The 899,494-nt window shown below is 54.5% G+C and carries 900 protein-coding genes, 5 tRNA genes, 5 other RNA genes, 12 pseudogenes, 2 riboswitches and 2 other annotated features (2 of these 926 only partly in view); of the genes and pseudogenes, 467 read left to right on the forward strand and 455 right to left on the reverse strand.

Features of this window, described 5'->3' with window-relative positions:
* Positions 1–514, forward strand: the 3' portion of a protein-coding gene (gene nagK / locus AB2B48_RS03030; RefSeq protein ID WP_220439564.1) for an N-acetylglucosamine kinase. It extends 398 nt beyond the left edge of the window; only the last 514 of its 912 coding nucleotides appear in the window; its start codon lies off the left edge, out of view; it ends in the stop codon at positions 512–514.
* Positions 515–526: 12 nt separating this feature from the next.
* A complete protein-coding gene (gene cobB / locus AB2B48_RS03035; protein WP_185666391.1) occupies positions 527–1,348 on the forward strand; it encodes a Sir2 family NAD+-dependent deacetylase in 822 nt (273 codons plus the stop codon).
* A gap of 99 nt (positions 1,349–1,447) precedes the next feature.
* Here cobB and AB2B48_RS03040 read toward each other — a convergent pair whose 3' ends face one another.
* On the reverse strand, positions 1,448–2,644 hold the full coding sequence (locus tag AB2B48_RS03040; RefSeq protein WP_368300760.1) for an ROK family transcriptional regulator: 1,197 nt from the start codon (positions 2,642–2,644) through the stop codon (positions 1,448–1,450).
* A 114-nt stretch (positions 2,645–2,758) separates the two neighbouring features.
* On the opposite strand from AB2B48_RS03040, the gene AB2B48_RS03045 reads away from it, so the two are divergent.
* From AB2B48_RS03045 to AB2B48_RS03055, 3 genes are all read left to right on the forward strand, one after another.
* Positions 2,759–6,016, forward strand: a complete 3,258-nt coding sequence (locus AB2B48_RS03045) for a DUF5107 domain-containing protein (protein ID WP_368300761.1) — start codon at positions 2,759–2,761, stop codon at positions 6,014–6,016.
* Positions 6,017–6,082: 66 nt separating this feature from the next.
* Entirely contained in the window at positions 6,083–7,516 is a 1,434-nt protein-coding gene (locus AB2B48_RS03050; RefSeq protein ID WP_368300762.1) for a sugar porter family MFS transporter, read from the forward strand.
* Positions 7,516–8,355 (forward strand): aldose 1-epimerase, encoded by an 840-nt coding sequence (locus AB2B48_RS03055; protein WP_368300763.1) that lies wholly within the window; start codon positions 7,516–7,518, stop codon positions 8,353–8,355. The genes AB2B48_RS03050 and AB2B48_RS03055 overlap by 1 nt, the downstream gene beginning before the upstream one ends.
* A gap of 39 nt (positions 8,356–8,394) precedes the next feature.
* Here the strand turns inward: AB2B48_RS03055 and potD are convergent, their stop codons facing one another.
* The 4 genes from potD to potA are packed head-to-tail and all read right to left on the reverse strand — an operon-like array spanning position 8,395 to position 12,223.
* The gene (gene potD, locus AB2B48_RS03060) at positions 8,395–9,441 is read right to left on the reverse strand and encodes a spermidine/putrescine ABC transporter substrate-binding protein PotD (protein WP_333498557.1); all 1,047 of its coding nucleotides are present in this window, start codon (positions 9,439–9,441) and stop codon (positions 8,395–8,397) included.
* Positions 9,442–9,457: 16 nt separating this feature from the next.
* Positions 9,458–10,249, reverse strand: coding sequence for a spermidine/putrescine ABC transporter permease PotC (gene potC, locus AB2B48_RS03065; RefSeq protein WP_185666385.1), 792 nt, complete (start codon positions 10,247–10,249; stop codon positions 9,458–9,460).
* Positions 10,246–11,103 carry a spermidine/putrescine ABC transporter permease PotB gene (potB, locus tag AB2B48_RS03070; RefSeq protein ID WP_185666384.1) on the reverse strand — a complete coding sequence of 286 codons (858 nt, stop codon included), beginning with the start codon at positions 11,101–11,103 and terminating at the stop codon, positions 10,246–10,248. Before potB ends, potC begins: the two co-directional genes overlap by 4 nt.
* Complete coding sequence (potA, locus tag AB2B48_RS03075; RefSeq protein ID WP_333012861.1) at positions 11,087–12,223, reverse strand: spermidine/putrescine ABC transporter ATP-binding protein PotA; 1,137 nt, start codon at positions 12,221–12,223, stop codon at positions 11,087–11,089. The genes potB and potA overlap by 17 nt, the downstream gene beginning before the upstream one ends.
* 267 nt (positions 12,224–12,490) lie before the next feature.
* Here potA and pepT (AB2B48_RS03080) point away from each other — a divergent pair, with 267 nt between their 5' ends.
* A complete protein-coding gene (pepT, locus tag AB2B48_RS03080; protein ID WP_185666382.1) occupies positions 12,491–13,717 on the forward strand; it encodes a peptidase T in 1,227 nt (408 codons plus the stop codon).
* A 96-nt stretch (positions 13,718–13,813) separates the two neighbouring features.
* Here pepT (AB2B48_RS03080) and AB2B48_RS03085 read toward each other — a convergent pair whose 3' ends face one another.
* The 10 genes from AB2B48_RS03085 to AB2B48_RS03130 all read right to left on the reverse strand — a co-directional run bounded on the left by AB2B48_RS03085 (position 13,814) and on the right by AB2B48_RS03130 (position 22,521).
* A complete protein-coding gene (locus AB2B48_RS03085) occupies positions 13,814–14,935 on the reverse strand; it encodes a cupin domain-containing protein (RefSeq protein WP_185669972.1) in 1,122 nt (373 codons plus the stop codon).
* A 76-nt stretch (positions 14,936–15,011) separates the two neighbouring features.
* On the reverse strand, positions 15,012–16,475 hold the full coding sequence (phoQ, locus tag AB2B48_RS03090; RefSeq protein WP_368300764.1) for a two-component system sensor histidine kinase PhoQ: 1,464 nt from the start codon (positions 16,473–16,475) through the stop codon (positions 15,012–15,014).
* A complete protein-coding gene (gene phoP, locus AB2B48_RS03095) occupies positions 16,472–17,146 on the reverse strand; it encodes a two-component system response regulator PhoP (protein WP_035896075.1) in 675 nt (224 codons plus the stop codon). The genes phoQ and phoP overlap by 4 nt, the downstream gene beginning before the upstream one ends.
* 123 nt (positions 17,147–17,269) lie before the next feature.
* The gene (purB, locus tag AB2B48_RS03100) at positions 17,270–18,640 is read right to left on the reverse strand and encodes an adenylosuccinate lyase (RefSeq protein ID WP_185669974.1); all 1,371 of its coding nucleotides are present in this window, start codon (positions 18,638–18,640) and stop codon (positions 17,270–17,272) included.
* A gap of 3 nt (positions 18,641–18,643) precedes the next feature.
* The gene (gene hflD / locus AB2B48_RS03105) at positions 18,644–19,285 is read right to left on the reverse strand and encodes a high frequency lysogenization protein HflD (RefSeq protein ID WP_035896078.1); all 642 of its coding nucleotides are present in this window, start codon (positions 19,283–19,285) and stop codon (positions 18,644–18,646) included.
* A 74-nt stretch (positions 19,286–19,359) separates the two neighbouring features.
* A complete protein-coding gene (gene mnmA / locus AB2B48_RS03110; protein WP_035896079.1) occupies positions 19,360–20,469 on the reverse strand; it encodes a tRNA 2-thiouridine(34) synthase MnmA in 1,110 nt (369 codons plus the stop codon).
* 53 nt (positions 20,470–20,522) lie between these two features.
* Positions 20,523–20,984 (reverse strand): NUDIX domain-containing protein, encoded by a 462-nt coding sequence (locus tag AB2B48_RS03115; protein ID WP_368300765.1) that lies wholly within the window; start codon positions 20,982–20,984, stop codon positions 20,523–20,525.
* A 57-nt stretch (positions 20,985–21,041) separates the two neighbouring features.
* The gene (gene csgC, locus AB2B48_RS03120) at positions 21,042–21,371 is read right to left on the reverse strand and encodes a curli assembly chaperone CsgC (protein WP_185669976.1); all 330 of its coding nucleotides are present in this window, start codon (positions 21,369–21,371) and stop codon (positions 21,042–21,044) included.
* A 58-nt stretch (positions 21,372–21,429) separates the two neighbouring features.
* Positions 21,430–21,966: a curlin gene (locus AB2B48_RS03125; protein ID WP_368300766.1), complete on the reverse strand. Its 537-nt coding sequence runs from the start codon at positions 21,964–21,966 to the stop codon at positions 21,430–21,432.
* A gap of 48 nt (positions 21,967–22,014) precedes the next feature.
* A complete protein-coding gene (locus AB2B48_RS03130; protein ID WP_185669978.1) occupies positions 22,015–22,521 on the reverse strand; it encodes a curlin in 507 nt (168 codons plus the stop codon).
* A gap of 701 nt (positions 22,522–23,222) precedes the next feature.
* On the opposite strand from AB2B48_RS03130, the gene csgD reads away from it, so the two are divergent.
* From csgD to csgG, 4 genes are read left to right on the forward strand one after another with little or no spacing between them, the layout of a single operon-like run.
* Complete coding sequence (csgD, locus tag AB2B48_RS03135) at positions 23,223–23,873, forward strand: biofilm master transcriptional regulator CsgD (protein WP_185670000.1); 651 nt, start codon at positions 23,223–23,225, stop codon at positions 23,871–23,873.
* A gap of 38 nt (positions 23,874–23,911) precedes the next feature.
* Positions 23,912–24,265, forward strand: a complete 354-nt coding sequence (gene csgE, locus AB2B48_RS03140; protein ID WP_255581421.1) for a curli production assembly/transport protein CsgE — start codon at positions 23,912–23,914, stop codon at positions 24,263–24,265.
* A 9-nt stretch (positions 24,266–24,274) separates the two neighbouring features.
* Positions 24,275–24,688, forward strand: coding sequence for a curli production assembly/transport protein CsgF (gene csgF / locus AB2B48_RS03145; RefSeq protein ID WP_185669980.1), 414 nt, complete (start codon positions 24,275–24,277; stop codon positions 24,686–24,688).
* A 24-nt stretch (positions 24,689–24,712) separates the two neighbouring features.
* Positions 24,713–25,558, forward strand: a complete 846-nt coding sequence (gene csgG, locus AB2B48_RS03150) for a curli production assembly/transport protein CsgG (protein WP_185669981.1) — start codon at positions 24,713–24,715, stop codon at positions 25,556–25,558.
* Positions 25,559–25,583: 25 nt separating this feature from the next.
* Here the strand turns inward: csgG and rluE are convergent, their stop codons facing one another.
* Positions 25,584–26,255, reverse strand: a complete 672-nt coding sequence (gene rluE, locus AB2B48_RS03155) for a 23S rRNA pseudouridine(2457) synthase RluE (RefSeq protein ID WP_185669982.1) — start codon at positions 26,253–26,255, stop codon at positions 25,584–25,586.
* Positions 26,256–26,484: 229 nt separating this feature from the next.
* Here rluE and icd point away from each other — a divergent pair, with 229 nt between their 5' ends.
* Both icd and AB2B48_RS03165 read left to right on the forward strand, forming a co-directional pair.
* A complete protein-coding gene (gene icd / locus AB2B48_RS03160; protein ID WP_220440620.1) occupies positions 26,485–27,735 on the forward strand; it encodes an NADP-dependent isocitrate dehydrogenase in 1,251 nt (416 codons plus the stop codon).
* Positions 27,736–27,829: 94 nt separating this feature from the next.
* A complete protein-coding gene (locus AB2B48_RS03165; RefSeq protein WP_185669984.1) occupies positions 27,830–28,300 on the forward strand; it encodes a GNAT family N-acetyltransferase in 471 nt (156 codons plus the stop codon).
* Between the two features lie 71 nt (positions 28,301–28,371).
* Here the strand turns inward: AB2B48_RS03165 and AB2B48_RS03170 are convergent, their stop codons facing one another.
* Both AB2B48_RS03170 and AB2B48_RS03175 read right to left on the reverse strand, forming a co-directional pair.
* Positions 28,372–28,614, reverse strand: a complete 243-nt coding sequence (locus tag AB2B48_RS03170) for a DinI-like family protein (protein WP_185669985.1) — start codon at positions 28,612–28,614, stop codon at positions 28,372–28,374.
* A gap of 534 nt (positions 28,615–29,148) precedes the next feature.
* Entirely contained in the window at positions 29,149–30,000 is an 852-nt protein-coding gene (locus AB2B48_RS03175; RefSeq protein WP_326976462.1) for a LysR family transcriptional regulator, read from the reverse strand.
* A 145-nt stretch (positions 30,001–30,145) separates the two neighbouring features.
* Between AB2B48_RS03175 and AB2B48_RS03180 the strand changes: the two genes are divergently transcribed.
* The 3 genes from AB2B48_RS03180 to AB2B48_RS03190 are packed head-to-tail and all read left to right on the forward strand — an operon-like array spanning position 30,146 to position 31,847.
* On the forward strand, positions 30,146–30,853 hold the full coding sequence (locus AB2B48_RS03180; protein ID WP_368300767.1) for an AzlC family ABC transporter permease: 708 nt from the start codon (positions 30,146–30,148) through the stop codon (positions 30,851–30,853).
* Positions 30,850–31,158 carry an AzlD family protein gene (locus tag AB2B48_RS03185; protein ID WP_368300768.1) on the forward strand — a complete coding sequence of 103 codons (309 nt, stop codon included), beginning with the start codon at positions 30,850–30,852 and terminating at the stop codon, positions 31,156–31,158. Before AB2B48_RS03180 ends, AB2B48_RS03185 begins: the two co-directional genes overlap by 4 nt.
* A 41-nt stretch (positions 31,159–31,199) precedes the next feature.
* Complete coding sequence (locus tag AB2B48_RS03190) at positions 31,200–31,847, forward strand: alpha/beta fold hydrolase (RefSeq protein WP_368300769.1); 648 nt, start codon at positions 31,200–31,202, stop codon at positions 31,845–31,847.
* A gap of 154 nt (positions 31,848–32,001) precedes the next feature.
* Here the strand turns inward: AB2B48_RS03190 and AB2B48_RS03195 are convergent, their stop codons facing one another.
* Complete coding sequence (locus AB2B48_RS03195) at positions 32,002–32,394, reverse strand: nuclear transport factor 2 family protein (protein WP_368300770.1); 393 nt, start codon at positions 32,392–32,394, stop codon at positions 32,002–32,004.
* A gap of 412 nt (positions 32,395–32,806) precedes the next feature.
* Here AB2B48_RS03195 and AB2B48_RS03200 point away from each other — a divergent pair, with 412 nt between their 5' ends.
* Together AB2B48_RS03200 and AB2B48_RS03205 are read left to right on the forward strand one after the other, a co-directional pair.
* On the forward strand, positions 32,807–33,259 hold the full coding sequence (locus AB2B48_RS03200) for a helix-turn-helix domain-containing protein (protein ID WP_368301900.1): 453 nt from the start codon (positions 32,807–32,809) through the stop codon (positions 33,257–33,259).
* 206 nt (positions 33,260–33,465) lie between these two features.
* Positions 33,466–34,536, forward strand: a complete 1,071-nt coding sequence (locus tag AB2B48_RS03205) for a PD-(D/E)XK nuclease family protein (protein WP_368300771.1) — start codon at positions 33,466–33,468, stop codon at positions 34,534–34,536.
* An 802-nt stretch (positions 34,537–35,338) separates the two neighbouring features.
* Here the strand turns inward: AB2B48_RS03205 and AB2B48_RS03210 are convergent.
* Together AB2B48_RS03210 and AB2B48_RS03215 are read right to left on the reverse strand one after the other, a co-directional pair.
* The gene (locus AB2B48_RS03210; RefSeq protein WP_368301901.1) at positions 35,339–35,608 is read right to left on the reverse strand and encodes an Lrp/AsnC ligand binding domain-containing protein; all 270 of its coding nucleotides are present in this window, start codon (positions 35,606–35,608) and stop codon (positions 35,339–35,341) included.
* A gap of 46 nt (positions 35,609–35,654) precedes the next feature.
* Positions 35,655–35,837, reverse strand: coding sequence for an AsnC family transcriptional regulator (locus AB2B48_RS03215; protein WP_368300772.1), 183 nt, complete (start codon positions 35,835–35,837; stop codon positions 35,655–35,657).
* 78 nt (positions 35,838–35,915) lie between these two features.
* Between AB2B48_RS03215 and AB2B48_RS03220 the strand changes: the two genes are divergently transcribed.
* Both AB2B48_RS03220 and AB2B48_RS03225 read left to right on the forward strand, forming a co-directional pair.
* Positions 35,916–37,082 (forward strand): MFS transporter, encoded by a 1,167-nt coding sequence (locus tag AB2B48_RS03220; protein WP_368300773.1) that lies wholly within the window; start codon positions 35,916–35,918, stop codon positions 37,080–37,082.
* A gap of 137 nt (positions 37,083–37,219) precedes the next feature.
* Positions 37,220–37,876 carry a DUF2268 domain-containing putative Zn-dependent protease gene (locus tag AB2B48_RS03225; protein ID WP_368300774.1) on the forward strand — a complete coding sequence of 219 codons (657 nt, stop codon included), beginning with the start codon at positions 37,220–37,222 and terminating at the stop codon, positions 37,874–37,876.
* Between the two features lie 195 nt (positions 37,877–38,071).
* Here AB2B48_RS03225 and AB2B48_RS03230 read toward each other — a convergent pair whose 3' ends face one another.
* On the reverse strand, positions 38,072–38,983 hold the full coding sequence (locus tag AB2B48_RS03230; protein WP_185666335.1) for a LysR family transcriptional regulator: 912 nt from the start codon (positions 38,981–38,983) through the stop codon (positions 38,072–38,074).
* 94 nt (positions 38,984–39,077) lie between these two features.
* On the opposite strand from AB2B48_RS03230, the gene AB2B48_RS03235 reads away from it, so the two are divergent.
* From AB2B48_RS03235 to AB2B48_RS03245, 3 genes are read left to right on the forward strand one after another with little or no spacing between them, the layout of a single operon-like run.
* Positions 39,078–39,791, forward strand: coding sequence for a DsbA family protein (locus AB2B48_RS03235; RefSeq protein ID WP_368300775.1), 714 nt, complete (start codon positions 39,078–39,080; stop codon positions 39,789–39,791).
* Between the two features lie 9 nt (positions 39,792–39,800).
* Entirely contained in the window at positions 39,801–40,631 is an 831-nt protein-coding gene (mutM, locus tag AB2B48_RS03240) for a bifunctional DNA-formamidopyrimidine glycosylase/DNA-(apurinic or apyrimidinic site) lyase (protein WP_368300776.1), read from the forward strand.
* Positions 40,618–41,040 (forward strand): hypothetical protein, encoded by a 423-nt coding sequence (locus AB2B48_RS03245; protein ID WP_368300777.1) that lies wholly within the window; start codon positions 40,618–40,620, stop codon positions 41,038–41,040. The genes mutM and AB2B48_RS03245 overlap by 14 nt, the downstream gene beginning before the upstream one ends.
* Positions 41,041–41,069: 29 nt before the next feature.
* On the opposite strand, the gene AB2B48_RS03250 is transcribed toward AB2B48_RS03245, so the two are convergent.
* Positions 41,070–41,849, reverse strand: coding sequence for a cyclase family protein (locus AB2B48_RS03250; protein ID WP_368300778.1), 780 nt, complete (start codon positions 41,847–41,849; stop codon positions 41,070–41,072).
* Positions 41,850–41,939: 90 nt separating this feature from the next.
* Positions 41,940–43,538 (reverse strand): benzoylformate decarboxylase, encoded by a 1,599-nt coding sequence (mdlC, locus tag AB2B48_RS03255; protein WP_368300779.1) that lies wholly within the window; start codon positions 43,536–43,538, stop codon positions 41,940–41,942.
* A gap of 95 nt (positions 43,539–43,633) precedes the next feature.
* On the opposite strand from mdlC, the gene AB2B48_RS03260 reads away from it, so the two are divergent.
* Positions 43,634–44,521 carry a LysR family transcriptional regulator gene (locus tag AB2B48_RS03260; RefSeq protein ID WP_368300780.1) on the forward strand — a complete coding sequence of 296 codons (888 nt, stop codon included), beginning with the start codon at positions 43,634–43,636 and terminating at the stop codon, positions 44,519–44,521.
* Positions 44,522–44,627: 106 nt separating this feature from the next.
* Here the strand turns inward: AB2B48_RS03260 and AB2B48_RS03265 are convergent, their stop codons facing one another.
* Both AB2B48_RS03265 and AB2B48_RS03270 read right to left on the reverse strand, forming a co-directional pair.
* Positions 44,628–45,056: an organic hydroperoxide resistance protein gene (locus AB2B48_RS03265; RefSeq protein WP_200922889.1), complete on the reverse strand. Its 429-nt coding sequence runs from the start codon at positions 45,054–45,056 to the stop codon at positions 44,628–44,630.
* Between the two features lie 345 nt (positions 45,057–45,401).
* Positions 45,402–46,304, reverse strand: a complete 903-nt coding sequence (locus AB2B48_RS03270) for a LysR family transcriptional regulator (RefSeq protein WP_368300781.1) — start codon at positions 46,302–46,304, stop codon at positions 45,402–45,404.
* Between the two features lie 98 nt (positions 46,305–46,402).
* On the opposite strand from AB2B48_RS03270, the gene AB2B48_RS03275 reads away from it, so the two are divergent.
* Complete coding sequence (locus AB2B48_RS03275; RefSeq protein WP_185666326.1) at positions 46,403–46,711, forward strand: monooxygenase; 309 nt, start codon at positions 46,403–46,405, stop codon at positions 46,709–46,711.
* 136 nt (positions 46,712–46,847) lie between these two features.
* Here the strand turns inward: AB2B48_RS03275 and AB2B48_RS03280 are convergent, their stop codons facing one another.
* Positions 46,848–47,720: an alpha/beta hydrolase gene (locus AB2B48_RS03280; protein WP_185666325.1), complete on the reverse strand. Its 873-nt coding sequence runs from the start codon at positions 47,718–47,720 to the stop codon at positions 46,848–46,850.
* A 178-nt stretch (positions 47,721–47,898) separates the two neighbouring features.
* Here AB2B48_RS03280 and AB2B48_RS03285 point away from each other — a divergent pair, with 178 nt between their 5' ends.
* The gene (locus tag AB2B48_RS03285; RefSeq protein ID WP_368300782.1) at positions 47,899–48,477 is read left to right on the forward strand and encodes a YceI family protein; all 579 of its coding nucleotides are present in this window, start codon (positions 47,899–47,901) and stop codon (positions 48,475–48,477) included.
* Between the two features lie 42 nt (positions 48,478–48,519).
* On the opposite strand, the gene AB2B48_RS03290 is transcribed toward AB2B48_RS03285, so the two are convergent.
* The 5 genes from AB2B48_RS03290 to AB2B48_RS03310 form a co-directional block, all read right to left on the reverse strand.
* Positions 48,520–49,317: an anti-sigma factor family protein gene (locus AB2B48_RS03290; RefSeq protein WP_368300783.1), complete on the reverse strand. Its 798-nt coding sequence runs from the start codon at positions 49,315–49,317 to the stop codon at positions 48,520–48,522.
* Positions 49,314–49,829: a sigma-70 family RNA polymerase sigma factor gene (locus AB2B48_RS03295; RefSeq protein WP_368301902.1), complete on the reverse strand. Its 516-nt coding sequence runs from the start codon at positions 49,827–49,829 to the stop codon at positions 49,314–49,316. The genes AB2B48_RS03290 and AB2B48_RS03295 overlap by 4 nt, the downstream gene beginning before the upstream one ends.
* Positions 49,830–49,851: 22 nt before the next feature.
* Complete coding sequence (locus AB2B48_RS03300) at positions 49,852–50,403, reverse strand: tetratricopeptide repeat protein (RefSeq protein ID WP_368300784.1); 552 nt, start codon at positions 50,401–50,403, stop codon at positions 49,852–49,854.
* 13 nt (positions 50,404–50,416) lie between these two features.
* Complete coding sequence (locus AB2B48_RS03305) at positions 50,417–50,995, reverse strand: cytochrome b (protein ID WP_368300785.1); 579 nt, start codon at positions 50,993–50,995, stop codon at positions 50,417–50,419.
* A 100-nt stretch (positions 50,996–51,095) separates the two neighbouring features.
* Complete coding sequence (locus tag AB2B48_RS03310; protein ID WP_368300786.1) at positions 51,096–51,968, reverse strand: AraC family transcriptional regulator; 873 nt, start codon at positions 51,966–51,968, stop codon at positions 51,096–51,098.
* Positions 51,969–52,114: 146 nt separating this feature from the next.
* On the opposite strand from AB2B48_RS03310, the gene AB2B48_RS03315 reads away from it, so the two are divergent.
* The 3 genes and pseudogenes from AB2B48_RS03315 (at position 52,115) to AB2B48_RS03325 (ending at position 55,418) form a co-directional block, all read left to right on the forward strand.
* Positions 52,115–53,182 (forward strand): aldo/keto reductase, encoded by a 1,068-nt coding sequence (locus AB2B48_RS03315; protein WP_368300787.1) that lies wholly within the window; start codon positions 52,115–52,117, stop codon positions 53,180–53,182.
* Between the two features lie 629 nt (positions 53,183–53,811).
* Positions 53,812–54,150, forward strand: a pseudogene (gene umuD / locus AB2B48_RS03320) (translesion error-prone DNA polymerase V autoproteolytic subunit); the annotation flags it as partial.
* Positions 54,150–55,418: a Y-family DNA polymerase gene (locus tag AB2B48_RS03325; protein WP_368300788.1), complete on the forward strand. Its 1,269-nt coding sequence runs from the start codon at positions 54,150–54,152 to the stop codon at positions 55,416–55,418. The pseudogene umuD and the gene AB2B48_RS03325, both read left to right, overlap by 1 nt.
* A 108-nt stretch (positions 55,419–55,526) precedes the next feature.
* On the opposite strand, the gene AB2B48_RS03330 is transcribed toward AB2B48_RS03325, so the two are convergent.
* The 3 genes from AB2B48_RS03330 to AB2B48_RS03340 are packed head-to-tail and all read right to left on the reverse strand — an operon-like array spanning position 55,527 to position 60,457.
* The gene (locus tag AB2B48_RS03330) at positions 55,527–56,879 is read right to left on the reverse strand and encodes a TolC family outer membrane protein (protein ID WP_368300789.1); all 1,353 of its coding nucleotides are present in this window, start codon (positions 56,877–56,879) and stop codon (positions 55,527–55,529) included.
* A 40-nt stretch (positions 56,880–56,919) separates the two neighbouring features.
* Positions 56,920–58,281, reverse strand: coding sequence for an HlyD family type I secretion periplasmic adaptor subunit (locus AB2B48_RS03335; RefSeq protein WP_368300790.1), 1,362 nt, complete (start codon positions 58,279–58,281; stop codon positions 56,920–56,922).
* Entirely contained in the window at positions 58,268–60,457 is a 2,190-nt protein-coding gene (locus AB2B48_RS03340; protein ID WP_368300791.1) for a type I secretion system permease/ATPase, read from the reverse strand. Before AB2B48_RS03340 ends, AB2B48_RS03335 begins: the two co-directional genes overlap by 14 nt.
* A gap of 595 nt (positions 60,458–61,052) precedes the next feature.
* On the opposite strand from AB2B48_RS03340, the gene AB2B48_RS03345 reads away from it, so the two are divergent.
* On the forward strand, positions 61,053–65,921 hold the full coding sequence (locus AB2B48_RS03345) for a retention module-containing protein (protein ID WP_368300792.1): 4,869 nt from the start codon (positions 61,053–61,055) through the stop codon (positions 65,919–65,921).
* Between the two features lie 126 nt (positions 65,922–66,047).
* Here AB2B48_RS03345 and AB2B48_RS03350 read toward each other — a convergent pair whose 3' ends face one another.
* The gene (locus AB2B48_RS03350) at positions 66,048–66,443 is read right to left on the reverse strand and encodes a DUF1398 domain-containing protein (RefSeq protein ID WP_220440610.1); all 396 of its coding nucleotides are present in this window, start codon (positions 66,441–66,443) and stop codon (positions 66,048–66,050) included.
* Between the two features lie 246 nt (positions 66,444–66,689).
* On the opposite strand from AB2B48_RS03350, the gene AB2B48_RS03355 reads away from it, so the two are divergent.
* The 5 genes from AB2B48_RS03355 (at position 66,690) to AB2B48_RS03375 (ending at position 71,521) form a co-directional block, all read left to right on the forward strand.
* Positions 66,690–66,914, forward strand: a complete 225-nt coding sequence (locus AB2B48_RS03355; protein WP_185665946.1) for a hypothetical protein — start codon at positions 66,690–66,692, stop codon at positions 66,912–66,914.
* Between the two features lie 416 nt (positions 66,915–67,330).
* A complete protein-coding gene (locus tag AB2B48_RS03360; protein WP_368301903.1) occupies positions 67,331–68,479 on the forward strand; it encodes a sensor domain-containing diguanylate cyclase in 1,149 nt (382 codons plus the stop codon).
* Between the two features lie 103 nt (positions 68,480–68,582).
* Complete coding sequence (locus AB2B48_RS03365; protein ID WP_185665948.1) at positions 68,583–69,218, forward strand: carbonic anhydrase; 636 nt, start codon at positions 68,583–68,585, stop codon at positions 69,216–69,218.
* A gap of 372 nt (positions 69,219–69,590) precedes the next feature.
* Complete coding sequence (locus tag AB2B48_RS03370) at positions 69,591–69,851, forward strand: DUF2534 family protein (RefSeq protein ID WP_185665949.1); 261 nt, start codon at positions 69,591–69,593, stop codon at positions 69,849–69,851.
* A 194-nt stretch (positions 69,852–70,045) separates the two neighbouring features.
* Positions 70,046–71,521, forward strand: a complete 1,476-nt coding sequence (locus tag AB2B48_RS03375) for a GGDEF domain-containing protein (RefSeq protein ID WP_368300793.1) — start codon at positions 70,046–70,048, stop codon at positions 71,519–71,521.
* Positions 71,522–71,621: 100 nt separating this feature from the next.
* Here AB2B48_RS03375 and AB2B48_RS03380 read toward each other — a convergent pair whose 3' ends face one another.
* The 4 genes and pseudogenes from AB2B48_RS03380 to AB2B48_RS03395 all read right to left on the reverse strand — a co-directional run bounded on the left by AB2B48_RS03380 (position 71,622) and on the right by AB2B48_RS03395 (position 74,506).
* The gene (locus AB2B48_RS03380) at positions 71,622–71,726 is read right to left on the reverse strand and encodes a YoaK family small membrane protein (protein ID WP_035897158.1); all 105 of its coding nucleotides are present in this window, start codon (positions 71,724–71,726) and stop codon (positions 71,622–71,624) included.
* Positions 71,727–71,772: 46 nt separating this feature from the next.
* Entirely contained in the window at positions 71,773–72,792 is a 1,020-nt protein-coding gene (locus tag AB2B48_RS03385; RefSeq protein WP_185665951.1) for a sensor domain-containing diguanylate cyclase, read from the reverse strand.
* A gap of 256 nt (positions 72,793–73,048) precedes the next feature.
* Positions 73,049–74,061, reverse strand: a pseudogene (locus tag AB2B48_RS03390) (tyrosine-type recombinase/integrase).
* 145 nt (positions 74,062–74,206) lie between these two features.
* Positions 74,207–74,506 carry a helix-turn-helix domain-containing protein gene (locus AB2B48_RS03395; protein WP_266027211.1) on the reverse strand — a complete coding sequence of 100 codons (300 nt, stop codon included), beginning with the start codon at positions 74,504–74,506 and terminating at the stop codon, positions 74,207–74,209.
* A gap of 122 nt (positions 74,507–74,628) precedes the next feature.
* On the opposite strand from AB2B48_RS03395, the gene AB2B48_RS03400 reads away from it, so the two are divergent.
* The 6 genes from AB2B48_RS03400 (at position 74,629) to AB2B48_RS03425 (ending at position 78,370) form a co-directional block, all read left to right on the forward strand.
* Positions 74,629–74,898, forward strand: coding sequence for a regulatory phage cox family protein (locus AB2B48_RS03400; RefSeq protein ID WP_368300794.1), 270 nt, complete (start codon positions 74,629–74,631; stop codon positions 74,896–74,898).
* A gap of 1 nt (position 74,899) precedes the next feature.
* On the forward strand, positions 74,900–75,070 hold the full coding sequence (locus AB2B48_RS03405; RefSeq protein WP_368300795.1) for a hypothetical protein: 171 nt from the start codon (positions 74,900–74,902) through the stop codon (positions 75,068–75,070).
* On the forward strand, positions 75,061–75,561 hold the full coding sequence (locus AB2B48_RS03410; RefSeq protein ID WP_368300796.1) for a replication protein B: 501 nt from the start codon (positions 75,061–75,063) through the stop codon (positions 75,559–75,561). Before AB2B48_RS03405 ends, AB2B48_RS03410 begins: the two co-directional genes overlap by 10 nt.
* A 64-nt stretch (positions 75,562–75,625) precedes the next feature.
* Complete coding sequence (locus tag AB2B48_RS03415; RefSeq protein ID WP_368300797.1) at positions 75,626–75,838, forward strand: DUF2732 family protein; 213 nt, start codon at positions 75,626–75,628, stop codon at positions 75,836–75,838.
* A gap of 11 nt (positions 75,839–75,849) precedes the next feature.
* Positions 75,850–76,125 (forward strand): DUF5405 family protein, encoded by a 276-nt coding sequence (locus tag AB2B48_RS03420; protein WP_368300798.1) that lies wholly within the window; start codon positions 75,850–75,852, stop codon positions 76,123–76,125.
* On the forward strand, positions 76,115–78,370 hold the full coding sequence (locus tag AB2B48_RS03425) for a replication endonuclease (protein WP_368300799.1): 2,256 nt from the start codon (positions 76,115–76,117) through the stop codon (positions 78,368–78,370). The genes AB2B48_RS03420 and AB2B48_RS03425 overlap by 11 nt, the downstream gene beginning before the upstream one ends.
* A gap of 140 nt (positions 78,371–78,510) precedes the next feature.
* Here AB2B48_RS03425 and AB2B48_RS03430 read toward each other — a convergent pair whose 3' ends face one another.
* The 4 genes from AB2B48_RS03430 to AB2B48_RS03445 form a co-directional block, all read right to left on the reverse strand.
* Positions 78,511–79,425, reverse strand: coding sequence for a hypothetical protein (locus tag AB2B48_RS03430; RefSeq protein ID WP_368300800.1), 915 nt, complete (start codon positions 79,423–79,425; stop codon positions 78,511–78,513).
* 91 nt (positions 79,426–79,516) lie between these two features.
* A complete protein-coding gene (locus tag AB2B48_RS03435; protein ID WP_368300801.1) occupies positions 79,517–81,187 on the reverse strand; it encodes an AAA family ATPase in 1,671 nt (556 codons plus the stop codon).
* A 446-nt stretch (positions 81,188–81,633) separates the two neighbouring features.
* Entirely contained in the window at positions 81,634–82,671 is a 1,038-nt protein-coding gene (locus AB2B48_RS03440) for a phage portal protein (RefSeq protein ID WP_112202364.1), read from the reverse strand.
* Positions 82,671–84,440, reverse strand: a complete 1,770-nt coding sequence (locus AB2B48_RS03445) for a terminase ATPase subunit family protein (RefSeq protein WP_368301904.1) — start codon at positions 84,438–84,440, stop codon at positions 82,671–82,673. Before AB2B48_RS03445 ends, AB2B48_RS03440 begins: the two co-directional genes overlap by 1 nt.
* 165 nt (positions 84,441–84,605) lie before the next feature.
* On the opposite strand from AB2B48_RS03445, the gene AB2B48_RS03450 reads away from it, so the two are divergent.
* From AB2B48_RS03450 to AB2B48_RS03535, 18 genes are all read left to right on the forward strand, one after another.
* Complete coding sequence (locus AB2B48_RS03450; RefSeq protein WP_368300802.1) at positions 84,606–85,469, forward strand: GPO family capsid scaffolding protein; 864 nt, start codon at positions 84,606–84,608, stop codon at positions 85,467–85,469.
* Between the two features lie 31 nt (positions 85,470–85,500).
* The gene (locus AB2B48_RS03455; RefSeq protein ID WP_368300803.1) at positions 85,501–86,661 is read left to right on the forward strand and encodes a phage major capsid protein, P2 family; all 1,161 of its coding nucleotides are present in this window, start codon (positions 85,501–85,503) and stop codon (positions 86,659–86,661) included.
* A gap of 3 nt (positions 86,662–86,664) precedes the next feature.
* Positions 86,665–87,426 (forward strand): terminase endonuclease subunit, encoded by a 762-nt coding sequence (locus AB2B48_RS03460; RefSeq protein ID WP_368300804.1) that lies wholly within the window; start codon positions 86,665–86,667, stop codon positions 87,424–87,426.
* A gap of 97 nt (positions 87,427–87,523) precedes the next feature.
* Positions 87,524–88,024: a head completion/stabilization protein gene (locus AB2B48_RS03465; RefSeq protein WP_368300805.1), complete on the forward strand. Its 501-nt coding sequence runs from the start codon at positions 87,524–87,526 to the stop codon at positions 88,022–88,024.
* Positions 88,024–88,227, forward strand: a complete 204-nt coding sequence (locus AB2B48_RS03470; RefSeq protein WP_001100637.1) for a tail protein X — start codon at positions 88,024–88,026, stop codon at positions 88,225–88,227. The genes AB2B48_RS03465 and AB2B48_RS03470 overlap by 1 nt, the downstream gene beginning before the upstream one ends.
* A complete protein-coding gene (locus tag AB2B48_RS03475; protein WP_368300806.1) occupies positions 88,218–88,439 on the forward strand; it encodes a primosomal protein in 222 nt (73 codons plus the stop codon). Before AB2B48_RS03470 ends, AB2B48_RS03475 begins: the two co-directional genes overlap by 10 nt.
* Positions 88,423–88,932: a lysozyme gene (locus AB2B48_RS03480; protein ID WP_368300807.1), complete on the forward strand. Its 510-nt coding sequence runs from the start codon at positions 88,423–88,425 to the stop codon at positions 88,930–88,932. Before AB2B48_RS03475 ends, AB2B48_RS03480 begins: the two co-directional genes overlap by 17 nt.
* Complete coding sequence (lysB, locus tag AB2B48_RS03485) at positions 88,929–89,342, forward strand: Rz-like lysis system protein LysB (protein ID WP_368300808.1); 414 nt, start codon at positions 88,929–88,931, stop codon at positions 89,340–89,342. The genes AB2B48_RS03480 and lysB overlap by 4 nt, the downstream gene beginning before the upstream one ends.
* Positions 89,242–89,487 (forward strand): Rz1-like lysis system protein LysC, encoded by a 246-nt coding sequence (lysC, locus tag AB2B48_RS03490; RefSeq protein WP_079935231.1) that lies wholly within the window; start codon positions 89,242–89,244, stop codon positions 89,485–89,487. Before lysB ends, lysC begins: the two co-directional genes overlap by 101 nt.
* A complete protein-coding gene (locus AB2B48_RS03495; RefSeq protein ID WP_155021848.1) occupies positions 89,450–89,866 on the forward strand; it encodes a phage tail protein in 417 nt (138 codons plus the stop codon). Before lysC ends, AB2B48_RS03495 begins: the two co-directional genes overlap by 38 nt.
* Positions 89,863–90,318 carry a phage virion morphogenesis protein gene (locus tag AB2B48_RS03500; protein WP_368300809.1) on the forward strand — a complete coding sequence of 152 codons (456 nt, stop codon included), beginning with the start codon at positions 89,863–89,865 and terminating at the stop codon, positions 90,316–90,318. The genes AB2B48_RS03495 and AB2B48_RS03500 overlap by 4 nt, the downstream gene beginning before the upstream one ends.
* Positions 90,319–90,331: 13 nt before the next feature.
* Positions 90,332–91,075: a hypothetical protein gene (locus AB2B48_RS03505; protein ID WP_368300810.1), complete on the forward strand. Its 744-nt coding sequence runs from the start codon at positions 90,332–90,334 to the stop codon at positions 91,073–91,075.
* A 74-nt stretch (positions 91,076–91,149) separates the two neighbouring features.
* Entirely contained in the window at positions 91,150–91,791 is a 642-nt protein-coding gene (locus AB2B48_RS03510; protein WP_368300811.1) for a phage baseplate assembly protein V, read from the forward strand.
* Positions 91,788–92,135 carry a GPW/gp25 family protein gene (locus AB2B48_RS03515; protein WP_368300812.1) on the forward strand — a complete coding sequence of 116 codons (348 nt, stop codon included), beginning with the start codon at positions 91,788–91,790 and terminating at the stop codon, positions 92,133–92,135. Before AB2B48_RS03510 ends, AB2B48_RS03515 begins: the two co-directional genes overlap by 4 nt.
* 4 nt (positions 92,136–92,139) lie before the next feature.
* Complete coding sequence (locus AB2B48_RS03520) at positions 92,140–93,048, forward strand: baseplate assembly protein (protein WP_368300813.1); 909 nt, start codon at positions 92,140–92,142, stop codon at positions 93,046–93,048.
* A complete protein-coding gene (locus tag AB2B48_RS03525; RefSeq protein ID WP_368300814.1) occupies positions 93,041–93,652 on the forward strand; it encodes a phage tail protein I in 612 nt (203 codons plus the stop codon). The genes AB2B48_RS03520 and AB2B48_RS03525 overlap by 8 nt, the downstream gene beginning before the upstream one ends.
* The gene (locus AB2B48_RS03530) at positions 93,649–94,749 is read left to right on the forward strand and encodes a phage tail protein (RefSeq protein WP_368300815.1); all 1,101 of its coding nucleotides are present in this window, start codon (positions 93,649–93,651) and stop codon (positions 94,747–94,749) included. The genes AB2B48_RS03525 and AB2B48_RS03530 overlap by 4 nt, the downstream gene beginning before the upstream one ends.
* On the forward strand, positions 94,749–95,339 hold the full coding sequence (locus tag AB2B48_RS03535; protein WP_368300816.1) for a tail fiber assembly protein: 591 nt from the start codon (positions 94,749–94,751) through the stop codon (positions 95,337–95,339). Before AB2B48_RS03530 ends, AB2B48_RS03535 begins: the two co-directional genes overlap by 1 nt.
* On the opposite strand, the gene AB2B48_RS03540 is transcribed toward AB2B48_RS03535, so the two are convergent.
* Together AB2B48_RS03540 and AB2B48_RS03545 are read right to left on the reverse strand one after the other, a co-directional pair.
* Complete coding sequence (locus AB2B48_RS03540) at positions 95,320–95,550, reverse strand: hypothetical protein (protein WP_368300817.1); 231 nt, start codon at positions 95,548–95,550, stop codon at positions 95,320–95,322. The genes AB2B48_RS03535 and AB2B48_RS03540 overlap by 20 nt on opposite strands.
* Complete coding sequence (locus tag AB2B48_RS03545; protein WP_368300818.1) at positions 95,550–96,044, reverse strand: hypothetical protein; 495 nt, start codon at positions 96,042–96,044, stop codon at positions 95,550–95,552. The genes AB2B48_RS03540 and AB2B48_RS03545 overlap by 1 nt, the downstream gene beginning before the upstream one ends.
* Positions 96,045–96,070: 26 nt before the next feature.
* On the opposite strand from AB2B48_RS03545, the gene AB2B48_RS03550 reads away from it, so the two are divergent.
* The 11 genes from AB2B48_RS03550 (at position 96,071) to AB2B48_RS03600 (ending at position 104,188) form a co-directional block, all read left to right on the forward strand.
* Positions 96,071–96,649 carry a recombinase family protein gene (locus AB2B48_RS03550; RefSeq protein WP_368300819.1) on the forward strand — a complete coding sequence of 193 codons (579 nt, stop codon included), beginning with the start codon at positions 96,071–96,073 and terminating at the stop codon, positions 96,647–96,649.
* 64 nt (positions 96,650–96,713) lie between these two features.
* Entirely contained in the window at positions 96,714–97,901 is a 1,188-nt protein-coding gene (locus tag AB2B48_RS03555; RefSeq protein WP_368300820.1) for a phage tail sheath protein, read from the forward strand.
* 12 nt (positions 97,902–97,913) lie between these two features.
* Entirely contained in the window at positions 97,914–98,432 is a 519-nt protein-coding gene (locus tag AB2B48_RS03560; RefSeq protein WP_368300821.1) for a phage major tail tube protein, read from the forward strand.
* A gap of 62 nt (positions 98,433–98,494) precedes the next feature.
* The gene (locus AB2B48_RS03565) at positions 98,495–98,776 is read left to right on the forward strand and encodes a phage tail assembly protein (RefSeq protein ID WP_368300822.1); all 282 of its coding nucleotides are present in this window, start codon (positions 98,495–98,497) and stop codon (positions 98,774–98,776) included.
* 32 nt (positions 98,777–98,808) lie between these two features.
* The gene (locus AB2B48_RS03570) at positions 98,809–98,928 is read left to right on the forward strand and encodes a GpE family phage tail protein (protein WP_000763326.1); all 120 of its coding nucleotides are present in this window, start codon (positions 98,809–98,811) and stop codon (positions 98,926–98,928) included.
* Positions 98,921–101,350, forward strand: coding sequence for a phage tail tape measure protein (locus AB2B48_RS03575; RefSeq protein WP_368300823.1), 2,430 nt, complete (start codon positions 98,921–98,923; stop codon positions 101,348–101,350). The genes AB2B48_RS03570 and AB2B48_RS03575 overlap by 8 nt, the downstream gene beginning before the upstream one ends.
* A gap of 11 nt (positions 101,351–101,361) precedes the next feature.
* Positions 101,362–101,826 carry a phage tail protein gene (locus tag AB2B48_RS03580; RefSeq protein ID WP_368300824.1) on the forward strand — a complete coding sequence of 155 codons (465 nt, stop codon included), beginning with the start codon at positions 101,362–101,364 and terminating at the stop codon, positions 101,824–101,826.
* 2 nt (positions 101,827–101,828) lie between these two features.
* Positions 101,829–103,013, forward strand: coding sequence for a phage late control D family protein (locus AB2B48_RS03585; protein ID WP_368301905.1), 1,185 nt, complete (start codon positions 101,829–101,831; stop codon positions 103,011–103,013).
* Positions 103,014–103,084: 71 nt separating this feature from the next.
* On the forward strand, positions 103,085–103,306 hold the full coding sequence (locus tag AB2B48_RS03590; RefSeq protein WP_368300825.1) for a DNA-binding transcriptional regulator: 222 nt from the start codon (positions 103,085–103,087) through the stop codon (positions 103,304–103,306).
* Between the two features lie 264 nt (positions 103,307–103,570).
* Complete coding sequence (locus tag AB2B48_RS03595) at positions 103,571–103,822, forward strand: DUF333 domain-containing protein (RefSeq protein WP_368300826.1); 252 nt, start codon at positions 103,571–103,573, stop codon at positions 103,820–103,822.
* A gap of 60 nt (positions 103,823–103,882) precedes the next feature.
* The gene (locus AB2B48_RS03600) at positions 103,883–104,188 is read left to right on the forward strand and encodes a hypothetical protein (protein WP_185665953.1); all 306 of its coding nucleotides are present in this window, start codon (positions 103,883–103,885) and stop codon (positions 104,186–104,188) included.
* A gap of 30 nt (positions 104,189–104,218) precedes the next feature.
* On the opposite strand, the gene AB2B48_RS03605 is transcribed toward AB2B48_RS03600, so the two are convergent.
* Entirely contained in the window at positions 104,219–104,563 is a 345-nt protein-coding gene (locus AB2B48_RS03605) for a DUF488 domain-containing protein (protein ID WP_185665954.1), read from the reverse strand.
* Between the two features lie 152 nt (positions 104,564–104,715).
* Here AB2B48_RS03605 and AB2B48_RS03610 point away from each other — a divergent pair, with 152 nt between their 5' ends.
* Entirely contained in the window at positions 104,716–105,408 is a 693-nt protein-coding gene (locus AB2B48_RS03610; protein WP_333011919.1) for a CTP synthase, read from the forward strand.
* 75 nt (positions 105,409–105,483) lie between these two features.
* On the opposite strand, the gene AB2B48_RS03615 is transcribed toward AB2B48_RS03610, so the two are convergent.
* Positions 105,484–106,668: a CynX/NimT family MFS transporter gene (locus tag AB2B48_RS03615; protein ID WP_368300827.1), complete on the reverse strand. Its 1,185-nt coding sequence runs from the start codon at positions 106,666–106,668 to the stop codon at positions 105,484–105,486.
* A 99-nt stretch (positions 106,669–106,767) separates the two neighbouring features.
* Between AB2B48_RS03615 and AB2B48_RS03620 the strand changes: the two genes are divergently transcribed.
* The gene (locus AB2B48_RS03620) at positions 106,768–107,559 is read left to right on the forward strand and encodes an AraC family transcriptional regulator (protein WP_368301906.1); all 792 of its coding nucleotides are present in this window, start codon (positions 106,768–106,770) and stop codon (positions 107,557–107,559) included.
* Here the strand turns inward: AB2B48_RS03620 and AB2B48_RS03625 are convergent.
* The 5 genes from AB2B48_RS03625 to yeaG form a co-directional block, all read right to left on the reverse strand.
* Positions 107,543–107,989 carry a DUF441 domain-containing protein gene (locus tag AB2B48_RS03625; RefSeq protein WP_185665957.1) on the reverse strand — a complete coding sequence of 149 codons (447 nt, stop codon included), beginning with the start codon at positions 107,987–107,989 and terminating at the stop codon, positions 107,543–107,545. The two genes, AB2B48_RS03620 and AB2B48_RS03625, sit on opposite strands and share 17 nt — an antisense overlap.
* Before the next feature lie 294 nt (positions 107,990–108,283).
* Positions 108,284–108,784, reverse strand: a complete 501-nt coding sequence (locus tag AB2B48_RS03630; protein ID WP_368300828.1) for a YbaK/prolyl-tRNA synthetase associated domain-containing protein — start codon at positions 108,782–108,784, stop codon at positions 108,284–108,286.
* Positions 108,777–110,288 (reverse strand): diguanylate cyclase DgcJ, encoded by a 1,512-nt coding sequence (gene dgcJ, locus AB2B48_RS03635; RefSeq protein ID WP_185665959.1) that lies wholly within the window; start codon positions 110,286–110,288, stop codon positions 108,777–108,779. Before dgcJ ends, AB2B48_RS03630 begins: the two co-directional genes overlap by 8 nt.
* Positions 110,289–110,423: 135 nt before the next feature.
* Positions 110,424–111,701: a YeaH/YhbH family protein gene (locus AB2B48_RS03640; protein WP_185665960.1), complete on the reverse strand. Its 1,278-nt coding sequence runs from the start codon at positions 111,699–111,701 to the stop codon at positions 110,424–110,426.
* Between the two features lie 114 nt (positions 111,702–111,815).
* The gene (yeaG, locus tag AB2B48_RS03645) at positions 111,816–113,750 is read right to left on the reverse strand and encodes a protein kinase YeaG (RefSeq protein WP_035894607.1); all 1,935 of its coding nucleotides are present in this window, start codon (positions 113,748–113,750) and stop codon (positions 111,816–111,818) included.
* Positions 113,751–114,185: 435 nt separating this feature from the next.
* Between yeaG and AB2B48_RS03650 the strand changes: the two genes are divergently transcribed.
* Positions 114,186–114,932 (forward strand): MipA/OmpV family protein, encoded by a 747-nt coding sequence (locus tag AB2B48_RS03650; RefSeq protein WP_185665961.1) that lies wholly within the window; start codon positions 114,186–114,188, stop codon positions 114,930–114,932.
* A 101-nt stretch (positions 114,933–115,033) separates the two neighbouring features.
* Here AB2B48_RS03650 and AB2B48_RS03655 read toward each other — a convergent pair whose 3' ends face one another.
* The 3 genes from AB2B48_RS03655 to gapA all read right to left on the reverse strand — a co-directional run bounded on the left by AB2B48_RS03655 (position 115,034) and on the right by gapA (position 121,336).
* On the reverse strand, positions 115,034–119,038 hold the full coding sequence (locus AB2B48_RS03655) for an autotransporter outer membrane beta-barrel domain-containing protein (RefSeq protein ID WP_368300829.1): 4,005 nt from the start codon (positions 119,036–119,038) through the stop codon (positions 115,034–115,036).
* 333 nt (positions 119,039–119,371) lie between these two features.
* The gene (locus AB2B48_RS03660; RefSeq protein ID WP_333011882.1) at positions 119,372–120,256 is read right to left on the reverse strand and encodes a D-hexose-6-phosphate mutarotase; all 885 of its coding nucleotides are present in this window, start codon (positions 120,254–120,256) and stop codon (positions 119,372–119,374) included.
* Positions 120,257–120,340: 84 nt separating this feature from the next.
* Positions 120,341–121,336, reverse strand: a complete 996-nt coding sequence (gene gapA, locus AB2B48_RS03665; protein WP_035894601.1) for a glyceraldehyde-3-phosphate dehydrogenase — start codon at positions 121,334–121,336, stop codon at positions 120,341–120,343.
* A gap of 339 nt (positions 121,337–121,675) precedes the next feature.
* On the opposite strand from gapA, the gene msrB reads away from it, so the two are divergent.
* Positions 121,676–122,089: a peptide-methionine (R)-S-oxide reductase MsrB gene (msrB, locus tag AB2B48_RS03670; protein WP_220440604.1), complete on the forward strand. Its 414-nt coding sequence runs from the start codon at positions 121,676–121,678 to the stop codon at positions 122,087–122,089.
* 42 nt (positions 122,090–122,131) lie between these two features.
* Positions 122,132–122,410, forward strand: coding sequence for a YeaC family protein (locus AB2B48_RS03675; protein ID WP_185665965.1), 279 nt, complete (start codon positions 122,132–122,134; stop codon positions 122,408–122,410).
* Here AB2B48_RS03675 and AB2B48_RS03680 read toward each other — a convergent pair.
* Positions 122,407–124,335, reverse strand: a complete 1,929-nt coding sequence (locus tag AB2B48_RS03680; RefSeq protein ID WP_368300830.1) for an aliphatic sulfonate ABC transporter substrate-binding protein — start codon at positions 124,333–124,335, stop codon at positions 122,407–122,409. The genes AB2B48_RS03675 and AB2B48_RS03680 overlap by 4 nt on opposite strands.
* 273 nt (positions 124,336–124,608) lie before the next feature.
* On the opposite strand from AB2B48_RS03680, the gene ssuD reads away from it, so the two are divergent.
* Genes ssuD through AB2B48_RS03695 form a run of 3 tightly spaced genes read left to right on the forward strand, consistent with a single transcriptional unit; the run spans position 124,609 to position 128,632 of the window.
* Entirely contained in the window at positions 124,609–125,781 is a 1,173-nt protein-coding gene (gene ssuD, locus AB2B48_RS03685) for an FMNH2-dependent alkanesulfonate monooxygenase (RefSeq protein WP_368300831.1), read from the forward strand.
* Positions 125,782–125,793: 12 nt separating this feature from the next.
* Positions 125,794–127,179, forward strand: a complete 1,386-nt coding sequence (locus AB2B48_RS03690) for an FAD/NAD(P)-binding protein (protein ID WP_368300832.1) — start codon at positions 125,794–125,796, stop codon at positions 127,177–127,179.
* Positions 127,180–127,234: 55 nt separating this feature from the next.
* Positions 127,235–128,632 (forward strand): LLM class flavin-dependent oxidoreductase, encoded by a 1,398-nt coding sequence (locus AB2B48_RS03695; protein WP_368300833.1) that lies wholly within the window; start codon positions 127,235–127,237, stop codon positions 128,630–128,632.
* Positions 128,633–128,767: 135 nt separating this feature from the next.
* Here AB2B48_RS03695 and AB2B48_RS03700 read toward each other — a convergent pair whose 3' ends face one another.
* Positions 128,768–130,021, reverse strand: coding sequence for a glycoside hydrolase family 18 protein (locus AB2B48_RS03700; RefSeq protein WP_368300834.1), 1,254 nt, complete (start codon positions 130,019–130,021; stop codon positions 128,768–128,770).
* A gap of 287 nt (positions 130,022–130,308) precedes the next feature.
* Here AB2B48_RS03700 and AB2B48_RS03705 point away from each other — a divergent pair, with 287 nt between their 5' ends.
* From AB2B48_RS03705 to AB2B48_RS03740, 8 genes are all read left to right on the forward strand, one after another.
* Positions 130,309–131,385, forward strand: coding sequence for a zinc-binding dehydrogenase (locus AB2B48_RS03705; RefSeq protein WP_368300835.1), 1,077 nt, complete (start codon positions 130,309–130,311; stop codon positions 131,383–131,385).
* Between the two features lie 27 nt (positions 131,386–131,412).
* Positions 131,413–132,792: an MFS transporter gene (locus AB2B48_RS03710; protein WP_368300836.1), complete on the forward strand. Its 1,380-nt coding sequence runs from the start codon at positions 131,413–131,415 to the stop codon at positions 132,790–132,792.
* A 16-nt stretch (positions 132,793–132,808) separates the two neighbouring features.
* Positions 132,809–133,852, forward strand: coding sequence for an NAD(P)-dependent alcohol dehydrogenase (locus AB2B48_RS03715; protein WP_368301907.1), 1,044 nt, complete (start codon positions 132,809–132,811; stop codon positions 133,850–133,852).
* A gap of 24 nt (positions 133,853–133,876) precedes the next feature.
* The gene (locus tag AB2B48_RS03720) at positions 133,877–134,713 is read left to right on the forward strand and encodes a ketose-bisphosphate aldolase (RefSeq protein ID WP_333011871.1); all 837 of its coding nucleotides are present in this window, start codon (positions 133,877–133,879) and stop codon (positions 134,711–134,713) included.
* A 4-nt stretch (positions 134,714–134,717) separates the two neighbouring features.
* Entirely contained in the window at positions 134,718–135,665 is a 948-nt protein-coding gene (locus AB2B48_RS03725) for a carbohydrate kinase family protein (RefSeq protein ID WP_368300837.1), read from the forward strand.
* 9 nt (positions 135,666–135,674) lie between these two features.
* A complete protein-coding gene (locus AB2B48_RS03730; RefSeq protein WP_368300838.1) occupies positions 135,675–136,658 on the forward strand; it encodes an aldo/keto reductase in 984 nt (327 codons plus the stop codon).
* Between the two features lie 136 nt (positions 136,659–136,794).
* On the forward strand, positions 136,795–137,553 hold the full coding sequence (locus AB2B48_RS03735; RefSeq protein ID WP_368300839.1) for a DeoR/GlpR family DNA-binding transcription regulator: 759 nt from the start codon (positions 136,795–136,797) through the stop codon (positions 137,551–137,553).
* A 140-nt stretch (positions 137,554–137,693) separates the two neighbouring features.
* Positions 137,694–139,052, forward strand: coding sequence for an MFS transporter (locus AB2B48_RS03740; protein WP_368300840.1), 1,359 nt, complete (start codon positions 137,694–137,696; stop codon positions 139,050–139,052).
* Between the two features lie 37 nt (positions 139,053–139,089).
* Here AB2B48_RS03740 and pncA read toward each other — a convergent pair whose 3' ends face one another.
* The 3 genes from pncA to sppA are packed head-to-tail and all read right to left on the reverse strand — an operon-like array spanning position 139,090 to position 142,671.
* Positions 139,090–139,731, reverse strand: a complete 642-nt coding sequence (pncA, locus tag AB2B48_RS03745) for a bifunctional nicotinamidase/pyrazinamidase (RefSeq protein ID WP_368300841.1) — start codon at positions 139,729–139,731, stop codon at positions 139,090–139,092.
* A 10-nt stretch (positions 139,732–139,741) separates the two neighbouring features.
* Positions 139,742–140,758, reverse strand: a complete 1,017-nt coding sequence (gene ansA, locus AB2B48_RS03750; protein WP_368300842.1) for an asparaginase — start codon at positions 140,756–140,758, stop codon at positions 139,742–139,744.
* 56 nt (positions 140,759–140,814) lie between these two features.
* Positions 140,815–142,671 carry a signal peptide peptidase SppA gene (sppA, locus tag AB2B48_RS03755; protein ID WP_368300843.1) on the reverse strand — a complete coding sequence of 619 codons (1,857 nt, stop codon included), beginning with the start codon at positions 142,669–142,671 and terminating at the stop codon, positions 140,815–140,817.
* A gap of 159 nt (positions 142,672–142,830) precedes the next feature.
* Here sppA and AB2B48_RS03760 point away from each other — a divergent pair, with 159 nt between their 5' ends.
* The 3 genes from AB2B48_RS03760 (at position 142,831) to AB2B48_RS03770 (ending at position 146,498) form a co-directional block, all read left to right on the forward strand.
* Positions 142,831–143,382: an NAD(P)H nitroreductase gene (locus AB2B48_RS03760; RefSeq protein WP_368300844.1), complete on the forward strand. Its 552-nt coding sequence runs from the start codon at positions 142,831–142,833 to the stop codon at positions 143,380–143,382.
* A gap of 130 nt (positions 143,383–143,512) precedes the next feature.
* Positions 143,513–144,556 carry a selenide, water dikinase SelD gene (gene selD, locus AB2B48_RS03765; RefSeq protein ID WP_220440598.1) on the forward strand — a complete coding sequence of 348 codons (1,044 nt, stop codon included), beginning with the start codon at positions 143,513–143,515 and terminating at the stop codon, positions 144,554–144,556.
* Between the two features lie 4 nt (positions 144,557–144,560).
* Entirely contained in the window at positions 144,561–146,498 is a 1,938-nt protein-coding gene (locus tag AB2B48_RS03770; protein WP_220440597.1) for a DNA topoisomerase III, read from the forward strand.
* Positions 146,499–146,622: 124 nt separating this feature from the next.
* Here the strand turns inward: AB2B48_RS03770 and gdhA are convergent, their stop codons facing one another.
* Positions 146,623–147,966, reverse strand: a complete 1,344-nt coding sequence (gene gdhA, locus AB2B48_RS03775; protein WP_185665980.1) for an NADP-specific glutamate dehydrogenase — start codon at positions 147,964–147,966, stop codon at positions 146,623–146,625.
* A gap of 235 nt (positions 147,967–148,201) precedes the next feature.
* Here gdhA and AB2B48_RS03780 point away from each other — a divergent pair, with 235 nt between their 5' ends.
* Entirely contained in the window at positions 148,202–148,471 is a 270-nt protein-coding gene (locus AB2B48_RS03780) for a YnjH family protein (protein WP_185665981.1), read from the forward strand.
* Here the strand turns inward: AB2B48_RS03780 and AB2B48_RS03785 are convergent.
* Entirely contained in the window at positions 148,431–148,847 is a 417-nt protein-coding gene (locus AB2B48_RS03785; RefSeq protein ID WP_305067776.1) for a pyrimidine (deoxy)nucleoside triphosphate diphosphatase, read from the reverse strand. The two genes, AB2B48_RS03780 and AB2B48_RS03785, sit on opposite strands and share 41 nt — an antisense overlap.
* A gap of 78 nt (positions 148,848–148,925) precedes the next feature.
* Between AB2B48_RS03785 and AB2B48_RS03790 the strand changes: the two genes are divergently transcribed.
* Positions 148,926–149,495, forward strand: a complete 570-nt coding sequence (locus AB2B48_RS03790) for a carboxymuconolactone decarboxylase family protein (RefSeq protein WP_368300845.1) — start codon at positions 148,926–148,928, stop codon at positions 149,493–149,495.
* Positions 149,485–150,117 carry a CDP-alcohol phosphatidyltransferase family protein gene (locus AB2B48_RS03795; protein WP_368300846.1) on the forward strand — a complete coding sequence of 211 codons (633 nt, stop codon included), beginning with the start codon at positions 149,485–149,487 and terminating at the stop codon, positions 150,115–150,117. The genes AB2B48_RS03790 and AB2B48_RS03795 overlap by 11 nt, the downstream gene beginning before the upstream one ends.
* On the opposite strand, the gene AB2B48_RS03800 is transcribed toward AB2B48_RS03795, so the two are convergent.
* The 6 genes from AB2B48_RS03800 to AB2B48_RS03825 all read right to left on the reverse strand — a co-directional run bounded on the left by AB2B48_RS03800 (position 150,114) and on the right by AB2B48_RS03825 (position 156,178).
* Positions 150,114–151,418 (reverse strand): sulfurtransferase, encoded by a 1,305-nt coding sequence (locus AB2B48_RS03800; RefSeq protein ID WP_368300847.1) that lies wholly within the window; start codon positions 151,416–151,418, stop codon positions 150,114–150,116. The genes AB2B48_RS03795 and AB2B48_RS03800 overlap by 4 nt on opposite strands.
* Before the next feature lie 84 nt (positions 151,419–151,502).
* Positions 151,503–152,135, reverse strand: coding sequence for an ATP-binding cassette domain-containing protein (locus AB2B48_RS03805; RefSeq protein WP_368300848.1), 633 nt, complete (start codon positions 152,133–152,135; stop codon positions 151,503–151,505).
* Entirely contained in the window at positions 152,135–153,670 is a 1,536-nt protein-coding gene (locus AB2B48_RS03810) for a thiamine ABC transporter permease (RefSeq protein WP_368300849.1), read from the reverse strand. The genes AB2B48_RS03805 and AB2B48_RS03810 overlap by 1 nt, the downstream gene beginning before the upstream one ends.
* A complete protein-coding gene (locus AB2B48_RS03815; protein ID WP_368300850.1) occupies positions 153,643–154,836 on the reverse strand; it encodes an ABC transporter substrate-binding protein in 1,194 nt (397 codons plus the stop codon). Before AB2B48_RS03815 ends, AB2B48_RS03810 begins: the two co-directional genes overlap by 28 nt.
* Complete coding sequence (locus AB2B48_RS03820; RefSeq protein WP_368300851.1) at positions 154,836–155,537, reverse strand: TVP38/TMEM64 family protein; 702 nt, start codon at positions 155,535–155,537, stop codon at positions 154,836–154,838. Before AB2B48_RS03820 ends, AB2B48_RS03815 begins: the two co-directional genes overlap by 1 nt.
* Positions 155,537–156,178, reverse strand: a complete 642-nt coding sequence (locus tag AB2B48_RS03825; protein WP_368301908.1) for a TVP38/TMEM64 family protein — start codon at positions 156,176–156,178, stop codon at positions 155,537–155,539. Before AB2B48_RS03825 ends, AB2B48_RS03820 begins: the two co-directional genes overlap by 1 nt.
* Here AB2B48_RS03825 and AB2B48_RS03830 point away from each other — a divergent pair.
* Positions 156,092–156,280, forward strand: coding sequence for a hypothetical protein (locus AB2B48_RS03830; protein ID WP_223883116.1), 189 nt, complete (start codon positions 156,092–156,094; stop codon positions 156,278–156,280). The two genes, AB2B48_RS03825 and AB2B48_RS03830, sit on opposite strands and share 87 nt — an antisense overlap.
* A 691-nt stretch (positions 156,281–156,971) precedes the next feature.
* Here AB2B48_RS03830 and xthA read toward each other — a convergent pair.
* Positions 156,972–157,775 carry an exodeoxyribonuclease III gene (xthA, locus tag AB2B48_RS03835; RefSeq protein ID WP_185665988.1) on the reverse strand — a complete coding sequence of 268 codons (804 nt, stop codon included), beginning with the start codon at positions 157,773–157,775 and terminating at the stop codon, positions 156,972–156,974.
* Positions 157,776–158,224: 449 nt separating this feature from the next.
* Here xthA and AB2B48_RS03840 point away from each other — a divergent pair, with 449 nt between their 5' ends.
* The 6 genes from AB2B48_RS03840 to spy all read left to right on the forward strand — a co-directional run bounded on the left by AB2B48_RS03840 (position 158,225) and on the right by spy (position 165,084).
* Positions 158,225–159,445 carry an aspartate aminotransferase family protein gene (locus tag AB2B48_RS03840; protein WP_368300852.1) on the forward strand — a complete coding sequence of 407 codons (1,221 nt, stop codon included), beginning with the start codon at positions 158,225–158,227 and terminating at the stop codon, positions 159,443–159,445.
* A complete protein-coding gene (gene astA / locus AB2B48_RS03845; protein WP_368300853.1) occupies positions 159,442–160,473 on the forward strand; it encodes an arginine N-succinyltransferase in 1,032 nt (343 codons plus the stop codon). The genes AB2B48_RS03840 and astA overlap by 4 nt, the downstream gene beginning before the upstream one ends.
* Complete coding sequence (gene astD, locus AB2B48_RS03850) at positions 160,473–161,951, forward strand: succinylglutamate-semialdehyde dehydrogenase (RefSeq protein ID WP_368300854.1); 1,479 nt, start codon at positions 160,473–160,475, stop codon at positions 161,949–161,951. The genes astA and astD overlap by 1 nt, the downstream gene beginning before the upstream one ends.
* The gene (gene astB / locus AB2B48_RS03855; RefSeq protein WP_368300855.1) at positions 161,948–163,273 is read left to right on the forward strand and encodes an N-succinylarginine dihydrolase; all 1,326 of its coding nucleotides are present in this window, start codon (positions 161,948–161,950) and stop codon (positions 163,271–163,273) included. Before astD ends, astB begins: the two co-directional genes overlap by 4 nt.
* A 9-nt stretch (positions 163,274–163,282) precedes the next feature.
* Complete coding sequence (astE, locus tag AB2B48_RS03860; RefSeq protein WP_368300856.1) at positions 163,283–164,260, forward strand: succinylglutamate desuccinylase; 978 nt, start codon at positions 163,283–163,285, stop codon at positions 164,258–164,260.
* A gap of 317 nt (positions 164,261–164,577) precedes the next feature.
* The gene (spy, locus tag AB2B48_RS03865; protein WP_185665994.1) at positions 164,578–165,084 is read left to right on the forward strand and encodes an ATP-independent periplasmic protein-refolding chaperone Spy; all 507 of its coding nucleotides are present in this window, start codon (positions 164,578–164,580) and stop codon (positions 165,082–165,084) included.
* Positions 165,085–165,183: 99 nt separating this feature from the next.
* Here the strand turns inward: spy and nadE are convergent, their stop codons facing one another.
* Complete coding sequence (gene nadE / locus AB2B48_RS03870; RefSeq protein ID WP_333011834.1) at positions 165,184–166,011, reverse strand: ammonia-dependent NAD(+) synthetase; 828 nt, start codon at positions 166,009–166,011, stop codon at positions 165,184–165,186.
* A gap of 228 nt (positions 166,012–166,239) precedes the next feature.
* On the opposite strand from nadE, the gene osmE reads away from it, so the two are divergent.
* From osmE to AB2B48_RS03915, 9 genes and pseudogenes are all read left to right on the forward strand, one after another.
* On the forward strand, positions 166,240–166,578 hold the full coding sequence (osmE, locus tag AB2B48_RS03875) for an osmotically-inducible lipoprotein OsmE (protein ID WP_220440581.1): 339 nt from the start codon (positions 166,240–166,242) through the stop codon (positions 166,576–166,578).
* Between the two features lie 288 nt (positions 166,579–166,866).
* Positions 166,867–167,187 carry a PTS sugar transporter subunit IIB gene (locus AB2B48_RS03880; protein ID WP_035897020.1) on the forward strand — a complete coding sequence of 107 codons (321 nt, stop codon included), beginning with the start codon at positions 166,867–166,869 and terminating at the stop codon, positions 167,185–167,187.
* A gap of 84 nt (positions 167,188–167,271) precedes the next feature.
* Positions 167,272–168,630: a PTS N,N'-diacetylchitobiose transporter subunit IIC gene (gene chbC, locus AB2B48_RS03885; RefSeq protein WP_368300857.1), complete on the forward strand. Its 1,359-nt coding sequence runs from the start codon at positions 167,272–167,274 to the stop codon at positions 168,628–168,630.
* A gap of 54 nt (positions 168,631–168,684) precedes the next feature.
* Positions 168,685–169,032, forward strand: coding sequence for a PTS N,N'-diacetylchitobiose transporter subunit IIA (gene chbA, locus AB2B48_RS03890; protein WP_035897022.1), 348 nt, complete (start codon positions 168,685–168,687; stop codon positions 169,030–169,032).
* A 25-nt stretch (positions 169,033–169,057) separates the two neighbouring features.
* Entirely contained in the window at positions 169,058–169,882 is an 825-nt protein-coding gene (gene chbR, locus AB2B48_RS03895) for a transcriptional regulator ChbR (protein ID WP_185665998.1), read from the forward strand.
* Between the two features lie 105 nt (positions 169,883–169,987).
* A complete protein-coding gene (locus AB2B48_RS03900) occupies positions 169,988–171,334 on the forward strand; it encodes a 6-phospho-beta-glucosidase (RefSeq protein ID WP_185665999.1) in 1,347 nt (448 codons plus the stop codon).
* An 11-nt stretch (positions 171,335–171,345) separates the two neighbouring features.
* A complete protein-coding gene (gene chbG, locus AB2B48_RS03905; protein ID WP_185666000.1) occupies positions 171,346–172,101 on the forward strand; it encodes a chitin disaccharide deacetylase in 756 nt (251 codons plus the stop codon).
* A 139-nt stretch (positions 172,102–172,240) separates the two neighbouring features.
* Entirely contained in the window at positions 172,241–172,480 is a 240-nt protein-coding gene (cedA, locus tag AB2B48_RS03910) for a cell division activator CedA (protein WP_185666001.1), read from the forward strand.
* 89 nt (positions 172,481–172,569) lie between these two features.
* Positions 172,570–173,926, forward strand: a pseudogene (locus AB2B48_RS03915) (IS3 family transposase).
* A 120-nt stretch (positions 173,927–174,046) separates the two neighbouring features.
* Here AB2B48_RS03915 and AB2B48_RS03920 read toward each other — a convergent pair.
* The 4 genes from AB2B48_RS03920 to hxpB form a co-directional block, all read right to left on the reverse strand.
* Positions 174,047–175,438: an L-cystine transporter gene (locus AB2B48_RS03920; protein WP_185666002.1), complete on the reverse strand. Its 1,392-nt coding sequence runs from the start codon at positions 175,436–175,438 to the stop codon at positions 174,047–174,049.
* A 178-nt stretch (positions 175,439–175,616) separates the two neighbouring features.
* Positions 175,617–176,207 (reverse strand): metal-dependent hydrolase, encoded by a 591-nt coding sequence (locus AB2B48_RS03925; RefSeq protein WP_185666003.1) that lies wholly within the window; start codon positions 176,205–176,207, stop codon positions 175,617–175,619.
* Between the two features lie 88 nt (positions 176,208–176,295).
* Positions 176,296–177,057: a 2-dehydro-3-deoxy-D-gluconate 5-dehydrogenase KduD gene (kduD, locus tag AB2B48_RS03930; RefSeq protein WP_333011824.1), complete on the reverse strand. Its 762-nt coding sequence runs from the start codon at positions 177,055–177,057 to the stop codon at positions 176,296–176,298.
* Between the two features lie 154 nt (positions 177,058–177,211).
* The gene (gene hxpB / locus AB2B48_RS03935; protein WP_368300858.1) at positions 177,212–177,880 is read right to left on the reverse strand and encodes a hexitol phosphatase HxpB; all 669 of its coding nucleotides are present in this window, start codon (positions 177,878–177,880) and stop codon (positions 177,212–177,214) included.
* Positions 177,881–178,015: 135 nt separating this feature from the next.
* Between hxpB and AB2B48_RS03940 the strand changes: the two genes are divergently transcribed.
* Positions 178,016–178,552, forward strand: a complete 537-nt coding sequence (locus AB2B48_RS03940; RefSeq protein WP_220440577.1) for a YniB family protein — start codon at positions 178,016–178,018, stop codon at positions 178,550–178,552.
* A gap of 57 nt (positions 178,553–178,609) precedes the next feature.
* Here AB2B48_RS03940 and yciA read toward each other — a convergent pair whose 3' ends face one another.
* From yciA to AB2B48_RS03955, 3 genes are read right to left on the reverse strand one after another with little or no spacing between them, the layout of a single operon-like run.
* Positions 178,610–179,008, reverse strand: a complete 399-nt coding sequence (gene yciA / locus AB2B48_RS03945; protein WP_333496359.1) for an acyl-CoA thioester hydrolase YciA — start codon at positions 179,006–179,008, stop codon at positions 178,610–178,612.
* Positions 179,009–179,023: 15 nt separating this feature from the next.
* Positions 179,024–179,563 carry a septation protein A gene (locus tag AB2B48_RS03950; protein ID WP_185666008.1) on the reverse strand — a complete coding sequence of 180 codons (540 nt, stop codon included), beginning with the start codon at positions 179,561–179,563 and terminating at the stop codon, positions 179,024–179,026.
* Positions 179,564–179,610: 47 nt separating this feature from the next.
* Positions 179,611–180,354, reverse strand: coding sequence for a YciC family protein (locus AB2B48_RS03955; protein WP_368300859.1), 744 nt, complete (start codon positions 180,352–180,354; stop codon positions 179,611–179,613).
* Positions 180,355–180,747: 393 nt separating this feature from the next.
* On the opposite strand from AB2B48_RS03955, the gene ompW reads away from it, so the two are divergent.
* Together ompW and AB2B48_RS03965 are read left to right on the forward strand one after the other, a co-directional pair.
* Positions 180,748–181,383 carry an outer membrane protein OmpW gene (gene ompW, locus AB2B48_RS03960; protein ID WP_185666010.1) on the forward strand — a complete coding sequence of 212 codons (636 nt, stop codon included), beginning with the start codon at positions 180,748–180,750 and terminating at the stop codon, positions 181,381–181,383.
* A gap of 177 nt (positions 181,384–181,560) precedes the next feature.
* Complete coding sequence (locus AB2B48_RS03965; protein WP_368300860.1) at positions 181,561–181,794, forward strand: hypothetical protein; 234 nt, start codon at positions 181,561–181,563, stop codon at positions 181,792–181,794.
* Between the two features lie 286 nt (positions 181,795–182,080).
* Here the strand turns inward: AB2B48_RS03965 and AB2B48_RS03970 are convergent.
* The 3 genes and pseudogenes from AB2B48_RS03970 to AB2B48_RS03980 form a co-directional block, all read right to left on the reverse strand.
* A pseudogene (locus AB2B48_RS03970) lies at positions 182,081–182,251 on the reverse strand (hypothetical protein); the annotation flags it as partial.
* A gap of 223 nt (positions 182,252–182,474) precedes the next feature.
* Positions 182,475–182,717, reverse strand: a complete 243-nt coding sequence (locus AB2B48_RS03975) for a hypothetical protein (protein ID WP_220440575.1) — start codon at positions 182,715–182,717, stop codon at positions 182,475–182,477.
* Between the two features lie 225 nt (positions 182,718–182,942).
* Complete coding sequence (locus tag AB2B48_RS03980) at positions 182,943–183,149, reverse strand: hypothetical protein (RefSeq protein WP_185666380.1); 207 nt, start codon at positions 183,147–183,149, stop codon at positions 182,943–182,945.
* A gap of 723 nt (positions 183,150–183,872) precedes the next feature.
* Here AB2B48_RS03980 and AB2B48_RS03985 point away from each other — a divergent pair.
* A complete protein-coding gene (locus AB2B48_RS03985) occupies positions 183,873–185,396 on the forward strand; it encodes an EAL domain-containing protein (protein ID WP_368300861.1) in 1,524 nt (507 codons plus the stop codon).
* 9 nt (positions 185,397–185,405) lie between these two features.
* Here AB2B48_RS03985 and AB2B48_RS03990 read toward each other — a convergent pair whose 3' ends face one another.
* Both AB2B48_RS03990 and AB2B48_RS03995 read right to left on the reverse strand, forming a co-directional pair.
* Positions 185,406–186,038 (reverse strand): LysE family translocator, encoded by a 633-nt coding sequence (locus AB2B48_RS03990; RefSeq protein ID WP_368300862.1) that lies wholly within the window; start codon positions 186,036–186,038, stop codon positions 185,406–185,408.
* 261 nt (positions 186,039–186,299) lie between these two features.
* Positions 186,300–187,247 carry a quinone oxidoreductase family protein gene (locus AB2B48_RS03995; RefSeq protein WP_368300863.1) on the reverse strand — a complete coding sequence of 316 codons (948 nt, stop codon included), beginning with the start codon at positions 187,245–187,247 and terminating at the stop codon, positions 186,300–186,302.
* A 75-nt stretch (positions 187,248–187,322) separates the two neighbouring features.
* Between AB2B48_RS03995 and AB2B48_RS04000 the strand changes: the two genes are divergently transcribed.
* Positions 187,323–187,778 (forward strand): MarR family winged helix-turn-helix transcriptional regulator, encoded by a 456-nt coding sequence (locus AB2B48_RS04000; RefSeq protein ID WP_368300864.1) that lies wholly within the window; start codon positions 187,323–187,325, stop codon positions 187,776–187,778.
* Between the two features lie 32 nt (positions 187,779–187,810).
* Here AB2B48_RS04000 and trpA read toward each other — a convergent pair whose 3' ends face one another.
* The 5 genes from trpA to AB2B48_RS04025 are packed head-to-tail and all read right to left on the reverse strand — an operon-like array spanning position 187,811 to position 194,342.
* The gene (gene trpA / locus AB2B48_RS04005) at positions 187,811–188,620 is read right to left on the reverse strand and encodes a tryptophan synthase subunit alpha (protein WP_368300865.1); all 810 of its coding nucleotides are present in this window, start codon (positions 188,618–188,620) and stop codon (positions 187,811–187,813) included.
* A complete protein-coding gene (trpB, locus tag AB2B48_RS04010) occupies positions 188,620–189,813 on the reverse strand; it encodes a tryptophan synthase subunit beta (RefSeq protein WP_312658163.1) in 1,194 nt (397 codons plus the stop codon). Before trpB ends, trpA begins: the two co-directional genes overlap by 1 nt.
* A gap of 9 nt (positions 189,814–189,822) precedes the next feature.
* Positions 189,823–191,181, reverse strand: coding sequence for a bifunctional indole-3-glycerol-phosphate synthase TrpC/phosphoribosylanthranilate isomerase TrpF (gene trpCF, locus AB2B48_RS04015; RefSeq protein WP_333011807.1), 1,359 nt, complete (start codon positions 191,179–191,181; stop codon positions 189,823–189,825).
* A gap of 3 nt (positions 191,182–191,184) precedes the next feature.
* On the reverse strand, positions 191,185–192,780 hold the full coding sequence (gene trpD, locus AB2B48_RS04020) for a bifunctional anthranilate synthase glutamate amidotransferase component TrpG/anthranilate phosphoribosyltransferase TrpD (RefSeq protein WP_333011806.1): 1,596 nt from the start codon (positions 192,778–192,780) through the stop codon (positions 191,185–191,187).
* The gene (locus AB2B48_RS04025; RefSeq protein WP_185666020.1) at positions 192,780–194,342 is read right to left on the reverse strand and encodes an anthranilate synthase component 1; all 1,563 of its coding nucleotides are present in this window, start codon (positions 194,340–194,342) and stop codon (positions 192,780–192,782) included. Before AB2B48_RS04025 ends, trpD begins: the two co-directional genes overlap by 1 nt.
* 34 nt (positions 194,343–194,376) lie before the next feature.
* Positions 194,377–194,469 (reverse strand) — a sequence feature (Trp leader region).
* Between the two features lie 167 nt (positions 194,470–194,636).
* On the opposite strand from AB2B48_RS04025, the gene AB2B48_RS04030 reads away from it, so the two are divergent.
* Positions 194,637–195,518 carry an RNase RNM gene (locus AB2B48_RS04030; RefSeq protein WP_368301909.1) on the forward strand — a complete coding sequence of 294 codons (882 nt, stop codon included), beginning with the start codon at positions 194,637–194,639 and terminating at the stop codon, positions 195,516–195,518.
* Positions 195,515–196,135, forward strand: a complete 621-nt coding sequence (locus AB2B48_RS04035) for an L-threonylcarbamoyladenylate synthase (protein WP_368300866.1) — start codon at positions 195,515–195,517, stop codon at positions 196,133–196,135. The genes AB2B48_RS04030 and AB2B48_RS04035 overlap by 4 nt, the downstream gene beginning before the upstream one ends.
* Positions 196,136–196,173: 38 nt before the next feature.
* On the opposite strand, the gene AB2B48_RS04040 is transcribed toward AB2B48_RS04035, so the two are convergent.
* The gene (locus tag AB2B48_RS04040; RefSeq protein WP_368300867.1) at positions 196,174–197,085 is read right to left on the reverse strand and encodes a LysR family transcriptional regulator; all 912 of its coding nucleotides are present in this window, start codon (positions 197,083–197,085) and stop codon (positions 196,174–196,176) included.
* Positions 197,086–197,182: 97 nt separating this feature from the next.
* Here AB2B48_RS04040 and AB2B48_RS04045 point away from each other — a divergent pair, with 97 nt between their 5' ends.
* Both AB2B48_RS04045 and rluB read left to right on the forward strand, forming a co-directional pair.
* Entirely contained in the window at positions 197,183–197,674 is a 492-nt protein-coding gene (locus AB2B48_RS04045; protein ID WP_368300868.1) for a GNAT family N-acetyltransferase, read from the forward strand.
* A 243-nt stretch (positions 197,675–197,917) separates the two neighbouring features.
* Positions 197,918–198,856, forward strand: a complete 939-nt coding sequence (gene rluB / locus AB2B48_RS04050) for a 23S rRNA pseudouridine(2605) synthase RluB (protein WP_368300869.1) — start codon at positions 197,918–197,920, stop codon at positions 198,854–198,856.
* 164 nt (positions 198,857–199,020) lie between these two features.
* Here rluB and AB2B48_RS04055 read toward each other — a convergent pair whose 3' ends face one another.
* The 3 genes from AB2B48_RS04055 to AB2B48_RS04065 all read right to left on the reverse strand — a co-directional run bounded on the left by AB2B48_RS04055 (position 199,021) and on the right by AB2B48_RS04065 (position 201,146).
* Complete coding sequence (locus tag AB2B48_RS04055) at positions 199,021–199,599, reverse strand: hypothetical protein (RefSeq protein WP_368300870.1); 579 nt, start codon at positions 199,597–199,599, stop codon at positions 199,021–199,023.
* Between the two features lie 198 nt (positions 199,600–199,797).
* Positions 199,798–200,388 (reverse strand): cob(I)yrinic acid a,c-diamide adenosyltransferase, encoded by a 591-nt coding sequence (gene cobO / locus AB2B48_RS04060; protein ID WP_368300871.1) that lies wholly within the window; start codon positions 200,386–200,388, stop codon positions 199,798–199,800.
* Complete coding sequence (locus AB2B48_RS04065; RefSeq protein WP_368300872.1) at positions 200,385–201,146, reverse strand: YciK family oxidoreductase; 762 nt, start codon at positions 201,144–201,146, stop codon at positions 200,385–200,387. The genes cobO and AB2B48_RS04065 overlap by 4 nt, the downstream gene beginning before the upstream one ends.
* Before the next feature lie 253 nt (positions 201,147–201,399).
* Between AB2B48_RS04065 and sohB the strand changes: the two genes are divergently transcribed.
* On the forward strand, positions 201,400–202,446 hold the full coding sequence (gene sohB / locus AB2B48_RS04070; RefSeq protein ID WP_368300873.1) for a protease SohB: 1,047 nt from the start codon (positions 201,400–201,402) through the stop codon (positions 202,444–202,446).
* A gap of 95 nt (positions 202,447–202,541) precedes the next feature.
* Here sohB and AB2B48_RS04075 read toward each other — a convergent pair whose 3' ends face one another.
* Entirely contained in the window at positions 202,542–202,793 is a 252-nt protein-coding gene (locus AB2B48_RS04075) for a YciN family protein (RefSeq protein ID WP_035892923.1), read from the reverse strand.
* Between the two features lie 394 nt (positions 202,794–203,187).
* Between AB2B48_RS04075 and topA the strand changes: the two genes are divergently transcribed.
* From topA to acnA, 5 genes are all read left to right on the forward strand, one after another.
* Positions 203,188–205,785: a type I DNA topoisomerase gene (gene topA, locus AB2B48_RS04080; protein WP_185666031.1), complete on the forward strand. Its 2,598-nt coding sequence runs from the start codon at positions 203,188–203,190 to the stop codon at positions 205,783–205,785.
* A 182-nt stretch (positions 205,786–205,967) separates the two neighbouring features.
* The gene (gene cysB, locus AB2B48_RS04085; protein WP_185666032.1) at positions 205,968–206,942 is read left to right on the forward strand and encodes an HTH-type transcriptional regulator CysB; all 975 of its coding nucleotides are present in this window, start codon (positions 205,968–205,970) and stop codon (positions 206,940–206,942) included.
* Positions 206,943–207,279: 337 nt separating this feature from the next.
* On the forward strand, positions 207,280–207,396 hold the full coding sequence (locus AB2B48_RS04090; RefSeq protein WP_220440560.1) for a YmiA family putative membrane protein: 117 nt from the start codon (positions 207,280–207,282) through the stop codon (positions 207,394–207,396).
* 2 nt (positions 207,397–207,398) lie between these two features.
* Entirely contained in the window at positions 207,399–207,566 is a 168-nt protein-coding gene (locus tag AB2B48_RS04095) for a hypothetical protein (RefSeq protein ID WP_185666034.1), read from the forward strand.
* 337 nt (positions 207,567–207,903) lie between these two features.
* On the forward strand, positions 207,904–210,579 hold the full coding sequence (acnA, locus tag AB2B48_RS04100) for an aconitate hydratase AcnA (RefSeq protein WP_368300874.1): 2,676 nt from the start codon (positions 207,904–207,906) through the stop codon (positions 210,577–210,579).
* Positions 210,580–210,702: 123 nt separating this feature from the next.
* On the opposite strand, the gene AB2B48_RS04105 is transcribed toward acnA, so the two are convergent.
* On the reverse strand, positions 210,703–211,458 hold the full coding sequence (locus AB2B48_RS04105) for an oligogalacturonate-specific porin KdgM family protein (protein ID WP_185666036.1): 756 nt from the start codon (positions 211,456–211,458) through the stop codon (positions 210,703–210,705).
* Between the two features lie 425 nt (positions 211,459–211,883).
* Here AB2B48_RS04105 and AB2B48_RS04110 point away from each other — a divergent pair, with 425 nt between their 5' ends.
* Genes AB2B48_RS04110 through AB2B48_RS04120 form a run of 3 tightly spaced genes read left to right on the forward strand, consistent with a single transcriptional unit; the run spans position 211,884 to position 215,464 of the window.
* The gene (locus AB2B48_RS04110) at positions 211,884–213,056 is read left to right on the forward strand and encodes an oligogalacturonate lyase family protein (protein WP_185666037.1); all 1,173 of its coding nucleotides are present in this window, start codon (positions 211,884–211,886) and stop codon (positions 213,054–213,056) included.
* Positions 213,053–214,345 (forward strand): ABC transporter substrate-binding protein, encoded by a 1,293-nt coding sequence (locus AB2B48_RS04115; RefSeq protein WP_185666038.1) that lies wholly within the window; start codon positions 213,053–213,055, stop codon positions 214,343–214,345. The genes AB2B48_RS04110 and AB2B48_RS04115 overlap by 4 nt, the downstream gene beginning before the upstream one ends.
* Positions 214,346–214,354: 9 nt before the next feature.
* On the forward strand, positions 214,355–215,464 hold the full coding sequence (locus AB2B48_RS04120; RefSeq protein WP_185666039.1) for a glycoside hydrolase family 88/105 protein: 1,110 nt from the start codon (positions 214,355–214,357) through the stop codon (positions 215,462–215,464).
* Between the two features lie 19 nt (positions 215,465–215,483).
* Here AB2B48_RS04120 and AB2B48_RS04125 read toward each other — a convergent pair whose 3' ends face one another.
* Positions 215,484–216,332 (reverse strand): helix-turn-helix domain-containing protein, encoded by an 849-nt coding sequence (locus AB2B48_RS04125; protein ID WP_185666040.1) that lies wholly within the window; start codon positions 216,330–216,332, stop codon positions 215,484–215,486.
* A gap of 193 nt (positions 216,333–216,525) precedes the next feature.
* On the opposite strand from AB2B48_RS04125, the gene AB2B48_RS04130 reads away from it, so the two are divergent.
* Genes AB2B48_RS04130 through AB2B48_RS04140 form a run of 3 tightly spaced genes read left to right on the forward strand, consistent with a single transcriptional unit; the run spans position 216,526 to position 219,451 of the window.
* Positions 216,526–217,416 carry a carbohydrate ABC transporter permease gene (locus AB2B48_RS04130; protein WP_035892909.1) on the forward strand — a complete coding sequence of 297 codons (891 nt, stop codon included), beginning with the start codon at positions 216,526–216,528 and terminating at the stop codon, positions 217,414–217,416.
* Entirely contained in the window at positions 217,409–218,311 is a 903-nt protein-coding gene (locus AB2B48_RS04135) for a carbohydrate ABC transporter permease (RefSeq protein WP_333498390.1), read from the forward strand. Before AB2B48_RS04130 ends, AB2B48_RS04135 begins: the two co-directional genes overlap by 8 nt.
* Before the next feature lie 12 nt (positions 218,312–218,323).
* Complete coding sequence (locus AB2B48_RS04140) at positions 218,324–219,451, forward strand: ABC transporter ATP-binding protein (RefSeq protein ID WP_368300875.1); 1,128 nt, start codon at positions 218,324–218,326, stop codon at positions 219,449–219,451.
* 50 nt (positions 219,452–219,501) lie between these two features.
* Here AB2B48_RS04140 and ribA read toward each other — a convergent pair whose 3' ends face one another.
* The gene (gene ribA / locus AB2B48_RS04145) at positions 219,502–220,092 is read right to left on the reverse strand and encodes a GTP cyclohydrolase II (protein WP_185666043.1); all 591 of its coding nucleotides are present in this window, start codon (positions 220,090–220,092) and stop codon (positions 219,502–219,504) included.
* 167 nt (positions 220,093–220,259) lie between these two features.
* Between ribA and pgpB the strand changes: the two genes are divergently transcribed.
* The 5 genes from pgpB to yciH all read left to right on the forward strand — a co-directional run bounded on the left by pgpB (position 220,260) and on the right by yciH (position 223,848).
* Positions 220,260–220,985, forward strand: coding sequence for a phosphatidylglycerophosphatase B (gene pgpB / locus AB2B48_RS04150; protein WP_368300876.1), 726 nt, complete (start codon positions 220,260–220,262; stop codon positions 220,983–220,985).
* A 169-nt stretch (positions 220,986–221,154) separates the two neighbouring features.
* Positions 221,155–221,463 (forward strand): LapA family protein, encoded by a 309-nt coding sequence (locus AB2B48_RS04155; protein WP_368300877.1) that lies wholly within the window; start codon positions 221,155–221,157, stop codon positions 221,461–221,463.
* Positions 221,464–221,467: 4 nt separating this feature from the next.
* A complete protein-coding gene (gene lapB, locus AB2B48_RS04160) occupies positions 221,468–222,637 on the forward strand; it encodes a lipopolysaccharide assembly protein LapB (protein ID WP_333498386.1) in 1,170 nt (389 codons plus the stop codon).
* A gap of 150 nt (positions 222,638–222,787) precedes the next feature.
* On the forward strand, positions 222,788–223,522 hold the full coding sequence (gene pyrF, locus AB2B48_RS04165) for an orotidine-5'-phosphate decarboxylase (RefSeq protein ID WP_220440557.1): 735 nt from the start codon (positions 222,788–222,790) through the stop codon (positions 223,520–223,522).
* The gene (gene yciH / locus AB2B48_RS04170; protein WP_185666047.1) at positions 223,522–223,848 is read left to right on the forward strand and encodes a stress response translation initiation inhibitor YciH; all 327 of its coding nucleotides are present in this window, start codon (positions 223,522–223,524) and stop codon (positions 223,846–223,848) included. The genes pyrF and yciH overlap by 1 nt, the downstream gene beginning before the upstream one ends.
* A gap of 225 nt (positions 223,849–224,073) precedes the next feature.
* Here yciH and osmB read toward each other — a convergent pair whose 3' ends face one another.
* The 13 genes from osmB to AB2B48_RS04235 all read right to left on the reverse strand — a co-directional run bounded on the left by osmB (position 224,074) and on the right by AB2B48_RS04235 (position 239,774).
* Positions 224,074–224,289, reverse strand: a complete 216-nt coding sequence (osmB, locus tag AB2B48_RS04175; protein ID WP_035896313.1) for an osmotically-inducible lipoprotein OsmB — start codon at positions 224,287–224,289, stop codon at positions 224,074–224,076.
* Between the two features lie 300 nt (positions 224,290–224,589).
* A complete protein-coding gene (locus AB2B48_RS04180) occupies positions 224,590–225,339 on the reverse strand; it encodes a DNA-binding transcriptional regulator YciT (protein ID WP_185666048.1) in 750 nt (249 codons plus the stop codon).
* Positions 225,340–225,409: 70 nt separating this feature from the next.
* Positions 225,410–225,592 carry a hypothetical protein gene (locus AB2B48_RS04185; RefSeq protein ID WP_035896315.1) on the reverse strand — a complete coding sequence of 61 codons (183 nt, stop codon included), beginning with the start codon at positions 225,590–225,592 and terminating at the stop codon, positions 225,410–225,412.
* A gap of 81 nt (positions 225,593–225,673) precedes the next feature.
* Positions 225,674–227,665: a cyclic di-GMP phosphodiesterase gene (gene pdeR, locus AB2B48_RS04190; RefSeq protein ID WP_368300878.1), complete on the reverse strand. Its 1,992-nt coding sequence runs from the start codon at positions 227,663–227,665 to the stop codon at positions 225,674–225,676.
* A 162-nt stretch (positions 227,666–227,827) separates the two neighbouring features.
* Positions 227,828–229,762, reverse strand: a complete 1,935-nt coding sequence (locus tag AB2B48_RS04195) for an exoribonuclease II (RefSeq protein ID WP_368300879.1) — start codon at positions 229,760–229,762, stop codon at positions 227,828–227,830.
* A gap of 81 nt (positions 229,763–229,843) precedes the next feature.
* Positions 229,844–231,001, reverse strand: coding sequence for a CMD domain-containing protein (locus tag AB2B48_RS04200; RefSeq protein WP_368300880.1), 1,158 nt, complete (start codon positions 230,999–231,001; stop codon positions 229,844–229,846).
* A gap of 286 nt (positions 231,002–231,287) precedes the next feature.
* On the reverse strand, positions 231,288–232,073 hold the full coding sequence (gene fabI / locus AB2B48_RS04205) for an enoyl-ACP reductase FabI (protein ID WP_368300881.1): 786 nt from the start codon (positions 232,071–232,073) through the stop codon (positions 231,288–231,290).
* A 24-nt stretch (positions 232,074–232,097) separates the two neighbouring features.
* Positions 232,098–232,904, reverse strand: coding sequence for a putrescine export ABC transporter ATP-binding protein SapF (gene sapF, locus AB2B48_RS04210; protein WP_106928998.1), 807 nt, complete (start codon positions 232,902–232,904; stop codon positions 232,098–232,100).
* A gap of 1 nt (position 232,905) precedes the next feature.
* Entirely contained in the window at positions 232,906–233,898 is a 993-nt protein-coding gene (gene sapD / locus AB2B48_RS04215) for a putrescine export ABC transporter ATP-binding protein SapD (protein ID WP_185666053.1), read from the reverse strand.
* The gene (gene sapC, locus AB2B48_RS04220) at positions 233,898–234,788 is read right to left on the reverse strand and encodes a putrescine export ABC transporter permease SapC (protein WP_185666054.1); all 891 of its coding nucleotides are present in this window, start codon (positions 234,786–234,788) and stop codon (positions 233,898–233,900) included. Before sapC ends, sapD begins: the two co-directional genes overlap by 1 nt.
* Positions 234,775–235,740 carry a putrescine export ABC transporter permease SapB gene (gene sapB, locus AB2B48_RS04225; protein ID WP_185666055.1) on the reverse strand — a complete coding sequence of 322 codons (966 nt, stop codon included), beginning with the start codon at positions 235,738–235,740 and terminating at the stop codon, positions 234,775–234,777. Before sapB ends, sapC begins: the two co-directional genes overlap by 14 nt.
* Positions 235,737–237,386: an ABC transporter substrate-binding protein SapA gene (gene sapA, locus AB2B48_RS04230; RefSeq protein WP_185666056.1), complete on the reverse strand. Its 1,650-nt coding sequence runs from the start codon at positions 237,384–237,386 to the stop codon at positions 235,737–235,739. Before sapA ends, sapB begins: the two co-directional genes overlap by 4 nt.
* A 90-nt stretch (positions 237,387–237,476) precedes the next feature.
* Positions 237,477–239,774 (reverse strand): helix-turn-helix domain-containing protein, encoded by a 2,298-nt coding sequence (locus tag AB2B48_RS04235; protein WP_368301910.1) that lies wholly within the window; start codon positions 239,772–239,774, stop codon positions 237,477–237,479.
* A gap of 175 nt (positions 239,775–239,949) precedes the next feature.
* Between AB2B48_RS04235 and AB2B48_RS04240 the strand changes: the two genes are divergently transcribed.
* Both AB2B48_RS04240 and AB2B48_RS04245 read left to right on the forward strand, forming a co-directional pair.
* A complete protein-coding gene (locus AB2B48_RS04240; protein WP_368300882.1) occupies positions 239,950–241,122 on the forward strand; it encodes a M20 aminoacylase family protein in 1,173 nt (390 codons plus the stop codon).
* A gap of 25 nt (positions 241,123–241,147) precedes the next feature.
* Positions 241,148–242,539, forward strand: coding sequence for an MFS transporter (locus AB2B48_RS04245; protein ID WP_368300883.1), 1,392 nt, complete (start codon positions 241,148–241,150; stop codon positions 242,537–242,539).
* Here the strand turns inward: AB2B48_RS04245 and pspF are convergent.
* Complete coding sequence (gene pspF / locus AB2B48_RS04250) at positions 242,530–243,504, reverse strand: phage shock protein operon transcriptional activator (RefSeq protein WP_185666059.1); 975 nt, start codon at positions 243,502–243,504, stop codon at positions 242,530–242,532. The genes AB2B48_RS04245 and pspF overlap by 10 nt on opposite strands.
* Positions 243,505–243,670: 166 nt before the next feature.
* Between pspF and pspA the strand changes: the two genes are divergently transcribed.
* The 12 genes from pspA (at position 243,671) to tyrR (ending at position 254,725) form a co-directional block, all read left to right on the forward strand.
* A complete protein-coding gene (pspA, locus tag AB2B48_RS04255) occupies positions 243,671–244,339 on the forward strand; it encodes a phage shock protein PspA (protein WP_185666060.1) in 669 nt (222 codons plus the stop codon).
* Between the two features lie 52 nt (positions 244,340–244,391).
* Positions 244,392–244,616, forward strand: coding sequence for an envelope stress response membrane protein PspB (gene pspB / locus AB2B48_RS04260; RefSeq protein WP_035894063.1), 225 nt, complete (start codon positions 244,392–244,394; stop codon positions 244,614–244,616).
* Positions 244,613–244,972, forward strand: coding sequence for an envelope stress response membrane protein PspC (pspC, locus tag AB2B48_RS04265; RefSeq protein WP_185666358.1), 360 nt, complete (start codon positions 244,613–244,615; stop codon positions 244,970–244,972). Before pspB ends, pspC begins: the two co-directional genes overlap by 4 nt.
* Positions 244,973–244,986: 14 nt before the next feature.
* Positions 244,987–245,205 carry a phage shock protein PspD gene (pspD, locus tag AB2B48_RS04270; RefSeq protein WP_185666061.1) on the forward strand — a complete coding sequence of 73 codons (219 nt, stop codon included), beginning with the start codon at positions 244,987–244,989 and terminating at the stop codon, positions 245,203–245,205.
* Between the two features lie 34 nt (positions 245,206–245,239).
* A complete protein-coding gene (locus AB2B48_RS04275) occupies positions 245,240–246,637 on the forward strand; it encodes a YcjX family protein (RefSeq protein WP_185666062.1) in 1,398 nt (465 codons plus the stop codon).
* The gene (locus tag AB2B48_RS04280) at positions 246,634–247,701 is read left to right on the forward strand and encodes a TIGR01620 family protein (protein ID WP_368300884.1); all 1,068 of its coding nucleotides are present in this window, start codon (positions 246,634–246,636) and stop codon (positions 247,699–247,701) included. The genes AB2B48_RS04275 and AB2B48_RS04280 overlap by 4 nt, the downstream gene beginning before the upstream one ends.
* A gap of 123 nt (positions 247,702–247,824) precedes the next feature.
* A complete protein-coding gene (locus tag AB2B48_RS04285; RefSeq protein WP_220440547.1) occupies positions 247,825–249,393 on the forward strand; it encodes an ABC transporter substrate-binding protein in 1,569 nt (522 codons plus the stop codon).
* 77 nt (positions 249,394–249,470) lie between these two features.
* On the forward strand, positions 249,471–250,520 hold the full coding sequence (locus AB2B48_RS04290) for an ABC transporter permease (RefSeq protein ID WP_333011762.1): 1,050 nt from the start codon (positions 249,471–249,473) through the stop codon (positions 250,518–250,520).
* Complete coding sequence (locus AB2B48_RS04295; protein WP_368300885.1) at positions 250,520–251,353, forward strand: ABC transporter permease; 834 nt, start codon at positions 250,520–250,522, stop codon at positions 251,351–251,353. Before AB2B48_RS04290 ends, AB2B48_RS04295 begins: the two co-directional genes overlap by 1 nt.
* Positions 251,346–252,182 (forward strand): ABC transporter ATP-binding protein, encoded by an 837-nt coding sequence (locus AB2B48_RS04300; RefSeq protein WP_185666066.1) that lies wholly within the window; start codon positions 251,346–251,348, stop codon positions 252,180–252,182. The genes AB2B48_RS04295 and AB2B48_RS04300 overlap by 8 nt, the downstream gene beginning before the upstream one ends.
* A complete protein-coding gene (locus AB2B48_RS04305) occupies positions 252,169–252,873 on the forward strand; it encodes an ABC transporter ATP-binding protein (protein ID WP_368300886.1) in 705 nt (234 codons plus the stop codon). The genes AB2B48_RS04300 and AB2B48_RS04305 overlap by 14 nt, the downstream gene beginning before the upstream one ends.
* A gap of 307 nt (positions 252,874–253,180) precedes the next feature.
* Entirely contained in the window at positions 253,181–254,725 is a 1,545-nt protein-coding gene (gene tyrR / locus AB2B48_RS04310) for a transcriptional regulator TyrR (protein WP_185666068.1), read from the forward strand.
* A gap of 47 nt (positions 254,726–254,772) precedes the next feature.
* Here tyrR and tpx read toward each other — a convergent pair whose 3' ends face one another.
* Positions 254,773–255,279, reverse strand: coding sequence for a thiol peroxidase (gene tpx / locus AB2B48_RS04315; protein WP_064545896.1), 507 nt, complete (start codon positions 255,277–255,279; stop codon positions 254,773–254,775).
* A gap of 101 nt (positions 255,280–255,380) precedes the next feature.
* Between tpx and ycjG the strand changes: the two genes are divergently transcribed.
* Complete coding sequence (gene ycjG, locus AB2B48_RS04320) at positions 255,381–256,346, forward strand: L-Ala-D/L-Glu epimerase (RefSeq protein ID WP_368300887.1); 966 nt, start codon at positions 255,381–255,383, stop codon at positions 256,344–256,346.
* Here ycjG and mpaA read toward each other — a convergent pair.
* Entirely contained in the window at positions 256,337–257,056 is a 720-nt protein-coding gene (gene mpaA / locus AB2B48_RS04325; RefSeq protein WP_368300888.1) for a murein tripeptide amidase MpaA, read from the reverse strand. The genes ycjG and mpaA overlap by 10 nt on opposite strands.
* A gap of 192 nt (positions 257,057–257,248) precedes the next feature.
* Here mpaA and AB2B48_RS04330 point away from each other — a divergent pair, with 192 nt between their 5' ends.
* Positions 257,249–258,865 (forward strand): peptide ABC transporter substrate-binding protein, encoded by a 1,617-nt coding sequence (locus AB2B48_RS04330; RefSeq protein ID WP_368300889.1) that lies wholly within the window; start codon positions 257,249–257,251, stop codon positions 258,863–258,865.
* A 225-nt stretch (positions 258,866–259,090) separates the two neighbouring features.
* Positions 259,091–260,287, forward strand: coding sequence for a tyrosine-type recombinase/integrase (locus tag AB2B48_RS04335; protein WP_368300890.1), 1,197 nt, complete (start codon positions 259,091–259,093; stop codon positions 260,285–260,287).
* 30 nt (positions 260,288–260,317) lie between these two features.
* Here AB2B48_RS04335 and AB2B48_RS04340 read toward each other — a convergent pair whose 3' ends face one another.
* The 10 genes from AB2B48_RS04340 to AB2B48_RS04385 form a co-directional block, all read right to left on the reverse strand.
* Positions 260,318–260,566, reverse strand: coding sequence for a helix-turn-helix transcriptional regulator (locus AB2B48_RS04340; RefSeq protein ID WP_368300891.1), 249 nt, complete (start codon positions 260,564–260,566; stop codon positions 260,318–260,320).
* Between the two features lie 46 nt (positions 260,567–260,612).
* Complete coding sequence (locus AB2B48_RS04345) at positions 260,613–260,855, reverse strand: DUF4060 family protein (RefSeq protein ID WP_185667594.1); 243 nt, start codon at positions 260,853–260,855, stop codon at positions 260,613–260,615.
* Positions 260,856–260,862: 7 nt separating this feature from the next.
* Entirely contained in the window at positions 260,863–261,171 is a 309-nt protein-coding gene (locus AB2B48_RS04350) for a hypothetical protein (protein WP_368300892.1), read from the reverse strand.
* Positions 261,172–261,173: 2 nt separating this feature from the next.
* Positions 261,174–261,596: a PerC family transcriptional regulator gene (locus AB2B48_RS04355; protein ID WP_368300893.1), complete on the reverse strand. Its 423-nt coding sequence runs from the start codon at positions 261,594–261,596 to the stop codon at positions 261,174–261,176.
* 35 nt (positions 261,597–261,631) lie between these two features.
* The gene (locus AB2B48_RS04360) at positions 261,632–262,672 is read right to left on the reverse strand and encodes a RecT family recombinase (protein ID WP_368300894.1); all 1,041 of its coding nucleotides are present in this window, start codon (positions 262,670–262,672) and stop codon (positions 261,632–261,634) included.
* Positions 262,673–262,686: 14 nt separating this feature from the next.
* Positions 262,687–265,230, reverse strand: a complete 2,544-nt coding sequence (locus AB2B48_RS04365) for a RecE family exodeoxyribonuclease (RefSeq protein ID WP_368300895.1) — start codon at positions 265,228–265,230, stop codon at positions 262,687–262,689.
* 140 nt (positions 265,231–265,370) lie between these two features.
* Positions 265,371–265,538 carry a YdaE family protein gene (locus tag AB2B48_RS04370; protein ID WP_368300896.1) on the reverse strand — a complete coding sequence of 56 codons (168 nt, stop codon included), beginning with the start codon at positions 265,536–265,538 and terminating at the stop codon, positions 265,371–265,373.
* A 10-nt stretch (positions 265,539–265,548) separates the two neighbouring features.
* Positions 265,549–265,755, reverse strand: a complete 207-nt coding sequence (locus tag AB2B48_RS04375) for a phage encoded cell division inhibitor protein (RefSeq protein WP_035893838.1) — start codon at positions 265,753–265,755, stop codon at positions 265,549–265,551.
* 364 nt (positions 265,756–266,119) lie between these two features.
* Positions 266,120–267,562 carry an ATP-dependent nuclease gene (locus tag AB2B48_RS04380; RefSeq protein ID WP_368300897.1) on the reverse strand — a complete coding sequence of 481 codons (1,443 nt, stop codon included), beginning with the start codon at positions 267,560–267,562 and terminating at the stop codon, positions 266,120–266,122.
* 104 nt (positions 267,563–267,666) lie between these two features.
* Positions 267,667–268,053 (reverse strand): helix-turn-helix domain-containing protein, encoded by a 387-nt coding sequence (locus AB2B48_RS04385; RefSeq protein WP_368300898.1) that lies wholly within the window; start codon positions 268,051–268,053, stop codon positions 267,667–267,669.
* Between the two features lie 103 nt (positions 268,054–268,156).
* Between AB2B48_RS04385 and AB2B48_RS04390 the strand changes: the two genes are divergently transcribed.
* The 34 genes from AB2B48_RS04390 to AB2B48_RS04555 all read left to right on the forward strand — a co-directional run bounded on the left by AB2B48_RS04390 (position 268,157) and on the right by AB2B48_RS04555 (position 288,049).
* A complete protein-coding gene (locus tag AB2B48_RS04390) occupies positions 268,157–268,375 on the forward strand; it encodes a transcriptional regulator (protein WP_368301911.1) in 219 nt (72 codons plus the stop codon).
* A gap of 11 nt (positions 268,376–268,386) precedes the next feature.
* Positions 268,387–268,926 (forward strand): toxin YdaT domain-containing protein, encoded by a 540-nt coding sequence (locus AB2B48_RS04395; RefSeq protein WP_368300899.1) that lies wholly within the window; start codon positions 268,387–268,389, stop codon positions 268,924–268,926.
* Positions 268,927–269,090: 164 nt separating this feature from the next.
* Entirely contained in the window at positions 269,091–269,927 is an 837-nt protein-coding gene (locus AB2B48_RS04400; protein WP_368301912.1) for a DnaT-like ssDNA-binding domain-containing protein, read from the forward strand.
* 2 nt (positions 269,928–269,929) lie between these two features.
* Entirely contained in the window at positions 269,930–270,679 is a 750-nt protein-coding gene (locus AB2B48_RS04405) for an ATP-binding protein (RefSeq protein WP_368300900.1), read from the forward strand.
* On the forward strand, positions 270,676–270,876 hold the full coding sequence (locus tag AB2B48_RS04410; RefSeq protein WP_368300901.1) for a hypothetical protein: 201 nt from the start codon (positions 270,676–270,678) through the stop codon (positions 270,874–270,876). The genes AB2B48_RS04405 and AB2B48_RS04410 overlap by 4 nt, the downstream gene beginning before the upstream one ends.
* Entirely contained in the window at positions 270,873–271,124 is a 252-nt protein-coding gene (locus AB2B48_RS04415) for a hypothetical protein (protein WP_368300902.1), read from the forward strand. Before AB2B48_RS04410 ends, AB2B48_RS04415 begins: the two co-directional genes overlap by 4 nt.
* Positions 271,121–271,672: a hypothetical protein gene (locus AB2B48_RS04420; protein WP_368300903.1), complete on the forward strand. Its 552-nt coding sequence runs from the start codon at positions 271,121–271,123 to the stop codon at positions 271,670–271,672. Before AB2B48_RS04415 ends, AB2B48_RS04420 begins: the two co-directional genes overlap by 4 nt.
* Positions 271,669–271,959 (forward strand): hypothetical protein, encoded by a 291-nt coding sequence (locus AB2B48_RS04425; RefSeq protein ID WP_368300904.1) that lies wholly within the window; start codon positions 271,669–271,671, stop codon positions 271,957–271,959. Before AB2B48_RS04420 ends, AB2B48_RS04425 begins: the two co-directional genes overlap by 4 nt.
* A gap of 126 nt (positions 271,960–272,085) precedes the next feature.
* The gene (locus AB2B48_RS04430) at positions 272,086–272,622 is read left to right on the forward strand and encodes an ead/Ea22-like family protein (RefSeq protein WP_368300905.1); all 537 of its coding nucleotides are present in this window, start codon (positions 272,086–272,088) and stop codon (positions 272,620–272,622) included.
* Positions 272,615–272,938 (forward strand): hypothetical protein, encoded by a 324-nt coding sequence (locus AB2B48_RS04435; protein ID WP_368300906.1) that lies wholly within the window; start codon positions 272,615–272,617, stop codon positions 272,936–272,938. Before AB2B48_RS04430 ends, AB2B48_RS04435 begins: the two co-directional genes overlap by 8 nt.
* Positions 272,938–273,357 (forward strand): HNH endonuclease, encoded by a 420-nt coding sequence (locus tag AB2B48_RS04440; protein ID WP_368301913.1) that lies wholly within the window; start codon positions 272,938–272,940, stop codon positions 273,355–273,357. The genes AB2B48_RS04435 and AB2B48_RS04440 overlap by 1 nt, the downstream gene beginning before the upstream one ends.
* The gene (locus AB2B48_RS04445; RefSeq protein ID WP_368300907.1) at positions 273,354–273,569 is read left to right on the forward strand and encodes a hypothetical protein; all 216 of its coding nucleotides are present in this window, start codon (positions 273,354–273,356) and stop codon (positions 273,567–273,569) included. The genes AB2B48_RS04440 and AB2B48_RS04445 overlap by 4 nt, the downstream gene beginning before the upstream one ends.
* The gene (locus tag AB2B48_RS04450; protein ID WP_368300908.1) at positions 273,569–273,826 is read left to right on the forward strand and encodes a hypothetical protein; all 258 of its coding nucleotides are present in this window, start codon (positions 273,569–273,571) and stop codon (positions 273,824–273,826) included. The genes AB2B48_RS04445 and AB2B48_RS04450 overlap by 1 nt, the downstream gene beginning before the upstream one ends.
* Complete coding sequence (locus AB2B48_RS04455; protein ID WP_368300909.1) at positions 273,823–275,574, forward strand: DNA cytosine methyltransferase; 1,752 nt, start codon at positions 273,823–273,825, stop codon at positions 275,572–275,574. The genes AB2B48_RS04450 and AB2B48_RS04455 overlap by 4 nt, the downstream gene beginning before the upstream one ends.
* A 512-nt stretch (positions 275,575–276,086) precedes the next feature.
* Positions 276,087–276,323: a hypothetical protein gene (locus tag AB2B48_RS04460; RefSeq protein WP_368300910.1), complete on the forward strand. Its 237-nt coding sequence runs from the start codon at positions 276,087–276,089 to the stop codon at positions 276,321–276,323.
* Positions 276,324–276,370: 47 nt separating this feature from the next.
* A complete protein-coding gene (locus AB2B48_RS04465; protein WP_368300911.1) occupies positions 276,371–276,973 on the forward strand; it encodes a DUF1367 family protein in 603 nt (200 codons plus the stop codon).
* Entirely contained in the window at positions 276,973–277,179 is a 207-nt protein-coding gene (locus tag AB2B48_RS04470; protein ID WP_368300912.1) for a hypothetical protein, read from the forward strand. Before AB2B48_RS04465 ends, AB2B48_RS04470 begins: the two co-directional genes overlap by 1 nt.
* Positions 277,180–277,181: 2 nt before the next feature.
* The gene (locus AB2B48_RS04475) at positions 277,182–277,787 is read left to right on the forward strand and encodes a recombination protein NinG (protein ID WP_368300913.1); all 606 of its coding nucleotides are present in this window, start codon (positions 277,182–277,184) and stop codon (positions 277,785–277,787) included.
* Complete coding sequence (locus AB2B48_RS04480) at positions 277,784–278,002, forward strand: hypothetical protein (RefSeq protein WP_368300914.1); 219 nt, start codon at positions 277,784–277,786, stop codon at positions 278,000–278,002. Before AB2B48_RS04475 ends, AB2B48_RS04480 begins: the two co-directional genes overlap by 4 nt.
* A complete protein-coding gene (locus AB2B48_RS04485; RefSeq protein ID WP_368300915.1) occupies positions 277,999–278,121 on the forward strand; it encodes a hypothetical protein in 123 nt (40 codons plus the stop codon). Before AB2B48_RS04480 ends, AB2B48_RS04485 begins: the two co-directional genes overlap by 4 nt.
* A complete protein-coding gene (locus AB2B48_RS04490; protein ID WP_368300916.1) occupies positions 278,118–278,933 on the forward strand; it encodes an antitermination protein in 816 nt (271 codons plus the stop codon). The genes AB2B48_RS04485 and AB2B48_RS04490 overlap by 4 nt, the downstream gene beginning before the upstream one ends.
* Before the next feature lie 475 nt (positions 278,934–279,408).
* Positions 279,409–279,807 (forward strand): putative holin, encoded by a 399-nt coding sequence (locus tag AB2B48_RS04495; protein ID WP_085668332.1) that lies wholly within the window; start codon positions 279,409–279,411, stop codon positions 279,805–279,807.
* On the forward strand, positions 279,804–280,079 hold the full coding sequence (locus tag AB2B48_RS04500) for a phage holin family protein (protein WP_368300917.1): 276 nt from the start codon (positions 279,804–279,806) through the stop codon (positions 280,077–280,079). Before AB2B48_RS04495 ends, AB2B48_RS04500 begins: the two co-directional genes overlap by 4 nt.
* Positions 280,079–280,621, forward strand: a complete 543-nt coding sequence (locus AB2B48_RS04505) for a glycoside hydrolase family 108 protein (protein ID WP_368300918.1) — start codon at positions 280,079–280,081, stop codon at positions 280,619–280,621. Before AB2B48_RS04500 ends, AB2B48_RS04505 begins: the two co-directional genes overlap by 1 nt.
* A complete protein-coding gene (locus tag AB2B48_RS04510; protein ID WP_368300919.1) occupies positions 280,618–280,890 on the forward strand; it encodes a hypothetical protein in 273 nt (90 codons plus the stop codon). The genes AB2B48_RS04505 and AB2B48_RS04510 overlap by 4 nt, the downstream gene beginning before the upstream one ends.
* Positions 280,847–281,032, forward strand: coding sequence for a hypothetical protein (locus tag AB2B48_RS04515; RefSeq protein ID WP_368300920.1), 186 nt, complete (start codon positions 280,847–280,849; stop codon positions 281,030–281,032). The genes AB2B48_RS04510 and AB2B48_RS04515 overlap by 44 nt, the downstream gene beginning before the upstream one ends.
* On the forward strand, positions 281,029–281,478 hold the full coding sequence (locus tag AB2B48_RS04520; protein WP_368300921.1) for a hypothetical protein: 450 nt from the start codon (positions 281,029–281,031) through the stop codon (positions 281,476–281,478). Before AB2B48_RS04515 ends, AB2B48_RS04520 begins: the two co-directional genes overlap by 4 nt.
* A gap of 97 nt (positions 281,479–281,575) precedes the next feature.
* The gene (locus AB2B48_RS04525) at positions 281,576–282,214 is read left to right on the forward strand and encodes a putative metallopeptidase (protein WP_368300922.1); all 639 of its coding nucleotides are present in this window, start codon (positions 281,576–281,578) and stop codon (positions 282,212–282,214) included.
* A 30-nt stretch (positions 282,215–282,244) separates the two neighbouring features.
* Positions 282,245–282,733: a DUF2280 domain-containing protein gene (locus tag AB2B48_RS04530; protein ID WP_368300923.1), complete on the forward strand. Its 489-nt coding sequence runs from the start codon at positions 282,245–282,247 to the stop codon at positions 282,731–282,733.
* A complete protein-coding gene (locus AB2B48_RS04535) occupies positions 282,730–284,301 on the forward strand; it encodes a terminase (RefSeq protein ID WP_368300924.1) in 1,572 nt (523 codons plus the stop codon). Before AB2B48_RS04530 ends, AB2B48_RS04535 begins: the two co-directional genes overlap by 4 nt.
* Before the next feature lie 4 nt (positions 284,302–284,305).
* The gene (locus tag AB2B48_RS04540; RefSeq protein ID WP_368300925.1) at positions 284,306–285,709 is read left to right on the forward strand and encodes a DUF4055 domain-containing protein; all 1,404 of its coding nucleotides are present in this window, start codon (positions 284,306–284,308) and stop codon (positions 285,707–285,709) included.
* Position 285,710: 1 nt separating this feature from the next.
* Positions 285,711–286,814, forward strand: a complete 1,104-nt coding sequence (locus AB2B48_RS04545; protein WP_368300926.1) for a phage minor head protein — start codon at positions 285,711–285,713, stop codon at positions 286,812–286,814.
* A 100-nt stretch (positions 286,815–286,914) separates the two neighbouring features.
* Positions 286,915–287,124, forward strand: a complete 210-nt coding sequence (locus AB2B48_RS04550; RefSeq protein ID WP_133166661.1) for a hypothetical protein — start codon at positions 286,915–286,917, stop codon at positions 287,122–287,124.
* Positions 287,125–287,296: 172 nt separating this feature from the next.
* Positions 287,297–288,049 (forward strand): DUF6651 domain-containing protein, encoded by a 753-nt coding sequence (locus AB2B48_RS04555; protein ID WP_368300927.1) that lies wholly within the window; start codon positions 287,297–287,299, stop codon positions 288,047–288,049.
* On the opposite strand, the gene AB2B48_RS04560 is transcribed toward AB2B48_RS04555, so the two are convergent.
* Positions 288,046–288,786, reverse strand: a complete 741-nt coding sequence (locus tag AB2B48_RS04560) for a hypothetical protein (RefSeq protein WP_368300928.1) — start codon at positions 288,784–288,786, stop codon at positions 288,046–288,048. The genes AB2B48_RS04555 and AB2B48_RS04560 overlap by 4 nt on opposite strands.
* A gap of 112 nt (positions 288,787–288,898) precedes the next feature.
* Here AB2B48_RS04560 and AB2B48_RS04565 point away from each other — a divergent pair, with 112 nt between their 5' ends.
* The 12 genes from AB2B48_RS04565 (at position 288,899) to AB2B48_RS04620 (ending at position 298,522) form a co-directional block, all read left to right on the forward strand.
* Positions 288,899–290,032, forward strand: a complete 1,134-nt coding sequence (locus AB2B48_RS04565; RefSeq protein ID WP_368300929.1) for a P22 phage major capsid protein family protein — start codon at positions 288,899–288,901, stop codon at positions 290,030–290,032.
* Between the two features lie 39 nt (positions 290,033–290,071).
* The gene (locus AB2B48_RS04570; RefSeq protein ID WP_368300930.1) at positions 290,072–290,329 is read left to right on the forward strand and encodes a hypothetical protein; all 258 of its coding nucleotides are present in this window, start codon (positions 290,072–290,074) and stop codon (positions 290,327–290,329) included.
* A gap of 2 nt (positions 290,330–290,331) precedes the next feature.
* Positions 290,332–290,814 carry a DnaT-like ssDNA-binding protein gene (locus tag AB2B48_RS04575; RefSeq protein WP_368300931.1) on the forward strand — a complete coding sequence of 161 codons (483 nt, stop codon included), beginning with the start codon at positions 290,332–290,334 and terminating at the stop codon, positions 290,812–290,814.
* Position 290,815: 1 nt separating this feature from the next.
* Positions 290,816–291,169, forward strand: coding sequence for a hypothetical protein (locus tag AB2B48_RS04580; RefSeq protein ID WP_368300932.1), 354 nt, complete (start codon positions 290,816–290,818; stop codon positions 291,167–291,169).
* Between the two features lie 2 nt (positions 291,170–291,171).
* Positions 291,172–291,771 carry a hypothetical protein gene (locus tag AB2B48_RS04585; protein WP_368300933.1) on the forward strand — a complete coding sequence of 200 codons (600 nt, stop codon included), beginning with the start codon at positions 291,172–291,174 and terminating at the stop codon, positions 291,769–291,771.
* A complete protein-coding gene (locus tag AB2B48_RS04590) occupies positions 291,761–292,207 on the forward strand; it encodes a phage tail terminator-like protein (protein WP_368300934.1) in 447 nt (148 codons plus the stop codon). The genes AB2B48_RS04585 and AB2B48_RS04590 overlap by 11 nt, the downstream gene beginning before the upstream one ends.
* A 46-nt stretch (positions 292,208–292,253) precedes the next feature.
* The gene (locus tag AB2B48_RS04595; RefSeq protein WP_368300935.1) at positions 292,254–293,186 is read left to right on the forward strand and encodes a phage tail tube protein; all 933 of its coding nucleotides are present in this window, start codon (positions 292,254–292,256) and stop codon (positions 293,184–293,186) included.
* A gap of 41 nt (positions 293,187–293,227) precedes the next feature.
* Entirely contained in the window at positions 293,228–293,566 is a 339-nt protein-coding gene (locus AB2B48_RS04600; protein ID WP_368300936.1) for a phage tail assembly chaperone, read from the forward strand.
* Between the two features lie 17 nt (positions 293,567–293,583).
* Complete coding sequence (locus AB2B48_RS04605) at positions 293,584–293,871, forward strand: DUF1799 domain-containing protein (protein ID WP_368300937.1); 288 nt, start codon at positions 293,584–293,586, stop codon at positions 293,869–293,871.
* Complete coding sequence (locus AB2B48_RS04610; RefSeq protein WP_368300938.1) at positions 293,871–297,002, forward strand: phage tail tape measure protein; 3,132 nt, start codon at positions 293,871–293,873, stop codon at positions 297,000–297,002. The genes AB2B48_RS04605 and AB2B48_RS04610 overlap by 1 nt, the downstream gene beginning before the upstream one ends.
* 54 nt (positions 297,003–297,056) lie before the next feature.
* Positions 297,057–298,019 carry a hypothetical protein gene (locus tag AB2B48_RS04615; protein WP_368300939.1) on the forward strand — a complete coding sequence of 321 codons (963 nt, stop codon included), beginning with the start codon at positions 297,057–297,059 and terminating at the stop codon, positions 298,017–298,019.
* A 137-nt stretch (positions 298,020–298,156) separates the two neighbouring features.
* Complete coding sequence (locus AB2B48_RS04620) at positions 298,157–298,522, forward strand: hypothetical protein (RefSeq protein ID WP_226999287.1); 366 nt, start codon at positions 298,157–298,159, stop codon at positions 298,520–298,522.
* A gap of 53 nt (positions 298,523–298,575) precedes the next feature.
* On the opposite strand, the gene AB2B48_RS04625 is transcribed toward AB2B48_RS04620, so the two are convergent.
* Positions 298,576–298,878: an Arc family DNA-binding protein gene (locus AB2B48_RS04625; protein ID WP_368300940.1), complete on the reverse strand. Its 303-nt coding sequence runs from the start codon at positions 298,876–298,878 to the stop codon at positions 298,576–298,578.
* An 89-nt stretch (positions 298,879–298,967) separates the two neighbouring features.
* Here AB2B48_RS04625 and AB2B48_RS04630 point away from each other — a divergent pair, with 89 nt between their 5' ends.
* The 12 genes from AB2B48_RS04630 to AB2B48_RS04685 all read left to right on the forward strand — a co-directional run bounded on the left by AB2B48_RS04630 (position 298,968) and on the right by AB2B48_RS04685 (position 312,459).
* The gene (locus AB2B48_RS04630) at positions 298,968–299,135 is read left to right on the forward strand and encodes an Arc family DNA-binding protein (RefSeq protein ID WP_114141104.1); all 168 of its coding nucleotides are present in this window, start codon (positions 298,968–298,970) and stop codon (positions 299,133–299,135) included.
* A gap of 36 nt (positions 299,136–299,171) precedes the next feature.
* Positions 299,172–300,008: a phage antirepressor N-terminal domain-containing protein gene (locus AB2B48_RS04635; protein ID WP_368300941.1), complete on the forward strand. Its 837-nt coding sequence runs from the start codon at positions 299,172–299,174 to the stop codon at positions 300,006–300,008.
* Positions 300,009–300,173: 165 nt separating this feature from the next.
* The gene (locus AB2B48_RS04640; RefSeq protein WP_368300942.1) at positions 300,174–300,950 is read left to right on the forward strand and encodes a hypothetical protein; all 777 of its coding nucleotides are present in this window, start codon (positions 300,174–300,176) and stop codon (positions 300,948–300,950) included.
* Entirely contained in the window at positions 300,937–301,332 is a 396-nt protein-coding gene (locus AB2B48_RS04645) for a hypothetical protein (protein ID WP_368300943.1), read from the forward strand. The genes AB2B48_RS04640 and AB2B48_RS04645 overlap by 14 nt, the downstream gene beginning before the upstream one ends.
* Before the next feature lie 59 nt (positions 301,333–301,391).
* Complete coding sequence (locus AB2B48_RS04650) at positions 301,392–301,742, forward strand: phage tail protein (RefSeq protein ID WP_368300944.1); 351 nt, start codon at positions 301,392–301,394, stop codon at positions 301,740–301,742.
* An 8-nt stretch (positions 301,743–301,750) separates the two neighbouring features.
* Positions 301,751–302,524: a phage minor tail protein L gene (locus AB2B48_RS04655; protein WP_368300945.1), complete on the forward strand. Its 774-nt coding sequence runs from the start codon at positions 301,751–301,753 to the stop codon at positions 302,522–302,524.
* A 12-nt stretch (positions 302,525–302,536) separates the two neighbouring features.
* Positions 302,537–303,268 (forward strand): C40 family peptidase, encoded by a 732-nt coding sequence (locus AB2B48_RS04660; protein WP_368300946.1) that lies wholly within the window; start codon positions 302,537–302,539, stop codon positions 303,266–303,268.
* The gene (locus AB2B48_RS04665; RefSeq protein ID WP_368300947.1) at positions 303,256–303,855 is read left to right on the forward strand and encodes a tail assembly protein; all 600 of its coding nucleotides are present in this window, start codon (positions 303,256–303,258) and stop codon (positions 303,853–303,855) included. The genes AB2B48_RS04660 and AB2B48_RS04665 overlap by 13 nt, the downstream gene beginning before the upstream one ends.
* 98 nt (positions 303,856–303,953) lie before the next feature.
* Positions 303,954–304,751 carry a hypothetical protein gene (locus AB2B48_RS04670; protein ID WP_032943626.1) on the forward strand — a complete coding sequence of 266 codons (798 nt, stop codon included), beginning with the start codon at positions 303,954–303,956 and terminating at the stop codon, positions 304,749–304,751.
* A gap of 48 nt (positions 304,752–304,799) precedes the next feature.
* Positions 304,800–308,561 (forward strand): phage tail tip fiber protein, encoded by a 3,762-nt coding sequence (locus AB2B48_RS04675; RefSeq protein WP_368300948.1) that lies wholly within the window; start codon positions 304,800–304,802, stop codon positions 308,559–308,561.
* Between the two features lie 113 nt (positions 308,562–308,674).
* Positions 308,675–310,573, forward strand: a complete 1,899-nt coding sequence (locus tag AB2B48_RS04680) for a pyocin knob domain-containing S74 family peptidase (RefSeq protein ID WP_368300949.1) — start codon at positions 308,675–308,677, stop codon at positions 310,571–310,573.
* 1,589 nt (positions 310,574–312,162) lie between these two features.
* A complete protein-coding gene (locus AB2B48_RS04685; protein ID WP_185666073.1) occupies positions 312,163–312,459 on the forward strand; it encodes a DUF406 domain-containing protein in 297 nt (98 codons plus the stop codon).
* Positions 312,460–312,540: 81 nt separating this feature from the next.
* Here the strand turns inward: AB2B48_RS04685 and AB2B48_RS04690 are convergent, their stop codons facing one another.
* Both AB2B48_RS04690 and AB2B48_RS04695 read right to left on the reverse strand, forming a co-directional pair.
* On the reverse strand, positions 312,541–313,908 hold the full coding sequence (locus AB2B48_RS04690) for an MFS transporter (protein ID WP_368300950.1): 1,368 nt from the start codon (positions 313,906–313,908) through the stop codon (positions 312,541–312,543).
* Between the two features lie 169 nt (positions 313,909–314,077).
* The gene (locus AB2B48_RS04695) at positions 314,078–315,031 is read right to left on the reverse strand and encodes an AraC family transcriptional regulator (protein WP_368300951.1); all 954 of its coding nucleotides are present in this window, start codon (positions 315,029–315,031) and stop codon (positions 314,078–314,080) included.
* A 161-nt stretch (positions 315,032–315,192) separates the two neighbouring features.
* Here AB2B48_RS04695 and AB2B48_RS04700 point away from each other — a divergent pair, with 161 nt between their 5' ends.
* Entirely contained in the window at positions 315,193–316,095 is a 903-nt protein-coding gene (locus AB2B48_RS04700) for a LysR family transcriptional regulator (RefSeq protein ID WP_368300952.1), read from the forward strand.
* A 70-nt stretch (positions 316,096–316,165) separates the two neighbouring features.
* Here AB2B48_RS04700 and AB2B48_RS04705 read toward each other — a convergent pair whose 3' ends face one another.
* A complete protein-coding gene (locus AB2B48_RS04705) occupies positions 316,166–316,912 on the reverse strand; it encodes an SDR family oxidoreductase (RefSeq protein ID WP_220440539.1) in 747 nt (248 codons plus the stop codon).
* 337 nt (positions 316,913–317,249) lie between these two features.
* Between AB2B48_RS04705 and AB2B48_RS04710 the strand changes: the two genes are divergently transcribed.
* A complete protein-coding gene (locus AB2B48_RS04710) occupies positions 317,250–318,119 on the forward strand; it encodes an aldo/keto reductase (RefSeq protein ID WP_368300953.1) in 870 nt (289 codons plus the stop codon).
* Between the two features lie 65 nt (positions 318,120–318,184).
* Here AB2B48_RS04710 and AB2B48_RS04715 read toward each other — a convergent pair whose 3' ends face one another.
* From AB2B48_RS04715 to AB2B48_RS04735, 5 genes are all read right to left on the reverse strand, one after another.
* On the reverse strand, positions 318,185–318,751 hold the full coding sequence (locus tag AB2B48_RS04715; protein ID WP_368300954.1) for a DJ-1/PfpI family protein: 567 nt from the start codon (positions 318,749–318,751) through the stop codon (positions 318,185–318,187).
* 147 nt (positions 318,752–318,898) lie between these two features.
* Positions 318,899–319,612, reverse strand: coding sequence for an SDR family oxidoreductase (bdcA, locus tag AB2B48_RS04720; protein WP_368300955.1), 714 nt, complete (start codon positions 319,610–319,612; stop codon positions 318,899–318,901).
* Between the two features lie 190 nt (positions 319,613–319,802).
* A complete protein-coding gene (locus tag AB2B48_RS04725) occupies positions 319,803–320,792 on the reverse strand; it encodes an aldo/keto reductase (RefSeq protein WP_368300956.1) in 990 nt (329 codons plus the stop codon).
* A gap of 19 nt (positions 320,793–320,811) precedes the next feature.
* Positions 320,812–321,663, reverse strand: coding sequence for an aldo/keto reductase (locus AB2B48_RS04730; RefSeq protein ID WP_185666081.1), 852 nt, complete (start codon positions 321,661–321,663; stop codon positions 320,812–320,814).
* A 132-nt stretch (positions 321,664–321,795) separates the two neighbouring features.
* On the reverse strand, positions 321,796–323,934 hold the full coding sequence (locus AB2B48_RS04735; RefSeq protein ID WP_368300957.1) for a putative bifunctional diguanylate cyclase/phosphodiesterase: 2,139 nt from the start codon (positions 323,932–323,934) through the stop codon (positions 321,796–321,798).
* 365 nt (positions 323,935–324,299) lie between these two features.
* On the opposite strand from AB2B48_RS04735, the gene AB2B48_RS04740 reads away from it, so the two are divergent.
* The 3 genes from AB2B48_RS04740 to dbpA all read left to right on the forward strand — a co-directional run bounded on the left by AB2B48_RS04740 (position 324,300) and on the right by dbpA (position 328,350).
* The gene (locus AB2B48_RS04740; protein ID WP_368300958.1) at positions 324,300–325,469 is read left to right on the forward strand and encodes a methyl-accepting chemotaxis protein; all 1,170 of its coding nucleotides are present in this window, start codon (positions 324,300–324,302) and stop codon (positions 325,467–325,469) included.
* Between the two features lie 190 nt (positions 325,470–325,659).
* Positions 325,660–326,643, forward strand: a complete 984-nt coding sequence (gene zntB, locus AB2B48_RS04745) for a zinc transporter ZntB (protein WP_220439796.1) — start codon at positions 325,660–325,662, stop codon at positions 326,641–326,643.
* A gap of 333 nt (positions 326,644–326,976) precedes the next feature.
* Entirely contained in the window at positions 326,977–328,350 is a 1,374-nt protein-coding gene (gene dbpA / locus AB2B48_RS04750) for an ATP-dependent RNA helicase DbpA (RefSeq protein ID WP_220439795.1), read from the forward strand.
* Between the two features lie 48 nt (positions 328,351–328,398).
* Here dbpA and ttcA read toward each other — a convergent pair whose 3' ends face one another.
* Together ttcA and AB2B48_RS04760 are read right to left on the reverse strand one after the other, a co-directional pair.
* Positions 328,399–329,334, reverse strand: coding sequence for a tRNA 2-thiocytidine(32) synthetase TtcA (gene ttcA, locus AB2B48_RS04755; protein ID WP_185666085.1), 936 nt, complete (start codon positions 329,332–329,334; stop codon positions 328,399–328,401).
* 96 nt (positions 329,335–329,430) lie between these two features.
* Positions 329,431–329,499: pseudogene (locus AB2B48_RS04760) on the reverse strand (hypothetical protein); the annotation flags it as partial.
* An 87-nt stretch (positions 329,500–329,586) separates the two neighbouring features.
* Between AB2B48_RS04760 and AB2B48_RS04765 the strand changes: the two are divergent.
* Positions 329,587–330,285 carry an RluA family pseudouridine synthase gene (locus tag AB2B48_RS04765; protein WP_368300959.1) on the forward strand — a complete coding sequence of 233 codons (699 nt, stop codon included), beginning with the start codon at positions 329,587–329,589 and terminating at the stop codon, positions 330,283–330,285.
* A 51-nt stretch (positions 330,286–330,336) separates the two neighbouring features.
* Here AB2B48_RS04765 and AB2B48_RS04770 read toward each other — a convergent pair whose 3' ends face one another.
* Complete coding sequence (locus AB2B48_RS04770) at positions 330,337–330,876, reverse strand: DUF2058 domain-containing protein (RefSeq protein WP_368300960.1); 540 nt, start codon at positions 330,874–330,876, stop codon at positions 330,337–330,339.
* A gap of 227 nt (positions 330,877–331,103) precedes the next feature.
* On the opposite strand from AB2B48_RS04770, the gene AB2B48_RS04775 reads away from it, so the two are divergent.
* From AB2B48_RS04775 to AB2B48_RS04785, 3 genes are read left to right on the forward strand one after another with little or no spacing between them, the layout of a single operon-like run.
* Positions 331,104–332,249: a transglutaminase-like domain-containing protein gene (locus tag AB2B48_RS04775; protein ID WP_185666089.1), complete on the forward strand. Its 1,146-nt coding sequence runs from the start codon at positions 331,104–331,106 to the stop codon at positions 332,247–332,249.
* Positions 332,227–332,583 (forward strand): hypothetical protein, encoded by a 357-nt coding sequence (locus AB2B48_RS04780; RefSeq protein ID WP_368300961.1) that lies wholly within the window; start codon positions 332,227–332,229, stop codon positions 332,581–332,583. The genes AB2B48_RS04775 and AB2B48_RS04780 overlap by 23 nt, the downstream gene beginning before the upstream one ends.
* Positions 332,580–332,864, forward strand: coding sequence for a heavy-metal-associated domain-containing protein (locus AB2B48_RS04785; RefSeq protein WP_368300962.1), 285 nt, complete (start codon positions 332,580–332,582; stop codon positions 332,862–332,864). Before AB2B48_RS04780 ends, AB2B48_RS04785 begins: the two co-directional genes overlap by 4 nt.
* Before the next feature lie 58 nt (positions 332,865–332,922).
* Here the strand turns inward: AB2B48_RS04785 and ompC are convergent, their stop codons facing one another.
* Entirely contained in the window at positions 332,923–334,110 is a 1,188-nt protein-coding gene (gene ompC, locus AB2B48_RS04790; RefSeq protein WP_368300963.1) for a porin OmpC, read from the reverse strand.
* Between the two features lie 714 nt (positions 334,111–334,824).
* A complete protein-coding gene (gene nifJ / locus AB2B48_RS04795; protein WP_368300964.1) occupies positions 334,825–338,352 on the reverse strand; it encodes a pyruvate:ferredoxin (flavodoxin) oxidoreductase in 3,528 nt (1,175 codons plus the stop codon).
* Between the two features lie 308 nt (positions 338,353–338,660).
* Between nifJ and AB2B48_RS04800 the strand changes: the two genes are divergently transcribed.
* Entirely contained in the window at positions 338,661–338,927 is a 267-nt protein-coding gene (locus tag AB2B48_RS04800; RefSeq protein WP_220439790.1) for a DUF333 domain-containing protein, read from the forward strand.
* 3 nt (positions 338,928–338,930) lie between these two features.
* On the opposite strand, the gene hslJ is transcribed toward AB2B48_RS04800, so the two are convergent.
* Positions 338,931–339,371: a heat shock protein HslJ gene (gene hslJ / locus AB2B48_RS04805; protein WP_185666095.1), complete on the reverse strand. Its 441-nt coding sequence runs from the start codon at positions 339,369–339,371 to the stop codon at positions 338,931–338,933.
* A gap of 601 nt (positions 339,372–339,972) precedes the next feature.
* Positions 339,973–340,962, reverse strand: coding sequence for a 2-hydroxyacid dehydrogenase (locus tag AB2B48_RS04810; protein ID WP_220439788.1), 990 nt, complete (start codon positions 340,960–340,962; stop codon positions 339,973–339,975).
* Between the two features lie 311 nt (positions 340,963–341,273).
* On the opposite strand from AB2B48_RS04810, the gene AB2B48_RS04815 reads away from it, so the two are divergent.
* The 11 genes from AB2B48_RS04815 (at position 341,274) to AB2B48_RS04865 (ending at position 350,715) form a co-directional block, all read left to right on the forward strand.
* Positions 341,274–343,916 (forward strand): YdbH family protein, encoded by a 2,643-nt coding sequence (locus tag AB2B48_RS04815; RefSeq protein ID WP_368300965.1) that lies wholly within the window; start codon positions 341,274–341,276, stop codon positions 343,914–343,916.
* Positions 343,913–344,104 carry a YnbE family lipoprotein gene (locus AB2B48_RS04820; protein WP_185666098.1) on the forward strand — a complete coding sequence of 64 codons (192 nt, stop codon included), beginning with the start codon at positions 343,913–343,915 and terminating at the stop codon, positions 344,102–344,104. The genes AB2B48_RS04815 and AB2B48_RS04820 overlap by 4 nt, the downstream gene beginning before the upstream one ends.
* A 7-nt stretch (positions 344,105–344,111) precedes the next feature.
* Positions 344,112–344,435 carry a YdbL family protein gene (locus AB2B48_RS04825; RefSeq protein WP_368301914.1) on the forward strand — a complete coding sequence of 108 codons (324 nt, stop codon included), beginning with the start codon at positions 344,112–344,114 and terminating at the stop codon, positions 344,433–344,435.
* 132 nt (positions 344,436–344,567) lie between these two features.
* The gene (gene hinT / locus AB2B48_RS04830) at positions 344,568–344,924 is read left to right on the forward strand and encodes a purine nucleoside phosphoramidase (RefSeq protein ID WP_333496433.1); all 357 of its coding nucleotides are present in this window, start codon (positions 344,568–344,570) and stop codon (positions 344,922–344,924) included.
* 3 nt (positions 344,925–344,927) lie between these two features.
* Positions 344,928–345,302: a YcfL family protein gene (locus AB2B48_RS04835; RefSeq protein WP_220439786.1), complete on the forward strand. Its 375-nt coding sequence runs from the start codon at positions 344,928–344,930 to the stop codon at positions 345,300–345,302.
* 23 nt (positions 345,303–345,325) lie between these two features.
* Positions 345,326–345,964, forward strand: coding sequence for a penicillin-binding protein activator LpoB (gene lpoB / locus AB2B48_RS04840; protein ID WP_333496499.1), 639 nt, complete (start codon positions 345,326–345,328; stop codon positions 345,962–345,964).
* Entirely contained in the window at positions 345,945–346,787 is an 843-nt protein-coding gene (gene thiK / locus AB2B48_RS04845) for a thiamine kinase (protein WP_368301915.1), read from the forward strand. The genes lpoB and thiK overlap by 20 nt, the downstream gene beginning before the upstream one ends.
* Entirely contained in the window at positions 346,775–347,800 is a 1,026-nt protein-coding gene (nagZ, locus tag AB2B48_RS04850; RefSeq protein ID WP_185666101.1) for a beta-N-acetylhexosaminidase, read from the forward strand. The genes thiK and nagZ overlap by 13 nt, the downstream gene beginning before the upstream one ends.
* A 38-nt stretch (positions 347,801–347,838) precedes the next feature.
* Entirely contained in the window at positions 347,839–348,381 is a 543-nt protein-coding gene (ycfP, locus tag AB2B48_RS04855; protein WP_185666102.1) for an alpha/beta hydrolase YcfP, read from the forward strand.
* 273 nt (positions 348,382–348,654) lie between these two features.
* A complete protein-coding gene (locus tag AB2B48_RS04860) occupies positions 348,655–349,959 on the forward strand; it encodes an NAD(P)/FAD-dependent oxidoreductase (RefSeq protein ID WP_185666103.1) in 1,305 nt (434 codons plus the stop codon).
* A gap of 219 nt (positions 349,960–350,178) precedes the next feature.
* Positions 350,179–350,715, forward strand: coding sequence for a glycine zipper 2TM domain-containing protein (locus AB2B48_RS04865; RefSeq protein ID WP_368300966.1), 537 nt, complete (start codon positions 350,179–350,181; stop codon positions 350,713–350,715).
* 56 nt (positions 350,716–350,771) lie between these two features.
* Here the strand turns inward: AB2B48_RS04865 and AB2B48_RS04870 are convergent, their stop codons facing one another.
* Entirely contained in the window at positions 350,772–351,410 is a 639-nt protein-coding gene (locus tag AB2B48_RS04870; RefSeq protein ID WP_220439782.1) for a TetR/AcrR family transcriptional regulator, read from the reverse strand.
* A 245-nt stretch (positions 351,411–351,655) separates the two neighbouring features.
* Between AB2B48_RS04870 and bhsA the strand changes: the two genes are divergently transcribed.
* The gene (bhsA, locus tag AB2B48_RS04875; RefSeq protein ID WP_185666106.1) at positions 351,656–351,913 is read left to right on the forward strand and encodes a multiple stress resistance protein BhsA; all 258 of its coding nucleotides are present in this window, start codon (positions 351,656–351,658) and stop codon (positions 351,911–351,913) included.
* A gap of 88 nt (positions 351,914–352,001) precedes the next feature.
* Here the strand turns inward: bhsA and AB2B48_RS04880 are convergent, their stop codons facing one another.
* On the reverse strand, positions 352,002–352,961 hold the full coding sequence (locus AB2B48_RS04880) for a L,D-transpeptidase LdtC (RefSeq protein WP_220439781.1): 960 nt from the start codon (positions 352,959–352,961) through the stop codon (positions 352,002–352,004).
* Between the two features lie 133 nt (positions 352,962–353,094).
* Positions 353,095–355,173 (reverse strand): TonB-dependent siderophore receptor, encoded by a 2,079-nt coding sequence (locus AB2B48_RS04885; RefSeq protein WP_368301916.1) that lies wholly within the window; start codon positions 355,171–355,173, stop codon positions 353,095–353,097.
* Between the two features lie 515 nt (positions 355,174–355,688).
* Between AB2B48_RS04885 and AB2B48_RS04890 the strand changes: the two genes are divergently transcribed.
* From AB2B48_RS04890 to AB2B48_RS04920, 7 genes and pseudogenes are all read left to right on the forward strand, one after another.
* Positions 355,689–356,513 carry an ABC transporter ATP-binding protein gene (locus tag AB2B48_RS04890; RefSeq protein ID WP_368300967.1) on the forward strand — a complete coding sequence of 275 codons (825 nt, stop codon included), beginning with the start codon at positions 355,689–355,691 and terminating at the stop codon, positions 356,511–356,513.
* Positions 356,513–357,529, forward strand: coding sequence for a FecCD family ABC transporter permease (locus AB2B48_RS04895; RefSeq protein ID WP_368300968.1), 1,017 nt, complete (start codon positions 356,513–356,515; stop codon positions 357,527–357,529). The genes AB2B48_RS04890 and AB2B48_RS04895 overlap by 1 nt, the downstream gene beginning before the upstream one ends.
* Positions 357,526–358,578 carry a FecCD family ABC transporter permease gene (locus AB2B48_RS04900; RefSeq protein WP_368300969.1) on the forward strand — a complete coding sequence of 351 codons (1,053 nt, stop codon included), beginning with the start codon at positions 357,526–357,528 and terminating at the stop codon, positions 358,576–358,578. The genes AB2B48_RS04895 and AB2B48_RS04900 overlap by 4 nt, the downstream gene beginning before the upstream one ends.
* Before the next feature lie 26 nt (positions 358,579–358,604).
* Positions 358,605–359,537: an ABC transporter substrate-binding protein gene (locus AB2B48_RS04905; protein WP_368300970.1), complete on the forward strand. Its 933-nt coding sequence runs from the start codon at positions 358,605–358,607 to the stop codon at positions 359,535–359,537.
* Positions 359,503–360,436 (forward strand): annotated as a pseudogene (locus AB2B48_RS04910) (MurR/RpiR family transcriptional regulator). Before AB2B48_RS04905 ends, AB2B48_RS04910 begins: the two are co-directional and overlap by 35 nt.
* 649 nt (positions 360,437–361,085) lie before the next feature.
* Positions 361,086–361,961: an NAD(P)-dependent oxidoreductase gene (locus AB2B48_RS04915; protein WP_368300971.1), complete on the forward strand. Its 876-nt coding sequence runs from the start codon at positions 361,086–361,088 to the stop codon at positions 361,959–361,961.
* 18 nt (positions 361,962–361,979) lie between these two features.
* Complete coding sequence (locus tag AB2B48_RS04920; protein WP_368300972.1) at positions 361,980–362,852, forward strand: oxygenase MpaB family protein; 873 nt, start codon at positions 361,980–361,982, stop codon at positions 362,850–362,852.
* On the opposite strand, the gene AB2B48_RS04925 is transcribed toward AB2B48_RS04920, so the two are convergent.
* Entirely contained in the window at positions 362,816–363,556 is a 741-nt protein-coding gene (locus tag AB2B48_RS04925) for a metallophosphoesterase family protein (RefSeq protein ID WP_368300973.1), read from the reverse strand. The genes AB2B48_RS04920 and AB2B48_RS04925 overlap by 37 nt on opposite strands.
* Positions 363,557–363,668: 112 nt before the next feature.
* On the opposite strand from AB2B48_RS04925, the gene AB2B48_RS04930 reads away from it, so the two are divergent.
* A complete protein-coding gene (locus AB2B48_RS04930) occupies positions 363,669–364,544 on the forward strand; it encodes a LysR substrate-binding domain-containing protein (protein ID WP_368300974.1) in 876 nt (291 codons plus the stop codon).
* Between the two features lie 105 nt (positions 364,545–364,649).
* Here the strand turns inward: AB2B48_RS04930 and AB2B48_RS04935 are convergent, their stop codons facing one another.
* Entirely contained in the window at positions 364,650–364,790 is a 141-nt protein-coding gene (locus tag AB2B48_RS04935) for a hypothetical protein (protein WP_112205122.1), read from the reverse strand.
* Positions 364,791–365,043: 253 nt separating this feature from the next.
* On the opposite strand from AB2B48_RS04935, the gene AB2B48_RS04940 reads away from it, so the two are divergent.
* A complete protein-coding gene (locus AB2B48_RS04940) occupies positions 365,044–365,250 on the forward strand; it encodes a glycogen synthesis protein GlgS (RefSeq protein WP_185666118.1) in 207 nt (68 codons plus the stop codon).
* A 70-nt stretch (positions 365,251–365,320) separates the two neighbouring features.
* Here the strand turns inward: AB2B48_RS04940 and AB2B48_RS04945 are convergent, their stop codons facing one another.
* The 4 genes from AB2B48_RS04945 to AB2B48_RS04960 all read right to left on the reverse strand — a co-directional run bounded on the left by AB2B48_RS04945 (position 365,321) and on the right by AB2B48_RS04960 (position 370,396).
* Positions 365,321–366,511 carry an MFS transporter gene (locus AB2B48_RS04945; RefSeq protein WP_185666119.1) on the reverse strand — a complete coding sequence of 397 codons (1,191 nt, stop codon included), beginning with the start codon at positions 366,509–366,511 and terminating at the stop codon, positions 365,321–365,323.
* Entirely contained in the window at positions 366,508–367,755 is a 1,248-nt protein-coding gene (gene pepT, locus AB2B48_RS04950; RefSeq protein WP_368300975.1) for a peptidase T, read from the reverse strand. Before pepT (AB2B48_RS04950) ends, AB2B48_RS04945 begins: the two co-directional genes overlap by 4 nt.
* Positions 367,756–367,995: 240 nt before the next feature.
* Positions 367,996–369,297, reverse strand: coding sequence for a uracil/xanthine transporter (locus AB2B48_RS04955; protein WP_368300976.1), 1,302 nt, complete (start codon positions 369,295–369,297; stop codon positions 367,996–367,998).
* Positions 369,298–369,442: 145 nt separating this feature from the next.
* A complete protein-coding gene (locus AB2B48_RS04960; protein WP_368300977.1) occupies positions 369,443–370,396 on the reverse strand; it encodes a LysR family transcriptional regulator in 954 nt (317 codons plus the stop codon).
* A 142-nt stretch (positions 370,397–370,538) separates the two neighbouring features.
* Here AB2B48_RS04960 and AB2B48_RS04965 point away from each other — a divergent pair, with 142 nt between their 5' ends.
* The 3 genes from AB2B48_RS04965 (at position 370,539) to AB2B48_RS04975 (ending at position 372,845) form a co-directional block, all read left to right on the forward strand.
* Positions 370,539–371,066: an NAD(P)H-dependent oxidoreductase gene (locus tag AB2B48_RS04965; RefSeq protein WP_185666123.1), complete on the forward strand. Its 528-nt coding sequence runs from the start codon at positions 370,539–370,541 to the stop codon at positions 371,064–371,066.
* Between the two features lie 17 nt (positions 371,067–371,083).
* A complete protein-coding gene (locus AB2B48_RS04970) occupies positions 371,084–372,067 on the forward strand; it encodes an aldo/keto reductase (protein WP_368301917.1) in 984 nt (327 codons plus the stop codon).
* Positions 372,068–372,200: 133 nt separating this feature from the next.
* Positions 372,201–372,845 (forward strand): carboxymuconolactone decarboxylase family protein, encoded by a 645-nt coding sequence (locus tag AB2B48_RS04975; protein WP_368300978.1) that lies wholly within the window; start codon positions 372,201–372,203, stop codon positions 372,843–372,845.
* Between the two features lie 13 nt (positions 372,846–372,858).
* On the opposite strand, the gene AB2B48_RS04980 is transcribed toward AB2B48_RS04975, so the two are convergent.
* Entirely contained in the window at positions 372,859–373,764 is a 906-nt protein-coding gene (locus AB2B48_RS04980; protein WP_368300979.1) for a LysR family transcriptional regulator, read from the reverse strand.
* Positions 373,765–373,933: 169 nt separating this feature from the next.
* Here AB2B48_RS04980 and AB2B48_RS04985 point away from each other — a divergent pair, with 169 nt between their 5' ends.
* From AB2B48_RS04985 to AB2B48_RS05010, 6 genes are all read left to right on the forward strand, one after another.
* Positions 373,934–374,776 carry an SDR family oxidoreductase gene (locus AB2B48_RS04985; RefSeq protein ID WP_368300980.1) on the forward strand — a complete coding sequence of 281 codons (843 nt, stop codon included), beginning with the start codon at positions 373,934–373,936 and terminating at the stop codon, positions 374,774–374,776.
* 53 nt (positions 374,777–374,829) lie between these two features.
* Positions 374,830–376,056 (forward strand): multidrug effflux MFS transporter, encoded by a 1,227-nt coding sequence (locus tag AB2B48_RS04990; RefSeq protein ID WP_368300981.1) that lies wholly within the window; start codon positions 374,830–374,832, stop codon positions 376,054–376,056.
* Between the two features lie 176 nt (positions 376,057–376,232).
* On the forward strand, positions 376,233–378,122 hold the full coding sequence (gene hflK, locus AB2B48_RS04995; RefSeq protein WP_368300982.1) for a protease modulator HflK: 1,890 nt from the start codon (positions 376,233–376,235) through the stop codon (positions 378,120–378,122).
* Positions 378,119–379,120, forward strand: coding sequence for a protease modulator HflC (hflC, locus tag AB2B48_RS05000; RefSeq protein ID WP_185666130.1), 1,002 nt, complete (start codon positions 378,119–378,121; stop codon positions 379,118–379,120). The genes hflK (AB2B48_RS04995) and hflC overlap by 4 nt, the downstream gene beginning before the upstream one ends.
* On the forward strand, positions 379,117–380,187 hold the full coding sequence (gene hflK, locus AB2B48_RS05005; RefSeq protein WP_368300983.1) for a protease modulator HflK: 1,071 nt from the start codon (positions 379,117–379,119) through the stop codon (positions 380,185–380,187). Before hflC ends, hflK (AB2B48_RS05005) begins: the two co-directional genes overlap by 4 nt.
* Positions 380,184–382,091: a heavy metal translocating P-type ATPase gene (locus AB2B48_RS05010; RefSeq protein ID WP_368300984.1), complete on the forward strand. Its 1,908-nt coding sequence runs from the start codon at positions 380,184–380,186 to the stop codon at positions 382,089–382,091. Before hflK (AB2B48_RS05005) ends, AB2B48_RS05010 begins: the two co-directional genes overlap by 4 nt.
* 41 nt (positions 382,092–382,132) lie before the next feature.
* On the opposite strand, the gene AB2B48_RS05015 is transcribed toward AB2B48_RS05010, so the two are convergent.
* From AB2B48_RS05015 to AB2B48_RS05035, 5 genes are all read right to left on the reverse strand, one after another.
* Positions 382,133–382,810: an anti-sigma factor domain-containing protein gene (locus tag AB2B48_RS05015; protein WP_368300985.1), complete on the reverse strand. Its 678-nt coding sequence runs from the start codon at positions 382,808–382,810 to the stop codon at positions 382,133–382,135.
* Positions 382,807–383,355: an RNA polymerase sigma factor gene (locus AB2B48_RS05020; RefSeq protein ID WP_185666133.1), complete on the reverse strand. Its 549-nt coding sequence runs from the start codon at positions 383,353–383,355 to the stop codon at positions 382,807–382,809. Before AB2B48_RS05020 ends, AB2B48_RS05015 begins: the two co-directional genes overlap by 4 nt.
* Positions 383,356–383,414: 59 nt before the next feature.
* Positions 383,415–383,975, reverse strand: coding sequence for a fasciclin domain-containing protein (locus AB2B48_RS05025; RefSeq protein WP_185666134.1), 561 nt, complete (start codon positions 383,973–383,975; stop codon positions 383,415–383,417).
* Between the two features lie 93 nt (positions 383,976–384,068).
* Positions 384,069–384,587, reverse strand: a complete 519-nt coding sequence (locus tag AB2B48_RS05030; RefSeq protein WP_220439758.1) for a phosphoribosyltransferase — start codon at positions 384,585–384,587, stop codon at positions 384,069–384,071.
* 87 nt (positions 384,588–384,674) lie between these two features.
* The gene (locus AB2B48_RS05035) at positions 384,675–385,088 is read right to left on the reverse strand and encodes a hypothetical protein (protein WP_185666136.1); all 414 of its coding nucleotides are present in this window, start codon (positions 385,086–385,088) and stop codon (positions 384,675–384,677) included.
* Between the two features lie 107 nt (positions 385,089–385,195).
* Between AB2B48_RS05035 and AB2B48_RS05040 the strand changes: the two genes are divergently transcribed.
* On the forward strand, positions 385,196–385,960 hold the full coding sequence (locus tag AB2B48_RS05040; protein ID WP_333011684.1) for a DeoR/GlpR family DNA-binding transcription regulator: 765 nt from the start codon (positions 385,196–385,198) through the stop codon (positions 385,958–385,960).
* A 121-nt stretch (positions 385,961–386,081) separates the two neighbouring features.
* Here the strand turns inward: AB2B48_RS05040 and AB2B48_RS05045 are convergent.
* The 3 genes from AB2B48_RS05045 to AB2B48_RS05055 all read right to left on the reverse strand — a co-directional run bounded on the left by AB2B48_RS05045 (position 386,082) and on the right by AB2B48_RS05055 (position 386,321).
* Positions 386,082–386,158 (reverse strand) — tRNA-Val (locus tag AB2B48_RS05045).
* A gap of 4 nt (positions 386,159–386,162) precedes the next feature.
* Positions 386,163–386,239: transfer RNA gene (locus AB2B48_RS05050), tRNA-Val, on the reverse strand.
* Positions 386,240–386,244: 5 nt separating this feature from the next.
* Positions 386,245–386,321, reverse strand: a tRNA-Val gene (locus AB2B48_RS05055).
* A 268-nt stretch (positions 386,322–386,589) separates the two neighbouring features.
* Between AB2B48_RS05055 and zinT the strand changes: the two genes are divergently transcribed.
* Positions 386,590–387,237 (forward strand): metal-binding protein ZinT, encoded by a 648-nt coding sequence (gene zinT / locus AB2B48_RS05060; RefSeq protein ID WP_185666137.1) that lies wholly within the window; start codon positions 386,590–386,592, stop codon positions 387,235–387,237.
* Between the two features lie 108 nt (positions 387,238–387,345).
* Here zinT and mdtK read toward each other — a convergent pair whose 3' ends face one another.
* Complete coding sequence (gene mdtK, locus AB2B48_RS05065) at positions 387,346–388,719, reverse strand: MdtK family multidrug efflux MATE transporter (RefSeq protein ID WP_368300986.1); 1,374 nt, start codon at positions 388,717–388,719, stop codon at positions 387,346–387,348.
* A gap of 251 nt (positions 388,720–388,970) precedes the next feature.
* Between mdtK and AB2B48_RS05070 the strand changes: the two genes are divergently transcribed.
* Positions 388,971–389,609: a riboflavin synthase subunit alpha gene (locus AB2B48_RS05070; RefSeq protein ID WP_368300987.1), complete on the forward strand. Its 639-nt coding sequence runs from the start codon at positions 388,971–388,973 to the stop codon at positions 389,607–389,609.
* Between the two features lie 42 nt (positions 389,610–389,651).
* On the opposite strand, the gene AB2B48_RS05075 is transcribed toward AB2B48_RS05070, so the two are convergent.
* Positions 389,652–391,607: an FAD-dependent oxidoreductase gene (locus tag AB2B48_RS05075; protein WP_368300988.1), complete on the reverse strand. Its 1,956-nt coding sequence runs from the start codon at positions 391,605–391,607 to the stop codon at positions 389,652–389,654.
* A gap of 17 nt (positions 391,608–391,624) precedes the next feature.
* A complete protein-coding gene (locus AB2B48_RS05080; RefSeq protein ID WP_368300989.1) occupies positions 391,625–392,866 on the reverse strand; it encodes an OFA family MFS transporter in 1,242 nt (413 codons plus the stop codon).
* Between the two features lie 206 nt (positions 392,867–393,072).
* Between AB2B48_RS05080 and AB2B48_RS05085 the strand changes: the two genes are divergently transcribed.
* Positions 393,073–393,621 carry a PadR family transcriptional regulator gene (locus AB2B48_RS05085; RefSeq protein WP_185666141.1) on the forward strand — a complete coding sequence of 183 codons (549 nt, stop codon included), beginning with the start codon at positions 393,073–393,075 and terminating at the stop codon, positions 393,619–393,621.
* Between the two features lie 36 nt (positions 393,622–393,657).
* Here the strand turns inward: AB2B48_RS05085 and cfa (AB2B48_RS05090) are convergent, their stop codons facing one another.
* A complete protein-coding gene (gene cfa, locus AB2B48_RS05090) occupies positions 393,658–394,806 on the reverse strand; it encodes a cyclopropane fatty acyl phospholipid synthase (protein ID WP_368300990.1) in 1,149 nt (382 codons plus the stop codon).
* Positions 394,807–395,103: 297 nt separating this feature from the next.
* Positions 395,104–396,297, reverse strand: a complete 1,194-nt coding sequence (gene punC / locus AB2B48_RS05095) for a purine nucleoside transporter PunC (RefSeq protein WP_368300991.1) — start codon at positions 396,295–396,297, stop codon at positions 395,104–395,106.
* A 113-nt stretch (positions 396,298–396,410) separates the two neighbouring features.
* Between punC and punR the strand changes: the two genes are divergently transcribed.
* Positions 396,411–397,322 carry a DNA-binding transcriptional activator PunR gene (gene punR / locus AB2B48_RS05100; protein WP_368300992.1) on the forward strand — a complete coding sequence of 304 codons (912 nt, stop codon included), beginning with the start codon at positions 396,411–396,413 and terminating at the stop codon, positions 397,320–397,322.
* Positions 397,323–397,340: 18 nt separating this feature from the next.
* On the opposite strand, the gene purR is transcribed toward punR, so the two are convergent.
* Positions 397,341–398,366, reverse strand: a complete 1,026-nt coding sequence (gene purR / locus AB2B48_RS05105; protein WP_368300993.1) for an HTH-type transcriptional repressor PurR — start codon at positions 398,364–398,366, stop codon at positions 397,341–397,343.
* A 294-nt stretch (positions 398,367–398,660) separates the two neighbouring features.
* Here purR and AB2B48_RS05110 point away from each other — a divergent pair, with 294 nt between their 5' ends.
* Both AB2B48_RS05110 and AB2B48_RS05115 read left to right on the forward strand, forming a co-directional pair.
* Positions 398,661–398,750 (forward strand): YnhF family membrane protein, encoded by a 90-nt coding sequence (locus AB2B48_RS05110; protein WP_185666146.1) that lies wholly within the window; start codon positions 398,661–398,663, stop codon positions 398,748–398,750.
* Between the two features lie 160 nt (positions 398,751–398,910).
* Positions 398,911–400,077 carry an MFS transporter gene (locus tag AB2B48_RS05115; RefSeq protein WP_368300994.1) on the forward strand — a complete coding sequence of 389 codons (1,167 nt, stop codon included), beginning with the start codon at positions 398,911–398,913 and terminating at the stop codon, positions 400,075–400,077.
* A gap of 80 nt (positions 400,078–400,157) precedes the next feature.
* On the opposite strand, the gene sodB is transcribed toward AB2B48_RS05115, so the two are convergent.
* Both sodB and AB2B48_RS05125 read right to left on the reverse strand, forming a co-directional pair.
* The gene (gene sodB / locus AB2B48_RS05120; RefSeq protein ID WP_185666148.1) at positions 400,158–400,739 is read right to left on the reverse strand and encodes a superoxide dismutase [Fe]; all 582 of its coding nucleotides are present in this window, start codon (positions 400,737–400,739) and stop codon (positions 400,158–400,160) included.
* Between the two features lie 123 nt (positions 400,740–400,862).
* Complete coding sequence (locus tag AB2B48_RS05125; protein WP_368300995.1) at positions 400,863–401,684, reverse strand: C40 family peptidase; 822 nt, start codon at positions 401,682–401,684, stop codon at positions 400,863–400,865.
* Positions 401,685–402,027: 343 nt separating this feature from the next.
* On the opposite strand from AB2B48_RS05125, the gene AB2B48_RS05130 reads away from it, so the two are divergent.
* On the forward strand, positions 402,028–402,372 hold the full coding sequence (locus AB2B48_RS05130) for a Grx4 family monothiol glutaredoxin (protein WP_035896299.1): 345 nt from the start codon (positions 402,028–402,030) through the stop codon (positions 402,370–402,372).
* Positions 402,373–402,437: 65 nt separating this feature from the next.
* Here AB2B48_RS05130 and rnt read toward each other — a convergent pair whose 3' ends face one another.
* From rnt to AB2B48_RS05150, 4 genes are all read right to left on the reverse strand, one after another.
* Positions 402,438–403,085 (reverse strand): ribonuclease T, encoded by a 648-nt coding sequence (gene rnt, locus AB2B48_RS05135; protein WP_220439749.1) that lies wholly within the window; start codon positions 403,083–403,085, stop codon positions 402,438–402,440.
* 104 nt (positions 403,086–403,189) lie between these two features.
* Complete coding sequence (gloA, locus tag AB2B48_RS05140) at positions 403,190–403,597, reverse strand: lactoylglutathione lyase (protein WP_185666151.1); 408 nt, start codon at positions 403,595–403,597, stop codon at positions 403,190–403,192.
* Positions 403,598–403,673: 76 nt separating this feature from the next.
* Positions 403,674–404,771: an alkene reductase gene (locus AB2B48_RS05145; protein WP_368300996.1), complete on the reverse strand. Its 1,098-nt coding sequence runs from the start codon at positions 404,769–404,771 to the stop codon at positions 403,674–403,676.
* A gap of 55 nt (positions 404,772–404,826) precedes the next feature.
* Positions 404,827–405,423, reverse strand: a complete 597-nt coding sequence (locus AB2B48_RS05150; protein ID WP_368300997.1) for a TetR/AcrR family transcriptional regulator — start codon at positions 405,421–405,423, stop codon at positions 404,827–404,829.
* Between the two features lie 142 nt (positions 405,424–405,565).
* Between AB2B48_RS05150 and AB2B48_RS05155 the strand changes: the two genes are divergently transcribed.
* Positions 405,566–405,805 (forward strand): DUF1289 domain-containing protein, encoded by a 240-nt coding sequence (locus tag AB2B48_RS05155; RefSeq protein ID WP_185666154.1) that lies wholly within the window; start codon positions 405,566–405,568, stop codon positions 405,803–405,805.
* A 50-nt stretch (positions 405,806–405,855) separates the two neighbouring features.
* Positions 405,856–406,752, forward strand: coding sequence for an aldo/keto reductase (locus tag AB2B48_RS05160; protein WP_185666155.1), 897 nt, complete (start codon positions 405,856–405,858; stop codon positions 406,750–406,752).
* 43 nt (positions 406,753–406,795) lie between these two features.
* Here the strand turns inward: AB2B48_RS05160 and AB2B48_RS05165 are convergent, their stop codons facing one another.
* From AB2B48_RS05165 to AB2B48_RS05175, 3 genes are read right to left on the reverse strand one after another with little or no spacing between them, the layout of a single operon-like run.
* Entirely contained in the window at positions 406,796–408,820 is a 2,025-nt protein-coding gene (locus AB2B48_RS05165; protein ID WP_368300998.1) for an FUSC family protein, read from the reverse strand.
* Positions 408,817–409,677, reverse strand: coding sequence for an efflux RND transporter periplasmic adaptor subunit (locus AB2B48_RS05170; RefSeq protein ID WP_368300999.1), 861 nt, complete (start codon positions 409,675–409,677; stop codon positions 408,817–408,819). Before AB2B48_RS05170 ends, AB2B48_RS05165 begins: the two co-directional genes overlap by 4 nt.
* Before the next feature lie 9 nt (positions 409,678–409,686).
* A complete protein-coding gene (locus tag AB2B48_RS05175; RefSeq protein ID WP_368301000.1) occupies positions 409,687–409,923 on the reverse strand; it encodes a DUF1656 domain-containing protein in 237 nt (78 codons plus the stop codon).
* 195 nt (positions 409,924–410,118) lie between these two features.
* Between AB2B48_RS05175 and slyA the strand changes: the two genes are divergently transcribed.
* Positions 410,119–410,559 carry a transcriptional regulator SlyA gene (gene slyA / locus AB2B48_RS05180; RefSeq protein ID WP_185666159.1) on the forward strand — a complete coding sequence of 147 codons (441 nt, stop codon included), beginning with the start codon at positions 410,119–410,121 and terminating at the stop codon, positions 410,557–410,559.
* 55 nt (positions 410,560–410,614) lie between these two features.
* Here the strand turns inward: slyA and AB2B48_RS05185 are convergent, their stop codons facing one another.
* Together AB2B48_RS05185 and slyB are read right to left on the reverse strand one after the other, a co-directional pair.
* Positions 410,615–411,973 (reverse strand): GGDEF domain-containing protein, encoded by a 1,359-nt coding sequence (locus AB2B48_RS05185; protein WP_368301001.1) that lies wholly within the window; start codon positions 411,971–411,973, stop codon positions 410,615–410,617.
* Between the two features lie 233 nt (positions 411,974–412,206).
* Entirely contained in the window at positions 412,207–412,674 is a 468-nt protein-coding gene (gene slyB, locus AB2B48_RS05190; protein ID WP_185666161.1) for an outer membrane lipoprotein SlyB, read from the reverse strand.
* 262 nt (positions 412,675–412,936) lie between these two features.
* Between slyB and anmK the strand changes: the two genes are divergently transcribed.
* From anmK to pdxY, 5 genes are all read left to right on the forward strand, one after another.
* The gene (anmK, locus tag AB2B48_RS05195) at positions 412,937–414,061 is read left to right on the forward strand and encodes an anhydro-N-acetylmuramic acid kinase (protein WP_333010919.1); all 1,125 of its coding nucleotides are present in this window, start codon (positions 412,937–412,939) and stop codon (positions 414,059–414,061) included.
* 93 nt (positions 414,062–414,154) lie between these two features.
* Entirely contained in the window at positions 414,155–414,478 is a 324-nt protein-coding gene (gene mliC / locus AB2B48_RS05200; protein WP_185666163.1) for a C-type lysozyme inhibitor, read from the forward strand.
* 57 nt (positions 414,479–414,535) lie between these two features.
* Positions 414,536–415,192, forward strand: a complete 657-nt coding sequence (gene pdxH / locus AB2B48_RS05205; protein WP_035897054.1) for a pyridoxamine 5'-phosphate oxidase — start codon at positions 414,536–414,538, stop codon at positions 415,190–415,192.
* 125 nt (positions 415,193–415,317) lie between these two features.
* Complete coding sequence (gene tyrS, locus AB2B48_RS05210) at positions 415,318–416,592, forward strand: tyrosine--tRNA ligase (protein ID WP_185666164.1); 1,275 nt, start codon at positions 415,318–415,320, stop codon at positions 416,590–416,592.
* Positions 416,593–416,656: 64 nt separating this feature from the next.
* Complete coding sequence (gene pdxY / locus AB2B48_RS05215) at positions 416,657–417,517, forward strand: pyridoxal kinase PdxY (protein WP_185666165.1); 861 nt, start codon at positions 416,657–416,659, stop codon at positions 417,515–417,517.
* Between the two features lie 94 nt (positions 417,518–417,611).
* On the opposite strand, the gene gstA is transcribed toward pdxY, so the two are convergent.
* The 13 genes from gstA to blr all read right to left on the reverse strand — a co-directional run bounded on the left by gstA (position 417,612) and on the right by blr (position 429,397).
* Positions 417,612–418,217 (reverse strand): glutathione transferase GstA, encoded by a 606-nt coding sequence (gene gstA / locus AB2B48_RS05220; protein ID WP_368301002.1) that lies wholly within the window; start codon positions 418,215–418,217, stop codon positions 417,612–417,614.
* Between the two features lie 148 nt (positions 418,218–418,365).
* Entirely contained in the window at positions 418,366–419,871 is a 1,506-nt protein-coding gene (dtpA, locus tag AB2B48_RS05225) for a dipeptide/tripeptide permease DtpA (RefSeq protein ID WP_185666167.1), read from the reverse strand.
* Positions 419,872–420,462: 591 nt separating this feature from the next.
* Positions 420,463–421,098: an endonuclease III gene (nth, locus tag AB2B48_RS05230; protein WP_035897047.1), complete on the reverse strand. Its 636-nt coding sequence runs from the start codon at positions 421,096–421,098 to the stop codon at positions 420,463–420,465.
* Positions 421,098–421,796 (reverse strand): electron transport complex subunit E, encoded by a 699-nt coding sequence (locus AB2B48_RS05235; RefSeq protein ID WP_368301003.1) that lies wholly within the window; start codon positions 421,794–421,796, stop codon positions 421,098–421,100. Before AB2B48_RS05235 ends, nth begins: the two co-directional genes overlap by 1 nt.
* A gap of 3 nt (positions 421,797–421,799) precedes the next feature.
* Positions 421,800–422,420 carry an electron transport complex subunit RsxG gene (gene rsxG, locus AB2B48_RS05240; RefSeq protein WP_185666170.1) on the reverse strand — a complete coding sequence of 207 codons (621 nt, stop codon included), beginning with the start codon at positions 422,418–422,420 and terminating at the stop codon, positions 421,800–421,802.
* A gap of 8 nt (positions 422,421–422,428) precedes the next feature.
* A complete protein-coding gene (gene rsxD, locus AB2B48_RS05245; RefSeq protein WP_368301004.1) occupies positions 422,429–423,481 on the reverse strand; it encodes an electron transport complex subunit RsxD in 1,053 nt (350 codons plus the stop codon).
* Positions 423,482–425,515, reverse strand: a complete 2,034-nt coding sequence (gene rsxC, locus AB2B48_RS05250; RefSeq protein ID WP_368301005.1) for an electron transport complex subunit RsxC — start codon at positions 425,513–425,515, stop codon at positions 423,482–423,484. It abuts the gene before it with no gap.
* Positions 425,508–426,083, reverse strand: a complete 576-nt coding sequence (gene rsxB / locus AB2B48_RS05255; protein WP_185666173.1) for an electron transport complex subunit RsxB — start codon at positions 426,081–426,083, stop codon at positions 425,508–425,510. The genes rsxC and rsxB overlap by 8 nt, the downstream gene beginning before the upstream one ends.
* Positions 426,083–426,664 carry an electron transport complex subunit RsxA gene (gene rsxA / locus AB2B48_RS05260; RefSeq protein WP_185666174.1) on the reverse strand — a complete coding sequence of 194 codons (582 nt, stop codon included), beginning with the start codon at positions 426,662–426,664 and terminating at the stop codon, positions 426,083–426,085. The genes rsxB and rsxA overlap by 1 nt, the downstream gene beginning before the upstream one ends.
* A gap of 77 nt (positions 426,665–426,741) precedes the next feature.
* Entirely contained in the window at positions 426,742–427,182 is a 441-nt protein-coding gene (locus AB2B48_RS05265; protein ID WP_185666175.1) for a DUF2569 domain-containing protein, read from the reverse strand.
* Positions 427,183–427,265: 83 nt separating this feature from the next.
* Complete coding sequence (gene ydgT / locus AB2B48_RS05270; protein ID WP_185666176.1) at positions 427,266–427,481, reverse strand: transcription modulator YdgT; 216 nt, start codon at positions 427,479–427,481, stop codon at positions 427,266–427,268.
* A 286-nt stretch (positions 427,482–427,767) separates the two neighbouring features.
* Positions 427,768–429,138, reverse strand: coding sequence for a GH1 family beta-glucosidase (locus AB2B48_RS05275; RefSeq protein WP_368301006.1), 1,371 nt, complete (start codon positions 429,136–429,138; stop codon positions 427,768–427,770).
* A gap of 103 nt (positions 429,139–429,241) precedes the next feature.
* Entirely contained in the window at positions 429,242–429,397 is a 156-nt protein-coding gene (gene blr / locus AB2B48_RS05280; RefSeq protein WP_185666178.1) for a division septum protein Blr, read from the reverse strand.
* A gap of 238 nt (positions 429,398–429,635) precedes the next feature.
* Between blr and AB2B48_RS05285 the strand changes: the two genes are divergently transcribed.
* Positions 429,636–430,676, forward strand: coding sequence for an oxidoreductase (locus AB2B48_RS05285; RefSeq protein WP_368301007.1), 1,041 nt, complete (start codon positions 429,636–429,638; stop codon positions 430,674–430,676).
* Positions 430,677–430,724: 48 nt separating this feature from the next.
* On the opposite strand, the gene add is transcribed toward AB2B48_RS05285, so the two are convergent.
* Positions 430,725–431,726, reverse strand: coding sequence for an adenosine deaminase (gene add / locus AB2B48_RS05290; protein WP_368301008.1), 1,002 nt, complete (start codon positions 431,724–431,726; stop codon positions 430,725–430,727).
* A gap of 293 nt (positions 431,727–432,019) precedes the next feature.
* Between add and AB2B48_RS05295 the strand changes: the two genes are divergently transcribed.
* Positions 432,020–432,469 (forward strand): hypothetical protein, encoded by a 450-nt coding sequence (locus AB2B48_RS05295; protein ID WP_368301009.1) that lies wholly within the window; start codon positions 432,020–432,022, stop codon positions 432,467–432,469.
* Between the two features lie 18 nt (positions 432,470–432,487).
* Here AB2B48_RS05295 and AB2B48_RS05300 read toward each other — a convergent pair whose 3' ends face one another.
* Positions 432,488–433,861 (reverse strand): PLP-dependent aminotransferase family protein, encoded by a 1,374-nt coding sequence (locus tag AB2B48_RS05300; RefSeq protein ID WP_368301010.1) that lies wholly within the window; start codon positions 433,859–433,861, stop codon positions 432,488–432,490.
* Between the two features lie 101 nt (positions 433,862–433,962).
* On the opposite strand from AB2B48_RS05300, the gene AB2B48_RS05305 reads away from it, so the two are divergent.
* Both AB2B48_RS05305 and AB2B48_RS05310 read left to right on the forward strand, forming a co-directional pair.
* Positions 433,963–434,715 carry an AzlC family ABC transporter permease gene (locus AB2B48_RS05305; protein ID WP_333010901.1) on the forward strand — a complete coding sequence of 251 codons (753 nt, stop codon included), beginning with the start codon at positions 433,963–433,965 and terminating at the stop codon, positions 434,713–434,715.
* Complete coding sequence (locus AB2B48_RS05310; protein WP_185666184.1) at positions 434,715–435,017, forward strand: AzlD family protein; 303 nt, start codon at positions 434,715–434,717, stop codon at positions 435,015–435,017. The genes AB2B48_RS05305 and AB2B48_RS05310 overlap by 1 nt, the downstream gene beginning before the upstream one ends.
* 166 nt (positions 435,018–435,183) lie before the next feature.
* Here AB2B48_RS05310 and AB2B48_RS05315 read toward each other — a convergent pair whose 3' ends face one another.
* Positions 435,184–435,654 carry a DUF1348 family protein gene (locus tag AB2B48_RS05315; RefSeq protein WP_185666185.1) on the reverse strand — a complete coding sequence of 157 codons (471 nt, stop codon included), beginning with the start codon at positions 435,652–435,654 and terminating at the stop codon, positions 435,184–435,186.
* A gap of 89 nt (positions 435,655–435,743) precedes the next feature.
* Here AB2B48_RS05315 and AB2B48_RS05320 point away from each other — a divergent pair, with 89 nt between their 5' ends.
* Positions 435,744–436,322, forward strand: a complete 579-nt coding sequence (locus AB2B48_RS05320; RefSeq protein WP_368301011.1) for a TetR/AcrR family transcriptional regulator — start codon at positions 435,744–435,746, stop codon at positions 436,320–436,322.
* Here AB2B48_RS05320 and AB2B48_RS05325 read toward each other — a convergent pair.
* From AB2B48_RS05325 to malX, 6 genes are all read right to left on the reverse strand, one after another.
* Positions 436,306–437,256: a spore coat protein U domain-containing protein gene (locus AB2B48_RS05325; RefSeq protein WP_368301012.1), complete on the reverse strand. Its 951-nt coding sequence runs from the start codon at positions 437,254–437,256 to the stop codon at positions 436,306–436,308. The genes AB2B48_RS05320 and AB2B48_RS05325 overlap by 17 nt on opposite strands.
* Positions 437,235–439,589, reverse strand: coding sequence for a fimbria/pilus outer membrane usher protein (locus AB2B48_RS05330; RefSeq protein ID WP_368301013.1), 2,355 nt, complete (start codon positions 439,587–439,589; stop codon positions 437,235–437,237). Before AB2B48_RS05330 ends, AB2B48_RS05325 begins: the two co-directional genes overlap by 22 nt.
* Positions 439,555–440,271, reverse strand: coding sequence for a molecular chaperone (locus tag AB2B48_RS05335; protein ID WP_368301014.1), 717 nt, complete (start codon positions 440,269–440,271; stop codon positions 439,555–439,557). The genes AB2B48_RS05330 and AB2B48_RS05335 overlap by 35 nt, the downstream gene beginning before the upstream one ends.
* Before the next feature lie 22 nt (positions 440,272–440,293).
* Complete coding sequence (locus AB2B48_RS05340) at positions 440,294–440,785, reverse strand: spore coat U domain-containing protein (RefSeq protein WP_185666190.1); 492 nt, start codon at positions 440,783–440,785, stop codon at positions 440,294–440,296.
* A gap of 191 nt (positions 440,786–440,976) precedes the next feature.
* A complete protein-coding gene (locus tag AB2B48_RS05345; RefSeq protein ID WP_368301015.1) occupies positions 440,977–442,149 on the reverse strand; it encodes a MalY/PatB family protein in 1,173 nt (390 codons plus the stop codon).
* A gap of 65 nt (positions 442,150–442,214) precedes the next feature.
* A complete protein-coding gene (gene malX, locus AB2B48_RS05350) occupies positions 442,215–443,807 on the reverse strand; it encodes a maltose/glucose-specific PTS transporter subunit IIBC (RefSeq protein WP_368301016.1) in 1,593 nt (530 codons plus the stop codon).
* Between the two features lie 177 nt (positions 443,808–443,984).
* Between malX and AB2B48_RS05355 the strand changes: the two genes are divergently transcribed.
* Positions 443,985–445,013, forward strand: a complete 1,029-nt coding sequence (locus tag AB2B48_RS05355; protein ID WP_368301017.1) for a Mal regulon transcriptional regulator MalI — start codon at positions 443,985–443,987, stop codon at positions 445,011–445,013.
* Positions 445,014–445,100: 87 nt separating this feature from the next.
* Here the strand turns inward: AB2B48_RS05355 and AB2B48_RS05360 are convergent, their stop codons facing one another.
* The 3 genes from AB2B48_RS05360 to manA all read right to left on the reverse strand — a co-directional run bounded on the left by AB2B48_RS05360 (position 445,101) and on the right by manA (position 449,491).
* On the reverse strand, positions 445,101–446,612 hold the full coding sequence (locus AB2B48_RS05360; protein ID WP_368301018.1) for a YdgA family protein: 1,512 nt from the start codon (positions 446,610–446,612) through the stop codon (positions 445,101–445,103).
* 185 nt (positions 446,613–446,797) lie between these two features.
* A complete protein-coding gene (locus AB2B48_RS05365; RefSeq protein ID WP_368301019.1) occupies positions 446,798–448,219 on the reverse strand; it encodes a YdgA family protein in 1,422 nt (473 codons plus the stop codon).
* A 93-nt stretch (positions 448,220–448,312) separates the two neighbouring features.
* On the reverse strand, positions 448,313–449,491 hold the full coding sequence (gene manA, locus AB2B48_RS05370; protein ID WP_368301020.1) for a mannose-6-phosphate isomerase: 1,179 nt from the start codon (positions 449,489–449,491) through the stop codon (positions 448,313–448,315).
* 199 nt (positions 449,492–449,690) lie between these two features.
* Here manA and fumA point away from each other — a divergent pair, with 199 nt between their 5' ends.
* Complete coding sequence (gene fumA / locus AB2B48_RS05375; protein WP_220439994.1) at positions 449,691–451,337, forward strand: class I fumarate hydratase FumA; 1,647 nt, start codon at positions 449,691–449,693, stop codon at positions 451,335–451,337.
* Positions 451,338–451,442: 105 nt separating this feature from the next.
* The gene (gene fumC / locus AB2B48_RS05380) at positions 451,443–452,846 is read left to right on the forward strand and encodes a class II fumarate hydratase (RefSeq protein ID WP_368301021.1); all 1,404 of its coding nucleotides are present in this window, start codon (positions 451,443–451,445) and stop codon (positions 452,844–452,846) included.
* Here fumC and tus read toward each other — a convergent pair.
* Together tus and rstB are read right to left on the reverse strand one after the other, a co-directional pair.
* Positions 452,843–453,775 (reverse strand): DNA replication terminus site-binding protein, encoded by a 933-nt coding sequence (gene tus / locus AB2B48_RS05385; RefSeq protein ID WP_368301022.1) that lies wholly within the window; start codon positions 453,773–453,775, stop codon positions 452,843–452,845. The genes fumC and tus overlap by 4 nt on opposite strands.
* An 86-nt stretch (positions 453,776–453,861) precedes the next feature.
* Positions 453,862–455,163, reverse strand: coding sequence for a two-component system sensor histidine kinase RstB (gene rstB / locus AB2B48_RS05390; protein WP_220439996.1), 1,302 nt, complete (start codon positions 455,161–455,163; stop codon positions 453,862–453,864).
* A gap of 269 nt (positions 455,164–455,432) precedes the next feature.
* Between rstB and AB2B48_RS05395 the strand changes: the two genes are divergently transcribed.
* From AB2B48_RS05395 to AB2B48_RS05405, 3 genes are all read left to right on the forward strand, one after another.
* Positions 455,433–456,296 (forward strand): arginase family protein, encoded by an 864-nt coding sequence (locus AB2B48_RS05395; RefSeq protein ID WP_368301023.1) that lies wholly within the window; start codon positions 455,433–455,435, stop codon positions 456,294–456,296.
* A gap of 93 nt (positions 456,297–456,389) precedes the next feature.
* Positions 456,390–456,962, forward strand: coding sequence for a TetR/AcrR family transcriptional regulator (locus tag AB2B48_RS05400; RefSeq protein ID WP_368301024.1), 573 nt, complete (start codon positions 456,390–456,392; stop codon positions 456,960–456,962).
* Between the two features lie 172 nt (positions 456,963–457,134).
* Positions 457,135–457,926, forward strand: a complete 792-nt coding sequence (locus AB2B48_RS05405) for a PhzF family phenazine biosynthesis protein (protein WP_368301025.1) — start codon at positions 457,135–457,137, stop codon at positions 457,924–457,926.
* A gap of 63 nt (positions 457,927–457,989) precedes the next feature.
* Here AB2B48_RS05405 and AB2B48_RS05410 read toward each other — a convergent pair whose 3' ends face one another.
* On the reverse strand, positions 457,990–459,333 hold the full coding sequence (locus tag AB2B48_RS05410) for a cation:dicarboxylate symporter family transporter (RefSeq protein ID WP_368301026.1): 1,344 nt from the start codon (positions 459,331–459,333) through the stop codon (positions 457,990–457,992).
* 244 nt (positions 459,334–459,577) lie between these two features.
* On the opposite strand from AB2B48_RS05410, the gene AB2B48_RS05415 reads away from it, so the two are divergent.
* The gene (locus AB2B48_RS05415) at positions 459,578–460,108 is read left to right on the forward strand and encodes an isochorismatase family protein (RefSeq protein WP_368301027.1); all 531 of its coding nucleotides are present in this window, start codon (positions 459,578–459,580) and stop codon (positions 460,106–460,108) included.
* 143 nt (positions 460,109–460,251) lie between these two features.
* On the opposite strand, the gene rstA is transcribed toward AB2B48_RS05415, so the two are convergent.
* A complete protein-coding gene (rstA, locus tag AB2B48_RS05420) occupies positions 460,252–460,971 on the reverse strand; it encodes a two-component system response regulator RstA (RefSeq protein ID WP_368301028.1) in 720 nt (239 codons plus the stop codon).
* A 154-nt stretch (positions 460,972–461,125) separates the two neighbouring features.
* Here rstA and AB2B48_RS05425 point away from each other — a divergent pair, with 154 nt between their 5' ends.
* Entirely contained in the window at positions 461,126–461,461 is a 336-nt protein-coding gene (locus AB2B48_RS05425) for a GlpM family protein (protein ID WP_185666207.1), read from the forward strand.
* Positions 461,462–461,464: 3 nt separating this feature from the next.
* On the opposite strand, the gene folM is transcribed toward AB2B48_RS05425, so the two are convergent.
* The 3 genes from folM to ydgH form a co-directional block, all read right to left on the reverse strand.
* Positions 461,465–462,187 (reverse strand): dihydromonapterin reductase, encoded by a 723-nt coding sequence (folM, locus tag AB2B48_RS05430; protein ID WP_368301029.1) that lies wholly within the window; start codon positions 462,185–462,187, stop codon positions 461,465–461,467.
* 39 nt (positions 462,188–462,226) lie between these two features.
* Positions 462,227–463,609 (reverse strand): amino acid permease, encoded by a 1,383-nt coding sequence (locus AB2B48_RS05435; RefSeq protein WP_368301030.1) that lies wholly within the window; start codon positions 463,607–463,609, stop codon positions 462,227–462,229.
* Positions 463,610–463,870: 261 nt separating this feature from the next.
* Positions 463,871–464,821: a DUF1471 family protein YdgH gene (ydgH, locus tag AB2B48_RS05440; protein WP_368301031.1), complete on the reverse strand. Its 951-nt coding sequence runs from the start codon at positions 464,819–464,821 to the stop codon at positions 463,871–463,873.
* 525 nt (positions 464,822–465,346) lie between these two features.
* Between ydgH and pntA the strand changes: the two genes are divergently transcribed.
* From pntA to AB2B48_RS05455, 3 genes are all read left to right on the forward strand, one after another.
* A complete protein-coding gene (gene pntA / locus AB2B48_RS05445; RefSeq protein ID WP_368301032.1) occupies positions 465,347–466,876 on the forward strand; it encodes a Re/Si-specific NAD(P)(+) transhydrogenase subunit alpha in 1,530 nt (509 codons plus the stop codon).
* 11 nt (positions 466,877–466,887) lie between these two features.
* Entirely contained in the window at positions 466,888–468,276 is a 1,389-nt protein-coding gene (gene pntB / locus AB2B48_RS05450; RefSeq protein WP_035895466.1) for a Re/Si-specific NAD(P)(+) transhydrogenase subunit beta, read from the forward strand.
* Positions 468,277–468,411: 135 nt separating this feature from the next.
* On the forward strand, positions 468,412–468,600 hold the full coding sequence (locus tag AB2B48_RS05455; RefSeq protein ID WP_035895467.1) for a YdiH family protein: 189 nt from the start codon (positions 468,412–468,414) through the stop codon (positions 468,598–468,600).
* A gap of 107 nt (positions 468,601–468,707) precedes the next feature.
* Here the strand turns inward: AB2B48_RS05455 and uspE are convergent, their stop codons facing one another.
* The 3 genes from uspE to ogt form a co-directional block, all read right to left on the reverse strand.
* Positions 468,708–469,658: a universal stress protein UspE gene (gene uspE / locus AB2B48_RS05460; RefSeq protein WP_368301033.1), complete on the reverse strand. Its 951-nt coding sequence runs from the start codon at positions 469,656–469,658 to the stop codon at positions 468,708–468,710.
* Between the two features lie 230 nt (positions 469,659–469,888).
* Complete coding sequence (fnr, locus tag AB2B48_RS05465; protein ID WP_015964308.1) at positions 469,889–470,641, reverse strand: fumarate/nitrate reduction transcriptional regulator Fnr; 753 nt, start codon at positions 470,639–470,641, stop codon at positions 469,889–469,891.
* Positions 470,642–470,837: 196 nt separating this feature from the next.
* Positions 470,838–471,353, reverse strand: a complete 516-nt coding sequence (gene ogt, locus AB2B48_RS05470) for a methylated-DNA--[protein]-cysteine S-methyltransferase (RefSeq protein WP_220440007.1) — start codon at positions 471,351–471,353, stop codon at positions 470,838–470,840.
* A gap of 591 nt (positions 471,354–471,944) precedes the next feature.
* Between ogt and smrA the strand changes: the two genes are divergently transcribed.
* A complete protein-coding gene (gene smrA, locus AB2B48_RS05475; RefSeq protein ID WP_368301034.1) occupies positions 471,945–472,508 on the forward strand; it encodes a DNA endonuclease SmrA in 564 nt (187 codons plus the stop codon).
* Here the strand turns inward: smrA and AB2B48_RS05480 are convergent.
* Positions 472,505–473,311: an IclR family transcriptional regulator domain-containing protein gene (locus AB2B48_RS05480; protein ID WP_220440008.1), complete on the reverse strand. Its 807-nt coding sequence runs from the start codon at positions 473,309–473,311 to the stop codon at positions 472,505–472,507. The two genes, smrA and AB2B48_RS05480, sit on opposite strands and share 4 nt — an antisense overlap.
* A gap of 168 nt (positions 473,312–473,479) precedes the next feature.
* Between AB2B48_RS05480 and AB2B48_RS05485 the strand changes: the two genes are divergently transcribed.
* The 7 genes from AB2B48_RS05485 (at position 473,480) to AB2B48_RS05515 (ending at position 479,870) form a co-directional block, all read left to right on the forward strand.
* Positions 473,480–474,169: a 3-oxoacid CoA-transferase subunit A gene (locus AB2B48_RS05485; RefSeq protein ID WP_368301035.1), complete on the forward strand. Its 690-nt coding sequence runs from the start codon at positions 473,480–473,482 to the stop codon at positions 474,167–474,169.
* Positions 474,170–474,179: 10 nt separating this feature from the next.
* The gene (locus AB2B48_RS05490; RefSeq protein ID WP_185666368.1) at positions 474,180–474,836 is read left to right on the forward strand and encodes a 3-oxoacid CoA-transferase subunit B; all 657 of its coding nucleotides are present in this window, start codon (positions 474,180–474,182) and stop codon (positions 474,834–474,836) included.
* Positions 474,837–474,845: 9 nt separating this feature from the next.
* Complete coding sequence (pcaF, locus tag AB2B48_RS05495) at positions 474,846–476,048, forward strand: 3-oxoadipyl-CoA thiolase (RefSeq protein ID WP_368301918.1); 1,203 nt, start codon at positions 474,846–474,848, stop codon at positions 476,046–476,048.
* Positions 476,049–476,057: 9 nt separating this feature from the next.
* On the forward strand, positions 476,058–477,404 hold the full coding sequence (locus tag AB2B48_RS05500) for a 3-carboxy-cis,cis-muconate cycloisomerase (RefSeq protein ID WP_368301036.1): 1,347 nt from the start codon (positions 476,058–476,060) through the stop codon (positions 477,402–477,404).
* The gene (gene pcaD, locus AB2B48_RS05505; protein ID WP_185666218.1) at positions 477,401–478,165 is read left to right on the forward strand and encodes a 3-oxoadipate enol-lactonase; all 765 of its coding nucleotides are present in this window, start codon (positions 477,401–477,403) and stop codon (positions 478,163–478,165) included. The genes AB2B48_RS05500 and pcaD overlap by 4 nt, the downstream gene beginning before the upstream one ends.
* Positions 478,155–478,544 (forward strand): 4-carboxymuconolactone decarboxylase, encoded by a 390-nt coding sequence (pcaC, locus tag AB2B48_RS05510; RefSeq protein WP_185666219.1) that lies wholly within the window; start codon positions 478,155–478,157, stop codon positions 478,542–478,544. The genes pcaD and pcaC overlap by 11 nt, the downstream gene beginning before the upstream one ends.
* Positions 478,545–478,622: 78 nt before the next feature.
* Positions 478,623–479,870 carry a putative acyl-CoA thioester hydrolase gene (locus AB2B48_RS05515; protein WP_368301037.1) on the forward strand — a complete coding sequence of 416 codons (1,248 nt, stop codon included), beginning with the start codon at positions 478,623–478,625 and terminating at the stop codon, positions 479,868–479,870.
* Between the two features lie 94 nt (positions 479,871–479,964).
* On the opposite strand, the gene AB2B48_RS05520 is transcribed toward AB2B48_RS05515, so the two are convergent.
* The 4 genes from AB2B48_RS05520 to AB2B48_RS05535 all read right to left on the reverse strand — a co-directional run bounded on the left by AB2B48_RS05520 (position 479,965) and on the right by AB2B48_RS05535 (position 487,966).
* Complete coding sequence (locus AB2B48_RS05520; protein ID WP_368301038.1) at positions 479,965–481,398, reverse strand: aldehyde dehydrogenase; 1,434 nt, start codon at positions 481,396–481,398, stop codon at positions 479,965–479,967.
* Between the two features lie 131 nt (positions 481,399–481,529).
* Positions 481,530–483,653: a virulence factor SrfC family protein gene (locus AB2B48_RS05525; protein ID WP_368301039.1), complete on the reverse strand. Its 2,124-nt coding sequence runs from the start codon at positions 483,651–483,653 to the stop codon at positions 481,530–481,532.
* Entirely contained in the window at positions 483,650–486,631 is a 2,982-nt protein-coding gene (locus AB2B48_RS05530; protein ID WP_333010858.1) for a virulence factor SrfB, read from the reverse strand. Before AB2B48_RS05530 ends, AB2B48_RS05525 begins: the two co-directional genes overlap by 4 nt.
* 3 nt (positions 486,632–486,634) lie before the next feature.
* The gene (locus AB2B48_RS05535) at positions 486,635–487,966 is read right to left on the reverse strand and encodes an SrfA family protein (RefSeq protein WP_368301040.1); all 1,332 of its coding nucleotides are present in this window, start codon (positions 487,964–487,966) and stop codon (positions 486,635–486,637) included.
* Between the two features lie 257 nt (positions 487,967–488,223).
* On the opposite strand from AB2B48_RS05535, the gene AB2B48_RS05540 reads away from it, so the two are divergent.
* Together AB2B48_RS05540 and AB2B48_RS05545 are read left to right on the forward strand one after the other, a co-directional pair.
* Complete coding sequence (locus tag AB2B48_RS05540) at positions 488,224–489,831, forward strand: ABC transporter substrate-binding protein (RefSeq protein ID WP_368301041.1); 1,608 nt, start codon at positions 488,224–488,226, stop codon at positions 489,829–489,831.
* A gap of 9 nt (positions 489,832–489,840) precedes the next feature.
* On the forward strand, positions 489,841–490,074 hold the full coding sequence (locus AB2B48_RS05545) for a DUF2526 family protein (RefSeq protein ID WP_185666226.1): 234 nt from the start codon (positions 489,841–489,843) through the stop codon (positions 490,072–490,074).
* 101 nt (positions 490,075–490,175) lie between these two features.
* Here the strand turns inward: AB2B48_RS05545 and AB2B48_RS05550 are convergent, their stop codons facing one another.
* Together AB2B48_RS05550 and AB2B48_RS05555 are read right to left on the reverse strand one after the other, a co-directional pair.
* Positions 490,176–490,625 (reverse strand): DMT family transporter, encoded by a 450-nt coding sequence (locus AB2B48_RS05550; protein ID WP_185666227.1) that lies wholly within the window; start codon positions 490,623–490,625, stop codon positions 490,176–490,178.
* On the reverse strand, positions 490,622–491,140 hold the full coding sequence (locus AB2B48_RS05555) for a GNAT family N-acetyltransferase (RefSeq protein WP_333497299.1): 519 nt from the start codon (positions 491,138–491,140) through the stop codon (positions 490,622–490,624). Before AB2B48_RS05555 ends, AB2B48_RS05550 begins: the two co-directional genes overlap by 4 nt.
* Positions 491,141–491,180: 40 nt before the next feature.
* Here AB2B48_RS05555 and AB2B48_RS05560 point away from each other — a divergent pair, with 40 nt between their 5' ends.
* Entirely contained in the window at positions 491,181–491,753 is a 573-nt protein-coding gene (locus AB2B48_RS05560) for a helix-turn-helix domain-containing protein (protein ID WP_333010848.1), read from the forward strand.
* Positions 491,754–491,924: 171 nt separating this feature from the next.
* Positions 491,925–492,584 (forward strand): annotated as a pseudogene (locus AB2B48_RS05565) (GntR family transcriptional regulator).
* Between the two features lie 50 nt (positions 492,585–492,634).
* Here the strand turns inward: AB2B48_RS05565 and pqqU are convergent.
* Positions 492,635–494,746, reverse strand: a complete 2,112-nt coding sequence (pqqU, locus tag AB2B48_RS05570) for a TonB-dependent receptor PqqU (RefSeq protein WP_368301042.1) — start codon at positions 494,744–494,746, stop codon at positions 492,635–492,637.
* A gap of 257 nt (positions 494,747–495,003) precedes the next feature.
* Here pqqU and AB2B48_RS05575 point away from each other — a divergent pair, with 257 nt between their 5' ends.
* Both AB2B48_RS05575 and AB2B48_RS05580 read left to right on the forward strand, forming a co-directional pair.
* Positions 495,004–496,068 (forward strand): YncE family protein, encoded by a 1,065-nt coding sequence (locus AB2B48_RS05575; protein ID WP_185666232.1) that lies wholly within the window; start codon positions 495,004–495,006, stop codon positions 496,066–496,068.
* Positions 496,069–496,212: 144 nt separating this feature from the next.
* Positions 496,213–496,434, forward strand: coding sequence for a YgdI/YgdR family lipoprotein (locus tag AB2B48_RS05580; RefSeq protein ID WP_185666233.1), 222 nt, complete (start codon positions 496,213–496,215; stop codon positions 496,432–496,434).
* Between the two features lie 12 nt (positions 496,435–496,446).
* Here the strand turns inward: AB2B48_RS05580 and feaR are convergent, their stop codons facing one another.
* A complete protein-coding gene (gene feaR / locus AB2B48_RS05585; protein WP_220440022.1) occupies positions 496,447–497,355 on the reverse strand; it encodes a transcriptional regulator FeaR in 909 nt (302 codons plus the stop codon).
* A gap of 233 nt (positions 497,356–497,588) precedes the next feature.
* On the opposite strand from feaR, the gene AB2B48_RS05590 reads away from it, so the two are divergent.
* Positions 497,589–499,088: an aldehyde dehydrogenase family protein gene (locus AB2B48_RS05590; protein ID WP_368301043.1), complete on the forward strand. Its 1,500-nt coding sequence runs from the start codon at positions 497,589–497,591 to the stop codon at positions 499,086–499,088.
* A 156-nt stretch (positions 499,089–499,244) separates the two neighbouring features.
* Here AB2B48_RS05590 and AB2B48_RS05595 read toward each other — a convergent pair whose 3' ends face one another.
* Positions 499,245–499,562, reverse strand: a complete 318-nt coding sequence (locus AB2B48_RS05595) for a YebG family protein (RefSeq protein WP_185666237.1) — start codon at positions 499,560–499,562, stop codon at positions 499,245–499,247.
* 103 nt (positions 499,563–499,665) lie between these two features.
* Between AB2B48_RS05595 and AB2B48_RS05600 the strand changes: the two genes are divergently transcribed.
* Together AB2B48_RS05600 and AB2B48_RS05605 are read left to right on the forward strand one after the other, a co-directional pair.
* Positions 499,666–499,965, forward strand: coding sequence for a putative quinol monooxygenase (locus tag AB2B48_RS05600; protein WP_368301044.1), 300 nt, complete (start codon positions 499,666–499,668; stop codon positions 499,963–499,965).
* 122 nt (positions 499,966–500,087) lie between these two features.
* Complete coding sequence (locus AB2B48_RS05605; protein WP_368301045.1) at positions 500,088–500,852, forward strand: AraC family transcriptional regulator; 765 nt, start codon at positions 500,088–500,090, stop codon at positions 500,850–500,852.
* On the opposite strand, the gene leuA is transcribed toward AB2B48_RS05605, so the two are convergent.
* The 3 genes from leuA to AB2B48_RS05620 form a co-directional block, all read right to left on the reverse strand.
* Positions 500,840–502,510 (reverse strand): 2-isopropylmalate synthase, encoded by a 1,671-nt coding sequence (leuA, locus tag AB2B48_RS05610; protein ID WP_368301046.1) that lies wholly within the window; start codon positions 502,508–502,510, stop codon positions 500,840–500,842. The two genes, AB2B48_RS05605 and leuA, sit on opposite strands and share 13 nt — an antisense overlap.
* A gap of 130 nt (positions 502,511–502,640) precedes the next feature.
* Positions 502,641–503,549, reverse strand: a complete 909-nt coding sequence (locus AB2B48_RS05615) for an alpha/beta fold hydrolase (RefSeq protein ID WP_368301047.1) — start codon at positions 503,547–503,549, stop codon at positions 502,641–502,643.
* Between the two features lie 211 nt (positions 503,550–503,760).
* Positions 503,761–504,213: a SymE family type I addiction module toxin gene (locus AB2B48_RS05620; RefSeq protein ID WP_368301048.1), complete on the reverse strand. Its 453-nt coding sequence runs from the start codon at positions 504,211–504,213 to the stop codon at positions 503,761–503,763.
* A 357-nt stretch (positions 504,214–504,570) separates the two neighbouring features.
* Between AB2B48_RS05620 and AB2B48_RS05625 the strand changes: the two genes are divergently transcribed.
* From AB2B48_RS05625 to AB2B48_RS05635, 3 genes are all read left to right on the forward strand, one after another.
* Positions 504,571–505,572, forward strand: a complete 1,002-nt coding sequence (locus AB2B48_RS05625) for an alpha/beta hydrolase (protein ID WP_368301049.1) — start codon at positions 504,571–504,573, stop codon at positions 505,570–505,572.
* An 81-nt stretch (positions 505,573–505,653) separates the two neighbouring features.
* Positions 505,654–506,277: a TetR/AcrR family transcriptional regulator gene (locus AB2B48_RS05630; RefSeq protein WP_368301050.1), complete on the forward strand. Its 624-nt coding sequence runs from the start codon at positions 505,654–505,656 to the stop codon at positions 506,275–506,277.
* A gap of 315 nt (positions 506,278–506,592) precedes the next feature.
* Positions 506,593–506,814: a hypothetical protein gene (locus tag AB2B48_RS05635; protein ID WP_368301051.1), complete on the forward strand. Its 222-nt coding sequence runs from the start codon at positions 506,593–506,595 to the stop codon at positions 506,812–506,814.
* Between the two features lie 25 nt (positions 506,815–506,839).
* Here the strand turns inward: AB2B48_RS05635 and AB2B48_RS05640 are convergent, their stop codons facing one another.
* The 5 genes from AB2B48_RS05640 to paaZ all read right to left on the reverse strand — a co-directional run bounded on the left by AB2B48_RS05640 (position 506,840) and on the right by paaZ (position 514,571).
* Positions 506,840–507,991, reverse strand: coding sequence for an MBL fold metallo-hydrolase (locus tag AB2B48_RS05640; RefSeq protein ID WP_368301052.1), 1,152 nt, complete (start codon positions 507,989–507,991; stop codon positions 506,840–506,842).
* Positions 507,992–508,090: 99 nt separating this feature from the next.
* The gene (locus AB2B48_RS05645) at positions 508,091–509,071 is read right to left on the reverse strand and encodes an aldo/keto reductase (RefSeq protein ID WP_368301053.1); all 981 of its coding nucleotides are present in this window, start codon (positions 509,069–509,071) and stop codon (positions 508,091–508,093) included.
* A gap of 364 nt (positions 509,072–509,435) precedes the next feature.
* The gene (locus tag AB2B48_RS05650) at positions 509,436–509,807 is read right to left on the reverse strand and encodes a VOC family protein (RefSeq protein WP_368301054.1); all 372 of its coding nucleotides are present in this window, start codon (positions 509,805–509,807) and stop codon (positions 509,436–509,438) included.
* 250 nt (positions 509,808–510,057) lie between these two features.
* A complete protein-coding gene (tynA, locus tag AB2B48_RS05655; protein WP_368301055.1) occupies positions 510,058–512,325 on the reverse strand; it encodes a primary-amine oxidase in 2,268 nt (755 codons plus the stop codon).
* Between the two features lie 200 nt (positions 512,326–512,525).
* Entirely contained in the window at positions 512,526–514,571 is a 2,046-nt protein-coding gene (gene paaZ / locus AB2B48_RS05660) for a phenylacetic acid degradation bifunctional protein PaaZ (protein ID WP_368301056.1), read from the reverse strand.
* 285 nt (positions 514,572–514,856) lie between these two features.
* Between paaZ and paaA the strand changes: the two genes are divergently transcribed.
* The 13 genes and pseudogenes from paaA (at position 514,857) to paaY (ending at position 526,084) form a co-directional block, all read left to right on the forward strand.
* Positions 514,857–515,789 carry a 1,2-phenylacetyl-CoA epoxidase subunit PaaA gene (paaA, locus tag AB2B48_RS05665; protein WP_333010812.1) on the forward strand — a complete coding sequence of 311 codons (933 nt, stop codon included), beginning with the start codon at positions 514,857–514,859 and terminating at the stop codon, positions 515,787–515,789.
* An 11-nt stretch (positions 515,790–515,800) separates the two neighbouring features.
* Complete coding sequence (paaB, locus tag AB2B48_RS05670) at positions 515,801–516,088, forward strand: 1,2-phenylacetyl-CoA epoxidase subunit PaaB (protein ID WP_368301057.1); 288 nt, start codon at positions 515,801–515,803, stop codon at positions 516,086–516,088.
* 7 nt (positions 516,089–516,095) lie between these two features.
* Complete coding sequence (paaC, locus tag AB2B48_RS05675; protein WP_368301058.1) at positions 516,096–516,851, forward strand: 1,2-phenylacetyl-CoA epoxidase subunit PaaC; 756 nt, start codon at positions 516,096–516,098, stop codon at positions 516,849–516,851.
* A gap of 12 nt (positions 516,852–516,863) precedes the next feature.
* Positions 516,864–517,364, forward strand: a complete 501-nt coding sequence (gene paaD, locus AB2B48_RS05680; protein ID WP_185666263.1) for a 1,2-phenylacetyl-CoA epoxidase subunit PaaD — start codon at positions 516,864–516,866, stop codon at positions 517,362–517,364.
* 7 nt (positions 517,365–517,371) lie between these two features.
* Complete coding sequence (gene paaE / locus AB2B48_RS05685) at positions 517,372–518,442, forward strand: 1,2-phenylacetyl-CoA epoxidase subunit PaaE (protein ID WP_333500251.1); 1,071 nt, start codon at positions 517,372–517,374, stop codon at positions 518,440–518,442.
* Positions 518,439–519,206 (forward strand): 2,3-dehydroadipyl-CoA hydratase PaaF, encoded by a 768-nt coding sequence (paaF, locus tag AB2B48_RS05690; protein WP_368301059.1) that lies wholly within the window; start codon positions 518,439–518,441, stop codon positions 519,204–519,206. Before paaE ends, paaF begins: the two co-directional genes overlap by 4 nt.
* Before the next feature lie 2 nt (positions 519,207–519,208).
* Positions 519,209–519,997: a 2-(1,2-epoxy-1,2-dihydrophenyl)acetyl-CoA isomerase PaaG gene (gene paaG, locus AB2B48_RS05695; RefSeq protein ID WP_185666266.1), complete on the forward strand. Its 789-nt coding sequence runs from the start codon at positions 519,209–519,211 to the stop codon at positions 519,995–519,997.
* A gap of 3 nt (positions 519,998–520,000) precedes the next feature.
* Positions 520,001–521,419 carry a 3-hydroxyacyl-CoA dehydrogenase gene (locus tag AB2B48_RS05700; protein WP_368301060.1) on the forward strand — a complete coding sequence of 473 codons (1,419 nt, stop codon included), beginning with the start codon at positions 520,001–520,003 and terminating at the stop codon, positions 521,417–521,419.
* The gene (paaI, locus tag AB2B48_RS05705; RefSeq protein WP_185666268.1) at positions 521,412–521,834 is read left to right on the forward strand and encodes a hydroxyphenylacetyl-CoA thioesterase PaaI; all 423 of its coding nucleotides are present in this window, start codon (positions 521,412–521,414) and stop codon (positions 521,832–521,834) included. The genes AB2B48_RS05700 and paaI overlap by 8 nt, the downstream gene beginning before the upstream one ends.
* Positions 521,834–523,039, forward strand: a pseudogene (gene pcaF / locus AB2B48_RS05710) (3-oxoadipyl-CoA thiolase). The gene paaI and the pseudogene pcaF (AB2B48_RS05710) overlap by 1 nt, the downstream one beginning before the upstream one ends.
* A gap of 28 nt (positions 523,040–523,067) precedes the next feature.
* Complete coding sequence (gene paaK, locus AB2B48_RS05715) at positions 523,068–524,384, forward strand: phenylacetate--CoA ligase PaaK (RefSeq protein ID WP_185666270.1); 1,317 nt, start codon at positions 523,068–523,070, stop codon at positions 524,382–524,384.
* Positions 524,385–524,549: 165 nt separating this feature from the next.
* Positions 524,550–525,476, forward strand: a complete 927-nt coding sequence (paaX, locus tag AB2B48_RS05720; protein ID WP_185666271.1) for a phenylacetic acid degradation operon negative regulatory protein PaaX — start codon at positions 524,550–524,552, stop codon at positions 525,474–525,476.
* 11 nt (positions 525,477–525,487) lie between these two features.
* Positions 525,488–526,084 (forward strand): phenylacetic acid degradation protein PaaY, encoded by a 597-nt coding sequence (gene paaY / locus AB2B48_RS05725; RefSeq protein ID WP_185666272.1) that lies wholly within the window; start codon positions 525,488–525,490, stop codon positions 526,082–526,084.
* Between the two features lie 88 nt (positions 526,085–526,172).
* Here the strand turns inward: paaY and AB2B48_RS05730 are convergent, their stop codons facing one another.
* A complete protein-coding gene (locus tag AB2B48_RS05730; protein ID WP_368301061.1) occupies positions 526,173–527,060 on the reverse strand; it encodes a LysR family transcriptional regulator in 888 nt (295 codons plus the stop codon).
* Positions 527,061–527,193: 133 nt separating this feature from the next.
* Here AB2B48_RS05730 and AB2B48_RS05735 point away from each other — a divergent pair, with 133 nt between their 5' ends.
* The 4 genes from AB2B48_RS05735 to pptA all read left to right on the forward strand — a co-directional run bounded on the left by AB2B48_RS05735 (position 527,194) and on the right by pptA (position 528,801).
* Positions 527,194–527,463 carry a DUF1778 domain-containing protein gene (locus AB2B48_RS05735; protein WP_185666274.1) on the forward strand — a complete coding sequence of 90 codons (270 nt, stop codon included), beginning with the start codon at positions 527,194–527,196 and terminating at the stop codon, positions 527,461–527,463.
* Entirely contained in the window at positions 527,457–527,936 is a 480-nt protein-coding gene (locus AB2B48_RS05740; RefSeq protein WP_368301062.1) for a GNAT family N-acetyltransferase, read from the forward strand. Before AB2B48_RS05735 ends, AB2B48_RS05740 begins: the two co-directional genes overlap by 7 nt.
* Before the next feature lie 11 nt (positions 527,937–527,947).
* Entirely contained in the window at positions 527,948–528,502 is a 555-nt protein-coding gene (locus AB2B48_RS05745) for an AAA family ATPase (RefSeq protein WP_368301063.1), read from the forward strand.
* A 71-nt stretch (positions 528,503–528,573) separates the two neighbouring features.
* Positions 528,574–528,801, forward strand: coding sequence for a tautomerase PptA (pptA, locus tag AB2B48_RS05750; RefSeq protein WP_035897392.1), 228 nt, complete (start codon positions 528,574–528,576; stop codon positions 528,799–528,801).
* A gap of 91 nt (positions 528,802–528,892) precedes the next feature.
* Here pptA and AB2B48_RS05755 read toward each other — a convergent pair whose 3' ends face one another.
* Positions 528,893–529,474 (reverse strand): flavin reductase family protein, encoded by a 582-nt coding sequence (locus AB2B48_RS05755; protein WP_368301064.1) that lies wholly within the window; start codon positions 529,472–529,474, stop codon positions 528,893–528,895.
* A 212-nt stretch (positions 529,475–529,686) separates the two neighbouring features.
* On the opposite strand from AB2B48_RS05755, the gene AB2B48_RS05760 reads away from it, so the two are divergent.
* From AB2B48_RS05760 to AB2B48_RS05780, 5 genes are all read left to right on the forward strand, one after another.
* Complete coding sequence (locus tag AB2B48_RS05760; protein WP_185666278.1) at positions 529,687–530,388, forward strand: ABC transporter ATP-binding protein; 702 nt, start codon at positions 529,687–529,689, stop codon at positions 530,386–530,388.
* Positions 530,385–531,344, forward strand: coding sequence for an ABC transporter substrate-binding protein (locus AB2B48_RS05765; RefSeq protein WP_368301065.1), 960 nt, complete (start codon positions 530,385–530,387; stop codon positions 531,342–531,344). The genes AB2B48_RS05760 and AB2B48_RS05765 overlap by 4 nt, the downstream gene beginning before the upstream one ends.
* Positions 531,345–531,442: 98 nt before the next feature.
* Complete coding sequence (locus AB2B48_RS05770) at positions 531,443–533,095, forward strand: ABC transporter permease (protein ID WP_368301066.1); 1,653 nt, start codon at positions 531,443–531,445, stop codon at positions 533,093–533,095.
* 78 nt (positions 533,096–533,173) lie between these two features.
* Positions 533,174–534,019, forward strand: coding sequence for an N-hydroxyarylamine O-acetyltransferase (gene nhoA / locus AB2B48_RS05775; protein WP_368301067.1), 846 nt, complete (start codon positions 533,174–533,176; stop codon positions 534,017–534,019).
* An 83-nt stretch (positions 534,020–534,102) separates the two neighbouring features.
* Entirely contained in the window at positions 534,103–534,891 is a 789-nt protein-coding gene (locus tag AB2B48_RS05780; protein ID WP_368301068.1) for an MBL fold metallo-hydrolase, read from the forward strand.
* Positions 534,892–535,020: 129 nt separating this feature from the next.
* Here the strand turns inward: AB2B48_RS05780 and AB2B48_RS05785 are convergent, their stop codons facing one another.
* The 7 genes from AB2B48_RS05785 to AB2B48_RS05815 form a co-directional block, all read right to left on the reverse strand.
* Complete coding sequence (locus AB2B48_RS05785) at positions 535,021–536,034, reverse strand: magnesium transporter (protein ID WP_368301069.1); 1,014 nt, start codon at positions 536,032–536,034, stop codon at positions 535,021–535,023.
* Between the two features lie 53 nt (positions 536,035–536,087).
* Positions 536,088–536,271: riboswitch (M-box (ykoK) riboswitch) on the reverse strand.
* Between the two features lie 195 nt (positions 536,272–536,466).
* The gene (gene narI, locus AB2B48_RS05790; RefSeq protein WP_064545526.1) at positions 536,467–537,147 is read right to left on the reverse strand and encodes a respiratory nitrate reductase subunit gamma; all 681 of its coding nucleotides are present in this window, start codon (positions 537,145–537,147) and stop codon (positions 536,467–536,469) included.
* Positions 537,144–537,839, reverse strand: coding sequence for a nitrate reductase molybdenum cofactor assembly chaperone (gene narW, locus AB2B48_RS05795; protein ID WP_185666285.1), 696 nt, complete (start codon positions 537,837–537,839; stop codon positions 537,144–537,146). The genes narI (AB2B48_RS05790) and narW overlap by 4 nt, the downstream gene beginning before the upstream one ends.
* Positions 537,839–539,365 carry a nitrate reductase subunit beta gene (gene narH, locus AB2B48_RS05800; protein ID WP_185666286.1) on the reverse strand — a complete coding sequence of 509 codons (1,527 nt, stop codon included), beginning with the start codon at positions 539,363–539,365 and terminating at the stop codon, positions 537,839–537,841. Before narH (AB2B48_RS05800) ends, narW begins: the two co-directional genes overlap by 1 nt.
* Positions 539,362–543,102, reverse strand: coding sequence for a nitrate reductase subunit alpha (locus AB2B48_RS05805; RefSeq protein WP_368301070.1), 3,741 nt, complete (start codon positions 543,100–543,102; stop codon positions 539,362–539,364). The genes narH (AB2B48_RS05800) and AB2B48_RS05805 overlap by 4 nt, the downstream gene beginning before the upstream one ends.
* Positions 543,103–543,163: 61 nt before the next feature.
* Entirely contained in the window at positions 543,164–544,549 is a 1,386-nt protein-coding gene (locus AB2B48_RS05810; RefSeq protein ID WP_185666288.1) for a NarK family nitrate/nitrite MFS transporter, read from the reverse strand.
* A gap of 176 nt (positions 544,550–544,725) precedes the next feature.
* Positions 544,726–545,307 (reverse strand): TetR family transcriptional regulator, encoded by a 582-nt coding sequence (locus tag AB2B48_RS05815; protein ID WP_368301071.1) that lies wholly within the window; start codon positions 545,305–545,307, stop codon positions 544,726–544,728.
* A 124-nt stretch (positions 545,308–545,431) separates the two neighbouring features.
* Between AB2B48_RS05815 and AB2B48_RS05820 the strand changes: the two genes are divergently transcribed.
* The 3 genes from AB2B48_RS05820 to AB2B48_RS05830 all read left to right on the forward strand — a co-directional run bounded on the left by AB2B48_RS05820 (position 545,432) and on the right by AB2B48_RS05830 (position 548,146).
* Positions 545,432–546,922 carry an MFS transporter gene (locus tag AB2B48_RS05820; RefSeq protein ID WP_368301072.1) on the forward strand — a complete coding sequence of 497 codons (1,491 nt, stop codon included), beginning with the start codon at positions 545,432–545,434 and terminating at the stop codon, positions 546,920–546,922.
* A 130-nt stretch (positions 546,923–547,052) separates the two neighbouring features.
* A complete protein-coding gene (locus AB2B48_RS05825; RefSeq protein ID WP_368301073.1) occupies positions 547,053–547,454 on the forward strand; it encodes an antitoxin Xre-like helix-turn-helix domain-containing protein in 402 nt (133 codons plus the stop codon).
* The gene (locus AB2B48_RS05830; protein WP_368301074.1) at positions 547,451–548,146 is read left to right on the forward strand and encodes an RES family NAD+ phosphorylase; all 696 of its coding nucleotides are present in this window, start codon (positions 547,451–547,453) and stop codon (positions 548,144–548,146) included. The genes AB2B48_RS05825 and AB2B48_RS05830 overlap by 4 nt, the downstream gene beginning before the upstream one ends.
* 4 nt (positions 548,147–548,150) lie before the next feature.
* Here the strand turns inward: AB2B48_RS05830 and yddG are convergent, their stop codons facing one another.
* Positions 548,151–549,029 carry an aromatic amino acid DMT transporter YddG gene (yddG, locus tag AB2B48_RS05835; protein ID WP_368301075.1) on the reverse strand — a complete coding sequence of 293 codons (879 nt, stop codon included), beginning with the start codon at positions 549,027–549,029 and terminating at the stop codon, positions 548,151–548,153.
* Positions 549,030–549,249: 220 nt separating this feature from the next.
* Between yddG and fdnG the strand changes: the two genes are divergently transcribed.
* From fdnG to fdnI, 3 genes are read left to right on the forward strand one after another with little or no spacing between them, the layout of a single operon-like run.
* Positions 549,250–552,297 (forward strand): formate dehydrogenase-N subunit alpha, encoded by a 3,048-nt coding sequence (gene fdnG / locus AB2B48_RS05840; protein WP_368301076.1) that lies wholly within the window; start codon positions 549,250–549,252, stop codon positions 552,295–552,297.
* An 11-nt stretch (positions 552,298–552,308) separates the two neighbouring features.
* The gene (fdxH, locus tag AB2B48_RS05845) at positions 552,309–553,196 is read left to right on the forward strand and encodes a formate dehydrogenase subunit beta (protein ID WP_220440075.1); all 888 of its coding nucleotides are present in this window, start codon (positions 552,309–552,311) and stop codon (positions 553,194–553,196) included.
* Positions 553,189–553,845: a formate dehydrogenase-N subunit gamma gene (gene fdnI, locus AB2B48_RS05850; protein ID WP_368301077.1), complete on the forward strand. Its 657-nt coding sequence runs from the start codon at positions 553,189–553,191 to the stop codon at positions 553,843–553,845. Before fdxH ends, fdnI begins: the two co-directional genes overlap by 8 nt.
* Positions 553,846–553,930: 85 nt before the next feature.
* Here fdnI and AB2B48_RS05855 read toward each other — a convergent pair whose 3' ends face one another.
* Positions 553,931–554,254, reverse strand: coding sequence for a CcdB family protein (locus tag AB2B48_RS05855; protein ID WP_368301078.1), 324 nt, complete (start codon positions 554,252–554,254; stop codon positions 553,931–553,933).
* On the reverse strand, positions 554,254–554,562 hold the full coding sequence (locus tag AB2B48_RS05860) for a hypothetical protein (RefSeq protein WP_368301079.1): 309 nt from the start codon (positions 554,560–554,562) through the stop codon (positions 554,254–554,256). Before AB2B48_RS05860 ends, AB2B48_RS05855 begins: the two co-directional genes overlap by 1 nt.
* A gap of 138 nt (positions 554,563–554,700) precedes the next feature.
* On the opposite strand from AB2B48_RS05860, the gene araJ reads away from it, so the two are divergent.
* From araJ to AB2B48_RS05875, 3 genes are read left to right on the forward strand one after another with little or no spacing between them, the layout of a single operon-like run.
* The gene (gene araJ, locus AB2B48_RS05865; protein WP_368301080.1) at positions 554,701–555,870 is read left to right on the forward strand and encodes an MFS transporter AraJ; all 1,170 of its coding nucleotides are present in this window, start codon (positions 554,701–554,703) and stop codon (positions 555,868–555,870) included.
* 46 nt (positions 555,871–555,916) lie between these two features.
* Entirely contained in the window at positions 555,917–556,591 is a 675-nt protein-coding gene (locus AB2B48_RS05870; protein WP_368301081.1) for a hypothetical protein, read from the forward strand.
* Between the two features lie 12 nt (positions 556,592–556,603).
* Positions 556,604–557,032 (forward strand): hypothetical protein, encoded by a 429-nt coding sequence (locus AB2B48_RS05875; RefSeq protein ID WP_368301082.1) that lies wholly within the window; start codon positions 556,604–556,606, stop codon positions 557,030–557,032.
* A gap of 64 nt (positions 557,033–557,096) precedes the next feature.
* On the opposite strand, the gene adhP is transcribed toward AB2B48_RS05875, so the two are convergent.
* On the reverse strand, positions 557,097–558,107 hold the full coding sequence (gene adhP, locus AB2B48_RS05880; RefSeq protein WP_368301083.1) for an alcohol dehydrogenase AdhP: 1,011 nt from the start codon (positions 558,105–558,107) through the stop codon (positions 557,097–557,099).
* A gap of 217 nt (positions 558,108–558,324) precedes the next feature.
* Here adhP and AB2B48_RS05885 point away from each other — a divergent pair, with 217 nt between their 5' ends.
* On the forward strand, positions 558,325–558,924 hold the full coding sequence (locus tag AB2B48_RS05885) for an inorganic diphosphatase (protein WP_368301084.1): 600 nt from the start codon (positions 558,325–558,327) through the stop codon (positions 558,922–558,924).
* A 96-nt stretch (positions 558,925–559,020) separates the two neighbouring features.
* Here AB2B48_RS05885 and AB2B48_RS05890 read toward each other — a convergent pair whose 3' ends face one another.
* Both AB2B48_RS05890 and AB2B48_RS05895 read right to left on the reverse strand, forming a co-directional pair.
* Positions 559,021–560,733 carry an ATP-binding cassette domain-containing protein gene (locus AB2B48_RS05890; protein ID WP_368301085.1) on the reverse strand — a complete coding sequence of 571 codons (1,713 nt, stop codon included), beginning with the start codon at positions 560,731–560,733 and terminating at the stop codon, positions 559,021–559,023.
* A 407-nt stretch (positions 560,734–561,140) separates the two neighbouring features.
* A complete protein-coding gene (locus tag AB2B48_RS05895) occupies positions 561,141–562,835 on the reverse strand; it encodes an NAD-dependent malic enzyme (protein ID WP_333010754.1) in 1,695 nt (564 codons plus the stop codon).
* 296 nt (positions 562,836–563,131) lie between these two features.
* On the opposite strand from AB2B48_RS05895, the gene AB2B48_RS05900 reads away from it, so the two are divergent.
* From AB2B48_RS05900 to AB2B48_RS05910, 3 genes are all read left to right on the forward strand, one after another.
* Complete coding sequence (locus AB2B48_RS05900) at positions 563,132–564,178, forward strand: NAD(P)-dependent alcohol dehydrogenase (protein WP_368301086.1); 1,047 nt, start codon at positions 563,132–563,134, stop codon at positions 564,176–564,178.
* A gap of 121 nt (positions 564,179–564,299) precedes the next feature.
* Positions 564,300–565,193 (forward strand): LysR substrate-binding domain-containing protein, encoded by an 894-nt coding sequence (locus AB2B48_RS05905; RefSeq protein WP_368301087.1) that lies wholly within the window; start codon positions 564,300–564,302, stop codon positions 565,191–565,193.
* A gap of 106 nt (positions 565,194–565,299) precedes the next feature.
* Positions 565,300–566,289 (forward strand): zinc-dependent alcohol dehydrogenase family protein, encoded by a 990-nt coding sequence (locus AB2B48_RS05910; RefSeq protein WP_368301088.1) that lies wholly within the window; start codon positions 565,300–565,302, stop codon positions 566,287–566,289.
* Between the two features lie 30 nt (positions 566,290–566,319).
* On the opposite strand, the gene AB2B48_RS05915 is transcribed toward AB2B48_RS05910, so the two are convergent.
* Positions 566,320–567,345, reverse strand: coding sequence for an SDR family oxidoreductase (locus AB2B48_RS05915; protein ID WP_368301089.1), 1,026 nt, complete (start codon positions 567,343–567,345; stop codon positions 566,320–566,322).
* Between the two features lie 63 nt (positions 567,346–567,408).
* On the opposite strand from AB2B48_RS05915, the gene AB2B48_RS05920 reads away from it, so the two are divergent.
* Positions 567,409–568,377 (forward strand): AraC family transcriptional regulator, encoded by a 969-nt coding sequence (locus AB2B48_RS05920; protein WP_368301090.1) that lies wholly within the window; start codon positions 567,409–567,411, stop codon positions 568,375–568,377.
* On the opposite strand, the gene AB2B48_RS05925 is transcribed toward AB2B48_RS05920, so the two are convergent.
* Positions 568,358–569,116, reverse strand: coding sequence for a class I SAM-dependent methyltransferase (locus AB2B48_RS05925; RefSeq protein WP_185666312.1), 759 nt, complete (start codon positions 569,114–569,116; stop codon positions 568,358–568,360). The genes AB2B48_RS05920 and AB2B48_RS05925 overlap by 20 nt on opposite strands.
* A 102-nt stretch (positions 569,117–569,218) precedes the next feature.
* Here AB2B48_RS05925 and AB2B48_RS05930 point away from each other — a divergent pair, with 102 nt between their 5' ends.
* From AB2B48_RS05930 to AB2B48_RS05940, 3 genes are all read left to right on the forward strand, one after another.
* Positions 569,219–570,004 carry a helix-turn-helix transcriptional regulator gene (locus tag AB2B48_RS05930; protein WP_220440085.1) on the forward strand — a complete coding sequence of 262 codons (786 nt, stop codon included), beginning with the start codon at positions 569,219–569,221 and terminating at the stop codon, positions 570,002–570,004.
* 65 nt (positions 570,005–570,069) lie between these two features.
* Positions 570,070–570,540, forward strand: coding sequence for a MarR family winged helix-turn-helix transcriptional regulator (locus AB2B48_RS05935; RefSeq protein ID WP_368301091.1), 471 nt, complete (start codon positions 570,070–570,072; stop codon positions 570,538–570,540).
* Positions 570,537–571,292 (forward strand): class I SAM-dependent methyltransferase, encoded by a 756-nt coding sequence (locus AB2B48_RS05940; protein WP_368301092.1) that lies wholly within the window; start codon positions 570,537–570,539, stop codon positions 571,290–571,292. The genes AB2B48_RS05935 and AB2B48_RS05940 overlap by 4 nt, the downstream gene beginning before the upstream one ends.
* A gap of 81 nt (positions 571,293–571,373) precedes the next feature.
* On the opposite strand, the gene AB2B48_RS05945 is transcribed toward AB2B48_RS05940, so the two are convergent.
* Positions 571,374–572,351 (reverse strand): NAD(P)H-dependent flavin oxidoreductase, encoded by a 978-nt coding sequence (locus AB2B48_RS05945; protein WP_368301093.1) that lies wholly within the window; start codon positions 572,349–572,351, stop codon positions 571,374–571,376.
* A gap of 148 nt (positions 572,352–572,499) precedes the next feature.
* Here AB2B48_RS05945 and AB2B48_RS05950 point away from each other — a divergent pair, with 148 nt between their 5' ends.
* The 4 genes from AB2B48_RS05950 (at position 572,500) to AB2B48_RS05965 (ending at position 574,883) form a co-directional block, all read left to right on the forward strand.
* Positions 572,500–573,393 (forward strand): LysR substrate-binding domain-containing protein, encoded by an 894-nt coding sequence (locus AB2B48_RS05950; protein WP_368301919.1) that lies wholly within the window; start codon positions 572,500–572,502, stop codon positions 573,391–573,393.
* An 84-nt stretch (positions 573,394–573,477) separates the two neighbouring features.
* Complete coding sequence (locus tag AB2B48_RS05955; RefSeq protein WP_368301094.1) at positions 573,478–573,801, forward strand: antibiotic biosynthesis monooxygenase family protein; 324 nt, start codon at positions 573,478–573,480, stop codon at positions 573,799–573,801.
* Positions 573,794–574,177, forward strand: a complete 384-nt coding sequence (locus tag AB2B48_RS05960; RefSeq protein ID WP_220440089.1) for an amino acid-binding protein — start codon at positions 573,794–573,796, stop codon at positions 574,175–574,177. The genes AB2B48_RS05955 and AB2B48_RS05960 overlap by 8 nt, the downstream gene beginning before the upstream one ends.
* Entirely contained in the window at positions 574,170–574,883 is a 714-nt protein-coding gene (locus AB2B48_RS05965) for an ArsR/SmtB family transcription factor (protein WP_368301095.1), read from the forward strand. Before AB2B48_RS05960 ends, AB2B48_RS05965 begins: the two co-directional genes overlap by 8 nt.
* 47 nt (positions 574,884–574,930) lie before the next feature.
* On the opposite strand, the gene tam is transcribed toward AB2B48_RS05965, so the two are convergent.
* Positions 574,931–575,689 (reverse strand): trans-aconitate 2-methyltransferase, encoded by a 759-nt coding sequence (tam, locus tag AB2B48_RS05970; RefSeq protein ID WP_368301096.1) that lies wholly within the window; start codon positions 575,687–575,689, stop codon positions 574,931–574,933.
* Positions 575,690–576,336: 647 nt separating this feature from the next.
* Between tam and AB2B48_RS05975 the strand changes: the two genes are divergently transcribed.
* The 3 genes from AB2B48_RS05975 (at position 576,337) to AB2B48_RS05985 (ending at position 577,455) form a co-directional block, all read left to right on the forward strand.
* The gene (locus AB2B48_RS05975) at positions 576,337–576,489 is read left to right on the forward strand and encodes a hypothetical protein (protein ID WP_368301920.1); all 153 of its coding nucleotides are present in this window, start codon (positions 576,337–576,339) and stop codon (positions 576,487–576,489) included.
* Between the two features lie 181 nt (positions 576,490–576,670).
* Positions 576,671–577,129, forward strand: coding sequence for an STM2901 family protein (locus AB2B48_RS05980; RefSeq protein WP_368301097.1), 459 nt, complete (start codon positions 576,671–576,673; stop codon positions 577,127–577,129).
* Positions 577,123–577,455, forward strand: coding sequence for a DUF1493 family protein (locus AB2B48_RS05985; RefSeq protein ID WP_368301098.1), 333 nt, complete (start codon positions 577,123–577,125; stop codon positions 577,453–577,455). Before AB2B48_RS05980 ends, AB2B48_RS05985 begins: the two co-directional genes overlap by 7 nt.
* A gap of 203 nt (positions 577,456–577,658) precedes the next feature.
* On the opposite strand, the gene AB2B48_RS05990 is transcribed toward AB2B48_RS05985, so the two are convergent.
* The gene (locus tag AB2B48_RS05990; protein WP_368301099.1) at positions 577,659–578,144 is read right to left on the reverse strand and encodes a zinc-binding dehydrogenase; all 486 of its coding nucleotides are present in this window, start codon (positions 578,142–578,144) and stop codon (positions 577,659–577,661) included.
* Positions 578,145–578,605: 461 nt separating this feature from the next.
* Between AB2B48_RS05990 and AB2B48_RS05995 the strand changes: the two genes are divergently transcribed.
* Positions 578,606–579,190 carry an NAD(P)H-binding protein gene (locus tag AB2B48_RS05995; protein WP_368301100.1) on the forward strand — a complete coding sequence of 195 codons (585 nt, stop codon included), beginning with the start codon at positions 578,606–578,608 and terminating at the stop codon, positions 579,188–579,190.
* Between the two features lie 108 nt (positions 579,191–579,298).
* On the opposite strand, the gene uca is transcribed toward AB2B48_RS05995, so the two are convergent.
* The 9 genes from uca to AB2B48_RS06040 all read right to left on the reverse strand — a co-directional run bounded on the left by uca (position 579,299) and on the right by AB2B48_RS06040 (position 591,101).
* Entirely contained in the window at positions 579,299–582,901 is a 3,603-nt protein-coding gene (gene uca / locus AB2B48_RS06000; RefSeq protein WP_368301101.1) for an urea carboxylase, read from the reverse strand.
* 152 nt (positions 582,902–583,053) lie between these two features.
* Positions 583,054–583,686, reverse strand: coding sequence for an urea amidolyase associated protein UAAP2 (locus tag AB2B48_RS06005; RefSeq protein ID WP_185666340.1), 633 nt, complete (start codon positions 583,684–583,686; stop codon positions 583,054–583,056).
* Positions 583,687–583,697: 11 nt separating this feature from the next.
* A complete protein-coding gene (locus AB2B48_RS06010) occupies positions 583,698–584,414 on the reverse strand; it encodes an urea amidolyase associated protein UAAP1 (RefSeq protein WP_368301102.1) in 717 nt (238 codons plus the stop codon).
* 4 nt (positions 584,415–584,418) lie between these two features.
* Positions 584,419–585,195, reverse strand: coding sequence for an ABC transporter ATP-binding protein (locus AB2B48_RS06015; RefSeq protein WP_185666342.1), 777 nt, complete (start codon positions 585,193–585,195; stop codon positions 584,419–584,421).
* Positions 585,192–586,007, reverse strand: a complete 816-nt coding sequence (locus AB2B48_RS06020) for an ABC transporter permease (RefSeq protein WP_185666343.1) — start codon at positions 586,005–586,007, stop codon at positions 585,192–585,194. The genes AB2B48_RS06015 and AB2B48_RS06020 overlap by 4 nt, the downstream gene beginning before the upstream one ends.
* Positions 586,008–586,024: 17 nt before the next feature.
* Positions 586,025–587,083, reverse strand: coding sequence for a putative urea ABC transporter substrate-binding protein (locus tag AB2B48_RS06025; protein ID WP_368301103.1), 1,059 nt, complete (start codon positions 587,081–587,083; stop codon positions 586,025–586,027).
* A 57-nt stretch (positions 587,084–587,140) separates the two neighbouring features.
* A riboswitch (guanidine-I (ykkC/yxkD leader) is annotated at positions 587,141–587,239 on the reverse strand.
* A 212-nt stretch (positions 587,240–587,451) separates the two neighbouring features.
* Positions 587,452–588,492 (reverse strand): ABC transporter ATP-binding protein, encoded by a 1,041-nt coding sequence (locus AB2B48_RS06030; RefSeq protein ID WP_368301105.1) that lies wholly within the window; start codon positions 588,490–588,492, stop codon positions 587,452–587,454.
* A 1-nt stretch (position 588,493) separates the two neighbouring features.
* Positions 588,494–590,068, reverse strand: coding sequence for an ABC transporter permease (locus tag AB2B48_RS06035; protein ID WP_368301107.1), 1,575 nt, complete (start codon positions 590,066–590,068; stop codon positions 588,494–588,496).
* 22 nt (positions 590,069–590,090) lie between these two features.
* Positions 590,091–591,101, reverse strand: a complete 1,011-nt coding sequence (locus AB2B48_RS06040) for an iron ABC transporter substrate-binding protein (protein WP_368301109.1) — start codon at positions 591,099–591,101, stop codon at positions 590,091–590,093.
* A 343-nt stretch (positions 591,102–591,444) separates the two neighbouring features.
* Here AB2B48_RS06040 and AB2B48_RS06045 point away from each other — a divergent pair, with 343 nt between their 5' ends.
* From AB2B48_RS06045 to AB2B48_RS06055, 3 genes are all read left to right on the forward strand, one after another.
* Positions 591,445–591,603: a helix-turn-helix domain-containing protein gene (locus AB2B48_RS06045; RefSeq protein ID WP_368301110.1), complete on the forward strand. Its 159-nt coding sequence runs from the start codon at positions 591,445–591,447 to the stop codon at positions 591,601–591,603.
* Between the two features lie 63 nt (positions 591,604–591,666).
* On the forward strand, positions 591,667–592,590 hold the full coding sequence (locus AB2B48_RS06050) for a peptidoglycan-binding protein (RefSeq protein ID WP_368301111.1): 924 nt from the start codon (positions 591,667–591,669) through the stop codon (positions 592,588–592,590).
* Positions 592,587–593,048, forward strand: coding sequence for a lysozyme inhibitor LprI family protein (locus tag AB2B48_RS06055; RefSeq protein ID WP_368301113.1), 462 nt, complete (start codon positions 592,587–592,589; stop codon positions 593,046–593,048). Before AB2B48_RS06050 ends, AB2B48_RS06055 begins: the two co-directional genes overlap by 4 nt.
* Positions 593,049–593,300: 252 nt before the next feature.
* Here AB2B48_RS06055 and AB2B48_RS06060 read toward each other — a convergent pair whose 3' ends face one another.
* The 6 genes from AB2B48_RS06060 to AB2B48_RS06085 form a co-directional block, all read right to left on the reverse strand.
* Positions 593,301–594,080 (reverse strand): hypothetical protein, encoded by a 780-nt coding sequence (locus AB2B48_RS06060; RefSeq protein ID WP_368301115.1) that lies wholly within the window; start codon positions 594,078–594,080, stop codon positions 593,301–593,303.
* A 124-nt stretch (positions 594,081–594,204) separates the two neighbouring features.
* On the reverse strand, positions 594,205–595,596 hold the full coding sequence (locus AB2B48_RS06065) for a heavy metal sensor histidine kinase (RefSeq protein WP_368301117.1): 1,392 nt from the start codon (positions 595,594–595,596) through the stop codon (positions 594,205–594,207).
* Positions 595,580–596,281, reverse strand: a complete 702-nt coding sequence (locus tag AB2B48_RS06070; protein ID WP_368301119.1) for a heavy metal response regulator transcription factor — start codon at positions 596,279–596,281, stop codon at positions 595,580–595,582. Before AB2B48_RS06070 ends, AB2B48_RS06065 begins: the two co-directional genes overlap by 17 nt.
* On the reverse strand, positions 596,278–599,346 hold the full coding sequence (locus tag AB2B48_RS06075; RefSeq protein ID WP_368301121.1) for an efflux RND transporter permease subunit: 3,069 nt from the start codon (positions 599,344–599,346) through the stop codon (positions 596,278–596,280). The genes AB2B48_RS06070 and AB2B48_RS06075 overlap by 4 nt, the downstream gene beginning before the upstream one ends.
* The gene (locus tag AB2B48_RS06080; RefSeq protein WP_368301122.1) at positions 599,343–600,287 is read right to left on the reverse strand and encodes an efflux RND transporter periplasmic adaptor subunit; all 945 of its coding nucleotides are present in this window, start codon (positions 600,285–600,287) and stop codon (positions 599,343–599,345) included. The genes AB2B48_RS06075 and AB2B48_RS06080 overlap by 4 nt, the downstream gene beginning before the upstream one ends.
* Positions 600,288–600,577: 290 nt before the next feature.
* The gene (locus AB2B48_RS06085; RefSeq protein WP_368301124.1) at positions 600,578–601,339 is read right to left on the reverse strand and encodes an AraC family transcriptional regulator; all 762 of its coding nucleotides are present in this window, start codon (positions 601,337–601,339) and stop codon (positions 600,578–600,580) included.
* 101 nt (positions 601,340–601,440) lie between these two features.
* Between AB2B48_RS06085 and AB2B48_RS06090 the strand changes: the two genes are divergently transcribed.
* Positions 601,441–602,568: a multidrug effflux MFS transporter gene (locus AB2B48_RS06090; protein ID WP_368301125.1), complete on the forward strand. Its 1,128-nt coding sequence runs from the start codon at positions 601,441–601,443 to the stop codon at positions 602,566–602,568.
* Positions 602,569–602,579: 11 nt separating this feature from the next.
* Here the strand turns inward: AB2B48_RS06090 and AB2B48_RS06095 are convergent, their stop codons facing one another.
* The gene (locus AB2B48_RS06095; protein WP_185669011.1) at positions 602,580–603,152 is read right to left on the reverse strand and encodes a hypothetical protein; all 573 of its coding nucleotides are present in this window, start codon (positions 603,150–603,152) and stop codon (positions 602,580–602,582) included.
* Between the two features lie 184 nt (positions 603,153–603,336).
* Between AB2B48_RS06095 and AB2B48_RS06100 the strand changes: the two genes are divergently transcribed.
* From AB2B48_RS06100 to AB2B48_RS06115, 4 genes are all read left to right on the forward strand, one after another.
* Positions 603,337–604,107, forward strand: coding sequence for an alpha/beta fold hydrolase (locus AB2B48_RS06100; protein WP_368301126.1), 771 nt, complete (start codon positions 603,337–603,339; stop codon positions 604,105–604,107).
* Between the two features lie 65 nt (positions 604,108–604,172).
* On the forward strand, positions 604,173–604,850 hold the full coding sequence (locus AB2B48_RS06105; RefSeq protein WP_185669013.1) for a heavy metal response regulator transcription factor: 678 nt from the start codon (positions 604,173–604,175) through the stop codon (positions 604,848–604,850).
* Positions 604,847–606,247, forward strand: a complete 1,401-nt coding sequence (locus AB2B48_RS06110) for a heavy metal sensor histidine kinase (RefSeq protein WP_368301128.1) — start codon at positions 604,847–604,849, stop codon at positions 606,245–606,247. Before AB2B48_RS06105 ends, AB2B48_RS06110 begins: the two co-directional genes overlap by 4 nt.
* Before the next feature lie 202 nt (positions 606,248–606,449).
* Positions 606,450–606,734 carry a VF530 family DNA-binding protein gene (locus AB2B48_RS06115; protein ID WP_368301130.1) on the forward strand — a complete coding sequence of 95 codons (285 nt, stop codon included), beginning with the start codon at positions 606,450–606,452 and terminating at the stop codon, positions 606,732–606,734.
* Here the strand turns inward: AB2B48_RS06115 and AB2B48_RS06120 are convergent.
* Entirely contained in the window at positions 606,724–607,713 is a 990-nt protein-coding gene (locus AB2B48_RS06120) for a zinc-binding dehydrogenase (RefSeq protein WP_368301131.1), read from the reverse strand. The genes AB2B48_RS06115 and AB2B48_RS06120 overlap by 11 nt on opposite strands.
* A gap of 213 nt (positions 607,714–607,926) precedes the next feature.
* On the opposite strand from AB2B48_RS06120, the gene AB2B48_RS06125 reads away from it, so the two are divergent.
* Together AB2B48_RS06125 and AB2B48_RS06130 are read left to right on the forward strand one after the other, a co-directional pair.
* The gene (locus tag AB2B48_RS06125; protein ID WP_368301133.1) at positions 607,927–609,210 is read left to right on the forward strand and encodes a glycoside hydrolase family 10 protein; all 1,284 of its coding nucleotides are present in this window, start codon (positions 607,927–607,929) and stop codon (positions 609,208–609,210) included.
* A gap of 333 nt (positions 609,211–609,543) precedes the next feature.
* Entirely contained in the window at positions 609,544–610,755 is a 1,212-nt protein-coding gene (locus AB2B48_RS06130; RefSeq protein WP_368301921.1) for an AAA family ATPase, read from the forward strand.
* A gap of 73 nt (positions 610,756–610,828) precedes the next feature.
* Here the strand turns inward: AB2B48_RS06130 and AB2B48_RS06135 are convergent, their stop codons facing one another.
* The 3 genes from AB2B48_RS06135 to cfa (AB2B48_RS06145) all read right to left on the reverse strand — a co-directional run bounded on the left by AB2B48_RS06135 (position 610,829) and on the right by cfa (AB2B48_RS06145) (position 613,746).
* Positions 610,829–612,103, reverse strand: coding sequence for a type II toxin-antitoxin system HipA family toxin (locus AB2B48_RS06135; protein ID WP_368301135.1), 1,275 nt, complete (start codon positions 612,101–612,103; stop codon positions 610,829–610,831).
* Positions 612,096–612,410, reverse strand: coding sequence for a helix-turn-helix domain-containing protein (locus AB2B48_RS06140; RefSeq protein WP_185669095.1), 315 nt, complete (start codon positions 612,408–612,410; stop codon positions 612,096–612,098). Before AB2B48_RS06140 ends, AB2B48_RS06135 begins: the two co-directional genes overlap by 8 nt.
* Positions 612,411–612,591: 181 nt before the next feature.
* Complete coding sequence (cfa, locus tag AB2B48_RS06145; RefSeq protein ID WP_220440171.1) at positions 612,592–613,746, reverse strand: cyclopropane fatty acyl phospholipid synthase; 1,155 nt, start codon at positions 613,744–613,746, stop codon at positions 612,592–612,594.
* Between the two features lie 106 nt (positions 613,747–613,852).
* Here cfa (AB2B48_RS06145) and AB2B48_RS06150 point away from each other — a divergent pair, with 106 nt between their 5' ends.
* Entirely contained in the window at positions 613,853–614,659 is an 807-nt protein-coding gene (locus tag AB2B48_RS06150) for a helix-turn-helix domain-containing protein (RefSeq protein WP_223883240.1), read from the forward strand.
* Here AB2B48_RS06150 and AB2B48_RS06155 read toward each other — a convergent pair.
* Positions 614,656–615,003 (reverse strand): PerC family transcriptional regulator, encoded by a 348-nt coding sequence (locus AB2B48_RS06155; RefSeq protein ID WP_185669021.1) that lies wholly within the window; start codon positions 615,001–615,003, stop codon positions 614,656–614,658. The two genes, AB2B48_RS06150 and AB2B48_RS06155, sit on opposite strands and share 4 nt — an antisense overlap.
* Before the next feature lie 260 nt (positions 615,004–615,263).
* Between AB2B48_RS06155 and AB2B48_RS06160 the strand changes: the two genes are divergently transcribed.
* Positions 615,264–616,040 (forward strand): MBL fold metallo-hydrolase, encoded by a 777-nt coding sequence (locus AB2B48_RS06160; protein ID WP_368301136.1) that lies wholly within the window; start codon positions 615,264–615,266, stop codon positions 616,038–616,040.
* Positions 616,041–616,054: 14 nt separating this feature from the next.
* Positions 616,055–617,017, forward strand: a complete 963-nt coding sequence (locus AB2B48_RS06165; RefSeq protein WP_333010703.1) for a GlxA family transcriptional regulator — start codon at positions 616,055–616,057, stop codon at positions 617,015–617,017.
* 313 nt (positions 617,018–617,330) lie between these two features.
* Here the strand turns inward: AB2B48_RS06165 and AB2B48_RS06170 are convergent, their stop codons facing one another.
* From AB2B48_RS06170 to sad, 8 genes are all read right to left on the reverse strand, one after another.
* A complete protein-coding gene (locus AB2B48_RS06170) occupies positions 617,331–617,771 on the reverse strand; it encodes a GNAT family N-acetyltransferase (RefSeq protein ID WP_368301138.1) in 441 nt (146 codons plus the stop codon).
* Between the two features lie 11 nt (positions 617,772–617,782).
* Positions 617,783–618,697, reverse strand: a complete 915-nt coding sequence (locus AB2B48_RS06175) for a bestrophin family protein (protein ID WP_185669097.1) — start codon at positions 618,695–618,697, stop codon at positions 617,783–617,785.
* A gap of 289 nt (positions 618,698–618,986) precedes the next feature.
* Positions 618,987–620,438 carry a tagaturonate reductase gene (locus tag AB2B48_RS06180; RefSeq protein ID WP_368301140.1) on the reverse strand — a complete coding sequence of 484 codons (1,452 nt, stop codon included), beginning with the start codon at positions 620,436–620,438 and terminating at the stop codon, positions 618,987–618,989.
* A 114-nt stretch (positions 620,439–620,552) separates the two neighbouring features.
* Positions 620,553–621,080, reverse strand: coding sequence for a GNAT family N-acetyltransferase (locus tag AB2B48_RS06185; RefSeq protein ID WP_368301142.1), 528 nt, complete (start codon positions 621,078–621,080; stop codon positions 620,553–620,555).
* Between the two features lie 87 nt (positions 621,081–621,167).
* Complete coding sequence (locus AB2B48_RS06190) at positions 621,168–622,160, reverse strand: sensor domain-containing diguanylate cyclase (protein WP_185669026.1); 993 nt, start codon at positions 622,158–622,160, stop codon at positions 621,168–621,170.
* A 165-nt stretch (positions 622,161–622,325) separates the two neighbouring features.
* A complete protein-coding gene (locus AB2B48_RS06195; RefSeq protein ID WP_220440167.1) occupies positions 622,326–622,691 on the reverse strand; it encodes a DUF4186 domain-containing protein in 366 nt (121 codons plus the stop codon).
* Positions 622,691–623,617, reverse strand: coding sequence for a glutaminase B (gene glsB / locus AB2B48_RS06200; protein WP_368301144.1), 927 nt, complete (start codon positions 623,615–623,617; stop codon positions 622,691–622,693). Before glsB ends, AB2B48_RS06195 begins: the two co-directional genes overlap by 1 nt.
* Positions 623,618–623,687: 70 nt before the next feature.
* Positions 623,688–625,073, reverse strand: a complete 1,386-nt coding sequence (sad, locus tag AB2B48_RS06205; protein ID WP_368301145.1) for a succinate-semialdehyde dehydrogenase — start codon at positions 625,071–625,073, stop codon at positions 623,688–623,690.
* Positions 625,074–625,178: 105 nt separating this feature from the next.
* Here sad and AB2B48_RS06210 point away from each other — a divergent pair, with 105 nt between their 5' ends.
* Positions 625,179–626,048 carry a putrescine utilization regulator PtrR gene (locus AB2B48_RS06210; protein ID WP_185669030.1) on the forward strand — a complete coding sequence of 290 codons (870 nt, stop codon included), beginning with the start codon at positions 625,179–625,181 and terminating at the stop codon, positions 626,046–626,048.
* Here AB2B48_RS06210 and AB2B48_RS06215 read toward each other — a convergent pair.
* A complete protein-coding gene (locus tag AB2B48_RS06215) occupies positions 626,011–626,481 on the reverse strand; it encodes a GNAT family N-acetyltransferase (protein WP_368301147.1) in 471 nt (156 codons plus the stop codon). The two genes, AB2B48_RS06210 and AB2B48_RS06215, sit on opposite strands and share 38 nt — an antisense overlap.
* Before the next feature lie 156 nt (positions 626,482–626,637).
* Here AB2B48_RS06215 and AB2B48_RS06220 point away from each other — a divergent pair, with 156 nt between their 5' ends.
* On the forward strand, positions 626,638–627,582 hold the full coding sequence (locus AB2B48_RS06220) for an L-lactate dehydrogenase (protein WP_368301149.1): 945 nt from the start codon (positions 626,638–626,640) through the stop codon (positions 627,580–627,582).
* Positions 627,583–627,595: 13 nt separating this feature from the next.
* Here the strand turns inward: AB2B48_RS06220 and AB2B48_RS06225 are convergent, their stop codons facing one another.
* The 3 genes from AB2B48_RS06225 to AB2B48_RS06235 are packed head-to-tail and all read right to left on the reverse strand — an operon-like array spanning position 627,596 to position 630,576.
* Positions 627,596–628,357 carry a DeoR/GlpR family DNA-binding transcription regulator gene (locus AB2B48_RS06225; protein ID WP_220440164.1) on the reverse strand — a complete coding sequence of 254 codons (762 nt, stop codon included), beginning with the start codon at positions 628,355–628,357 and terminating at the stop codon, positions 627,596–627,598.
* A gap of 1 nt (position 628,358) precedes the next feature.
* On the reverse strand, positions 628,359–629,345 hold the full coding sequence (locus AB2B48_RS06230; protein WP_368301150.1) for a D-threonate 4-phosphate dehydrogenase: 987 nt from the start codon (positions 629,343–629,345) through the stop codon (positions 628,359–628,361).
* Positions 629,338–630,576, reverse strand: coding sequence for a D-threonate kinase (locus tag AB2B48_RS06235; protein WP_368301922.1), 1,239 nt, complete (start codon positions 630,574–630,576; stop codon positions 629,338–629,340). The genes AB2B48_RS06230 and AB2B48_RS06235 overlap by 8 nt, the downstream gene beginning before the upstream one ends.
* Before the next feature lie 172 nt (positions 630,577–630,748).
* Here AB2B48_RS06235 and AB2B48_RS06240 point away from each other — a divergent pair, with 172 nt between their 5' ends.
* The 8 genes from AB2B48_RS06240 to AB2B48_RS06275 all read left to right on the forward strand — a co-directional run bounded on the left by AB2B48_RS06240 (position 630,749) and on the right by AB2B48_RS06275 (position 637,722).
* The gene (locus AB2B48_RS06240) at positions 630,749–631,894 is read left to right on the forward strand and encodes an iron-containing alcohol dehydrogenase (RefSeq protein WP_368301152.1); all 1,146 of its coding nucleotides are present in this window, start codon (positions 630,749–630,751) and stop codon (positions 631,892–631,894) included.
* Positions 631,895–631,914: 20 nt separating this feature from the next.
* Positions 631,915–632,796, forward strand: a complete 882-nt coding sequence (locus AB2B48_RS06245) for a dihydrodipicolinate synthase family protein (protein WP_368301153.1) — start codon at positions 631,915–631,917, stop codon at positions 632,794–632,796.
* Positions 632,797–633,078: 282 nt separating this feature from the next.
* Positions 633,079–633,840: a TerC family protein gene (locus tag AB2B48_RS06250; protein ID WP_368301155.1), complete on the forward strand. Its 762-nt coding sequence runs from the start codon at positions 633,079–633,081 to the stop codon at positions 633,838–633,840.
* A 29-nt stretch (positions 633,841–633,869) separates the two neighbouring features.
* Positions 633,870–635,042 (forward strand): sialidase family protein, encoded by a 1,173-nt coding sequence (locus AB2B48_RS06255; RefSeq protein WP_368301157.1) that lies wholly within the window; start codon positions 633,870–633,872, stop codon positions 635,040–635,042.
* Positions 635,039–635,509: a YhcH/YjgK/YiaL family protein gene (locus tag AB2B48_RS06260; protein WP_368301159.1), complete on the forward strand. Its 471-nt coding sequence runs from the start codon at positions 635,039–635,041 to the stop codon at positions 635,507–635,509. Before AB2B48_RS06255 ends, AB2B48_RS06260 begins: the two co-directional genes overlap by 4 nt.
* A gap of 14 nt (positions 635,510–635,523) precedes the next feature.
* Positions 635,524–636,804, forward strand: coding sequence for an SLC13 family permease (locus tag AB2B48_RS06265; RefSeq protein WP_333010688.1), 1,281 nt, complete (start codon positions 635,524–635,526; stop codon positions 636,802–636,804).
* A 178-nt stretch (positions 636,805–636,982) separates the two neighbouring features.
* On the forward strand, positions 636,983–637,249 hold the full coding sequence (locus tag AB2B48_RS06270) for a DUF1778 domain-containing protein (RefSeq protein WP_368301161.1): 267 nt from the start codon (positions 636,983–636,985) through the stop codon (positions 637,247–637,249).
* Positions 637,237–637,722 carry a GNAT family N-acetyltransferase gene (locus AB2B48_RS06275; RefSeq protein ID WP_368301162.1) on the forward strand — a complete coding sequence of 162 codons (486 nt, stop codon included), beginning with the start codon at positions 637,237–637,239 and terminating at the stop codon, positions 637,720–637,722. Before AB2B48_RS06270 ends, AB2B48_RS06275 begins: the two co-directional genes overlap by 13 nt.
* Positions 637,723–637,746: 24 nt before the next feature.
* Here AB2B48_RS06275 and AB2B48_RS06280 read toward each other — a convergent pair whose 3' ends face one another.
* Positions 637,747–638,535, reverse strand: a complete 789-nt coding sequence (locus tag AB2B48_RS06280; protein ID WP_368301164.1) for a PhzF family phenazine biosynthesis protein — start codon at positions 638,533–638,535, stop codon at positions 637,747–637,749.
* Between the two features lie 201 nt (positions 638,536–638,736).
* On the opposite strand from AB2B48_RS06280, the gene AB2B48_RS06285 reads away from it, so the two are divergent.
* Complete coding sequence (locus AB2B48_RS06285) at positions 638,737–639,936, forward strand: sugar transporter (protein WP_185669034.1); 1,200 nt, start codon at positions 638,737–638,739, stop codon at positions 639,934–639,936.
* A gap of 79 nt (positions 639,937–640,015) precedes the next feature.
* Here AB2B48_RS06285 and AB2B48_RS06290 read toward each other — a convergent pair whose 3' ends face one another.
* A complete protein-coding gene (locus AB2B48_RS06290; RefSeq protein ID WP_220440156.1) occupies positions 640,016–640,684 on the reverse strand; it encodes a MarC family NAAT transporter in 669 nt (222 codons plus the stop codon).
* A 229-nt stretch (positions 640,685–640,913) separates the two neighbouring features.
* Here AB2B48_RS06290 and marR point away from each other — a divergent pair, with 229 nt between their 5' ends.
* The 3 genes from marR to marB are packed head-to-tail and all read left to right on the forward strand — an operon-like array spanning position 640,914 to position 641,995.
* Positions 640,914–641,348, forward strand: a complete 435-nt coding sequence (gene marR, locus AB2B48_RS06295) for a multiple antibiotic resistance transcriptional regulator MarR (protein WP_185669036.1) — start codon at positions 640,914–640,916, stop codon at positions 641,346–641,348.
* A gap of 20 nt (positions 641,349–641,368) precedes the next feature.
* Entirely contained in the window at positions 641,369–641,752 is a 384-nt protein-coding gene (gene marA / locus AB2B48_RS06300; RefSeq protein WP_035895737.1) for an MDR efflux pump AcrAB transcriptional activator MarA, read from the forward strand.
* 30 nt (positions 641,753–641,782) lie between these two features.
* The gene (gene marB / locus AB2B48_RS06305; RefSeq protein ID WP_185669037.1) at positions 641,783–641,995 is read left to right on the forward strand and encodes a multiple antibiotic resistance protein MarB; all 213 of its coding nucleotides are present in this window, start codon (positions 641,783–641,785) and stop codon (positions 641,993–641,995) included.
* Positions 641,996–642,034: 39 nt separating this feature from the next.
* Here marB and eamA read toward each other — a convergent pair whose 3' ends face one another.
* Positions 642,035–642,937: an O-acetylserine/cysteine exporter gene (gene eamA, locus AB2B48_RS06310; protein WP_368301166.1), complete on the reverse strand. Its 903-nt coding sequence runs from the start codon at positions 642,935–642,937 to the stop codon at positions 642,035–642,037.
* Between the two features lie 195 nt (positions 642,938–643,132).
* On the opposite strand from eamA, the gene ydeE reads away from it, so the two are divergent.
* Positions 643,133–644,323 (forward strand): efflux MFS transporter YdeE, encoded by a 1,191-nt coding sequence (ydeE, locus tag AB2B48_RS06315; RefSeq protein ID WP_368301168.1) that lies wholly within the window; start codon positions 643,133–643,135, stop codon positions 644,321–644,323.
* An 80-nt stretch (positions 644,324–644,403) separates the two neighbouring features.
* Here ydeE and AB2B48_RS06320 read toward each other — a convergent pair whose 3' ends face one another.
* Positions 644,404–645,507, reverse strand: coding sequence for a cobalamin-independent methionine synthase II family protein (locus AB2B48_RS06320; RefSeq protein WP_368301169.1), 1,104 nt, complete (start codon positions 645,505–645,507; stop codon positions 644,404–644,406).
* A gap of 151 nt (positions 645,508–645,658) precedes the next feature.
* The gene (locus tag AB2B48_RS06325; RefSeq protein WP_368301170.1) at positions 645,659–646,060 is read right to left on the reverse strand and encodes a rhodanese-like domain-containing protein; all 402 of its coding nucleotides are present in this window, start codon (positions 646,058–646,060) and stop codon (positions 645,659–645,661) included.
* 85 nt (positions 646,061–646,145) lie between these two features.
* Between AB2B48_RS06325 and ftrA the strand changes: the two genes are divergently transcribed.
* Both ftrA and mgtS read left to right on the forward strand, forming a co-directional pair.
* Positions 646,146–647,135, forward strand: a complete 990-nt coding sequence (gene ftrA / locus AB2B48_RS06330; RefSeq protein ID WP_368301923.1) for a transcriptional regulator FtrA — start codon at positions 646,146–646,148, stop codon at positions 647,133–647,135.
* 84 nt (positions 647,136–647,219) lie between these two features.
* Positions 647,220–647,315 carry a protein MgtS gene (gene mgtS / locus AB2B48_RS06335; RefSeq protein WP_185669042.1) on the forward strand — a complete coding sequence of 32 codons (96 nt, stop codon included), beginning with the start codon at positions 647,220–647,222 and terminating at the stop codon, positions 647,313–647,315.
* 138 nt (positions 647,316–647,453) lie between these two features.
* On the opposite strand, the gene AB2B48_RS06340 is transcribed toward mgtS, so the two are convergent.
* The 3 genes from AB2B48_RS06340 to AB2B48_RS06350 all read right to left on the reverse strand — a co-directional run bounded on the left by AB2B48_RS06340 (position 647,454) and on the right by AB2B48_RS06350 (position 651,904).
* Positions 647,454–647,624 (reverse strand): hypothetical protein, encoded by a 171-nt coding sequence (locus tag AB2B48_RS06340; protein WP_368301172.1) that lies wholly within the window; start codon positions 647,622–647,624, stop codon positions 647,454–647,456.
* Between the two features lie 348 nt (positions 647,625–647,972).
* Positions 647,973–650,018, reverse strand: coding sequence for a peptidyl-dipeptidase Dcp (gene dcp / locus AB2B48_RS06345; protein WP_368301174.1), 2,046 nt, complete (start codon positions 650,016–650,018; stop codon positions 647,973–647,975).
* A gap of 644 nt (positions 650,019–650,662) precedes the next feature.
* On the reverse strand, positions 650,663–651,904 hold the full coding sequence (locus AB2B48_RS06350; protein WP_368301175.1) for an alpha/beta hydrolase: 1,242 nt from the start codon (positions 651,902–651,904) through the stop codon (positions 650,663–650,665).
* A 353-nt stretch (positions 651,905–652,257) separates the two neighbouring features.
* Here AB2B48_RS06350 and ydfG point away from each other — a divergent pair, with 353 nt between their 5' ends.
* Both ydfG and AB2B48_RS06360 read left to right on the forward strand, forming a co-directional pair.
* Positions 652,258–653,007, forward strand: a complete 750-nt coding sequence (gene ydfG, locus AB2B48_RS06355; protein WP_220440149.1) for a bifunctional NADP-dependent 3-hydroxy acid dehydrogenase/3-hydroxypropionate dehydrogenase YdfG — start codon at positions 652,258–652,260, stop codon at positions 653,005–653,007.
* A 92-nt stretch (positions 653,008–653,099) separates the two neighbouring features.
* Entirely contained in the window at positions 653,100–653,786 is a 687-nt protein-coding gene (locus AB2B48_RS06360; RefSeq protein ID WP_185669047.1) for a GntR family transcriptional regulator, read from the forward strand.
* A gap of 33 nt (positions 653,787–653,819) precedes the next feature.
* On the opposite strand, the gene AB2B48_RS06365 is transcribed toward AB2B48_RS06360, so the two are convergent.
* The 9 genes from AB2B48_RS06365 to AB2B48_RS06405 all read right to left on the reverse strand — a co-directional run bounded on the left by AB2B48_RS06365 (position 653,820) and on the right by AB2B48_RS06405 (position 663,352).
* Entirely contained in the window at positions 653,820–654,248 is a 429-nt protein-coding gene (locus tag AB2B48_RS06365; protein WP_368301177.1) for a universal stress protein, read from the reverse strand.
* A 221-nt stretch (positions 654,249–654,469) separates the two neighbouring features.
* On the reverse strand, positions 654,470–655,927 hold the full coding sequence (locus AB2B48_RS06370; RefSeq protein ID WP_368301179.1) for a mannitol dehydrogenase family protein: 1,458 nt from the start codon (positions 655,925–655,927) through the stop codon (positions 654,470–654,472).
* A gap of 171 nt (positions 655,928–656,098) precedes the next feature.
* Entirely contained in the window at positions 656,099–657,376 is a 1,278-nt protein-coding gene (locus AB2B48_RS06375; RefSeq protein ID WP_368301180.1) for a TRAP transporter large permease, read from the reverse strand.
* Entirely contained in the window at positions 657,367–657,852 is a 486-nt protein-coding gene (locus AB2B48_RS06380; protein ID WP_185669051.1) for a TRAP transporter small permease, read from the reverse strand. The genes AB2B48_RS06375 and AB2B48_RS06380 overlap by 10 nt, the downstream gene beginning before the upstream one ends.
* 52 nt (positions 657,853–657,904) lie before the next feature.
* Positions 657,905–658,888, reverse strand: a complete 984-nt coding sequence (locus AB2B48_RS06385; protein ID WP_368301182.1) for a C4-dicarboxylate TRAP transporter substrate-binding protein — start codon at positions 658,886–658,888, stop codon at positions 657,905–657,907.
* A gap of 279 nt (positions 658,889–659,167) precedes the next feature.
* Positions 659,168–660,544 (reverse strand): MFS transporter, encoded by a 1,377-nt coding sequence (locus AB2B48_RS06390; RefSeq protein ID WP_185669053.1) that lies wholly within the window; start codon positions 660,542–660,544, stop codon positions 659,168–659,170.
* A 54-nt stretch (positions 660,545–660,598) separates the two neighbouring features.
* Complete coding sequence (locus AB2B48_RS06395) at positions 660,599–661,615, reverse strand: Zn-dependent oxidoreductase (protein WP_368301184.1); 1,017 nt, start codon at positions 661,613–661,615, stop codon at positions 660,599–660,601.
* 13 nt (positions 661,616–661,628) lie between these two features.
* Entirely contained in the window at positions 661,629–662,843 is a 1,215-nt protein-coding gene (gene rspA / locus AB2B48_RS06400; protein WP_185669055.1) for a starvation-sensing protein RspA, read from the reverse strand.
* A gap of 182 nt (positions 662,844–663,025) precedes the next feature.
* Positions 663,026–663,352: a YnfA family protein gene (locus AB2B48_RS06405; protein WP_185669056.1), complete on the reverse strand. Its 327-nt coding sequence runs from the start codon at positions 663,350–663,352 to the stop codon at positions 663,026–663,028.
* 150 nt (positions 663,353–663,502) lie between these two features.
* Here AB2B48_RS06405 and AB2B48_RS06410 point away from each other — a divergent pair, with 150 nt between their 5' ends.
* Positions 663,503–663,841: a DUF1283 family protein gene (locus AB2B48_RS06410; RefSeq protein ID WP_185669057.1), complete on the forward strand. Its 339-nt coding sequence runs from the start codon at positions 663,503–663,505 to the stop codon at positions 663,839–663,841.
* A gap of 56 nt (positions 663,842–663,897) precedes the next feature.
* On the opposite strand, the gene AB2B48_RS06415 is transcribed toward AB2B48_RS06410, so the two are convergent.
* Positions 663,898–664,608, reverse strand: a complete 711-nt coding sequence (locus tag AB2B48_RS06415) for a YnfC family lipoprotein (protein WP_185669058.1) — start codon at positions 664,606–664,608, stop codon at positions 663,898–663,900.
* A gap of 184 nt (positions 664,609–664,792) precedes the next feature.
* On the opposite strand from AB2B48_RS06415, the gene AB2B48_RS06420 reads away from it, so the two are divergent.
* On the forward strand, positions 664,793–665,047 hold the full coding sequence (locus tag AB2B48_RS06420) for a DUF1161 domain-containing protein (protein WP_185669059.1): 255 nt from the start codon (positions 664,793–664,795) through the stop codon (positions 665,045–665,047).
* A gap of 33 nt (positions 665,048–665,080) precedes the next feature.
* Here the strand turns inward: AB2B48_RS06420 and AB2B48_RS06425 are convergent, their stop codons facing one another.
* Positions 665,081–665,482, reverse strand: a complete 402-nt coding sequence (locus AB2B48_RS06425) for a dTDP-glucose pyrophosphorylase (protein ID WP_185669060.1) — start codon at positions 665,480–665,482, stop codon at positions 665,081–665,083.
* A 271-nt stretch (positions 665,483–665,753) separates the two neighbouring features.
* On the opposite strand from AB2B48_RS06425, the gene ynfE reads away from it, so the two are divergent.
* From ynfE to clcB, 5 genes are read left to right on the forward strand one after another with little or no spacing between them, the layout of a single operon-like run.
* Positions 665,754–668,189, forward strand: a complete 2,436-nt coding sequence (gene ynfE / locus AB2B48_RS06430; protein ID WP_368301187.1) for a selenate/tellurate reductase subunit YnfE — start codon at positions 665,754–665,756, stop codon at positions 668,187–668,189.
* A gap of 10 nt (positions 668,190–668,199) precedes the next feature.
* On the forward strand, positions 668,200–668,817 hold the full coding sequence (locus AB2B48_RS06435) for a DMSO/selenate family reductase complex B subunit (RefSeq protein ID WP_368301189.1): 618 nt from the start codon (positions 668,200–668,202) through the stop codon (positions 668,815–668,817).
* A gap of 1 nt (position 668,818) precedes the next feature.
* Complete coding sequence (locus tag AB2B48_RS06440) at positions 668,819–669,676, forward strand: dimethyl sulfoxide reductase anchor subunit family protein (protein ID WP_368301191.1); 858 nt, start codon at positions 668,819–668,821, stop codon at positions 669,674–669,676.
* A 47-nt stretch (positions 669,677–669,723) separates the two neighbouring features.
* Positions 669,724–670,338 (forward strand): Tat proofreading chaperone DmsD, encoded by a 615-nt coding sequence (gene dmsD / locus AB2B48_RS06445; RefSeq protein WP_185669063.1) that lies wholly within the window; start codon positions 669,724–669,726, stop codon positions 670,336–670,338.
* A 15-nt stretch (positions 670,339–670,353) separates the two neighbouring features.
* A complete protein-coding gene (gene clcB, locus AB2B48_RS06450; protein ID WP_368301193.1) occupies positions 670,354–671,649 on the forward strand; it encodes a voltage-gated ClC-type chloride channel ClcB in 1,296 nt (431 codons plus the stop codon).
* Here the strand turns inward: clcB and bioD are convergent.
* The 3 genes from bioD to AB2B48_RS06465 form a co-directional block, all read right to left on the reverse strand.
* Complete coding sequence (gene bioD / locus AB2B48_RS06455; RefSeq protein WP_185669100.1) at positions 671,602–672,297, reverse strand: dethiobiotin synthase; 696 nt, start codon at positions 672,295–672,297, stop codon at positions 671,602–671,604. The genes clcB and bioD overlap by 48 nt on opposite strands.
* A 131-nt stretch (positions 672,298–672,428) precedes the next feature.
* Entirely contained in the window at positions 672,429–673,646 is a 1,218-nt protein-coding gene (mlc, locus tag AB2B48_RS06460; protein ID WP_333010650.1) for a sugar metabolism global transcriptional regulator Mlc, read from the reverse strand.
* A 113-nt stretch (positions 673,647–673,759) separates the two neighbouring features.
* Positions 673,760–674,677 (reverse strand): LysR family transcriptional regulator, encoded by a 918-nt coding sequence (locus AB2B48_RS06465; protein WP_185669066.1) that lies wholly within the window; start codon positions 674,675–674,677, stop codon positions 673,760–673,762.
* Positions 674,678–674,791: 114 nt separating this feature from the next.
* On the opposite strand from AB2B48_RS06465, the gene AB2B48_RS06470 reads away from it, so the two are divergent.
* The 4 genes from AB2B48_RS06470 (at position 674,792) to AB2B48_RS06485 (ending at position 679,244) form a co-directional block, all read left to right on the forward strand.
* Entirely contained in the window at positions 674,792–676,042 is a 1,251-nt protein-coding gene (locus AB2B48_RS06470) for an MFS transporter (RefSeq protein ID WP_185669067.1), read from the forward strand.
* A 187-nt stretch (positions 676,043–676,229) separates the two neighbouring features.
* The gene (locus tag AB2B48_RS06475) at positions 676,230–677,426 is read left to right on the forward strand and encodes an MFS transporter (protein ID WP_368301195.1); all 1,197 of its coding nucleotides are present in this window, start codon (positions 676,230–676,232) and stop codon (positions 677,424–677,426) included.
* A 171-nt stretch (positions 677,427–677,597) separates the two neighbouring features.
* A complete protein-coding gene (asr, locus tag AB2B48_RS06480) occupies positions 677,598–678,086 on the forward strand; it encodes an acid resistance repetitive basic protein Asr (RefSeq protein ID WP_220440138.1) in 489 nt (162 codons plus the stop codon).
* Positions 678,087–678,419: 333 nt separating this feature from the next.
* A complete protein-coding gene (locus AB2B48_RS06485; protein WP_185669070.1) occupies positions 678,420–679,244 on the forward strand; it encodes a trypsin-like serine peptidase in 825 nt (274 codons plus the stop codon).
* Here AB2B48_RS06485 and AB2B48_RS06490 read toward each other — a convergent pair.
* The 3 genes from AB2B48_RS06490 to mdtJ all read right to left on the reverse strand — a co-directional run bounded on the left by AB2B48_RS06490 (position 679,241) and on the right by mdtJ (position 682,189).
* Entirely contained in the window at positions 679,241–681,406 is a 2,166-nt protein-coding gene (locus AB2B48_RS06490) for an EAL domain-containing protein (RefSeq protein ID WP_368301197.1), read from the reverse strand. The two genes, AB2B48_RS06485 and AB2B48_RS06490, sit on opposite strands and share 4 nt — an antisense overlap.
* Before the next feature lie 92 nt (positions 681,407–681,498).
* Entirely contained in the window at positions 681,499–681,828 is a 330-nt protein-coding gene (mdtI, locus tag AB2B48_RS06495) for a multidrug/spermidine efflux SMR transporter subunit MdtI (protein ID WP_185669072.1), read from the reverse strand.
* Entirely contained in the window at positions 681,821–682,189 is a 369-nt protein-coding gene (gene mdtJ, locus AB2B48_RS06500; protein WP_185669073.1) for a multidrug/spermidine efflux SMR transporter subunit MdtJ, read from the reverse strand. The genes mdtI and mdtJ overlap by 8 nt, the downstream gene beginning before the upstream one ends.
* Positions 682,190–682,591: 402 nt before the next feature.
* On the opposite strand from mdtJ, the gene AB2B48_RS06505 reads away from it, so the two are divergent.
* Entirely contained in the window at positions 682,592–683,623 is a 1,032-nt protein-coding gene (locus AB2B48_RS06505; RefSeq protein WP_333010631.1) for an AI-2E family transporter, read from the forward strand.
* A gap of 2 nt (positions 683,624–683,625) precedes the next feature.
* On the opposite strand, the gene AB2B48_RS06510 is transcribed toward AB2B48_RS06505, so the two are convergent.
* From AB2B48_RS06510 to AB2B48_RS06550, 9 genes are all read right to left on the reverse strand, one after another.
* Entirely contained in the window at positions 683,626–683,799 is a 174-nt protein-coding gene (locus tag AB2B48_RS06510) for a GhoT/OrtT family toxin (protein ID WP_185669074.1), read from the reverse strand.
* Positions 683,800–683,996: 197 nt separating this feature from the next.
* Positions 683,997–684,233: a hypothetical protein gene (locus AB2B48_RS06515; protein ID WP_368301200.1), complete on the reverse strand. Its 237-nt coding sequence runs from the start codon at positions 684,231–684,233 to the stop codon at positions 683,997–683,999.
* Positions 684,234–684,362: 129 nt separating this feature from the next.
* Positions 684,363–684,608, reverse strand: a complete 246-nt coding sequence (locus AB2B48_RS06520; protein ID WP_185669076.1) for a hypothetical protein — start codon at positions 684,606–684,608, stop codon at positions 684,363–684,365.
* Between the two features lie 35 nt (positions 684,609–684,643).
* Positions 684,644–686,068: an aminobutyraldehyde dehydrogenase gene (patD, locus tag AB2B48_RS06525; protein WP_185669077.1), complete on the reverse strand. Its 1,425-nt coding sequence runs from the start codon at positions 686,066–686,068 to the stop codon at positions 684,644–684,646.
* 14 nt (positions 686,069–686,082) lie between these two features.
* Positions 686,083–686,898: an ABC transporter permease gene (locus tag AB2B48_RS06530; RefSeq protein ID WP_368301202.1), complete on the reverse strand. Its 816-nt coding sequence runs from the start codon at positions 686,896–686,898 to the stop codon at positions 686,083–686,085.
* Positions 686,888–687,817 (reverse strand): ABC transporter permease, encoded by a 930-nt coding sequence (locus tag AB2B48_RS06535; protein ID WP_255581374.1) that lies wholly within the window; start codon positions 687,815–687,817, stop codon positions 686,888–686,890. The genes AB2B48_RS06530 and AB2B48_RS06535 overlap by 11 nt, the downstream gene beginning before the upstream one ends.
* A gap of 12 nt (positions 687,818–687,829) precedes the next feature.
* Positions 687,830–688,843: an ABC transporter ATP-binding protein gene (locus AB2B48_RS06540; RefSeq protein ID WP_368301204.1), complete on the reverse strand. Its 1,014-nt coding sequence runs from the start codon at positions 688,841–688,843 to the stop codon at positions 687,830–687,832.
* A gap of 17 nt (positions 688,844–688,860) precedes the next feature.
* Entirely contained in the window at positions 688,861–690,006 is a 1,146-nt protein-coding gene (gene ydcS / locus AB2B48_RS06545; protein WP_220440131.1) for a putative ABC transporter substrate-binding protein YdcS, read from the reverse strand.
* A 273-nt stretch (positions 690,007–690,279) separates the two neighbouring features.
* Positions 690,280–691,692, reverse strand: coding sequence for a PLP-dependent aminotransferase family protein (locus tag AB2B48_RS06550; protein WP_368301206.1), 1,413 nt, complete (start codon positions 691,690–691,692; stop codon positions 690,280–690,282).
* Between the two features lie 259 nt (positions 691,693–691,951).
* On the opposite strand from AB2B48_RS06550, the gene AB2B48_RS06555 reads away from it, so the two are divergent.
* The 5 genes from AB2B48_RS06555 (at position 691,952) to AB2B48_RS06575 (ending at position 695,470) form a co-directional block, all read left to right on the forward strand.
* Positions 691,952–692,146 (forward strand): hypothetical protein, encoded by a 195-nt coding sequence (locus tag AB2B48_RS06555; protein ID WP_220440130.1) that lies wholly within the window; start codon positions 691,952–691,954, stop codon positions 692,144–692,146.
* A 145-nt stretch (positions 692,147–692,291) separates the two neighbouring features.
* Entirely contained in the window at positions 692,292–693,683 is a 1,392-nt protein-coding gene (locus tag AB2B48_RS06560; RefSeq protein WP_368301207.1) for a cytochrome ubiquinol oxidase subunit I, read from the forward strand.
* Between the two features lie 62 nt (positions 693,684–693,745).
* Positions 693,746–694,858 carry a cytochrome d ubiquinol oxidase subunit II gene (gene cydB, locus AB2B48_RS06565; protein ID WP_368301924.1) on the forward strand — a complete coding sequence of 371 codons (1,113 nt, stop codon included), beginning with the start codon at positions 693,746–693,748 and terminating at the stop codon, positions 694,856–694,858.
* Entirely contained in the window at positions 694,858–694,983 is a 126-nt protein-coding gene (locus AB2B48_RS06570) for a DUF2474 domain-containing protein (protein ID WP_185669086.1), read from the forward strand. Before cydB ends, AB2B48_RS06570 begins: the two co-directional genes overlap by 1 nt.
* A gap of 127 nt (positions 694,984–695,110) precedes the next feature.
* Positions 695,111–695,470 carry a hypothetical protein gene (locus AB2B48_RS06575; RefSeq protein WP_255581373.1) on the forward strand — a complete coding sequence of 120 codons (360 nt, stop codon included), beginning with the start codon at positions 695,111–695,113 and terminating at the stop codon, positions 695,468–695,470.
* A gap of 87 nt (positions 695,471–695,557) precedes the next feature.
* Here AB2B48_RS06575 and AB2B48_RS06580 read toward each other — a convergent pair whose 3' ends face one another.
* Positions 695,558–697,516, reverse strand: coding sequence for a peptidase U32 family protein (locus AB2B48_RS06580; protein ID WP_368301925.1), 1,959 nt, complete (start codon positions 697,514–697,516; stop codon positions 695,558–695,560).
* 199 nt (positions 697,517–697,715) lie between these two features.
* Entirely contained in the window at positions 697,716–698,291 is a 576-nt protein-coding gene (locus AB2B48_RS06585) for a helix-turn-helix domain-containing protein (protein ID WP_185669087.1), read from the reverse strand.
* Between the two features lie 135 nt (positions 698,292–698,426).
* Here AB2B48_RS06585 and AB2B48_RS06590 point away from each other — a divergent pair, with 135 nt between their 5' ends.
* On the forward strand, positions 698,427–699,593 hold the full coding sequence (locus AB2B48_RS06590) for a benzoate/H(+) symporter BenE family transporter (RefSeq protein ID WP_368301210.1): 1,167 nt from the start codon (positions 698,427–698,429) through the stop codon (positions 699,591–699,593).
* Here AB2B48_RS06590 and AB2B48_RS06595 read toward each other — a convergent pair.
* Positions 699,570–700,439 carry a helix-turn-helix transcriptional regulator gene (locus AB2B48_RS06595; protein ID WP_368301212.1) on the reverse strand — a complete coding sequence of 290 codons (870 nt, stop codon included), beginning with the start codon at positions 700,437–700,439 and terminating at the stop codon, positions 699,570–699,572. The genes AB2B48_RS06590 and AB2B48_RS06595 overlap by 24 nt on opposite strands.
* A 183-nt stretch (positions 700,440–700,622) precedes the next feature.
* Here AB2B48_RS06595 and AB2B48_RS06600 point away from each other — a divergent pair, with 183 nt between their 5' ends.
* A complete protein-coding gene (locus AB2B48_RS06600; protein WP_220440185.1) occupies positions 700,623–701,522 on the forward strand; it encodes a DMT family transporter in 900 nt (299 codons plus the stop codon).
* A 414-nt stretch (positions 701,523–701,936) separates the two neighbouring features.
* Here AB2B48_RS06600 and AB2B48_RS06605 read toward each other — a convergent pair whose 3' ends face one another.
* From AB2B48_RS06605 to AB2B48_RS06620, 4 genes and pseudogenes are all read right to left on the reverse strand, one after another.
* Positions 701,937–702,605, reverse strand: a complete 669-nt coding sequence (locus AB2B48_RS06605) for a DUF3313 domain-containing protein (RefSeq protein WP_185669090.1) — start codon at positions 702,603–702,605, stop codon at positions 701,937–701,939.
* Between the two features lie 146 nt (positions 702,606–702,751).
* Positions 702,752–703,348: a tellurite resistance methyltransferase TehB gene (tehB, locus tag AB2B48_RS06610; protein WP_368301214.1), complete on the reverse strand. Its 597-nt coding sequence runs from the start codon at positions 703,346–703,348 to the stop codon at positions 702,752–702,754.
* Positions 703,345–704,292 (reverse strand): dicarboxylate transporter/tellurite-resistance protein TehA, encoded by a 948-nt coding sequence (tehA, locus tag AB2B48_RS06615; protein WP_368301216.1) that lies wholly within the window; start codon positions 704,290–704,292, stop codon positions 703,345–703,347. The genes tehB and tehA overlap by 4 nt, the downstream gene beginning before the upstream one ends.
* Positions 704,293–704,407: 115 nt before the next feature.
* Positions 704,408–704,669 (reverse strand): annotated as a pseudogene (locus AB2B48_RS06620) (hypothetical protein).
* A 165-nt stretch (positions 704,670–704,834) separates the two neighbouring features.
* Here AB2B48_RS06620 and ydcK point away from each other — a divergent pair.
* Entirely contained in the window at positions 704,835–705,815 is a 981-nt protein-coding gene (gene ydcK, locus AB2B48_RS06625) for a YdcK family protein (RefSeq protein ID WP_368301926.1), read from the forward strand.
* Here the strand turns inward: ydcK and rimL are convergent.
* The 4 genes from rimL to AB2B48_RS06645 all read right to left on the reverse strand — a co-directional run bounded on the left by rimL (position 705,810) and on the right by AB2B48_RS06645 (position 711,088).
* On the reverse strand, positions 705,810–706,355 hold the full coding sequence (rimL, locus tag AB2B48_RS06630) for a 50S ribosomal protein L7/L12-serine acetyltransferase (RefSeq protein ID WP_368301927.1): 546 nt from the start codon (positions 706,353–706,355) through the stop codon (positions 705,810–705,812). The two genes, ydcK and rimL, sit on opposite strands and share 6 nt — an antisense overlap.
* 68 nt (positions 706,356–706,423) lie before the next feature.
* On the reverse strand, positions 706,424–708,079 hold the full coding sequence (locus AB2B48_RS06635; protein WP_185668699.1) for a glucan biosynthesis protein D: 1,656 nt from the start codon (positions 708,077–708,079) through the stop codon (positions 706,424–706,426).
* Positions 708,080–708,192: 113 nt separating this feature from the next.
* A complete protein-coding gene (locus tag AB2B48_RS06640) occupies positions 708,193–709,698 on the reverse strand; it encodes a carboxylesterase/lipase family protein (RefSeq protein WP_368301218.1) in 1,506 nt (501 codons plus the stop codon).
* Between the two features lie 46 nt (positions 709,699–709,744).
* Positions 709,745–711,088 carry a VOC family protein gene (locus AB2B48_RS06645; RefSeq protein ID WP_368301219.1) on the reverse strand — a complete coding sequence of 448 codons (1,344 nt, stop codon included), beginning with the start codon at positions 711,086–711,088 and terminating at the stop codon, positions 709,745–709,747.
* A gap of 227 nt (positions 711,089–711,315) precedes the next feature.
* On the opposite strand from AB2B48_RS06645, the gene pcaH reads away from it, so the two are divergent.
* The 3 genes from pcaH to AB2B48_RS06660 all read left to right on the forward strand — a co-directional run bounded on the left by pcaH (position 711,316) and on the right by AB2B48_RS06660 (position 713,809).
* Positions 711,316–712,056: a protocatechuate 3,4-dioxygenase subunit beta gene (gene pcaH / locus AB2B48_RS06650; protein ID WP_185668696.1), complete on the forward strand. Its 741-nt coding sequence runs from the start codon at positions 711,316–711,318 to the stop codon at positions 712,054–712,056.
* On the forward strand, positions 712,053–712,673 hold the full coding sequence (pcaG, locus tag AB2B48_RS06655; protein WP_185668695.1) for a protocatechuate 3,4-dioxygenase subunit alpha: 621 nt from the start codon (positions 712,053–712,055) through the stop codon (positions 712,671–712,673). Before pcaH ends, pcaG begins: the two co-directional genes overlap by 4 nt.
* A 212-nt stretch (positions 712,674–712,885) precedes the next feature.
* Positions 712,886–713,809 carry a LysR substrate-binding domain-containing protein gene (locus tag AB2B48_RS06660; protein WP_185668694.1) on the forward strand — a complete coding sequence of 308 codons (924 nt, stop codon included), beginning with the start codon at positions 712,886–712,888 and terminating at the stop codon, positions 713,807–713,809.
* Between the two features lie 30 nt (positions 713,810–713,839).
* Here the strand turns inward: AB2B48_RS06660 and AB2B48_RS06665 are convergent, their stop codons facing one another.
* Positions 713,840–714,793, reverse strand: a complete 954-nt coding sequence (locus tag AB2B48_RS06665) for a lipopolysaccharide core biosynthesis protein RfaZ (protein WP_368301221.1) — start codon at positions 714,791–714,793, stop codon at positions 713,840–713,842.
* A 425-nt stretch (positions 714,794–715,218) separates the two neighbouring features.
* Between AB2B48_RS06665 and AB2B48_RS06670 the strand changes: the two genes are divergently transcribed.
* Positions 715,219–717,594: a glucose/quinate/shikimate family membrane-bound PQQ-dependent dehydrogenase gene (locus AB2B48_RS06670; RefSeq protein ID WP_368301223.1), complete on the forward strand. Its 2,376-nt coding sequence runs from the start codon at positions 715,219–715,221 to the stop codon at positions 717,592–717,594.
* Between the two features lie 95 nt (positions 717,595–717,689).
* Here AB2B48_RS06670 and AB2B48_RS06675 read toward each other — a convergent pair whose 3' ends face one another.
* The 5 genes from AB2B48_RS06675 to cybB all read right to left on the reverse strand — a co-directional run bounded on the left by AB2B48_RS06675 (position 717,690) and on the right by cybB (position 722,419).
* Positions 717,690–719,387, reverse strand: coding sequence for a methyl-accepting chemotaxis protein (locus tag AB2B48_RS06675; protein ID WP_368301225.1), 1,698 nt, complete (start codon positions 719,385–719,387; stop codon positions 717,690–717,692).
* A gap of 138 nt (positions 719,388–719,525) precedes the next feature.
* Positions 719,526–720,644 carry an S-(hydroxymethyl)glutathione dehydrogenase/class III alcohol dehydrogenase gene (locus AB2B48_RS06680; protein WP_368301227.1) on the reverse strand — a complete coding sequence of 373 codons (1,119 nt, stop codon included), beginning with the start codon at positions 720,642–720,644 and terminating at the stop codon, positions 719,526–719,528.
* A 23-nt stretch (positions 720,645–720,667) separates the two neighbouring features.
* Positions 720,668–720,943 (reverse strand): metal/formaldehyde-sensitive transcriptional repressor, encoded by a 276-nt coding sequence (locus tag AB2B48_RS06685; protein ID WP_368301229.1) that lies wholly within the window; start codon positions 720,941–720,943, stop codon positions 720,668–720,670.
* 239 nt (positions 720,944–721,182) lie between these two features.
* The gene (leuE, locus tag AB2B48_RS06690; RefSeq protein ID WP_185668688.1) at positions 721,183–721,821 is read right to left on the reverse strand and encodes a leucine efflux protein LeuE; all 639 of its coding nucleotides are present in this window, start codon (positions 721,819–721,821) and stop codon (positions 721,183–721,185) included.
* Between the two features lie 70 nt (positions 721,822–721,891).
* A complete protein-coding gene (cybB, locus tag AB2B48_RS06695) occupies positions 721,892–722,419 on the reverse strand; it encodes a cytochrome b561 (protein ID WP_220440632.1) in 528 nt (175 codons plus the stop codon).
* Positions 722,420–722,646: 227 nt separating this feature from the next.
* Between cybB and gap the strand changes: the two genes are divergently transcribed.
* From gap to AB2B48_RS06715, 4 genes and pseudogenes are all read left to right on the forward strand, one after another.
* Positions 722,647–723,648 (forward strand): type I glyceraldehyde-3-phosphate dehydrogenase, encoded by a 1,002-nt coding sequence (gap, locus tag AB2B48_RS06700; RefSeq protein ID WP_368301231.1) that lies wholly within the window; start codon positions 722,647–722,649, stop codon positions 723,646–723,648.
* 124 nt (positions 723,649–723,772) lie between these two features.
* Entirely contained in the window at positions 723,773–724,549 is a 777-nt protein-coding gene (locus AB2B48_RS06705; protein ID WP_368301233.1) for an isocitrate lyase/PEP mutase family protein, read from the forward strand.
* Positions 724,533–725,506, forward strand: a pseudogene (locus AB2B48_RS06710) (bifunctional transcriptional activator/DNA repair enzyme AdaA). Before AB2B48_RS06705 ends, AB2B48_RS06710 begins: the two are co-directional and overlap by 17 nt.
* Before the next feature lie 31 nt (positions 725,507–725,537).
* Positions 725,538–726,464, forward strand: a complete 927-nt coding sequence (locus AB2B48_RS06715) for an alpha/beta hydrolase (protein WP_368301235.1) — start codon at positions 725,538–725,540, stop codon at positions 726,462–726,464.
* Between the two features lie 59 nt (positions 726,465–726,523).
* Here AB2B48_RS06715 and aldA read toward each other — a convergent pair whose 3' ends face one another.
* Complete coding sequence (gene aldA, locus AB2B48_RS06720) at positions 726,524–727,969, reverse strand: aldehyde dehydrogenase (RefSeq protein ID WP_333010325.1); 1,446 nt, start codon at positions 727,967–727,969, stop codon at positions 726,524–726,526.
* Between the two features lie 223 nt (positions 727,970–728,192).
* Here aldA and AB2B48_RS06725 point away from each other — a divergent pair, with 223 nt between their 5' ends.
* Positions 728,193–728,720, forward strand: coding sequence for a hypothetical protein (locus AB2B48_RS06725; RefSeq protein WP_368301237.1), 528 nt, complete (start codon positions 728,193–728,195; stop codon positions 728,718–728,720).
* 28 nt (positions 728,721–728,748) lie between these two features.
* Here the strand turns inward: AB2B48_RS06725 and AB2B48_RS06730 are convergent, their stop codons facing one another.
* Positions 728,749–729,543 carry a YdcF family protein gene (locus tag AB2B48_RS06730; RefSeq protein WP_368301928.1) on the reverse strand — a complete coding sequence of 265 codons (795 nt, stop codon included), beginning with the start codon at positions 729,541–729,543 and terminating at the stop codon, positions 728,749–728,751.
* Between the two features lie 328 nt (positions 729,544–729,871).
* On the opposite strand from AB2B48_RS06730, the gene AB2B48_RS06735 reads away from it, so the two are divergent.
* The 6 genes from AB2B48_RS06735 to AB2B48_RS06760 all read left to right on the forward strand — a co-directional run bounded on the left by AB2B48_RS06735 (position 729,872) and on the right by AB2B48_RS06760 (position 736,641).
* On the forward strand, positions 729,872–731,194 hold the full coding sequence (locus AB2B48_RS06735) for an MFS transporter (RefSeq protein WP_185668682.1): 1,323 nt from the start codon (positions 729,872–729,874) through the stop codon (positions 731,192–731,194).
* Between the two features lie 199 nt (positions 731,195–731,393).
* Positions 731,394–731,825 carry a MarR family winged helix-turn-helix transcriptional regulator gene (locus AB2B48_RS06740; RefSeq protein WP_368301929.1) on the forward strand — a complete coding sequence of 144 codons (432 nt, stop codon included), beginning with the start codon at positions 731,394–731,396 and terminating at the stop codon, positions 731,823–731,825.
* Positions 731,825–733,477: an MFS transporter gene (locus tag AB2B48_RS06745; protein WP_185668681.1), complete on the forward strand. Its 1,653-nt coding sequence runs from the start codon at positions 731,825–731,827 to the stop codon at positions 733,475–733,477. Before AB2B48_RS06740 ends, AB2B48_RS06745 begins: the two co-directional genes overlap by 1 nt.
* Positions 733,478–733,501: 24 nt before the next feature.
* Positions 733,502–734,587, forward strand: coding sequence for an HlyD family secretion protein (locus tag AB2B48_RS06750; protein WP_185668680.1), 1,086 nt, complete (start codon positions 733,502–733,504; stop codon positions 734,585–734,587).
* Positions 734,584–735,960 (forward strand): efflux transporter outer membrane subunit, encoded by a 1,377-nt coding sequence (locus AB2B48_RS06755; RefSeq protein ID WP_368301240.1) that lies wholly within the window; start codon positions 734,584–734,586, stop codon positions 735,958–735,960. The genes AB2B48_RS06750 and AB2B48_RS06755 overlap by 4 nt, the downstream gene beginning before the upstream one ends.
* A 21-nt stretch (positions 735,961–735,981) precedes the next feature.
* Positions 735,982–736,641: an O-methyltransferase gene (locus tag AB2B48_RS06760; RefSeq protein WP_368301242.1), complete on the forward strand. Its 660-nt coding sequence runs from the start codon at positions 735,982–735,984 to the stop codon at positions 736,639–736,641.
* Positions 736,642–736,751: 110 nt separating this feature from the next.
* Here the strand turns inward: AB2B48_RS06760 and hrpA are convergent, their stop codons facing one another.
* Positions 736,752–740,654, reverse strand: coding sequence for an ATP-dependent RNA helicase HrpA (gene hrpA, locus AB2B48_RS06765; RefSeq protein WP_368301244.1), 3,903 nt, complete (start codon positions 740,652–740,654; stop codon positions 736,752–736,754).
* A 199-nt stretch (positions 740,655–740,853) separates the two neighbouring features.
* Here hrpA and azoR point away from each other — a divergent pair, with 199 nt between their 5' ends.
* Positions 740,854–741,456 carry an FMN-dependent NADH-azoreductase gene (gene azoR / locus AB2B48_RS06770; protein ID WP_035893172.1) on the forward strand — a complete coding sequence of 201 codons (603 nt, stop codon included), beginning with the start codon at positions 740,854–740,856 and terminating at the stop codon, positions 741,454–741,456.
* 123 nt (positions 741,457–741,579) lie between these two features.
* On the opposite strand, the gene AB2B48_RS06775 is transcribed toward azoR, so the two are convergent.
* The gene (locus AB2B48_RS06775) at positions 741,580–741,987 is read right to left on the reverse strand and encodes a GFA family protein (RefSeq protein WP_220439735.1); all 408 of its coding nucleotides are present in this window, start codon (positions 741,985–741,987) and stop codon (positions 741,580–741,582) included.
* 11 nt (positions 741,988–741,998) lie between these two features.
* A complete protein-coding gene (locus tag AB2B48_RS06780) occupies positions 741,999–742,865 on the reverse strand; it encodes an aldo/keto reductase family oxidoreductase (protein WP_220439734.1) in 867 nt (288 codons plus the stop codon).
* A 247-nt stretch (positions 742,866–743,112) separates the two neighbouring features.
* On the opposite strand from AB2B48_RS06780, the gene AB2B48_RS06785 reads away from it, so the two are divergent.
* Both AB2B48_RS06785 and AB2B48_RS06790 read left to right on the forward strand, forming a co-directional pair.
* Positions 743,113–744,120, forward strand: a complete 1,008-nt coding sequence (locus AB2B48_RS06785) for a zinc-binding alcohol dehydrogenase family protein (protein WP_368301247.1) — start codon at positions 743,113–743,115, stop codon at positions 744,118–744,120.
* A gap of 1 nt (position 744,121) precedes the next feature.
* On the forward strand, positions 744,122–744,409 hold the full coding sequence (locus AB2B48_RS06790) for a putative quinol monooxygenase (protein WP_220439732.1): 288 nt from the start codon (positions 744,122–744,124) through the stop codon (positions 744,407–744,409).
* A gap of 3 nt (positions 744,410–744,412) precedes the next feature.
* Here AB2B48_RS06790 and AB2B48_RS06795 read toward each other — a convergent pair whose 3' ends face one another.
* Positions 744,413–745,315, reverse strand: a complete 903-nt coding sequence (locus AB2B48_RS06795) for an alpha/beta hydrolase (RefSeq protein ID WP_368301249.1) — start codon at positions 745,313–745,315, stop codon at positions 744,413–744,415.
* A gap of 1,126 nt (positions 745,316–746,441) precedes the next feature.
* Here AB2B48_RS06795 and AB2B48_RS06800 point away from each other — a divergent pair.
* The 3 genes from AB2B48_RS06800 to AB2B48_RS06810 are packed head-to-tail and all read left to right on the forward strand — an operon-like array spanning position 746,442 to position 749,249.
* On the forward strand, positions 746,442–747,509 hold the full coding sequence (locus AB2B48_RS06800) for an ABC transporter substrate-binding protein (protein WP_368301251.1): 1,068 nt from the start codon (positions 746,442–746,444) through the stop codon (positions 747,507–747,509).
* On the forward strand, positions 747,496–748,503 hold the full coding sequence (locus AB2B48_RS06805; RefSeq protein WP_185668670.1) for a FecCD family ABC transporter permease: 1,008 nt from the start codon (positions 747,496–747,498) through the stop codon (positions 748,501–748,503). Before AB2B48_RS06800 ends, AB2B48_RS06805 begins: the two co-directional genes overlap by 14 nt.
* A complete protein-coding gene (locus tag AB2B48_RS06810; protein WP_368301252.1) occupies positions 748,500–749,249 on the forward strand; it encodes an ABC transporter ATP-binding protein in 750 nt (249 codons plus the stop codon). The genes AB2B48_RS06805 and AB2B48_RS06810 overlap by 4 nt, the downstream gene beginning before the upstream one ends.
* Here the strand turns inward: AB2B48_RS06810 and AB2B48_RS06815 are convergent.
* From AB2B48_RS06815 to AB2B48_RS06830, 4 genes are all read right to left on the reverse strand, one after another.
* Positions 749,233–749,973 carry a substrate-binding domain-containing protein gene (locus AB2B48_RS06815; RefSeq protein ID WP_368301254.1) on the reverse strand — a complete coding sequence of 247 codons (741 nt, stop codon included), beginning with the start codon at positions 749,971–749,973 and terminating at the stop codon, positions 749,233–749,235. The genes AB2B48_RS06810 and AB2B48_RS06815 overlap by 17 nt on opposite strands.
* 67 nt (positions 749,974–750,040) lie before the next feature.
* Entirely contained in the window at positions 750,041–750,877 is an 837-nt protein-coding gene (locus AB2B48_RS06820) for a shikimate dehydrogenase family protein (protein ID WP_368301256.1), read from the reverse strand.
* Positions 750,867–752,216: an MFS transporter gene (locus tag AB2B48_RS06825; protein ID WP_220439727.1), complete on the reverse strand. Its 1,350-nt coding sequence runs from the start codon at positions 752,214–752,216 to the stop codon at positions 750,867–750,869. Before AB2B48_RS06825 ends, AB2B48_RS06820 begins: the two co-directional genes overlap by 11 nt.
* 92 nt (positions 752,217–752,308) lie before the next feature.
* Positions 752,309–754,159, reverse strand: coding sequence for a bifunctional sugar phosphate isomerase/epimerase/4-hydroxyphenylpyruvate dioxygenase family protein (locus AB2B48_RS06830; protein ID WP_368301258.1), 1,851 nt, complete (start codon positions 754,157–754,159; stop codon positions 752,309–752,311).
* A gap of 132 nt (positions 754,160–754,291) precedes the next feature.
* On the opposite strand from AB2B48_RS06830, the gene AB2B48_RS06835 reads away from it, so the two are divergent.
* Entirely contained in the window at positions 754,292–754,930 is a 639-nt protein-coding gene (locus tag AB2B48_RS06835) for a TetR family transcriptional regulator (protein ID WP_185668664.1), read from the forward strand.
* A gap of 23 nt (positions 754,931–754,953) precedes the next feature.
* On the opposite strand, the gene fumD is transcribed toward AB2B48_RS06835, so the two are convergent.
* The gene (fumD, locus tag AB2B48_RS06840; protein WP_185668663.1) at positions 754,954–755,166 is read right to left on the reverse strand and encodes a fumarate hydratase FumD; all 213 of its coding nucleotides are present in this window, start codon (positions 755,164–755,166) and stop codon (positions 754,954–754,956) included.
* Positions 755,167–755,631: 465 nt separating this feature from the next.
* Here fumD and pykF point away from each other — a divergent pair, with 465 nt between their 5' ends.
* Positions 755,632–757,044, forward strand: a complete 1,413-nt coding sequence (gene pykF / locus AB2B48_RS06845) for a pyruvate kinase PykF (RefSeq protein ID WP_185668662.1) — start codon at positions 755,632–755,634, stop codon at positions 757,042–757,044.
* 311 nt (positions 757,045–757,355) lie between these two features.
* Positions 757,356–757,592 carry a major outer membrane lipoprotein gene (locus tag AB2B48_RS06850; RefSeq protein WP_002908860.1) on the forward strand — a complete coding sequence of 79 codons (237 nt, stop codon included), beginning with the start codon at positions 757,356–757,358 and terminating at the stop codon, positions 757,590–757,592.
* A gap of 65 nt (positions 757,593–757,657) precedes the next feature.
* Here AB2B48_RS06850 and AB2B48_RS06855 read toward each other — a convergent pair whose 3' ends face one another.
* The 57 genes from AB2B48_RS06855 to AB2B48_RS07135 form a co-directional block, all read right to left on the reverse strand.
* Positions 757,658–758,674 (reverse strand): L,D-transpeptidase LdtE, encoded by a 1,017-nt coding sequence (locus tag AB2B48_RS06855; protein ID WP_368301260.1) that lies wholly within the window; start codon positions 758,672–758,674, stop codon positions 757,658–757,660.
* A gap of 109 nt (positions 758,675–758,783) precedes the next feature.
* Positions 758,784–759,200 (reverse strand): cysteine desulfuration protein SufE, encoded by a 417-nt coding sequence (sufE, locus tag AB2B48_RS06860; protein ID WP_368301261.1) that lies wholly within the window; start codon positions 759,198–759,200, stop codon positions 758,784–758,786.
* A 12-nt stretch (positions 759,201–759,212) separates the two neighbouring features.
* Entirely contained in the window at positions 759,213–760,433 is a 1,221-nt protein-coding gene (gene sufS / locus AB2B48_RS06865) for a cysteine desulfurase SufS (RefSeq protein ID WP_368301263.1), read from the reverse strand.
* Positions 760,430–761,704, reverse strand: a complete 1,275-nt coding sequence (gene sufD / locus AB2B48_RS06870; protein WP_368301264.1) for a Fe-S cluster assembly protein SufD — start codon at positions 761,702–761,704, stop codon at positions 760,430–760,432. The genes sufS and sufD overlap by 4 nt, the downstream gene beginning before the upstream one ends.
* Positions 761,679–762,425 carry a Fe-S cluster assembly ATPase SufC gene (gene sufC / locus AB2B48_RS06875; RefSeq protein ID WP_185668657.1) on the reverse strand — a complete coding sequence of 249 codons (747 nt, stop codon included), beginning with the start codon at positions 762,423–762,425 and terminating at the stop codon, positions 761,679–761,681. The genes sufD and sufC overlap by 26 nt, the downstream gene beginning before the upstream one ends.
* A 17-nt stretch (positions 762,426–762,442) precedes the next feature.
* Positions 762,443–763,930 carry a Fe-S cluster assembly protein SufB gene (sufB, locus tag AB2B48_RS06880; RefSeq protein ID WP_220439723.1) on the reverse strand — a complete coding sequence of 496 codons (1,488 nt, stop codon included), beginning with the start codon at positions 763,928–763,930 and terminating at the stop codon, positions 762,443–762,445.
* 10 nt (positions 763,931–763,940) lie between these two features.
* Positions 763,941–764,309 (reverse strand): Fe-S cluster assembly scaffold SufA, encoded by a 369-nt coding sequence (sufA, locus tag AB2B48_RS06885; RefSeq protein WP_185668655.1) that lies wholly within the window; start codon positions 764,307–764,309, stop codon positions 763,941–763,943.
* A gap of 617 nt (positions 764,310–764,926) precedes the next feature.
* Positions 764,927–765,712 carry a hypothetical protein gene (locus tag AB2B48_RS06890; RefSeq protein WP_368301267.1) on the reverse strand — a complete coding sequence of 262 codons (786 nt, stop codon included), beginning with the start codon at positions 765,710–765,712 and terminating at the stop codon, positions 764,927–764,929.
* A gap of 1 nt (position 765,713) precedes the next feature.
* The gene (locus tag AB2B48_RS06895; protein WP_368301269.1) at positions 765,714–767,147 is read right to left on the reverse strand and encodes a glycerophosphodiester phosphodiesterase family protein; all 1,434 of its coding nucleotides are present in this window, start codon (positions 767,145–767,147) and stop codon (positions 765,714–765,716) included.
* Between the two features lie 57 nt (positions 767,148–767,204).
* Positions 767,205–769,682 carry a host specificity factor TipJ family phage tail protein gene (locus tag AB2B48_RS06900; RefSeq protein ID WP_368301271.1) on the reverse strand — a complete coding sequence of 826 codons (2,478 nt, stop codon included), beginning with the start codon at positions 769,680–769,682 and terminating at the stop codon, positions 767,205–767,207.
* On the reverse strand, positions 769,669–770,034 hold the full coding sequence (locus AB2B48_RS06905; protein ID WP_368301930.1) for an NlpC/P60 family protein: 366 nt from the start codon (positions 770,032–770,034) through the stop codon (positions 769,669–769,671). The genes AB2B48_RS06900 and AB2B48_RS06905 overlap by 14 nt, the downstream gene beginning before the upstream one ends.
* Positions 770,035–770,047: 13 nt before the next feature.
* Complete coding sequence (locus AB2B48_RS06910; protein WP_368301272.1) at positions 770,048–770,518, reverse strand: hypothetical protein; 471 nt, start codon at positions 770,516–770,518, stop codon at positions 770,048–770,050.
* Positions 770,518–771,015, reverse strand: coding sequence for a hypothetical protein (locus tag AB2B48_RS06915; protein WP_368301273.1), 498 nt, complete (start codon positions 771,013–771,015; stop codon positions 770,518–770,520). The genes AB2B48_RS06910 and AB2B48_RS06915 overlap by 1 nt, the downstream gene beginning before the upstream one ends.
* Positions 771,015–773,972, reverse strand: coding sequence for a tail protein (tape measure) (locus AB2B48_RS06920; RefSeq protein WP_368301275.1), 2,958 nt, complete (start codon positions 773,970–773,972; stop codon positions 771,015–771,017). The genes AB2B48_RS06915 and AB2B48_RS06920 overlap by 1 nt, the downstream gene beginning before the upstream one ends.
* Before the next feature lie 58 nt (positions 773,973–774,030).
* The gene (locus AB2B48_RS06925; RefSeq protein ID WP_368301277.1) at positions 774,031–774,504 is read right to left on the reverse strand and encodes a hypothetical protein; all 474 of its coding nucleotides are present in this window, start codon (positions 774,502–774,504) and stop codon (positions 774,031–774,033) included.
* A gap of 112 nt (positions 774,505–774,616) precedes the next feature.
* A complete protein-coding gene (locus AB2B48_RS06930; RefSeq protein WP_368301279.1) occupies positions 774,617–774,934 on the reverse strand; it encodes a hypothetical protein in 318 nt (105 codons plus the stop codon).
* On the reverse strand, positions 774,921–775,283 hold the full coding sequence (locus AB2B48_RS06935; RefSeq protein WP_368301280.1) for a hypothetical protein: 363 nt from the start codon (positions 775,281–775,283) through the stop codon (positions 774,921–774,923). Before AB2B48_RS06935 ends, AB2B48_RS06930 begins: the two co-directional genes overlap by 14 nt.
* Positions 775,284–775,379: 96 nt before the next feature.
* The gene (locus AB2B48_RS06940) at positions 775,380–776,063 is read right to left on the reverse strand and encodes a DUF6246 family protein (protein ID WP_368301282.1); all 684 of its coding nucleotides are present in this window, start codon (positions 776,061–776,063) and stop codon (positions 775,380–775,382) included.
* A gap of 56 nt (positions 776,064–776,119) precedes the next feature.
* Complete coding sequence (locus AB2B48_RS06945) at positions 776,120–777,175, reverse strand: Ig-like domain-containing protein (protein ID WP_368301284.1); 1,056 nt, start codon at positions 777,173–777,175, stop codon at positions 776,120–776,122.
* Between the two features lie 59 nt (positions 777,176–777,234).
* On the reverse strand, positions 777,235–777,603 hold the full coding sequence (locus AB2B48_RS06950) for a hypothetical protein (RefSeq protein ID WP_368301285.1): 369 nt from the start codon (positions 777,601–777,603) through the stop codon (positions 777,235–777,237).
* A gap of 8 nt (positions 777,604–777,611) precedes the next feature.
* Positions 777,612–778,052: an HK97 gp10 family phage protein gene (locus AB2B48_RS06955; RefSeq protein ID WP_368301286.1), complete on the reverse strand. Its 441-nt coding sequence runs from the start codon at positions 778,050–778,052 to the stop codon at positions 777,612–777,614.
* Position 778,053: 1 nt separating this feature from the next.
* Positions 778,054–778,410, reverse strand: coding sequence for a hypothetical protein (locus AB2B48_RS06960; protein WP_368301287.1), 357 nt, complete (start codon positions 778,408–778,410; stop codon positions 778,054–778,056).
* Positions 778,410–778,583, reverse strand: a complete 174-nt coding sequence (locus tag AB2B48_RS06965) for a hypothetical protein (RefSeq protein ID WP_368301289.1) — start codon at positions 778,581–778,583, stop codon at positions 778,410–778,412. The genes AB2B48_RS06960 and AB2B48_RS06965 overlap by 1 nt, the downstream gene beginning before the upstream one ends.
* Positions 778,583–778,963 carry a hypothetical protein gene (locus AB2B48_RS06970; RefSeq protein WP_368301291.1) on the reverse strand — a complete coding sequence of 127 codons (381 nt, stop codon included), beginning with the start codon at positions 778,961–778,963 and terminating at the stop codon, positions 778,583–778,585. Before AB2B48_RS06970 ends, AB2B48_RS06965 begins: the two co-directional genes overlap by 1 nt.
* Before the next feature lie 76 nt (positions 778,964–779,039).
* Positions 779,040–779,336: a hypothetical protein gene (locus tag AB2B48_RS06975; RefSeq protein WP_368301293.1), complete on the reverse strand. Its 297-nt coding sequence runs from the start codon at positions 779,334–779,336 to the stop codon at positions 779,040–779,042.
* 32 nt (positions 779,337–779,368) lie between these two features.
* Entirely contained in the window at positions 779,369–780,424 is a 1,056-nt protein-coding gene (locus AB2B48_RS06980) for a major capsid protein (protein WP_307762950.1), read from the reverse strand.
* The gene (locus AB2B48_RS06985; protein WP_368301295.1) at positions 780,421–780,882 is read right to left on the reverse strand and encodes a hypothetical protein; all 462 of its coding nucleotides are present in this window, start codon (positions 780,880–780,882) and stop codon (positions 780,421–780,423) included. The genes AB2B48_RS06980 and AB2B48_RS06985 overlap by 4 nt, the downstream gene beginning before the upstream one ends.
* Positions 780,882–782,243, reverse strand: coding sequence for a DUF2213 domain-containing protein (locus AB2B48_RS06990; protein ID WP_368301296.1), 1,362 nt, complete (start codon positions 782,241–782,243; stop codon positions 780,882–780,884). The genes AB2B48_RS06985 and AB2B48_RS06990 overlap by 1 nt, the downstream gene beginning before the upstream one ends.
* Positions 782,244–782,545: 302 nt before the next feature.
* Positions 782,546–783,436 (reverse strand): phage minor head protein, encoded by an 891-nt coding sequence (locus AB2B48_RS06995; RefSeq protein ID WP_368301931.1) that lies wholly within the window; start codon positions 783,434–783,436, stop codon positions 782,546–782,548.
* Between the two features lie 31 nt (positions 783,437–783,467).
* Positions 783,468–784,919: a DUF1073 domain-containing protein gene (locus AB2B48_RS07000; RefSeq protein WP_368301298.1), complete on the reverse strand. Its 1,452-nt coding sequence runs from the start codon at positions 784,917–784,919 to the stop codon at positions 783,468–783,470.
* Positions 784,920–784,930: 11 nt separating this feature from the next.
* Complete coding sequence (locus tag AB2B48_RS07005) at positions 784,931–786,403, reverse strand: DNA-packaging protein (protein ID WP_368301300.1); 1,473 nt, start codon at positions 786,401–786,403, stop codon at positions 784,931–784,933.
* Positions 786,390–786,869 carry a DUF2280 domain-containing protein gene (locus tag AB2B48_RS07010; protein ID WP_310825345.1) on the reverse strand — a complete coding sequence of 160 codons (480 nt, stop codon included), beginning with the start codon at positions 786,867–786,869 and terminating at the stop codon, positions 786,390–786,392. The genes AB2B48_RS07005 and AB2B48_RS07010 overlap by 14 nt, the downstream gene beginning before the upstream one ends.
* 32 nt (positions 786,870–786,901) lie before the next feature.
* Positions 786,902–787,540, reverse strand: a complete 639-nt coding sequence (locus tag AB2B48_RS07015; RefSeq protein ID WP_368301302.1) for a putative metallopeptidase — start codon at positions 787,538–787,540, stop codon at positions 786,902–786,904.
* 15 nt (positions 787,541–787,555) lie between these two features.
* Positions 787,556–787,732: a hypothetical protein gene (locus AB2B48_RS07020; protein WP_368301304.1), complete on the reverse strand. Its 177-nt coding sequence runs from the start codon at positions 787,730–787,732 to the stop codon at positions 787,556–787,558.
* A 98-nt stretch (positions 787,733–787,830) separates the two neighbouring features.
* Positions 787,831–788,076: a DUF2560 family protein gene (locus AB2B48_RS07025; protein ID WP_085668324.1), complete on the reverse strand. Its 246-nt coding sequence runs from the start codon at positions 788,074–788,076 to the stop codon at positions 787,831–787,833.
* Between the two features lie 100 nt (positions 788,077–788,176).
* On the reverse strand, positions 788,177–788,437 hold the full coding sequence (locus AB2B48_RS07030) for a hypothetical protein (protein WP_368301306.1): 261 nt from the start codon (positions 788,435–788,437) through the stop codon (positions 788,177–788,179).
* Positions 788,438–788,486: 49 nt separating this feature from the next.
* Positions 788,487–788,948, reverse strand: coding sequence for a lysis protein (locus AB2B48_RS07035; RefSeq protein ID WP_368301308.1), 462 nt, complete (start codon positions 788,946–788,948; stop codon positions 788,487–788,489).
* Positions 788,945–789,439, reverse strand: coding sequence for a lysozyme (locus tag AB2B48_RS07040; protein WP_368301309.1), 495 nt, complete (start codon positions 789,437–789,439; stop codon positions 788,945–788,947). Before AB2B48_RS07040 ends, AB2B48_RS07035 begins: the two co-directional genes overlap by 4 nt.
* Positions 789,417–789,641: a class II holin family protein gene (locus AB2B48_RS07045; protein ID WP_046885663.1), complete on the reverse strand. Its 225-nt coding sequence runs from the start codon at positions 789,639–789,641 to the stop codon at positions 789,417–789,419. The genes AB2B48_RS07040 and AB2B48_RS07045 overlap by 23 nt, the downstream gene beginning before the upstream one ends.
* Before the next feature lie 427 nt (positions 789,642–790,068).
* Positions 790,069–790,758, reverse strand: a complete 690-nt coding sequence (locus AB2B48_RS07050) for a bacteriophage antitermination protein Q (RefSeq protein WP_368301311.1) — start codon at positions 790,756–790,758, stop codon at positions 790,069–790,071.
* Positions 790,755–790,865, reverse strand: coding sequence for a hypothetical protein (locus tag AB2B48_RS07055; RefSeq protein WP_368301313.1), 111 nt, complete (start codon positions 790,863–790,865; stop codon positions 790,755–790,757). The genes AB2B48_RS07050 and AB2B48_RS07055 overlap by 4 nt, the downstream gene beginning before the upstream one ends.
* On the reverse strand, positions 790,862–791,470 hold the full coding sequence (locus AB2B48_RS07060) for a recombination protein NinG (protein ID WP_368301315.1): 609 nt from the start codon (positions 791,468–791,470) through the stop codon (positions 790,862–790,864). The genes AB2B48_RS07055 and AB2B48_RS07060 overlap by 4 nt, the downstream gene beginning before the upstream one ends.
* 2 nt (positions 791,471–791,472) lie before the next feature.
* Positions 791,473–791,673, reverse strand: coding sequence for a hypothetical protein (locus tag AB2B48_RS07065; protein ID WP_368301317.1), 201 nt, complete (start codon positions 791,671–791,673; stop codon positions 791,473–791,475).
* Between the two features lie 4 nt (positions 791,674–791,677).
* On the reverse strand, positions 791,678–792,280 hold the full coding sequence (locus tag AB2B48_RS07070) for a DUF1367 family protein (RefSeq protein WP_368301319.1): 603 nt from the start codon (positions 792,278–792,280) through the stop codon (positions 791,678–791,680).
* Positions 792,281–792,327: 47 nt separating this feature from the next.
* Complete coding sequence (locus tag AB2B48_RS07075) at positions 792,328–792,564, reverse strand: hypothetical protein (protein ID WP_368301321.1); 237 nt, start codon at positions 792,562–792,564, stop codon at positions 792,328–792,330.
* A gap of 511 nt (positions 792,565–793,075) precedes the next feature.
* Positions 793,076–793,846 carry a hypothetical protein gene (locus tag AB2B48_RS07080; RefSeq protein WP_368301322.1) on the reverse strand — a complete coding sequence of 257 codons (771 nt, stop codon included), beginning with the start codon at positions 793,844–793,846 and terminating at the stop codon, positions 793,076–793,078.
* Positions 793,843–794,052, reverse strand: coding sequence for a hypothetical protein (locus AB2B48_RS07085; RefSeq protein WP_368301324.1), 210 nt, complete (start codon positions 794,050–794,052; stop codon positions 793,843–793,845). Before AB2B48_RS07085 ends, AB2B48_RS07080 begins: the two co-directional genes overlap by 4 nt.
* Positions 794,049–794,234, reverse strand: coding sequence for a hypothetical protein (locus AB2B48_RS07090; protein ID WP_368301326.1), 186 nt, complete (start codon positions 794,232–794,234; stop codon positions 794,049–794,051). The genes AB2B48_RS07085 and AB2B48_RS07090 overlap by 4 nt, the downstream gene beginning before the upstream one ends.
* Positions 794,235–794,322: 88 nt before the next feature.
* Positions 794,323–794,766, reverse strand: a complete 444-nt coding sequence (locus AB2B48_RS07095) for an ead/Ea22-like family protein (RefSeq protein ID WP_368301328.1) — start codon at positions 794,764–794,766, stop codon at positions 794,323–794,325.
* A complete protein-coding gene (locus tag AB2B48_RS07100) occupies positions 794,763–795,410 on the reverse strand; it encodes a hypothetical protein (protein ID WP_368301330.1) in 648 nt (215 codons plus the stop codon). The genes AB2B48_RS07095 and AB2B48_RS07100 overlap by 4 nt, the downstream gene beginning before the upstream one ends.
* Positions 795,403–795,879: a hypothetical protein gene (locus AB2B48_RS07105; RefSeq protein WP_368301332.1), complete on the reverse strand. Its 477-nt coding sequence runs from the start codon at positions 795,877–795,879 to the stop codon at positions 795,403–795,405. The genes AB2B48_RS07100 and AB2B48_RS07105 overlap by 8 nt, the downstream gene beginning before the upstream one ends.
* Positions 795,876–796,127 carry a hypothetical protein gene (locus AB2B48_RS07110; protein ID WP_368301334.1) on the reverse strand — a complete coding sequence of 84 codons (252 nt, stop codon included), beginning with the start codon at positions 796,125–796,127 and terminating at the stop codon, positions 795,876–795,878. Before AB2B48_RS07110 ends, AB2B48_RS07105 begins: the two co-directional genes overlap by 4 nt.
* The gene (locus AB2B48_RS07115; protein ID WP_368301336.1) at positions 796,124–796,324 is read right to left on the reverse strand and encodes a hypothetical protein; all 201 of its coding nucleotides are present in this window, start codon (positions 796,322–796,324) and stop codon (positions 796,124–796,126) included. Before AB2B48_RS07115 ends, AB2B48_RS07110 begins: the two co-directional genes overlap by 4 nt.
* Positions 796,321–797,070, reverse strand: coding sequence for an ATP-binding protein (locus AB2B48_RS07120; protein ID WP_368301337.1), 750 nt, complete (start codon positions 797,068–797,070; stop codon positions 796,321–796,323). Before AB2B48_RS07120 ends, AB2B48_RS07115 begins: the two co-directional genes overlap by 4 nt.
* Positions 797,071–797,072: 2 nt before the next feature.
* The gene (locus AB2B48_RS07125; RefSeq protein WP_368301339.1) at positions 797,073–797,942 is read right to left on the reverse strand and encodes a DnaT-like ssDNA-binding domain-containing protein; all 870 of its coding nucleotides are present in this window, start codon (positions 797,940–797,942) and stop codon (positions 797,073–797,075) included.
* A 370-nt stretch (positions 797,943–798,312) separates the two neighbouring features.
* Positions 798,313–798,804, reverse strand: coding sequence for a toxin YdaT domain-containing protein (locus tag AB2B48_RS07130; RefSeq protein WP_368301341.1), 492 nt, complete (start codon positions 798,802–798,804; stop codon positions 798,313–798,315).
* 59 nt (positions 798,805–798,863) lie between these two features.
* Complete coding sequence (locus AB2B48_RS07135) at positions 798,864–799,082, reverse strand: transcriptional regulator (RefSeq protein ID WP_368301343.1); 219 nt, start codon at positions 799,080–799,082, stop codon at positions 798,864–798,866.
* Between the two features lie 102 nt (positions 799,083–799,184).
* Here AB2B48_RS07135 and AB2B48_RS07140 point away from each other — a divergent pair, with 102 nt between their 5' ends.
* The 6 genes from AB2B48_RS07140 (at position 799,185) to AB2B48_RS07165 (ending at position 801,943) form a co-directional block, all read left to right on the forward strand.
* The gene (locus AB2B48_RS07140; RefSeq protein WP_368301344.1) at positions 799,185–799,568 is read left to right on the forward strand and encodes a helix-turn-helix domain-containing protein; all 384 of its coding nucleotides are present in this window, start codon (positions 799,185–799,187) and stop codon (positions 799,566–799,568) included.
* Between the two features lie 57 nt (positions 799,569–799,625).
* The gene (locus AB2B48_RS07145) at positions 799,626–799,967 is read left to right on the forward strand and encodes a DUF3024 domain-containing protein (protein ID WP_368301346.1); all 342 of its coding nucleotides are present in this window, start codon (positions 799,626–799,628) and stop codon (positions 799,965–799,967) included.
* A gap of 120 nt (positions 799,968–800,087) precedes the next feature.
* Entirely contained in the window at positions 800,088–800,495 is a 408-nt protein-coding gene (locus AB2B48_RS07150; protein WP_368301348.1) for a hypothetical protein, read from the forward strand.
* Between the two features lie 9 nt (positions 800,496–800,504).
* Positions 800,505–801,032 (forward strand): type II toxin-antitoxin system MqsA family antitoxin, encoded by a 528-nt coding sequence (locus tag AB2B48_RS07155; protein ID WP_368301350.1) that lies wholly within the window; start codon positions 800,505–800,507, stop codon positions 801,030–801,032.
* Positions 801,029–801,412, forward strand: a complete 384-nt coding sequence (locus AB2B48_RS07160; RefSeq protein ID WP_368301352.1) for a hypothetical protein — start codon at positions 801,029–801,031, stop codon at positions 801,410–801,412. The genes AB2B48_RS07155 and AB2B48_RS07160 overlap by 4 nt, the downstream gene beginning before the upstream one ends.
* 342 nt (positions 801,413–801,754) lie before the next feature.
* Positions 801,755–801,943, forward strand: a complete 189-nt coding sequence (locus AB2B48_RS07165) for a hypothetical protein (protein ID WP_368301354.1) — start codon at positions 801,755–801,757, stop codon at positions 801,941–801,943.
* Here the strand turns inward: AB2B48_RS07165 and AB2B48_RS07170 are convergent.
* Complete coding sequence (locus AB2B48_RS07170; protein ID WP_368301356.1) at positions 801,940–802,152, reverse strand: hypothetical protein; 213 nt, start codon at positions 802,150–802,152, stop codon at positions 801,940–801,942. The genes AB2B48_RS07165 and AB2B48_RS07170 overlap by 4 nt on opposite strands.
* A 64-nt stretch (positions 802,153–802,216) precedes the next feature.
* Between AB2B48_RS07170 and AB2B48_RS07175 the strand changes: the two are divergent.
* The 9 genes and pseudogenes from AB2B48_RS07175 to AB2B48_RS07215 all read left to right on the forward strand — a co-directional run.
* Positions 802,217–802,354: pseudogene (locus AB2B48_RS07175) on the forward strand (hypothetical protein); the annotation flags it as partial.
* Positions 802,347–802,517, forward strand: coding sequence for a YdaE family protein (locus AB2B48_RS07180; protein WP_368301357.1), 171 nt, complete (start codon positions 802,347–802,349; stop codon positions 802,515–802,517). The pseudogene AB2B48_RS07175 and the gene AB2B48_RS07180, both read left to right, overlap by 8 nt.
* 140 nt (positions 802,518–802,657) lie before the next feature.
* Positions 802,658–805,528 carry a RecE family exodeoxyribonuclease gene (locus tag AB2B48_RS07185; RefSeq protein WP_368301359.1) on the forward strand — a complete coding sequence of 957 codons (2,871 nt, stop codon included), beginning with the start codon at positions 802,658–802,660 and terminating at the stop codon, positions 805,526–805,528.
* 14 nt (positions 805,529–805,542) lie between these two features.
* Entirely contained in the window at positions 805,543–806,583 is a 1,041-nt protein-coding gene (locus AB2B48_RS07190; RefSeq protein WP_368301361.1) for a RecT family recombinase, read from the forward strand.
* 35 nt (positions 806,584–806,618) lie between these two features.
* Positions 806,619–807,035: a PerC family transcriptional regulator gene (locus AB2B48_RS07195; RefSeq protein ID WP_368301363.1), complete on the forward strand. Its 417-nt coding sequence runs from the start codon at positions 806,619–806,621 to the stop codon at positions 807,033–807,035.
* A gap of 2 nt (positions 807,036–807,037) precedes the next feature.
* On the forward strand, positions 807,038–807,346 hold the full coding sequence (locus tag AB2B48_RS07200; RefSeq protein WP_368301365.1) for a hypothetical protein: 309 nt from the start codon (positions 807,038–807,040) through the stop codon (positions 807,344–807,346).
* Positions 807,347–807,353: 7 nt separating this feature from the next.
* Positions 807,354–807,596 (forward strand): DUF4060 family protein, encoded by a 243-nt coding sequence (locus tag AB2B48_RS07205; RefSeq protein ID WP_368301932.1) that lies wholly within the window; start codon positions 807,354–807,356, stop codon positions 807,594–807,596.
* 64 nt (positions 807,597–807,660) lie between these two features.
* Positions 807,661–807,873: an excisionase family protein gene (xisR, locus tag AB2B48_RS07210; protein WP_368301366.1), complete on the forward strand. Its 213-nt coding sequence runs from the start codon at positions 807,661–807,663 to the stop codon at positions 807,871–807,873.
* Positions 807,873–809,156, forward strand: a complete 1,284-nt coding sequence (locus AB2B48_RS07215; RefSeq protein ID WP_368301368.1) for an Arm DNA-binding domain-containing protein — start codon at positions 807,873–807,875, stop codon at positions 809,154–809,156. The genes xisR and AB2B48_RS07215 overlap by 1 nt, the downstream gene beginning before the upstream one ends.
* Before the next feature lie 367 nt (positions 809,157–809,523).
* Here the strand turns inward: AB2B48_RS07215 and AB2B48_RS07220 are convergent, their stop codons facing one another.
* Entirely contained in the window at positions 809,524–809,940 is a 417-nt protein-coding gene (locus AB2B48_RS07220) for a DNA breaking-rejoining protein (protein WP_368301370.1), read from the reverse strand.
* A gap of 482 nt (positions 809,941–810,422) precedes the next feature.
* Between AB2B48_RS07220 and AB2B48_RS07225 the strand changes: the two genes are divergently transcribed.
* Complete coding sequence (locus AB2B48_RS07225) at positions 810,423–810,794, forward strand: hypothetical protein (RefSeq protein ID WP_368301372.1); 372 nt, start codon at positions 810,423–810,425, stop codon at positions 810,792–810,794.
* Between the two features lie 246 nt (positions 810,795–811,040).
* Here AB2B48_RS07225 and AB2B48_RS07230 read toward each other — a convergent pair whose 3' ends face one another.
* Both AB2B48_RS07230 and AB2B48_RS07235 read right to left on the reverse strand, forming a co-directional pair.
* Positions 811,041–811,679: a helix-turn-helix transcriptional regulator gene (locus AB2B48_RS07230; protein WP_185668652.1), complete on the reverse strand. Its 639-nt coding sequence runs from the start codon at positions 811,677–811,679 to the stop codon at positions 811,041–811,043.
* Between the two features lie 41 nt (positions 811,680–811,720).
* The gene (locus AB2B48_RS07235; RefSeq protein ID WP_185668651.1) at positions 811,721–812,113 is read right to left on the reverse strand and encodes a hypothetical protein; all 393 of its coding nucleotides are present in this window, start codon (positions 812,111–812,113) and stop codon (positions 811,721–811,723) included.
* Positions 812,114–812,791: 678 nt separating this feature from the next.
* Here AB2B48_RS07235 and AB2B48_RS07240 point away from each other — a divergent pair.
* A complete protein-coding gene (locus AB2B48_RS07240) occupies positions 812,792–813,037 on the forward strand; it encodes a hypothetical protein (protein WP_368301374.1) in 246 nt (81 codons plus the stop codon).
* A 139-nt stretch (positions 813,038–813,176) separates the two neighbouring features.
* Positions 813,177–813,380, forward strand: coding sequence for a putative selenium delivery protein YdfZ (gene ydfZ / locus AB2B48_RS07245; RefSeq protein WP_185668649.1), 204 nt, complete (start codon positions 813,177–813,179; stop codon positions 813,378–813,380).
* 66 nt (positions 813,381–813,446) lie between these two features.
* Here the strand turns inward: ydfZ and AB2B48_RS07250 are convergent, their stop codons facing one another.
* From AB2B48_RS07250 to AB2B48_RS07265, 4 genes and pseudogenes are all read right to left on the reverse strand, one after another.
* Entirely contained in the window at positions 813,447–814,553 is a 1,107-nt protein-coding gene (locus AB2B48_RS07250; RefSeq protein ID WP_368301376.1) for a DUF4056 domain-containing protein, read from the reverse strand.
* Positions 814,554–815,677 (reverse strand): annotated as a pseudogene (locus AB2B48_RS07255) (BamA/TamA family outer membrane protein).
* On the reverse strand, positions 815,677–816,615 hold the full coding sequence (locus tag AB2B48_RS07260) for a hypothetical protein (RefSeq protein WP_368301378.1): 939 nt from the start codon (positions 816,613–816,615) through the stop codon (positions 815,677–815,679). Before AB2B48_RS07260 ends, AB2B48_RS07255 begins: the two are co-directional and overlap by 1 nt.
* Positions 816,616–816,645: 30 nt before the next feature.
* Positions 816,646–817,788: a BamA/TamA family outer membrane protein gene (locus AB2B48_RS07265; protein ID WP_368301933.1), complete on the reverse strand. Its 1,143-nt coding sequence runs from the start codon at positions 817,786–817,788 to the stop codon at positions 816,646–816,648.
* A gap of 178 nt (positions 817,789–817,966) precedes the next feature.
* Between AB2B48_RS07265 and AB2B48_RS07270 the strand changes: the two genes are divergently transcribed.
* Positions 817,967–819,052, forward strand: coding sequence for a membrane-associated sensor domain-containing protein (locus tag AB2B48_RS07270; RefSeq protein ID WP_368301380.1), 1,086 nt, complete (start codon positions 817,967–817,969; stop codon positions 819,050–819,052).
* Positions 819,053–819,072: 20 nt separating this feature from the next.
* Here the strand turns inward: AB2B48_RS07270 and AB2B48_RS07275 are convergent, their stop codons facing one another.
* A complete protein-coding gene (locus AB2B48_RS07275) occupies positions 819,073–819,942 on the reverse strand; it encodes a hypothetical protein (protein WP_368301382.1) in 870 nt (289 codons plus the stop codon).
* 279 nt (positions 819,943–820,221) lie between these two features.
* Here AB2B48_RS07275 and AB2B48_RS07280 point away from each other — a divergent pair, with 279 nt between their 5' ends.
* Entirely contained in the window at positions 820,222–820,539 is a 318-nt protein-coding gene (locus tag AB2B48_RS07280) for a hypothetical protein (RefSeq protein ID WP_333010348.1), read from the forward strand.
* Positions 820,540–820,587: 48 nt separating this feature from the next.
* Here the strand turns inward: AB2B48_RS07280 and ompA are convergent, their stop codons facing one another.
* Together ompA and AB2B48_RS07290 are read right to left on the reverse strand one after the other, a co-directional pair.
* Positions 820,588–821,634, reverse strand: coding sequence for a porin OmpA (ompA, locus tag AB2B48_RS07285; RefSeq protein ID WP_368301384.1), 1,047 nt, complete (start codon positions 821,632–821,634; stop codon positions 820,588–820,590).
* A 170-nt stretch (positions 821,635–821,804) separates the two neighbouring features.
* The gene (locus AB2B48_RS07290) at positions 821,805–822,992 is read right to left on the reverse strand and encodes an OmpP1/FadL family transporter (RefSeq protein ID WP_368301386.1); all 1,188 of its coding nucleotides are present in this window, start codon (positions 822,990–822,992) and stop codon (positions 821,805–821,807) included.
* Positions 822,993–823,726: 734 nt separating this feature from the next.
* Between AB2B48_RS07290 and AB2B48_RS07295 the strand changes: the two genes are divergently transcribed.
* On the forward strand, positions 823,727–825,436 hold the full coding sequence (locus AB2B48_RS07295; RefSeq protein ID WP_368301388.1) for a penicillin-binding transpeptidase domain-containing protein: 1,710 nt from the start codon (positions 823,727–823,729) through the stop codon (positions 825,434–825,436).
* 55 nt (positions 825,437–825,491) lie between these two features.
* Here AB2B48_RS07295 and menI read toward each other — a convergent pair whose 3' ends face one another.
* Both menI and AB2B48_RS07305 read right to left on the reverse strand, forming a co-directional pair.
* Entirely contained in the window at positions 825,492–825,902 is a 411-nt protein-coding gene (gene menI, locus AB2B48_RS07300; protein WP_185668640.1) for a 1,4-dihydroxy-2-naphthoyl-CoA hydrolase, read from the reverse strand.
* Positions 825,899–828,955: an FAD-binding and (Fe-S)-binding domain-containing protein gene (locus tag AB2B48_RS07305; protein WP_368301390.1), complete on the reverse strand. Its 3,057-nt coding sequence runs from the start codon at positions 828,953–828,955 to the stop codon at positions 825,899–825,901. Before AB2B48_RS07305 ends, menI begins: the two co-directional genes overlap by 4 nt.
* A gap of 258 nt (positions 828,956–829,213) precedes the next feature.
* Between AB2B48_RS07305 and ydiK the strand changes: the two genes are divergently transcribed.
* Both ydiK and rprA read left to right on the forward strand, forming a co-directional pair.
* Positions 829,214–830,335, forward strand: a complete 1,122-nt coding sequence (gene ydiK, locus AB2B48_RS07310) for an AI-2E family transporter YdiK (protein ID WP_368301391.1) — start codon at positions 829,214–829,216, stop codon at positions 830,333–830,335.
* Positions 830,336–830,510: 175 nt separating this feature from the next.
* An RNA gene (gene rprA, locus AB2B48_RS07315) (antisense sRNA RprA) lies at positions 830,511–830,610 on the forward strand.
* A 60-nt stretch (positions 830,611–830,670) separates the two neighbouring features.
* On the opposite strand, the gene AB2B48_RS07320 is transcribed toward rprA, so the two are convergent.
* Positions 830,671–833,040, reverse strand: coding sequence for a glycoside hydrolase family 3 N-terminal domain-containing protein (locus AB2B48_RS07320; protein WP_368301393.1), 2,370 nt, complete (start codon positions 833,038–833,040; stop codon positions 830,671–830,673).
* 232 nt (positions 833,041–833,272) lie between these two features.
* Positions 833,273–835,651: a phosphoenolpyruvate synthase gene (gene ppsA / locus AB2B48_RS07325; protein WP_185668636.1), complete on the reverse strand. Its 2,379-nt coding sequence runs from the start codon at positions 835,649–835,651 to the stop codon at positions 833,273–833,275.
* A gap of 329 nt (positions 835,652–835,980) precedes the next feature.
* Between ppsA and AB2B48_RS07330 the strand changes: the two genes are divergently transcribed.
* The 3 genes from AB2B48_RS07330 to hemP all read left to right on the forward strand — a co-directional run bounded on the left by AB2B48_RS07330 (position 835,981) and on the right by hemP (position 838,332).
* Complete coding sequence (locus tag AB2B48_RS07330; RefSeq protein WP_333494879.1) at positions 835,981–836,814, forward strand: pyruvate, water dikinase regulatory protein; 834 nt, start codon at positions 835,981–835,983, stop codon at positions 836,812–836,814.
* 153 nt (positions 836,815–836,967) lie between these two features.
* Entirely contained in the window at positions 836,968–838,014 is a 1,047-nt protein-coding gene (gene aroH / locus AB2B48_RS07335; protein ID WP_368301395.1) for a 3-deoxy-7-phosphoheptulonate synthase AroH, read from the forward strand.
* A gap of 138 nt (positions 838,015–838,152) precedes the next feature.
* Positions 838,153–838,332, forward strand: coding sequence for a hemin uptake protein HemP (hemP, locus tag AB2B48_RS07340; RefSeq protein WP_333010383.1), 180 nt, complete (start codon positions 838,153–838,155; stop codon positions 838,330–838,332).
* A gap of 31 nt (positions 838,333–838,363) precedes the next feature.
* On the opposite strand, the gene selO is transcribed toward hemP, so the two are convergent.
* The 14 genes from selO to thrS form a co-directional block, all read right to left on the reverse strand.
* Positions 838,364–839,806: a protein adenylyltransferase SelO gene (gene selO / locus AB2B48_RS07345; RefSeq protein ID WP_368301397.1), complete on the reverse strand. Its 1,443-nt coding sequence runs from the start codon at positions 839,804–839,806 to the stop codon at positions 838,364–838,366.
* Positions 839,807–839,867: 61 nt separating this feature from the next.
* The gene (locus AB2B48_RS07350) at positions 839,868–840,581 is read right to left on the reverse strand and encodes an EAL domain-containing protein (protein WP_333494876.1); all 714 of its coding nucleotides are present in this window, start codon (positions 840,579–840,581) and stop codon (positions 839,868–839,870) included.
* Positions 840,582–840,861: 280 nt separating this feature from the next.
* The gene (locus AB2B48_RS07355) at positions 840,862–841,326 is read right to left on the reverse strand and encodes an NlpC/P60 family protein (protein WP_185668630.1); all 465 of its coding nucleotides are present in this window, start codon (positions 841,324–841,326) and stop codon (positions 840,862–840,864) included.
* Positions 841,327–841,422: 96 nt separating this feature from the next.
* The gene (gene btuD, locus AB2B48_RS07360; RefSeq protein WP_368301934.1) at positions 841,423–842,181 is read right to left on the reverse strand and encodes a vitamin B12 ABC transporter ATP-binding protein BtuD; all 759 of its coding nucleotides are present in this window, start codon (positions 842,179–842,181) and stop codon (positions 841,423–841,425) included.
* Positions 842,181–842,735: a glutathione peroxidase gene (locus AB2B48_RS07365; protein ID WP_368301400.1), complete on the reverse strand. Its 555-nt coding sequence runs from the start codon at positions 842,733–842,735 to the stop codon at positions 842,181–842,183. The genes btuD and AB2B48_RS07365 overlap by 1 nt, the downstream gene beginning before the upstream one ends.
* A 100-nt stretch (positions 842,736–842,835) precedes the next feature.
* Positions 842,836–843,819: a vitamin B12 ABC transporter permease BtuC gene (btuC, locus tag AB2B48_RS07370; RefSeq protein WP_220440811.1), complete on the reverse strand. Its 984-nt coding sequence runs from the start codon at positions 843,817–843,819 to the stop codon at positions 842,836–842,838.
* 99 nt (positions 843,820–843,918) lie between these two features.
* On the reverse strand, positions 843,919–844,218 hold the full coding sequence (gene ihfA / locus AB2B48_RS07375) for an integration host factor subunit alpha (RefSeq protein ID WP_003030571.1): 300 nt from the start codon (positions 844,216–844,218) through the stop codon (positions 843,919–843,921).
* A 4-nt stretch (positions 844,219–844,222) separates the two neighbouring features.
* Positions 844,223–846,610: a phenylalanine--tRNA ligase subunit beta gene (gene pheT / locus AB2B48_RS07380; RefSeq protein WP_368301402.1), complete on the reverse strand. Its 2,388-nt coding sequence runs from the start codon at positions 846,608–846,610 to the stop codon at positions 844,223–844,225.
* A 15-nt stretch (positions 846,611–846,625) separates the two neighbouring features.
* Positions 846,626–847,609, reverse strand: coding sequence for a phenylalanine--tRNA ligase subunit alpha (gene pheS / locus AB2B48_RS07385; protein ID WP_368301404.1), 984 nt, complete (start codon positions 847,607–847,609; stop codon positions 846,626–846,628).
* 60 nt (positions 847,610–847,669) lie between these two features.
* Positions 847,670–847,794, reverse strand: a sequence feature (Phe leader region).
* Positions 847,745–847,789, reverse strand: coding sequence for a pheST operon leader peptide PheM (gene pheM / locus AB2B48_RS07390; RefSeq protein ID WP_001386830.1), 45 nt, complete (start codon positions 847,787–847,789; stop codon positions 847,745–847,747). It overlaps the preceding feature by 45 nt.
* A gap of 118 nt (positions 847,795–847,912) precedes the next feature.
* Positions 847,913–848,269 carry a 50S ribosomal protein L20 gene (gene rplT, locus AB2B48_RS07395; RefSeq protein WP_000124850.1) on the reverse strand — a complete coding sequence of 119 codons (357 nt, stop codon included), beginning with the start codon at positions 848,267–848,269 and terminating at the stop codon, positions 847,913–847,915.
* 52 nt (positions 848,270–848,321) lie between these two features.
* On the reverse strand, positions 848,322–848,519 hold the full coding sequence (rpmI, locus tag AB2B48_RS07400; protein WP_003030583.1) for a 50S ribosomal protein L35: 198 nt from the start codon (positions 848,517–848,519) through the stop codon (positions 848,322–848,324).
* Between the two features lie 96 nt (positions 848,520–848,615).
* A complete protein-coding gene (gene infC / locus AB2B48_RS07405) occupies positions 848,616–849,158 on the reverse strand; it encodes a translation initiation factor IF-3 (RefSeq protein WP_071828920.1) in 543 nt (180 codons plus the stop codon).
* Positions 849,159–849,161: 3 nt separating this feature from the next.
* A complete protein-coding gene (gene thrS / locus AB2B48_RS07410) occupies positions 849,162–851,090 on the reverse strand; it encodes a threonine--tRNA ligase (RefSeq protein WP_035896278.1) in 1,929 nt (642 codons plus the stop codon).
* Positions 851,091–851,382: 292 nt separating this feature from the next.
* Between thrS and yniD the strand changes: the two genes are divergently transcribed.
* On the forward strand, positions 851,383–851,490 hold the full coding sequence (gene yniD / locus AB2B48_RS07415) for a small membrane protein YniD (protein ID WP_185668624.1): 108 nt from the start codon (positions 851,383–851,385) through the stop codon (positions 851,488–851,490).
* 267 nt (positions 851,491–851,757) lie between these two features.
* Here the strand turns inward: yniD and AB2B48_RS07420 are convergent, their stop codons facing one another.
* Positions 851,758–852,003 carry a hypothetical protein gene (locus AB2B48_RS07420; RefSeq protein WP_185668623.1) on the reverse strand — a complete coding sequence of 82 codons (246 nt, stop codon included), beginning with the start codon at positions 852,001–852,003 and terminating at the stop codon, positions 851,758–851,760.
* 268 nt (positions 852,004–852,271) lie between these two features.
* A complete protein-coding gene (locus AB2B48_RS07425; protein ID WP_185668622.1) occupies positions 852,272–853,030 on the reverse strand; it encodes a DUF481 domain-containing protein in 759 nt (252 codons plus the stop codon).
* 316 nt (positions 853,031–853,346) lie between these two features.
* Between AB2B48_RS07425 and pfkB the strand changes: the two genes are divergently transcribed.
* Positions 853,347–854,279 (forward strand): 6-phosphofructokinase II, encoded by a 933-nt coding sequence (pfkB, locus tag AB2B48_RS07430; RefSeq protein ID WP_368301408.1) that lies wholly within the window; start codon positions 853,347–853,349, stop codon positions 854,277–854,279.
* A 274-nt stretch (positions 854,280–854,553) separates the two neighbouring features.
* Complete coding sequence (locus tag AB2B48_RS07435; RefSeq protein ID WP_185668620.1) at positions 854,554–855,414, forward strand: fructosamine kinase family protein; 861 nt, start codon at positions 854,554–854,556, stop codon at positions 855,412–855,414.
* A 29-nt stretch (positions 855,415–855,443) separates the two neighbouring features.
* On the opposite strand, the gene tonB is transcribed toward AB2B48_RS07435, so the two are convergent.
* Entirely contained in the window at positions 855,444–856,157 is a 714-nt protein-coding gene (tonB, locus tag AB2B48_RS07440; protein WP_368301935.1) for a TonB system transport protein TonB, read from the reverse strand.
* A gap of 220 nt (positions 856,158–856,377) precedes the next feature.
* On the opposite strand from tonB, the gene AB2B48_RS07445 reads away from it, so the two are divergent.
* A complete protein-coding gene (locus AB2B48_RS07445) occupies positions 856,378–856,674 on the forward strand; it encodes a YciI family protein (RefSeq protein WP_064545104.1) in 297 nt (98 codons plus the stop codon).
* A gap of 62 nt (positions 856,675–856,736) precedes the next feature.
* On the opposite strand, the gene AB2B48_RS07450 is transcribed toward AB2B48_RS07445, so the two are convergent.
* A complete protein-coding gene (locus tag AB2B48_RS07450; protein ID WP_123652457.1) occupies positions 856,737–856,910 on the reverse strand; it encodes a YciY family protein in 174 nt (57 codons plus the stop codon).
* A gap of 143 nt (positions 856,911–857,053) precedes the next feature.
* Between AB2B48_RS07450 and cls the strand changes: the two genes are divergently transcribed.
* Both cls and AB2B48_RS07460 read left to right on the forward strand, forming a co-directional pair.
* Positions 857,054–858,514, forward strand: coding sequence for a cardiolipin synthase (gene cls / locus AB2B48_RS07455; RefSeq protein ID WP_185669960.1), 1,461 nt, complete (start codon positions 857,054–857,056; stop codon positions 858,512–858,514).
* A gap of 33 nt (positions 858,515–858,547) precedes the next feature.
* The gene (locus AB2B48_RS07460; protein ID WP_185669961.1) at positions 858,548–858,877 is read left to right on the forward strand and encodes an HI1450 family dsDNA-mimic protein; all 330 of its coding nucleotides are present in this window, start codon (positions 858,548–858,550) and stop codon (positions 858,875–858,877) included.
* Between the two features lie 40 nt (positions 858,878–858,917).
* Here AB2B48_RS07460 and AB2B48_RS07465 read toward each other — a convergent pair whose 3' ends face one another.
* From AB2B48_RS07465 to AB2B48_RS07500, 8 genes are all read right to left on the reverse strand, one after another.
* Positions 858,918–859,760: an ion transporter gene (locus AB2B48_RS07465; protein WP_317983868.1), complete on the reverse strand. Its 843-nt coding sequence runs from the start codon at positions 859,758–859,760 to the stop codon at positions 858,918–858,920.
* Between the two features lie 53 nt (positions 859,761–859,813).
* Positions 859,814–860,818 carry a murein tripeptide/oligopeptide ABC transporter ATP-binding protein OppF gene (oppF, locus tag AB2B48_RS07470; protein WP_220440814.1) on the reverse strand — a complete coding sequence of 335 codons (1,005 nt, stop codon included), beginning with the start codon at positions 860,816–860,818 and terminating at the stop codon, positions 859,814–859,816.
* The gene (locus tag AB2B48_RS07475) at positions 860,815–861,810 is read right to left on the reverse strand and encodes an ABC transporter ATP-binding protein (protein ID WP_368301412.1); all 996 of its coding nucleotides are present in this window, start codon (positions 861,808–861,810) and stop codon (positions 860,815–860,817) included. Before AB2B48_RS07475 ends, oppF begins: the two co-directional genes overlap by 4 nt.
* A gap of 11 nt (positions 861,811–861,821) precedes the next feature.
* The gene (oppC, locus tag AB2B48_RS07480) at positions 861,822–862,730 is read right to left on the reverse strand and encodes an oligopeptide ABC transporter permease OppC (RefSeq protein ID WP_333500084.1); all 909 of its coding nucleotides are present in this window, start codon (positions 862,728–862,730) and stop codon (positions 861,822–861,824) included.
* A gap of 14 nt (positions 862,731–862,744) precedes the next feature.
* Positions 862,745–863,665, reverse strand: a complete 921-nt coding sequence (oppB, locus tag AB2B48_RS07485; RefSeq protein WP_333500085.1) for an oligopeptide ABC transporter permease OppB — start codon at positions 863,663–863,665, stop codon at positions 862,745–862,747.
* Between the two features lie 84 nt (positions 863,666–863,749).
* Positions 863,750–865,378, reverse strand: a complete 1,629-nt coding sequence (oppA, locus tag AB2B48_RS07490; RefSeq protein ID WP_333500086.1) for an oligopeptide ABC transporter substrate-binding protein OppA — start codon at positions 865,376–865,378, stop codon at positions 863,750–863,752.
* 47 nt (positions 865,379–865,425) lie between these two features.
* On the reverse strand, positions 865,426–865,548 hold the full coding sequence (locus AB2B48_RS07495) for a hypothetical protein (RefSeq protein ID WP_255581436.1): 123 nt from the start codon (positions 865,546–865,548) through the stop codon (positions 865,426–865,428).
* A gap of 591 nt (positions 865,549–866,139) precedes the next feature.
* Positions 866,140–866,787, reverse strand: a complete 648-nt coding sequence (locus tag AB2B48_RS07500; RefSeq protein WP_220440816.1) for a YchE family NAAT transporter — start codon at positions 866,785–866,787, stop codon at positions 866,140–866,142.
* Positions 866,788–867,283: 496 nt separating this feature from the next.
* Here AB2B48_RS07500 and adhE point away from each other — a divergent pair, with 496 nt between their 5' ends.
* Positions 867,284–869,953, forward strand: a complete 2,670-nt coding sequence (adhE, locus tag AB2B48_RS07505) for a bifunctional acetaldehyde-CoA/alcohol dehydrogenase (protein ID WP_368301415.1) — start codon at positions 867,284–867,286, stop codon at positions 869,951–869,953.
* A gap of 138 nt (positions 869,954–870,091) precedes the next feature.
* On the opposite strand, the gene tdk is transcribed toward adhE, so the two are convergent.
* The gene (gene tdk / locus AB2B48_RS07510) at positions 870,092–870,721 is read right to left on the reverse strand and encodes a thymidine kinase (RefSeq protein ID WP_185669969.1); all 630 of its coding nucleotides are present in this window, start codon (positions 870,719–870,721) and stop codon (positions 870,092–870,094) included.
* A 911-nt stretch (positions 870,722–871,632) separates the two neighbouring features.
* On the opposite strand from tdk, the gene hns reads away from it, so the two are divergent.
* A complete protein-coding gene (gene hns, locus AB2B48_RS07515) occupies positions 871,633–872,040 on the forward strand; it encodes a histone-like nucleoid-structuring protein H-NS (protein ID WP_185669730.1) in 408 nt (135 codons plus the stop codon).
* 167 nt (positions 872,041–872,207) lie between these two features.
* On the opposite strand, the gene galU is transcribed toward hns, so the two are convergent.
* The 3 genes from galU to rssA form a co-directional block, all read right to left on the reverse strand.
* Positions 872,208–873,116 carry a UTP--glucose-1-phosphate uridylyltransferase GalU gene (gene galU / locus AB2B48_RS07520; RefSeq protein ID WP_333010423.1) on the reverse strand — a complete coding sequence of 303 codons (909 nt, stop codon included), beginning with the start codon at positions 873,114–873,116 and terminating at the stop codon, positions 872,208–872,210.
* Between the two features lie 320 nt (positions 873,117–873,436).
* Complete coding sequence (gene rssB, locus AB2B48_RS07525; RefSeq protein ID WP_368301418.1) at positions 873,437–874,450, reverse strand: two-component system response regulator RssB; 1,014 nt, start codon at positions 874,448–874,450, stop codon at positions 873,437–873,439.
* A gap of 91 nt (positions 874,451–874,541) precedes the next feature.
* On the reverse strand, positions 874,542–875,453 hold the full coding sequence (gene rssA, locus AB2B48_RS07530) for a patatin-like phospholipase RssA (RefSeq protein ID WP_368301420.1): 912 nt from the start codon (positions 875,451–875,453) through the stop codon (positions 874,542–874,544).
* Positions 875,454–875,564: 111 nt separating this feature from the next.
* Between rssA and AB2B48_RS07535 the strand changes: the two genes are divergently transcribed.
* The 8 genes from AB2B48_RS07535 to AB2B48_RS07570 all read left to right on the forward strand — a co-directional run bounded on the left by AB2B48_RS07535 (position 875,565) and on the right by AB2B48_RS07570 (position 877,975).
* Positions 875,565–876,023 carry a YchJ family protein gene (locus tag AB2B48_RS07535; protein WP_333010426.1) on the forward strand — a complete coding sequence of 153 codons (459 nt, stop codon included), beginning with the start codon at positions 875,565–875,567 and terminating at the stop codon, positions 876,021–876,023.
* Positions 876,024–876,068: 45 nt separating this feature from the next.
* A complete protein-coding gene (purU, locus tag AB2B48_RS07540) occupies positions 876,069–876,911 on the forward strand; it encodes a formyltetrahydrofolate deformylase (protein WP_185669725.1) in 843 nt (280 codons plus the stop codon).
* Between the two features lie 162 nt (positions 876,912–877,073).
* Positions 877,074–877,158: transfer RNA gene (locus tag AB2B48_RS07545), tRNA-Tyr, on the forward strand.
* 44 nt (positions 877,159–877,202) lie between these two features.
* Positions 877,203–877,334: non-coding RNA, RtT sRNA (locus AB2B48_RS07550), on the forward strand.
* A gap of 34 nt (positions 877,335–877,368) precedes the next feature.
* Positions 877,369–877,453 (forward strand) — tRNA-Tyr (locus AB2B48_RS07555).
* A gap of 46 nt (positions 877,454–877,499) precedes the next feature.
* Positions 877,500–877,627, forward strand: a non-coding RNA gene (locus AB2B48_RS07560) — RtT sRNA.
* Between the two features lie 46 nt (positions 877,628–877,673).
* Positions 877,674–877,801, forward strand: a non-coding RNA gene (locus AB2B48_RS07565) — RtT sRNA.
* Between the two features lie 46 nt (positions 877,802–877,847).
* Positions 877,848–877,975, forward strand: a non-coding RNA gene (locus AB2B48_RS07570) — RtT sRNA.
* 218 nt (positions 877,976–878,193) lie between these two features.
* Here the strand turns inward: AB2B48_RS07570 and narI (AB2B48_RS07575) are convergent.
* The 5 genes from narI (AB2B48_RS07575) to AB2B48_RS07595 all read right to left on the reverse strand — a co-directional run bounded on the left by narI (AB2B48_RS07575) (position 878,194) and on the right by AB2B48_RS07595 (position 886,641).
* Positions 878,194–878,871 carry a respiratory nitrate reductase subunit gamma gene (gene narI / locus AB2B48_RS07575; protein ID WP_035895580.1) on the reverse strand — a complete coding sequence of 226 codons (678 nt, stop codon included), beginning with the start codon at positions 878,869–878,871 and terminating at the stop codon, positions 878,194–878,196.
* A complete protein-coding gene (narJ, locus tag AB2B48_RS07580) occupies positions 878,871–879,581 on the reverse strand; it encodes a nitrate reductase molybdenum cofactor assembly chaperone (RefSeq protein WP_368301423.1) in 711 nt (236 codons plus the stop codon). The genes narI (AB2B48_RS07575) and narJ overlap by 1 nt, the downstream gene beginning before the upstream one ends.
* Entirely contained in the window at positions 879,578–881,116 is a 1,539-nt protein-coding gene (gene narH / locus AB2B48_RS07585; RefSeq protein WP_185669723.1) for a nitrate reductase subunit beta, read from the reverse strand. Before narH (AB2B48_RS07585) ends, narJ begins: the two co-directional genes overlap by 4 nt.
* Positions 881,113–884,856, reverse strand: a complete 3,744-nt coding sequence (locus AB2B48_RS07590; RefSeq protein ID WP_185669722.1) for a nitrate reductase subunit alpha — start codon at positions 884,854–884,856, stop codon at positions 881,113–881,115. Before AB2B48_RS07590 ends, narH (AB2B48_RS07585) begins: the two co-directional genes overlap by 4 nt.
* Positions 884,857–885,249: 393 nt before the next feature.
* Positions 885,250–886,641 (reverse strand): NarK family nitrate/nitrite MFS transporter, encoded by a 1,392-nt coding sequence (locus AB2B48_RS07595; RefSeq protein ID WP_368301425.1) that lies wholly within the window; start codon positions 886,639–886,641, stop codon positions 885,250–885,252.
* Positions 886,642–886,952: 311 nt separating this feature from the next.
* Between AB2B48_RS07595 and narX the strand changes: the two genes are divergently transcribed.
* The gene (gene narX / locus AB2B48_RS07600; protein WP_368301427.1) at positions 886,953–888,752 is read left to right on the forward strand and encodes a nitrate/nitrite two-component system sensor histidine kinase NarX; all 1,800 of its coding nucleotides are present in this window, start codon (positions 886,953–886,955) and stop codon (positions 888,750–888,752) included.
* Entirely contained in the window at positions 888,745–889,395 is a 651-nt protein-coding gene (gene narL / locus AB2B48_RS07605; protein ID WP_065356687.1) for a two-component system response regulator NarL, read from the forward strand. The genes narX and narL overlap by 8 nt, the downstream gene beginning before the upstream one ends.
* Positions 889,396–889,404: 9 nt before the next feature.
* On the opposite strand, the gene AB2B48_RS07610 is transcribed toward narL, so the two are convergent.
* The 6 genes from AB2B48_RS07610 to AB2B48_RS07635 form a co-directional block, all read right to left on the reverse strand.
* Positions 889,405–890,802 (reverse strand): YchO/YchP family invasin, encoded by a 1,398-nt coding sequence (locus tag AB2B48_RS07610; protein WP_255581097.1) that lies wholly within the window; start codon positions 890,800–890,802, stop codon positions 889,405–889,407.
* A 120-nt stretch (positions 890,803–890,922) separates the two neighbouring features.
* Complete coding sequence (locus AB2B48_RS07615) at positions 890,923–893,529, reverse strand: molybdopterin-dependent oxidoreductase (protein ID WP_368301428.1); 2,607 nt, start codon at positions 893,527–893,529, stop codon at positions 890,923–890,925.
* Positions 893,526–897,590: a nitrite reductase large subunit NirB gene (nirB, locus tag AB2B48_RS07620; protein ID WP_368301429.1), complete on the reverse strand. Its 4,065-nt coding sequence runs from the start codon at positions 897,588–897,590 to the stop codon at positions 893,526–893,528. The genes AB2B48_RS07615 and nirB overlap by 4 nt, the downstream gene beginning before the upstream one ends.
* 9 nt (positions 897,591–897,599) lie before the next feature.
* Complete coding sequence (locus tag AB2B48_RS07625) at positions 897,600–898,388, reverse strand: ABC transporter ATP-binding protein (RefSeq protein WP_185669716.1); 789 nt, start codon at positions 898,386–898,388, stop codon at positions 897,600–897,602.
* A gap of 9 nt (positions 898,389–898,397) precedes the next feature.
* Complete coding sequence (gene ntrB, locus AB2B48_RS07630) at positions 898,398–899,273, reverse strand: nitrate ABC transporter permease (protein ID WP_368301430.1); 876 nt, start codon at positions 899,271–899,273, stop codon at positions 898,398–898,400.
* 1 nt (position 899,274) lies between these two features.
* Positions 899,275–899,494, reverse strand: partial view of a CmpA/NrtA family ABC transporter substrate-binding protein gene (locus tag AB2B48_RS07635; RefSeq protein ID WP_368301431.1) — the 3' end only. It continues 1,037 nt past the right edge of the window; only the last 220 of its 1,257 coding nucleotides appear in the window; its start codon lies off the right edge, out of view; its stop codon occupies positions 899,275–899,277.

Genomic DNA, 899,494 nt, shown 5'->3' on the forward strand with positions numbered 1-899,494 from the left:
CGTTGGCGGCGGTATCGTGCTGAACGGTAAATCGATTACCGGTCATAGCTATATTACCGGCGAGTTTGGCCATATTCGCCTGCCGGTGGATGCGCTGGAAGTGGTGGGGCGTGATTTTCCGCTTACCCGCTGCGGCTGCGGCCAGTCCGGCTGCATTGAAAACTATTTATCCGGTCGTGGTTTTGCGTGGCTGTACGCGCATTTTTATCAGCAGCCGCTGACCTCGCCGGAAATTGTTGCTCTCTGGCAGCAAGGGGATCCTAACGCGCGTGAGCACGTTGAACGCTATCTGGATCTGCTTGCGGTGTGCCTTGGCAACATCCTGACCATCGTCGACCCGGATTTGGTGGTGCTCGGCGGTGGGTTATCTAATTTTACAGCGATCGCCGATGGACTAGCGCAACGCTTACCGCGTCATTTACTGCCTGTAGCCCGTACGCCGCGCATTGAGCGCGCCCGTCACGGTGATGCAGGGGGGATGCGCGGCGCGGCGTTCCTTCATCTGACCAACTAACATGGAGTAGATATGCAGTCGCGCCGCTTACATCGATTGAGCCGTTTTCGTCGGAATAAACGTCAGCTGCGCCAGCGTCTGCGCCAGCGAATTTTCTTTACGGACAGGGTGATGCCAGAAGAGATGGATAAACCAAGAGTGGTCGTACTGACGGGCGCAGGCATTTCGGCGGAGTCGGGCATTCGGACCTTCCGCGCGGCGGACGGGCTGTGGGAAGAGCATCGGGTTGAGGACGTGGCAACGCCGGAAGGCTACCACCGCGATCCTGAGCTGGTGCAGCGCTTCTACAACGAACGCCGTCGTCAGCTACAGCAGGCGGAGATTGCGCCGAATCCGGCGCATCTGGCGCTGGCAAGGCTGGAAGAGGCGTTGGGCGAGAACGTGCTGGTGGTGACGCAGAACATCGACAATCTGCATGAACGCGCGGGCAATAAAAACGTGCTGCACATGCACGGCGAACTGCTGAAGGTGCGCTGCACCCAAAGCGGCCAGGTGTTTGACTGGCCGGGCGATCTGACCGTTGACGATCGCTGCCACTGCTGCCAGTTCCCGGCGCCGCTGCGCCCGCATATCGTCTGGTTTGGCGAAATGCCGTTTGAGATGGACCATATCTATATGGCGCTGGCGAGGGCGGATATCTTTATCGCCATCGGCACATCGGGGCACGTCTATCCGGCGGCGGGTTTTGTTCACGAAGCGAAGCTGCACGGCGCGCACACCGTGGAGCTGAACCTTGAGCCAAGCCAGGTCGGCAGCGAGTTTGAAGAGAAGCATTATGGTCTGGCAAGCGAAGTGGTGCCAGCGTTCGTGGCGAAGTTGCTGAAAGAAATTTGATGTTTGGGTTATGACAATGAAAAAGCGGAGCTCAGGCTCCGCTTTTTTTATTGCCGTCATCCCGGCGGCGCTGCGCTTGGCCGGGCTACATTGTGTTGGTTAAACTTCACTCAGCAATGCCTCGACGTAGAGATAACCGCTGCCCAGTAACTGCTGCCCCGGGGTCAATTGACCGAATCCAATCTGTGTGGCCTTAATTTTCGGTGTATCGCCGTGATCGAAAGGGTTAAACCCGGTCTGGCGGATAATGGTGTTCAGCCAGGGTTCGCCAAAGGCACAGCTTCGACCATACAGCCAGATCTGGTTAATATTGAGAATATTCAGAAAGTTATACAGGCTTAGCCCGATAGCGCTGGCCGCGTTTTCCACCCACGCCCGTACCGGACCTTCTCCGCGCCGCCAGGCATCGATCAGCTGTGCGGTGGTGAGGTTATCGGGGTCGAGACTCTGGTTACCAGGACGAGATTTTAACCAGATACGGGCCTGCTTTTTCAACGCACTTAATGACGCCACCGTCTCAAGACAGCCGTAGCGACCGCAGTCACAGGCCATCCCGTCGGGGTTGATGATGGTATGGCCAATTTGCCCCGAACCATACAGACTGCCGCGCCAAATCCTGTCGTTAATCACGAACGATGAACCAATGCCGTAGTCGACATTAATCACGCAGAAATCCGCCAGCGCCGCCGGGTTTTGCCATTTCTCCGCCAACGCCAGCATCACACAGTCATTATCCAGGCGCACCTGTATGCCCAGTTGTTCTTCCAGCAGATAGCGGATTTCCAGCGGCGCTTTCCACGGTGCCTGCGGCATGGTTTGCGAAACCCCGGTCACCGGGTCGACCTGACCATGTACACCAAGCGCCAGGTTAATGATGGCCTGCGGATGCTGCTTTCTATACCGCCGCCAGTGGGCCGCAATGGCGCTAATCAACGCGGTGGGCTGCGGGGCGCTAATGGTTTCGTGCTGCACGTCGCCGATGGGGAGCAGCCGGCTATCGGCTAACTGGCTGCTGATGTGGGTAGGCGACACGTTCATACACAGCAGCCAGGCGCCATCGGTGGGGATCTGGAAGCTGCCGCTGTTGAGCCCGCGCTGGCTGAGGTTTTCCCGCGAATGGGTAATACGGCCTTCATCCAGCAACTCCTGCAGAATATTGCTGACCGCCGGGATCGACAGCCCGGTTATCTGCGCCAATCGGGACTTACTGAGCTGCTTTTCGCGCCACAGATGACCAAGAAATACCTGCTTGTTGGTCTGCCTGACCCGGGCATTATTAAAACCGGTTCGCAACATTTACTTAACTCCCTTAACTGTATTGCGTGAGCATTGCGCATTTTAACCGCGACATGCTCAGCCAGAATGTTGTCATTCCCCCATTTCACTTCAATTTATTTAGTGGAGAGCTGAATGTACAGTGCAGTGAAGGTTTGGCAAGAAACCGTATCCCTCCCGACATGGACCACCGGCGCCGAAGATCCTAACCCCATGTTTCTCGAAAAACGCGTCTATCAGGGCTCATCTGGCGCGGTCTGGCCTTATGGGGTGATTGATACCCTGACCGGTGAGCGTGAAATGCGCGACTACCGGGCGGTCTGGATGGAGAATGATTTCATCCGCGTCATGCTGCTACCGGAGCTCGGTGGGCGTATTCATCGTGCCTACGATAAAGTCCGTGAGCGTGACTTTGTCTACTACAACGAAGTGGTGAAACCGGCGCTGGTTGGTCTGCTGGGACCGTGGATCTCCGGTGGTATCGAGTTTAACTGGCCGCAGCATCACCGCCCGACCACCTTTATGCCGGTTGACGTCACTATCCAGGCAGGCAAGCAGGGCGAACAGACGGTATGGATGGGCGAAGTGGAGCCGATGCGTGGTCTGCAGGTGATGGCGGGCTTCACGCTGTATCCGGACCGGGCGCTCATTGAAATTACCGGTAAGGTCTTTAACGGCAACGCCACTCCGCGTCATTTCCTCTGGTGGGCTAACCCGGCGGTGAAGGGCGGTGACGATCACCAGAGCATCTTCCCACCGGACGTGACCGCCGTTTTCGACCACGGCAAGCGCGCCGTATCGGCATTCCCTATCGCCACCGGGACGTATTACAAGGTGGACTACTCCGCTGGCGTGGATATCTCACGCTATAAAAACGTGCCGGTACCGACCTCCTATATGGCGGAAAAATCAGACTATGACTTTGTTGGCGCCTACCATCACGGCGAGCATGGCGGGCTGCTGCACGTTGCAGACCATCACGTCTCACCGGGCAAAAAACAGTGGAGCTGGGGCTACGGTGATTTTGGCCAGGCCTGGGATCGCAACCTGACCGATGAGAACGGCCCGTACATTGAACTGATGACCGGGGTCTACACCGATAATCAGCCTGACTTCACCTGGCTGGCCCCGTTTGAAGAGAAGGTCTTTGTGCAGAACTTCCTGCCATATGGTGAATTGGGACGGGTGCACAACGCCAGCACGACCCTGGCTATCAAACTGGAACGCCAGGACGATAACATCACGCTGGGCGTCTACGCCGTGGCGCCGTTGCATGAAGTCAGCGTTGTGCTGACGGCAGATGGCGAATCGCAGTGGGAGACCGTTATCTCATTAACGCCGGGGGAAAGCTGGCAGCAGACGCTGCCGTCGCCGGGGCCGCAACGTTTATCGCTGGCGGTGCTGGATGCCACCGGAACCACGCTGTTGCGCTATGACGAGCATATCCCGCAGGAGACCCCGCTGCCGGACGCAGCACAAGCCCCGGCGCAGCCAGAGGCGCTTGATAACCCGGATGAACTCTATTTCATCGGCCAGCACCTTGAGCAGTATAACCATGCCAGCCGTCATGCGCAGGACTACTACCGTCGTGCGCTGGCTATCGACCCTCACGATTATCGCAATAACGTCGCGCTCGGTACGCTGGCGTTGAATGCCGCCGATTGGGGGCAGGCGCAGCAGTGCGCGGAAGCCGCGCTGGTGCGGGCGCATCGTCTGAATAAAAACCCGCGCGATGGTGAGGCCAGTTGGCTGCTGGCAACGGCGCTGGAGCGTCAGGGTAACGACGATGCGGCATGGGATAGCTATTACAAAGCGAGCTGGAGCGGTAACTGTCGCGATGCGGCCTTCTGGGCGCTGGCGCGACTGGCGATGAAGCGCGGTGACTATGCTGATGCGCTGGAAAAAGTGGAGAAAAGCCTGCTGTTTAACGGCAGCAACAACCTGGCGATGGGGCTGAAGGCGCTGGTTCTGGCGCGTCTCGGTCGGGAAGACGAAGCGCTGCGCTGGACTGCACAACAGCTTTCACACTATCCGCTGAGCTACCCGCTGCACTATGCGCGCTTTGCGATCCGTGGTGATGCTGCCGATCGTGATGCTCTGCTGCAGGTGACGGGACAGCGCGGAACCAACGCCAGCATTCTGGCCGGCTGGCTTGTCTCGCTGGGCCTGCGCGAGGACGCGCGAACGCTGCTGGCCGTCCTCGACAGCCAGGAGACGCTGCCGTTGCTGTGGCGCGCGGCGCTGGGTGACGATCGTGCCGTCAACCTGCAACGGGCGCGGCAGGCCTTCGCCCGCCGGGTGCGCTTCCCCAATACCCTGGACGAAGTGCAGATGCTGCAACAGCTCCAGGACTCACCTTTTGCTATCTGGCTGCTGGGCTGCTTCTGGTACAGCAAACGTCGTTACGACGAAGCGGTAGCCTGCTGGCAGCAAACCCTGACGCTGGAACCGGCCTTTGCCCCGGCGCACCGCCTGCTGGGTATCTGGCAGTGGAACAAACAGCACGATGCCGATGCGGCGGCGCAAAGTCTGGCGCAGGCGGTGGCGCTGGAACCCGAGAATGCGCGCTTCCTGTTTGAGCTGGACTGTCTTGCGAAGCTGAACGCAGAAAGCGTTGAGACCCGATTAACTCGGCTTAATGACCGCCTGAGCGTGGTCTTCCGCCGCGACGATCTGACCGCCGAGCTGCTCAGCCTGTGGCATGCCCACGGTGATTATGACGCCGCCGCAGAGGTTCTGCGCGACCGTGTCTTCCATCCATGGGAAGGCGGTGAGGGGAAGGTTACCGGACAGTATTTGCTCAATCAGATGCATCGGGCGTTAGCACAGGACGATCCCCACAAGGCCACCGCACTGCTGGAAGCCGCGCTGCACTACCCGCATAACCTTGGCGAAGGCCGCCTGCCGGGGCAAACGGATAACGACATCTGGTATCTGCTGGGTGTCTATGCCTCTCAAATGGGCCAGCACGAACAGGCGTGGTACTACTTCAGCCGTGCCCGTGACGGCGAATCGGTGCTGGAGGCAGGACGCTACTACAACGACCAGCCTGCCGACTATCTCTTCTGGCAGGGGATGGCGCGCCGGGTTCTCGGCGATCACGCCGGGGCTGACGCGCATTTCCGCAGCTTTATCCGTTGGGCTGAAGCGAATCGTGATACTGCGCCGGAGAGTGATTTCTTCGCGGTGTCCTTGCCGGACCTGGTGGCGCTGGATAGCGATAGTCGCCAGCAGCATCAGCAGCACTGTCTGTTTATCGAGGCGCTGGGCTGGCTGGGGCTGGGAGAACGTGAACGCGCCAGTGAATTGCTGACCCGCCTGCTGGCGCTGAATCCGGCTCACGACAAAGCACACCTGTTCCGTCATGTGTTGAAACGCGAGCTGTTGCCATAACATAACAGCGGGTGGCACGAGCCACCCGCCACTCTGACCCTGCGTTTTCCGACTGAGGAAATCAACATGAAAGCTACAGAATTAAAAATGGGGTACGTCTGGACCATCTGCCTGGTCGCCGCCTGCGGCGGGCTGCTATTTGGCTATGACTGGGTGGTGATCGGCGGTGCCAAGCCGTTCTATGAAGCCTATTTCAATATCACCGATCCGGCGCAGTCCGGGTGGGCGATGAGCTCGGCGCTAGTGGGTTGCGTGCTCGGCGCGCTGGTTTCGGGCTGGTGTGCCGACAAATTTGGTCGCCGACTGCCGCTTATTCTGGCGGCCATTCTCTTCAGCGCATCGGCGTGGGGAACGGCGATGGCCAGCAACTTTGACATGTTTGTGGTGTATCGCATTGTCGGCGGCGTCGGGATTGGGCTGGCCTCTGCGCTCAGCCCACTCTATATCGCCGAAGTGAGCCCGGCGGAAAAACGCGGTCGCTTTGTGGCTATCAACCAGCTGACTATCGTGATTGGCGTGCTGGCGGCGCAGCTGGTGAACCTGCTGATTGCCGAGCCGGTCGCCGCCGGGGCAACCCAGCAGGCGATCGTGGAAAGCTGGAACGGGCAAACGGGCTGGCGCTGGATGTTTGGCGCGGAGCTTCTGCCGGCGGTGGCTTTTTTACTGCTGCTGTTTATCGTACCGGAATCGCCGCGCTGGCTGATGAAGGCCGGGAAAGAGGCTCGCGCCCGCCAGATGCTGGAACGCATTGGTTCACCGGAATACGCCAGCCGTACCCTGAACGATATCGCCCATACGCTGGCGAAAGACAGCCAGCGGGTTGCTTTCTCTACGCTGTTACAGCCGCAGGTTAAGCCGGTCGTTATCATGGGCGTCGTACTGGCTATCTTCCAGCAGTGGTGCGGCATCAACGTGATTTTCAACTATGCGCAGGAGATTTTTGCCTCCGCCGGGTTTGATATCAACGGCACGCTGAAATCGATAGTCGCAACCGGGATTATCAACCTGGTCTTCACCATCGCCGCGCTGCCGCTAGTGGATAAACTGGGGCGTCGCAAGCTGATGCTGCTGGGGGCGAGCGGCTTAACGGTTATCTACGCGTTGATTGCCGGAGCCTACGCGCTGGGCATTATGGGCTGGCCGGTGCTGCTGCTGGTGCTGGCGGCGATCGCCATTTATGCGCTGACGCTGGCGCCGGTCACCTGGGTGCTGCTGGCGGAGATTTTCCCTAACCGCGTGCGTGGGCTGGCGATGTCATTGGCAACATTGGCGCTGTGGGTGGCCTGTTTCCTGCTGACCTATACCTTCCCGCTACTGAACGCCGGGCTGGGCGCATCAGGCAGCTTCACGCTCTATGGTGTTATTTGCGCGCTGGGCTATCTCTACATCCTGCGTAACGTGCCTGAGACGAAAGGCGTGACCCTGGAGGCGCTCGAAGAGCAGCTGGCGGCGGGCCACCAGAAAAGCGCAACGGCAGCCAACACCGGTCGGGCGCACTGATGACCGAACTGCTGCTTGAGAATGCGCATCTGCGGATGCGCATTACACCGCAAGGTGGCGCCGTGCAGAGTCTCGAGCGGGTGGCTGACGGCCAGCCGCTACTGCGGGCAGGGAAGGGGGCGCGGCCGGATGATGTGGCCCTGTTTCCCATGCTTCCGGTGGCGAACCGGGTACGCGACAATCGCTTTAGTCTGGCGGGAGAGCGGATAACGCTGCCGGACTCCCCGGTGGATAATGACTTCTTTCTGCATGGTGACGGCTGGGTAAACCGCTGGGCGGTGGGATCACAGACGACGCAACGCTGCGTTCTGACTCTGAGTCAACGGCACCGCTGCGGCTTCGATTATCACGCCGAGCTGAGCTATACGCTGGTAGAAGCACGTTTGCAGGTGGCGATAACGCTGCGCCATCGCGGGGCCAAACCGATGCTGTATGGCATGGGGATCCACCCGTTCTTTACCCTCGATAGCGACACGACGCTGACATTCTCTTCCGCTGGCTACTGGCCAGAAGGGGAACGGCATTTACCTGGGCGATGGCAGCCCAGGCTTCCAGAGGATGCCGACTTTAATCGGCCTGCGCCGGTTGCTGACCGCTGGCAAAATGTCGGCTATTCGGGCTGGGGCGGCGTGGCGACGCTACGACGATCGGACATAACGGTGCAGCTAACGGCCCGTACGCCCTGGCTGATGCTGTATCGCCCACCAGGCGAAGCGTTTGTCTGTCTTGAACCGCAAACCCATCCGGTCGATGCGCACTCGATGGACGGACAGCCGGGGTTAGTGTTGCTGAGGGCAGGGGAGGAGATGCATTTTACGGCGGAGATAGCGTTGGTGTAGCCCGGCGGCGCAGTGCCTGCCGGGCTAGCGGGGCGATAATTAACGTCCCGCTTTCAGCTTCTGGTAATACTCTTCATACAGCGTACTGGCGCTGCCGACATCGTTCTGCCATTCGCCTTTGTTGATGGTCTCGGCATCCGGGTAGAGCGACTTGTCGTTGGCGACCTCCGGGCTCAGCAGCTTACGCGCCGCCAGGTTTGGCGTTGGGTAGCCGATGGTTTCCGCCACCTCTTTTGCCACGTCCGGGCGCAGCAGGAAGTTAATCAGCTTCAGCGCGCCTTCTTTGTTTTTGGCATTGGCCGGAATCGAGAGGCTGTCCATCCAGAAGATACCGCCTTCTTTTGGCCACACCACTTCCAGCGGCGTACCGGCCTGACGGGCAACGAACGCGGAGCCGTTCCACACCATCCCCAGATTCACTTCGCCTTCCATATAGGGGTTAGCCGGGTTGTCGGAGTTGAACGCCGCCACGTTTGGCATCAGCTTTTTGAGCTCGTTGTAGGCCGCTTCAATCTCTTTCGGGTCGGTGGTGTTACCGGAGTAGCCTAGCTTGCGCAGCGCCACCTGGAACACTTCACGGGCGTCGTCGGTCAGCAGTAGGCTGCCTTTATACTCTGGCTTCCACAGGTCGGCCCAACTGGTGACGGTTTTTGGGTCAATCGCATCGCTGTTGATACCAATCGCCGTTGCGCCCCAGATGTAGGGGATCGAGTAGTCGTTGTTGGGATCGAACGGCTTGTTGAGCATCTCCGGGTCGAGGTTCTTAAAGTTGCTCAGCTGACTTTTATCGATCTTCTGGATCATGCCCTCTTTGCGCATCTTGTCGACAAAGTAGGTCGACGGCACCACCAGATCGTAGGCGCCGTCTTTGTAAGTCTTGAGCTTGGCGTACATGGTTTCGTTCGACTCGTAGGTCGAATAGATAACCTTGATGCCGGTCTCTTTGGTGAACTGTTCCAGAAGGCCTGGCGGCACGTACTCCGTCCAGTTATAGAAATAGAGCGTTTTGCTATCGTCCGCGTGGGCCGCACTCATGCCGAGCGCTAAAGCACCTGCCGCGAGCAGGTGGCGTGACCATTTTTTCATTTTACGTCCCCTGAGTTTAGTGCCTGACCTTCAGGCTCTTGGTTTTATCTCGTGCAATCAGCTGGCTGGCAATCACCATCACCAGCGACAGCACCAGCAAAATCGTTGCCAGTGCGTTCACTTCCGGTGAAACGCCCACTTTCACCATCGAGTAGATCTTCAGCGGCAGAATTTCATAGCTTGGCCCGGTCACGAACGACGAGACCACCACGTCATCCATCGACAGGGTAAAGCTTAACAACCAGCCTGCGGCCACCGCCGGCAGCGCCAGCGGCAGAATAATTTTGCGCAGAATGGTCAGTTCGCTGGCGCCCAGGTCTTTCGCCGCTTCCAGCATACGCACGTCAAAGCCTTTGAGGCGCGAGTAGACGGTGACCACCACAAACGGCAGGCAGAAGGTGATATGCGAGAACAGCAGCGACCAGAAGCCCAGTTGAATACCGAGCAGCATAAACAGCACCAGCAGGGAAATCGCCATCACGATATCCGGTGACATCATCACCACGAACAGCATGCCGCTGACGAACGGTTTGCCGCGAAAGCGATAGCGGTACAGCGCCACGGCGGTGAGCGAGCCAATCAGCGTGGCGGCGGTGGCGGAAAAAATCGCCATCGTTAACGAGTGCTGGGCCGCCTGTAGCAGGCTGTCGTTGTTCATCAGCAGGCTGTACCACTTGGTGGTGAAGCCCTGCCAGTTGATCCCGAAGCGCGAACTGTTAAATGAGTTGACGATCAAAATGATTATCGGGATATAGAGATAGGCATAAATGGCGGACATAAAGCCGCCGCGCAGCAGTCGACCGATCATTCCAGCTCCACCTTCTTGTTCAGCAGGCGCGAAGCGCGCCAGTACACCAGCAGCATCAGCCCCATGACCACGGTCAGCGTAATGCTGGTGGCCGCGCCAAACGGCCAGTCGCGGATGTTGAGGAACTGGCTCTTGATGACGTTACCAATCAGCAGGTTTTTCGCGCCGCCCATCAGGTCGGAAACGTAGAACAGCCCCATTGCCGGTAACATTACCAGCAGGCAGCCGGCGATAATCCCCGGCATGGTCAGCGGAATGATGATGCGGATAAAGGTTTGCAGCTTGCTGGCGCCGAGGTCTTTCGCCGCTTCCAGCAGCGGTTTATCGAGCTTTTCAATGCTGGAGTAGAGCGGCATTACCATAAACGGCAGCAGAATATAGACAAGACCGATAATCACCGCACTGGGGGTGAACATGATGCGGATAGGGGTATCAATAATGCCTAGCCATAGCAGGAATTCGTTGAGGTAGCCCTTAGTGCTGAGGAAAATTTTCAGCCCGTAGATGCGAATCAGCGAGTTGGTCCAGAAGGGAACAATCAGCAAGAACAGCAGCAGCGGGCGCACGTTATGCGGCAGGCGCGCCAGAAACCAGGCGAAGGGATAGCCCAGCACCAGGCACGCCAGCGTAGCGATAAACGCCATGTTCAGCGAGTGCAGCAGCACCTCGGCATATAGCGGGTCAAGCAGCCGGGCGTAGTTGTCCAGGGTAAAGACCATCTGGACGAAGTTGGCATCATCACGCGTCAGGAAACTGGTGATGATGATCATCAGGTTGGGCAGGAAGACAAACAGCACAAGCCAACCGACGATGGTGGCAATCACCACATTCTGGAACTTACTTGTGCTCTTCATCAGCCAGTACAACCTCCCAGCTTTCTACCCAATTAATCGCCATTTTCTGATCTAACGAGTGGTCAAAGTCGGGGTCGTCTTCGTTGAAGAATTCGCTGACCATCACCATCTTGCCGTTCTCAAGCTCTACCACCGACTCCAGCGTCATGCCTTTATAGTTACGCTCGCGCACGTAGCCAATCAGGCCGTCGACGTCGGTACCGTCGTGAATTTCATCGACGCGCAGATCTTCCGGGCGCAGCAGAACGTTGAGCTTCTGCCCTGGGGTGACCGGGAATTTGACGTCAATATTGCATTCGCGGCCTTCGACGCTGGCGCGAACGCGCAGCTCGTCGAGACGCTCAATAACGGTGGCGTTGAAGATATTAATCTCGCCGATAAAGCTCGCCACGAACAGATTCTTCGGCTCTTCGTAGATTTCGCGCGGCGTGCCGTCCTGCTCAATTTTGCCGTCGCGCATCACCACGATACGGTCGGACATGGTCAGGGCTTCTTCCTGATCGTGGGTGACGAACACGAAGGTGATCCCGAGCTTGCGCTGCAGCGCTTTCAGTTCGTTCTGCATCTGCTTACGCAGCTTGTAGTCGAGCGCGGAGAGGGATTCATCAAGCAGCAGCAGGCTCGGCTTGTTGACCACGGCGCGGGCAATGGCGACGCGCTGTTGCTGCCCGCCGGAGAGCTGGTGCGGTTTACGCTGGGCGAACTCTTCAAGCTGCACCATACGCAGCGCATCGTGAACCCGTGGGCTGATGTCGTTTGCCGGGGTTTTCTGCATCCGCAGGCCGAAGGCGACGTTATCGAAAACGGTCATATGCGGGAAGAGCGCGTAGCTCTGGAACACGGTATTGACGTGGCGGTTTTCGGCGGGCACGTCGGTGATGTCCTGGTTTTCCAGATGGATGGTCCCGGCATCGACGTTTTCCAGCCCAGCGATAAGGCGAAGAACGGTTGTTTTACCGCAGCCAGAGGGGCCAAGCAGCGTGAGGAACTCGCCGTTATTGATGGTCAGGTTCAGATCGGAGATGACCGTTTTTCCATCGAAATCTTTGCGAATTCCCGCCAGTTGCACCAGCGGTGAAAGCGAACGCGATTTTGTATTCAATTTCTTACTCTGTCCCATGTCAACACACCGGATGGCTTACCGATGCGGGGTTTGTGGTTATCCACCTTTAGACGTTTAGAGGTCTGAGATTTATTAATAAGGGCTGGCATTCTACGGCAAACGATACCCAATCGCCAATCCTTGTCTAAGCTACCTTAGGTATATCTGATGATTAGCGATGAATTGATGAAAAAAATGGCCTTTGCCGGGCTAAAAGTGACCTGACGCAATATTTGTGTTTTCCTGCTTATTGATAATGTTGTCACAAAAAGTGAGGGTGGCTACATGGATAAATTGCTTGAGCGTTTTTTGCAGTACGTTTCACTGGACACACAGTCGAAGCCCGGCGTGCGTCAGGTGCCGAGTACCGAAGGGCAGTGGAAACTATTACATCTGCTCAAAGAGCAATTGGAAACAATGGGGCTGGTTAACATCACGCTGAGCGAGAAGGGAACGGTGATGGGCACCCTCCCGGCGAACGTCAGCGGCGATATTCCGGCGATCGGTTTTATCTCCCATGTTGATACCGCTCCGGATTTCAGCGGCAAAAACGTCAATCCGCAAATTGTTGAAAACTATCGCGGCGGCGATATCGCGCTGGGGATCGGTGATGAAGTGCTGTCGCCGGTGATGTTCCCGGTGCTGCATCAACTGCTGGGGCAAACGCTTATCACCACCGACGGCAAAACGCTGCTGGGTGCCGATGATAAAGCCGGTATTGCCGAAATCATGACCGCGCTGGCGGTGCTGAAAGAGAAAAACATTCCGCACGGCGATATTCGCGTGGCGTTTACCCCGGATGAAGAGGTCGGCAAAGGGGCGAAGCACTTTGATGTTGAAGCCTTTAACGCCCAGTGGGCCTATACCGTAGACGGCGGTGGTGTGGGCGAGCTGGAGTTTGAGAACTTTAACGCGGCCTCTATTACCATCAAGATTGTCGGCAACAACGTGCATCCGGGTACCGCGAAAGGGGTGATGGTCAACGCGCTGTCGCTGGCGGCCCGCATTCACGCGGAAGTGCCGGCCGACGAGAGCCCGGAAACCACCGAAGGCTACGAAGGCTTCTACCATCTCACCAGCATCAAAGGCTCGGTGGATCGCGCGGAGATGCACTACATCGTGCGTGATTTCGATCGCAAGCAGTTTGAAGCACGTAAGCGTAAGATGATGGAGATAGCTAAGAAGGTAGGGAAAGGTCTGCACCCGGATTGCTATATTGAGCTGATTATTGAAGACAGCTATTACAATATGCGCGAAAAGGTGGCCGATCATCCTTATATTCTGGATATTGCCCAGCAGGCGATGCGCGATTGCGACATCGAGCCGGATCTCAAACCGATTCGCGGCGGTACCGACGGTGCGCAGCTGTCGTTTATGGGACTTCCGTGCCCGAACCTCTTTACCGGCGGCTATAACTACCACGGCAAGCACGAGTTTGTGACCCTGGAAGGGATGGAGAAGGCGGTGCAGGTGATTGTGCGTATCGCGGAGCTGACGGCGAAACGCGGCTAGTCAGCAAAGAAAACCCGGGGTCGCATTCGCTCGCCCGGGCTACATATTGCACAATTGTAGCCCGGCCAAGCGCAGCGCCGCCGGGTTTATCGCACATTACTCAGCAAAGAACCAATACCCGCTGTTCACCAGCGCGGCCAACATTGCCAGGAAGGACGGGTCGTCCAGCGCCTCACCAAAATGCTGGCTCTCCAGCATAATACTGCCCGCCATCGCGTCCAGCGCCTGCTGATGCGGTGAATCCACTTTCTCGCCGTTAACAAAGAAATCGTCGCCGATACGAATCACCCGCAGGCCGCCCAGGCGTTGCAGCATATCGCCCTGTTGCAGCGCGTCGTAAATCTCATCCGGTTGATACGGCGGCTCCGGCGGTGCGATATCCAGTTCATGGCGCGACTGGCTGATAAACTCGCCCAGCCACTGCTGGAAATGTTCCGGCTGCTGGATCAACCCCAGCATCATGTCGCGCAGACGATCCACTTCCTGCGGCAGCAGATCCGCCGGGTGATCGCGTGACGGTACGTCTGGGTCGCTGTAGTGCTGGTTACCGAGGTCGCGCTGCAGAATATAGTCGGCAAAGCCGCTAATCAGTTCGCGGCTGTTCGGCGAACGGAAGCCTACGGAATAGTTGAGTGAGTTTTCCAGCGCGTAGCCTTCGTGCGGGAATCCAGGCGGAATATAGAGGATATCGCCGGGCTCCATCTCTTCATCAATGATCGCCTCGAACGCCTGTACCTGCAGCAGATCCGGGTGCGGGCAGTGCTGCTTAAGCGCGGTTTTCTCGCCCACGCGCCAGCGACGACGGCCGGTACCCTGAATGATAAAGACATCATACTGATCGACATGCGGGCCAACGCCGCCGCCCGGCACCGAGAAGGAGATCATCAGATCGTCGATGCGCCAGTCGGGGAGGGCGCGGAACGGGCGCATCAGCGCGCTGGAGGGTTCGTGCCAGTGGTCAACGGCCTGAACCAGCAGCGACCAGTTGCTTTCACCGAGGTGATCGTAGCTTTCGAAAGGACCGTGGCTGACCTGCCAGTTGCCATCAAGGTGGCTCACCAGTCGGCTATCAACTTCATTTTCCATCGCCAGACCAGCCAGTTCATCCGGTGAAATAGGGTCAATAAAGTTGGCGAAGCCGCGTTTCAGCACCACCGGGCGTTTTTGCCAGTAGCGCGCCATAAAATCGGGCCAGTTTAACGTTAAGTGGTATTCCATATTGATATTTCCGCAGCAGATGTATGTCCGGATTATACATCGTATTCACAAAACTACCCTGCTACGGAAACATTATTTACCCTTCGTGACTGTCGAGATCCTGATGGCCGAAAAGGACCTCCATTTTTGCGCCGCCGAGCAGGCTTTCGTGGGCGATGATCTGACCGTCATACTGGTCAACGATATCTCGGGCTACCGACAGGCCAACCCCTTGCCCTGGGCGTAACGTGTCGGCGCGCTGGCCGCGGTCAAAGACGATATCGCGCTTGCTTTGCGGAATGCCTGGGCCGTCATCTTCGACAAAAATATGCAGATACTCATCGCTCTGGCGGGCGGAAACCTCGACAAACTCAAGGCAGTACTTGCAGGCGTTATCCAGCAGGTTGCCCATCACTTCCATAAAGTCGTTTTTCTCGCCGACAAAGGAGATCTCCGGCGAAATGTCCAGGGTGATGTTGACCCCTTTACGTTGATAGACCTTATTGAGCGCCGACGTCAGGCTGTCCAGCAGCGGGGCGACCGGGTGAAGTTCGCGGCTAAGCAGAGTGCTATCGCTGCGCATACTGGCGCGATGCAGGTAGTAGCCAATCTGCTGCGAGATACGGCTTATCTGCTCCAGCATCACCGGTTCGGCTTCGTTTACGGTGATCTTTTCACTGCGCAGCGAACGCAGCGAGCTTTGCAGCACCGCTAACGGGGTTTTCAGACTGTGGGTCAAATCGGTGAGCGTAGTTCGATACTTGTCGTAGCGGTCGCGCTCGCTTTTCAGCAGCCGGTTCAGGTTGCGCACCAGGCTTGTCAGTTCGCGGGTGGTGTCGGGGTTGAGATGCTCGCGGTGATGCTCCTCCAGTTCACGAACCTCGCGGGTGAGGTCGGCGATGGGGCGTAGGCTCCAGTGGGCAGCAATCCACAGCAGTGGAATAACCAGCAGCAGGTTGGCGGCGAGCACGTAAGAGAACCAGCTCCAGACCATATAGGAACGCTTAAGCTCAATCGGAATGGTATCGACCACCACGATAGTCAGCGCAGGCATCAGGCTGGTGGCTGGATAGCTGTTGACGGCCACCGAGTGGGTCATCTCCGAATCGTCGCCTTCCTGGCGCATTTCGGTCAGCTCTTTTTGCATCTCATGATCGTCGCGCAGCAGGGTGCTGCTGGCGTCGGCATCCGCTTCTATTTCATAGAAACCGTTGCCTTTAAGCCACTCGGGCTGAATGCTTTTCGTGAGCCACGGGAGATCTTTTTGCTGCCACAGCAGTTCGCCCCGATCGTTATAGATCAGCGCAACCGTGGGGCCCTGCATATTGAGATTCTCGGGGATATCGACGTGCAGCGCGTTGTCTTCCCATTTGGAGAGGGTATAGAACAGGTTGCTCTCGCCGCGCAGCAGACGGAAGGTGGTTTTATCGAAGCTGACGCTGTAGCCGACCAGCGCCACCATGCCGTAGGCCAGTGACAGCACGATAACCACCGCGGCCGTCGCCAGCAGGAAACGCATCCGCAGTGAAAGCGGCAGGAGATGCCGACGTAAGCTCTTCATTCGCGTAGTTCGAACAGATAGCCCTGACCGCGTACGGTGATAATCACGTCCTGGGGATACTGAGCCTGAATTTTCTTACGCAGGCGGCCCATCAGTACGTCGATGGTGTGGCTCTCGCGCAGCTCCGCATCGGGATAGAGCTGAAGCATCAGGGAGTCTTTACTGACCACTTTGCCGTTATTGCGGATCAGCGTTTCCATAATAGTGTATTCAAACGCGGTGAGCTTAATCACTTCGTCATTAATGGAGAGCTCGCGGCGGGAGAGGTCAACCTGGAACGGCGGCAGGGAGATAACCTGCGAAGCATGCCCGCTGTTACGACGCATCAGCGCCTGCATACGGGCCGCCACTTCCTCAATATGGAAAGGTTTGGTGACGTAGTCGTCGGCGCCCGCGCTCAGCACTTCCACCTTATCCTGCCAGCTTTCACGCGCGGTGAGCACCAGAATCGGCAGCGAAATGTCGTGGCTGCGCCAGCGGCGGATCAGCGACAGGCCGTCCTCATCGGGAAGCCCTAAATCCACAATCGCAATATCCGGGATATGCTCGCCTAAGTAATAGTCTGCTTCCTTCGCGTCTTCTGCGGCATCCACCTGGTGGCCCATTTCCTGGAGCTGAACTTTCAGGTGGTGACGTAACAGAGCGTTGTCCTCTACGACGAGTACGCGCATGCTGCTTCTCCATTAAATAAATGACGTGAATAGTTTAACGCGATTATGAGCTTATGGAGATAAACATTAACTAAATTGGCGGGAAAGTCCCCTCCTTCAGGAAGAAGGAGGGGGAGGGCGGGATTATTTCAGCTCGTCAACCATGGTGATGGCGCGGCCGATATAGTTCGCCGGGGTCATGGCTTTCAGGCGGGTTTTCTCTTCTTCCGGCAGCGCCAGACCGTCGATGAACTGCTTCATACCTTCGGCATCTACGCGCTTGCCGCGGGTCAGTTCTTTCAGCTTCTCGTACGGTTTTTCGATACCGTAGCGGCGCATTACGGTCTGAATTGGCTCAGCCAGCACTTCCCAGTTGTGATCCAGTTCGTCGAGCAGACGATCGCGGTTCACTTCCAGTTTGCTCACGCCTTTCAGGGTGGACTGGTAGGCGATCAGCGCATAGCCAATACCCACGCCCAGGTTACGCAGCACGGTGGAGTCGGTCAGGTCACGCTGCCAACGGGAAACCGGCAGTTTGCTTGCAAGATGCTGCAGCACGGCGTTAGACAGACCCAGGTTGCCTTCGGAGTTTTCGAAGTCGATCGGGTTAACCTTGTGCGGCATGGTGGAAGAACCGATTTCACCGGCGATGGTTTTCTGCTTGAAGTGGTTGAGCGCAACGTAGCCCCACACATCGCGATCGAAGTCGATCAGAATAGTGTTGAAGCGTGCGATGCAGTCAAACAGCTCGGCAATATAGTCGTGCGGCTCGATCTGGGTGGTGTACGGGTTCCACTGAATGCCCAGAGAGGTGACGAACTCTTCGCTGAACTGGTGCCAGTCAACGTCCGGATAGGCGGCGATGTGGGCGTTATAGTTACCGACCGCGCCGTTGATTTTGCCGAGGATCTCAACCTGTGCCAGCTGACGGTACTGACGTTCCATACGGTAGGCTACGTTCGCCATCTCTTTACCGATGGTGGACGGCGTTGCTGGCTGACCATGAGTACGGGAGAGCAGTGGAATATCGCGATACTGAACGGCCAGATCTTTGATTGCGTCGATAGTTTTTCGCCAGTACGGCAGCACCACTTCTTCGCGCGCGGTTTTCAGCATCAGCGCGTGGGACAGGTTGTTGATGTCTTCGGAGGTGCAGGCAAAGTGAATGAATTCAGACACGGCGTGCAGTTCAGGCACGGACGCGACTTTTTCTTTCAGGAAATACTCAACCGCCTTCACGTCATGGTTGGTGGTGCGCTCGATGGTCTTAATACGCGCCGCGTCTTCTTCATTGAAGTTTGCCACGATGCTATCGAGGAAACCGTTTGCGTCGGCAGCAAAAGCAGGAACTTCCTTGACGGCTGCGTGTGCGGCCAGCTTCTGCAGCCAGCGTACTTCGACTTGTACACGGAATTTCAGCAAACCGTATTCGCTGAAAATCCCGCGCAGCGCGCTGACTTTATCGCCGTAGCGTCCATCGACAGGTGAAACGGCGGTCAGTGAGGATAATTCCATAGATCATAACTCCGGGGTTAAATGAGCAAGAATTTGTTTGGCCTGAGTGGTCAGGCGATTACGAGAAAACATCAGCTGTAGACGGCCACCGCCAACCTGGTGCCACAGCACCGCGGCGCGGATACCTGCCAGCAGCGAAGCACGGACTTTAGACTGCACCTGCGGGCTTTGCAGCACGGCAGGGGAGCCGGTCACCTGAATTCGCGGGCCGAGCGGGCTAATCACGTCAACATAGATACCCGCCATCGCGCTCAGCAGGGTGTCTGACTGTAAATCAAAATGGTCGAGCTGACGCTGCAGACCGGTAATACGGTTGCCCAGAATATCCATCGCGCCTTTGGCGGCGGCGAGCTTGCGCTCCAGCACCATCAGGCTGAGGGTATAGCGGGTCAGCTCTGCGTTCAGACCCTGACGGCTGCTGGCGTTCAGCACTGCGAGCAGGGTTTCAAGGCCGAGACGAAGATTGGCTTCACTGCCACCGAAGACGCCCAGCGCAGAGTCTGGGTTGAGATCGATAATACTGTTCAGCGAAACGTGTAACGCATCGCCGTCGCAGTGCCCCTGATGGGCCAACTGCTGCACCAGACGGGCTGACTGGCAGATGCCGGCCAGCGCCAGGGTGATGTCATAGTAATTCTTCGCCACGCTCACTCCTTGTTGGCATCTGACCTGCGGCGCGACGCGGGCCAGAGTGCGTTATACCCTATCGAGGCAGGGCTTTATTCCACTGGCAGCGGCAGACGCTGCTCAATCACGCCGCCACCCAGGCAGATTTCCCCGTTGTAGAACACGGCGGACTGACCTGGAGTGACTGCGGCAACAGGTTCTTCAAAACGAACCTCAATACGACCTTCATCCAGCGCGGTAACGGTGCACGGGATATCGGTCTGGCGATAGCGGGTCTTCACGGTGCAGCGGAATGTGCCGGTGACCGGTTCGCGGTCAACCCAGTGCAGCTGCTGTGCAATAAGACCGACGGACATCAGGCGCGGGTGATCGTGACCCTGAGCGACAACCAGCACGTTGTTTTCAACGTCTTTGTCGACCACATACCACGGATCTTCCGTCCCTTCTTTGGTCCCGCCAATACCCAGACCTTTACGCTGACCGAGCGTGTGGTACATCAGCCCCTGATGGGTGCCGATCTCTTCGCCGTCAACGGTGATGATTTTACCCGGCTGCGCCGGCAGGTAGCGACCGAGGAACTCGCGGAATTTACGCTCGCCGATAAAGCAGATACCGGTAGAGTCTTTTTTCTTCGCGGTGATGAGATCCAGTTCTTCGGCGATTTTACGCACCTGCGGTTTTTCCAGTTCGCCGACCGGGAACAGGCTTTGTGCTATCTGTTCGTGGCCCAGCGTATAAAGGAAGTAGCTCTGGTCTTTGTTGCCGTCGAGACCACGCAGAAGCTGGCTTTTGCCGTTCACATCCGCGCGGCGCACATAGTGGCCGGTGGCGATGTAATCAGCGCCCAGATCTTCAGCAGCGAACTCGAGGAAAGCTTTAAATTTGATCTCTTTGTTGCACAGGATATCCGGGTTCGGCGTACGGCCCGCTTTGTACTCTTCCAGGAAGAGCTCAAATACGTTATCCCAGTATTCGGCAGCAAAGTTCACGGTGTGCAGCTCAATACCGAGCTTATCGCACACCGCTTGTGCATCGGCCAGATCCGCCGCCGCAGTGCAGTATTCCTCGCCGTCATCTTCCTCCCAGTTCTTCATGAACAGGCCCTCCACCTTATAGCCCTGTTGTTGTAACAGGTAGGCGGAAACGGAGGAATCAACACCGCCGGACATGCCGACGATCACTTTTTTCTGGCTTTCTGACATTGGAATACTCACGACATTGGACTTCAAGGCGGCATATTCTATCACGCGGCCCTTTACTTGACACCCTCTGTAAACGGCCAGTTAAATTCGCCGATGAGTGACAGCGGATAGCGTGCATCCTGCTGATAGCTACGAATGCTTTCGGCAACCAGCGCGGAACGCAGGTTTTTAGCCTGCAAAATCTCGTCGGCGCTGAGCCATAAACAGCGGTCAATGTCGCTATCGTGCGGTTCGGTCGCGCAGATACTGTCGAGTTCAATGACGAACAGGAATCGCAGGAACGGCGTGTTGTCCGGAGCCAACCACTGGTGCATTCGGAGAAAATGCTGCGGTCTTGCGCGGATGCCGGTCTCTTCCCATAGCTCGCGCTCGGCGGCCTGGGCCAGCGTTTCATCTGCCTCAAGGTGGCCTGCGGGCTGGTTCCATAGCGCTTTGTCGTTGATGGTCTCTTCAACGACCAGAAATTTATCTTCAGCGTGAACCACGCAGGCGACGGTAACGTGTGGCTTGAACATGCGGCATCCTTATCGAGCGAGAAAGAAGATAAGGATATAAAGAAGAAGAGGGGGAAATCAAACTCGCGCCGACGATTGCCAGCTTTGCTGCACGATGATCCCCTGGCGGTTGCTGAGGGTGACGGTCACCTGCGCCCACTCTCCCGGTGGCAGCGTCAGCGTCATGCTGGCCAGCGGCTGCGGCTTTTTCCCCTCAAGCGCAATGCTGCCGCGCTGGCTACTGGTGCTTTGCCCGGACGTCCCCTGATGAATGACGCTGACGGTTAACTGGCACTGGCAATCGTCGGCCAGGGTGACCATCGGCGTAATAACAACCGCATCGGCCTGCTGTTGGGTATCAAACCAGAGCTGATTGCTGAGGGCGGCGGCGATAAGCAGTAGATGCATAGAAGCCTCCTTTTGGTGAGTAAAATCAGCCGGATGAGAGGCTCATCCGGCTGTCGTGTTATTGCTGTGAGGTGTACGAGTTATTGTGGTTACCGCTTTGGTTCACAATCGTCAGCGAGTTATTGTACGACTGATTAACGTTGCTGTTGTTGTACCAACCGCTCTGGGAGACCAGCACCATCGCGTCATGCGCAGACTGGCCCACGGTCGAACCGTTGTAGCTACCGGTCTGTTTCACTTCAATCGAGCTTCTGTCGCCGGTCTGTACCGCCGTAGAGTAGTTGTTGTTACCTGCCTGGTTGATGCTGGTCAGGCTACGATCGCCGGTCTGGTTGGCCACCGAGGTGTTATTACTGCCGCCCTGGTGTACGTCGATTTTCGATTTGTAGGCGCTGCTTTGCACCGCACTCGAGCCGTTGCTATTGCCAGACTGGTAGACATGGATCATGGCATCCCAGTTACCGACCTGAGGCAGCGTCGGGCTGCTGTACTGCGGGAATTCTGACGGACCACCGCCACCTGAATGGTTACCGGAGGCCAGCGCTGAACCCGAGACGAACAATGCTGACAAAACAACAATTTTCCACGTTTTCATGAAGATACCCCATAGGTTTATCGATAGTTAACTCACCCGTACCGCTTGCTAATTTTGGGTAATGCGAATTGCCATTCCTGCCGAGTTTTGCACAACGCCCGCGCTGCGGTTTGTGCCCGTTTGATTAATCTGCGTAATATTGCCGTTGCCTTTATTGACAATTTCCGCAAAGTTATCAAAACCCGTTTGCGTAATATCTGCCTGATTACCCGTGCCTGCTTGCACTAAGATTGCGGAGTTATTCATCCCTGATTGAGTAACATTGGCAGTATTACTATTGCCGTATTGAGCCAGCGCCGCGCGATTATTAAAGCCACTTTGGCTTAACGTTGCGGCATTATGTCCACCAAACTGCGAAATTGAGCCAAATAAATGACTGCCAGACTGAGTAATAGCGGCGAAATTTCCACTGCCCTGTTGACCAGTAATAGCAATTTTATCGTAGCCCTGATGGAATTTATCCAGCCCGGAGAATTCTGAGCCCGCTAAATCCCCTCCAGCAGTTGCCAGACAGGAATAACCCAATACGGGTATTAATAAAAACCACTGTTTCATAATGGCACCTTGATTTAACCGATGGTTAAAGTCAGGAGTTAAATCGGCGCACCAATAGCCTGCTTATGAATAACTGGCTGCGCTGATTTATGGCTTGAGTATGTCGGAGGGGAGAAACTAATTTTTTCGCCTGAATTGCGTATTTTGAAAAATCACGTCAGTCGTTAGTATGAGTTTTTTGAGGAAAGCTCGTGGTAGGGTGCGGCGCGAGCGGGATGTTACCGGTATGCGTTCTTATACGATCAGTACGTATTGGTTTACACCTTCCGCAAAGCCCGCCATTTCTATGACAAATAATGTCAGTTCTCATTTACACCTACTGCCTTTTTTGGTGGGTCTGGCAATATCATGCATAAAATACGATGTATCTATGAAGCCAATCCTCGAATTTGGTTAAAGGACAATTCTGCTATTTTTTGTAGGAAAATCAGCAGTAAGGTTAAATCAGTCTGAAATAAACTGACACGATCTTGTTACAATTTGAAACACAAATAATCCTTGCGATAAAAATGGCAATGTCTAGATTGAACAGTATTGCAGCACTTTCTGGAAACAAGCGCCAATTGTGCGTCCATTTTCCCTTTATTGTCATACTTATATATCAGCAACTACACAGAACAGCACCTCTTTCTTGATATGCATTTTTTATGCATATCAGAAAGAGAGCTTGTTCCGAGCAGCAAGCGGAATGGGGTTTCATAATGCCGATAGAAATAGAAGCGGTGAATAATGATGCGTTAATGCTAATAACCCGGCCTTCATTGCAGGCCACTGCCCTTGTACATCAACTCAGAAGCTCGTTAACGATTAATGTCAAAACCCAGAATATTTTAAAATCGCTCGATCAGCTGAAAGCGGAGCGATTGCTGGTGCTTTTTGACTTAAGCGAGTCGGATAAAAAACGGAATTTGCTCTGGCAAACTGAGTTACGGCGGTTACGTGATAAAGTTAAAGTCCTGCTGATCAATATGCCGGATGATTACGCCTTCCACGAAGTGGAGAGCTGGCCTGGGATCAGCGCGGTATTCTACTTATCCGTTGATGAACACACCCTGATTGAAGGCATCCGCAACGTGCAGAAAGGCGGCTGCCATTTCCCTCACGACCTCACCAGTTATCTTATTAATCAATCAGGTAGTTACCGTTATCATGACGATACCAGCGGGCTGACGCAGCGCGAGAAGGACATCCTGAATAAGCTCAGGATGGGTGCGTCAAACGTGGAGATCGCCAGGCTGCTGTTTATCAGCGAAAATACGGTAAAAACGCATCTCTATAATCTCTTTCGCAAGATTGCGGTTAAAAATAGAACGCAGGCCGTCTCCTGGGCTAACGAAAACCTCAGGCGATAGTTATGAAATATTTATTCCGTATTACAGCATCAATATTGATGCTGATGGTATCGCACGCCAGTTATCCAGCGGAAGTCGAAGTGCCGGGCCTGGTTACCGATAACACTATTACACGGGTCGGGCATGATTTCTATCGTGCATTCACCACCCACTGGGAGGCGGAATACCCTGCGGCTATAACAATTAATGAACGCCCCAGCGCGCGCTGGGGAAGTTGGATAACCATTAAAATCGATCAGGATGTTTTATATCAGACTTTTTTATTTCCGAGTAAAAAAGACTTTGATAAACAAGTCTCAATGGCCATCGCTGCTGTTTATGACTCTGTATCGAAAAGAGCCATTAACAAAGCATTATTAAATACCGGTGATTTGACCCACGACGAGTTCTAGGAGCGTACGATGAAAGTGCTTTCTGTGATGCTTGGCATCGGCTTGCTATCGACTTCAGTTCATGCTGGGAATTTAACCTTCCAGTTTATTAACCCTAATTTTGGTGGTAATCCCAATAACGGTGCATTTTTACTTTCAGAAGCAAATGCGCAGAACTCTTATAAAGATCCCAATGCTTATGATTGGGGAGCTGTTTCGGGAACATCGGCATTAGATAATTTTTCTTCCGCCGTTCAGTCGCAATTATTGGGTAGCCTGATGGGAAATGTCTCCAGCGGTAAACCGGGGCGGTTAGTGACCAATGATTTTATTGTTGATATTAAAAATGTCGACGGTCGGCTCCTGATGAATATTCTCGATCGTAAAACCGGGAAATCCTCAACCATCGAAGTTGACGGTCTGAACAGTGTTTCATCAAATTAATCACCTCCGTGGCGAGATGCAGAAATGAAAAATATAGCTGGCGCAGTGGTTATTTTTATTAGCCTGTTTATGCTTACGGGCTGTATTACCTCTCCCCCTAAACAGGCGGCGAAACCGACGTTATTACCGCGGTCGCAAAGCTACCAGGACCTCACCCATTTACCGTCGCCAAAGGGCAAGCTGTTTGTCTCGGTTTATAATATTCAGGATGAAACTGGGCAGTTTAAACCCTATCCGGCCAGTAACTTCTCAACGTCCGTACCGCAAAGCGCCACCGCCATGCTGGTGTCGGCGTTAAAAGACTCCAACTGGTTTATCCCCCTTGAACGTCAGGGACTGCAAAACCTGCTCAACGAACGCAAAATTATTCGTGCGGCGCAGGAGAACGGCACCGTGGCGGTGAACAACCGCACCCAGCTGCCGTCGCTGGTGGCGGCGAATATCCTGATCGAAGGGTCGATTATCGGCTATGAAAGCAACGTGAAAACGGGCGGGGCAGGGGCGCGCTATTTTGGTATCGGCGCCAGCACGCAGTACCAGCTTGATCAAATCGCGGTGAACCTGCGCGTGGTCAACGTCGGAACCGGGGAGGTGCTTTCATCGGTAAATACCAGCAAAACAATCCTCTCCTATGAGTTCCAGGCGGGGATCTTCCGCTATATCGACTACCAGCGCATTCTGGAGGGTGAAGTAGGCTATACGGTGAATGAACCGGTGATGCTCTGTCTGATGTCGGCGATTGAGACCGGGGTTATCTATCTGGTGAATGACGGGATCACGCGTAACCTGTGGCAACTGCAAAACCCGTCAGACGCTAACGCCCCGGTGCTGGAGAAATATAAGAACATCATTGTGCCCGATATTTCCTGACCGGGCTTGTCCTGTGAGCGCGGTGTTAGCTGCGCTCTGCGGCCGATGCATCGGCATCGCGCCATTCGCCGTTTTTCAGGTCATCCAGCGTATAGCTGCCCATCGCATAGCGAATCAACCGCAGCGTTGGGTAGCCTACGTGGGCGGTCATCCGGCGCACCTGGCGGTTACGTCCTTCATAGAGCGTGACCTTTAGCCAGGCGGTTGGAATGGCTTTGCGCTCGCGGATCGGCGGATTGCGCGGCCATAACCACTCCGGCGCGTCTACTTGCTCAATACCGGCGGGCAAGGTGGGACCATCGTTCAGCGTCACGCCATTTCGCAGTGCCTCAATAGCCTCCGGCGTCGGTTCACCCTCAACCTGCACGTAGTAAATTTTCCCGGTGCGCTTACCCGGCTGCGTGAGCCTGGCCTGCAGCGCGCCGTCATTGGTTAACACCAGCAGCCCCTCGCTATCCCGGTCGAGACGACCTGCAGCGTAGACATTTTGCACAGGAATATAATCTTTTAGCGTGCTACGTCCTGCTTCGTCAGTAAATTGCGGCAACACATCGTAGGGTTTATTGAACAGAATAACGCGTTTTGGTTGGTTATCTTTACGCGTCCTGGTGGCTTGTCGTGAGCTGAATCGCTCAAGCTGGTTTTTTCTAAATGAAGTCTTAATCATAGTATTTTCAGGCTCTATAGATTCGCGCATTATAGCCTAATAACGAGAGTCTTTCATGGCGACAAACAATCAGGTAGTATTGACAGGCTTATTACAAAACATTAACAAAATGCTCTAACTCTTTGTGTTGCAGGAAGACGGTAAGACAGTGCATCTCCAGGCTATACCTAAACGGGATAAGTGGAGTGGGCGTAGTAGCGGCAAGAACCTGTGGCGTAAAGGATGACGAGCACACCAGAAGCGCTCGAAGGAGAGGTGAATGGAAAGCAAAGTAGTTGTTCCGGCGGAAGGTCAAAAAATCACCCTGAAAGACGGCAAGCTGAATGTGCCACACAATCCGATTATCCCATTTATTGAAGGCGACGGTATCGGTGTTGATGTCACCCCAGCAATGCTGAAAGTGGTTGATGCCGCTGTTGAGAAAGCCTACAAAGGCGAGCGTAAAATTTCCTGGATGGAAATTTACACCGGGGAAAAATCCACCCAACTTTATGGCCAGGACGTATGGCTGCCAGCAGAAACGCTGGATCTTATCCGCGACTACCGTGTTGCTATCAAAGGCCCTCTGACTACGCCAGTTGGCGGCGGCATCCGTTCTCTGAACGTTGCGCTGCGTCAGGAGCTCGACCTGTACGTGTGTCTGCGTCCGGTTCGCTACTATCAGGGCACCCCAAGCCCGGTTAAACACCCAGAACTGACTGATATGGTCATCTTCCGTGAAAACTCTGAAGACATCTACGCGGGTATCGAATGGAAAGCTGACTCGGCTGACGCTGAGAAAGTGATTAAATTCCTGCGCGAAGAGATGGGCGTGAAGAAAATTCGCTTCCCTGAACACTGCGGTATCGGCATCAAGCCGTGCTCCGAAGAAGGGACCAAGCGTCTGGTGCGTGCAGCGATTGAATACGCTATCACCAACGACCGCGATTCTCTGACCCTGGTTCACAAGGGTAACATCATGAAGTTCACCGAAGGCGCGTTCAAAGACTGGGGTTACCAGCTGATTCGCGAAGAATTCGGCGGCGAACTGATCGACGGCGGCCCGTGGCAGAAAATCAAGAACCCGAACACCGGCAAAGAGATCATCATTAAAGATGTGATCGCCGATGCGTTCCTGCAGCAGATCCTGCTGCGTCCGGCTGAATACGACGTGATCGCCTGTATGAACCTGAACGGTGACTACATCTCCGATGCGCTGGCAGCTCAGGTTGGCGGTATCGGTATTGCTCCGGGCGCGAACATCGGTGACGAATGCGCACTGTTCGAAGCGACCCACGGTACGGCACCGAAGTACGCAGGCCAGGACAAAGTGAACCCAGGTTCTATCATCCTGTCCGCAGAAATGATGCTGCGTCATATGGAATGGTTCGAAGCGGCTGACCTTATTGTTAAAGGTATGGAAGGCGCGATCAACAATAAGACCGTGACCTATGACTTCGAACGTCTGATGGAAGGCGCTAAACTGCTGAAATGTTCAGAGTTTGGTGACGCAATCATCGAAAACATGTAATCCAGTTGCTGGGTTCGTGATAAACGGGAGCCGCTGGGTTCCCGTTTTTTTTGCCTTGTAAAAACGACAATAACGATAAGCGAGGGAAATACTGATGCAAATCAGACAGGCTACACCGCAAGAAGCAGAACGATGCTGGGATATTCGGAATCAGGCTATTCGCGCGGGATGCACATCGAGCTATGACGCGACGGTCATTGATGCATGGACGCCGGACAATATGCCTGAGCAGTATCGCCAGGAGATTGTTAACTATCCGTTTTTTGTGGCGGTGGACGATAGCGATCGACCGGTGGCAACGGGTTATCTCGATCTCACTTCCGGTAGCGTAGAGGCTATTTTTACTCTGCCTGAGTACACCGGAAAGGGATTGGCCGGATCGATTATGAATGCAATAAAAAGAGAAGCCCGCGCCCGTGGATTTCAAACGATTACCTTGTCCTCTACGCCCAATGCGCAAGGGTTTTATGAGACGCAAGGATTTACCGTTGTGAAGGAAAGCGTGCACTTCTCTGCATCGGCGAATGCGCAATTGCGCTGCATCGATATGATGCTGAAACTGTAAGGGCGACGCGAACTTCTCTGGCGCTAACGACGCGTAGCGGGTGTTGTGCCAGAGAAGATAACGGCACCGCGTTATTCACTCACCAGCCAAAACTCCGCCTCGTCGAACATCTCCTGCACCGTGCGACTGATCTGCTCTTTTTCATGCTTGCTGGCATCCGTATTGATGGCCGGCAGCGTCATCATCGGTTTCACCCGAACTTCAGCATCCGGGAAAATGCGGTGCACTCTCTTACTCAATTCGCCGAGAATGATCTCTTTTGCACCAGGCAAACCCTCAAAATTCCTTTTGTCATAAACGAGTTCCACGAACATTTTTAGCCTCTCTTTACTGGGTATAACGACAGTATATATACTGTATGCATAAACAGTGTCAATAGAGTGAGTTCATTATGACGTTTTATTCACCCACCGGCCCAGGCCAAATGGCGGCGCTGCCGCTGTTCGGTGACCTCGTTCCCTGCGGGTTTCCGAGTCCAGCCGTTTTCCCATCTGGTGTTTGTTGTCAATCGATACCATAATTTCAAAAAAAATCCAATAATTCATTATCTTAGTTGACTTTTCTGGCGCGAGACATATTGATTTTTATGTTGACAAGTATCAGAGAATAAGAACAAAACAGATGAAGCTATAACCGGTAAAGGTAATCTATTAATGAGTCGGTACGGCTGGTTGCTGATGCCACTTAAATGTGGTTTGGCTTTGAACAAACATTACTACTTTCGTCTTGGGACCTTTAAGGGGGCCGCTTGGAAAACGGAAAATATCCTACGCCAAGCGTGCTTTTTGAGCTGACATGGCGGGCAGCTATGAGCGAAGAGCGGACGTTGAGGCACCTAATAAATCGTCTCAACTTTCAACTTTTCTGACCCGTAATGTCCTGAGGAGCAAATCGTACAAACTATCCACTGCAGGAGAACCCTGGGAAGTACGGCTTCTGAACAATGAGACTTCCATGGGTTCAAGAGGCCCCAAAAGATGTTCACTGCCAAGAATTTGCAGATGAGGCGGCACGCTGCACTGGGTCAGCACCGCCACAGCCAGGCCACTTTCCACTGCGGTAATCTGCCCTGACAGGCTGGAGCTGTTATACACCACCTTATATCTCCGCCCCTGCAGTGCTAATGCGTTGATAGCACTACGTTTAGCAAGGCTTGTACTTTCATAAACCGCAATGGGTAATGGATCGCGCCGCCAGACCTCAAACTGTGGAGAACCCACCCACACCATCGGTTCATAAAACAGTAACGCGCCTTGGTTGGGATGTTCCCGGGAAACCAGTGCCAAATCGAGATCGCCGGCCTCAACGCGAGGAATTAAAGACGTTGATTGCTCACAGCTCAGTTCGATCTCGACTGACCCAAAGTTAGGGGCAAATCTCTTCAGCGCAGGGGTAAGGTATTTTGCTGCATAGTCATCAGGGACCCCCAGACGAATACGCCCTGTTAACTCCTTACCGTGAAATGCGGCCTGCGTTTCAGCATGAAGGTCGAGCATCCTTCGGGCATATCCCAGCAGTTTTTGACCTTCAGACGTGAGTTGATGTTGACGAGGACCGCGAAGTAATAGCTGACACCCTAATGCAGATTCCAGCTTTTTAAGTTGCATGCTGACCGCAGATTGTGAGCGATGGACTTCAGGTGCCGCAGCCGAAAGCGATCCCGCATCCACTACCGCGACAAAACATTTAAGCCAGTCCATCTGGAGGTCTTGATAATGCACCTTTGAGCCTTGCATTCGGTAATCAAATATTAACATCAATTATTATGCGTTTTTATCGATTCCACAACACTGTCATAGTGGCCCCCTGTTTGCTTTCACTGTTATGAAATTCATGAGGTCCCGGATGACGCATCACCAGCCCGATTTGTCTCAACTTAATCATTCGCTGATATGGGATGGTTTTCGGCAGCTTATCCCGGTTTCACTCTTTGTCGCTATTTTGGGTGCCGCCTTTGGCCTGGCCGCATCGCAGAAAGGAGTGGACCCGACGTCGGCGACAATGATGAGTTTGCTGGTTTTTGCCGGTTATGCTCAATTCGCCACCTTAGAGCTTTGGGCCGATCAGGTTCCTGTATTAACCCTTATTGCCACCGTTTTTGCCATTAATGCCAGGCATCTGTTAATGGGGGCCACTTTATACCCGTGGTTGCGCGCGTTAACACCCGCTAAACGCTACGGGATCATGATGATCGTTTCCGATGCTAACTGGGCCATGTCCATACAGGCATTCAGCAGGGGAAGCGCAGGGCTGGGATTACTCTTTGGTGGCGGTCTTGCGTTATGGCTTTTTTGGGGAGCAGGGACCCTGGCAGGAGTGTATTTCGGGAGCGTTATCCAGGATCCCAAAAGCGTTGGTCTTGATATGGTCATGGGGTGTTTTCTCCTTTCTATGGTGTTCGAAGGGGAAAGAAACCTGAGGATGTTGATTATCTGGGCCGCAGCGGCCAGTGCCTCGCTGATAGCGTATAAATGGTTACCAGAAAATAGTCATGTGATCGCTGGAGCCCTCGCCGGAGGTATTACTGGAATTATAATGAGAGAGAAAAAATGAGTATTGAGACGGTAGGCTCAGGACCTCTTATTATTATTTTGATTATGGCGTTGGTCACCCTCGTTACCCGATGGGGCGGTGTCTGGATTATGTCTTTTGTGCCTTTTAATAACCGAATAAAAGCCTTTATTCAGGGGATGTCAGGCTCCGTTCTCGTGGCGATTTTAGCCCCCGTTGCCCTCACAGGCGACAAAGGCGCTCAGATGGCATTATTGACCACGGCCGTCGTGATGCTGGTTTTTAAAAGACCTTTAATTGCTATCACCCTTGGGATTGTCGTTTCAGCCCTGGTCAGATATTTTTAACCCGTTTTGAGCTAATCCTCCGATACATTTAAGCGAGTGCTATGAGTCTAACGCCACGAACGATCGTTTTAATTCCCGGGTATATGCTGAATGAAATGCTCTGGCGTGAATTTGAAACATACCTGCCGGCAAACTGTATTGTTCATCATGCTTCCGTAACCGAAGGACGAACCCTCCATGATATCGCGCAGCATATGAGTACCTGTCTGCCTGACAAATTTACGTTGATAGGTTTTTCACTGGGAGGGTACATTGCCCGGCAGTTTGCTGCAGATTTTCCGGATCGTGTGGAGTCCCTAGTACTGATTGCCAGTTCGTTACGGGAAGATACGCCATTAGAGGCGGAATCAAAGCGGCAAAGCGTGCAGTCATTGTCACCCGCAACGTTTAAGGGGCTGAGCAGCCATGCTATTGCCCGGTCACTGCACCCCCTAAACGCATCAGATCGGGATATGATTTCAACTATCCAGCAAATGGGACGTTGTCTCGGATTTGAAGCCTTCATTACGCAATCGACCTTAACCCGACAAGGTATTCCTTCAGCAACGATAGGTTGTCCCACTCTGGTTATAGCCAGTGAAGATGACGCCATCCGTTCCATGCAGGAGGCAGAGGAGCTGGTCAATGCCATACCTGATGCATCGTTGAGAACCGTCAAGGATTGCGGTCATATGATCCCGCTCGAATAACCTGAGGCGTTGGCGAGAACCATTACTGAATGGATCTCAGTCAGGTAAATTACTGCAGTGGGTAAGGTCTGCTATTGGCACGGAGCGGACAAGTTACCTGAACTAAAGGTCCGCTGTGAGCGAGAAGCGGACGTGATTGATGTTTGCTGGTGTTTTATTTGGTGCTGCCTAAATTGTGATCGCTCTCTGCACCTTTAAGCATCAGCGTCGTTTCTTCAATGCGCAGGAAGCGTCCTGACTCTTCTGTTTCAGCGAACATATACACTTCCATCACAACCTCTGTTCCGTCGCGCTTAGTGCATTGAACGCGATGTCGGGTGGCATAGAGATTTCTATTTCGGAGTTCGTCAAGCACATCGACCCGCGCGAAAACGCAGATTTCTCGAAGCTTGCGAGCATGATGAGCGAACCCTTCACGGTCCTCCCAGCAATTATTGGTACGCTGGCGATAGTTGGGACTAAAATACCGATCAAGTACCTTTTCCAGTGGTAATTCTTGCTGGTTGATTATTTCGTCCAGAACAGTGTCAATAGTAAAAGCTTGCATGTGTGCTCCTCAGTGAATGTTGAGAGCATTTTACGTTCGCATTGCTGGCCTTGGTACGGTATAAGAGACATTCAATACTCTTTAAGCGCCAAATATGACTGCCCCTCTGATTCCATTATCGCAGGCCTCCTCTGATGAAGAACCCGCTTTATTTGCCGTTATACGCCGGACTGAGGTGATACGGGAAACCCCCCGTCATCACCATGCCCGTGGACAGTTACTTGGAGCTGAAAATGGACTGCTAACAGTTGATGCCGGTGATTATCGCTGGGTAGTACCCGCAACACATGCAGTCTGGATACCGCCAGCCATACCGCACGGCTTATATTCGTATGGTCCATACTCAGGCTGGAGTGTCTATGTCGGTGCCTCTGCTTGCAAAGAGTTACCTGATAAACCCTGTATTCTTTCCATTACAGGCCTACTACGCGAGGCCATAACGCGGGCGTCGACATGGAAAGAAAATGTTCTTACTGCATCGCAGGAGCGGTTGGCTGGAGTCATCCTGGACGAGATCCAGTCGCTTCCCCAGGTGGACCTCGGTCTGCCAATGCCGCAGGATGCCCGTCTTCTCAGGATTGCAAGTGCTCTCATAGAACGGCCAGACGATGACCGCAGAATTGAGGCATGGGCATCGTGGGCCGGAACATCGCCACGAACGGTCACGCGGCGATTCAGCGCTGAAACCGGCTTTAGCTTCACTGAATGGAGACAGCGTGTGCGCTTGCTCAGGGCACTCGAACTTCTGGCTGAGGGGCAGTCAGTCAAGTCAATTGCGCTGGACCTGGGCTACGACAATGTGAGTACTTTTATCGCCTTATTTCGCCGTGTATTTGGCATGACGCCTGGGCGATATAAATTTTGAGCTATGGTGATTGGTATGAACTCTACAAAACAGTGACACTCACTGGTACAAAGCGCTAACTGACAGAGTTGAAGGTACGCTGAGAGCGCGGAGCGGACATTTCTGACAGCATTCCGTGTGAATCAACGGGAGCCGGTCACTCCCCTTTGCCATTGGGATTTTTATTGGTATGTTTCTGGCTAGGGAAAGATTCTTAGGAGAAACTAATGGACCTGCCTGCACTGGAGGAATTACTGACCCACCTCAAATCACAGTCTGCTGCTGAAAAAAACGAGGCCAATATCTTTTCGCTGGGAGCCCACAGACACTATGAAAACCCTGTCAGCGATTTACTCGCGTTCTTTATTGATCCAGATGCTCCCCATGGACTGAATGCACTGGTTCTTGGCGCACTTCTGGAATGCCTGTTAGCTCCAGTGGATGCATCACTTTTATCTCCTCCTGCTCGTGAAGTCATGACTTTGGAAGGAACTCGAATCGACTTGTTACTTGAGTCCGAAGAGTGGGTAATGGCACTGGAGAATAAAATTTGGCACCAGCAGAACAATCCCTTTAATGATTACAGCGGGTATCTGGCGCATAAACATCCAGATAAGAGACCTCTCCTGGTTGTTCTGTCGCCAGAGGGACAGGCCCCTGTTGGGTGGGCTGGAATAAGCTACAGCTTGTTTCTTTCTGTACTATCGTCGAGACTCGGCATGGCCTGTATTTCCCCCCCTCTAAATAAATGGCAGGTTTTGCTACGCGAATTCATGTTACATCTGGAGTCACTGATGGGTAAAAATACGATTGCAGCGGAGACCGAAACCTTTGTTCTCGAGAATTTGCACAATATTCAGGAAGCAGTGTTACTGAAAAACGCTGTGGTTAAATCACTTCAGGAGGAATGCTTACGGTTTCTGACAGAACACTTTTCTAATAGGGGTTATGAGGTCACTACGGCACTTAACCACTGGGAAGGGTACCCGGCGCTGCGTTTCAGGTTGTCACATTGGGTGAATGAATCTGATGTGGTACTTTTTTTGGACAGAACACCAGGAAAACAGTTTGAAGTGCGGACATACATCTGCAATCTGACGACTCCTGTACTACAGCATCAAGCACGACAGATGCATATACCAGCACAGCATGAAAACTGCTGGACGGAGAGGAGCGGAAGAGTGTTTACCGTCGTTTCGCATGTGTCACGAAGGAACGAACAAAAACACCTAATGTTTCAGAAAGTGGCAAAAGCATTGGAGCAGTTGAACGAATTTGAGATGCGCCATGAGGGATAGCATTTATCCTGACTTGCTGCGTTGAATTTGACTATCTCAAATTTCCGTTCTGAGCGATCTTGCTAACAATGCCGTGTTTCAATCAGCTGGGAACAGGTCAGCCGGCCTGTTTTAAAAACTCATCATACTAGCCTCTGTTCCTGGCACGGAGCGGAGGGAGCATAATATCACCTGGGTCGTTATGAGTGAGATAGCTAAATCATATCCGCTGACTATATTTTTATAATATTTTTTCTAACAAATAATTACAAATTAAGTAGAGCGTATATTTGGTCGATGTAACGTCCGCTCCTGGCACTCAGCGGACGTTTGTGTACAAGAGCTACAACGCGTCCCCGTCTAGAAGCTGAATCTATGATTGAATGTGGCGATAGACTAAATGTCCAGTTATCAATATGGCCAACACCATGGACATATTAAATATTAAATACTCACCGATATTTTAAAATACCGAAAACTCATTGGACCAATTTCATCAGTAATGCCCCTATAGCTATCATCTTTACTTTACCGTTCAGAGACAAAGCTCATAAATGGTTTCATTGCAGTGTTAAATCTCATGCTGCAAAGCGCAGCCTGAGAAAATATGAATCATATATCCGGCGGCACTATTTTAAATATTCTGGTTAGTTCTCTTATCTGAGGTAACGTGACAGAATGACTGACAGAACAAACGATCTGAGTGAGCTCAGATTAACCTTAATGATTAGTAAATTCATATTCTTAGTGCTATAGGAATGTTGTCATCATCTGCTAGATGATGACGGCTGTAAGATCGGATCACTTCAACTGTACTCCCTTTTTAATCGGGAGAAGGCCCACGCTCAAGAAAAGTGGATAACGCAATGTAGCTACGCACAGAACGGACGTCCGCGAGTTCCTGAATCTCCATCAAAAAGTTTTCCAGCGATTCAGTATCAGCTGCCCTCACCTTAATTAGAACACATCCGTCCCCGGCTACAGTATGTACTTCTTCAACCTCACGTCTATTAGTGAACTGTAGAAGTGCTCGCGTTGCGGTGTAACTGCTTGCTTCGATCAGGAGAAATGTTAACAAGGTCCGACCAAGCATACCGCCGTCCAGTAACGCCACTGTTTTCTTGATCACGCCATCGCGTTTAAGCCGCTTGACTCTCGTGTACTGCAGGTGCAGAAAGATTCACGATACTGCTCAGAGCTGTGTAACTGTGACTCGCATCATCAGCAAGCGCGCTTAATATTTTTCTGTCGATTGCATCAAGCTCTGCGGGTTTATGCCTCATCTGCCGAATACTATCTTTTTCTTTCTCAAATCCGCTCATATGGCTACCTTCTCAGAATGAACTTATGAATATACTTAATTTCACCTAATGTGTTTAAAAAAATATTCAGGAGATTCAATGCCAGTTGCACTTTTTGCGCTCGCTGTCGGTGCTTTCGGAATAGGTCTAACGGAGTTCCTTATTGCCGGAATTCTTCCGCAAATTGCTACTGATTTTGGTGTCAGTATCCCGGCAGCCGGGATGATGGCGACCTCTTATGCACTTGGAGTCTTCGTTGGTGCACCTTTACTGACGGTACTGGGCGCTAGGGTTCCTCGTAAAACAATGCTTGTCGTTCTGGCTTCAATTTTCACGATTGGCAACATTATCACTGCTACGGCTCCAAATTTATCTTTGGCAATCGTTGGTCGTATCATCACATCATTTAATCACGGAGCTTTTTTCGGGATTGGTTCAATAATTGCAGCATCCTTGGTAGCCCCCGGGCGCAAAGCTAGTGCCATTGCGTTTATGTTCTCAGGTCTAACCATGGCGAATCTACTTGGTGTTCCTGCCGGAACATGGCTTGCCCAGGCCTTTAGTTGGCGACTTGTTTTCTGGATCATTGCGGGTATTGGCGTGCTAACCATAGCCAGTATTGTGTTATTAGTGCCCCGAATTGAAAAAGGGCAGATTATTGCCTTGCGTACGGAATTACGTGCCTTTGCAGATCCGCAGGTATTGCTTGTCATGGGAATTACCGTCTTTGGCCCGGCAGCCTTTTTTACCTCGATCACCTATATCGCCCCTATGATGCTTGCCGAAGGATTTACGGCAAGTGGTATAGCCTGGCTTATGGTTCTGTTCGGCCTCGGGTTGGCGGTGGGAAACTGGATAGGGGGACGCTATGCTGACCGTTCACTATTTGGCACACTTTTTGTCACTCTGCTAGCGCAAGGGCTTGTGCTCCTAATCTTCTGGCTAGGGGCAGAAAACCAGATTATTGCCAGCGCATCGGTATTTTTTATGGCTGCATTTGGTTTTGCAACGGTGTCGCCTATTCAAAAACTGGTTATGGATCGGGCCAGTCATGCCGGAGCTCCCACAATGGCAGCCTCTGTAAACATTGGGATGTTTAATTTGGGTAATGCATTGGGGGCCTGGGTGGGTGGAGCCACTATTGCTGCCGGCTTTGGGCTGGTTTCACCAAACTGGGCAGGGGCGATACTATCCTTTATTGCTCTCGGGCTCGCTCTTATTTCCTGTCTGAGTGCCCGTAAAGGCTATGCTCTTCAGAAAGAGTGATAGGAAACTTCTACAGAAGGGGTCAGAGTGGCCAACTGCTCCGGCTCCAATAATAAGCACATCATCATTTTAGCTTCGTACTGTTCGACCTTATGATTAGTGCAGCTTATAACCATTATGATTGATAAGGGTAAAAAATGTCTTCGATGAAATTGCATCTTCTAAATGCACATGGGGCCCTTACAGAGCACCGCAATTTTTTGGAGAGATGCCTGGAAAGCACTTACCAAAAAGCCATGGCCCGGCTGAAACTCCCTGCGCTTGATGTTGTGGTAAAGCTCGGAGCGCAGGTGATTCCAGAAAAAGGGCATTTGGGATATTGCCCTGAACCTGGGGTAGTGTACATCATCGTCGATCCCGAAAACCCTGCCTTCTGCCGTAACACACATCAGTCCCTCGAACGTATGTTTGCTCATGAACTGCACCATGCCGCTAGATGGACTGGCCCTGGATATGGTGTCACTCTGGGGGAGGCAATAGTATCTGAGGGACTGGCGGGACATTTCGCCCTGGAGATTTTTGGCGGCGAACCTGAGCCCTGGGAGGTGCTCAGCGTCAATGAAATACATCCTTACCACGTAATGCTGGCTGATAATTGGAAGTGTAAAAACTATGATCACAATGCTTGGTTTTATGGCACCGGTCTCTTGCCCAGGTGGTTAGGGTATTCTCTTGCTTTCAACCTTATTGCGGACTATTTCCAGGCCCATCCAGACCAAAGCGCTTCAAGACTCGTACTGGTTGATGCCGAAGAGTTTCAGGCATCTCAGCCTAATTTAGATTTTCCTTGGTAAACCGAATCTTATGTTCTCTCCAGTAGCGATTTTACCTCAAGTCCCATATCTAAATTGTCAAGATCTGAGAGCAGGACTCTGGAAAATCGAGTTATCCATCACCGCATAAATGAACGGCTCATTCACATTGATATGATTTACCTAAGCTGCAAAGCAACGTGAATAGCTCTGAACTTGGGAGAAAAAGGAATCATGTCATAAATGCTTTTGAGTAAAATCAACACGTTTTACCGCTTCTGACATCCAATCGATAAACACTTTGACCTTGTTGGGTAGGTGCGTCTTACTCGGATAAAGGATAGAGACCTGTCTTGGTGCCAATGTCCAGTCCGTCAAAACGGGTACCAGCTCCCCCCTTTTGACGTAGCTATCCGCAGCCAGAAACATTCCTGGACAAATCCCTTTACCTGCTGATGCGATCTTGAGGGCTACATCCTGATCACTGACAAAGATGTGGAATTTACTCCGTATTTGTTGGGAATCAGTTTGTTTATGTAACAGCCAACGTAGTTCAGTTTCATCATCCGGAAACCAGGAAATAAGTTTTTGATTTTCCAGCTCTGAGAGTTCTCTTTTGTCAGAAAGAAACTGCGCCACCCAAGGAGAAGCGTAAAGCTGGAAAGGAACCAAGCACAGAGGACGGACAATGAGGCTGGAGTCCTCCAAAATTCCTCCCCTGATAACCAGATCGACATTTTCTTGCAAAAGGTTAACTAAGCAGTCGCTGCTTTTGAGATTAAGCTGAATATCAGGATATCTCAGCATAAACTCATTGATAAAGGGGGCTATTACCCATCGTAAGAAAGGAGATAGCGCATCGATGGTCAGTTTGCCGGATAACGCATTTTTATCTCCCTTCAGGTTACTTTCGACCAGAGAAAGGTGGTTGAGGAGAGTTCGGCATTCTTTAAGATATTCATCGCCGGCTGCAGTTATGCGCACGGCACGAGTGGATCGTTCAAAGAGCCTGACATTCAATTCACCCTCGAGGTCTTTAATGCGTTGAGAAATTCGTGCCTTCGGTAAATTGAGTTTATCCGCTGCACCAGTAAAACTTCCTGTTTCTGCAACCTTTATGAATGCGATTATGGCACTTAGTTTATCCATTGATTACAAATCCTGAACAGTGAGTTTCATTTCTCTGGATTGTACTCATGAAAAATGAACAATAACATACCCTTTTTCATGATGAGGTTCACATATGATCTGCGATAATGAAACCGGACAATGCATTATTACTCCTGCAGTGGATGGGTTTAGTCCTGGTCCCGCAAGAATCGAAGATGGATCTATTACCGTGCATTATGTGGGGGATCCCATGTGTTCCTGGTGCTGGGGATTGGCTGAGTCAGTTAAAACGCTTGAAACCTATAGTCTCAAAAATGGCTTCCGGTTTGTGCTCACAAATGGAGGACTACGAGCAGGAGGCGGAGATGAATGGAATGATGATTTTAGGCTCTTTTTGCGTAATGAGTGGCAACATATCAATCAGGTTACAGATCAGCCATTTAGCTATGCTTTACTCGATAAATCTGATTTCAATTATGACACTGAACCTGCCTGTCGTGCAGTTGTCAGTGCGTCTTTAATAAACTCAGTTGTTAAATTAAAGTTTTTTCATGAAACGCAAAGAAAATTTTATACTGAATCAGAGGATCCCACGGCGTTGAGTTTTTACAAAAGTATTTGTGAAAAAAACGACATCGATTTTAAAGTTTTCAGCGAAATTTTTGAGTCCAGGTTTTCAGAGCTTGAAACTCACTCTGAATTTAATCATGTAAGACAGTTCGGAGTGAATTCCTTTCCGACAATATTATTAGAGAAAGAAGGCAAGATTCGGAAAGTATTATCTGGCTATGCTAATAAAATCGAAATTATAAAAATGGTTGAGGAATCATTGTCTAAAAAATATTAAGGAAGTGAAATGCCAGAGTTACCAGAAGTTGAAACGATTAAAAAAAGCTTAAAGAAAAAACTCCTTGCTCAGAAAGTGACAAGTACTGAAGTGAGAACCAGTAAGTTGAGATGGTTATTACAAGAAAATTTAGCTTCAAAGATCAATAATCAAATTATCCTTGATGTTATCAGAAAGGGTAAAGTGCTGTGTATTAAATTATCTGATGGCTTTCTCCTTATTCATCTTGGTATGACTGGTAAAGTTTTGATTAAATCTCATAACTATACCCCATTGAAACATGACCATGTTATCTTTAGGTTATATGACATAAGCCTTGTATACAACGACCCAAGACGTTTTGGATATATCGAATGGACTAAGGATATCGATAAATCGCATCCAAGATTTTATCACAAGGGACCAGATCCGTTCGATGATGAATTTACCCTTCAATATCTGACCTCGAAACTAAAAAAAAGTAAAGCTGAAGTAAAATTATGCCTGATGAACGATAAAATTTTGACTGGCATTGGTAATATTTACGCCAATGAGCTTTTATTCAGGGCTCGTATGTCTCCTGTTAAACGTAGTCATCTTCTATCGAACGCTGAAATACTTAAGATATTTGAAAATACGCGACCACTTCTGGAAGAGGCAATTAGTCTGGGTGGTAGTACACTACGCGATTATGTTGATTCAAATGGTGAGAAAGGAAGTTTTCAGGATTATCACCGAGTCTATAATAGACATGGAAAACCGTGTGTGATATGTGGCGCAGAAATTGAAAAGATAGTAATCGCTGGGCGTAGTACATTTTTCTGCCCTGTCTGTCAGGGAGCTGGAGATGGTAATAAGTAATATTTACCATATGAATTCATTATATAAAGAGAGTCTATTTGATAGCAGTATAAAAATCATGTTAACTTTCTTTAAAAGAGGAGGGTCGCTTTTGAATATCGTTAATAATGTTGCTTTTGTTTTATTTTTTACTATATTTTCCATCGGAGTGGTTGTTAACTTAGTTGGACCAAAAGGGATTATTGATTCATATATAAGATGGAGAATGCCCAGTTGGTTCCGGTTTATCACTGCTGCCCTTGAAGCCTTAGCACTAATTCTCATACTGCTGAATTATGAGATGCTTGGGTATGGTTTAGCTCTCGCAGTCATGCTTGCAGCGATTGTAATTCTTTATTTTAACAAAGAGTTAAAACCCCTAATGGCTCCATTACTAACTAGTCTGTTGATTCTTTTCCTATTGAAATAAAAAAACCGCCATCTGGCGGTTTTTTTATTTCAATAAATAGCCAGAACTCGTAGAGGGCTACCTGATCCGTCCTCAATTTTAAGTGGGGCAGCAATGATAAGAATGTCTCTCGCTGGTAATTTTGCAAGATTGTTCAGACATTGAAGCCCAAACCGCCCCGACCCAAGCATCAGGTTATGACAGGGGTACGCAATCGGCCAGTCATACGATAAGCCTGCATCGATATTGATAGTTTCCACACCAAAACCGCGGATATTGCGCTCTTCTATCATCCACTGTACGCAAGCTTGATCTGGCCCTGGAGTATGGGGCTTCCCATTAATCAGATTAGCGAATTTTTCAGGCTCGTTGATCCGTTCAGACCAGCCGCTACGAAACAAGATCCATGAATTATCATCAATTCTCCCGTGATCTTTCTCCCATTTTTGAAGGAATTCTTTAGTCAGGATCCAGTTACTGTTTTGCCGAACTTCTTCTACTGCATCGATAACTACAGCTTCACCAATGAAGTTGCTCACATCGATAGTATCTACTGTATTATTTTCGCGATCGCGACCACTTATCCAGTGTGCCGGGGCATCAAAATGCGTACCGGTATGCTCACCACAGGAAAAGTTGTTCCAGTACCATGCAGGTCCCTTTTCATCGTAGTTTGAAATGTTCTCTTTTTTGAACGCCCAGGTCTGACCAAATTCGGCCGGCAATGTCAGCGTAGGGAAGGACGTATTCAATTGATGAGTTAAATCAACCACGTTGATATCGGTAGATTTAAAATTTTTGATAATGGATTGAATTGCGGAAGGGGACATATTCACACCTTAGATTTCTTGTAGAGCGTGTGCTCTGATACAGCGGATATCAAGAGGGAAAACGAAGCTTCCCTCTGATTGTCGGGCAGATTACTTAGCCTGCATATCGTGCAGGGCGCCCCAGGTTTCAACCTCGATCAGAGCCGGTTTACCGGACTGTCGGGCGCTGGCAATGGCGCGCTCCAGCTCTTCAGGTTTACCCGCGGTAAAAGCTTGTAAACCATAACCTTCAGCGATCTTTGTGAAATCAATGGATGGCACGTCAAAGGCCGGAATATCACCAATATCCAGAACAGATGCGAACCAGCGCAGAGCACCGTAGGTCCCATTTTTCATCACAATAAAGATCACCGGAACATTATATTGAGCCGCTGTCCACAGCGCCTGAATGCTGTAGTTAGATGAACCATCCCCAATAACCACGAAGACCTGACGATCCGGTCGGGCCATCTGGATACCCACTCCTGCCGGCATTGCGAAGCCCAGACCGCCGGCTGCGGCATAGTAGTAGCTTCCCTGACTCTCGAAGTTCAGACGTTCCCACATCGCGGCCGTCGTGGAGGTTGACTCGTTTACGAAAATTGCGTTGTCCGGTGCTGCCCAGTTTAATGTGTCGAAGACAGTCTCAGGGCGCATAGGTGACGTCAGGTTTACCTGCACCGGTGATTTTCTATAGTCTGGCATCTCAGTTGTTTTTTCGTCTACAGAATCCAGCAGTTGCAGCATGGCCGGTTTGATATCGGCAACCCATGCATCTCCAGCAGGAGCTCGAGCGGCTTCACTGATATCACACGTGATATGGATGAGTTTAGCGTCAGCAGGCAGGTACTCACCGGCTTCATACTGATGATAGCGGAAGACAGGCGCACCGATGACCAGAATGAGATCATGCGCGGATAACTGTTCTGAAATCGAATTGATACCCGATGTAAGCAGACCTTTAAAGCAACGATGTTTGTTCGGGAACGGGCTACGTGGCGTGGACGGCGCTGCCCAAACCGGACATTTCAATTTTTCTGCGAGTTGCACTGCAATGTCGTTAGCATCATCTGCATCCACGTCAGATCCAAGGATCATTACCGGATTTTTAGCCATGCGGATATCGTTCGTAATGCTCTGCAGGGATGTTGCATCGAGCGCTCGACGACTGGTGACCTTACGGCTGAGTAGGGAGTTGCTCTGCGCTTCTGCATCCTGTGCCCAGTCATTGTAAGGAACGGACACATATACCGGACCTTTTGCTTCTGACATGGCTGTATGAATGGCACGACTGATCGAATATGGAACTTCCTGTGCTGTTGACGGTTCGTAGCTCCACTTAACCAATGGGCGTGGCAGCTGCGTGGCATCAATATTGGTCAGGTAAGGCTCAACGGAGACCATGGCCCGATGCTGCTGACCCGCGGTAACGATAAGTGGAGAGTGGGAGTTCCAGGCATTTGCCAGTGCACCCATGGCATTGCCAGTGCCAGCGGCAGAGTGGAGGTTAACCAGAGCGGGCTTGCCGGAGGCCTGAGCATAACCATCAGCGATGCCAAGCACGACGGCTTCCTGTAAACCCAGTACGTAGGTGAAGTCTTCCGGGAAATTTTTCAGAAATGGCAGTTCATTCGAGCCCGGGTTTCCGAAGATGATATTCATATTATTACTACGAAGGATGTCGTAGGTCGCTTGTTGTACAGTTTTCATGTTAACTCCTCTTCTGATGTTGAAGCAGAGTCTAAATCTTGCTAGCCTCATAGAACCAATCAATATTTTAAAATACTAATATAGAGAGAATCTATATGGACATGAATTTGGTTAAGGTCTTCGTTGCTATATATGAGCAGGAAAGCGTTTCAGGAGCCGCAGATATCCTGAATATTACCCAGCCATCAGTGAGTTACGCTCTTAAGAAGATGCGTGATGAACTGAATGATGAGTTGTTTGTTCGACAGAACACCGGTATGAAACCAACACGACAGGCAATTGAAATATATCGCACATTTAGCAAAGCGGTGGGCGAAATAGACGCTGTTGTCGCCTCCCGAAAATCATTTGATTATCGGACCTCCGGACATAAATTTGTCATGGCTATGTCGGATCTTGGCGAACATTATTACCTGCCTCTAATTTTCAGCGAGATAACAAAGCTGGCGCCAGGGGTGGAGATAGAAATACTTCCTCTGGAAATTTCAAAGCTTCAGGAATGGCTTGATAAAGGATTCGTCGATGCAGCGATCTGCAACCGAACATATGCTGTACAGAATGTTCATTGCGATATCTTGCTCAAAGACAGATATGTATGTCTGAAAGGAAATGCACACGCACGTGTTAAAGAAGCCATCACCTTAAAGCAGTTCCTGGAGGAAAAACACATTGTGGCATCTTCTCAGGCTGGCCATAACTTTTATCAGGAATGGTACGCCAACACGAATCAAAAGCTGACTAAAGCATTAACAGTACCCGATCTTAATATCGTGGCTCCTCTGGTTGAATCGTCAGACTATATTAGCGTAGTACCGGAAACCTATAGCCTTCAAAAAAGTGAACATTTTGCAGTAACGGCACTCTCTCTTCCGGTCGATTTTCCCAAAATTGAAGTGTGCCTGTACAGCCAGAATACGTCACGTAGTGGTAAAGAGAAACTCTGGTTCCTTAAAACCGTGAAAGATATTTGCCTGAATTATTGAGCTTCTATTTGGAGGGGAGGGTACGTGGATTATAGGAAAAGAATGGATTCCTCGTTGGGTGCTAGCCGCCCGATGAGAGCGGCTAAAGGAGCCATGAGGGCGCTAGTTACACTTCGATGCTCGTTTTAACGTTGATGTTATCACGTGTAGCATTAGAGTAAGGACACACAATATGGGCTTTCTCTACCAGTTCTACTGCTTCTTCATAATCCATACCCGGTAGGCTTACAATCAATTCGGCTTCGATACCGAAACCAGTAGGGATTGGCCCGATGCCAACCAGTCCATTTACCTTTGTACCCGCTGGGAGCTTCTTCTTAAGTTGCCCTGCAACGAATGTCATAGCCCCCAGGAAACAGGCGGAATAGCCAGCAGCAAATAGTTCCTCAGGATTAGTACCCGGTAAACCTGCTCCCCCCAGTTGTTTAGGGATAGAAAGGCTGACATCCAGCACCTTGCTTTCAGACCATGCGCGCCCGTCACGACCACCCGTTGCATAGGCTTTAGCAGTGTATTTTACATCCTGAACTTTCATATAATTCTCATCCTCAAAATGGATTAGTAGATGGAAACAACATCATAGCTTTAAACGCATATGAGGAAGGCTTCGCTGCTCTATCAAATAATCGCTACTGAAGGTTTTTTCTTCTTCAGAGGCGAAATGAATCGATGGAATGATAGTAGCATTCAAGACTAGAACGATAATTATCTGTTTTCAGGATACAGTGTGCAGAAATCCTTAACAATTGTGATTTTGGCGGTGTTAAATTTACCACTCAGGGAGTTTTATAAGACTGAAGAACGGAGGGTGAGGGCGTATGTTGTCAGCTTACTTTCCACAGCAAACGGTTTTACTCCATGAACTGTAAGGTTATTAACATCATCCGACCCTTTTGTTTGCTTCTGACATCAGAAGATTAAAAAGAGCCCGCGCAGCAGGTCCTGTCTCCTCACCCTTAGGTAGGGTTAGATGAAGGGGAACCTGGTAGTCAAATCCCTCCTGAATATCAAGGTTAACAATCTCAGGATTATTGATTTTATTAATAAGGTGTTCAGGAATTCGGCAAAATCCCAAACCTGAAATCACTGCGTCAATTGCATAATCAAAATTGTCCACCGTTAATCTGCGTTGTGTTTTCAGCCAGCCAACATTTTCCCCCTGAAAGTTTTCGTCGCGACCTAAGTCTCTCAGAACAATTTGAGTTGTATTTACCAATTCATTTACATTGATATTCTTTTGCCTGGAAAGTGGGTGCCTGGAAGAAATTACCGGCAACATCTTTACATGGCCAAAGAAAGATGATGGGTGATTTTCAACAGGTAGGTTAATAATGGCAATATCAGATATTTTTTCTTTAACGTATTTTCGGGTAGAGCTAAGCGAGGTTTCGCGCAAAGTAACAGATGTTAATTCATTATTAGAACAGAATGTTTTCAAGGGACCATAGATCCAGTTGCGATCACAAAGATGATCCACTGAGACTGTGAGATTGGACTCGTACCTTTCGGAAAGGAGATGACTCTGTTTTTCTAATTGCCGGGCTATTTCAAGCATGGTGCCCGCTTTTCGTAAAAGAAAAGTCGCATTGGCTGTTAAACGCGTCTTGTTGCCTACCACCTCAACCAGCTTCGTACCAAGCTGATCTTCAAGTTTTTTCACTGAATACAAAAGAGTGGTGTGGCTCTTATTTAACCTTTCAGCAGCGCCCTGCACACTTCCTTCTTCGCTGATAGCAACTAAGTTCACCCACTGGTCGAGTGTGGACTTCAGTCTTTCTGTCATATTTTTGAACACATAATGGTTAATTTATGAAGTTTATTGTGCAATAAATTCATAATAACATACAGGCATTCTGAGAAAACGTTAGCACTGGAGGTATGATGTCGAACAAACTTTTACAGCTACACTTTGATTTTCATGGCCCGTTTGGTCCCGAAATGTCTCGTCAACTGGTAGGCCTGGCAGAATCAATCAATTCTGAACCTGGTTTTATCTGGAAAATCTGGACTGAAAGTAAGGATAATCAAGAGGCTGGCGGCATTTACCTGTTTCAGGATGAGGATACTGCATTGGCTTATGTCAAAAAGCACTCAGAACGCCTGAAGCCACTCGGGGTGTCCGAAGTCATCTACAAAATTTTCGATGTGAATGAGCCACTCACTAAGATAAACCGGGGTCAGGCGCAGTAATCGGAATGTCATTCAGGGAGGTTTATCCATGCCTCCCTGAATGAATCCCTGGCGGCTAATTACACGTGTATAACCTATCATTTATTTTCATTTCTTCGTTCTTGCTGACGAAAACAGGTTCAAAAGAGTGTCTCACTTATCTAAATGAGTTAATCATCTCCATAGCTGATTGAAACATCTCGCTTTGTGGATCTGCCAGATTATTGACCAGAGTAAAATGATTGCTTTTATGGTCCTCGAGTAGTTTTACATCAAGACCCTGATCACAACATGCCTGATAGTAGGCTTCCGTTTGATTTTTGAAACCTAAAGTCTCCAGGGCTCCTACGCTAAGCAAAATTTTGGGGGCATAAGCCTTACCCGGAAGAGAAAAGATGGGACTTAATTTTTTTGCCTGAACAATGGATAAATTTAGCCATTCATTTATATAGGTCTCGCAAAGAGGACGAAGATCGTACAACCCACTTAATGCCAGTACCCCTTTTATAGCATTCGATGGCAGTCGGTAACGAAGTTGCCAATCGTCTGGAATGAGCATGCCGCACAGGTGGCCTCCCGCAGAGCTTCCGCTGACAAAGATCCGCTCTGGGTCGATGCCAAATTTCTCTCCATTATGATACAACCAGGCAACCGCACTCCGTACCTCATGTACGATTTCTGATAACGTTGCTTCAGGTGCCAGGGTGTACTCCAGCGTGGCAACTGCTACTCCATTTTGGCTAAAAGCAGCAGCCATTGAACAGGCTTCTTCCTTACGCTGAGAGTGCCAATATCCACCGTGGATAAAAATCAGCAAAGGTGCAGGTTGAATAGGTGTCGGGAACAAATCCAGTCGCTCAGCAGCAGCCATACCATAATGCAGATCGTAAATACCTGGTGTTTTAAGTTTTGCCTCACGCGCGAGTTCAGCATACTCAACCATACAACCGTCAAAATCCTTCACTGAAGCACGTGCGTTGTACTCAACAGCACGTACGCTCAAATTTTCAAAATCAAGATCAATGCTCATTCAGGTCTCCTGGTTATTCGTCACTAATTCTTATCTTCATCATTTCTCAGAAAATATCTTTGCTTATTGATGCGTATTCCGGACTAGCCAGTAGCTCTGGATTACAACTGAATGTCTACAACCGAATATAAAGCACGGTTGGCGCGTTTACATCGTAATCACCTTAAGGATTATCACTATGACGCGTATTGTACCCATCATTGCTCTCGGTTTTTTAATCACTTCACCTTCACTCTACGCCAAATCAGCCAGCTATAACATCAACACCCAGAAGACGACAATTGCACTCTCCTGGCGTGCATTTGGGGAAACCTCTGAAGCAAGCCTGGGCAAAGTTACGGGAGACATTACGCTGGATCCTGGACATGCAGAGAAAGACCATATTAATGTGATCATTCCCGTCGCAACGTTGGAGGCATCCAATAATCTGCTCACTTATCAGATGAAAAGCAGTCTATTTTTTGATGCTGGACACTACCCGAATATCGCTTTCACCAGCAGTCGCGTGATAGCACTGGGAGAGGGGCATTTCCGTGTTTTTGGTACTCTGGCCGTTAAGAACGTTTCTCGCCCGGTCATTCTGGATGCTTTACTGAAGGGGAAAAATGGGGAGTTTCTCGCGGCCGAGAGCATTTCTCTGCATGCCTCGACAGCGATTTCGCGTTCAGCATTCGATATGGACAGTTTTGCTGCACTGGTGGATGACACAGTAACAATCAATATAGATATTCAGGCGAGTCCTCACTTGATTGCATAAACCACCCAGGCAGTCCTTCAGACTGCCGGGAGGTTCGCTCATCTAAGCCAGCTCCGCCTGCAATGTCAGCGCGTTTTGCCTCAACTGAGAAACCGGGTTACGGCCAATCAACACAAATTGATGACGCCCGGAGTGCCACCAGACAAGGTTCATTGAATGACGCTGCTCCTGGCTAAGCTCGGCGTTGGCAGGATGACGGTCCGGGGAAATACACAGCGCCATCGGGCCGAAGTCAGCATGCATCCAGGCAATTTGCGCAATCGACGTACTGTCGTAACGCAGCATGCGTACCATTTTTAACTCAGCTCCCGGCAAGGCAAGTTGCCGCTCATTTGCCTGCAAACCAATGTCCTGCGCCGTACGTACCAGTCCCCGCTGCAACGCAGATGTGGAATTGTCTGCATCGAGTAATGTTTCTGCGCTATACAGCGACATGTACTGAGCCTCAAGGTCGCGAATTTTTTCACTTTCACTCAGAGTGCGGGTTGTGGGGCGCGCGAAATAGCCCAGCCCTGAACCGATAACCAGAAAGCTTAGCGAGGCAGCGATCAACGAGCGGCGGCTGACCCCTGATGCTTTGTCGGTGGTTGCGGGTTCCTGGGAAAGCAGGTTAGCCAGCTGTTCCTCCATGCGTGACTGGGGTGCCGCGTTAAGAAGGGGCGTAAACGCACTGGCAAAGTCATCCTGGTTGAGGCGCAGCAATTCAGTTCGTTGAGCCAGTTGTTCATCCTGCTCAAGAGCGTCCTCAAATCGCTGAGCATCATTTGCCAGCATCTCGCCATCAAGCCAGGCGGTGATCGCCTCATCACTGTACGGTGCTGTGAATCGGGTGGATTTCAAGAGCGTTTCTCCTGTACAGGGGGCGGTGTGTTAACCATCTGGGCTATTTTCGCCCGCGCAGTCGCCAGCCGACTCATGATCGTTCCAATCGGTACGGACAATGTTTCTGATGCCTCCTGATAGGTGAAACCCTCAACGTAGACCAAAAAAACGGCATTGCGTTGGGCTTCTGGCAGAGTACTCACGTGCTGCATAATTTTCGCATAGTGAAGGTGGGTATCATCCCGCTCTCTGGTATCAGGTGCCAGTAATTCATCGCTTTCAACAAAACCCTGCCCAAGGCGCACCCGACGGGCGCGCACATCAGAAATCCAGATGGAGTGCAGGATTGCGAATAACCAACTGTCTATACGCGTACCGGGGGTAAACTGCGCGCTTTTTTCAAGCGCGCGGACACAGGTTGACTGGACCAGTTCCTCCGCGACCTCACGGTTACGTGACAGAACCAGCCCATAGCGCCAAAGGCGCGTCAGATGTTCAGCAAGATGCTGACGAACGTCACTGGTAGTGATTTTATGATCCTCATACCATTACTCAGGATTCGGGATGGCCATTAATGGCAGCCTGTAGATCCCTGTACTCCTCACAGCCATGACCGCAAAGTGAGGCGATGGTTTTCAACTGTTCTCTTGCCAGGTCAGGGCGCCCCTTTACCAGCCAGGCTTCACCCAGGTATTCGCGTACTTTGGCATAGCCCGGATCGAGTGCTAATGCACGCTGATAGTAGCCAATCCCTTCATCAGTACGGCCCAGCTTACGAGTGGCATACCCGCGATAATTCCATGCCTCAGCGGTATTGCCATTTTTTAGCGTGTCGAGCAGGTTCAGGGCTGCCTGATATTCTCCTTTTTTGGCCAGATGGTAAGCATAACGAGTTTTATCCTCATCACTGAGCTGGCTGGTTTTCTCCGGCATGCACTGCTTTGTCGTGCTGTTGTAAACCTGTCCGGAGGGACAATCTGGCGTTTTTTTATTTGTATTATCGTCGCCCGCGGCAAAAACCGAAGGGGCAGGGAGCAGAACAAACGCCAGAGGCAACAGAAAATGCCTCAGAGCAGCGGAAGAGATAAGCGAAACACGATTCATGGTGAACTCCTGATTAACGAAAAGCGCGGCCGGGCAGCATACGACGCAGTACGCCGTCCCGTAACAGGTAGTGATGGAAAAGCGCAGCGAATGCATGTGCAGAAGCGAGAGCAATCAGTGCCCAGGCCACATTACCGTGCCACTGAGCCAGGGTATGTCGGAGTGAGGGGGTAACTGACACCCAGCCCGAAAGATCAAAAAGCCCAAAGAATCGGAAGGGTTCTTGTTGTGACCAGCGGAAAAGAAACCCAAGAACTATTTGTATTAACAGGAGAAGGTAAAGCGCGCCGTGCACCCCATGCGCAAGGCTTCTAGCCAGCCGAGTACCTTCAATCGGAGGCATCGAAAAGCGGGAGCTTATATGGCTGACTAGTCGCCATAACGGTCGAATGACCATTACCAACGCAAGCAAAATCCCACAGGAAATATGAACCGCCTGTAACCCTTTTCTGAGTGGTGTTCCCCGTTCCAGCAGCTCCCAGATATGGGCGCTGGCAAACAGAAAAATCACACTGGCTGCCGTAACCCAGTGCAGGAGCAGGGTGAAGGTGTCGTAGCGCTGTCGCGTTACAGGTTGCGTTATTTCGGTCATAAGCGAACTCCATCAGTGTGTTAATGATGAGTAAACGCGGCAACCGGTGAATCTATTCGAAAATATTTTTTCTTTTCTTATTGAGTACAGGTTCCTTCTTTTATGCGACTGGAGACAGCCTGCGCCAGGCTCCCGGACTCATGCCGGTATAACGGCGAAATGCCAGCGAAAATGATGGGATAGATACATATCCGATAGATTCCGCAATCTCTGAAATACTTTCACGGTGCTGCTTTAGTTTTACGCAAGCGAGCTCCATACGCCACATCATGAGATAGTTTATAGGTGAGTAACCCGTTAGCTGGCGGAAGCGGTTGGTGAATGCCGTTCTTGACATTGCCGACTCGGAAGCCAGTTTTGACAGCGTCCAGCTAAATGAAGGTGTCGAATGGATGAGTGACAGTGCATGGCTGATTTTTCTGTCGCTGAGAGCACTGAACCAGAGAGCCTCTTTCTGCTCGCCTGTCTGCCATTCCCTAAGCATTTGCACCAGGGCGAGCGTCGCAAGACTGCCTGCAGCAATATGGTGTCCGGGCCTCATGGAAATGGTTTCCTGCGATATTATCGTAATAAGCGCGTTCAGAATGGGCGATGCTGCATTTTCGTGTCGGGTCACAAGAACAGAAGGCAGATACTTTAGTAACAACTGGCTGACTGGCCCTTCAAAGACAAATTTCCCCCCGACAGCTTCACATACTGCCTCACCATGGCCGTAACGAACAATTCCGTTAGCATCACGCCGTAAAGCGAAAACCTCACGTCCGTCAACCGTCAGTAAACCCGGTTCCGAACCACAGCAATATGACTTACCTGAAGTCAGAAGATAAAAATCGCCTGTCTTAAGGCGAACTGGCGTGATGTCATCCGCCCATAACCAGAAGTTTCCCTGTAGTACGGTCCCGAACTTCATATGGCTATAGGGAGGGAACTGCATTGCCCACTGACCTCTGGCTTCCATTCTGGCAGTAAGCATGCCTGTAACCTGAAGCAACGAAAGAACATCGGATAGAGGATCTATCATGATATTTGTACGAATGAATAAGAAATTAGTGTTGTTAATACTATATCGGGTGAGGTTGATGAACCAGTATCACTAAGACTAAAACGAGAGGAATCAGAATGAAATATGCGGAGTTAGGTCAGACAGGTGTTTATGTTTCTCGAATCTGCCTTGGCGCGATGACATTTGGCGGAGCGGATAATGCAGCAGGAAATGCCATTGGACGTCTTACCAGAGAGGATGCCGACGCGATTGTCGGTGAAGCCCTTGATGCCGGGGTCAATTTTATAGATACCGCCGATGTCTATGGCCAGGGCGGCTCAGAAACCATTCTGGGCGAAGTCCTTTCCGGGAGGCGGGAGCAAGTCTTCCTGGCGACAAAAGCTCATTCGCGAACCGGCAATGGCGCGAATGAGGTCGGACAATCACGATACCATCTGATGAACGCGCTGGAAGCGAGTCTACGAAGACTTAAGACAGATCATATCGATTTGTATCAGCTCCACAATTTTGATGCCGCAACGCCTCTGGAAAGTGTACTTCAGACCCTTGATGATATGGTAAGACAGGGAAAGGTTCGCTATATCGGTTGTTCAAACTTTGCCGGCTGGCAACTTGCTAAAGCTATTGGTATTTCTCGTGAAAGAAATCTGGAGAAGTTCGCCAGTATCCAGTCGTTCTATTCGCTGGCCTGCCGTGATATTGAACATGAACTGTTGCCGGCGATACAGGACAGCACAACCGGGCTGTTATGCTGGAGCCCTCTTGCAGGCGGTTTATTATCTGGAAAGTTCGATCGCAATGGTCAGGCTGATAGCGCAGCTCGGCGTTCAAAAATAGAGTTCCCACCCGTTGACAAAAATCGCGCCTGGGACATTGTTGATGTCCTAAACACAATAGCACTCTCTCATAATGCCACTCCCGCTCAGATAGCGTTGGCCTGGCTACTCTCATCTCCTCACGTCACCAGTGTTATCGCAGGTGTTCGCAATGTACAGCAACTAAAGGACAATCTAGGGGCCTTATCCATACAACTGAGTGAGAGTGAGAAGACTTCCTTAGCTGATATCAGCTCCCCTGGCGTGCGCTACCCTGGATGGATCCAGTCCTACAATTCAGCCAGTCGTTACCCTGAAGGATTCTCTTTCAGCGGACAAAACTGGTCTTTGGGGATGCCTCCTGTCTGAGAGACTGGAGAAATTAGTTTATATCCTATCGGCTTTTGTCCTTTCGAAGCTGAAAGCAGAAAATATAAATACAGGTTAAAACCAGCTCTCCTGGCTGGCTCAGGAGTCGAATACTCTTCACAGTACAAGGCGGGAAATTTCTCGCCTTGAATCGCCATGGATTTAATTAAAGCAAGACTAGCCGTCGAATCCTTGCAGTCCAATCTCAAGGATGTTGTGTTGGAACTCAATCAAGGACGGAATTCCTATGAACTCAGCCTCTTATTAAGTAATTACATTAATATGGCTTTAGAAGAACTGAGCAGATCCTCAACTATTGTCGAACGATGATACTGTTTATATGCAGGCAAGTATCCGAGTAAAACCGCCCATTTCTGGACATTATCGTTTACCACATCCTGGATGTTCTAATCCTACAAACTAAATTTGCCAAAACTTCAACGCGTTTAGTTTATCACCCTAAAAGCTTCTTGCTCTCCCTTCAAAGCTCACTGTACTGTATGTGTGTACAGTATTATTGGTTGGTGGTAAATTATGCATGATGATCCAAGCAGTTCTCTCATAGTGACCCAAAACAGTTGCATTATCGTCCGGATTGACAAGATATGGGCAGAATGAGTTCATATGGGAATCCGGCGCAGGACTATGTCGAGCAGCGTATTGATTTAAATAAGCTGGTGATAAGGCATCCCAGCGCGACCTATTTTGTTCGCGCCGCCGGGGATTCCATGAGCGGCGCGGGAATAGGCAATGGCGACCTGCTGGTGGTCGATAGCGCTAAAACTGCACAGCACGGGGATATCGTGATCGCGGCGGTTGATGGTGAGTTCACGGTTAAGCGCCTGCAAACACACCCGTCGGTAATGCTGATTCCTGAAAACCCGTCCTATAGGCCGATTCAGTTCAGCGGCGAAGCCTCGCTGGATATTTTTGGCGTCGTGACACATATCCTGAAGACGGTTGGCTGATGTTTGCCCTTGTTGATGCAAACTCGTTTTACGCCAGCTGCCAGACGGTGTTCCGGCCAGACCTTAAGGACAAACCGGTGTGTGTGCTGAGTAACAACGACGGCTGCGTTATTGCCTGTAGCCACGCCGCCAGAGCGCTTGGCATCAAAATGGGCACGCCCTGGTTCCGGCTCAAAGGGGTGGCGTTCCCCGAACGCGTTCATTTTTTTTCCAGCAACTACGAGCTGTACGCCGATATGAGTCTGCGGATGATGACCACCCTTGAAGAGATGTCTCCCCGGTGCGAGGTGTATTCAATTGACGAGTCATTCTGCGACCTGACGGGCGTCAGCAACTGCCGTGATCTGGTGGATTTTGGTCGGGAGATCCGCAGCACCGTGCGTCAGCGCACGCACTTGACCGTGGGGGTCGGCATCGCGCAGACCAAGACGCTGGCGAAGCTGGCCAATTATGCCGCCAAGCGGTGGCAGCAGCAGACCGATGGCGTTGTCGACCTGTCTAACGTGGAGAACCAGCGTAAGCTGATGGCCGCGCTGCCGGTTGATGAGGTGTGGGGGATTGGGCGTCGGATAAGCAAATCGCTGAAGGCGATGGGGATCAACACCGTGCTTGAACTGGTGGACACCGATATTCGTTTTATCAGGAAGCACTTTAGCGTGGTGCTGGAACGAACGGTACGTGAACTGCGCGGCGAGCCGTGCTTTGCGCTGGAAGAGTTTGCCCCCGTGAAGCAGGAGATTATCTGTTCCCGTTCGTTTGGTGAACGGATTACCGATTACGAGCAGATGCGACAGGCTATCTGCAGCTATGCCGTCCGCGCGGCGGAGAAACTGCGCGGCGAGCATCAGTACTGCCGGTTTATTTCTGCGTTCGTGAAAACGTCTCCGTTTGCAGAAAGGGCGCCGTACTATGCAAACAGCGCATCCGTGAAACTCCTTACGCCCACGCAGGACACCAGGGATATTGTCGCCGCCGCGACGCGCTGTCTGGAGGCCATATGGCAGAGCGGCCATCGCTACCAAAAAGCAGGCGTCATGTTGGGGGATTTTTACAGCCAGGGCATTGTGCAGCTCGACCTGTTTGATGATAACGCACCACGGCGTAACAGCGCGCCGCTGATGGATGTGCTGGACCGCATCAACACGAAAGCCGGGAAGGGGACGCTCTATTTTGCCGGGCAGGGTATTCAACAGGAGTGGCAAATGAAAAGAGAGATGCTGTCGCCGCGATACACAACGAGGTACAGCGATTTACTGCGAGTGAAGTGAACAACATGCGTAGAACGGCAACCGTGAGGGACGCGCCGCGTTGGAAAACAAACATCCTCTTCCCCGGCACCGCCAGAGAAGAGGAAGACCATCGCTATGGGCTAGCGATTATTTTAATTCAGGAAGGTTGCTGTGTGCCGTCTGCTGCTCATCCACCGGCTGTGCGGCCGTTGGTGCCTGAATATTCAGCTGTTTTAGCAGATCGCCAATTCGGGCGTTGATGCGGTAGGTGGTGAACATCTCCACAAACTGCATTTCGACGTAGCGGCGCTGGGCGTTGAACACTTCGTTTTCGCTGTCCAGCATATCCAGCAGGCTACGTTCACCGATGCTGAACTGCTCCTGGTACGCTGTGCGCACCACGGCACTGCGATCGGCGTAATCTTTGGCGATCGGCACCTGCTGTTTGGCGTTCTGCCAGGCGTTCCAGGACAGACGCAGCTCCTCATCCAGCTGACGAAGGGCATTGCGTTTGACGTCCTGTGCTTCCTGCATTTTATAGGCATAAGATGAGAGCTGTGCTTTATCGCTGCCGCCGTTAAACAGGTTGTAGTTCATGCGAACCATCGCCTGCCACTCCTGATCGTGACCACGCGTACCGTCGACGTTGTTATCCATGCGACGGCCGAGGTCGATATCCACGCTCGGGTAGAAGCGGGATTTCGCGGCTTCATACTGCTGGCGAGTGGCTTCAACGTCCGCGTCGGCCTGCTTGAGCAGCGGGCTGTTTTCCAGCATCTGCTTACGGGCTTCGGCCTGAGAGCCTGGAACTTTGGTCGTCATCGGCATTGACAGGCCGCTGGCCTCTTTGCCGACCACGCTGTAGTAGTTAGCCTGGGCATCTTCGAGGTTGGTTTGTTCGGTCAGCAGGTTGTTTCTCGCCTGCGCCAGACGCGCCTGCGCCTGCTCATAGTCAGCCTTACGGCCTACGCCCTGTTCGGTACGCAGGCGGATTTGGTCAAACACGCGCTCGTGGCTCTTCAGGTTATTTTGTGCCAGTTGCACCATTTTTTGACGCATCAGAACGTCGAGATAGCTCTGAATCGCATTCAGCGCGGTCACTTCACTGGTGTTCATTACCGTGTACGCCCGGGAGTTCACGGTCGCCTTTTGTCGGGCCACTTCGCTGGTGGTGGCGAAGCCGTTAAACACATTCTGGCGCAGATTAAGGCTGGATTCGCTGCGGTTCAGGTTGCGACGGTGATCGTTGGCTGCACGGGTGCTGGAATTATCGGTCTGCTCCCAGCCGGTGCCGGCGGAGAGATTTAAGGTTGGCAGATAACCGCCTTTTGCCGCCCGTAAATCCTCATCGGCAGAATAGCGGCTGTTGACCGACGCGCTCACCTGCGGGTGCCAGAGCAAGCTGTCTTTAACGGCTTGTTCGAGCGTGGCCGCGCTAACGTTGTTAGCGAACAGCAGCGGCAGAGAGAGGCTGGTTAATACCCGAATGTGTTTGTTCATAATGTTATCCTTTCATCAATTTCCATCGTATATAGGGGTACTATCGTTCTTGAAGTGCTTCTGACTTCGCTCTTAATATTGGTTTTAATAGATAACTGAGTACGCTTTTCTTCCCTGTCATGATATCGACAGAAGCCACCATTCCCGGAATAATCAACAGCGGCTTCTCCTCACTACCGAGATAATTACGATCCGTCCTTAAGCGGATTTGGTAAAAACTACGGCCCTCTTTATCAGTGATGGTATCAGCACTAATATGCTCCAGAGAGCCTTGCAGGCCGCCATAGATGGTGTAGTCATAGGCGGTAAATTTGATCATCGCTTTCTGTCCGGGATGAAGAAACGCAATATCTTGCGGCCTTATTTTGGCCTCAACCAGCAGACTGTCATCCAGCGGAACAATCTCAACCAGTTCGCTGCCGGGCTGAATAACGCCGCCAATCGTGGTGACCAGCATTTGCTGGATAATCCCGCGTACCGGTGAGGTCACTAATGTACGATTGACTCTGTCTTCAATGGCTTTGCCGCTGGCTTCAATTTTGACAAGGTTGGTGCGCGCTTCATTCAATTGCCCCAGCATTTCGCTGTGATAGCGTCCGCGAGACTCGGCAATCTTATTTTCTATCTCTTTCACCGCCGATCGGGCCCGAGGAATGGCGAGCACGATGGAGTCGAGTTGGCCGCGGGTATCGACTTCAGAGCGGCGCAGGCGAAGTATTTCAACTTTTGAAATCGCCCCGGCTTTGACCAGCGGCTCTGACATTCTGACTTCTTGCTGAATGAGCCCCAGGCTATGGCTGAACTGCGTTTTTTTAGCTTCATAATCGAGCAGTTCCTGTTTTTTCTGTGATAACTGCTCTTCCAGACCCGCAACTTCACTGCTGAATCGCGCACGTTGCGTATTGAACAGCGCCCGCTCGCCGTTAGCAATATTCGGCGCTTCACGCTCGATATCGTCACTCAGAACGAGCGGTTTATCCGCAATTTGCGCTTCCAGCCGTGAAATTTGCGCCATTAAGGCGTAGCGGTCGGCTTCACTTTCACCGGCATTCGATTTAAAGCGCGTGTCGTCGAGCCGTAGCAAGGGCTGCCCGGCTTCCACCACCTGACCTTCATGGACGAAGACTTCAGAAACGATGCCGCCTTCCATGTTCTGGACTTTTTGCAGACGTGATGATGGAATCGCCTTACCATCTCCTCGGGCAACCTCATCAATCTGCGCGTTGGCAGCCCAGATGATTAAGACAATAAAGAACACCAGACATGACCACAGGGTGGTGCGGGCTGAACGTGGCCCGTCCGCCATCACGAGCCCGTTAATGCCATTAATCGTGAGATCGTTGTCGCTATAGCCCAGCCCTAACCGGCGCAGCAGGTTTTTTAGCCATTTATTGTGTCGCATGGATTTGCCCCTTCTTCAGCGCGACCAGGACGTTCTCTCTTGGACCGTCAGCAATAATGCGTCCACGGTCAATGATGATCAGCCTATCGACGAGGGAAAGCATGGAGGCACGGTGCGTGACCAGCAGCAACGTCCGCCCTTTAATGGAGTCCATTAGCGCGCGACGCACGCTATCTTCCGTGGTGTTGTCCATAGAACTGGTTGGCTCATCGAGCAACAATACCGGCGGCTCCAGCAGCAGCGCACGCGCCAGCATGACCGCCTGACGCTGGCCGCCGGAGAGGTTGAGCCCTCGCTCACCCACCTGCATGTTGTAGCCGTCCGGGTGCTTGCGTGCGAATTCATGGACGCCCGCCTGCTGGGATGCCCGAAGCAACGCCTCGTTTTCGACATAGCTGGCGCCGCTGATTAAGTTTTCGCGCAGCGTACCGCTGAACAGGTGAATATCCTGCGGCCCGTAGCCAATGTTATGGCGCACATCGTTAACATCAATCTGGTTGGCGTCCATACCATCCAGCAGAATTTCACCTGAGTCGGGTTGATAAAAGCCGATAATCAGTTTTGCTAGCGAGCTTTTTCCCGAGCCGCTACGGCCGATAATCCCGACGCGTTCTCCAGGGGTGATGGTAAAAGAGAGGTTATTGAGCGAGGGGCGTTTCTGGCCTGGGTAGGTAAAGGTGACGTTCTGGAAGGTGATGCCGCCCAGCAATTTCTCACGGGCGACCAACGGACGATCGTCCTGACGCTCCTGAGGCAGGTCCATCATATCTTCCGTGGTTTTCATCGTCATTTTGGCCTGCTGATAGCGGGTGACAAGCCCGCTTAACTGGCCCATCGGTACCAGCGCGCGTCCGTTAAGCATGTAGCAGGCAATCAAGCCCCCCATGCTGAGTTGACCCTCAATAATCAGATAGACGCCCGCCACGATCATCGCCACGCCTGAGAATTGTTGTAGCCAGGAGGTAAAGTTAACGGCGAGCGTGGAGAGCGTTTTAACGCGCAGCTCTTTTTTACTGAGGGTCACCAGCGTGCTCTCCCACATGTACTGGCGTTCGCTTTGGGCGTTATTGGCCTTCATCGCATCCAGGCCACTGAGCGTTTCAATCAACACTGCCTGCCGTTCAGAGGCCAGCTTCATGGTGTCATCAATCGTCTGGTTCAATGGTTTCTGGATGGCCCAACTTACGGCCAGCGCCAGAGGGAAGGCGACTAAAGGAATGAACACCAGCGGCCCACCGATAACGCCAATCACCAGTAGCATTAGCAGCGTGAAGGGCATATCGATAAGCGTCGCCATGGTTAATGACGAGAGGAAATCGCGTAGCGATTGAATTTCATGAATATTTTGAGCAAAGCTACCCATGCGCGCCGGGCGCGCTTTTATCGCCATACCGGTGATGCGCTCAAACAGCGACGCGGAGACAATCATGTCGGTTTTCTTGCCGGCAATATCCAGGCAGCGCGAGCGCAGCGTTTTCAGCAATAGGTCAAATAGGAAGGCGACCGTGATACCGATTGCCAGTACCCATAGCGTGGAGGTGGCCTGATTAGGGACCACGCGGTCGTATACGTTCATGACAAACAATGGCGTACAGAGCGCAATCACGTTAATCAGAAAGCTGGCGACAATGGCATCGACATAGAGAAAGCGTGACAGTTTCAGCGTATCGCGAAACCAGGTTCGCGTCCGCGGGAGCAGGCTGGCTTTAGTTCGTTCACTCTGGTGAATGGGTTGAATAAACAGCGTGATGCCGGAATATTCTTCAGCCAGCACGGATGGCTCTACGGCAATTTCTCCACCGTTGGTGTCGCCGGTTAGCAGCCGTGCTTGCCCATTTTCACTCCATCCAAACAAGACCGCCGTACGGTTATTTTTCAGGATAAGGATGGCGGGTAAAGATAATGCGTTGATCTTACCCAGCTCGCGTTTGAGCATCCGCACTCGCAGCCCGGCCCGCGCTGCTGCACGAGGAAAAACGGGAAGCGTAAGGCGGTTGTTTCTCAGCGGTAAACCCGCCGTCAGTGAAACGCGGCTGGAGGCTTTCCCGTGCAGCGTGCAAATGGTCATCAGACTATCAAGCAACGGATCGTCACAGAGCTCGCGCTGATCAAAGTTAATCTCGTCTTGTCGCTCTGTTACGTCATTCTCGTGAGCCGCTGTGGAATGTAGCGTCATAAGTTATATCCTTAATAACAAACCCGGCTAAGGTGGTTAGTTCTTTCTTATCCTGAAATTCCGGGGAATGACTCCAAAGACATTACAATACTTGATTACTGATGTAATTTACCAGATATACATGCAGAAATTGCTTATATAAGTCTTTAATAATTCTTTATAATCACAGCTAATAATAATCACGTACAATTCTTAAAAGATCCAAATGAAAGGAGGTTCAAATCATAAAAAAAGAATGGGGTTTAGTGGTTGTCAGGAATATGTTTGTTTTTATTTTTTAGATAAATCATCAATAAAATCATCATCATGCTAATTTTCTCCGATTGGCTTTTCTCGCGTTTTATTAATCTATCACCACCTTTTAAGCTAATGCTTAAAACGAAAATGACAATAAAGTGGATGTCTTTAAAATAAATACAAAAATAACACGTGAATATTATTACTAATGCGATAAATGATATATATATTTGGAGTTTAAAAATTTAAACTGATGTCTAGCGCCAACAACTGATACGTAATTAATACGATAAACAGGATTGAGAAGTAGGCTATTCCATTTTCTACCGCGTAATTTGCATTCTAAGGAGAGACAGCTATGTCAGCGATTATAGGAACGATAAAGGCAGTTATGGGACAGGTGTGGATCGTCGCGTCTAATGGTACTCGTCGTCTGGCAACGGAAGGTGAGCAGGTTATGCGCGGAGAATTAGTCGTCACCGATCAGGGAGCGGTAACCGTTACGCTTCCCAGTGGCAAAAATATGGATCTGGGCCGTGGAAGTGAATGGGGCAGCGAGGCAACGTCAGCGTCTGCTTCTGCTGATGTTGACCCGCAGGCCATTGCCGCAGCGCAGCAGGCGATTGCTGAAGGTGCTGACCCAACCCAGATTCTTGAAGCAACGGCTGCAGGTAACAGCACTATTATTGATTCGTCATCCGCACCGACGGGTGACCATAGCGGCCATACCCACGTTATCCTCGACCTGACCGGTGAAATCCTTGACCCAACCGCAGGCTATCCGACAGAAGGGCTGGATACGGCGGCGATTGCGCCGGTGGAAGACATCACGCTGTTAAAACCGGATGTCGTCAGCAGCAGCAATGATGAACCTCACCCATTGCCTGAAGCCAGTATCACGATTGATGTGATTGCGGGTGATAACGTTATTAATATGCGTGAAGCGGAGGAGGAAACCACGAAGGTTAGTGGTGGAACCGGGCTTGATGTTCGTCCTGGCGATACTGTCACTGTGACCATCAATGGACATGACTACTTCGCGAAGGTTCAGGAAGATGGTAGCTGGTCGGTAAATGTGAATACCAGCGATCTTTTGGCATCAGGCGATGTACTGGCCACTGTCACGACTCGCGATGCTTACGGTAATGAGGCGACGGCCAGTGAACAAAGCAGCGTTGGGCAAGCAAGTCTGTCGGTGGAGCTCACCATCGATGTCATTGGCAAAGATGGCTACCTCAATAACGACGAGCTGAAAGAGATCAGAACCGACGTGCGGGGCAGCAGCGACGCACCGGAGGGGACCATCGTGACGCTGACCATCGGTGACATGGTAATAGGCGAAGCGAAGGTGGATGAGAACGGTCGCTGGAGCACGACGGTGGACACCTCGGTGATTAAGGACGGGGCGACGGTGAAGGCCTCGGTTGAGGTGTCAGATAAGTACGGTAACGAGGTGCCGAAGGATGCCAGTACGGACGTGGCTCCGGCGCCGCTGTCGGTGGAGCTCACCATCGATGTCATTGGCAAAGATGGCTACCTCAATAACGACGAGCTGAAAGAGATCAGAACCGACGTGCGGGGCACCAGCGACGCACCGGAGGGGACCATCGTGACGCTGACCATCGGTGACATGGTAATAGGCGAAGCGAAGGTGGATGAGAACGGTCGCTGGAGCACGACGGTGGACACCTCGGTGATTAAGGACGGGGCGACGGTGAAGGCCTCGGTTGAGGTGTCAGATAAGTACGGTAACGAGGTGCCGAAGGATGCCAGTACGGACGTGGCTCCGGCGCCGCTGTCGGTGGAGCTCACCATCGATGTCATTGGCAAAGATGGCTACCTCAATAACGACGAGCTGAAAGAGATCAGAACCGACGTGCGGGGCAGCAGCGACGCACCGGAGGGGACCATCGTGACGCTGACCATCGGTGACATGGTAATAGGCGAAGCGAAGGTGGATGAGAACGGTCGCTGGAGCACGACGGTGGACACCTCGGTGATTAAGGACGGGGCGACGGTGAAGGCCTCGGTTGAGGTGTCAGATAAGTACGGTAACGAGGTGCCGAAGGATGCCAGTACGGACGTGGCTCCGGCGCCGCTGTCGGTGGAGCTCACCATCGATGTCATTGGCAAAGATGGCTACCTCAATAACGACGAGCTGAAAGAGATCAGAACCGACGTGCGGGGCACCAGCGACGCACCGGAGGGGACCATCGTGACGCTGACCATCGGTGACATGGTAATAGGCGAAGCGAAGGTGGATGAGAACGGTCGCTGGAGCACGACGGTGGACACCTCGGTGATTAAGGACGGGGCGACGGTGAAGGCCTCGGTTGAGGTGTCAGATAAGTACGGTAACGAGGTGCCGAAGGATGCCAGTACGGACGTGGCTCCGGCGCCGCTGTCGGTGGAGCCCACCATCGATGTCATTGGCAAAGATGGCTACCTCAATAACGACGAGCTGAAAGAGATCAGAACCGACGTGCGGGGCAGCAGCGACGCACCGGAGGGGACCATCGTGACGCTGACCATCGGTGACATGGTAATAGGCGAAGCGAAGGTGGATGAGAACGGTCGCTGGAGCACGACGGTGGACACCTCGGTGATTAAGGACGGGGCGACGGTGAAGGCCTCGGTTGAAGTGTCAGATAAGTACGGTAACGAGGTGCCGAAGGATGCCAGTACGGACGTGGCTCCGGCGCCGCTGTCGGTGGAGCTCACCATCGATGTCATTGGCAAAGATGGCTACCTCAATAACGACGAGCTGAAAGAGATCAGAACCGACGTGCGGGGCAGCAGCGACGCACCGGAGGGGACCATCGTGACGCTGACCATCGGTGACATGGTAATAGGCGAAGCGAAGGTGGATGAGAACGGTCGCTGGAGCACGACGGTGGACACCTCGGTGATTAAGGACGGGGCGACGGTGAAGGCCTCGGTTGAAGTGTCAGATAAGTACGGTAACGAGGTGCCGAAGGATGCCAGTACGGACGTGGCTCCGGCGCCGCTGTCGGTGGAGCTCACCATCGATGTCATTGGCAAAGATGGCTACCTCAATAACGACGAGCTGAAAGAGATCAGAACCGACGTGCGGGGCAGCAGCGACGCACCGGAGGGGACCATCGTGACGCTGACCATCGGTGACATGGTAATAGGCGAAGCGAAGGTTGATGAGAACGGTCGCTGGAGCACGACGGTGGACACCTCGGTGATTAAGGACGGGGCGACGGTGAAGGCCTCGGTTGAGGTGTCAGATAAGTACGGTAACGAGGTGCCGAAGGATGCCAGTACGGACGTGGCTCCGGCGCCGCTGTCGGTGGAGATCACCATCGATCCTATCACCAATGACGATGTGCTGAATTTCTCTGATATTGATGAGCCCACCACCTCCATCACCGGTAAGGTAACCGGAGGGGCGAGCGAGGGCGATGTGGTTACGTTGTCTATCGGGGGAGAGAAATATTTCGGTAAGGTCGTTGAGGTCGATGGGGCGTTGGTCTACAAGATTGATGTGCCAACTTCTTCACTGCTAAACGACAGCGATCTGAAAATTGAAGCGTCCGTGACTTCTTCTGATAAGTATGACAACGAGGTGACCGCCTCAAAAGAGCGCGGATATGACATCGAGAAAGGTAACGTTGTCGAAGGCACCGCGAAAAGCGATTCCCCGGTCAGCGGAACCACTGACGATAGCGATATTGTGCTGGCTGACGTGAAAGGAAACATTATCCTACAGGGGCAGGATTACAATATCTGTTTTGTGCTGGACACATCGGGCAGTATGGTCAAGAAAGATGGAAAGGTCACTATCGATCGTCTCACGCCGGCAAAAAATGCCATCCTGGAGGTCGTTAAGTCGCTAATTCAGTCTGCGGGGCAGGGAGCGGGTACGGTAACCATTGGGCTGATTACCTTTGCGGCCGATGCGTCATTAAAGTTGACGATCGATCTCAGTGACTCGAATGCCCTCAGCAGGCTTGAAACGGTGCTCAAGGGCATTACAGCCAATGGCAATACGGATTACTACGATGCCTTTAATGCGGCGACCGACTGGTTCAAAAACCATAATACGGGCGCTGAAAATATAACTTACTTTATCACCGATGGAGAACCGAACCTTTCAGGGAGTAATAAGACGAGTGATTATAGCGAAAGAACCACCATTGAGGCATTTGACAAACTTAACGCGATATCTGACGTTGAAGCGATTGGTCTTGGCACTGGGGTCAATAAAACGACTCTGGATAAATTTGATTCAGATAAGAGTAGCCTGACGGGCATCGACCCTAGCGATCTTGCTGCCGCTATTCAGGGGAAAGAGGGCGTGATGGCTCCGGGCGATGATATCGTCAACGCTGGGGCCGGGAACGATATCATTTTCGGGGATATCGCCTCGTTTGCCGGAGATGATGGGACAGCGGCCGATCTACGCAGTTACATCACGGCTGAAATGAAGCTGGATCAGCCTGCGACGGATGCTCAAATGCATGTCTGGATCACCGAAAATCAGGAGCGACTCGATGGCCTGCTGCCGGAAGCGGGCGGTAAGGATGCTCTGTTTGGGGGAACAGGAAACGACCTTATCTTTGGCGGCGGTGGTAATGATTTGCTTGTCGGCGGCGAAGGTAACGATACGCTTTATGGTGGACATGGCGACGACATTCTGATTGGTGATGGCCCTAATTCGTTCAGCGAGCTTGCAAACCTGCTTGGTAATAGTGCCATGACGGTTGACGAGATGATGAATGCGCTTCGCAACGATGTCAGTAAATTAGGGACGCTGGGCGGCGGAAGTTCTGATGACGTGCTATATGGTGGCGACGGAAACGACCTGCTGTACGGCGGTGAGGGCAATGACACCCTCTACGGCGGTTCCGGAAACGATATTCTGATTGGCGGCAAAGGCAATGACACGCTGTACGGCGGAAGTGGCAGCGATACGTTCACCTGGCTTAAAGGCGATGACGGGCACGATGTCATTAAAGACTTCAGAGTCGACGAAGGCGATCGCATCGATTTAAGCGATCTGCTGGGGGATGTTGCCGAGACCGATCTCGCTTCTTATATCAGAATCACGGATGACAGTAACGGTAATGCGGTTATCGAAATTAATACCAATGGAGAGCTAAGTTCTGGTGCCACAATGAGCATCACGGTTGAGCACTGTTCTGCCGGGGATTTTAATATTAATGACCTGATAGCAAAACCGGACACGCCAGTCATTTAATGGTTTACGACGTATCGCTATTAGTATTCAGATGACCGCTTCGACGGTCATCTTATAGCGATAATAAAACGTTTCATCGCTATGCTAACGCAACACTCAACGGTCTTTTATTATATCTAAAAATAATTACGTAGGATTAATGATATTTTCCGTGTGCAAAAGCTGATTGTCTTTTGACCAGTAATAGCGATTCACCTCATTGACATCCACCACCCATTTAAACACACCGGCTCTGGCAAGTTCCCGACAATACTGATCAAAGGCGGTAACGTGAGTGAAATGGCGCTTGGCGGCAATTCGCGTCAGGCAACTGCTAGCCTCTGAGTTAATTTTAATGAGCCCACGGTCACTTTTCATCGAAACGTAAGAATCAGAAGAGGTCACAACCTTTACGTTCCCCGTCGCAACGAAGTAAATGTAATACGATATATTATTTTGTTTTAATTCTGTTAAGAATTGCAGGAAGTCTGATTCATTTCGGACCTGCTCAAAAAAACCTCTGAGCATTTCATTAAATTCCATTTACGCTCCCGATGTATGTCATGTGTTGTATTGATGTTTATTATTATTTGATTGAATTGTGGTGATGAATAGTTAACTTGTAAATAAATTAAAATTCTAATAGTTTACGGCTGACATTTTAAGGTCTGCAAGGGAATGGTAATAGTATTCTAATTGTTACTAAGTATTGCTATTGCCGATGGCGAATTTGATAGCGCGATCGCACATATCACCCTACACTGGGCAAGAAATCATAAGGAGAGAACAATGTTAGAAGGGTACTTCGATCTCGATGGCGCCACCGGCGTTGATGCCGCTGAAAACCACAAACGCTTATTGGCCGTACAGGCCGCTTTGGAGATCTCCAAAGCCTCCGTTTCCGCATCCACCGCAAATTCGGGGATTCGCTCCCAGATGGACCTGCGCAACGTTTCTCAGGAAGTTGCCGCGCTCGCCGATGCTATCCAGGATGCGCTGGAAATCACAGAGTAACGTCCCGATACCGCCTTCGGGCGGTTTAGAACTCCCCCCTGACAGCAAATATGCTATTACTGGATAAAAAACATCCTGGCCGTTTTTTTTATTTTTGTTGGCGAAAGGTCAATCTTATTCAATTAATATTGTGTTCGATAAAGGTTTATAAAAATAAATATTGATTAAACGCAATATGCTCATACATGGCGGAGGATTATAACAGTTGAAGTAGTCATGGAGGACTCTATATGGGCCAGCGCTGTCATCGAATACCCCCTCGGGTTAGTTTTTTCTTAATCATCGCATGCCTGATACTTGTTGGCATGTTTGTGCTGGCTAACCATCTGGCAACCTATCGGATTGTAATTCCTGATATTTACTATCTGGTATTTACGGGACTGCTTTTACTGCTGGATGCGATTATCTTTTTCTTTATGTTTTTCCAGTTTATCTGTAATAGGAAACTACTATACGTAGCTATTCTTGGATTAGGTTTTTTAGGCTCTGATATTTATTGCGTAGAGGCCTTAACGCTAATCCAGAAACTTATCTCTGTGTGTATTCCACTCAATGCGATTACCAACGATCTGGCTATATTTTATCTTTTTCGCCAGGTCACGTTTATCGTCGCCATCCTTTTTGCACTTTACTACGCCTATTTGCTGAAGAAGAACATTAGCCCGAATGGTAAAGACGAAGCGCTGGTCATCATACTGGCATTCACGGTTTTCTTTCTGGCGATATTTGCCCACAATCTGTCCAGTTACAATCCGCAGATCTCGCTGAATCTGATTAATAAAGCGAACGGTCACGACCGTAACGCCTGGAGCAGTTACTACAGCGCGTTGATTGTGGCAGGCTGGTTTATGACGCTGCTGCTGGCTATTGTCATCACTCAACTCAGGAACCTGCTGTGGGTGAGCATTGCGGTATTCTGCATCTCGAGCCTCTTCAGCAATCTGATTTTGCTGAACCTGAATGAGTACAATTTCTCCGTCTGGTATCTGAGTCGCGGCATTGAGGTGGTATGCACCTTCTTTGTGATCATCGTGCTGCTCTATGACATCTTCCTGATGCACAAAAATTCCACCATGCTCTCGATACACGATCCACTGACCGGTATCTACAACCGTGCCTATTTCTATAAAGAACTGCAGCAACTGATCGCAGCTGGTGAGAGCATCAGTCTGATGATTCTGGATATCGATCACTTTAAACGTATCAATGACCGTTATGGACACCCGACAGGGGATGCGGTGATACGTAGCGTCGTTGAGTTAGCAAAAAACGCCACCCGTGAATGCGATATTCTGGCGCGCATCGGCGGTGAAGAGTTTGCCGTGTTGATGCATAACGCCTCTGCGCAGGTGGCGCTGACGGTAGCAGAGCGCATTCGTGGGCGCATTGAATCGGAGACGGCAAAAGCGGGAGCGAATCTGACCCCGGAGCCAATGACGGTGAGCATCGGCGTCTTTACCTCATTAGAAAAGCGTTTCACCGCCGATGAGTGCATTTCGTTTGCTGACAAGGCGTTATACGCCGCGAAGGAGAGCGGGCGAAACAAAGTTGTTGTCAGCAAGTAACGTCAGGTTACACGATTGAGTACTTTCCCTTCTGCGCGCAGGTGGTACACTGAAAATGTGATTTTCATCATGACCTGCGTAAAAACGAAAAAGAGATACTGCTATGCAACATATCATTGAAGGGTTCCTCAACTTTCAGAAAGAAGTTTTTCCTCAACGTAAGGAACTCTTCCGTAGCCTGGCTTCCAGCCAGAATCCTAAAGCGCTGTTCATCTCCTGTTCCGACAGCCGTCTGGTGCCAGAGTTAGTCACCCAGCAGGAGCCGGGGCAGCTGTTCGTCATCCGTAACGCCGGTAATATCGTACCGTCCTTCGGCCCGGAACCGGGCGGGGTGTCCGCGACGATTGAGTATGCGGTTGTCGCGCTGGGCGTGACCGATATTGTTATCTGTGGCCACTCTAACTGCGGCGCAATGAAAGCCATTGCTACCTGTCAGTGTCTGGAACCGATGCCTGCGGTTTCCCATTGGCTGCGCTATTCCGACGCGGCGAAAGCGGTTGTCGAGAAGAAAACCTACGCGACTGAAACCGATAAGGTGAACGCGATGGTGGAAGAGAACGTGATTGCTCAGTTGAATAACATCAAGACGCACCCGTCGGTGGCCGTGGGCCTGCGCGACAACGCGATTCGCCTGCACGGCTGGGTATATGACATCGAAAGCGGTGCCATTCGTGCACTGGATAAAAACAGCAAAACGTTCGTCTCCCTGGCCGATAACCCGGAAGTCTTCTTCGAGTAATCGCCACCGAGCGCTGCCTGCGGGCGGGCAGCGTTAACGGTTTTTCACCAGTCTCAGCTTGCCGCGTTTTGCGGATCGCCGGGGCGACGCATTCGTAATCACATAAAGAAAAGGTTGCCAGGCCATGGCCTTGTCCTCCGCTGCCGTTGTTTTAAACATGGCAAACTGGAGAAGAAAGGCGCTCCGGCGAAAGACTGAATCTGGCCGTCTGCGCTCATGCTTTAGCATGATGACAGTAATTAAAACGGGAGCCGCGCGCGCCCGTTTTTTATTGTCAGTCCTTTACTCATCGCAAACAAAAACATTCAACTTATGCTTCATTAATGTTACAAATACAGCGAAATATCATGCGATCGGCGTCGGGAGGATGCGATGATTCTGGAAAAACTGCGGACACCAAACGGCAAGAAATTCCTGCTGTGTGCGGTAGTAGTATTTGCCATTGCTTTAGTGGTGGTAGGGCGAGCAACCTTTGGTGGTGTGGTCAGAGAATATAATCTGCCATACGCTGAGTGGACAACCGGCATGTTTGTCCTGCAAGGGGCGATGGTGATGGTTTACAGCTCAATATTTACCGTCCTGTGCTCTATCCCACTGGGATTTTACTTCTTAGGTTCCGAAGAGCAGCAGTAATCACCTCGGGTGAGCCCCTGCGCTCACCCGCCTGAATGGGTATTGCCATTCCGCTTCACTCCTGACAGGATCAAATTCTCGCTTGCGAAAGTTCTCAGCCATAATGATCTGATACGTATTGAAGACGTACCGGACGCAGCGGCTGGCTGCGCGGGTGGCGTTTCAGGGAATTAACCCATCCGTACGGGGTGTCAGTGAGAATTATTCAGGATAGTTTGCGTAAAAAGCAGTCTCTGCTTGCCTCGGTAGCGGTCACTTCTCTGCTCATCTGCCTTGCCGTTTTCTTCTTGTACCAGCGTACGCTGTCGCAGGTGAGCGAAGGGGTTAACGCGATGCAAAGCCAGATGGTGACGATGTTTAACGATAACGAACTGATGGCGGAAGCCGCGGGCGTACGTTACCAGCAGATAAGCCGCCACTATCTGTGCGGCGATGCCGAGGTTTTCGAGCCCCGTGGTGGCGCCTGGGGAATTAACGCCGATCCCAAAAATATCGATAAGCAGCATGGAGCGTTGATTACCCGTAGCCCCGAGCGCAGCGCCCGCTGTATCTATGTGGCTGCCGAATATATCAGGGATAAAGTCCGGGCGCTCAACCCTGAGCAGCACGATATCCATCGCTATATTATTGCCAGCGACGGCCGCTGGTTTTACTGGTTTACGCCCACTGATTCCGTGCCGTTTAGCTTTGAAACCTCGCAGATGGCTAATGACCCGCGCCAGTTCTTCCATGAACCGGAAATGTTCTATGACCGCGTGCTGCAAAAAAGCATGCGTAAAAAATCCCTTAGCTCAACCACCTTTTACGCCGACAAAATTACCGGCGATAAGGCCTACAGCGTGGTGAGTTATATCTACGATCTCTCTGAAGGTGAACCAAGTAACCATATCATCGGCTATCTGGCCTATGACCTTTCGCGGGTCGAACTGCAGCGGATACTGAACCAGGCATTCAATCAACAGGTACCATCGGGATTAATTCTGGGCTATCAAAGTCGAGAAACGGGCGAAGTGCTGTGTATTGTCGGCAACTGCCGCTGGCTGGATAGCTACCGTATTCATACGGTCTCATCGCGCTATGAAATTAAATATGCGCTACCGGTGTGGCTATTTATCGCGCACAACCCCTATGCGTTGACGATTCTGGCGATGGCGCCGGTGCTGTTACTTTTACTGTTCCTGTTGATCCGCTATCACCTTAACCACGCTGACCTGCGCTTTTACCGTGACCCGCTAACCGGCTGCTTTACGCGCAATATTTTTGCCCTTATTCAGGAGCGCGGGCTGCCTTTTATGACGGTTATTCTTTTTGACTGTAACAAGTTTAAGGCGATCAACGATAACTATGGCCACCAGGCCGGAGACCGGGCGCTGCAGGCCATCTCGCAGTGTATGTTGAACGATGTTCGAGCGAACGGGGATTGGGTCATTCGCAGCGGCGGCGATGAGTTCGTGGTATTGCTGAGCCGGACGGATATCGCCCATGCGCATATGGTTGCTGAGCGGATTGCGGCAAAGATTGCGGTGTTCCCGTTCAGCCCGCAGGGGCAGTCGGTGCCGCTATCGGTATCCTGGGGTGTAGCGCCGTGCGTCACGACGCTGGATGCGGCCATTCAGCAAGCTGACGAAGAGATGTATCAGATGAAAAATCGCCGTGGTGAAAGACGATAAGCCGGGCAGGGGCGCGGCTTATCTCCGGTTTACCACCAGCCGAGCTGAACGCCTACGACGGTAATGACGGCGACGATCAGCATAATAATCGTGGTCTTTCTCATTGTGCTCCTCCCGGCAGTGCGTAACCGCCTATAAAAAACCAGGCCAGAAAGATCACGGCGATAATAAAGATAACGATGGGAAAGGCGATACCCAATCTCATTGTGACATCCTGAATGTTGTCCAAAACAGCGCGTATGATACTGTAATTATTCGACCCGTTGGGCGCTAATTTCCGGGCGATGACGGAATTTTTTATCCTGATACATTTCGCTGTCGGCGGCGCGAAGCGCGCTGTCAGGGTCCATCAGGTGTGGATCGACCACAACGGCACCAATGCTAGCACCGGGATAGTGAATCAACGTGTCGCCGAGCAGGTAATCGCCAACCAGGAGTTGACGCAGCGTTTCGGCAAACTGCTCAAGCTGCACCGTCGCGCGGGCAAGGGTAGCGACCATAAACTCATCGCCACCCAGTCTGCCAAGCTGGTCATCAGGCGAGATGCCGAGCTTTAGCCGCTGGCCCACCTGCTGTAAAAACGCATCGCCAGCCTGATGGCCGTAGCAGTCGTTGATCATCTTAAATTTATCGAGGTCGATAAACGCCAGCAGCACCGAATGGTTCAGATGCCGGGCGAGGGAGAACAAGGTCTCCAGATTTTCAAACACCGCACGGCGGTTCGGTAGGCCGGTCAGCGCGTCGGTGTAGGAGTGATAAATCAGCGCGGCGTTAGCTTCCTGAAGCTGCGAAACCAGCGACTCTTTTTCGATATAGCGGGCAATGATGCTGGCAAACAACTGCAACACGTGCTCGCTGTTAAAGCTGAGCGGCTTTTGTTGGGTGCTGGTGGCGCACAGGGTGCCGTACAGGGAGCCGTCGGTCAGATGGATAGGCGTGCTGAGGAAGGTGGTGATCCCCAGCGCTTTTGCCGCATCGCAGTCGGCCCACTGCTCAGGTACGTGGTCGCTGTAAAAACAGCCGTCGGCCATGGCGCGCTTGCACAGGGTGTCGCCCCAGGGAACGGAGAAGTTTTCCGGGATGTTCATCTCGCCGCTGTTGCGCGAGTATACGATGTGCTGCAGGTCGGCCTGAGTATCAATTTTCGTCAGATAGGTGGATTCCATATTGGTCACCAGTTCAAGCATCTCAAGCAATTGGCGAACAAGACTCTCAAGCGATTGTTCAGAGGCAAGCGTTTGTGATACCCGGGCAAGAATAATATCTGACATGAAAACGAGGGTCCCTACGATAGCGTGAGTGGTGGTTTTTCGCCCTAAATGAAATCCGGACTCACTAAATTTTATACATTATGTATCCAGAACGTAAGCACTGTGTGGCTAAAAGGTGTGTAACGGAAGGTTATCTGTTTCTTATTACAGATAAAAAAAGCCCCATCGGGGGCGTTTGCTACCCTTTGATATATAGGCTTTCAGCGGTGGAATGCGGGTTAGAGCGTCACACAAAACCACTGAAAGCCGTTATAAATCACCCTAACGTGGACACTGTGTGGACGTTTCGGGTTCAATGCCGCCCTTTAACGGATTGAGTGTTACGGCATCTTGTAAATACTCTGGCGCGAAGTGTGCGTAGACCATTGTCTGCTCTATGCGCGCGTGACCGAGTATCCTTTGTAGCGTGATAATACTTCCTCCGTTAATCATGAAATGCGTGGCAAAACTGTGCCGTAGCGCATGGGTCGCCTGTCCTGCAGGCAGATCGGGCTTCACCTCTTTCAGTACCTGCCGGAACAACGTGTAATCGGCATTCGGGAACAGGAAGCCGCGCTTCACGCTGGTGAGTATTTCACACACTTCTACCGATACTGGCACCGTACGGGGTTTGTTTGTTTTAGTTTTAACAAACGTCACCCGGTTATGGATGATGTGCTCAGCTTTTAGTTTTGCCGCTTCACCCCATCTCGCGCCCGTACTTAGGCAAAGAATCGCTATTTTTTTATTGTCACCGTCGAGCCGTGAGAAAAGGGCGGTAATTTCCTCGTGGGTTAGATAGCCCGTTTCGGGCTTCTCTTCCTTGAGTCGTTTACGGCCTCTTATTGGGTGCTCACCATGGTATAACTCTGCATCAATCAGAGCGGTAAACATTCCGCTGATACATGTCAGATCCCGATTGATGGTAGAGGGCTTAACACCTTCACCTCGCCGCGCTGCAACATACTGGCTAATTACCGTCTTTGTAATCTGGAACGCGCACGGATCGCCGGTTATCACCGCGAATTTCTCGACCTTTCCCCGATTGTACTTTCCCCATTCCTCGTGCTTGGCCTTGAGTTCCCACCAGATTTGAATCAACTCGGAAAGATGCCTCTTATCGGTCGGCTTCGCTAACCAATCCTTGTTGTGGTGGTTGTATTGCGTGTGCTTCTCAAAGGCTACCGCCTCGCTTTTCTTGTCAAACTTCCTGCGGATGCGTTTTCCGTTGCGCCCGCTAGGTCTAATGTCCACTTCATAACGACCATCATCGAGTTTCTTAATTGTCATAAGACCCCCGGACGAATGGCGATAAGTTGCTTTTTCTTTACTGCTGTTATGTTGTCTTTGCGCGTATCTCTAGCAAATTTGTTGTATTTGTCATGTTTGGCAACAAGTAAACAAATTTTGTAATAAATATACGCACGGTGAATGGTTAACCAATCTTTTGGTCTGAGTGCTGCGATGTTGTTACATCTTGCCCAAAGTGTGCGAGTGCCGGTGCAATCTGCCCGGCCTCAGGAGCAATGTTGTCGGTCATAAACCACAACGTGTATTTACTAAATCGAGGATGCTGGAGAATCTTCATTGTTACATCTGTTGGAGGGGTCGTCCTTCCGCTCTCATAGTAGGTAAGGGAGCTGTAAGGAACTCCTGTTATTTCAGCGAATTGCTTCCTGTTAAGCCGCTCTGATTCACGCACTAAGGCTAGTTTTTCGCTTATGGGCGTTGACATGTTATCAAGATCCTCTAATATTATCGAAACTCTCTAATGTGGTTTAGATGTTGTCAATTTGCAGCAAAGCCCATTACAGAACTTTGAAACCCATTGGTTAGATCTAGATACGAGGTTAGCAGATGAGCAAACAAGTTGTCAGTCTTAGTGATGCCGTCCCGTACCAAGAATTTGCAAAACTCATTGGTAAAACCCCGGCAGCAGTGAGAGGGATGATCGAAAAAGGGAAGTTACCAGTAGTTGAAATGACCGATCCGCAGTCCACCTCCGGACGTGCAGGCGAATACTGGGTCTACCTCCCAGCATGGAACAACGGCATGAAACTGGCCTATGAAAGCCGTCCGAAGGAAATTAGGGAAGGGTGGTTGATGTGGTTGGGGTTAGGTGGCTGATATGACAGAACCTCGTTGCATTGCTCAATTACTACGTAACCAGCAGGGCGAAAACCATATCAATTTTACTATTACGCATGGCCGGGGGCGTAAGGGCATCATCATTCGCTCTCGTAAAATCAGCCGTGTTTCTGCCTTTCTCCATTTTTTAGGGGTGACGAAATGCCAGTAATGACCCTTTGTATTGTCGAGAAACAACCCGCAGCCCTTCGCGGCTTGATTGGAAAGTATCTGGCCGCACCTCGCTGGTCTGACACCTGTGATTTCTATAACCAGATGATGGAACGCGAGCGCCTGACCATTTGCTTTCACGCTCAGTTAAAACAGCGCCACGCAAATATGCGCCTCGAGGAAATGAACGACGCAGATCGCGAGCGCTTGATTAACGCGATTGATGAGCTGCGTAATACGTTTTCAAAATCTCGTCAGATGGGGGCAAGTGCTTCAACGTTTGTCGGACGCATGACAGTCAGCCAGCGCCGCGCGCTTTTCATGCATGCCGGATTAACTGAAAAAGAATTCAATCAGCCCATTTGGCGCACCGATGAGGCGTCATGTTATTGGCGTGAGCAGCTATTACGCGCGCTGCGTGAATTAATGGCGTTATTTGAAAACGCACCAACAATATTAACATCGGTAAAGCCTGAACAATATTTGCATTAATTGACTAGATAAATGATTTACGCACTTTATTGTGCGGGGCATCTTTTTGTCTGGAGCTAGGTGAATGGAAAAGCAAATATCGGTATCTCACAGCAATTTAAAAGAGCTGTTCGCACAGGCCACTATCGATGCGCAACTAGTTACGGCGACCCGTTTCGCGTCGGCGCTTGATTCTCTGATAGCTCACATTTGTAAGTCTGAAATGAATCGGACGGAAATTATCGAGTTGTTAGGTCAAGAGTCCGCAAAACTTCACAATTCTATTTTGAATTCTTAATAAGGGACGGTATGAGCATTTATATTGTTATTGATGATAAATTCGTAATTACCAGCGACCAGTTTCAGTTTATTCTACAGGAAAAGAAAATTGCCAAATCTGGGAAAAATGCTGGTAAAGAGTGGCTGAGCACTGTCGGTTATTATTCGAAATTAAGCCAGCTTGTTTCTGGCTTGTTCCATCACTCAATTCTGACCGGCGACGCGACCGATTTTGAATCGCTGGCCGTGCAGGTTGAGCGCGTAGCCGAACAGTGTCAGGCGGCTTTCTGCAGCGATGGCCGGTGAGAACCGGGGGCGCGTCGCCCCTTCGCCACCACCACCATTTTTAAAATCTGCCGGTGAGCTCTTCACCGGCGCTTTCCCATGGAATAAACCAAAAGCGGCCATTGGTCGCGACAGACCGCTTACACGTGCCGAATTCCGTCAGGTGCAAGCGGTTTTATTCAAAATTGACCGTCTGCCGTTCTTCCTGAGCTCGCATTTTACCTCGCGTTATAACTACATTCGCCGGACTAAAAGCCCGGTGCATGGCCTGTTCTACCTGAAAAAAACATTTGAGGAACGGCTCTGGCCGCGCCTCGAGCGTGTTAATCAGGTGTACGGGATGGACACCAGTAAATCAATTCGCCTCTTATCCGAGCGTGACGAATTCGAAACGTTGCCGGGCATGAATGACAAAGTGCTGAAGAAATTCGCCGCACGTTTGTCAGCACAGCTTTTCATGGCGTATGAGGAACTGAGTGATGAATATGCCGAGGCATACGGGAGCAAAGAGATACTGTTTACTGATGAGGCTCAATCTCATTTATATGGCGAACTAGCTCAAGCAGTGCGCGCACTTAACGTCACCCCGATGTACTGGAAGAAATACCGGAAAGGTCAAATGACCATCCGTATGGCCTACTCAGCCATCGCGCGCATGATGAATAACGAGTGGTGGGTCAGTCAGCTTAAAGCCCAGCGCATGCGCTGGCGCGAGTCCCTGCTGATTGCCGCCGGTGAGGTCAATAAAGACCGTTCTCCGTACGCTAGCAAAACAGCTATTCGGGATGTTCACGCGCGCCGCCTAGCTAATCTGGAATACCTCAAATCATGTGAGCTTGAGAACAAGGCAACCGGCGAGCGTATCGACCTGATTAGTAAGGTTATGGGGAGTATTTCGAATCCTGAAATTCGTCGTATGGAGCTGATGAATACTATCGCCGGAATTGAGCGTTACGCCGCTTCAGTGGCCGATGTCGGCATGTTTATCACGATCACCACGCCGTCAAAATATCACCCGACCCGTCAGGTTGGAAAAGGTGAGAATAAAACCGTACAGCTTAATCATGGCTGGAATGATGAGGCATACACGCCGAAAGATGGTCAGCGCTATTTATGCGGAATCTGGAGCAAGATGCGCACAGCGTTCAAAGATAATGATTTGCAGGTGTACGGGATGCGCGTTGTTGAGCCCCATCACGACGCAACTCCCCACTGGCATATGATGCTGTTTTGCAAGCGCAGCCAGCGTAAGCAGATTACCGACATTATGCGTCGCTATGCGATGAAAGAAGATGGACACGAGCGAGGCGCGGCACGCAATCGCTTTGAGGCGAAGCATCTCAACAAAGGAGGCGCTGCTGGCTACATCGCGAAATACATCGCTAAGAATATCGACGGCTATGCGCTCGACGGCCAGCTCGATACCGATACCGGAAAACCCCTTAAAGATACCGCTTCGGCGGTCACCGCATGGGCGTCGACATGGCGCATCCCTCAGTTTAAGACGATTGGCCTCCCGACGATGGGCGCATATCGCGAGCTCCGCAAGCTGCCGCGCGGCGTCAGCATTGCCAGCGACTTTGACGACCGTGTCGAAGCGGCTCGCGCTGCTGCTGATGAGGGCGAATTTGATTTGTATATCGCCGCACAAGGTGGCGCAAATGTCCCGCGCGATGACCAGACGGTCAGGGTCGCGCGCGCTACGACCGATGAGGTTAACGAGTATGAAGAAGATATCGAGAGGGTCGTCGGTATTTACGCCCCGCATCTTGGTGCCGGTCATATTCGGATCACCCGCTCGTCAGAATGGCGCATCGTTCCAAAGGCCGTTGCCGTTGAGCCTTTGACTTTAAAAAGCGGCATCGCCGCGCCTCGGAGTCCTGTCAATAACTGTGGATTAGCTGCCAATAGCTTCCCCGCAGATATGCAACCAACAGCGTCTGAGCAAGCCGTAGCGGTGCTTAACCTCATTGATGATGGTCTGATCGGTTGGGATGATCCCGACGTCGTGAGGGTACTCAGGGATGCATTAAAGGTGGGGGCTAAACCTCAAAACAGACAACAGCGAAACCGTGCCCCATTGAAACAGGATGAGTTAGCGCCATCGGCACGCCTAACTAAATCAGAATGGGAGTTAATACCTCTAATTCGGGCCGATTTAGCTCAGGAGGGTATTACGCCGGAAAGTTGGGAAGTTGAAGCGCTGGCACGCGGGGCATCTATAGAATTCGGCAGTAAAAAATACTCTTATCTGTACCACTGTTGAGTGGTTGGGTAATTCAATACAAACGGAGTGAAGTTAATGACAATAAAGTTAATTCAGGTGGGGGTTTGTTTGTCAGTCGAAGGAAATAAGCTAAATACAACATACTCTATGTTTGTTAATAGAGTATGTTGTCAAGGAGGTTAAGCTAGTTTTACCGCATAATGTATTACTGTAAACTGTTCACCACTTGAAGTCCCATGATGATATGCTTTTCGAACGTTACCGAAATCAGTTGTGATGCATTCTACATTAGTAAATGTAGTAGCGTCATGTTCCTCATTGATTGAGTTATAATCAATGGAGGATATATATTCTATATACCCATCCCACCAATCATCAAATTTCTTACCCTCATAATATGTAATTAGGAATAATCTTTTTAAGTTTAGTGGGTTGTAATTAGAAAGAAGTTTTTTATAATGAGTGAATATATATGATTTGCTCATTGTATCAAGACGCATAGCTTCAAGGATAGAGAAAAGAGTCTTGTTGTCTTCAATTAATATATCAATCTCGCCTGCACTCTTCCCGCTCGACGATTTTCCCTCACGAGTTTGGTCTTTGACTTCATAGTCTTTGGCTAAAAGATATTCACGAAGTAAATCATTAGTATCATCTTCACTATCTCCCCGGCGATGCAGCCTAACTATTCTTTCCAATGACCATGCAATATCGTAATCTAATTTTGAAAAAGACATTTTTTTACCTACTATCAACTGGTTATCTTCAGGTTGTAAGTTGCATAGACCTAGGAGATGTATGCGTTGTCTTTGAATTCTTGATATGGATGATGCATATAAATTATTATCAAGCGTAAGGATGGTTTTATTATTTGTTGTTATTGCGCACGATATGGAAGCTACCACATAATCGTAAATGCTAGTGCAACCATTAGGCTTGGCAAGTAGCACTTTGCCTTGGTTTCCTTCTGATTTCAAACATTTTTCCCAAGCTACGTAAAGAGCAAAAGCAGCAGGGTCATCCTTCATATTCAAAAGATATTCATTTTCAATAAGGCCGCCTTCATCCAATACAATTTGGTTTTTAGGATTCATAAAATATCCCATGAATATTTTGGTGAAAATATCATAGTTTTTGATATGTAATCCTAAAAATTCAGGGCTTATGCAGTGTGAATAATACATTTTATTGAATTCCCTTGTTTTTCATGTATTTTTCAACTTTCAATTGTTGTATTTTTATTGTGTCATTTATTTCTACATCTAAGAATTCTGCTGGCCAAGTAATATCTCCATCTTCGGTAACAGGGATCGCTTTAAGAGCTGTAGAACTATCAGATGAATTGCGCTCTAAGTTGCAAAATAAAACATCACTCGGTTGCAGTGCGGATTTTTCATCAACAATACGAAGTCTAATTCTTCTGATTAAAGCATCGCTGTGTGTTTCTATGACAAAACGTTTGTCTTCTTTGAGTGCTATATTAATAAGAGCATCAGTAAGCCATGCCTGCATTTTGGGATGAAGGTGAATTTCTGGTTGTTCAATTATAGTAATCGATTTTGCTGGTGATAAATATGCTTGAACAAGAATTGGTAATGCTTGAGAAATACCGAATCCGACATCAGTTAATTCTAGATCAATAGAGTCTTGGGTGATGTTTATTTTATGTATGATATCGTTAACCTTCACGACATCAACTGCAAGGTTAAACTTTGCCAAAAGAAAATTAATTTTCTTTTTTATTTCTGGGTTTTTTTTCAAAATCTCTGCAAGTTCTGTACCCTCTAAAGCATTTAAGTGTGAGTGTTGTATTGATTTATCGAGTAGGTAGTAGCGCTGAGGAAATGCACGAAGTGGGCTAACGTGATTTATTTTTGTATCTGAAAATTCAGAGATGATTTTTTTTACCAATGGCGTTAATAATTTGGCAAATAAAGTTGCAAAGGGATCTATTGTTTTAGTATATTTATCTATAAAATTAACACTTGTGTCATTGTCTACTAAATAAAGTGAATCAAAATTTATAAATTTAGAGATCTCTTCTCTAGACTTACTTAATGCGCTACGCTTTATTACATCAGATTTTAAGAAGAACTTGCCCTTATTAAGACCAATGTTGATGAATTTCTCACCCATGGAGTTAAAGAAGGTGCATTCTAAAATTCTTAACTTATCTTCTTTTTTATTGTAGTTAAATTTGTATTCAACTTTGGTTGGAGACATTTTTTTTGCACCTAGTGAAGCAAGATGCAATAGGCAGTTTTGTATTTTTTCTATGGATACATTTCTGAAGAACTGAACTAAACCTTCATGGTGGAATCTTAAGTTTTTATTGTCAATAACAGTTAATGATCGGAATTTTTCTAATAGGATGCAAAAGTTCGTTGATATATGCTTGAGTTGAGTTGTATTGTAACTTTCACGATACATATAGTTCGATTCGATTTCGTCTGTAAGCTTTGCAGCTTCGAAATCATTTTCATTATTTTGTCTAAAAAATTGACCCAAAATTCTTGTGCATAGAAAGATAAATTCCATGAATTCTCTTCGGGCATTGAATATATCTCTGCGAGTTAATTCTGTATCAGAAAACTCGAAGGCAAACGTTAATATATGTTTGGGGTTTTTTTCTCGAATGACATTTAATGATTCACCCATACCCACTTTATTGCCATTCAACCGAAGAGCGGATTCTGAAATGTGGGCTGTTTCCATCGTTTGTGAAAACATAAGTAATGAGTTAATGAGAGAACTTTTTCCGCAGCTATTGGCACCTAACAAAATAGTTAATGGTTTGATATCAAATGAAAATTCTCTGAACGCTTTGTAGTTCGCACCTGAAAATTTAGTTAACATATTTCATATCCTTTAGTGTGCTTTTGTTGTCAACTCCTTCTCCCTAATAATGACACGTTAACCAACTAATTTGCAAAGATTTTCAACCGTGAAACTACCGTTTTTCGAATCGTTCTTACATTTTTAAAATGCATCTTAGTGCATTAAAATGCGTGTACTAAAGTGGCAAGCCAAACTTTAGCCAGCCAGTGCTGGCGCGCCTTCGGCGTGTTCGTGCACCTGCATTAAAACCGACCCATAAAGCGGGCAGGCGTGGCGGGGTAAGCATTGCGCGCTGAGCGTGGTATTTATTTTTATTTATCAACGCCTGAGCGCGTCCCTGTGGCGTTGTCGTGGTCGCGGGTGGGTAACGAGGTGCGGTGAGGTGTCGACGGCGTGTCGTGGCGCTGAGGGCGTTGTGTGCGGTAGGAGTAAAGCCGCCACGATGGGCGGCTGTGGTGGGGTTATTAATCGTCGCCGAGTGAGTATTTTTCGAAGCGGATAATCTCTTCACCCGCCCATTCGTTAAGCTCCATGAATCGCGCCTGTAGCGGGGTCAGCTCGTTGCGCACAAAGACCTTTGCCACCTTCTCAACGTCGCCCACTGAGCCGACATTCTCAGGCTTGCCGCCCATCAACTGGAACGGGATGCGATGCGCGTCGAGCAGGTCAGCGGCGCTGACTTTCTTGATATTAAAAAAATCATCCTTCGTCGCGACTTCACTCAGGGGAACAATTTTAATTCCGTCCGGTTTGCCGTGCGGCGCGTAGAAAAACAGATTCTTAAAATTGCCAAGCCCTTTCGAATCGCGCATTGCCTTTCGCAGCGCCTCGACGTCGGTGCTGTTCTGTGCGGCGTCGGTCACATACATGATGTAACCTGCATGCGCGCCGTTCTGGTAATACTTGCGACGAAACAGGGTCGCCGACTCATTCAGCCAGGCTGAATTGAGTGCGCTCAGGTATTCCGGCATCCCGTAAAGCTCCTGATTAATATCAGGCTCGAGCAGGTGGAAGACGGAACCGGGCGCGAACTGGTGCGGCTGCGTATAGCTCTGAATGTACCAGTACACATCATCCTCGATGCCACGGCGGGTGTATTTCGCCGGTGACGTTTCCAGCTTTAACGGCTTGCCGGTCAGGCCGCGACGCTCTTCGATAAACGCATTCCCAAACACCAGATAATCGAGCGCGAACCGGGTGAAGTCCTGACGCGATAACAGCGGGTGTGGGATGTAGGTCGACACCAGAATGTTACGCTTCACGTAAATCGGCGAGCTGTGGTGAACGGCGGCGCGCATGCTCTTTGCCAGCCCGGAGAAACTCACCGGCGGCTCGTACCACTGGCCGTTATCGATACACTCCACATAATCGAGAATGTCGCGGCGATCGAGCACCGGCGTCGGCTCACCAAAGGTGAATGCCTCCATGCTCTGTGCCGGTGCGGCGGTGAGGTTTTCGGTGCGCGGCGGCTGCTGGCGCTTGTTGTTGCGTTTCTTGCTCATTAGTTCCACTCCATAATGCTGGAAGACTGTTCACCGGTCGCGGCGGTCAGCGGCTCATTGATTAATACGTGCATGGTTGCCCATGCTAGGTCGGCGTGACTGGCTTCCTCGGTGCGGCTGGCCTCATAGGTCGAGCTGCGGCCGCTGCTGGTCATGGTTTTACGGATAGACATAAACGACTGCGTGAGGTCGGTTGCGCTGACGTCGTACTCGAGGCACCCGCGGCGAATGGTGTCTTTGGCTTTGAGCACCATTGCGGTTTTCATTTCCGGCGTGTAGCGGATTTCACGTGCGGCCGGGTAGAACGAGCGCACCAACTGGAAGACGCCCTGACCGAGCCCGGTCGCATCGATGCCGATGTATTCGACGGTATATTTCTGCGTGAGCTCGCGGATTGATTCGGCCTGTTGGGCAAAATCCATCCCTTTCCACTGGTGGCGCTCGAGGATGCGGAACCGGCCACCGGCGACAACCGGCGGCGCAATGACAACGCACCCGGCGCTGTCGCCCCGTAATGACGGGTCGTAACCAATCCACACTGGGCGGTTGCCGAATGGCCGGTCGGCGAAGGGCTGGTAGTCCTCCCATTTTTCGAGGCTGTCGACCATGCAGCGCTGGAGCTCTTCGAACGGGAAGACCGACGCTTTATCGTCGACGAACTCGCACATAAACAGGTTGCGGAACTCTTCGACACTGTTCTCGCGCTTCAGCGTATCGATGTTAAACAGAGTGCACCCTTTGGCGAGCGCGTCCTCGATGGTGACAATCTGCCGCCATTGGCCGTCCGGGCAAGCGACGCCCTTCGCGAGTGCGGCGTGACTGATATCGATATCGACACGCTCGCTCTTGTCATTACGCCCCTTGTTGAACTGTTCACCCGACCAGAACGGATAGGCACCGTGCGCCAGCGATGAGGGGGTCGAAAAATAGGTTGTGCGCAAGTGCTCCTGTGACGACATGCCACCGGCGACGCGCTTCAGCTTCTGGAAGTTGGGGATCCAGAAAATTTCATCGACATACAGGTCGCCGTTGTGACTCTGTGCCGTGTTGGCATTGGTGCCGAGAAACATCAGCTCCGCGCCGTTGTTGCCGAGCACAATCGGGTCGCCGGTGAGCTCGACGCCAGCCTGTCGGGCAAAGGCGATGATGTATTTTCGGAATACGTAAGCCTGCGTTTTACTGGCCGATAAAAATATCTGGTTATGGCCGGTCTTCAGCGCCTGTAATAGCGCCTCGCGCGCAAAGTAGAACGTCGCGCCAATCTGTCGCGATTTGAGAATGTGCCTGATGCGGTGCGCCAGCCCCGCGCGCCACCACTCGAGCTGATACTCGAAAGACTGGTCGCGGAAAATCTCCTCGAGTTTCTCGATGGCCTCTTCGCTGAAAAAGTTCTTTTTCGGCTTCTTCTTTTCCCCTTTGTTGCGGTTTGCCACGTTCGGGTTTAAATCCGCTTCATTGCCGGTCTGGCCGTAGCGGTTAACCCTTGCGAGTCGCTCCATCTGGCGCGCCAGAAAATCCGCGACTTTGAAGTCATGCGGCGTCAGGTCAGGCTTTGCGTAAAGCTGAATCAGCCGCGCCTCGAGCGTGAACTCGACCCGGTTTAGCGGGGCAGTCTCTTCCCATTTATCGCGCTGTTTCCAGCTCTGCACCGTGGGGCGCTTAACCTGCAACTGCTCCGCGATTTGCGGCACGGAATAACCCTGCCAGAACAAAAGCGCGGCCTGTCGTCGCGGGTCGTTGAGTAGTGATGTGTCGGTTGTAGTGGTCATAAAACCTCGCCGTGATGAGTACACGGCAAGGCTAAAGATTCAGGGGTGATGAATCGCTAACACCCTGTTGTGTCAGGGGTTGCACTTCCGCAACCGGTGGCTGGTGAGGGGCTGAGTCGGGAAACTACAACCGACCCGATAACCCAACTCAGGACACCTGACAAAATGGCTAAAAAAATTTCGAAATGGTTTCGCATCGGCGTCGCCGGTGATACCTGCGATGGCCGCGATATCAGCGAGCAGGATATTCAGGACATGGCCGACGGCTTTGACCCGCGCGTCTATGGCTGTCGCATCAACCTCGAGCATATTCGCGGTATTTACCCCGACAGCCCGTTTTGCCGTTACGGCGATGTGGTGGAGCTGAAAGCGGAAGTGATCGACGACGATTCGGCACTCAACGGCAAGCTGGCGCTGTTCGGCAAAATCGCCCCACTCGACAATCTGCTGGCGCTGCTGGCGCAAGGCCAGAAGGTTTACACCTCGATGGAGATTCGCCCGAACTTTGCCAACACCGGCAAGTGCGGCCTCATCGGGCTGGCGGTCACCGACGACCCGGCGAGCCTCGGTACCGAATACCTGCAATTCTGCTCCCGTGCACAGCAAAACCCACTGGCCGGGAAGAAAGACCAGCCTGATGACCTGTTCTCTGTGGCGACCTTCGCCGCGCTGGAATTTGAAGACCAGCCCGACACCATCGTCACCAAACTGAGTGACGCCGTGAGAAGCATGTTTAGCCGTAAACAAGCGAATGACGATGCGCGATTCGGTGATGTACACGAAGCCGTGACCGCCATCGCCGAGCGGGTGCAGACCGACGGCGAAAACGCCGGGGTGCGTTTCAGCCAGCTTGAAAGCGATCTTGCTGACGTCAAAAAGGCACTGACCGAACAGGCCACCGCCACCTCGCAGCAATTCAGCACCATCAAAACCACGCTGGAGCACACCGAAGACAAATCGCAGTCACGCCGCAAGTTAAGCACCGGCGGTGACGGTGATGCGTCCGGCACCACGCTGACCGACTGCTAACCCCTGATAAACCCGAAGGAATACAAAATCCATGCGTAAAGAGACCCGTTTTAAATTCAATCAGTACCTGAGCCGTATCGCCGAACTGAACGGCATCGAGACCAGCGACCTCGACAAAAAATTCACCGTCGAGCCGTCGGTCACTCAGACCCTGTTTGACAAAATTCAACAGTCGTCCAGCTTCCTGAAGCTCATCAACATGGTGACCGTTTCCGAGCTGACCGAAGAAAAAGTCGGCATCGATGTGACCGGCACCATTGCCAGCACCACCGACACCGACGGCGGCGTCGAGCGTAAAACCGCTGACTTTGGCAAGCTCGATGCATACCGTTATTTCTGCCACCCGGTCAACTTCGACTATCACCTGAAGTACGGCAAGCTCGACCTGTGGGCGCGTTTTCAGGATTTCCAGATCCGCATTCGCAACGCCATCATCAAGCGTCAGGCGCTGGACTACATCACCATTGGCTTTAACGGCGTAAGCCGCGCGGCGACCTCTGACCGTGCTCAGAATCCACTGCTTCAGGATGTGGCTGTCGGCTGGTTGCAGAAATACCGCAACGATGCGCCTGAGCGTGTGATGTCCAGCGTCACCGACGATGACGGCACCGTGATTTCGAACACCATCAAAGTGGGTAAAGGTGGTCACTACGCCAACCTCGACGCGCTGGTCATGGATGCTTTTGAATCGCTGGTCGCGGAGATCCACCGCGAAAACCCGGAAATGGTGGTTATCTGCGGTCGCCGCATCCTGACCGACAAATACTTCCCGATGATTAACAAATTCCAGGCGAACAGCGAACAGCTCGCCGGTGAGCTGATTATCAGCCAGAAAACCATCGGCCAGCTTCAGGCGGTGCGCGCGCCGATGTTCCCGGCCAACAGCGTTTTCATCACCACGCTGGATAACATTTCGATTTATCTGTACGAGGACGGCCACCGTCGCCACATCGTCGAGAACCCGAAACTCGACCAGGTGGAAAACTACGAACAGGTCAAAGTCGATTTTGTTATCGAAGACTACGAGGCCGGTTGCCTGATTGAGAATATCGAGATTCTCGAGCAGGACGAAACCGCCACCCCTGAAGCGGCCAGCGCTGAAGTCTTCGCGGCGGCAATGGTCAAGGCGATGCAGTCTCTGACCGCTGACGCCCCGGCTGGAACCAGCACCACTGACGGCGCGGAGGCGTAACCGATGGCAACCCCCGCACAGCGTCACTCGATGCGGGTCTCGGCTATCAAGGCATCGCAGCGGGAACACGCCCCGCTGCGTCATGCCTCGGCTTACGAGCAAATGCTCGTCAAGTTGGCCGCAGACCGTCGGACGCTATCAGATATTCGCTCGAAAGAGCGCAAAGCGGATAAAAAACGCGAATTACTCCCGCTGTACATGCCGTGGGTCGCTGGCGTACTGGAAAGCGGCACCGGCGCACAGGATGACATTCTGATGACGGTGATGCTCTGGCGTCTGGATGCGGGGGATATCACCGGCGCGATTGAGATTGCGCGCTATGCGCTGCGTTTCGGTCTGTCGATGCCGGAAAACCATTCCCGCCCCGCGCCTTACATGCTGGCCGAAGAGGTTGCGCTCGCGGCACTCCGTGCCCGTATGGCCGGTGAGCCTGTCGACGCCGCGCAACTGCTCGAGGTCATTAGTCTGACCGACGCTGCCGACATGCCTGATGAAGTGCGCGCCCGGCTGCATAAGGTCGCCGGTCTGACGTTACGTGATGCCGGTCAGCTTCCTGAAGCGCTAGGGCATCTGAAACGCGCCTTACAGCTCGATAGCACCGCCGGGGTCAGAAAAGACATTGAGACCCTCGGTCGCGAGCTGAACCCGAAGCCGGTCGCCGTCAAAAAAGTGGCAAAGAAAACCGCCACGAAAAAAGCACCCGCTAAAAAACAAGATTCACCGGTGAGACGAGGGCGAGGACGCCCGAGGAAAGTCACCGGTTAACCGAACGCGCCCCGCGCCGGGCGGCTCGCTGGTCAATGTCGGTGATTTACCGCAACTGCGACCGGCGACCACCGCCCACCTAATTTTTGAGGTAGTCATGACCCCGATTGTGATGAATAACCCGGCGCAACAGCGCGACCCGATGGTCATCCCGCCGGTGCCGGTTGAGGAGCCGGTAATTAAAAATACCGCCTTTTTCCCGGACGTTGACCCGAAGCGCATGCGCGAAGAAATGCGCCTCGAGCAGACCGTGACGCCGGTGCGTCTGCGTCGTGCGATTAAAACCGCGATGGCCGAGACCAACGCCGAATTAACCGACTGGCGTGACCTTCAGCTCGCCGCCGGTTTCACACGCCTCGAGGATGTACCGACGGATGAGCTCGACGGCGAAAGCGTCCGGGTCTTCCACTACTTCAACGCCGTTTGCTCAATGACGACTGCGACGCTGTACGAGCGTTATCGCGGCGTCGATGCCAGCGCCAAAGGCGATAAAAAAGCTGACAGCATTGAGGACACCATCGATGAAATGTGGCGTGACATGCGCTGGTCGGTTGCCCGTATCCAGGACAAAGCGCGCTGCATTGTGGGGCAAATCTGATGAACGTCATCGCGCATCAGGGCGACACGCTCGACACGTTATGTCAGCGCCATTACGGGCGTACTGAAGGTGTGGTCGAGGCTGTGCTTTTGGCTAATCCGGGTCTCGCCGAGCTGGGCGTCGTCCTGCCACACGGCACGGCGGTCAGTCTGCCTGAAGTCGACGCCGCGCCGGTATCGGAGACCGTGAACCTATGGGACTGACAGTGGAAAAAATCACGACCTTTCTGACGTACTGGTTTTCCGTAGCGCTGGCGTATTTCGGTACGCAGACGCCGGAACGACTCGCGCTTTATGTCGGGGGAGGCTGCGCCATTTTTACCGCGCTGGTGAACTTCTGGTACCAGCACAAGAAATACCGCTATCTCGTCTCGATGGGGATTGATAAGGGGGTTATTCGTGGGCTCATTCGTTAAACGTTGCAGTGTGGCCGTCGTGCTGGCGCTGGCGGCACTGGTGCCTGATTTTCGTTTGCTTCACACCTCGCCGGAGGGGCTCGCGCTGATTGCCGACCTCGAGGGTTGCCGGTTGCGCCCTTACCAGTGCAGTGCGGGTGTGTGGACGTCAGGCATCGGCCACACTGCCGGGGTGGTACCAAAACGGGATATCACCGAAAAAGAAGCCGCCGCGAATCTGGTCGCCGACGTGCTGAACGTCGAGCAACGACTCGCGGTCTGTGTGCCGGTGGAAATGCCCCAGGCGGTCTATGACACGCTGGTCAGCTTCGCCTTTAACGTCGGCACCGGTGCGGCCTGTCGCTCAACGCTGGTTTATCACCTGAAGCACCGGCAATGGTGGCAAGCCTGTGACCAGCTCACCCGCTGGGTGTTTGTGAATGGTGTCCGTAATACCGGGCTCGAAAATCGCCGCTTGCGCGAGCGCACATACTGCCTGAAGGGGGCGCAATGAAAACGCTGATTGTGTTGTTAGTGCTGGCCGTGGCCGGGCTCCTGTGGTTGCGTCACGAAAACAGCAACCTGAGCCGCTCATTCGAACGGGCGAACAAAGTCGCCGGTGAACAGAAAACGGTTATCAGCATGCTGAAAAGCCAGCTTAAAACCGCCTCACGTATCAGCGGCCAGAATGAGGTTGCTCAGGTCATGCTGCGCGGTGAGCTTGTTGATGCTGCCGCACGAGCGCAACGTCGGGAACAAACCATCACGAGGTTACTCAATGAAAACGAACAGCTACGCCGCTGGTATAGCGCTGATTTGCCTGATGCTATGCGCCGGTTGCACCAGCGCGCCGCCTGTGCCGACGCCGGTGATTGTTTACAACGCTTGCCCGAGGGTCAGTCTTTGCCCGATGCCGGGAAGTGACCCGACCACGAATGGCGACCTGAGCGCGGATATACGCCAGCTCGAAAGCGCCCTCGAGCGCTGCGCGCTTCAGGTCAGAACGGTAAAAAACTGCCAGGATAAAATCGATGTACAAGCCGAAGAGTCTGCGAAAAGCCTTAACTGACGCCGTGCCTGATTTGGCGCGTAACCCGGAAATGATGCGCATCTTTATCGATAACGGGAAACTCGCCTCTACGCTGGCGGCGTCGCTGTCGTTTGAAAATCAGTACACGCTCAATGTTGTGGTGACTGACTTCACCGGCGATATCGAGCTGCTGCTCGTGCCGATTCAGGCATGGTTGCGTATTCATCAGGCCGACATCATGACGACCGATGAGGGGCGTAAAAAGGGCTTTACCTACTTTGCCGATATTAACAGCAATGACAGCGCCGATATCAGTATCAGCCTGATGCTGACCGAGCGCACGATCGTCCGTGAGGATGGCGATAAGCTGCACGTTGAATCGGTGCCGGAACCTCAACCGCCTGAGCCGCTGGTATGAATGACTTTAAACCGTTCGACGATAAGCTCGCGGGTCTGATTGCGGCACTCTCCCCGACTGCCCGACGCAGGATGGCCGCAGATATCGCAAAGACTTTACGCATCCGGCAACAGCGCCGGATTAAAACGCAGAAAGCACCCGACGGCACCCCATACATCGCACGAAAACGCCAGCCGGTGAAAGCGAAGAAAGGCCGGGTTAAGCGGGAAATGTTTGCGAAGCTCCGCACCAGTCGCTTTATGAAAGCCACGGCGGGGAATGATGCGGCGGTCGTGGAATTTACCGGCAAGGTGCAAAGGATGGTAAATGTGCATCAGTACGGCCTGAAGGATAAGCCTGGACGAAACAGCAAGCCGGTACAGTACGACGCCCGACCGCTCATCGGGTTTGATCAAGAGTCTGTTCAACTAATTGAGAATGCTATATTAATGAGGTTATCGAAGACTGACTGAGATCGTTGATGTTATGAATCTAAAATTTAGCATGCTGAGACAACGGATAAAAAAGTCTCAAAAAATGGTTATGGATAGGATTATATCAGATCACAACGCTGAGATTTGTGTTCTCTGTGGGAGTGAAAATGAAATCACCAGAGAGCACATCATTCCACAATGGGCGTTTGAAGCTGACCAAACAAAATTTCTTATTAATACTAAAAATAACCAGTCTGCCAGTTATATAAAATCAACCATTCCGGCTTGTAGGGGGTGCAACTCAGATTTGCTTGGCTCTTTTGAAGACTATTTAAAGCGATTATTCCGTGATAAAGATGGTGCAGAACTAGACTCATATGAAGTTGACTGCATCATATGGTGGCTGCAATACATTGGTTTCAAACTGCAACTGATGGATCTGCGTTCTCGATTCCTAAGGTATAAGGGCGGTAATTATATACCTTTTATTGCGGATATCCCTGTTGCGATGTTTTGGGGTGATATCGATACGACTCCACACAAGGTTTTTCGTACGATAAGGCGAACCCGAAGAGCTCTTGTTAAAATGAATAAGTGCAGTAAGCGAAACTCATTGCTGATATTTAACACAACAAATCCTAGCTTTCATTTTTTTCATAAAGTGGATGAATTTATCTTTATTGAAATGCCGCAAGTGAAGAAGGCTTTCTTTTTTTTCTACAACAAAGAGTTTGAACGCCATAAAGCTGCACATGCTGAGTGCATGGAAGTAATCAAAAAAGTCTACAATAGTTAATCCTGATGTTGTGTCATTGACAGTAAAACCCGCATCAATTGCCGCTCAGAGCACCGGGCGGCATCCTTCCTTGTATGAATACTCTCGCAACTCTTCAGGATGTATTGCGCCTCCTGCGCAACATGATTCGCACCGGCGTCGTCGTCGACATCGACCTCGATGACGGGCGCTGTCGTGTCCAGACCGGCGGCATCGTTACCGACTGGCTTCAGTGGCTGACGACTCGCGCCGGTCGCTCTCGCTCGTGGTGGGCTCCGTCCGTGGGCGAGCAGGTTGTCGTGTTTGCCATTGGTGGCGAGCTCGATACTGCCTTTGTGCTTCCCGGCATTTTTTCGGATGACCACCCCGCGCCGTCGGCGTCGGCTGATGCATTTCACATCACCTTCCCTGACGGGGCGGTTATCGAATACGAACCGGAGACCGGCGCGCTGACCGTCAGCGGTATCAAAACCGCAGACGTCACAGCGTCGGATTCCATCGCCGTGACGGTACCGATGGTTACCGTGAAAGCCGAGACCCGCATCACCCTCGATACGCCGGAAGTGGTCTGCACCAACAAACTGACAACCGCGACGCTCGAGGTCACCGAAGGCGGGACAATGAGTGGCGATATCGAGCACACCGGCGGCACGTTCAAATCAAACGGTGTGGCGGTAGACAAGCACGGTCACGGCGGTATTCAGCGCGGTGGTGACTGGACGGAGGGCACAAAATGACGACCCGTTATATCGGCATGAATCGCGCAACCGGGCGCGCTATCACTGACGCTGAGCACATCAGTCAGAGCTGTGGCGATATATTGCGAACGCCGCTCGGCTCTCGCGTGATGCGTCGCGATTATGGCTCGCTGCTGTTCTCCCTGATTGATATGCCGCAGACCGACGCGCTGAAGCTGCAAATTATGTGCGCCTGTTATATGGCGCTGCTGAAGTGGGAGCCGCGCATTAGCATCAGCTCGCTGACCGTTGAGCGCCAGTTTAACGGCCAGATGATTGTTGAACTGACCGGCGAGACCAAAGACACCGGCAAAACCTTATCCCTGACTATCCCTGTGAGTTGAATTTATGGCAACCATCGACCTGAGCCAGCTCCCCGCGCCTGACGTCGTGGAAACGCTGGATTTTGAGACCATTCTCGCGGAACGCAAAGCGACGCTGGTCTCGCTTTACCCCGAAGAGCAACAGGAAGCTGTTGCGCGTACTCTCACCCTTGAGTCTGAGCCACTGGTGAAATATCTCGAGGAAAACGCCTACCGTGAGGTTATCTGGCGTCAGCGTGTGAACGATGCAGCTCAGGCCTGTACGCTGGCCTATGCGAATAATAACGACCTCGACGTGATGGCTGGTAACAACAACACCGCGCGTCAGGTTGTGACCCCTGCCGACGACAGCACCATCCCGCCGACACCGGCGGTCATGGAATCTGACGCTGATTTACGGCTACGTGCGCAACAGGCATATGAGGGGCTCAGCGTGGCCGGTCCGGTCGGCGCGTATGAATACCACGGCCGCAGCGCCGACGGGCGTGTCGCTGATATCTCGGTTGTCAGTCCGTCACCGGCTTGTGTGACCATCACCGTGCTGTCACGCGAGGATGACGGCACGGCACCCGATGACCTGCTTGCGGCTGTTGAGAAAGCGCTGAATGCTGAAGACGTGCGCCCCGTCGGCGACCGGGTGACGGTGCAAAGTGCTGAGATTGTGCCGTACCAGATTGACGCGATTCTTTATTTTTATCCTGGTCCCGAATCCGAGCCCATCCGTCTGGCCGCTGAGGAAAAACTTAAAGCGTATATCAGCGCACAACAGCGCATCGGGCGTGACATTCGCCGGTCAGCTATCTATGCCGCCCTTCACGTTGAAGGTGTGCAGCGCGTCGAGCTGACCGCACCACTGGCTGACATTGTGCTCACACAATACCAGGCATCTTATTGCACCGAATACAGCATCGATGACGGGGGTGCCGATGAGTGATAATCGGCTGTTGCCCGTTGGCTCGTCGGTGCTGGAGGTTGCCGCCGCTCGTGCGGCCGCCGATATCGAGCGTGTGCCGGTACCGCTTCGCACGTTATGGAACTGGCGTACCTGCCCGGTGCGGCTGCTTCCCTATCTGGCGTGGGCGTTTTCCGTCGACCGCTGGGATGAAAAATGGCCGGAGGCGACAAAACGCAGCGTCATCGCCTCGGCGTTTTATATCCATCAGCACAAAGGCACCATCGCGGCATTACGGCGCGTGGTGGAGCCGCTCGGCTATCTGATTCAGGTTAAGGAGTGGTGGGAGCTTAACGAGGTGCCGGGAACGTTTCGGCTGGTCGTTGGCGTCCTCGAGACCGGCATCACTGACGAAATGTTTCAGGAGCTCGAGCGCCTGATTGCCGGTGCCAAACCCGCGAGCCGACACCTGACCGGGCTCGCCATCAGCCTGAGTACCACCGGGTCAGTTTACGTGGGCGCGACCTGCTACGACGGCGACATTTTATCGGTTTACCCCTTCACCACTGAAGAAATTGTGGTTGGTGGTGATTTTTATCCGGCTTCGGCCATTCATCTGATTGATAACCTGCGAGTAAGCGCATGACGACGAAATATTTTGCCACCCTGACAAATCAGGGCGCGGCGCGACTGGCAAACGCGACCGCACTCGGTCTTAAACTGAATATCACGCAAATGGGCGTCGGTGACGCGAACGGCACACTGCCGACGCCATCGCCGACACAGACCACGCTGATTAACCAGCGCCGCATCGCGGCGATTAACTCGCTGTCCGTGGATGACAACGACGCCGGTCAGATTATTGTCGAGCAGGTCATCCCCGAAAATGAGGGCGGTTTCTGGATCCGTGAGATTGGCCTTTATGACGATACCGGCGTACTGATTGCGGTCGCCAACTGCCCGGAAACCTACAAGCCATTACTCACTGAGGGGAGCGGTCGAACGCAGACCATTAGAATGATTCTGGTCGTCTCGAGCTCGGCATCTATTACGCTGAAAGTCGACCCATCGGTCGTGCTGGCGACCCGGAAATATGTCGATGACGGCGTTATCGAGGTAAAGAGCTATGTCGATAAGCAGGTCAAAGCACATGAAGCGAAAGCGAATCCGCATTCTCAATATCTGCTGATTAAAAATGCGCTGAAAGAAATCGCAGACGCTGGTCTCGCTGATGAGGTTCTCGAAAACCTTGGTTTGGGAAACATGAAATATGGGGCACCGTTAATCGGGCAGCTTGTTGAATGGCCGCTAGAACAAATGCCGCAAGAAATCTGGGCTGACTGCGGGATGGAGTTTATCCCATATATAGGCCAGTCATTCGATGCAGTGAAATATCCACTGCTTGCGCAGTTGCATCCAACCCACGTATTACCGGCAGATATGCGCGATCAATTTGTGCGTGGGTGGTACAAGGAGGCGGGCGTTGATGCCGGGCGCGCATTGCTCTCAAAACAAAGTGATGCGATGCGCAATTTTGCGGGCACATTTGGTAGTTTCAAATCCACGGGTGGAACCACCAATGTATCAGGACCATTTAGTGTACAAAGCACAACTGGTGGTAGTGATGATAATAATGGCAAAGGTCCATCAGTGATTAATTTTGACCCGTCAACGGTAGTACCGACTGCGGCAGAGAACCGCCCAACTAACGTTGCCTGGAACTTAATCGTGAGGGCAAAATAATGACCGAATTATTTGATAAGAACGGCAATGCAACAGAAACACACATTGTTAAAGTCAGCGGGTACGATAGCGCTACGGGAGAGCTCACTGCGACATATGATGTGCGTATTCTTGCGGGAACCGGGATACCAAGCTGCTCGACGATGGCAATAGCCCCAACCGCTAATGATGGATATGTGGTTTGTTGGGATGGCTCGACCTGGAATCAGGTTGAGGATTTGAGGGGAAAAATTGCATACACGAAAAGCGACCTCACGAAGGAAACTGTTCGCACGCTTGGCCCCCTTGATGATGCCTATACTCTCCTGGAACCAGCAACACCATACGATATATGGGATGGCGAAAAGTGGGTGACGGATACTGACACGCAGCATTCAGCAGATGTGGCTGCGGCAGTGCAAAAGAAAAACTCACTGCGAGCTGTTGCAGATGCTGAAATTTCCTGGTTGCAGGATGCGGTGGATGCCGAGATTGCTACTGACGAAGAGACTGCTCTGCTGGCGGCGTGGAAAACCTATCGGGTGCAACTGATGCGCGTAGATACCAGCAAGGCACCCGACATTGAATGGCCTACACCTCCTGTGGAGTAGGCTTATAAGTCCCGCCGTACCCCGATGGTTCACCCAATACCTCGGGGTCGATAACATAATCGTCAGTAATGGTCGATGCATCGACAATCCAGAATGGCAGACCAGCAGCCACATCCTTTTGCCCGATTTGCAGAATAGTCAGGCCGATATTGTTAGCTACTGCCATCACTGCCACCCCGCCTTCATACTCAAAAACGATAACCTGAGACATTATTTACCTCCAAAAAAAATGGCGTTAACTTCACTGCACTCATACACGCCACCACTTCCACGCGTCGTGATATTAATACCACCAGTATCCTTTTTAACCGGATCACCTGTTGTTGATGAGCCATTGATAGCCACTATCGGTGCGGCGGTTCCGCTTGTTGCTCCATCGCCGATGGTTAGCCCTACCGCGTAGTCCGGATTTTCCATTGGTGTTCCGAAAATAATCTGGTACTTGCCAGTGCTTAACCGCGTAACTGAACTCACGTTAAACGAGCTTCTGATTGTTGCTGGGTTATTGCCGTTGAAGTTAACCCAGGCTGTACACAACCCCGGGTTAGATAGCTGAACAGCGTTAACGATTCGAGAATCATCCCCCGCCGCTACCGTTCCCGCCGTTGTGCCTACGTTTTTTGAAGCTGCATTACCGAACGAATCCGGCAATTCTCCCAGACCAACGTTTAAGAAAATGCAGTTTTCCTGTCTGGCTGGCATCATTCCGGCTTTTGCATGGGGGAAAGCAGATGCAGGTTGGCTATGTGCGCGTATCAACAAATGAGCAAAACACCGCGCTACAGCGTGACGCGCTGGAACGGTCGGGATGTGAGCTAATTTTCGAGGATAGAATCAGCGGAAAATCGACCAACCGACCGGGGCTCAATCGCGCCCTGAAGCGACTTCAGGCCGGTGATACGCTGGTTGTCTGGAAACTCGACCGGCTCGGTCGTAGCATGCGGCATCTTGTCTCGATGACTGAAGAGCTTCGCCAGCGCGGCGTAAATTTCAGGAGCCTGACCGACAGCATTGATACCTCAACACCTATGGGGCGCTTTTTCTTTCACATCATGGGCGCGCTTGCGGAAATGGAGCGCGAACTCATTGTCGAGCGTACCCGCGCCGGGCTAGACGCAGCTCGCGCACAGGGCAGAATCGGAGGACGTCGGCCAAAGCTGACGCCAGACGAATGGGCTCAGGCCGGGCGACTGATTGCGGCCGGTGAAACCCGTCAGCGTGTCGCGATAATTTTTGATGTGGGAATATCGACGCTGTATAAAAAATTCCCGGCGACCAATCCCGTTGTGTCAGCCACCGCCGAACCCTGACAAATAGCCGCATACAGGCGTAAACCAGACAATATCACTCACCCCAACTAACGGAGTTAAACGGATGAGTGATTATCATCACGGCGTCGAAGTCGTCGAAATTAACGACGGTACACGCACAATCTCGACCGTATCAACGGCGGTTGTCGGCATGGTCTGCACGGCCAGTGATGCTGACGCCGATATGTTCCCGCTCAATGAGCCGGTACTGATTACCAGCCCACAAAGCGCCATTGCGAAAGCCGGTACCAAAGGTACCCTGGCAAAATCCTTACAGGCCATTGCCGACCAGTCAAAACCGGTTGTCGTGGTCGTGCGCGTCGCGGAGGGCACCGGCGACGACGAAGATGCACAGGCTCAAACCATTTCGAACATCATCGGCACCACGGATGCGAACGGTAAATACACCGGGCTGAAAGCGCTGTTAACGGCGAAAGCGGTCACCGGCGTGAAGCCCCGCATTCTTGGTGTGCCGGGTCTTGATACTCAGGAGGTCGCGACCGCGCTTGCGTCCGTGGCTCAGAAACTCCGCGCCTTTGCCTACGTCAGCGCGTGGGGCTGCAAAACCATTTCTGACGTTATCGCCTACCGTGAAAACTTCAGCGCCCGTGAGCTCATGATTATCTGGCCTGACTTCCTCGGGTGGGACACCACCGCCAACGCGACAACAACCAGCTACGCGACCGCCATCGCGCTGGGGCTGCGCGCCAAAATCGACAATGACACCGGGTGGCATAAAACCCTGTCAAACGTCGGCGTCAATGGCGTCACCGGTATCAGCGCATCGGTCTTCTGGGATTTACAGGAATCCAGCACCGATGCCGACTTGCTGAATGAGGCCGGTATCACGACGCTGATTCGTGCCGATGGTTTTCGCTTCTGGGGTAACCGTAATTGCTCCGATGACCCGCTGTTTCAGTTTGAAAACTACACCCGCACCGCGCAAATCATCGCCGATACGATGGCCGAGGGGCATATGTGGGCGGTCGATAAGCCAATCACCGCCACGCTGATTCGCGACATTATCGACGGTATTAACGCGAAATTCCGCGAGCTGAAAAGCGGCGGCTACATCATCGATGCGACGTGCTGGTTTGACGAAGAGGCCAATAGCAAGGAAACCCTCAAGGCCGGAAAACTGTTTATTGATTACGACTATACGCCGGTACCGCCACTCGAAAACCTGACTCTGCGCCAGCGTATCACCGACAAATATCTGGCGAATCTTATCTCGTCAGTGAACAGCAAATAAGGAGCCTGACCAATGGCATTACCGCGCAAGCTCAAACTCATGAACCTGTTTATCGACGGGGTGAGTTACCTCGGCGTCGTGCAGTCCGTCACGCTGCCAAAACTGACCCGCAAGCTCGAGAATTATCGCGGCGGCGGGATGAATGGCTCGGCACCGGTCGACCTCGGCCTCGATGACGATGCGCTGTCGGCTGAAATCTCGCTCGGTGGTTTCCCTGATGACGCTATCTGGTCGCTATACGCTGCCACCAGCACAGCCGCTGTCCCGCTGCGCTTCGCCGGGTCTTATCAGCGTGATGATACCGGCGAGACCGTGCCGGTTGAGGTTGTTCTCCGTGGCCGTCAGAAAGAAATCGACCTCGGCGAAGCCAAACAGGGCGAAGACACCGAGTCGAAAATCTCGCTCGCGTGTACTTACTTCAAGCTGACGATGAATGGCTCGGAACTGGTTGAAATCGACACGGTGAACCTCATCGAAAAAGTGAGCGGCACCGACATGCTCGAGGCGCACCGACAAAACATCGGCCTGTAATTTCTGCCCCGGTCAGCACGGCTGGCCGGGCATCCTGAAACCTGAATTTAACGAGAAATATCATGGAAAAAATTAACGAAAATATCGTCACTCTGATTAAACCAATTACGCGCGGCGAGCAGGTGATTACCACTGTCACGCTGTTAAAACCGACCGCCGGAACCCTGCGCGGCGTCAGCCTGGCATCTGTCGCAAACTCCGACGTCGATGCGCTGATTAAAGTGCTGCCACGCATGACCATGCCGTCACTGACCGAACAGGAAGCCGCCGCGCTGGAGCTGCCAGACCTGCTGTCGTTTGCCGGTAAGGTGGTGGGTTTTTTGTCACCGAGTTCGGCGGCTTAACCTTCCCCAAAAAACTCTCGGTCGATGACCTGATGGCTGACATAGCGGTAATTTTCCACTGGTCGCCATCAGACCTTTATCCCATGAGCCTGACCGAGCTCGTCAACTGGCGCGAAAAAGCGCTACAGCGAAGCGGAAACACGAATGAGTAATAACCTCAAACTCGAAGTGCTCCTGAAAGCTGTCGACCAGGCGACCCGACCCTTTAAAGCGATCCAGACGGCGAGCAAATCGCTGTCTGGTGATATCCGCACGACTCAACAATCCCTGCGTGATTTAAACGGCCAGGCATCGAAAATCGACGGTTTTCGCAAAACCAGCGCGCAACTGGCCGTAACCGGTCAGTCACTGAAACAGGCAAAGCAGGAAGCCGCCGCGCTGGCCGTCCAGTTTAAAAATACTGAAAGCCAGACCCGTGCACAGGCTCGAGCGATGGAGCTCGCGAAAAAAAATGCGGCTGACCTTCAGCTCAAATATAACGGTCTCCGGTTGTCTGTGCAGCGTCAGCGTCAGGAGCTCAGTCAGGCCGGGATTAATACCCGCAAACTGTCGACCGATGAGCAGCGACTGAAAACCACCATCAGTGAAACGACGTCACAGCTCAATCGTCAGCGTGAGGCACTAGCGCGCGTCAGTACGCAACAGGCAAAACTGAGCGCCGTTAAATCCCGTTATGAATCCGGGCAGAAGCTCGCCTCTGGTGCGCGTAATGTTGGGGTGGCTGGTGTCGGGATGGCAACCACTGGTGTTGTTGCTGGCGGCGCTGTGCTCAAACCCGGTTTTGATTTTTCTCTGAAGAACTCAGAGCTTCAGGCGGTACTTGGCCTCGATAAAGAATCGGCTGACATGAAGGCGCTGAAAGGGCAAGCCAGAACACTGGGTGATAATACAGCCGCATCTGCGGACGACGCCGCAGCGGCACAAATTATCGTGGCAAAATCTGGCGCGGATAAAGACGGTATTCTCGCGCAGACGCCCGCCATCCTGAATATGTCGCTTGCGAACAAAGAAACGATGGAGGACAACGCAAAATTACTCATCGGGACTAAATCCGCATTCGGGCTCGCAGATGATAAGGCAACGCATATTGCCGATGTTATCTCGATGGCTATGAATAAAACACAGGCCACCTTTGCCGGGTTAAGTGACTCACTGACTTATGTCGGTCCGGTGGCGAAAAATGCGGGTGTGAGCCTGGAAGAAACCGCCGCGATGCTTGGCACGCTTCATGACAACAATATCACCGGCTCGATGGCCGGTACCGGTAGCCGCGCCGTGTTGAGTCGACTACAGGCACCATCCGGCAAGGCGTATGACGCGATTAAAGAGCTGGGCGTCAAGACGATGGATAGTAAGGGCAACACCCGGCCTATCTTCTCCATCCTGAAAGAAATGCAAGCCAGCTTTGAGAAAAACAATCTCGGTACCGGCCAGCGCTCAGAATACATGAAGGCGATTTTCGGCGAAGAAGCCAGCTCGTCGGCCAGCGTCCTGATGGCCGCAGCGGCCAGCGGAAAGCTGGATAATCTGACCCGCCTGATTAAAGACTCGGACGGAAAAACCGCCGAACTTGTCGAGGTTATGCAGAACAACCTCGGCGGCGATTTTAAAGAATTCCAGTCAGCTTACGAGGCGGTCGGGACTGACCTTTACGACCAGCAAGAGGAGTCGCTTCGCAACCTCACGCAAACGGCCACAAAATATGTGTTAAGGCTTGATGGCTGGATACAAAAAAATAAAGGTCTGTCTCAGACCATTGGCCTTGTTGTTGGTGGAGGGCTTGCTCTGATTGGGGTGCTCGGTGGCATCGGTCTTATTGCGTGGCCGGTCATCGCCGGGATTAACGCCATCATCGCGGCCGCCAGCTTGCTGGGTACCGTTTTTACTGCAGTTGGTAGCGCTATTGTGACCGCGCTGGGTGCGATCACGTGGCCGGTTGTGGCCGTTGCGGTGGCGGTTGTCGCTGGTGCGCTGCTTATTCGCAAATACTGGGAGCCTATCAGCGCCTTTTTTGGTGGTGTTATCGAGGGGCTGATGAGTGCCTTTGCTCCGGTCGGGGAAATGTTCGCGCCACTGGCGCCCATCTTTGACGGCCTCGGTGAAAAACTTCATGGCGTCTGGCAGTGGTTTAAAGACCTGATCGCGCCGGTCAAAGCCACGCAGGACACGCTAAACAGTTGCCGCGACGTCGGTGTCATGTTCGGTCAGGCGCTGGCCGATGCGCTGATGATGCCGCTCACCGCCTTTAACAAGCTTCGAAGCGGGATTGATTGGGTGCTCGAAAAGCTCGGCATTATCAACAAAGAATCCAGTTCGCTTGACCAGACGGCGGCGAAAGCCAATGCGGCAACGCAGAACGGCTACAGCCCCGCCATCAGCTCATACAACAGCTATCAACCGGTCACGGCACCGGCGGGACGTTCTTACGTCGACCAGAGCCGGAGCGAATACCATTTCACGCTTCAGGGTGGTATTGCACCAAACGGCCAGCTCGACAACCAGTTACGTGATGCGGTCGAGCGTCTGGAACGTGAGAAGCGCGCGAAATCCCGCGCAAGCATGATGCATGACTAAGGAGACTGATTATGATGCTGGCACTCGGTATGTTTGTTTTTATGCGTCAGTCGCTGCCCTATCAGAGCATGCAGCGAAGCGCGGATTATAGCTGGGCGTCTAATTCCCGCGTCGGGAAACGTGACGCTTTCCAGTATCTCGGCGAGGGGGAGGACAAAATCACCCTGAGCGGTGACCTGTATCCCGAACTGACCGGCGGTCGGCTTTCATTGCTAGCGCTGTATACGATGGCTGAACAGGGGCGCGCGTGGCCGCTCATTTCCGGCACCGGGACGATTTACGGGATGTTTGTTGTCAGTAATGTCTCGGAGACCGGGACGGTATTTTTTGAGGATGGGTCGCCCCGCAAAATCAGCTTCACGCTGTCCCTGACTCGCGTCGATGAATCGCTCGCGGCGGTTTATGGCGATATCGGAAAACAGGCCGAGAGTCTGGTCGGCAAAGCTGGCGATCTGCTGTCGATGGTGGGGGCGTAATGATGCTGGATATTATCACCGGCGCGGGTGCCACCCTGACGCCTGATTTTATGCTGACACTGGAAAGCAAAGATATCACTGGCAATATCAGTGACCGACTGATTAACCTCTCGATGACGGACAACCGGGGGTTTGAGGCCGACCAGCTCGACATCGAGCTCGACGATACTGACGGCCTTGTCGCGTTGCCGATTCGCGGCGCGGTGCTGTCATTGTATCTCGGCTGGAAAGGTTTCTCGCTGGTCAGCAAGGGGCGATTTACCGTCGATGAGGTAGAGCATCGGGGCGCGCCGGATACGGTAACCATTCGCGCCCGTAGCGCTGATTTTCGCGGTACGCTGAATTCACGGCGTGAAGAGTCATGGCACGACACTACGCTCGGCGCGATAGTTCACGCGATAGCAGAGCGCAATAAACTCACGGCCAGTGTCGCGGATTCTCTCGCGGGGATCCAGATTCCGCACATCGACCAGTCTCAGGAATCCGACGCCGTTTTCCTGACCCGCCTAGCAGAACGTAACGGCGGCGCGGTATCGGTAAAAGCCGGTAAGCTGCTGATGCTCAGGGCGGGAAGTGGCACCACGGCCAGCGGAAAAGCTATCCCTCAGATAACTATCCAGCGCAGCGACGGCGACCGCCATCAGTTTGCCATTGCTGACCGTGGCGCTTACACCGGCGTAACCGCGAAATGGTTACACACCAAAGACCCGAAACCGGCAAAGCAAAAGCAAGCGGTCAAGCTGAAGCGTAAGCCCAAAGAACAGCACTTACGCGCGCTGCAGCACCCGAAAGCAAAACCGGTGAGCAGTAAAACCACGGCGAAAAAGCAGAAAGAGCAGGAAGCCCGCGAGGGTGAATACATGGCCGGTGAGGCTGACAACGTTTTCGCCCTGACGACCATTTACGCGACAAAGGCGCAAGCGATGCGCGCGGCTCAGGCGAAGTGGGATAAATTGCAGCGTGGCGTTGCGGAGTTCTCGATTATGCTGGCGACCGGTCGCGAAGATATTTATCCCGAAATGCCGGTCAGGGTCTCGGGCTTTAAGAGCGTCATAGATGACCAGTCATGGATAATCAGCAAGGTGACCCATAATCTCGGCGGGAATGGCTTCACGACGGCTGTGGAGCTCGAGGTAATGCTATCTGATGTAGAGTATGAAACAGATGGTGATATGTTGGAGGGGTGATTGTAACTGATTGTTTTTCAAGTAAAATATGGTTAAAATTAAGTTATTGAGTCCAGCCGATGAGGTGAGAAATGTTTCATTGTCCGTTATGCCATACAGCCGCCCACGCGCGCACTAGTCGTTACTTTACTGACACCACCAAAGAGCGTTACCACCAGTGCACAAATATTAATTGTAGCTGCACGTTTGTGACGACTGAAACGGTCGAGCGATACATCGTCAAGCCGGGAGAAGTGGTACCGGCGTTACCTCATCCGACACCAAATGGTCAGCAATCCATACCATGGATGTAGAAAAGGAAGCCCCGCAAATGCGGGGCTTTTTGTTCGATGTGGTCAATGTGTGGACATTGCTGGAAATAAATCCTTTTATTTCACTGTGTTATACTCTAAAAAAAAGCCCCATCGGGGGAGATGGGGCAAAAATAACTCATTGATTATGGAATGTTCTGTTCTCTGGTCAGTTGAGAACGAGACGTACTTTACGTCGCAAAAGTGTAGCTAATTTGAAGAAATTATGGAGTTTAAAGCTAAATTCCAGCGTGAAACCAAGGAGAAATGATGTCCAGACGCTACGTTTTACTACTGCCTCTACTGCTTGCTGGGTGTGCAAAATCGGCCGAGCCGGATGCACCACCACCGCCACAAATCGGTATGGCTAATCCTGCTGCGGTGTACTGCCAGCAGAAGGGAGGTGAAAGCATTCGTCAGGTCAATGCTAAGGGCGAGTTCAGCCTCTGCAAGCTGCCGAGTGGCGAAACGATTGAGGAGTGGGCGCTGTGGCGGCGCGATCATCCGCAGAAAAAATGACAGTACATTCCTTATCCAGTACACTGCGCCTCCAGGATAATTCTGATTAACGAGAGACGTATGTTTTCGCTGAAGCCGGGCACCATCGCCATTATTATCGGTGCCCGTACCGCCGCTGGCCGAGCCAATATCGGCAAGAGTGTTGAACTGTTTGCGCTGATTAAGCCAGGAGAACGCTGTCTGAACCCGGTTAACGGGCTGATGACAGAACTGGCCGCCGATTCGCCGCGTGCGCTATGGCTGGTGACCGGTGAAGTGAGCGCGGGGGAAGGGCAGCAGGGCTTCGCTTTTGTGCGTTCAGAATATTTGCTGCCGTTAACGCCGGATGCGCTGATGGCGCAGGAGCAGGCTGCTCTGGTGGGGTAACGCGATGCCCGTAGACATCGCGTTCAGGCGTTAGCGATTTTTCAGCCAGTCGGCCAGCACGCGCGCGTGGTTTTGCGCGGTGTTCGCGGCGGCATAAATCAGCGTTAGTCCCTGCTTTTGCGCGATGTCGGCCAGACGCTGGCCGACATCCTGATGGTGCGAAAGCTCTTCGCGGTAGTGCTGGCAGAAGGTGGCAAAGTCGATAACCTCGCCGTGATAAGCCTTACGCAGCTCGGCTGAAGGGGCAAGGTCTTTGCACCATTCATCGTAGATAAGGTTTTCCTTTTTGATACCACGTGGCCACAACCGGTCCACCAGGACACGGTAACCATCGTCAGGTGCTGCGTCGTCATATACGCGTTTACACTGGATCATATCCTTCCTCCCTTGTTCCACTCGACCATACCACAAAGATTGGCTGGGTTCGCCCTCTGGGTATTGCTAAAGCGTGACGACATCGCTAGTCTGAGGCTCCTTATGCCGTTCGACACGTCTGCACATAAGGACCTCTCATGGAAAACTCTGCACTGACCCCCGTTCTTCGCATTGCCCTCGTGGGCGACTACAACGCTGATGTGATTGCTCATCAGGCGATCCCGCTGGCGCTTGACGATGCCGCCGCAGTGCTGGAAGTGCCCGTTGAATATCGCTGGGTTGCCACGCGTGATGTGCACAGCGCCGATAGCCTCGCTGACTTTGATGGTATCTGGCTGGTGCCTGCCAGCCCGTACCAGAATACCGAAGGGGCATTAATCGCCGTACGCTACGCCCGCGAAAACAGCCTGCCGTTCCTTGGCACCTGCGGCGGGTTCCAGCACGCTATTCTGGAGTACGCGCGCAACGTGATGGGTTGGGAAGATGCGGCTCATGCGGAAACGGATACCGAAGGCCGGATGGTGATTGCGCCGCTGGCCTGCTCACTGGTGGAAAAGAGCGACACCATTGAACTGCGTGCCAATACGCTGATTGCGCGCGCTTATGGCCGCGACAGCATCGAAGAGGGCTATCACTGCAACTACGGTATCTCCGCCGACTTCGCCGAGGCGCTGAAATCGCTGCCGCTGCGGGTAACCGGCTGGGACGATAATGGGGATATTCGCGCGGTGGAACTGGTGACGCATCCGTTCTTCGTGGCGACGCTGTTCCAGCACGAGCGTAACGCTCTGGCAGGACGCCCGGCGCCGCTGGTGCAGGCATTCCTGCACGCCGCCGCCCAGTAAAAAAAGTAGCCCGGACGAGGCGGTACGCCGACTCCGGGATTTCCCCGGCGTCGCTGCGCTCGGCCGGGCTACGTGTTATTCGACGTTAATCTCTCTGTCTCGTCCGGCAAGCCCGCCGAACACCGCCATCACCAGCGCAATGATCGCCACCGCCATCAACGAAAGATGCCATGCGCCGGTTGCATCGTGAATTTTCCCCATCAGCGGAGGCCCACAGGCAGCCAGCAGATACCCCACCGCCTGCGCCATCCCCGAAAGTGCCGCGGCCTGGTGCGCCGAGCTGGCGCGCAGCCCGATAAAAGTCAGGCCCAGAATCATTGTGGCACCAGAGCCAAAGCCAAAGATAACCGTCCAGAGCACCGCCTGTAAGGGAAAGAGCCAGTAGCCCAGCGCGCTGACGGCGCACATCAACGCTACGGTAATAGCGATCCCTCGTTGATCCTTCATCCGATGCAGGATCAGCGGCACCACAAACCCCGGGGCTGCGGTGGCGAGTTGCAGGAGGCCGTGCAGAGAACCGGCATGCGCTTCGCTGTAGCCCTGGCTAATCAGAATCGCCGGCAGCCAGCCAATAATCACGTAGTAGACCAGCGAGTTCAGGCCGAGGAATAGCGTCACCTGCCAGGCCAGCGCCGAGCGCCAGATGCCGCGGTTATGCATGGCTCCGCTGCTGGAAAGCGCGGTGGTTTTTGCCGCCCGCCACTGTGGCAGCCAGAACAGCAGCGCCAGTACCGGGAAGACCATCAGCATCAGCAGCGCGCCGCGCCAGCCAAAGCCGCTGAGCGCAATCGGCACCACCAGTGCAGAACCGAGTGCCGCCGCCGCGCCCATTGTCACCGAATACGCGCCGGTAAACTTCGCCACCTGCGAGGCAAAATCACGTTTGATTAACCTGGGCAGCAGCACGTTGCCCAGCGCAATCCCGCAGCCAATGATGGCGGTACCGGTAAACATCAGCGTCACTGACGGCAGAGATCGCACGGCAATCCCGGCGCAAATCAGCAGCATGGCGATAAACAGGCTGCGCTCCATACCGATGCGACGGGCAACCCCGGCGGCCAGCGGAGAGACGAGACCAAACGCCAGCAGCGGCAGGGTGGTTAACAGCCCGGTTTGTGCGGTGGTCAGGCCATATTCATCGCGAATGGCGTCGAGCAAAGGCGCGGCGCCGGTAAAGGTGACGCGCAGCGTCGAGGCAATCAATAAAATACCAATAATCAGCAGCCAGCGGCGGCTGGTAGACGTCGTAACTTCAGACATAGTCATCTCGACAAAAGAGTGGGAGCACTACAATACCCGCTTTAGCGGTTGTTGAAATCAAGCTAAAATGACAGATTATCGCTAAAATCGGACAAAATGATGCTGGGACTCGGATTAGGCGGCTATCACCCGGATAGCCATCAGGATGCCGCCGTGGCGTTTGGGATTCAAGTGGCACAAGGGGAGCAGTACATTCCGCTGCATCAGCACCGTAAAGGTCAGCTGATCCTCGCGCTACACGGCGCCATTACCTGCGAAGTGGAGAACGCTTTATGGATGGTGCCGCCGCAGTTTGCGGTGTGGGTTCCCGGCGAAGTGCCGCACAGCAACCGCGCCACGCCGCAGGCTGAACTGTGCTTTTTGTTTATTGAACCTGGCGCAGCGCAGATGCCGGCGCACTGCTGCACGCTGAAAATATCGCCGTTGGTGCGTGAGCTGATTCTGTCGCTGGCGCAACGGGATGAAGTACAGCGCCAGCAGCCGGAGACGCAGCGGTTGATTCAGGTGCTGTTCGATGAACTTCCGCAGCAGCCGGAGCAGCAGCTACAGCTGCCGGTGTCTGCACACCCTAAAATTCGCCTGATGGTTGAGACTATGGAAGCCGAGCCTGCCCAGTGGCAGACGCTGGCACAATGGGCCCAGCACTTTGCCATGAGCGAGCGTAACCTCGCCCGACTGGTGGTGAAAGAGACCGGGTTGAATTTCCGTCGCTGGCGTCATCAGCTGCAGCTGATCCTTGCGCTGCAAATGCTGGTGCGCGGCCTGAATGTCCAGCAGGTGGCGCTATCGTTGGGCTATGACTCCACCACGGCGTTTATCACCATGTTCCGTAAAGGGCTTGGGCAGACGCCGGGGCGCTATCTGGCGGCGCTGACTACGACTTCCCAATAAGCAGCGACACCAGGCCCGCCGCAATCAGCGGCCCCACCGGCACGCCGCGAAACAGCGCGACGCCTAGCACGGTGCCAATCAATAGCCCGGCCACCAGATGCGGCTGAGTGCCCATCAGCGTCACGCCGCGCCCACCGAGCCACGAGACAAATACGCCGACGCCGATGGCGACCAGCGATTTCCAGTTGGCGAAAGAGTGAATCAGCGTAGAAGCAGGCAGCGTGCCGCTGGCGATAGGGGCCATCACGCTGATGGTCAGAATGATAATCCCGATGCTAAGTCCTTGTTTTTCGACCCACGGAAAGAAGGTGCTGAGCGGGGTGACGCGAAGGATAATCAGAACCAGAATCGAGACGGCGACGGTGGTGTTGTGACTAATAAAGCCCAGCGCCGCCAGACCCAGAAGGATCAGTAGGGTGGTATCGATCATAAAGCGGTAATCCTTGCCAGAAAGCGAAAAAAAGCGTGCATTTTCGTCGCCCGGCGTCGCGGCGCTCGGCCGGGCTACTTGTAAGTCACTCTACTGTACGCAAGAAGCGGGGCGTAGACAGGTCTTTTTCAATCTTTGTCGAGGATTTCAGGCATTTGCCTGATTATTTAACCAATACCGTTATTAATGGGCTGCCTTCACGAATAAACAGCGGAATCGTCTCCGGTACTGAATCGAAACGATAGCGGTAAGCCGGATAAGGCGGTTACGCCGCTATCCGGCAATGGCTTGCTGTCAGGAGTGACGGCGGAAGGCAACCAGTTCCGGCTGGGCAATGCGCAGGTAATCTTCGGTATTGAGGATCACCGATTTTTCGAGGCTACCGGCGTTAAAGGCGATCTCTTCAAAGCGGTCAAACAGCAGCGGGTCGGCGATAAGACGCAAAGATGGATGGAAGCTGAACGGTGGAATGGCACCAAACACGCAGGCGGTGAGGGCATCGACTTCTGCCGGGCTTGCCAGCGACGCTTTCAGGCCACCGATATGCTGCGCCAACTGTGCGAGGTCGGCCTGCTGGTCAGCAGCGAGGATCGCCAGCACGTGCTGGCTCACGCCGTTGCCTTTCACTTTGCACACCAGCGCTTTTGCTCCCTGGCCTAATGCGGTGCCGCGAATTTCAGAAACCGCTTCGCATTTACCGACCGCCTCGTGTGCCATCACGCGATAGCGGGCCTGATGGCGGTCGAGCAGGCTCAGCAGCCGTTGGTGGATATCGGTCGCGACGGGTTCAATCATGGTGTTCTCTCCTGTGTTCCGCCGAAAGCGTGCGGCTACGCTGTTTTTTATGCTGATAGAGGCGCTGGTCGGCGATTTTCATCGCCTCCTCAAGATTATCCCCCAGACGCATTTTATAGGCGCCCCAGGAGAAGCTGACGCGGTTTTCGGTATCGATGATTGCCAGCTGCTCCAGAATTCTGTCGGTAATCACCTTCGCTTCGGCCTCTTCGTAATCGATGAGGATAATACAAAATTCGTCGCCGCCTAGTCGAACGCCATAGTCGCTTTTACGGATGGTGGCGGAGATAGCCTGGGCCAGCATGATGATGGCACGGTCGCCTTCATCGTGGCCCCAGGTATCGTTAATTTGCTTCAGTTTGTCGCAATCGAGGGCGATGACCACAATCCCCACGCCCTGTTCTGTCAGGCGTTGCAGTCGCATGCTCTGCACCGATGAAAGAATTTTACGGTTGTATAACCCGGTGAGGGAATCGCTGATGTTCTCTTTGCTGACCGTCCGGTAGAGACGGAAATGGGTGCGGACCAGCTGCAATAATGCGGCGGTAGAGGCCAGATAAAACAGGAACAGCTTCCACGAGCTTAACAGGAAGTACATCACGTCCAGCGACAGCTCTACGCGCATGTTCTCCGCCAGCGGCCGGGTGTAGTTCACGTAGCTCAGCAGGTGAGAGGCGCTGCGATGGATAACAATATGGGCGTCGTTGTCGGAATCAATAATGGAGATATCCAGATAGCGCCAGAAATGAGGACGGTCGCGGGTATAGAGAATATCGTGCAGATCCTGATGCGACAGATCGACCATCACGATCCCCTGCAGGTTTTCATGATGATAAAGCGGTGTTAAAAACGTTAAAATATTCTTATGAGTAAAGGTATCAATATAGATACTCGACACCACCGTACGCCCAAGGAATAAGTTTTCGAGGCTCGCTGGCGATATTCCTAGCCGGTCGCCGTAGAGAAAATTCCAGCTGGTTAACGTCGGGTCGTTAATAGTGACTTGTGAATTGAAATAGATATATTGATTCACGATATCAATATAATAGCGAAAACGTTTTTGCTGTCCTTCTTCATCGGGCAGCATCGGTTTCCAGACTTCATTATTCTCAATAGCGGAGTCAAACGCCTCTAAGGCTGGCAGACTCTTTACCCATGTTTCACAGGGCGTTCTTCCGGCGGTGAGCGAGCCTTCCAGCAGCGAATAGCTCTCGCCGTCAATGTTCAGACCGTTCACTTCGCCGCGATGCTGCACGCTGGCGCAGGCCCGCAAGGCGGCCTCTGGGGTAGGCCATTCATCCAGTTTCTGTGCAAACTGCGATATGATCAGCTGGTTTTGATACTTCTCATAGAGAAAGGCCGACTCCCCTTTATCGACGATATATCGCATATATTCGGACATATCCCGATGACTGGCGATTAATTCATAAATCAGGAAGGAGGAGGTCAAAATGACAACGCCTGATGAAATGACAAATCGCAGTATTTTATTCTGCAGTTTCATGATGAAATTAAATGTTCTTCCGTGTCAGCCGGAATTTTAACATGGGAGGCTCGCTATCTCTAGCGATGCATTAGCGATAGAAATGTTTTGCAAACATCAAGAAGGGGCTGTCTCCGAAGAGACAGCCGAATAACGTTATTTTTCACTGCCTTGTTTGTGGAACAGTTCGCGGAATACCGGGTAGATATCCTCCTGATCGCGAATATGCTGAATGGCAAAGTTATCAAACGTCTGCTGCAGATGCTCATATTCGCGCCACAGCGTCTGATGCGCCCGTCGGGTGATTTCGATATAGCTGTAGTAACGCACCACCGGCAGGATTTTCTTTGCCAGAATCTCATGACACAGCGGGGAGTCGTCCGCCCAGTTATCGCCGTCCGACGCCTGCGCGGCGTAAATGTTCCACTGCGCCGGGTCGTAGCGGGCTTTCACCACTTCATCCATCAGCTTTAGCGCGCTCGAGACAATAGTGCCGCCAGTCTCCTGCGAGTAGAAGAACTCGTGTTCGTCCACCTCTTTTGCCTGGGTATGGTGGCGAATATAGACCACCTCGACGTTTTTATAGGTCCGGCTCAGGAACAGATAGAGCAGGATGTAAAAGCGTTTGGCCATATCTTTGGTGGATTGGTCCATCGAGCCGGAAACGTCCATCAGGCAGAACATCACCGCTTGACTGGAAGGCTCAGGGCGTTTTTCGTAGTTTTTGTAGCGCAGGTCGAAGGTGTCGATAAACGGCACACGGTCGATTTTAGCCCGCAGCTCGGCAATCTCTTTACGTAAACGCTCTTCCTCCAGCAACTGCACCGGTTCGCTTTTGGCGACCTCATCCAGCGTGGCTTCCAGTGCGTGCAGCTCGCGACGTTTACCTGCCGTCATTGCCGTACGGCGGGCAAGGGAGTTTTGCAGCGAACGAACGACGCTGATATTGGCTGGCACGCCGTTGGCGGTGAAGCCCGCGCGGTGCGTTTTAAACTCGGTCAACTGACGCTGCTGATTACGCTTGAGATTCGGCAGCGCCAGATCTTCAAACAGCAGATCCAGATACTCATCTTTGGAGATCTGGAACACGAACTCATCCTGACCCTCGCCATCGGCGCTGGCCTGGCCCTGACCGCTACCGCCACCACCGCCGCCGCCCTGTGGTCGTTCGATACGATCGTTTTGTACGAAGTGGTCGTTGCCGGGATGCACCCGATGCCGCAACCCGCCGCGCCCCTGATGGAACATCGGCTCGCTAATATCATCCGTCGGAATGGAGACAGATTCACCGCTGTCGATATCGGTCACCGAACGTTTGTTGATGGCCTCGGAGATCGACTGTTTTATTTGCGCTTTATAACGGCGCAAGAAGCGCTGGCGGTTAACCGCACTCTTGTTTTTGCCGTTCAGACGCCGGTCAATGAACCAGGTCATAGCCCCTCCTGAACTGCTTTTTGCCAACTTACTGCGCCTGTAAGTGCCGAGTGAACCGGCCTACGGGACATTGTTGTAGACCCGGTAGCGCGAACGCTACCGGGTACAGCGTGGTTATGACGATTTACGCACGCGCAGATACCATTCACATAACAGGCGAACCTGCTTACGCGTATAGCCTTTTTCCATCATCCGATCGACAAAATCGTCGTGCTTTTTCTGCTCATCGGTGGAGGTCTTCGCGTTAAACGAAATCACCGGCAGCAGCTCTTCGGTATTGGAGAACATTTTCTTCTCAATAACCGTGCGCAGCTTCTCGTAGCTCGTCCAGTTCGGGTTGCGGCCGTTGTTGTTGGCGCGGGCGCGCAGCACAAAGTTGACTATCTCGTTACGGAAGTCTTTCGGGTTGCTGATCCCGGCAGGCTTCTCAATTTTCTCCAGTTCAGCGTTCAGCGATTCACGGTCGAACAGCTGTCCGGTATCCGGGTCGCGGTACTCCTGATCCTGAATCCAGAAATCGGCGTAGGTGACATAACGGTCGAAAATGTTCTGTCCGTATTCCGAGTAGGATTCGAGGTACGCCGTCTGGATCTCTTTACCGATAAACTCGGCGTATTTCGGGATCAGATAGCCTTTGAGGAACTCCAGGTAGCGCTCTGACTGCTCCTGTGGGAACTGCTCGCGTTCGATCTGCTGCTCCAGTACGTAGAACAGATGTACCGGGTTCGCCGCCACTTCGGCGTGGTCGAAGTTGAACACGCGAGACAGGATCTTAAAGGCGAAACGGGTTGAGAGACCGTTCATCCCTTCGTCCACACCCGCGTAGTCGCGATACTCCTGGTAGGATTTCGCTTTCGGGTCGGTATCTTTCAGGCTCTCCCCGTCGTACACGCGCATTTTCGAGTAAATGCTGGAGTTTTCCGGTTCTTTCAGACGCGAAAGAATCGAGAAGCGTGACAGGGTTTCCAGCGTGCCCGGTGCGCAAGGCGCATGGGTCAGTTCACTGTTGTTAAGCAGTTTCTCGTAAATCTTGATCTCTTCGGAGATACGTAAGCAGTAAGGCACCTTGACGATGTACACACGGTCGAGGAATGCCTCGTTGTTTTTGTTATTACGGAAGGTAACCCACTCGGATTCGTTCGAGTGCGCCAGAATAATGCCGTTAAAGGGCAGGGCAGAGATCCCTTCGGTCCCGTTGTAGTTACCTTCCTGGGTCGCCGTCAGCAATGGATGCAGCACCTTGATAGGCGCTTTAAACATCTCGACGAACTCCATAATCCCCTGGTTGGCGCGGCACAGCGCACCGGAGTAGCCGTAGGCATCCGGATCGTTCTGCGCGTAGTGTTCCAGTTTACGGATATCAACTTTACCAACCAGCGCGGAGATATCCTGGTTGTTTTCATCGCCCGGTTCGGTTTTAGCAATCGCAATCTGTTCAAGGATCGACGGCCAGACTTTTACCACGCGGAATTTGGTGATATCGCCGCCGAATTCGTGCAGGCGCTTCGCGGCCCACGGCGACATAATGGTGCCCAAATAGCGGGTTGGCACGCCGTACTCTTTTTCCAGAATTTGCGCGTCTTCCTGCGGGTTAAACAGGCACAGAGGGTGATCGTTAACCGGGCTGCGCTCGCCGTTGGCGCTCAGCACGTAAATAGGCACGCGCTGCATCAGCGCTTTAAGACGCTCTGCCAGCGAGGATTTACCACCGCCGACCGGGCCCAATAAGTAGAGGATTTGTTTCTTTTCTTCCAGTCCCTGGGCGGCATGTTTCAAATAGGAGACGATCTGTTCAATCGCTTCTTCCATGCCGTAGAATTCTTCGAACGCCGGATAGCGCCCGATGACTCGGTTCGAAAAGAGACGGGAAAGCCGCGGTTCCTGGGCAGTATCAACCATTACAGGCTCGCCGATAGCGGTTAATAGCCGTTCTGCTGCGTTAGCATAGGCACTGCGATCTTGCCGACAAATGGTAAGAAACTCCTGCAGTGTGAACTCTTCGTCCTTGGCAGCTTCATAGCGCTGGCGATAGTGATCGAATATATTCATGGCATGCCGTCCTTTCGTTTTTTAGCACAGGTTAAGAGCCGTTGGTATGAATAATGGGGGCTCCCGGAAGAGGTAAGCCGAACGACGCTCACTCCTTATCCAGCAACCCGTATGCCAGGTTGTCGGACGATTAACGGTAACGTGCGCTGCGATTACACCTTCTAAAATTAAGCGTAGATGGCATTTGCAAAACTTGCATGGCGAGAAAAACGATTTTCAATGACATATCAATAACTCATCAAAAAATACGGGCATTAATTCTTTTACTATTTTTTACGCTTTCATAGTGCTGTCACGTATTTGCAAGCGTGCTGCCATCTTTACGCGAGATAATGACCAGTCATATTCTGATATTACAGGTAAAAAATTTGTCGTCAGACGGTGTGAAAGGTAAACTTCAGCCCGCTGAAATGTTGAAAAAAGGAATGACAGATTGTGAATCGAATCAAACTTCTAGCTTTAGGGGTCCTGATTGCCACTTCTGCTACCGCAGTACAGGCGGAAAGTAAGCTGACTCTGGGTGCGGGTGTCGGGATTGTTGAGCATCCATATAAGCAGTACGACCATGATGTGTACCCTGTACCGGTTATCAACTATGAAGGGGATAACTTCTGGTTCCGTGGTCTGGGCGGCGGCTACTATCTTTGGAACGATGGCACCGATCAGCTCTCGCTCACGGCGTACTGGTCTCCGCTGTACTTCAAGCCGGGCGACAGCGACAACAGCCAGTTGCGTAAACTTGATAAGCGTAAATCTACCGTGATGGCGGGTGTTTCCTGGATGCACCACACGCAGTACGGTTCTCTGCGTACCATGCTGTCTGGCGATACGCTGGATAACAGCAACGGGATTGTGTGGGATACCGCATGGGTTTATCGCTACACCAATGGTGGCCTGACGTTAACCCCAGGTATCGGCGTGCAGTGGAACAGCGAAAATCAGAACCAGTACTACTACGGCGTTTCGCACCACGAATCGGCGAAGAGCGGCCTGAGAAGCTACGATCCGAACAGCAGCTGGAACCCGTATCTGGAGCTGAGCGCTAATTATCGCTTTGCCGGCAGCTGGAGCGTCTACGGTACCGCGCGTTATACCCGTCTGTCCGATGAGATTACCGACAGTCCGATGATCGACAAGAGCTGGACCGGGTTACTCTCTACGGGTGTCACCTACACCTTCTAAATTATCCAAAATTTCAGGGTGATGAACCCCAACGCATTGCGCGTCGGGGTCGCACTACTTAAGGGCCTCATCGTGGTGCATTGCACCGTGGTGGGGCTTTTTTATTTAAAGGCGTATTTCACCCCCATCATAATCGACGCATCGCTATAGCTGTGGTCGCCCACCTGCACAGCGGTACCGCCCCATAGATTCAGCGACGGGGAAATTTGCCCCTGCACGCCGAGCTTCAGCTGTGCAATGTTGGTCGCGCCTTCCTGACGAATCGACGTATTGCCCATGCGGATTTCGGCAAAATGGGTGTTGTGCAGCCAGTCGGCTTCAACGTACGGCTTGAACTCACGTCCCTTGCCGTCGTCCTCGGTACGATGACCGCGTAAATAGAGGCGCATCCCCAGACGAGACTGCAGGTTGCCTTTGCTAGTGTCTTTCACCTGCGTACCGTTTGCTTCGGTATGGTTCGGACTTTTTACCCCCATCCACGTGAGCTGAGCCTGCGGTTCAAGATAGATTGCCTGGCGTGGCTGCTCCCGCAGCAGCATGTTATAGCCCGTTTCCACCGAGGCGGTGAAGCCGCGGCTGTTATAGGTTTCACGCTGCAATTCGTCGCCGTTGACCCGGTTAGTAAACCAGTTGTAGTTCACCCAGCTATCGAGATACAGACCCTGTCGGCTAACCGCGTTCTGATACCAGGTGCTGTACGCACCCACGCTATAGCCTGCCATATGGCTGCGAGAACGGTAGCCGGTCAGCGATGAGGACGATAACCCGGAGACGTTGCCGTAACCAGCCATCAGTCCCGCGCCCCAGCGGTCGTCGCCGTTGTGGCTGCCATGCCAGAACTCATTACCCATCTGGGCCACATAGCGGTTGGCGCGAGAGCGAATCTGCCCGCCTGCCGCGCGTGAACGGTTCTGTCCGCCTTCCTGACGCAGCCAGAAGGTGCTTGCCAGGGCAGAGCGCTGCGCGTCCTGTGGCGTGTACTCCGTGGCCCCTTCACGATCGTCCAGCGCCAGGCTGAAGAGGGTATTGGCGGCGGCCAGGTTGACCAGATAACTCCCGGCCTCCGGGCGATACTGCGGCGTTACCGGACTGGTGTTGATTGAGGTCAGATACCAGTTCTGCCCTTTTTGCACCAGGCTGTAATCCCAGGGGCCTGCAACCACACGGTTCGCCTGGACGAAAGCATCGGCAGCGGATTGTCCGCCAACGCTAATCACCTCAATCCCCTGATTGGTCTGTGCGCCGAGACCGCCCACGTTATTGACCGTGACGCGCGTGGTACCGGAGGTATCGCCTGCGATGCTGAGATGATCGGTTTGCGAAGTATCATTGCCTAGCACGGTATTGAGATTCAGCGTGCTATCGCTGCCGCCGCGGTAGTTACCGCTGACATCCAGCTTATTGCCCACATGCAGCAGGCTGCGTGATAGCGTGGCGCTGCCGCTGTTGCTGAGATCACCGTTAACCGTAAAGGTTGCATCGATGTCATCGCTCTCGGTTGGCGAACCCACGGTCAGTGAACTGCCATCCTCAAGCGTTGTGCTGCCGACGCTGCCGGTACCAGAGAGGGCGGTGGCGCTTTGCGCCGTTACCGTACTTTGGAGTGAACCAGTCACATCCATACTGCCTTCGGCAAGCGTGGTTTCACCGTCAAAGGTGCTGTCGCCGGTGAGTGTGAGCGCCCCTGAACCTTGTTTGGTGAAGTTCCCGCTGCCGGTGATGCCCTGATCTATGGTGGAATGGTAACCCTGGGTATCCAGCGTACCGCCAGCGCTACCGATAGCAACCGGGCGTGAGGCGTCCAGTGAGACGTTGTTGAGCAACTGGAGCGTACCGCCGTCGAAGGTCAGTGCGCTTCCGGCCTGGCCGAGGCTATCGGCTTTGGCAACCTGTAATACGCCGCCTTTCAGCGTCCAGGGCGTAACCAAATCGGTGCTGTTTTTCAATAGCCAGGTGCTGCCGTCCTCTTTGCTGAAATGGTCGAAGCCCTGATACTGTGCGCTGTCGCCAATACTCGCGGCATCAAACTCCGCGTTACGTTCGCCGCCAAGGATCAGCGTATCATCGCCGTTACCTGCGCTCACGTCGCCCACCACGCTGTAGCCCGCATGCAGGGCTAGCGAGTTGGTGCCAGAGGTAAACATCACGGCCTGGGAGCGGGTGGTGCCGTCCTGGCTCAACCCGCCCTGAAGCGTCCCGCTGTTGATGATGGTCATATCGCTACCGTACACGCCGATGCCGCCCGCACCCGCGCTACCCGTGGCGGTACCCGCATTGCCGCCGCTACCGCCAGTAATGGTACCGGTGTTATCAAGCGTGCCGCCGCCAGCCTCAATATGTACGCCGTCACCGCCGCTGCCGCCGTCAGCCTGACCACCGCCGCCGCCGCGATTCCCGGTTCCGCCGACAATCGTGCCGTCGTTAGTCACCGTACCGCCCGCGCCAATCAGCACGCCATTGCCTCCTTGACCGCCGACGCCACCGTTACCGGCGTTGCCACCGCCGCCGGTGCCGCCCATGCCGCCGTGAACCGTGGCGCTGGCAGCGTTGGTGACGGTACCCTGGCCGTGAATGGCCAGTCCGTTGCCGCCCTGACCGCCGGTTCCACCATCGGCGTTGGTACCGTTCGCGTTGGCCCCCGCGCCGCCATCGCCGCCAGTGAATTCTCCTTTGTTCAGCACATCGCCCGCGCCGGTAATATTCACGGCGGTGCCGCCAACACCGCCGACACCGCCGCCGCCCGCAGAGTCATCGCCGCCTTTACCGCCCAGGACTTTCCCGGACGTTTCGTTGGTCACATTACCCTGCTGGGTAATATCAATCCCGGTGCCGCCAATGCCGGAGTCGCCGCCGCGGGAGGTTGTCAGGTTACCGCTGCCGCCGCCACGGTTGCCCGCGCCGCCGATCACGTTACCGAAGTTAGAGACCGTACCGCCGTTTTCCAGCGCGATACCGATGCCGCCGTTGCCGCCGTCACCGCCATCGCCGCCGCTGAGACTCAGGCCGCTGCTGTTGGAGTTGCCGCCGCCGCCGGTCCCGGCATGGCCGCCGATCACCTCGCCACCCACCTGGTTGGTGATGGTGCCGCTGTTGACCACGGTGATCCCGCTGCCGCCGTTACCACCGATGGCGCCATAGCCGACAACGCCGGTACCCTGTCCGGCCTCAACCGCGCCGCCGTTGCCGCCATTGCCGCCGATACCGCCCGTAATCTTGCCGTTATTGGTGATGGAACTGGTGTCGCTGAGCCATACGCCGTTACCGCCGTTGGCGGCTTTACCGCCTTTACCGCCTACGCCCGTGACCGTGGTGTTCTGCTGGCTGTTAGCGTTGGCCGCCAGACCACCGGTAGCGCCGTTACCGCCGCTAATGGTGCCGCTATTCGTCACGTTGCCGCCCTGCGTTGCGGTAACGCCGTCACCACCTTTACCGCCTGCGCCGCCGCTGCCGGCATGGATAGTGATACCGTTGCTGGTTTTGTCGTTCGCGCTGGCGCTACCGGTATTCCCCCCGGTGCCGCCATTACCGCCGTTTATTGTCCCGCTATTGTCGTAACTGCCGCTGGTGGTGAGCAGCACGCCGCTCCCTCCGCCGCCGCCATCACCGCCGTTGCCGCCGTTCCCCGCATCGGCAACGTCTGTGGTGTTGGACCCGCCGTTACCGCCGCGTCCACCGTTGCCACCCTGAATGGTGCCGTCGTTTTGTGTCGGTCCGGTGCCGTCCATTACGGCTCCAGCCGCACCGCCGCCACCGCCACCGCCGGCAGCACCCGCACCGCTATTGGCGACGCGGTCAGGCTCCTGGTGAATCCCGCCGTTACCGGCGGCGATCTGACTGCCGCTCAGGTTACCGGCTTCACCGCTTTGCCCGTCACTGCTCGCCTGCCCACGCCCTCCAGAGCCGCCTGCGCCGCCGTGGCCACCGGCACCGGTCACTAAATCCATGTCGCCACCTTGGCCGCCCTGAGCGCTGGCATCAGGCGTTGCGGCACTGCCGTCTGCGCCATCGGCAGCATTCGCCCCGACAGGCGTCAGGGCATAGAGCGCAAGCCCCATGGTGAGGGCCAGGGTGCTACGCCGAAAAGGAAGCGTGTGAAAAACAGGCATGATTATCCTCGACAAAAAACAAAATAATGTTGTTAAGCGCTGCGGGGCTGACGGTGAATCAGACATGCAAACATCGAAATGCCGCACAGTAGATAAGGGAATGAGAGTGAGGTTTATCTGGATGAATATTGTGACTATTTAAAAATTACTAGTGTATTTTTGTTGTGAGGTAAGAATATCACCTAATAATAATCCTATTTCAGGATGTTTCAGTCTGCTTGATCCAGGTGATGTTACCGGTAACTTTATTGGATTAAATAAGTTCGTTGATGCGTGGTAGAAGAAAAGCGCCGGGCAATGTGCTATTGCCCGGCGAGAGATAGGGGGAGGGAATTAGCGTTTAACGACGCGGATGGTCTGGCTCAGGCGAGCCGGTTTTTCTTCGGTGGCTTTCTGCGTTGCGCTGGCGCAGGCAGTTTCGACACAGACGAAGGTTTTGTAACCATCATCCGGCATATCGGCCATGCTGACGGACAGCGCTGGGCCTGGGTTCCAGCCAACGACGTTGACGTGGTGGTGGTGGATGACGTCGATGGTACGGTTCAGAGAAGTATCGCTGATCACGCTGCATGCTTCCGGGTTCAGGTACACGCGGTCGGTACGATCCGGGAAGGTCTGAACGCCGTCGCTCAATTCGCCAATTTCAGCGTTCTGCACTTTGTCGATATAACGGTCGCCGAGGCCGCTGACTTTCACTGCGTGAATATCGCCAACGTTGAAGTAGGTGTGCAGCGCAGTGGTGGTTTCGAACTCACCGTGCGCTTCCAGTTCCATCTCGCAGGTTTTACCCAGCTTGAAGCGAGCGAGCAGGGTGAACTCGTGCGGCCAGTATTGACGGGTTGCATCGCTGCTTTTCAGTTCGAAGGTCAGCACTACGCCGTTGTCGTCTTCGTTATGGGCTTTCAGCTCCCACGGCAGATTACGAGCAAAGCCGTGCGCCGGGAAACCTTGTTGAGCTGCTGGGCCAAACCATGGCCAGCAGATTGGTACGCCGCCGCGCAGCGCCACGCCGTCTTTGAACGGAGTGTTGTTGCTCAGCCACAGTACTTCTTCTTCGCCCGCTGGTTTCCAGGAGAGCAGGTGCGCGCCCTGGAAGGCGAGGGAGGCTTTCACTTTTGGGTGGTCTACAACGATAAGCTCCAGCTCATCAAGCTGACGACGGGAGAGGACAGGGGTAAGCTGTTCAATGACCGGGAGAGCGAAAATTGTGTTAATCATGATGCAATCCTTGGTGTTTTAAGATTTTTGGCCATAAAAAAAGGCGACCGAAGTCGCCTTTTTGGATCAGATTCTCATCTCAACTTATTTGGAGATGTGAGCGATCAGGTCCAGTACTTTGTTAGAGTAACCAGTTTCGTTGTCGTACCAGGAAACCAGTTTAACGAAGTTGTCGTTCAGAGCGATACCCGCTTTAGCATCGAATACGGAAGTGCAAACTTCACCGTTGAAATCGGTAGATACAACGTCGTCTTCGGTGTAGCCCAGAACGCCTTTCATTGCGCCTTCGGAAGCAGCTTTGATTGCTTTCTTAATTTCTTCATAAGAAGCAGCTTTTTCCAGACGAACGGTCAGGTCAACTACGGACACGTTAGGGGTTGGAACGCGGAACGCCATACCAGTCAGTTTGCCATTCAGTTCTGGCAGTACTTTACCTACTGCTTTAGCAGCACCGGTAGAGGATGGGATGATGTTCTGAGCTGCGCCGCGGCCGCCGCGCCAGTCTTTGTGAGACGGGCCATCAACGGTTTTCTGAGTAGCGGTGGTCGCGTGAACAGTAGTCATCAGACCTTCGATGATGCCGAAGTTGTCGTTGATAACTTTAGCCAGCGGTGCCAGGCAGTTGGTGGTGCAGGATGCGTTAGAAACGATGTCCTGGCCTTCGTATTTGTCAAAGTTAGCGCCTTTAACAAACATAGGGGTGTTGTCTTTGGAAGGACCAGTCAGAACAACTTTTTTCGCGCCAGCAGCAATGTGCTTACGAGCGGTTTCGTCAGTCAGGAACAGACCAGTTGCTTCAGCAACAACGTCAACGCCTGCTTCGTTCCACTTCAGGTTAGCCGGATCACGCTCAGCGGTAACACGGATTTTTTTACCGTTAACGATCAGATGACCGTCTTTCACTTCAACGGTACCGTTGAAACGGCCGTGAGTGGAGTCATATTTCAGCATGTAAGCCATGTAGTCTGCGTCTAACAGATCGTTGATTGCAACGATCTCGATGTCAGAACGTTCCTGAGCAGCACGGAAAACAATGCGACCGATACGGCCAAAACCGTTGATACCTACTTTGATAGTCATATATTCCACCAGCTATTTGTTAGTGAATAAAAGGTTGCCTGTAAAATTACAAAAACCTTACGCAGCGTCAAGCGGAATCGTGTCAATCATTGCGACAAATCAATCCTCTGCCTAAGCTTTGGTCGACTGACGTGTCTCACTCTTCCTATGAGCTTGAAACCACATGAGGGCGGCGCCGGGGATTTTAAAGGGCGCAGAAGATAAAAATGTGATTTAAGTCACAATTACCCGGCTGCCTTTTCACGCCGATTAAGTTTAGAACAAAAGTTCAGGCTTCATTGTTAATGTTTTGTTAGAATCGTCTGGCGAATGTATTTTTCATAGTGAGATGTGAGCAAAATGGTGAAGAAACCCACCCCAGAAGAACTGAAAAATACCCTCAGTGAAATGCAGTTCTATGTCACCCAGAAACATGGCACAGAACCGCCGTTTACCGGGCGTTTACTGCACAACAAGCGCGATGGGATTTACCACTGCCTGGTGTGTGACGCGCCGTTATTTCATTCCCAAAGCAAGTTTGATTCTGGATGCGGCTGGCCGAGTTTTTATGAGCCGGTGAGCGATACGGCCATCCGTTATCTCAATGATTACTCCCACGGCATGCAACGTACTGAAATCCGTTGTGGAAATTGCGACGCGCACCTTGGGCACGTTTTCCCTGACGGTCCGCAGCCGACTGGCGAACGTTTTTGCGTCAACTCGGCGTCGCTGAGCTTCACGGATGACGAAAACGGCGATGCCACTAAGGGTTGAAGAAACGATTCAGCAAATTATTCCTGAAAAAAGGAGCGGGGCATGAGTATTGAGCAAATGATCGAGACGATGACGCCGGAAATTTACCAGCGTCTCGCCACTGCGGTGGAGCTGGGAAAATGGCCTGACGGCGTGGCGTTAACCGCGGAACAGAAAGAGAACTGTTTACAGCTGGTGATGCTCTGGCAGTCACGCAACAACCAAGATGCTCAGCATATGACCATCGATACCCAGGGCCAAATGGTGATGAAGAGCAAGCAGCAGTTGAAAGAGGACTTCGGCATTGCACCGAAGCCCATCGCTACCTTCAAACAGCATTAAGCCGCCGCCCACGGTTCAATCAGCCGCGCTTTGGCATACCAGAGCGCTTCTCTGACCGCCACGGGCCTGTTCAGCAGGCCCAGTGCGTAGAAGCGGTCAGCGATGGTCTGCTGCGCGCGTATTGCCTGCATATCCATCTCACGGGTCTGATGGCTACGTCGCGCCAGCGCGCAGGCCAGCGATCCGGTATCCAGCCCCAGCTCACTCGCCAACAGCTGTGCCGCTTCATGACGATGACGGTCGATAAACCTGCCGGTTTTCACCAGCGCCGCCACGATCCCGGCGATGATCTCTTCGTTATGCTGCGCGTACTGACGACGGGTAATATAAAACTGATGGTTATTGACCCGTCCTTCGCCGGTCGCCAGCACCCGTAGCGTGCCGCTGCGTTCCGCCGCGCTCAGTACCGGGTCCCACATCATCCACGCGTCTGCCGCCAGGTAGTCGCTGGCGGTTAGAGGATACTTGGGCGGCGCGTAGACCACTTTCACGTCGTCCAGCCCCAGCCCGGCCTCTTCCAGAATCTGTACCAGCAGCCAGTGCACGTTGGAACCTTTGTTCAGCGCAATGCGTTTGCCTTTGAGCTGCTCCGGCGAGCGGATATCGCTGTCATGCGGCACCACCATCGCGACGCTGCGTGGGGCAGGAGGCTCCCAGGCGACGTACAGCAGCGAGTTGTCCTTCGCCTGGGCGAAAATTGGCGGCGCTTCGCCAGTGGTACCAAAATCTATCTCATCATTACCCAGCGCCTGCAGTAGCTGCGGGCCTGCGGGATATTCACTCCACAGCACGTTCACCCCTAAATCAGCAAACGACTGTTCCAGCAGCTGACGCGCTTTCAGCACGCCAAGATTGCCAAAGCGCTGGTAGCCAATACGCAACTCGCGTTCGCGCGGGGCAGGCGGCGGCAGCTCGCCGGGTTTACGCCGCTGCTTAATCACCCCCAGATGCGCCAACTGTGTACGCAGCGTGTGACGGCTCATGCCGAGCAACGAGGCCGCCTGGCTTTGGTTGTTGTCACTTTGACTCATGGCGGTGTGGATCATCGCCCGCAGCATACGGTCGTACAGCGCGCCGCTGTGCGTCTGAAGCTGACGGTGCATAAAGGCCGTCAGCTCATCGCTCTCTTCCTGCGCAGGCTGGGGGGATGACGTGGCTGGCGTAAGCCGCAGATGTTCCGGCAGTAGCCATAAATCGGGGTTCAGCAATACCGCATTATGCAGCGTGTTTTCCAGCTCGCGGATATTACCCGGCCAGGGATAGTCCAGCATCATTGCCAGCGTTTCCGGGGCAATTTTCTGCTCGGTGCGCCCGAGTCGACGGGCATAGCGCTGGATAAAGTGATCGGCCAGCACCGGGATATCCTGTTTTCGCTGGCGCAGCGGCGGCAGGTTAACGGCGGCGATGTTCAGGCGATAAAAGAGATCCTCACGAAAGCGCCGTTCCTGAATGGCGCGCTGAAGATCGACATGCGTCGCCGCAATCACCCGGACGTTGATACGAACGGGCTTATGCGATCCGACGCGGGTAATTTCCCGTTCCTGAAGGACGCGCAGTAGCTTGACCTGTAGCGCCGGGCTCAGCTCACCAATTTCATCGAGCAGCAGGGTGCCGCCCTCTGCCGCCTCAAACCAGCCCTGATGGCGGTGCGTCGCGCCGCTGAACGCGCCTTTTTCATGACCGAACAGTTCTGACTCTGCTAGCGACTCGGTTAACGCCCCGCAGTTCACCGCCAGAAACGGCGCGTTGGCGCGCGGGCTATGACGATGCAGATAGCGCGCCACCACCTCTTTACCGGTGCCGGTTTCGCCGATGATAAGTACCGTGGCGTCGGTTGGGGCGAGCCGATTGAGCACCTTCTGAAAGGCCTGTGAAGCGGGGTCAACCAGCTCCGGGCCTGATGATGTGAGTTCTGCGTTGAGCATGGTGAGCCTCCAGCTAATTCCTGTCTGGACGGTATCTTTTGCGCGCTGAATTTGCCAGAGGGGGGAAGGCGGGATTTGTCGCCATTGCAGCAACTTTTGCCGATGCGGTGTTGCATTTGCAACAACCTTGTTGTGAAAATGATTTCTATAACTCAATGAATTAAAACGTTATTTTCTCTTCAAAAAACTGGCACGCATTTCGCTAATCTCTTTATAACTGACTTAAATAACCGCTTCTATAAATACCAAATATAGTTATAAAGGAAATGGATAATGACCGTACAAGCCGCTGAGAACATCAATATCTTCTGGTTCCTACCAACCCACGGCGATGGGCGCTATCTGGGCACCACCGAAGGGGGGCGCCCGGTGGATCTTCCCTATCTGCAGCAGGTGGCGCTGGCCGCCGACAGCCTCGGCTACTACGGCGTGCTGATCCCGACCGGTAAAAGCTGCGAAGACTCCTGGCTGGTGGCGGCGGCGTTAGCGCCCATCACCCGAAATTTACGCTATCTGGTGGCCGTTCGCCCTGGATTGCAACCGCCGACGCTGGCAGCGCGGATGGCGGCTACCCTCGACCGTCTTTCCGAAGGGCGTTTGCTGATAAACGTCGTTACCGGCGGCGATCCGGTGGAAAACAAAGGCGATGGCATCTTCTTGAGCCACAGCGAGCGCTATGAAGTGACCCACGAATTTCTGGACGTCTACCGCCGCCTATTGGCTGGAGAAAAAGTGGACTATCACGGTGAGCATATTCAGGTCGAGGGGGCGGAAGTGCTGTTCCCGACGGTGCAGCGCAACGGGCCGCCGCTCTACTTTGGCGGTTCATCGGCGCAGGCCATTGAGGTGGCGGCCGATCATATTGACGCCTATCTCACCTGGGGAGAACCTCCTGCACAGGTAGCGGAAAAGCTGGCGGTGGTGAAAGCGCGCGCTGAAGAGAAAGGACGCACACTGGAGTATGGCATCCGCTTGCACGTGATTGTGCGGGAAACGGAAGAAGAGGCCTGGGCCGCCGCCGACAAACTGATTGCGCACCTGGATGATGAGACTATCGCGCAGGCGCAGCAGATTTTCTCCCGTATGGACTCCACCGGCCAGGCGCGCATGAGCGCATTGCATAACGGTAACCGCGACAACCTGCGTATTGCGCCGAACCTCTGGGCGGGCGTCGGACTGGTGCGCGGCGGCGCTGGCACCGCGCTGGTGGGCAGTCCACTGCAGGTTGCAGAGCGTATCCGTGAGTATCAGGCGCTGGGCATCACTAACTTTATCTTCTCTGGGTACCCGCATCTGGAAGAGGCGCACCGCTTTGCGGAGCTGGTGATGCCGCTGTTGCCGACCAGCACCCAGCCGCGCTCGGCGAAGGGGCAGCTCAACACCGGGCCGTTTGGTGAAACCATCGGCGGGGCGAAACGTCCGGTCAAACAGGTCAGCGCGAGCTGAAGGGGCGACGCTATGCAGCAACGGATGAGTGAACCCCATGTGGTGATCGTCGGGGGCGGGTTTAGCGGTACGGCAGTTGCCATCCACCTGCTGCGCGAAGCGGCACGCCCGCTGCGGATCAGCATTATCGAACCTCGTCATGCCCTGGGACTGGGCGTGGCCTATTCGGCTACCGACCCGGCGCACCGGATTAACGTCCCCGCCGCGCGAATGCAACTCGCCGGGGATGACGACGGTGCGTTTGACCGCTGGTATCGCCGTTACGGCGACTTTCCACAGGACCCGCAGGCATTGCTTGCGGACGGCAGCGTCTATCCGCAGCGCGGTGCGTTTGGCCGTTATCTTCAGACCACGCTGAGGGTTGAAACCCGTGCGCATCGTGGTCGTGTGGTGCATCTACAGGACCGCGCCGTTGGCTGGCAGGACGGTCGGGTGGTGACGGAAAAAGGCGAACGGCTTCAGCCCGATAGCCTGGTGCTGGCGATTAGCCATCCGCCGCCGCAGCTACCGGGAGCCGTTCGCGAACTGGCGGCTCACCCACGGCTGATCGCGAACCCATGGCAGAGCGGCGCGCTCGCGGCGATCCCCGCCAGCGCACGGGTCGCCATTATGGGCACCGCGCTGAGCATGGGGGACGTGGTGGCCTCGCTGGAACGGCTTGGACATCAGGGCGAGATCATCGCCTTTTCGCGTCACGGTCTGCTCTCACGGCCTAATGCACCCATCAATTTACCCAAGTGGACGGCGGATTATCTGGCGGGCACGCTGCGCCAGCGGTTGGCGCGCATCCGCCAGGATATTCGCCGCGCGGCAGAGCAAGGGCTGCCCTGGCAAGTGGTGCTGGACACTGTGCGTAGCCAGGGGCAGGCCATCTGGCAGCAGATGAGCGAGACGGAGAAGCGGCAGTTTTTACGTCATCTACGGCGCTTTTGGGATGTGCATCGCTACCGCATTGCGCCGCAGGTATCACAGGCGATTGCCGCGCGCCAGCGTGCGGGGCTGCTGCGCGTACAGGCTGCCCGCTTAAATGCTGTGACGGCGGAAGGCGACGCGCTACGTCTGCAGTTGCAGCCACGCGGCGGTCAGCCTCAGTCCGAAACGGTGGACTATCTGGTGCTGACCACCGGGCCTGCGCATAGCCAATTGATTAGCAGTCAGCCCTTTTTCCGGGCGCTTGAACTGGCCGGGATGATTCGTGCCGACGCGCTGGGTATGGGCATTGAGGTGGATGCGCAGTCGCAGCCGGTGGGCAGCACATTACCCATCTGGGTTGCCGGTCCGGCGGCGCGAGGGCGCTTTGGCGAACTGATGGGGCTACCGCAGGTGGCGGATCACGCCCAGCAGGTCGCGCAGTCGGTGCTGGAACGGCTCGACTGTCGCCAGCTCGCGTTATCGTAACTTTACCAACTCTATTTTTGCGCCGGGGCATGACCGGGTGTAAGGGGAAAACGCTATGTCATCACAACGTGAAATTCGTCTGAACGCTTTTGATATGAACTGTGTCGGCCACCAATCGCCGGGGCTATGGGCCCATCCGCGTGACCGCTCCTGGCAGTATAAGGATCTCGATTATTGGGTCGATCTGGCGCGCCTGCTGGAGCGAGGCAAGTTCGACGGCCTGTTTATTGCCGACGTGCTGGGGGTTTACGACGTCTACAACGGCAACGGTGATGCAGCCATTCGCCAGGCGGCGCAGGTGCCGGTGAACGACCCGCTGGCGCTGGTGACGCCAATGGCGCTGGTCACCGAACATCTGGGGTTTGGCCTGACGGCATCGCTGTCGTTTGAGCACCCGTATCCGTTTGCCCGCCGCCTGTCGACGCTGGATCATCTAACCAAAGGGCGCGTGGGCTGGAACATTGTCACCTCCTATCTGGAGAGCGGGGCGCGCAATATCGGCCAGCAGGCGCAGACGGCGCACGATGCTCGCTACGACTACGCGGATGAATATCTGGAGGTTATCTACAAGCTGCTGGAAGGCAGTTGGGAAGAGGGGGCAATTCTGCGCGACCGCGAGCGACGAATCTTCAGCGATCCAAAAAAGATTCATGCGATTAACCACCACGGGAAATTTTTCGACGTGCCGGGCTACCACCTGTGCGAACCCTCGCCGCAGCGTACGCCGGTGCTCTATCAGGCGGGGGCTTCCAGTCGCGGCAAGCAGTTTGCCGCCAGCCACGCCGAGTGCGTTTTTGTCGCCTCGCCGTCGAAAAGCGCGCTGAAGCGGACGGTGGCGGATATTCGCCGTCGCGCCGAAGAGGCAGGGCGCGACCCGCGCAGCATTCTGATCTTCAATATGCAAACGGTGATCGTGGGTGAAACCGACAAAGCGGCGCAGGCGAAGTGGCAGGAGTATAAAAACTGGACCAGCTATGAAGGCGCGCTGGCGCTCATTTCCGGCTGGACAGGGATCGATTTTGGCCAGTATCAGCCTGATGAGGTCTTTACCTATGCGAAAACCAACGCCATTCAATCGGTAGTAGATACCTTCTCAACCGCTGACCCGGAGCGCCAGTGGTCGGTGAAAGCGATGGCGGATTGGGTGGGCATTGGCGGCTTTGGCCCGCTGATGGTGGGTAGCGCACAGACGGTGGCGGACGAACTGCAATCGTGGGTGGAAGAGACGGACGTGGACGGTTTTAACCTGGCCTACGCGGTGACCCATGAAACGTTCACCGATGTTGTGGAGCTCTTAATTCCAGAGCTGCAAAAGCGCGGGGTTTACAAGCAGGAGTATAGCCAGGGCACGCTGCGTGAGAAGCTGTTTGGCGGCAGCGCCCGGTTGCAGGCGCCGCATCCGGGAGCCGGTTACCGTATTCATGAACAAAGCGGGATTTTAACGCCGGTGTAACCTGAGTCGGCACCGAACCGCCCCGGAGTCGGCGAAACGCCTCGTCCGGGCTACCTGAAACCTGTAGCCCGGCCAAGCGAATGCGCCGCCGGGGTGGCTCGGTATTGAGTATCGACACCAGGTCATTCAGGTGGCTTAGTGTTTGATCCCCAGCGACTCGGCCAGTTGCTTCGCCAACTGGTTGTTGTCATCGGCGCCGTACTCCCAGAACATCGCGCCAGCCAGCCCTTTGCTCTTAATGTACTCGGCCTTGATGCTCACCGAACGAGGGTTCTCATAGGAGAGCGCGAACAGCGGTTTGCCGTCCGTTGACTGCACCGACAGCCATGGCACCTTCGCCTGGTCATCCCAGTGCTCGGTAAAGCGTTTTTGCGGGTCGTTCAGCAGTTTGCTGACAATATCGTTGTACTTCACGTAGGTATCTTTGCTGAGGTCTACGCCCAGCGATTTAAACAGATCCACCTCATGCGGCCCAAAGTAAGGCTGGGTCACCGGGTTTTTCTGTGCATCCGGCTTGCTCCAGTCAATGCCCGGCTCAACCGTACGTTTTGGCACTCGGCCATAGAAACCGATGCCGAGGTTCATCTGGCTTGGCTTCAGCCCGGCAGCCAGATAGTTATTCACCACAAAGTCGGCGCTGTACTTATCCGCCGCGGCTACCGTTGGCCACTGGGTCGAATCATAAAGGTTGGAGTTGAAATACTGAGTACCGTACGCCATGTCGTAGGTCATCAGGTTGATGTAATCGAGCAGTGGCGCAATGGCTTTCACGTCCACCCAGCTTTTCGGGCTTTCCGCATTGGCGCCTACGGCAATGGTCACCAGCTTTTTATGACCAAACGCGTCGCGCAGTTCTTTAAGCAGCGTCGTGAAGTTATCCCGGTCCGCCGGTTGGCTGGCGACCAGACCCCACGCGCCGTTGACCGGGTATTCCCAGTCAAGGTCGATACCGTCTAAACCATATTTTGCCACCACATCCTGCACCGAGCGGACAAACACCGCCCGGGATTCTGGCGTGGCCGCCGCGCCGGAGAAGCCGCGAGCCCCCCAGCCGCCGACGGACAGCAGCACTTTCAGATCGGGGTTCTGTTTACGCAACGTAGGAATTTTTTCTAAATCGGCCTGCACTTTCGGCGAAAGCCAGATTTGGTGCAGTTTGGTTGGGTCTTTTAACGCGTCGTTGGTTTCGTCTTTCTCGTCGTTGTAGATAAGGCCAAACGAGTAGTTCAGGTGGGTAATCTGGCGAACGTCGAGCTTATCGATGTCGCCACCGGGCCCCGCCGTCACGTCACCGCCACCGTTGAAGTAGCCGACGGACATCAAGGAATTCGCGGAAACAACCGAGGCGCAGAGCAGGGGTAATGCTGCCAGCAAAGGCAAAAATTTCATAAACGGTCCTCTTTGACATTAAAAAAGCAAACACGCCACGTAAATGGCGTGGCGAAAAAACAGCCTAAGCAGGCTAGCACCTTCCATGGTCTAAAACTGCGAAGGTGTTCACGGCTACATCAGCACAGAGGCAAGCGATTCGTTGATCTGTACCCGGGCGTATTTGTGATCTAAGTTGTGAAATGCAGATCAATATCTGTGTTTTAAAGATTTTGCGTTGACCTTAAAGATTTTGTGGTTAAGTATTGCTCCCACTGATGCAAAATCTATCAACAAAGGAAGACGCAATGAAAGCACTGGCAAGATTTGGTAAGGCCTTTGGTGGCTATAAGATGATTGATGTACCGGAGCCAGTTTGTGGTCCGGATGACGTAGTGATTGAAATCAAAGCCGCGGCTATCTGCGGCGCGGATATGAAGCATTACAACGTTGACAGCGGTTCCGACCAATTCAACTCGATTCGCGGCCACGAATTTGCAGGTAAAATTGTCCGTGTCGGGGACAAAGTTAAGGACTGGAAAGTCGGTCAGCGTGTGGTTTCCGATAACAGCGGACACGTCTGTGGCGTTTGTCCGGCCTGTGAACAGGGTGATTTTCTGTGTTGTACAGAAAAAGTGAACTTAGGCCTTGATAACAACACATGGGGGGGAGGGTTCTCGAAATATTGCCTGGTACCGGGGGAAATCCTCAAAATTCACCGCCACGCGCTGTGGGAGATCCCGCAGGGGGTGGATTATGAAGAAGCTGCGGTACTGGATCCTATTTGTAACGCCTACAAATCTATCGCTCAACAATCCAAATTTCTTCCAGGTCAGGACGTTGTGGTCTTCGGCACCGGTCCATTAGGACTCTTTTCCGTGCAAATGGCGCGCATCATGGGAGCGGTAAATATCGTGATGGTTGGGCTAGAAGAGGATGTCGCGGTGCGCTTCCCTATCGCTAAAGCACTGGGGGCGACAGCGGTAGTCAACGGTTCAACCGAAGATGTGGTGGCTCGCTGCCAGGATATCTGCGGTAAAGACAATCTGGGACTGGTTATCGAATGCTCCGGCGCCAATATCGCTCTCAAACAGTCCATTGAAATGCTGCGTCCCAACGGTGAAGTGGTTCGCGTTGGTATGGGCTTTAAACCTCTCGATTTCTCTATCAACGACATCACCGCGTGGAACAAAAGCATTATTGGCCATATGGCCTACGACTCCACGTCCTGGCGTAACGCCATTCGCCTGCTGGCCAGCGGCGCAATTAACGTTAAACCGATGATTACCCACCGTATTGGCCTGTCGCAATGGCGCGAAGGATTTGACGCCATGGTCGATAAAACCGCGATTAAAGTCATTATGACTTACGACTTTGATGAATAACCCCATTTATTAAAGGAAGGTTCCCGGATGGAACAGATAGCAAAACCGCACTGCGGCGCGAGGCTGGACAGGCTGCCAGATTGCCGCTGGCACTCGTCGATGTTTGCCATGGTCGCCTTCGGATTACTGGTCTGCTGGAGTAATGCCGTCGGCGGGTTAATTCTCGCGCAATTAAAAGAACTTGGTTGGACCGATAACGCCACAACCGCTACGTTTTCTGCCATCACGACGGCGGGAATGTTTCTCGGCGCGCTTGGCGGCGGGATCATAGGCGATAAAATCGGGCGTAAAAACGCGTTTATCCTGTATGAAGCGATTCATATTATTGCCATGGTCATAGGGGCTTTTTCACCGAATATGACCTTCCTGATCGCCTGCCGTTTTGTCATGGGGGTTGGATTAGGCGCACTGCTGGTGACCCTTTTTGCTGGGTTCACCGAATATATGCCCGGTAGAAATCGCGGCACCTGGTCAAGCCGGGTCTCCTTTATCGGCAACTGGTCTTATCCGCTCTGCTCTCTGATTGCGATGGGTCTGACGCCACTCATTAGCGCGGAATGGAATTGGCGTGTGCAACTGCTGATCCCGGCAATCCTGTCGCTGATAGCGACCGTTATTGCCTGGCGTAGTTTCCCTGAATCGCCTCGTTGGCTGGAGTCTCGCGGACGTTACGTTGAAGCAGAAAAGGTCATGCGGGCCATTGAAGAAGGTGTGGTTAGGCAGACCGGCAAGCCGTTACCGCCAGTGATGATTGAAGATGACGGCAAAGCCCCACACGCGGTGCCTTATTCGGCCTTATTAACCGGCGTATTATTGAAACGCGTTATTTTAGGTTCTTTTGTCCTGATCGCCATGAACGTTGTGCAGTACACCTTAATTAACTGGTTGCCGACCATATTTATGACTCAGGGTATTAATTTAAAAGATTCCATTGTTTTAAATACCATGAGTATGTTCGGTGCGCCGTTTGGTATTTTCATCGCCATGTTGATAATGGATAAAATACCTAGAAAAACTATGGGGGTAGGATTATTAGTATTAATTGCTGTGCTGGGGTATGTCTATTCACTGCAAACTAGCATGTTGCTAATTACGCTAATTGGCTTCTTCCTGATTACGTTTGTCTATATGTACGTTTGCTACGCCTCCGCAGTCTATGTTCCGGAAATATGGCCGACCGAAGCTAAGCTCCGCGGTTCTGGTCTGGCGAATGCGGTAGGGCGCATTAGCGGTATAGCTGCGCCTTATGCGGTCGCAGTATTGCTTAACGGTTACGGCGTGACGGGCGTGTTCGTGCTGCTTGGGGCGGTCTCCATTATTGTTGCTGTCGCCATTGCTACCATCGGAATTGAAACCAAAGGCGTCTCTGTCGAAAGTCTCGGGATTGATGCGGTTACCAGCAAATAATATTGAGGGAAATAAAATGAAAAACTCAAAAGCAATATTAAAAACACCGGGCACAATGAAAATTATCACCGCCGATATCCCGGTACCTAAAGAGCATGAAGTATTGATCAAAATTGAATACGTTGGTATTTGCGGTTCAGATGTTCACGGTTTTGAATCAGGTCCCTTTATGCCACCGAAAGACCCAAACCAGGAAATTGGCCTCGGGCATGAATGCGCCGGTACAGTGGTGGCGGTAGGAAATCGTGTCAGTAAATTTAAACCGGGCGACCGAGTGAACATTGAACCCGGCGTGCCGTGCGGTCACTGTCGCTACTGTCTGGAGGGGAAATACAACATCTGCCCAGATGTGGACTTTATGGCCACGCAGCCTAATTATCGCGGTGCGTTAACCCACTATCTGTGCCATCCGGAGAGTTTCACTTACAAACTCCCCGATAACATGGACACCATGGAAGGCGCGCTGGTAGAACCTGCGGCCGTAGGGATGCATGCCGCCATGCTGGCGGACGTTAAACCGGGCAAGAAAATCGTCATTCTGGGGGCCGGTTGTATTGGTTTAATGACCCTGCAAGCCTGTAAATGCCTGGGGGCAACCGACATCGCCGTTGTTGATGTGCTGGAAAAACGTCTGGCGATGGCTGAGCAACTTGGCGCGACGACCGTTGTCAATGGGGCCAAAGAGGACACCGTTGCCCGCTGTCAGCAGTTCTCCGGCGATATGGGGGCCGACATTGTTTTTGAAACTGCCGGTTCGGCAATCACCGTTAAGCAGGCCCCGTATCTGGTCATGCGCGGTGGGAAAATCATGATTGTTGGTACAGTTCCCGGTGATTCCGCGATTAATTTCCTCAAAATTAACCGTGAAGTTTCAATTCAGACTGTTTTCCGCTACGCCAACCGTTATCCGGTCACCATTGAAGCCATCTCCTCCGGGCGTTTCGATGTCAAATCAATGGTGACGCATATTTATGATTATGAAGATGTTCAGCGCGCGTTTGATGAGTCAGTCAATAACAAACGCGAAATTATCAAAGGCGTTATTAAAGTAAACCATTAATTTATCAAAAAGGGAGAAATAAACATGCTGGCAGATATTAAATATTGGGAAAACGATGCCCAGGATAAACATTATGCAATTGCCCACTTTAACGTGTGGAATGCGGAAATGTTAATGGGGGTTATTGATGCGGCCGAGGAGTCTAAATCACCGGTGATTATCTCCTTCGGCACCGGATTTGTGGGTAACACCTCGTTTGAAGATTTTTCTCATATGATGGTTTCGATGGCGAAAAAAGCCTCGGTGCCTGTTATTACCCATTGGGATCACGGGCGCAGCATGGAAATTATCCATAATGCCTGGACCCACGGTATGAACTCGCTGATGCGCGATGCCTCCGCCTTTGATTTTGAGGAGAATATTCGCCTGACCAAAGAGGCGGTGGACTTCTTCCATCCGCTGGGCATTCCGGTTGAAGCGGAGTTGGGCCACGTGGGGAATGAAACGGTTTATGAAGAAGCGCTGGCGGGTTATCACTATACCGACCCGAGCCAGGCGGCGGAGTTTGTCGAGCGTACCGGCTGCGATTCTTTAGCGGTGGCGATTGGTAACCAACACGGTGTCTATACCTCTGAACCGAAACTGAATTTTGACGTGGTTAAGCGCGTACGCGAGGCAGTCTCCGTTCCGCTGGTACTGCACGGCGCGTCCGGCATTAGCGATGCGGATATCAAGAAAGCCATTTCATTAGGTATCTCGAAAATCAATATTCATACCGAACTGTGTCAGGCGGCAATGGTGGCAGTACAGGAGAACCAGCATCAGCCGTTCCTGCACGTTGAGCGTGAAGTTCGCAACGCGGTTAAAGCGCGAGCGCTGGAAAAAATCAAACTGTTTGGCTCTGACGGTAAAGCGGAATGACAATATGGATAATATCGAGGTTATTTGTATAGGGGCGGCTATTGTTGATATCCCTTTACAACCGGTGAGTAAAAATATTTTTGATGTCGACTCTTATCCTTTAGAACGCATTGCGATGACGACGGGAGGTGACGCGATAAATGAAGCGACGATTATTTCTCGTCTTGGCCACCGTACAGCGTTAATGAGTAGAGTGGGGGATGACGCTGCAGGTCATTTTATTCTCAACCACTGTCGCCGGGAGAATATCGATATTCAGAGCCTGAAGCAGGATGCCGATATTGATACTTCCATTAACGTGGGCTTAGTCACTGCCGATGGTGAGCGTACGTTTGTGACCAACCGCAACGGTAGTCTGTGGAAACTGAATATTAACGATGTTGATTTTGACCGCTTTCCTCAGGCAAAACTGCTGTCGCTGGCGAGTATTTTTAATAGTCCACTGCTTGATGGTAAAGCGTTAACGACGATTTTCACTCAGGCAAAAGCACAGCAGTTAATTATCTGCGCTGACATGATTAAGCCGCGGCTTAACGAAACGCTGGAAGATATTCGTCAGGCGCTGAGCTACGTGGATTATCTGTTTCCCAATTTTGAAGAGGCAAAACTACTCACTGGGAAAAAGACGCTGGATGAGATCGCCGATAGTTTCCTGAACTGCGGCGTGAAGACGGTAGTGATTAAGACCGGCAAGAGAGGCTGTTTTATCAAGCGTGCCGATATGAAAATGGAGGTCCCGGCGGTGTCGGGAATTACCGCCATCGACACCATTGGCGCAGGGGATAATTTTGCTTCTGGGTTTATCTCCGCGCTCCTTGAAGGTAAACCGCTTCGCGACTGCGCGCTGTTTGCTAACGCAACGGCGGCGATATCGGTACTGAGCGTAGGCGCTACAACGGGCGTGAAGAATAGAAAACTGGTGGAACAACTTCTCGATGAATATGAAGGGTAATAACGGCAGATGAAAATGATTCCTTTAGGTAGCACGGATATCACGCTTTCCCGCATGGGGTTAGGAACATGGGCCATTGGCGGCGGCCCGGCATGGAACGGCGATCTCGACCTGCAGGTTTGCATCGACACCATTGTTGAGGCGCACCGCTGCGGTATTAATCTGATTGATACCGCGCCAGGCTACAACTTCGGCAACAGTGAAGTGATTGTGGGGCAGGCGCTGAAAAAGCTACCGCGTAACGATATTGTGGTTGAAACTAAATGCGGTATCGTCTGGGAGAGAACAGGCAGCCTGTTTAATAAAGTAGGCGATCGTCAGCTGTATAAAAACCTCTCACCCGAGTCGATCCGCGAAGAGGTGGACGCCAGCCTGCAAAGATTGGGTATCGATAGCATTGATATTTATATGACTCACTGGCAGTCGGTCGAGCCCTGCTTTACACCGATTGCGGAAACCGTCGATACGCTGAACGCGCTGAAAAAAGAGGGGAAAATCCGTTCGATTGGTGCGGCGAACGTCGATGCCGGGCATATCAGGGAGTATCTCAAACACGGTGAGCTGGATATCATCCAGGCCAAGTACAGCATCCTTGACCGGGCGCTTGAAACGGAATTGCTACCGCTATGCCAACAGAATGGCATCATCGTGCAGGTCTATTCACCGCTAGAGCAGGGGCTATTGACCGGTACTATCGCCCGGGATTATGTACCCGGCGGCGCGCGGGCTAACAAAGTCTGGTTTCAGCGGGAAAATATGTTGCGGGTGATTGATATGCTCGAGCAGTGGCAGCCGCTGTGTGAAAAATACCGCTGCACGATCCCCGCGCTGGCGCTGGCGTGGATTCTAAAGCAAAGCGATCTCATCACCTTACTGAGCGGCGCAACGGCGCCAGAACAGGTGCGTGAGAATGTCGAAGCCCTAACTATCGCCCTGACGGATGACGATTCATTATTGATGAGACGAATGGCTGAGGCATTAGATACAAAATAAGAAAGATGTTATTGGCCTCTGTTTCTGTGTAAAAAAGTATTAAAATCTGTGATTCAGACATGTTTTTTTGAAAGTAAACATAGCCTGTGAGATACTAGGGTCTTATTATTAGTTTGCAGGAAACAGAGGTGTCATTGTGGCGGCTAAAGACAGAATTCAGGCCATCAAGCAAATGGTGGTTAATGATAAGAAAGTGGCGGTTTCACATTTAAGTTCGATTTTTCAGGTTACTGAGGAAACGATTCGCCGCGATCTGGAAAAACTCGAAGATGAAGGTTTTTTGACCCGTACATATGGCGGCGCAGTATTAAATACCACCGCATTGTCCGATAACATTCATTTTTATAAACGAGCCAAGTCTTTCTTTGAAGAGAAGCAGACCGTTGCTCGTAACGCACTACCTTTTATTAAAAATAAAACCACTATGGCTGCTGATTCCAGCAGTACGGCGATGGAATTATTGAAGCTACTGAAAGATAGAAACGATCTAACACTGTTAACTAATTCGGCGGAAGCCTTTCATGAACTAGCGCAGTCGGAAATTAAGGTTGTTTCTACAGGCGGTGAACTGAATAAGAATACGCTGTCGCTGCAGGGAAGGATCACCAAGGAAATTATCAGCCGTTACCACGTTGATATTATGGTGATGAGTTGTAAAGGGTTAGATATGCAGAGCGGTGCGCTGGACTCTAACGAAGCCGAGGCGGAAATTAAGAAAACCATGATCCGTCAAGCAACGGAAGTGGCGTTGCTGATCGATCACTCCAAGTTCGATCGTAAAGCATTCGTCCAGTTGGTAGATTTTAGCCATATCAATTACCTTATTACCAATAAGGCACCAGGTGCAGAATGGATAGCATTTTGTAAAGAAAATAATATTCAACTCGTTTATTAACTTTAATGCTGTTCGTGTCAGTACTATTTTAGTTTGCACCTGGGCAATGCCATAAAATTTTAATGATGATGGATGGCGCGGCAAAATTATTCTGCCGCGATCGTCATACTTTATATTTTAGCTGAATTTGAGGCATCCAGATGGAACAATGTGACCCTATCGGCGCAAGATTAGACCGCTTACCTTTATCTCGATTTCATTTTCGTATTTTCGGCATTATCAGTTTTAGTTTATTAATCACCGGTTTCCTCAGTTATTCTGGGAATGTCGTGCTGGCAAAATTAGTCAGCAACGGTTGGTCAAATAATTACCTTAATGCAGCATTTACCTCAGCGCTGATGTTTGGTTATTTTATTGGCTCGCTGACCGGTGGCTTTATTGGCGATTATCTCGGCCGGCGTAAAGCGTTTCGCGTAAATTTATTGATTGTCGGGGTATCAGCTTGCGCAGCAACTTTTGTGCCTGACATGTACTGGTTGATCCTTTTCCGCTGTCTGATGGGCATTGGAATGGGGGCGCTGATTATGGTGGGCTATGCTTCATTTACTGAATTTATCCCGCCATCTGTACGTGGGAAATGGTCTGCACGTCTATCGTTTGTCGGTAACTGGTCGCCTATGCTGTCGGCGGCCATTGGCGTTGTGGTCATTGCTTTTTTAAGCTGGCGGATGATGTTTCTGCTGGGCGGTGCGGCAATGCTGCTGGCCTGGTATCTGTCGGGGAAATATTTCATCGAATCGCCTCGTTGGTTGGCTGGCAAGGGGCAAGGACGCGCGGCCGAAAAACATCTTTTGCACGTAGAGTCACAAATTGAGAAAGAGAAAAATATCACCTTGCCTCTCTGCCAGAACTCGGGTCTGACAACGGAGCAATGTACGGAAAGCGGTTCATTCTGGCTTTTGTTTAAAGGTCAGATGCTGCGGCGTACCCTGGTGGCCATTACGGTGCTTATCGCGATGAACATTTCGCTCTATACCATCACGGTGTGGATCCCGACGATTTTTGTTAACTCGGGGATCGACGTGACGAAATCTATCTTTATGACCGCGATTATTATGATAGGCGCCCCAGCGGGGATATTTATTGCCGCGCTGATTATTGACCGTTTTCCACGGCGATTGTTTGGCTCATCGCTGCTGCTGATTATTGCGTTACTTGGTTACGTCTATTCAATACAAACCGAGGAGTGGGCCATTTTAAGCTATGGCCTGGTGATGATTTTCTTTCTGTATATGTACGTCTGTTTTGCCTCGGCGGTGTATGTGCCGGAATTGTGGCCAACGCATCTCAGGCTGCGAGGTTCGGGTTTTGTGAACGCGGTGGGGAGAATCGTGGCGGTATTTACGCCGTACGGTGTTGCTGTCCTGCTGACTCACTACGGTTCGGTTACGGTCTTTATCGTCCTCGGCGTGACGTTGGTTTTCTGCGCGCTAATTCTGTTTTGTTTTGGCATCGAAACGCGCAAGGTATCACTGGAAGCGATTTCAACACTGGCCTGAGACAACCCGCCGACAGGAAAGAACCTGTCGGCGTATTTCAGCCCTGAATTTCCAGCCAGTCGTCGAGCGTATACAGCGTAGCTCCCTCGACCGTCATCTCCATAAACGCATTGGCGCTGTCCTGCGGCTGAATATTGACGCCGCGGCAGCCGTCGGTGATAACGTTGACCGTATAGCCAAGCTGTAATGCATCCAGCACGGTGAACTTCACGCAGTAATCGGTTGCCAGCCCCAACACCACAAGCTCGTCGATACCGCGCTCACGCAGCCATGCGTCGAGACCGGTTTTCTGGCGATGCCCGTTGTCGAAAAAGGCGCTGTAGCTGTCGATATTGACGCTTTCACCTTTGTGGAACACGGCATCGATCTCCTGAGTCGTCAACAGCGGATGCAGCGCCGCGCCGTCGCTGTGCTGCACGCAGTGATCCGGCCAGAAGGTCTGCGGAAGGCCATCGAGCGTGCCCTGGCTGTAGACGGCTACCGCGTGCTGGCTGGCAAAGCTGCCGTGGTTGGCGGGGTGCCAGTCCTGGCTTGCGACGACCACATCACCGCGAATCTTCGCGGCGCGGATGAGCAGATTTGCCACGTCGACGGTGCTGTCACCGTCGGCGACGGCAAGTGCCCCACCGGCGCAGAAATCATTTTGTAAATCGACCAATAACAGTGCGCGTTGCGTCATCTCGCTCTCCTTACTCGTCCGGCGTCAGTTCACCGCGCAGGTTCTGCTGCATGGCGCTGCGGATAGCGTCGGCATCCAGCCCCTGGCTTAACAGATAGTGCAGTTTGGTCAGCGTGGCTTCTACCGTCATGTCAGAGCCGCTAATCACACCCGCCTGCGCCAGCGCGTTACCGGTGGCGTAGCCGCCCATGTTCACTTTGCCAGACATGCACTGGGTGAGGTTCACCACCACGATGCCGCGCTTGCTTGCTTCCGCCAGTTCATTGACGAAAACGCCGTTTTGCGGGGCATTGCCCACGCCGTAAGAGCGCAGAATCAACGCTTTAACCGGCTGGAGCAGGAAGTTACGTACCACATCGGCGGAGATACCGGGATAAATCGTCACCACGCCAATCGGCTGTGGCGTAATCGGGTGCACAACCAGTTCGCCTTCACCGTGTGGTGCAGGCGGGGTGCCCAATTTGCGGATATGGATCCCGGCTTCCAGCAGTGGCTGCAGGTTTGGCGAAGCGAAAGCATCAAAGCCGTCGGCGTGCGCCTTGGTGGTGCGGTTACCGCGATAAAGGCGATTATTGAAGAACAGGGTCACTTCGTTAATCGGGTAGTTCGCGGCGACGTACAGCGAGTTCAGCAGGTTGATCTGCCCGTCGGAACGCAGCTCGGCCAGCGGGATCTGTGAACCGGTAACGATAACCGGTTTGCCGAGGTTCTCCAGCATAAACGAGAGCGCCGAGGCGGTGAACGCCATGGTGTCGGTGCCGTGCAGAATCACAAAACCGTCGTACTCGTCGTAGTGCGCTTTGATGTCGTCAGCGATGTGCTGCCAGTCTTCTGGCGTCATGTCGGAAGAGTCCATCAGCGGGTCGTATTCGTGGATCGTAAAGTCCGGCATTTCGGGGCGATGGAACTCGGGCATCAGCGCCAGCTGGCGCTGGAGATGACCGGAAACCGGAATGTAGCCGTGGTCAGAGCGCTGCATCCCGATGGTCCCGCCGGTGTAGGCGACGTAAATAGATTTTTTTTGCATGGGGTCGTCTATTGATTAATCGAAAGAAAATCCCCTCCATGTGGAGGGGATTGCGATTAGCGAATATTGGCGCAGGTCAGGCAAAATGCATAGCGATTTTGCGGATCGTTAAACACCGCCAGCTTGTCGCTCTCGGCTTTTACCGTATTGGCAGCAGCCGCCAGCGGGGCAGGCAGATAGGCCTGCACGGCCTCAGGCAGCGAGGCACGTACCGAACCGGATACGCTATCCATCACCATATCAAAGAACGTCGGTTCGCTCTGATAGTAGTCAACATGCCAGGATTTCACTTTCGCCAGTTCAGCGGCTTTTGCCACTGCATCGTCGAAATCACCGAGGCTATCAACCAGCCCGTTAGCCTTCGCATCTTCACCGGTCCACACGTGGCCCTGCGCAATCTTGTCGATTGCCTCTGGCGTACTCTTACGCGCCTGCGCCACGAGAGTGATAAAGCGCTTGTAGCCGTTTTCGATGCTGAGCTGCATCATCTGCTGCACTTCAGGCGGCAGGGCTTTGGTCACCGCCATATCGGCCAGCGGTGAGGTTGCCACGCCATCGGTGTGCACGCCGATGGAATCCAGCGTGTTTTCAACGGTGTTGATCACCCCGAAGATACCGATAGAGCCGGTCAACGTGCTTGGGCTGGCGACGATGTAATCCGCTGGCGTAGAGATCCAGTAGCCACCGGAAGCGGCCATACCGCCCATCGAGACCACGACCGGTTTGCCAGCCGCTTTGGCTGCTGCCAGCTCTTCGCGGATCACCTCAGAGGCGCTAACGCTGCCGCCAGGGCTGTTCACGCGCAGTACGATGGCTTTCACTTTCGGATCCAGACGCGCATCGCGAATCTGCGACGCGGTGGTGTCGCCGCCGACGTTACCCGGGGTTTCTTCACCGTCCATAATGGCGCCGTTTGCGAAGATAACGGCGATGCTTGAGCCGGTATCTGCCGGGGTTTTCACCACGTAGTCATACATGCTGACGGCACGATAGTTGTTATCGGCCTTGCTCCAGCCAAACGCTTTGGTCATCGCTTTTTCGATATCCGCGCTTGAGCCCAGCGCATCAACCAGCTTGTTGTCGAGTGCGTATTTTGCCGTGTCGCCGTCCGCTTTACGCAGCCCGTCGAGCAGCCCCTGCGCGCCAGGGAAGACCTGCTGCGCGGTAATCTGACGGTTAGCGGCAATGGTATTCAGGTAGTTCTGCCACAGCTCACCAATCCAGCGGCTGTCCGCTTCGCGTGCGGCAGGGGACATATCGTCACGGATAAACGGCTCAACGGCGGATTTATAGGTGCCGACGCGGAAGACGTGGGTTGAGACCTTCAGCTTATCGAGCAGCGACTTGTAGTACAGGCCGTTGGTGGCGAAACCGTGCAGGTCAACCACGCCCTGCGGCGACAGCCAGATTTTGTTGGCGAAGCTCGCCAGATAATATTGCCCCTGGCTGTAGCTATCACCGACGGCGTAAACCGGTTTGCCGGTGTCGCGGAATTCGCGCAGCGCCTTGCCGATATACTGCATCGACGGCTGATCGCCACCGGCGAAGTTTTTCAGATCCAGCACGATGCCGGTGATATTGCGGTCGTCTTTCGCCTGGCGAATGGTCTGCACGATATCAAACAGCGAGTTTTCCTGCAGGCGATCGCTGCTGGCGCCGAAAATCTGGCGGCCAATCACGCTAAGCTTGCTGCTGGCGGAAGGCTTATCCACCACCACGCCGCTGATATCCAGCAGCAGCGCACCGCGGCTACTACGCTCGCTGGTGGTGCTGCTACTGACCTGCAACCAGATGCCGACGCCAACCAGCACTAGCAGAATAAAGAACAGGTTCAGCACCAGCTCGCGTACGAAGTTGAGCAGCCGCCACGTCCATTTAAAGAATCCGGCAATAAAGCGCCATAGGGTTCGCATGTATTCTCCCTGCAAGAAATAAAAGGTTTACCGAAACGGCAAAACGTGTGGCTATCCTAAATAGACCGCCGCCGCTTGTCAGCAGGAATCGCCTTCGGCGCTGTAACAAAATCCTCGCGCATGTTAATTTTATGAAAAATAACATGAGAGGGTTACTCAATGGACGCACTTGAACTACTCGTTAATCGCCGCAGCGCTTCCCGTCTGGCAGAGCCCGCACCGGCAGGCGAAGCGCTGGAAAACATCCTCCGCGCCGGGATGCGCGCTCCGGATCACGGCACCTTGCAGCCGTGGCAGTTTGTGGTGATTGAAGGCACAGGCCGCGAGCGTTTCAGCCAGCTGCTGGAGCAGGGCGCGATTGCTGCGCAAAGCGATGAGAAGGCTATCGAAAAAGCGCGCAATGCGCCGTTCCGCGCGCCGATGATCATCACCGTGATTGCCAAATGCCAGGATCACCCAAAAGTGCCGAAGTGGGAGCAGGAAATGTCGGCAGGCTGCGCGGTGATGGCGATGCAGATGGCCGCCGTTGCTCAGGGCTTTAACGGCATCTGGCGCAGCGGTGCGCTGACCGAAAGTCCGGTGGTGCGTGAAGGGCTGCAATGTGGCGAGCAGGATAAAATCGTCGGCTTCCTCTATCTCGGCACGCCGCAACTCAAAGCGTCGACGACCATTACCTTCCCGGATACGGCACCGTTCGTGCGTTATCTTTAAAAAAACCGTTACGATTGTCTGGAATATAGGCAACTGCCCGCGAATTCAGACAGTCGTACTTATCACGGCTCTGTTCTGGCGTTAACATACAGCCCCTATGCAAATGCCAGAGCAATGACAGGAGTTGTCCATGAGCGAGCAGGCCATTCGTTTAACGCAGTACAGCCACGGAGCGGGTTGCGGTTGTAAAATTTCACCGAAGGTGCTGGAGACTATCCTGCACAGCGAGCAGACGAAGTTTATCGACCCGAACCTGCTTGTCGGTAACGAAACTCGCGACGATGCCGCCGTTTACGACCTGGGTAACGGTACCTCGGTCATCAGCACCACCGATTTCTTTATGCCAATTGTCGACAACCCGTTCGACTTTGGCCGCATTGCGGCGACCAACGCCATCAGCGATATCTTCGCGATGGGCGGTAAGCCGATTATGGCGATTGCCATCCTCGGCTGGCCAATTAACACCCTGGCACCGGAAATTGCCCGTGAAGTGACTGAAGGCGGGCGCTTTGCCTGCAAACAGGCCGGTATTGCGCTGGCGGGCGGCCACTCCATCGACGCGCCGGAACCGATTTTCGGCCTGGCGGTCACCGGTATCGTCCCGACCGAGCGCGTGAAGAAAAACAGTACCGCGCAGGCGGGCTGCAAGCTGTTCCTGACCAAACCGTTGGGGATTGGCGTACTGACCACCGCCGAGAAAAAATCGCTGCTGAAGCCAGAGCACCAGGGGCTGGCAACGGAAGTGATGTGCCAGATGAACCTGGTGGGCTCGGCGTTTGCCAATATCGAAGGCGTTAAAGCGATGACCGATGTGACCGGTTTTGGTCTGCTCGGCCACCTGAGCGAAATGTGCCAGGGCGCAGGCGTCCAGGCACAGATTGACTTCGACGCGGTGCCGAAACTGCCGGGCGTTGCCGAATATATTGAGCTTGGCGCCGTGCCGGGCGGGACCGAGCGTAACTTTGCCAGCTATGGTCACCTGATGGGCACCATGACGGCCTCACAGCGCGCGCTGCTCTGCGACCCGCAAACCTCCGGCGGCCTGCTGCTGGCGGTCACACCGGACGCCGAAGAGGCGGTGCATGCGGCGGCAGCGGAATTTGGTATCAACCTGACCGCCATCGGTGAACTGGTGACCGCGCGCGGTGGCCGTCCAATGATCGAGCTGCGCTGAACCGATGCGGTTGTTCATAGCGGAAAAACCGAGCCTGGCCCGCGCCATTGCTGACGTGCTGCCGAAGCCACATCGTAAGGGCGACGGCTTTATCGAATGCGGCAACGGTCAGGTCGTGACCTGGTGTATTGGCCACCTTCTGGAGCAGGCGCAGCCTGATGTCTATGACAGCCGCTATGCGCGCTGGAATCTGCAGGACCTGCCGATTGTGCCGGAAAAGTGGCAGCTACAGCCCCGGCCATCGGTCACCAAACAGCTCAACGTCATTAAGCGCTTTCTGCATGAGGCCAGTGAAGTCATCCACGCGGGTGACCCCGATAGAGAGGGGCAACTGCTGGTGGATGAAGTGCTGGACTACTTGCAGCTGTCGGCGGAAAAACGTCATCAGGTGCAGCGCTGTCTGATCAACGACCTGAACCCACAGGCGGTGGAACGGGCGATTTCCCGCCTGCGCGCCAATAGCGAGTTTATCCCGCTGTGCGTGTCGGCGCTGGCCCGCGCTCGTGCTGACTGGTTGTATGGTATCAATATGACTCGCGCCTATACCATTCTTGGGCGTAATGCGGGCTATCAGGGCGTGCTCTCCGTTGGGCGCGTGCAGACCCCGGTGCTGGGGCTGGTGGTGCGCCGCGATGAAGAGATCGAGCATTTCGTGTCGAAGGATTTCTTCGAAGTGAAAGCGCACATTGTCACACCAAAAGACGAACGCTTTACCGCTACCTGGCAGCCGAGCGAAGCCTGCGAGCCGCATCAGGATGAAGAGGGCCGTCTGCTGAACCGCGCGCTGGCCGAGCACGTGGTGAAGCGCATTGGCGGGCAGCCCGCGCTGGTCACCGCCTATAACGATAAGCGCGACTCCGAACCCGCGCCGCTACCGTTTTCGCTGTCGGCCTTGCAGATTGAAGCGGCCAAACGCTTTGGCCTCAGCGCACAGAACGTGCTCGATATCTGTCAGAAGCTGTACGAAACCCATAAACTCATCACCTATCCGCGTTCCGATAGCCGCTATCTGCCGGAAGAACATTTCGCCGGTCGACATGCGGTGATCAACGCTATCGGCGTACACGCCCCAGATTTGCTGCCGCAACCGGTGGTGAACACTGATACCCGCAACCGCTGCTGGGACGATAAAAAGGTCGACGCTCACCACGCCATTATTCCTACGGCGCGGGCCAGCAAGGTTAATCTCACCGATAACGAAGCGAAGGTTTATAACCTCGTCGCCCGTCAGTATCTGATGCAGTTCTGTCCGGATGCGGTATATCGCAAGTGTCAGATCGATCTCGATATTGCCAACGGTAAGTTTGTGGCGAAGGCACGTTTCCTGGCGGAAGCCGGCTGGCGCACGCTGCTAGGGGCGAAAGAGCGCGACGAAGAGAACGACGGCACACCACTGCCGGTGGTGGCGAAAGCAGATGAACTGCTGTGTGAAAACGGCGAAGTGGTAGAGCGACAAACGCAGCCACCGCGCCATTTCACCGACGCTACGCTGTTGTCGGCAATGACCGGGATTGCCCGCTTTGTGCAGGATAAAGATCTGAAGAAGATCCTGCGTGCCACAGACGGATTAGGCACCGAAGCGACGCGTGCCGGGATTATCGAGCTGCTGTTTAAGCGCGGTTTCCTGACCAAGAAAGGGCGTTATATTCACTCAACAGACGCGGGAAAAGCGCTGTTCCATTCGTTGCCTGAGATGGCCACACGTCCGGATATGACGGCGCACTGGGAGTCCACGCTGACGCAAATCAGCGAAAAGCAGTGCCGCTATCAGGACTTTATGCAGCCGCTGGTGGGCACGTTGTTCCAGCTTATCGAGCAGGCGCGCAGTACGCCGGTGAGACAGTTCCGTGGATTAGCAGCGCCGGGCGGCGCGAAGAAGTCGTTCAGTAAGGGCAAAGGGAAAAGTAAGAAACCGACGGCAAGCCCGGAACAAGACGCGTAATCGCCCCGACTGCCTGATGATGTTCTCTGGAGAACGGAAACGAAATGTAGCCCGGCCGAGCTAAGCGACGCCGGGGAAAACCCGGAGTTGGCGCTAAAGCGCCGCGTCCGGGCTACCGACAAGATTAAATCACGCCCTGCGCCAGCATCGCATCGGCCACTTTCACGAAACCTGCAATGTTTGCACCGCGAACGTAGTTGGTCTGCGCAGATTCACCGCCATGCTCAACGCAGGCGTGGTGGATATCCAGCATGATGTGGTGCAGACGCGCATCCACTTTCTCCGCTTTCCAGCTCATACGCGCCGCGTTCTGCGCCATTTCCAGGCCAGAGGTTGCGACACCGCCGGCGTTCGCTGCTTTACCCGGTGCGAACAGCACGCCCGCTTCGAGGAACAGGTCGGTTGCTTCGATGGTGGTTGGCATGTTGGCACCTTCCGCCACGGCCTTCACGCCGTTGGCAATCAGCACGCGTGCCGCGTCAACGTCCAGCTCGTTCTGGGTCGCGCACGGCAGCGCGATATCCACCGGCACGCTCCACGGCTGCTGACCTTCCAGATAGACCAGACCAAACTCGCGCGCATAATCGGCTACGCGACCGTCACGGCTGGCTTTGATTTCGCACAGACGCGCCAGCTTCTCTTTGGTGAAACCGGCTTCGTCAACCACGGTACCGCTGGAGTCGGAGGCGGTCACCACGCGGGCGCCAAACTCCATCGCTTTTTCGATAGCGTACTGCGCCACGTTGCCGGAACCGGAAACCGCCACGCGCATTCCTTCAAAGCCCAGGCCGTGACGCTTAAGCATCGCTTCAGTGAAGTACACCAGACCGTAGCCAGTCGCTTCCGGACGAATCAGGCTGCCGCCAAACGACAGGCCTTTGCCGGTAAACACGCAGGCGGTGTCGTTGGAGAGTTTTTTCATCATCCCGGCCATAAAGCCGACTTCACGCCCGCCCACGCCGATATCGCCCGCTGGAACGTCGGTGTCTGAACCCAGATGACGATAGAGTTCGGTCATCAGCGACTGGCAGAAGCGCATCACTTCGCCTTCGCTTTTGCCTTTCGGATCGAAGTCAGAACCGCCTTTACCGCCGCCCATAGGCAGGGTGGTCAGGGCGTTTTTGAAGGTCTGTTCGAAGCCAAGGAATTTGAGAATAGAGAGGTTTACCGACGGGTGGAAGCGCATTCCCCCTTTGTACGGCCCAATCGCCGAACTGAACTGCACGCGCCATGCGCGGTTAACCTGTACCTGATTGCGGTCGTCTACCCACACGACGCGGAACTGAATAACACGCTCAGGCTCAACTAATCGCTCCAGCAGAGAGAGCTGGCGATAGCGCGGGTTCTGTTCCAGAAACGGCCAGAGCGTTGTCATGACTTCACGGACAGCCTGAGCAAACTCGGTCTGGTGTGGGTCGCGTTGTTGAACATGAGCCAGGAAGGAATCCAGGGAGCAAACCTTATCCATAAGTATAAGTACCTCTTATGATTGTAGATGTATGTAGTTGTTATGGTTGTGTTTAATAAAGTGTCGTTTTTCGACTATATCATTACCCGGCTAACGTATGACAAGTAAATTCCTGGACCAAAATAAAATTAATACTCGGGAGGGGGTCATAACTAAAAACGATGATGTAAAAAACTTAAGCTCGCCCTGAATTTGGTCGATAGTATTAAGAGAAGATTTTTCAGGAGATTAAGGGATGAAAACGTTCTGGATAGCGGGCGCTTTGGCGCTGTTTTGTCATGCGGCGCAGGCGCGACCGCAGCTTGAAGTGAATGTCCCGCCAGAGGTGTTCAGCAACAGCAACACTACCCAGCGGGCGCAGCCGTGCACCCAGTGCTGTATTTATGAGAACCAGAACTACTCGGAAGGGGCGGTGATTAAGGCTGAGGGCGTGCTGTTACAGTGTCAGCGCGATGAGCGAACCATCAGCACGAATCCGCTGGTCTGGCGTCGGGTAAAGCCATAAACGCCTCAAGCAGCGGCACATCGGCGGGGGCCAGCGCATAGCTAAAGGCCTCTTCTGGCGTGCACCACACCAGCGCACTGTGTTCGCGGGCGATGATTTCACCGTCAAAACGGGGCACGTGCCAGGCGTGAAGATGGATGATTCTCCCGGAGACTTCACGCTGGTGGCTGGCAACGTAACGGCCAGGCCAGGCGCGGATCGCCAACTCTTCCTGTAGTTCGCGCACCAGCGCTTCCGGCTGGCTTTCGCCCGCCTCAACTTTTCCACCTGCGAACTCCCAAAGCCCGGCCTGATCGGCATGCGGCGGGCGCTGGGCAAGCAGAATTTTGCCGTTTTGTTCAATAATGGCGGCAACAACATCAATGGTTTTCAGCATAGCGATCAAAGACTTGATAAAAGGAATGCCATATTATCGCTGCTTTGTTGTTAGCTAAAGCCTTGCAGGAGTCTCCGGGTGAAAAATAAACAACCCTGGGTGCAACCGCTCAGTCAGTTACCCCTCAGTCTGAAACCTATTGTTGCCATGCAGCAGAAGCATTACGGCAGCGTATTGAATCCCACCCGCTGGTGGGGGCGAATGCCCCGGCTCTTCTGGTTAGTGGCGCTGTTTGTTGGCTATCTGGAGCGTAAAAAAGCGCGTCTGGACCCCACGCTACGGGCGCTGTTGATGACCCGCGTTTCCCAGCAGTGCGACTGCGCATTTTGCATTGATGCCAACAGCCTGCGTCTGGCGCAGCGTAGCGGGGCGATGGATAAAGTGCTGGCGCTGGGCGATTGGCAAACCTCGACGCTGTTTTCTCCTGCTGAACGTGCGGCGCTGGACTACGCTGATGCGATGACCGCGACGCCGCCGTTAATTTCTGTAGCACAGAAAGAATCGTTACACTGTCACTTTAATGATGAACAAATCACGGAGATGACCGCGCTGGTGGCATTTCAGAATTTGTCGGCGCGTTTTAATGCTGCGCTGGAGATCCCTTCACAGGGGCTGTGCCGCACGACGGGAGAGCACGATGCTGGATAAACATCTTCACCCGCGCCTGAAGCCACTGTTGAACCGCGCGGCGCAGGCGCTGGATAAACCCGGTATTTCCGCCGACGGCATTACGCTGCTGGGCTTTGCGATTGGCGTTCTGGCGCTGCCGTTTCTGGCGCTGGGCTGGTACGGCGCGGCGCTGGTGGCCATCGTGGCAAATCGGTTGCTGGACGGGCTTGACGGCGCGCTGGCCCGGCGGCGTGGGCTGACGGATGCAGGCGGCTTTCTGGATATCGCCCTCGATTTTCTGTTCTACGCGCTGGTACCGTTCGGCTTTATGCTGGCAGATCCGACGGCGAATGCCCTGGCGGGGGGCTGGTTGCTGTTTGCGTTTATGGGCACCGGCAGCAGCTTTCTGGCGTTTGCGGCGCTGGCGGCGAAGCATCAGATTGATAACCCAGGCTACGCCCACAAATCGTTTTACTACCTTGGTGGGTTAACCGAAGGCACTGAGACGATTTTGCTGTTTGTGCTGGGCTGCTTGTTTCCGGCGTGGTTCGCGTGGATGGCGTGGATCTTTGGCGCGCTGTGCTGGCTGACGACGTTTAATCGGGTGTGGGGAGGGTACATGACGCTGAAAAATCTCCAGCGTCATGAAGAGGCGGATTAGCGAGAACTGTCCGGGCCGCGATCGCCGGTGGAAACCGGGTTTTTAGGATTGCTGCTCCACTCGTACCAGCCGCCGTCGTAGACGCTGACGTTCTGCCAGCCCATCGCACGGGCGTACATAAAGGTCTCAGACGCGCGCCAGCCGGTGCCGCAATAGAAGGAGACCTGCTGGGTTGGCAGAATGTTCCAGGATTTCCACATCGCTGCGATATCGTCTGCGCTGCGCATGGTGCCGTCCGGGTTATGGAAATCTTCCATATGGGTGGAGTCGCTACCCGCATGGCCCCAACGAGCGCCAGCAATCTCACCTTTTGGCTTAATGTAGCTGTAGCCGCTGGTGGTGCCGATAAATTCCGGCCACGAGCGAATGCTGACCAGCGACGCATCCTGACGATGCAGCAGGCCGCGCGCCTGTTCCATATCCAGCATCAACTGCGGTTGGGCGGGAATGGTGATGCCGAAGTCTGGTGCCGGAGTCACGTCTTTCGGCAGGCCGCGTTCCACCGGCAGACCTGCATCGGACCAGGTTTTCCAGCCGCCGTCCAGCAGGCGCACATCTTTCACGCCCGCATACAGCATAATTTGTGCGACGCGCGCCGCAGCATAGACATCGCGACCGTAAAGAATAACGGTGGTGTCATGGCGGATGCCGTGTTTCGCCAGCATCGCTTTGAGCTTATCGTCAGAAACCTTATTCCACAGCGGCTCGCTTTCCACCTCGTTGGTGTCGATATAGCCTGCGTTCGGAATATGGCTGACCAGGTAAAGTTTCGGTGCGCCCCAGGCGGCTTCAATCACTTTAACGTCGCCCGCCGGTTTTGCCGGAACGTTTTTCCCCTGCTGTAAATCATGCAGCCACTGCGGATAAACCAGTTGCTCGAAGTGCGGCAGCTTTTGCAGACGGTCTGGCTGCTCCAGCGCATCGCTCAGGGTGGAGATATTGTTAAAGCCCGCGTGTTTCAGACGTTTGGCGACCGCCTCGTTGTCTTTACTGTCGCCGTAAAGTGCGATGTCGGTGGTTTTACTCAGCTGATGCTGCTGCGCCCACGCGCTAAGCTGCTCGTCGTTCATCGCGGAGAGCCAGCTGGCGGAGAGGTTTAACGCGCCCGGTTCGTGGCCCTGCGTGCCGTTGGCATGCTGAGGCCAGCCGTTGTAAAACGCGCTCATACGCGTATCAATGGCGGTGCCATTTTGCTGCAGCAGGTGGGTCAAAGTTAAGGTTTTTGCCGTTTCGGCAGCAAAGACAGAGGAAGCGAGGCCAAGCGCAACGGCCAGCGCGGTCAGTTGAGAAACACGTTTCATCAAATCATCCGACGAGGAAAAAAGGAGCATCATTCTGAACCTCTAAAGGGGGAAATACCTTGCGTTAACGCAGTATTTCCCGCGTCAATGCCAGTTTGCTAACTGCAAACAGAGGGCGTTGGTGGGAACATCATCCGGGTCGTGAGTCACCTGCACCACGGGAATGTGCAACTGGCGGAGTTCGTCGAACACCCATTGGCGAAAGCTGCCGCGCAGCGGCCCGTCGAGGCGGCTAAATGGCTCATCCAGCAGCAGCGCGTCGGGTTCTGCCAGCAGCGCGCGCAGCAGCGCTACGCGGGCGCGCTGGCCACCGGAAAGGGTGGCCGGGTCACGACGATAAAAACCGTCCAGCCCCGCCTGCGACAGCGCCAGCTCAACACGAGGCTGGCGGGCATGACGGGCAACGGTCGCAGGCAGCGCTAGCTGCAGGTTCTGCCCGACGTTCATATTGTCGAACAGCAGCGCGTCCTGGAACAGCACGCCGATGCGCCGTTTCTCAGTAGGTAGCGGATCGCAGCGGCGGCCGTTAAGCCACAGCTCACCTTGTGCGCGAAAGGCGCCATCGAGCGCGCCGACCATCCACGAAAACAGCGTCGACTTTCCGCAACCAGACGGCCCCATCAGCGTCACAATTTCGCCCGCCGCGACGGTGAGGTTAACTTCGCGCAACAGCGGCTGACCGCCGAGCGTGAGCGTCAGATTGTTGACCTGCAACATTAGCGTAATCCCCGGCGTAAATGGCCGATACGGCGCGCCAGCAGCGCGGTAAGTAAAAAGAAGCCCATCGGCAGCAATAGCTGCCATAGCGCCTGGGCGGCAAGCGTCGCGGTTACGCCGCCGCTGCTCAGCGCCACGGCTTCGGTGGTTAGCGTGGGCACACGTCCACCGCCAAGCCATTGGGTGGGCAGATACTGGGCGATACTCACGGAAAAGCCGACCGCCAGCGCCGACAGCAGCGGGCGAACGATCAGCGGGCACTTCAGTCGTAGGAAAATCGCCCCGCGCTGCCAGCCAAGCGTTTTTGCCAACAGTATCTGGCGCGGGTCAATGTTCTGCCAGGCCGGGCGAAGCACAAACAGCATCCACGGCACCACCCACAGCAGATGTCCCCACAGCACGGTGGCGAACTGCCCATCGAGCCAGCCATAAAGTGCCAGTTGATATTGTCCTGCGGCCAGCGGCAGTGCGGGTAACAGCAGCGGCAGGTTGAGCCAACCCTGTTCCCGGCGTGGCCCCCATTCCAGCCACAGCAGGCAGACCACCGCACCGATCGGCGCGGACAGCAGCGCCAGCCACAGGCTATTGTTGAAGGTATCGGCGTCGGGCAGCGTGGCATGCGCCTGTGAGATTAGAAATAGCGTGCAGAATAGCCCGCTGAGCGGTAGCAGGATGCCGACCGCGCGCCCAGGGAGTTGCGGGAAGATTGGGCGTCGTACGTTGCTCAACGTGGGCAGTCGTCGTTGCCAGAGCGACCAGAAGCCTGCGGCGGCACCGGCAAGTAGCGCCAATAACACCAGTAACAGCAGGCAGGCCAGTTCACCTTTGACCTGATCCTCCGGGGCCGCCGAGTTCAGCCACTGCCAGGCCAGCACCGCCAGCGTCGGCGGGTTGCCGGGACCAATAATCGTCGCCACATCGACCACCGACAGCGTCCAGGCCGCTGTGGCCAGCAGCGCCACCTTGAGTGAGGGCATCAATGCCGGAAGAATAACCCGGGTCAGGCACTGCCCGCCCCCGTAGCCGAGGCTTTTAAACACCACCACCTGTTCTGCCAGCCGGCGTTCGCCGAGTAGCGCCCAGCACACCCACAGTAAAAAGCCGCTCTCTTTGACCGCCAGCACCAGACCCAGCCCGATACCGTAGCGGTCCTGAAATGGGCTGAGCATCGGCAGCAAACGGTAGAGTTCACCGCCTTCGGCAAACAGCAGCAGCGCGCAGGTAGCGAAGGCCACGTGCGGCAGCGCCAGCAGCCAGGGCAGCCGGGAAGAGAGCCGCTGCCAGCCCGCAGAAGGCCAGAGCGTCGCGATGACCAGTAGCGCCAGCACCAGCGCGCCACCCACCGCGAGCAGCGTGGAGACGACCGTCGCGGTCAGTGCCTGTATCAGCTGCGAGTCGGTGAGCAGTTGTTGCCAGTGGGCGAGCGAAAACGCCGGTCTTAACAGCAGACCAGCGGCGGGAAGCAGGGGCAGATAGATAATCAGCATCATGCCCCAGCAAAGTAGAATCAGTGCGTACCGTAACGGCGCAGCCATTCCTGCTCCAGCGCATTCACCCAGGCAGCGTGCGGCTCAGCCAGTACTTTCGGCGCGTGTTCCGGGATAAGCGATTGCAGCGTTTTTTGCTGTTCGGGACTTAGCTTCGCCGGATCCAGCACGCTGGGGTCGCCCCATACCGCTGGATCGGCCTTGCGCAACTGTGCTTCAGGGGAGAGCAGGAAGTTTGCCACCACCTGCGCCCCGGCGCTGGCGGAAGCGTTCGCCGGAATTGTCACGAAGTGCACGTTGCCCAGCATGCCGCTCTGGAAACCAAAGCTGTAGCTGTCCTTCGGCAGTTCGCCTTTTGCCACTTTCTGCTTCGCGTGCATCGGGTTAAAGGTGAGGGAGAGGCGCAGCGAACCGTTGCTCAGCATCGCGTCCATTCGCGCCGGTGAAGGGGGGAAATCTTTACCATTGCGCCACAGCAACGGGTGCAGCGTGTCAAGATAGGCCCACAGCGGTGCGGTGACAGCAGCAAAGGTCTTTGCCTCCGGCGGTTGCTTCAGCGCATCCGGCTGGGTGGTGAGGTTGATTAACAACTGTTCAAGCAGCGCAGTGCCGGTGAAGTCGGGTGGGCGCGGGTAGGTCACCGTGCCGGGATGGGCTTTGGCAAATTCGAGCAGCGCCTGCGGTGAGTCCGGCGGCTGCGGCGTTTGCTGCTGGCGAGCAATAAAGGTCAGCTGTGCGCTGCCCCATGGCGATTCTGCGCCTTCCACCGGTACCGAGAAATCTTCCCGCACCGGTTTGCTCACATCCACATAGCGCCAGTTCGGTAACTGCTCCGCCCAGCCGGTACGCAGCAGGTTGGCCTCTTTCAGCGCGCGGAAGTTTTCACCGTTGACCCACAAAAAATCGACCGATCCATTGGTTTTACGCCCGGCCTGCGCTTCGGTCTGAATGCGCTTTACGCTGTCTGCCGCATCGGCAATGTGGACGATGCGCAGGTTAATGGCGTAATCACGCTTCATTTCACCGCTCACCCAGTCAAGATAGTGGTTCACCGCTTCGTCGCCACCCCAGGCGTTAAACCAGACGGTTTGCCCTTTGGCCTCGTTTTCCACCTGCTGCCAGCTTTGCGCGTGAACCGTCAATGGACTCAGCGCCAATAGGCCAAGCCCCAACAGCCCAGCGCGCAGGCGATGTACATTTGCGTGATAACGCATCAGGAATTCCTCTTTTGTCGTTCATGATAGAACGTCTTAGCGACAACGATAACGATAGTCAGGGCGAACAAAATAAACAGCCCGGTGACAAACCAGAAGGTGCCGCCGGTGAGCAGGCTGCCGACCCATGAATAGACGATGGTGGCGGGAAGCTGACCAATACCCGTGGCGATAAAAAAGTGGCGAAAGCGCAGCGACGTCAGCCCGGCGGCGTAGCTCACCGGGTCGAAGGGGACGAAAGGCAGCAGGCGGCAGACTAAAATGGTGTGCTTGCCGTAGCGTTCAAAAAAGCCGTCAATGCTGTTAAGCACCATTTTTCCGGTCAGCTTTTCGACCACTCCGCGCCCCATCAGCCGGGCGATGTAGAAGCATAGCGCGGCACCGGCCATCGAGCTGGTCCACGAGAGCACCGCGCCCCAGAACGCGCCGAACAGCGAGGCATTGGCGAAGGTGATAAGAAAAGCGGGCAGTGGGGCGGCAACGGCCTGAAAAATCATCAGCACAAAGGAGACGGCGGCGGCCTGTGATCCATAGGAGTGGATAAACCGCTCGATGCCCTGCTGGTCGACGGCGAGAAACGCGGTCAGGCTATGATCGATAAACGCATTCACGCTCGGAATACACCACCAGGCCAGCAGCAGCGCAATAAACGCGGTGAGCAGCAGCAGACGGAAAAACAGCGTGGCGTTGCGTGATGCCATCAGCGCTCCTCCTCGGAAAGATCCACGCGTCTATGCCGGGCATAGCGTTTGGCCGCCTGCGCCAGCGCAAACAGCGCCAACCCGGCGAGGCTCAGTTTGAGGATAAACGCCAGCGTCAGGCCGTGTGCCGCCAGTTCGCTCGCCATCAGCGTATAGATAAAAATTCCCGGCAGCGTGGTCAGCGCAGAGATCAGGGTATAGGGCCAGAAGGGGATGGCGGTCAGTCCGTAGGCGTAGTTTTGGATATTGTACGGAAAGAGCGGAATGAGCCGGGTAAGAATCAGAAAGTCGATACCGCTGCGGGCGATACCGCGCTCAATCGCCTGAAAGGTGGCGGTGTGCCCGACGTATTTAAGCAGCAGCGCGCGCCCGAGCCAGCGGGCGAGCAGGAAGGAGAGCGCCGAGGCAGCAGTGGCGGCAATCAGCGATAGCAGCGTGCCGAGCCACGGGCCAAAGGCAATGCCGCCGACGAGTACCAGCACGCTGCCGGGCAGCAGGCATACCGTGGCGAGGATAAACAGGGCAATGTAGATGATGTAGCCAAGCGCGCCGCTTTGGCGGACCAGTTCCTGCAGGTGGCGGAAGTTGGTGACCAGGTCAGCGAGGTCGAAGGTGTGGATCAGGATAGCGAGCAGGCTGATGACAGCGACAATGAGCAGGAGCTTAGTGGCTGTGTGGTAGTGACTTCTTTTGCATGGGGGTCCTCCTGCCGGGAAGAAAAAGTGCGCGCGACGGTATTATAGATTAGTGGTCACTGCAAGATATTAGCGTTGGTTTATTGATTTTGCTCAGAATTTTTCATTGTAGGTTTCGGGTTGGGTGCGGGGTTCGGTTTGGATCATCACTCTGTTGCGCTCCCTTCCAGCGCTAGCCATATAAATTGTACTGGCACAGGGAGCGCGCAAGGGGCGGCCAATCGCCGCCGCCCCCTGCACCCCCGGGCTCTGGCGGCAAAATCGCCGCTGCGCGGTTCCCTCAGCTTATCCCTTCCGGCTTCGGGTCGGGCGCGAGGCAACGTCCCTGTAAAACCGCGCCCTCAGCCCACATCCATGTGGGCTGACCCGGCCTACAGGGAACGCTTCGGCGATTTAGACGCCACCCAAAACCGTGCGGTCTTTTAGTTAACAGCAAAAAACAGTCTTTCTGAAACCGATGAGTCCCCGCTGGAAATCGGCGAGCCGTAGCACGGAAGACAAGGTCAGTCCGCCATGGATGGCGGACTGAGGCGAACCGAGACAGGACGTCGAGTTTCGCCGTGCCGCAGGCTGGAGTCGTAGGCGAGCGCAGTGCGAAGCACCGATTTCCCTGCGGGGCCGCGGGGATTGCGAAGGGGTGCGCGGCCGCACCCCTTGGCCCGTTCACCGGTGATGGAATTTCATATTCCACCTAACGTAAAGTGAACGGAACAGCTGCACTAAACTAGCAAATACGAGCTTATTTAAACGTTGCCCACACCGGCGCATGATCCGATGGCTTCTCCATCCCACGGATCTCATAATCAATCCCCGTCTCCACGCAGTGTGCCGCCAACGGTTGGCTTGCCAGCAGCAAATCAATACGCAGCCCACGGTTATCGTCAAACCCTTTGGAGCGGTAATCAAACCATGAGAAACGATCGTTGGTTTCAGGATTGGCATTACGGAACGTATCCACCAGACCCCAGCCCAGCAGACGCTGCATCCACTCGCGCTCTTCCGGCAGGAACGAGCACTTACCGGTGCGCAGCCAGCGCTTACGGCTATCTTCGCCAATCCCGATATCGAGATCGGTCGGGCTGATGTTCATATCGCCCATAATCAGCACCGGGTTCTCTTTACTTAGACGAGTTTCCAGATAGTCCTGCAAATCCTGATAAAACTTGGTTTTGGCCGGGAATTTGGTTTCATGGTCGCGGCTCTCGCCCTGCGGGAAATAGCCGTTCATCACCGTCACGTTGCCGAAGGGTGACGGCACTTCGGCGATGATCAGACGACGCTGCGCCTCGGGATCATCGGTCGGGAAACCACGGTGCACGGCAATCGGTTCGGCTTTGGTCAGCAGCGCAACGCCATAGTGGCCTTTTTGTCCGTGGTAGAAAACGTGGTAACCGAGCTTCGCCACCTCTTCCAGGGGGAACATGTCGTCATGAACCTTGGTCTCCTGCAGGCCAATCACATCAGGCTGATGTTTTTCAACGATGGCTTGCAGTTGATGAGGGCGGGCGCGCAGGCCGTTGATATTAAAAGAGACAAATTTCATAGTGGTCGTCACTTTACCTGGTGAATTGTGACGGGATAGTAGCAGAATTTAACGTACCTCGCTGCTTTCGCCCGGCGGTATCGCCAATTTCTTTTATTACCGCTGCCATGTTGCAGAGCAAAAACTGCACCAGATTGAGGCAATCTGCGCCGTAATAAGGCGTAAATCTACGATAAATTTCGCAGTTGATCACAAATCCAGAATGATATTTTGCGGATGCATAATATTTCTTAATTTCACCCTGCAATCATCGCCTGAGGTCACTAATATTCACTTTTTATGCACTTGTGGTGAATAGGTTGCTTTTGTAACTTATTGATATTTCGTTATCAAACTCCGTTTATGCATTTTTACCTCTCGCTGGCACGAACCGTGCAATCTACATTTAAAGGGAAAAACATCAATTCATTAACATAAAATAAACCATTTATTTACTTATCGAGGTCGCTATGTCTCAGTCAATCAGCCGTCAAAATTTTGATCAGTGGATGATGCCGGTTTACGCCCCGGCAGCGTTTATTCCTGTTCGCGGTGAGGGGGCCTGGTTGTGGGATCAAGAGGGCAAAGGCTATATCGATTTTGCTGGCGGTATTGCGGTAAACGCCCTGGGACATGCGCACCCGGCGATGGTTCGCGCCCTGACCGATCAGGCGACAAAATTCTGGCATACCGGCAACGGCTATACCAATGAGCCAGCGTTGAAACTGGCTAAGCAGCTGATTGACGCCACCTTTGCTGACCGCATTTTCTTCTGTAACTCCGGGGCCGAGGCCAACGAAGCGGCGCTGAAAACGGCGCGTAAGTTCGCCCACGACCGCTTCGGTGCGCATAAAAGCGGCATTGTAGCCTTCAAGAATGCGTTCCACGGCCGCACGTTGTTTACCGTTACCGCAGGCGGGCAGCCCGCCTATTCTCAGGACTTTGCGCCGCTGCCGCCGGATGTTCGCCACGGGGTTTATAACGATCTTGAGTCTGCGCGCATGCTGATTGATGACAGCACCTGTGCGGTGATCGTTGAGCCGATTCAGGGCGAAGGTGGGGTGATCCCGGCGACGCTTGAGTTTTTACGTGAGCTGCGCGAGCTGTGCGATCGCCATCATGCGGTGCTGATTTTCGATGAGGTGCAGACCGGCGTGGGCCGTACCGGCGAACTGTACGCCTATATGCACTACGGCATCACGCCGGATCTGCTGACCACCGCGAAAGCGCTGGGCGGCGGCTTCCCGATTGGTGCGATGCTGGCGCGCGAAGAGATGGCGAGCGTCATGACCGTCGGTACCCACGGCACGACCTACGGCGGTAACCCGCTGGCCTGCGCGGTGGCAGGTGAAGTACTTTCCATTATTAACACGCCTGCGGTGCTGAGTGGCGTCAAACAGCGCGAGCAGTGGTTTAAAGAACGGCTACAGGCCATCAACACCCAGTTTGGGTTATTTAAAGAGATACGCGGCATCGGCTTGTTAATTGGCTGCGCGCTGAGTGACGAATACGCCGGGAAAGCGAAGCAGATAAGCCTGCTGGCAGCGGAAGAAGGGCTGATGGTGCTGATTGCTGGGGCAAACGTGGTGCGTTTTGCCCCGGCGCTCATCGTCAAAGAAGAGGACGTGACGCTCGGTCTCAACCGTTTCGCCGCGGCCTGTGAACGTTTTGTCGCGGGAGAGTCATCATGATGATTATCCGTCCCATCGCGTCCGGCGATCTGCCCGGCCTGCTAAAACTGGCAGGAAAAACCGGCGGCGGGTTGACCTCGCTGCCGCAGGATGAACACACGCTGGCGGCGCGAATTGCTCGCTCGCAGGCGACCTGGCAGGGCACGCTGCCGCGCGGCGACCAGGGCTATGTGTTTGTGATGGAAGATACCCGCAGCGGCGACGTGGTGGGCGTGTGCGCCATCGAAGTGGCCGTCGGCATCAATGACCCCTGGTATAACTATCGAGTAGGGACGCTGGTGCATGCATCGAAAGAGCTGAACGTCTATAACGCGCTGCCAACGCTGTTTCTGACCAACGATCACACCGGCAGCAGCGAACTGTGTTCGCTGTTTCTCGACCCGGAATGGCGTAAAGAGAGCAACGGGCACCTGCTGTCATCCTCACGTTTTCTGTTTATGGCGGCGTTCCGCGACTGCTTTAACCACAAGGTGGTGGCAGAGATGCGCGGGGTGATTGACGACCACGGCTATTCACCGTTCTGGGAGAGCCTTGGTAAACGCTTTTTCTCGATGGAGTTTGCCCGCGCGGATTATCTCTGCGGCACCGGGCAGAAGGCGTTTATCGCTGAACTGATGCCAAAACACCCGATCTACACCGATTTTCTCAGTGAAGAGGCGCGGGCGGTGATTGGGCAGGTGCATCCGCAAACGGCGCCCGCGCGCGCCGTGCTCGAAAAAGAAGGCTTCCGCTACCGCGACTATGTCGACATTTTTGACGGCGGCCCGACGCTGGAGTGCGATATCGACCGCGTAAGAGCGGTGCGTAAAAGCCGTCTGGTGACGGTGGCGGCAGGTGAACCGGCAGGGGCCGATTTACCGCTCTGCGTGGTTGCCAACGAACAGTATCAACACTACCGCGCAATGCTGGTTCATGCCGACCCACAGGCAGATGTACTGACCCTGAACGCCGAGCAGTCCGATGCCCTGAACTGTCACCCGGGTGATGCCGTTCGCCTGGTGCGCTTATGCCCTGAGGAGAAAAAATAATGAGCCTATGGATAAATGGTGGCTGGCTGTCTGGTCACGGCGAGGCGCGTCGCAGCGCCAACCCGGTGACGGCAGAAGCGGTATGGCAGGGCAATGACGCAGATGCCGCTCAGGTTGAGCAGGCGGTTGCCGCCGCGCGTTCGGCGTTTCCCGCCTGGGCGCGTCGGCCGTTTAGCGAACGTCAGACCATCGTCGAAGGGTTTGCTGCGCTGCTGGAGGCCCATAAAGCCGCACTGACCGACACTATTGCCCGCGAAACCGGCAAGCCGCACTGGGAAGCTGCCACCGAAGTCACGGCGATGATCAACAAAATTGCCATCTCTATTAAGGCCTACCATAGCCGTACCGGGGAGAGCCATACCGACATGGCCGACGGTGCGGCGACCTTACGCCATCGTCCGCAAGGCGTGCTGGCGGTATTTGGCCCCTATAACTTCCCTGGACATCTGCCAAACGGCCATATCGTACCCGCGCTGCTGGCGGGCAATACGCTGGTGTTTAAGCCGAGTGAACTGACGCCTGCATGCGGCGAGGTGGTGGTTAAGCTCTGGGAGCAGGCTGGGTTACCGGCGGGCGTGCTGAATCTACTTCAGGGCGGGCGGGAAACCGGTGAAGCGCTCAGCGGCCAGTCGGGGCTCGACGGCGTGCTGTTTACCGGCAGTTCGGCAACGGGGTTCCATCTCCATCGTCAGCTTGCCGGGCAACCACAAAAAATGCTCGCCCTGGAAATGGGTGGCAACAACCCGCTGATTGTCGATGACGTTGCCGATCTGGATGCCGCGGTGCATCTGACCATTCAGTCAGCGTTCGTCACCGCCGGGCAGCGCTGCACCTGCGCGCGCCGCCTGCTGGTGAAGCGTGGCGCGCAGGGCGATGCGTTTCTTCAGCGGTTGGTTGAGGTGACGGGGCGCATTATGCCGGGCGCGTGGAACGCCGACCCGCAGCCGTTTATCGGCGGGCTTATCTCGCCGCTGGCCGCGGAGCGAGTCTATCAGGCCTGGCAGATGCAGGTAGAAAAAGGCGGTAAAACGCTGCTGGCACCACGATTACTTAAGCCGGGAACGTCCCTGTTGACACCGGGGATAGTTGAGCTCAGCGAAGCGCACGACATCGCCGATGAAGAGGTCTTTGGGCCGCTGCTTGGGGTATGGCGTTACGATGATTTTGATGAGGCGATTCGGTTGGCTAACGCTACTCGCTACGGCCTCTCCTGCGGGCTTATCTCACCGGATCGTGAACAATTTGAGCGCCTGCTGCTGGAGGCGCGTGCCGGGATCGTCAACTGGAACAAACCGCTGACGGGTGCGGCGAGCACCGCGCCGTTCGGCGGCACCGGAGCCTCAGGTAACCATCGCCCCGGTGCATGGTACGCCGCGGACTACTGCGCATGGCCAATGGCCAGCCTTGAATCACCGCTGCTGACGCTACCTGCGACCCTCAACCCTGGGCTTGATTTTCAGCACGAGGTGCCATCATGAACGCCTGGGAAGTGAACTTTGACGGTCTGCCGGGGTTAACGCACCATTACGCCGGGCTGTCGTTTGGCAATGAAGCCTCGACGAAGCATCAATATCAGGTCTCTAACCCGCAGCGCGCGGCGAAGCAGGGACTACTAAAGATGAAAGCGCTGGCGGACGCGGGATTTCCGCAAGGGGTGATCCCACCGCAGGAGCGACCGAATGTTGCGCTGCTGCGTCAGCTTGGCTTTAGCGGGCGCGATGAGCAGGTGATCGCCAAAGCGGCTGCGCAGTCGCCGGAGTTGCTGAGCGCCGCCAGTTCGGCCTCGGCGATGTGGGTGGCCAATGCGGCGACGGTTTGTCCTTCAGCGGATGCGCTGGACGGCAAGGTGCACCTGACGGTGGCAAACCTGAGCAGCCTGCTGCACCGCGCCAGTGAAGCGCCGACCACTCAGGCCATTCTGGAGGGTATTTTTGCTAACCCTGACCATTTCGCGGTGCACCGCGCGCTGCCTTCGGTGGCGGCATTCGGGGATGAAGGGGCCGCTAACCACAACCGCCTGGGGCGCGACTACGGCCAGCCAGGCGTGCAGCTGTTTGTCTATGGTCGTGACGGTGGGCAGGGCAACCAGCCGCAGCGCTATCCGGCTCGGCAAACGCGGGCGGCAAGCGAGGCGGTGGCCCGGCTGAACCAGCTCAACCCGAATCAGGCGATGTTTGCCCAGCAAAACCCGCAGGTCATCGACCGTGGCGTGTTCCATAATGATGTTATCGCGGTAAGCAATCGCCAGGTGCTGTTCTGTCATGCTGAAGCCTTTGTGAATCAGTCCGCGCTGATGGGCGAACTGGCGCAGAAAGTGCCGGGGTTTATGCCGATAGAAGTTCCATCCTCCAGGGTAACGGTGGATGACGCGGTGTCGACCTATCTGTTCAACAGCCAGCTGCTCAGTAAACCTGACGGCAGCATGATGCTGGTACTACCGGGTGAAGCGCAGGAGCACCCGCGGGTGTGGCGCTACCTTAACGATCTGCTGGCGCAGGATAACCCGATAGACGCACTGCGGGTGTTCGACCTGCGTGAAAGTATGGCCAACGGCGGCGGCCCGGCCTGTCTGCGTCTGCGCGTTGTGCTTACCGAAGCTGAACGCCAGGCGGTGAATCCAGCGGTAATGATGAACGATACGCTGTTCGCCACGCTGAATGATTGGGTTGATTGCTACTACCGGGACCGGCTAACTCAGGCCGATCTTGCCGACCCGCAGCTATTGCAAGAAGGACGAGAGGCGCTTGACCGCTTAACCCAGATACTGCGTCTGGGCTCGCTCTACCCGTTCCAGCGCTAAGGAGGCGGTATGAAACAGTTTCTGGCCTTGACGCTTGCGGGGAGGCTGCCGGAGCAGCCTGAGGGCGACACGGCGCACTTCCACTGGGAGTGGCGTGAAGCTGGCGTGCTGCAACTGACGCCGCACGAGCCCTGCTCACAGGCGCTGGTGCTGTCAGCGGGCATTCATGGCAATGAAACCGCCCCGGTGGAGATCGTCGACTATCTGCTGAAGGCGCTTTTAAACGGTGAGCTTAAGCTGCGCTGGCATCTGCTGGTGGTGCTGGGTAACCCACCGGCGCTGCGCGATAACAAGCGCTATCTGCACAGCGATATGAACCGCATGTTCGGTGCGCGCTGGCGGCATTTTCCCGTCAGCGACGAAACTATCCGTGCCGCCAGCCTTGAGCAGACGCTTACCGCGTTCTACCAGCGCTGTCCGGCGGAGGTGCGATGGCATCTGGATCTGCATACCGCCATTCGTGGCTCGCATCATCAGCGCTTCGGCGTGCTGCCCGCGCAGGAATCGCCGTGGGAACCGTCGTTTTTACGCTGGCTGGGTTCCGCAGGTCTACAGGCGTTGGTGTTTCATCAGTCGCCCGGCGGTACCTTCACTCACTTTAGCTGTGAATATTTTGGCGCGCTGGCCTGTACTCTTGAACTGGGGAAAGCCAAACCGTTTGGGCAAAATGATCTAAATCAGTTTGCGCTAGTAACGCGGCAGCTCAGGCATTTGCTGGCGGGAGAGTTTGGCGGCGGCGCTGATACGGTGCCGCTGTATTATCGTGTCGTGCAGCAGATTACCCGTCGCAGCGCCGACTTCCGGCTGTATATGTCAGCGCAGACGCTAAACTTTACCCCTTTTGCTAAGGGGACGCTGTTGGCGGAAGACGGCGATACGCGTTATGTGGTGTCATCGCCCTGCGAATATGTGCTTTTCCCTAACCCTGATGTCGCATTGGGCCTGCGGGCGGGATTGATGCTGGAACGTTGTCCACCAGCGGATTAATTAAACTGGGCCGCACGCGGGGGCGCTGCGGCTTTGATTATTTGTGCCAGGATTTATTGCGGATTATTCTTAAGGTTGTGCTTTATTATTAATCATGGCTGCTTTATACTTCTTCAAAATCTCTTCTTAATCAGCTAGTTGATTATTTTTGTTGCAACTCTCCACATTTCTTCCTTAATTTCCTCATAATTGGCACGAAATCGTTTTTTACACTTTCATTGTTTTACGCACGCTCTGATTAATTGACGATAAACCCCGTAAAGTTAATCTCGTCAACACGGCGATGCGCCGTCAGAATAACTGAAAGTAAGGATTCGATGATGAAAAAATTAACTGCTCTGTTTGTTGCCTCTACGCTGGCTCTGGGCGCGGCTAACCTGGCTCACGCTGCGGACACCACCTCAACGACCACCACCGACGCGGCGCAGCCGAACGGTACGATGATGCATCATCACAAAGGCAAAATGGGCCCACGTCATGACATGATGTTCCAGGGGCTGAACCTGACCGATGCGCAGAAACAGCAAGTTCGCGACATCATGAAAGAGGGACGCCAGCACATGAAGCGTCCGCCGCAGGAAGAGATGCGCGAGATGCACAACCTGATCGCCAGCGACAGCTTCGACAAAGCGAAAGCTGAAGCGCAAATCAACAAGATGGAAGCACAGCATAAAGAGATGATGCTGTCTCGTCTGGAAACCCAAAACAAGATTTACAACATCTTAACGCCGGATCAGAAAAAGCAATTTAATGCCAATTTTGAGAAGCGTCTGACAGAACACAAAGCGCATGAAGGTAAAATGCCGCCTGCGCCTGCTGAATAATACCTTCAGCGCACTGTCTTAAGACCGCCGGAGTTGCCCATAAACGCCATCAGGCTATGGGCAGCTCCGGCGGTTTTTTATTGCCGGTAAATCAAGAGATTACTTTTTCCAGAAATCGTCGAACACGGTAATCGGCGTGCGACGTTTGTGCTCGGTCTTCAGATACCAGCCTTCGATAGTTTTGGCGATTTCCACCGGCAGCGTTTTGCCTTCCAGATAGTCATCAATATTGTCGTAGCTGACGCCAAGCGCGGCTTCATCCGGCAGAGAAGGGCGGTCGTCTTCAAGGTCTGCGGTTGGCGCTTTCTTATAAAGGTGCTCTGGGCAGCCAAGCTCGGCCAGCAACAGTTTTCCCTGGCGTTTGTTGAGACGGAAAATCGGGTTGATGTCGGTGCCGCCGTCACCGTACTTGGTGAAGAAGCCGGTGATGGCCTCGGCCGCATGGTCGGTACCTACGACGACGCCGTGCGTCATGCCGGCGATGCTGTACTGGGCCTTCATACGTTCACGAGCTTTTTCATTACCGCGAACAAAGTCGCTCAGTTCAATACCGGCTTCACGCAGTGCCTGCTCACTGGCCAGCACGGCACCTTTAATATTAACGGTCAGCACGCGGTCGGGCTGGATAAAGGCAATTGCATCCTGACAGTCCTGCTCATCGGCCTGCACGCCGTAAGGCAGACGCACGGCGATAAACTGTAGCGCGCTGTCGCCGGTTTCGGCGCGCAACTCGTTAATCGCCTGCTGGCACAGTTTGCCGGTAAGGGTAGAGTCCTGACCGCCGCTGATGCCAAGCACTAACGATTTGATAAACGGATAGGTTTTCAGATACGCCTTGAGAAAATCTACGCTGCGACGGATCTCTTGTTGCGCGTTAATCTGTGGTTTTGCGCCGAGTGCCTGAATGATTTCTTGTTGTAATGCCATTTACCCCTCCGGAATGTGTGTGCCAGCCTGAAAATCGCGTGTCGTTGGCCCATCAGAACAAGGTGTTAAAACTACCTCTTTGACGCTGAAACGACAAGGATCACAATTTTGACTGCTGTATATTAGTCCGATTTACCGTGGGTTACGGTAATCAATGCGCCTTGTAATTTGATAAATAGCAATATTTATTCCAGGCTTAATGGACACCAACAAAAAAGGAGAGGGAAGATGAACAAGAATATAGCAGGGCTTCTGGGTGCAGCAGCGGTAATGACCATGCTGGCGGGCTGTACCGCCTACGACCGGACCGCCGATCAGTTCACGCAACCGGTGGTCAAAGATGTGAAAAAAGGGATGAGCCGCTCTCAGGTGCTGCAGATTGCCGGTAAGCCATCCACTGAAATTAAGATGATTCATGCTCGCGGAACCTGCCAGACCTACATTCTGGGTCAAAGAGATGGTAAAACGGAAACCTACTTTGTGGCGCTGGATGACACCGGCCACGTCATCAACTCTGGCTACCAGACCTGCGCCGAGTACGACACGGACCCTGCCGCCAAGAAGTGATCCTCGTGCATTGATAGGATTCATACGAAAGCCCGACCCGTGTGTCGGGCTTTTTTATGAGAAATGATGCTTATTTCTTGTCGCGAATTATTTTGAGTAAAGTGTGAAGGTAGTCAAAACGAGAGGTCAATGAGAGACAATTTTTGGGTCTTGAGAATTATCCGTACACAAATTGTTGCCGTATACTCATCCCATAAACAGAAGATAACTCATCTGTTACATACGAGGGTAGTGGGCACATGGAACATCGCCCGGTGATGACAGATTTCACAAGTTGAGGAAGCGTGAATGGAAAAGAAACATATCTATCTATTTTGTTCTGCAGGCATGTCCACTTCATTACTGGTCTCCAAAATGCGAGCTCAGGCTGAGAAATACGAAGTGCCAGTTATTATTGAAGCATTCTCTGAAGCGTTCGCTGCAGAAAAAGGTCCAGAAGCAGATGTGGTTCTGCTTGGCCCACAAATCGGCTATATGCTGAACGATATTAAAAAGATTCTGCCAAACAAGCCGGTTGAAGTTATTGACTCAACGCTTTACGGCAAGGTCGATGGTTTAGGTGTGTTAAAAGCAGCTGTTGCTGCAATTAAGAAGTCAGCTGCGCAGTAATTTTATTTTTAATTTTCCCGTCAAAGAGTTATTTCATAATTAATCGCCGCAATATTGATTGCGGCCTTTTAAGGGTATTTTTCTATGAGTAAAGTGATCGATTCGCTTGAAAAGGTACTCCTTCCTTTTGCTGTTAAAATAGGAAAGCAGCCCCATATCAATGCCATTAAAAACGGTTTTATTAAATTAATGCCGCTGACCCTTGCGGGGGCCATGTTCGTCTTAATTAATAACGTTTTCCTGAGCTTTGGTGAGGGGTCATTCTTTTATTCAATGGGGGTCCGCCTGGATCCATCAACCATTGCGACCTTAGACAGCTTTAAAGCCATCGGCGGTAACGTTTATAACGGTACCTTAGGCATTATGTCGCTGATGGCGCCTTTCTTTATCGGCTCTGCGTTAGCAGAAGAACGTAAAGTTGACCCAATGGCAGCGGGCCTGCTGGCGGTAGCGGCATTTATGACCGTCACCCCTTACAGCGTCGGCGATGCCTACGCCGTCGGTGCGAACTGGCTGGGTGGTCAAAACATTATTTCCGGTATGATCATCGGTCTGGTTGTGGCGGAACTGTTCACCTTCGTTATCCGTCGTAACTGGGTGATTACCCTGCCGTCGAGCGTACCGTCTTCGGTTGCGCGCTCCTTCTCGGCGTTAATTCCGGGCTTCCTGATTCTGTCTATCTTCGGGATCATCTCCTGGATCCTGACCTCGTACGGCAGCAACTTCCACCAGATCATCATGGACTCCATCTCCAAACCGCTGGCATCAATGGGTGGCGTGGTAGGTTGGGCTTACGTGGTATTCAACGGTCTGCTGTGGTTCTTCGGTGTACACGGTTCCCTGGCGCTGACCGCGCTGGATAACGGCATCATGACCCCGTGGGCGCTGGAAAACATCGCGCTGTACAACCAGTACGGTTCCGTTGACGCCGCGATTGCCGCTGGCCAGCAGTTCCACTTCTGGGCGAAACCGATGCTCGACTCCTACATCCTGCTGGGTGGTTCCGGTGCGACGTTGGGTCTGATTATCGCTATCTTCATTGCATCCCGTCGCGCTGACCATCGTCAGGTGGCGAAACTGGCTCTGCCATCCGGTATCTTCCAGATTAACGAACCGATTCTGTTTGGTCTGCCGATCATCATGAACCCGGTGATGTTCATCCCGTTCGTACTGGTACAGCCGATTCTGGCAGCTATCACCCTGGCGGCCTACTCAATGGGCATCATCCCGCCGGTGACTAACCTGGCACCGTGGACCATGCCTACCGGCCTGGGGGCATTCTTCAACAGTAACGGTAGCGTTGCCGCCCTGATTGTTGCGCTGTTCAACCTGGGTGTCTCAACGCTGGTCTACCTGCCATTCGTGATGATTTCGAACAAGGCGCAGGCCACCATTGAAGAAGAAGAAAGCGAAGAAGATATCGCTGCCTCTCTGAAATTCTAATGCCAATGCGGTATGGAGCGAGCCTCCATACCGCCCTCACAAAAGGGAATAGTTATGTTTGATCTGGATAATGTGGTTGCTGAGGACGTGCAGGAAAACGATCTCGAAGAAGTGGTGATGGGCCTGATTATCAACTCAGGGCAGGCACGCAGCCTGGCATACGCCGCGCTGAAACTGGCGAAGCAGGGTGATTTTGAAACCGCGAAAGCCACGATGGAGCAATCCCGCATTGCGCTGAGCGAAGCGCACCGTGTACAGACTCAGCTGATTGAGAGCGACGAAGGCGAAGGCAAAATGAAGGTCAGCCTGGTGCTGGTCCATGCGCAAGATCATCTTATGACGTCAATGTTAGCTCGCGAGCTGGTTGCTGAATTGATCGAACTTCACGAGAAGGTACAATAGGCTTTTCCCTATGAGGCAACCAAAGATGATCACCATGGAAATCAACACCGCCCGAGAACAACAGCTCTTTAACGGTAAAAATTTTCATGTCTTCATCTACAACAAAACGGAAAGTATCAGTGGGTTACACCAGCACGATTACTACGAGTTCACTATCGTACTGACCGGCCGCTATTATCAGGTGATAAACGGTAAACGGGTCATGCTGGAGCGAGGAGACTTTGTCTTCATCCCGATGGGGTCGCATCACCAAAGCTTTTATGAGTTCGGTGCTACGCGCATTCTCAACGTGGGGATCAGCAAAGATTTCTTCGATACGCACTATCAGTCGCTGATTCCGTTTGCGCTGGTTGCTTCGCAAGTCTATTCGATCAAAAGCACGTTTCTGAGTTACATCGAGTCGGTTATTGCCTCACTACACTTTCGCGAAACGGAATTCGACGAATTTATTGAACTGGTTTCCTTCTACGTGATTAATCGCTTACGCCATCACCGGGAAGAGCAGGCGCAGGATGTGACGCCGCCGTGGTTAAAAACCACCGTAGAAGCCATGCACGATAAATTAAAATTTGGTGAAGGCGCGCTGGAAAATATGGTCGCGTTATCCGGGAAAACCCAGGAATATTTAACCCGAGCCACCCAGCGCTATTATGGCAAAACGCCGATGCAGATTATTAATGACATCCGCATTAACTTTGCCAAGAAACAACTGGAAATAACCAACTACTCGGTAACCGATATTGCGTATGAGTCAGGTTACAGCAGTCCAAGTCTGTTTATTAAAACATTCAAGAAGCTGACCTCATTCACGCCAAGTAATTATCGGAAGAAACTGACAGTTATCAAATAACGCGCTACGACATTATTTCGTAGTTCTGAAACAAAGCATTTAGCTCACCGCATATTATGCGGCGGGTAAGCCACGTTTAGCTTGTGGATCTCGAGGGAGAAAAGTATGAGCCAGAAATTGAAAGTCGTTACTATTGGTGGTGGTAGCAGCTATACGCCGGAATTACTGGAAGGTTTTCTTAAACGCTATCATGAGCTGCCGGTAACGGAACTGTGGCTGGTTGACGTCGAAGGCGGCCAGGAGAAGCTGGATATTATCCACGCACTGTGCGAGCGCATGGTGGAAAAAGCCGGCGTGCCGATGAAAGTCTATAAGACGCTGAACCGCCGTGAAGCGCTGAAAGACGCCAACTTTGTCACCACCCAGCTGCGCGTAGGCCAGCTGAAAGCCCGTGAAAAAGACGAACGTATCCCGCTGAGCCACGGTTACCTGGGCCAGGAAACTAACGGCGCGGGCGGCCTGTTTAAAGGTCTGCGCACCATTCCGGTGATTTTCGACATCATTAAAGATGTTCAGGAAGTCTGCCCGGACGCGTGGGTTATCAACTTCACTAACCCGGCCGGGATGGTGACAGAAGCGGTTTATCGCCACACTGACTTCAAACGCTTTATCGGCGTGTGCAACATTCCAATCGGCATGAAGATGTTCTTCACCGACGTGCTGCGCCTGACCGAGAAAGACGACCTCTCCATCGACCTGTTCGGCCTGAACCATATGGTGTTCGTGCGTGATGTGCTGGTCAACGGCGAGTCTCGCTTTGCTGAACTGCTGGACGGCGTTGCCTCCGGTACGCTGTCGGCGAATACCGTGAAAAACATCTTCGATATGCCGTTCAGCGAAGGGCTGCTGCGCTCCCTGAACCTGCTGCCATGCTCTTATCTGCTGTACTACTTCAAGCAAAAAGAGATGCTGGCCATCGAAATGGGCGAATACTACAAAGGCGGCGCGCGCGCCCAGGTGGTACAGAAAGTCGAGAAGCAGCTCTTCGAACTGTACAAAAACCCGGATCTGAACGTGAAGCCAAAAGAGCTGGAACTGCGCGGCGGGGCGTATTACTCCGATGCAGCGTGCGAAGTGATCAACGCTATCTACAACGATAAGCAAACTGAACACTACGTCAATATTCCACACCACGGCCACATTGATAACATCCCGGCAGACTGGTCTATCGAAGTGACCTCCATTTTGGGCCGTGATGGTGCAAAACCGCACCCACGCGTGACCCATTTTGATGAAAAAGTGTTGGGCCTTATCCACACCATCAAGGGTTTCGAAGTGGCGGCCAGCCAGGCGGCGTTGAGCGGTGAGTTTAACGACGTGCTGCTGGCGCTGAACTTAAGCCCGCTCATCCACTCTGATAAAGATGCAGAGGTGCTGGCACGCGAATTGATTCTGGCCCATGAAGAATGGCTGCCGAACTTTGCTGCTACCGTGGAGAAACTGAAACAGTGACAGGAGGCATGATGGAACGTCTGTTAATCGTCAATGCCGACGATTTCGGTCTGAGCAAAGGCCAGAACTACGGCATCCTTGATGCCTGCAAGCATGGCCTCGTCACGTCGACAACCGCGCTGGTGAACGGCGCGGCTATCGACCACGCGGCGCGCATCAGCCGCCGCACGCCGGAGCTCGCCGTGGGCATGCACTTTGTGCTGACCCTGGGCGAACCGCTGTCATCCATGCCGGGGCTGACCCGCGAGGGTAAACTCGGTAAGTGGATCTGGCAGATGGCGGAAGAGGGCTCGCTGCCGATGGATGAAATTGCCCATGAGCTGGAGTGTCAGTACCGTCGCTTTATCGACCTGTTCGATGCCGAACCGACGCATTTTGACAGTCATCACCATGTGCATATGATCCCGCAAATTTTCCCTCTGGTGGCCGAATTTGCGAAATCGAAAGGCATTGCGCTGCGTATTGACCGCACCATTCCATATCCCTTTGAGATCCCGGAAGGGATACGAAGCACTGCGGCATTCAGCAGCGAGTTCTACGGCGACGCCGTGACCGAAGCGCTGTTCCTGCAGGTACTGGATGCCTCTATGGCGCGCCAGGAGCAGTCTCTGGAAGTGATGTGCCATCCGGCGTTTGTTGACCGGACGATTATGGGCAGCGCGTATTGCTACCCGCGTCTGGATGAGCTGGATGTGCTGACCTCTGAATCGCTGAAGTACGCGATTGCTGAACGAGGTTATCGTCTCGGAACCTACCGCGACGTGTAAGACGTGTCTTGTGTTACCCCCTCAACCCTTGCCCGGCAGCGTTCCTGCCGGGCTTTTTTGTGTATGACGCGCCCGGGCGATTCCTGCTATCATAAGACTTTCCTGCTTTTGCCATTAATGATTGTGAATTTAACTGCTTATGAAACCGCTTCGCCAACAAAAACGGCAGATTATCAGCTATGTACCGCGTACCGAACCCGCTCCGCCCGACCACGCCGTTAAAGTAGAAGGCTTTCGCGACGTCTGGCTTTTGCGCGGCAAGTACGTGGCGTTTGTGCTGATGGGCAGCGCGTTTTGTCGCTCGCAGGCGTTCTCTATTCCGGAGTCGGCCCAGCGTTGGGCAGTGCAGATGCGGCAGGAAGGCGATATCGACGCGTAACAGCGTGATACAGATATAAAAAAACCGCGGGTGAAAACTGAACTGCACCCCAAAAGTTGGACACCCAACGAAGTAAGGTGCAGTTTTTTATGAGCAAGTATTCTCTCAGCTTTAAGATTGAAGTTGTGCAGCACTATCTTTCTGGTCAGGAAGGGCAGCAAGCGACTGCAAAGCGTTTTGGTATCGATCACAGTGCCGTTCGTAAGTGGACTGCAGCCTGGAAGATTCATGGCGAAGCCGGGCTGACAACCCGGCATTTCACCTATTCTCCTGCCTTTAAAGAGTCCGTTATCCTTCATATGCGTGAACACCGGCTTTCTGTTCGCGAAATCTGTGCAAAATTCACTATCCCTGCCTTTTCCACTGTTCGACAGTGGGAACGACTGTATGATGAAGGCGGATTAGAAGCCCTTACTGACAGCCGACGCAGGAAAAAAACGATGCCAGAACGCCCTGAGAATCACCCTGTCCCTCCTTTGCAGGTCCCTCTTGCCCCGGATGAGCGAGAGGAGCTTGAACAACTGCGTGCTGAAGTGGCATATCTAAAAAAGCTGCAAGCCTTACTCAGGGAAAGAGACACGTCAAAACGCGGGATAAAGCGCAGATCGTGAATGAGTTAAGGCCGGAGTTCTCCCTTATACGTCTGTTAAAAGCGGCAGGGCTGGCGAGAAGCACGTTCTACTGGCAACAGGCCAGCGGTAAAAAACCAGACAAATATGCCGGTGATAAGCAGCGTATTTTAACGCTGTTTCATAAACATAAAGGACGTTATGGATACCGGCGGATCACGCTGGCGAGCCGTCGGGAAGGTAGCTTACTGAACCATAAAACGGTTCAGAGGCTAATGAAGGAGTTAGATTTAACCAGTTGTATCAGAAGGAAGAAATACAACTCCTACAGAGGCCGGTACGGGAAAGTTGCGGGTAATGTGCTGAACCGGCAGTTCAGTGCGGATAAGCCCAATCAGAAGTGGGTAACAGATGTCACAGAATTTAAAATCAATGGAGAAAAGCTGTATCTGTCTCCGGTTCTGGATCTGTATAACGGAGAAATAGTTGCGTATGAGATGGCGTCCCGGCCTCTGTTGCCGATGGTGGATGAGATGCTGTCGAAAGCGATGTCGATACTGGGAAAAGACGAATACCCACTACTGCATTCAGATCAGGGCTGGCAGTACCAGATGGCGCATTATCAGAAGCGACTTGAGGAAGGTGGTCTGAAACAGAGCATGTCAAGAAAGGGAACTGTCACGACAATGCGGTCATGGAAAGCTTCTTTGGTACGCTGAAATCTGAATGTTTTTACCTGTCAGACCATAGAGATATCAGCGAGTTGCGCATGGCTATCGATGACTATATCCACTATTACAACCATGAAAGAATCAAACAGAAACTAAAAGGCCTGAGTCCGGTAGAGTACCGAACCCAGGCCCTGATAGCCGCTTAATATAAACCGTCCAACATTATGGGGTCAGTTCAAAAACCAGCGGTTTTTTTGTTGCCCGGCGAAACGATGTGACGGCGGAGCAATCCCGGAGTCGGCGTTCCGCCTCGTCCGGGCTACAGGCTAGCGGTGAGCTAACTCGGCGTCTTCTTCGCTATTCAGCACGTCTTTGTCGGTCTGGCGCAGCCACTGGCTGGTCAGGGTACCGGCAGTCATGGAACCGCTCACGTTCAGTGCGGTACGGCCCATGTCGATTAACGGCTCAACGGAAATCAGCAGCGCAACCAGCGTCACCGGCAGGCCCATCGCTGGCAGCACGATAAGCGCCGCGAAGGTCGCACCACCACCCACGCCTGCGACACCGGCGGAGCTGACGGTTACGATGCCGACGAGCGTAGCAATCCAGACTGGATCCAGCGGGTTAATGCCTACGGTTGGCGCAACCATCACCGCCAGCATTGCCGGGTAGAGGCCTGCACAACCGTTCTGACCAATGGTGGCACCAAAGGAAGCAGAGAAACTCGCGATAGACTCCGGTACGCCCAGACGACGGGTCTGTGCTTCCACGTTCAGTGGAATAGAAGCGGCGCTGGAACGGCTGGTGAAGGCGAAGGTCAGCACTGGCCAGACTTTACGGAAGTATTTCAGCGGGCTAACACCGTTGGCACCCAGCAGAAGGCCGTGTACCACGAACATAATCAACAGGCCGAGGTAAGAGGCGATAACAAAGCTGCCCAGCTTGATGATGTCCTGCAGGTTAGAACCGGCTACCACTTTGGTCATCAGCGCCAGCACGCCGTATGGCGTGAGCTGCATGACGAGGCGAACCAGCTTCATCACCCAGCCCTGCAGGGTATCGATAGCGGTCAGAACGCGCTTGCCTTTCGGCTCGTCATCTTTCAGCAGCTTCAGCGCGGCTACGCCGAGGAAGGCGGAGAAGATAACGATGCTGATGATGGAGGTTGGGTTAGCGCCCGTCAGATCGGCAAACGGGTTTTTCGGCACGAAGGAGAGCAGCAGCTGCGGTACGGTCAAGTCAGCGAGCTTACCGACGTAGTTGCTCTGAATGGCGTTCAGACGCGCGGTTTCCGCAGAACCTTGTACCAGACCTTCAGCGGTGAGGCCGAACAGGTTGGTGACCAGCACGCCGACCAGCGCCGCAATCAGCGTGGTGAACAGCAGCGTACCGATGGTCAGGAAGCTGATTTTACCGAGCTGGGAGGCGTTATGCAGACGGGCAACGGCGCTCAGAATCGAGGCGAAGACCAGCGGCATGACGATCATTTGCAGCAGCTGTACATAGCCGTTGCCGACAATGTTGAACCATTGGATGGAATCTTTCAGCACCGGGTTATCGGAACCGTAGATCAGCTGCAAGGCGAGGCCGAAGACCACACCAATGACCAGGCCGACCAATACTTTTTTAGCCAGACTCCACTGCTTATGGCGAGTCTGCGCCAGAGCAAACAGCAGTACCACGAACACGATAATGTTCGCTATTAATGGAAAATTCATCCCCGTTCTCCTGAAGTATTATCCACGGCGTTCAGCGGCAATAGAGAAAGCCGCGACGCGTGTTTTTTTAGATCAAATCCGTAAAGATTTGTCTGGATGTGAGAAGGTTAACAGAAGTGCATTAGTCCGCTTATATCCAAATGGAATGGATTATGCCAAAAGTGTGATTTTCGCTGGATTATTGTTCAACGTGGCGACCAATAAAGCGATTGAAGTCCGTCTGCAGCATATTGATCATCGACGATGACCAGCGCACCGCGCCGTTGTCCGGCAGAGACTGAGGCATAAAGACGGCGTAGGCGAACAGCGCCATGCACAGCACGCGCTCCAGTTGGTTGCCTTTGCGCGGCGCGAGAATCGGCAAACGAAAACGCCAGCGGCATGGCCAGAGCAGCGGCACGCCCGCAGGGGTAAGCATATCGGCAAGAATATGGCTGAGATAGCCCAGCACCATGCCCTGAACCGCATCGGCCGGAACAATCCAGCTGTCGGGCACTTTCAGATAGAACAGCGTCAGCGCGCCAAAGACGGCGAGCAGGCTGTGGGTGAAACCGCGGTGGCCGCAGAGTCGCGCGATGGGTTTTGAGAGCCAGCTAAGCCGCTGCCCGAGCAGCGAGCGCGGGTGATCGATATCCGGGAGCAGGCAGGTCAATATCGCCGACGGCACAATATGCCACCAGTCCCCCTGAGCGAGAACTGGCGTGAGCTCGGCATTTTTAGCAAACACCGCGCAGGCGATGGAAAAGAGCAGATGACCTTCCGCCGTCATGATAAAACCCGTTATTCTGTAAATTCATACAGTATAGGGTTTTTATACAGTAGGCGGAAGAGGTTACAGTGTAACTCTTTGTCAAAAATTAGCGCGCCAGCCAGCCACCGTCGACGGCAATGGTGTAGCCATTGATGTAATCAGAGGCGGATGAGGCGAGGAAGACCACCGGGCCTTTCAGATCGTCCGGCGAACCCCAGCGTCCCGCCGGGATGCGGTCGAGGATTTCTTTGCTGCGTTCGGCGTCTTCGCGCAGCTGCTGGGTATTGTTGGTCGCCATATATCCCGGCGCAATGGCGTTAACGTTAATCTGGTGCTGAGCCCATTCGTTAGCCAACAGGCGAGTAATGCCGAGCACGCCGCTTTTTGAGGCGGTGTAGGATGGCACACGAATGCCGCCCTGGAAAGAGAGCATCGAGGCAATATTAATAATTTTTCCGCCATCGCCCTGTTTCAGAAACTGCTTCGCAACGGCCTGGGAAAGGAAGAATACCGATTTGATATTGAGGTTCATCACCTCATCCCAGTCCTTTTCGCTAAAGGAGAGGGCATCTTCCCGACGAATGGTTCCAGCGTTGTTGACCAGAATATCGATACGCCCGGCAGCGGCTATGGCGGCAGGCACAATATCGGCGATGCTTTCAGGCTGGCTGAGATCGGCCTGAATACTGTAAAGGCGTCGACCCAGCGCCGCGACTTTTTCCGCAGTCTCCTGCGGTACCCGGCGACTAACGCTGACAATATCGCACCCGGCTTCCGCCAGTCCCAGCGCCATGCCCTGGCCCAAACCTTTATCGCACCCGGTCACGAGCGCCACTTTACCTTGCAGATTAAAAGCGTGAAGAATCATGTCGACCCCTGTATGCGGTTTTTATCGTTATGAGATGACCTACAGGGCTAAAGCATAGAAGGGTAGAATCGAATATTCAAATAAAAATAAAACAGTGTTTCATTTTTTTATGATGAAGGTATCATTTGCGGGCATAATGAATGCCCGCAAATGATTATCCGAGCAGATTTTCGCGGGTCAGAAATTCCAGCGTCGGTAGCTTGACGTCCGCCAGGCTGAAACGCGGATCGAGCTGGCTTTCAGCAGCGGGCACGACGATAGAGCGCATACGCGCCGCTTTGCTGGCAATCATACCGTTGACAGAATCTTCCAGCGCCACGCACTGCAGTGGGCTAACGCCGAGTTCGGCCGCGCAGTTGAGGTAAACCAGCGGGTGCGGTTTGCTGTAATCGAGTTTGTCGGCGGAGGCCATTGCGTCAAACTGATGGCGCAGGTCGAACATGGTCAGTACTTTTTCCAGCATATACAGCGGGGAAGCCGATGCGAGGCCCACTTTCAGCCCCTGTGCTTTGCATAGCGCGACGGCTTCGCGGACGCCCGGCAGTAGCGGACGCTTTTCTTCCACCAGTGAAATTACGCGCGAAATAATACGCTCTACGACGGTGGCACAGTCAGGCCCCGTCCACGGTTGTTGCCCAAACCAGAGATCCACCACCAGATCGATGCGCAGACCGCGGGTATCCGGAAGCTCATGACGGCGGGTGAAATCCACGCCCAGTGCGCCGAGAATTTCGTGTTCGCTCTGTTCCCACAACGGTTCTGAATCAATCAACAAGCCATCCATATCGAAAATCGCGGCACGTATTTGACGCTCGGTGGACATAACTTCCTCTCCTTTAGGGTAACAAGTTCAGCAATGGTATATCATATCGCGCGTAAAGTCGGGCGAAAGTCACCTTCTACGGATAGACTCAATAAGCACGTAGCCCGAGAACAGGCGTCTTAACAAGGGGAACCCATGACGTATCAACAAGCTGGACGCATTGCCATCCTGAAGCGGATTGCCGGGTGGGTTATCTTTATACCCGCGGTGATCTCAACGCTGATTTCCGTACTCAAATTTATGTACGAGCACAGCGCGAAACAACCGGGAATCGATGCCGTCATGATGGATTTCGTGCACGTGATGGTCGAAATGATGCGTTTCAATACGCCATTCTTAAATATCTTCTGGTACAACTCGCCGCAGCCGGATTTTAACAACGGGCTGAACATCATGTTCTGGGTTATCTATGCGCTGATTTTTGTCGCGCTGGCGCTGCAGGACTCCGGTGCGCGGATGTCGCGTCAGGCGAAATATTTGCGGGAAGGGGTGAACGATCAGCTGATTCTGGAGAAGGCGAAAGGGGCGGAAGGGCTAAGCCGCGAAGCGCTGGAAGCACGAGTCGAAGTACCGCGCCACACGATTCTGGTACAGTTTTTCCCGCTCTATATTTTGCCGATTATCATCATCGTGATTGGCTACTTTGTTTTGAAGGTGCTGGGTTTTCTTTAACGCCCGCCGCCACCAGGCCTACCAACAACAAGCCCGGCGAGTGCCGGGCTTGTTGTTTTATGCCGCTGGAATCGCGCGCGGTTTACCCTGGGGGTCAACCGCGACGTAGATAAACAGCGCCTCGGTGGCCTTATAGCGCTGGCCAATGGGCTCCGACGACACCTTTTTCACCCATACTTCAATATTGATAGTGACCGACGTGTTGCCACGTTTTACGCAGCGCGCGTAGCAGCACACCACATCACCTACCGCAACGGGACGCAGGAAGGTCATGCCATCGACCCGGACGGTCACCACGCGACCATGAGCCACTTCCTTCGCCATAATGGCGCCGCCAATATCCATTTGCGACATTAACCAACCGCCGAAAATATCACCGTTGGCATTGGTATCCGCAGGCATGGCTAACGTGCGTAATACCAGCTCACCCTGAGGCGCGTCATTTTGTTGTGTCATGGTTCTTCTCTGTACTTACTTATGATCGTCTTGCGGCATATGGCGATAGATGTACACGCCGCTCAGCACGGTGAACACCAGCGTCAGGGCAGTTAAGCCAAACACCTTAAAGTTTACCCAAATTTCCTGTGGTAACCAGAAAGCGATATAGATATTGGCCAGGCCGCAGAGAATAAAGAACACCGCCCAGGCCAGATTCAACCGTGACCATACGGTTTCCGGCAGGGTGAGCTCTTTGCCCAGCATGCGCTGGATCAGCGGCTTTTTCATTACCCACTGGCTTACCAGCAGCGCGCCGGCGAAGAGGGCATAAATCACCGTCACCTTCCATTTAATAAACTCATCGTTATGGAAGAAGATAGTCAGACCGCCAAACACCGCCACCAGAATAAAGGTGATCAGCGCCATTTTTTCAACTTTGCGATAGCGCACCCAGCTATAAATCAGCACCACGGCGGTGGCCACGATCAGGGCGCTGGTGGCCGCATAGATGTCATAAATCTTGTAAAAGGCGAAGAAGACAACCAGCGGTAAAAAATCCAGAAACTGCTTCATACTTCGATTCCGTAGTTCAGCGCTGCCCACCGATGGGCAGCATCAGTTTATTGACGAATAAGCATATACACGCGGAATAAATAGATCAGCAACAGCGCGGAAACAAGGTTGCTAAGGGTATTTACCACCACGGCGCCGAGGTAAGGCGTCAGCACGGCAAAGCTGGAGGCCATCAGCAGCAGCAGCATTTTTGCCAGCATCCAACCGATAACCGCCGGTGCGATAAGACGGATATTCGCCCAGCCCAGACGCGTACTGACGCGAACGGCAGAGAATACGCCAAGCTTATCCTGCACCATGATGATTGGCGCAAAGGCCAGCACGATAGCCAGCAGAATGCCGGGCACGATAATCAGCATCATACCCATCTGGATCAGGAAGGTACTGATAAAGATAAGCACAAACAGCTTCGGCAGCACGGGCGCGCTTGCGCCAATAGCACGTAGGGCGCTGACGCGATGCCCGGCGGAGATAAGCTGGATAAGCAGCAAAATTCCGCCCGCGAGAACCGCGTTACCGATGAGCCCCGAAAAAGTTGAAGCCGCTGAGGAACGCAGCAGAATTTGCTGCTGCTCCGGCGTCATGTTCTGTACCAGATCGAACAGACCGGTGCTGCCCGCCAGGTTATCCCCAACGGTCAGCGTCGCCAGCTGATCGTCGCTAGGTGAGAAGGCATGACCGAGCACTACGGTGATAAATGAACAGAGCAAAGCAATCAGTAAGATGGTGACAAACTGATTACGGAAAAAATTACCCGTGTCACGGTATACAGACTGCGCCGTGATAGACATGCACTCTCCTTGAGTATGGCAGGTGTTGATTAGCCGGCAATTGTACCGCAAATCGTGTAGCCGTAGCACGTCCCGCGCGAGCCGGGCTAAGTATATCTTTGTAAAGAGAAACTCACGACAAGGGGCACGGTAAGCGTGTGCCGGTTTACGCAGTACATTGTTCCAGCGTTCTTATCATTCAATGGTTGCTGCAAAAACCATGATATGGCCGTTTTTCCTAGGAAAATCATAGAATTGATATGGGCGCAAATGACGTATTTTCAGAAAATGGCAAAAATTAATCTGGATCAATAAATGTTAAATCTAATGATTTAGTGTGATCCGTGTAGGATCAAAGGTAACTCGTTATGGGTATATTTGCCGCGCTTGAAAAACCATAATGAGGAAGTGGATATGAAAAAGTTAGCAGCAGTTGCATTAATGTTGAGTACCTTTTCCGGCGGCGTCTGGGCGCACGAAGCAGGTGAGTTTTTCATCCGCGCAGGTTCGGCGACCGTCAGGCCAACGGAAGGGTCTGATAACGTATTGGGCAGCCTCGGCAGCTTTAACGTTAGCAACAATACGCAGCTCGGCTTGACCTTTACCTACATGGCCACGGACAACATCGGTATTGAGTTGCTGGCCGCGACACCGTTCCGTCATAAGGTGGGAACCGGGCCGACGGGGAATATCGCCACCGTGCACCAGTTGCCACCGACGCTGATGGCGCAGTGGTACTTCGGCGACGCGCAGAGCAAGTTACGCCCGTATATCGGCGCGGGTATCAACTACACCACCTTCTTTGATAACGACTTTAACGATACTGGTAAAAAAGCCGGACTTTCTGACCTGAGCGTCGACGACTCCTGGGGAGCGGCAGGGCAGGTTGGGCTGGATTATCTGATTAACCGCGACTGGCTGCTGAACATGTCGGTCTGGTATATGGATATTGATACTAACGTTAAATTTAAAGCGGGCGGGGCCAACCAGAGCGTGAGTACGCGTCTTGACCCGTGGGTATTTATGTTCTCGGCGGGCTACCGGTTCTAACTGTCCTGACAACGCTGGTCATTCTATGGTCAGCGTCTTCTCTTGCCAGGAATGTTCCGCATTTAAAGTATACATTCCTTTTTCTTAGTCACCGTAAATAAAAGCCCTTACTATTGATAACGCACTATTTTATCAATGAAGTCAGCGTTAACGGTGGGTGCGAAAAAGAGAACAGGAATGGCAAACAAATACCTCAATTACAACACGCGAACGGAAGCACTTCGGCAGTTAAAAGCACCGGGGGATAGTATTCTGATAGTGCCCTATAACGATGGCGGCTTTCAGCGGGAGTCGACCAGTTTAAAAGCCGCTGCCATTAAACAGAGTATGAAGATTGAGTTGAAATCTGTGCTGTTGGTGGTAGAGGGGGAATTGCCACAGCGTTTTTTACGCGTGACCAAAATAGCGTAATCGGTGATGTGCTACTGATGATAATAATAAGGCTCCCTTAGGAGCCTTATTATTATTTAACGATTTGGGCATTCAACACGACGCCTTTTTCTTCCACAATTCGCAGCAGGTGGCCTGCTTTTCCCCAGTCGCCGTTAGACTGCTGGCGCCAGCCTTTTTCTACCAGAAACTCTTCAGCGGCGATGCCTTTCATACCCAGAATGGTTTCTGCCTCGCCTACGATCTGACCATACTTCTTATTCGCAGCAGTTGCTGGTTTAGGCGTCGTTTTGGCAAGTGGTTTGCCTGCATTGGCGGCGTTCTGTGCCTTGGTTTTGTTGATGTCGCAGGTGACGCCTTCCGTCATCTGCGTGCAGCCGGAACGGATGAGTTGCTCGCGGTATTTGGCATTAATCGCGTGAGCCGGAGCAGAGGCCATGACGGTGAAGACCAGCGCGGAAAGCATGAATTTTTTCATTAAGGATGATGCCTGTGTTGTGTGTTTCGTTATATCCATTGCCGTTCTTATACACTAAAAACTGAAGGGTATTGTGCCAATCAGTTCGTCGTAAAATAACCGCGACAACCGTATTTTATTGGTGGCTACTTTTTTTCATCGCTATAGCGGCGAGCATTATCGTACAGATTGATGCACATCGTATGACCTCACAAAAAATCCCCCCCATCACCAGGGGGGTTGTCTACCACAGACTAAAAATGAATGATGAACAGCTTAAAAACGTTTGCGGCACATAGTGCAACAGCGCGACTAAGGCGACGATTAGGGAGTGAACTAGCGCCTTCATCGGCATAGCCACCAGTCCCTGAGAAAGCGTCAGGGTCAGGTTTAACGTCGTTAGCGATACGGTAATCACCGCCATCGTCAATGCGAACGTAATGCCCATAATCCAACCTAGCGAACAGCAAGCGCGTAGTAATACCATTTTGAAAATCCTCTACATCAAACACGCTACTGTGCTTTAGTCAGTTGTGGCGAAAATAAAAATATCGTAAACAATACCGTTTAACCGTCGAGGTTCAATTATGTCGCTTATAAACGACATATTCCGCGCACGGATAACCCGTAAAACATCAGCGTGTTTTTTTTATTCTCACTTAAAAGTGATTACATTGGCCTACCGTCAGTCGATATAAATAAAAAAGCGTATTTACTCGGTTATCTCCGGATTGTTTTCCCGATACAGCACGAGCGCTTCGGTAATAATCTGCTGCTTACTTTTTCGCGTTTGGCTTGCCACATCACGAACGTATTCACAAAGCTCGTCTGCGACACGCGCACTCAGCATTGTCAGCCCCGCATTCAGGCTTTCGCCACGACGTCGGCGCTGAGCAGGATAGGTTCTGGCGTGTTTCATGCGATTCTCCACGTCACCCGAGACATTATTTTTCTGCATGAAATATGAATGCGCGTAAATGACATGTCAACGTACGAATAATGGCTTAGATATTGTATTAAAAACGTTAAGTGTGAAGAGGATTGTCTGACATGGGTTTCGAGTGAAGGGTTCGGCCGCGCGTAATGAAGTCTCAGTTATCTTTTGATGTTCGGTGTTACATTTTGAAGCAGGATTGAACGCGGGAAAAATGTGCGGTAGACCTTGTCAGGTTATTGAACAGAAGAAAATTCAGTCTGGGCAAAGCATTACGTTATGTTAAGGAGTAGGGGAATGCTCCCTGATTTTTGTATGATTTATTCATCTTCGTTGCGTCGTTATTCATTATTTAATGTGAAATTATCGGCTCTGTATCCAGGTTACTAGTACGGAAATGGTCAATTTTTTCGCAACAGTTTTTTAAAAAAAAGCGGAGGCATATCGCTTTATGGGCATCAGAAAAATGATCGATATTTGATTAATATCAAAAATAGATAAGCGTCTGTAATACTTAAAACGATCGGACGATGCCAAAAAAATAGTTTTAGAATTAATCATTAGCGTGGAAAGCGATAGTGTCTATGGCGGGGGACCGACATTTTTCATTCACGTTACAGTGCGCATGGCATTTCTGCAGATTTTCTACCATGCTCAAAGTATAAAGCTTACCGCGTCGCCGCTCTCACTTATAGCCAGGTAGCGTTAATGCGCAATGTCCTTATTCCCATCATCGCCGCGGCGCTTCTGCTGATTTCCGGTATTTTTATTCTCAATGCCCAGCTCTGGTATTCGCTGCGTTCTGAACGCCTGGCGGGGGCGCACTATGCGGCGCGGAATATTGTCACTATGTTGGATGAAGCGCAGGAGGCCAGCGGGGTAGCGGACGAGGTTATTGTCAAAGGTTGTGATGCCCAGGGGCAGTATCAGTTGGGCACTGAAGCGGCGCTACAGCCGCATCTTCGCACGCTGCTTATCTTTAACGATGGCAGGGTGTGGTGCTCCTCGTTGCCGGGTAATCACGTACTGCTACTGCATGTGGCGCAGATCCCAGAGAAATCGCTGCTGTTATTGTCAAAGGCGAACACGGTTGACGATCGTCCGGTGCTCCTGTTTCAGCGCCGTTATACCGGCAAACGGATCATCATCACCGTGAGTGACCGACACATTCGCGACGTACTCAATACGCCGCTTCGCGATGCAAATTATTCACTGGTGGTCGATAACCAGGTGATGAGCCTGTACGGCGATATCTATCCGCAGCCTGGGAATCTGCCCGGTCACAGCATGGTGAGCGCGGAACGTTATCCCTTTGGTATCCAGTACAACCTCCCCGTGCTGTTCAGCGCCGGGCGGCTGATTCATCAAGGGGGCGGGATCCTGATTTTCCTGCTGCTGCTTTCCGGGGGGGCCGCCTATGCGCTGTATAAATACCTCAATAAAAGCACGACGCCGGAAGAGACGCTGCGCAAAGCGATTGCTAAAGGAGAAATCGTGCCTTACTACCAGCCCATCGTAAACGGTCGGGAAGGGACGCTGCGCGGCGTGGAGGTGCTGGCCCGTTGGAAGCACCCCAAAGCGGGCTTTATCTCGCCCTCGGTCTTTATTCCTGCGGCTGAAAAATCGGGCTTAATTGTGCCACTAACCCGCAGCCTGATGGCGCAGGTGGTGGCGCATATGAATGCCATTGAGAGCAAACTACCGGAAGGTTTTCACATCGGGATTAATTTCAGCGCGTCGCACATTGTAGACCCAGGTTTTGTGGCCGAGTGTCTGGCGTACAAGCAGAATTTTTCCCGTCAGGATCTGAATCTGGTGATTGAAGTCACGGAGCGGGAACCGCTGCATGTCGATGAGCATCTGATTCAGACGCTGAACATGCTGCACGAAAATGGCTTCGCTATTGCGCTGGATGATTTCGGCACCGGCTACTCCGGGCTCTCTTACCTGCACGACCTGCATATCGACTATATCAAAATCGATCAGAGCTTTGTTGGCCGGGTAAACGCCTATGAAGACTCGACGCTGATCCTGGATTCCGTGCTAGGGCTGGCGCGTAAACTCTCAATCAGCATCGTTGCTGAAGGCGTCGAGACCCAGGCGCAACTCGATTACCTCAGCCGAAATAACATCACCTACCTGCAGGGATTCTATTTTTTCAAACCCGTATCCCTGCCTGAGCTAGTCAAAATTCTGCTGTCGAAGCCCAAGGTCAGGGTGGTTGTTGAATAGCCCAGACCGCTAGCGGCGTGATTCAGTGGCAATCTTGATAGCCAACCCCGTCAATACGCCACCCATCAGCCAGCGCTGAATCGTGCCAAACGAGGGGCGACGCACCAGAAACAGCGCAATGGTTCCGGCGGAGAGCGCGACCAGCGCGTTGATCGTCACGCTAATCACAATCTGCGTCATGCCCAGCATCAACGACTGCGTCAGCACGCTGCCGCTGGCAGGGTTGATAAACTGCGGCAGTAGCGAAAGGTAGACGATGGCAATTTTAGGGTTCAGCAGATTGGTCAGAAAACCCATCAGAAACAGCTTGCGCGGGCTGTGCTGGGGCAGTTCTTTAAGCTGAAACGGCGAACGTCCGCCAGGGCGCACCGACTGCCACGCCATCCACAGTAGATAGGCCACACCGGCAATGCGCAGTGCATCATAGGCATAGGGTACCGCCATCATTAGCGCGGTTAAGCCAAAGGCGGCGCTGACCATATAGAAGATAAAGCCCAGCGCTACGCCGCCGAGCGAGACCAGCCCCGCAGTGCGCCCCTGCGAAATCGAACGTGAAATAAGGTAAATCATATTGGGGCCAGGGGTGAGCGCCATGCCCAGTGAGACGAGGGCGAACGCGAAAATATTGTGGAACTCTGACATGGGTAACTCCAGCGGGGCGAGGAGTTTTTATACTACGACGTCTCATTCACACGGGCGAGACAATTGTTGGTAGGGAACTGCTCCCGGGGTCGGCACGAGACCAAAAAAAAGCCCGCATCGAATGCGGGCAAAAATACTGGAAGCAATGTGAGCAATGTCGTACCGAATACCTGAGTGATTTGCTCAACTATTCGGTAATGAGAAAGATAATATTTCTCATTTAAGATATCAACCCTATCTTTTGTGTGAAACCGCTTTTTTTTATTCGAGGGTGAAAACCGTACGTTTCTGGCTGTCATCCAACGGCCAGGCGGTAGCAACGTTTTGCAACGCCACGGGCGTAGTCGCGATGGTAAAACCACCAGCGACTGCCGCATTCAGCATCTCGCCGGTCGCAAGCAACAGTTGCGCCATCGGCAGGCTGCCAATCCCGCTGCCCATTAGCTGCAGCGGGGTAGAACGCAGCACCGCGCCGTTAAGGGTAATATCGCTTCCCGCAAGCGACCCGACCTGTACGTAGCGAATCGGTGTGTTGCCGGAGCTGTATTTCGCCAGCGCGGGCAGCAGCAGTTCCGCGCTGTGCCCCCAGAGATAATCGACGACGGCATCAATACCCTGGTTGGCCTGAACGGCGAATTCCGCGCTGAGGGTGGTGTCATCGCCGGTGAGCAGAATGGTGGCATCAGCGCCCAGCGTCGCGAGCGCACTGGCGTTACGCCCGGTGGCGATCACCTTTTTGGCGCCGAGATAGCGGGCAATCTGCACCGCTAACTGCCCGGCGCTGCCGGTCGCGCCATTTACCAGGACGGTTTCACCAGCCTGGAAATTCGCGCGCTTCACTAGCGCAGCCCAGGCGGACATCCCCGGGTTGGCCATCGCGGCGGCAGTGACATCATCTAAGCCATCCGGTAGCACAAAGCAGTTCTGACGGGCGAGAGGCGCGTACTGCGCCATGCTGCCCCATGGCGCGGTGGGGAAGGCAAAGTAGACCCGCTCGCCGGTAGGGAGCGTGCCGGTGCCGTCGATACCCACTACAAACGGCAGCGTGCCGTCAAAGCTGTAGTGTTTGCCGGAGGCGCGGCTTTTCACCACGTGGCTGATGGCGGCGGCGCGAACGTGAACCAGCGTCTGCTCATCTCCCCTCTGTGGTTCATCAAAATCGGCCCATACCGGGCCCTGGGCGAGGTCAAAGACCACGGCTGCTTTCATAAGTGTGTCTCCAAAAGGTATTTATGTGTAAAATGCACATATCAGATAACGGCACTATACTCGCCTGGAGAATATATGCAATATGCACATAATAATTATGACATCACGGAATTCCACGGCGCGCTGCTGGATATCATTGGCGTGATGAACCAGCCCGCCCGCGACGAGCCGTTGTTACAGGCGGCAGGCGTGCAACTGGAACAGCTGCTGTTTCCGCTGCTGGTGGCGATAGGCCGTCGTGGGCCGATAGGGGTAGTGGAGTTAGCCGATAACCTCGGGCGGGATTACACCACCGTTAGCCGTCAGGTGAAGAAGCTTGAAGCGCAGGGGTTGGCACACAAGCAGCCGAACGCGCACGACAGGCGAATTAGCGAAGTGACGTTGAGCGAGCAGGGGCAGGCGATTTTTGCGCAGATTGCGCGGGCCCGACAGAAACTGATGAATCAGGTGCTGGCGAACTGGTCGCCGGAAGAGGTACAGGCGCTGTTTACGCTGACGCGCAAATACGCCGACAGCCTGCAACAGCAATAAGCCGCCTGACGAGCGTCAGGCGGCCTGAGGCATTACGCCGATTTGGTTGCCGCCTTCATGCTGGTGACAAAGCTTGAAAGCTCATCCAGCATCACCTGTGGCTTCTCGACGTTGCGTTCAATGATTTTGACAATCGCGGAACCCGAGATAGCCCCGGCAGCACCCGCTTCGATGCTCGCGGTGACCTGATCCGGTGCAGAGATACCAAAGCCCTGCAGCGGCGGTGCGGCGTTGTACTCTGCCAGTTTTTCCACCAGATGATGCAGCGGCAGCGCGGCGCGGGTTTCGGTACCGGTTACGCCAGCGCGGGAGAGCAGGTAGGTATAACCCCGGCCATGCTCGGCAATCTGGCGCAGCAGTTCATCGTCGGCGTTTGGCGGGCAGATGAAGATTGGCGCGACGTTGTGGCGCATCGCGGCCTGACGGAACGGCGCGGACTCTTCCACCGGCACGTCGGCAACCAGCACGGAATCGACGCCGACGCGAGCACACTCGGCGTAGAACGCATCGATACCGCGGTTGAAGACCAGGTTGGCATACATCAGCAGGCCAATCGGAATCGTCGGGTGCTTGTGGCGAATCGCTGCCAGCATCTCAAAGCACTGGGTCGGCGTGACGCCCGACGCAAAGGCGCGCAGGGTTGCGTTCTGAATAGTCGGGCCATCGGCCAGCGGGTCAGAGAACGGGATCCCCAGCTCCAGTGCGTCCGCACCGGCGGCAATCAGCGTGTCGATAATCTTCAGCGACTGCTCTGGGTTTGGGTCGCCCAGGGTGACGAAGGGAACAAACGCGCCTTCCTTGCGGGCCTTCAGTTGAGCAAACAGGTTGTCATAGCGTTCCATCAGATTTCCCCTCGCGCTTTCAGAATATCGTGTACGGTAAAGATGTCTTTGTCGCCGCGACCGGACAGGTTAACGACCAGCAGCTGCTCTTTTTCTGGGTTTTCACGCATCATTTTCAGCGCGTGGGCCAGGGCGTGAGAAGACTCCAGCGCCGGGATAATCCCTTCGTGGCGGCTGAGTTCCTTGAAGGCGTCCAGCGCTTCGTTATCGGTAATCGACACGTACTCGGCGCGACCAATGCTGTTCAGGAAGGCGTGCTGCGGCCCAACGGACGGGAAGTCCAGACCGGCAGAGATAGAGTAAGACTCTTCAATCTGGCCTTCATCGGTCTGCATCATCGGCGATTTCATGCCGAAGTAGATGCCAACACGACCGTGCTTCAGCGGCGCGCCGTGTTCGCCGGTTTCGATACCGTGACCGGCTGGCTCAACGCCAATCAGGCCGACGCTGGTTTCGTCGATAAAGTCGGCGAACATCCCGATGGCGTTAGAACCGCCGCCGACGCAGGCAATCACGGCATCCGGCAGGCGACCTTCTTTTTCGCGGATCTGCACTTTGGTCTCTTCGCCAATCATGCGCTGGAACTCACGCACGATGGTTGGGAACGGGTGCGGGCCTGCGGCGGTGCCGAGCATATAGTGCGCGGTTTCATAGCTGCCAGACCAGTCGCGCAGCGCTTCGTTACAAGCATCTTTCAGCGTAGCGGAGCCGCTGTGTACCGCGATAACCTCTGCACCCATCAGGCGCATACGGAAGACGTTTGGCGACTGACGTTCGATATCTTTCGCGCCCATATAGATGCGGCACTTCAGGCCGAGCAGGGCGCAGGCGAGTGCGGAAGCCACGCCGTGCTGACCGGCGCCGGTTTCGGCGATGATCTCAGTTTTGCCCATGCGCTTTGCCAGCAACGCCTGGCCCAGCACCTGGTTGGTTTTGTGCGCGCCGCCGTGCAGTAAATCTTCACGCTTAAGGTACAGCGTGGTTTTGGTGCCTTCCGTCAGGTTACGACACTTGGTCAGTGCCGTTGGACGACCGGCATAGTTTTTTAGCAGGTCAGTAAACTCTGCCTGAAACGCAGGGTCTTTCTGGGCGCTGACGAAAGCCTCTTCCAGCTGGCGCAGGGCGGGCATCAGAATCTGCGGAACGTACATCCCGCCAAATTCACCAAAATAGGGGTTCAGTAAAGTGCTCATTATTGCTCCTTAATATGCGCGCAGCGTTTGAAATGCCGAGGCCAGTTTGCTGGCATCTTTAATACCCGGCTGTGACTCTACGCCTGAATTGAAATCCAGCCCGACGCAGCCGCTTTTGGCCGCTTCTACGCAGTTATCTGCGCTTAAACCACCGGCCAGAATCACGTTGCTCAGATCCTGACCTTGTAACAGTGCCCAGTCGAAACGCTGCCCGGAACCGCCCTGACCGTTGTCGAACACGTATTTATCGACGTGGTTGAGGTCACGAGGTGGCAGCGTGTCGGCGACGCTCAGCGCTTTCCAGATTTGCACGCTGGCAGGCAGTTCGGCGCGTAGGGCGTCGATATAAGCCTGGTCTTCGCTGCCGTGTAGTTGAACCGCTTTCAGCTGCAATGTCGTCGCGCGTTCCACGACCTCGGCTGTTGGGGTATTACGGAACACGCCCACGTAGGCGAGCGGGGCGCCATTCATCACGTCACGCGCCTGCGCATCGTTTACCGCACGCGGCGAGGTGGGCACAAAAATCAGGCCGCCGTAGATAGCACCGGCTTCATAGGCCGCCTGCGCATCTTGTGGGCGGGTCAGCCCGCAGACTTTGTTTTCGCCCAGCAGCACGCGGCGGACGGCGGCGTTCAGGTCATCGTAGGCCATCATCGCCGAGCCAATCAGGAAGCCGTTGGCGTAGTGGCTCAGGTCACGCACCTGCGCGTTGGTATTGATGCCGGATTCACTGATCACCGTGACATCGTGGCCCAGACGCGGCGCCAGTTGGCGAGTGCGGTTCAAATCGATAGAGAGGTCGCGCAGGTCACGGTTATTGATACCCACGACCTTCGCCTTCAGCGCAATCGCGCGCTCCAGCTCCTCTTCGTTGCTGACTTCGGTCAGCACGCCCATGTTCAGGCTATGCGCGACTGCCGCCAGTTGACGATACTGCTCGTCGTCCAGCACGGAGAGCATCAGCAGGCAGGCGTCTGCCTGGTAGAAACGCGCCAGGTAGATCTGGTAGGCATCGATAATAAAGTCTTTGCACAGAATCGGCTGCGGCGCGATGCCGCTGACGATAGGCAGGAAGTCAAAGCTGCCCTGGAAATACTTCTCATCGGTTAGTACGGAAATTGCCGAGGCGTAGTGCTTATAAACGTTAGCAATGCGCGCCGGGTCGAAATCATCGCGGATCACCCCTTTCGACGGAGAAGCTTTTTTGCACTCCAGAATAAAGGCGGTGCGGGTGCCGCGCAGCGCATCATAGAAGCTGCGCTGGCTTGGCTGTACGTCGTTCTGGAACGAGGCTAACGGTTGTTGCTGTTTACGGGCTTCTACCCAAATCGCTTTATCGGCAACGATTTTTGCTAATACGGTCTGCATTTCTTATCCTCTTGCCGCTAATGCGGTGACGCGGTCGTAGGCTGCACCACTGTGCAGAACATCCAGCACCTGTTGTACGTTGGCTTTCAGGTCTTCGTGACCGTACAGGCGCATCAGCATGGCGACGTTGACCGCCACCGCGGACTCATGGGCCGCTTCACCTTTACCTTGTAGCAAGCGCGTCAGAATGTCACGGTTTTCTTCCGGCGTGCCACCGGCCAGTTCGGCCTGATGATAAGGCTTGAGGCCAAAGTCATCGGCGGTCAGCTGGTAGCTCTTAATTTCGCCCTCATTCAGCTCCGCAACGACCGTTGGCGCGTGCAGCGACACTTCATCCATTCCGCCGCTGTGAACGACGGCGGCACGCTGGTAACCCAGCACGCGCAGGGTTTCAGCAATCGGCAGCACCAGTTCCGGACTGTAGACGCCAATCAGCGCCAGCGGCGGGTGCGCCGGGTTAATCAGAGGCCCCAGCACGTTGAACAGGGTGCGGGTTTTCAACTGCTGGCGAACCGGCATGGCGTGGCGGAAACCAGTGTGATACTTCGGTGCAAACAGGAAGCACACCCCGAGTTCATCCAGCGCCTGACGTGATTTGTCGGCATTCATATCGAGATTAATGCCGAAAGCAGCCAGCAGGTCAGAAGAGCCAGACTTACTGGAGACGCTGCGGTTACCATGCTTGGCGACCTTCAGACCACACGCCGCAGCGACAAAGGCACTGGCGGTGGAAATGTTGATACTGTTGCTGCCGTCGCCGCCGGTGCCAACGATATCGGCAAACGGATAGTCCGGGCGTGGGAACGGCGCGGCGTTTTCCAGCAGGGCGGTGGCGGCACCGGCAATCTCATTCGGACTTTCGCCGCGAATTTTCATACTCACCAGCGCGGCGGCCAGCTGCTCCGGCTTCACTTCGCCGCGCACTACGGCGGAGAAGAGCTGATGGCTCTCTTGCTGAGACAGGGTTTCGGCTTGATACAGTTTTTCCAGAATCGGCTGCAGCGTGTTGCTCTGCTCCAGTTTTTGCAGCGCCCATGCCAGCGTTTGTTCCAGCAGGCGAGCGCCCTGCGTGGTCAGAATAGACTCCGGGTGGAACTGGAAACCGCAGACGCGATCCGCGTCGTGACGTACTGCCATCACCATGCCGTTGAAATGGGCGTTGATGGTTAAACCGGCCGGAATGTTGCTGCCTACCAATGAGTGGTAGCGCGCCACCGGCAGCGGGTTGCTTAAGCCGGCAAACATCGCCTGGCCGTCGTGTTCAATGCTGGAGGCTTTGCCGTGCAGAATTTCGCCTGCCTGACCAACATAGCCGCCGTAGGCTTCAACAATCGCCTGATGACCGAGGCAGATGCCGATAATCGGCAGCTTGCCACGCATGCGGGTCAGCAGCTCAGGCATACAGCCCGCTTCAGACGGGGCACCGGGGCCAGGAGAGAGCATCAATACCGGGTTATCCATGGTGCCCAGACGCTCAATTAAGGTCTGTGCTGGAACGTGGTTACGGTAAATCACCACGTTGTGCCCGTTTGCGCGCAGCTGATCTGCCAGGTTGTAAGTAAAGGAGTCGATGTTATCGAGCAGCAGAATGTCAGCCATCAGAAAATCTCCTGTGCATGATGAGCGGTGGCGATGGCGCGCAGAACCGCACGAGCTTTATTACGGGTTTCGTCGGCTTCAGACTGCGGAACGGAATCCAGAACCACCCCAGCGCCTGCCTGAACGGTCGCAATGCCGTTTTCGACGAACGCGGAGCGGATAACGATGCAGGTATCGAGGTCGCCGTGGGCGGTGAAGTAACCCACCGCGCCGCCGTAGCTACCGCGACGTTTGCCTTCAGCGGCAGCAATCAGCTGCATCGCACGCACTTTCGGCGCACCGCTCAGGGTGCCCATGTTCATGCAGGCGCGGTAGGCGTGCAGCACGTCGAGATCTTTACGCAGCTCGCCAACCACGCGGGAGACGAGGTGCATCACAAAGGAGTAACGGTCAACTTTGGTCAGGTCTGCCACGTAGCGACTGCCCGGCGTACAGATACGTGCCAGGTCATTACGCGCCAGGTCAACCAGCATCAGATGCTCGGAGAGCTCTTTATGGTCGGTACGCATTTCCAGCTCAATGCGGCTGTCGAGGTCGCGGTCCAGCGAGCCGTCAGCGCGGCGACCGCGTGGGCGGGTACCGGCAATCGGGTAGATCTCAATCTGGCGGTTGGTCGCGTCATACTTCAGCGAGCTTTCCGGCGACGCTCCGAACAGGGTGAAGTCGTTGTCCTGCATAAAGAACATATACGGGCTTGGATTGCTCTTCTTCAGCACGTCGTAGGCGGCAAGCGGAGAAGGGCAAGGCAGCGAGAAGCGGCGAGACGGTACCACCTGGAAGATTTCCCCGGCGCGAATCGCTTTTTGCATCTTACGCACCACATCACCGTACGCTTCGTCACTTTGGTTCGTTTCGCAGCGCATGGTGCTAATTTCATGCACCGGCAGCGCTGACGGCGGCTCGTTCAGCTGCTGGCGAACCTGGGCGATACGCTGCTGCAGGCGGTCTTTTTCTGATTCTGATGGCGTAAACAGGCTGGCCTGAATACGCGTGTTTTTGGTCTGGTGATCAATCACCAGCAGCGTTTCGGCCAGATAGAAGCAGTAGTCCGGGCAACTGGTGTCGCTTTCCAGTTGCGGCAGGTCTTCGAAACCCGCGACCAGGTCATAGGCAAACAGGCCGCCGAAGAACATTGCTTCACGTTCGTTTTGCGGAACGATCACCAGCTCTTGTAACAGGCGGAAGGCGTCGAACACCGACAGTGAGCACAGGCGAGCATCTTCATCCAGCAGCGAACTCACCGCCGGGAAGCGCAGCACGCGGCAAGTTGGCTGGCGGTTGTTTTCGACGCCCGCTGGCAGCGCGGCATCCAGCAGCGGCAGCAGGGAAGCGCCGTTATCGGACAGCGCCTGAATGGTGACGGTATCGCCCAGCGCGGTGATGCGCAGCGCACTATCGACCAGCAGCAGGCTCTTTAAATCGTTTTTGCTATCAATGTCGGCTGATTCAAGCAGTAGCGTCGCCGGGCGCGCACCGCACAGCTGATGGAACAGCGCGGTGGGATTTTCACGGTAAATCGCGTCACTGGTCAGAAGCTCGAGCATAGGTTTTTGTGTTTGCATCGTTGTTCTCGCCTGTTCTGAATAATTTTTACTTAATAAAAAGCCCGCTCATTGGCGGGCCGGGTATCTGTATGCATAACGCAGACGTGATGACTCCGCCCTACTGGGAAGTACGCCACCAACCGTCGTGCAGAGCAATGATTTTATGCGTCATTTTGAGATACCTTCTACTAAGTGAACTTGCGTACTAGTTAACTAGTTCGAGAGGGCGAAGTCAACCCCTGATTTTAGAATTTCACGCAATGCCGTTATGATAGGCCGCGAATCCTTATAGGTAGTCCAATGGGAGCTGTTTTGAGCGACAACGAATACGCCATCATTTATGACCTGCATAGCCACACGGTCGCCTCCGACGGACGGCTGACGCCGGAAGCGCTGGTGCATCGTGCGCTGGAAAACCGCGTAGGCACGCTGGCGATCACCGACCATGATTCTGTCGCTGCCATTCCTGCCGCGCGAGCGGAAATCGCCCGTGCAGGTTTGCCGCTGACGCTGATTAGCGGCGTAGAAATCTCGACCCTCTGGGAAAATCACGAGATCCATATCGTCGGCCTGAATATTGATATTGCCAATCCGGCACTCACCGCGTTTCTAAGCGCGCAGATAACGCGCCGTGAGCAGCGCGGGGTGATGATCGCCGAGCGGCTGGAAAAAGCGCATATTCCCGGAGCCTGGGAAGCGGCGCTGAAGTACGCCGAGGGGGGGGCAGTGACGCGGGCGCACTTCGCGCGTTTCCTCGTCGAGCAGGGCAAAGCGAGTAATATTGGCGACGTGTTTAAAAAGTACCTCGCGCGTGGGAAAACCGGATACGTTCCGCCACAGTGGTGTACAATAAAGGAAGCTATTGATGTCATTCATCATTCGGGTGGGGTAGCGGTATTGGCCCATCCGGGGCGGTACAATTTGTCCGCCAAGTGGCTGAAAAGACTGCTGGCACACTTTAGCGAACACGGTGGCGATGCGATGGAAGTCGCCCAGTGTCAGCAAGCGCCTCACGAGCGCGCTCAGCTTGCCACCTATGCCCGCGAATACGGTTTACTGGCGTCACAAGGGTCGGATTTCCATCAGCCCTGCCCGTGGATTGAACTGGGCCGCAAACTGTGGTTACCCGCAGGCGTCGAGGGTGTCTGGCAGCGCTGGGAGCAGCCGCAGAATTCAACTGAGAGGGAAGCATGAGTCAGTTTTTTTATATCCATCCGGATAACCCGCAGGCGCGTCTGATTAACCAGGCGGTCGAGATTGTGCGTAAGGGCGGCGTCATCGTCTACCCAACCGACTCCGGCTACGCGCTGGGCTGCAAAATTGAAGACAAAGGCGCGATGGAGCGTATCTGTCGCATCCGTCATCTGCCGGACGGCCACAACTTTACGCTGATGTGCCGCGACCTGTCCGAGCTGTCGACCTACTCCTACGTCGATAACGTGGCGTTTCGCTTAATCAAAAACAACACGCCGGGCAACTACACCTTCATCCTGAAGGGGACCAAAGAGGTGCCACGTCGCCTGCTGCAGGAAAAGCGTAAAACTATCGGGATGCGCGTACCGTCAAACCCGATTGCTCAGGCGCTGCTGGAAACCTTAGGCGAGCCGATGCTGTCGACCTCTCTGATGCTGCCGGGCAGTGATTTCACTGAATCCGACCCGGAAGAGATTAAAGATCGTCTGGAGAAACAGGTGGATCTGATCATCCACGGTGGCTACCTCGGCCAACAGCCGACCACCGTTATCGACCTGACCGAAGATTCCCCGGTCGTGGTGCGTGAAGGCGTCGGCGACGTCAAACCGTTCCTCTGATCCTTCCTGACCCGGCGGCTCCTCGCCGGGTATCTCTTCTATTCCAGCTGACTTATCTGCTCCAGCATCCACTGCTGCGCTTTCGCCTGTCCGCTCGCCGGGCGGTAATACACTTTCAGGGTGTAGGGCGGAATAGGGAACGGCGGCGTGTGCAGGGTGAGCTGACGGGTATCAAAAAGCTGGTGCACCCCGCGTCGCGGCAGCGTTATCGCCAGATCCGTACGGCTGACGATAAACGGTGCCGACATCACGCTCGGCAGCTCCACCACCGTACGGCGGCTTACGTGGCGCGAGGCAAGGTAGCTGTCGATGGGACGATGGTGCTCGTTCCACGGGCTGACCACCACGTGACCCAACTGCAGATAGGTTTCTGGCGTCAGCGTCTCGTTTGCCAACGGATGACCTTTGCGCACCGCCACCACGTAGTCGTCGGTAAACAGCTCCAGCGACGCTAAGCCGTGGCGAGGCTGCACGTTCTCTTCCTCAAAACCGATGGCAAAATTGACTCTGCCGGTCAGCAGTTCTTCCAGTGCGTCATATTCCCGGGAGTAGACAATCCGCGTACGAATGCCGGGCGCGCAGGCCTGAAGCCGGGCGACAAGTTCGGGAAAAAACACCGCGGCGGTGTAATCGGTGGCGGCAAAGGTGAAGGTCTGGTTGCTGGTTTCAGGCCGAAAATGGTCGGCCTGAGCCAGCTCGCCGTTTAGCGCCGATAATGCTCCGGCAATGGCGGGAAACAGCGATTCGGCGCGTGGCGTCGGCTGCATCTGGCTACCCTGGCGGCTGAATAACGGATCGTTGAGTGAACTACGCAGGCGACTTAACGCGTGGCTGAATGCCGAAGGGCTCATAGCGAGCTCGCTGGCGGCTTCGGCCACGCGACGATGGCGATAAAGGGCGTCGAAGACCAGCAGCAGGTTAAGATCCAGCAGGCGAAGATTGCGATGCATGATATTCATTTTACCGTTGAAAAGAATGCAGCGTATTCATATCACGCTGGCGCTAGAATAGCGACCATCAACTGAAAGCCGTATCTCTGGAGGCATTGTGTCACACGCTACTTTCCGTCAGGCCACCCCGTCCGACATCGACCGTTGTTATGAAATTGAATCCGCAGCCTATCCGGCAGACGAAGCGGCGACGCGGGAGAAAATTGCCATTCGCATCGCCCGTTATCCACAGGGCTTTCTGTGCATGGAGCAGGATGGCGATATTATCGGTTTTATTAATGCAGGCTGCGCCTGGGAGGTGGTGATGTCGGATGAAGAGTTCAAAGAACTGGTGGGCCATGACCCGCAGGCGCCGAACGCGGTGATTATGTCGGTGGTGCTGCACCCTGACTACCAGGGTAAAGGGCTTTCCACCGCGCTGATGCAGGCGTTTATCGAACATATGTGCCAGCAGGGCAAAACGGCCATCTACCTGATGTGTAAAGCGCAGTATCTGGAGATGTATAAACGCTTTGGCTATCAGTTCCTTAAAAAATCTGACTCGACGCACGGCGGGGAAGAGTGGTTTGAAATGGTGCAGGGGATTTAGCTCGTTATCGCGGCATCAGACTTCTTTTCGCCGCAACGGCCGATAAAGTGAAACAAAAGGGCAGGAACAAGCTGCCCTTTTCTCCTAAAATTCGTGTAGTATGTGCGGTCACCATTTTGGGTGGGTAGCCTGCGTCACGAAAAAACGCCGCTGCCTGCCTCCTTATGCAACCCGGTGCTGATTTCCCGCGTTGCTGATGAAGTCTCTAAGACGCCTGTGAAGGCGACACCGGAAGGAAGCTCTATGAGCGATAAAAGCGTTAAAAGCGATAAAAGCGATAAAAGCGAAAAACTGCAAAAAGTGCTGGCACGCGCCGGCCACGGCTCCCGTCGTGAAATTGAAACGATTATTGAAGCGGGCCGCGTTAGCGTGGACGGCAAAATCGCCAAGCTGGGCGATCGCGTTGAAGTGATCCCAGGCCTCAAAATTCGTATCGACGGGCACCTCATCTCCGTCAAAGAATCCGTAGAACAAATCTGTCGCGTGCTGGCGTACTACAAGCCGGAAGGTGAGCTGTGTACGCGTAACGACCCGGAAGGTCGCCCGACCGTATTCGACCGTCTGCCGAAACTGCGTGGCGCCCGCTGGATTGCCGTTGGCCGTCTGGACGTGAACACCTGTGGCCTGCTGCTGTTCACTACCGACGGTGAACTGGCAAACCGCCTGATGCACCCAAGCCGTGAAGTTGAACGTGAATACGCGGTGCGTGTATTTGGTGAAGTGGACGACACGAAAGTGCGTCAGCTCTCCCGTGGCGTTCAGCTGGAAGATGGCCCTGCGGCATTCAAAACCATCAAATTCAGCGGCGGCGAAGGCATCAACCAGTGGTACAACGTGACCCTGACCGAAGGCCGTAACCGTGAAGTTCGTCGTCTGTGGGAAGCGGTAGGCGTGCAGGTGAGCCGTCTTATCCGCGTTCGCTACGGTGATATCCCGTTGCCAAAAGGCCTGCCGCGCGGTGGTTATACCGAACTGGATCTGGCGCAGACCAACTATCTGCGTGAGCTGGTAGAACTGCCGGCCGAAACCACCTCGAAAGTGGCGGTAGAAAAAGACCGTCGCCGCATGAAGGCGAATCAGATTCGTCGCGCCGTGAAGCGTCACACCACCACTGGTGGTAATACTGGTAACAATAATAATACTAACCGTCGTTCTAGCACCCGTAATAAACCGAAAGGCTAACGACGTCAGTTCCGGCGGGCTTCCGCCGGAATACTTTCCCGCGTTTAATCAAAATCGCCCCCTTCAACTACGACGATGAACCTGAATGAAATACTGTTCAGCGATATTCAGCGTGTCCTGGTATTACCCTATTAAATTTATAATAAACTGCTAAATATAAAGTGCTATTTATCGATAGCTTCACAAAGATGAATTGTTTCAGGAATATCTGTATTTCTGCAGTTTTGGGGAGGAGAAAATGCTGATATGACAATTATCTCACCATATTCATCACAATCACGACGCTGCCGGTCAACATCATTTTGGCTGAATCCATACATCGGTATAATATCAGGGTCGTCATGTATTTCATCTTCAGTATAAAATTCTCGACGTTTTTCAGGGGTGAAGACCGCCGTTTTTTGATCAACGATATGGCTGTAGGTTAATGACATATAATCATTTTCATCGGGATGCTGGCCCAGCACCCAATGATCAAAGATATCATTGCCTTCGCGCCAGAATAACACCGCACTCCGGCGACCATCCTGCCAGTCATAACCTACCATACAGAAGTGATTATTATCGCTATTCTTCCCTTCCTTCAACAAATAGTATTGCAATGCTTCGCTATAAACTTCTTTATAGGGTGTCGTCGTCGATACTTTAAATCTGGCAACGGGCTTTGAATTGAACATTCCCCAATCATCAGCCTTTGATGCAAAAGAGAACAATAGGCAAATGGCGATAAAAGTCGTTTTCATAAACTGCTCACATTTTTATTTTTTTGGCCCGAAGGACGATTTTTCCTATGGTTTACTTCAGTACCAATGACAAGATCGGCTACAGCGGCTAATTGTCGCCATTCATAACAACGACGAATCTGTTACGCCCGAACCTGACTGCGGTCGCGCAGGCACAGGATGAATACTGCCTGTGCCTGCTTCCCAAGCGATTAGCGGTCAGTAATCAATCCCAATCTGCGCCTTAATACCGGCTTCAAACGCATGCTTCACCGGCCGCAGTTCGCTGACCGTATCGGCGTATTCAAGAATATCCCGGTGGCAGCCGCGACCGGTGATAATCACCGTCTGATGACGCGGCCGGTTTTTCAGCGCGGTTAATACCTCTTCTAACGGCAGATAGTCGTACGCCACCATATAGGTCAGCTCATCGAGCAACACCATATCCAGCGTATCGTCGGCCAGCATCCGTTTCGCATGTTCCCAGACGGCGAGGCAGGCTTCGGTATCGCTCTCCCGATTCTGGGTGTCCCAGGTAAAACCGGTGGCCATAACCTGAAACTCGACGCCGAGCGGCTCAAGCAGGTTGCGCTCGCCGTTAGGCCAGGTGCCTTTAATAAACTGGATCACCCCAACGTTATGACCGTGGCCAACCGCGCGGGTCGCGGTACCGAAGGCGGCGGTGGTTTTGCCTTTACCGTTGCCGGTAAAGACGATAACGATGCCACGGGTATCCTGGGCGGCGGCCACGCGGGCGGCAACGCGCTCTTTTACGCGCTGCTGGCGCTCGCGGTAACGTTCATCACTCATTGTGCAATTCCTGGTTTACGCCCTGGCTGGGCATCAAAAGTCATACCGGTTTTACGGCGGCTGTCGTCACCCATCAGCCACAGATAGAGCGGCATAATATCGGCAGGCGTTTTCAACTTCAGTGCGTCTTCCGTTGGGAAGGCGCTGGCACGCATTTTGGTACGCGTACCGCCGGGATTAATACAGTTTACCCGCAGAGGACGATTTTTATACTCTTCAGCGAGTACCTGCATCATCCCTTCGGTGGCAAATTTCGACACCGCATAGGCACCCCAGTTGGCGCGGCCTTCGCGGCCGACGCTTGATGAGGTAAAGACCAGTGAACCGGATTCTGCTTTCAGCAGCAGCGGCAGCAGCGCCTGGGTGAGCATAAAGGTGCCGTTGACGTTGACCTGCATCACCTGCTGCCAAACGGCGGGGTCCTGCTGGTCCATCGGTACCACGTCACCCAGAAGCCCGGCGTTGTGTAGCACGCCGTCAAGATGCGGGTAGTGCAGACTAACCTGCTGAGCAATGTGCTGGCATTCCTGCGGCGTACAGGTGAGCAGGTCGAGGGTAAACCAGCGGGCGGGCAGTAAACCTTCATGGTCTATTTCTTGCGCAACCGCACGCAGTTTTTCATCGCTGCGGCCGAGCAAAATAACGCTGGCGCCGTAACGGGCATAGGTGATTGCCGCTTCGCGACCGATACCATCGCTGGCACCGGTGACCAGAATGATACGGTTTTGCAACAAATCGAGCTGAGGTTGATAGTGCACGGTGACTCCTTTATGGCGTATACCCGCCATATTTCATGTACTTTTCATGGCTTTTGGGCTTTATGCCTGAATCTGCGCGCTATTTCAATCGGCGCACGGGAGAGACAACGAGTAATTAACAATTTGCAATGATTTCATCAGCAAAAAAGTAATCTGGAATGCGCCTCGTGGCCTGATACTGCAGTCGAGACGTACTGAACGCGGTGTTGTACACTGAGCGGTAGATTCTGTGATTTTTGTACAAGGTGGATGTGTGGAATTACTTTTTCAATATGGTCTTTTTCTGGCGAAAATCGTCACTGTCGTTGTCGCCATTGCGGTGGTTGCCGTACTGATTGTCAACGTCACGCAGCGCAAACGCCAGCGCGGTGAATTGCGAATCACCAACTTAAGCGAGCAGCACAAGGATATGCAGGAAGATTTAGCCGCGGCGCTGCTCGACGCGCCGCAGCAAAAGCTCTGGCATAAGACACAAAAGAAGAAACTGAAGCTGGAAGCCAAAGCGGCCAAAGCCAAAGCGAAGCAGGGCGACACCACGGCGGCAACCAAACCGCGCGTCTGGGTTATCGACTTTAAAGGCAGTATGGATGCGCATGAAGTCTCCTCCCTGCGTGAAGAGATTACTGCCGTACTGACCGTTGCTACTCCGCAGGATCAGGTGGTCGTGCGTCTGGAGAGCCCCGGCGGCGTCGTTCACGGCTATGGCCTCGCGGCATCGCAGCTGCAGCGTATCCGCGATAAGCAGATCCCGCTGACGGTAGCGGTCGATAAAGTGGCGGCCAGCGGCGGCTATATGATGGCCTGCGTGGCTGACAAAATTGTGGCGGCGCCATTTGCTATTCTCGGGTCGATTGGCGTAGTGGCGCAGATCCCGAACCTCAACCGCTTCCTGAAAAATAAAGATATCGACGTCGAACTGCATACCGCTGGTCAGTACAAGCGTACTCTGACCCTGCTCGGTGAAAACACCGAAGAGGGGCGCCAGAAGTTTCGTGAAGAGCTGAACGAAACGCACCACCTGTTTAAAGATTTTGTAAAGCGGATGCGTCCGTCTCTGGACATCGACCAGGTTGCTACCGGTGAACACTGGTACGGTACCCAGGCGCAGGAAAAAGGGCTGGTTGATGAAGTGGGCACCAGCGATGAACTGCTGCTTGGCCTGATGGAAGGGCGTGACGTTTTCGGCGTGCGCTATGCGCAGCGTAAGAAAATGATGGACCGGTTTACCGGAAGTGCGGCTGAAAGCGCTGACAAACTGATGATGCGCTGGTGGCAGCGTGGTCAGAAACCACTGCTGTAACGGTTCCTTTCTACTCTATACCTTTCTACTACTCTATGGCCCGGTAAACCAGGTTTACCGGGCCATATCAGACTGCTCAGGCGTGAGCCCTACGTTCAGTCAACCAGGTGATACTTTTCAGACAGCTGGTGGGCGAGATACTTGAACATATTAAACACCGCCGTGCTTTTCGGCGTCGGCAGGCCCTGTTCATCCAGGTAATATTCACCGCTGAAGACCAGCACGCCGTTGCGCTGTTCCACGCCGGTGGCTTCAATACCCGCCATAGTATCTTCATGCTCACGAATGAGGCGGTTTGCTTCAATAAGCAGTGTCTGACGATCGATAGGTTGGCTATTATTTGACATATTCAACTCCTCAAAATTCCTGCGCTAGTCTACGCCGGGCGCCGTCTTCGGGCAAATTTTCCCGACGTTTACCAGGGACAAGCATTTTACCTCAGAGTTGGCATGATTGGTGATTGCATGCTAATAAAGTTGCGTAACGAATTTTATCAGGTACAGTGTGACGCTTTCGGCGATCTGGCAACAGATTTGCTTGACATTCGACCAAATATTCTTCGTGCTATAGACCCTGACGAAAAAAAGTCTGTAAACTCAGCTACCTGGCTACTTGTCTCAAAAGCCAGTCGGTAAAGGGTTGATATCCATTGGTATTGCCGCAACATACAAGGCTTGTCGCCAGTGGAATGTGGAACATGTGCGATGTATTCCTGGAAGAATCAAATTAGGTAAGGTGAATATGGGTAAAGCTCTCGTTATCGTTGAGTCCCCGGCAAAAGCCAAAACGATCAATAAGTATCTGGGTAATGACTACGTGGTTAAGTCCAGCGTCGGTCATATCCGCGATTTGCCGACAAGTGGCTCAGCCGCCAAAAAGAGCGCTGACTCTACCTCCACCAAAACGGCCAAAAAGCCTAAAAAGGATGAACGAGGCGCGCTGGTTAACCGCATGGGCGTCGACCCATGGCATGACTGGGCTGCACACTATGAAGTGCTGCCAGGCAAAGAAAAGGTAGTATCAGAACTCAAACAGTTGGCGGAAAAAGCCGACCACATCTATCTCGCAACTGACCTTGACCGCGAAGGGGAGGCCATTGCATGGCACCTGCGGGAAGTGATCGGTGGTGATGAATCACGCTATAGCCGCGTGGTGTTTAACGAAATTACGAAAAATGCGATTCGTCAGGCGTTCGAAAAGCCGGGCGAGCTGAATATCGACCGTGTTAACGCTCAGCAGGCGCGTCGCTTTATGGACCGCGTTGTGGGTTACATGGTCTCGCCGCTGCTGTGGAAAAAGATCGCCCGCGGTTTATCCGCCGGTCGCGTTCAGTCCGTGGCGGTTCGTCTGGTAGTGGAACGCGAACGCGAAATTAAAGCGTTTGTGCCGGAAGAATTCTGGGAAATTGACGCCAGCACGACCACGCCGGGCGGCGATGCGCTGCCGCTGGAAGTCACCCACCAGGGTGATAAACCGTTCCGTCCGGTCAACCGTGACGAAACGATGGCGGCGGTCAGCCTGCTGGAAAAAGCCAGCTACAGCGTCCTTGAGCGTGAAGATAAGCCGACCAGCAGCAAGCCTGGCGCGCCGTTTATTACCTCCACGCTGCAGCAGGCGGCAAGCACCCGTCTGGGCTTTGGCGTGAAGAAAACCATGATGATGGCGCAGCGTCTGTATGAAGCGGGCTACATCACCTACATGCGTACCGACTCCACCAACCTGAGTCAGGATGCGGTAAACATGGTTCGCGACTTTATCGGCGATAACTTCGGCAAAAAATACCTGCCGGAGAACCCGAATCAGTACGCCAGCAAAGAAAACTCGCAGGAAGCGCACGAAGCGATTCGTCCTTCCGACGTTTCCGTTCAGGCGGAAGCGCTGAAAGATATGGAAGCGGACGCGCAGAAGCTGTACCAGCTGATCTGGCGCCAGTTCGTGGCCTGTCAGATGACGCCAGCGCAGTACGATTCCACCACGCTGACCGTGAAAGCGGGTGATTTCAAACTCAAAGCGCGTGGTCGTACCCTGCGCTTTGACGGCTGGACCAAAGTGATGCCTGCGCTGCGTAAAGGCGATGAAGACCGCACGCTGCCGATGGTCAACCAGGGCGATAAGCTAAGCCTGGTTGAACTGACTCCGGCACAGCACTTCACCAAACCGCCTGCTCGCTTTAGTGAAGCCTCGCTGGTTAAAGAGCTGGAAAAACGCGGCATCGGTCGCCCGTCCACCTATGCGTCGATCATCTCGACCATTCAGGACCGTGGCTATGTGCGTACCGAAAACCGTCGCTTCTATGCGGAAAAAATGGGCGAGATCGTCACCGATCGTCTGGAAGCGAACTTCCGCGAGCTGATGAACTACGACTTTACCGCGCAGATGGAAGACCACCTCGACCGCGTGGCCAACCACGAAGCCGAATGGAAGCAGGTGCTGGATCTGTTCTTTGGTGATTTCACCAAGCAGCTCGAAACGGCTGAGAAACCGCCAGAAGAGGGCGGCATGCAGCCGAACGAGATGGTGTTGACCAGCATCGACTGCCCGACCTGCGGCCGTAAAATGGGTATCCGTACCGCCAGCACCGGCGTATTCCTTGGCTGCTCCGGCTACGCGCTGTCGCCAAAAGAACGCTGCAAAACCACCATTAACCTGGTGCCGGAAAACGAAGTACTGAACGTACTGGAAGGCGATGACGCGGAAACCAACGCGCTGCGCGCCAAACGTCGTTGCCAGAAGTGCGGCACGGCGATGGATAGCTATCTTATCGATCCGAAACGCAAGCTGCATGTTTGTGGTAATAACCCGACCTGCGACGGCTACGAGATTGAAGAGGGCGAGTTCCGCATTAAGGGCTATGACGGCCCGATCGTTGAGTGCGAGAAATGTGGTTCTGAAATGCACCTGAAAATGGGGCGTTTCGGTAAGTACATGGCCTGTACCAACGAAGAGTGTAAGAACACGCGTAAAATTCTGCGTAGCGGTGAAGTGGCTCCGCCGAAGGAAGACCCGGTTCCGCTGCCAGAGCTGCCGTGCGAGAAGTCTGACGCGTATTTTGTGCTGCGTGACGGTGCTGCTGGGGTATTCCTGGCGGCCAACACCTTCCCGAAATCACGTGAAACCCGCGCGCCGCTGGTAGAAGAGCTGTTCCGCTTCCGTGATCGTCTGCCGGAAAAACTGCGTTATCTGGCCGACGCGCCTCAGCAGGACCCGGAGGGCAACAAAACGATGGTTCGTTTTAGCCGTAAAACCAAACAGCAGTACGTCGCTTCTGAGAAAGAAGGCAAGGCGACCGGCTGGTCAGCGTTCTTCGTTGACGGTAAATGGGTTGAAGCGAAAAAGTAGCGTTTTTTGCCAATAGCATCACAAAGGGCCGCATTTGCGGCCCTTTTTTATAACCTCGTTATTATTTTTTGTTTCCATCTATACACACTTGCTATAAATGATATAGTGGTTATAGCCAATGCATTTCTTATGATTAAATCGTCTTTATGACCGATTCCTGAGCGCAGACTGGATACAACCGCATGAAATTACAGCAACTCCGCTATATCGTTGAGGTGGTCAATCATAACCTTAACGTCTCCTCCACCGCTGAAGGTCTGTACACCTCGCAGCCGGGTATCAGTAAGCAGGTCAGAATGCTGGAGGATGAGCTGGGGATTCAGATTTTTGCCCGTAGCGGTAAGCATCTGACGCAGGTTACACCAGCGGGCCAGGAAATCATCCGTATCGCGCGTGAAGTCCTGTCGAAAGTGGATGCGATTAAATCCGTTGCCGGTGAGCATACCTGGCCTGATAAAGGCTCGCTGTACGTGGCGACCACCCACACTCAGGCTCGCTATGCGCTGCCGGGCGTGATTAAAGGCTTTATCGAGCGTTACCCACGCGTATCGCTGCACATGCATCAAGGGTCGCCTACGCAAATTGCCGAAGCGGTCTCTAAAGGCAATGCTGACTTTGCCATCGCTACCGAAGCGCTGCATCTGTATGACGATCTGGTGATGCTGCCTTGCTATCACTGGAACCGTTCGATTGTCGTCACGCCGGAACACCCGCTGGCCTCCAAAACGTCTGTCACCATTGAGGAACTGGCGCAGTATCCGCTGGTCACCTACACCTTTGGTTTTACCGGGCGTTCCGAGCTGGACACCGCCTTTAACCGCGCCGGACTGACGCCGCGTATTGTCTTTACCGCCACCGACGCCGATGTGATTAAAACCTACGTCCGTCTGGGATTAGGGGTGGGGGTAATTGCCAGCATGGCCGTCGATCCTGTTTCTGACCCTGATCTGGTTAAGCTGGATGCAGAAGGTATTTTCAGCCACAGCACCACCAAAATTGGCTTCCGTCGCAGCACCTTCCTGCGTAGCTATATGTATGATTTTATTCAGCGATTTGCACCACACCTGACGCGTGATGTGGTCGATACCGCCGTAGCGCTGCGCTCGAATGAAGACATTGAAGCCATGTTTAAAGATATTAAGCTGCCGGAAAAATAAGTCTGATTTAATTATCCGCCTCTTCCTGGAAGAGGCGGGTTCACTTATATCCTTGCTCCACCACGCCTTTTTCCCCTTCCACATCGCGCAAAACCCTGACTAAGAATTGTTTCTATTACTCATGACGTAGCAAAAGTAGAAATAAATTTAGGGTTAGGCAAACTTCTCTTTTCAAATATCTCATTGAGCTCAAAAGATTAAATTAATCTCCATGTAATATTCGTAAAACCTCTGGATTTTTGCTTAAAATTTACTTAGGATTTATCTCAACGATGATTAGTTGTAACAATTGATTGGTGTGAAAATGATAAGTAATATCGATTGTGAGAGGGCAGTAATGGTGTCAGAAAATAACGGTTCTCGTGTGAAACGCAAAGCCTGGCTGAGCGTATTCCTCGGCTCTGCGCTGTTCTGGGTAGCGGTAGCGCTGCTGGTCTGGAAAATCTGGGGCTAACCGTGCTTACGTCTGAACGCGTCAAGCCGGTGAAGCCCTCCGCTCCGGTAGAAAAAAAACCGCAAGATGACAAAAATAGTAAGGTCAATATTCCTGATGAATGGAATCTGACCCGCGACCAAAAAGAGTTTATCGATCTCTTCAATCAGGATGAGAATAAGAAACAATAACTTTATGGTTATTTTTTACTTTCATTTTCACGCCGCCAAACGAAATAAATCCTTTTCCTGCTATTAATTCCATCCGGATGTTATTCTTAATAACCCATTGATTGAATTTATCAATCTGAGCCCTTTTCCGGCGTGATCCACTGAATGTGTTATCTTTTAAATACACGTCATCCTTCGAGTTGCCTCTGCGTTGGCTGCGTTCATTCACCTCAGTCACGTACTTGTGTACGCTCCTGAGGATTCATTCGCTTGCCGCCTTGATGCAACTCGAATGATTTAGTGTAAGGACCATGAGGAGTGTCAGAGTACTGCAATTCCCGCCATTTAAGGAGGAGCTATGTCGTCAACACTACGAGAGACCTGCAAGGATACACTACAGGTCGATAATAAAACCTACCGTTACTACAGCCTGCCGCTGGCTGCTAAGACCCTGGGTGACATCACCCGCCTGCCAAAATCACTCAAAGTTCTCCTGGAAAACCTGCTCCGTTGGCAGGATGGCGATTCGGTCACCGCTGAAGATATTCAGGCGCTGGCAGGGTGGCTTAAACAGGCCCATGCCGATCGTGAAATTGCCTATCGTCCCGCCCGCGTCCTGATGCAGGACTTTACCGGCGTGCCGGCGGTGGTCGATCTCGCCGCCATGCGCGAAGCGGTAAAACGCCTCGGCGGGGATACCCGCAAAGTGAACCCGCTGTCGCCCGTTGACCTGGTCATTGACCACTCGGTCACGGTGGACCGTTTTGGCGATGACGAGGCGTTTGATGAGAACGTGCGCCTGGAGATGTCTCGCAACCACGAACGCTACACTTTTTTACGCTGGGGGCAGCAGGCTTTCAGTCAGTTCCGCGTCGTGCCGCCGGGCACCGGGATCTGCCACCAGGTAAACCTGGAATATCTGGGGCGCGCAGTGTGGAGCGAGCAGCAGGGCGATGAATGGGTTGCCTATCCCGATACCCTGGTCGGGACTGATTCGCATACGACGATGATTAACGGCCTTGGCGTACTGGGCTGGGGCGTGGGCGGTATTGAGGCGGAAGCCGCGATGCTGGGGCAGCCGGTATCCATGCTCATTCCTGACATAGTCGGCTTTAAGCTCAGCGGCAAGCTACGCGAAGGGATCACCGCCACCGACCTGGTGCTGACGGTCACGCAGATGCTGCGTAAGCTTGGCGTGGTGGGTAAATTTGTCGAGTTCTACGGTGACGGGCTGGATTCTCTGCCGCTGGCCGACCGAGCCACGATTGCCAACATGGCGCCGGAATACGGCGCAACCTGCGGCTTCTTCCCGATTGATGACATTACCCTGTCGTATATGCGCCTCAGCGGACGCAGCGACGGGCAGGTAGCGCTGGTTGAAGCCTATGCGAAAGCGCAGGGGATGTGGCGACGCAAGGGCGATGAACCGGTCTTCAGCCAGACGCTGGCATTGGATATGAACGACGTTGAAGCCAGCCTCGCCGGGCCGAAACGCCCGCAGGATCGCGTCGCGCTGGCTCAGGTGCCGCAGGCGTTTAACGCCACGACCGAACTGGCGGTAAACCAGGGTTCAACGGGGAAAAACGCCGTCGACTTTACGCTTAACGGCGAAACGCATGCGCTTCCTGAAGGCGCGGTAGTGATTGCCGCAATTACCTCCTGTACCAACACCTCGAACCCTAGCGTGCTAATGGCCGCTGGCCTGCTGGCGAAAAAAGCCGTCGCGCTGGGCTTGCAGCCAAAAGCGTGGGTCAAAGCCTCGCTGGCGCCAGGGTCGAAGGTAGTCTCTGACTACCTGGCCCATGCGGGTCTTACGCCTTATCTTGATCAGCTTGGTTTTAACCTCGTCGGCTATGGCTGTACCACCTGTATCGGTAACTCCGGCCCGCTGCCGGATCCGATTGAGAATGCCATCAAGCAGGGCGATTTGACGGTTGGCGCGGTGCTTTCCGGTAACCGTAACTTTGAGGGCCGTATTCACCCACTGGTGAAAACCAACTGGCTGGCCTCGCCTCCGCTGGTGGTAGCCTACGCGCTGGCCGGGAATATGCGGGTGGATCTGACCCACGACCCGTTGGGGCAGGACAGCAAGGGGAACCCGGTCTACCTGAAAGATATCTGGCCGACCAGCGCCGAGATAGCCGAAGCGGTGCAGCAGGTCTCTACCGGGATGTTCCACAAAGAATATGCGGCGGTCTTTGCCGGAACGCCGGAGTGGCAGGCGATCGACATTCCTGCTTCCGACACCTATGAATGGCAGGATGATTCCACCTATATCCGACTGTCGCCGTTCTTTGATGAAATGGGGGTGACGCCCGATCCGGTACAGGATATCCACGGCGCACGCGTGCTGGCGATGCTGGGAGACTCCGTCACCACCGACCATATCTCGCCGGCAGGCAGTATCAAGGCCGACAGCCCAGCAGGCCGCTACCTGCAGGACAACGGCGTTGCCAGCCGCGATTTCAACTCCTACGGTTCCCGCCGCGGTAACCACCTGGTGATGATGCGCGGCACCTTTGCCAATATTCGTATTCGCAATGAAATGGTTCCCGGCGTGGAAGGGGGCATGACGCGCCTGCTACCGGGCGACAAGGTGATGTCGATTTACGATGCCGCGATGGCCTATCAGCAGCAGGGTACGCCGCTGGCGGTGATTGCCGGGAAAGAGTACGGCTCAGGCTCCAGCCGCGACTGGGCGGCAAAAGGTCCGCGCCTGCTGGGTGTCAGGGTGGTGATCGCCGAATCGTTCGAACGTATTCACCGATCGAACCTGATTGGCATGGGCATTTTGCCGCTGGAGTTCCCGCAGGGGGAAGATCGTAAAACGCTGAAGCTAACCGGTGAAGAGCAGATCGATATCGCCGGACTGCAGCAGTTGAAGCCGGGGGCGACCATTCCGGTGCTGATCACCCGGCCGGACGGGCAGCAGCAGACGCTGGCGTGTCGCTGCCGTATTGATACGGCGACGGAGCTAACCTACTACCAGAACGATGGCATCCTGCACTACGTTATTCGTAACATGCTGGGATAAAAAAAGGGGCCGATTTCTGGCCCCAAAACGGACGATGGCAATAACAGAAGCAAAAGAAAATGAGAGCGGCACGTTGAACAGAAACCCGCCTCTCACACCCATCCGGTGTGAGAGGTTTTCTGCTTATTTAAAGGTGTAGACCACCCCCATACGCAGACGGAACTGACGTTCGGTAGAGCGGGATGAGCGGCCAATGTCGCCAAAGGTGACGTACGGCTTCCACTCTTTTTTATCCCCGAGGGTGTAGTCGAACTGCCACTCCTGCTCGTAGTCATAATGCTGGTTCCCCCACAGAATCTCATCGCCGTGCTTATAGATAAATTTGTAGGTTGTGGAGAAACGGTCGAGGGTGTAGCGCAGATAAAGGTCGCCACGGTTTACGGTACGGTGTTTATTGGTGCTACAGGATTTATCCCCGTTATATCCGCAGTCGGGATCGTTGGCATAATCGGTCATTTCAAAACGGTACATCCCGCCGACAGCCCAATTTTCATTAAACGTATACCATGGCACAAAGCCAAATTTCCATTCCGTTCTTTCATTGTTAAATTCTGGCTGAATTAATGGCGCAATCTTGAAGTTACCGAAGGTAAAGGATTTCGATAGCGTTAATTCTACGGCGTTAATAACCGGGTCGTTATACCATTTATCCTGTGGGTCATCACCACCGGTTTTGTATTTGGTCTCAATCGCAAAATTATAATTGTCCGGCAGTGCTGCAGACATGTTCAGCTTGTCGTAGTGGGTACGGTCGCGAACGCGATACTCATGCCGGTAATCAAGGCTGAGTGAGCGGATCGGAGAGGTATATTCTTCAGCCAGCACAACGTTGCTGGTTAATAAGACGCAACCTGCTATAAGGTATTTACCGGATAACATAACAATTCTTCCCTCATTATTATTTGAATAATGCATTACACAATGCACTCGGTTTATCCTGCGTGAGCCTGTCGATGTATTAATTGCCACTACTGGCAAGCTTTCGCTAAATGAACGCACGTAGTTAAGCATCTGCTACGACGTTAAAACCTTTATAAAATCACCAACTATTTTGATTTTTTGTCGGGAAAGCTAAGAAAGATATTTATCGTGTTAAGAATGTGAGCATGCCTGAAATTATTCATGATAACGCTGAAACCTTTGTTATTGCGTCATCCGGTAACGGGCTTTGTCATTATTTCAAAGGTTATTGCCGGTACGCCCCGGCATGCTGTGAGCTGATCCTGTCAGCTAAGACTGACGGGAGAATTTGCATCCTGAGATGCCTTTGAACCGACCCGACAACTCCTGACATTGAGGACACTATGGCAAAGGGTGATGTCACTCCACTGACGTTTACATCTGAAATTGACCCCGTCACGCACGCTCGCGTGGTCCGGCTAACCCCGCGGGATCGTATTTTTCACCGCAACTACTTCTATCAGAAGTGCTTTCTGCAGGGGGGCACGCAGCTGCTGATTGGCGGCGTCGATGATGGCAACTGGAACTACTGGCTGCTGGATCTGCAACAGCATACCCTGCGTCAACTGACGGAAGGGCCGGGTGACAACAGCTTTGACGGCTTTATCACCGAAGATGACCGCGCCCTGATCTTTATGCGCCACAACCGCCATATTGTCAGGGTTGAGTTGGATACCCTACGCGAAGAGGTGCTCTACGAGCTGCCCGCGCAGTGGGTCAGCACCAGCGCCTGGGCACCGGACAGTACTGGCAGCAAGATGATCGGCATGTCGCTGTCAGCGGATACCTGGATCCCGCTGAACGACTGGAACGATTTCCAGCGGCAATATCACCTGAACCCGACCACCCGCTGCGAGGTTATCGATCTTGCCAGCGGGCATTCGGAGGTGCTGTTTGAAGAGCCGCGCTGGCTGGGCCACCCTGGCTTTCGTCCGAATGACACCAATACCATCATGTACTGCCATGAAGGGCCGCATGACCTGATTCGCAACCGCATCTGGCTGTACGATCGCCAGACCGGCCTTTCGGCGCCGGTAAGCCAGCCGGAAGTGGAAACCTTCACCCATGAATTCTGGGTGCCTGACGGTTCACGCATCGTTTTCGTCTCGCTGAATAAAGAGACGCATCAACGCCATATCTGCCAGACGCTGGCCGGCAGCGCACAGAGCGAGAAGGTGATGGAAATGCCTGCCTGTTCGCACTTGATGAGTAATTACGACGGCTCGCTACTGGTCGGCGACGGCTGCGGCACGCCGGTTGATTTAACCGATGAGGGCGGCTACACGGCGTTAACCGATCCGTGGCTCTACCTGTTTGAGCCAGGCCAAAAGCAAACACGCAAAATTACCCGTCACGACACCTCCTGGCGCGTGATTGACGGGCAGTGCCAGGCGAGCCACCCGCATCCCTCTTTTAGCCCGGATTTAAGCCACGTGCTCTACACCTCTGACCGCGACGGCCTGCCTGCCGTCTATCTGGCAGAGATTGCCCCTTTACTGAAAGGAAGCTCGAAATGAAAAAGATTGCCTTCTCGTTAATGCTCGCCTGTAGCGGCCTGCTGTGTACGGCCCCGGCGTTTGCGGACGACAGCGACACGGTGACGCTGCGTGTGGCCTGGTGGGGAGCGAACTCCCGTCACCAGAACACCCTGAAAACCATTCGCGCCTTTGAGCAGGCGCATCCGAATATCAAGGTGAAAGCGGAGTACACCGGCTGGGATGGCTTTGTGTCACGTCTTTCCACGCAGATTGCCGGGAAGAATGAACCCGATGTGATGCAGCTCGACTGGAGCTGGATTCAGGTGTTCTCACGCTCGGGCAACGGCTTTTACGACCTCAACCAACTGAGCAAAGAGGTGGGGCTGGATAACTACGCGGGCAAGCTTGGCACCGTCACCGTCAATGGCAAAGTGCAGGGGCTGCCGGTGTCGCTGGTGGCTCCCATTCTTTACTACAACACGGAAACCTGGAAGAAAGCCGGACTGGCTTATCCAAAAACCTGGGATGAACTCTTCGCCGCCGGACAGGTGTTTAAAGAGAAGCTCGGCGATAACTACTACCCGGCGATCGTCACCACCTCAATGGAGCTAATCAACTCGTGGATGGTGCAGAAGTACAACCAGCCGATGCTCAATGAAAAAGGCGAGTTCACCTACAGCGAAGCCCAGTGGCTGGAATTTGTACAGATCTACCAGAAACTGGTCGCCGAGCATGTTCTGCCAAGCCAGAAGTACATCCAATCTTTTGGCAAAGCGCAGCCGTTTGAGATGAAACCGTGGATCAATGGCGAATTTGGCGGCTCGAACCTGATGAGCTCGGCGGTCGCCAAATATGAAGACACCCTGACGCCGCCGGCGAAGCTGGAAGTCGGGCCCTATCCGCTGCTGCCGGGCGCTAAAGATGCGGGGTTGTTTATTAAACCATCGATGATCTTTGCTATCAGCCGTAACACGCAACACCCGAAAGAGGCGGCCATGCTGCTTGATTTTATGGTCAACCAGCCGGAAGGCGTGCAGCTAATGGGGCTGGAACGCGGCTTCCCGGTCAGTAAAGCGGCGGCGGACTTCGTGGTGAAAACCGATATGGCGCAGCCGAACGACCCGGTGATCACCGGGCTGAAGCTGGTGGAAAGCATGCCGTCGGACAACGTCTACGTCTCGCCGTACTTCAAAAATCCGGAGATCGAACAGTACTGGCTGGATCTCACCCAGCGGATCGACTACGGCAAAATCAGCGCTGAAGATGCAGCAAAAGAGTTTGAACGCACGGCGAAACGCGCGCTGCGTAAACATGCACCGACGAAGTAAGGGGAGTTCATGGAGAGGAAACAACTGCAGTTTAGCGTCGATGAAACGGTGCTGATGACCGAAAAACTGATCGATGCGCTGGTGAATATTCGCGACGAAAACGGCGCATTTCTGATGACGCTGGCCGATGGGCGCGTGGTTGACACCAAAGGGTGGGGCGGCTGGGAATGGACCCACGGTGTGGGGCTATACGGGCTATGGCAGTACTGGCAGCAAACCCGCGACCCGCGATGGCTGGCGATTATCGAACAGTGGTTTACGGATCGTTTCCGTGAAGGCACGCCAACCAAAAACGTCAACACCATGGCGCCAATGCTGACCCTGGCCTCAGTGTATGAAGAGAACGGCTACACCCCGTGGAAGCGCTATATCGAATGCTGGGCTAACTGGGTGATGTACGAGATGCCGCGCACCGAGCTGGGCGGGTTGCAGCATATGACCTTTAACTATGCGCACCATCAGCAGCTATGGGACGACACGCTGATGATGAGCGTGATGCCGCTGGCGAAAGCGGGCCTGGTGCTGAATCGCCCGGAATGGGTTGAAGAGGCCAAACGGCAGTTCCTGCTGCATTCGCAGTATCTGTGCGATGCGCCTACGGGGCTGTGGTACCACGGCTGGAATTTCGAAGGCCGACATCACTATGCCAAAGCGCTGTGGGGGCGCGGTAATAGCTGGGTGACGGTGGCGATCCCTGACTTTATTGAGATGCTTGACCTCCCGCAGGGCGACCCAGTGCGCGAGTTCCTGTTAGGGCAGCTTTCACGTCAGGTAGCCGCGCTGGCGGAACGTCAGGATAAAGAGAGCGGGCTGTGGCATACGTTGCTGGACGATCCTACCTCCTACCTGGAATCTTCCGCCTCAGCAGGTTTTGCCTACGGCATTCTGAAAGCGGTTCGTAAGCGTTATATCGATAAACGCTTCCTGGCGACCGGGGTGGCGGCGGCGGAAGGGGTCATGCGCCAGATTACGCCGCAGGGCGAGTTGGCAAACGTCTCTTTCGGCACCGGAATGGGCAAAGATCTCGACTACTACCGCAATATCGAACGCACCTCCATGCCGTATGGACAGGCGATGGCGATGCTGGCGTTGATCGAGTATCAGAATCTGTTTATCTAAGCCGCAACGGCTCCTGGTCTCAGGACTGGAGAGCCGTACGGTGGTTTATCAGCGGGAACAGCCCGTACTTGCGTACCGTGCGCGGCGGCATGCCGAAAAAGAGTTTGAAGCGATGGGAGAAGTAGTTGCTGTCGTTAAAACCGCACAGGTAGGCGATATCGGTAATGGACTGTTCCGAAGTGACCAACAGATTCATCGCATGGCATAAGCGAACGTGGGTGATGTAATCGTTGGGCGTCAGGGCGGTAATAGATTGCACTTTTCGCTCCAGCATGCGCTTTTGAATATTAAATTTCTGTGCCAGATAATCAATGCTTAATTGATCGTTTGCATAATTGTGATGCAAATAATTCAGCAAATAGATAATTGAATCTTCCTTGGCGCAGCGATGAGAGGTTTGACTCACGTGACCACGTTGTAAAAATACGGCGAGTTGCGTAAATAACGTTTCCAGCATAATGGAGCGCCAGGCTAAATCTTTGTTTAATTCTTCATTTAATAGGTTGGTATAAAATGCACTATGTACGATGGTTTGATGGGTAGCCATAAATTGTTTATTTGGCGCGAAGTCAGCTAGCAGCGTCAGCAGCGTCTCGGTGAGAAAATCCGGATGAATGAGGATATTGAGCAGTGACAGTTTTTCAACTTTCTCAAAATAATGCTCTTCATTCGGCGAGACGATAAATACCGAACCACAGCTGATAGGCCACGAGATCCCGTCAATGACGTGCATCCCACTGCCGGATGAGACGCAAACCATTTCATAAAAGTCATGGGCGTGCAGCGGACAGACATCCTGGTCAGCGATGTGCTTAATCATCAATGATGCATTTTCAGGAAAATAGGTGGAGTGACGACGCAATGCCATAGCAATAGCCTTCAGAAGAAAGATTATTTTTCGACTATAGGTTTTAATTTTTAAAAAATGAAATGTTTTTTCATTATTCTGCTGGAGTTCACAGCTAAAATTAATCAGACAATATTAAATGTGATAAAGATCACTATGCAAACCGTTAACGCGGGTCGTTGTGCAAGATATCTTTATTATATTAGAGGAATCTATGAACGAGAATAAGTTATTAGGGCTGGCATGGATCTCACCGTACATAATAGGGCTAGTGGTGTTTACCGCTTTTCCCTTTATTTCGTCTTTTTTATTGAGTTTTACCCAGTACGATTTAATGAGTCCACCGGAATTTAACGGCATTGAAAACTATCGCTACATGCTGACGGAAGATCCACTCTTCTGGAAATCCATGGCGGTGACCTTTGTCTACGTGTTCCTGACCATTCCCGTCAAACTGGCGTTCGCGCTGGGCATTGCCTTCGTGCTTAATTTCAAACTGCGGGGCATCGGTTTCTTTCGCACCGCGTACTACATCCCGTCGATTCTTGGCAGCTCGGTAGCTATTGCGGTCTTATGGCGAGCGCTGTTCGCCATCGACGGCCTGTTCAACAGCATGCTGGGGGCGATCGGCGTAGATCCGATCAACTGGTTGGGTGAACCCTCGCTGGCGCTGATTTCCGTTACGCTGCTGCGCGTCTGGCAGTTTGGTTCGGCGATGGTGATCTTCCTGGCGGCGCTGCAAAACGTCCCGCAGTCGCAGTATGAAGCCGCGATGATCGACGGCGCGTCGAAATGGCAGATGTTCCTCAAGGTGACAGTGCCGCTGATTACGCCGGTAATCTTCTTTAACTTTATTATGCAGACCAGTGGGACCTTCCAGGAATTTACCGGCCCGTATGTGATTACCGGCGGGGGCCCGACCTACTATACCTACCTGTTCTCGCTCTATATCTACGATACCGCGTTTAAATATTTCGATATGGGCTACGGCGCTGCGCTGGCGTGGGTCCTGTTCCTGGTGGTGGCTGCCTTTGCGGCCGTAGCTTTCAAATCATCGAAATACTGGGTCTTCTACTCCGCCGATAAGGGAGGCAAAAATGGCTGATCTGCAAACCATGTCTGCGACCGAGCAGGAGGCCGCACGTGAAGTGGCCCGCACGCTGCGCCGCGAAAAAGTGAGTCGGTCGCTGCGTTATACCATTCTGCTGGTGGTTGGGCTGATGATGCTCTATCCGCTGGCGTGGATGTTCTCGGCATCGTTTAAACCGAACCACGAAATTTTCACTACCCTGAACCTCTGGCCGGTTCATGCTACCTGGGATGGGTTTATCAACGGCTGGAAAACGGGGACGGAATACGACTTCGGTCACTATATGATTAACACCTTCAAATATGTGATTCCGAAGGTTATTCTGACCATTGTCTCTTCAACCATCGTGGCCTACGGCTTTGCCCGCTTCGAGATCCCATGGAAGAAATTCTGGTTTGCCACGCTGATTGCCACCATGCTGTTGCCGAGCACGGTGCTGCTGATCCCGCAGTACCTGATGTTCCGCGAAATGGGCATGCTTAACAGCTATCTGCCGCTCTATCTGCCGACGGCGTTTGCCACACAAGGGTTCTTCGTCTTTATGCTGATTCAGTTCCTGCGCGGCGTACCGCGTGACATGGAAGAAGCGGCGCAGATTGACGGCTGCAGCTCCTGGCAGGTGCTGTGGTACGTGGTGGTGCCCATCCTTAAACCGGCGATTATCTCGGTGGCGCTGTTCCAGTTTATGTGGTCGATGAACGACTTTATCGGCCCGCTGATTTACGTCTACAGCGTGGATAAATATCCGATTGCACTGGCGCTGAAAATGTCCATCGACGTGACCGAAGGCGCACCGTGGAACGAAATTCTGGCGATGGCGAGTATCTCGATTCTGCCGTCAATCATTGTCTTCTTCCTGGCGCAGCGCTACTTCGTCCAGGGTGTCTCCAGCAGCGGAATTAAAGGTTAAGAGGGAACTATCATGGCTGAAGTGATTTTCAATAAACTGGAAAAGGTGTACTCCAACGGCTTCAAAGCGGTACATGGTATCGACCTTAAGATTGCGGAAGGGGAGTTTATGGTGATTGTCGGCCCGTCCGGCTGCGCCAAATCGACTACTTTACGCATGCTGGCGGGGCTGGAAACCATTAGCGGCGGGGAGGTGCGCATTGGCGAGAAGATTGTCAACAACCTGCCGCCGAAAGAGCGTGGGATTGCAATGGTGTTCCAGAACTATGCGCTTTATCCGCACATGACGGTGCGCGAGAACCTGGCGTTTGGCCTGAAGCTGAGCAAGCTGCCGAAAGAGCAGATTGCCGCGCAGGTGAACGAAGCGGCGAAAATTCTTGAACTGGAGGAGTTGCTTGACCGCCTGCCGCGTCAGCTTTCCGGCGGCCAGGCGCAGCGCGTGGCGGTAGGCCGCGCGATTGTGAAAAAGCCGGACGTGTTCCTGTTCGATGAACCGCTGTCGAACCTCGATGCCAAACTGCGCGCGTCAATGCGTATTCGTATTTCCGATCTGCATAAATCGCTCAAACGCTCCGGTAAACCGGCGACCACCGTTTACGTCACCCACGACCAGACCGAAGCGATGACCATGGGCGACCGTATCTGCGTGATGAAACTTGGCCATATAATGCAGGTTGATACGCCGGATAATCTCTACCACTATCCGCAAAATATGTTCGTGGCCGGGTTTATCGGCGCGCCGGAGATGAACATCAAACCGGCCAGTATTGTGCGGAAAGATGACGGTCTGCACATCACCGTCGGCCATGACACGCTACCGCTTAACGCGCAGCAGCAGGAGAAGGTGGCGCACTACGTCGATAAAGCGGTCTGCTTTGGGATTCGCCCCGAGTACGTTCACGTCTCAACGCAGCCGTTTGCTGAAGGCGGCGGTCGGGGCACGCTTATCCGCGTTGAGAATATGGGCCACGAGTTCTTTCTCTACCTGCAGGTAGGGGATTTTGAACTGACGGCGCGAATGCCTTCCGATCAGGTGAAGTCGATTCTGGATGCCGGGCTGAATAGCCAGGTGTGGTTCCGCTTTGAGATGGCAAAATGCCATATTTTTGATGCCGAGAGCGAGCTGAATATTTCACTTTAAGCAGAGGGAATAAAGAGGTCGCCGTTTAGTGATAAACGGCGACTACGACCTTATTTATTGAGCAAATGCCCCATCTTGGCCGCTTTGGTATCGAGATAGTGGGCGTTTTTCGGGTTACGGCCCACGATCAGCGGCACACGTTCAACGATGTTGATGCCCGCTTCAGTCAGAATCTCAACCTTTTTCGGGTTGTTGGTCAGCAGACGCACGGCGTCTACGCCCAGCAGTTTAAACATATCGGCGCACAGGGTGAAATCACGCTCGTCGGCGGCGAAACCCAGTTGGTGGTTTGCCTCAACGGTGTCATAGCCCTGATCCTGCAGCGCGTAGGCGCGGATTTTATTGAGCAGACCGATGTTACGGCCTTCCTGGCGGTGGTACAGCAGGATCCCACGGCCTTCTTCCGCAATGTGCGACAGCGCGGCTTCAAGCTGGAAACCACAATCACAGCGCAGACTGAAAAGTGCATCGCCGGTCAGACACTCAGAGTGAACCCGCGACAGCACCGGGGTCTGCCCGGTAATATCACCAAAAACCAGCGCGACGTGGTCGTGTCCGGTTGCCAGTTCTTCAAAGCCCACCATCAGGAAATCGCCCCAGGGGGTTGGCAGTTTGGCTTCTGCCACTCGTTTAAGCTGCATGTGATTCTCCAGATTATCTCAGCGCGATCAGCGCCTTCTGTTTTCCTTATTTTGCCACAACGTGCTTTACTTCACCTAATTGTGCGCGGGTGACCGCTCGTAAAGCGCACAAATTTGACACTTTATCCTTAGGTTGGACGATGACATTGATGCAAGAGGGAAGAGAAATGCGCACCATCGCGGGACGAACGACCATTGCCGCCGCTCTACTGTTATTGATGCCGCTGGCGGTGTGGCTTTCCGGCTGGCAGTGGCTGCCAGCGCCGAGCGGATGGGGGCTACACGCGCTGTATGCGATAACGGAAACCGTGACCCAACCGTGGGGCTTTATTACCCATTTGCTGCTGTGCGCGCTGGTTATCGTGATGTTGCGGCCTGGGCGGCGCAATGCGATTATCCTGGTTCTGGTACTCAGCGCGACCGTGCTGCTGGGCCAGGGGGCGAAATCGCTGGTAAAGGAGCAGGTGCAGGAACCACGGCCTTTTGTGGTCTGGCTGGAAAAAACGCAGCAAATTCCCGTCGCACAGTTCTACACTTTAAAGCGTAAAGAAAGGGCGGCGCTGGTGAAAGAACAGCTGGCGCAACAAAATGATATTCCGGGCTTTTTACGCCATCACTGGCAAAAAGAGACCGGATTCGCCTTTCCCTCCGGTCACACCATGTTTGCGGCGACCTGGGCGCTGCTGATGGTGGGGCTGCTGTGGCCGCGTCGTCAGGTGCTGACGGTGGCGCTGGCGATGGCCTGGGCGATAGGCGTGATGGGCAGTCGTCTACTGTTGGGCATGCACTGGCCGCTGGATCTGATGGTGGCGACGGTGATGTCGTGGTTGTTGGCAACGGTAGCCTGTTGGCTGGTGCGCTATTGGTGTGGGCCGCTGGAAAAAACGGCATAAACGCGGGCGCGGCGAAGAGAATTCAGGGGAAAGGGTTGATTTCCATCGTGGCTAACCACAGATCTAAGCCTCTCAGTGCGCTTTTCCATTTCGTCGTCGCGGTGAAGATGTTATTTTATAAGGCTGGGTGCGGTGTCGACACTGCCAAAGCCACATAACGGGAAGTCATGTGAAATACCTACTCATTTTCTTATTGGTGTTAGCGATTTTTGTCATTTCGGTGACGCTGGGTGCACAAAACGATCAGCTGGTAACCTTCAACTACCTGCTTGCTCAGGGCGAATTCAGAATTTCTACGCTGCTGGCGGTGCTGTTTGCCGTGGGCTTCGCGATTGGCTGGCTGGTCTGCGGCCTGTTCTGGCTGCGCGTGCGCGTCTCGCTGCTGCGTGCCGAACGTAAAATCAAAAGACTCGAACATCAAATGACGCCCGACGCGACGGCACTGGTAACCCCGGCCGTTCCGGCGGCGAAGGAATAATTACATGCTGGAGTTGTTGTTTCTGCTTTTACCCGTAGCAGCAGCCTATGGCTGGTATATGGGCCGCAGAAGTGCACAACAGTCCAAACAGGACGAAGCGAACCGCTTGTCGCGTGACTACGTGGCAGGGGTGAACTTTCTTTTAAGCAACCAGCAGGATAAAGCGGTTGACCTGTTCCTCGATATGCTCAAAGAGGATACCGGCACCGTGGAAGCGCACCTGACGCTGGGCAACCTGTTCCGCTCACGCGGCGAGGTGGACCGCGCTATCCGCATCCACCAGACGCTGATGGAAAGCGCCTCTCTGACCTATGACCAGCGCCTGCTGGCGGTGCAGCAACTGGGCCGTGACTATATGGCCGCTGGGCTGTATGACCGTGCCGAAGACATGTTTAATCAGCTGGTAGACGAAACCGACTTCCGCATCAGCGCGCTGCAGCAGCTGCTGCAAATCTACCAGGCTACCAGCGACTGGCAAAAGGCTATCGATACCGCCGAGCGCCTGGTGAAGCTGGGTAAAGATAAACATCGCGGCGACATCGCTCACTTCTGGTGCGAGCTGGCGCTGCAGCAGATGGGCAATGACGAGCTCGATAAAGCCATGTCGCTGCTCAAGCGCGGCGCGGCGGCCGACCCGTCAAGCGCGCGAGTGTCCATTATGATGGGGCGTGCGTGGATGGCGAAAGGCGACTACGCCAAAGCGATGGACAGCCTGCTGCGGGTGATTGACCAGGATAAAGAGCTGGTCAGCGAAACCCTGGAAATGCTGCAAACCTGCTATCACCAGCTCGGCAAAGACAAAGAGTGGGAGCATTTCCTCCAGCGCTGCGTGGAAGAGAACACCGGTGCCACGGCGGAGCTGATGCTGGCGCAGGTGATGGAACAGAGTAAAGGCGGAGAAGCGGCGCAAACCTATGTCACGCGCCAGCTGCAGCGTCACCCAACCATGCGCGTGTTCCACAAGCTGATGGACTACCACCTCAACGAAGCGGAAGAAGGGCGCGCCAAAGAGAGCCTGATGGTGCTGCGCGACATGGTCGGCGAACAGGTGCGCAGCAAGCCGCGCTATCGCTGCCAGAAGTGCGGCTTTACCGCCTATACGCTTTACTGGCACTGTCCATCCTGCCGCTCCTGGTCGACCATTAAGCCGATTCGCGGGCTGGACGGCCAATAACTTGTGAAAAATAGCCCACTTAGTTACAACATACTTTAATTTCCTCCTTCGTTCATGCCCTCGGCATTGTGCCTGCCCGGTCACGCAGGTAGAATGCTGCCCGTTTACCTTTTCCGCACCCCGCGTGCCCATCAATAAGAAGGTCCAGTCATGTCCGTTGCTTCATCTTCTTCTCGTGTTGTCACCACCTCTCCCGTTGTTGTTGCCCTTGACTACAATAATCGCGACAACGCGCTCGCCTTTGTTGATCGCATTGACCCGCGTGACTGCCGCTTAAAAGTGGGCAAAGAGATGTTTACGCTGTTTGGCCCGCAGTTTGTGCGTGACCTGCAGCAGCGTGGCTTTGAGATTTTCCTGGACCTGAAATTCCACGATATTCCGAACACCACCGCCCATGCGGTTGCCGCGGCGGCAGATCTGGGCGTCTGGATGGTAAACGTACACGCATCCGGCGGGGCACGAATGATGACCGCGGCGCGTGAAGCGCTGACGGCGTTTGGCGCCGATGCGCCGCTGCTGATTGCGGTTACCGTGCTGACCAGCATGGAGTCTAGCGACCTGCAAGACCTGGGCATTGCACTGTCTCCGGCGGACTACGCCTTGAAGCTGGCAACGCTGACCAAAAACTGTGGTCTGGATGGCGTGGTGTGCTCGGCACAGGAAGCCGTTCGCTTTAAGCAGGAACTGGGCCAGGCATTTAAGCTGGTGACCCCGGGCATTCGCCCAACCGGCAGCGAAGCCGGCGATCAGCGTCGTATTATGACGCCAGAGCAGGCGCTGACCGCAGGCGTAGACTATATGGTTATCGGTCGCCCGGTTACGCAATCCGCCGACCCGGCGCAAACGCTGCGCGACATTAATGCATCGCTGAATCTGGGGGCCTAATGAGCGACAACAACAGCCGTCTGGTCTACTCGACGGAAACCGGCCGTATCGATGAGCCTAAAGCCGCCGTGGTGCGTCCGAAAGGCGACGGCGTGGTGAGAATTCAGCGCCAGACCAGCGGGCGTAAAGGGAAGGGCGTTTGTCTTATCACCGGTATCGATCTCAACGACGATGAGCTGACCAAACTTGCCGCCGAGTTGAAAAAGAAATGCGGTTGCGGCGGTGCGTTGAAAGACGGCGTGATTGAAATTCAGGGCGACAAGCGCGATTTGCTCAAAACGCTGCTGGAAGCCAAAGGGATGAAGGTCAAGCTGGCTGGCGGCTGAACCAAAGACGACATAATACCGTTCCCTCGCCCCTTTGGGGAGAGGGCTAGGGTGAGGGGGAACGGCTGGATCTGAAATGAAAGGCTTTTTTTTCAAATACCGCGCAATAACCCTCACCCCAACCCTCTCCCTTAAAAAGGGAGAGGGAGTAAGATATCACCATCATTCGCGATAAAATAAAAAGGGCCCCGATTCTCATCGGAGCCCTGATATTCGAATTGCGGTTTATTTGCCGACCTGATGGCCGATAATACCACCTACCGCTGCGCCGCCCAGCGTACCCAGCGCGCTACCGTCCGTTAACACGGCACCACCGATTGCACCTGCACCGGCACCCAGCGCGGTATTACGGTCACGTTTGGACCAGTTAGAACATGCACTCAGCGACATTACCAGCGTTACCGCTAAAACAGCAGCCGTCATTTTTTTCATTGAAGTCATTTTTTTCTCCTGAATATTCTATTCACGGAAAAAGCCCTTTAACTATAGCAGTTGCCACCAGTACTCAGTGCATATTCCGTGAAGCTTGTTGCGCAGGTTGTAAATTTTGTTGCTAAAAGTCACGCAAGTGATAGTTACTTCCTGTTATATCGCTAACATTAATTTTACGAATTTGTGATGTAAGTTCCAGGGAAAAAGTCTTAATTCCGGCGTAGGAAAAGTCTCATAGCGAAACGGGGCAAATGGGGGGAGATAAAACGGGAGAAAACCCGACGCCAGAACAGGCATCGGGCGGGGTGACTAAGGGCGCTTGACGATATTCACGGTAAGCCCGGTTTGCTCCAGCTGCAGCTGTTTTTCCGTGGATAAATTGTCGTCGGTAATCAAACGATTGAAGTGGCTCATCGGCCCGAGCGGATACGGATGGGTAGCGCCAAACTTCGAGCTGTCGGTCAGAACGATGGCTTCGCTGCCTTTTTCCAGCACGGCGTTAACAATATCGGCGCGCATCATGTCGCGACCGGTAAAGCCGGTCTCCGGCTGCCACCCGTCAATACCGATAAACGCTTTGCTGAAATGCACCTGCTGAATGTACTGACGCGTCAGCGGGCCAACCATGCTCTCGCTCTTCTTCTGGTAGATCCCGCCGAGCAGGATAACTTCACCCGGGGTCTCTTTCAGCAGGTGCGCGATATAGCTGCTGACGGTGATGATGGTAATATCCGGCTGCTTTGCCAGTTCGCGCGCCAGCAGCGCATTGCTGCTACCGTTCTCAATAAACACCGTTTCGCCCGGACGCACCAGCGAGGCCGCAAAGGCCGCCAGTTCACGCTTGAGCGCAAAGTTGTTCATCATGCGTGTTTCCACGTCTTCGCTGTCCAGAGGAACGGCGAAACCGTGCGTACGTCTCAGATAGCTCTGCTTTTCCAGCAGATTCAGATCCTGACGAATAGTGACTTCGGAAACGCCGGTCATTTTCGCCAAATCGGCGACGCTCATTCGGCCTTTATCAATCACCAGTTGTAATATGGTTTGCTGTCGGGAATTCATAATCAATGCATCAATGTTTAGGGCGAGGGCGGAAATTGCGATTAGGCCGCCGCTCGCAGGGCGAATGGTGTCAGATTTCCCACGGGGATTTTGGCTGACCTGTGCGGCTGTCGCGTTCGTCTGCCGCGTAGGCCAGTAATTCCGCTTTGAGTATTTCAAGATTATTGATTGCGGAATGGGTGTCGCCGCCAACCAGAATATCAAGTACGGTATCAATACGTTGGGCTACCTGACGCGCATCGAGCTCGGACATAATGGGATCCTGTTGATAAATTCGATTGAAATCAATGATGCAAAATTTACCGACAAAAGAGAAGTGAAAAAATGGCTTACCTTATAACCCCGAATGCTCACTCAGCCAGCGTTCCAGCTCGGCGACGGGCATCGGGCGCGCAAAAAGGTAGCCCTGTCGTTCATCTACGCCGTGCAGCTTCAAAAACGCATCGTCAGCCGCGTCCTCGACGCCTTCCGCAATAATGCGCAAATTCAATGCTCGGGCCACGGCAATAATCGCCACTACCAGCGATTGGGAGACCGAATGGTCATGCACGCTCTGCACAAAAATATGGTCGAGCTTAATGGTATCGATAGGGAAGCGGGCCAGCTGCGACAGCGACGAATAGCCGGTGCCGAAATCATCTAAATGGATTTGCGCTCCCAATGCGCGAAACTGTTCCATCACCGCCAGCGCCTGTTCGGCGTTATCAATAAGGCAGCTTTCGGTCAGCTCAATATCAATCGGGCACGTTTCGAATCCCTGAGCGGCCATCGCCTGTTTCAGATCGCTGAAGATGGCGTGATCGACCAGTTGCCTTGCCGAGACGTTAACCGCCACGCGCAGGTGAATACCACGGTCGCGCCACTGCGCCACCTGACGAATCGCGTCCAGCATCACCCAGCGCCCCAGCGGAACAATCAGCCCCGACTCCTCGGCGTAAGAGATAAAATCCATCGGCGGAATAAGCCCACGTTCGGGCGAGTTCCAGCGCACCAGTGCTTCGAGGCTATGTACTTCGCCGTTTAAGTCCACCTTAGGCTGATAATAGATAACCAACTGGTCGCACTGCAGGGCTTTGCGCAGGTTGGTATCTAGCCACAAATACTCGAAAACCCGGAGGTTCATCTCCGGTTTAAAAACGCTAAAACGCCCGCGTCCGTTCTCTTTGGCGGTGTACATCGCCGTGTCGGCGTTGCGAATCAGGCTCTCTCGATCTTCGCCATGCTGCGGGGCGATAGAGATGCCCAGTGAACAGCCGCTATAGACCTCAATCAGGCCGATGCGGAAAGGATCGCGCAGGCGGGTCAGCACCCTGGATGCCATCGCTTCCAGTTCGCTCTGTGAGGTGTGGGTGGCAAGGACGATAAACTCATCGCCGCCCAGACGTGCGAGGGTCTGGTTCTCTTCCAGGCAGCTTAAAATTGACAGCGCCACCGACTGTAACAGCTGATCGCCAAAGACGTGCCCGTAGGCGTCGTTCACCTTCTTGAAGTTATCGAGATCGAAATAGACCAGACCAACTTGTTCGTCAGGCTGACGGCTTTCGATGGCACTGCCGATCAGCTCATTGATGGCATGACGGTTGGGCAAGCCGGTGATAGTGTCGGTGTTCGCCAGCACCCGCAGCCGTTCTTGCGCTTTGCGCTCCTCGGTAATATCGGTGCCGGAACAGATAAGGTAGATCTCGTTCTTACCGCTACCGCTGTGGACGAAGCGGTTGCGAAACAGAAAAAGGCGTGGCCCTTTGCGGGTTTTGATCCAGCGTTCCACTTCATAGGGCCCGCCGTTGCTAAAAAAACGGCTCACGTTCTCCCGCGCGGCGGCGGCTTCCGGCGCAGACATAAAAAGCTCAAACGCGGTTTTGCCGATCACGTCCTGCTCTTTTACCCCGGTGTACTCTTCGCATAGCCGGTTGAAGCGCTGAATTTTGCCTTCCCGGTCGAGAATAACAATCACTGAGTTCGCTTCAGACACCACCTGTTCGGCAAACAGCAGCCCTTGCAACAGGTCGCGGGCGACGGAGGAAGTATCAAACCACGAGGATGCCGTACCGGCCCATTCCGTACAGCTAACCTTGCGGCCAATAAGATGAATGGGCACATCATGGCCGTTGACCTGAATATTGACCGCCAGGCTTGAGGTGGTGACGCTCATGGTATGAATGCGCTGGGCATTTTCTTCGCTGAGGGGGATGGCGAGGTCGGAGCCAGCGCCGGAATCGGGGTCTATGCTCAGGTAAAGAGTGGGTTCGGCACGCGACAAGCGCAAGTAGAGACTGGTTTCACTGGGGGTTGGGTCGAGCAGATTTTGTGCCAGAGACTTCACCATGCGTGCTCCTCGTACACCTGCATTCGAATGCGTCCGGATCCAATACCATGGTATTCAGTGTGAACGTTTTTTGAAATTTCGCGTAGAAAAAAGAGGGTAGAGGTATAGGGGCGGGCAAAAAAAACGGCCCCCGAAGGAGCCGCTTTAGACAGCAGAGAACGCTTACGCCGCAGGGCGAGCAATCACGCTGCGAGTCTCCATGCGCACTTCCGCAATGGTGACATCAATGACGTCAGTGACCTTATAAACCACTTCACCTTTGATCTGCACGGTACCGCTCTCCTGGCTGCAAACCATCTCATCACGCACGGCGTGCAGGAATGGCGCAGGGATAAAGGCAACCGCGCCGTTATCCACCAGACGTACGCGCATGCCGCCGCGGCTAACGTCGATGATCTCCGCTGCGAAGCGGGTATCTTTACCCGCCTGCGGATTCAGATAACGGGCGTACAGCCAGTCAGCCACATCGCGTTCCGCCATGCGGTTCAGGCGACGACGCTCGGCCATCTGCACGGTGACATCTTCTTTCGGACGGGCAGGGTTTTCGCCTTTGATGATCGCTTTCAGCAGACGATGGTTCACCATATCGCCGTACTTACGAATTGGTGAAGTCCAGGTCGCGTACGCTTCGAGGCCTAAACCAAAGTGCGGGCCCGGCTCGATGCTGATTTCCGCAAATGACTGGAAGCGGCGAATGCGGCTGTCGAGGAAGCCGGAAGGCTGAGCGTCAAGCTCGCGGCGCAGCTTGCAGAAACCGTCCAGGGTCAGCACTTCAACCGGGTCGACGTGAACGTCGTGGGTTTTCAGCAGCGCAGCCAGCGCTTCGGTGTTGTCTGGCGCAAAGCCGGTGTGGACGTTGTAGATACCAAAGCCCAGCTTGTCGCGCAGCACGCGAGCCGCGCAGATGTTGGCCGCAATCATCGACTCTTCAACGATGCGGTTAGCAATGCGGCGTGGTTCAGCGACGATATCCAGCACTTCGCCTTTCTCACCCAGCACGAAGCGGTAGTCAGGGCGGTCTTTGAAGACCAGCGCATGGGTTTTACGCCATTCGCTACGAATCTGGCAAACGCGCTGTAGCAGGGTGATCTGACGCGCGATGGCGTCGGTCTGTGGCTTCCAGTCGCCGGTGTTTTCCAGCCAGTTGGAGACGTCGTCATACACCAGTTTGGCTTTTGATTCGATGTTAGCAGCGAAGAACTCAATGTTGTCTTCGATGGTGCCGTCGGCGGCCAGCGTCATGCGGCAGGCCAGGACTGGGCGAACCACTTCCGCGCGCAGCGAACAGAGGTCGTCGGACAGCTCACGCGGCAGCATCGGGATGTTGAAGCCCGGCAGGTAGTTGGTGAAGGCGCGAATTTTCGCGGCGTCGTCCAGCTTGCTGCCTTCTACAATCCAGGCGGTCGGGTCGGCGATAGCCACGGTCAGCAGCAGCTTGCCGTCGGCAGCTTCTTCCACAAACAGCGCATCGTCCATATCTTCGGTGCTGGCGCTGTCGATGGTGACGAAGTCGAGGGCGGTCAGATCGCGACGCTCCAGACCTTCATCCTGCATCTCAGTCGCCACGCCGTTTGGCGCTTCTTTTTCCAGGTTATGACGGGCGAGGGTCACCCACCACGGCACAAAGTGGTCGTCACCAAAGGTGATGAATTTGGTCAGCTCAGCGTAGAAGCTACGATCGCCTTTTAGTGGATGACGGCGCATTTCAGCAACGGCCCAGTCACCCTCTTTGAAATCATGAGTCACACCGCGTTCAGCGCGGCAGGGAATGGCATCTTTTAACAGCGGATGGTCAGGAACGATAGACAGTCTGTCATCCTTGCGGTGAATCTTTCCGACAAAACGGGTCAGGAAAGGCTCAACCAATTCTTCCGGCTCGGCGCTCTCTTTCTCTTTTTCAGAGTGGATGACGGCGATAATACGGTCGCCGTGCATCACTTTTTTCATCTGCGGCGGCGGAATAAAATAGCTTTTCTGCGCGTCGACTTCGAGGAAACCGAAGCCTTTTTCCGTGGCTTTTACGACCCCTTCAGCACGTGGCGTCTGGGAGTGAAGTTGCTGTTTTAGCTGCGCGAGCAGCGGGTTGTCCTGAAGCATATTGATCTATTTTCGTGGCCAAAAGAGCGGCTGACATTGTTACGCGAATCTATAGGTTGCAGCAAGCGCTCTTTCACCCTTTTACGTAACTTGTTGCGCGTTGCCAAGGGCGATGCGCAGGCGGTTTAGCCAGCCGCTCAATGCGCTCCAGGCAAGCAGCGTGATGGCATCCGGTACCGAAAGACCTTGCTCGATGACTGGTGTTAGCTGAGCGGCGCTAAACCGGTCCGGCGCACGGGTTAAAAGCTGCGTTGCCTGCGCCATTGCCCGCTCACGCGGATAGTGGTGGCTCCAGGCCTGGATAGCGCGCTCGCCGTTGCGTACCGCCTCCGGCAGGCCGCTGGCGCCTTGCCACTGACCGCTGTAGTAATGAAAACAGCTCGTGCTGCCGTTGATGCGGGCCGGGATCAGCGAGGCCAGCGGCTGAAGGGGATGGGCGAAGGCGAGGGCATCGATAAGCTCACCCAGTCCCTCCAGCAGCGTCTCCTCGGCGACCAGTGCGTTTGCCAGATCCGTAAGTTCGGGTAGCTGCTGCCAGCGTGCCAGCGCGTCACTCTGCGGCGTATTGGCCTGGTGCGGTGCGGTACTGACAAAGTCGGTATGCCACGGCGCGCTTTCACTCTGGAAGCGTTCTGCGTCAGCATCCTCCTGCACCGGCATACCGGGTATCCAGCGCACCGGGAAACCGAGATGCGCCTGGAAAATGGCGATAACGCGCGCCTGAAAGCCGACGAAGCCGACCACCTGGTTAATCAGAATAATATCGTGTGCGGTAAGCCCTACGCCGTCCAGCTGTTGACGTTCGCGCGGTGTGATCACCGACGGTGAGCTGGCAAGCTGGCGGGCATACTGGGTGATTTGCGCCAGCCGATGGTTGCTTTCGCGCGATGAATCCGGCCCCGGCAGCGGCGCCAGACGCGCGGCGTAGTGGTTACATAGGCGCTGAACCCCGGAAACCTGCGCGACGGTGAGTGCAGTACTCAAACGGTCGTAAGCGCTGAAGGTGCGCAGGCGGTTGACGGTGACCACATCCGGGAACAGCGTTTGGGCAAATGTACGGGCAACGCGCAGCCAGCGCTGATTGGCGCTGTAAAGGGCATCAGGTAACGTGAGGTCCAGTAAAAAACGGTCGTCAACGTGTGCGGCTTCGGGAACCAGCGGCATCACGTCGCTGTGTTGGGCTCTCGACTGGGTTTCGTGATACCAGTGGCTTTTGCCGTAAACGCGGCGTGGCTCCATGGGTATTCCTTGATCTATAGGTGGCGAGCCGGCGGGTATTGAGAGGGGTTGCCGGATCGTTATAGGTAAATATCCTGGCGCATGCGTGACGAGGGAGAAAATATTGTTCGGCGATAATTAATAACTGACTGGAATAACAGAAGGGTAAGAAGCGGTGAATCGTAGTCCGGCCGAACGCAGTGACGCCGGGGAAAATCTCGGAGTCGGCGTTAACGCCGACTCCGGGCTACCGAGTGAGGTGGGTTGTAGCCCGGCCGAACGTAGTGACGCCGGGAAATTCCAAGGCCTACAGTTCGAGTTCGTTCATCGCAGCAATGTTGAAACCGCCGTCGACGTGCACCACTTCCCCGGTGATCCCGGCGGAAAGATTAGAGCACAGGAACGCCGCTGAATTGCCAACATCTTCAATGGTGACGGTGCGGCGAATCGGGGTTACCGCTTCGCAGTGTGCCAGCATTTTTCGGAAATCCTTGATGCCGGAGGCGGCCAGAGTTCGAATCGGACCGGCTGAAATTGCGTTTACTCGCACTCCCTCTGGTCCCATAGCGTTCGCCATATAACGCACGTTGGCTTCCAGAGATGCTTTTGCCAGCCCCATCACGTTGTAGTTCGGAATCGCACGCTCGGCACCCAAATAGGAGAGGGTTAGCAGAGCAGAGCCTGGGTTCAGCATGCTGCGGCAGGCTTTCGCCATCGCCACAAAGCTGTAGGCGCTGATGTCATGGGCGATTTTGAAGCCTTCGCGGGTTACCGCGTTGACGTAGTCACCGTCCAGCTGATCCGCCGGCGCAAAGCCGATGGAGTGGACGAAGCCGTCAAACGTCGGCCAGACCTTAGCCAGCTCGGTGAACAGGGAATCGATGCTTGCATCTTCTGCCACGTCGCACGGCAGGACGATGCTAGAGTTCAGAGAAGCGGCGAACTCTTCTACGCGGCCTTTCAGCTTGTCGTTCTGGTAGGTAAACGCCAGCTCGGCTCCTTCGCGCTGCATCGCCTGGGCGATACCGTAGGCGATGGAGAGCTTGCTGGCGACGCCCGTAATCAGAATACGTTTACCGGAAAGAAAACCCATGGTGTTTGATCCTTCTCTTCAGTGTTAGCGGTCTTTACGCCAGGCGTCGGCGGTCAGCGCCTCGCCAAAGTGGCCCGCAATCAGGCGCTTGGTTAAATCGTGCAGCGGGGAGGCCAGCACGTCGGCGGTGCTGCCGCGTTCTACCACTTCCCCCTGGTGCATCACCAGCACCTGATCGCTAATGTGCTTCATCATGCCTAAATGCTGGGTCACGTAGATATAGGAGATACCCTGTTTTTCCTGCAGCTCCAGCATCAGGTTCACCAGCTGCGAGCGCATCGACATATCCAGCGAAGCCAGCGCTTCGTCGCAGATGATTACCTTCGGGCGCAAGATCAACGCACGGGCCAGGCCCAGACGCTGTTTCTGCCCTGGCGCCAGCATATGCGGGTAGTAGCTGACGTGGTCCGGCAGCAGGCCGACCAGGCGCAGAGTATCGATAATCTGCTTCTGGCGCGCTTCCGGTTCGAGATCGGTGTTGAGACGCAGCGGGAAATCGAGGATCTGGGAAATACGCTGACGCGGGTTCAGCGAGGTGCTCGGATCCTGGAAGATCATGCGGATACGCTGGCTGCGGAACGAGTAGTCGCCGAACTCCAGCGGATGGTCGTCAATCAGCAGCTCGCCGGTGGTCGGTTCCACCATCCCCGCCAGCATTTTTGCCAGCGTTGATTTGCCCGAGCCGTTCTCACCGATAATCGCCAGCGTCTGCTTTTCACGCAGGGTAAAGCTCAGCGGTTTGACCGCCTGCAGCGTCTGACGGTGGAACCATCCGGTGCGGTAGCGAAAGGTCTTACTCAGATTACGCACTTCAAGCAAGGTTTCGACCATTTCACTCTTTCTCCATGTTCAGCGGGAAATGACAGGCGAACAGGTGGTTCTTCGCACCCGTCAGGCGCGGGGTTTCAATACATTTGCGCTGGGCGTAAGGGCAGCGCGGCCCCAGACGGCAGCCCATCGGCAGCTGCTCCAGCAGCGGGATCGCGCCGGATAGCGTGTTCAGGCGGCTTTTATGCGGCATGGAACGGCCAAAGTCAGGAATCGCGCGGATCAGCGCCTGGGTATACGGGTGATGCGGAATGGTCACCAGCTCTTCGCTTGGCGCACTCTCCACCGTCTGCCCGCAGTACATGACGTTAATTTTATCCGCCCAATGGGTCAGCATCTGCAAATCGTGGGAGATCAGCAAAATGGTGGTGTTGTTGTTCTGGTTAAGACCGGTGAGCAGGCGGAAGATCTGCGCCTGAGTGGTCGGCTCCATGGCGTTGGTCGGTTCATCGGCAATCAGCAAACGCGGCTGATTGGCCAGCGCGATAGCGATCATCACCTTCTGACACTCCCCTTCGGTCAGCTCGTAGGGGAAGCTGCGCATCGCATCTTTGTGGTCTTTAATCCCCACGCGGTGCAGCAGTTCGATAGCGCGGCGTTTACGCCAGCCCAGGCGCTGCCACCAGTGGCCTTTAAAGGTCCAGCCTGGAATGTTCTGCATCAGCTGTTCGCCGATACGTTCAGATGGATCCAGACAGGACTGCGGCTCCTGGAAAATCATCGACACGTTGTGGCCGACCAGCTTGCGGCGTTCACGGTTGGACAGGCGCAGCAGGTCGATATCATCAAAACGCATACGGTCAGCCGTCACGCGCCAGTTGTCTTTAGTGACGCCGCAAATCGCTTTGGCGATCAGGCTTTTGCCCGAACCGGATTCACCGACCAGGCCACGAATTTCACCTTCGGCCAGCGTCATGCTGACGCGGTCCACGGCCTTCACCCAGCCTTCGTTGGTCTTAAATTCGATGGTCAGGTTGCGAATATCAAGTAACGGCATTATTCCACCCCCGCGTTGATGGCGCGGCGAATACCATCGCCCAGCAGGTTAACCAGCAGGACGCTGACCATAATGGCCGCACCCGGCAGCATCACCGTCCACGGTGCAACGTAGATAAGCTCCAGCGCATCGCCCAGCATCGCGCCCCATTCCGGGGAGGGAAGCTGCGCGCCCAGATCAAGGAAGCCCAGTGCGGCGATATCCAGAATCGCCATCGACAGCGCGCGGGTGATTTCGGTCACGAGCCCTGCGGCAATGTTCGGTAAAATCGCAAACCACAGAATGTTCAGCGTTGAAGCGCCGTCGAGGCGGGCGGCGATAACGTAGTCACGCTCCAGCTCGTCGTGCACCATGCTGTAAATCGAGCGCACCATGCGCGGCAGCAGCGCCAGCCAGACGGCGAACATGGCATGCGACAGGTGCGGGCCAGCAAAGGCGACCACGATAATCGCCAGCAGCAGCGAAGGGATGGAGAGCAGGGTGTCGAGAATATGGTTCAGCACCGCCGAGCGCAGGCCACGGGTCGAGCCAGCAAAAGCGCCGAGCCCCAGGCCGAAGACGGTTGCCCCCAGCGTAACCACAAACGCACCACCAACGGTGGGCGCCGCGCCGCTCAGCAGACGGCTTAACACATCGCGGCCCAGGTCATCGGTGCCAAGGAAGAACGACACCTCACCGTAGCGCGACCATGACGGCGGCAGCAGTTGATAACCGAGGAACTGCTGGTCGATGCCGTACGGGGCAAACCAGCCGCCGAATACGCACACCAGCACCAGCCCGATGCAGCCGTAAAAACCAATCATCGCAGTGGTATCGCCGTAGAACTTACGCCACACGGTGCGCAGGGCACCCGGCGTACGCTTCTCGAGATAGACGCTATCGTAAGGCATACCATTCCTTATGTTTCAGTGGGTTAGCCATGGCACCCAAAATATCGGAGATCACGTTAACGATGATCACCAGCGCGCCAATCACCATCACACCGGCGGAGATCGCCGCATAGTCCTGCTGGCGAATGGCGTTAATCAGCCAGCGCCCCAGGCCCGGCCAGCTAAAGACCATTTCGGTGATCATCGCCAGCGTCAGCATGGTAGAAAACTGCAGCCCCAGACGCGGGATCACCGGCGGCAGGGCGTTATGCAGCACGTGGCGGCGCAGAATGGTCAGGCGAGAGACCCCGCGCGTCGCGGCGGCTTTCACGTAGTTGGTGTCATACACCGCGATGGTGCTGATACGCATCAGGCGCACTACCTCAGTGGTTGGTGCAACCGCCAGCGTCAGCACCGGCAGCACCATATGGCGCAGGGCGCTGATGATCATTTCATGTCGCCACGGCGAATCGGAAAGCCAGGCGTCAATCAGCGCGAAGCCGGTGACGTTTTTCACTTCATACAGCAGGTCAAAGCGCCCGGAAACCGGCAGCCAGCCCAGCGTCAGCGAGAAGAACAGAGTAAGCAGCAGCGCCAGCCAAAACACCGGAATAGAAAAGCCGAGCAGCGCGAAGAAGCTGATGACCTTATCCTGCCACTTGTTGCGGGTGATACCGGCCAGCATGCCGACGGGAATGCCGACCAGCAGGGCGAAGCCAAACGCCAGGATGCAAAGCTCCATGGTGGCCGGGAATACTTCCCGCAGCTGTTCGGATATCGGCTGGCCGTTGATGCTGGAGACGCCGAAGTCCCAGTGCATCACGCTTTCAAACCAGAACACCCACGCGTTCCAGAGTGACGCGCCCTGTAGCGGCGCATGGGGCGTGAAATAGCTCAGGCTGAAGCCGACGAAGGTCAGGAAAAAGAGCGTAACCAGCAGCAGCAACAGACGACGAAGGGTGAAAATAATCATGGTTTCTGCACCTTCTCTTCTTTTTCCCGCGACACGCCCGCAAACGAGGCGTTACCAAACGGACTCAGCACCAGCCCTTTCATATCGTAGCGATAGGCCTGCAGACGCAGCGACGAAGCCAGCGGCAGCACCGGCAGTTCGCGAGCGAGGATCTGCTGGGCCTCATCGTAGGCATCAATGCGCGACGCCAGCTGCTGGGAGTCCAGCGCTTTGCGCAGCACGCTGTCGAATTCGCGGTTACACCAGTGCGTCAGGTTGGTCTGCGAGGTGATGGCCGCACAGCTCAGCAGCGGACGGAAGAAGCTGTCCGGGTCGTTACTGTCGGTCGCCCAGCCGGAGAGCGTCAGGTCATGGTTCATGTCCATCAACCGAGCTTCCTGGAAACGGCCCTCCACCGGCACGATCACCACTTTCACGCCAATCTGCGCCATATCGGCCTGAATCAGCTCGGCGGTTTTAAGCGGGCTAGGGTTCCAGGCCTGCGAACTGGTCGGCACCCACAGGTGCAGCGTCAGTTTCTGCAAACCTAACGCTTCAAGACGACGACGCGCTTCCTTCGGGTTGTATTCGGTAATTTTAGCTTCGTTATCGTAAGCCCAGGAGGCGCGCGGCAAAATTGAAGCCGCGGTTTCCGCCGTACCGTAGTAGATCGACTGCATCAGGCGCTGGTTGTTGATAGCCAGCGACAGGGCGTGCCGCACTTCAGGGTTATTCAGCGGTGGCTTGTCGGTGTTAAACGCCAGATAGGCGATGTTCATCCCCGGACGCAGCGTCAGGCGCAGACGCGGGTCGTCGCGCAGAATGGTCAACTGGCTGGCAGCAGGCCAGGCCAGCACGTCGCATTCGCCGGTCAGCAATTTGGACAATCGCCCGGTACCGCCGGAGCCTAAATCGACCACCACCTGCGGCATCAGCGGGGTGCCACGCCAGAATGTCGGGTGGCGCTGTAAACGGATGTACTGTCCAGCCCGATACTCATCAAGCTGGAACGGCCCGGTGCCGACCGGTTGGCGGTCGAGCAGCTCCTGGTGATCCTGTTTGGTCAGCTTGTCGGCGTACTCGGCGGACATCACCGAGGCGTAGTGGGTGGCCAGATGCCAGAGGAACGAGGCGTCCGGGCGGGTCAGACGAAACTCCACGGTGTGGTTATCCAGCTTGCGCACGCTCTGCACGCTATCGGCAAACTGCAGGCTGTCGAAGTAAGGGAAAGCACCGCCGTTGACGTTATGCCAGGGATGATTGCGATCGAAAATACGTTCAAAGGTAAAGACCACATCGTCGGCGTTCAGCGCGCGCGTTGGCGTAAACCAGCGGGTGGTCTGGAACTGCACGTTGTTGCGCAGGTGGAAGCGGTAGGTTGCGCCGTTATCCAGCACTTCCCAGCTTTCGGCAAGTTCCGGCACCAGACGATAGGTGTAAGGGTCAACGTCCAGTAGACGGTCGTACAGCTGAGCCGCCAGCGTGTCGACAATTAGCCCGCTGCCCGCCTTTTGCGGGTTGAAGGTGTTGACCTGCCCGCTGACGCAGTAGACAAATCCGCTGTCGCGAATATCGCCGCGAGGGGGGGCTAGCGGTTGCGGTGCGGCAATCGCCTGGCCGCAAAAGAGCCCCAATGCGGCGAGGAAGGATGGCAAATTCAGGCGCATAGTTTCGTTATATTTTCGATTGATCTGCAAAGTGTATCGCACTTACGGCTACCAGGTACAAATCTCTACGTGCAACTGCTTTAAAAGTCATCAAATCAGTGGGGTTAACTCATATAACACCAGCGCATTGCTCTCCAGCGCGTCAACCACCTGCCAATTTTCCACTACGTCTTCTTCACGCACGCTAAGCGCCGGTCGGGTTTTGTGCGCAAGCCAGGTCCAGGTCTCCTCATCCGGGCCGCTGCTGCTGTCGATGGCTTCCAGGTGAGGGAACAGCGCCCCGTTGAGCTGGTCGAACAGATGCCGCTTGATCTTCCAGCGGCCATTCAGCCCTTGAAGCGCGACCGGATACTGCTGGCGAAAGCGCTGAATAAACGCCTCTTCGCTGGAGAGCCACGGGTTAAAGACCACCGGATTACGCAGCAAAAGCTGATAGCGCCCGCGATGATGCAGCAGCAGGATATTTTTATCGTTGACCAGCACATCACCCTGCAGACGCCGCCAGAGCCAGAGCACCCAGAAAATAGGCCGCGTCAGCCCATGATGGTAGTACAACGCCAGGCTTGAGGTATCAAAGGTGCCGTTGCTTCGCGCTTCACCCTGCTGGCTGGAGTTAAGCCAGAAGCCGGTAAGCTGCACCTGTTCAGCGAGGCCCAACAGGTTATTCATCAGCAGTGCGCCGCGGAAAAATTCGCCGTTGGTGCGCCGGGTTGAGCCGGTCAGGGTGCTCCACGACAGCAGCCACAGCGGTAGCGCAAGGTGGTGCTGCCGCAGCGCGCGCTGGATTTGGCGCACTTTGTCGACCGGGTAGCTCTCGGCGGCGGCCAGCCGGGCACCGTCAAAAGACTGTTGCTGAAAACGCTCGTTGGCATTTGCCGAACAGGCAAGAAAATCGGCCTCTTTTAACAGCGGCGAGCTGAGGATGACATCGTCAACGATGCCGTCTTCGGTCGGCGTAAAACGGTGCCAGACCCCGAGTAACGAATCTGGAGACAAGCTTCTGATGATGGCTTTCTGCTGCGCCCAGATTTCTGCGCTGGCCTGCGGCGACCAGTGCCAGACGAACTGCCAACTGGCAAGCGTAGACGGCGGAAAATGCTGGGCGGCGAGGGCGAGAAACTGGCGGAGCAGGTCCGGGCGTGTCGTCAGGCTGGTATGCAGTAACACGCGCCAGCCCATGCGCGCCAGAAACGTGAACACCTGCTGTAGGTTGTACCAGCAAGCGTAACCGACCATCTGCGGGTCGTCCCAGCCTTCGCTGAACAGACGGCTACTGAGAAACGGTTCATGAATATCAATCCCGACAATCGGGATCTGCGCATGCAGCGCCAGCAGAGACTGACGCACGTCATCGCGCAGCAGGTCGTCGAGTTCGCGCAGGGTAATGATGACCGGGCTATGGCGCAGCGGCACGCGGCGCAGGGGCAGCGTATTTAACGCTATCTGTCGTGACTGCGGATGATGCTGGAGCGGCGGCGGGTTATCCCATGCCTGGATACCCGTGTGGTTCAGCAGCGCGTACAGCGTTTCAGCGGCCACCGGCAGCGCCTGGTCAGGCACGTTTTCCCGCGCGCGCTGGCGGCTGTTCACCGTTGGCTGCTGGCGATACTGACGGGGCGTCATGCCGTGGCGGCGCTTAAACAGGTCACTCATCACCCGCGCACTGGCAAAACCCTGCTGCTGGGCAATCCGCTGCACCGGTAGGGCGGTGGTCAGCAACTGCTCGGCGGCTTTCTCCAGGCGTAATGCGGTGATGAACTGCATGAAACTGACGCCCACCTCTTTATGAAACAGGCGGGAGAGCCAGGCCTCGGACACCCGCTCGGCGCGGGCAATTTCGGCGAGTGAAAGCCGCTGGGTGTACTGCGACTCAATCCGGGCGACCACCTGACGTATGCGATGGCTCCATGTTGCTGCACCCTGAGGGGTGACGGATTGGCGTGGTTGCTGAAAATGGGTAGCCAGCAGCAGAGCAATTTCACTCATCCAGCGGTTGGCTTCTAGCCGTGCGTGCGTTTGGTGATTGATGAGATGGGTTATCAGCAGCTGGCGCATCAGCGAGCGCAGCCGGGCTTCATGTTCCAGCGTTGCATGGGGCTGAGCGGCTATCTGGTAGTCAAAACCGAAAAAATGAGCATCCAGCCGGGTGAGCCAACTGCTGGCGATAGTTAGCGTCATCAGCGCATTGGGCCGTTCGCTACCAAGCTGCCAGCGCTGGTCAGGATTGATGAGCGCGAGTGCACCATCCTGCAACCTGCGCACACCGGCGGCGGTCTCCAGCGTCACCTCGCCCTGAAGGATCCACAGCAGCGTCAGCGCGGACTGCTCCTCATGAGCCTGATGGCGGACATCCTGCACGGCGACGGAAAAGTCACTGATTTGCTGCATTGGCATCTCGTTCTCCTGAGACAAAAAACAGCTGTATATTTTTTGTCATAACCAAATCGTATGAAAAATAGTCATATCATTTTCCGTCAATATAAAACAAAAACCTGCACTTTAAAGCCCTGGCGGCGGCATAAACTCGACGTTATCACCGTGGAGCCATAAAGGGATAACAAAAATGACACATCCTATTGTTGAAGCATTGCAGAGCCGTGAGGCGGAATTTATTGCGCTACGCCGTCGCTTCCACCAACAGCCAGAGATCGGTTTTCAGGAGCATAAAACCAGCGCTGAGGTGGCGAAACTATTGGCCAGTTGGGGTTATGAAGTGGACTACGGTCTGGGCGGTACCGGCGTGGTGGGAACGTTAAAAGTGGGCAGCGGCAGTAAAACGTTGGGTTTGCGCGCGGACATGGACGCGCTACCGATGCAGGAGCGCAGCGGTAAGCCGTGGGCCAGTGAAACCGACGGTAGCTTCCACGGCTGTGGTCACGATGGTCACACCACCATGCTGCTTTACGCGGCGGAATATCTGGCGCGCACCCGTGCGTTCAACGGCACGCTGCATCTGATTTTCCAGCCCGCGGAAGAGTTGCTGTACGGCGGTCGCGTGATGCTGGAAGACGGCCTTTTTGCCAAATTTCCCTGCGACCGTATTTTTGGTTTGCACAATATGCCGGGGCAGAAGCTCGGCAAAATTGGCCTGCGCGATGGTGCCATGATGGCATCGTCCGATACGCTGCATATCGATGTTCAGGGCGTCGGTGGGCACGGCGCGGTGCCTGAACATACCGTCGATGCCACCGTCGTGGCTTGCCATATTACTTTGGCACTGCAGACGATAGTGTCGCGAAATATCAGCCCGTTCGATCCGGTGGTGGTGACCGTAGGCAGCATTCAGGCGGGGCAGGCTCCGAACATCATTAACGATAAAGTACAGATGAAGCTAACGGTGCGCACCTTGAGTGAGTCGGTGCGTAAAACCGTGCTGCAACGCATTCACGATATCGCGGTATCCCAGGCAGAGAGCTTCAACGCTACCGCCTCACTTACGCACGTTAATGGCAGCCCGGTGTTACGTAACGACCCGCAGGCGAACCAGATGGTGCGTGAGGTGGCTACCTCGCTGTTTGGTGAACAATCTATCGCCACGGTTAACCCGTTTATGGGCAGTGAAGATTTCGCCTTTATGCTCGAACAGAACCCTAACGGTGCCTATTTCACTATCGGGGCAGGCGACGAACCGGATCGCTGCATGGTCCACAACCCGGGCTATGACTTTAACGACGATATCCTGCTGACGGGGGCGGCGCTGTGGTGCGGCCTGACGGAAGACTATCTGCGGGCCTAAGTGACGTACAACCTGAGGGCGAGCCATGAGTACCGTTTCGTTGACTGAAGCGCCGTATGTCGGTACCGACCGACTGTTGGCGGGCATTGTACTAAGCGTGTTGACCTTCTGGCTGTTTGCCCAGTCGGTTATCAACGTGGTTCCTGTCGTAAAAAGCAGTATCGATATCTCGCTGGAGACGCTTACCCTTGCGGTCAGCCTCAGTGCGCTGTTTAGCGGCTGTTTTGTGGTCGCCAGCGGCGGCCTGGCGGATAAGTTTGGCCGGGTACGCCTGACGCTTATCGGCCTGGCGCTGAGCATTGTGGGCAGTGCGCTGCTGGTGGTTTCTCAGGGACCGATGCTGTTTCTGGCCGGGCGCGTTGTTCAGGGATTGTCTGCCGCCTGCATCATGCCAGCGACGCTGGCGCTGATTAAAACCTGGTACGAGGGACGGGCGCGACAGCGCGCGGTCAGTTTTTGGGTGATTGGCTCATGGGGCGGCAGCGGCCTGTGCTCCTTTGTCGGCGGGGCGATTGCCACCGGGCTTGGCTGGCGCTGGATTTTTGTCTTCTCCATCGCCGCCGCGCTGGCTGCCTTCCTGCTGATTCGCGGCACGCCAGAGAGCCGAAGTGCCACCGCCGCGCAGCATAAGCTGGACGTTAGCGGGCTACTGAGCCTGGTGGCGGGCCTGGTGCTGTTTAACCTGTTTATCTCCAAGGGGCATCACTGGGGCTGGACCAGCGGCCTGTCGCTGTCGATGCTGGCAGGTGCCGTGGTGGCGATGGGCTGGTTTATCCGCAGCGGTCTGCGCAAAAAGGAGGCCGCGCTTATCGACTTCGCGTTGTTTAACAACCGTTCCTACAGCGCGGCGGTGCTGTCGAACCTGATGCTTAACGGCGCGATTGGCACCATGATGATTACCAGCATCTGGCTACAACAGGGGCGACATCTGAGCCCGTTCCAGACCGGGATGATGACGTTGGGCTATCTGGTGACCGTGTTGTTGATGATTCGGGTCGGAGAGAAACTGCTCCAGCGCTATGGCGCAAGGCTGCCGATGATGGGCGGCCCGGCTATCGCGATGGTGGGGATTTTCCTGATTTCCTGCACCTTACTGGAGACCTGGACCTATATCGTGACCGTCTTTTTCAGCAACGTGCTGTTCGGTTTGGGGTTGGGCTGCTACGCCACACCGTCGACCGATACCGCCGTTACCAGCGCGCCAGAGAATAAAGTGGGCGTGGCTTCCGGGATCTACAAAATGGGCAGCTCGCTCGGCGGGGCGTTTGGCCTGGCGATGACCGCCTCGCTCTATGCGCTGTTCCTGCCGCACGGGATGGCGAAGGCGGCACAGTACGCGCTGTGGTTTAACTGCGCGCTGTGCCTGGGGGCGATAGCGGTGAGCGCGCTACTGTTGCCGCGTCGGCGTCAAAGCTGATGCTTTTTCAACAGCGCGCGCAGCTGGTGGTAGGTTAGCCCCAGCAGCTCGGCCGCCTGTTTTTGGTTGAATCGGGCCTGTTGCAGACTTTGCTGCAACAGGCCTTTTTCTTGTTCAAGCTGGAACTGGCGCAGATCCAGTGGCAGCGTCGGGCCGACGTTTTCCCCTGCAGGCTCAGCATGAACCGACGGTTGGCGGCGGAACGGGTCGATAATAATATCGTCCAGCGGTTCATCAATGGAGCCGTGGCGGTAGACCGAACGCTCCACCACGTTTTTCAGCTCACGGATATTCCCCGGCCAGCGGTAGTGCAGCAGCGTTTCGCGGGCGCGTTCGGTAAAGCCGGGAAACAGCGGCAGACCGAGTTCACGGCACATCTGAATCGCGAAGTGTTCCGCCATCAACATAATGTCGCTCTGACGTTCGCGCAGCGACGGCAGCAGCACCACGTCAAAGGCCAGCCGGTCGAGCAGGTCGGCACGGAAGGTGCCTTCCTCCACCAGCTGCGGCAAATCCGCATTGGTCGCGCACACCAGGCGTACGTTGACCTGTAATGGCTGGCTGCCGCCGACGCGTTCAAGCTCGCCGTATTCGATGACTCGCAGCAGCTTTTCCTGCACCAGCATCGGCGCGGTGGCCAGCTCATCGAGAAACAGCGTGCCGCCGTCGGCGCGCTCAAAACGCCCTGGGTGACGTTTTTGCGCCCCGGTAAACGCCCCGGCTTCATGGCCGAACAGCTCGGAGTCGAGCAGGTTTTCGTTCAACGCCGCGCAGTTAAGCGAAATAAACGGCCCCTGCCAGCAGGAGGAGAGGTAGTGCAGGCGGTTGGCGATAAGCTCCTTGCCCGTCCCGCGCTCGCCGATAATCAGCACCGGTTTGTTCAGCGGCGCCAGTCGGGAAACCTGCTCCAGCACCTCAATAAAGCGGTTCGCTTCGCCGAGGAGAGTATCTTTGTTATCTGCCATGATGAAATTCGCCACATGTTGGTGTAATTCGCCATTTCACTGTAGGCGTTTAACGGCTGAAATTCAATCACCTCTTTGATAATCAATAAGATAAAAGTTGGCACGGAAGTTGTAATAGTCTTTACGCAGGGCTCAGCCCGATACACAGAACTAAGAGGATTGAACAATGGGTATTTTTTCTCGTTTTGCCGACATCGTGAACGCCAACATCAACTCGCTGCTTGAGAAAGCGGAAGACCCACAGAAGCTGGTCCGCTTGATGATCCAGGAGATGGAAGACACCCTGGTGGAAGTGCGCTCCACCTCTGCCCGTGCGCTGGCAGAAAAGAAAGACCTGTCCCGTCGTGTGGAACGTGCGCAGGCGCAGCAGGTTGAATGGCAGGAGAAGGCCGAACTGGCGCTGCGTAAAGAGAAAGACGATCTGGCGCGTGCGGCGCTGATTGAAAAACAGAAGCTGACCGACGTTATCGGCACGCTGGAACATGAAGTGACGCTGGTGGATGAAACCCTGGCACGCATGAAAAAAGAGATCGGTGAGCTGGAGAATAAACTCAGCGAAACCCGCGCTCGTCAGCAGTCTCTGGCGCTGCGTCATCAGGCGGCGAGTTCATCTCGCGATGTGCGTCGCCAGCTGGACAGCGGTAAACTGGATGAAGCGATGGCCCGCTTTGAATCCTTTGAACGCCGCATTGACCACATGGAAGCGGAAGCCGAAAGCCATCGTTTTGGCAAAACGCCATCGCTGGACCAGCAGTTTGCCGAGCTGAAAGCCGATGACGAAATCAGCGAGCAGCTGGCGGCGCTGAAAGCCAAAATGAAGCAGGACAACGAATAATCATTCCGGCGGCACCGACCGTGCCGCTGCTCATAATATATAAGGAGTTTCTATGAGCGCGCTTTTCCTCGGCATTCCCCTGACGTTATTTGTGCTGTTTGTCTTGCCGATTTGGCTGTGGCTTCACTATAGCAATCGCTCCCGCTCCGGCGAGCTGTCACAGGGCGAGCAGCAGCGGCTGATGCAGTTGACCGATGACGCGAAACGGATGCGCGAGCGTATTCAGGCGCTGGAAGCCATTCTGGATGCAGAACATCCAAACTGGAGGGACAAATAATGGCGCTGGATCTGAACAAAAAGCTGTGGCGTATCCCGCAGCGAGGCATGGTGAAAGGGGTCTGCGCCGGTATTGCCGAGTACCTCGACGTACCGGTCAAGCTGATTCGTATTATTACCGTGCTGGCGATGCTGTTTGGTCTGTTTTTCTTTGTCGTCGTCGCCTATGTGATTTTGACGTTTGCCCTCGACCCGATGCCGGAAGGGGCGATGAACAACCCGCACCAACCCTCCAGCCGCGATTTGCTGGATACGGTGGATGCTGAATTAGCCGCTGGCGAGCAGCGACTGCGCGAGATGGAACGTTACGTGACATCTGACACTTTTACCCTGCGCAGCCGGTTCCGTCAGCTCTGAGCAAGAGGTCACTGATGAATAATAAATGGCAGCGGGCAGGCCAAAAGGTGAAGCCCGGTTTAAAAATCGTTGGCAAGCTGGCGCTCCTGACGGCCCTGCGTTACGGCCCGGCAGGCGTAGCCGGATGGGCGGTGAAGTCCGTCGCCCGTCGCCCGCTGAAAATGTTTCTGGCGGTGGCGCTGGAACCGCTGTTGTCCCGCCTCGCCAAACGTTATTTCCCCATGGCAAAATAGGGCTATCGGTGTAGCGAGGAGTGTCTGATAAGCAATGAAGCGACTCAAAAATGAATTCAATGCGCTGGTCAACCGTGGCGTTGACCGGCATCTTCGTCTTGCCGTTACCGGCCTCAGCCGCAGCGGCAAGACTGCCTTTATCACCGGCCTGGTGAATCAGCTACTCAATATTCATACCGGCGCGCGCCTGCCGCTGTTGAGCGCGGTACGCGAAGAGCGCCTGCTCGGCGTCAAACGCATTCCCCAGCGCGACCTCGGTATCCCGCGATTCACCTATGACGAAGGGCTGGCACAGCTCTATGGACAGCCGCCGTCCTGGCCGACGCCGACGCGCGGGGTAAGCGAAATACGTCTGGCGCTGCGCTACAAATCGAACGACTCGCTGCTGCGTCACTTTAAAGAGACCTCCACGCTCTATCTGGAAATTGTCGACTACCCCGGCGAGTGGTTGCTCGACCTACCGATGCTCAACCAGGACTATCTGAGCTGGTCGCGCCAGATGACCGGGCTGTTGACCGGCCAGCGCGCCGAGTGGTCGGCAAAATGGCGACAGCTGTGCGAAGGGCTGGATCCGTTTGCACCCGCTGACGAGAACCGACTGGCGGAAATCGCCCAGGCCTGGACCGACTACCTGCACCAGTGCAAGCAGGAAGGGCTGCACTTTATTCAGCCGGGTCGCTTTGTGCTGCCGGGAGACCTTGCCGGTGCCCCGGCGCTGCAATTTTTCCCGTGGCCGGACGTGGACGCCATCGGTGAGTCAAAGCTCGCGCAGGCGGACAAACACAGCAATGCCGGTATGCTGCGCGAGCGCTTCCATTACTACTGCGAAAAAGTGGTGAAGGGGTTCTACCGGGATCACTTCCTGCGCTTCGACCGCCAGATTGTGCTGGTCGATTGCTTACAGCCGCTCAACAGCGGCCCGCAGGCGTTTAACGATATGCGCCTGGCGCTGACGCAGTTGATGCACAGCTTCCATTACGGGCAGCGTACCCTGTTCCGTCGTCTGTTTTCGCCGGTTATCGACAAGCTGCTGTTTGCCGCCACCAAGGCGGATCACGTCACCGTCGATCAGCACGGCAATATGGTGTCGCTGCTGCAACAGCTGATCCAGGACGCCTGGCAGAACGCGGCCTTTGAAGGCATTACCATGGACTGTCTGGGGCTGGCTTCGGTACAGGCAACGCAGAGTGGGCTGATTGAGGTTAACGGCGAGAAGATCCCGGCGTTACGCGGTCATCGCTTAAGCGACGGCCAGCCGCTCACCGTCTACCCAGGTGAAGTCCCGGCGCGTCTTCCCGGGCAGGCTTTCTGGGATAAACAAGGTTTTCAGTTTGAGGCCTTCCGTCCGCAGACGATGGACGTTGACCAGCCGCTGCCGCATATCCGTCTGGATGCCGCGCTGGAGTTTTTGATTGGAGATAAGCTGCGATGAACGACGCCTATAAACCACGAATTGATTTTGACGGCCCGCTTGAGGACGTAAAAGCAGAACAGTTTAAAACCTCGCAGGCGTTTGATGACGTTACGGCGGAAAAATTCGCCCCGGTCACGCTCGACGAAGAGCCAGAGCAGGAAGGGCAGGTGGAAGCCACCCTCGATGCCGCGCTGCGTCCGAAACGCAGCCTGTGGCGCAAAATGGTCACCGCCGGGCTTGGCCTGTTTGGCATTAGCGTCGTCGCCCAGGGCGTACAGTGGACGATGACCGCCTGGCAAACCAACGACTGGGCGGCGCTCGGTGGCTGTGCCGCCGGGGCGCTGATTGTTGGTGCGGGCGTGGGGTCGGTGGTCACCGAATGGCGCCGACTCTGGCGCTTGCGCCAGCGCGCGGAAGAACGCGATGAAGCGCGTACCTTAATGCACAGCCACAGCGTGGGCAAAGGACGCGCGTTTTGCGAGGGGCTGGCGCGTCAGGCGGGGCTGGATCAGTCGCACCCGGCGCTACAGCGCTGGTACGCCGCTATCCACGAAACCCAGAGCGACCGCGAAGTGGTCAGCCTGTACGCCCATCTGGTGCAGCCGGTACTGGATGCGCAGGCGCGGCGTGAAATCAGCCGTTCGGCGGCGGAGTCGACGCTGATGATTGCCGTCAGCCCACTGGCGCTGGTGGACATGGGCTTTATCGCGTGGCGTAACCTGCGCCTGATCAACCGTATCGCGAATCTCTACGGTATTGAGCTTGGCTACTACAGCCGTCTGCGCCTGTTCCGCCTGGTGTTGATTAACATCGCCTTCGCCGGGGCTAGCGAGCTGGTGCGGGAAATCGGTATGGACTGGATGTCGCAGGATCTCGCCGCGCGTCTGTCGACCCGTGCGGCGCAGGGGATTGGTGCCGGGCTGCTGACCGCACGTCTTGGGATCAAAGCGATGGAGCTTTGCCGACCGCTGCCGTGGATCGATAACGACAAGCCGCGTCTGGGTGACTTCCGCCGCGAGCTGATAGGCCAACTGAAAACGACGCTGCAAAAAGGAAAATCGGCGGCGCAGCGGGATAGTTAACGAGATAAAATATGGTTATGCAAAAATTGTATAACCTATTTCTATACTTATCTTTACTGAAAGTGACAACCAGCGCTACTTTAGCTGAATCGTCCACAACACGTTCATTTTCAGGAAGTCCCGATGACCAAAAAACTGCTGCCGTTACTCGTGCTGACCGCGCTGTCAGCTTCCGCTTATGCCGCTACGCCACCGAACACGCTGGTCGTGGCTCAGGGTCTGGACGATATTGTCAGTCTGGACCCGGCGGAGGCCAACGAGCTCTCCAGCATCCAGACGGTGCCAAGCCTCTACCAGCGTCTGGTTCAGCCTGACCGCAACGACCCGGCTAAAATCACACCGATTCTGGCTGAAAGCTGGCAGGCGGATGCGGCGAAAAAAACGCTGACCATCAAGCTGAAAAACGACGCCAAATTTGCCTCCGGCAACCCGCTGCGCCCGGAAGATGTGATTTTCTCCTACACCCGTGCCGTCACGCTCAATAAATCCCCAGCGTTTATCCTTAACGTCCTCGGCTGGGAGCCAGGCAACATTGCCAGCCAACTCAAGAAAATTGACGACCATACGCTGCAGCTAAGCTGGACGGCTGACGTCAGTCCGTCGGTGGCGCTGAATATTCTCTCTACGCCGATTGCCTCGATTGTGGATGAGAAGCTGGTAGCAGCCAACGTGAAGGGCAATGACTTCGGTAACGAATGGCTGAAAATGCACTCGGCGGGCAGCGGCGCGTTCAAAATGCGCGTCTACCAGCCGCATCAGGCTATCGTGCTGGAAGCCAACGACACCTCGCCAACTGGTGCACCGAAACTGAAAAGCGTGATCATTAAAAACGTGCCGGATCCAGCCTCCCGCCGTCTGCTGATCCAACAGGGCGATGCTGACGTGGCGCGCGACCTTGGCGCCGATCAGATTGACGCCCTCCAGGGTAAGCCCGGCTTACAGGTGTTAAGCATTCCGTCTGCCGAGCAAAACTACGTGGTGTTCAACACCGCGAATACCGCCAACCCGCTGCTGGCTAACCCGGCGTTCTGGGAAGCGGCGCGCTGGCTGGTGGACTACAACGGCATTACCAAAGATCTGCTGAAAGGGCAGTACTTTGTGCATCAGAGCTTCCTGCCGGTCGGTTTCCCGGGCGCGCTGGACAACACGCCGTTTAAATTTGACCCTGCCAAAGCCAAAGAAATTCTGGCGAAAGCGGGCATCAAAGACGCCCACTTCACTCTCGATGTGGAAAACAAACCGCCGTTTATCACCATTGCGCAGTCGATGCAGGCAAGCTTTGCCCAGGGCGGCGTGAAGGTGGATCTGCTGCCAGCAGCGGGCAGCCAGGTTTACGCTCGCGTGCGGGCGAAGCAGCATCAGGCGGCGATTCGTCTGTGGATCCCGGACTACTTCGATGCGCACTCCAACGCCAGCGCCTTTGCCTTCAATGACGGTAAATCCAGCACCGTGGCGGGGCTGAACGGCTGGAAAATCCCTGAGCTGAATAAAGCCACGCTGGCGGCCGTCGCCGAACCGGACGTCGCAAAACGCCTCGACCTGTACAAAAAAATGCAGGAAGAGCTGCAGCGTAATTCGCCGTACGTCTTTATTGATCAGGGCAAAACGCAGATTGTGGTTCGCGACAACGTGAAGGGCTACCAGCAAGGGCTGAACGCCGATATGGTCTGGTACGACCGCGTGACCAAATAGTCCGTCAGATAACCCTGGCCCGGCGGCGTAAACCGTCCGGGCCATTGTCGTTTTCTCGTTGATATACGGAAATACCCATGCCCGCCGCTTTACCGAATCCCACCGCGCTGCGAACGCGTCGGTTACTGTCTGCGCTTTTTCAGGGCTTGCTAACACTCGCGCTCACGCTGCTAGGGCTGTTGCTTGTCACCTTTGCGCTCTCTGCGCTTTCACCCGTTGACCGCGTGCTGCAAATTGTTGGCGACCACGCCAGCCAGTCGACTTACGATCAGGTTCGCCATCAGTTGGGCCTTGATCGTTCTCTACCGGTACAGTTCTGGCACTATCTGGTTAACCTGTTCCATGGCGATCTCGGCACTGCTAGCGCCACCGGGCAACCGGTGCTGCACGATCTGCTGGCCGCCTTTCCTGCGACGCTTGAACTCGCCACGCTGGCGTTGATTATCGGCGCGGTGTTCGGCGTGATTGCTGGTGTACTCTGCGCCCGTTACGCGGGTTCCCCCTGGGATTTTGCCGTACGAACGCTGACGCTGTTGGGTAACTCGGTGCCGATTTTCTGGCTCGGGCTGCTGATGCTGGCACTGTTCTACGCGAAGCTGCAGTGGAGCCCTGGCCCCGGCCGTCTGGACGACATCTACCAGTTCACCATCGAACCCAAAACCGGTTTTGCGCTGATTGATACCTGGCTTTCCGGCGACAAGGAAGCCTTCCGCAACGCGTTCAGCCATCTGGTGCTGCCGGTGCTGCTGCTGGCCTACTATTCGCTGGCCAGCATCACGCGCCTCACGCGTTCCGCCTGCCTGAGCGAGATGAACAAAGAGTACATCCTGCTGGCACGCGCCAAAGGGGCAGGTGAGATGAGCATTCTGCTGCGTCACGTGCTGCCGAATATCCGCGGCACGCTGCTGACGGTCATCGCGCTGGCCTATACCTCAATGCTAGAGGGCGCGGTGCTGACCGAGACGGTGTTCTCCTGGCCGGGGATTGGCCGCTACCTGACGACGGCGCTGTTCGCTGGCGATACGGCGGCAATAATGGGGGGAACGCTGCTGATTGGCGTTTGTTTTGTGTTGATTAATAACCTCACCGATGTGCTGGTGCGGCTGACCGACCCGAGGGTTCGCTGATGCCATCATCTCTGTTTTTACGCCGATTACTGCGCTCGCCTGCGGCCTGCTGCGGGCTGATTATTATTGCCCTGCTGGTACTGACGGCGTTGTTGGCGCCGTGGCTCGCGCCAATGGATCCTAACTGGCAGGACGCCGCCGTGCGCTTGCAGATGCCGAGCGCGTTACACTGGCTCGGCACCGACAGCTACGGGCGCGACCTGCTCTCAAGGCTGATTTACGGTACTCGTCCGGCACTGGGGCTGGTGGCGCTGGTGACGGTGATTACGCTGCCGGTTGGGCTGCTGATTGGCATTCTTTCCGGCTATTACGGTGGCTGGCTGGAGCGCATTCTGATGCGTTTTACCGATGTCGTGATGTCGATGCCGCGCCTGATTCTGGCCTTTGCCTTCGTGGCGATGCTGGGTCCAGGGCTGGTTAACGGCGCGTTAGCGCTGGCGCTGACCACCTGGCCTGCCTATGCACGACAGGCGCGCAGTGAAATCCAGCGTCTGCGGCATAGCGACTATTTAGCCGCCGCCGAAATGATGGGGATTCGCGGCCTGCGCCTGTTGGTCGGCCATATTCTGCCCCTGTGCCTGCCGTCGGCGATCGTACGTCTGGCGCTGGATCTGGCGGGGATCATTCTGGCCGCTGCGGGTTTAGGCTTCCTCGGCCTGGGCGCGCGTCCACCCATGGCGGAGTGGGGGGCGATGATTGCCGATGGCATGCAGGTGATCTTTGATCAGTGGTGGATTGCCGCCGCACCAGGTGCGGCGATTCTGATTGCCAGCCTGGCGTTTAACCTGCTGGGCGATGGTTTACGTGACGTTCTGGAGCCGCAACATGACTGAGCAACGCCTTTCCGTACAGGGGCTGAATATTGATTATCCCCGCGCGCGGGTGGTCAACAATATGAGCTTCACGCTCGGCAATGAGCGGCTGGCGCTGGTGGGGGAATCCGGCTCCGGCAAGTCGATGACCGCGCGGGCGTTAATGGGCCTGGTGCGCAAGCCGGGTATCGTCAGCGCCGACCGTCTCAACGTACTTGGCCATGATGTGCTCTCCCTGAATGCGCGCGGCTGGCGTGCGCTGCGGGGTAATGACATCGCCATGGTGCTGCAAGACCCTCGCTATGCGCTGAACCCGGTGAAAACGGTACGTGAGCAACTGGAAGAGGCGCTCACTCTCCATCAGCGGCTGAACCGCCGCGAGCGGCAGGAAAAGTGTGAGTCCGCGGTGCTGGCGATGGGGCTCGACGTGGCGGTGCTGAACCGCTATCCGGGCGAACTGTCCGGCGGCATGGGGCAGCGGGTGATGATTGCCATTGCGCTGATTAACGACCCTAAAGTCCTGATTGCCGATGAACCCACCTCGGCGCTGGATGCCCGTCTGCGTAATCAGATCCTCGAGCTGCTGGTGGCGCAGTGCGAACAACGGCAGATGGCGATGCTGCTGATTAGCCACGATTTACCGCTGGTGGCTCAGCACTGCGACCGGGTATTGGTGATGTATCAGGGTAACGGCGTGGATGAGATGGCGGCACGCGATTTACCGCAGGCCACGCACCCTTACACCCGCACCTTGTGGACCTGCCGCCCGAACGCGCAGACCTATGGTCAGATGCTGCCGACGCTGGATCGCAGTCAGAACTTTGAGGAGACGGCACATGGCGATCGTTGATATTCAGGCGTTACAGGTGACGTTTGGCGAGAAAACGGCGGTGTCGGCGGCCAGTTTCCACGTCAACGCTGGCGAAACCTTCAGCCTGATTGGGGAATCCGGCTGCGGGAAATCGACCATTCTGCGGGTTATCGCTGGGCTGCAGCGCGAGTGGGGCGGGCTGGTTTCGCTGTTCGATAAACCGATCACCCCCGGTGCACGCTTCCAGGGTGAACTGCGCCGCAACGTGCAGATGGTTTTCCAGGACCCGTACGCTTCGCTACATCCGAACCATACGCTGTGGCGTACGCTGGCCGAGCCGCTGAGTATTCATGGTGAAGCGGACATTGAAACTCGGGTGCAGACGGCGCTGGAGCAGGTGGGATTGCCCGCCGATGCCGCCAGCCGCTATCCGCATCAGCTTTCCGGCGGCCAGCGTCAGCGCGTGGCGATTGCCCGCGCGCTGCTGCTGCGGCCAAAAATCCTGCTGCTCGACGAACCCACCTCGGCGCTGGATATGTCGGTGCAGGCGGAGATCCTGAACCTGCTCAACCGCTTGAAGCAGGACCACGGTATGACCTATCTGCTGGTGAGTCACGATGCGGATGTGATTGCGCATATGTCCGACCGCGCGGCCTTTATGGCGGGTGGCGTGATTCAGCGTTTCTTTGACCGTAGCGCGCTGGAGCGTGGCGAGCATCGAATGGGGTAATTTTTAACATCCTGGCACAATCTGCCCCCTCTCCCTTTTTAAGGGAGAGGGTTGGGGTGAGGGTTAATCCACCGCCGCTACAATCATCTCATTACGGATTGGCTATCGTGCCGTCTCCCTCACCCTAGCCCTCTCCCCAGAGGGGCGAGGGGACCGTTAAGTGCGGTTTATTAATTGAACGCATAACTTTACGGCACAACGCCCATTTTTCCGCCATACTGTCAATAATTGTTGACACTCATCTTCACGCCAGCGAATAAGTGTCTTATTATTCATACGTCTTTGGCTTATAAGGGTGAACACTCCCATGCGTCTTGAAGTCTTTTGTGAAGACCGTCTCGGTCTGACCCGTGAACTGCTCGATCTTCTGGTGCTGCGCGGCATTGACCTGCGCGGTATCGATATCGACCCTGTTGGCCGAATCTACCTTAATTTTGCGGAGCTGGATTTCACCAGCTTCAGCAGCCTGATGGCGGAAATCCGCCGCATTGCGGGCGTGACCGACGTTCGTACCGTCCCGTGGATGCCCTCCGAACGTGAACATCTGGCGCTGAGCGCGCTGCTGGAAGCGATGCCGGAGCCGGTGCTGTCGCTGGATACGCGCAGCAAAATCGAACGCGCTAACCCGGCGAGCTGCCAGCTGTTTGGCATGAGCCAGGATAAAATGCGCAACCATAACGTGGCGCAACTGATTAGCGGCTTTAACTTCCCGCGCTGGTTCGAAAGCGACGAAGTGGAGTCTCATGCCGAACACGTGGTGATCCACGGGCAGAACTTCCTGCTGGAAGCCACGCCGGTCTACCTGAGCGGCGAAAACGACGCCCGCGTGCTGGCGGGGGCGGTGCTAATGCTGCGCTCCACGCTGCGTATGGGCCGCCAGTTGCAAACCATGACCACCCAGGATGTTAGCGCGTTCAGCCAGATTGTGGGCGTTAGCCCGCGTATGCGTCAGGTGGTGGATCAGGCGCGCAAGCTGGCGCTGCTGACTGCGCCATTACTGATCGTCGGGGAAACCGGCACCGGTAAAGATCTGCTGGCCCACGCCTGTCACCTGGCAAGCCCGCGTGCGGCGAAGCCGTACCTGGCGCTGAACTGCGGCTCCATTCCGGAAGATGCGGTTGAGAGCGAGTTGTTTGGCGATGCCGCAGAGGGGAAAAAAGGGTTCTTCGAACAGGCTAACGGCGGCTCGGTGCTGCTGGATGAAATTGGTGAAATGTCGCCGCGCATGCAGACCAAACTGCTGCGCTTCCTCAACGATGGCACCTTCCGCCGCGTGGGTGAAGACCATGAAGTGCATGTCGACGTTCGCGTTATCTGCGCCACCCAGAAAAACCTGGTGGAGCTGGTGCAAAAAGGGCTGTTCCGCGAGGATCTCTATTACCGCCTCAACGTGCTGACCCTTAACCTGCCGCCGCTGCGCGATCGTCCACAGGACATCATGCCGTTGACCGAACTGTTTGTGGCGCGCTTTGCCGATGAGCAGGGGATCTCCCGCCCGAAACTTTCTGCCGATCTCAACACTGTGCTCACTCGCTACGGCTGGCCGGGCAACGTTCGCCAACTGAAGAACGCGGTGTACCGTGCGCTAACTCAACTCGAAGGCTACGAACTGCGTCCGCAGGACGTACTGCTGCCGGATCACGATGTATCAAGCGCGGCGGTAGGGGAAGAGGCGATGGAAGGCTCGCTGGACGATATTACCCGTCGCTTTGAACGTTCGGTGCTGACGCAGCTTTATCGCAGCTATCCAAGCACCCGAAAACTTGCCAAGCGTCTGGGCGTATCGCACACGGCGATTGCCAATAAATTGCGGGAATATGGCCTGAGCAACAAGAAGGGCGAAGAGTCATAAAAAAACAGCCTCTGAAAAGAGGCTGTTTGTCTTTTGCGGTGCGGTGATTACGCTTTCAGGGCAGCCAGTGCCGCATCGTAGTCTGGCTCGTTGGTGATTTCGTTCACCAGTTCGCTGTAGACCACGTTGTCGTTTTCATCGATAACCACAACAGCACGTGCCGCCAGACCTTTCAGTGCGCCGTCTGCGATGCCTACGCCGTAGGTCTGCAGGAATTCTGGAGCACGCAGGGTAGACAGAGTAACTACGTTGCTCAGGCCTTCTGCGCCGCAGAAGCGAGACTGCGCGAACGGCAGGTCAGCGGAAACGCACAGCACCACGGTGTTGGCCAGTTCGCCAGCCAGTTGGTTGAATTTACGCACAGATGCCGCGCAGACGCCGGTATCGATGCTTGGGAAAATGTTCAGAACTTTACGTTTGCCCGCGAACTGGCCGAGGGTGACGTCTGACAGATCTTTTGCCACCAGCGTAAACGGTTGAGCTTTATCGCCCGCCTGTGGGATAGAACCTTGAACAGCAACGGGATTGCCCTGGAAATGTACGGTTTGCGACATGATTATCTTCCTGTTTACATATAGTTAACGTCTGCCCTAGTGTATGACAACAGGCGTTAACACGGCAAACCCTATTTACGCCTGATTGTAAGGAGCAAAAAATGAGAAAGCTGCGAGTCTTCGAAGAAGCCTGGCCATTGCATACCCCTTTCGTTATCGCACGCGGTAGCCGCAGTGAAGCGAAGGTGGTGGTGGTTGAGCTGGAGCAGGATGGCGTAAAAGGGGTGGGTGAGTGCACGCCGTATCCGCGCTACGGCGAAAGCATCGCTTCGGTGATGGCGCAAATCATGGCGCTGGGCGAACAGCTGGAACAGGGGTTAACCCGCGAACAGTTGGCCACGCTGCTGCCGGCCGGGGCCGCGCGAAATGCGATCGACTGTGCGCTCTGGAGTCTGGAAACCCACCTGTTGAAAAGTGACGTTGTCACGCAGCTGGGTGTTCGCCTACCTGACACCCTTACGACTGCCCAAACGGTAGTCATTGGCACCCCAGAACAAATGGCCGCTAGCGCAAAGGCCCTGTATGAAAGCGGTGCCCGATTGCTCAAAGTGAAGCTGGATAACCATTTTATTTGTGAAAGGATGGTGGCGATTCGCGCTGCCGCGCCGGATGCGACGCTGATTGTTGATGCCAATGAATCCTGGCACGGCGATGGGCTTGCCGCGCGCTGCCAGCTGCTGGCGGACTTGAACGTCGCGATGCTCGAACAACCTTTACCGGTGGGCGAAGACGAGGCGCTTAGCCACTTTATCCATCCGTTGCCGATTTGTGCCGATGAAAGCTGCCATACCCGCGAAGATTTGCCCGTGCTGCGCGAGCGCTATGAGATGGTGAACATTAAACTCGATAAAACCGGAGGCCTGACCGAAGCGTTGGCGTTGGCCGCCGAGGCCAAAGCGCAGGGCTTTGCGCTGATGCTCGGCTGCATGCTGTGTACCTCGCGGGCCATTGAAGCCGCGCTACCGCTGGCACCGCAGGTTCGCTTTGCCGACCTCGACGGCCCGACCTGGCTTGCCGCCGATGCCGAACCGGCGCTGCGTTTTACCTGCGGTGAGCTTCACTTGTGATGCGTTGACTGCCAGTGCAGCAGCGCCGTCATCGCCGCCAGATACTTCTCACTGGCCTCGTCGGAGGAGACAGGAGGGAACTCGGCGGTGATGCAGTGCAGGCCAATATCGGCGCACCAGCTACCAAACGACCCTGGCGTTTCATAACCGACGCTGCTGACCAGCGGCAGGCTGAACGCCCCGGCAAGCCATTGCCCCAGTTCGCTGTGACGGCTGTCCTCAATGCAGGCCAGCGGATCGTGGAACGACACTACCCACGCTGGGTTAATCTGATGAATCAGCTGACAAAGCGCCCGGCTCTCCGGTTCGGACCCGGGGCGGCTACCGGTCTGCAGCACCACGTCGCGTTGTTCCGCCGCGCTGTTCCAGCGGTACACCGTGTCGCCCGACTTCCAGTTTGCCGACGGGAAGTTGCGGTTCAGATCCACGCCGTTTGCGTTCGCCCGCAGACCCAACTGACAGCCGTCCGGGTTTACCGCCAGCACCACGTGGTGGCGGCGAAGGTCCGGGGCCAGCGTACGCAGCGCGCAGGAAAGGGTGACGACCGAGGCGTTTTCATCACCGTGCGTGCCGGCAATGATCAAACCGCTCTGCGGGCCAGCCAATGGGGCGGGAAACCAGATGAGCGGAGCCCCAAGCAGAGAACGACCATAGTGTTGTGTTCCGGGCGGGAACGCGCCGCGCTGGGCGCGAGGGCGGGTGGATGACATACGCTGAGTCCTGATACGCAATGGGGATATTGAGCAGTGTTGTGCAAAAATCGCCGCGAATCAAATAGTTTCCCTGATAGATATTGCTGGTGACATATCAAGTTTATGTGACATGTTGTTTGCAATTACCGAGACTGAAACAAATAATATTTTCATCAAGTTGTGTGGGTTTGCCAATTTTAAGGGGATGACATGAAGTTACCGTTCACCTTGACCTGTTGCGCCGTCTTGCTTTCAGGTCTGAGTTCTATCGCCGTCGCGGCCGACGTTCCCGCTGGGACGGTGCTGGCGAAGCAGCAGGAGCTGGTTCGTCATATTAAAGATGAACCCGCTTCATTAGATCCCGCAAAGGCGGTGGGGCTGCCGGAGATTCAGGTCATTCGCGATCTGTTTGAAGGGCTGGTGAACCAGGATGCCAACGGCAATATCATTCCAGGCGTCGCCACCCGCTGGCAGACGAACGATCAGCGTATCTGGACATTTACCCTGCGCAACGATGCAAAATGGTCCGACGGTACGCCGGTCACGGCGCAGGACTTCGTTTACAGTTGGCAGCGTCTGGTTGATCCGAAAACCACCTCGCCGTTTGCCTGGTTTGCCGCGCTGGCCGGCATCACTAACGCTCAGGATATTATCGACGGTAAAGCCAAACCCGAGACGCTGGGCGTCACCGCGGTGGATGCCCACACCCTGCGCGTTCAGCTGGATAAACCGCTGCCATGGTTTGTGAATCTGACCGCCAACTTCTCGCTCTACCCGGTCAACAGAGCCAATGTCGAGAGTGATAAGAACTGGACGCGCCCAGGTAAGCTTATTGGCAACGGTGCCTACGTGCTGGCAGACCGCGTGGTGAATGAGAAGCTGGTAGCGGTACCGAACAAGCACTATTGGGATAACGCGAAGACGGTTATTCAGAAAGTCACCTTCATCCCGATAAACCAGGAGTCCTCCGCCACCAAACGCTACCTGGCGGGTGATATTGATATCACCGAATCCTTCCCGAAAAACCAGTATCAGAAGCTACTTAAGGAGCTGCCGGGCCAGGTCTATACGCCGGCGCAGCTGGGTACCTATTACTACGCGTTCAACACCCAAAAAGGGCCAACCGCCGATGCGCGTGTGCGTCTGGCTCTGAGCATGACCATCGACCGCCGGATTATCGCTGAGAAGGTCTTAGGCACCGGTGAGAAACCGGCATGGCGCTTTACCCCTGATGTGACCGCTGGCTTTAAGCCGCAGACCTCAGAGATGGCGCAAAGCAGCCAGGCCGAACTGAACGCGCAGGCGAAGATGCTGCTGCAGGCGGCAGGCTACGGCCCGAATCGCCCACTGAAGCTGACGCTGTTGTACAACACCTCGGAAAACCACCAGAAAATCGCGATTGCGGTGGCATCGATGTGGAAGAAAAACCTCGGCGTTGACGTGAAGCTGCAAAACCAGGAGTGGAAAACCTATATCGATAGCCGTAACACCGGTAATTTCGACGTGATTCGTGCGTCGTGGGTGGGCGATTACAACGAGCCGTCAACCTTCCTGTCGCTGCTGACCTCCACCAACACCGGCAATATTTCCCGTTTCAGCGACCCGGCGTATGACAAGGTGATCCGCCAGGCGACGCTGGAGAACACCGCCGAGGCGCGTAACGCAGATTACAACACCGCCGAGAAAATTCTGGCCGAGAAAGCGCCTATTGCGCCTATCTACCAGTACACCAACGGACGGTTGATCAAGCCGTGGGTAAAAGGCTACCCGATCACCAATCCGGAAGACGTGGCTTATACGCATACGATGTATATCGTGAAGCACTAGTTGAATACATGCTCCTGATAACCTTCGTTAACCTCATCTAAAACCAGAGCTGGCGCGGATTGCAGCGCCAGCACCTCTCGTTAACCTTTGCTAACCACATCAGAAAACCTCATTTTTTTGACGGTATAAATGACGTATTCAACGAACTACCGTTACGGTAAAATTCAGTTTTTACCGTCATAGCTCATCACCTTTGACGGTATTTATTGATACTGGATACCGTCAATGCTTACCGACACAAAGCTTAAGAATCTGAAACCTAAAGAAAAAATGTACAAGCAATCAGACCGTGATGGATTGTACGTTACCGTCAGTACTGCTGGTACGGTTGCGTTTCGTTATGACTATCGCATTAACGGCCGCCGTGAAACGCTAACTATTGGAAGGTATGGGCCAGAGGGCATTAGCCTTGCCGAAGCCAGAGAGAAATTAAACGAAGCGAAGAAGCTAATCTCATCTGGCGAATCACCGGCGATTAAAAAGCAGCGAAGTAAGCAAGAGGTGAAGAAAGCACTCCATTTTAATGAGTACGAAAAGCAATGGAGAAAAACATGGAAAGTTGCGGATAGCACCAGAGCACTCAGATTATCAATTATGGATAAAGAGGTGCTCCCCAGATTCGGCAACAGGACCCTGAAAGAAATTAATCATAACGACCTGAGATTGTGCTGCGAGGAAATCAGAGATCGCGGAGCTCCGTCTACGGCGCTTAATGTGCGGCACCTTGTAAGCAAGGTTTTTGAGTTTGCCATTGATCGCGGTGTTGAGGTCGAAAACCCCGCATTACGGGTAAAGGCCAAGTCGATAGCCTCTTTCACCCCACGAGATAGGGCTTTGAGTGAGCGCGAGATAGGCGTCTTTTTGAATGCCCTGGCGAGAACAGGAGTTACTCAGTCTATCCAGTTAGCGGTAAAGTTTGTGCTCCTGACCATGCTCAGGAAAAGCGAATTCACCCAAGCCAGATGGAGTATGGTTGATTGGGAGGAAAGAACGCTCACTTTGCCTGCCGAAATAATGAAGATGTCTCGCCCACATCGCATATATCTTTCAAACCAGGCCTTTGACGTGCTTGTTGCGTTAAATGGATTGTATTCCAGGGCTGATTTTATTCATCCGGGACGCTTTAGCAACAAATCCCCACTATCTAGTGCTGCACTTAATGCAGCCATAAGATACGGGCTGCGGCGGCTCGCTAGTGATGGAATTGAACTTGAGCGATTTTCAGTTCATGACCTGCGACGAACAGCGAGCACTCTTCTTCATGAGTTCGGCTACAACTCTGATTGGATCGAGAAATGCTTGGCACATGAGCAGAAGGGCGTTCGTGCGGTATACAACAAGGCAGAATATTCAGAACAGCGCAAAGCGATGCTGCAGGATTGGGCGGACTTGATTGATAAATGGGTGGATAAATACAAATAGGCTGAGGAGGGTTTCCCCTCCTCAGCAGGTTTAGTTTTTCCTGCGACTGCTCCAGGTTTTTTGCAGGCCATTGATCATTCCACTGTCACGAGTGATATTACCTGGGCTTTCCTGCCGAGAGTCCAGCCAGGCCTCCACCTCATCAAGATTCCACGCCACCACTCGAGAGGTTAATGGAAATCGTTTTGGGAAATCCCCACTTTTTTCCAATTTATCAATTGCGTAAAAGGAAAGTGGGACGATTTTAACAAGTTCCGCTTTTCTTACAGCTGCGCGCATTCAGACATCTCCTATAGGCCGCAGTAGGCCATTTGAAAATTAATAATCAACTCACCTGGCCCGGCAGCGCACGCAGTCGGCGCATCCCCGTCATCGCTGTCGCGACATAGCTGCGACTGCGATTGACCACCTCTACCCAAACCTTTACGCCCGACACTCGGACTGTGTATGTCTCTTTCATCTTGCTGCGTCCGTAGTCGCCGTAACGCTGGTGGTGTGTCTCCAGTGCAATGGCGCAGGCCTGGCGCGCGATGGGTGACTGCTTATTGCCGCGGTTAATTAGCTTCATGCTCACCTCACACAAACACATCAATCGGATCGCCATTGCTGGCGGCAGCGCGGTTCGCTTCCCGGCGCAGGCCGAGGACGTAACCAACAGGGTCCCAACTGCTGAGGATGGCGTTCAGCTCTTTCTGGCTGTGCCAGGTTGTCAGGCGGCCCTTGAGCGCGGCGGCGCAGGCGCGGACGTTTGCCCGGGTCGGGCCAGCCATCTTCATGCACAGGCACAATGTCAGCAGCAGGTCGGAATACTCATCTGCAGCCGTGCGCAGCGCAGCAGGCTCAATGCTGGCTTCCAGCTCCGGCAGGCGGTGTTTCAGGCTCATATTTACGCTCTCCCCAGTCGAATACAGCGGTTACGCCGAGACGCAATCATGGCCACGCCGGTTACCGTCTTCTGCAGGCGTGATAGCTCCGCCCAGACCGTCGCTGCCCGGCGCCACAAACCGCGACTCTCTAACTGATTGGCGGCGGCTTCCAGTTTCCGGATGTGCCCGTGTTCTGTCGGATCCGGCGCTGGACCGTTAACGAGTTCGTCGGCATACCAATCGCTGACGATGAAGTTGTGAATACGTCCATCAACGGCATTCCGGGTGCGCAGAATCATGCCGCTTTCTGTCATTACGCCGATGATGTAGCGCGTAGCACGATCGGTAAGGCAAAGCGCTTCACTGATTTGTACGGGGCTTGCCTGCGGATTTTCGAGCAGGTAATGAGCGACCGCTTTCTGACGTTCAAATTTATCTACCATGCTGATAATTCGGCCCCGGCTGGGGCCGACCTCCGTTAGCCAACGTATTCAGGTTTCATGTCGTCGAGCGTCACGCGGAACTGCTCGTACAGCTCATCGCCCAGGTGGCGGCGCGCGGCGGTGAGTGCTGCTTCTGCCTTCGTGAACAGCTCAGCCGCATCCGGTTCACCGGCGTTCGGCAGAGAGTTGATGGTCGCTTCTACTTTGTTGCGAGCGTTCACCCGGTGGTAGCGCTGAGTGGCTTTGTTCTTGAGCTCGGTGAAAAGTGATGAGCCCAGTGCGGCTTTCGCCTGGTTGATGTCTTCGCCAACCGCTTTTGCGGCGTCGATATCTTCGGCGGCATCAATCCGGTCCCGGAATTCGTCGGCGATCGAGTCGATATTCACTGCGGATTCACGCGCGCTGCCGGTGGTTGTGACGGTGTCACCTGAGATTTCAGCCAGGCTAACGCGCTGCGGCGCCGGGTTAATCTCTTTCTCTGCGCGCGGCTCGACTTCATCCGGGCTGTAAACCCCGAGGATGACTTCCGGGCAGTACAGGCGGGCCCAGTACTTCACCGCGAGATACGCGATCTGCTGTTTCGGCGCCGTCTTCCACAACGGTGAGTTCCGAGTGGTGATGTCCGCCAGGTAGATTGGCTCACCCCAGGTGATCTCCGCTTCACCGCGCAGGACTGCACCGACGCGGATAAACAGGCCTAACTCATCGCGTCCGTCTTTCTGGCCGGCAATCTTTTCCCAGTCGCCGCCGTACTCGTAATGGAAACGACCCTGAATGGCGCTTGAGCTGGAAATCACTGCATTAACCAGTTGAGCCTCGTAACCCAGCACGCCGTTTACCAGGTGTGTTTTCTGCGCGACTGCGTAAGGGTTCATGCCCCACTGCATAGCCTGCATGACGATCGCCATGCAGTCGGCTGGTTTACCCGCCAGATGCTTTGGAACGGTGACGGCAGACTGCGCCATCAGGTCGGCGAATGCGGTCAGTTGCCCCAGCGCCTGCACGTTGAATACGGCGTTACTGGCAGAAATGGTGTTCGGAGCCTGCTCGGTCGTGATGATGTTGGTATTTTGCATGGTCAAATCCTCCATTAAGCCAAGCGCAGCGCTTCAAGGCGGCGCAGGTCGAAGTCGTTCAGTTCGTCGCTGTAATCTTCAGTGACCGGTGCCGGCCAGCAGTCGGTGTCATATGCCTGAGCCAGTGCGCGCATAGTGCGCTGGTACTCCAGCAGGCCGAGGTCGAGCAAATCTTCCGATGCCTCGATAACCGCCACCCAGTGATAGCCCTCATCTTTGTTGACGAAGATCCAGAAGAACTGGTCAAAGTCGGCGACATTGCAGTACATGCCTGCGCTGATGTGGTAATCACGGTCGATGATTTCCCGGTGCAGCTTGGCGCGTAGGCCTTCCTGCTTAACTCGGCCCATGCTGATCGTCTTGAGGTCTACGCCGATGCGCACACCGTTCACTTCAACTTCGAGGTCCGGGCGAACGCGCACCTCGAGCCCGGTTTCTTCATCCATGCCGAAATAGCTGGTTTCGACGGCGCGAGAAGGGTGGCGCAGCAGTTTCCCGGCTGATTCGTGATTCAGTAACGCCTGCTGAATGGCTGTGGCCAGGTTAAGTTGCTCGCTGGTCAGGATTGTTTTTCCGGCAACGCTTTCACGCCACTGCTGCTCGAATTCATCCGCGAAAATGGCATCCGGGTTAACTGCTCGGATCGCTTCCTGAAGCTCTTCTTTTTTGCCAGTCAACTTCAACTGGTCAGCCTTAGGCTTGTCCGTGTTGTATTCGCGAATGAAGGCCTTCAGTGAGTCGGTGGTGGTAAATGCCTCGACTGGAATGCCCGGGAATACCGCAAACTCTTCGTGGAGTTTTTCGGGCTCCAGGGCCAGAGTGTGCGCCAGGCTGCCGAATGTCAGCGCGTCGCTGCTTTCGCGGCGGATGGTTTTAGTGACATGGCGGCCGTGATAGAACATCAGGCTCACGCGAGCATCTTTCACCTGAGTGGAGCTGATGCCGTTGGCCGCGTGGTAAACCTCGTTCGGCAGACCTTCATAGCGGCCTGGTTCGAAGAAAGCAGGGTACTCAGCAACTGGTTCTGGCTGATTCACTTCTGGGCTGCTTTGATGCGCATTTTGGTCTTCCTGATGCACAGAACCGTCATTTTGGTTCACGTTTTCCGGTTTTTGGTTTACATCTGTCGCTTCATGGTTTGCCAGGCTCGGCGCAGCGGCGGCCAGAATTTCCCCGGCGCTGGCGTCAGTTACGGTATCTGTCTGCTGATCATCTTCCACAGCACTTTCGCCTGCTGGTACCGCATTGTTAGCTTCGCCTTCGGCGCGCTCAGTCTCTTCCATCGGCTCATCGCTGGTGGTTTCCTTATTTTGTTTCGCTGGGGCGCTCATCAGGCCATCGATGGAGAAAATTCCTACGCCTACGTTGGCGATTTCTGGTTGTTTGGCAGATGGTTCTTCTACCTTCGCCTGGCGCTCGGTGCGGGGATTTTCATCCCACTCAAGATAGCCTTTCGAATGTTCGCCGTTTTCATAGATTCCGTTTTCCGCCAGCCAGGCGCGAGCTTGTTGGCGCAGTTCTTTGACCGGGGTTTCGCCATTCCAATTCACAGCCCGAGTAACGCCGAACACGGACAGGGTGTCATATTCAAGAATGTCGGTGATCCCCATCAGTGTCTTCGCTGCAGTGGTAAAGATGGCTTCTTCGCGTTCCTGCAGGTTTTTAGCACCGGATAGCTGATTGCGGCTGATGTTGCCAGGCTCTGCGTCGGGGTACAGTTGAGCCACTGCGATTTCATTGCGCAGGCTGGTTGTCGATTGAGGTACGGCACGTGTGTGGCGTTCTGATTGCAGCGCTTCCTGCTGCTGGGAGTTCACCGATGAAATGCGATTCCCGACGGTCCACTCACGAACGATGATCCCGCGGTCGATGTGCTCAGTGGTCGCCCATGCCTTCACGAACTGAATAACCTGGTTCAGCTCACTGCGCTTGTCCTGCGGGAATACCGTCTTAACCGCGGCGGTCAACTTCCACAGCGTCGGCATGTCGAAGGCCTTAACCTCAGGTGCGTTCTCGGCGGCCAGCAGCAGGTTCTGGACGTATGTGTTATCTGTGTCCATTTCCAGCGCAGCGATTTGCGCCTGGGTTTCTTTGTTGATGCAGTAGACGCGCAGGTCTTCGGCAATGAACTGCGCGAGCAGCTGCACGCGGAAGCCCATCGGTGCGAGGTTATAGGCGACATCGACAATATGGCTTTCGCGGTCTTCGTCGTCATCCTGTTCTGCGTCTGCGTCTGCGTCGCCAGCATCTTCCTGGTGGAAAGTATCCTGTGGCGCCGCGCCGTCTTTCAACTGCCAGGTGCGCTGGTCATCCGCCAGTTCGTAGCGTTCGCACCAGGTAAAATCAACCACGCCTTCTTCCGGCAGGTCGTTAAATACCGGGAAATCGGTGCGGATAGGCTTCATGTAGTCTTTGCCGCGACCGGTCTCAATGCCTGCATCTTCCAGTGCGACATCCAGCATCAGCGCTGCGCGAGACTCGGTTTTTGCATCAATCCAGACAAAAGCATCAGGCTTCCCTGATTTTTGCGTGGCTCTGATAACAAATGGAAATTCCATGTTCAATCCTCTTTTTTGGATGTTAGAATCCCCGGGCCATTGATGGCGCCCATTGGGTGTGTTCATTGGTTTTGGTAATTTCCGGTGTAACTTTGGTCGGTGGCACCGGACGTACAGGCCCGCTTTGGCGGGTTTTTACGTTATGACTCGTGGGCCATCTGGTCGCATGAAGCGCAATGTTCGCAGCAGTACTCGCGCTCTTCGTGCTTCAGCTGCGCGCCGTGAATCAGCGTCAACTTGCTCTTCACTTCTTTTCCCTGCTCAATTGGCTTTCCGCACCGGCGGTAAGCGCATTTCTTCTCCTGCATAACTCCTCCGTTAATGGCTAAGGCCATTCCCCAGACCGTTTAAATAAACCTCAACCAGCAAATCTTTGGTGTAGGTCCGCTCAATGCCTCGATGCAGATACAAACGACCGCGAGCGTTGGCTGATGCTGTCCAGGTAGAGTCGTTGTGCTTGACGAGCATTCCCGGCTGAACTGCGCCGCGGTTGACCGTCTGGGTACCGTAGTGCTGATGAACCATGCTGATTCCCTCTCGTTTGCCCTTGTCGCCAGGCTGGCGGAACGGTTGCCTGATGCGCTATTTGTGATCCACCGTCGGGAGGTTTCTTCCTGTTGGTGGTCGTAGTGCGTCTTGGTGATATTGATATTAAGCCGCAGACTTAATTGATGTCAAGCTTAAGGCGAAGTCGTTTGTTAAGTTTTAGGCTTACGTGATGGAAGTGACGGATTTTGGACGAAAAAAATCCCAGCGCCGAGGCCGGGATCACGGGATGTTCGGGGCGAATTCTAAAGCCGAATTCTGGGAGAAGGGCAGTAAAAACCCGGCGCGGTGGCCGGGAAAAGATAACTAGGGGACGCTCAGTAGCCAGTTGAGAACGAGGGTATTAGCGCTCCGATTCCAGTGCATCAACTATTGGTTGGAGTACAGCATCAAGATCTGCAGCGCTCATGCAGTTTTTGGCCCAAGATGAACACATGGCATGCCAGAGTATCTCAGAGCCGATATTTAATGAATTGGCGGCAGTTCTTGGCCATCCATGATGGTCTGCATTGCTCATAGAGGAATTCAGCGCATCAATCGTTTCTGCCGGCTCCCTGCCAATTTTTTCGGAAATATTGGGCCATCCCTGTTCTTGCAGGGCATTGAAAACCACGACTTCGGGAGCATCGTCGCCTGGCAAAATAGTACATCCTGGTGCTGGGGATTGATCCCCGTCAAGATATACGACAGTTGTTCTAGGGAATCTATTGTTGTGAGCCATCTGCCCTAATGCCATGCCAACACTTGCGGTTCCAAAAGGAATAATCATGACCCTAGATAATAACTCACGCTCTCTGGAGGTGGCGATGACTTCAGAAACGAGTGTTTTTGCGACAGTATCTTCTACATAGATATCACATTCTGGATGATTTTCCTCATCCATTTTAGTCATGGCAAACTCAGGGCTTACACCGCTTACGGCTGTTTTCCCCTCAACGCCATTCATGAGATAAATTCGTGCTTCTGGGGGAAGCTCAGAGAGAATGTAAGGTGAGTGCGTTGTTATGAGAATTTGAAGCTCCCTTTCTCTCGCTAAATTGGCGAGATCGCGCATCAAGCGCCGTTGAGCCCTTGGATGCAAGGATGTCTCTATCTCGTCAATTAAGATAAGTCCATATTTCGGATAATCCACTGCAATAAGTTCTGTCGCAGTAATTTCTCCAGCACCTTGGTGAAAACCAGAATATCTAGTTCCTTCGTTTGAAATTACGGTAACTGGTCTTTTGGCATCTATTGTTGTTGTTGATAACCCAGCTGCTGTATAACTCTTACCTATAATGTTTTTAAGTCGATCAAGCCTATCTTGGTCGAACGCTTCATGGGATTGTTCTGTAGATCCCCCCTTAAGCAATTTGAGATACCCTAGTCTTGCGTTAACTGGCTGCAGCCTGCTTAAATCAACATATTCGACTCTTCTTGCTGGGCGATCAGGGTTCCCGATCCAGCGGTTTGTTGGCTTTCTTATAGATTTAACTAATGAGTTATGTCCTTCTCTGTATGAATAACGAATATATGCACTTTGTATTTTTTCAAAGGGAGTGTCCGGGAAGAAGAATGAGGCGAATCTCTTTTTTTTGTCTTTATATACAGACGCCGCACATTGCAATACTGTGCTTTTCCCCGAGCCATTTTCACCAACAAGTGCAACTATTGGAAATTGAAAATCTACCCGCTGCCCAGACCAACCTCGTATACCTTTTATTTCAAGCCATTCTAGCCGCTTAGGCCAAGATGTTCCTGTCTTCCATTTGTTAATGAGTTTCCTCATTTCTTTAGAGATTGCCATGATCATCCTCTATTATTTTTGTTGAATCCAGCGCAATATTCAACCATTCCAAAAGTTAATTATCTCGGGATAAACACCATTCTAACTTAGTAAATAGGAACATCTTAATCTTCCTGAGACCGAATCCGGCCCTTCATGTACTTCTCGTACATCGCATCCAGCTCTTTCAGGCGGATGGAGAATATACGCAGCATGTTTTCCTGCTCATCCTCAGGAAGTTGACGGAAGAGCTCGAGCAGTCTTCTCTCGTTAGCTTTCATCCCGTCTTTTTCATCAACATCTTCGCCTAACAGCCAAGGAACTGACACACCGGCGGCATCAGCGACTGCCAGCGCTGATTTCTTGCTAATCACGCCCTTCTTAAACCAGCCGTTCACGGATTGCGGAGTTACCTGCGCGACCCTGGCCATATCAGATTTTGTCATTCCACGACCATTTAACTCGGTCAGGCGCTCGACAAGTATTGGGTTAAGTACGGTTTTTTCTTTCATGTCTGAAGAATAACCCTTTGGCTTAAACTTTAAAATTCGCCTGGAGCTTGACAGTTTATTAAGTCTGAGGCTTAATTTAGTCATATCCAACGCGGAGAAAATGATGAACGGATTAACCAAAGCAATTAAATGTGCAGGCACAGCCTCAAAACTCGCAGTTTTACTGGGCATTAAGCCTATGTCAGTAAGCCGCTGGAAAAATCGCTACCAAGGCGTTGTACCAGCTGATCGCGTCTTACAGATTTATGGCGCCACCGGTGTTACACCACACGAACTGCGGCCCGATCTGTATCCAAACCCAACCGATGGGTTACCACGTTAGGAGGCCTAATCATGCAGGCGCTTACTTTTCAAAATGATAACGAAATTAGCCAGGGTGCAATGATAAATCGCGCTCAAGCGCATAAGGGGCCGAGTCACGAAGATATTCGCGATGTGGTCCGCGCCTGGGCGGGTGTAGATGGTCAGGATGTGGTTACAGCCCTGATCATCGAAGAGTACCGGGCGCAGGGCGGTGATGACATCACTTTCCCTGATGATCTCTGCCGGAAACGCCAGAAGCTCTTTCGTTTCCTGGACAACCAATTCAACAGCGAACGGTATCGCGAGAACGTCCGTCGGATAACCCCGGCGATCCTCGCGGTTCTTCCGCTGGAGTTCCGCAGCCGACTGATGCCAGAAGACAACGTCAGGGCACGTCTGGCACGACTGGAGAAGGAAATCAGTGAAGCCAAGATAGCCGTCGTAATGGACGCGCCAAAGCACCAGAAGCTGAAGGAATTGAGTGAAGGGATTGTCGAGATGTTCCGCGTGGATCCTGACTTAACGCTGCCACTGATGACGCTGGTGACTTCAATGCTGGGGGCTGTATGACTGGATTGGAAAAGGCGAAAGCCGCGGTGCTCGAACACCAACGGCTTTCAGGCGCAAATGTAGAGACAAATGCAAAATCAGTATGCCCACACATTCATGTTTTTACCAGCGGAAGTTCTGTCCACTGGAACAATCTCATCGCTTTCATTTATCAGGAGGACGCAATGGCCGGTGACTGGATAAAAATGCGCGCCGAGCTGCATACGCATCCGAAAATTGTCCGCATGTCGTCCGCTTTGAAAGCGGACAGATTGCGCGTTGTTGGTGGACTACATTCCGCATGGTGTCTTTTTGATGTCCATTCCACTGATGGTTTGCTTCACGGCTATACGCCAGAAACTCTAGACGACCTGATCGGATTCCCTGGCTTTGCGCGAGCAATGATTGCTGTTGGCTGGCTGGAGGAAGAGGGAGAAAACCTAGTGATGCCGCGCTTTGACGCACATAACGGCCAGTCAGCTAAGCGTCGTGCGCAGGATGCAGACAGGAAGAAAAAATCACGAAAAATGTCCGCTTGCGATGCGGACAAAAAGCGGACCAGAGAAGAGAAGAGAAGAGAAGATATAAAAGATATAAACCCAGAGAGAGAAGGCGCGTGTGCACGACCTGCGGGTGACTCATCTGGCGAAAGCGGGTTGCCCCCAATTCCGCCACAAACTCCCCCTGGCGAAGGGAGCGACGATGGGCTGTATTTTGGCCCACTGGGTAAATTCCCGATCACCGATGACTGGATGCCTTCGACCGACTTCGTGGGCAAAGCTCGCCTCTGGGGGAAAAACCTCGGCACAGAGCCGGGATATACCCCTGAAGAACTCCAGCAGTTCCGGGATTACTGGGCCCCTGACGGGAAGGTTAAACACCAGCAAGCCTGGGAGCAGACATTCGCTGACAGCCTGCTGCAAACGCGTAGTCGAATCCAAAGGGCGAACCCATCAGCCGCCAGGGATGTTAATCGCATTCCGGTTCCGGATAACACCATCCCACCAGGATTCAGGGGGTAGCGATGAAAAACATGATTGGTACTGGCAGCGCGCTTGAGCGCCTGAAGAAACTCATTCCGCCCGGCGTACAGCCGAAGTTCACGAAGGCAGCTGAATTGCTGGCGTGGCAGCGGGAGGAAGGGCTGAAACAATGCGAGGAACTGAACCGAATGAACCAGAAAGCGCGCACTGAGAAAATCTTCGGTCGCTCTGGCATCCAGAGCCTGCACCGCAGCTGCACGTTCGCCAACTACGAAGTATCCAGCGAGCAGCAGCGCAAGGCCTACACCATGGCGAAAAGCTACGCGCAGAACTTCGGGGCTGGCTTCGCAAGCTTCGTGTTCAGCGGTGGACCTGGCACTGGCAAAAACCATCTTGCCGCGGCGATTGGCAACCATCTCCTGGCTGCCGGCCATACGGTTCTGGTCGTCACCATTCCGGATCTGATGCTTCGGGTTCGCGAGTGTTACGACGGCGGCCAGTCGGAAGCCTCCCTGCTGGATGACCTCTGCAAAGTTGACCTGCTGGTGCTGGACGAGGTCGGCATTCAGCGCGGAAGCAGCGGCGAGAAGGTTATTCTGAACCAGGTCGTTGACCGCCGCCTGTCCTCGATGAAGCCGGTGGGCGTGCTGACGAACCTGAACCATGCAGGGCTTCAGGATTCTCTGGGATTTCGCGTTATCGACCGCTTAACCATGGATAACGGCATCTGGGTGAACTTCGACTGGGGCAGCTACCGCAAGAACGTATCGCATCTGAGGGCAGTGAAATGAGCATCGTGAAAACCCACACCGGCATCGTCATCACAAAAGACGGCCCGCAGCGTAAAAAACTGCACGAAACGAAAAGCATGTGGTGTGCCGGAAAGAACGAGATGTACCACAAAGACACGGGCCGCCGCCATTTTGGTGAGAAAACACGCCGCTGCCTGCTGCTGGAAACGATCGTAAAAATCGGGAGTGAGTCATGAGCGAAATCACTGTGAAACAGACCAAAAAGGCGATCGCAATTATCGCCGAGTACCTCCAGCGCGCCAGCCGGAACGAGCAGTTGCAGGAGGCAAAAGTTCGCCTGGATAAGAAAATCGTTCTGCTTTCCGATGATGAGCAATGCGACCAATCCATGCTGATGGCGGCATTTGTACCGGCGATGACAAGTCACACCCGGGAGAAGTTCTTTGAAGAAATCGCAGCAGCACTGGAAGGAGCGCAGGCATGAAACCAACATACGAACAGCTTGAAGCGCAGGTGCTCGAACTGTCAGTGAAATTAGCTAACGTTGAGAGCAAGTGCGCTGAGCTTGCGGTGGAGAATGCGGGGCTGAAGACTGGCGTTACGTATTTTGCATTTGCACCTGAATATGGGTTCGATTACTTCGCAAACAAACAGGATGCCATAGATACCGCGCAAGCTGAAATCGACGCCTATCGCGATGATGCTTTTGATGGTTGGGATGAAGATGTCCGCCGCGTTTCATGGGGAGTTGTGATTCAACAGGCCGACGGGTTCGACGCAGAGGGCGTCCATATCTCTGACAGGTGTCACACATACCAGACCTGCGATTACCAACTGGTTGATATGGTCGAAACCCCAGCAACCGACGCGTACCTGGCTGAAGTGCGGGCTGCTGAAGCTAAGCACGTCTACGACAGCATCTTAGACAATCCAGCAGTAACGGACATGGAATCGCTTGTCGATTGGCTGGAGCAGAATTCCAAAGACTCTGTATCGTTCGCCGCTCAGTTACGCCAAGGAGCCAAATCATGAGCGCAATTTTGGTTCAGGCAGTAAAGAATTTTTTAGGCATGGGCTCTGGTGAGCTTTCTCCTGCGGTTATCCGCATGCATGAAAAAAAACGGAATGTCTTCGACATGATTGTTTTCCCATATGTCGACCTTTCCGATCCCATGCAGGTGACGCTCTTCATGAAGGCGGCCAAAGAGATGCGAGAACGCATGACGGGCCATTACTCGCGCGTTGATATTTGTTCCGTAAACGAAATCATTCAGTTGGCAGGGATAACCCCATGGGGGGAGAGCAGCAGACGCCCATGAGTGGCTGCATAAACTCCACTGCGTGGCATTCAAAGACATGCATCCTGAAATAGCGATGCAGGTACCACACCGCATAAATATGGTTTTTGCCAATGGCGAATACCAATATCCATGGGAGTCAGTCCAATGAACGATATCACCGCACTGATGGCGACCATGAAAGCGGCAGCAGAGAAAGCAATAGGGGCACATGAGCGACTTAGCGCTATGCCGTCAGATGGGCTATTCGATGCCTCGCTTGCAGAAAATGCACAACTTGAATCTGACATTACTGCGCTTATTGCCCATAACGACGCGTCAACTCCAGCCAACGTCAAGGCGCTGGTAGAGGCGCTGGAGACGAAAGAGGAACTGCGTAAGAACTGGTTCCACATGGCTCAGAAACTTGGCGAAGACCTGGACGCAGCAGAGAAGCGCATCGCCGAGCTGGAAGGAACGGAGCAAAAACTCTGCGCCGCTAACGTGACGCTTGATGCTCGCGCGGAATTAGCTGAGCGCAGACTGGCAGAGCTGGAGTCCCGCACAGTCACCGTGAAGCTGCCACGTCGAGTGGGGGCCAAATCATCATGGCAGGATGGGCCGCTAATGCACGCTGACGAGGTTATCGCAGCACTGACCGCCGCTGGCATCCAGGTTATCGAAGGAGAGCAGAGGAATGGCTAAATCAACAGATGTACATGACCTGTTAACTGCTTACCAGCAACAGGCGCGAAAAATACCAGCGAAGGGTGTTTACGCCTCAAGGCATCGTCAGGTTGAAGTGAATGCGGCACGCGTGCGCAAGTTAATGCGCAAGCGTCGGCGCTCAGCTGGCAAGTCAAATAAGCTCGGCTATCGCTTTACTGCCGAAATGCGCGTCGCACTGATTTGCGATATGAACTTCTGGGCGCTGGTATGTCGCTCTAACCGCCAGAACTCCAATTTGACTGATGGAGTTGTCGTCGCTGCGGGAATTCCGGTTATCGAAGGAGACGCATGATGGCACTGACGAAGAAACAACGCGCAGAGCTGCGCATGAAGTTCGGTGGCCGTTGTGCTTATTGTGGCTGTGAATTACCAGAGAAAGGCTGGCACGCCGACCATGTTGAGGCGGTGCTGCGCAAATCAGAGCAGTGTATGAAAGCCGCTGCGAAAGGCATTTTCAAACTGAAGGCGACGGGTGAATTCTACAGGCCAGAAGCTGAGAGACTGGAAAACATGTTCCCAGCATGTGCGCCTTGCAACCTTTTGAAAACATCCTATTCGCTGGAAATGTTCAGAAAGCAAGTATCTCTTCAGGTTGAGCGCGGGCGCAAGAGCAGCATGAACTTCCGCACGGCAGAGCGTTTCGGTCTTATCGAGACAGTGGAAAAACCAGTTGTGTTCTGGTTCGAAAAATATCAGGAAGGTGCAGCATGACAATCAACTTAACAGACCCAGCTAACCAGTTAACAGCCGAGCAGCTTGTAACGCTGCAGCTGCGCATCATGAGCGCATTGTCGTTCTACCGTCAGCGCCCGGAGAAGGAAGCCAGGAGGATGGCAGAGTTGCTTGAGCTTGCAGGTGCTGCTGCTAGTGAGCTTCAGAAGTGCCGGAAAGCCGCTGCTGATAAATCGTCTGAGGTGAAATAGTGGATCCATTACTCGAGTACGCCTGTAAACGCGTGATTGAGCTGGAAGGTCTGTTGCTGGTGGAAGTGCCTGAAACAGTCTGGCCTGCTGAAGTTGGCATGGTCTTATCTCAGGTTGAAGTCGCCGGGGAACTCCCGGCGCATCACCAGCGCCGCCTGCAGCACCATATCAACCGCATGTGGCTGGAAAAAATGCCGGTACCGACGATCATAGCCGCGGCGCGTTCGCTGGCCACTGCCATGGAGAAATACGCGTGATTCATTCTGAAATCATTGTTGATAATTTTGCTGGTGGTGGCGGGGCATCCACTGGCATTGAAATGGCTACCGGGCGAAGCGTGGATATTGCGATCAACCACGACCCGAACGCGATTGCTATGCACACCACAAATCATCCCGATACGTTGCACTATTGCGAATCGGTTTACGCGGTGCGTCCGAAGGTTGCGACCGCCGGCCGCCGTGTCGGATTGGCCTGGTTCTCGCCAGATTGTCGCCACTTCTCGAAGGCCAAAGGCTCAAAGCCGGTGGAGAAAGAGATTCGCGGCCTGGCGTGGATCGTTATTCGTTGGGCGCTGGCGGTGCGGCCACGCGTCATGATGCTGGAGAACGTGGAGGAGTTCAAAACGTGGGGGCCGCTTATCGCTGCCGAGGATGGCGGGCTGCGCCCGGATCCCCTGCGCACCGGTGAAACCTTCGAGGCGTTCTGCGGCATGCTGTCTGGCGGCATCCCTGCCGGGCATCCGGCGCTGGTGGAGTGCTGCGAGTTCCTGGGTATTGCCGCTGGCGGCGAGCTGGCGCAGCAGCTTGTTGCCGGGCTGGGATATGCCGTTGACCACCGCGAGTTGCGCGCGTGCGACTTTGGCGCGCCGACCATCCGGAAGCGTTTCTTCATGGTGATGCGCTGCGATGGCGTGCCGGTGACCTGGCCGGAGCCGACTTACGGCGATCCGAAAACACCAGCGGTGCAGGGCGGCAAGCTGGCGCCATGGCGCACCGCGGCGGAATGTATCGACTGGTCAATTCCGGCCCCGAGTATTTTTGACCGTAAAAAATCTTTGGCAGAGAACACGCTGAAGCGGATCGCGCGCGGCATTCAGCGCTTTGTTATCGAGAGCGCATCGCCGTTCATCGTGAAGTGCAACCACACCAGCACCAAAACGAACTACGACTGCTTCCGGGGTCAGCTGCTGGGCGAACCGCTGCAGACTGTTACTAAAAGCCCTGGCTACGCAATTGCGGAGCCGACCCTTGCGCCGTTCCTGGCGGGTAACGGCGGCAGTGAGTACCAGGCGAAGCCACGCCCACTGGATAAACCTGCACATACAATCCTGAAAGAATCCCGCGCATGTGTCGTTGCGCCGGTGATCGCCAGGCAGTTCGGGGCCAGCGTCGGCCATCGTGCTGATGCACCCAGCGGTGCTATCACTGCTGGCGGGGGCGGGAAATCTCAACTGGTAACGGCCAACTTAATTAAGCACTACGGCGGCAACTATACCGGGCCGGGCGTGAGCCTGGACGAGCCTGCGCATTCAGTGACAACCGTTGATCATCATGCGGTCGTGGCCTCGCATCTGGTGATGCTACGCGGTACTTGCCGGGATGGGCGCGTTGTTGACGCGCCAGCGCCTGGGCTTACCGCTGGTGGCCAGCACGTAGGGGAGGTTAAAACCACGCTGGCAGCTGATGGATATGACGAGCACCGCGCGCAGCAGACGCTGGCGTTCCTGCGGGAATACTGCGGCGAGGATTGCGATGGGCTGGTCAGCGTAGACGGCATCACTTACCGCATCGTTGATATCGGCATGCGCATGCTGCAACCGCATGAACTATACCGGGTGCAGGGCTTTCCGGAGTGGTACATCATCGACCAGGATTATCGGGGCGTGAAGTACGCGAAGGATAAGCAAGTTGCGCGCTGCGGTAATGCTGTGCCGCCGCCGTTCGCTGAGGCGCTGGTGAGGGCCAATCTGCCGGAGCTGTGTCAATCGCGACGGGCAGCGTAACCTACCATACAAGCGATATGGGAATCCCCATATCGACAACCAAGGCCTCTCTGGAGGCCTTTTTCACGACAGGTGTTTGCACCACCTCCACATGATCGATTTTACCGATCGATTACATCCAATCGATCTATCAAATCGATTAAGAAGCGAACACATTCACGCAACACATCAATAACGCTTAATGTTAATCACTTTCATTTGGAAGATGACGCATGTCATGACGTCGAGTGTCGGCAGGTGTCGAAGCCAATGATTCAGTAGGTTAGCAACGTCATTTTTGCCGCACGAATTGTTAAATTAAACGATCATTTTTCGCACAAATGTGAGGCTGAAAATTTATTTAAATCAGTAGGATAAATGCTATTGCGTAGCGCCACCATTTTTGTGCATACTTTGGCAAATGGAATAAATACTGTATAAATAAACAGTGATGTTTTTTAATCTTATTTCGCCAGCCACCGCCAGATTTAAAGGCAGAAAGCTGGCCTGGTGGATTGCGAAAGGAGGGGGTTGTGGCTGGAAACGTTGATGGCGTGGATGACTGGTATGACATTGTGCGGCGCTCAGATGGCCGTGTGGTCGGTTCGTTCTGCGGAGAACACCGCCATCTCATCTACCGCCAGAACGGGATAGTTTCACTACGTCCGATGCTGGAGGATGAGATTGTGTTCACTCACAGCTCGATGGTTAAATTCCTGAAGCGCTGCGGTTATGGCATTACACCACCTCCTGATAATCTGATATCATAATTCCATAGGCCTGAACAACCTATGCCTGATGCGCCACGGAGAACCCCATGGCGCACGAACTACAGCTAATCAAGCAGTCCCCAGGAATCCTGATCCCGGCTAATCCCGAGACCAGTGAAATTCTGCAATCAAAAATTAAGCTTGGCGCCGTGCTGGTGGCCAGGTTCAGACAACCCCGCAACTCCGCATTCCATCGGCGCTTCTTCGCGCTGCTTAACCTCGGCTTCGAATACTGGGAACCTACCGGCGGCGCTATCTCGTCGAACGAGCGCAAACTGGTGACCGGGTTCGCTAATTTCCTGTCGACGTACGGCGGCAGTGCAAACGCGTTGCAGGGTGCCGCTGAGCAGTACCTCGAACAGGTTGCCGGGCGACGCGTCACCAACGGCATTAGCCTCTGCAAATCATACGAAGCGTACCGGGCATGGGTCATCGTCGAAGCCGGGCATTACGACACCATCAAACTGCCTGATGGCTCACTCCGTAAACACCCCCGCAGCATCTCCTTCGCGAACATGGGCGAAATCGAGTTCCAGCAGCTGTACAAGGCCGCGCTGGATGTTCTGTGGCGCTGGATATTGTCCAAGCCATTCCGCACGCAGGACGAGGCCGAGAATGCCGCTGCGCAGCTGATGAGCTTCGGGGGGTGATGCCGATGAAATACAGCTGGTTCCATCATCACGAATGCACCACCGAGCAGGCCGACGAGCTGGTGGCTAACTACCAGCGCCGTGGCATCAAAGTCGAGCGCAGCCTGAACCGCGACAACATCACCTGGACCGTCAGCGCGCAGCTGCCGGAAGGCGATAAAGCGCCGCGCCCGAGCCGTGTATGGCAAAACAAGGCGTGGGGTTGAGCATGGCTAAGCTACCGCGCCGCAAGTGCGCCAACAAAGAATGCCGCCAGTGGTTCCACCCGACGCGCGACACGCAAACCGTGTGTGGGTACGAATGCGCCAGCGCATACAGCAAAGAACAGACCAGAAAAGCCCGGGAGGATGCGCAGCGCAAGGAGGTGAAGCGTCAGCGCCAGGAGGCGAAAGAACAGCGGGCGCAGCAGGCCGAACGTCGCCAAGCGGTGAAGCCACTCAGCCACTTCGTTAAGCAAGCCCAGCAGGCATTCAACGAATTCATCCGGTACCGGGATCGGCATCTGCCGTGCATCAGCTGCGGTCGCCATCATAACGGGCAATACCACGCAGGGCATTACCGCACCACCGGGGCTAACCCCGAGTTGCGCTTCAATGAGGACAATTGCCATCGGCAATGCGCCCCCTGTAATAACCACCTTTCTGGCAACCTGACCGCATACCGCCCGGCGCTGATCGCCAAAATCGGCCAAGCGCGCTTTGATGTCCTGATGGGCCCCCACGAATTACCGAAATGGAAACGCGACGACTACATCCGAATCCGCGATGAGTACCGCGCAAAACTCAAAGAACTGAAACAGCAGGAGGCAGCGTGAAAATCACTTACAGCGACGAAGGTACCCATGCCCGCATCTGGCTGACTGGCCCGTTTTGGCAACTTAGTCGAGCCAGACGTGTCGCTGATGCTGGCCTGGCGGCTTCACCAGTTAATTCGTGGGAATCAAAGGGGCTGATCTTCCAGATAACGCTATATGGGAAAAGCTCCTACGTCCTGCGGGCCTACAAGGCGATAGCGAAGGTGGCTGTATGACCAGAGAACAGATTATCCGGTACCAGGCCGAAAGCGTCATGCGCGCCAAACTGCCGCCAGTAGCAAAACATAGCCAGAACCAGACTAAAGCCAAACAGCCAAAGAGGGCCGCAGCGTGAATCTTGAAAACACCGTGAAATACCACTTCGCAAAATCCACGCTGATTAGCGACTCTCCGCGCGCTACCGCCTCAGATTCACTGACCGGCACCGATATCATGGCTGCCATGGGCATGACGCAGGAGCGCGCCGCTTTGGGCTACAGCGCTTTCCTTGGGAAGATGGGCATCAGCCAGAACGACAGGGAGCGGGCGATCTCGCTGCTGGCCGAGTATGCGCTGACCAAATGCGACAAGGTTGCCGCGCTGCGCAAGCTCGCCGCCGGGGTTAAGCCGTTGGTTATACATCAGCTTGCCACCTTCGCGTTTGAGGACTATTCCCGCAGCGCCGCCAGCGTGAAGCAATGCGAATGCTGCGCCGGAACAGGGTTTATTGAGGCTGACGTATTCACGATGAAATCGCACTACACCATGAGGCTCCCTCAGTGGGCAAAAGACCTGAAGCAGTCACCCAGTGATTTCGAGGTTAAGCGCCAGGTGAAAGAGGTGGCCCGCGTACTGTGTTCGACCTGCAAGGGTAAGAAGGTTGTAAGTTGCGCCTGCAGTGATTGCCGGGGGCGCGGTAAAGCCGTAGACCAGAAAGAAACGAAGAGGCAGGGTGTTCCGGTTATGGCCGGCTGTAAGCGCTGCGGCGGTCGCGGGTACGAGCGGATCCCGTCGACTGAGGCCCACGCAGCGGTTTGCCAGATTACGGATGCCATCAGCCTGGACACGTGGAAGAAGTCCGTTAAACCGTTCTACGATCAACTAATCACGAAATTTGATATCGAAGAAGCCTGGGCCGAAGCACAGCTGAAACAGATAACGCGATAGGGATTATGGAAATTAATTCGAGCTATTTACTTTTCCCGAATCTGTGTTAATTTTATCCCAACGATGGGTTAATGCCTTCGTTTCAAGCCCTGCGGTTAACACCGTGGGGCTTTTGCGTTTCTGGGGGGTAAAAAAATGCACCTGTAGACGGATAGACCGCAGCCGAAAGGCAATGCAGCAGTCATGATGCTGCCCCGAGTCGCCATTGAGCGAGCCTGTGTAGCGATGGGTAAGGGTTCATAGATCAAAACAAGCTCCGGTAGAGCAGTGCGAACGCCAGACGCGCACCGGTTATCAGCGGCGATAGAGCGACAGCACCTCAAGGGCATGAGCGTGGCCACTCCGGGAAGTGGCATATAATTTTTAGAGGCTGCCATTTTGCGGCCTTTTTCTTTTTCAGGCTCCGGGAAAACTCCTCGACGTGTGTTGTTGTTAAATCAGCCCGAGAGCCTGAACCCCTACACACGGAATCCATATGTCTGAGCCAATCACGATCGCCACTGGGGCAGCATCTGCCACGGTGGGAATTACATTCGCCTCAATGTTTCCGGAGGCAACGCCCGGCGTCATGCTGTGCGCTCTCGCCGGTGCGGCAATGTACGTGCTGACATCAGAACCTCATCAACTCTGGAAGCAGATGCTGTTTGCGGTCATCTCATTCATGGGCGGGGTCTTCTTCTCCGTGCCGATGGCGAAAATACTGGCAGGCGTGATTAACACGGCGCTCGGCCTGCTGCAGCCGCCGGTGAGTATTGAGGTGTCGCCGAACGTTGGCGCGCTGGTGGCCGCTTCTGTTTCCGTCGCAGTCCTGCTTCGAATCGTCGCCAAATCACGGCGCGGCAAGATGCCAGGGCTGGAGGAGGAAGAGAAATGATATGGCATACCGTCATCCTTGATGCCAATGCGTTCGTCTGCCTGGGCATCGTTATTCGCCTGATGTTTTTCAGCAAGGTGGGGAAGACGCACCGGCCGGGCTACGCCTGGATGGCATATCTGCTGATACTCGCCGCCGGCTTCACCGCATTCCGTATCCTCCTGGGTCAATACACCCACGTTGACCCAGGGGAGCTTTTTCTCAATGCCGCCATCTTCATCGCCGTATGGCGCGCCCATGGCAATCTGGCAAAAGTCGTAAGGACTGATTGATGACCAAAGACGACATCTTTAACGGCATCCTCGGTAAAGAGGGCGGCTATGTTAACCATCCTGACGACAAAGGTGGCCCGACGAACTGGGGAATTACTCAGGCAACGGCGCGCGCCCATGGCTATGCCGGTGATATGCGAAGCCTGACCAGGCAGCAGGCTATGGATATTTACGAGGCTGATTACTGGTATGGCCCACGCTTCGACCAGGTAGCAACTGTTTCACCAGCCATCGCCGCCGAACTCTGCGACACTGGCGTGAACATGGGGCCATCTGTCCAGGTGAAATGGTTCCAGCGCTGGCTGAACGCGTTTAATGACCAGCAGAAGCTTTATCCGGACCTGATTGCCGACGGCCAGATTGGCCCGCGCAGCATCAGCGCCCTGAAATCGTTCCTGGCGAAGCGCGGGAGTGAAGGGGAGGCAGTATTGCTCCGAGCACTGAACTGCAGCCAGGGTCAGCGTTATCTTGAGCTGGCAGAGCAGCGCCCGGCTAACGAGTCGTTCATCTACGGCTGGGTACGCGAAAGGGTGAGCCTATGACAAAGCTGAAAGCCATTCTGGCGTTTGTCGCCGCTGCCGCACTGATGGTGCTCGCAGCGTTCGGTCTGGGCAGCATGCGTGGACGTGAAAAGGCCGAAGCCAAAGCGGATAAGCAGCGTACTGACGATAACGCAGCAGCCACCAAAGCAGCCGCCGAACGCCGCGTCGAAGTAACCAAAGAGGCCAGCAATGTACAGCAGACTGTTAGCCATATGCCTGATGACGATGTTGATCGTGAGCTGCGCGGAAACTGGACCCGCAAAGGTTGAGTTAATCGACACCGGTTGTGACTGGGTGAAGCCAATCTATCTCACGGAAAACGACATCGCCGTCATGGACAAGCAGGCCAAGCGTGATGTGCTGGCTCATAACAAATCGTGGCAGATGAACTGCCAGAAGGGGGGTAAATGAACGAACAAGCCAACAAAATACTCGTTGAGTTATTGCAGAAGGCGGTCAGCGGTATTGATGCTGCGGTGTCATTTAGTCAGTCGCAGATCCCTGATGTGATTCATCAGTTGCTGGTGTGGAAATTCACCAAAAGTCTGCTGGTGACATTGATTCTTCTGGCGACCGTCCCGGTTGCAATTAAGTTTATCAGGGGCACGCTCAAGCGTGAGCAAGACGGTGCATTTGGCGATGAAGGATGCTCTTGGGAGCGAAATAAGCCGAAATTCAAGCCTACCCTTGTATGGCAGAGGGACGGAGATATCAGCCCACTATCAATCATATTCGGATTTGCTGTCTGTCTTTATGTCGTTACGGCGGGCGGGCTCATCATTGATATGACGTGGCTGAAAATCTGGTTAGCCCCGAAGCTTTACCTGATTGAGTACGCCGCATCACTGATGAAGTAGCCATTCCAAAGCTCATCTGCGGGTGGGCTTGATAATGGATATCCCCTTGAGCGGATAAAACACAAATAGACCCTGTAGGGGATAAATGGAGTGACCAATGCCGAACATTGACGAGCTTAGGCCATATCCGCCAGTTAACTTCATCGATACCGATAACTGGCAGCCCTACACCAGACTCATACCCGCCAATGAAGTGAATGAGTGGGTAAATCGCCAAATCCTCAGTGACGAGGGCGGCATTCACAACCCAGACCATGTGCACCTGATTGATGCTGACATGTGCTTCATGTGGGCGTCAGACTCGTTCGCGAAGAAAGGGCGTTATGTACTCGGCCAGGCTGAACAGGTAATGCTGCGTGCTGGTGGTTGGCAAAAGGCCCGGATGGAACAGCAGATGTATGAATGGTTCGGGCGTGTCCCGAAGTACATCATCACTCTGGCGGCTGATTACTGCTCCCAATGCAGCGACCTCGAATTCTGCGCGTTGGTGGAGCATGAGCTTTACCACATCGGCCAGGCCACCGATGATTTTGGTGCGCCGAAGTTCAACAAAGAGACCGGACAGCCAGTGCTTACTTTGCGCGGCCACGACGTCGAAGAGTTCGTTGGTGTTGTACGCCGTTACGGTGCCAGCACTGACGTGCAAGAACTGGTGGACGCAGCCAATCAACCTGCAGAGGTGGCAAAACTTAACATCGCCAGAGCGTGCGGGACTTGCATGTTGAAGCTGGCATAAATTTGGAATGCTTTGGAAGGATGGTGATTTATGGCTGCACTAAAACCAGAAGTGAAAGCCTTCATCATTCAGATGCTTGCATGCTATGACACCCTGTCGATTGTGGTCGATGCCGTCCAAAAAACTTTCGGCATAAAAGTTACCCCTCAGCAAGTCGAATCACACGATCCGACGAAGGTTAGCGGAAAAGGGTTGGCTAAAAAATGGGTTGACCTCTTCAATGCCACGCGTGAGCGCTTCCAGACCGAGATTTCAGATATTCCGATCGCCAATAAAGCGTACCGGCTGCGCGTCCTTAATCGCATGGCTGTTAACGCTGAAGGCATGAAGAACTACGGGATGACGGCCCAACTACTGGAGCAGGCCGCTAAAGACGTAGGCGACGTCTACACGAACAAACAAAAAGTAGAGCAAAGCGTGGTTGCGACTCATAACGTTATGCCGGTCCCGTCCTGCGATAGCGTTGAAGGCTGGGAAGCGGCAGCACAGAAGCAGCAGAGCGAGGTTCTTGGTGGATGAATTACAAAGCCGTATGGAAACCTCTGCCGGGATCGCAATCGCTCTCCCTGAGCTGCCCATGTAACGAAATCCTCTACGAGGGAACGCGCGGGCCGGGTAAAACCGCCGCGCAGTTGGCGCGCTTCCGGCGTCTCGTTGGTCTGGGCTACGGCTCGTTCTGGCGTGGTGTGATATTCGATACCGAGTATAAAAACCTCACCGACATCATCACCCAGTCAAAGCGTATGTATCGCCTGTTCAACGACGGTGCCCGATATCTGGCCTCAGCATCTGAGCTGCGCTGGGTGTGGCCGACTGGTGAGGAGCTGCTGTTCCGCTTCGGGAAAGAAGAGGGCGACTACTGGGATTACCACGGCCAGGAGTTCCCGTTTATCGGGTTTAACGAGCTGACCAAGCAGCAGTCGGGTGAGTTCTACGAGATGATGTTCTCCTGCCGGCGATCATCTTTTCGGCCCGAGAACTACCCGAGGGATGATGGCTCACTGCTGAAGCCGATTCCACTGGAGACATTCAGCACCACAAACCCGTTTGGCATCGGCCACACATGGGTTAAGAAGCGCTTCATTGAGCCTGCGCCGCGCGGCACCATCATTCGCGAAACGCAGAAGGTGTTTAACCCTCAGACCGAGCGAGAAGAGGACGTGACGCTGACGCGTGTCGCTATCCACGGTTCGTTCAAAGAGAACCCGTATCTGGATCCGCAGTACATCGCGACGCTGATGGCAATCAAAGACCCTAACCGGCGCAAAGCCTGGGTAGAGGGTTCATGGGATGTCACCAGCGGTGGTCGCTTTGACCATCTGTGGAATGCCTCGCATCACGTGATTAAGCCGTTCCGCATTCCCGATAGCTGGACGGTTGACCGCTCTCATGACTGGGGAGAATCGAAGCCGTTCTCCAACCTCTGGTGGGCGCGGGCTGACGGCACCACCGCTGAGCTGCCTGATGGTCGCCAGTTCTGCCCGCCTGCCGGGTCGCTGATCCTCATTGGCGAGTGGTACGGCTGCCCGCCTGATGAGCTGAACAAAGGGCTGAATATGTCATCCACCAACGTTGCTAAGGGCGTGGCGTGGGTCGATAAACGGCTGGTGGGAGAAGAACTGGCGGAACCCGAAGAAATAAAGCTCAACGGGGTTACGCAGGGGCAGCTGAATATCATGCCCGGCATCTGCAAGAAAATTGTTCCAGGCCCTGCAGATGGCGCTATTTACAACACCGGCGATGATGAGCTCTCCATTGCACAGAAGATGGAATCGCAGGGCGTTAAATGGGTTCCATCCAACAAGAAGCCGGGATCGCGTGTGAACGGCGCGGCCCTGTTTGCTGACATGCTCGAGGCCGTCATTGAAGGTAAGAAACTGGAGTCAGGCACGCCTGAGAAACCAGCGTTTTACGTGTTTGATTACTGCCGGGGCTGGATAAGCCGTGTGCCGGTTCTCGTGCGCGACAGTAAGAACCCTGACGATGTAGACACCCAGCAGGAAGATCACGACTGGGATGGCACGCGCTACGCCGTCCTGCACTCACCGCCGAAGAAAGTCGGCAAAGTCACCAATCTGAGGCTCTAACCCCATGCCTGATATTTCAACACCCAATCTGGACTATGGGAACATGGTGCAGGCGTGGGACATCAACGACGCCCTGATGGGCGGCACGCTGTATATGCGCCAGCTTGGCGAAGCTTATCTCCCGCGCTGGCCGAAAGAGGACAAAGAGGATTACCAAAAGCGCCTAGCTGTGGCCACGCTGCTGCCGGCGTACGAAGAAACCATCAACCAGAATGTGGGCCGCGTTTTTGCTGAGCCAATCCAGCTTGGTGAGAACGTCCCAGACCGGCTGCGCGAGTTTGCGAAGGATGTGGATCTGGAAGGCAGTCGCCTCGATGTGTGGGCGCAGGCGTTCTTCAGCCTGGCGATGCAGTATGGCCTCTCTCATGCGCTGGTGGACTATCCCCGCGTAGACGCCGAGCAGGTGAAGACCAAGGCGGACGAGAAAGCCACTGGCGCGCGACCATACGTCACCATGCTCAATCCCCGCCAGGTGATTGGCTGGAAGTCGAAGATGGTCGGCGGCAAGGTTCAGCTCACAGCACTACGCATCAAAGAGGTGGTGGTCGAAGATGGCGACGACTTCGGGCAGACCAAGGTTGAGCAGATCCGACTGCTGACGCCCGGCAGAGTTGAGATTTATCGCAAGGCCACTGGCGACAATGCCCAGGCTAACTGGACGCTGCACGAAGAGTGGGAAACCTCCCGCAGGGATATCACCCTGATCACGCTCTACACCAAACGCACAGGCTTTATGTGTGGCTCACCGCCGCTGCTTAACATGGCTCTGCTGAACGTCAAGCACTGGCAGAGCCAGAGCGAGCAGGACAACATTCTGCATGTTGCCCGGGTGCCGATACTGACGGTGTTCGGGCTGGAGGATGACCAGGAACTGGTGATTGGCTCGTCATCGGCAACTCAGTTCAGCAACCGGGAGACCGGCGGGCTTGAGTATGTTGAACATACTGGCTCGGCAATCGGCGCTGGCAAAGAGTCACTGAGCGATCTGGTAGAGCAAATGCGCCAGGCGGGCGCGAAGTTGCTGCGTACTGACAACACCTCTACGAAGTCGGTTGACCAGACGTCTGAAGAGAAGATGCAGGAGCAGTCGCCGCTCTACACAATGGCGACCAGCCTGGAAGATGCGATCGACAACATCCTGCAAATCATGGCTGAGTACATCGGTGAGGCAGAGGGGGGCAACGTCGATGTCCGTACTGAGCTGGATGTCGAGTCGAAAGAGTTCAACCCTCCGGCGGCGCTGGCTATTCAGTCGCTGCGCCAGGGCGGTGATATTCGTCGCGTGGATGCGATTAAGTCGCTGCAGAAGCTGAACATCATCGACGCGGATGCGGATCCTGATGTGGTGCTGAGCGAGCTGCTGGCCGAATCATCCTCTCTGGATACCAGAACGATAGACGAGGTGTGACATGGCCCGTTCCGTCAATGACCAGCTCCAGGATGAGACGATAGCGCACGGCCTGTATGTGAATCGCTACGGCACGGGCGTCGCCCGGCGCATGGTGGCGTTGCTGAACAGGCTTGATGCTGACCTGGCTGCCAAACTGCTGGTGCTGCTGGACGGCAAGCGAGCCGATACGTATAGCGCTCGCCGCCTGGCATCGCTGCTGGTGGGGGTGCGTGACCTCAACCAGCAGGCCTATGAACCGGTTAATACTGCGCTGGCGCGCGAACTGACTCGCTACGTTGAGTATGAGGCCGGGTATCAACTGGACCTGTTCAGCAGCATCATTCCGAAGCAGATTCTCCAGCACGTTCCGCTCCAGAGCATCGCACCTGAGCAGGTTTACGCCGCAGCTGTGACGCAGCCTTTCCAGGGGCGCTTGTTGAAGGAATGGGGCCAGAAGCTTGAAGCTGACCGGCTGGACAAAATCACCAATGCTGTACGCTCCGGGTTCCTTCAGGGCGAAACGGTAGAGCAAATCGTTAAGCGCGTTGCCGGTACGCCGAAACTCAACCGCGAGGATGGGGTGATCAACACCTCCCGGCGTGACCTGGCTGTGGTGACGCGCACGGCGGTGAACCATATGGCCGCCTCGGCACGTCAGGACTTCGCCCAGGCCAACAGCGATATCGTGAAGGCCAAGCAGTGGTCGTCTACGCTCGACACGCATACAACTCCCCAATGCGTCATCCGGGACAGGAAGCTCTACACGCTCGACGGCAAACCGCTGGGACATGAAATCCCTTACCTCCGAGGCCCGGGCCGCATTCACTACTGCTGCAGATCCGGAGAGGTTCTTCTCACCAAATCGTGGGAAGAGTTGCAGATAGCATCAGGCGAGCTGAGCAACGCAACTAGGGCGAGCATGGACGGCCAAATCCCAGCGCATACCAGCTATGCCGAATGGCTAACGCGGCAGCCGTACGCCCGGCAGGAACAGGTACTGGGCATTACCCGCGCCATGATGCTGCGTGACGGCAAAATCACTGTACCGGAGATGTTCAACGATGCCGGGGAGTTCCTGACCCTGGACGAACTGCGGCGAATTGATGCTGCTGCTTTCGAATAAGTGCTACAATAATCGCGTCCGGCTAGGGTAGCTCCCGAAGGCGCAGAACGTAGACTGTGTGCCGGACTCCATTATCTACGCAACCAGCTACGAGGTTAATATGACAAATCAGAAAGATGCTTACTATGAGGTTGACCGCCCATGGAACTCCGAGCGTGAAATTATCAATAATCACGAAGTGAAAGGTCTTAAGCAAAAGAATACGCAATTGCTTGGTAAGCTAAAAACTGAACGAGATCGCAGAATTGCAGCAGAAGCACAAGTTGCCCTTCTGAAAGATATGCTGCTTTCAATTCGAGGTGAAGTATAGCCTGAGAACAGGCGTTCTGAGGTGATCACTGACCCGCTCCGGCGGGTTTTTTATTGCAAACAAATCAAGGCTGCCTCCGGGCAGCTTTTTTTATGCCTGCCGCTGAGCGGATGCGACGCGGTGACCGGGTCGGATGACCCACCATTAATGGCCGGAAGGCTGGAGCAAAACAATGAAACTCAAACTCGATGCTAACGGAAATGTGGTCGTTGAAAACGGTATGCCGGTTTATATCCATGATGACGGCAAAGAAATCCCGTTCGACGCGGTCGCAGCGATGACCAAAATCACCTCGCTGAATGGTGAGGCGAAAACTCACCGCGAGGCGAAGGAAGCGGCGGAAGCCGGTCTCGCCAAATTCGCTGGTATCACCGACCCGACCAGGGCGCTCGAAGCCCTGGAAATGATGACCAAAATCGACCAGAAAAAGCTGATTGATGCTGGAGCCGTTGACCAGGTTAAAGCCGAAATCACCAAGGTCTTCCAGCAACAACTGGACGAAGCGAACGGCAAAAACCAGGCGCTGGAAACCCAACTCTACGACGAAATGATTGGCGGCCGCTTCGGTGGTTCGAAATTCATCTCCGAGAAGATGGCAATCCCGGCTGAGTTTGTGCGTTCCCACTTCGGGCAGAACTTCAAAATTGAAGACGGCAAGGTCGTGGCGTACGACGGGCAGGGCAACAAAGTGTTCTCCCGTACCAAGCCCGGTGAACTGGCTGGTTTCGATGAAGCGCTGGAATCTCTGGTCGAGTTGCATCCGCAGAAAGACTACATCCTCAAAGCGTCCGGCAACAGCGGTGGCGGTTCCCACCAGTCGCAGCATCAGGCCGGGCAAAAAACCATGAAACGCGGTGCGTTTGACGCTCTGGATGGCGTGGGTAAGCAAACCGCGTTGAAAGACGGCGTCACCATCGTCGATTAATCGAGCCAAGCCCATGTTTTTCGGGTTTTGATGTTGTGGATGGTTCTTGCTGATACGTCATAGGCATCAGCCAGTTGGCGCTGTGTGTGGCTGTTGAGCATGAGTCTTATCTCTCGCACCTGATCAACCGTAAGCTTGTGGTTCCATTGCGCCTCACCACGGTTTGATGTCCCGTGAATCACTCGGTCACCCTGATTTTCCTCTGGCGTAGCCCAATAAAGGTGTCTGGGGTTAACGCAGCCATCATGCCCTTTGCCGCATGTGTGTGCTGATTCATGTCGATCCGTTGGCGGCTCTCCATGAGCGGCAATGCACATTGCCCGTGATGCGGTTAGCAGTTTTTCAGTGCGCGCCTCATGAATGCGTCCATATCCATCCTTTTTATTGCGATGAAACGGCCATATGAGGCAGTTATCTTCAGCATATAGCTTGTGCTGCTCGATGAAATCCTTAGCAGGTGATGGTACTGACCTGATCTCGAGCGGATCACAAAATCGTTTAAATCTCTGGTAGTGCATTGAGCAGTAGCCGCATTTGCCACCATTGACCCGATTGGCGCTCCGCTCGCAATCACTTACGAGACATTTTTTGAACTCAAAAGGTTTTGTAATTTTTTTGTAAGCAAGGGCGTCGCCATGAATGCGCAAGCGCTGGTAATGCGCAGAACAATATCCATTACGACCGTGAGATTTGGAGCTTGCGTCCCGCTCACAACCATCAACCAAGCATTTTTTCATTTTTGAATACCATCAATAACAGGCTTAATCCCTAGCTTATCCTCGGATGGGGTGCGGCGCAAGCTCTGGAAAGAGCAACATATATCTCATTAATTTTCACGGAAAATATCTTATGAACACTTTAACTGGTCTGATCCCGACCATCTATACCGCGCTGGATGTAGTGTCCCGCGAGCAAACTGGTTTTATTCCTGCGGTGGCGCGTGACGCTAAAGCAGATGCAGCTGCCAAAGACCAGACCGTGCGTGCACCAGTTGCGCCTCCGGCCACCACTGAAGATATCGTTCCAGGGCCGTCTGCACCTAATTCTGGTGATCAGACTATCGGCGGTGTGGATGTAAAAATCACCAAATCCAAAATGGCTCCAGTGAAATGGAATGGTGAAGAGCAGCTGGCGCTTGGCCCAGCAGGAACCTACAACACCATCCTGGCAGATCAGTTCAAACAGGCTTTTCGTGCTCTTGCCAACGAAGTGGATGCTGATCTGGCCGCGCTGTATTTCAACTCCTCGCGCGCAGTTGGTACGCCGAAGGATACCCCGTTCAGCGTTAAAGACGATTTGTCTGATGCTGCGCTGGCACGCCAAATCCTGACCGATAACGGCGCGCCAACCACCGACCTGCGCATGGTGCTTGGCGGCGAAGCGATGGCATCCATTCGTGGTAAGCAGTCCGTATTGTTCAAAGCGAACGAGGCGGGCACTGACCAACTGCTGCGTGAAGGTGTTATCGGTCGCATCATGGGCTTCAACCTCCATGAGTCCTTCAGCATTAAGCGCACCGCGAAAAGCACCGCGGCTGGTTACAAGGTCAACGGTGCCAAGAAAGAGGGCGATATCATCGTTGCTATCTCGGCGGGCACCGGCGGCATTGCTGCGGGCACTGCTGTGAAGTTTGATGGTGATGACAACCAGTACCTGGTTGTGGCAGCAACGTCTTCCAGCATTACCATCAGCGCACCAGGCCTCCGTCAGGATCTGGCTGACCAGGCCGCCGTCACTGTGCTCAGCGAGTTTACGCCGAACATGGCGTTTGACCGCGGTGCATTCCTGCTGGCGAGTCGCACCCCTGCGATGCCTGAAGGTGGCGATACTGCCGATGACGTCATGAACGTGACCGATCCGGTATCAGGCATCACTTTCCAGGTTGCTCTGTACCGTCAGTACCGTCAGGTGCGTTACGAGGTCGGTCTGGCGTGGGGTGTGGCCGCCGTGGCGCCGCGCCATTCCGCCATCATCATGGGCTAACCACAGGGGCTTCGGCCCCTTTGTTTTTCAGGAGGCCCAATGGCCGGATTGACCAGAGAGCAGCGCGCACAGCGCGAGGCTGAAAAGCTTGCGGCGCAGAACGGCACTGAACATGCTCCTGCCCAGCAGGAACAGCAGCAGGAACAGCAGCAGGAACAGCAGCAGGAACAGCCAGGCATTGAACTGGTGGTCATGGTGCGTGATATCCCTGAGTTCCCCGGCGGCCCGTTGAGCGCTGATGTTCATCCTGACGAAGTTGACAACTGGCTGGCGCTGGACTGGCGTCTGGAGGAATAACCATGCTGGTGGCCGATCCTCATTCGCCAGACTTTAACACTTACGCCAGCGTTGTTGACTTGCGCGCGTTCGCGGCGGGTCGCGGATATACCGTACCTGCCGATGATGGTGAGTGTGGCCAGATGCTGATGCAGGCAATGGATTATCTGGAAGGTAAGTCATGGCGCGGGCAGCGTAGTGTTGCTTCACAGCCACTATCCTGGCCTCGCTCTGGCGTTCGTTTTGATGGCGTTGACCTGTCGGATGACACCATCCCACAACGGCTGGTTGATGCGCAGTGTCGCCTGGCTATCGAGTCGCAGGAGATTGACCTCACGCCTTCGGTTGCCGGTGGTGGTGCAGTGACAATGGAGCGCGTCGAGGGCGCTGTGACAGTTCAGTACGAACCGGGCACGAACAAGGCTGCACCGTCGTTCCCCTGGTTTTATTCCTCGCTGCGCGGGCTGGTGGTGGGCGGCAATCAGGTCCGCATAGAAAGGGGATGATATGGCAATCGACTACCGCCGCATGCGCAACACGGCAACCCGCCTGCTAACCGAGAACGGGAAGACCTATCCGTTGACCCGCGGCGGCACCACAACCCGCGATCAGTTCGGCAAAGAGGTAACCACTCCTGCTGTTAACGGGACCGTGACCGGCGTTGTCACTGAATACTCAGCACGCGAAATCGACGGCTCCCTGATCGCCACCGGCGATAAGAAACTGGCGGCCACGTTCGAAACGGAAGTGCGTATCGATGACCGCATCGAGATTGACGGAAAAAAGTGGCGGGTAGTGCAGCCGAATCCGGTTAAGCCTGCTGATGTGCTTATCTCCTACAACATCCAACTGAGGGCGTGAGTATGGCCAGCACAGCTAATCAGCCGTTCCTGGCTGCCATTCAGTTGTTCGTTGATAGCTCCAAGCAGGAGATGGACGAGGTGGTGCGCCGGACGGGCATTAAAATCCTGGCTCAGCTCGTTGAGATGTCACCAATTGGTAACCCCGACATCTGGCAGGTCAACCAGACGGCATCGGCCTATAACGATGTTGTGCGGGAGCATAACGCGGCTTTGCGTGATGACCCGGCCAACCTGACCAAATCGGGGCGTCTTAAGCGCGGGCTGCGAGTGAACGACTCGATGGACATCAAAAAGCCTGACGGCTATGTCGGCGGGCGCTTCAAGAACAACTGGTATGTGGGCTTTGATAGCCAGCCTACCCAATCCAACGATACACCTGATGCCTCCGGCCAGGGGTCCAACTCCCGCGGCCTGGCGGTGCTCGAGGTGTTCCGGGTAGGCCAGGTCAGCTCGATTTTCTTCACCAATAACCTGCCATATGCGGCAGCACTGGAGAACGGGCATTCCGGCCAGGCACCCGGCGGCATGGTGGGCATCACTGCGCTGGATGCCGCGCAGTTGTTCCGTGAGGCAATGAGCGAGGTGCGCAATGGCCAGTGACCAGTCAATGCGAATTGCTGAACTACTGGAGAGCCGCATTGCGGTTATCTGCTCATCGCTTGGGCTGCCAGTAGCCTGGCCGAATATTGCCTTCGACCCCCCGGATGCGCCCTATGCTCGGGTTTATGTTCTGCCTGCGCAGACGGTGGGGCAGGATTTGGAAGGCCAGTTGCGCACGTACCAGGGAATCTTGCAGGTCAACATTATCGCCCCGGCCGGCAGCGGAGTGAACCAGGCCAGAGGGTTGGCTCTCTCCATCGCTGACGCTTTCCCCGAGGGACTCCCGCTGGTGGGTGGTGACCTGACGGTTTACATCAACGGGCCGCCACAGATTCGCTCACCAATACAGGATCGCCCGACCTCTGCACCAAACGGTAGTAGTGGCTCCATCACCTATACAATCCCCATCAGCATGCAATATCGCGCTGATTACTGACCCGCCGCCCGGCGGGTTTTTTATTACCTAAATTCAGGAGAATGCAATGGCATTCGCAATCCCTAACGGGTCGCGTGTAAACGTGGCCAAGGCCTATCTGGCCGCAATTACCTTTACTGCGGCATCCAATGCGACGGAATGCGAACTGACCGTTGCCTCGGCTGCTGGCATTCTGGCTGGCGATGTTGTCCAGGTTAACTCTGGCTGGCTGAAGCTCGATAACATGGTACTTCGCGTGAAGTCGGTCACTGGTACCAAAATCGTGCTGGAAGCGTTCGATACCACCGATACCAATAAATTCCCGGCCGGTACTGGCGCGGGCACGCTTCGCAAAATTGACTCGTGGATCACCATGCCACAGGTCATGACCTTATCTACCGAAGGTGGCGACCAGCAGACCATTAGCGTGCAGTTCCTGGAAGATGATAAGGCTCGTACTATCCCGACGTTTAAAAACGCGGTCGTTCAGGTCTATACCTTCGCTCACGATCCGTTGCTCGCCATCTACAAACGACTCGTTGAACTGGATGAGTCAAGCGATACGACGGCAATCTGGTTCCACAACCAGCGCGGCAAGGCTGACCGTTACTATTCTGCGAAAGTCTCATTCCAGAAGGTTCCAAAGACTGAAATCAACGCCGTAGAAAGCAACGAAGCGCGCATGAACTTCGAATCGGATATGCAGATTTACCCGATCGCTGACTCTTCCGCTGTGCCGCTGGCGTTCCTGACAGACCTGCTGGCAACCAAGTCTGTTGCCTCTGGCTCACCTCTGGACCTGGCTGTTGTCATGCAGGGTGGTTCAGCGCCTTACACCTACGTATGGAAGAAAGGCGGTACCGCCATTCCGGGCAAAACCGCTTCGACGCTCAACATCCCGACCACCTCATCCACTGATGCTGGCGTTTACACCTGCGAAGTCACCGATGCCGCAGGCAAGACCCTAACGTCGGCGGCATGCACCGTTACTATCAGCTAACCAATCAGGCCCGGTTCTCCGGGCCATTCTGAGATGAATCCATGACCCAATTCTCCCTAATCCCGAACCCAACCTTCTCCGCAACTGCCAGCATCCCGCGTGCCGGTACCGAAGACGGCAAACTGACCTTCACCTTCCGCCATAAGACGCTGGAAGAGCTGCGTACCATGGATGAGAAACTGCAAAAGGATGCAGCAAGCAAGAAAGCCGCTATTGAGCCGCAGGCCGATTATCTGATGGAAATCGTTGATAGCTGGGCGCTGCCGGATGAGTTCACCCGCGACAACGTGCTCGTCCTGCTTAAGAACTACCCGCGCGCGTTCGACAGCATTGGTCTGGCTTACACCAAAGAGCTGATGGGTTACCGCGAAAAAAACTGAGGCAGGTCGCCGCAGCGATGTATACGCCGGGACCGACTCTTGCGGAGTTGAGCGCTTTTGGTTTAACGCCTGAGGACGTAGAGGAAGAGGTGGGGATCCTGCCGTCGGTATGGAAATCCTTCACCATCTTCTCCACGCTGGCGACCCAATGGCGAGTTGGCGCGAGCGGGGCGACCGGCCTTGATTACAACGTACTCCCCTGGATGTTTGAGTTACACGGGGTTGAGGATGCGGCGACCTGTATGGCTGACCTTCAAATCATGGAAAGCGAGGCGCTTAAGGTAATGCATAAGGAGACGAAATAATGTCAGACCAAATCGCCTCGATTACTTTGAGGGCTGATGTTGCCGACCTGAAAACGGCCAGCAATGAACTGGATAAACTCGGCCAGGCGGCAGCTGGTGCCGTCGGCAAGGCTGATGACCTGAACAGTGTTTTCCGTGCTGGCGCTGAATCTGCGAAGCAGGGCAGCGAAGGCATCAAAGAGCAGCAGGCTGCACTGAGGGGGCTGCTGGAAAACATCGACCCGGTAAACAAGGCGCTGAACCGGCTTGACGAGCAGCAGGCAGCGCTGCGTAACTTCCAGGCGAAGGGCTTTCTTGATACTGATTCGTTCCAGGCGTATAGCAAAATTCTGGACGACACTCGCCTAAAGCTAACCGACACTGGCGAAGTGGCGGCTAAAGCGCAGGCAGAACTGGCCGCCACCCAAGCGGCAGAGAAGCAGTCCGCAGCACTGAAAAACCTGCTGGGCTCAATCGACCCGACGATTCGGGCATTTAACTCGCTGGATGAGCAGCATGCGCAGCTGGTGGCGCACTTCGAATCAGGGCGCATCAATAGCGCTCAATTCGAGCACTTCAACACCATCCTGAACCAGACGCGTGAGCGACTCACTGGCGTGGCTGACGTTCTGCCTGAGGCATTGTCGCGGCAGGAAGCCGCCGCGCGCCGCGCCGGTATCTCCGTAGGCCAGTACAGTGCTGCGATGCGGACGCTTCCGGCACAGTTCACCGATATAGCCACGCAGTTGGCTGGTGGACAGTCCCCATTCCTTATCCTGCTCCAGCAGGGTGGGCAGATTAAAGACCAGTTTGGCGGAGTGGGTGGCGCAATTTCCGGTGTAGGCACTTATTTGCGTGGGCTGCTTGGCTTGCTCAACCCTGTCACCATCGGCATTGGCGCTTTGGTTGTTGGCGCTGGCGCGCTGGCAACCGCCTGGTATCAGGGAGCGCAGGAGGCGACCGAGTTTAACAAGCAGCTAATCCTGACCGGTAATTACTCGGCACAGTCAGCTGCAAAACTTTCTGATTTGGCTCAGAAGATTGGTGGCTCAAGTGGTAAGGTTGCGGAAGCTGCGAGAACGCTTTCTCAGGTCGTTGGTGCTGGCACATTCAAAACTGACCAGCTCGAAGCTGTAACCCGCGCCGCCATGGCGATGCAGGATGCGACCGGTCAGTCAGTTGATGCCACAATAAAGAACTTCCAGAAGCTTTACGACGCCCCGACTAAAGCGTCAGAAGAGCTAAACTCGACGCTTCATTTCCTCACCTCGGCGCAGTATGACTACATTGCGTCACTGGAACGACGCGGAGATAAAGAGGGGGCAGCAGCGGCGGCAGCCAAGGCATACGGCGATGCCGAGCAAAAACGAAGTCAGCAGATCCTCGATAATATGGGGCTGATTGAACGCGCAGCAGCAAGTGTTAGTAAGGCCCTCAAAGGAATGTGGGACGAACTGCTCAATGTTGGCAGACCGGATGCGCCAAATGACATGCTGCGCAAAATGCAGGATGAGCTTTCTGAAAAGCAGAAATCTCTTCTTCCTGAGCGCCAGCGAATGGGATACGGGTACAGCTATGATACTAGCAGTAGTGATCAGGAATATGATGCCCGCCGCAAGGCGCAACTTGCTGCTATTGATGCACTTAAATCTCAAATAGCACCACTGCAGCAAGCGGCTCAGCTACAAAATGATATCAGCGCTTCGATAAGGCAGGGGGCTGACGTCGACAATAAGAGAACGGATGCTCTTATTTACCAGAACCGCATTCTTGAGCAGTCCATGACATGGCAGGAGAAGCGCAGTCGTGCGCTATCTGAGTTGTGGAAAAACGTTGCAATTGCGCCTGATAAGTGGAGCGATCAGCAGCGGCAGCAGGCCGTGGATGCCATTAATAAGCAGTTTCATCCGGACAAAACGCCCAAGACTCCAGCCGTTAAGGTTTCAGCCGGTGATCGCTCAACCGACACCTACAATGCTGAGACTCTAGCTCTGCAGGCTCAGCTTAAAACGCTACAGGACCATCGTGATATCAACGATGTAATCAGCCAGCAGCGCAAACAGCAGTGGGAGTTAATCTCAAAGATCACCATCCTCGAGTCCACCGCTAACGATCCGAAAGGGCGCGCATTAACACTCGATGAAAAGTCACTGCTGGCGAACAAAGAGAAACTGCTAGCTCAGGCAGATATTAATGCCGGACTGGGTGATCAAATTGCGAAGCAGCAGAAGCTGAACTCTCTGGCTGATCAGGCGACTAAGTTCGCACAGCAGCAGTCTGCTAAGCAGGCGGAAATTGCTGCGGCAGCCAGAGGCTTGTCCACTAGAGAGGCCGAAAGGGAAGCGACGCGCCAGCGCCTGACTGAATCCTATGCCTTTAACCCAGATGCTCAGAAAAAGGTTCTCGCAGAGCAGGAGGAGACATACCGGAAAGAAGATGAGCTTCGCAGCGACTGGCAGGCTGGCGCAAAGCGTGGTTGGGCCGATTATGCCGACTCAGCAACAAACACGTTTGAAGCAATGCGAAATGTGGCTGGCTCTACGTTTAGTGGCCTATCCGACATGCTGACAGATCTGGTTACAACTGGCACGGCAAGCTTTAAAGATTTCACCAAATCCATGTTGAAGATGATCGTGCAGGTGACAAATCAGTTGCTGGTGGCTTATGCAGTGCAGGCTGCTATGGGTTGGATAAGCGGTGGCAGTAAAAGCGGGAGCACCCCCGGAGGATCATATGCGAATGCTGCTGCTGGCATCACCTTCAATGCTAAAGGTGGCGTTTATGACTCGCCCGGCCTCAGCCAGTATGTGAACGGTGTCTACGATTCGCCTCAGTACTTTACCTTTCAGGGCGCGTCGAAGTTTGCTAAAGGTGGAGTGTTCGCTGAGGCAGGCGAAGAGGCCATCATGCCGCTGACGCGTGATTCTGCCGGGCGACTTGGGGTTAGGGCCCAGGGCGGTGGTGGTGTAGCGCCGGTGATTAACACTACTATCAATGTGGTTGCTGGTAGCTCTTCAACAGCCCATACGTCCAGCTCTGGTGATGCCATGGGGCGCGTACTTGCGGATGAAATGCAGAACGCTGCGTTGCAGGTTATCCAGAAGCACCTTAAGCCTGGAGGCATGATCTACAACTTCAGCAAAGGAAGATAGAGATCCTCCCACCTCTCGGATATGATGCCCATATCATAGATATGGAGAATTTTTATGGAGCGCAGAGAGGTGGGAGAGCTTGGTGGATTCACTTTGAATGTTTCCGGATACGCTAAAGAGGAAGATGCAAGAACAGCAGGAAATAATGTCGGGGAAGTTATAAGAGCGTTGTCAGACTTCATTGACCTTAGTTATCTTGATGGCGTCACGATTAGTTACGAGTATGAAAATGCTCTGCTTTCGTTGGATCGTGGCATCGACACTGAAACTAAACTAAAGCCATCATCCGGGGATGTTGTTGGTGTGGCCATGACACCAATGGTAATGCGTAATAGAAGTGTCAAAAGCCATATTGTTCTTAATGCAGCCTTTATAGAAGGGATTCTGGATAAAAACTATCAAGGAGATGAATTTCAACAGGCACTGGCAATTATTGCCCATGAATGCGGACATGTTTCTAATTGCGGAGCATTTGATAGATCTTTCCCTGGCAGGGCGCTAAAGCATAGATATTCTGATATCCATGAAAACCTACGAGGTGAGTGTTGGTTATCAGTCATAGACGAGTACTGTGCAACCAGGCTCGCTGGTAATATTGGTCTAGATAACAATAAACTTTATGAGGAATCATTTATTCTATGTTCTGAGAAATTATATTTAAATATTAAAAAATCGAAGTTTGAGTATAGATTTCATCAAAATGTGGATAAGACTTTAAATGAGGTTTATGAGCAGATTTCAACAGCGCTTAAGTTGACCGCTTATTACTTGGGGGATTGTGCAGCAAAAGACATCGACTATTCCACAAGCAACTGGTTGAAAAATGAAGATTTGATTTGGCTGCAACCCCACATTGCTAATTTAAATAAAGCCTGTGTTGATGTATTTGACAATTACGGAAAATGGGAGTCTATCTCAGAAATGAATGCTGTCTCTGATGTTCTTGATCAGATTGCCAGGGAGTGTGGAGTTAATATCCGTAAGGTTGATAAAGGGTTTTGGGTAGATATTTTATAAAGCTTTAATGTCTGACCTGAGATTGAAGGTTAGTGTTTAAATTAAACAAGATGCATCCATCCCTTGTTGGGTAACACTTATCACCCTCTATCTCACAAAAGTTTTATATTATTGCCAGAATCATAACAATCAAGGGGATGATAGTGAAAAAATTACTATTGGTGGGAATTGCTTGCTTGCCACTTACTGGATGCTTTGGAGAATACAGTGAAGCCATAAATTATGGGGAGTCGCAAATCAAGCAGTCATTGAAAGATCCAGATAGTGCAAAATTCAACGATGTATGGTTTTCACCAGATGCGAATAATGGCAAGCCTAAAATCAGCGGGTATGTCTGTGGCCGGGTTAATGCAAAAAATGCATTCGGTGGGTATGTCGGAGAGGCTCCGTTCTTTATTTATGTGGGTCAGCTTGACTCTGATTTTTTCAGTGGGGCCCCAGGAATTATCCAAAGCGATGACGAAAAATCCATGAAAAGATTTGAACAATTTTGCAAGAGATAGCTCACGCCAACACCAACAGCAAGCCCCGACAGGGGCTTGTGCGCGGAGCCCTCTCAGGTGGGCTTTTGGGTTAATTTTTCAAGGCGCTCAGCGATTTCATCCAGCCTTTTTAGGCGCTCATCCAGATGAACGCCGTCAGTGATTTTCGCGTTATTCCAAAAGTCATTATTCACTGAGTCCCGCTCCTGCTTAAGGACCTCGAACTCCTCATCATCGGTCAGTAATTCAACGGCTTTTTCAATTGCTGACACCACTTCTGCATTTACTGAACGTTTGTTTTTCAATGCAAGGGCGTGAAGTTTATCTTTCAGTTCCTGCGGCAAACGAATATTCACCTTGGGTTCGTCACGTGCCATGTTCATCTCCACCTTTAATTTAGTATTGACATGATGGCACCGTGGTACTAAATTATCAATGGTTCCACGGTGCCACCATGAGGGGTGATATGAATAAAGGTGAATGGAAGTTTGTCGCGCGCATTCCTGAGGAGTTCAGAGAAAGGATGTACGCATTGGCAGAAAAAGAAGATCGGTCGATAAACTACTTGGTGTTGAAGGCGATTAAAGAGCTTTTAGCCAGAAACGACGAAGCCCCAACTACTTGCGATAGCTAGGGCTTCTAATTTGTCCGTCCGCAGAAGGAATCGAACATGAGTAATTTAGCAATAAAACAGTCAGCTTGCACCATTAACGTACCATTTCACGGCGCTGAGCTGTATGTCGTTAACCACAACGGCGAGCCATACACCCCGATGAAGCCAATTGTTGAAGGCATGGGCATGGACTGGAAAAGCCAGTACGTGAAGCTCACTCAGCGCTTTGCTAAAGGTATGGTGGAAATCACCATCCCTACTGCTGGCGGCATTCAGAAGATGATCTGTCTCGCCCTCCGCAAACTTGCCGCTTGGCTGAACACTATCAGCCCGAACAAAGTAAAGCCGGAGATCCGCGACCGTGTTATCCAGTATCAGGAAGAGTGCGACGACGTTCTCTATGAGTACTGGACCAAAGGACTGGTGACGAACCCGCGTAAGCAGGAAGAGTCCACAGAGAAAAAGCAAAGACGCTGCACAGCCAAGCAACTGACGCCGCTGCGTCAAACTGCTGAGCGACTGATCGCTACCGGTTTGGGAAATATTTACCCGGACATCTGGAGGCTTGTACATGCGAAGTTTGAAATTGAGCATATTCACCAACTTCTGCCTGAACAAATTAATGAAGCCATTGATTACCTCAATGCGCTTGAAGGTGAATACCTTCCACGGGAACCGATTTTTAAACCGGGACAGGTGGCAGCCCCGGCGCGCAGCCCAAGCCGCATTCTGCTCTACCTTGATGAAAACGGTGCAGTGCAGGGTACATTGCCCCTTCAGGATGATCAGGTGGTGATGAGCATCAAGGGATTCTTTGATTTTGCCAAAAGCAGAGGAATGGTGGTTATGCACCGCGACGAACTGACTGACCGGCTGGCAGGGTTGCTTGCCTGACATTCAATTTCACTCAACACCAAGCCTCGCTAACGCGGGGCTTTTTTACGCCTATAGCTTCTGTGGATAGCAGTCCTTCCCTGCCTATACAGTGCCTGTACAGTGATTGCGTAAGCGGCAATCGTCACGTAAACTTTTCGTCATTATCAGCAAATGGGTTAGAAAATGGCTGCAGGTGTACCGCAAGAGAAGGCCACGCAATTCCTAGAACTCTATGGCAATATGCTTCTAGAGGGAATAGCTATTGATGAGTTTTCGTATCGGCGCGGAGTGCGTGAGCTTGAGCGCCAGAATACCAGCCTCTCTGTTTCGGCTCTTGGTTTCCTGCATGGGTTATATGGTGATATCGATCGAGCTGTAGCCGTATTTGAAGCTGCTGATCCCGTTCGTGATGTTACTGTCGCTATAAATTTCTGCTTTATGTTGCGCCATACAGGCTCCATAAATCGTCTTTATCATCATGCTTACGAACTTGCCGAGGTGCATCAGACCAAAGCACTGACAGCTAGCGCTTATTCTATAGCCTATCGCTTTGGAGACAGGGAGCGCCTTGAGCATTACTTTGATATGCACATCAAATTACTCTCGGAAGATGAACATAGGGCTGATGCAGAAGTGCATAAGCAGGAGTTGTTGTCCGAAATTGATAGCGCGTATCGTCTGAGCGGGTGTTCTCGAGACCAGTTTGAGCTGCTGGCCAAGATGATTTGGACATTAACAGAAAGGCATCGCTTAACACCTGGGACCGTTGAATTAAGTAGTGGCTCCAGCATTTCTTACGTGATTGACATACCTAATCAGAATGCTGATTTCCTGGCTTCGCTTAATTGGGAGCTTGCAGAAGCCATTTGTAGCCAAGATGCTTTGGATGATTGCAAAATAGTGGCGCGGTTTTCTCCGCCACGTCAGCTTCATGTTGGGGTAAGTTATGGCAATAATTAGTGATGACTTGCTTGATTGTGCTAATTCATTAATCCAACTGGAAAATGAAACTGGTTTTCGCAGCTGTATATCTCGCGCGTATTATGCAAATTATCACCACGCTTTGGAGTCACTCCATTCGGTTCCTGCGTTCGCATCAAACCACCATAGCAACCTGATTGGTTACATGAGTAACAAGGCAGAAAATAAGCTTGAGCCATATGATTCAACTCAGTTGAAGTTGCTCAGTTACAGCTTGCGGCAGCAACGCGAAGCGCGTAACGAGGCGGATTACCATATCTCAAAAGTAACAGTAAGCAAGGAAATGGCTGAAACAGCATTAGCCAGTTCCAGACTGTTTTTCCAAAAATGGAATGACTTGAAAAAAGCTATAGCATCCTAATCACCAGGCTTAGATTAGTAACAAACCCAGCTCCGGCTGGGTTTTTTTATGGAGCAAATATGGCAGTTGAAACTTACAACTGGCACTCGCAGCTCGGTGCGGGTGCGGTCGAATACAGCCAAACAATACGGTCTGCGCAATTCGGTGATGGTTACGAGCAGGTGGCTGAGAACGGCATTAACTCCACCGCTATTCAGATCCCAATGAAGCACGCAGGAACAGAGGCGGAAGTTAACGCAGTCCGCGACTTCCTGTTAGCGCATACCGTTAAAGCATTCGTCATCACGCCGCCGGGCGAGGAGATGGGGCTGTATCGGGTTGTACCCGACTCTGTGCGTAAAAACCAACTGAGCAGCAAATTTGCTGAGCTGACATTCACGATTAAGCGCGCCTATGGCGTCTATGCCTGAGGTGGAGCATGACAGCACTGATTGATACAGCTGCAATGCTGGCGCCGGGTGGCAGAGTCCGTCTGGCAGAGGTTGATGCGTCGGAGTTTAGCGGCGGCATCCACCGCTTTCACTACAGTCCTTTTCCCCACACTCCAGCGGAGATCGATGCGGCCGCCGGCGATGAGGACAAGCTGGGGCCTAAACCCATTATCTGGGACGGTAAGACCTTCGATTTCTGGCCATTCCAGATTTCTGACCTCGCAATCTCAACCGATCAGGCCGCCGAACCGAAACTTAGTGTCTCGAACCTTGACGGGCATATCACGGCACTCTGCCTGCAGTTCAAGGATATGGTTAACGCGAAGGTAAGCATCATCGACACCTATGCAGTTTACCTGGATGCGGAAAACTTTCCGGGCGGAGTGAATGCCACAGCCGATCCGACGATGTTCACCCTTCAGACCTTCTGGCTGGATACTAAAACCTCAGAAGATGATGAGGTGGTGACGTGGTCGCTCAGTAGCCCGGCGGATTTGCAGAATCTGGTGATTCCTACCCGGCAAATTACCTCGCTATGCGAGTGGGCGTTGCGCGGCCAATACCGTAGTGGAGACGGCTGCACCTACAACGGCACGACCTACTTTGATGCCAAGGGCAACCCGGTTGCCGATCCGGCACTGGATGTATGCGGTGGCTGCCTCAGTGATTGCCGGAAGCGCTTTGGTGCTGGCCTGGCAGAGCCTAATACCGCGACTCTCGACTTTGGCGGATTTCCAGCAACGGTGCTATTTTCTCGATAACCGGACATCAAAATGAACAAAACGATTATGAATGCCATCCGGGCACACGCGCTGGAGGAATCGCCGCGCGAGTGCTGCGGTCTTGTAATCCAGTCAGGGCGACGCCAGCGCTATATGCCGATGCCAAACAGCCACGAAAACCCGACTGAGCATTTCCGTATTGATGGTGAGCATTGGGCGAATGCTGAGGATGCAGGAACCATTATTCGAGTCATTCACTCTCATCCTGGTGATGGCGCCAGGGCTATTCCATCAGACCTCGATCGCCAGCAATGCAACCAGTCAGGAGTGGTATGGGGTATCTACGCGCCCGATGGCGATGAGTATGCCGAAGTCACGCCGGATGCCATCCCGCTTATCGGGCGTCCGTTCATTCTGGGCTCTCACGACTGCTGGGGGCTGGTCATGGACTGGCATGCCACCCAGGGTGTAACGCTGACTGATTTCCGCGTTGATTACCCGTGGTGGGAAAGCCAGTATTCGGACAACCTCTACTTCGATAACTGGGAGAAAGAAGGTTTTGTCGAATGCGACCCTATGCCAGGCTGCATGGTCATCATGCAGGTCGAATCAGGTAAGTGGAATCACGCGGGAGTCATCACCGAAGAAGGCGAATTGCTACACCACCTTTACGGCCAGCCATCCTGCGTCACGCCGTATGCGCGCGGCTACTTCAAAGACCGGACGATGATCTGCGTTCGCCATAAAGATTTACCACAGGAGATTCAGCCATGGCGCGTCTAACCACTATTCGATTGTACGGTGTACTTGGAGCCAGGTTTGGCCGTGTTCACAGGCTGGCGGTGCAGACATCAGCTGAGGCGGTAAAGGCGCTTTGCATCAACCTGGACGGTTTGGAAAGTTACCTGATGAACGCCAAAAAGAACGGTATGACGTTTGCGGTGTTCCGCGGGAAACGCAATATCGGAGTTGATGATTTTAAGGAGCTATCCGGGGAAAGCGATATTCGCATCGCGCCAGTGATGGAAGGGGCGAAAAAGGCGGGTATGTTTCAGACCATTCTGGGGGCTGTCATGGTTGTTGCTGGGGTTGTTATTGGCGCAATGACTAGTTGGACAGGTGTTGGCCTGACATTCGGTGCCGGGCTTGTAATGTCCGGTGCATCAATGATGGCTGGCGGTATCTACCAGATGCTGTCTCCCCAACCAAAAGGACTACAGGGGCGAGACGATCCTGACAATAAACCCTCATATGCCTTCGGTGGCTCGGTGAACACCCTTGCGATGGGCAACCCGGTCGCCATTCTTTACGGAGAAAGAGAAATCGGCGGCGCCATCATATCAGCCGGTGTGATCAGTGAGGATATTTGATACCATTGAGTTGCGCGGCTAGACCGGCCAGTCGAAAACGGGGAACACAGACCCCGCTGCCGCGCCCCATCATCTGTGAAAGCCTACTGTGAGGTTTTATGCAGTCCAAAATATGCACTAAATGTAGTGTAGAAAAACCAATATCCGAATTTTATAAGAAATCCTCTGGAAAATATGGCGTCGAAGGCAGCTGTAAGTTATGCAGAAATGAGGGAATAAAGCGGTACCAGCAAACTGAGGCTGGTCAGGCCGTTGTCAAAAAAGCCCAGCAAAAATTTGCAACGACTGAAAAGGGAAAGGCAAACCAGTACAGAAAGGATCATAGTGAAAAAGGCTTGGCAAGGCGCCAGCGCTTTTTGAAAGGCGATGCACGGAAGAAATGGAATGAGGAATACCACTCCCGCCCTGACGTGAAGGAGCGACAGCGAGAAGCTCAACGGCGTCATTATCACAACGGGGATGGCAAGGATTACATGCGTGAATATAACTCGCGTAGCGATGTAAGATCCAAAAAAGCTATTTATGACCGTGACCGAAGGGCTAACCCTGAATTGCGAGAGGCGCGACTCGCGCGTGCGCGAGAACTTTCAAGATTGGAGAGCAATAAGGCAGTAAAAAGAGCTTACCAAGAAAGTGATATAGGGCGAGGCGTTCGGCGGCGCATTAATAAAAAGAGCTATCTTTCTAACCAGATCAAGGTGAAGGCGCGCAGGTTACTGCGTACGGAAGTGGATATGGGGCGAATTTTGCGCCCGATAGCTTGCGAGTCTTGCTATTCAGTTGGCGGTGTTCACGGGCATCACGACGACTACGCAAAACCGCTCAGCGTGCGTTGGTTATGCCCACAATGCCACAAAAACTGGCACCGATTAAATGGACCCGGAATTAACGGGTAAGACGAATATATCAAGCACCCAATTGGGTGCTTTTTTTATGGATGCAATATGGCAACGATTACTGGTGCAAAGGGCGGCAGCCAGAAGCAGCACACGCCTGTAGAACAGCCTGATTCAGCTCAATCTATGGCGCGCTGCCGTATGCTGCTGGCGCTGGGCGAGGGTGAGTTTGCTGGTGGGCTGGATGCCACGCGCATCTTCCTGGATGGTACGCCTTTGGGCAATGCCGACGGCTCAATGAATTTTGAGAATGTCTCCTGGGACTTTCGCCCGGGTACTCAGGTTCAGACTCCGATCCCCGGCTTCCCGGCGGTGGAAAACGAGACCAGCATTGGCGTGCCACTAACCAAGGCCACCCCGTGGACCCGGGCCATTAGCAACACGCAGATTGATGCGGTGCTTGTGCGTGTCGGTATTACCGGACTGCAGCAGCAAAAGAATGACGGCGATATTGTCGGGACCACAGTCAGGTACCACATTGACATTGCCGTTGATGGTGGGGCGTATAGCACCGTGATGACCAAAACGGTCACGGAGAAGCTGAGTTCACTCTATGAACTGACGCACCGTATCAACTTGCCAAAAGCCACAACCGGTTGGCAGATACGCGTAGTCCGCGACACCGCAGACAGCACCAGCCAGATGCTACAGAACAAAACCCAGGTACAGGCTATCACCGAGGTCATCGATGCCCGTCTGCGTTATCCGCATACCGCGCTGCTGTACGTGTCGTTTAACGCTAAATCGTTCAGCAATATCCCGAAGATATCCTGCAAGCCGAAAGGCCGCGTAATCCGCATCCCGCAAAACTACGATCCCGTTGCGCGTACGTACAGTGGCACCTGGGACGGAACATTCAAATGGTCCTGGAGTAACAACCCTGCGTGGATTTGGTTCGATGTACTGACTGAACCGCGGTTTGGCCTCGGGCGCCGGGTAACGGTGGATATGCTGGATAAGTGGGAGCTTTACCGCATTGCCCAGCGCTGCGACCAGTTGGTACCAGACGGGAAAGGCGGTACCGGCACAGAGCCTCGCTTCATATTCGACGTGTACATTCAGGCGCAGGCCGATGCATGGCAGGTGATCAAAGATATTGCCGCTGGCTTCAACGGCATGACGTTCTGGGGCAGCAACATGTTCAATGTTGTCTCGGACATGCCGGCCGACACGGCGAAGTTGCAGATCATGACTCGCGCATCCGTTGTGGGCAAACCGAGCTATTCCAGCGGCAGCGAGAAAAACCGCTATTCCAGCGCGCTGGTCAACTTCAGCGACCCGGACAACCACTACCAAGACCGCACGACGGCGGTCATGTTTCCGGAGTTGGTGAAGCAGTTCAAGTTCAAGCAGACGCAACTGACGGCCATCGGGTGCTCGCGGGAGAGCGAGGCTCAGCGCCGCGGTGGCTGGGCGGTCTATTCGAACTCTCTCGATCGCATCATTACGCTGCAGACTGGGCTGGATGGCTACATCTATGTGCCGGGTACCGTGTTTGCCTTTGCTGATGAGCGCATGTCGGGACGAGTGTACGGCGGCCGTGTCGTTGCCTACGACGCTGCGCTAAGGTCGGTAACGACGGACCGCGGAACCAGTGCGGTAACTGGTGATACGCTGATGATCCGCACATTGGGTGGCATTGTTGAGAGCCGAATTATTCAGGCGGTCAACGGTGCGCAGCTGATTGTGGACATGCCTTTCACCGCACAACCGCAGCCTAACGCTGTATTTGTTATCGATGCAGGGCAGTTACGCCTGCAGTTTTTCCGCGTGACCAATCTGGCGTTCAATGATGAGGAAAACACCTTCAGCATTACCGGCGCAGAGTACAACGCGTCGAAATATGATGCCGTTGATAACAATGCGCGCCTGGACACGCCGCCGATCAGCCTGATACCGACCGGCCTGGTTAGCCAGCCTACGAATATCGCGATTAGCAGTTACGACTCGGTTAGACAGGGCCAGCGTATTGCCACAATGGTGGCGGCCTGGGATGCACCGCTGGACAAGAACGGGAAGCTGCAGGCCGATATCGTTGCATATCAGGTGCAGTGGAAGCGGGACGATAATGAATGGATCAACGTCCCCGAAACCGGGCTGCGAAATATTGAGGTAGCAGGCATTTTTTCAGGTGACTACCTGGTGCGTGTACGAGCAATCAACTCCGGCGGTGCGTCTAGCCTGTGGGCTACATCCTCCCTGATGAACCTTACCGGTCGTACCGGGGATGTGCCGAAGCCAGTAGGGCTGCGCACCACTGCTATCAACTGGGGTATTCAGATTGACTGGTCTTTCCCTGCGGATAGTGGCGATACGCTTCAAACTGAACTGCAGTATTCCGTTAATAGCAGTGGCGACAACCCGCTGCTGCTCGCTGGTGTTCCATACCCACAGCACACATATACCCAATTGGGATTGAAAGCGGGACAGGAATTCTGGTACCGGGCTCGCCTGGTGGACCGTATCGGTAACTATGGGGACTGGACCGGTTTTGTCAGGGGGGTGGCTAATGCTAATGCTGACGACTATCTGGCCGACATTGCAGACGACCTTCTCACGTCTGAGGACGGGCAACGCCTGACGGAAAGCATTGAGCAGGCATTAGACGCAAGCTGGCAGAACGCGCTGGCGGGTGGGAATATCCTGAACGCGCAGTACGCTGCACTGGGTACAGTGCGCGCAGAGATTATGCAGGTGGCTACAACTGTAGCTGAAGTAGACAAGGCGATGGCGCAACTTAGCACAGAGTTGACCGCGAAGATCGACGCGAATACTGCGAACATCAAACAGGTATCAACCGCCGTCACTGACGTAGACAAGGCGATGGTGCAGATGGGCCAGGGTCTGCACGCAGAAATTGAGACGAACAAAACAGCCATTGCAAAAAACACGGCGGATATTCAGATCGTATCAACCGCCGTAGCTAAAGTCGACCAGTCGGTAGCCGACCTGGGCACCGACCTGCGAGCGCAAATCGGCAGTAACACGGCAGCAATATCCGAGAAGTTAACCGCAATGGTTGACTCGGACGGGTCCAGCTCGATCTATACGCTGAAAGTCGGCGTGAAGTACAACGGGCAGGAAATTCTCGCGGGTATGTCGGTTGCCGCCATAGCTCAGCCAGGCAAGCCACCAATTGCCCGTGTTGCATTTAACGCTGAAGAGTTTGTGTTGCTCTCCGGTAGTGATGACAAGTTATTCTCTCCTTTCGCGGTTAAGAATGGCCAGACGTTTATCAATGACGCGTTTTTCGAGGATGCCTCGATAAACTTCGGAAAGATATCTGATACGCTTCAATCGACTAACTATGTCCCAGGTATTGCAGGGTGGAAATTACCGAAGAACGGGAATTTTGAGGCCAATATGGCGACGTTCCGTGGTGTTGTGTATGCCACTGATGGCGAATTTACCGGGAAGATTAATGCAACTGACGGAACGTTTAGGGGGTCGGTCGAGGCAACTAAATTTATCGGTGATATCGCAAACATGAACGTATGGTCTGACCTTCTTGGTTCAGGTAATGGCCAGTCTTCGCGAACTATGGTTTACACCGATTCCAGCCAGGAGAACTTAACCAGAAAGGTTTGTGTAATGTTTACCGGGAAGAGTAGCGGTGGCATTACGATGACTATAAACGGGAACTCAAGAACATATCAGAATGCCGGGGTCATGAGTACATATATGCATACTATATCTACGACATCCCCCACTATTACTGCGACGATAACTGTTTCCACTACGACTTCAGTTCAGGGGCTTATTTATAGCCCTACGATGATTGTTACGCGTGGTGGAGGTTCATTCTCATAATGAGAAAGGGGCCGATTGGTCCCTTTATTCCTGGTATTTCCTCGCTTCATATCATTAATTTTTGCGCGTTCCGCGCAGGATTCCGCATATCCAAAAATTGACAAGAGGCTTTTATGTCAGCAGGCACTTTAAAGCTCACTAATGGCAGTACTGCCGTGACTGGCACCGGCACCAGTTTCACCACTGACCTCACCACCGCCGATTTTGTTGTCGTCACTGTCGGAGGTACGACGCATTCACTTGCCGTTGACTCTGTGACGAACGCGACAGCGCTGGTGCTGTCTGCTCCATTTACCGGCCCGACAACAGCGAGCGTGGCATGGCAGGCCGTGCCGCGTAAAGCGATGCTCCGCGTCACCGCAGAACTGAACAGGCAGGTAACCGAAGCGCTGCGCCTGGGTAACGAGAACGCCATCAACTGGCAGGCCGTGCTGTCTGCCGATGATACCGCTACGGTGGTTTTGCCGGACGGCACGACACTTACAGGGCTGTCCTGGAAGAAGCTAAGCGAGATCATGACCGATATGGATATCGACGCGATTAAACCGCTGGCGGCCCAGATCCACACCGACGCAGCCCAGGTCGCAGCAGATAAGCCGGTCATCGTGCAGGCCAAGACCGATGCCATCGCCGCGAAGAACGCCGCCGCCGGTTCTCAAACGGCAGCAGCCGGGTCCGCCACCGCAGCAGCTGGTTCAGCTTCCACCGCAACGACGCAAGCTGACCGCGCGAAGACCGAAGCAGACCGGGCGCAATCCGCTAACCCGGATAACCAACTTAAGAAGGCGAATAACCTTAGCGACGTAGCCGACAAGGCCGCAGCGCGTACTAACCTGCAAGTTGTTTATCGGTCCCCCACAACACTAACCGCGACGGACAATCTAAACGACTTCAACGGCTTGAAGGCGGGCGAATATTTCAACTCACAGAACGTCAACGCGAAACCGGAAAATAACTATCCGGTAAGTTCTGCGGGTAGTTTAAAGGTCTACTGGACGAGCGCATCGAATAACACTGGATGCGTCCAAGAGTATCGGGTTTATAGCTCTAGCCGCATGTTTTCGCGTATCTTTAACGGCGTTAACTGGACTCCGTGGGTTGAGTATTACAACTCCGGGAGTGTGGTCCCATTGTCCGCTGGTGGTACTGGTCGAACTGACGGCACGATAGAGGCGAAATCAGATCAGAACGACCTGATAAGATTGCAGCCAACTGGATCAAATCCGGCGTGGATAGTTTTCAGAGACTCGTCCGTGACAGCGCGATGGCGGGTTGGACGTGAAGGGGCGAATGCTGATTTTCAGTTTATCGCGTTTAACAGTGCGGGAACCAGTTTAGGTACGTATTTAAACATCAGTAACGCAACGGGTGAGATATCGACCACAAAACCTATCACTACAACGAGTATTGTCACTGCTGGTAACTTATCCGCTTCGGGGAGTTCATACCCTAATGTTAGGTTTTATCCGTTGTATACAGACGGTGCGGTAATCCCTGACACCGTTGTTGGCGGTTTTACATTTTTTGAGACGCTATACAGTAAAACCGAACCCACCTCCGGGGTATCGTTAGTTCGTCGGTCTAAAACCGGCGGTACAATGGGACAAATTGCGATTGCATTCCCCAACACCGCCGGTGTAATAGCTCTCCAGGGAACATCCGGTATCGACTATAAGCACGATGTGACGGATGCTAATTACTCCGAAGCCATCGCGCGAATCGACAGTTTGCGCATGGTTAATTTTGTCTATAACGACGACGAACAGAACCGGGTGCGCTTTGGGGTTATTGCAGAAGAAGTGGAGTTAACCGCGCCGCAGTACATCAAACACAATCAGGAACAATATGAAGATATCCTGGATGAGAACGGCGAGAAGGTGGGGGCTAAGTACCGCGACCGCCCGAGCGTGGATAATAACCCTATCATTATGGATTTGCTGGGGTATGTTAAGGACTTGAGAAAAGAGATTGATGCGCTGAGGAATGAGATAAAGGCACTGAAAGAAGAGTAAGGGAGGGCGCTGGACGCTATCTAACTGGGCACCTTGCAAAAAATTAGCGCAAAGCAACTCAGAACCGGTACAGGAGATGATTCGTCTTGCGCTAATGCATTGTGAGAACCAGGAGAAGCATAAAAGGCTCGCTAGGCGTCTGAGGGATGCGTACTATTGTGGCAACCTGAGCAGAAAAACCACTGGCGAAAAAACAAACAATTCAACTGCGCACGGTATATTTGACGGTATTGGTTGCCTGTATTCCTGTCTTTATCCTTTTAAAACAATGAAATACTGCATCTGTTTATAATCAAGCACTAGTTGAATACATGCTCCTGATAACCTTCGTTAACCTCATCTAAAACTAGAGCTGGCGCGGATTACAGCGCCAGTACCTAAAATTAATACTGATAGCTTATAACAAATAAAATTAGCCTCAAGCCGGCTACTAAACTGAACTCAAGCCCCGTTAAGGGGCTTTTTTAAATCTCAGGCAAAGGAGGTAAAACGGGTGACCGAAGCCACCCCGAATTTTAGTAACAAGTCCCACCTTTATGGTGAGAACCTGTGCCTCCATGCGGATGTGTGCCTTTAGGGCAGGCCATCGTAGAAGCTGAGATCATGCCGAAAGCGGCAACCAGTAATAGTGCTATTATCTTTTTCATTCATTAACCTTACCGAAAAATGTAATGCGATGGTGCAGGACCGTTTTGTAACGGTTAGTTGTTATTTCAAGTAGTATTTAACTGAGGAACTGGTCTTAAATCCTCAGTGGATAGGCCATTTAAATGTTATTTTTATTTATCAAGATTTCTCATTTTTGAAAATTGAAATATAGCCCTGCATGAGAAATATTAACTAATTGCAACCATATTGATTACAATTGTGATAGTACGATTCACCTTGCGAGTTCGTTCCTGAAATAATTCGATTACCTCCACCCATATTGGTCTGTGTTTCGTTCCAACTCTCACCATTTGCGGCTGTGCCGTTAGTGTAAGTGCTATTTCCTATGGTATTGGAGGTCTGAGACCAACTGGTACCGTTCGCCGAGTTTCCATTTACTATGGTGGTATTACCCATACGATTAACAGTGTAGGTATTTCCATTGTTATCATAACAAGTCGATAACGCATCGGTGCCAATGCATTGTGCATTTGCACCATATGATGCGAAAGCGAGCAGTAAAACTAATAGTTTTTTCATTTTATTAACCTTGTTTGAAGAATAAGTCATGATTATATATCTGTTGAGAATATGACTTAAATAATATATTGGATGTAATTATGACAGTAACTACGTATTCCTGGTATTTATCACTCGGTGCGGGAGTCATCGAATACAGCCAGATGGTACGGTCGGCTCAGTTCGGTGATGGTTATGAATAGGTATCCGAACTCGGGTTGATGATGTGCACGATACTGCAATTATGCGCGACCACGGATAGGATGAAAACATCAGACATTTGCTTAGGTTAAGCAATAAAATCGACTTTTTAGCAAATAAACAGCGTTTAACCTCAAAAACGGTAATCTTTAACCCTATTAATGGTTGGACTTTCCATCGGCAGAGTCTTATCTTGGGAGGAAACATACGAGGTTATCATCATGAAAGACGTAGTGGATAAATGCAGCACCAAAGGGTGTGCAATCGATATTGGCACCATCATTGAGAATGATAATTGTACCAGCGTTATTGAGCGTATCTTCCCATCGGAAAATGAAGCTGAGCTTGCCGTGGCTAAGATTAAGAAACTAGCCGCAGCAGCGTCATCGGATGAAGACGCTGTGGTGACTTATCAGGTTGTGAAAGCCGATAACGACGTGAAGCTGACTGCTTCAGTGACGTTCTCTTGCCAGGCTGAAATGATTATTTTCGAACTATCATTGAGATCGGCATTCTAAGCGTAGCGTTCCCGTCATTCTCATCGGGAAGCGTCTTTCAGAAAGACAGGTAAGGCGGAAACGCTTACCTGTCTTTTTGCGTTATAATTCGCTTAATTTACAGGCTGGCAGCTTTCGATAGCCCACAATAATCCAGATTACCGTCATCACCGCAGCGGCAAATGCCACCGTTCTCAAGCCCTGCGTCATGTCCGACTCCGCATTCAGAAGTAACCCAAAAATGGCTACACCGCTGACGCCCCCCATTTGTCTGGCACAATTAAAAAACGCTGACGCTGAACCGGCGGATTGATGAGACGCTTGCGACAGTATCAGGTTGGTCATGATTGGCATAGCAAAGGAGGTTCCGCTACCGAGGAGGACCATGGGAATAAAGAGTTGGTATGCGCTCCACGCTGGCGTAACGAACATCACAATGATAAACCCCAGCATACTGATCCCGCTGCCCAGAAGAGACAATCTCCTGATGGAATACCATGAAGAAAACCATTTCGATGAAAAATTAACCAATGCGGTGACGGCCATCATCGGCATAAAGGCAATCCCGGTATCCAGCGCGGACAAATGCAGCTGATTCTGGAAGAAGATACTGAAGATAAATACCGCGCCATAGAAAACCAGATTGCACAGGAAGCCGAGCATGACCGCACTCGGGATATATTTACTGGAGAGCACGTCCCGGGCGATGACCGGATTCGGTGAATGTTTATCCATGCGTCTATTGGACACCAGCAGCAGTATCCCCAGCACGAGTGTGGTCAGAATAATGGGGCTGCTCCAGCCATACTGTCCCGCTTCGGTGAGTGTAAATGTCAGCAGGGCCAGGCTTGCAGCGATAAAAGATTGGTTCAGAAAATTAATGCGTACGGGCGCAATTGGGCTAACCGGCGCCAGAGACTGAATGAGCGCGATACTGACGAGCCCCAGCGGAAAGTTAATAAGAAAAATGCTTCTCCAGCCGCAGTATTTAATTAGCACACCACCGACAACAGGGCCTGCTACCAGTGCCAGAGAGCCCGCGGCGGCCCACATGGCAATAGCCGCCGATCGCTCACGGGCATCGGCGAAATATTGCCGAAGCAGCGTTAAAGAGCTTGGCAGCAGTAACGCTGCGCCAATGCCCTGGACTCCCCGCATAAGGTCAAGCCAGTAAATCGTCGGGGATAGGGTGCAGCAGACCGAGGCGAAAATGAAGATGGCGACTCCGGTGATAAAGGTTTTTTTAGAACCAAACCGATCGACCAGACTTCCTGAACTCAGCATCAGCGCGGCGAAAACAAGGGCATAGGCATTAATGACCCACTCCAGATCAGACACGGTGGCGTCATAGGCCACTTTAAGCGAATGCAACCCGACGTTCACGATACTGACATCAAGCTGAACAAGCACGATTCCCAGGCAGGATGCAAAGGTAAACAGGCGCTTTTGCGCCGTCGTTTGACTGGCCATATATTTCCCATTTCATTACGGTGCTGCCGGCGTTATCCGCAGACAGGGTTAAAACGGCTACTGAGTATCAGGTCTTCCTGATGAAGAGCAGTAAAACTTACCGTAAAAGGGTATCGCCATCTTTCGAGATTATTAATAATCAATAATCCATATTTATTTTGTCAAAATCTCATTTTTGGTCGATTGAATGAAAAGCATGCAGAGGGTAAACGGGGCCTTCAAGGTACGCTGCGCGATGTGCTGTGGGGGACTCGCCATAGATTCGTTTGAATGCGGTGCAAAACGTACTCTCAGCAGCATACCCTAATCGCCAGGCCAGTTGTTTTACCGGTTCTTTGGTCAGTCGAAGCGCTCTGCTGGCGATGTGCATCCGCCAGCGAGTCAGATAATTCAACGGTGAAGTTCCTGCCGACTCGGTAAATCGTCTGGAGAAACCTGCGCGCGACATCCCTGAAATTGCGGCTAGCTCTGCAAGCTGCCACGGCTTTTCCGGCTCGGCATGTATCGCTACCAGGGCCGCGAGGATCCGACTATCGCGTAGCGCACCCAGCCACCCGTTCAAGGCCTGCTCTTCCGATAAAATCCAACTTCGGATCCCTTCAATCATGACCAGTTGCATCAGATGGTTGCCAGCGAGTGACGCGCCCGGACGCAGTGACATATTTTCCTCGTGGAGTCGCGCCATCAGCCAGTTGAGGGTAGAGGAGGATTCTGAACCGGTATTGATGGGAATAATCACCGGGAGGGCGTCCAGCAGTTGCCCGGCACCAGTCTGGTCGATCTCCATCTTTCCGGCCAGCAATAGGCTTTCGTCGCCGCCATAGTCAGCGATACCATTGCGCTTCTGATAAGGGACCTGTTCAGAATTTATGGGCTCGAGTTCAGGGTCAGAGGCCATAATAAAAGGGGCCGAACGCGTAAGAATCACCCCGTCTCCCGCGGTGAGTTTTCGCCAGGCTGATTCACTTTCCAGCCGGAACCACAATGTGCCTTTGCGCAGCGCGATAAATTTCATCCCGGAAAAACCGGGGTAGCGCATGGACCAGCACTCACCGGCTGACTGCCCGCTGGTGATATAACTGCGGGCGGAAAGAAGCTGCAGTACGTCTGATAAAGGGTCCATGACGGCCTTCTCCATAAGCTAAAAAACGGCATGATAGGGTAAAAAGAGTTAGCGGGGCCACTCTAATGGTCATTTCTCATTGCCCATGAGCGGCATTAGCACTTCCATATTAATAAGAATGAAGCGATGATTGCAGTAATAGTCATTAGTAAGGCTTCTTAATGATGGAAAACTTTAATGAGCTGGCCGCGTTTGCGCTGGTTGCCAGTGAACGTAGCTTCACCCGAGCGGCCGCTAAAATGGGAGTGTCGCAATCGGCATTAAGCCAGACAATCCGGAATCTTGAGGCGAGACTGGAAGTGCGGCTATTGACGCGTACAACTCGCAGCGTTTCGCTGACGGAGGCTGGCGAGTTTTTGCTCAGTAATCTCGGGCCTAAACTCGATGAAATTGTTCATGCTGTGAATATGCTAAAGGGGATGCGACAAAGACCGGCGGGTACGGTCAGGATTGCTGCAGCGGCCCATGCCGCGATCTCAGTGATTGAACCCGGTCTGCGGCAACTGCTAAGGGATAACCCGGACATCCACGTTGAAATCTCGGTTAATGACTCACTGGAGGACATCGTAGCGGAGCGCTTTGATGCCGGAGTCAGGCTGGGGGAGCAGGTTGCCAGGGACATGATCGCGACGCGGATAAGCCCGGACATCCGTATGGCGGTTGTAGGTTCTGCTGATTATTTTTCACGCTATCCTGAACCCCAGGTACTTCAGGATCTGACCCGCCATAACTGCATCAATTTACGTCTTCCGACCTACGGTGGGCTGTATGCCTGGGAGTTTGACCACAATGGCGATACCTTAAGTGTGAAAGTGGAAGGGCAGTTGATCGTAAACAGCCTGGAACTCATGCTCAATGCGGTACGAGTCGGAAGCGGACTCTGCTGCATTCCAGAGGATGTTGTGGCAAATGACATCAGAGAAGGGACGCTGATACGTGTGCTGGAGGCCTGGAGCCCGCTCATGCCGGGGTATCATTTGTATTACCCGGACAGACGTCACCATTCCCCCGCATTTTTGCTGGTGCTGGATGCGCTAAAGAACCAGCGTTACCCACCACGTTGAGTGTTCCTCGAATGAGAGTACGGATGAATATCCCGCAAAGCGAATCGGCCAGCGTACTGGCCGTATGGCATTACAACTCTTGCGCTGTCGGGCGGAAAATAATTTCGCTGACCCCAACATCTTCCGGCTCGTTAATCGCAAATGCCACCATTCGGGCATAGGTCTCAGGCGGTACGCCTACGTTTTCAACGTACTCCCGGTTTGCTGCCTGGACGTCTTTATCCGAAATATGCTCCAGTAGTTCGGTTTTAACTGCCCCTGGCGAGATGAGCGTCGCGCGAATGTTATCTGCCGCTGCCTCCTGACGTAGACCTTCAGTCAATGCCCGTACGGCAAATTTGGTCGCGGAATAAACGGCTGAGCTCTGGAAAACCAGATGGGCGGCAACGGAGGCCGTGTTGATAATATGGCCTGATTTCTGCGCCTTCATATGAGGTAGAACCGCGGCGATACCGTGCAGAACGCCCCGTAAATTCACGTCAATCATCTGATTCCATTCATCCACATTACCCTGGTCAAGACGAGAAAGTGGCATTAACCCTGCGTTGTTGATCAGTACATCAACCCGACCGAACGTGCTGATGGCTTTCTGGATAAGCGCCTCCACATCAGCGAGTTTCGTGACATCGGTTGCGACGGCGATAGCGTCTTTACCGCGCTGCTTTAATTCGTTAGCGATAGCGTCGATGCGGTCAGCTCGACGAGCGGCCATCACCACTTTCGCGCCTTTGTCGGCGAGATGGCGTGCGGCTGCTTCGCCCATACCGCTAGAAGCTCCGGTGATGACAATCACTTTGCCCTGGATCTTATCTGTCATTTTACGCTCCTGATAGGTGGATGATGAGTAAACGTGTGTGCCGCAGACGGCTTTGCATTCGGCCTTTTATACGGCCTATCGTGTTAAGCAGGACTCATCCTATCAGGGTGAAATTCATTCGATAATACCCGTAATTTTCTAACATAAATAAGTACAGCTAATTAATGGTCCGCCGTTTGCTAAATATCGCCATGGTAAGCGAAGCGTGATAACCGTCGTACCACTGATACACATCCGGATTAATGAATTCACTGCATAAGTCAAATCACGGATTGCCGACTAATCCTCATGATGTTTCTGTCCTAAAATCAGCTTTTAACCTGCCGGGAGCCGTACCGTGGAATATTCCGTTTTAAGTAACAACCTCAAAATGCCGATGCTGGGCTTTGGCGTTTTTAAGGTCACCGATAAAGAAGAATGCAAGCAGTCGGTGTTAACCGCTATTCGCACGGGCTATCGTCTGATTGATACCGCCGCCGTCTACGGTAACGAAGACGCCGTGGGCGATGCCGTTCGTGAAGCGATTGCCGAAGGTCTGTGCACCCGCGAGGAGTTGTTTATCACCTCTAAGCTATGGGTACAGGACATGGCAAACTATGATGCGGCAAAAGCCGGTATTGACGCGTCGCTGAAAAAATCAGGCTTAGCCTATTTTGATCTCTATTTACTGCATCAGGCGATGGGCGACTATTTCAGCGCCTGGCGCGCGCTGGAAGAGGCGTATGCGGCAGGAAAACTGAAGGCCATTGGCGTCTCGAACTTCTATGCCCACGTGTTAACCAACTTCTGTGAAACCGTCAGCGTTAAGCCGATGGTAAACCAGGTCGAGCTTCACCCTTATTTTGCACAGCCTGAAGCGCTTGAGACCATGAAACGCTACAACGTTCAGCCGGAAGCCTGGGCACCATTAGGCGGCGGCAGACATCAGGCGCATGAAGATAAAATGCTGCAGGGGATTGCCGAGGCTCATCAAAAAACCGTTGCCCAGGTGGTCCTGCGCTGGAACGTGCAGCGTGGCGTCACGGTGATCCCTAAATCGACCCGCCAGGAACGTATTGCAGAGAATTTTGCTATCTGGGATTTCTCGCTGACCGATAGTGAAATGGCGCAGATTAGCGCGCTGGATTTAGGCTACGTGGGCGAGGCGGTGAAGCATTTTAATCCGGAATTTGTACGCGGCTGTCTTGGGGTAAAAATCCACGATTGACCGGGTTTAGCATCAAAAAAAACAGGCGCCGTTTCGCGCCTGTTTTGTCATCACCCTGGCTTCAGCTATCGCAGCAACTCGGCAAACTTCGCCAGCCACTGCGGATGCGCCGGCCAGGCCGGGGCGGTGACCAGATTACCATCGACATACGCTTGATCGATGCCAATCTCCGCATATTCCCCGCCGCTTAGCCGCACTTCCGGGGCGCAGGCCGGATAGGCGCTACAGGTTCGTCCCTTCAATACGCCAGCGGCAGCCAGCAGTTGCGGGCCGTGGCAGACGGCGGCGATGGGTTTGTTCGCCACATCAAAAGCCTGCACCAGCTTAATCACCGCCTCATACAGCCGTAGATACTCAGGCGCACGCCCGCCGGGGATCAGCAGCGCGTCATAATCCGCTTCGTTGACGCTGGCGAAATCGGCATTGAGCACAAAGCGGTGCCCTGGTTTTTCGCTGTAGGTCTGCGCGCCGTCAAAATCATGAATAGCCGTCATGATGTAGTCGCCTTTCGGCTTATCCGGGCAGGCCGCGTCCACCTGGTGACCAATCATCTGCAGCGCCTGAAAAGGCACCATGGTTTCATAATCCTCGGCATAATCGCCTACCAGCATCAGAATCTTTTTACCTGCCATAACCCGTCCTCGTTGAGTAAAGATGACTAAGATATAGCCTGGTGGCGGGGGGATAGCGAACCGCAAAGCGCGCGCAGCGTCACGGATATGACGATGTATTATGTGGCGGTGAAAAAGGGCGGCCTGACGCCAGCCGCCCATTGTCGGTCAGGCACCAAATCCGCCGTCGATGGTGTGCATCGCCCCGGTGACAAAAGCGGCTTCCGGCCCCGCGAGCCAGGCGACCATACCCGCCACCTCTTCGGGGCGACCGTGCCGTTTAACCGCCATAAAGCTATGCATCAACTCCCGCAACGGCCCGTCTTCAGGGTTGGCGTCGGTATCAATGGGGCCGGGCTGGACGACGTTGACGGTGATCCCTAACGGGCCGAAATCACGAGCGAGGCCGCGTGCCAACCCTTGTAGCGCTGATTTACTGACCGCATAGGCCGCAAGGCCAGGAAGCGGCATACGGTCGCCGTTCACCGAGCCAATCACGATGATGCGTCCGCCTTTGGGCATTCGACGCGCCGCTTCAACGGCGGCATGGTAGGGGGCATGGATATTGATGCGAAAAAGACGGTCGACGGCATCGCTGTCCTGTTCGAGCGCATCGCCGAAGAGAATGATCCCGGCGTTGATTACCAGAATATCCAGCGGGCCGCTGTGACGAACCAGCGAAATAACCGCATCGCGATCGGCGCTATCTGCCCGTTCGGCGGTGCTACCCGTTTCGGCTGCCAGACGTTCTGCTGCCTCTTGCGAACCGGAATAGCTGAATATCACTGACGCACCGTCAGCGCGAAAGCGCCGGACAATCGCCGCGCCAATTCCGCGACTGCCGCCGAGAACCAGTACCGATTTGTTCTGAAATACCGTCATCACTACGCCCCTCATATTCGAACCGAAACGATGAACTTCAACCCGGCAGGCGAGGCTGCCAGCATGGAGTATAGTTCTGCTCATTCACTCGCGTTGGGCGCAGCGGACTGGTGGTCGTGGAGAACGGTAATCGCGGAGATTCCCCGAGGTCGCGTAGCCCGGTCGAGCATCGCGACGCCGGGAGGGTCAATCAGCGCCCGACACGAGCCTGGATGGACGCCGGATAACGGTCACCCACAATCTTAATCGCATCCAGCGCCTGGGTGATTTTCTGCAAGTCGCTTGCCGCGAGCACAATCTCTGCCGCACCCAGATTCTCCTCCAGTCGATGCAGTTTTGTGGTACCCGGAATCGGCGCAATCCACGGTTTCTGCGCCAGCAACCACGCGAGGGCAATCTGTGCCGGGGTAATCCCGCGTTCGGCGGCCAGGTCAGCCAGCACGGTCAGCAACTGGGCATTGGCTTCGCGAGCCTCAGCCTGGAAGCGCGGCACTTTACTGCGGAAATCATCGCTACCAAAAGCGGTATCGGTGGTGATGGCGCCGGTCAGGAAGCCTTTACCCAGCGGGCTGAACGGCACAAAACCGATGCCCAACTCTTCCAGCAGCGGAATAATTTCCCGCTCTGGCTCACGCCACCACATGGAGTATTCGCTTTGCAGTGCGGCAACGGGTTGGACGGCATGGGCGCGGCGAATGGTTTGCGCGCCGGCTTCGGAAAGGCCAAAGTGTTTCACCTTGCCTTCGGCGATCAGGTCTTTCACTACGCCCGCCACGTCTTCGATTGGCACTTCCGGGTCCACGCGGTGTTGGTAGAGCAGATCAATAACGTCGGTTTTTAAGCGCTTAAGCGAGCCTTCAACCGCCTGGCGGATATGTTCCGGGCGGCTGTTTAAAATCTGCTGCTTGTTGTCATCGCCAAAAGTAAAACCGAATTTGGTGGCGATCACCACGCGATCGCGAAACGGCTTCAGCGCTTCGCCGACCACCTCTTCATTCAGATAAGGGCCGTACACCTCTGCGGTATCAAAAAAGGTCACGCCGCGTTCAACGGCGGCACGGATAAGCTCAATGGCCTGGCGGGTATCGGTTGCCGGGCCGTAGCCGTAGCTCAGGCCCATGCAGCCCAGACCGAGTGCGGACACTTTCAGGCCAGATTGGCCAAGAGTTCTCTGTTGCATTGCAGGTTCCTTAATCACGTTAAACGTCGAGTTTACGGGCCGCCAGCCACTCAACGATGGCCGGGTCACGATGAGAGAAAAAGGCGCTGGTGGCGGTATCCAGCGCGGCAATGCGCAGCATGTCGTCAGCGCTCAGCGCAAAGTCGTTGATGGCAAAATTTTCGACCATACGTTCCTTACGCACCGATTTAGCGAGCGATACGATGCCGCGCTGGAGCAGCCAGCGCAGGACGACCTGGCCCACGCTTTTGCCATATTTATTGCCGATAGCCGTCAGCACCGGATGCGCAAATAGGCCGTTGCGCCCTTCGGCAAACGGTGCCCAGGCTTCCGGCTGAATGCCGCGGCTCTGCATCCACGGCGTGGCGTGAAGTTGCTGGTTGAACGGGTTGACTTCGACCTGGTTAACAGCGGGTGCTATGCGGTTGAAGGCCATCAGGTCGGCCAGTCGGTCCGGCTGGAAGTTACTGACCCCAATAGCGCGGATTTTTCCCGCCTCATGCAGTTCCTCCATGGCTCGCCACGCGCCGTGCACGTCGCCGAAGGGCTGATGGATAAGATAGAGGTCAACGTAGTCAAGCTGCAGGCGGTTCAACGAGCGCTCGAACTGTGCTTTCGCCCCTTCATAGCTGGTGCCCTGTAGCCACAGCTTGGTGGTGATAAACAGCGCATCACGGGCAATACCGCTCTGCTTCAGGGCGTTGCCTACCTGGGTTTCATTCTGGTAGGAGGCGGCGGTATCAATTAAACGGTAGCCGGTCTCGAGGGCATCCAGCACCGCGCGTTCACATTCGGCAGCATCGGTCATCTGGTAGACACCGAAGCCCTGTAGCGGCATCGCAATGCCGTTGTTCAGTTGTACTGTTTGCATGGGGTTATCCTTCTTCTGAGTAGAAGAAGGATAGCGCGTGGGGATTTATTTGATTAGAGGGGGGAATTTACTAATGGTAATGATCAAAATTCATTAATAAGCCAGCGATCGGCGTAAACCGATCGCCAGACTTCAAGCCTGCCGTTTCTTCCCGGACGAAATATCCCGCCGCAGTGCCGCTGGCGCATTCGGATCGCCGGTCAGCGGCAGGTTACTCAGCATCACCTCAATATCCTCAGCCGGCACCGGGTCGGAGAACCAGAAGCCCTGCAGCGCATCACAGCCCAACCCGCTGAGGATGCGCTGTTGCTCCTGCGTTTCCACACCTTCGGCAACGACGTCCATATTCATTGAGTGAGCGATGTTAATGATGGTCGAGACGATTTTGACGTGCTTACTGTTTTCTCGCATGTCTTTCATAAAGCTCTTATCGATTTTCAGCTCTCCGGCGGGGAGATCCTGAAGCGCTAGCATGTTGGAATAACCCACGCCGAAGTTATCGATGGAGATGGTGATGCCGATGCGGCAGAAGTCGTTGAAAATCTGCACGCTGCGGTCAAAGCCGTGTAACGCGGTGGTTTCTGCCAGTTCAATCGTTAAGCGGGTTGGGGAGACGCGATGGCGCACCAGCGCTTCGCACACCCGTTCGTAAAAGTTCTGCTGCTCAAACTGCACCGGCGAGATATTCAGCGATACCGTCCAGTCGTCGTGCCCGGCAATGCTCCACTTATGCAACTGCTGGCTTGCTTGCTCCACTATCCAGTTGCCCACCGGGACAATGAGCCCGGTGTTTTGCAGCGTGGGTAGGAATACGTCGGGCAGCAGGATACCTTTTTTCGGGTGTCGCCAGCGCAGCAGCGCTTCAAAGCCGTAAATACGCTGTTCTTTGACGTGATACTTAGGTTGATACCACAGTTCAAACTGGCCGCGATCCAGCGCCTGAGTCAGATCCTGCAGGAAGTGTGCTCCTTGCCAGGTACTGTCGAGCATCGATTCATGGTAGAAAACCCAGCCGTTACGGCCATTGTGCTTCACGTGATACATCGCAGTATCCGCCGAGAGTTTCAGTTCCTGCGGCGTTTCTCCGTGGCCTGGATAGAGGCTTATTCCCACGCTGAGTGAAATCTGTAGGATCTGCCCGGAGTGGTAGAACGGGCGGCGGACGCTCTCCACCAGGCGGGTGCAAATATCGGTGATTTCCGCTTCAGTGCAGTTTGGCGCGAGCAGGATAAACTCGTCACCGCCGATACGTGCGAGCGTCATTTTGGGATTGAGGCAGGCGCTCATGCGGTTGGCGACGGAGACCAGCAGATTATCACCAACGTGATGACCCCAGGCGTCGTTAATCAGCTTAAAGCGATCGAGATCCATCAGCACCAGCGCAAACGTGCTACCCGCCAGGCGGGATTGATGCAGACAGGCCAGCAGACGCATATCAATCTGGCTGCGGTTGGCTAGCCCGGTCAGGCCATCAAAGCGCGCTTGTTGCTCCAACTGTTGGTTAAGGCGCTGCAGGTTTTCCGTCAACCGGGCGGTACGCACCTGTGAGTCAACCATCGAAATCATCAGCATCAGCCCGAGCAGCAGCAGGGTGGTCACCGACACCCAGATCGAGAGCCCCTCTTCGCTGACCATCGCGTCGTGGCCCATCATCATATGACCGTGACCGGTAAAGGTGGCGGCGCTCATGCCAGTGTAGTGCATAGCGGCAATGGCGATGCCCATGGCGAACGCCGCGCCGACGCGGGTCAGCAATACGCCTTTACTGTTGAGACGCAGGCTGAAGGCCAGCCACAGGCCGACGCAGGAGGCCACGATAGCAATGACCACCGAGGCGATAATCAGCGGAATGCTCCAGACGATATCATCGTGGGCCATCAATGCCGCCATGCCCACGTAGTGCATGGTGACGACGCCAGAGCTGAGCAGGGCGGTGGCAATGCAGAGGCGTTTTAACGACAGCGTGTTACCTGCAACCGCGATATTAATCGCTAATGAAGAGGCAATAATGGCTGCCAGTAGAGAAATAACCGTGAGCTCAAGGTGATAGCTCATTGGCATTGGCATTTTCATCGCCAGCATGCCGATAAAATGCATTGACCAAATACCAATACCCAGCGTCGCGCCGCCGGTAATGCGCCAGAAGATAGCGGCTTTTTTATTAGACGCAGCAATTTTTGCAGCACTATCAAGCGCAACGAAAGACGCAATGAAGGCCACCAAAAATGAAATACCGACCAGTATCGGGTCCCACGAAGCATGCAGCATCATGTAATCCATACCTTTTCATAAAGGGGGTTTAATTAATCTATCAGTAAATTCCGAATTTTACACAGCGAAATAGCAATAACCTGTGACTCTTTTTACTGAATTGAACTCGATTAAGTACGGCTAAAACTTGATGAAATGCCAATGAATGTTAAGTATTGCTTTTTTATATAATTCTTATTTTATCACTACTTAAGTGTTTCATTAGTCGTTGATATTGATGATTTTACTTAAGGTGGCGTAATTGTCTGGTAAAAGTGAAACTGGCGCTGCTAACAATTAAACTCATTATAAACATGGAAATAATCTGGAAAATACCCCTTGTGGTGATATAACAAAATGACACAACAGGTGTTGGGGAACAGATTATGTTTAAAAACATTAGCGTCCGAACGTGTATCCTGGTATTTATTCTGGCGGTTTTCCTTATTGCAGATGTGATCTGCTTAATATTATCAAAGAATATATTCTTGCATTTAGCCATTAACCTGGTTTGGGTGGTGGCGCTGGCGTCGCTCTGGCTTTATATGACCAAATATCTTGTTACGCCGATTAACGCTGTAAAGCGCAGCATTGATGAAGTTAATGATGGTAATTTATCGGTGCGTATTCCGATATTTGGTAATAACTGTGCCGGGCGCTTAATTCCGGGTATCAATAGCTTATCGAATAATATCTCCACGCTGGTGGCGGAGATTCGTTCTTCGTCCGATACGGCGATGACGTTGTCTGAACAGCTGGCAAACCGCAGCGCGGAATTGGCGGTGAAGACCGAGCAGCAGTCCGCTACGCTGATGCATACCGCCTCCAGCATGGAAGAGATCGGCGCGGGTACTAAGAACAATGCCGAGCACACCCGTCTGGCAAGCGAACGGGCGGGTGAAGCTACCCGATGCGCCCGTAAAGGCGGGGAGTTGATGGGGGAGGTGGCGACGAACATGCAGTCGATCACCGACTGTGCGCGACAGATGACGGAAATCATTGCCATGATTGATGGGATTGCTTTCCAGACGAATATTCTGGCACTGAACGCGGCGGTAGAAGCGGCGAGGGCGGGCGATCATGGTAAAGGGTTCTCGGTAGTGGCCGGTGAGGTGCGGAATCTGGCGCACCGCAGCGCCGAGGCGGCGAAGAGCATTAAGACCTTAATTAGCGTCACCAGCGATAACGTGACGCAGGGCGCGAATATTGTCGCCGAGGCTGAGCGGAATATGCAGGATATCGTGAGCGGTTCCGGCGAGCTGAACAGTCTGATGGAACAGATTGCCGTGTCGACCGCCGAGCAGGAGAAAGGTATCGATCAGATAACGCTGGCGCTGACGGAGTTGGAAACCGTGACGCAGAGTAACGGGATGGTGGTGGAGGAGTTGGCGCGGTCGTCTGATATTCTGAAAAATCAGGTTATCGACTTGCAGTCACGGACGCAAAACTTCCGTATCGGAGATGAGCCGCGGAAGCTGGAGGCCGCGCCGGGAGCGGCGGTGCTTAAACCAGCGGTGGCCGGGAGCCATGATAAGGATTTTTGGCAGTCGTTTTAGCGTAAGGTAACGCTTCATCGCTTTCAGAAGAACGAGTAGGCCGGATGGCGCTTTGCGTATCCGGCCTACTGCTGTGTAACTTTCACCGTCCCCTTTTATGAACAATTTCAGCGCGATGCCTCGCCCACATATTGCTTAACAAACGCAGATGGCTAGACTAACAGGATAAATAGTTCTGACCGGAGGCGAAGTGGAAGCCATAAAGGGATCTGATCTCAACGTACCTGATGCGGTATTCGCGTGGATGCTCGACGGGCAGGGCGGCGTAAGGCCCCTGACCGATGATGAAACCGTCAGCAAAGAGAACCCGTGCTGGCTACATATGAACTACACCCACCCCGACAGCGCGCAATGGCTGGCGACAACGCCGCTGTTGCCCAACACGGTGCGCGACGCGCTCTCTGGTGAAAGTCTGCGCCCGCGCGTCAGCCGTTTAGGTGAAGGGACGCTGATCACGCTGCGCTGTATCAACGGTAGCACTGACGAACGCCCTGACCAACTCGTGGCAATGCGGCTCTATATAGATGAACGCATGATCGTCTCCACACGGCAGCGAAAAGTGCTGGCGCTGGATGATGTGGTTAGCGACCTTCAGGACGGCAGCGGGCCGACGGACTGCGGTTCCTGGCTGGTGGATGTCTGCGACGCGCTGACCGACCATGCCAGTGAATTTATCGAACAGTTGCACGACAAGATTATCGATCTGGAAGATAGCCTGCTGGAGCAGGAGGTGCCGCCGCGTGGTTTCCTGGCGCTGCTGCGTAAACAGCTGATTGTGATGCGTCGCTATATGGCACCGCAACGGGATGTCTATGCCCGACTCTCCAGCGAACGTCTATCGTGGATGACCGACGACCAGCGTCGGCGGATGCAGGATATTGCCGATCGCCTGGGCCGCGGGTTGGATGAGATTGATGGCTGCATTGCGCGGACGGCGGTGATGACCGATGAAATTGCGCAGATGATGCAGGAGTCACTCTCGCGCCGCACCTACACCATGTCGCTGATGGCGATGGTCTTTTTACCCAGCACGTTCCTGACCGGGCTGTTTGGGGTCAACCTTGGGGGTATTCCCGGCGGCGGATCGCATCTGGGCTTCTCCCTCTTCTGTATTATGCTGGTAGTACTCATTGGTGGTGTTACGTGGTGGTTACATCGCAGTAAATGGTTGTAAAAAGTCACCTTTTTTATTCCATTAAGCGCCAATAACGCGACTTAATTTGAGCGAGGTCAATAAACCAGCACCCCAATCGAGGCAATATCGTTCCTGCAGGTGAATGCAACGTCAAGCGATGGGCGTTGCGCTCCATATTGTCTTACTTCCTTTTTTTGAATTACTGCATAGCACAATTGATTCGTACGACGCCGGCTTAGAATAGTCGGCTTTTTTTTATCTTTTTTTCCGCTACCCTGGCTACACTCGTTGATTAGTTGTCGCATCCCGCGGCGAGATCTGCGAGGATACGCGCCTGCTGAACGTCAGCCCCTAATTCGTGAGAACTACACCGTGACCGCTTTTGCCTCCCTGAACATCCTGCCCGCTTCCCAACTCGAAAATCTCAATGACCTGGGCTATCTCTCAATGACCCCGGTACAGGCGGCATCGCTGCCAGCTATCCTTGCGGGAAAGGACGTGCGGGTGCAGGCAAAAACCGGCAGCGGTAAAACGGCTGCATTTGGTCTTGGCCTGCTTCAGCACGTGGACGCAGGTCTCTATCAGACCCAATCGTTGGTGCTGTGCCCCACTCGTGAACTGGCCGACCAGGTCGCCGGTGAAATACGTCGTCTGGCCCGTTATCTGCCGAATATTAAAGTGCTGACGCTGTGCGGCGGCCAGCCGTTTGGCGCACAGCGCGACTCTTTGCAGCATGCGCCACATATTATTGTAGCGACGCCGGGCCGTCTGCTTGACCACCTGCAAAAGGGCACTGTCTCTCTGGATGCGCTGCAAACGCTGGTGATGGACGAAGCGGACCGGATGCTCGATATGGGATTCAGTGATGCTATCGATGAAGTTATTCGTTTTGCACCAGCGTCTCGCCAGACGCTGCTGTTCTCCGCCACATGGCCGGAAGCAATAGCCGCCATCAGCGGCCGCGTGCAGCGCTCGCCGGAAACCATCGAAATTGACTCCGTTGACGCGTTGCCTGCCGTTGAACAGCAGTTCTTCGATGTGCCACGTCACGGTAAAATCGCGCTGTTGCAGCAACTGCTGAGCCAGCATCAGCCTGCGTCCTGCGTGGTGTTCTGTAACACCAAAAAAGATTGTCAGGCGGTCTTTGAGGAACTGAATGCCGCGGGTCAGAGCACCATTGTTCTGCACGGCGACCTCGAACAACGCGACCGCGACCAGACGCTGGTGCGCTTTGCTAACGGCAGCGCCCGTATTCTGGTCGCAACCGACGTTGCCGCCCGCGGTCTGGATATTAAATCGCTGGCGATGGTCGTGAACTACGAGTTAGCGTGGGATCCGGAAGTGCACGTACACCGCATTGGCCGTACCGCGCGTGCCGGTAACAGCGGGCTGGCCATCAGCTTCTGCGCGCCAGAAGAGGCGCAGCGCGCCAATATTCTCGCCGAAATGCTGCAAATTAAACTCAACTGGGTCGCTGAGCCGGGTAAGGCGCGTATCGTGCCGCTGGAGCCAGAAATGATGACCTTGTGCATCGACGGCGGTAAGAAAGCCAAAATGCGTGCGGGCGATGTGCTGGGGGCGTTAACCGGTGATGTTGGGCTGGTGGGCGCAGATATCGGTAAAATCGACGTTCATCCGGCACACGTTTACGTGGCGGTACGCGAGGGCGTGGCGCATCAGGCGTGGAAACTGCTGCAGAAAGGGAAAATCAAAGGCAAGGCGTGCCGAGTGCGTCTGCTGAAATAACCGCAGAATAACGCGTCTCAGGTGCGGACCTGAGACGCGATAAGCAGATTACTTCACTTCGACGACGTTCAGACGCAGCTCATCCAACTGACCATCTTCTTCTTCCGGCTGCCAGCCTACTGGCTGTAACGGAATCTCTTCCCGATCAAACGCCAGATCGCCACCGTCAATCACCTCGCCACCGTGAGTCAGGCCTTTGAAATCGAACAGGTTGATATCGCTCAGGTGCGATGGCACCACGTTCTGCATGGCGCTAAACATGGTCTCGATGCGGCCCGGATAGCGTTTATCCCAGTCGCGCAGCATATCCGCAATCACCTGACGCTGCAGGTTCGGCTGCGAACCGCACAGGTTGCATGGGATGATTGGGAAGCCTTTCGCTTCAGAGAAACGCTCAATATCTTTTTCGCGGCAATATGCCAGCGGGCGAATAACAATATGCTTGCCGTCGTCGCTCATCAGTTTCGGTGGCATGCCTTTCATTTTGCCGCCGTAAAACATGTTCAGGAACAGCGTCTGCAGGATGTCGTCACGGTGGTGGCCGAGCGCGATCTTGGTTGCACCCAGCTCCGTGGCGGTGCGGTACAGAATGCCGCGACGCAGGCGCGAGCAGAGCGAGCAGGTGGTTTTCCCTTCCGGGATCTTCTCTTTAACGATGCCGTAAGTATTCTCTTCGACAATCTTGTACTCCACGCCCAGCTTCTCCAGATACTCTGGCAGAATGTGCTCCGGGAAACCCGGCTGTTTCTGGTCGAGGTTGACCGCGACCAGGCTGAAGCTGATAGGGGCGCTCTGCTGCAGGTTGCGCAGAATTTCCAGCATGGTGTAGCTGTCTTTACCGCCGGACAGGCAGACCATAATGCGGTCGCCGTCTTCAATCATATTGAAGTCAGCGATGGCTTCGCCCACGTTACGACGCAGACGCTTCTGTAACTTGTTCAGATTGTATTTTTCTTTTTGGCTAATTTCTTGATTTTGTTGCATTTAATGGTTACTCAAAAATCTAAATGGAAGTTCAGGCCAAACACAGCGTCTTCCCGTCCATTTGATTTGCGATAAAAGACCTGTCTCACGCTGACCGGTCAAAAGCGAATCAGCGAATGTGTGGCGTGTATGGTACGGATTACGGCGACGAATGTCAGCACGTTTTGCGTGTGAGCCACTAAAGCGCTGCGGATTCGCCAGTGGGCGAGAATTTCGCTATGATCCTGACTCCTTCGCTATGCTGGTCGCCCGATGTCTACGATTGTTGATACCTTTATCGCTCCACCGTGCTCCGCCGAGATAGAAATCCTCTATGAAGATGCGCATTTGCTACTTATCAATAAGCCCAGCGGGTTGCTGAGCCTATCGGGTAAGCATCCGCAGAACCTCGATTCAGTACACTATCGGCTGGTAAAGGCGTTTCCCGGCTGCACGCTGGTTCACCGTCTTGATTTTGGCACCTCCGGGCTCATGGTGGTGGCGCGCAATAAAGCGATTAACGCTGCGCTGTGTCAGCAGTTCAGCCAGCGTAGCGTAACGAAGGTGTACAGCGCGCTGCTGTGCGGCCATCCTGAATATGACGAAGGGATTATTGACGCGGCGATTGCTAAGGATCCGGCGCAATTTCCGCGCATGACAATTTGCCCGCAGCAGGGAAAACCGGCACGGTCGCATTACCGGGTTGAAGCGCGTTTTTTCCAGCAGGGGAAAGAGGGAACTCAGTTGCCGCTGACGCGAGTCAGCTTAACGCCGGAAACCGGGCGTACGCATCAGTTGCGTATACACTGCCAGCAGCTGGGTCATCCGATTTTAGGTTGCGATCTGTACGGCGGACTACTGATGCCGGGCACCGAGGATGCCACCAGGCTGATGCTGCACGCCAGCGAGCTGAATTTTGTTCATCCCGTCAGCGGTGAAGCGGTCAATGCGCGTCATGCCAGCCCGTTTTAGACATTAAAAAAGCCCGTGAGGGCTTTTGGTCAGATGTACGCGAGATGGCGCTTACCACATAAGATCGTCAGGAATTTTGAAATCAGCGTACGGATCGTCTTCATCCTGCACTTCCTGGCTTAGGGCGCTGTGCAGAACAATGCTGCTGGCATCGCGCTGAGCGATTTTTTCTGCCACGACCGCTGGGATAATTGCGTATTCATTTTCACCGTTGCTCTGGGTGGCCAGACGCGCGATGGCGAGACGCCCGTTAATCAACTGGGTCTGCGTCAGCTTATCGACGGTGATTTTTTTGATGATGCTGCCGTCGGTAAAGTTAAAGCTAATATCGCCGCGGCCCGGCATGACGCGGTTCATTTCAATCAGCTGTTTAACCTGCGCTTTATACTCTTTGGATAACACGGCCTGTTTTTGCTGCTCGCTAAGCAATTTATCGCGCTCAAGCTGCGCCTTTTTATTCTCTTCGACCGCTTCTCTTGCCTCACGAGCCTGAACGCGCGATTTTTTCGCCGTACGCTGAACTTTGGCCACTTTTTTACTGGAGACTAATCCCGCTTTTAGCATCTGCTCTTGTAAGGTAAGTTTTGTCATTTTCGCTTCTGAATAGGATGAATAATGGCGAGGATTATACCCGCAATTTTTGTCACGATGCCAGATTATAGGTCTCGAGTGGCGCATTGTCCGGCGTCCGCTTGGCATTTCGCGCCTTTAATGCCCTGTTATTCATTGTGGTGATGAATGCGTAGCCGCATAATAGCGGCCAACCTCCGCAGGTGCGGGGTTAAGCGCCAGCTTTTTCTGGTGATGAAGGAAACACAATGGAAAGGCGTAACTTTCTGAAAGGTGCCGCGGCACTCTCCACCCTTGGGCTGGTGAGCCCGGTTTTTGCTAAAACCGAAGCCGTCGCAAAGCCTGCCGTCTCGTCTTCCGGCAAATCACGCCGTTTCGTGATGACCCAGACCTACAGCCTTAAGGCCCCACAGGGTTCTTCCGGCAAGGTCAATTTGTGGATCCCCATCCCGGAAGATACCGCCTTCCAGCAGCTGCTTGATCTCTCCTTTAGCGGCAACTATCAAAGCGCTACCCTCAACGCCAATAACCGCTACGGGGCGAAAGTCCTGTTTGTGACCTGGCCTGCCTCCAGCGGCCCGTTGGAAATTAAGGTCGACATGGAGATTGAAACCCGCGATTGGGAAGTGCTGAAAGAAAACCGTCTTGCCGACTGGCAATTGCCGGTGGAAGGCGCGGTGATCCCTGACGAGATCAAACCGTTCCTGCAGGCAACTCCTCATATTCCCGTTGATGGTCTGGTCAAAGAGACTGCGCTGAAAATTATCGGCAGCGAAAAGGCGCCGCTGAAGCAGGCGCGTCTGATTCATGACTGGGTGAGCACGCATATGCACCGTGATGATGCGGTGATTGGCTGCGGTACCGGTGACGTGGGCGAGATCCTGAAAACCGGTAAGCTTGGCGGTAAATGCACCGATATCAACTCGGTATTTGTGGCGCTGTGCCGCGCGGTCGGGATCCCGGCGCGTGAAATGTTCGGTATTCGTCTGGGCGCGAGCCGCAAGCTCGACGGCTACTCTAAAAAAGCCTTCGGCAGCGCCGATGCGCAGGGCGTGGCAAAAGTTAGCGGCGGCCAACACTGCCGCGCGATGTTCTGGCTGGCCGGCTTCGGCTGGATGCCTGCCGACCCGGCGGACGTCACCAAAATGCGTCTGACCGAGAAAAAAGAGAACGGCGACCCGGCGGTGACGGCGGTAAACGACTATCTGTTTGGCAACTGGGAGATGAACTGGGTGGGCTTCAACCACGCGCGTGATTTTGCGCTGTCGCCAGCGGCAGAGCAGGGTGACGTTAACAACCTGGGCTACCCGTACGCCGAGGTGGATGGCGATCCGCTGAACTTCTACGATCCTGCGGCATTTAGCTACGACTATGTCAGCGTCGAACAGCATTAAGGGCGGCGTCCTGACGCTACTGGCGGCGATCGTCGCCGCTGGTGCCTCGACCCTGTGCTGCATTGGGCCGCTGCTGTATCTGCTGTTTGGTATCTCGGCAGCGGGGCTGGTGGGTATTCCCGGCGCGCCCTGGCTGCAGTTCCCAATGATCGTCGTTGCGGTAGGGCTGATGGCGCGGGGGTTCTGGCGTTTGCATTTGTCGCCGAAACCGGTATGCGTCAACGTGGTGAGCCGTCGGGTGCTGGTGTGGCTCTATTGGCTGTCGGTACCGCTGGTACTGGCGCTTATCACCTATCCTTATGTTCTGCCCTGGATTTGGGAGTGGATGGAATGAAAAAAGCAGTATGTCTGGCGTTGATGCTCGTTACGCCGCTGGGCTGGGCCGCCGATAAGCTGGTCACCATTGATATCGGCGAGATGAACTGCCCGCTGTGCGTGATTTCAATTAATCAGGCGCTACGTACGACCGAGGGAGTGATTAAGGCGAAAGCATCGCTGAAAACGCGTCAGGCGGAGGTGGTGGTGCCGGAGAATTTTGATAACCAACAGTTGCTGGCGGCGATAGCCAAAACCGGGTTTAAGGGCGAGATTCACGGAGAAAGCGCGGTGCAGTGAGGCCGTGCTGGCGTGATAAAAGAGAAAACCCGCTGTTGCCAGCGGGTTTTTTGTTGCATTAGAACTGGTAAACCAGGCCCATCGCAACGATGTTGTCGGTAGCAATACCGTTGTCAGCGTAGAAGCTGTCGTTGCCGTCCAGCAGGTTGATTTTGTAATCAACGTAGGTGGACATGTTTTTGTTGAAGTAGTAGGTCGCGCCCAGATCCATGTATTTAACCAGATCTTTGTCGCCCTGGTTGACCGCATCATGGTTGGTTGCAGCCAGGTCTTTACCTTTGGACTGCAGGTAAGAAATTTCTGGACGCAGACCGAAGTCGAACTGGTACTGTGCAGTTACTTCGAAGTTCTGAGTTTTATCGGCAACACCGTTGCTGTCACCGTATGGGGTCATGTTACGGGTTTCCGCATACATGGTCGCCAGGTAGATGTTGTTCGCGTCGTATTTCAGACCAACGGTCCATGCATCGGCTTTGTCGCCTTTAGCGCTTGTACGAGTGATCTGATCATTAGTACGGTCAGAGGTCGCGTACGCAGCGGAACCGCTGAAGCCCATGCCGAGGTCATAGGAAGTAGACATGCCAAAGCCGTCACCGTTGTCGTAACGAACTTCTTTATCGTTGCTTGCTTTGTTTGCAGGGCCGTTAACGATGCTAGTCTCATCTGCCAGTGAGTTACGGTTGTTAGTACCAACGTCGTCAGAAGTACCCTGACTTTCGTTTTTACCCTGGAACTGCAGTGCAAAGTTCAGGCCATCAACCAGACCGAAGAAGTCATTGTTACGGTAAGTAGCAACGCCGTTCGCACGACCGGTCATAAAGTTATCAGCGCTGGTGTAGGTGTCGCCGCCCTGTTCTGGCAGCATATCAGTCCAGCCTTCTACGTCGTACAGAACGCCGTAGTTACGACCATAGTCGAATGAACCGTAGTCACCGAATTTCAGACCTGCAAAGCCCAGACGGGTAAAGCCAGTCCCGGAATTGCTTTCGGTCTGGTTAGCCATGACTTTATATTCCCACTGGCCGTAGCCAACCAGTTGGTCAGTAATCTGAGTTTCGCCTTTAAAGCCACCCTGGAAATATGACTGATCGCCATCGTGTGCAGAGTTGCTGGAGAAATAGTGCAGACCATCTACCTTGCCATAGATGTCTAATTTGTTGCCGTCTTTATTATAAACTTCTGCGGCATGAGCTGCGCCTGCTGCTAACAGCGCAGGGATAACGAGGGCCAGTACTTTTCTGTTCATTGAAATTATTCCTTTAGTATTTTTATTCGCGCACTTCCACTCAAATGGAGGAAGTAAGGCAATGCTAAAGGAGACCTATCGGAGATGGTAAATAACATTTGTTACAACATAAGTAAAATCTAAAGAATATAATTCCCATGAAACGATGATAATTTCCATGAATATTTATCATTGAAATATATAAAATAAAAATTATACAAAGAATATTCGCTGCCGTAAGCTATCTGCGTTATATGCCTTTTTGTCACACAACGTATTTAAGTTGCCGTGTGTCATTTACCTTCTTCGTCACATGAAATGACAAGCCCGAACCCTCATTCGGGCTTTTTTTATTTCTCTGTTTTGATCTTTTTTTCATGGGCTTAGCAAAAATACCGTTGACGTCAAACCGTGGCCTGGATGATGAATGGCCATCTGTTCTTGCGCAATTAATGCGCGACTAATTTGCGCGTGGCGATTGGCGAATTTAAATAAATGATGAAAAATGAAGGGGAGTGAGAAGGGGGTTTTGTGTGTGGAGAATATTCTGACGCACGGTAATAAAACTATTCCTGAAACTTTGTTAAGGATAAGAAGAAGGTATTTTATACATATCCGATTAAATAGTGTGATCGAGTGCATAAAAACAAATGTAACGGTGCTGGCTAAATGGGCCGTTATTTTACATGCAAAAAAAACCGCCTTCATGTTGAAGGCGGTTATTGGTCAATCTACTTATTCCTGCGGCGTGGTCTTCTCAGCCTTCCCGGCCAGTTGTGCGAGGAAGTCGTAGCGCTTTTGCAAATCTTCCGCCGCGTCTTTCCACAGCTGCTCGGCCACTTCCGGCTGCTGGCTGTTCAGGCGACGGAAGCGCTGCTCGTTCATCAGCGTTTCTGCCAGCGCGTCTGACGGTGGGCGAGAGTCCAGCGCCAGCGGGATTTTCCCTTCATCAGCGCGACGCGGGTCGAAGCGGAACAGCGGCCAGAAGCCGGTCGCGGTAAGCTGGCGCATCTGATCGTGGCTCAACGCCAGATCGTAGCCGTGCTCTTCACAAGGGCTGTAGGCGATGATCAGCGATGGGCCCGGATAAGACTCGGCTTCCTGAATGGCTTTCACCGTCTGGTTGAGCTGGGCGCCGAGTGAAATCTGCGCCACATAAACATGACCGTACATCATCATGCTGACGCCCAAATCTTTACGCGCTTTGCGCTTGCCGTGCTCGCCAAACTTGGTGACTGCGCCGAGCGGGGTCGCTTTAGAGGCCTGGCCGCCGGTGTTGGAGTAACACTGGGTATCCAGCACCAGAATATTGACGTTCTCGGTCAGGCTCATCACGTGATCCAGGCCGCCGAAGCCAATATCGTAGGCCCAGCCATCGCCGCCAATCAGCCAGATCGATTTCTCGACCAGTGCGTCGGCATCGGTCAGCAGCTCTTCTGCGCCCTCGACACCTTTCAGCGCGCTGCGCAGCTGTGAGACCTGTTCGCGACGGACATCCGGTGTGGCATCGGCGTGCAGCGCGTCGTTCAGCTCAGCCGGAATATGTTCGGCAAAACCGTCCAGCAGGCGCATCACGCGCTGGCGATGCTGATCGACCGTCAAGCGGAAGCCCAGACCAAACTCGGCGTTATCTTCAAACAGCGAGTTGGCCCACGCCGGGCCGCGACCGTTAGCATCGGTGGTGTACGGCGTAGAAGGCAAGTTGCCGCCGTAGATAGAAGAACAGCCGGTGGCGTTGGCAATCAGCATACGGTCGCCGTAAAGCTGGGTCAGCAGTTTGATATACGGCGTTTCACCGCAGCCGGAGCAGGCACCGGAGTATTCAAACAGCGGGGTAATCAGCTGCGAAGTACGAATATCGATACGCTCAAGCTTGCTGCGGTCAATTTCCGGAAGGTCGAGGAAGAAGTCATAGTTCACTTTCTCTTCTTCAACGTGTTCCAGGCGGGACATCATATTGATGGCCTTGATGCTTGGATCCTGACGATCTTTCGCCGGGCAGACTTCCACGCACAGGTTACAGCCGGTGCAGTCCTCAGGCGCCACCTGCAGGACGTATTTCTGGCCGCGCATATCGCGGGACTTCACGTCCAGAGAGTGCAGGGAGGCCGGGGCGTTTTCCATCTCTTCCGGGGAGACCACTTTGGCACGAATCGCCGAGTGCGGGCAGGCCGCGACGCAGTGGTTACACTGGGTACAAAGATCCTCTTTCCAGATAGGGATCTCTTCGGCAATGTTGCGTTTCTCCCAACGGGTAGTACCCACAGGCCAGGTACCGTCCGGCGGCAGTGCGGAGACCGGCAGCGCATCGCCAAGCCCGGCGAGCATTGCGGCGGTCACGGTTTTGACGAAATCTGGAGCGGCGTCGGACACCACCGGCGGGCGGTTCGGGCTGGCGGCGTTAACCTGCTGTAGCGGCACTTCAAACAGCGACTCGCGCGCGAGCGCCAGCGCCTGCCAGTTACGCTCAACCAGATCCTGACCTTTGCTGCTGTAACTTTTGGCGATGGCGTTTTGCAGTTCCATCAGCGCGCTGTCACCCGGCAGGATTTGCGTCAGATGGAAGAACGCCATCTGCATCACGGTGTTGATACGCGCGGCGAGCCCGCATTCACGGGCGATTTTCGCCGCGTTAATCACGTAAAAGCGCGCTTTTTTCTGGTTCAGAACGGCCTGCACTTCCTGCGGCAGACGCCCCCATACTTCATCGGCGCTGTAAGGGGTGTTGAGCAGGAAAATACCGCCAGGCTTCAGGCGTTCGGCCATCTGGTATTTATCGATAAACTGCAGTTGGTGGCAGCCAACGAAATCGGCCTGCGCCACCAGATAGGCGGAACGAATGGGCGTGTCGCTCACGCGCAGGTGAGAAACCGTCAGGCCACCGGCTTTTTTGGAGTCGTAGACAAAGTAACCTTGTGCAAACCACGGCGTCGAGTTACCGATGATCTTGATGTTGTTCTTGGTGGCTGAGACGCTACCGTCACTACCAAGGCCGTAGAACAGCGCTTCCAGACGCGCGCGCGACGGCAGCGTGTTTTCCGGCAGCGGCAGGGAGAGGTTGGTAACATCGTCGTAAATGCCGACGGTGAAGCGCGGTTTTGGCTTCGCTTGTGACAGCTCATCAAAGATAGCCAGCACGCAGTCCGGGCCAAACTCTTTTGACGACAGGCCGTAGCGGCCGCCAATCACGCGAGGTAAGGTTTCGCGCTCGCCCTGATTGAACGCTTCCGCCAGCGCGGTCATCACGTCGAGGTACAGCGGCTCTGCCAGTGCGCCCGGCTCTTTGGTGCGGTCGAGTACGGCAACGCTGCGCGCACTTTCCGGCAGTGCTTGCAGTAAATGCTGGGCGGAGAATGGACGATAGAGACGCACTTTCAGCACGCCGACTTTCTCGCCGCGGGTCAGCAGTTCATCCACCACCTCTTCACAGGTACCGATGGCGGAGCCCATGATGACAATCACGCGTTCGGCCTGCGGATGGCCATAGTACTCGAACGGTTTGTAGTGACGGCCAGTCGCGTCGGCGAAATCAGCCATTGCCTGCTCAACGTGATCGTATACCGCGTTGTACCACGGGTTAGTGGCTTCGCGAGACTGGAAGTAGGTATCCGGGTTTGCGGAAGTCCCGCGAATCACCGGGTGTTCCGGGTTCAGCGCGCGGGCGCGGTGTGCGGTGATTTCATCCTGCGGCAGCAGGTCGCGAATGGTGTTATCCGACAGCGGCACGATTTTGTTGATTTCGTGCGAAGTGCGGAAACCGTCGAAGAAGTGAATAAACGGCACGCGGCTTTTCAGCGTGGCGATATGTGAAATCAGCGCAAAGTCCTGCGCTTCCTGAACGCTACCGGCACACAGCATCGCGCAGCCGGTCTGGCGAATAGCCATGACGTCGGAATGATCACCGAAAATCGACAGCGCGTGGGTCGCGACGGTACGGGCAGCGACGTGCAGGACAAACGGGGTCAGCTGACCGGCCAGTTTGTAAAGCGTAGGGATCATCAGCAGCAGACCCTGCGATGAGGTGAAAGAGGTCGACAGCGCACCGGTTTGCAACGCGCCGTGCACGGCGGCAATGGCGCCGGCTTCAGACTGCATTTCGACCACGCGTGGGACATCGCCCCACACGTTTTTAAGTCCATTCCCCGCCCAGGCATCGGCCTGCTCGGCCATCGTTGAACTCGGCGTGATCGGGTAAATGGCGATGACTTCACTGGTTCGGAACGCTACCGAGGCGACCGCACCATTACCGTCAGTTGTGATCATTGGTTATGACACCTTACATTGCGCAGAAAAGTGGCCCACGGGCGTACCGAAGGCCGGAAATTTATCCTTAATAGACACATCGCTCTTGTCGATGATGTTAGGTGAAGTTTAGCAAACCCCGCGCTGAATCATTTTTGCTTTTGTGTCCTTGGGGCGCGTCTATATCAATGACGCGAATGTTTTTAGCCACAAAATTGCCAGAAAATGTTTCTAAGGTGCATAAATGCGCGCTTCCTCTCTCGACGAGCGCGGCTGCGCTGCCTATGATGCATAGGTTTGTTCCTATTTTTGCGATTCGGAGGGAAGTGATGCGAGCTGCTTTTTTTGTCGGGTGTGCGGCGCTTTTATTATCCGCGTGTAGCAGTGAACCTGCCCAGCAGGCCACGGCGGCGCACGTAACGCCAGGGATGAGAGCGGCAATGTCCAGCTCAGGCGAAGCAAACTGCGCGATGATCGGTGGGTCACTCTCCGCCGCCCGCCAGCTGGATGGCTCCAGCATTGGCATGTGCGCGCTGCCAAACGGTAAACGTTGCAGCGAGCAATCATTGGCGGCGGGAAGCTGCGGTAGCTATTGAGTGTTAACTCACCAGGTCGGCGAGTTTGAAGGTCAGCGTCTGATCGGCAGTTGCCAGCGTCAGCTGATGTTCAGTTAAATCGACCTGGGCTCCCTGGCGAAGCATGCTGCTGAGCGTCGCGTCGAGCTGGTTTAGCTGCGCGTCGCTACAACGCTTACGGGTCATTGCCAGTTCGGAGGCTTTGAGTTCACCGTTGCTGATTTTTGCGGTTCCGGAGAAGCGGTTACACATCTCGCCGGAGAGATAAATGTTATTTAATAGCGGCTGTTTCTCACCAAAGCTCACTTCGAGTGGGGCGCCATTGCTATTGACGGTTTTGCCATTCACGCTTTCAAGTACAAAACGGTGATGCTGGAGTTGTTCACCGCCGGTAGACATTTTGCTGTTATAGACGCAGCCTGAAAGCAGAGCGGCTGCGGCCAGCAATAAAAACACGTTCTTCATTGCACGGGACTTCTTATAAATATATTGATCAGGTGAATACTTCTGAGGGGTTACTGTACAGCCTGAGAGGGCTGGAGGACTTGGCGGAAAATGCTTCCCGGGTGGGGGGCTGACGTTATTAGTCAAATTCTTAGTGGCAGAAGATATGTTAGTTTGGAGAAGGGTTCCGTTCACTATACGTCAGGCGGAATATGAAGACCCTTCACCGGTGAACGTGTTAAGGGGGATAACCGCATCCCCCTTAACAATCCCCGCGGCCCCGCAGGGAAATCGGTGCTTCGCACTGCGCTCGCCTACGAACTCCAGCCTGCGGCACGGCGAAACTCGACGTCCTGTCTCGGTTCGCCTCAGTCCGCCATCCATGGCGTCCTGACCTTGTCTTCCATTCTCCGGCTCGCCGATTTCCAGCGGGGACTTCATCGGTTTCAGAAGGACTGGTTATTGCTGTTAACTGAAAGACCGCACAGCGGCGATTGGCCGCCCCTTGCGCGCTCTCTGCGTCAGCGCAATTTATATGGCTAGCGCTGGAAGAGAGCGCAACGGAGTGATAAACCTAAATACATCTCCCTGATCATAGCTGAACCAGGGGAGGCACAACGCATCAAGCAATAGCGTTAGGGCAATCAGCACCCGTATCGATCAAACGCAGGTTCTCCAGCGTCGTCTCCGAAATGCTGGTCAGCGCCTCCGCGGTCAGGAACGCCTGGTGGCCGGTAAACAGCACGTTGTGACAGGCTGACAGACGGCGGAACACATCGTCCTGAATCACGTCGTTAGACTTATCTTCAAAGAACAGATCGCGCTCGTTCTCGTACACGTCCATCCCCAGTGCGCCAATTTTCTGCGTCTTCAACGCTTCAATCGCTGCCTGGGAATCAATTAACGCACCGCGACTGGTGTTGACGATCATCACGCCGTCTTTCATCTTCTCAAACGCGCTGGCGTTGAGCAGATGATAGTTATCTGCGGTCAGCGGACAGTGCAGCGAGATAACGTCCGACTCGGCGAACAGCGTCGGCAGATCAACGTACTCTACGCCCAGTTCCAGCGCCGCCGCGCTTGGATACGGGTCAAACGCCAGCAGACGCATACCAAAACCTTTCAGAATGCGCAGGGCGGCGACGCCAATTTTACCGGTACCGATCACCCCAGCGGTTTTACCAAACATGGTAAAGCCGGTCAGGCCTTCGAGTGAGAAGTTAGCATCACGGGTACGCTGATAAGCACGGTGAATACGACGGTTGAGCGTCATCATCATGCCAATAGCGTGTTCCGCAACGGCTTCCGGCGAATAGGCCGGAACGCGAACCACGCGCAGACCCAGCTCTTTTGCCGCATCGAGATCGACGTTGTTAAAGCCCGCACAGCGCAGCGCAATGTACTTCACGCCGATTCTCTTCAGCTCTTCCAGAACCGGACGGCTGCCGTCATCGTTGACGAAAATACACACCGCTTCACAACCGTGAGCAGTTTTCGCGGTTTTTTCCGTCAGCAGGAAATCAAAAAATTCGAGTTCAAAGCCATATGTCTCATTAACATTTTGCAGGTACTTTTTGTCGTACTGCTTGGTGCTGTAAACGGCGATTTTCATAAGACTTTTCTCCAATGATTTTGGCGTTAATTTAGCACATTTCAAAAAATCTTACAAAATATAAAAATGTTTTGAAGGCTAAAGTTACGTAAAGAAACTATCACCAGTATACGCGGATAATCGGCGGGGGAGAAATCACTGTCTCAATCAGAATCAACTGAAATTCCTCACGTTTTATTTTGTAGCAGCTATGATTAATCCATGGTGGCGGCTTTCACTCACAGGTCTGACATGACACAATATGCCTCTTTGGATCGCCCGCTGCGCGTTCACGGCATGACTGCCTGCTTAATCTGGATATTACTGCACCCATGAAGGGTAAATATAAAGCCGTTATTGCGCTACTCCTGGTATTAATACTCCTGCCGTTGACGCTGGTGATGACGCTCGGATATTGGGTGCCTACGCTGGTGGGTATCTGGCTGCCAGCGGGAACTCGCATTGCGCTGAACGACAGCCCACGTTTCACCCGCACCTCCTTACGCGTCCCTGATTTACGTTATCTGGTAGGGGATTGCGAGCTCGCCACGTTGAAAGACGTGACGCTGTCACATCCTAGCCGCTGGCAGCTGCATGCCGCCGCCGTCAATCTCAATGCCGTCTGCTTTAATAAGCTCCCGCAAAACGATGCGGTGCCGGGTGCGCCGCGAACGCTGGCGGAATGGCAGTCGATGCTGCCTAACACCTGGCTGTCCATCGACTCACTGAGCATCTCGCCGTGGGAAAAGTGGCAGGGCAAGCTCAAGGTCTCGCTCACCGCCCAGCATCAGGAACTGGAGTATGAAGGCGACCAGGTGACGCTGCACGCCCGCCTGCGCGGGCAGGCGCTGACGGTCAGCGAGTTTCATGCCAGCCTGCTGGAAGGCGAACCGCCGGTGAAGCTGCTCGGTGAATTTACCATGCCGCTGGTGCCGGACGGGCTGCCGGTGAAGGGGCATCTTGAATCGACGTTCCAGGTGCCTCAAGTGCCGTCGCCGGTGGATGCTGAACTGAACTGGGACGGCAATCAGGGGCAACTGGTGATGATGGCGCGCGGCGAAGATGACCCGATTGCCGACTTCCCGTGGCAGATTACCGAACAGCAGCTCGTTATCAGCGACGGTCGCTGGAGCTGGCCGTATCAGGCGGGCATTCCGCTACGTGGTCGCGTGGGCGTGAAGCTGGACAACTGGCAGCAGGGCATCGATAAAACGCTGATTACTGGTCGACTGAGCGTACTCACCTCTGGTGATGCCGGTAAAGGCGTCGCGGTGCTGAACGTTGGACCGGGAACGCTGAGCATGGATAACAGCGACATGCCGCTGCATCTGGTCGGTGAGGCCAAACAGGGTGACCTGATTTTCTACGCTAAGCTTCCTGCGCAGTTAAGTGGCCGGCTTTCCGCGCCGACGCTGGCTTTCCAGCCTGGTTCGCTACTGCGTTCGCGCGGTCGCGTTATTGATGCTCTTAATATTGATGATGTCCGCTGGCCATTGGCCGGGGTCAAAATTTCCACTCAGGGGATTGATGGCCGTCTGCAGGCGATCCTTCGCGCCCATGAGCAGCAAACCGGCGATTTTGTCCTTCACCTGGACGGCAAGGCCGATAACTTCATGCCGGATAAAGGTACCTGGCAGTGGCGCTACTGGGGCGACGGCCACTTCACGCCGATGCAGGCGCGCTGGGATGTGACCGGAACCGGCGAGTGGCGCGATAGCGCGATTGTGTTGAACACGCTCTCCACCGGTTTTGACAAGCTGCAGTACGGCACCATGACCATTGAGCAGCCGCGCCTGACGCTCCAGCAACCGATTCACTGGATCCGCGACGAACAGCATCCCTCCTTTACCGGCGCGTTAGCGCTTGATGCCAAAGAGACGCGCTTTACCGGCGGCAGCGTCTTGCCCGCCTCGGCGCTGAACTTCAGCGTTGACGGCCGCGACCCAACTTTCTTCCAGTTTAAAGGTGACCTGAAGGCGCAGGAGATTGGCCCGATTCGCGTCAACGGCCGCTGGGACGGCGAACGTCTGCGCGGGCAAGCGTGGTGGCCGAAGCAGTCGCTGACGGTGTTCCAGCCGCTGGTGCCGCCGGACTGGAAAATGAAGCTACGTGACGGTTCGCTGTATGCCCAGGTGGCGTTCTCCGCCGCCGTAGGGCAAGGTTTTGAGGCCGGTGGTCACGGCGTGCTGCGCAACGGCAGCGCATGGATGCCGGATAACGAAGTCAACGGCGTCGATTTCGTGCTGCCGTTCCGCCTGAAAGCGGGCGTATGGCAGTTGGGAACGCGCCGCCCGGTGTCGCTGCGTATTGCTGAAATCGTCAACCAGGTGACGGCGCGTAATGTCACCGCCGACCTGCAGGGCACCTGGCCGTGGAGTGAAGCATCGCCGTTACAACTGAGCGACGTCAGCGTTGACGTGCTCGGGGGTAAGGTGACCATGCAGCAGCTGCGTATGCCGCAGCACGATGCGGCGCTGCTGCGCTTGCAGCATATTTCAACCAGCGAGCTGGTCAGCGCGGTGAACCCGAAACAGTTCGCCATGTCCGGCCCGGTGGACGGCGCGCTGCCGCTGTGGCTGAACGATAGCAAATGGATAATCAAAGACGGCTGGTTGCATAACCCCGGCCCGATGACTCTGAGGCTGGATAAAGATACCGCCGATGCCGTCGCCGATGACAATATTGCCGCCGGGGCCGCGATTAACTGGTTACGCTATATGGAGATCTCGCGGTCGTGGACGCGTATCAATCTCGATAGTCTCGGTCTGCTGACGCTACAGGCAACGGTCACCGGGACCGGCGTGATGGACGAGAAACGCAGCACGGTGCGCCTGAACTACACGCACCAGGAGAATGTTTTTGATTTGTGGCGAAGCCTGCGCTTTGGCGACAAACTTCAGTCATGGCTTGAGCAACACGCAACCCTTCCCGGTGTGCCGTGTCGCAGCGGCACGGAATGTAAGGAGCAACAATGAAATTATCCATCGCCATACTGGGATTGATGGCAACCGGCCTGTTATCAGGGTGCGTGCCGCGCATTGAAGTGGCGGCGCCAAAAGAGCCGATCACCATCAATATGAACGTGAAAATTGAACACGAAATCCATATTAAGGCCGATAAGGACGTTGAGGATCTGCTCAAGTCCCGTAGCGACCTATTCTGAGGCTATGATGAGAAAAACCGGGATTATCGCCGTGCTGGCGCTCACGCTCTTCAGCCTACAGGCGCTGGCGCTTACGCTGCCCGAGGCTCGCCAGCAGGGGCGAGTGGGTGAAACGCAGGGGGGCTATCTGGCGGCCATTGCCCAGGATAGCGAGACGCTGGCGCTGGTGAAGAAAATTAATGAAGCACGCAGCCAAAGCTATCAGCAGCTGGCGCAAAGCAACAACCTGCCGTCGCAGGAAGTCGCGCGTCTGGCCGGGAAAAAGCTGATTGAGAAAGCCCAGCCGGGGGAATACGTTCAGGGCATCAACGGCCAGTGGGTGCGGAAGTAAAGGCTGGCGCGTAGAAGAAAAAACGTATTACGGTTGAAACAGGGGCGGCAACTCGCTCATACTCTTGGCATGTAACCTGTTCGTCGGTAACGATTTTACCGGCTGCACATGAGAATAATAAAGGAACTCCCAATGGCAGAAGAAACGATTTTCAGCAAAATCATTCGTCGCGAAATCCCGTCAGACATCGTCTATCAGGACGAACTGGTCACCGCCTTCCGCGATATTTCTCCGCAGGCGCCGACGCATATTCTGATCATTCCTAACACGCTGATTGCCACCACCAACGACGTTACCGCCGAGCACGAACAGGCGCTGGGGCGTATGGTCACCGTGGCGGCGAAAATTGCTCGTGATGAAGGGATTGCTGAAGACGGCTATCGTCTGATCATGAACTGCAACCGCCACGGCGGACAGGAAGTTTACCATATCCACATGCATCTGGTGGGCGGTCGCCCGCTGGGGCCAATGCTGGCGCATAAAGGCTAACCTATGAAACCGGTCTGTCTCGGTCTTGTGCTTTGCGCGACGCTGCTTGCCGGGTGCCATTCGCGCCCGGAAATTGCCGTCAGCGAGCAGCAAACGCTGGTCATGGAGTCCAACGTCCTGGCGGCGGGGGTCAGCGCGGAAAAGCCGGTGCTGAGCTCATCGGATATCCAGTCTACCGCCAGCGCAAAGCTGTTTAATGAAAGGCGAGAGCCGGTCACCGTTCACTATCGTTTTTATTGGTATGACGCCAGAGGGCTGGAAATGCACCCGCTGGAAGCGCCGCGCAGCATCACGGTTCCAGCGATGGGGTCGGTGACGCTGTACGGGACGGCTAACAGTCTTGGGGCGCATAAAGCCCGGCTTTATCTTTATCTCTGAGGGGTAAACTATCAATGAGTAAATTGGGTCGCTATGCGTTAATTGCTTCCCTGGCAATGTTCCTCGCCGGGTGTGCGGTGCGTGAACAACCGGCACCGGTTGACACGGCAAATCCACAGCAGCCGCAGCAGCCAACCGAACCGCAGCAGCCGGTGCCAACGGTGCCGAGCGTGCCGACGATTCCGCAGCAGCCGGGGCCAATTGAGCACGGTGGTGAAACGCCTGCGCAGCCAACGCCGCGCGTCCGCCACTATGACTGGAACGGCGCCGCACAGCCGCTGGTGGGCAAAATGCTCCAGGCTGGCGGCGTTAACGCGGGCAGCATTCTGCTGGTTGATAGCGTCAACAACCGCACCAACGGTTCGCTGAATGCCGGTGAGGCGACGACCGCGCTGCGCAATGCGCTGGCGGGTAACGGTAAATTCACCCTGGTGTCAGCGCAGCAGCTGGCGGTGGCGAAGCAGCAGCTTGGCTTGTCGCCGCAGGATAGCCTCGGCTCCCGCAGCAAAGCGATGGGCATCGCCCGTAACGTGGGCGCGCAGTACGTGCTCTATTCTAACGCCACCGGCAACGTCAACGCGCCGACGCTGCAAATGCAGCTGATGCTGGTACAGACCGGTGAGATCGTCTGGTCAGGTAAGGGTGCGGTTGCGCAACAGTAAACTGTCGCGTGACGAACTCCTGTCACGCGTCTTCCCGCACTATAAGATTGTCGCCAGCCCCGAAACTGCGGGGCTGAGCGGCAGCAGCTGTATTCTGCAACACGGCGAACGACGGCTGGTGCTGCGTCAGCATCATGACCCGCATGCGCCGGAAAGCGACTTCCTTCGTCAGTATCACGCCCTGCATCAACTCCCGTCCTCACTGGCGCCAAAGCCGGTTTTTTATTCGCCTGGCTGGATGGCCGTTGATTTTTTAGCCGGTGAGATCAAAAGCGTGCTCCCGGCGCATCGTCAGCTTGCCGCTCTCCTGTATGATTTGCACCAGCAGCCTCGGTTTGGCTGGGCGCTTTCGCTACAGCCGCTGCTGATGCAGTACTGGGAGCTGTGCGATCCGGCGCGGCGAACGCCGCTGTGGCTGCGGGAACTTCAGCGTCTGCGTAAGCAGGGCGAACCACGCCCGCTGCGGCTGGCACCGCTGCATATGGACGTGCATGCGGGCAATATCGTCCATACCGCCGACGGACTGCGGCTGATCGACTGGGAATATGCGGGAGACGGCGATGTGGCGCTGGAGCTCGCCGCCGTCTGGACGACAGACATGAAGCAGCGCCGCGAACTGACGTGGGCATACGCCGAGCAGGCGCATTTTTCGCCGGAAGCGCTCTGGCGACAGGTTAAACGCTGGCGGCCGTGGGTGCTGATGCTGATGGCCGGCTGGTTCGAGTGTCGCTGGCAGCAAAGCGGCGACAAACAATTCATCACGCTGGCAAACGAGATTTGGTGCCAGCTTAGCGACAAAAAGGAGGCCGTGTGGGGCCAGTAATGTTGGATGTTGAAGGCTATGAGCTGGATGCCGAAGAACGTGAAATTCTGGCGCATCCGCTGGTAGGCGGCTTAATTCTCTTCACCCGTAACTATCATGACCCTGAGCAACTGCGTGAGCTGGTTCGCCAGATCCGTAGCGCTTCACGGAATCATCTGGTAGTGGCGGTCGATCAGGAAGGCGGGCGCGTCCAGCGCTTCCGTGAAGGCTTCACCCGTTTGCCGGCTGCGCAATCTTTTGCCGCCGTGCTGGGCGAAGAGGCGGGCGGACGTATGGCAGTAGACGCAGGATGGTTGATGGCAAGCGAAATGATCGCCATGGACATTGATATCAGCTTTGCACCGGTGCTGGACGTTGGCCATATCTGCACCGCCATCGGCGAACGTTCCTATCATGCTGACCCGCACAAAGCGCTGGCAATGGCGCGTCATTTTATTGACGGCATGCACAGTGCCGGGATGAAAACCACCGGTAAACACTTCCCTGGCCACGGCGCGGTGACCGCCGACTCGCATAAAGAGACGCCGCATGACCCGCGTTCAGAGGCTGAGATTCGCGCCAAAGATATGGCGGTGTTTAAAACGTTGATTACCGAAAACGCGCTCGACGCCATTATGCCCGCGCACGTTATCTATGATGAAGTCGACCCGCGTCCGGCAAGCGGCTCGCCGCACTGGCTTAAAACCGTGCTGCGCGGCGAGCTGGGCTTCGACGGGGTGATCTTCTCCGACGATTTGTCGATGGAAGGGGCGGCAATTATGGGCAGCTACGCCGAGCGCGGTCAGGCATCGCTGGATGCAGGTTGCGATATGATCCTCGTCTGCAATAATCGTAAAGGGGCCGTCAGCGTGTTAGATAACCTGTCGCCGATCAACGCTGAGCGTGTTACGAAGTTGTATCATAAAGGTTCATTTAGCCGTCAGGAACTGATGGACTCCGCCCGCTGGAAAACGGTTAGCGCTGAGCTGGAGCAACTCCACGAACGCTGGCAGGAAGAGAAGGCTGGTCATTAACCCTCCCGGTGTGGGAGTAATGGTGTGGTGAGGATCAAATGATTATCTATTTACACGGTTTTGACTCGAATAGCCCAGGCAACCACGAAAAAGTGCTGCAGTTGCAGTTTATCGACCCGGATGTGCGGTTGATTAGCTACAGCACGCGGCACCCTAAACATGACATGCAGCATCTGCTCAAGGAAGTGGATAAGATGCTGCAGCTGAACGCCGATGAGCGTCCGTTGATTTGCGGCGTAGGGCTGGGTGGCTTTTGGGCGGAACGTATCGGCTTCCTGTGCGATATCCGTCAGGTGATGTTTAACCCGAACCTGTTCCCGAACGAGAACATGGACGGCAAGATTGATCGCCCGGAAGAGTATATGGATATCGCGACCAAGTGCGTGAATAACTTCCGTGAAAAGAATCGCGATCGCTGCCTGGCCATTCTCTCGCGTCACGATGATGCGCTGGATAGCCAGCGTTCAGCCGACATGCTGCATCATTACTATGAGATCATCTGGGATGAAGAGCAGGGGCATAAGTTCAAGAATATCTCCCCGCATCTGCAGCGGATCAAAGCCTTTAAAACCTTAGGCTAAGAGACCGGCAAAGCGCCCCGGCAACGCTCCGTTGCCGGGGCTTTTTTTTTGTTAATTTTTAACCGAACCAGCCCATTTTTCGGCTATCAAAATATCGTTCGCTCAACTTCTGCGCGATAAAACTTGATGCACATCAATTTTGGTATGACCAATGCACCATTCATGTTATTCTCATTGCAGCTGAATGGTTTCACACAAGTAACTTGTTGTTAATTAAAGGCTATATTCATAACTTTTAATTAACAATTGGTTAATAAATTTTAAGGGGGTCACATGACTACGCCAATGAAAAAAATCGTAATTGTGGGTGGTGGTGCTGGCGGCCTGGAACTGGCTACTCAACTGGGTAGAAAGCTTGGCCGCAGTAAAAAAGCGAAAATCACGCTGGTGGATCGTAACCACAGCCACCTGTGGAAACCGCTGCTGCATGAAGTGGCAACCGGCTCTCTTGATGAAGGCGTGGATGCGCTGAGCTATCTGGCGCATGCGCGTAACCACCACTTCCAGTTCCAGCTGGGCTCGGTGATGGATATCAACCGCGAAGCGAAAACCCTTACCATCGCTGAACTGCGCGATGAGAAGGGCGAACTGCTGGTGCCTGAGCGCAAGCTGGCGTACGACACGCTGGTGATGGCGCTGGGCAGTACCTCCAACGACTTCAATACCCCGGGCGTGAAAGAACACTGCATTTTCCTGGATAACCCGCATCAGGCGCGTCGATTCCATCAGGAAATGCTCAACCTGTTCCTGAAGTACTCGGCGAACCTTGGCGCAAACGGCAAGGTGAACATTGCGATTGTTGGCGGTGGGGCGACCGGCGTTGAGCTGTCGGCTGAACTGCACAATGCGGTGAAACAGCTGCACAGCTACGGCTATAAAGGCTTAAGCAACGAAGCGCTGAACGTGACGCTGGTGGAAGCCGGTGAACGTATTCTGCCAGCATTGCCGCCGCGTATCTCTGGTGCGGCGCACAGCGAGCTGACTAAAATGGGCGTGCGCGTGCTGACCCAAACGATGGTCACCAGCGCGGATGCAGGCGGCTTGCACACCAAAGACGGCGAGTACATTCAGGCCGATCTGATGGTCTGGGCGGCAGGTATTAAAGCGCCGGACTTTATGAAAGAGATCGGCGGTCTGGAAACCAACCGTATTAACCAGCTGGTGGTCGAGCCAACGCTGCAAACCACCCGTGACCCGGATATCTACGCGATTGGCGACTGTGCCTCCTGCGCACGTCCGGAAGGCGGCTTTGTGCCACCGCGCGCTCAGGCGGCGCACCAGATGGCGACCTGCGCGCTGAATAACATTCTGGCGCAGATGAAGGGCAAAGAGCTGAAAGCCTATAGCTACAAAGACCACGGCTCTCTGGTCTCGCTCTCTAACTACTCCACCGTCGGCAGCCTGATGGGCAACCTGATGCGCGGTTCGATGATGATTGAAGGGCGTATCGCGCGTATGGTTTACATCTCTCTGTACCGTATGCACCAGATTGCGCTGCATGGCTACGTGAAAACAGGCCTGATGATGCTGGTGGGTAGCATTAACCGCGTGATTCGTCCGCGTCTTAAGTTGCATTAATTATCGTGCCGTTCCCGGCGTCGGCGTGAACGCCTCGGCCGGGCTACAGCAGTGACGAGTAGCCCGGCCGAGCGTCGCGACGCCGGGACATTCCCTCTTCAGAATCCTCCGAAACACCCATCTCCCCACATAAAATCCTGCTTTTGAGTTTTTGTCTGATAGGCACTGCTAACGATCGGTTGCACAATTGTTAGCAATAGCAACAAAGGAGGATCTCCCGTGAATAAATCAATGTTGGCGGGTATAGGTATTGGCGTTGCCGCCGCGCTTGGGGTTGCCGCTGTAGCGAGTATAAACGTTTTCGATCGTGGCCCGCAGTATGCGCAGGTCATTTCCGCTACGCCTATCAAGGAAACCGTCAAAAACCCGCGTCAGGAGTGCCGCAACGTCGCGGTGACGCATCGTCGTCCGGTACAGGATGAAAACCGTATCGCCGGTTCCGTACTGGGTGCGGTGGCAGGCGGCGTGATTGGCCATCAGTTTGGTGGCGGGCACGGTAAAAGCGTTGCCACCGTGGTCGGCGCGCTAGGCGGTGGCTATGCCGGTAACCAGGTGCAGGGTGCGATGCAGAATAATGACACCTACACCACCAACGAGCAGCGCTGTAAAACGGTGTATGACAAATCCGAAAAGACGCTCGGCTATGATGTGACCTACAAAATTGGCGATCAGCAGGGAAAAATCCGTATGGATAAGCAGCCTGGTAGCCAGATCCCGCTGGATAGCAACGGCCAGCTGGTACTGAATAAAGCCTAAAATAGCAGGTAGTAAGTTGTTCGCCCCGCCATCACTCAGATGGCGGGGCGTTTTTTTTATGACGGGACGATCATCTGCGGCCAGAGTCGCAGCGTGGTGTCGGTTATCTGCATCAGAGTATCAAAGCTGGCCCCTTCGCGGGCGCTGATGGACATGCCCTGCAGAATACAGCTCAAGAACAACGCCAGCTCGGTGACGTTTTTCTCCGCCGGAATTTCCCCTCGCGATTGGCGCAGCTGAAGGAACTGATTCAGCGTCTGCTCCTGTACCGCATGGCGAGACTTAATGGTCTTCGCAATCTCTTTCGATGACGCCGCCAGCGCCGCCGAGGTGTTGATCATAAAGCAGCCCGCCGGTGTGTCCTTACTGGTAAAGCAGGTAGCTACCGCGGTGAAGTAGTTGCGTAGCGCTTCCACCACCGGTTGCTCATCGCAGAACAAACAGGCTTCATTTTTTGAGGCAAAGTGCGTGATGTAGTGATCGAGAACGGCACGGAACAGCCCCTCTTTATTCACAAACTCGGCATATAGCGTCGGCGCTTTTGCACCCGTGGCTTCGACGAGGTCGGAGAGGGATGTTGCTTCATAGCCATACTGCCAGAATAGCGTCATCGCTTTATCAAGCGCCGCTTCCCGGTCGAATACTTTAGGTCGACCGCGGCCTTTTTTCGCGCAACTTTGCGTGTCAGTTGTCATCGTGCCGCCTACCTTAGTCGGTGTTTAGTGAACGCTCATTATAAAAATAATCCCCGGAAGGGGCTAGCGCTTCGTGAGGAAAAATAAAAAGAACATATTCATATGAAAAATATATGAATCTTAATTAAATAAACGATCGTTATAAAAATACGTTGACGTGTGACCTGGATCTCATTATGATTATTTTATCGATCGTTAAGTTAATAACGTCTGACCTACAAAAATCATCTGCAAAGGTAAAAATCATGAAAACCGTAAAAACTCTGGCCATCGCAGCCGTACTGAGCTCCCTATCATTCGCAAGCTTTGCTGCCGTAGAAGTGCAGTCTACTCCGGCTGACCAGCATAAAGTCGGCAGCATCTCCGCTTCCGCAGGCCCTAACCTGGCGTCTCTGGAACAAGAACTGGCTCAGAAAGCAGATGACATGGGCGCGAAATCGTTCCGTATCACTTCTGTCAGCGGTCCAAACAACCTGCACGGCACCGCAGTTATCTATAAATAAGCGTTAAAACCCTCATAATGCTTATGTCACTGCCATAAAAAAGGCCCTGAGCGCATCCCGCTCAGGGCCTTTTTCTTTATGGAGCCTGCTACATATTTTGCTGCGCGACGTCGTGGTGACGGGTGACATCAACCGGCATCCCGGAGCGTACGTCCATCACTTTGTTCATCACGGCTGCGTCGGTGTTCGCATTCTGGCTGAACGCCTGCATGCTGGCGTTTAGCACGATAGGCAGCGTCTGCGGATCGTCATCAATATGTTCGGACAGCGGCTGGTGTACCTCCACCAGACGTACACCGTTTGGCTCGACTGACGCTTTAATCGGCGTGTTGATGATGGTCACCTTAGTGCCCGGTGTCACCTGGTCAAACAGCGCTTTGATGTCGCCGTCGCGCAGACGAATACAGCCGGAGCTGACGCGCATGCCGATACCAAAATCGGCGTTGGTGCCGTGCAGCAGATACACGCCGCCGTAGGCCGCGAGGCGAATCGCGTGGTGGCCCATCGGGTTATCTGGCCCTGCAGGCATTACTGCAGGTAGATCGATCCCTTGGGCTTTGTAGCGTGCGCGGATATTGGCCGTTGGCGTCCAGGTTGGGTTGGCGCGCTTATCGGAGACGGTTGTCACCATGGTTGGCGTCACCGTTGTGCCACCTAGCTGACCGATACCGATAGGATAGACGGTGACCGTATTTTTACCCGGCGGATAGTAGTACAGACGCAGCTCAGCCAGATTCAGCACGATGCCTTCGCGTGGAACGTCCGGCAACAGCGTTTGCAGCGGAATGGTCAGTACGCTACCGGCGCGGGGCACGTAAGGATCGACCCCCGGGTTAGCCTGAAGCAGGGCGAGGAAACCGACGTTGTATTTTTTGGCGATAGATTCCAGCGAACCGCCGTTATTCTCGACGACGTGGAAACGGTTTTCGCCGACCAGACGGCTGCCGGGCGGCGGTAACGGCCAGCTGTTGGCGCTGGCGGGCAGCGCAACGCTGGCAACGAGAAGTAATCCCAGTAGCCAGCGTGAAAGTTGCAGAGTTTGTTTCATTACTCTAATCCCTCAAAGTCGCAATATGTTGCTTAAAAGTTAAAGCGACTATTATGCGGAAGGGAACTGTAGGGAAGTGCTAAGGGTTTGAAAGAGTATGTAAAGGCGGCCCCGTGAGTGGGGCCGCTAGCGGTTAGAAGGACATTTTCACCGTGAACTGCACTTCGCGCGGGTCGCCAATCTGGTTGCCCAGGTTGTTGCTGGCGATAGACGAGGTGTAGTAGGTCTTGTCGAACAGGTTTTTGACGTTCAGTTGCAGCGTGACCGGATACTGTAGCTTCATTTTATAGGCCGCAAAGACATCGGCCACCGCGTAGCCCGGCAGGTAGTAATCCGCGCCGTTGGTGCCTGAACGACGGCTCAATGCGTGGCCGCCGCCGCCGAGGGTCAGGGTGTTGCTGTCGTAGACGTTGTTGATGTCATAGGTCAGGAACAGTGAACCGGTATGGCGCGGAACGTTTGGCAGCGGTTTACCTGCATAATCAGGATCATCAATCACCTTCGCATCGGTATAACCGTAGCTGGCAATCACGTTCAGGTTATCGGTAAGCGAGCCTGCGATATCCACTTCAATCCCGCGTGAACGCACTTTACCCGCCGTTTTAGCGTAGGTTTCGTCGCCGATGGTCTCGGTATACAGCACGTTGCGCTTATGAATATCAAAGAAGGTGATGTTCGAGGTCACACCGTTGAACAGATCAAACTTCGCGCCCATCTCGTAGGCCGTGGACTCTTCCGGCGGCAGATCGCCGATGTAGCTGGCAATCGAGGACTGCGGCATAAACGACTGCGCTACGTTGCCGAACAGCGAGACATTCGGCGTTAGCTTGTAGACCATACCCAGCTTCGGCGTCAACTTCTCATCCTGGCTGTCGGTGTTCTCTTTAAACGGACGGCCTTTACCCGCGTACTGGGTGTAGTACTGGTAGCGTGCGCCAGCCACCACGATCCATTTATCGGTCAGGTACAGCGCGTCCTGTACGTAGGTGGCGTAGGTTTCCTGCTGAATGCGCTGATCGCTGTCGGCCGCGGAGACGCTGGTACATTTACTCAGCGAACCGTAAACCGGGTCATAAATGTTAAAGCCATTTTTGACGTTCTTGCAGCGAATCATATCGGTACGCAGCAGGTCATAATTCTCGTAGGCAATACCGGTGAGCAGTTCGTTATAGAAGCCGCCAATCACCACGTTGCCCTGTAAATCTGCACGCGTGGAGTGCATACGCTGGGTAGAGCCCTGGGTCGCATCGACGCGTCGGGTCAGGTTGCCGGTCTTCGCATCGTAAGCCATCACACGCGCCTGGTTATCGCTGTACATGTCCTGGCTAAAGCTGTAATCAAAGCGCGCGGTCCACTGGCTGTTCAGACGGTATTCCGCATTAAGCTGCGCCAGATCGGAATTACCGTCGGTAATGTTGAACGGCTCGTCAAAACGCTCTTTGCTCGAAACGTTCACCGCATGCCCGGTATCGAGGTCGAAAATGGTACCGCGGTCGAACGGGGTATTGTAGTTACGGTGTGACCAGGAGAGGTTTACCGTCGCATCGTCGCCAAACCACGTCAGGGAAGGAGCAATAAAGCTGCTGCGCTCTTTGCCGAAGTTACGCCAGTAATCTTCGTTCTGGTATTCACCAATCAGGCGATACGCCAGACGGGTGCCTTCAATCGGGCCGGTCACGTCGATTTGCCCGGTGCCGCCGCCAAAGCTGCTAGAGGTGGCGGAAATATCGCCGGAGAAGGTGCGTTCCGGGCGCTTGGTAACGACGTTAATCAGGCCGCCGGGATCCAGAATCCCGTACAACGTAGAGGCCGGGCCTTTCAACACTTCCACGCGAGAAGTCGCGGCGTTAAAGCTGCGCGGCAGCACAGTGCGCAGGCCGTTGGTCATGATTGAACCATCGCGGTTAGCGCCAAAGCCACGACGGGTAAAGGCGTCCTGGGTGCCGCCCAGGGTGTTGGTTTGCACCACGTTGGCGACGTTATACAGCGCCTCGTCAAGCGAAGTGGCGTGCTGGTCCTCCAGCACTTTGTCACTCACCGTGTTGACTACCTGCGGAATATCGAGCAGCGGCATCGAGGTGAGGGTCGCGGTGGAGCTGCTGATGGGCTGGTACCCTTCGGTAACCGTCTGGTCAGCCTGCGCAGTGCCTACAACCGTCATCGCTTCTTCTTTTTTCGCGCTATCGCCGCTCGGGGTATTTTCTGCCGCCATCAGCGAAGGGGAGCCGACCGCCCCCAGAAAAACCAATGAAAAAAGTGCGCGTCCGGATTTTCCCGTGAACGTCGGGAATAACTGTGTCATCTCTCTGTTTCCCATAAAAAAACTGCCGAAGGATGGCAGTCAAAATTGATAAAAATCATTGCCCTGAAAAGCCAAAATTACCCATTCACACCAAGCCGGGATGTTCAGGATATGTAATTGAGAATCATTCAAACATGCAAAAATGTAGTAGTAAATCCAAACGACAATAAATTTATCGGCGACTCAAAATAAGCCGGAATACGAGGTTGGAAAACAGAGGTGTTGTTCATAATTAATTGAATATCATTGTTTTTAATGGTTTTTGTTAGGTGTAGAAATCGCGCTTCATAACCTATTCCTTATGAAATGAAGTGGTAATGTAGTGCTATTGACTACTACATTACGGCATTGCATGATCAAAAGAGAATGAGATTTATTTAAAGTGCAGAACGATACCACGTCGTTGCGGCCGGAGAGAAAGAAACATGCCACAGCGGCAACAAAACGCCCCTCAGGAACGCGGGATAGTGCTGGAGTCCCTTTGCGCCGGTTACGGCAACCAGCGCATCGTTGATAACATCAGCCTGACCATCCCCGTCGGCAAGATGACGGTGCTGGCGGGCGCCAACGGTTCCGGTAAATCCACATTACTCAACACCATGGCGCGGATGCTCAAACCGCTGGGCGGCTGCGTGCGTCTGGACGGCCAGAATATTCACCAACAGCCAACGAAACAGGTCGCGCGCCAGCTCGGCCTGCTGCCGCAGTCGCCGCTGACTCCGGAAGGGCTGACCGTCTTTGAACTGGTCTCGCGCGGGCGTTACCCGTGGCAGGGGCTGATCCGTCAATGGTCGGCGGATGATGAACAGGCGGTTGAGACGGCGCTGCGTCTGACCGGCACTCTGGAGTTTGCGCATCTGCCGGTCGACAGCCTCTCTGGCGGCCAGCGTCAGCGCTGCTGGATTGCCATGGCGCTGGCGCAGCAAACCGCCACCATTCTGCTGGATGAACCGACCACCTGGCTTGATTTACGCTATCAGGTGGAGATCCTCGAACTGCTCCAGCAACTCACCCGCGAACACGGGCGCACCGTGGTGACCGTGCTGCATGACCTCAACTTTGCGGTGAATTACGCCGACACGCTGATTTTTATGAAGCAGGGGAAGATTGCCAGCATCGTGGATGACAGCGCGCCTTGCACCGCCGAAATCATCAAACAGGTTTTCGACGTCGACGTGCATATGTTGCCTAACCCGCAAACTGGAAAACCGCTGTTTATGCCGTTCTGCGCCCGCCCGGAGTCTGCCTGATGGCGACGCAGAGCCTGATTCAACGGCCAAAAACGGTTCGTTCGCTGTGGGCACTGCTGCTGGTTAGCAGCCTGCTATGCCTCGGCGCGATTATTCATCTCGGGCTTGGCGCGCGTGCCATTGCCCCCAGCGTAGTGGTTGATGCGCTGCTGCACTACGACCCACGCAATTTTGACCACCGCATTATCATTAACCTGCGCCTGACGCGACTGCTAGCGGCGCTGCTGACCGGCGCGGCGCTGGGCGTTGCGGGGCTGCTGCTGCAAACGGTGATTCGCAACCCGCTGGGCGAACCGCATATTCTCGGCCTCAACGCCGGGGCTACGCTGGCGGTGGTGGTCTGCTCTGCGGCGGGGATCTCCTACGGTGTGAGCCGCCCGCTGGCGGCGGCTTGTGGGGCGGCGGCGCTGTTTGGGCTGGTGATGCTGCTGGCTTCAGCCGGGCGCGTTGGCGCGACGGCGATGAAAATTACCCTCTGCGGGGTGGCGCTGTCGGCGTTTGCGTCGGCCGTCACCGCGTCGATTCTGATCCTTGATGAACAGACGTTACAGGCGATGCGTACCTGGCTTGCGGGGGATCTCTCCGGCATTAGTCTCAGCACGCTACAGATTGCCAGCGTGCCTGCGTTGGCCGGCGTGTTAATGGCGGCGTTGCTCGCGCCGCGCCTCAACATTCTGGCTCTCGGCGACCGGGTGGCCAGCGGGCTTGGCGTATCGGTGGTGCGCACCCGCGTGCTGGGGGTGATTGCTATCGCGCTGCTGTGCGGTGCGGCGGTCTCGGTAGCCGGGCCGATTGGTTTTATCGGACTGGTGGTGCCACACGTTATTCGCCGCTGGGTCGGGCAGGATATCCGTACCGGGCTGCTGCTGGCGCTGCCGACCGGGGCGTTGCTGCTGCTGCTGGCGGATATACTCGCTCGCTGGCTTTTGGCTCCACAGGAACTGGCAACCGGGGTGATGACCGCGATGGTCGGTGCGCCGGTGTTTATTGCGATTGCGGTGAGGTTCTTTAAATGACGCGAGCAGTCACCCGCGCGGGTTTTCGCGCTGTCACAATCGGCCCATTACGTATTTTGCTGCGTCCCCGGCTGCTGAAAATCGCCGCCGCGCTGATGACCGTGATTTTGCTATTAGTGGTTTTCGGCGTCACGCGAGGCTCGCTGCCCATTCCCACCAGCGCCATTGGCCGCGCACTGTTTATGCCAGAGACGTTAAGTGCGCAGCAGGTGTACATCGTGCGCGACATCCGCTTACCCCGACTGCTGATGGCGCTGTTCTGCGGCGGTATGCTCGGCCTTGCCGGCGCGGCAATGCAGTCGATTACCCGCAATGGCCTGGCTGACCCCGGGTTAATTGGCGTGAAAGAGGGAACTAGCGTGGTGGTGTTAACCCTCATCCTGGCATTCCCCGCCGTGAGTCTCGCCTGGCGGCCGCTGGTCGGTATGCTCGGCGGTGTGCTGGTGGCGCTGCTGGTCATCGTACTGGCCCGTGACCTATCGCGCCCGCGCTTTATTTTGATTGGTATCGGCGTGTCGTGGGCGCTGTCGGCGGCGATGGGGCTGTTTATCACGACTGCTGATATCCGCGATGTGCAGACGGCGATGACCTGGCTTGCGGGCAGCCTGCACGCTGCCACCTGGTCGCTGCTGGCGGTCGCGGTGGTATGGGCGCTGCCGGCGGTGCTGATCCTCTATTTGACCGCAAGGGCGGCGGACGTCGCCTTGATGGGCAACCAGGTGGCGAACGGGCTTGGGGTGCGGTTATCACGCCTGACGCTGCTGCGCTTCTTCGCACCGGTGCTGCTGACGGCGGCGAGCGTCTCCTGCGTCGGTAGCCTCGGTTTTGTCGGGCTGATGGCGCCGCATATGGCGCGCTTTATGCTGCGCGGCGGCCAGGTCGCGCTGCTTACCGGTAGCGCCTTGATTGGCGCGCTGCTGGTGTTGCTCACCGATACCCTCGGGCGGTTGGCCTTTGCGCCGCTACAAATTCCGGCAGGGATCATCATTTCGTTGATTGGCTGTCCCTTCTTTATTTTACTGCTGTGGCGTCGTCGCGACGCATTGTGAGGTTCAGGATGACCCTACGTGGGCTAATGTCAGTGTTGTGCCTGTTTAGCGTTTCGGCGTTTGCACAAACGCACCCGTTTACCGACGATCTGGGCCGCGTGGTTCAGGTTCCCGATCACCCGAAACGTATCGTGTCGATGCACGATCTCGATATTACCATTCCGCTCATCGAACTTGGCGTACCGCCCGTTGCCAGCCACGGGCGGACGCGTCCGGACGGTAGCCACTATCTGCGCTCCAGCGCGATGCTGACCGGCGTCGATTTTGATAACAGCGATATCAAGTTTATCGGCACCGCGGATATCGACCTCGAAGCGGTGGCAGCAGCCAAACCAGACCTGATTATTACTGAACCCAACCGTAACGTGCCGATTGAGCAGCTGGCGAAAATCGCCCCGACGGTGAGCATTGACCATCTGCTCGGCAGCGCGCCGCGTATCTACGGCAAGCTTGCCGAACTGACCGGCTCACAGGCACGGCTGGCACTCCTTGAGCGCCGCTATCAGACGCAAATCGAACAGCTTAAACAGACCATCGATACCAATAAGATCACCGTATCGGTGATTCAGGCCAACAACGGCAAAATCACGGTGCATCACTCTTATCATTCACTGGGACGCGTGCTACGCGATGCGGGCTTCCGTTTCCCGCCGATGATTGAAGGTATTCCCGACGGCCAGCGTATTGACGTGAGCGCTGAGCAGTTGCCGGAGCTGGACGCCGATTTCCTGTTTGCCACCTGGCGCTCGGACACCGGCGGTAAACCGCAGGATGAACTCAACGATATGGAAAAAGTGATGCCGGGCTGGTGCGACTTTATGCGCGCCTGCCGCACTGGGCATTACATCCTGCTGCCGCGCGACGAGGTTATCTCTAACTCTTACGCCTCGTTGAACCTGCTGGTGGCGGAGGTGCAGTCGCAGGTTGCCGGACGCCCACTGCCTAAGGAGACGAAATGAGCCAGACGGTGATACGTAAAGAGAAACGTCGGGTTGACCTGTTCGGCGAACGCCTGCGAAGCCGCACGCCTCAGCTTTCGCCGCGTCTGCTGGCGGTCGCACACTGGATTGATGACAACCGCGAGGCGGTGCTCGACCACACGGCGATGGAGATTGCCGCCGCTACGCAAACCTCCGATGCCACCGTGGTACGCGCCATCCAGGCGCTCGGCTTCGCCGGGCTACGTGACCTGAAGCAGACCATGCAGCACTGGTTTGGCCCGACCATCACCTCGTCGGAAAAAATGGCGTCGACGGTCGGGGCACTGACCAGCGACGTTAACTCCAGCATTGATTTTGTGCTGGAAGGGCACCAGCGTGCCTGTGAGATGCTCGCCAGCACCAGCAACCGTGCGGCGATAGCCCAGGCGGTGGCGTTGCTCGGCGATGCGCGTCAGGTCGCGCTGTTTGGCATCGGCGCGTCGGGGATTCTGACCGAGTACACCGCGCGACTGTTCAGCCGGATTGGCCTGCCGTCCTGCGTGCTTAATCGCACCGGCTTTAGTCTCGCCGAGCAGCTTATTGCGCTGCAGCGCGGCGATGTGTTGATTATGATGGGGCAAAAATCGCCGCATCGGGAAGGGCTGACGACGCTGCGTGAGGCGGAGCGATTGGGGATCCCGACGATTTTGCTGACTCAGGCTACCGATTCGCGCTTTAGCGATATGGCGCAGGTGGTGATCCACGTTCCTCGTGGGGAGAATGGCCGCGTGCCGCTACATGGTACGGTGATGGTGTGTCTGGAGATGCTGGTGCTGTCGGTGGCGTCCACCCATTCACAGCGGACGCTGCGTTCGATGAAGCGAATTAATGATTTGCATAAGGCGATTGGGAAGTCTGGGGGGCGGAAAGGGGGGTAGCGCGAGCGTTGCTAATGCCTTCGTTCTGAGTTGCATTCAGGCTTATCACTCTGTTGCGCTCTCTTCCAGCGGTAGCCATATAAACTGCACTGGCGCGGAGAGCGCGCAAGGGGCGGCCAATCGCCGCTGCGCGGTTCCCTCAGCCCACATCCCTGTGGGCTGAACCGGCCTACGGGAAACGCTTCGGTGATTTAGACGCCACCAAAAACCGTGCGGTCTTTCAGTTAACAGCAATAACCAGTCTTTCTGAAACCGATGAGTCCCCGCTGGAAATCGGCGAGCCGGAGAATGGAAGACAAGGTCAGGACGCCATGGATGGCGGACTGAGGCGAACCGAGACAGGGATGTCGAGTTTCGCCGTGCCGCAGGCTGGAGTTCGTAGGCGAGCGCAGTGCGAAGCACCGATTTCCCTGCGGGGCCGCGGGGATTGCGAAGGGGTGCGCGGCCGCACCCCTTGGCCCGTTCACCGGTGATGGAACTTCATATTCCACCTAACGTAAAGTGAACGGAACCTTTCACCAAACTGACATGTATCCAGTTTTGTTATCAAAAAGTTTCAAATAAGAAGGGCGCTTAACCATTAACCAGTTGCTTTTCTGCCGAATAATCATCACGCTACCTAAAAGACCGACCATCTGAGGAGAGAAACATGAAGGCACTGCCCGCGGTAGCGGTACTGGGTTTAGGCGCGATGGGGCACGCATTTGCCGCCAACCTGCTCAAAAAAGGTTTCACCGTATACGGCTGGAACCGCACGCCGGGTCGCGGCGACGATCTGCTGTCTGAGGGCCTTATCGTGCGTGAAACCGCCGCTCAAGCGGCAAGCGACGCGCAGGTGATTATCGCCATGCTCACCGACGGTGACGCCACCCTGGCGGCCATCCGTGCCGTTGCGCCATCCTGCCCGCAAGGTGCGACCTTCTGCCAGATGGGGACCATCGGCATTCAGGAAACCGCTGATGCCATCGCGCTGCTCGAAGCACTTCGCCCCGATATGCTCTACCTCGATGCGCCGGTTTCCGGCACCAAAGCCCCGGCGGAAAACGCTCAAATTCTGGTAATGGCCAGCGGTGATGCGTCGCGAGCGGGCGATGCACAGCAGGTCTTTGACGCCATTTCTCGCGGCACCCAGTGGTACGGCGACGCGGGCAACAGCCAGAAGATGAAGCTGGTGATCAACGCCTGGCTTATCTCAATGATGCAGGGCGTGGCGGAAAGTATGCAGCTTGCCAAACAGTTTGGCTTCACGCCGGGCCAGCTGTGGGAAACGCTGGAAGGCGGGCCGCTGGCGGCGCCGTACGTCAAGGGCAAGCTGGAGATGATCCGTAAAGAGGACTACACCCCGCAGATGCAGCTTCAGCATGCGCTCAAAGATGCGCGTCTGGCGCTGGAAAACGCTCCGCAGGGCACCATGCCGATGATGGCCGATATCGTCGATATGTGGACGCAGGCGTCGCAGGGCGGGCTGGCCGAGCAGGATCTGGCGGCGGTATACGCCTGGCTTGATAACGCGCGTAAAGCGTAAGCCTGAAGGAGAAAGCGCATGGAGTGGCTACGTCAGCGTATTGAACGTCAGGTGCTAGGCCTGACGGGTATAGCGCTGAATGAAATCGACTTCGAACACCCTGCCGGGGAACCGGGGCTGTTCGGCCCGCAGTCGGCTATCTGGCCGGTGCACGGCGATTTCACCTCCATGCTGTGCGGCGGCATCAGCGCGTTATTACTGCAGATGCTGCACCCACTGGCGCTGGCCGGTGTGTGGGATCACTCCTCGTTTCGTGACGATATCTTTGGCCGCCTGCGCCGTACCAGCCAGTTTATCTCGGCCACCACTTTCGCCACCGAGCCCGATGCCGAGCGGCTGATTGCCAAAGTGAAAGCGATTCATGAGCGGGTTAGCGGGGTAGATATCGACGGGACGCCGTACGCCGCCAGCGACCCGGATCTGCTGACCTGGGTTCACGTCGCGGAGTGCAGTTCGTTTATGGCCTCCCATCTGCGCTATCGCCGCGTAGTGGTGAGCCCTGCAAGGCAGGCGCAATATTTTATTGAGTCCGCGAGTATCGCCGAGCGGTTGGGGGCGCGTAACGTGCCAAAAACGCCGCAGGCAGTGGCGGACTATCTCGAGCAGATGCGGCCTCAGCTAAGATGCGATGAACGCACACGAGAAGTCGCTCGCGTGCTGATGACCACTCGTCTGCCGGGGCGGGTGGCACAACCCGCGGGCACGATTCTGATGAAGGCAGGGATTGACCTGCTGCCCAACTGGGCGCAGGAGATGCTGGATTTACGTCTTAATCCAGTAGAGCAGCGACTGGTGCGCGGTGGTGTGCATACCATTGCCGCTGTTTTGCGCCGCTCGGTGCGCAACGGCGCTTATCACTGCGCGATGCGGCGCATGAGTTCATCGGCATAATAATCCGGTACTTCACTGTCGCGGATGGCCTGTGCCACCAGCGCCACATCGTACAGCACCGTTTTGACCATCAACGACAGCTTCCCTTCACGAATTTCGCCTAATAACCAGCTTGCCTGCGGCTGTCCCGGTTTAATACGTCCTACGGCGCCGGGGTTGGCGAACAGTAACGGTCGTCTCGTACCTCTGTCGATTTCCCGCACGCAGGCAAAGTGGGTATGTCCGCAAATTAACGCGTCGACGTCGTGCAATTGTGGAAAGGCCAGCAGCGTGCGTGCGCAGGTATCGGCGTACAGATATTCCGACAGTGATCGCGGACTGGCATGCACCAGCAGAATTGGCAGCGGCAGATCCGGGCGCAATGTATCGGGAAGCGCTTGCAGCCAGCGTCGGTTTTCCTCGCTGAGAACCCGTTTACTTAGCGCAATGGCTTCGACCCTGGCATCACGCTCTTCGGGGCTATGCACCGCCATGGTGGTCACCGGTTCATCGCAGGCCACCCGCTGGTCGTGGTTTCCTCGTAGCACTGGAATCTGCCGCTCACGCAGTCGGGCGATAACTTCATTGGGCCAGGGGGCGAAATCGACAACGTCGCCAAGGCAGAAGCATTGGGTAATGCCGTGGTGGTCAATATCGGCGAGGACGGCATCAAGCGCCGGTAAATTGGCGTGAACATCGCTAAAAATGGCAAAACGATACAGCATGGTCGGCATCCGAAAAGGTTCGTATAGCCATTAGCATCGGCGTTCTGGCAGCCTTGTTCAACCCAGATGCTTGCCGTTATTATTAGGTAAAACCTAACAATCAGGAGCAGCCATGGAGCTGCGTCATCTGCGTTATTTCCTTGAAGTGGCTAACACCCTGCATTTTGGTGCGGCGGCGGAGGCGCTCGGTATCGCCGTGCCAACGCTCTCCGTACAGATAGCCCAGCTTGAGCGTGAACTGGGTACGCCGCTGTTTGTCCGCAGCCAGCGGCGGGTGCAGCTTACGCAGGCGGGTGAGATTCTGCGCGACGAGGCGCAGGCGACGCTTGCGCAGGCCGAGCAGGCGAGGGCGAGGGTACAGAGTGCGGCGCGGGGTGAGCGCGGGTATCTGCGTGTCGGATATGTGTCATCGACGTTAATGTCCGGGGTGCTGAGTTCGCTGTTTAATCACTATCGCCAGCAGTACCCCGACGTCGCCGTTGAGGTTAGCGAGCTGCCGATGGAGGGGATGGCGGCACTATTGGTGGAGGGGAAACTGGACGTCGCGTTGGTGCGCGGGCCGCTAGCGTTGCCCGCTGAAATAGCCCATCTGGCGCTGCATCATGACCACTTTTGCCTGGCGCTAAGTGACGGTCATTCGTTGGCACAGACAGCGGAAATAGCGCCGGAAAGCCTTCGTCAGCAAACCTTTATTCTGCCGGAACAGCGCTCCGGCACCGTTGAAGTGGCAAAACGCGGCGGCTTTACTCTTGAACACACCCGACGGGCCGGGGCGCTGACGGAGGTGCTGGCGAACGTTGCGCTGGGCAACGGCGTGGCGGTGGTTCCGGCAGTGATGGCGCAGACCATCAATCTCCCCGGCGTGTGCTATCGGGAGATTGCCGGTGAGGCGATCCCATCTGTGCTGTGGTTGCTGTACCGCAAACGGGAACGCACCGCCGCGATTAAAAAGCTAGTAGCGCTCGCCAAAGAACAGATAGCGGATTGATTTAGCGTGACACTGTCACGAAGCAGTAGCCCGGCCGAGCGCAGCGACGCCGGGACCGACTCCCACTTCACATAAAAAAACCGGCCCTCAGGCCGGTTTCGGTTATCAGATTTTGCAGGCATCGCCGCAATCATCGTCGGCGACAATCGCCTGCGCTTTCTTGTCCGCATCGTCAAGACGTTCTGCGTTGCGCTCTTGCGCCTCTTCCAGCCCATCAAAGACCAGATTATCGAGATCAATTTCCATCGCTCACCTGTACTCACTCTGTTCTACAATTGTCACAGTATATTGCAAAAATGTTGATTGATGTACCCGCATATGGACCCGCACGCGTATTCAGCACGATCCGCTCGTGAAGAAAAAAGGGAAATGGCTGAAGTGTGACGGCGCGCGACTGGAATGCGCACGCAGTGTTCAAAAAGTAACTGATAACAGGCGAATACTGGAAACAGTAGAGCATATAGCCTTGAAAACGAGTATCAGACCGGAGGGATATGCAATGCAACAACAGGATCAGCAGGCGTTAATGAACTTTGATTTTTTGGCCCGCAGTTTTGCCCAAATGCAGTCACGAGGCCGCCCTGTCGATATTTGCGCGGTAACCGGCAATATGAACGAGCAGCAAAGAACGTGGTTCTGTGCGCGGTATGAGTTCTACCGAACGCAGGCGGAAAGCGCGAAGCGGCAGCTACTTGAAGTGTGTTAATCGTTAACGGGCCGGGTGGCCCGTTTTTCATGGTAAGCGGGCACAATATCGTGCCCGTTGTTGTTTCTGATTATCGTGCTTTTTTGGGAAAGACCAGCAACGCCACAATCGGTGAAACCACCATCAGGGCGAAGACGTAGGTAAAGCCCACGGTAAAGCCGCCAGTCAGGTCAACCGACCAGCCGATAAGCTGGCTGTTGATGGTGGCCAGCAAGAAGGTGCAGACCCAGAAGGTGGACATAGCGTAGGTGACGGTCTGTGTGGTGGCGTTTTTGAGCCCCTCTTTGGGAATCGAGAAGATAAACGCAAACCAGGTCGCAAAGATACCGCCGGTGAGGAATGAACAGACCAGAATCACCATGTCGTTGGTGGCGAACAGCATGGCAAAAGTCGTTACCGCCATAAAGATACTGGAGATAAACAGCCAGTTTTTATAGTGATAGCCGCGGTTTTTAAAGTACGGCCCCACCAGCGCGCCGAGCATAATCCCCACCTGGTTCACCGTGCCGCTCAGATGCGCGTGCGAGTCTGCCGGCAGATGTGCATATTTGGCGTAGTACAGCGGCAAGAAGGTGAACATAAACACCATCATGATCATCGCGCCAGCGTACTGGGCAATCATCCCCCACACGATGCGGCTGAATATCGCCTCTTTCAGCACCGCCATCTTGCTTTCACGACTCAGGTTCGCCGCGTGCTGCTCGCTGCGTTCTTCGTCGGTAAAGCACAGCATCCACACCGCGCCCAGCACCAGGGTAATCACCCCGTAGGCTGCCAGCAGGTTACGCCAGCCGCCGAAGAAGGTGGAAAGGTAGCCCGCCAGCGTCAGGGCAATGATGGTGCCGATGATGTTTGAGGTGCAGTTGATGCTGTTGAGGGTAGCCGCCATCTTGTTATCGAAGAAGCGGGCCACCGTTGGCACCAGCGATACCAGACATACTGCGCCGCCTAGGCCGCCGAGGAAGCGAATAATCAACAGCAGGGTGAAGTTATCGACGAAGGGAATAAAGACCGACACGCCAATCATCACGCAGCCCAGCAGGTACGATTTGCGCGTTCCCATGCGGGCAACCAGCACGGCAGTGCCCACGGCACCGACAATTTTGGCCCACAGAATAACGTTCGACATTAGCGCGGCGTGCGACACGTCAACGTTGAAATCAGCCATAATCTGCGGCATCACCGAACCGGTGGTGGCCCAGGCGGCGCCGAACACCATGTAGACGGCATAGAGTACGAATTCAATGGTCCACTTTTTCACGCGCGAACCTCACCGGTGCTCAGTTCCACCATCTCCAGCAACATTTCAGCGGCTAGACGCAGGGATTCGACGGGTAAAAACTCTTTGGTCGAGTGGAAGTTGTGCGCGCCGGTAAAGATGTTGATGGTCGGCAGGCCTTTCGGGGTGATCACGCTGCCGTCGTAGCCACCGCGCATCAGCAGCGGTTTTGGCGTAATGCCGAGGTTATGCATCGCCCGTTTGACGTTTTCCAGAATCTCCGGTGATTTGTCGAGACTCGGCTTCACGTTGTCGTAAATATCATTCAGCGTGATGGAGATGCGCTCATCGCCCCAGCGCTGTTTGAGGTCGGCCACAATCGCCTGCAGCGTGGATTTACGCTGCTGATAGCCGTCGATTTCAAAATCACGGATCGCGATATCCAGCGTGGCGTTGGCAGTATCACCGGTCAGCTTATGCGGCCAGTAATAGCCTTCGCGGCCCTCGGTGTGCTCTGGGCGCTCTTTTGGCGGCAGGGCGGTAATCATTTCCGTGGCGATACACAGCGCGTTCACCAGCTTGCCTTTCGCGCTCATCGGGTGAGCAGTGGTGCCTTTAACCGTAATCTGTGCGCTACCGGCATACCAGTTTTCAATCACGTATTCGCCGACGCCGCAGCAGTCGAGGCAAATGCCGTAGTCGGCGTTCAGCGCTTGCACGTCCAGTGCTTTTGCTCCGCGAATGCCAATCTCTTCATCCGGCAGCAGCACCAGACGAATATCGCCGTGCGGCACCTCCGGGTGGGCAATCAGGTACTGCAGCGCTTCGGCACCGGCAGCGATCGCCGCTTTGTCATCGGCGCCCAGCAGGCTGGTGCCATCGGTGGTGATGAGATCCTGGCCGACGTAGTCCAGCAGCTCCGGGTGGTTCTCTGGTGAGAAACGTTCGCCGCTGCCCGGCAGGACGATGGCCTGCCCGTCATACTGGTTCACGCGAATGGCATGGGTATCGCCGGTATGGTCAGGTGCGGTGTCGAGGTGCGCGAAGAAGACGATAGAAGGGGCGTTGGCAATATTCGCCGGAAGCGTAATGGTGGTGATAGCGTGGTTGTTTATATCAACGGTTACTGCCGCATGATGAGCAAATTGATTGGCGACGTGTTGTGCGAGTTTAAATTGATTATCGCAACTCGGTAAATTCTGACTGGTGGGAACGGAGGTGGTGTTAATTAAGGTATATTCGAGGAATGTTTTTGTTATTTTGTCGCTATCAATACGTTTTTTCATTACGATTAGCCTATTATTTGGTTACGTAAAGAAACACTTTATTCACATCTTTGCGGAAGGGATAAAAAGCTTCTTACCGTTCTCTCTTATGCAACAGGAAACGCTTGCGTTATGTGTTTTTGAATTAATCACTTGCCATACAACTATACTTATTAATAGCACATTACGCTGGCATGTAAAGCAGTGAGTGAGGTAGAACGCACGTGTGCTCCCCGAAGGTATGGGGAGCGGCAGGAACAATTATTTAAAACGATCCCACGGAATAATATTATCTAACAATACGGATAACAAAATCCCCATCAATAAGCCATTACTTAACAATGGACGAATGGTGAGCGGCACATCCTGTAAATATACCGGCGGAAGGTTCATTAAAAATAGCCCAATAAATAAAGGTAGTGCCAGGCGATAGATATTCCGCGAAGTGAACTTCACCTGCTGGCTAAATACCAGGCTGGAATATAATAACGGCAGATAAGAGACCAGCATCACCGCGCTGCTGACGCCTAACGGAATAGAGCAGAAAAAGCGAGTTAGCGGGGTCACCATGGCGACCAGCAGGAACAGCAGTGCACCGTAGAAAAAGGATTTTCGCGAGCTGTCGTTGGTTTGGGTTAACAGGCCAACGGAAGAGACAAAGGGCGAGAAAGGGATCACCGCCAGCGGCACGGTCACCAACGTAATCACCCCGGAAACCACAAAGCTGCGGCGATAATGCGCGCTGCTGGCAGGGCTCTGTGGGTAGAACACATCGGTACCGCGCACGGCGCCGTAGGTATTACTGATGTTCACCAGACCGGTGATAACCGCGGTGAGAATAATCCCCGGCGACAGCGTACCGTGGCTGCCCAGCGGGAACAGTTGCCAGTGCAGTTCACCGAAGGAGGTGGCCGACGTGCCAAAGCAGATGCGCCACACCAGCCAGCCGACGACCGTGCCAATCAGCAAGGCGTAGCGGGAAATGCGCGCAGGTAAGAAGATAATCAGGCCAATCACGAAGCACATAATGACCGTCGAAATGGCGAACGGCGCAAGCTGCAGGCCGACGGTTGATTTGGCGATACCAAACGGCAGCCCCAGCATCCCTTTAAAAAAGATGGTGGTGAGTTGCGCGCCTAGCAGCAGCATAAAAGCGACCATCACTGTCGGGGTAAACAGCCGCGACAGGCGATTACCGAGGCCGCTGATGCCGATAATAATGGTCAATACCGCAGAGATGGCGATTCCTACCGCCAGGCTGCTGGCGATGTCGTTCAGCGGCGTGCCGCGCGAGGCTTCTGCCAGGGTGATGGTCAGAATGGTACCCCACCATAAGCCGGTTGGCCCTTCCATTATGGCGCGGCGGTGGCCGAAAAAGACCTGCAGTAAACAGGCAACCGCGGTGCTGAGAAACGCGTACTGGGTCAGCATCAACAGGCTGCTGTCGGGCAGATGGAAAGCGGAAACCAGCGTTGGCGGAACCACCACGGTATTGCAGAAAATAAAGAAGAACCACTGAAACCCGGACAACAGGTTTTCACGTTGAAACAGAGACTTCGGCATAGGGCACACCTGTAAATAAACGCTACTGTAGGCCTTTTTGTCGCCCGTCAGACATTTCAGGCATTAACGGCCTGAAAACGGGAATGAAATGCCGAAAATGCGGCATGAAATGCAATATTTGTGTGATGAATATATCTATTCTGGACTATGCCGCAAACTCCGCCAGTCTGGCCACAGGGAAATGCAGTCTGGGATCCTGGCGGAATGTCTCCAGCAGGTATTCGACGGTCGCCTTGACGCGCGGCGCGACCAGCGCCCGGTGCGGGTACTGAATCACCATTTCATAGCTACCGCTATCGTGCTGCCCGAAGAGCAGCGTTTTTAGCTGACCGTTTTGCAGATGCGCCAGCGCGTGATGGACGCCAACTTGTGCAATCCCCAGACCCAGCAGCGCTGCCTGAAGCTGGGCCTCGGGGGCTGAGAGGGTAACAACGGCGGCGTCCGGTTCCAGCGTTATCAGGCTGCCATCGGGTGCGTGAAAGTTCCAGGGCGACACTTTGCCGCCGAGAAAGCGACGGGCGATCAGATGATGATGCCTGAGCGCGTCCGGGGTGGTCGGTACGCCACACTCCGCCAGGTAGGCCGGTGACGCTACCAGCACCATATTCAGCAGACAGACCGGGCGAGAAATCAGCGACGAATCGACAATGCGCCCGCCGCGGATAGCCAGATCGTAGCCATCGCGGACGATATCCGTCACCCGATCGTCAAAATCCACCTCAACGGAAAGGTCGGGATAGCGCTGACGCAACCCCGGCAGGGCGGGCAGCAACTGCTCGCGCCCAAAAGCTGCGCTGGTGGAGATGCGCACGTGCCCCCGCGTCTCCATTTTCCCGGCCACGACCGTATCGACGGCGGTATCTAGCGCCTCAATGGCGATGCGCGCCTGTTGTAAAAAGGCCGCACCTTCCTCGGTCAGGCTGAGCTTGCGGGTGGTGCGGTTCATTAAACGAACCCCCAGCGCCTGCTCCAGCCCGGCGATATTTTTACTGATGGCGGCGGCGCTCACGCCCTGAAGCCGTGCGGCGGCGGCAAAGCTGCCTGCATCGGCGGCATCGATAAATGAAGTAATGGCGCGCACGCGCTGAGAAAGGTCCATGCCCGGTTCCGGTAGCTGGGGGAATGTACTTCATTATTAACCTTAGGTTGAAAGTACATCAACCATAAGGCCTATTAAAGTTAGTAATAGGTCGTCGCATACTGGCTGTCATTCGAGATAAACATGACAAGGTCATCGACATATGAAAACGCTGGTGGTGGTTTCCCATCCTTATTTCTCACAATCCCGCGCGATCCACGCGCTGCAGCAGACCGCCGAAGAGGCGGAAAACGTGACGGTACGTAACCTGGAAGCGCTGTACGGTGATAACCCTGCGGCCATCGACGTGGCGGCAGAGCAGGCCGCCTATGCGGATGCCGACCGGGTGGTGTTCCTCTATCCTACCCACTGGTTCAACCTGACGCCGATGCTCAAAGCCTATTTGAATGCGGTCTGGACCTACGGCTGGGCCTTTGGCCCCGGCGGCGAGGCGCTGAAAGCGAAACAACTGCAAATTGTTACCACGGCGGGGGCGAGCGAGTTCACCTATTCTCATGACGGGCTGCTCAACAGCACCATGGAAGAGGTGCTCACCCCCATGAAAGCCAGCGCCCGCTACGTGGGCATGGGCTACCGCCCGCCGCTGGCGTTCTATGAGGTGGCGGCCCGTAACAAGGACAAGCTGAGCGAGTTCCAGGCGCGGTTTGCCGCCGAACTGCGCGCGGCATAACCGTAAGGAGAGGCATGATGATAAAACGTCAGTTAGGGCAAGGGCTTGAGGTGTCGGCGCTGTCGCTTGGCGCGATGGGCTATGGCAAAGCCCGCGAGCTACCGGACCGCGAGCAGATGATTGCGCTGATTCGCCATGCGGTTGAACAGGGGATGGATTTCTTCGATACCGCCGAAGTGTACGGCCCCTGGACCAACGAACGGATGGTCGGTGAGGCGCTTGCGCCGTTTCGCCATCAGGTCAAAATCGCCACCAAATTTGGTTGGGATATCGATCAGCAGACCGGCGAGCATCGCGGCGGCGTCAATAGCCGCCCGGAACAGATTCGCCGCTCGATAGAAGGCAGCCTGAAACGTCTGGGGACCGACTATATCGACCTCTACTATCAGCATCGCGTTGACCCGGACGTGCCGATGGAAGAGGTGGCCGGTACGGTACAGGATCTGATTGCTGAAGGAAAAGTGCGCTGGTTTGGCATGTCGGAAGCCAGCGCTGAATCTATCCGACGGGCCCATGCGGTACAGCCGCTGGCGGCGCTGCAAAGCGAATATTCCCTGTGGACGCGTGAGCCGGAGCGTGAAATTTTGCCGACGCTGGAAGCGCTGGGCATTGGGCTGGTGCCTTACAGCCCGTTGGGAAAAGGCTTACTGACCGGAAAAATCGACGCCACCACGGTGTTTGACAGTAGCGATATCCGCGCCCATACGCCGCGCTTTGCTGATGCTGCCCGCGCGAGCAATCAGCAGCTGGTTACGCTTATCCGCCAGATTGCCGACAAACATGCCGCCACCCCGGCGCAGGTGGCGCTGGCGTGGCTGATGGCACAGAAACCGTGGATCGTGCCGCTGTTTGGTACCCGTAGCCAGATCCGCTTTGAGGAGAATATTGGCGCGCTGGAACTCACGCTCGACGCGCAGGACCTCAAACAAATTGCCGATGCCAACATTGAGATTCAGGGCGAGCGCTATCCGGCGGAGGTGCTGCGTTTCTCTGGCCGGTAGTGACGGTATTCATGAAACTGGCTCATAGCCCAGTTCTGATTTCACCGGCTAATCAACCTAAAGCCAACGTCTTATACTTATCCCATTTACCCGTTTATACGGGAGCCTGCGGGCTCCCTTCGGAGAGGCATTGATGCAAAATCCATTAAATGATCGCCAGCAGGCGATGATCCCCATTGCCGCGCTGACAGCCTGCGGTGACATGACCAGACTGACCACCGCGCTGCATGAAGGGCTGGACGCCGGGCTGACCGTGAATGAAATCAAAGAAGTGCTGGTTCAGCTTTATGCCTACTGCGGTTTCCCGCGCAGCCTCAACGGCCTCGGCTGCTTTATGTCGGTGATGAACGCGCGCCAGGCGCAGGGCATTGTCGATGACGAAGGCAAGGCCTCCACCCCAGCGGCCGCGGGATGGGATAGCCTGGCCGCCGGGCGCGATACCCAAACGGCGCTGGTGGGCAGAGCGGTGAGCGGGCCGCTGTTTGATTTTGCTCCGGCTATCGATACCTACCTGAAAGCGCATCTGTTTGGCGATATCTTCCAGCGCGATGTGCTGGACTGGCCCGCACGTGAACTGGCGACGATTTCTGCGCTGGCCGCCATTCCCGGTGCAGAAAGCCAGCTGAAAAGCCACTTTGCCATCAGCCACCATAACGGCATCACCTCAGAGCAGCTTCAGGCGTTTATCGCCGTGCTGGCAGCGACGTGCTCTTCGGACATGGCAGCCAATGCCAATGCGGTTCTGGCGCAGTTTCTTGCTGAAACCGCGAAGTCATAACGCTGCACCTGGCTTAATGCGCGAAGTGCTCGCGCAGGATCTGCGTCAGCAGATTAAACACCAGCCGAACGCGGGCAGGGAGCAGCGGTAGATGCGGGCGAAATATATAGAGCTGCCACGGCTGATAGTTGAGCGCTGGCAGCAGATTCACCAGTTCGCCGCGCTGCAGGAACGGGCGCACGGTAATATCCGCCAGCTGGCTAACGGTGCGCCCAGCGAGCGCCGCCGCCAGCTCGCTGTCGATATCGAACGCGACAAACGCCGGATTGGTCGGGAAAAAGCTGTTGTCGTTAGCAAACTGCCACGGCCAGACGCGGCCGGAGTTGCTGTTACTGAGCGCGCTCAGCGGGTAGTGAAGCTGCAGGGCTTTGAGGTCAGCGGGCTCGCCCAGCCGCTGGATTAACGCTGGCGCGGCGACAATCTGCACCCCGACCGGGCGGATGGTTTTGACGATATAGCGGTTATCCGGTACTGCGCCGATACGAATGCCAATATCAATCTGCTCATCAATAATATTCAGGTGACGACCGGTGTTGTGCCACTCGATGGCAATCTCCGGATAGTCCGACAGCTGATGCAGAAGCTGGCAGATAATATCCCGGTTTTCAAACAGCGGGGGCAGAGTGATGCGCACTTTGCCCGCCATGGCCTGCTCGTTGCGTCGCTGACCTTCGGCGAACAGCGCTTCGCTTTCCGCCAGCAATAGCTCAGCTTTGGGCCAGAACTGCTGACCAAACGGCGTAAGCTTAATTTGTCGGGTATTACGCAGAAACAGCATCTCGCCAAGCTGGCTCTCTAGTTCGGCGATGCCACGGGTAACCTGTTGTGGCGCAAGCCCCAGCTGTGTAGCGGCTTCACGGAATTTGAGCGTTTGCGCGGCGGTGCAGAAAATTTTTAGCGCATCGAGTTTATCGAGCATGGTGTGGACCTGGTGTTCAAAACGTTACTGATCATTATATCTAAAAATGGAATTCTGAAAGCAAGATAAATTCATATACCGGTAATAATTGGCGGCGGATAATAGCCCCATCGAAACGCGGGGCGACAACGCCTGACGGCGCAAATATCAATGGTTAGCAGGGGGATTTATGGTTCAGCGGACATGGCTTATTACAGGCGTAAGCAGCGGTTTTGGTCGTGAAATGGCGCAGCAACTGCTGGCGAGCGGTGAACGCGTGATTGGCACGGTGCGCAGCACGGCGAAGGTGGAAGACCTGCTGGCCGCGTGGCCGGAGACCTTCAGCGCGCCGCTGCTGGATGTCACTGACGGCGCGGCGGTGCGTCAGGTGGTTGATGAGTCCTGGGCGCGCTTTGGCCGCATTGACGTGGTGATTGCTAACGCCGGGTACGGCCTGTTTGGCGCGGCGGAAGAGTTGAGCGACGCGCAGGTACAGCAGATGATTGATACCAACCTGCTGGGTTCCATCCAGCTTATCCGCAGCGCGCTGCCGCATCTGCGTGCGCAGGGCGGTGGCCGAGTGATTCAGATCTCCTCCTACGGCGGCCAGGTGGCCTTCGCCGGAAATTCGATGTATCACGCCACCAAATGGGGCATTGAAGGTTTCGTCGAAGCCGTGGCGCAAGAAGTGGCGCCGTTTGGTATCGGAATGACCATCGTCGAGCCCGGCGGTGCACGTACTGAGTTCCGCTACGGCAGCGCGCAGGTTGCGACGCTGATGCCGGAATACGATGCGACACCGGCGCATAGCTTCCTTAAGATGCTCGACCCGGCGAACGGTCAGGCACCGGGCGACCCGGCGCGGATGGCGGCACGCATTATTGAAAGCGTGGAGGTCAATCCGGCCCCGCTGCGGATGGTACTGGGCTCACAGGCGCTGCAAAGCACCCTATCGACGCTGCGGGCTCGCGTTGCCGATTTTGAAACGCAGCAAGCGCTGGCGGCATCGACCGATTTCCCCGCTGGCGAGTAACGCCTTCACCGGCAGCACGCGTCTGCCGGTTTCTTCTTTTTTGTCAGGACATTATGAGCAGAACCGATCACTCCACGCCGAATAAACGCGCCGCCACTTCCGGGATCTTCTTTATTGTGATTCTCGGTGCGCTGATGGCATTTACCTCGCTTTCAACCGATATCTACCTGCCCGCCATGCCGATGATGGCCGCCGAACTGCAGGGAAACGTCGAACTGACCATTACCGGCTTCCTGATTGGCTTCTCCTTTGCCCAGCTTATCTGGGGGCCGATTAGCGACCGCGTTGGCCGTCGTATCCCGCTGTTTATTGGTATGGTTCTGTTTGTGATTGGCTCTGCCGGTTGCGCGCTGTCGAGCGACATGCCGCAGATTGTGTTCTGGCGCGTGTTCCAGGCGTTCGGCGCCTGTACCGGCCCGATGCTGGCGCGCGCAATGATTCGCGACCTCTATGCCCGCACCCGCGCGGCGCAGATGCTCTCGACGCTGGTGATTATCAGCGCCATCGCCCCGGTGATTGGCCCGCTGCTCGGTGGGCAGATTGTGACGATCGCTTCCTGGCGCGCGGTGTTCTGGCTGCTGGTGGTGATGGGGGCGGCAATGTTTATCGCGCTGTGGTGGCTACCGGAAACGCTGCCGGGCGAAAAACGGCTGACCACGCCCATCAGCAGCGCGTTTGGCAACTACGCTTCGCTGTTGAAAAACCGCGAGTTTATGCGTTACACCCTGTGCGTGAGCTTTTTCTACGTGGCGGCCTACGCCTTTATCGCCGGTTCACCGTTTGTCTATATCAGCTACTACCACGTTGATCCGCAGCACTACGGCTGGCTGTTTGCGGTCAATATTATCGGCGTGATGGCGCTAAGCTCCGTTAACCGCCGCTTAGTGCAGCGCCACCCGCTGCATACGCTGTTGCGGGTCGCCGCCTTTGTGGCCGCGCTGGCGACCGTACTGCTGGCGTTGTCGGTGAAAACGCATATGGGCGGCATGGTGGCGATGGTGCTGACCATCTTTATCTTCTTCTCGATGAACGGCATTGTCGCCGCGGCTTCCACCGCCGCCGCGCTGGATACGGTGCCATCGAATCTGGCGGGTTCGGCCTCGGCGCTGATAGGCTCGTTGCAGTACGGCAGCGGGATCGTCTCATCGCTGCTGCTGTCAGTGTTTAGCGACGGCACGCCATGGGCGATGGCCTGGATCATGATGGCCTTTACGCTGCTGTGCTTTGTGATGGTAATGAAAGGCAAAGGCGGAGAGCAGCGCACGTTGGCGCAGGAATAAGCCTACGGAATATCCGGTTACATATTGATACGAAAATGGTTGCGGCGGCTTATTATATTCTGTTTTGTATATGATAATGATGTTATATCGTAACGCCAAAATCCGCATCCGTTTGCCATTCCTGCTATTACCAGATGTGTTGCAGCCGGGTAGGCGAAACCATTGGGAGCATCAGGGTGTCATTACCACCGCTATTGCAGAATAAGGCGCCGCATCCGCGCCTGTTTTTGCGTCTTACCATTGCTAGATTTTCCCTCTACGGCGTACTGCTGCTGGTCGGCCTGATTTACGCGTTCCTGCTGTTAATCGCAGGAACCGGCCTCTGGCTACCCACGTTCCGACTGCTGCTGGCTATCGTGCTGGTGGCGCTGGCGTTTGTTGATAACGCCATACGCTATGAGAGCCCAGCCCCTGCGGCGCAAAGCGATGAAGCCCCCCCAGCGAGGCCGCGTCAGTTACTCCCTCCCGCCATACAGAGCTGGCTTAACTATTTCCAAAACCACCTGGCGCTGACCGCGGTGCTGTCGCTGCTGGCGATCTTTTTCGCCGTTTCCGGCCTCGCTGACCGCAGCCCCGCCAGTGAAGCCGACACGGCGATAAGCCGGGTCATCCCCGGCATTCTGCTGGTCATCAGCTTCGGCCTGCTGGTTATCGAACGCACCATTGGTTTTAAGACCATCCGCCACTGGCGCTACCAGCAGGAATATGTCGGGCTGACGCGCGTCATGCTGAGCCTGCTGCTCCTGCTGGCCGGGTCGCTGCTGCTGGTGACCTACTCGCCGATGCTGACGCTGTGGCTTATTAAGCTGGGATGCCTGCTGGTGCTGCTGGTGGCATTGGAATATTTCCTGCGCGTGCTGATGGTGATGGCCACCCCGTTGCCACAGGACACCGATCCCCGTTTTCTAACCCGTAGCCTGCTTGCCGCGCAGTATCGCTGGCCGCTACGCCCGCTGGCTTTCGTTCTCGACACGCTGGAACAACGCTTTGGCATCGATCTACGCCAGGTTCAGGCATTTCGTCTGATGGGCAAAACCATCGTCCCGGTGGTTTGCGGGCTGGCGGTGCTTGGCTGGTTGCTGAGCGGATTGACGCAGGTGCCGCTGCATCAGCGGGGCATTTACGAGCGCTTTGGTCGCCCGATGGCGGTGCTCTCGCCGGGGCTGCACGCCGGTCTGCCCTGGCCGTTCGGCCGGGTTCGCGCCGTGGAGTTCGGCGCGGTGCATGAGCTGCGCCTGAGCGATGAGCCGGAGCAGAAGGCGCGTAACGATGTGCCGGACAGCGCTGAAGGCCCGGCACCGCAGAATAGCTGGCGTTTGTGGGACAGTAGCCATCTGACCGACCAGTCGCAGGTGATTGCCAGCCAGGCCGCCGATAAGCAGAGTTTCCAGATAGTGAACATGGATATCCGCCTTATCTGGCGCGTCGGGCTGCGCAATGAAGATGCGCTCAACAGCCAGTATCAGGCGGAAGATTTGCCGGTGCTGATCCGCAGTATTGCCCGTCAGGTGCTGGTGGCGCAGTTTGCCAGCAAACAGCTCGATGAACTGCTCAACGAGCAGCGCGCCAGCCTGTCGACGACGCTCAATCAGCAAATCCAGCAGCGCTTAACCGCGCTGGATACCGGCGTTGAGCTGCTCTCTACCCGTATCGAAGCCATCCATCCGCCAGCCGGGGCCGCCGACGCCTATCACGGCGTGCAGGCCGCACAAATTGCTGCCAGCGCACGGGTGGCACGCGAGCGGGGCTATGCCGCGACGGTGACCAACGCCGCGCGACAAAACGCCGAAACTCGCGAGAACGACGCGCAGGCGTTTGCGGCGGAAAATCTCTCCCGCGCCCAGGCCGCCGCCGCACAGTTTGCCGCCGACAGCCAGGCCTGGCAGCAGGCCGGTCAGGCCTTTATTCTCGAGCGCCGTTACCACATTCTGAGCCAGACGCTGGCCCATACGCCGCTTCTCATCCTGGATAGTCATCTTCAGGGCACCAATGAACCTGTTCTGGATATGCGCCAGTATCCTGCGCTCTCCGATAGCACTGCACCACAGAAGGCCAGCAAACCATGAAGATCCATTCAATCGTTCCTCCGCAGCGTACGGAAAAAGTGGGCGTGCGTCAGACCGTCTCTCCCACGCCGCTGCGTAATAAGCGGGCGCTGCGGCTCGGTATTGCGGCCTTTTTACTGACGCTAGCGGTGCTAACGGCCTGTCTGCTTAACGTCAGCGCGGGCAGCGCGACGGTGGTGACCCGTTTTGGCAACCCGGAGCGCGTGCTGCTATCACCGGGGCTGGCGTGGCGTTTACCGGCGCCGTTTGAAACGCCAATCAACGTTGACCTGCGGGTGCGTTCTACCTCCAGCGGTTTGCAGGATGTGGGGACACGTGACGGCCTGCGGGTGCTGGTGCAGGCGTGGGTTATCTGGAAGGTGAAACCGGACGACGGCAACGTGCTGCGTTTTATCCGCGCGGTACAGAACCAGCCGGATGAAGCGGCGCGCCAGATTCGTACCTTTATCGGCTCGGCGCTGGAAACCACCACCAGTAACTATGCGCTGGCGGATATCGTCAACGTCGACAGCAGCAAGGTGAAAATCGCCCAGCTGGAGCAGGCGCTTCAGTCGCAGCTAAAAGCACAGTTGCTCAACAGCTACGGTATTGAAGTTATTCAGACCGGCATTGAACGACTGACGCTACCGGCTGTGACCCTCAATGCCACCGTTGACCGTATGCGCGCCGAGCGTGAAACCATCGCGGCAGAGCGTACGGCGGAAGGTAAACGTCTGGCGGCGGAGATTCATTCCCAGGCCGATCGTGATGGGCGCATTGTGGAGGCCGATGCTTCCGTCAAGGCGGCGACGATTGTGGCGAACGCCCAGCGCGATGCAGCAACGATTTACGGCAAAGCCTGGGCCAGCGACCCGCAGTTGTATAACTTGCTGCGTTCGCTGGATACGCTGAGCACCATCGTCAATGGTAATACCCGTATGGTGCTGCGCACCGATGCAGAGCCGTTCCGGGCGCTGGTGCAGGGGCCGGATGATCTCAAAGAGACGGCGAAACCATGATGCGTGATTCGCAGATATCCACGCCGTGGGGGCAGTCGTACCGCCTGGCCTTTTTTGCGCTCTACGCGGCGGCGATTATCGCCGCCTGCGCGTGGCTGTTTTCCAGCATCTACCAGATAGCCCCGGACAGCCGGGCGGTGGTCTACCGCTTCGGTAAACCGGTGCGAGTGGAAGGTGCAGGGCTGCTGTTTGCCTGGCCGTACCCGATTGAACGGGTTGAGCGGGTGCCGGGCTCGGAGCGCATTCTTGAACGCGACGTTAGGGCGTTGCAGCGGGAGCAGCAGCTAAGCCAGATTAACAGCTGGGACCGCGATAACGACGCAGGCGCTGGTGCGGGCTACTTGCTGACCGGCGATGCGGGCGTGGTGCAGCTTAACGTGCGGGTGTTCTGGCGGGTCGACGACCCGGTGCAGTTTGCGCTGCAGCGCCCGCATATTGAACCCTTGATTGACCGTCTGGCAGAACGCGCGGCGGCGGTGGTGTGCGTGGGCCGCGATCTGGACTCGATTCTGGTGACCCGCCCTGAAACGCTGCAAAACGACAGTCGTGCGGCGCAGCAGCGTATTCAGCTGCGCAGTGATTTTAAGCAGGCGATGGCGCAAAGCCTGACGCGGTTGGCCGCCGGAGGCAACGATCCGGGCATTCGTATTGAGCGTGTGGATATCACCTCTTCATTGCCGGAGAACGCCGTGGCGGCGTTTAACGCCGTGCTGGCTGCCGGACAGCAAGCGGAGCAGACGGTGGCCAGCGCCCGCACGGCGGCGGCGCTGCGTACCCAACAGGCGCAGCAGCAGGCCGACCGCACGCTGGGCCAGGCGCAGGCACGTGGTCAGGAAATTGTGGCGCAGGCCAACGTTGACACCCGCACCATTGTCCAACTGGCTCAGGCACGTCATGACGGCACCGATGGCGGGCTGCTCCAGCGCGTCTGGCGTGACAAAGTGGCTCATATTCTGGCGCAGGCGGGGCAGGTGATTACCGTCGCACCGGGTGACGACAGCCGTCTTATCCTGCAAGGATTGCCGTCGCAGCCGACTGCGCCAACCAATAGCGAGACAAAACCATGAGCCATCAGTGTAGCCACGGCCATATTCACTTTAGCGGCAATCTACAAACGCCTGCCGAACAGCGGCGTATGCAGCGTCAGTTGACGCTAACCATGGTCACCATCGGCCTGCTGTTGCTGAGCCTGCTCTGGCGGGCCATCGCCCCGGACCAGCCCGGCATTAGCGATATTCTTGCCGGCGTCGCCTGGCTGCTGGTGGCGGTGCCGGTATTTCGTGCCGCGTGGCACAGCCTGCTGCACCCGGACCTGCACGGCGTGACCGACCTGCTGGTGGTGCTGGCCATGCTCGGTGCCTGGGCGCTGGGGGATTTAATGACCGCCGCGCTGCTGCCGGTGATCATGATTTTTGGCCATATCCTCGAAGAGCGTAGCGTGATGGGAACCCGTCAGGCGATCGCCGGGCTGAGCAAGCTGACGCGCAGCCAGGCTCGACGCGTACGCGCCAACGGTGAACTGGAGTCCGTTGACAGCCAGCATCTGCAAGCGGGAGACGTGGTTGAGGTGCGACCGGGCGACCGGGTTCCTGCCGACGGGCGAATTCTTTCCGGCCAGGCCAGTCTCGATGTGGCGCACATCACCGGTGAGTCTGTACCGGTTGAGGCGACAACTGGCATGAACGTTTTTGCGGGCAGTATCAACCTGAACGGCCTGCTGCGTGTTGAAGTCAGCCATACCGGCGACCAGTCGACGCTCGGCAAAGTGATCGCCCTGATGAAGGATGCCGAGCAGGCAAAACCACCGATCACCCGTATGCTCGAGCGCTACGCGGGCCACTACCTTATTCTGGTGCTGCTGATTGCGGCGACCACCTGGTTTTTAACCTACAACAGCCAGGCCATGCTGGCGGTGCTGGTCGCGGCGTGTCCTTGCGCACTGGTGCTTTCGGCTCCGGCCACCGCGATGGCGGGTATTGCCGTCGCGGCGCGGCACGGTATTCTGATCCGTAATGCGGCTTTTCTTGAGGAGCTGGCGGATGTCGATGCGCTGATCGTCGATAAAACCGGAACGTTGACCCAGGGGCGTTTGAGCTTTGTGGAAGCGGTGTTAGCGACGGATCTCCCTCGTGAGAGAGTGCTTGAACTGGCGGCTGCGCTGGGTGCCACCAGCAACCACCCGGTTAGCCGGGTGCTGGCGGAGACCGTGGCCGCGCCGGGTAACATCGGGTTGCGTGAGGTCGAAGAGATTCAGGGCGTCGGTATTACGGCGACAACCGATGACGGCGTTGCGCTACTCGGACGGCAGGCGCTGTTTACCCGGCATCACGTGCCGGTATCGCCATTACCTGAGCATGAAGGCCCGGTAGTCGGGTTGGCGCTCGATGGCGTTTTCCTCGGCTGGTTCCTGCTGGAAGATACCCTACGCCCGGAAGCGCCTGCGGTGATGGCTGAACTGCAATCGCTGGGCGTTAACCGTGTACAGCTGCTGACCGGCGATCGGCTGGCGGTTGCCGAGCGCGTGGCACAGCAAGCGGGCATTAATGAATTGGCCGCTGAAGCGCTACCGGCGGAAAAATTGCGTCAGGTGCAGGAGATGGTGGATGACGGCTGGCGGCCAATGGTCGTTGGCGATGGCATCAACGATGCGCTGGCATTAAAAGCGGGTGCAGTGGGCATCGCGATGGGCGGCAGCGGTGCGGATATCGCGCTGGCGTCGGCGGACGTAGTGCTGGCGGGCGGTGATTTGCGCCGCTTGCCGAGCGCTATCCGCCTGAGCCGTAAATGCCGTTCGACGCTGCAGGTCAACGTCTTTATCGGGTTGGGCTGGACAATTCTTATCGTCGCTGCGGCGGCGATGGGATTGCTGGGTTCGGCTGGCGCGCTGATTGCGGCGGTGCTGCATAATCTCAGCACGCTGCTGGTGCTGCTCAACACCGGGCGCTTGCTGCAGTTCGATGAGACCCACTAAACCGAGCGTGGCAACACCGCGTTGCCACGCGCGTTCTTGCGCTACAGCGCTCTGACGCTGCCCTGATACACCACCGGGCCGGACGGTCCAGGCAGCGGAGAGCCACCTGGCGGTTCCAGGCTGATGGCCAGTACGGTTTGATTATCCAGCGCCTCGGCGGGGAGCTTGAAGGTATTACCGTCACGCTGGGTGATAAGCCCGAGTGAGCGCGGAGGGGCGCTGCCTTTGATCATCCACAGTTGTAGCGTTTTGTCGTGCGGCAAGGTGACATCCAGCGCCGAGACCTGAAGCGTGGAAACCGATTTATCCAGCATCACCACGAACTGCTGTTCGGAATGCTTGTCGCTAAGAATAGCAATGGTCTGCAGGGCAGGTGCGGCGTCGGGTTTTATCACCTGAGTGAAGATAACAACGCCGCCCAGCGCCGCGGCAAGCGCCCAGCCGAGCCAGAACAGAGAACGGTTTCGCACCGTTGAAGCGGCGTGAGCGGTCTGAGGTGGCACCAGATCGCGCGCGATGAGCTGCCAAAGCCCAGGCGAAGGCGAAACCTCGCGGCTGGTGACGTCAATAGCGCTAAACGCCTTCTGCCAGCGCGTGACTTCGGCGGCGAAATCGGCGTCCTCATCCAGACGTTTATCTAGCTGCCGTCGCTTCAGTGGGTCGACTAACCCCAGCACATAGGTGGCGGCTGACAGTGTTTCTTTCTCTTCCGTGCTCATAGGCCAATACACTCCCTGAGGTGCGTCAACGCGCGGCGGATCCAGCTTTTCACCGTGCCTTCCGGCTGGTTCATCGATAGGGCAATCTCGGTTTGCGACAGGCCGCGATAATAGGCCAGCGCGATACTTTGGCGTTGCTCGGCGGGTAAATGGTCCATGCAGTGATGAAGCCGACGCGCCTCCTGATGCACGTCATCGCCGGGCGGTGGCGCCTGGAAGCTGTCTTCGGCCTCGCTTATCTCCTCAACCGAACAACAGCGATGTTCATGCTTGCGCAAATAATCAATCGCGCGATTCCTGGCGATATGGCAGAGCCAGATTTGCGGTTCGCTGCGCTGCTCGTCGTAATAGATGGCCGATTGCCAGATTTGAATAAAAGTATCGTGGAGGATCTCTTCGGCCCAGTCACGACGTCTGACCATGCGCAGAATGATGCCTAGCAGCTTGGGGGAGAGGAGGTGGTAGAGCTGCGCCAGGGCATCTTTATCGCCGCAGGCTATCTGGTTCATTAATCCGGCATGAATATGAGGCGCATTAGCTGTCATCGGATTCCCTTAAAGGTGCAGCCACACCAAGAGTGGCTGCACACAGTATAGGCAATGCTTTACGGCATCAGCACAGTATCGATAACGTCGATCACACCGTTACTCTGATTGACATCATAAGTAGTGATATTAGCGATATTGCCGCGCACGTCTTTAATCTGAATATTGTGCGGCCCATTTGCCATCACCCACAACGATTCACCGTTAACGGTTTTCAGCTCAGCCTTCCCGCCGCCGGCTTTAATTTTTTTCTCCAGCGCTTTCATATCGAGCTTCCCTGAAACCACATGATAGGTGAGCACGCTGGTGAGTTTTTGTTTGTTTTCGGGTTTAAGCAGCGAGTCAACGGTGCCTGCTGGCAGTTTTTCAAACGCCGTATTGGTTGGGGCAAAGACGGTAAACGGCCCCGTGCCTTCGAGCGTTGGCACCAGCCCTGCGGCTTTGACTGCCGCGACCAGCGTGGTGTGATCTTTGGAGTTCACGGCGTTCTGCACAATATTTTTAGAAGGGTACATGGCAGCACCGCCGACCATCACCGTGCTGTTGTCCATCATCGCTGCCTGAGCAGCACCGTTGACGATCAGGGTAGAAAAAAGCATCGTTTTAAGAAATTGTTTCATTTTCACTTCCCTCATTGGTTGTTTTAGGAAGGGTTGATGTGCCCTCATCTGTTAATACGAATGAAGAAAGGAAACGGATGCACAAAAAATAAATTATTTTATCAGCCGAGCCACATTGGGCCGATTACGGTATTTGTTTTCCCACGGCATCCCATAGCCCACCAGTAGATCGTCATTCTCCATCTCCCACGCGTAGTACTGCTTCACCGGGATTTCCACGCGACCCGGCTTCACGAACAGTACCGCGACCGACACAGAGGCGGGGCGATAGTTTTCCGCCAGGTGCGCAACCAGACGCTTCATGGTGCCGCCGGATTCAATCGCGTCGTCAATCACGATGACGTGCCGGTTGGTGATATCTATATTCTGGTGATAGACGATGGTCGAACCGTTATGGCGATCGCCCGGCGTATGGGGGCAGGAGATATAATCCATGCTGATATCAAAATCTAATTGCCGGGTCAGGTCGGCGGTGAAGAGGATCCCGCCGGGTACCACGGTAATGACCACGGCATCGTGAAAATCGTGGTTTAGCTGCATCGCCACGCTGCGGACGCCTGCCGCAATTGTCGCTTCATCAAGGATAATTTCGCCAATACGGTGATTGCTCATGTTAACTCCTGGTGTGAATCCATCACAATCGAGCATGATGGCTATGAATAAACGTCACGATATTGCCCGGAAAATGTCGGCTGACGTTTAGCCGACGGAGATCACCGTATCTTGTAAGATCCCGGCGATGATATCGCGCGCTTCACGGGGCTCGGGAAGCTCACGGTGTTGCCCACTGTGGTACTGTGAAAGCCAGTAGGTCAGCATCCCAAGAACCAGGCGTACGGCGCGCCCTGGCGCAGGAAAGGTCGCTGAGGCCGCGCGGGTCAGACAGTCGGTAATGGCTGGTTGAATGGCGATTTGCTGGTCACTGGCATGCTGAATGAGCGCGGCGTACAGCGGTTTCAGACTGCCGCGACGGGATTCGGCGTAATACTTAAGGAACAGATCTTCCGCGCAAGCGACCGGCTGAGCGCTAAACCAGGCGTGGGTCCGCTGCTCAAGCTGCTGCAGATGAGCGCTCAAACCCTGGGGTAAGGTGATGCACACACGATGCTCCATGATGTCGGGAGAGTCCTGCCTGACGGCAACAGTGGGCTAACAGATAGCGCCACTATGATACATTGTGATAGATTGTGCAATATATTGATCGTTTTTGGGAGATTGCCTTGATTGATTATGATGCTTTACCCGATCAGCGACAGGCGTTTATTCACCAACTGCTGGTGAGAACCGGCCGGGTGATTGGGGCCGATGTGGCGCGACAGCTTGGGGTCTCAGAACATACGATTCGCCGCGACCTGCAGGAACTGGCGCGTCAGGGGCTGTGCAAGAAAGTCTACGGCGGTGCCGTCAGTCAGCTGATTGCCTCAAGTTCTCTCGCCTCGCGCATTGAACAAAACGTCTCTGAGAAGTCGCTGGTGGGGCGTAAATGCGCTGAGCTGTTGAAGCCAGAATCCTGCGTTTTTATTGATTCCGGCTCGACCTACCTGGCGATGGCGGCGTTTATCCCTGAGGATATTGAACTCACGATTGTCACCAACTGCCCGCAAATCGCCGCGGCATTAGGCGCCAGAACCCACGGTGAACTGATTCTTTTGGGCGGCAAAGTGAATCCGAAAACGGGGAGCACGCTCAGTTCAGACACGGTGAATCAGGTGCGGGAGATGGTTTTTGATCAGGCGTTTGTCGGCGTCTGTGGCCTGGATCTGCAGGCGGGGTTGAGCGCGGTCTATTATGAAGATGCCTGTTTTAAGAAGCAGGTTATTGCGCAGAGCAATGAGGTGATTACCGCCGTCACGGCAGAAAAAATCGCCCAGGTAGCCCGTTATAAAGTGGTTTCCTGCGAAGAAATTGATGTGATGGTGGTGAGCCCTGATACCCCGACGGCGGATTTCGATCACGGTAATATACGCATCGAAAGGGCGGAATAGCGTTTCTTCTGGGAGGGTGAAAACCTTCCCATTTCGCTGCACGACAGGCGCGAGTGAAATGATGGCTACATAAGGGTTTTGTATGAATGCTTGAGAGGGATATTTCAGAGATAAAACAGAATGGTGCGTCTGAATGGACTCGAACCATCGACCCCCACCATGTCAAGGTGGTGCTCTAACCAACTGAGCTACAGACGCATAATGGTGCGTTTAATTGGACTCGAACCAACGACCCCCACCATGTCAAGGTGGTGCTCTAACCAACTGAGCTATAAACGCATTAATGGTGCGTCTGAATGGACTCGAACCATCGACCCCCACCATGTCAAGGTGGTGCTCTAACCAACTGAGCTACAGACGCATTGTTGCTTGCGGCAACGGGGACGAATATTAGCGGCAGCGGCGGTCGGTGGCAAGCGGAAAATGTGTGATTTCACCCGACTGGAGAACTTTTGCCCATATTGCGCGCGTTTTAGCGCGCCTGCTGAAAATCCGTTGATCTCGCAGCATTTTATTTATCCAGCGCTCGCATGGACGCGAGGGAAAATCAGGACGGTCTGTGTGGTTGAGATATGAATTGTTATAATATAACATCTCATTTTTCTCGCATCAGTTAAGGACAAATAATCATGAAACTTCTGGGTAAAGTGACGCTGGCAGTGGGGGCGCTGGTGATGGCAGGGCAGGCATTCGCGCATGGCCATCACGATCACGGACAGCCGTTAACCGCGGTGGAGCAAAAGGCAGCCGAGGGCGTATTCAACGATAGCGACGTCAAGGATCGCGAACTGAAAGACTGGGAGGGTATGTGGGAGTCGGTGAACGCTTTGTTGCTATCCGGTGACCTGGACCCGGTTTTCCAGCAGAAAGCCGATAAAGATAAGCGCAAAACTTTCGCTCAGATTAAAGCGTATTACCGCAAAGGCTATGCCACCGATGTGAATATGATTGGCATCGAAAACGGCACGATGGAGTTCCATTCGGGCGACAAGGTGAGTTCATGCCAGTACCGCTACGCGGGACACAAAATTCTGACCTATACCTCCGGTAAGAAGGGCGTGCGTTATCTGTTTGAATGTCAGGATGCTAACAGCGCTGCGCCGAAGTTCGTCCAGTTCAGCGACCATATTATTGGCCCGCGCAAGTCCAGCCATTTCCACATTTTTATGGGGAATCAGTCTCAGGACGCGCTGTTGGCAGAAATGGATAACTGGCCGACCTATTATCCGTATCAGTTGACCAAAAAACAGGTGGTTGATGAGATGCTGCACCACTAAGTCAATACTAAGTCAATCGACTCCGGGGCCTTCCCGGAGTCGGTGCGTTGCACCTCGTCCGGGCTACATTTGAGTGTAGCCCGGCCAGGCGAAGCGTCGTCGGGATGGTTAACGCGAGGCGCGCTGAAGAATCACCACATCCGGTTGACGCTGCAGGAAACGCATTCTCAGCATCATCAATACCGCCGCCGACGTCAGACCAATAATAAAGCCCCACCAGAAGCCCGCCGGGCCCATCCGCGGCACCACGATATCGGTCAGCGCCAGCACGTAGCCGCACGGCAGCCCCAGCACCCAGTAAGCGATAAAGGTAATAAAGAAGATCGAACGGGTATCTTTATAACCACGCAGAATACCGCTGCCGATAACCTGCACCGAGTCAGAAATCTGATACAGCGCCGCTAGCAACATCAATTGGGCGGCAAGCGTCACCACTTCTGGATTATCGTTGTACAGCAGCGCGATATGCGTACGCATCAGGGTGGTAAAAATGGCCGTACACATCGCCATGCACACGCCGACGCCGAGCCCGGTACGCGCGGAAACCTGCGCATCCGGCGTAGAACCCTGCCCAAGACGGAAGCCCACGCGGATGGTCACCGCCGCCGCCAACGACATTGGCAGTACGAACATCAGCGAGCTAAAGTTCAGCGCAATTTGGTGACCAGCAACGTCGACAATCCCCAGTGGGGAGACCAGCAGCGCTACCACGGCGAACAGCGTGACTTCAAAGAACAGCGCCAGCGCGATGGGCAATCCCAGAGAAACCAGACGTTTCAGGATGGCCGTATCCGGGCGGGAAAAAAGCTCTTTATTGCGGATATCGCGCATTGAGCCCGCATGGCGGACGTAGTAGAACATGCTGAAGAACATCACCCAGTAGACCGAGGCGGTGGCGACGCCGCAGCCTACGCCGCCAAGTTCCGGCATGCCAAAGTGGCCGTAGATAAAGATATAGTTGACCGGAATGTTAACCAGCAGACCAATAAAGCCCATCACCATGCCGGGCTTGGTTTTCGCCAGCCCTTCACACTGGTTACGCGCCACCTGGAAGCACAGGTAGCCAGGGGCTCCCCATAACAGGGCGCGCAGGTAGCCGACCGCTTTATCCGCCAGCGCCGGGTCAATGTTATGCATGGAGCGGATGATATATCCCGCGTTCCACAGCACGACCATAATTAATACGGAGACAAGCCCAGCCAGCCAGAAGCCCTGACGAACCTGCTGTGCGATACGGTCGCGTCGACCGGAGCCGTTGAGCTGGGCAATCACCGGGGTGAGGGCCAGCAGTAAGCCGTGACCAAAGAGGATCGCTGGCAGCCAGATAGAGGTACCGATGGCGACGGCGGCCATGTCGGTGGCGCTGTAGCCGCCCGCCATAACCGTATCGACAAAGCCCATCGAGGTTTGAGCAACCTGCGCGAGGATAACCGGGATAGCCAGCGCTAATAACTGCCGCGCTTCACTAAAGTACTTCTGCACGTGAACACCTGTATTGTTGTTATTTATTCTCGCCGTACGCCGGGTACGGGAGACAGAAAAGCCGCCTTAACCGGCAGCAAGAAGAATAAATAGAGGATTTGCTCCATTATTGTAGCGAGGATTTGCTTTTAATCTAGTCAAAAAATAGGTGGAGCGCCGGGGAAGGTAGCAACCTGTTTTCTCAACTGCTATTGTGCGTAGCAGACGAATCGGTAGACGTACCGTAATGATTATCAACAGGAGTTAACTGCATGTTCACTGGTATTGTGCAGGGCACGGCAAAAATCGTGTCCATTGATGAGAAACCGAATTTCCGTACCCACGTTGTGGCGCTGCCGGAACACATGCTGGCTGGCCTTGAGACGGGCGCATCGGTTGCACACAACGGCTGCTGCTTAACGGTCACGGAAATTAACGGCGACCAGATCAGTTTTGATTTGATGAAAGAGACGCTACGCATTACCAATCTGGGCGATGTGAAAGAGGGCGACCTGGTTAACGTTGAGCGTGCCGCGAAGTTCAGCGATGAGATTGGCGGTCATTTAATGTCGGGTCATATTATGACCACGGCGGAAGTGTCTAAAATCCTGACCTCCGAAAACAATAAGCAGATCTGGTTCAAGATTCAGGACCCGACGCTGATGAAGTATGTCCTGTATAAGGGCTTTATCGGTATCGACGGTATCAGCCTGACGGTCGGTGAAGTGACGGCAACGCGTTTCTGCGTCCACCTGATCCCGGAAACGCTGGAGCGCACCACGCTGGGTAAAAAACGTCTGGGCGACCGCGTGAACATCGAAATTGACCCGCAAACGCAGGCGGTAGTGGATACCGTTGAGCGCGTGATGGCGGCAAAAGAAGCGGCAACGCAGCAGGCTGCGGCGGAATAATCCAAAAGCATGCCCGGCGCAGGCCGCGCCGGGCGTTTTCATCTATACGTCCATTGCTGCATGATGCCCTTGATAGATGGCCGTCGTAATCGTCGACACCTTCACGCAGTCACCCACCTGAGCAACCCACGGCGCGCAGTCGCGCAGTGCTTCAATCACCTCATGGCGTGAACGCTGCCCCAGCGCACAAATCACCGATTTCCCGCTAATGTTCACCTGCTCACCGCGCGCGTTTTCACAGCGTACGCCGTCATCATCAATCGCCAGCGCGCGATGTTCGGTATAGACCGCGATCCCTGATTTTTCGATTTCAGCCAGCAGCAGCGGGCGATGGCGAATATTGGCATCGGGCGACAGTTGAGCGTTCATTTCAATGAGCTTAACCCGCTTATGCTGACGCGCCAGGTGAATCGCCACCTCGCATCCCGCTAGCCCGCCGCCGAGAACCACGACGTCATCGTCGATCTCATCCTGATGGTGGTGGTAATCGTTAATCAGCACCACGTTACGATGATGGATACCCGCAATCGGCGGTACGTTGGCCTCTGAGCCAGCGGCAATAATCAGCGCATCGGGGTGAATGCTGTCGGCAAGTTCCGGCGTCACCGGCGTATTCAGGCGAATATCCACCCCGGCCTCGGCGCACAGTTTGCCGAGCGTTTGTCCCAGCTGGTACATCTCGTATTTAAAGTCGATGGCCTGCTCACCAATAAGAATGCCGCCCACTTCGTGGTTCTTCTCACACAGCACCACCTCGTGACCACGGCGCGCGGCGGTCCATGCCGCCTGCAGGCCACCGGGGCCTGCGCCAACGACCAGCACTTTTTTGCGCTGGGGCGCGCGAGGGATCTCAAGGCCGTCGCGTTCGCGGCCAATCAGTGGGTTAACGGTGCAGCGGCGGGTTGAAGTTTCAGCACGTTCGGCCATACAGGTAAAACAGCGCAGGCAGCGAATAATGGTGTCGTCCTGGTTGGCCATCACTTTATTCGGCAGCGCCGGGTCGGCGAGCAGGGCGCGCGCCATCTCGACGATATCGGCCTGCCCGGAGGCGATAATCTCCTCCATCATCTGCGGATCGTTAAGGCCGCCGACCGTAGCGACCGGCACGCTGACGTGTTTTTTAATTTCCGCTGCCAGATAGACGTTGCTGCCGTGTGGCAGGAACATTGACGGATGAGTGAGTCCAAATCCACGCTGATAGGTACCCGCGGAGACGTGCAGGATATCGACATGGCGCTCCAGCAGTTTGGCGATTTCAATCCCTTCCGCCAGATCGTAGCCCCCGTCGAAAAGCTCAGACCCGCTCATGCGGAACTCGATAGGGAAACCGTCGCCCACCGCGCGTCGCACGCTTTGCAGGACTTCAATGGCAAAGCGCACGCGATTTTCCCGCGAGCCACCATAACCGTCGGTGCGTTTATTAAACCACGGCGAAAGGAACTGGTTGATAAGCCAGCCGTGGCCGCCATGTACCATCACCATCTCGAATCCAGCACGCTTAGCCAACGCCGCTTTCTCACCGTAGGCTTCGACAATCTCAGCAATTAACGCTTCGGTCAGCTCGTGCACCTCGCGTCCATCAGGGCGCGTGCCCTGGCTTGGCCCCCATTGATAAAGACCCTCTTTCTGATTTTTATCCGTCAGATAGGTACCCGCATACTGGCCCGAATGTGAAAGCTCCACGCTGGCAATCGCGCCGTGGCGGCGAATAGCATCGGCGGTGTAGGTAAAGCTGGCGAGCGAGCCCGGCGTTTGCAGATCCAGATGAAACATATGCGAGCCTTCGGTTTTCGGATGCACCACCAGTTCGCTGACGGTGACGTTCGCCACGCCGCCTTTGGCACGGTTTTCGTAGAAGGCGGTGGAGGCCGGGCCGATGGTGCAGTCGGCAGTGATGTCGGTGCCGCCCATCGGTGCGCCGAACATCCGGTTACGGAAATAGACGTTGCCAATTTTAATGGGCTGGCAGAGGTGTGGGTATTTGCGGGTGATAGACATAGTGTGTTCTCCAGAACTTACTGAAACTGTGCGTGTTTATTGGTCGCGCGGAAGATAAGCGCCAACAGCAGCGCGGCGACGCTAAAGGCCATGCCGATGGGGAATGCGGCTTTGTAGCTGTGGCTGCTTGCGAAGGTGGCGCTCATGATGGTCGGGCCGACGTAGCCGGCGATGGCGAAGCCGCAAAACATGATGCCGAAATTGACGCTGTTGAAGCGCGCGCCGAATTGATCGGCGGTAAAACCGGGAAAGACGCCCATAAACGCGCCGAAGCACAGGCCGATGATTGAGATACCAACATAAAACAGCAGGTTGTCGCCGGGGCCTGCTAGATAGAGCAAGTAGAGGCCGGGCAGGGAAAGGATGCAGGCCAGCATCAGCGTATTGATGCGGCCAATTTTGTCGGAAACGACTCCGGCGAGCACCCGCCCCAGCACGTTAAACAGCGCCAGTACGGAGACGGCGAGCGTGGCGGCGGCGGTTGACATCCCTATCATCAACCTGGCCAGCGGTGACGCGAGTGAAATGCACATCAGCCCGGCCACGGCGCCGCAGGTCAGCATGACCAGCATCAGATAGAAGTTGGGAGTGCACAGCATCTGCCGCCAGTTTTTGTCGGGGGAGACACCGCCCAGCTTTGTGCCCTGCGCTGCTTGCCAGCCTGCCGGCGTAAAGCCGTCCGGGCATTTTTCCATCACGAAAGCGCAGGCGCAGACGATGACCGCGAAGGTCAGGCCAATAATTTTAAAGGCGGCGAGAATACCCGCCTCAGCGGTAATCCACGCGGCAATGGGGGGGATAATAACCGAACTGATACCAAACAGCGCGGTGGTGATGCCGCCAACGAAGCCGCGTTTATCCGGGAAAAACTTGATTGAGGTACTGATGGTCGCCCCATAGACCATACCGAGGCCCAGGCCGGTGAGGATGCCATAGGCCCACACCAGATGGCTGACTTCGGTGGCATAACCGCAGAGGATCATGCCGCCGCCAAACATCAGACCGCCGATGAAAATCACCAGTTTCGGACCCAGCGTGTCGTTGATTTTACCGCCGGTAATCATGGTGATGGGGCCGACCGAGTTACAGACTACGAACACAATCGCCAGGTTTGCCGAACTGATTGTGCTGCCGTGCAGCCCGGAAAGGTACTCCGCCATCGGGGAGGCGAAAATGCTCCAGGCGTACATCGACCCGACGCAGAGGTTGATAAAGCAGCTGGCGGTGAGGATCCACCACCGTTTCCTTGAGTAATCCATTTTTCATCCTTAACCGTAATTTTGGTGTTCATTAACTAAATCAATATTTTATTAACAAGCTGACACGTTAAAGCAAACTGCTAACGACGCTAATCCACACTGATAAACATGTCAATGTTTACATGTTTGTTTTGACATGTTGATCAAAGCGGATATGACGGCGCGGCGTGGTATACTCAGCGGGGAAAAACATCAGGTAGGGCACAATGAAAGTTTTAACCTATGCCATTCTTGGCTTGTTAAACCGGACGGCGATGACCGGATATGACATCAGCAAAGCGTTTAACCATGAGTTAGCCAAATTCTGGCATGCCAAACACAGCCAGATTTATGGCGAGCTGAAGAGCATGTTTAACGAGGGGCTGGTGACTTACGATATTGAGATCAGCGGCGATATTCTGGAGAAGAAGAAGTACAGCATCACCGAGGCCGGGCATCAGGCGCTGATGCAGTGGCTGCATAAAGATGAGCCAATTGAGAAAACGGCAAAGGACGTGTTTCGGGTGCGGATGTACTTTTCCAGTTATCTGGATCTCACTACCCGTATCCATCTGCTGGAAAATCAGCGGATGCAGCACCTGGAGCGGCTTCACGTGCTGCAAAAAACCATGGAACAGTATCCGCAGGTGCCGCCGCTGGATAGCGATCGTTTTGGCGATTTTATCGTGTTGGAAGGGGCGATTGAACGTCAGGAAGGGATGCTGCGCTGGATAGACCGCTGCATTGGCTATTGCCGAAGCGGCGAAAGGGGATAAAAGCGTCTGCGCCAGTGCGGCGCAGACGTGAAGTGACTAGCGGGCGACGCGCAAACCGCTCTCGACGCCGCGGGAGAACATCACCTGCCAGAGCTGAATATCTCGCGCGCGGAAAGCACCCGCGCAGGCATTGAGATAGTAGCTAAACATGCGTTTGAATCGTTCAGAATAGTTGTCCGCGATTTCCGGCCAGCAGCCGAGGAAGCGTTCATGCCATGCCATCAACGTCGTATCGTAGTCAGCGCCAAAGTTGTGCCAGTCTTCCATCACAAAGTGAGGTTCGCTGGCGTGCGCAATCTGGCGTACTGAGGGTAAACAGCCATTCGGAAAGATGTATTTGTTGATCCAGGGATCGACATTATTGTCTGTTTTCTTCGAGCCGATAGTGTGCAGTAAAAACAGTCCGTCGGGTTTCAGATTTTTGTCGACGACGGAAAAATAGGTGTCATAGTTTTTCGGACCAACGTGCTCGAACATCCCGACGGAAACAATACGGTCAAACTGGTCGTTAAGGTCGCGGTAATCTTGCAGCAGGATCTCGACGTCCAGCCCCTCGCAGCGGGCCTGGGCCATTTTCTGCTGTTCCGCTGAAATGGTCACGCCCTTGACGGTGACGTCGTAGTTTCTGGCCATAAACGCTGCCAGACCGCCCCAGCCGCAGCCGATGTCCAGCACGCGCATTCCGGGTTTTAGCTGCAGTTTTTGGCAGATGAGATCGAGCTTAGCCTGCTGCGCCTCTTCCAGCGTCTGGGCATCTTTCCAGTAACCGCAGGAGTATTGCATATAGGGGTCGAGCATGCGGCTGAAGAGATCGTTGCCCAGGTCGTAATGTTCTTTACCGACCTGCCAGGCACGACGACGGCTTTGCAGATTAAACAGACGCGCGCCGGCAATGCGAAGCGTGTCTTTAATATGGTGAGGGAGTTGCGTTTCTAATCCGGCGCGCAGCACCTTGTCGAAGAAGATATCCAGACGATCGCATTCCCACCAACCGTCCATATAACTTTCGCCAAGACCCAGCGAACCTTCTTGTAACACACGTTTAAACAACCGAGGATTTCTGACTTGTATATCGCAGGGAGCATTGCCGTTTACTTCAATGCCTGCGCGGCCTAGCAGCTCGCTGACAATACGATACCAGTCGTCATCCGGTACACTAACTTCTTCTATACACGATGAGCTCATAGCTTCTCCATCCCGACCTGATGATCAGAACCTTAAAACAGCGTAGACGCTTTTTTTGGGTTTGTGAGAAATCTCACGAAATTCGTGAGCCTGCTATCCGACGTAGCACAGAGGAAGGGAAGAATCCCTTGCCGAAAGCCAATCCATGGTTCAACGGGAAGCTATCCTGCTCCCGCTTAATAAGTTCAATCTATATTATTTATGTGATGCGGATCCAGTATAGGACGCTAAGTTTGTTGATTCAACTAAAAATCTTAGCGCCCTAATCATTTCCTGGGATATTGATATGAGTGATGTTTAGGCGTGAGAAGTGGCGTGTTCTATTTCACGTTCAGCGCGACGAGCGGCGAGTTGCATCCAGTAGCCGACGCCTGCGAGCAGCACGGTCACCAGCATCACGCTGGTGGTGGTCAGCAGCGGCGTGGCAATCAATGTGGATACCGCAAGGCTTGCCAGGAAACAGAGCCCTAACTGCAGCGTGTTTTGTAATGCCGCAGCACGGCCTGTTGCCTGTGGGAATGGCTTCAGCGCCTGAGCGACGACGATCGGATAAATCGCGCCGTTGGCAATGGCCATCACGCAGAACGGAATCAGCAGGGCGGTCAACGAGGCGTTTTCTGCCAGACCCACGGCCCAGGTACCCACCACGCTCAGCGCGTAGATAACCAGCAGCCACGGCAGCATCTGGGCACCACGCCATTTTTGCAGCGCGGCGCGACAGCCGTAGCCGCCAATCAGGAAGGCGATGGTTTGCGGCACATAGCTCAGACCAATTACCGTTGGGCTGTAGCCCATCTCATGCAGGATAAACGGTGAACCGGTCAACCAGGCGAAAAAGCTCGCCGAGCAGGCGGCGTAAATCAGCACGTTGCCGCGATAGTCTTTACTGCGCAGCAGGCGCATAAAGGTCAGCTTTTCTTCGCTAGTGGCATTTTTTTTGTGCGCAGGCTTGAGGCGGAACGCCGGGAGCATCAGCACCAGGGTGATAATAAACAGCGTGGCGAAGATGGCCTGCCAGTCAAAGTGCGCCAGCAGCCAGCTACCCAGCAGCGGGGCGAGCGCCGGAGAGAGCCCAACCAGCGGCATGATAGTGGCAAAAATGCGGTTGGTGCGCTGAGCTGGATAGTAGTCGGTGACCATTGCCTGCCAGGTCACCGCCGCAGCGCAAACGCCGACGGCCTGCACAAAACGCAGGACCAGCAGCGTGGTGCCATCGCGCACCCACAGCATGCCAATGCAGCCAATAGCGAAAATGGTTAACCCGGACAGCAGAATCGGTTTGCGCCCGTAGCGGTCTGACAGCGGCCCCCAGAGGAGTTGCGCGACGGCAAAACCGGCCAGAAACAGGCTAAGACTCGCGCTGACGGCTGATGCCGGCGTTTGCAGGTCTTCCTGAATGGCGGCAAAGGCAGGGAGATACATATCGGTAGCCAGAAAGCCCAATACGCTCAGCCCCGCGAGCCAGACTAAAAATCCTTTCCCAGGTTGCATTAATTTCGCCCTTTTTATCATGAATAAACGATGCCGCTGAGTGTAGAGAGTGCATAACGGCTTGTGAAACGCTAATATTTGCGTCATGCATTCAAAAATTTTGCAGGCAGAAAATGTGGTCTGAATATTCACTGGAAGTGGTTGATGCGGTGGCGCGCAACGGTAGCTTTAGCGCCGCGGCTCAGGAACTGCACCGCGTGCCTTCTGCGGTCAGCTATACGGTACGCCAGCTGGAAGAGTGGCTGGCAGTTCCCCTGTTCGAACGGCGCCATCGCGACGTTGAGCTTACTCCCGCTGGCGCATGGTTTTTGAAGGAGGGGCGCTCTGTTATCAAAAAAATGCAGATCACTCGCCAACAGTGCCAGCAAATTGCTAACGGCTGGCGAGGGCAGTTGGCGATTGCCGTCGATAATATCGTGAAACCGCAGCGAACCCGGCAGTTGATTGTCGATTTCTATCGCCACTTTAGCGACGTGGAACTGATTGTTTATCAGGAAGTGTTTAATGGCGTCTGGGATGCGCTGGCCGATGGTCGCGTGGAGCTGGCGATTGGTGCCACTCAGGCGATTCCGGTTGGTGGCCGTTTCGCGTTTCGTGATATGGGGATGCTCAACTGGCACTGCGTAGTGGCGAGTACCCATCCGCTGGCGCAGATGGAAGGCCCGCTCAGTGATGATGTGTTGCGCAACTGGCCGTCACTGGTGCGCGAAGATACTTCGCGATCGCTGCCAAAGCGAACAACCTGGCTGCTCGATAACCAGAAGCGCGTGGTGGTGCCGGACTGGGCCTCATCGGAAACCTGTATCTCGGCGGGGCTTTGCGCGGCGATGGTGCCGGGGCATCTGGCGCAACCGTGGTTGGAAAGCGGGGCATGGGTGGCGCTACAGCTTGAAAACCCGTTCCCGGATGCCGCCTGTTGCCTGACCTGGCAGCAAAGCGAAGCGTCGCCGGCTTTAAGCTGGCTGCTGGAATATCTGGGGGATAGCGAGACGCTAAATGAAGAGTGGCTGCGGACACCCGAGTAGGGTGTCCGTGGGTAATGCTTAGCGGCGGTAGTCGCGGAACGGGCCGTCGGCCACGGAGCGACGTTCGATAAGACGCGGATGCACTTCAATCGACTGCGAGGTCTCGCGTTTGCTGACGATACGGTCCATCAGCATGTTAAACGCCGTCTCACCAAGCGAATCTTTCGGCTGGTGAATGGTCGTCAACGCCGGGGTGAAGAAACGCGAGTTGCGCACGTTATCATAACCGATCAGCGAAATGTCCTGCGGCACGCGCAGACCCATTTCATCTGCGGCGCACAGTGCGCCCATCGCCATGATGTCACCACCGCAGAAGATAGCAGTAGGGCGCGGCTGCTGCGACAGGATCTGCTGCATTGCGCGATAACCAGATTCGGGCTCGAAGTCACCCTGCACAATCCAGTTCTTCGGTACGTTGATCTGCGCTTCTTCCATCGCTTTCATAAAGCCGGCCAGACGGCCCGCGCCGGTGTTGCGCTCCAGTGGACCTGGGATCACACCGATATCGCGATGACCACGCTCAACCAGGTAACGACCGGCGGTATAGCCGCCTTCAAAGGCGTTATCGATGACCGAGTCGGTGAAGTCTGCTTTAGCCTCGCCCCAGTCCATCACCACCATCGGAATGTGACGGTACTCTTCGAGCATCGTCAGTAGGGATTCCGGATACTCGGAGCACATGACCAGCAGGCCATCCACGCGCTTTTGCGCCATCATCGACAGGTAGGCGCGCTGTTTTTCCAGGTTATTCCAGGCGTTGCCCAGAATCAGGGTATAACCTTTCTCAAAGCAGTTTTTCTCAACGGCTTCGATAATTTCGGCAAAGTAGGCCGCTTCGCTGCTGGTTGCCAGCAAACCAATCGATTTGGTGTGGTTCACCTTCAGGCTGCGGGCAACGGCGCTCGGAGAGTAGTGCAACTCTTTGATCGCCGCCCAAACGGCTTCACGCGTCTCCTCGGCGACAAAACGCGTTTTGTTAATTACATGTGATACGGTTGTAGTGGAAACGTTTGCGCGCTTCGCTACATCTTTAATAGTTGCCATTCCATCTCACTCCAGACCCTGGCCTGCCCCTGATAAAATCGAAAGGAAAACGTTTGCCTTCACACACCCTGACGCAATTTTGTGGATTGCGATTCGCCGGGAAAACGATACAGGACGACAGGAGGGGGTCAATGGCCGGTACGCTTATAAATAAGCGTCGAATTTTGACTTATCCTGACGCAAAGTGGAAGAGTAAAAACCAACATCCTGCTAAATCTGTGAAGATTTTTGCGCAATACTGTGCAAAAATGAGTTAGCTCAGTTTTGCTGTAGCGATAAAAAGGAGAAAAGTTGATGAGTACCGAACTTAAGATGTCACTCACCACCACCGTCATTACCCTTGCGCTGATCGTTGCCGCAAGTTTGACTGCTGTACTGCATTAATTCCTCTGCGAGGGGGCGCCCGCTCCCTCCTGTCTGATTGTTACCCGTTTAGCAATAATCTTTTGCTGTTTTGTACACTTCTGTTTTTATGTGATTGATGTCATGCTTTTGCCCATTATCGACATGCCGCGTCTGTTGTGCGGCCAACCGGAGCATTTGCATGAAAATTAACTTTCCCTTACTGGCGTTAGCCATCGGGGCCTTTGGCATCGGGACTACCGAATTCTCGCCAATGGGGCTCCTGCCGGTGATCGCAAAAGGCGTGGACGTCTCCATTCCCGCAGCCGGGATGCTGATCAGCGCCTATGCCGTAGGGGTGATGGTTGGTGCGCCGCTGATGACGCTGCTGCTTTCACATCGTGCCCGCCGTAACGCCCTGATCTTCCTGATGGCGATTTTTACCCTCGGTAACGTATTGTCGGCGATGGCGCCGGACTACACCACGCTGATGCTGTCGCGGATTATTACCAGCCTTAACCACGGCGCGTTCTTCGGCCTGGGTTCCGTTGTCGCCGCCAGCGTGGTGCCGAAGCATAAGCAGGCCAGCGCCGTGGCGACCATGTTTATGGGGTTGACGATTGCCAATATCGGCGGGGTGCCGGCGGCAACCTGGCTTGGTGAAACCATCGGCTGGCGGATGTCGTTCCTGGCAACGGCAGGCCTTGGCATTATTGCCATCCTGGGGCTGTGGTTCTCTCTGCCGAAGGGCGGGGCGGGTGAAAAACCGGACGTGAAGCGCGAACTGTCGGTGCTGGTGCGTCCGCAGGTGCTGTCGGCGCTGCTGACCACCGTACTGGGTGCGGGAGCGATGTTTACGCTCTATACCTATATTTCACCGGTGCTGCGGATGATAACTCACGCCACGCCAGCGTTTATTACGCTGATGCTGGTGTTGATTGGCGTCGGCTTCTCAATCGGTAACTACCTCGGCGGCAAATTCGCAGACCGTTCGGTGAGCGGAACGCTGAAGGGCTTCCTGCTGCTGCTGATGGCAATCATGCTGGCGATTCCGTTCCTTGCGCAAACGCAGGTAGGCGCGGCCTTCAGTATGGTGGTGTGGGGGGCTGCAACCTTCGCGGTGGTGCCACCGCTGCAAATGCGCGTGATGCGCGTGGCGCACGAAGCACCGGGTCTTTCTTCCTCGGTGAATATCGGGGCGTTCAATCTGGGTAACGCACTGGGTGCGGTCGCGGGCGGAGCAGTGATCTCCGGTGGTCTGGGTTACAGCTTTGTACCGGTGATGGGGGCGATTGTTGCCGCGCTGGCGCTGCTGGTGGTATTCCTGAGCGGTCGTTCACGCGGTGAAGAGGCGCTGGCCAGCCAATAAAAACAAAAACGCAGAAGGGAAACCTTCTGCGTGATACGAGATAACCCGGCGGAGCGTGGCGATGCCGGGTTATTTTTTGCTTACGCTGCCAGATTCTCAGCCACAAACGCCCAGTTCACCAGAGCCCAGAAGTGCTCCAGATAGTTTGGACGCGCATTGCGGTAGTCGATGTAGTAAGCGTGTTCCCACACGTCAACGGTCAGCAGTGGCTTCGCGTCGGTGGTCAGCGGGGTTGCCGCGTTAGACGTTGAAACGATAGCCAGGGAACCATCCGCCTTCTTCACAAGCCAGGTCCAGCCCGCACCGAAGTTTTTCACTGCGGCATCGGTGAACTGTGCTTTGAATTCAGCGAAGGAACCAAAGGATTTAGCGATCGCATCAGCGACGGCACCGGTTGGTTCGCCACCGGCATTAGGTGCCAGGCAGTTCCAGTAGAAGGTGTGGTTCCAGACCTGCGCTGCGTTGTTGAACACGCCGCCTTCAGAGGTACGGACGATCTCTTCCAGCGTTTTGCCTTCAAACGCCGTACCTTTGATCAGGTTGTTCAGGTTAGTGACATAGGTCTGGTGGTGTTTGCCGTAATGATACTCCAGGGTTTCCACGGAAATGTGTGGAACAAGAGCGTCTTTGGCATACGGTAATGCAGGTAATTCGAACGACATTGCTACTCTCCTTTATTATATTTGTACACTCAATAACCATGTATTAAGTATGGATAGAGTAGCAAATTAAAAGGTGAGATAAAAGATAAGCTTACCCCGTTTATTAACAAACGGGGTAAGTGATTAACGAATTGTCTTTGGTGTCACAACGCGGCGGGCGCCGACGTAGTGCCGGACCCAATAGTCTTCGCTCAGCGACGTTATCTGGATGTCCTGACCGGTACGCGGGGACTGAATAAATTTGCCGTTGCCGACGTACACGCCAACGTGATCGGCTGTACCGCGGCCCTGGGTGCGGAAGAATACCAGATCGCCGCTTTCCAGTTCGCCACGTTCAACCGGACGCGCATCGCGCAGGTGATACATTTCGTTGGCAGTACGTGGAATGCGGATGTTGACCAGATCTTTATAAGCGTAATAGACCAAACCGCTGCAGTCGAAGCCGGTGCGTGGGGAGTTGCCACCCCAGCGATAAGGTTTCCCTAACTGACCCATCAGCTTATTCATCGCGGTTTTCTGTACTTTCTGCACGCGAACTTTGTGCGCGGCGGCGATGGTCGTGGGTTGGGTTTCTACAGGAGCGGTGGTACAGCGTTTCTTGTACCCTTTGCGGACTTTACAGGTCGTGGTGACGCTGGCGGTTTTGACCGCGCTGCTTTTCACGTGGGTTTTAGCGGAGGCTGTTTTCGATTTGCTGGAGGCTGGAGCAACTTTTTTCGCTACGGCTGGCGTGGTTTTCTTCTTAGCGGCAACCGGAGTGGATTTTTTCTTAGCGTTAGATTTATTGTCCGCGTTCTTTTTCTTGCGTTCACTGTTTTTTACAGGAAGCGACTTTTGCGCCGTTGGGGTTTTGGCATGCCCTGTAGCATGCGCCAACGGCGTGAAGGATAACGATGTAAACAGCAATGCACAGAGCGTGAACGACCATTTTTTTATCTGCGCCACTGAACAACCCTCTGAGTAAGATGCAGGCCAAATGTCCTTGCCTGGGTATGGTTTACAAAACCCAACGATTCTAATCCATAAAAACACGAAATGTTAATAGTGTTTTTAAGGATAAAACGTTGTTTCGTTAGCAACTGCAAAAAAAAACATCATTTGATACATAATGAGTCAAATAATGAGCAAGCTTTTCATCAGCCTGCCGATAAACTCATATTTATAAAGCAACTTAACGCTTCAGACGATAAAATAGTAATGCGTGAACAAAATGTTATTTTCTGTTCAGGCTCTGAAACGTTACAATGTCAGACTACTGCCGTAAAAAGAAGTTTGAGGAAGCAAGATAATGAGCGAGACAATTGAAAAAATTCAGCGCCAGATCGCTGAAAACCCGATCCTGCTGTACATGAAAGGTTCCCCGAAACTGCCGAGCTGCGGTTTCTCTGCCCAGGCCGTTCAGGCACTGTCTGCGTGCGGTGAGCGCTTTGCTTATGTCGACATCCTGCAGAACCCGGATATCCGTGCCGAGCTGCCGAAATATGCAAACTGGCCGACCTTCCCACAGCTGTGGGTTGACGGCGAACTGGTTGGCGGCTGCGACATCATCATTGAAATGTACCAGCGCGGTGAACTGCAGCCTCTGATTAAAGAGACTGCGGCGAAATACGCTGAAGAGCCGAAAGCAGAATAATCGGTTCGCCCGGATACCGGGCGCAGAAATAAAAAAGCGACCTGAAGGTCGCTTTTTTTATGCTGCTATTCTTCGGTCGCTATCGGCAGCGGCCAGCCGCCGAGGCGTTTCCAGCGGTTGACGATTTCGCAGAACAAAATGGCGGTCTGTTCGGTATCGTACAGCGCCGAGTGCGCCTGGCTGCTGTCGAAATCCATGCCCGCCGCGGTACAGGCTTTTGACAGCACGGTTTGCCCTAATGCCAGCCCGCTCAGTGCGGCGGTGTCGAAGGTGACGAACGGGTGGAACGGATTACGTTTGAGCGACGCACGATCGGCGGCAGCCATCATAAAGCTGTGGTCGAAAGTGGCGTTATGCGCCACCATAATGGCACGATTGCAGTCGCTATCTTTCATGCCTTTGCGCACCATCTTAAAGATGGCGTGCAGTGCGTCATACTCGCTGACCGCGCCGCGCAGCGGGTTGTTCGGATCGATACCGTTGAACGCCAGCGCCTCCGGCTCGAGGTTAGCGCCTTCAAATGGTTCAACGTGGAAATGCAACGTCGTGTCCGGCATCAGCCAGCCTTGCTCATCCATTTTCAACGTAATTGCCGCTATTTCGAGCAGGGCATCCGTTTTGGCATTGAATCCCGCAGTTTCCACATCAATCACTACCGGATAAAACCCACGAAAACGGTCGCATAGACCATTAAGTTGCACATTGTCGGACATCAGAATCTCTTCACTTAGAAAAAGTAGCGCGCATTATGGCAAATTTTGCCGCGGCTTGGAAAGGCGGGGTAAAAAAACGGGCGCCTTAGGCACCCGTGGAGGAGTTAGTTGCCAAGGCCTTTGCCGGCATCTTTCTCTTCGATCAGTTCGATTTTATAGCCGTCCGGGTCTTCAACAAACGCGATCACCGTGGTGCCGCCTTTAACCGGGCCTGCTTCACGAGTGACGTTGCCGCCGTTCTGGCGAATGCGGTCACAGGCTTCTGCGGCGTTGTCCACGCTCAGGGCGATATGGCCGTAGGCAGTGCCCAGCTCGTATTTATCTACGCCCCAGTTGTAGGTCAGCTCAATCACCGCTTCATCGCTCTCTTCGCCGTAGCCGACGAAAGCCAGAGAGTACTTATATTCGGTGTTTTCGCTGGTACGCAGCAGCTTCATGCCCAGCACGTTGGTGTAGAAATCAATGGAGCGTTGCAGGTCGCCGACGCGCAGCATGGTATGCAGTAAACGCATGTTATCCCTCGTCCTTACTTATGAATAATCTGGCTAGTATAGCGGCGGAAGGCCGCCGCTATCAATCAACGTGGGATTACAGCGCAGGGTAGTCGGTGTAACCTTCCGCGCCGCCGCCATAGAAGCTTTCCGGCCGCTGCGGGTTCAGCTCGGCTTTATGTTGCAGACGAGCGACCAGATCCGGGTTGGCGATGTAGTCGCGACCAAAGGCCACGGCATCGATTAAGCCTTTCTCAATCAGCGCTTCCGCTTTTTCCGGGGTGTAGGCGCCAGCACCGATAATCGGGCCATGGAAACGAGCGCGTACTTTTTCGCGGAAGGCTTCGCTGTATGGCTGACCGCCGGCCCAGTCTGGTTCAGACATGTGCAGGTAGGCAATACCGCGTTTACCCAGCTCTTCAATTAAGTAGAGCGCATCGGCTTCTTCGTTCGGGCCGTTGTCGACGTTCTGGAAAGTACCAATTGGCGACACGCGAATACCGATACGGTCTGCGCCCCATTCTTTGATCCCAGCATCAACCACTTCCAGCACCAGACGTGCGCGATTTTCTACGCTGCCGCCGTACTGGTCGGTACGATGGTTAGAGGATGGCGACAGGAACTGGTGCAGCAGATAACCGTGCGCGGAGTGCAGTTCAACCAGGTCGAAACCGGCTTCACGAGCGTTAGCGATCGCCTGACGGAAATCGTTGACGATGCCAGGGATCTCTTCGATTTCCAGGGCACGAGGCATAGAAGTGTCAACGCGAGTGGCGTGACCGTTCTCATCGCGCAGCGACGTACGGGTATTAGCACTCAGCGCGGAAGGGGCAACCGGCGCTTCACCGTTTGGCTGCAGGCTGGAGTGGGAGATACGCCCGGTGTGCCACAGCTGAACGGCGATGCGGCCATTTTCGGCGTGAACGCCAGCGGTGATTTTCTGCCAGGCGGCAATCTGTTCAGGGCTGTGCAGGCCAGGAGCGCCCTGGTAGCCTTTCGCCTGAGCGGAGATTTGGGTCGCTTCGGAGATGATAAGACCGGAGCTGGCACGTTGGCGATAGTACTCGGCCATCAGCGGGGTAGGAATGTCACCCGGAACGATGCTGCGCAGACGCGTCAGCGGGGCCATAAACACGCGGTTCGGGGCAGTAACCGCACCCACTTTCAGTGGGGTAAACAGTTTTTCTTGCGACATGGTGACTCCTGAGTAGACCGGTCGTCTAGTGATTAACGAAATAAAAACGCCGGGTTTAGTCCGGCGCGGCAATCAGATTCCTGACGTGCGTCAGCGCGCTTTCAAGCGGCGTTGAACTGCGGGCCATTTTCGCCTGCAGATTTGCGCCCAACCACAGCGAGTAGAGTACCTGCGCCGTGGCTTCGGCTTCGCCGCTGAATTTAAGGCAACCTTCACGGCGGCCATTTTCCAGCGCTTGCGCCAGCAGAGCCATAATCTGGCTGGCACCTTTGTTCATTTCCGTGCGCATATCTTCGGAAAGATCGCACACTTCGGCAGAGAGTTTAACGGTCAGACAACCGCTGATAAGCCCCTGCTGGCAAAACTGGGTGAGCGTGTGCTGGTAATAGTCCAGCAGGCGGTCACGATAACTGCCCGCGCCCTGGGTAAAATGCTGCACCAGGCGCTGGTGATAATCGGCAAAGTGCCGTTCCAGCATCGCGACACCAAACGCCTCTTTTGAACGGAAATAGTGATAGAACGACCCCTTCGGCACTTCCGCCGTCTTCAGGAGTTCGCTAAGCCCCATTCCGGTAAACCCCCGGTGCATGCAAAGACGCTCGCCGGTAGCCAGAATGTGTTCACGGGTATCATGTTCAATCAATTTGCTCATGCGATGCACTGTAATAGACCGATTGGTCTAATGCAACTGAATTTTTGAAAATGCCGGTACACCCGCACGATGTGGGAGAAAAGTTGCGCCCCGGTGATTAAACGTCTTCAATGAGAGTATGACGAGGTAAAAGGGGGCTAACGTGGCGGAGCAACTGGAGTTTTTCCCGGTTCAAAGTCCGTGCCGGGGAATTTGTCAGTCGGATGAGCGCGGATTTTGCCGTGGCTGTTTTCGCAGCCGCGATGAACGCTTCAACTGGCAAAAAATGAACGATGCGCAAAAACAGGAGGTGCTGCGGCTCTGTCGTCAGCGTCTGCTGCGTAAATTACGCGCGGGTAAAGCGACGAATACGGAAGATCCTCAGCAGCCCTCACTGTTTTAAGCGCAAAAGTGCGTATACTCGGTTCAATTTTTTATGTTGAGGAAGTGGTTATGGTTCAACGTATTACCCTGGCACCACAAGGGCCAGAATTTTCCCGTTTCGTGATGGGCTACTGGCGTCTGATGGAGTGGAACATGACGCCACGTCAGCTGGTGAGCTTTATTGAAGAGCATCTCGACCTTGGGGTGACGACCGTTGACCACGCCGATATTTATGGTGGCTACGCCTGTGAAGCTGCGTTCGGTGAAGCGCTGAAGCTGGCGCCGCATCTGCGTGAACGAATGGAGATTGTCACCAAGTGCGGGATCGCGACCACGGCGAAGCCGGAACACGCGCTCGGTCACTATATTACCGACCGCAATCACATCATTCATAGCGCCGAACAGTCGCTGCGTAACCTGGCTACCGACGTGCTGGATCTGCTGCTGATCCACCGCCCGGATCCGTTAATGGATGCCGATGAAGTGGCGCAGGCGTTTACCGCGCTGCATCAGAGTGGAAAAGTGCGCCATTTCGGCGTCTCCAACTTTACCCCGGCGCAGTTTGCGCTGTTGCAGTCGCGTCTGCCGTTCACTCTGGCCACGAACCAGGTGGAGATCTCGCCAATTCACCAGCCGACCATTCTTGACGGCACGCTGGATCAGCTGCAGCAGTTGCGTATTCGCCCGATGGCCTGGTCCTGCCTCGGCGGCGGTCGTCTGTTTAATGACGATGAGTTCCAGCCGTTGCGCGATGAGCTGGCGAAGGTGGCGAATGAACTGAACGCAGGCAGCATTGAGCAGGTGGTGTATGCGTGGGTGATGCGTTTACCGTCGCAGCCGCTGCCGATTATCGGCTCTGGCAAAATCGAACGCGTGCGCTCGGCCATTGTCGCCCAGTCTCTGGATATGACGCGTCAGCAGTGGTTCCGCATTCGTAAAGCGGCATTAGGTTACGACGTTCCGTAATGTCAGTAATGCAGGCGGTCTTTACCGCCTGCATCCTTCCTTTTTACGCCGGTTGCTCGGTCAGCGTACCGGGCGGCGGTGCCGTTTCCAGCTGTGAAAGCGAACAGTACAGACGCCACAGGATCGAGGCTAGTTCCCGGGCTGCCGGTTGATGGTGGTGGGCCAGCGTGTCGCAGATTCGTTGCAGTTCCTGAAGCGTGGCGGCCAGCGGACGCTGCTGAACCCCGCGTTCGCTCATCACATCCCGTAGCAGGCTAATACACATATCGCGCACCTGCGACAGCGGGTCCGAACGGGCTTCCCAGGCGCGAAGGTGCCAGACCACGTGCGAACAGTTCAGCAGCACTACGCCCCAGCGTAACAGCCAGCGGCGTGCTGGTTCATCCTGGCTGCTGCTGAGCTGGCTAACATGATGATAAACCAGCGATTCAAATTCATGCTCGCTGTTTGTCGGGTGTCGACTCAACTGGTCAACAAAGTGACGCCGTAACGCCCGAATATGACGGCGGCTTTTGCGCGCATCTGAGCCGGGAGTCAGCACGGCAAACGCCAGCCATGCCAGACCAACGCCGATGATTTTGGCCAGGTTATCGTTAAGGAAATCGCCAAAATTGTAGACTGGCGGATTGGTTACCGCGATAAATGAGCCCATAAAGACGATAAGCGAGCCCCACAGCCTTGCCTGTTTGGGCATCTGCAGTTTCAACAGTTGCATGGTTAGCAATAGCGGGAAGAGAAACAGCATGAACTGCCAGAGATCGCTGATTTGCACCATCAGGCCGAATTTGACGCCAAAGCTGAATATCGACAGCAGGATCAGGGTACGCATCAGCAGCGTGAGCGAACTGAACGGTGACGGTACGTTGGAGTAGAGTACACAGCAGATAGCCGCCAGGGTTAAGGCCGCTGCACCCGATTCCCACTGGGTGCTGATGCTTAGCGCGCCAACGCTGACCAGCGCAAAGAAGGTGCGGATGCCGCTCCAGGCAGCTTCGGCGTGATCGGTATGGCGCATCAAGGCCGGGGCTGTTGGCACGGTAAACTCGGTCACTGCGGTGGCGTTTTCCAGCCGCTGGAGCCAATGGCTGGTGGTGAGATAAAGGCGGCAGAAGTAGCGTAAGCGGTGCCAGAACGCGTGGTGGCGATAATCCTGCGGGTCGCTCGGCGCCAGCGGGGCAATAATTCGCGCGACGGTATAGGCATCGCAGTCGGGCTTCGCCAGCGCCAGCAACAGTTCTTCCAGCACCGGGCGGATGGTCTGCGGCGCATCCGGCCAGTTCAGCAGCAGGCGACGTAAGCTTGAGATAACGCTAGTCAGACGCAGCTGTTGGTGCAGCAAATAGTTGAGCAGCGTGTTCTGTCGTCGCAGGCGATAGTGGCTCCAGAAGGCCTGAATGCGCAGCAGATTCATCGTCAGAATTTGGCTGATCACGCTCTGGTGCGCAGTGCGGATGGCATCGGTGGTGACCGGTTGCCAGAGCATGTTGGCGTGTTCAAGTAACCGGGCGTGCATATTTTTAAGCGCCGTTAGCAGGGCGCTGCCGTCAGAGGTGCTGGGCAGGATCATCATCATCAGCCCGCCGCACAGAATCCCGACAATCACTTCACATACGCGCGCCTGAGCAATGTCCCAGAGTCGAGTGGCATCCACCACATTGATAATAGGAAACGCGATAATGGCACAGGTGTAGCCCGCCAGCTGAAAGGCGTAGGCGACGTTGTTGGTGTACATCGCGCAGGCCCAGGTACAGAAGGCCAGCCAGCCGGACATAGCAAACAGGAACAGCCAGGGGTCGGTCAGGGTATGCCCGGCTATCAACAGCGCCGCGCAGGCGCCGAGCATACTCCCGGCAATGCGCCCGAGGCTTTTACTGATAACGCCGCCAACGGTCGGAAAGCTGACCACCGCGGCGGAGGTCATCGCCCAGTAAGGCTCATCAAGGTTGAGCCAGTAGGCGATGCTTAGCGCGAGACACATGGCAATGGCGTTGCGCATGGCGTAGCGCCATTGCGGCACGGTCGCTTTAACCCAGGGCAATGACCGCCATGTTAAAGCGGGAAAGGTCATTGCTTCCCACCGACGATAGAGACGGTGCAGGTGGTACCAGCAACCAGCACGGTATCCGCTGGCAGCGCGTCTAATTCAATGCGTACCGGCACCCGCTGGGCCAGGCGTACCCATGGAATGGTCGGCTTGATATCGGCAACTAGCTTGCCGTCCGTCGCCAGGCTCTGATCGTGAATGGCGCGGCCGATGCTGGATACGTGACCCTGTAACTTCTTGTCATCACTATAGAGCACCACGTCGGCGCGGTTACCTTCGCGGATGTGGCGCAGTTTGGTCTCTTCAAAATAGCCAACGACATAGAAGGAGTGGCTATCGATCAGCGCAAAAACCGGATGCCCGACGGCGGCATAGTTGCCGACACGGGTAGAGAGATTGGTAACCCAACCGTCGACAGGTGCTTTTACGTTGGTTTGAGCCAGCTGCCAGCGGGCATGTTCGCGCTCGGCTTTGGCGGCATCAAAATTGGCCTGCGCCGCTTTCAGCGTCATGTTTGCCGTGTCGAGGTCTTCAGCAGAGATAAAGTTCTGCGATAGCCCCCGGCGACGCTCCACTTCATGGCTGGCGCGCGAGAGGTCGGACTGAGCCTTAGCAAGCTTCGCATCGGCATTCATCTCGGCAATTTTCCACGGCGTTGGGTCAATCTGGAACAGCACGTCGCCGGCGCGGACAAACTGGTTGTCCTTTACGTTGAGGGTCAGAATACTGCCAGAAACCTGAGGGGTAATATCAACCTGTTCGGCGCGAATTTTGCCGTCGCGCGTCCACGGCGACTGCATGTAGTAGTTCCAGACCAGCCAGCAGGCGATGATAGCCAAGGCCGCGATGAGCAGCGTTGAGAAGTATTTTAATTTTTTCATTGAGTTACATCACCACAAAACCAGTATCATCAGCGCCATACACACTGAAAGCGCAAAGAAAGAGAGATCCATCAATAGCGGGTGCCAGATATCACCGGCATACATCCAATCGCGCAATAAACGGTGAATTATCAACCAGAACAGGAAGCCCAGCAGGACGGCTTTAAATACAGGGGGAAAATAAATAGAAGCACCAACCACAAGGTCTTGCAGCGGGACTCCAGGAATGTGGAAAATAGACTTCACAAGCAAAAATCCTTTGCAATTGAAGAGTTATGGCTCGATAGTATGTCGTCTTTTGACATACATTCACATCATTTGAAACAGTGTAACTCACGGATCTGGTTTGCGTGCACGTGGCAATTCATTTGTTTTGCTAATTTAAATACTGCACACTATTCTAAAATCAGTATAATAACTTAGCAAGCTAATTATAAGGAGATGAAATTGGAATCGCCATTAGGTTCTGATCTGGCACGGTTGGTGCGCATTTGGCGTGCTTTGATTGACCATCGCCTCAAACCTCTGGAACTCACGCAGACTCACTGGGTCACGCTGCATAATATTCATCAGCTGCCGCCCGAACAGTCGCAAATCCAACTGGCAAAGGCGATCGGCATCGAGCAGCCGTCTTTAGTTCGTACTCTGGATCAGCTGGAAGAGAAGGGACTGATCTCTCGCCAGACCTGTGCGAATGACCGCCGTGCTAAACGCATTAAGTTGACTGAGAAAGCGGAACCGCTGATCCAGGAGATGGAAGCGGTCATCAGCCACACGCGCGGTGATATCCTGTCAGGGATCTCCGCCGAGGAGTTGGGGATATTGACCACGCTCATCCGCAAACTGGAGCAGAATATCATTGAGCTGCAATCGCGCGATTGATACTCATTGATACTCAAAAAAACCCGCGATAGTCGCGGGTTTTTTTTCACCTCTCTTATTCCCAGACCATTACGCGGTTTCTGCCCGCCGCTTTGGCGCGGTACATCGCTTCATCCGCTCGTCTGACGCACTCTTCTACCGGCACCGATAAATCGACGGCGGTGAAAACGCCCATGCTGATGGTGATAGACTCCGGCAGTTGCGCATGGCTGCTTTCGGTATCATGCTGGCTGATTGCCAGCCGAATACGCTCGGCAATCGTTCGCGCCACCTCAGGAGAGGTGTTAACCAGCAGCAGGGCAAACTCTTCGCCGCCGATACGTGCGGCAACGTCGTTTTGCCGTACCGAATCCTGCAGGACTTTCGCCACAAACTGAATCACCTTGTCCCCCTGCAGGTGACCATATTTGTCATTGATACGCTTAAAGTGGTCCAGATCGCTGACAATCACCGATACCGGTTGGCCGTCGGCGATGGTAGGCAACAGTGCGGTAAACGAGTCGTAGAAATAGCTGCGGTTGTACAGTCGCGTTAATGGATCGCGGATAGAGTTCTGGTATGAGTCATGGTACTTCGCATTGGACTGGCGATAGAGCGTGAACACGTCGCAAAACAGCACAAAGATAAGGAACAGGGTGGAGATGGTTTCGAACAGGCGCGCCTGATACCAGCTGTAGCTGGCGGTATCCTTGCCGGTCATCAGGACAAACAACGTGAAGATATAGCAGGCGCAGAAGAAGGCCCCGCTGTACCAGAATATATTGCGCAGTTGGGTTGTAATCAGAATGGTGAAAAGCGTTATCCCCCAAAGACCAAACAATATCCAGCTGATAATTCCTTGCCAGACGTCAGTATATTTAAAGGTAAGATTATCAATAAAGGCAACGCTGAGTAACGGATCGTTGCTGGAATATAACCAGGCCAATTCCATAATGCCGGCGCAGAAAATAACGATGCCGCTGAGAATGAAAAAATGGATTTTGCGGGTGTGCATCTCACGTAGCTTAAATGCGTAGAGAATGACCGCAGTAATAAATAATAGTGCCATTAATATATTACGGAATACGTAAAAGATCAGGGCATCATTATAATTTGCGATATTCACGCCGCCGCAGAGGAACCAATCCGGATAACTCTTCAGCGTGCCCAGCATCAGCAATGCAGAGCTAGCAAAGGCGCAGGCGATGGGCATAAGGTAGAGACGACGTTTATCACACAAATACTTCATGACCATGAACACGGCGATCATGGTGTGAAAAACCATGAGAAAAATCGTCAGCGTTGGGAACAATATCGGCGCAATAGACGGAACGTTGCTGATAAACGCGTTCGAAAAATGATTCAGAACAAGCGTGCCAATAAGAGTGATGGTCAGATAAATCAAAAAGCGCTGTAGCGGGAATTTTAGCAGCATATATGTGTCCTGTGTACGCAACGCCGGGCATGCAACGGGCATCCAGCCCTATACGCAGGGAGTGTAATAGATAAACTGTCAGTAAATATTGTCCACGCGCAAATAATACATAAGCTAAATGTCAATTATGCATTCATGGTATGAATTAATTGTTTGCTTGAAATAAGTATTAGAAATAATACTGAGTGGTGGAAAGGTACGTGGCCGTAGCGGCCACGTACGCGAAGTGAGGCTTAACGCGGGGAAACGGTAACCTGGCTGCCGTTGCTTGCCATCACGACACGTTGGCCAGCAGAGAAGCGGGTATCGCCCTGTTTCTGCACCACCATGATGGTGTTGCCGTCATCTTTACGAATTTCCAGCTCAACGCCCTGGGTTTTATTCATCGCACCCTGAACGCCTTGACCTGCTACGCCGCCTGCCACGGCACCCGCCGCAGTCGCCAGGGAACGACCGGTGCCGCCACCGATAGTGTTACCCAGGAAGCCACCCAGAACCGCACCGCCGATGGCGCCGATAACATTGTTATCGTCGCCGCCCTGAATTTGAACAGGACGTACGTGGACGATGGTACCGTAGGTCACGTTCTGGACCTGTTTCGCTTCGGATGCCGAGTAAACATCGCCTGACAACCCGCTGTTGCTGACACATCCGGCCAGGGATAAACCAATCATTGAAACAGCCAATACGCGTAACATCATTTTATGAATCTCCAGTTCACTCAGAATCGCTCTTGTGAGCATCCGTACTAAACGATTATATGGTATTTGATTCGAGCGGTCATATATTCCGCATTTATTATTAATAAGAATAATCCATAATGGCTTAACCAACGTTAAACGCAAGGGAAACTACCTGGCGGGCCGATGGTGGGTATATTGTTAAAAAGTATTATCAGTTAATAGCATTAAGTGTCACTTTATGATTGAGTGTTGACTTTGCAAAGATGACTAAGGACGGCGTATGAAATCCGGGCGATATATTGGCGTGATGTCGGGAACCAGCCTTGACGGCGTGGACGTAGTGCTCGCGGCCATTGATGAAAGCCGCGTAGCCCAGCTTGCCAGCCTTACCTGGCCAATACCGGTAGCCCTAAAAGAGGCCGTGCTCGCCATCTGCCAGGGGCAGGCGCTGACGCTTTCGCAACTCGGCCAGCTCGACAATCGGCTGGGGAATTTGTTTGCTGAAGCAGTTATCGCGCTAATGTCTCAGGAGCATCTTGAGGCGCACGATATCGTCGCCATCGGCTGCCATGGGCAAACGGTATGGCATGAGCCGACGGGCGCTGCACCGCACACGATGCAGATTGGCGACAACAATATTATCGCCGCCCGCACCGGCGTGAGCGTAGTGGGGGATTTCCGCCGCCGCGACATGGCGCTGGGTGGGCAGGGCGCGCCGCTGGTGCCCGCTTTTCACCAGGCGCTGCTGGCGCATCCTGATGAACGTCGGATGATCCTCAACATCGGCGGTATTGCCAACCTCTCTTTACTGGTTCCTGGCATGCCGGTACGCGGTTTTGATACCGGTCCGGGTAATATGCTGATGGATGCGTGGATCTGGCGCAGCCTGGGCAAACCATACGACAAAGACGCCGAGTGGGCCAGCGAAGGCAAGGTTATCCTACCGATGCTGCAGGATATGCTGAGCGACCCGTACTTCTCGGCACCTGCACCAAAAAGCACCGGGCGGGAGTACTTTAACTACGGCTGGCTGGCGCAGTTCCTGGCGCGCTATCCGGGCCTGCGTCCGCAGGACGTACAAGCGACGCTGACTGAACTGACCGCCGTGACCATCAGCGAACAGGTGATGTTGAGCGGCGGATGCGAACGTCTGCTGGTCTGCGGCGGTGGCAGCCGTAATCCGTTGGTGATGGCGCGTCTGGCCGGCCTGCTTGCCGGAACGGAAGTGGCGAGCACCGATGCTTACGGGATCAGCGGTGACGATATGGAAGCGCTGGCATTTGCCTGGCTGGCCTGGCGAACCGTCGCCGGACTGCCGGGTAACCTACCGTCTGTGACCGGTGCTTCGGAGGCGACCGTGCTAGGGGCTATTTATCCAGCAAATCCGCAGCATAATCAGAGTTAACTGACATCTTCTTTTACAGTGGGCCGGTAGACTTAACTTGAACGGGAGTGTGAGAATCACTCCTTGACCAGGAATGTCGGAAGGCCCAAAACAATGAAAAAGCTACTTATCGCTGTTCTCCCTTTTATGCTCGCTGGCTGCAGTGCGTACAATCAGTTTATGGAACGCATGCAGACCGACACGCTGGAATACCAGTGTGAGGAAAAACCGCTGACCGTGCATCTTAACAATCAGCGCCAACAGGTGAATTTTATCTATGACAACCAGCAGCTGAATCTCCAGCAGGGGATCTCCGCGTCGGGCGCTCGCTATACCGACGGGATCTACGTGTTCTGGTCTAAGGGTAACGAAGCAACCGTCTACAAACGCGACCACATCGTGTTGAATAACTGCCAGTTACAAAACCCCAAGCGTTGAGATTTTCAGGCGGGCGGCGCACAATAACGCCACCCGTTGACTACTCTCTTAAACGCCATGTCTGATAACGACGATCTGCAACAAATCGCGCATCTGCGCCGTGAGTACACCCGTGGCGGTCTGCGTCGCCACGACCTTCCTGCTGAACCGCTGCCCTTGTTCGAACGTTGGTTACGCCAGGCATGTGATGCCAGACTGGCCGACCCTACGGCGATGGTGGTTGCCACGGTTGATGAAAACGGTCAGCCGTATCAGCGTATCGTTCTGCTCAAGCACTATGATGAGAAAGGGCTGGTCTTCTATACCAACCTGGGTAGCCGTAAGGCGCATCAGCTGGAGAACAATCCGCGCATCAGCCTGCTGTTCCCGTGGCATATGCTGGAGCGGCAGGTGATGGTTATCGGCAAGGCTGAACGTCTGTCGACCCTCGAAGTGGTGAAGTATTTCCACAGCCGCCCGCGCGACAGCCAAATTGGCGCTTGGGTATCTAAGCAGTCCAGCCGCATCTCTGCGCGCGGTATCCTCGAAAGCAAGTTCATGGAACTGAAACAGAAATTCCAGCAGGGTGAGGTCCCGCTGCCAAGTTTCTGGGGCGGTTTCCGCGTTTCTATTGAGCAGATGGAGTTCTGGCAGGGCGGTGAACATCGTCTGCACGACCGTTTTTTATACCAGCGCGACGCGGATGCCTGGAAAATCGACCGTCTGGCACCGTAATCCCTGAAATTTGTTGTGTTAAGCGCTAGCGCTGAGTGCGCCAGCGCTTTATTCTATAGAGCTTTCGCGTCTGGCGAAAAGTCGTGTACCGGCAAAGGTGCAGTCGTATATAGATGGAGAATTTGATGGCAAGCAGTAACTTGATTAAACAACTGCAAGAGCGGGGGCTAGTCGCCCAGGTAACGGACGAGGTAGCGTTAGCAGAGCGACTGGCGCAAGGCCCGATCGCGCTCTATTGCGGCTTCGACCCTACCGCCGACAGCTTGCATTTGGGGCATCTTGTTCCTTTGTTATGCCTGAAACGCTTCCAGGAGGCAGGGCATAAGCCTGTTGCACTGGTCGGCGGCGCAACCGGTCTGATTGGCGACCCAAGCTTTAAAGCGGCCGAGCGTAAACTGAATACCGAAGATACCGTGCAGGAGTGGGTGGATAAAATCCGCAAACAGGTGGCACCGTTCCTCGATTTCGACTGCGGCGACAATTCGGCTATTGCGGCCAACAACTATGATTGGTTCGGCGGCATGAACGTGCTGACCTTCCTGCGTGATATCGGCAAACACTTCTCTGTTAACCAGATGATTAACAAAGAAGCGGTGAAGCAGCGTCTTAACCGTGACGATCAGGGCATCTCTTTCACCGAGTTTTCCTACAACCTGCTGCAGGGCTATGACTTTGCCTGCCTGAACAAACTGCACGGCGTTGCGCTGCAGATTGGTGGTTCCGACCAGTGGGGTAACATTACCTCCGGTATCGACCTGACCCGTCGTCTGCACCAGAACCAGGTATTCGGCCTGACCGTTCCGCTGATTACTAAAGCTGATGGCACCAAATTCGGTAAGACCGAAGGCGGCGCAGTCTGGCTGGATCCGAAGAAAACCAGTCCGTACAAATTCTACCAGTTCTGGATCAACACCGCGGATGCCGACGTTTATCGCTTCCTGAAGTTCTTCACCTTTATGGACATTGAAGAGATCAATGCGCTGGAAGAAGAAGACAAGAACAGCGGTAAAGCTCCTCGCGCCCAGTACGTACTGGCCGAGCAGGTGACCCGTCTGGTGCACGGTGAAGAAGGTCTGGTGGCGGCAAAACGCATCACCGATAGCCTGTTCAGTGGTTCACTGAGTGCGCTGAGCGAAGAAGACTTCGAGCAGCTGGCGCAGGACGGTGTGCCGATGGTTGAGATGGATAAAGGGGCTGACCTGATGCAGGCGCTGGTGGACTCCGAGCTGCAGCCGTCTCGCGGCCAGGCGCGTAAAACCATCGCCTCCAACGCGGTCACCATCAACGGTGAAAAACAGGCTGACCCGGAATATTTCTTCCAGGAAAGCGATATTCTCTTCGGTCGTTACACCCTGTTACGCCGTGGTAAGAAAAATTACTGTTTGATCTGCTGGAAGTAATATTCCGAAACGAGGGGGCGTGGGAAACTACGCCCCCTTCTTTTTTGTCGTCTGAGTAGAGCTAATGAACAACATCCTCGCCATTCAATCTCACGTCGTTTTTGGGCATGCGGGCAATAGCGCCGCCGAGTTTCCTATGCGTCGCCTTGGTGCGAACGTCTGGCCGCTAAACACGGTGCAGTTTTCCAACCATACCCAATATGGTCAGTGGACGGGCTGCGTGATGCCGCCAGCGCATCTGACAGAGATTGTGCAGGGCATTGCGGCTATCGACCAGTTGAAGCGCTGTGACGCGGTGCTGAGCGGCTATCTGGGCTCTGCGGAGCAGGGCGAGCATATTCTTGGCATCGTGCGTCAGGTGAAAGCGGCGAACCCGCAGGCGAAATTTTTCTGTGACCCGGTTATGGGGCACCCGGAAAAGGGCTGCATTGTGGCACCAGGCGTGGCGGAATTCCATAAGCGCTATGCCATGCCGGCAAGCGACATCATCGCGCCGAACCTGATTGAGCTCGAAATTCTCGCCGGTCGTGACGTTAAGGATGTGAACGATGCGGTGCTGGCTGCGCGTGAGCTGATTGCTCAGGGGCCGGAAATCGTGCTGGTGAAGCATCTGGCCCGTGCAGGATACAGTCAGGATCGCTTTGAGATGCTGCTGGTGACGGCGGATGAAGCCTGGCATATCAGCCGTCCACTGATCGACTTTGGCGCGCGTCACCCGGTGGGCGTGGGCGATGTGACCAGCGGTCTGCTGCTGGTTAAGCTGCTGCAAGGGGCTAGCCTTCGCGACGCGCTGGAGCATGTGACTGCGGCGGTGTACGAGATTATGGTCACCACCAAAGAGATGGGCGAGTATGAGTTGCAGGTAGTGGCGGCGCAGGATCGTATTGCGAAGCCCGTTCACTGTTTTAGCGCCACTCAGCTGTAAATATTCCCGGCGTCGCGAAGCTCTGCCGGGCTACACTAGCCTGTAGCCCGGACGAGGTGCGAAGCGCCGACTCCGGGGAGCCAGCACAGCAATATTACTTCAGACCTTCAGCCGCCATGGCTGCCGCCACCGCAGGACGCGCCGCGACGCGCTCCATATAGGCCGCAATATTTTTGTATCCCGCCATTTCCAGCTTCACGGCAAACGCCCAGCGCAGCACGGTAAACAGATAGGCATCGGCAATAGTGAAACGTGAACCGCTGATCCACTGCGCGTTCGCCAGCGATTCATCGATGTAGGCCAGTTTCTTATCCAGCAGCGCGCGCGCCGTTGGTTTGTAATCTTCCGGGGTATCCGGGCGGAACAGTGGCGTAAAGCCTTTGTGCAGCTCGGTCCCGATATAGTTCAGCCATTCCAGCGTTCTGTAACGATTGATGGTACCAACCGGTGCCAGCAGCTGGCGATCCGCAACGCTATCGGCGATGTACTGCATGATAGCCACGCCTTCCGTCAGCAGGGTGTTGTCGTCCAGCAGCAGCGCAGGAACCTGGCCTTTCGGGTTGACCTTCAGGAAATCGTCACCGTTTTCCATACGTTTGTGCATCAGGTCGACGCCGATAAGCGTAAAGTCCTTTCCGCTCTCCCTCAACGTGATGTGCGATGCAAGGGAACAGGCGCCGGGTTTGTAGAACAATTTCATGGGTAACTCCTTCAGACTTGGTTATTTTTGTTTTCCCTCAGCCGAAGGGCAGCCGAGAGATATGGAGGTATGTTAGTGCCTGAAGCGATAAAAAAAAAGCCGCTAACAGAAGTTAGCGGCCTAAATATTTATTCGTTTCCCGATGACGTTATGCGGAAGCGACTTTACCGTCAGCAGCAGGTTTTGCGTCGTCCTGAGTCATACGGTTCAGTTTCGGAGCGGTCAGCAGCATCAGCACGGCGATAATGGCCGTAGCAACACCAATCTGCAGGAATACGTGGCCATAAATGTTCAGAGACATCAGCGGATCAGTCACGTTTTCCGGAACCGCCATCATGCCTGCAACGTAACCACCGATGATGTTCGCACCCGCGGTAGTCAGGAACCAGCTACCCATGATGAAGCCCATCAGGCGCTGTGGAACCAGCTGTGCCACCATCGCCAGACCCAGACCAGAAATCATCAGTTCACCGATACTCTGCAGGCCGTAGCTGATGATCAGCCAGTTAACGGAAACGATACCCGCGTCGGAAGCGAACTTCGCGCCCAGCGGCAGCACCAGGAAGGCACCGGAGCACAGCACCATACCAATCGCGAACTTAGTCGGCATTGGCAGGTTGTCGCCCATCTTGTTATAGATAGCGGCCAGAATTGGGCTACCAATAATGATCCAGAACGGGTTCAGCGCCTGATACTGTTCCGGCTCGAACGCGATACCCAGAATGGAGTGCTCAACGTTACGAATCGCGAAGAAGTTCAGAGAGGTCGGCATCTGGCTGTACAGCACGAAGAAGATAATCGCTTCGAGCATCAGAATGAACGCCACGATCATCTTACGACGCGGCGCACCGCTCATTGCGAAGGTTTCTTTACCGAAGATAAAGATGATGCCCAGTGCAATCACGCCCAGAACCATACGTGCGATGCCCTGGTTGTGCAGCAGCCAGGTGGCGACAGCGACCAGAATCACAACACCAACGATGGTCAGCAGCAGGTTGCGGTAGTTGATTGGCTCGAAGTCAGGCTTGGAACCGTACTGTTTAACCCAACGCTGGCAGAAAGCGAAGTTAACCACGGTGATCAGCATACCCACGACGCTCAGCGCGAACGCAGTGCTCCAGCCGTATTTTGCGGCCAGCCATGGCGTTGCCAGCATGGAGAAGAACGAACCGATGTTCACGGACATATAGTACATGGTGAATGCACCGTCCAGACGCGGGTCGTCTTTTGCATAGCAGGTAGAGAGCAGGGAAGACGGGTTGGCTTTAAACAGGCCATTACCTACAGCGATAGCCGCCATACCCATATAGACGATGCCTGCATCGTGACCAGACCATGCGACCAGCGCATAGCCGATAGCCAGCACCACGGCACCCAGCATAATCACGCGTTTTGTACCCAGTACTTTGTCGCCCAGCCAGCCGCCGATAGCAACCAGACCGTACACTAATGCACTAAAGGAAGAGAACAGCGTGATGGAATCTGCTTCTGACATACCCAGCTGTTTAACCAGGTAAACGGCCATAATGCCTTGCAGGCCGTAGAAACCAAAACGCTCCCATAACTCGATAGAGAAGATGAGATAGAACGCTTTAGGTTGTTTGAAGGCGTTTAAACTTACGCTTTCAGTTGGTTTATTGTTTGCAGTAGACACATATACCTCTTATTTACATCCCATTCTAATGGGGGGTGTACTGGGCGGGTGCTCATTGGCATCCACCTTATAGTTATTCTGGAGGGAAACGGGAAGTAATGTTCACTATCCTGCGCTTTCAGACAAGGCCTTTGTAATACTCCGTTACAAATAAAAAGAGTGGAATAATTAACCAGACATATAAATGTTATTTAGCGTTAAATTTCACGCTTTAAATTTAAGCGGTTTTTTATTCTGAAATAGTGGGGCAAAAACGGCAATTTAACGATATCTTCTGCTGAACTCGCTTTAGTATAGTGATATAGGCTGGATTCTGAAAAATAACTGGATGATCATATTGTGCGTTACGGAGGATTCATCCTAATGATGTAAGCGAATTGCTCGTAAAGAAACATAAATGCAACATCATGTTGTGGTGATGTTCTGGTCAGTTTTTGTATAGAAAATTTCGTTAGTGATGGCCCATTTAATCTGTAAAAGCGTTATATAGGCGTTGGATGTGCCAAAAAATGAATAATTAGATGGGATTAAACGCGGTCTAGTCACTCGGAAGGGGGCGGCGGGCCGACTTGCCACGCCGCGAAAAATGGACTACAGCTCCACTTTCTCTTTAAATTCACACAGGTCTTCAATGATACAGGAACCGCAGCGAGGCTTACGGGCGATGCAGGTGTAACGGCCGTGCAGAATGAGCCAGTGGTGGCAGTCGACCTTAAACTCGGCGGGAACCACTTTCAGCAGCTTCTCCTCCACCTGTTCGACGTTCTTGCCAGGCGCAAACTGCGTGCGGTTACAGACGCGGAAGATGTGCGTATCGACGGCGATGGTGGGCCAGCCAAAAGCCGTGTTTAACACCACGTTCGCCGTTTTACGTCCAACCCCCGGCAGTGCTTCCAGCGCCGCCCGGTCTTCCGGAACTTCACCACCGTGCAGTTCCAGCAGCATGCGGCAAGTCTTGATGACGTTCTCCGCTTTGCTGTTGAACAGGCCAATCGTCTTGATGTACTCCTTCACGCCATCGACGCCCAAATCAAGCATCGCCTGCGGCGTGTTTGCCACTGGGTAAAGTTTGGCGGTCGCTTTGTTGACGCTCACGTCCGTCGCCTGTGCGGAGAGCAGAACCGCAATCAGCAATTCGAACGGTGAAGTGAAGTTGAGTTCGGTGGTCGGGTGCGGGTTGTTGTCGCGCAGCCGAGTCAATATTTCAAGACGCTTGGTTTTGTTCATCAGGCTTTCTCTGCCCCATCCACGTTCACGCTATCGGCGGTAATAACCTGCTGAGCATGACGTTTCTTAGTCCGTTCATCGATAAGATATTTGATAGCCAGCAGCATTCCCAGGCCGATAAATGCGCCCGGTGGCAGCATCGCCAGCAGGAAAGGGGTATCGGTATGGAAGACTTCAATGCGCAGCGCCTTCGCCCAGCTACCCAATAGGCCATCCGCGCCGTCGAACAGCGTGCCGTTACCGAGCAGTTCACGGATGGAACCCAGTACAAACATGGTGCAGGTGGCGCCCATGCCGATAGCAAAACCGTCCAGCGCCGACAGCGCCGGGCCTTTTTTGGCCGCAAACGCTTCTGCGCGACCTACGACGATACAGTTGGTCACGATAAGCGGGATAAAGATCCCCAGCGACTGGTACAGGCCGAACGCATAGGCGTTGATCAGCATCTGCACGGCGCTAACCACCGACGCAATAATCATCACGTAGATGGGGATACGAATTTCCGCTGGCGTCCAGCGACGCAGGCTGGAGATGGCCAGGTTGGTGAGCGTCAATACCAGGGTAGTGGCAAGACCTAAACCTAAGGCGTTGGTGGCGGTTGAGGTGACCGCCAGCAGCGGGCACATGCCTAAAAGCTGAACCAGCGCGGAGTTATTCTTCCACAGCCCCTGGACAATAACCTCTTTGACTTCGCTCATTGTTTATCCTCCACAGGCTTGCAGTTGTGACAGTTGGTCGGGCAGCGTTTGGGCATACAGCCCTGCGCGTTTTACCGCATTGACTACCGCACGAGGGGTAATGGTCGCCCCGGTGAACTGGTCGAACTGGCCGCCGTCTTTCTTCACTGCCCACTGGCTATCGTTCGCACCGTCGATTTTTTTACCGGCGAAGAAGGTTATCCAGTCAGACAGGCGAAGCTCTATTTTATCACCCAGCCCCGGCGTTTCGTGGTGCTCGGTCACGCGGGTACCAAGCACGGTACCGTTAAAATCGGCACCGACCAACAGCTGAATAGCGCCAGAATAGCCGTCCGGCGCGGTGGCTTCGAGTACGGCGGCGACCGGCTTATCGTCCTGACGGGCGATATAAACCTTATGCGCGCCTTTGCCGAGCGCCGGGGCTTCCACCACAAAGCAACTCTTCAACAGGTCATTATTATAGCTGCCTGCCGGAATGACCTGCTGGAACAGGGCGTTTTGCTGCTTCTCGGCCTGGTCGTCGATGGTGTGCTTGGTCAACTGGTTGATTGCCGCCGTCAGCCCGGTAGAACCGGCTGCGAACAGCGCCAGCGTGACACCGTGTTTACGCATGGTCTTTAACATGTGAATCCTCAGCGGTGTCCGTAAACGCGCGGTCGCGTGTAGTAATCAATCAGCGGGACGGTGATGTTAGCTAACAGCACGGCAAACGCCACGCCGTCCGGGTAGCCGCCGAAGCTGCGAATCAGCCAGACCAGCAGGCCCGCCAGCGCACCAAAGATAAGACGACCTCGGTTGGTGGTAGAGGCGGTGACCGGGTCGGTAAGAATAAAGAACGCACCCAGCATGGTCGCGCCAGAAAGTAGATGCATCTGCGGCGAGGCGACGCTTTCCGGGTGGAACAGCCAGCCGAGCGTTGCGCAGACGGCCAGACTCACCAGGAAACTCACCGGAATATGCCAGCGAATTGCTTTTTGCCACAGCAGGAACAGGCCGCCGACCAGATAGGCTACGTTGACCCACTGCCATCCCGCACCGGCCAGCGCACCGTGATAAATCGAGGATTTGAGGATCTCATCCACCGGATGTCCGGCATGAAGCGACGTTTTGAACGTATCGAGCGGTGTCGCCTGGCTAATGCCATCGACCCCCATCTTCAACGCCGTCATGTCCTGACCTGCGGCGGTATGACCGCTGAAGATCACCTGCAGCGCGTCCATAAAGCCCGGCACGTTGGCGGCGATATCGTGCGGCGGCAGCCAGGAGGTCATCTGTACCGGGAAGGAGATCAGCAGTACCACGTAGCCAATCATCGCCGGGTTAAACGGGTTCTGACCCAGGCCGCCGTAGAGTTGCTTAGCAATAATCACGGCAAACACGGTACCGAGAACCACCATCCACCACGGAGCAAACGGCGGAATACTGATGGCCAGCAGCAGGCCGGTCAGTAGCGCGGAGTTATCGGCGAGCGTCTGGCCAATGTTTTGCTTGCGCAGGCGAAGTACCAGCGACTCGGCAAACCAGGCGGTAAGAATAGCGAGAACCAGTTGAATGACGGTTCCCCAGCCAAAAAACCAGCTCTGGACCACAATGCCGGGCAGTGCGGCAATGACCACCAGCATCATAATGCGCGACGTCTGGCGATGGTTGTGGGTATAAGGGGAACTTGCGATTTTGAAAACCATTTAATCCTCGTTAACGGCCTGAGCGGCTTTCCTGGCTTGAACACGGGCAATAGCGGCGGCAACGGCGGCTTTGCGTGGGTCGTCGTTGGCGGCAGGTTCATTCATTTCTGTCGCAGCGGCCTTGCGCGCTTTGGCGCGCGCGATGGCGGCTTCAACGGCGGCTTTGCGCGGGTCTACCGTTGCGTCTTGAACGGCAACGGCTTCCACTTCAACCGATGATGCCGCTTTGCGGGCTTTAGCACGTGCAATGGCGGCTTCAACGGCAGCTTTGCGCGGGTCGATAGCCTCGTCAGCGGCAGCAGCAGGTTCTGCTGCTTCAGCCGGGGCCGCTTTACGTGCTTTGGCACGAGCAATGGCGGCTTCAACCGCGGCTTTACGCGGGTCGATAGTCTCAGCCGTTGCCTGCTGTTTTTCAGCCTGCGCGGCGCGAGCCTGCGCTTTACGCGCTTCACGGGCGGCAGCCACAGCGCTGTTATCCGGCACGGCACCAGCCTGAATCACAATCGGCTGCGCGGCCTGCTGCTGTTTTTCTCGTACACGAGCCAATGCCGCATGAATCGCATCCTGATCTTTGGCAGCAGGCTGAACGGCCGCTTTTTTATGGCGCTCTTCACGGGCGGCTTTCTCGCGTTCCAGACGCTGCTGACGCGCTTCGAAGCGAGCTTTGGCTTCTGCGGCGCGCTGTTCTTCCTGGCGAATGGCGTTGATTTCGGCCTTTTCCTGACGGAAGTACTGCACCAGCGGAATGCTGCTTGGGCAGACCCACGCGCAGGCACCACATTCAATGCAGTCGGAAAGGTTGTGTGCCGTGGCTTTATCATGCTGCTGGCCTTTGCTGAACCAGTACAACTGCTGCGGCAACAGATCTGCCGGACAGGCATCGGCGCAGGCGCTACAGCGAATGCAGCCTTTTTCCTCTTCCGGCTCGCCCATTTCAGCGGCGGAAGGGGCCAGCAGGCAGTTGGTGATTTTGACCACCGGTACATCAAGCCAGGGTAGGGTAAAGCCCATCAACGGGCCACCCATGATCACCATCTGGTCGCTGGTCGGGCAAAAATCGGCATGTTTGAGCAGATGCTGTACCGGCGTGCCCAGACGCGCCCAGACGTTGCCAGGCTGACCAACCGATTCACCGGTCAGCGTGACGACGCGCTCGGTCAACGGTTCGCCGTCGATGACCGCGCGTTTTACCGCATAGGCGGTGCCGACGTTCTGCATCAATACGCCAATATCCGACGAACGGCCGCCGTGCGGAACCTGTTTACCGGTCAGAATTTGCGTCAGCTGCTTTGCGCCGCCGGAAGGGTATTTGGTTGGGATAACGCGCAGACTAATACCGTGACAGCCCGCGAGCACCGCGCGCATCATCGAAATCGCCTGTGGTTTATTATCTTCGATGCCGATAAGCACCTGCTGCGGCTGCAGGATATGCGCGAGGATCTGAATCCCTTCGACAATCTGCGCCGCGCAGTCCTGCATCAGGCGATCGTCAGCGGTGATGTACGGTTCGCACTCGGCGGCGTTAATAATCAGCGTGGTGATTTTATCGCCGCCGCCGCGCAGTTTGTTGCCCGTCGGGAAGCCTGCACCGCCTAAACCGGCAACGCCAAACTGGTGGATACGTTCGATAAGCGCGTCGCGACTATGGTTTTTGTAATCACTCCAACCGTCGCGGGCTATCCAGCGGTCTTCACCGTCGGCGTCAATAATGACGCTCATTTCTGGCAGCGCGGAAGGGTGGGCGGTGGCATGAGGTTCAATCGCCACGACCGTCCCGGAAGTGGGGGCGTGGACCGGCAGCATGCGTCCCCAACCGCGCGTTAACGGCTGGCCACGGAGCACGTGATCCCCAGGCTTCACGCTGAGTTCACCTTCTGCGCCAATATGTTGCTTCAACGGGATAACAAAACGCTGGGCTAGGGGAACCTGGCGCAGCGGCGTGCCGTTTGACTGGGTTTTCATTTCGGGCGGATGAATGCCTCCGTCGAAATCCCAGATTTTGTCTTTTCTGAAGGCGGAGAATAGCTTAAGCATGGTGTTCCACAGGAATGTTTCGTACCGGGATAGTGTGCAGATCCCACTTCCAGCTGTCGGTTGTCGTTTCGACAGGGCGTAACTCGATACACTGCGTTGGGCAAGGGGCCACGCACAGGTTACAGCCGGTGCACAGGTCGCTGACCACCGTATGCATGGCGCGGGTCGCGCCAATAATGGCGTCTACCGGGCAAGCCTGAATGCACTTGGTACAACCGATACAGTTATTTTCATCAATGATGGCGAGCATGCGCGCTGGCTCGGCGGCCGCTTCGTCACCGCCGATCGGCTGCGGGTCAACGTTCAACAGCGTGGCAATTTTCAGCATCACGGCTTCGCCACCGGGCGCGCAGCAGTTAATTTTTTCACCGTTGCTGACCGCTTCTGCATAAGGGCGGCAGCCAGGGTAACCGCACTGGCCGCACTGACTCTGCGGCAACAGTTCATCAATTTTTTCAACTACCGGGTCATCCTCAACGGCAAAACGGCGTGAGGCGTAACCCAAAATGACGCCAAAAATCAGCCCTAACAGGCTGATCGCAGCGACAGCAATCCAGAAGGTCATCATTACAACTTCACCAGCCCACTAAAGCCCATAAAGGCTAATGACATTAAACCAGCGGTAATCAGCGCAATGGCGTTGCCGCGAAACGGCGCGGGAACGTCGGAGACCACCAGACGCTCGCGAATGGACGCGAACAGCACCATAACCAACGAGAAGCCGACCGCGGCAGAAAAGCCGTACAGCGCCGACTGCAGGAAATTGTGGCCGAGGTTGATGTTAAGCAGCGCCACGCCGAGCACGGCGCAGTTGGTGGTGATAAGCGGCAGGAATATGCCCAGCAGGCGATAGAGCGCCGGGCTGGTTTTACGCACCACCATTTCGGTGAACTGGACGACAACGGCGATGACCAGAATAAACGCCAGCGTGCGCAGGTAAACCAAATCCAGCGGGATCAGAATCCAGGTGTCGATAAGCCAGGCGCAGATAGAGGCCAGCGTCATCACGAAGGTGGTCGCCAGGCCCATCCCCATAGCCGTTTCCAGCTTTTTGGAAACGCCCATAAACGGGCAGAGCCCCAGGAACTTCACCAGGACGAAGTTATTTACCAGCACGGTACCGATAAAGAGCAATAAATAGTCAGACATCATTCGACCTGTAACAAAAAAAGCCACCTATTATCTGACAAAGTGTCTCGAGCGACAACAGGCTAAGTGTGGGGTTATTACGCGTGAGTAAAGGTGCGTTTTACCCGCTGCGAACGCTTGAAGTACGGCACAATCAGCGCGGCGGCCAACAGCGGAAGCAGCAGCTGTCGCACGGCAAGGTCGTCCGAAATCGGCGAGAAGGCGAAGGCTTTCACCGCCAGCAGGACGCCAATCATCAACCAGATAATGTAGTGCTTTGGTACGTTATGGCGGCGCTTGAAGAAGGCAATAGTCAGCCACAGCGTGTAATAACACATGGCGATGAATGACAAGAAGGAGAGCGCGAGCAGGGCGATATTGGCCGCCCCCATCTCTTTAATCAGACTCAGGGTGTTCGGCGTCAGCAGGACGTAGCCAAATTTAACTAACGTGATGCAGATGCTTATTAACTGAACAATCAGCCAGGCCAGCGGGCCAAGCAGCCATCCGCCGATACGTTCCGCAGAATTATCCGACATTGTGTCTCCTGAAAATCAGCGCCAGTGAAGAGGAAAAAATACAAGCCGAGGAGTATAAGCAACTGGCGCTCTGGAAAAAACTACTATTGCACGAATCGCCAAACGGATTTTGGCACCTGGCCGACATCGAACAGTCGCCCGCCGGAAACCAGTTCTGCGCGACGATGGTCGGCAGCGCGATACATATTGATGATTTCTTCGGTGTTGGTCAGCGAATAGTTCAGGTGATCGTAGAGTTTTTCAAGATTGTCCAGCGAACTGACTTTGCGGAATTTTAATAAATAATCCAGAACGGTCATTTAAGGGTATCCATTTTATAATGTTAGGGCTCACCGTACAGCGTGTTTCAGTCCGTGAGAAAGAACTGAATGACAAAGCGGGTAAAGGGGTGCGCAGCCAATAGGTATATCGACATCTGCTTTTATTGAGAGTTCAGCGCATACGACTAAACCTCAGCAGGACGGCCTGGATTATTTGGCTTATAGGCAGGAATTACAATAACAGAAAATGTGCTTATTGATTTCGATACAAAAAATGTGATTTTTTAGGCAGTCAGGGCGCTTGGCGCGCCCTGACTAAGTGAAATTAACGATTCTCGCCGCGACTGGCAATTACGTCTTTATACCAGAAGAAGCTTTTTTTACGCTTGCGCATCAGATTTTGCTTATGGTCGACATAAACAAAACCGTACTGTTTTTTGTAACCGTTCAGCCAACTTAGCAGGTCGATAAACGACCACGGATAATAACCACGGACGTCAGCACCAAGCGCAATGGCTTTTTCCAGAGCATCAATATGAACGCGTAGGAAATCGATACGCGGTGTATCCACCACTTCACCATCGACGATAGGGTCAACGGCGCCCAGGCCGTTTTCGGTAATATAGATAGGAATATCACCGTAACGCTCTTTGATCATCATGATGCCGTCTGTTAACCCCTGAGGCCAAATCTCCCAGCCCCATTCGGTGTAGACGCTTTCCGGGTTGCGGACGAAATAGAACAGCCCTTCAACGCCTTGTTCACCGCTGACTTTTTCTTTCGGCGGCGTTGCGGAAACGGTTTCACGACGATAGTAGTTCAGGCCGATAAAATCGCAGCGGTTTTTGCGCAGCAGTTCATCGTCTCCCGGCGCAAAGCGCGGCACGCCCCACAGCGCCTGAGATTGCGCCAGCAGTTCATCCGGGTAGCGGCCTTTCAGCACCGGATCGTAGAACCAGTGGGTATGGATAGCGTCCGCCAGCTCGGTAGCGGCTTGGTCTTCCGGGCTATCGGTCAGCGCAGAGTGCGGTTGCAGCACGTTAACGAAGCCAATTTCACCGTTGATTTGCATCCCGCGGAACGCTTTAACCGCCATGGCATGGGCAATAAAGACGTGGTGACAGGCCTGAATAGCGCGTGCCGGGTTACGCACGGAAGGGGGATGGCTACCGGTAATGTAACCGTGACCAATAAAGACGATGGTTTCGTTAAAGGTGGCCCATTTCTTCACGCGGGACCCAAAACGGGCATAGCACAGGCGCGCATACTCTTCGAAAGCTTCCGCCGTAGAGCGGGCTTCCCAGCCGCCTTCGTCCTGAAGCGCCTGTGGGAGATCCCAATGATAGAGGGTAATCATGGGTTCAATATTATGTGCTAACAGGTCATCAATCAGATCGCTGTAAAACTTCACCCCAGCTTCGTTGATCTCGCCGCGGCCGTTCGGCAGCAGGCGGGGCCATGAGATAGAGAAACGGTAGCTTTGCAGCCCCATTTCCGCCATTAACTGGACGTCTTCTTTTACGCGATGGTAGTGATCGACGGCAACGTCGCCGTTTGTACCCTGATAGGTTGTCCCTGGCTGGTGGGAGAAAATATCCCAGATAGACGGGCCTTTACCGTCTTCATTATGTGCACCTTCAACCTGGTACGCTGCCGTGGCAGCTCCCCAGAGAAAATTTGGGGGAAAAGCAGACATATAACACTCCTTACCTGTGTGATAACACGAGTGTAAGGAGTGCTTTTAAGCGGAGCAACCGGTTTCTGAAACCGGTTCCATTGATGAGATCTGAATCACTCTTTTACGATGACGGCGGGACATTTTTTTGCAGCGTCGCGGTAGCGGGCTCCGGCGGCTGGTAGTTATCGATGTGATGCGCCACAAACAGAAGCAGAACGGAAAAACCCAGAATAATCCAACCAATTAATTCAACAATACGCGTCATTACGGAAGTCATGAAATTTTACTTACAGTCCATTGATAAAAGAGAGCCAGGGCAAGATCTTAGCGTGCCTGCGTCACAACGCAAGTTTTCAGCCGAATCGTTTCGACAGGTGGTGGTTATTTCACCAATTGACGGGGCAATGGACCATAATGTTATTAAACTGTTGTATGAACGCTTCAGATGAGTTCAAATAAAGAAATCGATTACAAAATCAGTTTAAAGCACACCAAATAGAGAAGTGAGGCGACATATGAGTGACCAAATCCGTGTAGGATTAGTGGGTTATGGCTATGCCAGTAAGACATTTCACGCGCCGCTCATCAGCGGCACGCCGGGGATGGAGCTTGCCGTCGTCTCCAGTAGCGATGCCAGTAAAGTTCATGCAGATTGGCCAGCGGTGCAGGTCGTCTCCGACCCGACGGCGCTATTTACCAATCCTGATATCGACCTGATCGTTATCCCGACGCCAAACGATACCCACTTCCCGTTAGCGAAAGCGGCGCTGGAAGCGGGTAAAAACGTGGTGGTGGATAAACCATTCACCGTGACACTGTCACAGGCGCGTGAACTGGATACGCTGGCTAAACAGCAGGGCAAACTGCTGTCGGTGTTCCATAACCGCCGCTGGGATAGCGACTTCCTGACGGTGAAAGCGTTGATCAATGAAGGCAAGCTGGGCGATATCGCTCACTTTGAATCACATTTTGACCGCTATCGTCCGCAGGTACGCGCCCGCTGGCGCGAGCAGGCCGGGCTGGGCAGCGGTATATGGTATGACTTAGGCCCGCATCTGCTGGATCAGGTCATCACCCTGTTTGGTTTACCGCAGAGTATGTATGTTGATCTCGGTCAGCTGCGCCCCGGCGCGCAGTCCACAGACTATTTCCATGCGGTGTTAACCTATCCGCAGCGCCGCGTTGTGCTGCACGGCACGCTTCTGGCGGCGGCGGAAACGGCGCGCTATATTATTCACGGTTCCGAGGCAAGCTATGTGAAGTTTGGCCTCGACCCGCAGGAAGATCGACTGAAAAGCGGGGAACGTCTACCGCAGGCCGACTGGGGCTACGATATGCGTGACGGCGTGCTAACGACGGTGGACGGTGAAACGCGGGTGGAAACGACGCTGTTGACGCAACCGGGCAACTACCCAGCGTACTACGCGGCAATCCGCGATGCGCTGAACGGCATCGGTGAGAATCCGGTACCGGCCGGTCAGGCGATCCAGATTATGGAACTGATTGAGCTGGGGATGGAATCGGCGAAACACCGTGCGGCGCTGACGTTAGTGTAATCGTCAAGGTATTGAGGAATCCCGGCAGGCGTACCTGCCGGGATTTTTTTATGCCTGTTTAACGCGGGCGGTAAGCGCCTGTTTTTCGGCAGCGGAAAGGAACGCCATTTCCAGACCATTGATCTGTGCCTGACGAATCTGTGCCGGGCTTAAGCCTGCTGCTGGGGCTGCAGTGTGGTACTCGTGCTGAATATCAATCCCCTGAACCGCTGGGTCATCGGTGTTGATGCTTGCCAGCACGCCGTGTTCAAGGAACGTTTTCAGCGGATGTTGTGCCAGCGATGGCACGGTGCTGGTCTGGATGTTGGAGGTCAGGCAGGATTCAATGCCGATACGTTTTTCCGCGAGGAAATCCATCAGTGCCGGATCCAGAATGGCCTTCACGCCGTGACCGATACGCTCAGCGCCGAGGTCGCGAATGGCCTGCCAGATGCTTTCCGGGCCTGCGGCTTCGCCCGCGTGAACGGTGATACGCCAGCCTGCATCGCGCGCACGGGTAAAGTGGTTCAGGAACAGATGTCCCGGGAAGCCCAGTTCATCACCAGCCAGGTCGAGCGCGGTAATACCGTCACGGTGGGCCAGCAGGGCATTGAGTTCTTCTTCACAGGCCGCTTCGCCAAAGGTACGGCTCATAATGCCGATAAGACGCGCTTCAACGTTAAAGGTTTTGCAGCCTTCTTTAACGCCTGCGATTACCGCTTCAACCACGCCGTCGACCGGCAGTTGGTGGGTCATCGCCATGTAGCGCGGAGAAAAGCGCAGCTCAACGTAGTGCAGGCCGTTACGGGCCGCATCTTCAATGTTCTCATAGGCAACGCGACGTACGGCGTCCAGAGAAGCCAGAACCTTCACGCCCCAGTCAAGCTTGCTCAGGAAGCTCACCAGATCGGGTTCATTGCTGGTCACTTGTACGTGGGGCAGCAGGGTTTCAAGCGTAGTAGCGGGGAGCGCGAGATTGTACTGGCGGCCGAGATCGAGGATGGTCTGGGCACGGATATTACCGTCAAGGTGGCGGTGGACATCGGTTAAAGGCAGGTTGATATCAATCATGATCGCACTCATTTTTTAGTTAAAGTGCAAACCATTATACAACATGCCGGTAACCAGTTAAAAGTGTTGAAAAATAGATGCTTTTACAATCGCTTGGGGGGATGTGGGGTTATTTTCAGCATTTTTTCGTGTAGTGCAGCGATCGCGTTCTCTAGTGCGGTATATCCAGAAGGACCTGTTTTAAAATTAAAGCCAAAAGATGACAGCCAAAAATAGTAGGAATAATCTTAATATGTTGTTGTTTTTATCCCGATCTGAATAATGCGTATGACAATCCATAAAGGCAACGTTTTATGAAAATTCACGCTGTTACGATCATTGCGCTGCTTTTTCTTCCTTCTCTTGCATATTCAGAACAGCAGGAACGGGAATACAACACCTGGTACTTACGAAATGCCATTCTTTATGACATGACGCAGACCTCAGAGGGGTTTCCCGTCATGCTAAGTATCGCCCAGCCAGGTCGAATCGGAGCCAATATGGTGGTGTCTTACCTGGCTGAGGGGCCGTGCGCGGGTGGTGCTAAAACGTTCAATGTTAATGGCAAAGATATTCCAGCCAAATACAGCTGCGTGCCGGTAGGCAAGGACCGGATCGAACATTTTGCCCTTAACGATTCACAGCAAATCAATGAGATGGTGAATCACCTCGAGTCTGATTTCACCTTGTTGTTGCAGAATAATATCAAGGTATGGGCAGCCAATATCAAATCGCCGAAGTATGGTATGGCGCCGAGGTTTTGATATTCGCCCTAAGCGTGCTCAGACCGGATAATTCAGCATCGCAGGTCGTTTAAGCTGGGTGATAATCCGCTTAATTATCAACAGCGCCTGAGTCAGCTTTTCCATATCCGGCCCGCCAATACACAATCGAATCCCCGTCTGATCGGCGAACGGTGTCACCTCCGTTGAGGCGGGCGACGTCACTTTAATACCGGCGGCAAGCGCTGCCTCGTAGAAAGGGTGTACGTTTTCCCGGGGTAGTGGCAGCCAGAGGTGGAAGCTGGGCAGCCCTGAGTGGTACAGGTCTTCGCCCAGAATATCGCGTGCCAGCGCGTATCGGCGTGTAGTCTCTTGCTCAATGGCGAGGGTGACGGTTTCGGCAGTGCCGTCCAGCAGCCACTGCTCCATAATGGCACAGCTCAGCGGTGAAACCATGATAGCCGTTGTTCTGAGCATCGATTCTCCCTGCGCGTAGAGCGCCTTGGGCAGCAGAAGCCCGCCAATTCGAAGCGCTGGATTAAGGATCTTCGACAGGCTATTTACATACAGGGTGATTTCCGGTGCCAAACGGGTGATTTGCGGTATGTCGATATTGCGGGTCAGCCGATAAACATCATCTTCAATGATAAACAGCTTCCGTTCCCGGCAAATGCGCACCAGTTCATGACGACGCGTCAGACTCATCACCCGCGTTGAAGGGCTTTGCAGCAGCGGGGTCACATACACCGCCGCGTTGTGTTCACCGCGGGCGTCGAGCGCTGCTTCCAACGCTTTCACATCCATACCGTCATCATCCATTGGAATGCCGACCAGCGTCAGATTGAGCAGTCGCGAAAGTTGAATCAGTCCGGAATAGGTCTGCGCCTCAACGTACAGCGTACTGAACGGCTTGCAGACGGTGGAGAGCGCCACCGACAGCGCATGCTGCGCGCCGCTGGTGATAATGAGCTGTTCAGCATTGGCCTCAACGCCAAGCTGGGTAAACCAGCGCGCCAGCAGTCGTCGGTGCTCATCATGACCAGCGGGAGGGGCATAAAAGTTAAACATATCCATATCCGGCCGACGTGCGATGGCGGTGAGCGTCGCGCCGAGTGAACGCGCCGTCAGGGCGGCAGGCGGCGTGTTCTGCGAAAGGTCGATAACTTCTGCGCTACGCGCGTTTGCTAGCGCGACAAACATTCCGCTGCCCTTAACGCTGCGGACCAGGCCACGTTTTTCGAGTATCCCGTAGGCTTTGGTCACCGTGCCAAGGCCAATACTCAGGGTATCCGCGAGATCCCGATGCGCCGGTAAGCGTGCGCCGTAGGGCAGTAGGCCGGAAAGAATATCTTCCGATAAAGCCTGTACCAGCCGTTCGGTGGGGGATGTTGTCTGTTCGGCAAGCCGTGGCTGCCAGGGGGAGCGTTCGCGCATCTGATCACCTTAGTGTAATGTGACACTATATATGTTTACTAATAGTGTCACGCATTCTATGCTAATGCCAGCTAAAGCAGCATCCGAAACAGGCATTCAATATGAGCATAAAAGATATTTCCGTTATTGCGGACGGACCAGACACGTCTGCACAAAGTGATTCCGTGGGCGCTGAATTTCGTCGTGGGATTAAAGAAGGGCTGCCGGTATTACTTGGCGTTATTCCATTTGCGCTGGTGCTTGGCGCACAGGCGAGCCATAAAGGATTAAGTCATTTTGAAGTGCCGCTAATGACCGGGCTTAATTTTGCCGGTGGCTCTGAGTTTGCGGCAATACAAATCTGGACTAACCCGCCGCATATTTTATTAATTATGGCCGTGACCTTTCTGGTAAATAGCCGACATATACTGATGGGGGCGACCCTGGTGCCACTGCTGGCACGTTTTCCGAAACGTAAGGTGCTGCCGGCGTTGTTTTTGATGACTGACGAGAGTTGGGCATTGAGTTACAGCGATGCGCAAAAGCGCGCCGGACGTGGAATGCTCAGTTTTAGTCTGCCTTATTATCTGGGGGCATCGCTGTCGTTTTATGCCATGTGGGTGGGTTTCACTGCCCTTGGCGCACTGGCGGGACCGGTGCTGGGCGATGTTCACCGTTATGGTTTTGATATGGCGTTCCCGGCGGTATTTCTGGTGCTGGTCCGGGGTATGTGGCGCGGAGTTCGCAAAGCGCTGCCGTGGCTGACCAGTTTGCTGGTGGCCGTGGCGGTGTATCACTTTATACCCGGCGTCTGGTACGTTATCGCCGGGCCGCTGGCCGGGTTAGCGGTGGCCTGGCGGTGGGGGGAGAAATAATGCCGGATCAGCAAACGCTGTTTGCCATCGTGTTGATGGCGGCAACCACCTATTTAACGCGCATCTCTGCGTGGCTCATTTTACGAAATCGTACGCTGACGCCGGGTGCTATGGCGGTACTGCGTTCATCGCCGGGGTGCGTCATGCTGGCGTTTATTGCCCCGTATTTTGCTTCAGGTAACTTTATTGATTTAATTGGCCTGGGCGTGACGTTTATTGCGGCTATCCGTTTTTCTATGCCAGTAACCGTTATTATCGGCGTGCTCGCTACGGCGCTGTTACGCCACTATTTTTCTTTGTGAGGATATTCGCAATGACCAATACTATGCGCAACGCCCGTTTAGCGGTAATTATCATGAGTGTCGTGATGATTACTATTTTTCTACTGAGCGCGGTATCTGTACTGATGCAAAAATAATATTGCGGTGGATAAATACTCCCCGCGCGACAGCGCGGAGAGTGCTGCTGTTACAGCCCTAATTCGCTAAGCCCCGGATGATCGTCCGGGCGTCGGCCCTGGGGCCAGTGGAACAGGCGTTCATCTTCGCGAATCGGCAGGTCGTTCAGGCAGGCAAAGCGGCGCTGCATCAGCCCATCCTCGTTAAATTCCCAGTTTTCATTGCCGTAGGAACGAAACCAGTTGCCGGAATCGTCATGCCATTCGTAGGCATAGCGCACGGCAATACGGTTGCCTTCAAAAGCCCATAGCTCTTTGATAAGGCGATATTCCTGCTCTTTTTTCCATTTTCTCTCGAGAAAGGCCTGCGCCTCGGCGCGTCCGTGGATAAACTCGGCGCGATTTCGCCACTGGGTATCGGTAGTGTAGGCCATCGCGACTTTCACCGGGTCGCGACTGTTCCAGCCATCTTCAGCAAGGCGAACTTTTTCAATCGCACTTTCGCGAGTGAAAGGCGGGAGTGGCGGGCGACTGATGCTCATAAAAACCTCCAGAGTGGCAATGTAGACAGATCTGTCTACTTGGTGCTAACGTATTCCTGTCTCCAGAGTTTGTCAACGGTGAAAAAACGATGAATAACGCGGTAAAAAACGGTTCAAAGGCCATCAGCGCCAGGGAAAAAATTCTCACCACGGCGCATGCGCTATTTTACTTATACGGTATCCGTGCCACCGGTATTGATAAAATTATCGAGCAGGCCGGGGTGACCAAAGTTACGTTCTATCGTCACTTTCCCAGCAAGAATCAGCTGATTCTCGCCTATCTGGATTATCGCCACACGCTATGGATGACGTGGTTTAGCGATACGCTACAGCGGCAAAGTGAAGCCGGGCAGGCGCCTGCTACGGCGCTGGTCGCCACGATGCGGCAGTGGTGGGAGCAGCCTGACTTTCGCGGCTGCGCTTTTCTGAATGCGACGGCGGAGATAGGCGATGCGCTGCCCGAGGTTGAGCAGTTGACTCGCGAACATAAAGCCGCCGTTGCCGCCGAACTGGCAGGGCGCTGGCCGGGCCATGAGACCGCAGCGGTAGTGGTGGCGCTGGACGGCGCGATTATGCACGCGCAGATGGGGCTGCCCGTTGAGGCAGTGGCGACGCAACTGGGGCAAATCCTGTGTGCGCTGCTGCCAGCGGTTAATAGGTCAGCGTAATCACCACCGTGTCGGAATAGACCCCCGCCGAAGGCCACTTCTGTGCGGGTACGTCGCCGTAGACCACCAGATTCTGCGGCTGACCGTCGCCGGAATACTGTTTCTCCGGGTTGTCAGGCGACCATTCGACGGCATGGGCAGCATCCTGATACAGACCATAGCTGACGCATTCGCCGTCGTGGCAAAGCTGTCGGGCGTTACCGTCCGCGTGCAGGCCGCGGCCGATGCCAACGGCATAGGTGGTGCCCGTCGGGCACTGAATGCTGATGTCGGCGGTTGAGCTTGCCTGTAACGTGTCAGCTTCGGCAGGTGATTTACTGCCAAATTCCATGCTATCGACGCTGACGATTTCGCAGCCATTTTTCACCGTGGCGGTAGCGCTGATTTGATCGGTGATAAGCGTGCCAGACTCTTCGCTGCATGATGGCAGCGATTGCATCGACGACGCTGAGGCATAGCGTATCTGAACGCCGGTGGCGTAATCGTAATAACTCCCGGCGCTGATGTTGCTCTGGCCGGGGTTGATTTTGCCGATGAGCGGAATGTCATGCTCAACGTTACCCTGACCGGACGCCAGCGACATATCAATCTGCGCGTAGACGTCACTGTTCTGACTCAGCGGGTGTCTCAGGTCGTACAGTGAGTACAGCGAAAAATAGAGCGGCGTGGTGGACGGCTCATTCTGGCTCATCGGAATCGGGTCGTTTGCCATTAGCTTCAGACAGGCGCGAACGTATTCCGGCTGCCCGTCGTAGTTGTTGCAGGTAAAGGTCAGTCGGGTGCTGGTCGCGCTGCTAACGCCTGGCGTAACGGTACCAAAACTCAGCCCCGGCGGGCTGCCGTTCCAGCAGTTTGCCGCCTGCGCGGCGGGGTTAAAGGTGAACATCAGCAGTAAAAACAGGCCGATAAATCCTATTGAGCGAGTGACTGGCATAGCGCGTTGATTGTCTCCACGGAATGGGTAGGGTGAAGCCGCTGGGGCAGTATTACCTGACAGGATGAAGCGGCCCATTTAACTTCTACATGGCCGCCGGTCGGGGGATCTTCCAGATATATCTTTCCTTCATAGCCCGCAATGGTGTGCTGTGTGCCGTGTGCGGGTGGTTCACCGTCTGCGGTCAGTACGTTAACCTGCGCCGAAAACGGTACCGCTTTTCCATCGACCGTTTTCACCGTCATCAGCAGCGCCTGGGTTTTGTAGATAGTGAACTGAGCCAGCGCGCCGCTGGCGGCTTTCGGAATCAACACTTCGCCGGTATAGGGGGCGCGATAGGCTTCGTCGAGCTGCAGCACATCGATATCCAACCGGTTTTCCTGATACGCATTGAGGTTGTTGAGAAACAGCATACCGTTCTTATCGGTATGGCCAACGGGCCGATGTTCCAGATAAACCGGTACGTCAGGCACGTTTGAAGTATCGACAATGGCGAACGCGCTGCCCAACATGCGGGTGGCGTACAGATGGCCCATAAACAGCCCCAATGCCCCAGACATTGAACCGTAGTAATCGCTGTTATTGTCCTGACGGTTAAGGCCCAGCGCCATATCGCTCCAGTGGTTACGGTGCTGAACGGTCGCGTGCAGCGCGGCGTTATCGCCGCTTTGAGCCGACATATTCCATCCCCAGCCGGGTTTATTGGCATCGAGAGAGTGGGCCAGACTGGCCTGCATTGCATTGCCGGCGTTATCGTGGCTGTCCTGCAGCGAAAGGTAATCTTTATTCTGATTCAACGGTATACTGAAGTTCAGATACACCGTCGTATTGCGCTCATCGCCAAGTTCCCGGGTGAGGCTGGTGGCTAAGGTTATCTGGTGGGTAAAGCTTCTTGACCAGGATAGACCAACGTACTGCGATGAGGCGTCCGGGTAAGTTTGATTTACCCAGCTTATGCCGAAGGTACCGACCGCATCCACGGTGACGCTGGTAAATGCCGAATCCTCCCGCGTGGTCAGGGTATTGTCCGCCAGGGATGAAACATCCCGATAGCCCCGGCTCGCCTGCGAATGGTTCAACGCCACGTTAAAACGGCGATTGTTCCACTGCCAGCCTGACCCCCACTGCGTTCCGCTCTCTTGCCCATCGCGGCTGTTCGACGCGTTGGCGTGAAGCACCCCTAGCGTGGGCGATAGCAGGTAATCCCAGCCCGCACCCTGATTGTGCAGGCTGGCGCTTTGCTCGGTATGTAGCCCGAGGGTGGATTTGTTGCTGACCCCGTAGCGCCAGTCTCCCACGCCGACAAATTCACTGTCATAGCTAAACGATGCGTAGGTGTAATCCTTTCGCACCCAACCTGCGCTAATGCCCCAGGTATTCAGCCCGGCTGACAGTAGCTGCGTGGCGCCGTAGAGATCCAGATTTACCACCCGCTGTTGGCCGTTAATATCGGTAATTACCACCTGCGCACCTTCATTACCGGTGAAAATCGGCGCGGTATTGAGCGTAAATTGCCCTGGATCCACCCGCTGTGAAGAGGTTTTCACCCCGCGAACGTAGAGGTCAACGGTGGATGGCAGGGTGACGCTATCGGTCAGAATATCCTGCGATGAGGTGCTGAAGTTTGGCTGTGTCGAATAGTTATGGGCGATATTGATACCGCCAAAACGCACGCTGTTGTTCCAGCTTTGGCTGCTGGTAAAGCTGTCGCCAAGCGTAATGGAGAACAGTTTATCGACGTTCTGGTAGACCCAACTGCTCATCAGACGATGGGTACCGCGCTCACTGTCGGTGGTGTTAGTGGAGTCCTGGCTATTAAACGAGGTGCTAAAAAAACCGGGCCCCAGGCCGAACGTGCGCAACTCGCTGAACAGTGAAGCTTCCTGCTCGCCGTTTTCGTGACTGGTGAACGCATTGTAGTTCAGCGCCAACCCGCGAACTTCCGGCGAGAGCTGAGAGGTGTGAATCAGATGAGAGCCGTTGCGATTAGACAGACGGCTATCGCGCCCTAACCACGCTTTGCTGGCGACGATGTTGATATTCTGACTCAGACTATCGAACGTTACGTCCAGGCCGTCCTGCGCGCTTAAGTCGAAGAACCCCTGACGCTCTGGTAGCGAGGCGGTTTTGATGTCCAGTTTTTTGGCGTCATTGGCCGAGATATAGAGCTTATTATCAATATTTTTGGCTTTCACAAAGCCTTTAATCGGCTGACCGTTAACGCTGACGGTCAGGTAGAGCGTTTCATCATTGGCGGCGTAGGCGCAGTGACAGAGCAGAAACCAAAGCGGTATGGCGTTACGGAGTAATATCGATGGTCTGTTTTTGCTCATTATCATTCAAATTAAGTGACAAAGATGACGCCGTATTGATTCCTTTTGGCAGGGGCCATTCCTTTTCACTGTTCGGTAGTACGTAGCCGAGTAACCCTTTACTCATCGGCACGCGATGGCTACCGGCTAACAGGGCAATGTTGCTCAGCTTAATGTGCTGCGTGCCGTTGTTGCGGATTCTGAGCATCGCCGGGTGGGCAAGATGATCAATTGATGCGCTTACGTTTTTCAGGTCCACCGGCTGGTCGTGACAGTTCACAAACACCGGGATGGAGTAGCGCAGCAGAAAGCGCACGCCATCTTTTTCCGCCATGTTACTGCTGCCGGGCAGTTCATCGACGACCAGACGGTAGGCGTGTTCGGTATCACCGCTGGGCGGCACGGGAAGAATGACGCGAATAAGTTGCTGGCGGGCTGCTGGAATAGTGGTCATTGGCGGGCTGACCAGTAAATCCTCCGTCTCACTTAGCGCGTCTGTATTGTTTTGCTGATGCCAGGCGTATACCCGGATTTGTGCGCCAATGGCGGCGCTACCGACGTTTTTAACGTAGATTGCCTGCGCCGTTTCACCCGCGCAAAAGCCAACGTTAACCGGGTAAACCTGGAGGGTTGCAGCATAGGAAGAAAGGGCAAATAACGAGCCCAATGTCGCGAGCAGGATGCCAGCCAGTGTGCGTTTCATATGCTACTCCCCGGGAGCTGAATCAGTAGGAGACGGTCAGGGTCACTGTATCGGCATACACACCAGCGGGCGCCTGTGAAAGTGCGTCCGCAGTGACTTTGCCGTAGATAGGAATAACCTGCGCCGTGCCGGTACCGGTTTGTGGAATGCCGGTGGTGGACAGTTCGTTGGTATCATCAGCATCGCTATAGAGGGCGTAGGCCACCTTATCGGTGCCGTTGTTATTCGACATGTTGTAGTCGTGGCTTTTTTCGCTGCTGAGGTTATAGCTTGTGCCGGTAGTACAGGTCACGGTTGCATTTGCGGAAGCAGTCGCATCGCCGGAGTCGCTCGCACGCGAGCCAAAGTTCATATCGTCCACGCTGATCTGACAGGATTTCTCAACGGTCAGATTGACATGCATGTCGGCGCCGCGAACCTGGTCTGTTCTTGCTGCGTTATCCGCAAAGGCGGCAGATGAAAATAAAATGCTAATCGCAGTCAGAGTTAATGCAGTGGCTTGACGGTTAATCATTTTAAAACTCACTAATTTTTCAATTGTTTTGGGGTGGGGTGTTAACGGGGGCGGAGAATAAAGATTAAGAAATGTCTTAGATTGAGCAATCGTGCTATGTCTAAGAGATGTGAATGGCAGGATCTGATATTAACAATCGATAGCTAAGGCTTAAAGCTTGCGCAATGCCTGGCAGCATTGCGCAATGGCGATTAACGCAGGGTGCGAATCGCCGCAATCAGACGTTCGACGCCTTGTTCCAGCTTCACGCGCGGGCATCCGGCGTTCAGACGAATAAAACCGTGACCTTCTTCGCCGTAGGTGTAGCCCGGCATAATGGCGACCTTCTGCTGTTTAATTAACACTTCCTGCAGTTTACGATCGTCAATATTCAGCGGGCGCAAATCAACCCATGCCAGATAGGTTGCCTGTGGCATCGACCATTGCAGTTCCGGGAAGGCGGCGTTCAGCGTTTTCTCGATATAACGCATATTATCCTGCAGATATTCGCGCAGCGCATCCAGCCAGGATTCACCCTGTTCGTAAGCGGCAATATGGGCGACCAGCGCGGGAACGGAAGGGGAAGAGAGGCCGTCGCGGTTTTTCAGCGCGGTGAGATAGGCTTCGCGCGCGGCATCATCAACAATCATGCCGTATGCGCCGGTAAATGCCGGGATATTGAAGCTTTTCGACCCTGAAGTGAACAGTGCCCACTCGCCGCGAGCCACTTCGCTCCACGGAATATGCTTATGCCCTTGCCAGGTCATATCCATATGAATCTCATCGCTTATCACCCGCACGTTATGTTTTTCGCACAGGGCCGCCATGGTTTCGAGCTCTTCACGTGTCCAGACTTTACCCGTCGGGTTTTGCGGGCTACACAGCAACAGCACGCTGTTGTGTGGTTCAGCGAGCACGGCTTCGAGTTTGTCCATATCGCAGAACCACTGCCCATCGTGTTTATCCATCGGCACGCCAACCACGTGGCGTTGATTTCCTTCGATGGTTTTAAAGAACGCGTCGTAGGCAGGGGTGTGTACTACGATGCCGTCGCCAGGCTTTGACCACTGGCGGATCATCTCGGCCACCATATAGATGACAGAAGGGCCGTAGACGAGGGTGTTGGTATCAATCACCGCATGAAAACGGTGCGCGTACCAGTGAGCGATAGCCGGAAGAAACTCATCGTTTTTCCAGCGGCTATAGCCGAATACACCGTGAGAAAGACGTTTGCTCAGTGCGTCCAGAATGCAGGGCGCGGTGGCAAAATCCATATCAGAAATGGTAAACGGCAGCAGGTCAGCGTCGCCAAAGCGGTCGGCAACATAGTCCCATTGGGTGCACCAGGTGCCGTGTCGGTCAATCACCGTTGAAAAATCAAACATGTGGAGATCCTAACGAAGGGAAGATTGGGCTATTTTGCCCCTGTTAGGCACAGGGGCAAAGGGCTTTACGCTTGAACGGAGTTCATCAGTACCGACATTTCGTCTTTTACCGACTGTACCTGCGGGCCAATGACCACCTGCAGGTTGTGCTGGTTCAGTTTCACCACGCCAATGGCACGGTTGGCTTTCAGCGTATCAACGTCGACCTTGTCCATGTCGTTTACCGACAGACGCAGACGGGTGATGCAGTTGTCGAGCGAGATGATATTTTCAGCTCCGCCCAGCGCCTGAAGGATAACCGGCACGTTGTAGCCGGATTTCCCGGTTACGCCGCTGGAGGTGTGCTCTGCTGCAGGAGTGGTATCCACATCGCGACCCGGCGTTTTGATGTTAAAGCGCACGATAGCGAAGCGGAAAATTGCATAGTAAACCGCGAACCAGATAGCTGCGACGACCGGCACCAGGTACCATTTGGTCGACAGACCGTGCAGGATACCGAACACCACGAAGTCGATGATATTGCCGTCGGTGTTACCGATGGTCACGCCCAGTACCGCCATGATGGTGAAGCCCAGACCGGTCAGCAGTGCGTGGATAACGTACAGCACAGGTGCAACGAACAGGAACAGGAATTCCAGTGGTTCAGTGGTGCCGCCCACGACGCAGGCGATGACGCCGGAAATCAGCAGGCCTTTAATTTTATGACGGTTTTCCGGGCGTGCGCAGTGGTACATCGCCAGTGCAGCACCTGGCAGGCCGCCGAGGAACGCAGGCATTTTACCCTGAGACAGGAAGCGGGTAGCGCTTTCGGAGAAGCCGTGAGTGGTCGGGCAGCTCAGCTGTGCCTGGAAGATGGTCAGTGCGCCGCTGACGTCGTGGCCGCAGACGTCCATAGTACCGCCCGCTTCGGTAAAGCGAATCAGCGCCACCAGAATGTGGTGCAGGCCGAACGGCAGCAGCAGGCGTTCACCGGTACCGAAGATCATCGGGCCAAAATCACCGGCGCTATTGATCACATGACCCAGCGCGTTGATGCCCATCGCAAATACCGGCCATACCAGCGGGATCACCAGGCCAACCAGACCCAGCACGATGGTGGTGATAATCGGCACAAAACGGGTGCCGCCGAAGAAGGCCAGCGCATCCGGCAGACGGATGGTGTGGAAGCGCTCATGCAGCATCCAGACGATAATCCCGCAGATAACCGCGCCGAGAATGCCGGTGTCGATGGATTGAATACCGATAATGTTCTGAATGTTATTCGCTTTCAGAATTGCAGCATCGGTGGTTGGCAGGATGCCTTTGGCGGTCAGCCAGAAGTTTACCGCCAGGTTCATCACCGCGTAGCCGACGAAACCCGCGAAAGCGGCGACCCCTTTGTTATCACGCGCCAGCCCCAGCGGAATGGCGATACAGAACATCACCGGCAGGAAGCTAAAGGCGAAGGAGCCAACTTTACTCATCCAGATAAAGACGGCCTGCAGGAACGGCGTATCAAGCCACGGCAGCAGCGTGGTGACGTCATGGCTGCTAAGCGAGCTGCCGATCCCAAGCATGATCCCGCAGAAGGAAAGCAGGGCAACCGGCAGCATAAAGGTTTTGCCAAGCTGCTGGAAAAACTCCCAGAGGGTAACTTTTGGTGCGGTATTCGCCGTCATGAAACGACTCCTTAATCCTGAAAAAAGGGTTTCTAACAATCACGGGACAGGAAGATAAAACGTTTTACCATTTTTTAGTGAGAAACAAATCACAAAAGCAAGTGATAATAAGGTTTATAAAGTGAGTCTGTTGATAAAACGTTTTATCTCTTGAGCAAAAGGAGCCTCGCTGGAACCATGGCGATTGCAAAAAAAGTCACCATTAACGATGTTGCACTGGCGGCCGGTGTGTCCGTCAGTACCGTTTCGCTGGTTCTCAGCGGTAAAGGGCGAATATCTTCCGCGACGGGTGAGCGCGTCTACCAGGCGATTGACCAGTTAGGCTTTGTGCGTAACCGCCAGGCCGTCTCGCTGCGCGGCGGGCAAACGGGGGTGATTGGCCTGATTGTCGGCGATCTTTCGTCGCCGTTTTATGCTGAACTGACCGCGGGGATGACCGCGGCCCTCGAATCGCAGGGCAAAATGGTGTTTTTGACCCAGGGAGGAAAGCGGGGCGAGCAGATGCTGCAGCGTTTCGATGCGCTGGTGTCGCAGGGCGTTGATGGCGTGGTGATCGCCGGTTCGGTCGATCAAGCCTCCGAACTGCGGGCTAAAGCGGCAGAAACCGAAACGCCATTGGTGTTCGCTTCACGCGCCAGCTACCTTGATGAGGTTGATATTATTCGCCCGGACAATATGCAGGCGGCGCAATTAGTGACTGAGCATCTGATCCGTCGCGGTCATCAGCGAATAGCGTGGCTCGGTGGGCAGAGCTCATCGTTGACCCGCGCTGAGCGGGTCGGCGGCTACTGCGCCACGCTGATCAAATACGGGCTGCCGTTCCACAGCGATTGGGTGCTGGAGTGTGAGACCAGCCAGAAGCAGGCGTCGGAAGCTATCACTGCGCTACTGCGTCATAATCCGACGATTAGCGCCGTGCTGTGCTACAACAGCGTGATTGCGATGGGCGCGTGGTTTGGACTGATGCGGGCGGGTAAGCAGAGCGGTGAAGACAGTGTCGAAAGCTATTTTGAGCAGCGCGTGGCGCTGGCGGCATTTGCCGACGTGCCGGAAAAGGCGCTTGATGACGTGCCATTGACCTGGGTGACCACACCGGCACGCGAAATGGGGCAAAGCGTTGCCGAGCGAATTTTGCAGCGCATTGATACCGGGCAAGGGACGGCGAGAAACCTGATTATGCCGCCGCGGCTGGTGGCGAGAAAATAGGGCGCGGGAGAAGTTCCCGGCGTCGCGTTGCTCGGCCGGGCTACTGCGTTACGGTCATAAAAAAGCGCCTTTAAGGCGCTTTTTTATTTATGGTGCTGGGATGGTTGCGGGTTCATCCGGCTGGGCCAGGCCCGGCATACCGAACATGCCGACAAACTCTTCCAGCGGCATTTTCTGGCCGTTCAGTGTGACCTGACCTTCACCGTACTGCAGGCTGCTGCTAATTGCGTTGTCCTGAGTGGTGGTCAGACGGAACATCTGGCCCATTGCTGCCAGACCCTGCACCTGCTGCCCAGCCAGCTTGGCAGCATCTTCCTGCTGATAGCCTTCCAGGCGTGCGACCTGCGTCATCAGCTCGGTTGCCATCTCCATTGGGATCACCAGCTTGGCATCCAGCGATTTCACGCCGCGATCGACCTGCTGCGCCAGCGTGGTGGCTTCACCGGTAGCCTGTGCCGGGTCTTTCAGCGCCAGGGAGAGGTTCAGCGAACTTTCGCCTTTGGCGTTTTTCCAGCTCAGTGGTGACAGTGTCACTACCGGATCACCTTTCAGCAAAATCGGCAGGGTGTTGAACAGCGCGTCGACCGCTTTTTGCTGATACAGCTCTGGGTTCTGCGCCAGGTCCGGCTGTGCCATCAGTGCCTGAGTCTGTGCCTGATACTGCTGGCTGAACTGATGCATCGCCACGCCGTCAATGCCGTCAACTTTCAACGTCAGCTGGCCGCTGCCGAAATCCTGATTCTGCAGCTTGAGATTATTCAGCGTGTAGTCGAGCTGGCTGTTTATCTTTTTACCATCAGGCGTCAGGGAGGATTTCCCTGCAATGGTCATACCGGTTAGTTCGGCCAGATCTTTTCCTTCAACGGAGACCGCCAGGCGCTCCAGGGAGAGGGTCTGGTCACCGATGCGCTCCTCAAACGAGGTCAGCTTGCTGGAGCCGTCGGTTTTCAGGTTGTTGAAGGTGAACCGTACCTTCTGATCGTATTCGTTAACCGCGTTGACCTGGCCGCTTTTGGCTTCACCGGTCAGCGACACCAGGCTGCCCTGGCTATCCGCAGAGAGTACGAAATCGCCGCCGCTGAAGGTGACCTTCTCGGCATCTTTTTCGTAATCCAGCGGTTTGAGCGCAATGGCGGATTCGGTATCGCCGTTGTAGCTGATGCGGGTGTTGATATCGAACGGCGAGGTGCCTTTGGCGATGTCGAACAGCGGTTTGGTCACCTCATTGTTGACCAGCACGGTATTTACGCTTGCCATCGCAGGGGCAAGGTTGAAGGACTTCAGCGATGCCAGTGGGATTGGGCCGTGGCTGACGGACTCATCCAGAATCACGCTCTGACCCGGTTTTAACCATGAATTTTCCGCGCCAGCCAGCGGCTTCACCACCATTTTTAACTGGCTGCTGAAGACGCCGCGCTGGTAGTCCTGATAGCTAATCTCAAGACCGGCTTCCGGCGCGCTCAGCTTCAACTGGGCGTTCGCCTGAGAGACCATTTCCGCAATATGTGATTCCAGTTGTTTGCCTGTATACCAGGCTCCGCCTGTCCAGACCACCCCTAAAGCGACGATAATACCTGCGGCTACCAGCGTTTTTTTCATAGTATTTGTCCATAAAAATGAAACCAGGCGGGAAAGCCGCCTGGTTGAGTCATAAGGCTATGCAAAAGAGTAGCAAGCTTGTACTGAAACTTCAGTATTAACTTCAACTTATTACAAATACGCGTTAAACGAAGTGGTAAGAACCCGGCATCAATGACGTTTTGCCGAGGGAAAAGAGGATAAATCTATAACCGTGTCCGGCTGAGAAATTTTTCCAGCGACATTTTCTGCTCGTTCAGCGTGACCTGGCCATCAGCATAGTGAAGGTCGCTGCTGATGGTGTTGTTCTGCATTGTCGTCAGTTTGAACATTTTGCTGAGCATTATCATTTGCTGAACCTGCTGATTCGCTTGTTTAGCCGCGTCCTCAGGAGAAAAGTGCCTGGTCTGCGCAATCTGCGTCATCAATTCGGTCGCCATGTCGATTGGGATCGCCAGTTTCATACTCAACGATTTCACGTTGCTATCGATAACCTGCGCTGTCGAGCCCGCTGCGCCTGTAACCTCCGCAGGATCCCGTACGCTCACGGAGAGATCCAGCGAACTCTCACCCTTAACATTTTTCCAGCGAAGCGGCGACAACGTGACCGTTGGGCCGCCTTTCAGCAGGGTAGGTAAGGTGGCGAGGATATTTTCCTGCGCGCTCTTATCCTGCGCATACAGCGTGCGCAAACTCGCCATAAACTGGTGCATAGCCTCCCCGTCAACGCCTTCCGTTTTCAGCGTTAACTGGCCGCTCCCGATGGGGCGATTCACGACTTTCAGGTTTTCCAGCGCGAAATCTAACTGAGAGTTGATCTTTTTGCCGCCTTCGGCCAGCGCCGTTTTGCCGCCGATGCGGATATTATTCAACTCCGCCAGGTGGATGCCGTCGCGGGTGATAGCCGCCTGTTCCAGGGTTATCAATTGTTCGCCCAGTCGTCCAAAATTGCTGACCCAACTGCTGCTGTCGGTTTTCAACTGACGAAGGGTGAACTCTATTTTTTTATTATCCCGGTCAGTAGTAGCGATTTGGGCGCTTTCTATTTGGCCGTTCAGCGACATCACATCGTGCCGGGCGTCGAGCGAATAGATGGCGTTGCCGCCGCTAAAAGCAAGCTTTGAGCGATCGGTTTCGGAGTGTAATGGCCTAAGCGAAATAGCTGACACGGTAGCGCCGTCGTAGCTGAAGCGGGTTTCCACTTCAAAAGGCGAAATCCCCTTAGAAAGCAGGAAAACATCTTTTGTGGCGGCATTATTTTCGAGCGTGGTGTGGACGGACGCCAGTGCGGGAATGAGGTTAAAGGATTTAAGCGATGCTGCCGGGAAAGGGCCATGGTCGATGGTCTGATTGAGAATCACGCTTTGACCGGGCTCTAACCATGATGCTTTGGCATCCGGGGTGGCGGTTAACACCATTTTAAGCTGCGTGCTAAAAATGCCTCGCTGATAATCCTGATAGCTGACTTTAACCCCCGGGCTGGTGGGATATTGTTGTAGCCACCCATTCGCCTCTGCCACCTTGCTGGCCATCCGTGATTCCAATTGCTGGCCGGTATACCATGCGCTGCCAACCCAGACAGCGCCTAAAGCCACAACAACCCCTATTGCCACGCGCGTTTTTTTCATTTTTTCATCCTTAAAAAAAACCAGGTGGACAGGCCACCTGGTTTACGTTTTACGGCTTGTCTCATAGGCAAGCCGCTCCATTAACTTCGGCGTTTACTGCAGTTTGTTATAAACCCGTGCTAAACGGCCGCTGCCGCTGACCTGAACCGGGGATTCATTCGCCGCGACGAACGCGGATTCGCCCGGCTTCAGCACCAGACGCTGGTCGTTCTTGCTCAGTACGGATTCACCGTCCACGCAGAACAGAATGGCGGCGCCATCCTGAGCCAGCGTGGCTTCACTCGCGCTGAGGGCGTGAAGAGAGAAGGCGAAATCCTCAACTGGAATCGGGAACTCCAGCGCCTCGCCGTGCTGTGCAGGCTGAGTCAGCAGTTCGTTCGCCGGTTTGGCGGTGAATTTGACGTTCGCTACCAGTTCCGGGATATCAATATACTTCGGTGTGAGTCCAGCACGAAGTACGTTATCGGAGTTTGCCATCACCTCAAGCCCGGTGCCGCGCAGGTAGGCGTGCGGGGTTTCAGCGTAGAGGAACATTGCTTCGCCCGGGTTAAGCTGAACGATGTTCAGCAGCAACGGGGAGAAGAGGCCGCTGTCGTCCGGGTAGAACTCTGCAATCAGGCGAATTGCATCCCAGGCTGGACCTTGCTGATTTTCCAACGCCGCGCGCAGCACATTCAGCGCGTGGGCTTTCTCATCACCCTGCATATTGAGCAGGCCAGCGAACAGGGCACTCAGGCGCTCGCTGGTCGGTTGGGCGATAAACTCACCGATAGCCGGGTTGGCGTCGGCAACCGGCTGCAGCAGTGAGGCGATTTCTGCAAACTCACGGAAGGCATTCATCGCCAGGAATGGCGTCAGCGCAAAGACCAGCTCCGGCTTGTGGTTTGGATCTTTGTAGTTACGCTCGGCGGCGTCCAGTGGGATCCCGGCGGCGTTTTCTTTGGCAAAACCAACTTCCGCTGCTTTTTTGCTCGGATGGACCTGAATAGAGAGCGGTTGTGCGGCGCAAAGTACTTTAAACAGGTAAGGTAACTCGCCAAAGCGAGTGGCAACGTTGGCTCCCAGCAGCGTGGTTTTATCGGCATCAATCACGTCGCGCAGCGACTGCACGACGCCGTGGCTGTCGGTAATCTTTGAGCTGCTCTTTGGGTGCGCGCCCATCCACAGTTCTGCCATCGGCAGACCTTCAGGATTTGCCATACCGTAGAGTTCCGTTAACGCAGTTTTGCTGCCCCAGGCATAGTTTTGCACTGAGTTGATGAGTTTTTGCATTATCAAGCCCTGTTTCAATGTGGATTCTTTGGGCTGTATTAAAGCAAAAAAATGCGCTGTCGTATGCCGCAGAAATAAAAAGTCGTACTTGTCTCAGTTTTTGTTAAAAAATTGTGTACGATAGGGTAACTCGCTTTTAACCTGGGCAAATGGAAAGACTGCCCTTCATAACATCATCAAAGCAGTAAGTGAGAGCACAATGTCGAATAAACCTTTCTACTATCAGGATCCTTTTCCGTTAGAAAAGGATGAGACCGAATACTACCTGTTAAGCAACGACTACGTTTCCGTCGCAGAATTTGAAGGGCAGGAAGTCCTCAAAGTTGCCCCGCAAGCGTTGACGCTTCTTGCCAAACACGCCTTCCACGATGCTTCCTTTATGCTTCGCCCCGCGCACCAGCAGCAGGTGGCCGATATCCTGAACGACCCGGAAGCCAGCGAAAACGACAAGTACGTGGCGCTGCAGTTCCTGCGTAACTCGGATATCGCAGCGAAAGGTATCCTGCCGACCTGTCAGGACACCGGCACGGCAATCATCATGGGTAAAAAAGGCCAGCGCGTCTGGACCGGCGGCGGCGATGAAGCGGCACTGGCTCGCGGCGTGTACGACACCTTTATCGAAGACAACCTGCGCTACTCGCAAAATGCGCCGCTGGATATGTACAAAGAGGTTAACACTGGCACTAACCTGCCGGCGCAGATTGATCTCTACAGCGTGGACGGTGACGAATATAAGTTCCTGTGCATCGCCAAAGGCGGCGGCTCGGCGAACAAAACCTACCTTTACCAGGAAACCAAAGCGCTGATCACCCCAGCCAAGCTGAAAACTTACCTGGTGGAGAAGATGCGCACCCTCGGCACTGCGGCTTGCCCGCCGTACCATATTGCCTTTGTGATTGGCGGTACGTCTGCCGAAGCCACGCTGAAAACCGTGAAGCTGGCGTCGACCAAGTATTACGACGGTCTGCCAACCGAAGGTAACGAGCACGGCCAGGCGTTCCGCGACGTTGAGCTTGAAAAAGAGCTGCTGGTTGAAGCGCAGAATCTGGGCCTCGGGGCGCAGTTCGGCGGTAAATACTTCGCGCACGATATCCGCGTGGTGCGTCTGCCGCGCCACGGCGCGTCCTGCCCGGTCGGGATGGGCGTTTCCTGCTCCGCTGACCGTAACATCAAAGCCAAAATCAACCGCCACGGCATCTGGATTGAGAAACTGGAAAATAACCCAGGCAAATACATTCCAGAATCGCTGCGTAAAGCGGGCGAGGGTGAAGCGGTGAAGGTCGACCTGAACCGTCCGATGAGCGATATCCTCAAGCAGCTGTCCCAGTACCCGGTCTCTACGCGCCTGTCGCTGAGCGGCACTATCATCGTGGGTCGCGACATTGCGCACGCCAAGCTGAAAGAGCGTATGGATAAAGGTGAAGGGCTGCCGCAGTACATTAAAGATCACCCGATCTACTACGCGGGCCCGGCGAAAACCCCTGAAGGTTATGCCTCTGGCTCGCTGGGGCCAACCACCGCGGGGCGTATGGACTCCTACGTTGATCAGCTGCAGGCGGAAGGCGGCAGTATGATCATGCTGGCAAAAGGCAACCGTAGCCAGCAGGTGACCGACGCCTGCCATAAGCACGGCGGCTTCTACCTCGGCAGCATCGGCGGCCCGGCGGCGGTGCTGGCGCAAAGCAGCATCAAGAGTCTGGAATGCGTGGAGTACCCGGAGCTGGGTATGGAGGCTATCTGGAAAATTGAAGTGGAAGACTTCCCGGCGTTTATCCTGGTGGATGACAAAGGCAACGACTTCTTCCAGCAGATTCAGGCGTCGCAGTGCGCTCGCTGCGTGAAATAATCTCTTTTACCGCCCTTCGGGGCGGTTTTTGTTTCTCCGTTCATACTTATCTTTTTCGCAAGAGCAATGTCACTTCACAATCACTTTGAATTCAAGGAGAAGGTAATGACAACGTCACGCCGCGAAAGCGATTCTATGGGGCCGATTGAGGTTCCCGCCGACAAACTGTGGGGCGCGCAAACCCAGCGCTCACTGGAGCATTTCCGGATCTCCACCGAGAAAATGCCGCTTTCGCTGATTTATGCCCTGGCGCTGACCAAGCGCGCGGCGGCGAAGGTTAATCTGGATTTAGGCTTATTAGCGGCAGAGAAAGCCGAAGCCATTATGGCGGCCGCCGATGAAGTCCTGAGGGATCAGCATCCCGATGAGTTCCCGCTGGCTATCTGGCAGACCGGCTCCGGCACCCAAAGTAATATGAACATGAACGAGGTGCTGGCTAACCGCGCCAGCGAACTGCTGGGCGGCGAGCGCGGCATGATGCGCAAAGTGCATCCGAATGATGACGTGAACAAAAGCCAAAGCTCGAACGACGTTTTCCCAACGGCGATGCATGTGGCGGCGGTGATTGCGCTGCGCCAACATCTGCTGCCGCAGTTGGCGGTATTGCAGGAGACGCTGCGCCAGAAATCGGAAAGCTTCCGCGATATCGTCAAGATTGGCCGTACGCATCTGCAGGACGCTACGCCGTTGACGCTTGGCCAGGAGTTCTCCGGCTGGGTGGCAATGCTGGAGCATAATCGTCGCCATCTGGAACAGAGCCTGCCGCACCTGAGCGAACTGGCTCTGGGCGGCACCGCCGTCGGCACCGGGTTGAACACCCATCCAGAATACGCCGTCCGTGTAGCAAAAGAGTTGGCATCGTTGACCGGGCAGCCATTTATCACGGCGCCGAATAAATTCGAAGCGTTAGCGACCTGCGATGCGCTGGTTCATGCCCACGGGGCGCTAAAAGGGCTGGCGGCATCGTTGATGAAAATCGCCAATGACGTTCGCTGGCTGGCCTCCGGCCCGCGTTGCGGCATTGGCGAACTTTCTATCCCGGAAAATGAACCGGGCTCCTCCATCATGCCGGGTAAAGTGAACCCGACGCAGTGTGAGGCAATGACCATGCTGTGCTGCCAGGTGATGGGCAACGATGTGGCGGTCAATATGGGCGGCGCATCCGGTAATTTCGAGCTTAACGTGTATCGCCCGATGATCATCCACAACGTGCTGCAATCCGTGCGTCTGCTGGCCGACGGGATGGAGAGCTTTAATGAGCACTGCGCGGTAGGGATTGAGCCTAACCGCGAGCGTATTAATCAGTTGCTTAACGAGTCGTTAATGCTGGTGACGGCGCTGAATACCCACATCGGCTATGACAAAGCGGCGGAGATTGCCAAGAAAGCGCACAAAGAGGGGCTGACGTTGAAGAACGCGGCGCTGGCGTTAGGCTATCTCAGCGCCGAGGAGTTTGACCGCTGGGTGCGACCAGAAGAGATGGTCGGCAGTCAGGTAAGCGGGGCTTAATCCGGCGCTAACCACAGGTGCAGCCGCTCAATCATCAGCTTAAGCGGCTGCGCTTCCGGTTTGTGTCGATGCTGGACGTTATCGGCGTCATAGTTCAGCAATTCACCAAGGTCCGGCACGCTGACGCCGTTACGCCCGGAAATCACCGCAATCAGCGGGCCAGGGCAGGCGTACTGCACCTGTTTCTGCTCGCCAGCGTACCACACGCGGGCAATTGGCTGCACCTTCACCGGGCGTTTGATTTTCAGCTTCGCCTGCTGCGGCAGCGCCGCAATATCCTGATATTCCCGCTCCAGCCTCGACTGCCACTGTTCACGGGTCCACGGCGGCACCGCACGCGGTGACTTCAGGCTTTTTTCGAGCTGTGCCAGTACTTCATCGCGGGTCAGATTCTTGATGATATGTTTATTCGCCCAGCCGAAACGGATGGTGCTTGGGTCGGAGAGCAGGGTGAGCGAGCGGTAGGCGTTGAGGGTGATCAAACCGGGAATATAGCGATGAACCCATTCAAAACGCGCCACCGACGGCAGGCCCGAAGCGACGGTGATTATCTGCTCCAGCGCGGCCTTTAACGCGTTAATGTGCTGCACGCGTGCGGCGATCGCTTCATGCTGTTCGTTGGTTGCCTGCAGGCAGATAGCGCCGGGAAGACGTACCGCCGCCTTGCTGCTGAGATTCTCCGACTGCTGCTGAATAAACAGATGGTTAAAGTGTTTCAGTGCCATCTCAAAGGCGGTTTGCCCCAGATGCTGGACAACCTGAATCTGGGATAGCGGCGCGTGCTCCGACGTTTTCTTCACTTCCGGCAGCTCAAAAATACGCGCGGTAAGCAGGCGGCAGGCGGAGAGTTCATCGCGCAGGTCCAGCAGATTACGCTCTATCTGGCGAAACGTGTCGGTTAACCGTTCTACGAGGTCGTAGCTGGCCATGATGAGCTCTCCGTTATGTGGTTAGTTACAACATACTGACTGCGCCGTTCACTATAAGCCAGAATCTGGCACCGTGCAAACCGCGGTCAGCTAGCCGCGGGCAGGGAGATATGGTGGTAGATAGGCCAGGTCAGGCTGAACCGTGCGCCGCCCAACGAACTGACGTCACAGTGCGCCTGTCCGCCCATCGCCACGGCGATAGAGTGGACAATAGCCAGCCCTAAACCGCAGCCACCGGTGGCCCGGTCACGGCTTGGGTCGAGGCGGACAAAAGGCTCGAATACGCGCTCACGTTCGCCTTCGGCAATGCCGGGGCCGTCGTCATCGACCTGCAGGCAGGCGATGCTACCGTGCAGCATCAGGCTGACCTGAATGCGCGACTGGCTGTAGCGCATAGCGTTGTTGATTAGGTTGTCGAGCACGCGCTCCATCAGGCGCATATCCAGTGCGCCGTAATCGCCCGGCGTAATCTGGTCAATGGTCACTTCGCGCTGTGGATTGACTGCCTGCACATCTTCAACGTGTGTGGCGATCCACTGCGGCAGGTCTGGCGTGGTCAGCGAAAGTTCGGTCTGCGGGCGGTCGAGGCGCGCGTAGGTCAGCAGCTCTTCAATCAGCGCTTCCAGTTGCCCAATATCGCGATTGAGCGCCAATGACTCGGCTTCGGTCAGGTTTTCACTCATCTCCAGCCGATAGCGCAGGCGCACCAGCGGCGTGCGCAGTTCATGGGCAATACCGTCAATCAGCTGTTTCTTACTGGCAATCAGCGCATTGATGTTATCGGCCATCTGGTTAAAGGCGACGCCAAGACGCTCGAAGCTCGACATACTGTCAAAGTGAATGCGCTCGGTCAGATGCCCCTCGCCGAAGCGCTGTGCGGCGCTCTCGAGGCGGAGCATGTCCTGCCAGTGCGGTCGCATCCAGATAAACACCGGGAAGGCGAGCGAGATGGCGATAAACGCCATTAGCGCAATATCCAGCAGTCGCATCTCATGCATAAAGTAGAGATAGGGGATCGGCCCGACGGCCAGTACGTAGTGGCTGCGTGGAATGCGCTGAATAAAGGTGTACTGGTCATCAAGTGCGACGATATCGCCTTCGCGCAGGTGTTGCATCGATCTTTCGCCCAGCTGGAATTTGCTCAACGGCTCAATGCGCAGGTCAAACGACAGGTTAAGATCGAGCTCGTTGAGCGTCTTGCTCCAGTTGCGTGGCGGAATCTCACGCAGTTCGCTACGCATAAGATACAGAGAGCTTTTCATCAGGTCGTCAAGCGACTGACGACCAGCCCGTTCGGCGGTGAACTTATAGACCAGCCCGACCAGCATGGTCATGACCAGAAAGCAGACAAACAGCAGGAGGTAAAACTGCACAAACAGCTTTTTCATGAAAAATCACCGAACGTTCAATGTGTTAGCTAATACGTTTTCCCCAGGGATTTTCAGGGGTAGTCAGTGCTTTGCCGATTCGCAGGGGATGAGAGGGTCATCAAGCCTGCTTATCCTGGCAGAGTACACTGTATAACGCGGTTCTGCATGCCATGACGTTGATGAGCGACGATAAATGTGGGGTTCTACCATCCTTGCTTGCATCATTTTTATCTCAAACAGATAATGAATGAACGTTCATTCATTATTGTATTTACGGTAGAGACATCATGAGTAAAAAGACGCTTCGACTCGATTTCCCTCAATGGCAGGGCGGCAATAACCCGCCTTATTACCTTGGTTCACGACTGCTCTCCTTTCTCGCTCCCGCAGCGAAGGGGCCGGTAGAAGAGGTTCCGGTCGCGTTACCTGACGCGGACACTCTCACTCAGGTCGATGGCATCACCGGCAAACCGCAAATTATTCAACAGTTGCGTGACGCGGCAGCGCTTATCGAGAAACACGACCCTGATGCGATGGTCGTTTTGGGCGGAGACTGCCTGGTTTCGCTAGCGCCGTTTGCCCATCTGCTGAATAAATACGGCGATAAGCTGGGCGTGTTATGGATTGATTCCCATCCTGACGTCCAGACCGCCGCGCAGTATCCAAATGCACATGCTCACGTCCTCGGGGCGCTAATGGGGACGGGCGATAAAGATCTGGTGGCGAGTGTTGCCACTCCGCTTTCGCCGGCCAAGGTCATGATCGCTGGTATTCACAAACCGCTGGCCTATGAACAGGAATATCTCGAGGCGCATCGCATCGCCACGTCGAGCCCTGAGGAGATCAAAAACGGTGCGAATGAGGTGCTGGCCTGGATTGCCCGAGAGAACATCGCTTATCTGGCCATTCATATCGATCTCGACGTTCTGGATCCCGCTTTTTTCCGTTCGGTACTGTTCGCACAACCGGGCAGAGGGGAGCATGATTTCGGTGATGTGGCGGAAGGTAAGCTGACGATGGCGGAAGTGCTCAGATTGGTTCATCAGGCTAGCTCACAGGCTGAGGTCGTCGGGATCACCCTCGCGGAACATTTTCCGTGGGATATGCTGAACCTCAAGAATATGTTGAATGAGCTACCGCTGCTGAAATAAGAATCAAGCCGGTAGTCAGAGGGGGCATCATATCTGGCTACTGGCGTGAAAGGACGGTAAAGTTTGGGTATAGATACAAAGCAAAAGGCGAATATGTCAAAGGATACTGAAACTTACCATAAGCTGATTACCGCAGCTGCAGCCTGCTTCGCGGAAAAAGGCTTCAGCGCGACGAGCGTGCGCGAGATCGCTACGCGCGCCGGTATTAGCCAGGGGGCGATGTACACCTATTTTAAGGGTAAGGATGAGCTTATTCGGGCGATTGTACTGGAAGAGCAGAACTCAGCGTTGAACTCGCATGAACAACTTTCCGGTGACACGTATTTTGAACGCCTTTGCCATCAGGTGATCTCTTGTATCAGCGATGTCGGCTATCCCGTTACGCACCGCCTGTGGGTTGAAATTATGGCGGAATCCTCGCGTAATCCTGAGCTACAGGAAACCTTTATTTCCAGCGACCGCATTATGCGAAAAAGCATTGCTGGAATCATTGAACAAGGGATAACGGCGGGGGAATTTCGCCAGGATATTCACCCGGAAGAAATGACCATTATTCTGTTTGCGTTTATTGATGGATTGATTGCGCGCAAGGCGATAAACCCAGCGTTTTCGCTGAACAAAGATGTGCCGATGTTTAGCCAGATGATGATAACGCTACTGAAATAATACGTTCTCTCTATTTCTTCACTCTCCACTGCCATAGTGTCCCCGACGCAAGAAAATCTGTCGCGGCGGGGATAAGACCTGTTATGGTGTAAGTGCATAAAAAAAATCTAAATTGTGTCATTCCGCTATGGAAAAGATGCGGATTCTCCTGCGCTTGATGAGAGGTTAGGCTATGCAACAGATCGATTTTTATATGGTAGATGCTTTCACCACCACCACGTTTGGTGGCAATGCCGCTGCCGTTTGCCCGCTCACCGAATGGCTGCCAGATGCGACATTACTGAAAATGGCGAAACAGCATAACCAGTCGGAAACGGCGTTTTTTGTCACCACGGATAACGGCTTTGAACTCCGCTGGTTCACCACCCAGGGGGAAATTAACCTCTGCGGGCACGCGACGCTGGCGGCCGCACACGTCATCTTTGAATACCTGAATTTCCCCGATGCGACGATTCACTTCGATACCCGTTTTGTCGGGCCACTTACCGTGACTCGCAATGGGGAGTGGTTAACGCTTGATTTCCCGGCCTGGAAGACCGAACCGGTCGCGCCGCCCGCTTTGCTGCTGGAAGCGCTGGGCATCACCGAATACAAAGAAGTGCGCGTCGCGCGCGATTACCTGGTGGTACTGGAAAATCAGCAGCAGGTCGAGGCACTGCGGCCGAATATTAACGCCATGGTGCCGCTGGGAAAAATGGTCTGCGTCACCGCGCCAGGGACGGGCGAGTACGATTTTGTCAGCCGCTTCTTCTGCCCAGGTGAAGCCGTGGCTGAGGATCCGGTAACCGGTTCGGCGCATAGCATGCTCATCCCTTACTGGGCTGAAAAGCTGAGCAAAACGGAGATGATGGCGCATCAGGGCGTGGATCGCGGTGGGGAACTGCGCTGCCGTTATCTGGGTGACCGCGTTCATATTGGCGGGCAGGCGACGACCTATCTGATAGGCAAAATTGTGCTGCGTTAATATTTTCTCAGTGATACCGCTATTTAACGCGCCTCGGCGTTCAGGGCACCGAGGCGCGTGCTATCAATTCAGCGACGCTTCTGTTTCTTGCGTCGTCTCATCCTTGGTCAATATCCGGCTGGCAATCACGCCGGACATCATCGAGCCATTCACGTTCAGTGCGGTACGCGCCATATCCACAATAGGCTCAATCGCAATAAAGATCCCGACCAGCGCCACCGGAAAATTTAGGGTGGAAAGCACAATCAGTGCGGCAAAGGTTCCGCCGCCGCCCACACCCGCCACGCCGATGGAGCCCAGCGCGATGGCAGGTAGCAGCGTCACCAGGAAATGCACGGAGAACGGGTCGATGCCCATTGTTGGCGCAATCATCGCCACCATAATGGCCGGATAAATCCCGGCACAACCGTTTTGCCCCATGCTGGAGCCAAACGAGGCAGCGATATTGGCAATGGTGCTCGGTACACCAAATTTCTCCTGCGCGGTAATCGCCAGCGGAATAGCCGCCGCGCTGCTGCGGGAAACAAAGGCAAAGGTCAGGACAGGCCACACGGTTTTATAGTAGCGCAATGGGTTATGCCCGCTCAGCACCAGCAAAATGGCGTGCACGACAAACATCATCACCACCGCCAGGTAACAGGCGACAATAAAGCCGAGCAGGCTGGTAAATTGCGCGAGCTGGTAGGTGGAAAAGACTTTCGCCATTAATGCCAGCACCCCATAGGGGGTGAGGGCAATAACGATGCGTACCATCTTCATGACCCAAATTTGAATGGCGTTAATGCCGGTACTTAATTTCGCGCCTTCTTCCGGTGCCTCTTTTTTCACTTTCAGCAGCGCGATACCTGCCAGCAGAGTAAATATCACAATCCCGATCACCGAAACGCTTCTGGCGCCGGTCAGGTCGAGGAACAGATTGGTGGGAATCAGGGAGGTGATGAGTTGCGGCAGTGAAACGGCGGCGGTTTTGGACACATCGTCAGCGGTTAGCGTGGACTGCATCTGACCAAAGGTGCTGGCGCTCAGCCCCAGGGTATGCGCCATTGTCAGGCCAACAAACCCGGCGATCATCACCAGAATCAGCATACAAGCGACGATGGTTAGCGACATTTTGCCGATCCCCGCATTATTTTCGAGCTTATTAATCGCTGAGAGAATGGAAATAAAGATCAGCGGAATGGCGACCAGCTTTAATAAATTAACGTAGCCGTTACCAATGACGCTGTACCAATCAATAACGGTGGTTCTGTTGTCGCTGGCGATAAAGTGGAGAGAAAGCCCGATGAGCGCGCCGATAAAAATAGCCGCGAAGACAGAGCGGGAAAGCGATGAACTGCGTTTATCTATTTCGAAAATGCCCCATGAGCAGATCAAAAAAAGCGCAATATACGCGAGTGTAATGAACATCTTTAAGCCTCTTGCCCCATTCAGCACCTGAAATGCCGGAAAGAGTTGTTTTCAATTAATTAACCTATTATCCCGGATGGATAATAGTGCCGCCGCGCATTATAGAGAGAAAGATTCTGAGATGGCATGCAAAAAGTGTGACTTTATGCGTTTGGCCGATGGGGAAGGCTGAACAATATTTAGCGGCTTGTTTTCGCACCATGATTCTCGTAATTTGTCTTTTTTCTGAACTGTCGGGGGCGTTATGCAGGCTTTACTGGTTATTGATATGCAGCGGTTTGTCAGCGATAGAATCGCGCGTGGCATGGAGTATTTTCCCACCGCGAGCATCGAGAATATGAAAACGATTCTGGCTTCTTTCAGGGCTGCCGGGAAAACCGTGCTTCATGTACGCCATGAAACGACAGAACCCGGATCCGACTTGCAAAAAGACTCCCCGCATTTCCCACCGGTCGAAGGATTTGAGGAGCAGGGCGAAGAAAAGGTCTTTATCAAGCGAACCTCGTCGGCGTTTAGTTCGACCGATCTCTACCAGTGGCTACAGCGCGAGAACATTAACGAATTAACGGTGATTGGCGCAGTGGCCGGTTTCTGCGTTAACTCAACGATTCGATCCGGGGCCGATCTGGGGCTGAGCATGACGATCGTTCGCGATGCGGTACTGAGTTTTCCGCTGGGCGAGGGGTTGAGCGCTGAAGCGATCTTCAACGTGACGTTGGGGCTGCTTGAAGCGGGCTTTGCGCGAGGCGTGACGACGGCCGAGTTGACGCAATAGTGAACGGTATTATAGATAATATTGCCAGCAGCGTGTTTAGTACGCAACTGGCAGCATAAACACGCTGTTTTTGAGAGGGGTGGTGCGCCGCCTCTCGAGGGTTATAGTTTTATAGTCAGCATATTATGCTGTTGGGGTGGGTATTATTCCCAGGCGTGCGGCGCGAACAGATAGCCTTTATTGCGCACGGTTTTAATGCGGTAAGGCTCGGTGGCGCTATCGAGCAGTTTCTTACGCAGGCGCGAAATCGCCACATCTACACTGCGGTCCATACCGTCATAGGTTACGCCGCGCAGGTTTTTCAGCAGCGCATCGCGATCCATTATTTGTCCGGCGTGCGTCGCCAGTTCCCACAGCAGATCGAAATCCGCCGTCGACAGCGCGATATTCTCGCCGCTCAGCAGCACCTGACGGTTGACCGGGTCGATGGAAAGGGTACCGAAGCGAATCGCTTTGTGCTGCGTCAACGTTGGCTGGGCCTGTACAATACTGTTGCTGGTGGCTGGGCGCTGGCGTAAATGCAGGCGCAGACGCGCAAGCAGCACGGCGGGTGGGGTGGTTTTGAGAATATAATCGTTGGCACCCATTTCCAGGGACAAAATATGGTTCATATCGCTATCGAGCGAGGTCAGTAGCACAATCGGCCCGGTCCATTGGCCGCGCAGGTCACGACACAGCGTCATGCCGTCTTTACCCGGCAGCATAATGTCCAGCAGCACCAGGTCCGGGTTCTCGCGGGCGATCGTCGCTTCAGCATTGTCGCCACGCGGCTCGACCACCACATCCATATCATGCTTTCCGAGATAAGCGGCGATCAGCGCCCCAACATCCGGATCATCCTCAACATAAACGATCTTATTCATTACTCTACGCACTGACGGAAAAAACGCTACGATACACTGAGCGCCCATCGCCTGCCACCTCTGCTTTCTCAATTCCCGTGCTGTATTAACCTTTTATCTATGAGCAGACTTCCGTTATGCTCAGGCAACATGTTGTTTATCGGTAAATAATGCAATGGGATTGTTAATTAAGGCGCTGCTTGGGGCGCTGGTGGTTGTTCTGATCGGGATTTTAGCGAAAACCAAAAACTATGCGATTGCGGGGCTGATCCCGCTGTTTCCCACTTTTGCGCTGATCGCACATTATATTGTTGCCAGCGAGCGAGGCACCGAGGCACTGCGAACGACCATCGTGTTCGGTATGTGGTCGATTATCCCGTACTTTCTCTACCTGTTGTCGCTGTGGTACCTCACCGGCATGATGCGCCTGCCGCTGGCGCTAGCAGGCGCGGTGGCCTGCTGGGGCGTCAGCGCCTGGCTGCTGATCTTTTTGTGGGGGCGTTTCCACTAAGCGCTAGACCAGCGGGCGGCCGCCGTCGACGGCAAAGGTACGCCCGGTGACGTAGCAGCTGCCGAGGATATACTCGACGAGATCGATAATCTCTTTCTCCCCGGCGGCAATCTTCATCAGCGATTTATTGAGTGCTTTCTGGCGATACTCTGCGTCATCATCTTCGTTGAACAATACCAGCGCAGGTGCAATCGCGTTCACCTTAACTTCCGGTGCCAGTTTGCGGGCGAAAGAGCGGGTCATGTTATCCAGCGCCGCTTTACTGGCGGCATAGGCGATGTGCTTATCGCTGCCGCGCTCCACCACATAATCGGTGAAGTGAATAATATCGCCTTCGGCGTGCCCGTGGCCGCGCAGCATATCTTCCAGCGCATGGTTAAGCAGATAGGGCGCGTGGACGTGAATTTGCATCATCGCGTTCAATACATGACTAAGGGATGCGCCAGGGCTCTCCGCCAGCCAGTCGCTGGCGTTATGGATAACCGCGCGCAGGCTGGAGCAGTGGGTTCTCACCGCATCCGCGAAGTTATAAATTCCCTCGTCGGTGGAGAAATCCGCCTGAATGCAGACTGCTCCAGCCCGCTGCATTACGTCGATAGCCGGGTAGTGGGTGCGGTAGCTTAGGATGACCGGTTGCTGCTGGGTGAGAAAGTGGTGGGCAAGGGCGAGGCCAATGCGGCGGCCTCCACCGGTTATCAGAATCGGGCGTGATAGCATGTTTCCCATCGTACTCTCCTTATATTAAAGACGATGGGGCCACATGCGTTACCCCACCAGCATCCACGTTGCCGGTACGGCGGCAACCAGAAGCAAACCAATTAAAGCCAACTCGCGACGCTTCAGCATGACGTTATCGACATGGGTGCGGCGCGCATAAATAAAGACCAGTAGCCCTGGCGCATAGAGTACGACCGACAGCAGCAGGTGCATGGGGCCAGAAGCATACAATAACCATAAGCCATAAACACAGGCGCCGACACCAATAAGCTTATGTAACGGACGATTCGCAATTTTAAGCAGGAACGCGCCGACCAGGAAATAAGGCACGAGGATCATTTCGGATGCGATGGTCAGCAGCGTATTGTAGTCTGACCCGGTCAGCCAGATCAGCACCAGGCTTGCCTGCACGCTGAGGTTGGTCAGCCAAAGCGAAGCGGACGGCGCATTATTGGCGTTCTGGCGCGCAAAAATACGCGGAAACGCTTTGTGCGTCGCGGCCAGCAGCGGCACTTCCGCCGCCATAATCGTCCAGCTCAGGTAAGCGCCGCAGACTGAAACAATCAGCCCAGCAGCAATCACCACTTCGCCCCACGAGCCCATCATGCGCACCATCAGGCCCGCCATCGACGGGTTACGCATTTCAGCAAGCTCAGGGCGTGCAACGACGCCCATCGACAGCAGCGTCACCAGCAGATAAACGCCCAGCGCTGAGATGACCGCCAGCAGCGTAGCGCGCCCGACGTCTCTTTTATTGCGCGCACGAGCAGAAACCACCACTGCGCCTTCCACGCCGATAAACACCCACAGGGTAATCAGCATGGTATTTTTCACCTGTTCCCAGACCGGCACGCCTAAATCGATGCCGTGGAAATCAAGAGTAAACAGGTCGCTGTTGAAGGCAAGAGCGGCCAGCACGATAAACAGCCCGAGCGGCACCAGCTTTGCCAGCGTTGCCACCAGGTTGATGCTGGCGGCTGTCTGCACGCCGCGCAGGACCAGAAAATGGACGATCCACAGCAGTACCGACGCGCCGACGACCGAGTGCCAGGTATTGCCGTCGCCAAACAGGCGCATCTCGGGCGTATCGGTAAAGAAACTCAGCGCCGAGAAGACGATAACCAGATAGGAGACGTTGGCGATGACCGCGCACAGCCAGTAGCCCCAGGCGGAGCAGAAGCCAACCAGTTCGCCGAAACCTTCGCGGGCGTAGGTAAAGATACCGCCGTCGAGGTCCGGACGAATGCGGGTCAACACCAGCATCGCCACGGCAAGAAACAGGATGCCGACACCGGTGATCGCCCAACCGATCAACAGCGCAGCGGGGCTGGCGACTTCCGCCATATTTTGCGGCAGACTAAAAACGCCCGCTCCAAGCATTGAGCTCAGCACCAGCGCCGTCAGGGCACTAAGCCCTAATTTCTTTTCCATGTGAATCCTGTCGCGGAAGAAGAAGAACAAGAATATTTATTTGGCGAAATCGCATAAAAATGGAGGATTGCGCTGAGGCGGCGATTTTACGGAGAGCGATGCATACATGCAACAATGTATGTCCGAAAAAGTCACACTATCGAACGCGGAAAGATAAAAAACGGATGGTGAGACGGGTTGGCTGATTTAAAAATACGCAGATACGAGAGGACGGGATCGTGATGAAAAAAAGCCGGCGAGAGTATCACCGGCTTTTGAGGATTACTTGTACAGGTCGGCGCTGATGGTGACGTTACCGCCACGCTCTTGCCACTGACGGGTAATGTGATAGTACTTCGCGCCTTTCTTCGCGGCGCGCTTCGCGACCTGGTAGGAAACCTCGGTCATGTTGCCGTAGTTACCGGTGAACTTAACGCTGTCGAACGGAACCATCTGCGCGGCAGCCACTTTGTTCAGCTCTTCCACTTTGGTGCCGTCCGGCAGCGTGACACTGTAACGCCCGCCTTTAGAGGACTGCGTTTCGAAGAAGCGACCTACGCCGGTGCCTGCGCCCACGGCTGCGGTAGTCGCAACGCCAGGGATTTCAACCTGTTTGGCGGCTGCGCCACCTTCGGCCAGCGCCTTACGGCCAGCGTCAGAATCGGCTGGAATCGCATCCGGGCTCTGCAGAACGCGTTTTTCCGCATCGGCTTTATAGATGTACGCGGTGACGCGCTGGTTACCGCCGTCGTTGGCATCAACCTGACGCACGATGAAGAATGATGCCGCACCTTTAGCCTTCGCCGCTTTGGTGATGGCGTCGTTGACTTCAGGCTGGCTGCGGTAGAAGCCTTGTACGGTCACCGTGTCGTAAGGCACCAGTGCAACGGCCTGATCTTTAGGCAGTTCAACGATACCGTTGATCACGCGGTTTTTTGGGGTTTCTGATTTTGCTGCATCGGCTTTGTAGAAATCAGCCGTTACGCGCCAGTTCCCGCTGTTGCCGAAATCAGAGGTGTCGACAACGTAAAAGGAGGCTGCGCCATCTTTGTCCGCTTTACGGGAGACTGCCTGAACGGCATCGCCAATGGCGTTAAAACGGCCGGTAATCACGACACGATCATAGGGCTTCAGTGCGGACGCTTGCTCCGGGGTCAGCTCGGTAGCTGCCTGAGCGGACATGGCCGCGGCAGTCAGCATGGCGGACACGAGGAGGGTGTTCTTAAGCTTCATAAAAATAATCCTTCGCCTTGCGCAAACCAAATTCGGGAAATGTTGTAAACGGGAAACGCCTGATTATGGCATTGAAATGACTCCACTGTCTGCGTCATTTTTAACTTCAGATGCGAACCCGATGACGGTTTTGGATAACTTTTCCTGATATGTTGAAAAAACGGGCTCTTGACCAGAAAAACCGGTCAACCTTATGACTTTTTTAAGTTAATGGAATGTTAATTGGCATATCCTGCCCGCAAATAATCATGTTTTCACTCGCTGATGAAGCGATTTATGAGGCTCGCTAATCAAATCGGGGGTAAATATCGCTGTTTGTAACCGTCACCACTCGGTATTTGGCATTTAATGCAAAAATAGTATTTTTCGGAGCTAGATCACAATCGGGATTTTCAGTAGGTTATAGACAGTTTGTTACTGTTTTATTTATTCAGGTTGCTCGCCTGTTTGTTCGCTGACGGGTCATCCGCAACATACTGACAAAATGGCAAACCATCAAATTAGAACCGATGTAAGGGAATAGTTATGCGTATTGGTGTACCAAAAGAGAGGTGGGCCCAGGAAACGCGAGTCGCAGCAACGCCGAAGACGGTGGAGCAGCTGCTTAAGCTCGGTTTCAGCGTGGCAATTGAAAGTGGTGCAGGAAAACTGGCAAGTTTTGATGATGACGCGTTTGTTCAGGCTGGAGCCGAAATAGTCTCTGGCGATGCGGTCTGGCAGTCCGATGTTATCCTCAAGGTTAACGCGCCGCTGGACGAAGAGATTGCGCTGCTGAATCCAGGCACCACGTTGATTAGCTTTATCTGGCCCGCGCAAAACGCCGAGCTGATGGCGAAACTGGCCGCCCGCAATATCAACGTGATGGCGATGGACTCCGTGCCGCGCATCTCCCGCGCGCAGTCGCTTGATGCCTTAAGTTCGATGGCCAACATCGCCGGTTACCGTGCGATTGTTGAAGCGGCTCACGAGTTTGGTCGCTTCTTTACTGGTCAAATCACTGCGGCAGGGAAAGTGCCTCCGGCAAAAGTGATGGTGATTGGTGCCGGCGTCGCAGGTCTTGCGGCGATCGGTGCAGCAAACAGCCTTGGCGCAATTGTGCGAGCCTTCGATACGCGTCCAGAAGTGAAAGAACAGGTGCAGAGTATGGGCGCCGAGTTCCTTGAACTGGACTTTAAAGAAGAAGCCGGCAGTGGTGATGGCTACGCGAAAGTGATGTCCGAAGCGTTTATCGCAGCGGAAATGGCGCTGTTTGCCGCGCAGGCAAAAGAGGTCGACATCATTGTGACTACGGCGCTAATTCCAGGTAAACCGGCGCCGAAGCTGATCACCCGCGAAATGGTTGATTCCATGACCCCAGGCAGCGTGATTGTTGACCTGGCGGCGCAAAACGGCGGTAACTGCGAATACACCGTGGCAAACCAAATCGTCACCACGCCAAACGGCGTGAAGGTGATTGGCTACACTGACCTTGCGGGTCGCCTGCCGACCCAATCCTCCCAGCTGTACGGCACTAACCTCGTTAACCTGCTGAACCTGCTGTGCAAAGAGAAAGACGGCAACGTCACCATCGACTTTGACGACGTCGTGATTCGCGGTGTGACCGTGATCCGCGAAGGCGAAGTCACCTGGCCGGCACCGCCGATTCAGGTTTCTGCACAGCCTCAGGCAGCGAAGAAAGCGGTTGAAGAGCCGAAAGAAGCGCCAAAACCGGCTTCACCATGGCGCAAATACGCGCTGATGGCGTTGGTGATTATTCTGTTCGGCTGGCTGGCAAACGTCGCGCCGAAAGAGTTCCTCGGTCACTTTACGGTGTTTGCGCTGTCATGCGTAGTGGGTTACTACGTCGTGTGGAACGTCTCTCATGCCTTGCACACGCCGCTGATGTCGGTCACGAATGCCATTTCCGGCATCATCGTGGTGGGCGCGCTGCTGCAGATTGGCCATGGTGGCTGGGTCAGCTTCCTGAGTTTTATCGCGGTATTGATCGCCAGCATTAATATTTTTGGTGGTTTCACCGTCACTCAGCGCATGCTGAAAATGTTCCGCAAAGGATAAGGGGTTAACAAATGTCTGGAGGATTAGTTACAGCTGCATACATTGTTGCCGCGATCCTGTTTATTTTTAGCCTGGCAGGGCTGTCAAAACACGAAACGTCCCAGCAGGGCAACTACTACGGTATTGCCGGGATGGCTATCGCCCTGATTGCGACCATCTTCGGGCCGGATACCAGCAACGTAGCGTGGATCCTGCTGGCGATGATCATCGGCGGCGCGATTGGCATTCGCCTGGCGAAGAAAGTCGAAATGACCGAAATGCCTGAGCTGGTGGCGGTTCTACACAGCTTCGTTGGTCTGGCGGCCGTGCTGGTTGGCTTTAACAGCTACCTGCAGCACGAAACCGGCATGGAGCAGATTCTGGTCAATATTCACCTGACCGAAGTGTTCCTCGGCATCTTCATCGGTGCAGTAACCTTTACCGGTTCTATCGTGGCGTTCGGCAAGCTGTGCGGCAAGATGTCTTCCAAGCCGCTGATGCTGCCAAACCGTCATAAGCTGAACCTGGCGGCGCTGGTGGTCTCCTTCCTGCTGCTGGTGGCCTTCGTGCGTACCGATAGCGTCGGTACTCAAGTGCTGTGCCTGCTGGTGATGACCGTTATCGCGCTGGCCTTCGGCTGGCATCTGGTGGCATCCATCGGCGGTGCGGATATGCCGGTAGTGGTCTCCATGCTGAACTCCTACTCCGGTTGGGCGGCGGCGGCGGCGGGCTTTATGCTCAGCAACGACCTGCTGATCGTCACCGGTGCGCTGGTGGGTTCTTCCGGTGCCATCCTGTCGTACATCATGTGTAAAGCGATGAACCGTTCGTTCTTCAGCGTTATCGCCGGTGGTTTTGGTACCGATGGTTCCTCTACCGGTAGCGACGAAGAAGTGGGCGAGCACCGCGAAATCACCGCGGAAGAGACGGCTGAAATGCTGAAAAACTCCCATACGGTGATCATCACCCCAGGCTACGGCATGGCGGTGGCGCAGGCGCAGTATCCGGTGGCTGAAATTACCGACAAACTGCGTGCGCGCGGCATTAAGGTGCGTTTCGGTATTCACCCGGTTGCCGGGCGTCTGCCGGGTCACATGAACGTGCTGCTGGCGGAAGCGAAGGTGCCTTACGACATCGTGCTGGAAATGGACGAGATTAACGACGACTTCTCCGATACCGATACCGTGCTGGTTATCGGCGCGAACGACACCGTTAACCCGGCTGCGCAGGACGATCCGAAGAGCCCAATCGCTGGGATGCCGGTTCTGGAAGTGTGGAAGGCGCAGAACGTTATCGTCTTCAAACGCTCAATGAACACCGGCTACGCAGGCGTGCAGAACCCACTGTTCTTTAAAGAGAATACCTCTATGCTGTTTGGCGATGCCAAAGCCAGCGTGGACGCGATTCTGAAAGCGCTCTGATAGATAATGTGAATGATAAGCCGCCGCGTCAGCCTGACCGGCGGTTTTTTATTTGTGGCTTGATTGCTTTTGGTCAAAAATTGCGCGCTCATCGGTGTTATACTACTCAACGTCGTCCACACCTATGAGGAAATTATGGATACCTTGTTATCGCCTGCACAACTGGCCATCGAATATCTCCGCCGTGAAACCACGCCGTTAACCCCCGCACAATATCTGAAACGCGTTAAGCAGCTTGAGCTGGAATTTGCCGACCTGATGTCGCTTTCCGCGATTGAGCTTAAAGAAGAGATCGATTTTGCCTGGCGACTAGGGCTCCACTGATAGGTGTGTCGTTTGAAGCCCGGCCGAACATCGCGATGCCGGGGAATCTACTCCAGACAGAAAAAAACCGGCTTGCGCCGGTTTTTTTATTACCATCATCAGGAGCGTTAATCGTCCTCTTCGTCATCCATCTCGACCGGCGTCTGGTAATCGTTCGGCTTAATCGCCAGCAGATCGCAGCGCAGATGGTCAATGACCTGTTCCGCGGTATTACCGAGGAATGCCGCCGAAATACCGGTACGGCCAACCGTGCCCAGCACCACGATACCGGCATCCAGATGCGCGGCTAAGTCTGGGATAACCTCTTCAGGCAACCCTTTCTCTACGTGGGTGAACTTCTCATCAATGCTGAATTTCTGACGCAGTGATTTCATCGCCAGCAGGTGCTGCCCGCGAATGGCATCGTTATATACGCTTGGGTCAAAATCAGGCAGTTCGATGGCAATATTGATAGGGGTAACAGGATAGGCGCCAATCAGGTGAACTTCGGTATGGTTGACCTGCTCTGCCAGTTCTATTGTCTCTTTTACCAGTTTCTCGTTCAGCGCGTTGTGATACTCCTCTTCGCTGGCGAGGTTGACGGCCACCAGCGCTTTACCGCCTTCCGGCCAGGGCTGATCTTTCACCATCCAGACCGGGCAAGGGCATTTACGCAGCAGGTGCCAGTCGGTAGGGGTAAAAATAACCGACTCAAGCTTGTCGTGCTGGTGCGCCATTTTCAGCAGCAGGTCGTGACCGCCGCTGATGACCTCCTGGATAATCGCCTCAAATGGACGATTGTGCCACACCACTTTAATCTCCAGCGGAACGCCTGCTTCCAGGTAGAATTTCGCCTGCTCGCGGATCCATGCGGTTCGCTGGCTAATTACGCCCTGGCGCATTGCGGTGCGCTCGTCAGGAGACAAAAGGGTGGTCATTTCATAAGAGAAATCATAGATAGGCAAAAAGGCTTTGATGCGACCGCCAATCCGTTGATGCAGATAAACGGCACGGCGCAGCGCAGGCTGATCGTCCTGGTTAGGATCGATAGCAACGAGCATATTTTGATACTTGGCCATACAGGTCTCCTTACAGCTGTAACCACAGTTTGTAAGTAAAAGATAACTCATATATGGAGAATGAAACAGGGGATAACCTTTGCCAGATCAATAAACAGGATAAATTTGATGTGCAGAAAGGCTAGCGCTAAGCGTGACCAGGCGGAGGGAAAACGGGTCAGTTTTGTCTATGAGACAAAATAAAAAACCCCGAAGATTCGGGGTTTTCAGGCAAGCAAGTGCAGAACCTATCAGGCAACGTTACGAGTATGACCCGCCAGCACCGCCAGCGCGTCGCTGTTTTCGATGGTGATGTATTTGCCTTTTACCGCCAGCATGCCGCTTTTCTGGAAACGACCCAGCAAACGGCTGATGGTTTCTACCGTCAGACCAAGGTAGTTACCGATATCGCCACGGGTCATGGTCAGGCGGAACTCACGAGGAGAGAAACCGCGCTGCGCGAAACGGCGTGACAGGTTGTAGATAAAGGCAGCCAGACGCTCTTCCGCGTTCTTCTTCGACAGCAGCAGGATCATGTCCTGATCGCCTTTGATCTCACCGCTCATCAGACGCATCATCTGCTGGCGCAGGTTCGGCATTTTACCGGACAAATCATCCAGCGTTTCGAACGGGATCTCACAAACCATTGAGGTTTCCAGCGCCTGAGCAAAGCTAGGGTGATGACCTGTCCCGATGGCATCAAAGCCTACTAAATCACCGGCCAGATGGAAGCCCGTAATCTGCTCATCACCCTGTTCGGTGATGGTATAGCTCTTGATAGTACCGGAGCGAATGGCGTACAGAGACTTCAGTTCATCACCGGCCTTGAAGAGGGTTTGCCCTTTCTGGATGGGCTTTTTGCGCTCGATAATATTATCCAGCTGATCAAGCTCATGCTCATTAAGAGTGAACGGGATGCAAAGCTGGCTGATGCTGCAATCCTGACAATGGATAGCGCAACCGCCAGACTGAATGCGTCGTATAATTCTCTTTTCCGGGATCATAGGTCTGCTCAAGCCGTAATTGATATTAGTCAATTTTAACATCTTTTTATGGAGCAGGTAAGTCTCGGCGTAGGGATTCACCCAATATTAAAAAGGGATAGTTCCTGTAGTGGTTTATATTATTGATATACATCAATAATTTTTCGGTGCGATTGTGAAAGGGGAGGCAAACATCCCGGCTATAAGGCACAGAAAATCAAAGTAGCAGGTAACCTTCATGGCGCAGAAGCCACTCTTTGCGCTGTACGCCGCCCGCATAGCCGGTCATGGTGCCGTTGCGGCCAATCACCCGATGGCAGGGCACGACAATGCTGACGGGGTTAGAACCATTGGCGGCGCCCACCGCCCGTGCTGCACCGGGGCGACCGAGCTGTTCGGCAAGCTGACCGTAGTGCATGACCTGCCCGCAGGGGATAGTGCGTAAGGTCTGCCACACTTCACGCTGGAAATCCGTGCCGCCAGTGGCCGTTGGTAATGTGTCAATAATGGCAAGATCACCCTCAAAATAGTCTGCAAGTTTCTGGCTGAGCCCGCCTGGGTTACGTGAAGCCACTCTGGTATAGCCCTGTTGACGGTAGTGAATGTCCAGCAACTGCTCCATGCGATCGCTATGTTCTTCCCACTCAATCGCCCGCAGGTGAAAATTTTCGTCACAAAGGATCCACAACGGCCCAACCGGTGTAGCAATTTTATCTTCGAGCAAAGTCAGCATCAGTACGCTCTCATTGAAGTGAATTATTCCTATACTCCACCATACCATGTGAATGCGAACCTTCTCTATACCTCAGATGTGTAACCCCATAAATTAAGAGGATTGTTTATTTTCTAGCGGGAGAGCGTGGATAAATAGAGAGATAAATAAAAATGGGAGCGCGCGATAATATAACATTATGACCGAGGGTTATAAGTAATGCATTGATAATCATAGCCAATGCTGGTTTTTATAGGTGACGCGGAATAAAAATCGGGGCCTGTCGACATCGCCAGACCCCGCAGCAACCACACAATTGTATCCGTACTGTCGCCCACTTTTGCTCCGAACAGCGGGTATTACTATTTATAACGGGTTCGCGTTAATTTTCCAGATAATTCTTGGTGATTTATTTCACGTATTGGCAATGCGCCGCAAAAATTAATTTTCAATATACAATGTTTAAGCACGCATTAATTTATTCAAATAAATAATGGGTTGCGAATGAAAATATTTGAGTGATGAGAAAGCAGACAATGTGCCGACAACGCATTGAGCCTGCCCGGCGACCCCGCTATAGTATGCGCCAGACGTAATGAAGGGGGACGACTCATGAATCTTGACGACAAATCGCTGTTTCTTGACGCCATGGAGGATGTCCAGCCGCTGAAGCAGTGCCATGATGTTCACTGGCAGCCGGCCCGTAATACGCGCGCTCGACAGCAGATAGACACGCTGCAGCTGGATAATTTTCTCACTACCGGTTTTCTGGATATCGTCCCGCTTGCCACGCCGCTGGAGTTTAAACTCGAAGGGCTGCAAACCGGCGTACTGGATAAGCTTCGGCTAGGCAAATATAGCCAGCAGGCCAGTCTGAATCTGCTGCATCAGCCGGTCGAAAAATGTCGGCAGAGCCTGTTTGCCTTTATCCACCAGGCGCAAAAAGAGAATCTGCGCAACGTGCTGATTATTCATGGCAAAGGCAAAGAAGATAACTCCCACGCCAATATCATTCGCAGCTACCTGGCCCGTTGGTTGACCGAATTCGACGAGGTACAGGCGTTTTGCAGCGCGCTACCGCATCATGGCGGCAGCGGGGCGTGCTACGTTGCACTGCGAAAGTCGGAAGCGGCAAAACAGGAAAACTGGGAGCGCCACGCCAAACGCAGCCGCTAGCGCAGCAGCAAACTCAGCTCAGAAGCCGCTTTTTGCAACTCCGGCAACACCCGCTCTAACAGCTCAGCGGCGGAAACCTGCCCGGCATGTACGCCGACGTTCAGCGCCGCTTCCACGTGCCCTTGCGGATTAAACAGCGGCACCGCCAGCGAACGCAGGCCCATTTCTAACTCCTGGTCGTTTAACGCATATCCTTGCTGACGAACGGCTTTCAGCTCGCTACGCAGTTTGGCAACGGATGAAATGGTCTGCGGGGTATAGCGAATCATGGTGATGCGCGCCAGCATATCGTTAAGTTTCTCTTCCGGCTGATAGCTCAGCAGAACACGCCCCATCGAGGTTGACCACGCGGGCAGGCGGCTACCGATATCGAGATCGATAGTCATAATGCGTGAGCTGGAGGCACGCGCGATATACAGAATATCATCGCCGTCAAGGGTCGCTATCGAACAGGACTCATTGAGCATTTCACTTAAATGCCGCAGCACCGGCTGCGCTGAACGCGCCAACGGCGTAGAGGCTAGCCACGCGTGACCGAGGGATAAAATCCGCGGACGCAGCTGAAAGTTTTTGCCGTCTTCCGCATAGACAAACCCGAGCTTGCCTAGCGTATACAGGCAGCGACGTACCGCAGCGCGTGGAATGCCGGTCTTCTGGCTGATTTGTGAAATCGACAGCACCCGACGCTGCGGCGTGAAGGCCTGAATCACCTCCAGCCCGCGCGCCAGCGAAGCCATAAAGTTCGGGTCGCCTTTAAACGGGTCGCTGTCGCCCGTCAAAATATCGTCTGGATGTTTCTCCACTTTTTCTCTCCGTTTATGCCGCCGATCACATTCTTCAGCTAAACATACACGATGTTCGATAATCGCACCATATTTCGATTATCGCCCTTGACCAGCATCGTTAAGCGGGTCACATTTTGTGCGAACAACGAATATAAGTGCGATAACCGCACATCAAGGAGCAACCTGATGATCGATAAAAGTGTGTCGACGCTGACTGATGCCGTTGCGGGTATCCACGACGGGGCGACGATAATGATTGGCGGCTTTGGGCCCGCCGGGCAGCCGACGCAGCTGATTGATGCGTTGATTGAGCAGGGCGCACGTGACCTGACCATCATCAACAATAACGCCGGTAACGGCGAAATTGGCCTCGCGGCGCTGCTGAAAGCCGGGCGCGTTCGCAAGATGATCTGTTCATTCCCACGCCAGGTCGATTCGCAGATTTTTGATGACCTCTATCGTCGCGGCAAAGTGGAGCTTGAGCTGGTACCGCAGGGAAACCTGGCGGCGCGCATTCAGGCCGCTGGCGCCGGGCTTGGGGCAATTTTCACCCCGACGGGCTACGGCACACCGCTAGCGGAAGGCAAAGAGACGCGGGAAATCGACGGTCGCCACTATGTGCTGGAATACCCGATTAAAGCGGATTTTGCGCTGATTAAAGCCCATCAGGGCGACCGCTGGGGCAACCTGGTGTATCGCAAAGCGGCGCGTAACTTTGGGCCGATCATGGCGACTGCGGCAAAAACAACGATTGCCGAAGTGACTAATTTAGTGGCGCTGGGAGAACTGGACCCGGAAAACGTCGTCACGCCAGGTATTTTTGTGCAGCGCGTTTTCTCGCTGGAAAATCTCAACGCCCAGGCACTGCGCGCCTAAGGAGCCCATGATGCAAAAACTCTCTCGTGACGATATGGCTAAACGTGTGGCGCAGGATATCCCGGAAGGGGCCTACGTCAACTTAGGCATCGGTCTGCCGACGCGCATCGCCAACTACCTGCCGACGGATAAAGAAGTCTTTCTGCACAGCGAAAACGGCCTGCTGGGCATGGGGCCGAAGCCCGCTCCGGGGGAAGAAGACCCGGAATTGATTAACGCCGGTAAAGAATTCGTCACCTTACTGCAGGGCGGTTGCTACTTTCATCACGGCGACTCGTTCGCCATGATGCGCGGCGGCCACCTCGATATCTGCGTACTGGGTGCCTATCAGGTTTCCGCCTCCGGCGACCTCGCCAACTGGAGCACCGGTGCGCCGGACTCGATTCCTGCAGTCGGCGGCGCGATGGATTTAGCCGTTGGCGCGCGTCAGGTCTTCGTGATGATGGACCACCTCACGCGCGACGGCGAGTGCAAGTTGGTTGAACACTGCACCTATCCGCTGACCGGCGTAGGCTGCGTTAGCCGTATCTATACCGACCTGGCAGTGATCGACATTACCGCCAGCGGTCCGGTGGTGCGTGAAATCTTTAACGGTCTCTCTTTTGAAGAACTGCAGCGAATGACCCCGGTAACGCTTTCCTATAATGCCGTAGCGGAAATCGCTTAAGGAACAATGATGAATCAAGCATTTATCTGCGACGCGGTCCGCACTCCGTTCGGTCGTTTTGGTGGTACTCTGGCAAGCGTCCGCGCGGACGATCTGGCGGCCCTGCCGCTGAAAGCGCTTCTTGAACGAAACCCGGGGCTTGATCCGGCTCGTATCGACGACGTGATTTATGGCTGCGCCAACCAGGCGGGTGAGGATAATCGTAACGTCGCGCGTATGGCGCTGCTGTTGGCCGGGCTGCCGGAAACGGTGCCGGGCACCACCATTAACCGTCTTTGCGGCTCCAGCCTGGACGCCATCGGCGTGGCGGCGCGGGCGATTAAAAGCGGCGAAACGCAGTTGATGATCGCAGGCGGCGTAGAGAGCATGTCGCGCGCGCCGTTTGTGATGGGTAAAGCGGAAAGTGCCTACAGCCGCAGCATGAAAATGGAAGATACCACCATCGGCTGGCGCTTTATTAATAGCCAGATGAAAGCGCGCTACGGCGTGGACTCCATGCCGGAAACGGCGGAGAACGTGGCGACCGATTTTGCCATTGCGCGCACGGATCAGGACGCGTTTGCCCTGCGCAGCCAGCAGCGTACCGCGCTGGCACAGGCCAACGGCGTGTTTAACGATGAATTAATCCCGGTGCACATCTCGCAGCGCAAAGGCGAGCCGCTAATTTTCACTCAGGATGAGCACCCGCGCAGCACCTCGCTTGAGGCGCTGGCAAAATTAAGAGGCGTGGTGCGCCCGGATGCCACCGTTACGGCGGGCAATGCCTCCGGCGTTAACGACGGTGCCTGCGCACTGCTGCTGGCCAGTGAACTGGCGATGACGCAGAACGATTTACAGCCGCTGGCGCGAGTGGTGGGTATCGCCACCGCCGGGGTGGCGCCGCGTATCATGGGCTTTGGCCCAGCACCGGCGGTGCGCAAAGTACTGGCGCAAACTGGGTTAACGCTGGCGCAAATGGATGTTATCGAGTTGAATGAAGCCTTCGCTGCGCAGGCGCTGGCGGTGCTGCGTGATTTAGGGCTGCCGGACGATGCCGCGCACGTCAACCCGCACGGTGGGGCGATTGCGCTGGGTCATCCGCTGGGGGCGTCGGGCGGGCGACTGGCGATGACGGCCGCCTACCAGCTGCGTCGTACCGGCGGGCGCTATGCGCTCTGCACCATGTGTATCGGCGTAGGCCAGGGGATCGCGCTGATTATTGAACGCGTATAAGGAGCTGGAATGAGTGTGTTGACCCCGCTATTGCGCACTGAAGCATTAACGGACATGTTCGGCGATGAACGCCTCGTTCAGGGGATGCTGGATTTTGAAGCCGCGCTGGCAACGGCGCAGGCGCGCTGCGGCGTGATCCCGAATGCGGCGGTGGAGCCAATTTCCGCCGCCTGCCGGGCATCGCTCATCGACCTGACCACGCTGGCAACAGCGGCGGCAAGCGCGGGCAATCTGGCGATCCCGCTGGTTAAACAGCTTACCCAGCGGGTGAAAAATACCGATCCGGAGGCCGCGCGCTACGTCCATTGGGGCGCGACCAGCCAGGATGCCATTGATACGGGGTTGATGCTCCAGCTCCAGCAGGCGCTTGGCGAAACGGAAACGCGGCTTGCGCGGCTTATTAGCGTGCTGGCTGAACAGGTAATGCGTCATCAGCATACGCTACTGCCGGGTCGCACCTGGATGCAGCATGCGCTGCCCATCACCTACGGGTTGAAACTGGCGGGCACGCTCGATGCGTTGCTGCGCTGGCAGGAACGGCTGGCGCAAATGCGGCCGCGCGTGCTGGCGCTGCAGTTTGGTGGCGCGGCGGGCACGCTGGCATCGCTAAAAGAGAAGGGGCCGGAAGTCGCACAGGCGCTGGCCGCTGAGCTGAACCTGATGCTTCCCGATACGTCGTGGCATAGCCAACGCGACAGGCTGATTGAACTGGCAAGCTGGTACGCCGGACTGTGCGGGACGCTGGGCAAATTTGCCAACGACTTTGCTTTAATGATGCAAACGGAAGTGGCGGAAGTGAGCGAACCGATAGCCGAAGGGCGCGGGGGTTCCTCCGCGATGCCGCATAAACGTAACCCGGTGAGCTGCGCCGCGATTCTGGCGGCGGTGACCAGAGTGCCGGGGCTGATGGCAACGCTGTATGCTAGCCAGATTCAACAGCACGAACGCGCGCTGGGCGGCTGGCAGGCGGAGTGGGAAACGCTGCCGGAGCTGGTGATGCTGGCGGGCGGGGTGCTGGAAAACAGCGAATACCTGGTAAAAGGGATGCAGGTGAATACGCATAAAATGCGCGATAACCTGGATATTACCCACGGTCTGGTGATGGCGGAATCGGTCACCCAGGCGCTGGCGACGCATCTCGGTAAAGCCGATGCTCACCATCTGATTGAAACGATTTGCCACCGGGCGATTGCGCTTGATTGCCCGCTACGACCGCTGTTGGAAAACGATCCGCTGGTGAGCCAGCATCTTTCTCCAGAGCAACTGACGCAGCTACTGGACCCGGCAAACGCTGTCGGTAGCGCGGACCACTTTGTGCGCCAGGTATTGGCGCGCTTTCAGGAGTTAGGGACATGAATATCCATTATCGCCTCGACGGACCGGAAAAGGCACCGGTACTGGTGTTATCAAACTCACTGGGCACCACGCTCTCCATGTGGGACGCGCAAATGCCCGCGCTGACCGAATACTTCCGCGTACTGCGCTACGATACGCACGGTCACGGGCAAACAACCAAACGCGGAAAAGTGACGCTGTCACAACTTGGGGAAGACGTTATTTCGCTGCTCGATCACCTGAATATCGACCGCGCCAGCTTCTGCGGCATTTCGATGGGCGGCCTGACCGGGCTTTGGCTGGCGCGCTTCGCGCCGGAGCGTTTTGACGCTGTTGCGGTGGCGAACACCGCCGCGAAGATTGGTGAACAAGCAGGCTGGCTCTCCCGTGCGCGCACCGTGCGCAGTGAAGGCATGGGCGTAGTGGCTGCCGGTTCCGCCGACCGCTGGTTTACCCCGGCGTTTCGTCAGCATCAACCGGCAATAGTTGAACAGCTTTGCCATCAACTGGCGGAGTCCGAAGCCGAAGGTTATGCCGAGTGCTGCGATGCGCTGGCGGCGGCGGATCTGCGGGCAGAAGTGGCGGCAATTACCGTGCCGATGCTGATCATCGCCGGTGAGTATGACCCGGTCACCACCGTGGACGATGCCGACTATCTGCATCAGCAAATAGACGGCGCGTTCCAGGTTGAACTCCCGGCTTCGCATCTCTCAAATATTGAAGCCAGCGACGAATTTAACGCCGCGCTGGTATCGTTTTTACGGAGGAATCATGGCGGATAACGAACGTTATCAGCAGGGAATGGTGGTACGACGCAAAGTGCTGGGCGATGCCCACGTTGACCGCACCGTGGCGAAACTCTCACCGCTGAACGAAGAGTTTCAGGACTTTATCACGCGCTACGCCTGGGGCGAAACCTGGACCCGTCCGGGGCTGGATCACCACACGCGCAGTATGATAACCATCGCCATGTTGATTGCGCTGAACCGCGAAGCCGAACTGAAAATGCATCTGCGCGCGTCGTTTAATAACGGCGTCACCCGCGATGAGCTGAAAGAGTTGATTATGCACTCGGCGCTTTACTGCGGGCTGCCCGCAGCAAATGCCACCATGCACCTGGCTCAGCAGGTGTTTGATGAGGTCGACGCGGAGAAAGCGTGATCGCGTAGTGAAAAAATAAAACGTAGTTCCATTATTATCGGTAATCTTTTTCTGTTTAACATTGTTAATGGAGAACCGATGACAAGACTACGTTACCCTGGGATGTCGACGCTGCTCTGTATGCCGCTGGTGCTACAGGGCTGCGTCGCTTCCTCGTCAACTGGCACCGCCAGTCGGCCGCAGTTGACGGCGCAGGAAGCTTCCGCCTATACCGCTGAAAACTACTTTGCTCGCGGTGGAATGCTCAACCATCTCCAGGGCGCCTGGCAGCCCAAGCCCATCGTTCCCGATAACGATACTCCGTGGCGGGTCGCGAAGTCCGGTGCGCCGTTTAGCGATATTCAGCAGGTGATTGACGCTGCCATCGCCCAGCACAAAGGCCGCGAGCGTCTCTATATCCGAATCGATCCCGGTGTTTATAGCGGCACGGTTTATATTCCCGACGATGCGCCGCCCATCACCCTTTTTGGTACCGGTAAACAGGCAGACGCGGTGCGCATTGAGTTCGCGCTGGACTCGCAGTTTAGTCCGGCAAAGTACCGCGAAATCGTCAACGCCAACCGCTATCCGCCGAGCTCCCCGGCCTATTATCAGTACGCCCTCTGCGCTGGCAGAACCAGCGCGCTGATAGGCACCAACTGCGCCGCCGTATTCTGGGCGCAAAGCCATGATTTGCAGCTCTATAACCTGACTATCGCTAACAGTTTGCTGGATACGGTTGACGGCGGCACCCATCAGGGTGTGGCGCTGCGTACCGATGGCGATCGCATTCAGCTCCAGCGCGTCCGTCTGCTGGGGCGTCAGGATACGCTGTATCTCAATATCAGCGACCGTAAAAATGATGCGCTGACCGATCGTCTTTATCGCGTCCTGGTGCAGGACAGCTACGTGGAAGGGGATGTGGATTACGTATTTGGCCGCGCTAATGTGGTGTTCGACCGGGTGCATTTCCACACGGTATCCAGCCGCCGCTCGCCGGAAGCCTATGTGCTGGCCCCCAACACGCTGCCGGATAACCCGTACGGATTCCTGGTGAAGAACAGCCGTTTTACCACCGACGACGGATATAAAGGTGCGTTTAAGGCCAAGCTTGGCCGTGCGTGGGATCAAGGGGCAGGGAAAACGGGTTACCTGCCGGGCAAAACGGCAAACGGGCAGGCGTTGATTGTCGATAGCACCGTTGATAGCGGCTACGACGCACTGTCGCCGTGGGGCGCAGCGGCCACCACGGCGAGGCCGTATAAGGCGAATGCGGAGAGTTCACGGCAGCTTAACGACGTGTATTTCAACCGCTTGTGGGAGCGGAATACGCATTGGGAGAAGTAGAGCCGGTGCCTCCCTGGAGTCGGCTGCGCCTCGTCCGGGCTACATATTCGCGATGTAGCCCGGCCAAGCGAAGCGCCGCCGGGATCGCTGCGGGTCAGAACGGCAATTGTCTTGGCTGCGTCTGCATCGTAATCCAGCGCAGCTCGGTAAACTCATGGATCCCCTCCCGTCCGCCAAAGCGACCGTAGCCGGAATCTTTGGTGCCGCCGAAAGGCATCTGCGCTTCATCGTGTACCGTCGGGCCGTTAATGTGGCAGATCCCCGTTTGCAGGTTCTGCGCCACGTTCCACGCCCGCGCGGTATCGCGACTGTAGACCGCCGACGATAAGCCATAGGCACTGTCGTTGGCAATCCGTACCGCGTCCTGCTCATCGGCCGCGCGGATCACCGCTTTGACCGGGCCGAATGACTCTTCATGCCAAAGGCGCATGGCGGGCGTGACGCCGTCCAGCAGCGTTGCCGACATCAACGTTGAATCCGCTTTTCCACCGGTTAGCAGCGTTGCGCCGTGCGCCAGCGCGTCGTCAATCAGCGCATTGCAGCGATCCACGGTTTTCTTATCGACCACCGACCCTAACAGCCCGTCCGGCAAGCCGTTCACCCGCTTAACCAGTGCGTCAATAAACGGCTCGGCAATCGCCTGTTCAACGATAATGCGTTCGGTCGACATGCAAATCTGTCCGGCGTTGGCGAACGCGCCGAAGGTCGCTCCGGCGGCAGCCTGGTCGATATCGGCGTCATCCAGCACCAGCAGCGGCGCTTTACCACCCAGTTCCAGGACAACGGGTTTGAGGTATTTCGCGCAGGTCTGCGCAATGAGGCGGCCAACCGGTGTCGAACCGGTGAAGTTAATCCGCCGCACGCCGGGGTGGGCAATTAAGCTTTCGACCAGCGTGGGTGCATCCTGCGGAGCGCAGGTCAGATAGTTCACCACCCCCGCCGGGAACCCCGCCGCCGCCAGTGAATCGATAATCAGCCCTTGGGTGGCAGGCGATAGCTCAGAACCTTTGAGGATCACCGTATTGCCGCAGGCAAGCGGCGTGGCGATAGCGCGTACCGCCAAAATAATCGGCGCGTTCCACGGCGCCATGCCGAGCACCACGCCAGCCCCCTGACGGGTAGCCATCGCCAGGTTGCCGGGAATATTTGAGGGGATCACCTGACCGTCGATCTGCGTGGTTAACGCTGCGGCCTCGCGCAGAATATCAGCCCCGAGGTGCACGTTAAACCCGGCCCACTGCGGCGTAGCGCCCGTTTCGGCATTCATGGTGGCGATAAACTGTTCGCTGCGTTTTTCCAGCTTATCGGCGGCAGCCAGCAGCAATCGACGGCGCTCACCGGGTGGTGTGTCGCGCCACTGTGGGAATGCGGCAGCGGCGGCATCGGCGGTGCGGGTGGCATCGGTCAGCGTGGCGGCGGGGGCGACGCTAGCGACGGTTTGCGTCACCGGATTCAGACGGGTAAAAGTGGCGGCGTTTTGCGCAGCGCACGCTTCGCCGTGAATAAACAGGGTACAGGTGATGGTCATGGCAGCCTCTTATCGACTCGGGTTATCCATCGAGTGTAAAGAGGCGTGGGCAGGTTGAATATCCATCAGGCAGATTTCGCACGCTTTTTTTCAGCTTTTGAAAGCGGTTCACATCCTTGTGCCGCCGAGGGTTATCTGAGAAGGGCGTGCAGCCGTTGCTGCGCGTCGTCGCGCAATGCCAGTAGATTGACCGCGTCACCCGGTTCAATGCTGCGGGCGTAAAGCGCGACCAGCCAGTCATAGACGTAGCGAGTGGCGGCGTGCACCGGCTGTTCACCAAGCTGGGTTAAACGCGTGCGCGACGCTGCTGTCGGTTGAACAAAAATAGCGCTGCCTTTCGCAATACGGCTGGCCGGGCGTTGCGCCACCGGCTGCTCGGCATAACCCAGCCAGTTAATAAAGTTGCCGATAATCGCGCGAAGCTGGGCTGCACCAGCCTGTTGCTCGGCGCTGGCGCGTCGTAGCTGTTGCCCGAGCGACAGATGCTGGCTGGCACTTAGCAGAGACAGCGCCAACTGCTGCTGAGTGTCGCTGCTGAGCAGCGCATGCGGCTGGCGGCTCCACTGGCGCAGGTGTTTGCACCACAGGGCATAGGCCTGTGAACCATTATCCTGATGCGTCAGCGGGTTTGACGCGATGGCCTCCGGCGCGGCAAACAGGTCTACCGCATCGTTAAACAGGCCGCTCACTTTTTCTTCGCGCTGCTGCTGTACCTGACAAAGGGCATCGAACGCCGCCAGTTCAGGTAACAGACTCTCCAGCAGTTCGCCGTGGCGGGCCGCGTGGGTTTGCAGTTCGCGGATCATGGTCTCGACGCGTGCTTTATCCGGCTGCGCAGGCGCCAGCAGCGGCTGGCATAGCGTCCGCAGCTGTTGCTGACGGGCGCTACTGATAGCCGCAAAGCGACGCTGGCGTAATTCCGGCTGCGAAGCCTGCGACAACCACTCAATCAGGCGCTGCAGACTGCTGTGATCCAGCGCCTGCAGCGTACCCCAGTGCTGGCCCGGTTTACCGACCAGTTGCTGAATAGCTTCATCAAAATGGCGTTTGTGGAGGAAGCGATCGTCCTCAGGCGTAATCGCCCACACCAGCCCCGGCAGCTTGTTTTCCTGTACCGGCTGGGTTTCATTCACCCAACGCAACAGGGTTTTGGCAGATGACGGGATCGCGCTGCGCTGTGCTGTGGCGTTGCAGGTCAGCAGGATATCCGGCTGCTGCTGCTGGCGATAGTAGTCGAGCAGCCAGCGACATTTGCTGGTCCACAGCGGCGCTTCATCAACCAGCGGCGGTACGGGAATGTCGATGATATCCACGTTATCCAGTACGCCGTGTTCGGTACTGAGCACCAGTTCCAGGGTCAACTGCGCCAGCGTGGTTACCGGGACGCTTACCGCATTCTGGTAGCCATCGCGGGTCAGTGGGTGCACCAGCACCGCGTCGTCGCTTTCGCCACCTGGCGTTAAGAAAGCGTCCATTGGCAGAGTAAAGGCATCGACCAGCAGGCTCAGCGGTGCCATCACTTCCCGGCGATTGCCGAGTTGATGCAGCGTGTGCGCCAGCGTCAACCATTGCTGGGTTAATTCCTGCTGTTCGCCCCAAAGCAGTGACCAGGCGCGGGCGCGGGCGCTGAGATCCAGTGACGGCAGCAGATGGGCAAACTGATACCACAGCGCATCGTCAATCTGCTGATAGTTGCCCGGCAAGGTATCGCGCCAGAAGCGGCTGATGGCGGCGATGTCGCTCGCACTCAGCCCCGGCACCGGCTGCGGCTGACGCAGGCTCTGCCAGCCGCGCAGGCGTTCGGCAATCACGCTGCTGTCCGGCGGGCGAATATCGCCGCGCTGCCAGGCATGGGCGATAAACAGCTGCACCAGCTCCGCTTCGCGCATCAATTTCAGGCGTAGCGGGAAGGCATCGTCCGGCGTGGACTGGTCGCGGCTAAAGCGCAGCGCCATTTGGGTCAGGCTATGGCCGGGATTGATATGGCTAAAATAGTCGAGCGTTTTGCTACCGCTCTGCACCGTTAAGCGGCCTTCACCGCTGCCGCACAGCGTGCGCAGCAGGTGTGCTTTTGAGGGCTGCGAATGGCCGAACAGCGCAATGCTGGCGCGACAGTTCAGCGCCTGCTGGTGGGATTGCTGCTGCGCATCGAGGGCGAGCAGGCGGATAAGCAGGGCATCGGCGTCATCATCCAGCGCCGGGTGCGTGTGTCGCTCAGTGGCAAGCCAGTCCATTACAGCGTTTACAGTGGTCATTTCAGGAATACGCTCCCGCTATCAATCCAGTAATGGCTGCCGCTATGACGGCGGTCGGCCAACGTATTTAGCTTCAGGGTCAGGGCATCCGGCGAAACCGGCGTACCGTCCTGCAACCACGCATCGCTCAGCACGAATGCCTGTGGCGCTTCGTTTTTGCTGCCGCCCTGAAGCTTGAGGCGAACCTGCAGTACGCCGTCGCCGGCAATGGCGCGAGCCAGATCCGGTGAGTTGATGCTCAGGGTATACAGCGGCGTGGCGGGCCAGCGGGTATTCGCGAGCTGGCGGAAGCCGAGGGTGACGTTACCACGCAGCGGGAAATGCAGGCGGGCATCGAGCTTCGCGCCCGGCTTGTCGAGATCAAGATCGTGGTACCAGATGTTCTCATCGCGCAGGGTATTCACGGTTTTATCCAGCACGCCGAGATAGCGAACGGTGGAGTAGGCACCGATATCCGCAGCCTTAAAGTTGAAGTGCGGCAGACGCAGATCCAACGCCAGGCTGCACAGCATCGCGCCGACGGCGGCAGTGGATTTCGGGTTGCCGATACGGCCCTGCTGGCTGAACGGATACCACTCGTGAACGTGATATTTATCCAGCCACACCATGCGGTTCACCGGCACCGGCTGGAGATAACGAATCAGTGCCTGAACGCCCGGCAGGCAGCCCGGTCGCCCGGTGACCAGCAGCACGTCGCAGCTGTAGTGGGAAATGGCTTCACACAGCGCGTGCAGCGGGCCGGCAAGAGTAAATTCGCCCGCCAGCATTGCCGACTGAAGGCTGCTGAAGGTGACTTCCAGCGGCACGGCGAGAAGATCAAACGGTGCACTCCCGGCGGGCAGCGCATGCTCGATGGCCTGGCCGACGTAGTTCATCACGTTACGGGTCGGCGTTTGTGATAACAGTTCGCCAAAGGTGGCGTGCAGCCCGGCCAGCGGGTCCTGTACGTCGCTTTGTTCCCATGCGGCGAGAATGGCATGACCAATCGGCATAAACAGTTGCAGCGTGGTCTGCTGACGCAGTACCGCCTGAGTGTCCAGACGTCCGGAATCGCCAAACAGCGTGGCCATCAGCGCTTGCGCATCGGCGACGCCGGATTTTTGCAGCTGGGTTTGCAGCGCAGGGAGAACACAGCGCTGAATAATATCCAGCAGCACGTCATCCCCGGCGATTTTAAAGCCTTCGCGGAACAGCAACTGCGGGGTGATTTTGACGTTGCCGCCAATACCATCGTCCAGTTGATACTCGGCAATCGCCATATCGGTGGTGCCGCCGCCGAGATCCAGCGAGGCGATGCGCAGCGTGCGGCCAGCAGTTTCGCCCGCTTCCGGCTGACGATCCGGGCGCGCCATCGCAGTAAACAGCGCTTCGGTTTGCCCGGCAAAGTGGGAAATCGCTTCGTTGTACAGCCACACCAGTTGGCCGCAGCTGGCTTCATCCCACTCCATATGAATTTTCGGGATTGGCACGACGCTTTTTTCCTGCAGACGGACGTTGGCAAAATCGTCGTCCTGCGGGTGCCAGCCCATCGCTTTCCACACCAGCGCGATAGCTTCAAACATCCGACGACGGAAAATCTCGCGTTCCTGCTTCGGCATTGCTGATGGCAGGGTGAGGATCAGCGTGCGCAGCTGGCGCGGCGAGGCCGGGAAGCCCAGGCGCAGACGGGTGGCTACGCTGTTGATCTGTCCCAGCGCCTGTGCCAGCAGTTCGCAGAGCATATGGGTCATCAGGGTGCTGCGGCTGTACTGCGGCGAGAAGACCGGCATGCGTTCGTCCGGTGGCAGGGTAAACAGCGGCTGGCCTTCGTCGTTCATCAGGTTCATCAGCGGGAAGGCGGTTGCCAGCGGTTCACGCTGAGTTTTGCTGTTCATCTGGCTAAAGCGCCAGTCCTGGACCGTCGGCGTTTCGTCCCACAGGTAGCGACGCGGGCTGGAGATCCCGCTGTAGCCTTCGGTGCCGGCACGCTGCATCGCCAGCTTGCGGGCTTCATCACCCACGCGTACAAGAGAAGGCCAGATAAAGGCGTCTTCGCGTCCGCTTTCTACCGAGAAATGTTGCTTACCGAAGCGAGATTCCGAGAACTCGACCCGGCTGGTAAACAGCGGTTCGTTCAGGTACTGCGGCTCGCTGAGCGACCGCACCTGCAGCTCGGCGGTCTGGCGCAGGCCATCGTTAGCATCGCCGTGGTCTTCAATGATCACGCCGCAGGTGTGGGTGTTGCCGACGTCGAGAATTAAATCGACCGGAATAGCTGGCGTGCTGAGGGTGGCGGTGACCATCTTAATTTCCGGCACCGTCAGCTGTTCGCCGAGCAGCGCCAGAATGTTCATCCAGTGGCCCTGATATTCAAAGCTGCGCAGCGCCTGAGCAATGTCACGCTCGCTGCGGGTTTCATGGGCGGAGGTGGTTTGCTGAAACACTTCGCGTAGCCAGCCGTCAATCCAGGTCTGGTCGAGGAAATCGGCAATTTCATTATCGCGCCAGGCCAGCGCAAAGCGGGTGCCGTTCAGCAGATCGCCCGCCACCGGGGAGAGCGATGTGGCGTCATCCGGGCTAATCTGGCTGTCGAACGCCAGCGTCACGCGGTGGGTATTACCCGCGCTGTCCGGCTCCGCCAGCTTTCTTATCTGCACACGCGCCCAGTTATCCGGCCCTTCAACGAAGGTGCGCGGTGGGTTAAAGCGCAGGAACGGCAGCGGCAGCCAGACGCCGTCGAGCAGCGTCAGCGAGTGGTGCAGGGAGAGCGTTGACTCGGGCTTGACCACTTCCGGCGCGCGGCCGGGTTCACCTGGCAGGGTGTAGCGCTGGTTGACCACATCATAATCGAGGCGCAGCAGCGGGCCGTTGGCGGTTTTGCGCACGAAGCGCCCGTGCTGGAGCGACTCCTGCGGGCTGAGACCGAAATCGAGGAACTGCACGCCGCTATTGGCAATCAGCGTAACGCTCTGTTTGTAATCGCAAAGGGTGACCAGCATGGCTTAGGCTCCCGTCTTTTTAAAGGTCAACGGCACAACAGTCTTAGCATCAAACCGTGCGGTACAGACGGCAACGTTGCTGTTGCCAGGCTTGCAGCTGATTTCCGGCAGCGGGTAGCGCGCGCCGTCGCTGCACTGCGCGTTACCGCGGCTTTTGATCATCAGCTCGCCGTTCTGGTGCAGGCCGGAGAACACTGCCGCTTTGCAGACGATACTGCCTTCACGCACCACGCGGGCGGTGCCTTTGTTGTTCTGAATCTGATAACGCAGGCTCGGCGCTTTGCCGCTATGGGCATCGCTGACGTCCATTTGCACGCGCCAGGTGCCGTTGAGGAAGCGGGTTGTTCCGGCACGCAACTGGTCGGCGTCCATCACCATTGCGTCTTTTGGAATCACGGCGATCACCACCGGTTTTTCTTCTGGCTCAACAACGGGCTCAACCTTCACGCTCGCCTGGTGCAGCGGCAGGTCGCTAATCAGAACCGGCATTGCTGGGCCTTTGAGGACAACGGGCGCAGGTGCGGGTGCGGCCTGTGTAACGGGTTCGGATTCGGCCTGAGTGCTCGGGATCATTAACGGTACGGCAATGGCCACGGCGGCTACTGCGGCAGCCAGCGGCAGTCCCCAGACCCAGCGTGGGCGACGCGCTTTTGGCGCGACGGTAGCCGTAACAGGCGCAGGCGCCTGCGGTGGCTCTTCAGCGTCTTCCTCCGGCAATGTATAGGCATTAATCAGCGGTTCGTTGGCGGAGATAAGTGGAGTATCGGCTTCGCTAAAGGTGACGATTGCCGGCTCCGGCTCTTCCACTTCAGGCACTTCGTCAATGACCGGTTCTTCTTCTATTATCTCCGGTTCAACGTAACGCAGGCAGTCGAGGGCATCTTCCCGCGCACCTTCGTTGAGGTTTACAAAGCCCCAGAAGCTGATAACCGGCTTGCCATCGACCAGAAACAGGTGATTTTCGCCGGGGAACTGCAGGGATTTTTCCAGTAGCGCGCCGAACAGTTGCTGCGCGGTTTTCTCCGACTGCAGGCATTTTTTGCTGAGCGCGCGGGCGCTCTCCTGCAGGCCTTCTAAATAATGCAGCGCGCGGGTGCGCTGGGTTTCGTCGGCCGCTTTCCAGCCGATAATCTCGCCGTCGACCGGGGAGTACCAGTCAACGCGATCGCCTTCATCATTCAACTGCGGTATCGCCAGACAATCGGCCAGCGCCAGCTGTTTGCGTAAGCGCAGGGTTTCGCGCACCTGAAGCGCAGAATGAAATACGGTTTGCCCGCCGCCGCCTACGGCCTGGAAATCATCAAGACTTCCACTGCGTAAAAGAGTTTTTGCCACGTTCCTGTCCCATAGACTTCTTCACGTCATTACTTTACGCAAAGCAAAATGCAACAAACGGCGAAAGAGAGGGGTAAATTGGGTAATTCTCGCGGCATTGAATGGCTGGACTTAAGTGAAATCACCAGGCAGGCGATGAAGAAACCAGCAATAAACGGTTATTCAGCATAACCTGAGACAAATTGGTTATTTGCCAGTTATCTGCCCCTGTGCTGTTATTAAGCGGTCCATATAATAAAATCGAAAGGCTTATAACCATGATCACAGGGAACACCACAGGGAAAACGCTCCTCGCGCTGGCTTTCAGCGCGCTGCTACCGGCCGGCGCGATGGCGGCAAATACCGACACGCTGGTTTATTGCTCCGAAGCATCGCCAGAATCCTTTAATCCGCAGATTGCCAACTCCGGCCCATCGTTTGTGGCCAGCTCGCAGGTGCTCTATAACCGCCTGATCAACTTTGATCCGGTGAAAAATACCCCGGTTCCTTCCCTGGCAACGGCCTGGACCATCTCTCCGGACGGCCTGACTTATACCTTTACGCTGCGTCAGGGCGTGAAGTTCAACAGCAACAAATTCTTCAAACCGACGCGCGATTTCAATGCCGATGACGTGATTTTCTCGGTGATGCGTCAGAAAGACGTCAATCACCCGTACCATAAGGTGTCGCAGGGCAACTATGAGTACTTCAGCGATGTTGGCCTCGATAAACTGATCAAAGAAGTGAAGAAGATTGATGATAACCACGTACAGTTTGTGCTGAGCGAACCGAACGCCGCGTTCCTCGCCGATTGGGGAATGGATTTTGCCTCGATTCTCTCGGCGGAATATGCCGATCAGATGATGAAAAAAGGCACCCCGGAGAACGTAGACAACTGGCCAATTGGTACCGGCCCGTACGTGCTGCAACAGTACAAAGTGGACTCGCAGATTCGTTATCTGGCGAACCCGAACTACTGGGATGGCGAGGTGCCGACCAAACACCTGATCTTCGCTATCACCCCGAACGTGGAAACGCGTCTGGCGAAGCTGCAAACCAACGAATGCCAGATTATCCCGGCACCGTCGCCGGTTCAGTTCGATGTTATCAAGGGCAACAAAGATCTGACGCTGCATTCCGTTGATGCGCTGAACGTCGGCTATCTGGCGTTTAATACCGAGAAAAAACCGTTTGATAACGTGCTGGTGCGTCAGGCGCTGAACTACGCTACCGACAAACAGGCTATCGTTAACGCGGTGTTTATGGGCTCTGGCACCGTGGCGAAATCACCGATTCCGCCGAACATGATGGGCTATAACAAAGATCTCAAAGACTACAGCTACGATCCAGAAAAAGCGAAGGCGCTGCTGAAGCAGGCTGGGCTGGAGAAGGGCGCGGAAGTGACCCTGTGGTCAATGCCAGTGCAGCGTCCGTATAACCCGAACTCGCGCCGTATTGCTGAAATGATCCAGAACGACTGGGCCAAAGTGGGCATTAAAGCGAAGATCGTCAGCTATGAGTGGGGGGAATATCTCACCGGTATTCGTAAAGGCGAACACGACAGTGCGCTGTATGGCTGGATGTCAGACAACGGCGACCCGGATAACTTTGCCAACACGCTGCTCGGCTGCGACAGCATTAAAACCGGCTCTAACGCCGCGCGCTGGTGCAATAAAGAGTATGATGGGCTGGTGAAAAAAGCCCTGGTGGTGAGCGACCCGGCGAAGCGTGCCGCGCTCTACGGTCAGGCGCAGGAGATTTTCTATCAGCAGGCGCCGTGGATTGCGCTGGCGAACGGCAAAACCTTCTACGCCACGCGTAGCAACATCACCGGCTATAGCGTTAGCCTGATGGGCAGCGATTTCTCGAAAGTGAAAATTAATTAAGGAGTGAATATGTCACATCTGGATGAGGTCATCGCGCGCGTGGACGCCGCGGTGCAAGAGAACGTGATTACGCATATGAATGAATTGCTGGTGGTGTTAAGCGATGACGCCGAGCTGAGTCGTGAAGATCGTTTCACCCAGCAGCAGCGCCTGCGTGTGGCAATTTCTCATCATGGCCAGCATCTGCGTGAGCAGGAAGAGGCGCGTAAAGAGCAGCTCACTTCCGGTGGGACGATTCTTTAAGTCAGGCATGGTTCCCGGCGGCGCTTCGCTCGGCCGGGCTACGTTTGTTCACGACATCCGGTAGCCCGGCCGAGCAACGCGACGCCGGGAACGGCTCCGCATCAAAACTGACGTTTCGCCACCAGCCACGCACCGATAATCAACATCACCGCACCGCAAACCGGCCCAACCAGCGCCCGCCAGGGCACGCCGTGGCTTCTCACCACGTCCATCACCAGCCCACCGATAAGCTGACTCGCCACCAGCACCGCAATGGTCGTCGCCGCCCCCACATACTGATAGCCGCTGATGCTGGCAAACACGAAGAACGACCCGAGCAGGCCGGGGATCAGCGTCCACCATTTGATGGTCGCCACCAGCTCGCTCACGCCCGCAAGCCCATGCTTAATCAGCAAAATACTGACAAACAGCACGATGCCCACCAGCGAGTTCAGCAGCATCGCCACCAGAATAGTGGAGGCTGACTGGGTTATGCGCACCATCAGCGTGTTCTGAATAACCAGACCGATGCCGGCGGCTATCAGGAACGTCAGCGTGAGGGATTGATTCATGCCTGTCCGTCCGGATCGCTGCGGTTATCAAGCTGTAGCTGCATAAAGGTGAGATCCAGCCAGCGGCCAAACTTGGTGCCAACCTGCGGCATCTGCCCGGTGGTGACAAAACCGTGTTTCTCGTGCAGATGCAGCGACGCGTGGTTCTGTGCTTCAATACCGGCCACCATTACGTGCTTACCACGACGACGGGCCTCTTCAATCAGCGCACCGAGAAGGATATTGCCGAGCCCTTTACCCTGATGTTCCGGGTGGACGTAGACCGAGTGCTCGACGGTGTGGCGGAAACCATCAAAGTTGCGCCAGTCACCGTAGGAGGCGTAGCCGGTCACGGTACCGTTTTCTTCGCTCACCAGCACCGGAAAATGCCCCAACTGGCGCGCTTCAAACCACGCGATACGGTTGTCGGTATCGACAGTTTTGTCATTCCAGATAGCGGCGGTGTGGACCACAGCATGGTTGTAGATTGCCGCAATGGCGGCGCAGTCTTCTTTTGTTGCAAAACGAATAGGCATGGAGTTGCACCCTGAGTGTTGTTCACTATATTATTACGATATGAATACTATTGAAGACAACTTAAATCAACGGATCGGTGCAAGAATTCGCATTGAGCGTGAGTCGCGCAGCTGGTCGCTGAGCGATCTGGCCGAACGTGCGGGCGTCTCCCGGGCGATGATCCACAAAATTGAACGTGGCGAAAGCAGCCCGACGGCGGCACTGCTAGCGCGGCTTTCTGGTGCCTTTGGTATCAGCATGTCGACGCTGATCGCCCGTGCGGAGATGCAGGAAGGTAAACTGCTGCGCTTTGCTGACCAGCCGGTCTGGCACGACCCGCAGACTCACTACCTGCGTCGGCACGTTTCGCCGCGGGGTGAACTGCCGGTCGATCTGGTACAAATTGAGCTGCCAACAGGCAGTGACATCCCAATGCCAGCCTCGGCCTATGCGATGGCGCGTCAGCTGCTGTGGGTTCAGGACGGTGAATTGCTGTTTATGGAAGGCGACACCGCGCACCGTATGCAAACCGGCGACTGCCTCGAACTCGGGCCACCGAACGATTGCCGCTTTATTAACGACAGCGGCAAACCCTGTACTTATCTGGTGGTCAGGCTCAACGTGCCGCTCTAATCCAGGCCGGGAGCGGCCTGAGCGGGGTGTTTGGCGATGATTCATCTTCTATTAATTATGCTGAAAACTACTTCGCAAAAAATATATATCGTATTTCCTGCGCAAAAAATAAAACGCCAGCTATTAATTATAAATAGTCTGGGTAAATAAAAGCGCGGAGTTATAATAAATATGCTGGATTTTGCTAAAGCACAACGTGTCAGTTTGACGCAGCAAATTGAGAATAATATCAAGAATGCGCTGGTTGTCGGCGCGTTAAAACCTGGCGCACGGCTCGTCACGCGTGAAATTGCCGTGAACTAGGGGATCAGTATTACGCCGGTGCGAGAAGCGCTGCTGCGACTGGTCTCCTCAGGCGCGCTGCAGGCGGCGCCTGCACAGGCCTTTATGGTGCCGGTGCTGACTAATTCAGGCTATCTTGAAATTAATCAGATTCGTAAAAACCTCGAAGGAATGGCGACTGCCGCTGCGGCAATCAATATAACCACAGAAAGAATGGGTGAATTAAACCGCCTCTCTAACGCTTTCCATGAGGCTAAAGCAGCAGGGGATGTTACCCTCATGCTGCAAACCAATTATCAATTTCGCTTTAAGATTTACGACTATGCGGAAATGCCAACCTTGGTGACGATGATTGAACAATTATGGGTACGAGCGGGGCCGAGTCTTCATTATTTATATTTAAATTCAGTAGAACCGTTTCAGCATCAAAATGTGTATGCATCATTACTGAATGCGCTGGAAAAAAGAGACTCCTCGGCGAGTTATTCGGCGATATCACAAATTATTGATGAATCGACCTCCTTCTTAAAACAGCAGTATCGCCATTAACGTCCTTTCTGAAAATACGTTTCCGGGTTGTCCCGGAAACGTTTCGCTTATTACTCAAAACGCCATGCGACATTTACGCCGACGCCGTAATTACGGCCCGGTGCCGGTTCGTAGTAGCGTTTGTTGGTTTCATTCACGATAACCGAGCCAACATACTCGCGGTCGAACAGGTTATCCACGCGCCCGAAAACGTCCAGCGTCCAGTTGCTGAGGTTGAACTTGTAGCCGGTGTTCAGGCCAACGACGGTCCATGACGGCGCGCGGGCGGTGTTGGCATCGTTCGCCATAATATCGCCCATGTAATGCACGTCGGCCCCCGCGTACCAACCGCTTTCTGGCTCATAGCCCAGCGAGGCGAAGCCCATATTGCGCGCGATGCCCGGAATACGGTTGCCGTTACAGCTGCCGTCACCACAGACGTCGGTGCGGTAGGTGGCGTTAAGCCAGGTCCACGCGGCTTTGGCGCGCCAGTTTTCGGCGAACTGCTGATCGATAGCCAGTTCGGCACCCTGACGGCGGGTTTTACCGGCATTTTTATAGCTGGCACGGCTGTCGATGTTGCTGTCGGTCACGATCTCATTGGTGGTATCGGTCTGGAACAGTGCGGCGCTAAGCAGGCCGTTGCCAATACGCGTTTTGCTGCCGATCTCATAGGTCTCGTTGGTGGAGGGTTTGAGATCCAGATTCAGCCCGTTGGTCATGGTGGAACGGTAAGATAGCTCGCTGATGGTGGGGGTTTCAAAGCCACGACCCGCGCTGGCATACACGTTCCATGCATCGGTAATTGCGTACTTTAACGATCCCGCAGGCAGCCATTCGTGGTAGCTAGTATCACCGCTGCTGTCGCCGTTTTTGGCGGTGACGTAGTGGTCGTTGGAGTCAAACCACACGGAACTATAGCGTACGCCTGCATCCAGCGTCAGCTTCTCGGTGAGCTGCCACTGGGTTTGCAGGTACGGGTCGACGTTCCACATCAGATTGCGCTCGTTACGGCGTAAATTACCTTTCTCGCCATACTCTGTCGTGGTGCCGTTCATGATGTAGTTTTCGTAGCCCCGGCGCTTCTCGTTCATGTTTTCGTAGTTCAAACCGGTGGTGAAGGTCACCGGGATAAACAGCTCACCACGGTGCGTCCAGCGGGTATCGATGCCCTGATAGTGGCGGTCGAGGTCGATTACGCCGCCGGAATGAGCCGGGTTCTGCTGCGCCACTGCGGGAATTGACTGATATTGCGTGGTCTGACGCTCTCCGGCGTACATCATCACGCTCAGGTCGTCCTGCTCGCTGAGCTGGCGTTCATAACGCAGGCCCGCCTGAGTCTGCTTCACGGTTTTACGCGTGTTGTACTGATCGCCGCGCGGCGACTGCTGGCGGTCGGCTTCCATTTCACTCTTGGTCAGCCCGCCCGGATCGTTAGCGTTAATATCGACAGTATTAAACAACAGCGTCAACTTACTGACGTCGTTAATCCGCACGCCGAGCTTAGCGTTGGCGAGATTCTTGCGCGCCGCGCTATGGTCGCGGTAGCCGTGAGTGGTGAATCGATTTGTTGACACCGTATAGTCAACGTCACCCGTGTGGGTGCCGTCGCCCACCGCACCGCTGGCCTTCATACCGTAGTGCCAGGTGCCGTAGCTGCCGTAATAGCTGTTGGCTTCAACCGTGGTGGGTTGCTTCCCGGTCTGGGTGGTGACGTTAACCACGCCGCCGGAGGCGTTGCCGTAGAGGGCGGAGAAGGGGCCACGCAGCACATCGACGTGATCCACGCTACCGATATCAATATTCGAGGTTTGCCCCTGGCCGTCGGGCATGGTGGCCGGAATACCGTCAACATACAGACGAATGCCGCGCACGCCAAAGGTCGAGCGGGAGCCAAAACCGCGAATAGAGAGCTGGAGATCCTGCGCGTAGTTCTGGCGGTTTTGCACCTGTAAGCCCGGTACGGCGCCCAGCGATTCAGAAAGGTTAACCTGCGGCGCGGCGTGACGCATCTCTTCGCCATCGACCACGCTCACGGCGGCGGGGGTATCCAGTTCGGAGACCGCCTGCGGTGCGGCGGTAACGATTAACGTTTGTTCATCATTGGCCCAGGAAAAAGGAGAAAAAACAAGCGGCAACAGCAGCGCTGGCAGCGTTACTGAGCGTACGGTGATGATTTTCATGAAAAACTCGCAAAATGTACCAAATGGAACAGACCCGAATAGGTTAATACTTTTGTAAATATATTGAAAACTTTAGCAGCATAAATCGTTAATTTCAGGTGATGAAATAGCAACTATTTGGTTGCTGAGCGTAATAAAAGCTCCACATTACATAAATTAATGATTACTATTCGCATCTACAAAACGTAGCGCTACGACGCTACGGAGCCAGAAGCGATGTGCAGCAGAAATAACTACGTTCATCAAAGGGAGTCGTCATGCCATTACGTCAATTGTCCGCGCCGCGTCTGCGCCGTTCTCTGTTACTGAGTGCTTTCCTGCTGGCGGGGAGCTTTAGCGCGCATGCTGCAGATGAAATGCTGCGTAAAGCGGTCGGGAAAGGGGCATATGAAATGGCCTACAGCCAGCAGGAAAACGCGCTGTGGCTGGCCACCTCACAAAGCCGTAAAACCGATAAGGGCGGTATTGTTTATCGTCTCGACCCGGTTACTCTGGAAGTGACGCAGGTTATCCATAACGATCTCAAACCGTTTGGTGCGACGCTGAATAACCAGACTCAGACCCTGTGGTTTGGTAACACCATCAACGGTGCCGTGACTGCGATTGACGCTAAAACCGGCGATGTGAAAGGCCGCTTGGTGCTGGATGGCCGTGAGCGCAGCGAAACGGTTAAGCCACTGCAGCCGCGTGAATTGGCGGTAGATGAGAAAACCAATACCGTCTACATCACCGGTATTGGCAAAGACGGCAGCTCCGTTTGGGTTGTCGACGGCGACAAGCTGACGCTGAAAACCACCATCACCGGTACTGGCACGTTCGGCACAGGCCTGGCGGTCGATGCGGATAAACAGCGCCTGTACGTGACCAACGGTGACGGCGAACTGGTCACCATCGATACCGCGAGCAACAAAATTCTGACCCGTCAGAAACTGCAGGACGATGGCAAAGAGCACTTCTATATCAACATCAGCCTGGATAAAGCCGGTCAGCGTGCCTTTATCACCGACTCCAAACAGCCGGAACTGCTGGTGGTAAACCTGAAAGATGGCAAAGTGCTGTCGAAGGTGGATACCCAGGAAGGGCTGGCAGTGCTGTTTAACCCGGTTCGTAACGAAGTTTACGTGACCCAGCGTAAAGCGGGCACCGTGACGGTGATTGATGCGAAAGACTATAAAGTCACCAAAACCATCAAAACCCCAACCTTCCCAAATAGCCTGATGCTCTCCGCTGATGGTAAAACGCTGTACGTTAGCGTGAAGCAGGAATCTACCCGTCAGAAAGAGGCCACCGCGCCTGATGATGTGATTCGTATCGCGCTGTAAGCGACACGCCGGGAGGTCAGCCGACCTCCCGGAAATCATCACGTTATCTTCTGTTACATCCCGTCGATACCCCGTTTCTCTGTATCAGGCATACAATACGCCGACTTAACCCTGCCGCTGGCGGGGACAATGAACGGAGAGAAGATGAAAAAGCCTTTATATTTCCTGTGCGCAGGGGCAATGCTGCTGGCGCTGACGGGCTGTACCACTAATTACGTGATGACCACCAAAAGCGGCCAGACGATTGTCACGCAGGGAAAACCGCAGCTCGATAAAGAGACCGGCATGACCAGCTACACCGATCAGGACGGCAACGCACGTGAAATTAACAGCAGCGATGTGTCACAGTTGGTGGAAGATAATTGATCTGATTTTCGTTTAGCGACCACGCTTGCGGTATTCGCCCGGCGAAACACCGAACCGCTGCTTGAAGGCGGTGGAGAAGTGGCTGTGGTCGCTGAACCCCCAGCGATAGCCGATTCCGGCCAGCTTTTCGTCGTCTGGCGCGCTCTGTAGCGCCTTCGCGCAGAGATCCAGACGGCGGTTTTTGATGTACTGCGCCACCACCAGGCCCTTATCGGCAAACAGTCGGTACAGGCTCCTTACCGACATGCCGGTTTCATCGGCAAGCCACTCCGGGCGCAGATGTTCTTCCTGAATGGCATCGTCAATCAGCGCCATAATCTTCTGAAACTGCTTTTCGCGCCGGGACGGGGCAACCTCCTGCTGATGCAGCATCGGGCGCAGCAGGCACACCATGGCATCCAGCGCCGCTTCGCTCTCGCTTGCGGAAAGCTGAGGGCTACTCATGCTCTCATGCAGCAGGCGCTGGCTAAGCTGGACCATCGGCAAGGATTTATCAAGACGGGTAGCGACGCTTATTCCGCTGCCGCGTAGCTGGCTTTCCAACAGCTGGCGGGGCAGCAACAGCGAGACCTGACGAGAGGTTTGCTGCCAGAGAATTGAGCAGGGGCGTGAGGCATCGATCAGCGTCATATCGCCGGTTTCCAGCCGTACCTGACGATCGTCCTGCTCAATATTGGCCTGACCCGCAAGCTGAAACACGGTGTAGAACCAGGCATCGTTACCGCTGCGGATCTCCTGGCGGGTGCGGAACAGATTGACGTTGCGAGTGGTCACGGTGCTGAGCTTGAGGCTGCCCGCATAGCTGGTGTCTATCTCACCATGAAAGTCGCCATCCAACGGCCGCGCGGCGAAATGACCGCACACCTGATTGATTTTCGCCAGCCACGCCTGATATGTCTCACCGCCATTTACCGCTGCCATACGCCATCTCTGCAATGAAAATGTTTTTGCATTGTTGCATTTATGTTGCCTTTAACAAGGGTTGGCAGGGGAATATATGAAAGAACTATTACCTGTTGCACATTTCTGCCAGAGCAATCTGTTTAATTGCGGTCTCTGTCACAGCCGCACAAGCGAATGTCACAGAGACAAAAGCGCGATCTCCAGACCCGCCGTAGACTGAAATGACTAACCGCGAAGAATAAGGAGACGATATGTCCTCATCACAGGTAGCACTGCTCCCGAGCGTGCAGCAGTTTTTAGACCGTCAGCATGGCCTGTTTATTGATGGCGCGCAGCAGGCGGCGCAGAGTGAAAAACGTCTCACCGTCTGGGACCCGGCAACGGGCAAGGCGATTGCCTCCACCGCGGACGCCAACGCGGCGGACGTCGACCGTGCGGTGATGTCCGCATGGCGCGCGTTTGTCTCCCGCAGCTGGGCCGGGCGTACGCCAGCCGAGCGCGAACGTATTCTGCTGCACTTTGCTGACCTCGTTGAGCAGAACGGCGAAGAACTGGCTCAGCTGGAAACGCTGGAACAGGGTAAATCAATCAACATTTCCCGCGCCTTCGAAGTGGGCTGCACCCTGAACTGGATGCGCTACACCGCCGGGCTGACCACTAAAATCAGCGGCCGCACGCTGGATGTCTCCATTCCGTTCCCGCAGGGCGCGCGCTATCAGGCGTGGACTAAAAAAGAGCCGGTCGGCGTTGTCGCGGGCATCGTGCCGTGGAACTTCCCGCTGATGATCGGTATGTGGAAGGTGATGCCAGCGCTGGCTGCGGGCTGTTCTATCGTCATCAAACCGTCGGAAACCACGCCGCTGACGCTGCTGCGCGTGGCTGAATTAGCCATCGAAGCGGGCGTACCGGAAGGTGTATTCAACGTGGTGACCGGCAGCGGCGCCGAGTGCGGCGCGGCATTAACCTCACACCCACATGTGGCAAAAGTGAGCTTTACCGGATCTACCGCGACGGGTAAACAGATCGCCCGCGTGGCCGCCGACAGACTTACCCGCGTGACGCTGGAACTGGGTGGCAAAAACCCGGCTATCGTGCTGAAAGACGCCGACCCGGCCTGGGTTATCGAAGGGCTGATGACCGGTAGCTTCCTCAACCAGGGGCAGGTGTGTGCCGCCAGTTCGCGTATCTACATTGAAGCGCCGCTGTTCGACACGCTGGTCAGCGGCTTCGAACAGGCGGTGAAATCGCTGCAGGTGGGGCCAGGGATGCTGGAGACCACCCAGATTAACCCGGTGGTTTCACAGGCGCACTGCGCCAAAGTGGCGGCTTATCTGGACGATGCTCGCAAGCAGAACGCCGAGTTGATTACCGGCAACGTTGGCCCGGATGCCCAGGGCTTCTACATTCCGCCAACGCTGGTTATCAACCCGGACGCTAACCTGCGCTTAACCCGCGAAGAGGTGTTTGGCCCGGTGGTGAACCTGGTGCGCGTCGCCGACGGCGAAGAGGCGCTGCGCCTCGCCAACGACAGCGACTTTGGCCTGACCGCCAGCGTCTGGACTCGTGACCTGACGCAAGCGCTGAACTACACCGACCGACTGCAGGCCGGTACGGTATGGGTCAACAGCCACACGCTGATTGATGCCAACCTGCCGTTTGGCGGCATGAAGCAATCGGGCACCGGGCGTGATTTTGGGCCGGACTGGTTGAATGACTGGTGTGAAACGAAGTCAGTCTGCGTACGCTATTAATCTGCCCAACCGTTCCCTCTCCCCCGTGGGGAGAGGGATAGGGTGAGGGGGCAAGCACATAGACAAAAAACTGCACCTCCAATCAAAAACTATCTACCACAGCGCCAACCCCGGCGTCGCTCCGCTCGGCCGGGCTACGATGCTGTGTGCGGGTATTTAAGCGGCTTTTACAGCTTTGATTTTCTTACTGCCAGCGGTATCTGACTCTGGTTCATCGGTTTCAACTGGTGCTCCGAGTTCAGGCAGTTTGCTGGTGCGCAGAATATGCTGCACGGCCACTTTCTGCTCGGCGAGATACATACCAAGATCCTCAGCCTGTGTTTCATCCATTGACGTACCGCTTTGCAGCAGCAAATCAGTGAACGCTTCTGCCATGTCGAGCAGTTTGTCGTAAGCGTCAGCCTCTTTCTTACTGGCAAATGTCATTTTCTCTTCACCTTTTCTTACGACAACAAATTTTATTTCAACGGCCATTATTTGCCCCTTGCACTGTGATTATATCCAGTGTATCAGTTATGGGGCGGTGTTGCAGGGAAAATGTGTAGACATGACACGTCATTTTAATAAAGGAGTTCGCATGCTAAAGGTTATCGCCGAAGATTTTATCAACCCCGAGTGCATCGACATCGTGCTTCCTTTGTACCGCGAGCTTATCGCGGCAACGAAGCAAGAGCCTCTATGTATTGCTTATGATCTGTACCGGGATGAAAAAGATCCGGGGCATTTTATTTTTATTGAAGAGTGGCCAGACCGGGAAGCGCTCGATGCGCACTGTGCCAGCGAGCATTTCACCCGACTGGTTCCTTTGATCGATCAATACGCCCGTAAGGCGGGGCAGTACATTCTGATGGATGTTCGGGTGGAGCCGGAGGAATAAATCCTGGAAGTTGACGACCCGTTAGTCAATGGCCCATCAAGACCTCGGGGGAATGCTAATGAAAGAACAGCCACAGCCACTATTTTCTATGTTACTTTCATTTTTTATTTAGAAATAAAACGATGACAACAAGCCCCCAGTTTGACTTCTCTACGCGCCCGCTGGTTCCTTTTGCCCATGATTACCCCCATGGCGCGACGGAACCCTGGCACCGCCACGACTGTGCCCAGCTACTGCACACGCTGAGCGGTGTGGTGAGGGTAGAAACAGAGCAGGGATATTGGATTGTCCCGCCGAGTCGGGGCGTATGGTTGCCAGCAGGGACACATCATTGTCTGAAAATTACGGGGAACGTGGCAGCCAGAACGTTGTTTATCGACCCTTTCGCCCGCGCTGACTTACCTTCAGTGTGTCAGGTTGTTCAGATTTCAGACTTACTGCGAGAGTTGATCATCAATTCATTGTCATTACCCGCGCATTACCATGCCGGCACGCGGGAAGAACGCATTTACGAACTGATCCTTGATGAGATCCGCGTGATGAACGTACTGCCGTTTAACCTTCCGGAACCGAAAACCCCGGCACTGCAGACGCTGTGTCAGCAGATTCAGAACGAACCCGGTAAGCCCTGGACCGCCGCCATGGCTGCGGCCCAGCTCAACATGAGTGAGAGAACGCTGTTACGGCATTTCCAGAAACAAACGGGGCTTTCATTCAGCGAGTGGGTGCGGCGGGCAAAACTGATGATTGCGCTTAACTATCTTGCCCAGGGGCAATCGGTTTTGCGTGTGGCTCTGGAGCTTGGCTATGAGAGCCACAGCGCATTCAGTGCGATGTTCCGTCGTATTCTGGGCGCGTCCCCAAGTGATTACTTTCAGTCACGCTGAGCAAGGGGCAATGCATTAAGCAATGCCTGCAATGACGCCCGCGCAACATCGTTGTTGATGCACACCCCCCAGCGGCTTTCGCCATCAGCGAAGGTACAGCAAATATACGCCGCAGAACGACTTTCGTTATGCCTGCCAAGGGTATGCTCATGATAGTCTTCAATGGCGAAGGCAATGTTGCACCGTGATTTCAGCGCATCGGCAGCCGCAGAAAGTAACCCATTCCCTTTGCCATTTAACGAGATGATGCCTTCTGCGGTCTGAACGCGAGCCCGCAGCGACGTTCCACCGTCTTCCAGACTCTCACTCTGGTATTCCAGCAGTTGCCACTCGGGCGATGGATGGTGAATATAGATCTTACGGAACAACAGCCAGATATCAGCCAGCGTCATCTCACGACCATCGCTGTCGGTCTGCATCTGAACGTGATGACTAAAGTCCTGCTGCAAGCGGCGCGGTAATTTAAGACCGTGATTTTGTTCTAATATCCATGCCGCACCGCTTTTCCCCGACTGGCTATTCACGCGAATAACTGCTTCGTAGCTGCAGCCAATATCGTTCGGGTCAACGGGAAGGTAGGGCATCTCCCAGCGCTCAGAAGCGGATTGCGCCCGAGCCGTAAAACCTTTTTTAATCGCGTCCTGGTGTGAGCCGGAGAACGCGGTGAAGGCGAGCTTACCCGCATAAGGATGACGGGGATGGACTGGCAATTGGTTGCATTGTTCGACCTCTTCGACGACGTGCTTCATATCGCTAAAATCAAGCTGCGGGGAGATCCCCAGGCTGTAAAGGTTCATGGCTAGCGTGACCAGACAAACGTTCCCGGTCCGTTCACCGTTACCAAACAGACACCCCTCTACGCGGTCGGCGCCGGCGAGTATGGCCAGTTCCGCGCTCGCGATGCCGCAGCCGCGATCATTATGCGGGTGCACGCTGATACAGACGGCGTGGCGTCGAGAAAAGTGGCGGCAAAAATACTCAATCTGATCGGCGTACACGTTCGGGGTATTCACCTCAACGGTCGCAGGCAGGTTAATGATCATTGGCCTTTCCGGGGAAGGCTCCCAGACATCCGCTACCGCTTCACAAATTTGCAGCGCAAAATCGGGCTCGGTAAAACAGAAGGTTTCCGGAGAATATTCATAACGCCACCGGGTCTGCGGATTGGCTTCGCACAGGGCACGAATTTTCTGCGTCGCGCTGACTGCCAGTTGGATGATTTCGGCTTTGCTTTGGCGGAACACCAGTTCACGGAAAAGGGGGGCAGTGGCGTTATACAGGTGCACCGTCGCGCTATCCGCGCCATCCAGCGCCGCGAAGGTGCGTTCAATCAGGTCGCTACGTGCCTGCGTTAACACCTGAATTGTGACGTCTTTGGGTATCAGTTTGTCCTCAATCAGCTGGCGAACAAACTGGAAATCCGTCTCCGACGCGGCGGGAAAGGCCACTTCAATCTCCTTGAAACCACATTTGAGCAGCAGTTCCCAGAAACGTAATTTTCGAATCGAGTCCATCGGTTCCGCCAGCGCCTGATTACCGTCACGCAGGTCGGTAGAAAGCCAGCGCGGGGCGTGAGTCAGCTGTTTGTCTGGCCACTGGCGGTCAGGCAGGGCAATAGGGATATGGGGGGAATATTTTTGCGATGGGGCTTGCAGCATGGTGTCTCTCCTTTGCGTTGGTCTTCCTTTATCCTGCTCAATCAGCATAGGGATTACCGACGCAAAGGTGACAACCTGTGTAGCAAAACCGACAGGCTGCGGGAATTGCCCATTACCGTCTGGTTAATTTCTACCGACCTGGAGCCAAATCCCTACACCGCTTCAAATGCTGATGAATTTCTTCATTGGCATCAAAAATAGAGTCCAGGTGTTTACTGCGCGCAATCATCCTGGTGCGTAAATTCGGGTTGCCGCATCCTTCGATAAACTCTGACATCTGGCCTGCATCAAATAACTCGTCTTTTTCGGCAATCAGAACCGTGACTGGGAGTGGCAATGCGGCCATTTGTTTTGCGGGCTGACGCGGTGTTAACGCATTTGCCATATTCACACTGTAGCGCTGAACAAATTCAGGCCTTAATAACATCACCGCTGTGGGGAAATTCAGCGTAACGGCGAAACGGTCGCCACACAGTAATCCGCCACTGAGTGCATTGAGTATGAAAGGCCACTGACTTACCGACGCGAAGGGAACCGACGTTCTATTGTGAATATTGGCTGGCGCAAAAGGCCCCAATTCAGGGGCCAGTAAAATCAGGCTGTCACTTTTTTGCGATGGGGTGTAGCGCGTAAAATAATTGATCAGCATTCCCCCGCCGCTGGAATGGCCCAGCAGATGAACCCAGGCCCGGGGGAACTTTTCGTGTACATGTTCAAGCACCGTGTCGACATCCCGCCAGACCTGCTGCGGATGCGCAACGCGCCCTTTATGACCCAACGATCGCCCGTGCCCACGGATATCGATAAGGCAGGTACACACCGACCCGCGATGGCTTATCTGGTGTGCAAGGATATCGTAACCCGCATCTGAATTGACGCCACCGCCGTGATAAACGAGCAGCACATCCTCGACGGTGCTTTCCGGTTCAACGCAGCGAATGGTTAATCCGGCTACCACATATTCAGCCACATTTTGAGTGGGTGGTAGTAACGCAGTGAGTTGTTGATGGCGGTGGTTAAAATTAATGAAATCAATCACGTCAAAATTTCCATATGGGTAAAGGGAAGCGCCATCAGGTTTTTGTAGACCATTTTACTCAATCCGAGCGTCTCTCTGACCTACCAGAAACCGGTGAAATCTTTAGCGTGACGGCTGATTGCAAAAGATAGGCCTGATAAGCGGAGCGCTATCAGGCATTTTTGTCCCATCCGCGAAATTCCCGGCGTCGCGCCGCTCGGCCGGGCTACGATTATCCCTGGAATTTGCCACCGGATTTACTGCGCTTGATTGCCGGAATATCGCCGGAATCATTCAACGCGCCAGGAAAGGTCTTCAGCCAGGCTTTCACTTTCCGCTGGTTGATTTTCGCCACGCTCATGCCTTCAATACAGCCCCATAGTTCGCGGGTATTCTGCGGGGTAATCACAATGCAATCTTTCATCACGCGGACTTTAACGGGCATGCCGTCGATAAATCCGGCCTGAGCGAGCCAATCTCCGCCAAGGTGAACGGCGCGGCCTTCTACGAAGGAGTAAAACTCGCAGTGGGTGAAATCGGGTACGGTAGTTGGGGTGAGGGGTGTTGCCATGGGGCAGCCTCCGATGAGTGATTTTTCTCTCTCATTGGTGGCCAAATCAGATGGGGTTAGAACGACCGACTCATCGATACCGGTGCATCTTTCGACGCCCCGCTGGCCCACCATTGAGATGGTGACTGTGCGAACGACATGCGCACGTTTCTCGATGAAGTTAGGTCAGGAGGCTAATCCCGGTACCTGATTTTGCAGGTACAACGATAGGGTACAGCGGTTAATGGGGTTGGGCAATAGTGGGGGCTGGAAGGGGGATCGCAGAAATGAAAATAGATTATGGTGTCGGAGGGGATTGGTGGGGACGATTCTTTTTGTTTAAATTTCTCACATTCGATTATAATGAGTAAGTACTTACGCATTATTGGATTGTGACTGCCGACGAATGGCATTAACTCCACCCATCTTCGATGGCATCAGACCTGCAAAAACCTGCGGTCGGGCCCTGACAAACCAGACGCAGGAGTAGATATGAGTATAAAGAGCAGTATCAGCGCCTTATGTGCATTCGCCATGATAACAATCATGTCTGTTGGGACGGCGAACAGCGCTCAGACAGAGGTAGTGGTCAAAAAAGTAAGCTTTATTAATCACCTGGGTATAACGTTGGCGGCTAACATCCGCTACCCAGAAGGGTTTGATAATACACATAAATATCCAGCGATTATTACGGTTCCACCTGCGGGCGGTACGAAAGAACAAACTGCGGGTCTCTATGCGCAAAAGATGGCGGAAGCGGGTTACGTCACAATCACTATGGATGCTTCCTACCAGGGGGAAAGTGGCGGGGAACCTCGCTATCAGGAGAACCCTATTGCTCGAGTTGAGGACGTTCGAGCTGCGGTTGATTATCTGGTGAGCCAGCCGTATGTGGATGAAAACAATATTGGTGTACTGGGCATCTGCGCCGGTGGGGGATATTCAGTCAGCGCCTCAATGACCGAGCGCCGTATCAAAGCAGTCGGCGTCGTTGTGCCGGTAAACGCTGGTCGAGAGATGCGTGCCGGTGGAGCAGAGGCCACGATTGCTTCTCTTGAAGCGGTTGCGAAACAGCGTACCGCCGAAGCTAAGGGAGAGTCACCGATGATTGTTCCCTTCATTCCTGATGAGTATAAAACCTCTGATGACATCGATTTACGGGAAGCCTGGCAGTACTATCGCACGGAAAGAGGTGCCGTTCCTAACTGGCAAAACAAGATGCGTTTCAATGGAATGGATGCCGTCACTGCCTTTGATGCTTTCTATTTATCTGACTCGTTATTGACCCAGCCATTGCAGATTATCGTCGGCAGCAAACAAGGGGCCTTTGGTTCTAATAAGGACGGTCACGATTTGTACCAGCGGGCGGCATCAAAACATAAAGATCTGTTGGTTCTGGAAGGAGCATCACATTTTGACCTTTACGACAAACCTGAATATGTTGACTCTGCCGTTAAGCAACTGACTAAGTTCTACCGGACCTATCTCAAGTAAAGCTTCCTGACAGATGCCAGTTCAGCACTGGCATCTGTTGCGGGGATTTGGTTGCAACAAAGAGGTGTTTCTTTATAATGAGTGAATACTTCTTTATTAAATTTGAATCCTCAGGATTCCTTATTTACAGGTTTACGTGAAATGGCAAGACCTCGTAGTGAAGAAAAAGCACTGGCAATACTGGAAGCGGCAAGCGTGTGTTTTGCTGAACGTGGGCTAAGTGCGTCCACGGCAATGATTGCAAAACAGGCGGGATTATCGGAAGGAACATTGTTCCGTTACTTTCCAAGTAAAGATGAGTTAATCAATGAACTTTACCTATATCTGAAAAAAGATTTGTGTGCTTATCTCTCGAACGGTTTCTCGCCGTCTGCATCCCTTGAGCAACGAGCCCGGTTTTTATGGTTCAGTTACATTTCATGGGGAGTAAAAAAGCCTGCGGCCAATATTACGTTGAGTCATCTAGATATTGGTGATCTTATCACTCCTGAATTAAAACAAAAATCAGCAGAGTACTTCCCTGACATGGGAGTAGATGAGGCGTTCGTCCAGAGCCCTATATTCTCTGGTATCAGCAGAGATTTCGCAGACTCTGTTTTTCAGTCACTCGCCGATTCAACAGTAAAGTTTGCGACTAAAGATCCTGAAAATGCTGAAGCCTATAAAGAAGCTGGATTTTCTGTGTTCTGGAAATTGATGAAATAGCATTATCACCCTGTAATGATCTCATTATTATTACAGGGTGGTTTTTATTTCACTTTGATTAAAATGCATTGATATATGTTGAGTTTTTCATTTGCTAGTTTTACAGCAGGGTAGTTGCTGCACGTCATTCAGTAATTAAATTATCGATGATTAATGGGTTACATCAATGGGAGAGTTGATGCGTATTATTTAACTCATGCCATTTCATTATCTTTATGACCTTATCTATATCTGATGTCAGACGTGGACTGAGTTTGCGCGCATATTAAGCTTGCGGTTTTAGTCTTTTATTCGGATTTTACAGGACTCGGTACAATGATTATTTTCAGCACTAACACCACTAATATTGATTTACTCAGATTTGTTTCCGCGCGAAAAATAATAGCCTTTGCACTATTTCCACTGATCCTTGCCGGTTGTGATGTAGCTCCCACTGGTGCCCAAGAGACATCACCGGTCAGCGTTGAGTCTATCACGGTTAAAGAGCAGCCCTTTAAGTTACAAACCACGCTGCCCGGCTTAAGTGACCAGCATTAGGCCATCGGCCTCTTTTTGATCGCGGTTATTTTCCTATTTCGCTAGCTTTCCACCATTGTTTTTCAACGGATGGTTTCAGGAACGTTACCCCCTCACCAATCTCTGGTGTGGATAACGAAACGCCCTGCTGGCTTGCCAGAGTCACAATGCTGTTGAACGGCGCATCCCAGGTATGGAAAGCCAAATCAAAGGTGGCATTATGGATAGGGAACAACCATTTTCCCTTAAGATCCCTGAATGCTTTAATCGTATCTTCCGGAAGCATGTGGATATCTCTCCAGCCTGGATCGTAAGCGCCTGTTTCGAGGAAGGCCATATCAAAAGGTCCATAGGCTTCACCAATTTTACTGAAGCCGTCAAAGTAGCCAGAATCCCCGCCGAAAAAGAGCCGGAAGTTATCAGAGACAATGCTCCAGGACGTCCACAATCTTTTATTGCTGTCGAACAGGCCGCGGCCTGAAAAATGCTGAGCAGGCGTGGATACGAACTGAATCCCGTCGATACTGTAACCCTGCCACCAGTCCAGCTGGATTATTTTTTCAGCCGGGACACCCCAGGAACGGAGTAAATCACCAACACCTAATGGTGCCAGGAAATACCGGGTTTTATCCTTGAGGCGCATAATCGAATCGTAATCCAGATGATCATAATGGTCGTGAGAAATCAGCACGCCTTCAATCTCAGGTAATTCATCAATAGTGATCGGTGTATCCTGGAAGCGCTTAGGACCCAGCCACTGGACCGGAGATGCTCTTTTACTGAATACCGGGTCAGTTAACCAGTATTTGTTCTTCATTTTCAGAAGCAAAGATGAATGACCCAGCCTGAATACCGAGTTGTCGGGACTCTGTAACAGACGTTCAGTGGATAGAGTCTGGACCGGAAGCGGGTTTGTGGGTTCAGTATGAGGGGGTTTGTTGAAAGTAAAGTTCCACAGAACCTTAATATCCTCTACCGTACCCACGACTTGTCTTGGGTTCACATTCTTGAATGTACCATCATGGAATTGTGGAGAACCAGCATAGTTCGGAGTCTTTTCGGCACAGTAATTACATAATAACGCCACTGCTATTACTCCCGTCATTGCCGCTAATTTCTTCTTCATTAGTCTAAAAGAAAATTTTCGTGAGGGAGGGGCTTTTTTATTATTTTCCGCTCCGGATAAGTTACTTTTCATTTCTCATTTGCCTGTCAAAGGACAACTACATCGGTACTGGATAGCGATGTTCTGTATGGGTGTTCAGACAGGCTCGTCGGGAACCTGTGGTTGATGAAATTAAAAATACGTAGGTAAACGAGGTGTGTATGTTTGTTCTAGCTTCGACATTTCTTCTGGTTCAAGCTGAATATCGATTGATGCAACAGCATCTTCCAGATGTTTGGCTTTCGTCGCCCCAATAATTGGCGATGTGACCCCTGGTTTGTTCAGCAACCATGCCATCGCAATCGTCGCCATCGATACGCCCCGATCTGCGGCAATGGCTTCAACTGCATCGACAGTGGCTTTATCACTTGCCAGGTAAAGCGGTCTGCCATGTTGATCGGTAGCCGGATTCTCCTGTGAGCGGGTTGAACTGCTTGCTCCCCATGGGCGTGCAACGAGACCGGCTGCGAGTGGACTCCATGGCAGAGACGCAATACCTTGATCGCTGAGCAGTCCAAACATTTCACGCTCTTCTTCGCGTTGTACAAGATTGTACTGGTGCTGCATTGAGACAAACTTTGTCCAGTTGTGGCATTCGGCGATATGTTGCATTTTGGAGAATTGCCATGCCCACATTGAGCTGGCTCCGAGGTAACGGGCCTTACCTGCCTTGACCACATCATGCAGGGCTTCCATTGTTTCCTCGATAGGCGTCATTGGATCGAAGCGGTGAATCTGATACAGGTCAATATAGTCAGTTCCCAGGCGTATCAGCGAAGCGTCGACCTGCTCCATGATTGCTTTACGTGACAACCCACCGCCTCCAGGACCTGCGTGCATCGGGAAATACAACTTGGTTGCCAGCACGATATCATCGCGTCGTGTATATTTTTTGATAGCGCGGCCAATAATTTCTTCTGATGAGCCATACCCATAAACGTTTGCGGTATCCCAGAAGTTAATGCCTAGATCAAGGGCTTGCTTGATCAATGGTTTTGATTGTTCTTCTTCCAGCGTCCACGTGCCTTGAAGGGCCGGGGTACCAAAGCTCATACAACCAAGAGCCAGGCGGCTGACCTGAAGACCCGTATTGCCAAGTTTGATTTGTTTCATAAATTCTCCAGTGAGTTATGTCACTTCTCCAGTCGGTCTGTGAGCCCAGATCTGGTTTTTCACATCAATAATTAGGGAAATCAATAAAAGCGTAAGTACTTACTCATTATAGGGGTGGAGCAACACAAAAAACAATTAAATTATTGGGGGGGAATGTTAGGGCAGGTGTCGAGAGCTGGAGTGATGACATATAAAACAATTAGAATTCAATTGATTATTTGATTATCAAAGGTGGGTAAGTAAATAATTCAAAACTGTCCTTTCCTCCTCAATCACCATCCCTTTCAGCACCTCAAAATGCCGCTGTACAACGCGTTGATGGCGGCGAAGTTGAACTAGTGGGAAGGCCGGGCTACCTACACCGTTATTCCCCAATAATCTCCCCGACGTCTATCCGATTCCCATCCGGGTCAGCAAACACAAACGCGCGAATACCGTAATCCTTATCCTGAATCCCTTTGACGATCCTCGCCCCTAACGCTTGGCAACGGGCGTACAGGGCGTTGGCGTCATCAACGAGCAGGTGAGCGATAGGAAAGACCGCCGCTTTGTGCTGCGGCTGGAGCGTCAAATGCAGCTCCGCTTCTTCGTGCTTCAATATCACAAACCCCACTGGGTCGCCGTTTTCAAAAACGACGTCAAAATTGAGTCCATTAACGTAGAACGCTTTGGCAAGCTGGATATCTTTAACGGGGAGCACGGCCGCGATACGGCCAAATCTGACATGCTGCTGCATGACTAACCTCGTGGGTATAAGCAATGGATCCATAGCGCAGGGCGGTGCCGTTGCTATGCGGCTGGGCGGTGCCAGATTGAGGATGACGATAGCGTATTTTAGAACGGCGGGAAAACAAAAGTTTAACGGGTTGACATTGGGTGCGGTCCCGGCGGCGCTGCGCTTGGCCGGGCTACAATCGAATATAGCCCAGACGCTGCTCAGGGCATAAAAAAACGGCCTCATCTCTGAGGCCGTCTTACATCACAACTTACTTCTTCTTCTCGCCCAGCGTCGGGGTCTCGTCAAAGAAGTTCCACGGTTTCAGCAGCGCGTGGGCCCACTCGGTTGGCATAATCGGCCACTCTTCGGCGCGCGCCACGTGGGTGGTGCCGGTGGTGATCCACACTACATCATCGTGGTTGGTCAGTGACTCATTATCCTTCGCGTACTGGCCGAGGCCGGTATCGTGCACGGAACGGTTAGGGTATTTCCCTTCCGGATAGCGCTCTTCCTGATGATAACGGGTCACCCACAGCTGTTTATCCATAAAGCTCAGGCGGTGGTAAATCCACTCGTCTGGGGCAAACTTCGCGCCGGTTGCTGCCGGGTGTGTACCGCCAGCGTAAGGGATAATCTGGTAGGAGACCGGGTTACCCATACGGTTTTCTTTGGTGGTGTTGCTCAGCAGACGAATCGTACCTGGGTCGAATTTCTGCGCCGCTTTCTGCTCGCTGTCGATGGTGTACTGGTTCACCTGCATGGTACTGGTACGCGGGCCGCCAGATGTGTTCGGCTTCACTTCCGGGTCCATCGCCACCAGGCTGTTATTTTCGCCGTCCACGTCGAGGTCGAGGCGGAAGTTGTAAATATGCTGGTGGGTGGTGCCGACGATATTATGGTCGATCAGCGTGCCATAACGGGTATCGTCTTTGGCGCTTGGGTCGTGCATGGTCTTCGCCTTCACGCCCTTAACCGCTTCAATACCGGTCGCCCCGGCATCGATGCCGATGGTGCCATTTTCGTGGAATACCCAGTCGAAGATGTAGTCGTAGTTACCCACGGTACTGATCCAACGAACCACCAGTTCACGACGCTCGGTGCTGACGTTCGGCTGGCCCATCTCCTGGTGCTTATATTCCGGCCCGGCGTAGCGTTCGAATACTGCCACGGCGCGAGGAATAGTGGTTGGCGTACCGGTGTAGTCGGCAATGGTCTCATCCAGCAGCACGGCGTTGTTCGGCGCATCTTTGCCGCGCGCGATTGGCGAGGTCAGGGTGCCCATGCCGTAGTCGCCGGAGTCCAGATACGCTTTGAAGTACCAGCCCACGTCCGGGTCGCCATAAGGCACGATCATCCCGCCCAGCGATCCTTCGTACATCACCTGGCGCTTGGTGCCATTGTCGTTATAGGTCACGGTGGAGAGAATTGGCCCCACGCGGGAGTTCAGGCGCAGGTGGAAGTCCCAGTTCTGCCAGTGGATCATATCGCCGGTGATGGTGTAGTTTTTGCCTTCCGGCTCGATGATATCCAGCGGTTTCACCGATTTAGCGACGCGGTCACGGCCATCAAACGGACGGGACTCCATCGGCACCGGAATCACCGGGCCTTCTTCAATCTTGATGATTTTTTTCTGCTCAAGGTCAACCACCGCCACCAGGTTTTCGATCGGGTGCGCCCAGTAGTTGCCATCGCCGGTATCCAGATAGCTCACCACTTTCAGCAGACGCGCGTCCTGTTTCAGGCCATCTTTGCCGTCGAAGTAGCCGACGGTCAGTGGGGTGGTGATCACTTTGGTGGTGTCTTTGATACCGTGTTTTTTCAGCACGTCAGCAAATTCGGTGCTGGCGTTGATGATGTTTTGCACGCTGACGAAGTCGTCAATCAGCACCATGCCGTGCGCGTCTTTAATCGGTTTCCAGGAGAGGACTTTTTTGTTCTGCAGGTCAACCACGGCTTCAATCACGTGTTTGCCATCCAGCATCACCACGTCGGCGGTGCGCGGGGCGTTAACTGGGGTGCCTTTTAAGGCGAATGCCCACACCGCCTGTTTGTCCGGCTCGTGCAGGGAAATTTCGGTAAAGCGAGTGTTTGGCTGGAACTCTGGTGCGGCCTTCACGATGGTGACCGCTTCGCTGATTTCAGCGGAAGAGAGCGAGTTCAGCGGGTGAGGCACTTTCTCAACCTGGAAGGTTTGATCGAGACCAGACTGGAAAACGTCGTTGATAAAGGTATCTGACACCCACGCTTTACCGTCCTTCATCACTACCGGCACCTGCAGGTTCAGGGTTTTGCCGTTGACGATGGCGGTTTTCGCGCCCGGTTTTACCTTCACGAACGCGCCGTCTTTAATCAGCGTGTACATCTGTGCGTAGTCATCCCACTGAACGTCCGCGCCGAAATCCTGCAGGGTTTTGTCCATTGGAACCATATGCGCTTCGCCGCCGTGGGCGAAGGCCGGAGCTTGCCAGGCGCAGAACAGGGCGACGGCCAGCGCCAGCGCTGTTTTACGGTTTGAACGAATCGAGCCTTTTGACATTGTGACCTCATTTTATCGTTATGTTGTGCCTTGCCGCTGCTACTTCGGCTTCAGTCTCTTAAGCTAACAGCGGAACGTCACGAAGCGTTTGCTTGCGCTTGCCAGGTTGTTTGTCAGTTTTGCCAGTTACAAAAAATGCCTCCGCAGAGGCATTGGGTTTTCATGTGGGGCATTCCCGGCGTCGGCTGCACATCGAGACCTTACGCTGGGAAATCCCCGTGCTGACGCGCAACCAGCGTCAGAATCGAGTACAGCGCTACCGCCTGCTGATGCTGATTGAAAATCTCCACCGACCATTCCACCACGCCAGTGGCTTTCTCTTCGGCGTTGCGCTGGCGCTTGACCGTTTTACGCTTACAGGTCAGGCGCACCTGGATGGTGTCGCCCGGCTTAACCGGCTCGATAAAGCGCAGGTTTTCCATACCGTAGTTGGCGATAACCGGGCCGACGCCCGCGTCAACAAACAGACCGGCCGCTGCGGAAATCAGGAAGTAGCCGTGCACCACGCGCTCGCCGAAAATGGAATCGGCTGCGGCAATCTTGTCCATATGGGCATAGAAGTGGTCGCCGCTGAGGCAGGCAAAGTTGACGATGTCCGCTTCGGTCAGGGTACGACGCGGGGTCAGCAGGCTATCGCCCGGCTGGATCTCTTCGAAGTACTTACGGAACGGGTGAATACGGTCTTCCACCACCTGCGCGCCGCGCACCCATTGCTGGCTAACCGCGGCGAGCATGGTTGGGCTGCCCTGAATGGCGGTGCGCTGCATGTAATGTTTCACCGCGCGCAGGCCGCCCAGCTCTTCGCCGCCGCCCGCACGTCCCGGGCCGCCGTGTACCAGCTGCGGCAGCGGGGAACCGTGGCCGGTGGATTCTGCTGAGGATTCTTCGTTCAGCACCTGAATACGTCCGTGAGCGCGAGCTGCACCGAGGATAAACTCGCGCGCCAGCTCGCCGCTTGCCGTTACCAGCGTGCCTGCCAGGCTACCTTCACCTGCGCGGGCCAGCGTCATCGCATGTTCGGTATTCTGATACGGCATCAGGGTGGCAACCGGGCCAAAGGCTTCAATCGCATGTACCGCTGAAACCTCATCCGGCTGCGCGCAGAACAGCAGCGTTGGCGGGAAGAAGGCCCCGGCGGCGCTGAGATCCGCGTTGCCGCCCAGCAGCACCTCGCAACCGGCTTCCACCAGACGGTTAACGTTGTCCTGCACGTCCTGACGCTGATCGCTGTTGACCAGCGAACCCATCTTCACGCCTTCCTGCGCCGGGTCGCCGACCACCACTTTTTGCAGACGGGCTATTAATGCGTCGCTCACCGCTTTTACCTGTGCCTGCGGCACGATAATGCGGCGGATAGCGGTACATTTTTGCCCGGCCTTGGTGGTCATCTCACGCACGACTTCACGGATAAACAGCGCAAATTCCGGCTGTTCTGGTGTGACATCGTCGCCCAGCACGCAGCAGTTCAGCGAGTCCGCTTCCATGGTGAAGGGGACAGACTTCGCCACCAGATTCGGATGCACGCGCAACTGCTGCCCGGTATGCGCCGAGCCGGTAAAGGTCACCACGTCCTGGCTGTCGAGGTGGTCGAGCAGGTCGCCCGCGCCGCCGCAGATAAGGCTAATGGCGCCGTTCGGCACCAGGCCGCTGTCGATAATCGCTTTCACCATCGCCTGAGTCAGCTGGGCGGTGGCGGTGGCTGGTTTGATAATCGCAGGCATCCCGGCAAGCCAGGTCGGTGCCAGCTTCTCTAACATGCCCCAGCAAGGGAAGTTAAAGGCGTTGATGTGCACCGCGACGCCGGACTTTGACGTCAGCACGTGACGAGCGGCAAAGCCGCCCTGTTTGGACAGCGGGATCAGCTCGTCTTCCGGCCACAGCACATCGTCCGGCAGCTCGCGGCCGCCCAGGCTCGCGTAGGTGAAGAGGGTGCCGATACCGCCTTCGATATCCACCCAGCTATCGCCGCGCGTGGCGCCGGTCTCAGCGGAGATAGCGTAGAAATCGGCCTTCAGCTCCATCAGATGTTTAGCGACCGCTTTCAGCATCGCGCTGCGTTCAATAAAGGTCATCGCCTGAAGCGCTTTGCCGCCGTGCTCAATAGCGAAGCGACGCGCCTGCGCCATATCCAACCCTTCGCTTGTCACGTCCCACAGCGGTTCGCCGCTGATGGCGTGGTGAATGGTGCGGGCACGGCCCCGGCCGGTTTGCCAGGTGCCGGACAAATAGCTGGCTAACTGCTGCATGGTGTTTCTCCAGATATGTTACGTAAACCTGCCTTTAATAGTTCTTTTCTGAATCATGAAAAGCAAGCCTGATTTTAATAATTTATTAACAATGCGATCGCAGACACTTTACGTGTATTGATTATGATTCGGTTTCACTGCGATAAATCAACGGGGATTGCGGTGCGCATCACAAAATTCACAAACAAAATTTGTGGTTTTATTTAACTAAGATGTAACTTTTATAAAACAACATGATTCACAAAAATTGATTTGTTGAATTTATCGGAATCATAAGGTGATGACATGACAACAGAAGAACAACGCTTTGACCAGCGCATCGCGCAGGATACCGCCATCGAACCGCAGGACTGGATGCCGGACGCGTACCGCAAGACGCTGATCCGCCAGATTGGCCAGCATGCGCACTCGGAAATCGTCGGCATGCTGCCGGAAGGCAACTGGATCACCCGCGCCCCAACGCTTCGCCGCAAAGCGATTCTGCTGGCGAAGGTGCAGGACGAAGCCGGGCATGGCCTCTACCTCTATAGCGCGGCGGAAACGCTTGGCTGCGCCCGTGAAGATATCTACCAGAAGATGCTCGACGGGCAGATGAAGTACTCCTCCATCTTTAACTACCCAACGCTCACCTGGGCGGATATCGGCGTGATCGGCTGGCTGGTCGATGGCGCGGCGATCGTCAACCAGGTGGCGCTGTGCCGTACTTCCTACGGCCCGTATGCCCGGGCGATGGTCAAAATCTGCAAAGAAGAGAGCTTCCACCAGCGTCAGGGATTTGAAGCCTGTATGGCGCTGGCGGCGGGGAGTGAAGAGCAGCGTCAGATGCTGCAGGACGCCATCAACCGTTTCTGGTGGCCGGCATTAATGATGTTCGGGCCGAGCGATGACAACTCGCCGAACAGCGCCCGCAGCATGGCGTGGAAAATCAAACTGCATTCCAACGATGAACTGCGCCAGCGCTTCGTCGACAACACCGTTCCGCAGGTCGACATCCTCGGCATGAAGGTGCCGGACGCTGACCTGCAGCTGGATGAGGCCACCGGTCACTATCGCTACGGCGAAATCGACTGGCAGGAACTGAATGAAGTCATCAACGGGCGTGGCATCTGTAACCACGAACGTCTGGGCGCCAAGCGCAAAGCCTGGGAAGAGGGGGCATGGGTGCGCGAAGCCGCGCTGGCTCATGCTGAAAAACAACGCGCTCGCGATGCTGCCTGAGGAGAAAAAGAATGAGCAAAACATACTGGCCGTTATACGAAGTGTTTGTCCGTAGCAAACAGGGTCTGTCGCACCGTCACGTAGGCAGCCTGCACGCCGCCGATGATCAAATGGCGCTGGAAAATGCCCGTGATGCTTACACCCGCCGCAGCGAAGGCTGCTCTATCTGGGTGGTGAAGGCGAGCGAAATCGTCGCTTCACAGCCGGAAGAAAGCGGTGAGTTTTTCGATCCTGCCGAGAGCAAGGTCTATCGCCACCCGACCTTCTACACCGTGCCAGACGGCATGGAACATATGTGAGGCAACGATGAACACGCAAAACCCCGTTGCAACCTACGCACTGCGTCTTGGCGATAACGGCCTGGTGCTGGCCCAGCGTTTAGGCGCCTGGTGCGGCCACGCGCCGGAGCTGGAAATTGACCTGGCGCTGGCCAACATCGGCCTCGACCTGCTGGGTCAGGCGCGCAACTTCCTGAGCTACGCCGCCGAACTGAACGGCAGCGGCGACGAAGATACGCTGGCCTTTGGCCGCGATGAACGTCAGTTCAGCAACGTGCTGCTGGTCGAACAGCCGAACGGCAACTTCGCCGACACCATCGCCCGTCAGTTTTTTATCGATGCCTGGCACGTGGCGCTGTTCAGCCGCCTGGTCAACAGCCGCGATGCGCAGATTGCCGCCATCGCCGCCAAAGGGCTGAAAGAGGTGCGTTATCACTTGCGCTTTAGCCGCGGCTGGCTGGAGCGTCTGGGTAACGGCACCGAGTACTCCACGCAGTTAATGCAGCAGGCGGTCAACAACCTGTGGCGCTTCACCGGCGAGCTGTTTATGGCCGACGAGCTGGATATCAGCCTGAGCGAGCAGGGCATCGCCGTTGACCCACGCGAATTAGAGGCCGAATGGCAGACCACGGTACACACCGCGCTGCTCGATGCCGGTCTGCACATCCCTGAAGAAGCGGCGTTCCGTCGCGGCGGCAAGCAGGGGCTGCACAGCGAACATCTCGGGCCGATGCTGGCAGAGATGCAGTATTTACAGCGGTCGTATCCCGGCCAGCAGTGGTAGCAGGAGGTGGCTATGCAACGTCTCGCCGCAATCGCCCCCCCGGAGGTTCGTACCGTCTGGGGATTGTTAAGCGCCATTCCAGACCCGGAAGTCCCGGTGCTGACCATTACCGACCTCGGCATGGTGCGCCGCGTTGAGCGTCACGGCGACGGCTGGGTGATTGGCTTTACGCCAACCTACTCGGGTTGCCCGGCCACCGAACACCTGCTGGGTGAAATTCGGACGGTGATGGCGGAGCACGGCTATACGCCGGTGCATATCGTGCTGCAGCTCGACCCGCCGTGGACCACCGACTGGATGAGCCCGGATGCCCGCGAGCGTCTGCGCCAGTACGGTATCAGCCCGCCGCAGGCCCACGCCTGCCATGCCGACGAGATGCCGAAGGATGTGGTGTGTCCGCGCTGCGGCAGCACCCATACCTCGCTGATCAGTGAATTCGGTTCCACGGCCTGTAAAGCGCTGTATCGCTGCGACAGCTGCCGCGAACCCTTTGATTACTTTAAATGTATTTGAGGCTGCGATGACAACATTTCATTCGCTTACCGTGGCAAAGGTCGAACCGGAAACCCGTGATTCGGTCACTATCACTTTTGCCATTCCCGACGCGCTGCGTAGCGTTTACGCCTTCCGTCCGGGCCAGCACCTGACGCTGAAAACCCGCCTCGGCGGGGAAGAATTACGCCGCTGCTACTCCATCTGCCGCAGCCGTTCACCGTCTGAAATCAGCGTGGCGGTCAAGGCCATCGACGGCGGCCGTTTCTCCCGCTATGCCCAGAGCGATATCCAGCAGGGCATGGAGCTTGAGGTGATGGTGCCGCAGGGCCACTTTGGCTACCAGCCGCAGGCCGAGCGTGAAGCCGAATATCTGGCGATTGCCGCCGGTTCCGGTATTACGCCGATGATGGCGATTATCGAAGCCACGCTTGCCACCGAACCGGCCAGCCAGTTCACCCTGATTTACGGCAACCGCAGCAGCCACAGCATGATGTTCCGCCAGGCCCTGGCCGACCTGAAAGACCGCTACCCGCAGCGTTTGCAGGTGGTGCATCTGTTCAGCCAGGAGTCGATGGACAGCGACCTGCTGCAAGGGCGTATCGACGGTGAAAAGCTGCATGCGCTGGGCAAAACGCTGCTTGATTTCAGCCGCTTTGACGATGCCTTTATCTGCGGCCCGTCGGTGATGATGGACGAAGCCGAAGTGGCGCTGCGCGAACTGGGCGTGCCGGAAAAATCCATTCACCTCGAACGCTTCAACACGCCAGGCACCAGCGTGAAACGCGCCACCGGCGTGCAGGCTGAAGGCCGCACGGTCACCATTCGTCAGGACGGTCGCGATCGCCTGATTTCGCTGAACGCCGAAGATGACAGCATTCTCGATGCCGCGCTGCGTCAGGGCGCTGACCTGCCGTTCGCCTGTAAAGGCGGCGTCTGCGCCACCTGCAAATGCAAGGTGGTGAGCGGTGAAGTGGCGATGGCCGCCAACTACAGCCTCGAAGCCGATGAAGTGGCAGCGGGCTATGTGCTGAGCTGCCAGGCGCTGCCAACCAGCGGCGACGTGGTGGTCGACTTTGACGCGCGGGGGATGGCATGAGCGAACTGCTGATTACCCGTCACGGCCGCGTACTACAACTGACGCTGAACCGCCCGCAGGCGCGTAATGCGTTAAACAACGCGCTGTTGACACAGATTGCCGAGGCGCTGGAAAGCGCGGCAGCGGACGCCAGCATCAGCGTATGCGTGATTAGCGGCAACCCGCGCTACTTCGCTGCCGGTGCCGACCTCAACGAAATGGCGGAAAAAGACTTGCCCGCCACCTTCGACGATAGTCGTCCGCGTCTGTGGGCGCGCATCGATGCCTTCAACAAGCCGCTGCTGGCGGTGGTGAACGGCTACGCGCTGGGCGCGGGCTGTGAGCTGGCGCTGCTGTGCGACCTGGTGATTGCTGGCGATAACGCCCGCTTTGGCCTGCCGGAAATTACCCTCGGCACCATGCCGGGGGCAGGCGGTACGCAGCGTCTTATTCGCAGCGTCGGCAAAGCGCTGGCCAGCCGCATGGTGCTGAGCGGCGAAAGCATTGATGCCGAACGCGCGCAGCAGGCCGGGCTGGTGAGTGATATTCACCCGGCGAACCTCTCCGATGAATACGCGCTGAAGCTGGCGGCGACCATCGCCAGCCGCTCACCGCTGGCGCTGCGGGCGGCAAAACAGTCGCTGCGTCTGGCGCACGAGGTGGGTTTGCAGGCCGGTCTGGTGCAGGAACGCCAGCTGTTTACGCTGCTGAGCGGTACCGAAGATCGTCGTGAAGGCATCAATGCCTTTTTAGAAAAACGCACGCCGGAATTTAAAGGACGCTAATCGTGGATGCATTCATTCTCAGCGAAGTGGAACAGGGTGTGATGACCATCACCCTGAACCGCCCGGATCGACTCAACAGCTTTAACGATGTGATGCACCAGCAGCTTGCCGACTGCCTGAAACAGGCCGAACGCGACGACACCATCCGCTGCTTGCTGATTACCGGCGCCGGACGCGGTTTTTGTGCCGGGCAGGATCTGAACGACCGTAACGTTGATCCAAGCGGCCCTGCGCCGGATCTGGGCATGTCGGTAGAACGCTTTTACAACCCGCTGGTGCGCCGCTTAGCCGCGCTGCCCAAACCGGTTATCTGCGCCGTGAACGGCGTTGCCGCCGGTGCCGGTGCCACGCTGGCGATGGGCTGCGACATCGTGATTGCCGCGCGTTCAGCGAAGTTTGTCATGGCTTTCAGCAAGCTCGGCCTGGTGCCGGACTGCGGCGGAAGCTGGGTGCTGCCGCGCGTTGCCGGTCGCGCCCGCGCCGTTGGCCTGTTGATGCTCGGCGATAACCTCAGCGCCGAACAGGCCGCGCAGTGGGGGATGATCTGGCAGGTAGTTGATGATGCCGAACTGAAAGACACCGCGCTGACCATGGCACGCCATTTCGCCACCCAGCCGACCTACGGTCTGGGGCTGATCAAGAAAGCCTTACAGCTTTCTGAAACCAACTCGCTGGATGAGCAGCTTGAGCTTGAACGCGACTACCAGCGCATGGCCGGTCGCAGCGACGACTATCGCGAAGGCGTCAGCGCCTTCCTCGCCAAACGTCCACCACAGTTCAGCGGGAAATAAGCCATGAGCCAGACTCTTCACACCGTCGCCGTGATTGGCGGCGGCACCATGGGTGCCGGGATTGTTGAAGTGGCGGCCAGCGCCGGGCACGCAGTGCTGCTGTACGACATTTCCGCCGATGCGGTTACTCGCGCCATCGACGGCATTGCCCAGCGCCTGCACGCCCGCGTTAGCCGCGGCAAAGTCAGCGCCGAGCAGGCACAGGCGCTGCTGGCACGTATTACCCCAGCAACCGAATTAACGCAGCTTGCCGACGCCCAGTTGGTGATTGAAGCCGCGTCCGAGCGGCTGGAGATTAAAAAGGCACTGTTCAGCGAGCTGGCGGAGATTTGCTCCCCGTCAACGCTGCTGACCAGCAACACCTCGTCCATCTCGATTACCGCGATTGCGGCGGGCATCAAACACCCAGAACGCGTGGCGGGGCTGCACTTCTTTAACCCGGCACCGGTCATGAAACTGGTGGAAGTGGTGAGTGGCCTTGCCACCTCAACGGAAGTGGTCGAGCAACTTTGCCAGTGCGTCACCGCCTGGGGCAAACAGCCGGTGCGCTGCCGCTCCACGCCAGGCTTTATCGTTAACCGCGTGGCGCGTCCGTATTACGCCGAAGCCTGGCGCGCGCTGGAAGAGCAGGTGGCATCAGCGGAAGTGATTGATGCCGCGCTGCGCGACGGCGGCGGTTTCCCGATGGGGCCGCTGGCGCTGACTGACCTTATCGGCCAGGACGTGAACTTCGCGGTGACCTGTTCGGTGTTTAACGCTTTCTGGCAGGACCGCCGTTTTCTGCCATCGCTGCTGCAACAGGAGCTGGCGCTGGCGGGGCGTCTGGGCAAGAAGAGCGGTCACGGCGTCTATCGCTGGCCGGTGGAAAATCAGCCCGAACTGGCGCTGGCTGCCGTTTCTGCTGACCGCGCGGCGAAGATTGTCAAAAGTGACGTTGTCACCGAATTAGACGATGTGCTGCTGTTGGAAACCACCGGTGAAACCGCGCTGGCCTTAAGCATGCAGTACCAGCGCCCGGTGGTGGTGTATGACCATGCGACGGGCGATACCGTCGTGCTGGCAGGTGCACCAACCAACCCGGATTCCGCCACCGATAAAGCGGTGTACTACTTCCAGCAGCAGGGCAAAAAAGTACTGCGTATTGCCGACTACCCAGGGCTGCTGGTGTGGCGCACGGTAGCGATGCTGGCGAACGAAGCGCTGGATGCGGTGCAAAAAGGCGTTGCTAACGCAGACGATATTGATACCGCGATGCGCTTAGGGGTGAACTACCCGCGTGGGCCGCTGGCCTGGGGCGAATCGCTTGGCTGGGGGCGCGTGCTGCGTCTGTTGGAAAACCTACAACAGCACTATGGCGAAGAACGCTATCGCCCCAGTGCGCTGCTGCGCCAGAAAGCGCTGATGGAGATGCGTCATGAGTAATGAAGCCTGGCGCAACGCCCGCGCCATGTACGAGAAAGACACCTGCGCGCAGGCGCTGGGGATTGAAATTATTGAGATGGACGACGGCTACGCGCAGATGACGATGACCGTGTCGCCCTCGCAGCTAAACGGCCATCAGACCTGCCACGGCGGACAGTTATTCACGCTGGCGGATACCGCTTTTGCCTACGCCTGCAACAGCCAGGGGCTGGCGGCGGTGGCGTCGGCTGCCAGCATCGATTTTCTGCGCCCGGCCTTTGCGGGAGAGAAATTAACCGCCACCGCGCGGGTAAAGCAGCAGGGCAAACTGACCGGCGTGTATGACATTGAAATCGTCAACCCGCAGCAAAAAACCGTAGCGCTGTTTCGCGGCAAATCGCACCGCATCGGCGGCACTATTACAGGAGAAGTCTAATGCGTGATGCGTTTATTTGTGACGGTATTCGTACCCCGATTGGCCGCTATGCGGGCGGGCTGGCCGGGGTTCGCGCCGACGATCTGGCGGCGATCCCGTTGCGTGAGCTGTTGAGCCGTAACCCGAAGTTAGACCCAACCTGTATCGACGACGTGATTTTCGGCTGTGCTAACCAGGCCGGGGAAGATAACCGTAACGTCGCGCATATGGCGACGCTGCTGGCGGGTTATCCGTACGGCGTTTCCGGCACCACCATTAACCGCCTGTGCGGTTCCGGCCTTGATGCGATTGGTTTCGCCGCGCGGGCCATTAAAGCGGGCGATGCGGACCTGATGATTGCCGGTGGCGTAGAGTCGATGTCCCGCGCGCCGTTTGTGATGGGCAAGGCGACCACGCCATATCAGCGTCAGGCCGAGATGTTTGATACCACTATCGGCTGGCGTTTTGTGAACCCGCTCATGCAGCAACAATTTGGTACTGACAGCATGCCGGAAACGGCAGAGAATGTAGCGTAATTGTTAAACATCAGCCGAGCCGACCAGGACGCCTTTGCTTACCGCAGCCAGCAGCGCACCGCCAAAGCGCAACGTGACGGCATTCTGGCGCAGGAAATTGTGCCGGTGCAAATCATCGGTAAGAAGGGCGCGGTCAGCGCGGTGCGTGAAGATGAGCATCCGCGTGCGGAGACCACCCTGGAGCAACTGGCCTCGCTGAAAACGCCGTTCCGCAAGGGCGGCGTGGTGACAGCAGGTAACGCCTCCGGCGTGAACGACGGGGCGGCAGCGCTGATTATCGCCAGCCAGCAGCAGGCCGCCGCGCAGGGTTTAACGCCGCGCGCCCGTATTGTCGCCATGGCGACCGCGGGCGTTGAACCGAAGTACATGGGGCTTGGGCCGGTTCCGGCGGTGCGTAAAGTGCTGGAGCGCGCCGGGCTGAATATTAACGATATGGACGTGATTGAGCTGAACGAAGCCTTTGCCGCCCAGGCGCTGGGCGTGCTCAGACAGCTTGGACTGGCGGACGACGCGGCGCACGTGAATCCCAACGGTGGCGCCATCGCCTTAGGCCACCCGTTAGGCATGAGCGGCGCGCGACTGGCGCTGGCAGCGACGCTGGAGCTGGAACGACGCAATGGACGCTATGCGCTGTGTACGATGTGTATTGGCGTGGGTCAGGGCATTGCCATGATCCTCGAGCGAGTGTGAGCTAATTGACCTGCGAGTACCCTACAAAATGACAACTACAACAAAATTAGATCCGATTGAAACCGCATCGCGTGACGAGTTACAGGCCCTGCAAACCGAGCGCCTGAAGTGGACGCTGAAACACGCCTACGAAAATGTCCCGATGTACCGCCGTAAGTTTGACGCGGCGGGCGTACACCCTGACGATTTTCATGAGCTGAGCGACCTCGCTAAGTTTCCCTGCACCACCAAGCAGGATCTGCGCGACAACTATCCGTTTGATACCTTCGCGGTACCGATGGAGCAGGTGGTGCGTATCCACGCGTCGTCCGGGACCACTGGCAAGCCAACCGTCGTTGGCTATACGCAAAATGATATCGATACCTGGGCGAACATCGTCGCCCGTTCGCTGCGCGCTGCTGGCGGCTCGGCGAAGGATAAAATTCACGTCGCCTACGGCTATGGCCTGTTCACCGGCGGCCTGGGCGCGCACTACGGTGCCGAACGCTTAGGGGCAACAGTGATCCCGATGTCCGGCGGCCAGACTGAGAAACAGGCGCAGCTGATCCGTGATTTCAAACCCGACATGATCATGGTGACGCCGTCTTACTGTCTGAACCTGATTGAAGAGCTGGAACGCCAGATGGGCGGCGACGCGCGCGGTTGCTCACTGCGTACCGGCGTCTTTGGCGCTGAACCGTGGACCACCGGCATGAAGGCGGAGATTGAACGTCGCCTGGGCATTACCGCGCTGGATATCTACGGCCTGTCCGAAGTGATGGGGCCGGGCGTGGCGATGGAGTGTATTGAAACCGCCGACGGCCCAACCATCTGGGAAGACCATTTCTTCCCGGAAGTGGTCAACCCGGAAGACGGTACGCCGCTGGCCGACGGCGAGCACGGCGAACTGCTGTTCACCACGCTGACCAAAGAAGCGCTGCCGGTGATTCGTTACCGCACCCGCGACCTGACGCGTCTGCTGCCGGGCACCGCCCGCACCATGCGCCGTATGGATCGCATCAGCGGGCGCAGCGACGACATGCTGATTATTCGCGGCGTGAACGTCTTCCCGTCGCAGGTGGAAGAAGAGATCCTCAAGATTGAACATCTGGCGCCACACTATCAGCTGGAAGTCGATCGCCGTGGGCATCTTGATTCACTGTCGATTCGCGTTGAGCTGAAAGAGAGTAGCCTCGTGCTGAGCCACGAGCAGCGCTGTCAGATTTGCCACCACCTGCGTCATCGCATTAAGTCGATGGTGGGCATTTCAACGGACGTTAGCATCGTCAACTGCGGCAGCATTCCTCGCTCCGAAGGCAAGGCCTGCCGCGTGTTTGACCTGCGTAAAGCCGCTGCCAACGGCTAAGCCCCGTAGCCCGGCCGAGCAACGGTACAAACGCGACGCCGGGTTTTAGCACTGTGCCATCCCCGGCGTCACTTCGTTCGGCCGGGCTACAAATTCCTGGCGTATCGCTGCTTTATTCCTGTGCTATGATTCAAAAAGGACAAAAACAACAACACTATGAATCATATGGAAAAACTCGATAGCTTTATCCAGCAGGCGGTCACCGCGATGCCGATCAGCGGCACTTCGCTGATTGCCTCACTGTACGGTGACTGTTTATCTCAGCGCGGTGGCGAAGTCTGGCTTGGTAGCGTGGCGGCGCTGCTGGAAGGGTTGGGCTTTGGTGAACGCTTTGTGCGTACCGCGCTGTTTCGCCTTAACAAAGAAGAGTGGCTGGACGTCGTGCGCATCGGCCGCCGCAGCTTCTATCGCCTGAGCGACAAAGGGCTACGCCTGACGCGTCGCGCCGAGAGCAAAATCTATCGCGCCAACGCCCCAGAATGGGACGGCACCTGGCTGCTGCTGCTTTCTGAAGGGCTGGAAAAAAACACCCTCGCCGAAGTCAAAAAACAGCTTATCTGGCAGGGGTTTGGCGTGCTTGCGCCGAGCCTTTTGGCCTCGCCGTCGCAAAAGCTGGCGGACGTACAGTCGCTGCTGCATGAAGCGGGCGTGGCGGAGAACGTTATCTTCTTCGAAGCCCATTCGCCGCTGGCGCTCTCCCGCGCCGCGCTGCGCGAGCGGGTAGAGGAGTGCTGGCATCTGACCGAACAGAACGCCATGTACGAAGCGTTTATCACGCTGTTCCGCCCGCTGCTGCCGCTGCTGCGTGATGCCGAAGCCGATGAGCTAACGCCGGAGCGCTGCTTCCAGATTCGCCTGCTGCTGATCCACTTCTATCGCCGCGTGGTGCTGAAGGATCCGCTGCTGCCGGAAGAGCTGCTGCCTGCCCACTGGCTGGGCCAGACCGCGCGCCAGCTCTGTATCAACATCTATCAACGCGTGGCCCCAGGGGCGCAGGCTTTCGTCAGTGAAAAGGGCGAAAGTTCGGTGGGCGAACTGCCTGCGCCGGGGCCGCTCTATTATCAGCGTTTTGGGGGATTGCCCGAAGCGTAACAGGAGAAGCCATGCCGATTTATCAGATGGACGGAATGACCCCGGTGGTTCCGACGGAAAGCTACGTTCACCCGACCGCCGTACTGATTGGCGATGTGATCCTTGGCAAAGGGGTTTATGTTGGGCCAAACGCGAGCCTGCGCGGTGATTTTGGACGTATCGTGGTCAAAGATGGCGCTAACATCCAGGATAACTGCGTGATGCACGGTTTTCCCGGCCAGGATACGGTGGTGGAGGAAGACGGGCATATCGGCCACGGCGCGATTCTGCACGGCTGCGTAATTGGCCGTAATGCGCTGGTTGGCATGAGCGCGGTGATTATCGACGGCGCGACCATCGGCGAGAACAGCATCGTTGGCGCGTGCGCATTCGTGAAAGCGCGGGCGGAAATGCCCGCCAACCATCTGATTATCGGTAGCCCGGCGAAGGCGATTCGTAGCTTAACCGAGCAGGAGCTTGAGTGGAAAAAGCAGGGGACTCGCGAGTATCAGGTGCTGGTCGACCGCTGCCAGAGAACGCTGGTTGCCGTTGAGCCACTAACCGAAGAAGAGCCGGGCCGTAAGCGTCTGGAGTTTGACGAAAACCTGCAGCCTAAATCTGCTATTTAATCCGTATTTCCCCGGCGTCACGTTGCTCGGTCGGGCTACCGCGCATGTAGCCCGGCCGAGCAACGCGACGCCGGGACGGCTCTGAGGCCTAATAGCGCAATGCCTCCACCAACAGTGCGAACGCGGTGGTGTGCTGCCGACGGCTAGGATAATAAAGGTAATAACCCGCAAACGGCACGCACCAGTCGGCCAGCACGTGCTGCAAGCGCCCGGCGGCAACGCCCTCGGCTATCGTATCTTCCGGCACATAGGCCAGCCCTAATCCCGCCTCGGCAGCTTCAATACGCTGTGGCAGGCAGTTAAGCGTTAATTGCCCCTCAACCCGCACCCGCAGCGGCTCGCCGTTGTGTTCAAACTCCCACGCATACAGCCCGCCTTTGGTTGGCAGACGCATATTGATACAGCGATGTTGCTGCAACTCATGCGGCGTTTGCGGTACCCCGTGATTTGCCAGATACTCCGGCGAACCGACCACCGCCATGCGCATATCCGGGCCAATGCGCACGGCAATCATATCGCGCGCGACCTGTTCCCCTAAGCGGATGCCCGCATCAAACCGTTCGTCGACAATATCCGTCAGGCCGTTATCGACGGTGACCTCGATATTGATATCCGGGTACTGCTGCATAAACGGCTTAATGCGCGGCCAGATAATGGTGTTCATGGCGTGCTCGCCCGCCGTCAGGCGAATGTTACCCGCCGGACGTTCGCGGGAATCGCGCAGGGCGGCAATCTCCTGGGCAATCTCTTGCAAATGCGGGCTCAGGCGCTGATAGAGTTTTTCGCCCGCTTCGGTGGGGGCCACGTTGCGGGTGGTGCGCGTCAGCAGACGCACATCGAGACGGCTTTCCAGATTGCGCATGGCATGGCTCAGCGCTGACTGTGAAACGCCCAACTGCGCCGCCGCGCGGGTAAAACTGCGCTCGCGCGCCACGACCATAAAAGAGATGAGATCGTTGATATTGTCTTTCAGCATGGGATGTGGCCATTAATGAATCTGGTTCATGATTCAGCAGTGTAATCCGCGTATTCGCGATCGCCAAGAGATATACAGTGGCGATTTCTTGCGCTAAAATTATGTATATCTATTGTATATACACGGAGGCGAAATGCCTAACAGAGCAAAAGAGGCCCCCATCAATTTACGGGCAACGCCTCGGCAGCGCGATCTGATCGATCGAGCAGCACAGCTAAACTCGCTATCCCGCACCGATTTTATGCTCAATGCCGCCTGCGAAAAAGCGCAGGAGGTGTTACTTGACCAGCGCCTGCTGGTGGTAAGCGAAGAGCAGTTCGCTGAATTTCAACGTATTCTGGATACGCCGCTGTCGGAAAACGCTGGTTTTCAGGAGCTGATGAGCGACAAATATTCATGGTGAAGGATCTGACGGAGAAGTTTTCTCCGGCGCACCTGATAGCGGATTTTTGCTCCGGTGAACCGGTACTGGATGACTGGTTAAAACGTCGCGCCTGGCAAAATGAGGAGACCGGCGCAACCAGGACGTTTGTACTTTGCTCGGACGTTGATAAGCGCGTGATGGGTTATTATTCGCTGTCGACCGGTGCAATCCAGCGTGAAGCGGTTCCCGGCGCGTTTCGGCGCAATATGCCAGAACCGATCCCCATTGTGCTGATTGCGCGCTTTGCCGTTGATGTCGACTACCAAAAGCAGCGCTGGGGTGGCAAATTACTGCGAGAAGCAGTGATGCGCACCATGCTGATTTCACAGGTTATTGGCGTACGCGGGCTGGTGGTGCATGCGCTAAGCGATAATGCGAAAGCCTTTTATCAGCGCTTCGGCTTTGTTGAATCCCCGTTGCAGCCCCATACGCTGGTACTGCCGATTCGTTAATCAGGACATTCATGAAAATCAACGTGGTAGGCACCAGCGGCGTGGGGAAATCGACGCTGGCAAAACGTCTGGCGGCGCTGTTTTCCGTGCCTTATATCGAGATGGATACGCTGTACTGGCGGCCAGACTGGCAGGGCGTCACCGATGAGGAACTCTTTGCCGCGCTGGCGCAGGCAACCGCCGCCCCCGGGTGGGTACTGGACGGTAACTACAATCGTAGTCGCCCGGTAAAGTGGCGCGAGGTGGATCTGGTGGTGTGGGTGGATTACAGCTTCTGGCGCACTTTCCGCCAGGCCGTATGGCGTGCCGCAAGCCGCGCGTGGCGACAGCAGGAACTGTGGCCAGGCACCGGTAACCGGGAGAGCTTCCGGCGTTCCTTCTTTAGCCGTGACTCCATCATCCTCTGGACGCTGAAAACCTGGCGTCCAAACCGCGAGCGCTATCTGCGGGATATGGCCGATCCCGCGTGGCAGCATATCCGCTTTGTGCGGTTGCGTAATCAGCGTGAAACCGAAGCGTTTATCGCGCAGTTGCTGGCAGAAAAAGCGCAGCAATCTGGTGCTTAAGCGCACGAAAAGGCAGTGGTTTACGCCAGGCTATGATAGCTTTATGGCTCTAACCATAAGGAGCCCTGCAGATGCCACACGTTGATATCAAATGTTTTCCCCGCGACCTGAACGACGAACAAAAAACCGCGCTGGCAGCGGACATCACCGAAGTATTAATTCGCCATCTGAATAGCAAAGAGGGTGCCGTTAGCGTTGCCCTGAATCAGGTCCAGCAGAGCGACTGGCAGCAGGTGTGGGACACCGAGATTGCCCCACATATGGATGAGCTGATTAAAAAGCCAGGCTACAGCATGTAATCCTTGGTAGCCCGGACGAGGCGCTAGCCGACTCCGGGGAGGCGCGGCGCTATTCCCGGCGGCGCTTCGCTTGGCCGGGCTACCATTTGGGCTACTCCTCAGGCGTGTTTGCGCGAATCTGTTTTCCACTGGCCACAAACGTTCCCGCGCCGAGATGATGCAGCGTATTGCGCTTATCGTCGTCGAAATTCCAGCGTCCGGCAACAAACGCCTGTTCATCCGCCGCGGCGGATACCACTTCGCCAAACAGCGTATCGTACTGCCCGGCGGCGGCCGTGGCGGGCAGCAGTCGGCACTCCATCCATGCCAGACATTTTTCTTCAATCACCGGCAATCCCAGCACCGGGCCTTTCACTACCGGAATGCCGTAGGCGTTAAATTTATCTTCATCGCGTCCGCTGATGCTGCCTACCGCGTAGGTCCAGCTGGCGGCAGCGACGCTCGGTACCACAATTCCGAAGGTGCCGTTACGCTCAATAATTTCCCGTGACCAGGCGCTCTTATCGACCACGATGGCGATACGCGGCGGCTCAAACTCCACCGGCATTGACCAGGCAGCGGCCATCACGTTGCGGCGCTGTGAGTCGACGTCAAAGCTGGTGATGAGGACAGTGGGGCCGTGGTTGAGCAGGCGGCTGGCGTGATGAAGTTCAACGGGACGAAAACGGCTCATAAGGATTTCCTGAATAGTAGGATGCGATGAGCTACACACTAAATCGCAATAAAAGCGTAATCAATACGTCATATCACCTGCCTATAGTCGCCAGCACTAAGTCCCAAAGAGGATAACAATATGTTGGCTCCCCTGATGTTTATGCAGGTGAGCGCGGCCCGTCGGCGTTCGACCACGGGTGATGCATCGCTTTCCAATTGGGGAGGGCGAAAATGCGCGCGCTGACTGGCATTCGGCTCGATGGCGTTTCCTTCGCTTTCGGTGCCACCACCGTTCTTAATCACATCAACCTGCAGATCGATGCGGGCAGCATCGTGGCATTGCTTGGGCCTTCCGGCTGCGGCAAAAGCACGTTACTGCGCCTGCTGGCAGGGCTCACCGTTCCTGCTGAAGGTGAAATCCATTTCGGCGACCGTCTGATTGCCAGACCCGGCTGGGGGCTACCGCCCGAGCAGCGGGATATCGGCATGGTTTTCCAGGACTACGCGCTGTGGCCGCACATGACCGCCGCTGAAAACGTCGCCTTTCCGCTACGCATGCGCGGCGTGGCTCGCGATGAGCGGACGCGTCGGGTTAATGACGCGTTGTCGATGGTCGGTCTCTCTGGCTTTGGCGAACGTAAGCCGTCCGGGCTCTCTGGTGGACAGCAGCAGCGCGTGGCGCTGGCAAGGGCGATCGTCGCCGAACCGCGGGTACTGCTGTTTGATGAACCGCTTTCCAACCTCGATAGCGAACTGCGTGAATCGTTATGTCTGGAGATGAGCCGACTGCTGCGCCAGCTCGGCATCACCGCCGTGTACGTCACCCACGACCGCCGCGAGGCCGAACTGTTGGCTGACCGAATTGTGCACCTTTCTGCGGGCAGCATTGCTGCTGTTCGCACCGTTGCTTCTACCTCAGGGGAACTTGTATGAAATCCGTTAAAAAAGGCGTTGCGCTCGCGATGATGTTATCTGCTTCGATGATTTCCAGCGCCCATGCGCTGACCGTATACACCGCAGGCCCTGGTTCGCTGGCTAAGAATCTGGCCAGCGGCTATGAAAAGAAAACCGGCGTGAAGGTGAATATCTTCCAGGCCACCACCGGCAAGGTGATGGCGCGTCTGGAGGCCGAGCAGGCGAATCCGCAGGCGGACGTGCTGATTTCCGCGTCATGGGACACCGCTGAAGATTTACACGGCCGTGGCTGGCTGCTGCCGTATCAGAGCGGGAATGCCGATAAGGTGCCAGCGGCGCTGAAATCTACCGACTTTGTGGCGCAGGGTATTTCGGCACTGGGGATTGTCTGGAACACCAAAAGCGGTACCCCGGAGCCGAAAGAGTGGCGCGACCTGACCGAAGCGGCGTTTAAAGACAAAGTCACTACGCCGGACCCGGCGCTCTCCGGTGCCTCGCTCGATTTGCTGATCGGGTTACAGAATGGCATGGGTGATAAAGCCTGGGCGCTGTTTGATGAGCTGAAAAAGAACGGCATGGTGGTGAGTGGGCCGAACGCGCAGGCGGTCACCCCGGTGATGCAGGGGGCTAAAGCGGCGGTATTCGGCGCGGTGGACTATGTCTCCTACGGCAATATCGACCAGGGCGAATCGCTGAAGGTGATTTTCCCGGCCAGCGGCACGGTGATTGCGCCGCGTCCGATGATGATCCTCAAAACCACCCAGCATGCGGATGAGGCGAAAGCCTTTATTGACTATGTACTGTCGCCGGAAGGCCAGGCGATGGTCGCCGACGCATGGCTGATGCCTGCGCGCAGCGATGTGTCCGCCAAGCGCCCGCTGCTGAACGACCTGAAAGTGTTGCCAACCACCAGCGACGGTAGCAGCGAACGCAGCGCCGTTCTGGCTCGGTTTAATACGCTGTTCGGGCAGTAAATTTCCGTAGCCCGGCCGAGCGAAGCGACGCCGGGAGTTAGCTTGGTGCACAACCCCGGCGGCGCTTCGCTTGGCCGGGCTACAATCTGGAACTTCGGGTGAAACAAAAATCCCTCTCTCTCGTCACCCTCATCGCCCTGGTGGTGCTGGTGGCATTGCCGCTCTTTTTCATCCTGTTACAGGCTATTTTTCCGCAGTTCAGCGCCGGTTCGCTGCATAAGCCGTTTAGTGGAATAGCCACTTTACTCAACGATCCTCAGTTGATGCCGATGCTCGGCGGAACCTTGTGGATTGCCTGCGGCGTGGCGCTGATGAGTGTGATTATCGGCCTGCCGCTCGGCGTGCTGCGCGGGCTGTTTAACCTGCCGCTGCCAAAACTGTGGGATCTGCTGTTTTTAATTCCGTTTCTTACACCGCCGTATATCGCCGCGCTCTCATGGATGTTGGTGCTTCAGCATAACGGCTACTTGCAGCAGTTGACCGGCTGGGATCTGAATGATCTGCTGTTTAGCCGCACGGGGATCGTGCTGGTGATGACCCTGAATATCTTCCCGGTGGTCTATTTTGCCGTCTCGCGTAGCCTGCTGGCGAGCGGGCAGCGGCTGGCTATCGTCGCGCGGGTTCACGGGGCGAGCGCCTGGCGGGCATTCTGGCACGTCACGCTGCCAATGCTTTCCCCGGCGCTGGCGGCCGGGATGCTGCTGGCCTTTACCCTGGCGATTGAAGAGTACGGCGTGCCCGCCGCGCTGGGCTCAAGGTCTGGCGTGGTGATGCTCACCGTGGGTATTGAGAAAAAGCTGGCGGACTGGCCTATCGATCTCACCGGCGCATCGTTGCTCTCTGTGCTGCTGATTACCGTGGCGTTGCTGGCCTGGTGGCTGCAAAAACGGTTGACGGGAACGACTGAAGTCACCAGCGTTACCGGAAAACCGGGGGAGAACAGCGGGGCGTCGCTCGGTGTTATGACGCTTCCCGCGCTGCTGGTGATGGGCGGCGTTGGCGGGCTGGCGGTGCTGCTACCCGGTGCGTCAATGGTGGCAACCAGCCTGATGGGTACGCTCTCCGGCGGGTTGACCAGGGGCAACTTTACCCTGAAGCACTTCAGCGCGCTGTTCGCGCAGCAGGGCGATGCGCTATCGGCGTTGGGCACCAGCTTATCGCTGGCGCTGGCCTCGGCGCTGATTGTCGGCCTGCTCGGGCTGGTGGCGGCCTGGCTGGTACTGGTGCAGAAAATCAAAGGCAGCGCATTGATTGATGCGCTGTCGCTGATGCCCGCAGCGTTGCCGGGGGTGGTGGTGGGCGTTGGGTTGATTCTGTTGTGGAATCAGCCGTTCTGGCCGCTCTCACCTTACAATACGTGGTTTATGCTGCTGCTCTCTTATTGCTGTCTGCTGTTGCCGTGGCCGGTACGCTATGTCGGCAGCGCGCTGCGTCAGCTGGGGAATAACCTGGAACCGGCGGCGCGTGTGCACGGTGCGTCGCCGTGGCAGGCGCTGCGGTTGATTGTGCTGCCGCTGGTGTTTCCGGCGCTGCTGGCGGCGATGCTGATGGTGTTTGCCGTCGCCTCACGTGAGCTGGTGACCTCACTGCTGCTGGCACCTGCGGGAACGCAGACCGTGGCGGTGTTTATCTGGCGGCAGTTTGAGCAGGGTTCGGTCGGCCAGGGAATGGCAATGGCGAGCCTGACGCTGTTCGTCGGGCTGGGGTTAATGCTGACCGCGCTGGGGCTGATGCAGCGAAGTACACGGTAGGTTAACCGATCGCACAAATCGGTCAGTGGGCAGGGCAAAATAGGTTATAAAGAACGGACACCAACGCTGGAGGCTTTGATGACCCCTTTCTTAAGCGCCTATTTTGCTCGTCTCGGTTGGACGGGCACCCCTGATGTATCGATTGAGACGCTGCGCAGTCTGCATATCCACCACAACAGCGCCATTCCGTTCGAGAACCTTGATGTGCTGTTGCCGCGCGAGATGCACCTCGAAGATCAATCGCTGGAAGATAAGCTGGTTCACGCGCGTCGCGGGGGCTACTGCTTTGAACAAAACGGTCTGTTTGAGCGCGTGCTGCGTGAACTCGGTTTCCACGTGCGCAGCCTGCTGGGGCGTGTGGTGTTGGCGCATCCGCCGCAGATGCCGCCGCGAACCCACCGCCTGCTGCTGGTGGACGTGGACGGTGAACGCTGGATTGCCGACGTTGGTTTTGGCGGGCAAACGCTGACCGCGCCAATCAAGCTGCTGGCGGATATTACCCAGACCACGCCGCACGGCGACTACCGTCTGCTGTATGAAAACCAGGAGTGGATTTTACAGTTCAGCCATCACGACCACTGGCAGTCGATGTATCACTTCGACCTGGGCCGTCAGTACGCGTCGGATTACGTGATGGGCAACTTCTGGTCGGCGCACTGGCCGCAGTCGCATTTCCGTCACCATCTGCTGATGTGTCGCCATCTACCCGACGGTGGCAAAATGACGCTGACCAACTTCCACTTTACCCATTGGGATAATAACCATGTGGTTGAGAAGATTGATTTCCCGGACGTGCCCGCGCTGTACGAAGCGCTGCAAACCCGCTTCGGGCTTGGCGTGACCGATCCGAAATACGGCTTTAGCGTCAGCGAACTGGCGGCCATCATGGCGGCATTCGACACCCACCCCGAAGCCGGAAAATAACCCGTAGCCCGGCCGAGGCGAAGCTGACGCCGGGGTTTGGCGCCGCGTTGCCCCGTAGACGTAATTTTCAGGGATGAAATGATATGGCCTTAACGATCCGTGTATTACTTGAAAACCATCTGGCTTGCGGGGCCGATAGCGGTCTGAGAGCCAAAGCGGGATTAAGTCTGCTGATCGAGGATGAAACCACCGCCATTCTTTTCGACACCGGCCCCGATAACAGCTTCCAGCACAATGCCGCGCAGATGGGTATTTCGCTGGATAACCTCACGGCGACGGTGCTTTCACACGGTCACTACGACCATTGTGGAGGCGTGCCCTGGCTGCCGGATAATAGCCGAATTATTTGCCACCCGACCATCGGCAACGAGCGCTATGCCGCGCTAAGCGTGGCGGGGCGCAGCCATAAAATCAAAAAGCTCTCGCTGGAGATTGATTACGCTCGCCATCGTATGGAATACACCCGCGCGCCGCTGCACATTAGCGACCGTTTTATCTGGTCAGGCGAGATAGCCGTTGATCGCCCTAAAGCCTACGGCGTGACCGGCGATAAAACGGATTACGTGGTTGATGAGGGCGTGCTGATTTATCTGTCCGAACGCGGGTTGGTGATTATTACCGGCTGCGGGCATCGCGGGATTATCAACATTGTGCGGCACTGCCAGCAGATTACCGGGATCGACAAGGTTCATGCGCTGATCGGCGGCTTTCATCTGCGCTGTGCTTCGCCGCGGACGCTCTGGCAGGTCAGGCGGTTCTTGCACCAGTTAAAGCCCGATAAAGTGATGGGCTGCCACTGCACCGGCGCGTGGGGTAAGCTGTGGCTGCCGGAGATTATCTCCCCAGCAACCGGCGACACCTTTACCCTGTAGCCCGGCCGAGGCGAAGCCGACGCCGGGAATTAGCTCGGAGCGAACCCCGGCGGCGCTTCGCTTGGCCGGGCTACGGGAGTGTAGGCCTGATAAGCAAAGCGCCATCAGGCATTCAGCAGCGGTAACGCGTTAATTTAACCCTAAGAAATGCTGGGCGATTTTGAAGTAGATAATCAGCCCGGTGCCGTCAATCAGGGTAGCAATAAACGGCGCGGAGACCACCGCCGGGTCGATGCCAACGCGTTTGATGACTAGCGGGATCACCGAGGAGACGACTGCGCTCCAGATAGTGACGCACACCAGCGTCAGGCTGACAATAAAGGTGATTTCCGGGCCAATGCCCATGATCCACGCCCGCAGGCAACCTGCCGCGCCGAGCGTGATAGCAACCAGCATCGCCGTCGACATCTCTTTACGCAGAATACGCCCCAAATCCCTCAGGCCCACTTCGCCCAGCGCCATGGCGCGCACCAGCGTTGAGGTGATCTGCGTGCCGCTGTTGCCCCCGGTACCAATCAGCAGCGGGATAAAGAACGCCAGCGCAATAGCAGACTCCAGCGCCTCTTCAAAGTGCTGAATTACGGTGCTGGTGTACGCTTCGGCGATAAACAGCAGCAGCAGCCAGACGGCGCGTTTTTTCCACAGCGTCACCGGGCTTATCTCCAGATACGGTTTTTCCAGCGGCAACGTCGCGCCCTGAAGCTGGGCGTCTTCGGTGATTTCATCGGCTAACAGCTGGTCTATCTCTTTTTCATTCAGGCAACCGATAAGCTTGCCGTTTTCAATCACCGGCAGTAGCGTCAGACGATGCTTTTCGATAAGGCTCGCCGCCACGTCGCGGGTATCATCCGGGCTGACGTGGAATAACGTGGTGGTCATCAACTGCGCGACCGGCTGATTATCATCGGACGCCTGTAACAGCGTGCGCGTCGATAATATTCCGCGCAGATTGTCGCCGGACACCACGAATACGGCGCAGGGGAAATGGTCGTCATTTAATTGTCGCAGAAACAGCTCGCGCGCTTCTTTTACGCTAAGCGGTTCCGGCAACGAAATAAACGTTTTCGACATGTAGCTTGAGATAATATCGCCCGTAGTTGGGGCGGTTGGGTAGTGCGGCGCAGTGGCATGAATATAAGACATCAAAATGTTCCCTATAGAAATTCTATATAGGGCGAACAAAACTGGAAATGACAGAGAAATCCCTACGTCCCGGTTTTAGCACTGAACAACGTATCTGTACGGCCTTGAGCCGTCAGAAGTTATCTTGGCAACACCTTGATTCGATGGATGCCTGTATTTCCCTGTGATGGTCTCTCTCGATACCACCAGGGCGATAACTTATGTTTATTCAGGAGCCTCGCCATAACAAGATTATTAATTACGATGCTGAGTGAATTTATATTTCCCGTGTGCCATCAGGCGCAGTGGTAAATTCAACGAGCGTAATATAGCGCGTTATTACGCGTTATGGTGGTGAAAAATAAAATGGTTGAGAATAGGTTTAGTATTTTGTTGGTGGCGTAAAAAACCCGGCGTCGCGATGCTCGGCCGGGCTACGTTACGATAAAGAGACTATCGGCGGGAACGGACCACTTGATAACGTCGGGTCAGGTATTCCACTGGCGCGCTCCAGACGTGCACCAGGCGGGTGAACGGGAACAGCAGGAAGATGGTCATGCCCAATACCAGATGCACGCGGTAGACCCAGGCCACGCCGTCCAGGTGCGCGGAAGCGCCGCCGTGGAAGGTGACCACCGCCTGCGCCCAGTCCACCAGCTTAAGCATTTCGCTGCCGTCCGGGTGCTGCGCGGAGAACGGAATGGTGGTCAGGCCGAGGCAGCACTGGATCAGCAGGATGCTGAGGATCAGAATATCCGCCGTCGATGAGGTGGCGCGAATGCGCGGGTTGAACAGACGACGAATCAGCAGACCTGCGCCGCCGACCAGCGTCATCACCCCACAGGCACCGCCCAGAATCATCGCCATCAGCTGTTTCTGCGACAGCGGCAGCCAGGATTCATACACCCAGTGCGGCGTTAACATGCCGAAGAAGTGGCCGAAGAAGATCCCCAGAATACCGACGTGGAACAGGTTGGACCAAATCACCATCCCGCGCTTGTCGAGCATCTGGCTGGAGGACGCGCGCCAGGTGTACTGACCGTAGTCGTAGCGCAGCCAACTGCCGAGCAGAAACACCGTGCCGCAGAGGTAAGGGTAGATGTCGTAAAAAAAGACGTTGAGGTACTGTATCATTTCGGGCCTCCCGCACGGACGTCCACGTACTGTGGCGCCACGTCCTGGCTAAAGCGTCGTTGATAGCTTTGCAGCGGGGAACTGTCGCAGGCGGTGGCGTTATCTTCGATAAACTTCACCTGTTCCTCTTCCCAGACTGCATCCAGCGCCTGGCGGGTATCGTCTCGCGCTTCGCCCGCCACCTGTTTTGTGACACTGTCACTTGATAATGAAGTATTGGCCAATGCCAGCAGGGTATCGAACAGCTGATACCACGGTGCCTGGCGCTGTTTAAGGCGACCGCCAATCAGCGCCAGAATCGGCGCGACGTTTTGCAGGCCTTCCTGCGCCTGAGCCTGCGGTAGAATGCTGAGATACTCCAGATAAAGCGGCAGATGATCGGGCAGCTCGCGGCAGTCCAGCTGCAGGCCGACCTGTTCATACTGCGTCATCAGCTCAACCATTGCCTGGCCCCGGTCGCGGGACTCCGCGTGCACGTGCTCAAACAACAGCAGCGAGGTAGCGCGTCCGCGTTCAAAAATCTCACACCATTCCGCCTGCTTATCGAGCAGCGACACCGCCAGATGCTGCTCGAGGAACGGGCGCAGCGCTGGGGCGTCGCTGTCGATTAACGCAAACAGCTCATCCTTGTTATCCCAGCTGAGCTCATCGGGGTACTCCATCAGCAGCCCGATGATTTTCAGGATCCGCATTAGTTTTTCTCCCCGATGTTGATGGCGTCGATACGGTGGCTGTTAAACAGGTTGAACTTGGTGTCCGAGCCGTGGCAGCCGTCGCCGAAGGTGAAACCGCAGCCCTTGCTTTCCGGGAAGGCATCTTCCGCCATTTCGCGGTGGCTGGTTGGGATCACGAAGCGGTCTTCGTAGTTGGCGATCGCCAGATAACGGTACATCTCTTCAACCTGCGCCTCGCTTAAGCCCACTTCTTCAATCGCGCGGGTGTCGGTCACGCCCTCAACGGTCTGAGAACGTTTGTAGTGACGCATCGCCATCATGCGTTTCAGCGCGCGCAGCACCGGGCCGGTATCGCCCGCGCTGAGCATGTTCGCCAGATACTGTACCGGAATGCGCAGGCTTTCCACCGCCGGCAGAACGCTGTCGGTTTTTGGCAGGCCACCGGCATCGGCAACGGACTGGATTGGTGACAACGGCGGCACGTACCAGACCATTGGCAGGGTGCGATATTCCGGATGCAGCGGCAGCGCCAGCTTCCAGTCCATCGCCATTTTGTACACCGGTGAACGCTGCGCGGCGTCCAGCGTGTTCTGGGTGATGCCCTGTTTCAGCGCTTCTTCAATCACTGCCGGGTCGTGCGGGTCAAGGAACACGTCGCACTGACGCTCGTAGAGATCGGTTTCGTGCTCGGTGCTGGCGGCTTCTTCGATACGGTCGGCGTCATACAGCAGTACGCCCAGGTAGCGAATACGGCCCACACAGGTTTCCGAACAGACTGTCGGCTGGCCGGATTCAATACGCGGGTAGCAGAAGATGCATTTTTCAGACTTACCGCTCTTCCAGTTGAAGTAGATTTTTTTGTAGGGGCAGCCGGTGATGCACATACGCCAGCCGCGGCACTTGTCCTGGTCAATCAACACGATGCCGTCTTCTTCACGCTTGTAAATCGCGCCGCTCGGGCAGGTGGCGACACAGCTTGGATTCAGACAGTGTTCGCACAGACGCGGCAGATACATCATGAAGGTGTTTTCGAACTGGCCGTACATCTCTTTTTGCATTGCCGCAAAGTTCTGGTCGTGGGCGCGTTTTTCAAACTCGCCGCCGAGCAGCTCTTCCCAGTTCGGGCCCCATTCAATTTTGTTCATCCGCTGGCCGCTAATCAGCGAGCGCGGGCGGGCGGTCGGCAGGTTTTTACCCTCCGGCGCGTTGTGCAGGTGCTGGTAGTCGTAGGTGAACGGTTCGTAATAATCGTCAATGCCCGGGATAAGCGGGTTGGCGAAGATTTTCGACAGCACGCCCAGGCGGCCGCCCATGCGCGGGGTCAGTTTGCCACTGATGCCGCGCACCCAGCCGCCTTGCCATTTCTCCTGGTTTTCCCAGTCTTTTGGGAAACCGATGCCCGGTTTGGTTTCGACGTTGTTAAACCACGCGTATTCCATCCCTTCGCGGCTGCTCCAGACGTTCTTACAGGTCACGGAGCAGGTGTGGCAGCCAATGCATTTATCAAGGTTTAAAACCATCCCAACCTGTGAGCGTATCTTCATTTTGCTGCCTCCTGAACCTGGTCATTGCCTTCATCATCCAGCCAATCAATGTTTTTCATTTTGCGGATCATAATGAACTCATCACGGTTCGAACCGACCGTTCCGTAGTAGTTGAAGCTATAGGCTAGTTGCGCATAGCCGCCGATCATGTGGGTCGGTTTCGGGCAGATACGGGTGACCGAGTTATGGATCCCCCCGCGTCGTCCGGTAACCTCTGAGCCTGGAATATTCATGATGCGTTCCTGGGCGTGGTACATCATGGTCATGCCCGGCGGTACGCGCTGGCTGACCACCGCACGGGCGGTGAGCGCGCCGTTGGCGTTGAACGCTTCAATCCAGTCGTTATCGGCGATCCCCAACTCTTTAGCGTCGGTTTCGCTCAGCCAGACAATTGGCCCGCCGCGCGACAGCGTCAGCATCAGCAGGTTTTCGCTATAGGTAGAGTGAATGCCCCATTTCTGGTGCGGCGTCAGGAAGTTCAGCGCTTTTTCCGGGAAGCCGTTCGGCGGAATTTCCTTCATGTGGCTGACGCTGCGGGTGTCGATTGGCGGGCGATAGGCCACCAGGCTCTCGCCAAAATCGCGCATCCACGGGTGATCCTGATACAGCGACTGGCGGCCCGACACGGTACGCCACGGGATCAGCTCGTGCACGTTGGTGTAACCCGCGTTATAGGAGACGTGTTCATCTTCAAGGCCGGACCAGGTTGGGCTGGAGATGATTTTGCGCGGCTGCGCCTGAATATCGCGGAAGCGAATCTTCTCGTCTTCTTTGTTGGTTGCCAGATGGGTGTGGTTGAGACCGGTAAATTCGCCCAGCGCTTCCCAGGCTTTCACCGCCACCTGACCGTTGGTTTCCGGCGCCAGGGTGAGGATCACCTCGGCGGCATCAATTGCCGTCTCAATACACGGGCGGCCTTTCGCCGGGCCATCGAGCTTGACGTAGTTGAGCTTACCGAGGAAATCTATCTCGGTCTGGGTTTTCCAGCCGATGCCTTTGCCGCCGTTGCCGAGTTTGTCCATCAACGGGCCGAGCGAGGTAAAGCGCTCGTAGGTGGCTGGATAGTCACGCTCGACCGCGATAATGTTCGGCGCGGTTTTGCCCGGAATCAGGTCGCATTCGCCTTTACGCCAGTCCTGAATGGCAAACGGCTGCGCCAGCTCCGCCGGGGAATCGTGCTGCAGCGGTTGCAGCACCACGTCGGTTTCCACGCCAAGATGGTCTTTGCAGATTTCCGAGAACGCCTTGGCGATGCCTTTGTAGATTTCCCAGTCGCTTTTTGACTCCCATGCCGGGTCAACGGCGGCGGAGAGCGGGTGAATGAACGGGTGCATATCCGAGGTGTTCATATCGTCTTTTTCGTACCAGGTGGCGGTCGGCAGGACGATATCGGAGAACAGACAGGTGCTGGACATACGGAAATCGAGGGTGACCAGCAGGTCAAGTTTGCCCTCAATGGCGGCGGTCTGCCATTCCACTTCTTCCGGTTTGACGTCGTCGGTCGAGCCGAGATCCTCGCCCTGAATCCCGCTGTCGGCACCGAGCAGATACTTCAGCATGTACTCGTGGCCTTTACCGGAAGAACCGAGCAGGTTAGAACGCCAGATAAACAGGTTACGCGGGTGGTTCGCGCCGTTGTCTGGCTGTTCGCTGGCAAAACGGATGTCGCCAGATTTCAGCCCCTGAACGGTGTATTCCTGCGGCGTCATGCCCGCTGCTGCGGCCTTCGCCTTCACGGTAAGCGGGTTGAGGTTAAGCTGCGGCGCGGACGGCAGCCAGCCCATACGTTCGGCGCGGACGTTGAAGTCGATCAGATGACCGGTATATTTTTTCGGGTCGGCCAGCGGTGAGAGCAGTTCCTGTGCGGTGAGCTTCTCATAGCGCCACTGGCTGGCGTGGTTGTAGAAGTAGGAGGTGCTGTTCATCTGGCGCGGTGGGCGGTTCCAGTCCAGCGCGAAGGCCAGCGGCAGCCAGCCGGTTTGCGGACGCAGCTTCTCCTGGCCCACGTAGTGCGCCCAGCCGCCGCCGCTCTGACCGACGCAGCCGCAGAACACCAGCATGTTGATCATCCCACGGTAGTTCATGTCCATGTGGTACCAGTGGTTAACCCCGGCACCAAGGATGATCATCGAGCGTCCGTGTGTTTTGTGCGCGGTGTCGGCGAACTCAAGGGCAATTTTTTCGATGTTATGGCGCGATACGCCGGTGATCTGCTCGCCCCAGGCCGGGGTGTAGGCTTTCACCTCATCAAAGCTTTTCGCTGCCAGATCATCGTCCAGACCGCGGTCGAGGCCGTAGTTGGCCAGCACCAGGTCATAGACGCTCACCACCAGACGGCTGCTGCCGTCGGCGAAGGTCAGCTGCTTGGCGGGTAGCTTACGCACCAGAATCGGGTCTTGCTTGACGCTGCGGAAGTGCGGGTTTTCGTTGCCGCCAAAGTAGGGGAATGCCACGCCAGCGACGGTATCGCGGTTATCCAGCAGCGAGAGGGTCAGTTCGGTCTCTTTCCCCGACGCCAGCGACTCGAGATTCCATTTACCTTTTTCGCCCCAGCGGAAACCGATAGAGCCGTTTGGCACCACCAGTTCACCGTCGCGGTTGTAGGCCACGGTTTTCCATTCCGGGTTATTGGCTTCCCCCAGCCCATCCACCAGATCCGACGCACGCAGCATGCGGCCTGCGGTATACGAACCGTCGTCGCGGCTGTCGAGCATCACCAGCATCGGCATGTCGGTGTAGCGACGGCAGTAGTTGATAAAGTATTCGCTTGGGTTATCGAGGTGGAACGCTTTGAGGATCACGTGCCCCATCGCCATAGCCAGCGCGCTGTCGGTACCCTGTTTCGGCGCCAGCCACTGGTCGCTGAGCTTGGCGACTTCTGAGAAGTCTGGGGTGATGGCGACGGTTTTGGTGCCTTTGTAACGGACTTCGGTGAAGAAGTGGGCATCCGGGGTACGGGTCTGCGGCACGTTGGAACCCCAGGCGATGATATAGCTGGAGTTGTACCAGTCGGCGGATTCCGGCACGTCGGTCTGCTCGCCCCAGGTCATCGGTGAGGCGGGCGGTAAGTCGCAGTACCAGTCGTAGAAGCTTAAGCAGGTGCCGCCAATCAAGGAGAGATAGCGGGTACCGGCGGCGTAGGAGACCATCGACATCGCCGGGATCGGCGAGAAGCCCGCCACGCGGTCGGGACCGTACTTTTTAATCGTCCAGACGTTGGCGGCGGCAATCAGTTGGTTAAGCTCTTTCCACGAGGAACGTACAAAGCCGCCTTTACCGCGCGCCTGCTTGTAGCTCTGGGTCTTTTCCGGGTCTTTCATGATGCTGTCCCAGGCCACCATTGGGTCCGGGTGCTCGGCGAGGGCTTCGCGCCACAGCTCAATCAGCTTTTTACGCGCCAGCGGGTATTTCAGACGGTTGGCGCTGTAGAGATACCAGGAGTAGCTGGCACCGCGCGGGCAGCCGCGAGGTTCGTGGTTAGGCAGGTCAGGGCGGGTGCGGGGATAGTCGGTCTGTTGGGTTTCCCAGGTGACCAGACCATTTTTGACGTAAATCTTCCAGCTGCATGAGCCCGTACAGTTCACCCCGTGGGTCGAGCGAACGATCTTGTCGAATTGCCAGCGTTGACGATAGCTGTCTTCCCAGTCACGGTTGTTGTCGTAGACCTGTCCGTGACCGTTGGCAAAGGTCTCGCCTTTCTGCTTAAAGTAGCGAAAGCGATCCAGTAGCTTGCTCATACTTGCTCCTCCTGACGGGGGGCTTTGCTCCCCCGTGGTTACACTGCTCACATAGTTATGTTTATTTTGACGTCGGTTTGCGGCGGCCGTAGACAAGCCATGTCACCAGCACGCACACGACGTAGAAGACAAAGAACACTTTCATGGCGCCAACCGGTGAACCGGTCATGGCTAAAGAGGTGCCGAAGGCTTTTGGAATAAAGAAGCCGCCAACTGCGCCGATAGCGGAGATAAAACCGAGCGCGGCGGCGGTATCGGTAACCGCTTCGTGCTGGGCTTCTTCATCGCTGCCGCCGCGTTTTTTGACGCTGTCGATGGTGATTTGACGGAAAATCACCGCGATCATCTGGAAGGTGGAGCCACTACCGAGACCGGCGGTGAGGAACAGCCCCATAAACACCACGTAGAAGGCGAGGAAGCTGCCGGAGCCACTGCCTGGCAGCGTCAGGAACAGCAGGCCGGTAAACACTGCCATCAATATAAAGTTCACCAGCGTGACCTTCACGCCGCCGAGGCGATCGGAAATCACACCGCCGAATGAACGCGCCAGCGCGCCGATAAACGGCCCGAAGAAGGCCAGCTTGAGAATGTTAACGTCCGGGAACTGGGTTTTTGCCAGCATCGCAAAACCGGCAGAAAAGCCGATAAATGAGCCGAAGGTTGCCAGATAGAGCAAACTCAGCAGCCACATATGCGGGCGTTTCAGCACCGGAAGCTGGTCACGCACTGAGGCTTTGGAGCTGGCGATATCGTTCATCCCCACCCAGGCGGCGATAGTGGCGATAACCAGCAGCGGCACCCAGATGATGGCGGCGTTGGCCAGCGACAGGATAGAACCGTCTTCCTGCGGCACGCCGTGAACGCCAAGAAAGGTGAAGATCGGCAGGAAGATCACCGCGGGGGCGACCATCTGCATCACGCTGACGCCAAGGTTGCCGAGCCCACCGTTAATGCCGAGCGCGCTGCCTTGCTTCGCTTTTGGGAAGAAGAAGCTGATGTTGCCCATACTGGAGGCAAAGTTAGCCCCAGCGAATCCGCACAGCAGTGCGATGATGATAAATACTTCGTAAGGGGTAGAGGTGTTCTGAATGGCAATGCCCAACCAGACGCACGGTACAACCAGAATTACCGTACTTAACACCGTCCATTTGCGCCCACCCAATATGGGTACCATAAAGGAGTAGGGCACGCGTAATATGGCACCAGAAAGTGAAGGTAATGCAGTTAATAAAAAGAGTTGGTCCGTGGTGAAATTAAAGCCAACTTTATTGAGATTCACCGCAACGGCGCTAAATAACATCCAGACGCAGAAAGCGAGTAATAAACAGGCAACGGAAATCCACAGATTTCGCCTCGCAATTGATTTCCCCTTATTTTCCCAGAATCCGGGATTCTCAGGTTTCCACTCTTTTAAAAGATAATGATTCTCTTTCTCATTATTTGCCATATAACCCTCGGAAAACGCGTCATAAAAAAGAAACAAAGGAAAAACAGCGATGTAGGGAGAGGGGATTATTAATGCCAGGCCGTTTTATCGCTTTATCGTTGAAGAATAGATAAAAAAAGCGCGTTGTAAGAAAACGCGCTGTGAATAAAACGTTGTTAATTGTTACTAAATGTAAATTAAGCGGGATTAAGCTCTAGCGTAATATAATGCTGTATATAGCGAGCGAAGATCTCGTCGCTAATTTCCGCCATCCCTAGTGCATAAATTCCATCTAGTCCACACACTAACGCAATTAATCGCCAGGCAATATTTTCTGCGCTATCAATGGGACGAAATTCATTGGCTTCCGTGCCCTGTAAAATCAGCGATACGGTTTCCTTATGCCACATATCCATCGTCAGCAGATAAGCACCTTTAATATCGCTGTCGCTGTCCGCCTGTAATTGAGCTTCCCGCCAGAGACGCACATAGGGCTCAAGGCGGCCATCATCGCTGCCAAGCATCGAAAAGAGGCGGTCGTGCCAGTTCGCATCATCGGCCACCAGTGGCATATCGAGCATTTCACGGATCAGCCTGACGAAGGCGAGGGATTTGAGTTCACCAATAGAGGTGAAGTGGTGATGCACCTGGCCGCTGGAGACTCCGGCAACGCTGGCAATATTACGTACGGTCATGGCGCTAAAGCCGCCGCTTAGTGCCACCTGCATGGCGGTTTTAAGGATCGCTTCCCGCCGTTCTTCTCGGGTTAAATAGTTCATTTTTCTTCGTTTAAGTAGGGTTTAGCTGAGAATAACAAAAAATTGGACATGCGTTCAACAATCCGGCAGGATCTCGTTCCTGGACGCATGTCCAACAATGAACAATGAAGTGAGGAACGGAAAAATGTCACGCCAATGGTTAACGCTCATGGCTATCCTGATGGTCTATATCCCGGTGGCGATTGATGCCACCGTGCTGCACGTGGCCGCGCCGACGCTGAGCGTCGCGCTGGGCACCAGCGGCAATGAGCTGCTGTGGATCATTGATATCTATTCACTGGTAATGGCCGGGATGGTGCTGCCAATGGGCGCGCTCGGCGACAAGATTGGTTTTAAACGCCTGCTGTTGCTCGGCAGCGGGATCTTTGGCCTGGCATCGCTGGCCGCGGCGTTTTCGCCGACGGCGCTAACGCTGATTGCTTCACGCGCACTGCTGGCGATCGGCGCGGCGATGATTGTACCGGCCACGCTCGCCGGGATCCGTACCACCTTTGCTGAAGCGCGTCATCGTAATATGGCGCTGGGGCTGTGGGCGGCCGTTGGTTCCGGCGGCGCGGCGTTTGGCCCGCTGGTGGGCGGCATGCTGCTGGAGCACTTCTATTGGGGATCGGTGTTCTTGATCAACGTGCCGATTGTGCTGGTGGTGATTGCCATTAATGCCAGAGTGGTGCCGCACCAGCCTGCGCGACGCGAGCAGCCGCTGAATCTCTTCCAGGCGCTGGTGCTGATTGCCGCCATCCTGATGCTGGTGTTTAGCGCTAAATCAGCGCTGAAAGGGCAGCTTGCACTGTGGCTGGTGGCGATGGTGGCGATTGCCGGTTCTGGCATGCTGTATTGGTTTGTCCGTAAACAGCTCTCGGCAACGCGCCCGATGGTGGATATGCGCCTCTTTACCCATCGCATTATTTTAAGCGGAGTCATGATGGCGATGACGGCGCTGATTACCCTGGTGGGCTTTGAGCTGCTGATGGCCCAGGAACTGCAGTTTGTGCACGGTAAAACGCCGTTTGAAGCCGGGCTATTTATGCTACCAGTGATGGTGGCGAGCGGCTTCAGCGGCCCGATTGCCGGGATGCTGGTGTCGAAACTGGGGCTGCGTGAAGTGGCGACCGGCGGGATGCTGTTAAGCGCGCTGAGCTTCCTGGGCCTGTCGATGACTGATTTCAGCACCCAGCAATGGCAGGCGTGGGGGCTGATGACGCTGCTGGGCTTTAGCGTTGCCAGCGCGCTGTTGGCCTCCAGTTCGGCGATTATGGCGGCGGCACCGAAAGAAAAAGCGGCAGCAGCAGGGGCCATTGAAACCATGGCCTACGAGCTGGGCGCGGGGCTGGGTATTGCGCTGTTTGGCCTGATCCTGACCCGCAGCTACACCTCGTCGATTGTGCTGCCTGACGGGATAGACGGCGCGGAGGCCGAGCAGGCAGCTTCATCGATTAGCGAAGCGATAAAGCTGGCGCAGTCGATGCCCGCCATCCCGGCACAAAGCCTGATTGACGCGGCAAAAATGGCGTTTATCAACTCGCACAGCATTGTGCTGGCGACGGCGGGCGTGCTGCTTCTGTTGCTGGCCGCCGGTATCTGGCGCAGTCTGGCGAAGGTGCCGAATCCGGCATAATAATTTGCCAATCAGCCAACCGTGCTCTCTCGAGTGGGGATGTACATTATTGAACATTTACACTACAATCGTTATTAAATGTACATACCGCTTCTCGGATGATGTACGGAGATAACGTACGGGAGGGCATATGGCCACAGTACAAGAGAACCATGTAAACGGTAATGTTGATACCAGCAAAGCGCTGCCGGTCGTGTTCCGTATTCTGGAAAAATGGCAGTGCAACACAGATGAACAACTTCGGTTACTTGGAATTAGCTCGCGTTCAACATTGAACAAATATAAAGAGTCGAAGGGCGGTATTCGCTTAAGTCTCGATATTCAGGAACGAATGAGCTATATCCTGAATATCCATAAGTGCTTGCGTTTGCTGTTCACCGCCGATGACAGCATCTACGGCTGGGTGCGTAAACCTAACTCCCATCCTTTCTTTGCCGGACGTTCGGCAATGGATGTGATGAACGGTGGCCGGGTTGCCGATCTCTATGAGGTTGCGTCCCGACTTCAGTCCTGGCGAGGAGGGATGGCTTGAACACTGAAGCGCCATCCCTCATTGATTTAACGGATGCGGTTGCCTACCGGATCATTCCCAGCCGCTATCCCACCATCGACCTGTTTGAAGATGTCGCCAGCATTGATGAACTTGAAGCCGTCTGGGCCGTGGAAGCGCTGACCAACGAACGGTTGCTGGAGCAGGCCGGCGAACTGATGCGTGTGCCGAAAGCAGATTGGCTGGTTGGGCTTAATGGTAGCAGTTACGTGATGGCCGCCTTTACGCACATCAACCCTGAGGGCGCACGCTTCACGACCGGCGATTTTGGCGGTTATTATTGCGCGCCGCTGCTGGATACGGCGGTGAAGGAGACGGTGTACCATCAGGAACGCATCTTCGGCTACACCAACGAACCCGCGCAAAAAGTTCAGATGCGGGTGCTGTATACGGAATTTGATGCGGCTTTAGTGGATATCACTCGCGAGCCGTTTATCTCGTCGCCGCTCTATCATGCCACGGACTACAGCCAGTCAAAGGTCTTTGCGCAGGGGCAAAAAATGCAGGGCCGAGACGGTATTCACTACTGTTCGGTGCGCCATACCGGCCACACCTGCTATGTGCTTTATCGGCCCTGCCTGGTGAAGAAAGTGACGCAGGCAGAGCATCTGGAGTATCACTGGAACGGTCGCTCGATTACCAACATTCTGAGCATTAAGCTGTACGGCGATTAATTGGCTAACGCCGGGTGGCATACCAGCAGAGCAGGGAGCCCGCGCAGACCATGGCGGCTCCCTGCCAGAATGACCACGAAAGCGCGGCGCTGAGCAGAACCGCCGCCAGCGCTGAGGAGAGCACCGGGGTAAAGTAAGAGGCGGCGGCCAGCAGGCTGACGTTACCGTGCAGAATACCGACGTTCCACGCCGCATAGGCTAATCCTAATGCCAGCGCGCACAGAACCAGTTTAATCACCACCGGCCAGCTAAAGATCATCGGTGGCTGTTCGCTTACCAGGAATTTCACCCACAGGCTGAGCGCCGTTAATAAAACAAACAGCGTAATACCGTTTTTGCCTTTGGCATATCTGGCGGTGACGGTGCAGTAGGCCGCCCAGATAAATGCGCCAACGAAGGCCAGAATATAGCTCAGCGGGCTTGAGATAACGTTGCGGGTTATTTCCGCGATATCCAGACCGTGCTCGCCGCCTAATACCCAGGTCACGCCGAATAGCGAAAGCAATAAGCCCGGAATCACCCATAAGCTGCTTTTTTGGCCGTTGAACAGAATAGCAAACAGAATGGTCAGGCTTGGCCAGAGATAATTGACCATACCGACTTCAATTGCCTGTTGGCGGGTGCCCGCATAGCCAAGTGAGAGCGCGAGACAGATTTCATAGCTAACAAACAGCACGCTGCCGGCTACAAGATAACGCGGCGGGATTTGACGCAACTGCGGGAAACCGACGGTAAATATCAGCAACAGGCCGCTCAGGCTATAGATCATTGCGGCACCGCCCACCGGGCCAAGCCCTTCGCTGACGCCGCGAATCAGCCCCACCATGGTGCTCCATAATACGATGGCGGCGAGTCCCGTCAGCGTCGCTCTCTTCTTATCCATCTCTAACCTGATGCTTTTACAAACGAAGTCTGCGGTTATAGCATTTTTTTGCCGCCGCTGGTGATATTTTTCCTCGACGCCTAACCCTAAAGGATTAATGAAATTCGCTGACCCTGACTATTAAGGGGGGCTCAGTTTTCGACATTGATTTGACGCAAAAAAAACAGGGGCATTGCTGTTAGTTTCCTTCTCGAAGTACATCCATACGATGAGGAAAACAATGGACGTCAGCCGCAGAAAGTTTTTTAAAATCTGCGCGGGCGGTATGGCTGGGACGACGGCTGCGGCATTAGGGTTTGCCCCGAAAATGGCGTTAGCACAGGCGCGACATTTCAAATTACTGCGCGCTAAAGAAGTTCGTAACACCTGCACATACTGTTCCGTAGGTTGTGGGCTATTAATGTATAGCCTGGGCGATGGAGCCAAAAATACCCGGGAATCGATTTACCATATTGAAGGTGACCCGGATCATCCGGTAAGCCGCGGCGCACTGTGCCCGAAAGGCGCGGGGCTGCTGGACTATGTACACAGTGAAAGTCGCCTGCGCTACCCGGAATACCGCGCACCTGGCTCGGATAAATGGCAGCGTATTTCGTGGAATGAAGCCTTCGATCGCATCGCAAAATTGATGAAGGCCGACCGCGACGCCAACTTTATTGAGAAGAACGATCAGGGCGTGACGGTTAACCGCTGGCTCTCCACCGGGATGCTGTGCGCATCCGCGGCAAGTAATGAGACCGGCATGCTGACGCAGAAGTTTGTGCGCTCGCTCGGTATGCTGGCGGTAGACAACCAGGCGCGCGTCTGACACGGACCAACGGTAGCAAGTCTTGCTCCAACATTTGGTCGCGGTGCGATGACCAACCACTGGGTTGATATCAAAAACGCCAACGTCGTGATGGTGATGGGCGGTAACGCCGCTGAAGCCCATCCAGTGGGTTTCCGCTGGGCGATGGAAGCGAAAAACAATAACGATGCCACGCTTATCGTTGTCGACCCGCGCTTTACGCGTACGGCGTCGGTAGCTGATATTTATGCGCCAATTCGTTCCGGTACCGACATTACCTTCCTGTCGGGCGTACTGCTGTATCTTATCGAAAACAATAAGATCAACGCCGAGTACGTGAAGCATTACACCAACGCCAGCCTGCTGGTGCGGGATGATTTTGCCTTCGAAGACGGCCTGTTTAGCGGCTATGACGCCGAGAAACGCCAGTACGATAAATCGTCCTGGAACTATCAGTACGATGAAAACGGCTATGCCAAACGCGATGAAACGCTGACCCATCCGCGCTGCGTGTGGAACCTGTTGAAGCAGCACGTTTCCCGCTATACGCCGGACGTGGTGGAGAACATCTGCGGTACGCCGAAAGCGGACTTCCTGAAAGTGTGCGATGTGCTGGCTTCCACCAGTGCGGCAGACCGTACCACCACCTTCCTGTATGCGCTGGGCTGGACACAGCACACCGTCGGGGCGCAGAACATTCGCACCATGGCGATGATCCAGCTGCTGCTCGGCAATATGGGGATGGCAGGCGGCGGTGTGAACGCCTTGCGCGGTCACTCGAACATTCAGGGCTTAACCGACTTAGGTCTGCTGTCGACCAGCCTGACCGGCTATCTGACGCTGCCGTCGGACAAGCAGGCGGATCTGCAAACCTATCTGACCGCCAATACGCCGAAAGCGCTGCTGCCCGATCAGGTGAACTACTGGAGCAACTATCCGAAGTTCTTCGTCAGCCTGATGAAGTCGTTCTACGGCGACGCGGCAACGAAGGATAACGACTGGGGCTTTAACTGGCTGCCGAAATGGGACCAGGCCTACGACGTTATCAAATACTTCAACATGATGGATAACGGCAAAGTCACCGGCTACATCTGCCAGGGCTTTAACCCGGTGGCGTCCTTCCCGGACAAAAACAAGGTCGTACGCAGCTTAAGCAAACTGAAGTACATGGTGGTTATCGACCCGTTAGTGACCGAGACGTCTACCTTCTGGCAGAACCACGGTGAGTCTAACGACGTTGACCCATCAACGATTCAGACCGAAGTGTTCCGTCTGCCGTCGACCTGCTTTGCAGAAGAAGACGGTTCGATTGCTAACTCCGGCCGCTGGTTGCAGTGGCACTGGAAAGGTCAAGAAGCACCGGGTGAAGCGCGTAACGACGGCGAGATTCTGGCCGGTATTTACCATCGTCTGCGCGAGATGTATCGCAACGAAGGCGGTAAGGGCGTTGAGCCGCTGCTGAAGATGGGCTGGAACTACAAACAGCCTGATCACCCAGAGTCGGAAGAAGTCGCTAAAGAGAACAACGGCTATGCGCTGGCCGACCTGTATGACGCCAACGGCGTGCTGGTGGCGAAGAAAGGTCAGTTGCTTAATAGCTTTGCGCTGCTGCGCGATGACGGTACCACGGCGTCCTCCTGCTGGATCTATACCGGTAGCTGGACTGAACAGGGTAACCAGATGGCCAACCGCGATAACGCCGACCCATCAGGGCTGGGCAATACGCTGGGTTGGGCATGGGCCTGGCCGCTCAACCGTCGCGTGCTGTATAACCGCGCTTCGGCGGACGTGAACGGCAAACCGTGGGATCCGAAACGGATGCTGATCCAGTGGAACGGTACGAAATGGACGGGTAACGATATCCCGGACTTTAATACCGCGCCGCCAGGAAGCAAGACCAATCCGTTTATTATGCAGCAGGAAGGCCTGGGTCGTCTGTTTGCGCTCGATAAGCTGGCAGAAGGGCCGTTCCCGGAACACTACGAGCCGATGGAAACGCCGCTGGGAACTAACCCGCTGCACCCGAACGTTATTTCCAGCCCGGTAGTGCGTCTGTACGAAGAAGATGCCGTGCGTCTTGGGAAGAAAGACAAGTTCCCATACGTTGGCACTACCTATCGTCTGACCGAACATTTCCATACCTGGACTAAGCATGCGCGCCTCAACGCGATTGCGCAGCCAGAGCAGTTTGTGGAAATCAGCGAAGGACTGGCGAAGGCCAAAGGGATTGCCAACGGTGACCGCGTGACCGTCAGCAGCAAGCGCGGCTTTATTCGCGCCGTGGCGGTGGTAACGCGTCGTCTGCAGACCCTGAACGTCAACGGTCAGCAGGTGGAAACCATCGGTATTCCGCTGCACTGGGGTTATGAAGGCGTTGCCCGTAAAGGCTATATCGCCAATACCCTGACGCCGAACGTGGGCGATTCCAACTCGCAGACGCCGGAGTATAAGGCGTTCCTGGTTAACATCGAGAAAGCGTAAGGAGCGTTTAAATGGCGATGGAAACACAAGACATTATTAAACGCTCTGCAACCAACCCGATTACCCCCGCGCCTCGTGCGCGGGACTATAAGGAAGAAGTTGCCAAGCTGATTGATGTCTCCTCCTGTGTGGGCTGTAAAGCCTGCCAGGTGGCCTGCTCCGAGTGGAATGATATTCGCGACGAGGTAGGGCATTGCGTCGGGGTTTACGATAACCCAGCGGATCTGAGCGCCAAGTCCTGGACGGTGATGCGCTTTAGCGAAACCGAGCAGAACGGCAAGCTGGAGTGGCTGATTCGTAAAGACGGCTGTATGCACTGTGAGGATCCGGGCTGCCTGAAGGCGTGCCCGTCCGCCGGGGCGATTATTCAGTACGCCAACGGGATCGTCGATTTCCAGCAGGAAAACTGTATCGGCTGCGGTTACTGCATCGCCGGGTGTCCGTTTAATATTCCGCGCCTCAGCAAAGAGGATAACCGCGTTTATAAATGTACCCTGTGCGTAGACCGCGTGAGCGTGGGTCAGGAACCGGCCTGTGTGAAAACCTGTCCGACCGGAGCGATTCACTTCGGCACCAAGAAAGAGATGCTGGACGTAGCGCAGGAGCGCGTCGATAAGCTTAAGAAACGCGGCTACCCACATGCCGGTATCTATAATCCGGAAGGCGTGGGCGGCACCCATGTGATGTACGTGCTGCATCATGCGGATCAGCCAGAGTTGTATCACAAGCTGCCGAAGGATCCGGCTATCGATACCAGTATCAATCTGTGGAAAGGGGCGCTGAAACCACTCTCCGCCGCGGGCTTTATCGCCACCTTTGCCGGGCTGATTTATCACTACATCGGTATTGGCCCGAACAAAGAAGTGGACGATGACGAAGAGGAGGATGGCCATGAGTAAGTCGAAAATGATTGTGCGCACCAAGTTTATCGACCGCGCCTGTCACTGGACGGTGGCTATCTGCTTCTTCCTGGTGGCAGTATCGGGGATTTCGTTCTTCTTCCCGACGCTGCAGTGGCTGACCGAAACCTTTGGTACGCCGCAGATGGGACGTATTCTGCACCCGTTCTTCGGCGTACTGATCTTCGTGGTGCTGATGTTTATGTTTGCCCGCTTCGTGCATCACAACATTCCGGATAAGCAGGATATTCCGTGGGTGCTGGGAATTGTCGAAGTCCTGAAAGGCAACGAGCATAAAGTGGCCAAGGTCGGGAAATATAACGCCGGCCAGAAGATGATGTTCTGGACCATCATGAGCATGATTTTCGTGCTGCTGGTGACCGGGGTGATTATCTGGCGTCCTTACTTTGCGCCGTTCTTCCCGATTCAGGTGATTCGCTACGCGTTGCTGATTCATGCTGCTTCAGCCATCATTCTGATCCACGCGATCCTTATCCATATGTATATGGCGTTCTGGGTTAAAGGATCTATTAAGGGGATGATTGAAGGCAAAGTGAGTCGTCGCTGGGCGCAGAAACACCATCCGCGCTGGTATCGTGAAGTTGAGCGGGTAGAGGCGAAGAAAGAGAGTTCGGAAGGGATGAAGTAAGGATTCTTTTCGGAAGTGAAGAGCGGTTTAGTGTCCCTTGAGGGGGAGCGTTAAGCCGCTCTTTTTGTTTGTGGTATTGCAGGACTCATGTGTTTGTAATGAGAGCATCGATGGCTGATATGGCGCTTGAGCGTTCACTGCGTAAATTACAGATAAAATGTCGGTTATTGAGCTTACCTTTATTTATGCTGGTTATTGATGGTGTATTGATTACCACTGTCTGGAAGTCAATATTCACCAACGGCGTTGCCTGATGGTAATAACCGTTTAAATAAGCATGACGACTTAAAGGAAGCACTAGTCGTGTTGAAAGATCGCCATAATAGTCATGTTGGATCACCATAATATACGGATGAATATGACGGGTTCTTTCCGACGGATTTCGATAAACATCAAATTGGCGGCACATTAAAGTACCTCATAAAAGGGATCGTCGGTTAACAGTCCTGTTATTTGCGTAAACGCATTCATTCTGTTGATAAATTCACGATCTTCATTAGCGTTGTTGCCCTTTTTGATATCGCAAGGCAAGGCGTTACTCGTTGAACCTTTTGTCGTGGAATTTTTCGGCATTTCCTTAACCGTGTTGTTTGATTTCATATTGACCTCCTTGTGAAGAATAGGACGATTATCCGCCGTTCCGGTTAAAACACAATTAGCCAGATTCCGCCTTTGCGCGCCGCCTTCCAGAAAATATTCACCTGTTGCATTACGCACCAATGGCGACCTCAGATATGAATCATTCGCGCTGTATATATGGATAAACCCGTTACCGCACCTTTTTGTCTGGTCTGCACCCCATGAATGGTCAATAATGCCCCTCTGCAAACTCAACAGAAACAAGTGATTAGAGGGATGAAAAAGACAATTTTTGCGCTGGCGCTAGGCACGTTTGGCCTGGGGATGGCGGAATTTGGCATTATGGGCGTGCTGCCGGAGCTGGCGCATGATGTAGGGATCTCGATCCCGGCAGCGGGCAATATGATCTCCTGGTATGCCTTCGGCGTGGTGATCGGCGCGCCGATTATTGCGCTGTTTTCCACGCGCTTCTCCCTGAAATCCATCATGCTGCTGCTAGCGGCACTCTGCGTACTCGGCAACGTCATTTTTACCTTTTCGTCGAGCTATGTGATGCTGGCGATTGGGCGTCTGGTGTCGGGCTTTCCGCACGGGGCGTTTTTTGGCGTGGGGGCGATTATTCTGTCGAAGATTGCGCCTCGTGGCAGGGTGACGGCGGCGGTGGCGGGGATGATCGCCGGGATGACGGTGGCGAATCTGGTGGGGGTACCTGCGGGAACCTGGCTGGGGCACCAGTTTAGCTGGCGCTATACCTTCCTGGCGATTGCGCTATTTGACGTGGCGGTGCTGGTGGCAATTGTGGCCTGGGTGCCGACGCTGTTTGATAAATCCGACGCGCGTCTTCGCGAGCAGTTCCACTTTTTGAAAAGCCCCGCGCCGTGGCTTATCTTCGCGGCGACCATGTTCGGGAACGCCGGGGTATTCGCCTGGTTCAGCTATATCAAGCCGTTTATGATGAACGTTTCTGGTTTTTCCGAAGGGGCCATGATGTTCATTATGATGCTGGTGGGGTTGGGGATGGTGCTGGGCAATATCCTCAGCGGTAAGCTCTCCGGGCGCTACAGCCCGTTGCGTATTGCGGCCACAACCGATTTCGTTATCGTGGTGGCGCTGCTGCTTATCTTTGCCCTCGGCGGCTTTAAGGTGGCGTCATTGACGTTGGCGTTTATCTGCTGCGCGGGTCTGTTTGCGCTGTCCGCGCCGCTGCAAATCCTGCTACTGCAAAATGCGAAGGGCGGTGAAATGCTCGGGGCCGCTGGTGGGCAGATTGCCTTTAACCTCGGCAGTGCGATTGGCGCTTTCTTTGGCGGGTTGATGATTACGATGAATTTCGGCTGGAATTCGGTGGCGCTACCGGCGGCGGCGCTGTCGTTCCTGGCGATGTCGTCTCTGCTGCTTTATGCACGTTATATGGCACGTATTAACTATGTCAAATGCGAAGAATAAATTACTTTAATCGCTGCTATTTGAGCATATGAAAAGGATTGATTATATGGTAAATGGAATTGCACAAGCAGAAGAGAGTGGACATTATTATACGTTCACCTCTTTATGTCCCCCTGGAGAGTATTTTTATATTCGCCCTGGAAACCTGCCTCATAATGTTAAGCCAATTGTTGATGATGAGAGTGGCTTGTGCATTGGCTATTCGCTTTTACAGGCTCCCGGCTTGTGGCGAATTTATGATGCTGATGGTTTACTGATACGCTTCGAGGAAGCGCCACTCAAAACCCCGTTGATCGATCCTACCGATCTCGCTTTACTCGCTTTTGGCGCATTTCGAATTTTCCAGTTAGGTCGGGGATTGTTGCAAACTCAGGCCAGAACTGTAGCTGCAATTAAGCTGAACCAAACAACTGTAAATCTATTGCGTGGGCGTCTAAAGCTAGGGTTGAATGCCAGGCGACTTAAAATGACTGAGACAGCAGCAAAGCATATGCGAGAACCGGGACGATATGTACCTTTGCAGATCCAGGAAAAAGCAATTCGTTACGGAAGGCGAATGCCTGATCCGCAAAATCAGCCTGGTCTTTTTCGTTATGAAACAAGCATGTATAGACTTGTAGAAAACAAATCCAGAAAAGGGGATTTTTTCCATAAAAAATTCATGCTTGAAGTGGTTGTTAGGGAGAAAGATTGGGCAATTACACATTTTCTATATAAATGAGTAGGGTGATTTATGATAGAGTTAATAAGTGGAAAAAGAACATTGCGTATTTCAGCATTTGAACGAGAAAACACGCCCGATGTGCCTGCTTATGACTGGATTAATAGTTATATAGAGTTCATTTTGCCAGAGTTAAAGACTCAATATACAACGGCGTTTAATGTTGGTGAGCTAACAGAGCTAAAAAAACAAATTAATTCTCTTTATCTTGCTCTACTCAATGGTGATAAGCATGAAAATATCATCTTTGATAGTGCAGAAAATCAATTAAATATCCGATTCATTAAAATGGATGATGATGAAAACGTTGCTGTTGATATCACACTACGACCAGAAAATCCGGCCGACAGCGTTATTGTCAAAGATACTTTTGGCATAGACCAAAGCTATTTTCCCGCATTTATGTCGGGGTTGGATGAAATGATAAACTGGCCGGAATAGTGCTTTCCTGTAAATCTATTTGATGTGTTTTAAGCCTCTCCCTTAACGGGAGAGGCTCTGGTTATTAATGGCGAAGATCGATAACCATACGGCCACGGATCTGGCCCTGTTCCATCTCTTTAAAGATAGCGTTGATGTCGTTTAACGGACGCAGTGCCACTTTCGGTACCACTTTCCCTTCAGCAGCAAACTGGAAGGCCTCGGTCAGATCCTGACGGGTGCCGACCAGCGAACCGACCACTTCAATCCCGTCCAGCACCAGACGCGGAATATCGAGGCTCATCGCTTCCGGCGGCAGGCCGACGGCCACCACGCGGCCACCGGCGCGCACGGCGTCAACGGCGGAGTTAAAGGCTGCTTTCGCGACGGCGGTAACGACTGCCGCGTGTGCACCGCCGGTCAGTTCCTGAACCTGTTTCGCCGCGTCTTCGCTACGTGAGTTGATAATAAGGTCCGCGCCCATCTCTTTGGCCAGCTTCAGCTGTTCATCGTTAACATCGAGGGCAATCACTTTGGCATTAAAGACGTTTTTGGCGTACTGCAGCGCCAGGTTGCCCAGACCGCCGAGACCGTAAATCGCAATCCACTGGCCCGGTTTGATTTTCGAGATTTTCACCGCTTTATAGGTGGTGACGCCTGCGCAGGTAATGCTGCTGGCGGCTGCAGAATCAAGACCGTCCGGTACTTTAACTGAGTAATCAGCGGTGACGATGCACTCTTCAGCCATGCCGCCATCAACGCTGTAACCGGCGTTTTTGACCGAACGACACAGCGTTTCGTTACCGCTGTTGCAGTATTCGCAGTGGCCGCAACCTTCAAAGAACCAGGCGACGCTGGCACGGTCACCGACTTTCAGAGAGGTGACGCCAGGGCCGATTGCCTTCACGATCCCAATACCTTCATGGCCGAGGATCACCCCGGTCTTGTCACCAAAATCGCCATTTTTGACGTGCAGATCGGTGTGACAGACCCCGCAGCATTCCATGGATAACAGAGCTTCACCATGCTGCAGTGGGCGCAGCGTTTTTTCGGTGACGTTTACCTGATGGTCATGCGTGACGACAGCAGCCTTCATAATCCTACTCCTGGTTAATATGCATTTGATAATAATACTCATTAATAGTTAGCGATGGGGTGGTAAAAAGCAAGGCCGAAAGAGGACAGAATCTGGTGGTTTTTCATATTGATAGCACATAGCGTTCATCGTTGTGTCATCCGGCGGTCATCATTTATTCATCCGTAAACTCTACCGTGTCGTTTTGCTTTTCTTATAACGATAGAGTGAACGCACAATGCATCTGGTAAAAACTATCCTCGCCGCAAGTCTGATTTTTTCTGCCGCCGCACAGGCTCACAACGTGCTCGACTTCCCGCAGCCGGACAACAACCCGGAAGAGTTTTATGCGGTAACGGAGATCCCGGCCGGTGGCATCATTAAATATGAAACCGACGCCAAAACCGGTTTTTTAGTCGCCGACCGCTTCCAGTCGATGCCGGTGGCGTATCCAGCTAACTACGGTTCGCTGACGCAGTCGCTGGCAGGAGATGGCGACCCGCTGGACGTGGTGTTCTATACCCGAGCGCCAATGGCTCCGGGGACGCTAATCAAACTGCGCGCGATTGGCGTATTGAAGATGATTGATGGTGGCGAGAAGGACGACAAAATTATCGCCGTGCCAACCAGCAAAATTGACCCGACCTATGACGATATCAAAAACGTTAGCGACCTGCCGAAGGTAGAACAGGAGCGTCTTCAGGCGTTCTTCCGCGTCTACAAACAACTGCCGGAAGGGCGTAAGAAGGTGGAGCTGAACGGCTTTAATGATGCCGCTGCCGCGAAGCAGGAAATCAAGCAGGCGTGGGACGCCTGGAAAGAGAAGCACCCACAGTAAAATGTAGCCCGGACGAGGCGGAACGCCGACTCCGGGATCTTCTGGATGTTGCGGTAAAAACCCGGCGTCGCTGCGCTCGGCCGGGCTACGGGTCGGTTAACTTAACTGATTATTGATGTTGGCAATCTCCTCTCGCCAGCGCTGCTGCAACTGTGGCTTCTGATGTTTCGGCTTACGCGCCAGGTCTTCGGCTAATCGCCACTCAAGCTCAATTAAGCGCTCCAGCAGGTCATCTGCCTCCGATGTAATTTTCTCATCTGGCTCTGCTGCCGTACGCGGCGCATCAGGGCAGATGCGGTGACGAAGCTGTTCGTACACTTCATCCGCATCGTGCCACTCGCTGAGTCCGTTCTCGTCAATTAACCAGAAGCGGTTACAGCTATTGCTGATGAGCTGACGGTCATGGCTGACTAACAGCAGGCCACCGGGGTATTCACGCAGCGTTTGCGCCAGCGCCTCTTTGCCATCAATGTCGAGATGGTTTGTCGGTTCATCGAGCAACAGCAGGCTGTAACGAGCAAGGGACAGGCCGATAAACAGCAGGCGGGAGCGCTCGCCGCCGCTTAAGGTACTGACCTTTTGCCCGTGACGCGCCCAGCCAAAGCCAGCGGAAATCAGCGCGCGTTTACGTGTTTCTGCATAGGGCTCGAACGGTTCAAGCGCATCCAGTAGGCTGTCATTATCATCGAGTTGGTTCAGCGTCTGGTCGTAATACCCGGGCTTCAGGCGCGGGTGCAGCTTCAGTCCGGCCTCCGTCGATTCCTGCTGCATTTGCCGCCAAAGCAGGCGTAACAGCGAAGATTTACCGCCGCCGTTGCGCCCCATAATGGCGACACGGTCGCCGCTTTGTAACCGCGCAATACCGGTGGTAAACAGCGGTGGAAGCCCCGGTGCCGGCGGTACTGGAAGATTATCCATCTCCAGCAAGCGGTCTGCCCGCAGCGCATCGCCGTGTAGCGCGAGCGTCCATGGTGTGCCAGCGGTGAGTTCTGTCTGACTCTCCTTCAAGCGCGAAACCTGTTTTTCCATCTGCTTGGCTTTGCGCGAGAGATCTTCGTTGTCGTACACCCGTCCCCAGGTGGCCAGCCGTTTGGCGCTGGCGGTGACGCGGTCGATCTCTTTCTGTTCTGCCTTATGACGCAGCGCATCGCTTTCGTCCTGCTCCTCCAGCGCCTGACGGGCGGCGGTGCAAGGCAGTGAGAAGGCATGCAGGGTTTTATCACGCAATATCCAGCTAGTATTGGTGACGGCATCCAGCAGGGGATTATCGTGTGAAACCAGCACGAAACTGCCGCTCCAGCTATTGAGGAAGTTTTCCAGCCATAGCAGCGTAGGCAGGTCGAGGTGGTTACCCGGTTCATCCAGCAGCAGCAGGTCCGGTTGCAGCATCAACGCTCGCGCTAACAGTAGTCGGGTATGCTGGCCACCGCTGAGCGTTGCGGCAGGATGCTCAATCTCATTGGGCGCAAACCCCATCTCCATCAACAGACGTTCCGCCTGCCAGCGCTGGCTTTCGCGCACCGAAGCGAGAAGCTGCGCCAGTACGGCTTCAATCAACGGCTGGTTGAGTAACTCATCAGGAAGATGCTGTTCTACGCGCGCCATCAGACAATGGTTGGCTAACGCAACGCGCCCGGAAGAGGGAACGAGCGTGCCGTCCAGTACCTGTAACAGGGTACTTTTGCCGCAGCCGTTGTAGCCGATGAGGCCAATACGGTCGCCTTTTTTCAGGGTAAAGGAGAGGTCAGTAAAAAGAGGGCCGAACGCCGTCTCAACGTGAAGAGATTGTGCAGTTAGTAATGTGCTCATTTGCTTACTCAAGAGTTACAGGCATGGGAATGCCTCGTCAAACATCGCTGACGATAACTAAGTAAGCCCGAGGGAAGGGTTTAGGGGTGAATGTCTTCGCTCAAGCAGAAGTTATCGCAGCACGATACCGATAACGCTTGAGCTGGTGCGATCACCAAATGTATGTGAAACATTGAAAATTTCACAGTACAGCATAATTAGCCTCCTTTTAGTGTTGTCAGGTTGAAAGGTGATGGCAGTGTAGCGACAGTGTGAATATTAATCTAGTGAATATATCATTAGTTACAACATACATTTTAAGGCGTGTACATTACACAAGATAAAGCATCGTGCTAATCATCATTTGTTCAACAGGGGCGGGAAGGAATAACCCGGCGGCGCTACGCTTGGCCGGGCTACAGGGGGTGTTAGATGGAGGTTCGACGGTAGCTGCGATATTCCGGCAGCCAGAAGTTCTCATCTATGGCTTCTTGCAGAGCGTCGGCGGAGGTATTGGTGGCGACACCTTGTTGCTGCGCCATTTTGCCGACCGCAAACGCAATGGCGCGGGAGACTTTATGGATATCTTTCAGCTCTGGCAGCACCAGACCTTCACCGTGGTTAGCCAGCGGGGAATGCTTCGCCAGTGTTTCGCTGGCCGACATCAGCATTTCGTCGGTAATACGCGACGCACCGGAGGCAATCACGCCCAGACCAATACCCGGGAAGATATAGGAGTTGTTGCACTGGGCGATAGGATAGACGGTATCTTTCCAGCTGACCGGTGCGAACGGGCTACCGGTGGCGACCAGCGCCTGACCGTCGGTCCAACTGATGATGTCCTGCGGCGTGGCTTCAACGCGTGACGTTGGGTTAGACAGCGGCATTACGATTGGACGCGGACAGTGCTTATGCATCTCGCGGATAACTTCTTCCGTGAACAGCCCGGTCTGGCCGGAAACGCCAATCAGAATGTTTGGCTTCACGTTGCGCACAACGTCGAGCAGGGAGATCTCGTCGTTGTCATGCTGCCAGCCCTGAATTTTTTCCTGTTTCTGCGCCAGTTTGCTCTGGAATGAGAGCAGGTTAGGCATCTGGTCGGTCAGCAGACCGAAGCGGTCAACCATAAACACGCGGCTACGCGCTTGCTCTTCGCTCAGGCCTTCACGCTGCATCTGAGCAATGATCTGCTCAGCGATACCGCAACCTGCAGAACCCGCGCCCAGGAAGACCACTCTCTGCTCATTCAACTGGCTGCCCGCCGCGCGGCTTGCCGCAATCAGCGTGCCGACGGTGACCGCCGCGGTACCCTGGATATCATCGTTAAAGCAGCAGATTTCATCGCGGTAGCGGTTAAGCAGCGGCATGGCGTTTTTCTGCGCGAAGTCTTCGAACTGCAGCAGCACGTTTGGCCAGCGGTGTTTGACGGCCTGGATGAAATCATCCACGAACTGATAATATTCGTCGTCGCTGATACGCGGGTTACGGCAGCCCATGTATAACGGGTCGTTCAGCAGCTGCTGGTTGTTGGTGCCGACGTCGAGCACTACCGGCAGCGTGTAGGCCGGGCTGATACCACCGCAGGCGGTGTACAGCGAAAGCTTACCGATAGGAATGCCCATACCGCCGATCCCCTGGTCACCCAGGCCCAGAATACGTTCACCGTCGGTCACCACGATCACTTTGATATTGTGGTTCGGCACGTTCTGCAGAATATCGTCCATATTGTGACGATTCTGGTAGGAGATAAACACACCACGTGCGCGGCGGTAGATCTCAGAGAAACGTTCGCAGGCGGCGCCAACGGTTGGGGTGTAAATCACCGGCATCATCTCATCGAGATGGTTTTCAACCAGGCGATAGAACAGAGTTTCGTTGGTGTCCTGAATATTGCGCAGGTAAATGTGCTTATCGATTTCAGTTTTGAAACCCTGGTACTGGATCCAGGCGCGTTCGGCCTGCTCCTCAATGCTTTCAACAACCTCAGGCAGCAGCCCGAGCAGGTTGAAGTTGCTGCGTTCTTCCATGCTGAACGCGCTGCCTTTATTCAGCAGGGGAAATTCCAACAGAACAGGTCCCGCGTAGGGAATATAAAGGGAACGATTTTTATTGCCTGGTAACATCTTACGTAACTCCGTTGTCTTTCACTCCAGCCCCTCTAGCGGGCCGGCAGAAACTGCAGCGCGCAAGATTATAGAGCAATGGTTAACGTGATGCTGACAAATTGGCAGGCAAGGCACAAAAAAGCGCACGATCGTTTACAACTTCGCCAATTAACCCTTTGTGCGATGGTTGAGGCGGACGTTTATTCATGAACTAAGCTCATGACGGTATTGCACCAGCGGGCATAGTGTCAGCGAACAATGTGCGATAGGTTGTACTCTGGCTGAAAGTTAAACACGAAATGAGAGGTAACGTCATGAAAGTGTTAGGTTATGCTGCGACAAACCCGTCGACACCGCTAGCGCCATTCACCTTTGAGCGCCGCGAGCCGCGCCCGGATGACGTGGTTATCGATATTCTCTACTGCGGCGTGTGTCATTCGGACCTGCACCAGGCGCGAAATGACTGGGGGTTCAGCACCTATCCCATTGTTCCTGGCCATGAAATTGTGGGCCGCGTACGCGCAGTCGGCAGTGCAGTGACCAAATTTAAGCAGGGCGATCTGGCCGCTATTGGCTGCATGGTCGACTCCTGCCGCGTTTGCCAACCGTGCCAGCACGGGCTGGAGCAATATTGTGAAGAGGGTAACGTCCAGACCTATAACGGCCAGGACCGTCACGACCATTCCACGACTTACGGCGGATATTCGCAGTCGATCGTCGCCAGTCAGGATTTCGTTCTGCACTTGCCAGAAAATATGGATCTGCTGGGCGCAGCGCCGCTGCTGTGCGCCGGTATCACCACCTGGTCGCCACTGCGTCACTGGAAGGTAGACGCCAACAGCAAGGTCGCCGTCATCGGTTTAGGCGGGTTGGGGCATATGGCCATCAAGCTTGCCAGCGCGCTGGGTGCGGAAGTGACGCTGTTTACCCGCTCGCCGGGAAAAGAAGCCGATGCTCGCCGTCTGGGCGCTCATCATGTGGTGGCCTCTACTGACCCGGCGCAAATGGCCAACGTGCAAAATCAGTTCGATCTGATTATTGATACCGTGCCGTACGTTCATGAAGTCAATTCCTATCTGCCAACCCTGACGCTCGACGGCACGCTGGTCTTCGTTGGTCTGCTGGGCGATATGCCAGAAACCAGCACATTGCCGCTGTTGCTGGGCCGTCGATCTGTCGCTGGCTCCTGCATTGGCGGCATCGCTGAGACGCAGGAGATGCTCGATTTCTGCGGCAAACATGGGATTGTTGCTGATGTAGAAGTGATTGATATTCAAAACATTAACGCCGCCTTTGAGCGCATGCTGAAAAGCGATGTGAAGTACCGTTTTGTTATCGATATGGCTTCACTGACGGCCTGATATTTCGTCACGGGTCTGCATGGATTCGTGACGTTGTCACTAAACATCCTCGATTTACCCATCATATCCTCCATCGTATACTCTTCTTACCGCCTTCCTCCGCAAACGGAATCTGTCAGCTATGCGCGCTAATATTACGGAATACATGGATATTTTTGTTCATGTTGTTGAATCGGGGAGCTTTATCCGGGCTGCAGAACAACTGCAGATGCATCGCCCGGCGGTGAGCAAAGCGGTTCAGCTGTTGGAAGAGGAGTTGGGGGCGAAACTCTTGAATCGCACCACCCGCAAACTGAGTCTGACCAGCGAAGGTGAGATGTTTTACCAACGAGCGAAAGTACTGCTGTCTGAGATGACCGCGCTGATGGCAGCGTATTCACCCATGACGTCGGTACGTGGCAGCCTGCGGCTTGATTTTCCGCTAACGCTGGCGCATTCGGTGTTAATCCCTGCGCTTGATGAATTTCGCACCCGATACCCGGACATCGAAATTGTGCTGACCTCATCCGACCGCCGGATCGATCTCATTACCGAAGGCATTGATTGCGTCGTACGGCTGGGAGAGCTTGAAGATTCGAGCTTTATTGCCCGTCGGATCGGCAAAGTAGCGATGGTCACCTGTGCCGCACCCAGCTATATCGCACGTTTTGGCAGGCCGGAAACGCTGGAAGATCTGGCGCAGCATAAGGCGGTGAATTTCTTTAGCGACCGCAGCCGCGAGGTGATGCCGTGGACATTTGTGGTGAACGGCGAGAGGATTGCTAAACGGCTGGAAAGCGCAATTCTGGTTGATAACTCCGATATTCTTTTAACCTCCGGACTGGCGGGGGTCGGGCTGATTCAAGGCGTAGATGCCGCGCTGCGCCCCTATATCGACTCAGGCAGGCTGGTTCCGGTATTAACTAACGCCCCCAGCGCACCGAAAGCCGTGTCAGTGCTTTACCCTGATAAACGCCACTTATCACCGCGGGTAAGCGTGTTTATTGATTGGTTTAGCGAACTTTTCAGCCGCTAAGAATTGGTAATCCTGCGGCAACACAGCCGTAAGTTTCTATGGCTTTTTCCCTCGCCACGTCGGACGTACAGTGAGTCTCACGAATATTCCCCTATGAGGCTTTAACATGGCAAAGATCGTTACCTTTAACCGCACTGGCGGCCCGGACGTCCTGGGCATTACCGATATGGCAGTCGCCGCTCCTGCAACGGGAGAAGTGCAGATTCGCGTCAAGGCTATCGGCATTAACCGCGCCGAAGTGATGTATCGCACTGGACAGTACGTGATAGAACCGCAGTTCCCGGCAAAATTGGGCTATGAAGCGGCGGGGATTATCGAAGCCGTTGGTGCAGACGTCAGCGAGTTCGTGGTCGGCGATAACGTAAGCGTCATTCCTTCCTTTATGTTTACCGAGTACGGGATGTACGGTGAATTAGTCAATGCGCCGGCTCATGCGGTGGTAAAACATCCTGAGAATCTGACCTTTGTAGAAGCTGCGGCCAGCTGGATGATGTTTATTACTGCCTACGGAGCATTGGTTGAGTACGGTCATCTACAGGCCGAACAGTTTATCGTCATGGGCGCGGCCTCCAGCAGCGTGGGGATTGCCGCCATTCAGATTGCCAATATGCTCGGCGCTCGCCCGATTGCGCTGTCACGCACCAGCCATAAAAACGAGTGGTTGCGTAACGCTGGGGCCGAAGCGGTGATTGCTACCACCGAACAGGATCTCACGGCGGAGTTGAACATGCTAACGCAGGGCGCTGGCGTGAACCTGGTCTTTGACCCGGTAGGCGGACCAGACGTGGCGCAACTTGCCGCTGCGATGGCGATGAACGGCACCTTCTACCAGTATGGGGCGCTGGATGCCCGTGACTTATCAATTCCAGTGATGGATATCCTCGGTAAACACCTGCAATTCAGAGGTTATGAACTTTTTGAGATCACCACTGATGCCGAAAAAATGGCGCGGGCGAAAGCCTTTGTTTACGACGGACTGAAGTCTGGTCAACTGAAACCGGTTATTGATAAAACCTTTGTGTTTGAGGAGATTGCCGAAGCCCATCGCTATATGGAAGCCAACGGGCAGGTCGGGAAAATAGTCGTGACACTGTAACTAATCACACTGGTGTAGGCCGGATAATGCCTACACCAGATTAAGTGCAATAAGGCTTTCAGCGGTAGCAACAATTGCCTTATGCGGGTCACGCGGTTTCCAGCCCAGCCGCGTCGTTGCCTTTTCGTGGCTCACGCTCATATCAACCCCCAGTAATTTCACCATTCCCTGCATCACCGGATTTTTCTCCGCTGCGGCGCGAACCATCTCATCGCTCATTGGCAGCGTCGATACCTTGCTTGCAGCCTCTCCCAGCGCCTGTCGCAGCGTTTGCGCCACGTCGAGGATTGTCAGGCTATGCCCGGCGCTGGCAAGGAAACGTTCGCCGTTGGCTGCAGGATGCGTCATCGCCAACAGGTGCAGGTCGGCAACGTCGCGCACATCCACGAAACAGGAGTTGATATTCGGGCAACCTGGTTCACCCTCCAGCATGTTTTTGATAATGCGGGTAGAGTGGGAATAGTCGGCGCCTAATACCGGCCCCAGCACCGCGACCGGGTTAATAGAGGACAATTCCAGACCGTTGCCTTCGCGGGCAATAAACTCCCACGCGGCGCGTTCGGAGAGCGTTTTTGATTTCTGATACGGCCAGACATCACCGCTGACGTCGCTCCAGTCGTTTTCGGTAAACGGGCGAGGATAATCCGCCGGATGGCCGACGCCGATAGCGCCAAACGCTGAAGTTAATACCACGCGCTCTACACCCGCATCCCGGGCGGCACGCAAGACGCGCAGGTTGCCGTCGATGGCCGGATTCACCCAATCGGCCTCTTCGGTCTGGCCGCCAGAAGGGGTTGGTGATGCGCCGTGCATCACGAAGCGACAGCCTGCAACTGCATCGTCCCAGCCATTATCAGCGGTCAGATCCGCTACCACAAACGACAGGTCTGCGCCTGGCTCAACGCCACCTTGCTGTAAATTGCGGCGCACTTCCTCTTCACGATCTACGGAACGTACGGTGGTGCGTACCTGATATCCGTTATTCAGCAGAGCAATAATGCAGTGTTGTGCGATAAAACCGGTGCCGCCGGTAACTAAAACGCGAGCTTTACTCATAATACAATTCTCTTAATGCGATGGGCTTGAGACATAGATTAAGCAGCACCAGGCGTATTGTGAATGCTTGATAGTCCGCTTGAGTTGCGCGATAGTACGGGAATGAACATCGACCCGTTTTCTGACATTCTCAAACTGACGCGCGCCGAATCACTGGTGACCGGTGGGTTTACCGCCGGTGGCCGCTGGGCGCTGCGTTTTCCTGCACCGGATAAAATCAAATTCTTCGCCATTCTTCGCGGCCAGTGCTGGGTATTACTGGAAGGTGAACCGCAGCCGATCCTGTTTTCCACCGGTGACGTTGGCCTGTTAAGCGCTAAGCGGGCATTCGTGCTGGCGAGCGACCCGGAGGTTGAACCGATTGATGCCATGAGCGTTTTCTTTGGGCCTGGTAAGCCCCATGCGCCTATTGGTGAAGGGAACGACGTTGAGCATATTGGCGGTCACGTGCTGCTGAACCCAACCAGCGGCAAACTGCTAACGCACGTCCTGCCGCCGTGGATCCACGTTCCGGCAAACTCGCCGCAGGCCACCTCGTTTCGCTGGCTGTTGGATCAACTGGTGCAGGAACGTATTCAGTATCAGCCCGGTTCGCAGCTGGTCTCAACCCAACTGGCACAACTGCTATTCGTGCAGATTTTACGTGCGCATCTGCAAAATAACGATGCGTTACCCGCCGGTTGGCTGCGCGTTCTGGGCGATCGTCGATTGAGTCCAGCGTTACAATTGATGCACGGCGAGCCGGCGCGCGCCTGGCATCTCGATGAACTGGCTAAAGCCTGCGCGATGTCACGCACGGTATTTGCTCAGCACTTTCGGGAAACGGCTGGCATGACGCCGATTGCCTATCTGACCCAATGGCGTATGAGGCTGGCAGAGCAGGCGCTAAGCGAAGCGGGCGAGCAGGTGGCGGAAGTGGCCCAATCGCTCGGTTACGCCTCGGTTAGCGCATTTAGCAACGCCTTTAAGCGGGAAACCGGTTTGTCGCCAAAAGCATGGCGACAAACTGCCATTAGCGCGCCTGGAACATAATGGTGTCGCTGACAAAACTGCCGTCGTCGGCGATCGCAAAGTGCGTGCGCACCTCGTCGGAAACTTTATCCTGCAGGTAGCGAATGGCGCCGACAATATTCTCCGGGGTTTTCATCCGCGCCACCCAGGATGAAAATTCCAGGTGCAGCGTATCACCCACCAGTTTATCAATCATCATGCCGCGTCCGTTGACCATCGCCAGCCATTCGCCCTGGGAGTAGTTGCGGATGTGCGACGGGTCACGCAACATCTCAATAGTTTGCAGCCAGATATCGAGCATCGGTTTGCCGGGTGAGGCGATATCCATCATGATAAAACGCCCGCCAGGCTTCAGAACGCGGCGGATCTCCATCAGCGCGGCCTGAATATCGTGCCAGTGGTGCGCGGAGTAACGGCTAATCACAATGTCGAAACTGTTGTCGGCAAACGGCAATACTTCCGCTGGGCCTTGTGAGCAGGTTATGTTCATCAATTGACGATTTTTTGCCTCTTGCTCCACAACCGCCAGCATCCCTTCGGATAAATCATACGCGGTGACCTCTGCGACCAGCGGAGCGGCAGTAAAGCTGGCGTGCCCGGCACCGCAGCCAACATCCAGCAGATGCGCCTGCGCGTCATCGCTTAACCATTCGGCCAGGCGACGTAAATCGGCCCCCTGGGCGTGGACGTTACTCTGTAAATAGGCGGCGGCCTGGCCGCTAAACTGTGACTTTACCAATGCTTCATGATGGTTGCTCATACCGGACTTCCTCTGTTGTTATGTTCTTGTTAAAACGGACTATACGCCGGGATTAATACGGGTACAATATTGCCACTTATACTGGTATATCGAGTTACTACCATGGACAACACGGGACTGAAAGGGCCTGAGGCGCTAGGGGCATTTTTACGCGTCAAACGGGAAAATACCTCACCGGAAATGCTGGGTATTCCGGTGCTTTCACGCCGCAGAACAAAAGGGTTGCGGCGGGAAGAGGTGGCGCAGATGAGCGGGATCAGCACCACCTGGTATACCTGGCTTGAGCAGGGACGCGACATCACCGTTTCGGCGCAAACCCTGTCGGGGATTGCCTTTGCGCTTCAGCTTAAACCGGCGGAACGGGAGTACCTGTTTCTGCTCGCCCATAAAAGTGACCCGCTGGTTGAACAGGTTCCGGCGGTAGAGCAGACGATTTTGTCCGCCGTCAACGCGGTATCTGAACCTTGTTATCTGTTGGATCTCACCTGGCAGGTACTCTCCTGGAACCCCGGCGCTGCAGCGCTTTTTGCCGGATGGCTGGACGTAGATGCAGAGCCGAATATGATGCGATTTATGTTCCAGAACCCGCTGGCGCGTGAACTGGTCGACAACTGGGAGGTCCGCGCGCGCCGCATCGTCGCCGAATTGCGTTCCGACGCAATTCATTATCCTAACGACGCAACGCTTAATGCCTTTGTGCAACAGATCAGCGATAACAGCAGCGATTTTCGTGAATTCTGGTCGCAACAGCAGGTGATTGTGCGGGAAGGGGGCGAGCGTATTTTTCACCACGCTACACGAGGTGATTTGACCTATCGCCAGCTGAGTTGGCAGTTAGCGAGCAACCGGGCGCTTAAAATGATCATGCTGGTTCCAGAGTCGCGGTGATTTGCATTTAAAATACATTAGCGCTAATGTATTTTCATTCAACCCATGAATGAACAACGTGACGTATGAAAAATTCCCCAGGACTTGGCGAACTCCTGCGCTATTCCGCCGAACTGATCGATAGCGGCTCCGAAGCCGCTTATCGTGAGATGTCCCTCAACTATCGACCACGCTATACCCCCGTGCTGCGCGCGCTGGCAGCGGGGGCAATGACGGTTACCGATATTACCGCCATGACTCATCTGACGCAGGGTGCGGTGAGCCAATCCGTTTCGCTGATGGAGCAGGACGGCATCCTGCGCCGCGGCCCGCTTGACGACGGGCGCAAAAGCGGCCTGCACCTGACCGACCACGGTGAAGCGCTGGTAAGCCAACTCGAGTCACACTGGAAAACCCTTTTCACCGCCATTCATCAGCTTGAGAAAGAGGTCGGTTGGCCAATTTTACAGGTGCTGGAACAGACCGCGAAGGCGCTGGAAGAGAAGGATTTTGCTCAACGTATCGCCGAGGCGAAAGCGCAGGGAGACTCACAATGAGTGACAACGTCACGTTAAATAACTGGTTTGCGCAGGGCGGAAGCGACTACGCGCGCTATCGGCCTGAATATCCTGCGGCGCTGGGTGCCTATCTGGCAGGTCTGGTGACAGTGCGCGCTAGCGCGCTGGACGTAGGCTGCGGTACGGGTCAATTGACCGGATTACTGGCGGAACACTTTGCCAGCGTAGTGGGCACCGATCCTAGCGAAAGCCAGTTAGCCAGCGCGGAGCCACATCCGGCGATCCGCTATGTAGCCGCACCTGCAGAGCAACTGCCCGAGGCGTTCACCGGTTTTAACCTGATCACCGTCGCACAGGCAGCGCATTGGTTTGACCTCGACGCATTTTACCGCGAAGCACGCAGAGTTAGCGCGCCGGGTGGCATACTGGCCTTGATTAGCTATGGTGTGATGCAACTGGATGAAGAACTCCAACAGCGCTTTCACCGGTTTTACTACGATGAAATTGGCCCGTACTGGCCAGCTGAGCGCCAGTTAGTCGATGAAGGCTACCGCACGCTAGCGTTTCCATTTACAGAAATCCCGACGCAGGCGATGACCATCAATCTGGCGTGGCCGCTGAAAGGGTTGCTGGGGTATATCTCAACGTGGTCGGCGGTGAAAAGGGCGCAAGAGGCCGGAAAATCAGCGCTAGTCGAAGCGTTTAGCCAGGATATCCGTCGCCTGTGGGGTAACCCGGAGACGTTAAGGCAGATTGTCTGGCCCATCAACATGCGGGTAGGTGCGCTATGACCGAACTACCAAGCGGCATTCGCTACCAGGCCCAATTCACGGTACAGGCCAGGGATGAGCCTGGCCGCACTCATCCTGGGCTTAGGCTGTGAGTTGCTCAACCACGTCGGCGACGCTTGCCACCTTACGAATACCGCCAATCCCGGTTCCTAAAGAGACATAGCCGTCATCGGTATTACCTTCCAGCATCCCCACGCGAAGACCACGCAACCCCCCCATGGTGTTGGCGAGTTCTTCTTTGCTGGCACCGGCTTTGTCCATCGCTACCAACGTAGTCGTCAGCGTTCCCGGCAGTGAACGGTAGTAGTCTGGTAGGGTGCGGAACAGGCTCAGGTCCAGGCCGTTGGCGGCGACAATCTTATCCTTCAACGATGACGGTACGCGACTCTCCTCGGTGCTGATAAAGACCGAGCCGGCAAAAACGCCTTCTGCGCCCAGCGCATGCGCCGCGCGGGCCGTACGTTTATCAACGATGCCTCCAGCCGCCAGCACGGGTACCTTTTCCACCGCGTCAGCAATCAGCGGCACGATAGAAAACGTCCCCAGAATAGTGCCAGGCAATGTGCCACCTTCATCAAATCCTGTCGCTACGATAATGTCCGCTCCGGCACGTTCCGCCTCTCGGGTGTTTTCAGGAGTAGGGTTGATATCACGATAAATAATGGTAATGCCCGCCGCTTTTAGCTCGTCAAACAGTGCCGGAATAATCGTGCCATCGCCATATCCGGTGTAAACCACCACTTTCACTGCCTCTTCTTTGATAACCGGCAGAATCGCGGGCGTCCAGATATCGTTTTCCGCGCTTGGGATCAGATTCACACCAAAGGGTTTATCAGTCAGTTTTTTAGTTTTACGGATCTCTTCGCGCATTTTCTCCGCCGTGGCTTCCGGGGTTGAAACTGCCGTTTCCGCGGTTAACCCGGCGTTTGGCCCTAACACGCCAAGACCTCCGGCATTGCTGACGGCTGCCACCAGTCGGGCATCGGTCAACCAGGAGAGTGGCCCCTGAATTACCGGTTTTTCAATGCCAAGAATTTCACAGATACGGTTATTTTTCATAATGTTATTTCCTTTTTGCAGCGCGAGTGTGCTGGAATGCGTGCAGTGTAGGCGTGTTTATTGTTCTGAAAAATAGTGAAAATTGTGCATCACTATTATTAAATGGATAACAATCAATGCCTCGTTCTGGATGTTTGTCGCCATGCAGATAAATCTGTTTGAAAACATTAAAATTTTTATTGAGATCGTCGATGCGGGTAGCTTTAGCCAGGCCGCCGAAAACCTGCAGATTCACCGTCCGGCAGTCACTAAAGCGGTTCAGCAGCTGGAAAAAGAGAGTGGGGTGCGGCTATTACAGCGCACAACCCGACGTATCTATCTGACGCCGGAAGGGGAAGAATTTTATCGTCGTAGTAAGCCGCTACTGGCACAGGCCGACGATCTGCTGGAGTCATTTTCATCTGACCGTCCGCTGCACGGTCAGCTCCGGGTGGATATGCCTATCGCCTTCGCTCGCCTGGTAGTGGTTCCGAATTTGCCTTCCTTGTATGCCGCACATCCGAATCTTGAGCTTATTCTCAGCAGCTCCGACATGCGGCGGGATATGTTACGGGATGGGCTAGACTGCGTATTGCGTATGGGTGACCTGGATGATGGCGATTATGTCGCACGCTCCCTCGGCAATATCAAAATGACCACCTGCGCCAGCCCTGAATACCTTGCTCGCCACGGCACGCCGCAAACCCTGGACGACCTTCAGGCACACCACCAGGGCGTCAATTGGATCAACAGCAGCAGTCGGCAGGTGATGCCCTGGCGTTTTGAATCGGCGACGGGCGTGGAAGAGATCGCGCTACCGGGTAAGCTTATCCTCGATAATTCCGAGGTATACATTGCCGCCGGACTGGCAGGTTTAGGGTTATTACAGGGGATGAATTTCTTTTTGCAGCCCTATATCGACAGCGGCCAGCTGGTTGAAGTATTGCCGAATTACCCATGCCCGCGGAGACGATTATCGTTGATGTATCCGCATCGCCATTTGTCGCATAAGGTCCGCGTCTTTGCCGACTGGGTAGATGGCCTGCTGGATGATTTGCGCTAACGCGGCATTCACATTTCGTTCCCCATCGAAGTATTAAGCTTGCTGCACGCTATAGTGGGCTTATTCCACCGACTGGAGATCACGATGATTGCCGTACTTTTTGAAGCCCACGCCGTTGCCGAAAGGCAAGCACGCTACCTTGAACTTGCTGCTGAACTTCGTCGGGAACTCGAAAAAATCGAGGGATTTATCGACATTGAGCGCTTTCAGAGCTTGAGCACTGAAGGGAAAATTCTATCGCTTTCCTGGTGGGAAAACGAAGATGCGGTTCTCGCGTGGAAAGGCAACGTTCTGCATCAGGCCGCACAGCGTGAAGGCCAGCAAACGATCTTTGCCAGCTATCGTATTCGGGTGGTTCAGGTCATCCGCGAGTACTCATCTGAAACGAGGCGTTCCCATCATGTATGATATCCACGTTATTATGCGTAATATTCCCGGAGAGCTGGGACGGCTGGGTTCAACCCTTGGAAAAATGGGGGTTGGGCTTGAAGGTGGCGGCCTTTTTAGCGTTGGTGACCACTCTCATGCCCATTTTCTGGTTGAGGACGGTGAGCGCGCCCGGAAGGTCCTGGAGCACGCGGGGATACCGGTAGCCGCCGTGACTAAGCCGCTGATTCGGCGATTAACGCAGGCACGTCCTGGAGAACTGGGTGAGATAGCCAGCGTGCTGGCAGAGCAGGGAGTTAACATCCGTGTACAGTACAGCGATCATGCTAATCGACTGATTTTACTGACAGACAATAACGAGCTTGCCGCTCATATCACCGGACAATGGGATGAATAAACCCCTCAGCAGTTCCCCGGCACAGAATGACGCCGAGGTACTTGAAAGCGCTATGTCAGAAGTGGCCACTGCGATGGCTGACCCTTCAAGGGTTAGCATGCTGTGCGCATTGATGGATGGCAGGGCCTGGACGGCGACGGAGTTGAGTGCGGTGGCCGACGTCGCACCATCTACCGCCAGCGCGCATCTTACAAAATTAGTGCAGGGGCGACTAATCGGCTGTTTGTCACAGGGTCGACACCGTTATTATCGGCTAGCGAGCAGCGAGGTCGCTATGTTACTGGAGACGCTGATGGGCGTTTCCATGCGCACACAGCCTGCAATGAAAATCAGTACGCCGGTACATTTGCGTAAGGCGCGCACCTGCTACGATCACCTGGCCGGTGAGGTGGCCGTCAGTATTTACGCTTTTATGCAGGAACAAGGCTGGATTACCTCAGAAGGAACCGCGCTTTCGCCCGTGGGACTCACTGGCTTTCACCAGATTGGCGCGACGTTAAAAAACCAAACCCGGCGAAAAACCGCATGTGCCTGTCTCGACTGGAGCGAACGTCGGCCACATCTGGGCGGCAATGCCGGCGCCGCGTTGCTGGCTGCTTTTGAATCTCATGGCTGGATTGAGCGTATTGAGGGTTACCGGGAAGTCCGATTTACCGACGAGGGAAGAAGGGCGCTAGCGCGATTTTTTGCAATTCACGATGTTTAATCACGATAGTGATACCGGAAACCCGGTATCACCTGATGCCTTTACTTTCAGCGGGTTCGCTGCGCGACCATAAAGAGTCGTGGAAAGGCCAGCAATATCTTCCCGTCAGCCTGTTTCGGATAGCACTCCTGCAGCCGTTGATGATAACGCGCAAGATATAGCTGCTTTTCTTGCTCATTCAAATCCTGTATCCACGGTCGTAACCCTGTCGCGCTAACCCAATCAATAATCGCCTGATGTGAATCCATTTTGTGGTAATAGGTCGTGCGCCAAATATCCGCTTCGCAGCCGGCATGACTGAGAATGTCGTAATAAGCATGCACGCTAGGCAACGGACCGCGTCCTCGATTCGGATGCCCTTGTTCCTGAGCAACTTCACGCATCAAAACGTGGGAAGGTTCATCCCAGTTATAAGGCATCTGAACGGCAATAAATCCTTTATTTTTCAGCAGACTAACGAGATATGGGAGCAGCGTATCATGACCGGAAATCCACTGGAGTGAAGCATTGGCATAAATCACATCCGGAGGCGTTTCCGGCTGAAAATGGCGGATATCTTCTTCAATAAAATGGCAGGTTGGTAATCGTTTTCGCGCTTCCTCAAGCATCGATGGCGATGAGTCAATTCCAGTAATATTGGCATTTGGCCATCGATAGTGGAGTAATTCAGTGCTGTTACCCGGCCCGCAGCCAAGATCGATAGCAGAAACAACATCATTAAGCTGAACGCGAGCCAGCAGTTCAGCGGCAGGTCTTGAGCGTTCTGCACCAAACTGCAGGTACAGGGTTGGGTTCCAGTCAGACATTATCAATTTCCTTAGCGGCGTTGTAAGGCTCGATGTTTATGGTATATGTTACTTAACGTGTGATTAAGAACATACCACATTCCAGTTTTCGCCATCAATTTGACCATCTGACAATCTATACTGGGCAACTTCTTGAACCGGCTTTGCTTTATCAATCAAATCTGAACTAATTATTTATCGTAGGGGGATCCAATGCTATTGGCAGGGGAATTATAAACACCGTCTCTCAAGACTTCTAATGTTTTTGCTTAACTCCTGAATCTGTTTGCTTTGTTTGCTTAATGCAAGTTCGAGTCGTGTGATTGTTTCGATTGCCACGCCATGGGTGACCTTTTTCTTTTTCCAGAAAGATAATGACATTAGGAATCCAGCCTTAATAAGGAAAAAATCATTTCCTTATAAAATTTGATGAGCATCCATACAATAAAAGCTCTACATCATGATTTCATGAGCGACCAAGGCATTTCACATTTTCCAGTATAATGACTGGGTATTCACTGATGTTGTAGTTGCACATATTTATCGTCAGGTGTAAGACGGCATTAATTGTATAACAATGGTCAGTTTCTAGACGCGATTTGTTTTGATGCACCTGTAGGTCGACGACCGTTCAGCTTAAATCTGGTCAGACTGTGCTTCTTGGCGGGATGGTTGATAACAGGGACAGTGAACCTGATTCGTCAGTATCGTGGGTTTCAAAAATTCCGCTGATAGGTACGCTCTTTACCTCCAAAAGCACCAACGCCAGCAAACGAACGCTGTACATGCTCATTCGTGCCCGTGTCGTTAATCCACTTTGAACGCCGGGAAGCAGGGCGAATCTTCATTTTTCAGCTATCAGCCATCGCTGGCTTTTCTGTTTTTTGCGGCCGCAGGTCATTCCGACATCGACATGGCCAGTTGATGAAATTGATGCCTTACAGCGTGTGTGACAGAATGGTGGTCGGAACAAATTGTTATCATGTAGCAGGAGATTATCGTATGGATACAGTTGAAGAATTAAATAATACTTATTTTTATGCTGGGCGTTCGAATCTTAGCGCCAGTCAGTTGCTGTTTATGATTTTCTGCGAAAACACCGCCAGTCAGTTAGGTGTGCAGGATTTCGGGGCGATAGTGTCTATTGTGGCTGGGCTGAATATTTTGCCTACACGGACAAAACCGCGTGGTGCCATTGAAGGGACTTCGTTAGCTTCCCGTGGTTCTCGTAAAGTATTTGGTACTGCTAAATTTCCCTGGGGAATACAGTTGCCATCTGTGATAGGTGGATACCCACCATCAACATTAAAAATAAAAATGGTTGCAAAAATTAGCGCATTTACCGGTCGTGCTATACCTGTTGTCGGATGGATTATTCTGGCCTCTGATGTGTCGCAGATTGCATATCGTACAGTCAGGGATTACAACCGTATTGCCAGAGGAAGTGATAAAATATGGTAAGTGATACTCTTGAACAGCGGATTTATGAATTGGTAAGAAGCCATGATGGAATTTACCTTTTTAAGAAAAAAGAACTGACTCCGACAACGGATTTGGATTCAGATCTACGGTTGGAAGATGATGAAGCACTGGCTCTGATGGATGATTTTTTCACAAAATTTGATGTAGATAGGGGGGATTTTTCGATCACAACATACTATCCACCAGAACTACCGCTAAAGTATTTGCTTAATCCGTTCCGCAAAAACGATATTCCTCAGGTGCCGGATTTCACGATAGGTATGCTCATTGAGTCTGCCAGGGTTGGTCGTTGGCTGTATGACTGATTCACGTCGTAGACGTCACTTTTGGCCCTGCGCAGCACTGGTGCGCATAATGTATATTATGTTAAATTGCATCTGGTATCGCTAGCTCACTGGTCTGAGTCAAATGCTCTTGTCTCTTAGGCCATTCTCACCTGCATCCGCTTTCTGGATGCAGGTAAACTGCGAAAGACAATTCGAAAAAATCCCAATCATCGTATTGGTCATTATCGCATGGTCAGGACCATACGGAATTTCACATCTCCTGACATCACTCGCTGATAAGCCTCATTGGCTTTCTCAAGAGGCATTGTTTCAACGCGTGCGCGCACATCGGTCAACAGACTGAAGTCGAGAGTTTTTTCCACTTCATATGGCGTGCCGGTTATTGCCCCTTCAATCGCAATTTCATTACCCACCATCTGTCCAGGTGCAATTGTGAGTGGATCTTTGCCGGCACCCACAACCATAAATTTTCCCGCCGGTGCCAGCGCTTTGATCAATTCAGACGCAGCCGCGCTATCCGTAATCGTGGTGATAATAACCTGCGCACGTCCCATCTTTTTCAGCTCTTCAACCGCATTGACCTTGCGTGTATCCAGATAGATGTGAGCGCCAAGTTCTTTGACGTCCTGGGCAATGTCATCCCCACGCCCTACCGCAACAACCCGGAATCCCATTTTCTTTGCGTATTGCAGCGCAAGATGGCCCAACCCGCCAATGCCCTGAATGGCAACGGTGTCACCAGGGCGCGCGCCGGATTTGATTAAGCCATTAAAACAAGGCTCTCTTGTAACGCTCCGTCCTCTGCTGAAAACTGATGCTCCGCTATTGATTGATGTGGCTGAAGATGGTGAGCTTTGGTCCCTGCCATTTACGGTAGTTCCTTCTGCAGACGCCGTCGATTCGTACCCGCCTCTCTGGCTACAGGCAAAAGAAATGATCCGGCGTTTTGCCAATAGGCAACGTACCAACGGCGGATGATTCTGGTCAACTTCCCTCGCCCGTTTAGCGGCGAGTTCATATTCCTTAGCTGCGGTATTGAGTACTCGCCCTGGTTAACCTGAAAATGATTATTCCAGATTCTTGAATTCTGAAAGCAAAACTAATCCACATACAATGATAAATACGCACTTTATACTTGCCTCATTCTGATGACGAAAGAGATATCAAAATGACTAACGTATTGATTTTGGGTGCTGCGGGTTCCCTGGCGCGGGTGGCGACACGCTATCTGCTGGATAATAGCGATGTTCATCTCACCCTGTACTTACGCAACCCCAAACGATTAAACAATCCCGACCCATCTCGAGTGACGATTGTGGACGGCGATGTGCTCAACGCGGAACAACTGACCGGTGCCATGCATGGCCAGGATGTGGTCTATGCCAATTTATCTGGAAATATGAAACAACAGGCGCACTGCATTGTTAAAGCGATGACATCAACCGGTATGACCAGGCTGATTTTTATTACTTCAATGGGTATTTACGATGAAGTTCCAGGTGAAAACCACGGTAGCGTATTAACGCCGTACCGGGAATCCGCCGCTGTTATTGAAGCATCCGATCTGGACTATACGCTGATTCGTCCCGCCTGGTTTACAAACGGAAGTGAAGTGGAATATGCATTAACGCATAAAGGGGAGAATTTCTCTGGTAGCAACGTTTCCCGATTAAGTATTGCCGATTTAATTAATCGACTGGTGACGACGCCTGGACTCTATTTTCGGGAAAGTTTGGGCATTGCCCGCATTTAGAACCAGAGTGGAAATGGCCTATTGCCGAACGCCTTTCTCAGATAGAACGCCAATGTCATTCATCACGAAGCCCTGGCGGCCTCACCAGCCGCCAGAGCATGAATGACATCAAACCGTTTTTTCCAGCACCACCACACACTGGCCCGCTCGCACCGAAGAACCCGGCTGAACGCGCACCTGGCTGACCACGCCGTCCTGCGAGGCTACCAACGGGATCTCCATTTTCATCGACTCCAGGATCACCAGCACGTCCCCTTCGCGCACGGTTTTGCCCACCTCAACGTTGACCTGCCACAGATTGCCCGATATCGGGCTGTCGATACCCGCCTGTCCTGGCCGCAACGGCGCATCATCGCCCTCATCCACCACCACGTCGCTGCTGTCGAAATGTGCCTGACCGTTGGCAATCCAACGCTCGCGCTCTGCGTCAAATGCCCCCTGCTGATGGGCGCGGAATGCGTCAATGCCAGGAGCTTCATCCGCGAGGAACCGCTGGTAGTCCGCCAGATTCAGCGTGGTATGTTCGATACGCAGCGGATAACGGCCCAACGGAAAATCACGGCGAATGGTCAGCAGTTCGTCGGCAGAGACCGGGTAGAAACGAATCTGGTCAAAAAAGCGCAGCAGCCACGGCTTACCACCAAAATCATCAACCGCGTGATAGCGATTCCACATCTGCAACGTACGGCCGACGAACTGATAGCCGCCCGGCCCTTCCATGCCATAAACGCAGAGATACGCCCCGCCAATTCCCACCGAGTTTTCCGCAGTCCAGGTTCGGGCCGGGTTGTACTTGGTGGTGACCAAACGATGACGCGGGTCGAGCGGCGTCGCGACCGGCGCCCCAAGATAGACATCCCCTAATCCCATCACCAGATAGCTGGCGTCGAACACCGTCTTATAGACTTCATCGATATTTGCCAGATCGTTGATACGACGAATAAACTCCAGGTTGCTCGGACACCATGGCGCATCGCGGCGCACGGTGGTCATGTATTTATCGATGGCTTTCTGACACGCCGGATCGTCCCAGGAGAGCGGCAGCCAGACGATACGCGATGGCACCGCCAGTGATGCCTGCTCGCAAACGCCCTGCCATACCCCGGAAACTATCTCCAGAAGGGTTGCCAGACTCAGCGTTTCCGGCTGATAGTGAATTTGCAGTGAGCGAATCCCCGGCGTGAGATCGACGATCCCGCACAGTGATTTTTCTTCCAGCGCCTGCATCAACGCATGCCCGCGAAAACGCAGCACCAGATCCAGTTCCGGCTCGCCAATCTCCAGCAACAGGTGAGTATCACCGGAGAGTCGCGCCACCAGGCGCTGGTCTGCGTGTCCTTGTTCCAGCACCACCGGTGACTTAAGGGCAACAGGTTTCCAGACAACCTCCTGTGGTTCGAGGCTAGCGATCTCAGCTTTCTGAGCCTGCGCCAGACGGCGTGCGGTGGCGATATCAACCGGCACAAAACGGATTTTATCACCGGCTTTCACCTGCCCGACCGCCGGTAAATCGGCCTCAATAATGGTCACCGGACAGACAAATCCGCCCAGACTTGGGCCATCCGGCCCCAGGATCACCGGCATATCCCCGGTAAAATCGACCGCACCAATGGCGTACGGGTTGTCGTGAATGTTTGACGGATGCAGACCCGCCTCGCCGCCGCTCTCACGGACCCACTCCGGTTTAGGCCCGATCAGGCGCACGCCGGTCCGGCTGGAGTTAAAATGCACTTCCCATTCGGTGGCGAAAAAGGTCGCCATGTAGCCCGGCGTGAAATACTCCGGCGCGCCGTGTGGGCCGTAGATCACCCGCAGTTCACGCACGGTACCCAGCGTGGTGCGTAGTGCATATGGCAGTTCGTTCTCCTGAACGGGTTCGGTTAACGGCGCAATATGCAGCACGTCACCGGTGCGCAGCGCCCGTCCGGCGTGGCCACCGAACTGCCCCAGGGTGAAGGTGCTTTTGCTGCCCAGATAGTCCGGCACGTTGAATCCGCCGCGCAGGCAGAGGTAGCTGCGTACACCCTGATGGCTTATTTCACCCATGCGTAAGGTCATGCCCGCCCGTACGGTGAAAACACGATTATTCATCAGTGGCTCGTTGTCCAACGTTAACGCAATCTCTGCGCCGGTGACCACCAGTTGTGCATCGCAGTTAAATTTGAGCGTCGGGCCGCTGAGGGTGATTTCCAGCGCGGCGGCACGCTCATCATTGCCCAATAGACGGTTACCTAGCCGCAGCGCTCGGCTGTCCATCGGGCCAGAGGGCGGAACGCCTACCGCCCAGTATCCTGTACGCCCGGGATAATCCTGCACCGTGGTCTGCGTACCCGCGTTAAGCACCTCCAGCGTGGAGGCCTGATAGTTGAGCCCTTCCAGGCATCGGGTCCAGGGTTCACCGCGAACAAACGGTGTGAAGGTTAAAATCTGCTGCAGATAGCTGCGGTTGGTTTCCACGCCGTAAAGACGGGTCTCTCCTAACGCGGTATGCAACGCCTGAACAGCGGCTTCGCGCGTCGGTTGCCAGGCGATGATTTTTGCCAGCATCGGGTCAAAAAACGGCGGAATATCGCAGCCGGACTCCACCCAACTGTCGATACGCAGCGTACGGCGATCGTTTGCCGGAAACACCACTTCGGTAAGCAGCCCCGGAGACGGCTGGAACTGGCGGCCGGGGTCTTCAGCATAAACACGGGCCTGAATAGCATGACCATTCGGCTTGAGGGTTTCACGCAATGCCGCCAGCGGGGGCAACGTCCCCGCCGCCAGTTCAATCATCCAGCGTACGAGATCGACGCCCCATACCTGTTCGGTTACGCCGTGTTCAACCTGCAGGCGGGTGTTGACTTCCAGGAAATAAAACCGCTCGGCGTGGCTGTCGTAGACAAATTCGACGGTGCCCGCGCTGCGGTAGTTGACCGCTTTACCCAGCTTAATCGCCGCTTCACACAGTGCATTTTCCATGCCGGCAGGCAGGTTTGGCGCGGGAGTCTCTTCCAGCACTTTCTGGTTGCGGCGCTGTACCGAGCAGTCGCGCACACCGAGAGCAATGACGTCTCCTCTGCCATCGCCAAACAGTTGTACTTCAAGATGTCGCGCCCGTTCGATGTATTTCTCGATAAACACGCCCGCGTCGCTAAAGTTGTTTTTCCCCAGTCGCACCACGGCGTCGAACGCATCGTTCAGCTCTTCAGCGCTATAGCACACGCGCATGCCGATACCACCGCCGCCCGCCGTGCTTTTCAGCATCACCGGATAGCCGACCTGCTCAGCAGCGTTCAGCGCTTCGTTCACATCCGCCAGCAGTTCCGTGCCTTCCAGCATCGGTACACCGTGCAATTTCGCCAGCGCACGCGCGGTATGTTTCAGCCCGAACAGACGTAGCTGTTCCGGTGTGGGGCCAACAAAGGCGATCCCTGCTTCTTCACAGGCTTCCGCAAACGCCGCATTTTCCGACAAAAACCCATAACCTGGGTGAATAGCCTGGGCGCCACTGGCCTGCGCCGCGGCAATCAGTTTGTCTATCACCAGGTAAGTATTGGCCGCCGGGCCCTCGCCCAGGCTCAAGGCTTCATCCGCCTCACGGATATGCAGGCTGCTGATATCAGCCTCAGAATAGACCGCCACGCCGCGCAGATGCATGGCGCGCAGGGTACGCAGGATGCGGCAGGCAATCGCCCCGCGGTTCGCAATCAGGAGTGTCGTCAACATAGGTCAGACTCAATCGTGGCGGGTCGTCCCGCCGGAATTTGGCTCACCCATGGTCGTCCACGGGGGCAAAGGCGTTTACGGCAGGAGGCGTCCGGCACGGACTTCAAACAGGCGATAAATCACCTGACGCAGGCGTTGCCAGCGAGTTGGCGTTAGTTCCATATCAGCACCTCGGCAGGCGTTGGGTTCCAACCGTTGCAGGGGTTGTTCAACTGTGGGCAGTTGGAGATGAGCACAATGACGTTGCACTCGGCGCGCAACTCCACGTATTTACCCGGCGCGGAGATCCCATCCTCAAAGGTCAGCCCGCCCTGGGGCGTCACCGGTACGTTCATAAAGAAGTTGATATTCGCGCCAATATCGCGCTTTTGCAGGCGGCCGTCGTGCAGGCAGGCGCAGAGGAAGTTATCCCGGCAGCTATGCATGTGCCGTTTGTCGAGAGCATAACGTACGGTATTGCTCTCCTGTGCGCAGGCGCCGCCGAGCGTATCGTGACGGCCGCAGGTGTCGGCGACGATGGTCAGCAGCGGGTTGCCGAGGTTTGAGTAGAGCACGCTGCCGCTGGTGAGATAGGCATTATTCTGGCGACGCAGCGTACGCTGGGCATCGTAGCGTTCACGGGGTTTATCCGCGTTATAGAACAGCGTGTCTACTGCCTGATTGCCTTCCAGATCGAGCAGACGCAGCGTTTGCCCTTTCTTCACTTCAAACAGGTAAGGTTCACCCGCCGGGATCACATGGCGGAAGCTGGCGTGTTGGGCTTGTTTCTCGCTGGCTATGGTCATCTTGTGGCTCCTTAGAGGGCAAAAAGTTGGGTGTTGGTAAGGGCGCGTTCGTTTTCCGGTCGCATCAGCAACGCGTTAATAGCAGCGTCTTCATCTTCAGCCTGTCTCCAGCTCAACTGCACCGGGCGCGGCGCATATTCGCGGGACGGATCCATGGGATGTTGAAGCGCGGTCATCACTATCAGCGTGTCCATCGGCGCAAACAGCTCGACATAGCTACCCGGCTGCGAATGGCCGCTGTGGAAGCTAAACTGTCCGTGGTCATCTACCGTGACCTTGCTGAAAAAGTTGATCACCATCAGCAGATCCTCAAGGTTGAGATCCCACTTACCCATCTCGACCAGCAGGTTGTCGGTGCCGTTACGGTAGAAACCATTCCGCAACGCCTGGTAGCGCCCCTGCCCGTATTTTTCCGCCACTTCCTGTGCGGTCAGTACGCCGCCAAACGGGTCGTGCCAGCCGCTAGTATCGGCAGTGATCCCGGCCAGCACGCGGCCCATGTCGGAGTAAAAACAGTGCCCGGCGGTGAGGCGCGCTGTGTGCTGACCTTTCAGCGTATCGGGCAGGTTCAGACGCTCGCTTTTGTGGTGCGGGTTAAGCATCAGCAGGCTGACGTTTGCCCCGCCGTCTATATCCGTCATGCGTAGGATCTGTCCGCGTTTGAGCACGAATGACAGGTGTCCACCGCCTGGCAGAACCTCTTCGCGCAATGGTGTGTTCGTTTTCATAGGGTTACCCTTTTAATGCATAAACGTTGTCGGGAGCCGTACCGCTCAGCGCGGAGAGTCGCGTCTCGTTAAGCGGAATGTCATAAGTAATGCGCGCGCCAAAGGCATTCGGTGCCTGCGGGTCGATGCGCACTTTGTCGAACACCAGTAAACGGGTGCCGAGGTTGAAGCCTTCGGAAAGATCGTGCGTGACCATAAATACGGTCATCCGGGTTTCACTCCACAGTTGCAGCAGCAGCGCATGCATGTCTTTGCGGATGCCAGGGTCGAGTGCGCCAAAGGGTTCATCAAGCAGCAGCACGCGGGGCTGCATAATGAACGCCTGGGCGATGGCTAAACGCTGCTGCATGCCGCCGGAAAGCTGTGCCGGGTACTTATCCAGCGCATGGCTGAGGCCCACTTTTTCCAGCATCTCCGCTGCCCGTTCGCGCGCCGCACGTTTTTTGGCACCGAACAGTCGCCCGAACAGCGGCGATTGCGGTAGCTCGAGCCCAATGGTGACGTTATCCAGCACGCTAAGGTGTGGGAAAACGGAATAACGCTGAAACACTACGCCGCGGCTGCTATCCGGCTCGGCGCTAAGCGGCTTACCATCCAGGGTAATCGTTCCACGGCTTGGCGCTTCCTGACCGAGCAGCAGGCGTAGAAAAGTCGATTTTCCACAGCCGGATGCCCCAACCATCGAGCAGAACTCGCCCGCTTTGACCTGCAGGTTCAGACGCTCCAGTACGACGTGGTCGCCATACTCCTGCCAGATATTGTTGATAGTGATAAAGCTCATGCCTTCCCTCCTTCCGCCCAGGGAAAACAGGTTTTATGTAACTGACGTAGCCCCAGATCCATCAGCCATGCCAGCAGCGTTATCCACAGGACGTAAGGGATAATCACGTCCATGGCCATATAGCGGCGCACGAGGAAAATGCGGTAGCCCAGCCCGGCAGTGGACGAAATCGCCTCGGCCGAAATCAGGAATAACCATGCCGATCCCAACAGCAGACGCAGCGAGGTCAGCAGACGGGATAACAGTTGGGGCAACACCACGCGCAGGACCAGCGTCCAGCTGTTGGCGCCCAGCGTTTGAGCTTTAATCAGGATCTCCGGCGGGATTTCGCAGGCGCGATGCTCCAGATCGCGTGCCAGCATCGGGGTGATGCCAATAACAATCAGCATCACTTTCGACAGTTCATCCAGCCCGAAAACGATAAACAGCACCGGTAATATCGCCAGCGGCGGGATCATCGACAGCACCGTCATCAGCGGTGACAGCGACGCGCGCCACAGCGGGAACACGCCGGAGGTCACGCCAATACACAGGCCCAGCAGTGAGGCAATCGCCAGCCCAACCAGCAGACGCGCCAGGCTGACCAGGGTATCGACCCAAAACAGATACTCTCCGCTGCGTTTATCCGGGGTAAACGCCATCCGCGATAGCGCGTCCAGCATCTGCTGTAGACCCGGCAGTAGCTTGTCCTGCGGGTTCGCTTCCAGCCGCACTGCAGAGCCAAAAAAGTAGGCCGCAAGCAGCAGGAAGAAAGGCAGCATGACCAGCATCAGCCGCAGACCAGAAGTGGGATGACGATTAATTTGTCGCATGGAAATTCCGTCCGTTATCACAGCGTGCCGGCAGCGGCCATTTTCACGAAGCTGTCGTCAAAGCGCAGTTTGACGTTACGGGCATCGCCTTGGGTTACGTTGCCCGGGAAGCTCATGCCGATAAAATCAGCGCTCTGCGCACCATCACCCAGTAGACCTTTATCGAAGGAGAACGCGGCCACGCGCTGCATGGTTTTCGCCAGTTCAGGAGAGCTGATAAAGGCAATGTTGTCCTGCGGCGTATAGAACAGATGGGTGGTTTTGAGCTGTGCCTGATACCCAGCCAAATCGGTACCGGAGGCGGCGGCCATCGCATTTAGCGCGTTAGCATCCTGGGCTTTCATCAGCCCCATCATCTCGTACCATGCGCCGGTCAACGCTTTGCCGAGCGCGGGGTTGTCCTTCAGGGTTTCGCTGTTCACCACCATCATGTCGATAAGCTCGCCCGGCACCTGCGAAGAGCTGAACACTTCGGTGGTTTTTGGGGTGCCTTTGATGACGGAAAGCTGCGGGTTCCAGGCCACTGCGGCCTGTACGCTAGAGGTGCCGAACGCCGAGACAATATCAGCATCCGACGTGTTCACCACGGTGACGTCTTTCTCCGCCAGCCCGGCTTTTTCCAGGCCACGGACCAGCAAATAGTGAGAAACGGAGAGTTCTGGCAGGTAGACCTTCATCCCTTTCAGGTCTTTGAGGGTTTTGCCCTCGCCCTTCATCACTACGCCGTCATTGCCTTCCGAGTAGCTACCGAGGATCAACGCGGTGGAATCCACCCCACCCGCAGCGGGAATGGTGAGCGCATCCATATTGGTCATCGTGCAGCCGTCGAACTGACCTGCGGTGTACTGGTTGATGGATTCGATGTAGTCGTTGAGCTGGACAACGTTGATTTTGATACCGTACTTGCTGGCCCATTTATCGATGATTTTGCTACTGCTGATGGTGCCCCAGGGCATCCACCCGGCGTAAATGGTCCAGCAGACGTTGAACTCTTTTTTCACTGCAGCAAAGGTAGGGAGACTGACCAGCATTGCCAGCGACAGTACAAGAGAGCGGAGTAATGGCGTTTTTTTCATGCTTGACCTCTGAGTGGCACAAAATTAGGGGGCAGCGCGACACCAACTGGTGCTGCTGTCTCCCGGGCTTTTGTCCCGCCGTGTAACCTCTCAGAGGTCGCCCGCTCTCGGACCAGTCATTCACCGAAGTGAACCGGAACCCTAGCCAGCTATTGGTCAAATTGTGTGTGCTGCCCTTTCATATTTATCTAAGCAAGGGGTATGCCAGGTTTTAATTATCTTGTTTTTCAGGTGATTAGCGATTTCCAGCAGTGCCGATTCACTATTTTGGGGAGGGTTTGTGGGGCGGGTGCACTGCGGTGGTGCCGGGAGGATGTTATACAGAACAACAATGATTCCCCGGCACGCGAACGCACGGATAGAACTCGTCAATAATCGCCTAACACGCAGGCATTTCCCTCTATCTTCAGCACTACGGCCATATTCACCTGCCATCTTTGCTGACTGACCGTTTTCACTTGCAGCACATCAGACCACGCCGGAGAGACGAGCGTTAGCGTTGAAAAATGGCCGGTGAAATCCACATCGACGATGGTCACGGCCTGATCCGGATCGCTGCCGGATAGATAAGGCGCGATGACAACCTGTTCAGGGCGCAGCATGATGCGTTTTTCACCGCGCGTGAGTGGGTTATCCACCGGGATCGCGCCCAGCGCGCAGTTTGCCACCCCGCCGCTCACCCGCGCCGGGAAAATCAGCGCATCGCCGAGAAACAGCGCCGTAGCTTCATCTACCGGTTGCGAATAGACCGCCATCGGCGTCCCAACCTGGGCGAAACGACCCTTGCGAATCACCGCAATCTGGCTGGCAAACGAGAGCGCCTCCTGCTGGTCGTGGGTGACCAGAATCGACGCCACCCCGGCCTCATCCAGCAGATCCGCTGTGGCTTTGCGCGTTGCCGCACGCAGCCCGGTATCCAGCGCAGAGAACGGCTCATCCAGCAGCATCAATACCGGCTCCTGCGCCAGAGCGCGCGCGAGCGCAACACGCTGCTGCTGCCCGCCGGAGATCTCATGCGGCCAGTGATTGGCCAGTTCATGGCTGAGGGAGACCAGCTCCATCAACTCTGCTACCCGACGCTGATTGTCCTTTTTTGACCCCTTCAGGCCGTAGGCAATGTTATCGGCCACTTTCATATGTGGGAACAAGCCGCCTTCCTGCGGCACAAAGCCGATGCCGCGCTGGTGCGCAGGCACAAAGGTGTTGGCATCAAACAGCGTTTTGCCATTCAGGACAATCTGCCCGCTGTCCGGCGATTCAAAACCGGCCAGAATACGCAGCAAGGTCGTTTTGCCTGAACCGGACGGGCCGACAATCACCGTGCGGGAGGACGGCATCACCGTCAGGCTCAGATCCTCAAGCACCGGCATCTGGCCAAATTTTTTGGAGATATTCGTTAATTCAATCATCTTACAGGCCCGCTAATTTTTGCGACTGCACGTAAAGGAGTCCGGTCAGCGGCAGCGAGATCAGCACCATCAACAGTGCGTAAGGCGCTGCGGCAACATAATCAATTTCACTGGTCAGCGCCCAGAATCCGGTGGAGAGCGTTTTGGTACCCAACGGTGAAAGCAGCAGCGTCGCCGTGAGTTCGTTGGTAATGCCGAGGAACACCAGCGCGCCGCCGGCCGCAGCCCCCGGTGCGGCCAGACGCATGGTGATCCCCCAGATGGCGCGGGCCTGGGTTTTCCCTAAACTACGGGCAACGTTTTCCAGTTCCAGCGGTGCCTGCGCAATACCGGCGCGCAGATTCACCAACCCACGCGGCATAAACATCAGCAGATAGGCCAGAAACAGCGTGAACTCGGTTTGATAAAGCGGACGCAGATAATGGATGGTCACGGTGACCAACGACAACGCAACCACAATCCCCGGCAGCGAGCTGGTGAAGTAGTTGCACGCCTCAAGCGCGCGGAACAGCGGACGCGGGTGACGCACCGTCAGCCAGGTCACCGGGATCCCCGCCAGCATAATGAGCAACGCACCGCCGGAGGCCAGCACGATGGTCTGGCGCAACGACAGCCAGAGGTCGGCCTGAGCCCAGTTTTCGATGCCGCCCAGCCACAACCAGCGACAGAGCACTGCCAACGGCACCACCAGAGCCAGCATTACCACCGCTAGCGAGAAAAGCTGCCCTATCACGCTTAGCGGTAAATTCAGCTGTAGACGATGCTGTTCGCGCGGCGCACCTGAACCCACACGAGCATAGCGCGCTTTACCACGCGTCGTCCCTTCAAGCGTCAGGAACATCAGGCAGCAAAGTGCCAGCACGCCCGCCAGCATATTGGCCGCCGGGCCGCTAAACGTCGACTGGAACTGATCGTAAATGGCGGTGGTAAAGGTATCAAAACGGATCATCGCGTACAGGCCATATTCCGCCAGCAGATGCAGGGTGACCAGCAACGCGCCGCCCCAGATAGCCAGTTTCAACTGGGGCAGAACGATACGGAAAAAAGCGGCCAAGGGCGGCGTGCCTAATGACGCGGCGACGTCTTCTAGTGTCGGATCGAGGCGGCGCATTACCGCAGAGACCGGAAGATAAATGAAGGGGTAGTATGCCAGCACCGAGAGAAAGACCCCGGCGCCCAGGCCATGAATGGACGGCACCGCACTGACCCAGGCGTAGCTCTGCACAAAGGCCGGGATCGCCAGCGGTGCGACGGCCAGAACTGACCAGATACGGCGCCCGGCCAGGGTGGTTCGTTCCGTGAGCCAGGCAAGCATCACCCCTACCAGCACACAGAGCGGAACGGAAATGATCACCAACAGCAGCGTGTTGCTGAGCAGTTCAGCAACACGCGGGCGGAAAATGAGTGCCTTGACCGTGTCCCATCCGGTGTCAAAACCAATCACCACCACAAAAGCCGGGGGGATCATCGATAACAGCGCGAACAGTATCGCGAGCAAAATCATCGTCAACGCCGGACGGCGTCGCACCCCACTGCGCCGGAGATCCGGCGCGTGGGTAATATTAACCACTGACATCAGGCACTCACCACTACATCAATTAAAGAAGGCCAGCTTGCGTCATCAAATCAATGACTTTTTTGTTGTTGAGCGTGGAGGCTTCAACTTTTGGTGCATCCAGATCCTTCAGCGGAACCAGTTTCGGGTTGGAGGCGGCATTCACGCCCACTGCGTATTCAAACGCATCGTTGGTGCGCAGGCTGTCCTGACCCGCTTTGCCGGTGATGTATTTCACGAAGGCCTGTGCCTGCTGCTGATGTTTGCTGGAAGCCAGTACGCCGCCACCGGAAATGCTGACAAACGCGCCTGGATCCTGGTGTTTGAAGTAGTGCAGTTGGGTGTTTTTGCTGTTTTCACCGGTTTTCGCCTGGTCAACAAAACGGTAGTAGTGATAAATCACCCCGCCATCAATTTGGCCAGCGTTGACGGCTTTCAGCACCGTGCTGTTACCTTTGTAGGCCACGAAATTAGCTTTCATCCCTTTCAGCCATTCCAGCGTCGCTTTCTCACCTTTCAGCGCCAGCACTGCGCTGACGATAGCCTGGAAATCAGCACCGGATGGAGACGCGGCCCAGCGCCCTTTCCACTCAGGTTTCGCCAGATCCATTAACGATTTTGGCAGCTGGGATTCATTCAGCTTAGCCGGGTTGTAGACGAACACGGTGCTACGCGCCGCGATACCAATCCAGCGCCCGTGTTCTGGACGGTAAGCCGGAGCAACCTGGTCCAGGGTGGCTTTATCCAGCGGCGCAAACAGCTTCGCGTTATCAACCAGCACCATCGCCGGGGAGTTTTCAGTCAGGAAAACGTCAGCAGGAGATGAACTGCCCTCCTGCACCAGCGCGTTGCCCAACTCGCTGTCGCCGCCGTTACGCAGCGTCACCTTGATGCCGGTCTCTTTGGTAAAACCGTCAACCCAGGATTTCACCAGGTTTTCATGCTGCGCGTTATAAACCACAAGACCGTTGTCCGCCGCGCTGGCGAACGGTGTTAACAAAACAGATGAGGTCAGCACCGCAATGGAGCAGAGGGATGAGAAACCAAACTTCATACGTTAATCCTTTATAGAAATGAGTAGATAACACCTGAATGCATAGCGAGTGGATTAAAGCACATCAATATGAAGATGGTAATGATAATGATTTCAATTATCACATAACGGTATGAAATAGGGAGAATGATAAGAATGCTGCAATAAAAATCCTGAATTGCAACCTTGAGGGTCGATAAGATTAAGAAATCCTTAAGGAAATGTTTATGGTGGGTTGTTTCGCCACGGTAGTCGAACTAGCCCTTATACTCACTGACGTTAGGGAAACCTGTTTAGGGAAACCTGACACGGAGAAAGGACCCTGGCAGCGAGGGCCAGAGAGTGAAAAGGGGGACGTCCAAAGGTGTTAAGTAAGGATAAACAAATTCTGGCTATTAAGTTTTATAATGAAAGAAAACATACCGTCACACAGATATGTGAATTGATGGGAGTATCGAGACCCACTCTTTATAAATATATAGATGCATCAAAAAGCAAAACATCAACGATCATTGGCGGTTGACAATAATATCTTTTCACATTATGGTCCAGATGGAATTGAAATTCAGTCGAAAAGGAGGCATAAATGTCATATCATAAACCACGAATATACCGACTGAAAGGAACAGTTGGTAGTTGTGGAACCAATAATCCTGATGACGTAAAAAAAATACAGCAAATGATAATTGGTGCAGGATACCAGTTGTCTACGGGAAGAACCATCAGAGCAAATGGCGTATGCGGTTTGGAAACCGATCAGGCGATAATATGGTATCAACGTCTTTTGACACTTTCCCCTACCGGACTTATTCATCCCACAGATAGTTTCTTTATTCAGGCTATGGAAAATGCGAACTCTCCAGGATGGAGACCACAACATACATCAGGCTCTCTCCGGGTAAGTGAGGGACAAGTAACATTTGATTCAGAAGGAATTGATTATATCACCGCAGTGGAGCCTTTCAGGCAGCAACGTTATCCTAGTTTTTCCCGAATATTACACTGGCCCCCAAAATTCTCATCAGGTGTAACGCTGGGACGAGGGTACGATATGGGGAGTCGCAGTAGTGGCGAGATATTCTCAACACTCAGGCAGGCTGGTATTGAGGAATATAAAGCTGTTATATGTTCGAAAGCATCACACCTTAGAGGCCGTCAGGCTGGACAGTTTGTGAAAGTTTATGGTCCCCTTATTGGTGAGATCACTCACACTCAGCAAATCAGACTTTTTGAAATTGTATACAGAGAAAAACTCAATTATGCGCAAGGTGTATATTCAAGAAATTCACGCCATGTGACTAATGCTCTCACCTGGTACAAAATCGATAAAGGAATACGTGATGTTTTTGTAGATACCATATATCAGGGAAATAGGACTGCACCAGACATGGTGAAAATAATGGCGCGAGGTGGAAGCAGAAGTGAAATAATAACGCATCTTAAAAACGATCCGATTTTAAGTGGTGACAGACGAAGAAATGAAATAAGGATAGGGAGTCTAATTAAATGATCAGATTTTTTGCTATTTATATACTTGGGGCGATACTTTCATCTTTCGCAGCTAATTCTTATGCTGCATCGAATCTAGACTGTATCGTCAAAAACAAAGAAGTTTCCGCCTGTGCAGAAAAACATGAAGATAATGACAGTGAGTGTTTTTCTGCTGTAAGTAAACTAACAGAAAAAAAATTAAATACTGCCTATCAGGATAAATTAAAAGAGATTTCAAATTACGATTATAGCCAGTGGTGGATGGGAGAAAAAAAACAAAGGGAAGAAATGAAAGAAGCTTTTATCCGAAGTCAGGAACTATGGTTGAAATATCGTCAGGACTACTGTAAGGCAGCCAGCGCCGGGGCTGAGGGAATTGATGGTTATGGTGTAATAGCGTTAAGTTGCCAGATAAACATGGGGATAAGGCGCATAGAAGAAATCAGAATGGTACACCCTGATCTTTCAGATGGTTAAATCCCGTCGATACTTTCGACACTAATCATTTGCCCATAAATAACGAAAACTGTTCAAAAAACGTACTTAACGTACGTTTTCGTACGATTGGGCTTCAGACCCCATTAATCAACGGGGAGTAGGTCATCGGCAATGTCCGCTTCTGGCACAAACCTGAAGCGCCCCCCATCGCTATCAGACACTTCATCTGCTCCCGTATAAACCCCGGCGTCGCTACGCTCGGCCGGGCTACAATGGTTATCGGCCTCTTCTCTACCCCTGGCTTTCTGCGCCGCGTTTGCGCCAATCGCTCACAACCAGCCCCATAATCATTAAGGCAATCGCTACACCGAAAATCAGGCTAGTGAGGTTCGCACCTAACCCGATACCGCCGTTATCTACCGGCTGTGACAACAGGTCGCCGCAGGCTGCACCGAAAGGACGGGTCAGAATATAGGCTGCCCAGAAGCAAAATACGCGGTTAGCCTTAAAGATAAAGCAGGCTCCAGCCACAATCAGGATCCAGGTACCGAAGAACGCCGCTGCACCGTAATACCCCAGATTAACGCTTTCTGCTAACCAGTCACCCACCGCCGTTCCGAGTGCAAAGGTTGCCAGAATCGCCAGCCAGTAAAACGTCTCACGACTGCGGCTATCGATGTGATGAATAGACAGCGTGCCTTCCCGGCGATACCACACCACGAAGATAACCAGCAAAATAAGGCTGAATACCAGTGAAGAGAGTACCAGCGGCACATTCCACGCATCGGTGAGATTATCGGTTATCAAGGTGCCAAAGACGCTGATAAATACCACCGTCAACCAGTACAGTACCGGCTGGTAGCGCGTTGCGCGCATCTGGCAAAACAGCGATACGGCAAGCAGAATGCCGGTCACTATCGAGGTAATGGTTAAACCAAAGTGCAAATCCATATTCAGGAAATCCGCCGCCGTTTCGCCCACGGTGGTCGACATCATTTTGATTAACCAGAATACAAGGGTAATTTCAGGGACTTTATTGAGCCACGCTGTCTGAGCCTGCGGAATCGCCATAGCGTTTTTCTCGTATCAGGGAAAGGGATATTTCCGTAGTGAATGTTCCGGAATTATCGGCTTTCAACCATGACCACAGCGAAACCTCTGGATGACAATTTTGTTAGATTCCCTGGCGTTATCGTTACATAGGCAGTATCAGGGTAAAGCTGCTGCCCTGGCCTGGGGTGCTTTCTACCTGCACGCTGCCACCGTGCAATTCTGCGATCGTTTTTACCAGCGCCAGCCCCAGCCCGGTGTTATCAGCGCTGCTGCGGGCGGCATCCACGCGATAAAAGCGGTCAAAAATATACGGCACATGTTCCGGGCTAATCCCCTCACCGTTGTCCTGCACGGCCAGTAATACCGAGCCGTTCTCCTGAGAGGCTTTGAGGTGCACGGCCCCACCCTGGCCGGTATGGCGAATCGCATTCGACAGCAGGTTTGAAAGCGCCCGCTGCAAATGCAGCGCATCCGCATGGAAAGAGACGTCGCCCTCGCAGGTTAAGCGGATATTCTTTTCTTCCGCCAGAATCTCATAGTAGTCCATCAAGCGTTCAAAGACGGTGACGCTATTGAGCGGCTCACGATGCAACGTTTCCCGGCTGTTATCGGCTCTGGCCAGAAACAGCATGGAGGAAATCATCCGCGACAGCCTTTCGCCCTCTTCGACTAAAGCGGCAAGCGTCTCCCGGTACTCCTGCGGGCTGCGGTCTTTGCTTTGCGTAACGCTGGCGGCCGAGATGAGGTTATTAATCGGGCCGCGAAGCTCATGGGCAATGTCAGATGAAAAACGGCTAAGCTGCTTAAAGGAGGCTTCAAGTCGGGTCATCATCCGGTCAAAGGAGGTTGCCAGCGCGTTTAGTTCAGACGGCCATTGTCGGGTAGCAAGACGGGTGTCTAAATCTTCGGCATGGATATACTCAATTTCACGGCTGATCTGGCGCAACGGTAGCAGGCCGCGGCGGGCAAGCCAGTAGCCGATGGCTGAAAAGACCACGATAGCCAGCGCGACGGCAATCTGCATGCGCTGCCAGTAATCTTCAATGATTTCATTGTTGCGAGAAACGTTGAGCGCAGCCTGGACCAGCCACGGCTCGTTCCCTTTCAGGATAAAGTTGGTGGAAGCAATCAGATACTTTTCGCTGGTTTCCCCCTGGCGGTAGCGCCAGGAATGGTAGGCAAAATCGCGGGAAGGCGCAGGGAAATCGACTTCAGGCACGCGCATATTTTTCGACTGCGCCCAGACTTTACCGTCCGGGCTGATAATGCGCAGTGAGAGCCTGTCCTGGCGGGCAATAAACTCAAACAGCTCCTGCTGCCAGAGCTCCGTGGGCCCCTGGCGTTCGCTGATGGTCGTGGCGATTTCCTGCTGAAACTGCAAAGTGCTGCGCAGTTCACTCTCATCCTTCTGGCTAAGCTGATTGCGCATTGTGGAATACAGCAGCCCGGAAACGCTATACAGCACCAGCGTCATGGCAACGGAAAAATAGAGCGTCAGCCTAAGCGTTATCGACATTTTACGCGGGATCAGCATCTTGTCTCTCTTCCAGAACGTAGCCTGCGCCGCGAATCGTATGCAGCAGTTTAACGTCAAAATCATCATCAATTTTGCTGCGCAGACGACGGATGGCGACGTCAATAACGTTGGTTTCTGGATCAAAATTCATATCCCAGACCTGCTCTGCCAGCACGGTACGCGATAACACCTCCCCACTTCGCCGCATCAGCAGGTTCAGCAGTAAGAACTCTTTCTGCGTCAGCTCGATGCGCTTGCCTTCGCGGGTCACGCGGTGTTTATGGAAGTCGAGCTGCAGGTTGCTGATTTGCAGTACGGACTCTTCCAGCGGCGCGCTATGTACGGTCTGGCGACGCATGATGACGCGCACCCTTGCCAGTAGTTCGCTGAAGGAAAATGGCTTGATGAGATAATCTTCTGCACCCAGCTCAAGTCCTCTGACCCGATCTTCCACTTCGTCTCGCGCGGTCAAAAACATCACCGGCGTTGCCCTCCCCGCCTGGCGCGCTAACTCGAGGATCTTCCAGCCATTCATTCCGGGTAGCATCACGTCGAGCACTGCCAGGTCGTAGTCGTTGGTCAGCAGAAAGTGCAGCCCGTCGACGCCGTTATTGGCAACATCGACGACGAAATCATTCTCTCTCAGCCCTTTTGCGATATAGTCAGCCGCCATCGACTGGTCTTCTACCAACAGTAGTCTCATTGTTCCTCCAGCAATGGTGCTGTATGCGCCTGCGGCCGTGCAGTCCGTTCAAACAGCAGGTATAAAACGGGCGTGATAAACAGCGTAATCAGCTGCGAAAAGAGCAGCCCACCGACAATCGCCACGCCCATCGGCTGACGAAGTTCGGCACCCGCCCCCCAGCCGAATGCGATGGGTAGCGCCCCCATCATGGCGCAAAAGGTGGTCATCATAATAGGGCGAAAGCGCTGCAGGCAGGCCTGAATAATAGCGTCATGGGCAGATAAATTATGCTGGCGCTGCGCCGCCAGCGCAAAATCTATCATCATGATGGCATTCTTTTTGACGATCCCGATGAGCAGTAGAATGCCTATCATGGCGATAAAGGTGAGATCCAGATTACATAGCCGCAGCGCCAGCAGCGCACCGACGGCCGCCGAGGGTAAACCCAGCAAAATGGTCAACGGGTGGATCCAGCTTTCATAGAGCACGCCAAGGATGACGTAGATAACCGCCAGCGCCATGATAATCAGCCAAATCTGGCTGCTCTGCGACTGCTGGTATAACGCCGCCTGCCCGGCGTAGTTGCCGAAGACCGACGCGGGCATCTGCATGTCGTTCTCAACCTGCGCTATCGCAGCGGTGGCATCCGACAGTGACTTACCGGGAGCAAGGTCGAAAGAGACGGTAATCGCCGGAAGCTGCCCCTGATGGTTAACGGCGGTAATGCCCTGCGTGCGTGAAATCGTCGTGAAGGTCGTCACCGGCAGCAGCGTATTGGCGGCTGAACGCACATAAATCTTCGCCAGATCGCTCTCATTCTGGCGGAACGGTTGCTTCACTTCCATTATCACCTGGTAGCTGTCTTCCGGCGCGTAGATAGTCGAGACCTGCTGGGTGCCATAGGCGGCATACAAATTGCTGCGGATCTGACTGGTATCGACACCAAGAAGCGAGGCTTTGTTGCGGTCTATCTGCAGGTCGGCTTCCAGCCCGTTAAGCTGCGAGTCGCTGTTGACCCCGACAAACACGCCGCTCTTTTTCATTCCCTCCATCAGCTTGTTCGCCCAGGTGTTCAGCGCGAGCCCATCGCTGCTATTGACGGACTGCAGCGTATATTGATAGCTGCTTTTAGACGAACGGCCACCAATTTTCAGGTTTTGTACCGGGCTGAAAAATACGGTAATTCCCGGCATATAGCGGGTCTCCGCGCGCATCTGCTGCACAACCTGCGGCATCGCCGGGCGTTGCGAAAGATCTTTGAGCGTCAGCGCCACCTGCGTGGTGTCGTGATCGACTTTGGTGACCATATCCGCCACGGCAGGATCTGCAAGCAGCGTTTTGCCGATTTGCTGCGCGACGGCGAGACGACCGTCGTATGACATGTCCTGTGGCGTATCAATATTCGCCGTGATTTGGCCTATATCTTCCTGCGGGAAGAAGCTTTTCGGCGCGCTCCAGTAGAGGATAACCGTGAGCAGTACCGTAGCCAGCGCCGCAAGCACCATCCACATTTTATGGGCAATAACGACATTCAGCGCCCGCGCGTAGCCTTTCAGTACGGCATCAAACCCGCGCTCAAAATGACGACTCCACCCAGGCTGTGGTTTTTCAATCTCATGGTCTTTGATTAGCAGCGATACCAGCAGCGGAACCAGCGTTAATGATGCCGCCGCCGAGACCAGAATCGCCAGCGAAACCACCCATGCGAATTCATGGAACAGCAGCCCTAATGTGCCTGGCATCAGGAAAATAGGCAGGAAAACGGCGACTAATGACAGCGAGATAGAGATAACAGTAAACGCCACCTCGCGCACGCCCAATAGCGCGGCTCGCCGTATCGTCTCCCCCTGCTCTCGATAGCGCATGATATTTTCCAGCACCACGATCGCATCATCGACCACCAGTCCCACGGCGATAGTCAGCCCCATCAGGGAAATACTGTCCATCACGTACATCAGGGCAAAAGCCCCAAGCAGCGACACCGGCACGCTCAGCGCTGGGATAAGCGTGGCCCGTAGCTGGCGCAGGAACAGCAGGATCACCAGAATAACCAGCGCGATAGTGACCAACAGCGTGATATTCACGTCATGGATTGCCTGACGAATAGACAACGAACGATCGTTGAGCAGCTGTAGGTGTACCGATGGCGGCATCTGTGATTGCAGCCGTGGCATCAGCGCCTTAATGGCATCGATGGTTGAAACAATGTTGGCGCCCGGCTGACGGCTGATATTCAGCACAATCGCCGTGTGACCATTCACCGAACTATAGCTCAGGGTGTTTTCAATGCTGTCCTGAACGCTAGCAACATTAGCCAGACGCACCGGCTGGCCGTTGCGGGTCGCAATAATAACCTGTGCAAAATCGGCCGCATTACGCAGATCGCCGCGAGTTTGCAGCATCATCATCTGCCGCTTGCCGTCCAGCTCCCCGATAGGCGTATTGGCATTTGCCGATTTCAGCGCCGACTGTACGTCCGTGAGGGTCAGGTCCATCGCCGCCAGCTTGTTAGGATCGATTTCGGCCCGTACTGCATACTTCTTCTGCCCATTCACGGTCACTTCCGCCACACCATTAATCGTGGAGAGCGCTGGCGAGATCAGGTTATCGCTGAAGCGGTTAAGATCCGACAGCGTCATTGAGGGCGAGTCGATAGCGATAATGGCGATGGGCGCGTCGGCCGGGTTGACCTTGCGAAACGACGGCGGCGTGGTCATTTCTGAGGGTAATTTTTTCATCGTCTGATACAGCGCGGCCTGCACGTCCACCGCCGCCGAATCAATATTCACCGAAGGGTCGAACTCCATCACAATGGTAGTAGCGCCCTGCAGGCTGGTTGAGGTCAGCGTCGATATCCCGGCGATGGTGGAGAGGTTTTTTTCCAGCGGCGTCGCCACTGATGAGGCCATAGTTTCCGGGCTGGCGCCAGAGAGCGACGCATTGACCTTAATCGTCGGTGTATCAAACTCGGGCAGTGCAGCAACCGGCAGCCTCGTCCAGCAAATGACCCCGGTCACAATCACCGCTAGCCACAGCAGCATCACGGCAATCGGTCGGGATAAACACAGTTCAGCAAACTTCATGACTTAGGCTCCACGGCTGTTGCATGGCGCGCCTGTCTGACCGTTATGCCTGGGCGCAACGCGTTAGCGCCTTCGACCACCACGTGGGTGCCCTGCGCCACACCATCGACTATCGCCATACCTTGCTGCATGCGCAGCAGATTGATGGTCTGGGTGGAGACGCGGCTGGCATTATCGATAAGAAACACAAAATGACCTTCCGGACCATTCTGTACCGCCTGCGGCGGCAGTACGACGACATTCTGCACCCCGGCATCAACGGTGACATCCTCGAAGGCTCCCGGCCACAGCAGATGGTCCGCATTGGCAAAGTGGGCTTTAAAGGCCATCGTGCCGGTATCCGCACTGACGGTGTTGTTAATGAAATCCAGTTCTCCCGCTACGTTTTCGCCTTGGGCATTTTTTACCCATACCTTCACCGGCCCCTGACGCTGGGCGGCCAGCACCGCATTAAGACTGCTTTCGGGTAAAGTGAATGAGACGCCGACAGGATCGAACTGGTTGATACTGACCAGCGGTGAAGCGCTACCTGGCTGCACCAGGCTGCCGATGTGAACGTTTAACGCCCCCGTTTTACCGCTAACCGGGGCATAAATTTTCGTATATCCCAGCTGTGCCTGAGCCGTCTCAATATCCTGCTCGGCGGCGTTGCTTTGCGCGGCGTACTGCTGCTGCGCGCTTTTTAGCGTGTCCCAGTCTGACGCTGAAATATAGTTCTTCGCTTTCAGGCTGCGGCCACGGGCAAGATCGTTCTGTGCTTTCGCCAGTAAAGAATGGGATTCTGCCAGCGTCGCTATCGCATGGCGTAACGCGGCCTGCTGCGTACTGTCATCCAGCGTGAACAACAGCTGCCCCTGCTTAACAAAATCCCCCTCCTTGAATGCCACCGATTTTACCGTTCCCGTAACCTGAGACTGAATATCGACCTGATTCAGCGACACCACATGCCCCTGAGTAGACAGCCGTAGAGGTACCGACTTCACCTCGGCGGGGCTCAGACTAACAAGGGGTTCGGTTGCTTTGTGTATGGGGGCCGCATCGCTGTTCTGGCGAAAGATAAAAAATGAAATGAGGCCAGCCCCCAACATCAGGCCGATGACAAGCAGTGGCCTTGCGCGAAGTAATGTCATGGTAATTCACTGTTGGTAAGAAATGAGGCCAGTCTACTCGGGGGAACCCTACAGAAAGGGGTTAGCCAGATGACAATCCTGTCATCTGGCGGAAGGCTCAGCTATCTCGGCGAGTAGCGTGTCGGCGTGGTGCCGGTATGCTGCCGGAAAAAAGCGATGAATGCGCTGTCACTAACAAACTCAAGCCCTTGCGCGACATCGCTTAACGAGAGTCCATCGGACAGCATTTCCATGGCTTTCAGTAGCCGCCACTGCTGCCGCCAGCCCTGATAATTCATGCCGGTATCTTTGACAAAAATACGGCTTATCGTGCGCTCAGAGGCACCTGCCTGCTGGGCTAACTGACCCAATCTCGGCGGTAAATCCCCCTTATGCACCCTATCCAGCCAGTCGTTCAGGCGTGGGTCTGAGGGAAATTTTAGCGTCCAGTTTTCCTGACGCGCGCGCTGCATTTCCTCACTAAAAACGGTAATCAGGCTGGCCTGTTGCGCGGCCTCCATCCCCCAGGGCCAGAACGCCATTCGTTCAATAACCTCAAAAAAGAGCGGGTTCACCTCGACTATCTGCAGCGGCAGCATCGATAGCGGCAATGTCTTTGAAAAATAGAGAGAACGATAGACCAGCACGCCACGCATAATGGCGCGGTGAACGATGCCTGCGGGGATCCAGGCAGCCCGGCCCGGCGGCAGTAGGCACAGGGTTTGATCGAGTTCAATGGTGATGCTTCCTGCCGCCGAAAAGAGGAGTTGATGGCGCTGATGGCTGTGCCGCCCGGAATCATGCACGCCCATATCGGACGCGATGCCGACAACCGGTTCATTAAAACGATCCGGGTCGAATATATCGCTAGGGCTAATCTTCATGAGTTGTCCGATATTTGATAGATAATGTCTTTAATATGGTAATAAGACACCCGTGCGTTCGCAATAATAGGCCTCAATTTTCTGACGCACTGGATCTCATCATGAATATCACCACCCGTCCGCCCTTATGGCTGCTGACGCTGCTAATTATGTTTCCGCAACTGGTGGAAACCCTATATAGCCCGGCGCTGCCGGACATCGCCCGCGCATTTGAGGTTAGTCACGAGCGCGCCGCTCAAACGCTTTCCGTATACTTTATCGCTTTTGCGGTCGGGGTAGCGCTGTGGGGCTGGCTATGCGACCACATCGGACGTCGTCCGGCCATGATGGCCGGGCTGGTCTGTTATGGCGTGGGCGCCACAATGGCCGTTGTCGCCCATGATTTTACCCTGCTGCTACTGGCTCGTATGGTGGCGGCAATAGGAGCCGCTTCCGGCTCCGTTGTGGTGCAGACGATGCTGCGCGATAGCTATGAATCAATCGCCCTCGCCCGTGTGTTTTCGGTTATGGGAGCCGCGCTAGCGATGAGCCCGGTTATTGGGTTGGTTAGCGGCGGTTGGCTGGTCAGTCTGTATGGTCATACCGGCGTCTTTTTTGCGCTGGTATGGCTGGCGTTATTGTTGCTCATACTCACGTTCTTCGCCCTTGCGGAAACACGACCGAAAAACGTGAGCAGGCCACGGGCTGCCGAGCTTGCCTGCGGTATGGTGCGGGACGGCGCGCTCTGGAAAAACGCCATGCTTGTTGCACTGCTGAATACCATGCTGTTCAGCTACTACAGCCTGAGCCCCTTTCTTTTCGCACAATTGGGCTGGAGTTCGACGGCATTTGGCTGGACGGGATTCCTGCTGGCGATCGCTTCACTACTGGGGAGCCTGCTAAACCGGAGACTGCTCACCTCCGGCCTGACGCCAGAACGATTGGTCTATTACGCCTGCATTCTGGCGCTGCTCTCCGGTGTCGTCGCATGGGGGTTGCAACATTCCGCGTGGGTACTGATTCCGGTTGCGGGCGTGGTGGTTGCCTACGGCATCGCAATACCGAACGTGCTGAGCCAGGCGTTGCATCGCTACCGGAAGCAGGCCGGGGTTGCTGGCGCGCTGTTCGGGCTAAGCTACTATCTGCTGCTGGGGATCTTACTCGGGCTCGCCGGTATGGTGCAGCAGTTGGGGCTGGTTCTGACGGTCTGCGCGCTGATCGCCTGGCGATGCAGCACGCCCCGACGCTAAGTTGCCGAGCCCTATATGCAAGGCCCGGTCGCGCATCCGTACATCATATACAGTGGGAACAACGGGATTAATGGGATCATCGCGATGGTGCCCAGAGTGGTAATCGATTGGGTCTTATCGCTGATGGAGACCACAATCGGTTGTTCCAGCCGATACGGCGCAGACAGGTCATCAGATTCATCAGATAACACCCAGAAGCCGCTGGCTTTAAACATCACCCCAAGATGATCGTTATCAATCGGCTTCGCCTTATACTGATTCACCAGCACGGTTTGTTGCTCAGCATCCACTTTGCGCTTATCAATCACCACCAGGTACTCCGCCGTTAGCTCGTGGTTCTCGGCCACAAAGTTAACTCGTACACCGGAAGCCTGTTGATGAAAGCGATCGTAGAATGTTTTATAGCGCTGATACTCCTGCGGCATGCCCGCGCGCCCGAAACGATAGCTGTATTTTTTTGAACTGGCGATAATGCCGGTATCATCCGGTTTTATCGCCACAATGGTATCCGTTGGCGGCAAGTTTGGCGTATTGGCGCATCCCGCCAGCAGCAGAACAGCCAGCAGTGAGAGGTATTTCAGCATGTTAACCATCCCGGTTGATCATTTCTATCTCCCTGTTTACCACATCATCAACCGCTTGCCACCTCCCTGATTTTTAGACCTACGACTTTCCGTTGTCATTTTTTTGTCATTTCAGCGTCAGCACTTTGTGGGTCCCAGGCCACTACAGTAGCCATGACCCCATTGCTGAATCTGAGGATTAACCATGAAATTACGCCATCTTACCGTTCTGAGTTCCCTGATACTGGGCGCATTAAGCCCGCTCGCCGCACAGGCGGACACGCCGCAGGAAGTTAAAAATATCGTGCTGGTGCACGGCCTGTTTGCCGACGGCTCCAGTTGGGGAAAAGTGATCCCATTGCTGCAGGCAAAAGGCCTGCACGTCACGGCAGTGCAGAACCCAACGACCTCTCTGGATAATGACGTGGCGGCGGTGAAACGCGCGTTGGCGCAGCAAAATGGCCCGGTGATTCTGGTGGCGCACTCGTACGGTGGTATGGTGATAAGTCAGGCGGGCGATGAGCCGGAAGTGAAAGGACTGGTCTATATTGCCGCCAGAGCACCGGAGGCCGGGGAAGATTATCCGGCATTAACCAAACGATACCCTGCGGCGCCAGCGTCGGCGGGCCTGAAATGGAGCGACGATGGCTACGGCGCACTGAGCGAATCGGCGTTTATTCATGATTTTGCCGGTGACCTGCCGGAACGCAAAGCCAAGGCCTATTACGCCGTACAGCAACCAATCGGTAAAGCGATTACCCAGGCTAAAACTACCGTTGCCGCCTGGCAGCACAAGCCAACCTGGTATGCAGTATCCACGGAGGATCGCACTATCAACCCGGATCTGGAGCGTTTTATGGCGAAACGAATGCATGCGCAGACCATTGAGCTGAAATCCAGCCACGTCTCGCTACTCTCGCAGCCAGAAGCGGTGGCTAACCTGATAATGAAAGCGGCCCACGTGCCGGGATACTAAGGTTATACTGACAAAATTGGGGCGCTTTCCGCCCCCTTTTCTCTCCTTTTTACAGGACCCGCTGGGTGAAAATCCTCATTATTGAAGACGAAGCGAAAACCGCCGCCTATCTGGTGAACGGGCTAAATGAAGCGGGTTATACCGTGGACTGGGCTGCCAACGGTATCGACGGGCTGCATCTCGCGCGGGAAGAACGCTATGACCTGATATTGCTGGATGTCATGCTGCCAGAAATGAACGGCTGGACGGTCATGGAACGCTTACGTACCCATAGCCAGATTCCGGTGCTGTTTCTAAGCGCACGCGGGGCGCTGGAGGATCGCCTACGCGGGCTGGGCCTGGGCGCCGACGAATATCTGGTGAAGCCATTTTCCTTCGCCGAACTGCTGGCACGTATTCGTATTATTTTGCGCCGCGGCCAGCGTCAGCCAGAACCAGAAGCACGTCTCTCGCTGGCGGATTTGGTGGTGGATATCGAAAAATTTCGCTGCGAACGGGACGGCAAACTTATCACGCTCACCAACAAAGAGTTCAAGCTGCTGGTCTGCTTTCTACAGCATCCCGGCCAGGTGCTCTCACGAACGTTTCTCGCCTCCCGCGTCTGGGATATGAATTTTGACAGCGACACCAACGTGGTGGACGTCGCGGTACGCCGGCTGCGGCAAAAAGTGGACGATCCCTTTAGCGAACGGTTGATTCATACCGTGCACGGCGTGGGATATCGCTGCGAGAAAGCGCCATGAAGCGCAGGTCCCTGACTTTTCGATTAGCCGTTCTGCTGGCGGCGTTTTCCTTTGCGGCCTTAACCGTGATGGGTAGCGCACTCTACTATGGGCTGCGCCAGCAGCTCACAATACGCGACGATGCGGCGCTGGTCTCTCGCGTCGACCAGATCAGCACGCTGCTGCGGGATCTTGATGCCCGCCAGTTGATCCACGAAAAGCCCCATCTGTTTGCCAATATGCTGGGCAACACGGAGTCGTTGTTGATTATCCGCTACGTTGGCGGGTCCACGCTGCTGGAAGTCAATCCGATGCGGCGCGATATTCCGGCTGTTACCCCCGTTGCTGGCAACCAACGGCTGACGCCCGCCGCCGTGCATCATGCCAACAGCGCGGACGGCACGCCGATGGTCTATATGGCGGCAATCAGTCCGTCGGCCAACGACCAGCCGCCGCTGGAAATTCTCTCAGCCAGAGTACTGAGCGAGCGCACCCATATTCTTGAGGCGTACCGTACCAACATCATACTTTTTACCGCCATGATGGCGGCAATTTCCGTCATACTGGCGGTTATTTTCGCTCGCCGCGGGATGTTGCCGTTGCATCAACTTGCCGAACGCACCGCAAAAATCGGCACACAAACGCTCTCTTCCCGCCTCGATAAACACGGCGTACCGACCGAACTGGATGCCCTGATCGACTCGGTAAATGCGATGCTTGAAAGACTCGAGCGTGGATTCCAGCAACTTAAACAGGTCAGCGCGGATATGGCCCACGACCTGCGCACACCGATTAACACCCTACTCGGTCAGACTGAAGTGGGCCTAGGCGCGGCTCGCGATAATCACTATTACCAGCAGCTGCTGGGGTCAAACTTCGAAGAGCTACAGCGCATGTCGCGGATGATCGACAATATGCTGTTCCTCGCCCAGGCGGAGCAGCCTGACCGGGCCATCCAGCGCCACAAGATAAACGTCACCGAAGAGATTCAGCGCCTGAGTGACTATTTTGAGGATCTGGCCGCCGATCGTGGCATCTCCTTCCACGCCCAGGCCAGCGGAACGGTGTACGCCGATGCCCAGCTGCTGCGCCGCGCGCTGGCAAACCTGCTGTCTAACGCGGTGCGTTACGCAGAGCCGCAAAGCGTGATTACGATAGCGGTCGCCGCCGAAGCAGACGGCATGGCCATCCGGGTGATAAACCGAGGGGAAACCATCTCGCGCGCTCATCAGGATAAACTGTTCGATCGTTTTTATCGGGCCGATCCTGCACGCCACGATTCGGCGCACTCCAGCGGTCTGGGTCTCTCTATCGTGCGTTCGATAATGCAGTTACATCAGGGGCGATGCTGGGTAGAAAGCGAGGGTGGTATCACCTGTTTCGGGCTGTGGTTCCCCGATAAACATTTAACTATTTGATTTTAAACTATTTCGTTGTTTTATCGTGCGCTACGTGAATTCTGCTAATTTAGCAGTATCGTTGTGCGTCAGAATCCACGCAAAACCGCCTGAAAAATGAGCAGCATTTCAACCGCTCAACGCGAGTCATTGCCGGAGGTTCCGCTTTCTTGTAACCTTCCCCCCGCTCACTCTTTTTCACTCAATGTTTAACGGACCCCGCATGACAGCACATATTTCAAAAGATCCTTTGCACGGCGTCACTCTGGAAATGCAGGTCAATGCGCTGGTGGCGCGTTATGGGTGGGATCAATTGAGCAAGCTGATTAACATCAACTGTTTTAAGAATGAGCCGAGCGTAAAATCGAACCTCAAGTTTCTGCGCCGTACGCCGTGGGCGCGCGCAGAAGTAGAAGCCCTCTACCTCGACTCACTGTCAGGTGATGTGGATATCGCGCCGGAAGAACCGGCGTTCAACCCGTGGGGAACCGGTCGTTCTAAGGGTTAACTCGCACCAGCGGTTTGCCGCTGAACTGACGGTGACGGAGCTGGTCCAGTAGCTCCGGCAGCTTATCGAACCCGGTAGCCACCGTCTCTTCTGCCACCAGACGACCAGCGGCGAGATCGGCCATTATCTTCTCACCCGCAGCGGTGAGCTGCTGCCAGGCTTCATCATCGCCATACCAGTGCAGCGCGCCGAGCGCCACTTCATGCATCGACAGGGTTCTACCGAACGGCGCGCAGGGCCACTCGCTTAACCGCCCCTGAATCGCAATGATATGACCGTTGGCCTTCAGCGCTGGCGTCAGGCGAGCGGCGTGATCTTCATTCACGCTGTCAATCACCACATAGAACGACGCGGCATCTGCCTCTGGCCAGGATTGCCCTGCGGCTAATGGCCCGGCAATACAGCGCTGTGCGCCCATTGCCTGCAAACGCTGCCAGTGGCGCTGGTTGCACATCGCGGTCACCGCAAATCCTCTCGCCGCCGCAAACTGAACAAGATAATGCCCCACCGCGCCGCCGGCGCCGCTAATCAGCAGCGGCGCATTAGGGATGACGGGCAGCTTTTCGATAGCCAGCCAGGCGGTCAGCGCCGGGCATGGGATACTCGCCGCAGTGTCAAAACTCACCGCATCCGGAACGCGCATCAGGGCGCGGGCGGCAACCGGGGTGTGTTCCGCGTAGCTACCGGGTTTCGCCAGGCTTTGATGATATGCCACCCGCTGGCCAAGCCAGCTGCTATCAACCCCTTCCCCTAGCGCGACCACCGTGCCCGCACCGTCAACGCCTGGGACATGGTCCTTCTCCCAGTCAATTAGCCCCGGCCCCAGCACTTTCCAGTCAACCGGGTTCAGTCCGATAACCGTATTTCGTACCAGCACTTCGCCGGTAGCCAATGACGGTACGGCGATGCTTTTCAGCTCAAGCGCATCCGGTTCGGCGCTGCCTTGCCAGGTCCAGGCAAGATGTGAATGTTCAGACATAGGGCTTCCTTACTTTTTTCTGGATGAATATCCATCAACGATAAGAAATTCGTAGAAATAAGGCAAATGACATATCAGGATGATCGTTATCATTTCGTGTGATATCAGCGCTGCTAATTGATTGACTTCATCTTAAATAGTACGAGAATGTCCTCACTCGATTTAACCCGAATAACGGCACCTATGATTCTCAGTTCTTTTAGTTTATTCCGTATGTCGAAAACAAAAAAAGCCGCCGCGCTGATTGCCGCTGCGTTATTTCTGGTCAGCTGTGACTCAAAGACTCCCGTTAAGTCGCCTTCTAACGTCAATACTGGCAAAACCCAGCAGAGTAATGAACCGATGCGTGGTGTCTGGCTCACTACGGTATCTCGCCTCGACTGGCCACCGATTAGCTCCATCAATGCCAGCAGCAGCATGCAGCGCGTGATTCAGCAGCAGGCCGCAATGCGCGAGAAGCTCGATAAGCTGAAAAGCCTTGGTATTAATACCGTTTTCTTCCAGGTTAAGCCTGATGGTACGGCACTCTGGCAGTCCAACATTTTGCCGTGGTCTGAAACGCTGACCGGCACTATCGGCCAATATCCAGGCTACGACCCGCTGCAGTTTATGCTGGATGAAGCACACAAACGCGGCATGAAGGTACACGCGTGGTTTAACCCGTATCGTGTTTCTACTAACATCAAACCATCCACCGTGACGGCATTAAATAATACGCTGTCGATGACACCGCCGAGCGTTTACGTTCTGCATCGCGACTGGATCCGCACCGCGAGCGACCGCTTCGTACTCGACCCGGGCATCCCGGAAGTTCGCGACTGGATAACGAGCATCGTGGCTGAAGTGGTCTCCCGCTATCCGGTTGACGGCGTGCAGTTTGACGACTATTTCTATACCGAAACTCCCGCTTCAGCGCTCAATGACAACGCGACCTACCGCCAATACGGCCAGGGCTTTGCATCGAAAGCCGACTGGCGTCGTAACAATACGCAGCAACTGATTGCCCAGGTTTCTCGCACCATTAAACAGCTCAATCCAAAGGTCGAGTTTGGCGTGAGCCCGGCGGGCGTCTGGCGTAACCGTTCGCACGATCCGGCCGGTTCCGATACGCGCGGCGCGGCGGCGTACGATGAATCTTATGCCGATACTCGCCAGTGGGTGCAGCAGGGTCTGCTCGACTATATTGCCCCGCAGCTTTACTGGCCGTTTGCCCGCGATGCCGCGCGCTACGATGTGCTGGCAAAATGGTGGGCCGACGTGGTGAAACCAACCAATACCCGTCTTTATATCGGTATCGCGCTGTATAAAGTAGGCGAACCGTCGAAGAATGAGCCAGACTGGACGGTTCAGGGCGGCGTGCCGGAGCTTAAAAAGCAGATTGATATGAACGAGTCCGCGGCAAATATCGATGGCACAATCTTGTTCCGCGAAGGCTACCTCGAACAGCCGCAAACTCAGCAGGCGGTTGATTATTTAAAAAGCCGCTGGGGTAATTAATCATCAGCAGGAACCGACGGGCGATCGCCGGTTCCTTTAATATTAATGGTAATAAGTTAAGATGGTGTGAATGGGTGTTATTAACCATCTTGTAGTTTCCTGAAAACACCAAAAAACAGTTGCGAGGTTTATCCGGCTGCCAGTAGTATCGAACAAAAGGCATTAGCATCGCCTCAAATAATAATAAATCAATTCCACCTCGTTTATTCTTTCCGCTTAGGTTACCCCAATAACTCCCCATTAACGTTCGCGTTATTCTCGAAATATATGAGTACTATGACTAAAGAAACAGCTATATCTCGTCCCCAATGGACGAAAAAAGATACCATCTGGATGATGGGTGTTTATGGCGCTACTGTTGGTGCAGGCACGCTTTTCCTACCGGTGGAAATTGGTACCCGCGGCCCGCTCGTCTTTATTCTGCTACTCCTTCTTGGATTCCCGCTATCGTTAGTGCCGCACGTGCTGATTTGCCGCGTCTTTATGCGCGACCAGCAGGGGCATGACGGCGAGGATCGGACGCTGCCGCTGTTTGGATCGTTCTTCGGGCCAAAGGGCCGTCAGGCGATGAAGCTGTTTTTCTGCGTGGCGCACTATCCGGTGACGCTGGTGTACGCCGTGTCGCTGGTGAACGCCCTCAGCCACTTCCTGACCGAGCGCTTGCACATTGCCGGTATTAACCGCGCGACGCTGACGCTGGTGGTGCTGTTGATCCTCCATCTGGTGCTGAGCAAGGGTCGCGACCGGGTTGTCAGTACCATGAGCGCGCTGGCGCTGCCGTTTGCGATTGCCATTATCGTTATCGCCGCCTCGCAGATCCCGGCATGGGACATCAACAACGTGACGCACGCCTGGCAGCAGACCCACGCCTCAACGGTTGGCAGTTCGCTGAAAGATTTGTGGCTGACGCTGCCGCTTATCGCCTTTTCCCTCTGCTCTGCTCCGCTGATTCCTGCGCTAGCCTCCTGGTATCGTGAACCGGGTAACGGTGGTGAGGAGCAGTCGGTACGGGTTATCCGTCGCGCTTACGGGCTGATTTTCTTCAGTATTATCTTCTTCGTACTGAGCTGCATTTTAAGCACGCCACGCGAAACCTTTGAGATGGCGAAAGATCAGAACCTGAACGTGCTGTCGGTGATTGGCGGCAACGGCGGGATGAGCGCACTGCTCTATCTGGCGCCGTTTATTGCGATTCTGGGGATGACGAAATCCTTTTTAGGCATTTCGATGCCGGTAGCCGAAACCTTTAACGTCCTGGCGACCGATCTGTTTAAGATTAAACGAACCAGCCATATTAAGCGGATTAAATTAATCACGTCGGTGGTGATGTTTATTGTGACATCGGCGGTGGTTTATATTAACCCTGACGTCATTAATATGATTGAAACCCTCTGCGGGCCGTTAATTGCGATCTTCCTGTTCGTGATACCAACCTGGCTGATTTTCACCCGTCCTGCACTGAAAGCCATGCGCGGATTTATCGCCGTGATGGTGATGGCGAGCGGCGTATTAACCGTTTCGGCGCTGCTGTATGCAATGTTTTGATTGAGATAAGTGAGGGGCGGTGCAAACTGCCCCTCACCCCAACCTCGCCCCTTTGGGGCGAAGGAATGAATGGTCAGAGTGGCTTTTTTAATAGACTGATATTATCGCGAATCTGCCGCTGAATCTGACCCAGCGTCTCTTCGGTAATCCGACCTGGATATAGCGACCTTGCGGTATCGGCAAACGCGTTACCCACCGCGCTAAACGCCTCTATTTTTTCGTCAATCTGTGCCAGCGTAAGCTCGGCCTCCTGTTCACCCAGCGCCACCATATGCTGGCGTTCAATATCCAACGCTTCCCCCATCACGTCCATCTGATGATAGCCACCCGGCCCATCGTTGTAGGTGACGTCAAAAGCGGGAGCCAGCGACCATTGGCCGTTTGCCGCCATCAGATAGGCGAAGTTCTTTGGGTGATCGTCGCGGTTATTAAAGATGACGTTAAACAATACGCGTTCAAAGGCACGAGCCTTCTCCCGCACATCGTTGGTGCACAGATGAGTGGCGCGCAGGAAGTTCACGTAGTCCAGCGACCCGGCAACCTGATAGTTTGCGCCGGTAAAAGCGGCAAGGCTTTGCATTGGCACACGCATACCGTCCTGGCGGTCAAAGCGCTTGCTGGCAAAAGCGGCCTGCCCACCTGGCAGCGCGAAATAAGCGATGTCCGGCGCGGCGATACCGCACTGACGAAGGCACTCGCCGTAGACGGCTTCAATGGCACACACTTCAGGGTGCTCTTGCTGCGCCGGGAATTTCACCAGCCAGCTTTCAAGTTCGGGTTCGGCGACCGTCGTGAACTGCCCCGTTTGTGGGTGGCGATACAGCAGCACCTTCGGCCTTGCGCCCTGAGGCGAGCCGCCCATTTGTAGCAGCTTTTGCAGGAACTGGCCGCCTTCACCTCTCAGCACCGCCTGAACTTCCTGTGCCAGCTGTGCAAGCGGCACATTATCTTTCGCAGCTAGCGGGTCATCAGTCTGGAGAGGATGAAAGGTCATCGCCCCCATCGCGGCGTTGCCAATATAGGTCAGACGTTCCAGCGGCCCAATGCGCGCGGCGTTGAGTCCCCGGCGTTTGAATAGGCGATCCATCAGCAGCATCCCCCAACCGTCGGGTAGCGCGTCGTAAACCGGACCCGGCAGGCCAAGCTGGTGGGCAGGGAAATCCCGACGCAAGCGCGGGCCATTAAGCGGCAGCGTCAGGTGCGCTAGCTCCAGCCCTTTGCGTACGGCGTCTTCGCTATATTCAAAGGCAATCATTGGCCGCCCGGTCAGCGCAGTTGAGGAAACCAACCGACCCCATAGCCAACGCTCTCCCCAACCTTCGTAATAGATGTCGACCTGATTAGGCATCGTCGTGCTTCCTCTTTACCCGGTGGCGCGTGGCGCTTTTTTCATAGCGCAGGATATCGTCCAGGCTCTCAATCTTTGGCTTAAACAGCGTTTCCAGTTCGCCGGCGAAGCCCAGTACCATCGCCACCCTGACCAGGCTATCAAAATTGACGTTACGCCCTGCTTCCAGGTTAGAGACCGTGTTAACGCCAACACCGGCGCGCGCTGCGAGGTCAGCCTGGGTCATTTGCTGTGAAAGCCGCTCCTGGCGCAGTCGGCCGCAGAGCAGTTTGACAATTTCTGCTGGTTTGCTAAGTGATAAATCCATCATAGGGTGGCTTATCCAGAATAATTCAGGTTAATACACAATATTATAGAATTAAGCAGTAAAAATAGAAAGGTTGTGTAACACACAAAATATAGGATTTAACGAATGAATAGCGAGATAAGAGACAATATAATGGAATTAACTTAAAAACACGCCGCCAGAAGGCGACGTGCCAGAGCCATTAGCGATAGACGTACATGCCACCTTCGGCACCACGGCTGAATAACACCTGCCAGAGCTCGATATCACGTGCGCGGAACGCCCCGGCGCAGGCGCACAGATAGTAGTTGAACATGCGGCGGAAACGCGGCGTGTAGTTGGACGACAGTCCCGGCCATGCCTGGTTAAAACGCTGGTGCCACGCCATCAGGGTTTTATCGTAATCGCTGCCAAAGTTATGCCAGTCTTCCATAATCAGGCGTGACTCGCTGACGCTGGCAATCTGGCGAATCGACGGCAGGCAGCCGTTCGGGAAGATATATTTGTTGATCCATGGGTCGACGCTGAGCCCGGTCTGATTACTGCCGATGGTGTGCAGTAAAAACAGCCCGTCGGGTTTAAGACAGCGATCAACGACGCTGAAGTAGGTATCATAGTTTTTCGGCCCAACGTGCTCAAACATCCCGACCGACACAATACGGTCGTAGCCAGTGTTAAGGTCACGATAGTCCTGCAGCAGGATGTTCACATCCAGCCCTTCGCAGCGCTGCTGCGCTAACTTTTGCTGTTCGCGAGAAATGGTAACGCCGTCCACGCTGACACCGTAGTTCCGCGCAGCATAAGCCGCTAACCCGCCCCAGCCGCAGCCGATATCCAGCAGGCGCATACCAGGTTTAAGCTGCAGTTTTTCGCAGATCATTTTCAGCTTGGCGTTTTGCGCCTCATCCAGCGTCTGTGCGTCACGCCAGTAGCCGCAGGAGTACTGCATATGTGGGTCGAGCATCAGTGCAAAGAGATCGTTGCCAATATCGTAGTGTTCTTTGCCAACAATCCATGAACGGCTGCGTGACTGAAGATTAAACAGACGCGCGCTGACAACGCGTAGAATATCCCTCAGGTTGCCGGGCACCTGTTTATCCAGCTTTGCTTTCAGGATTTTGCAGAACAGAATATCCAGGCGTTCGCAGTCCCACCACCCTTCCATATAGCTTTCGCCCAGACCCAGCGAACCCTGCTGAAATACACGCTTAAAAAAGTCAGCGTGATGAACCTGAATATCCCATGGCCGGGCACCATTGATTTTAATATCGGCCTGACTGAGCAGGTCATTCCCCATCCGCGACCAATTATCGTTCAATTCATCAATGCTAATTACGTCTGAGCAAACCGTGGCCATGTTTCTTATCCATAAATGAGTCAATATGCTGTGCAGAAGATTATTATGGATAAGCTGATGGTATGTATTATGATGTGAGGACAATATTTATCGAACAGATGCCATAATGATGGACGATCGCACCCCTTTCACGCTTCAGCAGGCTAAACAGTGGTTTTCATCGCAAGATGACTCGATGAAAGAGCTGCCGCAGTCGGTCTATTTTCGTTCGTATGTGCTGGAAGCCAGCAACCATGTTGCCGAACATAGCCACGCCTTTGCCCAGTTTCATTTTGCGCGCAAAGGCAGTATGCGGATTGATGTTGCGGGTAAATGTTGGGTCATCCCCGCGCATTATGGTATCTGGATCCCACATAACACCGTGCATGCGGTGTGGGCGCTGGATGACGTACATCTGGAAAACCTGGATATTGACCCCGACTTTTTACCTGCGCCCATCAGTGATTGTAAAGTGGTCGCCATCAGCGATTTTGTGCGAGAGTTTATCCACTACGCCACCACCACCACGCCAGAACGTTATGATATTGCAGGCAAAGAAGGCCAGTTAGTCAGCGTGCTGCTGGATGTGATTCTGAAACTGCCGGAAGTAGAGTTAATGCTGCCGTGGCCGCACGACGCGGCGCTGATCAAAGTCTGCAGGACGATTCAGGAGTCGCCGGGCCTTGAACACGCGATGGAGGATTGGGCTCACCACCTTGGGATGTCGGCCCGCACCTTTTCCCGCCATTTTAAGAAAGAGACCGGCATGCCGTTTAGCGCATGGAAACAGAAAATGCGTATTCTGGAGTCGGTCATTCATCTGAAGCAAAATAAGAATGTAACGGCCGTTGCGCTGGAGGTGGGATATTCCAGCACAGCCGCCTTTAGCTACGCTTTCCGCCAGGCATTCGGCGTGCCCCCATCCAGCTATTAATGGATGGTCTTATTCCTGGGGTTATATTTATAGATAAAGGCAATCGAACGGCCGGTCAGATGCTGTATTTCTTTAATGCTATGGCCCTGCGCCAACAGTTGTTGAATCTTAACTTTATCGCGCTCTACATCCTGCTTTCGGCTATCCCGACTGACCGCTACCGGCGTATTAATTTGCAGCTGTAGATGGCAGGCGCTTATTTTGTCCCACGCCAAACGACACTGCTCCTTCGTAGCATCAAAATGCGTCGATATCTCCTGCCAGATGCGCAGAGCGCGGCGATAAAAACCCTTAGATTCGTTGCATTGAGCAAGCATAATGAGAGCGTTGACTTCTGCGGTCATAATCAAAAACCCACAAGTGAATGAGTGGAACGCGAGTGCGCTGTGGCTTAATGCATTTGTATGATAAATACATTATCCACACCCTGTCTACGCCTTTACCGGCCGAATTTCATACTCATTTTTCATGATAACTATGCCCGGATGGCATTAATGCGTTTTAAATTGGCCCAATCACATCGAAAGTTGGCTTTTAGCCAGCGGCGTGGGAATATCACAACGCGCATACTGTGATTATCGAAACAGAGCACGAGGATGCCACCATGAACATTACCCAGATTCGCAACGCCACCCAGCTGATTACCTACGCCGGAAAACGCTTTTTAATCGACCCGATGCTGGCGCCAAAAGATGCTTATCCTGGCTTCCCCGGCACGGCGCGCGCAGAGGTGCGTAACCCGATGGTCGACCTGCCGTGCCGCCCTGAAGAGCTGCTGGATGTCGATGCGATTATCGTCACCCATACCCACCCAGACCATTGGGATGAAACGGCGGCGAAAATTATTCCCAAATCAATGCTGATTTATGTGCAGAACGCTAGCGATGAAGCGCTGCTCCGCTCCCAGGGATTTACGCAGCTACAGCAGTTGTCCGCAACCAGCCGCTTCGGCGATATCGCGTTGATCAAAACCGATGGGCAGCACGGCTCTGATGCACTCTATGCGATTCCAGAACTGGCCGAACGACTGGGTGAAGCCTGTGGCGTCATTTTCCAGCATCCGGCGGAGAAAACGCTCTACCTGATCGGTGACTCCATCTGGATTGACGGCGTGGCGAATAACCTGCGCCATTACCAGCCAGGCGTGGTGATGATGAACACCGGCTGGGCGCACGTGCTGGGCTTCGGTCCGATTATCTTTGGTCTGGAAGATGTGTTGAAAGCGCATCAGATTGTGCCTGAGGCACAGATCGTGGGCACCCATATGGAAGCTATCAATCACTGCTTAGTCACCCGCAGTGCACTGCTGGCCTATGCTGAAGATAACCAGATACTCGACTATGTTAATGCACCTAAAGATGGTGACACTGTCACGTTTTAACGGAGAATAGCCCTATGTCCACCACCTCGGTTGCGATCGTGGCCAGCGAAGGATTCAGCACCTTTCACTTTTCCGTACCGCTGATCCTGTTCGGTAATAGCGTGAGCGAAACACCGCGTTTCACGCGTTATATTTGTGCCGAAACGCCGGGGCTGGTGTGGTCAAAGGAAGGCACCGCCGTGCAGGCTGATAGCGATTTTTCCGTGCTCGCCGGGTGCGATATCGTCATCGTCCCCTTCTGGCGACACGTGGATGAAAAACCATCACCAGCGCTGCTTGAAGCGCTGATTCGCGCTCGCCAAAACGGCGCAACCTTGGTGGGATTGTGTCTCGGCACCTTTGCGCTCGCCTATGCGGGTTTGCTCGATAATCGCCGTGCCGTCACGCACTGGGAATTTGAGAAAGCGTTTGAGCGACTATTTCCCCGTGCCCGACTTGATGTTAACGTCCTCTATACCGATGACGACGGTATCATCACCTCTGCCGGTACCGCCGCGGCGCTGGACTGCTGTCTGTATGTTATTCGCCAGCGTTTTGGCGCGCGCGTCGCTAACCAAATCGCCCGCCGAATGGTCACGCCGCCCTACCGTGAAGGCGGCCAGGCGCAGTTCATTGAGCAGGTGGTGCCGCACCGTACCGGCGATACGCGGATTAATCAGCTGCTGACGTATTTGCAGGATAATCTCCATCAGGCGCATCAAATTGATGTGCTGGCAGAACGGGCTGCCATGAGTCGTCGAACCCTGACCCGCCATTTTCAGAAAGCGACCGGTATGTCGATTGGTGAATGGATAACCACTGAGCGTCTGCGCCGCAGCCAGACGCTGCTGGAGAGCAGCACGCTTTCGATTGAACAGGTGGCGGAACGTTCCGGTTTTCAATCATCCATCACCTTTCGGCAGACGTTCCGCGAGAAACTGGGCGTCAGCCCGGTAGAGTGGCGCAAAACCTTTCAGGGGATGGCGAGCGAGCGCTAGCGAAAATGTTATCCACAGAAACGGTGCACAACCTTGTGGGTAATTAGCCTAAAAGCCGTTGATTATCTGAAGATTCATCCGCTGCTTAAGGGCGCAGCAGTGGTCTGCGCCCGAACAGGAGTGCATCATCGAGGGATTAGCGGCCTACCAGTTGAAGGCGCGAACCAGCGATAAATCCCAGGCTGTTGCGAAGAGTGAAATGAACACAATGATGTTCACGGCAGTTTCGATTCTTTTTTCCATTTTGATTCTCCTTATGTCGGTGCAACCATTAAACATGGAAAACCTTAATGATTTATTCTGCTCGTTTACCTTAAAGCGTAACAGAATAGCGGACGAAATCGTCGGCTGCGACAAACTCATCATAAAGCTTACGCGCCGGATTATGAATACGCGTATGCCAGTAGAAGCGTGACCATCCCTGCTCTTTCGCCTCGTTTAGCACAAATTGCATGAGCGAACGGGCCACCCCTTTGCCACGGAAGGCCGGATCCACGAACAGGTCTTCGAGGTAACAGATGGGCGTTAATACCCAAGTGCCTTCATGAAGCACGCAGATAGCAAAACCGGCCAGGTGGCCATCAACGCAAGCGACCCGGCAAAACATGGATGATTGCGGGTCCAGAATACGCTGCCAGGTATGTTCGGTAACGTTATCCGGCGGGTTGCTGCCATAGAATTCGTTATAGCCCTTCCATAGCGTAAGCCACTGCGCTTTATCTTCTGCCTGTATGGCACGAAATGTCACGGTCACGATACCCTCTCTTAGCTCAGCTGATAGTACTTATCGACGGTGATCCGGGCGGGTATCTGCGACTCATCATTCATCTGCAGCAAATCTATCTCGATAGCGTTACAGATAGCGTCCAGCGGTAAGTCATTATTTTCCATACCGAAGGGTTCTTCAAGCTCTTCTGCCAGGGTATCCAGTGAGATAAAGGTGTACGAAATCAGCACCGAAATAAACGGCGTCATGTAGTGCAGGTCAACGACCAGCGCAAACGGCAACATGATGCAGAACAGGTAGACAGTACGGTGCAAAATCAGCGAATAGGCAAACGGCACCGGGGTATTGGCGATACGCTCGCAACCGGCCAGTACGATAGACATGTCGTTCAGACGAATATTCAGGCTGTGGAACAGAATATCGGACAGCGCGCCTGAACGGCGGCGCTCTGCGAGCCAATCGCCCATGATAAGCAGAATACGGTTTGCTGGTGACTGCGCAGCTAATACCTGCGTCAGATGCGCTTCGCAGAGGTACTTAGCCAGCACCGCGCGCGTCGGCTGGCGGCGTAACGTCAGGCGCAGACAGTGTGCAAAAGCAATCTGTAGGCGGACAAACTCCCCTACATGTGGGTCGTCATGCAGCGTATTTTTCACTTCGCGCAGCAGCGAACGTGAGGCAATCATCAGTTGGCCCCAGAGCTGTCGCGCTTCGACGTAGCGGGCATAGCAGGCGTTATTGCGAAAACCGAGGAATATCGCGATGGCCACGCCCAGAATGCTGAACGGTGCGACGGTGAGCTTAAAACCTAACGAGGAGTACCACGGCAGGATGAGGATCACCACTATCGAGAGCAGGAAATTGAGCAGTAAGCGAGAGTAGATTTTCGGCAGTACAGAGCCGTGCCAGACGAAAATACGTGCCAGCCAGTGCTGGTGTGGACGAACGATCATGAGTTTTTCAATCAGGTTAATAAGTTGTGTATTAAACGTGATCTCGGTCATGTATTCAAGCAGTACTGGCGGTGTAATGGTATGCTTACGGGCCCCATTTTGTGCTGTTTAGCCTTGTTGGCACGGGGTTCAGGTGTGGATATATAAAAGGCATTTAATGTATGTTGTAACTAATTAGGTGCTTGAGTGAAAATACGGTGCGACTCCGGAGTCGGCTTTACCTCGTCCGGGCTACATTTGTAAAAAACCCGGCCGGAGCCGGGTTAGTTAGATGCCTGTATGGGGTCAATTAGCAGAGCGGTTGTACCGCTTTACGCATGCCTTTAGCCAGAATGGCGTCGAGATCTGCGGAAACCTGTTCGACCAATCCATCAACTTGTGTAAGATCTTGTTCCCAGTGTTCGCTCACGGACAGTACGGCTTTCACCAGATCGGTGGTGCTAATCTGCTGGTCGCGATGCTGAGCCCACAGCTGCTGGTAGCGATCAATCCAGTGCGCGTCGTCCTGCACCGGGTACGCTTCGCCGTTACGCTCTGCGCGATAGAAGGCAATCAGCGCCGCCAGCGCAAAAGTCAGACGTGCAGGCAGTTTACCGCTCGCCTTCTGCCCTGCCAGCAGCTGCGGCAGGATACGGGTGCGGAACTTGGTCATGCCGTTCAGCGCGATGGAAAGCAGCTGGTGTTTGATGTACGGGTTACGGAAACGACCGGTCACCGCGCTGGCGAAGGATTCCAGTTCGTCTTTTGGCAGATCCAGTACCGGGATGATCTCTTCGTAGATAGCTTTTTCAACGAACGCGCAGATTTCTGCATCGTTCATCGCTTCGCCCACGGTATCAATCCCCGCCTGGAATGCCACTGGAACCAGCGCCGTGTGTGCGCCGTTCAGGATAGCGACTTTACGTTCTTTATACGGTTTGATGTCGTCAACGATCAGCACGTTCAGCGCCAGTTTGTCCAGACGCAGTTCGCTAGCCAGTGATTTAGGCCCCTGAATAACAAACAGATAGAAGTGCTCTGCGGTATCGAGGAAACCGTCTTTATAGCCCAGCTCCGCTTCCAGCTTAGCGGCTTCATCACGCGGGTAACCGGTGACGATACGGTCCACCAGCGTAGAGCAGAAGGCGTTAGATTCATTCAGCCAGGTCATGAATTCAGCCGGCAGCGCCCATTCCTGTGCGTAGCGAACCACCAGCTCGTGCAGCGCTTCACCGTTGTAGTCGATCAGTTCACAAGGAATGATCACCCAGCCTTTATCCGCCGCACCGTTGAAATGAGTGAAGCGTTCGAACAGCAGACGCGTCAGCTTAGCCGGGTAGCTTACCGCTGGCGCATCATCAAATTTGTCACCCGCATGGTAGCTGATGCCCGCTTCGGTGGTGTTGGAGAACACGAAGCGCATGTCCGGGTTGTGAGCCAGCTTCAGGTATTCCGCGTAGTCGGCGTAGGCGCTGATTTCACGGTTAACGGAGCGGATCAGGCGTGCGTCACTGACGGCTTCGCCCTTCTCATTCAGACCACGAATAATTGTAGTATAGAGGCCATCCTGAGTGCTCAGGGACGGCGGGAAATCGCTCGCGATAGGACGAACGATGACCACACCGGAATTCAGGTCGGTATGTTCGTTCAACAGGTCAATCTGCCAGTCAACGAAGGCACGCAGGAAGTTGCCTTCACCGAACTGGATAATGCGTTCAGGGTAGTGGGCACCGGGGAAATCATGGCGGTTCAGTGTTTTCACAATGGGTTCCTTTCTGGATTAGTCATACAACCTGCTCAATTGGTCTAATAACTTATCAGATTTTCCGCTTATGAAACCGTGTTTTGATCAAAAGTGAGAGAATAAATAGTGAATCTATAAAAATTTGTAAAATAAGGAGGTTGCCGTCAGTTCGCCATCTGGCATATAGGCATAACGCGGCAGTTCACCCGCTTTCTGCCAACCGCAGCGCGCATAGAAGGTCTCCGCCCCGCTACCGGTGGCGGTATCCAGCACCAGAACGTTTTTCTGTGCATCAACGGCAATCTCTTCCAGACGCTGCATCAACGCACGAGCAATACCGCCACGACGCGCGCACTCATGCACCAGCAGCTTCGAGACATCAGCGCGATGCGGCTGGTTCTCCGGCTGGTCGATAACTAATTGCACCGTCCCGACAATCTTGTGGTCGCTATCTTTCGCCACCAGCACCACGCGTTCCGCACGAGCAACACTCGCCGCCGTTTTCTGCCAGAACGCCCGCGCGGTTTCCATGTTAAAAGGCAGCATAAAGCTCACCGACGCACCGCCGTTAACGCAGTTGCTAAGCACATCGGAAAGCGGTTCGAGGTGCGCAAGAATGTCAGCCTCAGAAAAGGTATGCAGAGTAAAAGGTGCGGTCATGTTTATTCTCCTTGTTAGTGTGCTACACACTATCACGCTAACAATTTGATAACACAACAGCCTTAATCATTGGATTTTCTTATGCCGCTAATGGGCGAAGATCTGATTTTTTCCGCGACGTTTCGCTTCGTAGAGGGCGCTATCCGCCGCCTGCAGCCAGTCGGAAACTTCGTGCATGTCCGGTAAGGCATCGGCAATACCAATGCTCAGAGTCAGCGTCTGATGATGATCCGGTCGGTCCGTTACCACCGCCGTGGCATCCATAATACGCTGGGCAATACCGCGCCCCTCTTCTAGTGTGGTATCCGGCAGCAGGATCACAAACTCGTCGCCCCCAAGCCTTGCCGGCGTATCGGTACCGCGCGTTGCCATCTGCAGTATCTGCGAGACGGTTTTCAGCATCACGTCCCCGACCTTATGCCCGTGACGATCGTTTATCTCTTTGAAGTTGTCGAGATCAATAAACATCAGCAGCGAGTGGCCATAGTTCTGCTTCAACCGGACAAGCTCCCAGGCGATACGCTGTTCAAGCAGACGGCGGTTAGCGATATCAAGCAGCGGATCCAGCATTGCGATACGTTCCAGCTCCTGGCTTTTCAGCCGCAGCTTCACCGCAATACTGTCGGTCAACAGACTCAGGGCCAGCACGTAGAGAGAAATCAGCGGCAGCGTTGCCAGCATGGTCTGCTGCGTCACCTCGCCATAAAACGGCATCCCGGTCAGCACCCAAGTGCCAGCGAAAACGGAAAGCATCATCACCGCCGCTTTACGCATCAACGGGATCCCCCCGGCAGAGAGACGATCCGCCAGCAGGATCGTGGCAATCGTCACCGATGGCAGCGGGTTCAGTGCCATCAAGGCAATCCAGAATCCCCCGGCCCCGGCATCAAATAGCAGGTTCTGGTATTCAGCATCGCGGGGTATAGGCGCACGGACGGCGCGCAGATAGGCAACCGTTGGCCAGATAAACGCATTGCACGCCAGCAGCAGTTCAAAATAGACCGGCTGATGACGTTCAATAAGCACTGACACTATCGGCAGGAAGCAAAGAAAGGTTCCGAGCATCCGCATCAGATACATACGTCTGACAAACCGGGTTCCCGTTACCCCTTTATTCGTAATTAGTTTGTCAAATCCGTTCATAACGCAATTTATTCCGATACGTCGCCCGGCCTATCATATTGGACGTACGAAGTCACATCAACCTATCAAAATCGATAGCTTTTCAGAATAAACTGATAGGTGTTAGCCGCCTCGCGGGTTCATTTGCAGTACCAGCCAGTGGTGGATAACGCGGACAACATAGTTTTGCTGCTCAGCGCTGAGCGCCTGCCCCTGAGGAATATGATGCCATTTCTCCAGGCAGCCGCGACAACAGGTCGCCGTCGCGTGCTGAGCGATAAACACCGGATGCCCTCGCATCGGCGTCTGCTTACCGTCATTCTTCGGCCACGCCGGAGCCAGCCTGCCCGCAACAAAATCAGCGGCATGCTGGTCAATCGTCGGCGCACCTTTGTCATAACAGTACTGCCGTTCTTTTACGCCCAGATGAAAGCGGCTGCGAAACGGTGAACGTTGCAGTCGCACAAACAGGCTTTCTAACGCGTCCATCAGTAAACCGAGCGTCCTATTTGTTGAGTCAGTTTTTCCAGCACGGCGACACCCGCCAGCGAGTTACCCGCCTCATCCAGCTCCGGGCTCCAGACGGCGATCGCCATCTCGTGCGGCACAATCGCCACCACGCCGCCGCCAACGCCAGATTTCGCCGGCAGACCCACGCGCCAGGCAAATTCCCCGGCGTTTTGATACATGCCACTGGTTGCCATCAGCGCATTCACCTGACGCGCCTGCATCGGGGAGATAACCGGCGTGTCGAGATGAATCGCCTTCCCCTGATTGGCCAGGAACAGAAAGGTATGGGCCAGCTCAATACAGTTCATCTCCAGCGCACAGTAATGGAAATAGTTCTGCAGTACCGTCGTGACATCGTGATGGAAGTTACCGAAGGATTTCATCAGCCAGGCAATCGCCGCATTACGCGCCGAATGTTCAAACTCAGAGCGCGCCACCTGCGCATCGTAACCAATACTGGAGACACCGCTAAGCTTGCGTACAATTTCGAGCATCCGCTGACGCGGGGCGCTGAGTCGCCCCTGCAGCATATCGCAGACCACCAGCGCACCGGCGTTAATAAACGGGTTGCGCGGAATGCCCTGCTCGATTTCAAGCTGCAAAAGGGAATTGAAGGGTTGGCCGGAAGGATCTTTTCCGACGCGAGACCAGATCTCCTCAGCCTGATAGTGGTTCATCGCCACCACCAGACTCAGGACTTTCGAAATCGACTGGATGGAGAAACGTTCAGTGGCATCGCCCGCGCTATAGTGCTGCCCGTCGACGGTGCTGATAGCAATCCCCAGTTTATTGCCGCTGACGCAGGCCAGTGCCGGAATATAATCCGCCACCTTCCCCTGCCCAATCAGCGGCCTGACATCATCAAGTATGGATGTCAGCATGGCATTATTGATAACCGTAGCCACTTACACTCCTTGCCCACAGGCTATTTTCGGCCTGGGAGTATAGCAGAGCCTAAGGGCTACGTCGTTTGGGTTAGTGACGATCTTTCCATACCGTCTGCACATTACAGAACTCGCGCAGACCGAAGTGCGACAGCTCACGACCAAAGCCACTTTTCTTCACGCCGCCAAAAGCGACACGGGCATCGCTGGCGCTATAGCCATTGATAAATACCCCGCCGCACTCCAGCTCATCCGCAAAGCGCTGGGCCTGGGCCGTATCACTGGTAAAGACGGTCGCCGACAGGCCAAACTCGCTATCATTTGCCAGCGCCAGCGCGTGGTCAGCGTCACGGGCAACGGTAATTGCCGCCACCGGGCCAAACATCTCCTGACGGAAAGCGGTCATGGTCGGCGCCACGTTCGCCAGTACGGTTGCCGGATAGTAGTTGCCCTCGCTACTCAGCAGTTCGCCGCCAAGCAGCAGCGATGCGCCCTCATTGACGGTTGCCATCACCTGGTTATGCAGTTCATCGCGCAGGTCAAAACGCGCCATTGGCCCCAGATAGTTCTCTTCGTCAGTCGGCTCACCCATTTTGAGCGCCGCCGCTGCCGCAACAAACTTCTCGGTAAACTGTTCGGCGATACCCGCTTCGACGATGAAGCGTTTCGCCGCTGCACAAACCTGCCCGGTATTCTGATAGCGACCAATGACTGCCGCCTGCACCGCCATGTCGATATCAGCATCGTTCAGGACGATAAACGGATCGGAACCACCCAACTCCAGCACGCATTTTTTCAGCGCCGCACCGGCCTGAGCACCAATCGCTTTACCTGCACGCACGCTACCGGTCACGGTAACTGCCGCAATGCGCGGGTCGTTGATCATCTGCGTCACGCCGTCGTTAGTCGCGTTAACCCAGCTAAACACACCCGCCGGAACGCCAGCCTGCGCTACGATATCGCCAATCAGCGCCGCACAGCCCATCACGTTAGGCGCGTGCTTCAGAATATAGCTATTCCCCGCGAGTAAAATAGGCACAGCACCGCGCAGCACCTGCCACAGCGGGAAGTTCCACGGCATAATCGCCAGCACCGGGCCAAGCGGACGGTATTCAATCACCGCCTGGTTATTCTCAACCTGAGTCGATTCGGTGGCCAGCATCGCCGGGCCATGTTCGGCATACCAGTCGCACAGATGGGCAGATTTCGCCACTTCGCCACGCGCCTGTTTAATCGGTTTACCCATTTCACGGGTGATGCATTGCGCCATCTCTTCACCACGTTCACGCAGAACGCGGCCAATCGCACGCAGTGCGTCAGCGCGTTGCTCAATTGCCGTCTTACGCCATTGACGAAACGCGGTATCCGCCAGCGTAATGGCGATATCCACTTGCGGACCGGTTGCCCACGGCAGCGAAGCGATGGTTTCGCCGTTAGCCGGGTTAATAGAGACAGCGTGCGTTGCAGGTGAAGTCATCTTATTTCTCTCTCAATCAATTGCGTAGTGATGACAGTTTCGCCTATCCTGCCATTTATGAAAAATGAATAATATTAACCGAACCATTCACGATACGAGAATGCTATGGATTTAACCCAGCTTGAGATGTTTAACGCCGTTGCCGAGACCGGCAGCATTACCCAGGCCGCCCAGCGGGTGCATCGCGTGCCCTCTAACCTGACGACCCGCATTCGCCAGCTGGAAGCGGATCTTGGCGTTGAGCTGTTCATTCGTGAGAATCAGCGGCTGCGTCTGTCGCCCGCCGGCCATAGCTTTCTACGCTATAGCCAGCAGATCCTCTCGCTGGTTGACGAAGCCCGCATGGTGGTGGCTGGCGATGAGCCGCAGGGGCTGTTTTCTCTCGGCGCGCTGGAGAGCACTGCCGCCGTACGCATTCCCGAAACGCTGGCCCGCTATAACCAGCGTTATCCGCGCATTCAGTTTGATTTAGCCACCGGCCCATCGGGCACCATGACCGACGGTGTGCTGGAAGGTACGCTCAGCGCCGCGTTCGTCGATGGGCCGGTGATGCATCCGGGATTGGACGGTATGCCCGTCTACCCAGAGGAGATGATGATTGTCGCCGCCCACGGGCATCCGCCGATTACCCGCGCCAGTGAGGTCAACGGCGCCAGTATCTATGCGTTTCGCGCCAACTGCTCTTACCGTCGACATTTCGAAAGCTGGTTCCATGCCGACCAGGCGACGCCGGGGCGTATACATGAGATGGAGTCCTATCACGGAATGCTGGCCTGCGTGATTGCCGGGGCCGGGTTGGCATTAATGCCGCGCAGCATGCTGGAAAGCATGCCGGGGCATCATCAGGTAGAGGCATGGCCGCTGGCAGAGAAATGGCGCTGGCTGACGACCTGGCTTGTCTGGCGACGCGGGGCCATGAGCCGCCAGCTGGAAGCCTTTATTGCGCTACTGGATGAGCCAGCGGTTTCACCATAAAGACGCTGAGCGGATCCGGCTGATACGGCCCAAAAGCGTCACACACTTCATAGCCGCAGCGTTGATACAGACAGATTGCCGCATGCTGGTGAATCCCCGTCTCCAGCTGCAGCGTGCGGCAACCGCGCTGCAATGCGGCAGTTTCAAGCTCTGCCAGCAGTTTTTCTCCCAGGCGCTGACCGCGGTGCGTCGGGTTGATAAAGACCCGCTTCATCTCACCGCGCCCCGCGTCATCCAGCACAATCGCCCCGCAGCCGACGGCCTCTTCCCCTTTACGGATAACCATCACGATGAGCTGATTCTGCGGCAGCGACGCCAGATCCAGCAGATGATTACTCTCCTCGGGATAGAGCGTGCTTTGATAACGGTCAAGCTCGGCGATAAGGGCATTGACGGCGGGGTCGGTGGATTGGGTTATCGCGATCGTGTACATGGGTGCAGGGTCCTGTTTTATTGTTGTTTTTCTACTCTATCATTCGCCATCGTTTAGTCTCATAGCATTAACTTATAATTTGCCCCGGCTCTTGCGCTAACCGGTTGTTAACGAGTAGTTTTATCCACTGTTATTTGTCCCTGTACTGGAATAACCATGAACACGAAAGCCCGTAAAGTCATGATCATCGGCGCCGGTAACGTCGGCGCGTCAGCCGCCTATGCGCTGCTGAATCAGAATATTTGCGAAGAATTGATCCTGGTCGACCTGAATAAGACCCGTGCCGAAGCGCACGCGCAGGACCTCAGCGATGCCGCGGCCTATATGCCCGGTATGATGACCATCTCCTGCCGCGATGCCAGCGACTGCGCCGATGTGGATATTGCGGTCATTACCGTCTCCGGCGGCGCGCTGAAGCCCGGCCAGACGCGTCTTGATGAACTGAAAAGTACGGCCAATATTGTGCATAGCATCGTGCCGCAGATGATGGCCGGTGGCTTCAACGGTATTTTCCTGATTGCCACCAACCCCTGCGATATTATCACCTGGCAGGTGTGGCAGCTTTCCGGCCTGCCGCGCAGCCAGGTTATCGGTACCGGCGTGTGGCTCGATACCACGCGTCTGCGCCGCAAGCTGGCTCAGGATCTGGATATTGGCGCGCAAAGCATCGACGCGTTCATTCTCGGTGAGCACGGCGACAGCCAGTTCCCAGTATGGTCGCACTCGTCGGTGTACGGTTCACCTATCGAGAACGTTTATCTGCAACGTACCGGTAAAGCGCTGGATCGTGAGTCGATGGCGGATAGGGTCCGTAAGTCAGGCTTTGAGATTTACGCCGGGAAAGGCTGTACCGAGTACGGTATTGCCGGAACCATTGCCGAAATCTGCCGTAATATCTTTACCGGCAGCCACCGCGCGCTGGCGATTTCCTGCATTCTGGACGGGGAATACGGCGTTGAAGGCGTCGCCATCGGCGTTCCCGCCGTGCTGGCGCAAAGCGGCGTACAGCAGATTATTGAACTGCAGCTCGCCGCCGAGGAGCAGGAGAAGTTTGCCCGCTCGGTGGCGATTATTAAGTCGAATATTACGCTGTTACCGTAAACCGTCGCCCCGGTTAGCCCGCTATGGTTAGCCGGGGTTTGCTGTTTTCCAACGCCAGACGCGTGTCGTCGCTCAAGTGACGGTCGGTGATGATGTCGGTCAGCGAATCCAGATGCACGATATTAAACAACGACCAGGCGCCGTATTTTGAACTATCGGCTAACAGCACCCGGCGACGGGCGTTCGCAATGAGATCGCGTTTCAACGCGGCCTTCTCTTCCGTCGGCGAAGTAATACCTTTCTCTAGATCCCATCCGTTGCAGCTTAAAAATGCCAGATCGGGCCAGATATTCTGCAATAAGCGTCGCCCGTGATCGCCAATACAGGACTGGCTGCTATCGTCGATGCGGCCGCCAATAATGGTGACCTCAATTTGCTTAAACTCCGCCAGAAACAACGCAATATGCAGATCGCTGGTGATCACGCGTAGCGGCAGGTGGGTAATCTGCCGGGCCAGCTCAATCATGGTCGTACCGGCATCCAGTACGATAGCATCACCCGCTTTTACCATCGCCGCGGCGGCGCTGGCAATCGCCTGTTTTTCCTGTGGACTACGCTGCGATTTTTCAACCGTGGTGGGCTGGATAGGAATAAACCGGTTAAGCGTAACGCCGCCGTGCGTTCGGCTGATGACCCCTTCCTGATCGAGTTTAATCAGGTCGCGGCGAATCGTGGCGGGTGACGCATTCGTCGCCGCGACCAGTTGGTCGACTGTGACCAGATTATGGCTTTTGAGAAAGTCCATAATCTGCTCTAACCGGTTATATCCCTTCATGTTATTCCTGTGCTATTTGCATGGCGAGCGCAATGGAGGTTGCCATGCTCTCAGACTTAGCTTTACCTGTCCAGGCAATATCAAACGCGGTGCCGTGATCGGCCGAAGTACGAATAAACGGTAGCCCGGCGGTGATGTTCACCCCATCATAAAAGCCTAACAGCTTCAGCGGAATATGCCCCTGATCGTGGTACATCGCCACCACCATGTCATATAGCCCTTCGTGACACTGCATAAAGACCGTATCCGGTGGACATGGCCCGGTTACCTGGATGCCCTGCGCCTGCATTACGTTAACGGCCGGGCCAATGATGCGAATCTCTTCATCGCCGAACAGTCCGTTCTCCCCAGCATGTGGATTGACGCCCGCAACGGCGATACGCGGCTGGCGGTAACCCACCCGCCGCAGGAAGCGGTCAGCAATACCAATCACCGTCTCAACACGCTGCTGGCTTAGGTTATCCAGGAATTTACGCAGCGCCACATGGGTAGAAATATGGATGACTTTAAGCTTATCGGTATAGAGCACCATGGCGTAATCTTTAGTGTGCGTCAGATGCGCCAGCATTTCAGTATGCCCCGGGAAATCATGCCCCCCCAGATGCAGCGCCTCCTTGTTAAGCGGCGCGGTGGCAATCGCGAAAACCTCACCGGCCATCGCCAGTTCCGTAGCGCGTTTGATACAACGATAGGCCAGGTCCCCGGCCTGTTCCTGTACCAGACCCGGTTTAAGCGCCTGTGGGTTAGCCAGCGGTTCATTGATAACGTTGATTGTGCCTGGAGTAAACTGCGCCTGTGAAGGACGTTCAATCACCAGCAACTCGGCGTGCGGCGTGATCCCCAATGCCAGTATGCGACGAAAGGTCTCAACGCATCCCACCACCACCACCGGCGCACCGTTCAAATCCCCTTCCGTTAGCGATTTAATAATGATCTCCGGGCCAATGCCCGCCGGGTCGCCCATCGTTACTGCAATGATGTTAGTCACTCATTTTCTCCTCAATAGAATCTACGACTTCACGCAGCGTGGTTTCGCTGCCGAACCCGCCTGCTTTGGTCATTACCGGACGTTGCCAGTGGCTGCCAAGAAAATGGCCGTACGGCACGCACTGCGCCACACGGCCTGTAATTTGAAACCCGGTCGCATTAAGCACGGTTGCCACCGCGATAGCGACATCGCCACCGGACAGATACAGCGCGCCGGGTTGGCTGCTGTGCAGCGCCGCTTTCACCAACTGCGCCAGGTGACGGCAGACCCGTTCGCCAAGTTCGGCGCGCGTGACGCCACGCACCCGGCACTGTTCGCTAATACGCTCCCGCGTTTGGGCATCCACCGTGGTTGTCACCACGCAGTGCAGGCCGCGTTGAATCACCTCAGCGATCCGCTGCGCATCGCTTGTCGTGTCGCCGGTGAATGCCTGCTCAACATCGATGGTTATCTGCCGCACTCGAGGGTGCCCATGCAGCACGGCAATTTGCTGCTGAGCGATTTCACTCATCGACCCCACTACGGCCAACAGCGGCCCATGCTGGTGATGGGCAAGATGGCGAGCCAGCGCGTCACACACGCCGCCAGAACCCACCAGCAGAACACGGCGTTGGCGACGGGCAATCCCGGCAATAATGGCATCGAGGTCCGCATCGGTTTGCGCATCAACGATCGCTATCTCCCCCGAAGTCACGCTATGACGCAGCGTGGTATCCAGTTCGGTGAGAGCGATAGCGCGACATGGCAGCGGGCTTTGCTGCGTAATCAGAGTGGCAATATCGGCATGAGTGACGGGGGTTTTCGGGTCGCTGGCAAACTCTGTCTCCGTAAGCAGTACACCGTTTACATAACAACGCCCCCCTTGTGTCACTCGCCCTGCCGATGGATACGCTGGGGCAACGATGGCAAGTGAACACGCCAGCGCCTGCATCATGGTTTCAATCTCCGCCCCCACGTTACCGCGTAAGGTAGAGTCGATTTTCTTGACCGCCCAGCGCGGCGCAACCAACCCCTCCCTCTTTTGCAGCAACGCGCTAACCCGGCGTACCGCCTCGATTTTTGTCAGCGCCCGACTGTCGCTATTAAGGATCAGCGCCTGCGCATCTCCCTGGTAATGCTCATCAAACGCAACATCAACCCGCATACCGGTTTCCGCCAGGCTGACCCCAGCATCGTTGGCGCCGGTAAAGTCGTCCGCCAGGACCAGTACCTTGTTATCGCAGAGCTGCATGGTTTTCCCTTTTTGCATCGTTGAATTTCTGATTTGATTATATTCAATCACATTTGATTAAGTGTGAGCAACTTCAAGTTATTAAACCGCGGGATAAATTATAAATTCTCGCCATGTTGTTATCAGCGTTGATATCAGATTGATTGATTTCAATCACACACAGGAGAAGAGAGTGGCTACCATAAACAGTACGCTTATCAGCGGAGCCGGGGCGTTCAGCGCCCTGACCTCGTTATTGCCAGAAATGAAAAAGGTATTGCTGGTCACCGATAGCAACGTCGGAAAACTGCCCGCCACGACGGCGATCCACGCGCTCCTTACGGCGAACGGCAAAGAAGTGCAGATCATTGATACCGTACCGGCTGAGCCAACCCAGCACGATATGGCGCAGATCCTTACTGTTGCCAGCGCCTGGCAACCCGAACTGGTGGCAGGCATTGGCGGTGGCAGCGTGCTGGACGTGACCAAGTTGCTGTCGGTGCTTTTACACCCACAGTCTCCCGGCCTGAATGCACTGCTGAACGGCGAAAAACCAGCGCATAAGCTCCCGTCATTATTGATTCCCGCGACGGCTGGCACCGGCTCGGAAGCGACGCCCAACGCCATTCTTGCGATCCCTGAGCAAAACACCAAAGTCGGTATTATCTCCCCGGTGCTGCTGCCTGATTATGTGGCGCTATTGCCGGAGTTAACCACCAGCATGCCGGCGCATATTGCCGCATCGACGGGGATTGATGCGCTGTGCCATTTACTGGAATGCTTTACCGCCACGGTGGCGAACCCGGTGAGCGATAACGCCGCGCTTATTGGTCTGCACAAACTGGTTCGTCATATCGACATCTCGGTACAGCAGCCCGATAACTTAGCCGCCAGGCTCGAGATGCTCTGGGCGTCATATTACGGCGGCGTGGCGATAAACCATGCGGGAACGCATCTGGTTCATGCCCTTTCCTACCCGCTTGGTGGAACCTGGCATCTGCCGCACGGCGTGGCGAACGCGATTCTGCTGGCCCCTTGCATGGCTGTGGTTCGCCCTCACGCCGAGGCAAAATTCGCGCAGGTCTGGGATCTGATCCCCGATGCGGATCGTTCATTAAGCACGGAAGAGAAATCCTATGCGCTGGTTGACTGGCTGGCGGCATTAGTCAAACGACTGGCGCTTCCCGATAGCCTGCTCGCCCTTGGCGTGCCTCCAGAGAGTATTGATTCTCTGAGCGAAGCGGCACTCAACGTGAAGCGCCTGCTCAATAACGCCCCCTGCCACGTCAGCAAGGACGATGTTCAGGCCATCTATCGCACGCTCTTTCCGGCGTGCTAATCCCAAACAAGGAATCCATTATGAGTCACTCTATCACCGGCGTATTAACCGCCATCGTCACCCCTTTCGATAACGACGGCGCGCTGAATATTCCCGAGCTCAAACGTCAGGTCAATCGGCAGATTGAGGCTGGGAACGGCATTTTCTGCGGCGGTACCAACGGCGAATTTTTTGTGCTCAATGAAGATGAGAAAGTCGCGGTGGCGAGTGCCTGCGTCGAGGCCGCCGCAGGACGCGTGCCGGTTGTTGCACATATTGGCGAAGTCTCCACGCGGGAAACTATCCGTCTCGGTCAGCGCATTGCCCAACTGGGCGTGGATGCCGTCTCGGTTATTACCCCGTGGTTTGTTCCCCTGAAACAGGGCGAACTGGTTGCGCACTATAGCGCCATCGCCGACGCCCTGAGCGTTCCGATGTTCCTCTACAACATTCCCGCTCGCACCGGCAACACCATTGAGCCGCAGACGGCACGCCAGTTAGCGCAGCACCCGAACATCATTGGTCTTAAGGACAGCGCGGGAAGCTACGAGAGCCTGAAGGGTTTCCTTGACGCCGTGCGCGATATCCCGAATTTCTCGATATTGAATGGCCCGGATTCGCTGATTCATCAGGGCTATGTAGACGGCTGCTCTGCCTGTATTTCCGGCCTGGCCAACGTCGCGGCAAAAGAGATTAACGCTATCTGGTCCCGTTTCCAGGCGGGCGATATTGAAGGCTCACGGCAGGCTCAGGAAAAGGTTACCGTCCTGCGCACCGAACTCTACAAAATCGCGTTCTCACCTGCAGTGGTGAAAAAAACGCTGCAGCTTAACGGCCACAACGTCGGAGATAGTCGCTACGCGGTCGCGTTTACTCCGGCCCAGCAGCAGCAAATACAAGAACTCGGCGCGCCATACTGTTAATCCTGTGCACGTTATTCCTATTTACAGATGCCGATAATTAATGGTTTCACCGAATGACATGGTTGGGAACGGCATTCCCAACCAGAAATAACAGAAAGATTCAAACGCAATGACGCGTTAAATAAATGCATGCTGAAGATATTATTGTCACTCACTGGTCAGATCGTTTATTGATAATTGTTATTATTTGGAAGCGCTATTTATACGTTCTCAGTCTGCAGTATTTTAATAAATAACGGGTTGCTTACTGGCACCCTACCATTCTGCGAAAGGGCTTTGTCAATGTTTATATGGCTGTTCGATCCCGATATATGGTTAACGTTAGTCACGCTAACGTTTCTGGAGATTATTCTCGGGGTCGATAATATTATATTTCTTTCACTGGTTGTGGCAAAACTACCGGTAGCGCAGCAGAATATGGCGCGAAAACTGGGGCTTGGCGGCGCGATGATAATGCGGATTCTGTTGCTTATCTCCATCGCCTGGTTAGCGCATATCACCGCCCCCCTGTTGACTATCGGGCACTTCCCGGTCTCGCTGCGCACGCTGATTCTCTTCGCTGGCGGCCTGTTCTTGATCTACAAGTCGCTCCAGGAGATCCTGGCTGAAATCCGGCAGGAGCAAGAGCTGCATAACGACGATAAACGTCAACTCTCCCTGACGGGCGCGATTGTCCAGATTATGTTATTGGATATCGTGTTCAGTCTTGACTCAGTGATTACCGCCGTGGGGTTATCGCAGCATATCTTTATTATGGTGGCGGCCGTGGTGATTGCGGTCGGCGTGATGATGTTTGCCGCTAAAGCTATCGGTGATTTCGTCAATAACACGCCTTCAATAAAAATACTGGCACTCACCTTCCTGCTGTTCGTCGGTGTGTTACTCGTGGCCGACAGCGTCAATATTCATATTGCTAAAGGCTACCTCTATTTCGCCATATTCTTCTCTCTGACAGTAGAAATTATCAATATTGTACGGAATCGGCGACTCAGTAAAACAACAAACTCTCATAAAGCGTTTAAGACCTTAGAACTGAATAAATAAAACCCTGAATAATAAAATGGAGTCTGATTATGTCTGTAACCCTTATTCGTGACGGTATTATTCGTCATGACCGTCACGACACGCAGGTTGCCACTGCCATGCTGCCGTCGACCTGCCCACAAAACCATGCCGCTAATCTATTACCCCTGCCGGACGGCGCGCTGATGTGCGTATGGTTCGGCGGCACCCAGGAGGGCGTAGCCGATATCTCCGTCTGGGGATCGCGGCTGGCGCCCGGCAGCGAGCAATGGAGCGAGGCCGTGAAACTGTCTCACGACGGCACCCGATCTGAGCAAAACCCGGTGCTATTTCTGGACCCGGACAACGTGCTGTGGCTGCTGTGGACCGCACAGATCTCCGGCAATCAGGATACCGCGATTGTCCGTTACCGCCAGTCGTACGATCTCGGGATCAGTTGGGGAGAAACTGCCACGCTGCTTGACCAACCGGGAACGTTCATCCGCCAGCCAATCGTAGTACTGGAGAACGGCCATTGGCTGCTGCCCGTATTTTACTGCCGCACTCAGCCGGGAGAAAAATGGGTCGGTAATGATGATATCAGCGCGGTGAAGATTTCCGCCGATAAGGGGAAAACCTGGGGGGATGTCATTGTTCCCCGGAGCCTGGGATGCGTGCATATGAATATCACCCCGCTCTCTAATGGCACGCTGCTGGCGCTGTTTCGCAGCCGCTGGGCCGATCATATCTATGCCAGTCACTCCACGGATGGCGGTGAAAGCTGGTCCATCCCCGAGGCGACCAATCTGCCGAATAACAACTCCTCTATTCAGGTGACAACGCTCGCCAACGGCGAACTGGCGCTGGTCTTTAACGCCATGAGCGCCGCCGGTGCGCTGGAACGCCGGGCCTCGCTGTACGACGAAATCGACGATGGTGATAACAGCCGTAAAGAGCCGCAGCCCACGGGCGGCAAAAGCGCCTTCTGGGGAGCGCCACGCGCGCCGATGACCATTGCCATCTCTGATGACGGCGGTAAAACCTGGCCGTGGCAGCGCAATCTGGATGAAGGCGACGGCTACTGCATGACCAACAATTCGCTGGATAAACGCAACCGTGAGTTCTCCTATCCCAGCATCAAACAGAGCCCGGATGGCACCCTACATATTGCCTACACCTGGTACCGCCAGGCGATTAAGTACGTCCGCACGACCCCTGAATGGATAAAAGGAGCCGCACAATGATTATCGGCAATCTCAACGCGCTGGCGATGGCCGGGCTCCCTCTCGCCATTCGGCAATTACTTTCCCGTTCCGACTGCTCGCTCGAGGCTTTGATCGCGCGGGAAGATGGGCGATGGCAGCCGGTAAACGGCTCATGGTTTTGCACCATCGGTAACGCGCAGACGCAATCCGCCGACCAACGTCACACGGAGTATCACCGGGAGTGGGCCGATATACAGGTGATGCTGTCGGGGCGCGAGTTAATTCACGCTAGCGTGCAGGATGTCGGGAAGCTTGACGATGAAGAGCGCAAACCGGACCTGTTTATCACCCACAGCGCTACGCCAGGCGTCGCCATTACGCTGCAAACGGGAGATTTCGCTCTTTTTATGCCGGGAGAACCGCACCAGGCACTTTGTCTGGTCGATTCACCTGCCACCGTGCGAAAGGCCGTCTTTAAAGTCCCTCGCGACATGCTGGATGCCTAAAAAGGAGCTAAAAAATGACCACGGAAATGATTCTGTCGCTTGGAATACTCATCCTGATGATCGTGCTGATCATGACGGACAAACTTCCTTTTGGCGCGCCGCCTTTACTTGCCTGCCTGCTGTTAGTCGTCTGCAAGGTTTCCACCATTCAACAAGCCTTTGCCGGGTTTGTGAATTCCACCGTCATTATGCTGGCGGGTTTTATGGTCGTGATGGCAGGATTACAAAAAACCCGGCTGATTAGCAGTATCAAAACGGCAATGATGGTGCATCTCAACCGGGGCGGCTATAAAAGCTATATTCTGCTGCTGATGATCGTCATGCTTGGCGCAAGCCTGGCGGGTACTGGGGCGACGGGGTATTACGTCCTGATTCTCTCGCTTATCGCCTCACTGCCTTATAGCCAAAAGCTCCCCACCTCGAAACTGGTGATGCCGTTAGGCTTTGCGACTAACCACCCGCTGATCCCGATCAACGTCGCGCTGCTTTTCGGCGTCACCGTCTCCGTACTGCAGGCGTCGGGAATTAACCAGGAAATTTCGATGATGAAATTCGCCCTGGTGAACCTGGTGATGTCCGCAGCCTATTTTGCCTGGAGCCTGATTGCATACCGATTTTTGCCCAATCATCCGATTGCCGACGCGGCAGATGAAAGTGCAGCGGCGCTGGAAGATGAGGCATCGACCCTCCCCGCATGGAAAGAGAAATGCACCGTGGGGGCGTTCTTCTTCAGCGTAATTGGCATGATGCTGATGAGCACCTTGGGTGATATTGCCTATATTGCACCCGGCTTAGCAGGCGCGTTTCTGCTCTTTATTGGCGTACTCGACTTTAAAGAGGTCCGTGACCACATGGGCGCGCCGGTGATCATCATGACCGCCTGCGTCATTGGGGTCGCCGATGCGCTTGCCGGTACCGGGGTGACGGCGATGATTGGTAATGCCGTTGCTGGCGTGCTGGGCACCAGCGTTTCGCCATTCATTTTCATTCTTATCCTGGCCTTGCTGACCAGCACCTGCGCGACCTTTACCGGGTCAACCATCGGCTCGATTTTTATCTTTGGGCCCATCGGCATCGCGGCCTGCACCGGGCTAGGGCTAAACCCAACGGCGGCGGCCATTGCGATCACGATATCCGGCTGGAACGGTGGCTATATGCCGATTGACGGTATGCCAGCCATGATAATGGGCATGGGGAAATATAAAATGTCGGAGTTTTGGCTCTTCACGATTCCGATGTACCTGATTCGCATTCTGGCGCTGTGCGCGGGCGCCATCTTTATCTTCCCGGTATAGCGATTTAGTGAAGCAAGAGCCCGGTGCATTGCACCCATTTAGTGGGACTCTCAAATCAGAGAGTCCCATATCCAGACGTAATTAGGGTTGCTGCCTATAACGAGAACTTGATGTATAGCGTTTGCTATACATCGTCATTGTGCTACTCTGTAAAGCAAATGCTATACGGAGGTGTTTCATGAAATCAGATGTTCAACTCAACCTTAGGGCCAAAGAATCCCAGCGAGCACTTATTGATGCTGCTGCGGATATCCTTCACAAATCACGTACAGATTTCATTCTGGAAATGGCCTGTAAGGCTGCCGAAGATGTTATTCTCGACCGCCGCGTCTTCAATTTTAACGATGAGCAATACGCAGAGTTCATCGATATGATTGATGCACCGGTCACCGCTGATCCCGTTATCGAAAAACTGCTGGCAAGGAAACCGCAGTGGGACGTGTAACAGCACCAGAACCTTTATCCACCTTTCACCAGACCGCAGAGTTTGTCAGCGGTGAAGCCGTGCTTGATGACTGGTTAAAGCAAAGGGGCGTCAAAAATCAGGCTCTCGGAGCGGCCAGAACGTTTGTGGTTTGTAAGAAGGATACGAAACAAATAGCCGGCTTTTATTCTCTGGCCACCGGGAGCGTCAACCATACAGAAGCGACAGGCAGCCTTCGGCGTAACATGCCAGATCCCATTCCTGTCATTATACTTGCCCGTCTGGCTGTCGATGTCTCGTTCCGTGGAAATGGGCTTGGTGCTGATTTACTGCATGACGCAGTGCTTCGTTGCTATCGGGTAGCCGAGAATATTGGTGTTCGTGCAATTATGGTTCACGCGCTTACGGAAGAAGCCAAAAACTTCTATATTCATCATGGCTTCAAACCATCACAAACTCAGCAGCGGACATTGTTCCTGAAACTTCCTCAATAGGAGGTGAAGACCAATGAGGCTAGCTTAATCCAGCAGCACTTTCCCTTGTAAATAAGTTCTCGCCACCCCGCTCATCAATACCCGCTCACCCACCCATTCACAGCGTACATCCCCACCGCGCGCGGATACCTGACGCGCCAGCATTCGGGTTTTACCGAGCTTTTCGCCCCAGTACGGAATTAACATGGTGTGTGCGGAGCCGGTGACCGGGTCTTCCCATACCGCTTCACCCGGTGAGAAGAAGCGGCTAACAAAATCATAATCACCGTCGCCCGCAGCGGTGACGGACACTTTATGTTCACCGGGGATCATGGCGCTGATATTGGGTTTCAGCGCTTCAACCTGCTGCCGGTTTTCCAGCTCAATCACCCAGGCGCGGCCTTTGCGGGCATTCAGGTAGTGGGTAATACCCAGCGCATGCAGCATGTCCGCAGGAGGCGTGGCGTTCTGGGTGGCACCAGCAGGGAAATCCAGCGTGAGCCATTCGTCGCGGCGCGAGACGGTTAAGCGGCCGGACAAGGTGTCGAAATGGACGCGTTCATCAGGGTAATGAAGGTGCTGAAACACCACGTGAGCGCTGGCAAGCGTCGCGTGGCCACAGAGGTTAACTTCATTTTGGGTGGTAAACCAGCGCAGGGCAAAACCACCGTGCTGCTTAACAATAAACGCCGTTTCCGATTGATTATGCTGACGGGCCATTTTCAACAACGTCTCATCGGGCAACCAGTCGTCAAGCAGACAAACCGCCGCCGCGTTACCACCGAAAGCATGGTCGCTGAAGGCATCAACCATATAAAAATCAATCTCGTGCATGCGGATCCCCTGAATCATATGTGCGAGATAGCAAACTGACATAAAAAATGAATACCGGCAACTCGCTTTCTGGCGCTAAAAAGTGACACCGTCACACAATTATAAAAATGAGAGGTTAATCACAAAATAATTGTATTTGTCGCAAAAATCGCTTTAAGATCGCTTATCTGTTCCTTTCTTTAACGCTCCCGGTGCATTTTTATGACAACAAACACGGTCTCTCGTCGGATCGCGTGGCTTCGGGTAGTCACGCTGGCTATCGCTGCTTTTATCTTCAATACCACTGAATTCGTCCCGGTTGGGCTGCTCTCCGACATCGCCAGCAGTTTTGGCATGCAGACAGCGCAGGTCGGGATCATGCTGACCATCTACGCCTGGGTGGTCGCGCTGATGTCGCTGCCGTTTATGCTGCTGACCAGCCAGATGGAACGGCGTAAATTGCTGATCGGGCTTTTTATTCTGTTCATTGCCAGCCACGTGCTGTCGTTCCTCGCGTGGAACTTCACCGTACTGGTGATAAGCCGAATCGGAATTGCTTTTGCCCATGCGGTGTTCTGGTCAATTACCGCCTCTCTGGCGATTCGTATGGCACCTGCCGGTAAGCGCGCACAAGCGCTGAGCCTGATTGCGACCGGCACGGCGTTGGCAATGGTCTTCGGCATTCCGATTGGTCGTATCGTGGGGCAATACTTCGGCTGGCGAACCACCTTCTTCGCCATCGGCGTGGGTGCGCTCATCACCATGCTGGCGCTGATTAAGCTGCTGCCTAAGCTGCCGAGTGAACATTCCGGTTCGCTGAAAAGCCTGCCGGTGCTGTTCCGTCGTCCGGCGCTGATGAGCATCTATCTGCTGACCGTGGTGGTGGTGACCGCCCATTACACCGCCTACAGCTATATTGAACCCTTTGTGCAGACGGTGGCTGGGCTGAGCGGCAACTTTGCCACCATTCTGCTGCTGGTGCTGGGCGGCGCGGGGATTATCGGTAGCATTATCTTCAGTAAGCTCGGCAATAAACATTCGTCAGGGTTGATCAACGGTGCCATTGGCCTGCTGCTGGTCTGCCTGCTGTTGCTGCTTCCCGCCGCGCAGGATGCCACTCACCTCGCCGTGCTCAGCATCTTCTGGGGTATTGCCATTATGGTGATCGGTCTGGGAATGCAGGTGAAAGTGCTGGCGCTGGCGCCGGATGCCACCGACGTAGCAATGTCGCTGTTCTCCGGGATTTTCAATATCGGGATTGGTGCCGGGGCGCTGCTGGGTAGCCAGATAAGCACCCATCTGTCGATGTCATCTATCGGCTATGTGGGTGCGGCACCGGCGCTGGCGGCGCTTGTCTGGTCGGTGATGATTTTCCGCCGCTGGCCATCGGCATCGTTAGAGGAACAGGCGCATCAGCATTGATGTGCTTCCCGGCGTCGCTGCGCTTGGCCGGGCTACGTTCAGATTGGTAGCCCGGCCGAGCGCAGCGACGCCGGGAACCTTACGCGTGATAGGTCGTAATAATTTCCAGCACGCCGTTAATAATAAACTGCACGCCCATACACACCAGCAGGAAGCCCATCAGACGGGAAATCGCTTCAATCCCCCCTTTCCCGACCAGACGCATAATCGCCCCTGAGCTACGTAAGCATCCCCACAAGATAATGCCCACCAGCGCAAAGATAATCGGCGGCGCGACCAGAATCACCCAGTCAGGGAAATTCGCCCCGTGCTTAACCGTCGATGCAGAACTGATGATCATCGCAATCGTCCCTGGGCCTGCGGTGCTAGGCATGGCAAGCGGGACAAAGGCGATGTTCGCCGTCGGTTCGTCTTCCAGTTCTTCTGATTTGCTGCGCGCTTCCGGCGAGTCATGCGCCTTCTGCTGCGGGAACAGCATGCGGAAACCGATAAAGGCCACGATCAGCCCACCGGCAATACGCAGCCCAGGTATTGATATACCGAATGTATTCATCACCACCTGGCCCGCATAATAGGCCACCATCATGATAGCGAAGACGTACACCGAGGCCATCAGCGACTGCCGGTTACGCTCTGCGTTGTTCATATTGCCGGAGAGCCCAAGGAACAGCGCCACGGTCGTTAAAGGGTTAGCCAGCGGCAGCAATACCACCAGCCCAAGCCCTATTGCCTGAATAAGTTCCTTCATAAGCGTCCCAAAATCCTGTCTGTTTAACGAAAAATAACATGCTGTACACCAGGCCATTCCTCACCAGCGCAGCATATCTGGCTTCGGGCAGGTTAAGTACAGGATATCCTATTTGTGGCTGTCTGAACCGTTTTAGCAATTCGTGGCATCACTCAATCCATTCAGTTGACTTATGATTGCGTGAGAAATAATATCCACCGCAACTAAAGTACTTGCCAGGGCAACCATTGTGAACAGCACAAGCAATCTCTTCAATGAAATGATTCCACTTGGGCACCTGATTCACATGGTTAACCAGAAAAAAGATCGCTTACTCAACGAGCATTTATCGCCAGAAGAGATTACCGCCTCGCAATTCAGAGTGCTTTGCTCTATCCGTTGCCAGGGCAGTATCACCCCCGTGGAGTTGAAAAAGACCCTTTCGGTGGATCTGGGCGCGCTCACCCGCATGCTTGATCGTTTGTTGTGTCGGGGCTGGATAGCCCGGTTACCCAATCCAAATGACAAACGTGGGGTATTGATTCAGCTGACGCCAGAAGGCGCAGCCATTTGTGAACAATGCCACCTGCTCGTTGGGCAAAACCTGCACCAGGAATTAACAAAAAACTTAACGGCAAATGAAGTTGCGACGCTCGAACTTCTCCTTAAAAAAATATTGCCGTAAACAGAAGAAGAGGTAAGACGATGTCCAGACGTAACACTGACGCTATTACTATTCATAGCATTTTGGACTGGATCGAAGATAACCTGGAATCCCCTCTGTCACTTGAGAAAGTGTCTGAGCGTTCCGGTTACTCAAAATGGCACCTGCAGCGGATGTTCAAAAAAGAGACCGGTCATTCATTAGGTCAGTACATTCGCACCCGTAAACTGACGGAAATCGCCCAGAAGTTAAAAGAAGGCAACGAGCCGATTCTCTATCTGGCCGAACGTTACGGTTTTGAATCGCAGCAGACGCTGACGCGGACGTTTAAAAACTACTTTGATGTGCCACCGCACAAGTACCGCGTGACCAATATGCGCGAGGATTCTCGCTACCTGTTCCCTATTAATCACTGTGTCTGTTAATCGCCTGCAAAAAGACGTATCGAGGAAATAATGAAACTGTTCGCTGCCGTTGCTTTCGTCGCCCTGACGATGGCCGCAAGCGCAAGCTATGCGGAACAACTACCGGCACAAAATCACGCCCATCAGGACATGCTGATGCCATCTGCCAGCAACCAGTCGCCGTTTGATTTTAATCATATGGCCGCCGGTAGCGATAAATCAGATGAACTGGGCGTACCGTACTACAACGATAAAAATCGCTAAACGTTATTGCCCCGCTTCGGCGGGGCTTTTTTTATCCCGTTATCCCCTCACCGCCCGACGCAACCCCGGAATACGCAGGCCAAAGACGTTGATCAGCAACCCGGCCATAATCAGCAACGCCCCTGCCAGTTGCATCACCGACAGCGTCTCACCGAGCAGCAGCGACGCGCTGGCGAGCCCCACCACCGGCACCAGAAGCGACAGCGGCGCCACGCGCCAGGTTTCATAACGTCCAAGCAGCGAACCCCAAATCCCGTAACCCACAATACTGGCAATAAAGGAGAGATAGGCCAGTGACAGCACGGTAGTGAGATCAATATGAATCAGGCTCTGCGCCATCAGTTGCGGGCCTTCGAAAATCCACGAACTCAGCATAAACGGCACAATCGGAATCAGCGCGCTCCAGACCACCAGCGACATCACGCCGGTTTTCGATGGATGCAGCATGATCTTTTTGTTGAAGATATTGCCGCATGCCCAGCACAGCGCCGCACCCAGCGTCAGCATAAAGCCCAGCAGTTGCACATGTTGCCCGGTCATACTGGTTTCAATCAGCACCAGCACACCGAATACCGCCAGCGAAATCCCTACCAGCTGCTTGCGCTGCAGGCGCTCGCCAAAGACAAACGCGCCAAGAATAATGGTAAAGAAGGCCTGCGCCTGCAGCACCAGCGACGCCAGCCCGGCTGGCATACCAAAGTTAATCGCGCAGAACAGGAAGGCAAACTGACCGAAGCTGATGGTCAGCGCATAGCCCAGTAGCAGCGGCAGTGGTACGCGAGGTCGTGGGACAAAGAACAGCGCCGGGAAGGCGACGAACAGGAAGCGTAATCCCGCCAGCAGCAGCGGCGGCATGCCGTGCAGCCCCACCTTAATCACCACAAAATTCAGTCCCCATACTACGACCACCAGCAGCGCCAGCAGCCCATCTTTACGCGTCATACACGCCCCACCGTTTATTAAATTTATGTAAACACATTCAAAGTAACGAAAAATTCAGCCCAGGAATAGATCATTATTTCTGGCGGGCTGAAATCGCACTTCCCGACACGCGCTCAGGTATACAAGCCGCTTATGGCGTGATATTTGTGAAAGCGATAACAAAAAAACGCACAACGACATCTCTCGGGCAGGAAAATGAAACCAACGACCAGACGATCCACGATTGCGCTGCTGGCATCGTCGTTACTGTTAACCATCGGGCGCGGCGCCACCCTTCCGTTTATGACCATTTACCTCACGCGTAAGTACGCGTTGACGGTAGACACCATCGGCTATGCGCTGTCCATCGCGCTGGTGGCCGGCGTTATCTTCAGCCTCGGCTTTGGCATTCTGGCGGACAAGTTCGATAAGAAACGCTATATGCTGATCGCCGTAACGTTTTTTATCGCCGGTTTTGTCGCTATTCCACTGGTCCACAGCGTGCCGCTGGTGGTGTTCTTTTTCTCGCTGATCAACTGTTCCTATTCGGTCTTCTCGACCGTGCTGAAGGCCTATTTCTCCGACACGCTAACGGCCACGACCAAAGCGCGTATTTTTTCGCTAAACTACACCTTCCTGAACATTGGCTGGACCATTGGCCCGCCGATTGGCACGCTGCTGGTGATGCACAGCATTAACCTGCCGTTCTGGCTGGCAGCGATTTGCGCTGCGTTCCCGCTGCTGTTTATCCAGCGCTACGTGGCGCGCGTTAGCGCCGCCGACATGGCGGAAACCCCCGTGGCCTGGTCGCCGTCCGTGCTGCTACACGACCGGGCGCTGCTGTGGTTTACCCTTTCTGGGCTGCTGGCTTCATTCGTTGGCGGCTCATTCGCCTCCTGTATGTCACAGTACGTGCTGACGATTGGCGATAGCACCTTTGCCGAAAAGGTGGTGGCGGTGATCCTGCCGGTGAATGCCGCGGTGGTGGTGACCTTACAGTACGCCATTGGCCGTCGGTTAACGGCGACCAATCTGAAGCCGCTGATGACCTTTGGTACCTTCTGTTATGTGCTGGGTCTGGCGGGATTTATGATGGCAGGCAATAATTTGCTGTTCTGGGGGCTGGCGGCAGCGGTCTTTACGCTGGGCGAGGTTATCTACGCCCCGGGTGAATACATGCTGATTGATAACATTGCCCCACCGGGCATGAAAGCCAGCTACTTCTCCGCTCAGGCGCTGGGCTGGCTCGGCGCGGCGCTGAACCCGCTGTTAACCGGGCAAATCCTGACCCATTTCGCGCCTTATGCGCTGTTCCCGATCATGATGGTAGTTATCGTGCTGGCGTGGTGGCTGATTATTCGCGGCATTAAGGCCAGTACCTGGGGTGCGACGGTGAGTGTGGCGTGACGGATTCCCCGGCGGCGCTACGCTTGGCCGGGCTACAGGATAGGTAGCCCGGGCGAGGCGGAACGCCGACCCCGGGGGAATTACCAGATATCCGCCGCAATCCCCGTCACCAGACGCACTTTATCCCACTGCTGCTGCTCGCTCAGGCTGTTCCCCTCTTCCGTAGAGGCAAAACCACACTGCGGGCTGAGGCAAATCTGATCCAACGCGACATACTTCGACGCTTCTTCTACTCGCGCCTTCACCCCCTGCGGGTTTTCCAGCTCGCCGTTTTTGGTGGTAATCAGCCCGAGCACCGCTTTCTGCTGCCCTGGACGGATAAAGCGCAGCGGCGCGAAGTCACCGGAACGATCGTTGTCGTACTCGAGGAAGAAGGCATCCACGTTTACGCGGCCAAACAGGATCTCTGCCACCGGCTCATAGCCGCCTTCTGAAATCCAGGTGGAGCGGAAGTTACCGCGACACACGTGCAGCCCGACAATCAGGTCATCCGGCTTACCTTCCAGCGCGCGATTCAACACATCGGCATAGATAGCCGCCAGCTTATCCGGATCGTCACCGCGTTCACGAACCTGGCGGCGCTGGTCGTCAGAGCACAGATAGGCCCAGACGGTATCGTCGAGCTGCAGATAGCGGCAGCCGGCGTCATAAAACGCGCGAATAGCATCACGCCAGGTATCGGCCAGGTCGTTAAAATAGTCGGTCAGATCCGGGTAAACCGTCGCATCGATATCTTTACGTCCGCCACGGAAATGCAGCACGCTTGGGCTTGGAATCGTCATCTTCGGCGTCGCCTCGCCGCTGATGCTTTTCAGGAAGCGGAAATCTTCCAGCATTGGGTGATCGCCAAAGCCGAGCTTGCCGGTGACGCGAATACCGTGGGCGCGGGTTTGCACGCCGTTAAACTGAATACCGTTTTCGGAATCGTAGCGCTCAACGCCCTGCAGGCCGTCGAAGAAGTCGAAATGCCACCAGGCACGACGGAACTCACCATCGGTCACCACGTGCAGGCCGCAGTCGCACTGATGCTGCACCACACGCCGAATCTCGGCATCCTCTACGGCGCGCAGTTGCTGCGCGCTGATTTCACCGTTAACGAGCTGCTGGCGGGCTTCTTTAATCGCCAGCGGGCGTAAAAAACTGCCAACGATGTCGGCACGATAAGGGGCGTGTTGGTGTGTCATGCGATCTCCTTACTCCATCAGGCAAACTCGTTGCCCTGAGTGATAATTTATTATTTGAACCATTTAGACTTCTGGATGGCTATATGTCTGGATAGTGTCACTGGACAGCGCCCTAGGCAAACGAGAATAATTCATCACTGTTGAAAGATTTTCATGATCCCGACTGAAAGGCGAATCCCTCATCCTGCCAGCCGGTCATCCCACCAATCATTATTTTGACCGGGCGGCCCAGTAACGCCAGCTTGAGCGCCGCCTGATCGGCACCGTTACAGTGAGGCCCCGCACAATAGACCACAAACAACGTCTCCGCGGGCCAGTCCTTCATTCTTTCGGCACAGATATCAGCATGCCGCAGATGAAGCGCACCGGGAATATGACGACGGGCGAAGGTTTCGGCGCTTCCCACTACGTGAAGCAGTACAAAATCAACGTCGTGCTGCTGCTGCTGCGAGGCATGGACATCCGCGCAGTCGGTTTCAACGCTCAGGCGCTGGCGAAAATGGGCTACTGCATCAGCGGCGCTTGCAGTGGGAATGTCAGTCACGTAACTCATCGTTAATTCTCCGGTTCTGTGTTACCACTATGGTAACGACCGGATGAGTATAAACAGGCACCCCATGCAACAACCGCCCGCAGAAATGACAGAAAACAGCCAGAATATGACAAAGTGCGCCCCGCTGGTGGTGGCGTTAGCCTATGACGGTCTCTGCACTTTTGAATTTGGCGTCGCGGTGGAAATTTTCGGCCTCCCCCGGCCCGAAATGGGCGAAGACTGGTATCGCTTTGCGGTCGCCGCCGTCGACGAAGGTGAGCTACGGGCCACCGGCGGCGTACGGGTCATGGCGGACGGGGATTTAAGCTTGCTGGAGTTCGCCGATACTATCGTGGTGCCAGGCTGGCGCGGCATCGACGCCGACGTTCCGCCAGCGCTGTGTCAGGCGCTCAGACAAGCGCATCAGCGCGACTGCCGGGTGATTTCCATCTGCTCCGGCGTTTTCGTGCTCGCCGCCGCGGGCCTGCTCGACGGTAAGCGCGCCACGACCCACTGGCGCTATGTAGATACGCTCCAGCAGCGTTACCCGGCGATCGAGGTTGTGGAAGATGTGCTGTATATCGCGCAGGAGCACGTATTCACCTCAGCCGGCAGCGCGGCCGGGATCGACCTTTGCCTGCACGTGGTGCGAACGGATTTCGGCCTCGAGGCGGCAAACCGGGTCGCTCGACGTCTGGTCATCCAACCCCACCGCGACGGCGCGCAGAAACAACAGGTTGCGCAACCTGTCGCCCGGGCACGGGAAAGCCAGCGTCTCGGCATGCTGTTTGATTTTCTTTATCAACATCTGGCGGAAAGCCATAGCGTCAGTTCACTGGCGCAGCGGGTGGGAATGAGCGAGCGGACCTTTTTACGCCGCTTTCAGGATGCCACCGGAAAAACCCCTGCGCGCTGGCTGCTCGATGAACGTTTGCAGCAGGCGCAACATCGCCTGACCAGCAGCCGGGACAGCGTCGAAAAAGTGGCGGAGTTGAGCGGTTTTGGCAATGCGAAAAATCTGCGTTTACGCTTTCAGCAACATCTGGCAATAAGTCCGCTGGCGTACAGAAAAAAATTTACTGCAACAAATAATTAATTCACAAATTACGGCGTTAGTCTAAGTTTAAATCAGTAGGCTAATTAGGTGCTCATTGCGAGAATCGTTAAAGAGGAGGTCATCATGCTGGATAATATGCAAGTGTTTCTGGTTGCCGTGGGGCTCATTCTGTTTTCCGGTTTCCTGACTGCCTATTTTAGCGGAAGATGGAATGATTAACGGATAAAAAAAACCGCCAGGTTAACTGGCGGCATAAATGCTTGCATGGATAGATTTTTTGTTTCTACAATCGTCCGCTCTTCCTGATTGGACCATCGTTGCTAACCACTACCCTACCACCGCAATATTCAACTAAAGCTAAACGGCGAGTGCATTATTCAAAGCATAATTTTTCCACGCCTTTTTACTCCGACAGCTGGCCTGACGACCTGCCCACAATCTGCCTGAACGGGATTCCTGCAGGTCCTGATGCTCAGGACGATTAGACCAGATGGACTCGCGACGCGCTTTACGCTGGGATACTTTCATGGTTGCCTCCGGGCAGATTGTCGAAATTAAATCCATTAACTCAACGATTTACACGGTGATAATAGCAGCCCGAATGGCGAGTTTCTTCAATAAGTGAACGCATTTGTAAAGAGGGAACCTGACGCATTGCTGCGTATTTCAGCGATTTATCCCCTACCGAATATGTCAGGTTGTTAAATTGTTACAATTACGTAAAACTAGCAACGTTGTCTTCCCTCCAGGAATGATAGCAAGAATGCTCTATTTATTGATGTACTTAACCCGCCAGCCCTGTGTGCGGGTTTTTTTTATATTTTTTGTGGTTTCTGGCGTGAATAGACCACGCCAGAAATGCGTTAACTAAGCGGGTTATTCACTTAGCCCACGGTTTTTCAGCATTGGGGTAATAAGCGGATCGTGTCCTCGCCAGGCGCGATAAAGTTGTTCTAAATCGCTGCTGTTACCGCGCGACAAAATAGCCTCGCGGAAACGCTGACCGTTTTCCCTATTCAAACCGCCCTGTTCAACAAACCATTGATAACCATCATCTGCCAGCATTTGCGTCCATAGATAGGCGTAGTACCCGGCCGCATAGCCCCCGCCGAAAATATGCGAGAAATAGCTGCTGCGATAGCGCGGCGGCACGGCGCAGAGATCCAGTTTTTCCCGCGCCAGCGTCGCCGTTTCAAACTGTTCCACGTCCTGCGGCAACGACTCCGCGCTCAGGCTGTGCCAGTTCATGTCCAGCAGCGCAGCGCTTAGCAACTCCGTCATGTCGTAGCCTTTGTTGAAGTTGGCGGCGCGGAACAGACTTTCCCGCAGCGCTTCCGGCATCGGTTCACCGGTTTCATGGTGACGCGCATAGTGGGCAAAGACGTCAGGATGGCTGGCCCAGTGCTCATTGATTTGCGACGGGAATTCAACAAAATCGCGCGGCGTATTGGTCCCCGATAGCGTGACATAGCGCTGGCTAGCAAACAGCCCGTGCAACGCGTGGCCAAATTCGTGGAACAGGGTAATCACATCATCCCAGGAGATAAGCGCACTTTTACCTGCGGTCGGCTTCTGGTAATTGCAGACGTTATAGATAACCGGACGCGTACCGCTGAGGGTAGATTGCGGCACAAAGTTGTCCATCCACGCCCCGCCGCTTTTGCTGTCGCGGGCGAAGAAGTCGCCGTAAAACAGCGCCATCCCTTCTCCGTCAGCATCAAAAATCTCCCAGACGCGCACGTCAGGGTGATAAACCGGCAGATCGAAACGTTCAACAAACGTTATCCCAAACAGTTGGCTGGCGGACCAGAAAACGCCGTCAACCAGCACGCGTTCCAGGGCAAACCAGGGCTTAATCTGTGCTTCATCGATGGCATATTTTTCACGGCGAACCTGTTCTGAATAGAACAACCAGTCCCAGGCTTCGGCTTTAAATGAGGCCAATCCGCTATCGATAAGCGTCTGAATATCCGCCAACTCGCTTTCTGCCCGCGCCCGCGCCGCCGGAGTAATCTCGCGCATAAAATCGAAGGCCGCTTTCGGCGTTTTCGCCATTTGATCGGCCATACTCCAGCTGGCGTAGTCGCTATAGCCCAGCAGCGTTGCCTGACGCGCGCGGATCGCCACCAGCTTTAGCAGTTTCTCCCGCGTGTCGTTAGCATCGCCCATCTGGTTGCGGGCCCAGGCGGCTTTAAACAGCTTTTCACGAGTTTGACGCTGACGAAGTTGAGCCAGCGCCGGTTGCTGGGTGGTGTTCACCAGCGGAATAAGCCAGCGCCCCGCCAGACCGCGATCGTTCGCCGCGGCGGCGGCAACGGCGATTTCATCTTCGCTAAACCCAGCCAGCTCTTCCACACTCTCTACCACCAGCCCGCCGCTTTTCGCCGCCCCCAGCAGACACTGGTGGAATTGGCTGCTCAGGGTTGCTGCTTCGGTATTGAGGGTTTTCAGCTCCGCCTTTTCCGCGTCGCCCAGCCTTGCACCGGCCTGAATGAAACGCTGATAGATGACCTCAACCAGGCGGCGATCCTCTGCTTCCAGACCGAGGCCATCACGCTGTTGCCACACGTGTTCGATACGGCTAAACAGCGCATCGTTGAGATAAATATCGTTGGCAAGCCCGGCCAACTCAGCGGAGAACGCTTCGTCCAGTTGCTGGATAGTGTCGTTGCTGTGGGAGGCCGCCATGGCAAAGAAAACGGCGTTGACCCGAGAAAGCATCTCCCCGCTTTTTTCCAGCGCCACGACGGTGTTATCAAAGGTTGCCGGAGCCGGATTATTGGCAATGTCGGCAATCTCCTGACGCTTGCGCTTTAGCGCTTCGTCAAAGGCCGGGCGATAGTGGCTATCGTTAATCGCATCAAACGGCGGTGCCTGGTAAGGTAACGTACTGCTGGCAAAAAATGGATTCATGGCCGACATCCTGGGTTCCTGAAAATAACAGGGTTCCAGAGTAGCAAGCTCTTGAGAGACCGCAATGGTTTTACCCGGCAGGAGTGATTTTTCTTTGATGGGAGGCGTTAGGCCGATAAAAATGACGCAGACACCTGCTGCTCCCAGAGACAAGAAGCATATTGGCAAGTACGCATGAGATTGATGCAACCGTATCGCTATCAGCCGTTTATTGCGGAAAATAGCTTATGGTTTCAAAAAACCAATCTCAATAAGTGCCTGAGCTACCAGTAAGACGAACATGACTGCAACCATTGGAGTGTACATGTTGAGCCTCCAGCGAACGCCGTTACTGATAGTATAGAATATATTTTTTTCCGCCTGTCCTTCTCTAACACACTTAATCAGGCTGCAGCGAACCATTAAGCATTTCAGAACAGGACACCGTTGTGGGTTGCTACCGAAAAGAACGGCGCACATAGTGTGTATGAAGAGCGACGAGACCTCATCGTTCCGACTATGTTTGTGCATTATTAGGTGCCGGATTCGGCACCTTTTTTTGGGTATCAGGTTTAGATCGTCATTCATGACCAAACGATCGTCAATCTTGAGGCCGCTATCTAATTAACGGTGGCATAGTCTTTGAATTATTGATTTTCATTTTTGTCCATTTTTTACTTTTTAGACGATGAAACAGACATTTTTGCTTCTGACGGGCCAGAGCGAAACCATAAAGTTTTTATATCTCCATTCCCTGATACATCAAAATGTTCAACTGACCTCAAGGGTATTTCTCGCAATATGCCTCTTGCATTGATTTTTATGAAAAGATCCCATTCACCATCAGGAATGTCATCAAGTGGTATTCCTTCATACTTTTTCGTGCAGAACCACCCCTTGTCATATGAAGTAGGTCTGCCTGACTCGCTATCGACTCTTGTTTTAGGGGTTCGCCCCTTCGCTAACTCAATCTCTTTTGAGATGCCATCACTCCGTAGAACAAGATGCATATAAATGTCATCATAATTAGGGCATGGAATTCCATGCACAAACCCCACGCCCTCAGGGAAGCATCGACCATTCTCAATAGAAATTTTTATCAGTGATGCATAAGGTTGTAGATATCGCAGACCTTCGGTGTTTATTTCACGGTATTTTATCTCATTACTGTTAAATACGGGAGGTATACCCATCACTGACAAATTCACAATAGACATTGTTATAGCTACTATATGTCTATTAACCTGATTATGTCGTGTCACCAATGCCGAATTGCAGAAAATCAAATTAAAGTTATTGAATCCTCTGAATAAATGAATATTGTTTTCTATTTGAGTTTTATACTGAGGATCTGCAAGTGATGTTATTAAATATATGTTTTTATTTTTATAAGAACGTTGAATCTCATCTACAATGATGTGGTCAAGAGAATCCTGTAGCGTACGTAAACCCTCTCCACTCAATGCCCCTGCCATATGTTTAAATGCGTACCCCCAGTCTATTTCCACGTAAGATCCAATATGCAATTGTGGTACTGTAGATATTATATTACCGAAGTTATATTTCATCCCATAATAAAGCGCAGCACTCCCCCCTTTAGAACCACCAAGCACCGTACAATTCTCATGAGTTAGATTTAACTCATTCATTACCATTAATATAAACTTGTAGATACGAGATTCGATATCTAGTTTACCATTTGCGCACAAATAATAGGATTCGCCACCATAAAAATTATCTTTGATCCAAAGCACATCCGCCGGGCAATTGGCCAACGAGTTGACATAATTATAAAATGGGAGGCCATTGCCACTAAAACCAGAAAAAACGATTAGCAGATGTCTGGTATCATATTTAGCTGGCTTTCTCATGTAGAATATATCAAGGCCATCAATAGTTATTCTTTGCTCATTCATAATATGAACCAATTGTTATTTACCAGTAAATAATATAATAATTTAAAAAACAAAGTAAATTAATAGGCAAATCGATTTATTTAACTACCGCAAGGTTTTTGAACTATCCCTCTATATTATCAATACGCATCCAGCTTACTGCATGGCTTTTGTCATGGGGGATTGCTGGGCGTAGCGCTCGTAATTATCTCCTTTACTACGTCTGCACGTGATGGCAAGCAATGCAGCGCAGATGGGGTGGGGTTTTGCATACGTTTTTGCTGAAAGCATAAAATCCCATTACATAACAGATGATTGATAACCGGATGTTCTGCTATCGTAAGGTAACACTAACGCATTGAAGGAACAGAGAGATGATCGTACTGGTTACCGGAGCGACAGCAGGTTTTGGCGAAAGCATTACGCGCCGTTTTATTGCTAACGGGCACAAAGTCATTGCCACTGGCCGTCGCAATGAGCGCTTAAAAGCGCTGAAAGATGAGTTAGGCGACAGCATTCTGACCGTCCAGTTGGACGTGCGTAATCGCGCAGCAATTGAAGAGACTATCGCTAATCTGCCCGCAGAATGGCGTGACATCGATATTCTGGTCAACAACGCCGGTTTGGCGTTAGGGTTGGAACCAGCTCACCGCGCAAGCGTTGAGGATTGGGAAGACATGATTGACACCAACAACAAAGGTCTGGTGTATATGACCCGTGCGGTACTGCCTGGCATGGTGGAGCGCAACCGCGGGCACGTGATTAATATCGGCTCCACCGCCGGCAGCTGGCCTTATGCGGGCGGCAACGTTTACGGCGCAACCAAAGCGTTCGTGCGTCAGTTCAGCCTGAACCTGCGTACCGATCTGCACGGCACCGCCGTTCGCGTGACCGATATCGAACCTGGTCTGGTTGGTGGCACAGAGTTCTCCAACGTGCGCTTTAAAGGTGATGACAACAAAGCCGGTAAAACCTACGAAAATGCCAACGCGCTGACGCCGGAAGACGTGACCGAAGCGGTATGGTGGGTGGCGACGTTGCCAAAACACGTCAATATTAACACCGTCGAGATGATGCCGGTCAGCCAGACCTATGCTGGCCTGAGCGTCCATCGCCAAAGTTAGCATTTAAACTCAACCCGACCACCGGTCGGGTCTGGGCTCGGCGGCAAAAAAAGCGTAAAATAGCAGCTTAATCAGCTGATAAGAACGACTCAATGGCCGCCGAAACCCAACTGAACCCAACACAGCCCGTCAACCAGCAAATTTATCGCATTCTGCGTCGCGATATCGTGCACTGCCTTATTCCGCCAGGTACCCCGCTTTCGGAAAAAGAGGTGTCGCTGCGGTTTGACGTTTCTCGCCAGCCGGTGCGTGAAGCGTTTATCAAACTCGCCGAAAATGGTCTGATCCAGATCCGCCCGCAGCGCGGCAGCTACGTGAATAAAATCTCACTGTCTCAGGTTCGTAACGGGTGTTTTGTTCGTCAGGCTATCGAATGCGCGGTAGCGCGTCGGGCCGCCACCATGATAACCGATGCGCAAAGCTATCAGCTTGAGCAAAATCTGCACCAGCAGCGTATTGCCATTGACCGCCAGCAGCTGAACGATTTTTTCCTGCTCGACGACGAATTCCACCAGCTGCTGTCAAATATTGCAGATTGCCAGTTGGCCTGGGATACCATCGAGAATATTAAAGCCGCTATCGACCGCGTGCGTTATATGAGTCTTGATCATGTCTCCTCGCCGGAGATGTTATTAAAACAGCACCATGAAATATTCGCTGCGCTGGAAAAACGCGATGCCGATGCGGTGGAAAAAGCGATGACCCTGCACCTGCAGGAGATTGGTGAATCAGTGTTGTTAATTCGTCAGGAAAACAGCGACTGGTTTAGCGAAGAGTAAGAAATAAGGCCTTCATTACTGAAGGCCTTATTTTTATCGAATAACCATTGTCGGTATATTGGCGTAACGCAGAATAGATTCAGCGTTTGAGCCCAGAAGGTGCGTAGTGATACCCCGCTGGCGCGAACCGATAACTATCGCATCGTACTCCCCGGTTTTGCTCAGCGCGATCACTTCATCGCGGATATTGCCAAACCGGACGTCGGTATGCAGCCGCTCGGCAGGCATATCAAAGAGGCGCTGCAGGTTTTTCATTTTCTTGATCGATTCTGCCTGCATGAAATCTTCGAACTTTTTAATATCCGCTGCGAAGCCGCGTAAAATAGAGCGATTGCTGTTAGGTAATACATTTAATAGCGTAATTTCACCCACCTCACCGGCCAGATAAACGGCATGGCGAATCGCTTTATCACTTAAGTCCATTTCAAAAATATCTACAGGCATCAGAATTTTTTTGTACATAGCCCGAACTCCTTATTCCAGAGTGTCCATTATTCTTTCGCTATAACCATGACATATTTGTGACTATGCAGATAGCATTAATTCACCAAAATGATAGTTCCGGCGTGCAAATAATCGTCCATTATTTCAAGGGGCTTGAATTATTCTAAAGAAGTGTAATGAAGGCAGATATAAAAGAAAATGCCGCCCGTAGCGGCGGCATTAATGGTCATGCAATAAAATCAGGCGGAAAATTCGGCAACGGTCGCTTTCGCACCTTTGCTCAGCAGTGACAGATAGGCTGCGGTCACCTGCTCAACGAATTTCGCTTCCTGCGGCAGGTCTTTACCGAAGATAGCTTCAATGCCCAGCAGCGCTTTCACGCGAGCTTCGCCCTCTTTGCTCTGCTGTACCACGCCCTGGATAACCGGCAGCAGCGGATCGCAAACTTCAATCGCGTTGCCCTGCTCATCCACGCCGCCAACATAGCGCATCCAGCCTGCAACGCCCAGTGCTAGCAGGGTAAAGCTGCTGTTATCCGCCAGATGCCAACGTACAGAATCGAGCATACGCTGAGGCAGTTTCTGGCTACCGTCCATGGCAATCTGCCAGGTACGGTGGCGCAGCGCCGGGTTGGTGTAACGCTCAATCAGCAGATCGGCATAGCGCGCCAGATCGACGTTTTGCACCTTCAGGGTTGGCGCCTGCTCTTTAAGCATCAACGCGTGTGCAGCGCGGCGGTAGTTATCATCACCCATGCAATCGTTGATGTGCTGATAGCCTGCCAGATAGCCCAGGTAGGCCAGGAAGGAGTGGCTGCCGTTCAGCATGCGCAGTTTCATCTCTTCAAACGGGATGACGTCGCTTACCAGTTCAGCGCCCGCTTTTTCCCATTCCGGACGGCCTGCGACGAAGTTATCTTCGATAACCCACTGACGGAACGGTTCACAGGCAACGCCTGCTGGATCGCGCACGCCGGTCAGTTGTTCGATTTTATCCAGCGTTTCTGGCGTCACTGCAGGAACGATACGATCAACCATGGTGGATGGGAACGTCACGTGAGATTCGATCCAATCCGCCAGACCTGCATCAACCGCACGTGCATACGCACATACTACATTACGCATCACATGACCGTTTTCCGGCATGTTGTCGCAGGACATCACGCTGAATGGCGGCAGGCCTGCGGCTTTACGGCGAGCCAGCGCTTCGACGATAACGCCCGGCGCAGATTTTGGCTGATGTGGGTTCTGCAGGTCAGCCACGATAAATGGGTGATCGAGCATCAGTTGGCCGGTTGCCGGAGAGTGGCAGTAGCCCTTTTCGGTGATGGTCAGGGAAACGATAGCGACCTGCGGTTCGCACATCTTCGCCAGAACGGTTTCCAGACCATCAACCTGCGCGTGCAGCGCTTCTTTGACGACGCCCACCACGCGGGCAGTCCATGCATCCGCGGACATTTCTGCCACGGTGTATAAATTGTCCTGATTGTTCAGGTCGGCAATCTGCTGCTCACCGCCGATCAGGTTAACTTCGGTATAACCCCAATCGCTGCCGTGTTCTGCGGCGAGAATATCGGCATAGACAGCCTGATGGGCGCGGTGAAACGCACCAAAACCGAGGTGTACAATGCGCGGCACCAGTTTGCTGCGATCGTAGGTTGGGAGAGTTGCCTTAGCGGTTAATAGCTTATTCTGCATCTTTTTGACTCACTGTAGAGAATGTTGATTGCCATACTAGTTTAACGAGACCATCACGCGAGATTTTGATTTGCGTTAATATATTGGCGATTGGTATGACATGATTTTTAAGCTGTGTGACAACATCGATGCTTGAACAGGTTGATCAGTCCAACGTCGTCACACGGCGCCTTACATCAGGACTGTCGGTAAAAAAAGTGTGATGCTGGGGAAGATAACCAGCATAAAAATGAACAGGAGGAAGGCGATCAGATAAGGAATCGAGGCCTTCACAAACGCAATCGAACTGCAGTTCAGGATACCGCAGACGGTATACATACAGATTCCGACCGGCGGCGTGTTTGCGCCCAGCAGCGTCAGTACCACAAAAATTAAACCAAAGTGAATGGGGTCAAAACCTGCTTCAAGGGCGATCGGCAACAGAATTGGCGTGAGCAGCAAAATGATCACGCTACCATCAAACAACATCCCTGCAACGGCAATCAGCGCCAATAATAAGAACAGGATGCCGTACCTATTCTCTGTCAACTGCAGGATAGTTTCAGCGAGTTGCTGAGGGATCTGATCCAGGATGGTGATATGTCCCAGGATAGCCGCAGACATAATAAGCAACATGACAACGCCAATATCGCTGATAGTTTGCTTCAGAACATCCCAAAGCACGGCATTGTCCAGCGTTTTATAGACATAGCGACCGATAATAAACGAATAAAGCACGATAAATGCGCCAGCTTCTGTGGTGGTAAAAATGCCAAGACGGATCACGACAATCAATACCACCGGGAACATTAACGCCCAAAAACTCTCTTTGAAACTACACCATACTTCATGCCGATTAGGGAGTCTTTCCACTTCGGGCTTGATATTCATCTTTCTGGCTAAAAGATAATTGGTACCCATCAGAATAGCCGTCAACAGTAACCCCGGAAATATCCCAGCCATGAACAGTTTTCCGATAGAGACGTTGCCAACAAAACCATACAGGATCAGTAAAATGCTCGGCGGTATTGTTGCCGTAATCAGCGAGCTAAAAGCAATAACCACGGCGCTAAACGCTTTTGGATAACCCCGGGCAATCATCGGTAACCCCAGCACTCGCGCCTGCATCGCGGCATCGGCAGTCGCTGAACCGGAAACACCGCCCAGCAGGCAAGCTAATAGGACGTTAATTTGCGCAAGGCCCCCCACCATCCACCCTGAGATTATTCGGGCAAAATCTAACAGGCGTGTTGTAACTCCAGACTTATTGAGCAGGTTACCCACCAGCAAAAAAAGCGGCGTCGCCAGAATAGGAAAAGATTGCGTCGGTGCAGAAAATTTCTGAAAGGCGATGCCAATCGGGAGGAAATCGGCGGTGAAGAAAAAGCTTAAGCTGGAAATAGCAATGACCATCCCCACCGGCATACCAATAACTAACAGTATGACGAACAGAATAACTGTTAAGAGCATATTTCCTCCTGATCATCATGCTGTTGAAATTCAATGCAACAACCATTTAACAAAAAAGTTAAAGAAGAAAAAACCATTAATAAACATCCCGTGGGAACGGCACTATTCAGCCAGGCAAGGGATAATTCTGTTACCGGGAGCATTTGGTTGTGCGTAGCCCAGGTAAAATTAAAACCATACCAGACCCCACAGAGTAAGAAACTCAGTATCAGAATCTCATTAAACCAAATACACGCCCTCTGCATTTTAGGGGGGAATAAATTGGTTAACGCATCAATACCAATATGCCGACGTAACTGAAATGCATAATCTATTGCCAACATACTTATCCATGCAAAAATGACCATCGCAATTTCCAATGACCAAATAACGGGGTGGCCAATCGCGCGCCCTAACCCTCCGATCAGAATAATAATAACAATAGCGACAAGGCCTATTCTTGCACAGGCCAATTCAAAATCTCTTAGCATCTTCATCGACAGAAAAACCTCTACAAAAAAGCAGGGCTACCGCCCCGCTTGTTCGTGGTTAGTTGATTACGCTTTCAACCTGTTTTTTGGCTTCGCTTAAACCCAGTTTTTCCGGTACGTACTGGCAGCTATCAATAAAAGGTTTTACATCCACAGTGGCAATGGCCATCCCTTTATCCGCCATATCTTTCAACATGCTCTCCCCGGCCGCAATAGTATTCTCGGAAGCCAGGTCGCCATTTTTCGCGGCCTCTTCTTTTAGAATGGTCTGATTTTCCGGGCTCAGCGTTGATAACCATTTTTGTGACACCACAATGCCGGTCATCAAATGAATATGGTTCGTTTTAGTGATATTTTTGGTTATTTCATACAGCTTAGAACCATATACTGCGGTTGGTTGCGCTTCCGCCGCATCGACAACGCCAGTCTGGATAGAAGAATAAATCTCTGACCATGAAAGCGGCGTTGGCGATCCCCCCATACATTTAATCGTTTCGATGGTGACTGGAGCTTCTAACGCCCGTACGCGTATGCCGTTCAGATCGGCAGGCGTCACAACAGGTTTCTGCGTTACCAGCATACGCGCCCCCTGATACCAGTTGAACGAGAGCGCCGTCAGCCCGGACTCGCTGGCCATTTTATTATTCCACTGCGCAAAGATTGGGCTATTAATAAATTTCTTTAGCGTGTCATAGTCTTTAAACACAAACGGAGCAGGTATAATCGCCATTTCAGGAACAAATTGGGCAAGTCTGGCACCATCCACGACCACCCCAACGTTGCTACCCGCCTGCGCATGCTGTAGCAATTCATTATCTGCACCGAGTTGACCACTGGAAAATAACTTTATCTTAACTTCACCTTTGCTACGCTCTTCTACTGATTTTTTAAAATTCTTTAGACCTTTATATATAGGATCATCGGGGGATAATGAAGTACTGACATTCAGTGATTCAGCTCCCCAGCATGCGCTAGCGCTTAAAAGGGGAATCGCACAGCATAATTTCGCCAGCCTGGATGAAGAAATAGTCCATTTTCTCATGTCACTCACCTGGAGGTTATTAATAATATGAATATATTTTTCTGATGTATGTCCGTAGCAAACTTATTCACTGCTAATCGCTCATTTCAGTGAAAATAAAAAACGATCAGTTAAAAAAACAGTTAACGTGATGTTATTTTCTTTCTTAATTGCTAACGATTACCCGATGAACTTACCGCCATAATAACTACCATACAAGTATCTATAATGTATTTATCTAGCAGGATCACAAAAAAAGTCGCCTGATTTTCAGACGACTTTGCTTCGCTATAACCGCTATCAAGCAAACTGCTGGTTAGCGTTCTTTTCTTTCGCCACCGAAAGATCGGCCGCATCTTCGGCAAGACTGAGGTCACGGTCACAAACTTCTGGCATCAACAACGCTGCAATAAGACCAATCACCGAATAACAAATCAGCATAATCACAATCGGATACCACGACCCGGTCATATTGCAGAAGATCCCTGCCAGAACGGGTCCAAAACCAACGGCAACCAGACCACCCGCCTCTTTCGAGATAGCCATACGAGTAAAGCGGTTACGCGAGCCGAACATCTCAGCCATCGTAATGTTTTCCAGTGCAAACAGGCCCAGCACTGCAAAGTTATGGATAATAATGATAGACATCATTATCACGCTGGCGCTGTAGGTTTTATCGACAATGATGGACACCATTGGATACGCCAGAATAATGGCGGAAATACAGAGCAAAATATAAGGCAGACGGCGACCATATTTATCGGATAGCCAACCAAGCAGCGGAATGGTCAGGAAACCGATAACGGAACTGATCATCAGCGCATCCGTTGGGATCCCTTTATCAAACAGCAATGTCTGTACCAGATATCCCGCCAGGAAGGTCTGGATCAAGCCGGAATTACCCGCCTGACCAAAGCGCAGACCCGTGGCTAACCAGAAGGATTTGCTACGGAACATCGCGCCGATGGTATTGTCATTCGCCGGAGATTCACTGACAACAACATCGCCTTCACTCACTTTTTCAAACACTGGGCTCTCTTTCAGGTTCATACGCAGCCAGATAGCGAAGATCATCACCACAACGCTTGCCAGGAACGGAATACGCCAGCCCCAGGCGACCAGTTCTTCGCGGTCAAGCAGGAAGAACATTACCGCCCAGATAGCCGTCGCCGTCAGCGTACCGCAGTTGGTCCCCATCGCCACCAGAGAGGAAATCAGGCCACGTTTGCCTTTAGGAGCATATTCAGCCAGCATGGTACCCGCACCAGAGATCTCTGCGCCGGCCCCCAATCCCTGAATAATACGTAGCGTTACCAACAGTATTGGCGCAAAAATACCAATCTGTGCATAGGTCGGTAACACACCAATTAACGTGGTACAGATCCCCATCATGGTGATGGTAATAAAGAGCACCTTTTTACGCCCGACGCTGTCACCCATTTTGCCAAAAATAAATGCTCCAACAATACGTGCAATATAGCCGGCACCGTAGGTCCCCATCGCCAGAATTAATGCCATTGCAGCAGACTGTTCAGGGAAAAATATTTCATGGAAAACGAGCGCTGCACCTAATGAATAGAGCTGAAAATCCATAAACTCTAATGCAGTCCCCAACCAACCGGATACGGCGGCCCTCACTAAATCAGATGTCGTTCTTTCATGTGTTAATTGCGTCATTGCAATCATCTCCGGGTAAGATGCGTACGGCTTAATCGCATGATCTCGTTATTATTAGTTAAACGTGAGTAAGACCTTGCAGCAGGATTTCTGATCCTTTTCAAATAATTCGATTGCATCAACGACATGGTGATAGTCAAAGTAATGCGTAATCAGTTTGTCAGGATCAATTAACCCTTTTTCTAACCACTCCAGAACCACCGGGAATTTATTCGCATTAAGTCGCGAAGAATAAATGGAGAGTTCCTTACCGGTGATACCTTGTTGAGTAATGGTCGACGGATCGCTAGAGAAGCCCATCAGAACAATACGGGCTGCAGGCGAAGCCAGGGTGATGGCTTCTTGCAAAATCGTCGGATGACATGCGGCATCGACAATCAGCGTCGGTTTAATCCCCTTCTCATCGAGCCATTCCGCTAGCGGTTTCTCACCGTTGTTAATGACCCAATCGGCACCACTGCGCTCTGCCATGGCCAGTCGTTCGTTAATTCGGTCAGCCACGATGACCTGCTTAACACGATAAACGCCTTTCAACGCCTGCAGGGTGGTTAAACCCATCGGGCCCGCGCCATAAATCAACGCTACGTCAGCTTCCGTTGGATTCACCTGGCCGGTGACGTTTGCCGCAATTGTAAAGGGTTCAACCATCACGGCGTGGTGATCGGCAATATTATCCTCAACGCTCGAGGCATTTTTCGCCGGGACGACGGCATATTCACTGAAACCGCCATCGCGATGGACGCCGAGTACCACCAGAGAAGTGCAGACGTTAGGTTTACCTACAGAACAGGGGTAGCAATGACCGCAACTGATCACCGGATCAACACAAACGCGCTCCCCCATCTGCTTATCGGTGACACCTTCGCCAACGGCATCAATCACGCCAAAAAACTCATGGCCGATAACGCGTGGATAGCGTGCAAAAGGGTTATGGCCGCGATAAATATGGCTATCAGAGCCGCAGATACCGGCTATTTTCACTTTAACGCGGACTTCACCCACTCCAGGTTCTGGCAATGGACGTTCTTCAATAACCAGTTCTTCAGGCTGTTTAATCACGATACTTTTCATTTCGCGTTCCTTATCACCAGTTCCACAACGTGCCATCTTCCAGACGAGCTACCGGCAGATAGGCAGGGTCGTACGGATATTTCGCCGCCAGTTTTTCGTCAAACTCGATGCCTAAGCCCGGTTTGTCGCCTGGATGCATATAGCCATTATCGAAGGTCCAGTTATGTGGGAAGACTTCCAGCATCTGCTCGGAGTAGCCCATGTATTCCTGAACGCCGAAGTTTGGTACCCACAGGTCGAAGTGCAGCGCGGCGGCCATGCAGACCGGAGAGAGATCTGACGGGCCATGAGAGCCGGTACGCACCTGATAAAGAGAGGCAAAGTCAGCAATTCGGCGCATGCCGGTAATGCCGCCCGCGTGGGTAATGGTGGTACGGATATAGTCGATCAGCTGCTCTTCAATCAGCTGTTTACAATCCCAGATGCTATTGAACACTTCGCCAACCGCAATCGGGGTAACGGTATGCTGGCGAATCAGGCGGAAGCACTCCTGGTTCTCCGCAGGGGTTGGATCTTCCATCCAGAACAGGCGGTACTGTTCAATGCTCTTACCAAAGCGGGCCGCTTCAATTGGGGTCAGGCGGTGATGCATATCGTGCAGCAGATGTTCGTCAAAGCCGAACTGATTACGTACCGCATCAAACAGTTTTGGGGTGAAATCGAGGTATTTCTCGGTGGACCACAGTTGTTCATCTGGCCACTGCCCTTTGGTGGCCGGTTCGTAGGCCAGCCCTTTGCCTTTAGACATACCGTAGGTGGTTTTCATGCCCGGCACGCCGCACTGAACGCGAATGGCCTTAAAGCCCATCTCTTTATGACGCGCGTAATCTTCCAGCACTTCATCAATGGTATGGCCGGTGGTGTGGCAGTACACCATCACGCCCTCACGGGACGCGCCGCCCAGCAACTGGTACAGCGGCATATTGGCGGCTTTAGCTTTAATATCCCACAGCGCCATATCAACCGCAGAGATGGCGGACATCGTCACCGGGCCGCGACGCCAGTAAGCGCCTTTATAGAAGAACTGCCAGATATCTTCGATGCGGTGCGCATCGCGCCCCACCAGTTGCGGGCACAAATGATCCTTCAGGTAAGAAGCAACGGAGAGCTCGCGACCATTTAACGTTGCGTCACCATAGCCGACTAAGCCGCTATCGGTGGTAATTTTCAGCGTGACAAAGTTACGTCCAGGACAGGTTACAAAAACCTCAGCGCCCACAATTTTCATCTTCAATCCTTAGCTTTACATCTCATCGGTTAGTGAGGCGAAATTACGCCTGACCAAACTACCATACAAGTATAAAGATCGAAATTTACCGGGTAAGATCACAAAAATGAGGGGACAAGCTCAGTTCAAAAGACGAGAAATACGAAGAAAAAAGAAGGGGTATGGCCCTTTCGGGCCAGACGTCAGGCGCGTCCCCAACCGGCGACGATAATCAGCATACCGCAAAGAGCAACGGCTGCACCGAGCCAGTCATACATGGTCAGCTTTTCACCTTCCACGACACGTAGCCATAGCAGAGCAGTAAAGATATACACCCCACCATAGGCGGCATAAACGCGGCCGCTGGCAGCGGGATGCAGCGTAAGCAACCAGACAAACAGGGCCAGCGCTAACCCTGCCGGCAACAGCAACAACGGCGTCGCCCCCCGCTTCAACCATAACCACGGTAAATAACAGCCGATAATTTCACACAGCGCGGTAGCAAAAAAGAGCAGCGAAGTTTTTAACATCGTTTATCTTCATCAACATACGAATTTCCCTATGATACGCAAAAATCAACCGGATTCGACCACGGGATTTTCGCGGGTATGCCCGTCGCCAGAGTTGTAGTAGACTGCTTTCAGGAGTCATCGTATTCACCACGTTAAAGGAACTCACCGATGAAAATTACACTTAGCAAACGCCTTTGCCTGACGGCTATGCTGACGCTGGGTGCCATTGTGTACACCGCCTCCGCTTCTGCTGAAACCAACAAACTGGTTATTGAATCTGGCGATAGCGCACAGAGTCGCCAGAACGCGGCGATGGATAAAGAACAATGGAACGACACCCGTCAGCTGCGCCAGAAAGTGAACAAACGCGCTGAAAAAGAGTGGGATAAAGCAGACGTTGCTTTTGATGCCCGCGACAATTGCCTGAAAAGCACCAACGTGAACGCGTACTGGGAACCCAACACCCTGCGCTGCCTTGACCGCTCAACCGGGCGCGTTGTTCGCTAATCACAGCAAAAAGGGCGCTTCTCAGCGCCCTTTTCTTTGTCACTTATCTATTCACATCAGTAATACTCAATGGTGTTTTTGATGGTGTAGCGCTGCGTCACCGACGGCTTAACGCTCTGGTCCACCACCTCTAACTCGCAGCTCACCGGATTATCGTGGCGATCGTAATCACAGCTTTGCGTAACGTTACCCGCAGGCTGTTTATTGAGCATACTCACGGCGGTGTAGTCGAGCTTTTTACGCGAATCCTGCGATGGGGTTGAGATAACCGACAGCGTGACCCCTTTTAACGTAGACACTTTGCCCAGCGGATACCCTTCATTGTCATAGCGGTAATCCACCTCGCTATCTTTACCGAGCGCTTTGACCACAAAGCCGTTGTCGTCGGTTTCCCATTTCACGCCCGCCGAAGGGAATTCAGCCAACTGGCATTTTCCCTGTAACCGCACGCGTTTCTCGTGGGTAACGCCGTCAAGATAATAGTTGGCGTTCAATACCAGCAGTGCGCCAGAATCCTGCTCGATATCATGAAACTCCAGCATGTCGAAACAGCCTTCCGGCGACAGTTGCGCGCTCACCCGCTTTGCCACCTCGCCTTTTTCGTTAAGCAGCGTCTGGCTGAAATCCTTCACCGGACCGCGCAGCGGGTCGAAGTCGAATTCGTTAGAAAAACTTGCCATTTCCGGGGTGAACGCGGCCGGCGCGTTTTTGTTATCGCAGCCACTCAGCACGGCAAGCGCCGAGGCCAGTAAAATCAGTTTCTTCACGCCACAATCCTGTTTCGGGAATTTATTCAATTATATTAGCAATATAAAATTGTTTATAGTCTGGCCAGGCGGAAATCAAAAATTAACCGCCCTTGCTAAGAAACATCAGAAAATGAGATTCAAAGACAAACGCTTACACTCCCCCTGCTATACTTTTCACGAATCTTATGAAAAGGAGCCGATCATGCTGTCTTCACGTTGGATACTGGCACTACTGCTCGCAGGCGCGATGCCCGCGCTGGCCGCCGTACCTGATTCCTGTGAACGTGTCAGGAGCGACATTCAGCAGAAAATCACGCAAAACGGCGTCGCTGAAAGCGCCTTTACTCTTGATATCGTGCCTAACGATCAGGCCGATCAGCAAGGGGCACAGGTCGTCGGACACTGCGCAAATGACACCTTTAAAATTCTCTACACCCGCACCGATAACGCCCAGTAATGCGCTACCGCCTCTCTTGAGAGGCGGTGTCGTTTAGCCCTTCTTCTCCACGATAAATTCCAGCGCAAGCCCAATCAGCACGCCGTCACGCAGCGAATGATCGTCAGAAAGCGCATCCAGCCCGCCCTGAAAACGCAGCTTTTGCGACGTGGTGTTAATGGTTAATTTCGAGTGCAGGCACGGCAGCGCCTGAGAACTGATGGGATACACTACGCGCCCGGATACCAGCACCGGAATTTTGCGCAACTCAGCGGATCTCAGTACCCCAATGGTGGAATAGAGCACGGCAACCGGCGTTACGGCGAGGACTTTGCCGTCCGTCACGCTGATAAAATCGAGCAAAATTTCGGGGCGCAAAAAATTTAACCCTTTGTAGGGAACCGTGACCGTCTCAATCGCGGGCATCGGAATAACGGACGAATCAATATCCTGCATGGGTAGGTTCCATAAGTAACGGATTAGCGGTAAGAAAATCAGCCTGCGGGAACCCGCAGACCGTAACAAAACTGTTTTTATGTTGTAAAACAATTATGCACATGACCTCTTCACCTGGCAAACACCGCCACGCAAATACCCTATCAGGATGACCTCCTGTTTTGACCGGGATTAATACTTGTATACCACCAACCAGGTATCATTCTTCTCCATTGTTAGCAGGTTTTTAATTTCACGCTGGAATCATTAAACAAAAATAATGGAGTGAGTAATGTCTGATCAGGAAAAGCCAGGGGGGCTAAGCCGACGCACCCTCATTAAATCGTCGGCTATCGGCTCCTTAGCATTCGCAGCGGGCGGTCTCTCGCTCCCCTTCTCTTTACGCGCGACGGCTGCCGCCGTGCAACAGGCCAGCCAGCCGGAAGACAAAGTGGTCTGGGGCGCCTGTTCAGTCAACTGCGGCAGTCGCTGCGCGCTGCGCCTGCATGTGAAAGACGATGAAGTGTATTGGGTCGAAACCGACAATACCGGCCACGACATCTATGGCGATCACCAGGTACGCGCCTGCCTGCGCGGGCGTTCTATTCGCCGTCGTATCAACCACCCCGATCGTCTGAACTATCCGATGAAGCGCGTAGGTAAACGCGGCGAAGGTAAATTCGAACGCATTAGCTGGGATGAAGCGCTGGACACGATCGCCAGTAACCTCAAGCGCGTAGTGAAAGATTACGGCAACGAATCCGTCTACATTAACTACTCTTCCGGCATCGTCGGCGGCAATATCACTCGCTCTTCGCCATCCGGCTCCGCCGTAATGCGCCTGATGAACTGCTACGGTGGCTCGCTCAACCAGTATGGCACCTACAGCACCGCCCAGATTGCCTGCGCCATGCCGTATACCTACGGCACCAACGACGGCAACAGCACTTCCGATATCGAAAACAGTAAACTGGTGGTGATGTTCGGCAACAACCCTGCAGAAACTCGCATGAGCGGCGGCGGCATCACCTATTATCTTGAACAAGCTCGCGAACGCTCAAATGCGCGCATGATCGTTATCGATCCGCGCTATACCGATACCGCCGCAGGCCGTGAAGATGAGTGGATCCCGATTCGTCCGGGTACCGATGCCGCACTGGTTGCCGGCATTGCCTGGGTACTGATTGACGAGAATCTGGTCGATCAGCCGTTCCTTGATAAGTACTGCGTTGGTTACGACGAGAAAACCCTACCGGAAGGCGCGCCGGCTAACGGTCACTACAAGGCATACATTCTCGGTCAGGGCGATGATGGCGTGGCGAAAACCCCGCAGTGGGCTTCGAGCATTACCGGTATTCCTGCCGACAGAATCATCAAGCTGGCGCGTGAAATCGGCAGCGCTAAACCGGCCTATATTTGCCAGGGCTGGGGGCCGCAGCGTCAGGCAAACGGCGAGCTCTCTGCCCGTGCGATTGCCATGCTACCGATTCTGACCGGTAATGTCGGTATTAACGGCGGTAACAGCGGCGCGCGCGAATCGACCTATACCATCACCATCGAGCGCTTCCCGGTGCTGGAAAACCCGGTCAAAACGGCCATTTCCTGCTTTACCTGGACCGATGCGATTGACCACGGCGCCGAGATGACCGCCACCCGCGACGGCGTGCGCGGCAAAGATAAACTGGATGTGCCTATCAAGTTTTTCTGGAACTATGCGGGCAATACCATCATTAATCAGCACTCAGATATCAATAAAACCCACGAGATTTTGCAGGACGACAGCAAATGCGAAATGATCGTGGTGATTGAGAACTTTATGACCGCCTCGGCGAAGTACGCCGATATCCTGCTGCCCGACCTGATGACCGTTGAACAGGAAGACATTATTCCCAACGACTACGCCGGGAATATGGGCTACCTGATCTTTATTCAGCCGGCAACCGCGCCAAAATTCGAACGCAAGCCGATCTACTGGATCTTAAGCGAAGTGGCGAAACGTCTGGGCAACGATGTGTATCAGAAGTTCACTGAAGGACGTTCTCAGGAGCAATGGCTGCAGTATCTGTACGCCAAAATGCGCGCCAAAGATGCAGATTTGCCAACCTATGATGAACTCAAAAAGATGGGCATCTACAAGCGCAAAGACCCGAACGGGCACTTTGTCGCCTACCAGAGCTTCCGCAAAGACCCAGAGGCCAATCCGTTAAAAACGCCGTCGGGCAAAATTGAAATCTACTCCAGCCGCCTGGCCGATATCGCTGCGAAATGGCAGCTTGAGAAAGACGAAACCATCAGCCCGCTGCCGGTTTACGCCTCCACCTTTGAAGGCTGGGACGACCCGCTGCGCGGCACTTTCCCGCTACAGCTGTTTGGTTTCCACTTTAAAGCTCGCACCCACTCAAGCTACGGCAACGTTGATGTGCTGAAAGCCGCCTGCCGTCAGGAAGTGTGGTTAAACCCGCTGGATGCGCAGAAACGCGGGATCCAGAACGGCGACATGGTGCGCGTGTTTAACGGCCGCGGTGAGCTGCGAATTCCGGCGAAAGTCACGCCGCGCATTATGCCGGGCGTGTCCGCAATGGGCCAGGGCGCCTGGCACGACGCCGAGATGAACGGCGACCGGATTGACCACGGTTCCTGCATCAACACGCTGACCACGCATCGCCCTTCTCCACTGGCGAAAGGCAACCCGCAGCACACCAACCTGGTTGAGATCGAGAAGGTATAAGGATTAGCCCATGAGCACCCAATACGGATTTTTCATCGACTCGGCCCGCTGCACCGGTTGTAAAACCTGCGAGCTGGCCTGTAAAGATTACAAAGACTTAACTCCGGACGTTAGCTTCCGACGTATTTACGAATACGCGGGCGGCGACTGGCAGGAAGATAACGGCGTCTGGAATCAGAACGTCTTTGCTTACTATCTCTCCATCGCCTGTAACCACTGCGAAGACCCGGCCTGTACCAAAGTGTGCCCTAGCGGCGCGATGCACAAACGCGAAGATGGCTTTGTTGTCATCAACGAAGATGTCTGCATCGGCTGCCGTTACTGCCATATGGCCTGCCCGTATGGTGCGCCGCAGTACAACGAAGCTAAAGGTCACATGACCAAATGCGACGGCTGTCATGAGCGTGTGGCGGAAGGCAAAAAGCCGATTTGTGTGGAGTCCTGCCCGCTGCGTGCGCTGGACTTTGGGCCTATCGAAGAGCTGCGTCAGAAGCACGGTCAACTGGCGGCGGTCGCACCGCTGCCGTCCGCGCACTTCACCAAGCCCAGCATTGTGATAAAACCCAACGCCAATGCACGTCCGTGCGGCGATACCACTGGCTATCTGGCCAATCCGAAGGAGGTGTAAGATGGGAAGCGGATGGCATGAATGGCCGCTGGTGCTGTTTACCGTGCTGGGGCAGTGCGTAGCAGGCGCGACAATCGTCACTGGGCTAGGCTGGCTGGCAGCGCGCCATGAACCGGCAGAGCAGCGCCGCATTGTGCTCACTATGTTTTTCCTTTGGGTTATCATGGGAATCGCATTCTTCGCCTCGGTGCTGCACCTTGGCTCGCCGCTGCGGGCGTTCAATTCGTTGAACCGCGTGGGGGCATCGGCGTTGAGTAATGAGATTGCCAGCGGCTCCGTGTTCTTTGCCGTCGGCGGTTTCTGGTGGCTGCTGTCAGTTCTCGGGAAAATGCCTGCGGCGCTCGGACGCGTCTGGCTATTGGTCAGTATGGTACTGGGGCTACTATTTGTCTGGGCAATGACGCGTGTTTATCAGATAGATACCGTGCCAACCTGGTATAATGGTTATACGACGGCCTCGTTCTTCCTGACCGTCTTGCTCACCGGGCCGCTGTTTGCCGCGCTGCTGCTGAAGCTGGCGAAAGTACCGTTTAACGGTAAGTTCTTCGCCGCGGTCAGCGTGCTGGGCTATTTGCTCAGCCTGGCGGTCGTGGTGCTGCAAACCTCAGAGCTGGGCTTTATTCACAGCTCGGTTCAGCAGGCTAACGCGCTGCTGCCGGACTGGGGCCGCTTACAGGTGTGGCGCTTCGTCCTGCTGGCAGCCGGTTTGGGCTGCTGGATCTGCCCACTGTTGCGCCGCGTTCCGCCACGCGCTGTGGGGCTGGCGCTGGGGTTAGTACTGGTACTGGTTGGCGAACTTATCGGTCGCGGGCTGTTCTATGGCCTGCATATGACCGTCGGCATGGCGATTGCCGGGTAAATCATCGGCGCGGGAGTTTTCCCGCGCCCCTATAAGGAAATGCAGTAATGAATGACGTTCAGCACAACGACGCCTTAGCGTTCTCTGCCCGGGTACTGGGTGCCCTGTTCTATTTTGCACCTAATAGCACGCTCGCCGAGCCGCTGGTTGCCGCTTTCACCGACGGCGAGTGGCTTGAGCAGTGGCCGTATGCCGTTGAACATGCCGATGCCCTTTCCGCTGGGTTTGCTGCACAAGGCGATGAATCGCTTCCTCAGGCCTGGCAACGCCTGTTTATCGGGCCATCAGCGCTGCCGTCACCACCGTGGGGATCCGTCTGGCTGGATCGTGAGAACGTGCTGTTTGGCGACTCTACCCTGGCGCTGCGCCAGTGGATGCGTGAAAACCAGATTGCTTTCGATGTAGAGCAAAACGAGCCGGAAGATCACTTCGGCACCCTGCTGATGCTGGCGGCCTGGCTTTTGGAAAACGGCCGTGATGACGCCTGTAATCAACTGCTGGCCTGGCATCTCCTGCCGTGGGCACCGCGCTTCCTCGCTGAATTTATTGAAAAAGCGGGCCATCCGTTCTTTATTGCTCTGGGGAAACTGGCCCAGCAAACGCTGGCGCAGTGGCAGTCCTCGCTGCTGATCCCCGTCGCTGACAAAAAGCTGTACCGCTAAGCCACCGAGAAAACGATGCAGCGTCTTCATCACTACCCCGATATTACGGCGATGTTTCGTCGCCTGCTGATTGCCACCGTCATAGGCGTCCTCGCGGCGCTGGCGGTGGCGCTCTTTCGTCACGCCATGTATCTGGGGGAGTGGCTATTTCTCAGCAATGATAGCGGCAGCCTGGTCAACGCCGCTGAAGGGCTGGTGTGGTGGCGACGGCTGATTACTCCCGTCCTCGGTGGGCTTGCCGCCGGGATGCTGCTGTGGGCCTGGCAGCGCCACACCCGCCAGCGCCCGCACGCGCCCACCGACTACATGGAAGCGCTGGAAAGCGACGAAGGCAAGTTTGATACCGGTGCCAGCCTGATTAAATCCGCCGCCTCATTGCTGGTGGTTATTAGCGGTAGCGCCATCGGCCGCGAAGGGGCCATGATCCTGCTAGCCGCCCTCGCCGCCTCTTTTTTTGCCCAGCGCTTCACGCCAAAAGATGAGTGGAAGCTATGGATCGCCTGCGGGGCCGCCGCCGGGATGGCCAGCGCCTATCACGCACCGCTGGCGGGTAGCCTGTTTATCGCCGAGATCCTGTTCGGCACCCTGATGCTCGCCTCGCTCGGCCCGGTGGTGATTGCCGCCGTGGTGGCGCTACTGACCACCCAGTTGATGAACGGCGGCGCAGAACTGCTCTACCGTGTCGGCGACCTGCCCGCGCTCACCGCCACCCATTACGCCCTGATGCTCGCCACCGGTCTGGTCTGCGGTTTAGGCGGGCCATTGCTGATGTGGTTGATGGACATGAGTCACCAGGGTTTTCTGCGGCTCAAGCTGTCGCCCCCCTGGCAGCTTGCGCTCGGCGGGCTGTTTGTCGGTTTGCTTTCGCTGTTAACACCCGCCGTCTGGGGCAACGGTTATAGCGTGGTGCAGGGTTTTCTGCTGACGCCGCCGAGCTTTGCCATTATCGCCGGAATCTTTGTATGCAAGCTGCTCGCCATTCTTGCCAGCAGCGGCTCGGGCGCACCCGGTGGGGTCTTTACCCCAACGCTGTTTATTGGACTGGCGGTCGGGATTTTGTTTGCTAATACGTGGGGGCTGGTGTTTCCTGCCCATGAGGCGATGGCAATACTGCTGGGGGTCACGGGGATGGCCACGCTACTGGCGGCAACGACGCATGCGCCGATTATGTCAACGCTGATGATTTGTGAAATGACCGGGCAGTATACGTTACTACCCGGTTTACTGATTGCCTGCGTACTGGCGTCGGTGCTGTCGCGAACCTTACGCCAGAATTCTATCTACCGTCAGCACGTTACGGAGCATCGCTAAGTCAACGTACTGGCTCAGCTCACGCTGTTCCGGACGCGGCAGGTACGGCAGTTCACCCACCAGCGGTGCTGGCAGCTTTTTGCTGAGGACGTCGATAATTTCCGCATAGTGCGCCAGACCTGGGTTGATACGATTCGCCACCCAGCCAATCAGCGGCAGGCCGTCGTTAGCGATAGCCTGAGCGGTCAGCAACGCATGGTTAATGCAGCCTTCCTGAATGCCAACCACCATCAGCACCGGCAGTTGTTCCTGCACTACCCATTCCGAGAGCGGACGCAAATCGTTCATCAGGCTGCGCCAGCCGCCGGTCCCTTCAACCACCACGTTATCGACCTGCTGGCTCAGATTGGCCAGGCCGTCAGACAATAAGGTGTAGTTGATCGGGCAACTGTGGGCAACGCTGCTCTCTTCTTCGCTCAGCGCAATCGGGTTGATAGCGTCATAGGGTAAGTCCAGCGATGAAACGGCCTGCAGAACCAGCGCATCTTTATTGCGCAGCCCCTCTGCGGTTTCCTTGCTGCCTTTGGCAACTGGTTTGTATCCTGCCACCCGTTTCCCGCTGGCGGCGAGCGCCTGCAAAAGCGCACGAGAAACCACCGTCTTGCCGACAGAAGTATCAGTACCAGTAATAAAGAAACGATTAAGCATCACAAACTAACCCCACTCCTGCGCCATGAAAATATCATGGCAATGAATAATTCAACGGAGTGAAAGTTTACGTGATGTGCGAATGGGTCAGATTGAGATAGCGCAATTTTTTGCAAAACTGCTAAAAATTGTTAACCCTGTAACAGTCTAATCAGCAATGTTCCATTATACAGCGCGTCTTTTACCAACGCCGCCCCCGCCATGGTGCCGCGGTTCGAGAACTGCGTCTGCTCTACCGCAATGTGCTTGCTGTAGGCGGGCAGCGACTGCTGGCGAATGCAGTCGCCAATCGCCGGGAAGAGGATGTCGGCGGCCTGATTAAACGGCGAGCCAATCAAAATTTTCTGCGGATTGAAAAGGTTAACCATGATGGCGAGGATTCGCCCGACGTTGGTTCCGATGCTGCTGATGATATCCTTTGCCAGTAAATCGCCCTGCATCGCGGCCTGACATAGCCACTCCACGCTGAGCGGCTTTTGATGCAGCATGGAGCTCATCGACTGCTGCATGCGCACCTGGGTCAGTTCCATCACGCTTTCCACGCTGGCGATGGTCTCCAGACAGCCGTGGTTGCCGCAATAGCAGCGCTTACCGTACGGGTCGACCTGGGTATGACCAATCTCTACCAGACTGCTGCTGCCAGCATGCAGTAAACGCCCATCGGTAATCACCCCCGCACCGACGTTGTGGTCGATAACCACCTGAATCACATCGCGCGCGCCGCGTGATGCGCCAAACAGCGCCTCGGCCATCGTCCAGGCGCTGATATCGTGCTGGATATACACCGGCACGCCGGTATGCGCCTCCAGCGTACCGCCCAGCGGAACATCGGTAACATCATAAAACGGCATACGATGAATAATGCCGTTCTCGGTATCGATAATACCCGGCAGGGTGATGGCAATCGCGGTCAGACGTTCAAGCAGGCTCTGGTGGCGAATAAAGAACTGGTCAATATGCGACACCACCCGATTCAGGAAGGGGATCTCATCTTCCAGCGCCAGATCCAACTGTTCTTCCACCACCAGTTTGCTGCTGAGGTCGCGCAGCGCCAGATGAATAACGCCCCGACTGATACGCACCGAAAGATAGTGCCAGGCTTCCGTTTCCACCATCAGGCCCACGGCAGGACGGCCGCGGCTGCCTGCTTCCTGAATTTCCGTTTCCTGAACCAGGTGAGCTTCCAGCAGTTCGCGAACAATTTTGGTGATACTGGCGGGCGCCAGTTGCGCAAGTCGGGAAAGGTCGATACGCGATACCGGGCCGAGCTGATCAATAAGGCGATAAACTGCCCCTGCGTTGGTCTGCTTGATTTGATCGATATGCCCTGGCTGACTGTCCGCTACCACCGTAAAAACTCCCTTATTTTCGCGCTTCGAAATAAACACTTTGGGCTATGGTGAAGTACTTGAACGCTCTGCGTCAAATTTTTACTTAGCCTTGTGATTTACTGCACAATTTTTCACACATTTGGCAGCGAAACGCTCACCTTTGCCGCGTTTAACAGATGCTGTTTGAAACGCTGCGCCGCCTGGCTAAGCTCATGGTGTTTAGACCACACCAGCCACATTTCCGACACCGCATCCTCTTCGGCAATCGGCACCCAGCGCATTTCATGCAGTTGTACCCGGCGAAACGACGCCGGCAGTATAGACACCCCCAGCCCCGAAGCCACAAGGCCGATAATCGTCATCGCCTCACCCACCTCCTGCGTGATGGTCGGTACCGCATCGTAGCGGCGCATCAGGCCCAGAATATCGTCATACAACCCGGTGCCCACATGCGGGTCAAAGAAGACAAACGGCTCTTTCCCCAATTCCACCAGGCTCACCGCCGGTTTATTGGCAAGCGGATGGTCGCGGTGAATCATCGCCAGCAGCGGTTCGCGCAGGATCACCTGCCAGTCGAGGGTGTCAGGAAGTTGGGTATTGCGCATCAGGCCTAGCTCAAGCGCCCCCTCCGTTAACGGCGAAATCTGCTCGCGGGTATTGGTTTCCCGCGTCTGGATATGCACATCCGGGTAGCGCTGACGAAAGGTAGAGAGCGTATCTGAAACCGCCTTGATAAACGGCGCTGAAGAGGTAAAGCCGATATGTAACTCTCCCGTCTCCCCGTGATGCAGACGGCTTGCCCGCGCGGCCGCTTCGTTCACCTGCAGCAAAATCTGGCGGCTATCAGCAAGAAACTGCCGCCCCGCTTCTGTCAGGCTCACGCTGCGGTTGGTGCGGGCAAACAGCCGCGCCCCAACTTGTTGCTCGAGTATCTGGATCTGCTGGCTTAGCGGCGGCTGGGAGATATTGAGCCGCGCCGCCGCGCGCCCAAAGTGCAGTTCTTCGGCGACGGCAATGAAATAACGCAGGTGGCGAAGTTCAATATTCATACTTTAAAAGTATCAATTGAGATTATTAATATATTAGACAGAATATTTACAATTTCCTACTCTGATTATGTGACCTGAGTCGATATTACCCACTGTTTTATGCAAGGATTTCCCGTGAGCCGCACAACCACCGCAGACGACGCGCCTGCCATTGATGTCCGCGATGATACCCCCCTTCAGTCAAACGCTTTTATTCGCCGCGGTACGCCCGCCTTTATTCGGGTAACGCTCGCGCTGTTCTCTGCCGGGCTGGCAACCTTCGCGCTGTTGTACTGCGTGCAGCCAATCCTGCCGGTGCTGTCACATGAGTTCGGCATTTCGCCTGCGGGGAGCAGTATTTCGCTCTCTATCTCGACGGCAATGCTGGCAGTCGGCTTGCTGTTTACCGGCCCGCTCTCCGATGCCATCGGGCGTAAAAAGGTGATGGTCACCGCGCTACTGCTGGCCTCCTGCTGTTCGCTGCTCTCCACGATGATGACCAGTTGGCACGGCATTCTGATTATGCGCGCGCTGATTGGCCTGTCGCTTAGCGGCGTGGCAGCGGTCGGCATGACCTACCTCAGCGAAGAGATTCACCCAAGCTTTGTCGCCTTTTCGATGGGGCTCTATATCAGTGGTAACTCAATAGGCGGGATGAGTGGACGCCTGTTGACCGGGGTCTTTACCGATTTCTTCGGCTGGCGCGTAGCATTGGCGGTCATCAGCGCCTTTGCGCTGGCGTCAGCGGTGATGTTCTGGCGCATTTTGCCGGAGTCTCGCCACTTCCGTCCAAGCTCACTAAAACCGAAAACGTTGCTGATTAACCTGCACCTGCACTGGCGCGACCGTGGTCTGCCGCTGCTGTTTGTTGAAGGTTTTCTGCTGATGGGCGCGTTCGTCACCCTCTTTAACTACATCGGCTATCGCCTGATGCTGTCGCCGTGGTCACTCAATCAGGCGGTGGTTGGCCTGCTCTCCGTGGCCTATCTGACCGGCACCTGGAGCTCGCCAAAAGCAGGGATGATGACCACGCGCTACGGTCGCGGGCCGGTGATGATCTTCTTTACCGGGGTAATGCTGCTCGGCCTGCTGCTGACGCTGTTCTCGCCGCTGTGGGTGATTTTCCCCGGTATGCTGCTCTTTTCCGCCGGGTTCTTTGCCGCCCACTCGGTTGCCAGCAGCTGGATTGGCCCGCGCGCTCGCCGCGCCAGAGGCCAGGCGTCGTCGCTGTATCTGTTCAGCTACTACCTCGGCTCCAGCATCGCCGGGACGCTCGGCGGCGTATTCTGGCACAACTACGGCTGGAACGGCGTCGGTGGGTTTATCGCGCTGCTGCTGGTCGGCGCGCTGCTGGTGGGCTTCACCTTGCATAAGCGCCTGCATTAATCCGCAACGTCACGTAGCCCGGACGAGGCAATGCCGACTCCGGGATATCCCCGGCGGCGCTTCGCCTGGACGGGCTACGGTGCTGATAACTAATACTTATACGATTGACATAAAATGCGTTGCCATCTCGCCATACTAGCTGGCAATTCCTATAATGGCCCCACTTCTGTCTTACCAATGTAGCGCTATGACGACCCGTGCCAGCAATACCCAACTGAACCTTCGCATTATCTCGATCGTTGTTTTCACCTGTATCTGCTACCTCTCTATCGGCCTGCCGCTCGCCGTGCTGCCGGGCTTTATTCACTACAACCTCGGCTACAGCACGTTTGTCGCGGGCGCGGTAATCAGCCTGCAGTACATTTCGACGCTGGTCAGCCGACCGCACGCCGGGCGCTATACCGATATCTGGGGTCCAAAAAAAGTCGTCAGCCTGGGGATCGTCTGCTGCCTGATGAGCGGTCTGTTCACCCTCGCCGCGGCAGCGGCTCACGCCAGCCCCATTCTGGCGGTAGCGCTGTTGCTGGTTGGTCGTGTATTCCTCGGCGTTGGCGAAAGCTTCACGTCCACCGGATCGACGCTTTGGGGGATTAAAACCGTCGGTGCGATTCACACCTCACGGGTGATCTCCTGGAACGGCGTTGCCACCTATGTGGCGATGGCGGCAGGTGCGCCGTTGGGCGTTGTGCTCAACGGCTGGTTCGGCATCAGCGGTTTTGCGGCGCTGATTGTGATTATCGCCGTCGTGGGGCTACTGTTTGCTCGTACTCGCGCCGACGTCAGCGTCAGCGCTGGCGTCAGGGCGCCCTTTCACGTGGTGGCCCGCAAGATCTGGCCATACGGTCTGGGGCTCGGGCTAGGCACCGTTGGCTTCGGCGTCATTGCCACCTTTATCACTCTCTACTTCTCTTCTCACGGCTGGGCGGGCGCGGCGTTTACCCTGTCGTTGTTCAGCATTGGGTTTATCTGTATTCGTCTGGTGCTTGGCAACACCATCACCCGCTTTGGCGGGCTGCGGGTATCGCTTATCTGCTACGTGGTGGAGTGTCTGGGGCTGCTGATCATCTGGTTTGCCCCGAACGCATGGATGGCGGGCGTTGGTGCATTCCTGACCGGTTCGGGCTTCTCGCTGGTCTTCCCGGCGCTCGGCGTTGAAGCCGTGAAGCAGGTGGAAGAGCAAAACCAGGGAACCGCGCTGGGGACCTATTCCGCGTTTCTCGACCTGGCGCTTGGCCTCACCGGCCCGGTGGCTGGCTGGATCGCCGGTTATCAGGGCTTAGGCAGCATTTACCTGATTGCCGCTATCGTCGTAGCCTGGGCCTTCGCCCTGATCCTGCGCGTGTACCTTTACCAGCGCGCCAGACAGACCCCCTGCCAGAGCTAACCCCTTGCGGGGCGGTCAAAAACCGCCCCGTTACGGATGTACAACAAATCTCGTACATTACGTTACACGCCGAAACCAATCACTCACGGAAAGCCGGCTCGCTCATCGATATAGTGACTTCAACGGCCCCGCAGTGGGGTTGAATGAAAAAACCAATTCGAGGGTATCAGAATGAAAAAAGTATTAGCTCTGGTTGTTGCCGCTGCTATGGGTCTGTCTTCCGCTGCATTTGCTGCTGACGCAACTGCAACTCCGGCTCCGGCTGCTTCCGCTACCGCAACTCACGCGGCACCGGCTAAAGCCACTCACCACAAAAAACACAAGAAAGAAGCCGCTAAACCAGCTGCAGAGCAGAAAGCTCAGGCCGCTAAAAAGCACAAAAAAGCCGCTGCTAAACCAGCCGTAGCGCAGAAAGCTCAGGCTGCTAAAAAACACAAAAAAGCCGCTGCTAAACCAGCTGTAGCGCAGAAAGCGCAGGCTGCTAAAAAGCACCACAAAGCAGCAACTAAACCAGCTGTAGCGCAGAAAGCGCAGGCTGCTAAAAAGCACCACAAAGCCGCTGCTAAACCAGCTGTAGCACAGAAAGCTCAGGCTGCTAAAAAGCACCACAAAGCCGCTAAACACACTGCTGCTAAACCAGCCGCTCAGCCAGCTGCATAATCATTCTTGATAACGTATCCGCGTAGCAATACGCTGATACAGGTGGCGCCGGGAGGCTAGCAGCAATGCTGAATCCGGGCGGCCACCTGAGTTAATCAATTATTATATCGGCGCTTATATAGCGCCGATTTTTTCCTGGAGAGCAATCATGTTGCGGCGCTATCGTTTCGAGCTCATCCTGGCATTCCTTATCATCTGCGCGCTGATCGCAACCCAGTTTTTCTTTTACTGAGCGTAGTTCGCTGATTTTACTCCCACTTTTTGCTTCTCCCGTCTATAGTAGTCTCATTGGGTTTATTTTTTATAATCATAATTGCCCCATCAGAGAGTGATATGCGTACAGCCTTTGTGTGTTGTTTACTGGGAACGTTATCCGTACTACCGTTGATTTCCCATGCTGATGACGATGATATTGGCATCAGTGCAAAAGACATTAAAACCCTGTTCTTTGGTCAGGACGATCGTACCCTTGTCAGCCATCCCGCCCAGGCCCCCTGGGATGCGATTGGCCAGCTGGAAACCGCCAGCGGCAATCTGTGTACGGCAACTTTGATTTCTCCTCACCTGGCGCTAACCGCCGGGCACTGCCTGCTTGAGCCACCGCGTGGCAAGCTGGATAAAGCCGTTGCGCTGCGCTTTGTTTCGCAGAAAGGGACCTGGCGCTATGAAATTCATGATATTGAAGGCCGTGTCGATCCTTCTTTAGGCAAACGTCTGAAAGCGGATGGCGACGGCTGGATTGTTCCTGCTTCCGCCGCGCCGTGGGATTTTGGCATTATCGTACTGCGCAACCCACCTTCTGGCATCACGCCGCTGCCGGTATTTGCGGGCAATAAAGACGATCTCACCGCCGCGCTGAAAGCAACGGGCCGTAAAGTCACCCAGTCAGGCTATCCGCTTGACCATCTTGATTCGCTGTACAGCCATGAGGATTGTACGGTAACGGGCTGGGCGCAGACCTCGGTGCTCTCTCACCAGTGCGATACGCTACCGGGCGATAGCGGTTCACCGCTGCTGCTGAAAACGGACTCGGGCTGGCAGGTGATTGCCGTGCAAAGCTCCGCGCCAGCGGCAAAAGACCGCCAGCGTGCCGACAACCGCGCCATCTCGGTGACCGGTTTTCGCGATAAGCTGGAAGCGCTGGCCGCCGGAAACTAACTCTGTCGCTGCTGGTGACGTAACGCTAGCAGCGACGAGAGCGGCATCGGTTCGCTGAAGTAAAATCCTTGTAGCTGATCACAACCTGCGAGCCGCAGCAGCTTCATTTGTTTCTCCGTTTCAACCCCTTCCGCTATCACCGTCATGCCGAGCGCACTGGCAATACGAATGGTCCCACCGACCAGCGCCGCCGCCTGATCGTCATCGTCCACCAGCCCGGCCAGCGATTTGTCGATTTTAATGGTGTCGAAGTTAAACCGACGCAGGTAACCAATGCTGGAATAGCCGGTGCCGAAGTCATCCAGCGCCACGGCGGTACCCAACGCTTTCAACGCGGAAATCGCCGCTCTTGCCCGCTCCGGTCTTTCCAGCACATAGGTTTCGGTGACTTCAAGCTGCAGCCGTGCCGGCGGGAAGCCAGAGGATTTCAGCACGCTTGAGACCTTATCTTCGAACTCCGGGTCGCGGAACTGGGCCGGGGAGATATTCACCGACAGCTTTAAATCGTTATGTGCCAACAGATCCCGACAGGCTCGTGCCAGCACAAACTGCCCGAGCGAATAGATAAGCCCGCTGGTCTCGGCGATGGTAATAAACGCATCCGGCATCAGTTCGCCCTTCGCCCGCCGTGGCCAGCGTACCAGCGCTTCGACTCCAACCATTGCCTGCGAGCGCGCACAGACGATCGGCTGGTACCAGACTTCAAACTCATCATGCTCCAGCCCGTGGCGAATATCGTCCTCCAGCGACAGTTGATACTCGCGAGCGCTGCTCAGCTCGGCATCGTAATGGGTAATACGCCCTTTGCCGGTGATTTTCGAGTGGTACATGGCAATATCTGCCTGACGGAATAGCTCCGAGCTGGTTTTCTCCTGCAACGTACCGCTGGCGATACCGAGACTGGCGCTGATATGTAGCGTTCGTTCGCCGATACGGATTGGCGTACTCAGGTAGTCCAACACGCTCCCGGCAAACGCTGAGGCGCTGGCTTCAGAGTGTGTGCCGCCTACGGTCATCGCAAATTCGTCGCCGCCCATGCGCGCCAGCATACCGCCGTGCGGCACCAGCGTTTGCAGCATATCCGCAATACGAATAATCAAAATATCGCCGACATCATGACCATAAATGTCGTTAACATCTTTGAAACCATCGAGATCGATAAACACTACCGTTTTGATATCCCGGTCACCACGGCGGCTGATTCGCTCAAGTTGCTCAATCAACGCCCGGCGGTTGGGCAGATGGCTCAGCCAATCGGTTAACGCAATCTCCCTCGCCTGCCGCTCGCCGCGCGCCAGTTTCCACAGCCCCAGGCTGCTGACGAGGATAAACAGCAGAATTAACCCGGTTGCCAGCAGCACAATTTCACGAATTTCCGGCGAAGCCGCCTGCGCGGCCTCGACACCAGGTTGACGAAGCTGCCAATCAAGCCAGCCGACTACCTCCCCGCTGGAGGTCCGCACCGGTATGTTGTATTTATTTTGCGGCGAATCGGTGAGGGTCAGATTTTCAATCTGGAAGGTATTGCCGAGAGTGCTCAGCAGCAATGGGTTGATGTGTCGGGTAATCACCAGATAGCGGCGGGTCGCGTCATAGACCTTCAAGCGCCCAACCATTGGGCGAATCAGACCAATGCCGATAAAGGCGAGGCCTTCCCGGGTTTTGGTTATCCCAGCAAAGTTATTTTTTCCCCGGCGCAGTGGGTCTTCATTGTGGGCTATCAGCGCTTTTAGCCCACTACCAAAAAACGCGAGATCGTGCTCGTTAAACGGCGAACTGCGAAACGATCCCCACAGCACCCGGTAATTTTCGTCCAGCACGAAGGTGCCGTCATAAAGATTATTGATTTTAAAACCCGCGCCCCAGGTGTTGTACAGCCAGGTGGTATCCAGCTTTGGCGCATAAACTTCGCGCACCGCGTCATCCCAGATGGCGTTATCGATAACCAGCGAGAGGACGCGATTGATAGAGGTCTGCATCGCGCCGTCAACGGAGAGCGCCGAGCGGCGAGCGTCGATATCGTTGGTTTTGCTGGTAATAAGGCTTTGGGAAAGGTAGAGAAGCGAAATAATAGAAAAAATCAGGCCAATGCCCGCGAAGAAGATAATCACGAACAGCGTTCTGGCTGTGGCTATATTACGCCAGCGTGACGGATCGAACATAGTTCACCCTCGCATCAAATACGCTAACCCTTTGTTACAAGCGTAATACAGACACGAAATTTCGCTGCCCGATTTCTCAGGCAGCGATCACATCAGGCGAGCTTAATCATCACCATACCGATCAACAGCAGGCCTAAACCCACCCAGCCTTTGTTGTTCAGTCGCTGGCCGAAGAGGATCCACCCCGCCGCCAGCGTCGCGGCAACGCCGAAACCACCCCAGATGGCGTAGGCAACGGAGAGGTCAATCCCCTTCACCGCCTGTGACAGCGCACTGAACGCGGCCAGTACGGCGACCAGCGACAGGATACCGTAGCTTTTGCGACGGAAGCCGTCCGAGAACTTGAGGAAAATATTAGCGACAATTTCCAGTACGATGGAGCCTGCCAGCCATAAGCCGTGAATCATCTCAAAGTTATGCATGATTCACCTCTTTGTGCAGCGTTTTGTTCGCCTTCGCGGGCTTACGAGTACCGGACTTAATCAGTACGATACCGGCAATCAAGGTTGCCAGACCTGCGGCTTTCATCACCGTAAGGCTTTCGTCAAACAGCAGTACGCTGAACAGGGTGATCAATACGATACCAATGCCTTCCCACAGCGCATAGGCTACACCCAGAGCGATTTTTTTAACCGCAAACGAAAGGAAAATATACGACAAGGCGATCATCACGAGCATCAAAATAAAGCCGGTGTTTCCATCAGATACGCTCGCCCATTTCATAGAAAGCGTACCAGTAATTTCAGCAACAATGGCCAGGGCTAATAAAATCCAGTAAAACATGGTCCTTCTCCTGCATGAGAATATAATCCGTGCAGTTCGCGGCGATGCGCAAACTGAAATAAAATGATTAAAATTTAGCTCAAACGAAGAAGGGTACTATAGCGCGTTGCGCCAGTGCTGCTCACCACAGAAGGCAGAAAAGGAAGGTAAAACAGAAGGTTTGGTAAAGCTGAACGTCCTGAACATATTGTCCATAAAATTACAATTATCCGCGGTATTGCTTCTCATCGTTGCGGATTAAAATTGTCCTCGGTAGTTAAACACAGCTAATTTCTAACACAGATGTCGAAGTATCTCAAAATGTTTGCAAATCTTTACTGAGGCTGTTTGATGTTAATGCATTTATTATTAGTTGATTCGCAATTATCATATTCTGCATAGGTTTTAGCAGGAGCTAACAACATGTCCAGGCCGATCATTACGCTGAATGGATTAAAAATTGTCATCATGCTGGGCATGCTGGTCATCATTCTCACCGGCATTCGTTTTGCCGCCGATATCATCGTGCCGTTCGTGCTAGCGTTGTTTATCGCGGTGGTGCTGAACCCGGTGGTGCAGCTGATGGTGCGCTGGCGCGTGCCGCGCGTGCTGGGGATTTCACTGCTGATTGGGGTGATTATTCTCGCCGCCGTGCTGCTGCTGGCGACGCTCGGCACCTCGCTTAATGAACTGACGCGCACCCTGCCGCAGTATCGTTCGTCGCTGGCGGTCCCCATCTATAATCTCGAGCCCTGGCTGCAGCGCTTTGGCATCAGCGTCAGCCCGGATGAGCTGATTAAGTATATCGACCCTAATGCCGCTATGACGCTGGTCTCACGCTTTCTGACCCAGCTTTCAAACGCCATGTCGTCGATCTTTTTACTGCTGCTGACGGTGGTGTTTATGCTGCTGGAGGTCCCGCAGCTCCCGGCCAAACTGCAGCAAATTATGGCAAAACCGACGGAAGGGATGGCAGCAATACAGCGGGCGCTGGATAGCGTAAGCCACTATCTGGTGCTGAAAACCGCTATCAGCGTGGTGACAGGTTTGGTGGTATGGGCAATGCTGGAGTTACTCGGGGTACGTTTTGCCTTTATCTGGGGGCTGCTGGCGTTTGCGCTCAACTATATTCCGAACATCGGTTCGGTGCTGGCGGCCATTCCCCCTATCCTTCAGGTGCTGGTGTTCAGCGGCTTTTATGATGCGCTGATCGTCCTTGCGGGGTATCTGATAATTAATCTCGTGTTCGGCAACATTCTCGAGCCCCGCATCATGGGACGCGGACTGGGACTCTCGACGCTGGTGGTGTTTCTGTCGTTAATCTTCTGGGGCTGGCTGCTGGGCCCGGTCGGCATGCTGCTCTCCGTCCCGCTGACCATTATCGTCAAAATTGCCCTTGAGCAGACCGAAGGCGGCAAAAGCATTGCTATCCTGCTCAGCGACTTAAGCAAATAACGTCAGAACAGCGACAACAGCAGCGCCACGGGAAAGCTAAACGGCCAGGTGGCGCCAATTAACAGCGTCGCAATCAGGCGAATTGAGGTGCTTTCGCGGGTAAGAAACCAGGTAATAATGGCGCAGATAACCGCCATCACGGCGTAGAAGATGAGCATATGTTGATATAGCGTCACCAATCGAATCCTTGTAATTGATCGTTAAAGCGGCGCAATATGCTACGTTTTTTGACGCACATCAAGTTTTTCGCCACTTATCGCTGAAATATTGTGCAACCAGGACATCCGGCTCCAGCCGAATTGACTGCTAAATCGAAAAAACCCAGCACTACGTTACGCCGCGCTGGGTTTTATTTCTGTGACACGCTGTACGATTAGCGCTTTGGCACGGTGGACGCGAAGATGCTGTCCGTCGTTGGATCGCTCACATAATGGTTGGGATCGTACTGCGGTACTAAGTTTACTTTTTCCGCATCCCAGGCCTGCGCGACGCAGGCGGCGCTCACGCGGTTTTGTCCTTCACAGGCCGCCATGCGGCTGGCTGAATAGTAGGTCCCAATCCCCATTACCGCGGCAATCACCGCAGCAGTACACACAATACTTTTTTTCATTTTTCTGGCTATACCCGGTTTTACAACGGCGCGGATCCTCGCACGTTGCACCGGGTATGTCAAAACCAGGGAGGGGTAGCGGCAGGCATCGCGCCTACCGCGAAGGGGGTAAATGATGAGGAAAGGTCGCTAGTGACCTTCAGGTTTATATCTTTCAAAAGCCGCCAGCCAATCGTACCTCGTCAGGGTGCCAACCTCTTTCTCCCCCTCCTCAAGTTTGATGATTAGCCTTCGCTTATTGATGCTCTCCTGGTTAAAGAAATAAGGTGTCAGCCTCTTTGCCAGCGACGCATACATCTCCTGAGCGATACGTTCACCGGCCTCGGGGCCATATTTCTCAAACTCATTTTTGATATCCTGAAAATCCTGATTCACGCCATCTCCCTACCGATCATGCGCTAAACGCGCGATCAATGTTTTATCATTACATGGCGAACCACGGTGTAATCTTCCAGTCCGTAGACAGACATATCCTTACCGTAGCCCGAAAGTTTCTGACCGCCGTGCGGCATTTCGCTGACCAGCATAAAGTGGGTGTTCACCCAGGTGCAACCATACTGTAAGCGGGCGCTCAAACGATGCGCACGCCCGACGTCCTGCGTCCACACCGAGGATGCCAGCCCGTACTGGGAGTCGTTCGCCCAGCCCAGCACCTGTTCTTCGGTATCAAATGCCGTAACGCTCACCACCGGGCCGAACACTTCACGCTGGACGATATCATCGTCCTGTTTTGCCCCCGCCAGCAGCGTTGGCTGGAAGTAATAGCCTGCGCCTGCCGCTTTCTCGCCGCCGGTCACCACTTTAATATGCGGCAACGCTTTAGCCCGCGACACGGCGTCGCTCACCCGCGCCAGATGCGCCTGCGAACTGAGCGGCCCCAGTTCCGTACTTTCATCTTCCGGCGCGCCGGATTTCAGGCTCGCTATTGCTGCACCGAGTTTCTCCACCAGCCGTTCATAAACGCCTTTCTGCGCGTAGATTCGACAGGCGGCCGTACAGTCCTGCCCGGCATTGTAGAAACCAAAGGTTCTGACGCCTTCCACCACCGCATCAATATCGGCGTCATCAAACACAATCACCGGCGCTTTGCCGCCAAGCTCCATATGCGTACGCTTAATCGACGACGCGGTATGGGCGATAATGTGCTCCCCAGTGGCAATCGAACCGGTCAGCGACACCATCCGTACTTTAGCGTGCCCGGTTAGCGGGTCACCCACCGTTTTACCACGGCCAAACAGCACGTTCAGCACGCCCGCCGGGAAAATATCTTTCGCCAGCTCCGCCAGGGTTAAGGCGGTGAGCGGCGTGATTTCAGACGGTTTGATCACCACGCAGTTCCCCGCCGCCAGCGCTGGCGCCAGCTTCCAGGCCGCCATCATCAGCGGGTAGTTCCACGGCGCAATCGAAGCCACCACGCCCACCGGGTCGCGTCGAATCATCGAGGTGTGGCCTTCCAGATATTCACCAGCCGCCAGCCCGTTCAGGCAGCGCGCGGCACCCGCAAAGAAGCGGAACACATCCACTACCGCCGGAATTTCATCATTGGTCACGCAGTGCAGCGGTTTCCCGCAATTGAGCGATTCCAGACGAGCAAAGGTGGCGGCGTGTTCTTCAATGACATCCGCCAGTTTGAGCAGGCACTCCGCACGATGCTTCGGCGTGGTTTGCCCCCACTGAACAAACGCTCGGTCTGCGGCATTTACCGCCGCATCCACCTGAGCCGCCGAGGCTTCGGCAATCGTCAGCAGGATCTCACCCGTCGCAGGATTGTAGACCGGTTGGGATTCCCCTTCACCTGCGACCAGTTCACCATTAATCAGTAACTTATGTTGCATAGCATGATCCTGTTTTATTTAAATGTCGTACCACCGTTGGCGGCCCCATCGTCTTCGCGAGTCAGCCACCACGCCCCTAAAATCGGTATCATCGTTAACAGCATGACCATCAGCGCCACCACGTTGGTTACCGGCACATCGCGAGGTCGGCCAAGCTGGTTCAACAGCCACAGCGGCAGCGTGCGCTCATGCCCGGCAGTAAAGGTCGTGACGATAATTTCATCAAACGACAGCGCAAACGCCAGCATGCCCCCGGCCAGCAGCGCCGAGCCTAAGTTCGGCAGCACCACGTGATGGAAGGTTTGCCAGCCGTTCGCGCCCAGATCCATCGACGCTTCCACCAGGCTCCACGAGGTCCGGCGGAAACGGGCAATCACGTTGTTAAACACCACCACTACGCAGAACGTGGCGTGGCCAATAACAATGGTGATCAACCCTGGTTCCAGGTTGACCGCTTTAAAGGCAGTCAGCAGCGCCAGACCGGTAACGATCCCCGGCAGCGCAATCGGCAGCATCAACAGCAGCGAAATAGCGCTTTTGCCGAAAAAGTCACGCCGCCACAGCGCTGCTGCAGCAAGCGTGCCAAGTACCAATGCAATCGCCGTCGACAGTGCCGCAATTTTTAGTGACAGTGTCACGGCGTCGAAGATATCCCCACGCGATGCCGCTTCGCTGAACCAGTGCAGCGTCAGGCCTTTCGGCGGGAAGCTGAACGCCGCGTCTTCGGTGTTGAAGGCGTAGATGGCGATGATCGCCAGCGGGAAATGCAGGAAGATAACTCCGCCCCAGGCGGCAATTTTGAGAAACAGCGGTGCCCTTTCAGAGTGCATCGAACGCTCCCAGGCGCTTCACGAACGCCAGATAGAGGGCAATCAGCACGATGGGCACCAGGGTAAACGCCGCTGCCATAGGCATATTGCCGATAGCACCCTGCTGGGAATAGACCATGTTGCCAATGAAATAGCCCGGCGGCCCCACCAGCTGCGGCACGATAAAGTCGCCTAAGGTCAGTGAGAAGGTGAAAATGGAACCCGCAGCAATCCCGGGGATTGCCATCGGCACCACCACGTGGCGGAAGGTCTGACGTGGGCGGGCGCCGAGGTCAGCGGAAGCCTGAAGCAGCGAACCGGGAATACGCTCCAGCGCTGCCTGCACCGGCAGGATCATAAACGGCAGCCAGATGTAGACGAAGACCAGAAAACGACCGAGCCCGGAGGTCGACAGCGTATTACCGCCGACGCCCGGTATCGTCAGAATCGCCGCCAGCAGCGTCTCCAGACCCAGATGGTTCAGAAACCATTGCGCCACCCCATCCTTTGCCAGCAACAGCGTCCAGGCATAGGCTTTGACGATATAGCTGGCCCACATCGGCAGCATCACCGCGACATAGAAAAAGGCCTTTTGCTTGCCGCTGGTGTAGCGCGCCATATACCACGCCATCGGAAACGCCAGCAGCGCGCTCGCCACGGTAACCGCCAGCGCCATTACCAGCGTACGGATAATGATGTCGTAGTTGGCGGGGTTAAACAGCGCGTAAAGGTTTGCCAGCGTCAGCGTTGGCGTAACGGACATGGTGAAATCGTCGAAGGTATAGAACCCTTGCCACAGCAACGTCAGCAGTGATCCAAAATAGACAATCCCAAACCACATCAGCGGACCGAGCAGTAACAAAAACAGCCCGAGGGTTGGCCTGCGCCAGAACAGGCTGGATAAGCGCCCCTGACGGCGTGCGGGAGGAACCGGCGTCATACTCATCTCCATTCACCTCCCTCCGTCCAGCGCCACCATGGCATCGCGCGCCCATGACGCCAGCACCACGTGACCCACGGTCGGGCCTTCGGCGGTTAGCCCAGCAGAGAAGTTAGCCTGGCTGACCAGCAGTTTTTCGCCGCCTTCCAGCAGCAGTTCATAGCGCGTCGCCGCGCCCTGATACTGCACTGCCTGTATACGACCCTGTACCTGAACCTCACCGCCTTCATTAAGGCGAATATGTTCCGGGCGCAGCGCCCAGCTTCCCGTCATTCCGCAGAGCGTTTCCGCCATTGCGGGGGCGAACACGTTAGAGGTGCCGACAAAGCTCGCCACAAACGGCGTGCGTGGGCGCAGATACAGTTCGCGCGGCGTATCCACCTGCTCAATGCGGCCGTTGTTGAACACCGCCACCCGGTCAGACATCGACAGCGCCTCACCCTGATCGTGGGTGACGAAAATAAAGGTGATACCGAGATCCTGCTGGAGTTTTTTCAGCTCAAATTGCATCTGCTCGCGCAGCTTCAGATCCAGCGCCCCGAGCGGTTCATCCAGCAGCAGCACCCGCGGTTCGTTCACCAGCGCACGGGCAATCGCTACGCGCTGGCGCTGGCCGCCGGAAAGCTGCGAGGGCTTGCGCGCGCCCACAAAGCCAAGGGCAACTTTTTCCAGCGCCTGCGCCGCTTTTGCCAGACGCTCTTTTTTGCCAACACCTTTCACCATCAGGCCGTAGGCCACGTTATCGAGCACCGACATATGCGGGAACAGCGCGTAATCCTGGAAGACGGTGTTGACGTCCCGCTCCCAGGGCGGCAGTTCGCTGGCATGTTTACCAAAGATAGAGATAGCGCCGCCGGAAAGCTGCTCAAACCCGGCGATCAGCCGCAGACAGGTAGTTTTGCCGGAGCCAGACGGCCCCAGCATGGAAAAGAACTCCCCATCGTGGATGGCAATACTGACGCCATCCACCGCCCGCACGTCACCATAAAGCCGCGAGACGTCATGAAACTCTACTGCGTACGTCATGTTGGACTCCCGGATGATTAGCGACCGCCCATAATGGCGATATAGTCCTGCGTCCAACGGCTGTACGGCACGTATTTACCGCCTTCAGCGATAGGTGTTTTCCAGAAAGCGATTTTGTCGAAGAAACTGTAGCCGTTGGTCTCACAACCTTTGTCACCCAGCAGCGTGCTGGCTTTACAGCCCTCCGGCACTACCGGCAGCGAACCAAACCACGCCGCCACATCGCCCTGAACCTTCGGCGTTAACGACCAGTTCATCCATTTGTAGGCACAGACCGGGTGCTTCGCTTCAGCGTGCAGCATGGTGGTATCCGCCCAACCGGTGACTCCCTCTTTCGGGAAGACGGTGGCAATCGGCTGCCCTTCACCTTTCAGCCCGTTGGCCTGATACGGCCAGGCGCTGGAGGCCACTACGCCTTCGTTTTTGAAATCGCTCATCTGTACGGTGGTGTCGTGCCAGTAGCGGTGGATCAGCTCATGCTGATCGCGCAGCACCTTCAGCACGGCTTGATATTGCGCTTCGGTAAGCTGGTACGGGTCGCTGATGCCCAGCTGTGGCTGGGTGGCTTTAACAAACAGCGCCGCATCGGCGATGTAGATTGGGCCGTCATAGGCCTGCACGCGGCCCTGGTTGGTTTTGCCATCCGGCAGATTTTGTTTAACGAAGATAACGTTCCAGGAGTCCGGCGGCGTTGGGAAGGTTTTGGTGTTGTACATCAGCAGGTTAGGGCCCCACTGATACGGCGTACCGTAAACTTTACCGTCGACGTTAAACCAGGCCCCTTTTTCCAGGCGTGGGTCGAGGGTTTTCCAGTTCTCAATCAGAGCGGTGTTAATCGGCTGCACGCGTTTACCCATGATCAAGCGCAGCGAGGCGTCGCCCGAGGCGGTCACCAGGTCGTAACCCCCCTTCGCCATCAGGCTGACCATTTCATCGGAAGTCGCGGCGGTTTTCACGTTGACCTGGCAGCCGGTATCTTTTTCAAACTGCGTCACCCAGTCGTAGCCCTTATCGGTCTGGCCCCGTTCGATATACCCCGGCCAGGCGATAATATCCAACCGACCTTCCGCTTTCCCCAGCGACGTTGGCGGTTCGGCGGCATTCGCGGTCGCCACGGTCATCACCAGCGCGCACAGGCTGCTGCGTGCAAATTTCTTGCTCATAACGTTATTACTCCTGTCACAATGAATTTGAGCGGCAGCCGTGCCGTTAAAAATATCTCCCTTACTAAAAATAGACAGCGCCAGACGCTCTACCCGTACAGCGGCGAGATATTTGCACAGGTTGTGACCAAGGGCGCATTCCGCAAAAATGGGAAACGGGCTGAGATAATATGGATTATAGACAAGGGGTTACCGGCCAAAGGCGTTATGCATATTTCCTATGACCGGGTGTTATCAGGAGCGCTATCAGGGAATGGCAGGTGCAACTGGGGGTTATTTCATCATTCCGCGAATCAGCGCGCCGAGGGTTTCTACCGCCCGCTCTTCGCGCTCGCTCCATCCCCAGGCGGTATTAAACCGAAAGAACGACGCCCAGTTATCGGTCGTGGAGAACATTTTGCCTGGGGCGATGCTGATATGGTGTTCCAGCGCTTTTGCGCTCAGCAAACCGGCATCCAAACCCGCCGGTAGCTCCAGCCACAGAAAGTAGCCACTGTCATTATGGTGGATGTGTACCTCAGGCGGCAGCGCGCGCATCAGTGCCTGCCAGGCCTGCTGTTTGCGCTCCGCAAGCTGGCGGCGTAGACGTCGCAGGTGCGCGTCGTAGCGTTTGGTCGCCAGATAATCGACCAGCGCCAGCTGCATCGGCGAACTGGTCGACAGCGTGCTCATCAGCTGTAAATGCTGAATACGCCGGGCGTGCTTGCCCGCCGCCACCCAGCCAATACGGAACCCCGGCACCAGGCATTTTGAAAATGAGCTGCAGTGCAGCGTCATATCACTTTTATCCCACGCCTTTGCCGGCAGCGGTTTATCGCGGCCAAAATAGAGCTCGCTGTAGACATCATCTTCAATCAGCGTGACGTTGTATTCGCTGAGGATCTCCACCAGGCGCGCTTTCTTTTCCGGCGTCAGGGTAAAGCCAAGCGGGTTCTGGCTGTTGGTCATCAACCAGCAGGCTTTCACCGGGTAGGTTTGCAACGCCTGCACCAGCGCATCGAGGTCGATACCCTCTTGCACATCGGTGGCGACCGACAATGCTTTGAGCCGTAGACGCTCCAGCGCCTGCAGCGCGCCGTAAAAGCAGGGGTTCTCAACGATCACCCAATCGCCCGGTTCCGTGACCGCCTGCAGGCTGAGGTTCAGCGCCTCCAGCGCACCGGCGGTGATAACAATCTCATCCGGGGAGATGGTCATGCCCTGGAGCGCATAGCGCCTTGCGATGGCATGACGCAGTTCGTCATTACCCGGCGGCAGGTTTTCAATCACGCTCATCGCCGTTGCGGTCTTGCTGACCTGCGCCAGCGAGCGGTTAAGCTGCGGCAGCGGGAACAGTTTGGGGTCGGGAAAAGCGGAGGCAAACGGCAGCACCGAGGCATTCCGGCTGGCCTGCAGCACTTCAAAGATATAGGTGTTGATGTCAACGGCGTTATCAGGCATGACCTGCGCGGGCGCCGTAACCGCGCGGGTGGTCACCGCACGCGGAGCGACATAATAGCCGGACTGCGGGCGCGCCACGATGCGCCCCTGGCTTTCCAGCAACTGGTACGCGTGGCTGACGGTCATAAAGCTCATGCCGCTGTTCACCACCTGCTCACGCAGCGACGGCAGTTTATCGCCCGGCAGCCACACCCCAAGGGCAATCTGTTCCATCATCTGCTCGGCGAGGCGCTGGTATTTTTTCATGGCGAATCCCGGTGAATCTTAGATTGCGTCTATATTATATCAGCGTTACAAAATATGCATTTTTATGTAACTGATATGGGTGAGTGTTGATTTTGACGCTCACCCGCGCTGGGGTTCAACGTCGTGAACGATTGATCTGCAACATCAAACCGGCCCATGTGGTGGGAAATACATCAGCGCGCGCCACGTAGCCATGGCAAAAAAATGTCAGCCCGTCATGATGTGCAACTTGCTGAAAACGACGCGAATCACTTATTACATGAAAATGACAAGTATTGAATTGCTGGGCTATTCCGCTGCGCTCTGTTTCTCCTCGGTCATCGCCTCCCAGGAATTACACAGCGAAACGTTAGAACTGGTTAACCCACTGTTGTTTATCGTGGCGCTCGGCAGCGCACTGGCCTGCCTTTACCCACGAACCAAAAAGTTCGCCTCACGATTCACCCGCGGGTAACCAACCGATAGAGACAGCGATAACAGCCGTCAAAAAATGACCAGAATGTTAAAACTGTTATCATTTAATACCCCTCGACTGTCTCTGCCCCCATGCCGTTCCCCCCTCTAAAATCAAGCCGAGTCTTCTTCTCCACGGAGTTTGCATGTTCGGTCTTGATGCGTTTCACCTCGCGCGAATTCAATTTGCCTTTACCGTTTCGTTCCACATTATTTTTCCCGCCATCACCATCGGCCTCGCCAGCTATCTGGCGGTGCTCGAAGGTCTGTGGTTGAAAACCCGTAACCCGGTCTGGCGTTCGCTGTATCAGTTCTGGTCAAAGATCTTCGCCGTCAATTTCGGCATGGGCGTCGTGTCCGGGCTGGTGATGGCCTATCAGTTTGGTACCAACTGGAGCGGTTTTTCGCAGTTTGCGGGCAGCATTACCGGCCCGCTGTTAACCTATGAAGTGCTGACCGCCTTCTTCCTCGAAGCCGGTTTTCTCGGCGTCATGCTGTTCGGCTGGAACCGTGTCGGCCCAGGGCTGCACTTCTTCGCCACCTGCATGGTCGCGTTGGGCACCATCATCTCCACCTTCTGGATCCTCGCCTCCAACAGCTGGATGCAGACCCCCCAGGGATATGAAATCGTCAACGGGCAGGTTGTGCCGGTCGACTGGGTTGCGGTGGTGTTTAACCCATCGTTCCCCTACCGACTGCTGCATATGTCCATTGCCGCGTTCTTGAGCAGTGCGCTGTTCGTCGGCGCGTCGGCGGCCTGGCATCTGCTGCGCGGCAACCAGACGCCAGCCATACGCACCATGTTTTCCATGGCGCTGTGGATGACGCTTATCGTCGCCCCCATTCAGGCGATGGTCGGTGATATGCACGGTCTCAATACGCTCAAGCATCAACCGGCGAAAATTGCCGCCATTGAAGGCCACTGGGAAAACCCGCCGGGCGAACCCACGCCGCTGCTGCTGTTTGGCTGGCCGGATATGGAGCAGGAGCGTACACGCTTTGGGCTGGAGATCCCGGCGTTGGGCAGCCTGATCCTCACCCATAGTCTGGATAAACAGGTTCCGGCGCTAAAAGCGTTCGCCAAAGAAGACAGACCCAACTCCACCATCGTCTTCTGGTCATTCCGCATCATGGCCGGGCTAGGCATGTTGATGCTGCTGCTGGGCGTCATGGCGCTATGGCTGCGCAAGCGGCAAACCCTTTACACCTCTCGCCCGTTCCTGTGGTTCGCGCTGCTGATGGGCCCTTCTGGCCTGGTGGCGATCCTCGCCGGATGGGTGACGACGGAGGTGGGCCGTCAGCCGTGGGTGGTTTATGGGCTGCAGCGCACAGCGGACGCCGTCTCAGCGCACGGTGACCTGCATATGAGCGTCAGTCTGCTGACCTTTTTCGTGGTCTACAGCTCGGTCTTCGGTGTGGGCTACAGCTATATGGTGCGCCTGATCCGCAAAGGCCCACAGCCGTTTAGCCCTGAACCGCAAGGAACCCCAGCACGTCCGCTATCTGCGGCGATGTCCCACGAGGAGGAGCGTGTATGAACATCGATCTGTCCATTATCTGGTTTGTGATTATTGTGTTTGCCACCCTGATGTATATCGTCATGGATGGTTTTGATTTGGGGATTGGCATTCTCTTCCCCTTCACCCGCAGCGCGCAGGAGCGCGATGTGATGGTAAACAGCGTGGCGCCGGTCTGGGACGGCAATGAAACCTGGCTGGTGCTCGGCGGCGCGGGGCTATTTGGCGCGTTCCCGCTGGCCTACGCGGTGATTATCGACGCCTTGACCATTCCGCTGTCGCTGATGCTGGTCGGCCTGATCTTTCGCGGCGTGGCCTTCGAGTTCCGCTTCAATGCCACGCCATCGCACCGGCCATTCTGGGACAAGGCCTTTATGGGCGGTTCGATTCTGGCGACCTTTTGCCAGGGGATTGTCGTTGGCGCGGTAATTAACGGCTTTGAGGTAACGGGACGGGCCTACAGCGGCGGCGCCTTCGACTGGTTCACGCCGTTTACGCTGTTCTGCGGCGTGGGGCTGACTATCGCCTATGCGCTGCTGGGTGCGACCTGGCTTGTGATGAAAAGCGAAGCCTCGCTCCAGCAGACGATGAAGCGCAGCGCGCGCGGGTTGCTGCTGGCGCTACTGGCGGTTATCGCTATTATCAGCCTCTGGACGCCGATGCAGCATGAGGCCATTGCCCGACGCTGGTTTAGCCTGCCGAATCTCTATTATTTGCTGCCGGTGCCGCTGCTGGTTATCGCCGCCAGCGCCCTGCTGTGGCGGCACCTGGCGCGAGATACCAGCCATGCGCAGCCGTTTATCGCTATTATCAGCCTCTGGACGCCGATGCAGCATGAGGCCATTGCCCGACGCTGGTTTAGCCTGCCGAATCTCTATTATTTGCTGCCGGTGCCGCTGCTGGTTATCGCCGCCAGCGCCCTGCTGTGGCGGCACCTGGCGCGAGATACCAGCCATGCGCAGCCGTTTATTCTGACGCTGGTGCTGGTGTTCCTCAGCTTTAGCGGGCTGGGGATCAGCATCTGGCCCGCCATTATTCCGCCGTCCATTACGCTCTGGCAGGCCGCAGCGCCCGTGCAAAGCCAGGAGTTTATGCTGATTGGCGCACTGTTTATTATCCCGATTATTCTGGTATACACCTTCTGGAGCTATTACGTTTTTCGCGGCAAAGTGCCGCAGGATGAGGGCTACCATTGATGAAAAATCGCTGGGTTTCACGCCTTTTCTGGCTGGTCGCATTATGGGGCGGCAGCGTATTGGCGCTGGCCGTGGTGGGGAGCTTATTTCGTGTACTGATGACCGCGGCTGGGTTTAAATCCTGATATAACAACGGGATGAATGTTTTAAGCTTTACGTGCCCGGACTATTCTTAATTGGACGGGCCTTCACATTTCCTCCATGTTTTATTGGTCAACTACGTCCCATACACAAAAGCAATGTATGGAGTACATGATGAAGAAAATTATTGCACTGTCTGCAATCCTGGCAATGGGTCTGTGTTCAACCGCTTTCGCCGCCGACCATCAGGAGCCGCCGAAAAAGCCGCCTGTAGAACAGCAGCATAATGGCCAGCCGCCGCACGATAACAAAGGCCCGCAGCAGGATGGCAAAGGCCAGCCGCCACGCGACAACCAGGGCCCACAGCATGACGGTAAAGGCCAGCCACCACGCGACAACAAAGGTCCACAGCACGATGGCAAAGGCCAGCCGCCGCACGACAATAAAGGCCCGCAGCATGATGGCAAAGGCCAGCCGCCAAAACACGACGGCGACAACAAGCTGCCACCGAAAGACGGGCAGCATAACTAAGTAAAAAAGGCCGGAGATTCCGGCCTTTTTGTTTGGCATTGTTGCCTTTCCCGGCGTCGCGTTGCTCGGCCGGGCTACAACGCGGCGCTATTTCCGGCGCGGTAAGGTTTTCAGCAAATCGTCCGGGCTGACCGATGCCACCACGCTGCCCGGCAGCGGCATCTTCAGGATGTGGTTTTTGATTTTGCCAATCACATGCATTTCACACGGGCGGCAGTCAAATTTCAGCGTCAGCACTTCGTCACCGTTAATCAACTGCATCGGCGTGGCTTTCCAGCTTTTAATCGACCCCTTCGCCTGTTTTGGACACAGGTTAAAGGCAAAGCGCAGGCAGTGTTTGGTGATCATCACCGGCACGTCGCCCTTCTCTTCATGCGCCTCATAGGCTGCATCAATCAGCTGTACGCCGTAGCGATGATAAAACTCACGCGCCTTGTGGTTATACACGTTGGCCAGGAAGTTAAGATGGCTTTCCGGATAGACCGGCGGCGGCGTGGTTACCGCTTTACGGCTTCCGCGCACGTAGGCCGCCAGACGCGCTTCATCGAGCATTTCTACGGTTTCACGGCGCAGCTGGTTCAGCATACTGTTAGGCACAAAAAGTGCCTCCGGCAGCATGACGTCAACCCCGCGCGGATAGTAGATCGTCTGGCCCAGCTTGGCGATCCCGTCCTGCAGCTGGCTCAGCGCTTTCTCCGCATTGTTCGCCGCCGCAAACTCACCGTCCAGGGTATGCGTCACGCTAACGCCATCTTCGCTGGTCATGGTCAGCACCAGCTGTTCCTGCCAGCCAGACAGTTCGATATCCACCGCAATGCGGCGTTCGCTGGAGGTTTTCAGCAGCGCCTGCTGCCAGTTGTGATCGAGATTGCGGTTCAATACCTGATGCGGACGCGCTTTATGCAGGTCAGCCGGCATCTCATTCGGCCACACGCGATAGCGGTTTTCACCGATTTTCTCTACCGTGTTGGCGCGGAAACCGACCACTTCACGTTTAATCAATACGTTCAGGCCATCGCCGTTGGCCAGCGGCTCGCTGACTTCCACATCGAGGGTATCTTTATTGACCTTCAGCACTTCACCGACCGGCAGGCCAACAAATTTCGGCGAGTCGAACGCACCGATGTTCATCTGGCGCTGGTTAACAAAGTAATCGGTGCTGCCGCGATGGAAGGTTTTGTCCGTTGACGGCACGAAGAAATGTTCAGTGCGTCCGGCAGAGGTACGGCCTAAATCACCGCGTTCTTCAATCAGCGTATCGAGCATCTGGCGATAGTGCGCGGTGATGTTCTTCACATAGCTCATATCTTTATAGCGCCCTTCAATCTTGAAGGAGCGTACGCCCGCGTCAATCAGCGCGCCAAGGTTGGCGGTCTGATCGTTATCTTTCATCGACAGCAGGTGTTTTTCGAACGCCACCACGCGACCCTGATCGTCTTTCAGGGTGTACGGCAGACGGCAGGCCTGCGAACAGTCGCCACGGTTGGCGCTACGTCCGGTCTGGGCATGCGAAATATTGCACTGCCCGGAGTAGGCCACGCACAGTGCACCGTGGATAAAGAACTCGATGGTCGCATCGGTCACGTCATGAATGGCTTTAATCTGCTGCAGATTCAGTTCGCGCGCCAGCACGATCTGGCTGAACCCGACGTCCGACAGGAACTTAGCTTTCTCAACGGTGCGTATATCGCACTGGGTGCTGGCATGCAGCTCAATTGGCGGCAGGTCGAGCTGCATAATGCCCATATCCTGCACGATCAGCGCATCCACACCTGCGTCGTACAGGCTGGTAATCAGCTTCTGCGCTGGCTCCAGCTCGTCATCATGCAGAATGGTGTTGAGGGTAATAAAGATTTTCGCGCCGTAACGATGAGCAAACGGCACCAGCGCGGCGATGTCCTGCAGGCTGTTGCTGGCGTTATGGCGCGCCCCAAAACCAGGGCCGCCGATATACACCGCATCGGCACCATGAAGAATCGCTTCGCGAGCAATAGCGGTATCGCGAGCCGGGCTAAGGAGTTCAAGGAGAGTGTTCTGCTGGCGCATACAGTCAGGGTTATCCAGTCGGGTCACAAAATGGCGGCTATTGTAGCCAGAAGCCGCGACGGACGAAAACAGTTTCCACCGCTTGTGCGCCGCGATTAGCATAATTTCAGTAACCTATTACCGAAATGGGCATTTCCGCTTTCGACATCCGTCCGTTAGAGTCGGTTTCGTATTCCGGACTTTCCTCGTAACGGCCACGTTATGGTTCATTGTCATGATTTGCCGCAGGCCTGCCTGCGGCGTTTTCTTTGGGATAATGAATGATAGAGTGGAAATGGGTTACCTGCTCGCCGCTGTTGCGATAGGCATGCGCCAGGTCGCCGGCAAAGCGTAATCCCTGCCCGGGATAGAGCGTCCGCCACTCCCCCTCAACGCACATATCAAGCTGCCCGCTAATCACCACCACATGTTCAATCACCCCTTTTTCATGCGGCGTTGATTCGCTTAATGCGCCTGGCGCAAGGGTAATTGAGAAATGATCAAAGCACAGTACCGGGTCCCAGGGGAACACTGGTGTCACCACCATCGCCTGCTGTTGCGGGTCAAACGACTGCTCTGCGCCCGGTATCTCCGGCGTAATAAAGACCGAAAACGGCACGTTCAGACCGGTAGCAATTTTCCACAGCGTCGCCACCGTCGGGCTGGACTCGTTGCGTTCGATTTGCCCTAGCATCGCCTTCGACACGGCGGTCTCTTCCGCCAGCTTCGACAGGCTCCAGCCGCGCTGCTGACGTAAGGATTTCAGCGTTGCCGCCAGGTGTTGCGCAATATTCATTCCACCTCCATTCTCTTCCATCGCCAAAGTATACCCCACGCTGCCCGTGCCGTTTTAGCAAATCCGACGGCTCCATTGTACGTTATAGCGCACAATGCTACATTGAGTGGACGTTATAACGCACAAGAGGCTTTTATGCGATCCCCTTTGGTTCCTTTCCCTACCGTACTGGCCGGTTTTGTTGCCGTGCTGGTCGGCTACGCCAGCTCTGCGGCGATCATCTGGCAGGCCGCGGCGGCGGCGGGCGCAACCGCGGTACAAATCTCCGGCTGGATGACCGCGCTCGGTCTGGCGATGGGCGTCAGTACGCTGGTGCTGACGCTATGGCGCAAAGTGCCTATCTTAACCGCCTGGTCTACCCCCGGCGCGGCGTTGCTGGTTGGCAGCTTGCAAGGGGCGACGCTGAACGATGCGGTGGGCATTTTTATCTTTGCTAATGCGCTGATTGTGATTTGCGGTCTCACCGGCTGGTTTGCCCGACTGATGAAGCTAATTCCGCATTCGCTGGCCGCCGCGATGCTGGCAGGCATCCTGCTGCGCTTCGGCCTGCAGGCCTTTGCCACGCTCCAGGGGCAACTGGTGCTATGCGGCAGTATGCTGGTTGGCTGGCTGCTGTTTAAAGCGCTCGCCCCACGCTACGCGGTGGTGGCGGCGCTGGCGGTCGGTATTATAGTCGCAGCGGTTAAAGGTGACGTTGTCACCGACTCGCTCAGTCTGGCAGTGGTCGCACCGCAGTATATCGCGCCGCATTTCTCTCTCACTCAACTACTGAGCATCGGTATTCCGTTTTTTCTGGTCACGATGGCCTCACAAAACGCGCCTGGACTCGCCACGCTTCAAGCCTCCGGTTATCGCGTGCCGGTTTCACCGCTGATTGTCGTTAGCGGTGCGTTTGGCCTGTTGCTGGCACCGTTCGGCGTCTACTCCGTGTGTATTGCCGCGATTACCGCGGCCATTTGCCAAAGCCCGGACGCACATCCAGACTCGCAGAAGCGCTGGCAGGCAGCAGCAGCAGCAGGCATTTTCTATCTGATTGCCGGGATTTTTGGCGGATCCATCACCGCACTGATGTCGGCATTACCGACGGCATGGATCCAGATGCTGGCTGGATTAGCGCTGCTCGGTACGCTGGGAGGTAGCCTGTTCCAGGCGCTGAAAAACGATAGAGAACGCGATGCGGCAATGGTCACCTTCCTGGTCACCGCCAGCGGGGTAAGCCTGGCTGGCGTAGGGTCGGCATTCTGGGGATTAGTAATCGGCGGCGCCAGTTTTGCGCTGCTATCCCGCAAAGCTCGCACGTAGTTGTGACGGTGTCACGCCGTTCGCCGCTTTAAAGCGGTTGCTGAAGTGGCTGGCGGAGCTAAACCCGCAGCACAGGGCAATGTCGGTCAGGGATTGCGTGGTGTAGCGCACCATCTGCTGCGCGCGGTCCATCCGGCGCTGCATCACGTACTGATGCGGTGCCAACCCCACGCTCTGACGGAACATACGCGCAAAATGGTATTCGCTTAAGGCCGCCTGGGCGGCAAGGTCGGCAAGCGTCAGCGGCGCGGAGAGATTCGCGTCAATATAGTCGAGCGTATTACGCAACACTGCCGGAGCCAGGCCGCCGGTCACCGTCGGCAGCCGCCACTGCACGTTGGCGTGATGCTGGATCATGTGCGTTAGCAGCATGGTGCTGGCGCTACTCAGGGTCAACTGGTTTGCCGGTTGCTGCCAGTCATAGCCGAGCAGAAACTGGCGGTAGAGCAGCGTAATTTTCGGGTCATCGCCAAAAATCTGTTCGTCGAGGGTTAGCGTCGCCGGGCTGCGGTCCCACACCTGCTCACCTACCTTCCGCAGGTGTTCATCGGTGCAGTACAGGTGCACGAACGACAGATCGCCGCGAATATCCCACGTCGATTCGCTGTCCTTCGGCATCAGGCAAAAACGGTCCGGCCCACCGCCGTTTTTCCAGCCATGAGGGGTTTTCTGATAGCTTTCGTAGCCGTCGGCGACGTACAGGCTCAGGGTGTGATGATCGCTCTTAACCGTCAGGTTGTCGCATTTGTTATACCAGGCCGCCAGCTGTATCCCAGAGTTGAGCGCCACGGTTTCTCGCAGCTGGGCGTGCTGACTCTGTAATCTTTCAAACGTTGCGTAGGCCATTAACATATCTATCACGATTATCGATAGTCTCAGTCTAGGGACTGTCGTCCGCAGAATCTAGCGTTCTCAGCGCGTCGCAGGCAAAAAAACCGCAAGAATATGCAAGTCCCCCGCAGCCTTCTGCAAGCGCCGCGCATCACATCCCCGCACACTGTGTTTTTCATTGTGATTTGGCGAGGAATGATGAACGCACTGCTCTATGCTCTGGTCGTTGTTATCTGGGGAACCACCTGGATTGCTATCTTTTTACAGCAGGGCCCGGTTCCTGAGGCGGTTTCCATTTTCTGGCGTTTTGCCATTGCCAGCCTCACCATGATGACCATTTTACTGAGTCTGCGCCGTCTACGCCCGTTGGCGCTGCGCGATCACCTGTTCTGCATCGTGCAGGGGTGCTGCGTGTTCGGCTTTAACTTCCTCTGTTTTTATACCGCCGCAAAATGGATTAACACCGGCCTTGAGTCAGTGATTTTCTCCATGGCGGTGCTGTTTAACGCCATCAACAGCTTTATCTTTTTCCGTCAGACGCCACCGAAGCGCTTCTATCTTGCTGCACTGCTGGGGTTATGCGGCATCGTCACCCTCTTCTGGGATGACCTGCAGGCGGTAGGCATGAGCAGCACGCTGCTGGCCGGGATTTTACTCAGCGCGCTCGGGACCTACGGTTTTTCGCTGGGGAATATGCTCAGCATGCGCCACCAGCGCCGTGGCCTGGAGACGCTGACCACCAACACCTGGGCGATGCTTTACGGCACCATTATCATCGGCGTTATCGCCCTGCTGCGCGGTGATGATTTCACCCCACAGTGGACGGTGAGCTATATGGGCGCCCTGTTCTATCTGGCGATCTTCGGTTCGGTGATTGCGTTCGGCGTCTATTTCACCCTGGTTGGGCGTATTGGTGCCAGCAACGCCGCCTACAGTACGCTGCTGTTCCCGCTGGTAGCGCTGACGCTGTCGACAATGTATGAGGGCTACCAGTGGCATGCGAACGCGGTGGTCGGGCTGGTGCTGATTCTTCTGGGGAACCTGGTGATGTTTGCCAAACCGGAAATGTGGCGAGTGCCGTTTTTAAGTCGGGCGTGATCCCGGCGTCGCTTTGCTCGGCCGGGCTACGATATTGCATGTAGCCCGGGCGTTTGTCTGTATCACACTGTATCTGGCCTCTCTTTGGATACCGTGGCTGGCAACATCCCCGTAATCCCGCACATCCTCGTCGCGATAGCCGCCTATACTTCGTTCGCTATCGTGTTTGATTTGATGATATCAAGCCTCTGTCCAGGAGAAATTCATGAACGCTTCAGCCTCTTCCGTATCTCCCAGTATATGTAAACCCCCATCACCCATATGAAACTTCGGGTATATCTTTTTTGGCGAAGGGAATTATGCCGAGCAGGCGTCTGCAATTGCGCAACTATTAAAAGAAGCCAGAGCATGAATAAATAAAATAAGGGCGGCACCTGCGTGTCGCCCTTTATTTACGAGAACGCTAAAGTAAAATTACTTCTGGGATGGATCGAATTTAACGGCATCAATGGCCATATCATCGATAACCTGTTTCAACGTATCCAGCGTCAGCTGGGAGTTGGAGTTAGACAGGTCTTTACCCTCGCCTTTACGCACCACTTTAATGACCGGTTTATTGGTCGCCGCGTCAATCAGTTCGCCTTCAAAGTAGAGGTTGGTATTCATGGTACGGTGGCCGGTCGCCGCTTCAGTACCCGCAACCACCATCGCGATTGGGATCACTTCGTAGAACTGCAGGCCTTCTTTGCTGGAGTCAACGGCGGTAATCGCACCGCGGAAGATCAGGCTATGCGGGCCAGCCGTCGTCGCCAGCGGCTTACGCTCGCTGATGGCTTTTTTCAGCTCGGTGTTGGTGTAGTTCAGAATGTCGGTCAGCGCCTTCTGCCCAACCTGCGTCGTCGGCTTCGGTACCGGGTAGTAGGTTACCGGGTTGTAGACGACGTTAGCGTAGTTAGCCGGTTTGTAGTCCGGAGAGATCCAACGCAGTTCCGTTTTTCCTGACGCCGTGGTGGCTTCCTTCAGGCCAGAATAATCTTTTAAAAATCCTGAATATTGCTCGGGGGTGGTGGTCTTCGATGCACAGCCCGCTAATGCCAGAACGCCCACAAGGGCCGCCGCTTTGAAAAACGCTTGAGTACGCATGAGAATAATCCCTGATAAATGCACAAATGCCAGTAAGTTATAGCAAATGAATCAGGAGTTTGTCGCGGCAAAAATGGAGTCTGCTCTCATTATTCACAAAAATGATTCACGGCATAACGGGCTTGCGCCCGTTATATAAATACCAATTATGATTTCTTGCGTGCCAGCAGAGTAGCGAAGCGTAATTTAATGCGATTACCGTTTTCATCGGTACGGTGAAGTTCGCCGACGTCCTCGTTATATTTCAGCAGATCCCAGCCTTCGTAATAGTTTTTCAGCTCACCGGCTTTAAAAGCAAACGGGAAACCAACGGTGCAAGGAAAATCCTCGGTGTCCATCGCGGCGACAATCAGGTTGTAGCCACCCGGTTTGGTGCAGCGCTGCATGTTGGGGATCAGGCGTGGGATAGTGCTCGACTCAAGGAACATCATCACCACCGTGGAGAGAATAAAATCATATTCACCGTCAATGGTCAGCGTGTTGAGATCTTTCACCGACGCCTGCAGGTTTTCCAGCCCTTCCGCTTCGCGAATCGACAGCAGGTTCTGGATGCTCATTGGGTTCTTATCCCACGCCGTCACATCGTAGCCGTTTGCTGCCAGATAGAGGCTATTACGCCCGTTGCCACAGCCAAGATCCAGCGTTTTACCTGGCGTAACCTGCGTGGCCGCATACAGCACGTCAGAATGGGTACGGGTCAGGCCATATTTTTCGGTGAAGTAGTTTTCGTCACGAGTGGTCATTGTTCATCCTTCGGTTTCATCAGTGTTGACGGTGCAACACGAGTCAAAAGTTTACCCTGAAGCAGCAACAGCAGCGTTTTAATCAGCAGCAGGCCGATCACGATATTGGTGAAAATAAACAGCGGTAGCGCCAGGTTATGGAAAAAACCAGAACCGCTGGCGTGGCCAAGATGTAGTCCGGTGGAAGCCAGTGCGGAAATACCGAACGAGAAGCTCCAGAACGAGGCGTTAAACGCCTGGCGCAGATACCAGGGCATCAGGCGCAACATAAACAGCAGCTGCAGCAGGCCATAGCCAAACAGCATTTTGGCAAACACATCCGCATGGCCACCGTTGATGCTCAGCCAGGCGTTACAGGCCACCAACGCTGGGGCCAGTTGAATGCCGAGCGAAGTACGTAGCGGTACGGAGAGCACCCCGCCGCTGCGTAAGCGCTGGACGATGGCAGGCTCGAGCGTAATCCATGAAATAACCCCTGCGCCAAGAAACACCAGCCCGGCGTCGTTAAAGCCCAGCGCTCCGCAGGCCATCGCGCTGATGAAGTTGTTGGCCACGGTGGGCAAATAGAGCCCCGGCGTGGTGGCATCTGCCGGATGCTCCCCGCGCCATAGCCCAGCGGTTTGCCAGGCGGCATAGCTCAGTTGCAACGCTACGCCGACGCAAAACAGGGCCAGCGCCAACGGCCTCGCCCACGGCGTCACGCCAATGGCCACCAGCATCGTCGTCGCTGGAAACAGGCTGACAAAACTGCTGGCGATGGGATGATTCATCTCCTGCCAGACGCTGTACGGAAAGCGTAGCGCCCGCGTCAGAAAAGCCAGGGTTAACAACCCCCACATCACAATAGCAAGCACCACCAGCGCATCGCCAATGCTATGACTTACCGGCAGAATGGTGCTGGCGTAACGCCAGGCAAAGCCCATTCCAATGGTGCCCAGAACCATCCCAAAGTAGCCCACGGGCAAATTAAGTACCCGAGCTTCATTCTCGTTATTATGCAATTAGTTTAATTAATCAAATTTTGTTAAGTTGTATTTTAAATGATTCTTTACGGGTGCGCTAGCGCGAAAAGGAAGTATAGATAAGCTTCACGCCAAGGATGCCCAATACCGTGGCAGAAGTACGGTCTACTGCGCCTTTAATACGCAGATAAACGCGACGCGGTTTCTCTGCCGACCGTACCAGCGCCACCAGCGAATACCAGGCCGTGCATGCGGGAATGCACCACGGCAGTTCGCGCCACGTAGATAAAACTCGGGCCGGGGCTCATGACGCCCATCACTAATACGGCTGCAATCGCTATCAGACTGGATAAAAGCATCGCTCCCCCTGGAGGCTGTTGGTATTGAAGGTCAAAACGGATACCCCGTTATACTTCATTTTTCTGTCGCGCATAAAGCCAGACCGTTGCCATCACGGACAGATTCCCTCCAGTATTGCGATGATTTGCTACATTTACTTTATCCGCATACCCATCGAGGCCATGATGAAAAAATATCGTCTCAGCGATGAAACGCGCAGCGTGCAAATTGGCGAACCCGGCGCCAGAGAGAGCGTGGTGGTGCGTCAGATTATTGCTTTGCAGGATTTTGCCGATGTGACCGTCGGTAGCCTCGGTGGCTGGGTCGAAAACGAACTGTCGCTGAGTCACGATGGCGAATGCTGGATTTATGATGAGAACAGCCTGGTCTATGCCGGGGCCAGAGTGACCGAAAACGCGAGGGTGACGCAGCCTTGTGAAATCAGCCATCAGGCCGAGGTCGGCGGCAACGCGTGGGTTCAGGCCAGCCGGGTCAGCCACCATGCGCGAGTGAGCGGCGATGCCACCGTGCACGATTCGCAGGTTCACGGCTACTGCCATCTGTTTGGCTACGCCCATATCGCCGAGCAGTCTCAGGTCGTCGGCGCCCGAGGCTTAACCGCCGATAGCGAACAGGTGCTACAAATCTACGATGCCGCCCAGTTGCGGCACTGTCGGGTTGTACACCAGGCGCAAATCTACGGCAAAGCCTTGCTGGTGCATGCCTTTGTTGAGCATCGGGCGGAGGTTTTCGACAACGCCCGGTTAGACGGCAACGAAGAGAACAATATCTGGGTGTGCGACTGCGCCAAAGTCTATGGCCATGCACGCATTATCGCCGGGCGCGGCGAGGATGAGATCCCCACCCTGCGCTACAGCTCGCAGGTGGCGGAAAACGCGGTGGTTGAAGGCAACTGCGTGTTAAAGCACCACGTGCTGGTCGGCGGCAACGCGCACTTACAGGGCGGGCCGATTTTGCTCGACGATCACGTGCTTATTCAAGGTGAAGCACGGGTCATTGGCGATGTGCTGATCGAGTATCACATTGATATCACCGATAGCGTGGTGGTGGAGGCGCTACCGGGAGACGCGATTCATCTTCGCGGGCGTAAAGCGATAACCGGGGCGCAGCGGATTACCCGCACCCCGCTCTTTGGTGCGCTATAGCGTGGTGGCGTCGACAATCCGCGCGTAGATATTCTGGTCGTGATAAACGCCGTTAAGGAACTCCGCCTGGCGTAAGCACCCTTCCAGTTGAAAACCGTTGCGCAGCGCCACCTGGTTGCTGCGCAGGTTATCTACCCGACACTTGATCACAAAGCGGCGAATTTCCCCACGCTCGGCGTAGTAGCGAATAAATGCCTGTAGCGCCGCCGACAGCGTCCCTTTCCCCTGCGCGCCTTCATCCAGCCAGTAGCCGATATAGCCCGTTTTATTCGAGGGCTCGATCTGGTTGAACGACAGCACGCCCGCCATCTGGTTATCAACGAAAATCAGGAACATTTTGGCGATGCCGCGCTGATGCAGCATCATATTGCCCTGCACGTTCTGGCGGGAATCCTGTTCGCTGTTGACGTACTGCGGCCAGTTCAGCGTCTGCTGTAACCACACTTTGTTGCGCTGCACCATCTGGTACAGCCCCGAGACGTGGCTTTCATTGACAGCATGGAGAGTGACGGAGTCATTGACGGTGATGGTTTCAGCGATGGTCATTTAGGCTGTCTCTGAATCAAGAAAACCCCGGCGTCGCTACGCTCGGCCGGGCTACAGGCAGGTTATTTCATTACGCGGTCGTCAACGTACTGACGCTTGTCCGGCGCTGGCGGGAAGTATTGATACAGCCAGGTTTCGCTGATGGCGTCGCCGCGGCAGCGCAGGAACAGGCGCATGTCCACCGGGTCGGTCGAATCGGACGTTGGGTACCAGTCAAAGAGAATGCGGTAGCCGTCGAACGGTTCAACGTAGAGGATCTCAATCTGCTTCGCTTCCCCGCTGGAGAGCGTAATCACCGGCTCGATGCCTTTCGGTGCAGCCGCTTTCAGATCGCCGCCGACAAAGTCGATAGCAAAACGACGAGACCATTTTTCCGGGTAATGCTCGCCCGGTGCCCACCCTTCCGGGAAGCTGCCCATGCCGGTGCGGGTCGCCAGTACGCGCGCCAGCGGAGAACGTACCGGCGGCATCGCGCTCCAGTACAAGCGGTAGCTAAAGTTCAGCGTATCGCCCGCCTTCATCGGTTTTTCCGGCTGCCAGAAGCAGACGATGTTATCGAGCGTTTCACCGGTGGTTGGGATCTCCATCAGGCTGACGGCCCCTTTACCCCACTGGTTACGCGGCTCAACCCACAGGCTCGGGCGTTTGTTGTACCAGCCCATAACGTCCTGATAGTGGGTGAAATCGCGGTCAAGCTGCAGCAGACCGAAGCCCTTCGGGTTTTTATCCTGATAGGCGTTGAACTGCAGCTTCTGCGGGTTATTCAGCGGACGACACACCCACTCACCGTTGCCGAGCCACATCGCCAGGCGGTCGGAATCGTGAATTTGCGGATGGATGGTGTCGCAGACGCGGCGCTCGTTGTTGCCGCAGCTGAACATGCTGGTCATCGGCGCAATACCGAGCTGCTTGATGTCTTTACGCGCATAGATATGGTTTTCCACATCCATGATCACCTGCGCTTTTTCGCAGTGCACCACGAACTTGTACGCGCCGGTGACGCTGGCGCTATCCAGCAGCGCGTAGACGGTGAAGGAGGTGTCGCCCGGCTTCGCGGTTTCGAACCAGAAAGAGGTAAAGTCAGGGAACTCTTCCAGCGAGTCGGTATAGGTATCAATCGCCAGACCGCGTGCGGACAAGCCGTACTGGTAGGTGCTGTCTACCGCGCGGAAATAGCTCGCGCCGAGAAAGGCAACGATATCGCGACGCGCTAGCTCCGGCGCTTTAAAGACGCGGAAACCGGCAAAACCGAGGTCGGTTTGCCCTTCCAGCTGTTTGGTGTCAACACCGGCGTCGTTGTACTGGAACAGCTCCGGGCGGAAATGAATTTCACGCGCCTGGTGGCTTGATGGGTCCAGCGAGAACATGCGCACGCGACGACGGAAGCCCATCCCCACGTGGAAGAACTGCACGTCCAGTTGGCGCTCTTTGACGTTGTTCCACAGCGAATGTTCAGCGTCGTACTGAATGCTGTTGTAAGCCTGCGGCGTCAGGTTAGCCAGGGTATCCGGCAGCGGGCGCGGTGCGCCACTCCACGGCTGGCGAGAGAGATCGTGCGCCATGGATTGCAGTACGCCGAAATCAAAGCGACGCGTCTGGCCGTCGGCAATGCCGGAGTCCTCTGCCATCGCGGCCTGGGAGAATAGCGATGCGAAACCGGAAGTCCCGCACACGGCGGCAACAGCCATTGAAGATTTAAGAAAGTGTCTGCGGTTCATGCCTGGCAAAGCGTCCTTTTAAAGTCGGAATGCTGCAAAATAAAAACGGCGTTATTGCCGCCCACTCTAGACAAAATTGATTGATAATCCAATTGCTAGCGCAACAAAATCTGTCAATCCAGACTCACATGATGCTTCATTACGCGTTTGAACAACGCCAGGCGCGCGCGCATAAAGCGATTTTCCACATGGAACCCGGCGAGCCTGCGTAAACCAATGCGTAAAAGCCGGTCGCGACCGCGTACGCTGGCGGGCCAGCGCACCGGTCCCGCCAATACGGTATGGCTCGCACTGGCGTCACGCGCGAAGCTGACCCAGTAGTCGGCGACCTGAGCCGCCATCTTGAGATCGCGAGGCGTGACATAATCGCATGATGGCGTGATCTGCCCTAATGTATCAAAGACATAGGGCACCTCATTGCCATGCCACGCGCCGTGGCGATAGGTGTCGTGCTCTGCCTCGGCAACATAATCAAACCAGTAACGCCAGCAGGGTTGATTCACCCGTTGCTGAGCCTGCATCACCACGTAGCCCAGGGTGGTAAACGCCATATCCCGGCACACCTGACGGCCCAACTCCTCATCGCCTTTCACACCCGGGTAGAGCAGCTTAATCAGCCCTAGTCCCAGACGGCGCTCGCGGCGTAGTTTTTGGATTTGCTCGGCTAAATCCACGCCAAATACCGCCATCACGCTGGCTTCATCGCTGTTAGATCCGACCAGCACCGGCATGACGTGTTGCTTTCCGGCAAAGAAAACGTCGAGCATTGGCTGCGGTAGCACCGCATCGCCGACAATCGGAGCGGGGCCAATATTATGAGGTGCAGTAAGCGGCCAGAAAGCCTCGGCGGGAATCTCTCGTAGAGAGTGCGCCGACGCGTTTGGCAGATTGAAGTGTTCGGCCAGTCGCTGCCCGCGAGCCAGCGCATCGTCTCGCGGTATGTCCGGCAAGGTATAGCCGCTTTGAATGATGGCTTTATGGAACAGACCGATGGCTTTCGGTGAGGTCATTAGCGACAGGACGCTGCGCGCCCCGGCTGACTCACCAAACAACGTGACGTTGTCACGATCTCCGCCAAAGGATTCGATATTCTCCTGAACCCAGCGTAGCGCGGCGACTTGATCCAGCAGGCCAAAATTGTACAGCCGTTCGCCGTCTTCGCCCTCCAATGCCGGATGAGCAAAAAAGCCGAGATGGCCAAGGCGGTAGTTGAGCGTGACCACAATCACCTCGCGCTGCGCCAGCGCCTTGCCATCGTAAGGCGGCAACCCGCCTGAGCCGATGGTAAAACCACCGCCGTGCAGCCAAACCATGACCGGCAGCGGTTTCTGACGCTTAATGGGTGACCAGACGTTCAGATAGAGGCAGTCTTCAGAAAAGCGGCCGGGATCGCCACCGCCTAACTCCTGACAGTACTCCGCGCTCTGCCAGCAGGCGGCCGAAAATGTATCCGCCTGGCGCACGCCCTGCCACGGTGAAACCGGCTGTGGCGCACGCCAACGCAGCGGGCCCACCGGCGGCGCGGCGTAAGGAATGCCGCTCCAGCGATACACATCCTCGTCAACGACGCCCGTTAACGTCCCTTGTCGGGTCTCCACCCGCGTTGCGCTATTCTGCATTCACTCTTCATCCTGGTTTTCTTCACTGCTATGCAGAGTACCTGTTTCAGAGCAGACCGCAACGACGTTTGCTGCGCAGCGACGCCTCCTCATACAGGCTAAATTCGTCCAGTACCTGGCGCCCCAGCGCCGCTTCAAATGCGTCGCGGCTGGCGTTGCCGTGGGCGCGCGTCTGCCCATCGCCGCCCAGATTAGACTGGAAAATCCCCGCCGCGCTGACCGGCAGAAAATCTTCATAGGTGATGGGCTGAGCGATAATCCAGCCGCGCTCGATAAACGGCTGCGGGTCATCGCCCGGATGAATCGCCTGCCGATGGGCATCGCCGGTCGGCGTTAATCGGTAGCGGAACCAGGCCAGCCCCTGCTGGCGCAGTAAGAATTCGCTGTCCGGGAAGGCTTTGAACACCTCTTGCAGATGCTGCTGGTGAATCAGGTTATCTTTGCCCACGCCTGCCTCACTCAACAGCTTGTCGTACAAAGCCCGACCTTTAGGCGTTAGCGCGATCCCGCGCTGCTCAATTTCACCAAAACGCGCGGTGTGCGTGCCGCTCGACTCACCCGCAAACTGCACCGGCTCTTCCAGCGCTTTAAAGCTGGTCTGGCGCAGTAGCAGCGGTACCGACCGCCGCGGCGGGCCTTCAATCACCGCCTTCGGTTCCATGCCATAGTCGGACATCAGTTCCTGAGCGCGGTCGATATCCAGCGTGCGCGGCGTGAGGTGGTTAATGTGGCAGCCGGGGAAGCAGACCACATCAGCGATCAGCCGGTGCTGCTGGTGCAGCGCCTGATAGGTTTCTTTATCCACGGTGGTATGTCGATGCCAGCGGAACGTCTCCAGCGCTTCGCGGACAAACTCCTGCGCCTGCGACGCAGTGAATCCGCCCTGCTCGTCATGGCGATCCATCAGCGCCCGGCAACGTGGGGTAAAGATATCGCGCTGTGCGAGGATCTGCGCGGCTTTCTGGCGCAGTGCCGGGTCGTCAATCAACTCAAGGCGTAATAAAGAGGTGAAGATACGGAACGGATTGCGCTGCAGCGCCGCATCCTCCACCGGGCGAAACGCCGTTGAATGTACCGGCACGCCAGCCACCGAGAGATCGTAATAGCCCACCGGCAACATTCCCATAATGGCAAACATCCGGCACAGCGTAGCAAGTTCCTGTGCCGTGCCGACGCGAATCGCACCGTGGCGTTCAACGTTGAGGCGTGCCAGTTCGTCCGCGTTAGCCAGCTGTTCATACAGACGCGTGTTATTTTCCAGTACCGCCAGATTGACGTCAGCCACTAATGCCAACAACGTTCCATATTGCGGAACTTCTTGCTGATACATCGCTGACATCGCTTGTGAAAACTCTTCCCGAATATCATCTGCCGAAAGGGTGTGCGCCATGATGCCATGTCTCCTGTGGATATATTTGCAGTGTAGGAAAGGCCATGGCGCTATGCGGTAAGAATTTACAAACTGTGATCGCGGCAACTGACTGAACTTATTGAGCGAATGGTTCTGATTGCATAACCTGAGGTTATTTAAAATGCACCTTAAATTCACTTTAAATTAACAATATATTTACACACACTGTCTGCGGCAATAATAAAATACCCTACACGGAGCCACCTATGAGCACGAAATGGTCACCGCAAGAAGTGATTCACCGGGATTACAACAATCATCCCCCGGCCTACGCCCCAGGCTATAAAACCAGCGTCCTGCGTTCGCCGCGTAACGCCCTTATTTCACTACAAAACTCACTGTCAGAAATTACCGGCCCGGTCTTTTCGCAGCAGGATCTCGGCCCGCTGGATAACGACTTAATTCTCAACTACGCCAAAGACGGCCTACCCATTGGCGAGCGGATTATCGTTCACGGCTACGTGCGCGACGGCTTCGGTCGGCCGCTGAAAAACACGCTGGTAGAGGTGTGGCAGGCTAACGCTGGCGGGCGTTACCGTCATAAGAAAGACCAGTATCTGGCGCCGATTGACCCTAACTTCGGCGGCTGTGGACGCGTGTTGACCGACGAAAACGGCTACTACTTCTTCCGCACCATCAAGCCCGGCCCGTACCCGTGGCGCAACCAGGCAAGCGACTGGCGTCCTTCACATATTCACTTCTCCATTTTTGGCGAAGCCTTTGCCCAGCGCCTGATTACCCAGATGTACTTTGAGGGTGACCCGCTTATCAAGCAGTGCCCTATCGTCAAAACCATCAATAACGATGATGCCGTTCGCACGCTGATTGCGGAGCTGGATACTCACGCCGCTGTGCCGCTCGACTGTCTGGCCTATCGTTTTGATTTGGTGCTGCGTGGACAACGCGCCACGCTGTTTGAAAATCGCACCCAGGGGGCTGCACGATGAAAGACTATTTACCGGAAACCGCCTCGCAAACCGCAGGCCCATATGTACATATCGGTCTGGCTCCGGACGCTGCGGGCTTCCATATCTTTGAAAAGAACTTCGGCGCTACGCTTGCCAACAGCCATACGCCCGGCGAACGCATCGCCATTGAGGGGCGCGTGTTTGATGGTTCCGGCACGCCGGTGCGCGATGTGCTGATTGAAATCTGGCAGGCCAACGCTGCCGGGCGCTACAACCATGTGGCGGACCAGCAGCAGGAAAAAGCGCTGGATGAGGATTTCCGCGGCTGGGGTCGCGCCTGCTCTAACTTTGACAGCGGCGTGTGGCGCTTTGACACCATTAAACCCGGCCAGGCCGTGGGCCGCGATGGGCGGATGATGGCTCCGCACGTCAATCTGTGGATCGTGGCGCGTGGGATCAACATCGGCCTGAATACGCGGATGTATTTCTCCGATGAGCAGGAGGCAAACGCGAAAGACCCGGTGCTGAATTTGATCGAATGGGAAGTGCGTCGCAAGACGCTGATTGGGCACAAAGAGACGCGCGGTAACGAGACGGTGTACCGTTTCGATATCTATTTACAGGGTGAGAACGAAACGGTGTTTTTTGATCTGTAAGGTTGGTGCGCTTTTCCCCGGCGTCGCTTCGCTCGGCCGGGCTACTTTGCGATAGGTAGCCCGGCCGAGCGAAGCGACGCCGGGACTATCGACAACCCCAACAAATCACTTGTCTGTTAAACCGCACAAATGTTAATAATAATTTGCTAGCAAGTTATCAAATTTAAACAACATCACTTGTCACCCGTACCGCTCTGTTTTTAACATCGCCTATGGAAAAAAATGCTCTCTTTAGTCAGCGCATTCGTCTGCGCCATCTGCACACATTCGTAGCCGTCGCCCAACAGGGAACTTTAGGGCGTGCGGCTGAAACCCTTAATCTAAGCCAGCCAGCGCTCTCCAAGACGCTCAATGAACTCGAGCAACTTACCGGTACTCGCCTCTTTGAACGCGGCCGTTTGGGCGCACAGTTGACCCTCGTCGGTGAACAGTTTTTAACCCATGCGGTGAAGGTGCTTGATGCGCTGAATACCGCCGGTCAGGCGTTAATTCGTAAAGAAGGTGTTAACAATGATGTGGTACGCATCGGTGCCCTGCCAACGGCTGCCCTCGGCGTATTACCTGCAGTAATAGGTCAGTTCCACCAGCAGCAAAAAGATGTGACGCTCCAGGTTGCCACCATGAATAACACCATGCTGCTGGCCGCCCTGAAGTCCGGGGATATCGATCTGGGGATTGGTCGCATGTCTGACCCGGAGCTGATGACCGGGCTGAACTATGAGCTGTTGTTCCTGGAGTCATTGAAGCTGGTGGTACGCCCCGATCACCCGCTATTGCACGAAAACATTACCCTGAGCCGCGTACTGGAGTGGCCGGTAGTGGTGTCACCAAAAGGCACCGTCCCGCGCCAGAATGCGGAAACCTTGCTGCAAAGCCAGGGCTGTAAAATGCCTGCGGGTTGTATCGAGACGCTCTCCGCCTCGCTCTCGCGCCAGCTTACCGTCGATTACAACTATATCTGGTTTGTGCCTTCCGGCGCGGTGAAAGACGATTTGCGTCGCGGGGTCCTCACCGCCCTGCCAATCGCCACGCAGGGCCAGGGAGAGCCCATTGGTATTCTCACGCGGGTGGACACCCCGCTTTCAGCCGGTGCGCAAACGCTGCTTAGCGCGGTTCGCAAATCAATGCCTTCCTGATCCGATGACTGCGGCTCAGCAGAGCCGCAGTCACCGGATAGCCTTTTCGACCCTATCCCAGCGCATCTTAGGGAAAGCGCCAATCGCACTGTCTGGTGATAAATTGATAACCTGAATATTATTCAGTTCACAATACGATCTTGCTGATATAAAAGCGCTGCTGATGGCAGCGAAATCTTTGTCCAGCCCCGTCGAGAGTTTATCGTTTTCCGTTTCATAAAAACGAGGCGCATTAAAGTTATTCATATCGAGCCCAACGATATAGATCCGTTTGTAACCTAATACGCAGGCAATCTGAAGCGCAGGGTATGCGACTGTTCCATAATCAAAAATGGCTTTATCAATATTGTCAGCAAAGCCAAAATCATTAAAAAAATGGAAACTTTCATCATTATAATCAATAGGTGCCAGCGGTGAAAGAAATCGAGAAATCCCTACCTGCGTTGCTACTTCAAAGATTTTAATCTGACAGTGAATGTCTTTCTTACTGATATGCGTAAAGATCGACTCCAGACTGGAGTAAGTACAAAACAGGGTCATATTTTTTGTGGCAACAATCTCTTTCACCAGTGCCATTCGATCTAATACAAACGTTCTATCAATAATCACATACCAATCATAATCAATTGTTTTTATGGAAAAAGCTCCATTAACACCAAGATAGTCAAACGTATCATCAAAAAACGTGCTTTCGATATGTTTAACCGATGGGCCAGTGGCCATAATGATCAGCGGTTTCGCTCTTTGCGTTGTTTTCAATACAATGCTTTCTATTTCCTTCCGCTTATAATAAACCTTGTCAATACCTCCAGATGTTTTTCTAACCACCTTAAAATAAGGCCACAAATTTTTATTATGATGATATTTTTTTGAATGCGTTGTTCGGTATAGTGTTTTGCACATCCATTTAAAGAATGAATCAATCCCTGTCATAAAAATGATATCCATAGATACTTCGATAATAATTAAAGTAAAACGATACATTCAGATAGCGCCATGGTGGTACCGCATAATACACCCACACTAACTCAGTGAGTTATTAAAATACTATCGCGCAGATATAAGCATATTATCAGCGTGGAATGCCGCCACAGAAACGTTATAAATTAAACCTACAGAATTGGATTGCCCTTACAAAACCGTGCTGCTCCCCCTTCTAAAGCGACAGCTCCTGCGCTCAACGCCTTGGCCATAAACAATTAATGCGAAATTATTTTTTAACAATTGCGCAATGCAATTTAACAGATCTATCATATCCATAATTTAACCAAATGGTTCATTGATGGTTTCATTACTGAACTAAATTCGTCACTTAGAAACTCATTTTCGCTTCATTCAAAACAAAAGCACGGACCAAAAACACCATCTGGTTCAATCGTGCCCACTTTTGCTGTTTTAAGGAGAACGGTATGGCAACTGGCAACGTGCCACGAGGATTCCCACGAGTCCTGCAGTGGCTTCTTATCGCGCTGATGTTGATCGTCGGCCTGGCTATCGGGGCGCTGGGGGCGAAGCTCGCCAGCGTCGGCGGTTCCTGGTTCTTTGCCCTGATGGGGCTAGTGATGGTGGTGAGCGCCATTCTGATTGCCCGTCAGCGTCGCGGCGGGATCGTGCTGTACGCACTGGCGTTTATCGTGGCGGTCGTCTGGTCAATCAGCGACGCAGGCTGGGATTTCTGGCCGCTCTTCTCGCGCCTGTTTACCTTTGGCGTGCTGGCGTTTCTCTGTGCGCTGGTGTGGCCGTTTATGTCGCACGTTCAGCCCGCGAAAAAAGGCCCGGCCTTTGGCCTCGCCGCCGTGATTGCCGTTGTGCTGTTGGTGAGCATGGGCGGTATGTTCAAGCCGCAAACGCTGGTTTCCGCCACCGAAGCGGTGCCGGTTAAACCGGTGACGCCCGGCGATGAGCAGAAAAACTGGGAGCATTGGGGCAACACCACCCACGGCGACCGTTTTGCCGCGTTAGACCAGATCAATAAGCAGAACATCGATAAGCTCCAGGTGGCATGGGTTGCTCATACCGGCGATATTCCGCAAAGCAACGGCTCAGGTGCGGAAGATCAAAACACCCCGCTGCAGGTCGGCGACACCCTGTTCGTCTGCACCCCGTACAGCAAAGTACTGGCGCTGGACGTTGACTCGGGCAAAGAGAAATGGCGCTACGATTCGAAAGCCACTGCGCCTAACTGGCAGCGCTGCCGTGGTCTGGGATACTTTGAAGACCACTCGTCCGTTAACGCGCAGGCACCAGCAACTCAACCTGCCGCCTGCCCTCGTCGTCTGTTCCTGCCGACCACCGATGCGCGTCTTATCGCTATCAATGCCGATAACGGTAAAGTGTGCGACGACTTTGGCGACCACGGCGTGGTTGATCTGGGCATCGGGATGGGTGATATCAAGCCGGGCTACTATCAGCAGACCTCTACGCCATTAGTGGCGGGTAATGTGGTGATCGTGGGCGGCCGCGTGGCCGATAACTTCTCCACCGGCGAACCGCCGGGCGTAGTGCGCGCATACGATGTGCATAGCGGTAAACTCGCGTGGGCGTGGGACCCAGGTAACCCTAACCTGACCGGCCTGCCGCCAGAAGGGATGACCTATACGCGCGGTACGCCAAACGTCTGGTCCGCGATGTCTTACGACGCGAAACTGAACCTGGTCTATCTGCCGACCGGTAACGCCACGCCTGACTTCTGGGCCGGTGAACGTACCGCACTCGACGATAAGTACAGTTCCTCCATCGTGGCGGTAGATGCTACCACCGGTAAAGTGCGCTGGCACTATCAGACTACCCACCACGACCTGTGGGACTTTGATCTGCCGTCGCAGCCGCTGTTATACGACCTGCCAGATGGTAAAGGCGGCACCACGCCGGTGCTGGTCCAGACCAGCAAGCAGGGCATGATCTTTATGCTCAATCGCGAAACCGGTGAGCCGGTTGCCAAAGTCGAAGAACGTCCAGTTCCGGCAGGCAACGTGCCCGGCGAACGCTACTCGCCGACTCAGCCTTACTCCGTTGGCATGCCGATGATCGGCAACGAAACGCTGAAAGAGTCCGATATGTGGGGCGCTACGCCGGTTGACCTGCTGCTGTGCCGCATCCAGTTTAAAGAGATGCGTCATCAGGGTATCTTCACCCCACCTGGCGAAGACCGTTCCCTGCAGTATCCTGGCTCACTGGGCGGAATGAACTGGGGCAGCGTGTCGGTTGACCCGAACAACAGCCTGATGTTCGTCAACGATATGCGTCTGGGGCTGGCAAACTATATGGTGCCACGCGCCAATGTGGCGAAGAATGCCAGCGGTATCGAGATGGGGATTGTACCGATGGACGGTACACCGTACGGCGCCATGCGCGAGCGTTTCCTCTCGCCGCTGGGCATTCCGTGCCAGAAACCGCCGTTCGGCACCATGTCTGCGGTGGATCTGAAGTCAGGGAAAATCGTCTGGCAGGTACCGGTTGGTACGGTTGAAGATACCGGGCCGCTGGGGATCCGCATGCATATGCCAATTCCTATCGGGATGCCTACGCTTGGCGCGTCGCTCTCGACGCAGTCCGGCCTGCTGTTCTTCGCCGGTACTCAGGATTTCTATCTGCGTGCGTTTGATACCGCAACCGGGAAAGAGATCTGGAAAGACCGTCTGCCGGTTGGCAGTCAGTCTGGCCCAATGACCTATGTATCGCCGAAAACCGGCAAACAGTACATCGTCATTAACGCGGGTGGTGCGCGCCAGTCACCAGATCGCGGTGATTACATTATTGCCTACGCATTGCCGGACAGTCATTAAGCCGAATGTCCGTCACATATTCGGTGACGGAAACCGATGCCTCGCCACCTTTACGGTGACGAGGCTTTTTTATTTGCAGGTCGAATGGCTCTCGCTTAAAACGTTTCCCAGTTATCCGCACCTGCGGTAGCTACCGCCGGGCGAGCGGGGTTAAAGGTGGCCTTTACTGTCGCTTTGGCCGTTTCAACACGTTCACTAGACTGTAAGCGGAAGGTTCCAACTGCTTCGGTTAAGCGTGCCGCCTGTTCTTCCAGTGAAGCCGCCGCCGCAGAGGCTTCCTCCACCAGCGAGGCGTTTTGCTGAGTCACGTTATCCATCTCGGTGACCGCCTGGCTCACCTGCTGAATACCGCGATTCTGCTCGTCAGACGCAGCCGCAATCTCCAGCATGATATCGGTCACGCGTTTTACCGCATCCACAATATCGGTCATCGTGGTGCCCGCACGTACCACTTCGCCTGAGCCGCGTTCAATCAACGTCACTGATTCACTGATCAGCCCCTCAATCTCTTTTGCCGCCTGGGCGCTACGGCTTGCCAGCGTGCGCACTTCACTCGCTACCACCGCAAATCCGCGCCCCTGTTCACCCGCACGCGCCGCTTCCACCGCCGCGTTCAGCGCCAGAATGTTAGTCTGGAAGGCAATACTGTTGATGACCGAGGTTATCTCAGAAATTTTCTTCGAGCTGGTCGAAATGCTGCCCATCGTCGACACCACGCCGGAGACCAGTTGGCCGCCGCGCGTTGCTTTGCCCGACGCGTCCTCCGCCAGTTTGCTGGCATGATGGGCGTTCTCGGCATTCTGTTTCACCGTTGCGGCTAACTGCTCCATGCTGGCCGCCGTCTGTTCAATCGCCGCCGCCTGCTGCTCGGTTCGAGAAGAGAGATCGGTATTGCCGGCGGAGATTTCGCTAGTGCCGCGATAAATTTCTTCTGCTCCCTGACGCACGCTGCCCACGGTCTGCACCAGCGCGTGCTGCATTTTTTGCAGATGGCCGTTGAGCTGGCCAATCTCGCTGCGCCCTACCGGTTCATCCGGCATCGTCAGGTCACCATTGGCAATCTGCGCAATGCGCACGCCCGCGCGCTGCAACGGCAGGATCACCACGTTACGTAAGGTAGTAAAAGTGACGATGGTCATCAGCACCGCCAGCACAAATGCGCCGATCATAAATATCACGCCCAGGCGGGTACGATCGTGGGCCATCTCGGCAAGCTGGTTGGCACGAGCGGTACGAATAGTAATGACCTTATTGCGCACATCGTTGTACGCGTCGTCGAACGCGCGGGCCTGCTCGCTTTCATAGTTAATGATGGCTTCAAACATGCCGTTTTTGGCGTATTTCAGCATCGGCGCCATCCCTTCTAAATAGGCGCTGTAGCGCTGATTCATTTCGGCATCCAGCGCTTCGTCCGCCTGCGTTTTCACGCTGCGGTTGGCGTAGAGCTTAAACCCATCCTGAGAGCGTTTGATTCTGTCTTCTGCCGCCGCCAGGTTTTTCTTCATGCTCTCCATTTCAGCAATACGGCTGTCCGCACCGGCGTGAATCATCATGATACGGGCTTCGCGCAGATAGTTGGCGCTGTCGGAAAGCCCCACGCGCACCTGCAACTCCTGGGTAACGTCGCGCTGATCGTTATCGGCCTTCCACATAAAATAGCCCGCCAGCCCTGAACTCAGCGCGAACAGTACCAGAATGCCGCCCAGTACTGAGCCGAAAAACGGCACCAGACGGATATGATGTAAGAAGCCGACCTTTTGTGCGCGACGCGGCTGCGCGGATTTTTTTTCCATGAGTGACTCTCTTGTACTTGAGGTAAGTAATAGAGTCATCGGCCATTAGCGCTGATTTGTTATCAGCAATGGTGCAAAACGCAAGGCGGGTCACACTTCGGAGAACCAGCGGGACAATCCCGCTGGTTAGGGGGAGGATTATTTATCGCCGAAATGAATGACGGTACGGATAGATTTCCCTTCGTGCATCAGATCAAACGCTTCGTTGATCTGGTCTAACGGCAGACGGTGGGTAATAAACGGGTCGAGCTGAATTTTGCCCGCCATCGCCTCTTCCACCATGCCCGGCAGTTGGGTACGGCCTTTCACGCCGCCGAATGCTGAACCACGCCATACGCGACCGGTCACCAACTGGAATGGACGGGTTTTAATTTCCTGACCCGCACCGGCCACGCCGATGATAATGCTTTCGCCCCAGCCTTTATGGCAGCATTCCAGCGCCGAACGCATTACGTTGACGTTGCCAATACATTCGAAGCTGAAGTCCACACCGCCGTCGGTCAGTTCAACGATCACGTCCTGAATCGGCTTATCGTAGTCTTTCGGATTGATAAAGTCGGTTGCGCCCATTTCACGCGCCAGGGTGAATTTTTCCGGGTTCGTGTCCACGGCCAGAATGCGCCCGGCTTTTGCCTGTACCGCGCCCTGAATCACTGCCAGACCAATGCCGCCAAGGCCAAACACCGCCACGGTATCGCCCTCTTTCACTTTCGCCGTGTTGTGCACTGCGCCGATACCGGTGGTCACGCCGCAGCCCAGCAGGCAGACTTTATCCAGCGGCGCCTGCGGGTTCACCTTCGCCAGTGAGATCTCCGCACAGACGGTGTACTCGCTGAAGGTGCTGGTACCCATATAGTGATAAATCGGTTCGCCGTTGTAGGAGAAACGGGTGGTGCCATCCGGCATTAGCCCTTTCCCCTGAGTGGCGCGTACCGCCTGGCACAGGTTGGTTTTGCCCGATTTACAGAACTTACACTCGCCGCATTCTGCGGTATACAGTGGAATAACATGGTCGCCCGGCTTGAGGCTGCTTACCCCTTCGCCCACTTCAACGACCACGCCGCCGCCTTCATGGCCAAGCACCGCCGGGAACACGCCTTCAGGGTCATCCCCTGACAACGTGAATGCATCGGTATGGCAAACGCCGGTATGGGTGATTTTGACCAGCACTTCGCCTTTTTTCGGCGGCGCAACGTCAATTTCCACAATCTTCAGCGGCTGACCTGGGCCAAACGCAACTGCAGCACGTGATTTCATAACTCTCTTTTCCATTATGGGGATTATTTTAAATAGGACCGAAGCAGGTGACCGACCTCAGCCATGCGCACCGCCCGCTGATCCGGCGTGGTTTCACCGCTGACCAGTTCATCTTTAAGGTGCATTTCAACCATCTCGCCCATCAGGCCGTTAGAGGCCCCGCGAATCGAGGCAATCTGCTGCAGGATGGTCAGGCAGGAGTCACCCGATTCCAGCGCGCGTTCCAGCGCTTCAACCTGCCCTTTAATACGGCGCACTCGGCTTAATGCCCGTTTTTTGTCTTCGAGTGAATGCGGCATAGCTCCTCCGATAGTATAGGGGGGTATACTATCAATCTCATTGTGTTGATGTAAAATAAATGTTTTATTTTTTTCAAATGCGCGAAAGAGCATATCGCAAGCGGCGCGGGTTTACGCATCCAGAGCTCTAAGTTTAGACGTTTATTACGGGGATGTGATGGCCGGCCTGCGCCGTTATCGTGATGTGAAAAGGAATAAAACAGACTGGCCCGATAAGGGTTACCGGGCCAGGGAAGTTATCAGGACTGGAGCGTTGCCAGACGCGCGGCGAAGCCGACAAACACCAGGCCAATCAGGCTGTTACCGATTTTCGCCAGTTTTTTACGCGTTTTCACATAGCGCGTCACCAGCGAGCCAGAGACAATCAGGAAGCTCAGGTAGGTAAAGCTCACCAACTCCAGCGTCACCGCGAGAATAAAGAACGCCAGGCCCGGGGTTGTCGCGTGAACGTCAATAAACTGCACGAAGAATGACACGTAGAACAGGATCGCTTTCGGATTGGTGAGGCTCAGCGTTAACGCACGTTTGAAGATAGCGTGGCCCGGTTCCGCCGCTTCATCGTGTTCGGCATTTTGACGTTTCAGCGTACTGTAGAGCATCTTGCCGCCGAGATAGAGCAGATAAATGGCCCCCAGGTAGCGGACAATATTAAACAGCACCGGCGTGGTTTTAATCAGCGTGGCGACGCCCGCAAACGAAAGAGACATCAGAACGGCATCGCCAATAAACACTGCGAGCGCCGCCATATAGCCTTTGCGGATACCGTGCGACACGCCGGTCTTTAGCACGAAGAAGGTATTCGGCCCCGGCACCAGAATAATAAAGATGGCCCCGAGCAAATAGGTCCAGTAATTAAGTACACCAAAATCTGCGAACACCCTGTTCTCTCCACTCATACGTCAGACATAAGACTTATGGTAGCGCAGAGCCCAGGGAGTTGAAAGCGTGTTAACGCTTGCGCGGCATCATGCGTAGCAGCGTATTGTCCTTCCAGATATAGTGGTGCGCCAGCGCGGCAAGCGCATGCAGACCAATCAGCCAGTAGCCGAGGTTGGCGAGGAACACGTGATAGTGTTTAAGCGTATCGACGAGGTCGAAATTCCCCTCCGCCGCGTGCGGCATGGTGATACCAAACGCCAGCCACGGGTTACCACGGTTGTACATCATGATAAGACCAATTAGCGGCAGCGCGATAAACAGCAGGTAGATAGCCAGGTGCCCCAGATGGGCCATGCCGGTCATCATCGGTTTCGGCTTCGGCACGATTGGCGGCGCCGGACGTTTCAGGCGAATCAGCAGACGCGCCACCATCAGCACCAGTACGCTAATCCCGCAGGAGACGTGGATCATGTTAATAACCGGACGGTCGCTGCGGGGGAAAAATCCGCGTAACTCCATCGCCGCATAGGCCACCACCACCAGCAGAAAGACCAGCCAATGGATGGCAATTTGTAAGCGGGAATATTTATCGTTCATCGCCAAAATACTCTGAGAAGTAACATAAAAAAGCAAAATAGCCGCGATTCATTAAAATTTCATTAACTTTTTCAAATCGATACAAATTAAATTTTCGCGACAGCGTTGTCCTTCCCGGCGCGCTGAACTAAGCCTGGACAGGTGAAATACATAAACCACACTTATTCATTGAATCGATCTGACGTACGCGTATTGGGCTGACATCCCATCACTGACAGGAGAGCACCATGAGTAAAATTGGCATTAACGGGTTTGGGCGCATCGGTCGTCTGGTTCTGCGCCGTTTACTGGACGTATCCAGCAGTCATGAAGTGGTCGCGATTAACGATCTCACCTCCCCCAAAGTTCTGGCTTATCTATTAAAGCATGACTCCAACTATGGCCCGTTCCCGTGGAGCGTGGATTACAACGATAATGCGCTGATTGTGAATGGTAAAACCATCACCGTTTACGCCGAAAAAGAGGCGCAAAACATTCCCTGGACCGCCCAGGGCGCTGAACTGATTGTCGAATGCACCGGCTTCTACACCTCAACGGAAAAATCGCAGGCGCACATTGATGCCGGGGCGAAAAAAGTGCTGGTCTCCGCCCCTGCGGGCGACATGAAAACCCTCGTCTTTAACGTCAACGACGATACGCTGAACGCCAGCGATAAGATTATCTCCGTCGCCTCGTGCACCACCAACTGCCTGGCTCCAATGGCCAAAGCCCTTCACGATGCATTTGGCATTGAAGTCGGTACCATGACCACCATTCACGCCTACACCGGCACCCAGTCGCTGGTTGACGGCCCGCGCGGTAAGGATTTGCGCGCCTCACGTGCGGCCGCAGAGAACATCATTCCGCATACCACCGGGGCTGCCAAGGCCATTGGCCTGGTGATCCCGGCGCTGAGCGGCAAGCTGAAGGGCCATGCCCAGCGCGTGCCGACCAAAACCGGCTCGGTAACCGAGCTGGTCTCCATCCTGGGTAAGAAAGTGACCGCCGAGGAGGTCAACCAGGTGATGAAGAACGCGGCGCACAACAATGAATCTTTTGGCTATACCGAAGAGGAGATTGTCTCTTCCGATATCATCGGCACCCATTTCGGTTCCGTTTTCGATGCCACCCAAACCGAAGTGACCGAGGCGGGCGGCCTGCAGTTGGTTAAAACCGTCTCCTGGTACGATAACGAATATGGTTTTGTGACCCAACTGATTCGCGTGCTGGAAAAATTCGCCAAAATGTAACGCCTCTGGCGGGCGGCATCATGCCCCCGCCGTCTTCCCTGTCAAAAATGGTCGTCCGATTTTCGGTTGCTGGCGTTTTGCTCATCGCGGCACACTCCGCTGGCACACACAATCGGAGAACCTCATGAACTTCAACCAATTGCACCATCAAACTCATCCGCTGCTTATCGCTAACGTTTGGGACGTGCCCAGCGCGCTGGCGGCCCAAAACGCAGGGTATCAGGCGATGGGAACGTCCAGCGCCGCCATGGCGGCGATGTTGGGCTACGCCGACGGCGAAGGTCTTCCTTTTGCCGAACTACGCTATCTCGTCAGCCGTATTCGCGCCTGTACGTCATTACCACTCAGCGTGGATATGGAAGCTGGCTATGCTGACTGCGTCGATGGCATTGTGGAGAATTTGCTGCAACTGAGAGCACTTGGCGTGGTAGGCGTGAATCTGGAAGACAGCCGGGTTCACAACGGTGTACGACGCCTGATAGATACTGACTGTTTCGCTCATCAACTGCGAGAGATCCACAAAGCGCTCAACGCCAGTGGCTGCCCGCTCTTTTTAAACGTGCGTACCGATGCCTTTCTGCTCGGTGAACTTGATGCACTACAAGTGACACTGTCACGAATTACTCGCTATGCGGCAAACGGTGCCGACGGGCTGTTTGTGCCGTGCGTCCACCGTTTGCAGGATATTGCCGCGCTTGCCCAGCGAACCACCCTACCGCTGAACGTGATGGCGGTTCCCGACCTGGCCGATTTCGCCACGCTGGCAGAACTTGGAGTACGTCGCATTTCAATGGGTAATGCGGTACATAGTGCAATACAAACCCAGCTAAACGATCTACTGTTAACCCTTCGCCATCAGCCGTCCTTTGCAGGAGTCTTCGACGATGAAAGTCACCGATAGTGCCCAGTGCGACACCTGGTACCAGGCACTGCTAGCGCGGGCGTCGGAGTATACCGGCGTTTTCTACGTCGGGGTAAAAACCACCGGGGTGTTCTGTATTTCGGTGTGCCGCGCACGAAAACCGAAGCGTGAAAACGTGGAGTTTTACCGTGATTTCAAGTCGGCGCTGGACGCAGGCTTTCGCCCCTGCAAGGTATGCCGCCCTACCGAAAATGCCTGCAGCGCACCGGATTTTATCGAGCAGGCGCTGGCTCTGGTGCGGCAAACGCCGAAAGCGCGCGTCAGCGATACTCAGCTTCGTGAACACCACCTCAGCCCGGAGCGCGTCCGACGCTGGTTTTTGCACCACCACGGCATCACCTTTCAGGCGTTCCAGCGGATGCAGCGGGTTAACGTTGCCCTGCAGGAGTTGAAAAGCGGGCGCAGCGCCACGGATGTGGCTTTTGATAGCGGCTACGAGTCGCTTAGCGGCTTCGGCTATACCTATAAAAAGCTCACCGGCCACTCTCCGGCAACGGTCCAGCAATCGCTGTTGATTCACCGCTTTACCACGCCGATTGGGCCGATGTTCGTCTGCGCCAGCGAACGTGGGGTGTGCCTACTTGAGTTTGTCGACCGCCGCATGCTGGAGACCGAATTTAGCGACATTCAGCGCCTGCTGAATGCCCGCATTATCGCCGGGCAAAATAATCATACCCGACAGGCTGAAAAAGAGATTAGCGAGTATTTTGCCGGACAGCGTCAGCGCTTTACCCTGGCGCTGGATACTCCCGGCAGCGACTTTCAACGCCGCGTCTGGCAGGCATTGTGTTTGCTCCCCTGCGGTGAAACCACCCACTATCAGGCGCTGGCCGAAACGCTCAACCAACCGACCGCCGCCCGTGCCGTTGCGGCGGCATTGCCCGTAAAGCCTGGCTACAGGAACACGAGGCAAAAATAGCCCGCGTGGAGAGATAATCCGCGCGACATCAAACCGATTGAGGATGCCATGAACGCAACGCCCAAGGATCTATTACTAACACGGATGGCCCAGGCAGCCCGCACGTCCACCACTTTCCCCCTCTGGCCCGGCGGCGATGCGCCGGGTGCCAGCACCAGTACCGTAACGCCGGTGCTGGAAAGCGACCACACCGGCAGCAGCGCGTGGGATCGCGCAGTCACCGGCGTTCGTGCACCGCAGATAACGGTGTTTCAGCCAGACAATCCCAACGGCGTGGGGATTCTGGTGACGCCTGGCGGTTCCTATCAGCGCGTGGTGCTGGATAAAGAAGGCACGGCGCTCGCCCCCGACTTTACCGCTCAAGGCTATACGCTATTCGTGATGACCTACCGCATGCCGGGAGACGGTCACCAGGAGGGTGCCAATGCCCCGCTGGCGGACGTTCAGCGCGCCATACGAACCCTCCGCAGCCAGGCCGCACGCTGGCAGATTTCGCCTGACAAAATCGGCGTTCTCGGTTTCTCCTCTGGCGGGCACGTGGCGGCAAGCCTGGGGACGCGCTATCTGGAGAAGGCCTATCCGCCGCTGGACGAGATTGATGAGATTTCTGCCCGCCCTGATTTTATGGCGCTGGTCTATCCCGTTATCAGCATGGACGAGGGGTTCGGCCACCCTGGTTCGCGCCGTGCATTGCTTGGCGATACGCCAGACCCGACCCAGCGTGCGCATTACTCACTGGAAAAACGCGTCGACCGTCAGGTGCCGCCGACCTTTTTGCTGCATGCGGTTGACGATCCGGCGGTGAAGGTGGAAAACAGTCTGGCGCTGTTTAATGCGCTGCACGCGCAGCAGGTGCCGGTAGAGATGCATCTGTTTGAACAGGGGCGACACGGGTTTGGTATTCGTGATGCCGAGGGGTTACCGGTGGCGGTGTGGCCACGGTTGATGATGAACTGGATTGCGACGAAGGTTTAGCGCGGTGAGATCCCGGCGTCGCGTTGCTCGGCCGAGCAACGCGACGCCGGGAATAGCACTTAGCCCTGCGTTTGCAAATAGACCATCTGCGTTTGCAGGTATTCATTCAGCCCATGCTTACCGTCCGCCCCGCCGATGCCGGACTTACGCCAGCCCGCATGGAAACCCTGCATCGCTTCAAAGTTCTCGCGGTTGATATAGGTTTCGCCAAACTTGAGGCCGCGCACGGCTTTCATCGCCTGGTTGAGGTCGCGGGTATAGACCGATGAGGTCAGGCCGTAGTCGCTGTCGTTCGCCATTTTCAGCGCCTCATCCAGCGTATCGAACATCACTACCGGCAGCACCGGGCCGAAGGTCTCTTCGTGCATGATGCTCATCTCCTGGCGCACATCCAGCAGCAGCGTTGGTGGGTAGAAATAACCGGCACCTTCTACCGCTTTACCACCTAACACCACCTTCGCGCCCTGAGCGACGGCTTTCGCCACTTTCTGCTCTACGCGCTCCAGCGCGGCAGCGTTAATCAACGGCCCCATCGCAATATCGTTGCGTTTTGCCGGGTCGCCAAAGGCCACGGCCTTCATCGCTTCACCCAGTTTATTGACGAAGCTATCGTAAATCCCTTTCTGCACATAGACGCGCTCGGCGCAGTTACACACCTGCCCGGTGTTAATCACGCGCGAGTCGACAATCGCTTTCACCGCCAGCTCAAGATCGGCATCATCCAGCACAATCGCCGGTGCTTTACCGCCCAGTTCAAGTCCCACTTTGGTGATATTTTTTGCCGCCGCCGCCATGATTTTCTCACCCGCGGCCACGCTGCCGGTCATGCTGACCATCGCCACCTTCGGGTTACCCGCCAGCTCCTGGCCCACGGTTTCCCCGCGCCCCAGCACCAGGTTGAAAACGCCTTTCGGCAGGCCAATTTTATGAACAATTTCAGCAAAGGCGATGGCGTTATTCGGCGTAAACTCGCTTGGTTTGATAACGATGGTATTGCCGGTAATCAGCGCGGGTGCCATCTTGCGGGCAATCAGGAAGAACGGGAAGTTCCACGGCAGAATCCCGGTGGTCACCCCCAGCGCACGTTTAAAGACAAAGATATTTTCACCGGGGCGATCGCTTTGCAGGATCTCCCCTTCGTAACGACGCGCCCACTCGGCCATGTACTCGATATAGTCAGCGGTGAAACCCACCTCAACCTCGGCCAGCTGTTGAATTTTGCCACCTTCGGCAACAATCATCTGGCTAATCTCCGCCGCGCGTTCGCGAATGCCTGCGGCAATTTTACGCAGCCATCCGGCACGTTCAATCGCTGGCAGCGCTTCCCAGGCTGGCTGCGCGCGCTCAGCGGCATCAATCGCTTGCTTAGCGTGCTCGGCATCGCCATCAGGAATACGGGAAAGACACGCTTCGGTTGCCGGGTTAATCACATCAATCCAGCTATCGCCCTGCCAGCTGACGAACTGACCATCGATATACATCGGGTGTTGTACGGGTGACGTCATGAGCTGCTCCTGTCTGTGTTAGGTCGTTAACAAGTAAAAATATTGTTAAATACATATACACTTTGGCAACTTTTCCAACCGATTATGTCTGTTTCTGTGAAGCCGCGCGAAAAGATAGCCCGCTAATTTTTCGCATCTCCAATGCTGATTGAACCACGGTTTATCACGCAGGCGCTATTATTGAATATATTGTCTTCTTATTTTGGTTTTACCGAGTTCAATCATGCATAAAATCCCGGGCATACTGGCATTTACGTCGGCGTTGCTGCCTGCCACTTTCAGCTTTGCTGATGAGATTAATCTCTACTCCGTTAATACCGGTTCGTTTGTCTACCACCTGACGGGTAACCATGGGCAATATACTGAAGAATTCGACAACAACTATTTTTCCGTCGAACGTAAATTTTCCGAGGATTCGAAATATAGCCTGCTGGTCGGGACGATGAAAAACAGCTTTGATGACCGATGTTTTTCGATAGGCGTACGCCGCGACTGGTTGAAAGGTAGTGGCCCCACCGAGGGTTGGACGTTTAAAGGCGTTTACGCCTATACGGGCGAATTCTTTTTTGATGCCTTCAGCCACTGTGGGGATTCCGGCACCTATCATACGGCGAAAAAAATCACTGGCGTGGGATTCTCACCCTATATCTACCATGGGCTGCAATATAACTTCACCGACTATTTCGGCATCGAAAGTGGCATCATTTTACCGTCGATTTTTGTCATTACCATGCAGTGGAGTTTTCGTTAAACCGGCCGCTCCGGCGGCCAGGCATCTCTTATCCCAGCGTACGGCTAGCTAATATCTGTTGAAGCAGAGGATCGGCACAAAGTTGCGCCCAGGCCGTCTCCACTTCAACGGGAATATCGACGTGTGCAATAAAATCCTTACCTCGCGGCCCATAGCCCTGAGCATCATCGCGAAGGCGTGGAACTTCACCGAGCAGCAGCGACAAATAGCGCGCTACCGGCCATAGCCCCACTTCTGCCTGACGATAGCCAACACCTTCCGACGTGTTAATCAGTTCTGGTACATAGCCCGGGTAGCTTAACCAGCGCGGAGCGTTGTCCACACCCTGCCAGACACGGGTAAAGGTCGCCATCGTGCGGCGCTGCATAGTTGGGTCCTGCACCACCGTCACGGTCTGCGGACGAATACCTCTCTCTTCCATTACCCGGCGTGTAAACCAGGCGTTCTCACCGCAGTTCGTTGACTGGTCTTCCACCACAATGCGCTCCCGAGGGATCTGCCAGAAACGGTGGGCAATTTCCGCCAGCAGCGTCGCCTCGGCTTCACCATCGCAGCTAAGGCTTTGATAGCGCGGGTGCTGGGCGATGGCCTCGTAGAGGAAATTTGTCGAATGACCAATACCGCCGCTTATCAGCAGCGAACCGCCGTACTCGCTCACCAAGTGACAGGCCGCCTCAATGGTTGGCATCACGGCATTCCCCGCCATGACCACCCACTGCGTTTGTGAAGCCTGCGGCGGCGCAGCAAAATCATTTTGCGCCAGCCAACGCCCCAGCACGTTGGCAGCGTTCAGCGTTTCCTGTGGTAAGTTTGACACGTTCATCACCTGCTCTACTCCCTTCATTTCCACCATTTTGTAACAATCCTGAAATAACCAGAAACGTCTAAAAACAACAGGGTTGCACCTGAATAAAACGCTATTTAAAAGATATTTTTCAGCATTTAAATCTACCAACTAACAAACCTAAAGTTAAAACGAACAGAAATGGTTCTCATTTTTGCTCGCAAATTTCAATAACACGCTTGCCAAAGATAACACTCATATCTAAGTTGCTTAACAAACACACAACCTTTTTCACAATCCAGGTTGCACCATTCAAACAAAAAAGGTGACACCTGATTTTAACCCAATGTGGCGGGAGTTATTCTTCATGACAATACAAGAAAGTAGCACCACGATCCTGAAAAAGAATAAGAGGGTCCTGATTGCGAGCCTGACCGGCAGTTCCATTGAATGGTTTGACTATTTTTTATACGGAACAGCAGCCGCACTGGTGTTCAATAAAATCTTTTTCCCGATGGTTGACCCGGTCATCGGCCTGATTCTCTCCTACCTCTCCTTCTCGCTCACTTTCTTTATCCGCCCGATTGGCGGCGTGATCTTTGCCCACATTGGTGACCGTATCGGTCGTAAAAAAACGCTGGTATTAACCCTGTCGCTGATGGGGAGTGCAACCGTGATGATTGGCCTGCTGCCGACCTATGACATGATTGGCATCTGGGCACCGATTTTACTCATTCTGATGCGTATTATTCAGGGGATTGGTATCGGTGGCGAATGGGGTGGCGCGCTGCTGCTGGCCTATGAATACGCGCCGGAAAAACGTAAGGGCTTCTTCGGCAGTATTCCGCAGGCAGGCGTGACAATTGGGATGCTGATGGCGACCTTTATCGTCTCGCTGATGACCCTGTTCAGCGAAGAACAGTTCCTCTCCTGGGGCTGGCGCATTCCGTTTTTGATGAGCGCAGCACTGGTGCTGGTTGGCCTGTGGATCCGTAAAGATATCGACGAAACGCCGGAATTCAAGAAGGTGAAAGAGTCGGGTAAAGTCGCTAAAGCGCCGCTGCGCGAAACGCTGACCAATCACTGGCGCGAAGTGATTATCGCAGCGGGTCTGAAGGTGGTAGAAACTGCACCGTTCTATATCTTCTCCACCTTCGTCGTGAGTTACGCCACCACTACCCTGACCTACCAGAAGTCACAGGTGCTGGAAGCCGTAACGCTCGGCGCACTGGTTTCGACAGTGATGATCCCATTGATGGGCCTGCTCTCCGATAAGATTGGCCGTCAGCGGATGTACGCGATTAGCGTCGTGCTGCTGGGTCTGTTTATCGTGCCGTGGTTCCTGCTGCTCAACACCGGCACCACCTGGGGGATCACCCTCGCCACCGTAATCACCTTCGGGATTTTATGGTCACCGATTACCGCCGTGCTGGGTACGCTGTGTTCGGAAATCTTTAGCGCCAACGTACGCTATACCGGTATCACGCTGGGCTATCAAATTGGCGCTGCGCTGGCAGGCGGCACCGCGCCGCTGATTGCGACCGGTCTGCTGGCAAAATACAACGGCGATTGGGTTCCCGTTGCCTGGTATCTGGCAACGACGGTGGCAATTTCTCTGACGGCGATTTTCTTTGCCAGTCGTCGGAAAAATCACGCGGCTTCGGTAAACGCGCAAACCAGTCAGATTTAACCCGTAGCCCGGACGAGGCGTGTTAACGCCGACTCCGGGTGTTTTCCCGGCGGCGCTTCGCTTGGCCGGGCTACAGAAACACTCACATAGCAAACAAACAATCACCTTCCGATAACATTTATTTTTCACATTCACTTGAATTATGGTTTTCGGCGAACGTAGAATCATTAGAGCTCTAATGATTCTGAACAGACCGCCAATGGATAACCGTCAGCTTAATTTTTCTCATCTCCTCTATCTCACCGCCCACCACTGGCGGCTGGCGGTAAACCGTCGGCTGAAAGATCTGGGTATGAGTCAGGCCACATGGGTCGCCGTGGCCAGCATTGCGCGCAACGAACAGCCGCTATCGCAAGCTGAGCTGGCTCAGGAGTTGGGCGTGGAAAGCGCCACCGTGGTGCCGCTGATTAACAAACTGGTCGAGGCCAGGCTGGTCGAGCGAGTGATGACCGATCGCGATAAACGTAAGCGGCTGCTGGTCGCCACGCCAAAAGGACTTGAGCTTTATCATCAGGTGAAAGCCGTGGCGGATGAACTACGTGAAGAAATTCTGACGGTGATTACCCCGGAAGAACAAGAGATAACCCGCAACGTACTGACCCGACTGCTGCGCGAAGTGGAGAAGAAATAATGGCTCCACCGCGTCGTGACCCCTATGCCCCGCACGACTGGGCACCACACGAAAAACCGGCGATCCTCGGCTCACCATCAACGCCTATTCACAGCGCACCGAAACGGGTGGCCTACGGCATCGTCGGCCTACTGGTCTGCCTCACCGGCGCGCTAGGCAACGCGGTGGTGACCGCCAATCTACAAAACCTACAGGGTTCGTTTGCCGCCTGGTCGACGGAGATTGCCTGGCTGCCTGCCGTGTACGTCATGACCAACGTCTCGATTAACCTACTGTTGGTGAAATTCCGTCAGCAGTTTGGCCTGCGGGCGTTTACAGAAGGCTTTCTGGTGCTCTACGTGCTGGTCACCTTCTTCCACCTGTTCGTCAATGACCTCAGTTCGGCGCTGATGGTGCGCGCCGCCCACGGCATGGTGGCCGCAGCGCTCAGTTCGCTCGGGATCTATTATCAGGTGCAGGCCTGGCCGGCGAAACACCGCCTGAAGGCGTTGACCATTGGGATTACCGGCTCGTCGTTGGCGATCCCCATCGCCCGCCTGTTCTCCACCGAACTGCTGCAAATCGATGAATGGCGCGGGCTTTATTTCTTCGAGCTGGGGTTAGCGCTGGTATCGCTGGCCTGCGTTATCGCCCTCAAGCTGCCGCCGAGCGATCGCAAAAAAGTATTCGAGAAGAAAGATTTTATTACCTTTATTCTACTGGCTCCCGGCATGGCACTGATTTGCGCCGTGCTATCGCTGGGCCGTCTGGACTGGTGGTTTGAAGCGCCATGGATAGGCTGGTCGCTGGCAGCGGCGGTGGTGCTGATTGTGTCCGCCATTATCTTTGAACATAACCGCACCAACCCGCTGCTCAATACCCGCTGGCTCTCCAGCGGCAGTATTTTGCGCCTGGGGCTGATTATGGTGCTGATCCGCATCGTGCTGGCGGAGCAGAACACCGGCGTGATCGGCTGGCTTCAGTATGTAGGACTGCAAAACGAGCAGATGACGACGCTGGCCTGGTCCATTTTTGCCGGTATTACCTGCGGGATTATCGCCAGTTGCCTGACGCTCAACCCGCGCCGCCTGTACTGGCCGACCGCCACGGCGTTAACGCTCATCATGATAGCCTCGCTGCTGGATAGCCAGTCCACCAGCCTGACGCGCCCGGACCAGTTGATGTTCAGCCAGTTCCTGCTTGGTTTTGGCAGCGCCTTCTTCCTCGCACCCGCCATGCTCGCCGGTATCGGCGGGGTGATTGCCGATCAGCGCAATCTGGTGAGTTTTTCGGTGCTGTTTGGCATGAGCCAGAACATTGGCGGGCTGCTCGGTTCAGCGATCCTCGGCACCTTCCAGACCTGGCGTGAGAAGTTTCACTCCAGCCAGCTTGCCGACCAAATAACCACCCTCAATCCGCTGATTAACGAGCGGCTGCAGCTTTACGCCCAGCAGTATCAGAGCCAGCTTGGCGATAGCGCGCTATTGAACGTTCAGGCCAGTACCGTGCTGCAAAACCTCTCCACGCTGGAGGCCAATATTCTCGCCTACAATGACACGTATCTGCTAACAGCGGCCATTTCCGCCGCCACGCTGCTGTGGGTGTTCTGGCGATTATTAAGATTGCGTATTACCGCCCATATCGCGCTGAAACGTGCGACGGGAAGCAAATAACAACAAGAGAGATCTGGAGTCGTTATGAGTCAGCAGGATGCGGCCCAACAACAGGCCAATACCCGAAACAATATCCGTGTGGTATCCATTTTTACCGCCGCAGCCATCGGCCTCGTCGGCGTACTGGTGATTCTGTACGCCTGGCAGCTACCGCCGTTTACCCGCCACAGTCAGTTCACTGACAACGCCTACGTGCGCGGCCAGACCACCTTTATCAGCCCGCAGGTCAATGGCTACGTTACCGGGGTAAACGTGCAGGACTTTAACCAGGTCAAAAAAGGCCAGGTACTGTTCCAGATTGATGACCGCATCTATAAGCAGCGCGTGCACCAGGCACAGGCGCAGCTGGCAATGAAGGAAGCGGCGCTACGCAATAACCTCCAGCAGCGCAAAAGCGCCGAGGCGGTGATTGTCCGCAACGAAGCGGTGCTGCAAAATGCCCGCGCGCAGAATCTGAAATCGCAGGCGGATTTAAAGCGCGTGCAGGATCTGACGGCAGACGGTTCGCTGTCGATTCGTGAGCGTGACTCTGCCCGCGCCAGCGCCGCTCAGGGCGCGGCGGATATTGAGCAGGCGAAGGCGACGCTGGAGATGTCAAAGCAGGATTTGCAGACCACCATCGTCAACCGTGACGCGCTGGAAGCCGATGTTGCCAACGCGAAAGCTTCGCTGGAGTTGGCGGAGATAGACTTGCAAAACACGCGCATTATCGCCCCCACCGACGGTCAGCTTGGGCAAATTGCCGTGCGGCTTGGCGCGTACGTGACCGCCGGAACGCACTTAACGCCGCTGGTGCCGCCGCAGCACTGGGTTATCGCCAATTTGAAAGAAACTCAGCTTGCAACCATACGTATCGGCCAGCCGGCGACCTTTACCGTCGATGCGCTCAACAGCGAGAAGTTCAGCGGTACCGTGCAGAGCATTTCACCGGCCACCGGCGTGGAGTTCAGCGCGATTTCACCGGATAACGCCACCGGTAACTTTGTCAAAATTGCCCAGCGTATTCCGGTACGCATTGCAGTGGATGAAGGACAGAATAACCTGCAGCGCCTGCGTCCGGGGATGTCGGTACAGGTCACCATCAATACCCGCGCGGAGGCGAAGCCATGATCCGGCCCGTCGCCCTGATGCTGGCTCTCGCGCTGGTCGGCTGTCAGTCTGCCGACGTACAGCGCGCCGAACCTACGCTGGCTATTCCTGCCGCCTGGCGCGCCGACATTGGCCCTGCCAGCCCGGTCGAGGGGGTATGGTGGCGCAATTTTCACGACAGCGCGCTCAACCAGTACGTTGACCAGGCGCTACGCTACAACAGCGATGTGCTGATCGCCCGCGAGCGAGTGAATGAATATCAGGCGCGCGCCTATGCCGCCGATGGCAGCCTGTTCCCCACGCTGGACGCCGGGCTAACCGGCACTCGCGCCCGCGCACAGTCTGCCGCTACCGGTTTACCGATTCACAGCACGGTCTATAAAGGCGGCCTGACTGCCAGTTATGATGTCGATCTCTGGGGGGCAAATCGCAGCGCCTCCGATGCCGCCGAGGCAAGCCTGGCAGCGCAAAAAGCCGCCGCCGCTGCCGCAGATTTGACGGTCGCGACCTCGGTTTCCGTCGGCTATATCACCCTGCTGTCGCTCGATGAGCAGCTACAGGTTACTGAGCAAACGCTGAAATCACGGGAAGAGGCGTATAGGCTGGCCAAACGCCAGTATGAAACCGGCTATACTTCTCGCCTCGAACTGATGCAAGCGGATTCGGCGCTGCGTTCTACTCGTGCTCAGGTGCCGCTGCTGCGCCATCAAATCGCCCAGCAGGAAAACGCCCTCAGTGTGCTGCTCGGCAATAACCCCGGAGAAGTGAAACGCAACGCATTTGATAAACTCACCCCGCTTTCGCTGCCGTCGCAGCTTCCTTCTACGCTGCTCAACCGCCGCCCCGATATCGCTCAGGCACAGCGTCAGTTGATCGCCGCCGATGCGACCCTGGCATCGTCGCAGGCCAAACTTCTGCCATCGATTAATCTGACGGCAACCGGCAGCTTCCAGGACCGCACGCTGCCGGACCTGCTCGATAACCCACTGCGGCTCTGGAGCATTGGCGGCAGTATTCTTGCGCCGTTGCTCAACCGTCAAGCGCTGAATGCGCAGGTCGACGTGTCGATGGCCCAGCGCAATCAGGCGCTGTACAGCTATGAAAAAACGGTACGCAGCGCGTTTAAAGAGGTCAACGATAGCCTCGATGCCATCACCCGCTACGGCGAACAACTGACTGAACTGCAAGGTCAGGAAGAAGTAGCGCAGGAGACCCTGCGGCTGGCGCAGAATCGCTACAACAACGGTTACTCTTCTTATCTTGATGTGCTGGATGCGCAGCGTACCTTGTTCTCAACGCAAATCAGCGTAGTACAGGTGAAAAACAATCTGCTGCTGGCGCAAATCGATCTTTACCGGTCGCTAGGAGGCGGCTGGTCTTCGCTGTCAGGCTGACAAATCCCAAGGGGTGTCACAATGCAAAAACAGTGGTCGGACGTTGATAATTATTTGATAGAGAACCTGATTCCCAACGATCCCGTGCTGTCTCAGGTGTTAGAGAACAACCATCGTGCCGGTCTGCCCGCGCACGATGTGGCGGCCAATCAGGGGCAACTGCTGGCGCTGTTTATCCGTATGGTGGGGGCGAAATCCATTCTGGAGATAGGTACGTTAGGCGCGTACAGCACCATCTGGATGGCACGCGAACTGCCGCCTAACGGGCGGTTAATTACCCTCGAAGCCGACCCGTTGCACGCCCGTGTGGCGCGAGAGAATATCGCGCTCGCCGGGCTTGATAGTGTGGTAACGCTACGCGAAGGTCCGGCGCTGGATTCTTTGGCGACGCTTGAGGATGCCGCGCCGTTTGACGTGATTTTTATTGATGCCGATAAGCCGAACAACCCTTATTACCTGCAATGGGCACTGAAATATTCTCGTCCAGGAACACTTATCATCGGCGATAACGTGGTGCGCGACGGTGAGGTAACCAATCCCAATAGCACCGACGACCGCGTGCTCGGCGTGCGTCGGTTTATTGAGATGATGCATAACGATCCGCGCCTGACGGTCACGGCACTGCAAACGGTCGGGATTAAGGGGTGGGATGGGTTTACGCTGGCGTGGGTAAACGCGTAGAAACGGTAAAGACCCGGGGTCGGCGTTCGCCTCGCCCGGGCTACAACATCATGTAAACACCGTCATCCGGCAATGTGCGTGTAGCCCGGCCAAGCGCAGCGCCGCCGGGATCAGGCGACGATCTGTTCCATCGCTTGCAGGATACGTTTATCCGAGATCGGATACGGCGTCCCCAACTGCTGAGCAAAGAAGCTGACGCGCAGCTCTTCAATCATCCAGCGGATTTCCTTCACATCATCATCTTCACGACGCGACGGCGGCAGCTTGTTCAACCACTGTTGCCACGCCTGCTGGACGCTTTCCACTTTCAGCATCTGCGCGCGGTCGCGGTGTGGGTCGACGGCCATTTTCTCCAGACGTTTTTCAATCGCCTGCAAATAACGCAGCGTATCCCCCAGACGACGGAAACCGTTGCCAGTGACGAAGCCGCGATACACCAGGCCGTTCATCTGCGCCTTAATGTCTGACAGCCCCAGCGCCATGCTCATGTCCACGCGCCCTTTCAGCCGTTTGTTGATGTTGAACACCGCGGTGAGAATTTGCTCAACCTGTTTGGCAATCTCGACCACCGTCTCATTAAGCTCGGCACGCACTTTCTCGTGCAGCGCGGCAAAGCCCGCTTCACTCCACACCGGCCCGCCCGCTTCATCAATCAGCTTGTCCACGCCGCAGGAGATGCAGTCATCAATCAAATCCAGCACTTTGCCGTACGGGTTAAAGTAGAGCCCCAGCTTCGCCTTGTTCGGCAGCTTTTCGTGCAGATACTTAATCGGCGACGGGATGTTCAACAGCAGTAAACGACGCAAGCCGCGCCACATTGCCTGCTGCTGTTCCAGCTGGTTATCGAACAGTTTGATGGCGACGCTGTCACGTTCATCCACCAGCGCCGGCCAGGCTTTGACCTTATAGTTGCCGCGTTTCTGTTCGTAACGGTCCGGCAGGTCGCCAAAGCTCCAGATATGCAGGCCATTCTGCTCGATACCGTCGTCGGCAACCGACGACAGCGTCTCCTGCACTTTGCCCTTCAGCGTATCTTTCAGCACCTGCAGCGAACGCCCTTCCTGCAGCTTCTTGTTTTTGTCGTCTACCACGCGGAAGCTGATTTTCAGGTGATCGGGCACCTGATCCCACTGCCAGGCTTCACGGTCGACGGTCACACCGGTCATCCGGCGCAGTTCGCGCTCCAGTGAATCCAGCAGCGGCAATTCCAGCGGCGTCGCACGGCCCAGGAAGGCTTCGGCGTAGTTCGGCGCAGGGACAAAGTTACGGCGTACCGGCTTCGGCAGCGATTTAATCAGCGCGATAATCAGCTCACGGCGCAGCCCCGGGATCTGCCACTCAAACCCGGCCTCTTCGACCTGGTTTAACAGCGGCAGCGGAATATGCACCGTCACACCATCGGCGTCAGCCCCCGGCTCAAACTGATAGGTCAGGCGCAGCTTCAGGTTGCCCTGATGCCAGAAGTTCGGGTAGTCCAGCTTACTAACCTGCTCCGCCCCTTCTTTTATCAGCATGCTCTTTTCGAAGTTGAGCAGATCCGGCGTTTCACGGCTGGCCTGCTTCCACCACTTATCAAAGTGGCGCGCGGAGATTACTTCGTGGCTGATGCGCTGGTCATAGAACTCAAACATCGTCTCGTCATCCACCAGGATGTCGCGGCGACGTGATTTGTTTTCCAGATCTTCAATTTCAGCACGCAGCTTTAAGTTGTCGCGGAAGAAGGCGTGACGGGTCTGCCAGTCTCCCTCCACCAGCGCGTGGCGGATAAACAGCTCGCGGCACAGCGCCGGGTCAATCTGGCTGTAGTTAACCTTACGTGCCGCCACAATCGGCAGGCCATAAACGGTCACTTTCTCGGTCGCCATCACCGCGCCCTGCGCCCGTTCCCAGTGCGGTTCACTGTAGGAACGTTTGATCAGATGCTGCGCCACCGGCTCCACCCATTCCGGGTCGATGCGTGCGGCAATACGCCCCCAGAGGCGGCTAGTTTCGACCAGTTCGGCGACCATCGTCCATTTTGGTGGTTTTTTGAACAAGCCAGAACCCGGGAAGATGGAGAAGCGCGCGTTACGCGCACCGGTAAACTCCTGCTTATCGGTATCTTTCATCCCGATGTGCGACAGCAGACCGGTCAGCAGCGAAATATGAATTTCGCGATACTCTGCCGGTTCACTGTTTACCGGGATGCCGAGTTCTTTCACCACCTGACGCAGTTGGGTGTAGATATCCTGCCACTCGCGCACGCGCAGGTAGTTGAGGAAGTCGAGCTTGCACTGGCGACGGAACTGGTTCGACGACAGCGCTTTTTGCTGCTCGCCGAGGTAGTTCCACAGGTTCACAAAGGCCATAAAATCTGACTCTTTGTCATGGAAACGGCGATGTTTTTCATCGGACGCCTGCTGTTTATCCATTGGACGTTCGCGCGGGTCCTGAATAGAGAGCGCCGAAGTGATGATCATCGCTTCGCGCACGCAGCCGTGTTTCTGCGCTTCCAGCACCATACGCGCCAGACGCGGGTCAACCGGCAATTGGCTGAGCTGGCGGCCCTGCGGCGTCAGCTTGTAGGCGGTGGCCTGTTCATCCGTGGTAATGGCACCCAGTTCTTCGAGCAGGCGCACACCGTCCTGAATGTTGCGTTTATCCGGCGCTTCCACGAACGGGAACGCGGCGATATCGCCAAGTCCCAGCGCGGTCATCTGCAAAATGACGGAAGCCAGGTTGGTACGCAGGATTTCCGGGTCGGTAAACTCCGGGCGTGACAGGAAATCGTCTTCCGAATAGAGACGGATACAGATACCTTCCGACACACGGCCACAGCGGCCTTTACGCTGGTTTGCGGAGGCCTGAGAAACCGGCTCAATCGGCAGGCGCTGCACTTTGGTACGGTAGCTATAGCGGCTGATTCGCGCCGTACCGGGGTCAATCACATACTTGATGCCCGGTACCGTCAACGAGGTTTCCGCCACGTTGGTCGCCAGCACGATGCGTCGCCCGCTGTGTGACTGGAAGACGCGGTTCTGCTCGCTGTTCGATAAGCGCGCGTAGAGCGGCAGGATCTCGGTATGGCGCAGGTCGCGTTTGCTCAACGCATCGGCGGTATCGCGAATTTCTCGCTCGCCGCTCATAAAGATTAAGATGTCGCCCGGCCCTTCCTGCCCCAGTTCATCGACGGCGTCGAAAATCGCCTGCAGCTGGTCACGCTCGGTGTCGTCCGCGTCTTCAACAATCGGACGATAGCGAACGTCTACCGGATAGGTACGACCTGAAACTTCGATAATCGGCGCGTTATTAAAGTGACGTGAGAAACGTTCGGGGTCGATGGTCGCCGAGGTGATGATCACCTTGAGATCGGGACGCCGCGGCAGTAACTCTTTCAGGTAACCGAGCAGGAAGTCGATGTTGAGGCTGCGTTCGTGCGCTTCATCGATAATGATGGTGTCGTACTGCATCAGCAGGCGGTCCTGCTGGATTTCCGCCAGCAAAATACCGTCGGTCATCAACTTGACCATGGTGTTATCGCTGACGTGATCGCTAAAGCGAACCTTATAGCCAATGCAGCCGCCCGGCTCGATTTTCAGCTCTTCGGCAATACGGTTGGCGACGGTGCGCGCCGCCAGACGACGCGGCTGGGTATGGCCAATCAGCCCCTTGATCCCGCGCCCCAGTTCCATACAAATCTTCGGTAACTGGGTGGTTTTACCCGAGCCGGTCTCCCCGGCAACAATCACCACCTGGTGGTCGCGCACGGCGTTGAGAATATCTTGTTTCTTCTGGCTAACCGGCAGGTTTTCCGGGTACTCAATCACCGGACGCGCCGCTTCACGTAGCACGACCTTACCGGCAGCCTGTTCAATTTCCTGCGCCATCTCCTGGTAAATGGCCTGTTGTGCTTCAGGATTTTTAACCTTCTTGACGCCGTGGAGTCGGCGGGCAAAGCGCAGTTTATCCCGTAGCGTCAGCGCATCGAGGCGCTGGCTGAGCATCGCAAAGGTGATTTTTTGTTGTTCTGTCATAGTCTTATTGGGCAGCGCACTGCCGGGAAAAGCTCTCATAAAGAATCGTCATAGCATACCACACTTGCGCATTCCGAGCCTTGTTCAAAAAAACTGAACATAGACTTCGATATATTGCGCTATCTCTGTGGCAGGATTGTGAATAAAGTGTCATCAAGCAACAGGGCATCGCCCGTCAATCAAATATAAGGAATTACCTATGAGCAAAGTATTAGTTCTGAAATCCAGCATCCTGGCAGGCTACTCTCAATCAGGTCAGCTGTCCGACTATTTTGTTGAACAGTGGCGTGAAAAGCACTCCGCTGACGAAATCACCGTCCGTGACCTGGCTGCCAATCCAATTCCGGTGCTGGATGGCGAACTGGTCGGCGCGCTGCGCCCAAGCGACTCCCCACTGACCCCACGTCAGCAGGAAGCGCTGAAGCTCTCTGACGAACTGATTGCTGAACTGCAAGCCCACGACGTGATTGTTATCGCCGCGCCGATGTATAACTTCAACATCCCAACGCAGCTGAAAAACTACTTCGACCTGATTGCCCGTGCTGGCGTGACCTTCCGTTACACCGAGAAAGGTCCAGAAGGTCTGGTGACCGGTAAACGCGCTATCGTACTGAGCAGCCGCGGCGGCATCCACAAAGATAGCCCAACTGACCTGATCACCCCATACCTGAACGTGTTCCTGGGCTTCATCGGGATCACCGACGTGAACGTGGTCTTCGCCGAAGGTATCGCTTACGGCCCAGAAGTGGCAACCAAAGCGACCTCTGATGCGAAAGCTGCGATCGACAGCCTGGTAGCATAATCGCCCCCAGCAATACAAAAACCCTGCTCACATGAGCAGGGTTTTTCTTTTGTAGCCCGGCCAAGCAAAGCGCCGCCGGGACCGTCTCCGAGCCTCCGGAGTCGGCGTGCCGCCTCGTCCCGACTACTTTCTGTCGTAGCGCAAATACCCTGCGATACCACCGCCGCCATCTTTTGGATGGTGAACACCGTCATGCACTTCCACACAGGCAAAATCAAACGGTGACACGCCCTCGAGACAGGCGACGTTAATCCCGTATTGCTCGGGGTTCGAGCGCCGCTGATGGAAGGTGTAAATCCCGCACACCGAACAGAAAAAATGGACGGCCTCGCCGGTATTAAAGCGGTACTCCGTCAATTTATCCTGCCCGCGTAGTATCTCGATGCCGGACAACGGCGCGGAAACCGCCACCGCACCGCGCATGCGGCAGTAAGAACAATTACAGCGACGAGCCGTGTTCAGGCCATCACTAAGCACCACGGTGAAAGCCACCGCGCCGCAATGACACTGGGCAGAGCGTTTGTCCGTCATTAAGCCTCCCGTTATACGCGAGCCGCGATGCCGTCGAGCGTCGCCAGCGCGTGCTCAGGTAAGGTCAACTGCCCCGCCGCCATGTTTTCCTGCAGATGCGTCACCGATGACGTACCGGGGATCAGCAGAATATTGGGTGAACGGTGCAGCAACCAGGCCAGCGCCACCTGCATCGGAGTTGCATTTAGCGAGCTTGCGACCTCGTTCAGCGCGGAGGATTGCAGCGGCGAGAATCCGCCCAGCGGGAAATACGGCACATAGGCGATACCGTCACGCGCCAGTGTATCGATCAGTTCGTCATCGCGACGGTGCGCAATATTGTACTCGTTCTGCACGCAGACAATGTTAGCGAGCTTGCGCGCTTCCGCCACCTGCGTCGGCGTCACGTTGCTCACCCCAATATGTTTGATAAGCCCCTGCTGCTGCAGTTCGGCCAGCACGCTAACGCTGGCTTCAATAGACCCTTCGCGTGGCGCATGACCGTCGCCGATCATCACGCGCATATTGACCACATCCAGCACATCGAGGCCGAGGTTACGTAGATTGTCGTGCACCGCCTGCTTTAACTCCTCGGCGGAAAACGCCGGCAGCCAGGCGCCCTTGTCATCACGACGCGCGCCAATTTTCGTCACAATCACCAGGTCGTCAGCATAAGGATGCAGCGCTTCGCGGATAATCTGATTGGTGATGTGCGGGCCGTAAAAATCGCTGGTATCGATGTGATTCACACCGAGCGCCAGCGCTTCGCGCAGCACGGAAATCGCGGCATGTCTATCTTTTGGCGGACCAAATACGCCTGGGCCTGCCAGCTGCATCGCCCCGTAGCCGAGGCGATTAACGAATTGAGAACCAAGGGAAAACGTAGTGTAACGGGTCATAACGTCCTGCCTGTAACATCATGATGAATGTGACCGTCAGTATAGGAACGCTTTTTAGGTTGCCACTGTGCTTTTCATGCCATAAACGCAAAAAAGTGACCCAGCCCACGTCCTTCTCCGGAGCTGGACATATTTTTTATAGGGATTTTCGCGATTTGCGAATAACACTTATCGCCAGCACGCTATTTTTCCCACGGCGACATGCTTCTACTATTCGGCTATTCCCATTGATACCCGGAGAAATTACATGAAAGCATTCGCCATTACCCGCGCTGCCAGCGAAGGCAGCAACATTCCTTTTCTCAGCGAGATTGAACTGCCGATTCCTGAGGCGACAGGCCACGATCTGCTGGTCGAAGTCAAAGCCATTTCCGTGAACCCGGTGGACACCAAGGTTCGCGCCGGGTTTAGCGGAGATACGCCGCGCGTGCTGGGATGGGATGCCGTTGGCGTCGTCAAAGCGGTGGGCCCGCAGGTGACGCTCTTCGCTCCTGGCGATGAAGTCTGGTACGCCGGTGCCCTGGGACGCCCAGGCAGCAACAGCGAGTTCCAATTGGTCGATGAACGTATTGTGGCGCTGAAACCGCGCACGCTGGATAACGCCTCTGCCGCGGCGCTGCCGTTAACGGCGATTACCGCCTGGGAGTTGCTGTTTGACCGCCTTGGCGTTACCCGTGGGGGGAACGAAGGCGATACCTTGCTTATCGTCGGTGCGGCGGGCGGCGTAGGTTCCATCCTGACGCAACTGGCAAGCAAGCTCACCAGAATGACCGTGATCGGCACCGCTTCACGCCCTGAAAGCCAGCAGTGGGTGTGCAATGCCGGTGCACATCACGTGATCGACCACCGCCAGCCGCTGACTCAGGAACTGGCCCGCATTGGTATTCCAGCCGTGACGCATGTTGCCAGCCTCAACAATACCGATGAGCACTACCTTGAGCTGATTGCTGCCCTGGCGCCGCAGGGGAAGCTGGCACTCATTGACGATCCAGAGAGCCTCGATGCACGCCCATTAAAGCTGAAAAGTATCTCGCTGCATTGGGAGTTTATGTTTACCCGCTCCATGTTTGAGACCCAGGACATCATTGCGCAGCATCAATTGCTGACGGAAATAGCCACACTTATCGATCAGAAAACTATCACCACGACGCTTGGCGAGCATTACGGTGCCATCACCGCGGAAAACCTGCGCAAAGCGCACGCCCAGCTCGAAACCGGCCGGGCGGTGGGTAAAATTGTGCTGGAGGGATTTTAAAATGATTTCAATTATTGCCGTACTGAAGGCGAAAGCGGGAAAACGGGAAGCGTTAAGCGAGGCGCTAAAAGCGCTACTGGCTCCGACGCGTCAGGAGCCGGGAAACCATGACTACGCGCTGTTTCAGTTGCGCGATGAGCCGGACACCTTTTATGTCCGCGAGTCCTGGGATGACCAGGCTGCGCTGGAGACCCACGTGTCCCTCCCACATTTCCAGAACTTTATCGGGCAGATGGACAGCCTGTTAGCCGAGCCGCTGCGGCTGGACTATCTCACGCCCATCGAGTAAGCCCTACTCCTGTAGCCATTTTTCATAATGGGCAGGCCATTCGACGGTTTTCGTCCCGGGCCTGCCTAACGCGAAGCCATGTCCGCCGGTCGGATAACGGTACATCGTTACCGGCACCCGATCGCGCAGACAGGCTACCTGCATAATAAGTGTGTTATGCGGATCGGACACCGGATCGTCCTCAGCCTGTACTAGAAACATTGGCGGCGTACGCGGCGTAACGTATTGTTGCACCGACCACGCCGCCTCTTCGCTTTTCGTCGCCAATTTCCCCACCAGTATTTTATGCGTTGCGGTATGGGTATAGGGTTTCTCAAGTGTAATAACGGGATAAATCAGCGCCGCGCGGCTTACGCTTGCAGGTCGTTCATCCAGCGCATCCTGCGCCGGGTAGCTATGATATTCCGGCCGTGTCGCGGCCATCCCCAGCAGATGCCCTCCGGCGGAGAACCCCAGCGCGCTCACCTGCTTTTCCCGTTGCGCTACGATCCGCAGCGCCCGCTGAGCGTCCTGCAGCGCCACCAGATTGCCATCGTTCCAGCCCTCACCCGGTAACCGATAGCTCAACAGGTACGCGGTATAGCCTCGGGCAACCAGCCAGCGGGCCGCGGGCCAACCTTCCATCGCCATCTCAATTCGCTGATAGCCTCCCCCGGCGGCAATCAATACGCCGTGGCCGTTAGGTGCGGTGGGTGTCAGTACCGTAAGCGATGGCGTGACTACCTGGCTTTGCGCCCCTTTTTGGCTTACCCGCATCGGCCCTATCGGCCCGCCACCACCGGGCGGCGTAGCGGGCCAGAGCGGTATCGTCTGTTGCTGCCATGACGCAGAAAAGGCCGATGAGAAACCGTATCGGGCTGAAAATAGCGTAGCGGTGATACCCAACAGAAAATGGCGGCGGTGCATAAGTGCGACCCAGTAAGTACGGAATCTACAGTTAAGCAGAAAAGAAAGGATGAAGAATGGAGGATTTATGACCAATGATTACAGGGATATCTCGCCTTGAACGGGCTAAATTCCGAAAAGCGTATAGCTGGATAAAAACACAGCCATTTTGATTGCTAGCGCCTGAATGCCTGCTATAGGATCTCAGCACTCCCGAGCATTCGGGGGAGGCGCAATGTTGCGGGGACTTTATCCCCGGCGGCACCTGTTGCTGGAAAGAGAAAACCCCCGCACGTTGTTTGGTATAACCTGGCAACGTAACGAGGGCCATTCTTGATCCTAAGCAGTTCAAGGATAGCCGCGTACGGTTGCCATTGCAACACAGGCGGTTATATGACGTTCAGGGAAGCGTTAGTGATTGCGGTTGTGACATCAGTGATTGGGCCTATCGTGGTCACGCTGATTTGTCATTTCTTCAACCTCTAACCTGACAGGAGCGTGATGCCTCATCGCAATGACGGCATGCGCCCGAACCAGGCCGCGGAGGCAACTCTGCGGCCTTTTTCGTTTTGATCGGGCTAAATTCTGAAAAGCGAATGACTGGATAAAAACACAGCCATTTTGATTGCTAGCGCCTGAGCGCCTGCTATAGGATCTCAGCACTCCCGAGCATTCGGGGGAGGCGCAATGTTGCGGGGACTTTATCCCCGGCGGCACCTGTTGCTGGAAAGAGAAAACCCCCGCACGTTGTTTGGTATAACCTGGCAACGTAACGAGGGCCATTCTTGAACCTCAACGACTCAAGGATAGCCGCGTACGGTTGCCATTGCAACACAGGCGGTTATATGACGTTCAGGGAAGCGTTAGTGATTGCGGTTGTGACATCAGTGGTTGGGCCTATCGTGGTCACGCTGATTTGTCATTTCTTCAACCTCTAACCTGACAGGAGCGTGATGCCTCATCGCAATGACGGCATGCGCCCGAACCGGGTCACTGGGGTAAAACCTGGTGGCCTTTTTCGTTAAGGGTTTGTTATGCGGAGCATTGGCCGCAGATATTTAGGGGTAATATTCTCGGATGGTTTGCATTTTCCAACGTTATATAATCAAATACACATCGTTTAATTCCCCTCCTTACTGAGTGACCCATGTCGATATTACAACGTTTACTCCTTGGCCTGACGCTGGCCTGCGCTAGCCTGGTGGCTGCCACCCCTGCGCTGGCCGATCGCACCGTAACCGATCAGCTTGGTCGTCAGGTGACCCTTCCCGATACCGTTAACCGCGTGGTGGTTCTCCAGCACCAGACGCTTAACCTGTTAGTCCAACTCAACGCCTCTGACGATATCGTCGGCGTGCTGAGCAGCTGGAAAAAACAGCTCGGTCCTGAGTTTGCCCGCTTTATGCCCGGCATTGAGAAACTGCCGATGCCGGGTGACCTGACCCAGGTCAATATCGAAAGCCTGCTGGCGCTGCACCCGCAGGTGGTGTTTATCGCCAACTACGCGCCAGAAGCGATGATTCAGCAGATCACTAACGCGGGTATCCCGGTTGTGGCCATTTCTCTGCGCGAAGATGCTGTTGGTGAGAAGAATAAGATGAACCCGACGATGGCGGATGAAGAGCACGCCTACAACGAAGGGCTCAAGCAGGGTATTCGTCTGATTGGCGAAGTGGTCAACCGCAAAACAGAAGCTAACCAGCTTATCGACTACACCTTCAGCGCTCGTGCGAAATTCAACGCCCCGGTCGCCAATATTCCGCAGGCGGAGAAAGTGCGTGTCTATATGGCGAACCCGGATCTCAACACCTACGGTTCCGGTAAATATACCGGCCTGATGATGCAACATGCGGGCGCGATGAACGTGGCGGCAGCAACGGTCAAAGGCGCGCGTCAAGTCTCGCTTGAGCAGGTATTGCAGTGGAACCCGCAGGTGATTTTCGTCCAGGATCGTTACCCTGAGGTGGTGAAACAAATCACCGCCGATCCGCAGTGGCAAGGCATTGATGCGGTCAAAAATCATCGCGTCTGGTTAATGCCGGAATACGCTAAAGCGTGGGGCTACCCGATGCCTGAAGCACTGGCAATCGGCGAACTGTGGATGGCGAAAAAGCTCTACCCGGAACGCTATAAAAACGTCGATGTCGATGCACAGGCGCAGGATTACTACCATCGTTTCTACCGTACTGACTGGCAGGCTAATGCACATCAGTAGTCATCCAAAAACGGTACAGGGTGGGCTGATGTTGCTCACCCTGGTGGTTGCCGTGGTCTCACTTTGTTTTGGGCAGTATGGTCTATCGATTGGCGATGTACTGAACCAACTCATGCATCCGCACAGCGATGCCGATATTGCCCACCAAATTGTCTGGTCCGTACGCCTTCCTCGTATTCTGATGGCCCTATTGGCAGGCGGCGCGCTGGGTTTGTGCGGCGCGACGTTACAGGGCGTGTTCCAGAACCCGCTGGTCGACCCGCATATTATCGGCGTGACCTCCGGCTCCGCCTTCGGTGGCACGCTGGCGATTCTGCTGGGCTTCAGCATGCCAATGATGATGGGCTCTACCTTCTTCTTCGGCCTGCTGGCGCTGACGCTGGTCTACCTGCTCGCCGCGCTTCAGGGAAGAGAGAGCACGCTGGTGCTGATTCTCGCCGGGATTATTCTCAGCGGTTTCTTTGCCGCGCTGGTGAGCCTGATGCAGTACATGGCCGATACCGAAGAGGTGCTGCCTAATATTGTGTTCTGGTTGCTGGGCAGTTTTGCCACCGCCAACTGGACTAAAGTGCTGCTGCTGTCGATCCCGGTCGCCGTGGCGGCGCTGGTGCTCTACAAGCTGCGCTGGCGTATCAATTTACTGTCGCTGGATGATAAAGACGCCCGGGCTCTTGGCGTGCGCGTTACCGCGCTGCGCCGGGGTGTGCTGCTGTGCTGCGCGCTGCTGGTAGCGGCACAGGTGGCGGTAAGCGGCAGCATCGCCTGGGTGGGGTTGGTGATCCCGCATCTGGCGCGGATGCTTTCCGGCGCCGATCATCGCCGCCTGCTGCCCTGCGCATTCTGGATGGGGGCGAGCTTTATGATTCTGGTGGATGACCTCGCCCGCACGCTGACCGCCGCCGAAATCCCGATTGGGATCATCACCGCGCTGGTAGGTGCCCCGCTGTTCACCGTTATGCTGGTACGCGCAAGCCGAAAAGGAATGCTCAAATGACCCCAACGCTTTCCCTTTCCCGGCTCGAGTATGGCCACAAAATGCCGCTGTTTGCGCCACTCAGCCTGCACTGTCAACCGGGTGAAGTCTGGGCCATTCTCGGAGCAAACGGGCGCGGAAAAAGTACTCTGTTGGACACCATTACCGGCGTGTTGCCGACCATCGCAGGTGATATTACCGTGACCGGCGGCGTGGGCATCGTTCCACAGTCGTTCCGCCCGGCCTTTGCCTGGCGTGTACGGGAAGTAGTGTTGATGGGCCGCGCGCGGCATATCGCCCTCTTCTCGCAGCCACAGGAAGAAGATGAACAGCAGGTGATGGCAGCGCTGGCGCTGTTAAATATCACCGCGCTTGCCGACGCGCTGTTCAGCAACCTGTCTGGCGGCCAACAGCAGTTGGTGATGATTGCCCGTGCGCTGGTCAGCGCCAGCCAGAACATTCTGTTGGATGAACCCTGCTCGGCGCTGGATTTGGGAAATCAACAAACGGTGCTACAGCTGATTAGCGATCTGGCCCACGCGCAGTCGCGTACGGTGATGTTCACCACCCACGACCCCACGCATGCGCTGCAGGTCGCCAGCCATACGCTGCTGCTGTTGCCCAACCGTCAGTGGCTGGCGGGGCCTACCGACGAAATTGTGCAGGAACAGAACCTACAGCAGGCGTACGGCGTCAAAGTTCGCAAGCTACAGCTTGAGGATTATCCTGCCGCCGTGGTCACGCCACTGTTTACTCTGCGTCGCTAGCCAACATAAAGCCCGCATCGCGCAGGCAGCGCTGCCCTTCGTCCGCAAGGATAAACTGGTAGAACTGCCGCGCGGCGGCGCTATCGTCCAGCATGGACATATAGTAATCGCAGCGAATATTCCACTCCGCCGGAATAACCACGCTGCGCACATCCTGCTCGCCTTGCAGCGCCGTTGCGTAGTGCGCGTAGCCGATAAACAGATCGGCTAACCCTTCGCGAATCAGCCAACTGCTCGCCATTTCACCCGCGGGCACCGTCAATGAATCGCGCCCACCGACTAGCGGCATTGCCCGCTGTTTCAGCGATTCGCCGAGCCCAGGAAAGCCCGCTTCAAGCTGTTCAAATAGCTGCCAGGTGTAATCTCCCGACGGATCGCACAGCGGCGTTGATGTACCAAGACGCAGCGACGGGTCGCTCAACAGTTCGAGCCAACTTTTATCTGCCGTTTTCGGGGTATTTCTGACCGTCAGAGTTAGCGAATTGCGCGCAAATAGCTGCAGGCCGTGCGCCCGCCCGCTATCGCAGAGCGTTTGCGGGTGCTGTCGGTTAGCGGAAGCAAAGAGCGAGCACGTCGCCCCGCCCTCGATGCGCTCACGCAGTAGCCCGGCAGGTCCGAAAACAAGTTCAACGGGTATCCCGGTTTGAGCGGTAAAGAGAGACTGAAGCGGAATAAAAGCGCGGCGGAGGCTGCCCGCCGCCAGCAAAATGAGTGTGGTGTTCATAGTAAGCACGTAAAAGCCTGGACATAAGCGTTATGTTACCCAGGCTATTACGACGCTGACCAGCGCTTTAGTAACGAATGTCCGCCAGCGCCTGCAGCTGTTCCGGTGTAGCCACCGGTAAATGGAAGAAATCCAGATAGGCCGGGATCATCTCAAACAGCATGTCGGTACCGCGCTGCACCGGGCAACCACGTTCCATCGCCGCTTGTAAAAATGGCGTGTACTCCTGCTTCATCACCACTTCACCGATAAACGTACCGGGAGCTACCCGCGATATCTCAACCGGTAACGGATCGCCGGGCGACATACCGAGCGGCGTCGCGTTCACCACCAGGTCGTGCTCAGCCGGGTCGCAAGACATCACCGTCAGTCGCAGTTGCGGATAGTGCGCCTGCAGCCGAGCCGCAAGCGCATTCGCCGTGTTTTCCCGGGCGTCGAACAGCGTTAACGCGCTGACGCCTGCGGCAGCAAGCGAGGCGGCAATCGCCGACCCCACGCCGCCGCAGCCGGTGACCAGCGCACGTGCACCAACAGTGCGAAAGCCTTTGCGCTGGATGCCACGGACAAAACCATCGCCGTCAAACATATCGCCGGTGAGCGTGCCATCTGCCTCCCGGCGAATCGCATTACAGGCCCCGGCGATTTGCGCGGTTGGGCTCATCCTGGTCACCAGTTCGCAGGTGGCGACTTTATGCGGCATAGTCACCAGCGCGCCGGCAATATTGGTCAGAGTGAAGATTGACGGAATCAGCGCCGCATAATCTTCCGGCTTCACGCCCATCGGTACCACTTTGACATCGACCCCCTGGTTTTCAAACCAGGGGTTGTAGATCATCGGTGCTTTAAAACTTTCGGTCGGGTACCCCAAATGAGCAATTAACCGCGTATGCCCACTAATTTGCATGAGTGCTCTCCTGCTCCGGCAGATCCAGCTCAATGCGTTTCACGTCGCCAAGGATAAACAGATAAGCCACCACGCCGAGTAGCGCCGCACCGCCGATATAGAACAGCGCGTAGAAGAAGTTGCCGAACGCGGCGACGATAAAGCCGATCACCAGCGGCGTGAGGATCCCCGCCAGATTGGCGCAGAAATTGAACAGCCCGCCGGTCAAGCCACCTAGCCCTTTTGGCGCCATATCGGAAATTAACGTCCAGCCCAGGCCGACCATTCCCTGACCAAAGAAGGCAAAGGACATCACCATAATGACCGCCGTGTCACTGGTAAGCCAGTTGGCGCTGATGATGCAGCTTGCCATCAATAGCCCGGCAATGATGGGTAATTTACGCCCCAGGTTAGCGTTACCGGTCGCTTTCAGCAGTTTGTCAGACACCCAGCCGCCGAACATCACACCACCCGCTGCCGCCAGGAACGGCATAATGGCGAAGAAGCCTACTTTGATCCACGGCATATGGCGTTCAGTCGCCAGGTAGGTAGGGAACCAGGTGAGGAAGAAGACCAGCACGGTGTTACCCGCGAACTGACCGATACTGGCACCAACAATCTGGCGTTTGCGCAACAACTGGCGCACCAACGGCCAGCTAAAGGCTTTGCGCTGTTCGGCCCCGGTCGTCATGCCGCCGCCTGCGCTGATGTAGTCGCGTTCCTGCTCGCTAAGGCGCACATCTTCATGCGGCTCACGATAATGGCGCCACCAGACCAGCGCGAACAGGATGCCGACCACACCGACGGTGATAAACAGCGTACGCCAGCCGAAGCCGTCCATAATCCAGAACAGCAGCGGCGCAAAGCAGGCCAGGCCAAGATATTCCCCGACGGTGTAGACCGCCGTTGCCTTGGCGCGCTCGTGCTGAGGAAACCAGGCACTAACCACTCGGCTGTTCACCGGGAAGCACGGCGCTTCGCTGATGCCAAGGCCAAAACGACACAGCAGCAACGATTTCAGCCCCACGGCAAACCCGTGGAACAGCGTGAACAGCGACCAGAATCCCAGCGCCAGAAAATAGGTCACTTTGTTGCCAAAGCGGTCGAGGAACATGCCGCCGGGGATCTGCGCCAGCGCGTAGGTCCAGGCGAAGGCGGAGAAGACGATCCCCATCACCGCCGCGCCGATACCCAGTTCCTGGGTGAGTTGCGGTGCGGCAATGCCGAGCACGGTGCGGTCGAGATAGTTAATCATTGTTCCGACGGCCAGCAGCGCCAGAATACCGATGCGTCGCCGGGTACGGGGGACCGCGTTAACCGCCTCAGCGGTAGCCACGCGATTATGGCCGAGTGAATTCATAGTCGTTACCTGTCGTTGTCGAGTGCAGATGCGTGTTTATAGTTATGGTCTGTCCTGTGACGTTGGCGTACCGGGTGGTTCATTCCAGTGCGCTAACGGTACTGCATAGCCGAAAGCCGAACGGCGGCATTGACCGCGCCATACTGCGTATAGCCGTGGCGTCTTTCGGTTAATTCAAAGAAGAAGCGTCCTTCGCTGAAGGGCCAGGTGTAGCGATGTAAGAACTCACCGCCAGCAGCATCACGGTCGTAGAGAATTTGTTGACGCTGCATAAGGGCAACCTGCTCCGGGCCGCCAAAACGGGCCAGCAGATCGTCATAGTAGTTTGCCGGTACCGGCAAGGAGAGCGAGTCCGCCAGCGGTTGCTTATCCAGTAATCCCGGGAGATCCTGGCAGGCAAACGCCGCATGCTGAAGCCCCGCGCCCTGATAGCAGGCAACGGAACGCGCAATCTGAGTGGCCCGGCTTTGCGAGATGTTCAGCGCCAGCCGAATGTTGCCCTGCGGGCTTTGTACCGCCAGGCTGCGCACCAGGCCGTACGGGTCGGGCATCGTCTGTTCATGCTCCAGCGTAAAGCCGAGTACTGCCCGACAGAACATTACCCAGTTATCACGGCTGTCGGCTTCCATCCCTAGTGCCAGATGATCAATGCCCAGCAGCGCCCCGCCGTTTGCCGTCGCGGTGAGGTTAAAATCCTGGCTATAGATATCCTGATTGCCCTCCACCAGATAGATGAGACTGCCGTCGGGTGCGCAAACCGCGGGTATCGTGCTCTCATTCGGCCCCACCTCGCCCTGCCAGGTGGCGTAGCCATAGGCTTTTGCCCGCGCCACAATCGGCGCGCTTTCGCTAACCCGCAGCGCCATTGCGCACAGTGACACACCGTGACGTTGGTAGAAGTGATCGGCCCAGCTGTGCGGCTGATAGTTAATAATCACCCGCGCCCCGCCGTTACTCCACAGCGCTACCTGTTTTGAACGGTGCGTGCCGGCAAGCGTGAAGCCCATGCCACTGAGCATGGCACTCAGCTTTTTGGCCTCTGCAGGGCTGGCGGCAAACTCAATAAACTCGGTGCCTTGATAGGTGGGTAAATTCGCGGTCTGGAACAGGTCGGCATCAGTGCGGCCCAGCGCACGGTGCGTCTGCTCTTCCAGCCACAGCAGTGAGCGATAGCCATCTTTGGCCGTTGCGCCATTCGGTGAGGCGCGGAAGCCGTCGTTAAAGATCTCCAGCGACCACGGCCCGCGGTAGCCCACACGCGTGAGTTCACGCGTAAACTCCACCAGCGGCAGTTCCCCCTGGCCGGGGAAGCAGCGGAAATGGCGGCTCCATTCGAGCACGTCCATTTTCATCAACGGCGCATCGGCCAGTTGCAGGAAGGTAATTTTATCGACCGGGACTTCGTGCAGGCGGCTGAGATCGTCACCGAGCGACAGAATGTGGAAGCTGTCGAGCACAATACCCAGCGCCGGGCTATCTACCGCTTTCACCCTTTCCCACGCCTGGTACCAGCGATTGACGTGCGTTCCCCAGGCTAACGCTTCATAGCCAATGCGGATATTTTCCTGCTCGGCGAGCGTCGCCAATGCGCGGAGATCGGCAATCTGGAGGTCAATATCGGCAGAACAGTCCGCCTGAACGTTACTGCAAAGCAATAGCGTGTCGCAGCCCAGTTCGTGCATCAGCGCAAATTTACGCTTAGCCCGCTCAAGGTTGGCGGCAAACTGCGCACGGGTGCCGCCTTCAAAATCGCGAAACGGCTGAAATAAGGTGATTTTAAGCCCCAGATCGTCGGCCATGCTACGGACATCCGCAGGCGTGCCGGTATAATAGAGCAAATCATTTTCGAAGATCTCAACGCCCTGATAGCCTGCCGCCGCAATTGCGCTCAGCTTTTCAGGCAGGGTTCCAGAAATAGACACGGTAGCAATAGAACGCAACATAGTTTCACCAGGCTCATGCGGTAACGGTGGGATGAATATGAATCATTTGGTTCACCAGCGCCATATTTGGTTGCTAAATTGTGATCATTGTGTGTATTTTTTGTTCCCTTGGAAAAGTTAACAGGAGTTGTTATGTCCGCCATTACTCAAGACGAAGCCCAGTCGCTGAAGAACCGTATTTTCAACGCGGCCATTGCCGTGTTTGCCGAACATGGGCTGGCGGGAGCCAGAATGGAACAGATTGCCGGGGAAGCGCAGACCACAAAACGTATGGTGGTTTACTACTTCAAAACGAAAGAGCAGCTGTACCAGTCGGTTCTTCAGTATGTCTATTCGCGGATCCGTGAAACGGAACAGCAACTCGGTCTGGAGAATCAGCCGCCGGTAGAAGCACTGGTGCAACTGGTGAAGTGGAGCGTGCGCTACCACGCCGAACATGCGGATTTTATGCGGATTATCTGTATGGAGAACATGCAGCGTGGGAAATGGTTGCTGGCGTCAGGCGACCTGAAACGACTCAATAAAAGCGCCCTTTCGTTGCTGGAACACATTCTTCATCGCGGGCAGGCGCAGGGGATTTTTCAGCCTGCGCTTGAAGCCCGCGACGTGCACCGTCTTATCAGCAGCTTCAGCTTTTATCAGGTTTCCAACTTTTATAGCTTTAACAGCCTCTATCTGGACGGTCCGCTTCCAGACATCGATGATGACGCGCTGATTTCCCATCACAGCGAACTGGCCGTCAAAGCTATTCTGCGTTTCGTTATCGCCTGATCATTATTTATTTCAAGGTGTTATCACTGCCCTGAAAGCGCAGTCACCACCTTTTGCATCGCTTCGCGCGTCAGCTCGGAGCGCTGAATTTTGTTATTAGCCAACGCCGTACGCACCACGCCAGCAATCACAATATGCTTTGGCTCCTGCCCTAAATCGCGCATTTCCAGCACTACCTTGCCCACCACGCGGCACATTTCCTGATATAAAACGTCGTCTTTCGCCTGATTTCCCATCGTTTACGCTCGCTAATTTCCATTAAGAATCAAATTATTATTGATTCTATTAGTAGATAAAGCAAATCAGCAACGGCTACCGCGCGGCTTTCCGCAGTTTGTTGCGCATCTTCGCTGTTACATTTTTAGAAATAATTCGTTTTTGTTTTGTTAATTAGCGTCTTTTGATTTTGAAACAGTGTTTTTATTTTCTTTTTGCAACATAACATCGTATAATCTGCGGCGTTTCTTTCTTGAATGGTTTCAGCTCATTGGACTGCATTAATAAACGATTAAAACATCGCCTATTTAACTATGCTGAACCTCTAGCACACTTTCCTCTGCACGCTTTTTTTATGTCACCTATCCTTATGGCGTGGCATAGCAACTTTCGTAATACCGGTTTGACTCCGTGGCCGTGCGCGCATGGAGCGAGAATTCAAAATCCCAATCCTTCTCAATCTCAACTTAAAGACTAAGACTGTCATGAAAAAGACCAAAATTGTTTGTACCATCGGGCCGAAAACTGAATCCGAAGAGATGTTAGGCAAAATGCTTGACGCTGGCATGAACGTCATGCGTCTGAACTTCTCCCACGGCGACTATGCTGAACACGGTCAGCGCATCAAAAACCTGCGCAACGTGCTGAGCAAAACCGGTAAGAAAGCAGCTATCCTGCTGGATACCAAAGGTCCAGAAATCCGTACCATCAAGCTGGAAGGCGGTAACGACGTTTCCCTGAAAGCGGGCCAGACCTTCACTTTCACCACCGACAAATCCGTTGTAGGTAACAGCGAAATCGTTGCTGTGACCTACGAAGGCTTCACCACTGACCTGACCGTGGGCAACACCGTACTGGTAGACGATGGTCTGATCGGTATGGAAGTAACCGCTATCGAAGGTAACAAGGTTATCTGTAAAGTGCTGAACAACGGTGACCTGGGCGAAAACAAAGGCGTTAACCTGCCAGGCGTTTCTATCGCTCTGCCAGCACTGGCTGAGAAAGACAAACAGGATCTGATCTTCGGTTGCGAGCAAGGCGTTGACTTTGTTGCGGCATCCTTTATCCGTAAACGTTCTGACGTTGTTGAAATCCGCGAGCACCTGAAGGCGCACGGCGGCGAAAACATCCAGATCATCTCCAAAATCGAAAACCAGGAAGGCCTGAACAACTTCGACGAAATCCTCGAAGCGTCTGACGGCATCATGGTTGCTCGTGGCGATATGGGCGTTGAGATCCCAGTTGAAGAAGTTATCTTCGCGCAGAAGATGATCATCGAAAAATGTATCCGTGCACGTAAAGTCGTTATCACCGCGACCCAGATGCTGGATTCCATGATCAAAAACCCACGTCCTACCCGCGCTGAAGCAGGCGACGTAGCCAACGCCATCCTCGACGGTACTGATGCAGTGATGCTGTCCGGCGAATCCGCTAAAGGTAAGTACCCGCTGGAAGCGGTAACCATCATGGCTACCATCTGCGAACGTACTGACCGCGTGATGACCAGCCGTCTGGACTTCAACAACGACAGCCGCAAACTGCGTATCACTGAAGCCGTATGCCGTGGTGCCGTTGAAACTGCTGAAAAACTGGACGCACCGCTGATCGTGGTTGCTACCCAGGGCGGTAAATCTGCACGTGCTATCCGTAAATACTTCCCGGATGCCACCATTCTGGCGCTGACCACCAATGAAACCACTGCTCGTCAGCTGGTGCTGAGCAAAGGCGTTATCGCTCAGGTAGTCAAAGAGATCAGCTCTACCGATGATTTCTACCGTATGGGTAAAGAAGTGGCTCTGGAAAGCGGTCTGGCTCAGAAAGGTGACGTTGTTGTCATGGTTTCTGGTGCGCTGGTTCCAAGCGGAACCACCAACACTGCATCCGTGCACGTACTGTAATAATCCACATACTTATTATAGTTTGCTTAAAAAAGCGCCCTCTGGGCGCTTTTTTTATACACTCAGATAACTGAGCTCAATAAAAAATCAAATAGGCTGTCACTATTTAAACTCGGTTTTTCTAAGATGAATCCGATGGAAGTTCCCTGTTTTCACACACTTTTTCGCCACAAAATCCTAAAGTCGATGGTTCTTTGAGCGAACGATCAAAAATAAGGGAAAAGGCATAAAAAAATATTCTCAATATAAAAAAGTTTGTGTAATACTTGTAACGCTACATGGAGATTAACTCAATCTAGAGGGTATTTATAATGAATCGTACTAAACTGGTACTGGGCGCGGTAATCCTGGGTTCTACTCTGCTGGCAGGTTGCTCCAGCAATGCTAAAATCGATCAGCTGTCTTCTGACGTTCAGACTCTGAACGCTAAAGTTGACCAGCTGAGCAACGACGTGAACGCAATGCGTTCCGACGTTCAGGCTGCTAAAGACGACGCAGCTCGTGCTAACCAGCGTCTGGACAACCAGGCTCACTCTTACCGTAAGTAAGAGTTCTGGTAATAAAAATGGCGCACATTGTGCGCCATTTTTTTTGCCTGCGATTTTCCCCTGCTCTATTGCGTCACCTTACCGGATGACGTTTCTGCTCCCACCGTTTCTCCCCGCGCACTGTTCTGTACCGACAGCACCGGTTCAGCCGCAGAAGCCGTTCCTTTCCCCGTAGAGATAATCACCGGATAACCGGCACGACGCGACAGCGTTTTCTTCACCTGGTCTTCGCTTACGCTCGCCTGCTGGACGAACTGCTTAAAGCCAGGGGATAACGTCATCTTCATGGTTTGCGTGTCCTGTGCTTCGTTCTGCGATAGCGGGCGATGCACTTCCAGATAACGAGAGCCATCCGGCTCGACGGCGTACTTCACCGGTTCGTTAATCACCCTGACCGGCGTTCCACTGCGTACCTGAGCAAACAGCGCTTTGATGTCCGGCGCATTCATGCGAATACACCCCGAGCTGACGCGCAGACCGACGCTGTCCGGGGCGTTAGTGCCGTGAATGAGATATTCGCCGTTACCGTACGCCAGACGCAGCGCAAAGAGCCCCAGCGGGTTACCCGGCCCAGCAGGCACCACCGCGGGCAACGTGACGCCACGCTCCAGGGAACGCGCGCGGATGCCCGCCGTTGGCGTCCAGGTCGGGTTCGGGATCTTCTGCCCCACGCGTGTCGTCATTTCCGGCGTTTCCAGCCCTTGCAGACCGATGCCAATAGGATAGACCTGCACCTTCTGCTCTCCCGGCGGGAAGTAGTAAAGGCGCAGTTCAGCCAGGTTCACCACAATCCCTTCACGCGGCACATCCGGCAATAGCATCTGCGACGGGATAGTCACAACGGTACCGGGTCTTGGCACCGGCGCGATGGTATTGTTGGCCTCGAGGATTAGCATCGCCGCCGTATCAAAGCGCCGGGCGATGGCCTGTAGGTTCTTATCACCGTCCTGAACGGTGTAGGTTTGATTCTGGCCGATTAAACGACTATTGGCGGGGGGTAATGGGTAGTCAACGGCCCAGGCGCTGGAAATGGCGCTGAGGGCTCCTAAAATGCTGAGTGTTAAGAGGGACGCGCGCTTCATATCTGGATTCCTTATTCATATTCACTGACAACGTGCCAGAAAGCTGAACCACCAGCGTGGCGGGCTTAAGCCCGCCTTTCGTAACAGAATGAAAGCTGTCTATTTGATATTAGCTAAAACTTGCTGCTTGTGTACGAATTGCCCGAATCATCGCCTCCAGCCCCTGGGAACGCGACGGTGTCAGATGCTGCGCCAGCGCCAGCTGTTCAAACCAGGGGCGAACATCGAAAGCCTGAACGTCGGCGGCGGTCATGCCATCGTAGAGGATAAACACCACGGCAATCAAGCCCTTAACAATAGCTGCATCGCTATCACCCTGAAGCGTTATCCGGCCCTGTTCATCGCGCCCCATGACTATCCACACCTGGCTCTGGCAGCCCTGAATAAGGTGTTCAGGGCTGTGCAGTTCGGTGCTTAACGGTGCCAGGCGCTGCCCCAGCTCGATGATATAGAGGTACTTCTCTTCCCAGTTGGCGCAGCGCGTGAAATTGCGCAGCAGTTTGTCTTTATCCGGTAAAGCCGCCATTGTCGCTCCCTGTTAACCCAATAAGCGCCTGATGCGCTGTAACCCTGCCACCAGTCTGTCGACCTCTTCAACGGTGTTGTACATCGCCAGCGAGGCTCGGCACATGGCGGGAACCTGGTAAAATGCCATCAGCGGCATGGCGCAGTGGTGGCCGGTACGTACGGCGATGCCGTAGTTATCGAGGAAACTACCCACGTCATAGGCGTGATGCTTGCCGAGATTAAAGGCAATCACCCCACGGCGCTCAGCGGGGCCGTATAGGTGCAAATCAGGTACGGTAGCCAGCGCGTCCAGCGCATAGCGCATCAGGGTCTGCTCGTATTCGTCGATCGCCGTCAGGCCCAGCGCATTCACATAGTCCAGAGCCGCACCGAGGCCAATAATGCCGCCGGTGTTGGGCGTACCCGCTTCAAAACGCCACGGCGCTTTGGTCCAGCTGGTGCCTTCGGTCAGGCTGACGGTGGCGATCATTGAGCCGCCCCCTTCCCACGGTGGCATCTCCTGCAGGATTTCCGCTTTGACGTACAGCGCACCGATCCCGGTCGGGCCATAGAGCTTATGACCGGAGAAGGCATAGAAATCGCAGTCCAGCGTCTGTACGTCCACCGGCAGGTGCATCACCGCCTGCGCACCGTCCACCAGCACTTTCGCGCCGTGGCGATGGGCCAGGGCGATCAGCGCTGGCAGCGGGTTCACCGTGCCCAGTACGTTAGAGACCTGGGTGACGGCCAGCAGCCGGGTACGTTCGTCAAACAGCGCCTCTACGGCATCAAGTTGCAGGGTGCCGTCAGGCGTGAGTGGAATCACCCGCAGTTCCGCCCCACTGCGCGCACAGAGCATCTGCCAGGGCACGATATTGGCGTGATGCTCCATGGCGGTGATCACGATATTGTCACCGGCCTTGACGTTGCTGTTTCCCCAGCTATTCGCCACCAGGTTGATGGCCTCGGTGGTGCCGCGGACAAACACGATCTCTTCGGCGCTGGCAGCATGGAGGAAGTGCGCCACTTTCTGACGCACATCTTCCATACGCTGCGTGGCTTCGGCGCTTAGCGTATGGATCCCGCGGTGTACGGCGGCATAGCCGTGGCGATAAAAGGTCGCTTCGGCGTTGATCACCTGCTCTGGTTTTTGCGCGCTGGCGGCCGAATCGAGATACACCAGCGGCTGACCGTGAACCTCACGCGCCAGCACCGGAAAATCACCGCGAACCTGTTGTACGGAAAAAGTCATTGTTTACCTCCTGCCAGACGCAGCCCAATGCGCGCCAGCACGTGCTGCTTGAGCGCTTCCAGGGCAATGGCATCGGTCAGCCCGGCGGCAAACGCATAGAGGATGATTTTCTTCGCCTCCTCCTGCGCTATCCCGCGTGAGCGTAAGTAAAAGAGCTGCTCATCGTCGATACGCCCCACGGTGGCACCGTGGCTGCACTTGACATCATCAGCGTAGATTTCCAGCTGCGGCTTGGTATCCACTTCCGCCAGGCGACCGAGCAGCAGGTTGTTGTTGGTCATCTGCCCGTCGGTTTTAATCGCGTGCGGCGCCACGGTAATCACACCGTTAAACACCGCCCGGCCCTTATCGTTAACAATAGTTTTATGCAGTTGGCGGCTGTTGCAGTAACCCTGATTATGTTCAAGCCAGGTACGGGTATCGCACACTTCGTTGTCCACCGGCATCGACAGGCTGTTAACCCGTAGAGTGCTGTTCTCGCCATTCAACTGTGTGCAGGTGTGGTGACGGGTGACCGCCGCGCCTAGCAGGAAGCTGTGGCTAAAGGCCGAGGCATCGCGCCCTAATCGCAAATCGTTGTGGGCGAAGTGGTAGCTCAGGGCATTCTCACCGTTCAGTTTAAAATGTTGAAGCTGGGCGTTGTCCGCCACCTCTGCGGTCAACCTTGCACCGGTAAAATGGCGCGCCGCATTCAGGCTAACGTACTGCTCAATCACCGTCGCCTGCGCCCCTTCAGCCAGACGGAGATGGTGACGATAGTGCACGGTGTTCATCTCATCAGAGTCAAGGCCACGGGTAATGTGCAGCAGCAGCAGCGGTTTTGCCGGCTGCTGATGACGCGCCACCGCAATATGGGTCACGCTGGTTGCCAGCCCTTCGGTCAGATGGAGGAACACTTCACCGTGCACGGCATCCGGCAGCGACTGACGTTGGTTATCCACCGTCACCTCAAACCCGCTCGCCGATAAATCGTCGCTCAACCGGGCGTCGAACTGCCCGTCAACAAACACCAGTCGGTAGGCATCCAGCGCCACCGCGTGCGCATCGCGCTCTGCGACGGTCAGCGCTGGCAGCGCCGGAGCGACGAAAGTGCTGGCAAGCAGTTTATCCAGCGAGGTGTACTTCCAGTCTTCATCTTTGCGCGTCGGCAGCCCCAGCTTTTGTACCTGCTGGAGATGCTGATGCGCCTGAGGCGACACGTTGCCGCCCCGCGACTGGAACAGCGCATGCCACTGTTGCAGCGCGCTACTGTTGTTCGCTAAGCCAGCCATAGCCCTGCTCCTCCAGTTGTTTCACCAGACGGAAGTCGCCGGATTTCACAATGCGCCCTTGATAGAGCACGTGCACCACGTCAGGTTTGATGTAATCCAGAATGCGCTGGTAGTGGGTGACGATGATAAACGCCCGCTTACCGTCGCGCAGCGAGTTCACGCCGTCGGCCACTATTTTGAGGGCATCGATATCCAGCCCGGAGTCCGTTTCATCGAGAATACAAAGCTCCGGCTCCAGCACCGCCATCTGTAGAATATCGTTGCGCTTCTTCTCACCGCCGGAGAAACCGACGTTGACCGAACGGGTCAGGAGATCCGCAGGCATCTTCAGTAGATCAATTTTCTCTTCCATCAGATCCTGAAAGTCAAAACGATCCAGCGGTTCCTGCCCGCGATGCGCGCGCACCGAGTTCAGCGCGGTTTGCAGGAAGAACTGGTTGCTGACCCCTGGGATCTCGACCGGATACTGGAAGGCCATAAAGATGCCCTCTCCGGCCCGCTCTTCCGGCGACAGCGCCAGCAGGTCGTTGCCCTTAAACGTTACCGAACCGCCGGTAACGGTGTAATCCTCACGGCCTGCCAGCGTCGCGGAGAGCGTACTTTTCCCTGAGCCATTCGGCCCCATAATGGCGTGCACCTCACCTGGACGCACGTTCAGGTTAACGCCGCGCAGGATCGCTTTATCGTCAACCGAGACTTCTAATTCGTTGATATTCAACATACCGTTTCCCTTAATCCTTAACCGACGCTGTGTTCAAGGCTGATAGCCAGCAGTTTTTGCGCTTCCACGGCGAACTCCAGCGGCAGCTCCGAGAAAACATCCTTACAAAAGCCGTTCACGATCATCGAGATAGCATCATCTTCGCTGATTCCGCGCTGCAGGCAGTAGAACAGCTGATCTTCACCGATGCGTGAGGTGGTGGCTTCATGCTCCAGCTGTGCGCTGTTATTGCGGCACTCAACATATGGGAAGGTATGCGCCCCGCAGTCGGGGCCAATCAGCATCGAGTCGCACTGGGTGTAGTTACGCGCATTGGTTGCCGTCGGCATGATTTTTACCAGCCCGCGATAGCTGTTCTGGCTATGCCCGGCGGATATCCCCTTCGAAATAATCGTCGAGCGGGTATTTTTGCCGATGTGGATCATCTTAGTGCCGGTGTCGGCCTGCTGATGGCCGCTGGTCAGCGCCACCGAGAAGAACTCACCGACCGAGTTATCCCCGCGCAGGATGCAGCTCGGGTATTTCCAGGTGATCGCCGAGCCGGTTTCCGACTGCGTCCAGGACATCTTGCTGTTTTCCCCCTCGCACAGCGCACGCTTGGTGACGAAGTTGAGGATCCCGCCGCTGTTGTTATCGCCGGGGAACCAGTTCTGCACGGTGGAGTATTTCACTTCCGCATCTTTATGGATAATCACCTCCACCACCGCCGCGTGCAGCTGATAGCTGTCGCGCACCGGGGCGGAACAGCCTTCGATATAGCTGACGTAGCTGCCTTCATCGGCAATCAGAATCGTGCGTTCAAACTGGCCGGTTTTCTCGGCGTTAATACGAAAATAGGTCGAGAGTTCCATCGGGCAGCGCACCCCTTTCGGGATGTAGATAAAGGTGCCGTCTGAGGCCACCGCCGCATTCAGCGCGGCGAAAAAGTTGTCGTTTTCAGGTACGACGGTGCCGAGGTAGCGCTGGACCAGTTCAGGGTGATCGTGGATCGCTTCCCCAAAGGAGCAGAAAATGATCCCCTGCTCGCCCAATTTTTCGCGATAGGTAGTCGCTACCGAAACGGAGTCAAAAATGGCATCCACCGCCACCTCTTTGCCTTCGCGTACCGGCACGCCGAGCTGGTTGAAGGCCGCTTCAACTTCATCGGTCAAAAAGCTGCTGGCCCCGGTCTGCTGCTGTGCACCTGGTTCGGAAGCACAGGTATCATCGCAGTTGCCGCACGACGGCGCAGAGTAATAGCTATAGTCCTGATAGTTCAGCGAAGCGTAGTGGGCTTTTAGCCAGTGCGGCTCTTCCATCTGGGTCCAGGCATGGTAAGCCTTCAGGCGGAATTCCAGCATCCACTCGGGTTCATTACGTCGGGCTGAAATCGCCCGCACCACCTCTTCATTGATCCCTTTCGCCAGTTCGTCGGTCTGTAGTTGGGTAAAAAAACCTTCTTTATAGTTCAGCGGGCCGCCGGCCCAGGTCTGGACATCGTCACTTGCATCAGTATTGCGCGTCATTATGTACCGCCTATACCCCGAAGCTTTCGCCGCAGCCACATTCGTTCTGCGCCTTCGGGTTATGATATTTAAACAGCTGGTTCAGGCCTTCCCGCACGTAATCCACTTCCGTGCCGTCAATAAACGGCATCGCGCTTAAAGGTACCCACAGCTTCGCGCCGTCGGCTTCGAACAGCAGATCGTCTTTATTCGGTTCACTCACCGCGTCCAGCACATAGCCAAAGCCTGCGCAGCCGGTCTGTTTCACCCCAAGCCGCACGCCCTGAATACCGGGTTGCTGTTTGACCAACTCCCGTATATGCGCCGCCGCAGCGGGGGTAAGCGTCACGCCGCGCCAGGTCACATCACTGGGATCGAAAGTTCCTGAATGCAAATCCATAGGTCTACCTCATCAGTGGAGCTACAAAGGGATAACGCTATGTTAGTGATAATGATTATCACTTCAACCCGCGCCGCGTGGGGGTATTCCCCGTTTTCCCTTTATTTATGCCTTTTTATAAGCATAGACCCTGCAACAATCGCCGATTGAGATAGATTTATTTTTACAATGCTTTGAAAAATAATGGGTTTATTGATGGTGATAGGTGACTGGATGGGAAGTACTAAAGATGTATAGCTAATGCCTATTTATTTAATCGGTTTTGAGAGGTTCTGCGAATCAGGCACTTAGAGGATAATCAGTAGGTTAGGGAAAGTGCTGTATGGACATATAGGGACATATACGGTCTTTTTGATGCCCCCAAACCTGCCCCCTGAAAGCATTCTGCCCCCCATATGCCCCCCAGATTCGAGTTTAAGTTAGTGGTTTTCAAGAGCATTAGCGCAAGACGAATCACTACCCTCACCGGTTTCGAGTTGTTTTGCGCTAATTTTTTGCCATCACATCTCAGTCATTATTGACTGACAAAGCTGCGGCGTTGCATGCAGATGCATTCGCCATAGCTTACAAATAGCAGTTGCTCATATAACACGCCATCCGCGAAAGTGTGTCTGAAATCAGCAAGTAACAACAACATGAAGCCGAGCAGTACCTCCGGCCAGCACATCAGATTTGAACGCCCCATCAGACTGAATCAATTTAATATTGCATCCAGTATTTGTTACTGTATTCGGACCTGCGCTAACAAACCCTGCTGACGCAAGGCTAAATCCTGTGTCGATGGTGATACTGACAGCAGGAGCTAGGGATTCATCCACCCCCGGCCATCCTACCTCGATGGTGTCACCTGTTGCCGATACAATAAATGCCCCACTCGTGAAGAAGTTAGCCGCGTCAATAGACCATGCTCCATCACTTCGTAGCAAATTGAACGAAATCGTTTTATTGCGACGCTCACTGCTGATTGCTAATCGAGGGTTTCTAAACTCAAAAGTGCCTTGCGATGCTGTGCTGGCTCCATAAGCCAAAGATATCCAGTTCCCGCCATCGGACACAATCCAATCGAGGCGTAATGTTACCCACTCTAATGACGTAGTAGTTGCAAGACCTACAATTTTTTTACCAGATGAAATCCCATTGCCGGAACGTGAGTCAATCTCAATAGAAGCCGTACCAGATACCAGCGAAGTGCATCTAACATCTACTGAAAAACTCAATGTCGTTCCATGTGATAGTTTGCCCAAATCCATTAGTTGTAGGGCAGCAGAAGTTGTCGATGACTTAGTTAAAACAGATTTTGTGGTATCGCTTTTACTAAATGCATTAGACCCAATAGGAATTTCTGCATAGCTCTGAAATGACTGCATACCTTTCGGTAGTGTTTTGTAATTTTGAACTCGCATATTACCCCCGGTAAAAGTCAGTAACAATGATATCGGCACCAGCACTGACTGCATTATCAAAACGAGTTGGTGTATTAGCAATAGCATATACAAGCAGTAAACCACGGTCTTTTATACTTGATACCGCTGATGCATCTGTGATAATGGGGCCACTTAACATCGCCGCGCAGTTACCTAATTTATATGCCATGTTAAGTCGGTCTTCGTCCAATGCAGCTCCATACGCCCCCATAACACATAGACCTATATACGCATTTTTAGAACGCAATAATTCTAAGGTTTGCGGGTACGTAGACTGAACGCAAACATCAGTTGGGCGTGAGCCATAATATTTTGTAACGAGTGATAGGAAGTTATCAGCCTGGTCAGAAGTCATAGGCGCAGACCATTCGGCTAATGGGGTAACTGCGCACCGTTTGCATTCGCGCAACCATTCATCATAATTCATTATTCTCTCATTCGCCCATGCAGATGAAACGTATGTTCCAACATCCATAGCCTTTAATTGAGCATACGTGAAGGATTCTATAGCGCCCGTATTAACGTTATTTGTGACACGATCTACCGTTGCGTCGTGGAATATTACAGGCACACCATCAGATGATATTTTAGTATCACCCTCAATTCCCCAAACACCTCTCTCAGATGCAAATCGAATAGATGCTCGTGTGTTTTCAGGTACAAAATAAATTGGTGCAGTCAACCCTGAGCCAGGAAATTCACCTGTAGTTGTTCCACTCCATCCCCGATGAGCAACTACTCTTGGGGTGGAACCGTTACGCACAAGAGTTGCATAAAAGTCATGCCCACTCATTCGCTTTAATTTAAAATTGCCATCATGTGTTAATATTCCAATGGGGTCGGCAATGCTTACCACTTCAAATGAAGACGCACCGCCATCCGAGTTAATGTTATAGCCGCCTATCTTGACCTTTTTCCCGATGTTATAGCTGCTGAACAGCAATGCCTCCTTCAGACTATTGAATTGGATATCAACAGTAGGAATCAGCATTGATCCTGTAGATGACGAAAGCTCCCCTCGTAGTACCGCATCACCGGTACTAAGCCACGCGCCAACACCAACACCGCCCGTTGAATTTGGCGTAGAACCTGCTGGTACGGCTTTAGGAAAGACACCATCCCAGCGATAGTACTCCCCATCAGTCTCATCCTGAAGAACCTGATTTGGAAGCGTTAGCTCGTTATTTGGTAAAGGAACACCAAGCTGGAAGCTTTTTAACGTGATATAGCCAAACGCCGCAATCGCCTTCTGCGCTACCCAGCGGAGCCCTTCAATGGTGTAGTGTTTATTGCCAAATCTGTCCTCATATTCGCGCTGCAGAGACGTTACAAATTCGTCAATTTTGCCGGAGTTAAATTTCAGATCCTGCGGTTTTTCACTCGGAACAGGCAATCTAGTCGGTGTCGTGCTCATAATTTTTCCATTAAAAAACCCGGCTCAATGGCCGGGTTATGGTGTTCGGAATGGTCGCTATGGGTAGATGGCGTCGCTGTACTCTGAGAGCGTCAAAGACTGCGTGCTGTCGGTATTTGGCTTGATGCTGTTTACTGTCCAGAGCTGGCTGTCCAGCTCTTCCACGGTTGCAATCAGGTAGCGCGACGGCAACTGGACCTCATCACCATCCCAGATATTGAGCTGGATAGCGGGTATTGCGGCCGTAAAGCCGTATCGGGTATCACTGCGCGCGGTTGCGAGATAACGAAACGTCGGATTCCCCAGGCTGTCAGTCACCAGCACATACATTGAGCCGGAGAACGCAATCGGCTCGCTGGTATCGAAGTCGTTGCCGGAGCGCCCGTTGATATAGCCCTGCTGCTGGTTGCTGTCGTAGATATCCGGCACCTGAATGACGCTGCCGGGCTGAATAATCCCGTCCTCGAACACCTTTGCGTTCATCTTCACTCGGGAGAACATCAGACGCTTCGTCTCACGCAACGCGCGTTCACGCGCCTGGTATTCGTTGCGGAAACCGACGATCTCCAGTTTGTTCGGGTTCCCGGCCTCCTGCTCGACGATGGCGCCATTCAGTACGCGGTAGTTGATGTAGACCTTCGTGTTGGTTGTCGGGTGAACGTATGACGTTTGCACGCCGTCATAACCGCCGGGCAGCGTTGCTTCGTACGAGATTTTGTATTCGTCCGTCTTCATGTTGGCTCGGTTGAATACGGCCGCCGGATGCGACACTTTCTGATCGCGGGTGAACGTCAGCACGCCGTCGTCCCAGTAAGCCATCACCGACGCCGCATTGCAGATAGCCTGCACGCGGTCACCCAGGGAGTCGTTTTCATCGTCAAAGGTGTAGTCGAAATACCCCAGTCGCTCATCAGGCAGGCTCTCAGCGATGGCGTACAGCCCGTACAGGTCGATGCTGCTGACCGGCTGCTCGCCCATGATGAGCCAAGTATGCGCCACGGCATCGGCAAACGAGCGAGACGGCCGTAGGGTGTAGTCAACAGATTGTGTCGCCAGGTCGTAGGTGATGGTATGTCGGGTCAACAGCGCATTGTATTTTCGGTCACGACTACCAAGCGCATTCTCTGTCGCACGCACTTTCACGCGAACCAACGTATCCGTCGGGTGAACCACGTTCGTTCTGATGTTGACGGCATGGATTTCCTCAAGCTTCAGGACGGATGCATCGTTCGAGTTGACCGTACGCTGGAAATTGATAGCGTACTTACCAAATCCTGCCGCTGGCGTCAGTTTGTCAGTGCGGTAAAACACCTCACTCGTCGATTCATGAGGCGTTCCCTGGTGAAAGGTAAAAACCTGCCGCGTACCGGGAACCTGATTGTAATCATCATCAATTTTCCAGATCGTAACCTTCCAGTCAGTCCAGTTCCCCCCACCCAACGATGACTGGGTGTGCAACCACAGTTGTGAGGACTCGACAGGAGAAAAGAACGGCCCCACCACCAGCGCCTCGTTGTCATTGAGGATGAATTTCGTGGTATTGATTACGGCTGCCGTCGGGATGCCCTGCGGCCACTGCAAGTCGCTCATGGTAAATGTGTACCACTGAACAGGGTTAATTAACGCCCCATCATCCGTCTGTGCTGCAGAGATAAGTGAACCAGAGAGCGTAGCATCTTTTGTAACGCTGCCTGATGCAGTGTTATATGTGACGTTAATGGTGAATGTGACGGAATGTGGCAACACCAGACCCATGAAGTAATCAAACTCGGCCTGCTTCACAATCTTCATTGCTATCTGACCACCAACATACTGGCCACTCACAACGGTGTTTGCGGTCGCCGTTTCAACAGGGAAATTTCCAGCTTCGTTCGGCCCCGGAATCTCCTGCCCATCGACATCATCGAAGCTGTACCCTTCGTTGATGGTCGGTATTACCTCGCCAGGCTGATAAAACTGGAACTCCGCCCCGGCCATACTGCCCAGGCTGGACTCAGAGTAGCGCACCGACTCGTAGTCGTATTTCCCAATCCCGACACACATCCATTCCGTCACGTATTTCAGGCCGCCGTCCGACGCGCTGCGACGAACATACTCAAACAGGGACTCCTGAATAAGATCCGGGAACGATCGCACCTGCCCGTAGATATCAGGCTTGGCTTTGTAGACGCGCGCGGTATTGGTCTGGCCGGTCAGGCTGTTATTCGGTGAATCGATGGTATTACCACCGGTATTAACGATGGCGGGCTTCGGCGCCAGGAATGAAAAAACGGCGCCTACAATCTTGAAGATGGGGCTCAGGATATCGCCGACAATACCTTTTGGCTGATCGAACAGCTGGATGGTGTCCAGCTCACTCAACTCGAATGCCAGCTCATCATCGTCACCCAGCTTCACACCATTGCGGACAATCATCAGGTCGCGGTGGAAATTGCTGTCGTTGGCAGCCAGCCAGTCATAAAAAAGGGTGCCGTTTAGCACCCTGTAGCGTTCTTTTGGCGTTCCGGGGAAGCGCTGGAGTTCAATCAGAGCCATATTCGAAGAATTCCACCTTGGTAAATGCCCGCTGGATAACCAGCAGAGAGTCCTCTCTCACGCTGCCGTTTTCGCCGCGGGCGTGGATAGCTTTGCGGTTCAGCACCAGGCCGACATGCGCAGGCTGCGCGCCGCGATACCCGACGAATACCCCACCCTCGACCGGCTTATCGACCTGGTGCCAGAACACGACATCGCCCTGATAACAGGTAAAAAACTCAGCCCCGGCTTCGTAGTCCGGCGTCTGGTGCAGTTCAATGCCGAGCACGTGGCGGTAAAACAGCACCACCAGCCCCCAACAGTCGACACTCTGGAACGAACAAGCGCGGTTAGCCCAGGGCACGCCGATCATCTTGTCGATGAAATCAGAGGTACTGCAGTCCGGTATATTCGGTTGGGTCATAGAGTCGGCCAATGTTGTTATTCAGCGGGTTGGTAACAGATAGCGTGATGGATGCAGACTCGGCGTCGATATCCACCGTTTTGACGTACAGCTGCCACGATTTGATAGGTGCCGTCACATCACCGCTATCGAACACCTGCCGAGCCGCCGTGATGGACGTTAAGCGCGCCGCGCCCTTCCACTTTTTCATCAGCGCTTTGACGTCAGAAGACAGCCGCCCGAGTTTCACTGTGGCGTCAATCACCGGCGTACCGCTCTGCTGGCTCTCTTCGATTTCAAAGCGTGCGGGCGTGAACGTCTGGCCTCCCAGTGTCTTCGGGAAGAACTGCTTATCGACCAGGCGGACATAGCCAAAGGATGGGTGGTAGAACGTGATAGTGTCGTACAGCCCGCGTGTCGGGCGCTGTTGCCGGTATTCGCGGTAACTTGGCATTACGGCACCCTCGGTAAGCTTTCGGGGTCACGGCCATCAGGATACCCGGTCACCACAATATCCAGCATGCTATCCCATGGCGGCGGCAGCTCAACAATGATGTCGTCGAACTCGTCGTCAGCGTTGAACAGGTGGTTGGCTATGACGGTTCCCGTCCAGGTCACGGTCAACCCGTTGATGCTGGTCTGCACCGGCATCTGAACGAAGTGAAGCTCCTGCAGTTGCAGCCCGCTACCTCCGAGGTTGATTGGCATCCTGAACCAGTTCAGACCTCGGTTGAGATAGTTGGGACTGCGCAGCCACTGCTGAAATGCACGCTCCTGCGCCAGCGTGAATAGCCACGTCAGCGACCAGGTCACCTTCAGGTCATCCGTCTGGTTTTGGAAGATGGCCGGGCCGACAGCTGGCTGATCCGTCAGGAACCCGGTGTCCATGGTCATGTTCTTGCTGGCCTTTTGCGCCAGCGGCAGCCAGTCGGGATAGTCAATAATCGGCATTAACTTTGCCCCCTCGGCGTGCGTTTCGCTGTCGTGTTACTCGTTATGCCCTGAGATATCGGCCCGCCATTATTAAGGTCTGCAAGGACTGCTTCAATGGTTAGGCTGTTACCATTCTGTGTGGCTTGAGCATCAAACTGATGCTGCCCTGATGAGTGGTCGTTAAAAATAATGCTTACCTGAATGTTGTCTCCACCGCCCTGCATATCCTTATTGCTGATCACCTTGCCGTTATCGCCGGGGATCATGTACTGCTTTCCGGTACTAGCCTGGTAAATCTCCGGCATGCCGCCTTCGCCAACCTGGTACATTCCGCCAGCGGACACCGGGCCGCCGTTCTTACGCTTGCCGAGCAGATTAGCGCCAATAACGCCCGCCACCGCGCCGAGACCGATCGCTGCAGCCGTACCCATTGAGGCTATTGAGGAAAGGATCGCCGCCGGGGTCCATGCTGCCGCTACTGTCCCAGCTGCAGCAACACTTGTCGCCGCCTGAACACCAGTCGCTGCTGTCTGAACTGCCGTTACGGTTCCAATGGCCGATGTCTGTGCCGCCGATCCCATAATTGCTGACTTGACCCAATCCACGCCCATTTGCACGAAGGTATTAACCAGACTGTTGAGAACCGTGCTGCCAAGAGAGCGCATTGCATCACTGGCCGTCATGCTACCGGTGATAATTCCCGTTAACGCGTTGGAAGCATTTCCTGCCAGCGCGTCGATTGAAGCAGCCAGCGCTTCCGTCCCGGCATTTTGGTTTCTGAATATCTCCCATTGAGCTTCAATCCTCTCCTGCTCATACTTCCTGTTGGCCGCATTCGTCAGTTCGAGCCCTCTCTGGGTTAACTGCCCCTTCTGGCTTTCAAACTGCTGAATTAACGCCAGCTCCTGAGCATGCTGGTTCGCCAGTTGCTGGACGGGATCAATTTCCCCCTTCGCTTGCTGGGTAGGGCTCACAACCGCCTGCGCACGAATCTTTGCCAGGTTCGTCTGGTGCTGTTGCTCCAGACGTTCAGCGGTCTCGTTGTACTGATCTTGGCTGATTTTCTTCGCAGCCAGGGCGGTATTCAGGTCCTCTACGTCCTGCTTATAGCTGGCGTTCTCTTTGGCCTCCGGCAGTAACTTTTCAGCGGCAGCCTGCGCTTTGATAGCATTAGCGGTATCCCATTTTTTTGCGGCATACTGCCCTGCCAGATCCAGGTCTTTCTGCGTCGCTGCTGAGCCAAGAGATTGCTGTGCGGTGAGAATGGCCTGTTCTCTGCTGAGTTGCTGAGTAGTGCCCGCGGCAAGCTCTGATTGCTGCCTCAGATTTTCCAGTTTTTGCGCCACCGTTTCTTGCTGATTGGCTAACTTCTTAGCTTCTGACGCAGCGCTGCTGGCCCCCTTCTTGCTGTTGGCGTTAGCCTCATCCTGTTTATAGGTTGCCAACTTGACGGCGTAGTACTTCCTGAATTCTGCAGTTCCCTTTTTCAGACCTTGAGTTTCAGCGTCTCGCCATGCCTTTGCCTGCATTTGCGCTTCGCCAGAAAGTCTGGCGATAAACAGTTCCTGTTGCGCTATTTTCAGCGCTTTCCCCTGACTGGATGTCAGGCTATCAGTCATCTCCTTCAGGGCTTTTAATCGCATCGTAGCGTCTGTGCTGCTACTTATAATTTTTAACAGCTTGTCAGCGTATTCCTGAGAGACCTCAGCGCCCTTCGACGCTCCTGCACCAAACTCCTGCAATTTCTTAACAAGCGCGTTAAGTTTTTCATCAGAGGGGTTCTTGGAAATATCTGATAATTGTTTTGCAAACTCGTACGCCTGCTGATCACTTATATCAAATTTTGTAGCCAACGCCGCAACCGTAGCTACCATCGAGTTCATCGTTGACTGCCCATCCCGCCCACTAGCTGCTGCCTGCTTCCATGCCTCACTGAAATCGTTAGTGGTGATATTCAACGTGGACAGATAATCGTTAAATAATTTTACGCTGGCATATCCTCCCCCCAAGGAAGACATTAGTGAGTCACCAAAACCAATGAAGTCACTTGATGCTTTTTGCACTTCTTTCGAAACTTTTGATAATGCTGACTGTAATTCAAGCTCGGCCTGCTTTTTCATCAAAGTAGCTACGGCAATATTTGTTCTTGCCAAGGCTGCATATTTATCTGAGAGCGCAGCTACGCCATTTTGTGAAACCGTAATAACCTTATCCGTGGTTTCAATTGCATCCTTAAGTGCATCAATGGCGTTTTTCCCGCCGTTTAACGATGTTATAAGCGCTCCCGCAACAACCGTGCTCAGTGCCAGTACCGCACCTATAACCGCTCCTCCTGGACCAAATACCCCAGCAAGCTGAGACCCTTGTTGCGAGAACGCTACCAGAGCCGACTGCCCGCCCTGCACTTGAACAATGAAATCTTGAACCTGATAGCCAGCCTGCTGCATGGTTGATTTCCAGTTGCCATGCCCTTTTGCCCCCGTATCATTGGCGGCTTTCATGTCAAATAGGCGGCCGGTCAACTCACCAATTTTTTGCTTCTCTTCATCGGTGGCTTTTGACCCAGCACGCAGTTGGGCTGCCAAAACAGCCGCACTACGGGCGCCGTTTTCCTGAGCTTCGTCCAGTATGGCTAATTGATTACCAAGGCCCTCAATAATGGCCTCTGCCCGGCTGAACTCAGATCCTGCGCCGCTGGTGCTATTCTTCGCCTCAAGCATGGATTTGGCGATTGCTGTTACGCTTGTGTTCAAGGTTTTGAGAGAGCTATCCATCGAGCGAGAGTAAGCCGCCATGGCATCGATGGACTTCCCGGTTTGCAAGGTGTTTTGGTCGAGACTATCCAGTGTTTTACTGGTTCCCTGGATCGTGCCTTCCATCATTTTCAATGCCGCTACGACTTCTTTCGCCCCATCCAGCATGGGCTGAACATCAGCATCAATCTGAATTTCTACACCACCAACCTGCTCAGTCATTACTTTTCTCCGGGCATAAAAAAACCTCACCGGAGCGAGGTTTCATTTAGAATCTATTTTACTGGCATTGCTTGGATTCAAGAGCAAACTGCCTATTTATTAACTCAATAATATTTTTTGAGTTTTGATTGTCACTTTGTTGAAATGCAGGATACTTTGAGTTTTTAATAAATACCCTTCCGCCATTTGAATCAGTAAAAACAAAATTTCCATCAATATTACCCGTATCCGTGAATCCTGTTATTTTACCACAGACAGAATTGTTCGAGTCATGCCTGTAAACCCTTACATCAGAGAATGTTAATCCTTTACTAACGTTGAATTCGTTATCGCAGACTAATGTAGATGAGCCGCTTTTGATAACCCCCGCAATTTCCATCTTCAGCCACTTTTCGCACTCACCAGGCTTATATTTTTTCGCTAGATCTTGTTTTACGAGATCTTGTGCCTCTCTGATAAGTTGAGAGTCTGACTTGTCGCCACATCCAGAAACCAAAAGCGCTGCTATAAAGCAAGTAGCAAACCTCTTCATATCCCTATCCCCATTGGTAAAAGTGGAATCATCCTACCCAGGAATAGCACAGACGCAACGGCAACTGCTGATTTATTGATCTCAAGAGGTTAAGGCAACCAAAACCGGTCTTTTATTTTGTGACAAGAGCAATAAACAGCGGCACTAGTATCGCCGACACCAAAAGGCCAACCAGCCATTTTTGATTGTCGTCGGCCTTATCAATGAATCGTTTTTCCATTGATACAATATTTTGGTTGATGCTTTTCAGCTCGGATTCAATGCCTTGGATATTTCGCTCTCGCAGTTCGTCTGTAGCTTCGAGCCTTGCAAGTCGTTCTCGTGTGTACATATCACCTCCGTCGCCACCGCTACCACCGCCACCATGCCATTTGTACTTTGGATAGTCGGCCATTGATGAGATCCCATAATCCCTTTCACTGCTTGCCATCTTCTTCCCCTTCTTCAATCCATTTTAGCACTGGCCACACAGCGATGTGGTGCGTATATCCGCAGTTGCGACAGATTATGCGGTATTGATAATGCATAAGAGAAAACGGAGGGCCGTCGGCATCGAGCTTGATGTAATCAACAAACGTTTTTGATGCGCTACCATCAGGGCCCGATTGCAGTAGATTACACTGAGGAATGCCAATATCTTCACTGCCACACAAAAGGCACTTGAATGTTTCGATGCCACGTTTGAATAGGAACTCTGACAACAACTCAGGGGAGACTTTCTCCATCCGCCGCTGAAGGGTCAGTTGAAGTTGCATTTGGCGCTGTTTTTCATCTTCCACGCTGATTCACCACGAAATGTATTTCCGTGAATTTATCATGCTGAACAATGCCGCATAAACTGATCTTATATCCATGTGCAAGCCCACTTGAGTGGGCTACTTCTGCTGCTCTCGCGCCAGCATCTCCTGCCAGCGCCGTTCGTCGTCATCCATAACTTGATCGTACTCTTCCCTAGTCAGGCCTTTCTGGTTCGGATACTTCGCGTTAAGCAGAAGCGCAAATTCAGTCATGGTCAGATGAGCTGCATCATCCCGAGACAGCTCGAAGTGCGTGCGCGCCGCGTTGATGTACTCAAGGGCGTTAAACAGCGCAGTAGTGTCGTTGCTCTCATGGCGCTGCAGCTTGCGTATTTTGGCTCGGCCAATGATACCGTGAGTCATTAAGCTCTGGGCGATCAGGATGATGTCGTTTCTGCTGAGCAGGCCTGGCACATACTCAATTTTGCCGTCTTTTCCTACCCACTCGCCCGTCATGACTGACAGGTCGTCATCGCAGCAGGCCTGCAGCACATGGATTGAGGCCGCCAGGATACAGTCGGCAACCCGTTCGAATGATGCGGATATCCATGCAGGAAGGCTGCCCATGATGCTGCATAGTGACGCACATGCTGATACCAGCCCCTGCGCCTCTCCACCATGAATGATGGCGTAGGCGTTGACTATCTCCGCCGGGGAGCCAATTCTTGTCATCGCCAGGAATGACGGACGCAGGAAGTAATCCTGCCCGCCGTCAGCCCGGTTGGTGAGCACAACCTCGCCTATATCTGTTAATGGGATCATCTCAAGCCCTCAATGGTCATTATCAAGGGCAGCTAGGCCGCCCTTTGGAATATCCATTAGCTGACAGTTACGTCGGTGCTGTTGGTGATTGCCGTCACGCCGGACGCGGTGGCCGTGATTTCATAGGTTGCGTCATCTGCACTCACGATGTTGTGCTTGTCGTAATACAGATTGGTCGCGCCAGGGATCGCCACGGTGTCTTTCTTCCACGAGTAGCTCACCACGCTGCCATCGTTCGTAATGGCCGGCCCCTGCACCACTAGGTAATCACCGATAGAGAGAGTAAGTGTCGACGGTGATTTCTCGATGAACTTAATCTCTTTGGTCGCGCTGTTGGCAAAGACCACAAAGCGGACTTTATTGGCCGCTGTACTCTGGCCGCTGCCATCATCGAGAATGACGTGAGCGATACCGACGCCAACCGCTGTAACCAGCCCTGACGGAGACACCGTAAGCACTGTCGGATCATCAGAGGTGTAGGTGATACTGCCAGTCGAGGATGCCAGGATCTGGAATGTTTTCTGGGTGCCGGTCACGTTCAGGTAGGTGGTCGGGTTGCCAACAAAGCCAGGCACGGTTGGCGCTGGTGCTGGCGCAGATACCGTCACGCCATTACCTGCGTCTGGCACGACGAATGTCACCGTGTCGGCGTCTGCGACCTTCCACTCACCTGAGTAGGTGGAGATATCGCTGGTACCGAAGTCACCAGACCATGAGGTCGTGTTGAAGTAACCCATGATATACGTGCCAGCATCTTCCCCAGCGAAGTCAAAGCGGATCCATACCGTTGGCTGCCGCCCGGCCTGAATCTCGTCGAAAATGTATTTCGACATGCGGAAGGCGCCAATCTCGGTTGTCTTGTCGTTTTTGCGGAACTCGCCATCGCCGGAGATGGTCAGGTCCATACTAGTGACAAGGTTCTCCACAAGCCCCTTAGAGTCATCAGCTTCCGAGTTCGTGGTGTTCATTGAGTAGTCGATGCCCTTCGTGGTCATCGCACCCAGTTTTTTCCAGTCGGTTAGCAGCGGAACTGTGTCCGGGCAGCCAAAGGCCATGCGGACAACCGCCACCTTCCCGATCAGCTTGCCGTAATCATTAGCACAGCCTTGCATGTGTTACCTCTCAAATAAAAAAGGCCGCCCGTAGGCAGCCTGGATGGTGTGAGTTGAATTCAATCGCCGTAGACGCAGCGGAATCTCAGCGGAAATACCGCGCGCCCCTCAGCGGTCATCATGGGTTGCGGCATGCCGTAGGATTCGATGTAGCCAATGCAGGGATCCGTGACGGGGTGATCCTGCACATAATCAAGAATGCTCATGGCTGCCGTGTGGGTATCCCGGTCTTTATTGATGCCCCCGATAACATCCAGTTGCACCATGTAAGTGCCCCCCTCATCCTGCCGCAGTATTCCACCGCTGGCAGGCTTGAAGACCATGAACGCCTCCCCCTTATTGCCGCTGTCATTCCAGAAAAAGCTCTGGCAGGTATAGCCCGCCGTCAGCCCGGCAGAGACCAGCATTGAGCGGACGCGATCAGCCATTGGTGGGGTCATTTCTTCATACCTTTCGCGATAAGTTCAGGGATGCGCGGCTTAACCTGATCCAGCCCTTTTTTGAGGAACTGCGGCTCACCGCCAGGCCCCCAGTAAACGCCTTGCTCATTTCCACCGCCGAAACGCTTACCTGCACGCGTAGTTCCAAAGTGCGCTCGAGGCTGGCCTTTAAGCTTACCTGGTGCGTCATGGACATAGGCGGCATAGGCAGCAGAGAACCCCACTTTCGCAGTTACTCTCCCACCACTCGTATCAAAGTCGATATACCGAGAATTCACCAGCGTGGAGGTATCTATTGGGGTTATCACTGCAGCAGACTCCAGCACCTGCTCAGATACGATATAAAGCGCTTTGATAATGCGTACACTCTGAACGTCATCAATCATCCGGTTCAGCTTAGCAATGGTCTGGTCGACCCCCTTCACCTTCACACCCATATCAGACCCCGGTCAAAATCGCATAATCGTCCGCAATCCGGTCAAAAGTGTCGGCATAGCGGATAACCTGCCGCACCTCATCAGCGCCAGCAGCAACCGGGTCAACATTGGCAGATTCCCCGATCAGCAGGTAATCACCCGCAGCAGCCAGCGCGTACTCGCTCCAGACAGTGTTCTTCACGACGATTTCAGCTCCCAGGTTGCCGATGCGCTTTGATAGGCCGCCTTCGTAGTCACACATGATGACCTCCGGTGCGGCGTAGCCATTAATCGGATCGCCGTATTCGTCTTTACCGCCAGGGCCTTTGCGCCAGATAGTGGCTTTGGCGGTGTAACTCCAGTTAGCCGTTGACGACATCAGCCCTCCTTCCAGCGCAGCACCTGCGCACCAGTTGCCCGAATACGCTCGCAGTTGATGAACCACTCACCGTTCGATTTAACATAGCCGGTGGTCTCCCGCCCGGTGTTGGTCAGCACCCATACGCGGGTGAATGGGCGCGGCAGCCGGACGCTAACGGATATCCACGCCATCAGCAGCCCCCAACGACCATGAACAGGCCAACGCTGTTACCGGCGCTGATTGGTAGCTCACTGGTGCAGCCGCTGGTATCAAGTTTCGCCAGCGAGTCGCGCAGCCAGGTGATGCTGTCAGTCCCGTAATCGAACGAACGGGACGCGCCAGACGGCGCACCCTGCGATTTGATGCGCCGCGCGCCGGACGATGTCGCCATTAGCGCCGCCGCGTACATCAGGATCAGCTTAGCGGTGCACTCGTCGTACCCTGCACCGTCGAGGCACGGGATGATTTTGTTTACCACGCAGAGGATCGGCGTCAGCAGCGCACCCGGGATGGAATAACCCAATTCACCGAGGAACGCCTGCACGTCAGCCGCCGTGATTGGGTCAGCCATGGTTATTTACCTTTGGTTTGCTCATCCAGCTCATCGCGGGACTTGGTCGGATTATCGAATTCGCGAAGCGCCATGGTTATTTCGCCTTCTTCTTGGTTGCCTGCTCTGCCTGCTCTGCCTGCTCTGCCTGCTCTGCCTGCTCTGCCTGCTCTGCCTGCTCTGCCTGCTCTGCCTGCTCTGCCTGCTCTGCAGGAGTATCGCCTGGCGCGGCCACTTCAAACACCTGTTCACCAACTTCGCCGACGACAGACACGCGCCCTGCGAACGCTGGCGGAACGGATTCCGCAATGAACTCGTGACCTACAGGCAGTTGCTGGAATACGCCATCAATCGTGCCCCAGCAGCCCGATTTTTCGATTCTTAACTTTTGCATGCTCTCTCCTGAAGAAAAGGGGCCGAAGCCCCTTAACCCTGTGCGTTGAACACTTTCGAGCGACCGTTGAAATCGCGCTTGATCTGCAGGCCGACCGCACTCCATACCAGAGTGTTGTAATTGTCGAACGGATTCTGGCGCGGGATCATGAAGGTGCCCACCGGCGCGGCGATGCGCGTCTTGATGTACTGCGAGTTGCGCACGTACGCGATGAAGTGGTTGCCGGTCAGCTTAAAGGTCTGGTTAACGGACTCGATGCGGCCGTAGCGCAGGATGTACTCCAGCACGGTGCCTTCTTTGAAGCCGGCAGCGGAGGAATACGGCTTGCTCAGGTTGCGCATGATGTCTGGCGACACCCACACCTTCACCTTCTCCTGCACGTAGTTATCGTCCAGGAGCTTCGCGAACGGGCCGGTGAAGAACGCTACCGACTCATCTGGGGTCGAGGTCGTCAGGTCGATGTTCAGACCGGATGCGCTCAGATCCACCTGATTGGTGTTGGCGTGGTTGGTGATGCCTGCACCGACGTAGCCCTTCACCTTCACCTTCGCGTCACCAGACAGCATGTAGTCAGCCATGTCTTCACGGATGGCCGCAACGTGCGCTTCCTGGTCGTCGGCCATCGCGTCGAGATTTTCCGACTGCATGCCGTTCCATTCACGCCATTCACGGCTGTAGCCGGTGTTGAAGATAGGGATCGGATCGCCAGCTTCGTCGTAGATGACTTTATCCAGTTCTTCCGGCACATGGCCGGTCAGGGTGCGATGTACCTTGCCAGCATCGCTGGCAACGCGATACAGAGCGGCGGTTTTGCCGATAGAGATCGGCGTACCAAGCCCCAGCAGGTCATCCAGCAGACCGTTACCTTCGTCATTGCGGAAAACGCGGGTGGTGATGTTGTCCACTTCGCGCCAGTAGTCTTTGGAGATCAGCGCGGCCTGGTTAACTTCCAGCGCGCCGTTGTACTGGGCGGTGATGGTGTTCTGATTGATGTTGAACGCTTCACGCTGCATCAGCAGCTGATTCCACGCCTGCTTAATCTGGTTATGTTCGGTAACCAGCTTTTTGTTGAAAACGATCATGCTCATGCGGTTGCTTTCCCTGATTTGCGAACTTTCACGAGCTGCGCTTCCGCGCCGACAGTGATTTTCTCGCGTGAATAGAAGAGGACTTTGTCTGTTGCTGGCGTGGTTGACTTGGCGAGCGTACCGTCACCGGCAGAAACCAAGCCTTCGTTTTCCAGCAGCACCTCACCGGCCTTAACCAGCATGTGATAATCGACATCGTCTTCGCACATGATGGCTGCGCCGGTATCCCCGGCAGGGACAGAATCCCGGATATCTCCGCCACCGATATAGTTGTGCTGTAGTGCCAGTGCTACGCCAGCACCGCCAGCCACATTGTGAACAGCCAGTTTCCCGGCGCTGTCCAGCATGACCAGTGAGCCTGGCTTAATAGAGGCGGCCATGAGGGCCTCAATGACCTGTGGGTCATTCTTGCGGGCCGGGCCCGCGATTACGGTATGGAAACGAGGTGCGAGAGCCATTATTCAGGTGCCTCCATGGTGAGAATATCGCTTTGTGCGCCGTTACCCTGGAATGCAGGATTCAGACCAGTTGAGGTCTGGCACTGCGAGAACATGTCGTTCAGCGCATCGCCAGCCAGCGAGTTGATCGCCGCTTCAGTCATGAACGGGAACTTCGCTTTCACGGCCTGGCGCTTCGCGGTGATGTCTTTCTCCGCATTGGCCTGCAGCTGCGCTTCCAGGTGGCCGATTTTGTCGGTCAGCGGGGAGATGGCGGCGTTTACTGCCGCAGTGATGGCATCAGCATTAACCTGAGCGCCCGCCGGGTCGCCGCCACCGGCTTTCTTCTGCATCTGCTGGTTGTAGGCATCCCAGACCTGATCGTCGGTCAGCCCCTCGGTTGTTACGCCTGCGGCATTGAGCGCGGCGATCATCTTCTGTTTCATCGGGTTTATTTCTCCGTTGGTTTTGACTTCGTACTCAGTGGGTTTGCGCACGACTTCGACTGCATCGCCGACCAGCGTCACTGTGCTGTCGTCGATGAGGTATTTTTGCTGGAAGAGCTGCTGCCCCTCTTCGTAGATGAATTTGTCCGGCCAGACGGTCACCACGTAGCGATAAGCGTCACTGCCTGACGGCGCGCGGATAGCCTCGCGCAGCATCTGGTAGATTTCGTCGAATGATGCGTCGGAGTTGTGGGTGAGGAAGAACTTCACCTTGTTTACCAGACCGTCCTTAAGGCTGTTCGCCGCGTCGATGAGGCTGGCGGTTTCGACTTCACCTTCCTGTCCGTCAGCGTTCACGAACATGCCAACGCCCTCTTCCGGCGTCCCGGCCCCCGGCTCATCCAGCAGAATGGCGATGTGGTCGAACTGCATGTTGCGGGCGATCCAGGTGTACTTCTTCTCCTTCGACGCGCCCGACTTCTTCTCTTTGTTGGTGAGAAGACCGGTTGAGAGGTGAATCGGGTCGGTGTTGGTACCAGCGATCATCTCGTCTAGGCGGTTAATCAGGCGCTTGCCATCAGGTTTCGTCTCAGCAACAGCCTTGTTGATGTAAACGTCCATGACGACCTGATCGCCGGATTTGCTGACGTTCTGCGCCCAGGCACCAACGTGATAAGCGTTGATGGCGCGCGGGTCGTTGGCGCTGACATACTTGCCATCTACCATCGGGTGCGGCAGCGGCATCAGCTTGCCTTCCATCGTCTGGTAGCTGTTGTTAATCTCCTCCGCCGGATACAGGCCGCCATTCATCACGATGTCATCGACGATCGGAACCGCACCACGAATAACGTAGTGTTCCTGGCCGTTGATGGTGGTCGTTGAGATGTTGGAGGCGTTGATGGCGAGGGATTTAACGTGGATGCTGGAAAGCTTCACGTTGCGTCCTCATGGGTGAATTTCAGGTAATAAAAAAGGCCGCCGGGGCGACCTTGTTATTATTTTTTATAGCTTACTAGTTCGATCCCATCTTTGGGGTATCGTTTCTTTAATTCAGCAATTAATGCTGATTCGGTGTCACCGTTAATTGTCAGAAAAGCTATGTGCGTTCGGTGCTTGGCTTTAGTGGCTGGCTGCACTCTATCGAAGCGAATATCTTTAAATTTTGATTGCATGTCATTTTTCCATTTACTTAAGGGACCATTAATTAATAACGGCAAAAATAACATGAACTTTATTGATTATTTTCCCCAGTCTTTTCTCTCTTTCGCCAGCTTCTCTGCCAGACCTTCGTTAAATATGCTGCCGTCGTCGTTGAGCAGCACCGGTATCTGGCTGCAGTAGCAGTTGTACCGGTTCCCGTTCACGGCGTAGAAGTCGCGCACCTCTTCGGTGGTGTAGACCCTACCATGACGGCTGGCGTGCCAGCTGCGGGTTGTGGGCTTGAGCGCTGACAGCCACAGCAGGCCGGTATTCAGCCCCAGCCGGTCAGCGGCCCAGTCCGTTTCGTTCCACTGAGCCTGCCGCAGCGCGCCCACCTGTTCGGTCTGGGCAATGGCCTTGGCACGGCTCATCGACACGTCCAGGCGCTTACTGATAACGCTGGCCGTTTCCCGCGGGTTAACCCCGCGCGCCACCGCATCGGTGATGATGTTGGTTAAATCGCCGCGGGCGGCATCACTAATCGACTTCCAGTCGCTGAACGTTGTCAGCCTGGCAGAGGCGATCTGGTTTTGATAACCGGGACTGCTTAAAAGCTGCTGTAGCGTTGTCTGGCTGGCGTAATACGGCGACTGCTGCGAGAGGTTGTTGAAAGCCTCCAGCGTGCCGCGCTGCGCCTCAGCGACGATGTAATCCATCGCCCACTGGTTGTTCTCGCCACCGTCCAGCAGGTAATCATCCAGGATGCCCTGCACAGCCTCCAGCAGCTCCGCCAGTTCCCGCGGGGTCATGTCGTAGATGAACTTCCCGGCGTTGACCTGGTAGAGCGTCGGCTCCTCGCCGTTAACGTGGCACAAGAAGTGCCAGTTGTGACTGTTGGCCTCCCTGTCACGCCCGGTCAGACGCTGGTCGAACAGGGCTTTCAGGGCAACCTTAATCGCGTAATACCTGTCCTCAATGTCGCGCTCCATCCTGCTGACTGACTTACGCGACATAGTGGGGTCAACTTTCGACCGTGGTATCACCGGACTTTTCGGCTTCTGACTTTGGGTCGTCCAGAGGGTCAGGTTTTGGCTTGGTGCCATCTGGCGGTACCTCGTCATCAAGTTCTGGCAGGGCCTGCATCTCGCCCGCGGCGCGTATCTCGTTCTCGGTGATAGCTGAGCGGCCAAAAGCATTCGTCGATTTGACGGCGACATCAGCCAGCTTATCCATGTTGGCAATTTTCTCTGCCTGGCTCGGCGCCAGCAGATCAGACCATCCGACAGTAATCTCCTCGTTCTGAGCCGGGGGGATAAACCCCAGTGTCCAGAAACGAGTAACGATTTCGGTAATGACATCAGTCAGGAAGCCATTGCGGCGGCTCATGCGGGTTTTCGCCCAGTCCTTGGCATCTTCCGTGCTGGCGCGCTCCCCTGTCTGCATACCCACCAGCATTTTCACCGGAATCGGCACCGTAGCGCAGAACTCATTGAGGATTGTTCGCCACGTTGGCTCAGGGTCAGCCACTGCGACAGATAGCACACTGGTATCACCCTCCTGCATCATGACTGCGCTGTCGGTGCTGTCATTCAGTCGACGTACCTGATCATCCATCGCGTTCGATAGCTCGGCCTCGGATACCCCGAGGGCGCGGGCCAACTGCGCGAAGTTTGTCTTAGCGCTGAAGTTGAAGTTGAGCTGTCGGCTGGCGTTCTTCAGGAACCCCTCGGCGGCGCCACCGGATACCTTCTCGATATCCATCAGCTTATTGAAGCCTTCTTCCAGCAGCGACTCGCCGGAATCAAGCCGTCCATCATCCGATCCTTCAGCCAGGATAATGACTCGGTCGGGGTGAACGTTGATAATGCGCCCTGGCTGCCCGCTGCGCTGCTGCTGCACCGGTATCTCGGTGAACGAGTACATGCTGACAGCACCATAGTTCTCGCTATCCTGGTTATCGTCATAGCTTACAGGGTCGAGCTGGGCCTCCCAAACCGGAATGAGCCGGACAAGCGCCCTTTCCTGTAGCCTGCCGACCATCGCCTTGTCGACAGGGTCAGACCATAGCTTGCTGTCTTTGACCTGAATGAGCAGCGCAGAGTAACGGCCCACGAGGTTGCGTTTGTCTGCACCCTTAACCTGCTTCCAGCAGCGTTTGAGTAGTTTGTTGACTCGCTTATCCCACGCCGTCTGCTTAGTTGCGTCCTTGGTCTGATCGCCTTCGTAGATGTCCGGGTAGTCCTCCCAGCACCCATCAACCATGCGAGTCACCGCGGCGCCAGCGATGGCATTGCGGCGGTACGCCCGGTAGAAGTCATCAAAGCAAAGCTCCAGCGGGTACCCAAACTCCTGATACAGGCGCTGACGCTTGGTGTTACTGGTGCCGTTAAACAGAGAGCTCAGATTACGTATCCGGGCTCGCTCTGCGCTGGCATTAGCGACGCGTTGTTGTTTCATTTCGCTTTCGGTCACGATGTCCTCCGTCAGCGCGATCGCACCAACATGCCGGTTGATTGTGGTTCTGATAATTCGGTGAGCGCGTATACCGCGGCATCAAGCCGGTCAGGTGATTTCTTAGCAGTGGATGGCACGTATTCCATGAACTGGTTCTCGACCTCGTAGAGGCTGCCACGGTGGGCAACGCGCCCCTGCGCATACAGCGCGGATATTGGCTCGGCACGGGCATACTTACCCTTACTGGCATGCACGCGAATGATACGGCCGCCGAACCCAGCATTGCGTAGCGTATCCTCCGCCATGTCGCCGCCCTGGTTGGTTTCGATGACGATCGCGTCAGCTTCATGCTGCTCATAGGCTTCAATAGCTTTGGTAGCCCAGCCGTTGGGCGAATACTTCCCGCTGTAATCAGCATCAAGGCTGTACTGCCGCTCATCGCCGGTACCATAAACACTGGCAACGGCAATGCCTGATTCGTCACTTTCTTCGCTGTTGGTGGCCTGCGGGTCGATAGCCACCACTGTTCGGGCCAGTTCCTGGGTGATCCGCATCTCGTGCGCAGCGCTGATCATCTCCTCGTTCCACAGCGCGCCCTCCGCATTGAAGCGTTTCGGGTTCTGCATGTACTGAGCCTCGGCGGTGCGCCGATGAGAGAACAGCGATACACGATGCGATTCGTTGTGCTTGAAAGGCCATAGCCAGCCATCAGGCAGGCCGTGGTCAATTGGGATGGCGTGGGTGTTTTCCGGGTACTGGTCGTCGTATGCCAGGCTGTTATTGATGAGCACCGGCAAATTCAGGTGGTGCCACTTCTCACCGCTGCCGCCCCGCAGCAGATAACCGCTCAGATCGTGGTAGTGAATGCGCTGCATGATGACAATCATCGGCGTCGTCTCGATCGCCAGTCGTGATTTGATTGTCTCGTTAAAGCGGTTGTTGACCCCGTCACGGACGATCTCGGAGTAAGCATCATCCGGCTTAACCGGGTCATCGATAATCAGCGCGCCCTGCCAGCCCGGCTCCATATGCCCGGCACGAAAGCCCGTAACCTGCCCGGCAGCTGAAGACGCATAAACGCCGCCGCCATGCTCAGTCCACCACATCGCCTTACTGTCAGCGTCATCGCGTAGCGCCATCGGCCACATCGCCTGGTAGGCCTGCGACTTAATCATGCCGCGCGCGGTGGAGGAGTTCAGCAGCGCCAGGTTGTGTGAGTAGGATAAGTGCATAAAGCGCGCCCGGCAGTTAATCGCCAGGCCTCGCCCCATCATGTTGATGGTCGCCAGTTCCGTCTTCGTGTAACCAGGCGGAACGTTGATGATCAGGCGAGTAATTTCACCATCAATAACGCGGTCCAGCGTCTGCTGAATCACCTTGTGGTGAGGTGCGATAATCATCTTTCCGCTGGTTCGCTGTTTAAAGAAGTAGCGAGCGTAATACAGGCCATCCTCTTCGCACTCTACCCGGCGGGCAAATGTCTTTTGTTCAGCAGTCGTCATCCTCCATCATCTCCTGCCGTGCTGACTTATATTCGTCCTTGCTCATGGTGATCGTCTGGATGGCGCCACCATTGGGGCCGGAGTGTTCGAACTTGTGCTTATTGGTGTAAGCGTCGCCGCACTCTTTGGCAGCCTGCTCAATAATCTCGGCGGTTAACGCGAGGTTCTTCATCCCCTCGGCACGCGTTGCCATGCGGTCGAGAACGCGCAGCCGGTACGCCTTGTTGGCTATCGGAATGTCGGAGATTTCACTCTGGAAGCGTTCGCGAGTGGCATTGAACATATCCACCCATTTTTGCGCCAGTCCTTTGCCGTTTGCTTTCGTCGGGTCGTGGGATTCGACCTGCTGACGAGGTATCGCCAGGCCAAATTCTTTTTTGACCGACTCAACCACTTGAGAGGGGGTATCAAAGCAGGCAAGAGACTGAACGATGAAGGCTTTGACCTCACCTTTCAGTGCTGCCATAAATCACCTGCCTGTCATAATCAGTCATAAAGTTAAGCCAGTTTCAGCATGCACGTTCCGCACGATCTGGCGATATCGAGGTGAGCCACTTCCGCTGGCGCATTGGCAGCATCAACCAGCTCTTGCACATCCTTGCTGGCACCGTAACGACGCACTACACCAACGAACTCTTCGACGTCGTGGCCGCGCAGTGTAAGCACTGGCTGCCCGGTCTCTTTGTTGAACTTTGGCGCGCCGAAATCATCAATGGCTTGGGCAATGTGGTAAAGCTCATGCTCCACCAGCGCGCAGAACTCAAGATCACTGCATTGTGAGCAGTAATCGGCTGCCAGCGTGATGATGTACTTCGGGATTCGTCCGAACCATTCGTACATCTGCTGTTCCATCCTGGCCTTTTGCCAACCACCAGCACGCAGCATTACCTGCTCAGCCTGACCAAGCACATAGCGTCCTTTTTTCGCAAACGAATCGGACGCCCACATGAAGCAGAGATCTGCGTCAATCAGGTGAGCATGGTCTGGGTTGTGAATGCTGCCTTCGTCACTAAGGATTTGGCGGTTAATCCACTCGACCACCTCATTGGCTGGAATCAGCCGGGTGTATGGCTGCCAGTTATCGCCACCGATGAAGTTAACCGGCGGATATGGCCTGCGTTCGTCATGTTCAGCCATTGGTTAACTCCATAATCACTTTACAGGCAGCGCCTTCACCCGCTGGCTGATGCCATGCTTCACGATAAATGCGCCCACCTTTTCGTAATCAGGTTCGTGACACGTCACCAGACAGAAAAAGGCTAGTGTTTTGATATACACCGGCATCCACCATCTGACTTTAATTTCAACTGACAGTTTGCAAATTGCCATTGTCAACTCCGGTGCTTGTTACGCCATTACGATGGGTCTGCCCATTGTGATGGCAATAAAGCCCCGCATCTGCGAGGCCTTAGTAGGGCACGAAGTGCTTAACTGTCAGATTCATCATCAAACAGCAACAGCGCCTCTTCGGACTCCTTAATTGCCTTGGTTGTTCGTGCCACCAGCCCGTTTTCGGTTGTAACCCGGTTAAGCTGATTAACGAAGATTTGATACTTCAGGGGATCATCGCCAACAAACTTAATCGCCGCTGCAGTTGCTGCGGTGTCATAGTTGAGGCTTGCCAGAAGGTTTAAGCGGATCTGCTGCGCAGGTGTAACCGTGATTTCAGACATATAATTTCCTATGGTTAAAGCCATTAAAAAAGCCACCCGAAGGTGGCCTTTGTGATGGCAATAAAAAACCGCCCGAAGGCGGTCAATTAAGTATGCCAGGTTAGGCAAATGGCGTATGTCCTGACTCTCGAATGGCTACAGGAACCGTTTGGATGTCGGCATCAGGACTGCAGGCAATAAGATAGCGCGCCTTTGTTGGCATTTCGTGTTCTCCGCCAGAATAATGAATTTCATGGCCATTATGCCCGGCTATCAAGTCACCGCTATTGTTCACCGTTCGTATGGTTCGATCCCAAGGGCCGCCAATAAATAAGACCTGTGGCATTTGTAACTCTCTCTTTTTGGCTGCGGTTTGCAGCACCGTAGAGTATTCCCCATAAATCTGAAAAGTTATAGCTTTGCGGTGCCATCTAATTCAGGCACTGTGTCCGTACGAACTCCTGCAGGCCTGTCAGTTGCTTTGTGACGTTTTCGATTCGCTCTCTGAGGGTAAAATAATCCCGTTGAGCGGAGTCAGTAAGTCTGGGGCTGGCTGCATCATCCATGCTGGAGGTGCTGGGCGTTCCGTTCTCAGGACACTTGGCGTTGAGCTGCAGCCTACGCTTGCCAGTAGCAACATCGCGCTCAAGCTGATTGATAGTGGCTTTTGCATCGTGCAGCTCTCCGGTGTATTTGGCATCCAGTGCAGCTACATCACGCTGACGGGTTTGCATGTCGGTGATGGTGGAATTAGCCAGATTCAGCGCCTGAGCTTTCTCATCACGCTGCCTCTTGTATTCGATGGCGCCGTCTCGGTAGTGGTTAACCAAAAACCCGAGAGAGCTTATTGCCACGATGATGATGGCGCAGGTTATGCCAGCCATTCGACTCATCGCTGACCCCACGTGCAGACGTCACGCTCAATCTCGCGCCGGGTGATTAATCCTTTCCACTGAACACCGCCCGCATAAGTCCAGCGTTCAAGCTCTTTACATGCTCCAGGTACGTCTCCGGCGTTTAGCCTTTTCAGAAGAGTGGAGCCAGCGAAAGCGCCAGCGCCCACGTTATATGTGAAGGAGTACAACGCGGCGCGGGTAGGCTCTGGAATTCTGACCTTGATTAATGGGTCGATTGCAGAGGCCACCTTGCGAAGGTCCGATTGCAGCAGCGAGTCACACTCTTTGTCGGTGTAGCGGTGACCGCGGCGAACGTCAGCACCAGTGTGCCCGTCACAAACCGTCCATACTCCGACCACATCCTGGTATGCGTAATAGCGACGCCCTTCTAATCCATCAGCATTACTCAGCATGACGGCAGCAATGGTGATCGCGCCGGAGCCACCGAGAATGGCCTTCAATAGCTTATTTCTCAGTGTCGGGTTCATTCTGGCTCCTGTCGCGACGATTATCTTCGCGGATCTTGAAGTACAAATTTGTCAGGTACGTGAGAACAGCAACTACTATGCCCACCAGTACGCCAATGGCGTTCCACTGCTCAGGGCTGTATGCGTTAAGAATGCCGTTCAACACGCTCCCCGCAGAGGCGCCGTAAGCCGCGCCGGTGGTTATTTTGTCCATTCGTAACATCTCTCACCTCCGATGGTTTCGGGGTGCTGTGTGTTTTAAAGGGGTTCAGGCTCTCGGGCTGATTTAACAACAACACACGTCGAGGAGTTTTCCCGGAGCCTGAAAATAAAAAAGCCCGCTCATTAGAGCAGGCCTTAAGAAAGGTAGGTGTGCAGTGCTGGGTGCCTCCCAGTGAGTCAGCCAGTCGAACTGCCTCGCGCGAGCATTTGAACATTATCAGTTTTGACTGAGCGCCCCGCCGCAAAGGGGGATTCACTGCATCAACAATTTTTATTCAAATCATTCCTGCAATCAATACTCACTACCTACCAATAATAGTCATCGAATAGCAGAAACAAAAAACCCGCACGCGGCGGGTTAGATAATCATTTACTGCCAGTGAATACAACAATGGCACAATATCAGATTTACATGAAATATATGCGTTTCAATCCAGTTTTGCAATACTTTGGTGTGAATTTGTCGCCTTTTGTTGTGAACGTGATCGCGTTACTTGCAATAAAGCCTCGCTGTCGAGGCTCATGAAGATTCGCTTCATCTCCACCCAGCGGTCGGTAAACGTCTCTGACCAGTTCTTTGGTGTCACGCCCACCAATTCTGCCAGCGCCTGGTATTCGTATGCCTCACGCCCACCCAACCCCGCCTTAACATCCTGCGCCGCCAGCCAGATGAGCTTCTTCAGCCGCTCCATAGTTTTGCCTGCCACCTTCTTGCCCGCCAGCTGCGCGCTGAACTCAGCCCAGGCCCAATGCGTTATTGCCACCTGATGTTCCCAGTTGGTGTTCTCGCTGTAGTTCCACAGCAGCCACGACTTCTGATGCTCTTCGAGCGACAGCAGCGCGCGGCGCCACGACGCGGTGGAAAACTCAACTGGCTGCACCAGCGGGATATGCGATCCCTTGGCATGCGACTGCTTGCCTGAGATTGGTGGGTTGTCCAGAGCCTGCCATCTCTTATTTTCAGCATCCCATACTCGAGGCTTCTTCCGCTTAAAGGTTTTCGTGTCGAACTGCGCGTTCTCCAGCCAGGCCATTAACTGCCCTTTCGTCGCCCCACTCAGATCGGCAGTCGCAACGATCAGCTGCTGGCGGACATATTCAAGACGCTGATTGTTCATGCTGCTTCCTTCTGAGGTTGTTTGGCCTGGCTATGTTTTGCTACCGGCGGCAGTTTGGCGCGCATGACGCTTTCGGCCTGGTACCGGATAATCTGTTCTATGGTCATGCGGCCTCCCTGCTCTTAATTAACCCGCGACGAAGCGCGCTGTAGCGCCTCCTGATGGCTTCAAGTTCTTCGATGGTGTATCGATGGGGGGTGTTATCGTTATCGAGCGCCTCGACGCGCTCAGGCCCGATTTTCTCGATAAGGCCAAGGCGGTACTGCTGCTGATTTCCCGACAGCTTCACGTTACAGTGGTGGCACTGTTTACTGATATTGTCTTCGTGATAGCGGAGATGCGACGCTTTACCACGCGAACGGTAGTGACCCGCTTCCCATTGGACGGTGTCGAACGTCCCGCAGCTGATACATGGCAGGTCGGCATCACGCTCGCGGATGTAGTCATTGACGACGCGTTGGGTTAAATCCTCCCAGTGCTTCAGCGGCTTAACCGCGGCTTTGCGCTGGCGCCAGGCCGCCCGCTCTTTTTTCTCAGTGGCGCGCTGTTTGGCGGACTCCTTGCGTTGCGCGTCCTCCCGGGCTTTTTTGGTCTGTTCTTTGCCAACGGCGCTGGCGCACTCGTAGCTGCAGACGACCTGCCCGTTGCGCATCGGGTGGAACCACTGGCGGCATTCTTTGTTGGCGCACTTGCGGCGCGGTAGCTTCGCCATGCTCACCCCCAGACCTTTTGGCGGAATGTCCGTGCCGTTGGCTCGAGGTATTTAACCTCCTGTCGCTCTACGCTGACGGTCCAGGTGAGATAATCGGGATTGAGGCTGCGCGTTACAGTTGCGCCGCGGCGCTGGTACTGCCGCTCAAGCTCATCGGCCTGCTCTGTCGTGCATTCGGTGTAGTGGAACCATGATTTTGCCATCTGGTTATCCCCCGAAGCTCATCAGCTGCGCAGCAGCGTTCTCAGCTTCATCCTGCGTACGGAATGGCTTGGACAGTATCCAGCGCCAGAGGACATCAAGCGCGGCCTTGTAGAGCTGCTGGAACTCGATTTCGCCCATATTCGCGAAGGAGATGCTACGGGGGTGTTTGCGGAGTGAACCGTCAGGCAGTTTGATGGTGTCGTAATGCCCGGCTTCGACGATGACCCATGCCCGGTACGCTTCGTAGGATTTGCAGAGGCTGATGCCGTTGGTGATGCGTCGCCCGGCTACCTGCTCAAGGTATTGCTCAGCGGCATCCTGCAACGCGTTTGCGCTGCCGCCGTACGTCGCCAGGAAGTTAGCGAACCCGGTCACCAGTTTGCGCTCGTTCGACGAGATAGCGCCGCCGGTAGGTTCCCAGTATTCGAAGCCGAGGTTAAGCAGCGCGAAGAAGCGTCGATGGAATGCGGAGTTGCGGGGTTGTCTGAACCTGGCCACCAGCACGGCGCCAAGCTTAATTTTTGATTGCAGAATTTCACTGGTCTCGGGATTAGCCGGGATCAGGATTCCTGGGGACTGCTTGATTAGCTGTAGTTCGTGCGCCATGGGATTCTCCGTGGCGCATCAGGCATAGGTTGTTCAGGCCTATGAAATTATGATATCAGATTATCAGGAGGTGGTGTAATGCCATAACCGCAGCGTTTCAGGAATTTAACCATCGAGCTGTGAGTGAACACAATCTCATCCTCGAGCATCGGACGTAGTGAAACTATCCCGTTCTGGCGGTAGATGAGATGGCGGCGTTCTCCGCAGAACGAACCGACCACACGGCCATCTGAGCGCCGCACAATGTCATACCAGTCATCCACGCCATCAACGTTTCCAGCCACAACCCCCTCCTTTCGCAATCCACCAGGCCAGCTTTCTGCCTTTAAATCTGGCGGTGGCTGGCGAAATAAGATTAAAAAATATCACTGTTAATTTATACAGTATTTATCGGAATTGCCAAAGTATGCACAAAAACTATAGCGGTACGCAATAGCATTTATCCTACTGATTTAAATAAATTTTCAGCCTCACATTTGTGCGAAAAATGATCGTTTAATTTAACAATTCGTGCGGCAAAAATGACGTTGCTAACCTACTGAATCATTGGCTTCGACACCTGCCGACACTCGCCGTCAGGGCATGTGTCAGCTTCCAAATGAAAGTGATTCACATTAAGCGTTATTGATGTGTTGCGTGAATGTGTTCGCTTCTTAATCGATTTGATAGATCGATTGGATGTAATCGATCGGTAAAATCGATCATGTGAAGGTGATGCAAACACCTGTCGTGAAAAAGGCCTCCAGAGAGGCCTTGGTTGTCGATATGGGGATTCCCATATCGCTTGTATGGTAGTTAAGGCCTAAATCGATGCCTGGTAACCCGAGCACCCATTTCCATATCTTCTCGGATTTTATTCCCCACCTTCTTTGTCGCTACCGGCAGAGTGCATTCGCATTCGACCGTTCCAAGCATCTGCGGGCAGTGATAAGTTCCGCGACCACCGCATTTAGGGCAATTGGTTGACGTTTCCGTGATTTCCCGACAATTGTTGGTTGACGAATTCACGATTTCCCGGAAATCCGATGCAGCCGGGTCGAATCCAAACCAGAATTTCGTCGGGTCAGCACATACAGGCTCTTCTCCGTGCCTGAATATGACAAATGCGGATCCGTACGCTTCTGCAAGCTTCTCTGCCTCTTCTTTCCAACCATCCGGAGCTGCCGGAGAGTTGCACCGGAACGCCAGCAGCTCACGATACGCATTAGCCTGCGGATTGTTGCCGTGCGCCATTGCTTCCAGTTCTTCATTCGTGAACGAGTTGCTTGATGGTTGCTTGACGGGTGCTTGATTCGCTTTCCGGTTTTCCTGAAGCTCTGCCTGCGCTTCATCATGCGCAATACGGCATTCTTTCAGGATTTCTACCAGCACCTCACAGCGTGGATAGTTAACAATGTGATCATTAATAATGCGGCCCACGCGCATAGTTAACTCACGCTGCATTTTTTCCGGCGTTTCTGGCTCACCAGGACAACCGAACCCTGAAAAGAAATCACCGATTTCGCTAAGAATCAGAGAGCGCAAGTCCGTTAACTGGTTAACTGGGTCTGTTAAGTTGATTGTCATGCTGCATTCCTTCTCGCTACTTTGTGCCCTGGTGCGGTTGCATAAACCTTGCATGCACTGATACGCCATCCGTCTTTTCTCGCCTCTCTGGCGCATTCAGCCCACGAATTGCCGATATACTCACCGAAGTCTGGGCTGCCCCATTGTTTTTCTGTGCAGGCCTCACAGTCGCACTGCAGGTGCATGGTGTAATTTGCAGCAATCATGCTGAATCCTTGGTTGTTACGCTCAAAATCTTCTTGTTTACCATGTGGTGAACGTGCTGTTGCTCATCGCCAGTTAGCTTCCTGCCAATTTCAAACTCGATTGAATCAACGATAGAAAAGACATAGCCCTCTAAAGAGCTAAGCATTGCTGCGCTGATTTCTGAATCCGATAATTTGCTCATTGTCCTTCTCCTTCGATAACCAGTTCGACGCCGAAAGCGAGCAAAGTTTTCCGCACGTGCCACCAGAATAACGTTCTAAGTACGTTCATCATGCGTCTCCTTCGATAACCTGGATGCCAGCGCCAGCGAGCGCATCTAGTAGCATCTGTTTTTCGTATGCAAGTAACTCCTGAGGTCCTTGCTTAACCCACCATGCGGCTGGCAGCTTCACGGTGACGGTGCGGGACTCCAGCTCTGCGATGCGCTTATCAGCATCCTCAAGAATTGCGCGTTCAAGTTTGAGGCGGTTTCTGAATTCATCGCGCTCGTTCTGCGCCTTCTCCAGCGCCTCTACCAGCGCCTTGACGTTAGCCGGAGTTGACTCATCGTAATGGGCGTTTAACAAGGTAATGTCAGCGTCCAGTTGCTTGCTATGGGCCAGAGAAACATCGAAAATTTCATCCGGCGGCATCACGCAAAGTCGCTCATTGGCTTCAATCGCTTTCTCTGCTGCCGCTTTCATGGTCGCCATCAGTGCGGTGATATCGTTCATTGTGGCCTCCATTCGTCGCATTTATAGTCGCGGCAACCGTCAAAATCATAGGGGTTGTACTGCCAGCTGATTTTCCCGCAGCAAGGGCAATTCCAGCGAACCTTGCCACTTCGCGCTTTCTGCCGGCGGTTGTGTTTTCGCAACCATTCGGGCATCACCAGGCCCGCACCCTGAACCATAGTGCGTCGGTTAAACTCACGGATGTTGAAAGTACGGCGCTTCACCGCATCGGCCATAGCAAACGGCATCCAGACAATACCCGGCTCTTCAGTGTTGGCAGAGACAAAAACAAACGCTTTAGAGAAATCATCCGTTGGCAGACCGCCACTCTGAAGCCAGTAAACATCGTTCCCGTTCCAGCTTCCTTTTTGGTAAGCAACGTATGCTCCACAGCCGGCTTCGGTAGCGCTCTCAGTTGGAATGTACTGGCAATCAACATGCCATTTGGCGAGAGCATCTACGCTGTCAGCACATACAGGCTGGTCAATCTCCCTGCCTAGCTCCCAGCCGCCTTGAGCCTCTTCCAGCGTGTATTCGTGTGCGCGTTCGATGTTAGAGCTATACCCATTACCGTTTTGGCAGTGGAATGACGCGTTACTCCCTACGGTTTCGCGAGTACAGAGCATGTAGAATCGATTACTCATGCTCGACTCCTTGGCGTAACTGGGCGGCGAACTTGCGCACACTTTCAGCTTCTGCGCGTAAGAACTTCATGCCGTCATCGAACCCGCCACGCTCTGCATCGTCAGCGCCACGGTCGAGAGTAATTGCATACATCTCCACACCCTGAGCCTGGATGTTTGCAATGGCGGCGTCGGTTGCCGGGGTTTCAGGCAATGCGCCAGGAATAACTTCTGAGTAAATGCGGTCTATTGCTGAATACCATCCGTAGGAGCAGGCAGAATAGCCATCGCGCTGGTAGCCGCGGTCTTCAACGCCACACCCCATGCCCTGTTCGTGATATTCCGGCTCGGCGGCATTGATTATTTCTTCCAGAACCGACTTCAGCCCCGCACTCTCCGCCACCACTTCAACGCACTTGCTTTCAGCGTTAGCTAATTTCACTGACAGTTCGAGCACCTGCGCTTCAAGCTGTTCATACGTTGGTTTCATGCCTGCGCTCCTTCCAGTGCTGCTGCGATTTCTTCAAAGAACTTCTCCCGGGTGTGACTTGTCATCGCCGGTACAAATGCCGCCATCAGCATGGACTGATCGCATTGCTCATCATCGGAAAGCAGAACGATTTTCTTATCCAGGCGAACTTTGGCTTCCTGCAGTTGCTCATTTCTGCTGGCGCGCTGAAGGTACTCGGCGATAATTGCGATCGCCTTTTTTGTCTCTTTCACAGTGATTTCGCTCATGACTCGCTCCCGATTTTCTCGATTGTTTCCAGCAGCAGGCAGCGGCGCGTTTTCTCACCAAAATGGCGGCGGCCGGTGTCCTTGTGGTACATCTCGTTTTTCCCTGCGCACCACATTTTTTCGGTCTCGTGTAGCTTTTTGCGCTTCGGGCCATCTTTGGTGATGACGATGCCGGTATGGGTTTTCACGATGCTCATTTCACTGCCCTCAGGTGCGATACGTTCTTGCGGTAGCTGCACCAGTCGAAGTTCACCCAGATGCCGTTATCCATGGTTAAGCGGTCGATAACGCGAAGTCCCAGAGAATCCTGAAGCCCTGCATGGTTCAGGTTCGTCAGCACGCCCACCGGCTTCATCGAGGACAGGCGGCGGTCAACGACCTGGTTCAGAATGACCTTCTCGCCGCTGCTTCCGCGCTGAATACCGACCTCGTCCAGTACCAGCAGGTCAACTTTGCAGAGGTCATCCAGCAGAGAGGCTTCCGACTGGCCTCCGTCGTAGCACTCGCGAACCCTGAGCATCAGATCCGGAATGGTGACGACCAGAACCGTATGGCCAGCAGCCAGGAGATGGTTGCCAATCGCCGCGGCAAGATGGTTTTTGCCGGTGCCCGGGCCGCCGCTGAACACGAAGCTTGCGAAGCCGGTCCCGAAGTTCTGCGCGTAGCTTTTCGCCATGGTGTAGGCCTTGCGCTGCTGCTCGCTGGATACTTCGTAGTTGGCGAACGTGCAGCTGCGGTGCAGGCTCTGGATGCCAGAGCGACCGAAGATTTTCTCAGTGCGCGCTTTCTGGTTCATTCGGTTCAGTTCCTCGCATTGTTTCAGCCCTTCCTCCCGCTGCCACGCCAGCAATTCAGCTGCCTTCGTGAACTTCGGCTGTACGCCGGGCGGAATGAGTTTCTTCAGGCGCTCAAGCGCGCTACCAGTACCAATCATGTTTTTCATCGCTACCCCCTGAACCCTGGTGGAATAGTGCTATCTGGCTCAGAGATGCGATTTACATCCCTGACGGTCGCTGAGCCTGCTAGTTGGATTCGCCCACGCGACCGCAACAGACTGTCAGCAAAAGCCATCTCCCACTGCTGGTGATGCTTCACACGACCATCACATACCCAGTAGTCCCTGAACTGCTGAAGCTCTTCAGGCGAGTAACCGGGCTCATCACCGAGATTCTTTCCCCAGAGCGTCGCACGACGTGAGAACTCAGGTTGAGGGGTCCAGTCGTTAGCGATCGGGAATTTACCCATCGGGGGCAAAGCGATGAATTCGAGCGGACTGTCTTCACCACTCGAGGAAAAGCCTTCGCCCGCGCTATCCTCTCTCTCTCTTGTTTTATTCCTTTCCTTTCCCTTCCCTTCCTTTCCGTCAGTGAGTGCTCCATGAATACTCACTGACGACTCACTGAATGCTCCGTGAGTGCGCATGGATTCACTGCTGCGCTCATCGTTTTCATTCAATGAGTTACCGTTATCTTCCTGCTTTTGGGCAGCGGGAACCGGCGGCATCGGGATATTTGAGTTACTCGGTCGGTTAATTTTCTGATGCTTTAGGAAACCAGGTATCTGTAAATACTGACTGCCATTCACTGAGTATTCAGTGAGGAGTCCGTGAGTGATCAGTTCCATAATTAATGGCTCGCAATCAATAGTGTCAGCAGGAAACACCTGCATTTTGATCCGTTTTGGTGAGCGCTCCATGCAGCCTTTGTCATCCGCAAAATTGAACAGTCCGACAAACAGCAGGCGCGCAGGAATTGAACATTCGACGATCTTCTCGTCTGTCCAAAACTCCGGTTTGACTGTTCTAATGCGAGCCATTAACTTCCCCCGATATTTACTTGCTTAATTTGTCCAGGCATACTGACCTCGCAATGACTTCCCGTTTTTGCACCCGAAGACTGGATGTGTTGGCGCACAACAGTCTTCACCTTTTCAGAACAGCCCTGGTTGCGGCTGATTGCGCTTATCGCGTTTCTTCTCAAACTTGTCAGATGGCATCGTCTGTTTGTCTGCCCATAACTTTGCGTACCGTAGAACATCGTCAAAAATCCTCCCCTTACGACTGGCTTGGCTCATACGTTTGTACATATCGACCGCCTGAAATGCCCCCCCTGCGCGACTGCCGCAGTGAAGCCCTGTTTAATCAGTTCGTCGCGCACGTTCTTTTCAATGAATTCGAGGTGGTTCATCACACGACCCCCAGCATTGAAGTCACCAGTGTCATCAGCGGTAACGTTAAGTCCGGATCAACGCGGAACATCTCGACAATCCCCTCACTCAATTCCTTCATCTTCTGATGCTTTGGCGCGCCCATTGCTATGGCTATCTTCGCTTCGCTGGTCTCTTTCTCCAGTCGCGCCAGACGGGCCATGATGTTGTCTTCCGGCAGCAGCCGGCTGCGGAACTCCAGCGGAAGAACCGCGAGGATCGCCGGGGTTATCCGACGGACGTTCTCGCGATACCGTTCGCTGTTGAATTGGTTGTCCAGGAAACGAAAGAGCTTCTGGCGTTTCCGGCAGAGATCATCAGGGAAAGTGATGTCATCACCGCCCTGCGCCCGGTACTCTTCGATGATCAGGGCCGTAACCACATCCTGGCCATCTACACCCGCCCAGGCGCGGACCGCATCGCGAATATCTTCGTGACCTGGCCCCTTATGCGCTTGAGCGCGATTTATCATTGCGCCCTGGCTAATTTCGCTATCATTTTGAAAAGTAAGTACCTGCATCATTAGGCCTCCTAACGTGGTAACCCGTCGGTTGGATTTGGGTACAGATCGGGCCGCAGTTCGTGCGGGGTGACGCCGGTCATGCGAAAAATAGGCAACACGTAGCTCGGTGGAACAATTCCGTTGTCACGATTTTTCCAGTGACTGACGGACATGCTTGATACACCAAGAGCAAGAGCCATATTTCTTGCAGTGCCTGCGGCCTGAATTGCTTTATCTAATGCTGTCATCTCGATCTCCTGTAGTCAGCAAGCAAAAGTAAACCATAGATTTACATAATGTGCAAATCATAGATTTATTGAGTGTATAAACCAAATGTTTAGAATGGCGAAATGAGAAAAGAAGAGCCCAACCAAGTCCTAATCGCTCGCCTCACCGAGATAACAGAACGCGGTGTAACCAAGGCGGATATGGCACGTATCGCAGGGATCACCCCGCAAGCCGTAAATGGGTGGTTCAAGAAAGGTGTCATCAGCAAAAAATCAGCATTGGCTATTGCCGATGCTGTTGGCGTTTCTGTTGCGTGGCTTTTGGGAGAAGATGTTGGTGAGATGAGCGGCATTAAGCCTAACGAACAGCGCATGCTCGAGCTTTTCCGTCAACTCCCCGAGGATGAGCAGGAAAACATGCTGCGCATATTCTCCATCCGACTGAAAGAGCTGGATGCTATGTACGAGAAGTACATGAAGGGAAGGATTAGGTCGCAAGGGGATTAAGGTGTTCTGGTCGGCGCATGGTTGGTGAGTAGCATTTAGGGGGCTCTGGAGTTAAGCATGGCTTTCAACGATCTGGAATATCACGCCGTAAACAAAGAAGTGAAGCTATTCGTTGACAGCATCAGGCCCCCTGCGCACATCCGTAACGAACTCGATATCGTCTACAGCATCAATGACCAGACCATAGATATCGGCGAGCAGAGGCCTGTATGGCAAGGCGCCCCAGGAGAGACGCACATCCTGCCATCGGTACGTATCAGGTATTTCAAAACCTCTCGTCAGTGGAAGCTGTATTGGATGCGGAAAGACATGCGGTGGCACCTGTACGATACAGCGGAGACGCTAACAGAAGCGCTTGAGGTAGTAAGGGTTGACCCGGACTGCTGCTTCTTCGGGTGATGGTCGGCGCATAGCTGGTGATCGGGGTATTATTCAAGCTCAAGCGGTATGAGCAGTTGGATGGGGAGATAGCGAGCTAATCGTGCTATTCGTATTGACATAAGGGGCGCACTTACCATAATGGTAACTATAGTTAGTTCGCATAAGACGGGTTTTCTTGGTTCAGCTTCAAAAATCGCCGGTGGACCTCTCTATGGAAATATACTTGCAATAATCGACTCGGCTAAAATTTCAGCAATAACAGAGCAGTGCAGAAAAGATGTTGCTGAACTTGGTAAAGATGAATCTTCCTTAAAGAGCTCGATTAAGCTAGCGGTATCCAGGGGGCGGTTTATTGGCTCTGAGTGGTGCCAAATAAATTCAAATAACGTTTGGGCTGCCTGTGATGCTTACTCTTTCACTGAGAAGGCCTGGATTGAAGCGGCTCACAAAGAAATGGATTGTGAGTTCTACATTAAATTCTGCATTGGAAAAACCGGTGCTGTTGTTTTGATCGTGTCATTTCACCCACCAAGACAAAGACACTAGGGTAACACCATGAGCAATACAAAATTATGCCCTGTCTGCGGATCTGGGCACCTGACCCGAAGGTCAACGACCGAAAGTATCACCTACAAAGGTTTTACTGAAAGCTACGATCACATTTTTAGTGAGTGCGACTTGTGCCTTGTAGACCAGGTAGACGCAGAAGAAATGCGCACCAACAAACGGTCTGTGATTCGGCTAAAGAAAATCATTGATGGGCTCCTCACTGGCGATGAAATGCGAGCCATAAGAAAGAGTTGGTGCATCTCTCAGGATGATGCTTCACGCATTTTCGGTGGAGGACCAAAGGCTTTTTCGAAATATGAAACAGATGACGTTGCACAATCAGAATCTATGGACAAGTTGATTAGAACTGCCGCTAAGTTCCCTCAAGTTTTTTCTGAGCTTTGTAATATGGCAGGGGTTTCTAGATCAGAGTCAATGGTCAGGATTGTACGGATTCAGCAATCATCTTTTTCATGGTCTGGAAGCGCTGAAATCATGTCAGCAGAACCGGATTTTGCGGAGGCATCGCATTGATTAACGGGAAAAAATTTGATCTTGTGAACTTTTGGGTTGATAGCTTTGAGCTAACCCCGACTGAAACCCCTACTAAAACGGGTCAGCAATTTCATCTTGATGCAACATCCAACGTATTTTACTCAGACAAAAACCAGACAGATTTTCGGTTAACGCTTTCAATAGAACTGCATAAAGATAAGAAATTCATATTCAAAGCCTGCCAAATGGCAATTATAAGCTTTGAGGAGGATATGGACCTTGAGCAAGCCACAGAGGCTATAGCAAGTGTCGGTTCAGCTAAGCTCCTTTATCCATATCTGCGCGCCTTCACTTTAGCGACCCTTAATCTTGCTGGTCATCATAATATAAACATTCCGGTATTGATGTTCGAAGATTAATACGCAGCGATAATCCAGTACCCACCCGGCCACCGCGCCGGGTTTTTACTGCCCTTCGCCCAGCATTCAGCTTTACCCCCCAAACATCTCGTGATCTCAGCCTCAGCGCTGGGATTTTTTTTGTCCAAAATCTGCCATTCCAGCCTGGCACCTCGCCATATATAAATCTTAGGTTTATATTTTTATACTTCACCGATTGACATAAATATAAACCAGTGATTTAATCAATATCACCAAGACGCACTACGACCACCAACAGGAAGAAACCTCCATCAGGTGGATCACAAATAGCGCATCAGGCAACCGTTCCGCCAGCCTGGCGACAAGGGCACCGAGGATGAGATGAAAAACAACCACGCAATACCAAACAGCGCAGTCCTTGACGCGGCTAAAGAGGCCTTATCAGCCATTTACGTAGTTTTTGATGATTTTGTGCCAAAGGAACCAATCGACCGGATCGACGCGGAATATCACCGCAAAGCCACCGCAGCAGCATTACGGGCTGCTTTGGTGGCGATTGGCGAGGATTAGCGGCGAGTAAACATGCCAATGTCCTGATAGGGGTGCTCTTTTTCGTAACGTGCATTGGCCTCCTCCAGGCATGCCGGAAGGAGGGACTCAATGCGGGCCATCATTTCTTCAGGCGTGTTTGCGGCATCATCCTTTGAAGCAAGCGCCAGAGCGATGTCATAGGCAACTGATTCAACGGTGCGATCCGAAGAGAATATTTTTTTATTCATGATAATTCCTTGCTGGTTGTGTGAGAACTCCAGCATACCACCGAGCCTGAAGTGGTGAAAAGACAGGCAAAACAAGGAGATCATCATGATTGATTTTGCACGCGAACCAGCACGGCAGCAGGCCGTGAAACTGAATTACTTCGAGGTGCTTCTGCGCCGTCTCTGCTACCTGCTGGCGCAGAAGGGGAATCCGGATGCGTAACCAGAAGAAATGCGCTTACCGCCTCTGCGGAAAGCCGATTGAGCAAGGCAAAGAAGTGAAGAGCAAGCTGACGCTGATTCACGGCTCGCAGCTGAAGCACGAAGAACGCGATTACTGCTGTGTGCAATGTGCTTCATACGACCAGATGGCCCACGAGTCATAACGTAAAAACCCGCCAAAGCGGGCCTGTACGTCCGGTGCCACCGACCAAAGTTACACCGGAATTTATAGCAAACCAAAAAAGACACCCATGGGCGCCATCAATGGCCCGGGGATTCTAACATCCGAAAAAGAGGATTGAACATGGAATTTCCATTTGTTATCCGAGCCACACAAAAATCAGGAAAGCCTGATGCTTTTGTCTGGTTCACTGCAAAAACTGAGGCTCGCGCCAACCTGATGCTGGACGTTGCGCTGGAAGACGCAGGCATCGAAACGGGTCGTGGTAAGGACTACGCCAAACCGATTCGCACTGACTTCCCGGTTGTTGATGACCTGCCGGAAGAAGGCGAAGTTGATTTCACCTGGTGCGAACGCTACGAATTGGCCGAAGACCAGCGCACATGGCAACTGAAACCCGGCGCGGCGCCGCAGGACACTTTCCACCAGGAAGACGTTGCAGACAACGATTTAACCACTGAGCTGATGGCCGAAGAGAACGGCGACCGCAAGGTTGAATACTCCGACGACGAGAACGCAGAGTTCCAGCTGGTCACTATGCCTTTCCGCATTCAGTTGCTGGCGCAGCTGTGCGCCGAAACAGGCCACGTTTACCACATCAGCATCCCACGCCGTAAAGAGCTTTCAGCGTTAGAAATGGACATGGATAACACCTATGTTCAGAACCTGCTGCTGGCTGTAGAAAACGCGCCGGAAGTTAAAGCCTACGACATGCCAGCTCTCTGGAAGCTGACCGACGCAGTGCAAAAGGCATTGCCACAGACACAGCGCCATGAACTGAACCACTTTATTCAGTTCGTTAAAGCGTGGGTTAGTACCGAATACATCGATCGCGGCCTGCTGGTCAAAGAGTGGCAAAAGGGAAACCGTGTGGCGAAAATCCAGCGCACCGATACCGGAACCAATGCTGGCGGCGGCAATAAGACAGACCGCAACCCCGATTACGAACATACCCTGGATACGCTGGACGAAGAGATCGCACTGGCCACTTTGCCAATGGGTTTCGACATCTACAATATTCCGGGTTCAATTCATCGCCGGGCTAAAGAGATCGTCAGCAAGAAAGAAAGCCCATTCAAAGAGTGGTCCGCCGCCCTACGCAAATGTGCTGGCATCCTGGACTATTCGCGCGCCGCTATCTTCGCACTTATCCGCGGCGCCGCAGAGAACGTTCACCACTTCCCGGTCAGCCTGCAGACTTACATCAATGCCAATTTGACTGAGTCAAAACATGATGCGCCAACAGCAGAAACCGTAGCTACTGCGCAAATTGCCCCCGTAGCTAATGATGAAGCGATTTCTTTCGATGAAGTCAGCAAACGTCTAGCAGCCGCTCGCGGTGAGTTTGTGCCGGGTATCAGCGACCCAACGGATCCAAAGTGGATTCACGAAGACCTGACAAAACCAAAACAGCCAAAAATCGCCAGCATGGGCAACGGTATGTTCTCCATCGATGGCCTGATGAACGCCCCAGCGAAACAAAATAAGGAAACCACCAGCGATGAGCCGATGGAAGAGACTGAGCGCGCCGAAGGCGAAACTAACAATGCGGTACCAGCAGGCGAAGGTGCTGTGGAAGATGATCAGCAGGCAGATACCGTAACTGACGCCAGCGCCGGGGAAATTCTGGCCGCCGCTGCACCGAGCCTGGCTGCTGACGAGCAATCCGTGCCAGAAGAACAGCAGCCAGCACCAATTACTGAGTACCCTGCTTTCTTCGAACCAGGACGCTATGAAGGTCTGCCGAATGAGGTTTACCACGCGGCGAACGGGATCAGCTCAACTCAGGTGAAAGATGCCCGCGTCAGCCTGATGTACTTCAACGCCCGCCACGTCGCCAAGACTATCGTCAAAGAACGTTCACCGGTGCTCGACATGGGCAACCTGGTGCATGCGCTGGCGCTGCAGCCTGAACTGCTGGATGCCGAATTCAGCGTTGAACCAGTAATTCCGGAAGGCGCATTCACCACGACGGCAACGATCCGCGCGTTTATCGATGAGCACAACGCCAGTCTGCCAGCGCAGTTGTCCGCCGACGACATCAAAGCGCTGCTGGAAGAATACAACGCCACCCTGCCGCCGCAGGTACCGCTGGGCGCATCGCTGGAAGAAACCGGACAAAGCTACATGGCGCTGCCTGCTGAGTTCCAGCGCATTGAAGAAGGCCAGAAGCAAACAGCAACGGCGATGAAAGCCTGCATCAAAGAGTACAACGCCACCCTGCCGCCGCAGGTGAAAACCAGCGGAAGCCGTGACGCGCTGCTCGAACAGCTGGCGGTGATTAACCCTGACCTAGTTGCGCAGGAAGCGCAGAAACCTCAGCCGCTGAAAGTCTCAGGTACCAAAGCAGACCTGATTCAGGCCGTGAAAGCCGTTAATCCGGATGCAGTGTTCGCCGACGAACTGCTGGATGCGTGGCGCGAGAACCAGGAAGGCAAGGTGCTGGTCACCCGCCAGCAACTGAGCACTGCGCTGGCCATTCAGAAAGCACTGCTGGACCACCCGACCGCCGGCAAGCTGTTGACCCATCCGAGCCGCGCCGTCGAAGTGAGTTATTTCGGCTTTGACGATGAAACCGGGCTGGAAGTCCGTGTGCGTCCGGATCTGGAAATCGACCTCGACGGTGTTCGCGTCGGCGCTGACCTCAAAACCATCAGCATGTGGAACATCAAGCAGGAAGGCCTGCGCGCCAAGCTGCACCGGGAAATCATCGACCGCGATTACCACCTGAGCGCAGCGATGTATTGCGAGGCTGCAGCACTGGACCAGTTCTTCTGGATCTTCGTCAACAAAGACGAGAACTACCACTGGATCGCCATTATCGAGGCGTCTGCCGAACTGCTGGAACTGGGCATGCTGGAGTACCGCAAGGCGATGCGCTCTATCGCGACCGGCTTTGATACTGGCGAATGGCCAGCGCCAATCACCGGCGACTACACCGACGAACTGAACGACTTCGACATGCGCCGCCTTGAAGCGCTGCGCCTGGCTTAATGGAGGATTTGACCATGCAAAATACCAACATCATCACGACTGAGCAGGCTCCGAACACCATTTCTGCCAGCAACGCTGTATTCAACGTGCAGGCGCTGGGGCAATTGACCGCATTTGCCGACCTGATGGCGCAGTCAGCCGTCACCGTTCCAAAGCACCTGGCAGGGAAACCTGCCGACTGCATGGCGATCGTCATGCAGGCCATGCAATGGGGTATGAACCCTTATGCCGTGGCGCAGAAAACACATCTGGTGAATGGCGTTCTGGGTTACGAGGCTCAACTGGTTAATGCGGTTATTTCCAGCTCAAGCGCCATTCAGGGTCGTTTCCATTACGAATACGGCGGTGACTGGGAAAAGATTGCCGGTCAGAAAGACGGTCGCGATGAGTTAGGCCTGTTTATCCGCGTCGGCGCAGTACTGCGCGGTGAAGCGGATATCACCTGGGGTGAGCCAATCTACCTGGCTGACATCACCACCCGGAACTCACCGTTGTGGAAGACGGCGCCGAAACAGCAGATCGCGTATCTCGCAGTGAAGTACTGGGCCCGCCTGTACTGCCCGGAAGTCATCCTGGGCGTTTACAGCCCTGACGAAGTCGAGCCGCGCGCAGAGAAAGAGATTAACCCGGCGCCGCAGCGCATTAGCCTGGCTGAAATCTCAGGTGACAACGTAACAACTACTGGTAGCGCACGTGAATCCGCTGTGAATGTCGACTCGATCGCCGACGAATTCCGGGACCGGATTGATGCTGCCGAAGATATCGACGCTGCCAAAGCGGTTGGCGAAGACATCAACCAGGCGAAAGCCACTCTGGGCTCATCGCTCTATACCGAGCTCAAGAATAAGGCCACGCAGCGCTATCACCGGGTAAATGCTCGCAACAAAGTCGAGGCGACCATTAACTCCCTGCCGAACCCAGGCGAGCCAGGGGCGGCAGAACAGTTTGAGAAGGCAGAAGCCGCACTTACCGCCGCGCGCCGCCACCTGGGCGATGAACTGTACGAGCAGTTCCGCGTAACCCTCGACGACATGAAACCTGAATACGTTGGCTAACGGAGGTCGGCCCCAGCCGGGGCCGAATTATCAGCATGGTAGATAAATTTGAACGTCAGAAAGCGGTCGCTCATTACCTGCTAGAAAACCCGCAGGCAAGCCCCGTACAAATCAGTGAAGCGCTTTGCCTTACCGACCGGGCTACGCGCTACATCATCGGCGTAATGACCGAACGCGGCATGATTCTGCGCACCAGGAATGCCGTTGATGGACGTATTCACAACTTCATCGTCAGCGATTGGTATGCGTCAGAACTCATTAATGGGCCAGCCCCAGAGGCGATCGGAAAGGACCGGCAACTGGAAGCTACAGCCAACCAGTTAGAGAGTCGCGGCTTGTGGCGCCGGGCGGCGACAGTCTGGGCGGAATTATCCCGCCTGCAGAAGACGGTAACCGGCGTGGCCATGATTGCATCTCGGCGTAACCGCTGTATTCGATTAGGGAGAGCATAAGTATGAGCCTGAAACACCGCCTTCCGGAGTTGGAAGCCAGCATTGAACCTGCGGCGCTGCGCGCGGCAGCTGATGAGTATTCTGACCTGCTGCTGACATTGTGCCTCTGCATGAAGATGGCCGGGCCTACCAGGGCGAATGTTCGCGCCTGCGCCACTGCACTGAAAGGCCGCCTGACAACCTGGCACAGCCAGAAAGAGTTAAACGCCATCCTCCGCAGTTGGGACCCGGTCGGTTACGTCCTCGGCCTGCGCCGGGAAGCGAACCGCGCCGCCGCCAGCAATGGCGATCCGATTGATGTGTTTGTGTGAGGTGAGCATGAAGCTAATTAACCGCGGCAATAAGCAGTCACCCATCGCGCGCCAGGCCTGCGCCATTGCGCTGGAGACACACCACCAGCGTTACGGCGACTACGGTCGCAGCAAGATGAAGGAAACATACACCGTCCGGGTGTCGGGCGTGAAGGTTTGGGTAGGAGTGGTCAATCGCAGTCGCAGCTATGTCGCGACAGCGATGACGGGGATGCGCCGGTTGCGTGCGCTGCCGGGCCAGGTGAGTTGATATTGAATTATCAATGTAAGGCGGCAGGCCTGTTTATACTCGGCTTGCTGCCTGTGAGGTATTTATGACACAGGTCGTCTTTAACGTTGAATGGGTAGTGGCGGCAAAACTTACCGAGAGAACCGGTCTAAGCGCGCGTCAGATTAAGGCGTTACGCCAGTTTAGATGGATTGAGGGTATCCACTTTAAAAGATCACCAATGACCGGTGAGGACAAGCAGCGCGCCATGATTTGGTACAACTACCCGCGCATCAATCAACTTATTCAGGAGTCGTAATGTTTCCCACCGGCGTTGAACTACATAAAGGCAAAATAAGGATCATGTTCATCTACCGCGGCGTCCGGTGCCGGGAGGTCTTGCATGGATGGACAGTCACAGCTTCTAATATAAAAAAGGCTGGAAACCTCCGTGCAGCTATCATTTGTGATATTCAGCTGGGCCAGTTCGATTATGCTGAACGGTTTCCTGACTCCAAAGCCATCAGCAAATTCACCACAACCAAAAGGCTCACAACATTCAAGGAGCTTTGCGATTTCTTTCTGTCTGCCAAGGCACTGGAAGTTTCTAACGCATCCCTTTATACAGCCACGTCGATTGTAAACACCCTGCGACGTATCATCGGGGATAATACCCAGTTGGTTGATATTCAGCATTCCGACCTGTTGCGTTACAGACATGAATTGCTCACCGGCGAGGTGATCAACCCAATCATGCCTAATATCCGAAAGAAGGGACGCACCCCATCAACAGTAAACACCAGAATGAGCTTACTGTTCGAGATGCTAAAACTTGCTCATCGAAGCAAATTTATCCCTCACGCACCTTATGAGGGGGTGTCTTTACTAACCCTCTCAAAACGAGACCCAGATCCCCTGCTCCTTCATGAGTACCAATCAATGATCGCAGCGCTCTCTGGCCAAACAGCACTGGTCTGGATCCTTGCAGTGCACACCGGAATGCGACATGGCGAATTATGCGCATTGGCTTGGGAGGATATTGACCTGGAAAAAGGTGAGATTCATGTTTCCCGCAATCTCACAAATAAAAAGCTGTTTGTTCCACCGAAAACGAACGCAGGATTCAGGACAATCACTTTGCTGAAACCAGCACATGAAGCGCTGAAAGAACAGTTTAAGCTTACAGGTAGTCTACCGAAGCGGGAAATCACCTACCATCATCGTGAACACGGTAAAACAGAAACACAGCATCTAAAATTCGTGTTCGTTCCCCTGACCCGATCAAAGGCAAAAGTTGGTTACTACTCCCGTAACTCAATATCGCATGGGTGGAAGAAAGGGGTTGAAATTTCCGGGGTTAGACCTCGGCACCCGTATCAGTCCAGGCACACCTATGCATGCTGGTCTCTATCCGCCGGCGCGAATCCTAGCTTCATCGCGAGCCAAATGGGGCACGAGAATGCAAAGATGGTTTATGAGGTTTATGGGAAATGGATTGGGGAGATGGATAAGGACCAAATTGGCATGCTAAACGACAAAATTCAGACCGCTTTGCCCCCCTCACGCCCCCCAGCAAACAAAAAGAGACTAAAAGTCGTTTAATTTCATTAGGATATAGGCATCATTTATAATTAATGCCTATTTATTTAATCGGTTTTGAGAGGTTCAGTGAATCAGGCACTTAGAGGATAATCAGTGGGTTAGGGAGAGTGCTGTATGGATTTATACAACCTTCAGTTAGTAATGTCGGTTGGCTTTCCGTCATATTTCCCGTTTCGCCAGTTCGCAGAAGTTGCTGTGGTGTCATAGCTGAGGCTTGCCAGAAGGTTTAAGCGGATCTGCTGTGCAGGTGTAACCGTGATTTCTGACATCTAATTTCTATGGTTAAAGCCATTAAAAAAGCCACCCGAAGGTGGCCTTTGTGATGACAATAAAAAACCGCCAATAGGCGACTTAACTAAATTGGCATTTAGTTTGTTATCTTTATCGTCAATTTAAAGGCATGAGTCTCGCCAGCATCCTTTGCATTCCCTTTCTGGTAGACACGTATGATGTATTTCCCTGATGATGGCAACTGCCCGGAGAAGGAATCCCCATCACTCATACCGTCGAAAATAACTTTTCCTTTAGGCTCAAAAACCGAAAAGAAGGGGTGCGGCCAGGCGCTCTCCATCTTTACTGTGATTAACTGCCCCTGTTTTGCAGTTAACGTATAATCAACATCTTGGTTGCCTGTAACTTTTCCATTAACCACAGCACCGCTCGCTCCTCTTTGAAACTGAACAGCATGTGTTTCTTCAGTTTTGTAAGCATTATTCGCTAATGCAGACATAGAAAAGCTCAGAAATAAAAACACCCCATATACAATTTTATTATTAGCTTTCATGTTATTAACATCCATAAATTATATGCATTCCCTTATATCATATGGAGTGCCATTATCAAACCCACCTGCAGATGGGTTTTGGAATGGCTAATGTGAACCGCGTGATGTTTCATCATTTTTAACCGCTTTCAGCGCCATTGCGACGGAAAGCAGAACAGCGCCAATCGGCGTATCACCGTGTAACTAGCCTTGGAGCAGATCAAGAAACTCCGTGCAGAAGCACGGGTCATTGTCCATTTTCATGGCCTCTCATCTCGCTGCATGGCGGGTGCTGGGTTTGATGGGGATCAGACTCTCGGGCTGATTTAACGACAGCTCAAAGTGAAGATTCTCAGCAGTCTGAAAGGATTAAAGATCAAAAAGCAAACAGGGCAAAGACATGCATTTATTTGTTAAATAAATTGTGAATAATGCCGATAACGGAATGGTGAGGTATCACATCTACGCACACAGAACTGGGTTAAAAACGAGGAAATTTATTAATGCCCAATACATCACAGTTAACCGGAGCAATATTTTTAGCCATATCCTCATTCTCTGTATTCGCAGCAGACAACGTCGAAGGCTGGACTTTTCTTACAGATACAAACGATTCTAATTTTTATGCTAAAAAGCGGTCTTTTACAGAATCAAAAGGGATTCGTTCAATTATTATTCAACAAGTCCCAATATCCAGAGCTTCCCACGCCAATATTTTATATAGCCGGTTCACAATTTCTACTCAGGCATGTAAAAACGAATATGGGAGAATAACTTTATATAATTTAAGCGGAAAAGTCACTAACCAATTTGATTATGTGAAAGGTGGTTCAAGTGCGGCTGCTTATATAGCAGATATAGTTTGCCAAAATTAAAATTGCTGGCATTAAAATCAAACCTGCGCAGTAGCGGGTTTGATTTCGTTCAGGCTCAATACCCTAAGTTTTGCTGATACCGTTTTTTCCGAAAAAGATAATTAGATTAATACAGACTCCAGCATTCCTGGTTAAAAATTTCGACATTACGGCGAGCATAACGAACGACCTTAGTGCAGCGTGTGCAGGCCAGGTACGACGACTCATCAATACACGGCATTTTGCTATATCTCAAGATATATCTGGCTAGGATGCTGCAGAAATGTCGGCCAAACGTGGTCTTCTGTTGGTCCACATCAACTTGCCGTACCTCAAAAATATAGATTGCATGAAAGCAGCATTTTTATAGCCTAGCTTTCTCAGTATCATCGCTCGGTGCTGATAGATAGTTTTCGGCGCTCTGTCCGTCACAAAAGCAATCTGAGTAATGGAGAAGCCCTTCGCAAGATAGTTTAGGATAAGGGCTTCTGTTGGCGAAAGCGATGTGTAGTATGCAATACCGTCCATCGATAGCTCTGTCGCCGCTGCACGCAAAAAATATGAGAAAGAGTCTCTACTCTCATTAATATTGATGACTCGGTCACCAGTCGCCCAAAGTGGATACACCATTCCCGTATCATGACCTGTCAACCACACGACCCGATCAATACAATTCGAATAAATAAAAGAGGCAAAATCTTTACTTTTTCCTTCTAGAAGGATATTCGCGTCCACAAATATCATTTTCCGTTGATTAAAATCGATGCATTCATCTGTATTGTGGAATACATCAAAGTCTTTAAGAGAAAACTTTATCCCCTGGTAAAACCAATAGTTACTCGTGTACACAACTATTAGATTGTTTTTTGTTCTTCTGAACACTGGGTTTATTTTATTACCCTCCATTAAAGTGTGCTAAAAATTCGGCAGCTTTTCTCTGCTATAGCCTAGCGTTCCTCAACCTTCATTTTTCTTGTAAATTCGACAACTTCACGAACAAACGCAACATCAACGAGATAGCCATTGTTTTCTACTCGAATGAACAGGTCATCTGAAACATTGAACCCGCACAGGATGACTTTCAATTCTCTCATAACTAACCACAGACGTTGACTTGAAGAGCTTAATCCATATTTATCCCAGATATTTTTTAGCAACTCCTGGTCGGTAATGACTTCATCACCAGATTTAAATAATAAATATTCGAGCAAGCGTGCTTTGGTTGTTCTGAGTGGAATGCTCTTCTCACTGCCATCTAAAGAGAACAAGGTTTTATTTTCCACTGAATAATAAAGTCTATTATCAATTCTATAACCAAGAAGTTTTATATTATTATCCACCGCCACCCCGTTTGTTATATGGTTGTTTTCGAGATTACCGAGACACAATAGGAGTTACAATTACATTTTCAAACGAAAAACAATCAATACAAATCACTACAAATCATCACTCTTAAAAGAATTAAATTTGGTAGAATGTGTTTTTTTTAGAAAAAAAAGCCAAACACAGCTCGAAGATACCCCTTATTAGGTATCACAAAAAAGACTTAGAATTAGAAATGGAGCATTCGTTTTTTTCAATGAAATTGATCAAAATCAATTTCATTGAAACGCGTGATGCGTGGGATTGTTGATCGTGTGCATTTATTCACCATTAATTCTCATCAGTCTTTTTGGCATTTCGTCTAGTCGTCACCATAACTTCCGCTACCTCAGGCTTTCTATGCTTATCTTTTAATCAATCACGCCATTCAACACTACGCGATAAATGAGTCCGGGCATGATCAACTGAAAACTTAACCAACCGATATATTGTGGCTCGGTTATATCAATCGCGGGCAGAGCATCTTAAGCATTGCATCAAATTAGGTGAACGAACACGTGCCTTTATCCGATTTCCCCACTCAAACATTTCACTCTCAACGTTGCCTTTCACCAGCCAGATCGTTGCTTTTCACATCTAGGCATCTGCATCACAATAGGCTATCTTACCCGCTCAAACCAAACCAGGGTTCCCCCGTGCGCAGCCATTCCTCATTCAATGTTTTCTCACTTTGCTACATGATGGTGACTTATGCGCTCATGTTTACCTTTGTGCTGGTCTTCATTGACTTTGCCGTCGGTGATTCATCTGAGGATGTCTGGACTGGGCGGATGACCCTACAGCACTATTTTCTCGAACACGCACTGCTCTACCTTAGCATTGCTTGCGTCGGTGCAGCCGCTGGATTCATCATCTGGTTTATCGGTTCCAGAAAATCTTAATTCCCCTCTTTGATAATCCAGACGCTTCATACAGCGGAAAAACCTCTCTTTTGACAAAGCTCAAAACATGGCGCTTTCTATCGCGGTATTAATTCACACCGCAAATGTATCCCGTCTTGAAATGTGAAAGGAGGAGACGATGAAAACCTACGATCGTAACCGTAACGCTATCACTATCGGCAGCCGCGTCATGATTGCTAACAATGGCGCGACGGGCGTTATCCGGTCAATTCATGGTGAAGGTAAAACGGCTGAACAAATTCGCCGTACTGACTCCGTTGAGATTGAGGGTTGCGATGGCGTCTATTGCCCGCTGGATTTGATCCGTCTTGGCTTCAACTGATACGCGATCAGATTGACGCAAACCAGCGTCGACAATATCAGCCTAAGGCCACGATTGTGGCCTTAATTATTTTTGTATCCTCTCAAGAAGCACCTTGTCCGAACGCGCTGCCTTATCGGCCAGTTTTTGAAACTGCTGCGGGCTGTAGAAGGATTTGGGTGGGGGAAGTAACTGCATCGCTTTCCCAGGATAGATTTTCAGCGCCCCCAAATGTGAAAGTTGATACCCTTCAACTACGGCAGGAAACGTCAACATCAGCGGCTGAGCGTTTTCATTGGCAACGGGTGTGGGTAAGCGGTTGATATCCAGGTTGTAGTTTCTTTTTAAGACCAGAAATTTATCGGGCACTCTTCGCTTACTGTTCCACCACTCCCCATCTAACTCGCGAAATTTCTTTTCGGTTTCGGTACGTGTCGCAATATCCAGACTCAGCAGCGCCTCTTTCAACGCGGATGTCATCGCCGCATTATAGCCATCGACGGTTCCGGCTTTGCCTTGCAGAATCAATACAACCGCAAGGCGCGCGCCGAGCAGATTAGAATAGAGGTCCTCCGGTGAAAAGGCAGAGATCGCCTCTGAAAAGCCGGGAACAGACTGGAATCCGTACCACTGCGCAATTTCATGCCACTGCGCCAATTCAAATGCTAAACGTCCGGCGAGCCAGGCGGCAAGCGTATAGCGCGCACTCAACTCGGCCGGTGGGGTAAAAGCGTTTAATTGTATGCGCCTGACCCCCAGCTCATTGCTATAAAAATAACGCCAGCGCTGGCCTAACTTGGGGTAGATTTTAGAGAAAAGAAAGAAGGTGTTATCCGCAGTATCGCGAACGTGGGCGATGTCGATAAAACCACCTCGATGGGTATAGACAAGGCCGTTCTCTTCTTTGCTTAACCCGACAATATTTTCAACCGCACCGAAGGCGTTATCGTTGTACCGATGCTCGCCCAGCGCATCCAGCGCGAGCACATTGCCAATCTGATAGAAGGGAATCGGCACGCCAAGCGCACGCACGTGCAGATCGTGCCCAAATGCACAGCACGGGCGTAGCGATTCCGGCGCATTAAGGTGCGCCGCTACGGGGGATACTTGACTGGCCTGCTTTAGCGATAATAAATCGCCGCTTGCCTGAGCGCCCGTCATGGCAATGAGCAGCAACAATAGCCATTTAGCCATTTAAAAAGCCTCTGCGACCTGAAAATAGAACCCTGCGCTCTCTCTGCCAAAGCCAAGATCAAGCCTGATATTCATCGCCGGTTTAACCTCAAAGCGATACCCCACGCCAGCGGTCGGTAGCAGCGGATGGTGGCTTAAATCACCGGCATCATTTCCCAACGCCCCGGCACCCAGCCAAAGTACGTAGCCGTGTCGCCAACTGAGTTTGCGTCGGTACTCCACCTGCCCGCTTACGACATCTTTATCGCGATACCGCCCCTGGTAATAGCCCCGTAATCGTCGGTCATCTCCCGCCATTGAAAGCTTATCCCACGGAACATCGCCACGCGTAAAACGTCCCCAGAGGTCAAAGGCTAATACGGTTTTCTCATTGAGAAGATGGTAATAATCGTACTGAAGTTCTGCCGCCGTGAAATGCGTATCTGAGCCCAATGCCGGATCATAGACGGTATATTCCACCTTAAAGAATTGCCCATGCTCAGGGCGCGTCACCACATCGCGAGAATCATAGTTCACTGCCACCGACGCCCCGGAAGAAAGCGGCGAAGCATCCGCATGCCATGTGGAAAAAACGTCTCCTGGATGGGCATTTTCTACGTTCGCCTGCATGGATGAAAAATCCCAACCAGCGCCTATATAGAGACTATCGGTCACCTCACGCAGCAACACCGGATGCAGACCTACAGAATTATTGGTGTAGCTCTACCACCCTGGGCAGCATCGTAATCGCTCCCCCAAAAGCTGGTGGGTACTTTGGCAATTGAGCCATCAACAAAGAGTCGCCAGCGATCGTCGGTGAAAAAGGTGTAATTGTTGAGGCCGATACCTAACGCCCCGCTCGAACTGACAAACCCGGTGAACGACAGCGATGAGTTTTGTGTCGTGCTATCGGACGGGTCAACGCGGTAAATCCCCGCCACGGCCATCCCCAACCCAAGCTTTAATTCGGGCGTATAGAAAGGACCAGGCAACACGCTCCAGTTAATTCCTTTCGCCGGATCGTATTGATTGTCCGCGCCAAGCTTTGTCAGTAGCCCATCCACTGATTTTCTATCGAGAGAAATCGCCCCCGATTGATAGCTTAGCAGCAGGAGTCCCGCCAGAATAAGAGGTCTGGTTATCATCAGAAGCGATATTCGCCAGCGATAAAGAAACTGTTACGTTCTTTAAAGCCAATCTCCGTCAGGAGATTAAAATGAGGGGTAATCTCATACTGGCTCCCCACCAGCACATTCCAGGGTGACGTCAGTCGCTGTTTAACATCAAAGCGCCCCTCACCGTTCTGATTGACCGCATCAATTAATGGCTGTAGCGTAGCGGGCATACTCAGGTCTGAAAGGCTTCCTTTGAACTCCTGTTGAACGTCCTGGTACATGCTTCCTAGCCAGACGCTCAGATGTGATGGTCCTGCAGGGCCCTGGAGATTAAAGCGATACCCGATGCGGGGAGAGACGGTTAATGCCGAAATTTTGCCGTCAAGAATATCGAAGTCCGTCCGCGTATAGTTGGTGTCCACCAGCGCAAACCAGTTTTCATATCCCCCAGCCAGCGTGATGCCGGTACCGAAGGTTGTACCTTTAAAATCGAGTTTAAAATCAATATTCTGAAGATCGCCGCTTTGATAAAGCTGATGCACGGCCCCGGCTATTAATCGGTCAATACCGGTATAGCGCGTGGGATCCGCATCAACCGATACGTTGGAGACGGATGATCCCCGGGAGTGCCCGACTAATCCGTACACATTCAGAAAGGGGAAAACCCACATATCGAGACGCACCGTTTCTGATTTGCTTTTTTCTCGTGTATGCCCGGCATCAATATTAAACATGTCCGTTGGAATAGGATGATTCCCCAGCGCCAGTCCTGAAAAACTGATGCTATCGACATCGATATTCTGGCGCATATTCATATAGTTAATGTTGATACCAAAAGGCAATGGAATGGAATAGCCTCGCGCTCTGGCCTCGTCACCCCAGATAGGAAAGGTACGGTCATCACCCTCAGCCGCTGTTACCGCGCCTGATATCAACAGCAATGGCAAAACAGTATGCTTCCACCTCATTATTGAGCACCCACCTTTCCTCCAGCTCGCTTATAACCCTGAGCCTACGTTGAAATAAACCGCCTGTTCGTTATCGCTAAACGCGATATCGACTCCGGTACGTAACCCATATTCACGGGCAATCAAATAGCGAAACCCTGTACCCCAAGCGACCTCTGCGGTGTGAAACAAATCAGATGAGGTATCTTCAGCACTTCCGGCACCAATAAAGCCCTGAATAATCCAGCGCGGCGTAGCCTGCCAGGCCAGCTGTGTTTGTACCGTGGCAACATCATTTCCCTGATAGCGATAACGGGAGATCCCTCGTAGCGCGATATAGGGGCGTGCCATCGGCGGCAGATGGTTATCCTGATGGGAAAGGCGTTGATAATTTCCGACGAGGGCCAGCGTCCAGGTAGGATTCAGCGGCAGGAACGTCTTGCCGTCCAGGGTCAGCAAATCGTATTGATAATCTCCGCCTAGCGCACTGCCATATAACTGGTATTCCCCCGAAAGAGAGACGCCGCGACTGGGCCAAAAGAGATTATCCGTGGTGTCATACTCCGCGACGATACCGAAAGCCGAGGAGGTGCTGCTCTCCCCCAACACACGCTTCCAGATGCTGTCGATAACGGGGTTATTTTTGGCGGAGATATCCATTTTTGCCCAGAACTGCGAGGCGCCGAGGAACACAGGCGTATCACCAAGGCGAAAGAGCAGCTTTTGCATGCCGCCGTAGCCTTTGGTTTCGGTGTTTATCGCCTTGTTGCGACCAAAGCCAATCACATCACCGGTATAAATATCCAGATTAATATCCGCATCCCCCCCCGCCACCAGATAACGAATATGGTCGTCCTGCCAGGTATGGCGATGTCCGCCCCCCACAAACCAGGTTCCATTTTGGGTTCCACCACCGCCAAAAGCGCTGATCGGCGGAGGAACAAAGCGTTCACCCTCACGTTTACCTTTGCCATGTAAAAAAAGGCCAAATAACCCACCGCCGTATCCCACGGCGGGCTCCGTAATCACGATGGGGACGGGTAAAAAACCATATTGGTTATCCTGCAGGTAGCGACTCATATCCAGCATGCCATCTTCAGGATCAAACAGGCCGTTAGCTTGCGCTTTCCAGCATAGCAATGGCAGCAGCAGGATTAACCACCGCAATGGCCACGCACATTCTCCAGCCCGCATTCTGATCATGGCTATCACCCAGATACATATATTTTTATTATTGCGCGTAAGGCTTAAACACCGTAGGTTCATTTGAGCTTAGTCCAGTCTTAAACGAATTCAAGACGTAGCAACATAGGTGTTTAGACTATAATTTCAGACTGGAGTTAAACATTGCGAGCCATAGACAATGAAGGTAATGACCGACAGTAAGAAAATTTTAGATATCGTTAACTCATGGGGCTACATCTGGTTTCTTAGTCTTAATGTGATTTTTTGTCTATGGACGCTGGCCAGCAATGTCTCTCACTCATCTCACTACCTCAATAGTTCCATAATCAACAAATTGTGTTTTGTTATCATCATCATTTCATTGTTAGGGTTTTATTTGAGAAGGCATGTCAAAAAGAAATTTCAGCCACTAACGTTATCCCTTCTGGTGCTAGTTTTAGGTTTGTTATGGGGCGGAATGTTTTACTTTATGATTCAAAATTACAATACGCCAGCAACCTCCCTCGCCTTGCTCATCACCCTTTTATTACCGGCAACCATTTCATTCTATATATCAGGAAGGATATTAACTCTTTTTTGCGCCCCCATTGTATTTTCGATGATTTTTAGTGAATTGACTTCTTTTGAAAAATTTAATCTGCTGCAGGTCTCTGGGACAATCATTATTTTCGCAGTGGTAATAAGTTCCCGATATATTCTTCTGGAATGGTATGTTCGCACACAGAACAGTGAATTCGCCAAAAGTATGCTGATTAAAAAACTTACTCGACTGGCTCATCGAGATTCTCTTACCGGGTTGCTGAACAAAGGCAGCCTGAACACGCACTTCGAAGAGAATGTCCAGCTACTGAGAAAACCGGGCGAGAGGCTATTTATGATTATTATGGATATCGATTTTTTCAAGCAGTATAACGATATCTACGGCCATGTCGCGGGTGATGAATGCCTGGTGAAGACCGCAAAATGCCTATCCCAGTCGCTGCGAAAATCAACGGATACCGCGTTCCGCTTTGGCGGTGAAGAATTTATCGTGCTCAGCCGCTGCAGCCACATTCAGGAAGCCGTTATGATTGCTGAAAGAATTCGCCAGACTATCAGTGATGCAAAGATTCCCCATCAAGGATCCCAACACTCTGCCTGGCTTAGCGCCAGTTTCGGCGTTGCCCAATGGAAATCAGGTAGCTCACTGGATAAACTGGCTGAAGATGCCGATAAAGAACTCTATAAAGCCAAACAAGCTGGGCGAAACCAGGTGTCATTCGCCAGGGCTTAGCGAGGTTTCCCCACCTGGGTTTAGAGCAATTTAAACAAGAGGCGAATCGGCTTCAACTGGGTCAGATGCAGCCAAAGATTATGCAGGTTAACGATACCAGCCTGCGCCAAAATGGCCAGGGTAATCATCAGCGTTGAGGCCGTGATAATCAGCATTAAGCGATTAATGTTCTTCTGAATTCTGAGTTGCTGTTTATCCCTTCTTTCGTCCGACTCCCACGCGACAATCGTAGAAATCGCCTGGCCTTGAATAAGGTATTTGCCCTCTTCAAGTTTGACATCGCCTGTCATCACCAGCGATTGCAGCAGTAGCAAAATCTTACGTCTGAAATCTTCATTCTTTATATGGTGATACCAAAGCGTACCATACAGTAAATCAATCACTTCATTACCGGTCACTCCGGTATGCGTCTTTTCAGGCGATTGGCGTACATACTCGCTCACCAGTACTTTCAGCAGCGTGATACGATCAAGCCCGGTCATTTCCCTGTTCTGCGGCAACTGAACGAACAGTTTGTTTTTAGTGCGAATAATCAGATTCTTCAGATAGGCGATCCGCGTAAAATAGTTAATCGCAAAAAGAACAATAGAGTCGAACCTAAGCGGACCATACTTTTTCCAATGAATGATTTCAACATTCATTTTCTCAATATCGCTAACCGCGATATTCAATCTTGCAACGTATGCATGTTGCTCAGCATTCCATTTCTCAAGGACTACGCTTTTACCAATCAGCTTGACCAGCTGATATTTTTCTTGTTTTACATCTGAAAAATAAACGCCGTAGTAATTGTAGACCCTATCGTCCTTACAGTCTTTGGACGTAAACCTGGGAAGAAAATAACCCCACAGTTTGGTTTTAATTTTTGACACTAATGAATCGATAAACATAGTTATTCTCTGCAGTACTCATATCATAGCGATGATTGAATTGGTCAAAAATCGTACCACTCCGCACATGCAGCGTTAAGCAGTAAATAATTTAATTCTAAACTTCCTTAAAAAGCACATGAAGTTTATTTATAAATAACAATCATCATCATATATAGCCATGATTATGATATTAAGTTGGGTTCTATACATAAAGAGGAAAAGGTGATGAGAACCCTTCATACACTCATACTGTCGGGGACGTTAACCCCGTGTGAAGAAGTTTCACGAAAGATACTGATGAAAATTGAAATGCTGCAGGTGCCAATAATAAAATGCGAAGCAGAAGACACATCGCAGAACCAAAGTAACATGGGTTATCTTCACCACAGAAACAAATACACTATCAAGCAGATTCAGGATTACCTAAAGAAAGAGTTCCTTAATAACATTGATATTGAGGCGATTTTTGATTCTGAAAGCACAACATACAAAGTGTACAGTTTGTTATCCAAATTAGATAAAATTCAGCCGATTAACAGTTACTATCTGCAAGAAGCCAATATGAGCGGATTACAACATCTTAGCAGCGCATTGAATTCACTGTTATGTGATTAAAAAAAGCCCTTCTTATCCGAAGATAAGAAGGGCTTTTTTGGTGCTGAATTACTGCTTGTCAGTTATCTCGACCACCACATGGCGATCTGGCGCCAGGCAGTTAATCAGTTGCTGACCAGACTGTCCATCACAGCTCGCACCGGTCACTGAATCACTAGCACCACGGCCTTCGGCGGTAATGTTGCCCGCAGGCATCCCCAAAGCGACTAACTCATCGGCAACGGCCTGAGCACGCTGGGCGGAAAGTTGCTGGTTATAATTGGCAGCACCGGTCCGGTCGCTATAGCCAATAACCACCGTCGTTTTATCGTTCGCCGACTGCATTCCTGGGTTGTGATAAAGCTGGGCAATAGCCGCTTTGCCTTCGGCCGTTAATGCCGCAGAATCATAGCCAAACATCACATCGGATTTTAAGTTAAAACGCTGTGGTTGCGGTGCGGCAACAACGGCAGCGGCTGGCGCAGCGACAACCGCTGCATCATCGTGCTGACCAAAACGGTACGAGAGGCCCGCCGTGACAGAGTGGACATCGCTTGAAACGCCAATCTGGTTTTCATTACCCACATTGCTCACCCACTGATATTCCAGACGGCCAGCCCAGTTCTTATTAAAGGCATATTCCGTACCGACAGCGACGACAGGACGCACACCGGTATCAAAGCGATTGTGGCCTTTAATATCAGACTCGGCGCGATAGCCCATTGCCCCTGCGCGACCATACAGATCCCAGCTATCCGTCAGTCCATAGCTGGCTTTTAATGACAGTTGCAGACCCTGGCTTTTCATCTGAGAACCAGATGCACCGTTTCGGCCATTAAACTGCATATTACCCAAATAATCATAGCCACCTTCAACGGCCAGCCAGGGGGTAATCTGGTAGCCCGTAAATACGCCGCCGCCCACATTATCGCTATTCTTGCCCACATCACCGAACTTATTTCCATCAGCATTGGTTTGCTGGCTGGTGCTGGTATCCGAATAGTGCGACCAGCCAAATTTACCGCCGGTATACCAGGTTCCTGCGTCCGCAGCTGCGAAAGCCGTGGAGGCAGTCAGTGCATTTGCAATAATGAGTGTAATAAGCGCCTTTTTCATAATCATCCTATTATAGCGTTGCCATTAGTCAGTGAGTTACCTAAGAAGTGGCGCTACAATAGTTTTTTTAGCGTGTGCTGATAATCGATAACTTGTTTATTTCTGGATAAACCGAATGTCCCGAATTCTGGACACCATCGCGGCAACGGTAAGTGAAGCGATTATTCTGCTTAAAATTGGTAGCTATAATTGACGCTCGCAAACCATAGCCACGGGTGGTTGTATTCGCCACCAAATGCCGCTGATTTAACCTGTGAAGACTGCATATGCAGGTATTCCACCGCCACCCCGATATTGCTGGCAGGGGTAATCTGATATTGCGCTCCGGTGGCAAAACGCCACTCGTCGCCGGTCGGTAGGGAAAGCGCGACATCGCTTTGTGATTTGTACGGCGTACTGTCAAACGCCACCCCAGCATTAACACGCCACTGTTCATCCGGGCGATACTGAACACCCAATGCCGTATGCCACGTATCCTTCAGTCGGTTGGTTTTATCACTGGATTGTCCGTTAACTGAAATCTGCGGACTACCAAACTGGCTCCAGTCTTGCCAGCCAAGGTCGCCCATCACCGACCATTGTTTATTAACGTCGTGAACAAGGCTCATCATTATCTGCTGTGGTGCGCGAACCTGAGCAGCGATCGGCAGGTTATACTCGACGTTTGGCACGTTAGGAAAACGGGCTTTACCATCGATATTAAAGTGATAGTCCGTTTTGCTCGTCCAGGTAATACCGGCTCGTGTTTGATCGGTTAAATCCATCAACAGGCCCAGGCGGTAATTCATCGCCCAATCATGGTCGTTTTGTTTTTCATCATTGCCATCAACGTTTCGCGTCAGTGAAAGCACACCGTAGTTCAGTCCGGTTGCCGCCCCAACAGAAACTTTATCACTTAATTTCCAGGCAATACCGGGGCTGAGCGTCATCGCTACCATGGTACTTTTTTTAATCAGACGATCCCCAGCCCAATTACCAAAATCAATCCCGAGCCCATAGTTGCCGTACAAACCCAGGCCAGCTGAAACCGTGTCGCTTAAACGCTGGGTATAAAACATGCTGGCGTTGGGAAAAAGCTTCATAATATTGCCCGGGCTTTGGCGCCCCGCCGTTTCATCATCCAGAGTGTAGGGAATATTTCCCCCCATTGCCTGCAGTCCGCCGGTTACCATGTGATCCGGTAAACGCGTCATACCTGCGGGGTTAGTCAATAGCGTTGACGCATCCTGAGCACGTGCCGCCTGCCCCGCGCCTGCTAATGCAGTATCTTCCGTGCCAATTTCATAAAAATAGAGTGCACTTGCATGACTGTACGTTGTAAAAAAAAGACCAGTGATAATAATCGTTTTTTTATTCATTTGGTTACCTTGCAACAGAAAGCGTGGATTATCTTTGGTTCTAAAAGAACCTGAATCACGTCATTTAAAGCGTAGAAGTATCGCCGCGCTAAGACAAAATAATTATTATTAAATCTAAACCGTATCATAGCGATAGCGAATGAACGCTGTCTTCGTTTGTTTTATCCAGTATTAAATATTGAGAACCGCGTTATATATTTTAACTATAATTTGTTTAATAAAAAGAACAGTAAAAGATAAGATGATAATGAGCTTTATTTTTAAATTCGCCTGTCAGTACGACTGCTCATCGCATCAATGATGCTTTCCCTGCGTGGGAAGTTTATGGTTACAAGCTCAGCGCAGTTGTTATGGTCAAAAGACAACCATGCCCTCAGGTTCAACCTGCATGATAGCTGAAGCAACATTAGCCAACTAAGCCGGATAATTCCGATAACATCCCGGTTTCGAGCGAAATAACCATACAGTCAGTAACGACAAAAACCCTCTTCCGATGGTTTTTCTGCCGCTATCATTCGCTATATCCCTTCTAACGTCCCCTAACTGGCTCAGGATAATATCCCTTTCACGTTGAAATAATCTGTTAACTTAATGACTTGTTATCAATGACGTTCCCTGTAAACTGATTATTCAGTTCGTCTGGTAAATGGATATTTGCATCGCATTATTGTGGTCACGATAAAACCGCTGACCGCCTGGCATTTAATTAAAAAAATAAAAATTCATGTGGTTTAATGTTACAAATGAAAACAAAATCGACAGAAAAGCAAAATAAAGACTCATTTATTACATCTCGTTACATAATACTCTGTCTGGGTATTCTGTTTTGCCTTGCTGTTTTACTGGTGCGAGTGGCGGATCTGCAATTTTTAAATCACCCGATGCTGACGCGCGAGGCCGATCAACGCTCGCTGCGTACCGTGGTGCTGCCAACAAACCGTGGAACGCTGGTAGACCGGAACGGTGAAGCACTGGCGATGAGCGTTCCTTCGCGCGATGTGGTGGCCGATCCGGTAAAAGTGGTTGAAGATAGCCCTAATTTCCGCGATCCCAAATGGCAGTACCTCGCCTCGGCGTTAAATACCACGCCAGACCAAATTGCGAGCAAAATTTATCAGAACGCGCACCGCCACTTTCTTTTTCTCGGACGCAAAGTTGAGCTCGGTATCGCCAAGGATGTTGCTGACCTTCATATAAAAGGCATCAGTGAAATTTACGACGACAGCCGCTTCTATCCAATGGGTGAAGCCTCCGCCCCCTTAATTGGCATTGTCGGTGCGGATAATACCGGCCTGAACGGGGTGGAAAAAGGCTACGACAATATTCTGCAGGGTGAGCCGGGAAAAGAAATTTACCGTAAGGATGCCAATGGCGGCATTATCAGCGTATTAAATTACGATGCGCCAAAACAGGCACCAACGGTGCAGCTCAGTATCGATAAATTCGATCAGTACACGCTTTATAGCAAACTGCGCGACGGCGTCCTGCTGAATAAGGCGGATTCCGGCGCGGCGGTATTGGTCAAAATTGATACCGGCGAAATCCTCGCGATGGCCTCTTACCCTTCTTACAACCCGAATAACTTTGATAACGCCACCCAGACGCAGATGCGCGATGTGGCGATCAACGACAGCTTTGAACCGGGCTCTACGGTGAAACCGCTGGTGATTATTGAAGGGCTGGAACGCAATATCATCCAGCCTAATACGCTGCTGAACACCACGCCGTATAGCGTAAACGGGCACCTGATCCGTGACGTCGGCCATTGGCCGCAACTCACGCCAACCGGTATTTTGCAAAAATCGAGCGATATCGGCGTATCCCATATTGCCCTGGCGATGCCGGCGCAGGCGCTGGTCGACACCTATCAGGCGTTTGGCCTCGGTAAACCAACCGATCTTGGCCTGAGCGGCGAAAGCGTGGGCTATTTCCCGCTCCACCGCCAGCAGTGGGCTGACATTGAACGTGCTACCTTCTCATTCGGCTATGGTCTCCGCGTCACGCCGCTGCAAATTGCCCGCGAATACGCCACGATGGGCTCCTATGGCGTCTATCGCCCGTTGTCGATAACCAAAGTCACGCCGCCGGTCATGGGCCAGCAGGTCGCCGATCCGAACATTGTCAAAACCGTAGTTCATATGATGGAGAGCGACGTGCTACCCGGCGGCAGCGGCGTGAGAGCGGCCGTGCCTGGCTATAGACTGGCGACCAAAACCGGTACGGCAGAGAAACTGGGCGACAGCGGTAAATACGATGGCGGCTACGTGAACTACACCGCGGGCGTCGCACCGGTCAGCCATCCTGAAGTGGCGCTGGTGGTGGTCGTGAACAATCCAACCGCAGGCACCCACTTTGGTGGTTCGGTGGCGGCACCGATCTTTGGCAATATCATGGGGCCAGTGCTGAAGAATATGAATATCGCGCCGGATGCACTGTTACAGTAATGAGGCAGGAAACGGTATGGCTCCCCGGAATGGGAAGCCATACCGGCCGGTTAGACTAGACGACGGCGGTGGTTAAGCGCGACGAGCAGCATAAACGACCTTGCTCATCGAAAATTTCAATCTGCCAGACCTGATGACGACGACCGGCGTGCAGCGCTTTGCATACGCCGCGCACACGCCCACTGCGGGCCGAACGAATATGGTTGGCGTTAACTTCCAGCCCCACCACCCGGTCTTCCCCTTCGGTGCACAGATAACCCGCCACCGAACCCAGCGTTTCCGCCAGCACCACTGAAGCACCACCGTGCAACAGCCCAAACGGCTGGTGAGTACGGTGATCCACCGGCATCGTCGCCGCGATCGAATCGCCATCGATATGGTCAAACTGAATATCCAGCAGCCCCACCATATTGCCTTCACCCATCGCATTGAGGGCTTCGAGCGTTGTTTGTCGTTTCCAGATCATCCCATCATCTCCAGCAGCGCTTGCAGTGGATGGCGCACGCCGTTACCTTCCACACGTTTCACCTGGCTTCGACAAGAGTAGCCGGTCGCCAGGCAGCGATTACGGGGAAGCTTTTGCATCGCCTGATGCCAGGAAAGCTCGTAAATGCCCAGTGAATTGGCGTGGTTTTTGACTTCATGTCCATAGGTTCCTGCCATACCGCAGCAGCCTACGCTGACGTTTTCAAGCTTCGCGCCGAAATGGGCAAAGATTGAAGCCCACTGCTTAGGCGCGGTTGGCAGCGCCGTCACCTCGGTGCAATGACCAAACAGATACCAGGGTTCACCGGACGGCAGCGCATTTTCTTTGCGCTCCAGCACCTGCGGTAGCCATTCGTGCACCAGCATGACGTTGAAGTCACCGCGCTTATCACCAAGCACCTGCTTGTACTCATCGCGATAGCAAAGCACCAGCGCTGGGTCGACCCCGACCATCGGCATATCCAATTCCGCCACACGGTTGAGGTAATCAGCGGTTTTTTGCGCCGTCTTCGTAAAGCGGCTGACGAAGCCTTTAATGTGTTGTGCCTTGCCGTTCGGCGAGAACGGCAGCAGCACCGGCTGGAAGCCCAGTTTTTCAACCAGACGCACAAAGTCTGCCACCACCTGCGCATCGTAGTAGCTGGTAAACGGATCCTGCACCACCAGCACGGTCTGCGCTTTTTGTTCAGGCGCCAGCGACTCAAGTTGTTCAAGCGTCATATTTGCCGAACGGTGGGTCACCATCTGTTTTTGCAGCGACGGTACCGAAAGCAGCGGCAGATCGATCATGCCGATATGCTTTTCCGACAGCTTGCGTACCAGCGGTTGGCTCATAAAGAAGTTGAAGGTTTTCGGCGCGCGTGCCATCAGCGGCGCGTAGCTTTCGACCGTTGCCACCAGGTGATCGCGCACCGGGCGCAGATAGCGGGTGTGGTAGAGTTGCAGGAAGCGGGAGCGGAACTCCGGCACATCAATTTTTATCGGACACTGAGTGGAACAGGCTTTACAGGCCAGACAGCCGGACATTGCCTCTTTCACTTCATGCGAGAAATCGTATTCCCCTTTGCGGGCATGCCAACTGTTGCGCGTCCGTTCGATCATCGAGCGCAAGCTGGCGCGTTTCTCCGGCAGCTCTTTTTCCAGCAGCAGCGGGTCTACGCCACGATCCGCCAGCAAACGCAGCCATTCACGCACCAGCGTCGCGCGGCCTTTCGGCGAATGCATACGGTTGTTGGTGATTTTCATCGACGGACACATCGGGCTTTTGGCGTCAAAGTTGAAGCACAGGCCGTTGCCGTTGCACTCCATCGCCCCGCGCCATGCCGAACGAACCGTCACCGGGATTTGGCGATCGTAGGTGCCGCGTTTTACCGCATCCACCTTCATCATTGGCGAATCCACGCCTTCCGGCGGGCAGATTTTCCCTGGATTCAGGCGATTATCCGGGTCAAAAGCCGCTTTTACTTTGCGCAGTTCGCCGTAAAGCTGTTCGCCAAAGAACGCTGGGCTGTACTCGGCGCGGAAACCTTTGCCGTGCTCGCCCCATAACAGGCCACCGTACTTCGCGGTCAGCGCGACCACATCGTCGGAGATCTGTTTCATTAAGATCTCCTGCTGCGGGTCGCACATATCCAGCGCCGGGCGCACGTGCAGCACGCCAGCATCGACGTGGCCGAACATGCCGTAGCTCAGGCCGTGGCTATCGAGCAGCGCGCGGAATTCAACAATATAGTCCGCCAGATGTTCCGGCGGCACACAGGTATCTTCCGCAAACGGAATCGGCTTGGCGGCCCCTTTGGCGTTGCCGAGCAGTCCGACCGCTTTTTTACGCATCGCGTAAATACGCTCGATGCCGTCCAGCTCGTTACAGCGCTGCCAGCCGATAACGCCCGCTTCCTGCTGGGCAATCAACTCGTCCAGCCGCTGGCAAAGCGCCGACACCTGACCTTCAATCAGCGCGTCGTCGTCACCCGCGAACTCGACGATATTCAGCCCCAGCATCTCTTTGTCCGGCACGTCGGTAATCAGTTCATTCACCGAGTGCCAGACAATATCTTCCCGCGCCAGGTTTAGCACCTTTGAGTCCACCGTTTCAACGGACAGCGCACGCGCTTCGACCATGAACGGCGCGTTACGCAGTGCAGAATCAAAGGAGTCATATTTGATATTGACCAGTCGGCGCACCTTCGGCAGCGGCGTGATGTCCAGCCGCGCTTCAGTGATAAAGGCCAGTGTGCCTTCTGAGCCCGTCAACACGCGCGTCAGGTCAAACTCGGTCATCTCGTCATTAAAGACGTGGCGCAGGTCGTAGCCCGTGAGGAAGCGGTTCAGTTTCGGGAATTTATCGATAATCAGCTGACGGTTTTCCCGACAGCGTTCATAAACGGTTCGGTAGATACGCCCCGCCGCCGACTGTTCTTTCGCCAGCGTTTCGGCCAGCGCCACCGGCACCGGCTGGGTATCAAGAATATCGCCGCCCAACAGCACGGCGCGCACGCCTAGTACATGGTCAGACGTTTTACCGTACACCAGCGAACCCTGCCCGGAGGCATCGGTATTAATCATCCCGCCCAGCGTTGCGCGGTTACTGGTCGACAGCTCAGGGGCGAAAAAATAACCATGAGGTTTTAAATACTGGTTAAGCTGATCTTTAATGACTCCCGCTTCAACGCGCACCCAACCCTCTTCCGGGTTGATCTCAATAATGCGGTTCATGTAGCGAGACATGTCAATAATGATGCCCTGATTCAGCGCCTGGCCGTTGGTGCCAGTACCGCCGCCGCGCGGGGTGAAAATCAGGGACTGGAAGCGCTCTTCTGCCGCTAAACGGGCCAGAAGCGCAACGTCTGCGGTCGAACGCGGGAAGATCACCGCATCGGGAAGAAGCTGGTAGATACTGTTATCGGTCGCCATCGTCAGCCTGTCGGCATAGCGGGTGGCGGTGTCGCCGGTAAAGCCTTGTTGCTCCAGTGCTTGCAAATAATTCAGCACCAGCTGAACTACGCCAGGTGCCTGGGAAATCTGTGGGATCATTACTTGTGACCCTTTCTGAATGTTGTGTTGTACGCACAACATCTTGCCGGTTTACGCGAGGCAACAAGCGGCAAAGATGATGTGTAGAGAGTAATTAATCGTTTGCGTCGTGCAGTTATTCTTTTATCACATTTTTTTCTTATACGCCCGGTAGATTTTGTCGCAGAATCAGCGCCGGGAATTTATTGATATTATTATCAATGAACGGATTTACGCTGCGTCAACACGCTGACAAGCAACTGAAGGTAAAACTCATTTATGAACACGAATCCTCGGCCTCGTGATATTCCACAAATACTGCTATCTGTGCTGTTTTTGGCACTGATGATCATCGCCTGTTTATGGATAGTTCAGCCGTTTATTCTGGGCTTCGCCTGGGCATCGACTATCGTTATTGCCACCTGGCCGGTCCTGCTCTGGTTCCAGCGCAAACTTTTTGGCCACCGTTCTTTGGCCGTACTGGTCATGACGCTGCTGCTTTTTTTACTGTTCGTTATCCCCATCGCGCTGCTGGTTAACAGCCTGGTTGATGGATCCACACCGCTGGTGCACGCCATTACCAGCGGTACGCTCAGCCTGCCCGATCTGGCCTGGCTGAACAGCATTCCTTTTGTGGGTGCCAAACTCTACAGTGGCTGGCATAGCCTGCTGGATATGGGCGGCAGTGCGCTGATGGCGAAAGTCCGCCCGTATATCGGCACCACGACCACCTGGTTTGTCGGTCAGGCCGCGCACGTCGGGCGATTCCTGATGCACAGCACCCTGATGCTGCTGTTCAGCGCCCTGCTGTACTGGCAAGGTGAAAAGGTGGCGTTTGGTATGCGCTACTTCGCAACCCGTCTGGCGGCGAAACGCGGCGATGCGGCGGTGCTGCTGGCGGGCCAGGCGATTCGCGCCGTGGCGCTGGGCGTGGTCGTCACCGCGCTGACGCAGGCGGTGCTTGGCGGCATCGGCCTCGGCATCTCTGGCGTGCCGTACGCTACGCTGCTGACCGTGGTGATGATCTTCTCCTGCCTGGTGCAGTTGGGGCCGTTGATCGTGCTGGTTCCGTGCATTATCTGGCTCTACTGGACGGGTGACACCACCTGGGGCACGGTGCTGCTGGTATGGAGTTGTGTGGTTGGGACGATGGATAACGTGATTCGCCCGATGCTAATCCGTATGGGTGCTGACCTGCCGATGATTCTAATCCTCTCCGGCGTTATCGGCGGCCTGGTCGCATTCGGCATGATCGGCCTGTTCATTGGCCCGGTGCTGCTGGCCGTCTCCTGGCGTCTGTTTGATGCCTGGCTGCACGAAGTGCCGCCGCCGTCACGAGACCCGGATCAGGTTCTGGAAGAGCTGGCCGAGCTTGAGCAGAATAACTATCCAAAACCGTAAGAGAAAAAAGGCGGGGCAACCCGCCTTATACTTAAGCAAAATTCACCGTTACCCCTTCTTGCCCAGCGCCTTTCCTTCGCTTTCTGCGACATGCCACGGAAATTATTCACATTTCTTTAACTATTGAGACGAATCTGATCGACGCTAAAACCGGGCATGGCCTAGTATAAGTTCCAAGGTACTAGATCAACCCCTTGATTTATATATCCCCTGAGAGAAACACCGAATTGCTGTGTGTAGTCTTTGCCCAACTCCCACGTTGGGCTTTTTTTTGTCTGTCATCTGGCAAAATCCCGGCGTCAGCGCCCTACACCGACTCCGGGAATAAGGGGAAATTAACGTACTTCGCAGCGGCTCATCATGCGCCAGTCAAACGGCAGCATGCGAGTTTCACCCGTCACCTGCACCGTTGCTCGCCCATGAATCTGCGCGCACGAGCTGCCCACCTGCAGTTCGAACTCACCGGGCTCAACAATGCGCTGACCGTCGTAGCTAGTGAAATTCAGCATATCAACCGGCACGGTGAAGGTGAGCGTGGCCTGTTCATTCGGTGACAACGTCACACGCTGGAAGGCTTTTAACTCCTGTAATGGACGCACCATTGAGGCAACCTTGTCCCGCACGTACAGCTGAACCACTTCGCTGCCGCTGTGCTCGCCGTTATTTTTAACCGTGACGCTAAGGGTAATTTCACCGTCGATAGCGACCTGGTTTTGCAGTAACTGCGGCGTGCCGTAGCTAAATTCTCCCCAGCCCTTACCATAGCCAAACGGGTATAGCGCACCGAAGTGGAAGGCAAACGGCGTGCCGCCACTTTTCAGCTTGTGGTTATAGTAGAACGGCATTGCCCCGGCGCTTTTCGGCACGCTAACCACCAGACGCCCCTGCGGTTCGGCACGACCGGTTAAGACATCGGCAACAGCCCAGCCACCTTCCTGACCCGGTGCCCAGGCCAGCAGTAAGGCCGCCACTTTGGATTCTAACCCCTGAAGGTTGTATGGCCGACCGCCGGTCATCACCACAATTACCGGTTTACCGGTATCCACCAGCGCCTGCAGCAATTGTTGCTGCACGCCCGGCAGGTTCAGACTGTCGGTATCGGAACCCTCCCCGACGGTGCCACTCTGGAATAGCCCGGCCAGATCGCCCACGCAGGCCACCACCACATCGCTACCCTGCGCGGCGCGCACCGCCTCCGGGATCAGACTCAGGTCGTGCGAAACTGGAGAAGACTGCATCGGTTTACCGGAGCTATCACCTGGGAAGACCGGCGCACCGGCCATACGCTGTTCAATGATATGACAGCCTTTGGCATAGCGGACGTGGTCATCCCCCAGATAATGGCGCAGCGCCGCCAGCGGCGTAGTAACCTGTGAGGTTTTCTCCATCATGTCGCTGATGATCAGATGCACTGGGAAGCTGTAACCGCTTAACAGCGCCAGCGGATCATCCGCCGTCGGGCCCACTACCGCCAGCTTCGGTTTACCGGTCAGCGGTAGCGTCTGACGATTTTCCAGCAGCGTCATGGAACGCGTAGCGACTTCGCGCGCCACCTTACGGGTGGCATCAGACTGCAGCGAAATGGCGTCTTCATCGGTATACGGATGCTCAAACAGGCCGAGACGGAACTTCTCCGTCAGAGTACGCGCCACAATCTCATCGATTTTCTCCGGCGTCATCAACCCGCGAGCGACCGCCTCCGCCAGATGACGCGCACAGTCGTCTTTTGGCAGTTCAACGTCCAGCCCGGCGTTGAATGCCAGCGCCGCCGATTCCGCCGCATCCTGCGCAACGCCGTGATGCTGATGCAGCAGGCTCACCCCGCCGTAATCCGCCACCACGATGCCGTCAAAGCCCCAGCGCTCACGCAGGACGGTGGTCAGCAGGAAGCTGTCACTGTGGCCCGGCTGATTATCAATATCGTGATAGGCCGGCATCACCGAACCGGCATTGGCCTGCTTGACCGCCATTTCAAACGGCAGCAGGAAGGTATCGTTCAGTTCACGAAAACCCAGATGTACCGGCGCATGGTTACGCGCCCCTTCGCTAAACGAGTGACCAACGTAGTGCTTCAGCGTCGCCAGCACGTCTCGCTTTTCGCCCTGCAGGCCCTCAACATAGGCACACGCCATCACCCCCACCAGCCACGGGTCTTCGCCAAAGGTCTCTTCCGTGCGCCCCCAACGAACATCGCGGGAGACATCCAGCACCGGGGCCAGCCCCTGCTTGCAGCCGGTAGAGCGCGCTTCTTCGCCGATTTGCTGGGCGGCACGCTTAACCAACTCCGCATCCCAGGTCGAGCCATAGTTCAGCGAGGACGGGAACAGCGTCGCGTCTTTACACAGCAGCCCAACCAGGCACTCTTCGTGGAACAGCGCGGGAATACCCAGCCGCGTCTCTTCCATCATCATTTTTTGCAGACGGTTAGCCGCCCGAACGCCAGTTTTGGCATCCACAATATGGGTGCCCAGCGGGCGGGTGATTTGCCCTACGCCGAGTTTTAAACGCTCGTGCAGCGACGTCTGCTCGCTGACGCCAGCAAACTCATCGCTCATATCCGTTCTTTCACGGTGATTGCCGTCTTCCGATAGCACCAGCCACCAGGCGTGCATCTGGGCATATTTTTCTTCGGGGGTCATGCGCGCCAGTAAGTCTGCCACGCGTTCCTGAATCGGGCGCTGAGGGTCTTTATAAATCGGGGTCATAGCCGTTCTCCTGAGTCGCTGATAAGTACCCGAAATCATTGGTTAATGATGAGGGGTAAGCACACGGTGCTAACATTTGCGAATCAGTATTCAGAAGTGATGCGTGGGGAACAATTGTAGAAATTGCCAGCAGATTTATGATTTTTGGTTTTCTTACCGGAGTGTGATCCGCCGCAACCCTATAGGCAAAAAAATCCCGGGACGATGCCCGGGATTTCAGTACGCGATGGCGTTACTTTTTCAGTTCAGCCAGGCTTAACCAGGTCTGCACGACGGTGTCCGGGTTCAGCGACAGGCTGTCGATTCCCTCTTCCATCAGCCAGGCGGCAAAGTCTTCGTGGTCAGAAGGACCCTGACCGCAAATACCGACGTATTTACCCTGCTTCTTCGCCGCGCGAATCGCCATCGACAGCAGCGCTTTCACCGCGTCGTTGCGTTCGTCGAACAGCGCAGAGACAACGCCGGAGTCACGGTCAAGACCCAGCGCCAGCTGCGTCATGTCGTTTGAGCCGATGGAGAAGCCGTCAAAGTGCTCAAGGAACTGGTCCGCCAACAGGGCGTTAGACGGGATCTCACACATCATGATGATTTTGAGTCCGTTTTCTCCGCGCTTCAGCCCCTGACGCGCCAGTTCGTCCACTACCGCTTTCGCCTGCTCCACGGTACGCACGAACGGCACCATGATCTCAACGTTAGTCAGCCCCATATCGTTACGCACGCGCTTCACCGCATCGCACTCCAGCGCGAAGCAGTCGCGGAAGCTATCTGAAACGTAGCGGCCAGCGCCACGGAAGCCCAGCATCGGGTTCTCTTCTTCCGGCTCGTAGCGCTCGCCGCCCACCAGGTTGGCGTATTCGTTCGATTTGAAGTCAGAGAGGCGGACGATAACGCGTTTCGGGTAGAACGCCGCACCCAGCGTCGCGATCCCTTCGGTCAGACGGCCTACGTAAAACTCTTTCGGCGAGTCGAAGCCTTTCATCATCTCGCGGATTTCGTTTTGCAGCTTAGGCTCCTGGTCATCAAACTCCAGCAGCGCACGTGGGTGCACGCCGATCATACGGTTGATGATGAATTCCAGGCGCGCAAGACCGACGCCCTCGTTCGGCAGGCAGGCAAAGTCGAACGCACGGTCAGGGTTACCGACGTTCATCATAATCTTCAACGGCAGGTCCGGCATGGTATCGACGCTGGAGCTTTTCACGCTGAAGTCCAGCAGGTCGGCGTAGACGTAGCCAGTGTCGCCTTCGGCGCAGGAGACGGTGACTTTCTCGTCATCCTTCATGCGCTCGGTGGCATCACCACAGCCTACCACCGCTGGAATGCCCAGTTCACGGGCGATAATCGCCGCGTGACAGGTACGACCGCCGCGGTTGGTAACAATCGCCGCCGCTTTTTTCATGATCGGCTCCCAATCCGGGTCGGTCATGTCGGTGACCAACACATCGCCAGGCTGGATACGGTTCATTTCGCTGATGTCGTGAATGACTTTCACCGGGCCTGCACCAATGCGATGACCGATGGCACGGCCTTCAGAGACAATGCGACCCTGGGAGTGCAGCGTATAACGCTCCATCACCTGGCCACGGGAACGCACGGTTTCCGGGCGAGCCTGAACAATAAACAGTTTGCCGGTGTGACCGTCTTTCGCCCACTCGATGTCCATTGGACGACCGTAGTGTTTTTCGATCTGCACGGCCTGCTTCGCCAGTTCCTGCACTTCATCGTTGGTCAGTGAGAAAATGTCACCCTGCTGCTGCGGCACATCTTCAATACGTACCTGCTTACCGTGCTCCTGCGTAGGCGCGTAAACCATACGGATCTTTTTCGACCCCATGGTACGGCGCACAATTGCCGGGCGGCCAGCGGCCAGCGTCGGTTTGTGGACGTAGAATTCATCGGGGTTGACCGCGCCCTGTACGACCATCTCACCTAAGCCCCACGCGGAGGTGATAAACACCACCTGATCAAAGCCGGATTCAGTATCGATAGAGAACATCACGCCGGAAGACGCGAGGTCAGAACGTACCATCAACTGAACGCCAGCAGAGAGCGCGACGCCGCGGTGGTCGTAACCCTGGTGAACGCGGTAGGAGATGGCTCGGTCGTTGAACAGCGAAGCAAACACGTGCTTCACCGCCACCAGCACCGCTTCATAGCCCTGGACGTTAAGGAAGGTTTCCTGCTGACCGGCGAAGGACGCATCCGGCATGTCTTCCGCGGTGGCTGAGGAGCGCACGGCGAAAGAGGCGTTGGCGTTGTCGGCAGCCAGTTGGTTGTAGGCTTCGTGAATAGCCTGTTCCAGTTCGCTCTGGAAAGGTGTGTCGATGATCCACTGGCGGATCTGCGCGCCAGCTTTCGCCAGGGCGGTAACGTCGTCAATATCGGTGTTATCCAACAGTTGATAGATCTGCTGGTTCACGCCGCTCTGGTCGAGAAACTGATTAAACGCATCGGCAGTGGTGGCAAATCCGTTGGGTACAGAAACCCCCATTCCGGACAGATTCGTAATCATTTCACCCAAGGAGGCATTTTTGCCTCCAACTCTGTCTACATCATTCATGCCGAGTTGGTTGTACCAAAGCACCAGCGGTGACGAGCCATTGTTGGACATCGAACAATCCTTTTTTGATTAAAGAAGCAGTGATAAGTAACGACTGACTACTTAAATTATCCTCGCATATTTAAACGGCTGAAAAAAACGGTGAATCGTGTAAGCAAATTATTTTTTTACTTTTTCGGATTGATTCCAGGTTATTCATAACCTACTGATTCAGCTGAAAAGGCACAGCAACCAGCGGTCTATTGGTAGCTTTTTGAAATTGAAACGACCATTTCATTAAAAATAAAAATACCGTTTCATTTTTAAATTTAAGACAAATACCACGAGCTTGTGTTTAAATTTAATTTCCCCTTTCAGGCAATTAATGGGAGTCAAGCAATATGGATAACGCAGTCGACAGGCAGGTGTTTTATATTTCTGACGGTACCGCCATCACGGCGGAAGTCCTCGGCCACGCGGTGATGTCGCAGTTTCCGGTGGCGATCAACAGCATCACCCTGCCGTTTATCGAAAGCGAGAGTCGCGCCAGGGCGGTAAAGGAACAGATTGACGCTATCTACCAGCAAACCGGTATTCGCCCGCTGGTCTTCTATTCCATCGTTATTCCCGAAATTCGTCACATTATTCTGCAATGTGAAGGTTTTTGTCAGGACATCGTTCAGGCGCTGGTGGCGCCATTGCAGGAAGAACTGAAGCTTGACCCGACGCCTATCGCCCATCGCACCCATGGTTTAACGCCTGGTAACCTGACCAAGTACGACGCCCGTATTGCCGCCATTGATTACACGCTGGCGCACGACGACGGTATCTCACTGCGCAATCTCGACCAGGCGCAGGTTATTCTGCTTGGCGTGTCGCGCTGTGGAAAAACCCCTACCAGCCTATACCTGGCAATGCAGTTTGGTATTCGCGCCGCCAACTACCCGTTTATTGCCGATGATATGGATAACCTCGTGCTGCCCGCGTCGCTCAAGCCGCTGCAGCATAAACTCTTCGGGCTGACCATCAACCCTGAACGCCTGGCAGCCATCCGCGAGGAGCGCCGGGAAAATAGCCGCTATGCGTCAATGCGCCAGTGCCGAATGGAAGTCGCCGAGGTTGAAGCGCTGTACCGCCGACATCAGATCCCGTGGCTGAACAGCACCAACTATTCGGTTGAAGAAATTGCCACTAAAATCATGGACATCATGGGATTAAGCCGCAGAATGTACTAATACACTAGTACAATACATCGAATTTATTTATCATGGCAGTGTGATTGAGCGCACATTACGCGCCACCCTTGAATTTAGCGGGGATTGGTTTATCGTGATGTGCATCACTTCCCAGCATATTGACTGGCGAAGCAACAAATTTCTGAGATATCCATGAATAAGACCGATGAACTGCGTACCGCTCGCATTGAGAGCTTGATTACGCCTGCTGAACTTGCTCAGCGCCACCCTGTGTCAGCGGACGTTGCAACGCACGTTACTGCTTCACGCCATCGCATTGAAAAAATCCTCAACGGTGAAGATCGTCGTCTGCTGGCGATTGTCGGCCCTTGTTCCATTCACGACCTCGATGCTGCAATGGATTACGCTCGCCGTTTACAGGTGCTGCGTGAAAAACATCAGGGCGAACTCGAAATCGTGATGCGCACCTATTTTGAAAAACCGCGCACCGTAGTTGGCTGGAAAGGACTGATCTCCGATCCAGACCTGAACGGCAGCTACCGCGTGAATCACGGCATTGAGCAGGCGCGCAAATTACTACTGCAGGTGAACACCCTTGGCGTGCCGACGGCAACCGAGTTCCTCGATATGGTGACCGGTCAGTTTATCGCCGATCTCATCAGCTGGGGCGCTATCGGTGCTCGTACCACGGAAAGTCAGATCCACCGCGAGATGGCCTCTGCACTCTCCTGCCCGGTCGGCTTTAAAAACGGCACCGATGGCAACACGCGGATCGCGGTGGATGCCATTCGCGCTTCCCGCGCCAGCCACATGTTCCTGTCGCCGGACAAAAATGGCCAGATGACCATTTACCAGACCAGCGGCAACCCGTACGGGCATATCATCATGCGCGGTGGCAAAAAGCCAAACTACCACGCCGACGATATTGCCGCAGCCTGCGATACGCTGCACGAATTCGACCTGCCGGAGCATCTGGTCGTCGATTTCAGCCACGGCAACTGTCAGAAACAGCACCGCCGTCAGCTGGAAGTGTGCGATGACATCTGCCAGCAGATCCGCAACGGCTCCTCGGCGATTGCCGGGATCATGGCCGAAAGCTTCCTGCGTGAAGGCACGCAGAAAATCGTTGCCGACCAGCCGCTGACCTACGGTCAGTCGATCACCGACCCTTGCCTGAGCTGGGAAGATACCGAACTGCTGCTGGAAAAACTGGCTGCGGCCGTCGCCACCCGTCTGTAGTCTCCCCCGCCCGCTGTTTTACAGCGGGCAATAAATCCCTTATCACACAAAATGATAAATAACGCTTGCGGTTAATATAACGATTACTGATAATGGTTATCATTGTTACATTGATTTTCATTATGAAAAATGTCGCTAATGGATACGTGCGCAGCAGTGGAACCGCAAAAGGATAATACCCCTCGTCCTCTCCCCACCGATCGTCGGATTGATAGCCTTGCGCTATTAGGTCAGGAAGGTCGAGTCATCATCGAACACGGTGAACAGCAATATTTACTGCGCCAGACTCAGGCGGGAAAACTCATTTTGACGAAATAGCTGCGCCACCACCGGCAGCACAGCGTATTGATTAACTTGAACAGCTTACTTCCAGCCGTTTACCCCAGTCCGGCGGACGGAGGCTATAGTCATCTTCACGGTCGCTCCACGGATCGCGAAGCGCTTTATGCAGACGGTGCAACTCCTGATAATCGCCCTTTTCGGCCTGTTCAATGGCACGCTGCGCCAGCCAGTTGCGCAGGACAACGGTAGGATTCGCCTGCTTCATCGCCCGTTGGCGCAGGGCATCATCAACCTGCTCCTGCTGCAAGCGCGTGCGATACTGTGTAAACCACGCATCAAAGGCTGCGCGGTCAATAAACTCATCGCGCAGCGGTGAAGCAGCGTTCTGTTGCTCGGTTTCGCTCAGCATACGGAAGGTTCGCGTGTAGTCACTGCCCTCACGTTCCATCAGCGCGTACAGCCCGTTTAGCAGATCATTATCGCCGTTCTCTTCGCTGAAGAGTCCAAGCTTCTGACGCATCCGCTGACCGTATTCCCGGAACAGCACCGACTGATAGCTATCCAGCGCCGCATTGAGCGTATCCACGTCAATGAGCGGCGACAGCGCCTGCGCCAGGCACTGCAGGTTCCACAGACCAACCGCAGGTTGATTATCAAAGCGATAGCGTCCCTGGTGATCCGAGTGGTTACAGATGTACCCCGGCTGGTAATCATCAAGGAAGCCGAACGGACCGTAGTCCAGCGTCAAGCCGAGAATCGACATATTGTCAGTATTCATGACCCCGTGGGAGAAGCCGACCGTTTGCCAGCGGGCAATCATGCGGGCAGTACGGGCGACCACGTCCTGGAACCACAGACCATAGCAGTCCGGTTCGTCCTGCAGATGCGGCCAGTGGTGGCGAACCGTGTATTCCGCCAACTGACGAACGCGGTCCATCTCCCGGCGATAGTAGAAATGCTCGAAGTGGCCAAAACGAATATGGCTTTCGGCGATACGCATCAGCATCGCGCCAGACTCTACGGTTTCACGATAAACCGGCGTGTCGCTGGTGACGATCGCTAGCGCACGGGTGCCCGGAATGCCCAGGTAGTGCATCGCTTCAGAGGCCAGACTCTCCCGCAGCGTGGAGCGTAATACCGCGCGCCCATCCCCCATTCGTGAATAGGGCGTCAGCCCGGCACCTTTCAGGTGCCAGTCAACCGTTTTACCGTTTTCCAGCTGTTGCTCACCGAGCAGGATCCCGCGACCATCGCCTAGCTGACCGGCCCAGACGCCAAACTGGTGTCCGCTGTAGACCTGCGCCAGCGGCGACATGCCCGGCAAGAGCGTTTCACCGCCCCAAATGCCAGCTCCGTGTTCAGGGGCAAATAGAGAATCAGGAACAGCGAGTTCGTGCGCCAAAGGCGCGTTATGCCAGATGAGACGGGCATTGGTTAACGGCGTCGGCTGTAGCGCACTGTAAAATCCCGGCAGCTCATCGCGCCAGCGAGTGTTAAATGACAGGTTCATGGTTCCTCCTGCCCGTAGTGTATTGGGTTACGGTACGTTAAACACCCGAGGAAACGCAGGGTTATTGTTGCACTAATGTTATTAATGAGGATTCCGATACCACCGGCCACAGCGTACCGAGCATCGCGCTAAATCCATAAGGAATAACGCGCTGGCGGATATTTTCATCATCAATGCCTGACACCATAATCCCCTGACAGTAAGGCTGAATCTGACTCACGATGGCGCGCATAAACGGCTCAAACGAGAGCGATTTCAACTGGCGCTGCACAAAGCTTTTATCCAGCACGATGCGTTTGAATAGCCCGGCAAAAACGGCTTTCGTGGAGGCATTTCCTGCGCCAAAGTCGCTGAGCGCGAGCGGAAAACGTTGGCTCAAGCGGGTGAGCGGATGGTTTTCATCAATATCATTCAGACCTGGATACTGCTCACTAACGGCCAGTTCAAGAAAAGGTAAACGCTGAACGCTGGCGGCCAGTTCATCGTCGCTGAGTAGTGCTTCAACCACGCCCGGCGGGATCATTATCCATGCGGTTAAATTATGCTGCATAAAGAACAGCTGACAGGTGGTCAGCAAGGCTAGTTTTTCCTGAAACAACGTTATTTCTTGTTGTTGAGTAAGACGGGGTAACACCAGACTTGTAGGAATTCGGACGTGGTTATTAAGGCCTGTAAACTGGCACACCACCTTCAGACCAACAAGTTGCCCCTCGCTATTTCGGGCGGGAAGAAAATACAACTGAGAAGTATATGTATTATCCAGCGATACAATCATTGCGACTGCCCTTCACTTAAAGCCATGTCCGGGTTCCTGACGTCACAAAGTAAAAAACCTTCGGTGATGGAGACGGTATCTATTCCTTTCATCGGTTCCTTTTTATTTCATCAATCCGTCACTGGATCGTAATGATTGTAATCGAAAGTAATGGAATAACACAATCAACCTTAAGTTCTATGATCTTGCCTAACAAAATTAAGAATATAGCAGGCTACTTATTATAAATTTCACAATCTATTAAAAGAAAAGGAGGCATTTCGCCTCCTTTTCTTTTTGATTAAATTCGCCTGGCTTGCCAGAAATTTTTTCGCCAGTAGACGTTATCCAGCGAGGACCGCGTCACGCCCTGGCTGGTCGAAGCGTGAATAAACTGGTTATCGGTATCGTAAATACCAACGTGTAGCCCACTTTCACCCGCTCCGGTTTTGAAAAAGACCAGATCACCGGGTAACAGATCGCCTTTGTCTATCTCAGTACCAATCTTCGCCTGTTGCCGCGTCTCCCTCGGCAGCTGCATTTCAAACTTATCGCGGAAAGTCATCAGCACAAACGCCGAGCAGTCCACACCACGGCGAGTCATGCCTCCGTAGCGATAAGGCGTACCGTGCCAGTTCTGAAGCTGGTCATTCAGACCAGCAATCACGGCAATAGAATCCGAAAGTCGGGGATTCGGCGGCGGCGCACGGTGGCTGCTACACCCTGCTAAAATGAATGCCACAAGAAAAAGAGTCCAGAAACGCATATCCAGCGCATCCTCTGTTTTTTTAATCAGCTAACAAATTATATCGATTCGCGATCGGCTGGCAAGCAATGCCTATAGCGGCAAGAAGAGTATGGATTAATTTTCGCCGTCATTGTCATAAATGAGCATTTGGTGACCAGCTATTTCCAGTTTCTGGAAAGTCATATTATAAGCGGCGGCTAAATAATCAGTCTGCAATACGCTTTCAGTTTCGCCACTGGCAATCATCTGCCCTTCACATAATAGCCATGTGCGGTCAGCATGGCGCAGCGTGTAGTTGAGATCGTGACTGCTCATCACCACGGCGACGCCCGCAGCACACAACTCCACCAGTAGCTTATCCAGTGCCGCCTGTTGGGCAACATCGAGGCTGTTCATCGGTTCATCCAATAGCAATAGCTGGCCGTCCGGGTTGGCGGCGGGATGAATCTGTAATATCACGGCCGCCAGTCGTACGCGCTGCCACTCTCCGCCAGAGAGTTGGCTGACGTTACGCCCCAGCTTATTGCTTAGCCCCAGCGCCTTTGCCACGTAAGCAGACAAGGAAGCGTCCTGAGTCGTAGATTGATGCAGCATCAGAAACTGCCAGACCGGCATAGCGAACGGTGCAGACTGGTGTTGGGAAAGATAGGCACGATGACGTGCCAGTTGGGCGGCGGACCAGTCATCCAATGACTGACCGTTAAGCGTTATCACCCCTTCCCCCCGGCTGAGCCCGGCCATTCTCGTCAGCAACGTGCTTTTCCCGGCACCGTTTGGCCCCACCAGATGCACCATTTCACCGCGCTTAACGTCGGCGGTAATACCCTGGAGCCTGCCCTTTTCACTGACGTTCTGAAGCTGCATCAAGGGCATCATGACTGCGCGAGAGCCTGCTTAATGGCTGAGGTCAGAATAGGATCGTCAGGCGTCATATCAGGAGAGAAACGGTTAATCACCTCACCATCGCGACCAATTAAAAACTTCTCAAAGTTCCACAGGATATCGCCGGGCTGTGCGGGCGCACGGCCTTTGCTCGCCATACGCTCGTAGAAACCGCTGCCTTCTGGCGCAATGGCGTCTGGCGCTGCGCGCGTCAGCAGGCTATAGAGCGGATGGCGCTGCTCGCCGTTCACCTCAACTTTGCTAAACAGCGGGAAAGTCACGCCGTAAGTAGTGCTGCAGAAGGTTTTGATCTCTTCTTCGCTGCCCGGTTCCTGGCCCAGGAATTGATTACATGGGAAGCCCAGCACGGTAAAGCCTTCCCCCTGCAAAGACTCCTGCAGCGCTTCCAGCTGCTCATACTGCGGCGTCAGGCCACATTTCGAGGCCACGTTAACGATCAGCAGTACCTTGCCCTTATAGCCTTCCAGGGTGGTTTTTTCGCCATCAATGGTGGTCACGAGGGTATTCAGAACATTGGTTTGCATAGCATCCTCTTTTCAGCGTGTTTGGGGTCTTATCGCCCGGCCTTTCATAATAGCCAGAGACGCGGGCGCGACACCAAGGCTTTTTAGCCAGGATGTTAATTCAGTATTTACCCGATTTAAGCAGCAGCCAGATAAACACCGGTGCGCCCAGGGTGGCCGTGACGACGCCAATCGGCAGCTCAGCGGCGGACAGCGCCAACCTCGCCACGATATCCGCAAACAACAACGTGCTGGCCCCAGCCAGTGCGCTAGCTGGCAGCAGCACCCTGTGGTCGGTCAGGCCGCACAGGCGCAGCATATGCGGCACCACCAGCCCGATAAAGCCGATAGCGCCTGCCAGCGCCACACTGACGCCCACCAGCCAGCCGGTCGCCATCACCAGCAGTTTACGCCACAACGCGATAGGTACCCCAAGCTGGCGCGCGGAGGTTTCACCCAACGCCAACAGGTTTAGCGGCTGCGATTGCCAACAAAGCCAGATGATTACCGGAACCAGCGCCCCCATCAGCCAGAGCTGCTGCCAGTCAACGCCGCCAAAACCGCCCATCATCCAGTACATCAACTGGCGCAGATCGAACGAGGTCGAAAAATAGACGGCCCAGGTCATCAGTGCACTACAGATAATCCCCAGCGCGACCCCGGCGAGCAGCAGACGGCTGGTCGATAAATGTCGGCGAGCAAAGCGCATCAGAATCGTGGTAATGGTCAGAGCCCCAACGATCGCTGCCAGTCCTGGCCCCCAGGCCGGTAGCAGCCCTTGCCCCAGCATCACCGCGGCAATCAGCCCTACACCTGCACCGTTTGAAACCCCGAGCAAACCCGGCTCAGCCAGCGGGTTCTCAAACAGCGCCTGCATCACGGTACCGGACAACGCCAGCGCGGCCCCCACCAGCACCACCGCCAGCGTACGCGGCAGGCGGATTTGCCAGATAAAGAGCTGCCCTTTCGCCGTGAACCATTCACCTGGTGCAATCCATTGGTCGCCGGCGCACAGGCCGATAGCCAGCATAAACAGGAGAAGAAGCGACAGTGCGATGAGCCAGCGGCGGTGAAGCCGCTGCTGTTGGGATGCATAAACCAGCATAGTTATCCGTAAGCTCGTAGAGAAGCGTTTGATTTTACGGTGGTTCCGCCACCAGGAAAAGAAAAAGGCCGCATGCGCGGCCTTTTTAGTTAGTTCAGATTACTCTTCTTTGGGTGTTGCGTTTTCGACCCGGCTTTTTAACTTCTGTCCTGGTCTGAAGGTCACCACACGCCGGGCTGTAATGGGAATATCTTCACCCGTTTTAGGGTTACGTCCCGGGCGTTGGTTTTTGTCACGCAAATCAAAGTTACCAAAACCGGAGAGTTTTACCTGCTCACCGTTTTCAAGAGCGCGACGGATCTCTTCGAAAAACAGCTCCACCAGTTCTTTGGCATCCCGCTTGCTAAGCCCAAGCTTATCAAACAGATATTCTGACATTTCAGCTTTTGTAAGCGCCATAGGTTCAATCCCTCAATGATGCCTGGAATCGCTCTTTTAATGCCTCTACACATTTGGCGACGGTAGCGGCAATCTCCTCTTCTTCGAGTGTACGGCTGGTATCTTGTAGGATCAGGCTGATAGCAAGGCTCTTATAGCCTTCCGCAACACCCTTACCACGGTACACGTCAAATAAGTTTACGCCAACTACCTGATTTACGCCAACTTTCTTACATTCGTTTAAAATATCTGCTGCAGGTACGTTTTCAGCAACCACAACCGCGATGTCGCGACGGTTTGCCGGGAAGCGTGAAACGTCACGAGCCTGAGGAACCACGCGGTCTGCGAGCTTGTTCCACTCCAGTTCAAACACCAGAGTACGGCCGTTCAGATCCAGCTTACGTTCCAGTTCCGGGTGAATAACACCAATGAAACCAACGCGTTCACCTTTCAGATAAATCGCCGCAGACTGGCCCGGATGCAGGGCTGGGTTCGCTTCTGCCTTGAACTGAATTTCAGATAATTTACCGGTCAGGTCGAGAACGGATTCCAGATCGCCCTTCAGATCATAGAAATCAACGGTCTCTTTTGCCAGGTTCCAGTGCTCATCGTAGCGGTTACCGCAGATAACGCCACCCAGCATCACGTCCTGACGAATACCCAGCGGAGCCTGAGTGTCCGGTACAAAGCGCAGACCGGTTTCAAAGATACGTACGCGGCTCTGCTGACGGTTCTGGTTATAAACCACGGTAGACAGTAGGCCGGTCCATAGGGACAGACGCATGGCCGACATTTCGCTGGAAATCGGGTTTGGCAGAATCAGCGCTTCTTCACCAGGGTGAACCAGCTGCTGAACTTTTGGATCCACGAAGCTATAGGTAATCACTTCCTGATAGCCTTTGTCGTTAAGCATGGTTTTCACACGCTTCAACGACAGGTTAGCTTCTTTATGGCTGCCCATCACCAGACCAGCCTGTACCGGCTCGTTCGGGATGCTGTTGTAGCCGTAAATACGCGCCACTTCTTCGATCAGATCTTCTTCAATTTCCATATCGAAGCGCCAGGTCGGTGCAACCGCCTGCCATTCGTCATTCCCCACGGTCACTTCACAGCCCAGACGAGTCAGGATATCGGTCACCTGTTCATCGGCAATATGATGACCAATCAGACGATCCAGCTTGCTGCGGCGCAGGGTGATGGTCGCGCGCTTAGGCAGTGTGGCGTCGTTAGTGACATCGATGATTGGACCCGCTTCACCACCGCAGATGTCGAGAAGCAGGCCGGTAGCACGTTCAATCGCTTTGTACTGCAGTACCGGGTCAACGCCGCGCTCATAACGGTGAGACGCATCGGTGTGCAGGCCATGACGGCGCGCACGGCCGGTGATAGACAGCGGGCTGAAGAATGCGGATTCCAGCAGCACGTTTTGCGTTTCATCGTTCACGCCAGAGTGCTCGCCGCCAAAGATACCGGCCATCGCCAGCGCTTTGTTATGGTCAGCAATCACCAGGGTATCGGCGTTCAGCTTCGCTTCGGTGCCGTCGAGCAGAACCAGGGTTTCACCCTCTTTTGCCATACGTACAACGATGCCGCCTTCGATGCGGTCTTTATCGAACGCATGCATTGGCTGGCCCAGTTCGAGCAGAACGTAGTTGGTGATATCGACAACCGCATCAATAGAACGGATACCGCAGCGACGCAGTTTCTCTTTCATCCACAGCGGGGTTGGCGCTTTAACGTTGATGCCTTTAACCACACGGCCGAGGTAGCGTGGGCACGCGTCGGCAGCATCGACCTGAATCGGCAGCACGTCGGCAACGGTGGCGGCAACGGCGTTGATTTCCGGCTCGTTCAGCGGCAGCTTGTTCAGCACGGCGACATCACGTGCAACGCCGATAATGCCTAAGCAGTCGGCGCGGTTTGGCGTCACGCTGATTTCAATGGTGTTGTCATCAAGCTTCAGGTATTCACGGATATCGGTACCCAGCGGCGCGTCGGCCGGCAGTTCGATAATGCCGCTATGGTCGTCGGAAATGCCCAGCTCAGAGAACGAGCACAGCATCCCTTCAGACGGCTCACCGCGCAGCTTAGCGGCTTTAATTTTGAAGTCACCTGGCAGTACGGCACCGATGGTCGCCACGGCAACCTTAAGGCCCTGACGGCAGTTTGGCGCGCCGCAGACGATATCCAGCAGACGTTCACCGCCTACGTTCACTTTCGTTACGCGCAGTTTGTCTGCATTCGGATGCTGGCCGCACTCAACCACTTCACCGACAACCACGCCGTTGAAGCTACCAGCAACGGCTTCTACGCCGTCCACTTCCAGGCCAGCCATAGTGATTTGACCCGACAGCGCTTCGCTATCAATCGCCGGATTCACCCATTCGCGTAACCACAGTTCACTGAATTTCATTGTTTTATCCTGCCCTTATTTAAACTGTTTGAGGAAACGCAGATCGTTTTCGAAGAATGCACGTAAGTCGGTGACGCCGTAACGCAGCATGGTCAGACGCTCCATGCCCATGCCGAAGGCGAAGCCGGAATAAACTTCCGGATCGATACCAACGTTACGCAGGACGTTCGGATGCACCATACCGCAGCCCAGAACTTCCAGCCATTTGCCGTTTTTACCCATCACGTCGACTTCAGCGGACGGTTCGGTGAACGGGAAGTAGGACGGACGGAAACGAATCTGCAGATCTTCTTCAAAGAAGTTACGCAGGAAGTCGTGAATCGTACCCTTCAGATTGGTGAAGCTGATGTTCTTATCAACAATCAGACCTTCCATCTGATGGAACATTGGGGTGTGCGTCTGATCGTAATCGTTACGATATACGCGGCCCGGCGCGATAATACGGATTGGCGGTTCCTGATCCTTCATGGTGCGGATCTGTACGCCGGAGGTCTGCGTACGCAGCAGACGGGTAGCATCAAACCAGAAAGTGTCGTGGTCAGCGCGTGCCGGGTGGTGCGCGGGAATATTCAGCGCATCGAAGTTATGATAGTCATCTTCGATTTCCGGACCCGTCGCCACGGTAAAGCCGAGCTCACCGAAGAAACTTTCAATACGGTCGATGGTGCGAGTAACCGGGTGTAAACCACCGTTTTCGATACGACGGCCCGGCAGGGAGATGTCGATGGTCTCTGCGACCAGACGGGCGTTCAGTACGGCGTTCTCCAGATCGGCTTTACGCGCGTTCAGTGCCTGCTGCACCTGCTCTTTCGCTTCGTTGATAACGGCACCCGCTGCTGGACGCTCTTCTGGCGGCAGTTCACGCAGTGTGGTCATCTGAAGGGTCAAGTGCCCTTTCTTACCCAGATATTCGACGCGGACATTGTCTAACGCGGCAACATCTGAAGCCTGGTTAATGGCTGCCTTGGCACTGGCAACCAGCTCTGCGAGATGTGACATGGTTTTCCTCATTATGTCGGTGCAGACACCGGTTTGGTGGACTTAATCTCGAATTCAGATACAAAAAAAGCCTCCATCCGGAGGCTTATTGGCGCTGATTTTTCGTTTCTTCTTTCACGCGCAAGCCTCCTGAGTTCAGGTGCTAAAGTAAAAGAAGAAGCGGAAAATAGCAGCATTCATGCTTGCGTTACCTTGTGTGGTAATAACCGTAGAGTCTTTATTGAAAGGTCTACGCTGATAAATGTCAATGCATTGATACGGTTAAAATGAAAAGAGGGAGACTAGCTCCCTCTTCCAACTGGCTTATGCCAGTGCTGCTTTCGCTTTTTCGACCAGAGCGGTGAACGCTACTTTGTCGAATACTGCGATGTCAGCCAGGATCTTACGGTCGATTTCAACAGAGGCTTTTTTCAGGCCGTTGATGAATTTGCTGTAAGAAATACCGTTCTGACGTGCTGCTGCATTGATACGTGCAATCCACAGCTGACGGAACTGACGTTTACGTTGACGACGGTCACGGTAAGCGTACTGACCAGCTTTGATAACAGCCTGGAAGGCAACGCGGTATACGCGAGAACGCGCACCGTAGTAGCCTTTAGCTTGTTTCAGAATTTTTTTGTGACGTGCACGAGCAATTACACCACGTTTTACGCGAGCCATGTGAGCTCTCCTGTATCTATATTCTTAGTAAAAAAAATTAAACGTTAACGGCTTATGCGTACGGCAGGCACGCGATAACCAGACCCAGATCGCCTTTAGACACGAGGCCTTTTGGACGCAGGTGACGTTTACGTTTAGTAGATTTTTTGGTCAGAATATGACGCAGGTTTGCGTGCTTACGCTTAAATCCACCACCACCGGTTTTTTTGAAGCGCTTAGCAGCACCGCGTACGGTCTTAATTTTAGGCATCTTAATAACTTCCACTTCGCATTGTTAATAAACGAAACGTAGGCGAACAATATCAGTGAAGCCCTAAGGCTCCACCAACATTGCTACTTGAAGGCCTTACTGTTTCTTCTTAGGAGCGAGCACCATGATCATCTGGCGGCCTTCGATCTTCGTAGGGAAGGATTCGACTACTGCCAGTTCACTCAGATCGTCACGGACGCGCGTAAGCACTTCCATACCGATCTGCTGGTGGGCCATTTCACGACCGCGGAAACGCAGTGTGATCTTAGCCTTATCGCCATCTTCGAGAAAGCGAACCAGGCTGCGGAGTTTTACCTGGTAATCGCCATCATCGGTCCCAGGACGGAATTTAATTTCCTTAACCTGGATAACTTTTTGCTTCTTCTTCTGTTCCTTAGAAGACTTACTCTTTTCATAAAGGAACTTGCCGTAGTCCATGATACGACAAACTGGCGGTTCGGCGTTAGGGCTGATTTCAACTAAATCTACTCCGGCCTCTTCAGCCTTTTCGATAGCTTCTCTCAGACTCACAATACCCAAAGCTTCGCCTTCCAGACCTGTCAAGCGAACTTCCAGGGCGCGAATCTCGCCATTGATACGATTCGGACGTGCCGTTTGAACTCGTTTTCCGCCTTTAATACCTTATTCCTCCAGTTGTTGAAGACTGCGGCTGCGAATCTCTTGTTGCAGCTTCTCAATCACTTCACTTACGTCCAGGCTGCCCAGGTCTTTACCACGGCGGGTGCGAACGGCAACTTTGCCAGCTTCCACCTCTTTGTCACCGCAGACCAACATATAAGGGACACGACGTAAAGTGTGCTCGCGGATTTTAAAGCCAATCTTCTCATTTCTCAAGTCCGCTTTTACACGAATGCCAGCATTTTGCAGTTTACGGGTCAATTCGTTAACGTATTCAGACTGAGAATCAGTGATATTCATCACCACAACCTGCACAGGGGCAAGCCATGTTGGGAAGAAACCAGCGAACTCTTCGGTCAGGATGCCAATAAAGCGCTCCAGAGACCCCAGAATTGCGCGGTGAATCATCACCGGTACCTGACGCTCGTTGTTCTCGCCTACATAAGAGGCGCTCAGACGAGACGGCAGAGAGAAGTCCAGCTGTACAGTACCGCACTGCCATGCACGATCGAGGCAGTCATACAGGGTAAATTCAATTTTCGGACCGTAGAATGCGCCTTCACCCAGTTGATATTCAAACGGGATGTTGTTTTCTTCCAGCGCAACCGCCAGATCCGCTTCAGCACGGTCCCACATTTCATCGCTGCCGATACGTTTTTCCGGACGCGTTGAAAGTTTGACCACGATTTTTTCGAAACCGAAAGTGCTGTACATATCATAGACTAAACGAATGCATGCGTTCACTTCATCACGCACCTGCTCTTCCGTACAGAAGATATGGGCGTCATCCTGAGTGAAGCCGCGTACACGCATCAAGCCATGCAGTGCACCTGACGGTTCATTACGGTGGCAGCTACCGAACTCCGCCATACGCAGCGGCAGGTCGCGGTAGGATTTCAGACCCTGGTTGAAGATCTGAACGTGGCCTGGGCAGTTCATTGGCTTGATGCAGTATTCACGGTTCTCTGAAGAGGTGGTGAACATCGCATCTTTGTAGTTGTCCCAGTGGCCGGTTTTTTCCCACAGCACACGGTCCATCATGAACGGGCCTTTCACTTCCTGATACTGGTACTCTTTCAGCTTAGAGCGTACGAAAGTTTCCAGTTCACGGAAGATAGTCCAGCCATCGTTATGCCAGAACACCATACCTGGTGCCTCTTCCTGCATATGATACAGGTCGAGCTGCTTACCGATTTTACGGTGATCGCGTTTTGACGCTTCTTCCAGACGCTGCAGATAAGCATTGAGGGCTTTTTTGTCCGTCCATGCAGTACCGTAGATACGCTGCAGCATCTTATTGTTGCTGTCGCCGCGCCAGTAAGCACCAGCGGTTTTCATCAGCTTGAAGTAGTGACAGAAACGCATATTCGGCACGTGCGGACCACGGCACATGTCGACGTATTCTTCGTGATGATACAAGCCAGGCTTGTCATCATGCGCGATGTTTTCATCGAGGATGGAAACTTTATAGTTCTCACCACGTTTGACGAAAGTTTCGCGGGCTTCGTGCCAGCTCACTTTCTTCTTGATGACATCGTAGTTTTTCTCGGCGAGCTCGTGCATACGTTTTTCGAGCGCGTCGATGTCTTCCTGGGTCAGCGTATGGTCAAGATCAACGTCATAATAGAAACCGTTGTCAATCACCGGGCCGATAGCCATTTTAGTGTTTGGCCAAAGCTGTTTGATCGCATGACCAAGCAGGTGGGCACAGGAGTGACGAATGATTTCCAGACCGTCTTCATCTTTTGCGGTGATGAGCGACAGGGTGGCATCGTTTTCAATCAGATCGGAAGCGTCAACCAGCTCACCGTTTACGCGCCCAGCGATGGTGGCTTTTGCCAGGCCAGGACCGATGTCCAGAGCAACATCCATTGGGCTAACGGCGTGGTCGTAATGGCGTTGGCTGCCATCAGGAAGAGTAATTACAGGCATTTAATGTCCTTATTTGCAGTGGTGCCCCACACGAAAGAGCACATACAAAACTATATGATTAAATTTATCAACAGGTTATGGATTGATTTCTGCTTCACTCTGCAAAAAATGAGGAGTGTGTACGAATTATGTACCCTGCTCCGCCTGCATCCGCCTGCCGATAACACCGTGGGTTAGTTTACACATCATCAGGACATGATAAAAGCCGCAATTACCCTATGGGGTACACACTGCTATCTTTACCAACAATTCTGATACACTACGTTTAATCTTAATGACATAGAGACAGAAAATGCCATCACATCGATTCGCGAAAAAACACTGGAAAATGGTACTGGTACTGATCGCTATCTGCGGCGCAATGCTTCTGCTCCGATGGGCGGCGATGATCTGGGGATAATGACGAGGGCGTTACGGTTAATAACGTGAAGCATTGAAGCCAATTTAACATTCTGGCCAGCACATTAAATATATACAGGAAATGCTGTTAACGCAGGTTAATTGACAATACGTGCGGCTAAATCCAATACAGATTTACATGTAAAATACAAAAACTGAAATTTGAATTTAAAATAATAGCAGCAAGAAAAACCGGTACCACTCTACCCGGTTTTCTCTGCCGGTATTAATAACTGAACAAAAATCAAATTATTACAGCACAGAAATATTAGGACCAACCGCCCGCAACCAGGGTGTGTACGTTAAATGCGTCATCCATAGACTGACCGGTAGACTGTGAGCCTGGCGCCATGTTAGAGCCTGCTTCAACGTCGTGCGCATTGGAGATACCGATGTGCTGTGCGGTAGTGGTGTTTGTAGAACTGGCAGGTTGAGTTACTGGTTCGGCAGCAAATACGCCGAAAGAGAGTGCTGACAGCAAAATAGCTGCAGATGCGATTTTGATATTTTTCATAATGTTTATTCTCTGACTTGATTAAGACTTTAGAACGCTAAGGCATCATTCTGCCCTTGAACATAGTCTAGATCCAGATCACACTTTTGCCTAGTCAAAATATTTAGCTATTCGTGTCAAATTTACTGAACATATGTCAGAAAGGTCGAATATGGAGATATTATGGAGAACTTGTATTTTTAATAAAATAAAACAGCGGTTGTTTTTAATAATAACACAAAACGATAAATTGAAAATACAGGCCGGGGATTCCCCAGCCTGTAAATGATTACATCGTGTAACCCAGGGTCAGCGATGTACGGCGATCGGTATGATTCGGCGCCGTTGCTGGTGGCTCAGAGTTCCAGGTTACGTTGTAAGCCACTTTCAAACCAAAGTGTGCGTTAATCGCAACGTTCAGCGCGGTTTCTGAGTTCACGGTGGTATCTTCAGCCCCAAGGACGGAAACGCCCTGAGTGAATTTAGCCGTGTCGGTCATCTGCCAGGCGTAGGTAGCGGAAGCGTAGCCCAGCGGCTGGGTTTCCGTATTGCCATCGGTATATTCGTCATAACGAACACCAGGACCGAATTCAAAACGGAAGCTGTGGATTGGCCCGTTCAGGAACTGACGACCATAACCTGCCGTAAACACGTCGCGCTCATGGTAACCATTATAGCGATCGGTTAACCAGCTAGCCTGACCAAACAGGTAGTCTTCGTGTGTCATATTGTAACGGCTACGACCACCGACGGAGTATTTCTCGGAAGAACGTTCATCATTTGCAGAGGTGTTGCTGGCAGCGCCCCACAAGGACCATGCCGTCTCGCTACCGTACCATGTGAGCGTGGAATCTGCAGTCGCTGACGTACTTTTAGTGTTGCCAGACTGCGAGAGATAGCCCGCATTGACGTTGCCTTCAAAAGGCTTTTTAGCGGTAGTTGGGTCATCCATGACAGTAAAAACGGTATCACTGGCGGTTGCATACATAGACGCAAACACGCCCCCCAGCAGCACAACCGCTACCGGTACTGTCTTCAAAAGCTTCATTTATTAAAGGTCCGTACAACAAAATAGGAGACGATTCCGTCCCGGGAAACTTTCGCGAGGATCAACGATGGGGTGGTCCGTAGAAAGGCAACAAATTATAAAAAGGCACGTATAACATAGCAATCTATTCTTCTTTCATTTTTTGAATAAGAGCCCTCTCAAAGCACGTTTTATTTCATAATAAAAAACGACGACTTCTTTACACTTTTCTATAAAAATCAGTCCGTTGTTACTTTTCTTATCGATGAACCAGTGCCAGACTTAAACCCAACTGTGTTCAGAGCCGTTTGCCGGCTCATAAAGGGAGGTTATCGCTATGGTCCAGATCTACACGCTGACGCTCGCCCCTTCACTCGACAGCGCCACCCAAACGCCACAAATCTATCCGGAAGGTAAACTGCGCTGCAGTTCCCCTGTGTTTGAGCCCGGCGGCGGCGGCATTAACGTTGCCCGCGCAATTACCTTTCTCGGAGGCCGAGCTACCGCCATCTTCCCTGCCGGTGGTGCCACCGGCGAGCACCTGGTCGCCCTGCTCCAGCAGGAAAATGTTCCCGTTGAAAGTATCAATGCGCACGAGTGGACCCGCCAGAACCTTCACGTCCACGTCGATGCCAGCGGCGAGCAGTATCGCTTTGTCATGCCCGGTGCGACGCTCAATGAAGATGAACTGCAACAAATTCAGCAAAAGATCCTGCTGATTGCGCCTGACTCTCTGCTGGTTATCAGCGGCAGCCTGCCGCCCGGCGTTTCCCTGGAGCAGTTCACAACGCTCATTAAAACGGCTCAACACCATGGGCTGCGGTGCGTTATCGACAGCTCTGGTGATGCGTTGACCGCTGCGTTAGCCATTGGTCAAATCGAGCTGGTTAAACCGAATCAGAAAGAGTTGAGTGCGCTGGTCCAGCGTGAACTCATCCAGCCTGATGACGTCCGCAATGCCGCGCAGGAGATTGTCCGCAGCGGTAAAGCGCGTCGGGTGGTGGTGTCATTAGGGGCTCAGGGGGCACTGGCCGTGGACGAGAAAAACTGCGTCCAGGTTGTTCCCCCGCCAATTAAAAGCCAGAGCACCGTGGGTGCGGGGGATAGCATGGTCGGCGCGATGACCCTGAAACTTGCTGAGCACGCTAGTCTTGAAGAGATGGTTCGCTTCGGGGTTGCCGCAGGCAGCGCAGCCACGATCAACCAGGGCACTCGCCTGTGCTCACGGGAAAATACCCAAAAAATCTACGATTATCTGCAACAGCACTAAATGTTCAAAAATCGGACTCGCGGAGCCCGCCGCGAGTCGCGAAATTGCCGTTATCGGCTATGCTAACAAAACTCCATTGTTAACAATGGTGTGCATCGCGATGGTGGAACCAACCATTGCCACGGGTGAGCCATCATGCGTTTGTCGCAGAAGGCATACGACCTTGCCTCTGCTTTCTACACTCTTTTTACCCGTTGTGCGGTCTAGCTCGTATTTTTACCCGGTCTTTATGCGCTAACCTTATGATATGGCAGAAAACATGGGGAGAGACATCATGTGGCAAGCGATCAGTAACCTGTTAGGCGAGCAACTTGGAAGTGGCGAAATCGATCAGCGTACTGAACTGCCCGGCGGAGAGATCCATGCCGCATGGCATATGCGCTATGCGGGTCGAGATTTTTTCGTCAAATGCGATGAACGAGAATTACTGCCCATTTTTACTGCGGAGGCCGACCAGCTTGAGCTGCTCTCTCGCAGCAAAACCGTGGCCGTCCCTGAAGTCTTCGTCGTCGGCTCCGATCGCGACTACAGCTTCCTGGTCATGGAGTATCTCCCGCCGCGTCCGCTGGATGCGCATAATGCTTTCTTGCTGGGGCAACAGTTGGCCCGCTTGCACGAATGGAGCGATCAGCCGCAGTTTGGTCTCGACTTCGACAACGACCTGTCCACCACCCCGCAGCCCAACGCCTGGCAACGGCGCTGGTCCAACTTTTTCGCCGAACAGCGTATTGGCTGGCAGTTGGAATTAGCAGCAGAGAAAGGTATGGAGTTTGGGGATATCGATGCGATTGTCGACCACGTCCAGCAGCGCCTGAGTTCCCACCAGCCGCAGCCGTCTTTACTGCACGGTGATTTGTGGTCAAACAACTGCGCGCTGGGGCCAAACGGGCCATATATATTTGACCCTGCCTGTTATTGGGGAGACCGCGAGTGCGACCTTGCCATGTTGCCGCTGCATCCTGACCAGCCGCCGCAAATCTACGATGGCTATCAGTCCGTCTCACCGCTGCCGGCCGATTTCCTTGAACGCCAGCCAGTGTATCAGCTGTATACCCTCATTAACCGGGCCATTCTGTTTGGCGGGCAGCATCTGGTGATCGCGCAAAAGGCGCTGGATAACGTCCTTGCCGTATAACGACAAAGCCCCCTTTCGGGGGCTTTGCTTTAGTTCATCTGTACGCCCTTCAGGCGGAACTCAATATTCATAATCAGCCCCGTTCCCGGCTTACCAGATTCGTAGCGCCATTTGCGCATCGCCGTTTTCACGTCACGTTCAAACATGTTAGATGGCTGAGCGGAGAGAATTTCTACGTTTTCAACGCGGCCATCGGCGGTCACGTCAAACTTCACTCGCACTTTGCCTTCAATACGTAATGCCTGCGCACGCGTTGGGTAACCCGGCTGCGGACGATTCAGCGCACGTGGGCCCGTTGGCGTATTCACCGAAGGCGCACTTGCCCCCGGCAGATTGTTAGCAACGGAACGCGCAGGCGGCGCATCGTTGTTCACCGTAGAAAGCGGACGCTGTTCAACCGGCTTAACTTCCGGTTTCGGCTGCTCGACCTTTTTCACCGGCTTCGGTTTAGGTTTCGGCTTAGGCTTCGGTTTATGAATAACGACCGGAGCCTGCGGTACTTCAGGGATCGGTTCCGGCTCTGGTTCGGGTTCAGGCTCGACGACCGGTTGTGGCTGAACCACCGCCTGTGGCGGCTCTAAATCGGCAGGCGCGACCATGGTAATGGTAATCGGCTGAGCGGGTGCGGGCAGTTCAATAACCTGATGTACCGAGGTATAAAGCAGACCAGCGACGACGGCAACGTGAATACCAACAGAGAGTAACGTCGGCCACGGAAAGCGGCGAGGTAAATCAAGGGTCATTGCAGTCATAGTCGTTACAGTTGAAAAATGAGACCCCGATTTTAAATGCAAATGACAATCATATTCAATAAGACATCTTATCTTCGATCAATTTTTTCCCCTTCCTGCCTAAAAAACCCCCGCCAAAACACAACTTTTCACGCCGCTAAAACTTTGCATTGCAGTCGCTGACGCTTTCCCTTACCGTAATTCGCAAATTATTTAAACAGGAGTTCCGCCCGTGCTTTACGTCATCTATGCCCAGGATATCGCCGACTCTCTTGAAAAACGTCTTTCCGTACGCCCTGCCCACCTCGCTCGCCTGCAGCTTCTGCACGACGAAGGCCGTCTGCTGACCGCAGGCCCAATGCCTGCCGTTGATAGCAACGATCCGGGCGCCGCCGGTTTCAGCGGTTCAACGGTTATTGCAGAATTTGAATCACTGGAAGCCGCGCAGTCATGGGCGCAGGACGACCCGTACGTTGCCGCGGGTGTGTATCAGCAGGTTTCAGTAAAACCTTATAAGAAAGTATTTTAATAAAAGCAGGCTGGCACCTGCTTAAAAACTGAGGGCACCCTGACGGTGCCCTTTTTATATCATCAGAGATCGTAGATGGCGAACAGCAGGCAATTGCGCTGCCGACCGACAAGGCACTTTCTGATGGAGTGGATACGCATATTGCGGCGCGACTGAGCTTCCAGCCAACGCGACTTGCGACGGCTCGCTTGTCTCAGCATCCGCCAGCGCCCCACTTCCGGTCTACTACGCTTCATTTCTAACGCTCTTTCAAAAAAAGACGGACCATTATAGCCCCTCGCTTAGTGCTGACCAGCGCTTTCTCATGGTGTTTTTATTTGCCAGACGCCTCCTGATGCGTAAACTCTTAACAACTGGCATTCAAAAGGATTTTCGACATATGACAACCGTCTACACCGTAGTGAGTTGGATGGCAATTTTGGGGTATTGGTTGTTGATAGCCGGGGTAACGCTACGTATTTTAATGAAGCGCCGCGCCGTACCCTCAGCGATGGCCTGGCTGCTGGTTATCTATATTCTGCCGCTGGTTGGGATCATCGCCTACCTCTCTTTAGGGGAGCTCCATCTCGGTAAACGCCGCGCCGAACGCGCCCGCGCCATGTGGCCATCAACGGCGAAATGGCTTAACGATCTCAAAGCCTGCAAACATATTTTTGCCGAGGACAACAGCCAGGTCGCCTCTTCGCTGTTCAAACTGTGCGAACGCCGCCAGGGCATTGCTGGCCTTAAGGGCAATCAGCTACAGCTGTTAACGGAATCCGATGATGTGATGCAGGCCATCATCCGCGATATTCAGCTCGCACGGCATAATATTGAGATGGTCTTCTATATCTGGCAGCCCGGCGGCATGGCCGATCAGGTTGCCGAGTCGCTGATGGCCGCTGCCCGACGCGGCGTGCACTGCCGCCTGATGCTCGACTCTGCCGGTAGCGTGGCGTTTTTCCGCAGCCCGTGGGCGGCGATGATGCGCAATGCGGGCATTGAGGTGGTAGAAGCCCTCAAAGTTAACCTGATGCGTGTTTTCCTGCGCCGTATGGACTTACGCCAGCATCGCAAAATGATCATGATTGATAACTATATTGCCTACACCGGCAGTATGAACATGGTCGACCCGCGCTTCTTTAAACAGGATTCCGGCGTCGGTCAGTGGATTGATCTGATGGCGCGAATGGAAGGCCCTATCGCTACCGGCATGGGGATTGTCTACTCCTGTGACTGGGAGATAGAAACCGGCAAGCGCATTTTACCCCCAGCCCCAGACCTCAACATTATGCCGTTTGAAGAGGCCAGCGGGCATACCATCCAGACCATCGCCTCAGGCCCGGGTTTCCCGGAAGATTTGATTCACCAGGCATTGCTGACGGCGGCATACTCTGCCCGTGAGTATCTGATTATGACCACCCCCTACTTCGTGCCGAGCGAAGACCTGCTGCATGCCATCTGTACTGCGGCTCAGCGTGGGGTTGATGTCAGCATTATTCTGCCGCGTAAAAACGATTCGGTACTGGTAGGTTGGGCAAGCCGCGCCTTCTTTACTGAACTGCTGGCAGCTGGGGTGAAAATTTATCAATTTGAAGGTGGCCTGCTGCACACCAAGAGCGTGCTGGTCGATGGAGAACTGAGCCTGGTCGGCACCGTTAATCTTGATATGCGCAGCCTGTGGCTCAATTTCGAGATCACGCTGGTGATTGATGATGCCGGATTCGGCGCCGATTTAGCCTCCGTGCAAGACGACTACATTTCCCGCTCCCGGTTACTGGATGCGCGGTTATGGGTTAAACGTCCCTTCTGGCACCGCATTGCCGAACGTCTGTTTTACTTCTTCAGTCCGTTGCTGTAAAACGTGCCCAACAGAACTCAACAGGTAGCCATCATGGATATGGATTTAAATAATCGTCTTACCGAAGACGAAACGCTCGAGCAGGCTTACGACATTTTCCTCGAGCTGGCGGTTGATAATCTCGACCCCGCCGATGTTCTTCTGTTCAACCTGCAGTTTGAAGAGCGCGGCGGTGCCGAGCTGTTCGACCCCGCGGAAGACTGGCAGGAACACGTTGATTATGACCTGAACCCGGACTTCTTTGCGGAAGTGGTTATTGGTCTGGCGGACACCGACGGCGGCGAACTGAACGATATCTTCGCGCGCGTTCTGCTGTGCCGCGAAAAAGATCACAAGCTCTGCCATATTCTGTGGCGCGAATAAGTTATATGTTGATCAAAGGGCAGCGTAACGCTGCCCTTTTTTATGCCCCAAGCTCACGGGGAAGCGCTGTTCCACATCCATTGCAGTAACGCGCTTTCGGATCGTGATCTCGCTGTTTGCAGTGCGGACATACGCGTTCATGGCGGCGTTTTTGAAACTCGCTGGTCATCTGCGCGGTGATAATCCCGGTTGGAATAGCGATGACAGAGTAGCCGATTAAGATAAGAATCGAGGCCACCGTTCTGCCCGGTGCGGTATGCGGCGTAATATCGCCATAACCAACCGTTGTCACCGTGACAATCGCCCAATACACCGAGGTGCTCAGCGTGGTAAAGCCGTTTACCGGCCCTTCTATACCGTACATCAGCGCGCCCGCAACGACCATAACAATGCCAATAAAGGCATAGAACAGAATCAACTGATGCCGCGAATTAACGATAGCGCTCCACAAACTGTTCAGCGCAGGCATCAAGCGAAGCAGTTTCAGAATACGTAATACGCGGATCACGCGCATCGCGCGCCAGGCGAACAAATATTCCACGCCAATCTCTGGCCACAGTAAAATAACGTACAGCGGCAGAATGGTCGCGAGATCGATAAATCCCCAGAAGCTGAACACGTAGCGCGCCGGTTGCGGCCAGCAGCACACCCGCAGAAGGTATTCCAGGGTAAACATAAGGGTAAATCCGACTTCCAGCAGCATGAATGCATGCCATTCGTCGAACGTCAGATGGTAGGTTGTGCCAATCCCTGATTCGATAAAAATAACGATAACGCTTAAGAGCGCAAACAGTCCGCACAGCGCTTCAAACCGTCGGCCGGTGCGCGTACGTTGATCGAATAAGAAATGATAAAGACGATGGCGCAAAGCGCTAATAGCCACCACGTTATCTCCTCGTCAAAATAAAAGGGCTGGCAACTTGCCAGCCCTGACGATTATAACGGGTCAACCTTGAGACAGGAAACCGCGTGGCGGAAACTCCCTTCCAGAAGTGGACGCGTTTTCGCACATTCTGGCCCTGCCAGCGGACAGCGCGTACGGAATACGCAGCCTGACGGCGGGTTAATCGGCGACGGCAGTTCCCCTTCCAGCAGTTGGATAGTTTTGTTCTGCTCTAGATCCGGGTCCGGAACCGGCACCGCGGACATCAGCGCCCTGGTGTACGGATGAAGTGGATTGTTGTACACCTCATCGTAGGTACCAAGCTCCACCGCGTGCCCCAGATACATCACCAGTACGCGGTCAGAGATATGCTTCACCACCGCCAGATCGTGGGCGATGAAGATAAGCGACAGCCCCATCTCACGTTGCAGTTGCTGCAGCAAGTTCACCACCTGCGCCTGGATTGATACGTCCAGCGCCGACACCGGCTCATCACAGATGATCAGCTTCGGCTCGAGGATCAGCGCGCGGGCAATACCGATACGCTGGCACTGGCCACCGGAAAACTCATGTGGGTAACGGTTGACGAGGTTCGGCAGCAGCCCCACCTTCATCATCATGGTTTTCACTTTATCGCGCACTTCCTGACGCGGCATCTTCGGATAGTAGGTACGCAGCGGCTCGGCGATGATTTCGCCGATGGTCATACGCGGGTTCAGCGAGGCCAGCGGATCTTGAAAAATCATCTGAATATCGCTGCGCACGGCGCGCCACTCGTCCGGTTTCATCCCCAGCAGGTCTTTGCCAAGCCAGGCCACTTTGCCTTCCGTTGCCTTCACCAGGCCGATAATGGCGCGCGCGAAGGTTGACTTCCCGCAGCCTGACTCGCCCACCACGCCCAGCGTTTCGCCTTCATACAGACGCAGGGTCACGCCGTCGACTGCTTTCAACGTTTTTGGCGGCTGCCAGAACCATTGTTTCCCATCTTTGATCTCGAAGTGGACCTTTAAGTCCGCAATTTCGAGCAGCACTTTTCTTTCGTCAGTCACGGCGCTCATACCAGTTCCCCCACGTTTCTAAAGCAGGCACGTAAACGGCCCGGCGCAAACTCTTCCAGCGGCGGCGCGCTATTGCAGGCCTCCATCGCATGTGGACAGCGAGGCTGGAACGGGCAACCGGTCGGCAGGCGCAGCAGGTTTGGTGGGTTACCAGGGATAGTCAGCAGCGACTCGCCCTCGGCATCAAGACGTGGAACGGCATTCAGCAGGCCAATAGAATACGGGTGCGCAGGCTGATAGAACACATCGCGCGCCTTACCGTATTCCATGGTCCGCCCGGCATACATCACCAGCACCTTATCGCAGATCCCGGCAACAACGCCCAGATCGTGGGTGATCATGATAATCGCCGTATTGAACTCGCGCTTCAGTTCGTTCAACAAGGTCATAATTTGCGCCTGAACGGTCACGTCCAGCGCGGTGGTTGGTTCATCGGCAATCAGCAGTTTTGGCCGGCACAGCAGCGCCATGGCGATCATCACGCGCTGACGCATACCGCCGGAGAACTCGTGCGGGTACATCTTCATGCGCTTACGCGCTTCCGGCATTTTGACCGCGTCCAGCATTCTGACCGACTCTTCAAACGCTTCGGCCTTGCCCATGCCTTTATGCAGCATCAGGACTTCCATTAACTGCTCGCCGACGCGCATATACGGGTTCAGCGAGGTCATTGGGTCCTGGAAAATCATCGAAATCTGCTCCGCGCGCAGCTTGTTCAGCTGATGCTCGGGCAGGTTAAGGATCTCTTTACCGTTAAACAGCGCCGAACCGCCAATGCGCCCGTTACTGGCCAACAGCCCCATCAGCGCAAACGCAGTCTGCGACTTACCGGAACCCGACTCGCCAACAATCCCCAGCGTTTCGCCCGCATGCAGGCTGAAGTTGAGGTCGTTCACGGCGGTCACATCGCCGTCCGGGGTTTTAAAGGTGACGCGCAGGTCTTTAACGCTAAGCAACCGCTCAGATGCCGTTGCCGTTTCAATTGTGCTCATGGCAACTCTCCTTAACGGTCTTTCGGGTCGAGGGCATCACGCAGGCCATCGCCGATAAAGTTAAAACAGAACAGGGTCACAACCAGGAATCCGGCCGGGAACAGCAGCAGCCACGGCGAAACTTCCATTGAGTTTGCCCCATCGCTTAACAATGCGCCCCAGCTACTCAACGGCTCCTGGGTACCCAGGCCGAGGAAGCTCAGGAAGGATTCAAACAGGATCATGCTCGGCACCAGCAGCGAGGCGTAAACCACCACCACGCCCAGCACGTTTGGCACGATATGGCGAACCACGATATTGACGGTCGATACACCGCCGACCTGTGCCGCTTCGATAAACTCTTTGCGCTTAAGACTGAGGGTCTGGCCACGCACGATACGCGCCATATCCAGCCAGGACACCATCCCGATAGCCACGAAGATCAGCAGGATGTTTTGCCCAAAGAAGGTCACCAGCAGGATCACAAAGAACATGAACGGGAAGGAGTTGAGGATTTCCAGCAGGCGCATCATCACCGAATCGACTTTACCGCCCAGATAACCGGACAGTGAGCCATACAACGTGCCCACAATCACGGCCACCAGCGCCGCAGCGATCCCGACCATCAGGGAAATACGCCCACCGATAGCGACGCGCACCAGCAGGTCACGCCCGGAGGAGTCGGTGCCGAAGTAGTGGCCGGAAGCCATATCCGGCGCGTTAGACATCATGCCCCAATCGGTGTCGAAATAGGAGAACTGCGACAACATGGGCGCCAGCGTCACGAACAGTGCAATCACAACCAGCACAACCAGGCTGGCAACCGCCGCGCGGTTGTGCATGAAGCGTCGACGCGCATCCTGCCAGAGGCTACGCCCTTCAACTTCCAGCTTCTCACTGAAGTTTTCCAGCGCCTCGCTGTTTTTTTTACTTAACATCATGGCGAACTCCAGCCTTAGTAACGGATTTTCGGGTCAATCACGGCGTAGAGCACGTCTACCACCGCGTTAAACAGGATCGTCAGTGCACCAACCAGAATGGTCAGGCTCAACACCAGGGAGTAATCGCGGTTAAGCGCCCCGTTAACGAACAGCTGTCCAATCCCCGGCAAACCGTAGATTGTCTCGATAACCATCGAACCGGTAATAATACCGACGAAGGCTGGCCCCATATAGGAAAGCACCGGCAACAGCGCAGGTTTTAACGCATGGCGGAAAATAATCCGCCGCATCGGTAACCCTTTCGCCCGTGCGGTACGGATGAAGTTTGAATGTAAAACCTCAATCATTGAGCCGCGGGTAATACGCGCAATGCTGGCAATATAGGCCAGAGAGAGCGCTACCATTGGCAGGATCATGAATTGAATCGCCCCGCCGTTCCAGCCACCACCTGGCAGCCAATGCAGCGTGATCGCGAATATCATCACCAGCAGCGGTGCGACAACGAAGCTCGGTATGACCACCCCGGTCATTGCCACCCCCATTACCGCGTAATCCCATTTGGTGTTTTGATTCAGCGCAGCCAGCACCCCCGCCGACACACCAAGAATAACGGCCAGCAGAAACGCTGCGGCGCCAAGCTTGGCCGATACCGGCAGGCTGCTCGCCACCAGATCGTTCACCGTATAATCTTTGTATTTAAACGATGGCCCAAAATCACCATGAGCAAGCTGCTTCAGATAGTTAAAATACTGAGTGGTAATAGGATCGTTCAGATGATATTTCGCTTCGATATTTGCCATCACTTCCGGCGGCAAAGTACGCTCACCCGTAAAAGGGCTTCCCGGTGCAAGGCGCATCATAAAGAACGAAATAGTAATTAGAATAAATAGCGTCGGAATCGCTTCCAGACAACGACGGAGAATAAATTTCAACATTGCCCATACCTTTTGGCTGTGCCTGTAATAATGCAGTAACGCGAGACACCGTGGGTCAAGCAAGGCCTGACCCACGTATTGCCATTAGTGCTTAATAATATACATGTTTCTTGTATAGGTGTTGTCCAGCGGATCTTTGCCGGTATAACCACCGACCCACGGTTTCACCAGGCGGGCGTTGACATAGTAATAAACCGGTACAATCGCGCTGTCTTTGTCGAGTTGCTGCTCTGCTTTGCTATACAGTGCGGTACGCTGCGCTTCATCGGTCGCTTTCAGCGTTTCCGCCATGATGCTATCAAATGCCGGGCTCTTATAGTGCGCGGTATTCATTGAGCTGTTAGACAACATGGTATTCAGGAAAGAGGTCGGTTCGTTATAGTCCGCACACCAGCCTGCGCGCGCGATATCGAACGTCCCCTGGTGACGGGAATCCAGGAAGGTTTTCCACTCCTGGTTAACCAACTTCACATCCACGCCAATGTTCTTTTTCCACAACGATGCGGCAGCAATCGCCAGCTTCTTGTGCAGATCGGACGTGTTGTACAGAAGATTAATGGTCAGCGGTTTATCCGCAGTGTAGCCCGCTTCGGCCAGCAATTTCTTCGCTTCTTCGTTACGTTTAGCCTGCGTCCAACCGAACCATTCTGGTGGCGTCAGTTTTGCGCCATCGGTATAAGGCGGCGTGTAGCCATAAGCTGGCATATCGCCCTGCGCTTTAACCTTATTAACAATAATATCGCGATCGATACCCAGCTTCAGTGCGGTACGCACGCGCGCATCGGTAAACGGTGCTTTCTGGTTGTTAATTTCGTAATAGTAGGTGCAGAGATACGGGTCGACATGAACTTCACTCGGGATCTCTTTTTTCAGCTTCTGGAATAGCTCAATCGGCATATTGTTATAGGTCATGTCGATTTCGCCGCTACGGTAGCGGTTTACGTCAGTCACTTCTGAAGAGATTGGCAGGAAGGTAACCTGATCGATAACCGTTTTCGCGTTATTCCAATAGGTTGGGCTACGTTCAAGGACGATGCGCTCGTTCACCACCCAATCTTTTAATTTATAGGCACCGTTGGTGACGATGTTTGCTGGCTGAGTCCATTTTTCGCCATATTTTTCGATTGCCGCTTTTGGTACCGGCGAAGTCGACGGGTGCACCAGCAGTTTGTAGAAATAAGGAACCGGCTCACTTAAGGTCACTTCTAAGGTGTGGTCGTCAACCGCTTTTACGCCGAGATCGGTAATCGGTTTTTTGCCTTCGAGGATCTCATCAATACCGGCGACATGGCCATACTGCAGGTAACTTGCATAAGGAGATGCGGTTTTCGGATCAACCGAACGCTGCCAGCTGTAAACGAAATCTTGCGCGGTAACGGGGGTACCGTCGGACCATTTGGCATCTTTACGCAGATGGAAGGTCCAGACTTTAAAATCTTTATTATCCCAGGATTCTGCAACACCCGGTGCCGGATGGCCGTCCAGGTCGCTAACAAGTAATCCTTCAAACAGATCGCGGCTAATATTGGATTCTGGAACGCCTTCGATCTTATGTGGATCAAGCGACTGCACTTCGGAGCCGTTATTACGTACCAGCGTTTGCTTTTCTGCCAACTGTACGCCTGCAGGAACATCTGCAGCCATGACATTACCCGCGATCAGTGCGGTAAGAATGCCTGCCGCAACCAGGCTTTTTTTTGTGATGATGGACATTGTGTTGATACTCCGTTCATTATTATTACTGACTCACGCCAGCCTGTTTAATCCCGTTTCGGGTTCCCGTACAGCGCAGGAGATTTTTGCGTCTGCCGGGTCGTTTTACTGCTGCTATCACCGACTTTTTTATTACGGTTGCTCTTATTGGCAACCTGACGTCGATTCATTAAAAGCTTCCCCCCTGTCGGGAAACTTTTCTTATCCGTTAATAACTGCTTACAACCAGAAACAGTTACCGTTTACAAAATTTTATCTTGCGAATAACTCAGGCCGGAAAGTACCAAATGCCTATCACTGCCGCCAATATAATTTGCAAATTTGTTAAGCAATTCTCTTTTGCTCAACATACTGTGCGCTGCCCGGTAGCCTAATCGCAAAATTAACCTATCTGAAATCAATATTTTTCAATTAGATAGATGAAAACTAGCGCCCTGCACATGTGCGCTCTGCAAAGGTGTGCGTTTTTTGTACGAAAATTTAACAGTTGCTTATTTTTTAGCACATAACTCTGCGTTGAAACTGAAATTACTAATATCATTTCAATTATCTAACAGCAAGCGCCAGAGTATGGTGTGAGAGAAATAACATGTGAGTTGCTGAGAAAGCAGACAGGAGGCGAGAGTATCTGATTGATTAAAGTCAATTTTTTAAAACATTCAAATTAATTATGCATAGCTTACAACAAAAGTTTAAGAATATGTTTTTCCGATAGTCACGGCGGTAATCGCGACCACAACGCCACTACCGCCGCAGCATAATTAACCGACCAGACCGGGAAAGATGGATTTGATGCCGGTCACAATAAACTCAATGCCCAGCGCCATCAGCAGCAGACCCATAATACGCGTCACCACGTTGATCCCCGTCTGCCCCAGCATACGCACTAACCACGGCGAAATACGGAAAATCCCCCAGCAGCAATAAGCAAACAGCGCGATAGACAGCGAGAAGCCGAGTAAATAAGGAAGAGAGTGGAAACGCGTACCCCACACGATGGTCGAACTGATCGCCCCCGGTCCGGCCATCAACGGCAGAGCCAGCGGTACCACACCAAGGCTTTCGCGCACCGAGGTTTCCGATTTCTCCTGCTTATTCTGTTTGTCCTCTCCTAGCTTGCCGCTGATCATCGACATCGCGATGCTCACCACCAGAATCCCACCGGCGATGCGGAAGGAATCAATGGAGATCCCGAACAGTTGCAGAATCAGGTCGCCAAGGAATAATGACGTCAGCAGGATAATGGCGACGGAAAGGCTCGCCGTCAGGTTGGTTTTATTTCGCACCATCGCCGTCTGATTGCTCGTCAGACTGATGAAAACAGGAATCAACCCCACCGGGTTGACCAGCGCAAACAGGCCGATAAAGAACTTAAAGAAGATAGGAAAATCAAACAGCGTTTGAATCACGTTAACCCCAGAGCATCATTAAAAGTTAGTAGTTGACGAACGGCAAACCATAATTTGCGCTGACAATACCCTGTTTAGGCCTTAGGTTCATCTGAATTATCCATAAAACCGGGTACAAAACAGAGTGTTACCGAGTTGTATAAAATATGCTAATGTTAAGCCCACAACTACTCACGATTGATTAACGGCATTTATAATTTGCTAAAAGCGCCCTGCTGAAAGGTGTCAGCTTGGCTTAAACTTGATTTAGATCATGCAAATCGTACTCAGAAGTGGGTAATCTGCTTACACCGAAAGGGAAACGCCTTCATAAAAATAGCGTATCCTGGCCGGTGAGCTCCTTGGCTAAATCGAAGCTCTTTTAGTAAATCAGTGAATCAGTTCGTGGATAACACCTTGTTTCCTTAACTTTTTCGCCAGCTGCAGGCGATTTGTCTATACTGACTTGTCGAGCAGATGATTCACTAAAAAAGTTTAACATTATCAGGAGAGCATTATGGCTGTTACTAATGTCGCTGAACTTAACGCACTCGTAGAGCGCGTAAAAAAAGCCCAGCGTGAATATGCCAGTTTCACTCAAGAGCAAGTTGACAAAATCTTCCGCGCCGCCGCTCTGGCCGCTGCAGATGCTCGAATCCCTCTCGCAAAAATGGCCGTTGCCGAATCCGGCATGGGTATTATTGAAGACAAAGTGATCAAAAACCACTTCGCTTCAGAATATATCTACAACGCCTATAAAGATGAAAAGACCTGTGGTGTTCTGTCTGAAGACGACACTTTCGGTACCATCACCATCGCTGAGCCAATCGGCATCATCTGCGGTATCGTACCGACCACTAACCCAACTTCTACCGCTATCTTCAAATCGCTGATCAGCCTGAAGACGCGTAACGCCATCATCTTCTCTCCGCACCCACGTGCTAAAGATGCAACCAACAAAGCAGCAGATATCGTTCTGCAGGCTGCAATCGCTGCTGGCGCGCCAAAAGATCTGATCGGCTGGATTGACCAACCGTCTGTAGAACTGTCCAACGCACTGATGCACCACCCGGATATCAACCTGATCCTCGCGACCGGTGGTCCAGGCATGGTTAAAGCGGCATACAGCTCCGGTAAACCAGCTATCGGCGTAGGCGCAGGTAACACTCCTGTGGTTATCGACGAAACCGCTGATATCAAACGTGCTGTGGCATCGGTTCTGATGTCTAAAACCTTCGATAACGGCGTAATCTGTGCTTCTGAACAGTCCGTTGTTGTTGTTGACTCCGTTTACGATGCCGTTCGCGAACGTTTCGCAAGCCACGGCGGCTACATGCTGCAGGGCAAAGAGCTGAAAGCCGTTCAGGACATCATCCTGAAAAATGGCGCGCTGAACGCCGCTATCGTTGGTCAGCCAGCATACAAAATTGCTGAACTGGCGGGCTTCACCGTACCGGCAACCACTAAGATCCTGATTGGTGAAGTGAAAGTTGTCGACGAAAGCGAACCGTTTGCACACGAAAAACTGTCTCCAACTCTGGCGATGTATCGTGCAAAAGACTTCAACGATGCTGTTGAGAAAGCTGAGAAACTGGTTGCGATGGGCGGTATCGGTCATACCTCTTGCCTGTACACCGACCAGGACAACCAGCCAGAACGCGTTGCTCACTTCGGTCAGAAGATGAAAACCGCGCGTATCCTGATCAACACCCCTGCTTCCCAGGGTGGTATCGGTGACCTCTACAACTTCAAACTCGCACCTTCCCTGACTCTGGGTTGTGGTTCATGGGGTGGTAACTCCATCTCTGAAAACGTTGGTCCTAAGCACCTGATCAACAAGAAAACCGTTGCTAAGCGAGCTGAAAACATGTTGTGGCACAAACTTCCGAAATCTATCTACTTCCGTCGTGGCTCACTGCCAATCGCGTTAGATGAGCTGATTACCGATGGCCACAAACGCGCGCTGATCGTGACCGACCGCTTCCTGTTCAACAATGGCTACGCAGACCAGATCACTTCTGTACTGAAAGCAGCTGGCGTTGAAACTGACGTGTTCTTCGAAGTTGAAGCTGACCCGACTCTGACCATCGTTCGTAAAGGTGCAGAGCTGGCGAACTCCTTCAAACCAGACGTGATCATCGCACTGGGCGGCGGTTCCCCGATGGACGCAGCCAAAATCATGTGGGTCATGTACGAACACCCAGAAACTCACTTCGAAGAACTGGCGCTGCGCTTTATGGACATCCGTAAACGTATCTACAAGTTCCCGAAAATGGGCGTGAAAGCGAAAATGGTTGCTATCACCACCACTTCCGGTACCGGTTCTGAAGTGACGCCGTTTGCGGTAGTAACCGACGACGCAACTGGCCAGAAATACCCACTGGCTGACTACGCGCTGACTCCAGACATGGCGATTGTTGATGCCAACCTGGTTATGGATATGCCGAAGTCCCTGTGTGCTTTCGGTGGTCTGGATGCGGTGACTCACGCCCTGGAAGCTTACGTTTCCGTGCTGGCTTCCGAGTTCTCCGACGGTCAGGCTCTGCAGGCTCTGAAACTGCTGAAAGAAAACCTGCCAGCGTCCTACCATGAAGGTTCTAAGAACCCGGTAGCTCGTGAGCGCGTTCACAGTGCAGCCACCATCGCAGGTATCGCGTTTGCGAACGCCTTCCTGGGTGTATGTCACTCCATGGCGCACAAGCTGGGCTCTCAGTTCCACATTCCTCACGGTCTGGCGAACGCCCTGCTGATCAGCAACGTTATTCGTTATAACGCGAACGACAACCCAACCAAACAGACTGCATTCAGCCAGTACGACCGTCCACAAGCACGTCGTCGCTACGCTGAAATCGCTGACCATCTGGGTCTGTCTGCACCGGGCGACCGTACCGCAGCGAAAATCGAAAAACTGCTGGGCTGGCTGGAAGAGATCAAAGCTGAACTGGGTATTCCTAAGTCTATCCGTGAAGCTGGCGTACAGGAAGCTGACTTCCTGGCACACGTTGACAAACTGTCTGAAGATGCGTTTGATGACCAGTGCACCGGTGCTAACCCGCGTTACCCACTGATTTCTGAACTGAAACAGATCCTGATGGATACTTACTACGGTCGTAACTTCGTAGAAGGCGCTGTAGAAGAGAAGAAAGAAGCCGCTCCAGCTAAAGCAGAGAAAAAAGCGAAGAAATAATCCGCTCATTTCTGGCTGAAAAGCAAAATGAACAAGCCCCATCATTGATGGGGCTTTTTTTATGCCTGATAAACGGTATAAAAAAGCAACACGTTCCCTGCCCGTCTCTAAAACGGCAGGAAACGCATCAGGAAGGGATTAACAAGAACGGCAGGTATGATTGTGTTGATCCTGGATAACGGCCAGTGAGCCCTCTTCCAGCGCTTCTTTGTAATGCTTACGGCAAACGGAGACATAGCGCTCATTACCGCCAATCACCACCTGCTCACCTTCGTTGTAGGGACGCCCTTCTTGATCGAGGCGTAGCACCATGCTGGCCTTACGCCCGCAGAAGCAAATCGTTTTTAATTCAACCAGCTTATCAGAGAGCGCCAGCAGGTACTGACTACCGCTAAACAGTTCGCCACGGAAATCGGTTCTTAGGCCATAGCACAATACCGGAATATCCAGATTATCCACCACGTCAGAGAGCGCGTAGACCTGCTCACGCGTCAGAAACTGGCATTCATCCACCAGCACGCAATTAACCGCCTCACGAGCGTTCTCAGCGTTAATTTCATCGAATAACTGGCTGTTTTGATTAAACAGCTTTGCAGGCGATGAGAGGCCAATACGCGAACTGACCTTACCCGCACCAAAGCGATCGTCTATTTCAGCGGTATAAACGATGGTGCGCATCCCCCGCTCCTGGTAATTGTACGACGACTGTAAAAGTGCCGTCGATTTGCCCGCATTCATTGCTGAGTAGTAGAAATAAAGTTGTGCCATTGGCTGAGGAGTCCTAATCGATGCGTTTTTTAAACGGAGCGCAGTGTACCATATTAGCCCCCTGGCTTCCTGTGTCATCTGGACGTTATGTATACCTCCACATAGGGAGAAACACAGCGTACGGGTATACGCGACGCAGACTGAGAATATTAAACAATACCTCAACGCCGTCTTGCATAATGTTGCGGCACACACCCGTAACATCATCATTCAACTGAACTATTTAATCGTTTGCCTCCCTGCGCGCACGTAGGTGTAATGATCGCAGGGTAAAAAAAATAGCTAGCAAGATTAATAGTTGAAAAGATTAATGAGTTCAGCAGAGAAAATGTGATCCACCACAATTTGTGTAGCGAAGTCCTTACCATTGTTATCTGCAAATTAAACGTAACCTTCCGAAAATAACATCGTCATAACTATGGACATAACCCCGCCGCCCCGTATACCGTGCGACGCAATTGCCCTTTTCCTCCATTGAACTTACTTACCGTGCGTATACAATTTATCGCCGCGTGCTATCAATCAAATAGATGAATGAAGGTTAAGAAACAGAGCAGCAGAAAGCCTGGAGGGCACAAAGCGGTAAGGATCCATCCCCTTTATCCACGATAAAACCGTGTTCGGCAAAGGATGCATTCTGGCTAATACATAAGGTTGATATTTATCCATACGGAGTATATTTATGTGGGCAAACCGTCCTGCATCCCGCGTGTAATCACGTGTTGCCCTTCAACAATAAGCGTAGCGCGGCAGTGGGTGTTCGTCAGCAATTTAACTTATACATATTAAATATCGCACCAAATAACAGGTTATTTTGAATTCCTTACATTCTTCCCTATTGCACAACTGATTTTATCGCTCTATTATTACCTCAACAAACCACCCCACAATATAAGTTTGAGATTACTACAATGAGCGAAGCACTTAAAATTTTGAACAACATCCGTACTCTTCGTGCGCAGGCAAGAGAATGCACCCTTGAAACGCTTGAAGAAATGCTGGAAAAATTAGAAGTTGTTGTTAACGAACGTCGTGAAGAAGAAAATGCGGCAGCTGCTGAAGTTGAAGAGCGCACTCGTAAACTGCAACAATATCGCGAAATGCTGATTGCTGACGGTATTGACCCGAACGAACTGCTGAATAGCATGGCTGCTGCTAAAGTTGGCACTAAAGCTAAACGCGCTGCTCGTCCGGCTAAATATAGCTACGTAGACGAAAACGGCGAAACTAAAACCTGGACTGGCCAGGGCCGTACTCCAGCAGTTATCAAAAAAGCAATGGAAGAACAGGGCAAATCCCTGGACGATTTCCTGATCTAAGGTTAATCCATCCTGCTTCGTAAAAATCCCGCTTCGGCGGGATTTTTTATATCTGAAAAACACTGGCGATGATAACAAGCAGGCATAATGGCGCTCGTTTTTTATCCATTAGTGTTATTCAGATATAAAAAAGCCGGGTTTCCCCGGCTTTAGCAACATTCGTTAAATTACTTCGCAACGCCCAACGTGTCTTGCAGCCAGGCTTTGAAATCTTCGCCCAGCGTATTGTGGCGAATACCGTATTCAACAAACGCCTGCATATAACCGAGTTTATTCCCACAGTCGTGGCTTTTGCCTTTCATGTGATACGCTTCAACCGTTTCTTTTTCGATCAGCATATCAATAGCATCGGTTAACTGAATTTCGTCGCCGGCACCCGGAGGGGTTTTTGCCAGCAGCGGCCAGATTTCAGCGCTCAGGACATAGCGACCAACCACGGCCAGGTTAGACGGCGCAACGTCCGCTTTTGGCTTCTCAACCACGCCAACCATTGGGACGCTATCGCCTGGGTTCAGAGTGGCACCTTTACAGTCAACCACACCGTACGCCGTCACGTCTGCTACCGGCTCAACCATGATCTGACTTGCGCCAGTTTCATCGAAACGCGCAATCATATCAGCAAGGTTGTCACGGCTCAGATCGGATTCATATTCATCCAGAATCACGTCTGGCAGAATAACCGCAACGGGTTCATCACCCACGACCGGATGAGCACACAGCACCGCATGACCCAGACCTTTCGCCAGCCCCTGACGCACCTGCATGATGGTCACGTGTGGAGGACAGATAGACTGCACCTCTTCCAGAAGCTGACGTTTTACGCGCTTCTCCAGCATGGCTTCAAGCTCGAAGCTGGTGTCAAAGTGGTTTTCAATGGAATTCTTGGAAGAATGGGTAACCAGTACAATTTCAGTGATACCAGCTGCAATACACTCGTTCACAACATACTGAATTAAAGGCTTATCCACCAACGGCAGCATTTCTTTAGGGATTGCTTTCGTTGCTGGCAGCATCCTTGTACCTAATCCCGCCACCGGGATTACAGCCTTTCTTACTTTCGAATTTAGGGCAGCCATTCAAATCTCCTGAACTGTTCAAACTTTGAACTTGCTCGTTAATTAATAACGCAATAAGTATATCATCACAGCCACATGAGGCTGCTCCGAAAAGAATGCGTTAACCTCGAATTAAGATTAATACTCGAAGAAGTCGAGCTGTAGGAGGGAACGCCGCTCATAAACTCAGGTTACAGATTGAAACACTGTCACAAAAGTAATGAACCTGACCAACGCACCAGCACGCTGAAACATGACGAGTATATCCACATCAATTTGCCAGATAGTATCACTACGGCAGATAAGCTGTTAAAGCTATCCCTGTAAAAAAATGCGTTTGCTCATTCCGCAGACAACATTAAGCGTAAACGGCCGCCATTACCCCAAATCTGACACTGCCATGAAGTGCAGCGTTGACTTATTTGATTGAGATAGGCCGTTCCTAACGTCCCCAAAGGAACGCCATTGCTTATTTGTATTTGATGCTCACCGGTATTTAAGGTTCCATTCAAACCGGCCGACACGAGGATAAGATTTTTTAATCCGCTATGGTAATAACCAACCAACAGTGGGAACTGACCTGGAAGATTTGCCTGGCGAAGAAGTTGGTTGACCTGTTTTAACAAACTGCCCAATTCCGGCAACCGTTGCCCCTGGTGGGAAAGCTGCTCCTGAAGCAGGCCATTAAAAAGCACGCGAAGTAATAACGCCGCCAGCACGCCATTATCCCCTGCCCGGGTGACATCCAGGCAATAAAAAGCCAAATCGTGTTCTGATAGCGGCGCAATATCGAGCACCAACCCCGGCGCGTCCACCGCCATTAATTGGCGATAATTTATACGACAGCGTGAAATAACCTGCTGAACCGGCGGCTGCAACTCCTGTAAGAGCTTAGCCGCGGTAGCAGGATTGTTAACCAACGCGTCCCAGTCTTCAAATAACCGCTCTTCTTCTTCCACCCGGGAATTAAACATATTGGGATAAAGACAGGCCAGCACCGTCTCACGCAGTCGGTTCAGGTCTTTCACCGGTTTTAATAAGACGTCCTGTACGCCAAGGCGTAGCGCTTTGGCAATATCGGCCATATTTTCAGTGGCGGAAATAATCAGGATTGGAATCTGCTCACCGGCGTTGCGGACGTGCTCCACCAGCTGCAGCCCATTCATGCGGGGCATCGCGAGATCGCAAATCATCAGGTCAGGTTTTTGCAGCGCCATCTGCGCCAGAGCGTCGACGCCGTCCTGCGCCACCAGCGTTTTCGCACCCAGTGACGAAAGCCATGAGTCCATAAGTGAGCGGAAAACGGGTTCGTCTTCGACTATCAAAATCTGTTTTCCCGCCAACGGCTGCGTCATGATGTCTCCCCTGCCCGACGATAATTAAATAGTGGCATGCTATTGTGATAATCGCCTGTCAGAATATGCTGAAGTAGTCGAAAAAAATGCCTTAAGTCGAACTCTGTACCAAAGGCAAAAGCTCATCTGTCTTTTTTTCAACCGCTTGTTGACCCGCGGCTATTGCAGATGAGGCTCGATGAAAATCCAGTGTCGAGATCTGGGGGCAAAACGGCTGTAATAAAATATCCGGCGGGTCACCCGCCATGCGGTTTCGCTTAAGTCTGTTTTCCAGAACCTGGATTGAGGTCGTCATGATTTCCATCGCCGTCGGCGCTACCACCGAACGACGCGCTGCGGCGCGACCGAGTCGGGCACGCAGACGCTCATGCCATGATAGCTCATCTGCTGATTCATTTATCTCTTCATCGGGCTGAATATGGACGGACAGGAGATCCTGCTGCATAAGATGTGCGTCATGTTGCAAATCAACCGCTATCACAATATCGGCACCCAGCGCACGGGTCAGCGAAACGGGAACCGGGTTAACCACCGCGCCGTCAACCAACCAGTAGCCGTTATGTAGCACCGGCGCCATCAAGCCTGGGATGCTGCAGGATGCGCGTACCGCCATGTGCAGGTCGCCTTCGGTAAACCACAGCTCACGCCCGGTACTCAGATTAGTCGCTACCGCCGCAAAACGCCTCTCGCACTGTTCAATCACTTCATTAGGCATGATTTGCCGATACTGATTAAACACCCGCTCGCCGCGTAAAAGCCCACCGCGCCGCCAGGAGAGATCCATCAGGCGCAAAACGTCCCAGTAGCTGAAGGAACAGACCCACTCTTCCAGTTGAGGAAGCCGGTTGCTGGCATACGCCGCCCCGACCAGTGAACCGATGGAACACCCTGCAACAATATCAATCTCGATGCCCATCTTCTGTAGCGCTTTAATGACCCCAATATGTGACCAGCCTCGCGCAGCTCCTGAGCCTAATGCCAGGCCAATTTTGATTTTTCTCATTGCGACCGATGAACATCCTCTTACTGATAGCGTGGCATCATTGCCAGCGCTCGGTTAACATAGTGCTATCGGGCGTTAAAACGCCGTTAATTATCGATTCAGGAGTTGTCTTTGTCTGAACTGTGCCCTTGTGGCAGCGCTCTCGAGTATAGCTTATGTTGCCAGCGTTATCTGTCCGGTAACGAATGTGCCGCCGAGCCGTCACTGCTGATGCGCTCGCGCTACACTGCCTTTGTTAAGCGGGATGCCGATTACCTGGTGAAAACCTGGCATCCCTCCTGTCAGGCTGGAACCTTCCGCGACGACATCCAGAACGGATTTGGTCAAACCGAATGGCTGGGGCTGACCGTCTTCGCGACCGAGCCAGGCCGTTCGCCTGATGAAGGCTTTGTCAGCTTCGTGGCCCGTTTTCGTGAAAATAACAAGAATGGCGCCATCATTGAGCGTTCACGATTCTTAAAAGAAAACGGCCAGTGGTACTATATTGATGGCACCCGTCCATTAATTGGCAGAAATGACCCCTGCCCCTGTGGCTCAGGGAAAAAATTTAAAAAATGCTGCGGGCAATAAGCCCGGAACAGCTTCGCAAACATCATCAACAGGATTTACCCGGCAATGCATTCCATTCAACGTAAAGTTCTTCGCACCATCTGCCCTGACCAAAAAGGGCTTATCGCGCGTATCACCAATATCTGCTACAAGCACGAGCTGAATATCGTGCAGAACAACGAGTTTGTCGATCACCGCACCGGCCGCTTCTTTATGCGTACCGAGCTGGAAGGGATCTTCAACGATTCAACCCTGCTGGCAGACTTAGACAGCGCGCTGCCGGAAGGCTCCGTTCGCGAATTAAATCCAGCCGGTCGCCGTCGTATCGTGATTCTGGTCACCAAAGAGGCTCACTGCCTTGGCGATCTGTTGATGAAGGCCAACTATGGCGGCCTGGACGTCGATATCGCTGCCGTGATTGGCAACCACGACACGCTGCGTTCGCTGGTTGAGCGTTTCGGTATTCCATTCGAGCTGGTCAGCCATGAAGGGCTAGCGCGTGAAGAGCACGACAAGCTGATGGCGGATGCCATTGAAGCGCACCAGCCGGACTACGTGGTGCTGGCGAAATATATGCGCGTGCTGACGCCTGAATTCGTTTCTCGCTTCCCGAACAAGATTATCAACATCCACCACTCGTTCCTGCCGGCGTTTATCGGTGCGCGTCCGTACCATCAGGCCTATGAGCGCGGCGTGAAGATTGTTGGCGCTACGGCGCACTACGTTAACGATAATCTGGACGAAGGCCCAATCATTATGCAGGACGTCATTCACGTCGATCATACCTACACGGCGGAAGATATGATGCGTGCCGGTCGCGACGTGGAGAAAAACGTTCTCAGCCGTGCGCTGTACCAGGTATTAGCGCAGCGCGTCTTCGTTTACGGTAACCGAACGATTATTCTTTAATCGCTAGCGAAATGAATTGATTAGCTTTAATCCGTTACGGACAAAAAGCACGCAAACAGTTCATTTTCGGTAAACGAATGCTTTACAGCGGCGCGTCATTTGATATGATGCGCCCCGCTTCCCCAGAAGGAAGCAGGCCAGTAAAACCAAGCTTTACCCCGTGGTGGGGTTCCCGAGCGGCCAAAGGGAGCAGACTGTAAATCTGCCGTCATCGACTTCGAAGGTTCGAATCCTTCCCCCACCACCATTATTCACTACAGCGATGTAGTTACCTCGGTGAGCAATGCAGATGTTTGCACTTATCGGGGAAGGGTGAGAACCTTCGATTAAGGTTCGACTCGAGCGAAAGCGAGAGAACGTTGCCAAAGGCAACGGCCCGAAGGGTGAGGAGCGAAGCGACGAATAATCCTTCCCCCACCACCATCTCCAAGCTTTACCTACAATTTGAATTGCCCCTGGTGGGGTTCCCGAGCGGCCAAAGGGAGCAGACTGTAAATCTGCCGTCATCGACTTCGAAGGTTCGAATCCTTCCCCCACCACCATCACTTCCTGATTGCACCCCACTAAATCAAAACACTGAAATTCTATATTCTACCCATGCGGGGAAGGATGAGAAGCTTCGACTAAGGTTCGATTCGAGCGCCAGCGAGAAAGCGTTGCCGCAGGCAACGACCCGAAGGGCGAGGCGCAGCCGAGTAATCCTTCCCCCACCACCATCACTTCCTGATTGCACCCCACTAAATCAAAACACTGAAATTCTATATTCTACCCATGCGGGGAAGGATGAGAAGCTTCGACTAAGGTTCGATTCGAGCGCCAGCGAGAAAGCGTTGCCGCAGGCAACGACCCGAAGGGCGAGGCGCAGCCGAGTAATCCTTCCCCCACCACCATCACTTCCTGATTGCACCCCACTAAATCAAAACACTGAAATTCTATATTCTACCCATGCGGGGAAGGATGAGAAGCTTCGACTAAGGTTCGATTCGAGCGCCAGCGAGAAAGCGTTGCCGCAGGCAACGACCCGAAGGGCGAGGCGCAGCCGAGTAATCCTTCCCCCACCACCATCTTCTTTAGTACCTCATCTAATATTAAAATCCTCCTTAGCTATCTCTTTTAATTTTCTAAATCCATTTGTCTCTCTGCCATATTTATCCCGGCGGCGCTGCGCTTGGCCGGGCTACAAATCAATCGTAGCCCGACCAAGCGCAGCGCCGCCGGGGAGCACAGGCCGCACAAACAAAAAACCCCGCCGAAGCGGGGTTTAGAGCATCATAGAACCGTATTAATGACGCGCACGAACAATCTGATACTTGCGGGTCAGATACTCGACCGGCACGCTCCAGATGTGTACCAGACGCGAGAATGGGAACAGCAGGAACAGCGTCATCCCCAGCACCAGGTGCATACGGTAGATAAACGCTACGCCGTCCAGATGGGCGGAAGCGCCACCGTGGAAGGTCACTACGGACTGCGCCCAACCCACCAGTTTCATCATCTCACTACCGTCCATATGCTGCGCGGAGAACGGAATCGTCAGCAGGCCCAGCGCACACTGGATAACCAGAACGGACAGCACCAGAATATCAGCACCCGTCGTCGTGGCACGCACGCGTGGGCTGAACAGACGGCGTTTAAGCAGCAGCACACCGCCAACCAGACACATCAAGCCAGCTGCGCCGCCGCCAAACATCGCCATCTTCTGTTTCACTTCCAGCGGCAGCCACGCTTCATACATCCAGTGTGGAGTCAGCATGCCCAGAAAGTGACCGGCGAACACGCCCAGAATCCCGAGGTGGAACAGGTTAGACGCCAGGTTCATCCCTTTGCGATCCAGCATCTGGCTGGAAGCAGCGCGCCAGGTGTACTGACCGTAGTCATAGCGTAACCAGCTGCCAATCAGGAAGACAGAACCCGCAATGTACGGATAAATGTCGAAGAAGAACATATTCAGGAAGTGCATTATTGCTGTCCTCCGTTAGAGATATTCAAATATTGCGGGGCCACGGCTCCGGCAAAACGACGCTGGTGATTGCTAATTTCCGAATCACCGCAGCCCTGGTCGGCAAAGAATTTCACCTGCTCTTCTTCCCACACCGCGTCCAGCGCCTGTGGCGTATCATCACGAGCTTCGTCGGCAATTTTTTCCGCCACTTTCGCTTCATCCACCGCGCTGTTCGCGAGCTTCAGCAACTGTTCAAACAGCACCGCGTAACGGCTCTCACGCTGCTGCAGACGCGCGCAGAGCAGCGCCATAATCGGCGCGATGTCCTGCAAACCACCAATCGCTTCGCTCTCTGGCAACTGCGCCAGATACTCCAGATACAGCGGCAGGTGATCCGGCAGCTCACGGCTGTCGAGGACCAGACCATGCTGCTCGTACTGATTAAGCAGATCGACCATCGCCTGCCCACGGTCGCGGGATTCGCCGTGAACGTGTTCGAACAGCAGCAGCGACGTCGCGCGACCACGGTCAAACAGTTCGCTATAGGCAGCCTGAGCATCCAGCAGATCCTGCGCGGTTAAATCGCGCAGGAAGATGCCCAGGGCCTGAGCATCTGCGGGTTCCAGTTTTTCTGATTCAGACAGAACGTCAAAGAGTTCGCCTTGATGCTGCCATAAGGCAGCATCCGGGTACTCAAGGAGACGTGAAATCACCACGAGTTCAATCATGCGTGCGGCTCCGTTTTGCTGCTCACGTCCACAGAATCGATACGGCGGCTGTTGAACAGGTTGAACTTGGTGTCCGAACCGTGGCAGCCATCGCCGAAGCTAAAGCCACAACCGTTTTTCTCTGGGAACGCTTCGCGCGCTTGTTCACGGTGACTGCTTGGTACCACGAAGCGATCTTCGTAGTTAGCAATCGCCAGATAGCGGTACATTTCCTGCGCCTGTGCTTCGGTCAGCCCCACCTCTTCCAGCGCACGGGTATCGATAACGCCATCGACGGTTTCCGTACGTTTGAAGTGACGCATCGCCAGCATACGTTTCAGCGCCAATACTACCGGTTGGGTGTCGCCTGCGGTCAGCAGGTTAGCCAGGTACTGAACCGGGATACGCAGACTTTCAACGTCCGGCAGAATACCGTTGCTGCCCAGTTCACCCGCATCGGCGGCGGACTGAATTGGTGACAGTGGCGGCACGTACCAGACCATCGGCAGCGTGCGGTATTCAGGGTGCAGCGGCAGCGCCAGCTTCCAGTCCATCGCCATTTTATAAACCGGCGATTTCTGGGCAGCGTCAATCACGCTCAACGGAATACCGTCTTTCTGCGCCTGTTCGATGACCTTCGGATCGTTCGGATCGAGGAACACGTCCAGCTGACGCTGATACAGATCTTTCTCGTTCTCGGTGCTCGCAGCGGTTTCAATCGCATCCGCGTCATACAACAGCACGCCGAGGTAACGAATACGGCCTACACAGGTTTCTGAACACACGGTCGGCTGGCCCGCTTCGATACGCGGGTAGCAGAAGATGCATTTTTCAGACTTCCCGCTCTTCCAGTTAAAGTAGATTTTTTTGTACGGGCAGCCGGTGATGCACATACGCCAGCCGCGGCATTTATCCTGATCGATAAGTACGATGCCATCTTCTTCACGCTTGTAAATCGCACCGCTCGGGCAGGTAGCAACACATGCCGGGTTAAGGCAGTGCTCACACAGACGCGGCAGGTACATCATGAAGGTGTTTTCAAACTGGCCGTACATTGCCTTCTGCATGTTGTCGAAGTTTTTGTCTTTCGACAGCTTCTCGAACTCACCGCCGAGATCGTCTTCCCAGTTCGGACCCTTGGTGATTTTGTCCATGCGCTTACCGGTAATCAGCGAGCGTGGACGGGCAATCGGCTGTGCCTTGCTATCAGCCGGTGCGTTGTGCAGCGTCTGGTAGTCAAAATCAAACGGCTCGTAGTAATCATCCAGGCCTGGCAGATGCGGGTTAGCGAAGATTTTACCCAGCAGCAGCGCTTTGTTACCCATGCGCGGCACCAGCTTGCCATTGATCTTACGGATCCAGCCGCCTTTGTATTTCTCCTGGTCTTCCCAGTCGGTCGGGAAACCGGTACCCGGCTTGGTTTCAACGTTGTTGAACCATGCGTACTCGGTCCCTTCACGGCTGGTCCAGACGTTTTTACAGGTCACTGAGCAGGTATGACAGCCGATGCATTTATCGAGATTCAGCACCATGCCGACTTGTGAACGAATTTTCATTTTACGCTCTCCTGTACCTGGTCATTGCCTTCGCCGTCCAACCAGTCAATGTTCTTCATCTTACGTACCACCACAAACTCATCACGGTTCGAACCCACGGTACCGTAGTAGTTAAAGCTATAAGCCAGGTGCGCATAGCCGCCGATCATATGGGTCGGTTTTGGCGTGATGCGGGTCACTGAGTTATGGATACCACCGCGTTGACCGGTAATTTCTGAACCTGGCAGGTTAACAATACGTTCCTGCGCGTGGTACATCATGGTCATCCCAGCCGGTACACGCTGGCTCACAACTGCACGTGCCGTCAGCGCACCGTTGTTGTTGAAGACTTCAATCCAGTCGTTATCTTCGATACCGATCTCTTTGGCATCTTCTTCACTCATCCACACCACCGGACCACCGCGACCTAAAGTCAGCATCAGCAGGTTGTCGCTGTAGGTTGAGTGAATCCCCCATTTCTGGTGCGGAGTCAGGAAGTTCAGCGCCTTCTCTGGGTTACCGTTTGATTTCTTACCCATCACCTCTTTCACCGAACGGGTGTCGATAGGTGGGCGGTAAACCAGCAGACTTTCACCGAAGTCACGCATCCACTGGTGGTCCTGATACAGGGACTGACGACCAGACAGCGTACGCCATGGAATCAGCTCGTGAACGTTGGTATAGCCAGCGTTGTAAGAGACGTGTTCGTCTTCCAGACCGGACCAGGTTGGGCTGGAGATAATCTTGCGCGGCTGCGCCTGAATATCACGGAAGCGAATTTTTTCGTCTTCTTTGTTGAGCGCCAGGTGCGTGTGGTCACGACCGGTAAACTCGCTCAGCGCCGCCCAGGCCTTCACCGCTACCTGACCGTTGGTTTCCGGCGCCAGGGTGAGGATCATTTCAGCAGCATCAATCGCGGTATCCAGCATCGGCTGGCCTTTCGCCGGGCCTTCTGCTTTGGTGTAGTTGAGCTTACGCAGCAGATCCATTTCGCTCTGGGTGTTCCAGGCAATCCCTTTACCGCCGTTACCGATTTTTTCCATCAATGGCCCGATGGAGGTAAAGCGTTCGTAGGTTGCCGGATAATCACGTTGAACCGGGATAATGTGCGGTGCAGTTTTACCTGGGATCAGGTCACATTCGCCTTTTTTCCAGTCCTTCACGTCTAACGGCTGTGCCAGTTCGGCCGCAGAGTCATGCTGGATTGGCAGCGTAACAATGTCCGTTTCCTGGCCGAGGTGACCCACGCAGACTTCAGAGAATTTCTTCGCGATGCCTTTGTAGATTTCCCAGTCGCTTTTCGACTCCCATGCTGGGTCGACAGCAGCAGACAGCGGGTGAATAAACGGATGCATATCCGAGGTATTCATGTCGTCTTTTTCATACCAGGTTGCCGTTGGCAGCACGATATCGGAATACAGACAGGTGCTCGACAAACGGAAGTCCAGCGTCACCACCAGATCCAATTTACCGTCGAGACCGTTGTCCTGCCATTCCACTTCTTCCGGCTTCAGACCGCCCTGTTTGCCCAGATCCATCCCCTGAATACCGTGTTCGGTACCCAGCAGGTATTTCAGCATGTATTCATGACCTTTACCGGAAGAGCCCAGCAGGTTAGAACGCCAGATGAACAGGTTACGCGGGTGGTTTTTACCGTTTTCTGGCTGTTCAGCCGCAAAACGAATAGAACCTTCTTTCAGCGCCTTAACGGTGTAATCCACCGGATCCATCCCGGCTTTCTTCGCATCATCAACAATACGCAGTGGGTTTGTGCCTAATTGCGGTGCAGACGGCAGCCAGCCCATACGTTCTGCACGGACGTTGAAGTCCAGCAGATGGCCGGTGTAGCGAGATTTATCCGCCATCGGCGACAGCAGTTCCTGCGCGGTAACCGACTCATAACGCCATTGGCTGGAGTGGTTATAGAAGTAGGAAGTGCTGTTCATGTGGCGCGCTGGACGCTGCCAGTCAAGACCGAATGCCAGTGGCTGCCAACCGGTCTGCGGACGCAGTTTTTCCTGGCCGACATAGTGGGCCCAACCGCCGCCGCTCTGGCCGATACAACCGCAGAACACCAGCATGTTAATCAGGCCACGATAGTTCATATCGAGGTGATACCAGTGGTTCAGACCGGCACCAACGATGATCATCGAACGACCGTGCGTTTTATCGGCGTTATCGGCAAACTCGCGCGCAATACGAATAATCTGCGCACGTGGAACACCGGTAATTTTCTCAGCCCACGCCGGGGTATATGCCTTGATATCATCGTAGCTGGTTGCACAGTTTTCATCGTTCAGACCGCGATCCAGGCCGTAGTTAGCCATGTTCAGGTCGTAAACGGTGGTCACCAGCGCGGTAGTGCCGTCGGCAAGTTGCAGACGTTTCACCGGCAGTTTGTGCAGCAGGATATTTTCAAGCTCGACGCTGGTGAAGTGCTCGGTGCCTTCACCACCAAAGTAAGGGAAGCCCACCTGAGCAATCTCATCGTGGCTACCCAGAAGGCTCAGCTGCAGTTCGGTTTCATCACCGGATTTGCCGTCACGTTGCTCAAGGTTCCATTTACCTTTTTCGCCCCAACGGAAACCGATAGAACCATTCGGCGCCACCATCTCGCCATCGGTATTGATGGCAACGGTTTTCCACTCTGGGTTATTTTCCTGGCCCAAAGCGTCAACCAGGTCAGCAGCACGCAGCATACGGCCCGCAGCGTAATAACCTTCGCGCTCTTCCAGCATCACCAGCATCGGGAAGTCGGTGTAGCGGCGAACGTAGTCAGTGAAGTACTGGCTCGGTTTGTCGAGGTGGAATTCACGCAGCATCACGTGGCCCATGGCCAGCGCCATGGCCGCATCGGTACCCTGTTTCGGTGCTAACCACAGGTCGCACAACTTAGCGATTTCAGCGTAGTCTGGCGTGATAGCAACGGTTTTGGTGCCTTTATAGCGAACTTCGGTGAAGAAGTGCGCGTCCGGGGTACGGGTCTGCGGAACGTTGGAACCCCAGGCGAGGATGTAGCTGGAGTTATACCAGTCAGCAGATTCCGGTACGTCGGTCTGTTCGCCCCAGGTCTGCGGAGAGGCAGGCGGCAGGTCACAGTACCAGTCGTAGAAGCTCAGGCAGGTACCGCCAATCAGGGAGAGATAGCGTGCGCCGGAAGCGTAGGAGACCATCGACATCGCCGGAATTGGCGAGAAGCCTGCTACACGGTCTGGGCCATAAGTTTTCACGGTGTAAACGTTGGACGCCGCAATCAGTTCGTTCACTTCCTGCCAGGAGGAACGAACGAAGCCGCCGCGACCACGCGCTTGTTTGAAGCTTTTCGCTTTGTCGGCATCTTCAATAATGGATGCCCAGGCATCAACCGGATCGCTGTGCAGTTTTTTCGCCTCACGCCACATTTTCATCAGGCGTTTGCGCATCAGCGGATATTTCAGACGGTTGGCGCTATAGAGGTACCAGGAATAGCTCGCCCCACGCGGACAGCCGCGAGGTTCGTGGTTTGGCAGATCAGGACGGGTGCGCGGATAGTCAGTCTGCTGGGTTTCCCAGGTGACCAGACCGTTTTTGACATAAATTTTCCAGCTGCAGGAGCCAGTGCAGTTTACGCCGTGCGTAGAACGAACGACCTTATCATGCTGCCAACGCTGGCGGTATCCATCTTCCCAATCCCGGTTGGTATCTAGAATCTGTCCGTGCCCATCGGCAAATGTTTCACCCTTTTGTTTAAAGTAGCGAAACCGGTCCAGGAATTTACTCATCGGGTCTCTCCTGTTTGGAGCCTCACGGCTCTCTGATAAATCGACATTGCTGAATTTGCAGCGAAGTTAACGCGCTGAAAGATGAAGGGAATTGATAACGATCAAGGCGGCACGGCTTAACAAATGCCGATAAAAAGCCACATACCACTAAGGTGGTATACATTCTTATTTTTTATCATATTGATAATTGTAGGTTTTTAATAAAAAGCGCATATTTCAATATGTAAAATTTAGCCCTGGCGGTATTAAGGGGTAGAGCCATTCCTGCTTGACGTTTTGCCACCCGGGCACGATGCCAACAGAATGTAAATCGACAACAGTATGTTGTAACTAAGTAAAGATAAAATAAAGGCGCGAAACCTCGCGCCTTTATTACAGAAATAACGTCAGCCGTTATTTTTTCGCTTTACGACCGTATACCGCCCAGGTCACCACGACGCAGACAATATAGAACACGAGGAACACTTTCATCGCGCCCGCCGGTGAGCCGGTTAAATCCAGCGACGTCCCGAACGCTTTCGGAATAAAGAAGCCGCCGATAGCGCCAATCGCTGAGATAAAGCCCAGCGCTGCCGCCGTATCGGTCGCGGCTTCACGCATTGCTTTCTCGTCGGAACCGCCCTCTGCTTTCACGCGATCCATCGTCAACTTACGGAAGATAACGGAAATCATCTGGAAGGTGGAACCGCTACCCAGCCCAGCCGTCAGGAACAGCGCCAGGAAGACCACGTAGAAGGCAATGAAGCTGCCGCCCTCACCGTTGGTTGGCAGGGTCATGAACAGCAGCGCACTGAATACCGCCATCAGGATAAAGTTAATCAGCGTCACGCGCGTCCCGCCCAGACGGTCGGAAATAGCCCCACCGGCAGAACGTGCCAGCGCGCCGATAAACGGACCGAAGAAGGCGTAGTGCAGGATTTGAATTTCCGGGAACTGGGTTTTCGACAGCATCGCAAAACCGGCGGAGAAGCCGATAAACGAGCCGAAGGTCGCCAGATACAGCAGGCTCATGATCCACAGATGACCACGTTTCAGTACCGGCAGCTGCTCTTTCAGCGACGCCTTAGACGTAGCCAGTTCGTTCATGCCAAACCAGGCTGCTACGGTGAAGATGGCCAGGAACGGTACCCAGATCCACGCCGCGTTTGCCAGATACAGCTCGCTACCGTCCGGCTGCGTCACGCCATGGCTACCAAATACGGCGAAGATGGAGAGAGAAACCGCCAGTGGGGCCACCAACTGCATCACGCTCACGCCCATATTGCCGAGGCCGCCGTTGAGGCCAAGCGCACCGCCCTGCTTCTGTTTCGGGAAGAAGAAGCTGATGTTCGCCATGCTGGACGCGAAGTTTGCACCCGCGAAACCGCACAGCAGAGAGATAATGATAAAGGTGCTAAACGGCGTGGAGGTGTCCTGAACGGCAAAGCCCAGCCATAAGCAAGGAACGATAAGGATCCCGGTGCTGAACGCCGTCCAGCGACGGCCACCCACCAGCGGTACCATAAAGGAATACGGTACGCGCAGCAGTGCGCCAGAAACGGAAGGTAACGCGGTCAGCATGAACAGCTGATCGGTTGTAAACTGGAAGCCCACTTTTGGTAAATTGACGGCGACCGCGCTGAACAGCATCCATACGCAGAAAGCCAGCAGTAAACATGGAACGGAAATCCACAGGTTCCGGCTTGCAACGCGATGGCCGCGCTCTTGCCAGAACGCCGGATCTTCCGGTCGCCAGTCGGTAATGACAGCGCCGGTTGCCCTTTCCGGGGCAGTGGAGTGACTCATAGACACCTCTGATTATTAATATCAACCCTTGCCACATTAGGGTTTACACCGCGCGGTAAGTTGATATAAATCAAAGGAAAAGTTGACATTATCTTGTCTAAAAAAACATCATCACCCTTTATGGGTAGGTTTTTATCGATAAAAAAACCTGTTTTATCACGTGGCTGTTACGCTTGTACCCCTCTACCCCAGACACCTCAGCTATTATGGAAATAAAGGAGTAACCCTTTAGGGGTATGGGTATACTCCAGGCGATAGTCGAAAATAACGCCACTCGCCGGAGAGTCTTCCGCCAGGAGCCTTATCGCACCATGTTTAGACGTTTTTTTACACCACTCACGCTGGTGAATCAACTGGCCCTCATCGTACTGCTGTCCACCCTTACCGGCGTGGCGAGTATGATGATTTCCGCACGCCTGGTGAACGGCGTCCAGGGCAGCGCGCACGCCATTAACCAGGCGGGTTCGCTGCGTATGCAAAGCTACCGTCTACTGGCCGCGATCCCGGTGGATAAGAACGACGAACCGCTGTTCGCAGAGATGCAAAAAACCGTCTTCAGCCCGGAACTGCAGCTGGCCGCCGAACGCGATGGCCAGGTTCAGCAGCTCCACGAGCTTCAGCAGTACTGGTTAAAGCATCTGGCACCGGATATCAGTCAGGCGAAGAACCCGGACGATATTGCCGCCGATCTTACCGGCTTTGTTAACCGCATTGACCAACTGGTCACCGTCTTCGATCACACCACCGAACAGCGCATCTCTCACGTGGTGTGGATGCACCGACTGCTGGCGTTTTTCATGGCGGTACTGCTGATCTTTACCGTTTTCTGGCTGCGCACCCGCCTACTGCATCCATGGCGACAGCTGCTGCGTATGGCCGATGCTATCAGCCACCGCGATTTTACCCATCGCGCCCAAATCAGCGGCCGCAACGAAATGGCAACCCTCGGCATGGCGCTGAATAATATGTCCGCCGAGCTGGCGGAAAGCTACGCCTCGCTGGAGCGTCGCGTGCAGGAGAAAACCGCCGGGCTGGAGCAGAAAAATGCCATTCTCTCCTTCCTGTGGCAGGCTAACCGCCGCCTGCATTCCAGCGCGCCGCTGTGCGAACGCATCTCTCCGGTGCTGAACGGCCTTCAGGAACTGACCCCGCTGAGGGAAATTGAAGTCCGGGTTTACGATACCGAAGATGAAGATAACCATCAGGAATTTAGCTGCCACTCCGGCTGGGAGTGCGACGACAGAGGCTGTTACCTCTGCCCACGCGACGTCGATACCGCAGCCCACGACGGCATCACGCTGAAATGGCGACTGACCGACCCACGTAACCAGTACGGCATCCTGCTGGCAACCCTGCCGCACGGTCGTGAGCTAAGCCACGATCAGCAGCAGCTGGTTGATACCCTGCTTGAGCAAATCACCTCGACGCTGGCGCTGGACAAACAGCTGGAGCGCCAGCAGCAGCTGATCGTGATGGAAGAACGCTCAACGATTGCCCGCGAGCTTCACGACTCCATCGCCCAGTCGCTCTCCTGTATGAAGATGCAGGTCAGCTGTCTGCAGATGATGCAAAAAGAGCAGTCGTCTGCGGAAAGCCGCGAGCTGTTGAGTCAGGTGCGTAATGAACTGAACACCTCGTGGGCGCAGTTGCGCGAACTGCTGACCACCTTCCGCCTGAAGCTGACCGAGTCCGGCCTGCGTCCAGCGCTGGAAGCCAGCTGTCAGGAGTACAGCGGCCATTTCGGCTTCCCGGTGCAACTCGACTACCAACTGCCGCCGCGCTACGTGCCGTCGCATCAGGCGATTCACCTGCTACAGATTGCCCGCGAGGCCTTAAGCAACGCGCTGAAGCACTCGCAGGCGACAGAAGTGAAAGTCAGCGTTACCCAACAAAACAACCAGGTCAAACTGGTGGTGGCTGATAACGGCTGTGGCGTTCCGCTACATGCTGAACGCAGCAACCATTATGGCCTTATTATTATGCGTGACCGCGCACAAAGCCTGCGTGGCGATTGCCAGGTTCGTCGTCGTGAAAGCGGCGGCACCGAAGTCGTGGTTACGTTTGTCCCCGAACAATCGCTTTCTACTCCCCAAGGAGATACCCATGAGTAATCAGGAACGGGCTACTATCCTGTTAATTGACGATCATCCTATGCTGCGTACCGGCGTCAAACAGCTGGTCAGTATGGCATCAGATATTCAGGTCGTAGGCGAGGCCAGCAACGGTGAACAAGGTATTGAACTGGCAGAAGCGCTCGATCCCGATCTGATTCTGCTCGATCTCAATATGCCCGGCATGAACGGCCTGGAAACCCTCGACAAGCTGCGTGAGAAATCACTGTCTGGCCGTGTGGTGGTATTCAGCGTGTCCAACCACGAAGAAGACGTGGTCACCGCACTCAAACGCGGCGCCGATGGCTATCTGCTGAAAGATATGGAGCCGGAAGATCTGCTGAAAGCCCTGCAACAGGCTGCCGCCGGTGAGATGGTATTAAGCGAAGCGTTAACGCCGGTGCTGGCTGCCAGCCTGCGCGCCAACCGCGCCACCTCTGACCGCGACATCAACCAGTTAACCCCGCGCGAGCGCGATATTCTCAAGCTGATTGCTCAGGGCCTGCCAAACAAGATGATTGCCCGCCGTCTGGATATTACGGAAAGCACCGTGAAGGTTCACGTGAAGCACATGCTGAAGAAAATGAAGCTAAAATCCCGCGTCGAAGCCGCCGTGTGGGTGCACCAGGAACGTATTTTCTGAGAATCGCCGTTACGGCGCCATGTCCAACCAGCTATTGCCCTGCGGGGCAAAGCTGACGACAGGCTCGGTCAACGCCAGCGTTATCTCATTCGAGGTGACGCGCTGCCCCTTACCATCTTCCACCACCACCGACAGATGCCAGATATTACTGGCCCCCTCCGTCGGATCCCAGGCTGGCATGATAATGCTCCAGCCATCGGTGCTATTGCCCGCGGCTGGCGGCGTCAGGCTTAAGGCTTCGGTATCGCCCTGCCAGCTGATGGATTTGATCCCATACTCGTCGTGCACCTGAATTTTCAGCGCCACCGTCTCGTAGCCCGTGAGATCCCACGGCGGGGTGGCGAGATAGACGCTCAGACTTTTGCGCTGACGAAACTCCATCACCGGCTGGTTGTTACGCTCCGGTGCATCGTAGCGGCTGCCGCGTAGCGTTCGGGTCTGCGCCACCTCATCGGCGGCAAGCTGCTTCTTCAGCGGCACGCCAAAGCGGTAGTTGACCTTCATGCCGAGGTTGTTCTGATTCACCCCGCTCTCCCCCTGCTTGTGCTGGGCACTGAAGGTGAATAACGGCACCGGGGTGTAGTTCAGGCCCAGTGAGACCGCGACCGGGTTACGGTAGCCCGTGCCGCTACGAAACAGATCGACGCTGTCGCCGAAATACTGCTCGACGCTGAGGCTGGTATTGATGTGATTGTAGGCCGGGATCCATGCCTGCGCGGTCAGGTCATAACCGCGCGCCATGCGTTGTTGTAGCGTGGTGCCGCTGTTTTGCCAGCCGTGCAGCGGATAGTAGTAGTTCGCCGAAAAACGCAGGTTCTCGCCCCATGCTTCCGCGCCAAGCCCGCCGCGATTGAGATGGGCATCGAGCAGGCTGTCATAAAAAGTGTTGTAGCCAAGCAGCCACTGCCCGGCGACCCAGCGCTGCCCCAGCCCCAGATTACCCACCAGCCCTTCGTCATGCTGCGTCAGGCCAAGCTGGCTCCAGGTGAGATACTGCATGTTGTCCTGTAGCGGAACAAACCAGCTTCCGTGGCTGCCGGTCATCTTGCCTTGTTCATCCACCAGCAGCTGAATATTGGTATTCCCCCACGGAGATAGCCAGCTTTCGAGCTGCTGGTTCATCTGGCCGTTAACCTTGTCCTGTAGCTGCGTCATGGCAAATAGCCGCGCCTGCTCGCCGGTATCCAGCCCGTTGTCGGTCATGCTGGCTTCGCCGAAGGCTTTCACCATCTCGGCAAAGTGTTTCTCCGCGTCATGATTTTCCGGTGCGATACTCAGATCCGGCAGGCTATCGGCCTGATTATCGAAGGGATGTTCCGCCTCTTCGACAAACGATGTCAGCGCACGCGCGCTCCCGCCGGTCAACGCCAGCAACACGAAAAATGACGAGTAAAAACGCAAAGACAAAACCGCAACCCCATAGCCAGCTTCAATGCAGGCTGAAAAATTCAGCCCCAAAGTCATTAGTCTAGCGCCTTTGCGGGTAGGGTTCAGCCTTCGTGGCCGCTTATAAGAATTGCCTGAAGGTCATAAAATCGTCACCTTCATTGCCGTGCTGGCGAGCAGTGCCTTTAACTCCGGTATGCAGGATCCGCAGTTGGTGCCGCATTTCAGCCGTTCGCCCAGCTCGCCCGACGTACGGCAGCCCTGTTTTTCAATCGCTTCGAGGATGGTTTTTTCGCCAACGCTGAAACAGCTGCAAACAATTTTCCCCACCGCTGGGCGCGCCAGATCCTGGCCACTCAGCAGCGCATGACGCGCCGCCAGCGTCTGTGGCGCCTCATTAAACGCCCGGCACACTAATGCATCGTCCACTTCCGGTAGCGCATCACCGCTCCAGAAGCCGAGCATCAAACGTCCGTCCAGCCATGCCAGTAGATGCCAGATCTCACCAGCATTGGCGAGTTGCACCTGCCAGCCCTGCTGCTGACACCAGGCCAGCATCTCGTGTTGCACCAGACGATCGCCGCAGAGGGTGACATGGTGCAGTCCCGGTGCGGCTTTACGCCACCAGTGCAGATGCCCCGGCAGCGGCACTTCGCTGCGGGAGTAGAGTTCCCCCTGCCATAACGGCTGCCACGGCGCGATGCGCACGGCGGTCTGCTTACTTTCCGGCTGCCCGGAGTGCGGGTCGACCACCGAGGCCACCAGCCCGTTCACTTTCCCCTGACGGGCAAAGCAGTCGTTCCAGTGCATCGGCGTAAACAGCGAGCCACGGCGCTGACTCTCCGTCACCACTACCTTCGCCACCATCACGCCATGTGGCGAACTGATGCGCGCTAAACCGCCGGGCAACAGCGCAAAGTGCGCGGCATCCGGCGGCGAGACTTCCACTATCGGCTGCGCGATATGCTGCATCAGGCGCGGCACTCTACCGGTGCGAGTCATGGTGTGCCACTGGTCGCGGATCCGCCCGCTATTGAGGATCAGCGGATAGAGCGGCTGCGGCTGCGCCTGCATACCACGCGGCGTGACCGGCACCATCCGCAGCCGCCCGTCGCTACGCCAGCCACGATGCAGATCCAACGTGACGCTGCGACGGCTGGCCGGCCAGCGCACCGGCGCAAGTTCATCCCATGCCTCACGGCTTAATTCGGCAAGCCCGCTGATATCAAACGCCCGCTGGCCGCTATTTTCAAAGCCGGAGAGCGCGGCGTGTTCACTAAAAACCTCATGCGGGTGCTGCCAGGCAAACGCCGCGCCGAAGCCCAGACGCTCGGCGACACGAGCGATGATCCACCAGTCGGCCCGCGCCTCACCGGGGGCGGGCAGAAACGCCCGCTGGCGCGAAATACGCCGCTCAGAGTTGGTCACGGTGCCATTTTTCTCCCCCCAGCCCAGCGCCGGAAAGCGAATATGCGCGTACTGCGAGGTTTCCGTCTGTGCAGCAATTTCAGAGACAATCACCAGCGGGCAGCGCTTCAGCGCCTGGCTTACCGCGTGGCTGTCCGGCAGTGACACCGCCGGATTGGTGCCCATGATCCACACCGCTTTCACCTCACCGCGCCCGATAGCCGCGAAGAGATCCACCGCCATCAGCCCCGGCGTTTGCGCCAACCGCTCGGTGCCCCAGAAACGCGCCACCCTCGCGAGGTCGGCGGGTTCGAAGTTCATATGCGCCGCCAGCATCGTCGCCAGTCCGCCGACTTCGCGGCCTCCCATCGCATTCGGCTGCCCGGTCAGCGAAAAGGGGCCGCAGCCTTCACGGCCAAATTTGCCGCTGGCAAGGTGAACGTTAATGATGGCGTTGCATTTATCGCTGCCGCTGGAGGATTGGTTAATGCCCATGGTGTAGAGCGTGATGGCCCTCGGGGCGGCAATAAAGTCCTGATAAAACGCAGCGACCTCCGCGGGCGGCAGCCCGCAAAATGCCGCCACACGTTCAACGCCCCAGGATTGCGCCGCCTCCCGCGCGGCGGGCGCATCGGCAAAATCATCCACGCTACCGCCGCGTTTAACGATGGCGTTCAGCAGCCCAACAAACAGCCCGGCATCCGTGCCGGGGGCAATCGCCAGATGGCGGTCGGCAATATCGCAGGTGGCTGTACGACGCGGGTCGATGACCACCACCTTCATCTGCGGGTTTTGCTGCTTCGCCTGCACCAGTCGCTGATAGAGCACCGGGTGCGCCCAGGCCGCGTTGGAGCCGACCAGCACTACCAGGTCGCTGCGCTCTACGTCCTCATAGCTGCACGGCACCACATCGGCGCCCCACGCGCGTTTATAGCCGGTGACCGCCGACGACATGCACAGCCGCGAGTTGGTATCGATATTCGCCGCGCCGATAAAGCCTTTCATCAGTTTATTGGCGGCGTAATAGTCCTCGGTCAATAGCTGGCCGGAGGCATAAAACGCCACCGCCTGCGGGCCGTGCTCGGCGATAATCGCCTGTAGACGTTCACCGGCCGCATCCAGCGCCTGCTCCCAACTGACATCATGGCCGTCTACCGACGGATGCAGCAAGCGCCCCTCCAGACCGGTGGTTTCGCCGAGCGCAGAGCCCTTCACGCACAGGCGACCAAAGTTTGCCGGGTGGGCGTCATCGCCCCGCACGCTGACCGCGCCGTCAATCACCGTGGCCAGCACCCCGCAGCCAACGCCGCAGTAAGGACATGTTGTTCGGGTTTCAGTCATGAAGCCTCCGCGCGCATCACCAGTTCCTGGCTACTAACCCACACTTTGCCGTCTTCCACTTTCACCGGCCAGGCGCGCACCACCGGCTCGCCGCTGTCAGGATGGCGGCCATCGCGCAGACGAATACGCTGTTTGTAAAGCGGCGAAATGACGATAGGTTCGCCGCTGGCGTCACCCAACAAGCCGCGCGACAGGACGTTAGCCTGGCTGCCGGGCTCCTGGTTATCCAGCGCATAGACGTGGCCGTTGAGGCGGAATAGCGCAATCTGCATCTCACCTAACCGCGCGCCAATCCCGGCCTGTGCGGGGATCTCTTCCAGCGTACAGACCGCCTGCCACGGACGACGGCTACCCGCCAGCACCGGTGTCACGGTGGCCGGTGCCAACTGCGGTTGCCCGCGTACGGTTTCACGCTGTACCGCTTCATCCGGCATATCGCTGTTAACAAACGAGCGGAACAGCGTCAGCCGCTGCGGATCGTTCAGGGTGGTTTGCCATTCGCACTGGTAACTGTCGATAACGCGCGCCATCTCCTGCTCCAACTCTTCGCCAATGCCCAGCGAATCGTCGAGGATCACGCTGCGCAGGTATTCCAGCCCACCTTCCAGATTATCCATCCAGGTGCTGGTGCGCTGTAGACGGTCGGCGGTACGGATATAGAACATCAAAAAACGGTCGATGGTGCGCAGCAGCGTCGCATCGTCGAGGTCGCTGGCGAACAGATCCGCATGACGTGGTTTCATCCCGCCGTTACCGCACAGATAGAGGTTCCAGCCCTTGTCGGTAGCAATCACCCCCACGTCTTTGCCCTGCGCTTCCGCGCACTCTCGGGTACAGCCGGAGACCGCCATTTTAATCTTGTGCGGCGCGCGCAGCCCTTTGTAGCGATGCTCAAGGGTTACCGCCAGCCCGGTGGAATCCTGCACCCCGTAACGGCACCAGGTTGACCCCACGCAGGACTTCACCGTGCGCAGCGATTTGCCGTAGGCATGTCCGGTCTCAAAACCGGCCTCCACCAGCGCTTGCCAGATAGCGGGAAGCTGCTCCAGCCGCGCGCCAAACAGGTCGATGCGCTGGCCGCCGGTAATTTTGCTGTAGAGTGCATAGCGTTTGGCTATCTGCCCGATGGCAATCAGCCCGTCCGGCGTGACTTCACCGGCCGGCATGCGTGGCACCACGGAATAGGTGCCGTCTTTCTGGATGTTGGCAAAGTAGCGGTCGTTGGTGTCCTGCAGGGGCAAATGCGCGGGCTTCAGCAGATATTCATTCCAGCAGGAGGCCAGCACGGACCCCACCAGCGGTTTGCAGATTTCGCAGCCGTCGCCGTGACCGTAACGGGCAATCAACTGTTCAAAGGTGTGAATCCGGTTCACGCGCACCAGGTGATAGATCTCCTGGCGCGAGTACGGGAAGTGTTCGCAGATGTCTTTTTTCACCTCCACGCCCTGCTGCGCCAGCTGATACTCCATCACCTGTTTGACCAACGCGCTACAGCCGCCGCAGCCAGTGGCTGCTTTGGTGCAGCTTTTTATTGCCCCCATCTCGGTAGCACCGTTGCTCACCGCATGGCAGATATCGCCTTTGCTGACGTTGTGACAGGAGCAGATTTGCGCGCTGTCCGGCAGTGCCGCCACGCCGAGCGCTTTTGGCGCACTGCCTTCCAGCGCAGGCAGGATCAGCGATTCCGGGTGCGGCGGCAGCGCGATATCGTTAAGCATCATTTGCAGCAGCGTGGCGTAGTCGCTGGCATCCCCCACCAGCACGCCGCCGAGCAGCGTTTTGCCGTCGGCGCTAACCACAATCTTCTTATAGATTTGCTCCGGCCCGTGAACCCATTGATAGCTCTGACTTCCGGCGGTGCGCCCGTGCGCGTCGCCAAAAGAGGCCACATCGACCCCGAGGAGCTTGAGCTTGGTGCTCATATCCGCCCCGGTAAACTCGCTCGTTTCACCCGCCAGCGCCCCAGCGGCCACTCGCGCCATCTGATAGCCAGGGGCCACCAGACCATAGATTTTGTTATCCCACAGCGCGCATTCACCAATGGCAAAGATATCGCTATCGGAAGTGCGGCACTGGTTATCAATGGCGATACCGCCGCGCTCACCCAGGCGGATGCCGCTGCTCCGCGCCAGTGCGTCCTGCGGGCGAATACCCGCCGAGAACACCACCATATCGGTAGTCAGACATTCACCGTCGGCAAACTGCAGCGTGAGCCCTTCTTCCGTCTGGCGAATTTCCGTGGTGGCTTTACTGGTGTGTACGCTTACGCCAAGCTCGGTAATTTTCTCCCGCAGCATGGCGGCTCCGCCGTTATCCAGTTGCACTGCCATCAGATTCGGCGCGAACTCCACCACGTGGGTCTCCAGGCCCAGCTGACGCAGCGCGTTTGCCGCCTCTAGTCCCAGCAGGCCGCCGCCAATCACCACGCCACGCCTCGCCGTTTTGGCACAGGCGGCAATCGCATCGAGATCGTCCAGCGTACGGTAGACAAAGCAGCCAGGCAGCGTGTTGCCGGGGATGGGCGGCACGAACGGGTATGAGCCAGTGGCGAGCACCAGCTTATCCCAGTGCAGTTCATGCCCCTCGGCGTCGCGAATAATCCGGGCTTCGCGGTCAATTTCCGCTACCGACTGCGACAAGCGCAGCTCAATGCCGTTATCAGCAAAGAAATCACCCGCCACCATTGAGAGCGACTGCGCGCTGCGGCCGGCAAAATATTCCGACAGATGCACCCGGTCGTAGGCGGCATAGCGCTCTTCGCCCAGTACCACAATCTGATACTGTTCGTGCAACTGGTGGCTGACACACTGCTCAAGAAAATGGTGGCCGACCATCCCGTGCCCGACGACTGCTAATGTTGGTTTTGTCATGGTTTGCGTTCCTGCAGCCGACGGCTGCGTGGTAAAGGGGTCGAAAATCCAGCTCGCCTGTGCGGGCTGGACGGTATGCAATAAATCGGTAAAGGCGGCGGCGCTAGTGCAGTCGCCAAGCAGCAGCACGCCGGCCAACTGGCCGTTAGCCACCAGCAGCCGCCGATAGTGCCCGGTCTGCGGGTCATAGGAGGACCACTGGCTATCCCCGTCGAGGGGCTGAACTCGCCCGGCGCTGAACAGGTCGATGCCGGTCACCTTCAGGCGGGTGCCGCGATCCTGCCAGTGGAAATCGGCCCGTGGGTTGCCGCAAAGCCTTGCTGCCAGCACGTCCGCCTGTTGCATGCAGGGCGCGACGAGGCCGAAGGTTTGTCCGTCAATCTCGCAGCACTCCCCGATGGCGCTGACGCCGGGGATACCCGTTTCCAGCTGGCGGTTAACCACAATGCCGCGCTGGCAGGGAATACCGGCCCGCTGCGCCAGCGCGATATTGGGACGTACGCCGGTAGCCATCACCACGCGGGTTGCCGGAATGACGCGCCCGGTGTTTAACACCACCGCGTTCGGCGTAATCTGCGCGATACTGGCGCTCAGCTCGCAGTCGATGCCGCGTTCGGCTAATCGCTGGGTCAATAGCTCGCCCGCCATCTCGTCTAACTGCTGCTCCATCAATCGTTCGCTGCGATGAACCAAAGTGACATTGTCACCCCTTAAACGCAGCGCGGCGGCGGCTTCTACCCCCAGCACCCCACCACCAATCACTGCCGCATCGCCCGGCGTCGCGAGAATGGCTTCCACGTCTGCCAGGGTGCGAAAGGCAAAAACGTGTGGCAGGTCGATGCCCGGCAGCGGCGGCAGGAAGGCTTGCGAACCGCAGGTGAACACTAATTCATCCCACTCCAGTTCACGCTGGGTGGTGGTTACCCGGCGCGCCTGTACGTCAACCGCCTGCACCGTTTCACCGAGGCACAGCATGATGTGATGGTCGTGGTACCACTGCGCCGGCTGCAGCAGCGTCTGGTTAAAATCCTTTTCTCCACCCAGCACCGGAGAGAGCTGAATGCGGCTGTAGGCCGGATGCGGCTCGTCGCCGATAAGGGTTATCGCAAACGCTCCCGGCGCGCTCGTCACCAGCATTTCAGCTAGCCGGGTCGCCGCCATCCCGTTGCCGATCATCACCAGTCGCCGCATAGGAGCCCCTTACGCCGCTTTCGGCTGTTTTTCGTAAAGGAAATGGAGGATCTGCTGACGCAGGTGGTGATAGCGGCTGTCATCCGCCAGCTGCACGCGGTTACGCGGGCGCGGCAAATTCACCTCCAGTACTTCACCCACCGTGGCCGCCGGGCCGTTGGTCATCATCATCACTCGGTCAGAGAGCAGTACTGCTTCGTCTACGTCGTGGGTAATCAGCACGATGGTGGTGTTCAGCGACTGTTGAATTTGCATCACCGAGTCCTGCAGATGGGCGCGGGTGAGCGCATCCAGTGCGCCAAACGGTTCGTCCATCAGCAGCACCTTTGGTTTCATCGCCAGCGCCCGCGCGATACCTACGCGCTGCTTCATACCACCGGAGATTTCACCCGGACGCTTATGCATGGCGTGCCCCATCTGGACGCGGTCAAGGTTGTGCGCAATCCACTCCCGACGCTCCGCTTTGTTCATGGTCTGGCGAAACACCTGGTCGACCGCCAGCGCCACGTTGTCAAAACAGGTCAGCCACGGCAGCAGCGAGTGGTTCTGGAACACCACCGCCCGCTCCGGCCCCGGACCGGCAATTTCACGGTTATCACACAGCAGCCCGCCTTCGGTCGGCAGCGTAATGCCGGCAATCAGGTTAAGCAGCGTCGATTTGCCGCAGCCCGAGTGCCCAATCAGACTGACGGTCTCCCCTTCGTGAATATCAAAAGAGACGTTCTGCAAGGCCAGAAATTCGCCGCTGGCGGTATGAAAACGCTGGCTCACGGCCTGGACCTGAATTAATGGTTTCATGATGTGCTCCTATTTCTCTTGCCAGCTAAAACGACGCGCAATCAGCATCAGCCCCTGCTCCAGCAGCAGCCCCACCACGCCGATAATGACGATGGCGATAAGGATGTTTTCGACGTTGAGGTTGTTCCACTCATTCCAGATCCAAAAACCAATGCCCAGCCCGCCGGTCAGCATCTCTGCGGCGACGATCACCAGCCAGGCAATACCAATCGATAACCGCACCCCGGTGAGCACCGACGGCAGCACCGCCGGGAAGAGGATTTTGCACATCACCGTCCATTCCGAGAGGTTCAGCACCCGCGCCACGTTGAGATAGTCCTGCGGTATGCGGCGCACCCCTTCAGCGGTGTTAATCACCATCGGCCAGATCGAGCAGATGAAAATTGTCCAGCTGGAAGCGGGTTCCGCTTTCTGGAATAGCAGCAGACCAATTGGCAGCCAGGCCAGCGGGCTGACCGGACGCAGCAGCGCGATCAGCGGGGTGAACATGCGCGAAGCAAAGGTAAAGCGGCCAATCAGGAACCCGAGCGGAATACCCACCAGCGCCGCGAGGCCAAAGCCCACCGCCACACGCTGTAAAGAGGCCAGCACGTTCCAGCCCACGCCGACATCGTTAGGGCCGTTGTTGTAGAACGGGTCAGAAAAGAGGGTTATCGCCGAGTCGAGGGTGCTGAGCGGCGTGGGAAAGCCTTTGCTGTTGACGGCGGCCAACTGCCAGACCAGCACCAGCAGGCCCAGCCCCAGCGCCGCGGGAATTGTGCGCTCTGCAAGTTCACGAAGATGGCGGCGCAGCGCAGGCGGTCTACGGCGAACCTGTACTGGCGGCATGGCGATCACTTCGCCAGCAGGTGCTGGCGCGTCGATGGGTTTAGTTTTGGTATTCATCTCATGCCCCTATACGTTGAATGGCGAAACTGCGGGCGTATCCAGCCGGGTCAGCCCCGGTCCAGACGGAGCCGTCGATTAACTTACTGCTGCGCAGGGTTTGCGTGGGGACGGCAATACCGCCAACCGCCTGCGCCGCCTCTTTCCAGACATCAATACGGTTAATACGCTGGGCGACGGCCAGGTAATCCGGGTCACTTTTCAGCAGGCCCCAGCGGCGG

It is taken from the genome of Kluyvera sichuanensis (assembly GCF_040930405.1).
GTDB lineage: Bacteria > Pseudomonadota > Gammaproteobacteria > Enterobacterales > Enterobacteriaceae > Kluyvera > Kluyvera sichuanensis.

What these genes read in the sequence shown, in the direction of transcription:
- cobB (WP_185666391.1), top strand. Translation starts at nt 527, where the DNA reads ATGCAGTCGCGCCGCTTACATCGATTGAGCCGTTTTCGTCGGAATAAA.
- AB2B48_RS03040 (WP_368300760.1), bottom strand. Translation starts at nt 2,644, where the DNA reads ATGTTGCGAACCGGTTTTAATAATGCCCGGGTCAGGCAGACCAACAAG.
- AB2B48_RS03045 (WP_368300761.1), top strand. Translation starts at nt 2,759, where the DNA reads ATGTACAGTGCAGTGAAGGTTTGGCAAGAAACCGTATCCCTCCCGACA.
- AB2B48_RS03050 (WP_368300762.1), top strand. Translation starts at nt 6,083, where the DNA reads ATGAAAGCTACAGAATTAAAAATGGGGTACGTCTGGACCATCTGCCTG.
- AB2B48_RS03055 (WP_368300763.1), top strand. Translation starts at nt 7,516, where the DNA reads ATGACCGAACTGCTGCTTGAGAATGCGCATCTGCGGATGCGCATTACA.
- potD (WP_333498557.1), bottom strand. Translation starts at nt 9,441, where the DNA reads ATGAAAAAATGGTCACGCCACCTGCTCGCGGCAGGTGCTTTAGCGCTC.
- potC (WP_185666385.1), bottom strand. Translation starts at nt 10,249, where the DNA reads ATGATCGGTCGACTGCTGCGCGGCGGCTTTATGTCCGCCATTTATGCC.
- potB (WP_185666384.1), bottom strand. Translation starts at nt 11,103, where the DNA reads ATGAAGAGCACAAGTAAGTTCCAGAATGTGGTGATTGCCACCATCGTC.
- potA (WP_333012861.1), bottom strand. Translation starts at nt 12,223, where the DNA reads ATGGGACAGAGTAAGAAATTGAATACAAAATCGCGTTCGCTTTCACCG.
- pepT (WP_185666382.1), top strand. Translation starts at nt 12,491, where the DNA reads ATGGATAAATTGCTTGAGCGTTTTTTGCAGTACGTTTCACTGGACACA.
- AB2B48_RS03085 (WP_185669972.1), bottom strand. Translation starts at nt 14,935, where the DNA reads ATGGAATACCACTTAACGTTAAACTGGCCCGATTTTATGGCGCGCTAC.
- phoQ (WP_368300764.1), bottom strand. Translation starts at nt 16,475, where the DNA reads ATGAAGAGCTTACGTCGGCATCTCCTGCCGCTTTCACTGCGGATGCGT.
- phoP (WP_035896075.1), bottom strand. Translation starts at nt 17,146, where the DNA reads ATGCGCGTACTCGTCGTAGAGGACAACGCTCTGTTACGTCACCACCTG.
- purB (WP_185669974.1), bottom strand. Translation starts at nt 18,640, where the DNA reads ATGGAATTATCCTCACTGACCGCCGTTTCACCTGTCGATGGACGCTAC.
- mnmA (WP_035896079.1), bottom strand. Translation starts at nt 20,469, where the DNA reads ATGTCAGAAAGCCAGAAAAAAGTGATCGTCGGCATGTCCGGCGGTGTT.
- AB2B48_RS03115 (WP_368300765.1), bottom strand. Translation starts at nt 20,984, where the DNA reads ATGTTCAAGCCACACGTTACCGTCGCCTGCGTGGTTCACGCTGAAGAT.
- csgC (WP_185669976.1), bottom strand. Translation starts at nt 21,371, where the DNA reads ATGCATCTACTGCTTATCGCCGCCGCCCTCAGCAATCAGCTCTGGTTT.
- AB2B48_RS03125 (WP_368300766.1), bottom strand. Translation starts at nt 21,966, where the DNA reads ATGAAAACGTGGAAAATTGTTGTTTTGTCAGCATTGTTCGTCTCGGGT.
- AB2B48_RS03130 (WP_185669978.1), bottom strand. Translation starts at nt 22,521, where the DNA reads ATGAAACAGTGGTTTTTATTAATACCCGTATTGGGTTATTCCTGTCTG.
- csgD (WP_185670000.1), top strand. Translation starts at nt 23,223, where the DNA reads ATGCCGATAGAAATAGAAGCGGTGAATAATGATGCGTTAATGCTAATA.
- csgE (WP_255581421.1), top strand. Translation starts at nt 23,912, where the DNA reads ATGCTGATGGTATCGCACGCCAGTTATCCAGCGGAAGTCGAAGTGCCG.
- csgF (WP_185669980.1), top strand. Translation starts at nt 24,275, where the DNA reads ATGAAAGTGCTTTCTGTGATGCTTGGCATCGGCTTGCTATCGACTTCA.
- csgG (WP_185669981.1), top strand. Translation starts at nt 24,713, where the DNA reads ATGAAAAATATAGCTGGCGCAGTGGTTATTTTTATTAGCCTGTTTATG.
- rluE (WP_185669982.1), bottom strand. Translation starts at nt 26,255, where the DNA reads ATGCGCGAATCTATAGAGCCTGAAAATACTATGATTAAGACTTCATTT.
- icd (WP_220440620.1), top strand. Translation starts at nt 26,485, where the DNA reads ATGGAAAGCAAAGTAGTTGTTCCGGCGGAAGGTCAAAAAATCACCCTG.
- AB2B48_RS03165 (WP_185669984.1), top strand. Translation starts at nt 27,830, where the DNA reads ATGCAAATCAGACAGGCTACACCGCAAGAAGCAGAACGATGCTGGGAT.
- AB2B48_RS03170 (WP_185669985.1), bottom strand. Translation starts at nt 28,614, where the DNA reads ATGTTCGTGGAACTCGTTTATGACAAAAGGAATTTTGAGGGTTTGCCT.
- AB2B48_RS03175 (WP_326976462.1), bottom strand. Translation starts at nt 30,000, where the DNA reads ATGGACTGGCTTAAATGTTTTGTCGCGGTAGTGGATGCGGGATCGCTT.
- AB2B48_RS03180 (WP_368300767.1), top strand. Translation starts at nt 30,146, where the DNA reads ATGACGCATCACCAGCCCGATTTGTCTCAACTTAATCATTCGCTGATA.
- AB2B48_RS03185 (WP_368300768.1), top strand. Translation starts at nt 30,850, where the DNA reads ATGAGTATTGAGACGGTAGGCTCAGGACCTCTTATTATTATTTTGATT.
- AB2B48_RS03190 (WP_368300769.1), top strand. Translation starts at nt 31,200, where the DNA reads ATGAGTCTAACGCCACGAACGATCGTTTTAATTCCCGGGTATATGCTG.
- AB2B48_RS03195 (WP_368300770.1), bottom strand. Translation starts at nt 32,394, where the DNA reads ATGCAAGCTTTTACTATTGACACTGTTCTGGACGAAATAATCAACCAG.
- AB2B48_RS03205 (WP_368300771.1), top strand. Translation starts at nt 33,466, where the DNA reads ATGGACCTGCCTGCACTGGAGGAATTACTGACCCACCTCAAATCACAG.
- AB2B48_RS03210 (WP_368301901.1), bottom strand. Translation starts at nt 35,608, where the DNA reads ATGCTTGGTCGGACCTTGTTAACATTTCTCCTGATCGAAGCAAGCAGT.
- AB2B48_RS03215 (WP_368300772.1), bottom strand. Translation starts at nt 35,837, where the DNA reads ATGAGCGGATTTGAGAAAGAAAAAGATAGTATTCGGCAGATGAGGCAT.
- AB2B48_RS03220 (WP_368300773.1), top strand. Translation starts at nt 35,916, where the DNA reads ATGCCAGTTGCACTTTTTGCGCTCGCTGTCGGTGCTTTCGGAATAGGT.
- AB2B48_RS03225 (WP_368300774.1), top strand. Translation starts at nt 37,220, where the DNA reads ATGTCTTCGATGAAATTGCATCTTCTAAATGCACATGGGGCCCTTACA.
- AB2B48_RS03230 (WP_185666335.1), bottom strand. Translation starts at nt 38,983, where the DNA reads ATGGATAAACTAAGTGCCATAATCGCATTCATAAAGGTTGCAGAAACA.
- AB2B48_RS03235 (WP_368300775.1), top strand. Translation starts at nt 39,078, where the DNA reads ATGATCTGCGATAATGAAACCGGACAATGCATTATTACTCCTGCAGTG.
- mutM (WP_368300776.1), top strand. Translation starts at nt 39,801, where the DNA reads ATGCCAGAGTTACCAGAAGTTGAAACGATTAAAAAAAGCTTAAAGAAA.
- AB2B48_RS03245 (WP_368300777.1), top strand. Translation starts at nt 40,618, where the DNA reads ATGGTAATAAGTAATATTTACCATATGAATTCATTATATAAAGAGAGT.
- AB2B48_RS03250 (WP_368300778.1), bottom strand. Translation starts at nt 41,849, where the DNA reads ATGTCCCCTTCCGCAATTCAATCCATTATCAAAAATTTTAAATCTACC.
- mdlC (WP_368300779.1), bottom strand. Translation starts at nt 43,538, where the DNA reads ATGAAAACTGTACAACAAGCGACCTACGACATCCTTCGTAGTAATAAT.
- AB2B48_RS03260 (WP_368300780.1), top strand. Translation starts at nt 43,634, where the DNA reads ATGGACATGAATTTGGTTAAGGTCTTCGTTGCTATATATGAGCAGGAA.
- AB2B48_RS03265 (WP_200922889.1), bottom strand. Translation starts at nt 45,056, where the DNA reads ATGAAAGTTCAGGATGTAAAATACACTGCTAAAGCCTATGCAACGGGT.
- AB2B48_RS03270 (WP_368300781.1), bottom strand. Translation starts at nt 46,304, where the DNA reads ATGACAGAAAGACTGAAGTCCACACTCGACCAGTGGGTGAACTTAGTT.
- AB2B48_RS03275 (WP_185666326.1), top strand. Translation starts at nt 46,403, where the DNA reads ATGTCGAACAAACTTTTACAGCTACACTTTGATTTTCATGGCCCGTTT.
- AB2B48_RS03280 (WP_185666325.1), bottom strand. Translation starts at nt 47,720, where the DNA reads ATGAGCATTGATCTTGATTTTGAAAATTTGAGCGTACGTGCTGTTGAG.
- AB2B48_RS03285 (WP_368300782.1), top strand. Translation starts at nt 47,899, where the DNA reads ATGACGCGTATTGTACCCATCATTGCTCTCGGTTTTTTAATCACTTCA.
- AB2B48_RS03300 (WP_368300784.1), bottom strand. Translation starts at nt 50,403, where the DNA reads ATGAATCGTGTTTCGCTTATCTCTTCCGCTGCTCTGAGGCATTTTCTG.
- AB2B48_RS03305 (WP_368300785.1), bottom strand. Translation starts at nt 50,995, where the DNA reads ATGACCGAAATAACGCAACCTGTAACGCGACAGCGCTACGACACCTTC.
- AB2B48_RS03310 (WP_368300786.1), bottom strand. Translation starts at nt 51,968, where the DNA reads ATGCTTACTGCCAGAATGGAAGCCAGAGGTCAGTGGGCAATGCAGTTC.
- AB2B48_RS03315 (WP_368300787.1), top strand. Translation starts at nt 52,115, where the DNA reads ATGAAATATGCGGAGTTAGGTCAGACAGGTGTTTATGTTTCTCGAATC.
- AB2B48_RS03325 (WP_368300788.1), top strand. Translation starts at nt 54,150, where the DNA reads ATGTTTGCCCTTGTTGATGCAAACTCGTTTTACGCCAGCTGCCAGACG.
- AB2B48_RS03330 (WP_368300789.1), bottom strand. Translation starts at nt 56,879, where the DNA reads ATGAACAAACACATTCGGGTATTAACCAGCCTCTCTCTGCCGCTGCTG.
- AB2B48_RS03335 (WP_368300790.1), bottom strand. Translation starts at nt 58,281, where the DNA reads ATGCGACACAATAAATGGCTAAAAAACCTGCTGCGCCGGTTAGGGCTG.
- AB2B48_RS03340 (WP_368300791.1), bottom strand. Translation starts at nt 60,457, where the DNA reads ATGACGCTACATTCCACAGCGGCTCACGAGAATGACGTAACAGAGCGA.
- AB2B48_RS03345 (WP_368300792.1), top strand. Translation starts at nt 61,053, where the DNA reads ATGTCAGCGATTATAGGAACGATAAAGGCAGTTATGGGACAGGTGTGG.
- AB2B48_RS03350 (WP_220440610.1), bottom strand. Translation starts at nt 66,443, where the DNA reads ATGGAATTTAATGAAATGCTCAGAGGTTTTTTTGAGCAGGTCCGAAAT.
- AB2B48_RS03355 (WP_185665946.1), top strand. Translation starts at nt 66,690, where the DNA reads ATGTTAGAAGGGTACTTCGATCTCGATGGCGCCACCGGCGTTGATGCC.
- AB2B48_RS03360 (WP_368301903.1), top strand. Translation starts at nt 67,331, where the DNA reads ATGTTTTTCCAGTTTATCTGTAATAGGAAACTACTATACGTAGCTATT.
- AB2B48_RS03365 (WP_185665948.1), top strand. Translation starts at nt 68,583, where the DNA reads ATGCAACATATCATTGAAGGGTTCCTCAACTTTCAGAAAGAAGTTTTT.
- AB2B48_RS03370 (WP_185665949.1), top strand. Translation starts at nt 69,591, where the DNA reads ATGATTCTGGAAAAACTGCGGACACCAAACGGCAAGAAATTCCTGCTG.
- AB2B48_RS03380 (WP_035897158.1), bottom strand. Translation starts at nt 71,726, where the DNA reads ATGAGATTGGGTATCGCCTTTCCCATCGTTATCTTTATTATCGCCGTG.
- AB2B48_RS03385 (WP_185665951.1), bottom strand. Translation starts at nt 72,792, where the DNA reads ATGTCAGATATTATTCTTGCCCGGGTATCACAAACGCTTGCCTCTGAA.
- AB2B48_RS03395 (WP_266027211.1), bottom strand. Translation starts at nt 74,506, where the DNA reads ATGTCAACGCCCATAAGCGAAAAACTAGCCTTAGTGCGTGAATCAGAG.
- AB2B48_RS03400 (WP_368300794.1), top strand. Translation starts at nt 74,629, where the DNA reads ATGAGCAAACAAGTTGTCAGTCTTAGTGATGCCGTCCCGTACCAAGAA.
- AB2B48_RS03405 (WP_368300795.1), top strand. Translation starts at nt 74,900, where the DNA reads ATGACAGAACCTCGTTGCATTGCTCAATTACTACGTAACCAGCAGGGC.
- AB2B48_RS03410 (WP_368300796.1), top strand. Translation starts at nt 75,061, where the DNA reads ATGCCAGTAATGACCCTTTGTATTGTCGAGAAACAACCCGCAGCCCTT.
- AB2B48_RS03415 (WP_368300797.1), top strand. Translation starts at nt 75,626, where the DNA reads ATGGAAAAGCAAATATCGGTATCTCACAGCAATTTAAAAGAGCTGTTC.
- AB2B48_RS03420 (WP_368300798.1), top strand. Translation starts at nt 75,850, where the DNA reads ATGAGCATTTATATTGTTATTGATGATAAATTCGTAATTACCAGCGAC.
- AB2B48_RS03425 (WP_368300799.1), top strand. Translation starts at nt 76,115, where the DNA reads ATGGCCGGTGAGAACCGGGGGCGCGTCGCCCCTTCGCCACCACCACCA.
- AB2B48_RS03430 (WP_368300800.1), bottom strand. Translation starts at nt 79,425, where the DNA reads ATGAATCCTAAAAACCAAATTGTATTGGATGAAGGCGGCCTTATTGAA.
- AB2B48_RS03435 (WP_368300801.1), bottom strand. Translation starts at nt 81,187, where the DNA reads ATGTTAACTAAATTTTCAGGTGCGAACTACAAAGCGTTCAGAGAATTT.
- AB2B48_RS03440 (WP_112202364.1), bottom strand. Translation starts at nt 82,671, where the DNA reads ATGAGCAAGAAACGCAACAACAAGCGCCAGCAGCCGCCGCGCACCGAA.
- AB2B48_RS03445 (WP_368301904.1), bottom strand. Translation starts at nt 84,440, where the DNA reads ATGACCACTACAACCGACACATCACTACTCAACGACCCGCGACGACAG.
- AB2B48_RS03450 (WP_368300802.1), top strand. Translation starts at nt 84,606, where the DNA reads ATGGCTAAAAAAATTTCGAAATGGTTTCGCATCGGCGTCGCCGGTGAT.
- AB2B48_RS03455 (WP_368300803.1), top strand. Translation starts at nt 85,501, where the DNA reads ATGCGTAAAGAGACCCGTTTTAAATTCAATCAGTACCTGAGCCGTATC.
- AB2B48_RS03460 (WP_368300804.1), top strand. Translation starts at nt 86,665, where the DNA reads ATGGCAACCCCCGCACAGCGTCACTCGATGCGGGTCTCGGCTATCAAG.
- AB2B48_RS03465 (WP_368300805.1), top strand. Translation starts at nt 87,524, where the DNA reads ATGACCCCGATTGTGATGAATAACCCGGCGCAACAGCGCGACCCGATG.
- AB2B48_RS03470 (WP_001100637.1), top strand. Translation starts at nt 88,024, where the DNA reads ATGAACGTCATCGCGCATCAGGGCGACACGCTCGACACGTTATGTCAG.
- AB2B48_RS03475 (WP_368300806.1), top strand. Translation starts at nt 88,218, where the DNA reads ATGGGACTGACAGTGGAAAAAATCACGACCTTTCTGACGTACTGGTTT.
- lysB (WP_368300808.1), top strand. Translation starts at nt 88,929, where the DNA reads ATGAAAACGCTGATTGTGTTGTTAGTGCTGGCCGTGGCCGGGCTCCTG.
- lysC (WP_079935231.1), top strand. Translation starts at nt 89,242, where the DNA reads ATGCTATGCGCCGGTTGCACCAGCGCGCCGCCTGTGCCGACGCCGGTG.
- AB2B48_RS03495 (WP_155021848.1), top strand. Translation starts at nt 89,450, where the DNA reads ATGTACAAGCCGAAGAGTCTGCGAAAAGCCTTAACTGACGCCGTGCCT.
- AB2B48_RS03500 (WP_368300809.1), top strand. Translation starts at nt 89,863, where the DNA reads ATGAATGACTTTAAACCGTTCGACGATAAGCTCGCGGGTCTGATTGCG.
- AB2B48_RS03505 (WP_368300810.1), top strand. Translation starts at nt 90,332, where the DNA reads ATGAATCTAAAATTTAGCATGCTGAGACAACGGATAAAAAAGTCTCAA.
- AB2B48_RS03510 (WP_368300811.1), top strand. Translation starts at nt 91,150, where the DNA reads ATGAATACTCTCGCAACTCTTCAGGATGTATTGCGCCTCCTGCGCAAC.
- AB2B48_RS03515 (WP_368300812.1), top strand. Translation starts at nt 91,788, where the DNA reads ATGACGACCCGTTATATCGGCATGAATCGCGCAACCGGGCGCGCTATC.
- AB2B48_RS03520 (WP_368300813.1), top strand. Translation starts at nt 92,140, where the DNA reads ATGGCAACCATCGACCTGAGCCAGCTCCCCGCGCCTGACGTCGTGGAA.
- AB2B48_RS03525 (WP_368300814.1), top strand. Translation starts at nt 93,041, where the DNA reads ATGAGTGATAATCGGCTGTTGCCCGTTGGCTCGTCGGTGCTGGAGGTT.
- AB2B48_RS03530 (WP_368300815.1), top strand. Translation starts at nt 93,649, where the DNA reads ATGACGACGAAATATTTTGCCACCCTGACAAATCAGGGCGCGGCGCGA.
- AB2B48_RS03535 (WP_368300816.1), top strand. Translation starts at nt 94,749, where the DNA reads ATGACCGAATTATTTGATAAGAACGGCAATGCAACAGAAACACACATT.
- AB2B48_RS03540 (WP_368300817.1), bottom strand. Translation starts at nt 95,550, where the DNA reads ATGTCTCAGGTTATCGTTTTTGAGTATGAAGGCGGGGTGGCAGTGATG.
- AB2B48_RS03545 (WP_368300818.1), bottom strand. Translation starts at nt 96,044, where the DNA reads ATGATGCCAGCCAGACAGGAAAACTGCATTTTCTTAAACGTTGGTCTG.
- AB2B48_RS03550 (WP_368300819.1), top strand. Translation starts at nt 96,071, where the DNA reads ATGCAGGTTGGCTATGTGCGCGTATCAACAAATGAGCAAAACACCGCG.
- AB2B48_RS03555 (WP_368300820.1), top strand. Translation starts at nt 96,714, where the DNA reads ATGAGTGATTATCATCACGGCGTCGAAGTCGTCGAAATTAACGACGGT.
- AB2B48_RS03560 (WP_368300821.1), top strand. Translation starts at nt 97,914, where the DNA reads ATGGCATTACCGCGCAAGCTCAAACTCATGAACCTGTTTATCGACGGG.
- AB2B48_RS03565 (WP_368300822.1), top strand. Translation starts at nt 98,495, where the DNA reads ATGGAAAAAATTAACGAAAATATCGTCACTCTGATTAAACCAATTACG.
- AB2B48_RS03570 (WP_000763326.1), top strand. Translation starts at nt 98,809, where the DNA reads ATGGCTGACATAGCGGTAATTTTCCACTGGTCGCCATCAGACCTTTAT.
- AB2B48_RS03575 (WP_368300823.1), top strand. Translation starts at nt 98,921, where the DNA reads ATGAGTAATAACCTCAAACTCGAAGTGCTCCTGAAAGCTGTCGACCAG.
- AB2B48_RS03580 (WP_368300824.1), top strand. Translation starts at nt 101,362, where the DNA reads ATGATGCTGGCACTCGGTATGTTTGTTTTTATGCGTCAGTCGCTGCCC.
- AB2B48_RS03585 (WP_368301905.1), top strand. Translation starts at nt 101,829, where the DNA reads ATGCTGGATATTATCACCGGCGCGGGTGCCACCCTGACGCCTGATTTT.
- AB2B48_RS03590 (WP_368300825.1), top strand. Translation starts at nt 103,085, where the DNA reads ATGTTTCATTGTCCGTTATGCCATACAGCCGCCCACGCGCGCACTAGT.
- AB2B48_RS03595 (WP_368300826.1), top strand. Translation starts at nt 103,571, where the DNA reads ATGATGTCCAGACGCTACGTTTTACTACTGCCTCTACTGCTTGCTGGG.
- AB2B48_RS03600 (WP_185665953.1), top strand. Translation starts at nt 103,883, where the DNA reads ATGTTTTCGCTGAAGCCGGGCACCATCGCCATTATTATCGGTGCCCGT.
- AB2B48_RS03605 (WP_185665954.1), bottom strand. Translation starts at nt 104,563, where the DNA reads ATGATCCAGTGTAAACGCGTATATGACGACGCAGCACCTGACGATGGT.
- AB2B48_RS03615 (WP_368300827.1), bottom strand. Translation starts at nt 106,668, where the DNA reads ATGTCTGAAGTTACGACGTCTACCAGCCGCCGCTGGCTGCTGATTATT.
- AB2B48_RS03620 (WP_368301906.1), top strand. Translation starts at nt 106,768, where the DNA reads ATGCTGGGACTCGGATTAGGCGGCTATCACCCGGATAGCCATCAGGAT.
- AB2B48_RS03625 (WP_185665957.1), bottom strand. Translation starts at nt 107,989, where the DNA reads ATGATCGATACCACCCTACTGATCCTTCTGGGTCTGGCGGCGCTGGGC.
- AB2B48_RS03630 (WP_368300828.1), bottom strand. Translation starts at nt 108,784, where the DNA reads ATGATTGAACCCGTCGCGACCGATATCCACCAACGGCTGCTGAGCCTG.
- dgcJ (WP_185665959.1), bottom strand. Translation starts at nt 110,288, where the DNA reads ATGAAACTGCAGAATAAAATACTGCGATTTGTCATTTCATCAGGCGTT.
- AB2B48_RS03640 (WP_185665960.1), bottom strand. Translation starts at nt 111,701, where the DNA reads ATGACCTGGTTCATTGACCGGCGTCTGAACGGCAAAAACAAGAGTGCG.
- yeaG (WP_035894607.1), bottom strand. Translation starts at nt 113,750, where the DNA reads ATGAATATATTCGATCACTATCGCCAGCGCTATGAAGCTGCCAAGGAC.
- AB2B48_RS03655 (WP_368300829.1), bottom strand. Translation starts at nt 119,038, where the DNA reads ATGCCTGTTTTTCACACGCTTCCTTTTCGGCGTAGCACCCTGGCCCTC.
- AB2B48_RS03660 (WP_333011882.1), bottom strand. Translation starts at nt 120,256, where the DNA reads ATGATTAACACAATTTTCGCTCTCCCGGTCATTGAACAGCTTACCCCT.
- gapA (WP_035894601.1), bottom strand. Translation starts at nt 121,336, where the DNA reads ATGACTATCAAAGTAGGTATCAACGGTTTTGGCCGTATCGGTCGCATT.
- msrB (WP_220440604.1), top strand. Translation starts at nt 121,676, where the DNA reads ATGGTGAAGAAACCCACCCCAGAAGAACTGAAAAATACCCTCAGTGAA.
- AB2B48_RS03675 (WP_185665965.1), top strand. Translation starts at nt 122,132, where the DNA reads ATGAGTATTGAGCAAATGATCGAGACGATGACGCCGGAAATTTACCAG.
- AB2B48_RS03680 (WP_368300830.1), bottom strand. Translation starts at nt 124,335, where the DNA reads ATGCTCAACGCAGAACTCACATCATCAGGCCCGGAGCTGGTTGACCCC.
- ssuD (WP_368300831.1), top strand. Translation starts at nt 124,609, where the DNA reads ATGACCGTACAAGCCGCTGAGAACATCAATATCTTCTGGTTCCTACCA.
- AB2B48_RS03690 (WP_368300832.1), top strand. Translation starts at nt 125,794, where the DNA reads ATGCAGCAACGGATGAGTGAACCCCATGTGGTGATCGTCGGGGGCGGG.
- AB2B48_RS03695 (WP_368300833.1), top strand. Translation starts at nt 127,235, where the DNA reads ATGTCATCACAACGTGAAATTCGTCTGAACGCTTTTGATATGAACTGT.
- AB2B48_RS03700 (WP_368300834.1), bottom strand. Translation starts at nt 130,021, where the DNA reads ATGAAATTTTTGCCTTTGCTGGCAGCATTACCCCTGCTCTGCGCCTCG.
- AB2B48_RS03705 (WP_368300835.1), top strand. Translation starts at nt 130,309, where the DNA reads ATGAAAGCACTGGCAAGATTTGGTAAGGCCTTTGGTGGCTATAAGATG.
- AB2B48_RS03710 (WP_368300836.1), top strand. Translation starts at nt 131,413, where the DNA reads ATGGAACAGATAGCAAAACCGCACTGCGGCGCGAGGCTGGACAGGCTG.
- AB2B48_RS03715 (WP_368301907.1), top strand. Translation starts at nt 132,809, where the DNA reads ATGAAAAACTCAAAAGCAATATTAAAAACACCGGGCACAATGAAAATT.
- AB2B48_RS03720 (WP_333011871.1), top strand. Translation starts at nt 133,877, where the DNA reads ATGCTGGCAGATATTAAATATTGGGAAAACGATGCCCAGGATAAACAT.
- AB2B48_RS03725 (WP_368300837.1), top strand. Translation starts at nt 134,718, where the DNA reads ATGGATAATATCGAGGTTATTTGTATAGGGGCGGCTATTGTTGATATC.
- AB2B48_RS03730 (WP_368300838.1), top strand. Translation starts at nt 135,675, where the DNA reads ATGAAAATGATTCCTTTAGGTAGCACGGATATCACGCTTTCCCGCATG.
- AB2B48_RS03740 (WP_368300840.1), top strand. Translation starts at nt 137,694, where the DNA reads ATGGAACAATGTGACCCTATCGGCGCAAGATTAGACCGCTTACCTTTA.
- pncA (WP_368300841.1), bottom strand. Translation starts at nt 139,731, where the DNA reads ATGACGCAACGCGCACTGTTATTGGTCGATTTACAAAATGATTTCTGC.
- ansA (WP_368300842.1), bottom strand. Translation starts at nt 140,758, where the DNA reads ATGCAAAAAAAATCTATTTACGTCGCCTACACCGGCGGGACCATCGGG.
- sppA (WP_368300843.1), bottom strand. Translation starts at nt 142,671, where the DNA reads ATGCGAACCCTATGGCGCTTTATTGCCGGATTCTTTAAATGGACGTGG.
- AB2B48_RS03760 (WP_368300844.1), top strand. Translation starts at nt 142,831, where the DNA reads ATGGACGCACTTGAACTACTCGTTAATCGCCGCAGCGCTTCCCGTCTG.
- selD (WP_220440598.1), top strand. Translation starts at nt 143,513, where the DNA reads ATGAGCGAGCAGGCCATTCGTTTAACGCAGTACAGCCACGGAGCGGGT.
- AB2B48_RS03770 (WP_220440597.1), top strand. Translation starts at nt 144,561, where the DNA reads ATGCGGTTGTTCATAGCGGAAAAACCGAGCCTGGCCCGCGCCATTGCT.
- gdhA (WP_185665980.1), bottom strand. Translation starts at nt 147,966, where the DNA reads ATGGATAAGGTTTGCTCCCTGGATTCCTTCCTGGCTCATGTTCAACAA.
- AB2B48_RS03780 (WP_185665981.1), top strand. Translation starts at nt 148,202, where the DNA reads ATGAAAACGTTCTGGATAGCGGGCGCTTTGGCGCTGTTTTGTCATGCG.
- AB2B48_RS03785 (WP_305067776.1), bottom strand. Translation starts at nt 148,847, where the DNA reads ATGCTGAAAACCATTGATGTTGTTGCCGCCATTATTGAACAAAACGGC.
- AB2B48_RS03795 (WP_368300846.1), top strand. Translation starts at nt 149,485, where the DNA reads ATGCTGGATAAACATCTTCACCCGCGCCTGAAGCCACTGTTGAACCGC.
- AB2B48_RS03800 (WP_368300847.1), bottom strand. Translation starts at nt 151,418, where the DNA reads ATGAAACGTGTTTCTCAACTGACCGCGCTGGCCGTTGCGCTTGGCCTC.
- AB2B48_RS03805 (WP_368300848.1), bottom strand. Translation starts at nt 152,135, where the DNA reads ATGTTGCAGGTCAACAATCTGACGCTCACGCTCGGCGGTCAGCCGCTG.
- AB2B48_RS03810 (WP_368300849.1), bottom strand. Translation starts at nt 153,670, where the DNA reads ATGGCTGCGCCGTTACGGTACGCACTGATTCTACTTTGCTGGGGCATG.
- AB2B48_RS03815 (WP_368300850.1), bottom strand. Translation starts at nt 154,836, where the DNA reads ATGCGTTATCACGCAAATGTACATCGCCTGCGCGCTGGGCTGTTGGGG.
- AB2B48_RS03820 (WP_368300851.1), bottom strand. Translation starts at nt 155,537, where the DNA reads ATGGCATCACGCAACGCCACGCTGTTTTTCCGTCTGCTGCTGCTCACC.
- xthA (WP_185665988.1), bottom strand. Translation starts at nt 157,775, where the DNA reads ATGAAATTTGTCTCTTTTAATATCAACGGCCTGCGCGCCCGCCCTCAT.
- AB2B48_RS03840 (WP_368300852.1), top strand. Translation starts at nt 158,225, where the DNA reads ATGTCTCAGTCAATCAGCCGTCAAAATTTTGATCAGTGGATGATGCCG.
- astA (WP_368300853.1), top strand. Translation starts at nt 159,442, where the DNA reads ATGATGATTATCCGTCCCATCGCGTCCGGCGATCTGCCCGGCCTGCTA.
- astD (WP_368300854.1), top strand. Translation starts at nt 160,473, where the DNA reads ATGAGCCTATGGATAAATGGTGGCTGGCTGTCTGGTCACGGCGAGGCG.
- astB (WP_368300855.1), top strand. Translation starts at nt 161,948, where the DNA reads ATGAACGCCTGGGAAGTGAACTTTGACGGTCTGCCGGGGTTAACGCAC.
- astE (WP_368300856.1), top strand. Translation starts at nt 163,283, where the DNA reads ATGAAACAGTTTCTGGCCTTGACGCTTGCGGGGAGGCTGCCGGAGCAG.
- spy (WP_185665994.1), top strand. Translation starts at nt 164,578, where the DNA reads ATGATGAAAAAATTAACTGCTCTGTTTGTTGCCTCTACGCTGGCTCTG.
- nadE (WP_333011834.1), bottom strand. Translation starts at nt 166,011, where the DNA reads ATGGCATTACAACAAGAAATCATTCAGGCACTCGGCGCAAAACCACAG.
- osmE (WP_220440581.1), top strand. Translation starts at nt 166,240, where the DNA reads ATGAACAAGAATATAGCAGGGCTTCTGGGTGCAGCAGCGGTAATGACC.
- AB2B48_RS03880 (WP_035897020.1), top strand. Translation starts at nt 166,867, where the DNA reads ATGGAAAAGAAACATATCTATCTATTTTGTTCTGCAGGCATGTCCACT.
- chbC (WP_368300857.1), top strand. Translation starts at nt 167,272, where the DNA reads ATGAGTAAAGTGATCGATTCGCTTGAAAAGGTACTCCTTCCTTTTGCT.
- chbA (WP_035897022.1), top strand. Translation starts at nt 168,685, where the DNA reads ATGTTTGATCTGGATAATGTGGTTGCTGAGGACGTGCAGGAAAACGAT.
- chbR (WP_185665998.1), top strand. Translation starts at nt 169,058, where the DNA reads ATGATCACCATGGAAATCAACACCGCCCGAGAACAACAGCTCTTTAAC.
- AB2B48_RS03900 (WP_185665999.1), top strand. Translation starts at nt 169,988, where the DNA reads ATGAGCCAGAAATTGAAAGTCGTTACTATTGGTGGTGGTAGCAGCTAT.
- chbG (WP_185666000.1), top strand. Translation starts at nt 171,346, where the DNA reads ATGGAACGTCTGTTAATCGTCAATGCCGACGATTTCGGTCTGAGCAAA.
- cedA (WP_185666001.1), top strand. Translation starts at nt 172,241, where the DNA reads ATGAAACCGCTTCGCCAACAAAAACGGCAGATTATCAGCTATGTACCG.
- AB2B48_RS03920 (WP_185666002.1), bottom strand. Translation starts at nt 175,438, where the DNA reads ATGAATTTTCCATTAATAGCGAACATTATCGTGTTCGTGGTACTGCTG.
- AB2B48_RS03925 (WP_185666003.1), bottom strand. Translation starts at nt 176,207, where the DNA reads ATGACGGCGGAAGGTCATCTGCTCTTTTCCATCGCCTGCGCGGTGTTT.
- kduD (WP_333011824.1), bottom strand. Translation starts at nt 177,057, where the DNA reads ATGATTCTTCACGCTTTTAATCTGCAAGGTAAAGTGGCGCTCGTGACC.
- hxpB (WP_368300858.1), bottom strand. Translation starts at nt 177,880, where the DNA reads ATGTCCACCGAGCGTCAAATACGTGCCGCGATTTTCGATATGGATGGC.
- AB2B48_RS03940 (WP_220440577.1), top strand. Translation starts at nt 178,016, where the DNA reads ATGACGTATCAACAAGCTGGACGCATTGCCATCCTGAAGCGGATTGCC.
- yciA (WP_333496359.1), bottom strand. Translation starts at nt 179,008, where the DNA reads ATGACACAACAAAATGACGCGCCTCAGGGTGAGCTGGTATTACGCACG.
- AB2B48_RS03950 (WP_185666008.1), bottom strand. Translation starts at nt 179,563, where the DNA reads ATGAAGCAGTTTCTGGATTTTTTACCGCTGGTTGTCTTCTTCGCCTTT.
- AB2B48_RS03955 (WP_368300859.1), bottom strand. Translation starts at nt 180,354, where the DNA reads ATGTCTATCACGGCGCAGTCTGTATACCGTGACACGGGTAATTTTTTC.
- ompW (WP_185666010.1), top strand. Translation starts at nt 180,748, where the DNA reads ATGAAAAAGTTAGCAGCAGTTGCATTAATGTTGAGTACCTTTTCCGGC.
- AB2B48_RS03965 (WP_368300860.1), top strand. Translation starts at nt 181,561, where the DNA reads ATGGCAAACAAATACCTCAATTACAACACGCGAACGGAAGCACTTCGG.
- AB2B48_RS03975 (WP_220440575.1), bottom strand. Translation starts at nt 182,717, where the DNA reads ATGGTATTACTACGCGCTTGCTGTTCGCTAGGTTGGATTATGGGCATT.
- AB2B48_RS03980 (WP_185666380.1), bottom strand. Translation starts at nt 183,149, where the DNA reads ATGAAACACGCCAGAACCTATCCTGCTCAGCGCCGACGTCGTGGCGAA.
- AB2B48_RS03985 (WP_368300861.1), top strand. Translation starts at nt 183,873, where the DNA reads ATGCGCAATGTCCTTATTCCCATCATCGCCGCGGCGCTTCTGCTGATT.
- AB2B48_RS03990 (WP_368300862.1), bottom strand. Translation starts at nt 186,038, where the DNA reads ATGTCAGAGTTCCACAATATTTTCGCGTTCGCCCTCGTCTCACTGGGC.
- AB2B48_RS03995 (WP_368300863.1), bottom strand. Translation starts at nt 187,247, where the DNA reads ATGAAAGCAGCCGTGGTCTTTGACCTCGCCCAGGGCCCGGTATGGGCC.
- AB2B48_RS04000 (WP_368300864.1), top strand. Translation starts at nt 187,323, where the DNA reads ATGCAATATGCACATAATAATTATGACATCACGGAATTCCACGGCGCG.
- trpA (WP_368300865.1), bottom strand. Translation starts at nt 188,620, where the DNA reads ATGGAACGCTATGACAACCTGTTTGCTCAACTGAAGGCCCGCAAGGAA.
- trpB (WP_312658163.1), bottom strand. Translation starts at nt 189,813, where the DNA reads ATGAGCACTTTACTGAACCCCTATTTTGGTGAATTTGGCGGGATGTAC.
- trpCF (WP_333011807.1), bottom strand. Translation starts at nt 191,181, where the DNA reads ATGCAGACCGTATTAGCAAAAATCGTTGCCGATAAAGCGATTTGGGTA.
- trpD (WP_333011806.1), bottom strand. Translation starts at nt 192,780, where the DNA reads ATGGCTGACATTCTGCTGCTCGATAACATCGACTCCTTTACTTACAAC.
- AB2B48_RS04025 (WP_185666020.1), bottom strand. Translation starts at nt 194,342, where the DNA reads ATGCAAACACAAAAACCTATGCTCGAGCTTCTGACCAGTGACGCGATT.
- AB2B48_RS04035 (WP_368300866.1), top strand. Translation starts at nt 195,515, where the DNA reads ATGAGTCAGTTTTTTTATATCCATCCGGATAACCCGCAGGCGCGTCTG.
- AB2B48_RS04040 (WP_368300867.1), bottom strand. Translation starts at nt 197,085, where the DNA reads ATGCATCGCAATCTTCGCCTGCTGGATCTTAACCTGCTGCTGGTCTTC.
- rluB (WP_368300869.1), top strand. Translation starts at nt 197,918, where the DNA reads ATGAGCGATAAAAGCGTTAAAAGCGATAAAAGCGATAAAAGCGAAAAA.
- AB2B48_RS04055 (WP_368300870.1), bottom strand. Translation starts at nt 199,599, where the DNA reads ATGAAAACGACTTTTATCGCCATTTGCCTATTGTTCTCTTTTGCATCA.
- cobO (WP_368300871.1), bottom strand. Translation starts at nt 200,388, where the DNA reads ATGAGTGATGAACGTTACCGCGAGCGCCAGCAGCGCGTAAAAGAGCGC.
- AB2B48_RS04075 (WP_035892923.1), bottom strand. Translation starts at nt 202,793, where the DNA reads ATGTCAAATAATAGCCAACCTATCGATCGTCAGACACTGCTTATTGAA.
- topA (WP_185666031.1), top strand. Translation starts at nt 203,188, where the DNA reads ATGGGTAAAGCTCTCGTTATCGTTGAGTCCCCGGCAAAAGCCAAAACG.
- cysB (WP_185666032.1), top strand. Translation starts at nt 205,968, where the DNA reads ATGAAATTACAGCAACTCCGCTATATCGTTGAGGTGGTCAATCATAAC.
- AB2B48_RS04090 (WP_220440560.1), top strand. Translation starts at nt 207,280, where the DNA reads ATGGTGTCAGAAAATAACGGTTCTCGTGTGAAACGCAAAGCCTGGCTG.
- acnA (WP_368300874.1), top strand. Translation starts at nt 207,904, where the DNA reads ATGTCGTCAACACTACGAGAGACCTGCAAGGATACACTACAGGTCGAT.
- AB2B48_RS04105 (WP_185666036.1), bottom strand. Translation starts at nt 211,458, where the DNA reads ATGTTATCCGGTAAATACCTTATAGCAGGTTGCGTCTTATTAACCAGC.
- AB2B48_RS04110 (WP_185666037.1), top strand. Translation starts at nt 211,884, where the DNA reads ATGGCAAAGGGTGATGTCACTCCACTGACGTTTACATCTGAAATTGAC.
- AB2B48_RS04115 (WP_185666038.1), top strand. Translation starts at nt 213,053, where the DNA reads ATGAAAAAGATTGCCTTCTCGTTAATGCTCGCCTGTAGCGGCCTGCTG.
- AB2B48_RS04120 (WP_185666039.1), top strand. Translation starts at nt 214,355, where the DNA reads ATGGAGAGGAAACAACTGCAGTTTAGCGTCGATGAAACGGTGCTGATG.
- AB2B48_RS04125 (WP_185666040.1), bottom strand. Translation starts at nt 216,332, where the DNA reads ATGGCATTGCGTCGTCACTCCACCTATTTTCCTGAAAATGCATCATTG.
- AB2B48_RS04130 (WP_035892909.1), top strand. Translation starts at nt 216,526, where the DNA reads ATGAACGAGAATAAGTTATTAGGGCTGGCATGGATCTCACCGTACATA.
- AB2B48_RS04135 (WP_333498390.1), top strand. Translation starts at nt 217,409, where the DNA reads ATGGCTGATCTGCAAACCATGTCTGCGACCGAGCAGGAGGCCGCACGT.
- AB2B48_RS04140 (WP_368300875.1), top strand. Translation starts at nt 218,324, where the DNA reads ATGGCTGAAGTGATTTTCAATAAACTGGAAAAGGTGTACTCCAACGGC.
- ribA (WP_185666043.1), bottom strand. Translation starts at nt 220,092, where the DNA reads ATGCAGCTTAAACGAGTGGCAGAAGCCAAACTGCCAACCCCCTGGGGC.
- pgpB (WP_368300876.1), top strand. Translation starts at nt 220,260, where the DNA reads ATGCGCACCATCGCGGGACGAACGACCATTGCCGCCGCTCTACTGTTA.
- lapB (WP_333498386.1), top strand. Translation starts at nt 221,468, where the DNA reads ATGCTGGAGTTGTTGTTTCTGCTTTTACCCGTAGCAGCAGCCTATGGC.
- pyrF (WP_220440557.1), top strand. Translation starts at nt 222,788, where the DNA reads ATGTCCGTTGCTTCATCTTCTTCTCGTGTTGTCACCACCTCTCCCGTT.
- yciH (WP_185666047.1), top strand. Translation starts at nt 223,522, where the DNA reads ATGAGCGACAACAACAGCCGTCTGGTCTACTCGACGGAAACCGGCCGT.
- osmB (WP_035896313.1), bottom strand. Translation starts at nt 224,289, where the DNA reads ATGACTTCAATGAAAAAAATGACGGCTGCTGTTTTAGCGGTAACGCTG.
- AB2B48_RS04180 (WP_185666048.1), bottom strand. Translation starts at nt 225,339, where the DNA reads ATGAATTCCCGACAGCAAACCATATTACAACTGGTGATTGATAAAGGC.
- AB2B48_RS04185 (WP_035896315.1), bottom strand. Translation starts at nt 225,592, where the DNA reads ATGTCCGAGCTCGATGCGCGTCAGGTAGCCCAACGTATTGATACCGTA.
- pdeR (WP_368300878.1), bottom strand. Translation starts at nt 227,665, where the DNA reads ATGGTGAAGTCTCTGGCACAAAATCTGCTCGACCCAACCCCCAGTGAA.
- AB2B48_RS04195 (WP_368300879.1), bottom strand. Translation starts at nt 229,762, where the DNA reads ATGCTTCAGGACAACCCGCTGCTCGCGCAGCTAAAACAGCAACTTCAC.
- AB2B48_RS04200 (WP_368300880.1), bottom strand. Translation starts at nt 231,001, where the DNA reads ATGGAGCCACGCCGCGTTTACGGCAAAAGCCACTGGTATCACGAAACC.
- fabI (WP_368300881.1), bottom strand. Translation starts at nt 232,073, where the DNA reads ATGGGTTTTCTTTCCGGTAAACGTATTCTGATTACGGGCGTCGCCAGC.
- sapF (WP_106928998.1), bottom strand. Translation starts at nt 232,904, where the DNA reads ATGGTCGAAACCTTGCTTGAAGTGCGTAATCTGAGTAAGACCTTTCGC.
- sapD (WP_185666053.1), bottom strand. Translation starts at nt 233,898, where the DNA reads ATGCCGTTACTTGATATTCGCAACCTGACCATCGAATTTAAGACCAAC.
- sapC (WP_185666054.1), bottom strand. Translation starts at nt 234,788, where the DNA reads ATGCCTTACGATAGCGTCTATCTCGAGAAGCGTACGCCGGGTGCCCTG.
- sapB (WP_185666055.1), bottom strand. Translation starts at nt 235,740, where the DNA reads ATGATTATTTTCACCCTTCGTCGTCTGTTGCTGCTGCTGGTTACGCTC.
- sapA (WP_185666056.1), bottom strand. Translation starts at nt 237,386, where the DNA reads ATGCGCCTGAATTTGCCATCCTTCCTCGCCGCATTGGGGCTCTTTTGC.
- AB2B48_RS04235 (WP_368301910.1), bottom strand. Translation starts at nt 239,774, where the DNA reads ATGCAGCAAATCAGTGACTTTTCCGTCGCCGTGCAGGATGTCCGCCAT.
- AB2B48_RS04240 (WP_368300882.1), top strand. Translation starts at nt 239,950, where the DNA reads ATGACACATCCTATTGTTGAAGCATTGCAGAGCCGTGAGGCGGAATTT.
- AB2B48_RS04245 (WP_368300883.1), top strand. Translation starts at nt 241,148, where the DNA reads ATGAGTACCGTTTCGTTGACTGAAGCGCCGTATGTCGGTACCGACCGA.
- pspF (WP_185666059.1), bottom strand. Translation starts at nt 243,504, where the DNA reads ATGGCAGATAACAAAGATACTCTCCTCGGCGAAGCGAACCGCTTTATT.
- pspA (WP_185666060.1), top strand. Translation starts at nt 243,671, where the DNA reads ATGGGTATTTTTTCTCGTTTTGCCGACATCGTGAACGCCAACATCAAC.
- pspB (WP_035894063.1), top strand. Translation starts at nt 244,392, where the DNA reads ATGAGCGCGCTTTTCCTCGGCATTCCCCTGACGTTATTTGTGCTGTTT.
- pspD (WP_185666061.1), top strand. Translation starts at nt 244,987, where the DNA reads ATGAATAATAAATGGCAGCGGGCAGGCCAAAAGGTGAAGCCCGGTTTA.
- AB2B48_RS04275 (WP_185666062.1), top strand. Translation starts at nt 245,240, where the DNA reads ATGAAGCGACTCAAAAATGAATTCAATGCGCTGGTCAACCGTGGCGTT.
- AB2B48_RS04280 (WP_368300884.1), top strand. Translation starts at nt 246,634, where the DNA reads ATGAACGACGCCTATAAACCACGAATTGATTTTGACGGCCCGCTTGAG.
- AB2B48_RS04285 (WP_220440547.1), top strand. Translation starts at nt 247,825, where the DNA reads ATGACCAAAAAACTGCTGCCGTTACTCGTGCTGACCGCGCTGTCAGCT.
- AB2B48_RS04290 (WP_333011762.1), top strand. Translation starts at nt 249,471, where the DNA reads ATGCCCGCCGCTTTACCGAATCCCACCGCGCTGCGAACGCGTCGGTTA.
- AB2B48_RS04295 (WP_368300885.1), top strand. Translation starts at nt 250,520, where the DNA reads ATGCCATCATCTCTGTTTTTACGCCGATTACTGCGCTCGCCTGCGGCC.
- AB2B48_RS04300 (WP_185666066.1), top strand. Translation starts at nt 251,346, where the DNA reads ATGACTGAGCAACGCCTTTCCGTACAGGGGCTGAATATTGATTATCCC.
- AB2B48_RS04305 (WP_368300886.1), top strand. Translation starts at nt 252,169, where the DNA reads ATGGCGATCGTTGATATTCAGGCGTTACAGGTGACGTTTGGCGAGAAA.
- tyrR (WP_185666068.1), top strand. Translation starts at nt 253,181, where the DNA reads ATGCGTCTTGAAGTCTTTTGTGAAGACCGTCTCGGTCTGACCCGTGAA.
- tpx (WP_064545896.1), bottom strand. Translation starts at nt 255,279, where the DNA reads ATGTCGCAAACCGTACATTTCCAGGGCAATCCCGTTGCTGTTCAAGGT.
- ycjG (WP_368300887.1), top strand. Translation starts at nt 255,381, where the DNA reads ATGAGAAAGCTGCGAGTCTTCGAAGAAGCCTGGCCATTGCATACCCCT.
- mpaA (WP_368300888.1), bottom strand. Translation starts at nt 257,056, where the DNA reads ATGTCATCCACCCGCCCTCGCGCCCAGCGCGGCGCGTTCCCGCCCGGA.
- AB2B48_RS04330 (WP_368300889.1), top strand. Translation starts at nt 257,249, where the DNA reads ATGAAGTTACCGTTCACCTTGACCTGTTGCGCCGTCTTGCTTTCAGGT.
- AB2B48_RS04335 (WP_368300890.1), top strand. Translation starts at nt 259,091, where the DNA reads ATGCTTACCGACACAAAGCTTAAGAATCTGAAACCTAAAGAAAAAATG.
- AB2B48_RS04340 (WP_368300891.1), bottom strand. Translation starts at nt 260,566, where the DNA reads ATGCGCGCAGCTGTAAGAAAAGCGGAACTTGTTAAAATCGTCCCACTT.
- AB2B48_RS04345 (WP_185667594.1), bottom strand. Translation starts at nt 260,855, where the DNA reads ATGAAGCTAATTAACCGCGGCAATAAGCAGTCACCCATCGCGCGCCAG.
- AB2B48_RS04350 (WP_368300892.1), bottom strand. Translation starts at nt 261,171, where the DNA reads ATGAGCCTGAAACACCGCCTGCCGGAGCTGGAAGCCAGCATTGAGCCT.
- AB2B48_RS04355 (WP_368300893.1), bottom strand. Translation starts at nt 261,596, where the DNA reads ATGGTAGATAAATTTGAACGTCAGAAAGCGGTCGCTCATTACCTGCTC.
- AB2B48_RS04360 (WP_368300894.1), bottom strand. Translation starts at nt 262,672, where the DNA reads ATGCAAAATACCAACATCATCACGACCGAGCAGGCTCCGAACACCATT.
- AB2B48_RS04365 (WP_368300895.1), bottom strand. Translation starts at nt 265,230, where the DNA reads ATGGAATTTCCATTTGTTATCAGAGCCACGCAAAAATCAGGGAAGCCT.
- AB2B48_RS04370 (WP_368300896.1), bottom strand. Translation starts at nt 265,538, where the DNA reads ATGCAGGAGAAGAAATGCGCTTACCGCCGGTGCGGAAAGCCAATTGAG.
- AB2B48_RS04375 (WP_035893838.1), bottom strand. Translation starts at nt 265,755, where the DNA reads ATGGTTCATCAGCACTACGGTACCCAGACGGTCAACCGCGGCGCAGTT.
- AB2B48_RS04380 (WP_368300897.1), bottom strand. Translation starts at nt 267,562, where the DNA reads ATGGCAATCTCTAAAGAAATGAGGAAACTCATTAACAAATGGAAGACA.
- AB2B48_RS04385 (WP_368300898.1), bottom strand. Translation starts at nt 268,053, where the DNA reads ATGAAAGAAAAAACCGTACTTAACCCAATACTTGTCGAGCGCCTGACC.
- AB2B48_RS04390 (WP_368301911.1), top strand. Translation starts at nt 268,157, where the DNA reads ATGAACGGATTAACCAAAGCAATTAAATGTGCAGGCACAGCCTCAAAA.
- AB2B48_RS04395 (WP_368300899.1), top strand. Translation starts at nt 268,387, where the DNA reads ATGCAGGCGCTTACTTTTCAAAATGATAACGAAATTAGCCAGGGTGCA.
- AB2B48_RS04400 (WP_368301912.1), top strand. Translation starts at nt 269,091, where the DNA reads ATGGCCGGTGACTGGATAAAAATGCGCGCCGAGCTGCATACGCATCCG.
- AB2B48_RS04405 (WP_368300900.1), top strand. Translation starts at nt 269,930, where the DNA reads ATGAAAAACATGATTGGTACTGGCAGCGCGCTTGAGCGCCTGAAGAAA.
- AB2B48_RS04410 (WP_368300901.1), top strand. Translation starts at nt 270,676, where the DNA reads ATGAGCATCGTGAAAACCCACACCGGCATCGTCATCACAAAAGACGGC.
- AB2B48_RS04415 (WP_368300902.1), top strand. Translation starts at nt 270,873, where the DNA reads ATGAGCGAAATCACTGTGAAACAGACCAAAAAGGCGATCGCAATTATC.
- AB2B48_RS04420 (WP_368300903.1), top strand. Translation starts at nt 271,121, where the DNA reads ATGAAACCAACATACGAACAGCTTGAAGCGCAGGTGCTCGAACTGTCA.
- AB2B48_RS04425 (WP_368300904.1), top strand. Translation starts at nt 271,669, where the DNA reads ATGAGCGCAATTTTGGTTCAGGCAGTAAAGAATTTTTTAGGCATGGGC.
- AB2B48_RS04430 (WP_368300905.1), top strand. Translation starts at nt 272,086, where the DNA reads ATGAACGATATCACCGCACTGATGGCGACCATGAAAGCGGCAGCAGAG.
- AB2B48_RS04435 (WP_368300906.1), top strand. Translation starts at nt 272,615, where the DNA reads ATGGCTAAATCAACAGATGTACATGACCTGTTAACTGCTTACCAGCAA.
- AB2B48_RS04440 (WP_368301913.1), top strand. Translation starts at nt 272,938, where the DNA reads ATGGCACTGACGAAGAAACAACGCGCAGAGCTGCGCATGAAGTTCGGT.
- AB2B48_RS04445 (WP_368300907.1), top strand. Translation starts at nt 273,354, where the DNA reads ATGACAATCAACTTAACAGACCCAGCTAACCAGTTAACAGCCGAGCAG.
- AB2B48_RS04465 (WP_368300911.1), top strand. Translation starts at nt 276,371, where the DNA reads ATGGCGCACGAACTACAGCTAATCAAGCAGTCCCCAGGAATCCTGATC.
- AB2B48_RS04470 (WP_368300912.1), top strand. Translation starts at nt 276,973, where the DNA reads ATGCCGATGAAATACAGCTGGTTCCATCATCACGAATGCACCACCGAG.
- AB2B48_RS04475 (WP_368300913.1), top strand. Translation starts at nt 277,182, where the DNA reads ATGGCTAAGCTACCGCGCCGCAAGTGCGCCAACAAAGAATGCCGCCAG.
- AB2B48_RS04485 (WP_368300915.1), top strand. Translation starts at nt 277,999, where the DNA reads ATGACCAGAGAACAGATTATCCGGTACCAGGCCGAAAGCGTCATGCGC.
- AB2B48_RS04495 (WP_085668332.1), top strand. Translation starts at nt 279,409, where the DNA reads ATGTCTGAGCCAATCACGATCGCCACTGGGGCAGCATCTGCCACGGTG.
- AB2B48_RS04500 (WP_368300917.1), top strand. Translation starts at nt 279,804, where the DNA reads ATGATATGGCATACCGTCATCCTTGATGCCAATGCGTTCGTCTGCCTG.
- AB2B48_RS04505 (WP_368300918.1), top strand. Translation starts at nt 280,079, where the DNA reads ATGACCAAAGACGACATCTTTAACGGCATCCTCGGTAAAGAGGGCGGC.
- AB2B48_RS04510 (WP_368300919.1), top strand. Translation starts at nt 280,618, where the DNA reads ATGACAAAGCTGAAAGCCATTCTGGCGTTTGTCGCCGCTGCCGCACTG.
- AB2B48_RS04515 (WP_368300920.1), top strand. Translation starts at nt 280,847, where the DNA reads ATGTTGATCGTGAGCTGCGCGGAAACTGGACCCGCAAAGGTTGAGTTA.
- AB2B48_RS04520 (WP_368300921.1), top strand. Translation starts at nt 281,029, where the DNA reads ATGAACGAACAAGCCAACAAAATACTCGTTGAGTTATTGCAGAAGGCG.
- AB2B48_RS04525 (WP_368300922.1), top strand. Translation starts at nt 281,576, where the DNA reads ATGCCGAACATTGACGAGCTTAGGCCATATCCGCCAGTTAACTTCATC.
- AB2B48_RS04530 (WP_368300923.1), top strand. Translation starts at nt 282,245, where the DNA reads ATGGCTGCACTAAAACCAGAAGTGAAAGCCTTCATCATTCAGATGCTT.
- AB2B48_RS04535 (WP_368300924.1), top strand. Translation starts at nt 282,730, where the DNA reads ATGAATTACAAAGCCGTATGGAAACCTCTGCCGGGATCGCAATCGCTC.
- AB2B48_RS04540 (WP_368300925.1), top strand. Translation starts at nt 284,306, where the DNA reads ATGCCTGATATTTCAACACCCAATCTGGACTATGGGAACATGGTGCAG.
- AB2B48_RS04545 (WP_368300926.1), top strand. Translation starts at nt 285,711, where the DNA reads ATGGCCCGTTCCGTCAATGACCAGCTCCAGGATGAGACGATAGCGCAC.
- AB2B48_RS04550 (WP_133166661.1), top strand. Translation starts at nt 286,915, where the DNA reads ATGACAAATCAGAAAGATGCTTACTATGAGGTTGACCGCCCATGGAAC.
- AB2B48_RS04555 (WP_368300927.1), top strand. Translation starts at nt 287,297, where the DNA reads ATGAAACTCAAACTCGATGCTAACGGAAATGTGGTCGTTGAAAACGGT.
- AB2B48_RS04560 (WP_368300928.1), bottom strand. Translation starts at nt 288,786, where the DNA reads ATGAAAAAATGCTTGGTTGATGGTTGTGAGCGGGACGCAAGCTCCAAA.
- AB2B48_RS04565 (WP_368300929.1), top strand. Translation starts at nt 288,899, where the DNA reads ATGAACACTTTAACTGGTCTGATCCCGACCATCTATACCGCGCTGGAT.
- AB2B48_RS04570 (WP_368300930.1), top strand. Translation starts at nt 290,072, where the DNA reads ATGGCCGGATTGACCAGAGAGCAGCGCGCACAGCGCGAGGCTGAAAAG.
- AB2B48_RS04575 (WP_368300931.1), top strand. Translation starts at nt 290,332, where the DNA reads ATGCTGGTGGCCGATCCTCATTCGCCAGACTTTAACACTTACGCCAGC.
- AB2B48_RS04580 (WP_368300932.1), top strand. Translation starts at nt 290,816, where the DNA reads ATGGCAATCGACTACCGCCGCATGCGCAACACGGCAACCCGCCTGCTA.
- AB2B48_RS04585 (WP_368300933.1), top strand. Translation starts at nt 291,172, where the DNA reads ATGGCCAGCACAGCTAATCAGCCGTTCCTGGCTGCCATTCAGTTGTTC.
- AB2B48_RS04590 (WP_368300934.1), top strand. Translation starts at nt 291,761, where the DNA reads ATGGCCAGTGACCAGTCAATGCGAATTGCTGAACTACTGGAGAGCCGC.
- AB2B48_RS04595 (WP_368300935.1), top strand. Translation starts at nt 292,254, where the DNA reads ATGGCATTCGCAATCCCTAACGGGTCGCGTGTAAACGTGGCCAAGGCC.
- AB2B48_RS04600 (WP_368300936.1), top strand. Translation starts at nt 293,228, where the DNA reads ATGACCCAATTCTCCCTAATCCCGAACCCAACCTTCTCCGCAACTGCC.
- AB2B48_RS04605 (WP_368300937.1), top strand. Translation starts at nt 293,584, where the DNA reads ATGTATACGCCGGGACCGACTCTTGCGGAGTTGAGCGCTTTTGGTTTA.
- AB2B48_RS04610 (WP_368300938.1), top strand. Translation starts at nt 293,871, where the DNA reads ATGTCAGACCAAATCGCCTCGATTACTTTGAGGGCTGATGTTGCCGAC.
- AB2B48_RS04615 (WP_368300939.1), top strand. Translation starts at nt 297,057, where the DNA reads ATGGAGCGCAGAGAGGTGGGAGAGCTTGGTGGATTCACTTTGAATGTT.
- AB2B48_RS04620 (WP_226999287.1), top strand. Translation starts at nt 298,157, where the DNA reads ATGATAGTGAAAAAATTACTATTGGTGGGAATTGCTTGCTTGCCACTT.
- AB2B48_RS04625 (WP_368300940.1), bottom strand. Translation starts at nt 298,878, where the DNA reads ATGGCACGTGACGAACCCAAGGTGAATATTCGTTTGCCGCAGGAACTG.
- AB2B48_RS04630 (WP_114141104.1), top strand. Translation starts at nt 298,968, where the DNA reads ATGAATAAAGGTGAATGGAAGTTTGTCGCGCGCATTCCTGAGGAGTTC.
- AB2B48_RS04635 (WP_368300941.1), top strand. Translation starts at nt 299,172, where the DNA reads ATGAGTAATTTAGCAATAAAACAGTCAGCTTGCACCATTAACGTACCA.
- AB2B48_RS04640 (WP_368300942.1), top strand. Translation starts at nt 300,174, where the DNA reads ATGGCTGCAGGTGTACCGCAAGAGAAGGCCACGCAATTCCTAGAACTC.
- AB2B48_RS04645 (WP_368300943.1), top strand. Translation starts at nt 300,937, where the DNA reads ATGGCAATAATTAGTGATGACTTGCTTGATTGTGCTAATTCATTAATC.
- AB2B48_RS04650 (WP_368300944.1), top strand. Translation starts at nt 301,392, where the DNA reads ATGGCAGTTGAAACTTACAACTGGCACTCGCAGCTCGGTGCGGGTGCG.
- AB2B48_RS04655 (WP_368300945.1), top strand. Translation starts at nt 301,751, where the DNA reads ATGACAGCACTGATTGATACAGCTGCAATGCTGGCGCCGGGTGGCAGA.
- AB2B48_RS04660 (WP_368300946.1), top strand. Translation starts at nt 302,537, where the DNA reads ATGAACAAAACGATTATGAATGCCATCCGGGCACACGCGCTGGAGGAA.
- AB2B48_RS04665 (WP_368300947.1), top strand. Translation starts at nt 303,256, where the DNA reads ATGGCGCGTCTAACCACTATTCGATTGTACGGTGTACTTGGAGCCAGG.
- AB2B48_RS04670 (WP_032943626.1), top strand. Translation starts at nt 303,954, where the DNA reads ATGCAGTCCAAAATATGCACTAAATGTAGTGTAGAAAAACCAATATCC.
- AB2B48_RS04675 (WP_368300948.1), top strand. Translation starts at nt 304,800, where the DNA reads ATGGCAACGATTACTGGTGCAAAGGGCGGCAGCCAGAAGCAGCACACG.
- AB2B48_RS04680 (WP_368300949.1), top strand. Translation starts at nt 308,675, where the DNA reads ATGTCAGCAGGCACTTTAAAGCTCACTAATGGCAGTACTGCCGTGACT.
- AB2B48_RS04685 (WP_185666073.1), top strand. Translation starts at nt 312,163, where the DNA reads ATGAAAGACGTAGTGGATAAATGCAGCACCAAAGGGTGTGCAATCGAT.
- AB2B48_RS04690 (WP_368300950.1), bottom strand. Translation starts at nt 313,908, where the DNA reads ATGGCCAGTCAAACGACGGCGCAAAAGCGCCTGTTTACCTTTGCATCC.
- AB2B48_RS04695 (WP_368300951.1), bottom strand. Translation starts at nt 315,031, where the DNA reads ATGGACCCTTTATCAGACGTACTGCAGCTTCTTTCCGCCCGCAGTTAT.
- AB2B48_RS04700 (WP_368300952.1), top strand. Translation starts at nt 315,193, where the DNA reads ATGATGGAAAACTTTAATGAGCTGGCCGCGTTTGCGCTGGTTGCCAGT.
- AB2B48_RS04705 (WP_220440539.1), bottom strand. Translation starts at nt 316,912, where the DNA reads ATGACAGATAAGATCCAGGGCAAAGTGATTGTCATCACCGGAGCTTCT.
- AB2B48_RS04715 (WP_368300954.1), bottom strand. Translation starts at nt 318,751, where the DNA reads ATGGCAGGTAAAAAGATTCTGATGCTGGTAGGCGATTATGCCGAGGAT.
- bdcA (WP_368300955.1), bottom strand. Translation starts at nt 319,612, where the DNA reads ATGACGGTATTTCAGAACAAATCGGTACTGGTTCTCGGCGGCAGTCGC.
- AB2B48_RS04725 (WP_368300956.1), bottom strand. Translation starts at nt 320,792, where the DNA reads ATGCAACAGAGAACTCTTGGCCAATCTGGCCTGAAAGTGTCCGCACTC.
- AB2B48_RS04730 (WP_185666081.1), bottom strand. Translation starts at nt 321,663, where the DNA reads ATGCAAACAGTACAACTGAACAACGGCATTGCGATGCCGCTACAGGGC.
- AB2B48_RS04735 (WP_368300957.1), bottom strand. Translation starts at nt 323,934, where the DNA reads ATGATGCTGCATGCTTCGTGGGACCCGATACTGGTCGGTATTTCATTT.
- AB2B48_RS04740 (WP_368300958.1), top strand. Translation starts at nt 324,300, where the DNA reads ATGTTTAAAAACATTAGCGTCCGAACGTGTATCCTGGTATTTATTCTG.
- ttcA (WP_185666085.1), bottom strand. Translation starts at nt 329,334, where the DNA reads ATGCAACAAAATCAAGAAATTAGCCAAAAAGAAAAATACAATCTGAAC.
- AB2B48_RS04765 (WP_368300959.1), top strand. Translation starts at nt 329,587, where the DNA reads ATGTCTACGATTGTTGATACCTTTATCGCTCCACCGTGCTCCGCCGAG.
- AB2B48_RS04770 (WP_368300960.1), bottom strand. Translation starts at nt 330,876, where the DNA reads ATGACAAAACTTACCTTACAAGAGCAGATGCTAAAAGCGGGATTAGTC.
- AB2B48_RS04775 (WP_185666089.1), top strand. Translation starts at nt 331,104, where the DNA reads ATGGAAAGGCGTAACTTTCTGAAAGGTGCCGCGGCACTCTCCACCCTT.
- AB2B48_RS04780 (WP_368300961.1), top strand. Translation starts at nt 332,227, where the DNA reads ATGTCAGCGTCGAACAGCATTAAGGGCGGCGTCCTGACGCTACTGGCG.
- AB2B48_RS04785 (WP_368300962.1), top strand. Translation starts at nt 332,580, where the DNA reads ATGAAAAAAGCAGTATGTCTGGCGTTGATGCTCGTTACGCCGCTGGGC.
- ompC (WP_368300963.1), bottom strand. Translation starts at nt 334,110, where the DNA reads ATGAACAGAAAAGTACTGGCCCTCGTTATCCCTGCGCTGTTAGCAGCA.
- nifJ (WP_368300964.1), bottom strand. Translation starts at nt 338,352, where the DNA reads ATGATCACAACTGACGGTAATGGTGCGGTCGCCTCGGTAGCGTTCCGA.
- AB2B48_RS04800 (WP_220439790.1), top strand. Translation starts at nt 338,661, where the DNA reads ATGCGAGCTGCTTTTTTTGTCGGGTGTGCGGCGCTTTTATTATCCGCG.
- hslJ (WP_185666095.1), bottom strand. Translation starts at nt 339,371, where the DNA reads ATGAAGAACGTGTTTTTATTGCTGGCCGCAGCCGCTCTGCTTTCAGGC.
- AB2B48_RS04810 (WP_220439788.1), bottom strand. Translation starts at nt 340,962, where the DNA reads ATGAAAATCGCCGTTTACAGCACCAAGCAGTACGACAAAAAGTACCTG.
- AB2B48_RS04815 (WP_368300965.1), top strand. Translation starts at nt 341,274, where the DNA reads ATGAAGGGTAAATATAAAGCCGTTATTGCGCTACTCCTGGTATTAATA.
- AB2B48_RS04820 (WP_185666098.1), top strand. Translation starts at nt 343,913, where the DNA reads ATGAAATTATCCATCGCCATACTGGGATTGATGGCAACCGGCCTGTTA.
- AB2B48_RS04825 (WP_368301914.1), top strand. Translation starts at nt 344,112, where the DNA reads ATGAGAAAAACCGGGATTATCGCCGTGCTGGCGCTCACGCTCTTCAGC.
- hinT (WP_333496433.1), top strand. Translation starts at nt 344,568, where the DNA reads ATGGCAGAAGAAACGATTTTCAGCAAAATCATTCGTCGCGAAATCCCG.
- AB2B48_RS04835 (WP_220439786.1), top strand. Translation starts at nt 344,928, where the DNA reads ATGAAACCGGTCTGTCTCGGTCTTGTGCTTTGCGCGACGCTGCTTGCC.
- ycfP (WP_185666102.1), top strand. Translation starts at nt 347,839, where the DNA reads ATGATTATCTATTTACACGGTTTTGACTCGAATAGCCCAGGCAACCAC.
- AB2B48_RS04860 (WP_185666103.1), top strand. Translation starts at nt 348,655, where the DNA reads ATGACTACGCCAATGAAAAAAATCGTAATTGTGGGTGGTGGTGCTGGC.
- AB2B48_RS04870 (WP_220439782.1), bottom strand. Translation starts at nt 351,410, where the DNA reads ATGACAACTGACACGCAAAGTTGCGCGAAAAAAGGCCGCGGTCGACCT.
- bhsA (WP_185666106.1), top strand. Translation starts at nt 351,656, where the DNA reads ATGAAAACCGTAAAAACTCTGGCCATCGCAGCCGTACTGAGCTCCCTA.
- AB2B48_RS04880 (WP_220439781.1), bottom strand. Translation starts at nt 352,961, where the DNA reads ATGAAACAAACTCTGCAACTTTCACGCTGGCTACTGGGATTACTTCTC.
- AB2B48_RS04885 (WP_368301916.1), bottom strand. Translation starts at nt 355,173, where the DNA reads ATGGCGGCAGAAAATACCCCGAGCGGCGATAGCGCGAAAAAAGAAGAA.
- AB2B48_RS04890 (WP_368300967.1), top strand. Translation starts at nt 355,689, where the DNA reads ATGCCACAGCGGCAACAAAACGCCCCTCAGGAACGCGGGATAGTGCTG.
- AB2B48_RS04895 (WP_368300968.1), top strand. Translation starts at nt 356,513, where the DNA reads ATGGCGACGCAGAGCCTGATTCAACGGCCAAAAACGGTTCGTTCGCTG.
- AB2B48_RS04900 (WP_368300969.1), top strand. Translation starts at nt 357,526, where the DNA reads ATGACGCGAGCAGTCACCCGCGCGGGTTTTCGCGCTGTCACAATCGGC.
- AB2B48_RS04905 (WP_368300970.1), top strand. Translation starts at nt 358,605, where the DNA reads ATGTCAGTGTTGTGCCTGTTTAGCGTTTCGGCGTTTGCACAAACGCAC.
- AB2B48_RS04915 (WP_368300971.1), top strand. Translation starts at nt 361,086, where the DNA reads ATGAAGGCACTGCCCGCGGTAGCGGTACTGGGTTTAGGCGCGATGGGG.
- AB2B48_RS04920 (WP_368300972.1), top strand. Translation starts at nt 361,980, where the DNA reads ATGGAGTGGCTACGTCAGCGTATTGAACGTCAGGTGCTAGGCCTGACG.
- AB2B48_RS04925 (WP_368300973.1), bottom strand. Translation starts at nt 363,556, where the DNA reads ATGCTGTATCGTTTTGCCATTTTTAGCGATGTTCACGCCAATTTACCG.
- AB2B48_RS04930 (WP_368300974.1), top strand. Translation starts at nt 363,669, where the DNA reads ATGGAGCTGCGTCATCTGCGTTATTTCCTTGAAGTGGCTAACACCCTG.
- AB2B48_RS04935 (WP_112205122.1), bottom strand. Translation starts at nt 364,790, where the DNA reads ATGGAAATTGATCTCGATAATCTGGTCTTTGATGGGCTGGAAGAGGCG.
- AB2B48_RS04940 (WP_185666118.1), top strand. Translation starts at nt 365,044, where the DNA reads ATGCAACAACAGGATCAGCAGGCGTTAATGAACTTTGATTTTTTGGCC.
- pepT (WP_368300975.1), bottom strand. Translation starts at nt 367,755, where the DNA reads ATGAAAAAACGTATTGATAGCGACAAAATAACAAAAACATTCCTCGAA.
- AB2B48_RS04955 (WP_368300976.1), bottom strand. Translation starts at nt 369,297, where the DNA reads ATGCCGAAGTCTCTGTTTCAACGTGAAAACCTGTTGTCCGGGTTTCAG.
- AB2B48_RS04960 (WP_368300977.1), bottom strand. Translation starts at nt 370,396, where the DNA reads ATGGACCTTTCTCAGCGCGTGCGCGCCATTACTTCATTTATCGATGCC.
- AB2B48_RS04965 (WP_185666123.1), top strand. Translation starts at nt 370,539, where the DNA reads ATGAAAACGCTGGTGGTGGTTTCCCATCCTTATTTCTCACAATCCCGC.
- AB2B48_RS04970 (WP_368301917.1), top strand. Translation starts at nt 371,084, where the DNA reads ATGATAAAACGTCAGTTAGGGCAAGGGCTTGAGGTGTCGGCGCTGTCG.
- AB2B48_RS04975 (WP_368300978.1), top strand. Translation starts at nt 372,201, where the DNA reads ATGCAAAATCCATTAAATGATCGCCAGCAGGCGATGATCCCCATTGCC.
- AB2B48_RS04980 (WP_368300979.1), bottom strand. Translation starts at nt 373,764, where the DNA reads ATGCTCGATAAACTCGATGCGCTAAAAATTTTCTGCACCGCCGCGCAA.
- AB2B48_RS04985 (WP_368300980.1), top strand. Translation starts at nt 373,934, where the DNA reads ATGGTTCAGCGGACATGGCTTATTACAGGCGTAAGCAGCGGTTTTGGT.
- AB2B48_RS04990 (WP_368300981.1), top strand. Translation starts at nt 374,830, where the DNA reads ATGAGCAGAACCGATCACTCCACGCCGAATAAACGCGCCGCCACTTCC.
- hflC (WP_185666130.1), top strand. Translation starts at nt 378,119, where the DNA reads ATGAAGATCCATTCAATCGTTCCTCCGCAGCGTACGGAAAAAGTGGGC.
- hflK (WP_368300983.1), top strand. Translation starts at nt 379,117, where the DNA reads ATGATGCGTGATTCGCAGATATCCACGCCGTGGGGGCAGTCGTACCGC.
- AB2B48_RS05010 (WP_368300984.1), top strand. Translation starts at nt 380,184, where the DNA reads ATGAGCCATCAGTGTAGCCACGGCCATATTCACTTTAGCGGCAATCTA.
- AB2B48_RS05015 (WP_368300985.1), bottom strand. Translation starts at nt 382,810, where the DNA reads ATGAGCACGGAAGAGAAAGAAACACTGTCAGCCGCCACCTATGTGCTG.
- AB2B48_RS05020 (WP_185666133.1), bottom strand. Translation starts at nt 383,355, where the DNA reads ATGACAGCTAATGCGCCTCATATTCATGCCGGATTAATGAACCAGATA.
- AB2B48_RS05025 (WP_185666134.1), bottom strand. Translation starts at nt 383,975, where the DNA reads ATGAAACAATTTCTTAAAACGATGCTTTTTTCTACCCTGATCGTCAAC.
- AB2B48_RS05030 (WP_220439758.1), bottom strand. Translation starts at nt 384,587, where the DNA reads ATGAGCAATCACCGTATTGGCGAAATTATCCTTGATGAAGCGACAATT.
- AB2B48_RS05035 (WP_185666136.1), bottom strand. Translation starts at nt 385,088, where the DNA reads ATGGAGCATCGTGTGTGCATCACCTTACCCCAGGGTTTGAGCGCTCAT.
- zinT (WP_185666137.1), top strand. Translation starts at nt 386,590, where the DNA reads ATGAAACTTCTGGGTAAAGTGACGCTGGCAGTGGGGGCGCTGGTGATG.
- AB2B48_RS05070 (WP_368300987.1), top strand. Translation starts at nt 388,971, where the DNA reads ATGTTCACTGGTATTGTGCAGGGCACGGCAAAAATCGTGTCCATTGAT.
- AB2B48_RS05075 (WP_368300988.1), bottom strand. Translation starts at nt 391,607, where the DNA reads ATGTCTATCACCCGCAAATACCCACACCTCTGCCAGCCCATTAAAATT.
- AB2B48_RS05080 (WP_368300989.1), bottom strand. Translation starts at nt 392,866, where the DNA reads ATGGATTACTCAAGGAAACGGTGGTGGATCCTCACCGCCAGCTGCTTT.
- AB2B48_RS05085 (WP_185666141.1), top strand. Translation starts at nt 393,073, where the DNA reads ATGAAAGTTTTAACCTATGCCATTCTTGGCTTGTTAAACCGGACGGCG.
- cfa (WP_368300990.1), bottom strand. Translation starts at nt 394,806, where the DNA reads ATGAGCTCATCGTGTATAGAAGAAGTTAGTGTACCGGATGACGACTGG.
- punC (WP_368300991.1), bottom strand. Translation starts at nt 396,297, where the DNA reads ATGCAACCTGGGAAAGGATTTTTAGTCTGGCTCGCGGGGCTGAGCGTA.
- punR (WP_368300992.1), top strand. Translation starts at nt 396,411, where the DNA reads ATGTGGTCTGAATATTCACTGGAAGTGGTTGATGCGGTGGCGCGCAAC.
- purR (WP_368300993.1), bottom strand. Translation starts at nt 398,366, where the DNA reads ATGGCAACTATTAAAGATGTAGCGAAGCGCGCAAACGTTTCCACTACA.
- AB2B48_RS05110 (WP_185666146.1), top strand. Translation starts at nt 398,661, where the DNA reads ATGAGTACCGAACTTAAGATGTCACTCACCACCACCGTCATTACCCTT.
- AB2B48_RS05115 (WP_368300994.1), top strand. Translation starts at nt 398,911, where the DNA reads ATGAAAATTAACTTTCCCTTACTGGCGTTAGCCATCGGGGCCTTTGGC.
- sodB (WP_185666148.1), bottom strand. Translation starts at nt 400,739, where the DNA reads ATGTCGTTCGAATTACCTGCATTACCGTATGCCAAAGACGCTCTTGTT.
- AB2B48_RS05130 (WP_035896299.1), top strand. Translation starts at nt 402,028, where the DNA reads ATGAGCGAGACAATTGAAAAAATTCAGCGCCAGATCGCTGAAAACCCG.
- rnt (WP_220439749.1), bottom strand. Translation starts at nt 403,085, where the DNA reads ATGTCCGACAATGTGCAACTTAATGGTCTATGCGACCGTTTTCGTGGG.
- gloA (WP_185666151.1), bottom strand. Translation starts at nt 403,597, where the DNA reads ATGCGTTTACTGCATACCATGCTGCGCGTCGGCGACCTGCAACGCTCC.
- AB2B48_RS05145 (WP_368300996.1), bottom strand. Translation starts at nt 404,771, where the DNA reads ATGTCGCAAGAAAAACTGTTTACCCCACTGAAAGTGGGTGCGGTTACT.
- AB2B48_RS05150 (WP_368300997.1), bottom strand. Translation starts at nt 405,423, where the DNA reads ATGAGCAAATTGATTGAACATGATACCCGTGAACACATTCTGGCTACC.
- AB2B48_RS05160 (WP_185666155.1), top strand. Translation starts at nt 405,856, where the DNA reads ATGGTTCAACGTATTACCCTGGCACCACAAGGGCCAGAATTTTCCCGT.
- AB2B48_RS05165 (WP_368300998.1), bottom strand. Translation starts at nt 408,820, where the DNA reads ATGACCTTTCCCGCTTTAACATGGCGGTCATTGCCCTGGGTTAAAGCG.
- AB2B48_RS05170 (WP_368300999.1), bottom strand. Translation starts at nt 409,677, where the DNA reads ATGAAAAAATTAAAATACTTCTCAACGCTGCTCATCGCGGCCTTGGCT.
- slyA (WP_185666159.1), top strand. Translation starts at nt 410,119, where the DNA reads ATGAAATTGGAATCGCCATTAGGTTCTGATCTGGCACGGTTGGTGCGC.
- AB2B48_RS05185 (WP_368301001.1), bottom strand. Translation starts at nt 411,973, where the DNA reads ATGCTGCTAAAATTCCCGCTACAGCGCTTTTTGATTTATCTGACCATC.
- slyB (WP_185666161.1), bottom strand. Translation starts at nt 412,674, where the DNA reads ATGATGTTACGCGTATTGGCTGTTTCAATGATTGGTTTATCCCTGGCC.
- anmK (WP_333010919.1), top strand. Translation starts at nt 412,937, where the DNA reads ATGAAATCCGGGCGATATATTGGCGTGATGTCGGGAACCAGCCTTGAC.
- mliC (WP_185666163.1), top strand. Translation starts at nt 414,155, where the DNA reads ATGAAAAAGCTACTTATCGCTGTTCTCCCTTTTATGCTCGCTGGCTGC.
- pdxH (WP_035897054.1), top strand. Translation starts at nt 414,536, where the DNA reads ATGTCTGATAACGACGATCTGCAACAAATCGCGCATCTGCGCCGTGAG.
- tyrS (WP_185666164.1), top strand. Translation starts at nt 415,318, where the DNA reads ATGGCAAGCAGTAACTTGATTAAACAACTGCAAGAGCGGGGGCTAGTC.
- pdxY (WP_185666165.1), top strand. Translation starts at nt 416,657, where the DNA reads ATGAACAACATCCTCGCCATTCAATCTCACGTCGTTTTTGGGCATGCG.
- gstA (WP_368301002.1), bottom strand. Translation starts at nt 418,217, where the DNA reads ATGAAATTGTTCTACAAACCCGGCGCCTGTTCCCTTGCATCGCACATC.
- nth (WP_035897047.1), bottom strand. Translation starts at nt 421,098, where the DNA reads ATGAACAAAACCAAGCGTCTTGAAATATTGACTCGGCTGCGCGACAAC.
- AB2B48_RS05235 (WP_368301003.1), bottom strand. Translation starts at nt 421,796, where the DNA reads ATGAGCGAAGTCAAAGAGGTTATTGTCCAGGGGCTGTGGAAGAATAAC.
- rsxG (WP_185666170.1), bottom strand. Translation starts at nt 422,420, where the DNA reads ATGTTAAAGACCATGCGTAAACACGGTGTCACGCTGGCGCTGTTCGCA.
- rsxD (WP_368301004.1), bottom strand. Translation starts at nt 423,481, where the DNA reads ATGGTTTTCAAAATCGCAAGTTCCCCTTATACCCACAACCATCGCCAG.
- rsxC (WP_368301005.1), bottom strand. Translation starts at nt 425,515, where the DNA reads ATGCTTAAGCTATTCTCCGCCTTCAGAAAAGACAAAATCTGGGATTTC.
- rsxB (WP_185666173.1), bottom strand. Translation starts at nt 426,083, where the DNA reads ATGATGACCTTCTGGATTGCTGTCGCTGCGATCAGCCTGTTAGGGCTG.
- rsxA (WP_185666174.1), bottom strand. Translation starts at nt 426,664, where the DNA reads ATGTCTGACTATTTATTGCTCTTTATCGGTACCGTGCTGGTAAATAAC.
- AB2B48_RS05265 (WP_185666175.1), bottom strand. Translation starts at nt 427,182, where the DNA reads ATGTCGGATAATTCTGCGGAACGTATCGGCGGATGGCTGCTTGGCCCG.
- ydgT (WP_185666176.1), bottom strand. Translation starts at nt 427,481, where the DNA reads ATGACCGTTCTGGATTATTTATTAAAATTCCGCAAAGTCAGTTCGCTG.
- AB2B48_RS05275 (WP_368301006.1), bottom strand. Translation starts at nt 429,138, where the DNA reads ATGTCTGCTTTTCCCCCAAATTTTCTCTGGGGAGCTGCCACGGCAGCG.
- blr (WP_185666178.1), bottom strand. Translation starts at nt 429,397, where the DNA reads ATGACTTCCGTAATGACGCGTATTGTTGAATTAATTGGTTGGATTATT.
- AB2B48_RS05285 (WP_368301007.1), top strand. Translation starts at nt 429,636, where the DNA reads ATGAGTGACCAAATCCGTGTAGGATTAGTGGGTTATGGCTATGCCAGT.
- add (WP_368301008.1), bottom strand. Translation starts at nt 431,726, where the DNA reads ATGATTGATATCAACCTGCCTTTAACCGATGTCCACCGCCACCTTGAC.
- AB2B48_RS05295 (WP_368301009.1), top strand. Translation starts at nt 432,020, where the DNA reads ATGAAAATTCACGCTGTTACGATCATTGCGCTGCTTTTTCTTCCTTCT.
- AB2B48_RS05300 (WP_368301010.1), bottom strand. Translation starts at nt 433,861, where the DNA reads ATGCGCGAACGCTCCCCCTGGCAGCCACGGCTTGCCGAACAGACAACA.
- AB2B48_RS05305 (WP_333010901.1), top strand. Translation starts at nt 433,963, where the DNA reads ATGAGCATAAAAGATATTTCCGTTATTGCGGACGGACCAGACACGTCT.
- AB2B48_RS05310 (WP_185666184.1), top strand. Translation starts at nt 434,715, where the DNA reads ATGCCGGATCAGCAAACGCTGTTTGCCATCGTGTTGATGGCGGCAACC.
- AB2B48_RS05315 (WP_185666185.1), bottom strand. Translation starts at nt 435,654, where the DNA reads ATGAGCATCAGTCGCCCGCCACTCCCGCCTTTCACTCGCGAAAGTGCG.
- AB2B48_RS05320 (WP_368301011.1), top strand. Translation starts at nt 435,744, where the DNA reads ATGAATAACGCGGTAAAAAACGGTTCAAAGGCCATCAGCGCCAGGGAA.
- AB2B48_RS05325 (WP_368301012.1), bottom strand. Translation starts at nt 437,256, where the DNA reads ATGCCAGTCACTCGCTCAATAGGATTTATCGGCCTGTTTTTACTGCTG.
- AB2B48_RS05330 (WP_368301013.1), bottom strand. Translation starts at nt 439,589, where the DNA reads ATGAGCAAAAACAGACCATCGATATTACTCCGTAACGCCATACCGCTT.
- AB2B48_RS05335 (WP_368301014.1), bottom strand. Translation starts at nt 440,271, where the DNA reads ATGAAACGCACACTGGCTGGCATCCTGCTCGCGACATTGGGCTCGTTA.
- AB2B48_RS05340 (WP_185666190.1), bottom strand. Translation starts at nt 440,785, where the DNA reads ATGATTAACCGTCAAGCCACTGCATTAACTCTGACTGCGATTAGCATT.
- AB2B48_RS05345 (WP_368301015.1), bottom strand. Translation starts at nt 442,149, where the DNA reads ATGTTTGATTTTTCAACGGTGATTGACCGACACGGCACCTGGTGCACC.
- malX (WP_368301016.1), bottom strand. Translation starts at nt 443,807, where the DNA reads ATGACGGCGAATACCGCACCAAAAGTTACCCTCTGGGAGTTTTTCCAG.
- AB2B48_RS05355 (WP_368301017.1), top strand. Translation starts at nt 443,985, where the DNA reads ATGGCGATTGCAAAAAAAGTCACCATTAACGATGTTGCACTGGCGGCC.
- AB2B48_RS05360 (WP_368301018.1), bottom strand. Translation starts at nt 446,612, where the DNA reads ATGAAAAAAACGCTGGTAGCCGCAGGTATTATCGTCGCTTTAGGGGTG.
- AB2B48_RS05365 (WP_368301019.1), bottom strand. Translation starts at nt 448,219, where the DNA reads ATGAAAAAAACGCGCGTGGCAATAGGGGTTGTTGTGGCTTTAGGCGCT.
- manA (WP_368301020.1), bottom strand. Translation starts at nt 449,491, where the DNA reads ATGCAAAAACTCATCAACTCAGTGCAAAACTATGCCTGGGGCAGCAAA.
- fumA (WP_220439994.1), top strand. Translation starts at nt 449,691, where the DNA reads ATGTCGAATAAACCTTTCTACTATCAGGATCCTTTTCCGTTAGAAAAG.
- fumC (WP_368301021.1), top strand. Translation starts at nt 451,443, where the DNA reads ATGACAACGTCACGCCGCGAAAGCGATTCTATGGGGCCGATTGAGGTT.
- tus (WP_368301022.1), bottom strand. Translation starts at nt 453,775, where the DNA reads ATGGCCAGCTACGACCTCGTAGAACGGTTAACCGACACGTTTCGCCAG.
- rstB (WP_220439996.1), bottom strand. Translation starts at nt 455,163, where the DNA reads ATGAAAAAGCTGTTTGTGCAGTTTTACCTCCTGCTGTTTGTCTGCTTT.
- AB2B48_RS05395 (WP_368301023.1), top strand. Translation starts at nt 455,433, where the DNA reads ATGAGTAAAAAGACGCTTCGACTCGATTTCCCTCAATGGCAGGGCGGC.
- AB2B48_RS05400 (WP_368301024.1), top strand. Translation starts at nt 456,390, where the DNA reads ATGTCAAAGGATACTGAAACTTACCATAAGCTGATTACCGCAGCTGCA.
- AB2B48_RS05405 (WP_368301025.1), top strand. Translation starts at nt 457,135, where the DNA reads ATGCAACAGATCGATTTTTATATGGTAGATGCTTTCACCACCACCACG.
- AB2B48_RS05410 (WP_368301026.1), bottom strand. Translation starts at nt 459,333, where the DNA reads ATGTTCATTACACTCGCGTATATTGCGCTTTTTTTGATCTGCTCATGG.
- AB2B48_RS05415 (WP_368301027.1), top strand. Translation starts at nt 459,578, where the DNA reads ATGCAGGCTTTACTGGTTATTGATATGCAGCGGTTTGTCAGCGATAGA.
- rstA (WP_368301028.1), bottom strand. Translation starts at nt 460,971, where the DNA reads ATGAATAAGATCGTTTATGTTGAGGATGATCCGGATGTTGGGGCGCTG.
- AB2B48_RS05425 (WP_185666207.1), top strand. Translation starts at nt 461,126, where the DNA reads ATGGGATTGTTAATTAAGGCGCTGCTTGGGGCGCTGGTGGTTGTTCTG.
- folM (WP_368301029.1), bottom strand. Translation starts at nt 462,187, where the DNA reads ATGGGAAACATGCTATCACGCCCGATTCTGATAACCGGTGGAGGCCGC.
- AB2B48_RS05435 (WP_368301030.1), bottom strand. Translation starts at nt 463,609, where the DNA reads ATGGAAAAGAAATTAGGGCTTAGTGCCCTGACGGCGCTGGTGCTGAGC.
- ydgH (WP_368301031.1), bottom strand. Translation starts at nt 464,821, where the DNA reads ATGAAGCTTAAGAACACCCTCCTCGTGTCCGCCATGCTGACTGCCGCG.
- pntA (WP_368301032.1), top strand. Translation starts at nt 465,347, where the DNA reads ATGCGTATTGGTGTACCAAAAGAGAGGTGGGCCCAGGAAACGCGAGTC.
- pntB (WP_035895466.1), top strand. Translation starts at nt 466,888, where the DNA reads ATGTCTGGAGGATTAGTTACAGCTGCATACATTGTTGCCGCGATCCTG.
- AB2B48_RS05455 (WP_035895467.1), top strand. Translation starts at nt 468,412, where the DNA reads ATGGATACCTTGTTATCGCCTGCACAACTGGCCATCGAATATCTCCGC.
- uspE (WP_368301033.1), bottom strand. Translation starts at nt 469,658, where the DNA reads ATGGCCAAGTATCAAAATATGCTCGTTGCTATCGATCCTAACCAGGAC.
- fnr (WP_015964308.1), bottom strand. Translation starts at nt 470,641, where the DNA reads ATGATCCCGGAAAAGAGAATTATACGACGCATTCAGTCTGGCGGTTGC.
- ogt (WP_220440007.1), bottom strand. Translation starts at nt 471,353, where the DNA reads ATGCTGACTTTGCTCGAAGATAAAATTGCTACACCGGTTGGGCCGTTG.
- smrA (WP_368301034.1), top strand. Translation starts at nt 471,945, where the DNA reads ATGAATCTTGACGACAAATCGCTGTTTCTTGACGCCATGGAGGATGTC.
- AB2B48_RS05485 (WP_368301035.1), top strand. Translation starts at nt 473,480, where the DNA reads ATGATCGATAAAAGTGTGTCGACGCTGACTGATGCCGTTGCGGGTATC.
- AB2B48_RS05490 (WP_185666368.1), top strand. Translation starts at nt 474,180, where the DNA reads ATGCAAAAACTCTCTCGTGACGATATGGCTAAACGTGTGGCGCAGGAT.
- pcaF (WP_368301918.1), top strand. Translation starts at nt 474,846, where the DNA reads ATGAATCAAGCATTTATCTGCGACGCGGTCCGCACTCCGTTCGGTCGT.
- AB2B48_RS05500 (WP_368301036.1), top strand. Translation starts at nt 476,058, where the DNA reads ATGAGTGTGTTGACCCCGCTATTGCGCACTGAAGCATTAACGGACATG.
- pcaD (WP_185666218.1), top strand. Translation starts at nt 477,401, where the DNA reads ATGAATATCCATTATCGCCTCGACGGACCGGAAAAGGCACCGGTACTG.
- pcaC (WP_185666219.1), top strand. Translation starts at nt 478,155, where the DNA reads ATGGCGGATAACGAACGTTATCAGCAGGGAATGGTGGTACGACGCAAA.
- AB2B48_RS05515 (WP_368301037.1), top strand. Translation starts at nt 478,623, where the DNA reads ATGACAAGACTACGTTACCCTGGGATGTCGACGCTGCTCTGTATGCCG.
- AB2B48_RS05520 (WP_368301038.1), bottom strand. Translation starts at nt 481,398, where the DNA reads ATGACCATCACCTGTACCCTGTTTATTCACGGCGAAGCGTGCGCTGCG.
- AB2B48_RS05525 (WP_368301039.1), bottom strand. Translation starts at nt 483,653, where the DNA reads ATGACCACTGTAAACGCTGTAATGGACTGGCTTGCCACTGAGCGACAC.
- AB2B48_RS05530 (WP_333010858.1), bottom strand. Translation starts at nt 486,631, where the DNA reads ATGCTGGTCACCCTTTGCGATTACAAACAGAGCGTTACGCTGATTGCC.
- AB2B48_RS05540 (WP_368301041.1), top strand. Translation starts at nt 488,224, where the DNA reads ATGATCACAGGGAACACCACAGGGAAAACGCTCCTCGCGCTGGCTTTC.
- AB2B48_RS05545 (WP_185666226.1), top strand. Translation starts at nt 489,841, where the DNA reads ATGTCACATCTGGATGAGGTCATCGCGCGCGTGGACGCCGCGGTGCAA.
- AB2B48_RS05550 (WP_185666227.1), bottom strand. Translation starts at nt 490,625, where the DNA reads ATGAATCAATCCCTCACGCTGACGTTCCTGATAGCCGCCGGCATCGGT.
- AB2B48_RS05555 (WP_333497299.1), bottom strand. Translation starts at nt 491,140, where the DNA reads ATGCCTATTCGTTTTGCAACAAAAGAAGACTGCGCCGCCATTGCGGCA.
- AB2B48_RS05560 (WP_333010848.1), top strand. Translation starts at nt 491,181, where the DNA reads ATGAATACTATTGAAGACAACTTAAATCAACGGATCGGTGCAAGAATT.
- pqqU (WP_368301042.1), bottom strand. Translation starts at nt 494,746, where the DNA reads ATGAAAATCATCACCGTACGCTCAGTAACGCTGCCAGCGCTGCTGTTG.
- AB2B48_RS05575 (WP_185666232.1), top strand. Translation starts at nt 495,004, where the DNA reads ATGCCATTACGTCAATTGTCCGCGCCGCGTCTGCGCCGTTCTCTGTTA.
- AB2B48_RS05580 (WP_185666233.1), top strand. Translation starts at nt 496,213, where the DNA reads ATGAAAAAGCCTTTATATTTCCTGTGCGCAGGGGCAATGCTGCTGGCG.
- feaR (WP_220440022.1), bottom strand. Translation starts at nt 497,355, where the DNA reads ATGGCAGCGGTAAATGGCGGTGAGACATATCAGGCGTGGCTGGCGAAA.
- AB2B48_RS05590 (WP_368301043.1), top strand. Translation starts at nt 497,589, where the DNA reads ATGTCCTCATCACAGGTAGCACTGCTCCCGAGCGTGCAGCAGTTTTTA.
- AB2B48_RS05595 (WP_185666237.1), bottom strand. Translation starts at nt 499,562, where the DNA reads ATGGCCGTTGAAATAAAATTTGTTGTCGTAAGAAAAGGTGAAGAGAAA.
- AB2B48_RS05600 (WP_368301044.1), top strand. Translation starts at nt 499,666, where the DNA reads ATGCTAAAGGTTATCGCCGAAGATTTTATCAACCCCGAGTGCATCGAC.
- AB2B48_RS05605 (WP_368301045.1), top strand. Translation starts at nt 500,088, where the DNA reads ATGACAACAAGCCCCCAGTTTGACTTCTCTACGCGCCCGCTGGTTCCT.
- leuA (WP_368301046.1), bottom strand. Translation starts at nt 502,510, where the DNA reads ATGCTGCAAGCCCCATCGCAAAAATATTCCCCCCATATCCCTATTGCC.
- AB2B48_RS05620 (WP_368301048.1), bottom strand. Translation starts at nt 504,213, where the DNA reads ATGGTGGGCCAGCGGGGCGTCGAAAGATGCACCGGTATCGATGAGTCG.
- AB2B48_RS05625 (WP_368301049.1), top strand. Translation starts at nt 504,571, where the DNA reads ATGAGTATAAAGAGCAGTATCAGCGCCTTATGTGCATTCGCCATGATA.
- AB2B48_RS05635 (WP_368301051.1), top strand. Translation starts at nt 506,593, where the DNA reads ATGATTATTTTCAGCACTAACACCACTAATATTGATTTACTCAGATTT.
- AB2B48_RS05640 (WP_368301052.1), bottom strand. Translation starts at nt 507,991, where the DNA reads ATGAAAAGTAACTTATCCGGAGCGGAAAATAATAAAAAAGCCCCTCCC.
- AB2B48_RS05645 (WP_368301053.1), bottom strand. Translation starts at nt 509,071, where the DNA reads ATGAAACAAATCAAACTTGGCAATACGGGTCTTCAGGTCAGCCGCCTG.
- AB2B48_RS05650 (WP_368301054.1), bottom strand. Translation starts at nt 509,807, where the DNA reads ATGCAGCAGCATGTCAGATTTGGCCGTATCGCGGCCGTGCTCCCCGTT.
- tynA (WP_368301055.1), bottom strand. Translation starts at nt 512,325, where the DNA reads ATGTCAAAAGGCTCGATTCGTTCAAACCGTAAAACAGCGCTGGCGCTG.
- paaZ (WP_368301056.1), bottom strand. Translation starts at nt 514,571, where the DNA reads ATGCAGCAGTTAGCCAGCTATTTGTCCGGCACCTGGCAAACCGGCCGG.
- paaA (WP_333010812.1), top strand. Translation starts at nt 514,857, where the DNA reads ATGACAACAGAAGAACAACGCTTTGACCAGCGCATCGCGCAGGATACC.
- paaB (WP_368301057.1), top strand. Translation starts at nt 515,801, where the DNA reads ATGAGCAAAACATACTGGCCGTTATACGAAGTGTTTGTCCGTAGCAAA.
- paaC (WP_368301058.1), top strand. Translation starts at nt 516,096, where the DNA reads ATGAACACGCAAAACCCCGTTGCAACCTACGCACTGCGTCTTGGCGAT.
- paaD (WP_185666263.1), top strand. Translation starts at nt 516,864, where the DNA reads ATGCAACGTCTCGCCGCAATCGCCCCCCCGGAGGTTCGTACCGTCTGG.
- paaE (WP_333500251.1), top strand. Translation starts at nt 517,372, where the DNA reads ATGACAACATTTCATTCGCTTACCGTGGCAAAGGTCGAACCGGAAACC.
- paaF (WP_368301059.1), top strand. Translation starts at nt 518,439, where the DNA reads ATGAGCGAACTGCTGATTACCCGTCACGGCCGCGTACTACAACTGACG.
- AB2B48_RS05700 (WP_368301060.1), top strand. Translation starts at nt 520,001, where the DNA reads ATGAGCCAGACTCTTCACACCGTCGCCGTGATTGGCGGCGGCACCATG.
- paaI (WP_185666268.1), top strand. Translation starts at nt 521,412, where the DNA reads ATGAGTAATGAAGCCTGGCGCAACGCCCGCGCCATGTACGAGAAAGAC.
- paaK (WP_185666270.1), top strand. Translation starts at nt 523,068, where the DNA reads ATGACAACTACAACAAAATTAGATCCGATTGAAACCGCATCGCGTGAC.
- paaX (WP_185666271.1), top strand. Translation starts at nt 524,550, where the DNA reads ATGGAAAAACTCGATAGCTTTATCCAGCAGGCGGTCACCGCGATGCCG.
- paaY (WP_185666272.1), top strand. Translation starts at nt 525,488, where the DNA reads ATGCCGATTTATCAGATGGACGGAATGACCCCGGTGGTTCCGACGGAA.
- AB2B48_RS05730 (WP_368301061.1), bottom strand. Translation starts at nt 527,060, where the DNA reads ATGCTGAAAGACAATATCAACGATCTCATCTCTTTTATGGTCGTGGCG.
- AB2B48_RS05735 (WP_185666274.1), top strand. Translation starts at nt 527,194, where the DNA reads ATGCCTAACAGAGCAAAAGAGGCCCCCATCAATTTACGGGCAACGCCT.
- AB2B48_RS05740 (WP_368301062.1), top strand. Translation starts at nt 527,457, where the DNA reads ATGGTGAAGGATCTGACGGAGAAGTTTTCTCCGGCGCACCTGATAGCG.
- AB2B48_RS05745 (WP_368301063.1), top strand. Translation starts at nt 527,948, where the DNA reads ATGAAAATCAACGTGGTAGGCACCAGCGGCGTGGGGAAATCGACGCTG.
- pptA (WP_035897392.1), top strand. Translation starts at nt 528,574, where the DNA reads ATGCCACACGTTGATATCAAATGTTTTCCCCGCGACCTGAACGACGAA.
- AB2B48_RS05755 (WP_368301064.1), bottom strand. Translation starts at nt 529,474, where the DNA reads ATGAGCCGTTTTCGTCCCGTTGAACTTCATCACGCCAGCCGCCTGCTC.
- AB2B48_RS05760 (WP_185666278.1), top strand. Translation starts at nt 529,687, where the DNA reads ATGCGCGCGCTGACTGGCATTCGGCTCGATGGCGTTTCCTTCGCTTTC.
- AB2B48_RS05765 (WP_368301065.1), top strand. Translation starts at nt 530,385, where the DNA reads ATGAAATCCGTTAAAAAAGGCGTTGCGCTCGCGATGATGTTATCTGCT.
- nhoA (WP_368301067.1), top strand. Translation starts at nt 533,174, where the DNA reads ATGACCCCTTTCTTAAGCGCCTATTTTGCTCGTCTCGGTTGGACGGGC.
- AB2B48_RS05780 (WP_368301068.1), top strand. Translation starts at nt 534,103, where the DNA reads ATGGCCTTAACGATCCGTGTATTACTTGAAAACCATCTGGCTTGCGGG.
- AB2B48_RS05785 (WP_368301069.1), bottom strand. Translation starts at nt 536,034, where the DNA reads ATGTCTTATATTCATGCCACTGCGCCGCACTACCCAACCGCCCCAACT.
- narI (WP_064545526.1), bottom strand. Translation starts at nt 537,147, where the DNA reads ATGATACAGTACCTCAACGTCTTTTTTTACGACATCTACCCTTACCTC.
- narW (WP_185666285.1), bottom strand. Translation starts at nt 537,839, where the DNA reads ATGCGGATCCTGAAAATCATCGGGCTGCTGATGGAGTACCCCGATGAG.
- narH (WP_185666286.1), bottom strand. Translation starts at nt 539,365, where the DNA reads ATGAAGATACGCTCACAGGTTGGGATGGTTTTAAACCTTGATAAATGC.
- AB2B48_RS05805 (WP_368301070.1), bottom strand. Translation starts at nt 543,102, where the DNA reads ATGAGCAAGCTACTGGATCGCTTTCGCTACTTTAAGCAGAAAGGCGAG.
- AB2B48_RS05810 (WP_185666288.1), bottom strand. Translation starts at nt 544,549, where the DNA reads ATGGCAAATAATGAGAAAGAGAATCATTATCTTTTAAAAGAGTGGAAA.
- AB2B48_RS05815 (WP_368301071.1), bottom strand. Translation starts at nt 545,307, where the DNA reads ATGAACTATTTAACCCGAGAAGAACGGCGGGAAGCGATCCTTAAAACC.
- AB2B48_RS05820 (WP_368301072.1), top strand. Translation starts at nt 545,432, where the DNA reads ATGTCACGCCAATGGTTAACGCTCATGGCTATCCTGATGGTCTATATC.
- AB2B48_RS05825 (WP_368301073.1), top strand. Translation starts at nt 547,053, where the DNA reads ATGGCCACAGTACAAGAGAACCATGTAAACGGTAATGTTGATACCAGC.
- yddG (WP_368301075.1), bottom strand. Translation starts at nt 549,029, where the DNA reads ATGGATAAGAAGAGAGCGACGCTGACGGGACTCGCCGCCATCGTATTA.
- fdxH (WP_220440075.1), top strand. Translation starts at nt 552,309, where the DNA reads ATGGCGATGGAAACACAAGACATTATTAAACGCTCTGCAACCAACCCG.
- fdnI (WP_368301077.1), top strand. Translation starts at nt 553,189, where the DNA reads ATGAGTAAGTCGAAAATGATTGTGCGCACCAAGTTTATCGACCGCGCC.
- AB2B48_RS05855 (WP_368301078.1), bottom strand. Translation starts at nt 554,254, where the DNA reads ATGTGCCGCCAATTTGATGTTTATCGAAATCCGTCGGAAAGAACCCGT.
- araJ (WP_368301080.1), top strand. Translation starts at nt 554,701, where the DNA reads ATGAAAAAGACAATTTTTGCGCTGGCGCTAGGCACGTTTGGCCTGGGG.
- AB2B48_RS05870 (WP_368301081.1), top strand. Translation starts at nt 555,917, where the DNA reads ATGGTAAATGGAATTGCACAAGCAGAAGAGAGTGGACATTATTATACG.
- AB2B48_RS05875 (WP_368301082.1), top strand. Translation starts at nt 556,604, where the DNA reads ATGATAGAGTTAATAAGTGGAAAAAGAACATTGCGTATTTCAGCATTT.
- adhP (WP_368301083.1), bottom strand. Translation starts at nt 558,107, where the DNA reads ATGAAGGCTGCTGTCGTCACGCATGACCATCAGGTAAACGTCACCGAA.
- AB2B48_RS05885 (WP_368301084.1), top strand. Translation starts at nt 558,325, where the DNA reads ATGCATCTGGTAAAAACTATCCTCGCCGCAAGTCTGATTTTTTCTGCC.
- AB2B48_RS05890 (WP_368301085.1), bottom strand. Translation starts at nt 560,733, where the DNA reads ATGAGCACATTACTAACTGCACAATCTCTTCACGTTGAGACGGCGTTC.
- AB2B48_RS05895 (WP_333010754.1), bottom strand. Translation starts at nt 562,835, where the DNA reads ATGTTACCAGGCAATAAAAATCGTTCCCTTTATATTCCCTACGCGGGA.
- AB2B48_RS05900 (WP_368301086.1), top strand. Translation starts at nt 563,132, where the DNA reads ATGAAAGTGTTAGGTTATGCTGCGACAAACCCGTCGACACCGCTAGCG.
- AB2B48_RS05905 (WP_368301087.1), top strand. Translation starts at nt 564,300, where the DNA reads ATGCGCGCTAATATTACGGAATACATGGATATTTTTGTTCATGTTGTT.
- AB2B48_RS05910 (WP_368301088.1), top strand. Translation starts at nt 565,300, where the DNA reads ATGGCAAAGATCGTTACCTTTAACCGCACTGGCGGCCCGGACGTCCTG.
- AB2B48_RS05915 (WP_368301089.1), bottom strand. Translation starts at nt 567,345, where the DNA reads ATGAGTAAAGCTCGCGTTTTAGTTACCGGCGGCACCGGTTTTATCGCA.
- AB2B48_RS05920 (WP_368301090.1), top strand. Translation starts at nt 567,409, where the DNA reads ATGCTTGATAGTCCGCTTGAGTTGCGCGATAGTACGGGAATGAACATC.
- AB2B48_RS05925 (WP_185666312.1), bottom strand. Translation starts at nt 569,116, where the DNA reads ATGAGCAACCATCATGAAGCATTGGTAAAGTCACAGTTTAGCGGCCAG.
- AB2B48_RS05930 (WP_220440085.1), top strand. Translation starts at nt 569,219, where the DNA reads ATGGACAACACGGGACTGAAAGGGCCTGAGGCGCTAGGGGCATTTTTA.
- AB2B48_RS05935 (WP_368301091.1), top strand. Translation starts at nt 570,070, where the DNA reads ATGAAAAATTCCCCAGGACTTGGCGAACTCCTGCGCTATTCCGCCGAA.
- AB2B48_RS05940 (WP_368301092.1), top strand. Translation starts at nt 570,537, where the DNA reads ATGAGTGACAACGTCACGTTAAATAACTGGTTTGCGCAGGGCGGAAGC.
- AB2B48_RS05945 (WP_368301093.1), bottom strand. Translation starts at nt 572,351, where the DNA reads ATGAAAAATAACCGTATCTGTGAAATTCTTGGCATTGAAAAACCGGTA.
- AB2B48_RS05955 (WP_368301094.1), top strand. Translation starts at nt 573,478, where the DNA reads ATGATTGCCGTACTTTTTGAAGCCCACGCCGTTGCCGAAAGGCAAGCA.
- AB2B48_RS05960 (WP_220440089.1), top strand. Translation starts at nt 573,794, where the DNA reads ATGTATGATATCCACGTTATTATGCGTAATATTCCCGGAGAGCTGGGA.
- AB2B48_RS05965 (WP_368301095.1), top strand. Translation starts at nt 574,170, where the DNA reads ATGAATAAACCCCTCAGCAGTTCCCCGGCACAGAATGACGCCGAGGTA.
- tam (WP_368301096.1), bottom strand. Translation starts at nt 575,689, where the DNA reads ATGTCTGACTGGAACCCAACCCTGTACCTGCAGTTTGGTGCAGAACGC.
- AB2B48_RS05975 (WP_368301920.1), top strand. Translation starts at nt 576,337, where the DNA reads ATGGTTGATAACAGGGACAGTGAACCTGATTCGTCAGTATCGTGGGTT.
- AB2B48_RS05980 (WP_368301097.1), top strand. Translation starts at nt 576,671, where the DNA reads ATGGATACAGTTGAAGAATTAAATAATACTTATTTTTATGCTGGGCGT.
- AB2B48_RS05985 (WP_368301098.1), top strand. Translation starts at nt 577,123, where the DNA reads ATGGTAAGTGATACTCTTGAACAGCGGATTTATGAATTGGTAAGAAGC.
- AB2B48_RS05995 (WP_368301100.1), top strand. Translation starts at nt 578,606, where the DNA reads ATGACTAACGTATTGATTTTGGGTGCTGCGGGTTCCCTGGCGCGGGTG.
- uca (WP_368301101.1), bottom strand. Translation starts at nt 582,901, where the DNA reads ATGTTGACGACACTCCTGATTGCGAACCGCGGGGCGATTGCCTGCCGC.
- AB2B48_RS06005 (WP_185666340.1), bottom strand. Translation starts at nt 583,686, where the DNA reads ATGACCATAGCCAGCGAGAAACAAGCCCAACACGCCAGCTTCCGCCAT.
- AB2B48_RS06010 (WP_368301102.1), bottom strand. Translation starts at nt 584,414, where the DNA reads ATGAAAACGAACACACCATTGCGCGAAGAGGTTCTGCCAGGCGGTGGA.
- AB2B48_RS06015 (WP_185666342.1), bottom strand. Translation starts at nt 585,195, where the DNA reads ATGAGCTTTATCACTATCAACAATATCTGGCAGGAGTATGGCGACCAC.
- AB2B48_RS06020 (WP_185666343.1), bottom strand. Translation starts at nt 586,007, where the DNA reads ATGCGACAAATTAATCGTCATCCCACTTCTGGTCTGCGGCTGATGCTG.
- AB2B48_RS06025 (WP_368301103.1), bottom strand. Translation starts at nt 587,083, where the DNA reads ATGAAAAAAACGCCATTACTCCGCTCTCTTGTACTGTCGCTGGCAATG.
- AB2B48_RS06030 (WP_368301105.1), bottom strand. Translation starts at nt 588,492, where the DNA reads ATGATTGAATTAACGAATATCTCCAAAAAATTTGGCCAGATGCCGGTG.
- AB2B48_RS06035 (WP_368301107.1), bottom strand. Translation starts at nt 590,068, where the DNA reads ATGTCAGTGGTTAATATTACCCACGCGCCGGATCTCCGGCGCAGTGGG.
- AB2B48_RS06040 (WP_368301109.1), bottom strand. Translation starts at nt 591,101, where the DNA reads ATGAAGTTTGGTTTCTCATCCCTCTGCTCCATTGCGGTGCTGACCTCA.
- AB2B48_RS06050 (WP_368301111.1), top strand. Translation starts at nt 591,667, where the DNA reads ATGTCATATCATAAACCACGAATATACCGACTGAAAGGAACAGTTGGT.
- AB2B48_RS06055 (WP_368301113.1), top strand. Translation starts at nt 592,587, where the DNA reads ATGATCAGATTTTTTGCTATTTATATACTTGGGGCGATACTTTCATCT.
- AB2B48_RS06060 (WP_368301115.1), bottom strand. Translation starts at nt 594,080, where the DNA reads ATGGCGATTCCGCAGGCTCAGACAGCGTGGCTCAATAAAGTCCCTGAA.
- AB2B48_RS06065 (WP_368301117.1), bottom strand. Translation starts at nt 595,596, where the DNA reads ATGCTGATCCCGCGTAAAATGTCGATAACGCTTAGGCTGACGCTCTAT.
- AB2B48_RS06070 (WP_368301119.1), bottom strand. Translation starts at nt 596,281, where the DNA reads ATGAGACTACTGTTGGTAGAAGACCAGTCGATGGCGGCTGACTATATC.
- AB2B48_RS06075 (WP_368301121.1), bottom strand. Translation starts at nt 599,346, where the DNA reads ATGAAGTTTGCTGAACTGTGTTTATCCCGACCGATTGCCGTGATGCTG.
- AB2B48_RS06085 (WP_368301124.1), bottom strand. Translation starts at nt 601,339, where the DNA reads ATGAAGATTAGCCCTAGCGATATATTCGACCCGGATCGTTTTAATGAA.
- AB2B48_RS06090 (WP_368301125.1), top strand. Translation starts at nt 601,441, where the DNA reads ATGAATATCACCACCCGTCCGCCCTTATGGCTGCTGACGCTGCTAATT.
- AB2B48_RS06095 (WP_185669011.1), bottom strand. Translation starts at nt 603,152, where the DNA reads ATGCTGAAATACCTCTCACTGCTGGCTGTTCTGCTGCTGGCGGGATGC.
- AB2B48_RS06100 (WP_368301126.1), top strand. Translation starts at nt 603,337, where the DNA reads ATGAAATTACGCCATCTTACCGTTCTGAGTTCCCTGATACTGGGCGCA.
- AB2B48_RS06110 (WP_368301128.1), top strand. Translation starts at nt 604,847, where the DNA reads ATGAAGCGCAGGTCCCTGACTTTTCGATTAGCCGTTCTGCTGGCGGCG.
- AB2B48_RS06115 (WP_368301130.1), top strand. Translation starts at nt 606,450, where the DNA reads ATGACAGCACATATTTCAAAAGATCCTTTGCACGGCGTCACTCTGGAA.
- AB2B48_RS06120 (WP_368301131.1), bottom strand. Translation starts at nt 607,713, where the DNA reads ATGTCTGAACATTCACATCTTGCCTGGACCTGGCAAGGCAGCGCCGAA.
- AB2B48_RS06125 (WP_368301133.1), top strand. Translation starts at nt 607,927, where the DNA reads ATGTCGAAAACAAAAAAAGCCGCCGCGCTGATTGCCGCTGCGTTATTT.
- AB2B48_RS06130 (WP_368301921.1), top strand. Translation starts at nt 609,544, where the DNA reads ATGATGGGTGTTTATGGCGCTACTGTTGGTGCAGGCACGCTTTTCCTA.
- AB2B48_RS06135 (WP_368301135.1), bottom strand. Translation starts at nt 612,103, where the DNA reads ATGCCTAATCAGGTCGACATCTATTACGAAGGTTGGGGAGAGCGTTGG.
- AB2B48_RS06140 (WP_185669095.1), bottom strand. Translation starts at nt 612,410, where the DNA reads ATGGATTTATCACTTAGCAAACCAGCAGAAATTGTCAAACTGCTCTGC.
- cfa (WP_220440171.1), bottom strand. Translation starts at nt 613,746, where the DNA reads ATGGCCACGGTTTGCTCAGACGTAATTAGCATTGATGAATTGAACGAT.
- AB2B48_RS06150 (WP_223883240.1), top strand. Translation starts at nt 613,853, where the DNA reads ATGATGGACGATCGCACCCCTTTCACGCTTCAGCAGGCTAAACAGTGG.
- AB2B48_RS06155 (WP_185669021.1), bottom strand. Translation starts at nt 615,003, where the DNA reads ATGACCGCAGAAGTCAACGCTCTCATTATGCTTGCTCAATGCAACGAA.
- AB2B48_RS06160 (WP_368301136.1), top strand. Translation starts at nt 615,264, where the DNA reads ATGAACATTACCCAGATTCGCAACGCCACCCAGCTGATTACCTACGCC.
- AB2B48_RS06165 (WP_333010703.1), top strand. Translation starts at nt 616,055, where the DNA reads ATGTCCACCACCTCGGTTGCGATCGTGGCCAGCGAAGGATTCAGCACC.
- AB2B48_RS06175 (WP_185669097.1), bottom strand. Translation starts at nt 618,697, where the DNA reads ATGATCGTTCGTCCACACCAGCACTGGCTGGCACGTATTTTCGTCTGG.
- AB2B48_RS06185 (WP_368301142.1), bottom strand. Translation starts at nt 621,080, where the DNA reads ATGACCGCACCTTTTACTCTGCATACCTTTTCTGAGGCTGACATTCTT.
- AB2B48_RS06190 (WP_185669026.1), bottom strand. Translation starts at nt 622,160, where the DNA reads ATGTATCTGATGCGGATGCTCGGAACCTTTCTTTGCTTCCTGCCGATA.
- AB2B48_RS06195 (WP_220440167.1), bottom strand. Translation starts at nt 622,691, where the DNA reads ATGGACGCGTTAGAAAGCCTGTTTGTGCGACTGCAACGTTCACCGTTT.
- sad (WP_368301145.1), bottom strand. Translation starts at nt 625,073, where the DNA reads ATGACTTCACCTGCAACGCACGCTGTCTCTATTAACCCGGCTAACGGC.
- AB2B48_RS06210 (WP_185669030.1), top strand. Translation starts at nt 625,179, where the DNA reads ATGGATTTAACCCAGCTTGAGATGTTTAACGCCGTTGCCGAGACCGGC.
- AB2B48_RS06215 (WP_368301147.1), bottom strand. Translation starts at nt 626,481, where the DNA reads ATGTACACGATCGCGATAACCCAATCCACCGACCCCGCCGTCAATGCC.
- AB2B48_RS06220 (WP_368301149.1), top strand. Translation starts at nt 626,638, where the DNA reads ATGAACACGAAAGCCCGTAAAGTCATGATCATCGGCGCCGGTAACGTC.
- AB2B48_RS06225 (WP_220440164.1), bottom strand. Translation starts at nt 628,357, where the DNA reads ATGAAGGGATATAACCGGTTAGAGCAGATTATGGACTTTCTCAAAAGC.
- AB2B48_RS06235 (WP_368301922.1), bottom strand. Translation starts at nt 630,576, where the DNA reads ATGCAGCTCTGCGATAACAAGGTACTGGTCCTGGCGGACGACTTTACC.
- AB2B48_RS06245 (WP_368301153.1), top strand. Translation starts at nt 631,915, where the DNA reads ATGAGTCACTCTATCACCGGCGTATTAACCGCCATCGTCACCCCTTTC.
- AB2B48_RS06250 (WP_368301155.1), top strand. Translation starts at nt 633,079, where the DNA reads ATGTTTATATGGCTGTTCGATCCCGATATATGGTTAACGTTAGTCACG.
- AB2B48_RS06255 (WP_368301157.1), top strand. Translation starts at nt 633,870, where the DNA reads ATGTCTGTAACCCTTATTCGTGACGGTATTATTCGTCATGACCGTCAC.
- AB2B48_RS06260 (WP_368301159.1), top strand. Translation starts at nt 635,039, where the DNA reads ATGATTATCGGCAATCTCAACGCGCTGGCGATGGCCGGGCTCCCTCTC.
- AB2B48_RS06265 (WP_333010688.1), top strand. Translation starts at nt 635,524, where the DNA reads ATGACCACGGAAATGATTCTGTCGCTTGGAATACTCATCCTGATGATC.
- AB2B48_RS06270 (WP_368301161.1), top strand. Translation starts at nt 636,983, where the DNA reads ATGAAATCAGATGTTCAACTCAACCTTAGGGCCAAAGAATCCCAGCGA.
- AB2B48_RS06280 (WP_368301164.1), bottom strand. Translation starts at nt 638,535, where the DNA reads ATGCACGAGATTGATTTTTATATGGTTGATGCCTTCAGCGACCATGCT.
- AB2B48_RS06285 (WP_185669034.1), top strand. Translation starts at nt 638,737, where the DNA reads ATGACAACAAACACGGTCTCTCGTCGGATCGCGTGGCTTCGGGTAGTC.
- AB2B48_RS06290 (WP_220440156.1), bottom strand. Translation starts at nt 640,684, where the DNA reads ATGAAGGAACTTATTCAGGCAATAGGGCTTGGGCTGGTGGTATTGCTG.
- marA (WP_035895737.1), top strand. Translation starts at nt 641,369, where the DNA reads ATGTCCAGACGTAACACTGACGCTATTACTATTCATAGCATTTTGGAC.
- marB (WP_185669037.1), top strand. Translation starts at nt 641,783, where the DNA reads ATGAAACTGTTCGCTGCCGTTGCTTTCGTCGCCCTGACGATGGCCGCA.
- eamA (WP_368301166.1), bottom strand. Translation starts at nt 642,937, where the DNA reads ATGACGCGTAAAGATGGGCTGCTGGCGCTGCTGGTGGTCGTAGTATGG.
- ydeE (WP_368301168.1), top strand. Translation starts at nt 643,133, where the DNA reads ATGAAACCAACGACCAGACGATCCACGATTGCGCTGCTGGCATCGTCG.
- AB2B48_RS06320 (WP_368301169.1), bottom strand. Translation starts at nt 645,507, where the DNA reads ATGACACACCAACACGCCCCTTATCGTGCCGACATCGTTGGCAGTTTT.
- AB2B48_RS06325 (WP_368301170.1), bottom strand. Translation starts at nt 646,060, where the DNA reads ATGAGTTACGTGACTGACATTCCCACTGCAAGCGCCGCTGATGCAGTA.
- ftrA (WP_368301923.1), top strand. Translation starts at nt 646,146, where the DNA reads ATGACAGAAAACAGCCAGAATATGACAAAGTGCGCCCCGCTGGTGGTG.
- mgtS (WP_185669042.1), top strand. Translation starts at nt 647,220, where the DNA reads ATGCTGGATAATATGCAAGTGTTTCTGGTTGCCGTGGGGCTCATTCTG.
- AB2B48_RS06340 (WP_368301172.1), bottom strand. Translation starts at nt 647,624, where the DNA reads ATGAAAGTATCCCAGCGTAAAGCGCGTCGCGAGTCCATCTGGTCTAAT.
- dcp (WP_368301174.1), bottom strand. Translation starts at nt 650,018, where the DNA reads ATGTCGGCCATGAATCCATTTTTTGCCAGCAGTACGTTACCTTACCAG.
- AB2B48_RS06350 (WP_368301175.1), bottom strand. Translation starts at nt 651,904, where the DNA reads ATGAATGAGCAAAGAATAACTATTGATGGCCTTGATATATTCTACATG.
- ydfG (WP_220440149.1), top strand. Translation starts at nt 652,258, where the DNA reads ATGATCGTACTGGTTACCGGAGCGACAGCAGGTTTTGGCGAAAGCATT.
- AB2B48_RS06360 (WP_185669047.1), top strand. Translation starts at nt 653,100, where the DNA reads ATGGCCGCCGAAACCCAACTGAACCCAACACAGCCCGTCAACCAGCAA.
- AB2B48_RS06365 (WP_368301177.1), bottom strand. Translation starts at nt 654,248, where the DNA reads ATGTACAAAAAAATTCTGATGCCTGTAGATATTTTTGAAATGGACTTA.
- AB2B48_RS06370 (WP_368301179.1), bottom strand. Translation starts at nt 655,927, where the DNA reads ATGCAGAATAAGCTATTAACCGCTAAGGCAACTCTCCCAACCTACGAT.
- AB2B48_RS06375 (WP_368301180.1), bottom strand. Translation starts at nt 657,376, where the DNA reads ATGCTCTTAACAGTTATTCTGTTCGTCATACTGTTAGTTATTGGTATG.
- AB2B48_RS06380 (WP_185669051.1), bottom strand. Translation starts at nt 657,852, where the DNA reads ATGAAGATGCTAAGAGATTTTGAATTGGCCTGTGCAAGAATAGGCCTT.
- AB2B48_RS06385 (WP_368301182.1), bottom strand. Translation starts at nt 658,888, where the DNA reads ATGAGAAAATGGACTATTTCTTCATCCAGGCTGGCGAAATTATGCTGT.
- AB2B48_RS06390 (WP_185669053.1), bottom strand. Translation starts at nt 660,544, where the DNA reads ATGACGCAATTAACACATGAAAGAACGACATCTGATTTAGTGAGGGCC.
- AB2B48_RS06395 (WP_368301184.1), bottom strand. Translation starts at nt 661,615, where the DNA reads ATGAAAAGTATCGTGATTAAACAGCCTGAAGAACTGGTTATTGAAGAA.
- rspA (WP_185669055.1), bottom strand. Translation starts at nt 662,843, where the DNA reads ATGAAAATTGTGGGCGCTGAGGTTTTTGTAACCTGTCCTGGACGTAAC.
- AB2B48_RS06405 (WP_185669056.1), bottom strand. Translation starts at nt 663,352, where the DNA reads ATGTTAAAAACTTCGCTGCTCTTTTTTGCTACCGCGCTGTGTGAAATT.
- AB2B48_RS06410 (WP_185669057.1), top strand. Translation starts at nt 663,503, where the DNA reads ATGAAAATTACACTTAGCAAACGCCTTTGCCTGACGGCTATGCTGACG.
- AB2B48_RS06420 (WP_185669059.1), top strand. Translation starts at nt 664,793, where the DNA reads ATGCTGTCTTCACGTTGGATACTGGCACTACTGCTCGCAGGCGCGATG.
- AB2B48_RS06425 (WP_185669060.1), bottom strand. Translation starts at nt 665,482, where the DNA reads ATGCAGGATATTGATTCGTCCGTTATTCCGATGCCCGCGATTGAGACG.
- ynfE (WP_368301187.1), top strand. Translation starts at nt 665,754, where the DNA reads ATGTCTGATCAGGAAAAGCCAGGGGGGCTAAGCCGACGCACCCTCATT.
- AB2B48_RS06435 (WP_368301189.1), top strand. Translation starts at nt 668,200, where the DNA reads ATGAGCACCCAATACGGATTTTTCATCGACTCGGCCCGCTGCACCGGT.
- AB2B48_RS06440 (WP_368301191.1), top strand. Translation starts at nt 668,819, where the DNA reads ATGGGAAGCGGATGGCATGAATGGCCGCTGGTGCTGTTTACCGTGCTG.
- dmsD (WP_185669063.1), top strand. Translation starts at nt 669,724, where the DNA reads ATGAATGACGTTCAGCACAACGACGCCTTAGCGTTCTCTGCCCGGGTA.
- clcB (WP_368301193.1), top strand. Translation starts at nt 670,354, where the DNA reads ATGCAGCGTCTTCATCACTACCCCGATATTACGGCGATGTTTCGTCGC.
- bioD (WP_185669100.1), bottom strand. Translation starts at nt 672,297, where the DNA reads ATGCTTAATCGTTTCTTTATTACTGGTACTGATACTTCTGTCGGCAAG.
- AB2B48_RS06465 (WP_185669066.1), bottom strand. Translation starts at nt 674,677, where the DNA reads ATGAATATTGAACTTCGCCACCTGCGTTATTTCATTGCCGTCGCCGAA.
- AB2B48_RS06475 (WP_368301195.1), top strand. Translation starts at nt 676,230, where the DNA reads ATGACGACCCGTGCCAGCAATACCCAACTGAACCTTCGCATTATCTCG.
- asr (WP_220440138.1), top strand. Translation starts at nt 677,598, where the DNA reads ATGAAAAAAGTATTAGCTCTGGTTGTTGCCGCTGCTATGGGTCTGTCT.
- AB2B48_RS06485 (WP_185669070.1), top strand. Translation starts at nt 678,420, where the DNA reads ATGCGTACAGCCTTTGTGTGTTGTTTACTGGGAACGTTATCCGTACTA.
- AB2B48_RS06490 (WP_368301197.1), bottom strand. Translation starts at nt 681,406, where the DNA reads ATGTTCGATCCGTCACGCTGGCGTAATATAGCCACAGCCAGAACGCTG.
- mdtI (WP_185669072.1), bottom strand. Translation starts at nt 681,828, where the DNA reads ATGCATAACTTTGAGATGATTCACGGCTTATGGCTGGCAGGCTCCATC.
- mdtJ (WP_185669073.1), bottom strand. Translation starts at nt 682,189, where the DNA reads ATGTTTTACTGGATTTTATTAGCCCTGGCCATTGTTGCTGAAATTACT.
- AB2B48_RS06505 (WP_333010631.1), top strand. Translation starts at nt 682,592, where the DNA reads ATGTCCAGGCCGATCATTACGCTGAATGGATTAAAAATTGTCATCATG.
- AB2B48_RS06515 (WP_368301200.1), bottom strand. Translation starts at nt 684,233, where the DNA reads ATGAAAAAAAGTATTGTGTGTACTGCTGCGGTGATTGCCGCGGTAATG.
- patD (WP_185669077.1), bottom strand. Translation starts at nt 686,068, where the DNA reads ATGCAACATAAGTTACTGATTAATGGTGAACTGGTCGCAGGTGAAGGG.
- AB2B48_RS06530 (WP_368301202.1), bottom strand. Translation starts at nt 686,898, where the DNA reads ATGCACTCTGAAAGGGCACCGCTGTTTCTCAAAATTGCCGCCTGGGGC.
- AB2B48_RS06535 (WP_255581374.1), bottom strand. Translation starts at nt 687,817, where the DNA reads ATGACGCCGGTTCCTCCCGCACGCCGTCAGGGGCGCTTATCCAGCCTG.
- AB2B48_RS06540 (WP_368301204.1), bottom strand. Translation starts at nt 688,843, where the DNA reads ATGACGTACGCAGTAGAGTTTCATGACGTCTCGCGGCTTTATGGTGAC.
- ydcS (WP_220440131.1), bottom strand. Translation starts at nt 690,006, where the DNA reads ATGAGCAAGAAATTTGCACGCAGCAGCCTGTGCGCGCTGGTGATGACC.
- AB2B48_RS06550 (WP_368301206.1), bottom strand. Translation starts at nt 691,692, where the DNA reads ATGAAAAAATACCAGCGCCTCGCCGAGCAGATGATGGAACAGATTGCC.
- AB2B48_RS06555 (WP_220440130.1), top strand. Translation starts at nt 691,952, where the DNA reads ATGAAAATGACAAGTATTGAATTGCTGGGCTATTCCGCTGCGCTCTGT.
- AB2B48_RS06560 (WP_368301207.1), top strand. Translation starts at nt 692,292, where the DNA reads ATGTTCGGTCTTGATGCGTTTCACCTCGCGCGAATTCAATTTGCCTTT.
- cydB (WP_368301924.1), top strand. Translation starts at nt 693,746, where the DNA reads ATGGATGGTTTTGATTTGGGGATTGGCATTCTCTTCCCCTTCACCCGC.
- AB2B48_RS06570 (WP_185669086.1), top strand. Translation starts at nt 694,858, where the DNA reads ATGAAAAATCGCTGGGTTTCACGCCTTTTCTGGCTGGTCGCATTATGG.
- AB2B48_RS06575 (WP_255581373.1), top strand. Translation starts at nt 695,111, where the DNA reads ATGATGAAGAAAATTATTGCACTGTCTGCAATCCTGGCAATGGGTCTG.
- AB2B48_RS06580 (WP_368301925.1), bottom strand. Translation starts at nt 697,516, where the DNA reads ATGCGCCAGCAGAACACTCTCCTTGAACTCCTTAGCCCGGCTCGCGAT.
- AB2B48_RS06585 (WP_185669087.1), bottom strand. Translation starts at nt 698,291, where the DNA reads ATGAATATTGCGCAACACCTGGCGGCAACGCTGAAATCCTTACGTCAG.
- AB2B48_RS06590 (WP_368301210.1), top strand. Translation starts at nt 698,427, where the DNA reads ATGCGATCCCCTTTGGTTCCTTTCCCTACCGTACTGGCCGGTTTTGTT.
- AB2B48_RS06595 (WP_368301212.1), bottom strand. Translation starts at nt 700,439, where the DNA reads ATGGCCTACGCAACGTTTGAAAGATTACAGAGTCAGCACGCCCAGCTG.
- AB2B48_RS06600 (WP_220440185.1), top strand. Translation starts at nt 700,623, where the DNA reads ATGAACGCACTGCTCTATGCTCTGGTCGTTGTTATCTGGGGAACCACC.
- AB2B48_RS06605 (WP_185669090.1), bottom strand. Translation starts at nt 702,605, where the DNA reads ATGCGTACTCAAGCGTTTTTCAAAGCGGCGGCCCTTGTGGGCGTTCTG.
- tehB (WP_368301214.1), bottom strand. Translation starts at nt 703,348, where the DNA reads ATGACCACTCGTGACGAAAACTACTTCACCGAAAAATATGGCCTGACC.
- tehA (WP_368301216.1), bottom strand. Translation starts at nt 704,292, where the DNA reads ATGGTTCTGGGCACCATTGGAATGGGCTTTGCCTGGCGTTACGCCAGC.
- ydcK (WP_368301926.1), top strand. Translation starts at nt 704,835, where the DNA reads ATGAAAAAATATCGTCTCAGCGATGAAACGCGCAGCGTGCAAATTGGC.
- AB2B48_RS06635 (WP_185668699.1), bottom strand. Translation starts at nt 708,079, where the DNA reads ATGAACCGCAGACACTTTCTTAAATCTTCAATGGCTGTTGCCGCCGTG.
- AB2B48_RS06640 (WP_368301218.1), bottom strand. Translation starts at nt 709,698, where the DNA reads ATGCAGAATAGCGCAACGCGGGTGGAGACCCGACAAGGGACGTTAACG.
- AB2B48_RS06645 (WP_368301219.1), bottom strand. Translation starts at nt 711,088, where the DNA reads ATGGCGCACACCCTTTCGGCAGATGATATTCGGGAAGAGTTTTCACAA.
- pcaH (WP_185668696.1), top strand. Translation starts at nt 711,316, where the DNA reads ATGAGCACGAAATGGTCACCGCAAGAAGTGATTCACCGGGATTACAAC.
- pcaG (WP_185668695.1), top strand. Translation starts at nt 712,053, where the DNA reads ATGAAAGACTATTTACCGGAAACCGCCTCGCAAACCGCAGGCCCATAT.
- AB2B48_RS06660 (WP_185668694.1), top strand. Translation starts at nt 712,886, where the DNA reads ATGGAAAAAAATGCTCTCTTTAGTCAGCGCATTCGTCTGCGCCATCTG.
- AB2B48_RS06665 (WP_368301221.1), bottom strand. Translation starts at nt 714,793, where the DNA reads ATGTATCGTTTTACTTTAATTATTATCGAAGTATCTATGGATATCATT.
- AB2B48_RS06670 (WP_368301223.1), top strand. Translation starts at nt 715,219, where the DNA reads ATGGCAACTGGCAACGTGCCACGAGGATTCCCACGAGTCCTGCAGTGG.
- AB2B48_RS06675 (WP_368301225.1), bottom strand. Translation starts at nt 719,387, where the DNA reads ATGGAAAAAAAATCCGCGCAGCCGCGTCGCGCACAAAAGGTCGGCTTC.
- AB2B48_RS06680 (WP_368301227.1), bottom strand. Translation starts at nt 720,644, where the DNA reads ATGAAATCACGTGCTGCAGTTGCGTTTGGCCCAGGTCAGCCGCTGAAG.
- AB2B48_RS06685 (WP_368301229.1), bottom strand. Translation starts at nt 720,943, where the DNA reads ATGCCGCATTCACTCGAAGACAAAAAACGGGCATTAAGCCGAGTGCGC.
- cybB (WP_220440632.1), bottom strand. Translation starts at nt 722,419, where the DNA reads ATGAACGATAAATATTCCCGCTTACAAATTGCCATCCATTGGCTGGTC.
- gap (WP_368301231.1), top strand. Translation starts at nt 722,647, where the DNA reads ATGAGTAAAATTGGCATTAACGGGTTTGGGCGCATCGGTCGTCTGGTT.
- AB2B48_RS06705 (WP_368301233.1), top strand. Translation starts at nt 723,773, where the DNA reads ATGAACTTCAACCAATTGCACCATCAAACTCATCCGCTGCTTATCGCT.
- AB2B48_RS06715 (WP_368301235.1), top strand. Translation starts at nt 725,538, where the DNA reads ATGAACGCAACGCCCAAGGATCTATTACTAACACGGATGGCCCAGGCA.
- aldA (WP_333010325.1), bottom strand. Translation starts at nt 727,969, where the DNA reads ATGACGTCACCCGTACAACACCCGATGTATATCGATGGTCAGTTCGTC.
- AB2B48_RS06725 (WP_368301237.1), top strand. Translation starts at nt 728,193, where the DNA reads ATGCATAAAATCCCGGGCATACTGGCATTTACGTCGGCGTTGCTGCCT.
- AB2B48_RS06730 (WP_368301928.1), bottom strand. Translation starts at nt 729,543, where the DNA reads ATGAACGTGTCAAACTTACCACAGGAAACGCTGAACGCTGCCAACGTG.
- AB2B48_RS06735 (WP_185668682.1), top strand. Translation starts at nt 729,872, where the DNA reads ATGACAATACAAGAAAGTAGCACCACGATCCTGAAAAAGAATAAGAGG.
- AB2B48_RS06740 (WP_368301929.1), top strand. Translation starts at nt 731,394, where the DNA reads ATGGATAACCGTCAGCTTAATTTTTCTCATCTCCTCTATCTCACCGCC.
- AB2B48_RS06745 (WP_185668681.1), top strand. Translation starts at nt 731,825, where the DNA reads ATGGCTCCACCGCGTCGTGACCCCTATGCCCCGCACGACTGGGCACCA.
- AB2B48_RS06750 (WP_185668680.1), top strand. Translation starts at nt 733,502, where the DNA reads ATGAGTCAGCAGGATGCGGCCCAACAACAGGCCAATACCCGAAACAAT.
- AB2B48_RS06755 (WP_368301240.1), top strand. Translation starts at nt 734,584, where the DNA reads ATGATCCGGCCCGTCGCCCTGATGCTGGCTCTCGCGCTGGTCGGCTGT.
- AB2B48_RS06760 (WP_368301242.1), top strand. Translation starts at nt 735,982, where the DNA reads ATGCAAAAACAGTGGTCGGACGTTGATAATTATTTGATAGAGAACCTG.
- hrpA (WP_368301244.1), bottom strand. Translation starts at nt 740,654, where the DNA reads ATGACAGAACAACAAAAAATCACCTTTGCGATGCTCAGCCAGCGCCTC.
- azoR (WP_035893172.1), top strand. Translation starts at nt 740,854, where the DNA reads ATGAGCAAAGTATTAGTTCTGAAATCCAGCATCCTGGCAGGCTACTCT.
- AB2B48_RS06775 (WP_220439735.1), bottom strand. Translation starts at nt 741,987, where the DNA reads ATGACGGACAAACGCTCTGCCCAGTGTCATTGCGGCGCGGTGGCTTTC.
- AB2B48_RS06780 (WP_220439734.1), bottom strand. Translation starts at nt 742,865, where the DNA reads ATGACCCGTTACACTACGTTTTCCCTTGGTTCTCAATTCGTTAATCGC.
- AB2B48_RS06785 (WP_368301247.1), top strand. Translation starts at nt 743,113, where the DNA reads ATGAAAGCATTCGCCATTACCCGCGCTGCCAGCGAAGGCAGCAACATT.
- AB2B48_RS06790 (WP_220439732.1), top strand. Translation starts at nt 744,122, where the DNA reads ATGATTTCAATTATTGCCGTACTGAAGGCGAAAGCGGGAAAACGGGAA.
- AB2B48_RS06795 (WP_368301249.1), bottom strand. Translation starts at nt 745,315, where the DNA reads ATGCACCGCCGCCATTTTCTGTTGGGTATCACCGCTACGCTATTTTCA.
- AB2B48_RS06800 (WP_368301251.1), top strand. Translation starts at nt 746,442, where the DNA reads ATGTCGATATTACAACGTTTACTCCTTGGCCTGACGCTGGCCTGCGCT.
- AB2B48_RS06805 (WP_185668670.1), top strand. Translation starts at nt 747,496, where the DNA reads ATGCACATCAGTAGTCATCCAAAAACGGTACAGGGTGGGCTGATGTTG.
- AB2B48_RS06810 (WP_368301252.1), top strand. Translation starts at nt 748,500, where the DNA reads ATGACCCCAACGCTTTCCCTTTCCCGGCTCGAGTATGGCCACAAAATG.
- AB2B48_RS06815 (WP_368301254.1), bottom strand. Translation starts at nt 749,973, where the DNA reads ATGAACACCACACTCATTTTGCTGGCGGCGGGCAGCCTCCGCCGCGCT.
- AB2B48_RS06820 (WP_368301256.1), bottom strand. Translation starts at nt 750,877, where the DNA reads ATGCAAATTAGTGGGCATACGCGGTTAATTGCTCATTTGGGGTACCCG.
- AB2B48_RS06825 (WP_220439727.1), bottom strand. Translation starts at nt 752,216, where the DNA reads ATGAATTCACTCGGCCATAATCGCGTGGCTACCGCTGAGGCGGTTAAC.
- AB2B48_RS06830 (WP_368301258.1), bottom strand. Translation starts at nt 754,159, where the DNA reads ATGTTGCGTTCTATTGCTACCGTGTCTATTTCTGGAACCCTGCCTGAA.
- AB2B48_RS06835 (WP_185668664.1), top strand. Translation starts at nt 754,292, where the DNA reads ATGTCCGCCATTACTCAAGACGAAGCCCAGTCGCTGAAGAACCGTATT.
- fumD (WP_185668663.1), bottom strand. Translation starts at nt 755,166, where the DNA reads ATGGGAAATCAGGCGAAAGACGACGTTTTATATCAGGAAATGTGCCGC.
- pykF (WP_185668662.1), top strand. Translation starts at nt 755,632, where the DNA reads ATGAAAAAGACCAAAATTGTTTGTACCATCGGGCCGAAAACTGAATCC.
- AB2B48_RS06850 (WP_002908860.1), top strand. Translation starts at nt 757,356, where the DNA reads ATGAATCGTACTAAACTGGTACTGGGCGCGGTAATCCTGGGTTCTACT.
- AB2B48_RS06855 (WP_368301260.1), bottom strand. Translation starts at nt 758,674, where the DNA reads ATGAAGCGCGCGTCCCTCTTAACACTCAGCATTTTAGGAGCCCTCAGC.
- sufE (WP_368301261.1), bottom strand. Translation starts at nt 759,200, where the DNA reads ATGGCGGCTTTACCGGATAAAGACAAACTGCTGCGCAATTTCACGCGC.
- sufS (WP_368301263.1), bottom strand. Translation starts at nt 760,433, where the DNA reads ATGACTTTTTCCGTACAACAGGTTCGCGGTGATTTTCCGGTGCTGGCG.
- sufD (WP_368301264.1), bottom strand. Translation starts at nt 761,704, where the DNA reads ATGGCTGGCTTAGCGAACAACAGTAGCGCGCTGCAACAGTGGCATGCG.
- sufC (WP_185668657.1), bottom strand. Translation starts at nt 762,425, where the DNA reads ATGTTGAATATCAACGAATTAGAAGTCTCGGTTGACGATAAAGCGATC.
- sufB (WP_220439723.1), bottom strand. Translation starts at nt 763,930, where the DNA reads ATGACGCGCAATACTGATGCAAGTGACGATGTCCAGACCTGGGCCGGC.
- sufA (WP_185668655.1), bottom strand. Translation starts at nt 764,309, where the DNA reads ATGGATTTGCATTCAGGAACTTTCGATCCCAGTGATGTGACCTGGCGC.
- AB2B48_RS06890 (WP_368301267.1), bottom strand. Translation starts at nt 765,712, where the DNA reads ATGCGAGTTCAAAATTACAAAACACTACCGAAAGGTATGCAGTCATTT.
- AB2B48_RS06895 (WP_368301269.1), bottom strand. Translation starts at nt 767,147, where the DNA reads ATGAGCACGACACCGACTAGATTGCCTGTTCCGAGTGAAAAACCGCAG.
- AB2B48_RS06900 (WP_368301271.1), bottom strand. Translation starts at nt 769,682, where the DNA reads ATGGCTCTGATTGAACTCCAGCGCTTCCCCGGAACGCCAAAAGAACGC.
- AB2B48_RS06905 (WP_368301930.1), bottom strand. Translation starts at nt 770,034, where the DNA reads ATGATCGGCGTGCCCTGGGCTAACCGCGCTTGTTCGTTCCAGAGTGTC.
- AB2B48_RS06910 (WP_368301272.1), bottom strand. Translation starts at nt 770,518, where the DNA reads ATGCCAAGTTACCGCGAATACCGGCAACAGCGCCCGACACGCGGGCTG.
- AB2B48_RS06915 (WP_368301273.1), bottom strand. Translation starts at nt 771,015, where the DNA reads ATGCCGATTATTGACTATCCCGACTGGCTGCCGCTGGCGCAAAAGGCC.
- AB2B48_RS06920 (WP_368301275.1), bottom strand. Translation starts at nt 773,972, where the DNA reads ATGACTGAGCAGGTTGGTGGTGTAGAAATTCAGATTGATGCTGATGTT.
- AB2B48_RS06925 (WP_368301277.1), bottom strand. Translation starts at nt 774,504, where the DNA reads ATGAAGAGGTTTGCTACTTGCTTTATAGCAGCGCTTTTGGTTTCTGGA.
- AB2B48_RS06930 (WP_368301279.1), bottom strand. Translation starts at nt 774,934, where the DNA reads ATGGCAAGCAGTGAAAGGGATTATGGGATCTCATCAATGGCCGACTAT.
- AB2B48_RS06940 (WP_368301282.1), bottom strand. Translation starts at nt 776,063, where the DNA reads ATGATCCCATTAACAGATATAGGCGAGGTTGTGCTCACCAACCGGGCT.
- AB2B48_RS06945 (WP_368301284.1), bottom strand. Translation starts at nt 777,175, where the DNA reads ATGCAAGGCTGTGCTAATGATTACGGCAAGCTGATCGGGAAGGTGGCG.
- AB2B48_RS06950 (WP_368301285.1), bottom strand. Translation starts at nt 777,603, where the DNA reads ATGGCTGATCGCGTCCGCTCAATGCTGGTCTCTGCCGGGCTGACGGCG.
- AB2B48_RS06955 (WP_368301286.1), bottom strand. Translation starts at nt 778,052, where the DNA reads ATGGGTGTGAAGGTGAAGGGGGTCGACCAGACCATTGCTAAGCTGAAC.
- AB2B48_RS06960 (WP_368301287.1), bottom strand. Translation starts at nt 778,410, where the DNA reads ATGTCGTCAACGGCTAACTGGAGTTACACCGCCAAAGCCACTATCTGG.
- AB2B48_RS06965 (WP_368301289.1), bottom strand. Translation starts at nt 778,583, where the DNA reads ATGGCGTGGATATCCGTTAGCGTCCGGCTGCCGCGCCCATTCACCCGC.
- AB2B48_RS06970 (WP_368301291.1), bottom strand. Translation starts at nt 778,963, where the DNA reads ATGGCTGACCCAATCACGGCGGCTGACGTGCAGGCGTTCCTCGGTGAA.
- AB2B48_RS06975 (WP_368301293.1), bottom strand. Translation starts at nt 779,336, where the DNA reads ATGCAAAAGTTAAGAATCGAAAAATCGGGCTGCTGGGGCACGATTGAT.
- AB2B48_RS06980 (WP_307762950.1), bottom strand. Translation starts at nt 780,424, where the DNA reads ATGAGCATGATCGTTTTCAACAAAAAGCTGGTTACCGAACATAACCAG.
- AB2B48_RS06985 (WP_368301295.1), bottom strand. Translation starts at nt 780,882, where the DNA reads ATGGCTCTCGCACCTCGTTTCCATACCGTAATCGCGGGCCCGGCCCGC.
- AB2B48_RS06995 (WP_368301931.1), bottom strand. Translation starts at nt 783,436, where the DNA reads ATGGAGCGCGACATTGAGGACAGGTATTACGCGATTAAGGTTGCCCTG.
- AB2B48_RS07005 (WP_368301300.1), bottom strand. Translation starts at nt 786,403, where the DNA reads ATGACGACTGCTGAACAAAAGACATTTGCCCGCCGGGTAGAGTGCGAA.
- AB2B48_RS07010 (WP_310825345.1), bottom strand. Translation starts at nt 786,869, where the DNA reads ATGGCAGCACTGAAAGGTGAGGTCAAAGCCTTCATCGTTCAGTCTCTT.
- AB2B48_RS07015 (WP_368301302.1), bottom strand. Translation starts at nt 787,540, where the DNA reads ATGGCTGAACATGACGAACGCAGGCCATATCCGCCGGTTAACTTCATC.
- AB2B48_RS07020 (WP_368301304.1), bottom strand. Translation starts at nt 787,732, where the DNA reads ATGGCAATTTGCAAACTGTCAGTTGAAATTAAAGTCAGATGGTGGATG.
- AB2B48_RS07025 (WP_085668324.1), bottom strand. Translation starts at nt 788,076, where the DNA reads ATGTCTGAAATCACGGTTACACCTGCGCAGCAGATCCGCTTAAACCTT.
- AB2B48_RS07035 (WP_368301308.1), bottom strand. Translation starts at nt 788,948, where the DNA reads ATGAGTCGAATGGCTGGCATAACCTGCGCCATCATCATCGTGGCAATA.
- AB2B48_RS07040 (WP_368301309.1), bottom strand. Translation starts at nt 789,439, where the DNA reads ATGAACCCGACACTGAGAAATAAGCTATTGAAGGCCATTCTCGGTGGC.
- AB2B48_RS07045 (WP_046885663.1), bottom strand. Translation starts at nt 789,641, where the DNA reads ATGTTACGAATGGACAAAATAACCACCGGCGCGGCTTACGGCGCCTCT.
- AB2B48_RS07050 (WP_368301311.1), bottom strand. Translation starts at nt 790,758, where the DNA reads ATGAACAATCAGCGTCTTGAATATGTCCGCCAGCAGCTGATCGTTGCG.
- AB2B48_RS07055 (WP_368301313.1), bottom strand. Translation starts at nt 790,865, where the DNA reads ATGACCATAGAACAGATTATCCGGTACCAGGCCGAAAGCGTCATGCGC.
- AB2B48_RS07060 (WP_368301315.1), bottom strand. Translation starts at nt 791,470, where the DNA reads ATGGCGAAGCTACCGCGCCGCAAGTGCGCCAACAAAGAATGCCGCCAG.
- AB2B48_RS07065 (WP_368301317.1), bottom strand. Translation starts at nt 791,673, where the DNA reads ATGGCAAAATCATGGTTCCACTACACCGAATGCACGACAGAGCAGGCC.
- AB2B48_RS07070 (WP_368301319.1), bottom strand. Translation starts at nt 792,280, where the DNA reads ATGGCGCACGAACTACAGCTAATCAAGCAGTCCCCAGGAATCCTGATC.
- AB2B48_RS07080 (WP_368301322.1), bottom strand. Translation starts at nt 793,846, where the DNA reads ATGACAATCAACTTAACAGACCCAGTTAACCAGTTAACGGACTTGCGC.
- AB2B48_RS07085 (WP_368301324.1), bottom strand. Translation starts at nt 794,052, where the DNA reads ATGATTGCTGCAAATTACACCATGCACCTGCAGTGCGACTGTGAGGCC.
- AB2B48_RS07090 (WP_368301326.1), bottom strand. Translation starts at nt 794,234, where the DNA reads ATGAGCAAATTATCGGATTCAGAAATCAGCGCAGCAATGCTTAGCTCT.
- AB2B48_RS07095 (WP_368301328.1), bottom strand. Translation starts at nt 794,766, where the DNA reads ATGAACGATATCACCGCACTGATGGCGACCATGAAAGCGGCAGCAGAG.
- AB2B48_RS07100 (WP_368301330.1), bottom strand. Translation starts at nt 795,410, where the DNA reads ATGAGTAATCGATTCTACATGCTCTGTACTCGCGAAACCGTAGGGAGT.
- AB2B48_RS07105 (WP_368301332.1), bottom strand. Translation starts at nt 795,879, where the DNA reads ATGAAACCAACGTATGAACAGCTTGAAGCGCAGGTGCTCGAACTGTCA.
- AB2B48_RS07110 (WP_368301334.1), bottom strand. Translation starts at nt 796,127, where the DNA reads ATGAGCGAAATCACTGTGAAAGAGACAAAAAAGGCGATCGCAATTATC.
- AB2B48_RS07115 (WP_368301336.1), bottom strand. Translation starts at nt 796,324, where the DNA reads ATGAGCATCGTGAAAACCCATACCGGCATCGTCATCACCAAAGATGGC.
- AB2B48_RS07120 (WP_368301337.1), bottom strand. Translation starts at nt 797,070, where the DNA reads ATGAAAAACATGATTGGTACTGGTAGCGCGCTTGAGCGCCTGAAGAAA.
- AB2B48_RS07125 (WP_368301339.1), bottom strand. Translation starts at nt 797,942, where the DNA reads ATGGCTCGCATTAGAACAGTCAAACCGGAGTTTTGGACAGACGAGAAG.
- AB2B48_RS07130 (WP_368301341.1), bottom strand. Translation starts at nt 798,804, where the DNA reads ATGATAAATCGCGCTCAAGCGCATAAGGGGCCAGGTCACGAAGATATT.
- AB2B48_RS07135 (WP_368301343.1), bottom strand. Translation starts at nt 799,082, where the DNA reads ATGACAGCATTAGATAAAGCAATTCAGGCCGCAGGCACTGCAAGAAAT.
- AB2B48_RS07140 (WP_368301344.1), top strand. Translation starts at nt 799,185, where the DNA reads ATGAGAAAAGAAGAGCCCAACCAAGTCCTAATCGCTCGCCTCACCGAG.
- AB2B48_RS07145 (WP_368301346.1), top strand. Translation starts at nt 799,626, where the DNA reads ATGGCTTTCAACGATCTGGAATATCACGCCGTAAACAAAGAAGTGAAG.
- AB2B48_RS07150 (WP_368301348.1), top strand. Translation starts at nt 800,088, where the DNA reads ATGGTAACTATAGTTAGTTCGCATAAGACGGGTTTTCTTGGTTCAGCT.
- AB2B48_RS07155 (WP_368301350.1), top strand. Translation starts at nt 800,505, where the DNA reads ATGAGCAATACAAAATTATGCCCTGTCTGCGGATCTGGGCACCTGACC.
- AB2B48_RS07165 (WP_368301354.1), top strand. Translation starts at nt 801,755, where the DNA reads ATGAAAAACAACCACGCAATACCAAACAGCGCAGTCCTTGACGCGGCT.
- AB2B48_RS07170 (WP_368301356.1), bottom strand. Translation starts at nt 802,152, where the DNA reads ATGAATAAAAAAATATTCTCTTCGGATCGCACCGTTGAATCAGTTGCC.
- AB2B48_RS07180 (WP_368301357.1), top strand. Translation starts at nt 802,347, where the DNA reads ATGCGTAACCAGAAGAAATGCGCTTACCGCCTCTGCGGAAAGCCGATT.
- AB2B48_RS07185 (WP_368301359.1), top strand. Translation starts at nt 802,658, where the DNA reads ATGGAATTTCCATTTGTTATCCGAGCCACACAAAAATCAGGAAAGCCT.
- AB2B48_RS07190 (WP_368301361.1), top strand. Translation starts at nt 805,543, where the DNA reads ATGCAAAATACCAACATCATCACGACTGAGCAGGCTCCGAACACCATT.
- AB2B48_RS07195 (WP_368301363.1), top strand. Translation starts at nt 806,619, where the DNA reads ATGGTAGATAAATTTGAACGTCAGAAAGCGGTCGCTCATTACCTGCTA.
- AB2B48_RS07200 (WP_368301365.1), top strand. Translation starts at nt 807,038, where the DNA reads ATGAGCCTGAAACACCGCCTTCCGGAGTTGGAAGCCAGCATTGAACCT.
- AB2B48_RS07205 (WP_368301932.1), top strand. Translation starts at nt 807,354, where the DNA reads ATGAAGCTAATTAACCGCGGCAATAAGCAGTCACCCATCGCGCGCCAG.
- xisR (WP_368301366.1), top strand. Translation starts at nt 807,661, where the DNA reads ATGACACAGGTCGTCTTTAACGTTGAATGGGTAGTGGCGGCAAAACTT.
- AB2B48_RS07215 (WP_368301368.1), top strand. Translation starts at nt 807,873, where the DNA reads ATGTTTCCCACCGGCGTTGAACTACATAAAGGCAAAATAAGGATCATG.
- AB2B48_RS07220 (WP_368301370.1), bottom strand. Translation starts at nt 809,940, where the DNA reads ATGAAAGCTAATAATAAAATTGTATATGGGGTGTTTTTATTTCTGAGC.
- AB2B48_RS07225 (WP_368301372.1), top strand. Translation starts at nt 810,423, where the DNA reads ATGCCCAATACATCACAGTTAACCGGAGCAATATTTTTAGCCATATCC.
- AB2B48_RS07230 (WP_185668652.1), bottom strand. Translation starts at nt 811,679, where the DNA reads ATGGAGGGTAATAAAATAAACCCAGTGTTCAGAAGAACAAAAAACAAT.
- ydfZ (WP_185668649.1), top strand. Translation starts at nt 813,177, where the DNA reads ATGAAAACCTACGATCGTAACCGTAACGCTATCACTATCGGCAGCCGC.
- AB2B48_RS07250 (WP_368301376.1), bottom strand. Translation starts at nt 814,553, where the DNA reads ATGGCTAAATGGCTATTGTTGCTGCTCATTGCCATGACGGGCGCTCAG.
- AB2B48_RS07260 (WP_368301378.1), bottom strand. Translation starts at nt 816,615, where the DNA reads ATGAGGTGGAAGCATACTGTTTTGCCATTGCTGTTGATATCAGGCGCG.
- AB2B48_RS07265 (WP_368301933.1), bottom strand. Translation starts at nt 817,788, where the DNA reads ATGCGGGCTGGAGAATGTGCGTGGCCATTGCGGTGGTTAATCCTGCTG.
- AB2B48_RS07270 (WP_368301380.1), top strand. Translation starts at nt 817,967, where the DNA reads ATGACCGACAGTAAGAAAATTTTAGATATCGTTAACTCATGGGGCTAC.
- AB2B48_RS07275 (WP_368301382.1), bottom strand. Translation starts at nt 819,942, where the DNA reads ATGTTTATCGATTCATTAGTGTCAAAAATTAAAACCAAACTGTGGGGT.
- AB2B48_RS07280 (WP_333010348.1), top strand. Translation starts at nt 820,222, where the DNA reads ATGAAAATTGAAATGCTGCAGGTGCCAATAATAAAATGCGAAGCAGAA.
- ompA (WP_368301384.1), bottom strand. Translation starts at nt 821,634, where the DNA reads ATGAAAAAGGCGCTTATTACACTCATTATTGCAAATGCACTGACTGCC.
- AB2B48_RS07290 (WP_368301386.1), bottom strand. Translation starts at nt 822,992, where the DNA reads ATGAATAAAAAAACGATTATTATCACTGGTCTTTTTTTTACAACGTAC.
- AB2B48_RS07295 (WP_368301388.1), top strand. Translation starts at nt 823,727, where the DNA reads ATGTTACAAATGAAAACAAAATCGACAGAAAAGCAAAATAAAGACTCA.
- menI (WP_185668640.1), bottom strand. Translation starts at nt 825,902, where the DNA reads ATGATCTGGAAACGACAAACAACGCTCGAAGCCCTCAATGCGATGGGT.
- AB2B48_RS07305 (WP_368301390.1), bottom strand. Translation starts at nt 828,955, where the DNA reads ATGATCCCACAGATTTCCCAGGCACCTGGCGTAGTTCAGCTGGTGCTG.
- ydiK (WP_368301391.1), top strand. Translation starts at nt 829,214, where the DNA reads ATGAACACGAATCCTCGGCCTCGTGATATTCCACAAATACTGCTATCT.
- AB2B48_RS07320 (WP_368301393.1), bottom strand. Translation starts at nt 833,040, where the DNA reads ATGACCCCGATTTATAAAGACCCTCAGCGCCCGATTCAGGAACGCGTG.
- ppsA (WP_185668636.1), bottom strand. Translation starts at nt 835,651, where the DNA reads ATGTCCAACAATGGCTCGTCACCGCTGGTGCTTTGGTACAACCAACTC.
- AB2B48_RS07330 (WP_333494879.1), top strand. Translation starts at nt 835,981, where the DNA reads ATGGATAACGCAGTCGACAGGCAGGTGTTTTATATTTCTGACGGTACC.
- aroH (WP_368301395.1), top strand. Translation starts at nt 836,968, where the DNA reads ATGAATAAGACCGATGAACTGCGTACCGCTCGCATTGAGAGCTTGATT.
- hemP (WP_333010383.1), top strand. Translation starts at nt 838,153, where the DNA reads ATGGATACGTGCGCAGCAGTGGAACCGCAAAAGGATAATACCCCTCGT.
- selO (WP_368301397.1), bottom strand. Translation starts at nt 839,806, where the DNA reads ATGAACCTGTCATTTAACACTCGCTGGCGCGATGAGCTGCCGGGATTT.
- AB2B48_RS07350 (WP_333494876.1), bottom strand. Translation starts at nt 840,581, where the DNA reads ATGATTGTATCGCTGGATAATACATATACTTCTCAGTTGTATTTTCTT.
- AB2B48_RS07355 (WP_185668630.1), bottom strand. Translation starts at nt 841,326, where the DNA reads ATGCGTTTCTGGACTCTTTTTCTTGTGGCATTCATTTTAGCAGGGTGT.
- btuD (WP_368301934.1), bottom strand. Translation starts at nt 842,181, where the DNA reads ATGCCCTTGATGCAGCTTCAGAACGTCAGTGAAAAGGGCAGGCTCCAG.
- AB2B48_RS07365 (WP_368301400.1), bottom strand. Translation starts at nt 842,735, where the DNA reads ATGCAAACCAATGTTCTGAATACCCTCGTGACCACCATTGATGGCGAA.
- btuC (WP_220440811.1), bottom strand. Translation starts at nt 843,819, where the DNA reads ATGCTGGTTTATGCATCCCAACAGCAGCGGCTTCACCGCCGCTGGCTC.
- ihfA (WP_003030571.1), bottom strand. Translation starts at nt 844,218, where the DNA reads ATGGCGCTTACAAAAGCTGAAATGTCAGAATATCTGTTTGATAAGCTT.
- pheT (WP_368301402.1), bottom strand. Translation starts at nt 846,610, where the DNA reads ATGAAATTCAGTGAACTGTGGTTACGCGAATGGGTGAATCCGGCGATT.
- pheS (WP_368301404.1), bottom strand. Translation starts at nt 847,609, where the DNA reads ATGTCACATCTCGCAGAGCTGGTTGCCAGTGCCAAGGCAGCCATTAAC.
- rplT (WP_000124850.1), bottom strand. Translation starts at nt 848,269, where the DNA reads ATGGCTCGCGTAAAACGTGGTGTAATTGCTCGTGCACGTCACAAAAAA.
- rpmI (WP_003030583.1), bottom strand. Translation starts at nt 848,519, where the DNA reads ATGCCTAAAATTAAGACCGTACGCGGTGCTGCTAAGCGCTTCAAAAAA.
- thrS (WP_035896278.1), bottom strand. Translation starts at nt 851,090, where the DNA reads ATGCCTGTAATTACTCTTCCTGATGGCAGCCAACGCCATTACGACCAC.
- yniD (WP_185668624.1), top strand. Translation starts at nt 851,383, where the DNA reads ATGCCATCACATCGATTCGCGAAAAAACACTGGAAAATGGTACTGGTA.
- AB2B48_RS07420 (WP_185668623.1), bottom strand. Translation starts at nt 852,003, where the DNA reads ATGAAAAATATCAAAATCGCATCTGCAGCTATTTTGCTGTCAGCACTC.
- AB2B48_RS07425 (WP_185668622.1), bottom strand. Translation starts at nt 853,030, where the DNA reads ATGAAGCTTTTGAAGACAGTACCGGTAGCGGTTGTGCTGCTGGGGGGC.
- pfkB (WP_368301408.1), top strand. Translation starts at nt 853,347, where the DNA reads ATGGTCCAGATCTACACGCTGACGCTCGCCCCTTCACTCGACAGCGCC.
- AB2B48_RS07435 (WP_185668620.1), top strand. Translation starts at nt 854,554, where the DNA reads ATGTGGCAAGCGATCAGTAACCTGTTAGGCGAGCAACTTGGAAGTGGC.
- tonB (WP_368301935.1), bottom strand. Translation starts at nt 856,157, where the DNA reads ATGACCCTTGATTTACCTCGCCGCTTTCCGTGGCCGACGTTACTCTCT.
- AB2B48_RS07450 (WP_123652457.1), bottom strand. Translation starts at nt 856,910, where the DNA reads ATGAAGCGTAGTAGACCGGAAGTGGGGCGCTGGCGGATGCTGAGACAA.
- cls (WP_185669960.1), top strand. Translation starts at nt 857,054, where the DNA reads ATGACAACCGTCTACACCGTAGTGAGTTGGATGGCAATTTTGGGGTAT.
- AB2B48_RS07460 (WP_185669961.1), top strand. Translation starts at nt 858,548, where the DNA reads ATGGATATGGATTTAAATAATCGTCTTACCGAAGACGAAACGCTCGAG.
- oppF (WP_220440814.1), bottom strand. Translation starts at nt 860,818, where the DNA reads ATGAGCGCCGTGACTGACGAAAGAAAAGTGCTGCTCGAAATTGCGGAC.
- AB2B48_RS07475 (WP_368301412.1), bottom strand. Translation starts at nt 861,810, where the DNA reads ATGAGCACAATTGAAACGGCAACGGCATCTGAGCGGTTGCTTAGCGTT.
- oppC (WP_333500084.1), bottom strand. Translation starts at nt 862,730, where the DNA reads ATGATGTTAAGTAAAAAAAACAGCGAGGCGCTGGAAAACTTCAGTGAG.
- oppB (WP_333500085.1), bottom strand. Translation starts at nt 863,665, where the DNA reads ATGTTGAAATTTATTCTCCGTCGTTGTCTGGAAGCGATTCCGACGCTA.
- oppA (WP_333500086.1), bottom strand. Translation starts at nt 865,378, where the DNA reads ATGTCCATCATCACAAAAAAAAGCCTGGTTGCGGCAGGCATTCTTACC.
- AB2B48_RS07495 (WP_255581436.1), bottom strand. Translation starts at nt 865,548, where the DNA reads ATGAATCGACGTCAGGTTGCCAATAAGAGCAACCGTAATAAAAAAGTC.
- adhE (WP_368301415.1), top strand. Translation starts at nt 867,284, where the DNA reads ATGGCTGTTACTAATGTCGCTGAACTTAACGCACTCGTAGAGCGCGTA.
- tdk (WP_185669969.1), bottom strand. Translation starts at nt 870,721, where the DNA reads ATGGCACAACTTTATTTCTACTACTCAGCAATGAATGCGGGCAAATCG.
- hns (WP_185669730.1), top strand. Translation starts at nt 871,633, where the DNA reads ATGAGCGAAGCACTTAAAATTTTGAACAACATCCGTACTCTTCGTGCG.
- galU (WP_333010423.1), bottom strand. Translation starts at nt 873,116, where the DNA reads ATGGCTGCCCTAAATTCGAAAGTAAGAAAGGCTGTAATCCCGGTGGCG.
- rssB (WP_368301418.1), bottom strand. Translation starts at nt 874,450, where the DNA reads ATGACGCAGCCGTTGGCGGGAAAACAGATTTTGATAGTCGAAGACGAA.
- rssA (WP_368301420.1), bottom strand. Translation starts at nt 875,453, where the DNA reads ATGAGAAAAATCAAAATTGGCCTGGCATTAGGCTCAGGAGCTGCGCGA.
- purU (WP_185669725.1), top strand. Translation starts at nt 876,069, where the DNA reads ATGCATTCCATTCAACGTAAAGTTCTTCGCACCATCTGCCCTGACCAA.
- narI (WP_035895580.1), bottom strand. Translation starts at nt 878,871, where the DNA reads ATGCACTTCCTGAATATGTTCTTCTTCGACATTTATCCGTACATTGCG.
- narJ (WP_368301423.1), bottom strand. Translation starts at nt 879,581, where the DNA reads ATGATTGAACTCGTGGTGATTTCACGTCTCCTTGAGTACCCGGATGCT.
- narH (WP_185669723.1), bottom strand. Translation starts at nt 881,116, where the DNA reads ATGAAAATTCGTTCACAAGTCGGCATGGTGCTGAATCTCGATAAATGC.
- AB2B48_RS07590 (WP_185669722.1), bottom strand. Translation starts at nt 884,856, where the DNA reads ATGAGTAAATTCCTGGACCGGTTTCGCTACTTTAAACAAAAGGGTGAA.
- AB2B48_RS07595 (WP_368301425.1), bottom strand. Translation starts at nt 886,641, where the DNA reads ATGAGTCACTCCACTGCCCCGGAAAGGGCAACCGGCGCTGTCATTACC.
- narX (WP_368301427.1), top strand. Translation starts at nt 886,953, where the DNA reads ATGTTTAGACGTTTTTTTACACCACTCACGCTGGTGAATCAACTGGCC.
- narL (WP_065356687.1), top strand. Translation starts at nt 888,745, where the DNA reads ATGAGTAATCAGGAACGGGCTACTATCCTGTTAATTGACGATCATCCT.
- AB2B48_RS07615 (WP_368301428.1), bottom strand. Translation starts at nt 893,529, where the DNA reads ATGACTGAAACCCGAACAACATGTCCTTACTGCGGCGTTGGCTGCGGG.
- nirB (WP_368301429.1), bottom strand. Translation starts at nt 897,590, where the DNA reads ATGCGGCGACTGGTGATGATCGGCAACGGGATGGCGGCGACCCGGCTA.
- AB2B48_RS07625 (WP_185669716.1), bottom strand. Translation starts at nt 898,388, where the DNA reads ATGAAACCATTAATTCAGGTCCAGGCCGTGAGCCAGCGTTTTCATACC.
- ntrB (WP_368301430.1), bottom strand. Translation starts at nt 899,273, where the DNA reads ATGAATACCAAAACTAAACCCATCGACGCGCCAGCACCTGCTGGCGAA.